This is a genomic window from Shewanella goraebulensis (assembly GCF_030252245.1).
In the GTDB taxonomy this organism is placed as follows: Bacteria; Pseudomonadota; Gammaproteobacteria; order Enterobacterales; family Shewanellaceae; genus Shewanella; species Shewanella goraebulensis.
On sequence record NZ_CP126972.1, the window covers coordinates 57,672 to 980,417 of the forward strand.

733 protein-coding genes, 14 tRNA genes, 9 rRNA genes, 1 other RNA gene, 2 pseudogenes and 1 riboswitch (2 of these 760 running past the window's edge) are annotated in these 922,746 nt (G+C 41.6%); of the genes and pseudogenes, 455 read left to right on the forward strand and 304 right to left on the reverse strand.

Going from position 1 to position 922,746, the window contains the following annotated elements:
- The 4 genes from QPX86_RS00255 to QPX86_RS00270 all read left to right on the forward strand — a co-directional run.
- Positions 1–272: the 3' end of an ABC1 kinase family protein gene (locus QPX86_RS00255; protein WP_285163804.1), read on the forward strand. It extends 1,390 nt beyond the left edge of the window; the window shows 272 of its 1,662 coding nt (coding positions 1,391–1,662); the start codon falls outside the window, past its left edge; it ends in the stop codon at positions 270–272.
- 79 nt (positions 273–351) lie between these two features.
- Positions 352–1,173 (forward strand): PhzF family phenazine biosynthesis protein, encoded by an 822-nt coding sequence (locus QPX86_RS00260; RefSeq protein ID WP_285163805.1) that lies wholly within the window; start codon positions 352–354, stop codon positions 1,171–1,173.
- Positions 1,166–1,954, forward strand: coding sequence for a phytanoyl-CoA dioxygenase family protein (locus QPX86_RS00265; protein WP_220755287.1), 789 nt, complete (start codon positions 1,166–1,168; stop codon positions 1,952–1,954). The genes QPX86_RS00260 and QPX86_RS00265 overlap by 8 nt, the downstream gene beginning before the upstream one ends.
- 139 nt (positions 1,955–2,093) lie before the next feature.
- Positions 2,094–3,713 carry a methyl-accepting chemotaxis protein gene (locus tag QPX86_RS00270; RefSeq protein WP_285163806.1) on the forward strand — a complete coding sequence of 540 codons (1,620 nt, stop codon included), beginning with the start codon at positions 2,094–2,096 and terminating at the stop codon, positions 3,711–3,713.
- A 139-nt stretch (positions 3,714–3,852) separates the two neighbouring features.
- Here QPX86_RS00270 and gltS read toward each other — a convergent pair whose 3' ends face one another.
- The 3 genes from gltS to QPX86_RS00285 all read right to left on the reverse strand — a co-directional run bounded on the left by gltS (position 3,853) and on the right by QPX86_RS00285 (position 7,919).
- Complete coding sequence (gene gltS / locus QPX86_RS00275) at positions 3,853–5,082, reverse strand: sodium/glutamate symporter (protein WP_285163807.1); 1,230 nt, start codon at positions 5,080–5,082, stop codon at positions 3,853–3,855.
- A 180-nt stretch (positions 5,083–5,262) separates the two neighbouring features.
- A complete protein-coding gene (locus tag QPX86_RS00280; protein WP_220755289.1) occupies positions 5,263–6,276 on the reverse strand; it encodes a helix-turn-helix domain-containing protein in 1,014 nt (337 codons plus the stop codon).
- Between the two features lie 41 nt (positions 6,277–6,317).
- Complete coding sequence (locus QPX86_RS00285) at positions 6,318–7,919, reverse strand: SLC13 family permease (protein ID WP_285163808.1); 1,602 nt, start codon at positions 7,917–7,919, stop codon at positions 6,318–6,320.
- 321 nt (positions 7,920–8,240) lie between these two features.
- Here QPX86_RS00285 and QPX86_RS00290 point away from each other — a divergent pair, with 321 nt between their 5' ends.
- From QPX86_RS00290 to QPX86_RS00320, 7 genes are all read left to right on the forward strand, one after another.
- Entirely contained in the window at positions 8,241–8,876 is a 636-nt protein-coding gene (locus QPX86_RS00290) for a hypothetical protein (protein ID WP_220755291.1), read from the forward strand.
- Positions 8,877–8,929: 53 nt separating this feature from the next.
- Positions 8,930–9,400: a CYTH domain-containing protein gene (locus QPX86_RS00295; protein WP_285163809.1), complete on the forward strand. Its 471-nt coding sequence runs from the start codon at positions 8,930–8,932 to the stop codon at positions 9,398–9,400.
- A gap of 10 nt (positions 9,401–9,410) precedes the next feature.
- Complete coding sequence (locus tag QPX86_RS00300; protein WP_285163810.1) at positions 9,411–10,733, forward strand: hypothetical protein; 1,323 nt, start codon at positions 9,411–9,413, stop codon at positions 10,731–10,733.
- A 330-nt stretch (positions 10,734–11,063) separates the two neighbouring features.
- Positions 11,064–12,410 (forward strand): OprO/OprP family phosphate-selective porin, encoded by a 1,347-nt coding sequence (locus QPX86_RS00305; RefSeq protein ID WP_285163811.1) that lies wholly within the window; start codon positions 11,064–11,066, stop codon positions 12,408–12,410.
- Positions 12,411–12,427: 17 nt separating this feature from the next.
- Positions 12,428–13,252 carry a hypothetical protein gene (locus tag QPX86_RS00310; protein WP_285163812.1) on the forward strand — a complete coding sequence of 275 codons (825 nt, stop codon included), beginning with the start codon at positions 12,428–12,430 and terminating at the stop codon, positions 13,250–13,252.
- A gap of 110 nt (positions 13,253–13,362) precedes the next feature.
- A complete protein-coding gene (locus QPX86_RS00315; protein WP_285163813.1) occupies positions 13,363–14,031 on the forward strand; it encodes a DUF47 domain-containing protein in 669 nt (222 codons plus the stop codon).
- Positions 14,032–14,042: 11 nt separating this feature from the next.
- Positions 14,043–15,086, forward strand: coding sequence for an inorganic phosphate transporter (locus QPX86_RS00320; protein ID WP_285163814.1), 1,044 nt, complete (start codon positions 14,043–14,045; stop codon positions 15,084–15,086).
- 282 nt (positions 15,087–15,368) lie between these two features.
- Here the strand turns inward: QPX86_RS00320 and QPX86_RS00325 are convergent, their stop codons facing one another.
- The 5 genes from QPX86_RS00325 to QPX86_RS00345 all read right to left on the reverse strand — a co-directional run bounded on the left by QPX86_RS00325 (position 15,369) and on the right by QPX86_RS00345 (position 18,379).
- Positions 15,369–15,659, reverse strand: a complete 291-nt coding sequence (locus tag QPX86_RS00325; protein WP_220755298.1) for a cytochrome c3 family protein — start codon at positions 15,657–15,659, stop codon at positions 15,369–15,371.
- A gap of 20 nt (positions 15,660–15,679) precedes the next feature.
- Positions 15,680–16,621: a cytochrome c nitrite reductase subunit NrfD gene (gene nrfD, locus QPX86_RS00330; protein WP_220755299.1), complete on the reverse strand. Its 942-nt coding sequence runs from the start codon at positions 16,619–16,621 to the stop codon at positions 15,680–15,682.
- Positions 16,618–17,307 (reverse strand): 4Fe-4S dicluster domain-containing protein, encoded by a 690-nt coding sequence (locus tag QPX86_RS00335; RefSeq protein ID WP_220755300.1) that lies wholly within the window; start codon positions 17,305–17,307, stop codon positions 16,618–16,620. The genes nrfD (QPX86_RS00330) and QPX86_RS00335 overlap by 4 nt, the downstream gene beginning before the upstream one ends.
- 16 nt (positions 17,308–17,323) lie before the next feature.
- On the reverse strand, positions 17,324–17,797 hold the full coding sequence (locus QPX86_RS00340; RefSeq protein ID WP_220755301.1) for a nitrite reductase: 474 nt from the start codon (positions 17,795–17,797) through the stop codon (positions 17,324–17,326).
- A gap of 84 nt (positions 17,798–17,881) precedes the next feature.
- On the reverse strand, positions 17,882–18,379 hold the full coding sequence (locus tag QPX86_RS00345) for a DUF2726 domain-containing protein (protein WP_285163815.1): 498 nt from the start codon (positions 18,377–18,379) through the stop codon (positions 17,882–17,884).
- Positions 18,380–18,898: 519 nt separating this feature from the next.
- Here QPX86_RS00345 and QPX86_RS00350 point away from each other — a divergent pair.
- Positions 18,899–19,864 carry a LysR family transcriptional regulator gene (locus QPX86_RS00350; protein ID WP_285163816.1) on the forward strand — a complete coding sequence of 322 codons (966 nt, stop codon included), beginning with the start codon at positions 18,899–18,901 and terminating at the stop codon, positions 19,862–19,864.
- A 106-nt stretch (positions 19,865–19,970) separates the two neighbouring features.
- Here the strand turns inward: QPX86_RS00350 and QPX86_RS00355 are convergent, their stop codons facing one another.
- Complete coding sequence (locus tag QPX86_RS00355; RefSeq protein ID WP_285163817.1) at positions 19,971–20,969, reverse strand: LysR family transcriptional regulator; 999 nt, start codon at positions 20,967–20,969, stop codon at positions 19,971–19,973.
- Between the two features lie 364 nt (positions 20,970–21,333).
- Between QPX86_RS00355 and QPX86_RS00360 the strand changes: the two genes are divergently transcribed.
- Positions 21,334–21,831 (forward strand): NlpC/P60 family protein, encoded by a 498-nt coding sequence (locus tag QPX86_RS00360; RefSeq protein ID WP_285163818.1) that lies wholly within the window; start codon positions 21,334–21,336, stop codon positions 21,829–21,831.
- Between the two features lie 214 nt (positions 21,832–22,045).
- Positions 22,046–22,579 carry a molybdopterin adenylyltransferase gene (gene mog / locus QPX86_RS00365; protein WP_220753962.1) on the forward strand — a complete coding sequence of 178 codons (534 nt, stop codon included), beginning with the start codon at positions 22,046–22,048 and terminating at the stop codon, positions 22,577–22,579.
- A gap of 227 nt (positions 22,580–22,806) precedes the next feature.
- Here the strand turns inward: mog and QPX86_RS00370 are convergent, their stop codons facing one another.
- Entirely contained in the window at positions 22,807–22,986 is a 180-nt protein-coding gene (locus tag QPX86_RS00370) for a hypothetical protein (protein ID WP_220753963.1), read from the reverse strand.
- Positions 22,987–23,103: 117 nt separating this feature from the next.
- Between QPX86_RS00370 and QPX86_RS00375 the strand changes: the two genes are divergently transcribed.
- Positions 23,104–24,111: a GlxA family transcriptional regulator gene (locus tag QPX86_RS00375; RefSeq protein ID WP_285163819.1), complete on the forward strand. Its 1,008-nt coding sequence runs from the start codon at positions 23,104–23,106 to the stop codon at positions 24,109–24,111.
- Positions 24,112–24,140: 29 nt separating this feature from the next.
- On the opposite strand, the gene QPX86_RS00380 is transcribed toward QPX86_RS00375, so the two are convergent.
- From QPX86_RS00380 to QPX86_RS00395, 4 genes are all read right to left on the reverse strand, one after another.
- Positions 24,141–24,377, reverse strand: coding sequence for a hypothetical protein (locus QPX86_RS00380; protein ID WP_220753965.1), 237 nt, complete (start codon positions 24,375–24,377; stop codon positions 24,141–24,143).
- Between the two features lie 126 nt (positions 24,378–24,503).
- Positions 24,504–25,652, reverse strand: coding sequence for an ABC transporter permease (locus tag QPX86_RS00385; RefSeq protein ID WP_285163820.1), 1,149 nt, complete (start codon positions 25,650–25,652; stop codon positions 24,504–24,506).
- Entirely contained in the window at positions 25,652–26,386 is a 735-nt protein-coding gene (locus tag QPX86_RS00390; RefSeq protein ID WP_055024131.1) for an ABC transporter ATP-binding protein, read from the reverse strand. The genes QPX86_RS00385 and QPX86_RS00390 overlap by 1 nt, the downstream gene beginning before the upstream one ends.
- A gap of 2 nt (positions 26,387–26,388) precedes the next feature.
- Positions 26,389–27,939: an alpha/beta hydrolase gene (locus QPX86_RS00395; RefSeq protein ID WP_407696613.1), complete on the reverse strand. Its 1,551-nt coding sequence runs from the start codon at positions 27,937–27,939 to the stop codon at positions 26,389–26,391.
- A 92-nt stretch (positions 27,940–28,031) separates the two neighbouring features.
- Here QPX86_RS00395 and QPX86_RS00400 point away from each other — a divergent pair, with 92 nt between their 5' ends.
- The 7 genes from QPX86_RS00400 to QPX86_RS00430 all read left to right on the forward strand — a co-directional run bounded on the left by QPX86_RS00400 (position 28,032) and on the right by QPX86_RS00430 (position 34,729).
- The gene (locus QPX86_RS00400) at positions 28,032–28,406 is read left to right on the forward strand and encodes a GntR family transcriptional regulator (protein WP_285163821.1); all 375 of its coding nucleotides are present in this window, start codon (positions 28,032–28,034) and stop codon (positions 28,404–28,406) included.
- A gap of 88 nt (positions 28,407–28,494) precedes the next feature.
- Positions 28,495–29,337: an ABC transporter ATP-binding protein gene (locus QPX86_RS00405; protein ID WP_285163822.1), complete on the forward strand. Its 843-nt coding sequence runs from the start codon at positions 28,495–28,497 to the stop codon at positions 29,335–29,337.
- Positions 29,334–30,659 (forward strand): hypothetical protein, encoded by a 1,326-nt coding sequence (locus tag QPX86_RS00410; protein ID WP_285163823.1) that lies wholly within the window; start codon positions 29,334–29,336, stop codon positions 30,657–30,659. The genes QPX86_RS00405 and QPX86_RS00410 overlap by 4 nt, the downstream gene beginning before the upstream one ends.
- A gap of 117 nt (positions 30,660–30,776) precedes the next feature.
- Positions 30,777–32,570, forward strand: coding sequence for an AMP-dependent synthetase/ligase (locus QPX86_RS00415; RefSeq protein ID WP_220753969.1), 1,794 nt, complete (start codon positions 30,777–30,779; stop codon positions 32,568–32,570).
- 148 nt (positions 32,571–32,718) lie between these two features.
- Positions 32,719–33,330, forward strand: a complete 612-nt coding sequence (locus tag QPX86_RS00420) for a GyrI-like domain-containing protein (RefSeq protein ID WP_285163824.1) — start codon at positions 32,719–32,721, stop codon at positions 33,328–33,330.
- Positions 33,331–33,414: 84 nt separating this feature from the next.
- On the forward strand, positions 33,415–34,203 hold the full coding sequence (locus QPX86_RS00425; RefSeq protein ID WP_285163825.1) for a lipase family protein: 789 nt from the start codon (positions 33,415–33,417) through the stop codon (positions 34,201–34,203).
- 112 nt (positions 34,204–34,315) lie between these two features.
- Positions 34,316–34,729: an acyl-CoA thioesterase gene (locus tag QPX86_RS00430; RefSeq protein ID WP_220753972.1), complete on the forward strand. Its 414-nt coding sequence runs from the start codon at positions 34,316–34,318 to the stop codon at positions 34,727–34,729.
- A gap of 111 nt (positions 34,730–34,840) precedes the next feature.
- Here the strand turns inward: QPX86_RS00430 and QPX86_RS00435 are convergent, their stop codons facing one another.
- Positions 34,841–35,272 carry an acyl-CoA thioesterase gene (locus QPX86_RS00435; RefSeq protein ID WP_220753973.1) on the reverse strand — a complete coding sequence of 144 codons (432 nt, stop codon included), beginning with the start codon at positions 35,270–35,272 and terminating at the stop codon, positions 34,841–34,843.
- Positions 35,273–35,425: 153 nt separating this feature from the next.
- Here QPX86_RS00435 and QPX86_RS00440 point away from each other — a divergent pair, with 153 nt between their 5' ends.
- Together QPX86_RS00440 and QPX86_RS00445 are read left to right on the forward strand one after the other, a co-directional pair.
- Positions 35,426–36,682, forward strand: a complete 1,257-nt coding sequence (locus QPX86_RS00440; RefSeq protein ID WP_285163826.1) for a hypothetical protein — start codon at positions 35,426–35,428, stop codon at positions 36,680–36,682.
- Positions 36,682–37,692 carry a Solitary outer membrane autotransporter beta-barrel domain gene (locus QPX86_RS00445; RefSeq protein ID WP_220753975.1) on the forward strand — a complete coding sequence of 337 codons (1,011 nt, stop codon included), beginning with the start codon at positions 36,682–36,684 and terminating at the stop codon, positions 37,690–37,692. Before QPX86_RS00440 ends, QPX86_RS00445 begins: the two co-directional genes overlap by 1 nt.
- A gap of 94 nt (positions 37,693–37,786) precedes the next feature.
- Here QPX86_RS00445 and mtnC read toward each other — a convergent pair whose 3' ends face one another.
- Positions 37,787–38,467, reverse strand: coding sequence for an acireductone synthase (mtnC, locus tag QPX86_RS00450; RefSeq protein WP_220753976.1), 681 nt, complete (start codon positions 38,465–38,467; stop codon positions 37,787–37,789).
- Positions 38,468–38,674: 207 nt separating this feature from the next.
- Here mtnC and QPX86_RS00455 point away from each other — a divergent pair, with 207 nt between their 5' ends.
- The 3 genes from QPX86_RS00455 (at position 38,675) to arrB (ending at position 42,769) form a co-directional block, all read left to right on the forward strand.
- Positions 38,675–39,118: a dCMP deaminase family protein gene (locus tag QPX86_RS00455; RefSeq protein ID WP_220753977.1), complete on the forward strand. Its 444-nt coding sequence runs from the start codon at positions 38,675–38,677 to the stop codon at positions 39,116–39,118.
- Positions 39,119–39,488: 370 nt separating this feature from the next.
- A complete protein-coding gene (gene arrA / locus QPX86_RS00460) occupies positions 39,489–42,053 on the forward strand; it encodes an arsenate respiratory reductase molybdopterin-containing subunit ArrA (protein ID WP_285163827.1) in 2,565 nt (854 codons plus the stop codon).
- Between the two features lie 11 nt (positions 42,054–42,064).
- On the forward strand, positions 42,065–42,769 hold the full coding sequence (gene arrB / locus QPX86_RS00465) for an arsenate respiratory reductase iron-sulfur subunit ArrB (protein ID WP_285163828.1): 705 nt from the start codon (positions 42,065–42,067) through the stop codon (positions 42,767–42,769).
- A gap of 109 nt (positions 42,770–42,878) precedes the next feature.
- Here arrB and QPX86_RS00470 read toward each other — a convergent pair whose 3' ends face one another.
- Together QPX86_RS00470 and hutI are read right to left on the reverse strand one after the other, a co-directional pair.
- Positions 42,879–43,250 carry a metalloregulator ArsR/SmtB family transcription factor gene (locus tag QPX86_RS00470; RefSeq protein WP_220753979.1) on the reverse strand — a complete coding sequence of 124 codons (372 nt, stop codon included), beginning with the start codon at positions 43,248–43,250 and terminating at the stop codon, positions 42,879–42,881.
- A gap of 204 nt (positions 43,251–43,454) precedes the next feature.
- Positions 43,455–44,681 carry an imidazolonepropionase gene (gene hutI, locus QPX86_RS00475; RefSeq protein WP_220753980.1) on the reverse strand — a complete coding sequence of 409 codons (1,227 nt, stop codon included), beginning with the start codon at positions 44,679–44,681 and terminating at the stop codon, positions 43,455–43,457.
- A 218-nt stretch (positions 44,682–44,899) separates the two neighbouring features.
- Here hutI and hutC point away from each other — a divergent pair, with 218 nt between their 5' ends.
- The 3 genes from hutC (at position 44,900) to hutH (ending at position 48,918) form a co-directional block, all read left to right on the forward strand.
- Positions 44,900–45,607, forward strand: coding sequence for a histidine utilization repressor (hutC, locus tag QPX86_RS00480; RefSeq protein WP_220753981.1), 708 nt, complete (start codon positions 44,900–44,902; stop codon positions 45,605–45,607).
- 93 nt (positions 45,608–45,700) lie between these two features.
- Positions 45,701–47,374, forward strand: a complete 1,674-nt coding sequence (hutU, locus tag QPX86_RS00485; protein ID WP_285163829.1) for a urocanate hydratase — start codon at positions 45,701–45,703, stop codon at positions 47,372–47,374.
- Positions 47,374–48,918, forward strand: coding sequence for a histidine ammonia-lyase (hutH, locus tag QPX86_RS00490; protein ID WP_285163830.1), 1,545 nt, complete (start codon positions 47,374–47,376; stop codon positions 48,916–48,918). Before hutU ends, hutH begins: the two co-directional genes overlap by 1 nt.
- A 71-nt stretch (positions 48,919–48,989) precedes the next feature.
- Here hutH and QPX86_RS00495 read toward each other — a convergent pair whose 3' ends face one another.
- A complete protein-coding gene (locus QPX86_RS00495) occupies positions 48,990–49,535 on the reverse strand; it encodes a TonB-dependent receptor (protein ID WP_220753984.1) in 546 nt (181 codons plus the stop codon).
- A 232-nt stretch (positions 49,536–49,767) separates the two neighbouring features.
- Here QPX86_RS00495 and QPX86_RS00500 point away from each other — a divergent pair, with 232 nt between their 5' ends.
- Positions 49,768–51,036: a mechanosensitive ion channel family protein gene (locus QPX86_RS00500; RefSeq protein ID WP_220753985.1), complete on the forward strand. Its 1,269-nt coding sequence runs from the start codon at positions 49,768–49,770 to the stop codon at positions 51,034–51,036.
- A gap of 108 nt (positions 51,037–51,144) precedes the next feature.
- Here the strand turns inward: QPX86_RS00500 and QPX86_RS00505 are convergent, their stop codons facing one another.
- A complete protein-coding gene (locus tag QPX86_RS00505; RefSeq protein WP_220753986.1) occupies positions 51,145–51,726 on the reverse strand; it encodes a lysophospholipid acyltransferase family protein in 582 nt (193 codons plus the stop codon).
- Positions 51,727–51,780: 54 nt separating this feature from the next.
- On the opposite strand from QPX86_RS00505, the gene QPX86_RS00510 reads away from it, so the two are divergent.
- The gene (locus tag QPX86_RS00510; RefSeq protein ID WP_285163831.1) at positions 51,781–51,933 is read left to right on the forward strand and encodes a hypothetical protein; all 153 of its coding nucleotides are present in this window, start codon (positions 51,781–51,783) and stop codon (positions 51,931–51,933) included.
- Positions 51,934–52,383: 450 nt separating this feature from the next.
- On the forward strand, positions 52,384–52,806 hold the full coding sequence (locus tag QPX86_RS00515) for a YybH family protein (protein WP_259651322.1): 423 nt from the start codon (positions 52,384–52,386) through the stop codon (positions 52,804–52,806).
- 34 nt (positions 52,807–52,840) lie between these two features.
- Here QPX86_RS00515 and QPX86_RS00520 read toward each other — a convergent pair whose 3' ends face one another.
- Both QPX86_RS00520 and QPX86_RS00525 read right to left on the reverse strand, forming a co-directional pair.
- Entirely contained in the window at positions 52,841–53,608 is a 768-nt protein-coding gene (locus QPX86_RS00520; protein ID WP_220753987.1) for an NRDE family protein, read from the reverse strand.
- A gap of 190 nt (positions 53,609–53,798) precedes the next feature.
- Positions 53,799–55,373: an urease accessory protein UreE gene (locus tag QPX86_RS00525; RefSeq protein ID WP_220754056.1), complete on the reverse strand. Its 1,575-nt coding sequence runs from the start codon at positions 55,371–55,373 to the stop codon at positions 53,799–53,801.
- Positions 55,374–55,599: 226 nt separating this feature from the next.
- Here QPX86_RS00525 and QPX86_RS00530 point away from each other — a divergent pair, with 226 nt between their 5' ends.
- The 3 genes from QPX86_RS00530 (at position 55,600) to QPX86_RS00540 (ending at position 59,588) form a co-directional block, all read left to right on the forward strand.
- Positions 55,600–56,193 (forward strand): YhgN family NAAT transporter, encoded by a 594-nt coding sequence (locus QPX86_RS00530; RefSeq protein ID WP_220753988.1) that lies wholly within the window; start codon positions 55,600–55,602, stop codon positions 56,191–56,193.
- Between the two features lie 243 nt (positions 56,194–56,436).
- Entirely contained in the window at positions 56,437–56,706 is a 270-nt protein-coding gene (locus tag QPX86_RS00535; RefSeq protein ID WP_220753989.1) for a hypothetical protein, read from the forward strand.
- Positions 56,707–56,708: 2 nt separating this feature from the next.
- Positions 56,709–59,588, forward strand: coding sequence for an immune inhibitor A domain-containing protein (locus tag QPX86_RS00540; RefSeq protein ID WP_285163832.1), 2,880 nt, complete (start codon positions 56,709–56,711; stop codon positions 59,586–59,588).
- A 97-nt stretch (positions 59,589–59,685) separates the two neighbouring features.
- On the opposite strand, the gene QPX86_RS00545 is transcribed toward QPX86_RS00540, so the two are convergent.
- Positions 59,686–60,249 carry a chorismate--pyruvate lyase family protein gene (locus QPX86_RS00545; protein ID WP_220753991.1) on the reverse strand — a complete coding sequence of 188 codons (564 nt, stop codon included), beginning with the start codon at positions 60,247–60,249 and terminating at the stop codon, positions 59,686–59,688.
- A gap of 78 nt (positions 60,250–60,327) precedes the next feature.
- On the opposite strand from QPX86_RS00545, the gene QPX86_RS00550 reads away from it, so the two are divergent.
- Positions 60,328–60,729 carry a flagellar basal body-associated protein FliL gene (locus tag QPX86_RS00550; protein ID WP_220753992.1) on the forward strand — a complete coding sequence of 134 codons (402 nt, stop codon included), beginning with the start codon at positions 60,328–60,330 and terminating at the stop codon, positions 60,727–60,729.
- Positions 60,729–61,859 (forward strand): 23S rRNA (adenine(1618)-N(6))-methyltransferase RlmF, encoded by a 1,131-nt coding sequence (gene rlmF, locus QPX86_RS00555; RefSeq protein WP_285163833.1) that lies wholly within the window; start codon positions 60,729–60,731, stop codon positions 61,857–61,859. The genes QPX86_RS00550 and rlmF overlap by 1 nt, the downstream gene beginning before the upstream one ends.
- A 133-nt stretch (positions 61,860–61,992) precedes the next feature.
- Here the strand turns inward: rlmF and QPX86_RS00560 are convergent, their stop codons facing one another.
- Positions 61,993–62,841: a formate dehydrogenase accessory sulfurtransferase FdhD gene (locus QPX86_RS00560; RefSeq protein WP_285165118.1), complete on the reverse strand. Its 849-nt coding sequence runs from the start codon at positions 62,839–62,841 to the stop codon at positions 61,993–61,995.
- A 415-nt stretch (positions 62,842–63,256) separates the two neighbouring features.
- On the opposite strand from QPX86_RS00560, the gene QPX86_RS00565 reads away from it, so the two are divergent.
- The 17 genes from QPX86_RS00565 (at position 63,257) to QPX86_RS00645 (ending at position 83,043) form a co-directional block, all read left to right on the forward strand.
- The gene (locus QPX86_RS00565; protein WP_220753995.1) at positions 63,257–63,721 is read left to right on the forward strand and encodes a DUF3305 domain-containing protein; all 465 of its coding nucleotides are present in this window, start codon (positions 63,257–63,259) and stop codon (positions 63,719–63,721) included.
- Positions 63,721–64,350 (forward strand): DUF3306 domain-containing protein, encoded by a 630-nt coding sequence (locus QPX86_RS00570; RefSeq protein WP_285163834.1) that lies wholly within the window; start codon positions 63,721–63,723, stop codon positions 64,348–64,350. The genes QPX86_RS00565 and QPX86_RS00570 overlap by 1 nt, the downstream gene beginning before the upstream one ends.
- A gap of 160 nt (positions 64,351–64,510) precedes the next feature.
- A complete protein-coding gene (locus QPX86_RS00575) occupies positions 64,511–66,184 on the forward strand; it encodes a 4Fe-4S binding protein (protein WP_259651321.1) in 1,674 nt (557 codons plus the stop codon).
- Between the two features lie 10 nt (positions 66,185–66,194).
- On the forward strand, positions 66,195–66,881 hold the full coding sequence (locus QPX86_RS00580; protein WP_285163835.1) for a TorD/DmsD family molecular chaperone: 687 nt from the start codon (positions 66,195–66,197) through the stop codon (positions 66,879–66,881).
- Positions 66,882–67,019: 138 nt separating this feature from the next.
- The gene (locus QPX86_RS00585; RefSeq protein WP_153912917.1) at positions 67,020–67,220 is read left to right on the forward strand and encodes a twin-arginine translocation signal domain-containing protein; all 201 of its coding nucleotides are present in this window, start codon (positions 67,020–67,022) and stop codon (positions 67,218–67,220) included.
- A 17-nt stretch (positions 67,221–67,237) separates the two neighbouring features.
- Positions 67,238–70,087, forward strand: a complete 2,850-nt coding sequence (locus QPX86_RS00590; protein ID WP_220754057.1) for a formate dehydrogenase subunit alpha — start codon at positions 67,238–67,240, stop codon at positions 70,085–70,087.
- A 26-nt stretch (positions 70,088–70,113) separates the two neighbouring features.
- Positions 70,114–70,710: a formate dehydrogenase FDH3 subunit beta gene (gene fdh3B / locus QPX86_RS00595; protein ID WP_285163836.1), complete on the forward strand. Its 597-nt coding sequence runs from the start codon at positions 70,114–70,116 to the stop codon at positions 70,708–70,710.
- Between the two features lie 50 nt (positions 70,711–70,760).
- Positions 70,761–71,771, forward strand: coding sequence for a formate dehydrogenase subunit gamma (locus QPX86_RS00600; protein WP_220754000.1), 1,011 nt, complete (start codon positions 70,761–70,763; stop codon positions 71,769–71,771).
- A gap of 861 nt (positions 71,772–72,632) precedes the next feature.
- Positions 72,633–72,830 (forward strand): twin-arginine translocation signal domain-containing protein, encoded by a 198-nt coding sequence (locus tag QPX86_RS00605; RefSeq protein ID WP_102527589.1) that lies wholly within the window; start codon positions 72,633–72,635, stop codon positions 72,828–72,830.
- Between the two features lie 17 nt (positions 72,831–72,847).
- Positions 72,848–75,703, forward strand: a complete 2,856-nt coding sequence (locus QPX86_RS00610) for a molybdopterin-dependent oxidoreductase (RefSeq protein ID WP_220754001.1) — start codon at positions 72,848–72,850, stop codon at positions 75,701–75,703.
- Positions 75,704–75,731: 28 nt separating this feature from the next.
- Complete coding sequence (fdh3B, locus tag QPX86_RS00615; RefSeq protein WP_220754002.1) at positions 75,732–76,301, forward strand: formate dehydrogenase FDH3 subunit beta; 570 nt, start codon at positions 75,732–75,734, stop codon at positions 76,299–76,301.
- Between the two features lie 74 nt (positions 76,302–76,375).
- Positions 76,376–77,365, forward strand: a complete 990-nt coding sequence (locus QPX86_RS00620) for a formate dehydrogenase subunit gamma (RefSeq protein ID WP_220754003.1) — start codon at positions 76,376–76,378, stop codon at positions 77,363–77,365.
- Between the two features lie 311 nt (positions 77,366–77,676).
- Positions 77,677–79,014, forward strand: a complete 1,338-nt coding sequence (locus tag QPX86_RS00625; protein WP_220754004.1) for a coproporphyrinogen III oxidase family protein — start codon at positions 77,677–77,679, stop codon at positions 79,012–79,014.
- Between the two features lie 170 nt (positions 79,015–79,184).
- A complete protein-coding gene (locus QPX86_RS00630) occupies positions 79,185–80,024 on the forward strand; it encodes a PfkB family carbohydrate kinase (protein WP_220754005.1) in 840 nt (279 codons plus the stop codon).
- A gap of 404 nt (positions 80,025–80,428) precedes the next feature.
- Positions 80,429–81,886, forward strand: a complete 1,458-nt coding sequence (locus QPX86_RS00635) for a sensor domain-containing diguanylate cyclase (RefSeq protein ID WP_220754006.1) — start codon at positions 80,429–80,431, stop codon at positions 81,884–81,886.
- Positions 81,887–81,945: 59 nt separating this feature from the next.
- Positions 81,946–82,650: an MOSC domain-containing protein gene (locus QPX86_RS00640; RefSeq protein ID WP_285163837.1), complete on the forward strand. Its 705-nt coding sequence runs from the start codon at positions 81,946–81,948 to the stop codon at positions 82,648–82,650.
- A 42-nt stretch (positions 82,651–82,692) separates the two neighbouring features.
- Positions 82,693–83,043: a DUF4870 domain-containing protein gene (locus QPX86_RS00645; RefSeq protein WP_220754008.1), complete on the forward strand. Its 351-nt coding sequence runs from the start codon at positions 82,693–82,695 to the stop codon at positions 83,041–83,043.
- A 77-nt stretch (positions 83,044–83,120) separates the two neighbouring features.
- On the opposite strand, the gene QPX86_RS00650 is transcribed toward QPX86_RS00645, so the two are convergent.
- On the reverse strand, positions 83,121–84,770 hold the full coding sequence (locus tag QPX86_RS00650) for an electron transfer flavoprotein-ubiquinone oxidoreductase (protein WP_285163838.1): 1,650 nt from the start codon (positions 84,768–84,770) through the stop codon (positions 83,121–83,123).
- A gap of 209 nt (positions 84,771–84,979) precedes the next feature.
- Positions 84,980–85,113, forward strand: a riboswitch (molybdenum cofactor riboswitch).
- Between QPX86_RS00650 and moaA the strand changes: the two genes are divergently transcribed.
- From moaA to QPX86_RS00705, 11 genes are all read left to right on the forward strand, one after another.
- Positions 85,101–86,081, forward strand: a complete 981-nt coding sequence (moaA, locus tag QPX86_RS00655; RefSeq protein WP_220754010.1) for a GTP 3',8-cyclase MoaA — start codon at positions 85,101–85,103, stop codon at positions 86,079–86,081. (Overlaps the previous riboswitch by 13 nt.)
- Positions 86,082–86,179: 98 nt before the next feature.
- Positions 86,180–86,662: a cyclic pyranopterin monophosphate synthase MoaC gene (gene moaC / locus QPX86_RS00660; protein ID WP_220754011.1), complete on the forward strand. Its 483-nt coding sequence runs from the start codon at positions 86,180–86,182 to the stop codon at positions 86,660–86,662.
- Positions 86,663–86,737: 75 nt separating this feature from the next.
- Complete coding sequence (gene moaD / locus QPX86_RS00665) at positions 86,738–86,986, forward strand: molybdopterin synthase sulfur carrier subunit (RefSeq protein ID WP_285163839.1); 249 nt, start codon at positions 86,738–86,740, stop codon at positions 86,984–86,986.
- Between the two features lies 1 nt (position 86,987).
- A complete protein-coding gene (gene moaE / locus QPX86_RS00670; RefSeq protein WP_220754013.1) occupies positions 86,988–87,476 on the forward strand; it encodes a molybdopterin synthase catalytic subunit MoaE in 489 nt (162 codons plus the stop codon).
- Between the two features lie 18 nt (positions 87,477–87,494).
- A complete protein-coding gene (gene modA / locus QPX86_RS00675) occupies positions 87,495–88,370 on the forward strand; it encodes a molybdate ABC transporter substrate-binding protein (protein ID WP_220754014.1) in 876 nt (291 codons plus the stop codon).
- 3 nt (positions 88,371–88,373) lie between these two features.
- Positions 88,374–89,054 carry a molybdate ABC transporter permease subunit gene (gene modB, locus QPX86_RS00680; RefSeq protein WP_220754015.1) on the forward strand — a complete coding sequence of 227 codons (681 nt, stop codon included), beginning with the start codon at positions 88,374–88,376 and terminating at the stop codon, positions 89,052–89,054.
- A complete protein-coding gene (locus tag QPX86_RS00685) occupies positions 89,035–90,141 on the forward strand; it encodes an ABC transporter ATP-binding protein (protein WP_285163840.1) in 1,107 nt (368 codons plus the stop codon). The genes modB and QPX86_RS00685 overlap by 20 nt, the downstream gene beginning before the upstream one ends.
- An 83-nt stretch (positions 90,142–90,224) precedes the next feature.
- On the forward strand, positions 90,225–90,749 hold the full coding sequence (locus QPX86_RS00690) for a PepSY domain-containing protein (RefSeq protein WP_220754017.1): 525 nt from the start codon (positions 90,225–90,227) through the stop codon (positions 90,747–90,749).
- Positions 90,750–90,807: 58 nt separating this feature from the next.
- Positions 90,808–91,485 (forward strand): response regulator transcription factor, encoded by a 678-nt coding sequence (locus QPX86_RS00695; RefSeq protein WP_220754018.1) that lies wholly within the window; start codon positions 90,808–90,810, stop codon positions 91,483–91,485.
- A 67-nt stretch (positions 91,486–91,552) separates the two neighbouring features.
- The gene (locus QPX86_RS00700) at positions 91,553–92,791 is read left to right on the forward strand and encodes a sensor histidine kinase (RefSeq protein WP_374758498.1); all 1,239 of its coding nucleotides are present in this window, start codon (positions 91,553–91,555) and stop codon (positions 92,789–92,791) included.
- A 53-nt stretch (positions 92,792–92,844) separates the two neighbouring features.
- Positions 92,845–93,516, forward strand: a complete 672-nt coding sequence (locus QPX86_RS00705; protein WP_220754020.1) for a TIGR01621 family pseudouridine synthase — start codon at positions 92,845–92,847, stop codon at positions 93,514–93,516.
- 6 nt (positions 93,517–93,522) lie between these two features.
- Here QPX86_RS00705 and QPX86_RS00710 read toward each other — a convergent pair whose 3' ends face one another.
- Positions 93,523–94,620, reverse strand: a complete 1,098-nt coding sequence (locus QPX86_RS00710; RefSeq protein WP_285163841.1) for a GGDEF domain-containing protein — start codon at positions 94,618–94,620, stop codon at positions 93,523–93,525.
- A gap of 237 nt (positions 94,621–94,857) precedes the next feature.
- Between QPX86_RS00710 and QPX86_RS00715 the strand changes: the two genes are divergently transcribed.
- Both QPX86_RS00715 and QPX86_RS00720 read left to right on the forward strand, forming a co-directional pair.
- A complete protein-coding gene (locus tag QPX86_RS00715; protein WP_220754022.1) occupies positions 94,858–95,025 on the forward strand; it encodes a YqaE/Pmp3 family membrane protein in 168 nt (55 codons plus the stop codon).
- A gap of 196 nt (positions 95,026–95,221) precedes the next feature.
- Positions 95,222–95,431, forward strand: a complete 210-nt coding sequence (locus tag QPX86_RS00720) for a DUF2986 domain-containing protein (RefSeq protein ID WP_285163842.1) — start codon at positions 95,222–95,224, stop codon at positions 95,429–95,431.
- Positions 95,432–95,491: 60 nt separating this feature from the next.
- On the opposite strand, the gene QPX86_RS00725 is transcribed toward QPX86_RS00720, so the two are convergent.
- The 3 genes from QPX86_RS00725 to moeA form a co-directional block, all read right to left on the reverse strand.
- Positions 95,492–95,749 carry a putative hemolysin gene (locus QPX86_RS00725; protein WP_285163843.1) on the reverse strand — a complete coding sequence of 86 codons (258 nt, stop codon included), beginning with the start codon at positions 95,747–95,749 and terminating at the stop codon, positions 95,492–95,494.
- A gap of 153 nt (positions 95,750–95,902) precedes the next feature.
- Positions 95,903–96,688 carry a molybdopterin-synthase adenylyltransferase MoeB gene (gene moeB, locus QPX86_RS00730; protein ID WP_285163844.1) on the reverse strand — a complete coding sequence of 262 codons (786 nt, stop codon included), beginning with the start codon at positions 96,686–96,688 and terminating at the stop codon, positions 95,903–95,905.
- Between the two features lie 16 nt (positions 96,689–96,704).
- Entirely contained in the window at positions 96,705–97,955 is a 1,251-nt protein-coding gene (moeA, locus tag QPX86_RS00735; RefSeq protein WP_220754026.1) for a molybdopterin molybdotransferase MoeA, read from the reverse strand.
- 135 nt (positions 97,956–98,090) lie between these two features.
- On the opposite strand from moeA, the gene QPX86_RS00740 reads away from it, so the two are divergent.
- On the forward strand, positions 98,091–98,408 hold the full coding sequence (locus tag QPX86_RS00740) for a GIY-YIG nuclease family protein (protein WP_220754027.1): 318 nt from the start codon (positions 98,091–98,093) through the stop codon (positions 98,406–98,408).
- Between the two features lie 64 nt (positions 98,409–98,472).
- Here the strand turns inward: QPX86_RS00740 and QPX86_RS00745 are convergent, their stop codons facing one another.
- From QPX86_RS00745 to hslR, 4 genes are all read right to left on the reverse strand, one after another.
- Positions 98,473–100,338 (reverse strand): M14 family metallopeptidase, encoded by a 1,866-nt coding sequence (locus tag QPX86_RS00745; protein ID WP_285163845.1) that lies wholly within the window; start codon positions 100,336–100,338, stop codon positions 98,473–98,475.
- Between the two features lie 211 nt (positions 100,339–100,549).
- The gene (locus QPX86_RS00750) at positions 100,550–102,091 is read right to left on the reverse strand and encodes a phosphoenolpyruvate carboxykinase (RefSeq protein ID WP_285163846.1); all 1,542 of its coding nucleotides are present in this window, start codon (positions 102,089–102,091) and stop codon (positions 100,550–100,552) included.
- Between the two features lie 282 nt (positions 102,092–102,373).
- Positions 102,374–103,234 carry an Hsp33 family molecular chaperone HslO gene (gene hslO / locus QPX86_RS00755; protein ID WP_285163847.1) on the reverse strand — a complete coding sequence of 287 codons (861 nt, stop codon included), beginning with the start codon at positions 103,232–103,234 and terminating at the stop codon, positions 102,374–102,376.
- 32 nt (positions 103,235–103,266) lie between these two features.
- Entirely contained in the window at positions 103,267–103,665 is a 399-nt protein-coding gene (gene hslR, locus QPX86_RS00760) for a ribosome-associated heat shock protein Hsp15 (protein WP_220754031.1), read from the reverse strand.
- Between the two features lie 247 nt (positions 103,666–103,912).
- Here hslR and gspC point away from each other — a divergent pair, with 247 nt between their 5' ends.
- The 12 genes from gspC to QPX86_RS00820 all read left to right on the forward strand — a co-directional run bounded on the left by gspC (position 103,913) and on the right by QPX86_RS00820 (position 115,501).
- Complete coding sequence (gene gspC / locus QPX86_RS00765) at positions 103,913–104,833, forward strand: type II secretion system protein GspC (protein WP_285163848.1); 921 nt, start codon at positions 103,913–103,915, stop codon at positions 104,831–104,833.
- Between the two features lie 25 nt (positions 104,834–104,858).
- Positions 104,859–107,039 (forward strand): type II secretion system secretin GspD, encoded by a 2,181-nt coding sequence (gspD, locus tag QPX86_RS00770; RefSeq protein ID WP_285163849.1) that lies wholly within the window; start codon positions 104,859–104,861, stop codon positions 107,037–107,039.
- Positions 107,032–108,594: a type II secretion system ATPase GspE gene (gene gspE, locus QPX86_RS00775; RefSeq protein WP_285163850.1), complete on the forward strand. Its 1,563-nt coding sequence runs from the start codon at positions 107,032–107,034 to the stop codon at positions 108,592–108,594. Before gspD ends, gspE begins: the two co-directional genes overlap by 8 nt.
- A gap of 3 nt (positions 108,595–108,597) precedes the next feature.
- Positions 108,598–109,821 (forward strand): type II secretion system inner membrane protein GspF, encoded by a 1,224-nt coding sequence (gspF, locus tag QPX86_RS00780; protein WP_220754035.1) that lies wholly within the window; start codon positions 108,598–108,600, stop codon positions 109,819–109,821.
- A 65-nt stretch (positions 109,822–109,886) separates the two neighbouring features.
- The gene (gene gspG / locus QPX86_RS00785) at positions 109,887–110,321 is read left to right on the forward strand and encodes a type II secretion system major pseudopilin GspG (protein WP_055024201.1); all 435 of its coding nucleotides are present in this window, start codon (positions 109,887–109,889) and stop codon (positions 110,319–110,321) included.
- A 23-nt stretch (positions 110,322–110,344) separates the two neighbouring features.
- Entirely contained in the window at positions 110,345–110,920 is a 576-nt protein-coding gene (gspH, locus tag QPX86_RS00790) for a type II secretion system minor pseudopilin GspH (protein WP_220754036.1), read from the forward strand.
- On the forward strand, positions 110,907–111,275 hold the full coding sequence (gspI, locus tag QPX86_RS00795; protein ID WP_220754037.1) for a type II secretion system minor pseudopilin GspI: 369 nt from the start codon (positions 110,907–110,909) through the stop codon (positions 111,273–111,275). Before gspH ends, gspI begins: the two co-directional genes overlap by 14 nt.
- A complete protein-coding gene (gene gspJ / locus QPX86_RS00800) occupies positions 111,256–111,972 on the forward strand; it encodes a type II secretion system minor pseudopilin GspJ (protein ID WP_220754038.1) in 717 nt (238 codons plus the stop codon). Before gspI ends, gspJ begins: the two co-directional genes overlap by 20 nt.
- A gap of 9 nt (positions 111,973–111,981) precedes the next feature.
- Complete coding sequence (gspK, locus tag QPX86_RS00805; protein WP_285165119.1) at positions 111,982–112,983, forward strand: type II secretion system minor pseudopilin GspK; 1,002 nt, start codon at positions 111,982–111,984, stop codon at positions 112,981–112,983.
- Between the two features lie 63 nt (positions 112,984–113,046).
- Positions 113,047–114,249 (forward strand): type II secretion system protein GspL, encoded by a 1,203-nt coding sequence (gene gspL / locus QPX86_RS00810; RefSeq protein WP_285163851.1) that lies wholly within the window; start codon positions 113,047–113,049, stop codon positions 114,247–114,249.
- Position 114,250: 1 nt separating this feature from the next.
- The gene (locus tag QPX86_RS00815) at positions 114,251–114,727 is read left to right on the forward strand and encodes a type II secretion system protein M (protein ID WP_220754040.1); all 477 of its coding nucleotides are present in this window, start codon (positions 114,251–114,253) and stop codon (positions 114,725–114,727) included.
- Positions 114,728–114,739: 12 nt separating this feature from the next.
- Positions 114,740–115,501: a type II secretion system protein N gene (locus QPX86_RS00820; RefSeq protein ID WP_220754041.1), complete on the forward strand. Its 762-nt coding sequence runs from the start codon at positions 114,740–114,742 to the stop codon at positions 115,499–115,501.
- 95 nt (positions 115,502–115,596) lie between these two features.
- On the opposite strand, the gene yrfG is transcribed toward QPX86_RS00820, so the two are convergent.
- Positions 115,597–116,262 (reverse strand): GMP/IMP nucleotidase, encoded by a 666-nt coding sequence (gene yrfG / locus QPX86_RS00825; RefSeq protein WP_285163852.1) that lies wholly within the window; start codon positions 116,260–116,262, stop codon positions 115,597–115,599.
- Between the two features lie 79 nt (positions 116,263–116,341).
- Here yrfG and nudE point away from each other — a divergent pair, with 79 nt between their 5' ends.
- The 4 genes from nudE to QPX86_RS00845 all read left to right on the forward strand — a co-directional run bounded on the left by nudE (position 116,342) and on the right by QPX86_RS00845 (position 120,511).
- Positions 116,342–116,890, forward strand: a complete 549-nt coding sequence (nudE, locus tag QPX86_RS00830) for an ADP compounds hydrolase NudE (RefSeq protein ID WP_285163853.1) — start codon at positions 116,342–116,344, stop codon at positions 116,888–116,890.
- Between the two features lie 111 nt (positions 116,891–117,001).
- Positions 117,002–117,811, forward strand: coding sequence for a 3'(2'),5'-bisphosphate nucleotidase CysQ (gene cysQ / locus QPX86_RS00835; protein WP_285163854.1), 810 nt, complete (start codon positions 117,002–117,004; stop codon positions 117,809–117,811).
- 172 nt (positions 117,812–117,983) lie between these two features.
- Positions 117,984–118,640: a TetR/AcrR family transcriptional regulator gene (locus QPX86_RS00840; protein ID WP_285163855.1), complete on the forward strand. Its 657-nt coding sequence runs from the start codon at positions 117,984–117,986 to the stop codon at positions 118,638–118,640.
- Positions 118,631–120,511, forward strand: coding sequence for an MFS transporter (locus QPX86_RS00845; protein ID WP_285163856.1), 1,881 nt, complete (start codon positions 118,631–118,633; stop codon positions 120,509–120,511). The genes QPX86_RS00840 and QPX86_RS00845 overlap by 10 nt, the downstream gene beginning before the upstream one ends.
- A 58-nt stretch (positions 120,512–120,569) precedes the next feature.
- Here QPX86_RS00845 and mnmH read toward each other — a convergent pair whose 3' ends face one another.
- From mnmH to QPX86_RS00860, 3 genes are all read right to left on the reverse strand, one after another.
- Positions 120,570–121,676 carry a tRNA 2-selenouridine(34) synthase MnmH gene (mnmH, locus tag QPX86_RS00850; RefSeq protein WP_285163857.1) on the reverse strand — a complete coding sequence of 369 codons (1,107 nt, stop codon included), beginning with the start codon at positions 121,674–121,676 and terminating at the stop codon, positions 120,570–120,572.
- The gene (gene selD / locus QPX86_RS00855; protein ID WP_285165120.1) at positions 121,676–122,725 is read right to left on the reverse strand and encodes a selenide, water dikinase SelD; all 1,050 of its coding nucleotides are present in this window, start codon (positions 122,723–122,725) and stop codon (positions 121,676–121,678) included. The genes mnmH and selD overlap by 1 nt, the downstream gene beginning before the upstream one ends.
- A 96-nt stretch (positions 122,726–122,821) precedes the next feature.
- Positions 122,822–123,925, reverse strand: a complete 1,104-nt coding sequence (locus tag QPX86_RS00860) for an acyl-CoA desaturase (protein ID WP_285163858.1) — start codon at positions 123,923–123,925, stop codon at positions 122,822–122,824.
- Positions 123,926–124,070: 145 nt separating this feature from the next.
- On the opposite strand from QPX86_RS00860, the gene fabR reads away from it, so the two are divergent.
- On the forward strand, positions 124,071–124,685 hold the full coding sequence (gene fabR / locus QPX86_RS00865; protein ID WP_102527639.1) for an HTH-type transcriptional repressor FabR: 615 nt from the start codon (positions 124,071–124,073) through the stop codon (positions 124,683–124,685).
- A 100-nt stretch (positions 124,686–124,785) separates the two neighbouring features.
- On the opposite strand, the gene trmA is transcribed toward fabR, so the two are convergent.
- Positions 124,786–125,892, reverse strand: a complete 1,107-nt coding sequence (trmA, locus tag QPX86_RS00870) for a tRNA (uridine(54)-C5)-methyltransferase TrmA (protein WP_285163859.1) — start codon at positions 125,890–125,892, stop codon at positions 124,786–124,788.
- A 142-nt stretch (positions 125,893–126,034) separates the two neighbouring features.
- On the opposite strand from trmA, the gene murI reads away from it, so the two are divergent.
- On the forward strand, positions 126,035–126,814 hold the full coding sequence (gene murI, locus QPX86_RS00875; RefSeq protein ID WP_220754051.1) for a glutamate racemase: 780 nt from the start codon (positions 126,035–126,037) through the stop codon (positions 126,812–126,814).
- Positions 126,815–126,824: 10 nt separating this feature from the next.
- Here the strand turns inward: murI and QPX86_RS00880 are convergent, their stop codons facing one another.
- Positions 126,825–127,283, reverse strand: a complete 459-nt coding sequence (locus tag QPX86_RS00880; protein ID WP_220754052.1) for an RNA recognition motif domain-containing protein — start codon at positions 127,281–127,283, stop codon at positions 126,825–126,827.
- 651 nt (positions 127,284–127,934) lie between these two features.
- On the opposite strand from QPX86_RS00880, the gene QPX86_RS00885 reads away from it, so the two are divergent.
- The 7 genes from QPX86_RS00885 (at position 127,935) to birA (ending at position 135,897) form a co-directional block, all read left to right on the forward strand.
- Positions 127,935–129,479, forward strand: a 16S ribosomal RNA gene (locus tag QPX86_RS00885).
- Positions 129,480–129,553: 74 nt separating this feature from the next.
- A tRNA-Ile gene (locus QPX86_RS00890) sits at positions 129,554–129,630 on the forward strand.
- Positions 129,631–129,694: 64 nt separating this feature from the next.
- Positions 129,695–129,770 (forward strand) — tRNA-Ala (locus tag QPX86_RS00895).
- A gap of 342 nt (positions 129,771–130,112) precedes the next feature.
- Positions 130,113–133,004: ribosomal RNA gene (locus tag QPX86_RS00900) — 23S ribosomal RNA — on the forward strand.
- Positions 133,005–133,164: 160 nt separating this feature from the next.
- Positions 133,165–133,280, forward strand: a 5S ribosomal RNA gene (gene rrf / locus QPX86_RS00905).
- The 16S, 23S and 5S rRNA genes sit together here with 2 tRNA genes alongside, the layout of an rRNA operon.
- Before the next feature lie 644 nt (positions 133,281–133,924).
- A complete protein-coding gene (gene murB, locus QPX86_RS00910; RefSeq protein WP_285163861.1) occupies positions 133,925–134,938 on the forward strand; it encodes a UDP-N-acetylmuramate dehydrogenase in 1,014 nt (337 codons plus the stop codon).
- Positions 134,938–135,897 (forward strand): bifunctional biotin--[acetyl-CoA-carboxylase] ligase/biotin operon repressor BirA, encoded by a 960-nt coding sequence (birA, locus tag QPX86_RS00915; RefSeq protein WP_285163862.1) that lies wholly within the window; start codon positions 134,938–134,940, stop codon positions 135,895–135,897. Before murB ends, birA begins: the two co-directional genes overlap by 1 nt.
- Positions 135,898–135,912: 15 nt before the next feature.
- On the opposite strand, the gene coaA is transcribed toward birA, so the two are convergent.
- Positions 135,913–136,863: a type I pantothenate kinase gene (gene coaA / locus QPX86_RS00920; protein WP_285163863.1), complete on the reverse strand. Its 951-nt coding sequence runs from the start codon at positions 136,861–136,863 to the stop codon at positions 135,913–135,915.
- 221 nt (positions 136,864–137,084) lie between these two features.
- Between coaA and QPX86_RS00925 the strand changes: the two genes are divergently transcribed.
- From QPX86_RS00925 to rplQ, 44 genes are all read left to right on the forward strand, one after another.
- Positions 137,085–137,160 (forward strand) — tRNA-Thr (locus QPX86_RS00925).
- Positions 137,161–137,167: 7 nt separating this feature from the next.
- Positions 137,168–137,252, forward strand: a tRNA-Tyr gene (locus QPX86_RS00930).
- A gap of 36 nt (positions 137,253–137,288) precedes the next feature.
- Positions 137,289–137,362 (forward strand) — tRNA-Gly (locus QPX86_RS00935).
- A 191-nt stretch (positions 137,363–137,553) separates the two neighbouring features.
- A complete protein-coding gene (gene tuf, locus QPX86_RS00940; RefSeq protein WP_220755189.1) occupies positions 137,554–138,738 on the forward strand; it encodes an elongation factor Tu in 1,185 nt (394 codons plus the stop codon).
- A 251-nt stretch (positions 138,739–138,989) separates the two neighbouring features.
- Positions 138,990–139,361, forward strand: a complete 372-nt coding sequence (gene secE, locus QPX86_RS00945; RefSeq protein WP_220755190.1) for a preprotein translocase subunit SecE — start codon at positions 138,990–138,992, stop codon at positions 139,359–139,361.
- Positions 139,362–139,369: 8 nt separating this feature from the next.
- Positions 139,370–139,921 carry a transcription termination/antitermination protein NusG gene (gene nusG / locus QPX86_RS00950; protein ID WP_153916628.1) on the forward strand — a complete coding sequence of 184 codons (552 nt, stop codon included), beginning with the start codon at positions 139,370–139,372 and terminating at the stop codon, positions 139,919–139,921.
- Positions 139,922–140,049: 128 nt separating this feature from the next.
- Positions 140,050–140,478: a 50S ribosomal protein L11 gene (rplK, locus tag QPX86_RS00955; RefSeq protein ID WP_055026515.1), complete on the forward strand. Its 429-nt coding sequence runs from the start codon at positions 140,050–140,052 to the stop codon at positions 140,476–140,478.
- 4 nt (positions 140,479–140,482) lie between these two features.
- Positions 140,483–141,184, forward strand: coding sequence for a 50S ribosomal protein L1 (gene rplA, locus QPX86_RS00960; protein WP_220755191.1), 702 nt, complete (start codon positions 140,483–140,485; stop codon positions 141,182–141,184).
- A gap of 257 nt (positions 141,185–141,441) precedes the next feature.
- Positions 141,442–141,939, forward strand: coding sequence for a 50S ribosomal protein L10 (gene rplJ, locus QPX86_RS00965; RefSeq protein ID WP_220755192.1), 498 nt, complete (start codon positions 141,442–141,444; stop codon positions 141,937–141,939).
- A gap of 54 nt (positions 141,940–141,993) precedes the next feature.
- Positions 141,994–142,362, forward strand: coding sequence for a 50S ribosomal protein L7/L12 (gene rplL, locus QPX86_RS00970; RefSeq protein WP_153916631.1), 369 nt, complete (start codon positions 141,994–141,996; stop codon positions 142,360–142,362).
- A 240-nt stretch (positions 142,363–142,602) separates the two neighbouring features.
- Entirely contained in the window at positions 142,603–146,634 is a 4,032-nt protein-coding gene (gene rpoB, locus QPX86_RS00975) for a DNA-directed RNA polymerase subunit beta (protein WP_220755193.1), read from the forward strand.
- 81 nt (positions 146,635–146,715) lie between these two features.
- A complete protein-coding gene (gene rpoC, locus QPX86_RS00980; protein WP_220755194.1) occupies positions 146,716–150,936 on the forward strand; it encodes a DNA-directed RNA polymerase subunit beta' in 4,221 nt (1,406 codons plus the stop codon).
- 178 nt (positions 150,937–151,114) lie between these two features.
- Positions 151,115–151,489 carry a 30S ribosomal protein S12 gene (rpsL, locus tag QPX86_RS00985; protein WP_102529393.1) on the forward strand — a complete coding sequence of 125 codons (375 nt, stop codon included), beginning with the start codon at positions 151,115–151,117 and terminating at the stop codon, positions 151,487–151,489.
- Between the two features lie 77 nt (positions 151,490–151,566).
- Positions 151,567–152,037 carry a 30S ribosomal protein S7 gene (gene rpsG / locus QPX86_RS00990; RefSeq protein WP_220755195.1) on the forward strand — a complete coding sequence of 157 codons (471 nt, stop codon included), beginning with the start codon at positions 151,567–151,569 and terminating at the stop codon, positions 152,035–152,037.
- 79 nt (positions 152,038–152,116) lie between these two features.
- On the forward strand, positions 152,117–154,213 hold the full coding sequence (fusA, locus tag QPX86_RS00995) for an elongation factor G (protein ID WP_220755196.1): 2,097 nt from the start codon (positions 152,117–152,119) through the stop codon (positions 154,211–154,213).
- Between the two features lie 71 nt (positions 154,214–154,284).
- Positions 154,285–155,469: an elongation factor Tu gene (gene tuf / locus QPX86_RS01000; RefSeq protein WP_220755197.1), complete on the forward strand. Its 1,185-nt coding sequence runs from the start codon at positions 154,285–154,287 to the stop codon at positions 155,467–155,469.
- A 332-nt stretch (positions 155,470–155,801) separates the two neighbouring features.
- A complete protein-coding gene (gene rpsJ, locus QPX86_RS01005) occupies positions 155,802–156,113 on the forward strand; it encodes a 30S ribosomal protein S10 (protein WP_055026509.1) in 312 nt (103 codons plus the stop codon).
- 27 nt (positions 156,114–156,140) lie between these two features.
- Positions 156,141–156,779: a 50S ribosomal protein L3 gene (rplC, locus tag QPX86_RS01010; protein WP_102529389.1), complete on the forward strand. Its 639-nt coding sequence runs from the start codon at positions 156,141–156,143 to the stop codon at positions 156,777–156,779.
- A gap of 16 nt (positions 156,780–156,795) precedes the next feature.
- Positions 156,796–157,401, forward strand: coding sequence for a 50S ribosomal protein L4 (gene rplD / locus QPX86_RS01015; RefSeq protein ID WP_055026507.1), 606 nt, complete (start codon positions 156,796–156,798; stop codon positions 157,399–157,401).
- On the forward strand, positions 157,398–157,700 hold the full coding sequence (rplW, locus tag QPX86_RS01020) for a 50S ribosomal protein L23 (RefSeq protein ID WP_102529388.1): 303 nt from the start codon (positions 157,398–157,400) through the stop codon (positions 157,698–157,700). The genes rplD and rplW overlap by 4 nt, the downstream gene beginning before the upstream one ends.
- A 16-nt stretch (positions 157,701–157,716) precedes the next feature.
- Positions 157,717–158,541 (forward strand): 50S ribosomal protein L2, encoded by an 825-nt coding sequence (gene rplB, locus QPX86_RS01025; RefSeq protein WP_055026505.1) that lies wholly within the window; start codon positions 157,717–157,719, stop codon positions 158,539–158,541.
- Between the two features lie 15 nt (positions 158,542–158,556).
- Positions 158,557–158,835: a 30S ribosomal protein S19 gene (gene rpsS / locus QPX86_RS01030; protein ID WP_006083596.1), complete on the forward strand. Its 279-nt coding sequence runs from the start codon at positions 158,557–158,559 to the stop codon at positions 158,833–158,835.
- A gap of 15 nt (positions 158,836–158,850) precedes the next feature.
- Positions 158,851–159,183, forward strand: a complete 333-nt coding sequence (gene rplV, locus QPX86_RS01035) for a 50S ribosomal protein L22 (protein WP_076543228.1) — start codon at positions 158,851–158,853, stop codon at positions 159,181–159,183.
- Between the two features lie 12 nt (positions 159,184–159,195).
- Positions 159,196–159,885, forward strand: coding sequence for a 30S ribosomal protein S3 (rpsC, locus tag QPX86_RS01040; RefSeq protein WP_153916413.1), 690 nt, complete (start codon positions 159,196–159,198; stop codon positions 159,883–159,885).
- 11 nt (positions 159,886–159,896) lie between these two features.
- Positions 159,897–160,307, forward strand: a complete 411-nt coding sequence (gene rplP / locus QPX86_RS01045) for a 50S ribosomal protein L16 (RefSeq protein ID WP_055026502.1) — start codon at positions 159,897–159,899, stop codon at positions 160,305–160,307.
- The gene (gene rpmC, locus QPX86_RS01050) at positions 160,307–160,498 is read left to right on the forward strand and encodes a 50S ribosomal protein L29 (protein ID WP_011635647.1); all 192 of its coding nucleotides are present in this window, start codon (positions 160,307–160,309) and stop codon (positions 160,496–160,498) included. The genes rplP and rpmC overlap by 1 nt, the downstream gene beginning before the upstream one ends.
- The gene (rpsQ, locus tag QPX86_RS01055) at positions 160,498–160,746 is read left to right on the forward strand and encodes a 30S ribosomal protein S17 (protein ID WP_220755198.1); all 249 of its coding nucleotides are present in this window, start codon (positions 160,498–160,500) and stop codon (positions 160,744–160,746) included. Before rpmC ends, rpsQ begins: the two co-directional genes overlap by 1 nt.
- A 218-nt stretch (positions 160,747–160,964) precedes the next feature.
- Complete coding sequence (rplN, locus tag QPX86_RS01060; protein WP_055026500.1) at positions 160,965–161,333, forward strand: 50S ribosomal protein L14; 369 nt, start codon at positions 160,965–160,967, stop codon at positions 161,331–161,333.
- A gap of 11 nt (positions 161,334–161,344) precedes the next feature.
- On the forward strand, positions 161,345–161,659 hold the full coding sequence (gene rplX, locus QPX86_RS01065; RefSeq protein WP_055026499.1) for a 50S ribosomal protein L24: 315 nt from the start codon (positions 161,345–161,347) through the stop codon (positions 161,657–161,659).
- A 12-nt stretch (positions 161,660–161,671) separates the two neighbouring features.
- The gene (gene rplE / locus QPX86_RS01070; RefSeq protein WP_055026498.1) at positions 161,672–162,211 is read left to right on the forward strand and encodes a 50S ribosomal protein L5; all 540 of its coding nucleotides are present in this window, start codon (positions 161,672–161,674) and stop codon (positions 162,209–162,211) included.
- Positions 162,212–162,221: 10 nt separating this feature from the next.
- The gene (gene rpsN / locus QPX86_RS01075; protein ID WP_153916415.1) at positions 162,222–162,527 is read left to right on the forward strand and encodes a 30S ribosomal protein S14; all 306 of its coding nucleotides are present in this window, start codon (positions 162,222–162,224) and stop codon (positions 162,525–162,527) included.
- Positions 162,528–162,551: 24 nt separating this feature from the next.
- The gene (rpsH, locus tag QPX86_RS01080; RefSeq protein WP_102529382.1) at positions 162,552–162,944 is read left to right on the forward strand and encodes a 30S ribosomal protein S8; all 393 of its coding nucleotides are present in this window, start codon (positions 162,552–162,554) and stop codon (positions 162,942–162,944) included.
- A gap of 10 nt (positions 162,945–162,954) precedes the next feature.
- Positions 162,955–163,488, forward strand: a complete 534-nt coding sequence (rplF, locus tag QPX86_RS01085) for a 50S ribosomal protein L6 (RefSeq protein WP_153916416.1) — start codon at positions 162,955–162,957, stop codon at positions 163,486–163,488.
- A gap of 10 nt (positions 163,489–163,498) precedes the next feature.
- On the forward strand, positions 163,499–163,849 hold the full coding sequence (gene rplR, locus QPX86_RS01090) for a 50S ribosomal protein L18 (RefSeq protein WP_153916417.1): 351 nt from the start codon (positions 163,499–163,501) through the stop codon (positions 163,847–163,849).
- 12 nt (positions 163,850–163,861) lie between these two features.
- The gene (rpsE, locus tag QPX86_RS01095; protein WP_102529380.1) at positions 163,862–164,365 is read left to right on the forward strand and encodes a 30S ribosomal protein S5; all 504 of its coding nucleotides are present in this window, start codon (positions 163,862–163,864) and stop codon (positions 164,363–164,365) included.
- A gap of 6 nt (positions 164,366–164,371) precedes the next feature.
- The gene (gene rpmD / locus QPX86_RS01100) at positions 164,372–164,554 is read left to right on the forward strand and encodes a 50S ribosomal protein L30 (protein WP_076543219.1); all 183 of its coding nucleotides are present in this window, start codon (positions 164,372–164,374) and stop codon (positions 164,552–164,554) included.
- A 2-nt stretch (positions 164,555–164,556) separates the two neighbouring features.
- A complete protein-coding gene (gene rplO, locus QPX86_RS01105) occupies positions 164,557–164,991 on the forward strand; it encodes a 50S ribosomal protein L15 (RefSeq protein WP_102529379.1) in 435 nt (144 codons plus the stop codon).
- Positions 164,992–164,998: 7 nt separating this feature from the next.
- Positions 164,999–166,339, forward strand: a complete 1,341-nt coding sequence (secY, locus tag QPX86_RS01110; RefSeq protein ID WP_055026490.1) for a preprotein translocase subunit SecY — start codon at positions 164,999–165,001, stop codon at positions 166,337–166,339.
- Between the two features lie 21 nt (positions 166,340–166,360).
- On the forward strand, positions 166,361–166,474 hold the full coding sequence (gene rpmJ, locus QPX86_RS01115) for a 50S ribosomal protein L36 (protein WP_006083579.1): 114 nt from the start codon (positions 166,361–166,363) through the stop codon (positions 166,472–166,474).
- Positions 166,475–166,594: 120 nt separating this feature from the next.
- A complete protein-coding gene (rpsM, locus tag QPX86_RS01120) occupies positions 166,595–166,951 on the forward strand; it encodes a 30S ribosomal protein S13 (RefSeq protein WP_076543217.1) in 357 nt (118 codons plus the stop codon).
- A gap of 15 nt (positions 166,952–166,966) precedes the next feature.
- Complete coding sequence (gene rpsK, locus QPX86_RS01125; protein ID WP_011635661.1) at positions 166,967–167,359, forward strand: 30S ribosomal protein S11; 393 nt, start codon at positions 166,967–166,969, stop codon at positions 167,357–167,359.
- Between the two features lie 32 nt (positions 167,360–167,391).
- Entirely contained in the window at positions 167,392–168,012 is a 621-nt protein-coding gene (gene rpsD / locus QPX86_RS01130) for a 30S ribosomal protein S4 (RefSeq protein WP_102529378.1), read from the forward strand.
- A 24-nt stretch (positions 168,013–168,036) separates the two neighbouring features.
- A complete protein-coding gene (locus tag QPX86_RS01135) occupies positions 168,037–169,026 on the forward strand; it encodes a DNA-directed RNA polymerase subunit alpha (RefSeq protein ID WP_055026487.1) in 990 nt (329 codons plus the stop codon).
- 41 nt (positions 169,027–169,067) lie between these two features.
- Positions 169,068–169,463 carry a 50S ribosomal protein L17 gene (gene rplQ / locus QPX86_RS01140; RefSeq protein ID WP_102529376.1) on the forward strand — a complete coding sequence of 132 codons (396 nt, stop codon included), beginning with the start codon at positions 169,068–169,070 and terminating at the stop codon, positions 169,461–169,463.
- Positions 169,464–170,052: 589 nt separating this feature from the next.
- Here the strand turns inward: rplQ and ccmE are convergent.
- The 5 genes from ccmE to ccmA are packed head-to-tail and all read right to left on the reverse strand — an operon-like array spanning position 170,053 to position 172,841.
- Positions 170,053–170,550 (reverse strand): cytochrome c maturation protein CcmE, encoded by a 498-nt coding sequence (gene ccmE, locus QPX86_RS01145; RefSeq protein WP_220755638.1) that lies wholly within the window; start codon positions 170,548–170,550, stop codon positions 170,053–170,055.
- Entirely contained in the window at positions 170,550–170,747 is a 198-nt protein-coding gene (gene ccmD, locus QPX86_RS01150) for a heme exporter protein CcmD (RefSeq protein WP_220755646.1), read from the reverse strand. The genes ccmE and ccmD overlap by 1 nt, the downstream gene beginning before the upstream one ends.
- Positions 170,747–171,493 carry a heme ABC transporter permease gene (locus QPX86_RS01155; protein ID WP_220755639.1) on the reverse strand — a complete coding sequence of 249 codons (747 nt, stop codon included), beginning with the start codon at positions 171,491–171,493 and terminating at the stop codon, positions 170,747–170,749. The genes ccmD and QPX86_RS01155 overlap by 1 nt, the downstream gene beginning before the upstream one ends.
- Position 171,494: 1 nt before the next feature.
- The gene (ccmB, locus tag QPX86_RS01160) at positions 171,495–172,181 is read right to left on the reverse strand and encodes a heme exporter protein CcmB (RefSeq protein ID WP_102529605.1); all 687 of its coding nucleotides are present in this window, start codon (positions 172,179–172,181) and stop codon (positions 171,495–171,497) included.
- Between the two features lie 9 nt (positions 172,182–172,190).
- Positions 172,191–172,841 carry a cytochrome c biogenesis heme-transporting ATPase CcmA gene (ccmA, locus tag QPX86_RS01165; protein WP_220755640.1) on the reverse strand — a complete coding sequence of 217 codons (651 nt, stop codon included), beginning with the start codon at positions 172,839–172,841 and terminating at the stop codon, positions 172,191–172,193.
- Positions 172,842–173,164: 323 nt separating this feature from the next.
- Between ccmA and QPX86_RS01170 the strand changes: the two genes are divergently transcribed.
- Positions 173,165–173,458: a c-type cytochrome gene (locus QPX86_RS01170; protein ID WP_220755641.1), complete on the forward strand. Its 294-nt coding sequence runs from the start codon at positions 173,165–173,167 to the stop codon at positions 173,456–173,458.
- Between the two features lie 85 nt (positions 173,459–173,543).
- Here the strand turns inward: QPX86_RS01170 and ccmI are convergent, their stop codons facing one another.
- On the reverse strand, positions 173,544–174,803 hold the full coding sequence (ccmI, locus tag QPX86_RS01175; RefSeq protein ID WP_220755647.1) for a c-type cytochrome biogenesis protein CcmI: 1,260 nt from the start codon (positions 174,801–174,803) through the stop codon (positions 173,544–173,546).
- A gap of 428 nt (positions 174,804–175,231) precedes the next feature.
- Here ccmI and QPX86_RS01180 point away from each other — a divergent pair, with 428 nt between their 5' ends.
- The 11 genes from QPX86_RS01180 (at position 175,232) to QPX86_RS01230 (ending at position 192,902) form a co-directional block, all read left to right on the forward strand.
- Positions 175,232–177,208 (forward strand): heme lyase CcmF/NrfE family subunit, encoded by a 1,977-nt coding sequence (locus tag QPX86_RS01180; RefSeq protein ID WP_220755642.1) that lies wholly within the window; start codon positions 175,232–175,234, stop codon positions 177,206–177,208.
- A gap of 15 nt (positions 177,209–177,223) precedes the next feature.
- Positions 177,224–177,775 carry a DsbE family thiol:disulfide interchange protein gene (locus tag QPX86_RS01185; protein ID WP_220755643.1) on the forward strand — a complete coding sequence of 184 codons (552 nt, stop codon included), beginning with the start codon at positions 177,224–177,226 and terminating at the stop codon, positions 177,773–177,775.
- Positions 177,776–177,777: 2 nt separating this feature from the next.
- On the forward strand, positions 177,778–178,266 hold the full coding sequence (gene nrfF / locus QPX86_RS01190; protein ID WP_220755644.1) for a heme lyase NrfEFG subunit NrfF: 489 nt from the start codon (positions 177,778–177,780) through the stop codon (positions 178,264–178,266).
- Positions 178,266–178,820, forward strand: coding sequence for a TlpA family protein disulfide reductase (locus QPX86_RS01195; RefSeq protein WP_220755645.1), 555 nt, complete (start codon positions 178,266–178,268; stop codon positions 178,818–178,820). The genes nrfF and QPX86_RS01195 overlap by 1 nt, the downstream gene beginning before the upstream one ends.
- 528 nt (positions 178,821–179,348) lie before the next feature.
- Positions 179,349–180,893, forward strand: a 16S ribosomal RNA gene (locus QPX86_RS01200).
- A 347-nt stretch (positions 180,894–181,240) separates the two neighbouring features.
- Positions 181,241–184,132: ribosomal RNA gene (locus QPX86_RS01205) — 23S ribosomal RNA — on the forward strand.
- A 213-nt stretch (positions 184,133–184,345) separates the two neighbouring features.
- Positions 184,346–184,461 (forward strand): 5S ribosomal RNA (gene rrf / locus QPX86_RS01210).
- A 1,510-nt stretch (positions 184,462–185,971) separates the two neighbouring features.
- Positions 185,972–187,516: ribosomal RNA gene (locus QPX86_RS01215) — 16S ribosomal RNA — on the forward strand.
- 347 nt (positions 187,517–187,863) lie between these two features.
- Positions 187,864–190,755: ribosomal RNA gene (locus QPX86_RS01220) — 23S ribosomal RNA — on the forward strand.
- 213 nt (positions 190,756–190,968) lie between these two features.
- A 5S ribosomal RNA gene (rrf, locus tag QPX86_RS01225) occupies positions 190,969–191,084 on the forward strand.
- A 543-nt stretch (positions 191,085–191,627) separates the two neighbouring features.
- A complete protein-coding gene (locus tag QPX86_RS01230) occupies positions 191,628–192,902 on the forward strand; it encodes a CinA family nicotinamide mononucleotide deamidase-related protein (protein ID WP_285163867.1) in 1,275 nt (424 codons plus the stop codon).
- A 55-nt stretch (positions 192,903–192,957) separates the two neighbouring features.
- Here the strand turns inward: QPX86_RS01230 and QPX86_RS01235 are convergent, their stop codons facing one another.
- A complete protein-coding gene (locus QPX86_RS01235; protein ID WP_220752483.1) occupies positions 192,958–194,139 on the reverse strand; it encodes a flagellar assembly protein T N-terminal domain-containing protein in 1,182 nt (393 codons plus the stop codon).
- A gap of 3 nt (positions 194,140–194,142) precedes the next feature.
- Entirely contained in the window at positions 194,143–194,871 is a 729-nt protein-coding gene (locus tag QPX86_RS01240; RefSeq protein WP_220752482.1) for a flagellar basal body L-ring protein FlgH, read from the reverse strand.
- Positions 194,872–195,252: 381 nt separating this feature from the next.
- Between QPX86_RS01240 and QPX86_RS01245 the strand changes: the two genes are divergently transcribed.
- Together QPX86_RS01245 and QPX86_RS01250 are read left to right on the forward strand one after the other, a co-directional pair.
- Positions 195,253–195,990, forward strand: coding sequence for a hypothetical protein (locus tag QPX86_RS01245; RefSeq protein WP_285163868.1), 738 nt, complete (start codon positions 195,253–195,255; stop codon positions 195,988–195,990).
- A gap of 128 nt (positions 195,991–196,118) precedes the next feature.
- Positions 196,119–196,574 (forward strand): LPP20 family lipoprotein, encoded by a 456-nt coding sequence (locus tag QPX86_RS01250; RefSeq protein WP_220752480.1) that lies wholly within the window; start codon positions 196,119–196,121, stop codon positions 196,572–196,574.
- 77 nt (positions 196,575–196,651) lie between these two features.
- On the opposite strand, the gene QPX86_RS01255 is transcribed toward QPX86_RS01250, so the two are convergent.
- The 3 genes from QPX86_RS01255 to argE form a co-directional block, all read right to left on the reverse strand.
- Positions 196,652–197,188: a DUF1439 domain-containing protein gene (locus QPX86_RS01255; RefSeq protein WP_220752479.1), complete on the reverse strand. Its 537-nt coding sequence runs from the start codon at positions 197,186–197,188 to the stop codon at positions 196,652–196,654.
- Positions 197,188–199,836: a phosphoenolpyruvate carboxylase gene (ppc, locus tag QPX86_RS01260; protein WP_285163869.1), complete on the reverse strand. Its 2,649-nt coding sequence runs from the start codon at positions 199,834–199,836 to the stop codon at positions 197,188–197,190. The genes QPX86_RS01255 and ppc overlap by 1 nt, the downstream gene beginning before the upstream one ends.
- Before the next feature lie 149 nt (positions 199,837–199,985).
- Positions 199,986–201,137, reverse strand: coding sequence for an acetylornithine deacetylase (gene argE, locus QPX86_RS01265; RefSeq protein ID WP_285163870.1), 1,152 nt, complete (start codon positions 201,135–201,137; stop codon positions 199,986–199,988).
- A 260-nt stretch (positions 201,138–201,397) separates the two neighbouring features.
- On the opposite strand from argE, the gene argC reads away from it, so the two are divergent.
- The 5 genes from argC (at position 201,398) to argH (ending at position 206,895) form a co-directional block, all read left to right on the forward strand.
- Positions 201,398–202,378 carry an N-acetyl-gamma-glutamyl-phosphate reductase gene (argC, locus tag QPX86_RS01270; protein WP_285163871.1) on the forward strand — a complete coding sequence of 327 codons (981 nt, stop codon included), beginning with the start codon at positions 201,398–201,400 and terminating at the stop codon, positions 202,376–202,378.
- A gap of 14 nt (positions 202,379–202,392) precedes the next feature.
- Complete coding sequence (argB, locus tag QPX86_RS01275) at positions 202,393–203,175, forward strand: acetylglutamate kinase (RefSeq protein WP_285163872.1); 783 nt, start codon at positions 202,393–202,395, stop codon at positions 203,173–203,175.
- 13 nt (positions 203,176–203,188) lie between these two features.
- A complete protein-coding gene (locus QPX86_RS01280) occupies positions 203,189–204,094 on the forward strand; it encodes an ornithine carbamoyltransferase (RefSeq protein WP_220752474.1) in 906 nt (301 codons plus the stop codon).
- Positions 204,095–204,173: 79 nt separating this feature from the next.
- Positions 204,174–205,394: an argininosuccinate synthase gene (locus QPX86_RS01285; protein WP_220752473.1), complete on the forward strand. Its 1,221-nt coding sequence runs from the start codon at positions 204,174–204,176 to the stop codon at positions 205,392–205,394.
- A gap of 133 nt (positions 205,395–205,527) precedes the next feature.
- Positions 205,528–206,895 carry an argininosuccinate lyase gene (argH, locus tag QPX86_RS01290; RefSeq protein WP_285163873.1) on the forward strand — a complete coding sequence of 456 codons (1,368 nt, stop codon included), beginning with the start codon at positions 205,528–205,530 and terminating at the stop codon, positions 206,893–206,895.
- Between the two features lie 172 nt (positions 206,896–207,067).
- Here argH and QPX86_RS01295 read toward each other — a convergent pair whose 3' ends face one another.
- Positions 207,068–209,671 carry a penicillin-binding protein 1A gene (locus QPX86_RS01295; RefSeq protein WP_285163874.1) on the reverse strand — a complete coding sequence of 868 codons (2,604 nt, stop codon included), beginning with the start codon at positions 209,669–209,671 and terminating at the stop codon, positions 207,068–207,070.
- A 187-nt stretch (positions 209,672–209,858) separates the two neighbouring features.
- Here QPX86_RS01295 and QPX86_RS01300 point away from each other — a divergent pair, with 187 nt between their 5' ends.
- The 9 genes from QPX86_RS01300 (at position 209,859) to QPX86_RS01340 (ending at position 219,059) form a co-directional block, all read left to right on the forward strand.
- Complete coding sequence (locus QPX86_RS01300) at positions 209,859–210,938, forward strand: pilus assembly protein PilM (RefSeq protein ID WP_220752470.1); 1,080 nt, start codon at positions 209,859–209,861, stop codon at positions 210,936–210,938.
- Entirely contained in the window at positions 210,926–211,504 is a 579-nt protein-coding gene (locus QPX86_RS01305) for a PilN domain-containing protein (RefSeq protein WP_220752469.1), read from the forward strand. The genes QPX86_RS01300 and QPX86_RS01305 overlap by 13 nt, the downstream gene beginning before the upstream one ends.
- Positions 211,501–212,118 (forward strand): type IV pilus inner membrane component PilO, encoded by a 618-nt coding sequence (locus QPX86_RS01310; protein ID WP_220752468.1) that lies wholly within the window; start codon positions 211,501–211,503, stop codon positions 212,116–212,118. The genes QPX86_RS01305 and QPX86_RS01310 overlap by 4 nt, the downstream gene beginning before the upstream one ends.
- The gene (locus QPX86_RS01315; RefSeq protein ID WP_220752467.1) at positions 212,118–212,630 is read left to right on the forward strand and encodes a pilus assembly protein PilP; all 513 of its coding nucleotides are present in this window, start codon (positions 212,118–212,120) and stop codon (positions 212,628–212,630) included. The genes QPX86_RS01310 and QPX86_RS01315 overlap by 1 nt, the downstream gene beginning before the upstream one ends.
- 19 nt (positions 212,631–212,649) lie before the next feature.
- Positions 212,650–214,698, forward strand: a complete 2,049-nt coding sequence (locus tag QPX86_RS01320) for a type IV pilus secretin PilQ (RefSeq protein WP_285163875.1) — start codon at positions 212,650–212,652, stop codon at positions 214,696–214,698.
- Between the two features lie 309 nt (positions 214,699–215,007).
- Entirely contained in the window at positions 215,008–215,523 is a 516-nt protein-coding gene (gene aroK, locus QPX86_RS01325) for a shikimate kinase AroK (protein ID WP_220752465.1), read from the forward strand.
- 8 nt (positions 215,524–215,531) lie between these two features.
- Positions 215,532–216,608, forward strand: coding sequence for a 3-dehydroquinate synthase (gene aroB, locus QPX86_RS01330; protein WP_285163876.1), 1,077 nt, complete (start codon positions 215,532–215,534; stop codon positions 216,606–216,608).
- Between the two features lie 28 nt (positions 216,609–216,636).
- Complete coding sequence (locus tag QPX86_RS01335) at positions 216,637–218,121, forward strand: AAA family ATPase (protein ID WP_285163877.1); 1,485 nt, start codon at positions 216,637–216,639, stop codon at positions 218,119–218,121.
- A 98-nt stretch (positions 218,122–218,219) separates the two neighbouring features.
- Positions 218,220–219,059, forward strand: a complete 840-nt coding sequence (locus QPX86_RS01340) for a Dam family site-specific DNA-(adenine-N6)-methyltransferase (RefSeq protein ID WP_220752462.1) — start codon at positions 218,220–218,222, stop codon at positions 219,057–219,059.
- A gap of 58 nt (positions 219,060–219,117) precedes the next feature.
- Here QPX86_RS01340 and QPX86_RS01345 read toward each other — a convergent pair whose 3' ends face one another.
- Positions 219,118–219,300 (reverse strand): DUF2970 domain-containing protein, encoded by a 183-nt coding sequence (locus tag QPX86_RS01345; protein WP_285163878.1) that lies wholly within the window; start codon positions 219,298–219,300, stop codon positions 219,118–219,120.
- Positions 219,300–219,668, reverse strand: coding sequence for a hypothetical protein (locus QPX86_RS01350; RefSeq protein WP_285163879.1), 369 nt, complete (start codon positions 219,666–219,668; stop codon positions 219,300–219,302). The genes QPX86_RS01345 and QPX86_RS01350 overlap by 1 nt, the downstream gene beginning before the upstream one ends.
- Positions 219,669–219,976: 308 nt before the next feature.
- Between QPX86_RS01350 and rpe the strand changes: the two genes are divergently transcribed.
- The 3 genes from rpe to trpS are packed head-to-tail and all read left to right on the forward strand — an operon-like array spanning position 219,977 to position 222,430.
- Positions 219,977–220,651, forward strand: a complete 675-nt coding sequence (gene rpe / locus QPX86_RS01355) for a ribulose-phosphate 3-epimerase (protein ID WP_220752460.1) — start codon at positions 219,977–219,979, stop codon at positions 220,649–220,651.
- Positions 220,652–220,653: 2 nt separating this feature from the next.
- On the forward strand, positions 220,654–221,394 hold the full coding sequence (locus tag QPX86_RS01360) for a phosphoglycolate phosphatase (RefSeq protein ID WP_285163880.1): 741 nt from the start codon (positions 220,654–220,656) through the stop codon (positions 221,392–221,394).
- Positions 221,395–221,428: 34 nt separating this feature from the next.
- A complete protein-coding gene (gene trpS / locus QPX86_RS01365; protein ID WP_220752458.1) occupies positions 221,429–222,430 on the forward strand; it encodes a tryptophan--tRNA ligase in 1,002 nt (333 codons plus the stop codon).
- 104 nt (positions 222,431–222,534) lie between these two features.
- Here the strand turns inward: trpS and QPX86_RS01370 are convergent, their stop codons facing one another.
- Complete coding sequence (locus tag QPX86_RS01370) at positions 222,535–223,440, reverse strand: LysR substrate-binding domain-containing protein (protein ID WP_285163881.1); 906 nt, start codon at positions 223,438–223,440, stop codon at positions 222,535–222,537.
- Positions 223,441–223,603: 163 nt separating this feature from the next.
- Between QPX86_RS01370 and QPX86_RS01375 the strand changes: the two genes are divergently transcribed.
- The gene (locus tag QPX86_RS01375; protein WP_220752456.1) at positions 223,604–224,476 is read left to right on the forward strand and encodes a DMT family transporter; all 873 of its coding nucleotides are present in this window, start codon (positions 223,604–223,606) and stop codon (positions 224,474–224,476) included.
- 121 nt (positions 224,477–224,597) lie between these two features.
- On the opposite strand, the gene QPX86_RS01380 is transcribed toward QPX86_RS01375, so the two are convergent.
- The 4 genes from QPX86_RS01380 to QPX86_RS01395 all read right to left on the reverse strand — a co-directional run bounded on the left by QPX86_RS01380 (position 224,598) and on the right by QPX86_RS01395 (position 228,009).
- Positions 224,598–225,170 (reverse strand): BON domain-containing protein, encoded by a 573-nt coding sequence (locus tag QPX86_RS01380; protein WP_285163882.1) that lies wholly within the window; start codon positions 225,168–225,170, stop codon positions 224,598–224,600.
- Positions 225,167–225,760: a phosphoheptose isomerase gene (locus tag QPX86_RS01385; RefSeq protein ID WP_102527688.1), complete on the reverse strand. Its 594-nt coding sequence runs from the start codon at positions 225,758–225,760 to the stop codon at positions 225,167–225,169. The genes QPX86_RS01380 and QPX86_RS01385 overlap by 4 nt, the downstream gene beginning before the upstream one ends.
- A gap of 79 nt (positions 225,761–225,839) precedes the next feature.
- Positions 225,840–226,175 (reverse strand): YraN family protein, encoded by a 336-nt coding sequence (locus tag QPX86_RS01390; protein WP_220752454.1) that lies wholly within the window; start codon positions 226,173–226,175, stop codon positions 225,840–225,842.
- Between the two features lie 10 nt (positions 226,176–226,185).
- Positions 226,186–228,009: a penicillin-binding protein activator gene (locus QPX86_RS01395; RefSeq protein ID WP_220752453.1), complete on the reverse strand. Its 1,824-nt coding sequence runs from the start codon at positions 228,007–228,009 to the stop codon at positions 226,186–226,188.
- 89 nt (positions 228,010–228,098) lie between these two features.
- Here QPX86_RS01395 and rsmI point away from each other — a divergent pair, with 89 nt between their 5' ends.
- Together rsmI and rnpB are read left to right on the forward strand one after the other, a co-directional pair.
- Entirely contained in the window at positions 228,099–228,941 is an 843-nt protein-coding gene (gene rsmI, locus QPX86_RS01400; protein WP_220752452.1) for a 16S rRNA (cytidine(1402)-2'-O)-methyltransferase, read from the forward strand.
- Positions 228,942–229,021: 80 nt separating this feature from the next.
- Positions 229,022–229,383, forward strand: an RNA gene (rnpB, locus tag QPX86_RS01405) — RNase P RNA component class A.
- A 93-nt stretch (positions 229,384–229,476) separates the two neighbouring features.
- Here rnpB and QPX86_RS01410 read toward each other — a convergent pair.
- The 3 genes from QPX86_RS01410 to QPX86_RS01420 all read right to left on the reverse strand — a co-directional run bounded on the left by QPX86_RS01410 (position 229,477) and on the right by QPX86_RS01420 (position 232,708).
- The gene (locus QPX86_RS01410; protein ID WP_220752451.1) at positions 229,477–230,472 is read right to left on the reverse strand and encodes an HlyD family secretion protein; all 996 of its coding nucleotides are present in this window, start codon (positions 230,470–230,472) and stop codon (positions 229,477–229,479) included.
- On the reverse strand, positions 230,472–230,810 hold the full coding sequence (locus tag QPX86_RS01415; RefSeq protein WP_285163883.1) for a DUF3302 domain-containing protein: 339 nt from the start codon (positions 230,808–230,810) through the stop codon (positions 230,472–230,474). Before QPX86_RS01415 ends, QPX86_RS01410 begins: the two co-directional genes overlap by 1 nt.
- A gap of 614 nt (positions 230,811–231,424) precedes the next feature.
- Complete coding sequence (locus QPX86_RS01420; protein ID WP_220752449.1) at positions 231,425–232,708, reverse strand: carbohydrate porin; 1,284 nt, start codon at positions 232,706–232,708, stop codon at positions 231,425–231,427.
- A 313-nt stretch (positions 232,709–233,021) separates the two neighbouring features.
- Here QPX86_RS01420 and rihA point away from each other — a divergent pair, with 313 nt between their 5' ends.
- Both rihA and rbsK read left to right on the forward strand, forming a co-directional pair.
- Positions 233,022–233,954, forward strand: coding sequence for a pyrimidine-specific ribonucleoside hydrolase RihA (gene rihA / locus QPX86_RS01425; protein ID WP_285163884.1), 933 nt, complete (start codon positions 233,022–233,024; stop codon positions 233,952–233,954).
- A gap of 72 nt (positions 233,955–234,026) precedes the next feature.
- Positions 234,027–234,962, forward strand: a complete 936-nt coding sequence (rbsK, locus tag QPX86_RS01430; RefSeq protein WP_285163885.1) for a ribokinase — start codon at positions 234,027–234,029, stop codon at positions 234,960–234,962.
- Positions 234,963–235,045: 83 nt separating this feature from the next.
- Here the strand turns inward: rbsK and QPX86_RS01435 are convergent, their stop codons facing one another.
- Both QPX86_RS01435 and QPX86_RS01440 read right to left on the reverse strand, forming a co-directional pair.
- Positions 235,046–235,303, reverse strand: coding sequence for a YdcH family protein (locus tag QPX86_RS01435; protein WP_220752446.1), 258 nt, complete (start codon positions 235,301–235,303; stop codon positions 235,046–235,048).
- A 240-nt stretch (positions 235,304–235,543) separates the two neighbouring features.
- Positions 235,544–235,876, reverse strand: a complete 333-nt coding sequence (locus QPX86_RS01440) for a TM2 domain-containing protein (RefSeq protein ID WP_220752445.1) — start codon at positions 235,874–235,876, stop codon at positions 235,544–235,546.
- Positions 235,877–236,434: 558 nt separating this feature from the next.
- Between QPX86_RS01440 and QPX86_RS01445 the strand changes: the two genes are divergently transcribed.
- From QPX86_RS01445 to QPX86_RS01455, 3 genes are all read left to right on the forward strand, one after another.
- A complete protein-coding gene (locus QPX86_RS01445) occupies positions 236,435–238,771 on the forward strand; it encodes a patatin-like phospholipase family protein (protein WP_285163886.1) in 2,337 nt (778 codons plus the stop codon).
- 346 nt (positions 238,772–239,117) lie between these two features.
- Positions 239,118–239,423 carry a DUF3144 domain-containing protein gene (locus QPX86_RS01450; RefSeq protein WP_220752443.1) on the forward strand — a complete coding sequence of 102 codons (306 nt, stop codon included), beginning with the start codon at positions 239,118–239,120 and terminating at the stop codon, positions 239,421–239,423.
- A gap of 1,100 nt (positions 239,424–240,523) precedes the next feature.
- The gene (locus tag QPX86_RS01455) at positions 240,524–242,653 is read left to right on the forward strand and encodes a bifunctional 2',3'-cyclic-nucleotide 2'-phosphodiesterase/3'-nucleotidase (RefSeq protein ID WP_220752442.1); all 2,130 of its coding nucleotides are present in this window, start codon (positions 240,524–240,526) and stop codon (positions 242,651–242,653) included.
- Between the two features lie 148 nt (positions 242,654–242,801).
- Here QPX86_RS01455 and QPX86_RS01460 read toward each other — a convergent pair whose 3' ends face one another.
- The 4 genes from QPX86_RS01460 to QPX86_RS01475 form a co-directional block, all read right to left on the reverse strand.
- Positions 242,802–243,413: a hypothetical protein gene (locus QPX86_RS01460; RefSeq protein WP_285163887.1), complete on the reverse strand. Its 612-nt coding sequence runs from the start codon at positions 243,411–243,413 to the stop codon at positions 242,802–242,804.
- 37 nt (positions 243,414–243,450) lie between these two features.
- Positions 243,451–244,146, reverse strand: coding sequence for a HupE/UreJ family protein (locus QPX86_RS01465; RefSeq protein ID WP_285163888.1), 696 nt, complete (start codon positions 244,144–244,146; stop codon positions 243,451–243,453).
- Positions 244,147–244,299: 153 nt separating this feature from the next.
- Positions 244,300–244,728 (reverse strand): hypothetical protein, encoded by a 429-nt coding sequence (locus tag QPX86_RS01470; protein WP_285163889.1) that lies wholly within the window; start codon positions 244,726–244,728, stop codon positions 244,300–244,302.
- A gap of 222 nt (positions 244,729–244,950) precedes the next feature.
- Positions 244,951–245,895: a LysR family transcriptional regulator gene (locus tag QPX86_RS01475; RefSeq protein ID WP_285163890.1), complete on the reverse strand. Its 945-nt coding sequence runs from the start codon at positions 245,893–245,895 to the stop codon at positions 244,951–244,953.
- A gap of 229 nt (positions 245,896–246,124) precedes the next feature.
- On the opposite strand from QPX86_RS01475, the gene QPX86_RS01480 reads away from it, so the two are divergent.
- Positions 246,125–247,207, forward strand: coding sequence for an efflux RND transporter periplasmic adaptor subunit (locus QPX86_RS01480; protein ID WP_220752437.1), 1,083 nt, complete (start codon positions 246,125–246,127; stop codon positions 247,205–247,207).
- Positions 247,208–247,210: 3 nt separating this feature from the next.
- Positions 247,211–250,297, forward strand: coding sequence for an efflux RND transporter permease subunit (locus QPX86_RS01485; RefSeq protein WP_285163891.1), 3,087 nt, complete (start codon positions 247,211–247,213; stop codon positions 250,295–250,297).
- A gap of 103 nt (positions 250,298–250,400) precedes the next feature.
- Here the strand turns inward: QPX86_RS01485 and QPX86_RS01490 are convergent, their stop codons facing one another.
- The 4 genes from QPX86_RS01490 to QPX86_RS01505 all read right to left on the reverse strand — a co-directional run bounded on the left by QPX86_RS01490 (position 250,401) and on the right by QPX86_RS01505 (position 255,673).
- Positions 250,401–252,179, reverse strand: a complete 1,779-nt coding sequence (locus QPX86_RS01490; protein ID WP_285163892.1) for a tannase/feruloyl esterase family alpha/beta hydrolase — start codon at positions 252,177–252,179, stop codon at positions 250,401–250,403.
- Positions 252,180–252,269: 90 nt separating this feature from the next.
- Entirely contained in the window at positions 252,270–253,514 is a 1,245-nt protein-coding gene (locus tag QPX86_RS01495; protein WP_285163893.1) for an OprD family outer membrane porin, read from the reverse strand.
- 53 nt (positions 253,515–253,567) lie between these two features.
- Complete coding sequence (locus QPX86_RS01500; protein ID WP_220752434.1) at positions 253,568–253,921, reverse strand: cytochrome c3 family protein; 354 nt, start codon at positions 253,919–253,921, stop codon at positions 253,568–253,570.
- Between the two features lie 72 nt (positions 253,922–253,993).
- Complete coding sequence (locus QPX86_RS01505; protein ID WP_220752433.1) at positions 253,994–255,673, reverse strand: FAD-dependent oxidoreductase; 1,680 nt, start codon at positions 255,671–255,673, stop codon at positions 253,994–253,996.
- A gap of 425 nt (positions 255,674–256,098) precedes the next feature.
- Here QPX86_RS01505 and QPX86_RS01510 point away from each other — a divergent pair, with 425 nt between their 5' ends.
- The 3 genes from QPX86_RS01510 to QPX86_RS01520 all read left to right on the forward strand — a co-directional run bounded on the left by QPX86_RS01510 (position 256,099) and on the right by QPX86_RS01520 (position 258,528).
- Positions 256,099–256,818, forward strand: coding sequence for a FadR/GntR family transcriptional regulator (locus QPX86_RS01510; protein WP_285163894.1), 720 nt, complete (start codon positions 256,099–256,101; stop codon positions 256,816–256,818).
- A gap of 311 nt (positions 256,819–257,129) precedes the next feature.
- Positions 257,130–257,726, forward strand: a complete 597-nt coding sequence (locus QPX86_RS01515; protein ID WP_285163895.1) for a TetR/AcrR family transcriptional regulator — start codon at positions 257,130–257,132, stop codon at positions 257,724–257,726.
- A 100-nt stretch (positions 257,727–257,826) separates the two neighbouring features.
- Entirely contained in the window at positions 257,827–258,528 is a 702-nt protein-coding gene (locus QPX86_RS01520) for a haloacid dehalogenase type II (RefSeq protein ID WP_285163896.1), read from the forward strand.
- Positions 258,529–258,772: 244 nt separating this feature from the next.
- Here QPX86_RS01520 and QPX86_RS01525 read toward each other — a convergent pair whose 3' ends face one another.
- From QPX86_RS01525 to QPX86_RS01560, 8 genes are all read right to left on the reverse strand, one after another.
- Positions 258,773–259,753 carry a sensor domain-containing diguanylate cyclase gene (locus QPX86_RS01525; protein ID WP_285163897.1) on the reverse strand — a complete coding sequence of 327 codons (981 nt, stop codon included), beginning with the start codon at positions 259,751–259,753 and terminating at the stop codon, positions 258,773–258,775.
- A 186-nt stretch (positions 259,754–259,939) separates the two neighbouring features.
- Positions 259,940–260,593: a DsbA family oxidoreductase gene (locus QPX86_RS01530; protein ID WP_285163898.1), complete on the reverse strand. Its 654-nt coding sequence runs from the start codon at positions 260,591–260,593 to the stop codon at positions 259,940–259,942.
- 72 nt (positions 260,594–260,665) lie between these two features.
- Positions 260,666–261,220, reverse strand: a complete 555-nt coding sequence (locus QPX86_RS01535; RefSeq protein ID WP_285163899.1) for a carboxymuconolactone decarboxylase family protein — start codon at positions 261,218–261,220, stop codon at positions 260,666–260,668.
- Positions 261,221–261,664: 444 nt separating this feature from the next.
- The gene (locus tag QPX86_RS01540; RefSeq protein ID WP_285163900.1) at positions 261,665–263,746 is read right to left on the reverse strand and encodes a heavy metal translocating P-type ATPase; all 2,082 of its coding nucleotides are present in this window, start codon (positions 263,744–263,746) and stop codon (positions 261,665–261,667) included.
- The gene (locus tag QPX86_RS01545) at positions 263,746–264,060 is read right to left on the reverse strand and encodes a YtxH domain-containing protein (protein WP_055025539.1); all 315 of its coding nucleotides are present in this window, start codon (positions 264,058–264,060) and stop codon (positions 263,746–263,748) included. The genes QPX86_RS01540 and QPX86_RS01545 overlap by 1 nt, the downstream gene beginning before the upstream one ends.
- Positions 264,053–264,358 carry a magnetosome protein MamC gene (locus QPX86_RS01550; protein WP_055025538.1) on the reverse strand — a complete coding sequence of 102 codons (306 nt, stop codon included), beginning with the start codon at positions 264,356–264,358 and terminating at the stop codon, positions 264,053–264,055. The genes QPX86_RS01545 and QPX86_RS01550 overlap by 8 nt, the downstream gene beginning before the upstream one ends.
- A complete protein-coding gene (locus tag QPX86_RS01555) occupies positions 264,355–265,284 on the reverse strand; it encodes a hypothetical protein (RefSeq protein WP_285163901.1) in 930 nt (309 codons plus the stop codon). The genes QPX86_RS01550 and QPX86_RS01555 overlap by 4 nt, the downstream gene beginning before the upstream one ends.
- Positions 265,281–265,613: an HMA2 domain-containing protein gene (locus tag QPX86_RS01560; protein ID WP_326521681.1), complete on the reverse strand. Its 333-nt coding sequence runs from the start codon at positions 265,611–265,613 to the stop codon at positions 265,281–265,283. The genes QPX86_RS01555 and QPX86_RS01560 overlap by 4 nt, the downstream gene beginning before the upstream one ends.
- 357 nt (positions 265,614–265,970) lie before the next feature.
- On the opposite strand from QPX86_RS01560, the gene QPX86_RS01565 reads away from it, so the two are divergent.
- On the forward strand, positions 265,971–266,330 hold the full coding sequence (locus QPX86_RS01565; RefSeq protein WP_065110374.1) for an HMA2 domain-containing protein: 360 nt from the start codon (positions 265,971–265,973) through the stop codon (positions 266,328–266,330).
- A gap of 7 nt (positions 266,331–266,337) precedes the next feature.
- Here the strand turns inward: QPX86_RS01565 and QPX86_RS01570 are convergent, their stop codons facing one another.
- Positions 266,338–266,760 (reverse strand): hypothetical protein, encoded by a 423-nt coding sequence (locus tag QPX86_RS01570; protein ID WP_080917065.1) that lies wholly within the window; start codon positions 266,758–266,760, stop codon positions 266,338–266,340.
- 197 nt (positions 266,761–266,957) lie between these two features.
- Between QPX86_RS01570 and QPX86_RS01575 the strand changes: the two genes are divergently transcribed.
- On the forward strand, positions 266,958–267,905 hold the full coding sequence (locus QPX86_RS01575; RefSeq protein WP_285163902.1) for a LysR family transcriptional regulator: 948 nt from the start codon (positions 266,958–266,960) through the stop codon (positions 267,903–267,905).
- Between the two features lie 17 nt (positions 267,906–267,922).
- Here QPX86_RS01575 and QPX86_RS01580 read toward each other — a convergent pair whose 3' ends face one another.
- The 5 genes from QPX86_RS01580 to QPX86_RS01600 all read right to left on the reverse strand — a co-directional run bounded on the left by QPX86_RS01580 (position 267,923) and on the right by QPX86_RS01600 (position 278,687).
- Positions 267,923–268,549: a putative quinol monooxygenase gene (locus QPX86_RS01580; RefSeq protein ID WP_285163903.1), complete on the reverse strand. Its 627-nt coding sequence runs from the start codon at positions 268,547–268,549 to the stop codon at positions 267,923–267,925.
- 89 nt (positions 268,550–268,638) lie between these two features.
- Positions 268,639–269,658, reverse strand: a complete 1,020-nt coding sequence (locus QPX86_RS01585) for a zinc-binding alcohol dehydrogenase family protein (RefSeq protein WP_285163904.1) — start codon at positions 269,656–269,658, stop codon at positions 268,639–268,641.
- A 205-nt stretch (positions 269,659–269,863) separates the two neighbouring features.
- On the reverse strand, positions 269,864–272,326 hold the full coding sequence (locus QPX86_RS01590) for an alpha/beta hydrolase family protein (RefSeq protein ID WP_285163905.1): 2,463 nt from the start codon (positions 272,324–272,326) through the stop codon (positions 269,864–269,866).
- A gap of 158 nt (positions 272,327–272,484) precedes the next feature.
- Complete coding sequence (locus tag QPX86_RS01595) at positions 272,485–274,560, reverse strand: winged helix-turn-helix domain-containing protein (RefSeq protein WP_285163906.1); 2,076 nt, start codon at positions 274,558–274,560, stop codon at positions 272,485–272,487.
- Positions 274,561–275,033: 473 nt separating this feature from the next.
- Positions 275,034–278,687, reverse strand: coding sequence for a S8 family serine peptidase (locus QPX86_RS01600; protein WP_285163907.1), 3,654 nt, complete (start codon positions 278,685–278,687; stop codon positions 275,034–275,036).
- Positions 278,688–279,237: 550 nt separating this feature from the next.
- Here QPX86_RS01600 and QPX86_RS01605 point away from each other — a divergent pair.
- The 4 genes from QPX86_RS01605 (at position 279,238) to QPX86_RS01620 (ending at position 285,883) form a co-directional block, all read left to right on the forward strand.
- A complete protein-coding gene (locus QPX86_RS01605) occupies positions 279,238–283,071 on the forward strand; it encodes a S8 family serine peptidase (protein WP_285163908.1) in 3,834 nt (1,277 codons plus the stop codon).
- A gap of 214 nt (positions 283,072–283,285) precedes the next feature.
- Entirely contained in the window at positions 283,286–283,882 is a 597-nt protein-coding gene (locus QPX86_RS01610; RefSeq protein ID WP_285163909.1) for a PDC sensor domain-containing protein, read from the forward strand.
- An 81-nt stretch (positions 283,883–283,963) separates the two neighbouring features.
- The gene (locus QPX86_RS01615) at positions 283,964–285,223 is read left to right on the forward strand and encodes a methyl-accepting chemotaxis protein (protein WP_285163910.1); all 1,260 of its coding nucleotides are present in this window, start codon (positions 283,964–283,966) and stop codon (positions 285,221–285,223) included.
- A 228-nt stretch (positions 285,224–285,451) separates the two neighbouring features.
- Positions 285,452–285,883 (forward strand): DUF6491 family protein, encoded by a 432-nt coding sequence (locus QPX86_RS01620; protein ID WP_285163911.1) that lies wholly within the window; start codon positions 285,452–285,454, stop codon positions 285,881–285,883.
- Between the two features lie 81 nt (positions 285,884–285,964).
- Here the strand turns inward: QPX86_RS01620 and QPX86_RS01625 are convergent, their stop codons facing one another.
- A complete protein-coding gene (locus tag QPX86_RS01625) occupies positions 285,965–287,485 on the reverse strand; it encodes a ShlB/FhaC/HecB family hemolysin secretion/activation protein (protein WP_285165122.1) in 1,521 nt (506 codons plus the stop codon).
- A gap of 530 nt (positions 287,486–288,015) precedes the next feature.
- The gene (locus QPX86_RS01630; RefSeq protein WP_220752409.1) at positions 288,016–289,239 is read right to left on the reverse strand and encodes a threonine/serine exporter family protein; all 1,224 of its coding nucleotides are present in this window, start codon (positions 289,237–289,239) and stop codon (positions 288,016–288,018) included.
- Positions 289,240–289,444: 205 nt separating this feature from the next.
- Between QPX86_RS01630 and QPX86_RS01635 the strand changes: the two genes are divergently transcribed.
- The 6 genes from QPX86_RS01635 (at position 289,445) to QPX86_RS01665 (ending at position 302,922) form a co-directional block, all read left to right on the forward strand.
- The gene (locus QPX86_RS01635; protein ID WP_220752407.1) at positions 289,445–289,840 is read left to right on the forward strand and encodes an MAPEG family protein; all 396 of its coding nucleotides are present in this window, start codon (positions 289,445–289,447) and stop codon (positions 289,838–289,840) included.
- A 213-nt stretch (positions 289,841–290,053) separates the two neighbouring features.
- Complete coding sequence (locus tag QPX86_RS01640; protein ID WP_285163912.1) at positions 290,054–292,426, forward strand: YgiQ family radical SAM protein; 2,373 nt, start codon at positions 290,054–290,056, stop codon at positions 292,424–292,426.
- Positions 292,427–292,622: 196 nt separating this feature from the next.
- Entirely contained in the window at positions 292,623–293,171 is a 549-nt protein-coding gene (locus QPX86_RS01645; protein WP_259651214.1) for a hypothetical protein, read from the forward strand.
- A gap of 1,645 nt (positions 293,172–294,816) precedes the next feature.
- A complete protein-coding gene (locus QPX86_RS01655) occupies positions 294,817–295,806 on the forward strand; it encodes a polysaccharide lyase family 7 protein (protein ID WP_220752403.1) in 990 nt (329 codons plus the stop codon).
- Between the two features lie 419 nt (positions 295,807–296,225).
- Positions 296,226–299,264 carry a TonB-dependent receptor gene (locus QPX86_RS01660; RefSeq protein WP_285163913.1) on the forward strand — a complete coding sequence of 1,013 codons (3,039 nt, stop codon included), beginning with the start codon at positions 296,226–296,228 and terminating at the stop codon, positions 299,262–299,264.
- Between the two features lie 64 nt (positions 299,265–299,328).
- Complete coding sequence (locus tag QPX86_RS01665; protein WP_285163914.1) at positions 299,329–302,922, forward strand: VCBS domain-containing protein; 3,594 nt, start codon at positions 299,329–299,331, stop codon at positions 302,920–302,922.
- A gap of 832 nt (positions 302,923–303,754) precedes the next feature.
- Here the strand turns inward: QPX86_RS01665 and QPX86_RS01670 are convergent.
- The 6 genes from QPX86_RS01670 to QPX86_RS01695 form a co-directional block, all read right to left on the reverse strand.
- Positions 303,755–304,333 carry an ankyrin repeat domain-containing protein gene (locus QPX86_RS01670; protein WP_285163915.1) on the reverse strand — a complete coding sequence of 193 codons (579 nt, stop codon included), beginning with the start codon at positions 304,331–304,333 and terminating at the stop codon, positions 303,755–303,757.
- Between the two features lie 150 nt (positions 304,334–304,483).
- Positions 304,484–305,995, reverse strand: coding sequence for a catalase (locus tag QPX86_RS01675; protein WP_285163916.1), 1,512 nt, complete (start codon positions 305,993–305,995; stop codon positions 304,484–304,486).
- Positions 305,996–306,504: 509 nt separating this feature from the next.
- The gene (locus QPX86_RS01680) at positions 306,505–307,077 is read right to left on the reverse strand and encodes a YSC84-related protein (RefSeq protein WP_220752397.1); all 573 of its coding nucleotides are present in this window, start codon (positions 307,075–307,077) and stop codon (positions 306,505–306,507) included.
- Between the two features lie 300 nt (positions 307,078–307,377).
- Positions 307,378–309,441: an alpha/beta hydrolase family protein gene (locus tag QPX86_RS01685; RefSeq protein ID WP_285163917.1), complete on the reverse strand. Its 2,064-nt coding sequence runs from the start codon at positions 309,439–309,441 to the stop codon at positions 307,378–307,380.
- A gap of 55 nt (positions 309,442–309,496) precedes the next feature.
- Positions 309,497–310,333, reverse strand: a complete 837-nt coding sequence (locus tag QPX86_RS01690; protein WP_285163919.1) for a hypothetical protein — start codon at positions 310,331–310,333, stop codon at positions 309,497–309,499.
- Positions 310,334–310,477: 144 nt separating this feature from the next.
- Positions 310,478–310,870, reverse strand: a complete 393-nt coding sequence (locus tag QPX86_RS01695) for a nitrous oxide-stimulated promoter family protein (protein ID WP_220752391.1) — start codon at positions 310,868–310,870, stop codon at positions 310,478–310,480.
- A 309-nt stretch (positions 310,871–311,179) separates the two neighbouring features.
- Here QPX86_RS01695 and QPX86_RS01700 point away from each other — a divergent pair, with 309 nt between their 5' ends.
- The 7 genes from QPX86_RS01700 (at position 311,180) to QPX86_RS01730 (ending at position 316,947) form a co-directional block, all read left to right on the forward strand.
- Positions 311,180–311,989: a hypothetical protein gene (locus QPX86_RS01700; RefSeq protein ID WP_285163920.1), complete on the forward strand. Its 810-nt coding sequence runs from the start codon at positions 311,180–311,182 to the stop codon at positions 311,987–311,989.
- 247 nt (positions 311,990–312,236) lie between these two features.
- A complete protein-coding gene (locus tag QPX86_RS01705; RefSeq protein WP_220752387.1) occupies positions 312,237–312,575 on the forward strand; it encodes a hypothetical protein in 339 nt (112 codons plus the stop codon).
- A 21-nt stretch (positions 312,576–312,596) separates the two neighbouring features.
- The gene (locus tag QPX86_RS01710) at positions 312,597–314,138 is read left to right on the forward strand and encodes a protein adenylyltransferase SelO (protein WP_285163921.1); all 1,542 of its coding nucleotides are present in this window, start codon (positions 312,597–312,599) and stop codon (positions 314,136–314,138) included.
- A gap of 31 nt (positions 314,139–314,169) precedes the next feature.
- Positions 314,170–314,523 (forward strand): DUF3630 family protein, encoded by a 354-nt coding sequence (locus QPX86_RS01715; protein ID WP_299574132.1) that lies wholly within the window; start codon positions 314,170–314,172, stop codon positions 314,521–314,523.
- Entirely contained in the window at positions 314,516–315,556 is a 1,041-nt protein-coding gene (locus QPX86_RS01720) for a serine/threonine protein kinase (protein WP_285163922.1), read from the forward strand. The genes QPX86_RS01715 and QPX86_RS01720 overlap by 8 nt, the downstream gene beginning before the upstream one ends.
- A gap of 193 nt (positions 315,557–315,749) precedes the next feature.
- Complete coding sequence (locus QPX86_RS01725) at positions 315,750–316,364, forward strand: thiol:disulfide interchange protein DsbA/DsbL (protein ID WP_220752379.1); 615 nt, start codon at positions 315,750–315,752, stop codon at positions 316,362–316,364.
- A gap of 370 nt (positions 316,365–316,734) precedes the next feature.
- Positions 316,735–316,947, forward strand: a complete 213-nt coding sequence (locus QPX86_RS01730) for a DUF1107 family protein (RefSeq protein WP_220752377.1) — start codon at positions 316,735–316,737, stop codon at positions 316,945–316,947.
- Here the strand turns inward: QPX86_RS01730 and zapB are convergent.
- Positions 316,944–317,144 carry a cell division protein ZapB gene (gene zapB / locus QPX86_RS01735; protein WP_144211472.1) on the reverse strand — a complete coding sequence of 67 codons (201 nt, stop codon included), beginning with the start codon at positions 317,142–317,144 and terminating at the stop codon, positions 316,944–316,946. The genes QPX86_RS01730 and zapB overlap by 4 nt on opposite strands.
- Positions 317,145–317,505: 361 nt before the next feature.
- Here zapB and QPX86_RS01740 point away from each other — a divergent pair, with 361 nt between their 5' ends.
- Positions 317,506–318,591: a branched-chain amino acid aminotransferase gene (locus tag QPX86_RS01740; protein ID WP_285163923.1), complete on the forward strand. Its 1,086-nt coding sequence runs from the start codon at positions 317,506–317,508 to the stop codon at positions 318,589–318,591.
- A 124-nt stretch (positions 318,592–318,715) separates the two neighbouring features.
- On the opposite strand, the gene QPX86_RS01745 is transcribed toward QPX86_RS01740, so the two are convergent.
- The 6 genes from QPX86_RS01745 to QPX86_RS01770 form a co-directional block, all read right to left on the reverse strand.
- Positions 318,716–323,188 (reverse strand): EAL domain-containing protein, encoded by a 4,473-nt coding sequence (locus QPX86_RS01745; RefSeq protein WP_285163924.1) that lies wholly within the window; start codon positions 323,186–323,188, stop codon positions 318,716–318,718.
- Positions 323,189–323,574: 386 nt separating this feature from the next.
- On the reverse strand, positions 323,575–324,507 hold the full coding sequence (locus tag QPX86_RS01750; protein WP_220752371.1) for an acyltransferase: 933 nt from the start codon (positions 324,505–324,507) through the stop codon (positions 323,575–323,577).
- Positions 324,508–324,511: 4 nt separating this feature from the next.
- On the reverse strand, positions 324,512–325,408 hold the full coding sequence (locus QPX86_RS01755) for an acyltransferase (protein ID WP_285163925.1): 897 nt from the start codon (positions 325,406–325,408) through the stop codon (positions 324,512–324,514).
- 161 nt (positions 325,409–325,569) lie between these two features.
- On the reverse strand, positions 325,570–327,090 hold the full coding sequence (locus tag QPX86_RS01760; protein WP_285163926.1) for a YifB family Mg chelatase-like AAA ATPase: 1,521 nt from the start codon (positions 327,088–327,090) through the stop codon (positions 325,570–325,572).
- A 139-nt stretch (positions 327,091–327,229) separates the two neighbouring features.
- Positions 327,230–328,255: a M48 family metallopeptidase gene (locus tag QPX86_RS01765; protein ID WP_285163927.1), complete on the reverse strand. Its 1,026-nt coding sequence runs from the start codon at positions 328,253–328,255 to the stop codon at positions 327,230–327,232.
- Positions 328,256–328,283: 28 nt separating this feature from the next.
- Positions 328,284–329,531, reverse strand: a complete 1,248-nt coding sequence (locus tag QPX86_RS01770; RefSeq protein ID WP_285163928.1) for a YjgN family protein — start codon at positions 329,529–329,531, stop codon at positions 328,284–328,286.
- Between the two features lie 365 nt (positions 329,532–329,896).
- On the opposite strand from QPX86_RS01770, the gene QPX86_RS01775 reads away from it, so the two are divergent.
- On the forward strand, positions 329,897–330,907 hold the full coding sequence (locus tag QPX86_RS01775; protein WP_285163929.1) for an ABC transporter substrate-binding protein: 1,011 nt from the start codon (positions 329,897–329,899) through the stop codon (positions 330,905–330,907).
- Positions 330,908–330,955: 48 nt separating this feature from the next.
- Here the strand turns inward: QPX86_RS01775 and ilvY are convergent, their stop codons facing one another.
- Entirely contained in the window at positions 330,956–331,828 is an 873-nt protein-coding gene (gene ilvY, locus QPX86_RS01780) for an HTH-type transcriptional activator IlvY (protein WP_220752359.1), read from the reverse strand.
- A gap of 202 nt (positions 331,829–332,030) precedes the next feature.
- Here ilvY and ilvC point away from each other — a divergent pair, with 202 nt between their 5' ends.
- From ilvC to QPX86_RS01815, 7 genes are all read left to right on the forward strand, one after another.
- A complete protein-coding gene (gene ilvC / locus QPX86_RS01785) occupies positions 332,031–333,512 on the forward strand; it encodes a ketol-acid reductoisomerase (RefSeq protein ID WP_285163930.1) in 1,482 nt (493 codons plus the stop codon).
- A 571-nt stretch (positions 333,513–334,083) separates the two neighbouring features.
- Positions 334,084–335,757 carry an acetolactate synthase 2 catalytic subunit gene (gene ilvG / locus QPX86_RS01790; RefSeq protein WP_220752355.1) on the forward strand — a complete coding sequence of 558 codons (1,674 nt, stop codon included), beginning with the start codon at positions 334,084–334,086 and terminating at the stop codon, positions 335,755–335,757.
- Positions 335,754–336,017, forward strand: a complete 264-nt coding sequence (ilvM, locus tag QPX86_RS01795) for an acetolactate synthase 2 small subunit (RefSeq protein WP_220752353.1) — start codon at positions 335,754–335,756, stop codon at positions 336,015–336,017. The genes ilvG and ilvM overlap by 4 nt, the downstream gene beginning before the upstream one ends.
- A gap of 46 nt (positions 336,018–336,063) precedes the next feature.
- Positions 336,064–336,999, forward strand: a complete 936-nt coding sequence (locus QPX86_RS01800; RefSeq protein ID WP_220752351.1) for a branched-chain amino acid transaminase — start codon at positions 336,064–336,066, stop codon at positions 336,997–336,999.
- Positions 337,000–337,116: 117 nt separating this feature from the next.
- A complete protein-coding gene (gene ilvD / locus QPX86_RS01805) occupies positions 337,117–338,976 on the forward strand; it encodes a dihydroxy-acid dehydratase (RefSeq protein ID WP_220752349.1) in 1,860 nt (619 codons plus the stop codon).
- 43 nt (positions 338,977–339,019) lie between these two features.
- The gene (gene ilvA / locus QPX86_RS01810) at positions 339,020–340,558 is read left to right on the forward strand and encodes a threonine ammonia-lyase, biosynthetic (protein WP_220752348.1); all 1,539 of its coding nucleotides are present in this window, start codon (positions 339,020–339,022) and stop codon (positions 340,556–340,558) included.
- Positions 340,559–340,837: 279 nt separating this feature from the next.
- Positions 340,838–341,992 carry a pyridoxal-phosphate-dependent aminotransferase family protein gene (locus QPX86_RS01815; RefSeq protein WP_220752346.1) on the forward strand — a complete coding sequence of 385 codons (1,155 nt, stop codon included), beginning with the start codon at positions 340,838–340,840 and terminating at the stop codon, positions 341,990–341,992.
- Between the two features lie 169 nt (positions 341,993–342,161).
- On the opposite strand, the gene ubiK is transcribed toward QPX86_RS01815, so the two are convergent.
- Positions 342,162–342,425: a ubiquinone biosynthesis accessory factor UbiK gene (gene ubiK, locus QPX86_RS01820; RefSeq protein ID WP_220752344.1), complete on the reverse strand. Its 264-nt coding sequence runs from the start codon at positions 342,423–342,425 to the stop codon at positions 342,162–342,164.
- Between the two features lie 228 nt (positions 342,426–342,653).
- On the opposite strand from ubiK, the gene rep reads away from it, so the two are divergent.
- Positions 342,654–344,666 (forward strand): DNA helicase Rep, encoded by a 2,013-nt coding sequence (gene rep / locus QPX86_RS01825; RefSeq protein WP_220752486.1) that lies wholly within the window; start codon positions 342,654–342,656, stop codon positions 344,664–344,666.
- Between the two features lie 41 nt (positions 344,667–344,707).
- On the opposite strand, the gene QPX86_RS01830 is transcribed toward rep, so the two are convergent.
- A complete protein-coding gene (locus QPX86_RS01830) occupies positions 344,708–347,365 on the reverse strand; it encodes a sensor domain-containing diguanylate cyclase (RefSeq protein ID WP_285163931.1) in 2,658 nt (885 codons plus the stop codon).
- A 207-nt stretch (positions 347,366–347,572) separates the two neighbouring features.
- Between QPX86_RS01830 and QPX86_RS01835 the strand changes: the two genes are divergently transcribed.
- From QPX86_RS01835 to QPX86_RS01850, 4 genes are all read left to right on the forward strand, one after another.
- Positions 347,573–347,649: transfer RNA gene (locus QPX86_RS01835), tRNA-Arg, on the forward strand.
- A gap of 36 nt (positions 347,650–347,685) precedes the next feature.
- Positions 347,686–347,761: transfer RNA gene (locus QPX86_RS01840), tRNA-His, on the forward strand.
- Positions 347,762–347,791: 30 nt separating this feature from the next.
- Positions 347,792–347,868 (forward strand) — tRNA-Pro (locus QPX86_RS01845).
- Between the two features lie 164 nt (positions 347,869–348,032).
- Positions 348,033–348,109 (forward strand) — tRNA-Pro (locus tag QPX86_RS01850).
- A gap of 175 nt (positions 348,110–348,284) precedes the next feature.
- Here the strand turns inward: QPX86_RS01850 and QPX86_RS01855 are convergent.
- The 11 genes from QPX86_RS01855 to hemC form a co-directional block, all read right to left on the reverse strand.
- Positions 348,285–350,207: a bifunctional diguanylate cyclase/phosphodiesterase gene (locus QPX86_RS01855; RefSeq protein ID WP_285163932.1), complete on the reverse strand. Its 1,923-nt coding sequence runs from the start codon at positions 350,205–350,207 to the stop codon at positions 348,285–348,287.
- An 8-nt stretch (positions 350,208–350,215) separates the two neighbouring features.
- Complete coding sequence (locus QPX86_RS01860; RefSeq protein WP_259651210.1) at positions 350,216–350,926, reverse strand: transglutaminase-like cysteine peptidase; 711 nt, start codon at positions 350,924–350,926, stop codon at positions 350,216–350,218.
- 25 nt (positions 350,927–350,951) lie between these two features.
- The gene (locus tag QPX86_RS01865; RefSeq protein WP_220752338.1) at positions 350,952–351,548 is read right to left on the reverse strand and encodes an OmpA family protein; all 597 of its coding nucleotides are present in this window, start codon (positions 351,546–351,548) and stop codon (positions 350,952–350,954) included.
- A complete protein-coding gene (locus QPX86_RS01870) occupies positions 351,548–352,918 on the reverse strand; it encodes a TolC family outer membrane protein (protein WP_259651213.1) in 1,371 nt (456 codons plus the stop codon). The genes QPX86_RS01865 and QPX86_RS01870 overlap by 1 nt, the downstream gene beginning before the upstream one ends.
- A gap of 74 nt (positions 352,919–352,992) precedes the next feature.
- Entirely contained in the window at positions 352,993–354,375 is a 1,383-nt protein-coding gene (locus tag QPX86_RS01875) for an HlyD family type I secretion periplasmic adaptor subunit (protein ID WP_285163933.1), read from the reverse strand.
- Positions 354,372–356,549 carry a type I secretion system permease/ATPase gene (locus QPX86_RS01880; RefSeq protein ID WP_285163934.1) on the reverse strand — a complete coding sequence of 726 codons (2,178 nt, stop codon included), beginning with the start codon at positions 356,547–356,549 and terminating at the stop codon, positions 354,372–354,374. Before QPX86_RS01880 ends, QPX86_RS01875 begins: the two co-directional genes overlap by 4 nt.
- Before the next feature lie 89 nt (positions 356,550–356,638).
- Positions 356,639–380,869 carry an Ig-like domain-containing protein gene (locus QPX86_RS01885; protein ID WP_285163935.1) on the reverse strand — a complete coding sequence of 8,077 codons (24,231 nt, stop codon included), beginning with the start codon at positions 380,867–380,869 and terminating at the stop codon, positions 356,639–356,641.
- Positions 380,870–381,263: 394 nt separating this feature from the next.
- Positions 381,264–382,436: a heme biosynthesis HemY N-terminal domain-containing protein gene (locus QPX86_RS01890; RefSeq protein WP_285163936.1), complete on the reverse strand. Its 1,173-nt coding sequence runs from the start codon at positions 382,434–382,436 to the stop codon at positions 381,264–381,266.
- On the reverse strand, positions 382,433–383,683 hold the full coding sequence (locus QPX86_RS01895) for a uroporphyrinogen-III C-methyltransferase (protein ID WP_285163937.1): 1,251 nt from the start codon (positions 383,681–383,683) through the stop codon (positions 382,433–382,435). The genes QPX86_RS01890 and QPX86_RS01895 overlap by 4 nt, the downstream gene beginning before the upstream one ends.
- 133 nt (positions 383,684–383,816) lie before the next feature.
- A complete protein-coding gene (locus tag QPX86_RS01900; RefSeq protein ID WP_285163938.1) occupies positions 383,817–384,533 on the reverse strand; it encodes a uroporphyrinogen-III synthase in 717 nt (238 codons plus the stop codon).
- 17 nt (positions 384,534–384,550) lie between these two features.
- Complete coding sequence (hemC, locus tag QPX86_RS01905; protein ID WP_220753722.1) at positions 384,551–385,480, reverse strand: hydroxymethylbilane synthase; 930 nt, start codon at positions 385,478–385,480, stop codon at positions 384,551–384,553.
- A gap of 255 nt (positions 385,481–385,735) precedes the next feature.
- Between hemC and QPX86_RS01910 the strand changes: the two genes are divergently transcribed.
- Positions 385,736–388,165, forward strand: coding sequence for a class I adenylate cyclase (locus QPX86_RS01910; protein ID WP_259651304.1), 2,430 nt, complete (start codon positions 385,736–385,738; stop codon positions 388,163–388,165).
- 71 nt (positions 388,166–388,236) lie between these two features.
- On the opposite strand, the gene cyaY is transcribed toward QPX86_RS01910, so the two are convergent.
- Positions 388,237–388,566, reverse strand: a complete 330-nt coding sequence (gene cyaY / locus QPX86_RS01915) for an iron donor protein CyaY (protein WP_220753724.1) — start codon at positions 388,564–388,566, stop codon at positions 388,237–388,239.
- A gap of 80 nt (positions 388,567–388,646) precedes the next feature.
- Here cyaY and lptM point away from each other — a divergent pair, with 80 nt between their 5' ends.
- The 10 genes from lptM to QPX86_RS01965 all read left to right on the forward strand — a co-directional run bounded on the left by lptM (position 388,647) and on the right by QPX86_RS01965 (position 399,719).
- Positions 388,647–388,823, forward strand: a complete 177-nt coding sequence (lptM, locus tag QPX86_RS01920) for an LPS translocon maturation chaperone LptM (protein ID WP_259651305.1) — start codon at positions 388,647–388,649, stop codon at positions 388,821–388,823.
- A gap of 31 nt (positions 388,824–388,854) precedes the next feature.
- Positions 388,855–390,099 carry a diaminopimelate decarboxylase gene (gene lysA / locus QPX86_RS01925; RefSeq protein WP_220753726.1) on the forward strand — a complete coding sequence of 415 codons (1,245 nt, stop codon included), beginning with the start codon at positions 388,855–388,857 and terminating at the stop codon, positions 390,097–390,099.
- A 71-nt stretch (positions 390,100–390,170) separates the two neighbouring features.
- A complete protein-coding gene (gene dapF / locus QPX86_RS01930) occupies positions 390,171–390,998 on the forward strand; it encodes a diaminopimelate epimerase (protein ID WP_220753727.1) in 828 nt (275 codons plus the stop codon).
- 74 nt (positions 390,999–391,072) lie between these two features.
- Positions 391,073–391,690 carry a DUF484 family protein gene (locus QPX86_RS01935; RefSeq protein ID WP_220753787.1) on the forward strand — a complete coding sequence of 206 codons (618 nt, stop codon included), beginning with the start codon at positions 391,073–391,075 and terminating at the stop codon, positions 391,688–391,690.
- 35 nt (positions 391,691–391,725) lie between these two features.
- Entirely contained in the window at positions 391,726–392,682 is a 957-nt protein-coding gene (xerC, locus tag QPX86_RS01940) for a tyrosine recombinase XerC (protein ID WP_285163939.1), read from the forward strand.
- The gene (locus QPX86_RS01945; RefSeq protein ID WP_220753728.1) at positions 392,682–393,398 is read left to right on the forward strand and encodes an HAD-IA family hydrolase; all 717 of its coding nucleotides are present in this window, start codon (positions 392,682–392,684) and stop codon (positions 393,396–393,398) included. Before xerC ends, QPX86_RS01945 begins: the two co-directional genes overlap by 1 nt.
- Before the next feature lie 226 nt (positions 393,399–393,624).
- Positions 393,625–394,056 carry a hypothetical protein gene (locus QPX86_RS01950; RefSeq protein ID WP_285163941.1) on the forward strand — a complete coding sequence of 144 codons (432 nt, stop codon included), beginning with the start codon at positions 393,625–393,627 and terminating at the stop codon, positions 394,054–394,056.
- Positions 394,057–394,185: 129 nt separating this feature from the next.
- Positions 394,186–395,517, forward strand: coding sequence for a TolC family protein (locus QPX86_RS01955; RefSeq protein ID WP_285163942.1), 1,332 nt, complete (start codon positions 394,186–394,188; stop codon positions 395,515–395,517).
- On the forward strand, positions 395,514–396,584 hold the full coding sequence (locus QPX86_RS01960; RefSeq protein WP_285163943.1) for an efflux RND transporter periplasmic adaptor subunit: 1,071 nt from the start codon (positions 395,514–395,516) through the stop codon (positions 396,582–396,584). The genes QPX86_RS01955 and QPX86_RS01960 overlap by 4 nt, the downstream gene beginning before the upstream one ends.
- A 12-nt stretch (positions 396,585–396,596) precedes the next feature.
- Entirely contained in the window at positions 396,597–399,719 is a 3,123-nt protein-coding gene (locus QPX86_RS01965) for an efflux RND transporter permease subunit (protein ID WP_285163944.1), read from the forward strand.
- Between the two features lie 158 nt (positions 399,720–399,877).
- Here the strand turns inward: QPX86_RS01965 and QPX86_RS01970 are convergent.
- Together QPX86_RS01970 and QPX86_RS01975 are read right to left on the reverse strand one after the other, a co-directional pair.
- Positions 399,878–400,345, reverse strand: a pseudogene (locus tag QPX86_RS01970) (hemerythrin domain-containing protein); the annotation flags it as partial.
- A gap of 158 nt (positions 400,346–400,503) precedes the next feature.
- Positions 400,504–401,664: a Kelch repeat-containing protein gene (locus QPX86_RS01975; RefSeq protein WP_285163945.1), complete on the reverse strand. Its 1,161-nt coding sequence runs from the start codon at positions 401,662–401,664 to the stop codon at positions 400,504–400,506.
- A 354-nt stretch (positions 401,665–402,018) separates the two neighbouring features.
- Between QPX86_RS01975 and QPX86_RS01980 the strand changes: the two genes are divergently transcribed.
- The 3 genes from QPX86_RS01980 (at position 402,019) to QPX86_RS01990 (ending at position 404,994) form a co-directional block, all read left to right on the forward strand.
- On the forward strand, positions 402,019–402,681 hold the full coding sequence (locus QPX86_RS01980) for a peptidase (RefSeq protein ID WP_285163946.1): 663 nt from the start codon (positions 402,019–402,021) through the stop codon (positions 402,679–402,681).
- The gene (locus tag QPX86_RS01985; RefSeq protein WP_285163947.1) at positions 402,681–403,424 is read left to right on the forward strand and encodes a peptidase; all 744 of its coding nucleotides are present in this window, start codon (positions 402,681–402,683) and stop codon (positions 403,422–403,424) included. The genes QPX86_RS01980 and QPX86_RS01985 overlap by 1 nt, the downstream gene beginning before the upstream one ends.
- Positions 403,425–403,713: 289 nt before the next feature.
- Entirely contained in the window at positions 403,714–404,994 is a 1,281-nt protein-coding gene (locus QPX86_RS01990; protein ID WP_285163948.1) for a tyrosine-type recombinase/integrase, read from the forward strand.
- 397 nt (positions 404,995–405,391) lie between these two features.
- Here the strand turns inward: QPX86_RS01990 and QPX86_RS01995 are convergent, their stop codons facing one another.
- The 3 genes from QPX86_RS01995 to QPX86_RS02005 form a co-directional block, all read right to left on the reverse strand.
- Positions 405,392–405,880, reverse strand: a complete 489-nt coding sequence (locus tag QPX86_RS01995; RefSeq protein ID WP_285163949.1) for a YagK/YfjJ domain-containing protein — start codon at positions 405,878–405,880, stop codon at positions 405,392–405,394.
- Positions 405,881–406,314: 434 nt separating this feature from the next.
- On the reverse strand, positions 406,315–406,524 hold the full coding sequence (locus tag QPX86_RS02000) for a helix-turn-helix transcriptional regulator (protein ID WP_285163950.1): 210 nt from the start codon (positions 406,522–406,524) through the stop codon (positions 406,315–406,317).
- 130 nt (positions 406,525–406,654) lie between these two features.
- Positions 406,655–407,269, reverse strand: a complete 615-nt coding sequence (locus tag QPX86_RS02005) for a hypothetical protein (protein WP_285163951.1) — start codon at positions 407,267–407,269, stop codon at positions 406,655–406,657.
- A gap of 548 nt (positions 407,270–407,817) precedes the next feature.
- On the opposite strand from QPX86_RS02005, the gene QPX86_RS02010 reads away from it, so the two are divergent.
- The 3 genes from QPX86_RS02010 (at position 407,818) to QPX86_RS02020 (ending at position 411,119) form a co-directional block, all read left to right on the forward strand.
- On the forward strand, positions 407,818–408,726 hold the full coding sequence (locus QPX86_RS02010; protein WP_285163952.1) for a restriction endonuclease: 909 nt from the start codon (positions 407,818–407,820) through the stop codon (positions 408,724–408,726).
- A gap of 603 nt (positions 408,727–409,329) precedes the next feature.
- Entirely contained in the window at positions 409,330–410,256 is a 927-nt protein-coding gene (locus tag QPX86_RS02015) for a DUF2971 domain-containing protein (RefSeq protein ID WP_285163953.1), read from the forward strand.
- A gap of 131 nt (positions 410,257–410,387) precedes the next feature.
- Positions 410,388–411,119, forward strand: coding sequence for a DUF2971 domain-containing protein (locus QPX86_RS02020; protein WP_285163954.1), 732 nt, complete (start codon positions 410,388–410,390; stop codon positions 411,117–411,119).
- 198 nt (positions 411,120–411,317) lie between these two features.
- Here QPX86_RS02020 and QPX86_RS02025 read toward each other — a convergent pair whose 3' ends face one another.
- Positions 411,318–412,055, reverse strand: coding sequence for a DNA/RNA non-specific endonuclease (locus tag QPX86_RS02025; protein WP_285163955.1), 738 nt, complete (start codon positions 412,053–412,055; stop codon positions 411,318–411,320).
- A 383-nt stretch (positions 412,056–412,438) separates the two neighbouring features.
- Between QPX86_RS02025 and QPX86_RS02030 the strand changes: the two genes are divergently transcribed.
- Positions 412,439–413,314 (forward strand): YDG/SRA domain-containing protein, encoded by an 876-nt coding sequence (locus tag QPX86_RS02030; RefSeq protein WP_285163956.1) that lies wholly within the window; start codon positions 412,439–412,441, stop codon positions 413,312–413,314.
- Positions 413,315–414,171: 857 nt separating this feature from the next.
- Here QPX86_RS02030 and QPX86_RS02035 read toward each other — a convergent pair.
- The 5 genes from QPX86_RS02035 to prmA form a co-directional block, all read right to left on the reverse strand.
- A complete protein-coding gene (locus tag QPX86_RS02035; protein ID WP_285163957.1) occupies positions 414,172–414,561 on the reverse strand; it encodes a (deoxy)nucleoside triphosphate pyrophosphohydrolase in 390 nt (129 codons plus the stop codon).
- Between the two features lie 55 nt (positions 414,562–414,616).
- Positions 414,617–414,775, reverse strand: a complete 159-nt coding sequence (locus QPX86_RS20670) for an HNH endonuclease (RefSeq protein WP_407696615.1) — start codon at positions 414,773–414,775, stop codon at positions 414,617–414,619.
- A 510-nt stretch (positions 414,776–415,285) separates the two neighbouring features.
- Entirely contained in the window at positions 415,286–415,594 is a 309-nt protein-coding gene (gene fis / locus QPX86_RS02040) for a DNA-binding transcriptional regulator Fis (protein WP_055023591.1), read from the reverse strand.
- An 18-nt stretch (positions 415,595–415,612) separates the two neighbouring features.
- Entirely contained in the window at positions 415,613–416,581 is a 969-nt protein-coding gene (dusB, locus tag QPX86_RS02045) for a tRNA dihydrouridine synthase DusB (RefSeq protein WP_285163958.1), read from the reverse strand.
- Positions 416,582–416,754: 173 nt separating this feature from the next.
- Positions 416,755–417,636 carry a 50S ribosomal protein L11 methyltransferase gene (gene prmA / locus QPX86_RS02050; RefSeq protein ID WP_285163959.1) on the reverse strand — a complete coding sequence of 294 codons (882 nt, stop codon included), beginning with the start codon at positions 417,634–417,636 and terminating at the stop codon, positions 416,755–416,757.
- A gap of 380 nt (positions 417,637–418,016) precedes the next feature.
- Between prmA and QPX86_RS02055 the strand changes: the two genes are divergently transcribed.
- From QPX86_RS02055 to QPX86_RS02070, 4 genes are all read left to right on the forward strand, one after another.
- The gene (locus tag QPX86_RS02055; protein ID WP_220753737.1) at positions 418,017–418,757 is read left to right on the forward strand and encodes a fumarate reductase cytochrome b subunit; all 741 of its coding nucleotides are present in this window, start codon (positions 418,017–418,019) and stop codon (positions 418,755–418,757) included.
- 68 nt (positions 418,758–418,825) lie between these two features.
- Positions 418,826–420,814, forward strand: a complete 1,989-nt coding sequence (locus tag QPX86_RS02060; RefSeq protein ID WP_285163960.1) for a fumarate reductase flavoprotein subunit — start codon at positions 418,826–418,828, stop codon at positions 420,812–420,814.
- Entirely contained in the window at positions 420,814–421,551 is a 738-nt protein-coding gene (locus QPX86_RS02065; protein ID WP_192021647.1) for a fumarate reductase iron-sulfur subunit, read from the forward strand. Before QPX86_RS02060 ends, QPX86_RS02065 begins: the two co-directional genes overlap by 1 nt.
- 1,348 nt (positions 421,552–422,899) lie before the next feature.
- Positions 422,900–423,427 (forward strand): hypothetical protein, encoded by a 528-nt coding sequence (locus QPX86_RS02070; protein ID WP_119967861.1) that lies wholly within the window; start codon positions 422,900–422,902, stop codon positions 423,425–423,427.
- Between the two features lie 158 nt (positions 423,428–423,585).
- Here the strand turns inward: QPX86_RS02070 and QPX86_RS02075 are convergent, their stop codons facing one another.
- A complete protein-coding gene (locus QPX86_RS02075) occupies positions 423,586–424,182 on the reverse strand; it encodes a response regulator transcription factor (RefSeq protein WP_220753741.1) in 597 nt (198 codons plus the stop codon).
- Between the two features lie 169 nt (positions 424,183–424,351).
- On the opposite strand from QPX86_RS02075, the gene QPX86_RS02080 reads away from it, so the two are divergent.
- The 5 genes from QPX86_RS02080 (at position 424,352) to rhlP (ending at position 431,566) form a co-directional block, all read left to right on the forward strand.
- Positions 424,352–426,127, forward strand: a complete 1,776-nt coding sequence (locus tag QPX86_RS02080) for a sensor histidine kinase (protein ID WP_407696625.1) — start codon at positions 424,352–424,354, stop codon at positions 426,125–426,127.
- Positions 426,128–426,466: 339 nt separating this feature from the next.
- Positions 426,467–428,743, forward strand: coding sequence for a thiosulfate reductase PhsA (gene phsA / locus QPX86_RS02085; RefSeq protein WP_285163962.1), 2,277 nt, complete (start codon positions 426,467–426,469; stop codon positions 428,741–428,743).
- A 12-nt stretch (positions 428,744–428,755) separates the two neighbouring features.
- Complete coding sequence (locus tag QPX86_RS02090) at positions 428,756–429,328, forward strand: 4Fe-4S dicluster domain-containing protein (RefSeq protein WP_220753743.1); 573 nt, start codon at positions 428,756–428,758, stop codon at positions 429,326–429,328.
- Positions 429,325–430,272, forward strand: coding sequence for an NrfD/PsrC family molybdoenzyme membrane anchor subunit (nrfD, locus tag QPX86_RS02095; RefSeq protein ID WP_285163963.1), 948 nt, complete (start codon positions 429,325–429,327; stop codon positions 430,270–430,272). The genes QPX86_RS02090 and nrfD (QPX86_RS02095) overlap by 4 nt, the downstream gene beginning before the upstream one ends.
- A gap of 415 nt (positions 430,273–430,687) precedes the next feature.
- Entirely contained in the window at positions 430,688–431,566 is an 879-nt protein-coding gene (gene rhlP, locus QPX86_RS02100; protein ID WP_285163964.1) for a rhombotarget lipoprotein, read from the forward strand.
- Between the two features lie 150 nt (positions 431,567–431,716).
- On the opposite strand, the gene rho is transcribed toward rhlP, so the two are convergent.
- Both rho and trxA read right to left on the reverse strand, forming a co-directional pair.
- The gene (gene rho, locus QPX86_RS02105; RefSeq protein WP_102529368.1) at positions 431,717–432,982 is read right to left on the reverse strand and encodes a transcription termination factor Rho; all 1,266 of its coding nucleotides are present in this window, start codon (positions 432,980–432,982) and stop codon (positions 431,717–431,719) included.
- Positions 432,983–433,338: 356 nt separating this feature from the next.
- Positions 433,339–433,665 carry a thioredoxin TrxA gene (gene trxA / locus QPX86_RS02110; protein ID WP_102529367.1) on the reverse strand — a complete coding sequence of 109 codons (327 nt, stop codon included), beginning with the start codon at positions 433,663–433,665 and terminating at the stop codon, positions 433,339–433,341.
- Between the two features lie 145 nt (positions 433,666–433,810).
- On the opposite strand from trxA, the gene rhlB reads away from it, so the two are divergent.
- Together rhlB and QPX86_RS02120 are read left to right on the forward strand one after the other, a co-directional pair.
- On the forward strand, positions 433,811–435,109 hold the full coding sequence (rhlB, locus tag QPX86_RS02115) for an ATP-dependent RNA helicase RhlB (protein WP_220753746.1): 1,299 nt from the start codon (positions 433,811–433,813) through the stop codon (positions 435,107–435,109).
- Positions 435,110–436,042 (forward strand): Ppx/GppA phosphatase family protein, encoded by a 933-nt coding sequence (locus tag QPX86_RS02120; protein ID WP_220753747.1) that lies wholly within the window; start codon positions 435,110–435,112, stop codon positions 436,040–436,042.
- Between the two features lie 75 nt (positions 436,043–436,117).
- Here the strand turns inward: QPX86_RS02120 and QPX86_RS02125 are convergent, their stop codons facing one another.
- The 18 genes from QPX86_RS02125 to rraA form a co-directional block, all read right to left on the reverse strand.
- On the reverse strand, positions 436,118–436,669 hold the full coding sequence (locus QPX86_RS02125) for a thioredoxin family protein (protein WP_220753748.1): 552 nt from the start codon (positions 436,667–436,669) through the stop codon (positions 436,118–436,120).
- A gap of 177 nt (positions 436,670–436,846) precedes the next feature.
- Positions 436,847–437,467, reverse strand: a complete 621-nt coding sequence (locus QPX86_RS02130) for an OmpA family protein (protein ID WP_285163965.1) — start codon at positions 437,465–437,467, stop codon at positions 436,847–436,849.
- Between the two features lies 1 nt (position 437,468).
- The gene (locus tag QPX86_RS02135) at positions 437,469–438,764 is read right to left on the reverse strand and encodes a TolC family outer membrane protein (RefSeq protein ID WP_285163966.1); all 1,296 of its coding nucleotides are present in this window, start codon (positions 438,762–438,764) and stop codon (positions 437,469–437,471) included.
- A gap of 23 nt (positions 438,765–438,787) precedes the next feature.
- Positions 438,788–440,101, reverse strand: a complete 1,314-nt coding sequence (locus QPX86_RS02140) for an HlyD family type I secretion periplasmic adaptor subunit (RefSeq protein WP_285163967.1) — start codon at positions 440,099–440,101, stop codon at positions 438,788–438,790.
- Positions 440,098–442,260, reverse strand: a complete 2,163-nt coding sequence (locus QPX86_RS02145; RefSeq protein WP_285163968.1) for a type I secretion system permease/ATPase — start codon at positions 442,258–442,260, stop codon at positions 440,098–440,100. The genes QPX86_RS02140 and QPX86_RS02145 overlap by 4 nt, the downstream gene beginning before the upstream one ends.
- A 40-nt stretch (positions 442,261–442,300) precedes the next feature.
- Complete coding sequence (locus QPX86_RS02150) at positions 442,301–458,791, reverse strand: T1SS-143 repeat domain-containing protein (RefSeq protein ID WP_285163969.1); 16,491 nt, start codon at positions 458,789–458,791, stop codon at positions 442,301–442,303.
- Between the two features lie 207 nt (positions 458,792–458,998).
- Positions 458,999–460,009, reverse strand: coding sequence for a porphobilinogen synthase (gene hemB, locus QPX86_RS02155; RefSeq protein ID WP_055023568.1), 1,011 nt, complete (start codon positions 460,007–460,009; stop codon positions 458,999–459,001).
- Between the two features lie 26 nt (positions 460,010–460,035).
- The gene (locus QPX86_RS02160) at positions 460,036–461,940 is read right to left on the reverse strand and encodes a sensor domain-containing diguanylate cyclase (protein ID WP_285163970.1); all 1,905 of its coding nucleotides are present in this window, start codon (positions 461,938–461,940) and stop codon (positions 460,036–460,038) included.
- The gene (locus QPX86_RS02165) at positions 461,940–462,737 is read right to left on the reverse strand and encodes a TatD family hydrolase (protein WP_285163971.1); all 798 of its coding nucleotides are present in this window, start codon (positions 462,735–462,737) and stop codon (positions 461,940–461,942) included. Before QPX86_RS02165 ends, QPX86_RS02160 begins: the two co-directional genes overlap by 1 nt.
- A 2-nt stretch (positions 462,738–462,739) precedes the next feature.
- Positions 462,740–463,294 carry a hypothetical protein gene (locus QPX86_RS02170; RefSeq protein ID WP_285163972.1) on the reverse strand — a complete coding sequence of 185 codons (555 nt, stop codon included), beginning with the start codon at positions 463,292–463,294 and terminating at the stop codon, positions 462,740–462,742.
- Between the two features lie 54 nt (positions 463,295–463,348).
- A complete protein-coding gene (tatC, locus tag QPX86_RS02175) occupies positions 463,349–464,107 on the reverse strand; it encodes a twin-arginine translocase subunit TatC (RefSeq protein ID WP_220753758.1) in 759 nt (252 codons plus the stop codon).
- Positions 464,108–464,117: 10 nt separating this feature from the next.
- Positions 464,118–464,516 carry a Sec-independent protein translocase protein TatB gene (tatB, locus tag QPX86_RS02180; protein WP_220753759.1) on the reverse strand — a complete coding sequence of 133 codons (399 nt, stop codon included), beginning with the start codon at positions 464,514–464,516 and terminating at the stop codon, positions 464,118–464,120.
- 6 nt (positions 464,517–464,522) lie between these two features.
- On the reverse strand, positions 464,523–464,762 hold the full coding sequence (gene tatA / locus QPX86_RS02185) for a Sec-independent protein translocase subunit TatA (protein ID WP_102526388.1): 240 nt from the start codon (positions 464,760–464,762) through the stop codon (positions 464,523–464,525).
- A gap of 100 nt (positions 464,763–464,862) precedes the next feature.
- Positions 464,863–466,512: a ubiquinone biosynthesis regulatory protein kinase UbiB gene (gene ubiB / locus QPX86_RS02190; RefSeq protein WP_285163973.1), complete on the reverse strand. Its 1,650-nt coding sequence runs from the start codon at positions 466,510–466,512 to the stop codon at positions 464,863–464,865.
- Positions 466,509–467,129, reverse strand: a complete 621-nt coding sequence (locus tag QPX86_RS02195; protein WP_285163974.1) for a ubiquinone biosynthesis accessory factor UbiJ — start codon at positions 467,127–467,129, stop codon at positions 466,509–466,511. The genes ubiB and QPX86_RS02195 overlap by 4 nt, the downstream gene beginning before the upstream one ends.
- Positions 467,129–467,884: a bifunctional demethylmenaquinone methyltransferase/2-methoxy-6-polyprenyl-1,4-benzoquinol methylase UbiE gene (ubiE, locus tag QPX86_RS02200; RefSeq protein WP_220753762.1), complete on the reverse strand. Its 756-nt coding sequence runs from the start codon at positions 467,882–467,884 to the stop codon at positions 467,129–467,131. The genes QPX86_RS02195 and ubiE overlap by 1 nt, the downstream gene beginning before the upstream one ends.
- Before the next feature lie 354 nt (positions 467,885–468,238).
- Entirely contained in the window at positions 468,239–469,276 is a 1,038-nt protein-coding gene (locus QPX86_RS02205; protein ID WP_285163975.1) for a formimidoylglutamase, read from the reverse strand.
- A 161-nt stretch (positions 469,277–469,437) separates the two neighbouring features.
- Positions 469,438–469,923 (reverse strand): ribonuclease E activity regulator RraA, encoded by a 486-nt coding sequence (gene rraA, locus QPX86_RS02210; protein WP_220753764.1) that lies wholly within the window; start codon positions 469,921–469,923, stop codon positions 469,438–469,440.
- A gap of 382 nt (positions 469,924–470,305) precedes the next feature.
- On the opposite strand from rraA, the gene QPX86_RS02215 reads away from it, so the two are divergent.
- From QPX86_RS02215 to QPX86_RS02225, 3 genes are all read left to right on the forward strand, one after another.
- A complete protein-coding gene (locus QPX86_RS02215) occupies positions 470,306–470,563 on the forward strand; it encodes a uroporphyrinogen decarboxylase (RefSeq protein WP_220753765.1) in 258 nt (85 codons plus the stop codon).
- A gap of 250 nt (positions 470,564–470,813) precedes the next feature.
- The gene (locus tag QPX86_RS02220; protein ID WP_285163976.1) at positions 470,814–471,326 is read left to right on the forward strand and encodes a phosphatase PAP2 family protein; all 513 of its coding nucleotides are present in this window, start codon (positions 470,814–470,816) and stop codon (positions 471,324–471,326) included.
- A gap of 144 nt (positions 471,327–471,470) precedes the next feature.
- Complete coding sequence (locus QPX86_RS02225) at positions 471,471–472,514, forward strand: MJ1255/VC2487 family glycosyltransferase (protein ID WP_285163977.1); 1,044 nt, start codon at positions 471,471–471,473, stop codon at positions 472,512–472,514.
- 162 nt (positions 472,515–472,676) lie between these two features.
- On the opposite strand, the gene rsd is transcribed toward QPX86_RS02225, so the two are convergent.
- Entirely contained in the window at positions 472,677–473,153 is a 477-nt protein-coding gene (gene rsd / locus QPX86_RS02230; protein ID WP_220753768.1) for a sigma D regulator, read from the reverse strand.
- A gap of 468 nt (positions 473,154–473,621) precedes the next feature.
- On the opposite strand from rsd, the gene hemE reads away from it, so the two are divergent.
- Together hemE and QPX86_RS02240 are read left to right on the forward strand one after the other, a co-directional pair.
- Positions 473,622–474,686, forward strand: a complete 1,065-nt coding sequence (gene hemE, locus QPX86_RS02235) for a uroporphyrinogen decarboxylase (protein WP_153914634.1) — start codon at positions 473,622–473,624, stop codon at positions 474,684–474,686.
- Positions 474,687–474,999: 313 nt separating this feature from the next.
- Positions 475,000–475,218: a hypothetical protein gene (locus QPX86_RS02240; protein ID WP_220753769.1), complete on the forward strand. Its 219-nt coding sequence runs from the start codon at positions 475,000–475,002 to the stop codon at positions 475,216–475,218.
- Between the two features lie 126 nt (positions 475,219–475,344).
- On the opposite strand, the gene QPX86_RS02245 is transcribed toward QPX86_RS02240, so the two are convergent.
- From QPX86_RS02245 to QPX86_RS02260, 4 genes are all read right to left on the reverse strand, one after another.
- Positions 475,345–476,799 carry a sensor histidine kinase gene (locus tag QPX86_RS02245; RefSeq protein WP_220753770.1) on the reverse strand — a complete coding sequence of 485 codons (1,455 nt, stop codon included), beginning with the start codon at positions 476,797–476,799 and terminating at the stop codon, positions 475,345–475,347.
- A gap of 102 nt (positions 476,800–476,901) precedes the next feature.
- Positions 476,902–477,636 (reverse strand): response regulator transcription factor, encoded by a 735-nt coding sequence (locus QPX86_RS02250; RefSeq protein ID WP_220753771.1) that lies wholly within the window; start codon positions 477,634–477,636, stop codon positions 476,902–476,904.
- A gap of 144 nt (positions 477,637–477,780) precedes the next feature.
- Positions 477,781–478,545, reverse strand: coding sequence for a spondin domain-containing protein (locus tag QPX86_RS02255; protein WP_285163978.1), 765 nt, complete (start codon positions 478,543–478,545; stop codon positions 477,781–477,783).
- Between the two features lie 11 nt (positions 478,546–478,556).
- On the reverse strand, positions 478,557–479,264 hold the full coding sequence (locus QPX86_RS02260; protein ID WP_285165124.1) for a spondin domain-containing protein: 708 nt from the start codon (positions 479,262–479,264) through the stop codon (positions 478,557–478,559).
- Between the two features lie 207 nt (positions 479,265–479,471).
- Between QPX86_RS02260 and QPX86_RS02265 the strand changes: the two genes are divergently transcribed.
- The 3 genes from QPX86_RS02265 to QPX86_RS02275 all read left to right on the forward strand — a co-directional run bounded on the left by QPX86_RS02265 (position 479,472) and on the right by QPX86_RS02275 (position 482,533).
- On the forward strand, positions 479,472–480,062 hold the full coding sequence (locus QPX86_RS02265) for a GNAT family N-acetyltransferase (protein WP_220753772.1): 591 nt from the start codon (positions 479,472–479,474) through the stop codon (positions 480,060–480,062).
- Positions 480,063–480,168: 106 nt separating this feature from the next.
- Complete coding sequence (locus QPX86_RS02270; protein WP_285163979.1) at positions 480,169–481,521, forward strand: NAD(P)/FAD-dependent oxidoreductase; 1,353 nt, start codon at positions 480,169–480,171, stop codon at positions 481,519–481,521.
- A gap of 100 nt (positions 481,522–481,621) precedes the next feature.
- Positions 481,622–482,533, forward strand: coding sequence for an aspartyl protease family protein (locus QPX86_RS02275; RefSeq protein WP_285163980.1), 912 nt, complete (start codon positions 481,622–481,624; stop codon positions 482,531–482,533).
- A 63-nt stretch (positions 482,534–482,596) separates the two neighbouring features.
- Here QPX86_RS02275 and nhaC read toward each other — a convergent pair whose 3' ends face one another.
- Positions 482,597–484,066 (reverse strand): Na+/H+ antiporter NhaC, encoded by a 1,470-nt coding sequence (gene nhaC, locus QPX86_RS02280; protein ID WP_285163981.1) that lies wholly within the window; start codon positions 484,064–484,066, stop codon positions 482,597–482,599.
- A gap of 456 nt (positions 484,067–484,522) precedes the next feature.
- On the opposite strand from nhaC, the gene QPX86_RS02285 reads away from it, so the two are divergent.
- Both QPX86_RS02285 and QPX86_RS02290 read left to right on the forward strand, forming a co-directional pair.
- On the forward strand, positions 484,523–484,954 hold the full coding sequence (locus tag QPX86_RS02285) for a hypothetical protein (protein ID WP_285163982.1): 432 nt from the start codon (positions 484,523–484,525) through the stop codon (positions 484,952–484,954).
- 205 nt (positions 484,955–485,159) lie between these two features.
- A complete protein-coding gene (locus QPX86_RS02290; RefSeq protein ID WP_285163983.1) occupies positions 485,160–485,696 on the forward strand; it encodes a GNAT family N-acetyltransferase in 537 nt (178 codons plus the stop codon).
- Between the two features lie 1,197 nt (positions 485,697–486,893).
- Here QPX86_RS02290 and QPX86_RS02295 read toward each other — a convergent pair.
- From QPX86_RS02295 to purH, 3 genes are all read right to left on the reverse strand, one after another.
- On the reverse strand, positions 486,894–487,262 hold the full coding sequence (locus QPX86_RS02295) for a hypothetical protein (protein WP_156003357.1): 369 nt from the start codon (positions 487,260–487,262) through the stop codon (positions 486,894–486,896).
- 198 nt (positions 487,263–487,460) lie between these two features.
- Positions 487,461–488,762, reverse strand: a complete 1,302-nt coding sequence (gene purD / locus QPX86_RS02300; protein ID WP_285163984.1) for a phosphoribosylamine--glycine ligase — start codon at positions 488,760–488,762, stop codon at positions 487,461–487,463.
- A gap of 95 nt (positions 488,763–488,857) precedes the next feature.
- On the reverse strand, positions 488,858–490,447 hold the full coding sequence (purH, locus tag QPX86_RS02305) for a bifunctional phosphoribosylaminoimidazolecarboxamide formyltransferase/IMP cyclohydrolase (RefSeq protein WP_220753780.1): 1,590 nt from the start codon (positions 490,445–490,447) through the stop codon (positions 488,858–488,860).
- A gap of 319 nt (positions 490,448–490,766) precedes the next feature.
- On the opposite strand from purH, the gene zntR reads away from it, so the two are divergent.
- The 6 genes from zntR (at position 490,767) to QPX86_RS02335 (ending at position 502,101) form a co-directional block, all read left to right on the forward strand.
- Complete coding sequence (gene zntR, locus QPX86_RS02310) at positions 490,767–491,216, forward strand: Zn(2+)-responsive transcriptional regulator (RefSeq protein ID WP_220753793.1); 450 nt, start codon at positions 490,767–490,769, stop codon at positions 491,214–491,216.
- A gap of 14 nt (positions 491,217–491,230) precedes the next feature.
- The gene (locus QPX86_RS02315; RefSeq protein WP_285163986.1) at positions 491,231–492,691 is read left to right on the forward strand and encodes an SO_0444 family Cu/Zn efflux transporter; all 1,461 of its coding nucleotides are present in this window, start codon (positions 491,231–491,233) and stop codon (positions 492,689–492,691) included.
- Positions 492,692–493,020: 329 nt separating this feature from the next.
- Positions 493,021–494,835, forward strand: coding sequence for a multiheme c-type cytochrome (locus tag QPX86_RS02320; RefSeq protein WP_285163987.1), 1,815 nt, complete (start codon positions 493,021–493,023; stop codon positions 494,833–494,835).
- A 562-nt stretch (positions 494,836–495,397) separates the two neighbouring features.
- Positions 495,398–497,311, forward strand: coding sequence for a multiheme c-type cytochrome (locus QPX86_RS02325; RefSeq protein WP_285163988.1), 1,914 nt, complete (start codon positions 495,398–495,400; stop codon positions 497,309–497,311).
- Positions 497,312–497,795: 484 nt separating this feature from the next.
- Positions 497,796–499,775 (forward strand): multiheme c-type cytochrome, encoded by a 1,980-nt coding sequence (locus QPX86_RS02330; RefSeq protein WP_285163989.1) that lies wholly within the window; start codon positions 497,796–497,798, stop codon positions 499,773–499,775.
- Positions 499,776–500,211: 436 nt separating this feature from the next.
- Positions 500,212–502,101 (forward strand): multiheme c-type cytochrome, encoded by a 1,890-nt coding sequence (locus QPX86_RS02335; protein WP_285163990.1) that lies wholly within the window; start codon positions 500,212–500,214, stop codon positions 502,099–502,101.
- A 219-nt stretch (positions 502,102–502,320) separates the two neighbouring features.
- On the opposite strand, the gene QPX86_RS02340 is transcribed toward QPX86_RS02335, so the two are convergent.
- Positions 502,321–503,115, reverse strand: coding sequence for a S1/P1 nuclease (locus QPX86_RS02340; RefSeq protein ID WP_285163991.1), 795 nt, complete (start codon positions 503,113–503,115; stop codon positions 502,321–502,323).
- Positions 503,116–503,445: 330 nt separating this feature from the next.
- Between QPX86_RS02340 and QPX86_RS02345 the strand changes: the two genes are divergently transcribed.
- From QPX86_RS02345 to QPX86_RS02355, 3 genes are all read left to right on the forward strand, one after another.
- Entirely contained in the window at positions 503,446–506,622 is a 3,177-nt protein-coding gene (locus QPX86_RS02345; protein ID WP_285163992.1) for a TonB-dependent receptor domain-containing protein, read from the forward strand.
- Between the two features lie 461 nt (positions 506,623–507,083).
- Positions 507,084–510,248, forward strand: coding sequence for a TonB-dependent receptor (locus tag QPX86_RS02350; protein ID WP_285163993.1), 3,165 nt, complete (start codon positions 507,084–507,086; stop codon positions 510,246–510,248).
- A 150-nt stretch (positions 510,249–510,398) separates the two neighbouring features.
- Positions 510,399–510,860, forward strand: a complete 462-nt coding sequence (locus QPX86_RS02355) for a GNAT family N-acetyltransferase (protein ID WP_285165125.1) — start codon at positions 510,399–510,401, stop codon at positions 510,858–510,860.
- A 196-nt stretch (positions 510,861–511,056) separates the two neighbouring features.
- Here the strand turns inward: QPX86_RS02355 and QPX86_RS02360 are convergent, their stop codons facing one another.
- A complete protein-coding gene (locus QPX86_RS02360) occupies positions 511,057–511,314 on the reverse strand; it encodes a hypothetical protein (protein ID WP_285163995.1) in 258 nt (85 codons plus the stop codon).
- 156 nt (positions 511,315–511,470) lie between these two features.
- On the opposite strand from QPX86_RS02360, the gene QPX86_RS02365 reads away from it, so the two are divergent.
- Entirely contained in the window at positions 511,471–512,349 is an 879-nt protein-coding gene (locus tag QPX86_RS02365; RefSeq protein WP_285163996.1) for a radical SAM protein, read from the forward strand.
- 71 nt (positions 512,350–512,420) lie between these two features.
- On the opposite strand, the gene QPX86_RS02370 is transcribed toward QPX86_RS02365, so the two are convergent.
- Positions 512,421–513,134, reverse strand: coding sequence for a DUF3313 family protein (locus tag QPX86_RS02370; RefSeq protein ID WP_285163998.1), 714 nt, complete (start codon positions 513,132–513,134; stop codon positions 512,421–512,423).
- 124 nt (positions 513,135–513,258) lie between these two features.
- On the opposite strand from QPX86_RS02370, the gene QPX86_RS02375 reads away from it, so the two are divergent.
- Positions 513,259–513,714 carry a GNAT family N-acetyltransferase gene (locus tag QPX86_RS02375; protein ID WP_285164000.1) on the forward strand — a complete coding sequence of 152 codons (456 nt, stop codon included), beginning with the start codon at positions 513,259–513,261 and terminating at the stop codon, positions 513,712–513,714.
- Between the two features lie 28 nt (positions 513,715–513,742).
- Here QPX86_RS02375 and QPX86_RS02380 read toward each other — a convergent pair whose 3' ends face one another.
- The 3 genes from QPX86_RS02380 to QPX86_RS02390 form a co-directional block, all read right to left on the reverse strand.
- On the reverse strand, positions 513,743–513,943 hold the full coding sequence (locus QPX86_RS02380; RefSeq protein WP_220755233.1) for a helix-turn-helix transcriptional regulator: 201 nt from the start codon (positions 513,941–513,943) through the stop codon (positions 513,743–513,745).
- A complete protein-coding gene (locus QPX86_RS02385; protein WP_220755234.1) occupies positions 513,940–514,359 on the reverse strand; it encodes a hypothetical protein in 420 nt (139 codons plus the stop codon). Before QPX86_RS02385 ends, QPX86_RS02380 begins: the two co-directional genes overlap by 4 nt.
- A 364-nt stretch (positions 514,360–514,723) precedes the next feature.
- Positions 514,724–515,563, reverse strand: coding sequence for a mechanosensitive ion channel family protein (locus tag QPX86_RS02390; RefSeq protein WP_285164003.1), 840 nt, complete (start codon positions 515,561–515,563; stop codon positions 514,724–514,726).
- Between the two features lie 283 nt (positions 515,564–515,846).
- Between QPX86_RS02390 and QPX86_RS02395 the strand changes: the two genes are divergently transcribed.
- Positions 515,847–516,311 carry a hypothetical protein gene (locus QPX86_RS02395; protein WP_220755236.1) on the forward strand — a complete coding sequence of 155 codons (465 nt, stop codon included), beginning with the start codon at positions 515,847–515,849 and terminating at the stop codon, positions 516,309–516,311.
- A gap of 131 nt (positions 516,312–516,442) precedes the next feature.
- Here the strand turns inward: QPX86_RS02395 and QPX86_RS02400 are convergent, their stop codons facing one another.
- Complete coding sequence (locus QPX86_RS02400; protein WP_220755237.1) at positions 516,443–516,652, reverse strand: YdcH family protein; 210 nt, start codon at positions 516,650–516,652, stop codon at positions 516,443–516,445.
- Between the two features lie 349 nt (positions 516,653–517,001).
- Here QPX86_RS02400 and udp point away from each other — a divergent pair, with 349 nt between their 5' ends.
- From udp to QPX86_RS02435, 7 genes are all read left to right on the forward strand, one after another.
- A complete protein-coding gene (gene udp / locus QPX86_RS02405) occupies positions 517,002–517,760 on the forward strand; it encodes a uridine phosphorylase (protein WP_220755238.1) in 759 nt (252 codons plus the stop codon).
- Between the two features lie 334 nt (positions 517,761–518,094).
- Complete coding sequence (locus tag QPX86_RS02410; protein WP_220755239.1) at positions 518,095–518,565, forward strand: NfeD family protein; 471 nt, start codon at positions 518,095–518,097, stop codon at positions 518,563–518,565.
- A 104-nt stretch (positions 518,566–518,669) separates the two neighbouring features.
- Complete coding sequence (locus QPX86_RS02415) at positions 518,670–519,605, forward strand: SPFH domain-containing protein (RefSeq protein WP_220755240.1); 936 nt, start codon at positions 518,670–518,672, stop codon at positions 519,603–519,605.
- 1 nt (position 519,606) lies between these two features.
- Positions 519,607–520,545, forward strand: coding sequence for an SPFH domain-containing protein (locus QPX86_RS02420; RefSeq protein WP_220755241.1), 939 nt, complete (start codon positions 519,607–519,609; stop codon positions 520,543–520,545).
- A 226-nt stretch (positions 520,546–520,771) separates the two neighbouring features.
- Positions 520,772–521,842 (forward strand): glycosyltransferase family 4 protein, encoded by a 1,071-nt coding sequence (locus QPX86_RS02425; RefSeq protein WP_285164010.1) that lies wholly within the window; start codon positions 520,772–520,774, stop codon positions 521,840–521,842.
- A gap of 1,000 nt (positions 521,843–522,842) precedes the next feature.
- Positions 522,843–525,059 carry an LruC domain-containing protein gene (locus QPX86_RS02430; protein WP_285164011.1) on the forward strand — a complete coding sequence of 739 codons (2,217 nt, stop codon included), beginning with the start codon at positions 522,843–522,845 and terminating at the stop codon, positions 525,057–525,059.
- Between the two features lie 97 nt (positions 525,060–525,156).
- Entirely contained in the window at positions 525,157–525,771 is a 615-nt protein-coding gene (locus tag QPX86_RS02435) for a hypothetical protein (RefSeq protein ID WP_285164013.1), read from the forward strand.
- A 156-nt stretch (positions 525,772–525,927) separates the two neighbouring features.
- On the opposite strand, the gene QPX86_RS02440 is transcribed toward QPX86_RS02435, so the two are convergent.
- Genes QPX86_RS02440 through QPX86_RS02450 form a run of 3 tightly spaced genes read right to left on the reverse strand, consistent with a single transcriptional unit; the run spans position 525,928 to position 531,540 of the window.
- Positions 525,928–527,406: an efflux transporter outer membrane subunit gene (locus QPX86_RS02440; protein ID WP_220755243.1), complete on the reverse strand. Its 1,479-nt coding sequence runs from the start codon at positions 527,404–527,406 to the stop codon at positions 525,928–525,930.
- Complete coding sequence (locus tag QPX86_RS02445; protein ID WP_285164015.1) at positions 527,393–530,443, reverse strand: efflux RND transporter permease subunit; 3,051 nt, start codon at positions 530,441–530,443, stop codon at positions 527,393–527,395. The genes QPX86_RS02440 and QPX86_RS02445 overlap by 14 nt, the downstream gene beginning before the upstream one ends.
- 2 nt (positions 530,444–530,445) lie before the next feature.
- Entirely contained in the window at positions 530,446–531,540 is a 1,095-nt protein-coding gene (locus QPX86_RS02450) for an efflux RND transporter periplasmic adaptor subunit (RefSeq protein ID WP_220755245.1), read from the reverse strand.
- 416 nt (positions 531,541–531,956) lie between these two features.
- Here QPX86_RS02450 and QPX86_RS02455 point away from each other — a divergent pair, with 416 nt between their 5' ends.
- A complete protein-coding gene (locus QPX86_RS02455) occupies positions 531,957–532,499 on the forward strand; it encodes an outer membrane beta-barrel protein (RefSeq protein WP_220755246.1) in 543 nt (180 codons plus the stop codon).
- Between the two features lie 115 nt (positions 532,500–532,614).
- On the opposite strand, the gene QPX86_RS02460 is transcribed toward QPX86_RS02455, so the two are convergent.
- Entirely contained in the window at positions 532,615–533,535 is a 921-nt protein-coding gene (locus QPX86_RS02460; RefSeq protein WP_285164019.1) for a LysR family transcriptional regulator, read from the reverse strand.
- Positions 533,536–533,772: 237 nt separating this feature from the next.
- On the opposite strand from QPX86_RS02460, the gene QPX86_RS02465 reads away from it, so the two are divergent.
- On the forward strand, positions 533,773–534,129 hold the full coding sequence (locus QPX86_RS02465; RefSeq protein ID WP_220755248.1) for a RidA family protein: 357 nt from the start codon (positions 533,773–533,775) through the stop codon (positions 534,127–534,129).
- A gap of 1,279 nt (positions 534,130–535,408) precedes the next feature.
- On the opposite strand, the gene QPX86_RS02470 is transcribed toward QPX86_RS02465, so the two are convergent.
- From QPX86_RS02470 to QPX86_RS02485, 4 genes are all read right to left on the reverse strand, one after another.
- Positions 535,409–535,813 (reverse strand): DUF4279 domain-containing protein, encoded by a 405-nt coding sequence (locus QPX86_RS02470; protein ID WP_285164021.1) that lies wholly within the window; start codon positions 535,811–535,813, stop codon positions 535,409–535,411.
- Between the two features lie 132 nt (positions 535,814–535,945).
- A protein-coding gene (locus QPX86_RS02475; RefSeq protein WP_285164023.1) for an IS3 family transposase occupies positions 535,946–537,138 on the reverse strand; the annotation gives its coding sequence in 2 pieces (ribosomal slippage) (positions 535,946–536,830 and positions 536,833–537,138; 1,191 coding nt in all).
- A 336-nt stretch (positions 537,139–537,474) separates the two neighbouring features.
- Complete coding sequence (locus tag QPX86_RS02480; RefSeq protein ID WP_285164024.1) at positions 537,475–537,741, reverse strand: hypothetical protein; 267 nt, start codon at positions 537,739–537,741, stop codon at positions 537,475–537,477.
- A 169-nt stretch (positions 537,742–537,910) separates the two neighbouring features.
- Entirely contained in the window at positions 537,911–538,204 is a 294-nt protein-coding gene (locus tag QPX86_RS02485; RefSeq protein ID WP_285164025.1) for a hypothetical protein, read from the reverse strand.
- Positions 538,205–539,616: 1,412 nt separating this feature from the next.
- On the opposite strand from QPX86_RS02485, the gene uvrD reads away from it, so the two are divergent.
- The 4 genes from uvrD to QPX86_RS02505 all read left to right on the forward strand — a co-directional run bounded on the left by uvrD (position 539,617) and on the right by QPX86_RS02505 (position 545,038).
- Positions 539,617–541,785 (forward strand): DNA helicase II, encoded by a 2,169-nt coding sequence (gene uvrD, locus QPX86_RS02490; protein ID WP_220755621.1) that lies wholly within the window; start codon positions 539,617–539,619, stop codon positions 541,783–541,785.
- 273 nt (positions 541,786–542,058) lie between these two features.
- Positions 542,059–542,940 (forward strand): 4-hydroxybenzoate octaprenyltransferase, encoded by an 882-nt coding sequence (ubiA, locus tag QPX86_RS02495; RefSeq protein WP_285164027.1) that lies wholly within the window; start codon positions 542,059–542,061, stop codon positions 542,938–542,940.
- Positions 542,941–543,052: 112 nt separating this feature from the next.
- Entirely contained in the window at positions 543,053–543,940 is an 888-nt protein-coding gene (locus QPX86_RS02500; RefSeq protein ID WP_285164028.1) for an alpha/beta hydrolase, read from the forward strand.
- 87 nt (positions 543,941–544,027) lie between these two features.
- Positions 544,028–545,038, forward strand: a complete 1,011-nt coding sequence (locus tag QPX86_RS02505) for a hypothetical protein (RefSeq protein ID WP_285164030.1) — start codon at positions 544,028–544,030, stop codon at positions 545,036–545,038.
- A gap of 92 nt (positions 545,039–545,130) precedes the next feature.
- Here the strand turns inward: QPX86_RS02505 and QPX86_RS02510 are convergent, their stop codons facing one another.
- The 4 genes from QPX86_RS02510 to QPX86_RS02525 form a co-directional block, all read right to left on the reverse strand.
- On the reverse strand, positions 545,131–545,709 hold the full coding sequence (locus QPX86_RS02510) for a nucleoside triphosphate pyrophosphohydrolase family protein (RefSeq protein ID WP_285164031.1): 579 nt from the start codon (positions 545,707–545,709) through the stop codon (positions 545,131–545,133).
- A gap of 191 nt (positions 545,710–545,900) precedes the next feature.
- Positions 545,901–546,485 carry a TlpA family protein disulfide reductase gene (locus QPX86_RS02515; RefSeq protein ID WP_259651407.1) on the reverse strand — a complete coding sequence of 195 codons (585 nt, stop codon included), beginning with the start codon at positions 546,483–546,485 and terminating at the stop codon, positions 545,901–545,903.
- Positions 546,478–546,960 carry a cytochrome c-type biogenesis protein gene (locus QPX86_RS02520; protein ID WP_220755615.1) on the reverse strand — a complete coding sequence of 161 codons (483 nt, stop codon included), beginning with the start codon at positions 546,958–546,960 and terminating at the stop codon, positions 546,478–546,480. Before QPX86_RS02520 ends, QPX86_RS02515 begins: the two co-directional genes overlap by 8 nt.
- Positions 546,957–548,933, reverse strand: coding sequence for a heme lyase CcmF/NrfE family subunit (locus QPX86_RS02525; protein ID WP_220755614.1), 1,977 nt, complete (start codon positions 548,931–548,933; stop codon positions 546,957–546,959). Before QPX86_RS02525 ends, QPX86_RS02520 begins: the two co-directional genes overlap by 4 nt.
- A gap of 495 nt (positions 548,934–549,428) precedes the next feature.
- On the opposite strand from QPX86_RS02525, the gene QPX86_RS02530 reads away from it, so the two are divergent.
- The 11 genes from QPX86_RS02530 (at position 549,429) to QPX86_RS02580 (ending at position 560,710) form a co-directional block, all read left to right on the forward strand.
- Positions 549,429–551,453, forward strand: a complete 2,025-nt coding sequence (locus QPX86_RS02530) for a multiheme c-type cytochrome (RefSeq protein WP_220752066.1) — start codon at positions 549,429–549,431, stop codon at positions 551,451–551,453.
- 85 nt (positions 551,454–551,538) lie between these two features.
- Positions 551,539–551,970 carry a rhodanese-like domain-containing protein gene (locus QPX86_RS02535; protein ID WP_220752068.1) on the forward strand — a complete coding sequence of 144 codons (432 nt, stop codon included), beginning with the start codon at positions 551,539–551,541 and terminating at the stop codon, positions 551,968–551,970.
- Between the two features lie 73 nt (positions 551,971–552,043).
- Positions 552,044–552,817 (forward strand): FKBP-type peptidyl-prolyl cis-trans isomerase, encoded by a 774-nt coding sequence (locus QPX86_RS02540; protein WP_220752070.1) that lies wholly within the window; start codon positions 552,044–552,046, stop codon positions 552,815–552,817.
- An 86-nt stretch (positions 552,818–552,903) separates the two neighbouring features.
- Positions 552,904–553,635: a nitrite reductase gene (locus QPX86_RS02545; RefSeq protein WP_285164035.1), complete on the forward strand. Its 732-nt coding sequence runs from the start codon at positions 552,904–552,906 to the stop codon at positions 553,633–553,635.
- A gap of 75 nt (positions 553,636–553,710) precedes the next feature.
- Entirely contained in the window at positions 553,711–554,418 is a 708-nt protein-coding gene (locus QPX86_RS02550; protein WP_220752075.1) for a 4Fe-4S dicluster domain-containing protein, read from the forward strand.
- 1 nt (position 554,419) lies between these two features.
- Positions 554,420–555,367 carry an NrfD/PsrC family molybdoenzyme membrane anchor subunit gene (gene nrfD / locus QPX86_RS02555; protein WP_220752077.1) on the forward strand — a complete coding sequence of 316 codons (948 nt, stop codon included), beginning with the start codon at positions 554,420–554,422 and terminating at the stop codon, positions 555,365–555,367.
- Positions 555,368–555,472: 105 nt separating this feature from the next.
- Positions 555,473–555,976 (forward strand): nitrous oxide reductase accessory protein NosL, encoded by a 504-nt coding sequence (locus QPX86_RS02560; RefSeq protein ID WP_220752079.1) that lies wholly within the window; start codon positions 555,473–555,475, stop codon positions 555,974–555,976.
- 96 nt (positions 555,977–556,072) lie between these two features.
- Positions 556,073–557,440, forward strand: a complete 1,368-nt coding sequence (gene nosD, locus QPX86_RS02565; RefSeq protein WP_285164037.1) for a nitrous oxide reductase family maturation protein NosD — start codon at positions 556,073–556,075, stop codon at positions 557,438–557,440.
- A 6-nt stretch (positions 557,441–557,446) separates the two neighbouring features.
- Entirely contained in the window at positions 557,447–558,349 is a 903-nt protein-coding gene (locus QPX86_RS02570) for an ABC transporter ATP-binding protein (RefSeq protein WP_285164038.1), read from the forward strand.
- A gap of 9 nt (positions 558,350–558,358) precedes the next feature.
- The gene (locus QPX86_RS02575) at positions 558,359–559,180 is read left to right on the forward strand and encodes an ABC transporter permease (RefSeq protein WP_285164039.1); all 822 of its coding nucleotides are present in this window, start codon (positions 558,359–558,361) and stop codon (positions 559,178–559,180) included.
- A gap of 240 nt (positions 559,181–559,420) precedes the next feature.
- Complete coding sequence (locus QPX86_RS02580; protein WP_220752085.1) at positions 559,421–560,710, forward strand: winged helix-turn-helix domain-containing protein; 1,290 nt, start codon at positions 559,421–559,423, stop codon at positions 560,708–560,710.
- A 125-nt stretch (positions 560,711–560,835) separates the two neighbouring features.
- Here the strand turns inward: QPX86_RS02580 and fre are convergent, their stop codons facing one another.
- Positions 560,836–561,534 carry an NAD(P)H-flavin reductase gene (fre, locus tag QPX86_RS02585; protein WP_220752086.1) on the reverse strand — a complete coding sequence of 233 codons (699 nt, stop codon included), beginning with the start codon at positions 561,532–561,534 and terminating at the stop codon, positions 560,836–560,838.
- Positions 561,535–561,620: 86 nt separating this feature from the next.
- The gene (gene ubiD / locus QPX86_RS02590) at positions 561,621–563,102 is read right to left on the reverse strand and encodes a 4-hydroxy-3-polyprenylbenzoate decarboxylase (RefSeq protein ID WP_285164042.1); all 1,482 of its coding nucleotides are present in this window, start codon (positions 563,100–563,102) and stop codon (positions 561,621–561,623) included.
- A gap of 243 nt (positions 563,103–563,345) precedes the next feature.
- Here ubiD and QPX86_RS02595 point away from each other — a divergent pair, with 243 nt between their 5' ends.
- Positions 563,346–564,062: a hypothetical protein gene (locus tag QPX86_RS02595; protein WP_285164044.1), complete on the forward strand. Its 717-nt coding sequence runs from the start codon at positions 563,346–563,348 to the stop codon at positions 564,060–564,062.
- Between the two features lie 1,159 nt (positions 564,063–565,221).
- On the opposite strand, the gene QPX86_RS02600 is transcribed toward QPX86_RS02595, so the two are convergent.
- From QPX86_RS02600 to QPX86_RS02660, 13 genes and pseudogenes are all read right to left on the reverse strand, one after another.
- On the reverse strand, positions 565,222–565,479 hold the full coding sequence (locus tag QPX86_RS02600) for a transposase (protein WP_220752090.1): 258 nt from the start codon (positions 565,477–565,479) through the stop codon (positions 565,222–565,224).
- 756 nt (positions 565,480–566,235) lie between these two features.
- Positions 566,236–567,597 (reverse strand): magnesium transporter, encoded by a 1,362-nt coding sequence (gene mgtE, locus QPX86_RS02605; protein WP_220752091.1) that lies wholly within the window; start codon positions 567,595–567,597, stop codon positions 566,236–566,238.
- A 382-nt stretch (positions 567,598–567,979) separates the two neighbouring features.
- Positions 567,980–568,252, reverse strand: coding sequence for an HPr family phosphocarrier protein (locus tag QPX86_RS02610; RefSeq protein WP_220752313.1), 273 nt, complete (start codon positions 568,250–568,252; stop codon positions 567,980–567,982).
- Positions 568,253–568,260: 8 nt separating this feature from the next.
- The gene (gene rapZ / locus QPX86_RS02615; protein ID WP_220752092.1) at positions 568,261–569,106 is read right to left on the reverse strand and encodes an RNase adapter RapZ; all 846 of its coding nucleotides are present in this window, start codon (positions 569,104–569,106) and stop codon (positions 568,261–568,263) included.
- On the reverse strand, positions 569,103–569,546 hold the full coding sequence (ptsN, locus tag QPX86_RS02620) for a PTS IIA-like nitrogen regulatory protein PtsN (protein WP_220752093.1): 444 nt from the start codon (positions 569,544–569,546) through the stop codon (positions 569,103–569,105). Before ptsN ends, rapZ begins: the two co-directional genes overlap by 4 nt.
- A 2-nt stretch (positions 569,547–569,548) precedes the next feature.
- On the reverse strand, positions 569,549–569,836 hold the full coding sequence (gene hpf, locus QPX86_RS02625; RefSeq protein ID WP_102528030.1) for a ribosome hibernation promoting factor: 288 nt from the start codon (positions 569,834–569,836) through the stop codon (positions 569,549–569,551).
- A gap of 23 nt (positions 569,837–569,859) precedes the next feature.
- On the reverse strand, positions 569,860–571,344 hold the full coding sequence (locus tag QPX86_RS02630) for an RNA polymerase factor sigma-54 (protein WP_220752094.1): 1,485 nt from the start codon (positions 571,342–571,344) through the stop codon (positions 569,860–569,862).
- A 203-nt stretch (positions 571,345–571,547) separates the two neighbouring features.
- Positions 571,548–572,279 (reverse strand): LPS export ABC transporter ATP-binding protein, encoded by a 732-nt coding sequence (lptB, locus tag QPX86_RS02635; protein ID WP_153915579.1) that lies wholly within the window; start codon positions 572,277–572,279, stop codon positions 571,548–571,550.
- Positions 572,280–572,593: 314 nt separating this feature from the next.
- Positions 572,594–573,094, reverse strand: a pseudogene (gene lptA, locus QPX86_RS02640) (lipopolysaccharide transport periplasmic protein LptA); the annotation flags it as partial.
- Positions 573,095–573,110: 16 nt separating this feature from the next.
- Positions 573,111–573,671, reverse strand: coding sequence for an LPS export ABC transporter periplasmic protein LptC (gene lptC / locus QPX86_RS02645; protein ID WP_220752096.1), 561 nt, complete (start codon positions 573,669–573,671; stop codon positions 573,111–573,113).
- The gene (kdsC, locus tag QPX86_RS02650) at positions 573,668–574,231 is read right to left on the reverse strand and encodes a 3-deoxy-manno-octulosonate-8-phosphatase KdsC (protein ID WP_285164048.1); all 564 of its coding nucleotides are present in this window, start codon (positions 574,229–574,231) and stop codon (positions 573,668–573,670) included. The genes lptC and kdsC overlap by 4 nt, the downstream gene beginning before the upstream one ends.
- Before the next feature lies 1 nt (position 574,232).
- On the reverse strand, positions 574,233–575,210 hold the full coding sequence (locus tag QPX86_RS02655) for a KpsF/GutQ family sugar-phosphate isomerase (protein WP_220752098.1): 978 nt from the start codon (positions 575,208–575,210) through the stop codon (positions 574,233–574,235).
- Between the two features lie 68 nt (positions 575,211–575,278).
- Positions 575,279–576,241, reverse strand: a complete 963-nt coding sequence (locus QPX86_RS02660) for a calcium/sodium antiporter (RefSeq protein WP_285164049.1) — start codon at positions 576,239–576,241, stop codon at positions 575,279–575,281.
- Positions 576,242–576,418: 177 nt separating this feature from the next.
- Between QPX86_RS02660 and QPX86_RS02665 the strand changes: the two genes are divergently transcribed.
- The 10 genes from QPX86_RS02665 to QPX86_RS02710 all read left to right on the forward strand — a co-directional run bounded on the left by QPX86_RS02665 (position 576,419) and on the right by QPX86_RS02710 (position 585,068).
- Complete coding sequence (locus tag QPX86_RS02665) at positions 576,419–577,246, forward strand: ATP-binding cassette domain-containing protein (RefSeq protein WP_285164050.1); 828 nt, start codon at positions 576,419–576,421, stop codon at positions 577,244–577,246.
- Positions 577,233–578,018 (forward strand): lipid asymmetry maintenance ABC transporter permease subunit MlaE, encoded by a 786-nt coding sequence (gene mlaE / locus QPX86_RS02670; RefSeq protein WP_220752101.1) that lies wholly within the window; start codon positions 577,233–577,235, stop codon positions 578,016–578,018. Before QPX86_RS02665 ends, mlaE begins: the two co-directional genes overlap by 14 nt.
- Positions 578,019–578,055: 37 nt before the next feature.
- Positions 578,056–578,526 (forward strand): outer membrane lipid asymmetry maintenance protein MlaD, encoded by a 471-nt coding sequence (gene mlaD / locus QPX86_RS02675; RefSeq protein ID WP_220752102.1) that lies wholly within the window; start codon positions 578,056–578,058, stop codon positions 578,524–578,526.
- A 12-nt stretch (positions 578,527–578,538) separates the two neighbouring features.
- On the forward strand, positions 578,539–579,204 hold the full coding sequence (locus tag QPX86_RS02680) for an MlaC/ttg2D family ABC transporter substrate-binding protein (RefSeq protein WP_220752103.1): 666 nt from the start codon (positions 578,539–578,541) through the stop codon (positions 579,202–579,204).
- A complete protein-coding gene (locus QPX86_RS02685) occupies positions 579,201–579,497 on the forward strand; it encodes an STAS domain-containing protein (RefSeq protein ID WP_220752104.1) in 297 nt (98 codons plus the stop codon). The genes QPX86_RS02680 and QPX86_RS02685 overlap by 4 nt, the downstream gene beginning before the upstream one ends.
- A gap of 25 nt (positions 579,498–579,522) precedes the next feature.
- Positions 579,523–579,774 carry a BolA family protein gene (locus QPX86_RS02690; RefSeq protein ID WP_153915444.1) on the forward strand — a complete coding sequence of 84 codons (252 nt, stop codon included), beginning with the start codon at positions 579,523–579,525 and terminating at the stop codon, positions 579,772–579,774.
- Between the two features lie 14 nt (positions 579,775–579,788).
- Positions 579,789–581,048: a UDP-N-acetylglucosamine 1-carboxyvinyltransferase gene (murA, locus tag QPX86_RS02695; protein WP_220752105.1), complete on the forward strand. Its 1,260-nt coding sequence runs from the start codon at positions 579,789–579,791 to the stop codon at positions 581,046–581,048.
- Between the two features lie 156 nt (positions 581,049–581,204).
- A complete protein-coding gene (locus tag QPX86_RS02700) occupies positions 581,205–582,608 on the forward strand; it encodes a sensor histidine kinase (RefSeq protein WP_285164052.1) in 1,404 nt (467 codons plus the stop codon).
- The gene (locus tag QPX86_RS02705; protein WP_285164054.1) at positions 582,601–583,233 is read left to right on the forward strand and encodes a response regulator; all 633 of its coding nucleotides are present in this window, start codon (positions 582,601–582,603) and stop codon (positions 583,231–583,233) included. Before QPX86_RS02700 ends, QPX86_RS02705 begins: the two co-directional genes overlap by 8 nt.
- Positions 583,234–583,424: 191 nt before the next feature.
- Positions 583,425–585,068, forward strand: a complete 1,644-nt coding sequence (locus tag QPX86_RS02710; protein WP_220752108.1) for an Ig-like domain-containing protein — start codon at positions 583,425–583,427, stop codon at positions 585,066–585,068.
- A 383-nt stretch (positions 585,069–585,451) separates the two neighbouring features.
- Here QPX86_RS02710 and degS read toward each other — a convergent pair whose 3' ends face one another.
- Complete coding sequence (gene degS, locus QPX86_RS02715) at positions 585,452–586,534, reverse strand: outer membrane-stress sensor serine endopeptidase DegS (protein WP_220752110.1); 1,083 nt, start codon at positions 586,532–586,534, stop codon at positions 585,452–585,454.
- Between the two features lie 118 nt (positions 586,535–586,652).
- Positions 586,653–588,005 (reverse strand): DegQ family serine endoprotease, encoded by a 1,353-nt coding sequence (locus tag QPX86_RS02720; RefSeq protein WP_220752111.1) that lies wholly within the window; start codon positions 588,003–588,005, stop codon positions 586,653–586,655.
- A 236-nt stretch (positions 588,006–588,241) separates the two neighbouring features.
- Between QPX86_RS02720 and zapE (QPX86_RS02725) the strand changes: the two genes are divergently transcribed.
- From zapE (QPX86_RS02725) to rlmB, 8 genes are all read left to right on the forward strand, one after another.
- Entirely contained in the window at positions 588,242–589,354 is a 1,113-nt protein-coding gene (gene zapE / locus QPX86_RS02725) for a cell division protein ZapE (RefSeq protein WP_220752113.1), read from the forward strand.
- A 350-nt stretch (positions 589,355–589,704) separates the two neighbouring features.
- The gene (gene rplM / locus QPX86_RS02730; protein ID WP_055023464.1) at positions 589,705–590,136 is read left to right on the forward strand and encodes a 50S ribosomal protein L13; all 432 of its coding nucleotides are present in this window, start codon (positions 589,705–589,707) and stop codon (positions 590,134–590,136) included.
- Positions 590,137–590,151: 15 nt separating this feature from the next.
- The gene (rpsI, locus tag QPX86_RS02735; protein WP_102528011.1) at positions 590,152–590,544 is read left to right on the forward strand and encodes a 30S ribosomal protein S9; all 393 of its coding nucleotides are present in this window, start codon (positions 590,152–590,154) and stop codon (positions 590,542–590,544) included.
- 157 nt (positions 590,545–590,701) lie between these two features.
- A complete protein-coding gene (locus QPX86_RS02740; protein ID WP_220752114.1) occupies positions 590,702–590,890 on the forward strand; it encodes a DUF2065 domain-containing protein in 189 nt (62 codons plus the stop codon).
- A gap of 67 nt (positions 590,891–590,957) precedes the next feature.
- Entirely contained in the window at positions 590,958–592,253 is a 1,296-nt protein-coding gene (locus QPX86_RS02745; RefSeq protein ID WP_220752116.1) for an adenylosuccinate synthase, read from the forward strand.
- Positions 592,254–592,492: 239 nt separating this feature from the next.
- Positions 592,493–593,104 carry a tetratricopeptide repeat protein gene (locus QPX86_RS02750; RefSeq protein ID WP_220752118.1) on the forward strand — a complete coding sequence of 204 codons (612 nt, stop codon included), beginning with the start codon at positions 592,493–592,495 and terminating at the stop codon, positions 593,102–593,104.
- 42 nt (positions 593,105–593,146) lie between these two features.
- Positions 593,147–595,642 carry a ribonuclease R gene (gene rnr, locus QPX86_RS02755; protein ID WP_285164060.1) on the forward strand — a complete coding sequence of 832 codons (2,496 nt, stop codon included), beginning with the start codon at positions 593,147–593,149 and terminating at the stop codon, positions 595,640–595,642.
- Between the two features lie 4 nt (positions 595,643–595,646).
- Positions 595,647–596,393, forward strand: a complete 747-nt coding sequence (gene rlmB, locus QPX86_RS02760) for a 23S rRNA (guanosine(2251)-2'-O)-methyltransferase RlmB (RefSeq protein WP_220752122.1) — start codon at positions 595,647–595,649, stop codon at positions 596,391–596,393.
- A 90-nt stretch (positions 596,394–596,483) separates the two neighbouring features.
- Here rlmB and QPX86_RS02765 read toward each other — a convergent pair whose 3' ends face one another.
- Complete coding sequence (locus QPX86_RS02765; RefSeq protein ID WP_220752124.1) at positions 596,484–597,227, reverse strand: DUF481 domain-containing protein; 744 nt, start codon at positions 597,225–597,227, stop codon at positions 596,484–596,486.
- A gap of 339 nt (positions 597,228–597,566) precedes the next feature.
- Between QPX86_RS02765 and rpsF the strand changes: the two genes are divergently transcribed.
- From rpsF to rplI, 4 genes are read left to right on the forward strand one after another with little or no spacing between them, the layout of a single operon-like run.
- On the forward strand, positions 597,567–597,971 hold the full coding sequence (rpsF, locus tag QPX86_RS02770) for a 30S ribosomal protein S6 (protein WP_220752126.1): 405 nt from the start codon (positions 597,567–597,569) through the stop codon (positions 597,969–597,971).
- Positions 597,972–597,978: 7 nt separating this feature from the next.
- Complete coding sequence (priB, locus tag QPX86_RS02775; RefSeq protein ID WP_102528004.1) at positions 597,979–598,281, forward strand: primosomal replication protein N; 303 nt, start codon at positions 597,979–597,981, stop codon at positions 598,279–598,281.
- Between the two features lie 12 nt (positions 598,282–598,293).
- Positions 598,294–598,521: a 30S ribosomal protein S18 gene (gene rpsR, locus QPX86_RS02780; RefSeq protein WP_055023454.1), complete on the forward strand. Its 228-nt coding sequence runs from the start codon at positions 598,294–598,296 to the stop codon at positions 598,519–598,521.
- 28 nt (positions 598,522–598,549) lie between these two features.
- Positions 598,550–599,002, forward strand: coding sequence for a 50S ribosomal protein L9 (gene rplI / locus QPX86_RS02785; RefSeq protein ID WP_220752128.1), 453 nt, complete (start codon positions 598,550–598,552; stop codon positions 599,000–599,002).
- A 143-nt stretch (positions 599,003–599,145) separates the two neighbouring features.
- On the opposite strand, the gene QPX86_RS02790 is transcribed toward rplI, so the two are convergent.
- Positions 599,146–601,344 (reverse strand): S46 family peptidase, encoded by a 2,199-nt coding sequence (locus QPX86_RS02790; RefSeq protein WP_285164065.1) that lies wholly within the window; start codon positions 601,342–601,344, stop codon positions 599,146–599,148.
- 130 nt (positions 601,345–601,474) lie between these two features.
- Here QPX86_RS02790 and dnaB point away from each other — a divergent pair, with 130 nt between their 5' ends.
- From dnaB to QPX86_RS02805, 3 genes are all read left to right on the forward strand, one after another.
- On the forward strand, positions 601,475–602,884 hold the full coding sequence (dnaB, locus tag QPX86_RS02795) for a replicative DNA helicase (protein WP_220752133.1): 1,410 nt from the start codon (positions 601,475–601,477) through the stop codon (positions 602,882–602,884).
- Between the two features lie 134 nt (positions 602,885–603,018).
- Positions 603,019–604,098, forward strand: coding sequence for an alanine racemase (alr, locus tag QPX86_RS02800; RefSeq protein WP_285164067.1), 1,080 nt, complete (start codon positions 603,019–603,021; stop codon positions 604,096–604,098).
- 38 nt (positions 604,099–604,136) lie between these two features.
- A complete protein-coding gene (locus QPX86_RS02805; protein WP_285164068.1) occupies positions 604,137–605,462 on the forward strand; it encodes a BamA/TamA family outer membrane protein in 1,326 nt (441 codons plus the stop codon).
- 101 nt (positions 605,463–605,563) lie between these two features.
- Here the strand turns inward: QPX86_RS02805 and QPX86_RS02810 are convergent, their stop codons facing one another.
- The 5 genes from QPX86_RS02810 to QPX86_RS02830 all read right to left on the reverse strand — a co-directional run bounded on the left by QPX86_RS02810 (position 605,564) and on the right by QPX86_RS02830 (position 615,347).
- Positions 605,564–606,142, reverse strand: a complete 579-nt coding sequence (locus QPX86_RS02810) for a PepSY-associated TM helix domain-containing protein (protein WP_285164070.1) — start codon at positions 606,140–606,142, stop codon at positions 605,564–605,566.
- The gene (locus QPX86_RS02815) at positions 606,135–606,602 is read right to left on the reverse strand and encodes a DUF4920 domain-containing protein (protein ID WP_055023447.1); all 468 of its coding nucleotides are present in this window, start codon (positions 606,600–606,602) and stop codon (positions 606,135–606,137) included. The genes QPX86_RS02810 and QPX86_RS02815 overlap by 8 nt, the downstream gene beginning before the upstream one ends.
- Before the next feature lie 81 nt (positions 606,603–606,683).
- The gene (locus QPX86_RS02820) at positions 606,684–609,512 is read right to left on the reverse strand and encodes a M16 family metallopeptidase (RefSeq protein ID WP_285164071.1); all 2,829 of its coding nucleotides are present in this window, start codon (positions 609,510–609,512) and stop codon (positions 606,684–606,686) included.
- Positions 609,513–609,756: 244 nt separating this feature from the next.
- Positions 609,757–612,519: a TonB-dependent receptor plug domain-containing protein gene (locus QPX86_RS02825; RefSeq protein WP_285164073.1), complete on the reverse strand. Its 2,763-nt coding sequence runs from the start codon at positions 612,517–612,519 to the stop codon at positions 609,757–609,759.
- Positions 612,520–612,530: 11 nt separating this feature from the next.
- Positions 612,531–615,347 (reverse strand): cadherin-like domain-containing protein, encoded by a 2,817-nt coding sequence (locus QPX86_RS02830; protein WP_285164075.1) that lies wholly within the window; start codon positions 615,345–615,347, stop codon positions 612,531–612,533.
- A 679-nt stretch (positions 615,348–616,026) separates the two neighbouring features.
- Here QPX86_RS02830 and dusA point away from each other — a divergent pair.
- The 4 genes from dusA (at position 616,027) to QPX86_RS02850 (ending at position 618,087) form a co-directional block, all read left to right on the forward strand.
- Positions 616,027–617,046 carry a tRNA dihydrouridine(20/20a) synthase DusA gene (gene dusA / locus QPX86_RS02835; RefSeq protein ID WP_407696616.1) on the forward strand — a complete coding sequence of 340 codons (1,020 nt, stop codon included), beginning with the start codon at positions 616,027–616,029 and terminating at the stop codon, positions 617,044–617,046.
- Positions 617,047–617,353: 307 nt separating this feature from the next.
- Positions 617,354–617,701 (forward strand): hypothetical protein, encoded by a 348-nt coding sequence (locus QPX86_RS02840; protein WP_220752141.1) that lies wholly within the window; start codon positions 617,354–617,356, stop codon positions 617,699–617,701.
- Between the two features lie 3 nt (positions 617,702–617,704).
- The gene (locus QPX86_RS02845) at positions 617,705–617,884 is read left to right on the forward strand and encodes a hypothetical protein (protein ID WP_285164076.1); all 180 of its coding nucleotides are present in this window, start codon (positions 617,705–617,707) and stop codon (positions 617,882–617,884) included.
- Positions 617,881–618,087, forward strand: a complete 207-nt coding sequence (locus tag QPX86_RS02850; protein WP_220752145.1) for a PspC domain-containing protein — start codon at positions 617,881–617,883, stop codon at positions 618,085–618,087. Before QPX86_RS02845 ends, QPX86_RS02850 begins: the two co-directional genes overlap by 4 nt.
- Before the next feature lie 137 nt (positions 618,088–618,224).
- On the opposite strand, the gene QPX86_RS02855 is transcribed toward QPX86_RS02850, so the two are convergent.
- Positions 618,225–618,962 (reverse strand): enoyl-CoA hydratase-related protein, encoded by a 738-nt coding sequence (locus QPX86_RS02855; RefSeq protein WP_285164078.1) that lies wholly within the window; start codon positions 618,960–618,962, stop codon positions 618,225–618,227.
- Positions 618,963–618,997: 35 nt separating this feature from the next.
- Here QPX86_RS02855 and QPX86_RS02860 point away from each other — a divergent pair, with 35 nt between their 5' ends.
- Genes QPX86_RS02860 through QPX86_RS02870 form a run of 3 tightly spaced genes read left to right on the forward strand, consistent with a single transcriptional unit; the run spans position 618,998 to position 621,207 of the window.
- Positions 618,998–619,483, forward strand: coding sequence for a copper chaperone PCu(A)C (locus QPX86_RS02860; protein ID WP_220752149.1), 486 nt, complete (start codon positions 618,998–619,000; stop codon positions 619,481–619,483).
- A 12-nt stretch (positions 619,484–619,495) separates the two neighbouring features.
- Entirely contained in the window at positions 619,496–620,467 is a 972-nt protein-coding gene (locus QPX86_RS02865; protein WP_220752151.1) for a DUF2333 family protein, read from the forward strand.
- A gap of 2 nt (positions 620,468–620,469) precedes the next feature.
- Positions 620,470–621,207, forward strand: a complete 738-nt coding sequence (locus tag QPX86_RS02870) for a TIGR04219 family outer membrane beta-barrel protein (RefSeq protein WP_285164081.1) — start codon at positions 620,470–620,472, stop codon at positions 621,205–621,207.
- 96 nt (positions 621,208–621,303) lie between these two features.
- Here the strand turns inward: QPX86_RS02870 and tolC are convergent, their stop codons facing one another.
- On the reverse strand, positions 621,304–622,614 hold the full coding sequence (gene tolC, locus QPX86_RS02875) for an outer membrane channel protein TolC (RefSeq protein ID WP_285164082.1): 1,311 nt from the start codon (positions 622,612–622,614) through the stop codon (positions 621,304–621,306).
- 283 nt (positions 622,615–622,897) lie between these two features.
- Between tolC and nudF the strand changes: the two genes are divergently transcribed.
- The 7 genes from nudF (at position 622,898) to parC (ending at position 631,082) form a co-directional block, all read left to right on the forward strand.
- On the forward strand, positions 622,898–623,524 hold the full coding sequence (gene nudF / locus QPX86_RS02880) for an ADP-ribose diphosphatase (protein WP_285164083.1): 627 nt from the start codon (positions 622,898–622,900) through the stop codon (positions 623,522–623,524).
- Between the two features lie 119 nt (positions 623,525–623,643).
- Entirely contained in the window at positions 623,644–624,102 is a 459-nt protein-coding gene (locus tag QPX86_RS02885; RefSeq protein ID WP_220752315.1) for a DUF1249 domain-containing protein, read from the forward strand.
- 32 nt (positions 624,103–624,134) lie between these two features.
- Entirely contained in the window at positions 624,135–624,974 is an 840-nt protein-coding gene (gene cpdA / locus QPX86_RS02890) for a 3',5'-cyclic-AMP phosphodiesterase (RefSeq protein WP_285164085.1), read from the forward strand.
- Between the two features lie 72 nt (positions 624,975–625,046).
- Complete coding sequence (locus QPX86_RS02895) at positions 625,047–625,622, forward strand: YqiA/YcfP family alpha/beta fold hydrolase (protein ID WP_285164087.1); 576 nt, start codon at positions 625,047–625,049, stop codon at positions 625,620–625,622.
- A 56-nt stretch (positions 625,623–625,678) separates the two neighbouring features.
- Entirely contained in the window at positions 625,679–627,565 is a 1,887-nt protein-coding gene (parE, locus tag QPX86_RS02900) for a DNA topoisomerase IV subunit B (protein ID WP_285164088.1), read from the forward strand.
- 89 nt (positions 627,566–627,654) lie between these two features.
- Positions 627,655–628,788 carry a PQQ-dependent sugar dehydrogenase gene (locus QPX86_RS02905; RefSeq protein WP_407696626.1) on the forward strand — a complete coding sequence of 378 codons (1,134 nt, stop codon included), beginning with the start codon at positions 627,655–627,657 and terminating at the stop codon, positions 628,786–628,788.
- Positions 628,788–631,082: a DNA topoisomerase IV subunit A gene (gene parC / locus QPX86_RS02910; RefSeq protein WP_220752165.1), complete on the forward strand. Its 2,295-nt coding sequence runs from the start codon at positions 628,788–628,790 to the stop codon at positions 631,080–631,082. The genes QPX86_RS02905 and parC overlap by 1 nt, the downstream gene beginning before the upstream one ends.
- A 96-nt stretch (positions 631,083–631,178) precedes the next feature.
- Here the strand turns inward: parC and QPX86_RS02915 are convergent, their stop codons facing one another.
- Both QPX86_RS02915 and QPX86_RS02920 read right to left on the reverse strand, forming a co-directional pair.
- Complete coding sequence (locus tag QPX86_RS02915) at positions 631,179–631,373, reverse strand: bacterioferritin-associated ferredoxin (RefSeq protein WP_055023428.1); 195 nt, start codon at positions 631,371–631,373, stop codon at positions 631,179–631,181.
- Positions 631,374–631,600: 227 nt separating this feature from the next.
- Complete coding sequence (locus QPX86_RS02920; protein WP_220752167.1) at positions 631,601–632,527, reverse strand: D-2-hydroxyacid dehydrogenase; 927 nt, start codon at positions 632,525–632,527, stop codon at positions 631,601–631,603.
- Positions 632,528–632,563: 36 nt separating this feature from the next.
- On the opposite strand from QPX86_RS02920, the gene QPX86_RS02925 reads away from it, so the two are divergent.
- Positions 632,564–632,896 carry a DUF3392 domain-containing protein gene (locus tag QPX86_RS02925; protein WP_220752169.1) on the forward strand — a complete coding sequence of 111 codons (333 nt, stop codon included), beginning with the start codon at positions 632,564–632,566 and terminating at the stop codon, positions 632,894–632,896.
- Positions 632,897–632,976: 80 nt separating this feature from the next.
- Here the strand turns inward: QPX86_RS02925 and QPX86_RS02930 are convergent, their stop codons facing one another.
- The 5 genes from QPX86_RS02930 to rsgA form a co-directional block, all read right to left on the reverse strand.
- On the reverse strand, positions 632,977–633,702 hold the full coding sequence (locus QPX86_RS02930; protein WP_285164090.1) for a glycerophosphodiester phosphodiesterase: 726 nt from the start codon (positions 633,700–633,702) through the stop codon (positions 632,977–632,979).
- Positions 633,703–633,706: 4 nt separating this feature from the next.
- A complete protein-coding gene (locus tag QPX86_RS02935; protein WP_285164091.1) occupies positions 633,707–636,910 on the reverse strand; it encodes a mechanosensitive ion channel domain-containing protein in 3,204 nt (1,067 codons plus the stop codon).
- Between the two features lie 51 nt (positions 636,911–636,961).
- Positions 636,962–637,861 (reverse strand): DMT family transporter, encoded by a 900-nt coding sequence (locus tag QPX86_RS02940; RefSeq protein WP_285164093.1) that lies wholly within the window; start codon positions 637,859–637,861, stop codon positions 636,962–636,964.
- Between the two features lie 9 nt (positions 637,862–637,870).
- Positions 637,871–638,731 (reverse strand): archaetidylserine decarboxylase, encoded by an 861-nt coding sequence (gene asd / locus QPX86_RS02945; RefSeq protein WP_285164094.1) that lies wholly within the window; start codon positions 638,729–638,731, stop codon positions 637,871–637,873.
- Positions 638,732–638,797: 66 nt separating this feature from the next.
- Complete coding sequence (gene rsgA, locus QPX86_RS02950; RefSeq protein WP_220752178.1) at positions 638,798–639,853, reverse strand: small ribosomal subunit biogenesis GTPase RsgA; 1,056 nt, start codon at positions 639,851–639,853, stop codon at positions 638,798–638,800.
- 113 nt (positions 639,854–639,966) lie between these two features.
- Between rsgA and orn the strand changes: the two genes are divergently transcribed.
- The 19 genes from orn to QPX86_RS03045 all read left to right on the forward strand — a co-directional run bounded on the left by orn (position 639,967) and on the right by QPX86_RS03045 (position 654,973).
- Positions 639,967–640,512: an oligoribonuclease gene (orn, locus tag QPX86_RS02955; RefSeq protein WP_285164096.1), complete on the forward strand. Its 546-nt coding sequence runs from the start codon at positions 639,967–639,969 to the stop codon at positions 640,510–640,512.
- 127 nt (positions 640,513–640,639) lie between these two features.
- Positions 640,640–640,715, forward strand: a tRNA-Gly gene (locus QPX86_RS02960).
- Positions 640,716–640,806: 91 nt separating this feature from the next.
- A tRNA-Gly gene (locus QPX86_RS02965) sits at positions 640,807–640,882 on the forward strand.
- 92 nt (positions 640,883–640,974) lie between these two features.
- Positions 640,975–641,050: transfer RNA gene (locus tag QPX86_RS02970), tRNA-Gly, on the forward strand.
- Positions 641,051–641,073: 23 nt separating this feature from the next.
- Positions 641,074–641,149 (forward strand) — tRNA-Gly (locus QPX86_RS02975).
- Between the two features lie 673 nt (positions 641,150–641,822).
- The gene (locus QPX86_RS02980; protein WP_220752319.1) at positions 641,823–642,278 is read left to right on the forward strand and encodes a hypothetical protein; all 456 of its coding nucleotides are present in this window, start codon (positions 641,823–641,825) and stop codon (positions 642,276–642,278) included.
- Positions 642,279–642,450: 172 nt separating this feature from the next.
- Entirely contained in the window at positions 642,451–642,909 is a 459-nt protein-coding gene (gene tsaE, locus QPX86_RS02985; RefSeq protein WP_285164098.1) for a tRNA (adenosine(37)-N6)-threonylcarbamoyltransferase complex ATPase subunit type 1 TsaE, read from the forward strand.
- Positions 642,910–642,926: 17 nt separating this feature from the next.
- Entirely contained in the window at positions 642,927–644,234 is a 1,308-nt protein-coding gene (locus tag QPX86_RS02990; protein WP_285164099.1) for an N-acetylmuramoyl-L-alanine amidase, read from the forward strand.
- A gap of 3 nt (positions 644,235–644,237) precedes the next feature.
- Positions 644,238–646,172, forward strand: coding sequence for a DNA mismatch repair endonuclease MutL (mutL, locus tag QPX86_RS02995; protein WP_285164100.1), 1,935 nt, complete (start codon positions 644,238–644,240; stop codon positions 646,170–646,172).
- 1 nt (position 646,173) lies between these two features.
- Positions 646,174–647,100 carry a tRNA (adenosine(37)-N6)-dimethylallyltransferase MiaA gene (gene miaA, locus QPX86_RS03000; protein ID WP_220752187.1) on the forward strand — a complete coding sequence of 309 codons (927 nt, stop codon included), beginning with the start codon at positions 646,174–646,176 and terminating at the stop codon, positions 647,098–647,100.
- An 88-nt stretch (positions 647,101–647,188) separates the two neighbouring features.
- Positions 647,189–647,449 carry an RNA chaperone Hfq gene (gene hfq / locus QPX86_RS03005; RefSeq protein WP_220752189.1) on the forward strand — a complete coding sequence of 87 codons (261 nt, stop codon included), beginning with the start codon at positions 647,189–647,191 and terminating at the stop codon, positions 647,447–647,449.
- A 19-nt stretch (positions 647,450–647,468) separates the two neighbouring features.
- Positions 647,469–648,788: a ribosome rescue GTPase HflX gene (gene hflX / locus QPX86_RS03010; RefSeq protein WP_220752191.1), complete on the forward strand. Its 1,320-nt coding sequence runs from the start codon at positions 647,469–647,471 to the stop codon at positions 648,786–648,788.
- A gap of 33 nt (positions 648,789–648,821) precedes the next feature.
- Positions 648,822–649,979, forward strand: a complete 1,158-nt coding sequence (gene hflK / locus QPX86_RS03015) for an FtsH protease activity modulator HflK (protein ID WP_220752193.1) — start codon at positions 648,822–648,824, stop codon at positions 649,977–649,979.
- A gap of 3 nt (positions 649,980–649,982) precedes the next feature.
- Positions 649,983–650,873, forward strand: a complete 891-nt coding sequence (gene hflC, locus QPX86_RS03020) for a protease modulator HflC (RefSeq protein ID WP_220752196.1) — start codon at positions 649,983–649,985, stop codon at positions 650,871–650,873.
- A gap of 398 nt (positions 650,874–651,271) precedes the next feature.
- Positions 651,272–651,862: a ubiquinol-cytochrome c reductase iron-sulfur subunit gene (petA, locus tag QPX86_RS03025; RefSeq protein ID WP_220752198.1), complete on the forward strand. Its 591-nt coding sequence runs from the start codon at positions 651,272–651,274 to the stop codon at positions 651,860–651,862.
- Entirely contained in the window at positions 651,862–653,076 is a 1,215-nt protein-coding gene (locus QPX86_RS03030) for a cytochrome b (protein ID WP_220752200.1), read from the forward strand. Before petA ends, QPX86_RS03030 begins: the two co-directional genes overlap by 1 nt.
- Positions 653,076–653,774, forward strand: a complete 699-nt coding sequence (locus QPX86_RS03035; RefSeq protein ID WP_285164103.1) for a cytochrome c1 — start codon at positions 653,076–653,078, stop codon at positions 653,772–653,774. The genes QPX86_RS03030 and QPX86_RS03035 overlap by 1 nt, the downstream gene beginning before the upstream one ends.
- 96 nt (positions 653,775–653,870) lie before the next feature.
- Positions 653,871–654,500: a stringent starvation protein SspA gene (sspA, locus tag QPX86_RS03040; protein ID WP_220752204.1), complete on the forward strand. Its 630-nt coding sequence runs from the start codon at positions 653,871–653,873 to the stop codon at positions 654,498–654,500.
- A complete protein-coding gene (locus QPX86_RS03045) occupies positions 654,500–654,973 on the forward strand; it encodes a ClpXP protease specificity-enhancing factor (protein ID WP_220752206.1) in 474 nt (157 codons plus the stop codon). Before sspA ends, QPX86_RS03045 begins: the two co-directional genes overlap by 1 nt.
- Positions 654,974–655,179: 206 nt before the next feature.
- Here QPX86_RS03045 and QPX86_RS03050 read toward each other — a convergent pair whose 3' ends face one another.
- Positions 655,180–656,460 (reverse strand): metallophosphoesterase family protein, encoded by a 1,281-nt coding sequence (locus QPX86_RS03050; protein WP_285164106.1) that lies wholly within the window; start codon positions 656,458–656,460, stop codon positions 655,180–655,182.
- A gap of 271 nt (positions 656,461–656,731) precedes the next feature.
- Here QPX86_RS03050 and QPX86_RS03055 point away from each other — a divergent pair, with 271 nt between their 5' ends.
- The 7 genes from QPX86_RS03055 to QPX86_RS03085 all read left to right on the forward strand — a co-directional run bounded on the left by QPX86_RS03055 (position 656,732) and on the right by QPX86_RS03085 (position 666,274).
- Positions 656,732–657,304: an anthranilate synthase component II gene (locus tag QPX86_RS03055; protein WP_285164113.1), complete on the forward strand. Its 573-nt coding sequence runs from the start codon at positions 656,732–656,734 to the stop codon at positions 657,302–657,304.
- Positions 657,305–657,446: 142 nt separating this feature from the next.
- Positions 657,447–659,930 carry a S9 family peptidase gene (locus QPX86_RS03060; protein WP_220752212.1) on the forward strand — a complete coding sequence of 828 codons (2,484 nt, stop codon included), beginning with the start codon at positions 657,447–657,449 and terminating at the stop codon, positions 659,928–659,930.
- A 170-nt stretch (positions 659,931–660,100) separates the two neighbouring features.
- The gene (locus tag QPX86_RS03065) at positions 660,101–661,243 is read left to right on the forward strand and encodes an HDOD domain-containing protein (protein WP_285164114.1); all 1,143 of its coding nucleotides are present in this window, start codon (positions 660,101–660,103) and stop codon (positions 661,241–661,243) included.
- A gap of 336 nt (positions 661,244–661,579) precedes the next feature.
- A complete protein-coding gene (locus tag QPX86_RS03070; RefSeq protein ID WP_285164116.1) occupies positions 661,580–662,797 on the forward strand; it encodes an aspartate aminotransferase family protein in 1,218 nt (405 codons plus the stop codon).
- A gap of 120 nt (positions 662,798–662,917) precedes the next feature.
- On the forward strand, positions 662,918–663,937 hold the full coding sequence (gene astA, locus QPX86_RS03075; RefSeq protein WP_285164119.1) for an arginine N-succinyltransferase: 1,020 nt from the start codon (positions 662,918–662,920) through the stop codon (positions 663,935–663,937).
- A 10-nt stretch (positions 663,938–663,947) separates the two neighbouring features.
- Positions 663,948–665,408 carry a succinylglutamate-semialdehyde dehydrogenase gene (gene astD / locus QPX86_RS03080; protein WP_220752220.1) on the forward strand — a complete coding sequence of 487 codons (1,461 nt, stop codon included), beginning with the start codon at positions 663,948–663,950 and terminating at the stop codon, positions 665,406–665,408.
- Between the two features lie 65 nt (positions 665,409–665,473).
- Positions 665,474–666,274 carry a DUF1338 domain-containing protein gene (locus QPX86_RS03085; protein WP_220752221.1) on the forward strand — a complete coding sequence of 267 codons (801 nt, stop codon included), beginning with the start codon at positions 665,474–665,476 and terminating at the stop codon, positions 666,272–666,274.
- A gap of 161 nt (positions 666,275–666,435) precedes the next feature.
- On the opposite strand, the gene QPX86_RS03090 is transcribed toward QPX86_RS03085, so the two are convergent.
- From QPX86_RS03090 to crp, 4 genes are all read right to left on the reverse strand, one after another.
- Positions 666,436–667,806: an ATP-binding protein gene (locus tag QPX86_RS03090; RefSeq protein WP_285164124.1), complete on the reverse strand. Its 1,371-nt coding sequence runs from the start codon at positions 667,804–667,806 to the stop codon at positions 666,436–666,438.
- Entirely contained in the window at positions 667,803–668,477 is a 675-nt protein-coding gene (locus QPX86_RS03095) for a response regulator (RefSeq protein ID WP_102529218.1), read from the reverse strand. The genes QPX86_RS03090 and QPX86_RS03095 overlap by 4 nt, the downstream gene beginning before the upstream one ends.
- Positions 668,458–668,802 carry a PepSY domain-containing protein gene (locus QPX86_RS03100; RefSeq protein WP_285164126.1) on the reverse strand — a complete coding sequence of 115 codons (345 nt, stop codon included), beginning with the start codon at positions 668,800–668,802 and terminating at the stop codon, positions 668,458–668,460. Before QPX86_RS03100 ends, QPX86_RS03095 begins: the two co-directional genes overlap by 20 nt.
- Positions 668,803–668,888: 86 nt before the next feature.
- Entirely contained in the window at positions 668,889–669,524 is a 636-nt protein-coding gene (crp, locus tag QPX86_RS03105) for a cAMP-activated global transcriptional regulator CRP (RefSeq protein ID WP_055024942.1), read from the reverse strand.
- Positions 669,525–669,900: 376 nt separating this feature from the next.
- On the opposite strand from crp, the gene QPX86_RS03110 reads away from it, so the two are divergent.
- Together QPX86_RS03110 and QPX86_RS03115 are read left to right on the forward strand one after the other, a co-directional pair.
- A complete protein-coding gene (locus QPX86_RS03110; RefSeq protein ID WP_374758471.1) occupies positions 669,901–670,692 on the forward strand; it encodes a tetratricopeptide repeat protein in 792 nt (263 codons plus the stop codon).
- A 250-nt stretch (positions 670,693–670,942) separates the two neighbouring features.
- On the forward strand, positions 670,943–671,362 hold the full coding sequence (locus tag QPX86_RS03115; RefSeq protein WP_220752226.1) for a hypothetical protein: 420 nt from the start codon (positions 670,943–670,945) through the stop codon (positions 671,360–671,362).
- A gap of 296 nt (positions 671,363–671,658) precedes the next feature.
- Here QPX86_RS03115 and QPX86_RS03120 read toward each other — a convergent pair whose 3' ends face one another.
- From QPX86_RS03120 to QPX86_RS03130, 3 genes are all read right to left on the reverse strand, one after another.
- Complete coding sequence (locus QPX86_RS03120; RefSeq protein WP_220752228.1) at positions 671,659–672,534, reverse strand: phosphoribulokinase; 876 nt, start codon at positions 672,532–672,534, stop codon at positions 671,659–671,661.
- 155 nt (positions 672,535–672,689) lie between these two features.
- Positions 672,690–672,944 carry a YheU family protein gene (locus tag QPX86_RS03125; RefSeq protein WP_220752230.1) on the reverse strand — a complete coding sequence of 85 codons (255 nt, stop codon included), beginning with the start codon at positions 672,942–672,944 and terminating at the stop codon, positions 672,690–672,692.
- Between the two features lie 18 nt (positions 672,945–672,962).
- Complete coding sequence (locus tag QPX86_RS03130; RefSeq protein WP_285164130.1) at positions 672,963–673,925, reverse strand: hydrolase; 963 nt, start codon at positions 673,923–673,925, stop codon at positions 672,963–672,965.
- Positions 673,926–674,079: 154 nt separating this feature from the next.
- On the opposite strand from QPX86_RS03130, the gene QPX86_RS03135 reads away from it, so the two are divergent.
- From QPX86_RS03135 to arsJ, 5 genes are all read left to right on the forward strand, one after another.
- Entirely contained in the window at positions 674,080–674,580 is a 501-nt protein-coding gene (locus QPX86_RS03135; protein WP_220752233.1) for a TAT leader-containing periplasmic protein, read from the forward strand.
- Positions 674,581–674,621: 41 nt separating this feature from the next.
- Positions 674,622–676,211 carry a GMC family oxidoreductase gene (locus QPX86_RS03140; protein WP_285164131.1) on the forward strand — a complete coding sequence of 530 codons (1,590 nt, stop codon included), beginning with the start codon at positions 674,622–674,624 and terminating at the stop codon, positions 676,209–676,211.
- 312 nt (positions 676,212–676,523) lie between these two features.
- Positions 676,524–676,862 carry a metalloregulator ArsR/SmtB family transcription factor gene (locus QPX86_RS03145; RefSeq protein WP_285164133.1) on the forward strand — a complete coding sequence of 113 codons (339 nt, stop codon included), beginning with the start codon at positions 676,524–676,526 and terminating at the stop codon, positions 676,860–676,862.
- A gap of 63 nt (positions 676,863–676,925) precedes the next feature.
- The gene (locus tag QPX86_RS03150; protein WP_220752239.1) at positions 676,926–677,942 is read left to right on the forward strand and encodes an ArsJ-associated glyceraldehyde-3-phosphate dehydrogenase; all 1,017 of its coding nucleotides are present in this window, start codon (positions 676,926–676,928) and stop codon (positions 677,940–677,942) included.
- Positions 677,943–677,997: 55 nt separating this feature from the next.
- A complete protein-coding gene (gene arsJ / locus QPX86_RS03155) occupies positions 677,998–679,221 on the forward strand; it encodes an organoarsenical effux MFS transporter ArsJ (RefSeq protein ID WP_285164136.1) in 1,224 nt (407 codons plus the stop codon).
- A 77-nt stretch (positions 679,222–679,298) separates the two neighbouring features.
- On the opposite strand, the gene QPX86_RS03160 is transcribed toward arsJ, so the two are convergent.
- Entirely contained in the window at positions 679,299–679,757 is a 459-nt protein-coding gene (locus QPX86_RS03160) for a DUF2390 domain-containing protein (RefSeq protein WP_285164137.1), read from the reverse strand.
- A gap of 216 nt (positions 679,758–679,973) precedes the next feature.
- Positions 679,974–681,884: an ABC transporter ATP-binding protein gene (locus QPX86_RS03165; protein ID WP_285164138.1), complete on the reverse strand. Its 1,911-nt coding sequence runs from the start codon at positions 681,882–681,884 to the stop codon at positions 679,974–679,976.
- A gap of 151 nt (positions 681,885–682,035) precedes the next feature.
- Between QPX86_RS03165 and QPX86_RS03170 the strand changes: the two genes are divergently transcribed.
- Positions 682,036–682,233, forward strand: a complete 198-nt coding sequence (locus QPX86_RS03170; protein ID WP_220752247.1) for a YheV family putative zinc ribbon protein — start codon at positions 682,036–682,038, stop codon at positions 682,231–682,233.
- 158 nt (positions 682,234–682,391) lie between these two features.
- On the opposite strand, the gene QPX86_RS03175 is transcribed toward QPX86_RS03170, so the two are convergent.
- The 8 genes from QPX86_RS03175 to sfsA form a co-directional block, all read right to left on the reverse strand.
- On the reverse strand, positions 682,392–682,928 hold the full coding sequence (locus tag QPX86_RS03175; RefSeq protein ID WP_220752249.1) for a DUF4124 domain-containing protein: 537 nt from the start codon (positions 682,926–682,928) through the stop codon (positions 682,392–682,394).
- A gap of 287 nt (positions 682,929–683,215) precedes the next feature.
- Positions 683,216–684,061, reverse strand: a complete 846-nt coding sequence (gene panC / locus QPX86_RS03180) for a pantoate--beta-alanine ligase (protein ID WP_220752250.1) — start codon at positions 684,059–684,061, stop codon at positions 683,216–683,218.
- A gap of 104 nt (positions 684,062–684,165) precedes the next feature.
- On the reverse strand, positions 684,166–684,960 hold the full coding sequence (gene panB, locus QPX86_RS03185; RefSeq protein ID WP_220752252.1) for a 3-methyl-2-oxobutanoate hydroxymethyltransferase: 795 nt from the start codon (positions 684,958–684,960) through the stop codon (positions 684,166–684,168).
- A gap of 66 nt (positions 684,961–685,026) precedes the next feature.
- The gene (gene folK / locus QPX86_RS03190; protein ID WP_220752254.1) at positions 685,027–685,506 is read right to left on the reverse strand and encodes a 2-amino-4-hydroxy-6-hydroxymethyldihydropteridine diphosphokinase; all 480 of its coding nucleotides are present in this window, start codon (positions 685,504–685,506) and stop codon (positions 685,027–685,029) included.
- Between the two features lie 2 nt (positions 685,507–685,508).
- Entirely contained in the window at positions 685,509–686,870 is a 1,362-nt protein-coding gene (gene pcnB, locus QPX86_RS03195; protein ID WP_285165128.1) for a polynucleotide adenylyltransferase PcnB, read from the reverse strand.
- 180 nt (positions 686,871–687,050) lie between these two features.
- On the reverse strand, positions 687,051–687,923 hold the full coding sequence (gene gluQRS, locus QPX86_RS03200) for a tRNA glutamyl-Q(34) synthetase GluQRS (RefSeq protein ID WP_285164140.1): 873 nt from the start codon (positions 687,921–687,923) through the stop codon (positions 687,051–687,053).
- A gap of 124 nt (positions 687,924–688,047) precedes the next feature.
- Positions 688,048–688,491, reverse strand: a complete 444-nt coding sequence (gene dksA / locus QPX86_RS03205) for an RNA polymerase-binding protein DksA (RefSeq protein WP_055024924.1) — start codon at positions 688,489–688,491, stop codon at positions 688,048–688,050.
- A gap of 118 nt (positions 688,492–688,609) precedes the next feature.
- A complete protein-coding gene (gene sfsA, locus QPX86_RS03210) occupies positions 688,610–689,314 on the reverse strand; it encodes a DNA/RNA nuclease SfsA (RefSeq protein WP_285164141.1) in 705 nt (234 codons plus the stop codon).
- Between the two features lie 141 nt (positions 689,315–689,455).
- Here sfsA and pepB point away from each other — a divergent pair, with 141 nt between their 5' ends.
- A complete protein-coding gene (pepB, locus tag QPX86_RS03215; RefSeq protein WP_285164143.1) occupies positions 689,456–690,730 on the forward strand; it encodes an aminopeptidase PepB in 1,275 nt (424 codons plus the stop codon).
- A gap of 81 nt (positions 690,731–690,811) precedes the next feature.
- Here pepB and thpR read toward each other — a convergent pair whose 3' ends face one another.
- Positions 690,812–691,393 (reverse strand): RNA 2',3'-cyclic phosphodiesterase, encoded by a 582-nt coding sequence (gene thpR / locus QPX86_RS03220; RefSeq protein WP_285164144.1) that lies wholly within the window; start codon positions 691,391–691,393, stop codon positions 690,812–690,814.
- 277 nt (positions 691,394–691,670) lie between these two features.
- On the opposite strand from thpR, the gene QPX86_RS03225 reads away from it, so the two are divergent.
- The 9 genes from QPX86_RS03225 (at position 691,671) to QPX86_RS03265 (ending at position 707,208) form a co-directional block, all read left to right on the forward strand.
- Complete coding sequence (locus tag QPX86_RS03225) at positions 691,671–693,914, forward strand: putative bifunctional diguanylate cyclase/phosphodiesterase (RefSeq protein ID WP_285164145.1); 2,244 nt, start codon at positions 691,671–691,673, stop codon at positions 693,912–693,914.
- Between the two features lie 103 nt (positions 693,915–694,017).
- Entirely contained in the window at positions 694,018–696,594 is a 2,577-nt protein-coding gene (hrpB, locus tag QPX86_RS03230; RefSeq protein ID WP_285164146.1) for an ATP-dependent helicase HrpB, read from the forward strand.
- A gap of 29 nt (positions 696,595–696,623) precedes the next feature.
- Positions 696,624–698,990, forward strand: a complete 2,367-nt coding sequence (gene mrcB, locus QPX86_RS03235; RefSeq protein ID WP_285164148.1) for a penicillin-binding protein 1B — start codon at positions 696,624–696,626, stop codon at positions 698,988–698,990.
- A gap of 409 nt (positions 698,991–699,399) precedes the next feature.
- Entirely contained in the window at positions 699,400–701,154 is a 1,755-nt protein-coding gene (locus tag QPX86_RS03240; RefSeq protein ID WP_220752270.1) for a DUF4856 domain-containing protein, read from the forward strand.
- Between the two features lie 88 nt (positions 701,155–701,242).
- Positions 701,243–702,481, forward strand: coding sequence for an imelysin family protein (locus tag QPX86_RS03245; protein ID WP_285164150.1), 1,239 nt, complete (start codon positions 701,243–701,245; stop codon positions 702,479–702,481).
- Entirely contained in the window at positions 702,481–704,706 is a 2,226-nt protein-coding gene (locus tag QPX86_RS03250) for a TonB-dependent receptor family protein (RefSeq protein WP_285164152.1), read from the forward strand. Before QPX86_RS03245 ends, QPX86_RS03250 begins: the two co-directional genes overlap by 1 nt.
- 85 nt (positions 704,707–704,791) lie before the next feature.
- On the forward strand, positions 704,792–705,766 hold the full coding sequence (locus QPX86_RS03255) for a sterol desaturase family protein (RefSeq protein WP_285165129.1): 975 nt from the start codon (positions 704,792–704,794) through the stop codon (positions 705,764–705,766).
- Positions 705,767–705,902: 136 nt separating this feature from the next.
- On the forward strand, positions 705,903–706,601 hold the full coding sequence (locus tag QPX86_RS03260; RefSeq protein WP_220752274.1) for a DUF3581 domain-containing protein: 699 nt from the start codon (positions 705,903–705,905) through the stop codon (positions 706,599–706,601).
- A 220-nt stretch (positions 706,602–706,821) separates the two neighbouring features.
- Positions 706,822–707,208: a glycine zipper family protein gene (locus tag QPX86_RS03265; protein ID WP_220752275.1), complete on the forward strand. Its 387-nt coding sequence runs from the start codon at positions 706,822–706,824 to the stop codon at positions 707,206–707,208.
- Between the two features lie 105 nt (positions 707,209–707,313).
- Here the strand turns inward: QPX86_RS03265 and QPX86_RS03270 are convergent, their stop codons facing one another.
- Together QPX86_RS03270 and QPX86_RS03275 are read right to left on the reverse strand one after the other, a co-directional pair.
- Positions 707,314–707,946 carry a lysozyme inhibitor LprI family protein gene (locus QPX86_RS03270; protein WP_285164154.1) on the reverse strand — a complete coding sequence of 211 codons (633 nt, stop codon included), beginning with the start codon at positions 707,944–707,946 and terminating at the stop codon, positions 707,314–707,316.
- Between the two features lie 98 nt (positions 707,947–708,044).
- The gene (locus QPX86_RS03275; RefSeq protein ID WP_285164156.1) at positions 708,045–708,236 is read right to left on the reverse strand and encodes a cytoplasmic protein; all 192 of its coding nucleotides are present in this window, start codon (positions 708,234–708,236) and stop codon (positions 708,045–708,047) included.
- A 196-nt stretch (positions 708,237–708,432) separates the two neighbouring features.
- On the opposite strand from QPX86_RS03275, the gene QPX86_RS03280 reads away from it, so the two are divergent.
- Both QPX86_RS03280 and chrA read left to right on the forward strand, forming a co-directional pair.
- A complete protein-coding gene (locus QPX86_RS03280) occupies positions 708,433–708,870 on the forward strand; it encodes a MarR family winged helix-turn-helix transcriptional regulator (protein ID WP_285164157.1) in 438 nt (145 codons plus the stop codon).
- Between the two features lie 126 nt (positions 708,871–708,996).
- A complete protein-coding gene (gene chrA / locus QPX86_RS03285) occupies positions 708,997–710,148 on the forward strand; it encodes a chromate efflux transporter (RefSeq protein ID WP_285164160.1) in 1,152 nt (383 codons plus the stop codon).
- Between the two features lie 107 nt (positions 710,149–710,255).
- Here the strand turns inward: chrA and fdhF are convergent, their stop codons facing one another.
- Complete coding sequence (fdhF, locus tag QPX86_RS03290; protein WP_285164162.1) at positions 710,256–714,530, reverse strand: formate dehydrogenase subunit alpha; 4,275 nt, start codon at positions 714,528–714,530, stop codon at positions 710,256–710,258.
- 400 nt (positions 714,531–714,930) lie between these two features.
- Here fdhF and QPX86_RS03295 point away from each other — a divergent pair, with 400 nt between their 5' ends.
- The 3 genes from QPX86_RS03295 to lysS all read left to right on the forward strand — a co-directional run bounded on the left by QPX86_RS03295 (position 714,931) and on the right by lysS (position 719,487).
- Positions 714,931–716,595: a methyl-accepting chemotaxis protein gene (locus QPX86_RS03295; protein WP_285164163.1), complete on the forward strand. Its 1,665-nt coding sequence runs from the start codon at positions 714,931–714,933 to the stop codon at positions 716,593–716,595.
- Between the two features lie 278 nt (positions 716,596–716,873).
- Positions 716,874–717,972 (forward strand): peptide chain release factor 2 gene (prfB, locus tag QPX86_RS03300; RefSeq protein ID WP_220752289.1). Its coding sequence is split into 2 segments (ribosomal slippage): positions 716,874–716,948 and positions 716,950–717,972, totalling 1,098 coding nucleotides; the frame shifts between segments, so codons are not numbered across the junction.
- A gap of 12 nt (positions 717,973–717,984) precedes the next feature.
- The gene (gene lysS, locus QPX86_RS03305; protein ID WP_220752291.1) at positions 717,985–719,487 is read left to right on the forward strand and encodes a lysine--tRNA ligase; all 1,503 of its coding nucleotides are present in this window, start codon (positions 717,985–717,987) and stop codon (positions 719,485–719,487) included.
- A 158-nt stretch (positions 719,488–719,645) separates the two neighbouring features.
- Here lysS and QPX86_RS03310 read toward each other — a convergent pair whose 3' ends face one another.
- From QPX86_RS03310 to QPX86_RS03335, 6 genes are all read right to left on the reverse strand, one after another.
- On the reverse strand, positions 719,646–720,527 hold the full coding sequence (locus QPX86_RS03310; protein ID WP_285164164.1) for a hypothetical protein: 882 nt from the start codon (positions 720,525–720,527) through the stop codon (positions 719,646–719,648).
- Between the two features lie 1,830 nt (positions 720,528–722,357).
- Positions 722,358–723,434 (reverse strand): hypothetical protein, encoded by a 1,077-nt coding sequence (locus QPX86_RS03315; protein ID WP_220752294.1) that lies wholly within the window; start codon positions 723,432–723,434, stop codon positions 722,358–722,360.
- Positions 723,435–723,848: 414 nt separating this feature from the next.
- Positions 723,849–724,196: a tautomerase family protein gene (locus QPX86_RS03320; RefSeq protein ID WP_285164166.1), complete on the reverse strand. Its 348-nt coding sequence runs from the start codon at positions 724,194–724,196 to the stop codon at positions 723,849–723,851.
- 41 nt (positions 724,197–724,237) lie between these two features.
- A complete protein-coding gene (locus QPX86_RS03325; RefSeq protein WP_220752298.1) occupies positions 724,238–724,573 on the reverse strand; it encodes a 5-carboxymethyl-2-hydroxymuconate Delta-isomerase in 336 nt (111 codons plus the stop codon).
- A gap of 259 nt (positions 724,574–724,832) precedes the next feature.
- Positions 724,833–727,121 (reverse strand): aminotransferase class V-fold PLP-dependent enzyme, encoded by a 2,289-nt coding sequence (locus QPX86_RS03330; protein ID WP_285164169.1) that lies wholly within the window; start codon positions 727,119–727,121, stop codon positions 724,833–724,835.
- 362 nt (positions 727,122–727,483) lie between these two features.
- A complete protein-coding gene (locus QPX86_RS03335) occupies positions 727,484–727,945 on the reverse strand; it encodes a YhcH/YjgK/YiaL family protein (protein WP_285164170.1) in 462 nt (153 codons plus the stop codon).
- 299 nt (positions 727,946–728,244) lie between these two features.
- Here QPX86_RS03335 and QPX86_RS03340 point away from each other — a divergent pair, with 299 nt between their 5' ends.
- The 5 genes from QPX86_RS03340 (at position 728,245) to QPX86_RS03360 (ending at position 734,422) form a co-directional block, all read left to right on the forward strand.
- Positions 728,245–729,300, forward strand: coding sequence for a patatin-like phospholipase domain-containing protein (locus tag QPX86_RS03340; protein WP_285164172.1), 1,056 nt, complete (start codon positions 728,245–728,247; stop codon positions 729,298–729,300).
- A gap of 637 nt (positions 729,301–729,937) precedes the next feature.
- Complete coding sequence (locus QPX86_RS03345) at positions 729,938–730,516, forward strand: LON peptidase substrate-binding domain-containing protein (RefSeq protein WP_220752305.1); 579 nt, start codon at positions 729,938–729,940, stop codon at positions 730,514–730,516.
- An 87-nt stretch (positions 730,517–730,603) separates the two neighbouring features.
- Positions 730,604–731,548: a pseudouridine synthase gene (locus QPX86_RS03350; protein ID WP_285164174.1), complete on the forward strand. Its 945-nt coding sequence runs from the start codon at positions 730,604–730,606 to the stop codon at positions 731,546–731,548.
- 57 nt (positions 731,549–731,605) lie between these two features.
- A complete protein-coding gene (locus tag QPX86_RS03355; RefSeq protein WP_285164176.1) occupies positions 731,606–733,132 on the forward strand; it encodes an EAL domain-containing protein in 1,527 nt (508 codons plus the stop codon).
- 285 nt (positions 733,133–733,417) lie between these two features.
- Positions 733,418–734,422 (forward strand): lipid A deacylase LpxR family protein, encoded by a 1,005-nt coding sequence (locus tag QPX86_RS03360; protein WP_285164177.1) that lies wholly within the window; start codon positions 733,418–733,420, stop codon positions 734,420–734,422.
- A gap of 113 nt (positions 734,423–734,535) precedes the next feature.
- On the opposite strand, the gene QPX86_RS03365 is transcribed toward QPX86_RS03360, so the two are convergent.
- The 8 genes from QPX86_RS03365 to QPX86_RS03400 all read right to left on the reverse strand — a co-directional run bounded on the left by QPX86_RS03365 (position 734,536) and on the right by QPX86_RS03400 (position 764,845).
- Positions 734,536–754,614: a VCBS domain-containing protein gene (locus tag QPX86_RS03365; RefSeq protein ID WP_285164180.1), complete on the reverse strand. Its 20,079-nt coding sequence runs from the start codon at positions 754,612–754,614 to the stop codon at positions 734,536–734,538.
- A 10-nt stretch (positions 754,615–754,624) separates the two neighbouring features.
- Complete coding sequence (locus QPX86_RS03370; protein WP_220752722.1) at positions 754,625–755,950, reverse strand: HlyD family type I secretion periplasmic adaptor subunit; 1,326 nt, start codon at positions 755,948–755,950, stop codon at positions 754,625–754,627.
- Entirely contained in the window at positions 755,943–758,039 is a 2,097-nt protein-coding gene (locus QPX86_RS03375) for a peptidase domain-containing ABC transporter (RefSeq protein ID WP_220752721.1), read from the reverse strand. The genes QPX86_RS03370 and QPX86_RS03375 overlap by 8 nt, the downstream gene beginning before the upstream one ends.
- On the reverse strand, positions 758,036–759,709 hold the full coding sequence (locus QPX86_RS03380; RefSeq protein WP_285164181.1) for an ABC transporter transmembrane domain-containing protein: 1,674 nt from the start codon (positions 759,707–759,709) through the stop codon (positions 758,036–758,038). The genes QPX86_RS03375 and QPX86_RS03380 overlap by 4 nt, the downstream gene beginning before the upstream one ends.
- A gap of 316 nt (positions 759,710–760,025) precedes the next feature.
- Positions 760,026–761,429 (reverse strand): tetrathionate reductase family octaheme c-type cytochrome, encoded by a 1,404-nt coding sequence (locus QPX86_RS03385; RefSeq protein WP_285164183.1) that lies wholly within the window; start codon positions 761,427–761,429, stop codon positions 760,026–760,028.
- A 44-nt stretch (positions 761,430–761,473) separates the two neighbouring features.
- Positions 761,474–763,216 carry a DUF3373 domain-containing protein gene (locus tag QPX86_RS03390; protein ID WP_282167640.1) on the reverse strand — a complete coding sequence of 581 codons (1,743 nt, stop codon included), beginning with the start codon at positions 763,214–763,216 and terminating at the stop codon, positions 761,474–761,476.
- A gap of 162 nt (positions 763,217–763,378) precedes the next feature.
- The gene (locus QPX86_RS03395) at positions 763,379–763,708 is read right to left on the reverse strand and encodes a c-type cytochrome (protein ID WP_220752717.1); all 330 of its coding nucleotides are present in this window, start codon (positions 763,706–763,708) and stop codon (positions 763,379–763,381) included.
- A 417-nt stretch (positions 763,709–764,125) separates the two neighbouring features.
- Complete coding sequence (locus tag QPX86_RS03400; RefSeq protein ID WP_285164186.1) at positions 764,126–764,845, reverse strand: SDR family oxidoreductase; 720 nt, start codon at positions 764,843–764,845, stop codon at positions 764,126–764,128.
- Between the two features lie 193 nt (positions 764,846–765,038).
- Between QPX86_RS03400 and QPX86_RS03405 the strand changes: the two genes are divergently transcribed.
- Positions 765,039–765,947, forward strand: a complete 909-nt coding sequence (locus QPX86_RS03405; protein ID WP_220752715.1) for a LysR family transcriptional regulator — start codon at positions 765,039–765,041, stop codon at positions 765,945–765,947.
- 121 nt (positions 765,948–766,068) lie between these two features.
- A complete protein-coding gene (locus QPX86_RS03410) occupies positions 766,069–767,295 on the forward strand; it encodes a conjugal transfer protein TraF (protein ID WP_220752714.1) in 1,227 nt (408 codons plus the stop codon).
- Between the two features lie 168 nt (positions 767,296–767,463).
- Here QPX86_RS03410 and QPX86_RS03415 read toward each other — a convergent pair whose 3' ends face one another.
- Positions 767,464–768,204 (reverse strand): sulfite exporter TauE/SafE family protein, encoded by a 741-nt coding sequence (locus QPX86_RS03415; protein ID WP_220752713.1) that lies wholly within the window; start codon positions 768,202–768,204, stop codon positions 767,464–767,466.
- Between the two features lie 132 nt (positions 768,205–768,336).
- Positions 768,337–768,654 (reverse strand): met regulon transcriptional regulator MetJ, encoded by a 318-nt coding sequence (gene metJ, locus QPX86_RS03420; RefSeq protein WP_102526657.1) that lies wholly within the window; start codon positions 768,652–768,654, stop codon positions 768,337–768,339.
- Between the two features lie 221 nt (positions 768,655–768,875).
- Here metJ and metB point away from each other — a divergent pair, with 221 nt between their 5' ends.
- The 7 genes from metB to QPX86_RS03455 all read left to right on the forward strand — a co-directional run bounded on the left by metB (position 768,876) and on the right by QPX86_RS03455 (position 777,343).
- Positions 768,876–770,036 (forward strand): cystathionine gamma-synthase, encoded by a 1,161-nt coding sequence (gene metB, locus QPX86_RS03425; RefSeq protein WP_285164189.1) that lies wholly within the window; start codon positions 768,876–768,878, stop codon positions 770,034–770,036.
- A gap of 189 nt (positions 770,037–770,225) precedes the next feature.
- Positions 770,226–772,619, forward strand: coding sequence for a bifunctional aspartate kinase/homoserine dehydrogenase II (locus QPX86_RS03430; protein ID WP_285164190.1), 2,394 nt, complete (start codon positions 770,226–770,228; stop codon positions 772,617–772,619).
- Between the two features lie 284 nt (positions 772,620–772,903).
- A complete protein-coding gene (locus QPX86_RS03435) occupies positions 772,904–773,497 on the forward strand; it encodes a c-type cytochrome (RefSeq protein WP_285165130.1) in 594 nt (197 codons plus the stop codon).
- Positions 773,498–773,506: 9 nt separating this feature from the next.
- Positions 773,507–774,562, forward strand: coding sequence for a c-type cytochrome (locus QPX86_RS03440; RefSeq protein WP_285164191.1), 1,056 nt, complete (start codon positions 773,507–773,509; stop codon positions 774,560–774,562).
- Positions 774,563–774,731: 169 nt separating this feature from the next.
- Positions 774,732–774,983 carry a cysteine-rich CWC family protein gene (locus QPX86_RS03445; protein ID WP_220752709.1) on the forward strand — a complete coding sequence of 84 codons (252 nt, stop codon included), beginning with the start codon at positions 774,732–774,734 and terminating at the stop codon, positions 774,981–774,983.
- 524 nt (positions 774,984–775,507) lie between these two features.
- Positions 775,508–776,872, forward strand: a complete 1,365-nt coding sequence (locus QPX86_RS03450) for an alanine/glycine:cation symporter family protein (protein WP_285164193.1) — start codon at positions 775,508–775,510, stop codon at positions 776,870–776,872.
- 72 nt (positions 776,873–776,944) lie between these two features.
- Positions 776,945–777,343, forward strand: coding sequence for a hypothetical protein (locus tag QPX86_RS03455; protein WP_285164195.1), 399 nt, complete (start codon positions 776,945–776,947; stop codon positions 777,341–777,343).
- A gap of 69 nt (positions 777,344–777,412) precedes the next feature.
- Here QPX86_RS03455 and QPX86_RS03460 read toward each other — a convergent pair whose 3' ends face one another.
- The 5 genes from QPX86_RS03460 to QPX86_RS03480 form a co-directional block, all read right to left on the reverse strand.
- Entirely contained in the window at positions 777,413–777,589 is a 177-nt protein-coding gene (locus QPX86_RS03460; RefSeq protein ID WP_220752731.1) for a hypothetical protein, read from the reverse strand.
- A 331-nt stretch (positions 777,590–777,920) separates the two neighbouring features.
- Positions 777,921–778,613, reverse strand: coding sequence for a TorF family putative porin (locus QPX86_RS03465; protein WP_220752706.1), 693 nt, complete (start codon positions 778,611–778,613; stop codon positions 777,921–777,923).
- Positions 778,614–778,909: 296 nt separating this feature from the next.
- Positions 778,910–779,182 (reverse strand): HU family DNA-binding protein, encoded by a 273-nt coding sequence (locus QPX86_RS03470; protein ID WP_102526648.1) that lies wholly within the window; start codon positions 779,180–779,182, stop codon positions 778,910–778,912.
- 211 nt (positions 779,183–779,393) lie between these two features.
- Entirely contained in the window at positions 779,394–780,191 is a 798-nt protein-coding gene (locus tag QPX86_RS03475) for a response regulator transcription factor (protein ID WP_220752705.1), read from the reverse strand.
- Between the two features lie 89 nt (positions 780,192–780,280).
- The gene (locus QPX86_RS03480; protein ID WP_259651235.1) at positions 780,281–780,634 is read right to left on the reverse strand and encodes a hypothetical protein; all 354 of its coding nucleotides are present in this window, start codon (positions 780,632–780,634) and stop codon (positions 780,281–780,283) included.
- Positions 780,635–780,792: 158 nt separating this feature from the next.
- On the opposite strand from QPX86_RS03480, the gene QPX86_RS03485 reads away from it, so the two are divergent.
- The gene (locus QPX86_RS03485; protein WP_220752703.1) at positions 780,793–781,302 is read left to right on the forward strand and encodes a DUF4240 domain-containing protein; all 510 of its coding nucleotides are present in this window, start codon (positions 780,793–780,795) and stop codon (positions 781,300–781,302) included.
- A 130-nt stretch (positions 781,303–781,432) separates the two neighbouring features.
- On the opposite strand, the gene QPX86_RS03490 is transcribed toward QPX86_RS03485, so the two are convergent.
- Complete coding sequence (locus tag QPX86_RS03490) at positions 781,433–781,759, reverse strand: hypothetical protein (RefSeq protein ID WP_220752702.1); 327 nt, start codon at positions 781,757–781,759, stop codon at positions 781,433–781,435.
- A 323-nt stretch (positions 781,760–782,082) separates the two neighbouring features.
- Here QPX86_RS03490 and QPX86_RS03495 point away from each other — a divergent pair, with 323 nt between their 5' ends.
- Positions 782,083–782,613, forward strand: coding sequence for a DUF3016 domain-containing protein (locus tag QPX86_RS03495; protein WP_220752701.1), 531 nt, complete (start codon positions 782,083–782,085; stop codon positions 782,611–782,613).
- 100 nt (positions 782,614–782,713) lie between these two features.
- Here the strand turns inward: QPX86_RS03495 and QPX86_RS03500 are convergent, their stop codons facing one another.
- Positions 782,714–784,456 carry a GGDEF domain-containing protein gene (locus QPX86_RS03500; RefSeq protein WP_220752700.1) on the reverse strand — a complete coding sequence of 581 codons (1,743 nt, stop codon included), beginning with the start codon at positions 784,454–784,456 and terminating at the stop codon, positions 782,714–782,716.
- A gap of 274 nt (positions 784,457–784,730) precedes the next feature.
- Positions 784,731–785,042 (reverse strand): prephenate dehydrogenase, encoded by a 312-nt coding sequence (locus QPX86_RS03505; protein ID WP_220752699.1) that lies wholly within the window; start codon positions 785,040–785,042, stop codon positions 784,731–784,733.
- A 50-nt stretch (positions 785,043–785,092) separates the two neighbouring features.
- On the opposite strand from QPX86_RS03505, the gene QPX86_RS03510 reads away from it, so the two are divergent.
- Positions 785,093–786,004, forward strand: a complete 912-nt coding sequence (locus QPX86_RS03510; protein WP_285164200.1) for a TraB/GumN family protein — start codon at positions 785,093–785,095, stop codon at positions 786,002–786,004.
- A gap of 159 nt (positions 786,005–786,163) precedes the next feature.
- Positions 786,164–787,033 carry a MaoC family dehydratase gene (locus QPX86_RS03515; protein WP_259651234.1) on the forward strand — a complete coding sequence of 290 codons (870 nt, stop codon included), beginning with the start codon at positions 786,164–786,166 and terminating at the stop codon, positions 787,031–787,033.
- 111 nt (positions 787,034–787,144) lie between these two features.
- Here QPX86_RS03515 and QPX86_RS03520 read toward each other — a convergent pair whose 3' ends face one another.
- On the reverse strand, positions 787,145–788,770 hold the full coding sequence (locus tag QPX86_RS03520) for a mechanosensitive ion channel family protein (protein WP_285164201.1): 1,626 nt from the start codon (positions 788,768–788,770) through the stop codon (positions 787,145–787,147).
- Positions 788,771–788,877: 107 nt separating this feature from the next.
- On the opposite strand from QPX86_RS03520, the gene QPX86_RS03525 reads away from it, so the two are divergent.
- Complete coding sequence (locus QPX86_RS03525) at positions 788,878–789,189, forward strand: hypothetical protein (RefSeq protein ID WP_259651233.1); 312 nt, start codon at positions 788,878–788,880, stop codon at positions 789,187–789,189.
- Positions 789,190–789,227: 38 nt separating this feature from the next.
- On the opposite strand, the gene QPX86_RS03530 is transcribed toward QPX86_RS03525, so the two are convergent.
- Positions 789,228–789,353: a hypothetical protein gene (locus tag QPX86_RS03530; RefSeq protein WP_259651232.1), complete on the reverse strand. Its 126-nt coding sequence runs from the start codon at positions 789,351–789,353 to the stop codon at positions 789,228–789,230.
- Positions 789,354–789,625: 272 nt separating this feature from the next.
- On the opposite strand from QPX86_RS03530, the gene QPX86_RS03535 reads away from it, so the two are divergent.
- The 6 genes from QPX86_RS03535 to rraB all read left to right on the forward strand — a co-directional run bounded on the left by QPX86_RS03535 (position 789,626) and on the right by rraB (position 794,243).
- The gene (locus tag QPX86_RS03535; protein ID WP_407696627.1) at positions 789,626–789,865 is read left to right on the forward strand and encodes a DUF2946 family protein; all 240 of its coding nucleotides are present in this window, start codon (positions 789,626–789,628) and stop codon (positions 789,863–789,865) included.
- A 120-nt stretch (positions 789,866–789,985) separates the two neighbouring features.
- Positions 789,986–791,194, forward strand: coding sequence for a hypothetical protein (locus tag QPX86_RS03540; RefSeq protein ID WP_220752695.1), 1,209 nt, complete (start codon positions 789,986–789,988; stop codon positions 791,192–791,194).
- Positions 791,178–792,086: a metal ABC transporter solute-binding protein, Zn/Mn family gene (locus QPX86_RS03545; RefSeq protein ID WP_407696617.1), complete on the forward strand. Its 909-nt coding sequence runs from the start codon at positions 791,178–791,180 to the stop codon at positions 792,084–792,086. Before QPX86_RS03540 ends, QPX86_RS03545 begins: the two co-directional genes overlap by 17 nt.
- A gap of 3 nt (positions 792,087–792,089) precedes the next feature.
- Complete coding sequence (locus tag QPX86_RS03550; RefSeq protein WP_285164205.1) at positions 792,090–792,863, forward strand: metal ABC transporter permease; 774 nt, start codon at positions 792,090–792,092, stop codon at positions 792,861–792,863.
- A 203-nt stretch (positions 792,864–793,066) separates the two neighbouring features.
- Positions 793,067–793,798 carry a 1-acylglycerol-3-phosphate O-acyltransferase gene (locus QPX86_RS03555; RefSeq protein ID WP_220752692.1) on the forward strand — a complete coding sequence of 244 codons (732 nt, stop codon included), beginning with the start codon at positions 793,067–793,069 and terminating at the stop codon, positions 793,796–793,798.
- A 55-nt stretch (positions 793,799–793,853) separates the two neighbouring features.
- Positions 793,854–794,243 carry a ribonuclease E inhibitor RraB gene (gene rraB / locus QPX86_RS03560; RefSeq protein WP_285164206.1) on the forward strand — a complete coding sequence of 130 codons (390 nt, stop codon included), beginning with the start codon at positions 793,854–793,856 and terminating at the stop codon, positions 794,241–794,243.
- A 98-nt stretch (positions 794,244–794,341) separates the two neighbouring features.
- Here the strand turns inward: rraB and QPX86_RS03565 are convergent, their stop codons facing one another.
- Both QPX86_RS03565 and QPX86_RS03570 read right to left on the reverse strand, forming a co-directional pair.
- Positions 794,342–795,301 (reverse strand): GGDEF domain-containing protein, encoded by a 960-nt coding sequence (locus QPX86_RS03565; protein ID WP_220752690.1) that lies wholly within the window; start codon positions 795,299–795,301, stop codon positions 794,342–794,344.
- A 60-nt stretch (positions 795,302–795,361) separates the two neighbouring features.
- A complete protein-coding gene (locus tag QPX86_RS03570; protein ID WP_220752689.1) occupies positions 795,362–796,357 on the reverse strand; it encodes a response regulator in 996 nt (331 codons plus the stop codon).
- Positions 796,358–796,732: 375 nt separating this feature from the next.
- Here QPX86_RS03570 and QPX86_RS03575 point away from each other — a divergent pair, with 375 nt between their 5' ends.
- Positions 796,733–797,539, forward strand: coding sequence for a crotonase/enoyl-CoA hydratase family protein (locus QPX86_RS03575; protein WP_285164209.1), 807 nt, complete (start codon positions 796,733–796,735; stop codon positions 797,537–797,539).
- A 188-nt stretch (positions 797,540–797,727) separates the two neighbouring features.
- Positions 797,728–798,204, forward strand: a complete 477-nt coding sequence (locus QPX86_RS03580) for a YqhA family protein (protein ID WP_285164212.1) — start codon at positions 797,728–797,730, stop codon at positions 798,202–798,204.
- 28 nt (positions 798,205–798,232) lie between these two features.
- Here QPX86_RS03580 and QPX86_RS03585 read toward each other — a convergent pair whose 3' ends face one another.
- Both QPX86_RS03585 and rapA read right to left on the reverse strand, forming a co-directional pair.
- The gene (locus QPX86_RS03585; RefSeq protein WP_285164213.1) at positions 798,233–799,234 is read right to left on the reverse strand and encodes a DUF3530 family protein; all 1,002 of its coding nucleotides are present in this window, start codon (positions 799,232–799,234) and stop codon (positions 798,233–798,235) included.
- Positions 799,235–799,327: 93 nt separating this feature from the next.
- Positions 799,328–802,234 (reverse strand): RNA polymerase-associated protein RapA, encoded by a 2,907-nt coding sequence (gene rapA, locus QPX86_RS03590; protein ID WP_220752685.1) that lies wholly within the window; start codon positions 802,232–802,234, stop codon positions 799,328–799,330.
- A gap of 345 nt (positions 802,235–802,579) precedes the next feature.
- On the opposite strand from rapA, the gene QPX86_RS03595 reads away from it, so the two are divergent.
- Positions 802,580–803,974, forward strand: coding sequence for a PhoH family protein (locus tag QPX86_RS03595; protein WP_220752684.1), 1,395 nt, complete (start codon positions 802,580–802,582; stop codon positions 803,972–803,974).
- Between the two features lie 303 nt (positions 803,975–804,277).
- Here the strand turns inward: QPX86_RS03595 and QPX86_RS03600 are convergent, their stop codons facing one another.
- From QPX86_RS03600 to QPX86_RS03610, 3 genes are read right to left on the reverse strand one after another with little or no spacing between them, the layout of a single operon-like run.
- Positions 804,278–804,901, reverse strand: a complete 624-nt coding sequence (locus tag QPX86_RS03600) for a bifunctional 4-hydroxy-2-oxoglutarate aldolase/2-dehydro-3-deoxy-phosphogluconate aldolase (protein WP_220752683.1) — start codon at positions 804,899–804,901, stop codon at positions 804,278–804,280.
- A 34-nt stretch (positions 804,902–804,935) separates the two neighbouring features.
- On the reverse strand, positions 804,936–805,871 hold the full coding sequence (gene kdgK / locus QPX86_RS03605) for a 2-dehydro-3-deoxygluconokinase (RefSeq protein ID WP_285164215.1): 936 nt from the start codon (positions 805,869–805,871) through the stop codon (positions 804,936–804,938).
- Positions 805,872–805,898: 27 nt separating this feature from the next.
- Entirely contained in the window at positions 805,899–806,234 is a 336-nt protein-coding gene (locus QPX86_RS03610) for a cupin domain-containing protein (RefSeq protein WP_153914153.1), read from the reverse strand.
- A 299-nt stretch (positions 806,235–806,533) separates the two neighbouring features.
- Between QPX86_RS03610 and QPX86_RS03615 the strand changes: the two genes are divergently transcribed.
- A complete protein-coding gene (locus QPX86_RS03615; protein WP_285164216.1) occupies positions 806,534–808,696 on the forward strand; it encodes a heparinase II/III domain-containing protein in 2,163 nt (720 codons plus the stop codon).
- 1 nt (position 808,697) lies between these two features.
- Positions 808,698–810,872 (forward strand): heparinase II/III domain-containing protein, encoded by a 2,175-nt coding sequence (locus QPX86_RS03620; RefSeq protein ID WP_285164217.1) that lies wholly within the window; start codon positions 808,698–808,700, stop codon positions 810,870–810,872.
- Positions 810,873–810,968: 96 nt separating this feature from the next.
- On the opposite strand, the gene QPX86_RS03625 is transcribed toward QPX86_RS03620, so the two are convergent.
- Entirely contained in the window at positions 810,969–811,919 is a 951-nt protein-coding gene (locus QPX86_RS03625) for a LysR family transcriptional regulator (RefSeq protein ID WP_285164219.1), read from the reverse strand.
- Positions 811,920–812,135: 216 nt separating this feature from the next.
- Here QPX86_RS03625 and QPX86_RS03630 point away from each other — a divergent pair, with 216 nt between their 5' ends.
- Positions 812,136–813,212 carry a DUF1254 domain-containing protein gene (locus tag QPX86_RS03630; RefSeq protein ID WP_285164221.1) on the forward strand — a complete coding sequence of 359 codons (1,077 nt, stop codon included), beginning with the start codon at positions 812,136–812,138 and terminating at the stop codon, positions 813,210–813,212.
- A 262-nt stretch (positions 813,213–813,474) separates the two neighbouring features.
- The gene (locus QPX86_RS03635; RefSeq protein WP_220752677.1) at positions 813,475–813,960 is read left to right on the forward strand and encodes a VOC family protein; all 486 of its coding nucleotides are present in this window, start codon (positions 813,475–813,477) and stop codon (positions 813,958–813,960) included.
- A gap of 90 nt (positions 813,961–814,050) precedes the next feature.
- On the opposite strand, the gene QPX86_RS03640 is transcribed toward QPX86_RS03635, so the two are convergent.
- From QPX86_RS03640 to QPX86_RS03650, 3 genes are all read right to left on the reverse strand, one after another.
- On the reverse strand, positions 814,051–814,689 hold the full coding sequence (locus tag QPX86_RS03640) for a CatB-related O-acetyltransferase (RefSeq protein ID WP_285164223.1): 639 nt from the start codon (positions 814,687–814,689) through the stop codon (positions 814,051–814,053).
- Positions 814,690–815,005: 316 nt separating this feature from the next.
- Positions 815,006–816,394 carry an MATE family efflux transporter gene (locus QPX86_RS03645; protein ID WP_285164225.1) on the reverse strand — a complete coding sequence of 463 codons (1,389 nt, stop codon included), beginning with the start codon at positions 816,392–816,394 and terminating at the stop codon, positions 815,006–815,008.
- A 97-nt stretch (positions 816,395–816,491) separates the two neighbouring features.
- A complete protein-coding gene (locus tag QPX86_RS03650; RefSeq protein ID WP_285164227.1) occupies positions 816,492–817,202 on the reverse strand; it encodes a FadR/GntR family transcriptional regulator in 711 nt (236 codons plus the stop codon).
- A gap of 887 nt (positions 817,203–818,089) precedes the next feature.
- Here QPX86_RS03650 and QPX86_RS03655 point away from each other — a divergent pair.
- Complete coding sequence (locus QPX86_RS03655; protein WP_285164228.1) at positions 818,090–818,803, forward strand: FadR/GntR family transcriptional regulator; 714 nt, start codon at positions 818,090–818,092, stop codon at positions 818,801–818,803.
- A gap of 144 nt (positions 818,804–818,947) precedes the next feature.
- Here QPX86_RS03655 and QPX86_RS03660 read toward each other — a convergent pair whose 3' ends face one another.
- Positions 818,948–820,723, reverse strand: a complete 1,776-nt coding sequence (locus QPX86_RS03660; RefSeq protein WP_220752672.1) for a sodium:solute symporter family protein — start codon at positions 820,721–820,723, stop codon at positions 818,948–818,950.
- A gap of 588 nt (positions 820,724–821,311) precedes the next feature.
- On the opposite strand from QPX86_RS03660, the gene QPX86_RS03665 reads away from it, so the two are divergent.
- Complete coding sequence (locus QPX86_RS03665) at positions 821,312–822,565, forward strand: alginate lyase family protein (protein ID WP_285164229.1); 1,254 nt, start codon at positions 821,312–821,314, stop codon at positions 822,563–822,565.
- 160 nt (positions 822,566–822,725) lie between these two features.
- Here the strand turns inward: QPX86_RS03665 and QPX86_RS03670 are convergent, their stop codons facing one another.
- The 3 genes from QPX86_RS03670 to QPX86_RS03680 form a co-directional block, all read right to left on the reverse strand.
- A complete protein-coding gene (locus QPX86_RS03670; protein WP_285164230.1) occupies positions 822,726–823,445 on the reverse strand; it encodes a 3'-5' exonuclease in 720 nt (239 codons plus the stop codon).
- The gene (locus QPX86_RS03675) at positions 823,445–825,310 is read right to left on the reverse strand and encodes a putative nucleotidyltransferase substrate binding domain-containing protein (RefSeq protein WP_220752669.1); all 1,866 of its coding nucleotides are present in this window, start codon (positions 825,308–825,310) and stop codon (positions 823,445–823,447) included. Before QPX86_RS03675 ends, QPX86_RS03670 begins: the two co-directional genes overlap by 1 nt.
- Positions 825,311–825,418: 108 nt before the next feature.
- Positions 825,419–826,348 carry a polysaccharide lyase family 7 protein gene (locus tag QPX86_RS03680; protein WP_285164231.1) on the reverse strand — a complete coding sequence of 310 codons (930 nt, stop codon included), beginning with the start codon at positions 826,346–826,348 and terminating at the stop codon, positions 825,419–825,421.
- Positions 826,349–826,647: 299 nt separating this feature from the next.
- On the opposite strand from QPX86_RS03680, the gene QPX86_RS03685 reads away from it, so the two are divergent.
- From QPX86_RS03685 to QPX86_RS03705, 5 genes are all read left to right on the forward strand, one after another.
- Positions 826,648–828,198 carry a polysaccharide lyase 6 family protein gene (locus tag QPX86_RS03685; RefSeq protein ID WP_285164232.1) on the forward strand — a complete coding sequence of 517 codons (1,551 nt, stop codon included), beginning with the start codon at positions 826,648–826,650 and terminating at the stop codon, positions 828,196–828,198.
- A gap of 39 nt (positions 828,199–828,237) precedes the next feature.
- Positions 828,238–830,805 (forward strand): polysaccharide lyase domain-containing protein, encoded by a 2,568-nt coding sequence (locus QPX86_RS03690; protein ID WP_285164233.1) that lies wholly within the window; start codon positions 828,238–828,240, stop codon positions 830,803–830,805.
- Between the two features lie 87 nt (positions 830,806–830,892).
- Positions 830,893–831,666, forward strand: coding sequence for a hypothetical protein (locus QPX86_RS03695; protein ID WP_220752665.1), 774 nt, complete (start codon positions 830,893–830,895; stop codon positions 831,664–831,666).
- A 562-nt stretch (positions 831,667–832,228) separates the two neighbouring features.
- A complete protein-coding gene (locus QPX86_RS03700) occupies positions 832,229–835,936 on the forward strand; it encodes a response regulator (protein WP_285164235.1) in 3,708 nt (1,235 codons plus the stop codon).
- 144 nt (positions 835,937–836,080) lie between these two features.
- On the forward strand, positions 836,081–838,459 hold the full coding sequence (locus QPX86_RS03705; RefSeq protein ID WP_285164236.1) for a zinc-dependent metalloprotease: 2,379 nt from the start codon (positions 836,081–836,083) through the stop codon (positions 838,457–838,459).
- 113 nt (positions 838,460–838,572) lie between these two features.
- Here the strand turns inward: QPX86_RS03705 and QPX86_RS03710 are convergent, their stop codons facing one another.
- A complete protein-coding gene (locus tag QPX86_RS03710) occupies positions 838,573–840,381 on the reverse strand; it encodes a protein kinase domain-containing protein (protein ID WP_285164237.1) in 1,809 nt (602 codons plus the stop codon).
- A gap of 299 nt (positions 840,382–840,680) precedes the next feature.
- Here QPX86_RS03710 and QPX86_RS03715 point away from each other — a divergent pair, with 299 nt between their 5' ends.
- Positions 840,681–841,031, forward strand: a complete 351-nt coding sequence (locus QPX86_RS03715; protein ID WP_220752661.1) for a hypothetical protein — start codon at positions 840,681–840,683, stop codon at positions 841,029–841,031.
- A gap of 210 nt (positions 841,032–841,241) precedes the next feature.
- Positions 841,242–841,901 (forward strand): thiopurine S-methyltransferase, encoded by a 660-nt coding sequence (locus tag QPX86_RS03720; protein ID WP_285164238.1) that lies wholly within the window; start codon positions 841,242–841,244, stop codon positions 841,899–841,901.
- Between the two features lie 124 nt (positions 841,902–842,025).
- Here QPX86_RS03720 and QPX86_RS03725 read toward each other — a convergent pair whose 3' ends face one another.
- Positions 842,026–843,057 carry a porin gene (locus QPX86_RS03725; RefSeq protein ID WP_220752659.1) on the reverse strand — a complete coding sequence of 344 codons (1,032 nt, stop codon included), beginning with the start codon at positions 843,055–843,057 and terminating at the stop codon, positions 842,026–842,028.
- A gap of 483 nt (positions 843,058–843,540) precedes the next feature.
- A complete protein-coding gene (locus QPX86_RS03730; protein ID WP_285165132.1) occupies positions 843,541–844,599 on the reverse strand; it encodes a porin in 1,059 nt (352 codons plus the stop codon).
- Positions 844,600–845,044: 445 nt separating this feature from the next.
- Between QPX86_RS03730 and tcdA the strand changes: the two genes are divergently transcribed.
- The gene (gene tcdA, locus QPX86_RS03735) at positions 845,045–845,839 is read left to right on the forward strand and encodes a tRNA cyclic N6-threonylcarbamoyladenosine(37) synthase TcdA (RefSeq protein WP_220752726.1); all 795 of its coding nucleotides are present in this window, start codon (positions 845,045–845,047) and stop codon (positions 845,837–845,839) included.
- Between the two features lie 94 nt (positions 845,840–845,933).
- Positions 845,934–846,545 (forward strand): superinfection exclusion B family protein, encoded by a 612-nt coding sequence (locus QPX86_RS03740; protein ID WP_285164239.1) that lies wholly within the window; start codon positions 845,934–845,936, stop codon positions 846,543–846,545.
- Positions 846,546–846,741: 196 nt separating this feature from the next.
- Here the strand turns inward: QPX86_RS03740 and QPX86_RS03745 are convergent, their stop codons facing one another.
- Positions 846,742–846,873, reverse strand: coding sequence for a DUF3149 domain-containing protein (locus tag QPX86_RS03745; RefSeq protein WP_076540587.1), 132 nt, complete (start codon positions 846,871–846,873; stop codon positions 846,742–846,744).
- 339 nt (positions 846,874–847,212) lie between these two features.
- Here QPX86_RS03745 and QPX86_RS03750 point away from each other — a divergent pair.
- Positions 847,213–847,297, forward strand: a tRNA-Leu gene (locus tag QPX86_RS03750).
- Positions 847,298–847,408: 111 nt separating this feature from the next.
- On the opposite strand, the gene QPX86_RS03755 is transcribed toward QPX86_RS03750, so the two are convergent.
- Positions 847,409–847,639, reverse strand: coding sequence for a hypothetical protein (locus QPX86_RS03755; RefSeq protein WP_220752657.1), 231 nt, complete (start codon positions 847,637–847,639; stop codon positions 847,409–847,411).
- A 377-nt stretch (positions 847,640–848,016) separates the two neighbouring features.
- Complete coding sequence (locus QPX86_RS03760; RefSeq protein WP_285164245.1) at positions 848,017–848,577, reverse strand: outer membrane beta-barrel protein; 561 nt, start codon at positions 848,575–848,577, stop codon at positions 848,017–848,019.
- A 536-nt stretch (positions 848,578–849,113) separates the two neighbouring features.
- Here QPX86_RS03760 and QPX86_RS03765 point away from each other — a divergent pair.
- Positions 849,114–850,436, forward strand: coding sequence for an anaerobic C4-dicarboxylate transporter (locus QPX86_RS03765; RefSeq protein ID WP_285164246.1), 1,323 nt, complete (start codon positions 849,114–849,116; stop codon positions 850,434–850,436).
- A 91-nt stretch (positions 850,437–850,527) separates the two neighbouring features.
- Here the strand turns inward: QPX86_RS03765 and QPX86_RS03770 are convergent, their stop codons facing one another.
- The 5 genes from QPX86_RS03770 to QPX86_RS03790 form a co-directional block, all read right to left on the reverse strand.
- A complete protein-coding gene (locus QPX86_RS03770) occupies positions 850,528–854,385 on the reverse strand; it encodes a S8 family serine peptidase (protein WP_285164247.1) in 3,858 nt (1,285 codons plus the stop codon).
- A gap of 255 nt (positions 854,386–854,640) precedes the next feature.
- Entirely contained in the window at positions 854,641–855,102 is a 462-nt protein-coding gene (asnC, locus tag QPX86_RS03775; protein ID WP_285164249.1) for a transcriptional regulator AsnC, read from the reverse strand.
- Between the two features lie 154 nt (positions 855,103–855,256).
- Positions 855,257–855,934 (reverse strand): bifunctional tRNA pseudouridine(32) synthase/23S rRNA pseudouridine(746) synthase RluA, encoded by a 678-nt coding sequence (gene rluA, locus QPX86_RS03780; protein WP_285164251.1) that lies wholly within the window; start codon positions 855,932–855,934, stop codon positions 855,257–855,259.
- A 215-nt stretch (positions 855,935–856,149) separates the two neighbouring features.
- On the reverse strand, positions 856,150–856,440 hold the full coding sequence (locus QPX86_RS03785) for a hypothetical protein (RefSeq protein WP_220752651.1): 291 nt from the start codon (positions 856,438–856,440) through the stop codon (positions 856,150–856,152).
- Positions 856,441–856,476: 36 nt separating this feature from the next.
- Positions 856,477–856,896, reverse strand: coding sequence for a hypothetical protein (locus QPX86_RS03790; RefSeq protein WP_285164255.1), 420 nt, complete (start codon positions 856,894–856,896; stop codon positions 856,477–856,479).
- 174 nt (positions 856,897–857,070) lie between these two features.
- On the opposite strand from QPX86_RS03790, the gene QPX86_RS03795 reads away from it, so the two are divergent.
- The 12 genes from QPX86_RS03795 to QPX86_RS03850 all read left to right on the forward strand — a co-directional run bounded on the left by QPX86_RS03795 (position 857,071) and on the right by QPX86_RS03850 (position 874,344).
- Complete coding sequence (locus QPX86_RS03795; RefSeq protein ID WP_220752649.1) at positions 857,071–858,060, forward strand: 2-hydroxyacid dehydrogenase; 990 nt, start codon at positions 857,071–857,073, stop codon at positions 858,058–858,060.
- Between the two features lie 34 nt (positions 858,061–858,094).
- Positions 858,095–858,832 carry a dienelactone hydrolase family protein gene (locus QPX86_RS03800; protein ID WP_285164256.1) on the forward strand — a complete coding sequence of 246 codons (738 nt, stop codon included), beginning with the start codon at positions 858,095–858,097 and terminating at the stop codon, positions 858,830–858,832.
- Positions 858,833–859,059: 227 nt separating this feature from the next.
- Positions 859,060–859,803: a spermidine synthase gene (locus QPX86_RS03805; RefSeq protein WP_285164257.1), complete on the forward strand. Its 744-nt coding sequence runs from the start codon at positions 859,060–859,062 to the stop codon at positions 859,801–859,803.
- A 283-nt stretch (positions 859,804–860,086) separates the two neighbouring features.
- The gene (gene ahpC / locus QPX86_RS03810; RefSeq protein ID WP_153912646.1) at positions 860,087–860,656 is read left to right on the forward strand and encodes an alkyl hydroperoxide reductase subunit C; all 570 of its coding nucleotides are present in this window, start codon (positions 860,087–860,089) and stop codon (positions 860,654–860,656) included.
- 188 nt (positions 860,657–860,844) lie between these two features.
- Positions 860,845–862,434 (forward strand): alkyl hydroperoxide reductase subunit F, encoded by a 1,590-nt coding sequence (gene ahpF / locus QPX86_RS03815; protein ID WP_285164259.1) that lies wholly within the window; start codon positions 860,845–860,847, stop codon positions 862,432–862,434.
- 276 nt (positions 862,435–862,710) lie between these two features.
- Entirely contained in the window at positions 862,711–863,823 is a 1,113-nt protein-coding gene (locus tag QPX86_RS03820; protein WP_285164260.1) for a GGDEF domain-containing protein, read from the forward strand.
- 189 nt (positions 863,824–864,012) lie between these two features.
- Positions 864,013–865,632 (forward strand): methyl-accepting chemotaxis protein, encoded by a 1,620-nt coding sequence (locus QPX86_RS03825; protein WP_220752644.1) that lies wholly within the window; start codon positions 864,013–864,015, stop codon positions 865,630–865,632.
- A gap of 407 nt (positions 865,633–866,039) precedes the next feature.
- Complete coding sequence (locus QPX86_RS03830; protein ID WP_285164262.1) at positions 866,040–869,714, forward strand: ATP-binding protein; 3,675 nt, start codon at positions 866,040–866,042, stop codon at positions 869,712–869,714.
- A gap of 92 nt (positions 869,715–869,806) precedes the next feature.
- Positions 869,807–870,421 carry a condensin complex protein MksE gene (locus QPX86_RS03835; protein ID WP_220752725.1) on the forward strand — a complete coding sequence of 205 codons (615 nt, stop codon included), beginning with the start codon at positions 869,807–869,809 and terminating at the stop codon, positions 870,419–870,421.
- Positions 870,418–871,638 carry a phosphoenolpyruvate carboxylase gene (locus QPX86_RS03840; RefSeq protein WP_220752642.1) on the forward strand — a complete coding sequence of 407 codons (1,221 nt, stop codon included), beginning with the start codon at positions 870,418–870,420 and terminating at the stop codon, positions 871,636–871,638. Before QPX86_RS03835 ends, QPX86_RS03840 begins: the two co-directional genes overlap by 4 nt.
- A gap of 608 nt (positions 871,639–872,246) precedes the next feature.
- Complete coding sequence (locus tag QPX86_RS03845; protein WP_220752641.1) at positions 872,247–873,491, forward strand: dicarboxylate/amino acid:cation symporter; 1,245 nt, start codon at positions 872,247–872,249, stop codon at positions 873,489–873,491.
- A 97-nt stretch (positions 873,492–873,588) separates the two neighbouring features.
- On the forward strand, positions 873,589–874,344 hold the full coding sequence (locus QPX86_RS03850; RefSeq protein WP_285164267.1) for a thioredoxin family protein: 756 nt from the start codon (positions 873,589–873,591) through the stop codon (positions 874,342–874,344).
- 489 nt (positions 874,345–874,833) lie between these two features.
- Here the strand turns inward: QPX86_RS03850 and QPX86_RS03855 are convergent, their stop codons facing one another.
- The gene (locus QPX86_RS03855) at positions 874,834–875,826 is read right to left on the reverse strand and encodes a class 1 fructose-bisphosphatase (protein WP_220752639.1); all 993 of its coding nucleotides are present in this window, start codon (positions 875,824–875,826) and stop codon (positions 874,834–874,836) included.
- Between the two features lie 500 nt (positions 875,827–876,326).
- On the opposite strand from QPX86_RS03855, the gene QPX86_RS03860 reads away from it, so the two are divergent.
- Entirely contained in the window at positions 876,327–878,603 is a 2,277-nt protein-coding gene (locus QPX86_RS03860; RefSeq protein ID WP_285164271.1) for a S9 family peptidase, read from the forward strand.
- Positions 878,604–878,861: 258 nt separating this feature from the next.
- Here the strand turns inward: QPX86_RS03860 and QPX86_RS03865 are convergent, their stop codons facing one another.
- Genes QPX86_RS03865 through QPX86_RS03875 form a run of 3 tightly spaced genes read right to left on the reverse strand, consistent with a single transcriptional unit; the run spans position 878,862 to position 881,715 of the window.
- Positions 878,862–880,241 carry an NAD(P)(+) transhydrogenase (Re/Si-specific) subunit beta gene (locus QPX86_RS03865; protein WP_220752637.1) on the reverse strand — a complete coding sequence of 460 codons (1,380 nt, stop codon included), beginning with the start codon at positions 880,239–880,241 and terminating at the stop codon, positions 878,862–878,864.
- Positions 880,242–880,246: 5 nt separating this feature from the next.
- Positions 880,247–880,522, reverse strand: a complete 276-nt coding sequence (locus QPX86_RS03870; RefSeq protein WP_055025191.1) for an NAD(P) transhydrogenase subunit alpha — start codon at positions 880,520–880,522, stop codon at positions 880,247–880,249.
- 5 nt (positions 880,523–880,527) lie between these two features.
- Positions 880,528–881,715, reverse strand: a complete 1,188-nt coding sequence (locus QPX86_RS03875) for a Re/Si-specific NAD(P)(+) transhydrogenase subunit alpha (RefSeq protein WP_285164274.1) — start codon at positions 881,713–881,715, stop codon at positions 880,528–880,530.
- A 342-nt stretch (positions 881,716–882,057) separates the two neighbouring features.
- Here QPX86_RS03875 and QPX86_RS03880 point away from each other — a divergent pair, with 342 nt between their 5' ends.
- The 4 genes from QPX86_RS03880 (at position 882,058) to QPX86_RS03895 (ending at position 888,885) form a co-directional block, all read left to right on the forward strand.
- Positions 882,058–883,842, forward strand: a complete 1,785-nt coding sequence (locus QPX86_RS03880) for an assimilatory sulfite reductase (NADPH) flavoprotein subunit (RefSeq protein WP_285164276.1) — start codon at positions 882,058–882,060, stop codon at positions 883,840–883,842.
- 103 nt (positions 883,843–883,945) lie between these two features.
- The gene (gene cysI, locus QPX86_RS03885) at positions 883,946–885,637 is read left to right on the forward strand and encodes an assimilatory sulfite reductase (NADPH) hemoprotein subunit (RefSeq protein ID WP_220752724.1); all 1,692 of its coding nucleotides are present in this window, start codon (positions 883,946–883,948) and stop codon (positions 885,635–885,637) included.
- 36 nt (positions 885,638–885,673) lie between these two features.
- A complete protein-coding gene (locus QPX86_RS03890) occupies positions 885,674–886,417 on the forward strand; it encodes a phosphoadenylyl-sulfate reductase (RefSeq protein WP_220752634.1) in 744 nt (247 codons plus the stop codon).
- A gap of 746 nt (positions 886,418–887,163) precedes the next feature.
- Positions 887,164–888,885 carry a hypothetical protein gene (locus QPX86_RS03895; RefSeq protein ID WP_220752633.1) on the forward strand — a complete coding sequence of 574 codons (1,722 nt, stop codon included), beginning with the start codon at positions 887,164–887,166 and terminating at the stop codon, positions 888,883–888,885.
- Between the two features lie 101 nt (positions 888,886–888,986).
- Here the strand turns inward: QPX86_RS03895 and QPX86_RS03900 are convergent, their stop codons facing one another.
- Positions 888,987–889,886, reverse strand: coding sequence for a phospholipase A (locus tag QPX86_RS03900; protein WP_285164279.1), 900 nt, complete (start codon positions 889,884–889,886; stop codon positions 888,987–888,989).
- 253 nt (positions 889,887–890,139) lie between these two features.
- Between QPX86_RS03900 and cobA the strand changes: the two genes are divergently transcribed.
- The 9 genes from cobA to QPX86_RS03945 all read left to right on the forward strand — a co-directional run bounded on the left by cobA (position 890,140) and on the right by QPX86_RS03945 (position 901,334).
- Positions 890,140–890,952, forward strand: coding sequence for a uroporphyrinogen-III C-methyltransferase (cobA, locus tag QPX86_RS03905; RefSeq protein WP_285164282.1), 813 nt, complete (start codon positions 890,140–890,142; stop codon positions 890,950–890,952).
- 427 nt (positions 890,953–891,379) lie between these two features.
- On the forward strand, positions 891,380–892,741 hold the full coding sequence (locus QPX86_RS03910) for a Na(+)-translocating NADH-quinone reductase subunit A (RefSeq protein ID WP_285164284.1): 1,362 nt from the start codon (positions 891,380–891,382) through the stop codon (positions 892,739–892,741).
- Positions 892,741–893,958: an NADH:ubiquinone reductase (Na(+)-transporting) subunit B gene (locus QPX86_RS03915; RefSeq protein WP_220753429.1), complete on the forward strand. Its 1,218-nt coding sequence runs from the start codon at positions 892,741–892,743 to the stop codon at positions 893,956–893,958. The genes QPX86_RS03910 and QPX86_RS03915 overlap by 1 nt, the downstream gene beginning before the upstream one ends.
- Positions 893,948–894,718, forward strand: coding sequence for a Na(+)-translocating NADH-quinone reductase subunit C (locus QPX86_RS03920; RefSeq protein WP_220753430.1), 771 nt, complete (start codon positions 893,948–893,950; stop codon positions 894,716–894,718). The genes QPX86_RS03915 and QPX86_RS03920 overlap by 11 nt, the downstream gene beginning before the upstream one ends.
- Entirely contained in the window at positions 894,718–895,338 is a 621-nt protein-coding gene (locus QPX86_RS03925; protein ID WP_220753431.1) for an NADH:ubiquinone reductase (Na(+)-transporting) subunit D, read from the forward strand. Before QPX86_RS03920 ends, QPX86_RS03925 begins: the two co-directional genes overlap by 1 nt.
- Before the next feature lie 5 nt (positions 895,339–895,343).
- Positions 895,344–895,952, forward strand: a complete 609-nt coding sequence (gene nqrE, locus QPX86_RS03930) for an NADH:ubiquinone reductase (Na(+)-transporting) subunit E (RefSeq protein ID WP_055025195.1) — start codon at positions 895,344–895,346, stop codon at positions 895,950–895,952.
- 76 nt (positions 895,953–896,028) lie between these two features.
- Positions 896,029–897,246: an NADH:ubiquinone reductase (Na(+)-transporting) subunit F gene (gene nqrF / locus QPX86_RS03935; RefSeq protein WP_220753432.1), complete on the forward strand. Its 1,218-nt coding sequence runs from the start codon at positions 896,029–896,031 to the stop codon at positions 897,244–897,246.
- Between the two features lie 460 nt (positions 897,247–897,706).
- Positions 897,707–898,912 (forward strand): amino acid permease, encoded by a 1,206-nt coding sequence (locus tag QPX86_RS03940; RefSeq protein WP_285164291.1) that lies wholly within the window; start codon positions 897,707–897,709, stop codon positions 898,910–898,912.
- A gap of 265 nt (positions 898,913–899,177) precedes the next feature.
- On the forward strand, positions 899,178–901,334 hold the full coding sequence (locus tag QPX86_RS03945; RefSeq protein ID WP_285164293.1) for a S46 family peptidase: 2,157 nt from the start codon (positions 899,178–899,180) through the stop codon (positions 901,332–901,334).
- A 25-nt stretch (positions 901,335–901,359) separates the two neighbouring features.
- Here QPX86_RS03945 and QPX86_RS03950 read toward each other — a convergent pair whose 3' ends face one another.
- The 6 genes from QPX86_RS03950 to QPX86_RS03975 all read right to left on the reverse strand — a co-directional run bounded on the left by QPX86_RS03950 (position 901,360) and on the right by QPX86_RS03975 (position 907,577).
- Positions 901,360–902,061, reverse strand: a complete 702-nt coding sequence (locus QPX86_RS03950) for a pseudouridine synthase (protein WP_285165133.1) — start codon at positions 902,059–902,061, stop codon at positions 901,360–901,362.
- Positions 902,062–902,075: 14 nt separating this feature from the next.
- A complete protein-coding gene (locus QPX86_RS03955; protein ID WP_220753435.1) occupies positions 902,076–902,780 on the reverse strand; it encodes a DUF998 domain-containing protein in 705 nt (234 codons plus the stop codon).
- 161 nt (positions 902,781–902,941) lie between these two features.
- Positions 902,942–904,300 carry a Na+/H+ antiporter NhaC family protein gene (locus tag QPX86_RS03960; protein WP_299568716.1) on the reverse strand — a complete coding sequence of 453 codons (1,359 nt, stop codon included), beginning with the start codon at positions 904,298–904,300 and terminating at the stop codon, positions 902,942–902,944.
- A 487-nt stretch (positions 904,301–904,787) separates the two neighbouring features.
- Positions 904,788–905,351 (reverse strand): TIGR04211 family SH3 domain-containing protein, encoded by a 564-nt coding sequence (locus tag QPX86_RS03965; RefSeq protein ID WP_308443221.1) that lies wholly within the window; start codon positions 905,349–905,351, stop codon positions 904,788–904,790.
- A gap of 248 nt (positions 905,352–905,599) precedes the next feature.
- Positions 905,600–906,868, reverse strand: a complete 1,269-nt coding sequence (locus QPX86_RS03970; protein WP_285164298.1) for an inorganic phosphate transporter — start codon at positions 906,866–906,868, stop codon at positions 905,600–905,602.
- A gap of 25 nt (positions 906,869–906,893) precedes the next feature.
- On the reverse strand, positions 906,894–907,577 hold the full coding sequence (locus tag QPX86_RS03975; RefSeq protein WP_220753438.1) for a TIGR00153 family protein: 684 nt from the start codon (positions 907,575–907,577) through the stop codon (positions 906,894–906,896).
- Positions 907,578–907,801: 224 nt separating this feature from the next.
- On the opposite strand from QPX86_RS03975, the gene QPX86_RS03980 reads away from it, so the two are divergent.
- A complete protein-coding gene (locus QPX86_RS03980) occupies positions 907,802–909,283 on the forward strand; it encodes a CYTH domain-containing protein (RefSeq protein ID WP_285164301.1) in 1,482 nt (493 codons plus the stop codon).
- 109 nt (positions 909,284–909,392) lie between these two features.
- Here the strand turns inward: QPX86_RS03980 and QPX86_RS03985 are convergent, their stop codons facing one another.
- The 8 genes from QPX86_RS03985 to QPX86_RS04020 all read right to left on the reverse strand — a co-directional run bounded on the left by QPX86_RS03985 (position 909,393) and on the right by QPX86_RS04020 (position 916,266).
- On the reverse strand, positions 909,393–910,202 hold the full coding sequence (locus QPX86_RS03985; RefSeq protein ID WP_285164303.1) for an ion transporter: 810 nt from the start codon (positions 910,200–910,202) through the stop codon (positions 909,393–909,395).
- Positions 910,203–910,423: 221 nt separating this feature from the next.
- Complete coding sequence (locus QPX86_RS03990; RefSeq protein WP_220753441.1) at positions 910,424–910,747, reverse strand: hypothetical protein; 324 nt, start codon at positions 910,745–910,747, stop codon at positions 910,424–910,426.
- Between the two features lie 29 nt (positions 910,748–910,776).
- On the reverse strand, positions 910,777–911,433 hold the full coding sequence (locus QPX86_RS03995; RefSeq protein ID WP_285164306.1) for a hypothetical protein: 657 nt from the start codon (positions 911,431–911,433) through the stop codon (positions 910,777–910,779).
- A 7-nt stretch (positions 911,434–911,440) separates the two neighbouring features.
- Complete coding sequence (locus QPX86_RS04000) at positions 911,441–912,130, reverse strand: PspA/IM30 family protein (RefSeq protein ID WP_220753443.1); 690 nt, start codon at positions 912,128–912,130, stop codon at positions 911,441–911,443.
- A gap of 11 nt (positions 912,131–912,141) precedes the next feature.
- Positions 912,142–912,555 (reverse strand): YjfI family protein, encoded by a 414-nt coding sequence (locus QPX86_RS04005; RefSeq protein ID WP_220753444.1) that lies wholly within the window; start codon positions 912,553–912,555, stop codon positions 912,142–912,144.
- A gap of 80 nt (positions 912,556–912,635) precedes the next feature.
- Positions 912,636–914,384, reverse strand: a complete 1,749-nt coding sequence (locus QPX86_RS04010; protein ID WP_285164309.1) for a polyamine aminopropyltransferase — start codon at positions 914,382–914,384, stop codon at positions 912,636–912,638.
- Between the two features lie 4 nt (positions 914,385–914,388).
- The gene (locus tag QPX86_RS04015; RefSeq protein ID WP_285164311.1) at positions 914,389–915,288 is read right to left on the reverse strand and encodes a DUF350 domain-containing protein; all 900 of its coding nucleotides are present in this window, start codon (positions 915,286–915,288) and stop codon (positions 914,389–914,391) included.
- A 9-nt stretch (positions 915,289–915,297) separates the two neighbouring features.
- Complete coding sequence (locus QPX86_RS04020; RefSeq protein WP_220753447.1) at positions 915,298–916,266, reverse strand: hypothetical protein; 969 nt, start codon at positions 916,264–916,266, stop codon at positions 915,298–915,300.
- A gap of 246 nt (positions 916,267–916,512) precedes the next feature.
- Between QPX86_RS04020 and glnE the strand changes: the two genes are divergently transcribed.
- From glnE to QPX86_RS04035, 3 genes are all read left to right on the forward strand, one after another.
- Positions 916,513–919,374 carry a bifunctional [glutamate--ammonia ligase]-adenylyl-L-tyrosine phosphorylase/[glutamate--ammonia-ligase] adenylyltransferase gene (gene glnE, locus QPX86_RS04025; protein WP_374758486.1) on the forward strand — a complete coding sequence of 954 codons (2,862 nt, stop codon included), beginning with the start codon at positions 916,513–916,515 and terminating at the stop codon, positions 919,372–919,374.
- Between the two features lie 251 nt (positions 919,375–919,625).
- Positions 919,626–920,594: a sensor domain-containing diguanylate cyclase gene (locus tag QPX86_RS04030; protein WP_285164314.1), complete on the forward strand. Its 969-nt coding sequence runs from the start codon at positions 919,626–919,628 to the stop codon at positions 920,592–920,594.
- 198 nt (positions 920,595–920,792) lie between these two features.
- Positions 920,793–921,074, forward strand: a complete 282-nt coding sequence (locus QPX86_RS04035; protein ID WP_220753449.1) for a DUF3081 family protein — start codon at positions 920,793–920,795, stop codon at positions 921,072–921,074.
- Positions 921,075–921,181: 107 nt separating this feature from the next.
- Here QPX86_RS04035 and zapE (QPX86_RS04040) read toward each other — a convergent pair whose 3' ends face one another.
- Both zapE (QPX86_RS04040) and QPX86_RS04045 read right to left on the reverse strand, forming a co-directional pair.
- Entirely contained in the window at positions 921,182–922,390 is a 1,209-nt protein-coding gene (gene zapE, locus QPX86_RS04040) for a cell division protein ZapE (protein ID WP_285164316.1), read from the reverse strand.
- 99 nt (positions 922,391–922,489) lie between these two features.
- Positions 922,490–922,746: the 3' portion of a helix-turn-helix domain-containing protein gene (locus QPX86_RS04045; RefSeq protein ID WP_220753450.1), read on the reverse strand. Its footprint extends 364 nt past the window's final position; the window shows 257 of its 621 coding nt (coding positions 365–621); the start codon falls outside the window, past its right edge; it ends in the stop codon at positions 922,490–922,492.

A 922,746-nucleotide genomic window follows, 5' to 3' on the forward strand; every position in this document is an offset into this window, starting at 1 on the left:
ATATCGAGCTACTGACTCAAAAAATTACCAATGACCATTTTAATATCAATCTTAACCACCGTAATTTAGACACCATTATTAATCGTCTTGTTTATGGGGTGCTAAGTGGCGCTATTTTCCTTGGTGGTTGCATGGTACTCAGTAGTAAAGTGCCGCCACTCTATGAAGGCGTGTCTATTATTGGTTTTGGCATTACCGCTATCGGCAGTTGGCTAGCAGCTAAATTACTATTAGCTGTCTGGCGTTCTGGTGATTTATCTAACAAGAAATAGTTAAGTGCGAGCAGCATTAAGTACTGGGCAATATATAATTGAGCCAGTCAGTTGAGGTTAGTCAGATGGAATTAATCAAATGGAATTAGATATATTTGTGGTGGATGCATTTACCGATAAGCAATTTGGTGGAAATTCAGCAGCAGTGGTGCCAGTAGAGGATTGGCTCGCTGTCGATTTAATGCAATCGATTGCTAGTGAAAATAATCTATCAGAAACCGCGTTTATTAAACGAGTTGACCTAAACCATTATCAAATTCGCTGGTTTTCACCCATAACTGAAATAGATTTCTGTGGTCATGCAACGCTGGCAGCTGCCCATGTGCTTTTTAATCAATTCTCTTGTGTGGGAGAGGTATGCTTTTCAACTGACAAAGTGGGCGATTTAAAGGTGACCCAAGTTAGCAATGCAGACTCTACAGCAACACCAAGCACAATTGAAATGAGCTTCCCTAATTTAAAACCTGAGATAGTTGAATCGGTTCCTAATGCATTAACCGCAGGATTATCGGTTACGCCAAAAACAGTGCTTAAAAATCAGCAGGCTTATTTTGCTGTAATGGATTCGGCCGCGGATGTGATTAACCTTGAGTATCAATCTGAATTACTAGCATTGCTGGCGCCTTTAGATGTTGTCGTCACTGCGCAAGCTGATGCTACGAGTGAATATGACTGTATCTCGCGCTACTTTTGGCCTGCCAATGGCGGTGATGAAGATCCCGTTACAGGCTCCATTCATGCGGGATTGGCGCCATATTGGTCTGAGCAATTAAATAAGACTGAGCTGGTGGCTTTTCAAGCATCAACTCGAGGTGGAAAGTTATGTTGTCGCATCAGTGATGACCGAGTGTTTGTTTCTGGCTGTGGCAAGTTGTATCTCAAAGGCAGGATTTATGTCTAAGCCGCTTACTGAAGACCTAAGACAGCTTTATCTGCGAGATGGTTTTGTCAAAGTAAGTCAGTATTTTTCGGCAAAAGAAATTGCTGATATAAAAGTGGTGATCGATGAATTCCATCAAGCTTGGCTTGCTGACAATCAAGACTTCTACCACGCGAAAGCAGTTAACTCAGCGTATTTAACCTCTGATAAATACTTAGTCCGTCAGCAACGCAGAAGGTTATTTGAGTTTATTGGTTCCAATAAAGTGAGGCAGTTAATCCATTCTACACCGCTTGAAAAAGTGGCCTTCATGAACAGCCAACTATTTTTTAACCCTTTTAACCCTAATCAAGCAAACTATTGGCATCGGGATCCGCAGTATCACTTATCGGTTGATGAACAGCGCCAAGTACTGCAAGGGCATGATGTTATCCATTGCCGTATTGCACTGAGTGATGAACCCGGAATTGAAGTGATACCAGGAACCCATAAACGATTTGATAATGATAACGAGTTAGCGGTAAGGCTTGAGCAAAAGGGTAAACAAAACAGTGACTCGCTAGCGAATAGCCTCGCAGTGCCATTGAACAAAGGTGATGTATTGCTGTTTTCGGCCAATATGATCCATCGAGGCTTATACGGTAAAGACCGATTAGCGCTAGATTTATTATTTTGTGAGGCGCTCGAAGAGTATGCCGCCTTTACTGACTCTAGTTGCTTACCTGATGCCCATCAGTGCTCCACGCTTGAGTGGCCTGCTCCTTTTGAATATGCTTTAGCTTTCAAAAAAGCCTTTAATTAAGAAATGATATATTTTGTTACAAGCACTAAATGACAGCGATGTCATTTAGTGCTTGCATCTTATGTCAGTTGTTCTTTATGTTACTAGTGGAGGTGGTTTTTTACACAGCCTGCTAATAACAATAATTAAAGGATGTCATATGACCTTAGGCCGTAAAATTTTAGTATTTTCACTAGGTATCTTTCTCGCTTTTATTAGTACTGCTTTTTGGGGGTTACAAGCCCTATCTAACTCCAGCGAGAGTGATAATATCGCGCGGATTAATCAACTCATGAAGAGTACAGTTAATATTGTCGAGCAATTTGAAAAGCTTGCCCAGTCAGGCCAACTTTCTGAATCCCAAGCCAAGCTTTTTGCCAGTCAGTTATTGAGGGAAAATAAATACCATGACTCTGAATATGTGTATGTGGTGGATGAAAGTTTAGATTTTATTGCTGCACCGCACGATCCCCAGCTTCATGGGACAAGTTTTAATGATTTTAGAGATGCCGAAGGCAACAGTATCGGTGAGATGGTGCAGCAATTAGTGGGTCAGCAAACATCTAAAATCATTACCTATCATTGGAATTCCGAGCGTGATGGACAGGTTGTCGATTTAACTTCTGTTGTTCAACAAACTCCGGTCTGGAATTGGTATGTGGGTACAGGAATCAGTTATGCCGAGGCTGATACTCGATACTGGTCGGTGGCTAAATGGTTATTGACGTTTTCAATCATTATTGCCTTTATAGTGTCCCTTTTACTCGCTCGTTTTGGTCTTAATCTACGTAATGCACTAGGTGCTGAAATGGAACAAGTTCGTCACTTTGTGTTGGATGTTTCAAAGGGGGATTTAAAGCATAACCCGCAATTTGCTGAAGCAGGTCAAGATAGTGTTGTAGGCGCAATGAACTATATGCAAATTGGCCTACAGGGTGTGGTTAAAGGGATAAGTGAAGTTACGCGGCACCTAAGCCATCAAGCTCAAGAAGCTGAAAATCAAGCTGTAGAGCTTGATTCGTTAACAAATGCAATGAGTGATGAAAGTCAGATGGTAGCATCGTCGATTACAGAACTGACTGCATCTTCTTCAAATGTCGCAGAACTTGCGAAGCATGCTGCCGAGTCTGTTTCTGCTGCAGAGCAGCAAGGTCAGCAAGCTTACCTTTTGACTCAGCAGTCTTCTGAAACCATTAGTTTGTTGGAGCATCAAATAGACAATGCTGGGCAAAATATTCAATTGCTTGATGACGAAGTAAATAATATTGCCAGTGTGTTGTCGGTTATTCAGAGTATTGCTGAACAAACTAATTTATTAGCGCTTAATGCGGCGATTGAAGCTGCAAGAGCTGGGGATCAAGGGCGAGGTTTTGCTGTTGTAGCTGATGAGGTAAGGCAACTTGCTCAGCGAACTCAATCAAGCACCGAACAAATTCATCAAATGATTTCTAAACTACAAAATGCTACCCAAGACGCAAAGCAGTCGGTTTCACAAAGCGTACAAACCAGTAGTAATACAGTAGAAAAGTCGAAACTGGTAGCGGATGAATTGAGTAATATTGCTCAATCACTGTCGGCGATTTCTTCAATGAGTCAGCAAATATTAGAGGCTTCACAAGAACAGCTTGCGGCAGGCGAAGACTCAGCTCAACGTATTAGTATCATTGCTGATACAGCCCAGAATACTTCAAAAGTTTCAATCAAAGCGCATACGGCCACTGACGAAACTCAACAGCTGATCAGCAACTTAGAGATAGAGATTGATAAGTTTTCAGTTTAAGATTTTTGAGCATCTTAAACTCGGTTGCTTGATTCTAAAAGTTAAAAGTCTTATGGCAATAAAATAAAAAGGTCATCTTTCGATGACCTTTTAAAAATCTTAATTAAGCTATTATTGAGGTCGTTTACAGCATCAATTTTTACTGCATTAAACCAATAAAATACGGAATAATTAACGCATTTGCGAGGTCGATAAAGAAGGCGCAAACCAGTGGCACAATAATAAAGGCTTGGGCTGAATAACCGTAGCGCTGAGATACTGCAGACATGTTAGCCATTGCGGTAGGAGTTGAGCCTAATGAAATCCCACCAAAGCCTGAACAAATTACCGCAGCATCATAGTTTTTACCCATCGTGGGAAATACGATAAATAGATTCACCATAATGGCTACAATAAATTGCATACCTAAAATTGCGAAGATAGGCCCGGCTAAATCCACTAAGGTCCATAACTGCATACTCATTAGCGACATCGCTAAAAATGTACCCAAAGACATGTCGGCAATTAAATCAATGGCTGCGGTGCGTGTAGGCCAAGCAGTGCCTGAAAAACGAGGGTAATTTTTAGGGATTAGATTGGTTATCACAATACCGGCAAACAAACAGGTCACAAATAAGGGTAAATCTAATCCTAAACCGCTGATCACTTCGTTTAAGACAAAGCCTAAAATGATGCAGATATGGATAGCGAGTAAGGCATCCAAGAAATCAAATGAGGTCATTTTTACCGGGGTATTGGTTTCTTGACCTTGAGTCGCAGCCGCTTGATTTTCAGCGGAGGGTTTAAGGTTATGTTTATTGATTAAAAACTTGGCGATTGGACCGCCCATTAAACTGGCGAGGATCAAACCAAAGGTGGCACTAGCAATACCAATTTCCATTGCACTAGTTAAGCCAAATTGTTCTTGGATTTTTGGCGCCCAAGCTATGGCGGTACCGTGGCCACCAATTAACGATACGCTACCGCCCAGTAAGCCAACAATTGGCTCTTGACCGAATAAGGTGGCAACACCGATACCGGTAAGGTTCTGGACTATCATGTAGCCGATAGTAACAACCAATAGAATCACTAATGGTTTGCCGCCTTTAAATAAATCAGACAGGCTAGCGTTAATACCGATAGTAGTAAAAAAGTACACCAATAATACATCACGGGCCATGAGGTCGAAGTTCACTTCAACACTGAATAAGGCATAAATAAGGGTGAATAGGATAGAAAATATGATCCCGCCAGATACGGGCTCAGGAATACTAAACTCTTTTAAAAAGCCCACCACTTGATTTAGGCGTCGGCCAATAAACAGTACTATTATCCCAATCGTCACAGTAAAAAATGAATTCAACTGCACAATGCCGTCGCTAAATTCCATAACTTTTCCTTGTTAACATCGTCATTATGATGCGAATAAATATTATTCAGTATTTTTACACGTTTAGTAGATTAATGTGAGGAAAATAAAGCAGTTTTTTTGATATTAAATAGCGGGAATAGCTGAGTGGTTTGAATTAGCAAGTTTCACAACTGTGAAGCTTGCTAATACTGGTATGGATTATTTTAATAAATGCTGACTCAATTGCAGTACTTCAACTGCCGTTTTACCTAAGGTGTATCGACCAGCAATAGCGTATTGGTGGTTATAACGGGTTAACCATTTTTGTAGCTGTTGATTCAGCTGCTCAATATCGGTGACTTTATGGCTCTTTAAAAAAGGCGCATAAAACTCATCATAGGCTAACTGTTGAAAGCGAGCAGCCAAGCCATTTACCACGGGGCCGTTGTAGGCACGCATTTGAATGTGGTTAATGTTTGATTGCTCTAACACCATTCTAAACGGTGCACTTTGATTTCCCGAAAACTCAGCACCTCTATCAGTTAGCAGGCTGTTTATATCAATATTATTTTGTAAGTACCAAGGCATAACATCAGATTGTAAAAATGCTGCGGCTGTTGAGGACTCTTTGTTATCACTCACCACGGCAATGGCGTATTGGCTATAAGCATCAATAAAAGTGTGCTGGTATAACTGTCCAAGAGGCTCAACATTGCCAATACTAAAGGTGTCTTGTACGCAAACATCACCAGGGAATTTACAGTCTAGCGCAGTTTCACCTTGCTCTAGTTTATAAAGCTGCTCCATATCGTGCTGGCTTTTAAAGCTGAGTTGGTTTTGCTGACGCAAGCGGCTATTTAGCGCGACTAAGCGATTTTTTTTGGTTTCAAGGTTGTGCCTTACCCAAATAGTACGCACGCCACTGGCTGAAATAGTACAGCCTCTTGCAGTTAGCAGTTCGGCAGCCTTTGCTTGACCATAATTAGGGTAATCGAGGGCAATTTCGATAACCTGATCTTCAACTTCTTGCGACACTCGATTTTTGAGGGCAGGCTTTTTACGAGAAAGGTTTTTTAAACCACGCTCGCCAGCTTCTTCATACTGTTTTTTAAAGCGGTAATAGCTGTCGCGACTATAACCCATAATGTCGCAGGCTTTACTGATACTACCCAGTTCAGTTGCTAGCTGAAGCAGAGCGAGTTTGCTGCGAATTTCATTTTTATTTGAATTCATATCTGCTTATTATCGTTACGTATTTATCGACTAGATTCATCTTACCAAAAAACGCCGTTAGGGGCATATCCTAACCACTTAAACCAAGTTTCACCCATTAAGATGCTGGTGGCCCAACCTATCATTAGCATGGAAAAGCCAAACTTAAAGCTGTCACTTAAACTGTATTGGTCTGTTGAGTAAAGTAACAGAGCTGGTTTGCTGTTAAATGGCAGCACGTAAACGTGTTCAATTAACAAGGCGACTGGTAAAGCTAAACTCATGATGGGGAAGTCAAACCGTTGAGCAATACCAATCGCAATGGGGACAAATAGCATAGTACGCATGGTTTTAGACTGAAACACCAGTGAGCTTAGTAACATCGCCCCTGTCAGCATGATGTAAAATACACTGAATGGTGTTGATTCATCTAAACCGAAATACTCTAAACTGAAGTTAACCGCAAGGTTTGGCAAGTCTGTTTGCTTAAAACCTGCGCCTAAGGTGTATGCACCCGCTGAAAATAGCAGTAAATGCCAAGGTACATCGACCTGGTTCCAGTTGACGACACCGATACGCGGGCAAAGCGCAATAATAGCACCAATAAACGCTATCGCTGTGGCGCTAACGCCGTGGTATTTGTCGGTCGCCCAAAAGAATAGAATGGTCACAAAGATGACAATGGACTTAATCTCACGGAAAGAGACTTTGCCCATTTTGGCTAGCTCTTCTTGTAAGCGCTCCATCCCACCTTCAATTTGCGGTAAGCGCTCTTCAGGTTTAAGCGGGAAAAACACCTTAGTTGCTAATAGCCAGCCAATGACAATCATGCAAATCACAATCGGCATCGCAACAATCATCCAATCTGCAAAAAAGAAACTACCGCCAATGGCGCCAGCAATTAAGCTCGCAGCAAGTAGATTAGCGCCTGAACCCGTGACAAACGCCCCAGCACATAAGTTAATTTGCAGCAGATTTTGCAGGACTAAATTTCGACCAAAATTATTTTTGTTGTCTCCACCGCGAGCACCATAAACGGCAGCAATGACCATAAAAATAGGCATTAAGATTGCGGCTTTGGCTGTCGTAGCAGAAATAAAAGCTGATAACGCTAAGTTGATGACCATGAAACTGTAAAAAATCGGTGTTGCACTGGTTCCAAAACGGCATATAAACCACAATGCAAAGCGTTTTGCAGCGCCAGAAGATACCAACATGGAAGCTAGAATAAACGACAAGATGTTTAACCACATAATAGGATGGCCTAATTGAGCATAAGCTTGCCGCTCTGGTAATACGCCAGTAAGTACTAAGGCAATAATGACCATTAATGAGGTTAAGTAATTGGGAATAGGTTCTGTTATCCACAAAATCACCGCAGTACAGAAGATGGCTAACATGGCTTGCCCATGCCAACTAAATTCAGTTAAACCCACATTATGAAAATGCTCAGCAGCAGACTTACTTAACATTGATGGGTCAAAATCAGTGAGAAAAGAAGCAGGGCTGCCAGTGAGTAAAAAAATAAATGCAGCTAAAGCTATCCATACACCACTTTTGGCTAGCCAAATCTCGAAGTTAGTTTTTGATCTGACAGGTAGCCTTTCCATTTTGTACTGGTTCATATCCAGAGGATCGACGTTATCCGCTATTTCTTTGCTCATATTCTTCTGACCTTAAGCGTAATTCCATATGTGATAACCATACCCCTTAAAGCGTGAGTAAAAATGGATCAAGATCAATAAAATATACTGTTAGTTTTTAATTGATCATGATTTGTTTTTTTGGTGATGATCGTCTTCAGCTTTAGGTTGCTGATTTTAAATGTTATTTTTCTTTGCTTTGGTTTGTGTTTGTGCCTTTGTGTAAGATTAGGTCAAAACTAAAATGGGTAAAACATGATCTAGATCTGTTTTTTTTATCAAACACAGGAGTACTGTAAATGGGTACTTAATCACAAACGATTTAAAACGAAAGGAAACAGTATGTCTGAATTAACGATTGGTGAAATTTCTAAACCACGCTTTGAGTTCCGTACTTTTGGGCAGGACTTTACTGAAGCGGCAGAACGTATGGCACGCTTATCTGTACCGGTACCTGAAAAAGTGTGGCGTCGCGAAAGTGATGAAATCTATATCATGTCTCGTACTAATGACTTGAATAACACTAAAATCCGCGATGGAAAAATGGATGTGAAAAGTTACGTACAAACAGTGGATGGTTTAGAGCAGTGGGATCCTAAGTTAAAAGCAGAGTTCCCAATTAGTAAGCAACAGTTAGAACAAGAGATTTTTCCTGCGTTTATGGTAGAGCAACCAGCATTAGCGAAAGACAGCTATAGCTTCGAAGAGTTTATCGCTATCATCGACGCCCATCCTGACTTACAAGCGGTAAAAATTCATAAAGAACGCTTTGGTTACATGGTAAACAACACAATTTGCGAAGTGGCGAATGTACTGGTTAATGGTGCGCGCTTAGTCAGTGTGAATAGTGAGTCTACAGAATTGGATGATATCCACACAACCGTTAAAGATTTACGTTTAGCGGGTGTAGAAAACATTAATTACCTCCAAGCAATTAAGCGTGTGATCGGTATGAAGAACCTGCCATTAGCTAATTAAGCTTGCATGTACATTACATCATCGTACTTATTTATAAATAGGGTATAGCTATCATGGCGCAAGAAATTGAACGTAAATATTTAGTATCAAGTGACGAGTTTAAAGCCCAAGCGGGTAAGTCGGTTCGTATTATTCAAGGTTATTTAAGTAGTGTACCTGAACGCACAGTTCGAGTGCGTGTAAAAGGTGACAAAGGTTTTTTAACCATCAAAGGAATCGGCAATGAATCGGGTGCGTCGCGTTATGAATGGGAAAAAGAAATCTCTGTTGAAGAGGCGCAAGAGCTACTGAAAATCTGCGAACCGGGTGTTATTGATAAAACCCGATTCCTTGTTGATCACCAAGGACACATCTTTGAAGTCGACGAGTTCTACGGCAGTAACCAAGGATTGACCGTTGCAGAGGTTGAATTAATCGATGAAGCACAAACCGTCAATAAACCAAGTTGGTTAGCAGAAGAAGTAACAGGCGATGCCCGTTACTATAATTCAATGCTGATGAAGCAACCATTTACCCAATGGTAGGCTGACTATTATGTTGTCGCTATCGATAGCTGATCAGTACCACTTATCTATTCAGGTGGAAATCCCGCCTGAATTAACTCGTGTGCAACTGCAGGCTTATTTTTTCTTTCCTGCAAAGTTAGCTGACAATAGCGACGTGATGAATAAAAGCAGCTTTTATCATAATTTGTTGCAACAACAACAGTTAGTCAAAGTTGACCCCATCAGCTGCCACACCATTGATAGAGATTTATTAATTATCAAGCAAACGGCTTATGCGTCAGCACAAGCTAACCAAAGTCGTTATATCTTAGCTTTATCTGAATTTGTCAGCGGTATTGTCGACTTGCAAGCAAACGCTGATTTAAAGCAATTGGCATATGTTGGAGACCGTATCGAGCAATTTTCACAGATCCATGATAATGAAAAGCTTTTAACCCAAAGTAAGCTCTATAAATTAGCCCAGCATTTATTGATGTATCACTATCATCAATCACTATTACAAGCTAAACACCAAGCCAGTAAAGAAGATAAGCCTTGGCTAACGGTACAAATTCAACGCTTGTGTATTGAGGCTGACACTCAGCAACTCAAACTCGCACCTACATCTGAAGCAGGTAAAGAAAGACTGTTAAATCGACTACATATTGCAAAAAGGGTGATCCATCGTCCCCATCAATTAGAGCGTAAAAAGCTTAAAAATGGTGAAGTCGCTGAGCAATTAATTTTTGGTTTTGCAGCTGCACTAGCAATGGCGTTCGCTACTGCCATTGCTTTCGCCACTCAAAAGGCATTCGGTAATTTTTCAACTCCCTTTTTCTTCTCATTGGTGCTGTCATACATTTTTAAAGACCGAATTAAAGAGTTAGGGCGTAATTACTTAATGGAGAAATACTTCTCTAAGTATTCTCAGCATCATTATCGTTTTTATCAACATGGTTTGAGCCAGGTCATATATGACGTTAAAGAAGCCTTATATCGACAAAAACCAACCGAATTACCCGATAAAGTGAATGCATTACGTAAGCGTTTTTATCGTGCAGATAGTCATAGCTTTCAAGAGGCGCTGGTCTATAAGCGAATATATCATTCACATATCACATCTTCCGCAAGAGAATTATTTAAGTTTAAAGATAAACTGACAATAAATTTGAGCAAGCGCTTACGGTTGCTACCAAGAGCCGTACGAAATCACTGGCAAGAAACTGACAATAATGTAAAAAATCATCACGTACATAGTGTCTATCCTATAAACGTTATTGTAGTGATTAATACTGATAATGACTGTATTTACCATCGTTATAAACTGACAACAAGCCGCAAAGGCATTCATAGGTTAGAGCAGGTTAGTTAGCAGCTTTGTCATTTGGTGATGGGTTAGGTAACGATGTTAACTTCCTTAATTCGCGTCAAAGTAACGCTATAAATCAGTAGGGTATTTTATCTATTTTTCTAATGAGCAAGCTGTGCTTATCGGACGAATTCGGCTGGCTTGATGAAAATAAAACTGTGAAATATGAGGATGTTGCTGTAGTTCACTATTAAAGAATAATTGTAAGATTAAGTCGTGATTAATTGATGTTGATCATGTTTTTTTTATAAGCCTAGACCTAATCTATGGCTAACAAGATAGAAACATTTTTGTTCCACATTGAGTATTAAAAATAATCTAAGGAAGAGAAAGATGAGCAAAGAAAATGTGTTTTCAGTTACAAGCGTTGCTAAAGCTGTTGCAGTGTCATTATTTTGTTTTTCAGGTGCAGTCATTGCTGCGGATACTGATCGAGTCACAGAATTAGAAGAACGTTTAGATGCATTAGAAATGGAATTAATTGAAGCCAAAGATGCAGCTAATAAAACAGACCGATTAAAGTTTTCAAGCAGCAGCCCTTCACCTGAATTTATCTCTAAGGATGGCAAGTCGACCATGGAATTTTCTGGTCGCATTCAATTGGACTATGTTAATTCAGATGATTTTTACACCGGCAGTAAACGTGAGTTTGAAGGTGGCGCAAATACGGTTGATTTTCGTCGAGTGCGTTTTGGGGTCGAAGGCTACTTTTCAAATGTTTGGAAGTATTCATTAGAGTTTGATTTTGATGGTGAATCAGAAGTTGAAGTGAAAGATGCCAATGTCAGCTACCGAGGCTGGGAAAATTCAGAATTGACCATGGGTTTCCAAAAGTTTGGTTTTGGTCTTGAAGCGACTGGCAGTTCAAAGAATTTAGCGTTTTTAGAGCGTGCGAGTACAGATACTTTCTCACCCGATCGTAATGTCGGTGTGCAGTGGTTATACAAAGGTAATGACTACAACTTAATGTTGGGTTACGGCACCACTGCAAACATCAATGACGATGATTTGAACTTCAAACAAGATGTCTATAACGGCCGCTTTACCATGGCGCCAATTAAAACAAGTGATCACCTTTTACACTTAGGTGTCAGTGGTATGTATACCAACAATAATAGTGAAGCAGAAGAAATGCGCTATCGTGCCCGCCCAAGCAGCAAGCCTGTGGGTCGCACTATTGATACTGGTAAGTTTGATGCTGAATCAGTACAAAGCTATGGCTTAGAAATGGCTTATCAACATCGAAACCTGTTGATTCAAGGTGAGTATGTGACCTCAAAAGCGGATCAAGTTGATGATGAGTCAGTGTCTGTTGATGCCTACTATCTGCAAGCGGTTTATACCTTAACGGGTGAGCAATGGAATTACAGCAGTAAGAAAGGCACTTTCAAAACGGTTAAACCTGCCAATGCTATCTCTGCTGGTGGCTACGGCGCCTGGGAAGTTGCGGCGCGCATTGATGTGGCAAACTTCGATGACACCGATGCTGGCATCACTGGCGGTGAGAAAACCGATTATATCCTTGGTGTGAACTGGTACTTAGAAAACAACCTTAAAGCCCAGTTGAACTATGTGCACACTCAAGCTGATTACAAAACCCCTTATACAGATATTAACGGCGTAGAAATGTATGACCAAGACGGCAATATTTTTCAAGCCAGACTCCAATTTACATTCTAATTGAAGGATAATTTTTGATGAGAAATAATCTATTTTTAATCGGTTTGGTAAACCTCTGCTTAAGTTCTAGTGCTTATGCTTTATCGCCAGATGCGTTTACCTCGCTTGAATACCATGTAAATACTGGTACGGCGAAAACCATGCCTTATGCAGCGTCTAAGCAAACTGATGAGTTTAAAGAAGCGTTTAGTTTTATCAACTTGAAAGAGGACGTCAGAGTTAAGTTAGTGACCTATCTCGATACGCCAAATCGCGCTTTTAAAGCCAAAAGTATTAATATCCGCGTGCGTGAAGATTTAGGTAAGCCACGTAAAAGTAAAATTACCGTCAAACTGCGTGCTGAAAATCCAGAAGGCTTTGGAGAATTAACCAATTTCCGCAAAGCTGAGATTGATTACACTGATGGCAAAGCAGCTTACAGCGTGAGTTACGACGTGCCATATTCACCATCAGAAATTGACGTAAAGAATGTCGACATTAATGCCGTGTTTGCCATTCTTAAGCGCAACCCTGTGATGTGGGACATTGTTGGAGATATCTACGAAGCCAATAAGCAAGATGTGGCTCAAACCATGGTCATGCGCACGCATGGTTGGGAAGGCACATTAAATGATAAACGTTTTGATAATATCGAAATCGACTATCAATTATGGACGCCGTATTACCGTAAACCGCGCATCAGCTTTAACGAGTTCTCTTTCAAAGGGCACGTAAAAGATAAAGCGCAATTAGAGCAAGTGTATCAACATTTATATGAGCAAGTTGAAGCCGTTGGTTTTGAACATGGTCATAGTGGTTCGAAAACAAGCTCTACCTTTAAAATGAGCAAAGGGTTCAATTAAGTTCCACGCGCTCACCCCATGACTGGGCATTATCACCCTCACTCCCATTGGTAGTGCTCAGTCATTCTTAATTTTTCCCCTGTCAACATTACCTTTACTAAGGAGATGCCATGTTTGGTTTTTCTCGAATTTCTACGCTTCTTTCTCAGAGTCAGTCCACTGAAACCAATGTATATTTATTTCTCGATCAAGTGACTCTCGCACAACATAAGTTCGTTTACATGTGGCAGATGTATTTAACTCATGGGCCCAATAGCGACGAATTTATTCAAGCATTGAGAGACTTACAAGCCATTGAGCATGAAGCCGATGTGTTAAAGCGGGAAATTGAGCAAACGCTGTACCGCAAAACCTTAATTCCCGATTTACGCAGTGATGTTGCCTCACTTATTGATTTAACCGATCGTTTGATCAATCGCCAAGAGACCATTGGTTTGCACCTACAAATTGAAAAACCCTTGATCCCCCAAGCTGTAGAGCAAGATCTAATGAGGTTACTTGCGGCGGTTGGCAGTACCATTGATCACACCTTACTTTGTGCTAAAAGCTTTTTCACAGATCTTCAACGGGTGCAAGAATATCACCAGAAAGTCATTTTATTTGAAAGTGATGCCGACAAAGCCTGTACTCGGGCTAAAACAATTTTATTCGACACTGATTTACCCCTGATTAATAAAGTGCAACTAAGGTATTTTTTCGACCGAATTGATCAGGTGGCCAATCTTGCAGAAGACATCAGTGATCGGGTCGCCATATTTACTCTCAAACGGGTTCAGTAGGAGGGAATAATATGGATATTGCGATTTGGGTGTTTTTATCGAGTGGCTTGTTTTTAGGTTGGTCATTAGGAGCCAATGATGCAGCTAATGTGTTTGGCACCGCTGTCGGCTCTAAGATGGTTAAGTTCTCCACAGCGGCAATGATTTGTTCAGTGATGGTGATTCTGGGCGCTGTGATCAGTGGCGCTGGTGCATCACATACCCTAGGGGCACTTGGTAAAGTATCAGCCATTGGTGGGGCTTTTACTGTGGCCTTATCTGCTGCGACCACAGTATATCTTATGACAAAGTCAGGTTTACCTGTATCGACTGGTCAAGCGATTGTCGGGGCTATTATCGGCTGGAATCTCTTTAGTGGTATGGCAACCGACCCTGAAGTATTGACCAAAATTTTAAGCACTTGGGTGATGTGTCCAATTCTTGCTGCGATCACTGCGGTTATTTTATATAAAGCCGTGACTAGAGCAATTAACTGGTGGCGGCCAGGCCTGTTTCAGCTTGATCAATGGACACGGATTGGCTTGATATTAGCGGGCGCATTCGGCGCTTATAGTTTAGGGGCGAACAACATTGCCAACGTCATGGGTGTGTTTGTACTTAGTGCGCCGTTGGATGCGTTTGAGTTTGCGGGTATTGAGTTTACTGGCGCAATGCAATTGTTCTTTTTGGGTGCTGTAGCCATAAGCGTTGGGGTGTTTACTTACTCTAAAAAAGTGATGATGACTGTTGGAGGTAACCTCATATCAATGACACCTGTTACCGCTTGGGTGGTGGTGATGGCACATTCTATTGTGTTGTTTATCTTTTCTTCTCAGTCGTTGTCTAATGGTTTTGTGAACATGGGACTACCAGCAATACCGTTAGTACCTGTTTCAAGTTCGCAAGCTGTGATTGGCGCGGTGATTGGTATCGCTTTGTTAAAGCGTTTACCGATTCAATGGCCTGTATTAGGTAAGATATTAGTCGGTTGGGTTATTACCCCTATTTTATCGGCAATAGCTTGTTTTATTGGTTTATTCATCGTGCAGAACTTGTTTAAGCAAGTGGTTGTTTAAGCTTGTTTTGATATTGGTAGCAAGTGAAATTAGCATGCTAAAACAAAAAAGCCACCTTGTTAAAGGTGGCGAACCCATTTGGAGGTTGGGTGCACTTTCTTAGGTAATGTTAAGAGTTGTGCAAAGTGGATAATAAAATGGCATCCTGCCCAATGACTTCCTTGTTAATACGATGAAATGTCTTAAGTCATTTCTTCGATTTGCTAGCCTCCTAAGAGGCTAATCATCACTTTCAGTTCTAGCTAAAGACTGATCATCCATTTTTATTAAGTGATTACGGTGCTAGTGACAATCGGCACATGTATCATTTGGGTCTTGTACTTCATGTACGATGTGGCAAGTGCCACAGTCTAAAACACCGTCATGTTGCTGGTGAATTTCACCTTCGATACTATCTAAGCCGCCATGACAATCGATACAAGTCTGATTCTCATAGGCCATATCTGCAGATGGCTCACCGTCCATGTGACAAGCTTCGCATCCAGCCATTTCCGTATGAGTATCTGCAATTGAATCTGCAAGTGCTGCACCTGAGAAGCTTAATAAAATGGACAATCCTAAAACTTTAAGCATGGTTAACTCCTAAATAATGATTAAGCAACGGTCATTTGACCGGTATAAAGAATGAAATTACGCAGTAATAGCACGCCGAATAAACTACAACTTGCTGTGATGGCGACATACGAGAACTTACGTTTAGCAGATGTGGTCATGAACAAGTTAAACGCTAATGGCATCGCTAAGCCGACCACAATGATCCCTGCCCAGAACACCCAGCCCCAGAAGCCTTCACCAATGGCATTGAGCGCCGCAACTTGGCTTTGACCACCAGATAGGATAAGTCCCAAGAAGAAGGTAAATAGCAGTGCTAGTTCAAGCAAAATCAATGGAATTTCAATGTTATGAATGAAATGCACTTCTTTACCGTCTGGGTTACCCTTCATCAATACACCGCCAAGCAAGGTGCCCGCTGCGCCAGATGAAATACCAGAGATTAAGAACAACATCGGCAGTACTGGGTTATTGAGCATTGGGAATGTTGTCAGTGCTGACAATAAGAACCCTGTGTATGCCCCTAAAGAAAGTGCCAGGATGACCAATAAACCCGTAATCGTTGCTTCAAATTTCATTAAGATATTTAAGGCTTTTTCAACGATAGGCCAACGGTTGTCACACCATTTCAAAATCGGCTCTTTGAACAAACAGGCAAGCCATGAAAACAATGCCACTTGATAAACCATTAGGACTGCTACACCCACAGACATGACTGAGGTTGGGTTGTAGAACACTAAGATTTTCCAAAAATCGAACGGCTTAGTTAAATCGACCACCAGGATCCCAAGGCCTGCAAATACTGCTAGCGGCGCAATCAAACAGGCGGCCTGTACAAAACTTGATTTATAGGCGTGCTTGCCCAGCTTGAAGTGTTTTAATAACACAGCAAAACAAATTGCACCTGCTGATATCCCAGCTAAGAATAAGTAGATGGCGATTGGCCAGTGCCAAATGAGGCTGTCAAAATGGAATGGGCTCATAATTTGATTTCTCCCTCTTGCGAAGCAATACGGAACACTTTTGGACGAGTGCCTAGTTCTGTTTTACTGCGATAATTAGGCGTGGTCTTAAGCACTTCCACTACTTGTGAATGTGGATCTTTAAGGTCGCCAAAGGTCAGTGCTTTGGTTGGACAGGCTTCAACACATGCAGGTTGTCTACCTTCCTTTAAACGCGTCTCTTTACAGAAATCACATTTATCAGCAGCTTTAGTTACTGGGTTAATGAAGCGAATTTGATATGGGCATGCAGCAATACAATATAAGCAGCCCACGCACTTCCACTCATCCACGCTGACAATGCCAGTTTTAGGGTCATGGTAAGCGGCGCCTGTCGGGCAAACATTCACACATGGCTTACCTTCACATTGCTGGCAAGACTTACGAGTGAAACGGTAAAATTGGTTAGGGTATTCGCCAAATGGTCCTTCACGCTCAATATCGAGTCGACTTACACCTTCTGGTACATTGTTAGTTTCACGACAGGCAACAGAACAAGCGTCACAGCCAATACATTTATTTTCATCATGGATTAGGGCATATTTGCAGTTTGGGGTGCCATCGTCTTTGCTGGTGCTAGAGTTAGCAATGCTCAGACCTGATGCGCCTGCAACGCCAACCGCTGCTACACATGCACCTTTTAAAAATAGTCTTCTTTCTTTTTTCATTGTTTTATCCTCCTAATTATTGGCTTTCATGACAGCTAACGCATGACTTGATGCGAACACTTTCTGTTTGGCCAATAATTGGATCGACTTCTGGATGTAGCTGATGACAGTCTGCGCAGTTCACTTTGTCTGAGTGGACATTGTGGGTCCAATCAGCTTCGGCAAGTTCTTCTTGACCGTGACATGCCATACAAGCTGCTGTTTGTTGTTCTGCTGTGGCTGGTGAGCTTTCGTCAAAACCAATGAGTTCTGACTCGCCGCGAGGATGCTTACCTTTTTCACCATGACAGTCCTGGCAGGTTTGGCCTAAAGCATCGTTGGCATGTACGCCATACATATTGCCGTTTTTCTTATGGCACATGATGCACTGACGATTTTGATTCATTTTTAGCTCAGGAGTGTCGGCCTTAGCAATTGGAGCGGTAAAGCTAAGTACCACCATCAAAATGGAGGTCAGCAGGGGAAGAGTAATTCTTGATATTTTGGACATAATGAGCCCTCACATAATTCAGTGATACAGTTGAGTCTTGTTAAGGATTGGAGTGCTGAAGAGGTACTTCAGCACTCGATAGAGTTATGCAGCGAGAGAGTTACGGATTAGGGTTTCATCACATTGTTGGTTACTTGCAAGGTGAATCACTTTAATGCCGACTTCTGCTAATGAGTGGTCGATAAACTCATTATTCTCAGGCGTGTTGTGCTGAGGGTCAGTAATGACCAGTTTCACTGATGACTTATCATCGACAACCACATAATCAAGGTGACAGTGCTGTAAATGCTGATGGGCAAATTCAGGTTGGTCTGTATTATCGATATCAACGATGGTGTCCATTGTTGTGCCGTATAAGATGTTGTATTTCCCTTTAACTATTGTATTTAGTTTATTAAAAATACCGACTGGCTTATTAGCAATTTTATCTGGGTTTAATTTAATATTAACTCCCACATTCTCTACATGGCTTGTTTTGAAAAATTTTATACAGGTCATAGTAAATGTCACTAAAACAAAAGGGACAACCAGGAACAATACAAAGTAGACAAAAGCATAGCTTAATATGACTGATGTGTTCATAAACGCCTCCAAACTTTCATTGATTATTAAATTTATTTTTAAAGCACATTCAGTATTTCCCCGAGTGGGATTACAAACATTGATTTAAATCAATTAAATATTTGGATGGTTATTTTTGTATTTAAAACTCTGGTTTGAGGTTGTTTATTGTTATTTATATTTTACAAATTTTAAAAGTTATATTTTGAATTTCATTTTTTGAATATTTGAATGGGGTATTTTAATTAATGTAATTAGCTTGAGTAGGATTCTTGTAATTATTATTCTTAGTTAAAGGAAAGCGGTCCCAGCAAGGCTTTAGTAGCTTTTATGATATTTTTATTACTGTATTTATAGTTTTTTATTAATAAAAGGTGCTATGATTTTTAGTATTGCATCTTTCAAATATTTATTATTCGTTTTCTGTATAACCGAATAAGTGACATGACAAACATTTTCATAAAACAATTAAAATAAAATAACAAATTTAAATGTAAATTGGGTATTATTAAATTGAACTTATCATTGGGAGGTATTTAGATGAGAGATATTAGCTATAGTGACCTAGATTTATTAAGCATTAATATTCTAGTGAATCTCTATGAAAACAAATCCGCGACATATGTATCTAATAAATTGAACGTACCAGCGCCCAAGATAAGCCGTTGTCTTAAACATGCTCGTGAAATTTTTGGCAATGAGCTGTTTATACGTAAGAAGTATGGCCTAGTACCTAACGAGTTCGCAGGCAAGGTTTATCCCATTGCTAAGCAGATCTTGGAATGCTCTAATAGCCTGCAGCAGCTGCATGGTGAGGCTATTGCTGATAATGTTCATAACTTTGAAATTGTCGCTCCTGATTTAGTGTCATTTCCTTTTCCTAAGATGCTATTAACATCTATTAGAGATGCAGGTAAAGATGTCAATTTTAATATCTCTGCTTGGAATAAGTCTTCCCTTGAACATATTGTTTCTGGGGATATTGATATTGGTATCTGCTGCAGTAAAGCGATAGGTAATCTCGAAAGTATAGATGATAACTTAGCTGTATTACCGTTAAAAAAATTAAATAAACTTTTTTTGATTTGTGATGAGAAACATCCAATTCTAAAAGAAGAAATTACCTTAGAGTCAATTGCCAAATACCCATACGTTAATAGTAATGTTGGTGATGCGGAACAGAAAATGAGTGCGTTTCAAGAGTATTGCTACCGTAAACAGATATCACTAAATACAGAAATGGATTTAAATGGTGTTTCTAGCTTATTCGAATACCTAAGACAAACTAACGCAGTTGCGTTACTGCCTTATAGCTCTATATATAATATGATCAATACGACGCCTGGCTTGCACGCTTGTCGGCTAGCAGAAGTTGAATCAGAAAGGTTGTTTATGGAAGTCAAAGCACCAACCTTATATATGGTTTATAACAAGAATAATCATGAAGCTAATTTCCAGTGGTTATCAGAAAAAATTCAAGGGTTAGTTCATTCCGCTTTGCATTAAAGTTGCTGAGGATTTATAAATAAAAAGCCACTCAATGATGAGTGGCTTTTTATTTTTGGTTTGATTTATATATAAAAATAAATTAAATCTAAAATAGCTAATTCTATTATTTAATATTGCCATTTTTAGTTAGTTCATCAATACTAAGGTTTTTATATAAATTTTGATATGACTTTAAGTTATCTTGCATAATACTAGATAAAAGAGAAGTAAATTCATTTTGATGCGTTTCATGAAATTGCAAAAAATGACTGGGGTGACGTAAATTAGTAATATTTTTAAAGTGTTCTTTATAGAATTCAGTCATATCAACTAGCTCTACATCATCACGTTGTTTACTTAATTCAAACGGAAAAACTGATGGTGCCCAACAGACATCATCAGAGTGAACGACTCGCTCGAATGCCATTAATAAGCTTGAAGTAATTAAGCTAATATTGGCTTTAAGATCGACAGTTTCGCAACAGCGACTAACGAGTTCATTGAGCTCTGAAGTCGGCCCATTATGAATGAAGACTAATCTATGGCTCAGAATCGCCTCTAGGGTAATTTCACCTTGAAGAATGGGGTGATCTTTACGTACTACCAAAAACCAAAATTCAACATCGCCTAACTTATCATTGACGACACTTTCGTGTTGAAATTCACGAGAAGAAATGGAGTAGTCCAGTTTGCCTTGTACAATCATTTGCTCCACATTTTCAACCCAAGGGTGAATATCAACCGTGTGGCTTATACCGAGGATCTCACTGGCTTCTTCAATCGACTTTAAGATGAAGGTCGACATTTGTTCTGGGGCACCAATATGCAACATACGATGATGCTCTGGCTTTGTGTTAGCCACGTCAGCCATTTGATCATAGGCAGACACGATATTTTTTGCGAGGGGGTAAAGACGTTCGGCCATCGCATTAGGCTGTAAGCCATATTGCTGTCTGATAAATAACTCATTATGGATTACTTCACGCATGGTACTAAGTGCGCGACTGACCTTTGGCTGAGTGCTGTTGAGCTTTTCGGCAACCACACTGCCATTTTTGAACTCAAAGAGGCCAATAAGGACCTTAAGAGTAAAATAATCTAATCTTGATAGTTGCTTTTGCATTCATTTTTACCAAGTGCTTGAGTTATTCCGATTTTGGGAACTTATCATAACAATCAGTGTCTAAACCGTGTTCAACTCACAGATTACCCCTTTAGAGGTATTTTGACACTATTGTATGACCTAAACACTATATTATTCAGCTGGATAAAAAATACAAATGAGATGCAGTTTATTGGTTTGTATGTTTTTGGTGGCAATAACGTATAAAATGTTAGTGGTTTTTTGTTCAGTTGTTAGGTTGGTCGCGTTTGGGAAATTGCTGATTTTAGCACTGAATTTCAAGTAAAACGGTATTACACTGGCACTTCTTGTTCTAGCATGGGTTTATGCTAGTTTTTAACTAGTAGATAGGTGGAAATAAAGCATGCTCAGATTGAGTCTGGTAATGTGCATTGGTCTGTTTTTATCAGCATGTGCGAGCCAGCCTGATACAAATAGCTCGCAGGCCCATGGCGATGCTAGTCAAGAGAGGATCCCCGTTAAGGCTGAAGGTACACTTTGGAATGAAGTGCAATTACTGAAATTTCATCAGCAATGGCAAGGTACGCCATATCGTTTAGGCGGGTTGTCTCCACAAGGCATAGATTGTTCTGGGCTGGTGTATGTTGCTTATCAAGATCTTATCGGATCAAGTATTCCAAGAACGGTGCGGGGACAAACCAGCTTGGGCAACCGTATTGCAAAAAGTGATCTGCAAAGTGGTGATTTAGTGTTTTTTAAAACCACAGGTAGTGGACGCCATGTCGGGATCTATTTATCCGGCCATCGTTTTTTGCATGTGTCGACTAAAAAAGGGGTGATGATTTCCAGTATGGATAATGTTTACTGGAAACCCCGCTATTGGTTTGCGAGTCGTTTATAGTGCTGATCTTATTGGTGGCGAATGCTGTTTTCTTTTATCGTTGCCTATTCCCGATGAGCAAGTTTACCTAAGTCTAAGATCTACAAACCTGTGTTGTTAACTCTTGATCAATCTCTCCGCCTAAAGAGTAAAATTGTGGTATTTTAGCCGCATCTAAAGTCTAATTTTAATTTAGACGTACAGCAATTAAATGATCAAGTTTAAGGATTTTGTCATGACCAAAGCTAAAATCGGTATTGTTACGGTAAGTGACCGTGCAAGTGCAGGCGTGTATGAAGATTTATCGGGAAAAGCCATTATTGATGTGCTAAATGAGTATTTAACATCAGAGTGGGAACCTGTTTATAAGGTAATTCCTGATGAAACTGCAGATATTGAAGCCACGTTAATTGATATGGCCGATGTGCAAAACTGTAGCTTGATTGTCACTACTGGCGGTACAGGTCCTGCTAAGCGTGATGTGACACCTGAAGCGACAGAAGCCGTTTGCGATCGAATGATGCCAGGCTTTGGTGAGCTAATGCGCGCTGAATCATTAAAGTTTGTGCCTACAGCTATTTTATCTCGTCAAACAGCTGGTTTACGTGGTGACTCGCTGATTGTTAACTTACCTGGCAAACCAAAATCAATTCGTGAATGTTTAGATGCGGTATTCCCAGCAATTCCATACTGCATTGATTTAATGGATGGCCCATTCTTAGAGTGTGATGAGTCAGTCATCAAGCCGTTCAGACCAAAAGCAAAGTAATCTAATATTTGTTTACTATAGGGTGAAATGCTTATGTCTTCACCCTATAGCTACATTTCAAACCATTCATCAAAGCTTAACCCTTCTGTATTACACCGCGCTTAGCCCGTCATTTATCAGTCATCATCACATGATTGTAATGAGCACTTGTAAGCCTATCTATTGCGGCTCTTCTCAATTATCGCTAGTTGCTTATTTTCGACATAACGGATGACTGCAGCTAATGACTACAGCCCTTTTCTAAAGATCAAATGCGCGCTATAGCCAGAAAATATGGCAAGAAATGGAATGGCAATGAGATGTACAAATACATTGGGTGCAGTACTGAAGTTTAGTGACAGTAATAACCCCCAACTGACGAAAAGATAACTCAAACTGACAATAATATGCTGGCTGACTTTTTTCATGACTTGTGTCCTTACTGCTAATGACTCACTGTGATTAACAGTATAAAAACTAGACAAATTGATTTTAAGTGTCATTATTGACAAATATAAAGTCAAAAGTGACATTTTGAGGTCGTGATGAAAACAATTTATATTTTAGCGGCGGGTAACGTGGTGGCGAGCGGCCTGGTGAGCTTTTTAGATGTATTTAGTTTTTGTAATGCCTATTGGCGTCGTATTAATCAAGATGTCAAAGAAGACTTGTTTCATTGTCATGTCATTTCAGCTGACGGTCATAACGTAAAAACCAATCAAGGTTTTGAAGTACCCGCCAAAGGGCTAGCGCATCCTGATGATATTTTGCAGGCTGATGCCGTTATTCTGGCCTCGGCCTTTGTGACTAATCGGGCTGAGTTTCAAGCATTTTTAACCGATTTTGAGCCTTTAATAGCACCACTGTCGCGCTTTTCAGCTGCTGAAAAGCCTGTTGCGGCTTATTGTTCAGCAACATTACTGCTTGCTGCATCTGGCTTATTAAGCCAAAGGCGAGCCACAACAGTGTGGTGGCTTAGCGAGATGTTTGAGCGCAATTTCAAAGATGTGAAGTTATGTATGGATTCATTAGTGGTGTCTGATGGCCATATACATACCGCAGGCGCGACCACCTCAAATTTAAGCTTGGCGCTGCATCTTATTTCGATTTTAGCGGGTGAACAAATGGCGCAGCAGATGGCGAAAATATTGCTGATCGATCCTAATCGCAGCTCTCAACAACCCTTTATGACAATGGCGATTAATCCTGAACAGCATAAAGACGAATTAATACATAACGTCCAGCGTTGGATGCAGGATGACTTGAGCCAACACTGGTTGTTAGATGACATTGCAGATAAGTTTGCCGTAGGCAAGCGCACGTTGATTAGGCGCTTTAAAAAAGCCGTGAATGAAACGCCAGCGAGCTATATGCAGCGCCTTCGAGTAGATGAAGCAAAAAGGTTGCTAGAAACAACAGAATTGGCCATTGAGCAAATTGTCGAGCGGGTCGGGTATGAGGATGTTAGCTCGTTTAGAAAACTATTCATCCAGCTTACCAGTTTAAGCCCGCGTGCTTATCGACAAAAATTTAATACCCATGCCTGCTGCTAGCGATACTTTTTTTGGGCTTTGAGTGCCAACTAAAGTGAGTTAATTTGCTGCTTTAAATCATACTCTGGCTCAGTGACAATTTTCTCAAGAGTGGCAATTCGCTGCTTGAGTTCATTGTTTTGTTGTCGCAGTAACTTCATTTCTTCAGTTTGATGACCTGACTTATTAGCGCTTTTTGATTTCATATACTGCTTAAAAATTTCAGTCGCTGTAGTGCCAACAGTAATCACAATGACTAAAGCTACAATGGCGTATTCTTGTTCCATAACAGACTCCTTCCTATATGAGGGTTTATACCAATCAGCATTAGAATGATCACTTATTTATCCAGATTGGTATTAGCATGATGAGCAAGCTTGGTATTCAACCTTACCCATGCATGCCTTTAACGTTTACAAACCAAATACTACTTTCTCGCTTTTCAGCAGTTTCTCTAGCCCTAATGCCAGTGCAATTGACAGTACCAGTGTGGCTGCAGATGACACCAATAATTGCAGCATTGGTATTTCCCGTCCTTTAATAAAGGCCATTAGGGCTTGCTGTTGACCTGAAACAGGTAACCATTCCAGTACATCAGGGGCGATGTTGTAGCTCGCTGCCATTGATAAAGCGAGCGGGACAAACAGCACCATGGTGAGATAGGACTGAGCCTCTTTAAATGTTTTGGCCATAAATGACACAAACAATTGTAGGGTCGCCGCCATAATGGCGAGTGGAATGCCAATAAATAGCATTAGCCCCATAAAGTCTGGCGAAATATTTACGCTAAAGCCAAGCTCTTGCCAAGGCACAAAGGTGTAGGCAAATTTAGACACGATTAAAATCAGCAATAAGCCCAGCAATGCAAAGCAGGTGACTGCAATGATTTTACCTAGTACTAATTGGCGTGTACTAATAGGGTGGCTTAACAGCAGTGCTAATGAATTACGTTCACGTTCGCCCGCACTGGTATCAATAGCCAGGTTCATGCCTGAGATAAACACCGAATAAATCATGGTGAAAATGGCAATTCCTAAAATAAAGCCGCCTTTAGAATCTGGCGTTGCTTGATCTTCTACTACCACTTTAATTGGCTGCACAACAGCGGGGTTAATCCCACGTGCAATGAGACGTAAGCTGCCCATTTCACCGCTGTAGGCTTGCAGTTGGTTTTCAACTCTGCGAATGGATTGCTGTAGCTTTTCATTTGAGTTATCGGCGATTAAGGTGATTTCAGCAGGCTTTGCTTTCGCCATGTGCGCTGCGTAATCGTCACTGATGAAGAGCTCGATATCTTTGACATCTTTAGCTGTAACCCCTTCGTCAGTTGAAGCGTTAATGCCGCGATTATTTAAGAATCGGACTAGATCAGGCGCGTTGTCGGCATTGGTGATCTTGATGTTGAGATCTTCAGGGGTCGATAGTTGCCCAATCAACACCATAAACATGCCGCACATTAACAGCGGGGTACCGATGGCATAATATAGACCTGCCATTACTGAGCGTTTGTCACGCATTGCATCGATGAGTTCTTTGCGAACCATTGCTATAACTGTTTTCATTAGGCTGCGATTCCTTCGTCAGTACCGATGAGTTTAATAAAGGCTTCTTCCAGTGAGGTTTCACCCGTTTGTTGGCAAAGCTCTTCTGGGCTACCTGTGGCAACCACTTTACCGTTAGCCATCACGATGACTTGGTCACATAAAGCGGCCACTTCTTGCATGACGTGGCTTGAAAACAACACGCAATGGCCTGCTTTTTTAAGCTCAATCAAAATATCTCGCAGTAACCTGGTACTCATGACATCTAAGCCACGTGTTGGCTCGTCTAAAATGATGTTGGTTGGCTGGTGCACTATCGCTTGGGCTAATGCAGTTTTCATGCGTTGCCCTTGTGAGAAACCTTTACATCGACGGTCGGCAATATCTTCGAGTTTTAATTGCGCGATGACATTGGCTGTTGCTTGTTTAGCATCAGCCTTTGACATGCCGCTGAGTTCGGCAAAGTAGCTAATGTATTCTCTTGGCGATAATCGCTCATATAAACCAAACGGGTCTGGGAATAAACCTAATTGTGCTTTTGCTTTTGTCGGCTCTTTGGCAACATCAATACCATCGATTTCGGCATGGCCTTCATCTGCCGCTAATAAGCCAAACACTGTTCGTAGACAGGTGGTTTTACCCGCGCCATTTGGGCCAAGTAGTCCAGTAATATGACCGTCATGAGCACTAAAGCTGAGGTTATCCAGTGCTTGTACGTCGCCAATTTTTTTCGATAAATTCGATACAGTAATCATGATTATTCTTCCTCAGCGGCAGCTGAAAGGGTTTCAACTGAGTTGGCATTTAAGTAAAAGCTTCTACGGACATCCTTTTCTAAGCATTTACCGTCAATGTTATCTATCGAGCCACTGCTAACTAAATCTGCGATGAGATCGTTACCGCAGCTTTGATAAGCCACGCCATGGGTAGCAAATTCAGAGACAAAATGTTTAGCATTAGTGAGTTTTTCTGTGGCCATATCGCCCCAGCTTGGTGGCGTTGCAGGATCTAGCTCACCTGAAAGCAAGAGGGTAGGAATGTCACTTGCGATAGCATCGCTAAAGCTGTTATCTACTTGCGGCATATTCCACACGCTGCACGTTGCCTCTAGTCCTTCTATCATGGTGCCTCCCATGTAAGAGTCTTGTGCTTGTTCGCGCATGCTTGTTGTGATGCGATGAATGTCTTCGCCACAAACTACAGAGGCGTGCATTCCCATGGCGATACCTGTGCTATCTGAGGTTAAGGTGTAAATGCCTAATATGGGTTGGTAGTTCCCCAGAGCGGCTTGATGAATTGCATGCGGCGTTAACGAGCGAATGTTGGGCATGTATAGCGCCATTCTAATCGCACCGTTAAATTTACCTCGAGTCAGCAAAAAGCTGGTTAGTTCATCAGTTTGTGGATCGCGTACTTGTGTCTTGACTGGGGATTCAGCTAACTGATTATCGACAGAGATGAAATCTTGTTCAAGATCCGGGAATTGCTGACCGCATAAACTGTTTTGCTGACAGTCTTTAAAAAGAAGGGCGTAGCCTCTATCGATGGCTTCACCAATAGCGATAACACTTTGCTGCATTGGTACAACACCATCTAAAGTCACGGTGGCAATCGCATTTGGATGTTCACGCATATATAGCTGCGCCATACGGGTACCGTACGATACACCATATAAATGCAGTTTTTCATAACCTAAGTGTTGGCGAATAGCTTCAAAGTCAGTTAACGCCGTTAAGCTGCCATATTGAGTGACATCAGCATCTATTTCATCTAAGCAGGCTTGAGTGTCTTTCACATAGTCCATATCGTCATCATTAAACGATAGCACTGACATATCGTCATCATCACAGGCTAAGATATTAGATTGCCCAGTCCCACGTTGGTCAATCAATAAAATGTCGCGATCTTGACGGACTTTAGCCAGTACGCGGTCAAACCCTGCGGCATTTTCAATGGCTGATTGTCCTGGTCCGCCAGCAATGGCAAGCATGGCTTGTTTTTTAAAGCTGGGTTTAATCGCTGGTAATACAGCGTAATGAACGGTGATTTTCTTGCCATCAGGCTTGGCTGGATTTTCAGCCAATAATAATGAGCCGCACTGCACTTGCTCAGATAAACCATCAACATAACACGCTGAAAGTGGAGCTTGTTCAATAGCAACAGTGCTTTCATCTGCCACAGCAGATAAGCTCATCATAGACAGTAAACCAACTTGAACGGCGCTTATCAGCTTTGATTTTGTTGTCAGCCAACGGGCATTGCTTACCTTGTTATAGGTTCCTTGCAACATAACTTTTCCGATGTTCATTACATCTTTCCTTTTTGCATTTCAGGATGATTGTGGTAACTTAACATTAGTGTATCGGTGTATCAATGTATTAATACAGTAAGTAAAGGCTAATGCTAGAACTAATAAAAGTCAACCCCAGTAGTGGCGAACCAATTTACCGACAATTGCATGAGCAAATTGTGCGATTAATCGTGGGTGGCCAACTACAAGTGGATCAAGTGTTGCCATCAGTGAGACAACTGGCCGAACATTTAGCCGTGAATCCAATGACAGTTTCACGTGCTATTCAACAATTAGTAGAACAAGGCTGGCTTGAGCGTCGTCGTGGTCAACCGACCCGAGTTGCCAACAAGCAAGATGCGCCAACTACTTCAAGTTTGCAATTATTAGCACCGCAAACCAATGATTTAATTAGCCAAGCTAAGCAATTAGGTATCAACTTAGAAGACTTACAAGCTTTGCTAAGTCAGCAGTGGGACAAGTGATCAGTAATGTTAATCGTGATGAGTCCGAAGTATTGAATAACACGCTATAAAAACAGATATTTCGGCCAAGATAACAAGGAATAAGTTAATGGACAGCTCTGAAGTAATTCTTGAGTTTAAGCAAGTCGATAAACGATTTGAAGACAAGGCAGTATTAAAGCAACTGAGCTTTAGCCTCTCGGCTGGGATGGTCGTGGGTTTATTAGGTCAAAACGGTGCGGGTAAATCCACCTTAATGCGCACAGCCCTTGGCATACTGAACATTGATGCGGGCGAAATTACGGCTTTAGGTGAGCAAGCAGCTGAACTGTCTATCGAGGCAAAGTCTAAAATTGGTTATGTGCCGCAGCAACCTTTTGGCTATGAGGGTTTTACCATTGCTAGTGCGCTTGAACTGCACAGCAGCTTTTACCCTGAATGGGATAAGTCGCTCGAGTTAGATTGGTTAAATCGCTTTGGGCTTGAAGCTAACCAACAAGTGCAAAAATTATCAGTGGGGCAACGTCAATCCTTAGCACTTATCATGGCCATGGCCTACCGCCCGCAATTACTTATCCTTGATGAACCCGTTGCCAGTTTAGATCCTATCGTTCGTCGTCAGTTTATGGGGGACTTGTTTGAGCTTGCCTTGGAGTCAGGTTCTGCCGTGTTGTTTTCTTCACACATTACTTCAGATTTAGAGCGTGTTGCCAGCCATGTGGCCTTAATTAAACAAGGTGAACTCGTACTATTTAAAGAAATTGATGCGTTACGTGAAGAAGTGATGTTAGTACAGCTTGCTGAAAACCAAACCTTACCTGATGGTGTAAGGGTATTGAATCGAAATCAACAACAAGTGCTGGTGGACAATGCTGATCAAGCTGAAATAGCAGGCGCACTAAACAAAACCACGCTCAATTTAGAGCAACTGTTCATGGAACTACACCGATGAATAGTCGACACCCCATAACCAACTCACAAACTAAGCCGGGTAAAGGTGCATTTCGTAATCCATATAAAGGTTTTTACTCGATATGGATCCGCGATTTTGGCAGTTTGAGCTTCTTACTGGTGGCTTTACTTGGGTTAGGGCTTGCCGTACTGACGTTACTGACTAAGCCTGAAAAAGTTGAAGTGATTAATCTTACCTTGGGGATGTGTATTTTATCTGTCTCCGCTACTGTTGCTTGGCAGTTTATTAAATTGACTGCTAGTGAGCACGCAGCGCTTATTCCGCATTACCGTAAGCAAGTAATGGTTCAAGCCATTAGTGTTTTTATTCTGATGTCATTGATTTGCTACATAGTATTTGAGTCCACTGAGCAGGAGAGCATAGGGACGTTAATGCTGTTTTTCAGTATTGGTATGGGATTTATTTATGTGTGTTTAATCAAGCCACAGCGATTTAACTTATCGGTATTTGTGTTTGTATTTATCCCTTTGGCACCCGAAGTGATCGTGTATTTACCTGAAGTGATTGTGAGTTATTTAGTGCTTCTGCCTGTGCTACTTGGCTTTTTAATTGATAGACAATTATTACGTCTAAGCTGGAATGACGATGCCAGAGCGATTTATTTAAATGGCTTAGAAACTGGTTGGATGATTGGTCCTATTGCAGGGCAAAATCGCTGGTTTATGAAATTGAGTCGTTATCTGCATCCTGCAAGCTACTTTGTCGGCCCGATGCTCGGCATGATATTAATTGTCGTACCTATTTTGAGTGTTGCCGCTATTTTTCTGTCTGCATACATGGAAGCTGATGTCCCGGTATTAATGGTGCTGTCGCAGTTGATGATTATGGTGTGCTGTTTAATTCACTGGACACGTGTTCAGCGTTGGCGGGCAGCTGAAACCCTATATATGCTGCCCAGCTTTAGTGGCAAAACGGGTTTAGTAGGTCAGTTTTTTAATTCTCAATTACGTTTGTTGATGATCGTAATTGCAATTATGTCACTGATTGTCTTGTTATCTGCTCAGTTTAATTCACAAATTTCGTTAATGGTCGGCTTACATGTCGTCGCCAGTACTACTTGGGCATCTGGCTTAGCACTTGCTTTTGGTGCGATGAGCCGTTCGGTACTTCAAGTAAGTTCTTCAATGCTGATCGTGATCTTTAGCTCTGTATGGTTATCGACGTCGCTCGTTACCTTACGAGAAGAGAATGCTATAAGTCTTGGATATTATTGGGGAGATTTAGGGTTATTACTGTTAATGGCTGTTTTACTGGTTATCAGCAGAAACAAATTATGGAAAAATGGTGTTGCCAGTTTGTAAAATGTAGCGATAATCTGTGAATTGACGCTAATTTAGACTAAAAACTCTTATTTTTCTGTATGGCTTAAAGTAGAATGCCAAAAAGCGGAACACTTGTAAGCTAAAAGGTAATTATTAATGTCTCTCGAACAATTTCATTTAGTCAGACTTCTACAGCAGCAAAGCACAGCATTAGAAGATAACATCGCACTCGAAGGATTTGAGATGGCAGCCCCTTGGAACAAAGTTTCATGGAGCCAATTTGATACTATTACTAATAAAGTGGCACAGCTGTTAATTGATTTTGGTCTACAAGCCCAAGACAAAGTGGTTATCGTTGCGCAAAACAGCCCACAATGGACATGTGCAGATATTGGCGCACTTAAAGCACGAACCGTAGTCGTACCTGTTTACCCAACAAGCCCAATGGAACAAGCTGTTTTCATCGTTAATGATGCCCGCGCTAAAGTCATTTTTGCAGGTGATGAGAGTCAATACGCAACAGCATGTAAAATCCAAGCACAGTGTCCAACTGTTGAGCATGTCGTGGTGTTTGACAGCAATGTTAAGCTGGCCTCAGATGAGCATTTCCATTTTGACGATATCCTGATTGCAGAGACAACGCCTGCAAGCGAAGCTGAACTTGAGCTGCGTTTATCGCAAACCAATCTTGATGACTTATTAACCCTTATTTATACCTCTGGTACGACTGGCGATCCTAAAGGTGTGATGCTGGATTATCGTAATATTGCCTCGATGATCGAACAACACGATACAGAAATTGCTTTTAAAGCGGGTGATGTCTCATTGGCATTCTTACCACTTAGCCATGTGTTTGAACGTGGTTGGAGTTTTTATGTATTGTGTCGTGGTGGTCATAATGTTTACCTTGCTGATACAAACCGCGTTAAAGAGGCGATTGCTGAAGTTCGCCCGCATACCTTATGTGTCGTGCCACGCTTTTTAGAAAAAGTGTATAGCGCTGTGCATGACAAAGTGAACAGTGCGCCAGCAATACGTCAAAAACTATTTAACTGGGCTATTGGTGTGGGTTCACGACAGTTTGAAGTCGGCCAAGGTCGCAAGAAAGCCAGCGCCGCATTATCTGTGCAATGGAAGCTGGCTAACAAATTAGTATTCAGCAAATTACAGAATGTATTAGGCGGTCGCCTTAAGTTTATGCCTGTTGGCGGCGCTGCATTAGATGTTAATGTTGGCGGCTTTTTCCACAGTATTGGTGTGCCAATCTTGTGTGGCTACGGCATGACTGAAACCTGTGCCACCGTGACGTGTAATACGCTTGATAATCGAGTGTCTGGTTCAAACGGTAAACCACTGAGTGCTATGGAAGTGAAAATCGGTGCTAATAACGAAATTTTAGTACGTGGTGACACCGTGATGCGTGGTTACTTTAACCGTCCACAAGATACTGAAGAAGCGTTTGAAGATGGTTGGTTAAAAACCGGTGATGCAGGCATGTTAGATGCTGAAGGTAACCTATACATTACCGACCGCATTAAAGAGCTGATGAAAACCTCGAACGGTAAATACATCGCACCGCAACGTGTTGAAGGTAAAGTGAGCTGTTGCCCGTTCATCGAACAAGTTGCGATTGTGGCTGATGCCCGTAACTATGTATCGGCGTTAATTGTACCTGCGTTTGAGTCACTTGAATCTTGGGCCAAAGAACATGAGATTAAGTTTGAAAACCCAATAGAACTGTTACGCCATAGCCAAGTGGTAGAGCATTTTGAGCAACGTTTGAAAGAGCTACAACACGAGCTAGCGGGATTTGAGAAAATTAAGAAATTTACCTTATTGCCAGAAGCCTTTTCGATGGAGTCGGGCTTAATTACCCCAACCATGAAACTGCGTCGTAAGAAGATTTACTCAAAGTACGTTAATGAGATTGATGCGATGTACGCGAAGTAATCTCGTCTAGAGTTAAATGAAGTTTTTAAAGGGCATCTAATGGTGCCCTTTTTTGTGCCTGCTTTCTAAGGAAAGCATTCAAGCAGCAATCAGTTATAGGTATTATGATCAGTTCTATATGCCTTATCTGAAATTACCCGAGTAAACCATGGCTAAAATCGATGTTAAGAAACAACTGAAACACTTATATCTGCCGTCGAAAAAACAGGTAGTCAGTGTTGAAGTGCCACCAATGCATTACTTGATGGTAGACGGCAAAGGTGAGCCTGGAAGCCCACAGTATGCGGAGGCTATAGAGGCACTATATTCAGTCGCTTATACTATTAAGTTTATGATCAAAAAGGGCGTCACCGACGTTGATTACGGTGTACTCCCACTTGAAGGTTTATGGTGGGCTGAGGATATGGATGACTTTATCAATGATAATAAACATAACTGGCAATGGACCATGATGATTATGCAGCCTGATTGGGTTGATAAGGCATTAGTTGAAGCGGCCATCAGCCAAGTGAAATTGAAAAAGGATTTAGCGGCGATAGAATTGGTACGCTTTGCATCTTTCAGTGAAGGTTCATGCGCGCAGATTCTGCATGTGGGGCCCTTTTCAGAAGAAGGCCCAACAGTTGCTAAAGTACATGGCTTTATTGAGTCTGCTGGGTTTACCTTATCGGGTAAACATCACGAGATATATTTGTCCGACATTCGTCGTGCAGCCCCTGACAACTGGAAAACTGTTATTAGGCAACCATATAAAATTTAAGCTTAACGTTAACAGTAAGCCATCACAGTAGTGTCATAAAAGGGCTATATTCTCAATTCAGTTTGCTTAACTGAACCTGCTACTTTGAAAAAATTAAAACGCTATCAATATGAACGTTATGCTGTGCTATGCAAAGTCACTTATCGAGATGACTTTTCGCCTGAAAAGCTAGGTTTCTCTCATGAACATTATCGAGATATCGCCAATCGCTGGGGAAATATTTGTGCTCGGATAATGTGGCATGCAGATAAAAAAGAAGTGTTAGTGGTGTTTCGAGGCTCGCAAACCCTCAATGAGTGGCTGATTAACTGTCAGTGCTGGCCTAAAGCGAAACAGTTTGCTGATACTAAGTATAATGTCCATGCTGGATATGATTATTTATTAGAGCAGAAAACCAATCCGATCCCGCCTCATTACGATCCTAATATCAGTTTATTCTCCCAATTACAGATGGTGCTCTATCCCTTGATAGTCGCAGGTAAGCGGGTTTCTTTGACGGGGCATTCATCTGGTGGCGCGATGGCGATATTAGCCGCTGATCGATTAGAGCGCTTATATCCCAACTCAATCAAACGTGTGGTGACCTTTGGCCAGCCTTCTCCTGGTTTTAAGAGTTTCCAAAAAGCGTATTTATTACAACGACGTACTTATCGTATTTGCTGTGATATCGACGTAGTGACTTTTTTGCCGCCACTTCCGGGGATTTTCTTTCATGTGGGTAAAATGCTCTGGCTGCACAACGAACGTGTCTATGAAAATACGCCGCCGATAAAACGCTTTTTGTTGAGCTTTGTAAGCTGGATAGTGTCACCGTTTGCCTTTCATTACATGCATAAATACATTCGCAATAAAGACTTCTTTGATGATATCTAATATTTTGACCCCAACTCTTGGCTGACTTACACTGCGAGCAGTTTTGTTATTTACTAAACAAGTTATAAAACTAAGTAATAGCCAGTAAAGCCAATAATAACAAGAGGTCAGCATGTCAGAAACCCAATTTAGCTTAACCCTAACGCCACGTTTTTGTGAAACCGATGCACTGGGGCATATTAATAACACAGTCATTCCTGTGTGGTTTGAGGCGGCACGAGATCCGATTTTTGAAATCGTTAATCCAGGCCAAGATTTATCAAAATGGAACATGATCATTGCAGGATTTAACATCGCATTTAATGCGCCAACCTTTTACGGCCAAGATGTACTCGTTAAAACTCATATCAGCCGAGTGGGCAACAGTAGTTTCGAGATTGCTCAAAGTTGCTGGCAAAACGGACGCCAAACTGCTGAGGCTAAAACCACTATGGTGCATTACGATTATCAGGCTGAAAAAAGCCAACCGATGACTGCTGAAGTGAAGGAACAACTGGCGGCATTAACTGGAGATATGACGGCTTAAGGTTAATGGGTGATAAAGCGCGAGCGGGTAACAAAAAGCTCGCGCACAGATCAAAGTTTCTAGCTCATCTTGGGTGGCATACCCTGTAAATTCTTAGCTAAAACCTGACGTTTATGCTTGTTCTAAGTGTTGATTTAACGCATCAAGTAACTCTGGTGTCAACTTGGCTTTTTGTCCCGTTTTAAAGTTAAACATCACCACATTGGCAGTGCCAGTTGTGGTTACCGCTTGTTGCGCTTTACTGAAAATACGGTAATGCATGATAAAGCGGTCTTCTTTTACGTCACTAATATTGACGCTGACTAATAACGTATCAGGGAATGTCACTGGTCGTTTGTAACGCGCGTGGGTTTCACTTAAAACAGGACCAACGGCGGTTTTTTCAAGTTCGGCCATCATGTTTATCTGGCTAAAAAAATCAATTCGAGCGGTTTCAAAGTAGCGAAAATACACCACATTGTTGACGTGATTGAGTGCATCCATTTCACCCCATGCTACTGGAATTTCAGTAATAATCGCATGTTGCTGAATAAACTGGTCCATATAAATCTTACTCCCTAATAAAGTTAAACGGTTGTTTGATTTTTATTCAGGTTAACAGGCAAAACCTAGTTCAACAAGCATGGAATGCTTTGCTATCAATTAGGCAATATGTTTTGATAATGTTAAACCACTATTTGCTATGGAATGCGCCGCTTGAACTCCTTTAACTACCCACGATTACAGCAGCTACTTTATCGTCCTGTTGTGAGTGTATCGGCCTTACCCCGAGTGATACTCAGTTATATTAAGACCATCATCGATAAGTTGACTGTGGCGCAAAAGCTGTACTTCATCGCCTTCCTTTTGATGTTTACCACCGATGGAGTGACGATGGTGGGGATCATTGCCATGATTGCAATGATGATTGAGTTTTGGCCATTGTTTACTAAAACTTGGCATAGTTTAGCCGGTAAAGCTTTTTTGTTGTTGTTTTATGCCATTATCGCTAACTTCTCATTAGTGTGGGCTGCATCCGTTGTTAATGAAGTATCAGGCGTTGATGCTGATCATTTAACCTATACCCACAATCTCGTTATTCTGCTCTATATGCCAGTATGGTTTGTACTGGTGAGCGGAGTGGCGTTAATGCTGCTGCAAGCGGTAATTCCAATTTACTTTGTGTTGATGCCACTACTTAGCTTGCTTGGTGTTAAATCAATACGTTTTACTAATAGTGAGCATTATCGAAAACGCACTATATTACTGCGAATGATATTGGCGTATGTGGTGTTAGCTAACCTGTATTTATTAAGTGATATTGAAAACACCTTTGAAAGTAGTGATCCCAGAGCCAAAATGATCAAATTGTTAGAAGAGGAAACAGGTGAAAAACCTGAAGATATTGATGCTGGTTTGCAAAAGCTGTCAGCCGTTGGTGCGAAAATTGTTGAAGCTAAGGCTGAGGGAGAGGTTAAGGGAGAGGCAGAAACAGAAACAACTTTAGTCGCTGAGAATAATGACATAGAAAGCCTTAGCTCTACAGAGCCAGTGCATGCACCTGTTTCTGTTCCTGGTTCTGTGACTTCGACTTCTAACAAAGATACTCCTCCAGATATCGCCGCGAGCACTCAAAAGGTGATTGAGGATGCAGTTCAGCAATCAATTAAACAAGTGCAGCAAAATGAAGTGAAACGTTTGAGTGTTGGGGCAGATGAAGTCGCTGAACGACGGTACGATATTATCCGCGAGAGTTATCGCTTGATGGTGAGAATGACGATTGCTAATTTTATTTACTATTTTGAGGGTAACCAGTTTTCTCGCTGTGAATCTCAAGCGGATAGTAAAGTGGTTGAGTTAAATGACTACGAGATATTAGAAATCATTCCATCCGATGAAGAGGATAGTCGATACGGTTATGACTTTTTGGTAAAAGCTTGTGTTTCACCCGCATTTCCGGTTAAGAGCGAATGATGAATAAGCCAATGCGTTTAGTCTTAAACTGTATTGTATTTAGCTATGCTTTTGGGCTAATAAGTGCCCCGTCTTTTGCCAATGCTGACGGTGCTCTTGATCAAAAATTGAGTGATGTGACCAAAGGTAATATTGCCACTGCAATTGTATTGTCGGATGCCAGTTTAGTGTCTTTGGGAGTGGTTAATTTTGACCCAAGCAATATCGTTGACTTGGACAACATTGATACAGGGTCTAAAGAATCAATTCAGCGCCGTAAAGAGTTGAGCGTTTACTCGATCCCATGGGAAAGTCAATGGCTTGAATTAACCCCTGATTGGCAAATGGCCAGCTTTGTTAAGTTCTCTTACATCAATTCGAAACAATCTTTACTGCTTTCTGATCAAGCAAACATGACCGAAAAGCTAGACGAAAAGAGTTATTTATTATCAGCAGAACAGCGTTGGAAATATAGCTTATCTGAAAACTGGGGGATGCAACTTGGATTGGGTGGTCACTACATTTGGTATCGTAATGACTTTGATTATAGCCCTGATATAGAGTTCTATCGCGAGTTATTTGATGGGCAGGTATTTAATACCTCTTATGATGCGTGGATGATTGACCCTTCAGTACAAGTGCATTATCAAGGTCATCTTTGGAATAATAAATGGCAGTTTATTAGCCGTTATAATTATGCCCTCGGTAATATCGTTCATGCAGACGGGTCTGCTCAATCGGGATCGCCTGAGGTTAGCCGGTTTAGCAATACGTTTATTTATCATTATCCACTGCCAGAGCTTATGAGTTATCGCAATGAAATGCGCTTTTTGTTTAAGCGAATTGACTTAACCGGTGATGCAGTGGATACCATGGGAACCAATCATTATTACGAAACAGGACTAGGCTGGATTGTTGAAACTCCTGCGTTATCTTCATGGTTAACCAATGTAGGAATTGGAGTTACGGTGAATATTGATAGTGCGTTAAGTGGCGGTAGCTTGGTGCTATTGTTTAATGAAGATATTTAATAACGAGTTTAATGAAGATATTTAATCGAGCCTGAATGATGGCCAATAAAAAACGACCTTGCAGGTCGTTTTTTTGTTGCTAAATAGGGGATGATTAATCAATTTTTAGGGCAGAAAAATCGCTGATTTGAGTAAACTTAGCGGTCTTTTGATTATCAAAACGTACCATTTGCACAGTGTGTAGCCCGGCAGCATCGGCGGCTTTTAGCTCTTCAACCACATCAGAAACAAACAAGACTTGTTTCGGGCTCAAACTAACAGTATTGAGGATATTGCAGTAAGCTTGTTTGTCTAATTTGTTCCCCGTACGGGTATCAAAATGGCCATTAAACTTAGGTGTTAAGTCCCCTGCATCGCTGTGGCTAAATAACATTTTTTGCGCTTCAGCTGAACCTGAAGAGAAGCTGTAAATACGGATATTAGCTGCTTCAATACGTGGAATAGCATCGATGAAATCTGGGTAAATATGACCGGTAAACTCACCGCTTGCGTAACCTTGCTTCCAAATAAGACCTTGAAGGGTTTTGAGTGGCGTTGCTTTACGGTCTTCATCAATCCACTGGGATAGGATTTCTGTTACGCGTTCAACAGAGGCGTCTTGCTCTAGTGCAAGGTCGCGAACGTCGCTGATACAGTATTCAACCAGTGGGTTATGTTGATTTTTATCAAGAAAATCACCCATGGCTTTTTTTGAATACGGGAATAGTACATCTTGAATAAAATCTAGATCAGTCGTGGTGCCAGCTGTATCTACGATAATCGCTCTAATACCCATAATGTCTACGTACTCCAATCCTTAAATGTGCTTGACCAAGATCCTAAGCTTTATTAGGTCTGATGGCTAGTCAAATTGAACAACAAAGGTAAGGATTACTCAAATCAATGATATTCCACTGTTATTAGCTGCCAATGCTGTTAAGTTTAGGTATTATGCATAAACAAAGCAGTGATAATTAAACCAAGCACTTAAAGGTGACAGGCTATGATTTCTAAATGGGCAAAACGTTTCTTTCAGATGGCTGAACTTGTTGGTTCATGGAGTAAAGACCCGTCAACACAAGTGGGCGCGGTGATCACTAAACATAATCGTATCGTGTCTGTCGGGTTTAATGGCTATCCCCATGGGATTTCTGATAGCGCAGAAACTGACGATCGTGAAATGAAGTTATTGAAAACCTTGCATGCAGAAGAGAATGCCATCTTATTCGCTAAGCGCGATTTAGGCGATTGTGATATCTGGGTTACCCATTTTCCTTGTCCTAACTGCGCCGCTAAAATCATTCAAACCGGTATTACGGGTGTGTATTGCCCAGAGCAAAGTGAGGACTTTTTATCTCGCTGGGGCGATAAGATTAAAGTCAGCCAAGATATGTTTTTGCAAGCAGGAGTAAAAGTGAACTGGCTGCCGGTTCATGAGCTTGAATAGCATTGAGAGTTGCCTTTTTTCTTTTCATATCTCTGTGTGATTAAGCCGACGTTAAGTCGGTTTTTTTATATCTGCGTTTTATTTCAACATTCTATTCCGCACTAAATTAGTCAACTAATACTCCTAAAGGGATATTCATTAAGCCAATGCTTATTCTTTCTGCTTTTTATTCCTCATCATATATTTCACTTTTGTTTCAATTGTTTAAGGTTTAAATGTTGCAAAGTTAGCTCAAGCATTAGCCATTGTTAAATTTATATTCTGTGATTCATGCCCTTTAATTTGTCTTCTAAATGCTTATTTACAAATGTATATATATAAATAAGCGTATATGCAGTTGATGATATGTAGTGTGTTCAAGGGGATTGAGATGAGCAATAAAATAGATACAGGTAGAAGAGCGTTGTTAAAAACCTCTGCAGCAGGTGCTGCACTATCTGGAATAGGTTGTAGTAGTTCGAGTTCAATTGAACCTGTAATGAAGGGAATTGAGCAAGAGCTACCAAGTAAAGATACAGTTACTGGTACTGGTCAGTGGGTAGGTACAACGTGTCAAGGATGTACTTCTTGGTGTGCCAAGCAAGTTTATGTGATGGACGGGCGTGCGATTAAATTAAGAGGTAACGTTAATTCTAAAGTGCACGGTGAAGCAAGTTGCCCAAGGCAGCACCTTAGTCTTCAGCAAGTCTATGATCCAGATAGAGTGAAAACACCGCTTATGCGAACAAACCCTAAGAAAGGCAAAGAGCATGATCCTATGTTCAAACCGATTTCTTGGGATGAAGCTTTAGATTTACTGGCTGATAAAATTCTAGCGCTTCGAGCTGCCGACGAATCTCATAAATATGCTTTATTGCGTGGTCGCTATTCCCATATCAATGAGCTGATGTATAAACATCTGACTCAAATGATTGGTTCTCCAAATAATATTTCCCACAGTTCAATATGTGCAGAAGCCCATAAAATGGGGCCATACTACCAAGATGGTAACTGGGGTTATAACCAGTACGATGTTGAAAATGCCAAATTTATTCTTTCATTTGGTGCCGACCCCATTGCGAGTAATCGCCAAGTTTCCTATTACTCAAAAACTTGGGGCGCAGCGCTAGATAGCGCAAAAGTGGTCGTAGTAGACCCTCGTTTATCGGTATCAGCCAGTAAGGCTCACAAATGGATCCCAATCGAGCCGTCACAAGACAGTGTATTAGCGTTAGCCATTGCTCATGTGGCATTAACTGAAGGTCTGTGGCATAAGCCATTTGTGGGGGACTTTGCTAATAAGCAAAACCAGTTCATTGCCGGTCAAGAAGTCGATGCTTTCGCATTTAATGAGGTACATACTCATGGCGTGGTTGATTGGTGGAACATTAGCTTAAAAGATTACACTCCTGAATGGGCAGAGTCTGTCACTAATATTCCTGCTGATACCATTATCAATATTGCGCGCGATATGGGCAAAGCAGCACCTGCAGTACAAGTGTGGACATCACGTGGGGCTGTGATGCATACCCGTGGTACTTACACTTCACTTGCTTGTCATGCATTAAATGGCTTATTCGGTGGCATTGATAATAAAGGGGGAGTATTCCCTGCTAATAAAATCAAACTAAATAAGAAGTTCCCTGACTCTAAGCCGTACCTTGATAACGTGGCTAAGAAAGGGGTTAAGCACCCTAAAATTGATCAACGTGGCACCTTAGCTTTCCCTGCGCTTAAAAAAGGTAAACCAGGCGGTGGTGTTGTCACCAGCAATACGCCTAATGGCATGCTAAGTGCTGATCCGTATGACATTAAAGTCATGTTGGCATACTTCAACAACTTTAATTTCTCATCACCTGAAGGCCAGCGTTGGAATGAAGCGTTAAGTCAGCTTGATTTCATGGCACACGTGACCACCAATATTTCAGAGTTTAGTTGGTTTGCCGACATCATTTTACCTGCTAACCACCACATGTTTGAAAAGTGGGGCGTATTAGATTCAATTGGTAATGGCGTGCATCAAGTGTCAGTGCAACAGCCTTCAATTGATCGCATATGGAACACTAAAGAAGATGAGTCAGAAATCCCATATTTATTAGCTAAAAAGTTAGCTGATAAAGGTTTTGATATGCCTTGGCGCTATATCAATGAACAGTTACTTGATCCTGAAACTAAGCAGCCAGCTAAGAGCGAAAAAGACTTTGGTGAGCTACTAGTGAAATACGTGACTTCGCCATTATGGACTGACGGTGCTGCCAAATATGGCGATAACATGACGTCTTGGAAAGAGTTCACCGATAAAGGCGTGTGGAACAGCCATCCTTATGAACTGAAAAGCCGCTGGGGGAAATTTAAAACTGAGACCCATAAGTTTGAGTTTTATAGTAAAACCCTTGAGAAAGCTCTTAATAAACATGCGAAGAACCATCATGTCAGTGTTGATGAGGTCATGGAGGCATGTGATTACCAAGCCCGAGATAAAGTTGCTTTCGTACCGCATTACGAAGACCCATACCGCTTCGGTGATGAAAAACTGTATCCATTATTGCTGGTGGATCAAAAGGCGCGATTAAGTAAAGAAGGTCGCTCAGCCAATACACCATGGTTCTATGAATTTAAAGATCTTGATCCTGGAGATATTGCCAATGAAGACACGGCGAAAATCAACCCTATCGACGGTGAAAAACTGGGGATTAAAACCGGTGACAAGATTGTTATATCGAGCCCTGTAGGTGAGTTAACTTGCACAGTTGCGTTATGGGAAGGGGTAAGACCTGGCACCGTAGCAAAATGTTTTGGCCAAGGACACTGGGCTTATGGTCGCCATGCGAGCAAGACATTTGGTAAAGAGGCGAGAGGTGGTTCAAACAACGACATTATCGCTGATAGATATGACAGATTAAGTGGCGCATCAGCGTACTATGGCCATGTTCGTATTAACGTAAAAAAAGCCTGAGGTAAGAGATTATGAGACTCGGAATGGTAATTGACCTACAAAAATGTGTAGGTTGCGGTGGCTGTGATTTAGCCTGTAAAACCGAAAATAACACTGCTGATGGCGTTAAATGGTCGGATCATATAACTAAAACGGAAGGACGTTTTCCTGATGTGAAATACAGTTACATTCCAACCATGTGTAACCATTGTACCAATGCTGCTTGTGTTAACGTGTGCCCTACAGGTGCAATGTATAAAGACGAACGTGGATTAACGCTGCAAGATAATGATAAATGTATCGGTTGTAGAAAATGTGAGCGAGCTTGCCCTTATGGGGTCATTAGCTATAACAGACAAGAGCCTCATCGTGAGTGGCAAGATGATAAAGCTCTAGTGGCTGGCGCTACTGGATCTCCTCATGCTTTATTGAAAAAAGTAGACATTAAAACTTTTCCATATATGAACCCTGAGCGTGGTGATACCTATCCTGAAGTTCGCCCAAGAAGAACCACTGAAAAATGTACCTTGTGTGATCATCGCTTAGATAAAGGGCTAAGTCCTGCATGTGTGACGGCTTGCCCTTCTGATGCGAGAGTATTTGGTGACTTTGACGATCCAAATAGTGAAGCGTCACGTTTGATTAAAATGAACAAGACTCAACAGCTCAATCTAGATGCAGGTACGAAGCCGAATGTTTATTACATTCGCAGTTTTAACGTGAAAACTTTGTATTAAACAGCATTACAAAATTAAGTTTTAGTGAGTCGTGTTGAAGATTAGAAATGAGATGCAGGTGTTAAAGCTGCATCTCTTTTTTCTGCCTGAAATAGAATCGAAGGAATGGTTACTTAGTCGAACTGCCGCACAAGATTTTTGGGCGGTCCTGATTTTCGCCAACCAAATTAAGCTTGGATAACGCTTCTTCAATTAATGTTTTATTACCCGAATAAGTATCAGTCAACACTTGTTTTGCCCATGCTGGTAACTGCTCATTAATCGAGTAATAAATCCACTGCCCTTGTCGTCGATTGACAACAATGCCTGCCGATTTTAATAAGGCTAGGTTACGAGATATCTTAGGTTGGATGACATCTAGAGCTTCAGTAAATTCACAGACACACAGCTCTTTCTCAACAACCAACAGCATCACAATAGATAAGCGAATAGGGTCTGTTAAGGATTTGAAAAGGCTAACTGGTTCGAACTGAGAAGTCATGATTCATACTGATTGAAAATTTGGCCTACCATATGTTTTTTACCTTGTTGAGTCAATTCTAATGCTGCTGAAAGTGAACCTCGATAAGTAAAGTTTAGTGATGAATTTTCGTCAGGGCAAATCAAGATAAAGTGGTAGTTTTGTATTCATGCAGAATAAAGCCGACATAATGTCGGCTTTTTACTTTTTGGCGAAATGATTAAGTTACTGATGAACCACTACGCCATTTTTGACGACATCTTTACACGGATTCAAGCCGTATGAGTAGGCCAGTTGTGCAGGAGTGGTGATATCCCATAAGCAAAAATCTGCCTGCATTCCTTGAGCTAATACGCCGACACTGTGCTCTATCCCTAATGCTTTGGCTGCATTGGCAGTAATGCCTTTTAACGCTTCTTCTGGGGTTAATCTAAATAGGGTACATGCCATATTTAACATCAGCAGCGTTGAACAAATAGGGGATGAGCCTGGGTTAAAATCACTGGCAACCACAATCGGCACTTGATGTTGGCGTAATAAATCAATTGGCGGCATTTTGGTTTCACGCAGGAAGTAATAAGCACCCGGTAATAAGGTGGCACAGGTGCCACTGGCGGCAAGGGCTTTAACGCCGTCTTCATCTAAGTATTCAATATGGTCAACGGATTTTGCGCCAAGTTTGGCTGCCATTGCCGAGCCACCCATATTGGATAATTGCTCTGCATGGAGCTTGATCTCAAGACCTGCTTCTTTCGCGGCAGTTAATACTCGCTCAGTTTGGTCTAAGTTGAATGCTATATTTTCACAAAATACATCAGCGGCATCAGCTAAACCTTGATCAATCACAGTTGGCAGCATGTCATTAATAACCACATCCACATAGGCATCAACATCGTCTTTGTATTCAGGTGGAATAGCGTGGGCACCTAAGAAAGTGGTTTTTACATCAACGTGGTGATGTTTACCTAACTCTCGGGCAACTTTCAATAACTTCACTTCTGTGTCGGTATCGAGGCCATAACCAGACTTTATTTCAACAGTGGTGACACCTTCTTTGGCTAAGGCATTTAAGCGTTGGCGACCTAACTCAAATAATTCCGCTTCATCAGCTTCACGACAGGCTTTTACGGTAGAAATAATACCGCCGCCAGCGCGAGCGATGTCTTCATAGCTTGCGCCCTGTAAGCGCATTTCGAACTCATTGGCTCGGCTACCAGCAAAGATTAAATGGGTATGAGCATCAATAAGTCCTGGAGTTAACCAACCGCCTTTGCCACGGTAGACTGGAATATCAAATACATCGAATTCAGGTAAATCTTTTCGCTGTCCAATCCAAGCAATTTTGCCATCTTTTACTGCTAAAGCTGCGTCGGTAATTGCGCCGTAAGCGGCTGAATTAGTTGGATCCATTGTAGCGATATTGACGTCAATCCAAACATGATCCCACGACATAGCAACTCCATTATCTGTAAAATTTTATTCTAATAGTGACAAAACAATACTTGTTTTTACTTGTATATACAAGGTAAGGTTAAAGCCGAGTTTTTAGTCAGTCAGTGGCTTTAATCGCCAATATCCTCATGATATCGGTGTTGTTTACAGCAATAAAGAGCGGTTTAAAACCATTATCACTGATGACATTAGATTGACAACCACCAATGGATAAGACGATGGCACTAGCAAAATTTGAACAAATTAAGCAGTACATTCTAGCTCGTATTGAAGCGGGCGAGTGGCGAGAAAATGATCGTGTGCCATCTGAAAATCAGTTAACCGAGTTAATGGATTGCAGCCGAATGACAGCTCGCCGCGCGTTAACTGAGTTAGTTGAATCTGGTGTGTTAGAGCGAAGCCAAGGCTTAGGTACATTTGTTGCGGGGCTTAAGTCGCAATCTTCTTTGTTGGCGATTCGAAACATTGCTGACGAAATTAAAGACCGCGGTCATGGCTATAGCGTTAAACAATTAGAACTAACCCAAGTTGCAGCAGAAGGCGCGGTGGCAGTTTCATTGGGGTTAGCAGAGGGTAGTCCGGTGTTTTACTCGGTATTAGTTCATTGCGAGCAAGACCAACCTTTGCAAGTGGAAGAGCGTTATGTGAATCCGCACATGATCCCCGATTATTTAAAACAAGATTTCAATCTGCTGACGCCTCATGAGTATTTATCTAAGGTTGCGCCGTTAACTGAGGCGCGCCACACCGTAGAAGCGGTGATTGCCAATGAGCAAACCCAACAACGATTAGCGATTGAAGCAACTGAGCCTTGCCTACAAATTTTACGTCGCACCTGGTCCCGTAAAGGTGTGGTGAGTTTTGCCCGTTTAATCCATCCCGGCAGTAAGTTCAGCTTGGGTGGCCATTTAACGTTTAATCAATAAAAACAGCAACAACAATAAATACAGTCAAACCATAGCCCCATTAACGACTTCATTAAATGGTGTTGTGGTTGAAGATTAATAAAAGGAAAAAGCATGAATAATAGACATGATCCTAGCCGCAATATTATTGCGCCACACGGCACTACACTCGCCTGTAAAAGCTGGTTAACAGAAGCTGCCATGCGCATGTTAATGAACAACCTGCACCCAGATGTGGCCGAGCGCCCTGAAGACTTAGTGGTTTATGGTGGGATTGGCCGTGCCGCCCGCGACTGGCAGTGTTATGACAAAATTATTGAAGTGCTGCAACGCCTTGAAGATGACGAAACTTTATTAGTGCAATCAGGTAAACCTGTGGGCGTATTTACCACCCATAGCAACGCGCCACGAGTGATTATTGCAAACTCAAACTTAGTACCACATTGGGCTAATTGGGAGCACTTTAACGAACTCGATAAGAAAGGTTTGGCAATGTACGGCCAAATGACCGCGGGCTCTTGGATTTATATTGGCACTCAAGGGATTGTTCAAGGCACTTACGAGACCTTTGTAGCAATGGCAAAACAACACTTTGGCGGCAGTGCTGCTGGTAAGTGGATTTTAACCGGTGGTCTTGGCGGCATGGGCGGTGCACAACCTTTGGCTGGCACTATGGCAGGATACTCAGTACTGGCATGTGAAGTCGATGAAACCCGTATTGATTTTCGCTTACGCACCCGTTATGTGGATAAAAAAGCCACGTCATTAGATGAAGCATTAGCAATCATTGATGAGGCTAATGCTTCTGGTAACCCTGTTTCTGTCGGTTTACTGGGTAATGCAGCTGATATCTTTACTGAATTGGTTGAACGTGGTGTAACGCCAGACGTTGTGACAGACCAAACCTCTGCTCACGATCCATTAAACGGTTATTTACCTCAAGGTTGGACGTTAGAGCAAGCTGCTGAAATGCGCAAAACTGATGAAGCAGCAGTAGTAAGCGCTGCTAAAAAATCGATGGCAGTTCAAGTTAATGCCATGCTAGCACTGCAAGCGGCAGGGGCGGCAACAACCGATTATGGTAACAATATCCGTCAAATGGCATTTGAAGAAGGTGTTGAAAATGCCTTTGATTTCCCAGGTTTTGTTCCCGCTTATGTTCGCCCACTGTTTTGTGAAGGTATTGGACCGTTTCGCTGGGTAGCTTTATCTGGCGACCCTGAAGATATTTATAAAACCGATGCCAAGGTGAAAGAGCTCATTCCTGATAACCCGCATCTACACAATTGGTTAGACATGGCCCGTGAGCGTATTGAGTTTCAAGGCTTACCAGCCCGTATTTGTTGGGTGGGCTTAAAAGACCGCGCACGATTGGCATTAGCGTTTAATGAAATGGTTAAAAATGGCGAGTTATCAGCACCGATTGTGATTGGTCGAGATCATTTAGATTCTGGCTCTGTTGCCAGTCCTAACCGTGAAACTGAATCAATGCTTGATGGTTCTGATGCCGTATCAGATTGGCCATTAATGAATGCCTTATTAAATACTGCCAGTGGCGCAACATGGGTGTCATTACACCATGGCGGTGGCGTCGGTATGGGCTTCAGTCAACACTCTGGTGTGGTTATTGTGGCTGATGGTAGCGATGATGCAGCGCAAAGATTGGGCCGCGTGTTATGGAATGACCCTGCAACAGGTGTGATGCGTCACGCTGATGCAGGATACGATATCGCCATTGACTGTGCCAAAGAGCAAGGTCTAGATTTACCAATGCAAGGAGCAAAGTAATGACTGCGACACAACATAGATTACTACTAAACCCAGGTACTTTATCATTAGCTCAGTTACGTAAAATTGGTCGTGGGTCGGTTCATATTACCTTAGAGGAAGAAGCCAAAGCGGATATCAACACCAGTGCAGGACTTGTCCAACAAGTGCTGGATGAAGGTCGTACTGTGTATGGCATTAATACTGGTTTTGGCTTGTTGGCGAACACTAAAATTGCCCCTGAAGATTTACAGTTACTGCAACGTTCAATTGTATTGTCACATGCTGCGGGCACTGGTCAATACATGCAAGATGCAACTGTACGTTTAATGATGGTGTTAAAAATTAATTCATTAAGTCGTGGCTTTTCGGGCATTCGATTAGAGGTGATTAATTTCCTTATTCAGCTAGTTAACGCGGGTGTTTACCCATGTATTCCTGAAAAGGGTTCAGTAGGAGCATCAGGTGATTTAGCGCCACTTTCACATATGTGTTTACCACTTTTAGGCGAAGGTGAGATGAGCTACCAAGGGCAAATCATCACAGCGACTGAAGGGCTGGAGATTGCTGGGCTTGAGCCAATTGAGCTTGCTGCTAAAGAAGGTTTAGCATTGTTAAATGGCACGCAAGCATCAACAGCATTAGCCCTTGAAGGCTTATTCCATGCTGAAGATTTATTTGCGGCTAGTTCGGTAATTGGCGCTATGAGTGTTGAAGCTGCAATGGGCAGTCGTAGCCCGTTTGATGCACGTATTCACGCGGCTCGTGGTCAAAAAGGTCAGATTGATTCTGCGGCTATTTTCCGTAATTTGCTGGGTGATGAGTCTGAAATCAGTGCTAGTCACGTAGATTGTGAAAAGGTACAAGATCCTTATTCACTGCGTTGTCAGCCACAAGTGTTAGGTGCATGTTTAACCCAAATTCGCCATGCTGCTGAAGTACTCGCTGTTGAATCAAACGGCGTAACTGATAACCCATTAGTATTCCAAGACACTGGCGATATTATCTCAGGTGGTAATTTCCATGCTGAACCTGTGGCCATGGCTGCTGATAACTTAGCGATTGCTATTGCTGAACTTGGCTCAATTGCAGAGCGTCGTATTGCGCTGTTAATTGATTCTAGCCTGTCTAAGCTGCCTCCATTCTTAGTTGAAAATGGCGGCGTTAACTCAGGGTTTATGATTGCTCAAGTGACTGCTGCGGCATTGGCGTCTGAAAACAAAACTTATGCTCACCCAGCTTCGGTAGATAGTTTACCGACTTCGGCAAACCAAGAAGATCATGTCTCTATGGCCACATTTGCGGCGCGTCGCTTACGTGATATGTCTGAAAATACACGAGGTGTATTGGCGGTTGAATTACTTGCTGCTGCGCAAGGGCTTGATTTCCGCAAGCCTTTAGCCCCAAGTGATGCCGTGGCAAGCGCCAAAGCTGAGCTACGTGAAGTGGTCGATTATTATGACAAAGACCGTTTCTTTGCCCCAGATATCGATAATGCTACTGATTTGTTGTACAGCGCGAGTTTTAATCGCTACTTGCCAGCAGGCCTATTAGCTAGTTTCTAATGAATGACAGTTAATAAAAAAGGACCTTCAGGTCCTTTTTTATTGCCTTTAAACAGGGTTCTTCAATAAAGTTACATAGTGAAACCAATTGAAATTATCGCTGCTTCTGCGCTGGTATCGTAACCCGCGCCAATCACAAACCCTTCCATAAAGGTGTAACGGATGCCGACCTCAGCGCCCCATTCTTTTTGGCGGTCGCGTTCCCAAACAGGCTCTGCGCCTACGATTAGTGGTACGATATTATCTGTGGTATTTTCTTCATAAATGAATACAGTAGCACCGCCATAAACACTTAAATCTTGAGTTAAACTGTAGCTTAAACCAAAGCGCCACATGTATTCTTTGGCATAACCTTCACCGGCAGGATCGGGCACTTCAATGTCATATTCACTACCCCAAGCGTAACCAATGTAATACCCCCAATCAGCATAATCTGGATCAAAGTGTCTCGCTGCAATAGTGACACCAAACATATCGCCACGGGTATCAATGTAATCGACTAATAATGCAACTGAAGGGGTGAAGTTTTGCTCTTCATCAGTTGTGTTTGCTTGAGCGTGTTGACTAAAAGCTACTAAGCTAAAAGTAAGCGCGATGGTAAGCCAGAATTGTTTCATTGAGTACCTCTACCTGTTTGGATGGCGTTATTGTTAGGGTTTGAGAAACAGAGGTCAATATTTGCTCGTAGATTTACCATAGATCTCATGGAATGTTCTATTGTTGTTGTGAGTTTGTTTTATGTCAGTGGGTGGCTTAATGAGGTTTTGTCATATATTTGATTATCATCGTTTAAAACAAGAAATATGGTATGTTAGCCAATGATTTGTAGGTCATTAAAGGAATAAAGTAGTGGATAACGAGTTACGCACAGATATTGCCCAATGGTTATTGGAAGCGGGTGTAAATAGTCAGCCCTCTGACAGTTTGGCGACGTCGATTTTACTGTTTGCTAGTTTTTTGATTGCAACTATTGCTTACTACATCACTAAAAAAGTGTTTGTAAAAGCAGTGAATACAGTCATCCAAAAATCTGCGGTAACTTGGGATGATATTTTCATGCGCTATGGCGTATTGGAAAAGTTGGCTTTGTTAGTTCCGGCATTCATTCTCGACTTGTTTGTGCCTATTGTATTAACCCATCAGGAATTATTAGGCATCATACTTGACCGCAGTTTAAGTGTACTGGTGGTGATTTTTATCATTCGCGCATTGTATTCAGGTCTCGATGCCATGAACGAAATTGCTGACGTCAAATTAATCAGCCGTCGTTTACCTGTTAAAAGCTTTGTACAGCTGACCAAATTATTCTTATTTTTCATTGGTGCCATTATTTCGGTATCAGTACTTGCAGATCAGTCGCCAATTTATTTTTTAAGTGGTTTAGGTGTTGCGACCGGTTTAGTGATGTTAGTGTTTAGAGACACCATCTTAGGATTCGTTGCTGGTATTCAGCTTGCTGCAAACCGCATGGTGAGCAAAGGTGACTGGATTCAAATGGATAAATACGGCGCAGATGGCGCGGTAGATGAAGTTTCTCTTAACACGGTTAAAGTTCGTAATTGGGATAACACTATTACGATGATCCCAGCTTATGCTCTAGTATCAGACGCTTTTAAAAACTGGCGTGGTATGTCTGAAAAGGGCGGTCGCCGTATTAAGCGTTCGATTAACCTTGATGTGAATAGCATTCATTTTTTATCAGCGGAAGAAGTGGCGCGATTATCTAAAGTGAATTATTTAAAAGATTACTTCCCTAAAATAATCTCCGAAATCACTCATTCAAATGAACAAGTCAGTGACTTTGATATGCCTGTTAATGGTCGCCGCTTGACGAATGTGGGTACCTTTAGAGCTTATTTAGATGCATATTTACGTCACAACAATAAGCTTCATAAAGACATGACCTTAATGGTACGTCAGCTTGCGCCAACCACTGAAGGTTTACCTATTGAGCTGTACGTATTTACCAATGATACCCGTTGGGCATTTTACGAAGGGATCCAAGCGGATATTTTCGACCATGTGTTTGCCATTTTGCCTGAGTTTGGTTTAAAGGCATTTCAAAATCCGACAGGTAATGACATCCGTAGTATTAAACCTGAAGCAGAGGTTCATTAAGCGAGCTTTTTTGCTTTTCTTTTAATAATACTCAAACTATTGGATTGGCTGTGTACTTTAAAAGCCATCGATTAAAAACAAGCTATTAAAGTCAAACTAAGCCAAAGCCTAGTTTGGCTTAGTTTCTGATGATTCCATTCTGGGCTCATACACGGGGATCACTTTAGGGTGACGTCCCGTTATCCCTCTAAAGAAGTCCATTATTTGATTCATATCTGTGGTCATATCCCCGCTCGTATCCATTGGAGTATTGAGCACAATAGATTTGCGTGAAAAATCTAATCCAACGGTAATGATAGGAACCTTGGCCTTAACTGCAATATGATAAAACCCTGTTTTCCATCGGGTAACAGCACTGCGAGTCCCTTCGGGGGCTAACGCCAATTTATATTGGTTATCAGCTTCAAAAAGCTGCACTGCGGCATCGACCATATTGTTATTCTTACTGCGATTAACAGGGCTACCGCCTAACCATCTGAAAAACCATCCCCATGGCGGAATAAACAATTGATGCTTACCCAGAAAGTGAATTTTTATCCCTAATGCTGAGCGAGCAATAATACCAATGATAAAGTCCCAGTTGCTGGTATGAGGGCCAACAACCATGATGAATTGACCTTCACGAGGGGCACTACCTTCAAAGCGCCAGCCATTAATATTAAGTAGCCATAAACTAATTTTACGAAACATGGACTATTTTCCAGTTTATTTGTATCTGATACGCTAGAATCTAGCGATAAGATAATGAAATATTTTACGATTATCATATTGAGGACTGTAAGTGTTCAAGGTGATATCGTTTTAGCAACAGTGTCGTTTTTATCTGAAAAATATCAGGTAGAAAGACAAGTTGAGCCATTAATGAGTATCAACGTCAGTGCTGTGATAGTTAACTAACCTATCGTATTCATTGCCGTAATACAAAAGTGCCAATTGATTATTTGTTTGTAGAAATGACGATTAGGCAATGAGCAAGGAGAGTGTGTGAAGCACCTTACAATAATCAGTATTAATGTCATTTGTATGCTGTTTTCAATGGTAACCATTACGCAAGCTATTGCAGCAGATAAAGTTGTAGAGGAACAGGTTGCAAAGGAACAAGCAGCGAGCGAAACGGCTAGCCAAACACAAACCGAGCAAGCATTGAAAACTGTGCCGCTAAAGCCCTCGACCACAGAAAAAGTCGAAGTGGGTTCAATTGAGCCTGTTGATAGTGTTGATACTAAAGAAACACTAGCCAGTGAACCAGAAGCCGCTACAGTGAACGATGTTGTTAATAGCACCACAGATGAGGTCGTAAAACAGCCTGAAACATATACTCCAATCACACCTGTAGCCGCGGTTGATATTAATCCTGAAGATGCAGCGCCTATTTCACTAGATGAAGTGAATTCTGATAGTGCTATCCCAACCGATCGTATTCGTTCAGTGATTTCGAACCAAGAGAAGGCTTGGAATAGTGGCAATATTGATGCCTACATGGAAGGTTACTGGAAAAGTGACAAACTACGTTTTGTATCAAACGGCAAATATAATTATGGTTGGGATTCTATTCTTGCCAGTTATAAGCGCAGTTACCCAACAGCACAACGTATGGGTAAACTCAGCTTCAATGTACGCGAAATCAAAATGTTGAGTAACTACGCAGCGTTAGTCGTTGGACGTTGGACACTAGAGCGGGCCAAGGACAAACCTAGCGGTGTATTTACCTTATTGATAGAGCGTATTGATGATAAATGGGTTATCACTCACGACCATTCATCAGATTAGTCATTATCAAGGTAAACTTTAGATCCTAGGGCAATTATTCAAGTTTAATATTGAATTTCTGTTGCCCTAAATTTCTCGCTTTGCCATCAAAACGCACTTCAGTAAATTGGATATTTCCTAGGGCATCTTGTATCACAATGCTGGTGGATCGTGTGCCGTACTCTGGATGCTTAATAAAAATTGCTGACAGTAACCTTTCCCATTCTAGATCAATACCAGTACTCGGTAAGCTGGCATCGTCCGCTTCGGATTCATCACGCATCAAGTTCAGCATTTGTTCTATATCTGGCTCATTATGGCTCAATACATGCTGCTCTAACGCTTGTTGCCCTTTAGCCATCTTTGGCCATACATCATCTAAAGCGCCATTACTTACAGCATGAAAGCCTTTATTCAAAGGTAGATTTTCAGCTGTGGAGCTATTAAAACACCACAGTTTTTTGTCTTGCTGATAAACCAAATTGAATGGACTGTAATTGGCACTGTGTTGCTTTAGCCATTGCTCATTAAAATCGGTATCACTCGATAAGGCTTTAAGCACTAATTCTCCACGACTGCGCATGCCTTCGCTTTCAGTGTTGTGACGGATATTGGTAAGTGCAGCGAACTGTCCGAGCTTGTTTACGCCTAACCAAGTGCCACCTGCTTGTAAGTCTTTACCAGCAATGATTTGCGATGTATTAATTGTTTGTGGCCAACAATGAGCTGGCTCAGTAGGGCGGTGATGGAATTCATCACGATTAGCGCAAACGATTAACGGCCATTTAGGATGCATGTCGACAGCGATAAATAAAATGCACATAAACTCTACCAAAAGAAGGTGATAAAACATCATAACCTAATTTTTAAAGGCTAAGCATTAGCAAAAGAAGATTACTCATTTAAGGAGAATTGGGAGATGACTAGGAGAAGGTTCCTTTGATGAGTTGTTAGCCAAGACAAACGCTCAATGCCGAAGGTTAGCTAGGGCAATGAGCGATTTAACCATTCAATTAATGGTGATGTTTATGGTTATGTTTTTGACCAGAGTCAGAACCATGGTTGTGAGCATGTTCGTGGTCATGGTTGTGGCCTTTAAACTTGATCATCAAACGGCTGAGAAACTCTCTTGGGCCTAAGCGTAGTAGGCTTGCGCTGAAAATTAACCCAACTATCACTACGCCGGCAATATTGATGCTATTCGGTAAAATTAATAGCTGATGCCAATCGCCTAACAACTGTTCTGCAAATAATAACGCGATGGCTAATACTGCTGTTAATGCCGCGCGCATGGTCCAATTCATTAATTTAAGCTGGCTGATACTAAGTACTGGTGCAGCAATCAATGCGAAAGCGACAGCAACGTTACTCCAGCCACTATAAGCTAAAGAGAGTGCCAATACTGCAGCGCCGAGATTACAGAAACGCATTGGTAAAAATACTGCCAGTAATATCATCACTTGTAATGCTGGGTGCTCAAGATGTACTGATGGATGACCAATCAGATTCGCCAAAATCAGGCTTAATGCAATCCAAGGTGCACTTCGGTCAACGAGATGTGCAAAGCCAAAACGCCAACATGAAGTCGGCAAGTTCTCATGAGGGTCGGTCAGTTCGACTTTCCCTAAACTTAATAATAATCCTACAAGTAGCAAACCAATCGCTTGATACAGAGCAAACCAAGGGCCAAGCAATAGCAATGTAATAAATAGGGCTTCGGGACCAGCAAGGCGTTGTAACCAACGGCTGGATAAACTGTTATTTTGAGGCGATAATCCAGCTTTAAAGCGAGCGGTCGCAATTAAATAACTGATAATGACAACAGGTGAAACGGTCAGTAACCAATTAATAAATTGGCCTGAGCCATGACTATGATGGACATGATCATGACCACCAGTATCAACAAGTACTAACACGGCAAGTAAAGCGACACCCAATAAGCTGCCAATGCCTGCTTGATATTGATAGCGCCCTTGCTGATCTTCATCATGATTTCCGTGAGGTTGATGCAATACAACATGCAAGATTGAACCAGTCACAAAGGCTTGTAAATAAACGGTATTGTCGATGCTAATATGTTGAAGAAGCTGCTCGCCTGTAAAATATCCCACACCGGTTAAAATCATCATTGCGGCAAGGACGGCACTCGCCCATCGGGTACCTACTTGTGGTTTCAGCAGCCACCAAATCGCTACTCCTACTGGTAAACGATGCATGACTACGCCGAGAGCTAGCAAAATGGAATTGCCCTCTTGCTGGGCTAATACCATAGCACCACCATCCGTAATGGTATGAAGGAGTAAGCCACCGATACCTAAGGTTAGGGTGACATTATGGGTAATATCTGAGTAACGGTGAAATAGTCTTTCGCTAGCGGTTGGCCCCCAAAGTCCAAGGACAACAAAAAATAGGGTGAGGATCCCGCCATGTTCAAGCAGTTCTGGCAAAATATGGATAAGCACTAGCCCGCCTAAAGAGACGAAGATAAATCCATCTAGGCCTTTATGTAGTCCACTTCCAGAAGAAAAGTAGCGATAACAAAGCGGCCCAAATAAAAGTGCGATACAACTAGCGACAAGATAGAGCATGGAATCCAAAAGAATCTAAGAAACGGAAAAAACAATCAAGTATATCCTAGTATTTAGCTTAACTTAATACTTGGGTTGCTTGATTATCCATCATCATGAGAATTTACACGGTAAAGCCTAATAGAAATCGTTAAAAAATAAACTAATTTTACTGCTCATACCTCCTAAATAGCTGTATTAAGTATACAATAGCGTTTCTTTGTTAATTATTAATAGAATAAATGTAATGGACATATTTTCAGCCGCAGTGATGTTATTTTTGATCATGGATCCGTTAGGGAACTTGCCAATATTTGCATCAATCTTGAGGCATATAGAACCTAAAAAGCGTCGCCGAGTACTAATCCGCGAGTTATTAATTGCGCTTGCCATTATGCTGCTATTTTTATTCGCTGGTGAAGCGATTCTTAATTTTCTAAATTTACGTCAAGAGTCGGTCAGTATTGCTGGCGGTATCATATTGTTTTTAATTGCAATTAAAATGATATTTCCACAGCCTGGTGGTGTAGTAGGCCTTGCCGCTGGTGAAGAACCCTTTATCGTACCTATGGCTATTCCGCTTATGGCTGGCCCTTCAGTGTTAGCGGCGTTAATTTTACTTGCTCATAGTGATAGCTCACGAATGACGGACTGGACGATTGCTTTATTTGCTGCATGGGGCGTAAGTGCGGTTATATTGCTGTTTTATAAAGTCTTCACGCGACTATTGGGTGAAAAAGGCCTTACCGCGGTAGAGCGACTAATGGGAATGGTGCTAGTAATGATATCGGTGCAAATGTTCCTTGATGGGGTATCGAGTTACTTGAAAAGTACTGCATGAGATTAGCGATGATCCTTACAGGGATAATTTTCGTATATTAAGGCCGCCATAGCGGTCTTTTTTGTACCTGATGTTTAACGCTAAGTTTTTGTTATTTAGAGGTATTAACCTATTTATTGGGCTGGTGTATATTTATGCGAACATTGGTTGTGTAAATGTGGTTAAAAAATCTCGCACCCCAATTGTAACTGCTGAGTGATAACTGTTAATGTTCGGTTAACCTATAATGTTGTAAGTTGAATTATGAAACGGATTTTAGCAGTACTTTTAAGCGGTTCTTTGCTGGCGTGCAGCCACCAAACTGCAGTTCAAAACACTCATGCAGAGGTTAAACCACCGAAAATACAGTGTGGTGCCACTCCGCCGCTACTTGATACTCAAGGGATAAGAGATAATTTACTCGAGCGAGGGGATATCACCCTCGATATGACTGAAGCAGAGCAACAAGCTGTAGTTAATGAATATATAGCGAAACGCAATAATGCCTACAAAAAATGTAAACAAGGGAAGTAGTTATGGCTAATAAATTTAAGCAACCTCGAACATCTTTGATTACACCGGTAGCATTATCTTTGGCGGCATTATTCAGCGTATTTTCCATAGCAGCTCCGATAAAACATACATCTCCTGCCGATGCTGGCGTGATAAACCCACAACAAATTATTTATTGGCTAACCAAACGCGGTGAATTAAGCGTCGATGCATCTGATGGCGAAAAACAAATAGCACTGCAGAATTTTACCCGTAAAGCCCGTGCTAACAACCATGCTGTGCCAGCAGAGCAAACAAAACGAGTTAATCAAATTGCGCGCACTAAACAGCAACAGAATGCTAGCGCTGTGGTTGCCTTCGCCGATAGCGACATCAAAAAAGCGGTTAATGTGCTTGCTGTATTGGTTGATTTTCCTGACTTGCCTTACAACGACAATAGGCTGACTTCTGCCGATACAGGGATGTATTACAGCAATTATTCTGTGGAGCACTACGAAGACATTTTATTTTCGAAAACGGGTTTTACTGGGCCTAATGGTGAGAATCTAGAAACTGCATTTCAGTATTTTGATCAAGCATCGGGCGAAACATTTACCTTTGATGGTGAAGTGAAAGGTTGGGTGACTGCAGATAACAACGCTGCATTTTATGGCGGCAATGACGCCAACAATAACGATGATGATAAAGCGGCGCCTGAGTTAGTTATGGAAGCGGTGACAAAGGCTGTGGCAGGAATGACCACCGCTGAGTTAGCCCAATACGATATTGAAGATCCTTACGATATCAACAATAACGGCAATCTTGATGAGCCTGATGGCATCATTGACCATATTGTTATTTTTCATTCAAGTGTCGGTGAAGAGGCTGGTGGTGGTGTGCTAGGTACAGATGCTATTTGGTCACACAGATACTATGTTGGTGTGAGCACGTTTGGTAGTACGCTGCCAGGCACATCAATGAAAATTTATGGCTATACCGTTCAGCCAATTGATTCAGCAACTGGGGTGATTACCCATGAGTTCGGTCATGATCTTGGATTACCTGATGAATATGACACCTCAGGCACAGCAGGCTCTGGCTCTCCTGTCGGTAGCTGGTCATTAATGTCTGGCGGCTCTTGGGTTGGCCAAGAAACGGCAGGCAATTATATTGCTGGTACTAGGCCTTCCGGCTTCAGCCCTTATGCACGTTCTTATCTGCAACAGCGTTATAAAGGTAAATGGGTTAACGAACAAACCATCAATTGGGCTGATATTGGTGAAACAGGCTTTTCGGCCGATTTAGTTTCGGCGGTCAATGCTGATGCAGTGAATCAACTGTCAATCGCACTGCCAACTGCCTCAGTAGATTTTAAGCAACCGCTGACAGGTGAGTATCAATACCACTCAGGTAAAGGTCATTTAATGACAAACACCATGAATTTTAATCTTGATGTACCAGAAGGGACGCCATTATTACTGTCATTCCAAGCCCATTGGGATATTGAGGTGGATTATGACTATACCCAAGTATTAATTAACGGTGTTGCTATTGAAGGTAATCACACGGCCGCTTCTAATCCTCTTTACAGTAACGTTTCCCATTATATTTCAGGCTTGTCGAGTGATATTAGTTCAGCTAGTGGTGCTGATTCATGGGTCGAGCTGACCTACGACTTAGCTGCTTATGCGGGTCAAAATGTACAAGTTGAAATTAATTACATCACTGATGAAGCCGTTGGTGGATACGGGATAGCCATTGATGATATCGCGTTGACCCATCAAGGAAGTGTGGTTTATCAAGACGGCGCAGAATCTGCTGATGCAGTTACCCTAGATGGTTTTGCACGAATAGATGACAGCTTACCAGGCTTGCCGCAACGTTATATTGTCCAACTTAGAAACTATCAAGGAATTGATGAAGGCTTAGCTAATATCGGCTATGAGTCAGGTGTTCTCTTATGGCTTGAGAATGAGAATTATGAGGACAATAACGTTACTGAGCATGCAGGTTACGGATTAATTGGTCTGGTTGATGCGGATCAAAACTTAATCACGAATGGCTCAACTGATGTGCAAATTCGCGATGCGAGCTTTAGCTTATACCCACAGACTACGTATCCGTCAGACGCACACCTAAGCAATATCAGCTTGTTTGATGATAGTCGTGACTATAGTGCACCATTACAACCGCAGTCAGGCATGATATTACGAGAGCTAGGTTTAACCATGAATGTGACGGCGCAATCGACCAACAGTGATACCGCGACGGTTGAATTTAAACGTAGTGTTGTTATCACTGACCCAGGCGAAACGTCACTGGAAGCAAGCTTTGATGTTGTTGTCAGCGATTATACAGCTGTGTTCACCGCTAACGTTGAAGGTGGTGAGGGTGATTACATTTATGCATGGGCGTTTGGTGAGGCTGGTGTAACAAGCACGTTAGCAAACCCAACACATACTTATACGAGTTCAGATGGTTTTGTCGTCACACTAACCGTTACAGACTCAGCAGGTGAGACTGCTACTTATAGTCGAATCGTTGAGGTAGTCATTCCTATAGCAGCTGACTTTGACATTGCAATAGTGGGGGATAATGATTTGACGGTTCGTTTGACTAATAATACCTCTGGTGGCTTTGGTGATTTGAACTACTCATGGGATATGGGGGATGGCAATACTGTAACTGGTGAAAATCCAGCTGATTACACCTATGCTGCCGATGGTAGCTATACCATCTTACTGACAGTAACAGATGAAAAAGGCAATCAGCACCTTCATGCAGTAAGCTTAACCTTTCCGATTGTTGTAACCGAAGAAAGCGTCGATAGTGGTGACAGTAGCGGTGGTAGCTTAGGCTGGTTCACCTTATTGATACTGAGTTTATTAACTCGCAACAGACTCAATATTAAAAGAAAGATTTAGTGTTCGAAGTCATCACTAGGTAGAAATAGGCATGGTGAACACCATGCCTTTCTTTTTGCTGAAAGTTATAGGTTTATATAAGCATTGAGACAAAGGCTTATCCCAGATTAATTTTAGCGACAGCGGCAGGTAAGAAAATTTCACTGACGATAATGTCTTGCTCAGCTAAATTGAAATAGCGGCGACGTCCCCATAGTGGTGAATCCACTTCTTGAGATAAACTGGTGGCAAGCTTGGCTAATTTGCTGCAACTTTCAAACTCTGCAACTTCGATTTTGCCTGGAGTAATATTGTCGCTTGAAAACAACAGTTCGCCTAAAGGCCTAGTACCTAATCCTTTAAAGTTATGTTGCTGACTGGCCGATAAGCTTTCAGGTATTAATGTGCGGGCAAATACCCATGGCTCACCATCAAGACATAACAATACTTCTCGAACCCAAACTCGGCTTTGATTAGGGCATTCACCAGCTAATGGAGCAGTAAGGTGCTCACCAAGAACTTTGACTTCAAAATGTTGGCAACAGCTTCTTAATTTTTGAGTTAAACTGCCCGTGGCAAGTAACCATTCTTTTAGGGCTGTTTTTGGCATAGAATGGAACTTCTCAGGTGAAAACCATTGGATTGATTCACCGTAGGGAAAGCTTAGGCTGGTCACTGTCATTCTTTACTCGTTACAATGTACAAAACGAGTGCAGTTTATCACGGTAGCGCATATATCAATAATGGAGTTTGTTTAACTATGGCAAAGTACGTATACGCAATTTTACTTTCAATGATGTTTTCAATGAATGTATATAGTGCCGATGAAAAAGCGGTCGAAAACTTTGCTTACTATGGTTTTGAGCCAGACATTGTTACCAATTACATTTCAAATCGAAAAAAATTAGGATTTGTAAAAATAAGTGTCGAACTGATGGTGAAAGATCCTGATCACCTTTTATTGATTGAACATCATGATCCGTTACTGCGTGCCGCGATTGTTGAAGTCTTAGGTAATCAAGCTGAAGATAAAGTGAAATCATTAACGGGTCGTGAAGATATTCGCCGTGAGTGCTATGAAACCGTTAATAAGCTTTTAGAAGAAGAAACCGGACAACAAATCGTGGTTAATTTATTATTTACCAAGTACTTATACGATTAATGAAACCTCAAAGTAAATCAAAAGCAGTTAATACGAATACCAAAGGCACTGCACGCAAATCCGAAAGTCGCGCGAAGAGTGCCAAGCATGTGAAAAGTCAAAATAAAAAGAATCATCCAACAAATGCAAAAAAAGTAAAATCTATCTCAAAGGCGCTGCATCCAAGAAATAAGCATAATCAAGGCTATGATTTTGCAAAACTTATTTCAGAGTGTCCCAAATTGTCCCACTTTGTTAGGCCTAACCCTTACGGTAATTTATCAATAGACTTTTCCGATCCACAAGCGGTAAAAGCTCTTAATGCGGCTATATTAAAAACCGATTATCAGATTGAGCACTGGGATATACCTGAAGGCTTTTTGTGTCCGCCAGTGCCGGGTAGAGTGGACTATTTGCACTATATTGCTGATCTATTAAGTGTGAATGGCAAGGTACCAAAAGGTCAAAAAGTAAAGGCTCTAGACATTGGAACAGGAGCTAATGGCATATATCCATTATTGGGCATTCAATCATATGGCTGGCAGTTTGTAGCAAGCGACATTGATCCTACTTCAATTGCGAATGTAGCCGGTGTCGCTGATAAAAATCAACTGATTAACCAAAAGCTTAGCTTGCGACTGCAAGCTGACGCTAACCATATCTTTAGCGGTATTATTGCCGATAATGAACGCTTTGATATCACCTTGTGTAACCCCCCTTTTCATCGTTCGTTAGAAGAGGCAACGCAAGGAAGTATTAAAAAGAATATCAATTTAGCAGCTAACAGAGCTAAGAAAGGCGCAAACAAGCCGCAAGCAACCAAAACTGCAAACGCTAACAAACAAGCTGCAAGCAGTTTGAATTTTGGTGGTCAGAAAGCTGAGCTTTGGTGCGAAGGTGGTGAGCAACAGTTTTTAGCCAATATGATTACTGAAAGCCAACAGTTTGCTTCGCAGTGTCTGTGGTTCAGTTCTTTAGTCTCTAAGTCAGAAAATTTAAAGCCTTGTTATGCTTTGCTAGAAAAGCTATCTGCAGACAGTGTCAAAACCATTGAAATGCAGCAAGGGAACAAAATTACTCGAGTATTAGCTTGGAGTTTTTTGACTGAGGTTCAGCGAAGACAGTGGGCTAAATTTAGAAATATGCAGTGAGTTCACATTCAGTTAGTGCAAAATTAGTGAATAAAAAGCAGTGACATGACTGACGGAGATTTTAATGCTAATCAGTTCTTTACCCGAGTTAACAACCTCATATAATGGAGGTTGTTAACCTTTAGATATACTTTTACTTTTCTTTATTGGCATCAAAATCAATGTTTTCGGCGCCATGATAAACAAGGAAATGACGACCTTTAGCACGAGCAATAATGGTAATGCCCATCTTCTGTGCTAGTTCAAGTCCCATCTGAGTGACACCACTACGAGAAAGCAGTACAGGAATACCCATTTTAGCCACTTTGATCACCATCTCTGATGTAAGGCGACCTGTGGTATAAAAGATTTTATCGTTACCACTTTCGCCTTCTAACCACATGTCACCAGCTAAAGTATCAACAGCATTGTGACGACCTACATCTTCAATGAATGCTTGAATTTGATCGTCTTTACAAATACCACAGCCATGCACTGCACCAGCATTTTTGTAGGTCTCATTGTAGGCATTAATATTCTTCAGTAAGCTATACAGAGTAGACTGCTTAAGTTCAGGTTTAGGCAAGTTGATGTCATCAAGCCCTTGCATGAAGCCGCCGTAGACGGTGCCTTGGCCACAACCTGATGTTACTGTTTTTTCAGAAAGTTTTTCATCTAAATCGGCTGTTTTTTCTTGAGTTAAAATCGCAGCAGAATTGACATCCCAATCAACAATAATCGACTCAAGCAAATTCGCATCATTCACAAACCCTTGGTTTTTTAAATACCCTAGTGCTAATGACTCAGGCTTAGCCCCTAATGTCATCAAAGTCACAATCGGCTGCCAATTCAAGTAAACCGTTAGTGGTCTTTCACAGGCGACAAATTTATCAATGCTCTCACCTAATTCATTTATGGCTTTAACGGGCAGAGTTAATGGTACTTCAGCTTGGGTTTTGACCAGTTTTAGTGGGGCTTTGGTGCGTGTATTGGTTTGCGTCATTGATATTGTGGCCTCTGACTGTGTCATCTATCGCCATCATCGGCTAAAAGATGAGAATCGTGATTAAAACTAACTGAATATCAGCATAGCAACTTTTGTTCCTCTCACAGTAAGTAGATTGTAAATGCGTGATCTAACACTAAAGTTAATCAGTAACAGCTAATTAACGTAGCCTTATGTCCTAGTAAATTTAGCAATATGGACAAATTGTCCTACTCTTAGAGTTGATTAAGCGATCTAGGTCAAATTTTTGGTTTCATTTTATCTGGCATCATTTTTGCATTTTAATCACTAATTAGAAGAATAAGCCTGTTTATTTCAATATTTTAAGTCACACAGTTGTTAATCAACTTGATGTATTTATTGTATTTTTGTTTATTCCTCGTTGGTTCATGTTTTTAAGGGCAAAGCTTTTATGCAACACACTGAAGATGTTTGGCCTATGTATGTTTCGCTAAAGAAAGTCGAGAAGATGGTTGGTCGCTGGCCCTCTGTCACTTGGGAAGTTGACCAATTACTTCCTGCGACACATGAAGCTCCTGAAGGGGCGAAATTAGTTTTATTTGAATTACATAAAGATGAGCGTGGCAGTTACCGAATCAATCTCGATATGGACAACACCATGTTATATATCGTTTGTGATGAATTAGCTGATGAATCGTTAGTTCCAGCAGCAATCTCTTGCGACCAAAACGTGGCAGCAGGTTGTTTGGAGTCAGAAACCCCTGTGCTGAATGTACCTATGCCAGAAGCATTAGCTTGCTGGGTCGAAGCATTTATTACTCGTCATGGAGAAGTTGAGATATCAGCTAAGCGACGTAAGCATGTAAATCGTCGTAAAGGGCAAGGCCCAAGCGTAGATCACCTTCGGAGTCATTAATGAGCGATAAGCCTAGAGGTTTTTTCTCGCGTTGGAGTGAACGTAGAGAGCAAGTTGAAGCTGAAGCAGCACAAGAGCAAGCTGATAAAAAGTTACTCGCTGAGTCAGCGCAAACTGAGTCAACAGATGGCAGTGAACATCTTGAGACCCAGACGGTAGCATCAGATGCTGATCAAGCAGACAAAATACTTGAAGCAGAAGATTTACCGGATCCAGAGAAAATTGAAGTGGGTGGCAGTTTTGCTTCTTTCATGGGAGCAAATGTCTCTCCTGAAGCTAAATCAGCAGCATTAAAGGCGCTCTGGAAACAACCGCAGTATAACGAAATTGATGGCCTACTTGAGTATGCTCTTGATTACAGCAACCAACCTAAATTGAGCGCAGAAGTCTCAGCTGAGTTGGCTAAAAAAGTATTCCGAAACGTGATGAAAGACGAAGAAGAAACTGCTGAAGATGAAACGTTATTAGCAAGCGAGGGAGATGACTCAGTTGGTGATGCAACTGAAGCCCCGCAAGTATTAAATGAGAAGAGTGAATTAGTCGCAGAGACTGACTTAGTTAATCAGAGTGATGATCTGGTTATGGCACAGAATGCGGAACAACCGCTTCAAGCCCAAACTAAAGTTTAGTTATAAGCAAATAATTTTATGTCCACTATTTAGTGTCAGATTAAGAACTTATAGATTTCGAGCTGATGTGATTGATGCTTAAAGATGAAAGCCTCAATGACTAATGGATTTACAGCACAGTATAAGTCTTTTGCACACTAAAACTGTTCAGGAACGCAATGTGAGCAATAGTCAAACCCCGCTTGAACTACAACAAGTTCGTCAGCAGGTATTAGCACAGACTCAAGTGATTCAAAACTTGATTCCACCGACAGTGAGTTACACAACTGAAGGTAATGTGTTAGTCATCGGTCCAGAAGATTTGGCTCGATTAGCTGCAGACAAATTGTCTACTATGGCCAATACTGTGATTTTGGCCAATGAAGCCATTACTAGCCAAGATGAAGCACATCTTGAAGCGGTAATGAATGCTGCCGTGAATAGCGAAAGCTATTACAACAAACTTATCTCAGTAAAAGGCTTTCTAGGGCAATTCCAAGTCACGGTTGAAAGTGAAGGTCAAGACAGCAACGCTGCTGAATTGAGCCTAGTTGCTATCCGCAAGCCACACTTTGATATTGTACTCGATTTGAGCATGAGCCCATGTTTAAACCTTGAAATGCTGCCACCTGGTTACTTTTACGTTGGTCAAGATGCTGAAAAACTAGCGGACGCATTGGATCAAATTCCAGATTTAGTCGGTGAATTTGATAAACCGCGTTATGTAAAAGTGAACAGTGATATCTGTGCTCATAACCGTAATGGCGTCAATGGTTGTAACCGTTGTCTGAATTTCTGTCCTGCTGATGCTATTAGCAGCATTGAGCAAAAAATCGAAATCGATCCTTACCTATGTCATGGCGCAGGCAGTTGCACTAATGCTTGTCCAACGGGTGCCATAGCATTTGATTTACCAACGCCACAAGCACTTCATAGCTACATTCAAAAATTAGTTAGTCGTTACCTTGAGCAAGCACAAGCTGCGCCTGTCATCTTATTCCATGACAGTGCCGTCGGTGCAGAGCTCATTACCGCTGATTTAGTGGGTGATATCATTCCGGTGGAACTGGAAGAAATCACCGTTGCGAGTATCGATCACTGGATGTCAGCACTTGCGTGGGGGGCACGTCAGGTATTAATTCTAAATACTGATGCGACAGCGCCGACATTGACGCAAATGCTTAACGGTGAATTGTCATTAGCTAACACCATTTTAGATGAAATGGGTCAGCCTCAACGCATTAGCTTAATTGATACCCAAACATTGGCATCGTTGAATGACAAATTGGCTATTAGCCTAGATTGGCCATTAATCGTTCCTGCTGCGTTCACACCAAGCACTAAGCGTGAAACCTTATACGCTGCAATTGATCATTTAAATGAACAAGCTGCAGCGACTGAGACCTGCATTGCGATTAGCAATGTCCCATACGGTAAAGTCGAAGTTAACGCTGACAAATGTACCTTGTGTATGTCGTGTGTTGCGACTTGTCCTACTCAAGCATTGACTGATGGCGGTGATAAACCTGCGCTTCATTTTGTTGAGCAAGACTGTGTTCAGTGTGGCTTATGTGAAAGTTCTTGTCCTGAAGATGTGATTAGCATTACCTCGCAAATCAATTTAGACCAAGCATCACGTCAGCAACGTCAAACGCTAAAAGAAGAGCCTCCGTTTGAATGTATTCGCTGTGGTACCGCGTTTGCAACTCAATCTATGGTTCATCGCATGATTGATATGATTGGAGGTCACTCAGCATTTAACGCCAATATTGAGCGTTTGAAAATGTGTGGTGATTGCCGCGTAAAAGATATGTTTGAAGACATTCTTGAAGACCCTGAGAAGCAACTTCGATAAGAGACCCGATATGACCGAATTAGTTAGAGAAATTTCAGAAAACGATCAGCTACGGGCAGATATTTACCAAATATTAGCAGCCTTATTACGTCGTCATCCAAGTGCTGAACTGCTTGCGTTTTTAGCAGAACTTGAAATTGATGCAGAAGAAAGTGACATCACAGCGGCTTGGGCTGCATTGAAAGTTGCTGCAACCAAATACACAGAAAAAGAACTTGAAGAAGAATACTTCAACATTTTCTATGGTGTGGGTCGTGGTGAAGTACTGCCTTATGGTAGTTGGTTCATGACAGGTTCATTAATGGACAAGCCTTTAGCATTATTACGTCAAGACCTACTGCAATTAGGTTTTGCTCGTGAAGATGAAGTTAAAGAGCCTGAAGATCATGTTGCTGCATTATGTGAAGTCATGGGTACCTTGATTTTAGAAGCGCCTGGTTACCGCCAGTTAGCTTTTTACCAACGTCATATTGGCAGTTGGATTGCACGTTTCTGTGACACATTGGAAAAAACTCCAAGTGCTGCGTTTTACGCACCTGTTGCACAGTTAGCAAAAGCATTTTTTGAAATTGAAGCAAATGAATTTGAGCAATTAAGCTTAGACATTCCTGTGAACTGCCCTGGTAGTGAAGCAGAAGCTGCAGCATCAGAAAGTGTTGAAAAAATTGAACCTTCAACTAACGAATTGGCATCTTAATTTAGCCTTAGTTATTGCAGGTGCAAAGATTTATGCCGCTGAATGTTAATTCAGTGGCATAGACCGAAACGGGAGGCAACTCCCACTCAATCTAGGGTGTCAACACCCTGTTATTTAAGCGTTTATTAAGGAGAGACTATGAAGAAGCAAGCTTCCGTCATGGATCGTCGTCAAATGCTAAAAGCATTGGCTGTCGGTAGTGCCGCTGGCGCAGTTGCTACTGTTAGCGGACAAGCTCTAGCTGCCTCACCAGAAGCCACACCAGTTGTGGGTAAAAGTGATGGTTATAGAGAAACAAGCCATGTACGTAGTTACTACGATACGTTACGTAGTAAGTAATTAAAGGAGAATATGTGATGCGATTAACCCGCAAAACAGAGAAAGTTGAAGTAGCAGATAAACCTGCACTTGGACTGAATCGTCGCCAATTTTTGAAGTCAGCTACATTCGCTACAGGCGGTATTGCTGCGGCATCAATGCTTGGTGCTGGAATGATGCGTAAAGCAGAAGCCAAAGATGTACCACATGATGCGCCAACTGAAGTAAAACGTACTATTTGTTCTCACTGTTCAGTGGGCTGTGGTATTTATGCTGAAGTACAAAATGGTGTTTGGACTGGTCAAGAGCCAGCATTCGATCATCCATTTAACGCTGGTGGCCACTGTGCAAAAGGTGCTGCATTACGTGAGCATGGTCATGGTGAAAAACGTCTTAAATACCCAATGAAGCTTGAAGGCGGAAAGTGGAAAAAACTTTCTTGGGAACAAGCGATTGAAGAGGTTGGCCAAAAAGCCTTAGATATCCGTCAAGAATCTGGTCCAGATTCAGTATTCTTTATGGGTAGTGCTAAGTTCTCTAACGAACAAGCTTATATGTACCGCAAATTAGCGGCAATGTGGGGCACGAACAACGTCGACCACTCTGCACGTATTTGTCACTCTACCACTGTAGCCGGTGTTGCAAACACTTGGGGTTACGGTGCGCAAACGAACTCATTTAATGACATTCGTAAATCGAAAGCGATGATGTTCATCGGTTCGAACCCTTGTGAAGCTCACCCAGTTTCAATGCAACACATCCTTGAAGGTAAAGAGCGCGGCGCGAAAATTATCGTAGTCGACCCTCGTTTCACCCGAACTGCAGCTAAGTCTGACGAGTTCGTGCATATTCGTCCTGGTACGGATATTCCTTACATTTATGGTTTGTTGTGGCATATTTTTGAAAACGGTTGGGAAGACCAAACTTTCATCGACCAACGTGTATACGGTATGGAACGTATCCGTGAGGAAGTGAAAAAGTGGAATCCTGCAGAAGTTGAGAATGTTGCCGGTGTACCTGAAAAGCAAATGCATCGTGTGGCTAAATTACTAGCTGAAACTAAACCAGGTACTGTGGTTTGGTGTATGGGTGGTACTCAGCATCACGTTGGTAATGCTAACACGCGTGCATACTGTATCCTGCAATTAGCCCTTGGTAACATGGGTGTTGAAGGTGGTGGTACTAACATTTTCCGTGGTCACGATAACGTTCAAGGTGCGACTGACTTTGGCTTATTATTCGATACATTACCTGGTTACTACGGCCTGAAAACAGGCTCTTGGAAACATTGGTGTAATGTGTGGGATCTTGAATATGACTGGGTTAAAAACCGTTTCGATCAAGAGCAACGTTTAGGTCAAGATCCTATGACCTCAACAGGTATCCCTTGTTCTCGTTGGCATGATGGTGTACTTGAAGACAAATCTAAGATTGCTCAGAAAGATAACATTCGCATGTCATTCTTCTGGGGCCAATCTGTAAACACTGAAACTCGTGGTCGTGAAGTGCGTGAAGCATTGAACAAAATGGACACAGTAGTTGTTGTGGATCCTTTCCCAACAATGGCGGGTGTTATGCACGAGCGTACTGATGGCGTTTACTTATTGCCAGCAGCAACTCAGTTTGAAACTTACGGTTCTGTATCGGCTTCAAACCGCTCACTACAGTGGCGTACACAGGTTATCGAACCATTATTTGAGTCAAAAGCTGACCACATTATTATGTATAAGCTGGCGAAAAAATGGGGTATCGAAGGCGAATTCTGTAAACATATCAAAGTGAATGGTGATGAGCCGTTGATTGAAGATATGACTCGAGAGTTCAACAAAGGTATGTGGACCATTGGTTACACAGGCCAAAGCCCTGAGCGTTTGAAAATGCACCAAGAAAACTGGGGCACGTTCGATATCGAGAGCTTAGAAGCACCAGGCGGCCCAGCTAAAGGTGAAACTTACGGTTTACCTTGGCCTTGTTGGGGCACACCAGAAAACAAACATCCAGGTACACAGATCCTTTATCGTACTGGACGTGAAGTTAAGTATGGTGGCGGTAACTTCCGTGCACGTTACGGTGTTGAGCATGAAGGTAATAACATTCTTGCAGAAGGTTCTTACTCGAAAGGCAGTGAAATTCAAGACGGTTATCCTGAATTTACCGCAGACATGCTTAAGCAGCTTGGTTGGTGGGATGATTTAACCGCTGAAGAAAAAGTTCACGCAGAAGGCAAAAACTGGAAAACAGATATTTCTGGTGGTATCCAACGCGTAGCGATTAATCACGGTTGTATCCCTTACGGTAACGCGAAAGCGCGTGTTATTGTTTGGAACTTCCCAGATGATATCCCAATCCATCGCGAGCCTTTATATACCCCTCGTCGTGACTTAGTGTCTAAGTACCCAACCTACGAAGACCGTATGGTTGCACGTCTTCCTACTCTGTATAAGTCTATTCAAGATAAAGACTTTGCTAAAGACTTCCCATTAGCAGTAACAACGGGTCGTTTAGTTGAGTACGAAGGTGGTGGTGAAGAAACGCGCTCAAATCCATGGCTTGCAGAATTACAGCAAGAAATGTTTATTGAGATTAACCCTGCTGATGCAGCAGATCGCGGCTTACGTGATGGTGATGACGTATTCGTTCACAGTCCAGAAGGCGCTAAAATCACAGTTAAAGCTATGGTGACTCCACGAGTCATTGCTGGTGAATGTTTCATGCCATACCACTTCGCGGGTGTTTTCGAAGGCAAGAGCCTAGAGAAGAGTTACCCAGAAGGAACGGTTCCTTATGTGATTGGTGAATCTGCCAATACCGTAATGACCTACGGTTATGATGTTGTGACTCAGATGCAAGAGACTAAGTCTAGCTTGTGTCAGATCAGCAAAGCCTAATTAACTTGATGAGGAGATAAGCCACTATGGCAGTCATGAAATTTTTGTGTGACACAAAACGCTGCATCGAGTGTAACGGTTGCGTCACAGCTTGTAAGAACGAAAACGATTCCGCTCTAGAGTGGGGAATTCAACGTCGTCGCGTGGTTACTATCAATGATGGTGAACCAGGCGAAGCATCAATCTCAGTAGCATGTATGCACTGTACTGATGCACCTTGTATGGCCGTTTGTCCGGCAGATTGTTTCTACCAAACAGACGACGGCATTGTACTGCACGATAAAGATACGTGTATCGGTTGTGGTTACTGTTTCTATGCTTGTCCTTTCGGTGCTCCACAGTTCCCGAAAAAGACTGCGTTTGGTAGCCGAGGCAAAATGGATAAGTGTACTTTCTGTGCTGGTGGCCCAGAAGAGAACCATTCAGATGCTGAACGTCAGAAATATGGTGCGAACCGTATTGCTGAAGGTAAATTACCTATGTGTGCAGAGCTTTGTTCAACCAAAGCATTGTTAGCTGGTGATGCTGAGATTGTATCGACCATTTATCGCGAGCGTATGGCGAAACGTGGTAACCCGAATACCATTTGGGGCTATGATCCTAAAACAGGTGATTTGGTATAGGCAGTGCAAAAGGTTGCGGGCTTTGGTCCGTAACCAAGCAAGGAGTGACAATGTTGAACAAACAGTTAAACAAATCACTGCGTAGCTTGTTTGCTCTGTTGGTTCTGGTGATGGGGTTAGGGTTTTCAACCACAACTTTAGCGGCAGATGAACAATCAAGTAAGCAGCAGGCAGGGAAAGAAAACCCGGCAGATTTATGGCGAGCAGTTAAGGCTGGAGACAGTGGTTTTACGACAGCTCAAGGTATTGAACCAGGTGTATTGATTAATGTTGGCGGCAACGAAGGTCGATTAATTAGGGATAACTACATTACTCCAGGAGTAGCACTTGCTCTGGTTGGTGTATTTGGTGCCTTTTTAATATTTTACTTTGTTAATGGCCCTGCAAAATTAAGCAAAGGCTTCTCTGGCAAGATGGTCGAGCGTTGGTCAAAAGCAGACATTTGGCTACATTGGATTATGGCCATTGCTTGTCTAACCTTAATGCTGACAGGCTTAGTGATCATACTGGGTAAATTTGCAATTCAACCGTACGTAAGCGACAGCATTTGGGCGGGAGTGATTGCCTTTTGTAAGTTTGTACATGATTGGGTTGGTCCGGTATTTATCGTATCTTGGTTACTGTGTATCGTTAAGTGGATGCCACTTCAAACCATTAAAATGTATGACATCAAATGGTTCTTAGTGGTGGGTGGTTACATCAACTTTGGTCCATTTAAAGGTAAGCACCCTGATAGCGGTTTTGCTAACGCGGGTGAAAAAATGTGGTTCTGGACATTAGTCTTGTTCGGTCTATTTATCAGTGTATCTGGCATGATGTTAGTGTTACCTGGTTTGGATTTACCACGTGAAGCCTCGATGGTTGCATTACTCGTTCACGGTGTGAGCGCTGCTATTTTGATTGCATTTACGATTGTGCACATCTGGATGGCAACGGCATTAAGTGAAGGCGGTATGGAATCTATGGTATCTGGGTATTGTGATGAAAACTGGGCAATCCAGCATCATAATCTTTGGTACGATGAAATCAAAGCCAATGGTACGTTGAAATACCAAAAGTAAATTAGCTAAAGCCTTTAACGTTTAAGCAGTAAAAAACACCTCAACTGAGATTATCTCGTTGGGGTGTTTTTATTTGGAAGCTTCTTTTTTGTGGAAGTGTCGATAAGCTTTCAAGTACAGCTAATGGTGAGTATTACTGATTAAGTTTTTACTTTGTAAACAGACTGTCTTTCAACGGCCCATATTCATGAGCAAAAGACTCCCGATAAATATGCTTTGGGCATATCTCTCATTGACTTTATTTCAAAAAGTGACCTTTATCTAGATTGATGTTTTTCATCAGAAGTGCAGGCACAAAAATATTGTTGTTTCTGGCTTTGAACTAAGACATATAACCTCTCTCGATTTAGCTTCATTTAAACAAGAACGTCATTTGATTGTTAATGGATTCATTAAAGGTAATTAACCCTATTCTCTGTTTATTTTTAATAGCTAAAAGTACTATCCCATCTAGTTTTAAGCACTAAATGCTATATGTAAATAGGAAAAGTTATCACTACCAATAAAGTATGACAAACAGTGCTAACTTGATGAGATGTTAAGGTTTTTAACAATCGTTTCCTCCCTGCTTCAAGGCCTATTCGAGGACTATTGAGAGATACCCATTTCAAAGTATGACTCAGTTAACGCTTTGTCGATTTTGTGTCGTTTTTTGGAATATGAACAGGGGTCAGATCAATTTATTTCAACTTATCTCTCTATATATTAGCCCGGTAAATTTTGGAACATTATTCATTTAGAAGTGTTTTTACCTTTTCGGTCTACTTTCATTAACTTGTTGTTAACAACTGTTTTGAAAAGTCGAAAAGGCCTATGAGGGCATCAACCAAAGAGTTGATGTGATTTAAACCGGGAGTAAAGATGAAGAAGCAACAGCCTGATCTGAACCGCAGATCTTTGCTGAAAGCCATCACCGTAGGTAGCGCTGCTACTGCAGCTATCGCTGTATCAGGTGTGAGTGTGGCTCAAGCAACCGAGAGTAACGTTAGCAGCAAAAATGCTAAAGGTTACAAAGAAACTGCGCATATTCGTAGCTACTACGATAGCTTACGCGGATAATTCAGGAGAAATAAGCGATGAAGTTAACTCGCAAGTCTACCGCAGCTCCTAAAGCTGCTACCAAGTCGCTCGGTATCAACCGTCGTCAATTTATGAAGAATGCAGGTATTGCAACTGGTGGTATCGCCGCTGCTTCATTAATGGGCACAGGTATGATGCGTAGAGCTGAAGCTCATGATGTACCGCATGATGCACCTACTGAAATCAAACGCACTGTATGTTCTGCATGTGCTGTTGGTTGTGGTTTATACGCAGAAGTACAAAATGGTGTTTGGACTGGTCAAGAACCAGCTTTCGATCACCCATTTAATGCTGGTGGCCACTGTGCTAAAGGTGCTGCATTACGTGAACATGGTCACGGTGAAAAGCGTCTTAAGTACCCAATGAAACTTGTTGATGGCAAGTGGAAAAAATTATCTTGGGAACAAGCTTACAACGAAGTCGGCGACAAAATGCTTGATATTCGTGAAGAGTCAGGTCCTGATTCAGTTTACTTTATGGGTAGTGCTAAGTTCTCGAACGAAGGCTGCTACATGTATCGTAAATTTGCGGCAATGTGGGGCACGAACAACGTCGATCACTCTGCACGTATTTGTCACTCTACCACGGTAGCTGGTGTTGCTAACACTTGGGGCTACGGTGCGCAAACTAACTCTTTCAATGATATCCAGAATGCAAATGCAATCTTCTTCATCGGTGCAAACCCGGCTGAAGCGCATCCAGTTGCAATGCAGCATATCTTAATCGCGAAAGAGAAAAACAACGCTAAGATTATCGTTGTTGACCCTCGTTTCTCTCGTACTGCAGCGCACGCTGACCTACATTGTGGTCTTCGTCCTGGTACTGATATTCCATTCATCTACGGTATGCTTTGGCACATCTTCGAAAATGGTTGGGAAGACAAAACGTTCATCCAAGAACGTGTTTTCGAAATGGAAACAATTCGCGAAGAAGTGAAAAAGTTCCCACCGAAAGAAGTTGCTGACATCACTGGTTGTAGCGAAGAAGAAGTTTACCAAGCTGCGAAAATGATGGCAGATAACCGTCCAGGTACTGTTGTTTGGTGTATGGGTGGTACTCAGCATCACGTCGGTAATGCGAACACTCGTGCTTACTGTATCCTTCAATTAGCACTAGGTAACATGGGTGTTAAAGGCGGCGGAACAAATATTTTCCGTGGTCATGATAACGTTCAAGGCGCAACTGACTTAGGTTTGTTATTCGATAACTTACCTGGTTACTACGGCCTGACTTCTGGCGCATGGGATCACTGGACAAACGTTTGGGACCTAGATAGAGATTGGGTTTCTAGCCGTTTTGACCAAAATGAATACCTTGGCCGTGTTCCAATGAACACTCCGGGTATCCCTTGTTCTCGCTGGCATGATGGTGTTTTAGAAACGCCTGAAAAATTAGCTCAAAAAGACCGTGTACGTATGGGCTTCTTCTGGGGTCAATCAGTTAACACTGAAACTCGTCAAGATGATGTTCGTGAAGCACTAGACAAGATGGACACAGTAGTTGTTGTGGATCCTTTCCCAACAATGGCTGGTGTTATGCACCGTCGTCAAAACGGCGTGTACTTGCTACCAGCTTGTACTCAGTTTGAAACTGAAGGTTCAGTATCTAACTCTGGTCGTTCACAACAATGGCGTGAAAAGATTGTTGAGCCATTATTTGAATCAAAAACTGACCTTGAGATTATGTATCGTCTATCTCAAAAGCTTGGTTTTGCTGATGAGTACACTAAGCGTATCGCTAAAGATGCAAATGATGTACTAGTCATTGAAGACATTACTCGCGAAATTAACCGCGGTATGTGGACTATTGGTATGTCAGGTCAAAGCCCTGAGCGTATCAAAGAACACACTCAAAACTGGGGCACGTTCAGCAACAAGACTCTTGAAGCTGCTGGCGGACCTGCTAAAGGCGAAACTTACGGTTTACCTTGGCCTTGTTGGGGTACTCCAGAGCAGAAGCATCCAGGTACTCAAATTCTTTACAATACGCACAAGCACGTGCTTGACGGCGGCGGTAACTTCCGTGCCCGTTACGGTATTGAATACAAAGGTAAAAACTTGTTAGCGGAAGGCAGCTTCTCTAAAGGCGCTGAAATCACTGACGGTTACCCAGAGTTCACTGCAGACATGCTTAAACAGCTTGGCTGGTTTGACGAACTGACTGCTGAAGAAAAAGTTCACGCAGAAGGTAAAAACTGGAAAACTGATATCTCTGGTGGTATCCAACGCGTTGCAATGAAGCACGGCTGTATCCCTTACGGTAATGCTAAAGCTCGTTGTATTGTATGGACATTCCCTGATGAAGTACCTGTTCACCGTGAGCCGTTATACACGCCTCGTCGTGACTTAGTATCTAAGTACCCAACGTACGCTGATATGCAAGTACATCGTTTACCAACACTGTACAAGTCAATTCAAGACAATGACAACTCTGCTAAGTACCCACTTGCATTAACGTCAGGCCGTCTGGTTGAGTACGAAGGTGGTGGTGAAGAGTCTCGTTCTAACCCTTGGTTAGCAGAACTTCAACAAGAAATGTTTGTTGAAATTAACCCTGCAGATGCAGCTGATCGTGGTCTACGTGATGGCGATACAGTTTGGTTAGAAGGTGCTGAAGGCGGACGCATCAAGATTAAAGCAATGGTCACTCCACGCGTTAAGCCTGGTGTAACTTGGATGCCATACCACTTCGCGGGTGAAATGCACGGCGAAAGCCTTGCACCTAACTATCCAGAAGGCACTGTACCTTACGTATTAGGTGAATCAGCTAACACTGCACTGACCTATGGTTATGACCCTGTAACACAAATGCAGGAAACCAAAGCGTCGCTTTGTCAAATTGAAAAAGCGTAATTGCAGCTTAAGCTAGGAGAATTGCCAAATGGCTACAATGAAATTTTTATGTGATACCAAGCGCTGCATTGAATGTAATGGTTGTGTCACAGCTTGTAAAAACGAAAACGACTCTGCTCTAGAGTGGGGTATTCAACGTCGTCGCGTAGTAACCATCAATGATGGTGTTAAAGGCGAAGCGTCTATCTCTGTTGCTTGTATGCACTGTAGTGATGCACCTTGTATGGCTGTATGTCCTGCAGATTGTTTCTACAAAACAGAAGACGGTATCGTTCTTCACGACAAAGATACTTGTATCGGTTGTGGTTACTGTTTATATGCATGTCCGTTCGGAGCTCCTCAGTTCCCTCAGTCTGGTGCTTTTGGTAGCCGTGGCAAAATGGACAAGTGTACTTTCTGTGCCGGTGGCCCTGAAGAAGATCATTCACACGCTGAGCGTGAGAAGTACGGTGCAAACCGTGTCGCTGAAGGTAAGCTTCCAATGTGTGCTGAGCTTTGTGCAACTAAGTCGCTACTTGCTGGTGATGCAGAAATCGTTTCTGCCATCTTCCGTGAGCGTGTTGCTTATCGCGGTGCTAACAAAGGTGTTTGGGGTTAATCTCCGCCTAAGTTAGTCAGCTTAGCTATGATGCCTGAGGCAACTCGGGCATCGAATAGCATAGAGGATGTATTATGAACAAGTGGTTCAAACAAATTGGCGTTGTTATCGCACTGATGTTCAGTGTTATGACATTCGCACACGCTAGTGGAAGTGGTGAAGAATCTCTTACCGTTCAAGATGGCAATGCGCAATTATGGGCACAGCTTAAAGACGGTGTAGAGGGACGTACCACATCTACCAGTGAGTTCCATGCACAACCAATCAATACTTATGATTTACGTGTATTCGAACTTCGTAGTGACTTATTAGCGCCAGCTTTAATGGCTGCGTTATTTGGCATGATCATCATCTTCTTACTGTTTATTAAAATAAACGGTATTTCAAAATTACACGGTGGTTTCACCGGTAAGATGGTGTATCGCTGGTCTAAATTTGATGTATCAATTCACTGGTTAGGTGCGATTCCTTGCTTGTTATTGATTCTGACAGGTTTAGTACTACTTGCTGGTCGTTTCTTCTTCCAACCGTATATCGGTGAAGGAATGTGGGCTGGTATGGTAAATGCTTCTAAAGTTATCCATGATTATATGGCTATCCCATTCATGTTGGGTTGGGCGTTAATGGTAGTACTTTGGGCTAAAAACCAAATGCCAAAAATGTACGACATTAAATGGATGATGGTTGTTGGTGGTTACATTAACTTCGGTCCATTTAAAGGTAAGCACCCTGACGCTGGCTTTGCTAACGCAGGTGAAAAACTATGGTTCTGGGCTTTCGCTCTATTCGGTCTATTCATCTCAGTATCAGGAATGTTATTACTATTCCCGAACTTATTTGAACCAAGCCGTAACCTAAGCTTACTTGCTCTTATTGTTCACTCAGTAAGTGCTATCGTTATCTGTGCTTTCTCTATCGTACATATCTTCATGGCAACAGCTATGTCAGAAGGTGGTATGGATTGTATGGTGTCTGGCTACTGTGATGAGCAGTGGGCTAAGCAGCATCACAACCTTTGGTATGACGAAATCAAAGAAAAAGGCGAGCTTAAATATAAAGACTAATTAGTCTTAATATTAAGTCGTAAACACCCTCAACAGCATCGCTTTTGAGGGTGTTTTTATATCTGAAACTTTAAACCCAACCTGGCAACATCAATCTTTATTATATTTAACATATGGATAGTGTATATTAGATTCTGATTAATTAATGAGTACTAATCTGTGATCTTCATGGTAAAAATCAACAGATATAGTTGTGATTAACCCCTAAGTTATAGATAGTTCACATAATGGTTACTCGATTGAGAGTACTCTGCTCAATCTGCAACCAAGTAGCGTTGCTAGTGTGTACAAATTTTTAGATAGGAAGTGCTATGTCATCGATAATTAAGCCATCAGATAAAATTATCCAATCGCCTTATGAAGCGAATATTACCACCCCAGATTGGATGATTAGCGGGATGGAAAAAGTGATGCAGTTTTATGTTGATCGTAACTTACGATTAGATACTGTTTCAGCTGAAATGATGCCAAAGCCTGTTGAAGGTAAAAAGTACATGCTATATGCGCATGTGCCTTTTTGTCATACCTTATGTTCATATTGTACTTTCCATCGCTTCCTATTTAAGGAAGAAAAAGCGCGTCGCTATTTTGTTTCGCTGCGTAAAGAAATGGATATGGTTAAAAATTTAGGTTACGACTTCGAATCTATGTACATTGGTGGCGGGACGACTACGGTACTCGAAGACGAACTAGCGCGCACAATTGAACATGCTAAAACTTTATTCCCAAATATTAAAGAAGTGTCGTGTGAATCTGATCCACAACACTTAGATAGCGATGGCTTTAAGCAATTAAAAGGCTTAGTGGATCGTATGTCTATCGGTGTTCAAAGTTTTAATGATGACATTTTGACCATGACAGACCGAATTGAGAAGTTTGGTAATGGCCAGCAAACTTTTGACCGCATCATGGCGGCAAAAGAGTTATTCCCAATTATTAATGTTGATTTGATTTTCGGTTTCCGTGGTCAAACAGATGAGATTATTCAACATGATTTGGATATGGCATCAAAATTAGACCCACGCCAAATCACCACTTATCCATTAATGATTACCCACCAAACTCGTAAGAGTGTTAAGGGGAAATTGGCTGCGCCGCACGGTGATATGGCCCGTCAGTATCGTCAGATTTTGAATAGCTTAAATGGTCAATACACGCAGCTTTCAGGTTGGGCATTTGGTAAAGCCAATAATGAAGGCTTCGACGAATACGTTATCGATTTCGATGAGTATTTAGGTGTCGGTTCTGGTTCATTCAGCTTTTTGGATGACACCTTGTACGTAAATACCTTCTCGCTCAAAAAATACCAACAGCGTATTGAAAACGGTTTGATGGGGGTTGAGCAACAAAAGCAATATGGCAAAAAAGAAGTTATGCAATACCGCTTCTTGTTAGGCATGTTCTCTGGTCGCCTTTCTCGCAAATACTTCCGCGATACGTTCGGTGTAAACTTAGATACTGCGTTATTTAAAGAAATGGCATCAATGAAATTAATGGGCGCCATTAAAAATGACCCGAATGACCCTGATAAAATTATTTGGACCGATAACGGTAAAATGATGGGCTTATTGATGATGAAAGAATTCTACTCAGGTATGGATAACGTGCGCGCACAACTGCGTAAGCCACTGACACCTGAAGATATGTAATTCTGACACCAGTTGTTTCTAAATAGCTAGAATAAAGGCAGTGATAATCATCACTGCCTTTTTTGTTTTTTGCAGTATACTGATTTTGATATCGACCGAAGGTGCTATTCATTTAAAGCGCTTTTTTAAGACCTTCAATTTGAGATTAAACGCTGAATATAGAGACTGCTATGGCCAACATTTTACTGCTTGCCAATATTAATTGTGACCGACTACTTGAACTTGATAAACCCCTGCAAACAGGTGGACGCTTCCATTATCAAGACGGAGGCTTAAGGTTAGGTGGTGGCGGAGCTAATACAGGTATTGGCCTTGTGTGGGCTGGTCATTCTGTTTCGTTAGTAAGCCAAGTGGGAAATGATAAAATTGGCAACTGGATTTTAGCTCAAGCAAGCACCCAAGGTTTAGATTGTCGCTTAGTAGAACGCTTTCAAGGTAATACCTGTGAAATGTTATTGGTAATGACACCTGATGGCGAACGCACGATAATCCGTCCTGAAAGACCTATTTTTGAGCTATCTTCGCCGCCAAAGTGGCAACAATTTGATGCTTTATACTCTAACTCTTCAGCTAAAGGTATTAGTCGCTGGACAGAGTCTGCACTGGATTCTTGCTTGGTTGTATCTCAATTAGCTAAAGACGAGCGAGTGCGTCCGTGTCATATTTTGATTGCTTCAATCACTGATATGGAAGGGCGTTGTAATGGTGATAAGTGGGGCTTTGCTGCAAGCATTGCTGGTGAGTCTTTACGTTACTTTGTGGTCACAGATGGTGAGAATGGAGCCATTGCCTACAGTGAGCATGAACAAGTTCATGTGCCTGCGGTTTTATCAGAGGTGGTGGATACTACAGGTGCTGGTGATGCCTATGCCGCAGGCTTGATTCATTACCTGTGTGAGCAAAAAACCATTGGTGAAGCAATGGAAGAAGGGGCGAGATGGGCTGCATTTGCTGTTGCTACACCAAGTTCTGTACCAGGAGATGGCTTAAAAACCTACCTAGAAACATAGTAAAACGAGTCATAATGACAAGTTCATTCTTCCGTCATATAACTGTCTCTGTTCTGTCATGAACTGCATTTATAATTTTGCCGTAATTTGTTGAAAGGCAATCTTTTCCGCTAAAGATTAGTTTTAAATAATCCTTCCTACTTCCTGGAAGTTAATTGCAATCCTATTTATTTTGTTTGAATTTATGGCCCTGTATTCCCCCATTTGCAGGGCCTTTTTTATCTAATAAACAAACTACCTAATCACTCAGCCTGATCCATACTCAACTCTAGCGATAAAAGTCGATGCGTCTTTAATGCTTTTCAGTTAGTATTTACATTGGTTTAACATGTTCGCATATACCAGTTCTTTTAGATGCCATCATCGTTTGAGGCTTTGAAGAACTAAGATTTAGTAGGGGCGTTATGGGAAATAAAGTTTGGAACGATAAGAAGCGTTTTATATGGATGCTATCTATATTGCTGTTAGCCGCATTTATTGTCACCAGCGGTATTAGTTATCAAGTCGCTCATGAGTCATTAAGCGAACAAATTGAAGACAATACATTGCCACTCACCAGTGACAATATCTATTCAGAAATTCAACAAGACCTACTACGACCTATCTTTATATCCTCCTTAATGGCACAAGACACTTTTGTCAGAGACTGGACCATTAATGATGAACAAGAACCTGAAAAATTAGTTCGATACCTCAAAGAAATTCAAGAAAAGTACAATACTGTCACCAGTTTTTTTGTGTCAGAAGCTAGCCGAAATTATTATCATTCCACGGGTGTATTACGAAAAATAGAAGACGTGTCTGTTGATGATGCTTGGTACTTTAGAGTGCGCTCATTACCAACATCTGAAGACTATGAAATCAATATTGATACCGATACAGCAAATAAAAATCGTACGGTTATTTATGTGAACTATAAAGTGTATGACTTTGATGGAAACTTTATTGGTGTCACCGGAGTTGGCTTAGCAGTTGAAAGCGTTAAAAAGATGATTGAGCTTTATCAAACTCGCTATAACCGTAAAGTGTACTTTTCTGATAGACAAGGCAACATTACTCTACGTAGTGAAGGGTTTGATGGCGCTTCAACATTGCAGTCTACCCAAGGTTTAGAAAAGTTAGCCACACGTATTTTAACGAGTCCAAGTGCTTCTTTTTCTTATCTACGGGATAATCGCACGATATACCTCAACAGCCGATTAGTGGAAGAATTCCAATGGTATTTGATGGTAGAGCAAGATGAAGTGTTAGCTGAGAAAAAGTTACTGACCACCTTTTGGGTGAACATTGGCCTGAGTTTAGTGGTGACCTTTGGGATATTACTTATTGCCAATATGACTCTAGGTAAATATCAACGAAAACTTGAGATGATGGCCTCTACCGATAAATTAACGGGGGCGGCAAATAGGCAAGCATTTGAAGAGTACTTTACTCGTTCAATATCTCGTGCGGTGGTTGAGTCGATTCCCATGGCTGTTTTGATACTCGATATTGATCATTTCAAACAGGTGAATGATAAATATGGTCATAATATTGGGGACCTCGTTATTCAGTCTGCGGCTAATGTGCTCAAGTTACATTTAAGTAATGCCGACTTACTATGTCGCTGGGGCGGCGAAGAGTTTTTGATATTGTTGCCGAACAATAATGCCAGCCAAGCACATGATTTAGCAGATAAAATACGAGAGTCTGTTGCAGCGAAAAACATAAAAGTAAATGGCAGTGATATTAATATCACCATCAGCTGCGGTGTGGCAGAGTACCGTAAAACAGAAACTCCAGAAGAGTTAATTAACCGTGCAGATATCGCCTTATATCAAGCGAAAGAGCAAGGACGGAATCAGGTAGTCTTATCCTATTAATTAATTACTTTATGGTTAAACGAAAACGTTAATACAAATTCAACGACGAGAGAGTAGTAATGGCAGGCCATGTGTTAGCAAAGAAGATTTCAGGTTTATTCCGCGGTGATAAAATTGATGTCAATAAAGGTATTGAAACGGCCATGGATAACAAGCTAGCTGTGCCAAGCCTTAAGGTGAATAAGTCTGGCGTTGATGGCGATACTCAAGCAGATCCTGTTCATCACGGCGGTGAGGAGCGTGTATTACATCACTTTCCGCGAGAGCATTATGGCCAATACCGTCGCTGGGATTTAATCACTAACTTTAAAGATGTGCCAGCCATGGGCGAGAACATCAGTACGGTAGGTTTAGATGAATCTCAGGTGAATATTGGCGATATTATTCAAATTGGTGATGTACTTTTGCAAGTGACACAACCGCGCTCGCCATGCTTTAAACTTAATGTGCAATTTGGCCACCCTAAATTTGCGTTAGCAATGCAAGAGAGCCGAATGTGTGGCTGGTTCTATAAAGTCTTGCGAGAAGGTGTGATTAAGGCAGGCGACAGTGTGATATTGATCGAGAGAAAAACAGATATCAGTATTGCTCAAGCCATGAAGATCTATTTTTTAGCCGAAATAGACCCTGAGCAGTATCAGCAATTAATGCAATGTGAAGGTTTGGCTAAAAACTGGCTAGCGAGCATGCAAAACCGTATCTATACTCAGAAAATAGAGAATTGGCAATACCGGTTATATGGCCCAGAAGGCGATCCTGCTTAAGCGCATTTGATAGATAAAAATTAATAACGACAAGGAACAAGAATGAGTGAAGTGATTGAGAAAGAAGCCAGAGATATGGGGTTACTGGTTTATGCAGCGAGCTTTGCAGGTTATATCATTCCACTTGGCAGCATTATTGGCCCGCTTATCGTATGGCTAATGAAGCGTGATGATTTTGAGTTCGTTAATGAATGTGGCAAAAATTGCATTAACTTTAAATTGAGCCTACTTATATATGTGATTATCAGCAGCATTTTAGCGATTGTTGGTATCGGTTTTATACTGCTTATGGCATTAGCCTTAGCGGATATCATTTGCACTATTATCGCAATAATTAAAGCGGGAGAGGGTGTTGCTTATCGTTACCCGATGACGATTAACTTCATTAAATAAGGCTCTTCTATACATAGATTTAAACCATAAAAAAACGCACTGATTAGTGCGTTTTTTATTGGATTAATTTCTGCTGATTACATATTAGGGTAGTTTGGTCCACCGCCGCCTTCTGGGGGTACCCAAGTAATGTTTTGACTTGGGTCTTTAATATCACATGTCTTACAGTGAATGCAGTTTTGTGCATTAATCACAAACTTATTCTCAGCACCTTCTGCGACGACTTCATACACGCCTGCAGGGCAATAACGTTGTGCAGGTTCATTATATTTGATTAAGTTAACCGCGATTGGAATAGAAGCATCTTTTAACTGTAGGTGACACTTTTGATCTTCTTCGTGGAACGTATTTGATAAATACACCGATGACAATTTATCAAAACTTAACTTGCCGTCAGGTTTAGGGTATTCGATTGGTGTGAAGTCTTTAGCCAGTCCCATTTCAGCATGATCAGGTGCTTCATCTCGCAATGTGATTGGGAACTTGCCGCCAAACCAGTTTTGGTCGATAAAGTTAAATGCACCGCCTAAATAAGTACCAAACTTATGTAAAGCTGGACCAAAATTACGTGATTGGAATAACTCTTCGTGTAACCAGCTTTGTTCGATACGAATTTGAAAACAATCAAGATCCTTACCCGCTTCAACACCAGCCATTAATGCTTCACCTAAGGTTTCGGCTGCCACAATACCGCTCTTCATTGCGGTGTGGGTTCCTTTAATTTTGGCAAAGTTTAAGGTACCTGCATCACAACCAATTAACAGGCCGCCAGGGAAACTCATTTTAGGTAATGAGTTTAAGCCGCCTTTAGCAATAGCGCGGGCGCCATATGTTAAGCGCTCGCCGCCAGTTAATGTTTGACTAATAACAGGGTGCTGCTTATAACGTTGGAACTCGTCAAATGGACTGACGTGAGGGTTCTTGTAGTTTAAGTCGATGATTAAACCAACAGCTACTTGGTTGTCTTCCATGTGGTATAGGAATCCGCCACCTGAAGTACCTTGGTTTAATGGCCAGCCACCAGTATGAACAACTTTACCTTCTTGATGTTGCTCAGCGGGAATCTTCCAGATTTCTTTAAAACCTAAACCATAATGCTGCGGGGTCTTTCCATTATCAAGATGGTATTTAGCAATTAACTCTTTACCTAAGTGACCGCGACAACCTTCTGAGAATACGGTGTATTTGGCATGCAGCTCCATACCCGGCATATAGCTGTCTTTTTCTTCGCCATTTGCGCCCACGCCCATGTCACCAATCAAAATGCCTTTAACACTATTATCTTGGTTAAATAGCACTTCGCTTGCAGCAAACCCTGGGAAAATTTCGACGCCTAACCCTTCAGCTTTTTCAGCTAACCAGCGGGTTAAGTTACCTACACTAATAATGTAGTTACCATCGTTATGCATGGTTTTGGGGACTAAGCTGTTAGACATTAATTGAGATTTAGATTCAGAACTTAGCAGGTAAATCTCATCGTGAGTCACTTTAGTATTCAGTGGGATATCGGAATCACGCCAATCGGAGAATAATTCATCCAATACTTTAGGTTCAAACACCGCACCAGATAATATGTGCGCTCCAACCTCAGAGCCTTTTTCGACAACACAGACAGTCATTTCTTTGTCTGCATCTTGTGATATTTGCATTAATCGACATGCAGTAGCGAGTCCGGCAGGTCCTGCACCGACTATTACTACATCGAATTCCATAGATTCGCGTTCCATCATCTCACCTTTGATCTTCGTATCCCGGTTTTTGGCGGGTTTGTTGTTTTTTTTGTTTTACTCACCTTACCTTAAAAATGACCTAGGTCACAGTAGCAAGTGTGATTTTGAGCTCGTGAGCTAGCTCGCAATTCTTTACAGATTTTGTACAAACTGGGACAAAATGTCATAAAAAGGTACTGATTAGACCGAATTTAGGCCTATAATCAAGGTTGACGGTTCTCCGAGCTTTATTCCCTACGTCCACAGATACGGGTATTTAGCCGTGGTAATAATGCCACCGGGGTGAGCAAAGAAATGCGCTTACCTCCCACACTTGGAAAGGTTAACATGTCCCAACTACAAGACAGTTTTGGTCGAAGATTTCACTATCTGCGGATGTCAGTCACTGACGTTTGTAATTTCAAATGTACCTATTGCCTTCCTGACGGTTATAGACCTGATGGTAAGCCTAAGTTTCTAGCACTAAATGAGATTGAAAATTTAGTGTCAGCTTTTGGCGAAGTCGGTACTCAAAAAATCCGTATTACCGGTGGTGAGCCAAGCCTTCGCAAAGATTTCACCGATATCATTCGTGTTGTTGCAGATAATGACAACATTAATACCGTTGCTACAACAACCAATGGATATCGTCTCGAGAAGCACGCCAAAGAATGGTATGACGCAGGTCTGCGACGCATTAACGTCTCTGTTGATAGCTTAGACCCTAAAATGTTCTATCAAATCACTGGCGAGAATAAATTTGATCAAGTGATGCGAGGTATCGATGCAGCGCTTGAGGCTGGGTTTGAGCGGATTAAAATCAACGCTGTACTGCTTAAAGGCTTAAATGACAAAGATTTGCCACGTTTTTTACATTGGATCAAAAGCACGCCGATAGATTTGCGTTTTATTGAATTGATGGAAACAGGCTTAGGTCATGATTACTTTAATGCACATCATTTAGCGGGCTTAGATATCAAGTTAAAGCTTGAATCTGAAGGCTGGTTATATGATTTACCGAGTGTTGATGATGGCCCTGCTCAAAACTTTAGCCACCCAGATTATCAAGGTCGTATTGGCTTAATTATGCCGTATGCCAAAAACTTCTGTGCCAGCTGCAACCGTTTGCGGGTATCAGCGAAAGGTAAACTGCATTTGTGTTTGTTTACTGAAAATGGTCTTGATTTACGTGACTTATTACAGCATGAATCTCAACGCGCTGAATTAATTGAACGTTTGCATAGCCAATTGGCACAGAAAGAAGAAACCCATTATTTACATCAAGGGATCACAGGCGTGACCAAGCATTTAGCGTCGATTGGCGGATAGCCTAGCGCTAAGTTTGGCGGCTTAAGGTGTTAGCAGTGACGCTGCTAAACAGTATTCCTTTCTCCGACAGAATTTAAGACTTAAGAAGGCAAGTTAGCATGAGCAATTGTTTTACCCATATCAATGCCGATGGCAATGCCCACATGGTCGATGTGACTGAAAAGAATGTCACTGAACGTGAAGCCCGCGCGGAAGCATTCATTGAAATGGCACCTAGTACACTTGAAATGATCATGAGTGGCAGTCATCACAAAGGTGATGTTTTTGCTACCGCTCGAATTGCAGGTATTCAAGCCGCTAAAAAAACCTCTGACTTAATTCCTTTATGTCATCCTTTAATGTTGACCAAAGTAGAGGTTAATCTTGAAGCTCAGCCAGAACTTAACCGCGTTCGTATCACGAGTTTGTGTAAACTTTCTGGTAAAACTGGTGTGGAAATGGAAGCATTAACCGCTGCATCAACTGCCGCGTTAACCATTTACGACATGTGTAAAGCGGTTCAAAAAGACATGATTATTTCCCAAGTCCGTTTACTTGAAAAACGTGGTGGAAAGTCAGGTCATTTCCAAGCAGAAGATTAATTTTTGCTGGTAATTGAGCACAAGCCAGCAGCGTAAAACGTTAATTGTAAGACCAACTCAATACGAGACATTGACATGATCCAAGTTCTATTTTTTGCACAAGTTAGAGAGTTACTCGGCGCAGCTAAAGTTGAAGTTGCAGCAGAAGGTATCACCAATACTGAGCAACTACGTGAAGCATTAGCTGCTAAAGATGACAAATGGGCCAAAGTGTTGTCATCGGACAAACTACTGGTGGCCGTGAATCAAACCATGAGTGCATGGGATGCAACTGTTGTTGATGGCGATGAGGTTGCCTTTTTTCCACCAGTAACAGGTGGATAATATGACGGTAACGGCTAATAGTAACCCAAGACAAGTGGTTCGTGTGCAAACGGCTGATTTCAGTGTTGCTGATGAATATGCAGCGATAGCTAACGATAACAGCGACGGCGCAGTAGTGACGTTTGCGGGTAAAGTGCGCGACTTTAATGACGGTAGCGCAGTGACCGATCTGACCCTTGAGCATTATCCGGGTATGACAGAGGCGGTGTTAGTGCAATTGGCTGAACAAGCATATGAGCGCTGGCCGTTAAATTACGTCACCATTATTCACCGTGTTGGCCGTATGGAGTTAGGCGAGCAAATTGTGTTTATTGGCGTGACCAGTATGCACCGTAAAGCGGCTTTCGCAGCGTGTGAATTCCTGATAGATTTCTTGAAAACCAAAGCGCCTTTTTGGAAGTTAGAAGCGGGCGAAGAAGGTAATAACTGGGTTGAAGCCCGTGATTCAGATGAACAAGCTGCATCAATGTGGAATGACGACGCTAAGTAAATTAAGGATGCTGGACTTATGAAGGCTCATCGCCGTTTGTTACTTGGTGTTCAGCGAATATTGCTAACTAGCCTAATTGGGGTGGTGAGCCTCGTTTCGTTTTCAGCGCTCGCTGCTAAGCCTCCTGCAATCGCCGCTGCAGCAAATGTGAAGTTTGCATTAGATGAAATAGTGACAAACTTTACCGCTGAGACAGGATTGAAAGTACGAGTTTCCTACGGTTCTTCAGGTAACTTTGTTGCACAAATTCAGCATGGTGCGCCTTTTGAAATGCTGCTTAGTGCAGACGAGTTTTATGTACAGCAATTGCATAAAGCGGGTAAAACCGATTCTGATGGCGATATTTATGCCGTTGGCAAACTCGCTATAGTCGCGCCAAATAATTCTTCACTACAACTCGATTCCGAATTAACAGGGCTTGCTCAGGCTGTCTCGAATGGTGAGATAAAGCGCTTTGTTATTGCTAATCCTGCCCATGCACCTTATGGTGAACGTGCTCAAGCTTTGCTTGAAAGCAAAGGCCTTTGGTCAGAGTTACAGGCCACCATCATTATGGGAGAAAATGTTTCCCAAGCCGCACAATTTTCTTTAAGTGGTTCAGCACAAGGCGGCATTGTGGCGTTATCTTTAGCATCTGCGCCGCAATTTACCAAGATGGGGCGCTATGTTGAGATCCCTCAGGCTTTATATCAACCGATTAATCAGCGCATGGTCATGACCCCTAAAGCGGGTGAAACCACTAAACAGTTTTATCAGTACATGCAATCCACTGCTGCTCAACAAGTACTAAAACAGTATGGTTTTGGTTTTCCCGCCAGCATCAGCGATAAGCATCATTTACACCAACCTAAACTTCGAGCCCCAAGGCCAAGACAGCAAGTAGCGGAGCAGTAAGTTATGGACTGGCAGTCACTGTGGCTCTCCGCCAAGTTAAGTACAGTTACAGTGTTAATTTTGATTCCAATGGCTATTTTTGTTGGCCGCTTTTTAGCGTACAAACAATTTCGTGGCAAGTCGTGGGTTGAAGCACTGATCATGGTGCCATTGGTATTGCCGCCAACCGTTATTGGCTACTACTTACTCGTTGGTTTAGGCAGTCAGAGCTGGGTAGGACAATGGGTTGAGCAACTTTTTGGTGCTCAACTTGTGTTTAATTTTTCAGGTTTAGTGATAGCTTCTATCCTAGTTAATATTCCCTTTGCCGTGCAGCCGATACAACGCGCCTTTGAAACCATCCCTCACGATATCCCTGATGCAGCAGCATGTTGTGGCATGAGCTGGTGGCGCATTTTTGCCAAAATTGAATTGCCGATGATTTGGCCTGGAATATTGACTGCCGTGGTGTTGTGCTTTTCTCATGTATTAGGTGAGTTTGGCGTGGTATTAATGCTTGGCGGTAACATTGCTGGTGAGACTAAGACCATTTCTATTGCCATATACGACAGTGTGCAGGCATTTGATTTCGAATCAGCTGGCACGATGTCGCTAGTGTTATTGGTGTTCGCAGTGAGTGTACTTGCCATTACTACCAGCCTTTCAAAGCGTTTAGGAGGCCACAATGCCAACCAACAACGCTGATTTGCACTGTGAAATATCACAATTGTCACCGATCCCTTTAACGGCAAAATTTAGTTGTAAAGCGGGTGAGGTGTTGGCTGTCGTTGGGCCATCAGGTGGTGGTAAAACAACCTTGTTACGTATGATTGCAGGGTTAAGCTCACCAGAAAAAGGACGAATTGAATGTGGTGAACAGCGATGGTTTGATGATAAAAATAATGTTCATCTATCACCTCAGCAGCGACATATTGGTTATGTGCCGCAACATTTCGGCTTATTTCCGCATCTTACAGCGCTTGAAAATGTCATTTCAGGGTTGGACCACATTCCCAAAAGCGAACGCAAGGCAAGAGCCCTAGACTGGCTTGAACGCGTTAACTTACATGGACTGCCTGCTAGGTTGCCTGGGCAATTATCTGGTGGTCAGCGTCAACGTGTGGCTTTAGCGAGGGCATTAGCCCGTGAACCTTCGGTGTTATTACTTGATGAACCGTTTTCTGCGGTTGATAGAGAAACCCGTGAGCGCTTATACATAGAGTTAGCCAGATTAAAATCGCAGTTATCGATACCGGTGATTATGGTGACTCATGATATGAACGAAGCGTTGTTGCTTGCTGATAAAATGATTTTAATTAGCCAAGGTAATATGTTGCAGCAAGGTGAGCCATTTGAAGTGTTATCTCACCCTCGCAATGAAACCGTTGCAAGGCAGATGGGGCTTAGAAACATCTTTAATGCCGAAGTCAGTGGTCGAGACTCTGATGCCAATATTACTTGGCTTAAAATGGGCGAGCAAATTATTGCCAGTGACAGTGCGCCCGAGTTAACGATAGGCCAGCAAGTACGTTGGGTTATTCCTAATCAAGGTATTCGTTTTAACGCGATTTCTAGTGGTCGTTTATGTCGTAGTATCAATAAACTCGATATTGTTATTGAGTCGATGTTAGTCATGGGGGAGTCTGTGCGTGTTAAGGCTAGAATGGCAGATGTGGATGAAGTGTTTAACATGGATATCCCATCTCATTTGGCTGAAAAGCTCTCTTTAAAAGCAGGGCTTGCGACCACGATAGCGCTTAAATCTGAGCAAGTTCATATTCTAGAATCATGATCAATTATTAATCTTACAATGCTTGGGTCTTTTGCTGGGCTTAGGTAAAGTAACACTATTACAATTCTCATCTTGAGGCTTTCATGTTCCGAATCGTTCTGTCGTTGTTAGTCGTATTTCCATCTATGGTGATGGCAACCCCGAGTATGCATACCTTGCTCTCTAAGGGGGAATACGTACAACCGCTTATCGTGATTGAACAAATAGAAACTGAATATAGCGGTATTATTTCATCGTTCGATATGGATGTTGAAAACGGTCAGTTAATTTACGAAATTGACTTACTGAACCTCGATGATAGTGAAATTACTGAATTCTCCTTTGATGCGACCGACGGCAGTTTAATTACTAAAAAATTATCTGCGTTTGAATCTGATGATTTAGACCAAATCAAAGCTGCACGTGTATTAATCAAGAAGCAAATGACCTTCACTGAATTAGTCAGAATGGCGCAACAAGGCCAGACAGGTTATTTAATCGAAGCTGAGTTAGATCACGACTTAGCAATCAGTTACCTAGAATTAAAATTACTCAATGTCTCAAGCAAACACACGATTGCTTTTGATATTGAAGATTTACGTCCGCTGCCTTTGTTGCAGTGGGACTAATGTGACTTGGCAATAAGTATTTTTACAGTGACAAGCTGTAAAACTAAGGAATAGCACTATGCGAGTATTAATCGTTGAAGACGATGCGACAACACTACAATATGTTGCTGAAGGTTTTACCGCGCAGCAATATCAAGTTGATACAGCGACCAATGGCCATGATGGCTTGCACCAAGCAAAACATAATCAATACGACATCATTATTTTAGACCGCATGCTCCCCCAGCTAGACGGACTGACTTTGCTGACGGCACTGCGTAATAATGGCAATCAAACTCCGGTATTAATCCTATCTGCGCTAAGTCATGTTGATGAGCGCGTAAAAGGCTTACGTGCTGGCGGTGATGATTACATGACTAAGCCTTTTGCCTTTGCCGAACTGCAAGTTCGCGCAGAAAAGCTTATTCAACGTAATGCGCCTTCTGCGGCCAATACCGACCTTGAAGTGGGCAATTTAAGAATGGAATTGCTGACACGTAAAGTCACATTAGATGAGCATGAATTAATGCTGCAACCTAAAGAGTTTCAGTTACTTAAATATCTAATGGAACACCCTAATCAAGTGATTAGTCGTACCTTGTTATTTGAAGCAGTATGGGATTATCACTTTGATCCTCGCACCAATGTGATTGATGTACATATTGCTAAACTTCGCCGTAAATTTGAAGAACTAGGCCACCCTGAAATTATCGAAACCGTTCGAGGGGCTGGATATCGCCTTTGCAAAGGGAATTAAACCCTACCAAAGTAGTGCTTGGCGGATAACGCTGATCTTCTCAACCTTAGTGACCTTGTTGATTGTAATGCTGGTATTTGGTTTATACCGCCAGCTTGTGATTGAACAAGAGAATCAGGTTGAGCAGCATCTTGCTACTGAAATGCAGCGTTATCAACAGCTTGCTTTAACGGTTGACCGTCGAAGCTTTGCAGCACAAATTCGCGCAGCAGATCCGAAAACAGCGCTTATTGCATGGCGAAATAGCGTCGATATGGTGGGTGCATTAAGTTTTGTGCCCGACAACATGCCAGTGTTGCCGAAAACTCGAGATTTCCCCATATTAACCGGTGGCCCAGATAAGCTTCATATTCTCACCGGTGGCATAGTTATGACTCATTATGGGCCAGTATTGATAGCAACTCGTACCGATAACTTAGCTGCATTAATCGATAAATTTATTAATGCCGCTTTTTGGGCAGTAGCTTTTACCTTAGGGATAACCTTAGCGGTTGGTTTTGTATTTTCTAAAGCGATTTTAAGACGCTTAGTACAATACAATTTACTCTGTGAAAAGATAGAACAAGGTGAGTACAATACCCGTTTACCTGTCAGTCATAATCAAGATGAGTTTGATATGCTTGCAGGGCAATTTAATCGGGTGCTCGATACCCTAGAACACAACTTAATGTCTGTTCGAGGCGTGACTGATAATATCGCCCACGATTTAAGAACGCCTTTATCGCATTTACGAATAGGCATTGAACAACTCCCTAATAAGCCTACTGAGCAAGTTCCAGAACTCACTGCTATGTTGCTTGAAGAGCTAGATCATTGTCTGGCAACTTTCGATGCGATGCTATCGTTAACGCGAATTGAAGAAGGCCAGCAAACATTAGATATGCAGCCAGTGAGTTTGCAGCTTTTATGTGAAGATTTGTTTGAAATGGCTGAAGTGGTTGCTGAGTCAAAACAGCAAGTATTAACCTTGGACGTTGATAAAGATGTGACCATATCGGGTGATAAATACTTATTATTCCAAGCACTGTTTAACTTGGTCGATAATGCGATTAAATATGCGCCAGAAGATGCAAAGATTCAGATTGTGCAGTCGGGCAGAAAGATTCAAATTATTGATAATGGCCCAGGTATTAGCGATGAAGACAAAGAAAGGGTATTCGAGCGCTTAGTGCGATTAGATCCGAGCCGTCATCACAAAGGCACTGGCCTTGGTTTATCTATGGTGAAAGCGATTTTATCTCGTCACCATGCTAAAATCGAATTGAAAGATAACCATCCTGGACTGATAGTCGATATTCGATTCTAGTCCTTGTTGCTTAATGCAGTTAAGTGACCTCAACAGGCTCTAGAGTCGAGACTATGTACCAAATCATACAGCAGCATCCAGACTTCATCGTTATTAATAAGTTACCTAATGTGCACTTTCATAGCCAAGATGGCACCGCTGGTGTGGTGGCGCAGGTTGAGGCTGACTTAAAGATTAAGTTGTTTGCTGTTCATCGTCTTGATACTCCCACATCAGGCTTACTCATTTTGGCTAAATCTTCTCAAGTGGCTGCGATATTCACTGCGCTGTTTAGCGAGCATAAAATTCAAAAGTTTTATGTGGCGATAGCTAAAGGTAAACCTAAAAAGAAACAGGGTGGGATTATCGGTGATATGGCTAAGTCCCGTCGCAGTATGTACAAGCTGCTACGCACTAAAACAAACCCTGCAATAACCCAGTTTTTCTCCCAGTCTATCGACAATGGGTTACGATTATATCTACTTAAACCTTTGAGCGGTAAAACCCATCAACTTCGTGTAGCGTTAAGCAGTATCGGCGTGCCAATTCTAGGAGATGAACTATACGGCGGTGAAGCGGCTGATAGATGTTACTTGCATGCAATGGCGTTAGACTTTGAGTATCAAGGTGAGCGTTTTCAGTTCAAGCAAGTACCACAAATTGGCATAGCTTTTTTAAATCAATTAGTGGAACAACAACTGCTAGATGCTTGGCAAACCCCAGCAAATTTACCTTGGCCTAAATAACCTCTTTTAGTTGTAATTTGGCTTTGCTGTATTAGCTACTTTAATGCAATTACGACCACTGGCTTTTGCTTGGTACATCGCTTTATCCGCCAAATGTAATAATGCTTCCACTGGCAAGTCTTCTTGAATCGTAGCGCAACCAATACTGGCTTGAATAGCAATAGGCGTACCACGCCATGTAAAGTTTATTTCCGCTAAGGTTTGTTGTAGCTTTTCAGCAACGCAAAGGGCTTTTCGTTCTGTTGTTAGTGGTAATATCAATACAAACTCTTCGCCGCCATATCGGCATAAGTAATCAATCTTACGGGTAACGCTATTAAGTTGTTTAGCTGCAAGTTTTAATACTTCATCACCCGCTGTGTGGCCATGGGCATCGTTAATTTGTTTAAAGTGGTCTAAATCAATCAAAATTATACTGTAACTGACTTTATCTCTTAACCAGCGAGCGTGCTCTAAGGTGAGCTTTGTTTGTAAAGCATTGCGGTTCCAAAGCCCCGTTAAGGCATCTTTGTTCGCCAGGGTCATAATTTTTACCACAAGACGATTGATAGTGTTGCCAATAATCAGAATATTCATCAACAGGATTAATACAATATAAATCCACAAAATTGGTATCGATTCTTCAGTATTAAATGCAGCATAAGTGGCGACTTTTTCTGGATAGATTATTAGGATTAATGCTCTGACCAAAAACATCATGCCAATAAGCGCAATCGGGACTACCAGCCAATAAGTGGCATAAGCTGTAAAATTGTCTTTAAATGCAACGTAATGATCTTTGGCCAACATGATAAAGCAAACTGCAGCAGCCAGAGATAGGATAATCATTAAATATGCAGAACTAGTGGCTTGTGGTTTTACTATTAGCATCAAGCCGATTGAGCTAAGAATGAGTGTAAGATCAAATCGATGGCTTGATGTTAAATGGTAAAGTCGTTGTGCTCCCCAGCGTAAAAAGCAAAAACCGACTAGAATTATATTGTCAGCTACTAGCCAATGCAGATAACTTGGTTCTTGGGTTCGTTGAGTGTAAAGCAGCATGCCGAGTAAAACGCAAAGGTTGGCTAACGCAAAACGCCGGCTAGCACTGGGTGCTACCCGCATAGGGATAACCATTACTGTCCATGCGATTGTTCCTGCGAAGCACAAGATACAAATCATTTGAATTAAAATGAGACTGCTACTATTTTCTATCATTGAGCCTGTATTAAATGATTAAAAATTAAGGATAAGTTGATTTAATATAACATCATAATAATATTTGATCTGTTTCACAAATTGTTGCATTTATGTCCAGTTTGGTTGATTAATTTTTGAAAATTAAAAGGATAAAAAAGAATTATGGATACAAATAAACTACTGCTCATTGTCATCGCAATCCTCTTACCGCCTGTGGCTGTGTTTTTGAAAAAAGGCATGGGGAAAGACTTACTGATAAATATTATTTTGTGTTTACTCTTTTTTGTTCCGGGCTTGATCCACGCCATTTGGGTGGTAGTACAAGATTAATCGCTACCCTCTAGCGATTAGCAAGTAATGGAATAGGCTTATTTAACTAAATAAAGTTGTTATGAGCTCAGTGATAAATACCAACTCTGCCAATTTGGAGTTGGTATTTTTATGCCTACAATTGTAAAATCGCACTCCGATTTATCCTGCTTGCATTCCATGAGTACAGTATCAGAGAGTTTAAGGTGACATTGATATGAATAGACGTAAAAAGATTAACCAAACTCTCAAAGGTAAAGCCAAAAAGGCCAATGCAAAAAAAGCGGGTAGCAATAAGCCTAAATATATCGCTAAAGCAGATCGCGTTATAGCTTCTGTGGCAAGTGAAGGTATTGCTGATGTGGCTATTGAAGAGAGCCAAGATGCGCTTATGGAAGCGGAACTGACCAGAGAACAAACCGTTTAATAGTAAGGGCTAATTGAAAGCACTTAATTACATACACGTTAAAAAGATAGACGAGTAAAGCTAACTTTTTTGATGGTCTCGCCTAAACAATTCCCACTCTTCAATCACTTCACCATCAGGTAGTGTGCAAAGGGAAACATCGCCATTAATATGCTCTACCGTTTCTCGTGTACCGCCGTTATCAATACAGTAATCTGCAGCAGGATTGGTCATATTGAGTGGTTTAATGTCATCACCCGAACAGGCGGTTAAACTGATGAGAAGTGCTGTACTGAATACCGCTTTACTAAAATTAGCTATAGTCGATTGAGCAAACATAGTGTGTTCCTATCACAGGGGTCCGTTAACAAGATCTATGAAAGAGTCTCATAAAAGAAAGCTGATAATACAGCGATTTTTCTTTTATCAACTATAGCCAAGATTACAACTTTTAGTAAAACATTGATTGTTAAAGTTTGCTTATTAAAACCGTTATGCAGGTGCCGAGCAAACAGAGCAGTTAGCTTGTTTTGGAAGTTTCATCTCACGAAACTCCATCGTCATAGCATCAATCATCAGAATACGACCATTTAATCCTTCACCCATATGACTAATGGCTTTAATGGCTTCAGTCGCTTGAATACAACCTACTAAACCAACAACAGGTGCTAAAATGCCTGACTCGACACAGGTGAGTTGTTGCTCGCCAAATAAACTGCTGTAGCAGTGATAACAAGGTGATGATGATTGATAATCAAATACCGTTACCGTGCCTTCCATACGAATTGCCGCAGCAGAAATAAAACTGACTTTGTGGTTAAAACAGCTTTGGTTAAGTTGTTCTCTGACTTGAACATTATCAGTGCAGTCTAGTACTAACATGTGCTCAGATACCAACTGTTCAATACGCGCTTCATCAAGGAATTCGTTGATGGTATTGATGGTGATAAGCGGATTCAATTGAGCTAAAGTTTGCTTTGCTGAATCAACTTTGGCTTGACCAACATTTTCATCATGATGCAATACTTGGCGTTGTAAGTTCGACTGTTCAACTGTGTCGAAATCAACAATGGTCATTTCACCTATGCCAGCAACAGCAAGGTATTGCGTAACGGTACAACCTAAACCTCCTGCGCCTATTACCAGTACTTTAGCTTGTTTAAGTTTTTCTTGGCCTTCGATATCCATCGCTTTAATCGATATTTGGCGACTATAACGAAGCATTTCGTTATCTGACAAAATATCAACATCATCAGCATTTTTAGGTAAATTACTCATTAAATTTCCTTCGCGATTAACACAATACGCTGTTGAATGGTTCAACATTAACGGTAGTACCCGATGCGACATCGCCTTGCTCTTGCTCTAGGTTAATAAAGCAATTTGCTAAGCTCATTGAAGTCAACATACCTGAACCTTGACCACCGGTTGAGGCAACCACAAGCTCACCATTTTCATCACGACTTAAAATACCGCGTTGGTATTCCGCACGTCCCGGTTGTTTGCGAATTGGAGTTGTCAGTGTCGCTTTTACAATTAACGGCTCTTTCACCGATAAGCCTTGCATCTTATTGACGATTGGCCAAACAAGTTTGTAAAAGGTCACCATAGATGAAACTGGGTTACCCGGCAGTCCGCAAAATACCGCTTTGCCTAACTTACCAAAGGCAAATGGTTTACCTGGTTTAATCGCTAAGCGCCAAAAGGTGATTTCACCTTCTTCTGACAGTATTTGCTTGGTGTAATCCGCATCACCGACTGAAACGCCGCCCGATGTCAGTACCATATCTGCTTTACTCGCGGCTTCTTTAAATGCGCCGCGAATAGCTTCTTTGTCATCTTCGATAACACCTAAGTCAATCCATTCAACATTGGCTTGGGTAAGCAGGCCTTTGATGGAGTAGCGGTTTGAATCATATATTTGTCCAGGTGCAAGGTCGCTTCCCACAGGGCGTAATTCATCACCAGTGGAGAAAAAAGCCACTTTAAGGCGCGCTTTAACGCGAACTTGACTGATACCGATGGTGGCTAATACGCCCATTTCAGCTGCGCGAATTTGGGTGCCACTTTTAAGCACATTGGTTCCTGCGACCAATTCTTCTCCGCGGTAACGAATGCTATTACCTTTTGCTTTAGGGTGCTCGATGGTGATGTTGTCGCCATCTGCCGAAGTCTTCTCTTGCATTTGAACCGTGTCGTAACCAGCTGGGACCGGTGCTCCAGTCATTATGCGGATACAGCTATTGGCTGGGAACTTACCCTTGTAAGGATGACCTGCAAAAGAAGTACCGACTAAAGTTAAGGTCGTTGCTGTATCGCCAGTAAGTTCGTCGAATTTAAACGCGTAACCGTCCATAGATGAATTATCAAATGGTGGTAGGTCGATACAAGATGCCAAATCTTCAGATAGTATGCGGCCAACGGCTTCATTTAAGCTCACCATTTCACTGTGATCGATGACATTAACTTGATCAAGTAAAGCTTTAATAGCGTCTGTTGGGTGCATTAATCCTGGCTGTGCGCAGGCATCAGATTTTGTTGACATCGTTGCTCCTCACATGGCATTTGCCATGTTGTGGTTCGTCTAAGACGGACTTAGATAATAAGATTCATTTTTGATACCGCATTATGCCATGATAGCCACAGATAACTATGATCAGACCAAAGGTTTTTTATATCTATGTCCAGCAAGAGTAGCGATACAACAGAGAAACCCATTGGACTTTCATCAAAACAGGTAGAGTGGTTTCTCTATATAGTAAAATGTCATAACGGTCATTTATATACCGGTATTACGACAGACGTGAATAGACGTTTTGCTGAGCATCAAGCGGGCGGCGCCAAAGGGGCTAAATATTTAAAAGGCAAAGGACCGCTAACCTTGGTTTACCAAGAAAATGCAGTTGATAGAAGCGCTGCTACAAAACGCGAGCTCGCTGTGAAAAAGTTAAATCGCAGCAATAAGTTAGACTTAATCGCCTCTTATCAGCACGAATAGTTTGACGAGTACCATCTACAAAACTAAAAAAAGCCACTTCATAAGGTGGCTTTTTTACAATTGCTTATTGGGAGCGTAATACTGGATATTTCATATATTGCTCATCGAAATACGGACTTCTTTCATAAAACCAGCGCAGTCTTGCTTTTGAATCATTTGCAAAGCTTTCATCCTCTAAAGCGAGTCTAAACTCTGCCGCTAAGGTTTCATCTTCAGCCAACATTTTTGCTGCCAGTGGTTCGACTGCATAATCTTCGATGTACTCAGTACGAGTAAAGATGCTATTAAAAAAGCCCCACTGGAAAAATGAATCAGCAGATTGAGGTTCAAGCAATAAAATTGCTAAATCACCTAAAGGTTGATTAGTGGAGATTTGGATGGTGCCAACAGGCAAGGTGGTTTCGATTTTAACCTTTTCACTGGTGGCAGTGACACGCTGTCTGCCTTCATAGTCTTTAGCGTTAAATTTTGGCTCAGTAAATTGATACTGACTGACTTTAACCGTTTTGGCTTCAGTTAATGGAGCCATACGTACCCCATGAATCGACAGACGATCTATTACTTGATGCCACTGCGCAGGGATATAGTAGAACTTTGGTCGCTGAGTTTTGATATTCGCTTCAGTATTCCCCATCACAGGTAAGTTTGGATATAGCATTGGCTGACCATTCCAGCGCACTACTTCTGTACCACTAATCTCACTGGTTTCGAGTGAATAACCTATGCCTTTGAAATCCCAACCCGCTTGCTCAACAGTATTCCAGGTTAATGGGATTTGTTGTTGGCGCTGGTATTTATCCTCGTATATTGCTGCTTTTAATTTAGTACCATGTGTTGCCACTGTTTTTAAGGTTTGCTCCAGCATCACATATGTACCTAAAACACGTTGTCTAAACGGTTTTAGACTATGGTTTTCAATTAAAATTGTTGGTAGGTGGCGAGCGTCACCGTATCCATTTGAAAATCGTGGACTTGGGTTCCAGTAAGACAAGCCTTTTGAAAGGTCAGTATTGTCTATAGCAAATACTAATGGACCCGGTACATGACCATTGTCGGAAAGGGCTGCCTCAACTTCAGGGCGATAGTATTTTTCTAACCACTCAAAACTTGCTGGGCTATATCCTTGTTTAACGTTATAGCCAAAGGTCACATCGTATTGGTAATCAATGCCATCAGTAACATGCACATCAATATATAGGTCAGGTTGCCAAACATTGATGGCTCTGATCATGTGCTGTAATTCAAGGGTGTCTAACTTGGCATAGTCTCGGTTTAAATTAAGATTTCTTGCATTCGTTCGCCAGCCCATATCAACAGGTCCACGTTGATTGACTCGATTAAATTCATTACTACGTTCATGGCCGTCGACACTCAATATAGGTACAAATAACAGATTTACTTTATCGAGTAGTGCTTGTTTATCGCCTTGGGTTATATCTCTGAGTAGCATCATGCCTGCATCTTTACCGTCTATCTCACCAGAGTGAATACCTGCTTGCACTAAAACGGTAGGCTTGTTGCTTTCCTGAAGGGCTTCAGGAGTAGCTGCGCCAGATTCTGAAGCTACCACCATCCAAATATCTCGACCTTGAGGGCTTTTACCTATAGATACTTGTGACAATGAATCACTATTTTCAACGAGTTTAGTTAGCCATTGGTGGGTGTCATGATAATTAGGGCTATTGGTTAAGCCATTCTGTTCAAATGGCGTAGACCATGGGGCGGAAGCGTCTAAAATAAGAGCCTCACTTTGACCTTGCCATGGATGAATCGGCGGTAAAATAACATCGTTAATAAAAGTGTCTGCAGCCAAACTAGTATTGTGAGGCTTTTCGATTTGCTCATTTACTTCCTGTTTAGGTATTTCGGCCACACTAGCAAATGAAAATAGTGAATTGATAATGAAACTGGCGAGTATGGCGCGGCGCATAGATATCCCTATGGTATGAGCAAATAGAATGTTGTTTTATCTTAAATCAAATAGGCAGTGTGACAAGAGCTTAGCGTTAAGTAATTGAGGATATGGCGTTTTAAAATGTAACAAAGCTAATTTTTTGACTGGTAATAAAAAAAGCCTCAATGTCGTTTGAGGCTTTTAAGGTAAGCAGCAATATATTTACGCTGAATGTAGTATTACAAACTTAGCTGTTTGGACCCGCAGCTTTGATTGCATCAGACACCTGATACTTAGCAAAGTTTGCAGTGAACTCTTCAGCTAATTGCTGGGCGTATTTGGCATACTCATTTTTATCAGCCCAAGTATTTACTGGGTTAAGAAGTTGAGTATCAACACCTGAAACCGCAACGGGTACTGCTAAGTTAAGTTTATCAATATGTTGTGTTTCAACATCTTTTAGTTCACCGCTAACAATCGCATCGACAATTGCACGAGTAGTAGGAATATCAAAACGCTTACCGACTCCGTGAGGGCCACCAGTCCAACCTGTGTTGACTAAATAAACTCGGCTACCAAATGACTCAATACGCTTCATTAATAGCTCAGCATATACACCTGCTGGGCGAGGGAAGAACGGCGCACCAAAACAAGTAGAGAAGGTTGATTGAATCGCTGAAGTTGAGCCCATTTCTGTCGAACCCACTTTTGCAGTGTAGCCAGATAAGAAATGGTAAGCAGCTTGTTCTTTTGTGAGGACAGAAACCGGCGGTAAAACACCAGATACATCACAAGTTAAAAACACTACTGAGTTGGGTTCAGCGCCACGGTTTTCTTCTTTACGCTGGGCAATATGCTCAAGTGGGTATGCTGCTCGGCTGTTTTCTGTCAATGTGGTATTGCTGTAATCAGGAACGCGGCTTTCATCAAGCATGACATTCTCAAGCACAGTACCAAAACGAATTGCATCCCAGATAACTGGTTCGTTCTTTTGGCTTAAGTCGATACATTTTGCATAACAGCCGCCTTCGATATTAAATACGCCGCCAGGTGCCCAGCCATGCTCATCATCGCCAATTAGAAAACGTTTTGGGTCAGCAGATAAAGTTGTTTTACCAGTGCCTGATAAGCCGAAGAATAGAGTGGTATCGCCGTCATTGCCTACGTTTGCAGAACAATGCATCGGCAGTACGCCTTTGGCTGGCAACAAAAAGTTTTGTACAGAGAACATCGATTTTTTCATTTCGCCAGCATATTTAAGTCCCGCAAGTAGGACTTTTTTAGCTTCGAAGTTGATCATTACGACAGCATCAGAGTGTGTGCCATCACGGGCAGGGTCACAGACAAACTCTGGGGCATTCATGATTTGCCAAACGTCTTTATCACCACGGTTAAATTGTTCAGGGGTGATAAATAAGTTGCGAGCAAACACTTGATGCCAAGCATATTCAGTTGTAACACGTACAGGAAGGTAGTGCGCATCGTCAGCACCGACTTCAAGTTCAGAAACAAATATATCCTTTTCAGATAGATAGGCTTCAACACGCCCCCAAAGAGCATCAAAGGTATCTGCCGCAATGCCTTTGTTGACCGAACCCCAATCAATTTCATCTTGGGTATTAGCTTCTTGAACAATAAAACGGTCATTGGGAGAGCGTCCTGTACGCTCGCCAGTTTTCGCGACTAATGCGCCATTTGCGGTTAACTGCCCTTCATTACGTTGTAAAGCAAGTTCAATTAACTCAGCGCTAGTAAGGTTGAAGTGTACGCTGTTTGTTCCATCTGTCATCGGGTGCTTCTCCGTTTTAATAGGTCGTTTATCGGTCTATATTGCCGATTTATAGTTTGGGATGACTTACGTTATCGCTTGCTCAGAGACATATGCTTAGGTTAACGCTAAATTAGCAATGCCTGTGTTCAGTGATTGTAACGTAATAAACAATACAGGTAACTAACAGTTTGGTAACTTTTTTGTAAGTTAACCCAATTTTTTAGTTTTAAGATAGATTTTTTACATAAAAAAAGCGCCAAAGGCGCTTTTTTATGAAAGTTTGTATGTTATATCGATCAGTTACTGCTGTTGGCCAGCTTCTAAGTTACCGGCATAAATTGCGGCAATATCGATACTGTCGAAGGTATACATTTTAGGGCAGTATTCACAGCCCATTTCAATCTTACCTTCTTCTGCAAGAATTTCTTCAACTTCACTCTGGTCAATTGTTGTAAGTGCTTTGGCGCTTCGCTCTCTTGAGCAAGTACATTTGAAGCTAACCTCTACAGGGTCAAATAGACGTACATCTTCTTGATGATAAAGGCGGTGCAAAATATCTTCGGCAGATAACGTGAACAACTCTTCTTGTTTAATGGTTTCAGTTAGTGCCAATAAGTGATTGAAGTCTTCATTTTCTTCAGTTTTAGTTGGCAACACTTGCAGTAGCATTCCCGCTGCTTGCTTACCATCAGCAAATAACGAAATATGTGTCGGCAATTGTTCTGACTGATTAAAGTACTCTTCTAAGCAGGCTGCTAAGTTTTCATGATCTAATGACACGATACCTTGGTATCGCTCACCTTCATCAGGAGTCAAAGTAATTACCATGACACCTTTGCCGAATAAATCAGTTAGTGATGCACCATCAGCAAACTCACCATTCCAGCGAGCTACACCGCGGAGTGCTTGTAAGTTGGTACCATTAATCACAGCAACAGAAACCGGTCCGTCACCTTGTAATTGCACACTGATATCACCAGTAAACTTGATGGTTGCAGTTAATAATGAAGTCGCAGCCATTAGCTGACCCATAATCAATTGCAGCGCCTTTGGGTATTCATGCGCTGAAAGAATTTCTTGATAGCTTTTATCAAGTTGAACCATTTCACCACGGACATCGGCATTATCGAATAAGTAGCGATGTAAAATATCTTTGCTCATGTTTAATCTCGTTTGTTGTGCCGTAAATATCGTTATAGATCTTTAAAGCGAATGAGTTGGCGACGTTGTTTTTTATCCGGCTTATTTTCTGGGGCGGGATTATTCAAAATATTCAAACGTCTAGCTTCTGCATTAAACGCTCTCTTGCTAATGCTTTCGGCTGTTTCTTCATATAGCGTTTGCGCTACAGCAGCTCCTTGTCGGTGTTCCGACAACTGAGCAATAATTATTTCCCTGTCATCATGGCCTTGGCGTAAACGAATCTTGGCACCAATCTCAGCTTGTTTGCTAGATTTAGCCCGTTGACCGTTATAATGCACCTTTCCACCATTGATCATCTCTTTAGCTATTGAGCGTGTTTTATAAAAACGTGCCGCCCATAACCATTTATCGAGTCTAACTGTGACTGTTTTAGATGGAGTCTGGCTCATCTAACACCCCCAAAAGTGGTATGACTTCACACCGTTGACATTTTTAACATGTAAATTGGTGGAAAGAGCCTAATATCGTGGCGTTTCTCACAGCCTTTTTAGGCGCGCAAATGTAGCATATTCAGTGCAATTTCGCCAATCCATATGCTGCGGGCTTGTTGCAATAAGCTGGGTGAGTTAGCATGATGCAGTATTTCCTAAATTAACAGAATTAGAACAGCGACCTGCTAGAGGGTCAAAGCCGAATATGGATGTATTAGATAAAATTATAACTAAGGCAGCGGGAATCCCCCAAAAGCCATTAAGCACAGCTGTATTTTGGTTAGGATTAGTGATTGTGCTTATACTAACTGCGCAGATTTCGTGGAAGTTAATGCCAGTAAATTCTCAGGCGGTTGCATGGCAACCTTCGCCAACTTCGGTAGCAAGTGCTAAGCGGGTAGAGCTAAGTAGTGTCCAGAAATTGTCGTTATTTGGTGAAAAAGACGCGAATGCTGAAGGTCGACCAAATAAACCAGCTCCAGTAGAACAAATTACCGATGCACCTAAAACCAACCTGTCGATTTTATTAACGGGTGTAGTGGCGTCGACTTCCGATACTAATGGTCTTGCTGTCATTGAATCCAAAGGCAATCAAGAAACTTACGGGTTAGGTGACAAAATTAAGGGCACTTCAGCATCACTTAAAGAAGTGTACGCCGACCGAATCATTATTACTAACGCTGGCCGCTATGAAACCCTGATGTTAGACGGGTTAAGCTATACCACTCAAAGTCAAGCAAACGAGTCTTTGCAACAGGCAAAAAAAGATCGCGCAGTACAGCGCGATGATCGTCGTCAGAATGCCCAAATTGCTCAAGAGTTAAGTGATTCTCGTGATGAGCTGCTTGCTGATCCGAGTAAACTCACCGACTACTTAGCCATCTCTCCAGTTCGCGGGCCAGAAGGTGTCAGCGGCTACCGCCTCAACCCAGGTAAAGATCAAACTTTATTTGCGGCTGCAGGTTTTAAAGCAAATGATTTAGCCAAATCCATTAACGGATATGATTTAACCGACATGGGGCAATCATTAGAGGTTATGGCGCAATTACCAGAATTAACAGAAATCGGCGTCATGGTTGAACGTGATGGACAGTTAGTAGAAATAATTTTTAGTTTGCCAGAATAGTACCGGCAGTAGAGGATTGAAAATAATGAAGAGTTATGGAATTCGACGCAAGTTATTAGCAGGGATGGTTGCTGGTATAGCAATGCTTGCATCTCAAGCAGCTTGGTCGGAGCAATATGCTGCCAATTTTAAAGGCACCGATATTCAAGAATTCATCAATATTGTAGGTAAAAACCTCAATAAGACTATCATCGTGGATCCCACTGTACGCGGAAAAATCAATGTACGTAGTTACGATTTATTAGACGATGAGCAGTATTACCAATTCTTCCTCAATGTATTGCAAGTGTATGGCTATGCCGTTGTCGAAATGGAAAACCGCGTCATTAAAGTGATTAAGGATAAAGATGCAAAAACTGCTGCTATCCGTGTTGCTGATGATGGTAGCCCGGGCTTAGGCGATGAGATGGTTACACGTATTGTTGCCCTATATAACACTGAAGCTAAGCAGCTTGCGCCTCTATTACGTCAGCTAAATGATAATGCTGGTGGCGGTAATGTTGTTAACTATGACCCGTCAAATGTATTGATGATTTCTGGCCGTGCAGCCGTTGTAAATAAATTAGTAGAAATCGTACGCCGAGTTGATAAACAAGGTGATACTGAAGTTCAGGTTGTTTCTCTTGAATACGCCTCAGCCGGAGAGATTGTTCGTATTATCGATACTCTATATCGCTCAACGGCTAACCAAGCGCAGATGCCTGGTCAAGCGCCTAAAGTGGTTGCTGATGAGCGTACTAACTCAGTGGTTGTGAGTGGCGATGAAAAAAGTCGTCAACGTGTTGTTGAATTAGTAAGACGTTTAGATGCTGAACAAGCATCTACAGGTAATACAAAAGTAAGGTATTTACGTTACGCAAAAGCAGAAGATTTAGTTGAAGTGCTCACCGGTTTTGCTGAGCAATTACAGTCAGATCAAGATTCAGGTCAAAGTAGTAGTAAACGCCGTAAAGAAATTAATATTATGGCGCATCTTGATACTAACGCCTTAGTGATTAGTGCTGAACCCGATCAAATGCGCACTATTGAAAGCGTGGTCAATCAGCTCGATATTCGCCGTGCACAGGTATTAGTCGAAGCCATTATTGTGGAAGTCGCTGAAGGTGATGACGTTGGTTTTGGTATTCAATGGGCTTCAGCTTCTGGTGGTGGTACCCAGTTTAATAACTTAGGTCCAACCATTGGTGAAATTGGTGCAGGTGTCTGGGAAGCGCAAGAACAAGATGCTACCCAAACTTGTACGGGCTCTGGTGATAACCTGACATGTACTGATAACCCAGCGGTTCAGGGTGACATTACTTTGCTTGCAACGGCATTGGGTAAAGTTAATGGTATGGCATGGGGTATTGCTGCCGGTGACTTTGGCGCATTAGTACAAGCAGTATCAAGTGATACTAAGTCAAACGTACTTGCTACACCTTCTATCACAACGCTCGATAACCAAGAAGCTTCATTCATTGTTGGTGATGAAGTGCCGATTCTAACAGGTAGCCAAAATTCAAGTAACGGTAACAGCAACCCATTCCAAACGGTTGAACGTAAAGAAGTGGGTGTGAAACTGAAAGTTGTTCCTCAGGTGAACGAAGGTAATGCAGTTAAACTTACCATTGAACAAGAAACTTCAGGTATTAATGGTAAAACCGGTGTCGATGTCACTTTTGCTACACGTCGACTGACTACGACAGTAATGGCTGATTCAGGTCAAATTGTGGTACTAGGTGGTTTAATTAGTGAAGAAACTCAAGAGTCAGTTCAAAAGGTTCCTTTCTTAGGCGACTTACCAATTATTGGTCATTTATTTAAGTCATCTTCAAGTGGTGTGAAAAAGAAAAACCTAATGATTTTCATCAAACCAACGATTATTCGTGATGGTATTACGATGGAAGGTATTGCAGGGCGTAAATATAACTACTTCCGTGCACTACAAATCGAACAACAAGAACGTGGCGTAAACCTAATGCCAGACAGTGAAGTACCTGTTCTTGAAGAGTGGGATCAAGATGCATATTTACCAGATGAAGTTAACGAAGTGCTTAATCGTTACAAAGAAGGTAAAAGCTTAGAAACTAAGATGCGTGAAACAGATCCTGCACTGAGACACATTAGTGAAAGCAAAGATAAAGATAAACAGTTAGCAGAAGAAGCCGAAGCCGCTGTGGTTGAAGAAGCTGAAAAAGCTGAACAAGAAGACGATGCCAATGAGTGAAGCAGAGATGACTGAGCAATTGGCACAAGTGTCCACTGACTTAGGTTTGGAAGCGGAAGAGCTCAATGATGAGGTTTTCCATTCCAACAGTCGTGAGCGCTTACCTTTTGCTTTTTCCCACCGTTTTAATTTGGCTCTGGCTAAAGAAACTGACGCGCTAAAATTGTATTACACCAGTGAAACCCCATTGGATGCGATGCTAGAAGTTCGTCGTTATGCCGGGGAAGAGTTGGTGCTGAGTAAGCTGCCTGTTGAAGAGTTTGAAGCCAAGCTAACGCAAACTTTCCAAGCTAATTCGTCTGAAGCACAACAGTTGATGGAAGATATTGGCAACGAGATGGATTTATTCACTCTTGCTGAAGAACTACCGCAAACTGAAGACTTGTTAGAAGGCGATGATGATGCACCAATTATTAAATTAATTAATGCATTATTGTCTGAAGCGATTAAAGAAGAAGCCTCTGATATTCACATCGAGACTTATGAGAAGCAACTAATTGTTCGTTTCCGTATTGATGGTGTACTCAAAGAGGTTTTAAAACCGAATCGTAAACTGTCTTCATTACTTGTTTCACGTATCAAAGTGATGGCGCGTTTGGATATTGCTGAAAAACGTGTTCCTCAAGATGGCCGTATTTCATTACGTATTGCAGGTCGCGCTGTCGATGTGCGTGTATCAACGATGCCATCAAGTCATGGCGAACGTGTTGTGTTGCGTCTACTGGATAAGAACACCGGCAACCTCGACTTGAAATTGCTAGGTATGACCTTAGCTATCCGTGACCAGTTTGATGCCATTATCCGCAAGCCTCACGGTATTATCTTGGTAACAGGTCCTACAGGTTCTGGTAAGAGTACCACTTTGTATGCAGGCTTAACTGAGATTAACTCAAAAGACACTAACATTTTGACTGTAGAAGATCCTATTGAGTATGAACTCGAAGGTATCGGTCAAACGCAAGTGAACATGAAAGCCGATATGAGCTTTGCTCGTGGTTTACGCGCGATTCTACGTCAAGATCCTGATGTGGTCATGATTGGTGAAATCCGTGACTTAGAAACCGCACAAATTGCGGTTCAAGCCTCGTTAACAGGTCACTTGGTAATATCTACCTTGCATACCAACACCGCCTCAGGTGCTATTACACGTTTACAAGATATGGGTGTTGAGCCTTTCCTTGTTTCTTCAAGTTTATTAGGGGTTTTGGCGCAGCGTCTTATTCGTACTTTATGTAATGAGTGTAAGATCCCACATGAACCTGATGAACGTGAGCGTGAACTACTTGGTGTTACAGCCAATGATACGCGAGTAATTTACCGCGCTAATGGTTGTAAAGAATGTGGTAATAACGGCTATAGAGGCCGTACCGGTATTCATGAACTGTTAGTGGTTGATGATAATGTTCGTGAATTGATCCATGGCGGTCGTGGTGAACTCGCGATTGAAAAATACGTGCGTCAAACAATCCCAAGTATTCGTCATGATGGTATGAGTAAAGTACTTGATGGGGTTACCACTTTAGAAGAAGTACTGCGCGTGACACGCGAGGAATAATCAATGGCAGCGTTTGAATATAAAGCCCTTGATACCAATGGCAAACAGCAAAAAGGTGTCATAGAAGCAGACACTGCTCGTCACGCTCGCAGCCAACTACGCGAACAGCGCCTAATGCCACTTGAGCTGCAACCTGTTGCAGAAAAAGAAGCTAAAGCAAAAAGCGGTGGTTTAAAATTATTCCAACGCGGTATTTCGGTCGCAGAACTTGCGCTGATCACTCGCCAGATAGCGACACTTGTCGCAGCGGGCTTGCCGATTGAAGAGTCGTTAAAAGCTGTCGGTCAACAGTGTGAAAAGGACAGGCTTGCAAGCTTAGTGATGGCGGTACGTTCGCGTGTTGTTGAAGGTTACAGTTTCGCTGATTCACTCGCTGAATATCCCCATGTTTTTGACGATTTATATCGTGCAATGGTGGCATCGGGTGAAAAGTCTGGCCATTTAGAAGTGGTATTAAATCGTCTTGCTGACTACACCGAACGTCGTCAACAACTTAAGTCAAAGCTCACCCAAGCCATGATCTATCCAATCGTACTGACAGTGGTTGCGATTGGCGTTATTGCTGTTTTGCTTGCTGCCGTGGTACCAAAAGTTGTCGGCCAGTTTGAACATATGGGCCAAGAGTTACCCGGTACCACCCAGTTTTTGATTCTTGCGTCAGACTTTGTGCAGTCATATGGTTTAGTCGTGCTAGGTGTCTTGTTTGCCTCATTTGTGTTGTTTAAGCAAATGCTGAAAAAGCCTAACTTTAGAATGCTATTTGATACTTGGCTGTTAAAAGCACCAGTGATTGGTAAGGTAAGTAAAGGGATTAATACTGCTCGATTTGCACGAACTTTAAGTATCTTATCTGCCAGTTCGGTGCCGTTACTAGAAGGCATGCGCATCGCAAGTGAAGTACTACTCAATGTAAAGGTACGTGCAGCCGTTGATGATGCAACAGCAAGAGTACGTGAGGGTACGAGTTTGGGCGCGGCTCTCACAAATACTAAACTTTTCCCGCCAATGATGCTCTATATGATTGCATCAGGTGAAAAAAGTGGCCAGTTAGAACAAATGCTAGAACGTGCTGCTGATAACCAAGACAGTGAATTTGAGTCGAATGTGAATATTGCCTTAGGTGTGTTTGAGCCTATGCTGGTTGTGAGCATGGCATCAGTCGTACTGTTCATTGTAATGGCTATTTTACAACCTATTTTAGAATTGAATAACTTGATTAGCGGGTAACGCAACGAGTTGTAGATATTATTTTTTGTCACGCACTAAGTGGTGTGCACCGGAGGAAGTCGTCAATGCAAGTCAATCGTAAACAACGTGGTTTTACCCTATTAGAAGTCATGGTTGTTATCGTGATTCTAGGTATTTTAGCGTCAATGGTTGTACCTAACCTTATGGGAAACAAAGATAAAGCTGATTTACAGAAAGCGGTATCAGACATTGTTGCTTTAGAAAATGCGCTAGACATGTACCGCCTTGATAACAGTGTGTATCCAACAACTGATCAAGGTTTAGATGCATTAGTGCAAAAACCAACATCGTCTCCTGAGCCACGTAACTACCGTCCAGATGGTTACCTAAAACGTTTGCCTCAGGATCCTTGGCGCAATGATTACTACCTATTAAGCCCTGGTGAAAATGGCCGTATTGATATTTTCAGTGCGGGTCCTGATGGTCAAGTGGGTACTGAAGACGATATTGGTAACTGGAATCTTCAAAACTTCCAGTAATGGTCGTTTAGCTGAAACGCATCATGAACTTTAAACGCCAAGCTGGGTTCACCCTATTAGAAGTATTACTTGTGGCATTGCTGATGGGCTTAACTGCCGCAGCAGTCACAATGACTTCTGGTACATCGGGACCTGAGCAAGCGTTAACAAAGACGGCAAGAAAGTTCATTGCAACTACCGAATTGGTCATCGAAGAAACCATTCTTAGTGGTCAATTTTTAGGTATTGTCGTTGAAGAAGATGAGTACGAATTCGTCTACTACAAAGACGGTAAGTGGGAGCCACTAACTGGCGACCGACAACTTGCTCCGCAACAAATGGAACAAGACGTCAGTTTGAGCTTATTGCTCGATGGCTTGCCGTTAGTTCAAGAAGATGAAGACGATGAATCATGGTTCGATGAGCCATTGATTGATGAGTCAAAAGAAGACAAGAAGAAAAACCCTGAACCACAAATACTTTTGTTCCCAAGTGGCGAAATGACGACATTCGAACTGAGCTTTTTAACCGATGACCAAAACGGTAAAGAAGTTGAAGTATTGGTGGTTGGTGATGCCATGGGCCGTCTAGCAATAGGAAGCTTCGATGAAGATCAGTAAAGGCATGACCTTGCTTGAAGTCATCGTTGCATTAGCGGTGTTTTCAATAGCAGCCGTTGCAGTCACAAAAAGTATAGGCGACCAAATGGCTAATCTTCCTATATTGGAAGAGCGCACCTTAGCCCAGTGGGTTGCAAGTAATCAAATGGTTGAAGCGAGATTAATAGAGACATTCCCAGAACTTGGCACTAAAAATGGTCAGGTAGAGCTCGCGGGAAAAGATTGGTATTGGCGTCAGGAAGTGGTTAAAACCACCGACGACAATTTTAGAATGATTAGAGTCTTAGTCAGCGATGAAGATCGGTTTAACCGAACTGTTGCCCAAGTGAGTAGTTATGTTCACAACGCAGGCTGACCTAAATCAACGTAAACAAGCAGGTTTTACCTTGCTTGAAATGCTTATTTCAATTGCAATTTTTGCCATGATAGGTCTGGCTGCTAATGCTGTGCTGTCAACGGTAATGAAAAATGATGAAGCCACTAAAGAGTTCTCTGTAAGGTTAAAAGCTTTGCAACAGGGATTTGGTGTAATTGAGCGAGACCTTGGTCAAATCGTAGCAAGAACCCAACGCGGACTTGATGGAGAGCGAACCAGTTCAGTATTTCAAACTGGTGATAATATGCTGGATTCAGAAACCGAAGCATTGGTGTTTTTTCGCTTAGGTTGGCTTAATCCTGATGGAATGTTGCCCAGAGGCAGCCTACAGTCTGTGGCTTATATTGTTCAAGATGGCCGATTAGAGCGTTGGTATTATCCTTATCCTGAACCAGTAGTCGGTGCTGAACCATTAAAAAGTTTAATTATTGAAGATGTGATTGATATTAAATATTCCTTCTTTGTCGGTGATAAGTGGGAGCGTAAAGTGGATGCTTCTTCGTTACCACTAGGTATTGCGATGGAACTTGAGATTGAAGGCTTAGGGACTATTGAACGTCGTTTCTTATTACCAAAAGGCGGCAGTACTAACAGTAGCTCTGATGAAGACAATTCAGGTGGAAGTGGTGACAGCGGTAATACCGACGAAACAGATGAAGCTAAAGAAGATGGGTAATCACAAATGATGAAACATCAATTACCCGGGATTCGCAAGCAGCGCGGGGTGGCGTTGTTAGTGGTATTGCTTATTGTTGCTTTGGTCGTGATCATCGCGACTAATATTACTAGCCGTAATCAACTGTCGATGCGTCGAACATTGAACTTAGCCCAATATGATCAAGCTTATTGGTATGCGATGTCGGCAGAAGAGTTGTCGAAAAAGACCTTAAAACAAGATATGGAAGATAGCGACGGTACGGTGCATCTTCAACAATACTGGGCTCTTGCCGATGTTATTTTCCCTGCCGAGTATGGTGAAATCGGCGGTGAAATTATGGATATGCGTTCTTGTTTTAACATTAACGCTTTATCGGTGACATCATCAGAAGTAGAAAATGGGCAGCCCAAGTTAACGCTTGCCGCGAGCCAATATAAAGCTTTGCTAGTCGCTTTAGGTATGGATGATTTTGGCGCAGAAAGACTGACCCATACCTTAATTGACTATCTTGATGACGATACAACATCAATGCCTTATGGCGCCGAAGATGCTGAGTACGAATCACGCAATGTGCCGTATCGTACAGCCAATACATTGATGAATCATCGCAGTGAACTCAGAGCGGTGATGGGATACAACCAGCAAGTGTACATGACATTATTACCGTATATTTGTGCAATCCCTGGTGATAATCAGCAAGTGCTGAATGTGAATACCATTGAAGTTGAACAAGCTGCATTATTAGTTGGCATGTTAGACAATAAAATCAGCCAAAGCGATGCTGAAAGCTTAATTAACCAAAGGCCTGCCGATGGTTTTGAGACAGCGGCAGAGTTTTGGGAAAATAATACGCTGGCCAGTGTGGCCATAGAAAGCAATATGAAATCGAGTATTGTTGTTGATAGTAATTTCTTTTTACTTAAAGCTGGCGCTAGAGTGGATAACGCAACCTTTAGAATGGATAGCGTATTGCAGCGAAGCGGCACCAATTTTGAAGTGCTTTCTCGCCAATTTGGCGGTCAGCAATAATGAACAAGCGTAACAACCCGCTGCAATTAGCATTGACGCCATTGCAGCTTGTGGAGAATAACAGTGTCTGAACGGCTTTTTATCCGATTAGGAAAAACATCAGAAAGCCCTTGTTCTTGGCTTGTGTGGTCAGAACAGGAGCAAGAAATCATTGCCTCAGGTGAGTTAAGCGATGCTGCTAGTTTGAATAGCTTAACTGAGCGTGCCGGTAATCGTCCGGTTGATGTTTTAGTTCCTGCATCTAGTATGACATTGACGCAAATTGAATTGCCTGAAAAGAATCAGCGCCAAGCATTAAAGGCTTTGCCATTTATGCTGGAAGAAACTATCGCATCTAATGTTGAAGATATGCATTTTGTCGTTGGCCCAAGAGAGGGAGAGCATCTTAATGTTGTTGCTGTAGCTCATGAGCAAATGCAAGATTGGATGTCATGGTTGATGGATGCTGGCATTAAGGTCAAACGTATTGTGCCAGACTGCTTAGCCTTGCCATTAGAGCAGTGCCGTTGGGCTGCGCTCGATATGGGTGATGAACTACTGCTAAGAACTGGCGAAGGAAGTGGTGTTAGCTTACCAAAAACATGGTTAGACTTTGCGTTGCCGCAATTGATGCCTGAAAAGCAACAAGATGAAGCGCCTTTAAATATTGCAGCCTACAGTGAAGACTTAGTCTTTATGGATGCTGAAGTCGAGCCTAAACCACTCGATTTACCTATGATGGTTTTAGCTAAAGGTATCTTACAAGCGCCAATTAACTTATTAAGTGGTGTGTATTTACCTAAGCGGGAATACAGTAAGCATTTAATGCTTTGGAAAAATGTCGCGATTATTGCTGCTGTCGCGATTGTGCTTTCTTTGGTTAATAAAGGGCTGACTATACATCAATTGGAAAATCAGACTGCTGAAGTTAAACAACAAAGTGAAGCTATCTTTAAGCGGGTTATTCCTAGCGTGAATCGTATCGTCAATATTCGAAGTCAAATGGACTCGCAACTGCGGAGTATGCAAGGTCAAGGCGGTGGAGCTGCATTTTTTGAAATGCTAGATGGCTTACGCGGTTCATTTGAACAAGTCCCAGATTTAAAACCTAACTCTTTGCGTTTTGATGCCAACCGTAACGAACTTCGTATGCAGGTGACTGCTAAGACTTATGATCAAGTCGATAAGTTTAAAGAGTTAGTTGAAGCACGTTATGACTTAGACATGGGTGCGATTAATAGCGGCGAAGATGAAGTGAACACTACCCTGACATTGAGAGGCAAATAATATGGAAAATTTGCAGACCTGGTGGAAAGGCTTAGCCCTACGTGAGCAACAATTGGTTGCCAGTTGTGGTGTGTTTGTGATTATCGGTATTTTATATTGGGGCATTTGGAGTCCAATTTCTCAAGCCGCTGAAGATGCTGAGATGAGACACCAATCAGAATTACAAACGCTAAACTATGTAAAGCAAACGGCGAATAAAATTGCAGGTTTGAAACAGTCAGGCTCAAGACCTACATCGAGTGGTAGTTTGAGTTCTGTTGTGAATCAGTTAGCGGGTCAATATAAGTTAGAAATTACTCGTATGCAGCCACAAGGAGATAAAATTCAATTGTGGATGGATGATGTACCGTTTGACAGTTTATTAAATTATTTACACGAACTTGTAGAAGAGAAAGGCTTAACACTGGAAAGTGTCGATTTATCTGAGTCGGATATCGCAGGTTTCGTCAAAGTACGTCGTATTCAACTGTCTAAGTAAGCAGGTATTGTAGTGAGTTTGATTAAGAAAATTATCATTGGCGTATTTATCTACCTTATTTTCATGGTGGTTTATATTCCTGCAAATTGGGTAGTGGGCATTGCGCCATTACCAAATAACATCAAAATAAGTGGTGTTACGGGGACTTTGTGGCAAGGCAGTGCGGATCTTGTATCTATTGATCGCCGCCTGATTGAGCAAGTTAAATGGGATTTAAACCCGTGGGCGTTACTCATCGGTACCGCTAATGTCGATTTGCAAATAGGTAGCCGCGCGACTGCAGTTAGTGGCCAAGGTGATATTAGTTGGTCACTGTCAGGTATTTCGGCAGACAATTTACGTTTCGAAGCGCCTAATCAATTTTTATTAGGTAATGCTCGCTTACCATTCAGAACGAAAGTCGGTGGTGATGTGAGTTTGATAGTTGAGCGTCTTGAGCAAGGTGAACCTTGGTGTGAGCAACTCTCTGGCAAACTATTTTTAAATAGTATTGATGTAAAAAATCAGTTTGGTGAATATCCACTTGGCGATATTGCTTTAGGGCTAAGTTGTATTGATGGCATGGTGCAATTGAATACCGATGACTCAATGAACACGATGGGCATTGAAGGCACGGCATCTCTTGGCGAGAATAATCGTTTTTCAGTTAGTGCTAAAATTAAGCCAACACCAGAACAACCAGAAGATTTGACTCAAGCATTATCATTTTTGGGTAAACAAGATAGCCAAGGCTATTACCCAATTAATTATAATGGGGTGATTCCAGGGTTATAACTGAATCAGCTTAAGTTGTAATTTAATGAAAAGGGCATGTTGATAACATGCCCTTTTTTGATCTTAAGCGTTGAAAGTATGTCTTAGCTTCGGGGTTAACCACCCAATAAATCCTGATGTAGCATTTGATAATCGTGAATGGCTGGGAAGTCAAAAAAGTCCTTATGGGGCTTTCGGCTATCGGGGTTTGAAATACCCAACTGAAAACCAATCCCTGCCTTTTTTGAAGCCTCAAGAATATGCTCATTATCATCAACAAATAAGCAGCGGCTTGGATCTAAATTAAATTGTTTAATCGCCTGCTGCCAAAATAACGGGTGTTCTTTAGGGTAACCTGTTTCATGACTTGAGAAGGTGGCATCTAAGCCATGACCTAAATCGGTATGGGCGAGTTTTAACTCCAGGCTTTTAGGATGTGCGTTGGTCATTAAGATCCGTTGTTTACCTGCACGATGAAGTGCCTGTAAAAAAGGCATACTGTCTTGACGCATTTGAATCCGCTCAACAAGGGAGTAGTGCAGGGTTAAAATGTCTAATCCAAGTTGCTGTTGCCAATAGTCAATGCAATACCAATCTAGCGTCCCTTCCACTTTATGGTATGACTGCTCGACTAGTTGCTGTGCTTCAGCCACTGAAATCTGTCTTTGTTGACTAAGTTGCTGTGGCACTAAAGTTAACCAAAAATGGTTATCGAAGTGCAAATCAAGCAAAGTGCCATCCATATCGAGTAAAACCGTGTCTATCTTATGCCAAGGAAACATGAAAATTCCAGTTGTAGAATATAGCTAGGGTAGTAAGATTGTAACTTGTCTAACGAAATTCGTCATATATGAGGTCTTAATGACAACTCGGCACAAAAAGCCTGAAATATTACATCGTGAGATTGTTGCGAAAAGTCGCTTGTTTCAAGTTGAACAACTTCACCTTAAGTTTTCAAATGGTGTTGAACGTCAATACGAACGAATGAGTGGTGCCAGTCGTGGTGCGGTAATGATTGTTCCGGTGCATAAAGGCAAGTTGTTGTTAGCCAAAGAGTATGCGGCAGGCACAGATAATTACGAACTGGGTTTTCCTAAAGGCTTAATTGACCCCGGGGAAGAAGCCATTGAAGCGGCTAATCGTGAACTTCAAGAAGAAATCGGTTTTGCCAGTAATAAGCTGACTTTATTAAAAGAGCTGAGTCTAGCCCCGGGTTATTTTGCCAGTAAAATGCAGATCTTCATCGCAGAAGATTTGTATGAAAGCACGCTTGAAGGCGATGAACCTGAGCCAATAGAAGTTATCCCTTATCCGTTAGAAAAATGGCAAACTTTACTCGATAATGATGATTTTTCGGAGTCGAGAAGTGTTAGTGCATTATTTCTTGCACAGCAGTTTTTAGCAAAATAGTCGTTATAAATTAAAATAAAAACAAAATATTAGCCTAAGTTAACTACAAAAAAGCCTTAATTTGGTCTAACTTGACAGTATTCAGCGTATTATTTGGCGATTGGAGTCGTTATGAAGCCAGAAGAAGTTATTGAACAAGTCATCACAATTGCCATTGAGGCAGGTCAAAAAATTCGTGACATTTATGTCAAAGGCGATTTTGATCGAGAAATTAAATCAGATAATACGCCTGTGACTTCTGCAGATCTGGCTGCCAATGAGATCATTTGTGCAGGCCTTGCTGCATTGACCCCTGATATTCCAATTCTGAGTGAAGAAGCTGCTGATATCCCTTTTTCTGAGCGTGCCGAATGGCAACGATATTGGCTAGTAGATCCGCTTGATGGCACTGGTGAATTTATTGCCGGTAGTGGTGACTTCTCTGTCATTATTGCATTGGTTGAACACAACCGACCTGTAATGGGGGTGGTATATGTGCCAATGACTAAAGTGTGTTATTACGCCATAGCAGGTTTAGGTGCATATAAGCGTGACAGTAAAAATGAAGTGCGTATTACCAGTAGACAGATTGAGAATATTGAAGAGTCCGGCTTGAAGTTGGCGGTAAGTCGTCGACAAGATCCTCAATCGGTACTGAAATTATTAAGTCATCCTAAGAGCTGTGAGTTAGTTGTTTTAGGTGGCGCGGCTTTGAAAAGCTGTTTAGTGGCAGAAGGAAGAGCTGATTGTTATGTTCGCCTTGGGCCGACAGGAGAATGGGATACTGGTGCTGCACAGATTATTTTAGAAGAAGCTGGAGGCTCACTGATGGATATTAACCTGCAGCCAATGAGCTATAACGAGCGAGAAACATTAGAAAACCCTAACTTTATTGTTGTAGGTAGTCCAAGTTTAGCCTGGGATGACATTCTTACTAATTAATTGATTAGCTGATTAATTCACTAATAACACTAAGCCCTCTGTTGAGGGCTTTTTTGTATCTCCATTTTGGATATATTGAGTTACTGACGAAAAATAAACTTATTATGAACATTGTTTTTTATTTTGTTTGTTGTTAGGTTAGACACACTTAAACATGCAATAGGGCAATCTGATGGCAAGAAGGAAAGAGCATACCCATGGTGAAATTCATGCTATGGCCATTAAATCAGTAATGGAATACTTACAAACCGCCAAGCTTGAAAGCTTAAGCCTTCGTAAGGTGGCGACACAAATAGGTTATGCACCTAGCACCTTGATAAATATTTTTGGTAGCTATCAACAATTGTTGTTATCAGTATCAGAACAAGTACTGACGAATTTATATCACTATTTATCTGCTTCGGTGAATAATAGTCATTCAGCTAGTGAACTCACAATTAGCTCAATCAACAACGTTCAGCCTCAAAAGTTAATTGAGCTGATGGCGCATCAGTACTTTCAGTTTGCTCATGAGCATCCTGCATGTTTTAAACTTGTTTTTGAACTGTCTGCGCCTGAAGGAATAGAACTGTCATCAAATCATCAGCTTGCTATTGATAGGCTATTTAATTTAATTGCTGAGCAGTTAAAGCTGCTTTTTGTTTCAGCCAATCAAGCGGATATTATTTTGATGAGTAGAGTGTTGTGGGGCGGGATCCACGGTTTAACCTGTCTTGCTATAGATGGAAAATTATTTACTGAACAAGCAGCGTTACCCGCCATGCTCAGTAGTCATGTTCATGGATATTTATTAGGCATGGCACAAGAAAAGGATTCTTCATGTTGTTAACTAAGCGATTTTTACCTTATTTCGTCACTCAGTGCTTAGGGGCATTGAACGACAATATCTATAAAAATGTATTACTACTGCTAGTGACTTATAGCCAAGTCAGTGAACTACCGATTAGCGTGAACATGTTTGTAAACCTGGCAGCTGGAGTATTTATTCTGCCGTTCTTTTTGTTTTCAGCTCATGCAGGAATGGTTGCCGATAACATGGATAAAGCAATGCTGATCCGCAGGCTAAAATTACTTGAACTGATTATTATGTCCTGCGCAGCAGTCGCAATTTTATCCCAGAGCTACTTAGTGATGTTATTGCTGTTATTTATGATGGGTAGTCAGTCTGCTTATTTTGGCCCAGTAAAATATTCGTTATTACCGCAAACACTTAAAGAGAGTGAGCTAGTCACTGGTAATGCTTGGGTAGAAATGGGGACCTTTATCTCAATTTTAGTCGGCACATTATCTGCCGGATTGATCGTAACAAGTGACCACAGTTTAGTTGGCGCTGCGACGATTGTAGTGACGTTGTCGGCAATTGGTTACCTGTCGAGTCGTGCGATACCTGCGTTGCCGCCTCAAGGAAAAATTGACAAGATTCGCTTCACTCCGTTTTCTGGTACGTGGCGCAGTATTGCTAAAGTTAGAAAAACACCGGGTATTTGGATGGCTATTTTAGCTATCAGCTGGTTTTGGTTTTTAGGTGCGACATACCTAACGCAGTTTCCTAACTTTGCCAAATTACACTTACATGCCGATGCTACTGTGGTGTCTTTATTATTAGCACTATTTTCTATTGGTATTGCGGTAGGTTCGTGGATTTGTGAGCGCGTGTCATATGGTCATGTTGAGTTAGGTGTTTTACCTTTCGGTGTTCTAGGTTTAACGGTGTTTGGCGTCGATTTAATTTTTGCTATTCCACCTGCACCAGCAGATTTAAGTTTTGTTTATGGCTTCAGCAGTTTTATTAGCGATCCGCAGCATTTTCGAGTGATGGCCGACTTATTTATGGTTGGTCTCAGTGGTGGTTTATTCATTGTGCCGCTATACGCCTTTATTCAATCCCGCGCAGCAAAGGATGAATGTGCTCAAGCGATTGCAGCTAACAATATTATTAATGCTTTGTTTATGGTGGTGGCGGCAATTCTATCGATAATATTACTCGGGGTGCTTGAATGGAGTATCCCTGATTTGTTCTTGTTGTTGGCTGCAATGAATACCGTGGTAGCAGTGTATGTGTACTCGCAAGTACCTGAATTTGCGCAGCGCTTTATCAGTTACTTATTAAGTCACTTCATGTATCGGGTAAAGGTAAATGGCCGAGAGCGGGTCCCCGCTCAAGGTGCTGGGGTAATTGTGTGTAATCATGTCAGTTATGTCGATGCATTGATTATTATGGGCGCTTCAACAAGACCAATTCGCTTTGTTATGGATAAGTCTATTAGTGAAATCCCTTTGCTTAAGTATTTGTTTCGTCATGCGGGCGTTATTCCTATTTGTTCGCCTAAGCAATGTGAGCAAACCTATGAGCAAGCTTTTGAGCAAATTCATCACGCACTGAACAATGATGAGCTTGTGTGTATTTTTCCTGAGGGCAGATTATCAGTCGATGGTGATATTGCTGAGTTTAGACCTGGGATTGAGCGTATATTAAAGCGTGACCCTGTTACTGTCATCCCTATGGCATTAAGTGGCCTGTGGGGGTCTTATTTTAGCCATAAGGGTGGGCACGCACTGACCACTCGTCCGAAACGTTTCTGGTCAAAAGTAGAAGTGAATATTGCTGAAGCTGTTGATGGTGTTGCACTAGGACGTCATGGCTTACATAAAAGTGTTAGTGAAATATTTGAGAAACAAGCGGCTGAGAATAACCTTTAGGTTTATCTAGCGGTAATACTAGCTTTATAAAATAGCGCACTTACGTTGAGTGCGCTTTTTATTTTGAACTGTTACTTGATAGCCATTCATTTATAGCCTGATGATCGCCAGTGAAAATAACCCGTTGTTGTTTTTTGCTAAGTTGGTATTGATACATTGGGTCGTAGTAATGACTAAGTAAGGCTGCTATCCAATCGAAGTGAGCAGATAAGTCGTTTCTATTAAACTGACTATTGATGGCTTGCTCAATTAATACCGTGAGCTCTGCATGTGTTTTACCGCCCAAACGCTTTTTAATACAGTTGATACTATTAAGTAAATATTCACTAAAGGCTTGTTTACCTTGCTCTGTGCCAAAGCGATGAATATAGGCTGTGGATTTATCGACGACATAGGCTTTGTGTAATCGAGTTAGACGCTTATCAAAATCTTCTTCTAAAACGATTATTGGGCTACGCTGCATCGTTTGATAAAAATCTTGTGGAATAGCAGAGCGACCAATTAAATAACTTTCATCTTCTAATAACGTAAACTTGCTTGATAACTCTTGTTGCTTGAGTAACTGAACCGCTAAGTTGTTTTCAAAGTTAATTTGAGTCGGCTGAGGGTCAATATTCTTACCGAAACTAGAACCACGATGATTGGCCAAGCCCTCTAAGTCGATTGCCTCATTACGTTGTATTAATAGATCGGTTTTACCGCTGCCAGTTATACCACTGAGGATCAATAATGGCTGCTCAATCGTCGCAGCTTCAATGGTCTGAAGAAGATATTGGCGCATAGCTTTATATCCACCTTCAATGAAGGGAATATCGATACCTGCTTCTTTTATCCATTGCTGAGTCAGTTTAGAACGCAGCCCACCACGAAAACAATACAGATAAGCTTGTGGATGAAGTTGTATGTATTGCTGCCAAGCGTCTATACGCTGTTGCTTAGCTGTGCCATTAACTAGTTCATGACCTAAGTTGATAGCTGCAGCTTGCCCCTGCTGCTTATAGCAAGTGCCGACTTGTTTGCGCTCCTCATCAGTCATTAACCCTATATTGGTTGATTGAGAAAATGCCCCTTTGTTAAATTCAATCGGTGCACGCACATCCAGTAAAGGCACATCATCTAGAAATAGGCGTCGGTATTCACTGCTTTTAATCAGATTGGTGGTCATTAGTTTAACGCCACCAATGGTAACGATAGGTTTTCACTTGTTGTTGATAACTGACCAATGCAAACTGGTTTTATATTTTGCTCATTTAGACAATCAACAAGTTGCTGTTCAGCACTTGGCGATACCGATATTAATAAGCCACCACTAGTTTGCGGGTCGCATAAAATGGCTTTTTGTTTATCTGTTAGCAGGCCTAAATGTTGTTTGTAGCTGTCAAAATTGCGCTGGGTTCCACCTGGAATGCAACCTAAGTTGAGATAGTGTTCTGCGCTATCCAATAATGGAATTTTATCAAACGATAATGTCGCTGCTAAGTTGGCTCCTTGGCAGACTTCGATTAAATGACCTGCTAACCCAAAACCTGTTACGTCAGTTAATGCATTAATGCCTTCAATGTTGGAAATGTTCTGGCCTATTTTATTAAGTTGGCACATAGCGTTGATGGCAATATGGTTATCTTCATCCGCGAGCTTTTTCTGTTTTTGAGCAGTAGTTAATATTCCTATACCAATAGGCTTTGTGAGATAGAGTTTATCTCCAGCCTGCGCTTGATCATTTCGCTTAAGCTTAGCCAATGGTATTTGACCGGTTACTGCTAAACCAAAAATGGGTTCTGGTGCATCAATGCTGTGACCACCTGCTAGCATAATGCCTGCATCAGCACAGGCTTGTCGTCCACCTTCAATGACTTTTTGAGCCACTTCAGCAGACAAGATATTCACCGGCCAACCCAGGATCGCAATTGCCATAATAGGTGTACCACCCATGGCGTAGATGTCGCTTATAGCATTGGTTGCTGCAATCCGTCCAAAGGTAAAAGGATCATCAACAATCGGCATGAAAAAGTCAGTGGTGCTGATAATGCCGGTTTCAGAGTTTAATTGGTATACCGCTGCGTCATCACGGGATTGATTACCTACAAGTAAATTGGGATCGGTAAAGGCTGGAATATCACTGGCAAGAATGGTGCTGAGCACTTGAGGCGAAATCTTACAACCGCAGCCTGCGCCATGACTGTATTCGGTAAGTTTAATATCGGTTTCTGCCATGAAATGAATAACCTGTTTGGAAAGTCGATTTTCCATCATAAACACAAACGGCTACCTTGCAAGGTAGCCGTTTCACATTAATCACAATCACTTGTTTTAATAAGCCGCTGTAATGTTATTCCAATTTTTCTTTTGAGCTAACAGGCGTGCTTTTAACTCTTCAACTTGTAAACTGAGTTGCTGATAGCTAAGTTGTTTGCGCTTAGCTTCAATCAAGCTCTTCTTTGCTTGATAGTACTCAACAAGATGTTGCTTCATTAGATCGTATTCAGCTTGGAAGTTAGCAATAATTTCATCACAGTTAGGCAAGTGAGCAACTTTGTCTTGAGCTCTTAATAACTGCATCTGTAATTTTGCACTTTCAATACGTTCTTGTGGTACAACGCGTAAATCTGATGCTAATCCTACCCAATGCATCGACTTAATTAGCCATTTGGTTGGGTCGTAATGCCACCATTTAATGCCATTACGATAATCATTTTCAAAAATATGGTGGAAGTTATGATAGCCCTCGCCATAGGTTAATAAAGCAATCACACCATTATCACGGGCGGTATTTTTATTGGTGTATGGCTGGCTCCCCCAGATATGGGCAAGAGAGTTAATAAAGAAGGTGCAGTGATGCACAACAACAAGGCGAAGTAGTCCTGCCATCAGTACCATTGAAATGATATCACCGTTTAACCAGCCTAAAAACGCAGGTAAACCAATGTTCATCAATACCACTAATGCGAGATAGTGCTTATGCTGCCACATTACGATGGCATCTTTTTGCAAGTCGCGAACGTTGTTGTAATCATGGTAACGGCTGGCTTGATATTCACGTAACATCCAACCAATATGGCTGTACCAGAAGCCTTTTTTGGCTGAATAAGGGTCTTTGTCGTTATTGTCCACATGCTTGTGGTGAATACGATGATCGGATGACCAATGCAATGCACTATTTTGCAAGGCAAGTGCTCCACCAAGCGCAAATAAGAAACGCATAACAGGATGAGCTTTATATGCTTTATGTGACCATAGTCTATGGTAACCAGCGGTAATTGATAAACCACTGGCAAAAGCGAGCACTACAAAGGCTACCCATTCAATAGCCTCAAAGCCATGGGTCATTCCACGCCAAGGAACAAGCGTGATAGCACCCAATAAGGTGAGTGCAAATAGAGATGTATTTAACCAAATAATCGGTGGTTTTTTCATTAAAATAATCCAAAAAACTTATTGGGCGTACAGTTGTACGCTAATTTAACTTACCCTCATTCCATGGTCAAGCTTTGAAGGGCTGTGTTTCTTGGTTAAAAACGGTATTATCTGTGCACTAACATTTACTAAATGGATTCTATACATGGGTGTAAGAGCATTACAGAAAGAAAAAACCCGTCGTGCATTGGTAGATGCCGCTTTTAATCAACTCAGTGCTGAGCGTAGTTTTTCAAGCTTAAGTTTACGTGAGGTAGCACGGGAAGCAGGGATTGCACCGACATCTTTTTATCGCCATTTTAAAGACATGAACGAATTAGGTCTTACTATGGTTGATGAAGGCGGGTTAACACTAAGACAAATGATGCGTAAAGGCCGTCAACGTGCTGAAGCTGGTGGTAGTGTTATTCGTATCTCTGTGGATACTTTTGTCGAAGTGCTGGAATCAAACCCAAACGTGTTTCGTATTCTATTACACGAGCGTTCAGGTACGTCAGCTGCTTTTCGCGCTGCAGTTGCTAGAGAAATTGAACACTTTATTTCCGAGCTGTCACATTATACTGAAGCCACTGCTGGTCGAACGCCTATGTTAGCAAGGGTTCAGGCAGAAGCTTTGGTGACCTTAGTGTTTAATGCTGGTGCATCGGCATTAGATATGAAACGTGCAGATAGAAAAGTGTTAGCCGACCATTTAGTGCTGCAATTACGTATGGTGGCTAAAGGTGCTGAAGCACTGCAACATAAAGTAGAAACCAAATAATTTATAGAATTTGTTTATTCTAGAAACATAAAAGGCGGTGTTGTGATATCACAACACCGCCTTTTTGATCTTAGGACTTTACTAGACTAGGTTCGAGCTCTTAGACTTTTGCTTTACGTTCAAGCAACACACCCGACTCCATATGGTGGGTATAAGGGAACTGATCAAATAAAGCGAAACGAGTAATTTCGTGAGTCTGGCTTATTGTTGCTAAGTTGTCTTTTAACGTGTCAGGGTTACAAGAGATATATAGAATGCGATCGTAGTTTTGCATTAATGATAATGTATCATCATCAATACCTGCACGTGGTGGGTCAACAAAAATAGTATTACAGTCATAACTGTCTAAATCGATACCTTCCAAACGGCGGTAAGTTCTCTTTTTAGCCATTGCATCACTGAAGTCTTCAGCTGACATACGAATGATTTGCAGGTTTTCAATGTTGTTGATTGCAATATTGTACTGTGCAGCATCCACAGACGGTTTAGCCAGTTCAGTGGCGAGTACACGATCAAAGTTAGGTGCGAGAGCTATGGTGAAATTACCATTACCGCAGTATAGCTCTAGTAAGTCGCCAGTACTGTTTTTAGTGGCAGATATCGCCCATTCAAGCATTTTGACTGAAACTTTGGCGTTTGGCTGAGTAAAGCTGTTTTCTATTTGCTTATACTTAAGTTCGTTGCCATCTACAGTTAGCGTTTCAACCACGAAGTCTTTATCTAAGTCAATTTTTTGCTTACGCGCACGGCCGATAAAGTTAACGTTAAATTTTTCAGATAAACGTTGTTTCATTTGCTCAGCTTGTTCGCGCCACTCATCATTAAGTTGACGGTGGTAAAGCAGAGATACTAGAATTTCACCGCTAAGGGTTGATAAAAAATCAACTTGGAAAAGCTTAAAGCGCAAGTCATTATTTGGACGAAGCTCTTCCATTAAGGCTGTCATCACTTCATTAATAAGTTTGCCAGCAGGAAGATATTGTTCGCAACGCACTTTTTCATTCAGTGCTTTATCAAACATGTAATAGAATAAGTCATCACCGTCATGCCAAACTCGAAATTCTGCACGCATGCGGTAATTTGCAGGTTCCGAAGCAAAAACCTCTAAACTAGGCGGAGTAAACTCGGCAAAGGTCTGTTCAAGCTTGATACGCTTTTCTTCGAGTTGCGCATCATAGTTTTTAGGATCCATTGCAGCTAAATTCATTTTGTTCCACCATAGGCTGTAAATTAAGGGCGCAAATATTATACTACACACCGCTGATGTCCAGCGGATTGGCGTGTTCTTGGTTGATTAAAGCAAAATATCCTTGAATTCCTATTAATAAATACTCTTATCGGAGAATATCTTGGTCGGTCCTATACTCATTTTTGATTCAGGCATTGGTGGCTTATCTGTGTTTGAGCATATTCACAGTCGATTACCCAACCATGATATTTACTATTTGTTTGATAATGCCCGCCTCCCGTATGGCGATCTCGAAGAGCAAGAGTTGATTAGAGGCTGTGTTGCGTTAATCATAAATCAGGTAGAAAAAATTAAGGCTTCTGTAGTAGTAGTAGCGTGTAATAGTGCAAGTACATTAGTATTACCAGAACTAAGAAATCAATTATCTATTCCTGTTGTAGGTGTCGTACCTGCAATTAAGCCTGCAGCGCTAATATCAAAGACTCGACATATTGGTTTACTGGCAACACCAGGTACTGTTACAAGACAGTACACACAAGATTTGATCAAGTCTTTTGCTGGTGGCTGTGAAGTCACTTTGATAGGTTCATCGGAGTTGGTGTTAATCGCAGAAACTAAGGCAAAAAAACAAGATATCAATTTTGGTCAAATCGCAGAGATACTATCCCCTATTAATAACAGCAATATAGATACACTGGTATTGGGCTGCACTCACTTCCCGCTATTACAGCAAGAAATCAAGCGAGCATTAACTCATCCTGTGCAATTACTGGATTCTGGTGATGCAATTGCCACTAGAGTCATGTCACTGATAAAAGATAATGATATAGCGAAAGGGAAGTTGAAAGCAGGTTTTACAAAAGGGGTTGATGAAGGGCTTAAAATGACATTAGCTGACTACGGGTTTACACAGTTAGAGTGCATTACCGCAGCCAACTAATAGGGTCTTACTAACTTTCTTTATTTTGATCCGCTGGATCTGATTCTTGAGATTTGGCTTCACGTACTTTTAAGGTACGCTCTTGGAAGCTGTAATCATTCAATTTGTTCATCGCTTTCTTTGCACCAGCTTCTGACATTTCTACGAAACCGAAACCCTTACGACGACCTGTTTTTCTGTCACGAACTAAACGCACTGAATTTACTGGACCATACTCACCAAAAAGTGATTTTACTTCACCTTCGTGAACACGATACGGAAGGTTACCAACATATAAAGTCATTGTTGGGCCGACATAAGGTTCATTTGAACCTGCAGCAGATGAAGAAGGTGCGAAAGTGAAAATAAGACTAGCTAACATTACACCTGCAATAAAAGACACAACAAGTTGAACATTGTTAGAAAGAGCGTAAATGATGACTGCGCCAATTAGCGCCACAACTAAGGTAATAACAAATGACTTCTGCATAAGTTTATCTCTAATAAAAATGAAAAATGATAAATAACTGTTAAAAAGCATTGCTATGGTAATGAATTATTAGCGCTTTCACCATACTATGATGAAAAAATGAGCTCAAAACACAATAAAAACTCCGTAGCACTATATTAAAGTAGAATAAAATCGCTTCAAAAATACCCATAGCAGTCAAAAATAAAGCGATCTGAGCAAAAGATCTCCTGTCGATTCTATTTATTATAAAAAGCCCTTGCGGTGTTTCAGAATCTGCCTATAATGCGCATCCACTGACACGGCAAACCACGCAATAGCATGGTGTACACGCTAAATCGGTTCACTGTAAAGTGACGCTGAAAAGAGTTTTTAAATTAGTTTAAAAATGACTTGACGCGAAACGGGAATTGCGTAAAATACGCATCCCTAGCCACTCGGGCTTACCGAGATGCGCTAACGCTCTTTAACAATTTATCAAGTAATCTGTGTGGACACTCACAGGTGTTGAGTTAATCGAAATTGTCACTTAGGTGGCAATCAAAATTATTATCAATGTAACGATGAGTGTTCATAGCAATATGTAACAAACAGGATGTAGATTCTTCCGAGTCTGCATAATGTAATCAGAATTCATTGAGCCGAAGCATTTTCGAATGTTTCAAAAAACTTTAATTGAAGAGTTTGATCATGGCTCAGATTGAACGCTGGCGGCAGGCCTAACACATGCAAGTCGAGCGGTAACAGATTGATAGCTTGCTATCAATGCTGACGAGCGGCGGACGGGTGAGTAATGCCTAGGGATCTGCCCAGTCGAGGGGGATAACAGTTGGAAACGACTGCTAATACCGCATACGCCCTACGGGGGAAAGGAGGGGACCTTCGGGCCTTTCGCGATTGGATGAACCTAGGTGGGATTAGCTAGTTGGTAAGGTAATGGCTTACCAAGGCGACGATCCCTAGCTGTTCTGAGAGGATGATCAGCCACACTGGGACTGAGACACGGCCCAGACTCCTACGGGAGGCAGCAGTGGGGAATATTGCACAATGGGGGAAACCCTGATGCAGCCATGCCGCGTGTGTGAAGAAGGCCCTAGGGTTGTAAAGCACTTTCAGTAGGGAGGAAAGGTAGTTGTTTAATAAACAACTGCTGTGACGTTACCTACAGAAGAAGGACCGGCTAACTTCGTGCCAGCAGCCGCGGTAATACGAGGGGTCCAAGCGTTAATCGGAATTACTGGGCGTAAAGCGTACGCAGGCGGTTCATTAAGCCAGATGTGAAATCCCCGGGCTCAACCTGGGAATTGCATTTGGAACTGGTGAACTAGAGTCTTGTAGAGGGGGGTAGAATTTCAGGTGTAGCGGTGAAATGCGTAGAGATCTGAAGGAATACCGGTGGCGAAGGCGGCCCCCTGGACAAAGACTGACGCTCATGTACGAAAGCGTGGGGAGCAAACAGGATTAGATACCCTGGTAGTCCACGCCGTAAACGATGTCTACTCGGAGTTTGGTGCCTTGAGCACTGGGCTCCCAAGCTAACGCATTAAGTAGACCGCCTGGGGAGTACGGCCGCAAGGTTAAAACTCAAATGAATTGACGGGGGCCCGCACAAGCGGTGGAGCATGTGGTTTAATTCGATGCAACGCGAAGAACCTTACCTACTCTTGACATCCAGAGAATTCGCTAGAGATAGCTTAGTGCCTTCGGGAACTCTGAGACAGGTGCTGCATGGCTGTCGTCAGCTCGTGTTGTGAAATGTTGGGTTAAGTCCCGCAACGAGCGCAACCCCTATCCTTATTTGCCAGCGCGTAATGGCGGGAACTCTAGGGAGACTGCCGGTGATAAACCGGAGGAAGGTGGGGACGACGTCAAGTCATCATGGCCCTTACGAGTAGGGCTACACACGTGCTACAATGGCGTATACAGAGGGTTGCAAAGCCGCAAGGTCTAGCTAATCTCACAAAGTACGTCGTAGTCCGGATTGGAGTCTGCAACTCGACTCCATGAAGTCGGAATCGCTAGTAATCGTAGATCAGAATGCTACGGTGAATACGTTCCCGGGCCTTGTACACACCGCCCGTCACACCATGGGAGTGGGCTGCACCAGAAGTAGATAGTCTAACCTTCGGGGGGACGTTTACCACGGTGTGGTTCATGACTGGGGTGAAGTCGTAACAAGGTAGCCCTAGGGGAACCTGGGGCTGGATCACCTCCTTACCTATACGACTAACTTAATGTTTGTTGAGTGTTCACACAGATTACTTGATAGAAAGAAAGAGCAAAATTACGTTGGGTCTGTAGCTCAGCTGGTTAGAGCGCACCCCTGATAAGGGTGAGGTCGGTGGTTCAAGTCCACTCTGACCCACCAAAATCTTCTATTCTCCTAAAATGAAGGTTTTGTATTAACGTATTTTGTTTGACTGCATGTAAATGGGGCTATAGCTCAGCTGGGAGAGCGCCTGCCTTGCACGCAGGAGGTCTGCGGTTCGATCCCGCATAGCTCCACCATTTACTTACTTTTATTTAAACGTAAGTCATGCATATTTGGATAGAGACGCCAAAGATAAAGCGACAGCTTTATCTTTGGCTTTTTTAAGCCCGTTCTTTAACAATTTGGAAAGCTGATAGTATTTAATTGCATGAGTCTGTCATGTTAATTAATACAAATCGTATTATTGGGAAGTTAATCCCTTTTCAGTAATACATTGAGTTCTCAAAACACTTTATTAAGTGTCTTGAATATTCTAAAAACTAAGGCGAATTTGTGTACTCGTAAGAGATGCAAATTAGTAATAAACCAGCTAGTTACGGTACAACTTGAGTTTCTTTTGAAACTTATTTGGGTTGTATGGTTAAGTGACTAAGCGTATACGGTGGATGCCTTGGCAGTCAGAGGCGATGAAGGACGTAGTAACTTGCGAAAAGCGTTGGCGAGCTAGTAACAAGCATTTGAGCTAACGATGTCCGAATGGGGAAACCCGGCCACATAAGTGGTCATCATAACGTGAATACATAGCGTTATGAGGCGAACCTGGGGAACTGAAACATCTAAGTACCCAGAGGAAAAGAAATCAACCGAGATTCCCCTAGTAGCGGCGAGCGAACGGGGATTAGCCCTTAAGTCTATGGGGTGTTAGTGGAATGTGTTGGAAAGCACAGCGGCACAGGGTGATAGCCCCGTACATGAAAACTAACCATAGATGAAATCGAGTAAGGCGGGACACGTGACATCCTGTTTGAATATGGGGGGACCATCCTCCAAGGCTAAATACTCCTGACTGACCGATAGTGAACCAGTACCGTGAGGGAAAGGCGAAAAGAACCCCTGTGAGGGGAGTGAAATAGAACCTGAAACCGTGTACGTACAAGCAGTGGGAGCGGTTCTTGAGACCGTGACTGCGTACCTTTTGTATAATGGGTCAGCGACTTACATTTTGTAGCGAGGTTAAGCGAATAGCGGAGCCGTAGGGAAACCGAGTGTTAACTGCGCGTTTAGTTGCAAGGTGTAGACCCGAAACCGAGTGATCTAGCCATGGGCAGGTTGAAGGTTGAGTAACATCAACTGGAGGACCGAACCGACTAATGTTGAAAAATTAGCGGATGACTTGTGGCTGGGGGTGAAAGGCCAATCAAACTCGGAGATATCTGGTTCTCCTCGAAAGCTATTTAGGTAGCGCCTCGAGCGAATACCACTGGGGGTAGAGCACTGTTAAGGCTAGGGGGTCATCCCGACTTACCAACCCTTTGCAAACTCCGAATACCAGTGAGTACTACTCGGGAGACAGACGGCGGGTGCTAACGTCCGTCGTCAAAAGGGAAACAACCCAGACCATCAGCTAAGGTCCCAAAGTTATTGCTAAGTGGGAAACGATGTGGGAAGGCTTAGACAGCTAGGATGTTGGCTTAGAAGCAGCCATCATTTAAAGAAAGCGTAATAGCTCACTAGTCGAGTCGGCCTGCGCGGAAGATTTAACGGGGCTAAGCAATACACCGAAGCTATGGGTTTGCTCTTAGGAGCAAGCGGTAGAGGAGCGTTCTGTAAGCGGTTGAAGGTGAAGGGGTAACCCACACTGGACGTATCAGAAGTGCGAATGCTGACATGAGTAACGATAATGGGGGTGAAAAACCCCCACGCCGAAAGACCAAGGGTTCCTGTCCAACGTTAATCGGGGCAGGGTGAGTCGACCCCTAAGGCGAGGCCGAAAGGCGTAGTCGATGGGAAACAGGTCAATATTCCTGTACTTTTGCTAACTGCGATGGAGAGACGGAGAAGGCTAGGCTAGCGCGGCGTTGGTTGTCCGCGTTTAAGACTGTAGGCTGTTCACTTAGGCAAATCCGGGTGAACACTAGGCTGAGAGTTGATGACGAGTCCCCAAGGGGATGAAGTAGTTGATGCCATGCTTCCAGGAAAATCTTCTAAGCTTCAGGTTAGTAGGAATCGTACCCCAAACCGACACAGGTGGTCGGGTAGAGAATACCAAGGCGCTTGAGAGAACTCGGCTGAAGGAACTAGGCAAAATGGTACCGTAACTTCGGGAGAAGGTACGCTCCTGGCGGTGATGAGACTTGCTCTCTAAGCTGCTGGGAGTCGCAGATACCAGGTGGCTGCAACTGTTTATCAAAAACACAGTACTGTGCAAAATCGCAAGATGACGTATACGGTATGACGCCTGCCCGGTGCTTGAAGGTTAATTGATTGGGTTATCTTCGGAGAAGCTCATGATCGAAGCCCAAGTAAACGGCGGCCGTAACTATAACGGTCCTAAGGTAGCGAAATTCCTTGTCGGGTAAGTTCCGACCTGCACGAATGGCGTAATGATGGCCACGCTGTCTCCAGCCGAGACTCAGTGAAGTTGAAATTGCGGTGAAGATGCCGTATACCCGCGGCTAGACGGAAAGACCCCGTGAACCTTTACTATAGCTTGGCACTGAACATTGAACCTACATGTGTAGGATAGGTGGGAGACTTTGAAGCTTCGTCGCTAGATGGAGTGGAGTCAATCTTGAAATACCACCCTTGTAGTTTTGATGTTCTAACCGCGGCCCCTTATCGGGGTTCGGGACAGTGCCTGGTGGGTAGTTTGACTGGGGCGGTCTCCTCCCAAAGAGTAACGGAGGAGCACGAAGGTTGGCTAAGTACGGTCGGACATCGTACGGTTAGTGCAATGGCATAAGCCAGCTTAACTGCGAGACATACACGTCGAGCAGGTACGAAAGTAGGTCATAGTGATCCGGTGGTTCTGTATGGAAGGGCCATCGCTCAACGGATAAAAGGTACTCCGGGGATAACAGGCTGATACCGCCCAAGAGTTCATATCGACGGCGGTGTTTGGCACCTCGATGTCGGCTCATCACATCCTGGGGCTGAAGTCGGTCCCAAGGGTATGGCTGTTCGCCATTTAAAGTGGTACGCGAGCTGGGTTCAGAACGTCGTGAGACAGTTCGGTCCCTATCTGCCGTGGGCGTTGGATGATTGAAGGAAGCTGCTCCTAGTACGAGAGGACCGGAGTGGACGAACCGCTGGTGTTCGGGTTGTTATGCCAATAGCATTGCCCGGTAGCTACGTTCGGAATCGATAACCGCTGAAAGCATCTAAGCGGGAAGCGAGTCCTAAGATGAGTCATCCCTAGGAATTTAATTCCTCTAAAGAGCCGTTCGAGACTAGGACGTTGATAGGCAGGGTGTGTAAGCGTTGTGAGGCGTTGAGCTAACCTGTACTAATGACTCGTGAGGCTTAACCATACAACCCAGATGAGTTTTTATCTGAGTTGATGGTAACTAGATTTATTACTTACTGTTAAAGGTAAGACTTAGTGAAGAATATAAAGCACTTAATAAAGTAAAACACTCAAACAGCTTTCCGAATTTAGTTAATTGCGATAAGCGATTAACACCGAATTTGCTTGGTGACAATAGCATTGTGGTACCACCTGATCCCATCCCGAACTCAGTAGTGAAACGCAATAGCGCCGATGATAGTGTGGGGTCTCCCCATGTGAAAGTAGGTCATTGCCAAGCGCCTAATTTCTCTTTTTAAGAGAGCAGATAGCCCGTTACTCACGTAACGGGCTTTTTTGTGTCTGTCATTTAAGATATACATCTTCAGAAACGAAGCTAAAGCTCCATTTTAGACATATCAACAGCTGATAGTGTGGTTGATACGCCCATGCGCAAGTAGGTCATTACCAAGCACCTAGTTTCTCTTTTAGAGAGTCGAAAAAGCCCTGACTTAATAGTCAGGGCTTTTTTCGTTTATAGCGAGTAAGAATTAGTGCCGCGAAAGACAGTGTGATTGATATGCCCATGCGCAAATAGGCCAATTGGGACACTGCCAAGCGCCTAGTTTCTCTTTTAAGAGAGTCGAGAAAGTCCTGACTTAACAGTCAGGGCTTTTTTCGTATATAGCGAGTAAGAATTTAGTGCGCGAAAGTCAGTGTGATTGATATGCCCATGTGAAAGTAGGTCATCGCCAAGCGCCTAATTTCTCTTTTCAAGAGAGCAGATAACCCGTGACTGACGTAACGTTTTTTTGGGGCTAAAGTTAGTTATGTTTAGATGTGGTAATGTTTAAGATCTTAAAATTTATCCTCCATTACTTTGCCTAATAGTGTTATTAAAAATGGCAGGGTACAATAGCTCATCATTTTTCTAAGTATTCGTATATGTCTGTTAGCTTAAAACCCTTTAACACTCTATCTTTAGCGCAAAATTGCCAGCAGCTAGTTCAAGTTACTAGCATTGATGAATTTAAGGCAGTATATCTGAATGCTACTAGCCAAAATTCACCTGTGATGATTTTAGGTGGAGGCAGCAATGTTGTCTTCACCAGCGACTTCGATGGCGTGGTGATTAAAGTTGATACTAAAGGTATAGAGGTTTCTGAAGATAACCAATATTTTTATCTGACAGTACAGGCTGGCGAAAACTGGCATTCTTTTGTTCACTTTTGTTTGAAACATGGTTTTCACGGTTTAGAGAATCTAGCACTTATTCCAGGCTCTGTAGGAGCCTCACCAATTCAAAATATTGGTGCTTATGGTGTAGAAATGAATCAATTTTGCGAGCAAGTAGCCTATTTAGATTTAGATTGTTTCGACAGCTATACGTTAACTTCGGATAAATGCCACTTTGGTTACCGTGAATCTATTTTCAAGAGTGAACTTAAAAGCAAAGCGCTAATAACTGAAGTTCAATTCAAACTGCCTAAACTTTGGCAACCGAATTTAACATACGGGCCACTACAGCATTTAAATATTGAAACAGTAACGCCTGAAGCAGTATTTGATGCCGTCTGTGAAGTAAGAAAGAGTAAATTGCCTGACCCATCAATAATTGGCAACGTTGGTAGTTTTTTTAAAAATCCTATTATAGAAGCCTCCGAGTATTTGGAGTTATTAAAAACATATTCTGATTTAGTTGGTTATGCACAGGCGGATGGAAAAATTAAGGTTGCAGCTGGCTGGTTGATAGATGAAGCAGGTTTGAAAGGGTTTAAGGAAGGGCGAGCTGCTGTACATGATAAGCAGGCGTTAGTGCTTGTTAATTTAGATACTGCAGTAGGTGCTGATATTTGTAACTTGGCTAATTCAATCATAGATATTGTGTTTACAAAATTTGGAATTCAATTAGAGCCTGAACCAAGAATTATTGGCTCAACAGGAGAGGTGACTTTGTAATGAATGAGCATTGGGATAAAAAGACACAGATCATCGAATTATTGGACCATAAAGAATATATCTCAGGTGAAGTAATCGCACAAAAAGTCGGCCTTTCTAGAACTGCTGTTAATAATCATATTGCCCAATTAGCTGATTATGGCGTTGATGTATTTAGTGTAAAAGGAAAGGGATATAAATTACCTAAACAGCTGCCGCTTTTTGATAAAACTAAGCTGATAGATAACATCGAAAATCGTTGCTTTTATTTCAACGAAATAGGAAGTACCAATGCATTTATGCTTCAGCATACCGATGAATTGAAAAATGGCGATATCTGTATCGCTGAGTTTCAATCAGCTGGTAGAGGCAGAAGAGGGAGGCAATGGATTTCTCCATATGGGCAACATGTTTATGCCTCAATGTTTTGGCGATTGAGCCAGGGTATGAATGCCGCGATGGGGTTGAGCCTTGTTGTAGCATGTTCAATTGTTAGCGCATTAAAAGAGTTTAATGTTGATGGCTTAGGCGTTAAATGGCCGAATGACATATATCGCGACAATAAGAAGCTTGCTGGTATTTTAATTGAGCTTTCTGGCCATTCAATTGATGAGTGTAACCTGGTGATAGGTTTCGGTATTAATATGAGCATGTCAGATCTGCATGCTCAATTGATTGAGCAACCATGGAGTGACTTAACTTCGCTAAATTCAATGCCTGATAAGACTGCTATGTTGATCGCAATTCATAAGCAACTAAAAGTAGATTTGACTCGTTTTGAATTAGAAGGTTTAGAACCTTTTATACCGCATTGGCAAGAGTACGATTTGTTTTATAATAAAGAAATTAGCTTATTGATGGCGCCGCAGTCGGTATCTGGAGTTTGTAAAGGCATAGACAAACAAGGAGCCGTCCTTGTTGAAACGGATGGTGTGATAAGCCCTTACATTGGCGGTGAGATAAGTCTAAGAGCAAAGTAGGGCAATAATTCTCAGCTATTTACGTAATAAAACGTGGTCGACCAGATGGTTGGCCGCTTTTTTTAGGATTAAATTTGCTCGCTCTCGACTAGGCTTGATGTTGGTCTGTAAGTTTGGCCCATTGATGGTATCCCAAATATGAGCAGCTGTGGCATTGGCTTCGTCATCAGAAAGCTGTGAGTAATGATGAAAGAACGAATTAGGGTCACTGAATGCTCCCTGCCTGAACTTTAAGAAGCGTTGTTGATACCATTCTTTTAATAGTGTTTCTTCTGCATCCACATATATTGAGAAGTCTACATAGTCAGATAGAAAGCTACTTCGACTTTCAGGGCTTGGATCTAAAGCGGTTTGGAGTACGTTTAGGCCTTCAATAATCAAAATGTCTGGCTGGTTTATATTCTGAACTTGATCTGTTAACCGGTCGTACGTGACATGAGAATACAAAGGAGCACTAACATTAGGTTCACCTGCTTTAACTGCAGAAATAAAGTCGATGAGCATTTTCATGTCATAACTTTCAGGAAAACCTTTGCGTTTTAGTAGATTGTTATGTGTAAGCTCTGCTAATGGATATAAAAAACCATCAGTGGTTACCAGTTCGACTTTAGGATGTTCTGGCCAGCGTTGCAGAAGTGTTTGTAAAATTCGTGCTGTGGTACTTTTACCTACAGCGACGCTACCAGAAATACTGATGATATAGGGTGATTTTGTTGGCTTGTGATCTAAGAATTGATCAAGGACAACGCCGCGCTGTTGCTTTGAATCAATGATAAGGTTTAGTAATCGGCTAAGGGGTAGATATATGTCAGTAACTTCATCTAATGAGAGCTGTTCGTTCATGCCACGTAAGTTAGCTAACTCTTCTTCGCTGAGTGTCAAAGGCACAGAATTTCGTAATTCGGCCCATTGTTGGCGAAGAAATGAAAAATAAAGTGCTTGATGTAATGTATTGTTGGCTGTCATATCTTCCTTTCCTTAGGTCAGGCACAGTACACCACCAATTTATTTTGAACAATAGCTAAAGTCATCTTACTTATAGAGACTTGAACAAATTGCTTTATTTTTATCCTTCTTTATAAAATAAAGCCCAAAAAAGCGACATTTAAGACTTTTTTTAGCTTTTTTATGCATTTCCTATTGCACTTGCGCCAACATTTACCTAATATCCGTTTCCGAAATGATTAGCCGGCATAGCTCAGTTGGTAGAGCAACTGACTTGTAATCAGTAGGTCCCGAGTTCGACTCTTGGTGCCGGCACCATTTTTCTGGAGGGGTTCCCGAGTGGCCAAAGGGATCAGACTGTAAATCTGACGGCTCAGCCTTCGAAGGTTCGAATCCTTCTCCCTCCACCATTTTTAAAGGTAGTTAGGTAGCCTTATTCAGGTTGCGCGGATGTCGTATAATGGTATTACTCCAGCCTTCCAAGCTGATAACGCGGGTTCGATTCCCGCCATCCGCTCCAAATTGCTGAACGACTTGATTGCTTAATAGTTCGTTTAAAAGAACTATTAAGTCAATCAAATCCTTTAAATCAGCACGCCCTGTCTTATGCTAAACTTAATCACCAATAACTAATCGATTCGATGTCATTTCATGCATCGGATTTTTTCTATATGTGTTTTCATTACCAAGACTCTGGATTGAGGCAATATCATGGCTAAAGAAAAATTTGAACGTAGTAAACCACACGTAAACGTGGGTACAATTGGTCACGTTGACCATGGTAAAACTACTCTAACCGCTGCTATCTCAGCAGTATTGACCAAAGTCTACGGTGGTGAAGCTCGTGATTTCGCTCAAATCGATAACGCTCCAGAAGAGCGCGAGCGTGGTATTACAATTAATACTTCTCACATCGAATATGACACACCTACACGTCACTACGCACACGTAGATTGTCCTGGTCACGCCGATTATGTTAAAAACATGATTACTGGTGCTGCTCAAATGGACGGTGCTATCTTAGTAGTTGCTGCTACAGATGGTCCAATGCCACAAACACGTGAGCACATCCTGCTTTCACGTCAGGTTGGTGTACCTTTCATCATCGTATTCATGAACAAATGTGACATGGTTGACGATGAAGAACTACTTGAATTAGTAGAAATGGAAGTTCGTGAACTTCTTTCTGAGTATGACTTCCCAGGTGATGACTTACCAGTTATCCAAGGTTCTGCGCTTAAAGCTCTTGAAGGCGACGAAGCTTGGGAACCAAAGATCATCGAACTAGCTGAAGCTTTAGATTCGTACATCCCAGAGCCAGAGCGTGACATTGATAAGCCGTTCCTACTTCCTATTGAAGATGTTTTCTCAATTTCAGGTCGTGGTACAGTTGTTACTGGTCGTGTTGAGCGTGGTATCATCCGCGTTGGTGAAGAAGTTGAAATCGTTGGTGTTAAAGACACGACTAAGACTACTTGTACTGGTGTTGAAATGTTCCGCAAGCTTCTTGACGAAGGTCGTGCTGGCGAAAACTGTGGTGTTCTTTTACGTGGTACTAAGCGTGAAGATGTTGAGCGTGGTCAAGTATTGGCACAGCCAGGTACTATCACTCCTCACACTACATTCGAATCAGAAGTATACGTGTTAAGCAAAGAAGAAGGCGGACGTCACACTCCATTCTTCAAAGGCTACCGTCCACAGTTCTACTTCCGTACAACTGACGTAACTGGTACTATCGAGCTTCCAGAAGGCGTAGAAATGGTAATGCCTGGTGATAACATCAAGATGGTTGTTACACTAATCTACCCAATCGCGATGGACGACGGTTTACGTTTCGCTATCCGTGAAGGTGGCCGTACTGTTGGTGCTGGTGTTGTAGCTAAAATCGTTGCTTAATAGCGACCTTTAGTAAACACTTTAAAAAGGAAGCTTCGGCTTCCTTTTTTTGTTTTACAGATTTTTTTTAAGTTTTGCTTATGTTCTCAAGTGTCGACCTTGCGAACTGACGAGAATAAGAATACAATCTATGGCCGATTTTTGACCCTGAGCTGATGCTTTTCGTGGCTAAACTCGGAAGTACTATTTGATAAAATGGTACATATTTATCAAATTTAAGCTCAGGTCTTAGTGAGTAACGGAACCAACCGATGACGACAAATACTGAAAACCAGAATAATCCTCTGGATATTGTTAAGTGGGGCATTGCAGTTATATTGATTGCCGCCGCTGTTATTGGCAACCAAGCATTTGGCGAAGCCAGTGTTGTAGTACGCGCATTAGGCGTAATTGTTGCCTTTGTTATTGCAGGCTTTATTGCTCTGCAAACTGTGAAAGGTAAAGAAGCTTTATCTTTCGCTCGTGAAGCTCACATTGAAGTACGTAAAGTGGTTTGGCCTACGCGTCAAGAAGCGCTAAACACAACATTCATTGTTCTTGCTGCAACAGCTGTCGTAGCCGTTATCCTTTGGGGTTTCGACTGGGTACTATTGCGCGTTGTTAACCTAATTACTGGCGTATAGGCATTTACATGACTGAAGCAACAGAAGCTAAAAAAAGATGGTATGTCATTCAAGCATTCTCTGGCTATGAAGGCCGAGTGGTAAAAACTTTGCTTGAACATATTAAGATGCACAACATGGAAGATTACTTCGCAGAGGTTCTTGTACCGACTGAAGAAGTAGTTGAAATGCGTGATGGTCAACGTCGCAAAAGCGAGCGTAAATTCTTCCCTGGCTATGTATTAGTCCAGATGGAAATGAATGACGAAAGCTGGCACTTAGTGAAAAGCATTCCACGTGTAATGGGCTTCATTGGTGGGACGTCAGATCGTCCAGCACCTATTTCAGATAGGGAAGCGGATGCCATTCTTCAGCGTTTACAAGATACCGTCGAGTCTCCAACTCATCGCGTTATGTTTGAACCTGGTGAAGTTGTTCGTGTTAACGATGGTCCATTTGCTGACTTTAATGGCACTATCGAAGAAGTTGATTACGATAAAAACCGTGTCAAGGTTTCAGTAATGATCTTCGGTCGTTCAACTCCTGTAGAGTTAGACTTCCAGCAAGTTGAAAAGAACTGATTAAATTAAATACAAATAGTGTTTGTTTGCGGGTGCGGATTTTAGTATAATCCGCACCCGTTGTTTTCAAGGGGAGCTCATTGGCATGTAGCCGATAGCGTTTGAACCCAAATTGAGGAAATGTCGACATGGCAAAGAAAATTGAAGCTTATATTAAGCTACAAGTAGCAGCCGGTGCTGCAAACCCGTCTCCACCAGTTGGTCCTGCTCTAGGTCAAAAAGGTGTGAACATCATGGAATTCTGTAAAGCATTCAACGCTCGTACTGAAAAGTTCGACAAAGGTATGCCGATTCCTGTAGTTATCACTGTATACAACGATCGTTCTTTCACGTTCGAAACTAAGACTCCTCCAGCATCTTTCTTATTGTTGAAAGCTGCCGGTCTAAAGTCTGGTTCTGGCCGTCCAAATACCGAGAAAGTTGGAACTATCAAGCGCAGCGCTGTTCAGGAAATTGCTGAAACTAAAGCGGCTGATATGACTGGTGCTGATGTTGAAGCTATGATGCGTTCAATTGAAGGTACTGCACGTTCAATGGGTTTGGTAGTAGAGGACTAATATAATGGCAAAGCTAACTAAGCGCATGCGCGTAATCCGCGAGAAAATCGACGGAACTAAAAGCTACGATATCAATGAAGCTGTTTCTTTATTAAAAGAACTTGCTACTGCTAAATTCGTAGAAAGTGTTGACGTTGCTGTTAACCTAGGTATTGACCCTCGTAAATCAGACCAAAACGTTCGTGGCGCTACAGTATTACCACATGGTACTGGCCGTGAAGTTCGTGTTGCTGTGTTCACACAGGGCGCAAACGCTGAAGCAGCTAAAGAAGCTGGTGCAGAGTTAGTTGGTATGGACGAGCTAGCTGCACAAGTTAAAGCTGGCGAAATGAACTTCGACGTAGTGATCGCATCTCCAGATGCAATGCGCGTTGTTGGTCAGTTAGGTCAAATCTTAGGCCCACGTGGTCTAATGCCTAACCCTAAAACTGGTACAGTAACGCCAAACGTTGCTGATGCAGTTAAAAATGCCAAAGCCGGTCAAGTTCGTTACCGTAACGACAAGAATGGTATTATCCACACTACTATCGGTAAAGTGGATTTTGAACCAGCACAGCTTAAAGAAAACTTAGAAGCGTTAGTCGCAGCACTGAAAAAGGCTAAGCCTGCAGTTGCTAAAGGCGTATACGTGAAAAAAGTCAGCATCTCTACCACTATGGGTGCAGGTGTTGTGGTTGACCAAGCTACATTGGAAGACCTTAAGTAATATACAAAGTGAGTGGGTTAGTGTATAATCCGCGCACTTTGTGGGTTGAGGTCTGTTTTTGACAACGTTAAAAACAGATTTCCGTCCAAGACCGTAGGTGTTTTCTTAGGATAACTTAATTTCCTACGTAGACGGTGTCAGACCCCCCAGATAGATTTTGTTCTGCTGGAAATCTGCACCGTAAGTCGTTAAACACATAAGTGTTTAATATGGTAAATACTAGGGATATCCCTAGGTAGAATCCAGGAGTAAAGCCAATGGCATTAAGACTCGAAGACAAAAAAGCGATTGTTGCTGAAGTCAACGAAGCAGCCAAAGGTGCTTTATCTGCAGTTGTTGCCGATTCACGCGGTGTAACTGTAGGTGAGATGACCGGTCTGCGTAAAGCAGCTCGTGAAGCTGGTGTTTATGTACGCGTAGTACGTAATACATTAGTTAAACGCGCTGTAGCTGGTACTGATTTTGAGTGCCTGTCTGACACGTTTACTGGTCCTACTTTAATTGCATTTTCTACTGAGCACCCAGGTGCTGCAGCGCGTCTTCTAAAAGATTTCGCAACTGCACAAGAAAAGTTTGAAATTAAAGCAGCAGCCTTTGAAGGGGAAGTAATCCCTGCAGCAGATATTGATCGTTTAGCGAAATTACCAACTTACGACGAAGCACTAGCTCAGTTGATGATGACTATGAAAGAAGCATCTGCTGGCAAGTTTGTTCGTACATTGGCCGCTCTTCGCGATCAAAAAGAAGCAGCATAATATTTTATTAGCCGCTTAAATTAATTGAATTCAGTACAATAGGAATTTTTTGTTATGTCTATCACAAAAGACCAAATCTTAGAAGCTTTCGCAGAAATGTCTGTAATGGAAGTTGTTGAACTAATCGAAGCAATGGAAGAAAAATTCGGCGTTTCTGCTGCAGCTGCTGCTGTTGCTGTTGGCGGCGACGCTGGCGGTGCTGCTGCTGAGCAAACCGAATTTGACGTTGTTATGACTTCATTCGGTGCTAACAAAGTTGCTGTAATTAAAGCACTTCGTGGCGCTACAGGTCTTGGCCTGAAAGAAGCTAAAGCAATGGCTGAGTCTGCACCAGTTGCGGTTAAAGAAGCTATCACTAAAGAAGAAGCAGAAGCCCTTAAAGGCGATTTAGAAGCTGCTGGCGCTGAAGTAGAAGTTAAGTAAGTTATACTCTAACTTACCACCTCCCGAGTAATCGGGCGGAGGCTGGCGGTTTTTTAACCGTCGGCCTTTTTTGCGCTATATGCGCAGGCGATTTTTTATTCACCGTTTGTCGCCAGTTATTAGCAGTTCCTAGCAGAGATTACTGGTTAGGTTCTTGCCATCAACGGTGATGGGCAAACGTGCTGATTTAATCTTTGTATTATTTCAGTCTTGGTCACATCTCGTAAGTAGAGGAAACCCATGGTTTACTCCTATTCTGAAAAGAAGCGTATTCGTAAAGACTTTGGCAAACGTCCAAAAGTTTTGGATATTCCGTACCTGTTGTCTATTCAATTAGACTCTTTTAAGAAGTTCACCGATCAAGATCCTACGGGTGAACGCGGCTTTGAAGCTGCATTCCGTAGCGTTTTTCCCATCAAGAGCTTTTCTGGCAACTCTGAACTGCAATATGTCAGTTACAAGCTAGGCGAGCCAGTTTTTGATGTGAAAGAGTGTCAGATCCGCGGTGTTACATATTCAGCTCCATTACGCGTTAAATTGCGTATGGTTTTATATGACCGTGAAGCTGCACCAGGCACAGTTAAAGATATTAAAGAACAAGAAGTCTATATGGGTGATATCCCATTAATGACTGATAATGGTACTTTTGTTATCAATGGTACTGAGCGTGTGATCGTGTCTCAGTTACACCGTTCTCCAGGTGTATTCTTTGATCATGACCGTGGTAAAACCCACTCTTCTGGTAAGGTGCTTTATAACGCACGTATTATTCCTTACCGTGGTTCATGGCTTGACTTTGAATTTGATCCAAAAGATGCCTTATTTGTACGTATTGACCGTCGCCGTAAATTACCAGCGACTATCATCTTACGTGCATTAGAGTTTTCTACTCAAGAAATCTTAGACTTATTCTTTGAACGTATTGAGTTCAAGATTAAGCAAGATTCACTTGTTATGGCACTTGTGCCAGATCGCCTTCGTGGTGAGACTGCAAGCTACGACATCAAAGACTCGGATGGCAACTTATTAGTTGAAACTGGTCGTCGTATTACTGCTCGTCACATCAGACAGCTTGAAAAATCCAACACAACTGAACTTGAAGTACCAGTTGATTACATTGTTGGTAAATATGCTGCTCAAGATTACATTGATGAAGATACTGGTGAAGTACTTGTTAGCGCAAATGCTGAAATCACCCTTGAAGACCTAGCTAAACTTTCTTTAGCGGGTATTAAAGAAGTTGATACTTTGTTTATCAACGATCTTGATCATGGTGCATATATCTCAGACACATTACGTATTGATTCTACAACTAACCGCTTAGAAGCATTAGTTGAAATCTACCGCATGATGCGTCCTGGTGAGCCACCAACCAAAGATGCAGCTGAAGGCTTATTCCAGAACTTGTTCTTCAGTGAAGAACGTTATGACTTATCTAAAGTAGGTCGTATGAAGTTCAACCGTCGTCTTGAGATTTCTGAAGATGAAGGTGCAGGCGTACTGTCTAAAGAAGACATCGTACACGTTATGAAGAAAATCATCGAAATCCGTAACGGTTACGATGAAGTCGACGATATTGACCATCTAGGTAACCGTCGTATTCGTAGCGTTGGTGAAATGGCTGAAAACCAATTCCGTGTTGGTCTAGTTCGTGTTGAGCGTGCTGTTCGTGAACGTCTATCTTTAGGCGATCTGAATGAGCTTATGCCACAAGATCTAATCAATGCTAAGCCTATTTCTGCGGCTGTGAAAGAATTCTTTGGTTCTTCACAGTTGTCACAGTTTATGGACCAAAACAACCCGTTGTCAGAAGTGACGCATAAGCGTCGTATCTCGGCACTTGGTCCTGGTGGTTTAACACGTGAACGTGCTGGTTTCGAAGTACGTGACGTACATCCAACTCACTACGGTCGTTTATGTCCAATCGAAACGCCAGAGGGACCAAACATTGGTCTAATTAACTCGTTGGCAAGTTTCGCTCGTACTAACTCGTATGGCTTCCTGGAAACGCCTTATCGAAAGGTTGTTGACTGTGTGGTTACTGATGAAGTTGAATACTTATCAGCAATCGAAGAAGGCCGTTATGTGATTGCGCAGGCAAACATCGAAATTGATTCTTCAAACCGTATGCTTGAAGAGCAAATCGCATGTCGTCATAAAGGTGAATCTACCTTTATGCGTGCTGCTGATATCCAATATATGGATGTATCACCACAACAGATCATTTCTGTTGCGGCATCACTTATTCCGTTCTTAGAACACGATGATGCTAACCGTGCATTGATGGGTGCAAACATGCAACGTCAAGCCGTACCTACTTTAAGAGCTGATAAGCCTCTTGTTGGTACTGGTATTGAGCGTACTCTTGCTGTTGACTCAGGTGTTGTTGTAGCTGCGAAGCGTGGCGGTGTTATCGACTATGTTGATGCTAGCCGTATCGTAGTGAAAGTTAACGAAGCAGAATTGACTCCAGGTGAAGCTGGTATCGATATCTACAACTTGACTAAATACACTCGTTCTAACCAAAACACTTGTATTAACCAACGTCCTTGTTGTTCTGTTGGTGATCCAATTGTTCGTGGTGATGTATTAGCCGATGGCCCGTCTACCGATTTAGGTGACTTGGCTCTTGGTCAAAATATGCGTATCGCATTCATGCCTTGGAACGGTTATAACTTCGAAGATTCGATCTTAATCTCTGAGCGCGTAGCGCAAGAGGATCGTTTCACTACTATTCATATCCAAGAGCTTTCATGTATTGCTCGTGATACGAAATTAGGTAGCGAAGAAATTACTGCTGATATTCCAAATGTAGGTGAATCTGCACTGTCTAAACTAGATGAGTCAGGTATCGTTTACATCGGTGCAGAAGTTAAAGGCGGCGACATTCTAGTTGGTAAAGTGACACCTAAAGGTGAAACACAGCTGACTCCAGAAGAGAAGCTTTTGCGTGCAATCTTCGGTGAAAAAGCTTCTGACGTTAAGGACAGCTCATTACGTGTTCCTAACTCAGTTAAAGGGACTATCATCGATGTTCAAGTTTTCACTCGTGACGGTATCGAAAAAGATAAACGTGCGCTTGAAATTGAAGAGATGCATGTTAGCCAAGCGCGTAAAGATTTAGGCGAAGAGTTCGAAATCCTTGAAGAAGGTGTTTTGAGCCGTGCACGTAATTTATTACTATCTGTTGGTTTCTCTCAAGCTAAATTAGCTGAGTTACCACGTAAAGATGTATTAATTCAAGTTATCGATGACGAAGTTAAGCAAACTGAGCTTGAGCAATTAGCCGAGCAACATGAAGAGCTTAAAGCTGACTTCGATAAGAAGTTTGAAGTTAAACGTCGCAAAATCACCCAAGGTGATGACTTAGCACCTGGCGTACTTAAGATTGTTAAGGTTTACCTTGCAGTTAAACGTACTATCCAGCCTGGTGATAAGATGGCGGGTCGTCACGGTAACAAAGGTGTAATCTCTAAGATTTGCCCTATCGAAGACATGCCATACGATGAAACTGGTGATCCAGTTGATATCGTACTAAACCCATTGGGCGTACCATCGCGTATGAACATTGGTCAGGTACTAGAAGTTCACTTAGGTGCTGCTGCTAAGGGTATCGGTAATCGTATTACTGCTATGCTTGAAGAGCAACGTGAACTTGCTGAACTGCGCGACTACATCCGCCAAGTATATGAATTAGGTGACGAAGTTCTACAGAAAGTCGACATCAACTCATTCACTGACGATGAAGTATTGCGTCTGGCTAAAAACCTTAAAGGTGGTTTACCAGTTGCTACGCCAGCTTTCGATGGTGCTAAAGAGAAAGAGATCAAGCAAATGCTTGAACTTGCAGGCTTACCTGATTCTGGCCAGTTAACATTATGTGACGGCCGTACCGGTAACGAATTTGAGCGTAAAGTAACTGTTGGTTACATGTACATGCTCAAATTGAACCACTTAGTTGATGACAAGATGCACGCCCGTTCTACCGGTTCGTACAGCTTAGTTACACAACAACCATTGGGCGGTAAAGCTCAATTCGGTGGTCAGCGTTTCGGTGAGATGGAAGTATGGGCACTAGAAGCATACGGTGCTGCATATACTCTTCAGGAAATGCTAACGGTTAAATCAGATGACGTTAATGGTCGTACTCAGATGTATAAAAACATCGTCGACGGTAACCATCAGATGCACCCAGGCATGCCTGAGTCTTTCAACGTATTGTTGAAGGAAATTCGTTCACTTGGTATTAATATCGAGTTGGATCAAGAGTAAGCATCGCTCTTAAGCAATGTTTGGTAACCAAGGATGCTTTGCTTAGCAAAGCATCTGGTTTAACTCCTTCAGGAGAGAAACGTGAAAGACTTATTAAAGTTTCTTAAACAGCAAAGTAAGACTGAAGAATTTAACGGTATTAAAATTGGTTTGGCTTCGCCAGACCTAATCCGTTCTTGGTCTTTTGGTGAAGTTAAAAAGCCAGAAACCATTAACTACCGTACTTTCAAACCTGAGCGTGAAGGTTTGTTCTGTGCGCGTATTTTCGGTCCTGTAAAAGATTACGAATGTTTGTGTGGTAAATACAAACGTTTAAAGCACCGTGGTGTTATTTGTGAGAAGTGTGGCGTTGAAGTTACACAGACTAAAGTACGTCGTGAGCGTATGGGTCATATTGATCTTGCAAGCCCTGTTGCCCATATTTGGTTCTTGAAATCACTTCCGAGTCGTATCGGTTTGATGCTTGATATGACATTACGTGATATTGAACGCGTACTGTACTTTGAATCATTTGTAGTGATCGAGCCTGGCATGACCAGCCTTGAACGCGGCCAAATGCTGACAGAAGAAACATATCTTGATGCATTAGAAGAATACGGTGACGAGTTCGAAGCTAAAATGGGTGCTGAAGCAGTCTTAGACTTGCTACGTGCAATCAATTTAGAAGAACAAATTGATCAAATGCGTGAAGAGTTACCGTCAATTAACTCTGAAACCCGTCGTAAGAAGGTCACTAAGCGCCTTAAACTGATGGAAGCATTCTTCACTTCTGGCAACAAGCCTGAGTGGATGATCTTAAAAGTTTTACCAGTTCTACCACCTGATTTACGTCCTCTAGTTCCACTAGATGGCGGACGTTTTGCTACGTCTGATTTGAACGACCTTTACCGTCGTGTAATCAACCGTAACAACCGTCTAAAACGACTATTGGATCTAGCTGCACCAGACATTATCGTACGTAACGAAAAGCGTATGTTACAAGAGTCTGTTGATGCGCTATTAGATAATGGTCGTCGTGGTCGTGCTATTACAGGTTCTAACAAGCGTCCTCTTAAATCTTTGGCTGATATGATCAAAGGTAAGCAAGGTCGTTTCCGTCAGAACTTACTTGGTAAGCGTGTAGATTACTCTGGTCGTTCGGTTATTACCGTAGGTCCTACTTTACGTCTGCATCAGTGTGGTCTTCCTAAGAAGATGGCACTTGAGCTATTCAAACCATTCATCTATGGCAAATTAGAAGGTCGCGGTTTAGCTACGACTATTAAAGCTGCTAAGAAAATGGTTGAACGTGAACAAGCAGAAGTATGGGATGTACTAGACGAAGTTATTCGTGAACATCCAGTAATGCTTAACCGTGCACCAACACTTCATAGACTGGGTATTCAAGCATTTGAGCCAGTTCTTATTGAAGGTAAAGCAATCCAATTGCATCCATTAGTATGTGCGGCATATAACGCCGACTTCGATGGTGACCAAATGGCTGTGCACGTACCGTTAACGCTTGAAGCTCAATTAGAAGCTCGCTCGTTAATGATGTCGACTAACAACATTCTTTCTCCAGCAAATGGTGAGCCTGTAATTACTCCGTCACAAGACGTTGTATTAGGTCTTTACTACACGAGCCGTGAATGTGTTAACGGTCGCGGTGAAGGTATGGCATTTATGTCAGTTGATGAAGTTGAAAAGGCTTACGCTACCGGCGCTGCAGAATTGCATGCTCGCGTTAAAGTTCGTTTAACTGAAACAAAAATTGATGCTAACGGCGAGAAAACACAAACTCTGAATGTAGTAGATACTACAGTCGGTCGTGCGTTGTTATCGCAGATCCTGCCAGAAGGCTTACCATTTGAACTGGTTAACCAGAACATGGGTAAGAAGCAGATCTCGAAATTGCTGAATACTTGTTACCGTACATTAGGTCTTAAAGATACTGTTATCTTCGCTGACCAATTAATGTATACCGGTTTCCGTTATGCGACTATCTCAGGTGCCTCTGTTGGTATCAACGATATGGTTATTCCGGATGAGAAGTATACTTTAGTTGAAGAAGCTGAACGTGAAGTGCTTGAAATTCAAGAGCAGTTCCAATCAGGTCTAGTTACCGCTGGTGAGCGTTACAACAAAGTTATCGATATTTGGGCAAGCACCAACGATAAAATCTCTAAAGCGATGATGGACAACTTGAAAAAAGAAGTTGTTATTAATCGTGATGGCGAAGAAGAAGAGCAAGATTCGTTTAACAGCATCTATATGATGGCTGACTCGGGCGCTCGTGGTAGTGCTGCACAGATTCGTCAGTTAGCGGGTATGCGTGGTCTGATGGCTAAGCCGGATGGCTCAATCATCGAAACCCCAATTACTGCGAACTTCCGTGAAGGTCTGAACGTATCACAATACTTCATCTCTACTCACGGGGCGCGTAAAGGTCTTGCCGATACCGCACTTAAAACAGCTAACTCGGGTTACCTAACTCGTCGTCTTGTTGATGTTGCACAAGATTTAGTTGTAATTGAAGATGATTGTGGTTCAGTGGGTGGCTTAACTATGAAGCCGTTGATCGAAGGTGGTGATGTTAAAGAGCCGCTTCGTGAACGTGTTCTAGGTCGCGTAGTGTCTGTTGACGTACTTGAGCCTGGTACTGAAAAAGTACTTGCTCCACGTAACACATTGCTAGATGAAGCTTGGTGTGATCTATTAGAAGAGCATAGCGTCGATGAAGTTATCGTTCGTTCTGTTATTTCTTGTGAAACCGACTTTGGTGTATGTGCTGCTTGTTACGGTCGTGATTTAGCACGTGGTCATATCATTAACCACGGTGAAGCAATCGGTGTTGTAGCTGCTCAATCAATTGGTGAGCCAGGTACACAGCTTACGATGCGTACCTTCCATATTGGTGGTGCAGCGTCTCGTGACTCAGCTGATAACAATGTTCAAGTTAAAAACAGTGGTACTCTGAAGTTACATAACGCAAAACACGTTACTAGCATCGAGAACAAACTAGTTATCGTATCGCGCTCTTCTGAAGTTGCGATTATTGATGAACTTGGTCGTGAGAAAGAACGTTACCGTGTACCTTATGGTACGGTGCTAGAGCAACTAGAAGATACGGAAGTGACTTCAGGCGCAATTATTGCGAACTGGGATCCACATACTCACCCTATCATTTCAGAAGTTGCTGGTACGGTTAAATTTGTCGACATGATTGAAGGCGTTACTATGACGCGTCAAACAGACGACTTAACTGGTCTTTCTTCGGTTGTTGTTATTGATCCAGGTGCTCGTCCTACAGCAGGTAAAGAAATGCGTCCAGCTATCCGTCTAATCGACGCTGCTGGCAATGATCTTATGATCCCTGGTACTGACGTACCAGCGCAATACTTCTTACCGGGTAACGCGATTGTAGCTAAAGATGATAACGCGCAAATCAACGTTGGTGACGCATTAGCACGTATTCCTCAAGAATCGTCTAAAACACGCGATATTACCGGTGGTCTGCCACGAGTTGCTGACTTGTTCGAAGCTCGTAAGCCAAAAGAACCCGCTATTCTTGCTGAAATCTCAGGTACCATCTCGTTTGGTAAAGAGACAAAAGGTAAAGTACGCCTAGTCATCAGCCCAGCTGATGGTAGCGAGCACTACGAAGAGATGATTCCTAAATGGCGTAATCTTAATGTGTTCGAAGGTGAAAAAGTTGAACGTGGTGAAGTTATTGCTGATGGCCCTGAAGCTGCACATGACATCTTACGTTTACGTGGTATCCATCATGTTGCTAACTACATTGTTGATGAAGTCCAAGACGTTTACCGTCTACAGGGTGTAAAAATCAATGATAAGCATATTGAAGTTATCATTCGCCAAATGCTACGTAAGTGTTTAATCACTGATGCTGGTGATTCAAACTTCTTAGAAGGCGAACAAGCAGAAGTTTCTCGCGTGAAGATTGCTAACCGTGAGCTTGAAGCTCAAGGTAAAGCACCTGCGAAGTTTGAGCGTGAATTATTAGGTATTACCAAAGCTTCTTTGGCTACTGAATCATTCATCTCAGCTGCATCGTTCCAAGAAACGACGCGTGTACTGACTGAAGCTGCTGTTGGTGGTAAGAGTGACCAATTGCGTGGTCTGAAAGAAAACGTAATTGTTGGTCGTCTAATCCCAGCTGGTACAGGTTATGCGTATCACACCGCTCGTAACGAAGCGCGTGCTAATGTTAAAGATGAAGGTGCAGAAGCACCAGTAATCACTGCAAGTGAAGCAGAGAAAAACTTAGCCGACTTACTTAACTTGGCCGGAAGTGCTGACTAAAGTAAACGTTATGTTAAAAAAAGGCGCCTTTGGCGCCTTTTTTATTGGAAATTGCACGAAAAGTTGTCTATTTCTTGACAGTTGGCCATTACCTTTCTAAACTTTCGCGTCCCATCATAGTGGGATATAGATTTTTCACACAAAATTGTTGAGATTATTCAACTGAACGGAGCTATTCATGGCAACTGTAAACCAGTTGGTACGTAAGCCTCGCTCGCCAAAAGTCGAAAAGACTAATGTGCCAGCGTTGGATTCGTGTCCACAAAAACGTGGTGTTTGTACTCGTGTTTACACTACAACACCTAAAAAACCTAACTCTGCACTACGTAAAGTAGCACGTGTTCGCTTAACTAACGGTTTCGAAGTTACTTCGTACATCGGTGGTGAAGGTCACAACTTGCAGGAACATAGTGTAATTCTAATCCGTGGCGGTCGTGTTAAAGATCTACCGGGTGTGCGTTACCACACTATTCGCGGTGCATTAGATTGTGCTGGCGTTAGTGCTCGTCGCCAAGGCCGTTCTAAGTACGGTGCTAAGCGTCCTAAGTCATAACTTGTCCGTTTAAGTAAGGCCAAGCTAGTTAAAAATATTCCAGTTTTGGAAATACCTGAAGCATACGGAGAATTGTTATGCCAAGACGTCGCGTTGTAGGACAACGTAAAATCCTACCAGATCCAAAGTTTAAAAGTGAGTTGTTGGCTAAGTTCATCAACGTCATTATGGTTGACGGTAAAAAGTCAACTGCTGAAAAAATTATCTACAAGGCTCTTGATGTTGTCGCTGAAAAGAAAAGCGAAGAACATTTAAGTATCCTTGAAGCAGCTCTTGATAATGTTCGCCCTTCAGTCGAGGTTAAATCTCGTCGTGTTGGTGGTTCAACTTATCAAGTACCATGTGAAGTTCGTCCAGTGCGTCGTAACGCACTAGCGATGCGCTGGTTAGTTGAAGCTGCTCGCAAGCGTGGTGAAAAATCTATGGCTCTACGTCTAGCAGGTGAAATGTTAGATGCATCTGAAAACAAAGGTACTGCTGTTAAGAAGCGTGAAGACGTGCATCGCATGGCTGAAGCTAACAAAGCCTTTGCTCATTACCGTTGGTAATTTGATGGAGTGGGCGTTAGCCCACTCCATATTGTTGATATTTTCTAAAGCATTTGCTTTAGGTGAGAGGGTATAAATAGTGGCTCGTACAACCCCAATTGAGCGTTATCGTAATATCGGTATTGTTGCTCATGTGGATGCAGGTAAAACTACCACAACAGAACGTGTTCTGTTCTATACCGGTTTGTCTCATAAAATCGGTGAGGTGCATGACGGCGCCGCTACTACAGACTGGATGGTACAAGAGCAAGAGCGTGGTATTACTATCACCTCAGCTGCTGTAACAACCTTCTGGCGTGGTATGGATGCTCAATTCACCGAACATCGCATTAATATCATCGATACCCCTGGTCACGTTGATTTTACTATTGAAGTAGAGCGCTCATTACGCGTACTTGATGGAGCTGTAGTTGTATTCTGCGGTTCATCAGGCGTAGAGCCTCAATCAGAGACTGTTTGGCGTCAAGCTAACAAGTATGAAGTCCCTCGTATGGTGTTCGTCAATAAGATGGACCGTGCAGGTGCTGACTTCGATAGTGTCATTGACCAAATCCGTAATCGCTTAGGTGCTACTTGTGTTCCGATTCAATTGAATATTGGCGCAGAAGAGAACTTCAAAGGGGTTATTGATTTAATTAAGATGAAAGCGATTAACTGGTCTGAAGAAGATCAGGGAACGACTTTCTCTTATGAAGAAATTCCTGCAGATCTTTTAGCCAAGGCTGAAGAGATGCATGAGTATCTAGTGGAAAGTGCAGCAGAAGCCTCTGATGAATTAATGGAAAAGTATCTTGAAGAAGGCACTTTATCTGAGTCAGAGATAAAACTTGCACTACGTCAGCGCACTATTAACAACGAAATCGTTTTAGCAACTTGCGGTTCTGCTTTTAAGAACAAAGGTGTTCAAGCGGTGTTGGATGCGGTAGTTGACTATCTTCCTGCTCCTGTCGAAGTTCCTGCTATTAAGGGTGTCGATGAGAATGAGAATGAAGTGGAACGCCCATCAGACGATAACGCACCATTTGCTGCGTTAGCGTTTAAAATTGCGACTGATCCATTTGTTGGAACTTTAACCTTTATCCGTGTATATTCAGGCGTACTAGAGTCGGGTGCTGCAGTTTACAATTCTGTTAAACAGAAACGTGAACGAGTAGGTCGAATCGTACAAATGCATGCAAATGACCGTACAGAGCTGAAAGAAGTTCGTGCTGGTGATATTGCTGCGGCAATTGGTTTAAAAGAAGTGACAACAGGCGATACTCTTTGCGCAAACGATCACAAAGTGATTCTAGAGCGTATGGAGTTTCCAGAACCTGTAATTACCATTGCCGTTGAGCCTCGCTCTAAAGCAGACCAAGATAAAATGGGGATTGCGCTACAAAAGTTAGCGGCTGAAGATCCCTCTTTTAGAGTGGAAACTGATGAAGAGTCAGCTCAAACATTGATTTCTGGCATGGGTGAATTACATTTAGATATTATCGTAGACCGTATGCGTCGCGAATTTAATGTCGAATGTAACGTTGGTAAACCTCAGGTTGCCTATCGTGAAACAATTCGCTCTTCAGTTGAAGTGGAAGGTAAATTCATACGCCAATCTGGCGGACGTGGTCAATTTGGTCATGTTTGGTTGAAGATTGAACCATTGGAAGATGGTGCAGGCTATGAATTTGTCAATGAAATTGTTGGCGGTGCAGTTCCTCGTGAATTCATCCCTTCAGTAGACAAAGGTATTCAAGAGCAAATGAAAAACGGTGTTTTAGCCGGTTATCCTATGCTCGATGTGAAAGTAACTTTATTTGATGGCTCATACCATGATGTCGATTCAAATGAGATGGCTTTCAAGATTGCTGGTTCAATGGGCTTCAAAAAGGGTGCGCTAGAAGCAAGCCCTGTGTTACTAGAACCAACAATGAAAGTGGAAATTACCACTCCTGAAAATAACATGGGCGACGTAGTAGGTGATTTAAACCGACGTCGAGGTGTGATTGATGGAATGGACGACGGCTTGGGTGGTGTTAAAATTATCCATGCTACCGTACCGCTTTCAGAAATGTTTGGTTATGCTACTGATTTGCGTAGTGCAACTCAGGGGCGTGCTTCTTACTCTATGGAGTTTGCTAAGTATGCTGACGCACCATCAAACATTGCAAATGCGATTATTGAATCACGTACCTAAAATTATTTAGGTGCTTAACTAAATGTTATATAGCTCGTACTCGAGCACTTCTGAAAAGAAAGGAATATATCGTGGCTAAAGAAAAATTTGAACGTAGTAAACCACACGTAAACGTGGGTACAATTGGTCACGTCGACCATGGTAAAACTACTCTAACTGCAGCTATCTCAGCTGTATTAACGAAAGCATACGGCGGTGACGTTCGTGATTTCGCTCAAATCGATAACGCTCCAGAAGAGCGCGAGCGTGGTATTACAATTAATACTTCTCACATCGAATATGACACGCCTACACGTCACTACGCACACGTAGATTGTCCTGGTCACGCCGATTATGTTAAAAACATGATTACTGGTGCTGCTCAAATGGACGGCGCTATCTTAGTAGTTGCTGCTACAGATGGTCCAATGCCACAAACACGTGAGCACATCCTGCTTTCACGTCAGGTTGGTGTACCTTTCATCATCGTATTCATGAACAAATGTGACATGGTTGACGATGAAGAACTACTTGAATTAGTAGAAATGGAAGTTCGTGAACTTCTTTCTGAGTATGACTTCCCAGGTGATGACTTACCAGTTATCCAAGGTTCTGCGCTTAAAGCACTTGAAGGCGACGAAGCTTGGGAACCAAAGATCATCGAACTAGCTGAAGCGTTAGATTCGTACATCCCAGAGCCAGAGCGTGACATTGATAAGCCGTTCCTACTTCCAATTGAAGATGTTTTCTCAATTTCAGGTCGTGGTACAGTTGTTACTGGTCGTGTTGAGCGTGGTATCATCCGCGTTGGTGAAGAAGTTGAAATCGTTGGTGTTAAAGACACGACTAAGACTACTTGTACTGGTGTTGAAATGTTCCGCAAGCTTCTTGACGAAGGTCGTGCTGGCGAAAACTGTGGTGTTCTTTTACGTGGTACTAAGCGTGAAGATGTTGAGCGTGGTCAAGTATTGGCACAGCCAGGTACTATCACTCCTCACACTACATTCGAATCAGAAGTATACGTGTTAAGCAAAGAAGAAGGCGGACGTCACACTCCATTCTTCAAAGGCTACCGTCCTCAGTTCTACTTCCGTACAACTGACGTAACTGGTACTATCGAGCTTCCAGAAGGCGTAGAAATGGTAATGCCTGGTGATAACATCAAGATGGTTGTTACACTAATCTACCCAATCGCGATGGACGACGGTTTACGTTTCGCTATCCGTGAAGGTGGCCGTACTGTTGGTGCTGGTGTTGTAGCTAAAATCGTTGCTTAATAGCGACCTTTAGTAAACACTTTAAAAAGGAAGCTTCGGCTTCCTTTTTTGTTTTTATTGCTTTTTGTTTTTATCCCTGTAAAATCCACCGCCTTGAACAAATGAACTAGATTGAAGAGTTTTTGTTCGAAGGGGTTGATCTCTCATCTGATATCTGTATAATTCCCCTTCGCTGTCCTAGACAGTGTAATATAATGTTTAATCATAAGGATTATTCATTTTCATAATTGACTCCGATTGGGAGTCTACGGTTAAATCATCTCGCTCTGCTTTTCCATTGGGAAGAAGCTAGAGGGTGATTTTTTATGTGTGCATTTTAGGAGCTCTGGTCAATGCAGAACCAAAGAATCCGTATCCGCTTGAAAGGATTTGATCATCGTTTGATCGATCAATCAACAGCGGAAATCGTTGAAACTGCTAAGCGTACAGGCGCTCAGGTTCGTGGTCCAATTCCACTACCTACGCGTAAAGAACGTTATACCATTTTGACTTCTCCGCACGTCAACAAAGACGCTCGTGACCAATACGAAATTCGTACTCACAAGCGCTTAGTTGACATCGTAGAGCCAACTGAAAAGACTGTAGACGCATTAATGCGTTTAGATCTTGCCGCTGGTGTCGACGTTCAAATTAGCTTAGGTTAATTGAGATCCTTAGAAGAGGTTTGAAAGATGGCTATCGGTCTTATTGGTCGTAAAGTGGGTATGACTCGCATCTTCACAGAAGATGGCGCTTCTATCCCTGTAACAGTGATTGAAATTGCTGGTAACCGTGTTACTCAAGTGAAAACTTTAGAAACTGACGGATACCGTGCTCTTCAAGTAACTACTGGTACCAAAAAAGCCAATCGCATCACCAAACCAGAAGCAGGTCATTTTGCTAAGAGCGGCGTTGAAGCCGGTCGAGGTTTATGGGAATTGCGTTTGGCTGATGGTGAATGTGAAGGCGTTGAAGTTGGTGCTGAACTTAATGTTGATATCTTCGCAGATACAGCAAAAGTTGATGTTACTGGTCAATCTAAAGGTAAGGGCTTCCAAGGCGGTATTAAACGCTGGAATTTCCACGCTCAAGATATGACACATGGTAACTCTTTGGCTCATAGATCTAATGGTTCTATCGGTCAAAACCAGACACCTGGTCGCGTTTTCAAAGGTAAGAAAATGTCTGGCCACATGGGTGCCGAGCAAGTAACTACTCAAAATCTAGACGTTGTACGTGTAGATGCAGAGCGTAACTTGTTATTGGTAAAAGGTGCTGTTCCTGGCGCTACCAATGGTGACTTGATTATCAAGCCAGCCGTTAAAGCATAGGTCTGAGGAGATAGTAATGGAATTGGTATTGAAAGACGCGCAAAGCGCTCTTGAAGTTTCCGAAACTACCTTCGGCCGTGACTTTAACGAGGCATTGGTTCATCAGGTAGTTGTAGCTTACGCTGCAAACGCGCGTCAGGGCACTCGTGCTCAACAGACTCGTGCGGAAGTAACTGGCTCAGGCAAAAAGCCTTGGCGCCAGAAAGGCACAGGCCGAGCTCGTGCCGGTAGTGTTAAAGGCCCGATCTGGCGTGGCGGTGGCGTAACATTCGCTGCTAAAACTCAAGATCACAGCCAAAAAGTTAACAAAAAGATGTACCGTGGTGCTTTAAAGAGCATTCTTTCTGAATTGGTACGTCAAGAGCGTTTAGTCGTTGTTGAATCTTTTGGTGTTGAAGCTCCTAAAACTAAAGAGCTTAAAGCTAAACTGAAAGAAATGAACTTAGAAGACGTTCTAATTGTTACTGCAGATGTTGATGAGAATTTATTCTTAGCAGCACGCAACTTATACAAGGTTGACGTACGTGACGTAGCGGGTCTAGACCCAGTTAGTCTAATCGCGTTCAACACTGTTCTTGTTACTGCTGATGCAGTGAAGCAAATCGAGGAGATGCTAGCATGATCACCGAAGAACGTTTGCTAAAAGTTATTCTTGCTCCACATATCTCTGAAAAGAGTACTGTACTAGCTGAGAAAAACAACACTGTAGTTTTCCGCGTAGCAATCGATGCGACTAAAGCAGAGATTAAAGCTGCTGTAGCTCAGCTATTCGAAGTTGAAGTTGATAGTGTCCGCACTTTGGTAAACAAAGGCAAAACTAAGCGCACTGGTGGCCGTGTTGGTCGTCGTAGCGATTGGAAAAAAGCCTATGTAACTTTAGCTGCTGGTGCTGACATCGATTTCGTTGGCGGCGCTGAGTAAGCAAAGGAGAATTATCATGGCAGTTATTAAGTGTAAGCCAACCTCTCCAGGTCGTCGCCACGTTGTTAAAGTGGTGAACAGCGACTTGCATAAAGGGAAACCTTTTGCAGGCCTGTTGGCTAAGAAATCTAAAAGTGGTGGCCGTAACAATACTGGTCGTATCACTGTTCGTCACGTAGGTGGTGGACACAAGCAGCATTACCGTATTATTGACTTTAAACGCAATAAAGATGGTATCCCTGCAAAAATCGAACGTCTTGAGTATGATCCGAACCGTACAGCTAACATCGCGTTAGTACTATACGCAGACGGTGAGCGTCGTTACATTCTTGCTGCTAAAGGCATGCAAGCTGGTGACGCTATCCAATCTGGTTTGGATGCAGACATCAAAACTGGTAACGCAATGCCGCTTCGCAACATCCCAGTGGGTAGTGTTGTGCACGCAGTAGAAATGAAACCTGGTAAAGGTGCTCAAATCGCGCGTTCAGCTGGTGCTTATGTTCAAGTTGTTGCTCGTGATAACCAATATGCAACTTTACGTCTTCGCTCTGGCGAAATGCGCAAAGTTCCAGTTGATTGTCGCGCAACATTCGGTGAAGTTGGTAATGCCGAGCACATGCTACGCCAGTTAGGTAAAGCAGGTGCTAAACGCTGGAGAGGCGTACGCCCTACAGTTCGTGGTGTTGCAATGAACCCGGTTGACCATCCACATGGTGGTGGTGAAGGCCGTACTTCTGGTGGACGTCACCCAGTGAGTCCATGGGGTGTGCCAACTAAGGGTTATAAAACTCGTAGTAATAAGCTCACCGACAAGTACATCGTACGTCGTCGTAATAAATAGTAAGAGGATTCGCCCATGCCACGTTCTCTCAAGAAAGGTCCTTTCATTGACCTGCACTTGCTGAAGAAGGTAGAGAAAGCGATGGAAGCGGGAGATAAAAAACCAATTAAGACTTGGTCTCGCCGCTCAATGATCATCCCAAATATGATTGGGTTGACCATCGCTGTCCATAATGGTCGTCAGCACGTACCTGTGTTCGTAACTGACGAAATGATCGGTCATAAGCTTGGTGAATTTTCACCAACTCGCACTTATCGCGGCCATGCTGCAGATAAGAAAGCGAAGAAGCGTTAATACGGGAGACATAAGATGGAAGTTTTAGCTAAACATCGTTTTGCCCGTACGTCTGCGCAGAAGGCCCGTCTAGTTGCTGATCAAATTCGAGGTTTGCCTGTTTCTAAGGCTCTTGAAATTTTGACCTTCAGCCCTAAGAAAGCCGCCGTACTGGTTAAGAAAGTACTAGATTCAGCTATCGCAAACGCCGAACACAACGAAGGTGCAGATATCGATGAGCTTAAAGTTGGCCAAGTCTTCGTTGACGAAGCACCAACTATGAAGCGCATCATGCCTCGTGCCAAAGGCCGCGCTGATCGTATCATGAAGCGTACCAGCCACATTACTGTGGTTGTATCAGATCGCTAGGAGAAGAGAGCAATGGGACAGAAAGTACATCCTAATGGTATCCGTCTGGGTATCACAAAGCCTTGGATCTCTACTTGGTACGCCGATAAAGCAGATTATGCAAATAATTTGCACAGCGACTATGAAGTTCGTCAATATCTCACTGAGAAATTGAAGGCTGCATCAGTATCTAAAATCGTTATCGAGCGTCCTGCGAAGAGCATCCGCGTTACTATTCACACTGCCCGTCCAGGTGTTGTGATTGGTAAGAAAGGTGAAGACGTTGAAGTATTACGTGCATATGTATCTAAAATTACAGGCACTACTGCTCAAATCAACATCGCTGAGATCCGCAAGCCTGAGTTAGACGCAAAGCTTGTTGCTGACAGTATTGCACAGCAATTAGAGCGTCGCGTTATGTTCCGTCGCGCTATGAAGCGTGCAGTTCAAAACGCAATGCGCATTGGTGCTCAAGGTATCAAAGTTGAAGTGAGCGGCCGTTTAGGCGGTGCTGAAATCGCACGTTCTGAATGGTATCGTGAAGGTCGTGTACCTCTACATACCTTACGTGCTGATATCGACTATTCTACTTCTGAAAGTCACACTCAATATGGTGTGATTGGTGTTAAAGTTTGGATCTTCAAAGGCGAAGTTCTAGACGGTATCATCCCAGCTTTAGAAGAGCCGAAGCAACAGCCGAAGCGCAAGCCTCGTGGTAAATAGGAGAAACTTTTATGCTGCAACCTAAACGTATGAAGTTTCGCAAGATGTTCAAGGGCCGCAACCGTGGTCTAGCGAACGGTACTGAAGTTAGCTTTGGTACTTTCGGTTTGAAAGCAGTCGGCCGTGGCCGTTTAACTGCACGTCAAATTGAATCTGCACGTCGTGCCATGACACGTCACATTAAACGTCAAGGACAAATTTGGATTCGAGTTTTCCCTGACAAGCCTATTACCTCTAAGCCTCTTGAAGTGCGTATGGGTAAAGGTAAAGGTAACGTTGAATACTGGGTATGTCAGATTCAACCTGGTAAGGTTCTTTATGAGATGAATGGTGTATCTGAAGAGTTAGCGCGTGAAGCGTTTGCTTTAGCATCTGCCAAGCTTCCTATTAAGACTACCTTCGTAACTAAGACGGTGATGTAATGAAAGCGAGCGAACTAAGAGAAAAGAGCGTTGAAGAACTTAACGCTGAACTACTTGGTCTGCTGCGTGAGCAGTTTAACCTGCGTATGCAACACGCTACTGGTCAGTTGACTCAAACGAATCAATTGAAATTAGTGCGTCGTAACATTGCACGTGTTAAGACCATTATTACTTCTAAGGCAGGTGTGTAATGTCTGATAAAGCCCGTACTATGCAAGGTCGAGTTCTTAGCAACAAAATGGATAAGTCTATTACTGTTGCTATTGCACGCCAAGTGAAACATCCTATTTATGGGAAGTACATTAAGCGTACAACTAAGATCCATGCACATGACGAAACAAATCAGTGTAACGAAGGTGACGTAGTGACTATTAGTCAGTGTCGTCCTCTTTCTAAGACTAAGTCTTGGACACTAGTTGAAGTAGTAACAAAGGCCTAATATTTCATTAGGTTATAGTAAACGGCTCCAAAGTTTGGGGCCGTTTGTTTTTTTCTGCTATGCAATCCAAAATATTGGTGTTATACTTGCGCGCCATTTTTGACTAAATTGTTGTTGATTGGTTTTACATCAAACGAGAACAGGTTAGCTCATTAAATGGTCGAAATGATGATCCCAATGTTGGGATTTTGTGTAGTAACGATAGCGGAGCACTTAAAATGATCCAAATGCAATCGACTCTAGACGTCGCGTGTAACAGTGGCGCTCGTAGAGTTCAGTGTATTAAGGTCTTGGGTGGCTCTCATCGTCGTTATGCCGGTATCGGCGACGTCATCAAGGTTTCTGTTAAAGAAGCTATTCCTCGCGCTAAAGCGAAGAAAGGTGATGTATATAACGCGGTGGTAGTCCGTACTAAGAAAGGCGTACGTCGTCCAGATGGTTCTGTCATTCGCTTCGATCGGAATGCAGCAGTTTTGCTTAACGCAAACCTTGCACCGATTGGTACTCGTATTTTTGGACCAGTGACACGTGAATTGCGTACAGAGCAGTTTATGAAAATCGTCTCTCTGGCACCAGAAGTACTGTAAGGAGCTTCAAAATGGCAGCTAAAATCCGTCGTGAAGACGAAGTAATTGTACTAGCAGGTAAAGATAAGGGTAAACGCGCAAAAGTTTCTCAAGTCCTACCTACTGGTAAGTTGATTGTTGAAGGCATCAATCTTGTTAAAAAACACCAAAAGCCAAACCCACAATTGGGCGTAACTGGTGGCGTTATCGAGAAAGAAGCACCGATACAAGCATCAAACGTAGCGATCTTTAACCAAGCCACAGGCAAGGCAGATCGTGTTGGTTTCCGATTCGAAGACGGCAAAAAAGTCCGTTTCTTTAAATCGAATAGTGAACTCATTAAGTAAACGGAGTAAACGATGGCGAAACTGCATGATAAATATCAAGAGACTGTTATCGCGGAACTTTCTAAAAAGTTCGGTTATACCAGTGTCATGCAAGTCCCTCGGATTGAAAAAATCACCCTTAATATGGGTGTAGGCGAAGCAGTTGCAGACAAGAAAGTTATGGAGCATGCGCTCCGTGATATGACTGCAATCGCTGGTCAAAAGCCAGTTGTAACTGTTGCACGTAAATCAGTTGCTGGTTTTAAAATCCGTGAAGGCTACCCTATTGGCTGTAAAGTTACCCTACGCGGTGAGCGTATGTGGGAATTTTTAGAGCGTTTAGTTGACATTGCAATCCCACGTATTCGTGACTTCCGTGGCCTAAGCGCAAAAGCGTTTGACGGTCGTGGTAACTACGCAATGGGTGTGCGTGAGCAAATCATCTTCCCAGAAATCGATTACGATAAAATCGATAAGATTCGTGGTATGGATATTGTTATCACTACTACTGCGAAGAATGATGAAGAAGGTCGTGCTTTGTTAGACGCATTTAACTTCCCATTCAAGAAATAAGGGTAGCATAATGGCAAAATCATCTATGAAAGCACGTGAAGCAAAGCGTGCACAGCTCGTAGCTAAATATGCTGAAAAGCGTTTAGCACTTAAGGCTTTAATCAGCGCTCCTGATACTTCTGAAGAAGATCGTTGGGATGCTGTGCTTAAGTTACAAGCTCTACCTCGTGATTCTAGCGCTGCGCGTCAACGCAACCGTTGTAATCAAACTGGTCGCCCACATGGTGTTCTACGTAAATTCGGCCTTAGCCGTATTAAACTACGTGAAGCAACTATGCGTGGTGAAGTTCCTGGTCTGCGTAAGGCCAGCTGGTAAGCACTTGTCACGGAGTAAGCTAATATGAGCATGCAAGATCCTATTGCGGATATGTTAACACGTATTCGTAACGGCCAAGCTGCTAACAAAGTATCAGTTAAGATGCCTTCAGCTAAGTTAAAAGTAGCAATTGCGAAATTACTTAAAGACGAAGGTTATATTACTGACTACGCCGTAGCAGAAGAAGCCAAGCCTGAATTAGAAATCACTTTAAAGTATTTCCAAGGCAACCCAGTCGTTGAGACTATCCAGCGCGTTTCTCGCCCAGGTCTTCGTATTTACAAAGGTAAACACGAACTTCCTAAGGTGATGGGCGGACTAGGTGTCGCAATTGTGTCCACTTCTAAAGGCTTGATGACCGATCGTGCTGCCCGCCTAAATGGCATGGGTGGCGAGGTTATCTGCTACGTAGCGTAAGGAGCTAGGTATGTCACGTGTCGCAAAAGCACCAGTGTCTATTCCTACCGGCGTAGAGGTGACCTTAAACGAACAGACTATTACTGTAAAAGGTACTAAAGGTAGTCTGACTCGAGAAATCAACAAAGCGGTAAATGTTGAACTAGAAAACGGCGTACTAACGTTTGGTCCAGTTGAAGGCGTTTCTAACGCTTGGGCTCAAGCAGGTACTGCTCGTGCACTAGTAAACAACATGGTTGTTGGTGTATCTGAAGGATTCGTTAAGAAATTAAAGTTAATTGGTGTTGGTTACCGTGCAAAAATTGCTGGTAAAGACATTGACCTAACTTTAGGTTTCTCACACCCTTTGGTTCACAAACTGCCCGCAGGTGTTACTGCAGAGTGTCCTAGCCAAACTGATATCGTACTTTCGGGTGTTGATAAGCAGTTAGTTGGTCAGGTCGCTGCTGAGATTCGTGGATACCGTCCACCAGAGCCTTATAAAGGCAAAGGTGTTCGCTATGCAGACGAACAAGTACGCCGTAAAGAGGCTAAGAAGAAGTAGGTAACGCGATATGGATAAGAAAACATCTCGCTTACGCCGCGCTACTCGCGCTCGTAAGAAGATCCAAGAGCTGGGCGTGAATCGTCTGGTTGTACATCGTACACCGCGTCACATTTATGCTCAGGTTATTAATCCTGAAGCTCAGGTAGTGGCAGTTGCTTCAACCGTTGAGAAAGCGGTTAAAGAGCTACTAAAGAGTACCGGTAACGTAGACGCGGCTAAAGCAGTGGGTAAAACTGTTGCTGAGCGTGCGATCGAGAAAGGTGTAACTTCGGTTGCATTCGACCGTTCTGGTTTCAAGTATCACGGACGCGTAGCAGCACTAGCTGACGCAGCTCGTGAAGCTGGCCTGAAATTCTAAGGGGTTATAAAAATGGCTAAATTAGAAGCTCAGCAGAAAGACGATTTGCAAGAAAAATTAATTGCAGTTAATCGTGTTTCTAAAGTAGTTAAAGGTGGTCGTATCTTTAGCTTCACCGCACTAACAGTGGTAGGTGATGGTAACGGTAAGATTGGCTATGGCTATGGTAAAGCGCGCGAAGTTCCAGCTGCTATTCAAAAAGCAATGGAAAAAGCCCGCCGTAACATGGTAACCGTAGAGCTGAATGCAGGTACTCTGCATCATCCAGTTAAAGGTCGCCATACTGGTTCGCGTGTTTACATGCAACCAGCATCGGAAGGTACCGGTATTATCGCCGGTGGCGCAATGCGTGCCGTATTGGAAGTTGCAGGCGTTCATAACGTTCTGTCTAAAGCATACGGTTCTACTAACCCGATCAACATCGTTCGCGCAACTGTAGATGCGTTGGTGCACATGAAGTCACCATCACAAATTGCAGCTAAGCGTGGCCTGAATGTTGATGAAATTCGAGGTTAATGCACCATGGCTACTAAAACGTTTAAAGTAACACAGACAAAGAGTGCGATTGGTCGTTTGCCAAAGCACCGTGCCTGTTTATTAGGTCTAGGCCTAAGACGTATTGGCCACACTGTTGAAGTAGAAGATACTCCTTCTGTTCGCGGTATGGTTAATAAAGTTTACTACATGGTTAAGGTGGAGGATTAATAATGCGTTTAAATACTCTATCTCCAGCAGCAGGCTCTAAGCGTGCTCCTAAGCGTGTAGGTCGTGGTATTGGTTCTGGTTTAGGTAAAACTGCCGGTCGTGGTCATAAGGGACAAAAGTCTCGTTCTGGCGGCGGTGTGCGTATCGGTTTTGAGGGTGGTCAAATGCCTCTTAAAATTCGTTTACCTAAGTTCGGTTTCACTTCACGCAAAGCTTTGGTTTCAGCTGAAGTTCGTTTACTAGAACTAGCAAAAGTTAACGGTGATGTTATCGACCTTAACGCTCTGAAAGATGCGAACGTAATTACTCGCAACATACAGTTTGCGAAAATCGTTCTTTCAGGTACCATTGAACGCCCAGTGACCGTAAAAGGTCTGAAGGTAACCAAAGGTGCACGTGCAGCTATTGAAGCTGCCGGCGGTAAGATCGAGGAATAATACGTCGATGGCAAAACCAGGACTTGATTTAAAAAGCGCGAAAGGCGGTTTATCAGAATTGAAAACTCGTCTCCTGTTCGTGATTGGTGCAATTATCGTCTTTAGAGCCGGTTCGTTTGTACCAATTCCTGGTATTGACGCAGCTGTGTTAGCAGAGTTGTTTGCTCAACAAAAAGATACCATCCTAGGCATGTTTAACATGTTCTCGGGTGGTGCTTTAGAGCGTGCTTCTATCTTTGCTCTTGGTATCATGCCGTATATTTCGGCATCGATTATCATGCAGTTGTTGACTGTGGTTCATCCTGCCCTTGCTGAATTGAAAAAAGAAGGCGAGTCAGGAAGAAAGAAGATCAGTCAATATACAAGATACGGAACGCTTGTGTTGGGTACACTCCAATCAATCGGTATCGCGACAGGTTTACCAAGCCTAGTACCTGGCCTTGTTGCCAATGTAGGTTTTGGTTTTTACTTTGTAGCAGTTGTCAGCTTAGTGACAGGAACAATGTTCCTTATGTGGCTAGGTGAACAGATTACCGAGCGTGGTATTGGTAATGGTATCTCGATATTAATTTTCGCAGGTATTGTTGCTGGTCTACCTTCTGCTATCGGCCAAACGGCTGAACAGGCTCGTCAAGGTGATTTGAATGTACTGGTACTGTTGTTATTAGCGGTAATTGTATTTGCTGTAACTTATTTGGTTGTATTTGTAGAACGTGGTCAACGTCGTATCGTCGTTAACTACGCTAAGCGTCAACAAGGCCGTAAGGTGTTTGCTGCGCAAAGTACTCATTTACCACTTAAAGTTAATATGGCAGGTGTAATTCCACCAATTTTTGCATCCAGCATTATTTTGTTCCCAGGCACACTGGCTCAGTGGTTTGGACAAAATGAGTCTATGTCATGGTTAAGCGATTTCGCTTTAGCTGTGTCACCAGGACAACCGCTGTATTCATTATTGTATGCGACAGCTATCGTATTCTTCTGTTTCTTCTATACTGCGTTGGTATTTAACCCACGCGAGACAGCAGATAACTTGAAGAAGAGTGGTGCGTTCATTCCTGGGATTCGTCCTGGAGAACAGACTTCGCGTTACATTGATAAAGTAATGACCCGCTTGACATTAGCAGGCGCGATATACATTACCTTTATCTGCTTAATTCCGGAGTTCATGTTAATTGCGTGGAAAGTACAGTTCTATTTCGGCGGTACTTCACTACTAATTATTGTAGTCGTAATCATGGACTTCATGGCTCAGGTTCAGACCCATATGATGTCTCATCAGTATGAGTCTGTTATGAAGAAAGCTAACTTAGTTAACAAAGCGAATTTAGATCGCTTTGGTCGCTAGTTGCTTTAACGGAGTGATGAAATGAAAGTTCGAGCTTCCGTGAAGAAGATCTGCCGTAATTGCAAGATCGTCAAGCGTAGTGGCGTTGTACGTGTGATTTGTGTTGAACCAAAACACAAACAGCGTCAAGGCTAAAAAAAAGATATTTGCTCAGCTCATTAATGGGCTGAGCAAATAATGTTTGCAAATTTGTCGGCTGTCGAGTATCCTTTCGGGCTTTTCGCAGTTGACCTTTAACATTTTAAGGAGTGCATAGTGGCCCGTATCGCTGGCATTAACATTCCTGATCAAAAGCATACAGTCATCGCATTGACTGCTATTTTTGGTATTGGACGTACACGCGCTAGAGAAATCTGCGCAGCTACTTCAATTGCTGAAGATGCTAAGATCAAGGAATTGAGCGAAGCTCAAATAGATATTCTACGCGAAGAAGTTGCCAAATACTCAGTAGAGGGTGACTTACGTCGTGAGATTTCAATGAACATCAAGCGTCTTATGGATCTTGGTTGTTATCGTGGTCTCCGTCATCGTCGTAGCCTGCCTCTTCGTGGGCAACGTACTAAGACCAATGCGCGTACGCGTAAAGGTCCACGTAAACCAATTAGAAAGTAACGGAAGGTATACCAAATGGCTAAAGTTCCGTCACGTTCTCCGCGTAAGCGCGTACGTAAACAGGTTGCAGATGGCATGGCTCATATCCATGCTTCTTTCAACAACACTATTGTCACCATTACAGATCGTCAAGGTAATGCGTTGTCATGGGCTACCTCAGGTGGTTCAGGTTTCCGTGGTTCACGTAAATCTACACCATTCGCTGCACAGGTTGCTGCTGAGCGTGCAGGTATTGCTGCTCAAGACTACGGCGTTAAAAACCTTGAAGTTTTCGTAAAGGGTCCAGGTCCAGGTCGTGAATCAGCCATCCGTGCGCTGAATGCTGTTGGTTATAAAATTACCAACATTACCGATGTGACACCTATCCCTCATAATGGCTGTCGCCCACCTAAAAAGCGTCGTGTATAACACTGCGTTTATAGGATAGTTGGAGAAAGATCATGGCAAGATACTTGGGTCCTAAGCTCAAGCTCAGCCGCAGAGAAGGTACAGACCTTTTCCTAAAAAGCGGTGTGAGAGCAATCGATTCGAAGTGTAAGCTTGAAGCTGCACCTGGTCAACATGGCGCTCGTAAGCCACGTTTATCAGAGTACGGTTTACAGCTACGCGAGAAACAAAAAGTTCGTCGTATGTACGGTGTGCTAGAAAAGCAATTCCGTAACTACTACAAAGAAGCCGCACGTCTGAAAGGCAACACAGGTGAAAACTTGTTGGGTCTTTTAGAAACTCGTTTAGATAACGTTGTTTATCGTATGGGTTTTGGTGCGACTCGTGCAGAATCACGTCAATTAGTAAGCCACAAATCAATCGTGGTTAACGGTCGTGTTGTTAACATTCCGTCATTCAAAGTGTCTGCGAATGATGTTGTAAGCATCCGTGAAAAGTCACGCACTCAAGCACGTATCAAAGCGTCTTTAGAAGTTGCTGGCCAACGCGAAAAGCCTACATGGGTAGAAGTCGACAATGCTAAGATGGAAGGTGCTTTCAAGCGTCTACCAGAACGTAGCGATTTGTCTGCGGATATTAACGAACAGCTGATCGTCGAGCTTTACTCTAAGTAAAGCTAACAAACAAGAGAGGACACAATGCAGGGTTCTGTTACAGAATTTCTTAAACCGCGTCTCGTTGACATAGAGCAGGTTAACCCAACTCGTGCCAAGGTTACGCTAGAGCCACTTGAACGTGGTTTTGGTCACACATTAGGCAACGCGTTGCGTCGAATCTTATTGTCGTCTATGCCTGGCTGTGCAGTTACAGAAGTCGAAATCGACGGTGTATTGCATGAATACAGCAGTAAGGAAGGCGTTCAAGAAGATATCCTAGAGATATTGCTTAACCTTAAAGGTTTAGCAGTAAATATCGAGGGTAAAGATGAAGCTTTACTTACTTTAAGTAAGTCAGGCACAGGCCCTGTTACTGCAGCAGATATCACTCATGATGGCGATGTAACCATTATGAATCCTGATCATGTTATCTGTCATTTGACAGGTAATAATGATATCAGCATGCGTATCCGCGTTGAGCGTGGTCGCGGTTATGTACCAGCTTCGGCTCGTGCACAAACTGAAGACGATGATCGCCCAATCGGTCGTTTGTTGGTTGATGCTTCATTCTCACCAGTAGCTCGCATTGCATACAATGTAGAAGCTGCTCGTGTTGAACAACGTACTGATTTGGATAAACTCGTTATTGATATGACCACTAATGGTACTATCGATCCTGAGGAAGCAATTCGTCGTTCTGCAACAATTTTAGCTGAACAGCTAGATGCGTTTGTTGAATTACGAGATGTCACCGAAACAGCAGTTGTAGAAGAGAAACCGGAATTTGATCCGATTCTGTTGCGTCCTGTCGACGATTTAGAGCTAACTGTACGTTCAGCCAACTGTTTGAAGGCTGAAGCGATTCATTACATCGGAGATCTCGTACAGCGCACTGAAGTTGAGTTGCTCAAGACTCCTAATTTAGGTAAGAAATCTCTTACTGAAATTAAGGATGTATTAGCGTCTCGCGGACTGTCTTTAGGTATGCGTCTTGAGAACTGGCCTCCAGCTAGTTTAGCAGACGACCTATAAGTCCCAGGTTAGTACAGATTAAAGATTATAAGGATTAGGTCATGCGCCATCGTAAGAGTGGTCGTCAACTAAACCGCAACAGCAGTCATCGCCAAGCTATGTTTCGTAACATGGCTTGCTCAATAGTTCGTCATGAGATCATCAAGACAACTGTAGCAAAAGCGAAAGAACTGCGCCGCGTAGTTGAGCCTCTGATAACACTAGCTAAAGTAGACAGCGTTGCAAATCGCCGTTTAGCTTTCGCTCGTACCCGCGACGCTGAAGTTGTAGGTAAGTTATTCACAGAATTGGGTCCACGCTTCCAGGAACGTCCTGGTGGTTACACTCGTATTCTAAAGTGCGGTCTACGTACCGGTGATAAAGCTCCAATGGCTTTCATCGAATTAGTAGGTCGTCCTGAAGCTGCTGAAGCTGTTGAAGTTGAAGCTGCTGAGTAATTATTAATTACTCACCTAAAAACCGAGCTTAGGCTCGGTTTTTTTATGCTTAAAATTTAAAATATGACTCAATCATAATTTATCAATTCTACAAACAAACACTTGCAAGCTCGTTCTTTTCTGTTCTCCTAACCTGGCTCACTGGCTCACTGGCTCACTGGCTCACTGGCTCACTGGCTCACTGGCTCACTGGCTCACTGGCTCACTGGCTCACTGGCTCACTGGCTCACTGGCTCACTGGCTCACTGGCTCACTGGCTCACTGGCTCACTGGCTCACTGGCTCACTGGCTCACTGGCTCACTGGCTCACTGGCTCACTGGCTCACTGGCTCACTGGCTCACTGGCTCACTGGCTCACTGGCTCACTGGCTCACTGGCTCACTGGCTCACTGGCTCACTGGCTCACTGGCTCACTGGCTCACTGGCTCACTGGCTCATGGTTATTCGAGTAAACACCAAGAAATGGTACGTTAGCTTGTAATTCAGGAAAGTAATTCTGTTATAGAATGAGGGTGATACAGTTTGTTTATTGTTTTTAAAACAAAAAAATGCCAATCTTTTGATTGGCATTTCAGTAGCGACTAATAAATTATTGGTATTTATAGCCTTCCGTTTGCTTTTGCTCAGAGTAGTCTAACTTCTCATGAGTTTGACCCATTGCTTCAGCTACTTCTGGAGGCATGTAGTTTTCATCATGCTTAGCAAGCACTTCAGTTGCTTGAATTGTATCAGGTTTGATTAACACTCCTTGTGCAACGATACCTTGTCCTTCACGGAATAGATCTGGTAATAAATCATCGAATGTTACAGTAATTGCGCCACCGAAGGCATCATGAATTTCAAATTCAACATGAAGACTGTCTGGGTCACGAACCATTGTACCAACGGTTACCATACCACCAACGCGAATACGTTGACCGATTTCTGGCTTCTCACCTGTATCTTTTTTACCGTTCACGATTTCGTGTGGGGTAAAAAATAAGTTCAAATTAGAGTTCAATGCATACAAAAGTAATGATGCGATACCTGCTACACCTGCAATTAATGCTACGGCAAGTGTGAGTCTTTTTTTACGTCTAGAGTTCACTATCTACTACTCCTAGTTTCTTTAAGGCGATCTTCTCGTTCCATCTTTTTAGATATCTCAAGTAAGACAGATCTTTTTTGTCGAAGGCTAAAGAATAATAAGGTTCCTAAGCTTCCGAAGGTAACACCGTATGACAACCATACATAAAATGCATAACCGCCCATATTAAAAAATTCTGAAAACGATTCGAACTGGATCATTTCGATGCCTCCGCTTTTGCTAATTCTCTAACCCAAGGGCGCATACCATTCCTTGCCAAAATTTCAGCTTTATATCGTACTAAGGTAATTGCGCCAATCATTACACCAAAACCAAATATATTGATTAGTAGCGGTGCTAACATTTCCATTGGCATTGCTGATTTTTCAGTAATTTTAATTGTTGCTGGTTGATGCAAGCTGCTCCACCAATCTACAGAGTATTTGATAATTGGGATATTGATTACACCGACGATGGCTAAAATGCCTGCTGCTCGTGCTGCTAATACTTTATCTTCAAATGATGCGTATAGAGAAATAACACCAAGATACAAGAATAATAGTACAAGTTCTGACGTTAAGCGTGCATCCCATACCCACCAAGTACCCCACATAGGTTTACCCCATGCAGCACCAGTTAATAGAGCGATAAAGGTAATGACTGCGCCGATAGGTGCAATTGAAGCTGCAACCCAATCAGCTGTTTTTATTTGCCATACAATACCAACAAATGATGCAGACGCCATTGCCATATATGCGGCCATAGACATAGAGGCTGCAGGTACGTGGATATAAATGATTCTGAAACTTTCACCTTGCTGGTAATCCATTGGAGCAAACAACATTCCCCAGATAGTACCAACACTTATCAACAAGATGGCAGTAAACGCGAACCAAGGTAACAACGTAGATGCTAATTTGTATGCACGCTCAGGATCAGCGTATGAATGAAGCCATTTCCACATATCAGTTTGTACTCACTCGTAATGAAGCACCAATTGCAAACGGTGCCATAATTAATGATCCGACCAACATGGCGCCAATAATGGCAAGTTGTCCGGTATAAGGTAAATTTAAACCAGCAGCATCAATTGCACTGGTAGCAAAAATTAGTACTGGTATATAAAGCGGCAAAATGAGCAAGCTAAGTAACACTCCGCCTTTGCGTAACCCTACGGTTAATGCAACACCAATAGCGCCAAGTAACGATAAAACGGGTGTGCCCACAGTTAACGTTAAAATTAGTGCAGTATAGCTATTGCTTTCTAAATGTAGCAAAACTGCTAATAAAGGTGCTACTAATATCAATGGTACACCAGTTAAAATCCAGTGAGCCAATACTTTTGATAATACTAGTATTGGTAACGGTTGCGGGCTTAGTAGCATCTGCTCTAAGCTGCCGTCATTAAAATCTGCTTTAAACAATCGTTCTAGTGACAACATTGAAGCCAATAGTGCTGCAACCCAAATGATGCCAGGTGCTACGCGTGATAAAACCTGAGGTTCAGGTCCAATCCCTAAAGGAAACAGGGTTACGACTAAAACAAAAAACAACAGTGGATTAAAAATATCCCCACGATGTCTTATCGCGATTTTTAAATCACGTTGCAACAATGTCAGAAATGCTTGGGTGTAACTGATGCCTCTTTTCATTGTTGTACCTTATACGAAGCGATAGTCTAGTTTGATCTTACGAAGCACTTCATCTGTAATGAGACTCATATCTTGGTGAGTCGTCATAATGACACATCCACCTCTTTGAGTGTGCTTAATAAACAATTGTTCCAGCTCTTCTACGCCTTTTTTATCAATGGCGGTAAAAGGTTCATCTAGAATCCATATTTTACAATTGGTATGCCAGAGTCTGGCTAGGGCTGTTCTTCTGTGTTGACCTGCTGATAAGTGTCCAGCTAGCGCCTCTTCGAAACCGCCTAAGTTAACCTTAGCGAGTAAATCATAACTATCAAAGTCATCATAACCGCTCAACCTTAAATTGAAGTTAAGATTTTCATTTGCTGTTAACTCACTCTTAACACCCGCGAGGTGTCCAAGGTATAGTAAATCTTCATTAAATTCGTCGCGACACTGATTGATATCAGTATCTATATACTGAATTTCACCCGCGTATGGTCTTGATAAACCAGCTATGATACGCAATAAGCTGGTTTTACCTGCACCATTAGGGCCTTCAATTTGGACAATATCACCTGCATTGATCTCGAAGCTTAATTGATCAAATAGAATGCGGTCTTCGCGAATACATGTCAGTTCATTTGCTCTGACTAAAACTTGCTGCTGATTGTTGTCTGTCACTAAGCCCTCTTTAGCGTGTTGAGGATGAATACAAAATGAATATTATCATAAACACAATTAAGGGTTTAGCATTCAGATCATCTATGTGCTAGGTATTTGAAGTGGTTCCAATAAAATACATCTTATGTGAACTTTTTCATGATTCTCTAATATATTACTCATTACAGGTTTATTGTCTTTATTTGAGTAAGAAGGTGAGATTCTTATCACAAAAAGGTGAGTTTTATTGAAGTTTGTAGTAATCTGATGTCGATTATATAAGTCTACCTGTGTTTAAAGGTGGCATTGAGCTTTGAATTTATTTGCATTTAGGAACGATGAACATGAAAAAATTATTAGCAATGACTGCAGTTGCTGCATTGACTTTGTCTTCGAACGTTTTCGCTCAAGATGGTGAAGCTGTTTATAACAAAGCGTGTCAAGTATGTCACAGCATGGGAGTCGCTGGAGCACCAAAAGCACACGATGCCGCTGCATGGGAACCTCGTTTAGCTACTGGTATGGATGCATTAGTAGGTACGGTTAAAACTGGTAAAGGTGCAATGCCACCAGGTGGTATGTGTACTGACTGTTCAGATGAAGATTACCAAAAAGCGATTGAGTTCATGTCTAAGTAATTTAGCAAACTCAATAAAAAAACCGGCTATTAGCCGGTTTTTTAATGTCTTTTTAATCGCTAGTTTTTAGCGTTAACGGTTAGACTTATTGGACAACTGTATCTAAAGTTAACTTAGCTTCTTCACCGACAGCAACAGAAGCAACCACACCTTTCAAATCACCAGCCTGTGCTTTAACACTTCCGTGCTTAGAAAGTACTGCAATAATTTCTACGTTCTCTGCGCTGCTAAGTTTTACATCGCCGCCCATAGAGGTGGAATCATCCAGCGTCACAGTAACCGGTAGGCTATTTGCGCTAATTTTAGTCGCTGCAAGTGGAACTTTAGGTCCTTGAGTTGAGCGAGCAAAAATAAACACCATATCAGTTGAGCTAACTTTATCTGCTAACTCTGGAGAAATTGCAATTTCAACATCAACTGTCTTAGCTGTAGTAGCCTGTGTCATTGGGTTGTGATTGCTGTCATTTGGCATTTCACCAGTTTCAGCTTGAATACGCATATTGGCTGATTCAATTGCATTCATTACTGCTGTGCGGTCAATATCGCTGCGACCACTATCTAAAATGGTTTGCCAAGCATTAATCGCAGCTTGGTAATCAGCAGTAAAGAAAGAGTCCATACCAACAAGTAATAAAGTCGATGGGTCTTGTGCATCTAAAGATAGAGATTGATCAACCAACGCCTGAATCTGAGGATTCATTTGTTGCCCATTTTTGTAGTACATCGCAGTTGCTTTAGGGCCTAATAATTCAGCTGCAGTTCCTACTAACTCCATTACTTTATCAAATGAAGCAATAGCTTGGTCAAATTGGTTAGCTGAAATATAAGCGTGACCTAAGCTAAACCAAGCTTGACTATTTTCCGGGTCTGCTTGTACTTGCTGCTCCATCATTTGTACGCGTTGAGCCATAATTTGTTCTGGGCTCATGCCTTGATGAGGGCTTGCTTCAGCTTGCGGAGGATTAGAAAGCTCTTGATAAGCACCTAATGTTTGATAGAAGTAACCTGAAATACCAAGAATACAAACAGTCATCACTGATGGCCATAAGATCCCTTTTGATTGAATTTTCGTATCAAGAGAATCGTCGCCGTCTTGCTTCATGTCCTGCAGTAAGCCGATTTCAAGTTCTTTTTTAAGTGCATCAAATTCGGTTTGATCTAATAAACCATCTTCTAACTCTTTTTCAAGGACAGAAGAACGTTCATTAAATAGCTCAAGGTTTGTTTGCTTACGTACGCCTGATTCTTCAGCAGCTAACATTTTTTGCTGACGAAAATGTGGGACCCAAATCAGCATTAAACTGATTACGACGACAAGAGCAATAAATATCCAAAATGTGGTCATTGTTTCAATATTCACTTTTAGGTTGCTGAAAAAACAGAGCGACTTAGCCGCCTGACTTGAGGGTAGATTATACGTAAAGATGATTCATTGAACAGTAATATACGATATAACCGAACCAGAATCGTCATAGTTGAGCACTGGTTCACAGATTAATAAGCAATAAAAAAAACAAACGAAACTTAAGTGAACTTTTTCTGTCTTATGGTCAACAGTTGATAACTGAGTGTTTTTACTCTCTATTTTTTTGAGAATGAGACAAGTCACCCAGTTTTGCACGAAAGTGGCAGACATAAACAACAGCAACTACTAAAATATAAGCAAATTCGTATTAGCTAATGTTAATATCACTGTTTTAAAGCATTATGTAAGATATGCGTTGGTTCAGCTCTATATAGCTAGATCAACTTTTTAAAAATTGAGGAATACCCATGATCCCTGAACTTGGACACTTCTCGCTCATTATTGGTTTGGCATTCGCCATTCTATTGATGACCGTGCCGTTATTTGGTGCAGCCCGTAAAGACCAGTATCTCGTAAGATATGCTTGGCCGATTTGTTACGGTATGTTCTTTTTTATCACTCTTTCTGTCATCAGCCTTGGTTACAGCTTTGCTGTTGATGATTTCTCTGTGGCTTATGTAGCACATCACTCCAATTCACAATTGCCAATTTTCTTTAAAATTGCCGCTGTGTGGGGTGGCCATGAAGGTTCATTACTTTTCTGGGTATTTTCTCTAACGGTTTGGGCAGCTGCTGTTGCTACCTTTAGTAAAGGTATGGAAGAAGTGTTCATTGCGCGCGTACTGTCGGTACTTGCAATGGTCATCGTTGGTTTCACATTATTTATGATTCTGACTTCTAGCCCATTTGAGCGAATTTTCCCAATTCCTATGGAAGGTCGAGATCTAAACCCAATGTTGCAAGACGTGGGTCTAATTTTCCATCCTCCGATGCTTTATCTAGGTTATGTTGGTTTTGCTGTTAGCTTTGCTTTTGCTATCGCTGCACTAATGAGTGGTCGTTTAGATTCAGCTTGGGCTCGTTGGTCACGTCCTTGGACACTAGCTGCATGGGTATTCTTAACCGGTGGTATCTCTCTTGGTTCTTGGTGGGCATACTACGAATTAGGTTGGGGCGGTTGGTGGTTCTGGGATCCAGTTGAAAACGCATCATTTATGCCTTGGTTGATCGGTACAGCCCTTGTTCACTCTTTAATTGTTACAGAAAAGCGTGGTGCGTTCCGTAACTGGACTGTATTGCTATCAATCTTTGCATTTTCGCTCAGTTTATTAGGTACATTCATTGTACGTTCTGGTGTATTAACATCAGTACATTCATTCGCAGCAGATCCTAGTCGTGGTATGTTCATCTTACTACTGCTTGGTTTAGCTATTGGCGGCTCCTTAACCTTATTCGCACTGCGAGCAAGTGAAATGAGTAGCCCTGCAAGATTTGAATTGAAGTCTAAAGAAACATTCCTATTAGTGTGTAACGTGTTACTGACTGTTGCAGCTGGTACTGTTTTACTTGGAACTTTATACCCGCTACTAATCGACGCATTAGGTATGGGTAAAATCTCTGTAGGACCTCCATACTTTAATTCTGTATTTGTACCAATTGTATTAGTACTGTTTGGCTTTATGGGTATTGGTCCAATTATTCGCTGGAAGAAATCGAAAGCGGGTGAATTGAAGCGTCAATTACTTATACCTGCAATTGTTGCTGCTGTTGTTGGTTTAGCTACACCGTTTATAGCTGGTGACGAATTAAACCTTTGGGTTGTATTTGGTATTGGTGCAGCAACTTGGGTTTCACTTGCTACCTTTAGAGCTGCTTATAACCTTCTTACTGACGTGAATGGTAAATTCACTCTTAATAAGATTGGTCGTAGTGAAATGGGTATGTTAGTGGCGCATATGGGTATAGCTGTATCAATTGTTGGTGCCACTATGGTGTCTAATTATTCAATTGAGAAAAGTGTTCGTATGGGACCTGGCATCAGTGAAGAGTTAGCGGGTTATACCTTTAACTACATTGAAACTAAAAATGTAGTCGGTCCAAACTACACAGCACAACAAGGTCAGATAGAAGTTTATCAAGATGACAAGTTTGTCACATTATTAAGACCAGATCGTCGTCAATATAATGTTCGTACAATGGATATGACTGAAGCTGGTATTGATTGGGGTATTTTCCGTGACTTATACGTCACTATGGGTGACCCACTAAGTATGACTCAGTTTGCTGTACGTCTTAACTATAAGCCTTTTGTTCGTTGGATTTGGATTGGTTCTATTTTCATGATGGTAGGTGGTTTCTTAGCGGCTTCCGACAAACGTTACCGTGTTAAAGAAACTAAAACCGCAAAAGATGAAAATAAAGAAGCGAAATTAGCGACTGCTTAATTTATTGGAGAAAATATGAAAAAGTTGGTGCTGTTTATACCATTGGTATTGTTTTTGGGGATGGGAGTTTTTCTATATCAGGGGTTATTCTTAAATCCGCAAGAGCTCGATTCAGCACTAGAAGGAAAGCCGGTTCCGGCTTTCCAACTTGAACGTCTCGAAACACCGGGTGAAATGCTAACGCAGGAAGATTTAAAAGGTGATGTATCGCTAATCAATGTTTGGGCAACTTGGTGTCCTGCTTGTAAATACGAACATCCTTTTTTAATGATGCTTGCGCGTAAGAACATTCTACCCATATATGGTGTTAACTATCGCGACGAGCGTGCGCCAGCTATTAGAGAGTTAAGTCGTGAAGGTGATCCTTACACGATCAATATTTTCGATAAAGACGGCCGTTTAGGTTTAGACCTAGGTGTTTATGGTGCACCAGAGAGTTTTATTGTTGATCATAATGGCATCATTCGTTTCCGCTATGCAGGTCCTATCGATAGGAACGTATGGAGTGAGACTCTATTTCCAATGATCCAACAGTTGCAAGCTGAAGCGAAACAAGACGGAGTTTAAGAATGAAGACATTTAAAATACTTGTTGGCTTCATGGCAAGTTTGGTTTTGGCTTTCAATGTGATGGCAACGCCAGTAGATACCTATGAATTTAAATCTACCGACAACCAAAAACGTGCGCTTAGTTTGGCCCATGAATTACGTTGTCCGCAATGTCAAAATCAAAACTTAATTGACTCTAACTCACCAGTTGCACAAGATTTACGTCTTGAGGTCTACACAATGGTAGATGATGGCAAGACCAATGCTGAAATTGTAGATTTCATGACAAGTCGTTATGGTGACTTTGTACTTTATAAGCCGAGACTTGATCCGAAAACTTATATTTTATGGCTTGGTCCATTCGTACTAATGTTGATTGCACTTTATGTGGCGCTGGTTGTTGTACGTAAACAACGTGGGAAATCGACAGCGGCACCAGAAATGACCGATGCAGATCGAAATGAGTTAGAAGCATTGCTGAAAAGCAAACAAAGCCAGGATAATAAGTAATGAATATCATGATCAAAGCGATCATGCTTAGTGCATTAGCAGTGACAATTACTGTTAATGCTTATCCTGGAATGGAAAAGCAACAGCAGCATGTAAGCAACTCGACACTAGATAAGATTAATGTTCTTGAGAACCCTTTTCCTATTGCGCACATTGGTTTTAATGATGCCGAAGGTAAAGAAGTCGATTTTGATGAGCATAAAGGTAAAGTAGTAATCGTGAATATGTGGGCGACTTGGTGCCCACCTTGTGTACGAGAATTACCAGCTCTTGATCGTTTAGAGAAGACCTTGAGTAAAGATGACTTCGTACTAATGCCGATATCTATTGACGCAGAAGGTAAGAAACAAGTTAGTCCTTTTCTAGAGTCAATTGGCTTACCTTCGTTTAATTCATATTACGATGCAAGACAAAATCTGCGTGAGGTATTCCCATTAGATACCATACCTGCCACCTTTATCTTAAATAAAGAAGGCGAGTTGGTAGCATATGTGCGTACATATGTGGATTGGGATGACGAAAACGCTATCGAGTTCTTACAACAGTTCCAGTAATCACTATATTACAGCTGTTATTAGCTAGGTTAATCGGCTTTTACAGCGCGAATTGATTAAAAAAGATCGCTTTTGATGAAAAACTCATCAAGCGATCTTTTTTTTAAGTTTTTATTACAAAAAGCCCTTGCGGTGTTTCAGTATTTGCCTATAATGCGCATCCACTGACACGGCAACAGGCACTAGCCAATACTGAGTCAGCTTGATTTGAAGCGGTTTTAACTACCTCAAATCAACGGCAAAAAGAAGTTTGAAAAAACACTTGACGCCAACGAGGGAAAGCGTAGAATACGCATCCCTGACCAACACGGTCAACGCTCTTTAACAATCAAACAAGTAAATCTGTGTGGACACTCACAGGTGTTGAGTTAATCGAAATTGTCACTTAGGTGGCAATCAAAATTATTATCAATGTAACGATGAGTGTTCATAGCAATATGTAACAAACAGGATGTAGATTCTTCCGAGTCTGCATAATGTAATCAGAATTCATTGAGCCGAAGCATTTTCGAATGTTTCAAAAAACTTTAATTGAAGAGTTTGATCATGGCTCAGATTGAACGCTGGCGGCAGGCCTAACACATGCAAGTCGAGCGGTAACAGATTGATAGCTTGCTATCAATGCTGACGAGCGGCGGACGGGTGAGTAATGCCTAGGGATCTGCCCAGTCGAGGGGGATAACAGTTGGAAACGACTGCTAATACCGCATACGCCCTACGGGGGAAAGGAGGGGACCTTCGGGCCTTTCGCGATTGGATGAACCTAGGTGGGATTAGCTAGTTGGTAAGGTAATGGCTTACCAAGGCGACGATCCCTAGCTGTTCTGAGAGGATGATCAGCCACACTGGGACTGAGACACGGCCCAGACTCCTACGGGAGGCAGCAGTGGGGAATATTGCACAATGGGGGAAACCCTGATGCAGCCATGCCGCGTGTGTGAAGAAGGCCCTAGGGTTGTAAAGCACTTTCAGTAGGGAGGAAAGGCAGTTGTTTAATAAACAACTGCTGTGACGTTACCTACAGAAGAAGGACCGGCTAACTTCGTGCCAGCAGCCGCGGTAATACGAGGGGTCCAAGCGTTAATCGGAATTACTGGGCGTAAAGCGTACGCAGGCGGTTCATTAAGCCAGATGTGAAATCCCCGGGCTCAACCTGGGAATTGCATTTGGAACTGGTGAACTAGAGTCTTGTAGAGGGGGGTAGAATTTCAGGTGTAGCGGTGAAATGCGTAGAGATCTGAAGGAATACCGGTGGCGAAGGCGGCCCCCTGGACAAAGACTGACGCTCATGTACGAAAGCGTGGGGAGCAAACAGGATTAGATACCCTGGTAGTCCACGCCGTAAACGATGTCTACTCGGAGTTTGGTGCCTTGAGCACTGGGCTCCCAAGCTAACGCATTAAGTAGACCGCCTGGGGAGTACGGCCGCAAGGTTAAAACTCAAATGAATTGACGGGGGCCCGCACAAGCGGTGGAGCATGTGGTTTAATTCGATGCAACGCGAAGAACCTTACCTACTCTTGACATCCAGAGAATTCGCTAGAGATAGCTTAGTGCCTTCGGGAACTCTGAGACAGGTGCTGCATGGCTGTCGTCAGCTCGTGTTGTGAAATGTTGGGTTAAGTCCCGCAACGAGCGCAACCCCTATCCTTATTTGCCAGCGCGTAATGGCGGGAACTCTAGGGAGACTGCCGGTGATAAACCGGAGGAAGGTGGGGACGACGTCAAGTCATCATGGCCCTTACGAGTAGGGCTACACACGTGCTACAATGGCGTATACAGAGGGTTGCAAAGCCGCAAGGTCTAGCTAATCTCACAAAGTACGTCGTAGTCCGGATTGGAGTCTGCAACTCGACTCCATGAAGTCGGAATCGCTAGTAATCGTAGATCAGAATGCTACGGTGAATACGTTCCCGGGCCTTGTACACACCGCCCGTCACACCATGGGAGTGGGCTGCACCAGAAGTAGATAGTCTAACCTTCGGGGGGACGTTTACCACGGTGTGGTTCATGACTGGGGTGAAGTCGTAACAAGGTAGCCCTAGGGGAACCTGGGGCTGGATCACCTCCTTACCTATACGACTAACTTAATGTTTGTTGAGTGTTCACACAGATTGCTTGTTACTCCTTTATGGAGTTGAGCGAAATGCGCCGCAAGCCGGTTAGCATTGTTCTTTAACAATTTGGAAAGCTGATAGTATTTAATTGCATGAGTCTGTCATGTTAATTAATACAAATCGTATTATTGGGAAGTTAATCCCTTTTCAGTAATACATTGAGTTCTCAAAACACTTTATTAAGTGTCTTGAATATTCTAAAAACTAAGGCGAATTTGTGTACTCGTAAGAGATGCAAATTAGTAATAAACCAGCTAGTTACGGTACAACTTGAGTTTCTTTTGAAACTTATTTGGGTTGTATGGTTAAGTGACTAAGCGTATACGGTGGATGCCTTGGCAGTCAGAGGCGATGAAGGACGTAGTAACTTGCGAAAAGCGTTGGCGAGCTAGTAACAAGCATTTGAGCTAACGATGTCCGAATGGGGAAACCCGGCCACATAAGTGGTCATCATAACGTGAATACATAGCGTTATGAGGCGAACCTGGGGAACTGAAACATCTAAGTACCCAGAGGAAAAGAAATCAACCGAGATTCCCCTAGTAGCGGCGAGCGAACGGGGATTAGCCCTTAAGTCTATGGGGTGTTAGTGGAATGTGTTGGAAAGCACAGCGGCACAGGGTGATAGCCCCGTACATGAAAACTAACCATAGATGAAATCGAGTAAGGCGGGACACGTGACATCCTGTTTGAATATGGGGGGACCATCCTCCAAGGCTAAATACTCCTGACTGACCGATAGTGAACCAGTACCGTGAGGGAAAGGCGAAAAGAACCCCTGTGAGGGGAGTGAAATAGAACCTGAAACCGTGTACGTACAAGCAGTGGGAGCGGTTCTTGAGACCGTGACTGCGTACCTTTTGTATAATGGGTCAGCGACTTACATTTTGTAGCGAGGTTAAGCGAATAGCGGAGCCGTAGGGAAACCGAGTGTTAACTGCGCGTTTAGTTGCAAGGTGTAGACCCGAAACCGAGTGATCTAGCCATGGGCAGGTTGAAGGTTGAGTAACATCAACTGGAGGACCGAACCGACTAATGTTGAAAAATTAGCGGATGACTTGTGGCTGGGGGTGAAAGGCCAATCAAACTCGGAGATATCTGGTTCTCCTCGAAAGCTATTTAGGTAGCGCCTCGAGCGAATACCACTGGGGGTAGAGCACTGTTAAGGCTAGGGGGTCATCCCGACTTACCAACCCTTTGCAAACTCCGAATACCAGTGAGTACTACTCGGGAGACAGACGGCGGGTGCTAACGTCCGTCGTCAAAAGGGAAACAACCCAGACCATCAGCTAAGGTCCCAAAGTTATTGCTAAGTGGGAAACGATGTGGGAAGGCTTAGACAGCTAGGATGTTGGCTTAGAAGCAGCCATCATTTAAAGAAAGCGTAATAGCTCACTAGTCGAGTCGGCCTGCGCGGAAGATTTAACGGGGCTAAGCAATACACCGAAGCTATGGGTTTGCTCTTAGGAGCAAGCGGTAGAGGAGCGTTCTGTAAGCGGTTGAAGGTGAAGGGGTAACCCACACTGGACGTATCAGAAGTGCGAATGCTGACATGAGTAACGATAATGGGGGTGAAAAACCCCCACGCCGAAAGACCAAGGGTTCCTGTCCAACGTTAATCGGGGCAGGGTGAGTCGACCCCTAAGGCGAGGCCGAAAGGCGTAGTCGATGGGAAACAGGTCAATATTCCTGTACTTTTGCTAACTGCGATGGAGAGACGGAGAAGGCTAGGCTAGCGCGGCGTTGGTTGTCCGCGTTTAAGACTGTAGGCTGTTCACTTAGGCAAATCCGGGTGAACACTAGGCTGAGAGTTGATGACGAGTCCCCAAGGGGATGAAGTAGTTGATGCCATGCTTCCAGGAAAATCTTCTAAGCTTCAGGTTAGTAGGAATCGTACCCCAAACCGACACAGGTGGTCGGGTAGAGAATACCAAGGCGCTTGAGAGAACTCGGCTGAAGGAACTAGGCAAAATGGTACCGTAACTTCGGGAGAAGGTACGCTCCTGGCGGTGATGAGACTTGCTCTCTAAGCTGCTGGGAGTCGCAGATACCAGGTGGCTGCAACTGTTTATCAAAAACACAGTACTGTGCAAAATCGCAAGATGACGTATACGGTATGACGCCTGCCCGGTGCTTGAAGGTTAATTGATTGGGTTATCTTCGGAGAAGCTCATGATCGAAGCCCAAGTAAACGGCGGCCGTAACTATAACGGTCCTAAGGTAGCGAAATTCCTTGTCGGGTAAGTTCCGACCTGCACGAATGGCGTAATGATGGCCACGCTGTCTCCAGCCGAGACTCAGTGAAGTTGAAATTGCGGTGAAGATGCCGTATACCCGCGGCTAGACGGAAAGACCCCGTGAACCTTTACTATAGCTTGGCACTGAACATTGAACCTACATGTGTAGGATAGGTGGGAGACTTTGAAGCTTCGTCGCTAGATGGAGTGGAGTCAATCTTGAAATACCACCCTTGTAGTTTTGATGTTCTAACCGTGGCCCCTTATCGGGGTTCGGGACAGTGCCTGGTGGGTAGTTTGACTGGGGCGGTCTCCTCCCAAAGAGTAACGGAGGAGCACGAAGGTTGGCTAAGTACGGTCGGACATCGTACGGTTAGTGCAATGGCATAAGCCAGCTTAACTGCGAGACATACACGTCGAGCAGGTACGAAAGTAGGTCATAGTGATCCGGTGGTTCTGTATGGAAGGGCCATCGCTCAACGGATAAAAGGTACTCCGGGGATAACAGGCTGATACCGCCCAAGAGTTCATATCGACGGCGGTGTTTGGCACCTCGATGTCGGCTCATCACATCCTGGGGCTGAAGTCGGTCCCAAGGGTATGGCTGTTCGCCATTTAAAGTGGTACGCGAGCTGGGTTCAGAACGTCGTGAGACAGTTCGGTCCCTATCTGCCGTGGGCGTTGGATGATTGAAGGAAGCTGCTCCTAGTACGAGAGGACCGGAGTGGACGAACCGCTGGTGTTCGGGTTGTTATGCCAATAGCATTGCCCGGTAGCTACGTTCGGAATCGATAACCGCTGAAAGCATCTAAGCGGGAAGCGAGTCCTAAGATGAGTCATCCCTAGGAATTTAATTCCTCTAAAGAGCCGTTCGAGACTAGGACGTTGATAGGCAGGGTGTGTAAGCGTTGTGAGGCGTTGAGCTAACCTGTACTAATGACTCGTGAGGCTTAACCATACAACCCAGATGAGTTTTTATCTGAGTTGATGGTAACTAGATTTATTACTTACTGTTAAAGGTAAGACTTAGTGAAGAATATAAAGCGCTTAATAAAGTAAGGTCATAAAATGCTCCTGCATTTATGACATCAAGTACATCCATGTACTTGAAACTCAAAGAAACAGCTTTCCGAATTTAGTTAATTGCGATAAGCGATTAACACCGAATTTGCTTGGTGACAATAGCATTGTGGTACCACCTGATCCCATCCCGAACTCAGTAGTGAAACGCAATAGCGCCGATGATAGTGTGGGGTCTCCCCATGTGAAAGTAGGTCATCGCCAAGCGCCTAATTTCTCTTTTTAGAGAGTCGAGAAAGCCCTGACTTAATAGTCAGGGCTTTTTTCGTTTATAGCGAGTAAGAATTTAGTGCAGCGAAAGACAGTGTGATTGATATGTCATGCGACAGTAGGCGCTTGCAAAGGGCCTACTAAGTGAAAAGCTCGCTAAGATGAAGCGGTTTTTTGCGTTTGAATTTTGTGTAAATTATTTACCGTGTTTTGAGCAAAAAGAACAATAGTTTGGTTGATATGCACATGTTAAATATGTACTTAATTTCTCTAAGAGAGCAGATAACCCGTTACTCATGTAACGGGTTTTGTGTGCCTAGAATCTAGGGGGAATGTCAAAATTAGCAGATTTAAATAATCCTGAAATGGATTTACCAAAACTTACGAACTGAACTAATCATATGGAGATAGTCAATATTCATACATTTCATGTATAAAAATTATGAGTATTGATAAACCACACATAGATTACAAATTGTTATTCATCTAGTTTTGTATTGCCTTTCCTATTCAGATTGCAAATCTGTGTGGATTAGCTTCACGAGAAAGAAACTATAACGACTATTTTAAGTCATCTCAGGTCCTAGTTGTCTACAAACATAACCATGGATTAAATGAATAACAATCCGTTTTGTGAAATGAGATTTTAATGAAAAATTAAAACCAACAAATTTGCCTAGTTCAATATCCACTTTATGTGAAGCTGGTTATCTTTGTCTAAACATAGAATGCTTGTTGAAGATTCACATAATAGTTATGAGAAAAATAATCATCAGTTCAGATATATAAACACTAAGAAATGTATCTTAACTTATAAAGAAAATGCCTTAAGTTTCACTTGTAGACCAGAATTAATCAAAATATTTAATTGCTTACAGCACAATTAACAAGCATATATTTTAAGTCTCTTTACCTAGTTCTGTAGCAATCCATTTTTACCGATTTATTAACCATTTAGTAATCTCCCCCTACACTTAAGATTTGTAGATGATATATCAGTATATATGTGGATAACTTTGGGGTTAACTTCTGAGTATCTTGTTGCTAAATACCTTTGTTTAATAAAACTGAAATTAATTGAAAAAAGCCCTTGCGGTGTTTCAGTATTTGCCTATAATGCGCATCCACTGACACGGCAACAGGCACTAGCCAACACTGAGTCAGCTTGATTTGAAGCGGTTTTAACTACCTCAAATCAACGGCAAAAAGAAGTTTGAAAAAACACTTGACGCCAACGAGGGAAAGCGTAGAATGCGCATCCCTGACCAACACGGTCAACGCTCTTTAACAATCAAACAAGTAAATCTGTGTGGACACTCACAGGTGTTGAGTTAATCGAAATTGTCACTTAGGTGGCAATCAAAATTATTATCAATGTAACGATGAGTGTTCATAGCAATATGTAACAAACAGGATGTAGATTCTTCCGAGTCTGCATAATGTAATCAGAATTCATTGAGCCGAAACTTCTCTTTTATTTATAAGAGTGAATGTTTCAAAAAAACTTTAATTGAAGAGTTTGATCATGGCTCAGATTGAACGCTGGCGGCAGGCCTAACACATGCAAGTCGAGCGGTAACAGAAAGAAAGCTTGCTTTCTTTGCTGACGAGCGGCGGACGGGTGAGTAATGCCTAGGGATCTGCCCAGTCGAGGGGGATAACAGTTGGAAACGACTGCTAATACCGCATACGCCCTACGGGGGAAAGGAGGGGACCTTCGGGCCTTTCGCGATTGGATGAACCTAGGTGGGATTAGCTAGTTGGTAAGGTAATGGCTTACCAAGGCGACGATCCCTAGCTGTTCTGAGAGGATGATCAGCCACACTGGGACTGAGACACGGCCCAGACTCCTACGGGAGGCAGCAGTGGGGAATATTGCACAATGGGGGAAACCCTGATGCAGCCATGCCGCGTGTGTGAAGAAGGCCCTAGGGTTGTAAAGCACTTTCAGTAGGGAGGAAAGGCAGTTGTTTAATAAACAACTGCTGTGACGTTACCTACAGAAGAAGGACCGGCTAACTTCGTGCCAGCAGCCGCGGTAATACGAGGGGTCCAAGCGTTAATCGGAATTACTGGGCGTAAAGCGTACGCAGGCGGTTCATTAAGCCAGATGTGAAATCCCCGGGCTCAACCTGGGAATTGCATTTGGAACTGGTGAACTAGAGTCTTGTAGAGGGGGGTAGAATTTCAGGTGTAGCGGTGAAATGCGTAGAGATCTGAAGGAATACCGGTGGCGAAGGCGGCCCCCTGGACAAAGACTGACGCTCATGTACGAAAGCGTGGGGAGCAAACAGGATTAGATACCCTGGTAGTCCACGCCGTAAACGATGTCTACTCGGAGTTTGGTGCCTTGAGCACTGGGCTCCCAAGCTAACGCATTAAGTAGACCGCCTGGGGAGTACGGCCGCAAGGTTAAAACTCAAATGAATTGACGGGGGCCCGCACAAGCGGTGGAGCATGTGGTTTAATTCGATGCAACGCGAAGAACCTTACCTACTCTTGACATCCAGAGAACTTTCCAGAGATGGATTGGTGCCTTCGGGAACTCTGAGACAGGTGCTGCATGGCTGTCGTCAGCTCGTGTTGTGAAATGTTGGGTTAAGTCCCGCAACGAGCGCAACCCCTATCCTTATTTGCCAGCACGTTATGGTGGGAACTCTAGGGAGACTGCCGGTGATAAACCGGAGGAAGGTGGGGACGACGTCAAGTCATCATGGCCCTTACGAGTAGGGCTACACACGTGCTACAATGGCGTATACAGAGGGTTGCAAAGCCGCAAGGTCTAGCTAATCTCACAAAGTACGTCGTAGTCCGGATTGGAGTCTGCAACTCGACTCCATGAAGTCGGAATCGCTAGTAATCGTAGATCAGAATGCTACGGTGAATACGTTCCCGGGCCTTGTACACACCGCCCGTCACACCATGGGAGTGGGCTGCACCAGAAGTAGATAGTCTAACCTTCGGGGGGACGTTTACCACGGTGTGGTTCATGACTGGGGTGAAGTCGTAACAAGGTAGCCCTAGGGGAACCTGGGGCTGGATCACCTCCTTACCTATACGACTAACTTAATGTTTGTTGAGTGTTCACACAGATTGCTTGTTACTCCTTTATGGAGTTGAGCGAAATGCGCCGCAAGCCGGTTAGCATTGTTCTTTAACAATTTGGAAAGCTGATAGTATTTAATTGCATGAGTCTGTCATGTTAATTAATACAAATCGTATTATTGGGAAGTTAATCCCTTTTCAGTAATACATTGAGTTCTCAAAACACTTTATTAAGTGTCTTGAATATTCTAAAAACTAAGGCGAATTTGTGTACTCGTAAGAGATGCAAATTAGTAATAAACCAGCTAGTTACGGTACAACTTGAGTTTCTTTTGAAACTTATTTGGGTTGTATGGTTAAGTGACTAAGCGTATACGGTGGATGCCTTGGCAGTCAGAGGCGATGAAGGACGTAGTAACTTGCGAAAAGCGTTGGCGAGCTAGTAACAAGCATTTGAGCTAACGATGTCCGAATGGGGAAACCCGGCCACATAAGTGGTCATCATAACGTGAATACATAGCGTTATGAGGCGAACCTGGGGAACTGAAACATCTAAGTACCCAGAGGAAAAGAAATCAACCGAGATTCCCCTAGTAGCGGCGAGCGAACGGGGATTAGCCCTTAAGTCTATGGGGTGTTAGTGGAATGTGTTGGAAAGCACAGCGGCACAGGGTGATAGCCCCGTACATGAAAACTAACCATAGATGAAATCGAGTAAGGCGGGACACGTGACATCCTGTTTGAATATGGGGGGACCATCCTCCAAGGCTAAATACTCCTGACTGACCGATAGTGAACCAGTACCGTGAGGGAAAGGCGAAAAGAACCCCTGTGAGGGGAGTGAAATAGAACCTGAAACCGTGTACGTACAAGCAGTGGGAGCGGTTCTTGAGACCGTGACTGCGTACCTTTTGTATAATGGGTCAGCGACTTACATTTTGTAGCGAGGTTAAGCGAATAGCGGAGCCGTAGGGAAACCGAGTGTTAACTGCGCGTTTAGTTGCAAGGTGTAGACCCGAAACCGAGTGATCTAGCCATGGGCAGGTTGAAGGTTGAGTAACATCAACTGGAGGACCGAACCGACTAATGTTGAAAAATTAGCGGATGACTTGTGGCTGGGGGTGAAAGGCCAATCAAACTCGGAGATATCTGGTTCTCCTCGAAAGCTATTTAGGTAGCGCCTCGAGCGAATACCACTGGGGGTAGAGCACTGTTAAGGCTAGGGGGTCATCCCGACTTACCAACCCTTTGCAAACTCCGAATACCAGTGAGTACTACTCGGGAGACAGACGGCGGGTGCTAACGTCCGTCGTCAAAAGGGAAACAACCCAGACCATCAGCTAAGGTCCCAAAGTTATTGCTAAGTGGGAAACGATGTGGGAAGGCTTAGACAGCTAGGATGTTGGCTTAGAAGCAGCCATCATTTAAAGAAAGCGTAATAGCTCACTAGTCGAGTCGGCCTGCGCGGAAGATTTAACGGGGCTAAGCAATACACCGAAGCTATGGGTTTGCTCTTAGGAGCAAGCGGTAGAGGAGCGTTCTGTAAGCGGTTGAAGGTGAAGGGGTAACCCACACTGGACGTATCAGAAGTGCGAATGCTGACATGAGTAACGATAATGGGGGTGAAAAACCCCCACGCCGAAAGACCAAGGGTTCCTGTCCAACGTTAATCGGGGCAGGGTGAGTCGACCCCTAAGGCGAGGCCGAAAGGCGTAGTCGATGGGAAACAGGTCAATATTCCTGTACTTTTGCTAACTGCGATGGAGAGACGGAGAAGGCTAGGCTAGCGCGGCGTTGGTTGTCCGCGTTTAAGACTGTAGGCTGTTCACTTAGGCAAATCCGGGTGAACACTAGGCTGAGAGTTGATGACGAGTCCCCAAGGGGATGAAGTAGTTGATGCCATGCTTCCAGGAAAATCTTCTAAGCTTCAGGTTAGTAGGAATCGTACCCCAAACCGACACAGGTGGTCGGGTAGAGAATACCAAGGCGCTTGAGAGAACTCGGCTGAAGGAACTAGGCAAAATGGTACCGTAACTTCGGGAGAAGGTACGCTCCTGGCGGTGATGAGACTTGCTCTCTAAGCTGCTGGGAGTCGCAGATACCAGGTGGCTGCAACTGTTTATCAAAAACACAGTACTGTGCAAAATCGTAAGATGACGTATACGGTATGACGCCTGCCCGGTGCTTGAAGGTTAATTGATTGGGTTATCTTCGGAGAAGCTCATGATCGAAGCCCAAGTAAACGGCGGCCGTAACTATAACGGTCCTAAGGTAGCGAAATTCCTTGTCGGGTAAGTTCCGACCTGCACGAATGGCGTAATGATGGCCACGCTGTCTCCAGCCGAGACTCAGTGAAGTTGAAATTGCGGTGAAGATGCCGTATACCCGCGGCTAGACGGAAAGACCCCGTGAACCTTTACTATAGCTTGGCACTGAACATTGAACCTACATGTGTAGGATAGGTGGGAGACTTTGAAGCTTCGTCGCTAGATGGAGTGGAGTCAATCTTGAAATACCACCCTTGTAGTTTTGATGTTCTAACCGCGGCCCCTTATCGGGGTTCGGGACAGTGCCTGGTGGGTAGTTTGACTGGGGCGGTCTCCTCCCAAAGAGTAACGGAGGAGCACGAAGGTTGGCTAAGTACGGTCGGACATCGTACGGTTAGTGCAATGGCATAAGCCAGCTTAACTGCGAGACATACACGTCGAGCAGGTACGAAAGTAGGTCATAGTGATCCGGTGGTTCTGTATGGAAGGGCCATCGCTCAACGGATAAAAGGTACTCCGGGGATAACAGGCTGATACCGCCCAAGAGTTCATATCGACGGCGGTGTTTGGCACCTCGATGTCGGCTCATCACATCCTGGGGCTGAAGTCGGTCCCAAGGGTATGGCTGTTCGCCATTTAAAGTGGTACGCGAGCTGGGTTCAGAACGTCGTGAGACAGTTCGGTCCCTATCTGCCGTGGGCGTTGGATGATTGAAGGAAGCTGCTCCTAGTACGAGAGGACCGGAGTGGACGAACCGCTGGTGTTCGGGTTGTTATGCCAATAGCATTGCCCGGTAGCTACGTTCGGAATCGATAACCGCTGAAAGCATCTAAGCGGGAAGCGAGTCCTAAGATGAGTCATCCCTAGGAATTTAATTCCTCTAAAGAGCCGTTCGAGACTAGGACGTTGATAGGCAGGGTGTGTAAGCGTTGTGAGGCGTTGAGCTAACCTGTACTAATGACTCGTGAGGCTTAACCATACAACCCAGATGAGTTTTTATCTGAGTTGATGGTAACTAGATTTATTACTTACTGTTAAAGGTAAGACTTAGTGAAGAATATAAAGCGCTTAATAAAGTAAGGTCATAAAATGCTCCTGCATTTATGACATCAAGTACATCCATGTACTTGAAACTCAAAGAAACAGCTTTCCGAATTTAGTTAATTGCGATAAGCGATTAACACCAAATTTGCTTGGTGACAATAGCATTGTGGTACCACCTGATCCCATCCCGAACTCAGTAGTGAAACGCAATAGCGCCGATGATAGTGTGGGGTCTCCCCATGTGAAAGTAGGTCATTGCCAAGCGCCTAATTTCTCTTTTTAAGAGAGCAGATAGCCCGTTACTCACGTAACGGGCTTTTTTGTGCTTCAAATTTGAGGGGCTGGAGTGCCAGATTAGATAATTAGCAATGATTTACTAGCCGATATTGCCATGTTTTCTAACAAGGTTAAATAAGCAGTCCATTTCAAGTGTTTTGGAGAGTAGCTAGCTGGTTACTCACGTAAGGAACTTTTTTGTGTCTGAATTTGAGAGGCAGGAATGCCAGAGAAGAAAATTAGCGAAGATTAAGTAGCCGATAAGGCTATGTGTTCCTAAATGGAAAAATATGTAGGCCATTGCTAAATGCCTAATTATGTTTATTCAGTTGTCATTAGTTTCTACGCCCAAGTTTTCTTCGAGCTATGTTTTCTACTTTTAAAGTATCCACAAAGTGACTTAATTCTTTAGTTACTAAATTTAAATATTATATTCTCGTTGATGTTTAACATAGGTCAGCTATCTTGTTAGGCAATTCATTAACTTTTATTAGTTGAGCTAGATTTAAAGTCAGTACTTTAGGGACAAAAATGAAATTAGAAATGATTTGCACTGGTGAAGAAGTTTTATCTGGCCAGATTATTGATACTAACGCAGCTTGGGTTGCTAACACTATGATGGAGTTGGGTATTGAAACCCAACATCGCATTACAGTAGGTGATCGTTTAGAAGACCTGAAAAACGCTTTCATTGACCGAAGTCATCATGCTGATGTTATTATCGTAAATGGAGGTTTAGGGCCGACAAGTGACGATATGTCGGCTGAAGCCATGGCGATGGCCAAAGGCGAACAGTTAGTAGAAAACGTGGAGTGGCGAGAAAAACTAGTAGACTGGTTCGCTCGTAACAACAGACCGATGGCTAAGAGTAATTTAAAGCAAGCATGGTTGCCTGAGTCAGCATTAATGGTCGATAATCCTGTGGGGACAGCTTGTGGCTTCAGAGTAAAGCTTAATAATGCTTGGTTGTTCTTTACGCCAGGTGTGCCATTTGAGTTAAAGCACATGATTAAAGAACAATTTATTCCGTTTATTAAAGATGAATTTGATCTTAGTGAAAATACCTCATTGAAAAAGTTACTCACTATTGGTCATGGTGAGTCTTCGCTTGCTGATAGTTTGTCTGAGCTAGCGCTGCCAGATGGCATTACCTTAGGTTATCGTTCATCGATGCCGCATATTGAAATAAAGATCTTTGCCCGTGGTGATAAAGCGATTAGTAGGCTCGTTAACGTCACCAAAAAAGTAAAATCAATATTAGGTATAGCAGTGGTTGCTGAAGATAGACCTACTCTAGCATCTGAAATTCATCATCGGTTGTATCAATCTGGCTTTAGTTTGAGTGTCGCAGAATCCTGTACAGGTGGTTTGATAACAAGTCAGTTGATTGATTTTTCTGGAAGTTCATCTTATTTACATCACGGCTTAGTGACTTACAGTAATGAATCAAAAGTTAAAGTATTAGGCGTCAACCCACAAATCCTCGATGACTACGGTGCAGTGTCAATCGCAACTGTTGAATCCATGGCTAGAGGGGCAAGAGAGATCTTAGACAGCGATTTTGCACTTTCGACAAGTGGGATAGCGGGACCAGATGGTGGGAGTGACGAAAAGCCTGTTGGTACCGTTGCCATTGCACTAGCAACCAAGCACGCTGTTTATAGCCAAATGGTGAAATTGCCGAGTAGGTCGCGACAGCTAGTGCGAACGATTAGTGCTGCAATAGCTTATGACATGTTACGCCGTGCTTTGCTCGGTGAAGCGGTGATAGTGGATTATCCTTCTATATCACGATTTGCCAAGTAGTTCGTTCATCTAACTAGCTTGATGCAAATAAGCTAGTTAGATTAATTCTGTACTTTTAAAAGCTAACAGTAGTAACTACATCATATAAATCTATTTGATGCTGATTCATCCCGTTGATGTCTTCATTTTCAGGTGCTTTTAGTAAGCTAATTTTGTTACTAACTTGCACCACTTCGAGTAGGGTTGGCTCTTCTGGTGGCATCAAAGTCGACATGACTGTGTTTCTTACAGGGATATTTTTCAATTTTATATGTTGAAATATGTCGCCTTTTTTAACCCCATGCATCGTTCCGATATTGATAGTAATAAATTCATCATCACGATTTATGACAGTCGCTTTGGTGGCTTCACAACTCAATGTTTGGTTGATGTCTTGTGATACTTTAAACAATGTATCAACAATAGCTTGACCATATTCACTACGCCAAAATAGGCTATTAGACATATCTACTTTGGTAAAAGAGTCAAAACTCCAACCACCTTCTCCGTGGTATTCATCTTCAAGTAAAATACTGTCGCTGATCCTATCGTACATAAATACTTTAATGGTGAAGTTTCGTTTTGGGTAGATAGTATTTTTTAGCAAGCTGGATGTGATTTCATTGTATAGGCCGATATCGCGTATATAGCCGAAGACTAAATATTGGCTTTGAAATTGGCTGTTTAATCCATGAGAAATACCTTGAACTGATTTCAAATTAATACTGTCAAAACTAGAAACAGGTTTAAATACCATTTGCGGTATTAACTCTTCTACAAAAACACTAGGCTGATTGATGAGTTCATCTTTGAACCTTGAAGCTACATGAAAAGGTAGTGAAGAAATATCACCCGGTGTGGCTTGTTCTGGGTTAAGTAATGGGAACTGGGCAATAATGAGCTGTTTGGAATATGCATCTTTAATGCAGTTTGATTTTGAATGAAGGTTTACTTTGAGATTGACCGTTAATTTACCTGCTGTAATAGTTTCATTGAGAATGATAATTTCACTAATTTGTTGTTTTGAAATAACATTACTCTTACTACTTGTAAGAATTCCGTCTCTTACCGTATTTTCGATACTGATATAACTGCTGGCTTGAAGTGACGCATTTTCTATTGCTAGTTCTACGGCTTGCTTGCGTATTTTGTTGTAGTCATCGCCATTATATGTAATTGATGCTTGTCCGACATACCATTGTGCGAATGATGCAGTAGGTATACAGAGCATCATGATAGCAAAGAAGGTTCTCATCATTTATTAACCAAATACGTTTAGCAGTTTCGAGATTAATGAGGGATCTTGATTGTCTTGTTGCTCGCCTTTGCCACTGACTTCGATGACGGTATTGCCAACCATGCTTGAATCTATCGAATGATCAGATGCGATATCTGTAACCCTAATCTCTCCAGAAAAGCGGACATATTCGTCGCCTTTATTCAATTTTAACCATTTTTCGCCCGCAACGATTAAGTTTCCGTTCGGCAGTTTTTCTCTTACTGCAACAGTGATCGTGCCGGAAAGAGAGTTGTTATGATTACTTGCAGAGGAACTATCAAAGTTTTTGTCTTGAGAGTAGTCAGCGCTCAAATTGCTGTCGTCAATGTTGATGTTACCGGCAGTGATGTTAGGGGATAGTTCAAAGTTATTAGAGCTATCTCGTTTGTAGCTAACAGATTTTTTAGACGTCATTTCTTCATTTAGTCTAATTAAAATCATATCTCCAATATCGTATCGATTATTATTTTGATAAATATTATAAACGTTATCGGGGTTAAAGATTGAACCCGTTACCAACTGCGCTTGCTGAATGTTATTGTTTCTAACTGGTCGATACTGCGGATCTCCCTTCATCACTTCGTCAGACGGTTCTGTCACATTCACTGAGGTATTTTCTTTAGTCGGAACTTTAATCTCAGCTACTTCAGTTGTAGTACAGGCTGACATACTGAATAAAATGAATACTGCTAACGGGGTTGTTAATTTCATTTCTTAACTGTGTTGATGGTTTTGCAAATTCTAACTTCAACTTAATACTTAGATCTATACTCTGCACAGTATCTTCATTATCTTTACCCATTTTTACGTTATTAATGGTTATTTGTTACTAACTATTACTATATATTGTTTTGGTAAGGTGTGAGTGGTGTTTAATGATTTGCAAGATAATGATAATAAATTATTAATGTATTATTCTTATTTTTATATCGGTTTCGTTTTGGTTTTTAAATATGGAATAAATCTTAATGTTTGTCAATTTTATGGATTAATATATTATAGTGGTAAGATCATTGGTTGTATTTGATTATTTTATACAGTGGTGATAATTAGAATATAATATATTTAATTGGGATTTGGTTTAATTATAATATGAGTCAACAAGAATCACTTTCTGTGCTAACAAGTGCAGCTGAGCTCATCAATACGAGTTCATCGGTTCAGTCCCAGTTAAGTGGAGAGTCAGAAAACTTTGCCGATATACTCACAGGTGTTTCTGCTGCAAGTGATGTTGCCAATGTTGCGCTGAATGCAAGCGCTATCAGTGATGTCTTTTCGGTTGATGACATGCAAGAGAAGATACTTGCGGAAGTGGGTTTAGATAACCCTGACATCCTTTCACTTAGCATGAATACCAGTATGATTTCTGAGTTGCAACAAGGCTTGTTATCATCGCTACAGACAAGCATGATAAAAAGTTCACTCAACACAGTGGCTAATATCGCAGCTGACGGTATTCAGGTTTCTGGTGATGATACTTTAGGATCAGTAAGCTCTCTAACAAGCTCTGATGATGTTGAGGATTCTAGTCTTGTAGATGATATTTATTCGTACTCTTTCGGTGAAGATGGTTTTAATCAACAGGATATTATAGATTCAGTTAATATTTTAAACCACACACCAATTTTATCTTATATTTATCAAGAAACAACAAATACTGAAATAAGTCCTGCTGCAACTTTAGCCGGAAGTGTTCTTTACTCTGATTATGTTGGGGCTGGTTCTACTGCTATTAAATTAATTATGGATTACTTTACAGAAAAAAACTCAGACGGTATTGCTGCTGGAGTTAGTTCATTTTTGTCTGATGATAATAATTCACGAGAGTGATATAGCTGAGACAATTGGAAATAGTTAATTCTGTAACTATTTAATTAGCGTTTTATCATAAATTATCATTGTAAATATTTTAATGACTATTTTTATATTAAAATGAAATATTCAGTCTGGTTACTTAAATGAAAAAATTAATATTTATTTTGGGCCTGTTAATAAGTGGTTGTGCCACTTTAGGAAGTGAATCTGAAAAATACCAACCTAGTGATTTTCCAGTACTGAATGCTGTGGGTTACGCGCCTATTGAAAAGCAACCCGCAGAGTTACGCTCAGAGCAAATTTTAATGGCAATGGAAGCGTCAAAAATTTTGGCCTATAGAGAGTTAGCTGAACAAGTCTATGGCTTACAGCTTAATTCGCAAACAGCAATACAAGGACACTCTCTGAATAATATAGCCACGAAGATCAAAGTTTCTGGTGTGATCAAAGGGGCCAAAGTCGTTAAGACTTATCCAATAGATGGTTTTTATGTCACCGAATTGGAGCTAGATTTTAAGCTAGTGCGAGATTTGTACATGCAGTCAGAAAACCCAGTGCATAGTAGTACCTTGGTGGTTGAGCCAGTAAAAAACTTTTAATGTGAGCTTTGACATTTTAGATTACTGATAAAAAATAAGCGCCTTAAGGCGCTTATTTTGCTTGAGGCGATACGATATTAAAACTTAATCACTATTTTGCCTTTTTGAACTTCAATTGCTTTTGTCATCGATGCCATTAATGCTTGGTTCGAGTCATTAGTATCGAGCACGTATACAGGTTGTGATTCTAAAAACGTTCGCAAAAACATCATCAATTGTGGGGTGATGGGTTTCAGCATTTGTTCAATATCCGCAGGTTCTGATTTAACGCTCACCAAGTCCAACTTCTTCAAAAAGATGCTTTTGGTTTCAACGTCATACCAAGGCTCTGCTTCAAAAGTGGTTTCCATGTCAGCAGAAATAGACTTAAATGGATTTTTAACCGCCATTTTTGTCAATGCTGTGACTGAAATGGTATTTGGCTTGTTACCTAACTCCACTTCCATATCATTGAGTTTCAACTGTAGACCAAATATTTGATTGCCTTGAGACACTTCATAGTGCATCTCATTATTCAGATAATCCTCTACTTCTGATTCAGTGATGCTGTACTGACTGGCGCAACCAGTCAGAAACAGCATTAAGCAAAGTAAACTCGTTTTGAATAATGTCATTATCCTGTGTTTCTCATTCCTGCAGCAACACCAGCAATGGTTAGCATTAATGCTAACTCAACCTGTTTAGAAGCTTGTTCTTCATTACGGGTACGTGCCAATAGCTCTGCTTGTAAGAAGTTCAATGGGTCGATATATGGGTTACGAAGCTTAACTGACTCTCTATTCCAAGGAGTATGAGACATTAACTCTTCTGACTCCGTTAAAGATAGAACCGCTTCAGTGCCTAATTGTAGACTTGCGCGGAGCTTTTTACCTAAATGGTGCAAGTTTTCTGGCACTAGAGTACTTTCATAGTATCGAGCAAGATTAGGCTCAGCCTTCATATAAACCATTTCAAGCATCGAAATGCGAGTTTCAAAGAATGGCCATTGTTGCTCCATTTCTTTCAATAGACTCGCTTCGCCACGCTCATTAGCAGCTTTTAGCGCTTCACCAGAACCTAACCAAGCAGGAAGCATTAAACGGTTTTGTGACCATGCAAAGATCCATGGAATCGCACGGAGGCTTTCGATACCGCCATCAACGCGTCTTTTAGCTGGTCGACTACCTAGTGGTAATTTACCCAGTTCAACTTCTGGTGTCGCGGCTCTAAAGTAAGCAACAAAGTCAGGCTCTTCACGAACAATACCTCGATAGGCTTTAACTGAGTCATCAGCAATCCGCTGCATGCATTCACGCCATTCTTGTTTTGGTTCTGGAGGCGGCAATAAGGTCGCTTCCATTACTGCTGAGGTGTATAGCGCTAAACTTTGTACAGCTACTTTTGGTAAACCGAATTTGAAGCGGATCATCTCACCTTGTTCAGTCACCCTAATACGACCGTCTACTGACCCCGGAGGTTGTGACAAAATCGCTTTATGTGCAGGCCCGCCGCCACGGCCAATAGAACCACCACGGCCGTGGAATAGCATTAATTTAACGTCTGCTTTCTTGCACACGGCAACCAGTTGTTCTTGTGCGTGGTATTGGGCCCAAGCAGCAGCCATTACACCGGCATCTTTAGCTGAATCTGAATAACCAATCATCACTTCTTGCATACCTTTGGTGTAACCACGGTACCAATCAATGTTGAGGAGTTGAGTCATGCAATCTGCTGCAGTATTTAAATCACTTAATGTTTCAAATAATGGCACCACACGCATTGGGTGCTGACAACCTGTCTCTTTTAATAACAGTAAAACGGCTAGTACGTCAGATGGTTTACTTGCCATTGAAATTACGTAAGAACCAAGCGCTGTAGCTGGTTGTGTTGCTACAAGCTGACAAGTCTTGATGACTTCAAGTACATCAGCTGATGGCTGCCAATCCGCAGGGATTAATGGTCGGCGGCTGGTTAGCTCTCTTAACAAGAAGGCTTGTTTTTCATTTTCGTCCCAGTGATCGTAATCTCCCATACCTAAATAGCGTGTGAGTTCAGCTATGACATCGCTATGACGCTCTGCATCTTGGCGTATATCTAAACGCAGCATATGAATGCCGAAACAGGCTAAGCGGCGTAACATATCTAATAACAGGCCATTGGCAATTAAACGCATACCTGATTCAGATAAACTGCGGTACAGCAACTCAAGTGGCTGTTTTAAGTCATTTAGCTCCCATACTAAATCGCTGTGATTGACATCTACTTGATGACCTTCAAGGCGGGCATTGAGATAATCAATGGTGTTACGTAGTTTGTGACGTAAGTGTCTGAGGATATCGCGGTAAGGCTCTTTGCTGTTTGGCACAAGTGCCATTAATTCAGCATTGGCATCTTCCATAGACAATTCATTTACTAGCGATACCACATCTTTAAGGTATAGACGTGCTGCTGCATGCCGATTACGGAGTAATACTTCTTCGGTGACGACTGAGGTGACAAATGGGTTGCCATCTCTATCGCCGCCCATCCAGCTTGAAAATCTTACTGGGCAAACGTCAGCAGGAATTTGCTGGCCTGTTTTCGCTTCTACATGGTCGTTTAATTGTCTTAAGAAATCTGGCACGGCTTGCCACAAAGAGGCTTCAATAGTGCTTAATCCCCAGCGCGCTTCATCTACCGGTGTTGGGCGTTCGTTACGGATTTCGTTGGTATGCCATATCTGAGCAATAAGCTGGCGCAGTCTAAGGTGAGATTGATTACGTTCGCGTTCAGTTAATTGCTGATTTTCTTGCTCAGTTAAACAGTCGACTACTGCTGAATACTTTTGAATTAAGGTACGGCGTGAAATTTCTGTTGGGTGCGCTGTAAGTACTAAATCAATATCGAGTGTTTTTAAGCAATTAATCACGTCTTGTTCATTGGCGTTGCTATTCAACATTCGTCCCAATAACTGTTCGACAGGATCGGGTACGCATACAAGCTCATCGCAGTTACGACTGATGGTATGAAACTGCTCTGCAATATTGGCTAAATTCAAGAATTGGTTAAAAGCTTTTGCAAAAGGGACTAATTCTTCGTCAGGTAATGAATTTAGTAAAGTGAGCATTTGCTGTCGTGAGTCAGCATCACCTTTACGAGACTCCTTAGCAAGAATACGAATTTGTTCTACTTTTTCAAGAAAGGCTTCGCCAAGGTGATCACGCATGGTGTCACCTAAAACTTGTCCTAAGCTACTCACATTAGAACGCAAAGAAGCGTACATGTCGGCGGTTTGCTCTGCCATAATTACTCCATAATTTTAACTTAAGTAGCCGTTATCATTTTTGACTAGTGCTAGCACAATAGCTAGCTGTAAGGGTATTGGTCAATGGCTTATTTTATTAATTTAAGTACATAATCAATTAACGCTTTTATCATTGATATTTATCACAACTATTTAATACAAGCTTGATAAATAAGCTTTTTCATTAACTCTACGGTAGGAGTTAAATATTCTAAGCCAATATATTCATCCGGTTGATGAGCTTGATTAATACTACCGGGTCCCATGACGAGAGTTTGGCATCCTAATTTTTTGATATAAGGCGCTTCGGTGGCATAGTTAACCACCTCAGGTTGAGTTTTTGAGATTTCTGCAACCAACTCAGTCCAATAGCTATCGACTTTACCAGCAAAAGACTCGGAGCCTGGATATAAAGTCGATATTTCAATACTGCCAGGGTATTGCTTGTTAATTTCTGCTAGGTAGTTAATTACCATCAATTCTAAATCTGCTAGTTCCATTCCAGGTAAAGGTCGAATATCCAAGTGTAAATCGCAACATCCGCAGATGCGATTTGCTGCATCACCACCATGTATATGACCAAAGTTCATCGTCGGGTGAGGGACACTAAAGGCATCTTCACGGTAGTTTTCACTTAAATCTTGTTTAAGTTTCATTAACTGACCGACAACTTGGTGCATGATTTCGATGGCATTGAGCCCGCGAGCAGGATCAGATGAATGACCGCTGCGGCCAATGACTCTTATGCCTTGAGCTAAATGACCTTTATGCATATATACCGGTTTTAAGCTGGTAGGCTCACCAATAATAGCGTAGTCCGGTGCAATGCTTTTGGCATCGGCAAATGCTTTTGCACCGTTCATGGTGGTTTCTTCATCGGCGCTAGCAAAGATATGCAGCGGACGCTTTAACTCATGCAAAGGTATTGTTTTAAGCGCTTCCATTATTAACGCAAAAAAACCTTTCATGTCACAGGTGCCTAAGCCGTACCAACGGTTATCTTTTTCGGTTAGTTCAAAAGGGCTTTGGCTCCAGCGACCTTCATCAAAAGGAACGGTATCAGTATGTCCAGCAAGTAAAAGCCCACCTTTACCTGAGCCAATTGTTGCGACTAAATTTTGTTTACCACGGCTGTCGGCCACGGTATGAACTGTGCATTCAAAACCCATCTCCGAAAACCAAGATTGCAGAAGTTCAATAACTGCATGGTTACTCATATCCTGTTCTGCTTCTAATGCACTGATAGATGGCAATGCAATCAGCTGTTTAAAAGCATCTTTTAGTTTTGGTAATGAATTCATAGGAACCTTTTTTATCTATTGCAATAAATATGTATTCATTATTATTGCATAAGTAATAATTTGTGTTAGTCTAGCAAACAGCTAAGGTAATCACCATAACTTGATAATGATTTAAGAATATAGATATGTATTTAATTGCGATTCAACTCACTGTAACAGATCCCAAGGTAAACTATCTTCGACGATAGTTTTATTCTCGAGCACCCAGCTCACGTATCGATTTATCTTCAACAGTTTACTTAATTAAAGACGACAAAATAATGAAAAATATCGCAATAATTGGTGCTAGTGGTTATACCGGCGCACAAATCACCGCTCTTATTGATGCTGAAGCATCACTGACTATTCAAGGCTTGTATGTTTCTGAGAACAGTCTTGATAAAGGTCGTTTATTGGCTGATTTGTACCCAACATATCAACATATCCAAATTCCTTTATCGCCTCTATCTGCAGAGGCTAAACAAGCTATCGTCGAGCAAGCTGATGCAGTGGTACTTGCCACAGAACATTCTGTCAGCTTAGAACTTGCAGCATTCTATTATCAACAGGGTTTAGCTGTTTTTGATTTAAGTGGTGCGTATCGTTTTGCTGATGTTGAGCAGTATCCTAAATGGTACGGTTTTGAGCATACTCAAGCAGAAGTGCTTGCCGATGCCGTATATGGTCTAGCTGAGTGGAATCACCAGCAAATTGCCCAAAGTAAAATGATTGCAGTGCCAGGTTGTTACCCAACGGCATCTTTAACGGCACTTAAACCTTTAAAATCAATGCTAACTGACGCTTATCCAGTCATTAATGCGGTAAGTGGCGTGACAGGTGCAGGCAGAAAGGCACAGCTGCATACTAGTTTTTGTGAAGTGAGCTTAACGCCATATGGTGTTTTAGGTCATAGACATCAACCTGAAATAGCCACTCACTTAGGGCAAGAAGTTATTTTTACGCCGCATTTAGGTAACTTTAAGCGTGGAATTTTAGCCACCATTACAGTGCAATTAGCTAAAGGCACTACTGAAGCTGATGTGGCTGCCGCATATCAAGTGTATGACGATTGCCCATTAGTTAGCGTTAAGCATAACCAATTCCCTAAAGTGGACGATGTGGTTAATACGCCAAACTGCATATTAGGTTGGAAATACGACCCTCAAAGTAACTATTTAGTGGTTGCCAGCGCAATTGATAATTTAATGAAAGGTGCTGCAAGCCAAGGCTTACAGTGCATTAAAATTCACTTTGGTCTTTAACAGGAAAATATACTATGTCAGATAATAAGCCTGTTATTGTGCTTAAAGTGGGTGGCGCATTACTTCAGTCAACTTCTGGAATGGCTGAGCTAATGTCAGTGGTTGCTAAGATGATGTCTCAAGGGCAGAAAGTCATTTTTGTTCATGGTGGTGGATGTTTGGTTGACGAGCAACTTGCTGCCAATGGTAAAGAAACCATCAAGCTGGACGGTTTACGGGTTACGCCTGCAGATCAAATCCCCATTGTTGTAGGTGCTTTAGCGGGAACCTCTAACAAATTATTGCAAGCTGCAGCTATCGAAGCTGGTATTGTCACGGTTGGAATGAGTTTAGCCGATGGTAATACGGTTGACGCATCGATTAAAAATGAAAACTTAGGTCTAGTAGGTGAAGTCACCCCGAAAGATTCAAGTTATTTGAATTATTTATTATCGCAGGGTTGGTTGCCTATTTGCAGTTCAATTGCTGTGTCGCCTCAAGGCGATATGTTGAACGTTAATGCAGATCAAGCTGCGACGGCGTTAGCTAAATTAGTTAACGGTCAGCTGGTTTTATTATCTGATGTGCCGGGTGTATTAGATGGCAATGGCGAGTTAATTGCGCAATTAAATCAACAACAAATTTCAGATTTAGTTCAGCAAGGCGTGATAGAAAAAGGTATGAAAGTTAAAGTAGAAGCGGCATTAGAAGTTGCTCAATGGATGGGTAAACCAGTGCAAGTTGCATCTTGGAAACAGCCTCAACAATTAATTGCCTTAACGAACGGACAATCCGTTGGCACTCAAATTCAGCCATAGGAGTTAAATACTAATGGAACATTTATTATCAATTAAAGATTTATCGCAAACTGAGCTATTGGATTTACTGGCATTAGCGAAAAAGATTAAAGCCAACCCAGCAGATTACAACCAAGCATTAGCAGGCAAAAGCGTGGTGATGTTATTTGAAAAGCCTTCGCTGCGAACCCGCGTTAGCTTTGATATTGGTATTAATAAATTAGGCGGTCATGCGGTTTATTTAGATCAACAAAATGGTGCACTAGGTAAACGTGAGCCAGTATCTGATTTTGCGACCAATATTTCTTGTTGGGCTGATGCCATAGTGGCGAGAACATTCTCGCACACCACTATTGCAGGTTTAGCGGAGCATGCTTCTGTTCCTGTTATTAATGCCTTATGTAATTTATATCATCCGTGCCAAGGGCTAGCTGACTTTTTGACCTTATCTGAAAAGTTTGATGACGTAAGCAAAGTAAAACTGGCTTACCTAGGTGATGGTAATAATGTGACTCACTCACTGATGTATGGCGCAGCAATTCTTGGTGCCACTATGACAGTGGTTTGCCCTCCGGGGCATTTCCCTGATGGACAAGTGGTGTGTGAAGTTCAAGCATTAGCTGCTCAATATGGCGGGGAACTTATTTTAACGTCTGACGTTAATGAAATGGGTCCACAAGATGCAATTTATACCGATACTTGGATTTCGATGGGTGACACCACTTCCATGGAAGAAATTGAAGCAAAGTTTAAACCATACCAAGTGAATATCGAACTGATGACAAAAGTGGGTGCTAACTTCTTTATGCATTGTTTACCTGCATACAGGGAAGTTGAGGCGACTGCTGAAGTGGTGGATGGTGAGGGCTCACTCATTCTGCAACAAGCAGAAAACAGAATGCATGCACAAAATGCAGTACTGGTTACCCTGTTAGGTTAAAAAACAACATATTTCGTTGGCTGGCTTATGTCATTTGAGCGAGTCAGCATTACACAGTTTACGTTAGGAAGAATTAAAGATGTCTATTGAAAAACAAGCAATCATTAAGAAAGTTGTATTAGCTTATTCAGGTGGTTTAGATACTTCAGCTATTATCCCTTGGTTGAAAGAGACGTATGATAATTGTGAAATTATCGCTTTCTGTGCCGATGTGGGCCAAGGTGATGCAGAGCTTGAAGGTTTACATGAAAAAGCAATCGAATCTGGTGCTTCTGAATGTTATATCGTTGACTTAAAAGAAGAGCTGGTGGCTGATTACATCTATCCAACGATTGCAACGGGTGCGATTTACGAAGGAACTTATTTACTAGGTACTTCAATGGCGCGTCCAATTATTGCTAAAGCACAAGTTGAAGTTGCACGTAAAGTTGGTGCTGACGCTGTATGTCACGGTTGTACTGGTAAAGGTAACGACCAAGTACGTTTTGAAGGCTGTTTTGCAGCCCTAGCACCAGATTTAAAAGTGATTGCGCCTTGGCGTGAGTGGTCAATGGTTAGCCGTGAAGACCTATTAGATTACCTTGCTGAAAGAAACATTGAGACAACAGCATCAGCGACTAAGATCTATAGCCGTGATGCGAATGCATGGCATATATCTCATGAAGGTGGTGAGTTAGAAGACCCTTGGAACGAGCCTAGCAAAGAAGTGTGGACCATGACGGTGGCACCTGAAGATGCGCCGAATACGCCAGAATACGTTGCGTTAAATATTGCGAATGGTCGTGTGACACATGTTGATGGTGTGGCTTTATCACCTTATCAAGCTTTGATGCAATTAAATGATTTAGCTGCTGCTCATGGCGTAGGTCGTATCGATATTACTGAAAACCGTTTAGTGGGTATGAAGTCTCGTGGTTGTTATGAAACCCCTGGTGGCACGGTAATGTTTGCAGGTCTTCGTGCAATTGAAGAATTAGTATTGGATAAAACAAGCCGTGAATGGCGTGAGCAAGTTGGCGCTCAAATGGCTCACTTAGTTTATGACGGTCGTTGGTTTACACCTCTTTGTAATTCATTAATTGCCGCTTCAGAAGCGCTGGCTGAATTAGTGAATGGCGAAGTGGTTGTTAAGCTGTATAAAGGCCAAGCAAGTGTGGTTAAGAAGCGTTCACCAAACAGCTTATATTCAGAAGAATTTGCCACCTTTGGTGATGATGATGTTTACGACCAAAAAGATGCAGAAGGCTTTATCCGTCTTTATTCTTTATCAAGCCGTATCAGAGCACTTAACAGCAAATAAGCTCAGCTGTTAATAAAATATTTAAACGGGGCTTACATCTAGATTCAGATATAAGCCCCGTTTTCCATAGACATCATTTTAATATTATTGCTTTAGCAAGATTGATTTAAGAATTGAACAAGAGGGTATCAACATGGCTTTATGGGGCGGAAGGTTTAGTCAAGAAAGTAGCGCATTATTCAAACTATTTAATGACTCATTGCCAGTAGATTACCGGTTAATTGAAGAAGATATAGTAGGCTCCATTGCTTGGGCAACCGCAATTACTTCAGTGGGTATTTTGACCCAACAAGAGTGTGAACAATTACATGGCGCATTAAACGAATTATTAGCTGAAGTGGCTGATAAACCAGAAGCCATTATCGCTTCAGGCGCAGAAGATATTCACAGCTTTGTGGAGCAGTCATTAATCGCTAAAGTGGGTGACTTGGGTAAGAAGCTACATACTGGACGTTCGCGTAATGACCAAGTGGCAACAGATTTAAAATTGTGGTGCAGAAAAGAAGGTGAGCAATCACTTACGCTGCTTAAAAAACTTAGAGGCGCTTTAATCGATCTCGCTGCACGTGAAATTGATGCTGTTATGCCTGGTTATACTCATTTGCAAAGAGCGCAGCCGGTATTATTTGGACATTGGTGTTTAGCGTACGTAGAAATGTTCGAGCGTGATATTAGCCGTTTAGAAGATGCACTTAAACGTGCTGATACTTGCCCTTTAGGTTCTGGCGCATTAGCAGGTACAGCTTATCCAATGGACAGACATGAAATTGCTAAATCTTTAGGTTTTGCAGCGCCAACATTGAATAGCCTTGACACTGTATCAGACCGTGACCATGTGATTGAATTATGTAGCGATGCTTCTATCAGCATGATGCATTTAAGCCGTATGGCTGAAGATTTAATCTTCTTTAACAGCGGTGAAGCAGGTTTTATTGATTTAAATGATGAAGTGACCTCGGGCTCTTCACTCATGCCACAAAAGAAAAACCCTGATGCGCTAGAGCTTATTAGAGGTAAAACTGGCCGTGTTTATGGCAGCTTAATGGGTATTTTAACCACCATGAAAGCATTACCTTTAGCTTATAACAAAGACATGCAAGAAGATAAAGAAGGCTTATTCGATGTCATGGATAGCTGGGCTATTTGTCTTGAGATGGCTGCACTTGTGTTGACTGGTTTACAAGTTAATCGTGAAAGAACCTTAGCAGCTGCACAGCAAGGTTATGCTAACTCAACTGAGTTGGCTGATTATCTAGTAGCAAAAGGAATGCCTTTTAGAGAAGCGCATCATGTGGTGGGCGAGGTTGTAGTTGCGGCGATTGCCAAGCAAACACCTTTAGAGGAATTGCTGATTTCTGAATTACAACAGTTCAGCCCGATTATTAGTGATGATGTTTATGACTGTTTGACCATTGATTCGTGTTTAGAAAAGCGTGAAGCCTTAGGTGGCACATCGCTTATTCAAGTTAAACAGGCGCTCGCTGCCAAACAAGCTAAGTAGTGTGTGGGTTTATTTTTAAAGTACTCTCTTGCAATCAATATTCGATATTAAAACAATCTGGCTTCTAATCTCGTACCTAGACTTTTAGAATAGAATGTTAAAAAGCCCTAAGTGAAGTTCACTTAGGGCTTTTTATTATGTGGTGTTTTAGTTTCTATCGAAAAATTAAACGCTATTGAAACAAATCATCCGTTGGGTTCTCGATGAAAATGTCGTCGTCAATCACTTCATCTGTTGCGTATTCTCTTGGTTCTGTACCTTCAACAAAATACTCAAAAGAAGTCGTATGATCGGTTTTACGGGTTAACAACCCGGTTGCTAAATCAATGCGAGCCGAGATAATCCCTTTAGGTGGAATAGTCGTCTTTTCCTCAGTGCCTTTTAATGCCTGATTCATAAAGTCGTTCCAGCCTGGTCCTGCTGTTTTTGCTCCCGCTTCGGCACCTGATATTTGGTTTTCAGGCCCATCAGCTACCCAACTTGTTCGTCCAAGCCTACGGCTATGATCGTCAAAACCTACCCAAAAGGTCGATGTTAAAGTTGGATTAAAACCACTAAACCAAGTATCGCGAGATTCATTGGTTGTACCGGTTTTACCTGCAATATCACGGCGTTTAATTAATCTTGATGCACGCCAAGCAGTACCATTCCAGCCAGTGCCTTTACTCCAGTCTCCACCACCCCAAATTACACTTTTTAACGCTTCAGTGATTAAAAATGCAGTTTGTTCTGTAATGATTCTAGGTGCGTAACGGCTGTTTTCATCTCCGCATTGCGTTAGCGCATTTTCTGTATTTGCAATGTCGAAGTTCGCTTTATCTTGAGCTTGTTGGGAGCGAGAAAACTCAGCTGCCATGGCGGCAAAAGGATCATTTTCTTTAGTTGTAGCTTCACTGGTTACTTCTGTAGGCTCTTCAGGAGTACAAGCAAGCATTGGGTTGGCTTCTTCGATAACATTATCAAATGAATCAGTGACTTGTTTAATGAAATACGGTTCGACTAAATAGCCGCCATTAGTAAATACATTAAATGCCGTTACTACTTGTAGCGGCGTAACCGAAGGTGAGCCAAGTGCTACAGATTCATTGCGAGGCAGATCTTTTGGATCAAAGCCAAATTCAACTAATTTGGCTATCGTATTATCTAAGCCGATATGTCTCATGGCTCGAACAGACATAACATTGACTGATTGCGCTAAACCAACACGTAAACGGGTAGGGCCACCATAAATATCAGGTGAATTCTTTGGGCGCCATGCTGTGCCTTGCCGGGTGTCAGGCTTATTAATCGGCGCATTATTGATTAATGTCGCGAGGTTGTAATCTTTTTCAAGCGCAGCAGAATATATGAACGGTTTAATATTCGAACCTAACTGACGTTTGGCTTGGGTGACACGGTTATATTGGCTTTGGGTAAAACTAAAGCCACCTACCAAGGTTTTAATTGCACCATCGCTTGGTTCTAAAGATACAGTAGCACTAGATACTTGAGGAATTTGAGATAGTTGCCAATATTCGCCATTATTTCTAATCCAAATTTTTTGGCCAACAGCTAAAATATCCTCAGCTTTTTTTGGTGGCTTTCCTTGACGTCTATCTGTGATAAATTCCCGCGCCCACTTTAACCCATTCCACTCGAGTAAGATCTCTTCGCCTCTGGTGTTCAACACAGTTGCTTGCTGTTCTTCTACTGCAATAACAGCTGCAGGCATGATGCCTTGCACTGGTGAAGTACTTTTAAGGTTACTAATGATGTCGCTGGTGGCCATGGGCTCAGTATTGGTCGCTGAAGGATCTGCAGACCATAACTCCGAGATAGGTCCTCGATAACCATGGCGCTGGTCATAAGAAAATACGTTATTTCGTAACGCACTTTGAGCCTTCAATTGTAAGTCAGACGATATGGTGGTGTAGACATTATAGCCATTGGTGTAGGCGTCTTCTTCGCCATATTGGTTTACCATGTACTCGCGTGCCATTTCAGAAATATAAGGTGCATATAAATCTATTTCGGCGCCATGATACTTGGCAGTAATAGGCGCATTGATGGCTTCTTGGTATTGCGCCTCTGTAATGTTGCGTTTTTCTAACATTCGACTTAACACCCAATTACGGCGGTTTTTAGCGCGCTGGGGGTTTCGAATGGGGTTGGCTGCAGAAGGCGCTTGAGGTAAACCCGCAATCATTGCCATTTCAGGTAATGAAAGTTGCTCTAACTCTTTACCATAATAAACTTGAGCAGCAGCTCCAACGCCGTAAGCTCGATTACCCAGAAAAGAGCGATTTAAATAAAGTGTCAGAATTTCTTCTTTGGAAAGCGCTTTTTCAATTTTTAAGGCTAAGAAAATTTCTTTGGTTTTACGAATATAGGTTTTTTCACGAGAAAGAAAAAATCCACGGGCGACCTGCTGAGTGATAGTACTCGCACCTTGGCTTTTCTTACCTGTCGTTACCAAAATAACTGCGGCACGAACAATCCCGATAGGATCAATACCTTTGTGTTCAAAAAAACGGGCATCTTCGGTATCTAAAACCGCATTAATTAATTGCTCAGGCACATCTTGATATTCAATTGGTATTCTTCTTTTTTCACCAAACTGAGAAATAAGCAGCCCGTCACTACTATAAATTCTTAATGGTGTCTGTAATTTTACCGTTTTAAGAGTATTTACATCCGGTAATTCGGGTAAAAGATAATAATAAGCTGCGACAATTGTGCCGACGCCTAATAAAGTTAAGCTAAATATAGCTATAAGTATTCGTTTTATCCACTTCACCGAATTATTCCAAAAATCATAAATATGCCCGCTAGTATATAAGGGGGAAGGTTTTTGGTGAAGTAAAAACATGAAAACATAAAAAAACAAGTTGTAAAATTTAGAAACATTTTATACAAATACTTATAACGAGTTGATTTTGTGCTAATCTATTTTAAAATATAAAAAATAAATGCGATGACGGAATATGCTTTCTAAATTTTGGAAGCGTCAAGCTCCGCAAATGGTTGGAATCGATATCGGTTCTCATGAAATTAAAGCCATTTTGCTTAGCAAGACCGCTGATGGATATAAAATTCAAAACTATATATCTGCACCTATACGAAAAGGTGCAGTTGTCGATCATGAAATTCGTGATTCAGAAGCTGTGATTGAATCATTAAGACATATTAGACGTGGACTGCCAAAAGGAATTAAGTCTGCTGCTGTTGCAGTCTCAGGTTCTGCTGTAATGACCAAAGTGATTTACATGGATGCTTCGTTAAATGAAGAAGAAATGGAAGCACAGATTGAGATTGAAGCAGATAACCTTATCCCATATTCACTCGACGAAGTGAGTATCGACTTTGAAACCCTGAATGCCAACACAACTGACCCCACCAAAGTTGATGTGCTTTTAAGTGCTTGTCGTACCGATAATATTGATACTCGAATGGATTCACTAGATGCAATTGAGCTTGATACCAAGGTTGTAGATGTTGAAGCTTACGCTTTGGGACGTTCGTCTGAACTAATTCTTGCGCAATTGCCTGAAGGAGCAAATGAGAAATCAGTGGTACTGGTAGATATCGGAGCCAATATGACCACATTTGCCGTGGTTGAAAACGGTGAGACAACATTCATTCGTGAACAAGCATTCGGTGGGGAATTATTCACTCAATCTATTTTGTCGTTTTATGGCATGCAATATGATGAAGCTGAAAATGCCAAAATAACGGGTGAACTACCTCGTAATTATATGTTTGAGGTGTTATCGCCTTTTCAAACTCAATTATTGCAGCAGATAAAACGTACACTTCAAATTTATTGTACCGCCAGTGGTAAAGATAAAGTTGATTATATTGTGCTATGTGGTGGAACGGCAAAACTTGAAGGCATGACGGCATTATTAACAAATGAATTAGGCGTACATTCAATTGTTGCTGACCCATTTCAAGGTTGTTTACATGCCGATGACGATATTAAAAACCAGCTAGAACCAAGTATTAGTAAATATATGGTTGCATGTGGTTTAGCGCTTAGGAGTTACGCTCAATGGCGAACATAAATTTACTTCCGTGGCGTGAAGAAGCTAGGGAAAAACAAAAAAGAGATTACATTGGTATATTAGCATTAGTTTTTTTAGTTACCTGTTTAGTTGTATTTCTTACATTAAGTTTTATTGAAGTTCTCACTGATGATCAGCGTCAACGTAATTCGTATTTGCAAACTGAAATATCTTTATTAGATGCTCAAATTGCGGAAATAAGAAAAATTACGGCAAGAAAGAAAGATATTGAAAGACGGACTAAAATTATTTTAAACCTTCAGCAATCTCGTAATTTGCCGACACATGTTTTAGATGAGTTAGTGAGAATAGTTCCACCAGGAATTTACCTCTCGAGCATAGAGAAGAAAGGCAGCTTGCTTTGGATTGAAGGTAGAAGTGAGTCAAATAATAACGTTGCAAACATGATGAGGAAAGTCAAAACATCGCAATACTTGAATGATCCGAGTATGCAATCAATTATTAGCCAAAATGAAAACTTAAGACAATTACAGAAATTCAGACTACGAGTGAGTATCTTTGATGACACTCTACCAATGGATGCAACTGAAGGAGGTCGAAAATGAATCTCGACTTAGAGCAGTTTAATGATATTGATTTTGATAACATTGGTGGTTGGCCTACGTTAGTCAAAGTAGTCTTTGCTGTTTTTCTTTCGCTGACAGTCATGGGGGCAAGTTACTATTTATTTGTTTCAGATGCGTTAGATGTGCTGGACAAAGAAGAAAGAAAAGAAATTACTTTAAGAGATGATTTTCAAAATAAATATCGCTTAGCTGCAAATTTGAAGTTGTACCGTGAGCAACTGGTCGTAATGGAAGCTCAATTTGCGGAATTACTGAAAATGCTGCCTTCTGAAAACGAAATGCCAGGATTGCTAGACGATACAACTTTTGTCGCTACAGATGCAGGCTTGCGAATTAATAGCTTGGATTGGGATACCGAAATTGAACGTGATTTCTATTTAGAGTTTCCAATTAAAATGGCTGTCGTAGGCGACTATCATCAGTTAGGCAATATGGTCAGCGGCGTAGCAAAATTGCCACGTATTGTTAGTTTGCATGATTTTGTTATCAAGCGAGATGATAGTGGCAGTTTATCGATGGACATTCTTGCGAAAACCTATCGATTTAAAGAAGGCGCTAAGCTACCAGCAGAACAAAATAAGGGGAAGAAATAATGAAATTCTTACCTTTATTATTGTTACTGTTATTAACTGGCTGTATTGGTGATCGCAGTGATTTAGAGTTGTTCGTTACAACGACTAAAGCACAGCATATTGCTCGTATTCCTCCGTTAAAAGAAACACCTAAGTTTGAACACTTTGCCTATCAAGCAGAGTTGATGCGCAGTCCTTTTGTACCACCTTCTCGTGAGTTGACAGAGGAAGTGGTGGATACCAGCAGAAATTGTTTACAGCCTGATTTAAAACGTCGAAAAGGACGTTTAGAAACGTATGCAATAGACAATTTGAGAATGCGCGGAACGTTAAGTGAAGATGGCACGACTTGGGCTTTAGTTGAGTCATCGGATTCGAATGTATATCGCTTAGGGGTCGGTGAGTATCTCGGACTTTACCATGGGAAAATAGGTAAGGTTACACCGCAATATATTGAAATTATAGAATTAATTCCTGATGGTTCTGGTTGCTGGGCTGAAAGAGCAAGTAACTTAGAACTAACAGGCAAATAATGCGAAGGATGAGGGAATAATGAAATCTTCTGCCGCGATGCAAACATCGACAAAAAAAGTCTCACTATTTAAAACAATACTTGGTGTTGTTTTAATGATGGGCGCACTACCAAGTGCAATAGCCGCCAATAAGTTAATGGATGTTAAATACCATTCTGTTGTCGATCACCAATTAGAATTAGAACTCGTTTTTGAATCTGACCTAATGACCCCTGAAGTTGATTTGTCAGGATCACCAGCTCAAATTATTTTAAGTTTTGAGGACAGTATTTCAAATCTAGAAAAAGACGATATAACTATTGATAGAGTGGGTGTTGAAGGACTTAAAACAACTCAAATTGATAGCTCATTAAATGTTGTCGTCGATTTAACTGAAGTCAAACCGTATCAAGGTAAAGTAGTTGGAAATACGTACCGTTTGACCGTGAATGATACTGTTTCTAGCCCCGACGATGCTGGTAACCCTTTTGTAAATGGCATCGAAACTATTGATTTTCGTCGTAATAAAACCGGTGGTGGAGATTTACTGGTTCATTTAAATAATCGCTCTGTAGCTGCAAATGTAGCTCAAGTAGGTTCTAAACTTGAAGTGAAGTTCTATAACACTGATATAAAAAATGATCACTTGTATGTAATGGATGTACAAGACTTCAATACACCAGTGACTAGCTTCGAAACATTTAAAGACGATTTAACTTCTCGCATAATGGTTGATGTAGATGGCAACTATGATTACAACTACAAGCAAGAAGGTAACGTTTTTAAAGTTAGTATCAATAAAGTTGAACGAGCTGCAGTAACGAAAGAAGATAAGAAATACAATGGTCGTTCTTTATCACTAAACTTCCAAAATATTTCAGTGAGAACCGTTCTACAAATTATTGCTGATTATAATGATTTCAACTTGGTAACCAGTGATACAGTTGAAGGTAATATTACTCTTCGGTTAGACGATGTACCGTGGGATCAAGCGTTAGATTTAATTCTGCAAACAAAAGGATTAGATAAACGCATTGAAGGCAATATCTTGATGGTTGCGCCAAGCGAGGAACTTGCTATACGTGAAAAGCAAGATCTAGCTAACCAACAAGAAGTAAAAGAGTTAGCGCCACTGTATTCTGAATATATCCAAGTTAACTATGCTAAAGCAACAGATCTTGCTGAGTTAATGAAAAGTGCAGATTCAAGTCTTTTATCAAATCGTGGTAGCGTGGCAGTTGATGAACGTACCAATACACTTTTAGTTAAAGACACTGCAGAATCATTAGAGACCATTCATCGCTTAGTTGAAGTACTTGATATTCCGATTAAGCAAGTATTGATTGAAGCACGTATGGTAACCGTGAAAGATAATGTATCTGAAGATCTTGGTATTCGTTGGGGGATTACAGACCAACAAGGCGATAAAGGTACTTCTGGTTCACTTGAAGGGGCCAATGATATTGTATCAGGAGTCGTGCCAGCACTAAGTGATCGTTTAAATGTTAATTTACCTTCGTCAGCAACCAATGCTGCAAGTATTGCATTTAGTGTTGCCAAAATGGCTGATGGAACGGTACTTGACTTAGAGTTAAGTGCACTTGAGCAAGAGAATAAGGGTGAAATTATTGCTAGCCCACGTATTACGACCTCTAACCAGAAATCAGCTTATATTGAACAAGGTGTTGAAATTCCTTATGTTGAATCTGCTTCTAGCGGTGCAACAACAGTAACGTTTAAAAAAGCAGTATTATCACTGAAAGTGACCCCACAAATTACACCTGATGATCGCGTGATTCTTGATTTAGAAATTACTCAAGATACTCGAGGTGAAACAGTTCAAACCGGTACAGGTGAAGCGGTATCAATTGATACACAACGTATTGGTACACAGGTGCTAGTTGATAACGGTGAAACGATTGTACTTGGTGGCATCTATCAACAAAGCTTAATTAGCCGTGTAAGTAAAGTTCCTGTTTTAGGTGACATTCCGTTAGTTGGTTTCTTATTCAGAAATACTTCTGATAGTAATGAGCGTCAAGAGTTACTCATTTTTGTTACCCCAAAAATTGTGACAGAACAGCTATAACTTTAATTGAGACTTATTAGCCATAAAATACCAGCAATTTGCTGGTATTTTTTTGGTTATCGTTTGGTAGCTGATTGATTCTATTAGTAACAAGTTAATCATTTTATTGAGTCGTTAATCAGATTTTAATTATTCACTGAAATTTATTTTTAAGAATCTTAGGTTAATTCATCAACATGACTTGCAACAATAGCCATATAACTGAGATAATCCGTCGTCAAGTCTCATTAGAGCAAGGTTAAATTATAGGTCGGCTTGAGTTTAAGTCGATAAGGCATACATTTCATATAAGATTCAGACGTATATATAATGGCTGAAAAACGCAATATTTTTCTGGTAGGCCCTATGGGCGCAGGCAAAAGCACAATTGGTCGCCATTTGGCCCAACTGCTGCATTTAGATTTTCACGATTCAGATCACGAGATTGAGAAACGCACAGGTGCAGATATTGCCTGGGTGTTTGACGTTGAAGGCGAAGAAGGCTTTCGTGTACGTGAAGCTCAAGTCATCGCCGACCTGTCGGAAAAGCAGGGCATTGTCCTAGCTACTGGCGGCGGATCTGTACAAAGCAAAGACATTCGCAATCATTTGTCGGCTCGCGGTATCGTTGTATACCTAGAGACTACAATCGATAAGCAAGTTGCTCGTACTCAGCGCGATAAGCGTCGACCTCTTTTACAGGTTGATGATCCTCGTGAAGTGCTTGAGAATCTTGCTGATGTCCGTAATCCTTTATACGAAGAGATTGCTGATGTTATCGTTAAGACAGATGAGCAAAGCGCTAAAATAGTCGCAAATCAAATCATTGAGCAACTCGGTTTCTAGGTAGGTTTATGCAACAAGTTCAGGTTGAATTAGGTATAAGAAGTTATCCCATTTTTATTGGCCAGAATTTATTGCAGCAAAACGCTTACCTCTCCGATTACCTTTCTGGTAAAAAAGCACTCGTAGTCACCAACGACACTATAGCTCCGTTGTACTTAGAACAAGTTCAACAAGCTATGGTCAGTTGTGCTGAAGTGAGTGCTGTTGTGCTGCCTGATGGTGAGAAATATAAAGATCTCACCCATTTGGATTTGATATTTTCTGCGCTATTAGAAAATAACTTTGCACGTGATTGTGTGATAGTTGCATTAGGTGGTGGTGTCGTTGGTGACATGGCCGGCTTTGCTGCATCTTGCTATCAGCGAGGTGTTGAGTTTATTCAAATTCCTACCACACTATTATCCCAAGTTGATTCTTCTGTCGGTGGTAAAACTGCAGTTAATCATCCATTGGGTAAAAATATGATCGGGGCATTTTATCAGCCTCAATCAGTACTTATTGACACTGATTGTTTGTCGACATTACCTGCTAATGAGTTTGCAGCGGGGATGGCGGAAGTGATTAAGTACGGTATTATTTGGGATGCTGAGTTCTTTGGCTGGTTGGAGCAAAATGTTGAGCAACTAAAGTCGCTTGATAACGATGCCCTTACTTATGCGATTGCAAAATGTTGTCAAATTAAGGCTGATGTTGTTGCTGAAGATGAAACAGAGCGTGGTGTTAGGGCTCTATTGAATCTTGGTCATACTTTTGGTCACGCAATAGAAGCTGAGATGGGCTATGGGGTTTGGCTTCATGGTGAAGCGGTCGCAACAGGTACCATTATGGCGGCGCTAACATCATTAAAGCTCAATTTAATTCAACAGCAAGATTTCGATAGGATCACTCGCATAATGCAAGCGTTTGATTTACCTATTTCCTCTCCAGATACAATGACCTTTGATAGTTTTATCAAACATATGCAACGTGACAAAAAAGTGCTTGCTGGCCAAATTCGTTTGGTATTACCGACTTCTATAGGTACTGCTGATGTATTCTCTGATGTAAAAGAGTCGTTACTCGCAGAAGTCATTAGCCAAGTTTAAGCTAAAGTTTACGTCTAATGGTGGGCTTTTGGATATCCAACAAACGCTATTGTTACCTTCGCAAGAAGCTTTAGTTCAGCGACTAGAACATATCGCGAGTTACAGTGAGCAACTGGTGCTTGTTTCTGGCGCAAAAGGCTCAGGTAAAACGACATTAGTCACTGCGCTTGCGAGTGAGTTAGATAACTATAATTCAGCTTTAGTTATCTGTCCTATGCATGCTGAAAGTGCAGAAATTCGCCGTAAGATTCTCGTTCAATTAATCTCTTCCCCCATTTTCGATGATGCGTTACCTCTGGCTGATACTCTTCTAAGGATCCAGACAAGCTTAACTAAACCCTTGCATATCATTATCGACGACGCACAACATATGCCTCGAGAGTTATGGGCTGAATGTTTAGTATTGACCCAAATAAGATGTGCCGGAAAACCAATTTCAATCACATTCACGATAGAACCGGATTCTTTAGCAGAATTAAACCTCGAATTAACTGAAGCAATGCAAGCGTTACTACTTCATGTAGAAATCGAACCCTTATCATTGTCCGAGCGTGAAGGTTTGTATCGAACATTACTCATTAGAAGTAATAAAACCCCATTTATTCCTCGTGAAATAATTCAAGCGCAAATCGAAAAGCAATCAGGTACCCCAACTGAAGTTTTAGCCCTACTTAAAAAAGCATTAGAAGACAAGCCCGAAGAAATTAGAAAGTGGCCTAAGCATTTGCCTTGGTTAGCAGTACTTTCTGTATTTGTTCTGACAGCTGCTTTAGCTGCAGGAATGTATTTACTTCAAAGTGATCAGCAAATAGAAAATGAATCGGGTTTATTATTAACGGCTTATACAATGCCAGAATCAGACGCGCAGTGGTTTGTTTATCATTATGGGCATTCAATGGTGACACTCGCTCCCAATCTGAATGTTACCGTGTCAGAGTCAAAACAAGACGTTAAGCTAGATAATCAAATTTTTGCAGATGAGGCGCTTGTTCACCAGAACAATATCGAATCAAGCTTTACTGAGATACCTGAATCAAATAATGTAAGAATTAATCCGAAAAAAGATGAAAATGACACTGCTGATATCAATGATGTTAGCGAGAATCATCAAGCAGAATTTGAAACTATCGAAAATCCAGATGTGCTGATTACAGATGTTGTTGAAGACGGTGCAATTGTAGAACGCGACAAACTTGAAGTCAGCACAATTAACGAGTCTGGCAGCCATATCGCGCAATTAACTGATCGAGTCGGGTACACACTGCAGATAGCCAGTGTGCGGGAACCAAAGTCACTTAAAAATATTCTGCTAAAACTTGAAAGCTTCCAGCAAAATGAATCTGAATTAGTACAAGCTAAATTCAAAAACCGCCATATCGTCTTGTTCGGTCAATTTGACAGTGCAATTGATGCTCAGCAGGCATCTGATTTACTCCAACAAGAGCTGGCTTTAACTGCCCCGTGGGTTAGGAAATGGAGCGATCTCAAGGGATATGAAATCAAATCGAATTAAACGCTTAAAAAGCCATTGGTTTAGATGATTCAAACAATGATTATTATTATTAAAAAGAGTACAATCATCAGCTTTAATTTTGCTAGTAACTGGTATTCATGACTAAAAAGCATAGAGCCTTTCTTAAGTGGGCGGGTGGAAAATTTAAACTCGTCGACGAGCTAGCAAAACACTTACCTCAAGGTAAAAGGTTAATAGAGCCCTTTGTGGGAGCTGGATCAGTCTTTTTAAATACTGACTATGAAGAGTACCTGCTATGCGATATTAATCATGATCTGATTAACCTCTACAATATTGTTAAAAATGAACCTGATGCGTATATTGCAGCAGCGAAAGCGATGTTTGTTCCAGAAATGAATGACAAGGAACAATATTACCGCATTCGCACCGAGTTCAATCAAACGAAAGATCCTTTCAAGCGCTCTGTATATTTTCTGTATATGAATCGTCACGGCTTTAATGGCTTATGTCGTTACAATCGAAAAGGTGGTTTTAATGTTCCTTTTGGTTCGTATAAAAAGCCTTACTTTCCTGAAGAAGAGCTTCGTTACTTTTCAGTAAAAGCCCAAAAAGCGACATTTAAATGCGTGAGCTATGAGCAAGCATTCGAAATGTCTGTATCTGGTGATGTGATTTATTGCGATCCGCCGTATGCCCCTTTATCAACAACAGCGAGCTTTACTACTTATGTTGGTCCAGGTTTTAGCTTAGATGACCAAGCCCTTTTGGCGAGGCAATCGCGCCATACTGCACTAGAACGAGATATTCCTGTATTGATCAGTAATCATGATATCCCACTGACTCGAGAACTATACCGAGGTGCAAAACTCGCCTCTATTGCTGTTCAGCGTAATATCAGTCAAAAAGGAAGTTCACGTAAAAAAGTGGATGAAATAATGGCTCTGTATGATCATCATTATCAAGAAGTGATTGATTAATAAGTTTGGTCTTGATTGTGCTTTGAGTGAGAAAAATCAGAAAGGTTTTTAGATTTATTTAGCTTAAGACTTGGTTCACGATAAAAATCAAAGAAAAAATCATTAGTACGGCTAAAGCTATTCCCATAAAAATGAAAGGCAATGGAGAATTGTTTTGGTTGAAATCTCGCTGGCGATTATCTTCCGTTTGCACCCCAAAAAATGCGGCTACAGTGCTGGTAAATATCCGCCAAATTGACATTAAATCGCGTTTGGATTATTTGTTGGCATGTCACTGATAGGTTTGCTTTTTTCGCTACCATGTAACAGCTCTAGTAAATCTAAGAAATGAAACTGACTTGAACGACTATTGCCTGTAACCCAGCTGCCCCAACTGACATCGTCAGATTGAGTTGCACAACGGTTATTAGGGTGGCTGCTTGGTAAGCTAGAATTGTAAGTGGCACTGTCAGAGCAAGCGCAATTTTCAGCGAATAACTGCTCACGATTATCAGATGCCGCAAAGTAAGCTACAAACATTAATATACTGGCGGAAAAAATACTTAATATAGGCTTTAACGTCACCTTGCCTGTTTGGTAGGTGTTCATTTTTCGCTGATTGCACATCATAAGGGCTGTCCTTGTCTCATACTTTCAGGTTGAATAAATAAACGTGTCCTCAATAGCTGTTATACGATCCATGAAGATGTAAGGATCAAAACTATATATTGAAAAAAGACACAGTGACGTATGTCGCATTATAGCAAATTTGTCTAGTTAATGAACATCTATATACTGTGATCTAGATCAATTTAATACTTACAGGTTATTAAAATTTACATTTATTGACACTAACAAAGTTTTATTACTGTTTGTGACTAGAGCGTTTTCTCTGCAAAGGGTAAAATAAGGCCACTTTTAATAGCTTCGAGAAGACTATGCGTCCATTTCTGATTGCCCCATCTATTTTATCAGCCGATTTCGCCCGTTTAGGTGATGATGTTCAAGCCGTACTAGATGCTGGTGCTGACGTTGTTCACTTTGATGTTATGGATAATCACTACGTACCGAACCTGACAATAGGTCCTATGGTCTGTCAGGCTTTACGTGATTTTGGTATTACTGCGGATATCGATGTGCACTTAATGGTGAAACCTGTCGATCGTATTATTCCTGATTTTGCGAAAGCGGGGGCTTCAATTATTACTTTCCATCCTGAAGCATCAGAGCATTTAGATCGTAGCCTACAGTTGATTAAAGAGTCAGGTTGTAAAGCTGGTTTAGTATTTAATCCTGGTACACCACTGCATTATCTTGATCATGTGATGGATAAGTTAGATGTGATTCTACTGATGTCAGTTAACCCAGGCTTTGGCGGGCAATCATTCATTCCATCTACATTGGATAAGCTTAAGCAAGTTCGCGCTAAAATTGATGCAAGTGGTTTTGATATCCGCCTTGAAGTTGATGGCGGTGTTAAAGTAGATAACATTGCTGAAATAGCCGCTGCAGGTGCTGATATGTTTGTTGCTGGCTCAGCAATTTTTAATCAGCCAAATTATAAAACAGTGGTTGATGAAATGCGTGCTGAACTTGCAAAGGTTGATGCTTAATCATGGCTGACCTTACTAAGGTTAAAGCAATTGCTTTTGATTTAGATGGTACGCTTATCGATAGTGTGCCGGACTTAGCTGCTGCAACTCAAGCAACATTAGCTGAGCTTGGACTGGCCAGGTGTTCTGAAGCACAGGTTAGGAACTGGGTTGGTAATGGCGCAAGAATGCTGATGAAGCGCGCTCTGCAGAATGCAAACAGCTTAGCGAATGCTTCAACTGAAAGTACATTAACTGAAAGTGTATCAGCTAATGAAGTTACTGAAGCCGAACTTGATGAAGCAATGCCTGTCTTTATGGTGCATTATCAGCAGCATCTTCAAAAACATAGTCTGCTTTATGATGGGGTAGTTGAAACGTTAACTGCGCTTAAAGCATCAGGTTATCCTTTAGCGATAGTCACTAACAAACCGTATCATTTTACATTGCCACTATTAAAGGCATTCGAAATTGAAACCTTATTTGGTTTGGTACTAGGTGGCGACTCGTTAGCTAAAATGAAACCTGATCCTATGCCGCTCAATCATATTTTGAATGAATGGCAACTTGAACCCGAACAGCTATTAATGGTTGGGGATTCAAAAAATGACATATTTGCGGCAAAAGCCGCTGGAGTAAGCTCAATAGGCTTGACCTATGGGTACAACTACGGTGAAGATATTGGGCTGAGCGGCCCAACTGCGGTATGCGAACAATTTAATCAGATTTTAGCCTTATTATCATCAGTTAAAACTAACGGCTAAAACGAACTGCTAAATCAATGGAGCAATAAAACAAATGACTGCAAAACCTATCGTGTTTAGTGGTGCTCAACCATCAGGTGAGCTAAGTATCGGAAACTACATGGGCGCGCTTCGTCAGTGGGTTGGTATGCAAGACAGTCACGATTGTATTTATTGTGTTGTTGATTTACATGCGATTACTGTCCGCCAAGATCCCGAAAAGTTACGTGCGGCGTGTTTAGACACTTTAGCCATTTATCTGGCTTGTGGTATTGATCCTGACAAAAGTACTGTGTTTTTACAGTCGCAAGTTCCACAGCATACTCAATTAAGCTGGGCACTGAACTGTTACACCCAAATGGGTGAGCTTAACCGAATGACACAGTTTAAAGATAAGTCTCAAAAACATGCTAACAATATCAACGTTGGTTTGTTCGATTATCCAGTATTGATGGCAGCTGATATTTTATTGTATCAAGCGAATGAAGTCCCTGTAGGTCAGGACCAGAAGCAACATTTAGAACTAACCCGCGATATTGCTACGCGTTTTAATAATGCATATGGCGATACGTTTGTTGTGCCTGAGCCATTTATTCCTGAAACTGGCGCACGCGTGATGTCATTGCAAGAACCGACGAAGAAGATGTCTAAGTCGGATGAAAATCGTAATAACGTTATCGGTCTACTTGATGATCCTAAAGCGATTATGAAGAAGGTTAAAAAGGCGATGACAGACAGTGAAGAGCCACCGGTTGTGCGTTTCGATGTTGAAGAAAAGCCAGGTGTGTCTAACTTATTAAGCCTTATGTCAGGTTGTAATGGTCAGTCAATCGAGTCGATTGAAAAAGACTTTGAAGACAAAATGTATGGCCACTTAAAAGTGGCTACAGGTGAAGCTGTTGTTGCTATGCTTGAGCCAATTCAAGAGCGCTTCCATAAGATTAGAGCTGACGAAGAGTATCTAAATTCAGTATTTAAAGCTGGCGCAGAAAAAGCGCAAGCTCGTGCTGAAGAAACGATTAAAAAAGTGTACGAAAAAATCGGCATGATTGTTTAGTTAATCGCTAAAATTGAGTCGCGAAATAGCGACTGACTAAATCGATATTGATGAATAAAAGCCAGCATGAATGCTGGCTTTTTTGTTGATGATGTTTAGCAATTTCATGTTAATTGAGATTGCTGTTTCAACCATTCAATAAAGCTGGCTATTGCAGGCTCTCGTTGTCTGCGTTGCTTACAGCTAAAGTTAAAATTGAAGCCCGTTAATAAATCGGGTAAATCGAGCGCAATTAATCGTCCTGAGTGTATGTCATCTTTCACCATAAAGTCAGATGCGAGTGCAATACCTTGGTGAACAATTGCAGCCTCTATGGCAAATAAGACATGGCTGAATATGTGCTGTTGCTGCTCTACAGATGGAGTTAAGTGGTTGACCTCGAACCAACGCTGCCAATCAATGCCTAATGCTCCTTCATCAACCGTAAGCAGTACTGCACTAGCTAAGCAACTTTTTAACTCTTGGGTGGAGTGAGCAGGCTTAATTAACCATTTAGCGATGTACTCAGGACTTGCAACTGGAATTAAGCGCTCTTTATGCAAAGTTAAGTGACGGTAACCTTTATGGTTTGATTGGCCTGTAATAAACATGTCAGCGACGCTATCACTTAATTGTGGGTCATCGGCAATCATATCCAAACGTAGGTCGATTTGTGGTTGAAGTTGGCGGAACTCACTTAATCTAGGTATGAGCCATTTAACCGCAAATGAGCTGTAGACGGCTAAACGTAACTGTTGATTTTCATCGCCAACTATTTGCCGGCTGATGTCATCAAGTTGATTGAATGAAATCTCTGCTTGGTCAAATAGTAGCGCGCCTTTATCAGTTAATTCTAACCGTCTAGTATTACGAATAAACAGCACTTCCCCATAGTACTCTTCAAGCTGCTTAATTTGATGTGACACAGCACTTTGGGTTATGCAAAGCTCATCAGCAGCTTTCGAAAAGTGCTGCAAGCGAGCTGCTGACTCAAAAACTTGTAAAGACCGCAATGGAGGAAGCTTTCTCATTGTCGTACCACTCAGAAATTATAGATATGAATAAATTATAGACAATAACCATATTGATGAATTTAACTCATGAATGGGTAAGAAACATCATTTCAGTTACAGAAATTTGCTAGATATCATGTTTTTCTTATTTAGTTAGCCTGTTAATTGAGTTTAGAAAGCCATGAAGCCACATGTCGTCATAGCATTATTGATATTAGTACTGGGAAATATTTTCAGCGCCTTATACGATGTATCCATTAAGTGGCTGCCACAAGATGCTGATGTGGTGACATTTTTACTTATACGTCAGTTAGGTTGCGTGTTAATGCTGTTGCCTTTATGGTTTATTGCTCGCAGACCAAACACCGCAGATTTTAAATTACAATTACTACGCTCAAACATAGGTGTTGTGACTTCGATTGCTCTAGTGGTCGGATTATTGTCATTACCTTTAGCAACAGTGAGTTCCTTATTTTTCTCCGCGCCTATTATCATCATAGTATTAGGCCATTTTTGGCTTAAAGAACAAGTGAGAATAAGCCAGTGGCTGATCACTTTACTGGGATTTGTGGGGATTATTATCTTACTTAGGCCTTCAGAAATGAGTTGGGCTGGGCTGGTGGTATTAATTGCCGCAGTGACATTTTCAGTTAATCAAATTACTTTACGAAAATTACCCCAAACTGACTCACCTATTGTGACTTTGATGCTCTATAACCTGTTGAGTATTCCTGTGTTAGTTATCATTGGTGGGAGTATAGGTTTCGGTCACATATCTTGGTCACTGATCGGTTTATCTATTGTCAGCAACATCTTTATTTTGGCTTATCATCTGTGCTGTATTTTTGCATACCGAAATGCGAAAGCCAGTGATATTGCGGTAGCTGAATACACTGGCCTGCTGTTCTGTATCTTCTTCGGTTGGTTGTGGTTCGATGAGTGGTTAGATGCGTTAAGTTGGATTGGTGCTAGCTTAATTGTGCTACCCACCTTAGTTATACCATTTGCTGTGAGATACTTTGCGGCTCGTTCAACTAAAGCTTTAGTAAGCTAACGTTTCGTTAAGTTAACAACAGCTAAAACAAAAAATTCATCGAACCAAGAGTACGATGAATTTAGGGATTAATTAGGGCGGGTAATTAAAGTTTAGTGGTTAGAAGTGTTTAAATATACGCTTAATCAGAGTCTAAATATTCAAATACTTTAATCACTTTTCTCACCCCTGAAGTATTTCGAGTCACTTCGACAGCGAGATTTGCTTGGTCGCGAGCGATTAACCCAAGCAGAAAGACTTCACCATTTTCAGTCACCACTTTTACCCGAGTGACGTCTAAATCGGAATGGTTCAACATACGGGTTTTCACTTTAGTGGTGATCCACGTATCGTTGCTTCGGGTGGTAAAAGAGGTCGGGTTACCGATACGAATTTGATTATGAAGCTTACCGCCAATCTCTAACTCTTGAACCACTTTGATGGCTTTGTCGCGCAACATAGAGTTTGGAGATTGACCAATCATCAACACATTACTGTTCAGCACCACACCGGTAATATTGGTTTGGCTATGAATGTCTTTATGTTTTGATAATGCACTGGTGATTTCAAAATCGGCATTGGTATCACTGATTTGCGTAGACATACTACGCTCATCATTGGCCATTTTTGCACCGCCAACAGCACCAACCATAACAACACCTGCACAACCTTGAAGTAGAAACAGTATTGCTATGGCAAGAACTGCTTTTATCATGCTTGCTCGTCCTGAGGGAACAGAGTACGGTCGATGTTGTCACATAGACAGTGAATCACTAATAAGTGAACTTCTTGAATACGTGCAGTCACATTTGAAGGTACGCGAACTTCAACATCTCCTTCGCTCATAAAGCCAGCCATCGCGCCGCCGTCTTTACCGGTTAACGCAACGATAGTCATGTCGCGACCTAGTGCCGCTTCCATTGCTTTAATCACGTTACCAGAGTTACCACTGGTTGAAATAGCTAACAAAATATCGCCTGGTTGACCCAATGCCATTATTTGCTTTGAGTAAATTTCATCATAGCTGTAATCATTTGCAATAGCAGTAATCGTTGAAGTATCACAGCTTAATGCGATTGCTGGGAGTGGTGGACGTTCAATTTCGTAACGATTAAGTAATTCTGCAGAGAAATGTTGTGCATCACCGGCACTACCGCCATTACCACATGCAAGAATTTTATTACCACTTAGCAGGCATTGAACCATCATTTCAGCCGCTTTCTCAATCGACTCTGGTAATGCTTCTGCTGCATCAATTTTAGTTTGAATTGATTCAGTGAAGCTGTCTTTAATACGTTCTAACATGGTTAAATCCTTACTCGGTAAAGTGTTGCTATCATGCTTAAATCACTATCTTGGCAGCATTATAGCTAAAATTGTCTATTTAAAAACACCCTTGCAGCCATTGTATGTCTTGGCCATTGAAGGCAATCACATCAAAGCGGCATGGGGCATTGATTTTGTTTGTTTGTAAATATTGCTCTGCTGCTTTTCTGATACGCGATATTTGTGCAGCAGATAACGCATTTAATGCGCCACCAAATTGGGTTGATGAACGAAATTTTACCTCAACAAAGACCCAATATTGTTTATCCCGCATGATTAAATCTATTTCACCAAAACGATAACGCTGATTTTGAGTCACAAACTGTAGACCTTGTTGTTCTAGGTAAGTTCGTGCTAATGACTCAGCGTGTTGTCCTTGGCTAGATCCGTTCATAAAAGATGACTCATAAAGGACGAAGTTGTCCTCGCTGGTATTTGCCCCAGCTCAATGTGCGCTCAATAACACCGTCATTATCTACAGATAGTGCGCCACTGCGGCCGTTAAATTGATAACCAGGGAATGCACGCATTTGTGCTAAACGGCTCACAAGTTCTAGTGAATCATAACCCATGATATATAAGCGCTTTTGGCCATTATTCCAGTTACTCCATAGTTGACTCACCATGGTGGTTTCAGGATTAGTACCCATTAACCAAGGGATATCGCTGATCATCAAATTATTAAGCTCTTGTGCTGACTGAGTCGAGTTACCACTTAATCGACTGCGGCTGGTGGTATAAAGCGCTACAGGGTCGGCAAACACACTGAAGTTAACATCTAAAAAAGGCTTCAGCAGTACTAAATCTTTAGAAGCTGAAATCATGTAAATAGCGTCGATATCACGACGTGAACGAAAATCCGCTTCAATATTATTGCCAATCAGTTGTTTCATACGGGCAATACGAGCCTGACTATCTTTAACGCCAAGAGCTTCTTGTACGGTGAGCTTCATTTGATCGCCACCATCGTAATAATGAATCTCGGCGTTTTCTTCAGTCAGCTCAAGCCATTTCTTATTAAAGCTTTCCGCCATGCGCTTACCTGTAGAGTCATTACTGACTAATAACAGTGGCAAACTAATGCCATCATTAAATAAACGCTGGGCAGCATCACTGGCTTCTTGTGCTGGAGACAGCGCAAAATAAAATTGGTCGTTATTGGCGGTAAAGGTTTCAGTTTGATTTAAATAAAGCTGTGGAATGGTCATTAAGCCTTGATCATTCAAGTTTTGCATTTCTTCTACAGCATTTGGTAGTAATGGGCCAATAACAAACTCGGCGCCCGCTTTAATCGCATCTTGATAAGCCTGCTCAACACCTAAATTAGTATCAAAAAAGTTAAGTTCGATTTGATCATCATATGCAGCCATGTAACTGGCTAAAATGCCTTGTCGAATCGGCTCGGCAACTGCAGCTCGTCGCCCTGTAAGCGGCAGCATTACCGCAATATTTTGAGGCTTATAAGGTTTAGCATTAAGGGCTTTTTCTAAATCAGAAGGAAGTTTAACTGCCCCTGGGTGATTTGGGTTAGCCTGTTGCCACTCGCCTAGATAACGAACGAGCTGTGATGGATCAACTGCATAATGCTTAGCAATGTAGGCTAACTGTAACCAACCTGAGAAGGTTGGGTTAGTGGTATCATTCATAAAGCTTTTGATGGTTTCTTCATGAAGTGGATGCAATGTTCTCCAAATCGTGTCATTAACCTCAAAGGCTTGTTCTTTCGGTAAATACAAACTCAGCGAGCTTAGCTGGCGTAATTCATCAATCGGTTGTTTGGTTTGATTAAATAGCCGCGCTTTATATTGATGATAAGTCACACGTTGCCAGTTAGGTAAATTCCATTGGCTCGGATAGTTTAATATAGCTAGTGCATCAGCATCTGAACGCGTTTGCTCAGCGACTCTTGCAGAAAGATACAACCACTCGGCTTGTAGACTCGGTTCAGGCTGTAAATTCGGCTTCATTGAGCTCAATAATTTATCAGCGGCAGAGACGTTGCCTTCATTGACATAGGCATGAGCGGCTAATAGTAAATATCTATCGCGGTCTTGTGGCTGCTCACTGTTACTCGCTGCAGATAAATAAATATTTGCAGTTTGAGTGACAGTCGCTAACGAATTATCAATAGCTTGTTTGTTATCAGTCGTTTGGGTTGCACAACCAAATAATACAGTAGACAAAATGGCTGCGAAAACGAATTTTGTTGTAATCAGTCTTTTTAACACAGGGCTTCACTCTGGTAAGATGCTGTCTCTAGTTTAACCTGCTCTTTCACTTGGCGAAAGTCTTGATGATATTCAATACAGAGGTAGTTATGGACCTATCGGTCGCACTTTATATCGTTCCCACTCCCATTGGCAATCTAGGGGATATCAGCAACCGCGCGATCGAGGTATTAAACAATGTCTCATTGATTGCTTGCGAGGACACGCGCCATAGTGGAAAACTGCTTAGTCATTTCGGAATCGAAACCCGTAAAACTGCACTGCATGATCACAATGAGCGTGACAGAGCGCAGTGGATTATTCAGAAGTTAGGTTTCGGTGAGGCCGTCGCGTTAATCTCCGATGCCGGTACGCCATTGATTTCAGATCCTGGCTATCACCTAGTCAAACAAGTGCGTGAAGCAGGATTTGATGTTATTCCTTTACCTGGCCCATGTGCTGCTATTACCGCGTTAAGCGCATCGGGACTGCCGTCTGACCGATTCTCTTTTGAAGGTTTTTTACCGTCAAAAGAGAAAGGTCGTTTAGATAAATTAGCGGCTGTAAAAGAAGACCCACGTACACTGATTTTTTACGAATCACCGCATCGTATTGTGCACAGTCTTGAATCTATCGTTGTCGCATTAGGTGAAGAGCGCGAAATTGTCATGGCGCGTGAAGTGACTAAAACCTTCGAAACCTTTTTATCAGGTTCAGCAGGTGAAGTGCTGCAGAAAGTGAAAGATGACCCCAATCAGCAGCGTGGCGAAATTGTTTTAATGTGTCATGGGCATCGCACTGAAACGGAGTCAGAATTTTCAACAACTGTGATTAATACTTTAAAAATCCTATGTGAAGAATTGCCATTAAAAAAAGCGGCCGCTGTAGCGGGCCAAATTTATGGTTTGAAAAAGAATGCCTTATATAAGCATGGATTAGAGATCGGACTTTAATTTGAGCGTTAGCTAGCATTTAAACTTATTTAACTATCTTTATGTTGGAGTGTTGCTGGTGGTTAGGCTATAATCCGCGCCGAGTTGGCCAGACAGTTGCTGCGTTCGTAAGAACGGGGAGGAAAGTCCGGGCTTCAAAGAGCAGGATACCAGGTAACGCCTGGGCGGTGTAAACCGACGACAAGTGCAGCAGAGAGAAGACCGCCAACTTCGGTTGGTAAGGGTGAAAGGGTGCGGTAAGAGCGCACCGGACCACTGGTAACAGTTGGTTGCAAGGTAAACTCTATCCGAAGCAAGACCAAATAGGGTCCCACTGCTTACTTAGGTAAGTTAATGCGCTGCTCGCGTTGGGACCGGGTAGGTCGCTTGAGCCTGTGAGCGATTGCAGGCCTAGATGAATAACTGTCCAAGACAGGACCCGGCTTATCGGCCAACTCACCTAATAAAACAAAAAGCCCGCTTATCGAAAGATAAGCGGGCTTTTTGTTGTCAGTGTTTAAAGGTAGGCATTGATAATTTATTATTGCTGTAGCGATTAGCCTTCAAATACCCAGCTCTGCCAGCTTTGCATACGCAATATTACTTTTCTAATAATTGAAAATGCTTTCCACTTTGGTGAGTAAACAGCCACGTGGGCATCAGTACCAGCAGGCAGCGGCATATTGGCTATCAGTTCTGGTTGCTCTAATTCAACTTTCACTAATATGCGTCCGGGTTGGTGGTTTGTTTCCGGTTGAATGAGGTTGCCAGAAGGGCTTACTGCGCCCTGAGCAAAAATATCGTTAATTTGTACTACTTTGGCTTTAAAAGCATGGCCGGGAATAGTGCTAAAAGTGACTTCGGCGGCATAACCATCTTTTATATATCTCGCTGGCATCTGTTTGAAAGCGGCAAAGATCTGCTTCTCTTCATCATGTACAAACGTGAGGTTTCCCTGAAAGGGAACTGTGCGGCTTTTCATACCGGGTCTCAGTCTAACCTGAGTGACATAGCCGTCGGTTGGTGCCACAACAGTGGTACTTTCCAGATTAAACAGCGCTTCTTCTAAGCTGGCTTGAAGACTAATTTTTTGCTGTTTAGCGTCGATCAACCTAGTATTGAGGCTATCGATTTTCTCATCTGAAGAGAACTGAGATAGCTGCAAATCTTCATAGCGCTTGAGTTCTTTGTCTAAGAAGCTGATTTTTACATCTGTCTCGATAATTTGCGCTGATAACTGATCAACTTGTGCCTGAAAAGGTATTTTATCAATCTGGTAGAGCGCTTGTCCCTTGGTAAGCGGCTGATTATCTTTTACATACACCTCGGTGATTAGTCCACTAATTTGTGAGGTGATTGGCGTTGTCACGCTGTATACCCTTGCCATACGAGATACTGGCTGGTACATCGCCATATACAGAAATATCCACCCCATAAGAAATATGCCAATGACACCCGCAGTTGTGAGGGTCCACTTATTTTTAGGTAGTTTGAATACCCGAAAGGCAATGACGCATAAGCTGATGTAGCTTAACAATATAAGTGTTTCCATTAAGCCTCTCCTGCCGTGTTTTGCAGAGTGACCACATCTGCTTTCAGGTCATTGAGCTGGCGCTGTAAATCCTGCTGTTCGCTTAAGGTGAGCCCTCTCACTGATTCGCCTTGAGTTTTAGGGTCATAGTACATAGCCCAGATCCATAGCAAAGGCCACAGTGCATGCATGAAAAACAAACTTATCCAGCCCGTGACATGTATCGCTTCTTGTTGTGGGTGATTGCGTTTTTTGGCAATTTCAAATGGAATATCGTAAATGGCGATAAGGCCATATATCAAAATCAATATAACCAGCAGTAAGATTGCTAGCGATGCATAATCTAATATTAAATTCATAGTTACTCTCTCAAAGTAAGGTTTAGGAGGAAATCCTTTTCCGTTTCTTTGAGAGAGTCTTCCATAATTGATAGCAAAAACTGCGTCTGGTGACTTGGAGTTAAATCAGGAACTATTTGACTTGTTAACTCTGCTCTACAGACTCTCTCTTCCATTCGAAAAGCAGTTTGCTTGACGTGGAGCTTAGGTTAGCAATGAGCAGAAAAGTCATCGATAGAGCCAGACTTAAAAGCCAATTAAGCTATACTTAATCGGCTAGTTAATATTAGCCATTATCGATATTAAAAATGAAGCATTGTCTATGTAATCAAACCAGTAGCTGGTAAGTTGGCTGCAAAGCCAGAATTTTACTTTTCATGATATTCATCTTCATATTTGCCACTGTTCTGAATGGTCTCCTGTATTTACGAGAGAAGAGTTACCTAAGCTGATGAGCAAACTGTTTTAAAATAGTATTTTTATGGGCGCTTATCGTGTGCTTTCAGTTGGTGGCAAGGGTAGTGACGACATTTGTTAGTGAAATAATGCGGTTGAATGCAAAATAAAAAGCCCGCTATTGCAACGTAAGCGGGCTTTTGGGCTGTCAGCTAAATGAACTGTCAGTAAACGATACTTTAAAAATAGTAACCAAAGTTAATATTGAAGCGTTTATTCGTATCACCATCACCAACCATAGTACCGCCAATGAAGGGTTGGTTTTCGGCAACCACATAATCGAAGTAGGTATATAAACCGCCTGCAGAAACCGCCATACCTGTAACATTCATAAAGGTGTCTTCAAGTGATGCAGACTTACCTGTAACCAATGAATAATCGTTATAAAAAGTTAAGTTAGATACTGGACCAAAATCAACCGGCAGGCTGTATGCTACGTTAGCGATGTAGGTCGTCGCTTCTGCTGGAATAGAGTCATAGAAGTGGTAAGCTGCAACGACAATACGGTCAACGTCCATGCCGTCAACGTCATAGGCATAATCGGTAACCTGTAATTTCACGTTCCAGCGATCGTAATCAATAATACCGTGAATCGCTGCCGCAAAATTGTCACCATCAGTGCCATTGGCTATTTCCAATTGACCTGCTTGTACTGAGCCACCGAGCTCAAGACCCAGTTTATCAAAGGTAAAATTGTGGGCGTAACGTAAATTAAAGGTATTCACTTCGCCAGCTTCATAACCTGCTGTTGGCGCGTCATAAGCATCTTCGCCATCTAAGCGAATGCCAACAACGTCATAGGCGTAGCGGTCTGTGCGATCAGATACAAACCCATCAATACCGCCTTGCTCATCATTTTTATAGAAAGCTAAGTCAAATTGGTTAACATCACTTTTATAGGTGTAATTTAGGCCCATATCGTGGTCATCTTCAAGACCCAGATAAAAGTTAGAACTGAAAAAGTAGTTGTTTGATGCGTAAGTCAGCATACCGAATGGCACTTGGGTGACACCGATTTTACCTTGTTGATTTTCATCAAAGTTATAACCAATCCAAGCGTGCTGCACTACGTTCATGTACTCAAACCAACGGTATTGAGCTGAATAGATTAAGTCGCCGTAACTGCCAGATACATCAATACGGAATAGGTCAAAGTCAAAATCACCACCACGATCGGCATTGGCATCATTGAAATCTTCATAGGAGTAATTGACACGAACAGCACCACCAAAATTAACTTTGGCTTCTGTTTCTTCAACTATCTCAACTTCATTGACAACTTCATTAACAACCTCAACTTGTAGCAGCTCAGTTGCTTGTGGTTTTTGTGCTTCTTTTTGTTGTGCTTCTAATTGTTCGATACGTTGTTTGAGGGCTTTTAGTTCTTCTTCAACGGTGGTTGCATTGGCACTAGCTGATAACGCTAAAGCAATACAAGAAGCGGCAAGTGTATAACGAGTCATCATATTTCCTATGGAGGGGAGTTAAGGAATGTGAGGTCTATGTTATCATTTTTAAGGTTTTGCTAATAGGATGTTTGCGCCTGGGTGCTGTTATTAACCTGCTTATCTAGGTGATATAGATCACGCTTATGGCATAAAGCGAAGTGCAGCCAACCAATGTCGAAAACGTGGTAGGCCTTTGGTCTTATTCATTGGCATCGTTTCTATTTTCTCAAAAATCCAACTTCAACATCTTCATCATTCTTAGATGAATATCACCTCTCTTAGCTTTCTTTCATGATAATTTTGAGCTCATCTAAAAAAGGAGTAAGCCATGAAGCGCCCTGTAATTCTTGATTGCGATCCCGGACATGATGATGCAATTTCGCTAATCCTCGCATTAAGCTCAACCGAACTCGACGTACTAGCCGTTACCACGAGTGCAGGTAATCAAACTCAAGCCAAAACACTGAATAATGCTTTACGTGTGTTAACGCTATTGGGTCGACACGATATCCCCGTTGCTTCAGGTGCGCCTAAGCCTTTAGCGCGTGAGTTAATTATTGCAGATAATGTTCACGGTGAATCGGGTCTTGATGGGCCTAAACTACCTGATCCTGCATTTGCTCCTGTGGCGCAAACCGCAATTGAACTGATTGCTGAAAAGGTGCGTCAAAGTGATACTCCTGTGACCTTAATTCCCACGGGGCCTTTAACTAACATTGCTATTTTCTTAACGGCTTATCCCGAGCTGCATGCCAATATTCACAGCATAGTATTGATGGGCGGCGCGGCAGGTGCAGGCAATTGGACTCCAGCTGCTGAGTTCAATATTTTCGTTGACCCAGAAGCTGCGGATATTGTATTTAAATCGAAACTTCCGATTGTTATGTGCGGCTTAGATGTGACACATGAAGCGCAAATTATGGATGAAGATATTGAACGTATTCGGAAAATTGATAACCCAGTAGCTCAATGTGTCGCTGAGTTACTCGATTTCTTCATGATTTATCATCGCGACCCTAAATGGGGCTTTACAGGGGCGCCCTTGCACGACCCTTGCACCATTGCATGGTTGCTTAAACCAGAGCTCTTTACAACGACAGATTGTTGGGTGGGAATAGAAACCAAAGGTGAATATACCCAAGGTATGACGGTGGTTGATAGATACCAACTTACTAGCAACCCTCATAACGCTAAAGTGATGTTTAATATTGATCGCCCCGGGTTTGTAGACTTTATCGTAGACTGTTTAGAAAAGTATTAAGTAAATGACTATTAGTCGAGTCAGATTAACTTCGGTTGCATACTATCGTTTGCAACCGGATTAAAGGTAGCTATGAATAAATTATTAGTGATTGGTAGCGCAAATGCAGATCATGTCTTGGCATTTGATTCATTACCTCAAGCAGGTGAAACCTTGCTGAGTCGGGATTATCGCCTTGAACTGGGTGGCAAGGGGGCTAATCAAGCTGTTGCCGCAACTCGACTTAAATCATCAACTCAACAGGTCGATTTTATCTGTGCATTGGGTGATGATGGCAATGGCGAATTGATGCGCAAAGCTTGGCAAAAAGATGAGCTTGAGCTTTCTGGTTGCTACGGCATCGCTGGGCAAAGCACAGGCACAGCGATGATTTTTGTCAGTAGTTCAGGAGAAAACAGTATTGGTGTAGTCGCGGGAGCCAATGCCTGTTTGTCGCCAGAACATATAACAGAGCAACAAGACAAATTTGCTCAAGCAAGTTACTTGTTAATTCAACTTGAAACGCCGCTAGATACCGTTTTAGCAGCGTTAAAATTGGCTAAGGAACATGACTGCACCACTATTTTAAATCCCGCACCTGCTGCTAATTTACCTAAAGCCTTATTATCACTTGTGGATATCATCACGCCGAATGAAACTGAAGCCCAAGCCTTAACAGACATCAAGGTGACTGATACAGCATCAGCAGCCAAAGCTGCTGAGCAATTACATGGATATGGTATCAATACAGTTGTGATTACTTTGGGCAGCCAAGGCGCATATTTGAGTGTGCAAACCACCAAAGAAATAATGAGTGAGCTAATCCCTGCATTTGCTGTAACTGCAATAGATACCGTTGCGGCAGGAGACACGTTTAATGGCGGCTTAATGGTTGCGTTAGATGAAGGGTGTTCTATTAAGGAGGCTGTTATTTTCGCCAATAAAGCATCGGCTATTGCTGTTACTCGCCATGGTGCGCAGCGGGGTATTCCTTATCGAGCAGAGGTTACAAACGAAAGGACTGTTTAAAGTATACTTGGTATTTGAACTGGATTTATATTTTAAACAATAAGGGGAAGTTATCCCCTTATAATAGGTGTAACTGAAAGTGGTTAACTCGATTCTTGATCGTGATGTTGTTTTAATTTTTGAAACAACACATCTTTCAAATTTGCACGTTGTACTTTTAGTTGGTGCATATGCTCGTCATCGGTTGGGCTTCCTTCAACTTCTAACTCACGTATTTCATAATCCAGTAAATGATACTGTTTTGATAAAGCTTCAAACTCTTTGTCTTTATGGTTCAAGTAAACAATGTCTTTCTTAAACTCTGGAAAGTCGAAAATAAGTGCGTGATTCTCATTTAACATAGGCAATCCTTGAAATGGTTAATTGAAACTCTTTGCTTTAAAGCTAAAGTCACTATAGCACTATGAAGTTTCACAAAGGGATAAGTTTGAATGGTTTAGCGATCTAGGTAGCAAAAAATATGCGGGTAAAGAAGGGTGCTTTAATACAGTGAAGATTAAAAACGCCTCATTAGTTTTTAACAAGGCGTTGATGACAGTTGATGCAAATGAGTGCTAACTAAAAAGCTTAAAAACAATGAGCTAAATAGCCCGTTTGCTGTACCGCTGTTCAAAATTAAATGAGCTCATCTTCATAGTGCGAATTGAATCAACCCAGCCCATGACCATTGGCACTAAAGTCCAACTGAATACTAAGTAAAGGCTGCCTTTTAGATGTTGGCCTAAATAGAACTTATGCAAACCTAAGCCGCCGAATAAGAAACCAAACCATATTGCAAACTTTTGATTCTTAATACGAATATTGGGGTCAATGCCTGAAAGTGCTTCTAACCCCTGAATCGCCTGACATTGAGGGCAGGTAATGTGGTTAGAATCGATTTTTTGGCTGCATTGTGAACAAGCTATCTGAGGCATTACAAACTCCAATGGTCAATATTGCTAATGAAGCATTATGAGTACATGTGTTCGCTCAGTTCTAGTGTTCTAGATCTCACTATTAAAATAAATAATACGTTAACGAAGATAAATTACTTAAATAGAGATATGTAAATGCTATCGGTCGCCAAATGTAAATTAAATTATAACTTTATCTTACTGTAAATAATGTGTTTTTTATTTGGTGTTGGCTGGTGGCTTTCATAGTGAAGTATTTTTGTCATACCAAGCTAGACTGTAATAAAGAGCCAGAAATTAAAGCTGAATTTGTGCTTAAACAGTACGCTTGTTAATTTTGTTTGTCCTAAATGTGATATGTATTAAGACTATTTTGGAGGTTTTACTCGTATCACTCATTATTGAATAGGTAATCAATCCGCAAAGTTCACTATCTAATAGTAAAGTGTGAGCTTTAGATAACAGCATGTCGCATTTATTGTATTGATTATCGAGACAATAAAACTCGTAAACACTCCTTATTTCCTCATCATGTTCTCTCGTAAAATAGCGCCTTCAAATTTTTAAGGTGTTGTTCAATTGAAACAGATTTCTTGGTGGCAAAAAGCATTAGCCCTTTGTACAAAATGTATAGTTTTGGTCTTTAGTTGTTATTTACCGCAAGTATCTGGCCAAGAGCTCGAAGTGGTAGCTAATAACTCTATATCTCAAGCTGAACCTCCTTTACTGGGTTTATCCGTTACACCTAGATTAAAAGTGGGGCTGGCGCTCAGTGGCGGTGGTGCTAAAGGGGCTGCACATGTTGGTGTGCTGCGTTACTTAGAAGCCAATAACATAGCGATAGATTACATTGCAGGAACCAGCATTGGTGCATATGTTGGCGGGTTATACGCATTGGGTTATAGCGCCGATGATATTGAAAACATCATGTTAGGCTTAGATTGGACTAGTGGCTTTGACGACAACGTGCCTCGCAAGGCGCTAAATTATCATGATAAACAGGATTTTGACCGCTTTAATTTACCCTTCGAGTTTGGCTCGTTAGATGGGGAGCTCCTCATGCCTCAGGGGGTACTGCGTGGGCAAACGATGGGGAATTTATATATTCGCTCCGCAGGGGTAGTGCCTCAGCAGAAGTCGTTTGATGAGTTAGCTATTCCATTTAAAGCGATTGCGACAGATATCAGTACAGGTAATGCGGTGGTGCTTGAGTCGGGTAATTTGCTCACTGCAATGCATGCATCGGCTTCTGTGCCGGGTATTTTACAGCCCGTTGAAATCGACGGTAAGTACCTTGCCGATGGAGGAATGGTAAGTAACATGCCTGCTGATACAGTCAGAGAAATGGGCGCAGATGTCGTGATTGCTATTGATATCGGCGCTGAACTTGCGCCAAAGGAACAGCTAAAAGACAGCTTTGCCATACTCGGTCAGTTATCGACGATTATGACTCGCGCGAATGCACTAGAGCAAATCGACAACCTTCAACCCCAAGATATTCTTATTCGTCCTGACATCAGTGAGTTAGACACTACGGATTTCAGCACTATGCCCCTTGGGTTTATTAAAGGTGAGCAAGCGGCTACCTCTTTAAAGCAGCAATTATTACCACTTCAATTAAGCGCTGAATATTATCAAGAGTATCAATCACAGCGTTTAGCCTATAAGCATGCTTTACTGGATTTTCAGCAGCAACCTATTACTCAAGTGACACTCGTGAATAACAGTAAAGTGAACACGAAACAAATCGAGTCCGCTTTAGCCGTTTCAGCTGGCGATAACCCTGATACTGAGGATATTGTAGCGGCAGTTGACCGAGTGTATGCGCTAAATGAGTTTGAGCGGGTAGAAGTAGAAACGATAGATCATGCAAATGATGGCAAAGAGTTGATACTAAAAACACAGCGAAAAAGCTGGGGTCCCAATTTTTTTGATATCGGTTTTTCCTGGGAAGAAGACTTTGCTGAGGTGTCGGATCTCAAACTTGATTTGATGTATTCGATGAATAACGTCGCAGGCACCGATGGACAGTTACGTTTGGAGCTTACTTCAGGTCGCGAAAAACTCTTGGCTGCAGAATACCGTTTACCATTAGATGACTTAGATACATATTATTGGAAAACTCGCTATCAACTTACCCAAGAAGAGCAACTCTATTACTGGGACAATGAACGCGGTTTAAGCACCGATAATACTGCTCATAACCTGAGTATGGCACTTGGGTTTAATGTGGCTAACAACATGATTTTTGAACTCGGATTTTCGGCTGAAACCGGCAGTATTGAGGGGGCTTCGTCGCTTAAATTAGATATCGACTATGATACCTATTCAAGCTTTGCGCTGATAAGTTATGATTCTTTAGACAGTTATAGTTTTCCGAGTGAAGGTACTTTGCTTTACTTGAAAGGTGCCTTTAACAAAGATCAGTTAGATCCTGTCATTATTCCTTTATTAGGGGAGGTGTTAGGTGATACTGAACTGTTCAATTATGATTTTGTCCTTAAACATGCTCAAAGTATTAATCAGCATACTGTCATCGGTAAAGTCAATCTTAGTGGAACTGATAGCAATCAAATTAGCCTTATACATACCCAAAAACTCGGTGGTTTTCTCAATTTATCAGGCTTACATAATGATGCGCTTGTAGGGTCACAACTTGCTTACGGTTCACTGGTATATCAATACCGAATTGACTGGCATGGGATAGGGGGGAAAGCTATACCTATTTATATCGGTGCATCGGCTGAAGCTGGTAATGTTTGGCAATTTAAAAATGAGCGCGATTTAGATGATTTGATATATGCGTCGAGTATTTTTATTGGCACTGAAACAGAATTCGGACCTGCAGTACTCGGAATAGGCTTTAACGATCAGCATCATAAAACAGTCTATTTAACTTTAGGTAAAACCTTTTAAACGAGTGGTTAGTCTAAGCAACTAATCTTTGCTATTAACCTTTGTCACTAACTTTAGTTGCTGGTTTATGAAAACTCAGTTCATTCTGAATTGCCTGATATGATCAACAGCTTAAGCTTGATTTGTGGCAGTTGAAATTCAGGGTTGTAAACTGAGTAAAATAGAGATTGATTGCCAACAAAATGATGCGGGTCACAGTTATCAACCCTTACAACTGCAGAGTGTGAACAATATTACGGTTTGAAGGCGTAAAAGCACGTAGGTTAATCTCACTAAAGATATGGCTCGCCGGAAATATGTCGGCTCATTATTGTCTTATTACTATCTCATTATTAGGGACCTAAGCATGTCAGAATCAAACCAAATGCCAAATAAGGCTTTTTTCGATCGCGCTAACGAAATCATTCAAGTTGCCAATAACCATAACCAAGATCCTGAAACTAAGACTGGTGAAATTAGTGCTTCATTTATGTATGCATTAACTCGATATAATGCTTGGTTTGGTTCAACAGGTTTTTCTTCGGCAGAACAAATGCAGCAGAAAAAATCAGAAATGATGGAATATTACGTTGAAGAGTATCGCAAGATGCTTGAAGGTAATATGGATGACTATATTGCTAATTTCGACCAATACCGCAAAACACAAAAGTAAGACCCTATTTAAGTTAGTGCGTTAGACCTGTCGCTAACTTAATATATAAAGCCACTATTAATCTATTTAGTAGTGGTTTTATTTTTTGTGTCATTCAACTCTTATTTACTCTTTAGTTCCTTCTATGATAACAGTGTTCTCAATTATGGATTGTTAGTTTTAGTTTTTAGTTTATTGCATTTGTTCGAAAGGTAAATATGAGAACATAATAATATTATAATGATTAATTTTTCATGTTCGACATTGGCTATTAAACTTGAAATAAAAATGGCATATATTATTTTGATTTTTATAGTGAAATGTTGCCAAAAGGTTTTCTACTGGTTTTTTGTGTGCAGAGTTTACTTTGTGCCAATGTTAAAGCTGCGTGTTATATAAAAATTAAATAATCTAAATTCTGTTATTTATACTGTTGAATTTGGCCCAATTCAATTTTTACAATCGTTAATGATTCAGTCAGAACTGAAAGTTAATGATCATTTCTATCTTTCGCCCCAATATTTATTGTTTAAAATATCTGCAAATGATGTTTCTTTATTATTTTGAGAAAAATAAAATTACTATAAACTAAATTTTATGTAACTTTTAAATTCTGCGTTCCTATTTATCATTATGTTTTTTTTGGTTTTTGTTGCCTTCTTTGTGGGTGTGTTCATTCAGGAGGACATTAAACTGGCTGTTGGTCGATATTTATCATTTTGTGAATACTTAAGATTTTATGGCTAACTCAGATAGATTTAACTTTAAAAACATCTTTACGTCATTTTTAATAAATTATTCTTACTTGGTTTAATATTTTTGTAACTTTACTGGTGGATTTTATTGACTGTAATTTGTGCTTTTTATGTAGTTTTATATTTTGCTTTTATTTCTTTATTAAAAGCTATTGTGGAATTAATTGGGTGATTTATTGTTAATTTACTTCTTTTTTAGATTCGTTGTTCTCTTTACTTGTTTATTAATTTTATTTAATTTATCGACGTTTTTAATAGCGTCAACAAAATTAGTTAATAGTTACTGCTTTATTTGGAAATTAGTTAATTCTTAAATAGGCGGTAATGATTTGAGTGAAAGAAATCAAACAATCCTTTGGAGTAAACATGAAATTTAATGCTAAGAAGCTTCTTCTTGTTTCAAGCGTTGCAGCAGCACTAGTTGGTTGTAGTAATTCATCTGACGATAAAAAAGATACTATTAGTATCGATCTTCGTTTAATGGAAACCACTGATATCCATACAAACGTAATGCCTTACAATTACTTTGTTAGCCAAGCTGATAACGAAGCTAACTTACCTGAATGGGGCTTAGCACGTACTTCTTTAGTGATTGCAGAAACGCGCAAAGAAGTGGCTAATAGCATGTTGTTTGACAACGGTGACTTAATCCAAGGTAGCCCAATGGGCGATTACATGGCGGCGCTTGGGGCTGATCACCTTAAAGGTGAAACTCACCCTGTTTACAAAGCAATGAACCACTTAGAGTATGACGCTGCTAACTTAGGTAACCATGAATTTAACTATGGTCTTGAATACTTAGATGAAGCACTTAAAGGTTCAGAGTTCCCATATGTTGCTGCCAACGTTTGGAAAACTGATGACTCGTTAGAAAAAGTGAGCAATGCAACTGATGAGTGTGAAGTTCGCATTACAGAAGATTTCTACGATAAAGCTGAAGGTTTATATGACCCATACGTGATTTTAGAGCGCGAATTCATAGCAGATGATGGTCAAGCACATACTGTAAAAGTGGGTGTGATTGGTTTCACTCCACCAGATATCATGGGTTGGGATGCATCTCACTTAGTCTGTAATGTTGTTGTTTCTGATATTAAGAAAACAGCTGAATATTATGTACCAATGATGAAAGCTGAAGGCGCAGACGTGATTGTTGCAATCCCGCATTCAGGTTTGAACAACAATGATGATGAGTTTGCTGAAAATGCTTCTCTTCATTTAGCGCATGTTGACGATATTGATGCCATTATGTTCGGCCACGATCATCGTGACTTCCCTAACTCAACTGGTGAATACGGTGATATCCCAGGTGTTGACGCTGAAAAAGGTCTAATTAATGGCATTCCTGCTGTTATGCCTGGTTATTGGGGCGCGAAACTAGGTGTTATTGATTTAAAACTTACCTCTAATGATGATGGTGAAACTTGGTCTGTAGATCATAACCATTCAACGGCAGAGCTTCGCTCTTTAGTTGAAGGTTCTGATGGTGCAATTGAAGATTTAGTTGTCACTGAACATGAAGGTACAGTTGAGTTTATGGCTGAAACGATTGCAGAAATCGACGTCAACATGAACAGCTTCTTCCCACAAGTAGTGCCTGATTTATCAATTCAAGTAGTGAATGAAGCTCAGCTTCATCAACTAAACAAGTGGAAAGCTGAAGGTGAGTTTGCTGATGCATCTGAAGATGCGTTATTCCTATCAGTATCAGCGCCATTTAAGTCTGGTCGTAACGGCCCTGAAGACTACACCAACATTCAAGAAGGTGAGCTAACTAACGCATCTGTTGCTGATATCTATGTATTTGATAACAACACTCCAGCCGTTTTAAAAATGACTGGTGCAGATATGAAGCGTTGGATCGAGTGGGTTAACTCTAATGCCTACCGTAGCCTACCTTTATCTGCTGGTGAAACCTTCTTAGTAGAAGAATTCCCTGGTTATAACTTTGACGCATTCTTTGGTGGATTCAGCGAAGAGGGTGAAGGTTTACTTAAGTACACTGTTAACGTTGAAAATGAGTCTAAGTTTATCATTGAAGACTCTGGCTTCACAGAAACTGAAAATGAGCAGTTAACAAGCCTGACTTACGGCGGTGTTGAAATTGCTGATGATGCAGAAATCTATGTAATTACCAACAATTACCGTGCATCTAATACAAGCATGCCTGGTGTTGATAATGCTACTCTTGTAAAAGAAGAAGCTGCGTTTGTTAACCGTGAATTAGTTCAGTTCTACTTAGCTGACCGTTTAGCTGAACAAGAAGGCACTGAGCTTGCTTTCCCTAACGCGAAAGTATTCCAGCTTGAAGCGCCAAATACTACTAGCGTGTCATTTGCTTCTGCAACTGTTGAAGAAGGTTTCCGTTGTGCGACCAACGAAATTACTGGTCTTTCAACTGATAAAGAAGAAGGCACTAAAGAAGGTTCACCTGGTTTCACTATCTACAACTTTAACTTTGACTACAACGGTGAGTTCAACTGTGCAGCTAAGTAATATTTAGCAGACAGAAATTTATCAACTGACGTTAAATGGATACTAGAAACAATTAACTGAAGCGACAAAAGCCCTGCTTAGCAATAAGCAGGGCTTTTTATTGCCACTAAATTGATCTTATTTATAAGTGCAAATTCCTCTAACTAATTTAACCCTTAATTTTATAGGTGCCCTTCGTGGTTAAGGTCACTGTGACTGGGCTGCTGGTGTTGTTCTTCCAGTACCAACCATGGTTGCCTGCAAATGGGGTGACTAATGAGCCTTTCATTTGGTTCGATGTCGTAATCGCATAGCTTTCGTAATAGCCAGTGGTGTCACCTTGTGGCTCACCATGGAAGTCAAAAAATAATGCTGTGCCATCAGTTTTCCACTCATATTCAAAGTGACCATGTTGATTTAATAACAGTTTATATTCCAAGCCTTTATTCGCTGGAATGGTAATGTCGATGACATCAGCACGAGTGCCAGCGTCGATGCGATTTTGTTTAATTTCGCTTACGGTTGGCGCATCAATAATCACTAATTTTTCAATGTCTTTACTTTGAGTCATCTCGGGCACATTACCGTCTTTATAATTGGCAGCTTGAGCTATTTTAGTTAGCCCCGCTGCGCTACCTAACCCTGTAGGATCGATATTGTATTCGGCCGGTAATATGGCTATCAAAAGAACTACAGAGCCAATTAAAATTGCTATAACGCAGGCTTTAATTAACGTTGCGGTTGACTGCACTTGCACGTCATTATTGTCAGAATGTTGCATGGTAATTCCTTTCAAATTGTCTGTTTATTCTTATTGGTTAGTTAACGAAGTAGCCTGTTAACTGAAATCCGACTAGCATGACGCCGCCACTCATCAGTGCTGTGTTGGCCGCGACGGAAAACCGTGTAAAGCTGGGACTACGTCGCCAAAAGCTCATGGCAATTAATACCAACCCCAATGCCATAAACTGACCTATTTCTACACCAACATTAAACGCGATAATGTTCTCAATAAGGCCTTCTTGTGGCAGGTTAAATTCTTGAATTTTTGTCGCTAACCCGAAGCCATGGAATAAACCAAATATCAGCACAGCGAGTTTGGTATTAGGCTGAAATCCCACTAAACGCTTAAAGCCTCCAAGATTATCAAACCCTTTATAGATGATAGAAAATCCGATAATGGCATCAATGAGATAAGCATTAATATTGATGTCGTTAAATACGCCCCAGAGTAAGGTAACACTGTGGCCTAAGGTAAATAGGCTGACATACAGCAATACATCTTTGGTGCGGTATAAAAAGAAAATCACCCCGACAAGAAACAGTAAGTGATCGTAACCCGTCACCATATGTTTAGCGCCAATATAGATAAAGGGTAGAATTGATACCCCTTGGTTTTGAGTTAAAAACTGTCGAGTAGTTTCATCCACTCCGTGGGCATAAATTGAAAATGATGTCATTAACCCTAGCAATATCAAAGATACCTTTAAGGTATTTGCCAAAATTTGGCTCATTGTGTTACTCCAATAAGTCATTGAGTATCTACGTAAACGGCCGATGAATTCAGCTTAATCTAGACGTGATACAGCACAAATGAGTGAAAGCTATCGAGGTTATTTAACCTTGATTCGATACACACTCATGATTCGTTTAAAACGGCTATCGACTTATTGATGTGGTGGTGGGATTGGTGGCGCGTAATGCACGGTAGCATAAGCCGTTTTATTATCGCTAATGGTGCTGGTATGAGTAAATTCTGCCACAAACACTGACTCTATAGGAGGGTGTGATGGAGCATGTGAATGGCTACTGTGTTCGTGATCGGTTTGTGTACTATCGAGCAAAACTGTATCGGTGGCAGTAGATTCAAGAATATCTTGTTGAGTTTCAGTCGCATTAAAGCGTAATTCGCCTTGGTGCGAATGCTGGTGGACAGGTGAATTTGCGTGTTCGTTATCTTCGTGAGAAAAATGACCATGATGATGATTCACCTGACTACCTGATGGGTGTTCACCATGAGGGTATTGCACTGAAAAAGCAGCACTACTAGTGGAAAACTGACACAAGAGTACCAATAACACAATAAGTAGCGTCATTGATGATGGTGAATTAGCGACTCGCAAAGAGCGCTGTTGATAAGACTTATCGGTCAGTTTATGTTTCTCTGTTGGCTCATGCTTATTGGTTTATTGATGGCTAGATTGATATCTAAGCTAGCCGATTAAAGCAGAATTAGTCGCTAACCGCCAGTAGATAAAGGCGATTTAGCGTCTTATTATTGTTAGGTTTTAGGTGCCAATTTTGATTATTTAACTTACTTAGATTAACGGTTTAATGGCACCGCGGATTTTAGCTATTTGATTACAGGTTCCCGTTTGTGAGCAGTTTTCTAGCTCAATGAGCATATGATCAATAAAACGTTGACTTGCAAGGCTGATGTATCGTCTCGACGGGTAGACTAAATAGCACTTTCCTTCATAAGGGGCTGAGTCTTTGAATAGCATTTCTAATTGACCTGTTTTGACATAATCTTGGCAAAAAGGTAATGGCATCATGGCGATACCTGCTCCTGCTAAAGTGGCTTCTAAGCAAACAGAGAGGTTGTTGACACATAAATTCCCTTTTACTGATAAAACCATGTCCTGGCCGAATGGGACTTCATTAAATATTCGTCCGTTTGGGTATCGAAATAAAATTGAATTGTGCTCGCTAATTTCTTCAGGGGTTTGCGGCGTTCCAGCTCGGGCAAGGTATTCAGGGCTTGCAAAAAAATGCACTGTCTCGCTCATGATGTGCCTAGCAACCATTTCATTTTCATTAAATGAATCTTCCAACATAAACGCCAAATCAATATTGTTGCGGATCATATCTTGAGGTTCGGCGCTGACAATAATTTCAACTGTGATGGAAGGATGCAGATCCATAAAATGTAAAATGCCTTGGGTTATTTGCAATAACTCAGGAATAGGGAAGACAAGAATTCGTAAATGACCACCGACATCGGTTTTCTCATTAGTCAGTTCTGACAAGGTTTCTTCTAATGAAGACATCATTGAAGTGGTTTTATCGTAAAAGTGACTGCCCGATGCCGTTAATGTCATTGAGCGGCTTTGGCGGTGAAAAAGCTTTACCGATAATTCATCTTCTAATGCCTGTAAGCGTCGACTCAAGGTTGATTTAGGTAAGTTCAAAATGTCTGCAGCCTCAACAAGGCTGCCGGTTTCAACGATTCTATGGAACAGCGAAATATCTTCAGTTTTCATCTAGATGACTCTTTAAATTGTATTTAACTTATCCATAGCGTTAACAAAGTCCTGACTATCTATTATCAGTTTGCACACACAACTCTGTATATAGCAAGCAAATATAGTTTCATTTAATGGAACCTATAGTTCCAGATCATTCCATTTTACTCAACCATAATCACTGGTATCTTTGCGCCCTGTTTACATCAAGGTTACATGACTTTGTTTCGCTATTGGGAATTCGAAAATGAAACACCTCCTACTACCATTTTCACTTTTATTGTTCATTCTGATGACATCGGGTTGTACTGCTGAGTCTATTGAAACGCCTCCACCGACAATTCGGCCAGTGAAATTGCTAACAGTGACAGATGTTAATGCTGGCTCCATTCGCGCTTTCCCAGCAAAGGTCGCTGCGACTAAACAAGCTAACCTTGCTTTTCGAGTCTCAGGTCATTTAGTTGAGTTGTCGTTATTTGAAGGGCAGCAAGTGCGAAAGGGGGCTGTACTTGCACGCCTTGATGATCGAGATGCACGTAACACGTTATTAAACCGCGAAGCCGATCATGAGCTTGCGGCAGCTGACTTCAAGCGCAAAGGTGAGTTATTAAGACGTGAGCTTATTTCTGCCGCTGAGTATGATTTAGCAAAGGCCCAGCTTAAATCAGCTGAAGCGAATCTTGCGAATGCAAAAGATCAATTAAGTTACACAGTTTTGAAAGCGCCATACACAGGCACAATTGCCAAAATTGATATGGACAACTATCAGATGGTACAAGCGAACCAAGCCATTTTAGTTCTGCAAAAAGACAGCAACATTGATGTGGTGATTCAAGTACCTGAATCATTAGCGAGCACGGTAACGAGATTTAATCCTAATTCTAGTTTTATTCCTCAGGTGCGCTTTGCTAATAATCCTCAAAAAGCATACCCAGTAAAATTGAAAGAACATGCAACGCAAATTACGCAAGGCACTCAAACCTATGAAGTGGTATTTACCTTGCCACGGCCGCAATCTATCACTGTTTTACCTGGCATGAGCGCTGAGGTGAGTATTGATGTGACTGGGACAGAGCCAAGCTCTATCACTGCAATTGTTCCTGCCAATGCTGTGTTTAAGCGTGATGCAGATGGTCAAGATGTTGTTTGGTTATACAGTGACGAAACGGGTACGGTGAATCAGCACCTAGTGACCATAGGTAATGTTACAACCCAAGGTATAGAAATTATTGAAGGCATCAATATTGGTGATCAAGTTGTTGTCGCTGGTGTGCAGTACCTTGCTGAAGCGCAAGCTGTTAAACCTTTACGTTGGCAACGAGGTGTGTAAACGATGAATTTTGCAGAGTATTCGATCACTCATAAGGTGATCAGCTGGATGTTCGCGTTACTGTTGTTGGTTGGCGGTAGTTTTTCATTTTTTAGTTTAGGGCAGTTGGAGTTTCCTGAGTTCACCATTAAAAATGCCTTAGTGGTGACCGCATACCCAGGCGCATCGCCTGAGCAAGTGGAAGAAGAAGTCACTTTACCGCTGGAAGATGCTTTACAGCAGCTTGATGGAATTAAGCATATTGTTTCGATAAATAGTGCTGGCCTGTCTCAAATCGAAATCGAGATTAAAGAGCAATACGACAAAGACGCTTTGCCACAAGTGTGGGATGAAGTGCGCCGTAAAGTGAATGACAAAATTGGCGAGCTGCCACCTGGTGCTTATACCCCAAGTGTTATTGATGATTTTGGCGATGTTTACGGCATTTTACTCAATGTCAGTGGTGAAGGTTATAGCAACCGTGAACTGCAAAATTATGCTGACTTTTTACGTCGTGAATTGGTACTGGTAGATGGGATTAAAAAAGTCACCATTGCAGGTCAAATTAGCGAACAAGTCGTCGTGGAAATTTCACAGCAGAAGCTAAATGCCCTTGGATTAGATCAAGATTATATTTATGGCCTAATTAACAGCCAAAATGTGGTATCCAATGCCGGCAGTATTCGTGTTGGTGATAACCGTATTCGTATTCATCCCACTGGTGAGTTTGATAACGTCAGTGAAATGAAACGCTTAATGGTCAGTGCCCCAGGCAGCTCTAAATTAGTCTATTTAGGCGATATTGCCGATGTATATAAGGATGTCGAAGAAACACCAAGCAATGTGTACCACGCTAATGGCAAGAATGCGCTATCAATTGGTATCTCGTTTTCGAGCGGTGTTAACGTGGTTAAAGTGGGTGAAGCTGTTAATGCGAGAATGGTTGAGCTTAATGGCGAATTACCCATAGGTATGCAGCTAGAAACCGTTTATGACCAAAGCAAAATGGTGGATCAAACCGTCAATGGTTTTTTGATTAACTTAGCTGAGTCCATCGCCATTGTGATTGGTGTATTGCTGATATTTATGGGCGTACGCTCTGGCGTATTAATTGGTTTAGTACTCCTGCTGACAATCTTGGGCACCTTTATCGTGATGAAAGTGCTTAACATTGAATTGCAGCTGATATCACTGGGTGCGCTGATTATTGCATTGGGGATGTTGGTGGATAATGCCATTGTGGTTACCGAGGGGATATTGATTGGTATCAAACGAGGTAAAACTCGCCTTGAAACCGCCAAAGAAGTCGTGAGCCAAACTCAGTGGCCGCTGCTGGGCGCCACCATTATCGCCATCATTGCTTTTGCGCCAATTGGTTTGTCGGATACTGCGACAGGCGAGTTTTGTGTGTCGCTATTCCAAGTGCTATTAATCTCACTATTTATCAGTTGGATTACTGCAATGACCTTAACGCCGTTCTTTTGCAATATGATGTTTAAAGATGGTGAAATCAGTGCAGACGAAAGCCAAGATGATCCTTATAAAGGTTGGTTATTTCAAAGCTATCGAAGCAGCTTAAATCTCGCTATGCGTTTTCGTAGTGTGACAATCGTATTGATTATCGCTGCATTGCTGAGCTCGTTATATGGCTTTGGCTATGTAAAGAACGTGTTTTTCCCTGCATCGAATACACCGATATTCTTTGTGGATGTGTGGATGCCAGAAGGCACAGATGTTAAAGCGACTGAAGCCTTCTTACATAAAATAGAGGCCAATCTGTTAGCCGAGCAAGCAGAAAAAGCTGTCGGGATGGTTAACTTAACCACAGTATTAGGCCAAGGTGCACAGCGTTTTGTTTTACCTTACGTACCGGAAAAGGGCTACAGCGCATACGGTCAGCTCTTGATCGAAATGACTGATTTAACCACAGTAAACAGCTATATGCGTACGCTTGAGAAAGAGTTAAGTCAGCGCTTTCCTGAAGCTGAATACCGTTTTAAATATATGGAAAATGGCCCGAGTCCAGCCGCTAAAATTGAAGCCCGCTTTTATGGTGAAGACCCTAAAATATTGCGTGAATTGGCAGTGCAAGCCGAAGCGATTTTAAAAGCAGAACCAACGGCAGTGGGCGTTCGCCATAATTGGCGCAATCAAGTGCCGATGATCCGCCCTCAATTAGCATTAGCGCAGGCCCGTGAAACAGGCATTAGCAAGACAGATTTAGATGATGCGTTATTGACTAACTTCAGTGGTAAGCAAGTGGGCGTTTACCGCGAAAACAGTCACTTATTACCTATAGTGGCACGCGCACCAGCGAGTGAACGTTTAGATGCTGAAAGCATTTGGAAACTGCAAGTGTGGAGCTCTGAAAATAACACATTCGTGCCAGCAACACAGGTGGTCTCAGGGTTTGATACTGAATGGGAAAACCCTTTAGTGATGCGCCGCGATCGCAAACGAGTGCTATCTGTTTTGGCTGACCCAGTTAACGGTACAGACGAAACCGCTGATTCAGTATTTCGTAAAGTTCGCCCAGCAATTGAAGCTATCGAATTACCAGCAGGCTATGAGCTAGAGTGGGGCGGTGAGCATGAAGTCTCTGTTGAAGCGCAAGAGTCGGTATTTAGCTCTTTGCCATTAGGTTACTTAGCCATGTTTTTAATTACGGTCTTATTGTTTAACTCTGTCAGACAACCGTTAGTGATTTGGTTTACCGTGCCGCTAGCATTAATTGGTGTGGTGTCCGGCTTATTGTTATTTGATGCGCCCTTTAGCTTTATGGCGCTACTTGGGTTACTCAGTTTAACTGGGATGATCATTAAAAATGGCATCGTGCTGGTGGACCAAATCAACGTAGAGCTCAGAGAGGGCAAAGACCCTTATCAAGCGGTAGTGGACTCGTCGGTTAGCCGCGTACGACCAGTGTTAATGGCGGCAATTACCACCATGTTGGGGATGATCCCGCTGTTAAGTGATGCCTTTTTTGGCTCGATGGCAATTACTATTATCTTTGGTTTGGGCTTTGCGTCGATTTTGACATTGATTGTTTTACCTGTGGCGTACACCATCGCATTTCGGATCCCTTATCAAGGAAAAACCGTCGCAATCTAATGATACAGCAAGGGTGACCTTGCACGTGAGATGATAAAAAGCCTAACTTGTCGTGCAAGTTAGGCTTTTTATCATATACCCAGATTAATCCTTGGGTTTGTATTTATTGAGGTTTGATACAGCTAAAGCTATCTGAGCTTTCAATATCGCCACTACCGTCGTAAGTGGCGACTTGTGGGAAAGGACAAAGTGGGCGAGAGCGATCTTTAGCCCAGTCAACTGGCAGCTCTGTATTTTCTTCACGGGCATTGGCAGTAATTGACTCAGGCGCCATTCCCGTTTCTACCCAAGTGACAATATCATCTAAAATGGTATTAACTTGGTCGGTTGCTGGGCCATTGCCACAATGGTTCATTCCTGGAATCAGGTACAGTTTGGCAAACTCATCAGCGTTACCGGCATTGGCTTCATCAACTGATTGATACCAATCAATGGTATTTTGAACAGAAAATACAGGATCTGCAGTTCCGTGAAGTAAAATCATTTTTGCGCCACGTTCACGCATTACGTCATAATTTGTTTCTCCGCCGAGCGCCATAAACGACATTGAAGATTCGGAGAATTCACTGGTGGTTGCATTGATTAAGGTATTTGCTTCATCCATATCAAGCCCCACAGCATATTGATAAGCCTCGATTAAGCCTGCATCACTAGAAGTATCGTAATTATCGAATTCAACAGGAGGCGTTGAAAATACTGTGGCAACGGTACCAGCATCTCGGCTAAAGGCTGCTGACATTTCCCAGCTTGCCCAACCGCTAGCACCAATGCCATTGTCGTATGGAAAATGTGTGTATAGGTCTTCACCTGAAGACAGTTGTGGTCCTGCCATAATATTGCCAAGTACGCGTTTTTGCTCCGCGGTTAAACAAGTACCATCACGCTGACCATCACACTGTGGTACGTCCCTGTTAATATCAAAAGCCAACTGACAACCTACAAGGTCGCTAATAATGCCATCTTCAAGTCCATCTAATGCATCACACTGTTTGGTGATACTTGATGCGAGCAAATCATATTCAACAGCTAAAACTGTGCCTTCTATTGCAGCAGTGATTTCGGCGGCGGTCGTTAACGGCGCATCGGCAGGTATTAAGGTTTCAAATTGCTGTACACCATACAATTGCGTCACTGCAGCTTGAGGCAGATCGTTGCCAGGATCCCCAACTAAGAAACCATCATACATTTCTGGAAAACGTGTTGCTGCGACCATGGTATGACGACCACCATTAGAGCAACCTGCAAAATAAGAGCGATCAGGTTGTTTACCATAAGCATCAGAAATTAGAGATTTTGCCATTGGGGTCAGTTTTTCAACTGCGCCATAACCGTAGTTAATACGAGCTTGGTGATCCAGACCGAAATATTGTTCACCGTAACCATCATGGCCAGCATCTGAGCTGATAACAGCGAAGCCTTTGTTGAGAGCGCTGGCGTCATAGGCAACTGTACCTAGAAATATCCCCATTGCTTTATTCACTTTACCGTCTAAACCGCCATTAGCTTGATAAAGAAAACGACCATTCCAGTCGGTAGGAAGACGCATCTCAAAGCTGATGGCATATGCTTGATCTTCAATGCCTTTTAACCCTTTGCCAAGCCGTTCTTCCATTTCACCCGTCAGAACACAGTGGGCGGGCGTTGCGAAGATTTGCCCTCTACCATTGTAATCTATCTCACCAGCATCGATGAGCTCTGCAGAAGTAATAACAGTGTCTTCAAAGGTAAATTTTTCAATAAGGGCTGTACAGTCCGCTAATGTTGCTGGTTGCGCCTCACCTAGTATTGGTAGGCTTGTTGTATCGTCATCGCTGCTATTACAGCCGCTTAATGCAAAGGATAAGGTAATAGAAAGCGCAACAGTGCTTAGTTTCATCTTCATGAGAAACTCCAGTTGTATTGATTGTTTTAAAAAGAAAAAGGGCCTATAGGGGAGGCGGCCCTTTTATTTTAGAGATGATGTAAATAGAGCTTAGATTTCAAATTTATAGTAGACGTAGAAACGGGTATCCGTTAAATCGTCACCAGTGCTGTAATTTACAATGGCATGACGAGCTCGTAGACTGAGTCCTTCTACATATTCTTTCAGGTCGTAACGTACAGAAATATCAGTTTCATCAATGTCTTGACTCGCGTCACCATCGACTTCGTAGTTTGCCCAGTTTAGATATGCGCTAACGCCATTAAGCGCAGAGCTTGGTGCAAAGCGGTAGGCAAGTTGCGCAGCATACACATCTTCATTTGCGCGGCCAGATTGAACAACTTGTTGAATAACCACTTTTTCATCGCCAAACGGTGCCACAATATCGCCATCACCCGTTTCAACGTATTTAACTGTTGCATCAAAGCCATTCCATTTCATACCAAGGTGAAAACCAGCTTGATAGGTATCGAATTGTGCTTCGGTGCTACTTAAACTCCCTTGGGAATCTTGTTTTAAATAAGATGGCTTGAAGTACCAGTTTGTCGCACCTAACTCACCGCTCATCGTAAGTTTGAAATAGGTTTGTTTGTATACGTCTTCCATGTTGTAGTGCCAAAGGCTTGCTTTCGTTTTCACCTGTTCAAACGGTAAGGTGTAATCAAAACCTAGAGCCAACATTGGGTTATCTTCAACATCAACGATAACGCCTTTACGAGCAAACTCCCCCTTTACACCATCAGAAGCATTGGCAAACTCTTCATCGGTCCAGCCCATATAATCAGTGATATATAAAGCTGAAATGGCTAAATTGTCGATTGATGTATTTTTAACACTCGCGCCACGGTAAGTGAAAGGGATCGCTCTTAATGGAAACGGGTTCATCATTGGCGTGCGAAGCTCTTGGGCGCCAACGGTAATTTTAGTGTCGTACCAGTTGCCACTGACAAAGTATTCTTGCAAACGGTTAACTGAGTCACGCTCATTTGAAGTGCCCGGTGCACCGCCACCCACTAGTCCATAAATGGCATCGTTGCTATCCCAAATTGGGTTTGCAGAGGCGAATGAACCCCCAAAGCTGACCCCATTTGATTCACCTGAACGTAGGTAAAAAAGTCCGCCAAAAGAGGTGTCACGTCTATCAGCGGTTTCGCCATCAAAATCGCGCTGAAAATCAAATAACTGTAGTTGCCCTTTGAACGTTGCATCGTTGAATAAATTTGCAATAGGCTCTGCTGCAAAGGCTGGGCTAGCCGCTAAACAAGCTGCGACTACTGGTAGTAGTTTTGTGTTCATATTTATCATCCATGTTTATTGGTTTAATTTTTGCCGATATTCATTGATTTCGATTAAGGCGTGACGAAGTCAAAACGTTGATGACAGCCTTCGCAGTAGTTCTCAGACTCTTTATGTTGGTGGTGACAATAATTACAGTTCGTTTCGGTATCGAAGTGACGGTTTTTATGAGGGTTTGTTGGCTCAAAGTCAGCCGTTGCTTCTGCTAAATCAGCGGTGTCATGACATGCTAAGCACTTAGTTATGCGAACTTCTTCTTTCTTACTTTTGGCATGACAATCATTACATACAAGCCCTGCATTTTTGTGGGTGACTTCTAGTAGTTGCGCGTCATTAGCCATTGCATTACTGGCCAAGAAGCTGAATGCAAGAGAAAATATAATGTTGTGGATAGTTAAGTTTTTCATTGCTTTATTCCATGATTTCATTTTGGAAGGCTGCCTGAATAACAGGCATTCACTTTGTTGTCGTTATGGCGTTTATAGCTTGGCAACGTATTTGCCTGCTAAATAACCAAAGGTGTAGCAGCGACCAAGTGATAGACCGAAAACAGTGAGTGGGTAATCAACGCCACCGTAGAAGCCGCCACCTAAATTACCGATGACGAATAGACCACCAATTTTGTTACCGTCAGCATCTAGTGCCTGGTGGTTCTTATCGACTAACATTCCTGAGCAAATGGTAGAAACACGCATACGGCGGTGAATGCCATAGAAAGGAGCTTTAACAATCGGCAGCATTTTAGAAGAAGGTTTGCCAAAATCGTCATCTTGCCCTGTTTTGCATAGCTCGTTATAACGCTTAACATTGGCAACGAATGTTTTAGGATCACATTCCAGTTTGACTGCTAACTCTTCCAATGTATTTGCTGAGTAAGTGTTTGTGAGTGAGGCGTAAACCCCTTTTTTCTCGGCTGGGTCTTCAGGCATGTATTTTTTCATTTGCTCTGGAGAATAAAGTTTGCCCGGCCAATCAGCAGCTTGTTCCATGTAGTTAGCGTCAAATACTTGTGAGTAATGACCTGCATTTTCTTCATCACGTAAGTAGTTGTTCATCAATGACATTGCTACGGTTTCATTGACGAAACGATTGCCTTTACGGTTAACCGCAAGGAAAGGCATATCACACATTGAAGCTGGGCCAGCATCAAAATCGTGCAGCATTTTAGTGTGTCCTACAGGCTCGATTACGCCGCCAGCCCAATAGGCCATAGAGAAACCATCACCGTTACGATCCATTTGCTTACGTTCAAAGTTCTTTAAGTCAGGGATAAAGAAGTCACACATTGCTTTGTTGTTCTGGTAGTCACCAGCTGACAAAATCACACCTTTTTTAGCCATAAACTTGTGGTAAGAACCGTCACGATTCTGAGCGATGACACCAATCACCTTGCCTGATGCATCTTGGATCAGTTGGTTTGCTGGCGTATTGAAGAAAAACTCTACTCCTGCTTTCTCGGCTGTCTTAGCAAGATCACGCATGCCGTCACCAGTGGTGTATGGCTTAGGCCCAAAATATGAGGTCACAAAGTTAAGTTTGTGTTCAGTTACACCATGAATACCATGCTGTGGGCCAGTACCTTGATCGACAACTTGTGCGCCGCCCTTTTTAGCGCGATCAATAACCCAAGATACGGCTTCGCCTGAGTTATAAGCCCACTCTCTTAATAGCTCTGGGCTGCAGCGATGTGCACTGTCACTCATAAGACGGGCAACCATAGCTTCAACACCTGCTTTATCACAGTTCGCCAAATCAAGGCCTGAGCCAGTATTCCCTTGAGAAACAACAATGGATTGTTTTTGTAGTACCGCAACTTTAGCGCCATTCTCAGCAGCCGATAGCGCAGCAGGTACACCTGAAGCACCAGCGCCGACAACAACAACATCGAATGTTTGTGTAGAAGAAATTTGACTATCTTTGATTGGTTTTGGCTTCGGCATGAAGTCTAGAACAGCACCACCATCAGAACTTTTTGCGAGATTTTCTGTATCACTCGCCGTGGCTGCTTCCGCACTAGCACTTGATAAACCCGTAAATGCGACTGCACCAGTTCCCATTGCTGCTCGGGACAGAAAGCTTCGGCGCGAAATACCATGCTGCAAAACGTGACTCGTATATTGATCCATGACTTTGGTTTCTGGTGATTTGTTTTTACTCATTTTCCTACTCCTTTGCCCTAGCGGCTTAGGGTGATGACCACACCGCTAACAGCGCACTTGAACTTCTACCTGCTTAGTGAATTAGGGTTTGCGGTAGCTTGATATTGGCCAAACTTCTTTCCGCTTTACCAATTGTCAAATGTATGACGTTTGATTGGTGAAATGTATGATATTTAATTTTGTAAGTACATAATGTTGAGTTAAAGTTGTAAAAAGGGTCACAGATTCAGTTTTTTTCAGTGTGAGTTCACTAAAATAAAATTTGATTAACATTAACTGGAGTTAGGGTGTTGTTTTTATAAACACAACTGGGTAGGAAGTACTCACTTAGTAACAATATTGATAGTGGGATAAGCGGTTGAGAACACTGCTCAATAACAATGGGTGTGATACTATTAATCATTAAAATATTTTAAGGGTTTGTCTTGAGTAACTTTAAACCAATCAAGCAAGTAAAGGCCTCTGATGAGGTTTTCAATCAATTAAAATCTGCCATTTTTGATGGTCAGTATTGTGCTGGTGACAAGCTACCTTCAGAGCGAGAGCTGATTGAAACCTTTAGTGTTAGCAGAACGGTCATTAGGGAATCATTTAAAGCGTTAGAAGCCAATGGTTTGATTGAAATTAAACAAGGGGCAACAGGTGGCGCATTTGTTAAACAAATGACCTTTGAGCGCTTAACCTTGGCGACGAAAGATTTGTTTTTTCTTAACCAAATGTCGTTTAGGGAAATTTGCGAAGCGAGGCTTGAAATTGAGCCAATGGTGGCCCGTTTGGCAGCTGAGCATTGTACTGAAGAGCATAAAGCCTTGTTGTTAGATGCCTGTGCACACGAAAGTGACTCATTACAATATCCTGAAACGGTGCTGTTAAGAAGCCAAGTTCACTACATACTGGCTGACATGTGTGGCAATCGTTTTTTGACTGCAATTGATAAATCTTTGATTCAGTTGGTTGGGAGGATTGCACATAAATTTCAACCTGATACAGACAAGATTCATCCAGCAGGTATGCATGATGATTTGGTTCAAGCTGTGATCAATAAAGATGGTGATACTGCTGAGAAGCTAATGCATTTTCACTTAAAAGACTTTTTAGATATTTTGCAAAAGATTGAATCAGATTTCAGAGAAAGTCATAGTTAACCCTTCTTATTCAGTCTGATTTCAAACACTAAGTGATTATTTACTATCACTTAGTGCTCTACTGCCAACTCACTTAATCTTGACTATTGTTAAAGAGAAACCAAGCGTCTCATTATGGTTAAAGCCATTGAGTCGTGTGAAGGGCACCGCCTCAATCTAGACTTGAACAGTCGTTCATTGTAAAATTGAATTAGGTGCTTTATGCGCTGTGTAATCATCCCATTGTAAGGACGTATTGTGCTTAAGGTGTTGTTTTGTCTTTGTCGGCCTTTAACTAACTGCCACCCATTAATTGCGCTGAGAAAAGTATTATGAGTAAACCTGCCAAATTTAACCGTAAAGAGACCATTCAAAAAGCGGCCAATTTATATTGGCAAAAAGGCTTTCACGCTACATCGATGCGTAACCTTCAAGAAGTGATTGATATGCGTCCTGGCAGTATCTATGCAAGCTTTGGTAGCAAAGAAGGGCTATTTAAAGAAGCACTACAGCACTATGCAACATCAGGTATTGTTCAGTTAAACCAGTGTATCGCCGATAATGATTCTCCTATTGCAGCGCTTAAACAATTTGTTGAAACTGCTGTGCTGGCTAATCGTAATTGTGCCCCGAGTGGCATGTGTATGCTTGTTAAAACGGTGGCGGAATTGACTGACGAAAATGCAGATTTACTTGAACAAGCAAAGCGGTCATTAGTGATGGTTGAGACAGCATTTGCCGAGTTATTGGCGCAAGCACAAGTGCAAGGTGAAGTAGACAGTCAGCAGACACCTCAAGCACTGGCACGTTTTTTACAAATACAGATTATTGGTATTCGTACGTATGCCCATGCCAACAGCGACGATAATACGATTCAGGATTTTATCGACGCAATTTTCAGTAATCCGCCTTTAGCCATGCAGAGTTAATAGGACTTTTCATCGTTGAAGCGATGTTATTGAAGGTGCTGTTATGAAAAGCTCAGCTATTTACTGAATACATGTCATTAAAGGGTAAGGAGTGAGGAAGGTGAAAGAAAATCTAAAACGGCCAGACATCACCTTGGCTTTTGATGTGTATGGCACCTTAATTAATACTCATGGCGTGTTAATCCTGCTCGAGACAATGATAGGCGACAAGGCTAAAGCCTTTTCCACTCGTTGGCGTGAAAAGCAATTAGAGTATTCCTTTCGTCGCGGGTTGATGAAAAACTATGTTCCTTTTAGTGACTGTACCCGCCAAGCACTTGAATATACCTGCGATTATTATCAAATTTCCTTATCTACTGAACAAAAAAATGCGCTGATGGAGTGTTATAAAACCTTACCCAGCTTTGAAGATGTTAAGCCTGCCTTGATAGCATTGAAAGCCCAGGGTTATCGTATGTTTGCTTTTTCAAATGGCACTAAGCGTGCCGTTGAAACATTACTGCATGCTGCGGGAATAGATGCATTGTTTGAAGGGGTCGTCAGTGCTGACGAGATAAAAACGTTTAAGCCTAACCCAGATATTTACCAACACTTTTTACAGGCAACTGAGTCGAAGGCAAGTGATACTTGGCTGATATCAAGTAATCCGTTTGATGTGATTGGTGCAATAGCGACGGGGCTTAAAGCGGCATGGATTAAGCGAACTGAAGGCGCTGCATTTGACCCGTGGGAAATGCAGCCTAACGTGATTGTTGCTGATTTACAGCTGCTTGATTCTGCAGTTAACGAGTGTGTTAAATAGGTGCAAAGCTAACTCGTAAGCGAGCTGATAACTAGGTTGTTATTAACGAGTAATATACGATAATCACTGATAATAAGTCACTGATAGTAAGTAACTAGTAATAAGTAACTAGTAATAAGTAACTGGTAGTAAATAAAATAACTGGTAGTAAATAAAATAACTGATAGTAAATAAAATAACTGATAGTAAATAAAATAACTGATAGTAAATAAAATAACTGATAGTAATTGAAGCCTTAGTAGAATTAAGCAACTCGCTTTTTATTTTTAAGCATTTCTTGATCGGCTTTATCGAGTAAATCAGTAAAACTGGCATGTAAATCGACTTCGATACTACCAATAGAGACTGAATACTCAGGTAAATGTTTCGCGCGTTTCGCGCAGCAAAAACCAACTTCTAAACGTTGCTTGAAGGCAACGAGATCGGATTCACGCTCTAACATAACTAGTGCGACAAATTCATCCCCGCCAATACGGCCAATCACATCACTTTGACGCACGGTATTCTGTAATACTGTGCCAATGTGCTTAATCATATCGTCACCCGTTTTATGGCCATATTGGTCATTAATAAGCTTAAAGTTATCGACATCTAAGTAGCAAAGTCCCAGCTTAGCTTGGTTACGTTTGGCTAGCGCAATACGTTGCTGACTCAGGGTTTCAAAGCCACGGCGATTATTAATGCCTGATAAAGGATCTGTAATCGCCAGTTGCTGCATTTGGCCGTATAAATCGATTAAGGCGAGATCAGATTCAAGAATGTCTTTTAATTGTTCAATAAGCTCTAAGTAACTGTCCTCATATTCTGTTTGCTTATAATCCATGACACAGAATGTTCCGAAAGGGTGCCCGTCAGGCCAAAAAACGGGGACGCCCAAATAAGACGTAAAGCCATCGTTGTGGACTTCTGGGTTGGTATCCCAACAAGGGTCTATCGGGGCATTGGGCACATATAGCGGATTGCCAGTTTCAACGATACGGCGACAGAAAATATTGGCTTCGGGTTCTATGACAATGCCTGCTGCATAGGGATTAGTGTCTTGCTGACTTGAGATAGTGACTTGAAAGCCATCATCGGGGGTAAATTGAACTAAAAAACCGGCAGGAGCATGAAATACTTTAGCAAGTAAGTTAACCGTTTTCTGCCATTTATCTAATGATATTAGCTCATTAGGATTATCAAGAAGGAATGTTTTGGGATCAAATATTGGTTTTGTTTTATTCATTGATAAACCCATCATGCTTTTTCAATGAATTAATTATAGTTCAAGATTTCAGATTCGAGGTATTGCCAGTCAGCGCTAGCGTGGAGACAAGGATTTGAATATAACCGTGAAGGCAAATCTATATAAGCTTTTTGTCGCTCAATAGGTTTGCCGAACACAGATGCCATGTTAGGTAACGATGACAAGTTAGTTAGCGGACTCTTCAAGTAATTGAGTTAGTACTTGCTTATAAGAGTCAACAGGGTGAGCACCGTTTAGCGCGCTGGTGCGGTTAAATACCACAGTGGGAACAGATGAAATACCCGCCGCTGTCCATTGGCTTTTTACCATATTGATGCGCGTTCGCACCTCAGGGTTATCCAGTAACGCCATTGCTTTATCAACTTGTAAACCGACTGCGGCTAACTCTTCAGCCAACACTGCTCTGTCTGAGATATCTTTATGTTCAGTGAAGTAGGCAGAAAATAATCTTAGCTTGAGCTGGGTTTGCTTATCGAATTGTTTGGCATAATCTAACAATATGTGCGCATCGAAGGTATTCACTATGTGCATGTTATCGCCAAAGTTAAATTCAAAACCTAACTGGGCGCCACGAGCGGTAATATTGGCGCGGGCTTGGTCACTCTCTTCGCGGCTCGAACCATATTTGCGTGCCACGTGAGCACGTAACTCTTCACCTTCTGGTGGCATGTTTGGGTTAAGTTCAAACGGTTGCCACTCAATATCGACTTTATCTGCAATATCCAGCTCGCGAATCGCTTGTTGTAAGCTTTGATAACCAACAATGCACCATGGACAAACAACATCTGACACGATATCGAGTTTAATTTTATCTGACATGCTTAGCCTTGTTTTTGTGGTAATGAAACGTAAACCAGCGAAAGCAGATAATGCTTTCGCTAGTGCTATGTTTTACTTGTTATCTTGCCATGCAAATGGCTGAAATGGCGCATCTACTGGAGTATGTGCAATGTGATTAACGTAGTTGCTGATCACTTTTTGCGACAAACCTAGAATAATTTCCAGTAACTGTTGTTGACCATAACCTGCCGCAAAGAAGGCGTCCATTTCTGCATCGGACAATAAACCACGTTTACGAACCATGAGTAATGTGGTGTCGTGCAGTGCTTGTAACTTTTCAGTTGGCATAGCAGTGCGGTTTCTTAGTGCTTCGGTTAATCCACTATCAACTTTCATCATTCCAGCAATAGCGGTATGTGCTGGGACACAATATGTGCAGCCATGATCAACATTAATGGTTTGCCACACTACGGTAAGCTCTTCGGCGTTAAATGATGAGTTAGTAAATAGTTTATGTAGGTCTTGATATGCCTCAAATGTAGCAGGAGACTCAGCCAGCACACCATGTAGGTTGGGGATCATGCCGTTAGCTTTTTTAGATTGCGCTAATAAATCTTTACTTGCTTCAGGCGCAGTCTCTAAGGTGTGAATAGTAAATTTGCTCATGGTGTACTCCAGAATTTATATCATTCAAATGTGTTTAATTAATTCAAATATTATTAGCAGTAATACACCATGTTGTTGGCGTACATTTGCTTGGCGTGGTTAAAATATAGAATGAATTGAACGATCGTTCAAGCTTTATTTTGAACAATTGTTCAAATTGGTGGGGTTATTTTCCTAAGGCTATGAAAAAATAAAATAATTATTTTTAGAAGAGTATTTCAGGAATGGTTTTGAAATAGGTTGGTGAAGTTGCTTGGAGCGTAGTGTCAGTCCGAAAGGAGAATTTAATTTTGCAGTTTTTTACAAGGCAGGCGGTCGATGAATTAGTCTTATATCAGTTAAAAACTAAGTGGTATTGGACAACAGGTGCCAATAAAAAAGCCCAGTTACACCGGGCTTTTTTGTGGTTAAAACAGGATGTTTTAGATCGCGGATTGGCGAGAACTAGCCGATCCGCGGGCCATTCTTGATGGCGACCGAACGAGCCAGAATCCCTAACGTTGTCCCGTTATGCAATAAAGCACTCATGGTTGGATTAAGCCAGCCAAGTGCTGCAGCTAGCATAATGCCACTGTTGACGTATTCAGCGACTTTAATGTTGCTGTTGATCATCTTCATTGCGATTTGAGACAGCTGATAAGTTTCAGCAACACCGTATAACCTATCTTGCAGTAACACGACATCGGCAGCTTGTCTGGCAAGCTCTGTGCCTTTGCACATGGCTACACCAACGTTAGCTTTGGTTAATGCAGGTGCATCATTTACGCCATCACCCACAAACATCACTTTATGGCCTTGCTGCTGCAATGACTCAATGATGGTTGATTTGGTTTCTGGTGTCGCCTCTGCAAACACTCTATCGAGTTTGAGATCTTCTCCAAGCATGTTGGCTTTGTAGACACTATCGCCAGAGATCATCATCAATTGGCTAATGCCCAACTGTTTTAGATCCTCTAGGGTTTGATAGACATCTTCACGTAGGTGATCTCTAAGGCCAATCATGCCCATCAGTTCGCCTTGATGAGAGATAAAAATCAGATGACGCCCTTTGGCTTCATATTGACGAATTTGCTCTTCATAGGCACTAAAGTCGACAGATTCATGTGACTCAAGGAAGTGACGACTACCCATAACAAGGCAATGGTCATTGACGGTACTTTTGAGCCCATGAGCAATGACGTATTCCACTTCACCATGATCAATGTGTGGCAGTTTATGATGTTTAGCAGCGTTCACTACCGCTTGTGAAAGCGGATGGTTGCTGTGTTCTTCAACAGATGCAGCAATGGCCAATAAATCTCGAGCGCAGTGTTCACCTTGGCAATTGAATGGCACCACGTCGGTGACCTCCATATCGCCATGGGTTAAGGTGCCGGTTTTATCGAATACACACACATCGACTTCGGCTAGCTTTTCAATGGCGCTACCGCCTTTGAGTAAGATGCCTTGCTGAGCAGCGCGGTACATAATGGACTTGAACGTCACTGGAGTACTGAGTTTTAGCGCACAGGAGTAATCGACCAAAAAGACAGATGCGACACGATTAATATCTTGAGTCAGTGCAAATACTGCAGCACCGATCCCTAAGGTAATTTTTACGCGGCGATTCGCCATGTCTTGGGTGACTTGCTGGATCTCGCTTTTTTCGCTCAGAGAGTCGTAAATCAGTTGGGCAATTTTAGCGGTAGTCGCTTCACTACCGACCTTATCAACTCTGACCTTAATCGTGCCTTCATGCACGCTAGAACCTGAATACACAACGGCATCGAGTTCTCGTCGAATAGGAACACTTTCACCCGTCAACGCTGACTGATTAATTAGCGCAGCGCCATCAATGACAACGCCATCAATCGGAACAGGGTCACCTGGAACTAATTCGATAATGTCGTTCACCGCAAGCTCAATTGAGCTTACCTGCAAGCGAGTGCCATCAGGCATGATCTGCCAAACAATAGACTCTTGTGGGATCATCAAATCAGCGAGCAACTTGTCACTTTTACGACAGGTTTCTTGCTCCATGAATTCGCCAAGACTAATGAGCGTTTGGGTCATCATCGCAGTGCGATAATCTCCGCGATAGGCTGATAAACCTACGGCGATAGCGTCAAGCACTTCAACCGATACACGTTTTTGTTTCAGCTCTGAAATGCCTTCAGCAAGGGTCGGTGCTATCAGAGTGGCAGTGGTCAAAGCCCCCCATTTATTAGGCAGCAAAGCCGCTGATAAAGTACCAATGACATTCATGGCGATATCGCCACGGGTAAATTGATGCTCAGACTCTTCAAGCTCAGCTTCGCTAAGATCAATCTGGGTTAGCCTAGCCTCGATAGCGTGAGGCTCAAGCAAGTTGTCATCGTAATCAATCACAATCGAGTGAGCGGCTTCATTGACCCGCACAGCACTGACGCCTTGGATCACCATGACGCTTTTTTTGATCCACTCGCCAGTATCTTCAAGCTTGGTTGCGCGATTGAGCTTGAAGCGTATACGACCCGGAATATGGTGCTTAATTCGCAACGGGATCATTATTCACCTTTATGCAGATTACGGTAATAATCTAACTCAGCTTGGGTGTCTTCTAAGCGCTCTTTAAGCTCTTCTACTTCACCGCGAACTGTAGACCAGGCTTTTTCGCCGGTTGATGCCACGCTTTGTTGCACCTTTTTATTGCTGATCAAATACGCCACGGCAGCGCCTGCGGCTAATCCCATCATAAAGTGGGTTTTGGTGTTTTGTGCTTTATATGGTGCAGCGTTTTCAGTCGGAGCAGACTGTGCCTGTTGAGCCTGACCTGCTGGGCCATAACCGTAACCATAGCCATAAGGAGGATAATTATTCATGGTGATTTTTTCCTGAAAATTGATCGACGAGGTAAAGTCCCGCTGCGCCTGCAGCCAAAATCGTCATTAATGACAAGACTGGACGGCCAGCCATTTTACCAGCAGCATAAGTGGTGAGCCCACTGATTGCCGCCGCTTGAATGGCTGATTTAGTCGCCTTAGACACCATCATTTCTGCTTCTATCTCACCTTGTTTGTAAGATTTCCACTGGGTGGCGACTGAGGCGCCACCGCCTACCATGGCACCGACAAGCAAAGCACGGCTGGCAGGGCTTAGTTGGCTGTATGTATTACTCATGCTGGTTTCATTTCATCTGATGATTGCGTTGCTAGCACTGGTGCTTCTTCAGTTGGAGCAGGCTCTGTTTCAGCAGTCGCTTCTTCAGCTGGTGCTTGATAATGACGCTCTACAGATGCTTGAAAACCTTCTTTACCCGCACTGTAGGTGTCTTTAAAGATTTCACTGCTGTTAGTCACGTTTTCTTTAACGCTACTCGCTGTTTGGCTTGCGGTTTCTTTTACTTTACCGCCACCCGTTTTGAGCATGTCACCTGCGCCAGATACTACGTCCATTAACTTGCCACGGACTTTATCATTGCTAAGTAATAATGCGGCTGCAGCGCCAATCATTGCGCCTTTCCAAAATTCTTTATCGTTCATACCTAAGCTTCCTAATATGTCTTTAAACATGCCTGCGTCTTCACCTAATGCTTGTTCGAGCATGGCTTGCGCCTGTTCCATAAATGGATCGCTTTGCTCTGCATTTGCGTCAGCTTCTGACTGAGGTGGCATGTTAGGGTGAGGATAATATGCGGGGGGCATCATGTGCGGTTGTGACCACATTGGATGATGTTGCGCATAGGGTGAGTGATAGTGTGGATGCCCGTGTGGGCCATTAAATCCTGGGTGCATATGCGGATGGTTATGCTGCATGCCTTGATGCATGCCTTGATGCATGCCTTGATGCATGCCTTGATGCATGCCTTGATGCATGCCCGGATGCATATGAGCATGAGGGTGTTGCATGTGAGGGTAGCCTGAATTAGGCGGCATACCGTAACCATAACCTGAAGGCATATGTGATTGGTAAGGATTCATTTCTGGTGGTACTTGAGCCTGCTGTGGCTGAGCTTGCGGATTTTGCTCTTGTTGAGGGACGCTTTGATTGTCGCCTTGTTGAGCATACTGTGGGGCATAACCCTCGGATGTGTATTTATGGCTCATGTTCTAATTCCTTCGGCATTTAAGTACTGAGCAAGGGCGAAATAAGCGTGTTCTGCCTGCTCATCTGTTCCTGCGAAAAGATCATCAACCAGCTCAGGTTTGACTAGATTGGCGTTGTATTCAATGACGATGCTACCAGTCGATTTATTGATCTTATAACTGACAAAAGCGGGTACTTGAGCAATCACATCGTCAACATTTTGCAAATTAAACTGTATCAGGTGTGACATGATCCCAAGCTTGTATTTGAGACGAATTCGGCCGGGAATATGATGAGCTATCATGACCCAGCGTCTCATTTTGATAACTTTGTTTAGATATTTGTCCATTCGAGCATTATACGAACCGAAAATCTTGAGTTATTTGTTTGAGATCACGTTTGAGTGAATTTTTATGGCAGGGATCGTTAATCATCCGTTTAAATTTGAAGTTGAGCGAAAAAGTGCTGTAGGGAGTGGTATTAAGTTTATGATATTGAATGCTTTAATATATATATGCTGAAACAGACTTGGTTTTGTAAGTTTTGTAAAGATTGTGCAGGAAGGGGATATGTTATTGAAGTAAGCAGAACAGAGATAAAGAAATAATGTTTGAAGGTCAAAAATGTGATCGAGTGCTTTACGTACAATTGCTGTCAGTGATAATATTAGTGTAATGATAATGATTATCAATTATAGAGGTGTGCGATGAGTGTTTATGTTCATAAAACAAAGCAAAGATTAAGAGTGAGATCTGAATATATTCGCCACAATAAAGATCAAGTTGTTGAGCTTATTGAGCAGCTAAATGAAATTGATGCTATCAAACATATTAAACACCAATGCCATGCTGGTTCAGTTGCAATTACCTTTGATGATAATGAGCTTGATTGTGAAAGCTTGTTAGAAATTCTAGAAAGTCATGATTGGCTAGTTGAAAGCGGTAAGTCATCATTCGTTGAGAGTGCTGTTATTGCGGGTACTAAAACGCTAGTAAAAGGAATGGCAGGTATTGCATTATCTCGCCTCGTTGGGCCATCAATCAGCCGCGTCATTCTAAGCGTTTAATGGGTTATTAATTCAGATTAAATTTTTTCATCGCACATTTACAATTCCCCCCAGCGAGTGCTGGACAGCGTTTACAAGGTGGCGTTTTTAGCGGCAGTTGCGCAATCGAACGTGGCTGAATTTGGACGGCGTTTGTCGCTGCTGGTTTTGCTGTAGAGATAGGCATTTTTACGCGGCTAACAGGCGCAATATGAGATGGCTGACCACTGTCATTAAACCATGATAAAACTGGATTGAGTGGCTGAATAAGTTCCGATACAACATTACCAACAACTTGTCCTGACAACTGATTAAGCTCTTGCTTTAGTTGCGGATTAAGCAAGGTGACTTTACTGGTGTTTGCCGTTAACGCATTCAATTGCTTTAATGACTTATTGGTCAATTTTTTTGACTTCTTCTTTAGCTTTTTTAGCGCGCTTTTTGAACTCACTGTAATGCCTACTACGTCATGGACTTGATGATAAAATAGCAAAATTTACAACGTAAATAAATATTATTCTCATTTAGTTGTGGTTTTTTTATACTTGCTAAGGTTATTCATCCCAGAACAATTTATAAATTGACTCCCTAAGTTGGACTAATTAGGTCATTATTAGTCACATATCGAATTAAATTAACGGTAATTTCATGTCTTTAACCAAACAATTGGCGCTATTTGTTGATGTCGTTCAGCAAGGCTCGTTTACCAAGGCTGCAACATTGCATGACATGGACAATTCGTTGCTGTCTAAACAGATTAAAAAATTAGAAACGGAACTTGGTGTGCAGTTATTGAATCGTTCAACACGTTCGTTTTCATTAACCTCAGCTGGAGAAGAAATTTTAGCTCAAGCGTTACAGCTGACTGATACCTTATCGCAAGTTCAAAATATTGCAGATTCATACCAGTCAAAGCCTAAGGGGATTATTCGCATTACGTCTGGGGTGTATTTTGGCCAATTATATTTGCAGCCAGTGATCACCCGTTTTATGAAGCAATACCCTGAGGTAAAAGTCACCCTAAACTTAGATGATAAGCGCACTGACATTATTACAGACCATTTTGATGTGGCATTTCGAGTTGGCAAACTCACCGAGTCGAATTTAATTGCACGGAAAATTGCTAAAACTCACTTTGCCATTGTGGCGTCAGAATGCTTTATTCAAGAACATGGTATGCCTATGACACCAGAAGAGCTAATTCAACTGCCCGCAGTGGTCTACGGCAATGGTAATGTGAATTTAGATCAGATGTGCTTAACTGAAACTCCCCATGGCGATTTGTATAAAATGTATAAAATGCGTGGTAATTATAAAGTCAGTGATGTGCGAACGTTAATCGATGCAGTTAAGTCTGGGCTCGGTTACAGCTTGATTGATTTGTTTAATTTAGAAGAGCCTATCGCGCAATCTAAGTTAGTACCATTACTGACTAACTATGGTTTATCAACGATGGATACAGGCATATATGCGGTATACCCACATCGAAAACAGACCTTATTAGTCAGTGAGTTTATTAAGGCGGTGCAAGAATATATTGGTACACCGCCATTTTGGCTTGATCATGTGCCTGATTTTAAAAATATGTATAAATAATTAAATCAGCACCAAGTTCATGCGTTAATTTCAGTGACAAAGTTCATGTATTGATTCATGTCACCCACTACTGCTTGTTCCATTAATGCCCCCGTCACTTTTGAGTATGGTTGGTTAAAATGGATATCCCAAACGTCAGACTCTTTGCGCCAATGCTCGTACACAGCAATCGTATTGTCATCACCTTCTACAGTGTATAAATCAAATAGTAAGTTACCTGGCTCAGTTCGAGTATGGGTAATATGTTGCTCAAATTGAGTCAGTAATTGCTGACGCATTTGTGGATTTATTTTGAAAATAAAGATGATAATAAACACCTCATCTTCTGGATTTGCTGGTTTTAGAGCAACGGGGACTGGGTTTGTTTCACCCAAATTAAACAGCTCAACAGGCTTATCGAGTGCAGAGTCAAATAACGCAATCATGTCAGCAGTATAAGGCATGGCCATATGTTGTTCTAATGCTTGTTGGTTTGCCCAGCGCTCATAAGCAAAAAAGACATTTGGGTTGTTATTATCCACAAATATGGACATTTCTATATTGCCAGCCTCATTGGTCGTGCCGCGTTTATTAGTCACTAAGGCTGCTTTAAACTCAGTTTGGTATTCTGGTTTTACAGTGAACTTTATGATTTGATTTAACATGGTCTGCTCCTATCGCCGCATAATAAGCATACTAGTACGGCGTTTGTGGGATATTGGGTGAAGTGTCAAAGTTATACCGATAAGGAGTTCTAAAAACCTTCTAATACAATCTTACCTTTGGCTGTTCGGGTCTCGAGTAACTGATGCGCTTTGCGAAGGTTTTCAGCATTAATTTTGCCAAAGTTATTGCCAACAGTCGTTTTTAATACATTGTCATCAATGAGCTTTGCGACAGCATTGAGTAACTCATGTTGGGCTTGCATATCTTCAGTTTGAAACAGTGAACGAGTAAACATTAGCTCCCAATGCACTGAAATCGACTTCATTTGAAATGGCACAATATCGAGCGTTGCAGGATCATCAATCAAGCCAAATTTACCCTGAGGTTTAAGCACTTTCTCAATTTCGACGAGGTGCTGCTCGGTATTATTAAGACTGACAACATAATCCACAGCAGGTAGTGAGTAAGCTGTAAATTCATCACTTAATGGGTTGCGATGATTGATAATATGGTCTGCACCTAAATCTTCTAACCATGAAACGGTTTCAGGTCGAGATGCGGTCGCAATAACTTCAAGGTTGGTTAACTGCTTTATAAGCTGAACCATCACAGAGCCGACACCACCCGCTGCGCCAATAACTAAGATACGTTTTTTAGATGATGTACCGGCGAGCGATTGCGCTATCTGCAAACGGTCAAATAACAATTCCCAAGCAGTAATTGTGGTTAACGGTAAAGCTGCTGCTTCTGGGTATGAAAGTGAGTGGGGCATATGACCCACAATGTGTTCATCAACTAATTGATACTCAGCGTTACTGCCTGTTCGAGTCACATCTCCTGCATACCAAACTTTATCTCCCGCTTTAAATAAACTGACTTTATCGCCTACAGCTTTAACAACACCAGCAGCATCCCAACCGAGCACATTCCACTCGTTAGTTTCAGCAGGTTTATTTAGGCGAACTTTATAGTCGGCAGGGTTAACAGACACGGCTTTCACTTCTACTAAAATGTCGTGACCACTCACTGTGGGAGTCGCTAACTCAATATCTTGTAGTGAGTTAATATCTGTGACGGGTAGGTTGTGTTGATATCCGATGGCTTTCATTATTTAGCTCCAATGTCTGTTCGATGGAGCCATAATGACGTGTTTGTGTATGTTGAAAAAGAGACATAACGACCAATTATTATGGACTAAAATGTCCTTAATGCTAGCCTGTCCTTGGTCTTTTAAACCTCAATTTAAATGCAAGTGTAAAAATAAATTACAAAAAAGCCCCGCTGTTTGCGGGGCTTGAGGCATCACTTGCTATTTACTCTTCAGCTTCAGATGAAGCAGTTTCAGGGTAAAGCTTGTTCCACCATTGTGGTTCATCTTTAAGGTGTAAATCGAACCATGCTAATGTTGCATCCCACCAATCAAAACGTGCTTGGCGACCATTAATATGGTGGTCTTGGCCGTTGAACTCTATCAGTTCAACTGGTTTGTCTAGCATCTTTAATGCGGTATACATGTAGTGGCTTTCGCCTACAGGAACGTTGGTGTCAGCATTGCCGTGCAGCAGTAACATTGGCGTGTTGATTTTGTCTGCGTTATACAGCGGGCTGTGTTCAACATACAAATCACGGTTATTCCAAGGGAAACTGCCTTTACTGGCAACGCCCGAATAACCGTAACCCCACCAACCATGGCCCCAGTAAGCTGATAAATTGCTGATCCCAGCATGTGCCATTGAAGCGGCAAAAATGTCAGTTTTAGTGGCTAAATACATGGTCATAAAGCCGCCGTAAGAGGCGCCCATGTTACCCACACGTTTAGGGTCGACAAAGTTATGTGCCTTCAAGAAGGCTTGTGTACCTTCGATAATGTCATCAGCGCTGTAGTCGCCCCAAGCGTTAACGTGACGACCACTAAACGCTTGACCGTAACCTGTTGCACCATTGGGTTGTAGTACATACACGACATAACCTTTCGCAGCCCATAGGTTAAATGGCCAACGACCAGTAAAGTTACGGGTTACTGGCGATGTACCGCCATAGTAATAAACAAGTGCTGGGTATTGTTTATTGGCGTCAAAATCAACAGGCAGATAGACACGGCCATCAATGTAATGGCCATGTTTGTTGGTAAAATCAAAATCTTGAATATCACCTAAGCGTGTATCAGCATAACTGGCTGCTTGGCTATCAAATAGCAGTGACTTTTTACCCGATTTCATCAAGTAAGCTTTTTGTGGCACGGTGGCAGAGGTGCCAGCATAAGCAATAACAGGTTTTGATAAGTCGCTGGCTACGCTGAAGCGATTAACCATATCCATGCCTGCATTAATTTTATTAAAGCGCTTTTTGCTAATATCGAACAAATATAATTGGCCACGGTCGCCTTCGCCAACGCGCAATACTAAGTCATCATTACTCAGTTTTGCTGCGCCGCCAATAGCAGGATCAAAGTCTTTGCTGAGAGCGGTGACTTTACCTTCGTTACTACGCCAGTAAAGCTGACCATCATAGTTATTGACAACCACGCTAGTGTCTTGAACCCCTAGACCGTTCATAAAATCAGGCCCGGCCATGATGTACATTCCATCATCAGTATAAGTGGCTGAATTGAAAGTACGGTATTCACCAATGAGCTTTTCAGATAGGTCTTTTATATTGAGCTCAACCAGTTGAGTTAACCCATGAGCAGGTTCTTTATAATCAACAGGTGAACGAGTCAGCAGTAGTGTTTCTTTATCGGCATGACTGTCGAGCAAGTAGCTGCTGAGTTTGTCATTGGTTAACTGGCGAATGAAGCCTGAGTTAACATCTAATTGATAAATTTGGCTGTTGTTACGCCAGTAACTCCATCTATCTTGCAGGGCTTGGAAGCGTTTATTGGTTGCTTTCTCGTCTGCTTTATAGGGCTTCTCCCAGCTAAATAGTAAGTTATCGCCGTACCATTGAAGGCCCGAGACTTTTTCCATGTCATTAGCGAGGATATCAAGGTTAATGCCATCTACAGTGAGCAGTTGTATTTGATTGTCGGCAACAAAAGCCAATTGTTTGCTGTTATTTGCCCAAGCGGCACTTGCTGGAGCACTGTGCTGCCAACGATAAAGCACATCTTTACTTGAGGTACTGATTAACTCGGTGACACTGACAGGTTTATTGTCATTATTGGCCGGATAATGGCTTTTGCTTTGGAGTAAGTATTTGCCATTTGGCGATAGGTTCAGACTCGTGACGACTTCAGAGTCAAACAACTGCTCAGGAGACACTCGATGGGTTTTAGTTGCTGTAAAACTCGGATTATCAACATCTGACTTACCTTGCCAGTCAATACTGAACTCAGATTCATCATCACTGCCATCGGCTAAAATCATGAATTGATAATCGCCACTTTGCAGTGCGATTTCAGCTTTAGCAGATGCTTCAAGTAGCACACCGTTAAGGTATATCTGCGGCTCATTAAGGCCTGAAACCGTTAATGTACCTTGGGTAAATCGCTCTGCACTAAGCTGGACTTTATAGCCAACCCAACCGGCTGCTGTTTTAGTATCAACAGCTTGCCATTGGTAGCTTTTACCAAAAATATCGATATCACTATTAGCAGACAAGCTTGATGCAAGGTTGGCTCTTAGAGCATCACTGTGACTGCCAGCCGATAAAGATTGTGAAGTGGGAATGGCGACAGGGCCAAATTGTTGAATATGACTATGGTCGATTTCTGCGCTGTGGCTGAATCCTGAAAACGCCAAAGCGATACTGGCACAAACCAGTGAAAGTGCTTTCATGGGGCATCCTTGTTGTTATTAATTCTTTGCTTGAATTTAAACCCAATTTTTAGCCATACAGTGTGTCAAATATTGTCCAGATATGCACCTGATTTTACTGAATAGATGATGGGGATTTGCAAAGGAATGTGTCAGTAATGACTGACACATTCTTTTAATTATTGAAGTGGAATGCGGTAGATGTCGGCGTCATTGATCCCTTGCATACTGACAATTAAACTGTCGTCTTTACCTGATGCCAAACTGCGTTCATTACGAATACTCATTGCAGGGAGCTTAAAGGCTGTGGTGACTATACCTTGTGAATCTAATGCTCGGATAAGGTCATTTTCATCACTTCGCTCAAGGAAATATAAGGTGTTATTTTGGTAGAAAAAGCTGCCCCAGTCTTTTGCTCGCAGGCTGTCATTCACTTTATCGTGTTGATTCGTTTGTCGGTTCCAATAATAGATCCCCGACACATTATCTAAGGTGTAATACAGGCCATTATTATCATCTTCAATGGCGTATTTGATGTTTTGTTTCAGTAATAACTCAACTTTATTGGTGGCTAAATTGTAATTGTATAACCCCCAATCTCCATCAACAAAAGATGAGTAATAGATGTTGTTGCCATCGGTAGAAAAAGAAGCATAACGAACATTGCCTTTGACAGGCTCTATTTTAGCTAAGGAGTTGTTTTGAGTGTCACCCAGATATAGCTCATTATATTCAAGCCCTTTGGTTCTAATGGGTGCTACATATAACGAGCTAACTGGCGAAGGCGCAGGAATGGTTACCATGCCAATATTATCGGTGAGCATGATATTGTCACTTTGCTGCTTTAACCACAGCTCCCAATCACCTGAGCGGTTTGATAGAAACAGCAGCTCATCAGTGGCAGGTAAGTATTGACCGTATAAATCCCGAGATGAAGAGATAAGTTGCCTGATAATACTGCCATCTATCAGCGAGCGATGAGTGATATGTTCCTGCGAGATATGACGCGCATAATACAGGCTATTGCTAGTTTCACTTATTGTAATGCTGCTGATGGTTTCATCTTGATGAAAGCTTGTTAACGCTTGTGACTCAACATTATATTGTTGGATGACGAAATCAGCTTCTCTGAGCGCGGTAAAATACAGTTGATTACTGCTGTGCTCCCAATCTAAGCCGATGACTAATGTCTCGTCACTGATAATGGTGGTTTCGCTGTCATCTGAGAGTGAGTAGAGTAAAATTTTTGCAATCATATTCTCTTGAGAACGCATTACAGCCAATTGTGAAGCATCTGCTGACCACGTCATCATTAAGTCATGCTCTCCAGGGGCTGGCGATGTTAAAGCTTGCACTTCATTACTATTAAAATGATACAGGTGAATAACAGAGCGATCATCAACAGCCTTTGAATACGCTAAAGTGCTGCCCTCTGGTGACCATTCAAGGCTATGCAAATACCCTTTACTAACACATCCTGAGTCTAGCTGTTTGTCTTGATTACTGATTAAATCCCTTACATGGACAAAGCACTGGTTATCGCTGGTGGTTCGAAGGTAGGCGAGTGATTGCCCATCAGGAGACCAGCTTGGCACCGCTTCTGTGTCATGACTCATTGATATCTGTCTTAATGGTGCTGACTCATCTTGTAAATCTTTGATGTACAAATGTCCTTTAGCACCTTCTTTGCGCCACTGAAAAGCCATTAATCGACCATCAGGCGAAATAGCTGGCCGCTCTTCAACACCTTCAAAATTAGTAATTCTTTCAGGTGCGACATTGATTCTTGTTGGTGGTGCGGTTAATTCCGTCGCTTTTTGGTTAATAAAAAAAGCTAAACAACTTATAAATAGCACTGTAAGCGCGATAAAAGCGGGCTTTTTATGGTCACTCTTTTGTTGGCTTTTAATGGTTGCTGACGTTATAGGAGTAGGGGAGATAAGTAATTGGTAACCGACTTTATTGACGGTTTTAAAGTAGTCCTCAGGCTGTTCACCGAGTTCAGAAAATGATTTTCTTAGTTGCCATATGGCATTGCCTGTCCCACGCTTTCCTACTTCAATATTACCTTGCCAAACCTGTTCGATAGCTTGTTCTTTAGTCACGGTTTGAGCAGGGTGCTGAATCAACAACTTTAAAAACTCGAACACCTTGGCTGGCAAGGAAACGGTGTTATTTTGAGCTGTAATAGTCATGTCATAACAATTAATGACACATTGACCGAGTTGATATCGTTGATGAGGAAGTGAAATCATTGCTGCAGAATAAACTCCTGAGTTTTGTTTTTATTATTATGTTTTCAGTTGAATATAGCGTGTGTTGTAGTGTAAACCTGCGAAATATCGGACTAATGCATGATAGGCATCGGTATATAGTCGATAGCTAACATAACTGATTTATTGATTAAGTGAACAAGCTATGAGTTTTGGAATAAGCCAATAAATGAACTGGTGAGGGGATTTTTTATTAATATTCAAGTGGTTGTAGTTTGTTTGTGACTTGTTAAATTATTGTTTCAATTTGTATCTTTTGTGGGCAAAAATACTCACTTGGCTAGTGACATTATTGCCAATTTTAAAGCTCTCAAGTGGAAGTATCTATCGGCAGATAAAAATCAATAAAAATGCGCTAAGGTTTTTAATTCTTAGCGCATTTTATTTTAATGATAAATCCAGACTCTAGATTGAGCTAAAAAGACTGACTCAACATACCCTAGATACTTAATCGGTTATTTATTCATTTTGCGTCTAAACCCAAGTAATGCCAGTAAACTTAAGCTTAAGAAACCTAAGCTACCGCCATCATCGTCATTATTTGGCTCTGGTGCGGCTTCTACAACTGGTGCATTAATGGTCATCGTAAAGCTGGCTTCAGTTTTATTGACCATGTCATCAGCTGTTACAACCACCTCATAAGTTCCAGCAGCTGCAGTACCAGTAATCATACCTGTTTTACTGTCGATGCTGATGCCTTCTGGTAGACCCGTTGCGCTAAATGTCAATGCATCACCTTCAGCATCGCTGAAATACATTGAGGCATCAATTTCAGCCGATTGTTGCTCCTCCATGGTGACTGCTGGCATTTCAGCGACAATTGCTGGTGCAATATCATTAACGTTATTAATGTTAATCGTCACTGTCGATACCGCAGTGTATGCGTTACCTTGATAGCCAATGACTTCTAAGTCATAGCTCATGTGGCCTGCATCATAGTCGATAGCATCAGGGTTGTTGACGGTGATTTCTCCGTTATTTGCAATCGAGAAAGGATCGCCTGGAATTGCTTGTGCTAATGCCAGTGTATATGGGGACCATTCAGCTTCGTATTGACCATTAGCAAAAAAGGTTTCTGCATCGAGTTCAACATGGGCAACCACTTCACCCATCTCTGCATCTTCATTTATGCTGTGACTTTGGCCGTCCTTTGGATGTGGAATAAAGGCATAATCACCTTGGCCCATAGGCGTCGCCATTGCCCAGTTATTTTCAAGACTTATGAGTAACATACCGTCATTTTGACAGCCACCTCCACCAAAACCGAAAGAGAAATTACACTCACTTGCCATCGCAAGTTCGGCTGTTTCGCCAGCGGCTAGAGTGACCATCGGGCTGTAATCTTTGGCTTCACCTTCTTCCACTAAGCGAGAGATTAATGGTAGTCCACCATCTTTACTTTGTGTTTCGACCATTTCGCCGGTAAACCAGTCGAAATACTCAGTTGTGGTTGTCTTACCATATTGGACTGGATTAAACAGAATAATGGGTTCACCAAGGTTAGCCAAAGCGTCGCGGTCGGTGCCAAAAAGCCAGCCTTGATTTTGGTCAAAGTCCTCTAGGCTTGCCATGCTTTCGCCGTGATATAACTCATCAACACAGTATTGCGCGATAAAGTTTTGGCCATGACCTGTGACATACGTTGGTAAGCTTGATTTTGTGTAGCGACCATAGTGATCTGTCCAGTCGTACTCTTTATTAAAATCAATGTAGTACGCATGTGGCTGACCATTTTCATCAACTTCAATAAAACCACTCATGACCATTTGAGTCGCTTCATCCCAAGCATAAGGGTCGCCATTGACTGCTTTATCGAGTTCGTTGTCGATAACAAACTGCTCTTGGTAAGTACTCCAATACACAAGTGCAGCGCCAGCTTTGTCGAAATGGTTCGCCATCCCGACATCATTCGGTTCAAAGAAGCGGCCAGCAACAACCATTTTTTTACCTGACGAACACATCGCTTCATCATAAATACCACCAGCAACCGTGTTGAGCATATTACCTTTGGTATGCTCTTTACCAACATTGATGTTGGGTTGATGTTTCATGGCAGGAAATACGGCAAACGTTGTTTCTGTTTCACTGTCATTGGTAAATTGCTGTGCATAAGCACCAGCTGTTTCGCTAAATTTTTGAGTAAACTCAGTACCGTATATTTCTTCATACGTATCAAAGTGACGGGTGATAGAAGTTTTCGCGCGTGGTTTGGCAAGCCAATTCACACTCAGTGTTGGTAGTTCTTCAGCCATCAATTGTAGCTGCCCCGAAAGCTCGATTTTTTGCCAGTTGTCGATGGATAAATCGCTGCCCATTTTCATCGGCCAGTTAGCCAGTTTGGTGTAATCAACAACCATAGTGACAGGGAAGACGACCGTTTGTCCTGCTGGAATGCTAATATTGGCTGGATGCTCCCAAGTCAGCGCCATGTCGCCATCTTTGCCCATGCTTGTTAGGGCAACATCGTATGTGACGGTTTCTTCTGAAAGGTTTTTTAACTGCACTTCTTTGGTATAACGCTGCGTGCCAGTGCCTTCTGAAAAGCCAAAACTGAGGTTAGGCTGATATGAGCCTTTTTCCCAGGCTACGGCTGCAGAAGCTAATGCGTCTTCAAGGTTTTCAGCGCCACTACCAATAAGCGTTAATTCGCCTTGTTTGTTGTTTAGGTCCATGACTTTGTTGTTGGCAGTATTCATAAGCAGTGCTTTGATTTCAGCCATAGACAATGAAGGGCGTTTTGATTTTAATACCGCAGCGGCAGCAGCCATGCGGGCTGCTGCCATGACAGTGTCAGATTGGGTGTCCATTTCATCACCACCACCCACAACGGCGACTTCGATATCTTCAGCGTAGCTGACCATATCAGGTTTACTGAATGTTGATGCACCACGAACTGGGCCATATGGGGTCTTTTCTGTGACCATCATATTGCCTTCTTCGTCAGCAACCATGCCACCAACCGTTAATGCACTCGGCGCGGCGCCGCGCCATGTCATATTAAAACTATTGTCGTACCATTCTCCGCCATTACCAGCGTTAACCACCACTAAGCTACCTAATGCCGAAGCCATTTCAATCGCATAAGCTTCAATTACTGCACCTGATACACCATCATCATGTTCAGCATAAAATGCATTACCACCTAATGAATCTACGACGATGATATCTGCTCGATCATCAAAGCTACCGTCTTGGTTTGGATCGAGAGCATATTCTAATGCCATCATAAAAGTGCTTGAGGTTTCTGATGACAAGCTATAGCCATAACCATATGGATCTGACACATTCGAGGTTTTGTAAGCAGCAATTTTTGCTGCAGGAGCAAGAGCATGAACAACACTGGCAAGGCGAGTACCGTGACCAGTATTATGGGTAGCTCCGTCGTAATCACGGGTAAAATAGATATTCTGATCGATTGGATTTGGATCGAGCCCCCAGCCTGCATCACTGGCTAAATCCATCCCTTCAACAACCACATCAGTTGGGAATCCGTCAAAAGCATTAATTGAATTTTCCATTGCTGCGGCATAGGTTTCTGTCTTGCCGTCGCCACCTAGCCCTGTGTGGGTGTAATCCACACCACTACCAATGATAGCGACTTTAACACCTTCACCTGCAGTCATATCATCTGATAAAGCAGGCGCAGATGCTGGAGTGATAGAGTTAACCGAAGGGCTTGTTGCTGTACGAAGTGCATTTGTTGGCACACTAATAGGTGCTGTAGCGACAACAACGGCTTGTACACCATCAAGTTGTTTAATTTTTTCAATATAGCTGCTGTCGGCTTGTACTCGAATAAAGTTACTTACGAGTTTGGAACCAGGAAGCGTCTTGATATTGCCATCAAGCGCCAAAATATCACTGATCACATTTTTTTGGCTTGCTTCTACCTGTTGTAGGCTTTTTGCGAACTTGGCTTTGTTATTGATAGTTGCTTTGGTTAATGAGCCAGTATCAGATAAGTAAACAAACAAGGTAGCGTTTTCAGTTTGTTTTACTGATGAAGAATAGGTGGACAATACATCCGTTTGGTTGGTTGCATAAACAGCGGCAGGCATGATGGATGCGAGTGCAATACACGTCGCTAATTTTGACTTTTTAAATGACATTGGCTTTCCCTTCAATTTATCGTTTTATTGTTTTTGTTTCACTTGAGTCGCCTGACTCTGGGGCTTATTAAGTCAGGTGAGTTATCTGCTCAACACTTGTACTTAAGGACTCGTACATAAGGTTTTCAGTGAAACCCAACAAAACCTCAAGTAAATGGCTGTTGATTTTGTTTCTTTTATCTTTCATTAAGTTTTCATTTTCTTTTAAAACAATGAGATAGGTTTATTGTTTTGCCATCGATATGATGAGGTAAATCATCATCCAGTCATAAATCGATGATATAGAGCTCATTTTGAGAGAAATACTTATTATTGATACATTTAGATACAGGTTGTATTTATAAATAATTGAAAAATAAGGAATTGAAATAAAATTGAAGCTTAAATGAAATGGAATAGTCGCTGTATATTTGCCAGTGATTAAATCTTTCGAGTATCAAGGTTATAGCCATCGCTAGAGCAGCATAACGCTGCGATCTGTAACGGTAGTTTTGCTAACGACAACAGATAAAAAGGCGAGAGACATAATAATTAGAACGAGGAAGATTCCGTGACATCGATATATAAAAAAAGCATCATTGCAGCTGCATTATCGCTAGCTTTAACTCCGACATTAAGTGCTAATGTTGTTGATACTCGAGGTTTAGATACCGACAGTGGCCAACGCACTAATCAGCCTTCTCCAATCAAACAGCGTCATATTGAAAACCTGTATATGGTGTTACTTGATGATCAGCCTTTGGCAACGTATCACGGTGATCAAGGCAACCTTAAAGCAACCAGTATTTTATCTAATCCAAGTAATAAGGCGGCTAAAAGCGGCACCTTAGACGTTAACAGTGCAGTTAGTCAGCAATATGTTCAATACCTTAGTAGTCAGCGCAGTAAGACGCTAGCTCAAGCTAAATCTCGATTAAGTCGTCAGTTAACTATCCACGCTGACTATCACATTGCATTAAATGGCTTTAGTACTGAATTATCAGAAAAAGAAGCGCAAATGCTGGCCTCTGTTGCGGGTGTAAAAAGCGTTCAAAAAGTCGAACTGCGTCATCTTAATACCGATTCAGGCCCAAAGCATATCCAAGCACCAAGTGCTTGGGATGGTTCTGCAACGGGCGTAGGTAGTATGGGTGAAGGTGTTATTGTCGCAATCATGGACACCGGAATTAACCATACAAGTGCCTCTTTTGCTGATATTGGTGGCGACGGTTATGACCACGTGAATCCGCTCGGCGAGGGCACTTACTTAGGTCATTGTAGCGATTCTGAATTAGCTCATTACTGTAATGACAAACTGATTGGTATTTGGGCGCATGAAGCTATTTTAGATGATTACACCCCAGAAGGTGATGATCGAATTGGTATTGATCATAATGGTCATGGCTCTCATGTTGCTTCAACCACAGCAGGTAACATCGTTAAAGATGTGACGGTTTACAACGCTGTAGGCGACGAAGCTGAGTTCAGTTTTGGTCAAATCAGTGGTGTTGCTCCTCATGCCAATATTGTGTCTTACCAAGTGTGTGCCGCTGATGCTGGTTGTTGGACTGATGTGACAGCTTTAGCTGTTGAACATGCTATCGCCAACGGCGTGCAAGTGATTAACTACTCAGTGGGTGGTGGCGCAAGTGACCCTTGGAGTGACACTGACGCGCTGGCCTTTCTTGCTGCACGCGAAGCAGGTATTCATGTTGCCGTTGCTGCAGGTAACGATGGTCCAGGCGCCGAAACAGTCGGTTCACCAGGTAATGCACCTTGGTTAACCACGGTGGCAGCTTATACACATGATCGCAGCTTCACAGACAAGGAAGTCACCTTTACTGGCGGCGATTATGATCTTGATATGCTCACAGGTAAAGGGGCGACAAGCGGTATTACAGGTGAGATTGTTAGCGCTGCAGATTTTGGCCAAGCTGGATGCTTAGACCCATTTGAAGCAGATACTTTCACAGGCAAAATTGTGGTTTGTGATCGTGGTGATATTGCTCGAGTTGCTAAAGGCAGCAATGTGCTTGCTGGTGGTGCAATAGGGCTTGTTTTAATCAACACGGATGGCGGGGATGAAACCGTTGATGCAGATTTACATGTGCTACCAGCAGTGCATTTAGACGCCACTCAAGGTGCAATGTTGACTGATTGGTTAGCATCTGGTTCTGATCATACTGCAAGTTTTAATGCCTCTGTACTAGAAAGCGATCCTGCTAAGGCTGATATTGCCGCTTCATTTACGTCTCGAGGCCCCGAGTCGATAATGAACCGTTGGTTAACGCCGCACATCTCAGCGCCAGGGGTAGAAATTTATGGTGCCAATACCGAATATCAACCTTGGCGATCTGACGTAGATAAATCTGAATCACCAACTACCTTTATGAGCGGTACCTCGATGGCGAGTCCGCATATTGCTGGCGCTTACACTTTAATTGCAGCCTTAAAACCTGAGTGGTCACCATCAGAAGCGCAGTCAGCATTAATGCTCAGTGCTGAAACTGATACTTTAATGGATGATGGCGTAACACCATCTAGTTTGTTTACTGGTGGCGCAGGTAGCGCTCGAATTGCCAGTGCGCTTAACGCTGGTTTAGTCATGGACGTGACGTATGACGAATATGTTAATGCTAATCCAAATCTTGAGGGTACTCCTGAAAACATGAACTTACCTTCTGCATTGATGAATGAATGCATGATGGAGTGTTCTTGGACTCGCACGTTCACAGCGACAGCTGCTTCAACTTGGACTGTAAGTGATATGACCGATACCACAGGGTTATCGATCACAGCTTCACCATCTAGCTTTACCTTGAGTGCAGGCGAAAGTATCAGTTTAGATATCACTGCAGCGATTAGCGAAGGCTTTAGTTCTGAGTATGGCATGGGTTATCTAGTGTTAACGCCAGAGAACGCTGCGTTGACTACATCAAAGATGCCTGTCGTGGGAACTTTTGTTGCAGGTAGCTTTCCTGATGATGTGATGTTAACTACAGGACAAGACCGTGGGAGTGCTGACATTGAAGGCATAACCACAGTGGGTTCTAGTGATATCCAGATAGGGGTGTTTGAGCTCGCTGAAGTCGAAGTGATTGAAACTACAATCCCACGTGATGATAGCGATACCGCATCTTGGCCAACAAATGTGTATAACGACAGCAGTAAATTCTACTCTCGTTTAATTAATGTGACGCCAAATACCAAGCGTATAATTGCAAGAGTGAAGCATACAACATCACCTGATTTAGATTTGTACATCGGTCGAGATGACAACTATAACGGTCAGCCTGATAACGCAATGGAAATGGATCCATTAACATGTATGAGTGCGACGGAAACAGCTTATGAATCATGTGAGATCAATGACCCTCAAGCTGGTTCTTATTATATCACTGTGCATAACTATGGTGATACTTCAGCACCATCGGATATAGAAGATGATCTCACGTTTGAATTGGCGATTATCGGCAAGGATGATGAAAGTATCACAGTAGACTTTAAGTCAGCAGTGGCCGGAAACGAAGACATTGATTTAGTATTGAACTGGGATAAACAGCTTAAATCGGACACTTTATACACCACAGTGCTTGAAATCGGCACTGGCGCAGATGCTAAAGATAATGTGGGGTTAATGCCTATCGAGCTTTATCGCAGTGCTACTTACGCGCAAAGCAGTGTGGATGTTGAAGCTATTGATACTGGCGATATGGTCACCCTGTCAATTGTACTGGCTGATAATGACACCGATGAAGAAAGAACTATAACCGTGTCGACTTCAATCCCTGTAGGGTTAACTATCGACAGTGATAGTCATCAAGGTGTACTAGAAGCAGATACCGTAACGTGGGAAATGGTGCAAGCAGCTAATGAAACTGGGCAAACTATTGTGCTAGCAATGGATACTCAAAATTTAGTTATGTCGCAATCACTTAATTTCAGTGTATCTCATACTTTAGGTGATATGAGTAATACCGAGTCGTTAACGCCTGTAATGTTGGAAGGTATTCCAGTCGCATTAATCAACGGTGAGTCGTCAGTTGCAATAACTGCTGATGAAGCAACGACTGTAACACTTTCTGCAGCAGCAAGTACTGCACCGAATATGGATGATGAGCTTAGCTACTCTTGGGTACAAGTATCGGGTCCAGTGGTGACATTTGCTGATGATACTGCGCAAACCACAGAGCTGACTTTACCAGCTGTAGATGCCGATGGTTCAGCTGTGATTGAGCTGACTGTTAGTAATGGAACTAAAACGGCAGTGGCAGCAACAGCATCAATCGCAGTTGTCGCTGAATATATTGCACCAGCGCCTGAGCCAAAGTCTGATTCGAGTGGTGGAGCTATGGGCGTATTAGTCTTATTGGCTGGCTTACTTGGCTTTAGACGTCGTAAATAACATTTATTTATAGTGTGTTCCCAATTGCCGCATTAATTCTTTGATGCGGCTTTTTTATGGAATATTTAAATATATTACTAAGGAGAACGAATACAATTTGTAAGATTAGCTCGTAACTTTTGTGAGGTTGGTCATTATTTACTTCATTTGAATACATTATTATTGATTGAATTCGTAATAACTATAATGCACTCAATAATAAGAATATGTTTCTATGAAATTACGTAATAAATTTAATTTACTGCTTGTTCCTACAGTTGTTTTTGGCTTTTTTGTGCTGGCGTCTTTTACCATTTTTTTAAGCCTAGGGACGATGAAGTCAACTTCAGAAAATACCGTCAGTGGTAACAGTGCATTGCTTGAAAAAAACATTATAAGCTGGATAAGTTATAACCAAAAAATTATTGAATCACTGGCAAAAAGTCCTTTTGTGTTACATGAGCTAACGGGTCAACAAGAGGGTAATAATCAGCTTTCAGCACACTTTTTAGCGTTAGCACAGCAATTTGAATTTCGTAATTTAGCTTTGTTAGATCAACAAGGCATAGCCATCGCAGCAAGCAACCAACAAAGAATAGGGAAAAATTATCAGCAACTGGATTATGTAAAACAGGCAATGGGCAGTCGCGATATTGTGGTATCTGACCCTAGAGTGAGTCGAGTCGATGGCAAACTATTGGTGACCATTGCGCAGCAAGTAAATGGTTTAGGGGTGATATTTGCCAGTGTGCCATTAGACGGTTTTTATCAAAAACATGTCGATGTCAGCCAATTTGATGAGCATAGCTATGCATTTATTTTATCAGCATAATGTGAACTGATTGCACATTCATCAATTGGATTGGGTATAGATCATAGTAAAGTTGATCGTGCATCCCATGCGCCTATTTGTATGCAAAAAAATGGATTGATTGAATTTAGTGAGAACGGTAATGAGTACTTAGGATTTATCAGGCAGCAAGCAGATACCGGCTGGATTGTTGTCAGTGCGACTAACAAAAAAGTGATGCAAACGAGCCAGTCCCAGTTAATCACAATTAGTAGCGTGGTCGCGCTACTGTCACTTTCGGTTGTGGTATTAATCATTGTGCTGTTAGTTAACGCAATAACCAAGGGGTTAAGTACTATAGTGACGGCGGTGGATGACCTTTCTGTTGGCGATATACAACTTACCCATTTAAACCAAGATAAATGGCAGTCAATATTAAAACGGCAGGATGAATTGGGGCAGATGAGTCAGTCAATGCTATCCCTCATTACCATGCAGCAAAAACAAGTCATTGCGGCTGAAACCATTGCAGCAGGTGACCTTACCTGTATCCCTTATGTGGCAAGCGAGCGAGATTTACTTGGTCATGCTCTAGTGGAGATGGTTAATAATCTCACCGTTTTAGCTACGTCAGTTCAGAGTAATGTTCAGGAAATCATTACAGCAACAACGGGGTTAAATAGTAACAGTCATAGCTTAGCTGACAGTGCCTCTGAACAACTGGCTTCGGTGAGTTCGATTAGTGCAGCGCTTCAAGAAATTGATAGTCAGATTCAAGTGACAGCTTCAGCATCTGATGACATGAATATTAAAGGGCAGTCAGCCTATCAAGAAGCAAAAGCGGGTAATGAGAGAATGCAGGCTTTGACGATATCTTTACAAGAAATTCAAATTTCAGGTGAGCAAATCGCTAATATCATGCGTGAAATTACTCAGATTGCCGAGCAAACGAACTTAATTGCGTTAAATGCGGCAATTGAAGCCGCCCGAGCTGGAGAATTTGGCCGTGGTTTTTCTGTGGTTGCAGATGAAGTGCGAAATTTAGCAAGTAGAAGCGCAGAAGCTGCAGCTAAAACTGTAAAACTGACACAGCTATCATTAGTGAAAATGACTGAAGGCAATATGATTGCAGAGCAAACGGCGACATCCTTCCATGAGATTGTTGAACATATGAGTTTCTCTGCCGAACAGCAACATTTTATTGCTCAGGCAAATAGAGAGCAAGCTCTAGCTACATCAGAATTAACCGAGGGCTTAGCAATCATAGATGAAGTAGGACAGTATGTGGGGACTATTGCCCATGAAGTTGCTGAACAATGTCAGGGACTGTCATGTTTGAGTTCCCACCTTAAGTCAGCGAGTGATAAATTCACGATAAACTGATGTGTAAATCTGTGAGTGAATACTGATGTTTGACTGTCGCAACATTCTCTCTAGTTCACCTATTAAGTCAGCTGAATTTAATAGGAGGCTTTGGTTAGCTGAACTGGGGCTGTCTGTCTTTAAAAATTAATTGGTCAATATATCCTTTTGATGGTTATAGTTATTATTAAGTCTTATGACTGATTTTCTTCACTTCACAACTAATCATCACAAATAAAGGTATATGGCATGCGATTAAATAACACCTTGAAAACATTGATTACAGCTGGTTTCATCTTATTAATTGCGGGTTGCAGTGCATCTGAAGCAGCCAAGCAAAAAGCAGCGCTTTATCAATTTGATGAGTTAACTGAAGTGACGACCATTGATAATTTCCGTATGGATGGTTGGCGCACTATGGATAATCGCACTGTGTTTGTGGATAGCCGTCCTCGCGAGACTTACCTGCTAGTGCTCAATGGTGTTGATAGTAATTTAAAGTTTGCTCAAGCATTGCTGGTGTCATCAAGAATGGGCAAAGTCACAGTGGGATTTGACTCGGTAGCGACAGGCGAAAACCCTAAGCTAAGAACCCAGATTAAGAAGATTTATCGTATTGAAAGTAAAGAACAAGAGCAGCAAGTTCGTCAGAAAATTGAGTCGTTTTCAGGCAAAGAGTAATCAATAAAGCCGTTATTTAAACCCAAAAGTCATACCGCTAACAGTTGAGCGTTAAAGTTTAATGATAAATTAGCAGCATGGCTAGAAGCGGTTTTTTACCTGAAAACGCCATTCCCAGTCATCGACATTTTCTCCATTGGTAAAAGGCACGGCTAAATCAATATGACCGACACTGCCATAGCTTGATTTTGACGAGTAAACTCGCGCGCCAATGCCAATACTGCCGATGGGAGAGTTGACTTCATTATTATCGTCAGGCCCACCAAAAGCTTGCCCCACATCCACAAAGGTCGCCCACCCCAGCTCTGCTAACTGGTATAAATTAATATTGGGGTAATAGCGCACTTCACCTGTCACCAGCCATTGATTATCACCATATTGATAATCATTTGGGTAACCGCGCACACCTGTTTCATCACCTAATGCAAAAGGTTTATCGAGGTAGTTATTTTTAGAGGCCGCGAGACGGGTTTTGGCATATGCAGCCCACTTGGGGTGAATTTTATAAAAGTACTCAGCTTGAGCGCTAACATTATAAAAATCCTTTTGGGTAGTATTAAAGCTGGCTTGGCCTGCAAAGTTAAACAAGATTAAGTTGTCACCTTGTTGATAGCCTCGACTGGTGCTCAAATTAAGGTGATAACCTAGCTCACTGCCTTCAGCAACATCATTGGTTTCAAAGCCGACTCTGCCGTAATGACGCCAACCTAAATTGAAGTCTTCATTATTGTTGATCAGGTGAATATTGGTAAAAACTTTGTAGTCGTCTTGCAGGTATTCAAAACCGATCCACGGATAGATAAAATCTCTATCTTGAGGTAGCGGGCTGTCAGGAAAGGTTTCGCTTGGTCCAAATTGATGTTTATCCTGGGTAATACCGAGTGTTACTCTTGAAAGATCAGCGTCTGTTTTATCTAATAACCAACCAAAAGACAGGGCTGCATAATCAACGTTATGTTCGAATTCATTAACGTCCTCACCATTTTGTCTCAAAGTATCAATACGTTGATCAGTTAAGTACTCTGCAAAATACTGATCTTTAGTGTCCAGTGAGTAAAACGGTTTGTTGAAATAAAGGTGGGTCGCTTGCCCGTCACTGTTATCGTAGATGTTGGCCGAAACCGTGGCGTGTTGAATAATTTTAAGGGGCGCGGTAATGCCAAATTTATAGCCCGTTCTGTCAGCATTAGACTGGTATTTTAGGCGTGTTTTTATTCCTAAACCCATCAGATTATCTTCTTTAATCCCTACTGAGTATTTAGTTTCGCCGCCACTGGAACTTAAACTAAACGTCGGCAGTAATGACCAGTTATCCCAGGTTTCGACCACCACTGTTTGTTCATTGGTATCTGAGTCAGGGGCTTTTTGTGACGCGTAAATTTTAGCGTCTCGTAAGTAGGGTTCTGCGCGCAAAAGTCGTTGTGATTCAGCAAAGGTTTTTTGGGTGACAGCATCCCCTTCTGCAAAAGTAAGCTTGTCTAGAATGGTGGGTTCAGTGGTATTGATATGGAGGAAATTAGCCCAGTGATGAATGAAAAAGGCATCAGGGTCGCTTTCATCAAAAATAGCATTACTGACCACCACAATATTATCAACGGTCATGGGACCTTGATTATCTGTGGTCGTCGGTGTCAATATTTCGGTTGATTCGATTGTACTGACAACCACTTTATTTGCCGCTGGTTGTTGTTTGCTGGGCACTTCTGCCTGAGCAATCGAAGGAAATATAACTGTGACGACGAAAATGATTACCATAGCGCAAATGGTCATATTCATCGTTCCTATTTGCTAGTGCTCTAACTAGTGTTCTTATTAGGTTTTTGTTAGTTCTATTATTATTTCTGCAATTAGACCTTGTATTAGATACTTATCAATTCGCTTTATATTCGATACGTTAATTAAGCTTATTTGGATTTAATTCATCAAGGCTATATTAGCTAAAAGTGTTTTTAAGCTGTTGAGTCAATAGCGATTTATCTTGTAGCGTTTTGTTTGCTTTGATTGATTTAAGTATGGCGCTAATTTTAAAAAACGGCAGGATATTTTATTAAAAAACCAATAATGATTGTTGTCGCGCATAAAAAAGGAGCCTTAGGCTCCTTTTTTATTGAAAGATTTAATCGCTCGTTGAGTTATAGGCTTCTTCGTGGTGGCACAATAACGTTGGCAAAAATCAGTCCTGCAATCAGTGACATGAAAATCAAGAATACTTGGGTACCTAAATGAGCTTGATTGAGCATCGTTTCACCCGAAATCATCGCATTTAATCCAATGTAGGTTTTACTTCCCGGTACCAAGATAACAATACCTTGTAGCAGGGCAATAGATACAGGGGCTTTCATCCACCGAGCATAGAGGTTTGAATATATACCTACGGCCAATGCACCGACGAAAATACCAATCGACTCTCCTAAATAAAGGCCGCCAAGCATAGCGGAGAAATACGCCACAATGCCTGCGCAAATTCCCCAAGGTGAATCTTTGATACGTGCTTTAAAGATGATAACGAGTGCCATTGAAAGCAGAGGCACCGCAGCCCAAGAGGCGTAACGAGGTAAAGCATCTGGCTCAATATATACTGACTCACCAAACATCACTTTACCCAGTGTCATCCCAAGTACTGCGCCAAAATACAACTTAAATAACAGCATTATCGCATCCATGATGCGCGCAGTGCCGGATATTAAATCTCGCGCAGCCAGTTCAGCAAGGCCAAGGGTTAGTGCTAAACCCGGCACAAAGATAATGATGCCCGATAAAATCACCACCGGGATATTAATACTGGGGTCAATGCCTGCAGCAATGCCACAGGTTAAAATGGCGCAAACCACTGCAGCTAACGGCTCGAGCATTTCTGCTACTCGCTTAGATTTTTCAGCCCAAAAAACTAGACCGTAAACTAATAAACCTAACATGCCAGACCAAAAAACATCGTTCCAGCTGGTGTCCATTAGCATGGCAAAAGCGCCAGCACTGATGCCAAATGACATTAAGGTTAAACCGTGACCATAAGGGTTAGGCTTGTTGGCTATTTCTTCTAATCGTTCTAGGGATTCTGCTAGGGTACGTTGGCCGGTGCTGAGCTCTTCAACCAAATCAAAGGTGCGGGCAAGAGAGCCTAAATCTAAGTCGCCAGGTTTAACGCGGGCAACATGATTGTATTCTTGTTCAGTATCGTGCTGGAGCACAAAGGTCATCGAAGTGGGTGAAATCAAAAAATACCCTTCGATTCCAAGAGTAGATGACACCGTTTGCAGGTGCGACTCTAGTCGATATGCAGGGGTTCCAAATTTATGCAGGGCTTTGCCTAATCTTATGATAAATCTGCGTTTTTCAATGAAGCTGGAATCGTTCATTAGGCGTGTATCACTCTAGTCTATTTGGGTAGTGGTTCATTGGCGCGAATAGTAACCGAAATGGGGTTGGCTGAATACCTTCAATTCATCAAATTTATGTTAAAAATGTGATAATTCCATTTTGATGTAATGTGTATAGAATGAATACTCCATTGTAGTCAATTTATGGCTTACTGCAGAAAATAACAATAAGGAAATGCAACACATGTCATTGATGATTTCAGGATTTTACGCCAGCTTAACCGCGCTACTTGCGATAGGTTTATCTATTCGAGTCATAAAGCAGCGTCGAATCAATAAAGTTGGTATTGGGACTGGTGGAAATTCTGATTTAGCCCTCGCAAAACGAGTCCATGAGAATTTACTTGAAAATGCACCCATGGCGCTTATTTTATTTATGCTGGCTGAATTTAATGGCTTATCACCTGCAATATTGCATTGCTTTGGCACCATTTGGATAGTTGCTAGGTTATTGCACGCAATTGGGCTGACTGTGGGCAAGGGCGGAATACATTTTGGCCGTAAATGGGGTGTGTTACTGACTTGGTTAGTGGTCATCGGCTTAGCGGTTGTTAATATTGGCTTTTTTATTGGTTTATAAACTTATAGCCAAAAGTAATAAGTAAAGTCATTGTTTTTAATAAGGTTATAAGGCGAATTAAATAGCTTAAAAATCTTATTTTGCTGTTTTTTTAGTCACACTTAGTGTGGTGTAACTGCTATACTCCGCCTCCATAAAAAAGTTGGGTGAGTTGGACTAAACTTTATGTAGTTCAATTCACCATAATGATGATGTTTATTGTAGGCAAATCTCATGCAAGTTGAATCCACGTTATTTAATTACCCAAGATACTGGGCCGAATGCTATGGCACGGCACCGTTTCTTCCTATGTCTCGCAAGGAGATGGATCAACTTGGTTGGGATAGCTGCGATATTATTATCGTCAGTGGTGATGCTTACGTGGATCATCCAAGTTTTGGTATGGCAGTCATCGGTCGTATGCTTGAAGCGCAAGGGTTTCGAGTGGGGATCATTTGTCAGCCTGATTGGTCAAATAAAAATGACTTCATGAAGCTCGGTCGCCCGAATTTATTTTTTGGGGTGACAGCCGGCAACATGGATTCGATGATCAACCGCTACACCGCAGATCGCCGTATTCGTAGTGATGATGCTTACACACCAAATGATGAAGGTGGTAAACGCCCAGATCGCGCTGTGACGGTTTATACCCAGCGCTGTAAAGAAGCCTTTAAAGAAGTGCCAGTCGTCATTGGTGGTATTGAGGCAAGCTTACGTCGTATCGCTCATTATGATTATTGGTCTGATAAAGTGCGTCGCAGTGTTATTTTTGATGCCAAAGCCGATATCTTAATTTACGGTAATGCAGAGCGTCCGCTGGTGGAAGTGGCACATCGTATTGCTAACGGTGAGAAAATGACTGACTTGCACGATATTCGTGGTACAGCCGTCATTCGTCATGAGCCTTTGCCGGGTTGGAAAGGCATGGATTCTCGTAAGCTCGACCAACTTCATAAAATCGATCCTATCCCCAACCCTTATGGGGCTGATGATGTTGGCTGTGAAAAGTTGTCAGGGCCAACCGATAAAAAGATTTTTGATAATGATGCACCTAAAGCGATTAGTGTGCAGCCTGCTAGACCTAAGCCATGGGAAAAAACCTATGTGCTGCTCCCAGCTTATGAAAAAGTGGCTGAGGATAAATTCTTATATGCCCATGCTTCACGTATTTTGCATCAAGAGCAAAATCCGGGTTGTGCCCGTGCGTTATTTCAAGCTCAAGGCAACCGCTCGGTGTGGGTAAACCCGCCAGCATGGCCATTAAATACTGATGAAATGGATGCAGTATTCGATTTACCGTATCAGCGTGTGCCACATCCAAGCTACGGTAAAGCAGTCATTCCAGCTTACGACATGATTAAAACCTCGATTAATATCATGCGTGGATGTTTTGGTGGTTGTTCGTTCTGTTCTATTACCGAACATGAAGGGCGAATTATTCAGAGTCGTTCACAAGAATCAATCATCAAAGAAATTAAAGATATTCAAGAAAAAGTACCAGGCTTTACTGGGGTGATTTCAGATCTTGGCGGCCCAACAGCCAACATGTATCGTTTAGGCTGTACCAGTGTAAAAGCGGAAACCACGTGTCGTCGTTTATCTTGTGTTTATCCAAGTATCTGTGGCCATTTGGGGACAGACCATAAGCACACCATTGATTTATACCGTGCAGCACGTGACGTCCCTGGAATTAAAAAGGTACTGATTGCCTCTGGTGTACGTTATGACTTAGCCACTGAAGATCCACGCTATGTTAAAGAGCTGGCTAAGCATCATGTAGGCGGCTATTTAAAAATTGCCCCAGAGCATACCGAAGATGGCCCACTCAGTAAGATGATGAAGCCGGGTATGGGCAGTTATCATAAATTCAAAGAGTTATTTGATTTTTACTCGAAAGAAGCGGGTAAAAAGCAATACCTGATCCCGTACTTTATCTCGGCACATCCGGGCACGACTGATGAAGATATGTTGAATTTGGCATTGTGGCTAAAGTCAGAGAAATTCAAACTGGATCAAGTACAAAACTTCTATCCATCGCCAATGGCGAATGCCACTACGATTTACCACACTGAACTGAACTCGTTGAAAAATGTAAAACACACCAGTGAAGAAGTTACCGTACCTAAAAAAGGTCGTCAGCGCCGTTTACACAAAGCATTGCTGCGTTACCATGACCCAGCAGGTTGGCCGCTTATTCGTGAAGCGCTGGTTGCTATGGGCAAAGAACACTTAATTGGTAATGGTGCGCAGCACATCGTGCCGCCAGAGTCGCGCAACGAGCGTCAAGGTTATCGAAACGGTAAGGGGGGCGGTAAGAATGATGGCAGTAAAAAAGCTTTCACTCGTTTCTCGGGTAACCAGTTCGATGATAGAAAATCCTCGGGTAAGAAACCGACCACTGCCAATAAAGCTAAGGCAGCCGCTGAAGGTAATGGCGCTGGTAATGCTGGTGGAAAAAGTAAACCTGCAGGTAATGGCAAAGCGTCGAATAGCAATGGTTCTGGTAAATCTAAAATTGGTTGGTCGCAAAAGAAAAAGCCATTTGGAGCTAAAACTTCTGGTAATTCAAACAATAAGCAAGGTAAACGTCCTGCTAAGGCAAAATAATACCAGTTTATTCGCACTTATTTTTTGCTTAAGTTAACCGAAATACGCTTTAATAAAAAACCGCCTTTATAGGCGGTTTTTTTTTCAGGTTAAATTAAACAATCACTGTTACTGTGGTTTGTTAGTAAAAGTTAATTGATCGATACCAAAAGGAATAATAATGAAAAAAATATTGGTCGCTGGTGTAATCAGCAGCATGGCGCCAGCTATTGCAATGGCACATGCCCCTCAAGAAAACCCGCAACATCAATATTTTGATGCTATCGCAGCTTATTGCGGTAAAGCTTTTGCAGGTAAAGTCACTGCTGGCAATGAAGCAGATTCAGCATTCAGCAATAAAGCATTAGTGATGCATGTGCGTGAATGTAGCGACACAGAGCTTAAAGTTCCTTTCCATGTAGGTGATGACCATTCACGTACTTGGGTGATTACCAAAACAGAAACAGGCTTGCGTCTAAAGCATGATCATCGTCATGAAGATGGCACTGAAGATAAAGTCACTATGTATGGCGGCGATACTGCTGACATGGGCACCGCCACTCAGCAATCATTTCCAGTCGACCAAGAGTCTATTGATAACTTTAATGAAAACGGCTTAACGGCGTCAGTAACTAACGTGTGGCACATGTATATTGAACCAAACGTATTCACTTATCGCTTAACCCGTGAAAATCGTGACTTTAGAGTCGACTTTGATTTAACTAAACCAGTGGCACTGCCGCCAACGCCTTGGGGTCATGAATAATGTCACTGAAAGCATACATTGACATAAGATAACCATAGTCTGACAAATTTAACAAAACCTCGAGCAACACCAGTACACTAAATGTACTGGTGTTGCTCGAGGTTTTTGTACATGTATATAAGGAATTTACGTAAGCCTTCGCCCAATAAAAACGTTTTTAAATTCGCGAGTGCAAAAGTGAGCGAAACAATAATGTGTGAAAGCACGTTGGAGTTCGACGCATGTTTTCATCATGAATATAATGAAACAATTGCGACTTTTGGCAGTCAACCAAAAAAATACATAGACACCCATAGTTAATGGCATCAATCGTGAATTCCTACTAAGCTTGATTTGAGCATTAAACAAGGAGGTTATGATGCCGCGCCCTCGTAGAAGCCAAATTAGCCTTGAAGACACCCCTTATTATCATTGCTGTAGCCGTGTGGTTCGCCGCGCTTTCTTAAAAAATACGTAGACACCCATAGTTAATGGCATCAGTCGTGACTTCCTACTAGGCTTGATTTGAGCATTAAACAAGGAGGTTATGATGCCGCGCCCTCGTAGAAGCCAAATAAGTCTTGAACTCTTGTCAACGAGATAGTCCTTATTATCATTGCTGTAGCCGCGTGATTCGCCGCGCCTTCTTATGTGGTGATGATAAATACACAGGTAACAACTATGACCACTGACGAGGATGGATTGAATCACTCATTCTTGAACTGACGGATGTGTTTGCCATTGTTGGTCAAGGACATGTCGATAGACCTATTTACAAGTGAATGTGCAACCCATTACGGTCGAGTTTCACGGTGCTCCACGAATGTAAGGCAATCAAACTGGCAAAGTAGCGCTTCAAATCATCGGTTGAAAGGTTATTAGGACATGCATCGAAATAAGCACTAATGCGCCTGACAGCGTAGCTTCGTTCAACAAGAGCATTAATGATAAATCACAATCAATACGAATTATCGTACAGCTTATTATCTGCATATTAGTTCTGAACTGTAATCTCATTACATCATCTATTGGTAATGCCTATATTTAAATTGGTAATGATCAGGCTTACAAATTGGTAATACATTTTGGCCGCTGACTAACTTTGTTCTGTTATTTGGTAATGTTGCCATATTCATTGGTAGTGAATATAAAAACTATTCAACAAAAATAGCTCGTTATTTTCGTAAGCTATTGTTTATTTTGCTTCTTTTTATTGTGTAGAGAATGTGTCAAGCCAATGCGTTAGTCTTTTTTATGCTCTTATTACTACCAATTTTGGTTTTTGGTAATACTTTGGGTTCTATTTTGGTTGACAATGATGTGTTGTGATGGTTATATTTTGTTTAATATAAAGTTACAGTTGTGAGTAAATTGTTAACCATACGACTGTATTGGGTAAGTTATGTATGATTCTATGGGTAGCAATTAATCATAGCTCTTTGATCATATACAACAAAGAGTTCTGCTTCTTTTTACAACGAAATTAGATAATTTTTGGTGTTAATTAGAAGCAAAGATTTACCTATTTTTATTACGTTTTTCAGGGGTCGTTAAGTTCATGTGTAGGTGCGCCACTATATGCTGCACATATACAACAAAGAGAGCGTAAATTATAAAGGATTTCAATATCAACACGCATAAATCTTACCGACATTTTCAAAAGAAAATGTGTGACGTTTTCGCTGTGCTATTTTTTGCTTTAGCTGTTTTTAGCGCATCACTCAATGCTCAGGAAATTGAGGGGAATACGCTTATTCCTAAGTCACACACTAGCCTTGCTGAAGGTGTTTTACTGGGGGATTTGTCAAAACTCGATCCGCTTAAAAAGCCAGGTGAAAACTTTGACTTACTCGATTGGTCATTAACGTTGCCAACCGATCTCAACGAAGATAAAAAAGCTGATACCGTCTATGAGAAATCATTAAGTAAAGGCTTTAACTTAAAGCCATTTTTTTATACAGCAGATGATGGTGGCTTGGTATTCGCTTGCCCAAACGTAGGTGCCAAGACCTCAAAAAATACAAAATATGCGAGAACCGAACTACGCGAAATGCTACGTAGAGGTAATAGTCGAATAAAAACGCGTGGCCTGACTAAAAATAACTGGGTTTTCAGCAATGCGCATGGTTCGGCGAAAGCTAAGTCTGGGGGAGTTGAAGGCAGTTTGGAAGGGACTTTGGCAATAAACCGAGTATCTACCACTGGTGATGAAAAAAAGGTCGGACGCGTGATCATCGGCCAAATTCATGCCACTGATGACGAACCCATCCGTTTATATTACCGAAAATTACCTGGCAACTCGAAAGGGTCTATTTATTTTGCCCATGAAATAAATGATGGTGATGATATTTGGATAAATATGATTGGCTCACGTTCACATACGTTATCAGATCCTGATGACGGCATCGCCTTAAACGAAAAGTTCTCTTATAAAATTTCCGTCGAAGATGAAGTGTTGTTCGTCACTATAATCAGGGAAGGTAAGCCTAATATTACTAAGTACTTTGATATGAAAGATAGTGGTTACAGTACTAGTAACCAGTATATGTATTTTAAAGCGGGTGTTTATAACCAAAACAATGGCGGCGCTGATGGTGATTATGTGCAAGCTACTTTCTATCATATTCATAACATGCATAAAGGGTATAAATTTTAGCGCAGTTAATACATCAATTTAAAATTCGTAACTCGTAACTACAATTATTGGTTGTATTTTTATTTAAATTAATAGGTTAAAAATTTTGTTTGGGTTTCGTTTGTTGAAATTAATATAACTCTAATTTAAATATAAGAATTTAAGGTAGTCACCTGCTTGCAATAATAAATATAAGAATTTAAGGCAGTCACCTGCTTGCAATAATAAATATAAGAATTTAAGGCAGTCACCTGCTTGCAATAATAAATATAAGAATTTAATGGCAGTAACCTGCTTGCAATAATAAATATAAGAATTTAAGGCAGTTACCTGCTTGCAATAATAAATATAAGAAGTAAATGGCAGTAACCTGCTTGCAAAAAAAATATACCAATAAATGGCATTAACATGCTTATTAAAATACTAAGGGGAAGTACGGTATGTCGACGAAGTTAAGTAAAAAAACAAAACCCATCCATAAAATAGGGAAGTTCAAGCTTTCACCTATAGCAAAATGGATGAAGCTTGCTGCATTTACTTCTGTAACCAGTTCTTTTGCATTTTCGGCAATAGCACAAGAAGCCGAAACTGAAAATCTAGATAAAGTTGATAATGATATAGAAGTTGTTGTCGTTACTGGTACACGTAAAACAATTCAAGACCAAATTTCAATAAAGCGTGAATCTACCACGGTTGTTGACGGTTTATCTGCTTCAGATATTGGTGATTTACCTGCACTTTCAATTGGTGAGGCGCTAGAAACATTAACGGGTGCATCATCTCACCGTGAAAATGGTGGTGCTACTGAAATCAGTATTCGTGGTTTAGGTCCATTCTTAAGTGCCACTAACATCAATGGCCGTGAAGCGACCAATGGTAGTGGTGACCGTTCAGTTAACTTTTCTCAGTTCCCATCAGAGTTGATGCAGAAAGTCGCTATTTATAAAACACAAGACGCTTCCATGATTGAAGGTGGGGTTGCCGGTGTTATTACTCTGGAGACACTTAAGCCTTTAGATTTTGGTAAGCAACGTTTTCAGGCTGAAGTAAAAGGTAACTACAACCCAGACCAAGCAAACGTTGACAATTCACTTCAAGGTGATTTGGGCTACCGTGGAACACTAAGTTATGTTGATCAATTTGAGTTTGATAACGGTCAAGCATTTGGTTTGAGTGTAGGTTTGCAGCGTCAAGATATTAGTCAGCCAGAAGCTGAATATAGAAGCTCAAGCCCAACGGGTTCATCTTTGTGGGCATGTTTGAATGATCCAACCGATACCAATACCGGTTTTTTCCGTAGCTCAGCGGGCGATTGTGAAGATGAAATTGTTGGCTCAAATAACCAAGGTTATAATAATGATATTGATCCAGACACAGGTCTTGCAGTAGATGATGGTAGAGAATACGCATGGACTGGCTCAAGCCGAAGCTTCCGTCAAAATGAAACATCTGATGAAAGAGACGCTTTATTCTTTGCTTTACAATACCAACCCTCAAATAAATGGGATATCAATTTTGACGCGCAAATTTCAGATCGTACCCAAGCAGAAGCGCGTCATGATTTAATTTTCTTACAAAAGCGCGTTACACCGGGTGTAACGGGACAAAATCTGATCACAAACGATGTTGGCGGTATTCTACATTGGGAAGGTGAAGAACGCATCGAGTCTGCGGGCGAGCAATTTTCGCGTGAAGAAAAATATCGTGGATATGGCTTGAACGTTGAACATTTTTTCTCTGATGATCTAAAGATTAGTCTTGACCTTGGCTATTCAAAAACCAGCCGTGAAGAACTACAAATAACAAACCGAGGAAGAACGAGCTCTCGTCCTTTCTTATCTTGGGATTTAGGTGAATATATTCCTCATTTCACAGTGACTGATTTTGATGTGACTGATATTTCCAATTTTACTGATAGCCTTCGTACTCGTATCGACAGAGAAAATGTCCGCGATAACGAAATTATGGGTGCACGCCTTGATATTGATTATATTCTAGACAGTGATTTTTTTAGTAGCGTTCAAGCTGGCGTTCGCGTTTCTGAGCTAACATTTGTTCAATTTGGTGGCACGAACGGTAATGGCTCAAGAACTACATATAATTTAGATGAATCTGCAACATCGGCCATCGATGTACTTGAAGGTTGCCAAATAGCCTTCCCTGAGACTGATTTTTTATCCAGTGTTTCTGACGGTGATATTATCACCCATGTTGACAGTTCAGGTAATGTTGTAGAAAGCGGTACAGGCGCTTCGTGGGCAACTTACAATAACGAGTGTTTCTCTCAAGCAGTAGCAGCATCACAAGGCGGCGAATTCGCATACCCAGAGGTTACATACGAGAATGCGGGTACTATTGACGTAACAGAACAAACTACCTCTGCTTACGCCATGCTTAATTACGACACTGAAATGTTTGGTAAATATATTCGTGGTAACTTTGGTGTTCGTGTAGTGGATACTGACGTTACCTCTATTGGCTTTCGAGAAGGTTTCGACGTTGTCACTGATCCGGCGACAGGTATCGTCGAATTGGTACCAAACGGAAGTATTGAAAAGATTGTTGGTGGTGGTGATTACACTGAAGTACTACCAAGCTTTAACTTAGTCGTTGATTATGATGACAATATTCTCCTAAGGGCAGGTATTTACCGAGGTATGTCACGTGCAGATCCATCTGATCTAAGTTATAGCCGCACATTCGTAACCGATGACTCAGATGACCCTGAATCAGTTGAAGATTTGTTGGTTGGTGTTAATGGTTCAGGTAATCCTGATCTTCAACCATTAATGTCATGGAACTATGATGCAGCTGTTGAATGGTATCCAAGCGATGACTCTATGGTAGCGCTAGGTGTTTACTATAAGCAATTCAATGGCGGTTACCAACAGCAAACACAGTTAGAGAATTTTATCGTTGACGGTGTGGAAGTTTCTTTACCTATTACTAATTCAGTCACTACTGACGAAAACAGTGACCTTTATGGTTTCGAAGCGACATTCTCGTATCGTTGGGATTTAGGCATTGGTGTGAAGCTTGGTTATAACTACGCCGATACAACCTATGAGTTTGAAGACAGTAACTACGGTGAGACCTATACGACTGATTTAGACGGTGTAACCACTCAGCTTACCGCAGGTATTGTTCCACCTGCCTCAGTACCTGGATTTTCTGAGCATGTATTTAATGGACAGGTTTACTACCAAATAGGCGGTTTTGATACTGCTCTTATCTACAAGTATCGTAGTGAATACTTCCAACCATACACTTCTAACGGCACAAGACTGCGTTATGTTGATGAGGCAGGTATTTGGGAAGCTCGTGCTGCTTACAAAATCAATCAACACCTTCGCATTAAAGTTTCAGCAATTAACTTGTTCAGTGAGCCTCGCAGTGATGACTTCTATACCCAAGGTAACTTGGGCCAAGTAAGTGATTATGGTCCTCGCCTGTTCGCAGGTGTCAGCTTTAAGTACTAGCCAAGTCTAGTACTTAAATAAAACAAGCTAAATTTGGAAAAAGAATCTTTTTGGAGTCATAAAAATGAATAATAAATCTCTTATACCGCTCATCATTGCGACAGGCCTATTAGGTTGTGGTGGTGATGACGGTGCTGAACTCGATGGTAATACTCGCGGTAGTATAGCAATAACCGGAAGCAATTTTATCGCTGGCGAAACAATCTCTGCAGCAGCTACTGATGCTGATGGAATTCAAGCAGACACCATTACCTATGTTTGGTCTACAGGTACTATCGGCACATCTTACACAATTACTGAAGCTGACGAAGGCACTGTCATTTCTGTTTCTGCTAATTATACCGATGATGCAGGCTTTACCGAAGGCGTAGGTGCATCTACACCCACTATCAATCCAACCTTAAATGTTTCAGCTAGCATTATTAAAGGCCCTATTGATGGTGCAACTTGTGACATATTTAAAGTTGATGATAGTGGTGCTGCGGTTCTTCCAGAGCAAGGCACTGCAACCTCTGACACTTCAGGTGGCGTTACATTTAGCAATGTACATTTCGAAGGTGCGGGTTTAATTGCATGTACTGGCGGTACTTATACGGACGAATCAACAGGTTTAACCTTAGATGCTCCTCAACTAAGATCTGTAGTGAATGTAGTTGAAAATATAATTGAGACTGATGAAGAGGGGGTGGAAACCATACTACCACCACCTACCTATGTTGTTTCTCCTTTAACCGAAATGGCTGTTCAAAACGCGGGTAGTGATTTAAACCAGTTTGCTGACGCAGCTGAAATAATTAATGCACGTTTTGGTATTCGTTTTGATACAACAGAAGTGCTTCCTACTTTAGTTGGTACTGTTGAACTTGGTGCTGATGGTGCTGAAGATGCTGATAGATATGGTTCTGTGTTAGCGCTACTATCACAAGTTGATGCAGACAACGCAGACGCAGATTTATCTACCGTTATGGAAGATCTTGCTAGTGACGTCGCTGATGGTTCTTTTTCTGAAGAGTCTTTAGTTACACTTGAGACAGCACAAATTAATTTGCAAACTACTTCACAAGTTGCTAGTTCTGTTGATGAGGAGTTACTGGATGTAATTGGAGCCGCTGTTGGTTATAACAATGACCCTGTTGCAGCAATCATCGAAGGTGAATTTGGCGGTACTGTTCAACATACTGCTACGGATCCATTAACTGGTTCACTAACCATTATTGATCCAAACTTCGAAGAAGATGCTTTTGTTGCTCAAACTGATGTGACACTTGATTATGGTACATTTAGTATCAGTGCCAACGGTAGTTGGTCTTACACGGTTAACACTGCAAATGATACTTTAGCGAACCTTGAACTAGGTGACTCTGTAAGTGATTCAATCACTATCGCTTCTATTGATGGTACCACTGCTGAAATTAATATTCGTGTTGCTTCGCTTACTCAAGTTGTAAAAATAAGCGATACAGGCGGTGATACGGGTGAGATTAGATTTACCGTTGATAACCTTCGTCAAGGTAAGCTGAGTGCATCAATATCTAAAGAGGTTGCGCTTGGTAGTGATGGAAATATTAAAGATGCTTACATTACGCTTTATGGCTCATCTGGTAGTTCTAGTGAATCGCTTATAGATTTGCGTATTCAAGGAACTCAAATTCAAGACGACGGCACCGTAATTGACCCTCGTTTCTTTGTTCGAAATACTGACAGTGACGCTTACCCTGGCAATATAATCACTGCACCATTTGTTGAAGAGCAGTTTTATGATGTAGCAATCACATGGGACTTAGATCAGGCAGATCAAATCACCGTGACTATTGATGGTGAAGTGATTGGTGGAGGTTCATTCTCTACTGCAGCAGTTGTTGACTCTGATTATACAGGATTAGACCAGTGGTTCGCTGATGGTGTTAAAGCTATCCAATTTAGATTCGGTGATAATGATAGAACGATTCCTTTCGGTTCTTTCTATGCTGATAACATTGAAGTATTTTCTGATACCGCTGGCACTACAAGTATATTTTCAGATGACTTTGAAGGCTATGATGCAGGTGAAACTTTAGATGGTACAGACAGCAAATATAGCTTAGCTATTTACGCTGAAGTGTCTGTATTTGATGCAGGCGATGGCACAGAAGAACCTACGCCAGCAGTATTCTTTGATTTAACTGGAAGAATTGCAAGTGATGAGGCAACGGCAGCAGGTGCTGTAAGTGTACTTGACCCAGATGATGGCGAAGCTTTTATTGTTCAGACAACCTTAATGGGTACATACGGTACATTAGCAATTTTAGAAGATGGCTCTTGGACATATACCCTCGATACTGCTGATGCCACTATTGCTGCACTTGTTGTGGGTGAAAGTGAACTCGATACCTTTACTATTGAATCTTTTGATGGCACTACCGCTGAATTAGCAATCACAATTACAGGCACAATTGTTGTTGATACTGGAGCAAACAATGTTGCCAGAATGGCAGATACATCATTAACTGCTGACGCTGAGTTACGTTTAACAACGGATCCACTTGCTGAAGGTTCTATTTCTACAACCATTAAGCTACAAGCAATTTCTGGCTTCACTGCTACACCAGAAGTTTCTGAAGATAATACCGCTTACATCAGTATCTATGGTGGCTCTGCTTCTTCAAGTAACTTAACGGGTGAAATTGTCTTTGCTAAAGACGGTGCTGTTAAGTATCGTGATGCAAATAAAGATCAACAAACCATTGATGGCTTAACTTATTTTGATGATACAGATATTGATGTAGTTCTAGCTTGGACAGCAACAGGTTATTCACTTTCAATTGATGGTGGTACTACGTTCTACGGTCCTTATGAAGCAATCAATACAGGTACAGCGACCGAAACGTATCAAATTCGTATTGGTAGCTCTTCGAAAGAGTCAGCAAAAGAATTACTCGCTGATGATATCGTCATTGCTGATGAGAGCGATATGGCAGTGCTATCTGAAGACTTCGAAACTTATGCTGAAGGTGAAGATTTAAGTGCAATGTATTCAAGTTCTGCTGAAGCAACCGTTAAGACCATAGCGGGAAGTAGTGTAAATAAAGTTGCCCGAATGGCTGACACATCACTAGACGCTGACGCTGAGTTACGCTTAATCACGACTCCACTTGCTGAAGGCTCTATTTCAACAACCATTAAGTTACAGGCGATTGCTGGCTTTACTGCAACACCAGAGGTTAGCGAAGATAATACCGCTTATATTAGTATTTATGGTGGCTCTGCCTCTTCAAGTAACCTAACGGGCGAAATTATCTTTAGTAATGATGGTAGTGTTAAATATCGTGATTCATCTAAATCGCAGCAAATCATTGATGGCTTAACGCATGCAAATGATACCGATATTGATGTAGTTATAGATTGGACTGCAACAGGTTACTTTTTGTCAATTGATGGCGGTACAATGTTCTACGGTCCTTATGAAGCAATCAATACAGGTACAGCGACAGAAACGTATCAAATACGTATTGGTAGCTCTTCGAAAGAGTCAGCAAAAGAGTTATTAGCTGATGATATCGTGATTGCTGATGCAACAGATACGGCGATTCTATCTGAGGACTTCGAAAGTTATGCGGTGGGTGACGATCTAAGTACGACTTACTCGAGTTCTGCCGAAGCAACAGTGCAAGAAGACTAATTAACTTGCAGTTGTAAATTAATGTTTTAAACAATGTGTTAAAAATGCCGCTTATTGATAGCGGCATTTTTTGTACTTATTTTGTAGACCAAACTGTGCTATTTGAATGCGACTTTCGCTCTTTTAAAAGTGATAAATAGCAAAGTATCTATTTTTCCTCTTTATCTTTTTCGTCTTTAGCGAGTTTTTTAAATATCAAGCTATAAGCATTTTAACAAATAGGTGAATGAAAATAGCAGATTTTAGATCAAGCTTTTAGAGCGCTTGAGGTAATTAAATGAAAGGCAACCATACAATAAAGAGACCTTTATGCCGTACCTGAAATATCGGCCAAAATTGTTAACTTATCAGTATTAGATAATGACTTGATTGATCTCGTCACTGTAATTAAATAGCCACTCATTTTCTTTGCTTTACTTTTACACTCATTATGCTTAAGCATCTCAATAATATTACTGATTGACGTTCCCATATAAATCAAGAATATGTTGGGTCAGTGTAAACTTTAATTTATTACCATACATTTTCTAATCTCACAGCTCACTTTTAGAATTTCTGCATTAACTTACTTTTGTCCAAAAGTGAGCTAGAAAGAGCTAATGTCTTATTAGTAATAAAAGAACATGACACTATTCTCATTTATTAGTGAATATTACTATTTGTCAGCTTATGGTTATATTTTATGTCAGCTTATGGTTATATCTTTAAGCTAAGTGATTGAAAGTAAAATAAGGGTAATGTCAGCTTATGCTTGCAGCGAAAATAAGTTAAGTTCATATTAATTCAATCGGCAAGTTTGCGTATTAGATAACTCTTACACCATCTGACATCATCATTGTTTAATAGGGCTGTTAATCAAAATAGCACTGCTTAATTTATCACTTTGTCCCCAATATTCGGCAAAATCCTTAAGTGTCATGCCTGATTTATTCGTCAGGTTTGCATCGCATTCATGGTTATATAACTGCTTAATTATTGTAAATTCTGCCTTAATTACAGCGCCCATTATTGCAGTGTTTCCTCGCTTATCCTGTAAGCAAGCATTGGCGCCCATTTCAAGCAATGCTGATGTTGCTGATGGATGGCCGTTGTACGCTGACACCATTAAGGCGGTGTAACTTTGGCTATTACGTTGATCTATAGGGAAGCCTGCTTCAATAAAGTGGGTTAATACTTCTACATCGCCCGTTCTGGCCGCTGCAAAAAAGTAATCCATTAATAGCTGTGTTTCTTTATCAATATCTTGACTGGGCGTAATAGATTGAGCCGCATCATTCTTGCTCAAATCATCAATATTGCTTGTCTCTACAGGTTGAGCTGCTGAGTAAGACAATAATAAATAAGCCATAACAAAACTGGCTGAAAAGCCGATTTTTAATAAGTTCGGGATAGATTTTAATGAGGTCGACATATAGTAAGCACCCATGCGAATAAAAAATGGATAATGAGGATGGCCTACAAGACGCACTCTAAACGGGCAGAAAAGAGCACAATTACGTCTTGCAGGACTTACTCTGTTGTCTAACGCTGGCCCAATGCGTTAGTTCAATACAATGAGAGTTTAAATGTTGGCTCTTTTTTTCACCTCTTTAAGGTTACCGTCAACAGCTTTGGTTAAACGTTCTCCAAACTCTTTATCTGCTTGATAGAAGTAACTGAGCATTTGATGTTTAACATTTGCGTCTGCCACTTTGCCTAAATCGCCTGACAAGTTGGTGATAAGGTCACTTTTATCTTGTTTGCTTAAACTTCTATACAACATACCTGCTTGAGTGAAGTTATCTTGTTTTGCAATCACGGCTTGTTGCACTGTGCCTGATAAAGGCGTGTTCACAGATTTAAAACGAGCATCATCACTCAAAGGCAGGTTTCTGCTTGGTTGATAGTTAATATCAGACTTAGTATTAGCGTAATTAGCTGCGCCTTCTTGATTGTGATTGGCTACAGTCACTTTTGCTTGGTTAATCGGTAACTGAGATAAATTAGCGCCTAAACGGTAGAGCTGTGTATCTGCATAAGAGAAAATACGCCCTTGAAGTAACTTATCTTCTGATGGCTCAATACCTGGAATTAAGTTAGATGGCGCCATTGCCACTTGTTCCGTTTCTTGGAAAAAGTTATCTGGCACGCGGTTTAGGGTCATTGTGCCAACAGTCGTTTCTGGCACATCAAGCCACATCTTGGTTGCGTCAAGCGGGTTGTAAGTGAAATTATTGAGCTCACTTGGGTTCAATATTTTTACTTTTAAATCCCATTTAGGGTAGTTACCTTTGCTAATCTCACTGTAAAGATCATCAGTTAAGTGATTGAAGTTTTTCCCTTGCATTGCGGTGACTTCGTCAGGTCTTAACCCTTCAACACCTTGTTGGCTTACCCAATGAAATTTAACGTAGTTAACTTGATTTTCATCATTAATAAATTTGTATGCATGAACACCCCAACCATCCATTTTACGGTAGCTAGAAGGTGTACCTAAGTTGGTATAAACCCACGTTAGCATGTTAGTTGCCGTTCCTTCATGGCTGAAAAAATCGAAGAAACGATTAGGATCTTGAAGATTAGTGACAGGAGATGGTTTTAGTGAATGAACCATGTCAGGAAATTTAATCGCATCACGGATGAAAAATACAGGCAGGTTGTTACCTACAAGATCCCAGTTTCCTTGATCTGAATAGAAACGAGTCGCGAAACCACGTGGGTCACGTAAGGTTTCTGGCGAGCCTTTAGAATGGACAACAGTAGAGAAACGTACAAAAACAGGTGTGGTTTTACCTTTCTCTGCAAAAGGTGCAGCTTGCGTTAGCTTGCTTAAATCAGTGCTGGCGACGAACTCACCATGGGCACCAGTCCCTCTTGCGTGTACGACACGCTCTGGAATTCTTTCGCGAGCGAAACGTTGTAACTTTTGAATCAAATGGACATCTTGCAGAAGTACGCTGCCATTACTGCCCGCAGTGATTGAGTTTTGGTTATCTCCTACAGGAGCACCATTGTCACGGGTTAATGTTTCTGCTTGAACACTAAATGCCAAACTCATTGATAAGATTAAACAGCTTTTTTTTGTTATATCCATGGGATTCTCTCAATTAACAACTCACGCTCTTTCTGCCTGTTAATAATGTAACCGCAAAAAATGATTGTTTGCAGTGGTATTAATCGATTAATTGAATCGGTTAATTGAATCAACAAATGCTGTTCAGCTAAATTAGCGCTATTGGAATGTATTCAGGAACTTGAGGAGAAAGTGGATCTGAGTTAGAGCTAAGAAGGAATAGAGTGGCTTAGTTTAGAACCTACAGTTTAGAACCTATAGTTTAGAGCCTAAGTGAATTTGTCCACCTCGTTAGAGGTGATGTCTAGCCCTCTATAACCCAAATTTGCTTTGATGATTTGGAAATAAAGCTAACCCTTATTTGTAAAAACTACCTGTTAGATTCATGTAGTTTTATTAGTTTTTAGAATTTGTCAGCTTATGCTTTTAGTGACAAATAAGCTCAAAAGAGTTCGGCTCTTATTTTAGTGAGTAAAAAGGCTGCTATTGCAGCCTTTTTAATGGGTGACAGTTTTATTGTCTAAATAAGCTTATTTCGCATCAAAGCTAAAAGCTTGGCCGGCAATGGCCGCTTCATACATTAAACCGCCTTTTGCAGCAGTAAATATCGCCATGCCATTCATGTAATTAGCTTTTGCTGCGGTGCGATTTCCGGCATTACCAGCTGCTGCTGAGTTACCTGTCGACCCAACCTGTGCATTGGCGCCTACTGTAATCGCTACTGCTGAAGCTTGAGCGCTAAACTCAAAGGTACCGCTGGTGAAGTCATCATAAGCGGCTTTGTTTTTGAAGAAGATAATCTCGCTGTAAGCTTGGCCGCCTAACTGAAAGCCAATTGATAATTGAGATAACGTTGAGTCACCAGTGTGGATACCACCTTTATACACTCGGCCTGCACCATAAGCTGCGCCGATGCCGATGCCACCTTTACCGACGGTTGGATAAATCGCATAGCCGTATGCATTACTAAAGAAGTTTTGTACTTCTGGTGCTTTTCTAAAGTCTTCGACAGTTTTTGAGTATTTATCAGCTCGAGCTGAAGTTGAAAAAGTCAGTCCTATTAAGATGAAGGCGACGGACAACAGTGACAATATGTTTTTCATATTTACTCCTACTGAAATGATAAAAATATGCTTATTGATTAATGGTTGTGAATTATCACAAGGTGATAATCGACTCAGATTAGCAGCATAACAAAGCCAGTGTCATAATCACAAAATAAAACGCCTAATGACAGCTATTGTTCAGGCTGGATCATTAGGCGTATTTAAGTTTTAAGCTCAACTAAAGTCATTTAAGCATTGAGTTAAGCGCGTGTCTTATTCTTTAATTCTTGCTCTTCAATATTTACTCTTCAATATTTACTCTTCAATATTTACTCTTCAATATTTACTCTTCAATATTTACTCTTCAATACCTAACACATAAAAGTCGAACCACTTTTTATCCCATTCCATTTTGGCTTTGCGGTGCTTATAGTGACTCAGGCCGTGGCCTTCACCAGGATAAACTATCAATTCAACAGGCACATTTAAGTAATGCCTCAAGGCACGATATAGTCCTTGCGCATGGCCAACTGGCACACGCTGATCGTTCTCACCAATGTGAATAAGAGTTGGGGTAGTGATGTTATTCGCTGTCGTTAACGATGACCCATGAGAGTATGCCTCTGGCTTTTCCCAAGGTAGACCTTCCATAAAGTTGACGACATGGCCGGGGGTGTCTTCAAGCATCCACTGCAGGCGTTGATCAAATACACCAGCTCCTGAACTCGCAGCTTTAAAGCGGTTGGTGGTGCTAATGAGTGCATTGGTGAGGTAGCCACCATTACTCCAACCCATGACCGCCATTTTGTCACCATCAGCAATGCCTTGCTCAATTAAGTGATCGACACCAGCCAAAATATCTTTGACTTCAATATCATGTTCGCGGCCCACAAGTTGGGTTAAAAATTCATCGCCATAGCCAGAAGAGCCACGGTAGTTTGGCGATAAAATTGCCCACCCATCGGCAGTAAACGTGCTGCGGCCGTATGAACGATGTTGCAGTGCATAAGGTGTGGCGGAGGTTGGCCCGCCATGGATTTGTACCACAAGAGGCAATCGACCTTGAGGTTTGCTGTAGCCATGGGGAAGTTCTAAAATACCTTCTACTTGGCTACCATCTGGTGCATTCCATTTTACGATTGATATTTGTGGTAATTGCCAATCACTCACTTGGGCATTGATATCGGTAATACGTTTAATTTTAGCGCGACGCTTGTTGGCATCAGCAATAAATAAATCACTAAAGTGAATTAAACCATTATGAGTGAGCGCCAGTTGTTTTCCTGATTGGCTAAAATCATAGCTGCCAGAGACGATATCGGCGTCTATAACACTGCGAGTATCTTGCTGTTTACCGTTTTCAAATTCGCTGCAGTAAATTTTTACTTTCGCTTCGATGGCGCCGCGGTAACACACTTCGTCACTGTTAGGGCGCCACTTAACATCGTCACCATTTAAAGTGACTTTATCGGGACGAGCTAATTCGGTTATTTTGGCTTTTTTCTGGCTCACATCGGCGATAAATAATTTACCGGGATGGCCATCAAAATCGATTCTAAAAGCAAGTTGTTGATTGTTTTGATGCCATGCTAAACCAAGTAACCACCCGTAAGGGGATGGGGCTTGTTGTCGCCATTGGGTATCTTGCAAGACTCGATGAGTGCGACTGTTTACATCGTATACATCAATATCTGACCAGCCTTCCAATTTGACCAGTTCATTGTCGTCAGTGGTGATACGGGCGATTTTTGATTGATTTTGATTAACACTAAATTGCCAGACTACTTTACCGTCATCAATCAACGTTTTTTGCTTATAGTGCTCTAAGTCGAGCACATGTAATGGGTTAGATTCGTGAGAGCCGTGACCGTAATTAGGGGCGCTATGGCTATTACGCATGGCGCTCCATTGGTCTGTTTCTTCAACAGTCTTATTGCCGATAAAATAAAGATTTTTGCCATCTTGGCTTAACTGAAATGCATTTACGCCTTCAACTTCTTTGGTTATTGGTTGAATGTCATTGCCATTACTGGTCATTCTGAAAACTTGGTTTTTACCGTTGAATGGCGCTTTTTCGTTGGCATCGCTGCGTTTGGTTAAGAAATAAATAAATTGTCCATCAGGGCTCCAAACTGGACTTGATTCATTTTCGTTACTAAATGTCAGCCTTTGGGTTTGGCGGGTTTTAGTGTCGACTTTCCATAGATCTGCTTGCGACTTATCAAGTTCTTTGTCCCAGCGACTTTCTACCCATATGGCTTGTTTTGCATTGGGACTAAAACTGACTTGTTTCATGATGCCAATATCGAAGAAGTCATCAATGGTTATTTTATGCTGAGGAGAGTTGGCGATAGCTTGAGTCGATAATCCGAGTAAGCCAAGTAGCCCAATATGGCGAAATGTGAATGTTGATAAAGTCATGGAGCTCCGTTCCTTGTTCATCATCTACGTGATGGTTATTTATAATTGTATGTTGTTAATTGGGTCGCTTTTCGGGTGTAGCATCCTCGATCATAATGCTTTGAAGGTAATTTAATTCTTCGGCATTCAGCAATTGTTCACTGGCTTTTTGTGGCTTGCTACTATCGTTGGAATTGGCTTTATTATTCACATTGCCACGAAAGTAAGCTGCGCGGGTTATTTGATGTAACCCATATAAAGCAAAGCCATAGACTGTGACTAATAAGGATAATCTGGCGATCGTGTGGGCTAACACAGAGATAGAGTCGCCAAAATAAAATGGTACTAACACCATCATAATACGTAAGACCCAATTCAGTAAAATCCCACCCGTTAAAATGAGTAACCAGCGAAAGCGAATGTCTTTTAAGCTTTGTTGTGTAGTGAGTTTGAAGCGCTTTTTATGTTTATTGAGAGTTTTGAAAATTAAGCCAAAATATAAGCAACTCTGTAAAATAATGAATACTGGCATGATTAAGGCAACGCGATTGATATGACTTAATTCAGAGAGGGTATTAATAGGCTGTTTTGACGCTGTAGGGTCTAGACCAATATTAAAAAGTACCGCAATCACAATGAAAAACATCGACACAAATGTTGGCATGAGATGTTTGACAATATTGCCATCTGACACTGGTATTTTTAGGCTCGCTTTACAGTAGGAATAAAGTAAAGGCATTAATAAGAAATAAAACGGTACCATTAAGGTCAAAATAAAATGGATTTGAATAGGGGCGTTCTCGCGAGTGACTGCTCCAATGGCAAAAAATAGTGCGATGAGAATGAATAATGAGCCCAGTAAACGATTGCTTTGGGTGGTATCTGGATCGTTATTGGCGTAGATATAACGCACATATAATCCTACCCCGAAGCAATGTATACCGCCGAGTAAAGATAACCAGATATAAGCTTGAGAAAAAAACGGTCCGAATTCGATTAGTTACCCCTTATTAAAGTTAAGTGATAATACCTTTAAGCGACCCTTTCAACCAGTATCCTAAGGTTTTTTTTGCTTTCGCATATGACGGTTTGAGGCAGCTTCGGGTGGCTTACCAGGGGCAGGCTTTCGTTCAGACAATAAATGCTTAATCGACATAATTGGGTGAGGGATCAACATACGCGGGCCCGAGTAGATCATTATCTCTCTGACTTTTTGTTTCATATGGGGTTTATAGCAATGAACAGGGCATTTATTACAGGTTGGTTTATCTTGGCCGTATGGGCAGCGATCTAATCGAGTTTCGGCATATTCAAGCAATGAACGGCATTCTTCACACAGTTCTTCACCTTGTGTCTGTTGATGATGAGCACGACAATATATGCCAGCCATGGCTGTCATTGTGTTGAGCTCAAATAACAATTTACCTGAAAGAATTGAAGGTTCAGACATTAATAAATACCTTAGTAATTTACTCGGGTATGGCTAGTGTAACTAGCTTCAAACAATGAGTTCAATTTAGGTGATAATAAGCTTGAGCTAAAGCACAAAAATGTCAAAATTTGAATTTATCCCCAGTTATTGGGCTTAATGGCACAAAAGCGTGATAAATACTTGATTTATTGCCATACAATAGCTTATTAATACTAGATGTATTGCTTAAAAATGCAGCGTAGAAGTCACTCTCTCTTAAATAGGCTTTGACCATTATTTTAAGGCTATTTAACCATACACAAACATGACACAGGCATGGTGTTATCAATGAAAATTATTGTCATTATTTTATTAGTTCTACTAGGTGTGTATTTATACCGTCGAACTCAGAATGTTGCTCAACAAGAATTAGACCGAACAGACACTGCTGATAATGCTAAAACCTCTGACAGTGTCATTGATGGTGAAGCTGAAACTGTAGTTGTCGCTGAAGATGAAAAATCTGATACTGTGCCAGAGCCAGAGCCAGAGCCAGAGCCAGAGCCAGAGCCAGAGCCAGAGCCAGAGCGAGAGGAAAAAGTTGATGCTCAAGAGCCTCAAACAGCAGTTGTCGAAGAGGCTAAAGTCGAAGAACCTAAGGTTGAAGAGTCAAAAGTTGTAGAACCAGAAACTAAAAAGCCTGCAGCAGTTGCAACAGCGGAAGTGAAACCAGCCGATAACGATGCAGATTTGAGTTTACCCGCAACTGGCGCATGGGCGGGCGATGTATTTGCTGATTTAGTAGCGAAACATGCTAATCAAGTGGATACGAGTGCTCAGCACCAGAGTTTACTGAATATTATCGGTCACAGTTACAAGCTGCGTAAGCAGGCTGAGTATTGCCAATATGGCGCACAATTAACTGATGTGTATTTATCTGTCTTTGAGTTGTATCAGCAAGACAATAAAGTGGCTGTCGATGAAAAAGGCCCAGGCTTTATGCAGCTTTCAACTATGCTTAACGATACAAAACAGTTTGATAAAGCGATATCGGTTTGTCAGCAAGCCATGACTTACCAATTAAGCGATGGAACTGTAACGGGTTTTGAAGGTCGAATTAAACGTATTGAAAAAGCCAAATCTAAATCAGGTGATTAAATTCTTACTCATCTAGCTTATGAGTGAGCTTACGATTGAGTATACTCACTATTAATTAGCTATAGATTGATATAAAGCGGACTCAGGTTCGCTTTTTTTATTGCTAAAAATGCTGATTTATATAGACAAATCACCCTATGTTGCCATTATAGGGCGCGTTAAAATTAGCCATGGTGAACCATATAGTCATGGCAAGCATTTTCATCTTAATAGCGTGTTGATTTTAAGAAAGAAATAAGAGGTTTTTATGAATTCCAAAGTGCTGATTAAAATAGTTTTTTTATTGGGCTTAGTCAGTTTGACAGGTTGTTTACGTACACCTGAATGGACACTTTTTTATTATGCTGACGAAGCTAAAAAGCCACAAAATCCAATAAGCGCAGATTTTATCGCAGGCTATTACGACACCCTTGAGCAATGTCAGTTAAAGGGAGATGGTATGCTGCGCTTGAGTGGTAAAAGTTATGTAGAAATGGACAATCGAGCCCTTGAAAACGCAACAGCGATTCCAGTGGCAATTGAGAAAGGATATCAATGTGAGCAGCTATGTGAAGTTAATGACGACGATGTCATTATCTGTAAGTAGGCTGTTCTAGGGAAAGGCTTAATGCAGTTTAAACAGGATTTTTTTGAGCAACTTGAGGGGTTTTACTCGCAAGTTTACCCTTTGCCAATCAGTAATCCACATTGGCTTGCGTGGAGTGATGATGCTGCAAAACTCATTGGGCTAACAAAGCCCAATGATGAATTGCTAATGCAATTGTCAGCTAACCATGCAGTCCCTGGCGCAAGTTATTATGCGCAAGTGTACAGTGGTCATCAGTTTGGTGGTTATTCACCACGGTTAGGCGATGGACGATCAATCATTCTTGGAGAAGCCTTTAAAGGTAAACTTGCTGACAAACATCAAGCATGGGATTTGGCATTAAAAGGGGCTGGACCGACTCCGTATTCTCGCCACGGCGATGGCCGCGCTGTTATGCGCTCAGCTGTACGCGAGTTTTTAGCGTCAGAAGCTTTAGCTGCATTGTCCGTACCGACGACTCGTGCCCTTGCGGTTATTGGCTCTGATTTACCAGTGTGGCGTGAGTCTCAAGAAACCGCTGCAATTACCGTAAGGCTGGCTAAAAGCCATATTCGTTTTGGCCACTTTGAGTACTTTTGCCACAGTGACCAAGGCGGTAAAGACAAATTAATCCAATTACTTAACTTTACCATTGCTCAGCATTATCCACATTTAACTCAAGATGGCCAAGGCTATAAAGCTTGGTTTACTCAAGTGGTTAAAGATACTGCTATTCTCATTGGTCATTGGCAAGCGGTTGGTTTTGCTCATGGTGTGCTAAACACCGACAATATGTCGATTCTTGGTGACAGCTTTGATTTTGGGCCTTTTGCTTTTCTAGATACCTTTAAAGAAGACTTTATCTGTAATCATTCTGATCCCGAAGGGCGATATGCCTTTGGCCAGCAACCTGGCATTGGGCTTTGGAACCTACAACGTTTAGCCCAAGCGCTCACTCCGGTGATAGAGTCAGATGATTTAGTGGCGGCGCTAAATACCTATCAAGCTGAGTTAGTGAAGCAGTACTTGTTATTAATGCGCGCTAAAATGGGCTTTGCTGCAACAGATTTATCGGCACTATCAGTTGATAAAAGTGCTTCGTCATTAGCTGAAATACAGGCAGAACAAGATAAAGGTGATTTAGACTTAATTGGCCGATTTTGCGCTGTGATGCAACATAATATGCTTGATTATACCAATACTTTCCGGGCTCTTGGTCGACTGGATATTACCAGTCACCAATCTAATATTGCTGATGAAATTATTGACCGACCACAGTTTGATACTTGGTATAAAGATTATCAGCAACGTGTGGCTGCTAATGTAGATGGCACTGAGGGCTCTGGCAATAAGATAGATATTGAGAAGTGGCAAGCAGATAGAGATGCAGTTAACCCTAAATACATATTACGCAATTACCTTGCTCAAGAAGCGATTGTCGCTGTTGAAGAAGGTGATAACAGTAAACTTGTAGAGTTACATCAGTTACTGACAAACCCTTATGCCGAACAAATTGATAAAGCACATTATGCTGAACGTCCGCCGCAGTGGGGGCAGGGCTTGATTATGTCTTGCAGTAGCTAGCAAAATATTTAATAGATTTTTAAGGAAGTGTATGAACTCAGGTTCATTAGAAAAAAATAATCTCAATACAGTAAGCATCAAAGAAGCTAAGTTTGATAGCGATGCCATGAGCATTTTGATAACTGCTGATATTGATTTTGAACGTTTTGAAGTGTTTGCTACGCCGTTTGCAGCAGCATTAGATTGTGAAGTGCGTGAGCGCCAATGGGGCGCAGATCGTCACCAGTGGTTATTGAATTTTGAAGGTAGTCAGTTGTGGCTGAATTATGAATTTTACGGTGATATTTGTTGGTTAGCCACTGAAACTCAGGCCGATGTTGAAGTGCTAAGCTATTTGATGACATTAATACGACCACTAGTTGCTGTTAAGGGAACTCATGAGTAATCGCATTGAAGAACCTGCATCTGTTCTAATACAAACGCCTAGTGAACACGACGCCTCGTTTCATTATCAGGCATTAACGCCTGACTTAATTCTTGATGCCATTGAAAGCCTTGGTGTCTATCCTGAGACGGGGTTGTTAGCACTAAATAGTTACGAAAACCGCGTATATCAATTTAGATGTGATCGCGGCAATCGCTATGTGGTGAAATTTTATCGCCCTCATCGTTGGAGTGAGGAGCAAATTCAAGAAGAACATGATTATGCACTGGCGTTAGCGGCTGAAGACATCCCTATTGCGGTGCCATCGATTATAAACGGTAAAACCTTGCATCATTATCAAGGTTACAAATTTACCTTGTTTCCATCGATTGGTGGCCGCGCCTTTGAAGTCGATAATTTAGATCAACTTGAGTCGGTCGGACGTTTCATCGGCCGTATTCATCAATATGCCAGTAAACAACCGTTTCAGTACCGTGAACCGCTTTCAAGTAAGATTTTAGGTGATGATGCTCTGGCATTCTTAAAGCAGTCTGGGCAAGTTTCTGATGGCATTAGCCAGCAATTTTTTACTGTGGCAGAGCAGGTACTAGATAAAGCTAAAAGTATTTTTTCAGAGCACGAATTTCCTACCATTCGTCTACACGGTGATTTACACGCGAGTAATATTTTATGGACGCCTGACGGGCCAGGCTTTGTTGATTTAGATGATGCTCGCCAAGGTCCTGCAGTTCAAGATATCTGGATGATGCTCACAGGCGATAGACAACAGCGATTATTACAGCTTGATGTTTTGCTTGAAGGCTATCAAGAATTTTATGATTTTGATCAGCGCCAGCTTAAGCTAGTAGAGCCTTTACGAGCGTTAAGAATGTTGCATTACAACGCTTGGTTAAGCAAAAGATGGCAAGATCCTGCATTTCCAATGAACTTTCCGTGGTTTGGTGATATCAAATACTGGGAACAACAAACCTTGGCGTTCAAAGAGCAGTTAGCTGCATTGGATGAAACCCCTTTAAGCTTGATGGGCTACTAAGGCGATTAACAACTCAATTGTAGATTGTTACAAATGATCTTGATAAGGTCTTGAGATACGAAGATAACCTAATTTATGATAGGTTTAGCAAATAACTAATTTAGTTATGCGAATCGGCTGGTTTAGTCGGTGGCATAATACAGATGGCAAGTTTTAAAAATCATTTTTAAGATTGCTCACTAAAGGAAGCAAAATGAAAAAAGCACTATTAATGGCAGCAGCACTACTTTTAGCCCCAATGGCTGCATCTGCTGCAGATTATAAAGAAGGTGTGCATTACACCGTGATTAACGAAGGTCCAGCGACATCTAAGCCTGAAATCACTGAGTTTTTCTCTTTCTTTTGTGGCCACTGTTATAACTTTTCAAAAACAGTAGTACCAAAAATTGAAAAAACATTGCCAGAAGGCGTCACGTTCAATCAAGCTCATGTGGAGTTTATTGGCCGTGAAATGGGCACTGAAATGTCACGTGCTTTTGCTATCGCTCATCAGTTGAATGTTGAAAAGAAAATTGAACACGCTATTTTCACTGCGATCCATGATTCTAAGCAACGTTTCACCAGCCAAAACGATATCCGTATGGTATTTATTGCCAATGGTATTGATGGTAAAGATTTCGACGCTGCAGCGAATTCATTCATGGTAAACGCGCAAATGTCTAAAATGAAGCGTGATACTGAAAACGCTAAGTTATCAGGTGTACCAGCATTAGTGGTTAATGGTAAATATCGTGTTGAGACAGGTTCAATCAAGTCTTACGACGAATTATTAGATATTGCCTACTACTTAACGACTGTAGATAAGTAACCTTTCATTGGCGCTTAGCCTACCGAAAATTAAGTTGTATAAAAGGAGCCGTTATTGGCTCCTTTTTTGTGGCTTTTACATCACACTTCCTGAGTAAATTACTGAAAAAAGCAAAAAAAAACCGTAGGTTTTAAAATTTAGCATTTTAAAACAATACGGTGATGAGCCAACTGGCTCTTTATTTACCCTGAGTAACGTGGTTACTCTATCAAATCGTCAAAAAAATGGCAAGTGTCATTTTTATGTTGTTTTAAGGTGTATGTAAATTTGCAGATATTTAGATAAATAATGTTTAATTTAATGAAACTCTTTATGACTTTATAATGTCCAAAATTGAGTCAATAACAAAACAACATGCTTAGGAGTTCTCATGAGACGCTTTCCAGTTTACGCGCCAAAGCTAATTGTAAAACACGCTAGAATTTTTGTGACGGGAGTCATTTGGGTTAAAGATTTAGGCTGTATTGAGTTCAACCGAGGGCGTTTTGTGATGCCGAAAAAAAGCCTGCCAAAAGTGAAGCAGGCTGTTTCAGAACTTAATGAGCTACTTGCAGCTCAACATCTTGAAGCAAGTGCAGTTTAGCTTTCGCTATTAAGCAAACCAACAAGGCCGTTTACTTTGTCGTTCCACGAGTTTAGGTCTTGTTGCAGTTGTTGATTAGACTCAGTCAACTGAGCATTCTTTTGCTTCTCTTCTTCAAGCTCCATTTTTAGTAGCTCAGCATTTTCAAGAGTAGCCTGGATTTTGGCTTCCAGTTGGGACAATAATTCAAGGCTCATATCGGGAGTCCTAATAGTTTCTGGATGGAATGCTGATTCTAGCAGCGACTGGGGTTTAAGGAATAGACAAATCTGTTAAGTGGTTAAAAAAAGTACCACTTTTACTACTATTTTCTAAGCTTTAATATTCAGCTGGTTTTTTTCCCCTGTTTTTACCCATATCACCCCAGCTATTTGCCTATTAGTGCTGAATTTCTAGTGATAATGTTTTTAACGTTCTTTAATTTTTTAGGCATCATTTTTGCGGTATGTATTTATGTGCACTTCAATTGACGGTTAAATTTACTCCACATTGTCCATTTGCTTGACATTGCAACTGATGATTCATAGTCTGCAATCTCTGTTTTCAAGGTGGTATCAAATGGACATCAAATATAATTTAAAATCGTCACGCCGTACTGAGCAATTTCAACCTGAAGGTAATGTTGGCTTTGGTAATCTCAGAACTGATCATATGTTTTTAATGGACTATAGAGATGGCCAATGGTGCGATCCTCGCATCGAACCTTATGCTCCTTTTGAAATCGCCCCAGGTGCAATTTCACTGCATTATGGACAATCAATCTTTGAAGGCGCAAAAGCCTTTATGCATGATGATGGTGAGATCTATACTTTTAGATTGAACAAGAATGCGGAGCGTCTAAATACCTCAGCAGATATTTTATGCATTCCTAACCTTGATGAAGAAAAGCAACTGGAAGCGATTAATGCATTGATTGATGTCGATCGTTTGTGGTTCCCAATGCAAGATGGCGCATGTTTGTATATTCGTCCGTTTATTTTTGCAACGGAAGATCGTTTATCGGTTAGCCCAAGTTTGAACTTCACCTTCTGCGTAATATTAAGCCCAAGTGGTGCTTATTATGCAGATGGCGTGAGCAAGGCTATTCGTTTACTAATTAGTAAAAAATTCCACCGTGCAGTGTCTGGTGGTACTGGAGCATCAAAGGCTGCTGGTAACTACGCTGCTTCATTACGTGCGGGACAAGCGGCGGCTGAATATGGCGCTGCGCAAGTCTTATATCTTGATGCCAATAATCAGCAGATTGAAGAAGTAGGCGCGATGAACCATTTCCACGTGCTAAAAGATGGCACTGTGGTTATTCCAACGTTTACTGATACGATTTTAAAATCGATCACTTCGCAGTCAATGCTGGAACTTGGGCATATTTTAGGTTGTGAAGTGCGCCAAGAGACTATCATGCTGGATAAGTTTATTGCTGATATCGAAGCGGGTGAAATTGTCGAAGCAGGTGGTTTTGGTACTGCTGCAGTTGTATCGCCAGTGGGTTCGTATATTTTTGAAGATGGGCGCATTGTGACTGTGGGTGACGGCGAAGTCGGTCCAAGCATTAAACGTATTTATCAAATCTTTACTGAGCTACAAAATGGTCAGCTTGAAGGCCCAGAAGGTTGGGTTAAACGCGTTGAGCGTGTTGCGCCATAGCTTATAGCTCTTCGTTCATAGTATTGAATTTAGTATAAAAAAGGCGATAGCTCCTAGGAGCTATCGCCTTTTTATTGATTGTTATTTAAAACGTTAATCGACTCAGTGTTGGGTTCAATGTGGATTATTGCTCACTGACCACATCGGCATTCTTTTCACATTTATCTTGCTTAAGTTTTTCTAAGCAATCATCAGCGGTTAATGGTTTACTGAGTAAGAAGCCTTGTACTTGGTCACAACCTTCATCTTTAAGGAAATCTAATTGCTCTTGAGTTTCTACCCCTTCTGCCACTACGTTTAATTCTAAACTGTGGGCGAGGGTAATAATAGCACTGGTAATAGCGGCATCATCAGGATCTTCAATAATATCGCGTACGAACTCTCGGTCGACCTTAAGGGTATCGATAGGGAAGCGTTTTAAGTAACTTAAGCTTGAATAGCCTGTACCGAAGTCATCAATGGCAATGGTAAGTCCTAGGGCTTTCAGCTGTGATAATACTTTTACCGAATCTTGTGGGTTACCCATAATCATTGATTCAGTCAGTTCAAGTTCTAAGGCGCTTGCTGGCAACCCTGAAACCGCTAAGGCAACTTCAATGGTAGAAATAATGTCGGCTTTAAGCTGTCTTGCTGACAAGTTAACTGCAATCGAAATGTCTTCGAAACCTAACTGATGCCAACTGGCAAGCTGGTTACAGGCCTCATCAATGGCCCAATGACCAATGGCGTTAATCATTCCGGTTTCTTCGGCGAGTGGAATAAACTCGACTGGTGAGATAAATCCAAGTGTTGCACTATTCCAGCGCAATAGGGCTTCGACGCCTAGAATTCGTTTGGTTTTGATATCGTATTTGGGTTGATAAACCAAATACAGCTCATTATTTTGAATCGCCTCTTTAAGTCCTGCTTCCAGTTCAACATGACGTGTCGCATATTGGTTCAGCTCTTCTGTGTAGAATTGGAAGTTATTGCGGCCTAAAGATTTAGCATGATACATCGCGGTATCGGCATACTTAATCAGTGACGTAGTATCATTAGCGTCATTTGGAAATAAGCTGATACCAATAGACGGCGACACAGTGATGTTTTTACCTTCCAGTAAGAACTGTGCTTTAAAGGCTTTAAGTACTTTTTCGGCAATAATAGTGGCGGCTTTTAGCTTAGCGACGCCTTCCAGAATAATGGTAAACTCGTCGCCGCCTAATCGGGCAACGGTATCACCATCACGGATGGCATTTTGCAGTCTTGATGCCACGGCTTTTAGCAATAAATCACCCACATGGTGACCCATAGAGTCATTAATGTGTTTAAAGCGGTCTAAATCAAGGAATAGCAGCGCCACAATTGATTTTGAACGATGTGCCTTAGTGATGGCTTGATTTAACCTGTCCTGAAATAAGGTGCGGTTAGGTAGACCTGTTAATGGGTCAAAATTGGCTAAAATTCGTAAATCTTCTTCGGCTTTTTTACGCGAGGTAATATCGGTGAATACCGCAACGAAGTGGCTGGTTTCACCTTTGGTATCGATGACTTGATTGATCTCAAGCCAAGCTAGAATGCCTTTTTTGTCTTTGGTGCGAATGTTGATTTCGCCAGCCCAATGTTTGTTACGCAGCAGCTGTAATTCAACATTGTGATAAAACTCTCGTGAGCGTTTACCGTGAGCTAAATATAAAAAGTGTTTACCTGCAATCGCATCATGATCGAAACCTGTGATACGACTAAATGCTGGGTTTACCGTACGCACGCGATAGTCGAGCTCGCCCACCACAACGGCTTCATTCATACTGTGAAGCACTTGAGTCGACAGTTTGAGTTCGTTTTCTGTTTCTTTACGAATGGTAATATCTTTATGGGTCCCCGCCATACGTATAGGTCTGTCTTGCTGGTCCCATTCAACGACTTTGCCGCGATCAATCAGCCAAATCCATTTACCTGCCTGCTTTTCAACTCGATATTCTGCTTCGAAAAACTCAATCTCACCGTCTAAATGTCGATTTAGAATTTTAGAAACACGACTCTTATCTTCTGGGTGAATATTGTTAATTAACGCTTGGGTTTCGTTACCTAACATGAGTGGTGGCACCATGTCAGTTCGGTAGACTTTATTTTCACGGATATTCCAGTCCCACATGCCATCGCCTGAAGCCCAAAGTGCCAATTTAAGGCGTTCTTCAGATGCACGGATACTCATTTCAAACTCGCGTTGCTTTTCACGCTTGAGTTGTTTTAAGTACACAATAATGGTCAATACCAGCATGATTAAAATGCCATAAATGACATAAGCGCCTTTGCTTAAGTAAAACGGCGGTACCACAGTAAATTTAATAGATAGCGGGGCTTGTTGATAATTGTTATCCGTTAATGTGTAGCGAACCAATAGTTCATAGTCTTTAGGGGCAAGGCTAGTAAAGGTAATCTCATTGGTTTGATGTAGGTCGATCCATTTATCATCTTGGCCGAGCAATTTGTAGCCAAATTGGTGTAAACCAGGGTAGTTAAACTCTAATGCACTGATGTCAAAGCGGATAATTTTGTTTTCAAAGGGCATGAGTAACTCTGGAGGTGCCATTAAATCATGTAGTTGATGGCGCTCTTCGCCAAATGTATAACTTGTGAGGGCGAGTTTGGCATCGGGTCTTACTGTTGGCACATTTTCTGGCATGAACTGGTTTAGACCATTGATGCCGCCAAACCAGAGTTCCCCGTCGAGATCTTTAAATTTAACGCCACCATTAAATTCATTGGATTGGACGCCGTCATACTCGTTATAGGTAATTAAAGTTTTTTCTTCTAAGCCTAGGCGAATGATTCCTGAGTTAGAGCTGAGCCATAGGTCGTGGTTGTTGTCTTCAAGAATGGCATAAATCGTATGCTTTTTTATTTGCTCATTGAGAGCTTCAAACTGGATGGTGCCATCTTCTGTTTCAATGATTTTGTCTACGCCACTGTGAGTCGCCATAAGAAATTGATCATCACTAGTGACAATAAAATCTCTAATTCGGTTATCACTTAATGTAGATTCATCGGCTGGTTGTCGTGACTTAAAGGTCAGTTGTTGCTGATCCGGCTTTAAGCGCACAAGCCCCGCCATTGTGCCAATCCACAAACTGTCATTATGATATTTTAGCGACAGGATCGTTTGTTTTTTAGGTGAGTAGTCAGGTTGGAAATCAAATTGATAATGATGTAATACGCCTTCACCAGGTAGCACGAAGTATAGGCCATTACTACTGCCTATCCATAGACGTTGTTTATCGTCTAGCGCTAAAGCACGAATGCTCAGTGTGTGTGGCAATAAATGATCAAATGCAGGTAAAAAGGTGAGTTGCTGATCTGCGGTGAGTTTTGCTAAACCGTGATCGGTGGCAAACCATAAGTCGCCATCTTCGGTTTGTTTAATGGAATGAACCGTAAGGTTAAGCTCATTTTCATTAAGGTTTAGGGCTTTAGCGAACAAATCGTTGTAGTAATAAAATTGGCCTTGTTGTTCATCAAAACTTTTTAATCCAGCGCTTTCAGTGCCAATCCATAAACGTTGTTGCTTATCACGAAAAATGGCACGGATCATATTAGCCATTTTAGGTTTAGATGGGTGCATCTCAAATATATGATTAAAATATACCTGATTCAAATTAAGCTTGTTGATGCCTGAATAACGGGTGCCTAGCCATAAGGTACCATCACGGGCAAGCATGATGCTTTGTAGGTTGTTCTCGCTAATTGAATTACGGCTATTAGGCTCATACTTGTGGACTCTGCTTCGCCATTGACCATCGATTTTATCGAGTTGAATTAAGCCTGAATTAGCGCCGATGGCCCAAACCTGTTGGCTGCTATTGATAACAAAGTCTTTAATTTCGTTGAATATAGTAGGTTGTTCATTAACCCATACCACGGTTTTTTCATGAGTTTCTAAATCATATCGAATTAGCTTATTTTCAATGGCTAACCAAACCGAGCCATCAAGGTTGTTGGTTTGAATGCTGTTAACCTTTAAATTTGACTCTATATCGAGTCGGATAATGGTATTACTATCAATTGCGAATGTGCCGCTTTTTTCGGTGCCAACAAATATGTACTTGTTATCCACATTTGCCACACTGGTAATGTGAGGGTTAAGGTTATTACTGAGGCTAATTTTAGTGATTTTATTTGTTTTAAGCGAGAGCGTGTATAAACCAGACTGAGTGCCTATCCATAACGAATCACCAATGATGCTTAACTTTGAAAGATGTAAATCATTAAGTCCTTGCTTTGTTCCATAATTGGTAAATTTACCTGTGGTGAGATCTAATCGACTTAACCCTTGAGAAAATGTCGCCACCCATAAATTGTCATCATTTGATTGAAGTATATCTATGATGTAATTGCCAGCGATACTGTGTGGATCATTACTGTCATTGAGAAAGACATCAAATTGAATACCATTATAGCTGTGTAGTCCATCTTGAGTACCAACCCATAACATTCCCGCTTTATCCATGAATAACTTTGTCACAGAGTTTTGGTTTAACTCATTAGCAGCTTCGAACTGTTCGAAAGACAGTAGGTGATTATCATTTTGAGGAGTGATGGCGAAAACAGAAGCAGACATTGAGGTAACAAGAACCCAAATGAACAAGCATGCTCTCAATGTTATGGATAAAGGTAAATTCAATCTGCACCTATTGTTATAAATATGAGCATGGGAAAAAGGTCCTGCTGGGTTGCATATTGTTAGCTTGGAAATAATGTTTTAACAATGATAGTAAAGCACGACTAAAATGGCTCATTACTTAAGCAGTATTTGTAAAGAAACTACTGCATTTCTAGTTCTAGTAACCTCCATATTACGTAGCTATGTGTTTTATTTCAAATTAGATTTCAGTTTTGTTATTTGGCAAATGTTACAAAGCAGTTTGCTTGTTAACATTTGCAAATGTTAAGGCTGTAGAAACAAAAAAACACGCTATTTAGCGTGTTTTTAAACTTGATTGTTAATTACTCTTTGTGGGTTATTTCTGCAGCATACTTTTTGAAAATATCATCAAGTTGTTGGTCTTTTTCAAGCCAAACTTGATTGAGCCAGCGCTGGAACTCTACGCGGGTTTCTGCCTGAGAAAAATACACTTCTGAATCGACAGTTGGGACTGGCATTTGCTCAACTCTGACGACAATTTTTTTCACCCGTCCTGACATCACTTGGTAAAGCACACCTTCTTTTGAAGCTAAATCTGCATCTGGGTATGCCAGTGTCATATTCAGCAAGCCTGTAAATTGTTCACCCATTGCTGACAGGGTAAAGGCAATACCGCCTGCTTTAGGACGTAATAAATGGCGATAAGGTGATTGTTGACGGCGTCGTTTGTCTTCAGTAAAGCGACTTCCCTCAACATAGTTAATAATTGAGGTCGGCGTATTTTTAAACTTCTCACAAGCTTTTCGAGTGGTTTCTAAATCCTTGCCTTTAAGTTTTGGGTTCTTCTTAAGCTTGGCGGGACTGGTTCGGTTCATAAATGGCATGCCAAGCGCCCAACAACCTAAACCTAGAAAAGGGACAAATATTAGCTCACGCTTTAAGAAAAACTTCAGCATTGGAATGTTATTACGCAGGATGTAGGTTTGTGCTGCAATATCAAATCCACTGACATGGTTACTGATCAGTAAATACCAGCCTTTTTGATCAAGGTCGTCTAGACCTTCGATATCCCATTCAACCTTAGTGATTAAGGCAAGAATGCCACCATTGCATGTTGCCCAAGCCCACATAAAACGATTCATTAAACTGAGTAGGGCATTACTCGGTGCCTCAAAAGGAATAAATAGTTTAATAATACCGCCAATACTGATTAATCCAGCCCAGAGGACAGTATTAAGGATCAATAAAAAGGTACTGATAAAAAAGATAATTGGACCTGGTAAAAAATTTAGCATGGAGCTAAATACCTCTATTGTTTTTTTCAGCCATTGAGCTGATTTTGTTGTCTTTTTCTAACCAGAGTTGATTAAGTTGATTTTGAAAATCAATTTTAAACTCACGATCTTTACTGTAGTCACCACGCATTGCATCAGGTATATCAGTAATTTGGATATCCACATGCACTTCATCTAAACCGTTACAAATATATTCCCAATATGAAGGTATTTTGTCTGGATAGTAAATAGTGACATTAACTAACTTGTTTATTTGGCTGCCCATTGCATCTAAGGCAAAAGCCATACCGCCAGCTTTGGGCTTGAGTAAATGTTTAAAAGGCGAATTTTGTTTCTGATGTTTACCTGGATGGAATCGAGTTCCTTCTACAAAATTCATCACACTGACAGGCTTATGCTTAAACTTTTCACAAGACTTACGAGTAATTTCGGTATCTTTGCCTTTTAGTTTCGGATTCTTCTTTAGTTGTGCAGTCGAGTAACGACGCATAAATGGGAAGTCTAATGCCCACCAAGCTAAGCCCAATATAGGTACATAGATAAGCTGTTGTTTTAAGAAAAACTTTAAAAACGGAATTTTTCGGTTAAACACGCGCTGTAAAATTAGGATATCTACCCAAGACTGATGATTAGCTATCACCATGTACCATTCTTTTTCTGAGAATTGGTTATCACCCGTTAACTTAATCTTAGTTGGATGCAAAATGGCTTCAATAATGCCATTAACACTGATCCAAGCGCTGGCGCAGTTATCTAAAATATAACTGCAAACTTTGCGGATAAAGTTAATTGGCAACACCTTGAATATACTGAAAATAAGTATAGGTATTACCCAGAAGATAGTATTTATGACGTAGCAAATAAATGCTACAGATCCTTTAATTTTTGCGAACAGCGGCATCTAGCTCTCCTGTAAATGGAGGCTTATGTTACTCCGTGACAAGCTTATGCTCAATCGGCAGGACAATAATATCGCAATTTTTACTAAAAAATTACATGCTAATTAATCTGTATCGAACTGAAATACCGACTATTTATAGTTCTTGAAACTTCGTTAGCTGATTACTGTTGCCTTAAACGACTCATTAATCTATCCATGGCTCGATATCCTAATGCTTGAGCAATATGACGTCTTTCAGTCGTTTTGGATTGCTGTAGGTCAGCGATGGTTCGAGCAACCCGCTGGATCCGATGAAAGCTTCTCACAGATAAACCGAGCTGCTGCACACTTGCGTCTAAAAACTCTAAGTCAGCTTGGTTCATGTTTAAATACTGCTTTAACAGTGAAGGGGACAGTTCACTGTTGAGCAAACCTGCGCGCGATAACTGTATCTGTCTTGCTTGATTGACCCTTTTGGCAATGCTTGCACTGCTTTCAGCCGTTTGCTGGGGTTGGGTGAGAGTGCCTGCTGGCAGTTTAGGGACTTCGATTGTTAAATCAAAACGGTCTAAAAATGGACCTGAAAGTTTAGATAGATAACGCTGAATTTGGTCAGGAGTTGAGCGGGCATTATCTACATCGCCACAAGGGCTTGGGTTCATGGCTGCAATCAGTTGAAAACGACTCGAGAATTTTACTTTTGCTGCTGCGCGAGAAATGACGACTTCGCCAGACTCCATAGGTTCACGTAGGCAATCTAATACTTTTCGTGGAAACTCGGCTATTTCATCTAAAAACAATATTCCTCTATGGGCTAATGATATCTCCCCCGGCTTTGGGATGCTGCCACCGCCAACTAATGAAATTGATGAGCATGTGTGATGCGGTGCTCTAAAGGGACGTTCAAGAAAAGCGTTAGGTTTGATGTTTAACCCTGCGACCGAATGAATAGCGGCAACATCAATAGCTTCTTCATAACTGAGCTTGGGCAATAGCGGAATGATTCGGTTAGCGAGCATACTTTTGCCGGTGCCGGGAGGGCCTAAGAATAGAGTGTTGTGCCCACCTGCTGCTGCGATTTCTAACCCTTGCTTGGCCTGATATTGGCCAATGACTTCGCTTAAGCATAACTGCGGGCCTGTTGCTTCATCTTCAAACCATTGCGGTTGCTGGTCAACAAGTGGTAATTGAGCTTGGCCATGCATAAAGGCAGCTAGGTGTTGTAAATGGGCAACAAAATGAGTTTGCTCAAAGCCGACTAACTCCGCTTCTCGTCTGTTTTCTATAGGGATAAACAATTGATGTTGTTGGTTCTTGGCTGCAATGATTGCTGGCAGTATGCCAATACATGGACGAACCTCCCCTGATAGCGCCAGCTCTCCAATAAATTCACTGTGAGCCAATTTATCCGACGGCACTTGGCCTGAAGCCGCTAAAATACCGATTGCAATGGGCAAGTCATATCGACCTCCTTGTTTGGGGAGGTCGGCTGGAGCGAGGTTAACGGTAATGCGCTGCATGGGAAACTCAAAGCCAGCGTTGATTAATGCACTTCTAACCCGTTCACGGGCTTCTTTAACTGAGGTTTCTGGTAATCCGACTAAATTAAAAGCAGGTAATCCATTACTTAGGTGAACTTCGACTGTGACTTTAGGAGCTTCAACGCCGCAGCAAGCACGAGTGACAACGCAGGCAATCGCCATAAACAAATCCTTTTGTTTTTCGTTTACAGATATTTAATGACACTTAATGAGGTTATTAAGCCCATTAAGTGTAGCAGGTAAATAAATCGCTGTAGTCAAACCCCACCAATGACAAAAATAAGCGGGTTATGATGATTATTTATTTAATAGAATCAGAGCGTAAGGTTTCGATGCGTTCGTCAATGTCGGGGTGAGTGCTGGCCCAGTCTGGTATGTCGAGATTATGCTCAGCTTGCAGCAACTGGTATAGCTCGACGATAGAGTCGGTATTCTTGTACCAAGTTTGAAGTTGCAATGCTGCAAACTGGTCGGCTTCTCGTTCATGATTTCGAGAATAGGTTAAGCTGGTGCCTAATACCGTGACACTGACAAGCATATCCGAGATCCCGCTGGCATCACCGACAATTAGCGCTGCTCCAACAGAGAGGAGTGATGATTGTATTAACGTTGTGAGTACATGCCTGTGATGAACATGACCCAGCTCATGCAAAATAACCGCTTCAAGTTGTTGGTCGTTTTTCGCAAGGTTAATCATGTCATCCGTTAATATAATTTGACCGTCTGCGAGTGCAAAAGCATTAGCACCATCTTTGCTGCTATAGATTAGCAAAGAAGGTTGGATTGAAAATACTATTTGCTCTTGATGCAGTTTATCTAATGTCTGCTGAAATAACTGCTGCAGTTCAACTTGTCTTTGTGGCTTGATTTGGCTTTCGGTGAATCCCATGGACTCCACTAAGCTGAACGTTTGCTCACCGACTTCTTCCACCACAGTATCTGGTAATAATTGGGCGATGCTTTTAGAAACGGCAGGTATGCCATGTACAACAATAAAATACAGCGCAGCTAGCGAAACCAAGGTTGCAATAATAATCAGTCCAAGGTTTTTTTCTAGCTGGGCTATCCAGCTTTTTTTAGCGTGAACATTGAGCCATTGATTAAGCTGTTGAGGATTTGTTGAGACAAAAACATGTCCGCTGGAAAAAGTGATATGACGAGCCATATTACCTATAGGATCTGTAACAATGGTTTGGTCTAGTTGAAATTGCCCTCGGTGAACGTCGGAGGACAATGTCAGCATTCCATTTTTACCCAGCACTAATGTAGCTGGGTATTTTGTGGCTTGTTTAGGGGCAAGAATATGCCCATTAACTTGTTCTATCACAGCTTTATTCCAGCAGACCTTGGCATTGTTAAACTATGCCAATATTAATATCAAAGGCATCTGCCACTTCATCTGCTACAGCGGTACTACTTTGCTCATTATGGTCATGAGCTGTGAAAGCATCTAAGTTTCCTTCAACTGCAGTGACTTCTGCCATGTACTTAGCAAAACGGACATCAGCCCAAGCTTTACCCATGCCAAAGGTGAACATGACAAGCAGTAGATTAGTGACAACTAAGAATAAGAAACTTGAGGTTTTCATTGTCGATGTCATTTGTAAGTCATCATTAATAGATGTTTGGCTAAAGACATAATTGCGAACACAGACTCGAACATAGGCAGCGATGAGCATCGATAGAATAAACATGAAGAAGTATCCGAAGAACACCATGCCTATCAACGAAGCATTATTTTTAAATGCTTCTTCAGAAGCGCCACTTTGAATTAGCTCAACAATCGACCCCATCATGCCAAAAGCAAATGCAAAAACTGAAAAAAGTAACCCTGCACCGAAGAATAACCCAATGGCGGTGACGGCAATTTTGGCATACTGATTGATTTCAAGTTTGGCATTAAATGCCTTATCGCCATAGCGATAACCATTGATTAAGTATTGCGCCATTCCAGCACTAACCCATGCGTAAGAGTAAATAGCAGCAACAAAGAAAAATACCACGCCCGCGGTAATTGCAATGCCGATAGCAATGGGGTTATCTGTCATTAACCTTGTAACAACACCAATACCAAATCCACCCGCGACAACGATAATATATGCCGCAATGGGTTTTAGCAGTAGATTGATATATGCACCGCCATAAGAGCCTGCAAAATCAAATCTAACATTGCGAAAACGTGTCATACGAGCATCAAAACGGGCATTTCTAACGGCTAGAAATGGTACTGCTAACATGAATATGATGGCTAATGCGACAGCGACAAGAGGCATAGTGCTACTGAGCACTGACCATGTAATCAATAGAAAAATGGCAATAATTCGGCCAATTAAGATTTGCATTGGCTTGGCAAGATATTCGAATCTGTCGCCGCCTAATTCAGTATTTCCGTAAAAGTAATTATTGGTTCTCACTTTAGCCCAGGCTGAGTAAATGCCGAATGTCACCATGGTGAGTAAAACGTTGACTATCCAAATACCAAAAAATTCACCGCCAATACCGTGAAACTTAAATGGAGTACTGGTTGTTGATGCGTCTGAAGATATTGTTGATGTCGAAGCTGTAGAGGCGGTACTGCCTTGTGATGAGTCTATGGTACTCATTTAGATTTCCTTCCGTTGGAATTAAGCTGGTTATTAAAACGTTAAAAATGATATAAATCAATATTTTTAATCATATTTTTGTCGCTTATTTTGTCCATTACACTTAGTGACAAGAAGCGGTTTTGGCGGGATGTTTTTTATCAGTAGCATATTGAAGGGTGAGTAGGCTTTTCACAGAACATAATCATGCAAGATGTTATTTTTACAGACATAATTTAGTTAAATGGCATTCAAGCTCCAGTCTGCGGAGGCGAATCACTACTCAAATAGACTATGTTGTATACAGTTAGGCTGTGTTGTATACAGATAGACTATGCTTTATTCAGATAACTGCGATAGGTATTGGTTGAAAAGGACATGTCATTATGCGAGCTTTGCTCATTATTATGCTTCTCATGCTCTCAAATTCAGTGCTGGCGAGTACTAATGTGATGTTTTTAAATCCCGGTGCGGCCGATGATTCATTTTGGCGCCATATTGATAATGTCATGCAAGCTACAGCGCAAGATCAAGATTTTAGTTTAACGATACTGCATTCAAATCGTGACCGTAATTTGCTTTTAAATCAAGTTGTTGAAGTTTCTAATTATGCACATTTACCGGACTACCTTGTCATGGTTAACGATAAAGACGTTGCCAAAAAAGTGCTTGATATTTTTTATCAAAAACCCGTTCACATCATTTTTATGATTAATGATATTGAGCAGCCGCTTAGGTTGCAGTTAATGAAGGATCCCCATTGGAAAAAGCACTTATTACCTGCAGTTATTGAAGACAATTATCATATTGGCCGTGAGTCTGCTGCAGCATTAACTCAATTATTTACGACTACCCCCGCGCATGTATTGGCTGTAGCGGGGGATGATATAAGGGAAACATCGCTACTACGCACAGAAGGAATGGAAGGGTATTTTAACCTGCACTTGAATACCGTGTTAGAGCAAGTCGTATACGCTGATTGGCAAGCCAATAAAGCCTACGAACAAACGCATATATTGCTGAATCGTTTTCCTGGGGTAGATGGCTTATGGATTGGAAATGATGAAATGGCAGTTGGGGTCGTTAAAGCCCTAAAAGAAACCCATCGAAAACCGGGTGAAGATATTAAAATATTGGCGATTAACCCGTCGTTATTGTCATATGAGTTACTTAAAAATGGTGAAATCAATGCAGTAGGGGGAGGCTCATTTTTATTGGCAGGTGTGGTTGGGTTGAATATTGTCCGCCATCAAAAAAAACAAGCGTTTGACCTATGTTTTGGCCATGATTTTTATCGACATTTAACCCTTGAATGTCCATTATTCAGTATGATTGTCAGCAATCAATGGCACCAAATCCTTGAGCAAGAAATCAAAGCTGTGTGCAGCGTCAATTAACATACTTTGTTCAGCCTGCTAACCTAGTAAATTAATCCAGTCTAGTGATTAAATGATCTCTAAAAATGCTTTTAAAATAGGTTCTTGAATACGTTTTTGTTTACAACAACAGCCTAGCTCAAATGGCGGAATGGCTTGTGGCGATTCAAGTTTTACTAAGCGTTCGCGAACTGGGCTATTTTCTACCACAACTTCAGGACTGATGCTTACGCCACAACCTAATGCAACCATAGAGGTTATCGCTTCTTGTCCCGATACCTGCGCATAAATATTAGGTTTGAACCCCATTGCTTTAAACCAGTTGTCAGCTCGGCGTCGTCCTGGACCATGATCAGGTACGATAAAAGGCAACTGCGCCCAATCTATAGGTGTTTGATTGACCATTTGTTGTGCTTGGCAATGTATGGTTGGTGCGTATACGTGTAGAGGCACTCGATCAATTTCTTCAAAATGTAGGCTTGTCGGCAATGAATCCGGCAGTGCGATTATCGCAACATCGGCTCGATTGTGCTGAATTTCATCGACTGCGTTAGCGGCATCACCGGTATTGAGGGCAATCTCGACTAATGGATGTTCTCGTCTAAACCTATCCAATAAAGCGGGCAAATGGCTATAAGCGGCAGTCACAGAACAGTACAGGCTAATTCGACCATGCAATAAAGGTTGGTCGGGATCAATACGGCCTTTTAAATTGAGCCATTCAGACAATGTCTGCTCGGCAAAACGTTTAAATTCGTTACCCGCATGGGTTATGTTGACACTGCGATTATCTCGTTCAAATAATTTACATCCGACTTCTTCTTCAAGACGCTGCAGGGCGCGACTTAAGGTTGATGGGCTGACGTGAGTTTGTTCTGCTGTTTTACCAAAATGCAGGCTATCGCACAGGTGTAAGTAGAGTTTTAACGCACGAATGTCCATGATCTCACCTATATTTAATCAGCAAATTTTTCGTTCATTTTAGCGAATTGTTTCACGTTGCATAAAGTGAAATATAACATCCCGAATATATCATTTTAAGCAACAACGAGCTTACGCTATAGTGATTTCAATCACAACTTTTGAGCAACTAGACTGCCAAAATGTTGTGTCTCAAATTTCTGAATTAAAGGTGGTATCTCAGATGGCTAACTATTTTAACTCTCTGAATTTACGTCAACAATTAGCTCAATTGGCACAATGCCGCTTTATGGACCGTACCGAATTTAGTGACGGTTGTAATTTTATTAAAGATTGGAACATCGTGATCTTAGGTTGTGGGGCGCAAGGCCTAAACCAAGGTCTGAACATGCGCGACTCAGGTTTAAATATTTCTTTTGCGCTTCGTCCACAGGCGATTGCTGAAAAGCGTGCTTCATGGAAACAAGCTACTGACAACGGTTTTAAAGTCGGTACGTTTGAAGAACTGATTCCAGATGCAGATTTAGTATTGAATTTAACCCCAGACAAGCAGCACTCAAACGTTGTTAATGCGGTTATGCCATTGATGAAGCAAGGTTCAACATTATCTTACTCACACGGTTTTAATATCGTTGAAGAAGGTATGCAGGTTCGCCCTGATATCACGGTTGTGATGGTTGCACCTAAGTGTCCAGGTACTGAAGTACGCGAAGAATACAAACGCGGATTTGGTGTACCAACACTGATTGCTGTTCACCCTGAGAATGATCCAAAAGGTGACGGCCTAGCAATTGCTAAAGCATATGCAAGCGCAACAGGTGGCGACAGAGCTGGTGTTTTATTGTCTTCTTTTGTTGCTGAAGTTAAATCTGACCTAATGGGTGAGCAGACGATCCTTTGCGGTATGTTGCAGACTGGTGCCATCTTAGGTTACGAGAAAATGGTTGCTGATGGTATTGAGCCTGGTTACGCAGGTAAGTTAATTCAACAAGGTTGGGAAACGGTTACCGAAGCGCTTAAACATGGCGGCATCACTAACATGATGGACCGCTTGTCAAACCCAGCCAAATTAAAAGCATTTGAAGTTGCTGAAGAATTAAAAGTGATTCTTAAGCCGTTATTTGAAAAACACATGGATGACATCATTAGCGGTGAGTTCTCTCGCACTATGATGGCCGATTGGGCAAATGACGATGCTAACTTATTACGTTGGAGAGCAGAAACAAACGAAACAGCGTTTGAAAACTCGCCAGCATCTGATGAATACATCGATGAGCAAACTTACTTTGATAAAGGCATCTTCTTAGTCGCCATGATCAAAGCGGGTGTGGAATTAGCATTCGATACTATGGTTGCTGCGGGCATCATTGAAGAGTCGGCTTATTACGAGTCACTGCATGAAACGCCATTAATTGCTAACACCATTGCTCGTAAGCGTTTATACGAAATGAACGTAGTTATTTCTGATACTGCTGAATACGGTTGTTACTTATTCAACCATGCAGCAGTGCCATTACTCACTGATTACGTTAAGTCTATGTCATCAGAGTTACTTGGCGCTGGCCTGAAAGAAGGTTCAAACAGCGTTGATAATAAGCGTTTAATTGAAGTAAACGAAGCGATTCGTCATACCGATGTTGAGTTTATTGGTGCAGAGTTACGCGGTTACATGACTGATATGAAAGGTATTGTTGAAGCTAGCTAATATTTGTTGATTGTGTTGTGAAGTACCTGTTCAGCTAGGCTATCGAGCAGGCATCAAATCTACTTTCAATGAATGATAAGTAGAAACAATCTATAGATAATTAGGAGGGTAATTTAAGTTCGATAGTGAATTTAATCTTACCTTCATAGCTTTAGATTTTTGTTGTTGTTTGCATTGTCTCGGCAGGGAAGCTGAATTTTTTTTACAACACAGGATTTTTTGTTGTGTTTATAAATCACTTTATGGTACTCCTATAGAGGATAAATAATAAACAAGTCTGGCATAGAGCTAGATTGAACAGAAAAGTTAACAAATATTTTTTAGGACTCAGTTATTAATGTTTAACCAAGCTGCCCAACTCATTATTGTGATTATTACCGTCGTGATTATTAAGTCACCGCGGGGGTGGCGTTTGGCAACGAGACTGAGTTAAGAGTCAGAATTTGCAAAAACCCCCGCTCCGAAAGGACCGGGGGTTTTTTGTTTTATGGGCTTTAAATCCGAATGCTGACTTTTCAATTTATCACTAAATATTACATTTTAAACGCAGACCAAAAACGAGAGTATCAATATGGAATCAGGGCAGAAAATGCGTGGTGCAGACGCAGTTATCAAAGTACTAGCCGCACATGGGGTTACCACTGTATTTGGTTATCCAGGTGGTGCAATTATGCCGATTTACGATGCGCTTTATGGTCATCCAGTTGAGCACCTATTAAGCCGACATGAGCAAGGCGCTGCATTTGCAGCTGTTGGCTATGCTCGAGCAAGCGGTAAGACAGGCGTCTGCTTTGCCACATCAGGCCCTGGTGCTACAAACCTTATTACGTCTTTGTCCGATGCGTTATTAGATTCAGTGCCAGTGGTTGCTATCACAGGCCAAGTATCGACTGCGGTTATTGGAACCGATGCCTTTCAAGAAATTGATGTATTAGGCATGTCATTGTCGTGTACCAAACACAGCTTTATGGTCACCGATATTAATGAATTAATTCCTACGCTGTATAAAGCGTTTGAAATCGCGGCATCAGGTCGTCCAGGCCCTGTATTGGTCGATATTCCAAAAGACATACAAATCGCTGAGCTTGAATATAAAACCCCATTACTGACCGTGACAGAAGATCCTGCACCAGAAGCCACGGCTATAGAAGCTGCACGTGCTTTATTACAACAAGCTAAAAAGCCCATTTTATATGTAGGCGGCGGGGTTGGCATGGCTGGCGCAGTGGATCAGTTACGTCAGTTTATTGATAAGACAGGTATCCCATCAGTTGCAACACTAAAGGGATTAGGCGCTATTGAACATGGCACTAAAGGCTACTTAGGCATGTTGGGTATGCACGGTGGTAAAGCGGCTAATTTAGCGGTGCAAGCTTGTGATTTGTTGATTGTTGTTGGCGCACGTTTCGATGATCGGGTGACAGGCCGATTAGCGACATTTGCTGGTAACGCCAAGGTTTTGCATCTCGATATTGATATCGCCGAAATTAATAAATTGCGCCAAGCTGATGTGGCTATTTCTGCTGATTTTCGTCAAGTGTTACCTGCGTTGTGCATGAATCTTGAATTAGGCCAATGGCTACACGAAGTAGAAGAGTTAAATCGTGAGCATCAATGGGACTATCAACACCCTGGCGAACTTATCTATGCCCCTGCGATGTTACGTCGATTAGCTAATAAATTACCTGAAGACAGTGTCGTGAGTTGTGATGTGGGTCAACACCAAATGTGGGTTGCTCAACATATGTGGTTTCGCCGTCCTGAAGATCACTTATCAAGTGCGGGCCTAGGCACTATGGGCTTTGGTTTGCCTGCAGCTATTGGTGCCCAAGTTGCCCGCCCAGACGCAACAGTAGTGACGGTATCAGGTGATGGCTCATTCATGATGAACGTGCAAGAACTGACTACGATTAAACGTCGTAAGTTGCCAGTGAAAATATTGCTTATTGATAATCAAAAGTTGGGCATGGTTAAGCAATGGCAACAATTGTTTTTTGAGCAACGTTATAGCGAAACCGATTTATCCGATAATCCTGACTTTGTATTAATGGCATCAGCGTTTGATATTCCAGGTCGCACAATTCATCGCGCTGAAGAAGTAGAAGGCGCGCTTGATGAAATGCTAGCAACGACAGGACCTTTTATGCTGCACGTGGCCATTGATGATGCCTTTAATGTATGGCCGTTAGTCCCACCTGGGGCGTGTAATAGTGACATGATGGATCAAATGGAGAAGCAAACATGATGCATTCAGTTGAATTAACATTAAAGCAGCAACCAGAAGTACTTGAGCGCGTATTACGGGTGACGCGTCATCGTGGTTTTACCATCACAGAATTAACCATGACCGTAAATGAAGACAGTACATTGAAAGTGAATTTTGATGTCAAAAGTGAGCGAGTGATAGGGCTGCTAACCCATCAATTAACAAAGTTATTTGATGTGCTTGATTGCCAAGTTATCACCAGCTCAGTAGCACAAACAGAGGCTGAGTTATCAGCTTAAACTAGTGCTTAAAACAGTTTCATCAATATTCAATAAGGGAAAGACTATGGCAGCTACACAATCAGAACTCATATGGTTTAATGGTGAAATCATGCCTTGGCAGAATGCCAGAGTACACGTTATGACTCATGCGATGCATTATGGTACCTCAGTATTTGAAGGCATTCGTATATACGATACCCATCTTGGTCCAGCAGGTTTTAGGTTAACTGATCATGTGCAGCGTTTGTTTGATTCTGCCAAAATTTACCGCATGAATGTCCCTTATAGTTTTGAGCAAGTGATGCAAGCCTGTAATGATTCAGTGATGAGTAATAATTTACCCAGTGCCTATATTCGGCCGTTGATATTTCTTGGTGATGTTGGCATGGGGATCACCCCGCCAATCGACGCGCAATGTGATATGGTCGTAGCTGCTTTTGCATGGGGTGCTTACCTTGGTGAAGACAGTATGGATGCAGGTGTTGATGTTGCAGTGACTTCTTGGCAGCGTCTTGCTCCGAATACGATTCCTACTGGTGCCAAAGCCGGTGGCAATTACCTATCATCATTACAAATTTCGACAGAAGCTAAACGTAATGGCTTTGACGAAGGAATAGCACTCGACACCAATGGTTTAGTTAGCGAAGGCGCAGGCGCAAATTTATTTGTGGTTAAAAATAATAAGATTTATACCCCGCCAGCAACCGCAGCGATTCTTAAAGGGATTACCCGAGATACCATTATGGTATTGGCTAAAGACTTAGGCTACGAAGTGATTGAAGAAGCCATGGCACGGGAATTTTTATACGTAGCAGACGAAATTTTCATGACAGGAACAGCGGCTGAAATTGTTCCAGTTAGAAGTGTTGATCGCATTGAAGTGGGGGCGGGTAAACGCGGCCCAGTAACTAAGCAAGTTCAAAATAGCTTTTTTGGTTTATTTAATGGCGAAACTGAAGATAAATGGGGCTGGCTTGAGCCGCTCAAAAAGTCAGTATAAAACTGGCTATCAACAATAATCATAATATTGGTGAGTCGTAATAAGTGACTCAAATAAATTAACTGTATTTGCTTGTTCCATTACTGATTAATGGAATGATGAAGGAAGGAAAAGACAATGCCTAAATTACGCTCAGCAACCAGTACAGAAGGTCGTAACATGGCAGGTGCCCGTGCTTTATGGCGTGCAACTGGTGTAAAAGAAAAGGATTTTGGTAAACCGATTATTGCTGTTTCAAACTCGTTTACTCAATTTGTCCCAGGCCATGTGCATTTAAAAGACATGGGTCAATTAGTGGCTGGCGCAATTGAAGAAGCAGGCGGTATTGCAAAAGAATTCAATACCATCGCAGTTGATGATGGTATCGCAATGGGTCACGGTGGCATGCTTTACAGCTTACCGTCTCGTGAACTGATTGCCGACAGTGTTGAATACATGGTTAATGCCCATTGTGCCGATGCATTAGTGTGTATTTCAAACTGCGACAAAATTACTCCGGGCATGTTGATGGCTGCACTTAGACTTAATATCCCAGTGATATTTGTCTCCGGTGGCCCGATGGAAGCAGGTAAAACTAAGCTTTCAGACAAAATCATTAAACTTGATTTGGTCGATGCGATGGTTGCTGGCGCAGATACGAATGTCAGCGATGCAGACAGTAAACAAATTGAACGTAGTGCTTGTCCTACTTGTGGCTCATGCTCTGGCATGTTCACTGCAAACTCAATGAACTGTTTAACGGAAGCGTTAGGCTTATCATTGCCAGGTAATGGTTCTCTTTTAGCTACGCATGCGGCACGTCGTAATTTATTTTTAGAAGCGGGTCGTCGCATCATGGATCTTGCGACACGCTATTACCGTGACGATGATGACAGCGTATTACCGCGTAATATTGCGTCTTTTAAATCATTTGAAAACGCTATGGCACTCGATATTGCGATGGGCGGTTCATCAAATACCGTTTTACATTTAATCGCAGCAGCCCAAGAAGGTGAAGTCGACTTCACTATGGATGACATCGACAGAATGTCTCGTCTTGTGCCGCATTTATGTAAAGTTGCTCCTTCTACACCTAAGTACCATATGGAAGATGTTCATCGTGCAGGTGGTGTAATGGGCATTTTAGGTGAACTTGATAGAGCAGGTTTATTGCATACGGATGTACCCCATGTGGCGGCAGATAATGGCGGTAACTTAAAATCAGTGTTAGCCAAATATGATATTGCCCAAACGCAAGATGAAAGCGTGCGCCGTTTTTATAGTGCAGGCCCTGCTGGTATTCCAACACAAACTGCATTTAGCCAAGATTGTTATTGGGACAGCGTCGATGATGACCGTCAAGAAGGTTGTATTCGTACTCGTGAAAATGCCTTTAGCCAAGAAGGCGGTTTAGCTGTGCTGTCAGGCAACGTCGCTGAGAATGGCTGCATCGTTAAAACCGCAGGTGTTGACGAAGAGAACCTGACCTTTACTGGTAGTGCTCGCATATATGAAAGCCAAGATGATGCTGTTGACGGTATTTTAGGTGGCGAAGTAGTAGCGGGTGACGTGGTTGTTATTCGTTATGAAGGCCCTAAAGGTGGCCCTGGGATGCAAGAAATGTTGTACCCAACCACTTACCTTAAATCTCGTGGTTTAGGTAAAGCCTGTGCCTTGATTACTGATGGCCGTTTTTCTGGTGGTACGTCTGGCTTGTCTATTGGTCATATTTCGCCTGAAGCCGCTGCTGGTGGCACCATTGCCTTAGTTGAAAATGGCGATCAAATTGAGATTGATATTCCTTCTCGTAGTATCAAACTGGCGGTTTCTGATGCTGAGCTTGCTAAGCGTAAAGCTGCGATGGAAGCGAAAGGTTTACAAGCTTGGAAGCCCGTTAGCCGTGAGCGTTATGTGTCGTTAGCACTGAAAGCTTATGCCTTGCTTGCGACCAGTGCCGATAAAGGCGCAATTCGCGATCGCAGCAAGCTTGAAGGTTAATTATTTCTAACGTCAATTATCAGCAACTGATGGAACTAGGCTTATGTCTATAGCACAAGAATATTTACAGAAAACCCTGCTGTCATCAGTCTATGACGTGGCGAAGGTAACCCCTTTGTCGAGCTTAAATAAGCTGTCTGCCCGTTTGGGCAGTCAGGTTTATCTTAAACGTGAAGACATGCAGCCAGTGCATTCGTTTAAATTACGTGGTGCTTATAATCGCATGGCGCAGTTAACGCCGCAGCAATGTAAAGACGGTGTAGTCTGTGCTTCAGCAGGCAACCATGCCCAAGGTGTGGCAATGTCAGCTGCTAGTCGCGGTATTGATGCTGTGATTGTGATGCCGGGAACAACGCCTGAAATTAAAATCGATGCAGTAAAGCGCCTTGGCGGAAATGTGGTGTTATTTGGCGAAGCATTCGATCAAGCTAATGAGCACGCAAAGCAATTAGCGGAAACTGACAACCGCACTTATATCGCCCCTTTTGATGATGAAGCCGTGATTGCGGGTCAGGGGACGATTGCTCAAGAAATGCTACAACAACAGCGTGATATCGACACTGTCTTTGTGCCAGTCGGTGGTGGTGGACTGATTGCGGGTATTGCTGCGTATTACAAAGCTGTGATGCCACAAGTTAAAATTGTTGGGGTTGAACCTGAAGATGCTGCTTGTTTAAAAGCGGCAATGGAAGCAGGCGAGCCAGTAACATTATCGCAAGTCGGCTTATTTGCTGATGGCGTCGCGGTTAAACGTATTGGCGAAGAGCCATTTCGTGTGGCAAAAGATTACGTTGATGAAGTAGTGACGGTCACGTCTGATGAAATCTGCGCAGCTGTAAAAGATATTTTTGAAGATACACGAGCGATTTCAGAGCCCGCTGGCGCATTGTCGGTTGCTGGGCTTAAAAAGTATATTCAGCAGCACCCTAAAGAAGCGGGAAAAGGTGAGAGAGTTGCTGCCATTTTAAGTGGCGCTAATGTTAACTTTCACAGTTTGCGCTATGTGTCTGAACGATGTGAGTTAGGTGAGCAAAAAGAAGCTGTATTAGCAGTTAAAGTGCCTGAGAAACCAGGGAGCTTTTTACGTTTTTGCCAGATCTTAAATAAGCGCGCCATGACCGAGTTTAACTACCGCTTTAGCAGTCGTGACAGTGCTGTAGTGTTTGCGGGAATTCGGATTAGCCAAGGCCAAGCTGAATTAGATGACATCATCGCTCACTTAGAGGCTGAAGATTTTCAGGTTCAGGATTTATCAGAGGATGAAACTGCCAAGCTTCATGTTCGTTATATGGTTGGTGGCAGACCGCCAGAGCCATTAGATGAACGTCTTTATAGCTTTGAGTTTCCTGAGCACCCAGGCGCATTACTTAAGTTTTTAACGACCTTACAAAGCCAGTGGAATATCAGTTTATTCCATTATCGTAACCATGGCGCCGCATTTGGCCGCGTGTTAGCTGGGTTTGAAGTGCCTGCTAGCGATGAGACTGCATTTGCAAAGTTTTTAACAGATTTAGGTTTTGTATATCAAGAAGAAACTAATAGCCCTGCTTATCAGTTGTTTCTGAGCTCGGGATCTAAATAGTTAATTGTGCAGTAACCTAATCAAGCTTGATAATAAATAGCTTCCTAAGGAAGCTATTTTTGTTGCTGAGTTACACCAGATTGCCTTATAAGAAATAGAGTTTTTAGCTAATAAATTTCATACAGATAGCGCCTTTTAATCTATCTGTGTGTTATTGTCGTTCCAGCCTACAAAGGCGAGACAGCCACAAACGAAATGATATTCGGTGGCGATAAATACAACGAAAAATGTAGGTTTCATTGAGCTATTACAAATTGACCTCGAGCCAAGGAGACTTTGATGTTATCTGTACCAACAATTTCTGCACCTAGTATTACTGCTTTTAATCCACCACGACGCACCCTTATGGGCCCAGGTCCTTCAGATGTGTATCCTGAAGTACTCGCTGCACAAGCAAAGCCGACCATAGGCCATTTAGACCCATTATTTGTCGCGATGATGGATGAACTTAAGTCTCTTATTCAATATGCATTTCAAACTGAAAATGAAATGACCTTAGCAGTTTCGGCGCCAGGCAGTGCGGGAATGGAAACCTGTTTTGTTAATTTAGTTGAAGCGGGTGAGAAAGTTATCGTGTGCCGTAATGGCGTATTTGGCGAACGTATGCGCCAAAACGTTGAGCGCGTTGGCGCTACTGCTGTTGTGGTTGACAATGAATGGGGTGAACCTGTTTCTGTTGAGGCGGTTGAAGCTGCTTTACAGGCTAACCCTGATGCAAAATTTCTGGCATTTGTGCACGCTGAAACATCCACTGGTGCATTATCTGATGCTAAAAGCTTATGTGCATTAGCGCAGGAGCATGATTGCATCTCCATTGTTGATGCCGTGACTTCACTAGGCGGTGTTGAACTACGTGTTGATGAGTGGGGAATTGACGCGATTTATTCAGGTAGTCAAAAGTGTTTATCGTGTGTGCCTGGTATATCACCTGTGTCATTTTCTGCTAAAGCCGTTGAGAAAATTAAAAGTCGCACCACACCAGTTCAAAGCTGGTTTTTAGACCAAACTTTAGTGATGGGTTATTGGGGAAGTAAAGATAGCGGCGCAAAGCGCAGCTACCACCATACCGCTCCAGTGAACGCATTATATGCACTGCATGAGTCGCTACGTTTGTTAGCGAGCGAAGGGTTAGAAAATGCGTGGCAGCGTCATGCTGATATGCATCAGTTATTACGCGCGGGTCTCGAGCAATTAGGTTTAAGCTTTGTGGTTGATGAATCGTGCCGTTTACCACAGCTTAATGCTGTGTATATTCCTGATGGGGCTGATGATGCATTAGTGAGAAAGCAATTGCTTGAAAGCTATAACCTTGAAATAGGTGCAGGTCTTGGCGCATTGGCGGGTAAAGCGTGGCGTATTGGCCTGATGGGTTATGCTGCTCGTCGAGAGAATGTGGCTTTATGCTTACGCGCATTAGATGAAGTGCTTAATTAGTTTCAAGTTGATTAAGTATAGGCAATAAAAAATGGCATCCTAGGATGCCATTTTTAGTTTCAAATCTGGAGAATAGTTATCGATTTTAGGAGGCTATTTTCAATTCCTAATTTCTATTAGCTAATTTCGAACAGCCTGTATAAAAAAAACTACTTCTTCATTGCTGTTATTACTTACCGCAATCTTCAGAAGAGCACTTTGCTTCTAGTGCTTCAACTTGTGCTTGCAGTGCTTCCAGCTTTTCACGGGTTTTTAATAACACGTGTTGCTGTACTTCAAATTCTTCGCGAGAAACCACATCTAACTTCATCAGTTGGCTTTGCAATACTTGTTTTGAGCGCTCTTCAAACTCGCCAGCAAATTGCTTTACACCACTAGGAAGATTATCACTAAGCTGCTTAGCCATTTCTTCAAGTTTTTTTGGATTAATCATCATCAATTCCATATTAAATTAGGTTTCTTATCTATGACCTAATTGTACCTCAGCAGTCATACATATCCAATGTTATCAATTGAGCATGTGCACTTGTTCACTTTGAAGGACAATACGCACTGAATAAGCGTATTGATCGCTTTTGAAGATTAAAATTTTTAATTGTCGATCGCGGCTTTCTGGTATGATCGCACTCCATTTATTTTCGTTATTGGTAAAGTCGACAGCATGAAGTTAAATCCTGGGCAAAATGATGCCGTTCACTATGTTTCTGGACCTTGTTTAGTATTAGCAGGGGCTGGCAGTGGTAAAACTCGGGTAATTATTAACAAAATTGCATACTTAGTTGAAAAGTGTGGTTACAAGGCGCGCAATATTGCTGCCGTTACCTTTACCAATAAAGCAGCGCGCGAAATGAAGGAGCGTGTGTCGCAGTCGATGGGACGTAAAGAAGCGCGAGGCTTATGGATTTCAACTTTCCATACCTTAGGTTTAGAAATCATCAAGCGTGAACATAAAGTGGTGGGTTTAAAAGCCGGTTTTTCACTGTTTGATGATCAAGATACGTTTGCGCTTTTAAAAGAGCTCACTGAAGACGAGCTTGAAGAAGATAAAGATCTAATTAAAGCCCTAGCTAGTGCAATATCAAACTGGAAAGGCGATTTGGTCATTCCAGATCAAGCATTAAAACGTGGTGGCGATGAGCAAACCCAATTGTTCGCTAAATTATATCAACGCTATGCTCAGCATATGAAAGCCTATAACGCGTTAGATTTTGATGATCTTATTTTATTGCCAACATTACTACTGCGTAATAACGAAGAAGTCCGAACGCGATGGCAAACCCGTTTTCAATATCTGCTGGTGGATGAGTATCAAGATACCAATACCAGCCAATATGAATTGGTAAAGTTATTGGTTGGCGATCGCGCTCGATTTACAGTGGTAGGTGATGACGATCAATCGATTTACTCTTGGCGCGGTGCTAAACCGCAAAATTTAGTGCTGTTGGGTAAAGATTTTCCTCAATTACGCTTAATTAAGCTTGAGCAAAATTACCGTTCTAGCCAACGAATTTTACGTGCAGCCAATATTTTAATTGCTAATAACCCCCATGTTTATGAGAAAAGGCTGTTCAGTGAATTAGCTTATGGCGAGCCACTAAGAGTGCTTTTTGCTGCTAACGAAGAACAAGAAGCCGAGCGAGTGATTGCTGAAATCGTTCGTCATAAGTTTATGGGTAAAACTAAGTTTGGTGACTACGCGATTTTATACCGAGGTAACCATCAGTCACGATTATTAGAACGTGCTTTGATGACTAACCGTATCCCGTATAAGTTATCAGGCGGAACCTCATTCTTCGCTCGTGCTGAAATCAAAGACATCATGGCTTACTTACGCTTAGTGGTAAACCCGGATGATGATAATGCCTTCTTACGAGTTGTGAATTTGCCAAAGCGTGGTATTGGTCCTGCGACATTAGAGCGTTTAGGTAATTACGCCAACCAAAAGCATATATCGATGTTTGAAGCGATTTTTCAGGCGGAACTGAATCATCATTTAGCGCCAGCTGCTATGGCTTCTTTGTATCAGTTTGGCAAGTTCATTGTCGATACTGGCGAAATTGCCACCCGCGGCGAACCTGTAGATGCGATTAAACAGCTTATTCGTAAAATTAATTACGAAGACTATCTGTATGAAACCAGTACCAGTGCTAAAGCGGCTGAAATGCGGATGAAGAACATTTCAGAATTATATCGTTGGGTCACTGAGATGCTTGAAGGTGACGAACTAGATGAGCCGATGACATTACCAGAAGTTGTGACTCGTCTTACGTTGAGAGACATGATGGAGCGTAATCAAGAGGACGAAGGTGGCGATCAAGTACAATTGATGACACTTCATGCTTCTAAAGGCCTAGAATACCCTTATGTGTTTATGGTGGGGACTGAGGAGCGCATATTGCCGCATCAATCGAGTATTGATGAAGATAACGTCGATGAAGAGCGTCGTTTAGCTTATGTGGGCATTACGCGAGCACAAAAAGAATTATGGTTTACCATGTGCCGAGAGCGTCGTCAGTTTGGTGAAACTATGCGCTGTGAGCCAAGCCGTTTCTTGATGGAGTTGCCACAAGATGATTTGATTTGGGAAAACCGAAAACCTAAACAAACAGAGCAAGAAAAAGCGCAATCTGCTAAAACCAATATTGCCAATATCAGAGATATGTTTAAAAAGTAGCCTGACTAACCTTTTTAGTGTATTAATTTAGAGATGTTAACTCAGATTATGAGTTCAGACGCTAGCGCAGGCGTTTCGACTTGCTCTGTATGCTGAGTTAGCACTAAGTTTGCTAAGGAAAACACTTCTCCTTGACCTTGGTGGTAACCTAAATTTTCCAACGTTTTCTTTTGTTCAGGCGTATTCACGCCCTCTGCATAAATTTCAAAACCTAGGGTCGTCGCAATTAACTGATATGCTTTAGCAAGTTGTAGTTGCTTATCATTAATTAAATGCTGGCTAACATCTGCATCAAGCTTTAACGCTTTAATAGGTAAAAAGCTTAAACTGCTGAGTGAGCTATACCCAGTGCCAAAGCCATTAATTCCGATATTAACCCCGAGTTCGACTAGTGATTCAAACGCACTAATATGATGAGTGCTGTCTTTAACGAAAGACTTTTCATGAAAAAATATCCATAACTTTGAGGCCGAAATTTGACTGCGCTTAATGGTATTCTTTAAGCTGCGAAGTCCATATTTATGCTTTATATGTTGACTAGAAAGTGGGATATGAATTTGTATTCCATCGCCTAACCCGCTGGCAAGCGCTTTATAATGATGGTCGATATATTTAAAAATATAGTCATCTAACATCATCATGGTTTGAGTTTGATTCGCGAGTGTTGATAACTCGTTATTGTCGATTAAACCTTGAGAAGGATGTTGCCAATGACTGATAGGCTCATAAGCTAAGATATCAGAGTCGGCAAAAGACACTATGGGAGTTAACTCGACGACAATGTCGCCGTTTTCTAAGGCACTTAAAAAATCCTGTTCTAACTCGATACGCTGATTGAAGTGATATTCTGTCTCTCTGTCAAAAATAACATAGCAGCCTTTGCCTTTAGATTTTGCTTGATACATTGCGGTATCGGCATTTCTGAGAATAGACTCACTATTATCAGATGCATTGAGGCAACTAAACGCTACGCCAATACTTGCTCCTGAAATAACTTGCTGATGTGCTAAAACATATGGCTCAGAAATCGTTTGTAAAATTCGCTCACACACTTCCTCTGCATCTTTAAGATTGTGGATTGAGTCTAATAAAATGACAAATTCATCGCCTCCAAGACGCGCTAAAGTGTCATTTTCTCTAATACATAGTTTAAGACGAGTAGAGGTTTCAATTAGAAACCTATCGCCCTCTAAATGTCCCAAAGTGTCATTGATTTGTTTAAAGCCGTCTAAATCGATAAAAAGCAGTGAAAACTGTTCATCTTGATGACGACGAACATGCTTAATGGCTTGAGACAACCGCTCCATAAAAAAGCTGCGATTAGGTAAGCCTGTTAAGTTGTCGTGCTTAGCATCGTATACCAATTGGGCTTCCATTTTCTTGCGCTGCATGATTTGACGTTGCAAGTTGTCATTCATTTCAGCAATCGCTTTTGTTCGTTTTTCTACTTTATCTTCTAATAACTCGTGGCTACGCTTTAATTGCTCAACGGCAAACTTACGCTCAATCGCATTGGCAATGTGCTGCGAAACAAACGTGAGCAGTTCTAGATCTTTTGCCTCGTATGAGTTTTGGTCGGTGAGACTGTAAATCGTTAAACCGCCAGCAATTTCACCATGGATAAATAATGGGATACCAATCCATTGTTTCATTGTTTGGGTGTGGTTAAGCGCTGGGTTGGTGCCGTAAATTACACCGGCTTGAACCATGTCTTTAATATCTTGTTGGCTTAATAGTTTGGGCTGTTGATGCTTCAAGATAAATTCGGTTAACCCATCTTGCATTGCCCTTGGTTTTGGTGGCTCGCCACTTAATTGCGATACATAAAAAGGAAATGATAAAGTTTTCGATGCTTTATGTACTAACGAAATAAAACAATTATCGGCAGGTAATAATTGGCTTATGACTTGGTGGATTTGGGGATAGAAATCTTGGCCGCTGATGTTTGATGCTGAAAGATCGGCTATTTGAAATAAGGACTCTTGTAATTTTTCTGCTTTCACTCTTTCTTGAACTTCAAGCTTAACTTTGTCGTAGGCTTGGCTGAGTTCTTTAGTGCGTTGAATAATCGCAATTTCTAGTTCTTCATTATGTCGAAGGCGCTCCATTACTCCGGAAATGTGATGACAAATAAACCCCATTAACTCTAGTTCTAATTCACCGTAACTGATGTCGTTACTGTAACTTTGAACCACCAATACACCTGACACGATATTATTATGCTTGATAGGAAATCCAAGCCATTGCAAGCAAGGGGAGCCAAGATCATCAATTTTCCCTTCAGCGACGAGCTCTACAAATCGTTGCTCATCACAAAAGAGTGGTTCACCTGTCTTTAAAACGTACCCTGTAATACCACGTTGTAATAAAGAAGAGATTTCTTCATCAGGATAGAGTTCAGAAGGGTGAGGATCTTTTTCATCGGCAAAAAAAGGTAGACTGATGTTACCAGTGTTATTGTCGACGGAGGCAATGAAAAAGTTATCAGCAGGAATCAGGCTTTGCAGATGGTTATGCACACCTTGGTAAAAAGCATCAAGTGACACCACGTGGGTAGCAATGTTGGAAATTTCTAATAAGGCGTTTTGAATGATTTCAGCACGTTTATATTTTGTTGCTAATCGCCTTAATCTTGAAACCCTTCTTTGAAGGTGTTCGATATTATTGCAACTAACTGAAGGGAGTTTCCTCTTTTCCATCATTCTCCCTTAATCCTTTTGAGGTCAATATCCATCATCGAGTATATGAAAGTTCGCTCACAAAGGGAACTATCAACAGTTTAAAATGAAAAATGCTTAAAAACATCCCAATTTACTCAAAACTTGAGCAAACAAACAAAAAAGTTATAAACAAAGGTGGACGTGAAGGTGATTTATCCCTATTATGTGCGTCGCTAACCAAGGCGAGCGCCCATAGCTCAGCTGGATAGAGCGTACCCCTCCGGAGGGTAAGGCCGAAGGTTCGAATCCTTCTGGGCGCACCATTCGGTAACGTTCGTTAGCAAGATTGAAATTCAGTGGTGATTGTAGCTCAGTTGGTAGAGCCCCGGATTGTGATTCCGGTTGTCGTGGGTTCGAGCCCCATCAGTCACCCCATTCAATCTACATTCTATTTATAGAATATCTCGGTGATTAGCGCAGCCCGGTAGCGCATCTCGTTTGGGACGAGAGGGTCAGAGGTTCGAATCCTCTATCACCGACCAAATTTTAGTATTCCAATTAGTGATTTATTTTGATCCTATCAAATTGGCCTACCGTATTAAAAGTTACGTTTAGTGAATTACGTCGTTTGATAACGTGTCACTCACTCTTTATTAGAGTGGAGCAGAGAATTTTCTCTTAAGACTCAAATATCAGAACAGATTTTCGGTGATTAGCGCAGCCCGGTAGCGCATCTCGTTTGGGACGAGAGGGTCAGAGGTTCGAATCCTCTATCACCGACCACATAAACAAAAAAGCCACTCATTGAGTGGCTTTTTTGTGTCTGAAATTTATCATTTGGGATTTATTTTACACTCTTATCGCGACTTTCATGGATGTTTCACTGATGAGTTATCTTGTGGCCTACAACTTGACATAATAAAGCCACGCTATTGCGTGGCTTTATTTAAAGCATATGTTACAGAGTGATTGCGATGGGCGGTGCTATAAAGCCTTGGTAGGCATCTAATCGCATAGAGGTAAAGCGATCAAGTTGGGTTTGTTGCTGAATACCAGTCACAATGACTTGTATATCAAGCCCTTTAGCAACATTTGCCAAGGCACGACATAGTTCAGTATTGTGTTGGTCATCTTCCATATAGGCAAAAGATTGATCTAACTTCACGTAGCTTGGTCGTAAGCTTTGTAAATAACTCATCGAACCAAACTGTCTACCAAAGTGATCAATACCAAATTTTGCGCCATTATCTCGAATGATATTACATAAGTTTTCGCAGTTTTCTAAATCACTGTAAACACTGGCTTCAGGTATTTCAAAGCATATTCGCTCTGGGAAATTACAATTTCGAAGTAGGTGTTGAAGCCAAGTATGGAACAATGGGTCGCTGATACTTTGGAACGTTAAGTTGATGGCTAACGGTTCGTAATTACGCTCTAATAAACGATTTTCAATGACAGTCTCGATTAAGCATTGGTCTAATAATGTGCCTAAAGAGAGTAGTTCAACGTACGGCATGAATTGGCCCGCGTGTTGGAGTTTATCATTGACCTGTAACTGACAATATACTTCACGTTGGCAAACTTCTTCATTCTGAGTAAGTAATACTGGTTGCCATCTAAACTGGAATTTTTTGTTTTGTATGGCATCAGTTAAATTGTCTCGCCATTGTTCACGACTAAACAGTTGGTGCTCTGTGGTTTCAAACCAGTGGAATACTTTATTGTCAGTTAATGATTTTTGCAGTGCATTATCAGCTTGCGCCAAAATGTCACTGACAGTCATATTGCCAGTACGCTCAGCAACACCGATAGCAAAGCCTTCATTTGGTTTGCAACCCGCCTTTGAAATCTCTTTGTTTAGGGTTCTGAGTAAGGTTTGCAAATATTTAGTTAGTTGATCATGTTCAATATCAGTGATCAAAAAAGCGAACTCATAAGCGGCAATTCTGGCAATCACTGAAGGCGCAACTTCATCTAAATAATGTTCGAGCTTTTGTGACAGTAACTTAATGGTTTCATCACGGACTTGATAGCCGTATTTACTGTGCACTTCTTCTAGCCAGTCAAATTTAGCGAGGAAAATTGCCCCACTACTTGGCTCGGCTAACCACCCATTAATACGGCTCACCATATATTGTCGATTAGGAAGGCCAGAAACTTGGTCTACGAGGTTTTTCTTACGTAGAGCAGATACTTCTTCATCTAATGAGCTGAAAACCTGTTTAAGCTGAGTTGACATGCTATTGAATGCACCAACAAGTTCTTTGAGTTCCTTGGTTTTAGGTGTGGGCATATCCGGGCCGAATTGGCGATTGGCAATCTGTTGAGCGTGTTCTGATAGAGTATGAAGAGGTTTTAAAATATAGCTTAGGCCGAAACGAGCACAGACTATTGCTAGTAAAAAAAGAATTGAAAATATAATGATAGTATTAGATATGATCCGCCACAATTCATGATAACCAAACCCTGGATGAGCAGTTATTTCTATTTTAGCAAGTTGCAACCAACCAGAAGTGATAACACTTTCTTTGGTGATGGTGCTAAATAAATTTAAATCGATAAACCACTGAGGTACTCCCTCAATTCGTATTGCGTTATTCCATACCTGCTGCTTTCCATCAACGAGCCAAGTAAGTTTTATTTGTTGGTAATAACCACCTTCAAATATAACGTTTACTAAGGTTTCGGCTCCAACATCATCTCCATTTTCTAAAGCTGGGACTAACATAATACCAAGTGAATGACTGGCGTTATTTAAGTCGGATTCCATCTGCTTGATGAGAAAACTTTGGGTTTCTGTAAACTGCACGTAACCTAGGCTGGTTACTACCAGTAAAAATAAACCAAAAAGTAACGCATAGATTTGGCGAAAAAGGGTCATCTTGGCCACTACTCCATTTTTTGCTTGGGTTGACGTAATCTGTCTATACCCAACCTAAGTTTTAAATCATTCCATTTTTCAAGACGTGAGGATGAACCTGCAAGTACGCCTCGGCCTTTCTCTTTGTTTAGCCATAACTGTTTACCGTTAAAGCTATAAACAGGTAATAAATCACCCCTTTGGGTCGCAGGCTTTATTACCGGGTCTAGGTTATCTAGCACTAGTGGTACTGAGCCTGGTGTTTCATAGTAAGCCAGTACCATGTGGTATTGATTCACAGACGTTGCTTTAACCATGGTGATTCTGAGTTTATCTTCAGGCACTCCCACTTGTAACAAGGTGAAATATTTTGCAATAGAAAAATCTTCACAATCACCAGCATTAACGCCTATAAACTCCATAGGAGAGGCCCAATAATTGGACTCTCCCCACAGTACATGATCATCGACAAACTTGAATAAATTGAAAAAGCCGTTTACTTTTTTCAGTTTATCAATGTCATCAAGCTTTTGAGCATCGTTAACGATTTTAAACCATGCTTTAGCTCGCTTTTCTGCACGCTCACCATATTGATTTGATAGAGCGCTAATAGTTTTCTGTACATCTATTTGAGTTGGGGCTGCTGCAAAAAGTCCTGATACGATAAATACCGATGCCAGCAAAGGGTAACGGTAAATACGTTTTAAACCGATTAAATATATACGGCCCTTTCCCTGCAAACCCTCACTCCTTCATATGGCAGTTTTACTGATCAACGGTGTAAATATGCCACTTCATATCCGCTTTTGTATCATCACCTGTTACTTCAGCTATGACTCGTCGATTTAGCTCATTTGCTGCAGTTGTATTAGATGTATCAATTGGTCTGTCAAAACTATACCCGATGGCAGTTAAACGAGAGGAGTCAATACCAAATGTATCTGAAAGAACTTTGACCACATTATCTGCTCTAGCTTGAGATAGGGCTAAATTATGCTCATAGGAACCTGTTTTACTACAATGTCCCTCAATAGTCACTTGAGTGTTAGGGTAGTAGTTCATTAAATCTGCAACTTTTTCAATTTGCTGATAATAACGATTATTGATGTAGTCTGAATCATTCTCGAACATAATTTTCAGTTCTTGGCGCTCATTTATTTCATTAACAGTGCCACAGCCATAGTTGTCAATGCCAGCTCCATTAACTGTATCAATACATCTCTCTCTTGCCATGATGACGCCATCTTTATCATTATCATTTAGATCAAAATCTTGATCAGTTTGAGAGTCCATCGACGTTATATCACGCATTGAACAGCCAAAAGTTAGCGAAATAGCTAGTAGTAAAAGTATGTATTTCATTACTTTACTCCTCCTTCATAATCACGTTCACCTTGCCAAATATCTGGACGAGTAACTCGAAGAGAATCAAGTAATTGGCCTGTAGCATTTAATACTCGATATTTTGCTATTGTTTCGTCAAAATCAGCTTGTAGATAATCTTGACGAGCTTGGAAAAGCTCATTTTCCGTATCAAGTAAATCCAATAAACTTCGTTGACCTAAATTGAATTGCTGTGAATAAGCTGTTTGAGTATCTTTTGAAGCAATGACATGTTGACGTATATATTGCTTTTGGGGGGCTAACATTTCATACGCATTCCAAGATAAATGCACACCTTCTACAACTTGACGATGAGCACGCTGACGAACTTCTTTTGCTTCATTAATTTTGTAGGCTGCTTCTTTTTCGCGGGCTAAATCTTTACCACCTGCAAATAAGTTGTATTTAACGCGCACCATACCTACAAGATCATTACTATGACCGTTTACGTAAGGATCAAAAGTAGACCCCGTACCATAGCCGTCTTCACCGTCAACATCATTATTCCAATTACCATTTAATTCTAATGTGAACTCAGGGTAATAGTTTGATTGTGCGGAGCTGCGTTCTTTATCCGCCGCTTTAATATCACTACTGGCAGATTTTAGAATAGGATGGTTATCTTGGGCTTTAACGATACTTTCAGCTACGTTTCGAGGTAGAAAGTCCATGTCTGGCACTGGTACCACAAGATTTTCAGGATCTTGCTCAACAATACGTATGTACTGAGCTTTGGCATCATACAGATTATTTTTGGCTGCCATGAGGTTTGCATTAGCACGTGCTAAACGGCCTGATATTTGAGATAAATCAGCTATAGAACCAAGACCTGAGTCTGTTCGTTCTTTGATTTGATCATAAATATCTTGATGGCTCTTTAGATTTTTTTCAGACAAAACCAGCAGTTGTTCAGCTTTAATAAAATTTACATAAACCTTACTAACTTCAAGTGCTATATCTTCTGCCGCTGCAAACAGTGCCCATTGATCAGAGCTGGCTTCAAAAGAGTAGCGATCGACTTCACTGCTAGTATAGAAGCCATCAAACAGCATTTGTTTAATACTAAACCCTGCTTCTCCACGCTCTAACTCCATAACGCCTTCATCTAAATTATCGTTACCAGGTTGGTTCTTACGACGAGTTGAAGGGCTATCTGTTTGCTCCCACCCATAACCACCTGTTAAATCAACAGTTGGCATGTAACCGGCTATGGCTTGATTAACTTGCTCTTCTCGAGCTTTAAAGCGGTTAAACGCAATTCTAATCTCTGGATTGGTATCTAGAGTATGTGCCACGGCCTGCTCTAACGACTGCGCGTTCAGCGTAGATGTTACAAAAGTTGCAGACATTGCCAACGCGAATACGCTCAATCTATTGCATTGGTTAATGTTGATTTTCATGAAAAAACCCTCCCGGTTTTTTGCTAATTCTCTCTAAGTGCTGTCTCTTTTGCCCGTAAAATCGGGTTCAATATATACTCAAGGATAGTTCTTTTTCCGGTAATAACGTCCACAGAAGTGAGCATACCTGGAATAATTGGCATCTTTGTGCCATCGTTTTTTACTAAATTTGATTCAGCAGTTCGAACACGAATCGTGTAAAAACTGTTTCCTTCTTCATCTTGGCTTGTATCTGCACTAATATGCTCAACTGTGCCTTTCAGTCCACCGTAACGAGTGAAGTCATAAGCCGTCACCTTAACAATAGCAGGTAAACCAGGGTGTAAGAATGCGATGTCTTGAGGGGTTATTTTTGTTTCAATTAGCAACTGGTCTTCTGATGGAACAATTTCAATAATTTCTTCACCAGGCTGCACGACACCACCTAAGGTATTAATGTGTAGTGTTTTTATGGTTCCGTTTACTGGGGAGGTAATAACTGATTTATTAATCTTATCAAAAGCACCTATTTGTGCTTGATTCATTCTTGATAATTTAGTTTGCATCTCGTTTAAATTGGCACGCAAATCGGCCGCATAGACAAAGACTGCTTCACGTCGTTTTAGGATGGCCTCATCCATTGAAGCTTTTAGCTTTGGACGAAGCAGGCGCATTGTTTTCAGCTCGCCTTGGATATCGTTGACTGTTCGCTCAAGTTTTAATAATTCAACTTCAGGTACAATGCCTTTTTGCGCTAAAGGCTTTGTTAGTTCAAGCTCACGCGAGATAAGCTGGAAGCTTTTAGTCAGAGTCGCAATTTTTGAGGTTAGCTCTTCCGTTTCTTGTTGACGCTGTTGAATTTGTCGAACGAGTATTTCGAGTTGGTTACTCAAGTTGTCTAAGCGACCTGAATATTCTTCTTGCTGGTTTTTAACTAAGGCAGGCTCTTGCTGAATAATTTCATCAGAAAATATTAACGGTTGCTTGGTTATTTTGACTTGCTCTCGCCAATTTGATGACATACCTGAAATCACAATACTATCGAGCTCAGCGCGCATGCGGATCACGTTAGTTTGTAGGCTATAGACTTCTTGCTCTTGTTGTGCAAAATCAGAACGAAAACGAATATCGTCAATTTTAACCAAAGGCTGATCTTTAGTGACAATCATACCTTCTTGAATATATATTTCTTGCAACACACCGCCATCAAGGCTGTCGATTAGTTGGATCTGTGATGATGGAATAACCTTGCCCATGCCAGATGTCACTTGATCTAATTCAGAAAAATATGACCAAATAAAAAAGCAAACTACCATTGCGCCAAGTGACCAAATTATCAAACTATGACCACGTGGGGCATCAGTCATCATTGCGCCATAAACATCATCAACCATGTCTAAGTCATGACTTGTTAACTTATTACTCATGATGGACGGCCCCCAGTGAGTAAACCATTATTGAGCTTATCAATAATTTTGTCTTTAGGGCCGTCGGCAACGATATGACCTCTATCAAGCACAATAATGCGATCGACTAAACGTAATAAATGCATCTTATGGGTGATAAGTAGTAAGGTGCGGTCTTTAGTGACATGCTCCATTGAGCGGATAAATTGCTTTTCTGCTCTAGCATCGAGACTTGCTGTTGGCTCATCCATTAATAAAATCGGCGGGTCATTAAGGGTGGCACGGGCGAGGGCAACAGTTTGACGTTGTCCACGACTTAAGGACAGTCCGCCTTCGCCAACTTGCTGGTCAAGTCCTTCCGATTCAAGATTGGTAAACATGCTTACACCAGAAAGTTGTACAGCACGTATTAGCTGATGTTCAGTAACTTGACGAGTGCCGAATAAAATATTGTCTTTGATTGAGCCATGAAACAAGGTCACATCTTGCGGTAAGTAACCAAAATTACTGCGTAAATCACTTGGGTGAATTTGCCCTGCATCTAAGCCGTCATAACGAAGGCTGCCTTGAGTGGGTTTGTATAACCCCACAAGTAGTTTGGCTAAAGTACTTTTACCTGAACCATTTCGACCAATAATGGCCACTCGCTCACCAGGGGTGATACGAATAGATAATGGGTGTAAAACGGGCTTTTCTGCCTCAGGAAAGCTAAATGCGACGTTATCGGCATCAATTTTACCATGTAAGCGCTGCTTACTAACTAGGTTGCCTTTATTCTCAAACTCTTCCTCTTGGTTCATCACCTCGTCAAGTTGGCGTAAAGAGCTGGCGGTTTGGTTTCCGCGTGTGATTAAACCGGCAAGTTGTGCCATCGGTGAAATTGCACGGCTTGAAAGCATTACCGCTGCAATAATTCCACCCATAGATATTTCATTTTCTGCGACGCGATACACGCCTAAAATAACGACGCAAACCACTGTTACTTGGACTATAAAATTAGCGAGATTACTCACCGCGTTTGACAGTTTTTTAGACTTAAGTTGCCAGTTAGCTGTGTGGCCGATCATTTGTTGCCAGCTTTTTTGAACAAGTCCTTCGGCACCATTGGCTTTAATTGATTCAAGGGCCGTTAAGCTTTCAATTAAGTGTCCATGTTTGAGGCTAGAAAATCGATTACTTTCTTCAATTGCAGCTTTTAGCTTTGGCTGAATATATAAAGTAAAACCAATGATAATGATGCCGCCAATAACTGGAATAATGGCTAAGTCACCTGCAACAATATAAATGATGGCGACAAAAAGTAACGCGAAAGGTAAATCTACTAACGTGGTGATTGTCGCTGAAGTGAGAATTTCTCGAATACTATCGAATTCACTGAGTTGGCGAGCCATACCCCCGACGCTTGGTGAGCGTTTGGACAGTGGTATACCTATTGCTTTAGCAAAAAGTTTAGATGATACAATGATGTCAACCTTTTTACCGGCTATATCAATTAAGTAGCTTCTTAGCTGTCGTAGTATTAAGTCAAATAAATATGCTATTCCTGCACCAATTGCTAGAACCCAAAGAGATTCAAATGCTAGATTTGGCACCACTTTGTCATAGACATTCATGATGAATAGCGGTGAAACAAGAGCGAATAAGTTAACCAAGACTGATGCAATTAAGGCATCACGATATATAGGGGCAGAGTCTTTAATACTCTGAAGTAACCAATGAGTGGTGTTATCGTGAATGTGGACATCAAAACTATTATCCCCACGAAACTCTTGTTTAATTAAAAACAGATAACCTACATAGAGGGTCTCTAATTCCTCTATCATCAGCGTTTCCTGACCGCCACTTTCAGGAAGTTGGATTACTGCTTTATCAGCATCGATATCTATACTGCGAAGAATGCAGGCTTTTTTGTCTTTTAACAACAAAATACAAGGTAATAAAATCTCTGATATTTGATTGAGATCTTTACGGGTTAATTTAGCAGATAACCCACCTCTGGAAGCTGCTTGAGGCAATAATTCAGGGGTGATGACAGCGCTAGTCAAAGGTAACCCTGCCGCAAGTGAATCGCTTGAGCAAGGGGAACCAAAATGTTCAGTCATTAATACTAAACAATCAAGTAATGGGTCGACCGTGGTACGTTGAGAGGCCGAAATAGTCCACTGCTCTTGATTATCAGAGACGGTTGCTGGCACGTATTACTTATCCTTTGTAATTATAATTATGTTAAAAACAATAGGTTGACGCTATTATATTACTACAAAGCGTCAACAGATTGTTGTATTTAAGGAATAATATTACCATCTGGTACATTTTCTAACGGGTCTATAGCAGCGATATTCTGCGCTGGTGTTGCATCTGTAGCATCGACAATTAAGGCACCATCATCTAGTAACCCATTGATAATTACACCGTCATCATTGCTGTTGTAAACATCAGTTAAATTAACGCCATCCAACACAATCTGTTGCTCGAATGAACCATTGTTATCAGCATCTATATCAATAGTTGTATTGGTGCCATCGTAGCTAAAGTTAAGCATGTCATCTAAGCTAGCAAGGTTTTCATTAACCAATAAGTCACTTAAATCTAAGCTATCTTTGCTAGTATCAAAATCAACAATTGTGTCAGTACCGAACTCATTTGCATTCCACACAAAAATATTATTACCTTCACCACCACTTAACAAATCATCGCCTAAACCACCACTTAATAGGTCGTCACCCAACCCGCCTATGAGGATGTCGTTCCCATTGCCTCCTATGAGTACATCATCGCCTGCGCCGCCATCAAGTACTGCATCGCCAAAGTGCAATTGACCTGTAGCACCAGAATTTCCATCAGAAATATATGTACCTGTCTGGGTGGTTCCGTCGCTTAAGGTAATCGTAAATGTAGCGCCTACCAAACTTGCGCCAGTGTCACTACCTAAATTATCGGTGTCAAATGCAAACCAGAACTCATCTCCATTGGTGAAGTCTCCAGCGCTAAATATTGCTGTTAGTGTTCCGCTATCTTGCGTCATATTGGCAAAAATATCTGAATTACTATCATTAATACCAACGGAGTCACTACCTTTCACTAGGTTCGACTGGCTGACATCCACTATCGCATTTGTATCCCCCCCACCTCTGAGGTTGATTTCTATTTGGGTGATCGATATTCCTGCTGCGAGCAATGCTGCTTCAAAACCGAATTGGTTAGAAGCATTATAGGTATTCCCTGACTTCACCGTTGCTTTAACAGAACCTGATGCCAAGTTATTGGCTGTTGAGTTGGCAATAATGATGTCGTTTTCATGTGTTCCGATTAAAGTAGAGGAGCTTTGATAATCAATGATTACCTCTGCTGAATCAGATACACCGTTTGCTGTTAACGTGTAATCAAAGCTGTCACCGTCATTAGCATTGGTAATAGTTACTACATCATTTGCAAGGCTCGTGTTGCCAGCACTTCCTGCGGTGACAGAGCTTAGTGTCCCATTGTCAGGCAATGCATCGCCATGAGTGAGATATTCAGTTGAAATGGTTAAATCACCTTGAGCTTGATTGGTAATGATATTGTTTACGTTGGCATCTAATGATGCGTAATAATCAAGATTTATTTGCAAGGTTAAAGAAGCAGAGTCTCCATCATTATCCATTATTGTTACATCAATTGACTCTTGTTCATTGAGTACATTCGTGGAGGCGTCTAAGAGGTATTCGTATTCGCCTGTCGCGAAGTTAATCTCGAATGTTGCACCTAGATTAGTGCTGATAACTTGAATTGGATTAATAGGATCATAAGTGTAGGTAACACCATCAATTGAAATTGACTGAACATAACCTCCGTCAGCTCCCACGAGAACTCCAGTTGCAGAGTTACTAATTATGCCTAAACTACCGGTCACAGTATTTGAGTCAAAGAAATCTAAAATAGTGTTGGTGAGATCGTCAGCATCATTAACAATAATCGCATATTCTTCATTTCCATCCTCAGCATTTGGATAGGCAATTGGGTTGATGAAGTCTAAGCTCGCATTCCCAATACCGATACCAAATGAAATGTCATAATTGTCATCAATATAATCTTGCCACGCAGCCTCATCTACAGTTCCTTGAGTTGGTCTGCCATCTGAGATGAAATAAACAAAGCTTTTATCTGCTGTAGGCATAGTGCCACTACCCATGACATTTTCTAGTGCTGCTTCATAGTTGGTTCCGCCGCCGGCTTGTAGACTGTTTAAGTAATTTATCGCGCCGTCTATATCATCAATTAACCAAGTTGAATTTGTGGCAGAACTTGAATAAGTAACGATCTGTATATTGACATTACCAGAGGCATCAACTTCGTTAATGAGTGCAGTTAAAGATTCAACAGCAGTTTCTAGGTATGATTTACCGTTTCCTGCACTGTTGTCCATACTTCCTGATACATCAAGAATGAAGGTCAAATTGGTTATTAATGTTTCTGGATTTGTTTGTAGATTTTGAGTAATGTCTTCAACAACTGGCGCATCATCAATAATGTTGATAGTTAAGCTGCCACTATCGCCAGAGTTAAGTGCATTAAGTATAGAATAAGTAAATGTTTCAGAAACATCATCACCACTAGTGCTGAAATTTAGGGTGTACTCATAATCGCCTGCGCGATTACTTACAGTATCTTCGGTATATACTTTCAACTCACCAATTGCAGTTGTAATGGTAATAATACCATTAACAGGCGCAACACCATTAACCTGGGTTATTTCTGTTGAGCCACTTATACCTTCATCATTATCAAGTAAATTACCAGTAGTGATATTACTACCACTGCCCGATAATGTGCCGTCAGTTAAACCAGACTCTGCAGCACTAGTGACATCATTGTTAACCGCAGGGCTTGAGTCTTGAACGATTCTTAACCTTGCTTCACTCGAATCACCATCGGCATCAGTGAGGGTATAGAAAATATTACTCAAGACACTTTGTTGTCCATTAACTTCCGGAACCGATGAAACAAAATTATAACTACCATCTTTGTTGATAGTGATGGTGCCTCGATTCGCTATAGTAACAATGATATTGCCATCAGCATCAAAGGTGTCGTAAGTTGTACCTGCAATTCTTATGCTAGTTAACTCTGTTAAATCTGCGCCAATGTTATCTATACCGCTACCATCAGTGCCAGCTCCTGTGATGACACTACCGTAAGCCGTGCCACCAAAACCAACACTGTCAACATCATCTTGTGCAACAGGTGCTGTGTCATTAACATCGATCAGTACCTGAGTCCAAGATGATGTACTTGTACCGTCACTTGCTTGATAATAGAAGCTGTCGACGAGGGTATCGTTACCGGTATGGTCAAGGTTTAGCGGGGCTTGATAGCTGTAACTACCATCACTGTTAATGGTGATGATACCGCCCAGTGAAGTAGTGAAGCTTTGTCCTGCTTGGGTTGCATCAATACTACCCAAATCAGCATTTCCTGGTGCAAAACGAGTAACTGATAGGCTATCGTTTTCGGCATCATTGTCATTACTGATAAGGTCAATGGCACCGAAGGTAATGGAGTCCCCCTCAAGTACACTTAATTGATCTGCACTAGGTTCAGGGGCTAAGTTCACGCCAACAATGTTGATAGTGACAGTTGCAGTATCAACAGCACCAAACTCATCAGTTAATGTATAAGTGAAAGTATCTGAGCCTAACTCACCAGCATTCAAGCTATCAAAGGCACCATTCACATCGTAAGTGTATGTGCCATCGACATTAATAATGATAGTTGCACCGCTTGCAAGAGTGATTTGTTGTCCGTAGGCGTAAGTTGAACCATTGATATGAGTGATATCAAAGTCATGATTTTGCGCATCACTATCGTTAGCTAAAAGACCTTCGGCTATATCTGTAATGGTCAGTACAGCATCTTCTTGTACAACGTAAGCATCAACTAATGCCGGGCCAGTTACGGTGACTGAGTCAAGGAAGTAATCAGATGAATCTTCTAGCGCTGGTCCACCATTTTGTTCACTGATGGTCGGAGCTGCTTCAAATACCAACTGATCAAAGACTAAATTACCCGTATTGATGCTAAAGGTGCCAGTTGTTCCTGTTGCAGTTGTAAAAGTTTCAGTAGCGACAAGTTGACCGTTGTAGTAAGCGTACCAAGTGCCTTGCTCACCGCTATTTTCATTAGCATACATGTGGGAAACACTGAACGTGGCCTCATTTACAAGGCCATTGAAGTCAATAACAATCGCTTCTGATGTGCCAGTTGCTGAGTCATATTCAATTTGATCAGCTATTTGACCTGTGGTGCGCGGCGAGCCGCTAACACCTAATAAATTATTATTCCCACTTGATACTGCGCCAATAGTGCCATCAGCATTTCTAGCACTGATGACAAAATCTGCTTCGCCTTCACTGTTTGTTGGACTAACCCAATTATTTGCTGAGTCTGCAGTCGTAGTGAAGATTTCCCCTACTAAATCATCGATAGCATCGACGGAGTTATAACTAAGGGTGACAGTTGCTGTGTCACTACCGTTATTGCCATCAGAAACAGTATATTCAAAATTCGGAATGCTTGTTGTCGTACCGTCGTGGGCAAAAGTAAAATTACCATTTTCGTTTACAGTTAATAAGCCACCACCAATAGCGATAGTAGCTTCACCTGCGACAAATACTAATTCAGTACCATTAATATGAGTTATTGAAAGTGTATTGCCATCCAGATCGCTATCTATACCCGTGCCCGTATTATCATTGATTAAGTTCCCCGTGATTATTTCGGCACTATTAACGAGATAGAAATTATCTTGAGCATCTGGATTATCATTTTCTGGAGATACCGTGATGGTTAAGGTGGCAGTTTCACCGGTATCGGTGGTGTAAGTGATGACTGGCAATACGCCATTCCAATCACTGGCAGGCGTGAAGCTGTAGCTGCCGTCCGTGTTAATCAGCAGTGAGCCGCCTTCAACGGTGATGGCCACATCTGGGCTGTAGGTTGTGTTGTCACCATCTAGGGTAAAGCTCACCACCTCAGTGTTATCACTTTCATCGTTTGAAAGGACATTACCTGATGCCGTCGTGTCTTCAGCAACGCTAATTACATCATTAGCGGTGTCAGTATTATCTTCACCGACCGTGATGGTTAAGGTGGCGGTTTCACCGGTATCGGTGGTGTAAGTGATGACTGGCAATACGCCATTCCAATCACTGGCAGGCGTGAAGCTGTAGCTACCGTCCGTGTTAATCAGCAGCGAGCCGCCTTCAACGGTGATGGCCACATCTGGGCTGTAGGTTGTGTTGTCACCATCTAGGGTAAAGCTCACCACCTCAGTGTTATCACTTTCATCGTTTGAAAGGACATTACCTGATGCCGTCGTGTCTTCAGCAACGCTAATTACATCATTAGCGGTGTCAGTATTATCTTCACCGACTGTGATGGTTAAGGTGGCGGTTTCACCGGTATCGGTGGTGTAAGTGATGACTGGCAATACGCCATTCCAATCACTGGCAGGCGTGAAGCTGTAGCTGCCGTCCGTGTTAATCAGCAGCGAGCCGCCTTCAACGGTGATGGCCACATCTGGGCTGTAGGTTGTGTTGTCACCATCTAGGGTAAAGCTCACCACCTCAGTGTTATCACTTTCATCGTTTGAAAGGACATTACCTGATGCCGTCGTGTCTTCGGCAACGGAGATCGCATCATTAGCGGTGTCAGTATTATCTTCACCGACTGTGATGGTTAAGGTGGCAGTTTCACCGGTATCGGTGGTGTAAGTGATGACTGGCAGTACGCCATTCCAATCACTGGCAGGCGTGAAGCTGTAGCTACCGTCCGTGTTAATCAGCAGTGAGCCGCCTTCAACGGTGATGGCCACATCTGGGCTGTAGGTTGTGTTGTCACCATCTAGGGTAAAGCTCACCACCTCAGTGTTATCACTTTCATCGTTTGAAAGGACATTACCTGATGCCGTCGTGTCTTCAGCAACGCTAATTACATCATTAGCGGTGTCAGTATTATCTTCACCGACTGTGATGGTTAAGGTGGCAGTTTCACCGGTATCGGTGGTGTAAGTGATGACTGGCAATACGCCATTCCAATCACTGGCAGGCGTGAAGCTGTAGCTGCCGTCCGTGTTAATCAGCAGCGAGCCGCCTTCAACGGTGATGGCCACATCTGGGCTGTAGGTTGTGTTGTCACCATCTAGGGTAAAGCTCACCACCTCAGTGTTATCACTTTCATCGTTTGAAAGGACATTACCTGATGCCGTCGTGTCTTCGGCAACTGAGATCGCATCATTAGCGGTGTCAGTATTATCTTCACCGACTGTGATGGTTAAGGTGGCAGTTTCACCGGTATCGGTGGTGTAAGTGATGACTGGCAATACGCCATTCCAATCACTGGCAGGCGTGAAGCTGTAGCTGCCGTCCGTGTTAATCAGCAGCGAGCCGCCTTCAACGGTGATGGCCACATCTGGGCTGTAGGTTGTGTTGTCACCATCTAGGGTAAAGCTCACCACCTCAGTGTTATCACTTTCATCGTTTGAAAGGACATTACCTGATGCCGTCGTGTCTTCGGCAACGGAGATCGCATCATCAGCGGTGTCAGTATTATCTTCACCGACTGTGATGGTTAAGGTGGCGGTTTCACCGGTATCGGTGGTGTAAGTGATGACTGGCAATACGCCATTCCAATCACTGGCAGGCGTGAAGCTGTAGCTGCCGTCCGTGTTAATCAGCAGTGAGCCGCCTTCAACGGTAATGGCCACATCTGGGCTGTAGGTTGTGTTGTCACCATCTAGGGTAAAGCTCACCACCTCAGTGTTATCACTTTCATCGTTTGAAAGGACATTACCTGATGCCGTCGTGTCTTCAGCAACGCTAATTACATCATTAGCGGTGTCAGTATTATCTTCACTGACTGTGATGGTTAAGGTGGCGGTTTCACCGGTATCGGTGGTGTAAGTGATGACTGGCAATACGCCATTCCAATCACTGGCAGGCGTGAAGCTGTAGCTGCCGTCCGTGTTAATCAGCAGCGAGCCGCCTTCAACGGTGATGGCCACATCTGGGCTGTAGGTTGTGTTGTCACCATCTAGGGTAAAGCTCACCACCTCAGTGTTATCACTTTCATCGTTGGAAAGGACATTACCTGATGCCGTCGTGTCTTCAGCAACGCTAATTACATCATTAGCGGTGTCAGTATTATCTTCACCGACTGTGATGGTTAAGGTGGCAGTTTCACCGGTATCGGTGGTGTAAGTGATGACTGGCAGTACGCCATTCCAATCACTGGCAGGCGTGAAGCTGTAGCTGCCGTCCGTGTTAATCAGCAGTGAGCCGCCTTCAACGGTGATGGCCACATCTGGGCTGTAGGTTGTGTTGTCACCATCTAGGGTAAAGCTCACCACCTCAGTGTTATCACTTTCATCGTTTGAAAGGACATTACCTGATGCCGTCGTGTCTTCAGCAACGCTAATTACATCATTAGCGGTGTCAGTATTATCTTCACCGACCGTGATGGTTAAGGTGGCGGTTTCACCGGTATCGGTGGTGTAAGTGATGACTGGCAATACGCCATTCCAATCACTGGCAGGCGTGAAGCTGTAGCTACCGTCCGTGTTAATCAGCAGCGAGCCGCCTTCAACGGTGATGGCCACATCTGGGCTGTAGGTTGTGTTGTCACCATCTAGGGTAAAGCTCACCACCTCAGTGTTATCACTTTCATCGTTTGAAAGGACATTACCTGATGCCGTCGTGTCTTCAGCAACGCTAATTACATCATTAGCGGTGTCAGTATTATCTTCACCGACTGTGATGGTTAAGGTGGCGGTTTCACCGGTATCGGTGGTGTAAGTGATGACTGGCAATACGCCATTCCAATCACTGGCAGGCGTGAAGCTGTAGCTGCCGTCCGTGTTAATCAGCAGCGAGCCGCCTTCAACGGTGATGGCCACATCTGGGCTGTAGGTTGTGTTGTCACCATCTAGGGTAAAGCTCACCACCTCAGTGTTATCACTTTCATCGTTTGAAAGGACATTACCTGATGCCGTCGTGTCTTCGGCAACGGAGATCGCATCATTAGCGGTGTCAGTATTATCTTCACCGACTGTGATGGTTAAGGTGGCGGTTTCACCGGTATCGGTGGTGTAAGTGATGACTGGCAATACGCCATTCCAATCACTGGCAGGCGTGAAGCTGTAGCTGCCGTCCGTGTTAATCAGCAGCGAGCCGCCTTCAACGGTGATGGCCACATCTGGGCTGTAGGTTGTGTTGTCACCATCTAGGGTAAAGCTCACCACCTCAGTGTTATCACTTTCATCGTTTGAAAGGACATTACCTGATGCCGTCGTGTCTTCGGCAACTGAGATCGCATCATTAGCGGTGTCAGTATTATCTTCACCGACTGTGATGGTTAAGGTGGCGGTTTCACCGGTATCGGTGGTGTAAGTGATGACTGGCAATACGCCATTCCAATCACTGGCAGGCGTGAAGCTGTAGCTGCCGTCCGTGTTAATCAGCAGCGAGCCGCCTTCAACGGTGATGGCCACATCTGGGCTGTAGGTTGTGTTGTCACCATCTAGGGTAAAGCTCACCACCTCAGTGTTATCACTTTCATCGTTTGAAAGGACATTACCTGATGCCGTCGTGTCTTCGGCAACGGAGATCGCATCATTAGCGGTGTCAGTATTATCTTCACCGACCGTGATGGTTAAGGTGGCGGTTTCACCGGTATCGGTGGTGTAAGTGATGACTGGCAATACGCCATTCCAATCACTGGCAGGCGTGAAGCTGTAGCTGCCGTCCGTGTTAATCAGCAGCGAGCCGCCTTCAACGGTGATGGCCACATCTGGGCTGTAGGTTGTGTTGTCACCATCTAGGGTAAAGCTCACCACCTCAGTGTTATCACTTTCATCGTTTGAAAGGACATTACCTGATGCCGTCGTGTCTTCGGCAACGGAGATCGCATCATTAGCGGTGTCAGTATTATCTTCACCGACTGTGATGGTTAAGGTGGCGGTTTCACCGGTATCGGTGGTGTAAGTGATGACTGGCAATACGCCATTCCAATCACTGGCAGGCGTGAAGCTGTAGCTGCCGTCCGTGTTAATCAGCAGTGAGCCGCCTTCAACGGTAATGGCCACATCTGGGCTGTAGGTTGTGTTGTCACCATCTAGGGTAAAGCTCACCACCTCAGTGTTATCACTTTCATCGTTTGAAAGGACATTACCTGATGCCGTCGTGTCTTCAGCAACGCTAATTACATCATTAGCGGTGTCAGTATTATCTTCACTGACTGTGATGGTTAAGGTGGCGGTTTCACCGGTATCGGTGGTGTAAGTGATGACTGGCAATACGCCATTCCAATCACTGGCAGGCGTGAAGCTGTAGCTGCCGTCCGTGTTAATCAGCAGCGAGCCGCCTTCAACGGTGATGGCCACATCTGGGCTGTAGGTTGTGTTGTCACCATCTAGGGTAAAGCTCACCACCTCAGTGTTATCACTTTCATCGTTTGAAAGGACATTACCTGATGCCGTCGTGTCTTCGGCAACGGAGATCGCATCATTAGCGGTGTCAGTATTATCTTCACCGACTGTGATGGTTAAGGTGGCAGTTTCACCGGTATCGGTGGTGTAAGTGATGACTGGCAATACGCCATTCCAATCACTGGCAGGCGTGAAGCTGTAGCTGCCGTCCGTGTTAATCAGCAGCGAGCCGCCTTCAACGGTGATGGCCACATCTGGGCTGTAGGTTGTGTTGTCACCATCTAGGGTAAAGCTCACCACCTCAGTGTTATCACTTTCATCGTTTGAAAGGACATTACCTGATGCCGTCGTGTCTTCGGCAACGGAGATCGCATCATTAGCGGTGTCAGTATTATCTTCACCGACTGTGATGGTTAAGGTGGCGGTTTCACCGGTATCGGTGGTGTAAGTGATGACTGGCAATACGCCATTCCAATCACTGGCAGGCGTGAAGCTGTAGCTGCCGTCCGTGTTAATCAGCAGTGAGCCGCCTTCAACGGTAATGGCCACATCTGGGCTGTAGGTTGTGTTGTCACCATCTAGGGTAAAGCTCACCACCTCAGTGTTATCACTTTCATCGTTTGAAAGGACATTACCTGATGCCGTCGTGTCTTCGGCAACTGAGATCGCATCATTAGCGGTGTCAGTATTATCTTCACCGACTGTGATGGTTAAGGTGGCGGTTTCACCGGTATCGGTGGTGTAAGTGATGACTGGCAATACGCCATTCCAATCACTGGCAGGCGTGAAGCTGTAGCTGCCGTCCGTGTTAATCAGCAGCGAGCCGCCTTCAACGGTGATGGCCACATCTGGGCTGTAGGTTGTGTTGTCACCATCTAGGGTAAAGCTCACCACCTCAGTGTTATCACTTTCATCGTTTGAAAGGACATTACCTGATGCCGTCGTGTCTTCGGCAACGGAGATCGCATCATTAGCGGTGTCAGTATTATCTTCACCGACTGTGATGGTTAAGGTGGCAGTTTCACCGGTATCGGTGGTGTAAGTGATGACTGGCAGTACGCCATTCCAATCACTGGCAGGCGTGAAGCTGTAGCTGCCGTCCGTGTTAATCAGCAGTGAGCCGCCTTCAACGGTGATGGCCACATCTGGGCTGTAGGTTGTGTTGTCACCATCTAGGGTAAAGCTCACCACCTCAGTGTTATCACTTTCATCGTTTGAAAGGACATTACCTGATGCCGTCGTGTCTTCAGCAACGCTAATTACATCATTAGCGGTGTCAGTATTATCTTCACCGACCGTGATGGTTAAGGTGGCGGTTTCACCGGTATCGGTGGTGTAAGTGATGACTGGCAATACGCCATTCCAATCACTGGCAGGCGTGAAGCTGTAGCTACCGTCCGTGTTAATCAGCAGCGAGCCGCCTTCAACGGTGATGGCCACATCTGGGCTGTAGGTTGTGTTGTCACCATCTAGGGTAAAGCTCACCACCTCAGTGTTATCACTTTCATCGTTTGAAAGGACATTACCTGATGCCGTCGTGTCTTCGGCAACGGAGATCGCATCATTAGCGGTGTCAGTATTATCTTCACCGACTGTGATGGTTAAGGTGGCAGTTTCACCGGTATCGGTGGTGTAAGTGATGACTGGCAGTACGCCATTCCAATCACTGGCAGGCGTGAAGCTGTAGCTACCGTCCGTGTTAATCAGCAGTGAGCCGCCTTCAACGGTGATGGCCACATCTGGGCTGTAGGTTGTGTTGTCACCATCTAGGGTAAAGCTCACCACCTCAGTGTTATCACTTTCATCGTTTGAAAGGACATTACCTGATGCCGTCGTGTCTTCAGCAACGCTAATTACATCATTAGCGGTGTCAGTATTATCTTCACCGACTGTGATGGTTAAGGTGGCAGTTTCACCGGTATCGGTGGTGTAAGTGATGACTGGCAATACGCCATTCCAATCACTGGCAGGCGTGAAGCTGTAGCTGCCGTCCGTGTTAATCAGCAGCGAGCCGCCTTCAACGGTGATGGCCACATCTGGGCTGTAGGTTGTGTTGTCACCATCTAGGGTAAAGCTCACCACCTCAGTGTTATCACTTTCATCGTTTGAAAGGACATTACCTGATGCCGTCGTGTCTTCAGCAACGCTAATTACATCATTAGCGGTGTCAGTATTATCTTCACTGACTGTGATGGTTAAGGTGGCGGTTTCACCGGTATCGGTGGTGTAAGTGATGACTGGCAATACGCCATTCCAATCACTGGCAGGCGTGAAGCTGTAGCTGCCGTCCGTGTTAATCAGCAGTGAGCCGCCTTCAACGGTAATGGCCACATCTGGGCTGTAGGTTGTGTTGTCACCATCTAGGGTAAAGCTCACCACCTCAGTGTTATCACTTTCATCGTTTGAAAGGACATTACCTGATGCCGTCGTGTCTTCAGCAACGCTAATTACATCATTAGCGGTGTCAGTATTATCTTCACTGACTGTGATGGTTAAGGTGGCGGTTTCACCGGTATCGGTGGTGTAAGTGATGACTGGCAATACGCCATTCCAATCACTGGCAGGCGTGAAGCTGTAGCTGCCGTCCGTGTTAATCAGCAGCGAGCCGCCTTCAACGGTGATGGCCACATCTGGGCTGTAGGTTGTGTTGTCACCATCTAGGGTAAAGCTCACCACCTCAGTGTTATCACTTTCATCGTTTGAAAGGACATTACCTGATGCCGTCGTGTCTTCGGCAACGGAGATCGCATCATTAGCGGTGTCAGTATTATCTTCACCGACCGTGATGGTTAAGGTGGCGGTTTCACCGGTATCGGTGGTGTAAGTGATGACTGGCAATACGCCATTCCAATCACTGGCAGGCGTGAAGCTGTAGCTGCCGTCCGTGTTAATCAGCAGCGAGCCGCCTTCAACGGTGATGGCCACATCTGGGCTGTAGGTTGTGTTGTCACCATCTAGGGTAAAGCTCACCACCTCAGTGTTATCACTTTCATCGTTTGAAAGGACATTACCTGATGCCGTCGTGTCTTCGGCAACGGAGATCGCATCATTAGCGGTGTCAGTATTATCTTCACCGACTGTGATGGTTAAGGTGGCGGTTTCACCGGTATCGGTGGTGTAAGTGATGACTGGCAATACGCCATTCCAATCACTGGCAGGCGTGAAGCTGTAGCTGCCGTCCGTGTTAATCAGCAGCGAGCCGCCTTCAACGGTAATGGCCACATCTGGGCTGTAGGTTGTGTTGTCACCATCTAGGGTAAAGCTCACCACCTCAGTGTTATCACTTTCATCGTTTGAAAGGACATTACCTGATGCCGTCGTGTCTTCAGCAACGCTAATTACATCATTAGCGGTGTCAGTATTATCTTCACCGACTGTGATGGTTAAGGTGGCAGTTTCACCGGTATCGGTGGTGTAAGTGATGACTGGCAATACGCCATTCCAATCACTGGCAGGCGTGAAGCTGTAGCTGCCGTCCGTGTTAATCAGCAGCGAGCCGCCTTCAACGGTGATGGCCACATCTGGGCTGTAGGTTGTGTTGTCACCATCTAGGGTAAAGCTCACCACCTCAGTGTTATCACTTTCATCGTTTGAAAGGACATTACCTGATGCCGTCGTGTCTTCAGCAACGCTAATTACATCATTAGCGGTGTCAGTATTATCTTCACTGACTGTGATGGTTAAGGTGGCGGTTTCACCGGTATCGGTGGTGTAAGTGATGACTGGCAATACGCCATTCCAATCACTGGCAGGCGTGAAGCTGTAGCTGCCGTCCGTGTTAATCAGCAGCGAGCCGCCTTCAACGGTGATGGCCACATCTGGGCTGTAGGTTGTGTTGTCACCATCTAGGGTAAAGCTCACCACCTCAGTGTTATCACTTTCATCGTTTGAAAGGACATTACCTGATGCCGTCGTGTCTTCGGCAACTGAGATCGCATCATTAGCGGTGTCAGTATTATCTTCACCGACTGTGATGGTTAAGGTGGCGGTTTCACCGGTATCGGTGGTGTAAGTGATGACTGGCAATACGCCATTCCAATCACTGGCAGGCGTGAAGCTGTAGCTGCCGTCCGTGTTAATCAGCAGCGAGCCGCCTTCAACGGTGATGGCCACATCTGGGCTGTAGGTTGTGTTGTCACCATCTAGGGTAAAGCTCACCACCTCAGTGTTATCACTTTCATCGTTTGAAAGGACATTACCTGATGCCGTCGTGTCTTCGGCAACTGAGATCGCATCATTAGCGGTGTCAGTATTATCTTCACCGACTGTGATGGTTAAGGTGGCGGTTTCACCGGTATCGGTGGTGTAAGTGATGACTGGCAATACGCCATTCCAATCACTGGCAGGCGTGAAGCTGTAGCTGCCGTCCGTGTTAATCAGCAGCGAGCCGCCTTCAACGGTGATGGCCACATCTGGGCTGTAGGTTGTGTTGTCACCATCTAGGGTAAAGCTCACCACCTCAGTGTTATCACTTTCATCGTTTGAAAGGACATTACCTGATGCCGTCGTGTCTTCGGCAACGGAGATCGCATCATTAGCGGTGTCAGTATTATCTTCACCGACTGTGATGGTTAAGGTGGCGGTTTCACCGGTATCGGTGGTGTAAGTGATGACTGGCAATACGCCATTCCAATCACTGGCAGGCGTGAAGCTGTAGCTGCCGTCCGTGTTAATCAGCAGTGAGCCGCCTTCAACGGTAATGGCCACATCTGGGCTGTAGGTTGTGTTGTCACCATCTAGGGTAAAGCTCACCACCTCAGTGTTATCACTTTCATCGTTTGAAAGGACATTACCTGATGCCGTCGTGTCTTCAGCAACGCTAATTACATCATTAGCGGTGTCAGTATTATCTTCACTGACTGTGATGGTTAAGGTGGCGGTTTCACCGGTATCGGTGGTGTAAGTGATGACTGGCAATACGCCATTCCAATCACTGGCAGGCGTGAAGCTGTAGCTGCCGTCCGTGTTAATCAGCAGCGAGCCGCCTTCAACGGTGATGGCCACATCTGGGCTGTAGGTTGTGTTGTCACCATCTAGGGTAAAGCTCACCACCTCAGTGTTATCACTTTCATCGTTTGAAAGGACATTACCTGATGCCGTCGTGTCTTCAGCAACGCTAATTACATCATTAGCGGTGTCAGTATTATCTTCACTGACTGTGATGGTTAAGGTGGCGGTTTCACCGGTATCGGTGGTGTAAGTGATGACTGGCAATACGCCATTCCAATCACTGGCAGGCGTGAAGCTGTAGCTGCCGTCCGTGTTAATCAGCAGCGAGCCGCCTTCAACGGTGATGGCCACATCTGGGCTGTAGGTTGTGTTGTCACCATCTAGGGTAAAGCTCACCACCTCAGTGTTATCACTTTCATCGTTTGAAAGGACATTACCTGATGCCGTCGTGTCTTCGGCAACTGAGATCGCATCATTAGCGGTGTCAGTATTATCTTCACCGACTGTGATGGTTAAGGTGGCGGTTTCACCGGTATCGGTGGTGTAAGTGATGACTGGCAATACGCCATTCCAATCACTGGCAGGCGTGAAGCTGTAGCTGCCGTCCGTGTTAATCAGCAGCGAGCCGCCTTCAACGGTGATGGCCACATCTGGGCTGTAGGTTGTGTTGTCACCATCTAGGGTAAAGCTCACCACCTCAGTGTTATCACTTTCATCGTTTGAAAGGACATTACCTGATGCCGTCGTGTCTTCGGCAACGGAGATCGCATCATTAGCGGTGTCAGTATTATCTTCACCGACTGTGATGGTTAAGGTGGCGGTTTCACCGGTATCGGTGGTGTAAGTGATGACTGGCAATACGCCATTCCAATCACTGGCAGGCGTGAAGCTGTAGCTGCCGTCCGTGTTAATCAGCAGTGAGCCGCCTTCAACGGTAATGGCCACATCTGGGCTGTAGGTTGTGTTGTCACCATCTAGGGTAAAGCTCACCACCTCAGTGTTATCACTTTCATCGTTTGAAAGGACATTACCTGATGCCGTCGTGTCTTCAGCAACGCTAATTACATCATTAGCGGTGTCAGTATTATCTTCACTGACTGTGATGGTTAAGGTGGCGGTTTCACCGGTATCGGTGGTGTAAGTGATGACTGGCAATACGCCATTCCAATCACTGGCAGGCGTGAAGCTGTAGCTGCCGTCCGTGTTAATCAGCAGCGAGCCGCCTTCAACGGTGATGGCCACATCTGGGCTGTAGGTTGTGTTGTCACCATCTAGGGTAAAGCTCACCACCTCAGTGTTATCACTTTCATCGTTTGAAAGGACATTACCTGATGCCGTCGTGTCTTCGGCAACTGAGATCGCATCATTAGCGGTGTCAGTATTATCTTCACCGACTGTGATGGTTAAGGTGGCGGTTTCACCGGTATCGGTGGTGTAAGTGATGACTGGCAATACGCCATTCCAATCACTGGCAGGCGTGAAGCTGTAGCTGCCGTCCGTGTTAATCAGCAGCGAGCCGCCTTCAACGGTGATGGCCACATCTGGGCTGTAGGTTGTGTTGTCACCATCTAGGGTAAAGCTCACCACCTCAGTGTTATCACTTTCATCGTTTGAAAGGACATTACCTGATGCCGTCGTGTCTTCGGCAACGGAGATCGCATCATTAGCGGTGTCAGTATTATCTTCACCGACTGTGATGGTTAAGGTGGCGGTTTCACCGGTATCGGTGGTGTAAGTGATGACTGGCAATACGCCATTCCAATCACTGGCAGGCGTGAAGCTGTAGCTACCGTCCGTGTTAATCAGCAGCGAGCCGCCTTCAACGGTGATGGCCACATCTGGGCTGTAGGTTGTGTTGTCACCATCTAGGGTAAAGCTCACCACCTCAGTGTTATCACTTTCATCGTTTGAAAGGACATTACCTGATGCCGTCGTGTCTTCGGCAACGGAGATCGCATCATTAGCGGTGTCAGTATTATCTTCACCGACCGTGATGGTTAAGGTGGCGGTTTCACCGGTATCGGTGGTGTAAGTGATGACTGGCAATACGCCATTCCAATCACTGGCAGGCGTGAAGCTGTAGCTGCCGTCCGTGTTAATCAGCAGCGAGCCGCCTTCAACGGTGATGGCCACATCTGGGCTGTAGGTTGTGTTGTCACCATCTAGGGTAAAGCTCACCACCTCAGTGTTATCACTTTCATCGTTTGAAAGGACATTACCTGATGCCGTCGTGTCTTCGGCAACGGAGATCGCATCATTAGCGGTGTCAGTATTATCTTCACCGACTGTGATGGTTAAGGTGGCGGTTTCACCGGTATCGGTGGTGTAAGTGATGACTGGCAATACGCCATTCCAATCACTGGCAGGCGTGAAGCTGTAGCTGCCGTCCGTGTTAATCAGCAGTGAGCCGCCTTCAACGGTAATGGCCACATCTGGGCTGTAGGTTGTGTTGTCACCATCTAGGGTAAAGCTCACCACCTCAGTGTTATCACTTTCATCGTTTGAAAGGACATTACCTGATGCCGTCGTGTCTTCAGCAACGCTAATTACATCATTAGCGGTGTCAGTATTATCTTCACTGACTGTGATGGTTAAGGTGGCGGTTTCACCGGTATCGGTGGTGTAAGTGATGACTGGCAATACGCCATTCCAATCACTGGCAGGCGTGAAGCTGTAGCTGCCGTCCGTGTTAATCAGCAGCGAGCCGCCTTCAACGGTGATGGCCACATCTGGGCTGTAGGTTGTGTTGTCACCATCTAGGGTAAAGCTCACCACCTCAGTGTTATCACTTTCATCGTTTGAAAGGACATTACCTGATGCCGTCGTGTCTTCGGCAACGGAGATCGCATCATTAGCGGTGTCAGTATTATCTTCACCGACCGTGATGGTTAAGGTGGCGGTTTCACCGGTATCGGTGGTGTAAGTGATGACTGGCAATACGCCATTCCAATCACTGGCAGGCGTGAAGCTGTAGCTGCCGTCCGTGTTAATCAGCAGCGAGCCGCCTTCAACGGTGATGGCCACATCTGGGCTGTAGGTTGTGTTGTCACCATCTAGGGTAAAGCTCACCACCTCAGTGTTATCACTTTCATCGTTTGAAAGGACATTACCTGATGCCGTCGTGTCTTCGGCAACGGAGATCGCATCATTAGCGGTGTCAGTATTATCTTCACCGACTGTGATGGTTAAGGTGGCGGTTTCACCGGTATCGGTGGTGTAAGTGATGACTGGCAATACGCCATTCCAATCACTGGCAGGCGTGAAGCTGTAGCTGCCGTCCGTGTTAATCAGCAGTGAGCCGCCTTCAACGGTAATGGCCACATCTGGGCTGTAGGTTGTGTTGTCACCATCTAGGGTAAAGCTCACCACCTCAGTGTTATCACTTTCATCGTTTGAAAGGACATTACCTGATGCCGTCGTGTCTTCAGCAACGCTAATTACATCATTAGCGGTGTCAGTATTATCTTCACTGACTGTGATGGTTAAGGTGGCGGTTTCACCGGTATCGGTGGTGTAAGTGATGACTGGCAATACGCCATTCCAATCACTGGCAGGCGTGAAGCTGTAGCTGCCGTCCGTGTTAATCAGCAGCGAGCCGCCTTCAACGGTGATGGCCACATCTGGGCTGTAGGTTGTGTTGTCACCATCTAGGGTAAAGCTCACCACCTCAGTGTTATCACTTTCATCGTTTGAAAGGACATTACCTGATGCCGTCGTGTCTTCGGCAACTGAGATCGCATCATTAGCGGTGTCAGTATTATCTTCACCGACTGTGATGGTTAAGGTGGCGGTTTCACCGGTATCGGTGGTGTAAGTGATGACTGGCAATACGCCATTCCAATCACTGGCAGGCGTGAAGCTGTAGCTGCCGTCCGTGTTAATCAGCAGCGAGCCGCCTTCAACGGTGATGGCCACATCTGGGCTGTAGGTTGTGTTGTCACCATCTAGGGTAAAGCTCACCACCTCAGTGTTATCACTTTCATCGTTTGAAAGGACATTACCTGATGCCGTCGTGTCTTCGGCAACGGAGATCGCATCATTAGCGGTGTCAGTATTATCTTCACCGACTGTGATGGTTAAGGTGGCGGTTTCACCGGTATCGGTGGTGTAAGTGATGACTGGCAATACGCCATTCCAATCACTGGCAGGCGTGAAGCTGTAGCTGCCGTCCGTGTTAATCAGCAGTGAGCCGCCTTCAACGGTAATGGCCACATCTGGGCTGTAGGTTGTGTTGTCACCATCTAGGGTAAAGCTCACCACCTCAGTGTTATCACTTTCATCGTTTGAAAGGACATTACCTGATGCCGTCGTGTCTTCAGCAACGCTAATTACATCATTAGCGGTGTCAGTATTATCTTCACTGACTGTGATGGTTAAGGTGGCGGTTTCACCGGTATCGGTGGTGTAAGTGATGACTGGCAATACGCCATTCCAATCACTGGCAGGCGTGAAGCTGTAGCTGCCGTCCGTGTTAATCAGCAGCGAGCCGCCTTCAACGGTGATGGCCACATCTGGGCTGTAGGTTGTGTTGTCACCATCTAGGGTAAAGCTCACCACCTCAGTGTTATCACTTTCATCGTTTGAAAGGACATTACCTGATGCCGTCGTGTCTTCGGCAACTGAGATCGCATCATTAGCGGTGTCAGTATTATCTTCACCGACTGTGATGGTTAAGGTGGCGGTTTCACCGGTATCGGTGGTGTAAGTGATGACTGGCAATACGCCATTCCAATCACTGGCAGGCGTGAAGCTGTAGCTGCCGTCCGTGTTAATCAGCAGCGAGCCGCCTTCAACGGTGATGGCCACATCTGGGCTGTAGGTTGTGTTGTCACCATCTAGGGTAAAGCTCACCACCTCAGTGTTATCACTTTCATCGTTTGAAAGGACATTACCTGATGCCGTCGTGTCTTCGGCAACGGAGATCGCATCATTAGCGGTGTCAGTATTATCTTCACCGACTGTGATGGTTAAGGTGGCGGTTTCACCGGTATCGGTGGTGTAAGTGATGACTGGCAATACGCCATTCCAATCACTGGCAGGCGTGAAGCTGTAGCTACCGTCCGTGTTAATCAGCAGCGAGCCGCCTTCAACGGTGATGGCCACATCTGGGCTGTAGGTTGTGTTGTCACCATCTAGGGTAAAGCTCACCACCTCAGTGTTATCACTTTCATCGTTTGAAAGGACATTACCTGATGCCGTCGTGTCTTCAGCAACGCTAATTACATCATTAGCGGTGTCAGTATTATCTTCACCGACTGTGATGGTTAAGGTGGCAGTTTCACCGGTATCGGTGGTGTAAGTGATGACTGGCAATACGCCATTCCAATCACTGGCAGGCGTGAAGCTGTAGCTGCCGTCCGTGTTAATCAGCAGCGAGCCGCCTTCAACGGTGATGGCCACATCTGGGCTGTAGGTTGTGTTGTCACCATCTAGGGTAAAGCTCACCACCTCAGTGTTATCACTTTCATCGTTTGAAAGGACATTACCTGATGCCGTCGTGTCTTCAGCAACGCTAATTACATCATTAGCGGTGTCAGTATTATCTTCACCGACTGTGATGGTTAAGGTGGCAGTTTCACCGGTATCGGTGGTGTAAGTGATGACTGGCAATACGCCATTCCAATCACTGGCAGGCGTGAAGCTGTAGCTGCCGTCCGTGTTAATCAGCAGCGAGCCGCCTTCAACGGTGATGGCCACATCTGGGCTGTAGGTTGTGTTGTCACCATCTAGGGTAAAGCTCACCACCTCAGTGTTATTGGCTTCATCATTATCCAGCACGTTACCTGATGCAGCAGTGTCTTCGGCAACTGTATTGCTATCATTGAACGCGAATAAAGCATCAATTTCACCAGTATCATTTGCAGTTGCTGTATTTCCTGCAGGATCTGTGACTTCGGCTTTGACCGAGTAATCGCCTTCTGATAGTTCATTTGGAACTTCAATTTGATAGTTTCCATCAGGATCAACGATTGCTTCAATGGTTTGCTCGACACCATTACTATCAGTTACCACTAAGGTTACGGTGCTCCCAGGAGCTGCATCAGTTGTTCCTGTTATTAGAGGAGTATTATCACTTGCATCATCAGGTGTGCTAACTGTGATAACTGGCGGGGTTAGATCTATATCGCCACTATCTTCCGCAAAGGCACCATTACCAGCACTATCGGAAACGCCAGCTACAGCAGTGTAATCGCCTTCGGCTAATGGTAAAGGAACCTCAACGCTGTAAGTACCATCTGGGTTTACGATGGTTTCGATTATTTGTTCTTGGCCTGCACTATCAGTAACAATAATTGTGACTGTACTGCCTGGTTCTGCATCTGTTGTACCAGAAATTATTGGAGTCGTATCAGCTGAATTATCAGGTGCACTCACGGTGATCTCTGGAGCTGTCGTGTCTATATCTCCAGTATCATTAGCACTTGCAGAGTTGCCAGCAGGATCTGTAACAACCACGACTACGTTATATTCGCCTTCAGCTAATGGCTCAGCTACATCAACTTCATAACTACCGTCAGGGTTAACAATTGCCTCTAAGACTTGCTCATTGCCCTCGTTGTCAGTAACGGTAAGCGTAACAGTGCTTCCTGGAGCTGCATCAGTTGAACCCGTAATCGTTGGAGTAGTATCGATGTTATTATCAGGTGCATTTACAGTAATGACGGGAGCGATTGTATCTATTTGACCATCGTCGTTATCTGTAGCTGAATTGCCTGCAGGATCTGTGACTTCTGCAACAACGGAATAATCACCTTCGGCTAAAGGTTGCTCTACGTCTACTTGGTAGCTGCCATTTTCATCAACAATGGCTTCGAGTACTTGCTCATTGCCTTCATTATCAGTGACAACGATAGTGACTGTACTACCTGGTTCAGCATCTGTTGAACCAGTAATTGTTGGCGTATCATCATTACTATTATCTGGAGCAATAACGGTAATCACTGGAGGGACGGTATCTAGTAATGCACTATCAGAACCTTCAGGACTTATATTTCCGGCACTATCAACAATGGTTGCTACTACTTCAATCGTTTCACCTTCAGCAGGTGCTGGTAGTGTTAAATCTATTGAGCCATTATCAATATCTTCTTGGGTAAGAATAATTTCCTGACCGTTAACAACTAAGGTATCTCCGGGCTGTGCACCAGTGGTTGTTAGATCAATGGTTACTGAAACTTCAGTATTACCTGCTAATTCTTCTTCGCTGATAATGCCATCGTTATTGGTATCAGTATTAATAACCACACCAGGAGCACCATCAGCAACAGGTGTTACTTCAATGGTCAGTGTTGCTGTGATATTGGTATTAGTTGTGTATGTAATAACGGGAACTTGGCCATTCCAATCTGCACTGGGTGTAAATAAGTAACTGCCATCTGCGTTTAAAACTAGTATCCCTTCATCTACAGTAACGGATGTGCCAGCAGGGTAGGTTTCACCATTTATTTCAAAACTAGTAACACTCAGAGTGTCGTCATTATCAGAATCGTTAGCTAATACATTACCTTCTGCCACAGTATCTTCAGCAACAGTGATGTTGTCGTTTACTGCAATTGTAGGGATATCATAATCTTCGTTAGCTGTTGCTGTTCCTTTTGCCCCATCTGCTCCGTATCCATAAACAATACCATCAATAACTGTGTCTTCATCGTTTACAAGATCAGCAGCATTAACTTCAACGGAGAATGTACCGTCAGACTGCATAATCGCTTGATATTCCTGACCATTAATGGTCAGCATGATAATACCTGTTGTGATTGAAGCATCAGCAGTAACGGTACCAGTAATAGTAACCGTGCCCGTGCTTTCATCTGGGGTGAGTAGGTTATCACCCGTCACTGGATCAATATCTAAAGTGATGGCGGTATTATCTGGTAAATCATTGTCGTAAATACGTAATGTCGCTTGGGTATCACCTAATACTGCATTGGTAACATTAGATAAGTTAATTAGCGCAAATTCAGGACTATCTTCAACGATTAAATCGTCAGTAATAGGTACAGTGATGTAGGCCGTAGTCTCACCAGGAAGGAAAGTGACTGTGCCACTGACATTGGTAAAATCTTCACCAAATAAAGCAGTCAGTTCTTCTGAGCTGTAATCAAGAGTAATAGTTTCAGTACTAGGTTCGCTCAAGGTGAGGGTGAATAAAGCAAACTCCATTCCTTCAACTACAACAGCATAATCAATATCAACAATGGGTAAATTTGAGCCTTCACCATCATTATCAAAAATGGCGAACTCTAATTCTTCATCGTAAACGTTTTCACCAGATACAACTGCATTAAAATATTCAGTTGGCTCTATGAAAGCATCATCAAAAATAGGCACTCTAATTAGAATGCTATTGTTACCAGCTTCAAGATTGAAACTGAATATTGGTCGCGCTAAATCACCGCTTGAGTCAATTCCACCAATAGTCATTGTTTGCCACGTTAAACCACCATCATTTGAATATTCAAGCGGTACTAAATAGTCATCGGCATATTCAGCAATAGGGTATCCAAGTTGTTCACTGAGTAGTTCACTAGTGAATGTGATGAACAGTTCTTGATCAGTTTCAAATGTGAGTTCACTGTTTAACGTAAATTGGTTAAAACCTACATCTTCGAGCACATCTGGGATTTCAGCAGATAAATGCGATTTATATTGGTCTTGAGTGGCAGAAGTGACGTCTCTGAATACTGTCCAATCTTCGACGCGATAATCAATGCTTAACCCTTCCAGATCGTATTGAGTAATGCCTTCATTCAAGATGATGACATAATTGCCATCACCCAAATCTTGCAAAGTACCAATATCTTCAAATGCTGCGCTAAGGCGGACATTACTCACTAACAAGTTTTGATCGATCACCTGCTGACCAACTGCGCCTTCAAGTAAATCATTAGCCGAAAAAGTAATCTGGCCATCTAATTCGTTATAGTTGTAGGTAATTAGCCCACCTGGCACGTCGAGAGTATCGACTGTACGTTCATCGTGTTCATCTGGTGCTCTATCGCCAGCAATGTCATCGATCGTATCTGCGACGTGCTCCATTGCGATAGTTTCGAACAAGTTCTGTTCATTCTCTTGTCTTTCAGTTTCGCGAGTAAAAATAATTCCAAGTTCAGCAAGTACTTGAGAGATCATTTCTTTACCAGCTGTGGCGATATTAAGAGGCTGACCTGTTGTTGGGTCAATATAATTTGCTAAGGCTTCATGAACAGATAACAGGATATTGATATTGGTGGCATAGCTATCTTCAATATTTATTAAACTATTAGTGTTAAGTATTCCATCATCTACACCGTCTGTGAGGTCGTTGTCCAAGGCTTGTAAAAAAATAGCCATGTTTTCAACGTAATCCATATTAGTGTCGGACAATAAGGTTCCAGCAATATCTTGCAAGAATAAAATCTCACCTTGAATAACATCAGCACTAAATGAGGCAATGGTAACGCCACCGATCATAAAAGTAATTGTGTCACCTGGTAAGTAAGCGAAAGAACCTGGAGAACCAAAGTCACCAGTAAAACCAGATAAACCAGAAGAAGTAGTAAACGAAACACCATTGACAAAATTATCGGTAAATTGAGCAATGTTAAAATTGTTGTTATTTAATGCATTAACGCCTTCATCACCTAAAGATAGGCTGGCTGTTAATGTTTCTGTTGCCTCAAATGAAGTATCAAATCCTGCAGCTGCGATAGTTTCAGAACCTTCACGAGCAAGGGAGACATAGTCACTACCACCTTCATTACCTGATGCTTCACCAGCTGCAGTTTCAGGTAGTTGTTCAGTAGGATCTTCGCCAGATAAAATTAAAGCTTGGAGGGCTTCAATTTCAGATAACTCACCAGAAGTCATATCTGTTGAAAATTGAGCAATTGAATCGTCTGTTGTATTTGCATCTATTTGATCACTCTTTAACGTGTCACCGTTTAACACAGTACCGTCGTCAAAAGTGACAACAAAAGCTAAATCGCTCGCAAATTGGAGTTCAGCTCCTGCAGGAATTTGATTTCCTGGAAGTATACTTTTGGATTGGCCATTTAATGTGAGAGTGATCTCACCGTTAGCCGAAGTCAAAACACCATTTTTAGTTGTTACAACAGAACTCATATTTAGCTCCAAAACCCTAATTAACAATGCGTTTCACTGTTAGATAATAAAAAAACACATTGTTGTTACTTGTTGTTGTCTGGTTAGTGGTGGGCATTAACCGCAATTTAACAATTTTAGCTTTATTTGTATCGATAGTCAATTTTTTGACCAATGTGGTTATAGTGGTTAAGACTATGAAAAGTAATATATTTGACTTTTTATGTGACAAATCAATGTAACTCAGTGATTACTACTAATTGTTAAAGTTTTAATAATAAATTGTGAGGTTAACCAATGTGAAATTTTAGTCTACTTTTAGGGTGATTCAAATGAGGCTTAAGAAAGGTAGTTATATAAAAAAACCTGCCATTGGCAGGTTATTGAATAAATGAACTATTCGCTTCACTGGAAACTATTCAGTGGAATTCGCAGCTTTACGATAACTCTGTAACGCAGGTGTATTTTCACCAAGTTGTTCTTGAGTTTGGGCTAAAGCTAACCAATATTCACGTTTAGGCATAATTTCACAGACCTGAGACCAATGACTTTTGGCTGACTTAATATCGCGCTGTTGCTGAGCTAGTTTTGCTAAACAAATTTGGTATTCGGCATTATGTGCATGAGTCTGCTTAAAGCGATACAATAGCTTTCGGATATCCTCATCTTCCGAGTCAATTAATAATGGCAATTTAGATAACATATCTGATTCCGGTTCGGATTTAAGGCTCTTAGTTATGAGCTTTAAGGCATCCTTCTTGCGATTATATTGGCATAACCCTTGAGCATATATCGCAATTAACTTAGCTTGATTACGTTCTGATTTACTCAGCCAATGCCAGCACTTTTCTAGCTCTTGCTCGCTAATTTTTGCCGCTGATGTCAGCAAGGCTGTATTGGTTGAGTGTTCAATATCACTAGATGCTTGCTCAGAAACTATTTGTCGTTTACGGATCACGGGTAATAAAATTTTCAACGCTTGCCAGTCTTGTTGCAACTGATAAAGATCTAATGCCAGCTTGAGAACTGGAGCTTTACTTTTACTGGTTGGATTTAAGGCATCAAGTTCAATGCGAGCTTCAGTTAACTTACCTTGTTGGATCAAATAGCGAGTTTTAGAAGTATTGACTGCTGCTTTCGTTAAAGGATCTTTAGCAGCTTCAGCGAGATACTTATCACGTGCATTAGTATTTCGTTGGTGATGAGCAGCTCTTGCGGCAGCAAAAAGGTTTAAAGCTGGTAGCTCGCCTTTTGCAGCACCTTTTGCCATGGCTTTTTCTGCATTTGGCCAGTCTTCCTCTGCGAGGGCAAGCGCGCCTTGCATGGTATATTTCTTGGCGGCTTCTCTACGCCACCTTTCTGGTAAGTATCGGCTGTTAATGACGATATTAAGTAAAAAGATAATTAACCATTCAAGTAACTGTAAAGCACAATAAAACAGTACTAACCCCAGTAAACCAAAAACTAGGCTGGTTTCAATTTGGTATTCACCTGCTGCGATATAGACATAGCCTGTATTGCCAATAATAAAAGGGCTAATACAAAAACCAATTAGAATGATGATGACATAAGCTAGGATTTTAATCATAGTTGCGGTTCCTCTGCAGGAACCAATGAGCCGAAGGTAATGAGTTGCTGTAGCAACCGAGTCGACTCAAAATTGGTATGTTTTACTTGCTCAATTTTAACAGTAATGAGTGCATCCAAAGCTGTCATGGTCTCTTGAGTTTGCGCTTCATCTAAATCAAAATATTGCTGGATCCAAGTACGGGCAAACCCAATTGATTGACGGTAATTGACTTCATCGTGTTGATATAAAGCCAGCTGTGCTTGCAGTAGCTTATTACGAATATTTTCGATTAAGTACCATTGTTGATCTGGAGCCAGTAACGGCTCCAGATCTGTTGTGCGTTTTCTAATTGTGATGAAACCATCAGTAACCGAATGCCATGTTTTAGCGAGATTGCTTTGCCAATCATCTAACGAATCCGTCATCACATGCTGCTCTGCCAAGTCTTCAGCTGTTTGGGCCTTAGCGCGATTTAATGGCAAGCTATCTAATTGATTTAATATACTATCTATCGAATAGATGGTACCTGCTACATCTGTTGTTTTAATGGCATTAGTTTGGGCTAGGTCATGAGCAAGGGCGCGACGTATCGGTAATAGTGCAGGGTCTTTCATTGCTTCAATACGATCATCTGCCGAGCTCAGTAAACTTGCAGCAGTTTTAGGGTCGTTTTCAAGCCATAACTTTCGACCAGCCATACGCACTAAATATTCAGCTTCTGATGCCATCCAATGGTTCGGATTACGCTGAGCAATAGTGGCTACCCGTTCTTGCAATTGTTGATGAGATTTAGCTAATTGATTTTGTTGTTGGTAAGCCAAAGTGTCATTTTGTTGCTGTACTTCTAGCTCTGCAATGCGTCTTTTAGGCTCAATTAAAGCTTCTGTTACTTCATTGCTGATGGCTTGAGTTTGTTGGTATTGAGTCTGTAGCTCAATTTTTTGGCTTTCAAGCTCAATTAGTAATAAGTAGCTAATACCAATGCCAACTAGCGCGATGATAAGACATAATAAAATACTAAGTCTTACCCACCATGAACTTTTTTGTTTCGGAGCCACTTCAGGATCACTGTAGGTGCGATGAGTCTTTTCTGAATCTTTGGCATCCGTTGTCTGGATTTTCTGATGATTTTTACTCGTGGATTTTTGAGTATTAGATGTCTTGCTTTGCTCTAATTCAGTCGAAGACTCAGCCTCATTATTCACTGATTCAACGGTTGAATCTTTCGTACTTGATTGACTTGAATCTTGCTTATTGTTTTCCATGAGCTGTCCTTGAGTGCCTAGTGTGGCTATGTACTAGTGCGACCATCTACTGCGCGACATAAATATTTGAGTGATAGGGTACAAGTCTGGCAGGATTAAACAATATCGCAAATAACGGACTTTGCTTTAATGATTAAAGAGATAACGCTTGTAAAACAGCTTGATTGTTCGCGCCATTAGCATTGGTGACGTGACAAAATCCTGCTGTTTTCGCCCTTTGTTCCACTCGGTGACTAGGCACTATGATATGACATGATTGCAACCATGCAAATAACTCTTTTGGAACAAGATTAATTAGATTAACAAGGACTTCGCCACTGGTGACGACAATAGTGTCAATTTTAGCAGTTTGCCATTGGCTGCAAACGCTTTGTGCATCAAGCTTTGGCATCACTCTTTGGTAAACTTCCCAATAGTTAACATTGGCTTGTCTTAAGCTTAATTGTTCTGCAATGGTTTCTCTGCCGCCAACTCCTCGAACTATCATGATCCGTTGCTGTTTTATCTCTGCTAACGAAGCAAGTGATAACAATCCTTCACTATCTTGGCTGTCTGCTGGAGCAACTTCGGCGCGGATATTATATTGAGTTAAAGCATCAGCAGTAGCTTGACCAACCGCATAATAGCGACAATTGGGGAATCGACCTTTGAGTGACTGCGCTGCAAAATTTACTGCATTAGTACTGATAAAAATAATGCAGTCAGTTTGAGAAAGTTGTTGAGGTTCAATGGTGAAATGAGTTGGAGCAACAGCTAATAAAGGCGTGACAATAAAGCCGACACCTTTATCTTGGAGCTGTTGCACCATCGCTTGATTGCGCCCTTCAGGGCGCGTTAGCAAGACTTGCATATTTTGACTTTGCCTGATTACTTGTTGTAAACAGCGTCTAATATTGTTTTAGCGCCGCGGCTAAGTAAGTCATCAGCTAGCGCTTCACCTAATGCAATCGCATCAGTTTTAGGGCCAGATACAGCACCTTCAATCACTTGGCTACCATCAGGATTACCGACTAAGCCACGTAAGCTTAATGTGTCACCTTCGATTTCAGCATAAGCACCGATTGGTACCTGACAACCACCTTCAAGGCGAGTGTTCATAGCACGCTCAGCAAGTACGCGGTAACGAGTTTCTAAATGCTCAAGTGGAGCAAGTAGCGCTTTAACACGTTCGTCATTCATACGACATTCAATACCTACAGCACCTTGACCGTTAGCTGGTAGTGAATCTTCTGCTGAGATGAAGCTAGCAATACGCTCATCTAATTTAAGACGAATTAGACCAGCTGCAGCAAGGATGATGGCATCGTAATCACCGCCATCTAGCTTAGCTAAACGCGTACCGACATTACCACGTAAGTCTTTGATGACGAGATCTGGACGAGCTGCGCGAATTTGACACTGACGACGCAAGCTAGAAGTACCAACTACAGCACCTTGTGGTAGCTCTTCAATCGTTTTGTATGTGTTAGATACGAAAGCGTCACGTGGATCTTCACGCTCACAAATAACCTGTAAACCTAATCCTTCTGGGAAATCTACTGGTACATCCTTCATTGAATGAACAGCGATATCAGCGCGATCTTCAAGCATAGCAACTTCAAGTTCTTTAACGAATAAACCTTTACCACCCACTTTAGCCAGAGGCGTATCTAAAATCACGTCTCCTTTAGTGCTCATTGGAAGAAGTTCTACAGTTAAACCTGAATGAATACGTTCAAGCTCAGCTTTAACGAATTCAGCTTGCCACATAGCCAGTGGACTTTTACGAGTAGCGATACGAATAACATTTTGAGACATGCCAGAGAGTTCCATCGATAGACTTAATTGCGACAATGCTAACATTGCCCGTTGGCTTATGTAACAAACCGATAGCGATTGTTTGACCTATGCACATAATTTTTTTGTGACCTAGATCTCATTTACTGGCGTATTTCAATAAAACTGATACCATGAACAAGTTATTACTAATGAATTTAATGCTAATTAAAGTAAGTGATTTCTTTAATTTTTAGTTCGAATCAGTCGTAGAGTGATAGTACAAGGATGGAAGCCTTGATAGAGAATGTTTGTTCTTCAGCCGACATAGCCAATCAACTTAATCTTGTTCGCTACGAACGAGTTCAATCTTTGTTGTCACCAAAACAGCAAAAGCTGTTTGATCTCATTGGATACCTCATTCAACATCATCACCCACAACTTCCTGGCGGTAATTCTGCATTAACGCCTTTTGGTATTAGCCAATATCAAGATTCTAAAAATGATTACCTGGCTTGTGATGCATTCAATTTACCTAAATTGGCATCAAACACTGCAGAGCCTTGTGCTTTCGAAGGTGTTTACTCAATGGGCAGTACAGCAAGCTTTGGCCAAAACCCTAAAAGTGATGTTGATGTATGGCTGGTTTATAAAGCCAATTTAAGTCTTGCCGACCTAAGCTTGATTACTGAAAAAGCCACAGCGCTAACTCAGTGGTTTGCTTCCTTTGATTTTGAAGTTAATTTTTACTTAGTTCATCCATTGCAATTTCGTGAATGTAGCGCCTTTGAAAACTGTTATAGCTCGTTAGGCGAGGAACATAGCGGCAGCACACAGCATTGGTTATTACTGGAAGAGTTTTATCGCTCGCACATTCGGCTGGCCGGTAAAACGGTGGGTTGGTGGCCAAATTCAATTCAAGATGAGTCGGTATTGTTTTTAGGTGATGTGCAATCCATGCCTGCTACAGAGTATTTTGGCGCTTCATTATGGCAATTGTATAAAGGCTTAAACAAACCCCATAAAGCCTTACTGAAAGTATTACTGTTAGAAACCTATGCCGCTGACTATCCAGAGTCGCACTTTATTACTGCACAAATTTGGCAGCAATGTGAACAGGGTGATTTTTCAGAGTCCAATGATGCTTATTTGATTTTATATCAACGTATTGAACGTTATTTATTAAGTAAGCGCGATATCAGACGTTTAGAGATTGTACGCCGCTGTTTTTACCTAAAGTGCGGTGTAAATTTAACCAATGCGTGTGTTGGTAGTGATTGGCGTCGCAACAAAATGCAGCAGTTGGTTAATGATTGGAGTTGGCCGCCCAGCTTGCTAGAAACCCTAGACAACAGCCAACACTGGCACTCTGGTCAGCTGAAATGGTTTAATAAACAACTGAATGAGTTGTTATTAATCAGCTACCGTACCTTGTTAGAGTTTGCCTCAAAGCAAGCATTAAGCGATCGATTCAGAGTTGAAGAACTAGGCATGCTTGCGCGCAAACTTCATACCTACTTTAGTGATGATGAGCACCAGCTGTTGCCATTAAATAAGTTATGGAGCCGCTCGGTATTCGAACCGAACATGACCATTATTCATAGCATTAAAGAATCTCGCTATTATCTTTATCGCCAGCCGCTAAAGTCAGGACAACTATTAGGTGAGTCATCAATTATTAAGGCTGATACCCCCACGGCTCTGATTGCTTGGTCTGCCATGAATGGTATTTCTACTGATGACACTTCTTGGCAAGAATATGGCCGTAAAAAGCACCGTTCTAGTGTGTTAACCGCATTAGCTAGTCGCCTAGTTCCTCTACTCACCACGGCCAATAAAGTCTCAAAGGCGGAGTTATGTCAGCCTTATTTTTACAAAAAAGTCATTGTGGTGGCGAATGTTGATGGCGACCCTACTTTGAAGTGGCAAGGCCAAGAAATCATGATTGACTACATGAATGGCAATGTTTTCTCATTAGGTAAAAAGCAACAAAATATGCTGTCGACTGTTGAACTGATTTGCCTCAACAGTTGGGGCGAATGGCAATGTCATCGTTTTAAAGGAGAGCAAGGTTTATTAGAAGCGCTCGCCTTTGTAGCCTTAGGGCTAAAAGGCACACCTGATCAGGTTGATATTGAGGTTGTGGTGTGTGCTGAAAGACTTAAAAAACAAATTAATGATGCACTATTATCAGTGTTTCATCTTTGCGTTAAATATTGCCATGATGCGAGAGCATCATCAGCGCTAATGCATCCAATTGAGTTGTCAGATAAGCGTTTCGGTTTGTATTTTAATTCAATGGGTATGGTCTATAAAGAGCTTAAAGGGAGAGAAGTTAAAGTTGCTCCAATAAAAGTTGAGCGATTTAAAAAGCCTGAACTAACAGCTCCGGTCGCGGTATTGAAGCAAGATCCTTATCGCAGCATTCCCAGTGTGATTAAATTATATATTTCAAAAGGCGCTAAACAGTACTTTTTAAGACAGCGTCCCGATGCACTGGATGTTTTTATCATTGATGAGGTTAATCAGTTAAAACATCAAATCTTTGATGACCTGTCGATGAAGGAATTAGTTGAAAAAGAAAGTCACAGCTTCGCCTTCGAGCGAGATGATTCGTCGCTGCACTATTTTAATATGCCGCAATTTTTTAAACTGGAAAGAATTGATGGTGAGCTTAATGTGGTGCCATTCGGGGTGGCGATGAATGAATTGAGTTCAGATATCTAAACTCAATTCATCGTCATCCTGGCATTGATTCGATTAGGTTTAAATCAAATCTGATGCGCTAAACAAGCTCACTAGATAGAAAGTGCAATACCGCTTTGCTTAGTAATGGCATCAATAACAAAAGGCATGAATTCACTGTTATTGCGCTCATCAAACCATTTGCCGTCTACAAAAGCAAAATGGTACCCGCCGGTACGACTGGCTATCCACAACTCATGTAAAGGTTCTTGTTTGTTGATGACAATTTGCGAGCCATCTTCAAATTCTAACTGCAGTACATTACCGCTTGCGAAGATATCGACATCGGCATCTTGTTCGTCAATCGCAGCCTCAATGGCATTTTCAATCTTGCTGAACATCTCATCAGCCAACTGATGAAATTCTGTATCTGTCATAGCCATGTATTTCTATCCTTGTACTTCCTAGGTTATGAATGCGATTATAAGGCTATAACTCCCCAGATGCATAGATGTTGAGAAAAATGAGACTGTTTTTATTAGTAATGCTTGCTAGCCTATCCATTATTGGCTGCGGACAACAAGGCCCGTTATATAAATCTCCTGAAGTAGAAACCAATCAGGAAGAGCGAAAACCGCAAGAGCCTACTAGTGAAAAAACCGAACAAAAAACTCAAGAGCAGTCTCAAGAGTCGACATAAAAAATACAAAAGAATTTGAAGGAACCGCATTTTGGATCATTTTACATATCAACAAGATCAACTTTTTGCTGAAGGCTGCTCTGTTGCTGAACTTGCTCGTACCCACGGCACACCGTTATATATTTACTCACGAGCGACATTAGAGCGTCACTGGAATGCATTTGATAATGCAGTCGCTGATCACCCTCATTTGATTTGTTATGCCGTAAAAGCAAACTCAAACCTTGCTGTGTTAAATGTGCTGGCGCGTTTAGGCAGTGGTTTTGATATTGTTTCAGGTGGTGAACTTGCCCGCGTTATCGCTGCAGGCGGCGATCCTAAAAAAGTGGTGTTTTCTGGTGTGGGTAAAACCACAGCTGAAATGGAACAAGCACTGAATACTGGTATTTATTGTTTTAACGTTGAATCAAGTGCCGAACTTGAACTGTTAAACGAAGTTGCTGGTAAATTAGGTAAGGTTGCGCCAATTTCACTACGGGTAAATCCTGATGTTGATGCAGGGACACATCCTTATATTTCTACTGGCCTTAAAGAGAACAAATTTGGTATTGCCATGGATGAAGCAGAGCAAGTGTTTGCTCGCGCCCATGAATTACCTCATCTCGCCGTTAAAGGGGTTGATTGTCATATTGGTTCACAGCTGACTGAAATGCAGCCGTTTTTAGATGCCATGGATCGTATGTTGGCACTTATTGACCGTTTAGCAGCCAATGGCATTGAAATTAAACACTTTGATGTTGGTGGTGGCTTAGGTGTGCCTTATGATGATGAAACACCGCCACATCCAGATGTTTATGCAGCAGCGTTACTTGAACGCTTGGGCGAACGTCCACTTAAATTGATATTTGAACCAGGCCGTGCAATTGCGGCAAATGCAGGTATTTTTGTCACGGAAGTGTTATCACTGAAAGAAAACAGCGATAAACGCTTTGCCATTGTTGACGGCGCGATGAATGACTTAATCCGCCCAGCGCTTTACAGTGCGTGGCAAAACATTATTCCTGTGCAGCTCACCTCAGCGCCAAGCTTTGAATACGATGTGGTAGGCCCTGTATGTGAAACTGGTGACTTTTTGGGTAAAAACCGTCAGCTGAATGTGCAAGCTGGTGACTTACTTGCAGTGCGCTCAAGTGGTGCTTATGGTTTTGTGATGGCGTCAAATTACAATTCACGCCCGAAACCAGCAGAGGTCATGGTCGATAAAGATCAAAACCAAGTGATCCGTGAGCGTGAAAAGCTTGAGCAATTGTGGCAAGGTGAACATCTACTACCTTAATCGTTTGATGGCTTTAATCATTTTATTAAAGCCGATTCGGTTTATTTTTTAGTTCGATAAGGGAAACTCTTTTGATCCAATTCACCAAGATGCATGGACTGGGTAATGACTTTATGGTGGTTGATGGCGTGACACAAAATGTGTTTTTTTCGCCTGATCAAATTCGCCGTTTAGCCGACCGTAATTTCGGTATTGGCTTTGACCAACTCTTGTTAGTTGAGCCGCCGTACGATCCTGATTTAGATTTCCATTATCGAATCTTTAACGCCGATGGTGGTGAAGTCGAACAATGTGGTAATGGCGCTCGCTGTTTTGCCCGCTTCGTGCGTAATAAAGGCTTAATTAATAAGTACAAAATTCGTGTAAGTACCAGTTCAGGTAAAATGACCTTGCGACTTGAACGTGACGGCACTGTTACCGTTAATATGGGCGTACCTGTTACCGAACCCGGCAAAATTCCTTTTCGTGCTAAACGCCCTGAAAAAACCTATTTACTGCAAACGCCAAAGCAAACGTTCTTGTGTGGCGCTATTTCAATGGGCAACCCTCATTGTGTGCTTGAGGTGGACGATGTTGCGACTGCAGAGGTTGAAGATATCGGCCAAATGCTGACTAAGCATGAACGTTTCCCTAAAGGGGTGAATGTTGGCTTTATGCAAGTTGTCGATCGCGGCCATATCAAATTGAGAGTGTATGAACGTGGCGCCGCAGAAACACTAGCTTGTGGCACAGGCGCATGCGCTGCTGTAGCAATCGGAATTATGCAAAATAAATTAGACAGGCAAGTTAAAGTTGATTTACCTGGTGGCCGCTTGACCATTAATTGGGAAGGTGAAGGAAAGCCATTATGGATGACTGGGCCTGCGGAACACGTTTTTGATGGACAAATCCAGTTATGAGCGACGTAATCAATACTAAAAAGTTATTGGCTGAAAATGCGCAATCTGCTGCTTCATTAGGCACAGATATAGTAATGGAAGACTTGCCTCTTGATGAGTTGATGATCCGCGAATACTTGCTCGATAACCCTGAGTTTTTTAATCGCTACCCTGAGCTACTGTTAGCAATGCGACTGTCGCATCACGAACGCGGTTCAGTGTCGTTGATTGAACGTCGCCAAGAAATGCTGCGTGGGCGCGTTACCCAGCTTGAAGAAGAAATTACCTCTTTAATGAAGATAGCCACTGAAAACGAGAAGATATTCCGTTTTAACAGTGATTTATCGATGAAAATCTTAAAGTGTGAAGATCTGGGTGAGCTCAGACAAGTGCTATCTGAAAAGTTAAAGACTGAATTTGGCTTTACTCATGTTCGCTTAATTACTGTCCATGATATCGACAGTGAGTTAGCCAATATCTGGCGTCAACGTATCCAACAAGGTTTTTACTTTGGCCGCCTGACACAGTCTGAATCTAAACGACTTTTTGGTACAGAAGTCGGTTCGGTAGCATTGACTAAATTATCTGACGAAAACGGCCAAGTTATTTTTGGTGTGGCTTCAGCAGATGCTGCTCATTTTCACCCTGATATGGATCATCTCTTTTTCCAACAAATAAGAGACTTATTGGATCATATGTTGCCAAAATTCTAATTGGCTGCCTATTTAATTCTGTGGATTATATAGGCATGACTGCAACTATTGGAGGCAGTGTCATGGGTCAAATCAGTTGGCTAGCTGCATTTGAACGCTACCTTCGTTCAGAGAAACAACTTTCGCCACACACAGTACGAAACTATTTGTATGAAATTCATCGTGCGGCAGAAATTATCTTTTCGATCCCAAAAGGCACATCTATAGAGGAATATGACCGCCAGTGGTTAGCGGTCAATCGTGACCAATTGCAAGCTGTGTTATCCAAACTTCATCGCCAAGGCCTAAGCCCTCGTTCGTTATCTTTGTGCTTGTCTTCACTTAAGCAATTTTTTGAATTTCTAGTCCGTGAACAAGCCATAAAAGTAAACCCAGCTAAAACTCTCAATGCGCCGAAACAAGCTAAGCCATTACCTAAAAATATGGACTTGGATGCGGTCACGCACCTATTGGATATCGATGCCGACGATCCTTTAAGTAAACGTGACAAAGCTATTATGGAGCTGTTTTACTCCAGTGGTTTGCGTTTAGCCGAACTGGCGAGCTTAGATATTAATGACATAGACTTTAGCCAAAACGAAGTCAAAGTCATGGGTAAGGGCAGTAAACAACGAGTTGTCCCCATTGGTAAAATGGCCATAGAAGCAATAAATAGTTGGTGTGAGTGCCGTGCTGATTTAGCCAAAATCGAGGCAGGGGATGCGTTATTTATTAGCCAAAAAGGGACACGTTTATCTCATCGTAGTATTCAATTACGTATGAAGAAATGGGGCCAAGAGCAATCTTTATCTGCAAAAGTTCACCCTCATAAATTGCGACATTCCTTTGCAACGCATATGCTTGAATCAAGTGCCGATTTAAGAGCAGTGCAAGAATTATTGGGACACGCTAACTTATCCACCACCCAAATTTATACCAGTCTCGATTTTCAGCACTTAGCAAAAGTTTATGATGGTGCTCATCCTAGGGCGAAAAAAGCCAAGGGGAAATAATGAAACAGTATTTACGACTTCGACCTTTTAAGGCTATCAGTTTTGATTTAGATGATACCTTGTACCATAACGCGCCGCATATTATTAAAGCCGAGTCCAAGTTGTCTCTGTTTATGCAGGAGCAATTTAACGTACCTGATGCATGGGGGCTCACTCAATGGCGCGAATTAAAAGCGAAGGTAATTGCGGTACATGAAGAACTTGCTCATGACACTACCGCTGCGCGTTACGAGGTGCTTCGTCAGGCTTTAATCCAATGGGATTACTCAGAAGTTGAAGCCAGCCAAGGTGCTCAGCAGGGGCTAGAGTGTTTTTGCTTTCACCGCAGTGACTTCAAAGTCGATTTAAGCGTGCTTAAACTACTGACTGACTTAGGCGAACATTATCCATTAGTGGGCATAACCAATGGTAATGTTGATGCTCGCAGAATTGGGCTTGATGATGTGCTTGAGTTTGTGGTTCATCCTGGGCATGGGGTTAGAATGAAACCCTATAGCGACCTGTTTGACTTAAGTTGCCAGCATCTTGAGATTGAACATCAAGACCTATTGCACATTGGCGATCATCCAATCAGTGATGTGTTAGGTTCTCGCGCTGCGGGCTGCCAGAGTTTGTGGTTAAACCTCAACCCTGCAAATAACCAGCAAGCTCGCCATATTCTGCCTCATATTGAAGTCGATGAGCTACAAGAAATCAGTTTGCTTGCTGCGCATTAAGATATTTTAGTATAAGTCGGTTGGTAGGTTGATTTGTGGCTCAGTAGAGTATGTCATTTATAAAGAACTGTGCAGTTGTCGAGGTTTTTGAACTTATTTCATCCAGTTTTAATACTCAACAAGCGCTGCCCATAGTGTTTTATTTTTGATTGCCTTAAACTGTATGGATACAAATGTTGCTACTCTTTTAAATGCTTTTTACTGCCAAGGTAATTGCTAAATTCAGATGAATTTATATCGTGTGATCCGAACTATCATTATGACGTCTCCTGCTAAGCTGGGGCGAATGTTGTTGATCGCGATTTTAACGATGCAGTCTGTTGGTGCAATGGCGGATGATTGTTCATTTGAACATCAAGACTGTGATGACAACTCTGCTGTTAACATGACAGCTGACTTTGATGAGCACTCTGAGTATCTCGAGAAGGCTTCAACTCAAGGCTCTGAGCTGTGTGATGAACAAGTGCAAGTCATTAGTCATATTGAAAGTGATTGCAGCGAGTGCAGTAATAATTGTTGCTCTTGTTGTATGACGTTAATGCACCCTATAACAGTGATGCATGGGGTTAATTCTGCCCCCGACTCTTTTGTATTTTCATTTAACTCTACCGCTGTCGAAGCGCCGTATTTTAGTTTTTTACGCCCTCCCCAAGTTTAACCTTTAATTCAAAATTTTATCTTATGAGCAAATTTTATTAATCAATTTGCTTTGACTCGCTGTGTTTTATGCTTGTAATAGCATTCAGCTTGTCTTGTATTTTTGTATTAAATCGAGGCTAAAACTCAGATGTTTTACAATGTTAATATCGCCCGACCGGGCATTATTTTGCCCAAGCTTATCTTGTGTTGCGTATTAGTGCTGCTTGCGCCGATATCTCAAAACGTTAGTGCTGAAGAGCCTAAGTCAACTCTGTCATTAACGACGGTGCTTGAACGTGTTAAGCAGCAACATCCTTCATTAAAAGTATTCAAATTCCGTCAGCTTGCCTTAGATGGCGAAGCGCACACGCAAGCATTAACTCCTGGCTATGAAATTGGATTTGACGTCGATAATGTTGCAGGTTCAGGAGAGTACCAAGGCGTCGACAGTGCCGAATTTAGCGTGTCATTGTCTTCAGTCATTGAACTGGGTGATAAGTTAGAAGCACGCTCAGGGATGGTGAATGAAAAGCGTGCCTTACTTGAAGCTGAACAAAAAATTGCAGCCCTAAGTCTACTGGGTGACGCAACTCGTCGTTATATTGATGTGCTAGCTGCGCAATCGCAATTAGAGCTAGCAGCTGACTCCTTAATACTTGCAGAAGAAACCTTAACGGTAGTGAAAAGCCGCGCTGAAGCAGGGGTCACACCAGATGCTGAAGTTAAACGTGCTCAAGCTGCAGTATTCAATGCCAGGCTTGTCGCCGAAACTCAGCTACATCAGCATGATTATGCCAAGTTAGCCCTCAGCATGATGTGGGGCGAGTCCAATGTTAACTTTGAATCTCTGGAAGGTAGTTTATTTGAATTTACCGATGATGTTGCGTTAGCGCCATTGTTTGAAAAGGTGAAATACAGCCCTGCGATTGAAGCATATCTAACCCAAGCTCAATTAAAGGAAGCTGAATTACGGTTTGCTCAAACTCAATCGAGTGCAGATGTGAGTTGGTCTGTTGGCGTTAAGCAAATGCAGCAAACTAGCGACATGGCATTAACAGCTGGATTCAGTGTGCCGTTATTTAGAGGTGACAGAAATTCAGGAGCAGTCATTTCTGCACAAGCGGCGAAGGATGAAGTACTGATTAACCGCGAAGTCGCACTGCTTGAACTCTATGCTCAGTTATATCGAGCTTATGCCAGTCGTAAACAAGCAATTGTCACCGTTAATCGTTTACAAACCAGTGTCATTCCTACCTTAACCTTAGCCTTAGAAGATACTCAAAAAGCCTATGAACAAGGGTTATACAGTTATCTTGATTATTTAACTGCAAGGGAAGAGTTACTTTTTTCTCGAAGAGCTTTAATTGATGCAGCCGCTTCAGCACTGCGTTATGGCGTGGATATAGAACAATTAATCGCCGAACCTCTATCAGCCTCTCAACATACCTTTTTTAAAGATTTCCAAGGATTCCCAAAATGAACTTAAGACCATTCAATAACTTTACTATGGTTCATCTTGCTATAACGGCCGTCTTAATGTTAGCTCTTCCAGCTTATGCTTCAGGCGATCATGGTCATGAAGATGTGCATTCAGACGATCACGCTAATGAACAAATTCATGATGCTCATGGGCATGATGAACATAAAGATACTCACTCAGATAACCATTCAGATACTCATTCCGATGAACACGGACATGACGAACATGGGCACGATGAACATGAAGAAGGCCAAATTCATATCAGTGCAGAACAACTATCTGTATCCGGGATTGTCACTCAATTAGCGCAGCCTGGTGATATCAAACAAACAGTGACTTTATATGGTCGAACAGTGGTACCAGAAACGGCCATAAGTCCAGTGAAAGCTAGATTTTCAGGACTCATCACCGAATTTAATTTTGCGGTAGGTGACAGCGTTAAAGCGGGACAAGTGATTGCCAAAGTTGAATCTAATGCAAGCTTAAAACATTACTCAATTTCAGCGCCGATTTCAGGTGTCGTGGTAAGTCGACATGCTAATGTCGGCGAACTAGCTACAGACAATGTGCTGCTTACAATTATGAATGACGCTGAGTTGTGGGTTGAGTATCAAATCTTCCCTGGACAGTTAGGTTCAGTATCGGTTGGTCAGCACCTTATTATCGAATCAACTCCTGCTAATGCTAATAAACTGCAAGTGCAGTCAACAATTCAACACCTTCTCAATTCAACGAACAACCAAGCTTATACATTGGCTCGTGTGCCACTAGACAATAGGCAAGGGCAATGGGCTGTAGGCGCTTTATTATCAGGTGAATTAACCTTGAGTCAGCAATCTGTGTCGATGGTTATTGATAATCGTGCTGTGCAGGTTATGGAAGGTCAACAAGTGGTTTTTGTCCGCAATGAAGAGGGCTTTGAAAAACGCATTGTTGAGTTAGGTCAAAGTGATAGCCAATTGACAGAAGTGTTATCAGGTTTAGCTATTGACGAAGAGTATGCCGTAGAGAAAAGCTTTCTTCTTAAAGCGGATCTTGAAAAATCTAGTGCTGCCCACGTCCATTAAAGGAGACGAGAAATGATTGAATCAGTTTTGCGTCTTGCGATTAATCGACGCTGGATGATGATGTTTTTAGCTTTATTGCTGGTTGCTGTTGGTCTTTGGAGTTATCAGAAGTTACCGATTGATGCCGTACCAGATATTACCAATGTACAAGTGCAAATAAGCACGCGTGCAGCGGGATACTCACCACAAGAAACCGAACAACGGATTACTTATCCGATTGAAAATGCCCTAATGGGTATTCCGAATTTGTCTAACACTCGTTCATTGTCGCGCTATGGATTATCGCAGGTGACAGTCGTGTTTGATGAAGGCACGGACCTTTATTTTGCTCGTAACCTTATTAGCGAGCGTTTAAATGGCATAAAAGGAGCTTTACCTGCTGGAATTGAGCCTGAAATGGGGCCTATTTCTACTGGCCTTGGCGAAATCTTCATGTACACCATTGAAGCAAAACCTAATGCTAAACAAGCTGATGGAAGTGACTTCGATGCTACAGCGCTAAGAGAAATCCAAGACTGGATTATTAAACCGCAATTAGCTCAAGTAAAAGGGGTGACTGAAATAAATACCATTGGGGGCTTTGATAAGGAATATCACATCACGCCTCAACCATTGAAAATGTTGACCTATGGGGTTTCCTTTGTCGATATTAAAATTGCGCTGCAAAGCAGCAACAGTAATCGCGGTGCAGGTTATATTGAGCGCGAAGGACAGCAACTTACAGTTCGTTCAGCTGGGCAGCTTAAAACCATTAGCGACATTAAACAGGTTGTGGTTAAGCGCATCGATAGCGCACCAATCTTAATTAGTGATGTGGCAGAGGTTGGCATTGGTAAGGCATTAAGAACAGGCGCAGCCACTAGAGACGGAAAAGAAACAGTATTAGGCAGCGCAATGATGCTGGTGGGCGAGAATTCACGCCAAGTATCATTAGCCGTGGCTGAAAGACTTGAAGACGTTAAAGCGTCATTGCCTGATGGGATTAAAGTTGAGGCAGTATACGATCGCACAACATTGGTCGATAAAGCGGTATATACAGTCCAAAAAAATCTCGTTGAAGGCGCATTGCTAGTGATTGTGGTGTTATTCATCCTACTCGGTAACGCTAGAGCTGCATTAATCACTGCTGCGGTAATTCCGCTGGCAATGTTAGCGACGATGACTGGCATGGTACAGGCGGGCGTTTCAGCAAACTTGATGAGTTTAGGAGCATTAGATTTCGGCCTTATTGTCGATGGTGCAGTCATTATTGTCGAAAATGCCATTCGCAGGCTTGGCCAAGCACAGGCGCAAAATGGCGGGAATATTCTGCCTCGTAAACAACGTTTACAATTGGTGTATGAGGCAACAAATGAAGTCATTCGCCCAAGCTTATTTGGCGTATTGATCATTACCGTGGTTTATATTCCATTATTTAGCCTCACAGGTGTCGAAGGCAAGATGTTCCACCCAATGGCTGCAACTGTTGTGATGGCGCTTTTAGCAGCATTAGTGCTGTCGTTAACGCTTGTTCCTGCCGCAGTTGCTTTGTTCATGACAGGTAAGATTAGCGAAAAAGAAAGCCGCGTTATTACCGTAAGTAAATCTTTGTATAAGCCATTGTTGATTGTAGCAATGAAGTTTCGCTGGTTAGTGTTGAGTGCCGCTGTTGGATTGGTGGCATTGTCAATTTGGTTAGCCACTACACTGGGTTCAGAGTTTATTCCACAGCTTAATGAAGAAGATATTTTACTGCAGGCGATTCGTATTCCAGGTACAGGATTAGAGCAATCTGTAGAGATGCAAATGATGCTTGAGGATAGAATTAAACACTTCCCTCAAGTGCTGAATGTATTTTCTAAAATCGGAACCCCAGAGGTGGCGAACGATCCTATGCCGCCAAATATTGCCGATACCTTTATTATGCTTAAACCACGTAATGAGTGGCCAAATCCTAAAATGAGTCATGATGCGCTTGCCGCAGATATTGTCGATGCTGTTTCTGGTCAGCCTGGTAATAACTTTGAGCTCACTCAGCCAATTGAAATGCGTTTTAACGAACTCATATCAGGTGTACGTGCTGACTTAGGCATTAAAGTGGTTGGCGATGATTTACAGCAATTATTAACTTCGGCTAATGCCATTCATGAAGTGCTAGAGAAAATTGAGGGGGCGTCAGATCTTCAAGTTGAACAGGTAACTGGTTTGCCAATGCTGTCGATTCAACCTGATCGCATGGCGTTAGCACGCTATGGTTTAACTGTCTCCGAGTTGCAAGACTTTGTAGCAACCGCAATCGGTGGTGAAGAGGCAGGACTTATTTTTGAAGGTGATCGTCGCTTTAAGATTGTTCAGCGTTTACCTGAAAATATTCGTAAAGATGTAGATCACTTACAAGGGTTACCTATTGTGCTGCCATCGGGGCAGTATGTGCCTTTATCTGAAGTCGCGACATTAGATATCGCGCCATCTCCAAATCAAATCAGCCGTGAGAACGGCAAACGCCGTATGGTCGTGACTGCTAACGTGCGCGGTCGTGATTTAGGCTCATTCGTCACTGAAGCAAAACAAAAAATTAGTCAGCAAGTAGATTTACCTGCAGGTTATTGGTTGGAGTATGGTGGCACATTTGAGCAACTAGAATCAGCAAGTCAACGATTATCCATTGTAGTGCCTTTGACCTTAGCCATTATCTTAGGTTTATTAGTCATGGCGTTTAGCTCGGTAAAAGATGCGTTGATTATTTTTACAGGTATTCCGCTTGCACTAACAGGTGGGGTCATTTCGCTGTGGATAAGAGACATGCCATTGTCGATTTCCGCTGGAGTGGGCTTTATAGCATTGTCGGGTGTTGCTGTACTTAATGGATTAGTGCTACTGAGCTTTATTCGTCAGTTATATCATGAGAAAGGCGAGTTACTTAATGCCATTATTGATGGTGCATTAATCAGGTTAAGACCCGTATTAATGACGGCGCTAGTGGCCGGTTTAGGGTTTGTTCCTATGGCGCTGAATATTGGCACTGGTGCAGAGGTACAGCGACCTATTGCTACGGTAGTGATTGGCGGTATTATCTCGTCAACGTTACTCACTTTGTTTGTACTGCCTATTTTGTACCGGATGGCACATCAAAGAAGCGAAAAGAAACATCACTAGATTGTGGTGTTAACTAAAAAGCCTCGCTTAATGCGAGGCTTTTTAGTTTTGAGTGTTTCATCTTGGAGTGTATTAACCCCATAAGAAAAAATGGCTCTGCTGGGGGAGCGAGAGCCAAGGACCTGATGAAACTTTTTATTTAGCCAAACGGTTAAGGTTTAGATTGCGAGTGCTTTTGGAAACAGTAACTCATTTTCAGTATGAATATGTACCTGTAAATCAGCATCAAATTCAGCCAAGGTTTTGTAGCATTTTTGCCAAGTGCTACATGCGCCTTCAGGAGTTTGGTAGTTATTGGTGAGTTCACGTAACTGCTGTAAAACACTGCCAGCATGATCATGTTCATGCTCCATGGCATTAATTGGATTACCAATATGGCCAAAGCAACCATTCACTTCTTCGCCAGCAGCTAGTCTTCTCATCGCTGGGAATAAAATCTGTTCTTCTTTCATTAAATGCGGCATCAAATCAGCAATCAGCGCACCAATTAGCATGGCTAATGGCTTAATCTCGGCATAATCTTCGCCATGGGCTTGTACCATTCTTTGCGAGTACTCCACTAAAAGCGGCGCAGTTTCACGAACATATTGGTGATGCGTTGCTTCAAGATGGTCAATTAAAGCGGGAATTGATAAAGCTTGTAATTGCTCAAAATTGGTAGAAGACATGATTGCTCCAAAAGATGCATTAAATTATACATGCATTTTAAATGCATCTTTTGTGTGAGCAATCATATTGATGAGTAATTGCTAGTTGGATCACATAATTTTAAGACGAGTATCTCTTACTGAGTACACTTTTGCCCATTCAATAGTGGACTCACTAACACCTGTTTACTGACTTGTTGTTGCTCAAGCATGCCGCCAACTCGCAACAACTTGCCCTGATGACAAATTAAGCCACGATGATCCATGCTTGGTGTTTCAAGTTGAAGTGGTTTAAGCCATTGCATGGTGTCAAAGTCAAAGGTGTATTGTTGGCTGTATGGCTCGCTCGGCTCGCCGTTATATCCAATGCCACTGTAGTTATAGGGGTTGTCACTGCCCGCCATAAAGATAGCTTGTCCAGATTTACCTGTCTTTACTCCTGTTGCAGCCATACGATAATGAGCAACTGGTGTTTTTTGAAGATTATTAGCTAGAGAATGGTTAGCTTGAGAGTCGTGTTCAGCTTGTTCATTTGCAACAGAGTAGTGAGGCAGTAATTGCCAACTTATTCTTAAATGGTTTTGAGGATTAACTTCGCCATATAAGCACACAGGTGATGACTGGTAACTGCGACGTTTGCCAATATTAGCCTGTACTTTCACACCATTACAGAACACGATTTTATTGCCACTCATGGCGACAGCTTGGCCAAAAACAGCTGGGGCTGGCATAGGGCTCGCTTGATCCCAGGTATTCGTTTTGGTGTCGTAAATTTGGACTAGGTTGACGTTTCCGTCGTTATGCCAGCCGCCAAACAAATATATATATCTCTGCTGATATACACTTGCTGCAGTATCATCAACAGCCACTGGCATATCAGCAATGCGTTGGTATTGGTTATTTAGCACATCAAATTGGTAGTTATCGACAGTGCTTATTTCTTCATGGTTTTTGGCAACGGTATAGCCGCCAAAGACATAAGCTTTATCATTAAGCCCCACGGCGATTGAAGCAAGGCGACCTGCTAATGGCGCGACAAAAGGAACTGGGTTTAAGGGCTGCCATAGTGGATTAGGCGCAGAAAGATTAACCCCCCAAACCTTGTTATGCACAGCTTGATAACCTTTACCTTCAGCCAAGCCAGTAAAACTCAATAAGTAGTCGCCTTTTGCTGTCTTCACTTTGGCTACAGCGTTGTTAGACACACCTTCGGGTAACTGGGGATAACTCGCATTTGCTGAAGGCATAAAACTCACAAGCGCTGTGATAACAGCGCCAAGCTGGCTTAATCGACTCATTCTCAATCCTTGTGATTTCTAATATTTTTTAGTTTTAATTTTCTATTTCTAGTCATGCACATTTAAACATATTTGTTATCGCAGCAGTAAATCAAAGCTAATACAGGTAAGAATTACTGCTGATGGCTTTGATAGTTAAATTTGTAAGTTTGACCTCTTATTTAAATGCTGTTTTATAGTCAATTTTACGGTAAGTTAGTTTTTTCTGAATTAATTTGCTCACTGTTGTGAGAAACCCTATTCACTCAAAATAGAATAATAAAACACGGGCAATTTGTTACTTTGAATCCAAAAAAAGCAGTCAATAAAACCCTTAAGAAGGTCTCCTCAGCTCAGTTTATTCACCGATGGCTCATGTTGATATTTGCAGTTCCAATTATTATATGGGGCTTTACTGGCAGCTATTTTGTATTGATGGATATTGGTTTTATCCGCAGCGATCATGTTGCAGTGAAACAAGCAGATAAAATATCACCATCTTCTATCTCTTACCCAATTTCTGAGCTTTATCAAGCATACCCCGATGCTCAAGCTGTCATTGTAAAAACCTTACTTAAACAAATGGTGTATCAGCTTAAGTTACCAGAAAAGTCATTATTGATTAACGCGCAATCTGGCCAGCCTTTTGGCAGTATTACCGAAGCGCAAGCAAAAGCCATTGCATTAACATTTCAGCATCAGGATGCCATTTCACCTTCTGCTAGTATCGTTTTAATCAAGTTACTCAACACTCAAGCCCCATCAGAGTTAGCCGCAAGACATTTACCTGTCTGGCAAGTCAGGTTTGATGATATTGCCCAATCAACACTGTATATATCGGCACAGACAGGCGATGTGGTGACAAGGCGTCATGAATATTGGCGCTGGTTCGATCTATTTTGGAAGTGGCACATAATGGATTATGACGACGGTGAAGCCATTGATAACGCCTTATTATTTTATACAGCGATAGGATCGTTTATTGCTGTATTCGCTGGTGGGATATTGATTTGGCAACGGCGTAAGAGGTATAGCTAATGAAAGCCAAAAATATAAAACGTTGGCTAAGGTTTTGTCATTACTGGTTGGGCACTATTGTTGGTATTCAATTATTAATCTGGCTAGGGACAGGGATTTATTTCAATATCACCCCAAGTGAAGATCTTAAAGGCAGCCATTATTATCGCAGTAAAGCACCGTTAGATTTAACTCTATTTAGCCGTCATGAGCTAGAACCTTTATCGTCTATTCTCGAGCGATATAAGCCGATGGAACAGGTTAGTACTATTGTGCTTAATGATCGACCTATGTATTTATTAGACGAGCAAGTGCAGCGATATCAGCATAATTGCCAACAGCAAGTCTTAGTTGATGCGTATAGCGGCAAAGAAGTCCTTATTGATGTCGACTTGGCAGAATCCATAGCCTTGCAAAGCTATACCGGAGCAGGCGAGATAATGAGTCATCGACAATTATCTACCAGCTTTAAAGAGTGGCCAAAAGAATGTAATCCATTGTGGCAAGTCAGCATGAATGATGATTTGAATACACGAATTTACATTAACGGTATAAATGGTCGATTAGTTGGCCATAAAAATGATCACACTGATTTAGCCGATTTGATGTTTAAGCTGCACTTTATGGATTACCTGCACCAAGGCAGTTTTAATAATCCCTTTAGTTGGCTATTTGGGTTAATGATGCTGACTTTATCGCTTACAGGTTTGTATTGGGTGATTGAAAATATGGTGATGAAGCGGTATCGATTTAAGATTACTTAATTCGTCGAGCAGTAGGTAACACATGGAAAACAAAAAAGGCTAATCATCTCTGATTAGCCTTTTTAAATACAACGAATTAAGAATTGCTTCTTAGTTCATGCCGTATTATCTAGTTGTATGTGTTGGTTGGTTTTTTATTGTTCTGATTTGGGTTTTGTTTGTATTTTATTTCTCTTAATTTCAGTGTGTTGTGTGTTTATTGTGTGATGTTTTGTTTTTTGTTGTTTCAGGTTAGACTATCTCTTGTGTGTAACTATGCGTGTAACTGCGTGTAACTATGGAGGCCGGGGTGGCAGTAAAAGATAAGCTAACTAATACGACGCTTGAAATGCTCCTACGAAAGAAAATATCTAAACCTGTTACTCAAAGTGATGGACTGGGGTTGAGTATCCGAGCAAGCCCGTCAAAAGTAAGCAAGCAAAATAATATGAATTGGCTTTTTCGATATCGAATAGGTGATCGAACAAGTAACCCTGAAACAATTGTTTTGGGGAACTATCCAGACTTAACAATTGCTAAGGCTAGAAAAAAACGAGATGAATTTAAGTCATGGTTGGCGGATGGGAAGGACCCAAAAGTTGAAGTGGCCTTAGCGTTGGAAAAGACCCTCAAGCCTATTACTGTTTCTGATGCTTTAGATTATTGGATTAATGAATATGCAACAGAAAAGCGCACTAATTCACTAAAACATAGACAGCAGTTCAATAAATGGTTAATTCCTGAGTTAGGCCGTTTGCCCTTAGGGAATATTAAAAAAGCTCACTGGATAAATACGATAAGAATGCGTTCAAAACAATATCCAGTAGCTGCTGGTTATGTTCTAAGAAACTTACAGCAGGCACTCAAATTTTGCGACAAAAGGGGTTATGAGCTAGATCGGAGCATATTTGATATTGATTTTGTTGATATAGGTGCAAGCAAGCAGAGCAAACGCTCTCAGCGGCTGGTGGAGGATGATAGCTGGCAAAGACTTGAGGATCTCATTAAGTGGTTGGGTACAGGCAAGATGATGCCGTATTACCGCAATTTAACGTTGCTGCTAATATCATTTGGCTGCCGCACTCAAGAGTTAAGGTTGGCTGAAACTAAAGAATTCAACTTTGAAACGAGAGTTTGGACAGTACCTGCTGCACATAATAAAACACGCGATAAAGACCAGGCTAAAGGTGAGAGTGGTGAGATTAAGCGTCCTATACCAAATGAGTTAATTCATATGCTGAAAAATCTTTGCGAACAAAGTAGCAACGGATATTTACTAGGTGAATTAAAGCGCAGTGAAACAGTTAGTAGTTGGGGTGGGAAAATATATAAGCTTTTAGGTCATGAACAAGCTTGGAGCTTCCATGATTTGAGACGTACTGTTGCCACTGGGCTCAATGATATAGGGGTTGCACCTCATGTCGTAGAAGCATTGCTTGGTCACTCAATACAGGGTGTTTCAGGTATTTATAATCGTAGCCAATATTTACCAGAAAAACTGGATGCTCTGAATAAGTGGCAAGAAAGATTAGAGTTGCTGCGTGGCGATACGGATAATGTATTGATGCTGAGTAAAAGTGTAAGAGCCTAGTCTATACAACCTAGACTCAGGTATTTTTAAACGATGTTAACTAGACAAATTACTTAGATTAAGTGATCCATTTCGTCTCATTCAAAATGGATCACGTATTTTACGTTTTACATCTTCACTATCTTTAAAATCAATTGTTTATCGTTATGTTTGGGGTTGGATTATTTTTGCTGTTCCGTTTCGTTTTGACTGTGATTATTTAATACAGGATTAATATTCTAGAGATTTTTTGATAAGTACCTTCCACCAGCATGTGCTAACTACCAATGCCAAAAAGCTAGTTACTGCTACATAGCTAGGCCATTTCAATCAAGAGTCGAAGATAGGCGGCGTAAATGTTGGAATCGCTAATGCCTCTAAATTTTTTGGGTTTTACATCATCCGCACCTACATATTGTCATCCTTTAAGTACATTGGGTTTTATTCGGCTTGTGGAATAGTTATTTGTTTGTGGAGGACGATGGTTTTTACCTGCAACTTTTGCAAAATAACTTATGCGGTAAACGACAGCTTGGATTAAATCAAAGTTATCACGGCTTAAATTGTAATAGCAGTTTTTCGGAGTAAAACTAGTACCAGCCATATCGCTCCAAACTTCATTCACCATATCTAATACCTTTTGTGGGTACTGTATGAGCCGCCCATCAAGAAAAAGAACATAGTGATAATGCTGAGCATTTGCTGTGTCATGCTCGCGTACCCAGCAGTACCCAATTTTCTTAATTTGATAAGCGGCCTTTAAACGACGGAATAGTCTGCGGTTAAAAATGGTCATTCGCTTATTGTCTGAATTGAAATCACGCTGGTGGAGATCGAATCTAATAACGTGAACACGTAGGTAATGGCTGAGCATATTGATCAGCTGACTTATAAATTTCTTAGCCATTGCTGGATAAATTCCTGATGGTTTGGAATTTACCTTCCAAGTAACTCCATGAAAATCCAATACTGGTAAATGACTAATGTACATATAGATTACGTACAGAAAGGGCTAATATTCTTAAAGTTCTCCAAGATAAAGCAGGGGAAGATATTATTAAATACCCCCCAGATGCAGCCACAGTTCTATTGCGTTGTAGTAGTGATAACAAGCATCGTAGTGCTTTATCATTGGAATAACGAGGGTAATAAGCCCCAAACTGTTGTTTTAGTTTGTTTATGTTCATAATGTTTTTATTTAAGTTGTTATTTATCATTAACTTATAGTGCATGGTCTGTGTATTAATTTAGCGAACGTGTTCTGGCTCTAAATTAATAGGTTAGATTAGATAAAAATATGACTCCGAAAGGAGCCATAAACTTTGTTAAACCCTGTGCTAATCAATCATCGTTTGCCGCATCACCTAAGGTTCCGCTGATAAACTGTGTATGAAGGTCAGCTCGGTATCTTACACATCGTTTACTCAATCGCTCTCCCTTGGGATAGCGACCTTCCTTTTCAGCTCGCCAAAGCCATGTTCTGCCAACGCCTAAGGACTCACAAACTTGCTTCTGGGTTAACATTTGCGGTAGTGGATTGAATTTAAACATATTTATTCCTTTGATATAGTGATTGGTTTTTGTACGTCTCAGTACGTTTTGATGCGTTTACTATATTGGAGGAGCGTATTTAAGGTACAGGTAAGTAACACTGTGATTTACCGACTTAGTTATTACCGATTTAAAGTGTGACTGGCATCTCTATTTTATATTGCTTTATATAATTGGCGAAGGTTCTAGCCTCTACTGTCTGGCCTTTATCTAACGAAGATAGGTAGGCGCGTGCTAATGCGGCATTTGTAGTGCCTAATAAGTATTGTTCGCCTTTTTCAGCTCTTAGCCTGTCAAGGTAGTCATATAAAGGTGCAGTCCTTTGTTTTCTAGCATGGTTGCCGTTGCCTTTACGGTAGCTGCTTGCTCGTTGGCTTTTCAGTTTTTTCTCAATCCTACCGTTAGCAGCTGAACCCTGTGCTATACCATCGAGCTGGCTATCAGCTTTGACCGCATTAAGAGTGTTATACGTATCTGATATTAACTTTAGGCTTTGAACGTCTTCGGCTGGAGCGGTTGCAAATGGGTGGCAAGCTTTACGAAGTGAATCAGGATGTGCCTCTGAATATCTGTCCAATTCAGTCACAGCATCCTTTGGTGACAATTGCAGTGAGTTTAAAAAACCGTTGAGGGCAAGGATATTGACTTGGCTATCTATCAAATTGGAAACGGCTTGATTTACTGAGTTGCGATTGCTCGCTAAGTCATCTTTACGAATGCTGCGTTTTATCGTTATCTTCGTCATATTAAATGCTTTTCCATGTATTTAGTCGATAAAAATACATAGGCGAACAATATGAAGCAACAGCGTTGGATCACAGAAATACACACTAAAAAATTAAGCGAGGAAAAATGGAGGGTTCTGGGACAGGTTATTAAAAAGTTTGAGGTAGCTATGATATCTTGATTTAGCAGGCCACCAGCGCAGGCTTTAAAAGAGTAATTGTTTAGTCATTAGTTAAGCTTGTTTTTGTCCATTTTCAAGTTAGCGTGGCCAACACATTTCTGCCCCAAAATGAGTTTCAAATGGTAGGTAGTACAGCATAGTGACGAGCCTGTAGACCTACTTTTTCTAATCGATAAGTGATTGCTACTGACTGCTTTAGATAAGACATCAATATCAATGCTCACTATGTAATTTTTCGTACTCGTTTATTCAATATAACTCTGGTAGAGTGCTTATAAATCAATGGCTTTACTTTAGTAAGGCTTAAATAATAGGTTTGTTAAATGTGGACGCGCGTTTTGCTAAATACATGCGCACTATACAAATCCTAAGTTCTTTGGGGTCTTATGAAAATTCGGTATATAAAACTTGGTGATGCAGGTAAATGGGAAAAATCCTGTCTTGAAAGCGATCAAGTTGTTCGTCTAGGTTATAACAGCCCGTTTCATAATGAATCTCTGAATGGTCATTGGGATGCAGTCCGTAATTTTTGGCTGGGAGAGAGAAAAAATAATTCAGGAGCTGCAACAAGAGATATTAACCAAATCAGAGATTTCTACGAGCTTTCTGAAGCAGATCTTTGGGTTACTTTTTATCAAAGAAAGTTGTACTGGTGCCATGCAAAAGAAGAAGTAATAGAACTTGAAGATGGGAGCCGAGTGCGAAAAGTTATTGGAGCTTGGAATTCATGTGATAAGCAAGGTAACCCTCTGTCTATCGAAAACATTGATGGGCGTGTTACGAAAGTTCAAGGTTATAGAGGGACAATCTGTAGTGTAGAGCTACAAGACTACCTTATTCGGAAGATTAACGGTGAACCACAACCAGAAGTTGAAGCTGCTAAAAACTCCCTATTATTACTGAAAAATAATGTAGAAGACTTAATCAAAGGTCTGTGGTGGAGCGATTTTGAATTATTAATAGATTTAATTTTTTCTCAATCAGGCTGGCAGCGAATATCCGTTTTAGGTAGAACTGAAAAAGACATTGATTTAGATGTATTCTCACCGGTGTCGCAAAAACGAGCATTTGTACAAGTTAAATCAACAACAAATTCAAAGCAGTTGCAAGAATATTATGAAATATATAAAGAGTATAAACAGTATGATGAAATGTACTTTGTTTATCATACCTTCAACGGAAACAATGCGCCGGTCATTGATGATCCTAGCGTTACAGTATGGGATATTTCGAGGATCGCTGATTTAGTTATAAATGCAGGCCTAATTAGTTGGTTAATTGAAAAACGAACTTAACAAGAGACTATGGCGTCAACAGCTGACTTCATGCTTTTGGCGCTTTCCACATTACATCAGCTCTTTGCATCAAATTTAACGTTATATCTTACTGATACAGGTAATTATCGCAACTTCCTTGGGCCTGTCAGGGAGACCTATGTTGGCTTATTTTTGCCCCAAAGTTAGTTAGAACCAAAGCTCTATTTAAGAATGCTTATCTTCGTTTTCCATAAACATTTAAATGAAATTGCTTTTTTACAGTTCCCATCCTTACAGCCTAGATTGCACAATCTAATGAACTGTTTTTATATACAGGTCTAATGAGATTTGGCTTAATTTAAATCAAACAGCTCATCAAATAAGTCTAAAGTCGTAATTCATGCTTAACTAAAAATCTATAATTGTCTGATAATGTTGGAAATAAATTTCATCACTTATTTTTTAAGCGACTTTAACGCGCAAGCTCGGTTTGTTTTAGGATGCCAAGAGAATTTTATTGCTTTACATCAAAGATATAGAGAAAGTAGGATGTTATAAATCAATAACTTAAACGGCCGACTTTATCAGGCGAGCCGTATAATAAGCTGTTATGTTTTCTATGCAATGGATTGAATTCTTTTTATGACTTTCTATAAATATACAACCACTTCGACTGCTGAAATTGTTCTAAAAAACCAATCGTTACGTTGGTCAAGCCCTTTACTCTTTAATGATATTGAGGAATGTCAGTTTACACCGTTCACTGAAGAGCAATATTTGCATGCATTTAGTTCATACAAAAAAATAGTCGAGTTGTGCGCGAGCGGCTGTATGCTGTTTGATATTCGTCGATTTAGCAATGAAACTATGATGCTAATTGAAATGTTTAAAATGTATATTAAAAGAGGAGAAAGCGCTCCGTTTCTACCAGAAGAGCTTTTAATGAGTCATAGAAATATACATCACGAGTATATAAACAAAGGCTTATTAAATTGTTTTCGAATCCTATGTGTGACAACCGAATATGATAACAACCTTATGTGGGCTTATTATGCTGACCAGCATTATGGGTGTGTAATTGAACTTGAAAGTGTGTATAAAGAGGAGCCTTACCTATTGAGGAAAGGTAGCGTTAGATATCATGAAAATATAGCCCCTCTTTCCAAGCCGTTAGATATGCTCTTATATGGAGAAACAGCAGAAGTAAAAGAACTAATGATCAAAGATATCATTTTTTCAAAACGAAGCAATTGGGTACATGAGAACGAGTACAGGTTCATGTTTAGCGAAAGTTTTGGTCAAATAACTTCAAAGCTTGATTTACGCACAAACAAGTTTGAAACAACTGCTGAATATCAATCTGATTCCTCACACACTGACGTTCCAATTTCTAAAGAAAGTGTTAAATCAGTAACATTTGGAGCTAGAACTCAGCAAAACGATATTGAAAAAATTATAAATGTAGTTTATTCAGAAGGTTATGACTGTAAGTTTTATCAAATGAAGTTGAAAAACGGTACTGTTGAGAGACAATTACTGAACGTAGAAGCTAGCTGTTCTCAAACATAACAAGCCAATTCAAAGGACAAAAAACAGCTGGTTTTGCTCCTTCGTCGCCAATTATAACCAGCTATTTTATTGCCTCTGATTGGGGCGTTATGTGATAAGGCGAAAATGCGGAAATATTGTGGAAAATAATAATGAAAAATCCTGAAATAGCTTCCTTGTATAAGTATAAGCCGATGAACCAGTTTACATTGGATATTATCGCTTCCGAGCGTATTTATTATGCTTTACCTGAGTCGTTCAATGATCCGTTTGATACCCAATGCTCTTTTATGAGAAGTACAGCTATAGCTCCTTCTACTGATGCGGGCAAAGTCACAAGAGCCTTCCCTGATGACCCTGAAATTATAGCGTTTGAGCTGAAAAACGTATCTTCAGATATCGATGTTTTTCAAGGCAAGTTGAAAAATTTTGGGATCGTTTCATTAGCTGAGAGTGCTGCTGATATTCTAATGTGGTCTCATTATGCCGATAACCATAAAGGCATTTGTATCGAATTGGATCGAAATGAGAATAATGCGTTGGGTAACCCTGACGAAACTAATAAGGTTAAATACACGCAAAGTTACCCTTCATTAAGCTCAAATGTTTTGCTAGATAGTGACCAATTTAACTCCTCTTTAAAGCGGGTTTTGTATACAAAGTCTAAGCAATGGGAATATGAAAAAGAGTGGCGGACATTTAAACCATTAGGTGGCAAAGTTTATCCACTACCAGGAAAAATCAAGTCGGTAACCTTTGGTGCTAGATCATCACAAATGGATATAGAAATTGTAAAAAAATTAATCGCAGGTACGGATATCAAGTTGTTCCAAGCTGAGTTAAAACAAAATGACTTTGGGATTAAATCCAGAAAAATCACATAACAAACGCTTTAAGATGGACTCAAAACGCGCGCTCATTTCGCTTTGCTCAATTTTAGCACACGTTTTTCACCACTTAAGCGGGCGTTACCATATATCCACTTGCCATACATTTCTTAATTAGACTCATCACTTTGAGTGCTTTAACTCTAACAAGCTTTTGTCCACAAGTGAGTTCCAATTAGACGATTGATTAACGTATTAACATCCTAATCTACTTAAAATATCACTTTGGTCTTTCAACTCGATTGGTAGAGAATAAGGCACTATTTTTCTTAATTCTGACATTGGTTTCTTTGTGGAGCAGAAATCGGTACTACGGGTTAACGTTTGGCTCATTAAAAATGCTGCTGAATTGCCTTTATTGTCATAAACAATTTTGTAGTAATCGGATGGTATAGAGTGGGACTCTTCGGCCTTAGGCAGCCCGTTCATGGGTTTGTTGTAAAGAGTGCCCGTAATGACAAAAAGGTTGTCACGAAACCCTACAGCACCTCTAACAGCTTCTTCTAGGTTCTTCCAAGGGCCTTGATTTAAGGCTTTGGCTTGAGGTGTGATATTGGATAAGTAGTTCAGGGTTGACCAATATCGACTACCAACAAAGCTTGCTAGCGGCGCTTGGTGCCCACGGTCTACATCGAGTTTATTGGATGCATCTGTGTAGTCACTTTTCTCTAAACGTTCATCTTCATCCAGGAGAGGATTGTTTTTCCAGGTGCGGTTAGTGGTGACACCAAAATTAAGAACATCGACTTCATAAGCAACCCAATCAGCGAACTGAGTTTGCTTATTTTGAGACAAGGCATATAAACGCTCAAGTATGACGACATTACCTTCTATTTCAAGACTAGGGCATCCTAAAGGGCAGTTAGGAGTGCGTATTTCTACAGCATGAGCAGAGGTACAAAGCAGAAAAGCTAATATTATCCATTTAATCATTATTAAATCCATTTAAGAACGTATATTACAAGCTAGCATACACCTTGATTCCCCATTAAATATTTTGCCCAAAATTGTATTTGAAATCGATATATATTGAAGTTTAGCAGTCTGTACTTACCTTAAGCTATCTATTATCACTTTCAATATAGTGGCCAAATTATCCATACCACTCCACTACCGTATTAGCTAGTTAGCAAAAGTTAGTGGTAAGAGCAATAAACTTGTACAGACTAATAGTTACTCAAGCAGCGGGATAGGAAATAGGGTTGAAGCTAGTAATAAGTAATAAGTAATAAGTAATAAGTAATAAGTAATAAGTAATTGTTTGTTCTGTTATTGTTGTTGAATGTTTGATGCATCGCTGCTGATAAGGAAAATATATGCCAAGAACAATAATATTTGGTGAGGTGGAAGGTATAGCTGAAGGTGACTGGTTTCCAGGTCGAAGAGAGATGATGCCATCAAGCTTTCATCGAAATTGGGGGGCTGGAATTGATGGAAACGGTAATGAAGGTGTCGCAGCTGTTGTTCTTTCCGGAGGATATGAAGATGATGAAGATCATGATGACTACATCATCTACACCGGGGCTGGTGGAAATGACCCTAATACAGGCAAGCAAATAGAGCATCAATCGTGGAAGAACCGAGGTAACGCAGGCTTACTAATTAGCATGGATCAAAGTCTCCCTGTTAGAGTTATTAGAGGTCATAAACATCTGTCAGACCTTTCACCTAATTCTGGCTATACATATGCCGGACTGTATACCGTTGTTGACGCATGGGAAGAGCAGGGCAAGAGTGGACTTAAGATATGCCGGTTCCGTTTAGTTTACTGTGGTGGTAATCCAAAACGACTGACGCCAGAAGATATCGAATTAGATTATGAGAAAAAAGAAGTCAGAAGAAAGGAAGGTACAATTTTACGAATTATAAGAGATACCAAAATATCTAATAATTTGAAAAAATTGTATGCTTTTAAGTGCCAAGTATGCCTGATTGCCATTCCTACCAAAGTCGGTTTCTATGCTGAAGGCGCCCATGTTAAGCCTATAGGTAAACCTCATAACGGAGATGACTGCACTGATAATTTATTATGTTTATGTCCGAATCACCATGTGATGTTCGATAGAGGGAGTTTTTCAATTGATGATGATTTCAACCTGCTAGGGGGATTGTCAGGCCGGTTAACTGTTCACGCTGAACATAAAATCAAATTAGTGAACTTGAAATACCATAGAAGCTGCCATGGATATTAAAATACTGAAGTGGCTTAGTGGCTTAGTGGCTTAGTGGCTTAGTGGCTTAGTGGCTTAGTGGCTTAGTGGCTTAGTGGCTTAGTGGCTTTGACCACTACGTTGTAAGTAATTCATATACCTTGCCATAGTAGAGGTTATTCGAAATATTCCAGCCTTATAAAAATTAGCAACTCTGAATTGCCCAGAAATACGTTCCATTTAGGGACGTAATGCCTTGTAGCGTGCTAGCCATATAGGGCTAGCACAACGCACCAAGTTAAGATTTTCATTGTGCCCATTTTACTTAAACACAGTGATTTATGTTTTTTTTCGGTAACGTCCTCTAGTTTTTTTTTATGGGTTTACTTTTGAATTGACAATAACCAAGGATAGTAACCGTTGAACCAACAAAAGCGATAGCTAGTTTAGTTGCAAGTTCAGCCTGTGGGTTATTGTTAATCACAAGATAGCTAAAAATAATAAAGCTTAAAATTGCCATAATAAGGCATAAGTAGGCAGGAATTAGAAATCTTTTCATGGAATACTCATCGCTGAAAAACATTACAAAACCCAAATGAAGATGTGGCATTTAAGCCCTTCGATTTGAATACATGAATGTCATTTCGTCGATCCGATACAGAAAAGCTCATCACAATTACTAGACTTTTCTACAATATCGGTGGGTAAACTTATAGTCAAGGCTCGCCTATGCCATTATTAAACGGGCAGAGAAAGGGCCTGCTTTTTTCTGGCAATGTTTCCATACTTACGCTAATCCGAAATCACTTTGAATTAATGACCTCCTAGATTGCTTCTGTGACTATCCGACTTACTTGAATTTAGCCAGCCGACTGACTCAAAATCATTAGATACCCTTTTTAAGCTAATTCCTTTACCGCTGGAATGTCCGCAGCAGCCCAATCAACATCCCATAGTTCGGCACGGCTGAGCCAGCGTGAATCAATATGCTCAGTGAGTGTTACTTCTTTTGTTTCTAACTGGCACAAAAAGCAATGCATGATGATATGAAAATCAGGATATTCATGCTTAACCGTTATGAGGAGGCTCAGGCCACTTACTTCCACTTTTAATTCTTCTTGCAATTCTCGTTCTATTGCTGCTTCTAGTGATTCGTTGGCTTCTAATTTACCACCAGGAAATTCCCATTTATGGCTAATATAGTCAAGCTTTACAGCTCCACGTTGAACAGCTAGGTATTTACCGTCGCGCTGAATGATGGCTGCGACCACTTCTATATGTTTTTTCATTTTATCTTGATGCACTCATAAGGGCTGTGACTCGATTAGTGAGTAATGCTACATCTTATGATAAGTCGAGGACATATATTTTATTATGGCAATTAGGGCACAGAGCGACTGTATTTTCAGGAGTATCGGCCCCTTTACGGGATAGCCACACGATATGATGTGTCTCTAGATAAGGCTCATCTTTTTGATTAAGAAAGGGGCTGGCTGGTAGCATAGTTGGCAAACTCCATTGGCTAACCTTTTTTCATACTCAACGACCCAAAGGTTTCGTTCATAAGTGGTGGTAATTTGTTCAGAAGTGCTAACCTTGCGAGTTGATTGATTTGCGCGTTTAACTAACTCCTTTAGGTTGAGTCGCTTAGCTTTTTTCATGCTAATCCTCGTAGGTAACAAATTGTTTTAAATTGATTTATTTAACGATAGTTCCACATGATTTTTAGAAAGATGGCAAGGTTTTAGATAACGTTCGAAGCTTTAAAGCTAGAGACGAGTATGGTGTGATATTTAGCTGCCTATTCTTATTGCGTGGTAGTTATATGAGGAGTATTAGATGCTTAGCAAATACAACCATGCACTTTGAGAACATTTAGCTTTTACGAATTGAAATGATAATAAGATTAAAAATGAAATATTGGTGTGTGTAACTATGCGTGTAACTATTAACAAAAAAGGGTTAACCATTTCTGGCTAACCCTTTTTAATACAACGAATTAAGAATTGCTTCTTAGTTCATGCCGTATTTTTTTAATTTCTTACGTAAAGTACCACGGTTGATACCTAACATGTTCGCAGCACGTGTTTGGTTACCACGAGTGTGTTGCATGATGATGTCTAGTAATGGTGCTTCAACTTCACTTAAAACCATTTCATATACTTCAGACGCTTCTTGACCGTCTAACTGAGAGAAGAAGTTTGTTACTGCACGCTTTACTGCGTCACGTAATAGTTGTGGCTTGATAGTACCGTTAGCGGTTTCAATCTTACCTACGGTTAGCTGGTGAACTTCTGTGTTAGTAGTTGTCTGATCAAACATTCTATTCTGCTCTTTATATTAAAAATTTACTAATTCATCAAAGTAACATTCCACTAAGGAATATTGCTGTTCAGCGGTTTCAAGCCTATTAAAGTCAGCACGGAACTGTCGCTGTTCTTCTTGGTTTAGGTACCATCCCATATGCTTTCGGGCAAATCGGACACCTTTGTATTCGCCGTACAATTCGTACAATTTGTTCAGGTGTTCGAGCATGATTTCTCGCTGCTCGCTCGCCTCAACTGGCGGTAATTTTTTACCTGTTTCCAAGTAGTGGTGGATTTCTCTAAAAATCCACGGTCTGCCTTGGGCTCCGCGTCCTACCATTAGTGCATCGGCGCCAGTGTAATCTAAGACGAACTTAGCTTTCTCTGGGCTGTCGATATCTCCATTGGCAACAACAGGGAGTGAGACATTTTGTTTTATCGCTTTAATCGTGTCGTATTCGGCAAAGCCTTTATACATACATTGCCTCGTTCGACCGTGAACGGCGAGAGAGGCGATACCACAATCTTCAGCAATGCGGGCAATTTCAACACCATTACGATGTTCAGGTTGCCAACCTGTGCGGATCTTGAGTGTCACAGGAACATCAACTGCACTAACAACAGCCTGTAAAATCTCTTTTACTAGCTGGGGATCTTGCATTAATGCCGAGCCTGCGAGCTTTTTGTTTACCTTTTTTGCAGGGCAGCCCATATTGATATCAATGATATGCGCACCTTGTTCAACGTTGAACTGGGCCGCGTTTGCCATTAATTCAGGATCTGCACCTGCGATTTGTACTGAGCGAATACCTTCTTCACCAGAATGCATCATGCGCTGGCGACTTTTATCTGTATCCCAAACTTCAGGATTCGATGAAAGCATCTCTGAAACAGCTAGACCTGCGCCATAGCGTAAACAGAGGTTTCTAAAAGCGCGATCGGTGACACCTGCCATTGGTGCCACAATCAGCTGATTCTTCAGTTGATACGGGCCAATTTGCATTGAGTTATTCACCTTGCTCGTCAAAGGGGCGCTATGTTAGCCCTTTTTTGCCTTCCTGAAAAGGTCAATAAATGAACTAAATGTAACTTTTTTGCTTGACTTTTAGTTGGAGAGTATTCTGCACTCCCTTAAGCGCAGATCTAGCTGCCATAAGGGGTGCAATGCCTTTACCGTTATTTGCGGGTACCTGTCAAGCGACTCCAGTCTTCTTTGTGAGCCGCTTCATCCATGATGAACCATTGGCTATAAAACTGTGAGATTTCTTCTGCTTGTTCTTCTAAGAGGCCTGATAAAGCTAATTTCCCGCCCGTTTTAACTTTTTCTGCAATTAGTGGAGCTAACTCGCGAAGTGGGCCAGCAAGGATGTTAGCAACCAAGATATCCGCTTGCAGATTTTCTGGTTGGTTTTCTGGTAAGTATAAAGCTAGCTTGTCTGCAACGCCGTTACGTTCAGCGTTCGCGGTCGATGCATCAATCGCTTGGTAGTCAATATCAACGCCAGTTACAGTTTTCGCGCCAAGTTTAAGGGCGGCGATGGCCAAAATGCCTGAACCACAACCAAAATCGATGACTTCTTTATCTGAAAGGTCTAAACCGTCTAACCACTCTAAACATAAAGCGGTGGTAGCATGGGTGCCTGTACCAAAAGCTAAACCAGGATCAAGAATGACGTTTACTGCCTCTGGCTCAGGAATGTCGCGCCAGCTTGGGCATATCCATAAACGTTGACCGAATTTTATTGGGTGGAAGCTGTCCATCCATTCGCGAACCCAGTCTTTGTCTTCAATCTGTTCGATTTTATGTTTAAACCTTTTACCAAGATAAGGAAGGGTTTCTAAAAAGCTCACCGTTGGGCTTAAGTCAGTACCAGCATCAAATAAGGCAATCACAATGGTGTCTTGCCATAACGGTGTTTCACCTAACTTAGGTTCAAAAATAGGGGTGTCTTTACCATCTTCATAGGTAATTGATACTGAACCTTGCTCCATTAAAAGGTCACCGAGCGCGTCGGCATGGTCGCTGTTAGTACTAATGCGAAGTTGAATCCAAGGCATGGAGTTTTTCCTATGAGAATAATTTAATGGCGCATTGTACCTGCTTGGCGGGAAAAACAGCAGCATTTGATAGTGAAATATTGCTTATTTGCATTGAAACGGCTGTTTTAGCACTTTTATCGTATGGTTAATCTTTAAGCTATTAATATCCATGATGAAATCACTTAAACATTGGTTCTGTTTGAATGTCACTATAAATTAATGAAAGTTAAGTAAAATTTTGAGTTCTTATATTTGAACAATATGTGACTGTGATCAAGTTCTAAAAGCCGATGAATGGTAGGTGAGCTTGATCACGGTTTAATTTTTATAGCCGAGGAGAAGTAGGGATAGCTGATAAGCTGATTTCACCAGAAATATGTCATACAGGCATGGAAACTATGACTGCTTCATCGCAAACTCAAACACAAAAAATTCATGACGTTTCGTCAAAAGGGTATTTGAACCCGATTTGGGCAGCCAGAGCCGATAAATTACAAAGTGCTACCGGGTTGTTGTTAGGCTTCTTCATCATTATGCACTTGCACTTTGAGTCGAGCATATTGATCAGTAAAGAGGCCTTTTATCATGTTGGTCACTTTCTAGAAGGTGGCATCTTTAGCGAAACAGGACATGGTTTTCCTGTGCTCACTAAATTTATTTCCGCGTTTATGTTGCTGGTGGTGATCATCCATGCAGCGTTCGCGTTAAGACGTTTTCCTGCGCAAATTCAACAATGGCGAGCACTACGCAGCCAAATGACTATTATGCCGCATCAAGATACTAAAATTTGGTTCTGGCAGCTGATTACTGGCTTCTTATTATTCTTCCTCGCGCCAGTTCATCTCTACGACATGATCACTAATCCTGCGATTGGTCCGCATTTATCAGCAGAGCGTGTTTACCACCAAGATGTGTGGATGCTGTATGTATTACTGCTTCCTGCCGTTGTTATCCATGCAATGTTTGGCTTATACCGCGTTGCCGTTAAGTGGGGCATTACCACTAAGCGAATGGCAGCGTTAAAACTTGCCAAGTTTATGGTGATTTACTTGATGATTATTGGTATCGCAAGTTTGATGACTTACATCGTGATTGGTCAATCGTTGGAGTTACCAGTGACTCCTTTTGTGCCGAGTTAGAGGCTTAAGAGTTTTAGGTTAATGAGTCACATATGCCATTAACCTCGTATCGAATTTAAGGAATACCCGTGAAAATAATTTATACAGACTCATTAGTCGTTGGCGCAGGCCTTGCTGGTTTGCGCGTTGCTATTGCTTCAAAAGAACGTGGTTTAGATACCGTGGTGTTATCGCTAATCCCTGCTAAGCGCTCTCACTCAGCAGCGGCTCAAGGCGGCATGCAAGCCAGCCTTGGTAATACTGTAAAAGGTATGGGCGACGATGAAGATGTCCATTTCCAAGATACTGTAAAAGGGTCTGATTGGGGCTGCGATCAAGACGTAGCAAGAATGTTTGCCCATTGCGCGCCAAAAGCAGTGCGTGAACTGGCTAACTGGGGGGTACCTTGGTCACGTATTACTGCTGGTGATCGCCAAGTGGTGGTAAATGCAGAAAAGGTCACCATTACCGAAGCAGAAAAAGCCCATGGTTTAATTAATGCCCGTGACTTTGGTGGTACTAAAAAGTGGCGTACATGCTATACCGCTGACGGTACAGGCCATTCATTGCTATACGCAGTAGATAACAAAGCCATTGAAATGGACATTCCTGTTCATGAACGTATTGAAGCTTTATCACTTATCCATGATGGCAAACGCTGTCACGGTGTGATTGCACGCTGTTTAATTACAGGTGAATTACGTGCCTATATTGGCAAGGCAACCACTATTGCTACTGGCGGCTATGGTCGTATTTACGAAGTGTCTACCAATGCAATTATCTGTGAAGGTATTGGCCAAGCATTGGCATTAGATACAGGCGTTGCAACGCTAGGGAACATGGAAGCGGTGCAATTCCACCCAACAGCCATTGTGCCTGTAGGGATTTTGACAACTGAAGGGTGTCGTGGTGATGGCGGACTGCTTAGAGACAAAGATGGTCATCGCTTTATGCCTGACTATGAGCCAGAAAAGAAAGAGCTTGCATCACGTGACGTAGTATCACGCCGCATGACCGAGCATATGCGTAAAGGTAAAGGTGTTGATAGCCCTTATGGCCCACACTTATGGCTCGATATTACTCTGCTTGGCCGCAAGCATGTTGAGACCAATTTACGTGAGGTCAAAGAGATTTGTGAAAACTTCCTCGGTATCGACCCTGCGAAAGATTGGATCCCAGTAAGACCGACTCAGCATTACTCAATGGGCGGTATTCGTACTAATGCTACCGGTGAAAGTCCGCAGCTTACAGGTTTATTCAGTGTCGGTGAGGCAGCCTGTTGGGATATGCATGGCTTTAACCGTTTAGGCGGTAACTCACTAGCAGAAACCGTAGTTGGCGGCATGATTATCGGTAAGTATGTGGCCGATTTTTGTGAAAAGAATACCCTTGAAATCAACACTGGTGAGATTGAAGCCAGCATGAGCAAGATGCAACATGAAATTGATGAGTTGTTAGTGGGTAAAGGCACTGAAAATGTCTTTGAAATTAAATTAGCCATGCAGCGCATTATGATGGATTACGTGGGTATTTTCCGTAACGGTACTGAACTTGAAAAAGCGGTAACTGAGCTAAAAGACCTGCTGACACGCAGTAAAAATATCGGTCTTAAGTGCAAAAAACGTCACGCTAACCCTGAGCTAGTTGAAGCCTTGAGGGTGCCACGTATGCTGCGTGTTGCCTTAACGGTTGCATGTGGTGCAAATGCTCGCACAGAAAGTCGCGGCGCTCATGCCCGTGAAGATTACCCGCAACGTAACGATAAAGAGTGGCTAAACCGCACATTATCAACCTGGCCAGATGAAAATGCTCTAGAACCTAAGTTAAGTTACGAACAGCTAGATGTGATGAAGATGGAATTGCCACCAGGTTATCGCGGCTATGGTAATGATAATGCGGTGGCGCATCCTGATACCGCAGCGCGTGAAGCGCAGATTGCCGATATTCTTGCCGAATTAGGTGATGATGCCGACCGCTTTGATAAGCAAGCAGCCATCATGCCATTCGATTTACCTGAAACATTACGTCCTCGTAATGAAAGATTAAGTGACACTGTTTCAGTGTCGGGAGAGAAGTAATGAGCAGCCCACGTACTATTAGTTTTGAAATCTTTCGTTATGATCCACAAGATCCTAACGATAAGCCAAAGATGGTGACTTACGAGATCACTGAAGCGCCAGGAATGACGGTGTTTATTGCATTAAACTTGCTCCGTGAACAACAAGATCCTTCTTTGCAGTTCGACTTTGTTTGTCGTGCAGGCATTTGTGGCAGCTGCGCAATGGTGATTAATGGCAAGCCAACGCTGGCGTGTCGCACGCTGACGGCTAATTTCCCTGATGGCAAAATTAAACTTATGCCATTACCAGGATTCGAGCTAATTGGCGATTTATCGGTGAATACTGGTAAGTTTATGCGTGAGCTGGCAGAGCGTTTACAACTGTGGCTGCAACCAGACAGTAATGATATCGACATTCACCGCTTAGAAAACCCAATGGATCCAGCTGAAGCGGCTAAGTTATATGAATTAGAGCGCTGCGTTGAATGTGGTGTGTGTGTTTCTGCGTGTGCGACCAAACAAATGAAAGACACTTTTGTTGGCGCTGTGGGTATGATGAAAATAGCTCGTTTTGAAATGGATAGCCGTGATACCCGCACAGCGGAAGATTTCTATCACGTCATTGGTAATCAAGATGGTGTATTTGGTTGTATGACCTTATTGGGTTGCCAAGATGCTTGCCCGAAAGACTTACCGCATATGCAGCAAATCGCTTACCTAAGACGTAAGATGGCGCAAACGATTGTGAGCTGTTAATAAATCGCTAAACATTTTAAAGCCGCATATCTGCATAGGTAAGCGGCTTTTTTGTTTGTCATTTTGAACAAATCAAGGTCACGGTACTTAGTTCACACCAGATTTAGACCTCAGGTTTCTTTCTTTTATTTCCAAACGAAGTTTGGATTAACGTCGTGGCGCTTCGCCCACACCTGAGCAAGAAGGGTGAAACTGCTCACCCCTCTTGCATCTCCCCAGCAGCCTCGGCGAAATTTTCACTCTTTATTGACAATACGGCGAAAGATTTCCAACGGGGGATTGTTCCAGCTTTTAACTTCGTTTGTTTCTGCACATAAGGCCGCTCTTTCGCATCCATGTAATCGCGACATTTTGTTCGTCCTGAACATCCCAGCCGTAGGCAATGGATTAGATTGAAGTGATGGTCTTCGATAATTGAGTAGAGATAAATGAATTACATAGTTGCTGTTCGTAAATCATTTACGCCCCTTTCCTTGTTTACTATTTTGAAAAATCTACGTCTTGGTTCTTAGTTAATATTAGTTTTAGATATATGGATTTCATACTGGATTTCCAAACTCCGTTTGGATTAACGTCGTGGCGCTTCGCCCACACCAGAGTCAAGGGGGAAAGCGCTTGTCCCCCTTAACAAACCCTCAGCGCCCCTAACGAAAAATGCTGGAAAGCGCATAATTTTCGATGGGGATTGATCCAGCTTTAAACTTCGTTTGTTGCTAACTTCAGACTTATTCGAAAATGCTAACGCTTCCGATGGTGCATCCATGCACCGCGAAAGCTATGCTCACATCCATGTGAGCATCACGCTATTTTCTTCAACGTCCTCAATTCAAATTGAGCCTTTTAGTTCTTTAAATTGTCACGAATACAGTCAAATCGAAGAGGCAATAATCCCAGTGTAGATGCGTTCAAGATCTTCGAAAACATGGATGTTTTCGCAGAGCCCACATGGATGTGTTTACGGCGTGTCTTGGATGTATCTGTATAAAAGGTCTCTCTTTCACACCCATGTGATCGCGACATTCGTATATCCTATACAGCGCCTGCGGCAGGCAATGGATCAGATTGAAGTGATGACCTTCGATAACTTAGTTAATGAAAACCAAGTAAAACATTGAATTAATGGCATAAGTTATATTAAAGTAATAACCACTTAAGGACAGAGTTGGGTAACCTCGAATACAATCATCGGGTACGCCATTTAGGGAAGAAGAAGCCATTCAATAAAATGTGTCTATCGCCAACCCTATTAAGTTTACTCTGACCTAACTAATTTTCGCTTCACATTTTAACCCACAATTTTAGCCCGCTTAATGCGGCGTTAGTGCGTTTTACAGGTTAGGAGAATAAATTGTCATTAAATTTAAAAATCATAATCACAAGTTTGCTATCTATTTGTTTATTCGCATGCGCAGGTAAGCCTAAAGTAGGGGAAAACCTTGTTGTAATGAAATTAACAATTCCCTCTTATGCTACTGTTAAAGTACGTAACATAGATACCAATGAAATAAAATCTGTCAAATTAAAGTATTTAAATGGCTCTTTTTTTGTAGCATATTTACCATCAGGAACATATGAATTAGTCAACTACAATCCATTTAAAGATGTAAGTTTGTCAGCCCCAAAAGGGAATGTTAGGTTTGTTGTCGTAGATAATTGCTCTAATTACTTAGGGCAGCTTAATTTATTGGGTAATTATTTCCATTCAAATGGAAAGCCTACCAAAATATTCTGGGAGTTAAATAAAGATCAAAAGTTTCACTCTTGGATTGTAGATAAAATGAAAGATAACCCGGTATGTACCCCTTACAACGATGGTGTTGGAAAATACTCGTGGGAAGAGTTTGAAAAGTTTTATATTTTAAAAACAATGGATTAATATCAGTGCTAACAAGAACTTCAAAACAGAACAAATAAAGTTAGCTGTTTTCACTCCGTTCTACATGTTAGCCAATAATATTTTTGCGCTTAAGTAGATATTACAAACTCATTTATGTCCAGAAATAATCTTCCAATTTTATTCATTGCTAGATAAAGCTAAACCAAAGGTGCCAGCTTCATTAACTCGGCAATATTTTGCACGCCGAGTTTTTCCATTAACTTTGAGCGGTGAACTTCGATAGTTCTGACTGCCACACATAATTCGTTAGACATTTGTTTGTTGGTGTTGCCTGCAATGACCAGTTTGAATATTTGATGTTCACGCTCAGATAGGGCATCAATCAAAGCCAAATTGTGCATTTTCCAATGTTGTTTAACGCTGTATAGCAGCCCTTTTTCTATGGATTGCGCTAGCACTTTGCCTTGTACTGGTTTCTGGAAAAAATCAAAAGCGCCTTGTTTGAAGGCATCCACTGCCATGGGCACATCGCCATGTCCTGTTAAGAATATAATCGACAATGGGCTTTTCGCTTCATTCAATAATTGCTGTACTTCTGGGCCGCTAAGTCCAGGCATTCTGGCATCTAAAATAACGCAACCTGCTAATGACAAATCAACCTGAGCGAGAAAGGCGTCTCCAGAGTTAAAGCTGGTTAGCTGATAACCGAATCCTTCCATTAAAAAGCATATTGAATCGATAATGGCTTCATCATCATCGACTAAATAGACTGGGCAATGAATGTCAGTTTGCATGTGTATTCCTTGCAACGTTTTGAATGCATCATTGATAAGTATCTCAGTTTGAATCGATATGCTAACTAATTTTATACAAACCATGAATTGCATCACGTTGCGCAGATGTTGCCCATCGTAAGCTTATTACAGTGTCCTAATTTAAGGTTTTACTGTGCTGCGAATTTTAATGTGTTTGTTGTTGGCAATGAGCTTTTTGTCACCAGTTTGGGCTAAACCGCAAGAGCTTTATGTCGGTGTGCTTGCTAATTGGGGCGATCAACAGGCGATAGCTCGTTGGACGCCAATGATGGATTACTTGAATGAACAGGTACCAGATACCCGATTTCATGTTTATCCAGGTAATTTCGAAGCCTTGAATGCGGCAATGGAATCAGGAAAAATCCAGTTTATTATTACCAACCCTGGGCAATACCTTTATTTATCCAATCAGTTCCCTTTGTCTTGGCTAGCTACGATGCGTTCAAGGCGTCATAACGGCGCTACCTCTGCTATTGGCTCAGCCATTATTGTTAGGGCTGACAGTGATTACCGCACCTTGTACGACTTAAAGCAAAAAACCATTGCGGCTAGTGATCCTCATGCGTTAGGAGGCTATCAAGCTACCATTGGCTTGATGCATAAATTGGGCATGGACACTAAAAATTACTTTAAAGAGATTAAGTTTCTTGGGTTCCCACTCGATCCATTATTGTATCAAGTGCGTGACGGCAACGTGGATGCGGCGATAACGCCATTATGTACCTTTGAAGATATGGTCGAGCGAGGGCTGATTAAAGCGGATGAGTTTCGTATATTAAACCCGAGTCGTCCGAAAGGGTTCGACTGTCAGTGCAGTACTAATCTTTATCCTAACTGGTCGTTTGCTGCGAATGAGAGCGTGGATATTGAACTCAGTAAACATATCACTCAAGCGCTAATGGATTTACCTTCAGAGCACCCTGCTGCAATACAAGCAAAACTAAAAGGGTGGACGTCACCTATTAGTCAGCTGGCAGTGATTCAGTTATTCAGTGAGCTTCATGTTGAAGCGTCAGAAGTGAACCGCTGGGATACCTTACTAAAATGGCTTAATGATAATCGTCATTGGGGTGGTTTGGCGGTGTTGTTATTTATCGTCGCGACGGTTTACCACTTATGGATTGAGTATCGCTTTCATCAAAAAAGTGAGTCGTTAATTGAGTCTGAGCGACAACTAAAACAGCAAGAGCTTGCATTAGAGAAGCTACAAAGTACTGCCATTATTGGTGAGATTGGCGCAGGGCTCGCACATGAGATTAATCAGCCCATTGCGGCGATTACCAGTTACAGTGAAGGCGCTATTATGAGGCTGGAAAATAATCAGCCTTTTGATGAACAATCAGCCAAAGCATTGCTGACTAAAATCCATCAACAATCCACCCGAGCTGGTGAAGTGGTGCATCGTATTCGTGGCTTATTAAAGCGCAAAGAAGCGGTCATGGTGGATGTCAACATTTTGAGTTTGGTCGATGAGAGTGTGTCATTACTCAAAATTGAATTGGCTAGACACGACATCAGTGTTGAAAAGAATATCAAAGGTGAGCCATTTTTTATTACCGCCGATAGAGTTGGCCTGTTGCAGGTGCTGATTAATCTAATTAAAAACAGTATTGATGCGATAAGTGATAGTGCTGAGGTTGTAAAACGAGCCAAAATTGTCATCGCAATGGATTTTAAAGAGCATCAGGTGGATGTTTCGATAATCGATAATGGCCCAGGCTTACCTGAAACATCAGATGCGTTAATGGCAACCTTTTATACCACCAAAGAAAATGGTTTAGGCCTTGGACTTGCGATTTGTAATGAAGTCATCAAGGAGCATGAAGGCGCCTTTAGCCTTAAAAATCGACAAGATATTCAATCTGGTTGCATTGCCAAAATCAGTTTGAAGAAAAGAGGCTCTGAGCAAAAAGTGATTGGATAAAGTAAGCTGACTTTATCTGCAGATATAAATTTAGTAGTTTGATTTAATAACAAAAAGACTTCCTTTTAGGCAGTCTTTTTTATTATCTGTTCGAAATGTGGTTTACCACAATAGCTAAAATAAAAGGGCTGTGTTGGTGTTTTTTTAAACCGTGAACATAGTCACAAAGCAAGATAACCGTCTTTCGATATGTGGTTTACCACAATATTCAATTGTTCTTTCCTGTTTGAAAATGATGAAAACCTTAGAACTGCTTAATCGTTCTGTAGTCCTGCTAATCCGGATGTAAAGTACGCCGATTAAGGTTCTTGGGTATCGTTGTCAATTGGGAGAAGTACCATGAAACTAGATCGGCGAACCTTTATCAAAGGCGCAGGAGCTGGCACAGCAGGTTGTGCATTGGCTGCGCTGCCAGGCTCGATTGCCGCCTTGGGCAGTGTCTCAGTAAAAGGCAGTGAAACATCAATCGCAAGTAGCTGCGAGATGTGTTCTACCCGCTGTCCTATCTCTGCACGTGTTGTTAACGGCAAAAACGTCTCTATCTTAGGGAATAAAAAAGCCAAATCTTTTGGCGGGGCAGTGTGTGCCCGTGGTGGCGCAGGTCATAGTTTACTTTACGATAAGCAGCGTATTGTTAAGCCGCTTAAGCGAGTTGGTGAACGTGGCGAAGGCAAATGGGCTGAAATCGAATGGGATGAAGCTTACCGTCTTATTGCTGAAAACCTCAATAAAATTAAAGCCAAACATGGCGCTGAGTCAGTCGCATTCTCATCGAAATCTGGCTCACTCGAAGGTCACCTTTTCCATCTTGCTAAAACCTTTGGCAGCCCAAATACCTTTACTCACGCATCGACTTGTCCAGCTGGTTATGTGGTCGCGGCTAAAGCCATATTCGGTGGCAAAATAAAGCGTGATTTAAGTAACTCAAAGTACATCATCAACTTTGGCCATAACTTGTATGAAGGCATTAATATGTCTGAAACCCGTGGCATGATGAATGCGCAAATGGAAAAGGGCGCCAAGCTTGTGGTATTTGAACCACGCTTTTCTATTGTGGCTGACAAAGCCGATGAGTGGTACGCCATTAAACCAGGTACAGATGTAGCGGTTGCCTTGGCGATTTGTCATACCCTGATTAATGATGATTTATACGATAAAGACTTCGTCGCACAATACGTTGAAGGCTTTGATGAGTTTGCCAAAGAAGTCAAAAACTACACGCCTGAGTGGGCTGAAGCCATCAGTGATGTGCCTGCTGAAGATATTCGCCGCATTACTCACGAGTATGCTGCAGCCGCGCCTCACGCATTAGTTGACTTCGGTCACCGTTCATCTTTCACAACCGAAGAATTTGAAATGCGCCGCGCACTTTATGCTGCCAACGTATTGGTGGGCAATATTGAACGTAAAGGCGGGCTATATTTCGGTAAGAAAGCCTCTAGCTACAATAAATATGCGGGTGAAAAAGTAGCGCCAACCTTGTCTAAGCCTGGCGTTAAAGATTTACCAAAAATTGATGCTAAACGCATTGATATGGTGGATGAACAGTATTCATTACTCTGGTCATCTGGGGGAATATACCAAACTATTTTAGATGCCACATTAGAAGCAGTGCCTTATCAATTGCACGGCTGGGTAATGAGTCGAACTAACCCAATGCAAACCATGACTGATAGAGCACGAATTGTTGAATCTATGCAGAAACTGGATTTCGTTGTGGCCTGTGATTTATACATCACTGAAAGCGCAGCTTATGCTGATGTGTTCCTTCCTGAATCGACTTACCTTGAACGTGATGAAGAGATCAAAGATAAGTCAGGTAAAAACCCGGCTTACTATGTGCGTCAGCGGGTGGTCGATACCATTGGCGATACCAAGCCAAGCTGGCAGATCTGGAAAGAGGTGGCTGACAAGTTAGGTCTAGGTGAATACTTCCCTTGGGAAAATATGCAGACCTTGCAAATGTTCCAAGTGAACAAAGATGTCAGCTTATTAGACAAAATTAAAAACGATGGTTGGGTGAGTTACGGCAAGCCACTAATGCTACGTGAGCCAGGCATGGTGAACACCTTTGTTGCTGAGTATCCTAATGCTATCTCACCAGATGAAGATAAAACCTATGCAAGCCACCTGAGCTTCAAAACACCATCAGGCAAGATTGAATTAAGTTCGAATAAAGTTGAGAAAATGGCGCCTGGACGTGGTGTGATTAAATATCGCGAAGTCACGATGAAAAAAGCCGATGAGCTGTTTTTCATTCAAGGCAAGGTCGCTGTGCATACCAACGGTGCGACTCAAAATGTACCAATGCTTGCTAGCTTAATGTCAGATAACGCACTGTGGATCCATCCGATTACAGCGGGACATATGGGGATTTCGAGCGGCGATAAAATTCGAATTTATAACGACACAGGCAGTGAAGAAGGTCATGCCCTAGTCACGCCAGGTATTCGCCCTGACACAGTGTTTGCTTATATGGGTTGCGGTTCTAAAAACAAAGAGCTTGCTCGTGCTACTGGTAAAGGTATCCATTGCGGCAACTTACTTCCTCACGTTACGTCTCCGGTTACAGGTATGAACTTACATACTACCGGCGTCAAAATAGCCAAGATTTAATCGGAGTTCATTATGACTAAACGTTATGTCCTTGTGCACGATGAAAACAAGTGCATTGGCTGCCAAGCGTGTAATGTCGCTTGTCGCAGTGAAAATAATGTCCCTGAGTCGGTGACCCGAATTCAGGTAAGAGTCGAAGGGCCTTATGGCAACTTCCCAAACCTTCATTTTAAATACAACCGTGTGTCGTGTGAGCAATGTGAAGATGCACCTTGTGTCAAAGTTTGTCCTACAGGCGCTGCTTACGTGAATGATGACGGCATCGTGTCTATCAATGAAAAGAAATGCGTAGGTTGTTTGTATTGCGTTGCGGCGTGTCCTTACAAAGTGCGCTTTATTAATCCAGAAACCCGAGTGCCTGACAAGTGTGATTTCTGTAAAGAGAGTCGTCTTGCTCGTGGTGAAGATCCTGCTTGTGTCTCAGTATGTCCAACTCAAGCATTGGCTTTTGGTGATGCCAACGATTCAACCTCAGAAGTGAGCCAATTACTGGACACCAAAAATCATTACCAACATAAAGTGAACCTAGGCACAAAGCCAAGAGTTTACCGAATTCCTAGCCGTAAAGGAGGGATCAAAGTATGAATAATATCTGGGGCTCAATGGAGCAATATGATCCAGTCGTCTGGAACTGGATAATCGCTGTTTATTTATTTATGGCAGGTCTATCTGCAGGCTCTATGATGGTGGCAATAGGGCTTAAATGGTACCGGCAAAGTCGTGGATTGCCCACTGAAGGCTTACCCGTTATCAAGGCTGCAGCCATTGTTGGACCGATATCTATCTGTGTTGGTATGGCGCTGTTAATGCTTGATTTGACTAAGCCATTTGAGTTTTATCATATTCTGCTGAATTACAACTTTACTTCGGTAATGGCTTGGGGGGTATTAGCGTTATTGTTTTATATCCCACTGGTGTTCGTATTTTCTGGTTTGATATTTGAAAAGCAACTACTCAGCCTTGCCCCTTGGTTATCAGGCGTAGCTAAAATATGTCGCAAACTTGAAAATAGCCTGAATAAGCTGATTTTTGTACTGGCGATAGGAGTTGGGATCTACACAGGTTTCTTACTTTCAGCATTGATTAGCTATCCCATTTTGAATACGGCGGTTTTACCTGCATTGTTCTTAGCATCAGCGTTGTCTGTGGGATCTGCTGGTAATGTTTTAGTGGCAACCTTATTTTTCAGTAAGAAAGAATCTGACTGTATTGAACAAGTGCATCGCATTGAATACCCTGTGGCATTTAACGAAGCCTTATGTTTGGTATTATTGTTTGTTGGACTTAACTTTTCAGGCCCAGCAGCACAAGCGGCAACGGCGGCGATTACCACAGGTACATGGGCAAGTGTATTTTGGATAGGTGTTGTCGGCTTAGGCTTAGTGGTACCAGTACTGGCTAGCACAATATCACCTAAGTCATGGCGTCATACAAAAGGGTTTTTAATCACGGTTTCTTGTAGCACCATTCTTGGGGTATTAGCCTTACGTCACTTCGTGGTGTATGCAGGGCAAAGTTATATTAGCTAGAACACTGTAAATAAGAAGGTATTGATTCTTGAAGAGTACCAACTTATTCAGCAATTAATAGCATCAATAAAGCCGCTTAACATATACTGTTTAGCGGCTTTATCGTACTCACAATATTTATAGCGTTAGATTATTTCTCACATTAGCTGTGGAAATTGACTCCCGGCGAAAATCACTTATTCCATTATTAATATCAATACTACTATCAGTTTTACATTCCAAGAGCATCACATGTTAATCGAGCATGTTTATTTAGGTTTAAATTTATCCGATGCAATCATGTGCAGTAATGATATAGTCATTTTTATTTAATCATTTGATTCAGATGTTTGAAGAGTATTGATCATGAGTGTTTGTGGCAGTTGCGGATCAATGACTCGCAATAGATAAGCACCAAAATAACATAGAGGGATTTATGATTTATTGGCCGTTAAATAAGAACATTAGGTTGGTCAGCATACTGGCTATGCTGTTGTTATCTGGATGCACTTCGCAGCAAGTGAATACCAAAAGTAGTGTGATGGATTACCTTTATCCAAAGTCCAGCGAAGCAGTAATTACCCCTGCAATCCCTCAGTTAACTCTCCCGTTACGGGTTGGTGTTGCGTTTGTTCCTGCAAGTAAAAGTGATAGCTCATCTCATAACTCTTGGACCGGAAATAGTTATTCTGCAGGGTTATCGGAATCTAAGAAAACCGAAATTTTAGAAAGTGTTGCTAGTAACTTTCGGATGTTGGATTTTGTTAGCAGCATAGAAGTGATCCCCTCTGCGTATTTAACTGCTGGTGGTAGTTTTGCTAATTTGTCTCAAATACAAACTATGTATGGTATTGATGTGATCGCATTGGTTTCTTATGACCAAGTACAGTTCACCGATGAGGGCATATTATCGCTAAGCTATTGGACAATTGTCGGTGCTTACGTGGTATCAGGCGAGAAGAATGATACGAATACCTTGATGGATACAGTTGTCTACGATATCGACAGTAAAATGATGCTATTTAGGGCGCCAGGAACCAGTCAGATATCAGGCAGCTCAACACCTATTAATTTAAGTGAAGAGTTAAGAGCAGATAGTATTCAAGGCTTTGAGCAAGCAGCGGATAGTATGGTTATGAATTTAAACACTCAATTGGATAGCTTTAAAAAGAGAGTTAAAGAAAACCCTGATCAAGTAAAAATAACGCATAGTGAAGGTTATAGTTCTAAAGGTGGCGCACTAGGTTTGTTAGATATAACACTGTTTTTCATAATGATGGTATTTGGATTTAGAAACCGAGTAGGTAGAACATAATCAAAAACAGTACCTAAACCCTAAAGTGTTAAATAATTAGCTTTTCTCAGTGCTTTTACTGAAGTATTGCATGCTGACATGTCCGCTTGTTGAAAGTACAGGCACAAAAAAACCACCAATATAGGTGGTTTTTTTAATGCAGAATAAACGTTAGCTTTTAGCGCGTTTCATTGCAGTGAAGAACTCATCGTTTGTTTTGGTCATTGCCAATTTATCGATAAGGAATTCCATACCTGACACTTCATCCATTGGATTAAGGATTTTACGTAAAATCCACATCTTCTGAAGTTCATCTGGTGTGGTAAGTTTTTCTTCACGACGTGTACCTGAGCGGTTGAAATCAATCGCTGGGAAAACACGTTTTTCAGCTGCTTTACGAGAAAGGTGTAACTCTTGGTTACCAGTACCTTTAAATTCTTCGTAAATGACTTCATCCATTTTAGAACCAGTATCAACTAGTGCTGTTGCGATAATAGTTAAACTGCCACCGTGTTCGATATTACGAGCTGCACCAAAGAAACGCTTTGGACGATGAAGGGCGTTAGCATCAACACCACCGGTAAGTACTTTACCTGATGATGGGATTACAGTGTTGTATGCACGTGCTAGACGAGTGATTGAGTCTAATAAAATCACCACGTCTTTTTTGTGCTCAACTAAACGCTTGGCTTTTTCGATAACCATTTCTGCCACTTGAACGTGACGCGATGCTGGCTCATCGAAAGTAGAAGCAATAACTTCACCTTTAACCATGCGCTGCATTTCGGTTACTTCTTCAGGACGTTCGTCGATTAGCAATACCATTAACACCACTTCTGGGTTGTTATGGGTAATGCTTTGCGCCATGTTTTGCAGTAGTAATGTTTTACCTGCTTTTGGCGGTGCAACGATCAAACCACGTTGACCTTTACCAATCGGAGAACATAAATCCAGAATACGTGAAGTGATGTCTTCAGTAGAACCGTTACCACGTTCCATACGCAGACGGTCTTCAGCATGCAGTGGGGTAAGGTTTTCGAATAAGATTTTAGAGCGAGAATTTTCAGGCTTGTCGAAGTTAACTTCGTTGACTTTTAGCAGAGCAAAATAGCGTTCACCGTCTTTTGGTGGGCGGATTTTACCAAAGATGGTATCACCGGTACGCATATTGAAGCGTCTGATCTGGCTTGGTGAGACATAAATGTCATCTGGGCCAGCTAAGTAAGAACCATCTGAACTTCTTAAAAATCCAAATCCATCTTGGAGGATTTCTAATACACCGCCACCAAAGATATCTTCACCGCTTTTGGCGTGGGCTTTCAGAATGGAGAAAATGATGTCCTGCTTGCGAGCACGGGCCATATTTTCTAATTTCATGCTTTCTGCTAGTGAAACTAGGTCTGATATAGACGTGTCTTTTAATTCAGTTAAATTCATGTTGGGGGTCTTGTATTACGCGACGATGCTTACCGCAATCAATCAAAGGGTATAACAATGTAGAAAAGTGTGATTGATAAGCGAGTAGGAGTTTAGTTGAAAAAATCTGATGAATAAATTAGCACTATATGGACTGGGCGTCCAGAATTTTAGCAAAATAACGGCACAAATTGTTCACATATTGTGCCGATAATCACTTTTCAAGCTTAAAATGCGCAGCTTAGTGGTCTCGTGTAGCCGTTGAGTTAACTATATATTGTGAGTTTATCAACAATAAAGAGCTAACGCTGTTAGCTCTTTATGAATAAAATTCAACTTTTGAAACAGATAAGCTGTGATTCTAATGAGAGGCTTGATTAAGCTTGTGCGTCAATGAACTCTTTTAATTGAGTTTTTGATAATGCACCAACTTTAGTGGCAACTAACTCGCCGCCTTTGAACATTAATAATGTAGGAATGCCACGTACGCCGTACTTAGCAGGTGATACATTATTTTGGTCAACGTTTAGTTTAGCTACAGTAATCTTACCAGCGTACTCTTCAGCTACGTCGTCTAAGATTGGGGCAATCATTTTACAAGGACCACACCATTCAGCCCAGAAGTCTACCAATACAGGCAATTCTGAGTTAATGACGTCATTTTCGAAGCTGTCATCGCTTAGGTATACAATTTTATCGCTCATGTAAATCTCCAGATTTGGCACCATTGCTAGTTTATTAATGGCTTACCATGTATATTGGGGCGGTTAAATAGTTTTCAAGTAAACGTGTGGGCTATTTCAAACGATTGAGTCTTTTTTTGCAACACTTAACGAGTATGCTTGAGCTATGAGCGAAACACATTTATCTACCCAAAAGTTCGCTGACTTCCCTTTGAAACCAGAGGTAATTCAGGCTTTAAACGAAAATGGCTTTGAATTTTGTACGCCAATTCAGGCGTTATCTCTCCCCATTTTATTACAACAAAAAGATATTGCAGGTCAGGCACAAACAGGTACTGGCAAGACAATGGCTTTTTTGGTTGCTACTTTTAATCACCTTTTATCTGTTGCCGTGCCAGAAGGACGACAAGTCAATCAGCCACGTTCTATTATCATGGCGCCGACTCGCGAATTAGCGATTCAGATTGCAAAAGATGCCAAATTACTTGAAAAACATACCGGTCTTAAAGTCGGTATCGTTTATGGCGGTGAAAGTTACGATGTACAGCGTCAAGTGCTTGATGCTGGTGTTGATATCCTTATCGGTACAACAGGTCGTATTATTGATTACGTTCGCCAAGGTGTGATCAGTCTGAACTCTATTCAGGCGGTGGTGCTTGATGAAGCGGATCGCATGTTCGACTTAGGTTTCATTAAAGACATCCGTTTCTTGTTTAGACGTATGCCAGATGCGAAATCACGTTTGAATATGCTTTATTCTGCGACGTTATCGATGAAAGTGCAGGAACTTGCTTACGATCATATGAATGATCCTGAAAAAGTCGAAATTGCACCTGAACAAAAAACATCTAAGAATATTAAAGAAGAAATTTTCTACCCATCAACAGATGACAAAATGCGTTTGTTGTTGACCTTACTTGAAGAAGATTGGCCTGAAAAAGCCATTATTTTCTCAAATACCAAGCACAGTTGTGAAAAGGTATGGTCGTGGTTAGAAGGTGATGGACATCGTGTTGGTTTACTGACGGGTGACGTGCCGCAAAAGAAACGTATTCGTATTCTTGAGCAATTCACTTCAGGTGCACTTGATTTGTTAGTGGCAACTGATGTTGCTGCGCGTGGTCTTCATATCTCTGATGTATCTCATGTATATAACTATGACTTACCAGATGACTGTGAAGATTATGTTCACCGTATTGGTCGTACAGGCCGTGCTGGTCAAAAAGGCGTGTCAGTGAGTTTTGCATGTGAAGAATATGCATTGAACTTACCTGCTATTGAGACATATATTCACCATTCAATTCCGGTGACTAATTACGATCGCGAAGCATTGCTTGATGATTTACCGCCTCCAGTGCGTATTCATCGTAAACACCCAACGACTCGTGGTCGTGATGGTGGTAATCGTAATGGTGCACACCGCAGCGGTGGTCGTCCACCTCAAAGGAATCGCAGACACTCGTAAATGACGTTTTCAGCTACATTACCTTGTTATGCCGCGATAACGCTTGGCTCAAATAGCTTTAATATGTTGGTTGCCCAAACATTGGATGGCCAACCAACGATTATTGCTAAATATAAGCAGAAAGTGCGTTTGGCTGAAGGTATTGGCGAGGATAATCGCTTAGCTGAAGATGTCTTGCAACGTGGCTTAGATTGCTTGCAGATGTTTGCTGACATGCTTGATAAGCATCAAGTGGCTCAGCAACACGTTGCTGTTTTTGCAACCGCTACGCTCCGTGTTATTTCTAATGCTGCAGAATTCCATCAACGTGCGTTACCAATATTGGGGCACCCTATTGAGGTGATTAGCGGTCTGCGTGAAGCAGAGCTCATCTATCAAGGCATGGCAGCTACCACAGAAGGTGATGGTCAGCGTTTAGTGATAGATATTGGCGGCGCAAGTACCGAGTTTATCATTGGTAATGGCAATGAAGTGCTGTTTAAAACCAGCTTAGACTTTGGTTGTGTTCGTTTTAATCAACAGTTTTTCAATCAAGTCCCTCATCAACTTCAGCACTTTGAACAAGCTAAAGCAGCGGTGTCTGATGCGTTGCTTCCTCATAGTGAATTACTTAGAGAGCTAGGTTGGCAAGGCGTGGTTGGTGCCTCTGGTGCGGTTCAGTCCGTGGTTTCGGTACTGAATCATCGTGAGCTGTCTGAAATCATCACCCTTAAAGTGTTGTATCGATTTCGTGAAGAAGTGTTGGCGCAAAAACAGCAATCTTTGCATCATATTCAGGGGCTATCTGAAGAAAAGGCACCGACTTTTGCTTCAGGTATCGCCATATTAATCGCGTTATTTGAATTGCTTGATATTGAGTCGTTAAATTTATCTGGCGGCGCACTTCGAGAAGGGGTGCTGAAAATGTTGGCTGACAGAGTTGAGCTGGGCTAAGATTTGAAAAGTGCTTGTTATGAGCGATCAAAAAAAGGACCTAAATAGGTCCTTTTTTTTGTGGCGTATTTTGATTTACTTAACGATATTCAATAAATCTTGCTCTAAAGTCACTTCTGGTCTTTCAACAATTCGGCCAACTTCTTTATCGTCTTGTTCAACGATAAAGGTAGGAATACGAGAGAACTCATAGTTCGCTGCTAAACCTTCAGGATCAAGCTTGCTGCGATCAACACCAATGTAGGTAACGGTGATATTCGGGTTAGCAACTTCTTCGATTAGCTTCATGAAACGTGGTGTTTCACGATGACAATCAGGGCACCAAGTTCCAATAATCACAACCACATTTGTTGGCGTGGTAATGGCTTTTAATGCTGAGATAGTCGCGGCATCTGTTTGATAGTTTTCAAACTCTTCTGCATACCCTGGTAAATCTTTTTCTAATGCTGAAATTTCAACAATACCTGTGATAATCACTTCTTGTTTCTCCTCGCTACATGTTGCCATGAAGCCTGATTGCTCTTCATCAAACGCACAGCCGCTGCTAGCTAAGGCTGAACCTACAACCAATTGGCTGCTAAAGAAAAGGGCGGTTGTGGCTAATAATGTTTTAACAGTTTTATGCATGATAAAGTCTCATGAAAGAAGAATGCAATAATTCAATCATTTTGACGTAAGTTAGGGAAGTTGAATATGAGCGAGCTGTTAGCTAGATCACTCACAAGGGCAATAATTCAAAGAGAACTTTGAACTTGCCCATAAGTGCGATAAATACTGTTACAGATATAAGAATCTTATTGCATATCATATTCCTGATGCACGGTTTTTATCTTTTTGGGGCAGTTTTTCTGTTGAGAAAATATGCCAAGACTTTTCAATTCCTGATTCTTGCCACTTAGCCACAGCAACCAATCTGTGCTCACGTCCCCTGATGGCTGGTGGGATCATATTATCTTCAAAATACACTTGCGAAGTAATGTTTTGCTTGTTGATCCCTTGCGCCACAATCAAGCGGGTAATTTCTTCAGTGCGCATTTTAGCGAGTTCATGGTTATAGGTATCGCTACCCTCGGGGCTTGTATCACCAATCAAATAAATCTTCGCGTCTGGGTGGTGTTTGACTGCGTTTACCATTTTAGCCAAACGATTCGATTCATACTCAGTCAGTGTGTGTTTATCAAATTCAAACATCACCACACGGCTGGCTTTTTTCTCCACGGTGACGGCATTCTCGCAGCCATCGTTACTGATAACTGAACCGTCAGGAGTCGTTAAGCACAGATCTCGAGCTGTGATAACGCCATCGGCATCGACATCTGTTAAATCACGACTTTGCTGTTCAACCATGGCTGGTTTAGGTGTTTCAATACAGGCTGATAGCATCAATGCCACGAGGCAAAGCGGAAGCATGTTAAGGTGTTTCATATTACTTCTCCTCTTGCCATTGTGTTGGGGTGTCGACTCTAAATGATTCAATGAGTTGACCTGTGGCGTTAATTAATCGATACGATGCAATATGATAATTGTAATAGGCGCTAAGGTAGTTTTTTCTGGCTAAATAAACTTCTACTTTGGCATCTAACACATCAAGAAGTGAACGCCTTCCTAGCTCAAATTGACGTTGATAGCCTTGCTCTGCTTGCACGGCTTGGTCCACATTCACTTGATAAAACTTACGTTGCTGGCCGACAAATTCATAGGCGTTCCAAGCAAGTCGAGTGCCTTCAATTACTTGTTTTTCAGTTTGCTGACGAATTGATTTTGCTTGTTGTACTTGCCAGGCTGCGGCTTCTGCTCGGTCATTGGTTGAACCGCCATTATAGAGGTCATAACTGAGCATTAGCATGGCTCGTGCATCTTCATCAGGCCCTTCAATCCCACCAATGTTGTCATTTTTATTGGCTTGAAGTTCAATTGATAACTTAGGCCAGTAGTCACTTTTTTCTCGCTCATACTGTGACGAAGCAGCTTGAGTATCGTTGATGGCCGCATCAATTTCTGGATGGTTCTTAACGGCTTGCTCTAGTGCCTGCTTGAGTGATGTAGGTACATAATTAAAATCGGGTTTGGCATCATGCAGCTCTGTGGGAAGTTGGCCAACTAGGTCGTAATAACGAGCTTGTAAATCCATTTGCTCATTGCGCGCAGCAAGGTATCCCGATTGGCTTGTTGCTACACGGGCTTTGACTTGCGCGACGTCTGACTCACTACTCAGGCCTTTTGCTTGACGCAAAATAATGTCTTTTAAGATGTCTTCGTGTTCGGCGATATTACGTTCAGCAAGCCCTACTACACGGTTAGACAGCATTAAATTGAGATACACGGTTGCGACATCTAAGCTGAGGTTTTCAGCTTCAGAAATCAGCCCAAAGCGTTCAGCCTCTTGTTCAAATTCGAGGCGGTCAATTTCTGAAGTGGTTCTAAAACCATCAAATAATAGCTGCGACACTTTCACGCCTAACTCGGTGCGATTTAAATCAGTATCGACGCGTTGGCCGCTGTTATAGCGCACCTCTTCATAGCCTACACCACCATACAACTTCACTTGGGGTAAATAGTCTCCTACTGCGGCTTTCTTATAGCGAACAGCAGCTTCAAAGCTAGCGTATTTTTGCTGCAGCCTAGGGTGATGATTTATCGCTTCAGCCACCGATTGTTCTAGCGTCATTGCTTGAACTTGAGTGGACATCACTAAAGCAGAAATGAATAGCAGTTTTTGCATAGTATCCTTACCTTCTGGTACCTTTACGGTTCTCTTAGTGCATTTGCTTTGGCTCGTAATAATGGTTTAAGCCAGTAATTTAAAACTGTTTTTTGACCGGTCAAAATATCTGTAGAAGCTTGCATTCCAGGGATAATTGGCCAGCCATTGAGCTGAGTTTCATCTGTTTTTATGTGCGCCTCATAATAGGTGGTGCCATCTTCTAGTTGCTGGGCATCTGGACTGACATAAATCACCTCACCTTTAATGCCACCATAAATGACAAAATCATAAGCGGTGAATTTCACCATGGCTTGCAGTCCAGTATGGACAAATGCGATGTCCTTAGGCGCTATTTGGCTTTCAATAATCAGTTGATCATCTTGCGGCACTATTTCCATGATAACTTGTCCCGGTTCAACCACTTGACCAGCGGAGCGCACCAGAATATTCGACACGCTACCTGTGACTGGCGTAGTGATTTGGGTGCGTTCGAGCCTATCGGCTAGCGCTTTCATGTTTTCGGTTAACGCTGAGAGTTCGTTACTGGTTTTATTGCGCTCATCAGTCATGCGATTAATAAAATCGAGTGCCACATTGCGACGTTCTGCAACCGCTTGACTGATCGCGGCCTGAAGCTGTCTTTCACTGGCTTGCGAGGCAGATAACTCTCCCTGTAAACGAACTGCGTCTCGCTCAAGTTTTAATAGTTCAAGTTCGGCAACGGCGCCTTCATTAACCGCTTCACGGGTCATACGGATTTCTTGTTTCGCCATGCTAAGACCACTACGTTGAGCCTCGATATTAATATTCACTTCTTCTTTGGCTTGGCGTTTTTGCTCGACGATTTGCGCTGTTTGATCTAATTGCGATATCAGTTGTGAGAGTTGCGATGAGTATATTGCTTGAGCACGACGATTGGCTGAAGGGTCTGCAATCTCAAACTGTTGCGGACTGACTTGCACTTGTGAAAACCATAACGGTTCATTGTCATTGATTTGCACACTTTCAAGTAATGCCTCTAATCGTGTGAGTTGGTTTTTTAAGGCAACGCTATTGAGTCTTGCCTCATGGAATGCTGAGGCAAATCGTAACTCATCTATCACTAATAGAGTCTGTCCCACATTAACGGTATCGCCTTCTTTGACTAAAATTTCTTTTAAGCTGCCGCCATCTAAACTTTCTATTTGCTGAACGGCTGTGGCTGGTACCACTTTGCCTTCGCCAACCACCACCTCTTCTAAGGTGGCGAAGGCAGCCCAAGTAATCGTGGCCAAAAGCAAGGCAACAGTCAGCATGATGACAGTGTTGGCACGTTTTGCCCCTTCAAGGTGTTTGATGTGCATGTTGGCACTCATGATTTCACCTCATTGCTTGTGTGCTGGCGCACATTGACCGCTTTAATTCGGCGCTTACTGGGCTCAATAAATTCACTGGCAGATTTCTCGCCGATTATCGCCCCTTTATCCATCACTATGATGCGATCACAAAGACTCAATACTTTGGGGTTATGGGATGAGATTAACAGGGTGCAATCAGCGGTATTCATTTTCAGGCTACTGATAATTTGTGTTTCACTGCGCTCATCCATGGCGCTTGTTGGTTCATCTAATATCAGTAGTTTTGGTTGTCTGAGTAAAGTACGGCAAAGGGCAATAGCTTGACGTTGTCCGCCCGATAATTGGCGGCCAAATTCACCCACTTGGCTGTTTAAACCACTGCCGAGTCTATCCATTAACTTATCGATACCCGTATTCATCATGGTTTTAGCCAGTAATGCTTCATCCACGTGCTGGAGTCCGTAAAGTAAGTTGTCTAGGACGGTGCCATAAGCTAAACAGGGTTGCTGACTCATATAACCGATATGGTCACGAAGTCGATTAACTGACCATTGTTGCGCTTCGAGTTGATTGTAAAAAAGTTGACCTTCATTTAATTGATACTGCCCTGCAATGAGTGCCAGTAATGTTGATTTTCCCGCACCTGCAGGGCCATAAAAACCGACTTTTTCTCCTGCTTTAATATCAAGGGATATGTCATTAAATGCAGTTAGTGGCTGCTCTGGGTAACTGAAACTTGCGTGTCGTAGATGTAGGCTGCCATTAAATGGAAATTGCGACACACTCATCGATTGCTGCTGGTTTTCTTGGGGTAAAGACAAGATAGATTCAACCGAAGTAATTGCTGAGCGAGTCTGTTGGTATTTTAGTAATAGCATGGCTATTTGGTTGATAGCACTTGAGGCGCGTCCGCTGAGCATGACGATGGCGATAAGCCCGCCCATACTCAAGTTACCCTGATGAATTTGATAAACGCCAGTAATAATTAGGCCAATGGACACTAGCTGCTGACAATTCATCACACTATGGCTTAGGGTATTTGAGCTAATACGGGACTCATTTTGCCAATCTGCAAGACTACTGACGGTTTCATGCCAAATACGTGAGGCTTTAGCTTGACCGTTATTTTGTTTAATTTCGGCTAGCATATTTAGGCTTTCGACTAGATGTGCTTGGCGCTGAGTAGACAGTTTTGATGATTCTTCTATGGTCACTGATAAGCGCTTTTGCATAAAAACACTCAGTAAAATGAGTACGACCATGCAGGTTAATGGCACAAACACCATGACGCCACCTAACCATGCAATTAAGAGTAAAAATAATAGGGTAAAAGGTAAATCCACTGCCGTGACAAGGGTAACTGATGTGATGAAGTCACGAATGCTATCAAATTCTTGTAATTGTTTAGCGAAAGCCCCTGATGATGCAGGGCGGTTTTCAAGCCGCATTCCGACGACTTTTTCAAATAATGTGCTTGAAAGTTTAATATCAACTTGCTTGCCAGCGACGTCAGCAAGACGGGTACGAGCTTGGCGCAGTAACCAGTCAAAAACAATCGCAATAGATGCACCGCTAGCGAGGACCCATAAGGTATCAATGGCTTGGTTGGGCACAACGCGGTCATACACATTCATGGTAAATAATGGTGTGACTAAGGCGAGTAAATTAATGGCCAGAGAACCAATCAGAAAGCTGCCGTAAAACGGTTTTACTTCATCAAATGCGGCTAAAAGCCAATGTCTTTTGGTCTCTTTGTGGTGCTCAGTACCTCGCTCGTCGAGTTGTTCGAGTGGCTTGAGATACCAACACAGGCTGTTTTTTTGAGGAAACTGTTGGCTTAATTGTTTGGGTGAGATTGTTGATTGTTCACCAGCAGCATTGAGTAAGGTAAAACCTGCAGCTTGTTTTTGGGTAATGAGAAAAACCTGTTGATTAGCATCGGTCAGGAGTGCAGGTAGCGCTAAATGCTGGCTATCAATTTTTTGCGAAGCAGCGTCCAAGCTTATTTTGGCCATCGCCGTGGTGAGTTGGAAGGCGATGTCCTTTTGTACGGGCAGTGCCTGCTGCACTTGTTCAGTGCTAATGCTTAAGCCAAAGTGAGCTTTGGCTAATACTAGAATATTAACTAAGGCTTCATGTTGAGCTATATCGGCATGACTGCTATCTGTAACTGACATTGTAATATTGCGTATCCTTATGCGTTTTTAGTTTTTGATTCTAGCTTTGATTTAATAAGGCCTGATGGGCGGCTAATTGGTTTATTTCATCCAATTCAGTTTGGCTTAAATGGACATCTGTTTGCACATCGAATAATGAGATACCTTGCTGATGTGCTATGGACTGTTTTATCGCATCAGTGAGCGCTAATAGGTTTTCAGCTTCTGTTTGATTCTCTGATGTTGCATTCATTTGGGTGTCGTCTGGTATTGGCTGTATCTCATCAAAACCTGGCTGCTGAATAAGCTTGTCATATGAATGAGTTTGTTGCATATCGATTGATAATTGACTGGTTGGCTCAATCGTTATTGTTGATAAACCTTCATTGGGCAGTGCTGGTTCCAACAGCTCTTGCGCTACTGGGCTTATTTCATTGAATAGGGCTAAGTTATTATCGAGATGACTAAAAATTGGCTCTACAGTTTGAGCTTCAGCGTCGGTAATAGGCTGCGGATCTTGATATCCGTATTCAGGTTTACCGCTGAGCAATGGTTCAGACTCTGGTTGAAACTCTGGTTCAGATTCTGGTTCAGATTCTGGTTCAGACACTGGTTCAAAGTTTGGTTCAAAGTGGGGCTCAGAATCTAAGGTAAATTTATTGTAGTCATTAGACGCAACAGGGGGCATCGTATCTTGATGAATCGGTATGTCATCTGATATGACTGGTTCATCAATAGGTAAAATGGCGTCTATAGGTTGGCTTGATAATGGGTTACGCGACTGCTCATATTGATAACGAGCGACGGTTTGTTCCATTAACTCGATTTCAGCAAATACAGCAGCGGCAGTTGGAGTCAGGTTTCGATAGCCATGTTCATAATGCCGCACTTGCTCAAATTGTGCTCTTTCATGCATTTCTTGCATGATATCGAGCTGCATCATCTCTAACGCTGCTTCATCATTAAATGGATGGACTATCGGATCGTCGAGTTCCGTTGGCTGTGTAACCGTCATCGCCATTGCCATATTGAAAGCTGAAACGTAGGCGGCATTCGCTGCAAATGTATTGGCTGCAAATGCATTAGCCACAACGGCGTTGCTATCAACGGTAATTGTGATGGTTTCAAGCTCACCATCGACCACATCAGAACCTAATGTCGCAATCGGATCGAGTGATAAAGTAATTGTTTCCCCGTCTGTCGCACCGCTTAATGTAAGCCCTGCGACATCTTCGATATTAACAATCCATTTATTGCCTTGTTTTTCACCTTTCGAAAGCGTCATGCCATCTGATAGGCCAAGAATCGTTAATGTTGCGGTTTCATTTGGTGCAGGGTTTTGCAGCTCTAAGCCCAAGTTTAAAGCGATATTGTCTGTTTGATTGGTCGTGAAGTCGGCAAATTGAGTCCAAATAGGCGGATCGACCTCTGGGGTTAATTCAATATCAAAGGACACGGTTTGACTTTGACTTCTATCGAGCTCTTCCGAGCCGAGGACTTCCGCAGTATCAATACTGGAAATTGCCATTTCAACATTGAGCGTACCAAAGGCAAGTTCACCAGGTAATATTTTGACTTCTGCTAAGCTGACTGCTTCAACAATTAAGCTGGCGATATATCCACCTGAACCATTAGCGGTTAAAGCGACAAATTGCCCATCAATTTCTACCCCTTCAAGGTCGACAAGGGCACTGGCGTCGCTGGAGGTGATAAGAAAATCAACAACAAAGAATTCACTCCCATCGAGATTAAGTAGTTCTGCGGCAATTTCTACTTTGATGTCATCGCCTTCACTACCCGTATAATCTTCTGGAGCAGAAATGATTTGTACGTCATCTGCGATAGGGCTGACGCCAACAATAAAGTCCATTGAGGTAGTCACAAAATCATCTGTGCCTAACTCTTGGGTGATGATGGATAAAGACAGTGGCATATCACCGTTAAAGTTGTGTGGAGGCTTAACGACTATGCTATCTAGTTGATCGGGTGTGACAGTCCAATAGGTTGTCGGAGTACCATTGAGTTGACCGCCATCAGCGCCATTGTTTGGCAGAATGTGTAAATCACCACCTGCATCTTGGTAATAGACAGTCGCCCCTTCTGGCACGCCATTAAGAGTGATGTATTGCACCTCTGAACCATCTAAATCAATTAAGCCGATAACTGAGCTATTAATGCCACTAAGCAAAATATCGGTATCTTCTGTACCGTTGATAGTGATTAGGCCTGCTGGAAAGTCAGCAGCGTCGGTTACTGGGTTTACATGAATCGTAATAGTGTCACTGAAATTGGTGGTATCGATGACATCTGCTGAGTCAATATCAGCGGTGTCACTGACTGCACCTGATATCTGTAACCTAAAGTCTCCACTTAAATGCTCGGGAGGCGAAAATTGTAATAAGGCCAGCGCTGTATTTAATGCAGCATTGGTAGAACCTGTGAATTCCCATGTATCTGTGGTGCCAGACTTCAATTGGAATAATCCTGAGTTATCAATTAGCTGACCGCCATCGAGCAGTTGTATGGTGAATAATTGGGCGGGATTATCAAGCACCACTTTTTCAACGCCACCATTATCAGCAGTTGGATCTAGATCCTCATAAGTAAGGAATAAGCCAAGTGGTGTCGGATCGTCCTCATCCATAGTATCAACTAATACATCCAACGAGAGGCCATCAGCGATAGGGGAGATATTAATATCCAGACTCTGGCTATCATCAACTAGGGTGTCACCACTGAGTGAGTCCGTTGCAATAATGCGTATAGGGATGACCATGTCTCCGGCAAAGTCGTCGGCAACATTGTGCAGTGTGAGGTTAGTTAATGATGCTGTGGTAAAGACATATTCAATCACGTTTTCACCGCTGGCATCATAAAGTGCAATGACATCACTGCCACTGAAATAGCCCCCTTGTGGGAGATCGCTAGCAAGCACTCTAAAGCTAATCACATCATTATTATCGCTCGTGATGGATAGGTTTAAGTGGCCAGCAAAACTGATGGCGTTATCTTCGGTAGCATCTACGGTCGTCGATTGCAGTGCCGTCACAGTTGAAGCTGTTGAGGTTGAAGTGGGTTGATCAAAGGTGACAAAAATATTGGCTGAAATAACTTCTGGGTCATCTCTATCTAGCACTCTGGCTTCTACAAGGATAGCTTGAAAGAGTGTGATGTGGTCACTTGATATGGTCATTCCTTCTAAAATCGCCAGTGATTGTTCTTGAACTGAGTCACTGGTCATATTATTGCTAGGAATTATCCATCGGCCATCACCGTCGTTAATTGCGCCATTTGGATGGGTGACATACCAGCCGTCAGCACTTGGCATTGTAATAACGATATAGTCGAGTACTTCAGAGCCATCAATATCACCATCAAAAAACACAATATCATCGCCAATGGTAATTGGTTGGCCATCTGGACTATAAAGGACGGTGTTGTTCACCTGTAATCGTGTGATGCCTTCTACAACGGCATCGACTTCAATAGAAAGCTGACTCGCGATATCTTGAACCGAAGTTTCTCCTGTATCAGAGGTGTCGGTAATTTGATAAATAACGTCTAATGAGAAAGTACCGTCAGCATCTTGTGGTGGCAGTATGGCTATACGTCCCGAGTTGAGTAACTCTATTAATGTTGGGCTAAATTCATCGGTAAGTTCAGATAGTAATAGGCCTGAACTGCCCACGGTTATTTCGGCGCCATCGAATAAGTAAATGATCCCCTCACTAGAAGGAAAGATCGTCATATCTGTGATGCTTTCACTACCGTCAGTATCGGCTAATAAAGCCGGTATTAAACTCAGTACAATAGGTTGATCTTCTTTGCCATTGCTGGTGGTAGTTAATGTTGCGGATGTTTCATCAATTACTGGGGCAATATCAATATTGAGATTGAGTTCGTATTGCGCACTATCGCCATCTAATTCGGTGCTTTCGACAAATAGTTGTAAGTTAATTTGACCACTAAAATCTTCAGCGGGTCTGATTGACAGTGCAGATAACTCTGCTGCTGTAACGCTATAAATAGGTGCTGAACCGTTAAAACCGACTACGGGTAAATTAACAATCTGGCCATTGCTGTCGACAAAGTTTGCACCGTCAGGCAAGCCCACAATGCGTAAGCTTAAACTTTCTGAGCCATCAACATCTGAGCTAATTACCGTAAATGATAGTGGAATATCAGTGTCCTCATTGAACGCCGCCACTGAATTGATATTACCATCATTGGTAATTTCCCAGACTGTAGGATCTGAGGTGATGGTAGGCGCATCATTGGCGACACCGGTGAGAGCTATCGTTATGGTTTGTGGGGCACTGTAATTGGGATTGGGATTGATAATACTGTCTACTGGATCGATACCATCCTGGGTAGTTTCTGTCGCATAGCTGCGAACCGAAATAGTAAAGTCGCCAAGATTTGCAGAGCTTGCGTCTGCTAAAGGCACTAGCATGGCTTCTGGGCTGGCAAAAAGATCGTCTACCGAGACAGTCCACACATTGTTGCCTAAATGGATGGCGCTTGGGGCATCAATCTGCCAACCATCTGGTAAGGTTAATTCAAAATGGAGGCTTTCAGAGCCGGATGTATCGGTTAATTCGCCAAATAAAATTGTGTTTAAAGCGATAGGCTGATCTTCTTGACCATTGATATCACGAGTCACTAATGTGGGTGCATCAGCAATTGGGGTGACATTGATGGTGATTGTTTCATTGGCGCTTTGCGCAGTATCGCCATTATCAGGCTCAGTCGAGATTGCTCGGACATCAAAGCTATATTGTCCGGCTAAATTTTCACCGACTGTAGCTTGTAATAATGCTAATTCATCTGCACTGATTTCTTGGCCATTGGCGATAGAGAATTGCACACCTTCACTGTTTGTACTGGTGAGCTGAATACCTAGTGCAATATTGAAAATGACATAGGTCATGACCTCAGAGCCCTGAGCATCAATGCCAACGACATCCTTAGTACTGGCTGACAGGCTTATATTGAAAGCACCATCATCTTCATTGACATCATAGGTAAACTGGCTGGTGTTTTCCCATTCAGGTGTATCGGCTACAGAGGCGATAGTCAACGGAACTTCAGTCGAGATTGACGGCTTGTTATTAATATTGACTGTGATTTCAGCGTTGATGGTTAAGGTTGCATCCGAGGCGTCTTCAGGAGGATGGAACACTAAGTCACCGCTAGGGATCGCTATACCAAGATTACTGATCAACAGATCTCCACCACTCAAGATATAGTTCCCATCGGCATCTAGGCTGACAGGTTGGCCATCTAATGTGAGTGTGCCACCTGCTAAAGATGCTTTGTTGATGACAATGCTTTGAATGATTTCCCCTTCATCAATATCGCCAGGCAAGGCGACGATAGATAAAGCCCCAGGTGTATCTTCGGTATAATTGGGGTTGAGCACCTTGATAGAGCCTGCTTTATCGTTAGCCGTGATAGTGAGGTTATCAATGACGGTATCACCATCAGTATCGGTGACATATACCTGAACCACTTCACTATAAAACAGTTCATCATATTCAAAAATCATACTGGTTACTGTGGCTTTACCATTGGCGGTAATCACTAACGTTCCGTACTTAACTCCGGTATCGGTAAAGAGTTCAACTGAATCGCCTGCTGAATATTCTGTGCCTTTGTATATAAATTTACTGACTTGTGCTCCATCAGCGCCTTGTTGTTTTTGATTAAACAAATTAACACTGTGGTCAGCATTGTTTTCTTCGGTAAAGGTGAGTGATGAGTCATGCTGAATGGGGACATCATCTTGAACATTGATATGTATCGTTTGACTGTTTGAGGTATCGCCATCGGCATCGGTTGCGATAACGTCAAAACTGATGGTTAAGGTATTTTCACCATTGCCATCAGGATGATCTATGGCCTCAAATTGCTCAAATTCAACTTTACCATTGGCGTTAAATCGCACTCTAAATACTTCACTACTGTCTCCGGCTCTAATGGCGGTATACCAGCCGTTACCATCAGCAAAATTACTGAGTAATATTGACTGCCCACTACTGGTATAAGCCCCAAAAGTAAAGCTGGGATCAATTTCAATACTACTGATATCATCACTGCCATTATCGATATTTAATACCGCACTGCTAAGGACGCTGTTGTTGTCGACTAGCTCACCTTCGTCGATTGTTAAGATGAGCGAAGAAGGCAGACTTGGAGATTCACCATCGTAAATATCGATAGAAATAATGGCGTTTATATCTGTGTTGTCGCTGTCGGTTGCGACAACATCGACGTTGATTTTGCTTTCAACACCCGAGCCTGCGATGTTGTCAATTGGGCCTAACATACGCATTTCAAAATCAATTTGAGCTGTGGACTCGGCATCGATATGGATGTCTGTTGGCAGGCTCATTCTGAACACAACAGTTCCGTCAACTGTTTGTCCTTCTGCTGTTGCCCCGTCATTAGATATCACCCAATACACGAGTGACCCATTTTGAGTCACATCATTATTGTCTGCATCTACAACCACGTCGCCATCGGTAATGGCAAATTTGATATCGACGATGGGGTCGCCTTTAGCACTGATATTAATAAAGCCACTAGCACGGTTATCAACGCCTGGAGTAACGCTAGGCAGCTCGCTAATTTGCACTGTGATACCAGTAATTTCACCTGCTTCATCATCTTTTACTGTCAACGTCATCGTGGCTTGTGTTGTATCGCCATCATTATCAGTTATGAATAAGCCAAAGTTGATGTCGTCAGTATCAATTTGATCAAAAGGTTGATGGAGCGTTGTTGTATAGCCATGAGATAAAGTGTCAGATTCATTATTCCAGCCATTGTCGATCGCAATGGTAAATATTGGTTGAGCAGGATCGCCAGTATGTGCGGTCAGCGTTAATCCATCAGCGGATAAGTCAAATTGAATCGCTTCACCGCCAACGGTGAGCTCAGGAAGCTGGTCAATATCAAACCCTAATGTGTCGATAGCATCGGCACCGATTTGAATATCAAACTGACCTGTTTGGGCAATAGGTGTTCCTATGAGATTTGTTTCATCAAAAATCAAGGTTTCAATATTATTGATAGCTGCATCATTGCCATCCTGTATGTTCCATTTAAGGTTACCTAAATCGATATGACTGCCATCAATATCATTGGCATCGATTAATGTGGCTAATTCCAGTGATTCAGAACTGTAATGATCTAATGGCCTGGTTAATGACATTACCGCTGTCACATCGACATCATCGCCATTACTGACAGCAGAAAGAGATAAGGTAAATACAGTGACTCCATTTGCAGATGCAGTGATGGTTTTAGCATCTGGACTGAGGATATAACTGAGACTGTCGCCATTAGATGTTAGTCCTAATGCGGTTAATGGGATTAACGATAAACTACTAAACACCACAGAACTGGCGACGATGGAGTCTGAACCTGCGGAAATGGTAAAAGAGCGTGAGTCTGTATTAGGGGAGTTGATAATCGCTTCTGCAGTCGAAAAGCTGGCATCACTCATGTTACCAATTGCACCGTCAGCGATGATAATGGTACTGGTTGCAGATGCAATACTGCCGTCAAAGTCCGTAACTGTGTAGTCAAAACTTATGGATTGTTCTACGGTGTTATCTAGATTGTCACTTGCCTCAAATCGCCAAAAGCCATTGTATAAAACCGTTAATTCACCTTTACCTGTATCAATAACAGCTGGAGAGCCTTCTAATACGGGGTAATCGATGCCATTAAATGTGACGGTTTCGACGACCAGTGGGCCTTCGATAGTATAATCGTTACCAGTTATCGAGCCCGTCATAGCGGTATCTTCAATGGCTGTGAAGTGATCGTCAATGGCTAATTCAGGGGTATCTTTTACATGCAGTATGGCGTAAGTAATGATTTGCTCAGTTGTGCCATCTGTATCCGTTTGAAGCCCCTCAACTCGAATTAATGTGGATAAATTGCCTGTAGCAGGGTTATCCAGCGTTTGATAAAGGGTAACGTCGAGTTCGGTTCCGATAAGCGTCGCTTCAAGGACGAGTTCGTTATCTCCATCCCTAAAAACTTGGAAAGACAGGCCGTTTGGCGCGATCACAATCGACAAGTCTTGGCCATTAGATTGGTTTTGTAGAAGAAAGGATTGGTCAGTTGATAATGTCAGCTCGGCATTAGGAATATCAAAACTAAACTGGGCACTTGTTTGATTATTAATGTTTAACACTAACTCATATAAATAACCATCATCAGGAATATCTAAATACGGCATTTCATCTGTAGCGGTATTCCCTGCAAGGTCGGTTACACTGACACTCATCTGCCAGCTTACACGTTGATCTAATCCATCTACATCTAAGGTTTCATCAAATTCCCAAGTGCCATCGGCCTTAACATCAGTAGTAAATGTTTTGGTGGTGACTCCATCAGTTAGCGTTAGAGTGACTGTTTGGCCTTCTTCTGCACCTGTTGTGGTACCAGATAAAGATGATTCTCGACCATAGGTAAATAATCCGACGTCAAACCCATCTGCGCCAGTATCGATATCAATGGTTACTTGAGTATCAATAACAAGTTGATCCGTTGCGCTGGCGGTATTTCCCGCAGCATCGGTTGCCGTTGCTGATGCTGTTAAAATACCGTCAACAAAACCTAATGCGGCTAGATCTTGCGCTGAAATGGTCCACGTACCGTCACTATTGACCGTGGTGATGATGCTGGTGGAAGTATTATTCGCATCCGTCAGCGTGACAGTCACATCTTGTCCTGCTTCAATATTAGTGACGGTTCCGCTAACAACAACGGCCAAAAGCTCAGTTTGGTTAATGATATCGTCGTTATCTATGACGTTAATTGTGATGATAGCCGTGGTATCAACGGGTAACTGAGTTGTCGCAGTGGTAGGGTTGCCAGCATCATCGTTAACACTTGCTGTGACTTCTAAAGAGCCATCATCAAAACCTGATAAGTCTTGAGCTGCAAGTTGCCAAACTCCTGCAATGACTTGTGTGGTTAACGTTAGACTATGGCCTTGATTGTCGGTAATGACAACGGTGACGGTTTGGTTGTCTTCAACATCGGTTACCGTGCCCTGAATAACCACTTGTGTCATTTCAGTGGCGTTAATGACGCCATCATTATCAAGGATTTCAACCGTGATATCAGCAAGAATATCGACAGGTAACTGAGCGGTGGCAGTGGCAGGGTTACCTGCAATATCGTTAACGGTTGCTGTGACCTCTAAAGAGCCATCATCAAAATCCGATAGGTCTTGGGCTGGTAATTGCCAGATCCCACCATTGACTTGAGCTGTTAACGTGAGGCTATGACCTTGGCTATCAGTGAGATTTATCGTTACGGTTTGACCATCTTCGATATGGGTAACCGTCCCTTGAATCACCACTTGAGCCATTTCGGCTGCATTAATCACGCCATCGCTATCAATGATTTCAACAGTGATTTCGGCAAGGGTATCTTTTGCTACGGTATTGTTACCAATACTTGGATTGCCTTCAACGTCAATGGATAAGGCTCTTAGGCTGAGTTCACCTTCTGCTAGTGAAGATAAATCTAGATTATCTAACTGCCATTGGGCATCAACAACTGTGGTATTGAAAATAAGGCGTAAGCCATTAATATCGGTGACCCATACAAGTACGTTCTGACCATCTTCAATATTAAGTGCTTCACCTCGTAAAGTCGTTGTGGAGACTTCAATCGCATTGAGCGTATTGTCATCGTCGACAGCTTCTATGGTGACAGCAGCAAGGGAGTCTTTGGTGACAATCGTAGAGGTTGAGGCTGGGTTACCTGCGATATCAACGGTGCTAACGGCAAACTGGATATCGCCATCAACGAGTGAAGAGATATCGGCATTATCAATTTGCCAATTTCCTGCTGTGATAGTGGTGGTAAAAGTTAACGATGTACCCAAAGAGTCAGTGACGATAATCGTCACGCTTTGGCCGTCTTCGACATCATTGACTTGCCCTGAAAAATCTAACCGTAGCATTTCAAAACGATTAATAATGTCATCACGGCCAGTGTCGACGTCGATATTAATGTCAGCAAGAATATCAACAGGTAACTGCGTTGCTGCCGTTGCAGGGTTACCTGCAAGATCGCTTACCTGCGCAGTTACGAACAGTGACCCATCATCAAAATTTGATAAATCTTGCGCAGCGAGTTGCCACTCTCCGTTTGAGACTATCGCGGTTAACGTTAGTGTATTACCTTGATTATCAAAGAGCAGTACGGTGACCGTTTGGCCATCTTCAACATTCGTCACAGTCCCTTGAATCACCACTTGAGTCATTTCAGCAGCATTAATCACGCCATCATTATCAATAATTTCAACACTAATACTTGCTAGGGTATCAATCGGGAGTGGTAATGATGAGCTTGCGGTGTTTCCTGCAATATCTGTGACGGTTGCGGTTGCCACTAACGAGTTTTGATCAAAGGCTGACAGATCTTGTGAAGGTAGGGCCCAAAGTCCGTTAATCACAGTGGTTGTTACCGTTCGTGTGTTACCTAAATCATCGGTTAAATTGATGATAACAGTTTGACCATCTTCTACATTCGCCACGCTACCATGAAAATATACGTTAGTGATTTCTGTTGAATTGATAACACCATCATTATCAATAATTTCAACAGTGATTTCGGCAAGGGTATCTTTTGCTACGGTATTGTTACCAATACTTGGATTGCCTTCAACGTCAATGGATAAGGCTCTTAGGCTGAGTTCACCTTCTGCTAGTGAAGATAAATCTAGATTATCTAACTGCCATTGGCCATCAACAACTGTGGTATTGAAAATAAGGCGTAAGCCATTAATATCGGTGACCCATACAAGTACGTTCTGACCATCTTCAATATTAAGTGCTTCACCTCGTAAAGTCGTTGTGGAGACTTCAATCGCATTGAGCGTATTGTCATCGTCGACAGCTTCTATGGTGACAGCAGCAAGGGAGTCTTTGGTGACAATCGTAGAGGTTGAGGCTGGGTTACCTGCGATATCAACGGTGCTAACGGCAAATTGGATATCGCCATCAATGAGTGAAGAGATATCGGCATTATCAATTTGCCAATTTCCCGCTGTGATAGTGGTGGTAAAAGTTAACGATGTACCCAAAGAGTCAGTGACGATAATCGTCACGCTTTGGCCGTCTTCGACATCATTGACTTGCCCTGAAAAATCTAACCGTAGCATTTCAAAACGATTAATAATGTCATCACGGCCAGTGTCGACGTCGATATTAATGTCAGCAAGAATATCGACAGGTAACTGAGCGGTGGCAGTGGCAGGGTTACCTGCAATATCGTTAACGGTTGCTGTGACCTCTAAAGAGCCATCATCAAAATCCGATAGGTCTTGGGCTGGTAATTGCCAGATCCCACCATTGACTTGAGCTGTTAACGTGAGGCTATGACCTTGGCTATCAGTGAGATTTATCGTTACGGTTTGACCATCTTCGATATGGGTAACCGTCCCTTGAATCACCACTTGAGCCATTTCGGCTGCATTAATCACGCCATCGCTATCAATGATTTCAACAGTGATTTCGGCAAGGGTATCTTTTGCTACGGTATTGTTACCAATACTTGGATTGCCTTCAACGTCAATGGATAAGGCTCTTAGGCTGAGTTCACCTTCTGCTAGTGAAGATAAATCTAGATTATCTAACTGCCATTGGCCATCAACAACTGTGGTATTGAAAATAAGGCGTAAGCCATTAATATCGGTGACCCATACAAGTACGTTCTGACCATCTTCAATATTAAGTGCTTCACCTCGTAAAGTCGTTGTGGAGACTTCAATCGCATTGAGCGTATTGTCATCGTCGACAGCTTCTATGGTGACAGCAGCAAGGGAGTCTTTGGTGACAATCGTAGAGGTTGAGGCTGGGTTACCTGCGATATCAACGGTGCTAACGGCAAACTGGATATCGCCATCAACGAGTGAAGAGATATCGGCATTATCAATTTGCCAATTTCCTGCTGTGATAGTGGTGGTAAAAGTTAACGATGTACCCAAAGAGTCAGTGACGATAATCGTCACGCTTTGGCCGTCTTCGACATCATTGACTTGCCCTGAAAAATCTAACCGTAGCATTTCAAAACGATTAATAATGTCATCACGGCCAGTGTCGACGTCGATATTAATGTCAGCAAGAATATCGACAGGTAACTGAGCGGTGGCAGTGGCAGGGTTACCTGCAATATCGTTAACGGTTGCTGTGACCTCTAAAGAGCCATCATCAAAATCCGATAGGTCTTGGGCTGGTAATTGCCAGATCCCACCATTGACTTGAGCTGTTAACGTGAGGCTATGACCTTGGCTATCAGTGAGATTTATCGTTACGGTTTGACCATCTTCGATATGGGTAACCGTCCCTTGAATCACCACTTGAGCCATTTCGGCTGCATTAATCACGCCATCGCTATCAATGATTTCAACAGTGATTTCGGCAAGGGTATCTTTTGCTACGGTATTGTTACCAATACTTGGATTGCCTTCAACGTCAATGGATAAGGCTCTTAGGCTGAGTTCACCTTCTGCTAGTGAAGATAAATCTAGATTATCTAACTGCCATTGGGCATCAACAACTGTGGTATTGAAAATAAGGCGTAAGCCATTAATATCGGTGACCCATACAAGTACGTTCTGACCATCTTCAATATTAAGTGCTTCACCTCGTAAAGTCGTTGTGGAGACTTCAATCGCATTGAGCGTATTGTCATCGTCGACAGCTTCTATGGTGACAGCAGCAAGGGAGTCTTTGGTGACAATCGTAGAGGTTGAGGCTGGGTTACCTGCGATATCAACGGTGCTAACGGCAAACTGGATATCGCCATCAACGAGTGAAGAGATATCGGCATTATCAATTTGCCAATTTCCTGCTGTGATAGTGGTGGTAAAAGTTAACGATGTACCCAAAGAGTCAGTGACGATAATCGTCACGCTTTGGCCGTCTTCGACATCATTGACTTGCCCTGAAAAATCTAACCGTAGCATTTCAAAACGATTAATAATGTCATCACGGCCAGTGTCGACGTCGATATTAATGTCAGCAAGAATATCGACAGGTAACTGAGCGGTGGCAGTGGCAGGGTTACCTGCAATATCGTTAACGGTTGCTGTGACCTCTAAAGAGCCATCATCAAAATCCGATAGGTCTTGGGCTGGTAATTGCCAGATCCCACCATTGACTTGAGCTGTTAACGTGAGGCTATGACCTTGGCTATCAGTGAGATTTATCGTTACGGTTTGACCATCTTCGATATGGGTAACCGTCCCTTGAATCACCACTTGAGCCATTTCGGCGGCATTAATCACGCCGTCGCTATCAATGATTTCAACAGTGATTTCGGCAAGGGTATCTTTGGCTACGGTATTGTTACCAATACTTGGATTGCCTTCAACGTCAATGGATAAGGCTCTTAGGCTGAGTTCACCTTCTGCTAGTGAAGATAAATCTAGATTATCTAACTGCCATTGGCCATCAACAACTGTGGTATTGAAAATAAGGCGTAAGCCATTAATATCGGTGACCCATACAAGTACGTTCTGACCATCTTCAATATTAAGTGCTTCACCTCGTAAAGTCGTTGTGGAGACTTCAATCGCATTGAGCGTATTGTCATCGTCGACAGCTTCTATGGTGACAGCAGCAAGGGAGTCTTTGGTGACAATCGTAGAGGTTGAGGCTGGGTTACCTGCGATATCAACGGTGCTAACGGCAAACTGGATATCACCATCAACGAGTGAAGAGATATCGGCATTATCAATTTGCCAATTTCCTGCTGTGATAGTGGTGGTAAAAGTTAACGATGTACCCATAGAGTCAGTGACGGTAATCGTCACGCTTTGGCCGTCTTCAACATCATTGACTTGCCCTGAAAAATCTAACCGTAGCATTTCAAAACGATTAATAATGTCATCACGGCCAGTGTCGACGTCGATATTAATGTCAGCAAGAATATCAACAGGTAACTGCGTTGCTGCCGTTGCAGGGTTACCTGCAAGATCGCTTACCTGCGCAGTTACGAACAGTGATCCATCATCAAAACTTGATAAATCTTGCGCAGCGAGTTGCCATTCTCCGTTTGAGACTATCGCGGTTAACGTTAGTGTATTACCTTGATTATCAAAGAGCAGTACGGTGACAGTTTGGCCATCTTCAACATTCGTCACAGTCCCTTGAATCACCACTTGAGTCATTTCAGCGGCATTAATCACGCCATCATTATCAATAATTTCAACACTAATACTTGCTAGGGTATCAATCGGGAGTGGTAATGATGAGCTTGCGGTGTTTCCTGCAATATCTGTGACGGTTGCGGTTGCCACTAACGAGTTTTGATCAAAGGCTGACAGATCTTGTGAAGGTAGGGCCCAAAGTCCGTTAATCACAGAGGTTGTTACCGTTCGTGTGTTACCTAAATCATCGGTTAAATTGATGATAACAGTTTGACCATCTTCTACATTCGCCACGCTACCATGAAAATATACGTTAGTGATTTCTGTTGAATTGATAACACCATCATTATCCAGAAAATCGATACTAATCTCTGCGGTGGTATCGACTGGCATCGATGTCGTCGCCGTAGCAACATTGCCAGCGATATCACTGACTTCAGCGATAACGATTAGACTGCCATCATCAAAATGACTTAAATCTTGGGCAGGCAATGACCATTGGCCATTAATGACAGTGGTCGTGAGTGTTAATGCATTCCCGTGAGCATCAGTTACTCTTACTGTGACGGTTTGGCCATCTTCAACTTTAGATACACTACCTTGTATGCCGACTTGTGTTTGTTCTATGGCATTGATAACGCCATCATTATCGATAATGTCAACGGTAATCCCAGCTTGGGTATCTTTGATAATGGTATTGCTACCAAATGCAGGGTTACCTTCGGCATCAATTGCCACGGCATAAAGGTGTAATACCCCGTCAGCTAAATCTGAAGCATCTAAGCCAGACAAACTCCAAGTACCATAAGTGACTTCTGATGACAGGGTGAATACTTGCCCTAAGCTATCAGTGATGGTGATGAAGATTTTTTGGCCATCTTCAATATTATTGGCAATACCAAAAATAGTATTGAGGTCATCAATTTCTTGCTGGTTTAATAGGTTGTCTGAGTCAATGACATTAATGGTGACATTGGCGATGGTATCTTTAATCACTGTAGTTGAAGCACTGGCTGGATTGCCTGCTAAGTCTGTTGTATCGACATCAAATCGTAATTCTCCATCAACTAAAGCTTCAATATCAGCGTTATCTATTTGCCAAGCGCCATTAATAACTTGGGTGGTAAAGGTTAATACCTGGCCATTGATATCAGTAATTGTGATGGTGACTGTCTGGCCATCTTCGACATCAACCACACTGCCTGAGAAATCGAGTTTTTTCATCTCGAACCGATTAACAAATTCGTCATTGCCTGTATCAACGCTAATATCAATATTCGCAAGGATATCAATAGGATCTGCTGTAGTGGCGGCAATGGGGTTACCCGCTATATCAATAACTTCAGCGGTTGCTGTGAGTGAACCTTGGTCAAAGTCGGAAAGGTCTTGAGCATCAAGCTGCCAAGCACCACTCATTACAGTGGTTGAAATTGTGCGAGAGTGACCACTGGCATCAGTTAACGTCACAAGCACTGTCTGACCATCTTCGACGTTAGTGACGTGACCTTTGATGGTGACAGAGATAATTTCTGCAGCATTGATAACATTATCATTGTCTTCAATTTCAATGGTAATGCTGGCGAGGGTATCTTTAATGGTTTGATCAGTTGCTGGTGCGGCTTCACCTTGATAGGTTGGTGCACTGATTTCTGCGGTAATCAGTCCTTCAGCTAGGGTTGATATATCAAGGCCATTCACTTGCCACGACTCATTCATCACCAATACTGACAATACAATTTGCTGACCCTGGATATCCGTTAGCGTGAGCTGGAGTACTTGCCCATTTCGAGCATCGAGTGCTTGTCCATTGATATCGACCGTAGGGACTTCAAACTGGTTTAAATAGCCGTCGTTTGCATCTTCAATATTGACAGATAAAGTTAACGTTAAAAAAGTATCTTGGCTGCCAACAAGGGAATTGATTGAGTCAGCAGAATTGAATTGTTCATCGCCTTGAGTGTCGTAACCAGATTGGGCAATGAGTGCATTGTATCGAGTTTGAATGATTTGGTAGAAGTAGTTAAGGCCGCTGTTACTGACATTGTTACTGTTTTCACCAGAAGTATTTGAGCTGATAGAAACGGGTTCAGTCGAACTATCTTGAGCCGGGCTATTTTGCAGCCCTTCGTCTTTGGCTGAATTAATCAATAATGAATTAGGCAGCAAAACGCTTTGTTGGTCGACAACAATATAAGGGGCACTGTCTGCATTAATAAAAATACTTTCAGCATTGACGTCATGAATGGTTAATTCATTGCTGACGTTATCTAGCGTAACCGCATGCCATTGACCATCGTTCGCTACAGCGAAAATGCTTGAGCCAATTTTAACGTAGTACAACACATCTACACCATCAACAATCATTTGCATTCCTTAATTTCAATCCATTGTTGTCAGTAATCAAATACGTTTACCGCTTATGACGAGGATCACCAACAAATTAAGCGCAATTTAAAGCATAAACCTTGTTTTTTAAATTTAAAAGCGATGATGAAATATTCACCTGTTTTGATTCATAAAGATACAAAAAAAGAGGCCAATTGGCCTCTTTTTTAAAACAATCAATAATTTTTATTTGTCTTCTTTAAGCCACTGAGCAGCAGATTTGGCAAAATAGGTTAAAATGCCATCAGCACCAGCACGCTTAAAGCAAAGTAATGATTCCATTACGATGGCTTTTTCTGCTAACCAACCGTTTTGAATTGCTGCCATATGCATAGCGTATTCGCCACTCACTTGGTAAGCAAACGTAGGGACTGCTAGCTCTGTTTTGACCCGACGCACGATATCAAGGTATGGCATACCAGGTTTAACCATCACCATGTCAGCACCTTCTTGAATATCTAATGCGACTTCGTGAAGTGCTTCGTCACTGTTCGCAGGATCCATTTGATAGCTGTGCTTGTTGCCACCTTTAAGGTTGCCCGCTGAGCCTACTGCATCACGGAATGGGCCATAGTAGCTAGAAGAGTACTTGGCTGAATAAGCCATAATTTGGGTATTCACATGACCCGCAGCTTCCAGTGCTTCGCGGATAGCGCCAATACGGCCATCCATCATGTCAGAAGGCGCAACAATATCAGCACCTGCTTCAGCATGAGATAGGGCTTGTTTGACTAAGATTTCAGTGGTGATGTCGTTAAGAATATAACCTTCATCATCAATAATGCCATCTTGACCATGAGTCGTGAATGGATCTAAAGCCACATCAGTCATCACGCCCAACTCTGGGAAAGCTTGCTTTAGTTCACGCACAGCACGTTGAACTAGCCCATCAGGGTTATAAGCTTCTTCAGCCATTAATGATTTCTTTTCAGCTGGAGTCACAGGGAATAAGGCAATAAGCGGAATACCTAATTCAACGAGTTCAGCCGCTTCTTTAAGCAATAAATCGATTGAATAACGTTCAACACCTGGCATAGAAGCCACTTGTTCAGTGCGATTGTTACCTTCAAGAATAAACATTGGGTAGATAAGATCATTTACCGATAATTTGTTTTCTGACATTAAACGGCGGCTGAAATCATGTTTACGCATGCGGCGCATTCTGCGCTGTGGAAACGCACTAGTAATAATATTCACATTCGACTCCTGAAATTAATTTGCTCTTATTCTGACGAAAACTCGCATACTTGGTTTCGTCCACTGCGCTTAGCTTGATAAAGCGCTTTATCTGCTTGTTCAAGTAACTGAGTTGGGTGGTCATCGGTTTCAATTACCGTCGCGCTGACTCCGATACTTACATAAAGAGGAATAGGGCTATCTTCCCAATCAATTGATAATTCAGATATTGCTACACGAATTTTTTCCGCTAGCAGCATCGCCCCTTCACTATCAGTATTCGGTAATATAATAGCAAACTCTTCACCACCAAAACGTGACACCAGATCGGTTGGACGTTTTAAAAAGTCTGAAATTGTTGTGGCAATCACCTTAATTGAGTGGTCACCAGCAAGATGCCCATGCTCATCATTAATTGCCTTGAACTTATCAATATCCACCATTAACACCGCTAATGGTGTTTGCTGACGTCGGCTAATGCGACCTTCGGCAGTTAATCGTTTATCGAATGCACTGCGATTTTTAACCCCAGTTAAGCTATCAATCGTGTTTTGTTGAGTGAGTTTTTGATTAGCGTCATTTAACTCGCGTAAGGTGACTTCTAACTCTAAGGTTCTTTGTGCCACCATTTGTTCAAGGCGTTCGTTGGCTTTTGCTTCAGCACGTAATGCTTCGTCACGATTCTGCTGTAAACGCACGGCTTGCTCAAGTGCTTTTTGCTGCATTTGCAGTTTAGCTTTGCGCTCGTCGTTATAGCGCATTGCCAATACTGCGCCCATGGTAATAACTTCAAAAGTTAATCCAATCATGACTGGGGTTTGCGGCAGTATTTGCAAATCTATATGGCCGAGATAAATCAAACCACTTAGCAACGAACCTATGAATAGCCCAATTCGCCCAATGGCATGAAGCCTAGCGTTTTTAGTGCCTTTTATGACTTGATACAAGGAAAAAAGAATCAAGACGAAACTGATAGTTATTACCGATAGAGCCAGTAAATAGAGTGCGAGTTTGAAGTCTAAAAAGGAAACGACCAAGCTTAACAGTATGCAGTAAACTGCCAGATAGCGCCCCAACAACAACATACGCTTGTTGTGATACTTAAGCTGCATGACCTTTTCTGTGAACATGAGAGCGAAAGCAAGAGCGATTGGAATTAACATGGGTATAGCAAGTTGCTGAAGCGTCGGTAAGTTTGGCCATAAATATTGAAATGAAATACCGTGGATACTTGTGACAATGACAGTTAGAGAAATGACATAACCACTATAATAGCTGTAACTAAATGAACCAGATGCTAGAGCAATAAATAAGCTGAAAATGCCGATTGCACTCAAGATACCAATTTGAAATCCATAGGCTAAACTTTGCGCTTCGATTGCATGGCTAAAGTCATTATTGCTCCAAAGTACCAGTGGTATATTGAGGCTCCCTCGGTTATTGATTTTGAAGTAAAAGGTATGCAGCTCACCTGGGTTCATATCAAAAGGGTATAAAAATAAATTACTTTGTAAGGGTCTGTGCTCGAAAGGTAAAGTGTCGCCCATCAGTTCCACTTGTTTTAAATCATTATTAACTAAGTGAAATAGTTTCAAACTGTCTAATAATGGATTATCTAACGCTATGATTCTTGATAAATGATCATTGGGGTTATAAATGCTGAAACTAACCCAAGTGTTTTTAGCGCCAATATGACGCATGTCTTTAGTGGTTAATTTACGCCAATGCTTTTGACCATTATTGTGCAGCTTTAGCCTTGCCAGCTCTTCAATATCGTTCGAGTCATGGATATATAACCAATCAATTAAGTCTATTTTAGTAATGGAGGATTCAGTCAGCCTGAGTGGGGTATTTGTGTGCTCATTGGCATAACTTTTAGCGCTAGTAACCAATATGAAAAATAATAACCCAAGGATAAAAAACGGGGTTAACTGAGGGACTGCCAGTTTCATTATTGACTGCCCAGCCTAAAGAAACGAGTGCTATTGGCATAACAATGTGCTGATAACTCTTGATAGCTTTGGCCACGTAATTTTGCAATGGACTCGACAATATAGGGCAAATATTGAGGTAGGTTTTTGCTTGATTTAGGCTTTGGCCGCATACTTCTTGGTAAAAGGTACGGGCTATCCGTCTCAACCATAAGACGATTATTTGGGATTAATGGCACTATGTTGGCAAGCTCTGCACCGCGTCTTTCATCGCATACCCAACCAGTAATACCAATATATATATCTAAGGCTAAGCACTCTAGTAACTCTTCCTTGGAGCCAGTAAAGCAATGCAAAACAGCATTGGGCAATTTATGGCGGTATTGCTCCAAAATGCGAATGAAATCATCATGAGCATCTCGACAATGCATCAATACTGGCATTTTCAGTTGAGCTGCTAACGCTAATTGCGCTTCAAAGGCTTGACGCTGTTTATCCCGAGGGGAAAAATCACGATTGTAGTCTAAACCGCACTCACCTATGGCCACAACATGTTTACTTGAAGCTAATTGAGTTAACTGTGAGAGGCTGTCGTCATCCCAGCTACTGGCCTGATGTGGATGAATGCCTGCAGTGCTATAGAGTTTAGTTGGGTATTGCTGACAAAGGTTGGCAGACTCGATACTCTCGGCAATATCACTGCCGATAACGATTAACGGTGAAACATGATGTTCCACCGCATTGTTTATAACGCTGTCTATATCAGCAGCTAATCGACTACTCAGTAGATTAACTGCAATATCGATATGCTGAGACATGATTAGTTTAGACGTTTAACTCGCATGGTTGAATTACGGTCATCAGTGCCTAACAAATATGAACTTAGAGCCCCTTTTTCAATATAAACTTTGTAACCCACTTTAAGTTTATAGCGCTCTGTGCCGACTTGCTTCCAAGTTTGGTTGTTAGACAGGGTCACTATTAAGGAGCCATAAGGATCTTTCTTAACTGATAATACTTCAGCGTATAGACGCAGTTCATCTTCTTCAGCTGATACTTTCTTTAAACCAAACTCTTGCTCTACCGAACTGACAGTTTGAGGCGAGGTTGTCGTTGCCGCAGCATTAGTCGTTGTCGTAACGGCAGTCGTTGCAGCTACAGGCGCTACGACAGCTGGTGCGCTTGCAGAAACGGCAGAGGCTGCAGGAAGTTGAGTTGGAACTGGAGATTTTACTGAAGCCGCCAATGCGTCGTAACACATTAGGCGGTCTAATTTATCAGTATGGCTGGCACAATTTGCCAGTTGTTGCTCAATGTTAGCATGAGCTTGTGAAGAGATAGCCAAAGCAAACGTGGCAACCAAGGTTAAACGCATAACAGAATCCTTCTTTATTATTGTTTTACTAGTCCATGAGTATCATATGCAGTATTAACTGTCGGTACGTTCGCTCTCAGACTCTTCATTATCTGTATCTTCTTTTGGCGTATATAGCTTCGCAGCTAATAATCCGCCTTCGAACAATATTAACATAGGAATCGCTAACATTGTTTGTGAAATAATATCAGGAGGTGTCAGCATCATGCCGACCACAAAAGCGCCAACGACAATATAAGGTCGTTTTAATTTTAGCTCTTCAGGTGTTGTAACCCCTGCCCAGCACATTAATACCACAGCAACTGGGATTTCGAAGGCTAAACCAAAGGCAAAAAATAGCTTAAGAATGAAGCTTAAATAACTGCTAATATCGGTTGCAACCGTGACACCTTCAGGGGCTACACTGGTGAAAAAGCCAAATACAACAGGGAACACAATGTAATAAGCAAACGCGATTCCTGAATAAAACAGTAAGGTACTGCTAATCAGAAGTGGCGTGACTAGGCGTTTTTCGTGTTTATATAAACCTGGCGCAACAAATGACCAAGCTTGATATAACACATACGGAATCGCCACAAAAAATGCTAAAACTAAAGTTAATTTGAATGGGGCGAAAAATGGCGCAGCTACATCGGTAGCAATCATACTGCTTGTTTCAGGCAGTGACTGCATTAATGGAATCGCCATGTAATGGTAAATATCATTTGCCCAGTAAACTAAACAGATGAAAACCAGCAAAACACTGCCGATAGCTCTGAGTAATTTATTACGCAATTCAAGCAAATGACTAATGAGAGGTAGCTGTTGTGACATTGATTACCCGCTAGCTTTTGGTATTTGAACTGGTAGAGTCGTTAGTTTGCTCAGTTGTTGGCGTGGCAACTTCAGTAGGCTGTGCCGCTGGCGCATCCTTTTTCACGTCTTCTACTTGGTAGGGACGATTAACTGATTGCGCAGCATCCTTTAGCTGATCAATAGACTCTTGTAATTCAGGAGATAGGTTAGACAAACCTTTGCTTTCTGCTTTTTTCAAGTCAGCATGAAGCTCTTCGATTTTAAGCTCTTGCTCTAATTCGTCTTTAACAGAGTTTGCCATTCGCTTTAATGAGCGAATCCACCCAGAGATTGAACGTACTGCACCTGGAAGTCTTTCGGGGCCGAGAACCACTAGCCCCAAAATTCCAATCAGCAGTAGCTCCATAAAGCCAATACCGTCGAACATAATGAATTACGCCTGTTCTTTGTCCTTTGACTCGGACTTTTGTTCAGTTGCCTGTTGTGAAGTTTTCGCAGTGCTATCTTTATCTTCTAAAGACTTTTTCTCTTCGTCTTCAGGATTCATAGCATTTTTGAAGCCTTTAACTGCGCCACCTAAATCACCACCTAAAGAACGTAACTTTTTAGTTCCGAATAACAAAACAACAATTAACGCAACGATAAGAAGCTGCCAAATACTGATGCCGCCCATGAACATTTCCTCTATAGAATAAACAAGTGATGTTGAATAAAGTCAAAATTATAACCTTTATTACATTGAGTATTATGAACCTCTAATGAATAAGTGCTAGTTAAAATTTCCGATTCTTTGGTCTGGATCGCCATCCTGTGAACCAAAGCACTATACCTGCAGTTAGACAAATATAAGAAGGCCATAGTGTAGCGTCTTGATTTAATAATAGTGTGCCGCAGATCAATAATACGGCAGATGTAATTAACAAGTAGTTACTTTTATGAGCTTTGTGTTGAAACTTCAAATACTTATCAAGCATTTGTTGTTGTGTTCCAAGCAACTTTCTGCCGGCTTTTAAGTTGTCATAGATAAGCTCTGGAAATTCTGGCAGTTTTTCGGCCCAATAAGGTGTCTTCATTTTAACTTTATCAAAAATTGCCTTAGGACCTACTTGCTCAGACATCCACTGCTCTAAAAATGGTTTAGCGGTAGACCACAAATCAAGTTGAGGGTATAGCTGACGCCCTAAACCTTCGATATACAGTAAGGTTTTCTCAAGTAACACTAATTGTGGTTGCACGACAATGTCGAATTGACGGGCTGTGCGGAACAGTTCTAAAAGCACATGGCCAAATGATATCTCATCTAATGGTTTGTTGAACATTGGCTCACAAACCACTTTAACGGCTTGTTCAAACGCCAATACATCAGTGTTTTCCGAAACCCAACCCGATTCAATGTAAAGCTGTGCAATACGCTGGTAGTCACGGTTGAAGAAGGCTAAAAAGTTTTCAGCTAAATAGCGTTTGTCGACATCGTTTAATGTGCCCATGATGCCGCAGTCCATACCGATATAGAATGGATTGTCTGGGTGCTCACGACTAATAAAAATATTGCCAGGGTGCATATCGGCATGAAAAAAATTATCACGGAATACTTGAGTGAAAAACAGTTCTACACCACGTTCAGCAAGTAATTTTAAATTAGTACCCTGAGCTTTGAGCGCCTCAACATCTGAAACCGGAATACCATAAACTCGCTCCATAACCATCAGGCGAGTAAAGCAATAATCTTCGTAAACATAAGGTACATATAAGGCGTCTGAATCTAAAAAGTTGTTGCGAAGTTTAACTGCATTTAATGCTTCAAGCTTTAAATTGAGTTCACCAAGAATCGTGGTGCGGTAATCTTCAATCACTTCAGCAGGGCGCAGACGATTACCTTCACCTAAGAGTTTTTCGAGTAAGTCGGCTGCTTGGCACATAAGCTGTAAATCAGCTTTAACTTGCGCTTCAACATTAGGGCGGAGTACCTTTAGCACGACTTCAGCGCCATTTTCTCTTAAATTGGCTGTGTGAACCTGTGAGATTGAAGCCGAGGCAAGTGGGGTATCGTCAAAGTTATCGAATAGGCTTTCAATTGGCGCTTTTAATTCAGCTTCAATGGCTTCACGTGCTAAAGCAGAGTCAAACGGTGGGACTCTGTCTTGAAGCATGGCAAGCTCTTCTGCCCACTCATCATTTAATAAGTCACGGCGGGTCGACAACATTTGTCCGAGCTTGATATACACAGGCCCTAACTCTTGCATCGCAAGTTTTAGACGCTCGGCGGCAGGTTTATCTTTGTGTTGATTGCGAATCCAAAAAAAGCTATTACGCAGAAGAGAGAAGTACCAGGGTGTTTTCTTATGAGGTAAAACATCATCTAAGCCGTAATGTAATACAGTCTTGATGACTTGATAACCGCGCCTGATACTTGCAATTGTCATGGGGTAATTTTTTCTCTTAATTTATCAATTCGTGAAGCAATCGTTGAGGTCTCTTCGACAAGGTCTTCAAGATTATCACGAAAATGAATGAATTCTATTTGATGAGGCGCAAGACGATATTCTTCGGTGGTTAATTGGCCAACGTGAGAACGCGACTTTTCGAATATTTGCTTTGCAGTATTAGCAAAGTGTTTGCTGCCAGACACCAACATATGCGTTGGTGCATCACCGATATAACGAGACAAAGGCTCAGCAAAATCTAATTCAATATGACGTAGATAATGGCTGAAGGTTTGCAGTAAATTGATGTCACCATCAAGTTTCAGTTTGTCTTGTTTAATCAGCTCCGTGAGGCTTTCGCCTTCAGATATTTGGTACAGTGTTGTGGCGTCAGCGGTAACACTGACATCCACTTCGCCTTCATAGATACTGAGCACTTGAATTTGCTTAGCAAATACCAAGTATAACGGCCATTCGAGTTGACTTAACTGAATGCAGAAAACTTTACCGTGTAAATTTTTAAGGCGAGCATATTCACCCTGATCTTGCGCTTGTAGCTGCGTAATCGCAGTTTCTAAGGCCGCGCAAGTCAGTAATGAAAAATGGTTGGGTTGCATCAGAACTTATAACCACGGTGCAAGGCAACAACACCATCAGTCATGTTGGTGTAATCCACTTGCTCAAGACCTGCATCAATCATCATTTGCTTTAATGTTTCTTGATCTGGGTGCATACGAATAGATTCAGCTAAGTATTCATAGCTGTCTGCATCTTGAGTAATTAATGCGCCCATTTTTGGTAACACTTTGAAGCTATATAAGTCGTAAACTTTGCGCATTACTTCGTGTTGCGGTTTAGAGAACTCAAGGACGAGTAACTTACCACCTGGCTTTAACACGCGGCGCATTGATCGCAATGCTGCATCTTTATCTGTCACGTTACGTAAACCAAATGCAATCGTAATAATATCGAAGTGGTTATCAGGGAATGGCAGAGCTTCAGCATTGGCTTGTACGTAGTTAACGTTGCTGACAATACCCTTGTCACGCAGTTTAGTACGACCAACTTTAAGCATTGAGTCATTGATATCAGCTAAAACAACTTGGCCACGATCGCCAACTAAATGTGAAAACTTAGCGGTAAGGTCACCAGTGCCGCCAGCTAAATCTAATACTTTCATGCCTGGACGCGCGCCAGCAGTTGCAATCGTGTGACGTTTCCAGAAACGATGAACACCAAATGACATTACATCGTTCATGATGTCGTATTTAGCAGCAACCGAGTGAAATACGTCAGCGACTAAGTCAGCTTTCTTTTCTGAATCAACGGTTTTATAACCAAAATGAGTGTTCTTTGGGTCGCCCTCAGACATCTGTGTATTCCTATAATGTGCGGTAATTAACTGCGAGTGTATGCCATTGCTTGCTTTGCAGAAACTTTAATCAGCGAGAGTGTGATCCAGTTTACTAGAAACAGCTTGGAATGTAGCCCTGCAGATTTGATTCAGTGGTGTTACTTGACACTCTGCATAAAGGCGCCATAAAAATTGCCCTGCATTAGACCATAAATCTATTCGATATTGAATAGTCTGTAATTATTGAAAACATAGCATGAACAATAATTCATACGTTCAATGTAAATACAGGGTTCAATTTTAGTGAGCCAAATAGGCCAACTCACTAATATGAACTTAATTTTTTAATTAACCATTCACTTAACTATTCTTTTAATATTGAACTGGCTTTTTTGCTTGAATATATGCGTAAATCAATTCGCTGACACTTTGACCTACATCTCTATTGCCCGCTATTTCACCGGCTTCATGGCATTGTGGTGCCGCTTCTGCAATGTGTAAATAAGCTGTTTGGCAGTGTTTGGCAATATAATGAATGTAATGACAGGCATCTAATAAAGGCACGCCAGCATAGGTTGAGGCACTGCTAGGCATTTTCGCAATAGCATCTACATCGAGCTCGAGTGCGACAGGTAGTTGGGTTTGATTTAAATTGTTAGCAATCGCTTTTAATGCATCTTCAAAGCTGATTTCGCGTCTTACCCATATTTGTTGAAAGCTATGCCAATGACCGCCAAATAAACTCAGTTGATCTAGGGTTGTTTCACTGTTTTTAAGCTCGTGTAAGCCTAATACATGATAATAAGCTAACGCCCCGTTTGCGGCGGCATAACTAAACCCATTGCCGCTGTGTCTGCCTTCTCTTGGCCTAAAGTCGCTGTGAGGATCTAAGTTAACGGCAGCTGCAGCTTGATTGAAATGCGCCTTTGTCGCCATCAATAGTCCATAGGCGTTATTATGACCGCCGCCAATGACAATAGGCTCGAGATCTGCAGCAAGGATTTGAGTTACCACTTCAATGACTTGATTATCAAGCGCAGCAGTGGCCTGTCTTAATTGTTCTGTAGTGGCGTTACTGTCTATTGTTTTAGGTTCAATATTACCTAGAATCAAACATTCTCGGCCGTTGAGGTAACGATTCGACTGAAAATTAAGTAGCTGACCTAACGCTGCATTAAATGCTGTGGTTGAGCCCCCGCGGCCTAAATTAGCTCTTGGGCCAGCATCTTCACTTATTCCTAGGATAACAAATTGTGCACCTTGGGTTTTGGCATCTTGCAATGATTGCTTGAGCTGATTTGTCTTAGCTTGAGGGCTTTTTAGTAGTTGGACTTGCTGACCTAATTTAGTTTCGCCCTCGCGGGTGGAAATAAATGTGTCTAACCAAGTTTGAGTCATAACTTGTAGCATAGGGCCTACTTAAATTGTCGTCGTTATTATTATTGTTATTATTTGTCTTAATATAATAAGGGGTCATTGTTTGTACAAAATAGCATATATTCCTCATGTGAATGAGGCAATAAAAAAGCCAGCATAGCTGGCTTTAGTCAATTTAAGCAATGCTTAAACTGTTATTCAATATCTAATGCTTCAGGTGATAAAATTACACCTGTGTTATCAGCATAAATATGGTCGAAAGGTAAGAAGGTCACGCCACCAAAATTAACTGGGATTTCGACTTCGCCGACTCCATTGCTATCAGCACCAATTGGAATTGAAGCCAATGCTTGAATGCCAATGTCCATTTCTTCTAGTGCGTCTACGTCTCTAACTGAACCATAAACGATAATGCCTTCCCATTTGTTAGCAACAGCAATTTCAGCAATTGAGGCATCGACTAGTGCGCGGCGCATAGAACCACCACCATCAACTAATAATACTTTACCTTCGCCTTCAGCTTGAAGTGCGTCAGCAATAAGGCCGTTATCTTCGAAGCATTTAATGGTGCTAATAGAACCACCAAAAGAGCTCGTACCGCCGTAGTTACTGAACATAGGTTCGACGACATCAACAACATCTAAATACATATCACACAATTCTGAGGTGTTGTATTCCATAGTGACACTCCTTGGGGGTAGCGATTTATGACTTCTCGCTAGTAGTTAAGCAATCTTAAATGAATTATATGAGCTTTTTATGAAATTAACAGCGATATTCATCACCAGATTGCGATAAAGCAACAAGTTGATTTATAAACCGATGTTATAAAAAGTCAGAATGATTCAGTTTAATCCAGTCTGTAAGAAAATAACTTACATTATGCGCTGTGAGTGCAACAAATTTTGATCTTAGTCATCATATTACGGATTTTTATTACAACCCTGTATGAATTTTTGTTAATATCAGTGCTTAATTAAATGCAGTTTGTTTTATTTGCTTTAGGGGCACGGACCCCCCGTAACGCTTATGGATGGCAGAGGGCCTTAATGAGAGGTTCTTATGGAAGGGTTAGACGTTGTTGAAATCATTGGTTATGGCGCATCGGTTATGGTGGCTATCTCATTAATGATGAAAGATATTATTTGGCTACGTTGGTTAAACTTTGTCGGTTGTACATTATTCGTTATTTACGGTGTACAAATTGAAGCATGGCCAGTTGCAGGCATGAATGCATTTGTTGCTGGGATCAATATATTTCATTTGATCAAAATTTATCGCACAAGTAAGTCGGACAGCCTTGAAGAGGCATCTGCTTAAGTTTGCTGCTAAATGAGGTGTCTTACTAATGAATAATTAATAAGGCACCTTAATTTCATTACTCCTCTGTATATTATCATTCCTTATTTGCGCCCCCTTTAATCTATAACTTCTTATTCTTAAACGTCCCAATCAATATTTTGTCATAAAACCTTCGACAGAATGTCACGTCAGCGTCATTGGCAATAATTACAGTTCTTACAATGGTTGAATAACAATTAATCAATAGGGATTTATTATGGCTAGGGGCATGACGTTTAACATAGCAACTTTAGATAAACTGTTGTTTTGTCGTATTTTGACTTTTTGCCGAGATCATAAATTAACTGACTTTGCCAAAAAAGTATCAGCCACTGGTGATGGGCACTTCTATGTATATATTGGTGTGGGTTTGCTGTTTCTTCATCCCCAAGGTGGTCAGCTTTTTAACTTGATGCTGCTGAGTTACGTCATTGAGCTGCCACTGTATTTACTATTAAAAAATTCAATTCGTCGCACCCGTCCCTGTGCTGCTTTTGCTGGATTTGAGTCTGATTTTCAACCTTCAGATAAATTCAGTTTACCGTCAGGCCATACCGCTGCAGCGTTCATTATGGCTTCGGTGGTGTTGAATATTTTCCCCGCACTTGCGCCTATAGCCTTTGCTTGGGCGATATTTATTGGGTTATCGCGCATAGCTTTAGGGGTTCATTATCCGTTAGATATCTTGGCGGGAATGGGGTTAGGAATGGGCGCTGTCCTATTGGCAGGTCAATTTGTTTAACCTATCGATACTATTGTGTCGCCTTATTATTAGTGACACGCAGGAAGCTTAAGTACGAATTTAGTTTTACTAAACAATAAAAATAACCTGCGCACTGCCATATTTGGCTTGCTGCAATCAGCACGTGTTAACACAAGGAACTTTATGAAAATATTATATGGTGTTCAAGGGACTGGAAATGGCCATATTAGTCGCGCACGAGTCATGGCGAAATCATTGAGTAAAACAGATATAGAAGTGGATTTTTTATTTAGTGGCCGCAATGAAGACCAATATTTTGATATGGAGTGCTTCGGTGATTATCAAGTCAGAAAAGGCATGTCGTTCATCACTGAAGGCGGCCGAGTTAATTTAACGAAAACCGTTAAACGTAATGTGACCTCGCCGATTTTGTCGGAAGTTCAGCAAATGGATTTGACTGACTACGATTTAGTACTCAATGACTTTGAACCAGTCACAGCTTGGGCGGCTAAAAAACAAGGGGTCACTTCGATTAGTATTAGTCATCAAGCTGCGCTGCAGTATCCCGTACCTAAGCAGGGAATGAGTTGGTTTGATGAAATACTTTTGAATAACTTTGCCCCGACGGATATTAAATTGGGCTGCCATTGGCATCACTTTGGTTTTCCAATATTGCCACCCTTTGTGGAAGTGGAGCCAAATGGAGGTGATCATAGCCATCAGATATTAGTTTATCTTCCTTTTGAAAACGCTGACGCAATCGCTAAATTTCTCAGCCCCTTTAATGATTACCAGTTCTTTGTGTATCACGCAGATAAACCTACACTCGATTTACCTGAACATATCAATTGGTTTGGGTTTAATCGAGTTGGTTTTAAAAAACATATGTCACAGTGTGGAGGAGTGATTGGTAATGCTGGGTTTGAATTAGCTAGTGAGGCAATGACGCTTGGCAAAAAGCTGTTGGTAAAACCATTATTAGGCCAATTCGAGCAGTCATCTAATGTGGCTGCACTAGAATTACTTGCCGCAGCGCAGAGTATGGAAAAGCTCGATGGGTTGATCTTAAACCGCTGGTTAAAATCAGCTTCGCCTAAAGCAATAAAATACCCGCAGGTAGGTGATGCATTGGTGAAATGGTTAAAACAAGGTGACTGGCACCAGCATCAAGTACTGTGTAACGATTTATGGTCGCAGGTAGAGTTGCCAGACAATTGGCGTAAATAATTGTAGAGCTAAATTATTTTGAGCGTGAGTATATTGCACAGTGTGCATAACTCCGAATGGAGTGGGTAGCACTTTTATTACACTTGGGAGCTCTCTTTTATTTACCGCAAAGAGAGCGTTTATATTTACATTGAAAGGATATTGGCATTGTTTAAAAGGCTATTAACTGGCTTTTGAATGATGCTCATACAGTTGTTCTAACAGCTCATCTTCAAAAGCAAAGCGAGTTTCCATCGCTTGAGCTAATTTGGATAAATCAGCATCTAAATCCATTAACACATCGTCATTATCGGCTTCAGTGTATTTATCATTAAAGTCCAGTGCTGCATCAGTTGTTTCGCTAATTTGTGGCAGTAGTAGCTGGGCTCGGGCTTTACTGGTTTCGCCGAACTTCTCGCATTCGTTGACCACTTGATCATAAACCTCGAAGTGTCCCTCAGAGACGTAATCGACCAATTGTGCACAGAATTGTTTTACAGCATCGGCTTTAGGCAGACTTTTTGCTGGCATGGTATATGGTGCAAGACCAGCAATTTTAAAATATTGGATCAGTAATACTCTGCGATGTTGTAGCCATTGATCGACAAGTTTATTAGACCCGCCCCATTTCTGTTCGGCTTTTTCGAGTTTTGTCAGCATAGCTAATTCCAGTTTTACAACTAATCCATAACACTTAATGTATGAGAGAAAGTAACTATTGATCAACTATTTTCTGTAAAAGATCGAATGGATCGACCAGATAAAGCGTTATTTGATAGAGAATAATAATAATGCGGAAAGCTATATAAAGAAAAATGCCCAGTGATAGCAAGCTATCACTGGGCAAATAGATTTTTTAAGGGCTCGATTTATCGTGCTTCTTGATTGTTCTTGCTAGCGCAGACTTTTTATACCAAAGGCGAACAAGAGGTGCAACTTTTTTATCCAATTAGGCCTGTATAGTACCTAATTATGAGTATTCTGTGAGCATGATAACGATTGTATTAGCAAATTCGATACTAGTTGGGGTGTTAGTTCACATTAATTTAGCATCGCTGGTTACATTAATCGCATAAGTGCTAAACTACGCGCCAGCGGATATCACTATATGTTTAGGAATCAAGCCCAATGGCAGAATTAAAGAATGATCGTTATTTACGCGCTTTATTAAAACAGCCTGTTGACAGAACGCCTGTCTGGATGATGCGTCAAGCTGGACGTTATCTACCTGAATATAAAGCGACTCGCGCAGAAGCGGGCGACTTTATGTCTCTTTGTAAGAACCAAGATTTAGCATGTGAAGTGACTTTACAGCCACTTCGTCGTTACGACTTAGATGCTGCAATCTTATTCTCAGATATTCTTACCGTTCCAGATGCGATGGGTTTAGGTTTATATTTCGAAACTGGCGAAGGCCCACGTTTTGAACGTCCTACTGATACTATCGATTCAATTAAAAAGCTTTGCATTCCAGATCCAGAAGACGAATTAGGTTACGTGATGCGTGCAGTAAGCACTATTCGTCGTGAACTAAAAGGTGAAGTACCATTAATTGGTTTCTCTGGCTCTCCTTGGACACTTGCGACTTACATGGTTGAAGGTGGTTCAAGCAAAACTTTCGAAAAAATCAAGAAAATGGCTTACGAAGAGCCAGCAACATTACACATGCTATTAGACAAGTTAGCTGACTCAGTTATCTTGTACCTAAATGCACAAGTTGCTAACGGCGCTCAATCGTTAATGATTTTCGATTCATGGGGCGGTGCGTTATCTCACCATGCTTACCGTGAATTCTCACTACGTTACATGCAAAAAATCGTTGATGGCTTAACTCGCCATGCAGACGGTCGCCAAGTACCAGTTACCTTATTCACTAAAGGTGGCGGACTATGGTTAGAATCGATGGCTGAAACAGGTTGTGACGCACTAGGTTTAGACTGGACTGTTGATATTGGCGATGCACGTCGTCGTGTTGGTGAAAAAGTTGCTCTTCAAGGTAACATGGACCCATCTGTACTTTACGCATCTCCTGAGCGTATTCATCAAGAAGTTGACCAAATCTTGTCATCTTACGGTGAAGGTACTGGTCATGTATTTAACTTGGGCCATGGTATTCACCAACATGTTAATCCTGAACATGCTGGTTCGTTCATTAACTCAGTTCATGAGTTATCGGGCAAATACCACAAGTAATTTTTTGCTAAAGTTTAATGCATCTTAATGACGCGACAAAAGACGAGCATTGCTCGTCTTTTTTATTGTGTAAAATAAGTAGAGGTTTGGTGAAGGCCTGCTAAGTTTGGTATGTCACCTATAAATTATGTGGTGTGTGATATCACAAAGTGAGAATGAGATATTCTAATTTGTGATCTTTGCAAAACTATTCAGGGAGTTAATTTGATATTTTATATTCATTCTGAGGATAAATTGTATCAAGCTAACTAGCTTTGTTTCATGATGGGATGGAAGCCACATCTAGTAGCCTTCGCTAAAAAGAGAGTTAAATATGAAAATTCAAATTATTGTTGCTTTAGTGTTCTTTGCTATTTTTGCGGCACTACTTCCAGGTACTCATTACATCTACGTTGCTAATGCCGATTATTACATGGGGCAATTTATAACGGTTGTATCAGTATTATTCATGTGGATATGCTTATTCGCTGGTTTTGCTAGTCTTTTCTTCCATAAAATCAAAAAAGTGTATCAATCAATTGCCAATGGTTAACACCAAGTAATCCGCTAAAGATAACTCTACTCAGGGTTTACTTTTATTGCAGGTTATATTGATGTACGCAAATGTCAAAGCCACCTTCAAAGGTGGCTTTGTTATTTTTGAATTTATATAAATGAGTTAGATTATGGCTAATTCGATCATAAAGTGACTGCCTTTTCCCGGAGTACTTTTGATATCTATACGGCACTTTAATAATCCAAGCAACTGCCTGACAATGGCAAGGCCAACTCCCAGTTGCGGTAGGGGTTGATCGGGGGCAAAATTAAGTTGATGCATCGATAATTGCTTTAACGCTTCGACTTCATGTTTGTGCATGCCTGCACCTGTATCTTTAACTGCTAGCCAACTATGTCCATTTAGGGTTTCGCTGTATACCGTAATGGTGCCATGTTTGGGCGTGTAACGCAGTGCATTATCAACGAGGTTATTCAATATTCGACGCATTAATTGAGGGTCGGTATAAACCTGCAGTTCATCGGTTACATCAAAATCTAAAGTTACTCCCAGTTTTTGGGCTCTCGGCGCAAAAGTTTGCTGTAAGTCGAGTAACACTTCGCGTAAATTGATTTGTTTAATCTGAGCACTTATCTGACCATTTTCCAGTGCTGCAAGTTCAAGTAATTGTGACAAGAGTTGCTGTAAGTTTTGCCCTGAATTGGCTGCGTATTCTATGTACTCAGGCTGACGTTCATCAGGAGGTGAAAGCAACCAAGTATCGATATAACCAATCAACGACGTTAATGGCGTTTTCAAGTCATGCGATAAGTGTAATAAAAAGTCGTGTTTGGCTTGTTGCTGGCGTTTGACTTGTTGATGTTGACGATTCAATTCTTGCAATAAATGGTTAATGTGCTCACTTAGGTTCTTGATTTCTAAACTGCCATTGTAGCGGTCGGGTAGGGTCAAGTTTTCTTCAAGCGGTGCATCTTTCAAGCGTGTTAAATCACTGGCCAGCTTTTGAATGGGGCGAGTGAAAAAACCTAATAACAATACAAATAAAATCAATGCAAAAATGATCCAAAAACCGATAGTTGCTCCCCAGAGTTTAGGCTGGTTTTCTGAGTTAATTAGCGCCTGCCAACTGTCGTAATCTTCACCGCCAATAATGACATATAAGTAACCACTATGAAGTCCGTTTTCGGTCACCAGTGGGCTAACTGAAAATATCTTTTGGGTTTCGGTAGAGCGAGGATCTGTGCCTAAAATGGGGAGGTCACGACCGGCAATAAACTGCTGGATCTTGTTTAAATCTACGCGGTCTTTTTTAATTTTTTCTTCTTTTGCATCGTAAGCAACGACTCTTCCTTCAGGATCGAGCGTATAGATTTCAAAGCTTGGCCCCAGCAACATAAAATCATGAAAAGCTTCTTTTAAAGCAGCGTCAGAGGTAATGCCTTGAGAGAGTAAGGGGTTGATATGTGCCATGTGCTCAGCAAGTTGCAGATGTAAAGATTGCTGGATTTGATTACGGCTGAACTCATGGTTTAGCTGTAGCCATTGCCACAAAGCGACAAATAACAGCAATACAACCACAGTCGCAGAGAGGAAGAGTCGGTTAAATAATCGATTCATAATGTGAAACCTACCTTGGTATCGACTGGTGTAAGTAACGACCGTTGCTATTAATTACTGCTGCTATTAATTACTGGTGCTATTAACCCGAGTTGAAGTTAACTAATGTGCCTCTGCAGCTGGTGGAGAAAATTTGTAACCTACTCCCCAGACGGTTTTAACTAACTCTGGATGACCTGGGCTGTTCGAAAGTTTAGTGCGTAAACGGTTAATGTGGCTGTTTACCGTGTGTTCATAACCGTCATAGTTATAGCCCCAAACCGCTTCGAGTAACTGCATTCTGCTGAATACTTGTTGAGGGTGCTGAGCTAAAAACAGCAATAAATCAAATTCTCTTGCCGTGAGTTCTAAAGCGCTGTTATTTGATACCACTTCACGGGTGGTTGAGTTAATCGTCACCCCATTAAATTCCAGCTGTTCAGTCTGTATTTGTTGCACTTTACTGCGCCTAAGCATGGCTTTAACGCGAGCTCTAAGCTCTAAAACACTAAAGGGTTTGACTAAGTAATCATCTGCGCCAGCTTCTAAACCCAGCACAATGTCGGCTTCAGAATCTTTAGCTGTGAGCATCATGACAGGTAATGACTTTCCAGCTTCACGTAGTTGCTGGCAAAGCATAATACCGTCTCCGTCAGGTAGCATTCGATCCATTAAGATCAAATCCAGCGCCTTAGAGTCGATTATCTGCATGGCTCGGCTTAACGTAGTGGCATGAAACACTTCGTAATTTAATGCGGTCAGATTCAACATAATTAACTTGGCTAAGTCTTGTTCGTCTTCAACCAGTAAAATATGCTGCTTTATCTGATGGCCGTTATGCTTAGTGTTATCGTTCATCTAAAATTTCCCAAATCAGATCCCTATTGAGCAGACCTGACTTGGGGAGATTAAATTTCAACTTGTTTAATTTATGTTAAATGAACAAGTCTTCCGATAACCTGAGAATGGAGCAAACCAGCTAAACTGGTTTGCTCGTATCAGTTATTCTGTGCGACTAATTGAAATGGCCACAGCAGGATTATCAAAACGATGTGATGGTGTTAATACACTATCCATTAGACCGTCATACATAGTGATAACACCCGGATGAATATGGACAAAATCAACATCATCGCGCTCAGAGTTATATCCTTCGCCGCCATCAGCAGGCCCAGGCATTGTGCCTTTTGCTTCTGAGTTAGCTTCGGTTCCTGCATCGTAAACCATACCGCGCATCGACACAGAATCATCAACTTCTAACATGGTGATGTCATAACCATTAAGACCAGTAAATGCATCATTGGTATTGACTAGCATGGTTGCTACAGTAAGGTTGGCAACATCGGCTTCATTCAGCGTTACAGTGATAGTTTCAGACATTCCAGGCATTAATATGCCTGCGCCGCTAACTGTAGTGTTAATTCCTTCAATCGTTGCAACATCAGTAGCATCGCCACCCTCAGCTATTTTTTCGAGTGCAACATTGGCCGCTTCACCTGCTTGCCATAACATGACGTCTGCACTATGCGAAGCAATGGCAATTGGCGACATAGGTTGGTTGGCGGTTAAGTTTGTTACTGTCACAGTGTAAGTTTGCATTACAACTGCAGGTTCTGCTGGCGTAATAGGTTCTGGCGTTGGTGTGTCGTCATCGTCATCAGAACAACCCGTTAATCCTAATACCGCAATTAACGCCACTGCAGTAAGGCTATATTTGTGGCTGAATTTATGACTTTGCATATTTGTATTATTGGTTAAGTTTCTCATCGCGAATCCCCTTATTTGACGGTAACAACTACTTTCGCCACAGGGTTTAACCAACGGTGAATACGGCTATCTAAATCACTTGCGCCGCCAGCAGCATCGGTATCACCTAAAACACCTGGATGAATATGAACATAGCTATTGCTTGAACCGTCCATAACACCAGTACCATTCATGCCTGCATCACCGCCCGGCGCCGCAGGGATACCTGGTACCCCAGACATACCGCCGCCATTAACCATTTCGTCATTGGCTTCTGTACCAGCATCATAAGCATTAAGGTACAAGGTATAGCTACCAGCCTCTGTAGGGATTTCCCATCCATCTAAACCAATAAAGGCGTCATTGGTCGGTAACACCATCGCAACGATAGATAAATGAGTCATTTCTATAGAATCGAGCATCACTTCATTAACGGTTGCGCCTGGCGCTAATAAACCCATTGCAGGATTAGCAGAAGTTTGACCGCCCGCGCCTGTCACTGCGGCATCTAAATCACCAATGTCACCACCTTCTGCCATTTTCTGTAGTGCAGGGGTCGCAGTGCCGCCGACTTCAAATAAGTGGCTATCAGCATCATGTGCTGCAATAAGCAATGGGGTGAAATGGTTACCGTGAGTTAAGTTCACTACGCTAATTTCTAATTCTGCAGCTGCTGCAGAAACACTGAATAAACCAGCAGCCACTAGACCTAAAGAAAGTAGACTGGCTTTGGTGGCCATTGATTTTGAAACTGACGTATTGTTTGCTGATGCCTTTAAGACTGATGATTTCATAACAGAGCTCCTTTTGTTTAATTGCATTCGATTCTGCCAAAGGGATCTCACTGTGTTATCGCCAAATTATCACAAAAGTTTAACATCGTTATTTTCGCTAAATAATTGTGCTATCTTGGCGATATATTATGACAACATGGAGTCAAAATAATAATGATAAGAAGCTTAACTCCTGATGACTTTCAAGAAGTTATTGAACTCGGTAACTTGGTTCATGGTGAAGGGTATTTAAATTTATCTTCGCTTGAAAAAATTTATCAAATGGGTATAAAAAATAATATCAATGCCCACTTTATCGCAGAAGGTGAACAAATATCACCAACTAATAATATTCATAAGTCGAAAGCTGGGATTGTCGGTTTTAGGCTAACTTATGCCGCTGGAAAGTGGCCAGTTGATCTATGGTGTACACCTGAAAAATGGCCGGTAGGCATTGAGGATATGTGTTACTTCAAATGCAATACCGTTGCAGAAACTGAGCGAGGTAAAGGAATTGGTTCGCAGTTACTGCAAGCCTCAATTGAGGCAGTAAAACAGCAAGGAGCAAAAGCGGGTGTGAGTCATTTATGGCAACAAAGCCCCAATAACTCAGCTGTTGGTTATTTTAGCCATGCCGGAGGCAAGCTGATAAAAGAACATCCAAGCCGCTGGAATCAACAACATGATAATAGTGATTACCTTTGTGTTTTGTGCGGGGATGATTGTCACTGCACGGCTTGTGAAATGGTGATAGATTTTAGTTAATTGAAATCAAATGAGTGTTAAGGCGAAGCGGTTATTTACCTGCAGTTTCATTTTAACGTATCACCACGTAATTTTTACCATGTACTTTAATTTTGAGTATTAGTTCATGTCTCAACAGTTCTATGACCCCTTGCTTGCGGCATCGCCAGCATCACAGCCTTTAGCTAATAGCTACTGGGCGAGTACGCAAGCACTGCCTAAATTATTGCCCGCATTAAATGGCTGTCAGCAGACCGATGTGGCCATTATCGGTGGTGGCTACACAGGCCTGCTTACGGCTTACTATTTAGCAACTGAATACAATATTGATTGCCATGTACTTGAAGCAAACCAAGTGGGTTTTGGTGCCAGTGCACGTAATGCAGGCTTTGTATTAAAAGGCTCGGGAAGGTTGGGTTACTCGGCTATGGCAAAACGCTGGGATATGACCACCGCCCAAGGTATTTACACTGAATTCACTCAAGCAGTTAATCGGGTGGAAGGTTTGATTAATCAACATCAAATCCAATGTGAGCCTCAAGATAAAGGTTATCTTAAAGTGGCACATAACCCTAAAGCCCTTAGCAGTCTTAAGTCTGCCGCCGATTTTATTCAGCAAAATATGGCCAAAGACAGTGATTTTACAGCGGAGTTTATCAATGCTGAAGCATTTAGAAACCAATACCTTAATCATCATCAAGCTTATGGCGCCTTAAGGCTTAATGACGGCTTTGGGATTAACCCTCTTAAGCTATTGCTGGGTTATAAGTCCATGGTTGAAAAGCTGGGAATAACCATTAACGAGCAATCCTGCGTACTTGATTGGATAGAAGAGGGCGGTAAGCATCGACTCATCACAGAGCAAGGAGAGCTTGTTGCCAATAAGGTGATCATGGCTGGCAATGGATATTCTCCTAAACGATTGCATGGGGCCATTGATGATAAATTCTTACCTATTCTGAGCAATATCATTGTCACCGAACCATTAACGGCTGATGAGCTTAAAGCCGCAGGTTTACACAGTCATCAAGTGACCATGGATACGCGAATTTTAAAGTATTACTTCAGATTGCTGCCAGATAATCGTTTATTATTTGGTGGGCGCGGAGCTGTGTGGGGTAAAGATGCAGCTAAACCTATATACGGTCAACGACTAAAGCTTGCGATGGATAAATGTTTCCCGCAGTTGAGCCGTAAAGCAGTGGCATATAATTGGACGGGTTGGATAGCCGCGTCAATGGATGACATGCCCCATGTGTATAGTAAAAACGGCGTGGGCTATAGTTCAGGTTACTGCGGGGCAGGTGTGTCTTTTAGTGCTCAAGCAGCTTATCGATTAGCCCAAAGTATAGCGGGTGAAACCTTACCTAATTTGCCTCTGTACCAATCCCCATTGCCACCAATGCCGTTCACTAAAGCAAGGCGACTTGGCCAATGGGGTTACTATCATTATGGTTGGCTAAAAGATAAATGGAGCTAGGTTTATAGTCTTTAATTAAAGTTTCTTACTATTTATTTTTGACAGGAGAATGCTGTTGAAAATACAATGATTTTTTAAAATTAATTATGGATGATTAATCTTGTTAGCAATATCTCGAACGATTCTTTACATCTGTGCGATTCTGATTTCCTTCCAAACCTATGCTGTTACTGAGTGGGTTAACTTTGAACTCAAAAATGGCCATATTACTTTGCCTGTTACTATTAATGATATTGAAGGGAGTGCCATTCTAGATAGCGGCGCTCAATTGAATGCTATTAATTTAAGCTTTATTAATCGGCATGGTTTTACATTTGATAAAGGCGGTAAAGTCAATGTCCAAGGAGTGTATGGAGTTGAAAAAAGGCAACTGTTTAATAATATTTCAGCCAACTTGTTTGGGGTTGATTTAGAACTAGATAAGCTGGCTGGTTTGCGACTCGGCCATCACGAAGTGCAATTACTACTAGGCGCTAGCTTGTTGGAACAATTTATTTTCCAAATAGATTATCCTAATAGTCGTTTAAGATTATTTGAAAGAGAATCTTTGGATATGCATGAACTAGAGAATATATCGATGCAAATTGATAGGGGCTCTGGGCAACCCATTGTTAATGTTAACCTCAATGGCGATAAAAATGTGTGGCTGGTACTGGATACTGGAAATAATGGTGGATTGTTTTTAAAAAGAACGACTGCTACGAGTGAAGATTGGTTAGAAAAGTATGGTTCTCAATCTGGCATTACAGTCGGAGTTAATCGTATGGGCTCTGTCGACAGTTTTAAATTACCTGAAGTTAAATTTGGTCCATTCACATTAGAGAATGTGCAAGTTAGTGTGCCAGCAGCAGGACAAAAAGAGTCCGTTTCAGGTAAAGAACATGGCAGTTTATCTCGTTTTAAAGGTAAGAATATTAAAGGATTGCTTGGGTATGATGTTCTTAAGCATTTTGTGTTAACTATTGATTATAAGTCTGGAAATATGCATGTAGGCTTACCCGAAGAGTCGTAGATTGTATCTATATGATATGCACTCATGGTTATTATGAGTGCATATCATATGCGCGACAATGTATTATGCATCATCATTAAGCAGATTAGATTCATCCAGTGGCTCAATTTTGATATTGAAATAGGCATAAGAGGCACTGATAAACGGGCAAACTAAGTTGAAGATGGCATAAGGTAGGTAAGCGATAGTCGCAACGCCTAAAGTGCTTGCCATAAATGCACCACAGGTATTCCATGGGATTAACGGACTTGTGACTGTAGCCGAATCTTCTAGAGCGCGACTTAAATTTACCGCGGCCAAATTACGTTTTTGATATTCAAGTTTGAGCATACGGCCAGGTAACACAATAGCAATGTACTGATCTGCTGTTATCACATTTGCTCCGATACATACGCCTAATGTGGTGATGATTAAACTACTAGTGCCTGTGACTAAACTCATGATGCTTTCAAGTAAGCGGGCTAATAAACCGGTGACTTCCATTACGCCACCAAAGGCCATGGCACATAAAATTAGCCATACGGTTGTCACCATACTGCTCATGCCGCCACGACTTAATAGATTATCTAAAACTACATCTCCAGTATTTGCCACATAACCGTCAAACATTGCTATCCAAATGCCTTTGACGATAGCGACTAAAGGTAATAAGTCAGGCTCATTAACATAAGCTACCACATTGTCGAATTGAAATATTGCAGCACAAATAGCGCCAGCAAGTGTGCCGATAATCACGGTCGGGAAGGCTGGCATTTTTTTATTCGCTAAAAAGAGCACCACCAGTAACGGCAGTAGCAAATGCAACCCAGGTTGATAAGTCTCCTCAAGTAAAGTGAGCGTGTCACCTAGTTGTGAGTTAAAGCTCGATACATCGGCCGATAAACCTAAAAATATAAACACGATGAGTGCAATGATAATGCTAGGCACTGTTGTCCAAGTCATATGCTTGATGTGACTGAAAATGTTTGAACCTGCAACAGCTGGCGCTAGGTTGGTGGTGTCTGATAATGGTGACATTTTATCGCCAAAATATGCGCCACTAATAATGGCACCAGCGGTGATGTTTACATCTAACCCCATTGCAGAGGCAATGCCAATCAGTGCGATACCTATGGTGCCAGCAACGGTCCACGAACTACCAATACTGATTGCTACCACTGCACATAAAATACAGCTGGCTGCATAAAAATACTGTGGATGCAGAATTTGCATGCCGTAGTAAATCATTGTCGGAACTGTGCCCGCTAAAATCCATGTGCCAATGAGTGAACCTACAGTAAATAAGATCAGTAAAGCGCCGGTCGCAACGCCAATACTTTTAATGATCCCACGCTCCATTTGGTTCCAGCTATAGCCATTTTTATAACCAATAACAATGGCAATACACGCAGCTAGGATTAAGGCTATTTGATTAGCGCCTGATGAGCTATCAGAAGAGAAAAGGTACACGGCAGCGCCCAGCATGGTGATAAGGGCAATGACAGGAGCAAGGGCATCAAACAGGCTCGGCTGTTTATGTTGAGTGTCAGACATGAAGCTATCCCTAATGTTATTTTTATTATAGATATCGTTTTAGAGTTTTATTGGCTGTTGCTTTAGTTGTTAATATTAACCGCTACAACTGTTACTTATTTGTAGTAGTGCGACATCCTGCCATAGATATAGTGGATAAGTCGATGTTTGTTAGATGCTTTAGAATAGTGAAAAAAGCGTCGAGTTAGACCTTCTTGAATCTTTAGTTTATTGAAGAGGCATATTTACTCATCATGGATGACTAATGTTGCATAATTAACAAAATAAGCTAGAGGAAATTAAGCTTGGTTTTTAATGTTACTTAGTTAATAGAAAGAGAGGATTGGATCCTGCTTATGCGATTAAAGCTAATTTGCAGCTAAGGTTACACTTTATTCATTAAACAGCCTCCTTATATATCGTGGAATAAGATCTTGCTCTTACAACACGAGATAACAGCAGTCACAAAGGTAAAAGATGAATAAAATAGTAATTGGCGCAGTGGTCATTTTTGTTTCATTAAGCGCAATGGCACAGGAAAATGAAGCGGTAGAACAGGCTCAAGTTGCAGAAGCGATGAGTGAGTTAGTGGTTGTTGAAACATCTATGTTGATGCTTGAAGAAGGCGACCAATACCATACTGAATTTATGACATTAATGACGACACAATTTAGTGAAATTTTAATCACTAATGAGCAAGCAAAAGACCTGTCTTTAGTGCAGACAAAGCACTTTTATTTATCTGCAGAGCCAAACATTACAACACTGAATCAAGTGGTATCTGACATTATTGACGCAGATAGCCCAACTTATTTTTCTGTGAGTTTATTTCGTGAATATAACCGTAATAATGGTGGTTATCAGTTTGGTGCAAAAGTGACCGAATACCAAGATTTAGTAAATAAATAGTAAATCATTCTGATTTAATTCAACTTCTTGCCGAGCTCATGCTCGGCTTTTTTATATTTAGTGATTGTTATTCTAGCGTGTATGCTGCGAACGTTAGATACTAGAGAAGTTGGATTAGTGCTTTATTTCGAATAAAACTTAACCAGCGAAGATTAACAGGCCCTAGGCATTTTACTGAACTTGGACACTATTTTTAGGAATATTTATGAAGCTATCGACTTTTCATCCAGACTTTAGCGAAGAGGTTATTGCTCTTTACACTCAAGTATTTGGCGATGCAGAAGGAGAGTCTGAGGGTAAAGTGATTGGTCATTTAGTGTCTGAAATATTAACCACGACGAAACCAGAAGATTTATTCGGTTTTGTAGCGGCGATAGATCATCAAATCGTTGGCTGTATTTTGTTTAGTAAGCTGACTTTAGCTAATAGCACTAAGGCATTTATTCTATCGCCAGTTGCGGTTGATACGTCTCATCAAGGCCAAGGTGTTGGCCAAGCACTGATTAACTTTGGGCTTGAAGCATTAAAAGATAAAGGCGTTGAGTTAGCGTTTACTTACGGTGATCCTAGCTACTACGTTAAAGTAGGGTTTAAACCTATTAGCGAATCTTGTATCAAGGCACCGCTGATATTAACTTATCCAGAAGGGTGGTTGGCTCAATCGTTAACAGGCTCAGAGATTGAAGCGATTGAAGGTGAGAGTTTTTGTGTTGATGCATTGAATGAGCAATCTTACTGGTAACTTGGTTTCGGCTGAAATGCCGAAGTTTTATTTATTCTTTAAGTCTAAATCTACATCAAAGTCGTGGCGCTTCGCCCACACCAGAATCAAGGGGTAAAGCGCTTGTCCCCCTTGATAATCCCTCAGCGCTCCGGCGAAATTTAAAAAGCAAAATTTCCAACGGAGTATTATTTAGCTTTTAGCTTCATTTGGTTCTGCTGCGTTCATTTTCAAAAATCACTAACGTTTCTGATGGAGCGTTTGGTTTTGTTTTCTTTGGCTCAAAGCAAGATTAAAGTCGTGGCGCTTTGCCCACACCAGAATCATGGGGTAAAGCGCTTGTCCCCCTTGATAATCCCTCAGCGCTCCGGCGAAATTTAAAAAGCAAAATTTCCAACGGAGTATTATTTAGCTTTTAGTTTCATTTGGTTCAGCTTCGTACATCTTCAAAAATCACTAACGCTTACGATGGGGCGTCCCTTCCCCTCGAAAGCTAGCTGATATCTTAAGTGCAGGATGCACAAAATGCCTTGAAGCACATGGATGTGCGAGAAAGGCCATGTCAGGACTCACGTAATTTTCTTGATGCACTCAAGCCAACTGAACTCTGCGGCTTTGCTCTATATTGAATATAAAAACGAAGTTAAATCGAAGAGGTAATAATCCCAGTGCAGATGCGTCTAAGACCTTCGAAAACATGGATGTTTTCGCAGAGCTTACATGGACGTACTTGAAGCGTGTCTTAGATGAATCTGTACAAAAGGTCGCTTATTCACATCCATGTGTTCGCGACATTCGATACATCCTATATCTTCCTGCGACAGGCAATGGGTTAGATTGAAGTAATGGACTTATATTCGTTATTCAATTCCAAATAGGGTATTGCATATACGATCTATAAGCTGAGAAGGTCGTGGCGCTGCAGTCTAGCTCTTTTATAAACTTACAATGAAGTTAAATCGAAAAGAAAAAAACTCAGTCCAGATGCGTTTAAGATTTTAGAAAATATGGTGAAGTTAGATTGGCTGAAAGGCTTTGTGCGATAGGTCGGTGTGCTGAACAGGCCTTTAATGACGGATGCTGTTAGTTTTCGAAGAATTTATATAGATTCTGTCTTAAATAAAGAATTTAGAGTGTCTTAGGTGAAGGTCGCTGCTTAACATACATGAGATCATTACACTCGATACATCTTGAGTCTGCTTGCAGTAAATAATATGTCTATTCTTCTTTATTGATCCAAGCCGTAGTATTCTTGACTGGGTTTACTTGCCAAAATGATTGTTCTTGTACTTTGCCATCTAAAGGTATCCATGTTTCCTTACTGGTTTGAAAGTATACGGTATAGCTAATTTCAATCGCTCTATAATCAGAGTTATAGGATCTAACTCCACCGCAGCTAAACGTCGAATTGTAATCTGGAATGAAAATGTCTCTAGGTATTTCGATAGCTGAATGAGGTATTTCAGGCAAGTCATCCTCAATGAGAGAATATCCAGTATAAATATCATCGATGATTTTTGAGAATTCAGGTTCAATAGCATCAGATAAAAGGCTGGCTAACCCACTGGCACTTACATTAAAAGTCATTAGTAAGAACAATATACAAGTTATTTTGTTGAAGCTTCTCATACTATCGTTATCCCTAACTATTAAAATCATAATTGTATCAAAGTTAGCATATTCTAATTTTGATTGTAGGGGAAAGTTAATTCCATAAAAAATCCCTATGATATTTCTATCACAGGGATTTTTTTATCGCTTCAATAACAAGCAAAAACTAACTAGTTAGTCTTTACCTTGCTCGCGTGCGATTGCGCGGTAGGCGATATCGGTGCGGAAGTAGACGTCATCCCAGTGGATGGCATCGACTAGCTTGTATGCGCTAGCTTGTGCTTCTGTCACTGTGTTACCGAGTGCCGTGGCACATAATACGCGGCCGCCTGCAGTTACTACGTGGCCGTCTTTCATAGCTGTGCCTGCGTGGAATACTTTGGCGTTGTTGTCACCTAAAGATAAACCGTCAATTACGTCAGCTTTGCGGTAGGCATCAGGGTATCCGCCTGCTGCTAGTACCACACCGACTGCTGCGCGTGAATCAAATTCTGCGGTCACTTTATCAAGCTCACCACGGGTGGCGGCTAAACAAAGTTCAACTAAATCTGATTGTAGACGCATCATGATTGGCTGCGTTTCTGGGTCGCCAAAGCGGCAGTTGTACTCAAGTACTTTTGCGCTGCCATCAGGTGCAATCATTAAACCAGCATATAAGAAACCTGTGTAAACATTGCCTTCTGCTGCCATGCCATCAACTGTTGGACGGATAACATTGGCAATTGTCCAGTCGTGAACGGTTTGGGTAACGACTGGTGCTGGTGAGTATGCACCCATGCCGCCAGTGTTAGGGCCATAATCGCCATTATCACGGGCTTTATGGTCTTGGCTGGTGGCCATGGCTAATATGTTTTTACCATCTACCATGACGATAAAGCTGGCTTCTTCACCTTTTAAAAATTCTTCGATAACAACGCGAGAACCGGCTTCGCCAAATTTGTTACCTGCTAGCATATCTTCAATTGCAGCATCAGCTTCAGCTTGGTCTTGCGCGATAATCACGCCTTTACCTGCTGCTAAACCGTCAGCTTTAATCACAACAGGGAAACCTGTTTTGTTGGTCAGTTCAACGCTGTAAGCTTTTGCTGGCTCGATGTCAGTAAAGTTAGCGTAGTCGGCAGTTGGAATATTATGGCGAGCTAAAAAATCTTTCGTGAAAGCTTTTGAAGACTCAAGTTGCGCTGCGCCTTGGGTTGGGCCAAAGATAGGTAAGCCAGCTTCGTTAAAGGCATCAACTACGCCAAGTGCTAATGGCACTTCTGGGCCAACAATGGTTAATTCAATCTTGTTGTCTTGGGCAAATTTCACTAATTCTGAAATTGCTTCAACCTTAATACCGACGTTTTCTAATTTTGGCTCTAAAGATGTGCCTGCGTTGCCAGGAGCAACAAAAACTTTTTCAACTTGAGCTGATTGAGCTGCTTTCCAAGCTAGTGCGTGTTCGCGTCCGCCGCCGCCAATTACAAGTACCTGCATCTTTATTCACCTTTTTTATATTCAATTTGGTAAAAATTATCATGTTCTTTAAACGAAAAAAGCAGCCAAATGAGGCTGCTCTATTCAAATGCTATTTAGTGACGGAAGTGACGCATTCCGGTGAACACCATAGCAATGCCATGTTCGTCAGCTGCTGCGATGATTTCTTCGTCACGAATTGAACCGCCCGGTTGGATGATACAGCTGATGCCTGCTGCTGCGGCTGCATCAATACCGTCACGGAATGGGAAGAATGCATCAGATGCCATTACAGACCCTTCAACAACCAAACCTTCATCGGCGGCTTTAATACCTGCCACTTTCGCAGAGTAAACACGGCTCATTTGGCCTGCGCCCACACCGATAGTCATGCCATCTTTGGCGTAGACAATCGCGTTCGATTTAACAAACTTAGCCACTTTCCAGCAGAACATTAAGTCAGTTAGCTGCTCAGCTGTAGGTTGGACTTTTGAAACCACTTTAACATCGGCGACATCAACCATACCTTGGTCGCGGTCTTGTACTAATAAACCACCGTTAACACGTTTAAAGTCTTGAGTGGTGGTTTTAGTGTTCCACTGACCACACTCTAATAAACGTACATTAGCTTTAGCAGCAACAATTTCACGTGCAGCTGCACTGACTGTTGGCGCAATGATCACTTCAACAAACTGACGGTCAACAATGGCTTTCGCTGTGTCTGCATCTAACTCTTGGTTAAACGCTATGATGCCGCCAAATGCTGATGTCGGGTCAGTTTTGAATGCGCGATCGTAAGCTTCTAAGATGGTTTCGCCTAGTGCGACACCACATGGGTTAGCATGCTTAACGATGACACAAGCTGGGCCTTCGAATTCTTTTACACATTCAAGAGCTGCGTCAGTATCAGCGATATTGTTGTAAGACAGTGCCTTACCTTGCAATTGTGTTGCGCTGGCAACTGATGCTTCATCAATGTGTGCATCAACATAGAATGCCGCTTTTTGATGGCTGTTTTCACCGTAGCGTAAATCTTGCTTTTTGATCAGCTGAGTATTGAAGGTACGTGGGAAGCTTGAATCTTCATGGCACTCATCTTTACTGTGTGCTGGCACCATAGTACCGAAGTAGTTCGCGATCATGCCGTCATAAGCTGCGGTGTGCTCGAATGCTGCAATGGCTAAGTCAAAGCGAGTTTCAAGTGTTGTGCTGCCTTCATTGGCTTGCATTTCTGCAATCACGCGGCCGTAGTCGCTAGCATTAACAACAATCGTGGTGTCTTTGTGGTTTTTAGCTGTTGAGCGAACCATGGTTGGGCCACCGATATCGATGTTTTCAACTGCGTCAGCCAAAGTACAACCTTCTTTTGCCACTGTAGAGGCAAACGGGTAAAGGTTAACGGCAACTAAGTCGATTGGTTTGATGGCATTTTGTTCCATCACGATTTCATCGATACCACGACGCGCAAGAATACCGCCATGTACTTTAGGGTGAAGTGTTTTAACACGACCATCCATGATCTCAGGATGCCCTGTGTAGTCAGAGACTTCGGTCACTGGAATATTATTATCAGCAAGTAATTTAGCGGTGCCACCAGTAGAAAGTAACTCTACGCCTTGCTCATGTAATGCTTGTGCAAACTCAAGCATTCCAGTTTTATCAGATACGCTTAACAGCGCGCGACGAATGGGTCTGACATTATTCATGTAGGTACAGTGTCCACTATTTATTTTAAGGAAGTTTGGCAAAACAGAATTACTCGAACACAGTGGTGTGAAATCTGTTTTGCCAAAGTTCCTACGCCCTTCATCTTATTGTTATTTTGAATTGAGCCGTAATGAAACGCGCGTATTTTAACGTAATCAGTGTTATTTCGGGAAATTTCTGCGCGATTTCACAATATTGAAATAAGAACAAAGTAAGCAGGTAATTTATGTTCTATAAAACCCTTGACCTTGGATTTAACTCCAAGGTTTATACTGAGTGTTATACATTGAGATCGGATTCAATCTAGCAGGTAAAAATATGTATCGAATTGGTGAGCTTGCAAGATTATTTGAAGTAAAAACAGATACGCTGCGATTTTATGAAAAGCATGGCTTATTAGCGCCCTCTAATCGTTCTGACGCGGGCTATCGACTGTATAACCAAGACGACGCCGAAAAACTGCGATTTATTATTCGAGCTAAAGCGGTTGGTTTCAGTTTAAGTGACATTGCTGAGTTGTTATCCATTGAACTGGATAAGTCCAATTGGGCTTGTGCGGATGTTAAAGGGATGGTGGACACCAAACTTGAACAAGTTCAAGCCAAAATTGCTGAGCTTGAGTTTTTTGCCAGCTCATTAAACAAATTATCACAGGCTTGTTGTGGTGGGCCTGAAAGCGCAGAGCATTGCTCTATATTAGAAGCGTTAGAATCATCAGATAAAGAATTGCAGCCAAAAGTTGAACATCACGCTGCTATACAGAATTAAGAGTGGAACAAAACATGTTAATCGCTAACTTTGTAGAGTTATTTTTAGAGTCTGCGCCTTGGTTATTATTAGGCTTAGTGCTCGCTGGTTTGTTAAAAGTGTTTGTGCCAATGGCATGGATGCAAAAACAGTTGGGTGGTCACGGCTTAAAAACAGTCGTTAAAGCCGCTGTCATAGGTGCGCCTCTGCCGTTATGTTCATGCGGGGTTATTCCTGCCGCTGTGGGTTTACGCCGTAGCGGCGCTTCAAAAGCAGCGACCACTTCCTTTTTAGTGTCGACGCCTGAAACTGGGGTTGATTCGGTTACGGTATCTTATGTTTTGCTCGGCCCATTCATGGCTATCATCCGCCCAATTGCAGCAATCACTAGCGCGATTGTGGCAGGCTTATTAGTTGGCAGAGATGATAAGACTGATACGAAAACGAGCGCGGCAGGTAAGTCGGACAAACTTGCTAATGAATTAACTAATGATCTTGGCTCTGTAGGTGAAGTGACATCATCTTGTTGCAGTAGCAAACAATCTAACGACACTGCGATTGACACCCCTAAATTTAAGCCAAATACCGCCTCTATGATGGCTCAGTCGGGCGTGTCTCCACTATCAGTTGTTAAACCATTATCGACGCAAGAACCAGCTGCAAGTTGTTGCGCTAAAACAGAGGTTACCTCTCAAACTCAAGCTGATAACAATTCAGAGAAAGTTAGTTGCTGTTCAAGTAAAGCAACTAAGTTAGAAACGACTGTCGAAAAAGCCAGTTGTTGTGCAAGTAAATCAGTGGCGAGTGCGGAAGTTAAAACTGAAACAACCAGCTGCTGTTCAAGCAAGAAAGATAAAGCTGCTGTGTCAGAAGAAAGCTGCTGTGAGTCGACCAAAGATATAGCAACAGAGCTTAAAAGTGAGTCAGTATTATCTCGCGTTAAGTCAGGGCTCGTGTATGCCGCCACTGATTTAGTCAGAGACACTGCCTTATGGTTATTAGTGGGCTTATTCTTTGCGGCTTTAGTGCAAACCTTTGTACCGGGAGACTTTTTAGCCAAATGGGGTGACGGCATTTTAGCCATGCTAGTGATGGTATTGGTATCAGTACCTATGTATATCTGCGCTACAGCATCAACGCCAATAGCGGCGGGGTTATTATTAGCAGGCGTATCACCTGGTGCAGTATTGGTGTTTATGATGGCGGGTCCAGCTACCAATATTGCAACGCTTGGGGTAGTTAGTAAAGAATTAGGTAAGCGTGCATTATTAGGCTATTTAGGCGGAGTGCTAGGTGTTGCATTGCTGTTTGGTGTGCTAGTTAATTACTTGGTGGCCAACTTTGGCTTTGTGGTCATGCCACAAATTGGTGAACAACATGAGTTGTTGCCAGACTTTGTGACTATAAGTTCAGGAGTTGTATTAGCACTATTAATGGCGAAAGTGATTTACGAGAAGTTACCTATAAAGAGTATGCGAAGAGACTGTTGTTCTTAATTTTACTATTGATGGATTAGTCACTTAATAGCTGCATTATTTAAAAGGCCCGCGAGGGTCTTTTTTTGTGAAAGTAATATTTATTACTCAACAGTCACTGATACATACTGTCACCTAGTTTATTGATTTTTAACCATCAAGTTAGCATTCGGGTATTGTTTGTTAATATCAGCTTTACCTAAACAAGACGCAGCTCAAGCTTTTAATTTAAACAATATCAGATTTGTTAAATTTCGGATCTTATGTGATTCGTATCACTCATTTCATAAAATGAAATACCTAATATGCGCGCAAGTACCTATTAGTTGGTATTAAAAAACGGAGTGATGATGAAACATTTAACGAAATGCAAATTAGCATTTGTTATCGCAGCGGCAGTGGGGATTGCTGGTTGTGGTAGTGACGGTAAAGATGGCGCACCAGGCGAGCCTGGTCCAGGACCAACCCCACCAACGACTGAAACTTCAGAAATTACAAATGTAGATGTGATCCATCATGCAGTTGAAGATGGTCTAGTAACAGTTGAGTTTGGCATCACAAATGAAGACGATATTCGCATCGTTGGTTTAGAAGATGCTGAGCTATATCTTGCCGCTTTAACTGAGCAAGGTATCAAGCGTAGTAATAGCAGCGATGAAAACCCTGTTGGCGGCGCGGCAAAAGCAAGTGACGAAGGCGCTTCGTTAACTGAGCTTGAAAATGGCAACTATGAGTTTATTGCGCCAATGGCTGCAGTAACTGCTGGCACTGAAGGCATTATTCGCTTCCAAGTGGGTGGCGGTGAAATCGCAACGTCTGACTACATCGTTATTGATAAGCCAGTTGAAGCAATGACAACTTCAACAGAAGCTTGTTATACCTGTCACGTTGATTACTCAACCTCAAGCTTCAGACATCCATCGCGCGTAGCGGTTGATTTAGAAGGCGAAACAGATTTTGTTGCGGGTTGTATGACTTGTCACGGTCACGTTACTCGTGATGATGGTGGCTCTAACACCCACATGCAAAAAATTGGTCATATCAACCACCAAGGGTTTGAGACTGGTTTTGAGGTCTCAAACTGTACAACTTGTCACGTAGATCCAATCACTACAGTATACAGCCAACAGACTTGTCATGATTGTCATGATGCAGCAGGTGTTGCAAACACTGAAGTTGAAGCGACATTCAACAGCTTTAATGAATCTGGTGATGACTGGCGTGAATTCCACACTGTAATGACTGAACGTAAAGAACTGAAGGAAGAGCATGTTGCTTCAGCTTCAGCACCTTATTTTGTTCAAGAAACTTCGCAGTGGTGTAGCGATATTTCTCTTCACAATGCTGAGGAAAATCAACTAAACCTAGGTGAACTTGTTGATGCTGGTACAGTATCAGTTTCTAGCTACTTACACGGTTACTACGAAGCGTCAATCACTGGTCGTGCAGCTTCTATGAGCGTTTCTACATCAGGTGAGAGTGTTGCTTTATGTGGCACTTTAGATGAAAGCTTCGCGGGTTCAGAATTATTTGCTTCTGCACGTATTACATTTGATGGTCTAATGAGTATTACAACTCACTCTGACATCGTCAGTGCTGAAGGTGCATTCATCAATGAATTTGAGCGTCGTCATAGTGTGACTGCTGACAGCTGCACTTCATGTCATAACTCAGAAGGCGATTACCATAAAGGCGGTAGCTTTGATGAAGGTGGCTTTGGTTGTTTAGCGTGTCATAACAACGGTCAAGATCGTAATGCTAAAAGTTCAGCTCCTGGCTTTGGACCAATGGTTCATAGCATGCACTGGGGTGAAGGTAGCGATGCAGTAACTGGCGAGCCAAACTCTGCGACTAAGCTAAATGCTGAAAACTGTGTTGCTTGTCATGCTGATGGTATCGACTTATACGAAGTGCCAAATGCATACATCAAATCTAAAGCATTCAATGGTGGTGACGCTGGTGTGATGACTTCTCCTGTTATGGCAAACTGTTTTGCTTGTCATAACGATGAGAAAGCACAAAGCCATATGGAGCAAAATGGTGGTGAGCTAAACGTACCGGTTACTGCTGATTGGCATACTCAACCTACATCAGAATCTTGTGCAACTTGTCATGCTGAAGGTAAGTCTTTCGGTATCGAAAAATTCCACGTTTTTGAGCGCTAAATTGTCATCAATATAAACCTGTAGATTAATCTTAAATCAAGACTATCTCTTAGGTTTGATATTTGAATTTAAAAGCCACTAGCAATAGTGGCTTTTTTGTATTCTAAATTTAGCGTAGTCAGCTTAAGATAATATATTGTATTTTTGGGTTATTAAAATGCATTTGATACATGCAGTTACAATGAATGTTGATGGTTTCTGTCACTCCAAGCTTAAAATAAACTTAAATCATTATTAAGCTTGTCTATACTTATTATGTAAAGGTGTAAAATGGGCTTTAAATTTTACTATAAAGGGTTGAAATTCAAGGGTTTTAAAATGTTAATTGTTTTTAATTATTGTAAATCTCTTTTAAAACAATAGCTTAAGCATTTGTTGAATTTGTTTTTTATTATATAAGAATATGTTGATTAAGATCTGGTTCAAAGTTCTGCTATAAAGGCGTTAAATTATACGTCTTGTCATGGCGCCTGTGACTCTAATCACTCTTTCAAAATGCAGAAAAGTCTAATCTTAAAACGGGTTATACCTATAAAGTAGTATCAAAATATTTGGAGTGATGATGAAAAATTTAACGAAATGCAGATTAGCTTTCGTTGTTGCAGCGGCAATGGGGATTGCAGGCTGTGGTAGCGATGGTAAAGACGGCGAAGATGGCGCACCAGGTGAACCAGGTCCAGGCCCTACTCCACCAGTAGTAGAAACTTCTGAAGTAACCAATGTTGAGTTTATTTCTCATATGGTTGAAGAAGGTCAAGTCACACTTGAATTTGAAATTACTGATGAAGACGGCGCATTAATTGTTGGTCTTGAAAACGCTGGTGTTTATCTAGCAGCAAAAACTGACATGGGCATCCAGCGTTCGCGTGATGGCTCAGTTGGTGGTAGTGCAACAGCAGGCGGTGATAACGCTACTGAAGGCGCAACGCTAACTATGCTTGACGATGGTCGCTATGAATTTATTGCGCCAATGGCGGCAGTTCAAGCAGATACCGAAGGTTTAATTCGTTTACAAGTTGGTGGTGGTGAAATTGCTTCTTCACCTTACATTATTGTAAACAAGCCTGAGATGACTCATACAACAACGACTGAAACATGTTATTCATGTCACGTTGATTACGCTACTTCAGATATCAGACATAGTGGTTATGTTGCTTTAAATACTGATGGCGAAGTTGATTTCGTTGGCGGTTGTATGGTTTGTCATAACAACGTTGCTCGTGATGTCGCTGAAGATGGTTCTTCTTTAGACACTGGCGGTTATGCTAAAGCGACTATGCAAAAGCTTGGTCATATTAATCACCAGAAATTTGAAAAAGATTTCACTCCGACTAACTGTTACACCTGTCACGCCGAGCCAGTAATCAATACTAGCATTGCGGGTAACGGTTGTAATGATTGTCATACTTCAGATTCTGCTGCAGCGGCAATTGTTCAAGCAAACAGTGATTTTGATGCACGTGCATTCCATGCACAATCAGCACTAATTGGTCTTGAAGAGCGTCAAACTATTCGTGCAGAGCATTCAACTACATTATCAGCTATTTACCAAAATGCTGCTGGTGACTACTGTACAGATTTAAGCCTTTATAAAGGCGAAGAAATGTTGAACATCGAAGCGCTATACGCTGACGGTACGCTAAGTTACGCAAGTACTTATATTCATGGTTACCACAACGAGTCTATCGTTGGCCGTGAGTCTCGCTCATACAGTGAAATCTATAATGCTGATGGTTCTAAAACCATGTGTCATGCAACGTTAGATCTTCAAACTGCACAAATCATGGCAAGCTCTCGTCTTACTTTTAAAGGCGGAAACTGGATTGATGACGATAGTAAATACGGTGTTTCATTTACTAGCTACTCGCCAGTGACTGAACTTGCAGATCTATCTCAAGAAACAGAATACGATCGTCGTCATGCTGTTACTACTGATAGCTGTACGACTTGTCACAACAACGAAACGAACTACCATAAAAATGGTAGCTATGTTGAAGGTGGCTTAGATTGTGTTGCTTGTCATAACAACGGCCAAGATCGTAGTGCTAAAAACTCAGCACCAGGCTTCGGACCTATGGTTCACAGCATGCACTGGGGTATTGGTAACGAACTTTCTGGTGCTAAGACTGATGAAGATGGTAACAACGTACCAAATTCAGCAGACAGCTTAAACGCTGATAACTGTGTATCTTGTCACGCTGAAGGTATCTCACTAGCTGAAATCCCTAACCAGTATATGCTTTCAAAAGCTTATAACGGTGGTGTTTCTGGTGTTATGACTAGCCCAGTCACCGCTAACTGTTATGCTTGTCACGACAGCGCATCAGCACTAAGCCACATGGAACAAAATGGCGGAGAGCTAAATGTTCCAGCTGGTGATGATTGGTACACTCACGGTACTGCTGAATCTTGTGCAACATGTCATGACACCGGTAAATCATTCGGTATCGACAAGTTCCACAACTTCGAGCGTTAATTTAGGCTGCTAATTGAATGGGTAAGGCTATTGACCCTGCAAGGTTTTCTTAACCCGTTTATTTAATAGCGACATTAGCTTAAAAAGCCACTCATTATGAGTGGCTTTTTTGTTGCCTATTTTTAACTGCCTAATTAATTTCAAATTCAGAACAGTTATTTATTGAAGTGTGGATTTTTAGAAGGTGAAATAAACTATGAACTTTAAAAACTTAACTTGATGAAAAATAGAAATTAATTGTAATTACATTTTTTTTCAGCTGTGGTTTTACAGTGTGATATAGGTTTGCGTGCTGTTGTAATTGTTAACCACTTTGCACCATTGTGTTTATTTAGATCTAAATCAAACTTCTGCCAGAAAGGTCGCTTTTTAAGCTTAATTTAAGTTTCACCGTGACCTTTATCACTATTTAGAAAGTTAGAAACGTCTAGTATAAAAATCAGATGTACCTAAAAAGTAGTAAAAATAAATCGGAGTGATGATGATGAAAAATATAACGAAACGCAGACTCGCCTTCGTTGTTGCAGCCGCAATGGGGATTGCAGGTTGTGCCGACGATGGTAAAGATGGAGCGGATGGTGAAGATGGCGCACCTGGAGAACCAGGAACCACCCCTACACCAGTAACTGAGGTGTCTGAAATTACCAATGTTGAGTATATTGCTCACATGGTAGAAGAAGGCCAAGTAACTGTTGAATTTAATATTACAGATGAAGATGGCGTTGCGATTACTGGCTTAGACAGTGCAGCGATTTATCTTGCTGCAATGACAGAGCAGGGTATTCAACGTAGCCGAGACGGTAGCGTTGGTGGTAATGCAACTTTTGGTGGCGATACGCCAACAGAAGGAGCGACTATTACTGAAGTCGACGATGGTCAATATACACTAGTAGCTCCTATGGCAGCAGTACAAGCAGATACTGAAAGCTTGATCCGTTTACAAGTGGGTAATGATGAAGGTATCGCAGCTTCACCTTATATTATTATCAATAAACCAGAAAATACTCATACAAGTACTACTGAGACTTGTTATTCGTGTCACGTTGATTATGCGACTTCTGATATTCGTCATAGTAAGTATGTTGCACTAAATACCGATGGCGAAGTCGATTTCGTTGGCGGTTGTATGGTGTGTCATAACAACGTACCACGTGATATAGCTGAAGATGGTACTTCGTTAGATACTGGCGGATATGCTAAAGCTACTATGCAAGCTTTAGGTCATATCAATCACCAGAAATTTGAAAAAGATTTCACACCAACCAATTGTTATACCTGTCACGCAGAGCCTGTAGTGAATACCAGTATTGCTGGTAATGGTTGTAGTGACTGTCATGGTGATGGCCAATCAGGTGTGATTGTTCCTGCTGACGGGTTCGATGCGCGTGCATTCCATGCTGAAGCAACCTCAATTGGTTTAGTTGAGCGTGAAGAAATTCGTGCAAATCATTACACCACAACAAGTAACCCATACTTTAATCCAACAATGGATGAGTGGATTGACCACAAAGATGTTGCTTGGACATCAGGTTACTGTGTTGATATCGCATTGTTTGATAACTCAGGTGAAACGCCGGTGCAATTAAACATCGGTGATATGTATACCGCGGGTGAAGTGGTTTATGGTGGCGCTTACATTAACAACTACCACAATGATTCTATTGTGGCTCGTGTGATTTCTCATGGTGCAGAAGGTTATATTGAGAATGCAGATGGCTCACGTTCAGTTTGTTACGGTGAGCTAACTGCGGGTTATGAACTTGCTAACTTGTCAGCAAGTTCTCGCGTAACTATCGCAGATACTAACTGGGAAGACAGTGATGGTGAGTTCGGTGTCTCTTTCACAGGGTACAGTGAAGTTGTTGACCCAATTAACTTTGAAAAAGTACAAGATTGGGGACGTCGTCATGCAGTCACTGAAGATAGCTGTACGACTTGTCACAACAATGATACTAACTACCATAAAAATGGTGGATACCGTGATGGTGGCTTAGATTGTGTTGCTTGTCATAACAATGGCCAAGATCGTAAAGGTGCTTTATCTGCTCCAGGTTTCGGACCAATGGTTCACAGCATGCATTGGGGTATCGGTAATGCACTTTCAGGCGCTAAAACTGATGAAGATGGCAACAATGTTGAAAATTCAGCGGCAAGCTTAAACGCTGATAACTGTGTATCTTGTCACGCTGATGGTGTAAGCCTAGCAGATGTACCTAACCAATATATGCTTTCAAAAGCATATAACAATGGTGATGCAGGCGTAATGACTAGCCCAATTACAGCTAACTGTTTTGCTTGTCATAATACAGATGCTGCATTGAACCATATGGAGCAAAATGGTGGTGAGTTGAATGTACCATCAACGACAGAATGGTTCACTGAAGGTACTTCAGAGTCTTGTGCAACATGTCATGATACTGGTAAGTCTTTCGGCATCGATATGTTCCATAACTTTGAGCGTTAAGCTGAGTTTTTAAGAGTTAGTTTTAAACGTAAAAGTAAATAGGTTTCTGTAGCTCTCCCCTGCAACCGGGCTGCAGAATCCTTTAGAAAAGCCACTATTTAATAGATAGTGGCTTTTTCTTTATTTAATCTCCTTAAATAGCAGTAATTCCTTTTTATCTTTATTCAACGACTTAATCTTGCTGAAGTCTCGATAGTTGATCCAATTTGATACACTTGATTGAAAAATGTGCCAGCTATTTTAAAAGTGAATTTTTGATACCTAAAATATAGATAATTTCATTCTGAACTCATTCAAATATCTGATATAAAAACGCTTTTTTGAATTTGTTTGAACAATTTTTCGTGACCATTATCACTCCTGCTACCTGCGTTAATCCCTACTATGCAATCTAGGTTTTACCTAAAAAGTAGTAATTAAACTATTCGGAGTGATGATGAAACATTTAACGAAACGCAGATTAGCCTTCGTTGTTGCAGCAGCAATGGGGATTGCAGGTTGTGCTGATGATGGAAAAGATGGTGAAGATGGCGCACCAGGAGAACCAGGTCCAGGACCTAATCCACCAGTAACTGAAAAGTCAGAAGTAACCAGTGTATCTATGATTGCTTATGCTATTGAAGAAGGTCAGGTTCGCTACGAGTTTGAAGTCACCAACGAAAATGATGAATTAGTTGATGGCTTAATGAAAGCAGAAGCAAAATTTGCTGAGTTAACTGACAAAGGTATCGTGCTAAACCGAGATGGAAAAATTGGTGGCTACACTGATACTACCAAAGAAGACGGCGCAGAGTTAACTGCATTAGGTGATGGCCGTTACGAGTTAATTGCGCCAATGCCTGCAGTTACCGCAGCATCTGAAGGGATTGTTTGGTTGCGTGTCGGTGGCGGGGAATCAGAAATTGCACGCTCGCAACCAATTGTTGTGGATAAACCTGAGATGATCCACACGTCAACAACTGAAACTTGTTACAGCTGTCACGTGGACTATGGTACTTCTAGCATGAAGCACCCTAGCTACACAGCAATTAATGCTGAAGGCGAGGTCGATTTCGTTGCAGGTTGTTTAGTGTGTCATAACAACGTATCTCGCGCTGAAGAAGATGGTGGTTATGCAACAAATACATTGCAGAAAATCGGTCACGTGAATCATCAGAAGTTTGAAAAAGACTTTGCAGTCACTAACTGTTATACCTGTCATGCAGAACCTGTAATCAACACTAGTATTGCAGGAAATGGCTGTAGTGACTGTCATACTGTCGATTCTGCAACATCAATTATTGTACCTAACTCAGATTTTGATGCTCGTGCATTCCATGCTCAGGCGACTAGTATCGGCTTGGCAGAAAGACAGGCTTCGAGATCTGAACATTCTACATCACTTTCAGAAGTTTATTTGGATGCTGCGGGAGCATATTGTACTGACATTAGCCTTTATCAAGGCGAAACTATGTTGGATATTGAAACGCTTTATGCCGACGGTACATTAACTTATGCCAGTGGTTACATGCATGGGTACAATAATAAGTCTATAGTTGGTCGTGAATCTCGAACCTATAATGAAAGCTATAAAGGTGATGGTTCTAAGACACTTTGTTTCCCGACACTTGATCTAAATACACCGCAAATAATGGCGAGTTCACGTGTGACATTCGCACATGGTGAAGATGCATCATATGATGGTGTCACTTTCACGAGTTACTCTCCTGTGTTTGCAATTGCGGATGGAGAAGTGACTGATTATGACCGTCGCCATGCAGTGACAACTGATAGTTGTAGTACTTGTCATAATAACGAGACTAATTACCATAAAAATGGTGGATACAGTGAAGGCGGTTACGACTGTGTTGCATGTCATAACAATGGTCAAGACCGTAACTCAGCAGGCTCGGCTCCTGGTTTTGGTCCTATGGTCCATAGCATGCACTGGGGTGTAGGTAGTGAGCTACTTAAGACAGACGAAGACGGTAATCCTATCCCTAACTCTGCAACAGAGTTAAATGCGGATAACTGTGTGTCTTGTCATGCTGATGGTATTGATTTATATGCAATACCTAATCAATACATGCGTGCCAAAGCATATAATACTGATGAAGATGGGAACCCAGATACAACTAAAATGGCTAGCCCTATCACTGCCAACTGTTTTTCTTGTCACCAACACAATGGAGATTCAGCGCTAAACCACATGGAGCAAAACGGTGGTGAAATTGACGCTGAAGTTGTAGCGGATTGGTATTTACAACCTACAATGGAATCTTGTGCTACTTGTCACGCTGAAGGTAAATCGTTCGGTATTGATAAATTCCATAACTTCCAACGCTAATAAATATAAGGTTAGTCTGTGCCTACAAGCTGACTAACTAACACGATTCATTAAGCAGTATGGGTTAAACAAAAGAGCCACTCAAATGAGTGGCTCTTTTTATGTCTAATAAGCTATGTAATAACGCGGCTTGTACATAATGTGAAGAAGAAATTTCAGTTTAATGACTACAGAATTATTTTCATATGACAACCTTTATTCACATTACAAGCATTACAATTATTTACTGAAAATAATATTTAACTTTTCAGCAAGACGAATACCAGCTTGCTGTAAACGTAATTCAACCGTTGGGGTGTGATCGAAAATATATTGATAGCGCAAATCAGGCTGGTCATCACGATTTGTCTCTAAATTATAAGTTGCACCGCGAAGTGCTTTTGATTCATCAGCCCAGTCATAATAACTTTTACCAACCCAGCTTTTGACGTTTTTATCGGAGATACGGTTAATGAACTGCGTATATTCGGTATAACTTAACTGTTTATTATCAATAAGCTTACTATCCCAAACCGTGTGTAGGTTAGTGTCGTCACCGAACCATTTTAGTTTTACCTTATTACCACCATGATCATGGCTATGACCTACATGCAGCGGTTGATGAATATCACCAACGAAATGGACATAAAATGCTAAAGCGTCACGCTTGTCTTTATCACTGACCTTAGGGTCTTTTAAAATCTTCTCAAACCGTTCAAGGCTTTCAATAATATCGCCTTTAGGGTTTCTTTTTACAGTTTCCCAAGTTTCATCATCGGCGATTGACACATAGTGCCAAGGCGTAGAGTGATGCCAATTTTTATCTGATCGAATTTCATCAGGCCAAGTCGACATTTGTGCTAATGACTCACCTTTGGCGAACTGATTGATTTTTTCTTGTGCTAAAGGTGAAAGGTTGTTTTGCGCAAGCTCGCCAATAATACGATGGCCAATTTGACCCCAAGCGTGAGCTGGCTGGCTGATCACACTTGTAAGTGCAACGGTTGCGCTAAATAGAAGTACTGCAGGTTTCATTATTATTATTCCAGTAGCGATTCAGTCACCTTGACCCTAGTAAAGTGACGGAACCGTAAGATTAGAAAGTTTTTATAATATCTTTTTTTAATTAAATTTTTGTGACGACAAAGCTGGCAGCCCAATAACCGTATGGCTTTGGTTACGTTTGTGAAACAAAAAATGACGCGGTCAGTTTATGGTTTGTTAAAAAATAGTTCAAGAATGACATGATTTTGAAACAAATTGGTTATAAAATCCGCCCTGAAGTTTTTACTCTACAGCTTCATATTAAAAGCTAGATTAACTAGCAAACAAATTAAAATATAAAAATATTTCAGGGGTCTGAAAATGTTAAACAATAAAATCAGTCGCTTAGCGCTAGCGACTTGCTTTGCTATGGGTGTTTCTCTACCAGCCATGGCAGCAGATACTGCTTCAAATATCCGAGGTCAGATTGTTGGGCCACAAGGAAATGCTGTTACAGATGCAACAATTACCATCATCCATGAACCAACAGGTACAGTGACAGAAGTGTCAGTATCAGAAGACGGTCAATTCCTAGCTCGTGGTCTTCGTGTAGGCGGACCATACTTAATTAAAGTTGACTCTGATGAGTTTGCCGATGATTTAGAGCAAGATTTATATTTAAACGTTGGTGAAACACTTCGCTTTAATCGCACTCTTCAGTCTGCAGCTGATATGGAGCGTATTGGAGTTGTTGGTACAGCAAGTTACTACCGTAGTGCCGGTGCTAATAGTGAGTTTGGCGCAAAAGAGATTGCAAATGCACCAGGCATTAACCGTGACCTTAAAGATGTATTACGCCAAAACCCAATGGCAGTTGTAGGTACTGACGGTATCTCAATGAGTGTTGCGGGTATGAATCCTCGCTTTAATACCTTTGTCGTTGATGGTATTTCTCAAAATGATGATTTCGGTCTTAACTCAAATGGTTATCCGACTCAACGCTCACCTATCTCAATTGATGCAATTGAGAGTGTTGCATTGAATGTTTCGCCATATACCGCTAGAAATGGTGGCTTTACTGGCGCTCAAATTAATACTGTAACTAAATCAGGTACGAATGAGTTATCTGGCACAGTGTTTTATGAAATGACCAATGACAGTATGGCTGGCGATGGTAAAAACCCTGAGACTGGTGAAAAGGTACCTTTAGATTTTGAAGAAACAACTTTTGGTGGCACTGTCGGTTTTCCACTGATTAAAGACAAGCTATTTTTCTTTGGTTCATATGAAAGTTACGATTCACCAAAGTCGCCAAGCTGGGGACCTCAAGGTTCTGGATATGCTCAAGAGTCTTATATTTCAACTGAAGATCTCACTCGTATTGAAAATATTGCATCAACAGTTTATGGATTAGACACAATCGGTGATTACTCGACTACTCCTCAAGAAGAAGATGAAAAAATCCTAGCTAAAGTCGACTGGAATATTAATGATTCACACCGTGCTAGTTTTACTTATCAACACACCCTAGGTAATTTGACTAATAACTTATCAAGTAACCCTTATGCATTAAAACTAAGCAGCACTTGGTATAACAAAGAAGAGAAGCTAGAGACCTATGCAGCTAATCTTTATAGTGATTGGACAGATAGTTTTAGCACTGAAATCAAAGTTGCTTTCAAAGATACAACTACGATGTCTAATACCATTGATGATTTAGGTATTGGACAAATACTAGTAAAAGACGGCAATGGCGATGGAAATGGCAACGATGTTATTTTTGGTACTGATAAGTCTCGTCAAGCAAATGAATTAAACAATCAAAATCTTGAATTACGTTTTGTTGGTGATTACTACATGGGTGATCACGAAATAGGTTTTGGTGTGCAATATAACAGCGTTGAAGTGTTTAACCTGTTTGCACAAAATGTATTAGGTAATTGGTCTTTTAATTCTATTGAAGCATTTGAAAACGGTAATGTAGACCAGTTCTTTTACTCCAATGCGCAGTCTGGTAATCCAGATGATGTCGGCGCTAGCTTTAACATGGATACTTTAGCGTTATTTGTTGAAGATTCTTGGGATATTACAGCTGATTTAGAACTTACATACGGTATGCGCTATGAAACCATCAGTATGTCTGATTCTCCTTCGTTAAACGATAATTTTGTTGACCGTTATGGCTTCGCAAATAACTCAACCTTTGATGGTAAAGATATCTGGTTACCACGTATCGGCTTAACTTATATCTTATCTGATGATGTTACTCTTCGTGGTGGTGTTGGTCGATATAGTGGTGGATCACCGACAGTTTGGATGTCAAACAGCTTCTCAAATGATGGTAATAGCTTATTAAGTTATAACGATGGTTGGAATGACTCATGGGGAACGCCTGATTTTGGCAATGTACCAAATGAAGCTCAAGATGCTCTTGTTGGTGGCGATGGTAACACTAACTCATTAGACCCTAATTTCGAGCTTCCTTCAGATTGGCGTGCAAGCATTGGTTTTGATAGCACTTGGGACTTTGGTGCTCTAGGTCAAGACTGGTTCTTTGGTGGTGAGTTCTTATATATCCAAAAAGAAAACGATGTGGCTTGGGTTGATTTGGCTCGCCGTGAAGTGAAAACAGATGCAACAGGCCGTGTTGTTTATGAAACGTGGGATCCATTAGCAAATAATGGCGCAGGTGGAAACACTGAGCGTTATGATTTGATGCTAACCAATGCAGAAGAAGATGGTACAAGTAAAACACTAAGTTTCAGTTTAGCTAAAAACTGGGATATGGGGCTTCATATGCGTGCTGGTTACGCTTACAACTCAGTTAAAGAAGGTAACCAAGGTTCATCTTCAACAGCGACCTCAAATTACCAATATACACCAGTACAATATGATCGAAATGGTACGACCATGGGTACAGGTTATTATGAAACACCACATCGCTTTACCTTTAGCTTAGGCTATGATGTCGAGTTTGTTGCGGGTTATAACTCTAGCTTTAATATGTTCTATGAGGCTCGTGAAGGTAAGTCGTTAAGTTGGGTTCTAGGTTCATACAAAGACGGTAATCTAGGCGACCAAGCATCTTTTGCTAACTCATCTTACTATCTACCATATATTCCGACTGGCGCAGATGATGCCAATGTTGAATATTCTGGTGGGTTAACTTACGAAGAATTTAAAGCTGCTGTTGATGAAATTGGTTTAGGTAAGTACGCAGGTGGCATCGCCCCGAAGGGTACGGACAACCAACCTTGGGTACATACTTTAGATTTTCGATTCACTCAAGAATTACCTGGCTTCATGGAAAAGCATAAAGGTATCTTATACTTTGATATTAAAAACGTGCTTAACTTAGTTAATGATGATTGGGGACGTGTTGAATCACAAAGCTTTGGTAGCGCAAAACTAGTTGATCATAACTATGATGCTGATACAGGAGTTTATACTTATTCAGTGCCATACGGTCAAGATGGTTTGATTACAGATAATAGTAATTCCTATGATGAAATAAAATCTACTTGGCAGTTAAAAGTAGGTGTTAAATACAAGTTCTAAATTGAGCTAATTTAGCCGATAAAATACCGAGCTTAGGCTCGGTATTTTTTTGATAGCAGTATTTTGTTTGTCGATTTGTTGCTCGCTTGTGTTGATGTTGTTTTGCAGGTGTTCTTGGTTTGTGCGTTCCCTAATTTGCGAAAAAATTTAATATAAATCACCTGAGACCCCATTTATAACTCATGTTGGCTTAAAAAGTCTTAGCCCTCCCACAAGATTAATATTCGTTAACCTAGGCTTCATCAGCCTTTTAGCGAGATGTCGGCCTGTCAATGTTAGTTAATTCGTTACGAGAATGAGAGATTTGTAAATACCCACTCATTTCGATTGATGCGTTTTGCTACAAATATGAAATGGTTCTGACATAAAGGATAAATAGCATCCGCCCTGAAGTTTTTACTCTACAGCTTCAAATAAGGCTAGACCAACTAGCTATATTATAATTTTTCAGGGGTCAGATAATGTTTAACCATAAAATTAGTCGCTTAGCGCTGGCGACTTGCTTTGCTTTAGGTGTCGTATCTCTACCAGCTACCGCATCGCAGACTGCATCTAACATTCGAGGCCACATTGTTGGCCCAATGGGTAATGCAGTAACCGATGCAACTATTACTATTATTCATGAACCAACAGGTACAGTAACAGAAGTACCTGTCGGCTCAGACGGTCAGTTTGCTGCCCGTGGTTTACGTGTTGGTGGTCCATACATCATCAAAGTCGGTTCTGATGAATTTGCCGATGATGTTGAGCAAGGTTTGTTTTTAAATGTAGGCGAAACACTGCGTTTTAATCGTGAATTAAAATCTGCTGCTGATATTGAGCGAATTGGGGTAGTCGGCAACGCAAACTACTACCGTTCAGCTGGCAGTAACAGTGAGTTTGGTGCTGACGATATTGCTAATTCACCTGGTATAAACCGTGACTTAAAAGATGTATTACGTCAAAACCCAATGGCGGTTGTGGGGAATGATGGTATCTCTATGAGTGTTGCGGGTATTAACCCTCGTTTTAACACCTTTGTGGTTGATGGTGTATCTCAAAATGATGATTTCGGCTTAAATTCAAATGGTTACCCAACTCAGCGTTCACCAATATCTATTGATGCTGTAGAGAGTGTTGCATTAAATACTTCGCCATTTACCGCGCGTAGTGGTGGTTTTTCTGGGGCACAAGTTAATGCGGTAACTAAGTCGGGTACCAATGAGCTATCGGGTACGATGTTTTGGGAAACCACCAATGACAGCATGGCTGGTGATGGTAAAGACCAAATCACTGGTGAAGCTTTAAAGCAGGATTTCGAAGAAATCACATTTGGTGGCACGATTGGCTTTCCTTTGATTAAAGACAAGCTATTCTTCTTCGGCTCTTACGAGAACTTTGATGCACCACAAGCGGCTGAATGGGGACCTGCAGGAGCGGGTTTCCCAAATGATTCTCGGGTCACACTTGAAGAATTAGAGCAGATTAATAGCATCGCTAGTAGCGTATATGGCCTTGATAATATCGGTAGTTATAACGCCACACCTCAAGAAAGAGATGAGAAGATTCTGGCTAAGTTAGATTGGAACATTAACGATGACCACCGAGCTTCTTTAACCTACCAAAAAACGGTCGGCAATATGACTAACCGTGTTTCTGATACCGAAGGTTACTTAAACTTATCAAGCTATTGGTACGATAAAGAAGAAGATTTCGAATCTTACGCTGCGATTGTATACAGTGACTGGAGCCATGACTTCACGACTGAATTTAAAGTTGCTTATAAAGACACTGTAAGTAGCTCTAACCCTGTTGATAATTTGGGTATTGGACAAGTTGCTGTAAAAACTGATGGTGGTACCGTTACTTTTGGTACTGAGCGTTCGCGCCAATCAAATGAGCTAGATAATCAAAACTTGGAAGTGCGTTTTGTGGGTGATTATTACCTAGACGAGCATAAGATTGGTTTTGGTTTCCAGTACAACAGCATTGACGTCTTTAACCTGTTTGCTCAAGACACTATGGGTACATGGGATTTTGATTCTATCGAAGACTTCGAGCGTGGCATTGTTGATCGCTTCCGCTATCAAAATGCTTTATCAGGCAATCCAGATGATGTTGCCGCTCAATTTAACATGGAAACGCTGGCATTATTCCTAGAAGATACCTGGGAAATTAACTATGACTTAGAAATGACCTTTGGTGTGCGCTACGAAAGGATCATGATGTCAGACTCGCCAGAGTTAAATAGCAACTTTGTTGATCGTTACGGCTTTGCTAATAACAGCACAATGGATGGTCTAGATATTTGGCTGCCACGGATAGGATTAAATTACGTACTAACGGATGATGTGACGTTACGCGGTGGTGTCGGTCGCTACAGTGGTGGTTACCCAACGGTTTGGATGTCGAATAGTTTCTCAAATGACGGCAACAGCTTATTAAGTTATACCGGCGGTTGGAACGATGCGTGGGGCACACCTGATTTTGGTAATGTTCCTGGTGAAGCGCAAGATGGCCTTGTGGGTGGAGACGGTAATACTAACTCACTTGACCCGAACTTTGAGTTACCATCAGATTGGCGAGTCAGTGTTGGCTTTGACAGTACTTGGGACTTAGGAGCCTTAGGTCAAGATTGGTTCTTTGGTGGTGAATTCCTCTACATCCAAAAAGAAAATGATGTAACTTGGGTTGATTTATCTCGCCGTAAAGTCAGAACTGATGATACTGGTCGTGTAATTTATGAAACTTGGGATCCATTAGCGAATAACGGACAAGGTGGGCACACAGAGCGTTCAGATTTAATGCTCACTAATGCAGACACTGACGGCTCAAGCAAAACGTTAAGCTTTAGCTTGGCGAAGAATTGGGACATGGGTCTGAACATGCGCTTTGGTTATGCATATAACCAAGTGGATGAAGGTAACCAAGGTTCATCTTCTACAGCAGGTTCAAACTATCAATACCCGATTGTTGGCGCAGATCGTAACGGCACCACTATGGGGCCAGGCTATTATGAAACGCCACATCGTTTCACTCTTAGCTTAGGTTACGACACTGAGTTATTTGCAGGTTATAACTCTAGCTTCAATATGTTCTATGAAGCACGCCAAGGTAACCCAATGAGCTGGGTATTAGGTTCGTATAATGACCGCGGATTTGGTGACCAAGGTGATTACGCCTACTCTGATGCATATCTACCGTATATTCCAACAGGTGCTGATGATGCCAATGTTGAATATGCTGGTGGCTTAACTTATGAAGAGTTTAAAAAGGCCATTGATGAGCTTGGGTTAGGTAAATACGCAGGCGGACTCATTGATAAAGGCACTCACAATCAACCTTGGGTACATCAATTAGACTTCCGTTTCACCCAAGAATTACCGGGCTTTACTCAAAAACATAAAGGCATGCTGTACTTCGATGTTAAGAACGTATTGAACTTGCTTAATGATGATTGGGGTAAGGTACAATATCAAAGTTATGGCAACAAGGTGCTTGTTGATCACAGCTATGATGCAGAAACTGGTGTTTACACTTACTCAACTCCGTTTGGTCAAGACGGCATAGATACTTCCAACTTCAATACTTACGATATTAATCAGTCAGCATGGCAGATTAAGGTTGGAGTAAAATACATGTTCTAACAAGAACCTGTTGAAAAATACCGAGCTTAGGCTCGGTATTTTTTTGTGTTTTTGAACCTGATTTGTCCATTTAGTGATGCTGTTTATTCATGGTAAGCTTGCGATAAAATCATTAAGTGGTGATCAATCAGAATGTCGCGATTAGATGCAATGCAATGGAAGTTACTCAGCTTTAATGAATTTAGCCTAGATGAGCTATACGAAGTATTAAAGCTTAGAGTTGACGTGTTTGTGGTTGAGCAAAACTGCCCTTATCCAGAGCTGGATAATAAAGACAGGTTGCCTGGTGTTAAGCACCTATTAGGACTAAATCCGCAAGGCGAACTGATTGCATATACAAGAATTTTACCTGCAGGCGTGAGCTACCCAGAGGCGAGTATCGGTAGAGTCATTATTGCTGAATCTGGACGCGGTAAGGGAATTGCTCATGCATTAATGCAACGGTCAATTGATGTGGTAAAAGAGTTGTGGCCACAGGAAAATATTCAAATCGGTGCTCAGCAACATTTAAACCATTTTTACCAGCAGCAAGGGTTTATCAATAATTCAGAGATGTACCTTGAAGACGGCATCCCACATATTGATATGTTACTTACCTTGCAACCAAGTTGATTACCGAAGAATGACAAATAGTGATTGTCATGGGGTTAAATTTACCTATCAAAGATCGCATTATTGATTTGGTAATAAAATGAGTATTACGACCATAAATTTAGCCCATAAAAAAGAGTGCCTAAAGCACTCTTGTTTAGTCGGCGTTACATACCAGGCTACTCATTGCGTAACTGCTTTGCGTTACTTTTTCCCTTTATTGGGAAACGTCTCGTAATTTGATGTCGGGGCGTAGGTTTAATTCGCCTTCAAAATCAATTACAGCGAGTTCTTTTTGTTGAGCAATAACTGCCAGAGGGCCTTCTGGCATCATTCTAACGAAAAGCAACCGGTATCCAAATCGGTTTAAATCATACAGCGCCATTTTTTGGTCTGCTGTCATGAGTTCCCAATGTTGTTCCTGATCGAGAGTTTCCCCTCTACGTTCACTGAGTGCATATGCAACTTGATTCATAATCAATAAGCCTGAATAATTTATTGGTTTAACGAAACGACTATATCAAGGCATACGATCAATTCAAACGATTTGGATCAATAATTAGAATAAAAAACAACCACTACGGTGTGTATTTATACAAAATATGCCGATTTTTCATCAAAGGAAACAACATTGATTAACTATATTGAGCCTGTTTTTCGTCCGCCTTCTGAGTGGAAATCGCTTATTTTACAAGTCACTAATGGCTGTAGTTGGAACAACTGCAGCTTTTGCGATATGTATACTCAAGAGCAAAAAAAGTTCAGAGCCAATAAAGCCGATAAAATTGAACAAGATATCTTAGCTGCTGCGGCATCGGGACATTCCATTAGTCGAGTATTCTTAGCCGACGGTGATGCAATGACATTGCCGTTTAAACGGCTAAAAGAAATTTGTCAGTTGATCAATACCCATCTGCCATCAGTGACTCGCATAAGCAGTTATTGCTTACCACGTAACTTAACTAATAAATCGGTAGAGCAGCTGGCAGAGCTGCGCCAAATGGGCTTGTCATTGCTTTATGTTGGTTGTGAAAGTGGTGACAACGAAGTACTTAAACGCATTGAAAAAGGCGAAGACTTTGACTCATCTTTACTGGCGCTGAAGAAAATAAAACAAGCAGGAATGAAGTCATCGGTGATGATTTTAATGGGCCTAGGTGGCAAAAAACTGTCATTGCAACATGCTAAAGCCTCAGCTGAGCTAATGAATGCAGCCCAGCCAGAATATTTGTCCACTTTAGTGGTAACACTGCCATTGGGCACAGACAGAATGGACAGTGCTTTTGATGGACATTTTGAGTTACCGGATCAGTTAGGATTACTCAGCGAAATGCAAGCGTTACTCACAGGACTTGAGTTGGAGAAAACCATTTTTAGATCGGATCATGCATCGAATTATTTAGTGCTGAAAGGGGTACTAGGTAAGGACAAAGTACAACTATTAGGGCATGTTGAGCAGGCGATCAAGGGCATGGTGCCGTTACGTCAAGAGTGGCAACGAGGCTTATAGGATATACCCGATATGCATCTTTACTGATTGGATACCGGGTTCAATTTAGGACATTAGACTGAATGCCGCTTTTAAGGGGTACCTTCAGCCGCTGCTGTCATTAAGGCATTTTTAAAGTCAGTCACCCAACGTCGATAAACTGTTTTTACATCGCCCCAGTTAAACACTTTGGTGTTTTGTCGCCATTGATCAAACCCCATTGCACGATCAGCGGCTTTTGCAAGTACATCACCTGTTTGACCATCTTTGAGTACCGCCAATAACACCATAGAACCAGAATTTTGTGTGTAAGTGGTGCCCATAGAGTTATAACTTCGACGACTATTTTCAACTGGTGCACTTAAGCGGATATCGCTGACAGCGGTTTCTACAATCAAGGTATTTGGCCCTTTGGAAGAGACTAATTCAAAAGGTTGTTCACTGTTAAATACATCTTGGACGGTTTTTGAAAATTGCACAGCCATTTTATCCAGAGATTCTTGTGGCAGATCGTAAGTGGCAAAAGCGCCATCAGTTTGTCGATCAATTCTTGGGGCACGGTAATCGGCAGGGTGATCATTGGTGACTTTTGTTGGCACAAAATAGAGCTTGGTATATTGACGCCAGTTAACGCCAGGTTTGACGTAAGAAAGTTCCAGCTTTGAATTATCGACTTTAACTAACCCATCTTTAGTGATTTCGGCATCAGGCCCTTGCTGCAAAGTGGCTGGAGCTGAACTACAACCTACGATCGTTAATAGTAATAAGCCTGCAATAGATGTAGAAGTTGCATAAGTCTTGCGCATATAATCAATCCCTTAATTTATGTAATATGAATAAATATGGCAGGTCTTACTAGAGTGTCAACACTCATGAGTGCAGCTTTAGTATTTATGTTAGGGAATGTTTTTTACTTGGAGTGTTAGTGATATGGATATTCGAGTTGACGATTTATCAGGCCCTGAAATTGCTGAGTTATTAACAGAACACTTGCAAGATATGTACGCTACATCACCAGCAGAATCAGTGCATGCCCTTGATTTAGATAAACTGAAACAGCCAAATATTACTTTTTGGACGATATGGGAAAACGACTTATTAGCAGGCTGTGGTGCTATTAATTGGTATTCAGTTGAGCATGTAGAAATAAAATCGATGCGCGTTTCTAATCCGTTTCGTCGCCGAGGCGTTGCTGCGACATTACTGGGCTTTATGCTTAATGAAGTAAAAAACAGCGGGGCTCAAACGGTTAATTTAGAAACCGGCTCAATGGATTTTTTTGCCCCTGCAAGACGGTTATATGCTCGTCATGGTTTTACCGAATGTGGTCCGTTTGCTGATTATGAAGCCGACCCCAATAGCGTGTTTATGACACGTTCTTTATGACGGCTTATGCTGGTAGTTTGCCAACCATTTAATCTTCCAACTCATCTTGGAAGATGTCTTCAATCGTGAGGCCGAATAACCTCGCGGCCTTAAACGCTAAAGGCAAACTAGGATCAAACTTTCCTTTTTCGATCGCATTAATGGTTTGCCGAGACACATGGAGTAATTCAGACAGCTGGGCTTGAGTTAAATCGCGTTCAGCTCGAAGCACTTTAAGTCTATTTTTCATCGGTATTTCCTATTGCCTAACAAAATGCCCACCATGTAAGTAAGTGCCATTATTATTACCAAGTGAGATATCTCGGCATTAAAACCAATCAACCCTGTTACATCTAAATTTGAATAACTTAAGCCGACAATAAGGCCTACACCTAAGCTGCCAGCCATCGCATTCAGCTGAATGCGTTGTTGCATTTCATCTAAGTTGGCCAAATGACGTTTATTAGCGAGGATCATACCGACACCAACAGCGAGGTTTAGTCCAATTGCCAATAAGGTAAGTAAATCATTTTCTTGCCATATTAGTTTTGAACCAAAGTTAGCGATTGCCATGGTAACAACCCAAGCAGTCGTCCATTTAGCTAATGACTTTGTCTGTCTGTGATTGTTTGCTTTCCAGCTTTTTTCAGGTTCATTGTGGGTCATCTCTCTCTCCTTAGATTTAAGTTAACTTGTCATAATGTCAATTAAACTTGACTTTATGGTGCAGTATTTGACCTCCTAGAGTCAAGTTTATTTTACTTTTTGTCGTTATTTGATGACAGAATTGAAAACTAATATAGGCAGTGAATTACTAATTATTTTAGTAAATATGATTTAAAACAGAATCTTAAATATTGTTCTTGAGTATGAAAGTGAGGAGGGGCGAGACGAAAATAACATGAAGAAAACAAAATGTTTGGGTGAACAGGAATTAAAAAGACTCAAGCTTAGTCTGAGCATAAGCTTGAGTCTATAGGGTTTGATTAGCAGTAAATCAGTTATTGCTACAGCTTTTTTACTAGTAAAATTATTGCTGCAGATGGATCTCTCTGACAGGACAAGGGATGGTAATACTGGCGGCCCTTAATGCGTTAATGATCGCCAGGTTGCTTTGGTATTTATCATCATAGTAACTGTTAGTAGGCACCCAATAGCGCACCCCAATCTCCATACCAATACTGTTAAAGTCATTAATGCCTACTTGTGGAGGACGGGATTGAGTTACCTTTTCTTGGGACAACAAAGCATCAGTGATGAGCGTGGTGACTAATTGCGGGTCAGTCTCATAATCAATATTAAACTTGGTTTCTACCAGTTTATATTCCTGAGAATTATGCAAAATTTCTCCAACAATATGTTTATTAGGAATATTGATTAACTCACCTTCTTCATTCGTTAGAATCGTCAGGCCTAATTGAATTTTTTGGACTACACCGGATACACCTTGTATCTCAATGGTGTTACCAATGACAAATGGGCGAGTGACGATAATGGTAACCCCTGCTGCGTAGTTTGCCAGCATGCCTTGAAGTGCTAAACCAGCACCTAAAGATGCGGCACCAATTGCGGCTACCATAGGAGTTACGCTGATCCCAAGTTTGCCTAAACAGATAATTGATACCATGACTATGATGGTAATTCTGACAAGATTGGAAACAAAGTTACCTAACGTGACATCAATATTATGTTTTTCAAATTGATTGGTAACAACATCAGACATCTTGTTGGCGACCCAAATACCAATCAGCAAAATGATGATAGCGCCAACGATTTGAAAGCTGTACTGAACAACAAACTCTGTCAGCATTTCATAAACATTCTGCAGTTGTGCTAATTCTTGATCTAAACCCGCTGGAGTCTCATTCATAATAATGGTCTTTTTATTGGATGAACAAACAGATAATGACTGATTATAGTGTTGTAATTAAGTGTTGTCTTGGGTTGTTTTTTAACGTTTTTAGATAATTAGATTTACAAAATTTTCATTAATCCTATTTCATTAATTTTAATGTCGTTAATACGTGAGATACATCAAGTTTTTTAGGCTGCTTAATAGGTAGGAAATTTCATTAAGGTATAGTTTATTGCACCCTCTATTTGAAGACTTTTTCTATGACTAAGGCTTTAAACCCTACTTCAGGAATAACAAGATGAAAGCAATTTTATTTGTAGTAAGTTTATTTTTTATGACGACGGCGCAAGCCAATGTGTTTGCTGTGAACGATAAAATTGAACCTGTGACATTAGAAGACCAATTTGAACAACCGCTAGTGATTAACGAGCAAACCCAAGTAGTATTATTTAGCCGTGGTATGAAAGGTGGCGACTTTATTCAAGCTGCTTTAGAAGCTGTCCCTGCAGAGAAACAACCTAAAAACATGGCTTATATTGCAGACATCAGTGGCATGCCTTCTTTAATTGCCCGTTTTGTTGCTATCCCAAAAATGAAAGACTTACCTTTCTCAATGGGACTTGATCGCGAAGGTGAAGTGACAGCCCCATGGCCTGCAGAAAAAGATATGGCGACAGTGGTTACTCTAGATAAGTTCACTGTCACTAGCATTGAATTCTTTGATAACAGTGAAGCGATTGTTGAAGCGATACGTCAAAAGTAATTTGACCAATATAAACTGCTTAAAACTAAAGGACGCATCAGCGTCCTTTTTTATTGTTCAACTGGCAACTTATTACTTTGATGCTAGCTTACTACTTAGGTTCGAGTAATCTGAAACTCCCGTCAAATCACTTACTGCTTTTTCAGCATGGTATATATTTCTTCTTTTAAATGTAACTTCTTCGATTTAAGTATTTTAAGCTCAGGCGTGGTGTCGCTATTATAATGCTTTTCATGGTGCTTAATTTTTTCATCTAACTGATTATGCTCATCAAAAATCTTGGAAAAGTGTGCATTTGATGTTTTTAATTTACTGATTAATTCGCGGTACTCTGGAAACATAGAACAACTCCTTTTAGTTACTGTTAACTTAAAACTACTCCTACTTTGGCGAGGGGAATGTGACAGAGATCAACTATTGCTTGGTTTTAATTTTAGCAGAGTAACGAAGAATAAGAGTTGCATTAAGCTTGGGCTAAATCGCTACGACTGAACTAAGATTAGCTATTATTTTTTAAGTGGTTTATTGTTCGCTAAATTAGTATTCACTGTTCGCATTTGTAAATTTGCCACAGCAATCGTTTTATAAATATCAAGATTTATGTGATCGAGTTAACCTTAACTCAGCGAATAGTGGGTTAAAGTCGACACAATTAGGATTTTATATTCAATAATGAAAGGGGTTTTCAACATGGCCGACGTATTTCACTTAGGTTTAACCAAGCAAATGCTTGATGGCGCAACTTTGGCAATCGTGCCGGGTGATCCAGAAAGAGTTAAGCGTATTGCTGAATTAATGGACAACGCGACTTTCTTAGCAAGTCACCGTGAATATACAACGTATCTTGCTTATATTGATGGCAAAGCCGTTGTGGTTTGTTCAACAGGTATTGGTGGTCCTTCGACTTCAATCGCCGTTGAAGAATTAGCGCAATTAGGTGTCTCAACCTTCTTACGTGTTGGAACAACGGGTGCGATTCAACCAGAAGTTAACGTAGGTGATGTGATTGTGACTCAAGCATCAGTGCGTTTAGACGGTGCTAGCTTACATTTTGCTCCGCTTGAGTTCCCTGCAGCAGCCGACTTTAACTGTACTACCGCTATGGTAGCGGCGTGTCGCGATTATGGTTTAGAGCCTCATGTTGGTATTACTGCTTCTTCAGATACCTTCTACCCAGGTCAAGAGCGTTACGACACTGTTTCGGGTCGTGTGACTAGTCGTTTTGTTGGCTCAATGAAAGAGTGGCAGTCTATGGGCGTACTGAACTATGAAATGGAGTCAGCGACCTTATTCACTATGTGTGCATCACAAGGCTGGCGTGCAGCTTGTGTGGCCGGTGTGATTGTTAATCGTACTCAGCAAGAAATTCCTGATGAAGCGATGATGAAGAAAACCGAAGTTAGTGCAATCACCATTGTGGTTGATGCAGCACGTAAGTTATTAGCGTAATCTATATTGATTCAATAGCTTAATTTATTGTTATTAAAGGTGCTTAGGCACCTTTTTTGTTGCCTTTTTTTAACTGAACATGAAGTGGATTTAATGTAAACGAAGGTTTCCTGAAAGTGAATGTGATTGCAATTTCATCGTTTTACTGTATTGTTGACATAATATGTCGTGTTGTTGATGCAATAGCCAATATCAATAAACGCCATAGTTTTGATGAATGTGCCTTAGGCATTCCACTAGTTATCAAGTCTATTAACCGCATCCCAGAAATCGGGATTGGAACAGGGTTAAATAGCTTAAAGGATTTTATGATAACGTTTTTACAGGGGGGTATATGGAGTTTTCAAATCCAACCAGCATTTGGTTAATTGTTGGTCTTGTCTTAATGCTCGCGGAAATCATTGTTCCGGGTGGCATCGTTATCTTACTTGGCGCCGCATGCGTCATCGTCGCAGCTGCTTTGTTTGCGGGTATCGTCGACGGAGCAACGCAAAGCTTTACGCTTTGGTTTATCACCTCAATCGTGTTGTTACTTAGTTTCCGCCATATTACTCAAAAAATGATTGGTGGCGATGCTCATGTTGATAATACTGATGAAGAAATGGATTTATATAATCAAGTTGTCACGGTAAAGGCTGATATTGGTCCAGGTGAGCAAGAAGGACGGGTGACGTTTTCTGGCACTGAATGGCCAGCGTTAGGTGACGGTACTGAGATTAAATCAGGCAGCAAAGTGCGGATTATCTGCCGCGAAAATATTGCTTTAATCGTTGAGCCTTACGTAGAAACTGAAGCACCTAGCTAGCGCGTTCTCGCGCTATTAATAAATCGCTAATTTAAGTAAAAAAACAATATTTACATCATTACAGTTAATGGTGCGCAATATTATTTTCAGAAGGAAGGGGAAGTATGTTTGAACTAACCATCGCTTTTTTATTTATCATGTTTATTCTTTATAAACTGATGTTGATCGTACCTATGCGTGAGGTCAATGTGATCGAACGTTTAGGAAAATTTAGAACGGTACTTAAACCGGGGTTTCATTTTTTAGTGCCATTTGTTGATCGCGTCGCGTACCGCCATGACACCCGTGAAGAAGTATTGGATGTACCGCCGCAGAGCTGTATTTCGAAAGATAACACTCAATTAGAAGTCGACGGCTTAGTGTACTTAAAAGTCATGGACGGTAAGTTAGCCAGTTATGGTATTGAAAATTATAGAAAAGCTGCAGTTAACTTAGCACAAACCACCATGCGTTCAGAGATTGGTAAATTAACCCTATCGCAAACCTTCTCAGAGCGTGACAGTTTGAATGAATCAATTGTTCGTGAGATTGATAAAGCATCCGATCCTTGGGGGATCAAAGTGCTGCGTTACGAGATCAAAAATATCACCCCTTCTATTCATGTTATTCATACCCTTGAAAAGCAAATGGAAGCTGAGCGTCGCAAACGTGCCGAAATTACCTTAGCTAACGCAGAAAAAGACGCGATGATTAATATCTCGCAAGGTGAGCGTCAAGAAGCGATTAACTTGTCAGAAGGGCAAAAGCAAAAGCGAATTAATGAAGCGGTAGGTTCAGGACAACAAATTACCATTATTGCCAAAGCAAAATCTGAAGGCATGGATATGATTTGTACTGCACTGGCCAACCAAGGCGGTAATGACGCGATGAATATGATGCTTAAAGAGCAGTTCATCAGCCAAGTGGGTAATATTCTATCTGAGTCTCAAGTATCGATTGTGCCTGCTGAAATGGCCAAGCTTGAAGGATTCTTTGAAGGGATGGAACAAGTCACCCACGCAGTAGCCAAAGCACCGTCAGCAACAAAAGGAGCACGCTAATATGTTAAATGGAATTGATACCGATTTCGTGGTGATGATTATTTGGGGCGCAATCTTTTTAATATTCGTCTTAAAACTGTTTCAATCTATCCGCTTAGTACCAACCAAGTCAGCATACATTGTTGAGCGTTTAGGTAAGTACCACAATACGCTAGATGCAGGTTTTCATGCCTTAGTGCCTTTTATTGATAAAGTGGCCTATATCCATGATTTAAAAGAAGAAACTATTGATGTCCCACCGCAAGAGTGTTTTTCAAGTGATGAAGTTAATGTCGAAGTCGATGGAGTGATTTATATCTCTGTCACCGACCCAGTTAAGGCAAGCTACGGTATTACTGATTACCGCTACGCAGCGATTCAACTGGCACAAACAACCACTCGTTCAGTCATTGGTACCCTTGATTTAGATCGTACTTTTGAAGAGCGTGATGTGATTTCTGCCAAAGTAGTACAAGTACTCGATGAAGCGGGTGCTATATGGGGTATTCGAGTTCATCGATATGAAATCAAGAATATCACCCCGCCTGAAACTGTTAAAAATGCTATGGAAATGCAGGTGAATGCTGAACGTGAGCGCCGTGCACTACTGGCTCAAAGTGAAGGTGATAAGCAAAGTAAAATCAACCGTTCTGAAGGTGTTATGGCAGAAACCATTAACCGCTCAGAAGGTGAAATGCAGCGTATTGTCAACGAAGCTGAAGGTAAAGCGGAAGAGATTTTAACCCTTGCTAAAGCGACTGCTGAATCAATCGAGCGCTTAGCTGTTGTGATTTCAAAGCCAGGCGGTCAAAGTGCGCTACGTTTACAATTAGGTGAACAGTACTTTAAGCAGCTTGAAGGTCTAAGTGACAAAGATAACCGTGTGGTATTACCGGCTAATTTGATTCACTTTGATCAATGGATGAATAGCATGGGCCTTGAAGATCAAAAGAAGAAGTAGCGTTAAACAGCTTTAATTCAGCTCATTAAACCCATAAAAAGAGGTTAGCACTTAGCTAGCCTCTTTTTTTATCTTGACCTTAAACCTAGAAAAGAAGCCTTTGCGAAATCAATAAGATAACGTTATGTTTAATTAAACGCCCTTTAAGTCTATTTAACTCTAGGTCTGTTGGGTTGAGCTGAGTTCATATCGTTTGATCGTAATTTTAAGTTCTGACGGAAGATAAATGAAACCAAAGGTTTTGCATTGTGTAGATGACCCAAACATGGGCGGCGTCAATTTTGCGCTGCAGAGTTTGTGTGGCTCGCCTTTGAAAAATGATGTTGATTTTACCATTCAATATATCGACTTTAGCCAAGCAGTAAAATTAAATGAAGTCCCAGATATTGTTTGCCTACATGGGGCTTCAAATTGGCGTAATTTATTCAATGTTTTAAGGTTTAAACTGACCTACCCTAAAGTGAAACTAGTTCTACAAGAGCATCATTACAGCGCTGCATTTGTCGATGAACAAATTAAATCACCACGACGTTTTTATTTGATGCTAAAGCTCAGTTATGGGCTAATGGATAGGGTTATTGCCATTTCACCATCGCAGCAAAAGTGGATGCTAAAACATAAGCTAACAACAGCAAACAAAATTGCATTATTAGGGCAGGGGCGTGATTTAACCGGTTTCACCGCTAACAATAGTTCGCTACAGGAAAAGAGCGAGAATACAGTTCCGATAATCGCCGCCTATGGCCGATTTCACCATCAAAAAGGTTTTGATTTATTAATTAACGCATTGAAGCTAGTTAAGCTGCCTTGCCGATTAAGGTTAGCAGGTGAAGGGGCGCAAGTTGCTAAGCTAAAAGAGTTAGCAGCAGAGCATTCAAATGTAGGCTCGGCAAATATTGAGGTGGTCGATAAAGTTGATGATGTACCAAGTTTTTTACAAGCGTGTGATGCGGTCATCATCCCTTCTAGATGGGAACCATTTGGTCTGATATTCATCGAATCACTGGCGATGAATAAACCGATTATCTCAAGCCAAGTGGATGGGTTAGGGGATCAAATTAATCAACACTCTGCTAATCACCTTATTGAAGGTGGTCATCAATCTGCGATAACCCCAATTGCTGAACCTATATCAGTTGAAAACATTGCTGATGCCATCGATCTATTTCTATCACAAGCGGCTTCATTAAATCCAGACGCGAATATTGGCTATATCAATCACTGGAAAGAGCAACAATGGCTTGAGCTACAACAAGCATGGAAAAGCTTGTTTAAGCAGTTGTTGGGAGATAAGTAAGGGGATTTTCTAGTAAATCTACAGTAGAAAATAGAGCCAGAAAAAGTTTATTCTGCGCCATTTATTTAGCGATGTTTGGAGTAAATCAAAGTCGTGGCGCTTCGCCCACACCCGACGAAAGGGAAACAACAGCATTTCCCTTCTCGACAGCCCTTGCCGCTCCGACGAAGTGTTGTTCCTCATGCTAAAGAGCTAATTTACTACCGCCTCAGATTCGCCATCCCTGGCTCAACCTGAGGCTATGTCGGCGTCCTGCCTCCATCACGCAAATTAGCTCAACGCATTCGGACACTTCCAACGGAGGCCATTGAGCCTGCAAGTTCATGGGTTATTTCATACTTGGTGAAAGATCGATTTTTAAGCCTTTATTGTGCTTTTGTTTTCCTTTGAATATTCAATTTGAATTGAGGTAAGCAAGAAAATCGCGTGAGTCCAGACATGGCCTTTCTCGCACATCCATGTGCTTCAAGGCTTTTAGTGCATCTTACACTTAAGATTCTAGCTAGCTTTCGAGGGGGAAGGGACGCTACATCGGAAGCGTTAGAGCTTCATTAAACCAAAGTTGTAGCTTGCCGAAACTAGATGCAAAGGAAGGTTAACGCTGGATGATTCTCCGTTGGAAATTTTGCTGTTTAAATTTCGCCGGAGCTGCGGGGTGTAGCTCTTAGTGAAAAGTAAGAGGGAGTTGCAGTTCACTCCCTTTTAGTCTGGTGTGGGCGAAGCGCCACGACGTTGACCTTAATCCAAACGGAGTTTGGAAAATAGCAGAGCAGCTGCAATCTGGTGTGAGCGAAGCGCAACAACGTTGACCTGAGTCCAAACCAAGTTTGGAGCTATAAACCCCCATCTTCCCAAATTCATAATGCGTTGCAGAATGCATTTATAAACAAATAAATAATTCTTTAAATATCATAATTCTTTGTATTTAAAGGTAAATTAAACTTGGCATTCACTGTGCATTATCAAGTTACATCCTGATAACGAATAGCGAGATGCCAATATGCAAAAATTTAAAGCAAGAACATCACAAACGAAAACAGTCGCAGTTAATCCTCTGAATTCCCAGATTATTAATATTCTTGGTTTTAGTAGTATTGCTATTGGTACTAGCATGGCGTTATTTAGCGCTAATACCAATGCCGCTGATGCCTTTGAAGCCTGTCCTACCGAAGCCTTTATTATTCAAACTCCCTCTGGTGTGCCAAAAACATTTGGCGTTGAACTCGGCACGGGTAGTTATGTGGTGTTATCGCCAGATATGGGTCTCACCAAAGCACTTAACGGTGTGGGTTTTAGTTATCTTGATAACTACCTCTACGGTTGGGATTATGAGCACGGCACCGTGGGTAAAGTGGGTAAAGATTACCAAGTTGAGCCATTAACAATCACCAAAGACAGTGCGGCAGCCAATCAAGATTTTTATGTTGGTGATGTGGCGATTGATCAAAACGTTTGGTATGGCTACCGCAAAGGTGTTGGCCTATTCACTGTGCCACTTGATGGTAATGATCATCCAATGAATATTGTCTCAGGCAGTAAAGCTAATGCCACTTATCGCATTACCGATTTTGCCTTTCATCCAAGTAATGGTTTCTTATATGCCGTCACAAATGGTAGTACCGGTACCTTAATCAAAATTGACCCTAGCACGGGTGCGCATGAAAACTTAGGTAATGTGATCACCAAAGACAGCGGTAGTTTTACTTTTGGGGCGCAGTTTTTCGATCCTGATGGCAACTTGTACTTGAGTAACAACGGCGACGGTAATGTATTTAAAGTCAACGTCGATGCTGATACTCCACAAGCTGAACTCTTTTCTTATGGGCCTTCTTCTACTTCTAATGACGGTGCGCGTTGTGCTCTTGCTGAAGTGCCAGTGGGTGACAGTGTCGATTTTGGTGATGCGCCAGATAGCTACGGCACCTTAATTGATTCAAACGGTGCCCGCCACGGCATTGTTGGCAATATGAAATTGGGTAGTGTTATTGATAATGAATCAGACGGTTATCCAGCGCCGCTTTCTGATGATGAAAGTGATGGCATTGACGATGATGACGGTATCAGTATGCCAACAGGCTTTGAAATCGGTGAGAAAGCCATGCTGATTGTCACGACTCAAGGTGATGCGGCATTTTTAAATGGTTGGATTGATTGGAACCAAAATGGCGAGTTCGACACTGATGAAAAAGTGATTGCGGGTCGTTCTGTTAGTGCAGGTACAACCACGATATCTATCGATGTGCCTAATTGGGCGAAAACTGGCGAAACATGGTCACGTTTCCGCCTCAGTTCAGTGGCCGATTTATTGCCAAATGGTGGTGTGAGTGATGGTGAAGTAGAGGATTACCCAATTACAGTCACTGAAACAGGGGTGACGATTAGTTATTACCCATCTTCATCTGAATACACCACCTTAGCTTACGAGGATTTATATCCGAACCAAGGTGACTTTGATATGAATGATGTGGTGATGCAGTTACGTATTAGCCAGTTCAGTAAAAATGACTTGGTGCGTCGCGTGGCATTTGATGCTCAGTTGGTGGCAATGGGCGCTGCTTATCATAACGGCTTTGCGGTGCAACTGCCTGATGTGGGACGTGGCAACGTACAAGAGTCAGCAATTGAGTGGAGCATGCAAGGCGTTAAACAAACCACATCACCACTAGAAGAAAACCAAACTAATGCAGTACTACTGTTTAGTGAAGATTTGTGGCAACACGCCACTCCTGGTAACGGTTGTTTGTACTTCAGAACAGAGCCGGGTTGTGGTACTCAGTACCGCGCAACATGGCAAATGACCGTACCATTTATTGATTCGGTTCATGTCGATGATATGCCTGAATTCCCATATGACCCATTCATTTTTGCGACACCTGATACCGATCATGGGTTAGCCGCTAAAAATATTACTGACGGTAAAAATCCGGGTCGTAAACTTGAAATCCATCTGAAAAATAAAGCGCCAACTGATTTATTTGATACTCGCTTTTTAGGGATGCATGACGACAACTCTGTGGCTTCACAAGGTCAGTACTTCCAAGACCAAAACGGCATGAGCTGGGCAATTGAAGTACCTGACACATGGCAGCATCCTGCTGAGTTACAACGTGTTGATAATGCCTACATTGAGTTTATTGAATTTGCTGCGGATGCAACAGGTGAAACCAAACCTTATTGGTACCTAACCGCTGCTGATTCATTAATTTTCAAAGACTAATGCTAACTACAACAACTAGCACTTTGATAAATGTAAAAAATGAATCGATAGCAAACACAATGAATTTAAGTAAAACGGAATTTAAAAGGTAAACATTATGAACATATTAACAACTGATAAAACTCAAAAAAATGAACAAGTAACGTTTGATAACGGCATGGCTTTGAAAGGAATGAGATTCGGCAGTATTGCAATAGTTTTAATGCTGACTCAGTTAACTGCTTGTGGTGGAGGTGGTGGTGACGATAGCTCTCCAGAACCAGCTGCAGCCACTCCAGCGGTAACGACGCCAACGACGCCAGCTACTCCAACAACGCCGACTACACCTGAAACACCAACGGATCCCGATCCTGAGACACCAGAAGAGCCAGCTCCAACACCTACGTCGATTGATGATTTGGTGGTTGATGCAGACTTTGATTTACAAGCTGCTTTTACGTTAGGAGTTGATGTGGCACTTGAGTCTACACAGCGAGGTTACTTTTCGCTTTGTGATCAGTATGAGCAAAATGGCGCACAAGTGACTGTGAATTTTGAATCATGTTTATTACGTGGTGCCTTAGATGAGGGCAATTTGAATGATGAGCTGTTAGTGGCAAATCATCAGCAAAATCTAATTGCTGTGGTGTGGTTCTATGATGGTTCAGACCCTGTTTATCAAATGTGGACATATGATATGGAAGCAGAAGAACAGAAACTAACGATTAACTAATGCAGTTACTCATGCATTAACGGCAATGTATTAATCACACTGTATTAACTACTACTGCATTAACCACTAATGTATAAACCGCTTTAACAGTTGAACGCGTTAAAATCCCCTGAGCATCGCATTAAGATGAAGCACAGGGGATTTTAAATTTACGAATTATTCTGCTGATGCCATAGCAGTATTAACAGTAGTTTTCTCTGAAACAGCTGTCCAATCTCCGCCCAAAGCTTTATTCACCAAAATCAAATTACTGGCAATATTCAGCTGAGCGACAACTAAGCTATCTTGCATCAGATTGTCTTGGCGCTGTGCATCAAGGACTTGTATATAATCAATCAAGCCCGCTTTATACAAACTTTTAGCTTTACTTACCGCAGTTTGAGTTTGATCTGCAGCTGTGCTGAGCTGCTGGTAAAACTTAAGACTGTTGCCATAACTCATTAAGGTGGTTTCAACTTCATTAAACGCATCATTAACGGTTTGCTGATAGCCTAAGCTTGCCTGCTTAAAGCGAGACTCTTGTAAGTCCACCATCGCTTGCCCACGGCCGCCATCGATTAAGTTCCATTTAACCCCAATTCCGCCCATCCATGAGGCAGAACCTGAACTGAATAAATCATCCACATTTTTGGCTAACGTGGCAGGCGATGCAGTAATGAAAAAACTTGGGTATTGTGCGGCGATACTCGCGCCTAATTCTTCATTAATTGCGGCCATGTCACGCTCTGCAAAAGCAATGTCGGTACGACGTTTTAATAAGTCAGATGGTAATCCAACCGGAATTTGCCCTGTTACTAAAGGTAAAGGCGCTTGGCTAAACTTATCAGTCACTTGTGATGGGTGTAGCCCAAGTAAGGTTGAGATGCGGTACAAATGGACTTTTTCTGCTGTTTCAAACACGGTTTGGGTCGCTTTTACCGTTGCAAGCGCAGCGCTTGCATTGGCTAAATCGAGATCTGAGCCATAACCACTTCTGACCAAGCTTTTAACCATATTCAAGGTTTGCTCTTGCTCATCAATATTGCGCTTGGCAATCGCTAATCTTGCTTGAGCGCCGCGATATTGCAGGTAATTATGGACTACATCTGCAGTGATTAAGGTCACCATGCCTTGTTGGATAATTTCGGCTTGCTCAATACGAATACTTGCAGCATTACTGAGTGAGTCAATTTTGCCAAAAATATCCATTTCCCAGCTGATATTAGCCCCGACCACAGCGCCTTGATAATCATTATCCAATGCCAAATTTTGGCCACCGAAATTAATGCCAGATACCGCCGCACCTAATAGTGGATCTTTTTCAGATATCCCGTATGAAAATCCACCGGCTCCTACAGAGACTGTCGGTATTTTAAATGACGACACACTTGTTTCATAAGCCTTAGCAGATTGAATCCGCTGGGCCGCTAATTGAATAGTGATGTTTTGTTGCTGCACTTGTTCAATTAACTGATTAAGCTGTGGATCGTTAAAACGTTGCCACCAAGCATCGTGTTCGATTTGACTTTCGCCTTGGCTAGCGTCATGCAAATACACAGTATCAAGCTTGATAGTGTCTTCGACTTGATAGTCGGGTGTCATGCTACAACCTGTAAGTAAGAGGCCAATAAGCAGAGATAGATTACGCTTCTTCATTGGCAACCTCCTGAGAGTCATTTTTAAAGAAAAGTTTGTATAATGCAGGCATTAACAGCAAGGTTAAGAAGGTGGCTACAAATAAGCCTCCAATAATGGTTGCCGCCATCTGATCGAATAGCAAATCGCTTAACAGTGGCACCATACCTAATGCGGTGGTCAGTGCGCCCATTGAGATAGCCATAGTACGGTTGAGGGTTGCTGATAAGATTGAGTCATCTAGCGACTTACCTGCTTTTCGCTCTAGTTCAATTTGATCGGCCAATACAATGCCGTTTTTAATGATCATCCCCGATAAGGCAATTGCTCCAACTAAAGCCATAAAGCCAAATGGTTTATCAAATAGCAACAAACTCCAGCACACGCCCATCCCAGCTAATGGCACTAGCATGAAGATGATGGTGGGTTGTCGGTAAGCGCTAAATAATGCCATTAAAATAACAATCATAATTAAGAATGCTTTAGGTGTTTGTTGGATTAAGTCATCAACAGCTTCTTTTTCATCAGCATACTCGCCACCCCACTCAAGCTTGTAGCCTTTAGGCAATTCAATCGCTTCAATTTGAGCACTAATTTCATTACGTACTTTACCAACAGCATCACCAACAACACCTGCTTGAACTGTTAATGTCGGCACGCGATTTCTGCGCCATAACATGCTTTGCTCACCTTCAATTTCGAAGTCATCAACAACATGAGCTAATGGCACACTGTGCAGCCCCATAAATGAGCGTACTGGGATATCACCAATGTCATCAATACTGGCATTAGTCGACTTGAATAAAATTGGCATTAAGGTGTCATTTTCACGCAGCTGCCCAACGGTTAAACCATCGGTAGCGCGCTTTAAAGCTAACGAAATATCAGTGCGATTAATTCCTGCAAGTCGTGCTTGTTCTTGGTTCATCACTGGGATCATTACTTTACTTTCTTGACGCCAATCATCACGAACATAACGGGTGTTAGGGTGCGCATTAATGATGATTTGCGCTTGTTTTGATAGCTGATGCAGTACTTTTTGATCAGGACCGGAAAAACGCGCTTCAATGTTGAATTTATCTTTAGTAGTCAGCTTTAAGTCTCTAAAGCGTGGTTGCGCTTGTGGGAAGTTAGCTGCTAACCATGTATTACCATCGGTAACGAGTTTGTTGATCCCTTCAAAATCATGGGTGTTGATCAGGATTTGTCCGTAACTGCTGTCCATTGGCTCAGGCTCAACGGTGACAGAGAATCGTGGGGCGCTGGCACCAATTGAAGTCGAAATACTGCTGACTTCAGGGCGTGACATTAACCATTGTTCAATCTGTTTCATATCACTTGAAACATCTTCAATACGACTGCCGTTAGGTAACCAATAATCAAGAAACACCATGGCTCTATCAGAGCTTGGGAAAAAGTTCACTTTAACTGAAGGAACTAACGCAATCGTCATCGAAAAGGCAACCAATACCCATGTGATGGTGTACTTAGGGTGACGAATAGCCCATTGCACTGCTAAGCGAAGCTTAGTCATGAAAATATTGGGTTTTGACTCACCTTCATTAGCTTCGGCGTTAATAAATGCCCAACACATTAACGGAGTGATAGTCATAGCGATAACCCACGACAGTAGTAATGAGCTAGCTAAAATTTGAATGATTGAAATAGAGAATTCTGAGGCATCAGTGGTTGAGAAAATCACTGGTGAGGCGCCCATAATAGCAATGATTGTTGCACCTAATAATGGTACAGCCGTTTCGCTAATACAGCTTTTAGCCGCTTCTAATCTCGCCATGCCTTGTTTGAGCTTGCCAACAAACATATCAGTGATAACAATGGCGTTATCGACCAACATACCCAAAGCAAGAATAAATGAACCGACAGAGACTCGTTGTAGATCAACACCAGACACATTCATATAAATGAGAGTGAATAGAATGGTTAACAGTAAGCTTGAGCCCACAATGGCTGCACTGCGCCAGCCCATGAAGATTAGTAGTACAACGACAACAATCGCGATACTTTCAATCAAGTTAGACACAAAGCTAGTAATAGATTTATGCACTTCTTCAGGCTGAAACGCAATCGTGCTAATGGTAACGCCCAGAGGTAATTCGGCTTGGTAGCTGTCGATAATATCTATTAACTCATCACCGAGCGATACTACGTTAATCCCGCTGACAGGGCTGACTGCGAGGGTAATTGCAGGTTCGCCATTAAAACGGCTTTTTGTTAATGCAGGCTTCTGATAATCATAGTAAATATCGGCTACATCACCTAGACGAACTAAGCCACTCGATAACTTACCAACGCCTGTTTTAATGGAAAGATTTTTAATGTCTTCAATACTATTAAAAGCACCACTTTGTGCCACGCGAAGGCGCTCAATGCCCACATCAAAGCTGCCTGCATCAAGCGACATATTTTGACTATTGAGTTGATTTAGCACTTGAGCTGAAGATAACCCTGATTCTGCAATACGTTCATCGCTGATATCAATATGCACAACACGGTTTTGTACACCGTGAAGCTCAATCTTTTTAATACCTTTCACTTCCTTAAGACGACGCTGCAATTCCTCTGCGTAATCTTTTATTTGGTAGGCTTCAGCATCATTACTGTGGATGGCGAATAGCATGCCATACACTTCTGAAAACTCATCTTGAACGATATTGATTTGAGCTTGCGGCGGTAAGGCAAGCTGAATGTCATTGACTTTACGACGGAGTAAATCCCACTCTTGAGGTAAAGCAGATGATGAGGTTTTACTGACTAGGTCAACAAAAATCATTGAAACACCAGGCTTTGATAGCGAGCGTAGTGTTTTTAAAGATGCCATTTCCTGCAGCTTCGTTTCGACCTTATCAGTGACTAAGTTTTCAACTTCACTGGCAGAAGCACCTGGGTATAGAGTGACGACAACGGCAGTTTTAACAGTAAAAGACGGATCTTCCAATTTGCCTAAGTCAAAGTAAGAATAAATACCAGCAATGACAGCCAGTACGGTAAAAAAGGTAACAAATACCCGTTGGCGAATAGCAAATTCAGCAAAGTTCATGACTACTCTCCTAATTCAACCAGGTTAGTGGCTAATTGGCCGTCTGATAAGTAAGCTGCGCCTGCTACGATAACGGTTTCAAGGCCGGTTAATTTATTGCCTTCTTTAGCAATAATACACGTTTGCTTACGGCCAGCTTTAGTCACCTCGACAGGAACCCTATGTACTTTTTGATCAACTAATGTCGCAATGTACATCGATTGTTCTTTGCTGATTAACGCAGTAGATGGCAAGCAAATGCTATTGGGATCAAGAGTTTCATCATTTATGCGAACATTGACTACCTTGCCTGGGTATAGGTTTTCTGATGTGTCAGAAATGGCAATTGTCGCACTAAAGGTACGCTTGATAGGATCGGGAACCGTGGTGATTTCAGTAACTTGGCCATTTAGCTGCTGAGGTTCATTATTTGAACCGATTAACGCGACTTGATCTTTATAAAATACGTTAAGCTGCGCCTCTGGAATATCAACAATCGCATTGAGACTATTTGGCTGATGAATCGTGGTAAAAGCAACACCAGGAATAACTTGTTCATAGTTATCAAACTGCTTGCGGCCAATAACGCCGTCAAATGGAGCTTTAAGCTCAGTGTATCGTAAGGCATCTTTAGCTTGTTGTAGATTGAGCGTGACCACATCAACACCTGCTTGAGCACGAACAACCCCAGTCTTGGCTCTTTGTAATCTAATATCAGATATCGCATTGTCATCACTGGCCATTTGAGTTCTTTTAAGTTCATCTTTGGCTAGTTGTAAACTTGCTTCAGCTTCGGCTAGACGCGCAGTGAGCTCGTTGGCTCTAACTTGATAATCGTGAGGATCAAGCCTTGCTATTACCTGACCTTTTTTAACGCTATCTCCCTGCTCAAAGAGCAATTCATTCAATGTACCTGAAACGCGAAAAGATAAGTCTGCTTTCTCTTGTGCTTCAACTACGCCAGAAAAGCGCAATGAATGTTGATCCATATGTTTATCAAGTTGAATTACCGAAATTGGTTGCATTACTTTAATGGCAACTTGTGGTTGCTCGCTACAAGCAGTTAAGGCCAAAAGGCAACAGCTCAGTGTTGATAGTTTGCTGGTCATGGCTTTCATTACGTTTTCCTCTAAAATTTGATGGCTAATTCTAGGCTGATACAAGCTGAAACATTAGAGGGGGAAATTGAGTTTTATTGTCCTTTAAAATGAGACAATCATAAAAAGGAGAGGATTTTTTATTCCTTAAGTACAGAAGAATTATTTTTATGGGTAGGTTAAAGCAATGAACTAGATAGGTTTGTTTTTATGAGTATTTGTGATGTTATTGTAGGCATTTGTTGTAAGCTGCCTCTTTGAGTTGTTATTTACTTTTACATTATTATTCAACAGCTTGCCTTTAATATGATTGTCTCGATTTATGAGACTGAGAGAACCGATTTAGGGGCTTATTATTCTGAAATCATTTTTATAAGATGAATTTGTCATTCAGGGATGTTGAAGCAAATAAGTAATTGAAAATAAAGGTGAATATTATGAATAAATTGAATAAAGCAGTCTTAGTCGCCGGTATGATGGTCGGTAGTATTTCAGCAGCCCAAGCGGCAGATATTGAATATTTTGTCGGCGCTGGAGCAGGATTTCAAACTGACTCGGTTGATGGCAATATCAACAAAGATACAGAAGACATGACTTGGCAATTGCGAGTTGGAGCACTTATCAATGAGCAGCATCGTCTTACTGGTACTTTTGGCTACATGGAAGACAAATTTTCATACTCTGGCAATAAGTACAAACAAGAGCAATATAGCTGGCTAGTTTCGTATGACTACCTGATCCCAATGCATAAAGACGTAAACTTATTTGTGGGTGTTGTTGCCGGCGCGAACGATAATAAAGTGGCAGGCAAAGCTTCTACGGACTTCGTTTATGGTGGCCAAGTTGGTGTGCAATACAAATGGAATGAACACTTTTCATCAGATTTAGGTTATCGCTACTTAGAGCAAGATTACAGCAAGAACGGTATTGAAATTGAAAATAGTCAGCAAGTTTATCTGACTCTAGATTATAAGTTTTAATCTGTTGAACCCGTTTTTTTGATTACGCCTCCCATTGGTTAGGTAGGTCAATATTTATTGAGTTACCTTAATTAAATCTCTTGTAATCACTAGGCATAAAATTGAAATATCAGTTTTATGCCTTTTTTTGTTTAACTCTAAATACTGACTCGGTTTCATGTAACTCTTCAGCCATTTCAATCACAGTGTTAGCAAACAACTTAGCTGCAGACGACAAATGCTTACGGCTTGGGTACACTAAAAAACACTCAAATGACTCTGATTCTAATTCAGGTAAAACCTCGATGAGCTGTCCTGAGTCAACTGATTCAGCCACAATGCTGTAAGGTAAAATGGCAATGCCAGAACCGGCATGGCAAAAGTTGAGAAGTGAGTTAATTTCATTAGTAATAATGTTGTATTTTAAATTGATCGTTTGCTCATTTAATGTCACTTGAGACTCTAAAGTTCCGTCATATTCACGCCTACCAATAAAGAAATGTTCGCTTAAGTCTTCAATACAATTAATGGCGGGTCTATTGTTAAAGTAACTTGGTGCTGCAAATAACTTTAGTTTGAAAGTTGTGAGTTTTTTAGCGATGAAACTGCTGTCGTTGAGCTCGCCAGAATACAAAATAAAGTCTAATCCTAGGCGGGTGAGATCACGATAATCACCATGGATCATGAATATATCAAGCTGCACTTCAGGGTATTGTTGTATAAATTCAGCAATATGGCGTTGCAGTAATTTGTCACTATAGGGGATCAGCCCAATACGAATTTTACCCTGTACTTTGGCTTGTTGATTGCGCATCACGTGAGCGGCATTACGTATTTGATCGACTAAAGGCTCAACTTGCTCAAGAAATTGCTCACCATTAGGAGTTAATGACATAGCGCGGGTGGTGCGAATAAACAGCGGTGCACCCAGATGTTTTTCGAGTTCAGCAATACGGCGACTCACTAAAGCGCGTCGAGTATCTAACGATTCTGCGGCCTTAGAAAAACTACCTAATTTTGCTACCGCGATAAATAACTCTAAGTCATTGATGTGCATGTGCTGTTCTTTATTAGTTTTGCAATACACCAGTGTAGTTTTATGGTATTTACTCTGTCAATTCTAGCTGATATTTTCGTCTATGACTTCACAGCTTTACCTTGATATCAAAGGCGTAAATAGCAATAGCTTGGCTACAAACACTAATGGCAGTTGAGCGATTCTCAGTTGTTATTGTTGATTGTTATGGCGGATAATATTGGACGTCTATTTATGTCCCATTTTAAGAGAGCAATCATGACCATTGAACGCATGGAAACCAAAACCCGCATGAGTCGTATCGTGAAGCATAACGGCACTATCTATTTATGTGGCCAAGTTTGCCAAGATGCCACTAAAGATATCACCGAACAAACTCAAACCATGTTGGATAAAGTAGAGGCGTTATTACTGCAAGCAGGCAGTGATAAAAAGCATATGTTATCAGCCACTATTTATGTCAAAGACATGTCATATTTTGCTGAAATGAATGCGGTGTGGGACGCATGGGTGGTTGAAGGTTACGCACCAGCTCGTGCCTGTGTTGCGGCAAAAATGGCACGTGAGGCACTATTGGTTGAAATTTCTGTCGTGGCTGCAGAAATTCAAGCTTAAACAGTTTTATGTCAATAGGGCAATGAATCGGTTTAGATCTCAGATCCATTGTTACCCATCAGCATTCAATTCCCTCAAGTAGCCTCAGGCTACTTGAGTCTTGTTCGCATAACCATTGGTAGGTTAATTCCTTTGGCTATTATTGTGCGACCATAATAAAGATTGAAAAAACTCGCGTTGTCATGAGCGGTGATAAGGCAACCGCTTGAGAATTTAAATGAGCATGAACGTGACTTTTTGATGGTAAAGTTTGAACACTTCCAAACTCATTTTTGGACAAAAGCTTGTTAGAGTTAAAGCACTTAAAGTGATGAGTCTAATTAAGGAATGTATGGCAAGTGGATATATGGTAACGCCGCAATAAGAGGCCAGATAATGGTTGGCTAAAATTGTTGAGGAACGAAACACCATCCAACCGTTAGATGTCCGCTCTTAATTACTTTGTTATTTGCCCGCTTTACACCTTGAGCTTTGCAAATATTGCTCTAGCTACCCAGAGTACAACCACGTATACAATAATAAAAGTAACTAATATTCCAGCTAGTCCCATGATGACTATTTGGGTTGGCATTTCTCTCAATGGTTGCTCAACGTCAACGTTTAAAAGACCTCCCATATAGTGCGTAAAATAAACTACCGAGAAAGTGGCTAAAAACACAAGAATTGCATATACGATATGTCGAATTATTGTGGCCTTGAAATTAGGCGCTGAATCAATTCTATAGTTAAATTTATTCAAGACATTCCGAATCCTTTCAGGGCATATAACGACCCACTAAGGGGCCAAGTAATAGCTTGCTAAAATGTGAAGCGAAGCGGAACCGAGCAAGCTTTTGCGTGTCCCGTCTTTAGTGGCTTGTTATATGCCATTTATACGCAATCCAGACCAGTATAACAACTTGTAAATAATACAAAAATTGGAAATAAGGCTGTTTGAACTAATGCAGTAACTACTGCAATGACATGGATAGTTCTTTGTGTACAATGCCTAGAAAACCACGCAAATGTAAAAGTAATTCCAAGTGGTACAAATGAGACAATAAAATCAACGAATAGTAATTTAAATGGCCTAGTTTCTTTCGCATAATCTGAACCTTCAAAATAAAAGCTATAAGCGCACGTTAATGCAATAACAATGAGAGTGAAGACTATAGAAATTGAGATGCCTTTTTTATTTATCAAAGTAACACTAGCCTCAAACATTACGACTAGTATCAGAAAGATAAAAAATAAGGTGAGAAACAAAGTCTAACTCCTTTTGTCCTTGTTTAATTTCTTGTTATGCAGATTCATCGTCAAAGTAAATGTCCCAAGATATATTAAGGTTTAATGAAACAAGCCTATTCATTAAATCCACTGTCATTGATGGACCACCTTGACCATTAGAGTCCCAAAAACAAAATATGTCAGTTGAACAATTTAACTTGTGCAAATTACTCATAACTTCGAGTTTATCTTGCAGGTTATTTAGGATTATCTCAAGGTGCTCTACATTATCAGTTGAATCAGATAAATCCTTAGTAGAAAAAGCCCAATAATTAAATTCTCGCTCATGCTTATATTTGGAATCATGATTAATAGCTTTAACCTTTGTAGGATTAAAACCAATTAAGTCTGTGATTTTTTCAGGCGACAGTTCAGAAGAGAAAATCCTTAATGTCGCATAGGTCAATGTACATGCCATAGTTTGAGTTTAACTTATCTGCATAACGCCCCATTAAGAGGCTTTTAATTGTTGGCTAAAATGTGAAGCGAAGCGGAACCTAGCCAACTGTTAAAAGTGATCTACACCCGATAAAATAGACACCGTCCATTTTCAAAATAATTTCTGCTCAAATTCAACAGGTGTTTTATATCCTAAGCTCGAATGCAGGCGCTGTCTATTGTAGAAATAGTTTAAATAACCTTTGAGCTTAGAATGTAATTTAGTGCTCGTTTCAAATGTGTTTCCTCTGATTACATCCGCTTTCAATGAATGAAAAAAAGACTCGACCTCTGCATTATCTGTACAACAACCAGGCCTGTTCATGCTGGCTTTAATGTTGTGACACGCTAAATACTGTTGAACCACATGAGCTCTGTATTCTGCCCTTCTATCGGTGTGAAACAGAACAGTCTCGCTGGGTTTACGCTTTCTTATTGCGAGCTTCAAGGCCTTTAAAGTCAACTCTGTTGTTTTGTTCTTTCCAAATGCCCAGCCTATGACTCGGCGGGAATACAAGTCGATGACAACGGCTAAATAATGCCACCTAGCCCCTACTTTTAAATACGTAATATCTCCTGACCATTGTTGATTCATACCTGTCGCTTTGGCCAAACCTTTACGCTTATTTTCAATCGCTTTATAGAAGAACTTTACTTTCGCTGGTTTACTGTATGTCTTTAAAGACCGAGCCCTTAAACCATGCTCTCGCATCAACCTAGCAACTCGCTTTTCACTGGTAATGACTCCTTCTTTTTTAAGAGCGTGAAAGACGCGGGGGCTGCCATATGTTTGGTGATTAGCATTAAACACTTGTTCTATTTTAATCAGCAAATTTGCATCAGAAACGGCTCGTAAGGACACAAGAAGATGACACCAAGCATAGTAACCACTACGTGATACTTTTAGCCAAGAGCATAGGTATTTGACGCCTAGTGTTTGTCCGAACTTTTGGATGAATCCAAATCGTTCTGATGTACTTCCGCCAGATACCGTTGCCACTTTTTTAGCAAGTCGTTCTCCTGCTTAAGCCGCTGATTTTCTTTCTTTAGTTTCTGGAGAGCCTTCAGTTCATTTTTAGTGGGTAGCTTACTCATAATTTCATTGTTGCTTGGATAGCGAGGGGCTTTAGAAAACTTACCTTCTTTGTATTCTTTTCGCCAACGACTCAGCATTAACGGGTGAATATCAAGAGCTAGAGCAACATCCTTAGACATGACATCATCTCTTAAGCTTAGCTGGACTGCTTTGATTTTGAATTTTACAGGATAAAACCATGTCTTTCTTGGTTGGGTATATCTAGGCATTTTAGCCTCCTCAAAGTGATGAGGAGGTGTCTACTAAACTGGGGGAAGAGCACAGTCCTGCTTGAATGGCTTGTTATAACTCACTTTCCACTTTAGATCTCTTTCTTGACCAGTACCAGCAATAAAGCCAACTAGCAGGAAAGAAAAGAAAACTTAAAAGAAAAGTATAAAAACCTACAAGTAGTAAGTTATCAGATTTCCCCCGAGCAAATTTCAAAGTAAAATAGAGCATAATTAAGAAATTAATGAATATGACTTGGCCTGCAGACGTTGCGTTTATGTTCATTTGTGCATCCTTACACACTACCGTGTGGTGAGTTTGAACGCCTTGTTAGCTTACGACTGCTCATACACTGAACGTTCTTCTTTCCAATCATCATCGTCTAAATTGAAAAGTACCTGTTTATTAAATAGTTGCATTGGCATATGTAACATTTGTATAACACTTTTACCACTCGCGATTTCTGAATCTATAAATTCATCTATAGCTTGATGAAATGCCCATGCAGAAACGCTAAGCCAATGTTCTTTTTCGTGATCGATTTTTTCTTCAACACTCCAATACAATTGATTCAATTGATCTGGATTGTTTTCGTCAATCACAAGCTCATTAGGCCAATACTTTTTTATATTTTCAAATAAAGTTGAACATTTCATATATATGTATTTAGTAAGCTAACGCCCTGCTAATAAGTGAACCATGTGCTGGCGGGCGATTTGCTCAGCAAATGGCATGACAGCCTTGGTGAATCTGAATTTAGCAGCTTGTTAGCTAAGCATCGTGTAATGCATAATGAATAATTCGCTTACAAGCTTCGTTTGAACCTATATGCTCTTGCCTCATGGAATCCAACATTTCTTTGACCAAAAATACTTCTAGAAAATACGCCTTACCAGAACAATATTTTTCAGCAACTTCAGATGTCGGTAATGACATTTCTTCATCTGACATTTCAATTACCTGAGCATCTGAAGAAGCTAGGTAACTCCCCTCAATCAACTCGGCAAAAATTATGCCTTCATCATTGTAGTTCTCAATAGACTCAATTAATTTTCGAAGTTCCATTACTACCTAGCTAACAGCTTATTATACGGCACGCCTGATAAAGTCGGCCGTTTAAGTTATTGATTTATAAAATCCTACATTCTCTATGTCTTTGATGTAAAGCAATAAAATTATCTTGGCATCCTAAAACAAACCGAGCTTGCGCGTTAAAGTCGCTTAAAAAATAAGTAATGAAATTTATTTCCAACATTATCAGACAATTATAGATTTTTAGTTAAGCATGAATTACGACTTTAGACTTATTTGATGAGCTGTTTGATTTAAATTAAGCCAAATCCCATTATACCTGTATATAAAAACAGTTCATTAGATTGTGCAATCTAGGCTGTAAGGATGGCAACTGTAAAAAGCAATTTCATTTAAATGTTTATGGAAAACGAAGATAAGCATTGTTAAATAGAGCTTTGGTTCTAACTAACTTTGTGGCATAAACGTGTTATAACCACTAACTTTTCACTTCATTTATATTGGGTTGGTTAAAGAAGATCACTACTTCAATCTAATCCATTGCCTGCCGCTGGGATGTACAGGACGAACGAAATGTCGCGATCACATGGATGTGAAAGAGCGACCTTATGTGCAGATACAACTGCGAGATGCTGCATTCTTTATTTAAGGCAGGGTCCCTGTAAGCTCTGCCAAAACATCCATGTTTTGGAAGCTCGCTGCTGCATCTACACTGGGATTATTACTTCTTCGATTTAGCTTCATTTGTGTATCAAGTAGGCTTGAGAACATCAAGAGAATCGCGTGAGTCCTGACATGGATGTCAGGCTAGTTTTCGAGGGGAAGGGACGCCTCCATCGGAAGCGTTAGTGATTTTTGAAGATGATCGAAGCGGAATACAAACGAAGTTTAAAGTTGGATCAATCCCCATCGAAAATTATGCGCTTTCCAGCATTTTTCGTTAGGGGCGCTGAGGGTTTGTTAAGGGGGACAAGCGCTTTCCCCTTGACTCTGGTGTGGGCGAAGCGCCACGACGTTGATTTTTTCAAAAATAATAAAACAAACTTTGGGGGCACAAATACGTTAGAACGACAAACGAAGTTTAAAGCTGGATGATTCTCCGTTGGAAATTTTGCTATTTAAATTTCGCCGGAGCTGCTGGGACTATGGTTTATAAAGAATCAAAAGGGGTGAGCAGTTTCACCCTTCTTGCTCTGGTGTGGGCAAAGCGCCACGACGTTAATCCAAACGGAGTTTGGAAATAGAGAGAACACTACGACGTTAACCCAAAACTTTAAAATAAACGCACAATTACCTAATTATCTCCTCCTTAATTTGACTATCAACGAACCTCAAGTGAGGTATTCATCGCTTGTTATCCGTGCTTATACGATTAAGCCTCTTTGCACCCTAGGATCACACGCCATTGAACTGATATACTGCCCGCTTGATTTTTGGGAGGACCAATGGACGTATCATCATTATTAGATGGCCTAAACGAAATGCAACGCGAAGCAGTGGGTGCACCGCTTTCAAGTATGCTCGTTTTAGCTGGGGCAGGCAGTGGTAAAACGCGGGTATTAACCCATCGTATTGCTTGGCTGATGCAGGTTGAACAACAAAGTCCATACTCCATTTTAGCGGTAACCTTTACCAATAAAGCGGCGGCAGAAATGCGCGAGCGGGTTGAGAAGGTCGTCGGCACGAATATGGGCCGCATGTGGATTGGTACCTTCCATGGATTAGCCCATCGTTTACTGCGTACCCATTATCAAGATGCGAACTTACCGCAAAGCTTTCAGATCATCGACTCTGACGATCAATTACGTTTATTGAAACGTATTCTTAAAAGCCTCAATTTAGATGAAAAGCAATATCCACCACGTCAATGCCAAGGTTATATCAATGGCAAAAAAGACCAAGGATTACGTCCAAAGCACATTGATGCAGGCGGCTTTCCTATTGAGCAGAACTTATTAAACATCTACAAGATTTATCAAGAGTCATGCGATCGCGCAGGCTTGGTGGATTTTGCTGAGATTTTACTGCGAGCCCATGAATTATGGCTCAATAAACCTCATGTGTTGGCACATTATCAAGAACGCTTTAAGCACATTTTGGTTGATGAGTTCCAAGATACCAACGCGATTCAGTATGCGTGGATCCGTGTATTAGCTGGTAAATCGGCCAATGTGATGATTGTGGGTGATGACGACCAATCAATTTACGGTTGGCGCGGCGCTCAAGTTGAAAACTTACATCGTTTCTTAACCGACTTCCCAGGTTCAAATACCGTCAGGCTTGAGCAAAATTACCGTTCTACAGCCAACATTTTGAATGCCTCGAATGAGTTAATTGCCAATAACCCTGAACGTTTGGGCAAAAAACTGTGGACTGAAGATAAGGCCGGTGAGCCGATATCAGTTTACTGCGCTTACAACGAAATGGATGAAGCGCGCTTTATTGTCGGAAAAATGGCTGAATGGCATGCTAGTGGCGGCAATCTTGCCGATTGCGCTATTTTATATCGCTCTAATGCGCAGTCGCGTGTACTGGAAGAAGCCTTATTGCATAAGGGCTTAGCTTACCGAATATACGGTGGCTTACGTTTCTTCGAACGCCAAGAAATTAAAGATGCCATGGGTTACATGCGTCTTATCAACAATAAAGATGATGATGCTGCTTTTGAAAGGGTGGTTAATACACCCACTCGTGGTATTGGTAATCGCACCTTAGAAATCATTCGCTCTACTGCCCGTCAGCAAGAAATGACCATGTGGCAAGCAAGCGTGCGACTTATTGAAGAAAAAGTATTAACAGGCCGAGCGGCAAATGCGGTTAATGGGTTTATGGACTTAGTGATTGGTATGCGTACCGACACTAGCGATATGAGCCTTTATAGCATGGCTGACACCGTGATCCAGCGTTCGGGTCTGCGGGCTATGTACGAAGCTGAAAAAGGCGAAAAAGCCCAGTCACGTGTAGAAAACTTAAATGAATTAGTTACTGCAGCACGCAGCTTTGAAATGCCAGAAGAGCTTGAAGATATGGGCGAGTTAAATGCCTTTTTATCCCATGCGGCATTAGAGGCAGGTGAAGGGCAAGCTGATAAGTTTACCGATGCGGTGCAGTTAATGACTTTGCACTCAGCTAAAGGGCTTGAGTTCCCAATGGTGTTTATGGCTGGGGTTGAAGAAGGTATTTTCCCAAGCAAAATGGCGTTGGATGAAGGTGACCGTTTAGATGAAGAACGTCGTTTATGTTATGTGGGAATGACCCGAGCGATGCAAAAACTCTACATCAGTTATGCTGAGTCTCGTCGTATTTATGGCCGTGAAGATTATGCCAGTCCTTCACGTTTTATTGGTGAAATCCCATCGGAATACGTCGAAGAAATTCGTATGAAAGCGTCGGTATCGGCGCCCTCAATGAGCAGTCGTTTTAACGTACCACGCCAATCCATTGCTAATGACAGTGGCTTTAAAGTCGGTCAAAAAGTGAAGCACTTTAAGTTTGGTCAGGGAATCGTGACCGACTTTGAAGGCACAGCTGATAAAGCCCGAGTTCAGGTTAACTTTACGGATTTTGGCAGTAAGTGGTTATTGGTATCACTGGCAAAGCTAGAGTCTTGCTAGACGGTATATAGATCCAAAGCAGCTTTTTCAGTTGGTGAAGGGCTGTTTAGCTATTCTGAGCCAAATGATCTGATATGGGGTAGCTAGAATAATTGGTATTGGAACGAGATTTTGAGCAAATGGTGACCATTGTCGCTATATCCACGATAAACAAGTGTTTTAAAACGCCCTTAGCATGTTAGATTATTCATTTGGCAAACACACATAAATAACGCCAACCCAGAATGGCGAATAAGAAGTGAATAAACTTCAAAAAGTGGGAGTGAGTTAGCCATGGCAGTATCCTCATGGACACTAAAGCAGAAAATTTCGATATACCAGCGCTTAACGCGCTTAGACAGGCCCATCGGTACATTATTGCTAATGTGGCCATGCTTAATGGCGCTGGTGTTAGCGGCTGGCGGTATGCCAGATATGAAGGTATTAGTTATCTTTGTGTTCGGTGTCTTTATCATGCGAGCTTGCGGCTGTGTCATTAATGATTTTGCCGACAGAAAATTAGATGCTCATGTTGAGCGTACTAAACATCGACCATTAGCTTCTGGAGAAGTCAGCAGCAAAGAAGCGCTGATGTTATTTATCGTCATGGCGCTGATTGCGTTTAGCTTGGTGTTATTTTTAAATCCACTGGTGGTTAAGCTTTCTGTGGTGGGGATTATTCTCACCATTATGTACCCGTTTATGAAACGGGTGACCAATATGCCGCAAATGTTTTTGGGCATCGTCTGGAGTTGGTCAATACCTATGGCTTATGCCGCCCAACTTGGTTATGTGCCTGTTGAGGCGTGGTGGTTATTTGCTGCTAATTGGTGCTGGACTGTAGCTTACGACACTATGTATGCCATGGTTGATAGGGATGATGATTTAAAAGTTGGCATTAAGTCTACTGCCATTTTATTTGGCAGCTACGATCGCCAGTGGATAGCCTTATTTCAACTAGCGGCTTTAGTTTTCTTTATCTTAGCGGGTTGGTCAGCTGAACGTGGTTTGTTTTACAGCATTGGCATTAGCACATTTATTCTTTTTAGTGGTTATCAGCAGTATCTGATCTTTGGCCGCGAACGGGCGCTGTGTTTTAAGGCATTTTTAAATAATAACTGGGCAGGATTCGCCTTGTTTATGGCTTTAGCCGCTGATTATATGTTGCCCTACTAATATAAATTAAAAACTATCAGCCAAAAACGGTACAATAGCGTGGAGAAGGCTGAGCTTAAATGAGACTCAGCACCAATAAATCGCGCTAAAACAACATCAACAAGGATAGCTGATGCACACTTTTTTATTGCTGGTTGTAGCGGCAGCCGGGCTGTTTTTATCAGCCTTAGCGACACCAGTAAAGGCTGATGATGCCTTTTCTATTCCTAACTCCACGTCGTTTACTTTAGAAGACTCAGATAGAAGCTATAAGGTGTTTGTTAAGTTACCTAATAGCTATCAAGAGAACGATCCGGCTCAGTATTACCCAGTGATCTATATGACTGATGCCATGTATAACTTTCAAGTGGTTTCAGGTGTTACTCGTCTGCCAATGAATATGCGCCAAATGCAGCAAGCCATTTTGGTCGGCATTGATTGGCAAGAAGGTATGAGCCCAGCCGCCAGTCGTATTCGTGACTATACACCTATTGCAGATAAAGGCTGGAAACGTAAGACGGGTGAAGCCGAGCGACATTTGAGTTTTATCGCTAATAAATTGATGCCCCACATTAATAAAACCTATCGCACTATTCCGAACCAAAACACCCTTGTGGGTCACTCTCTAGGTGGGTTGTTTGGCGCATATAGCTTGCTGACTCAGCCTGAGCTGTTTAGTAATTACCTACTGAGTAGCCCATCATTGTGGTTTAACGACAAACAACTGATGAAGCAGTTTCGTTCCAGTGACTTTATGCTTAAAAGCATCAATGCCAATGTGTTCATTGCCATTGGCGAATACGAAACGGCTGAGTTGACTGATTTTGGCCATGATATGGTTAATGATGCGAAGGAATTTAAAGCCATCTTGGAGCAAAAAAATAGGCTGTCGGCGACTCAAGGGATTAATCTCAAATTACAGGTCATTGCCGAAGCGGATCATAGCATGGCATTTCCAACGGCCGCGATACAAGGTCTTAGCTGGTTTCTGCCTCAGCAAAATAGGTTGGCTTTGCACTAATCTGCGAATTCAACAATCAATTATCTCAACAATCAATTATCTCAACAATCAGCCACCTCACCGTTTTAGCGTTACAAGGAGTGTATTGTGAAACGTTCTATGAAATTTCGTTTGGGCTTTTTAGCCCTTGCTATTATCAGTTATGTCATCGGTTTTCAGGTGTTACCAGAGCAACTTAATAGTGCTTATGAGATGACAATTGTCGGTGGAATGTCTGCACTGTATTTCTTGGTTTTACCGATCTTGTATTGGATAGCGATTATCAATATTGGTCAGCAAAAAACATGGAAAATATTGATGATTCTAAGTTTGAGTGCGTTGATGGCTCGTTTGAGTTTTCCGCCAGAAATTGCCAGCTATTTTGAATTTATGATGTGGATTAAATATCCGGTTATAGTGATTATCATTCTACTGGAAATGTATTTGCTCATCAGTGTGGTGAAAGGGTTATGGCATGCGAGAAAACTCAAAGGCGATCCGAGAATAAAAGCACTGAACATGAATAAGGATGAGAAAAGCCAAATGGTGGGCATGATAATGGCGGGTGAAGCGGCTAATTGGTTTTACAGTATCCCTAAATTTAGTGCTAACCACCCCAAAGCAATAGCCAATATTAGGTTAATTAGCGCCAATATGTGGTTCATGTGGTTAATGATTTCATTATGTTTTTTAGGCTCTACTATCGCGTATTTATTATTGGTGGATTGGAGTGAAATTGCTGCGGTATTAGTGTCAGCGATTGTGGGCTATGGCTTTTTGAGTTTTATTGCCAACTACAGATTATCTCGTCATTACTCACTGTATATGCACGATGAAAAATTGGTGGTTAACAATAGTATGTGGGGCTTACTCATGGTTGATATCAACGATATTAAATCAGTGACTATCGCTGAAACGGCTAAAAGTACTGCTGAAGAAATCTTATTTGTTGGTCGCGGTGATACTGCCAATGTGATTGTCGACTTTAAGCAAACTCAGCGATATTTTGGCGCCATGGGACAAATGCCTGAGCCAATTGAACAATTGCTATTAGTGCTTGATAAACCACAGCTGCTCAAGTTAGTTATCGAAGACTGCCAACAACAAGCAGAGGCTTAGCGGTAACTACATCTTCATTTTCAACATACAAAAATGCGCCCAACCTAAGGTTGAGCGCATTTTATTATGTTAAGTAGTTACGCGAATGGTATTTAGTTCGTCACTAACTTCTCTAAGTCAGCAGGGCGGTAATAAACGGATTTTAATACCTTACCTTGGCGAACGACTTTACCCGCCATTTCTACGTCTTTTGCGCACTTGGCAATGATAAACTCGCCTTTGGTGCTGCCAACAATTTCAACGCCTTGCTTGGCATAATGCGCGACTGTTTCGGCTAATTCTTGCTCATTACGGCACACTTTACTCATGTTGCTTGAGTGGACTTCATCCCAACACTCAATAAAGTTAATCTCACGATTGTTAGCCACACATAAAAGCAAATCAACTAAGTAGCTAATTTCTATGCGGTCAGTGATTTTGCTAGCGCCTAAATGTACTAAACGCCCCATGAGCACATAAACCGAGTCAATGATGGCGTCAGCTTGCTCAACACGGCAATCAGCTTCAGCTAGTTCTGTTAACTCTTCAATGATGAGTGAGGTATGAAGGGTATCCGCTTTATGATCTAGGCTTGTCGCATCTTCGATAGGTAAATCAAAAGTGCTGCGGAATTGTGTGATATCTCGGTATAGGTGGTCAAATGTTGCTTGGTCTAAAACAGATAACTTCATGGTTCAATAAGCCTAGAAAATAGAAATAGGCGATTATGGTAATGAATTACATTAAGTTCTACAAGACAGACGGCGGCGCTATCAAATGATATCGCCGCCGTGATAAATAAAAAAAACCGCTCGGTTAACAGGGATTGAGCGGAGGTTGAAAATTAACCTTTTATGATGATGAAACTGTTTAACTGATGCCGTTATTTATGAGCATATTTAGCAATAAGATCGTCTATAAATGGCTGAACGCCGTCATCTGTCCAATCAATGTAACCACGAACAAAGCCAACGAGATTGCCTTGTCCATCTAAGATGAAGCTAGCCGGTATTAAGTCAGCAGGCATGATGTAATCAATGTTCTTTTCAGGGTCTATCCAAGTGGCGTAATCTTCAAAACCGTGTTCTGCAAAAAAGGGAGCGATATTGCTTGGGTCTTCATCAATGGAAATAGGCACAAGAGCGAAATCTTTATCTTGATTGCGCACTTTAATATCTTGCATTGCAGGGATCTCTTTAATGCAGGGAGCACACCAAGTTGCCCATAGATTGACCATGACCAATTTCCCTTGGTATTGTTCTAAATTTACCGGGTTTTGCTGCTGATCTTTAAAATCAATGTCTTTAATTTTTCTAGCATTTTTAAGTTCAACAAAACGAGACATCACCATTGGTTTTTGCACTGGTTCGCCAGTTTGGTAAACCTTGACATCATTTGGCGCTGCTGCGGTATTTAAGTGAAGACTGCCTGTGAGTAATAGCATGGTGAGTGGTAGTAATTTATTCATAATAATTCTCATAAGATGTGGTTTCAGTCGTGGCTTGTTGTTTTCTGATCCAAGCGATGCCTCCAATGGCAGCAAGTAGAATTAATCCAAATGGAATAACCCATAACGCTAACGTGCCTAATTTAAGGCTTGGGGTGTAGCGGATCCGTTCGCCAAATCGCGCAACCATAAAATCAATGATTTGTTGTTTAGATTGACCTTCGTCGAGCTTTTTAAAAATATGTCCCTTGAGCTCATTAGCTATTTGGGTTTCTGAATCAAATAAATTGCGATTGTCTGAAGAAGGACAGCGCAGCTCTTGAGCGATTTCAAAACCAAGCTGGCGCTTCTCATCGGCAGAGTATTGAGCACGTGAAAATTGTTTGTTGTCCGTATTGGCATCGGCAGTCAACGCGAAACAAATAAGCCAGACAGCTAAAAGCAAAGTTAATACTGGACTAGTTAATATATTGAAGACGCGTTCTAATTGATTCATGAGGTGGCCTCCCGCAGTTTCTTGGAGCTGTGGCTATTTACATGTGAAGTCGTGCTTTGTTGAACGCTTTGTTCTCTGCACCCAAGAACAACACCACATCCAGCTAGCATCATTAATAAAGCGCCTATCCACAGCCAACTAACCATAGGTTTATAACTAATGCGGATGAGGTATTCTGTCTCATTAAGTTGATTTCCCATTGAGACGTATAAGTCTTTCCCTATAGTGGAGTACACTCCTGCCGCTGACATTTGCATACCGTTGGTTTTGAATGTTTGGCGTTGTGGGTATGCGTAACCAACAATATTTTCTTCATCATCTGTAATGCGAATATTGGCTTGCAGTGCATCATAGCTGTTGGTCGATACTTGTTGGGTTTGTTCGAATACGAAAGTGTATCCGGCAAGCTCACGTCCTTGGTTTGGCCCCATGCTTAGCACTTCTTCTTGCTCGAGGTTTGATACCACAGTACCAGCAAAAATAGCGACTGCGACGCCCAAATGAGCAACGCACATAGCATAAAAACGGCGAGTTTGTATTAAAGAGCTGGCATGCAATTGATGTTGGATCATGGCAATGATTAAGGTGAGTACCAACCAAGTCACCGACATTAGTCCAATAAAGAACCAAGCATTAGCTTGTTCAAACGATTGGTTGATGATGGCTGCTAATACAACTGAAATGACAAATAATAATGCCGGCACTTTCAAGTTACTCGTTTTATCTAGTTGCCAGCGTAGTAACGGTGCTAGCCCCATAAGCAAACTAAGTATGACTAAAATGGGCACAAAGATACTGTTGAAGTAAGGTGCACCAACCGAGATGGTGACACCTGTGATGACGCGATAAATGATTGGATAGTAGCTACCTAAAAGTACAGATAAAGCCGCTACGACTAACAGTAAGTTACCCATCAATATCAGGCTATTGCGAGAAAGTAAGGCAAATTTATCAGTGGTCTTAATGTGATGGGAACGCGCAGCAAATAACGCTAGAGCACTGCCTGAAAACACCAGTAGTAATAGTAGAATAGACATGCCTCGAGTAGGGTCAGCAGCGAATGCATGTACTGATTGCACGACGCCTGAACGAACAATAAAGGTGCCTAGCAAACTTAATGAAAAAGCAAGAATGGCTAAGAAAAGAGTCAGTTTTTTACATTGGCTTAGGCGTTCGCTCATAATCACAGAATGAACGAGTGCTGTAGCAACTAACCATGGAATAAATGATGCGTTTTCTACAGGGTCCCAAAACCACCATCCTCCCCAGCCTAGTTCGTTATATGCCCACCATGAACCGAATGCATTTCCACCTGTTAAGAATACCCATGCCAATATCGCCCAAGGGCGCAAGTAACGGGCGTGTTGTTTTGAAAACTGTTTGCCCATGAGTACTGCCACAGCTGCGGCGAAGCATACTGTGAGCCCGACATAACCTAAAAACAGTAAAGGTGGATGAATGATTAAGCCGATATTTTGCAAAATAGGGTTAAGGTCGCGACCTTCTATTGGGAAATTCGGCAATAAACGCATAAACGGGTTAGAAGTGAAAATGATAAACAAGCTAAAACCAAAAATAATGGCAGCTAAAACTGAAACCGTACGAATAAAGAACTGATGATCTTCTTTATTAGCAGTATTTGCTATGACTACTGTCCATAGAGCAATTGCACTGACCCAAAACAGCATAGAGCCTTCATGGCTGCCCCATATCGCCGCAATTTTATAAAAAGGCGCTAGTTGTGTATTTGAATGGTCAGCAACATAAGCGACAGAGAAATCGTTGGTTAAAAAACTAATACCTAGGCATATTATTGCGCCCATAAAAGCCGATAACATCATATTACTGATAGGGCGTGAATAACTCACCAAATAATCATTTCTCTTATATATCCCCATCATAGGAATAATAGCTAACAATAATGATAACCCAGTGGCTATTATTAAGAGTAAATGTCCAATTTCTGGGATCATATTATTACCTATTCAATTAAAACCTGATTAATAGTTTATTTTTAACTTGTTCAATATTTATTTTAACAAGTCTAATCCAATATTAATTAATGTTAGTCTTCTTGTTGTTTGCTTAATATTTGTCTTTAAATAAAAGCTAAGGTGGAGGTTATCTTTCTTGTATGAATTTTTCTGTGAGGTTGATCTTATTAATTTTGCTGATTTTAATGTTGAATTGTTTTTATTTTATAAAATTTGAATTTATTATTTTTTATAGATAAAAAAATCGCCTTTTTATATAAAAAATTAAATAAAAATTGAAATAAGTTACTGTTTAAAAAGGTTAATGTTGGTTTTATTTTTTGTTAGCTCTAAGGCGTTTTATGCTGTGATCTAGCTCAATAATTTCCATGTTTTTATCCTTAAACTAGGTCTTGCTCAAATTAATTATATCGTTCGCTGAACTGCCAGGTTCGACGGCAAAAATATAAAGTAATGATGATTAGGAGTGGGACAATGAAACAGGCTAAATACAAGATAGCTGCACTGAGTGTGCTAGTTTGTCTTGGCATTGTTGGCAATGCGAATGCCGCTGGTAAATATGATAGCGTACCAGCGATGGGGAAGACGGCTCAAAAAGTTATTGCTAATTCAAATGGCGATGAAGAATCTAAAGGTGTTAAAACGCTTCAAGATTATATTGTTCAAGAAAAAGAACTTTTTGATTATTTATTCCAAAACCACCCTTTATTTAAATATCACGAAGAAGGTAACTTAGTGGGTGATTACCACATCAGTGACCGTGGTGAAGAATATTTAGATACCGGTAATAGCCAAAAATACAGTAAACGTGTTGGACGCCCAAGCGCGGTTCAATATCGTCTTGGTGCGAAATCAATTCTTGATTATCCAAACAAGTTTGTCGGACCTGAAAAATGTGGTGAGTGTCACGCGGTGCAATATGAAGCTTGGAGCCGCTCTCGTCACGCTAAAACTATTCGTTTCCCTGGGGAGCACGAAGAAGTTGATAACGATTTAAACAAAACCATGTACAACACTAAAGATACTTCTATCTTAGCGGATGGTATTACCCCTGATGCGATTTATGCAACTGTTGGTACGCCTCGTACAAAATATGGTTTCATTGATGCGTGGATGGTACGTGGTACATATCATATCCGCGATGGTTTACTAAAAGATGGCACTGGTAAAATGGTTGCTGGTGGTAACCAATTCTCTCGTGGTTGGGCTGAGTGGTTAACCCCTGAAATGGCAGCCAAAATCAATGCTGTTATCCCAGATTTTCCTGCAACAAATGAAGGTAAAGCATTTGGTTTAAGTGGTTCTCACCAAGTGGGCATGAGCTCATACGGCGCGAAATACGAAAAAGAAATGTTGTTCCAACCAGCTAGTTCTTACTGTGAAGTTTGTCATAGCTTTAAGTTTGACTTCCAGAGCAAAGATGAATACTTAGCTGCACTGGGCGATCCTGAAAAACTACGTGAACATACCATTTCTAAAGGTATTGCCTGTGAAGAGTGTCATGGCGCAGGTGGTCACTTAGACGGTGGTAATGGCGGCGGAATGCCATCTAACTGTGAACGTTGTCACCAACGTTTCAACTATGTTGATGAGTTAGCTGAAGCTGAAGAAGGCGAAGGCAAACTAGAGTATGCATTTAACGTGAAAATGAAGTCTGCATGTCCTTCTTGTGGTACCGAAGGTTCACAAATGTTTGCTTCTAAGCATTACGAAAAAGGCATGCGTTGTGCTACTTGTCATGATCCACATGAAGTAACAAGCAACGATTGGAAGTCTGGTTATACCAAACCGAAAATGAAGAAAGAGTGTACAGACTGTCATGCTGCGCAAGCAGAAATCGCAGCAAACACTAAAACACATAGCGACCAAAGCTGTTCAAGCTGTCATATGCCTAACATGGGTAGCTGTGAAAACTTCACCGCGATGCAGTTCCCTGACCAAGCTGGTTTCGATGCTGTTCGTAAGTCACACATGTGGAAAATCGAAGTAGACCCAACTCAGAAAACACTGAACCCACCAGAAGGTGAGCCACGTGAAGCAACAACGAAAGGTTGGACTGTTGCTAAGAACGCTGATGGAAACAACTACTTAGACTTAATGTGGTCATGTGCTCGTACTGCTATCTCTGACGACAACGTTGTTAACGGTAAAGGTTGTCACAGTCAGTTCCAATCTGAACTTGACCCAAGCCTACACTACGAAGATCAACAAGAGATCTACGGTGAAGTCATGAAGTTCCAGAAACCTATCAAAGAAACCTACGCTCAAGTAGTAGGTGCACTTGAAGCTATCGACCAACTACTAGAAGTGACTAAGTTATCTGTTGAAGATAAATCACAAGTTCTTCTGTTAGCAGATAAAGCACAAGATGCAGTGACCTTACTTGAAAAAGACGGTTCTTGGGGTGTCCATGGTGCGCGTTATACCCATAAACGTATTGATGCAGCATTAACTTACGTGACACAAGCTCAAGCCATTCTTAATGGTAAAAAAATGTAAAGCCCTGATGGCTACTGGCATTTGCTAGTGGCCATTTTTTAATAGCTCGGCATCAGCCGGTGCCGAGATATTTAGAGAGAAGAACATGAAAAAACTACTTAGCAAAATTTTGATTTCAGTATCGTTGTTTGTCGCAGTCCAAGCGCAAGTATTTGCGGGAGCGGGTGGAGACTTAATTCCTGTGCAAATAAATGACATTCAGCTAAATCCGATTTCAATGCGCGAAGCTGAGTCGTTAGTTGGCAATGAAGATGTTTATTTTTTTGATGTAAACACAATGGAATTATGGGCCGAAGGTTATATCCCTGGTGCTGTGTATTTCAATGTGAAGAACTGGAAAGAGTTACTTCCAAAAAATAAGGATGCCGTGATGGTTTTCTACTGTGCAAATACCTTGTGCACCTCAAGTGCGATGGCTGCACGAGAGACTGTAAAACTAGGTTACACAGGTGTTAGGCATATGGCCGATGGAATTTACGGCTGGCGTTTGTCTGGCAGACCAACTGAACAACCATAACGATTTTATTACTGATTTAAAGCCTGAAGATGCGTCGTCTGCAGGTAACCCTTTTTAGAAGAGAGAGTGGCAAATGAAACTATTAAAGAAAACTACCATAGCCGTTGCAACGTGCATGTCATTGGTCTTATCTGCTGGCAGTTTTGCTACAGAGAACTTTGACAATGATGTTGAAAAACAGTCTTACAGCATGGGTGCTTCTATTGGTAACTACCTATCAAGTCAAATTTATAGCCAGTCAGAGTTAGGTGCTCAAATCGAAGTGCAACAAGTCATTAATGGTGTCATTGATGCACTTAAGAATGAGCAAAAAATGTCAGATGAAGAAGTACTGACGTACCTCAATGAACGCAGTGAATTGCTGAATTTATTAAGCACTCAAAAAATGGAAAAAATTGCCCTTGAGAGTAAAAAAGCCAGTGAGGCTTATCTTGCTAAAAACAAGGATAAAGATGGTGTGACTACCACAGATAGTGGGCTTCAATACGAAGTTATTACTATGGGTGAAGGTGTAAAACCTAACGCTGAAGATGTGGTGACCGTGAAATACAAAGGTACCTTAGTGGATGGGACTGTTTTTGATGAAACTACAGATCCTGTTCGTTTTGCATTGCTTACCGCCATTTCTGGCTGGGAAGAAGGTTTGCGTTTAATGCCTGAAGGCTCAACGTTCCGTTTCACTATTCCATCAGATTTAGCTTATGGCGAAGATGGTGCGGGTGAGATCCCAGGTGACACAGCACTTATTTTTGAAGTCGAATTGGTCAAGTCTGAAAAGCCAAGTGAAAACGCTAAAGGCATGGGGCTTAGCGGTATGGGAATGGATGGCATGATGGGTGCTCACTAGTACCTGAAACATTATTCATCATTGAGTGTTATCGCGATGAGTTTATTGATAGCGCTTAAAACAACTTTAAGAAGGAAGAGACACTTATGAATATTCTGGCCTTAGGTATCGCAGTATGCCTGAGTATATTTATCGGACTCTTCTGGATTCATCACTGTACATATAACCGTAATTTGAGCAGTGCAGTGATGAAAACAACCAATACAGTAGCTGAAACTGGTATGGCAATGCGTCCTCTTGAGCCTGATGAATTCAAGAATACGGAGTCTTACCAATATCCATTATGGATGTCAGTCGCTGTATTGATCTTTTCGTTATCTATATATGCCAGTGGAGGACATTTCCAAGGTTGGAATGAAGGTCAAGTAGATGAATCGGTAGATTACTTGATCGCAGCAAAAATTACTAAAGGCCGCGATCAAGTGGTTCAGCAACCACAAAATGAAATGGCATTAATGTCGCTAGCGCAGGCTTACGCAGAAGGAGGCTTATATGCTGACTCTGTGAACACGTTAGCTGAGCTAATTGAATTAGTTGGCGCTGATGCCGAGTTATTAGGCATGCAAGTTACATCAATGTACTACCGCGATGGTCGCAGGTTTTTACCTGAAACCCAGACGGTCATTGATACCGCGTTGAATTTGCAACGTGATGAGCTTAATACCCGAATGATACTGGCAACGGATGCTTACTTAAACGGTAAATATGCAACTGCGATAGATCATTGGCGCATTCTACTAACCAATCAAACACAACCTTTTAATAGACAATCTATTAATAATGCAATTATGAAAGCAGAATTTAAATTGGATGAGTGAGTCGTTAATTCGTCATTTGAATTTGCAGCGAACCAAAAGAAACCAGTCAGCTAATGCTGAACTAGGGAGGATGTTGTGAGTGAAAATATAGAAAGACGGAGGTTTCTAAAAGGCATGGGAGCAGCGTCTTTAATATTGGGCCCTATGGGGTGTACCTCTGTTGAAGATGATAGTAAAAATGCCAACAAACCTCATTACGTCATGGTGTTTGATCAAAATAAATGTGTCGGTTGTGGTGAGTGTAAAGAGGCATGTAATGTCGCGAATAACTTACCTGACGGCAAATCTAAATTGTTGATGGAGCATCAGTCGGGTGGTGTTGAAGGACTAGCTTGTCCGCATTGTGGTAAAGAGAAATGTAACTGCGAACGTAAGTTCGTGCGCGTTTCTTGTCAGCAATGTAAAAACGCCCCATGTGTCAGCGTATGCCCAACGGGTGCGGCACATAAAGATCCAGAAACAGGGATCGTTACCATGGATGCGAGTAAGTGTGCGGGTTGTAAATACTGTATTGGCGCTTGTCCATACAACGCACGTTTTATCAATGAAGAAACTGATGTAGCTGATAACTGTGATTTCTGTTTAAACACTAAGTTAGCAAAAGGTGAGTTACCAGCATGCGTACAACAGTGTAAATATGATGCATTGATCTTTGGCGATGCCAATGATCCAACGTCATACGTTAATAAGTTATTAGCGGTAAAAGACTCTGTTCGCATGAAGCCGCAGTTTGGTACTGAGCCAAGCCTTCGTTACATTCCAGTTGTTAAGTTGGGGGTATAAGATGGACGGTTCAATGGAATTTACCATGGGCTTATCTGAAGGGGTTGCTTGGCCTTGGCCAATTGCTGTTTACCTTTTCTTAGCCGGTATTTCGGGTGGTTCTTTAGTGGTGGCGTTAGCTATTCGCTTTTTTAAAGGGCAAACCGCAAATACTCCGCTTTACAAAGCGGCGAGTTTAATCTCATTCGTGACGATTGCTTTGGGGATGTTATGTCTAGTATTAGATTTAACTAATCCATTGTTTTTCTGGCGTATTCTTGTGTTTTACAACTTCACATCAGTGATGTCTGTTGGGGTTATTGCACTGTGTGTGTATATCCCGCTAACCGCTGTACTGTGTTTGTATGCATTTGAAGATGAAATCAAATCGATTCCGGCGTTAAGCATCTTGTTGCCAATCATTAATATGCTAAAACCTGTTCGCAAACCTTGCGAAGTGACAGCATTAATTTTAGCAGCGGCTGTATGTGCTTATACCGGTTTCTTGATATCTGCGTTAATCCGCTTCCCGTTAATTAATACAGCAGTATTACCTGCTTTATTTATTGCATCGGGTGTATCTGCGGGGGCTGCAGCGTCAAAAATGTTGTCAGTATTCTTGTTCAAAGAAGATATGCACAGCAGTGAACTTAAAATCCTTCATGGGGCTGAATGGCCAATCATGATTGCGGAAATTTTGTTTATTTGCATGATTGCTATGTCACTTGCGACAGGTAATGCAGGCGCACAATCAGCGTTTGAAGCATTTACATCTGGCGTGTGGGCAAATCTATTCTGGATTGGTGTTGTAGGTGTTGGGTTCTTAGGCCCTATCTTACTTAACTTCGCCACAGGTAAAACCTTTAGTCATTCAGCTAAAGCTTTTTACTTATCAGGTGTTTGCGCCATTAGCGGCATGATGTGTTTACGTTTGTTTATCCTGTACGCAGGACAAACCTACGCGATTTAATGTTTGCCAGAATCACCCTTAAGCCACATGACTTCCCTTAGTTATTTTTAAGGGTGATTCTTTTTAAAGCTAACGTTTTATTCTGTGTTTTAGTTGGAAGTTGAAATGAAAAAAATACTATCGATATTGTTATTCGCGCCATTGTTATTTGCTTGTAGTCCTGAAAATGTAGTGGCCGAGATTGATAGTCACGCCCATGGTATACATGAACATGATCGCTGTCATATGTGTGGCATGATGATCACTAAATATCCAGGTCCTAAAGGTCAATTACAGTTAGGAAATTTAGAGAATAACCCATCTTTTTGCTCAACAAGAGATATGTTTAGTTTCTTGCTTCAGCCAGAAAATACACGCCAAGTTAACCAAGTCTGGGTGCATGATATGGCGGCTACCTCTTGGGAAAACCCTCAAGATGAGCACTTCATTGATGGTAAGACCGCAACCTATGTTTACGGTACCAGTCGTCAAGCTGTTATGGGCCCAGCCGTAGCATCATTTAGCACAGTAGAAGCTGCTGAAAAGTTTGCTAATGAATATGGTGGCGCAGTTTTAGAATTTGATGACATCACCATTGAGTTATTGGGCGAAGGTATGGACCACAACTAAAATATTGAGAATATGGATATACGCTCAAATTATTAGTTTTATCGTCACAGTTTTTTGAAAGTTAGCGTTATAGTTTGTTCGAAAGTGAGAAATGAGATGAAAAAATTTGTTCTTCATTCTTGGCTAATGATGGGCGTTGCCTTAACGCCTTTTGCCTTTGCTGAGCAAATTTATACACATGATGGCACACAGCTTCAGTATCTGATTGATCAGGCCAAGCCCCGCGATACCTTAGTACTCGATAATCTGGTTTATCAGGGCAATGTCGTCATCAATAAACCCCTAACATTAATCGGTCAGACTGATACTGTCATAGATGCTCAAGGCATTGGCAGTGCCATTACAGTTGCCAGCAGTCATGTCAATATTAAACAACTCTCGATTGTCAATTGGGGCGCAGATCAGTATGAATTAAACGCTGGTGTCTTACTTAATGACGGCGTGACTCAAGTGTCTATATTGGATAATAACTTAACAGGTAATGGTTTTGGTGTGAGGGCTGATAACTCTCATCACATTGAAATATCTCAAAACCGCATCCAAGGGAATCCACAAATGTTTGTGCTAGATAGGGGCGATGGCATCTATTTAAAACGCGTGGATCATGCCGTTATCAATGGCAATGTGATTAAAGATGTAAGAGATGGCGTTTATCTAGAGTCAGGTAAACATAGTTTAGTTACCAATAATCAATTTTCTAAGCAGCAATACGGTATTCATTACATGTATACCGAAGATGATGAAGCCTTTAATAATGCAGCCACAAAAGTCGATGGTGGTTACGCATTAATGAACGCTAAGCGGATCAATCTGCATCATAATCAAGTTATTGGTGCAGCGACATTTGGTGTGTTGCTAAACATGACCAATGACTCAGACGTACATGCTAATCAAGTGAATAATATCGTTAATGCAACACCTAAAATGCCAACGGGCGATGAAGGTAAAAGCATGTTCATTTATGGCGCCCGTGATAACCGTGTTTATGACAATGAATTTGCCAATAGCGAAATCGGTATTTACATGGCGATGGGTGGCGAAGGTAATCAAATATACCGTAACCAGTTTATTAATAACCAAGCTCAGGTGAAGTACGTCGGCGATACGATTGTTGAATGGAGTCATAAAGAACAAGGGAATTATTGGAGCGGTTTTATCGGCTGGGATCAGTCAGGTGATGGGATTAGCGAGCAAGCTTATCAGCCAAGCGATCATTTAGATCGTTTGTATTGGTTATATCCTGAAGCGCACTTTTTATTGAAAAGTCCGGTGGCTTCGTTACTGCGCTGGACTCAGCAGCAATTTCAAATAATGCCAGAGGCAGGTGTGATGGACAGTTATCCAATGATGAGTCCAATTGCAAATTCCAATATTGGTTATGCCGCTGAATTAGCAGATAACCCACCTGCTAATTCAAACATAGTTTCTACAACTCAGTCTTCTGAGCAATCGTTAAGCAAGTAGGTTTTTATGCCAAGCAATTCAGTTATTCAGGTCCAGAACCTCATTAAACAGTACGGTGAATATACTGCCGTCGACGATATTAGTTTACAGGTGCATGCGGGGGAAACGTTAGCATTACTGGGCCATAACGGTGCAGGTAAGTCTAGCCTGATAAAAATGCTGTTAGGCATAGTTAAACCAACATCAGGTCATATTACCATGATGGGGAAAACGGTGACGCACGAAAAAGATCGCCGTCAGATCAATCTAGGTTACCTGCCTGAAAATATCAGTTTATATGAAAAGTTAACTGGCAAAGAAGTGCTCAATTATTTTGCCGCGTTAAAGCGAATTGATAAATCTAAAGTGCTGCAAGTGCTCGAAGAATTCGGCCTTGGGCACGCACAAGATAAACCGGTTAAAAGCTACTCAAAAGGGATGAAGCAGCGTTTAGGTTTTGCCCAAGCAATATTGTCATCTCCTGACATTTTATTGCTCGATGAACCTACTGTGGGGCTTGATCCTCAGGCTTCATTATTTATGTATCAAAAGATTGATGAATTAAAACGCCAAGGGTGCGCCATTGTAGTGTGTACTCATGAGTTGGCCGTGGTTGAAGATAATATTGATCGTGCTTTTATCATGGCTGATGGCAAGGAGTTAGCCTCTGGGTGTTTAGAGACGTTGCGCCAATCAACCGACTTAAAAGTGTTGTTTAAAGGAGAGGAAATTAATCAAGCTATAGTCGCGGATGAGTTTTTAAATACATTGGCTGTGAATAATCAATTATTGATTCATCAAGTAGATAAACCAAGAGTCATGAAGTATCTCACGCAGCATTGTGGCGTTTATAACTTCTCTATTGAAGAACCTGGCTTAAGTGATATTTACCATCACTGCATGAATAACCGTCAGCAAAACGCTGCTTAAGGTATTGTGATGTTTACACCTATTTTGACCATCGCCAATAAAGAAATTAAGGACAACTTTCGAAATCGTTGGGTTGTGTTTATTGGTTTGATCCTCACTAGTTTAGCGCTATTAATTACCTTTTCCGGCTCAGTTGTTAGCGGACAGTTAGTCATCCCCGAGCTACCCATGCTAATGGCAAGTTTAACCTCGGTTGGGGTATTTATTTTACCTTTAACAGCGATATTGCTTAGCTATGACAGTTTTATCGGCGAAGAAGAGTCTGGCACTTTACTGTTGTTATTGTCTTATCCATTGAGTCGTAATCAGATTTTACTTGGTAAGTTGGTTGGGCATATTGCAGTGCTGACATGCACTATCGTGTTCTCTTTTGGCTTAACTGCGGTGCTTATTCATTTGTTTACTGGTACGTCGGCTTTATTACTATTGTCGATATTTAGTCACTTAATTGTCAGTAGCATTTTACTGAGCATGTGTTTTGTTTTAATCGGCTATGTCGTGAGTTTACAAGTGGTCGAGAAAGCTAAAGCGATTGCGATTTTATTATTTATTTGGGTTGCCGTGGTGTTGGTTTACGACCTTATTTTGTTGACCTTAATGGTGGCAGAATCCGCTGGTATCTCTAATGAATTACTTCAAGTGCTTATTTTACTTAATCCAAGCGACATTTTTCGTGGGGTTATGTTGGTGGCGGCGCCGCAATTAAATAATGCTGATAGCATAGCAGCGCTCATTCAATGGCCATTATCAAGCCTTTATGGGGCACTAATCGCTTGGGTTGGCGCTATGATGTTATTTTCTATGTGGCTTTTTCAGCGTAAGCGCTTATAGCGCTTGTCGGTATTAAAGGATAGGGAGTCTGTGATTGTTTTCATTTATTCCGCGATTTTAGCCTAATAGCGGAGATAAATATTCCGTTGTTATCTAGGTCACAATCAAACTATCTAAGTAACTGTATTGTATGATTTAAAATATACTAAGACTGAGTTGGTAATCACATATTTTTTGGACTAATTGTATTATGATCGCTCAGTGTAACATTCGTTCATAGTACAATTTTAGGTGCAGACAGTGCTAAAAATAACTTCATATCTAACACTTGATACTTCGGCCAAGCAACTGGTTAATCATCTTAGTGATGAGAAAATCCCACTGACTTTTTCTGAAAATGCTGTACTGATCAAACTGTTGGATGATAGCGAAGAAATTTGGACCAAAGAGCAATTACTTGCAGAAGGTTGGCCAGATAGAGTTGTCGCGCCTACATCATTAACCCAATGCATTAGTACATTACGCCGTAAGCTAGAACCTTTCTCAGAAATTCATTTAAAAGCCGTTGCAAGACGCGGTTACCAGTTGCACATTAATGAGCGTAGCCATGTAAAAATGGTATCGTTGACAGACAGTCACACTATACGTGCAGCATTTTTAGATGTCAGCGTAATGGTAAAAATTGCTGGAGCGCTGATTGCTATTGGGTTACTTATCTTGGCTTGGTATCAGTGCGAATATCATAAGGTGTTAAAGCAAACTTCCCTTTGGAAAAGTGATAAGCAAGTTGAGCTGAACATTGGTGGTGTAAAAGAAAGTGCTATTTTGCTGTATAAAAACGATACAGATCAACTGCATGAATCAAAATGGCAAAAGCATCTTGCGCCTGAAAGTAATATTGTGACTGGCTTGAAAGGTTTCAGTGCTTTTGCGTTAACTAATGGCAGTAATTACTCTTTTGCGTCATGCCCTGGTTACTCGCTAGATGATTGTGATGGTAAAGGCATTATAAACATTAACTCACTATCACCAGAGCCTGCTGGTTTAAACATGCAGCAGTTTGTGCCACTCAGTAAAACCATGGAAGATCGCATTCGCTATAACAGAGTCCTTATTCCACAAACAAGTTTAGATAATAGCGATGGCAATATTACCGAGCATCACTATCACGCCGATGTATATTTCCCTATTGCGGGGGAAAAACTGATCCGCGGCGATTTCAGTATTTCATTAGTCTACGAAGGAGATAAAAGTGGCCAAATCTATACCACCACCTGTATTACTGATGAAGACTGCATTACAACACCCATTAAATTGAAAACTCGCGGTAGATTTAATCAGTATCAGCAGCAAATTGGTGAGTACGATGTTGATGTGTTTTATACCAAAATTGAGCAGAAAGAGTTTATAAAGCCAGATTTTGTTACGCCGTCAGCCATGCGCTTTTATCGTGAAATACGCCGAGTCGATATACAAGAGACGGAAATGGTGTTTTTTAGAGTCCATCAAACTGATAATACTGCGGTATGGATCTTCCCATTCATGGACGGACTAGTAGCTTGGTCTAAGTATGAGAAAGTGAATTTTTAGAGATCAATTGATGATTGTATAACAGCAAAAATAATTAAATAAACAACAAAAAGCCGACTGTAAAAGTCGGCTTTTTAGTGTTTTACGCTTGCATGTATTTGCTTAAAGTAAGTATTAGCTAATCGTTATTTGATAAATGCGAATGCATCACCAAATAAGTGTGCTTCATCTACACCCATTTCACGGAATACTTCACGCGCTGCACCGACCATATCAAAGCGGCCTGCAATGTAGATGTCATAACCCACTAAGCTGATATAGTCTTGCTTAATCTGCTCAAGTAGATTGGCTTGTTTGCCATTCCAGTCTGCTGGTGCTTCTTCAACAACGGGAATAAATTCAAGCCAGTTGTTATCGGCGTGCCATTGACGTGCAATGGCTTGATAGTACATAGCATCTTCAGTACGGCAACCCCAATAAAATTGGGTTGGAGTTGTTTGACCTAAAGCAATTTGTTGCTCAATGATACTTTTGATGTAAGAAAATCCTGTACCGCCTGCCACCATGATACGCGGACGTTTGCTGTCTGAACGTAAAAAAGCATTACCAGCCGGCGCTTCAATATCAATGAACTCTTGTGTTGTTAAACGCTCAACCACTTGCATTGGGTAGCTTTCAGATACTGCGGCGCCAATATGTAGCTCAAGCAGTTCAGCATTTGGAGCCGATGCTATTGAGAAAGGACGTTTGTCTTTCTCTCCCATCACGATCGATAAATATTGCCCAGCTTGAAACTCAAAAGTCACTTCAGGCTTAAGAAATACCTGAAAAACAGCGTCATTAAACGCGGTGACTTTTTCTACTTTACAGCGAATGGTGTTCATCTAACGTCCTTTGTGACCCTTTCTTTGAAGGGTAATTTCTTTTTATATGTGGGTTCTAGGTCAAGCTAGTGTGATATAGATCACCATTATAGCGTTGGAGTGTCATCAATACCTAATTCTTCCCAAATATGATCAATCTTTTCTTTCACTTTAGGGTCCATCACTATTGGTGTACCCCATTCTCTGTCAGTTTCACCAGGCCACTTATTGGTAGCATCTAAGCCCATTTTTGAACCTAAGCCTGCCACAGGTGAGGCAAAGTCTAAATAATCAATGGGGGTATTATCCACCATGACAGTGTCACGAGTCGGATCCATACGGGTGGTTATGGCCCAAATAACATCTTGCCAATCGCGGCAATTGACATCTTCATCGACAATGATGATGAACTTGGTATACATAAACTGGCGTAAGAACGACCACGCTCCCATCATCACGCGTTTAGCATGACCTGCGTATTGCTTACGAATTGAAATTACAGCCATACGGTACGAACAGCCTTCAGGCGGCAGGTAAAAGTCGATTATTTCAGGGTATTGCTTACGTAGAATAGGCACAAAGACTTCGTTAAGTGCAACACCTAGCATGGCTGGCTCATCAGGTGGACGGCCAGTGTAGGTGCTGTGATATATGGCATCTTTACGCTGTGTCATGTGGGTAACGGTAAACACAGGGAACTTGTCTGTCTCGTTATAGTAACCAGTATGGTCACCATAAGGGCCTTCTTCTGCCATTTCTTCTGAGTCTATATAACCTTCTAAAATGATTTCGCTGGTGGCCGGAACTTCTAAATCACAGCTTAATGCTTTGCACACTTCAGTGCGTTCGCCGCGCAGTAGCCCTGCAAATGCGTACTCGCTCATAGAATCAGGAACAGGAGTGACCGCGCCTAAAATAGTGACTGGATCAGCGCCCAAAGCCACAACAACAGGGTAGCGTTCACCTGGATGCTTCTCTTTAAAATCTTTAAAGTCTAATGCGCCGCCGCGGTGGTCAAGCCAGCGCATAATCAGCTTATTTTTACCCAGCAATTGCTGGCGATAAATGCCTAGGTTTTGACGTTTCTGGCGAGGACCTTTAGTGATGGTCAGTCCCCAAGTCACTAATGGTGCCACATCGCCAGGCCAGCAATGCTGGACAGGTAATTGGGTTAAATCAACATCATCACCGGTTATAACCACTTCCTGACAAGGTGGGTTACGCACGGTTTTAGGTGGCATATTCAAGGCTTGCTTGAATTTAGGGATTTTTGCGATAGCGTCTTTAAAACCACTTGGAGGCTCTGGCTCTTTAAGGAAGGCAAGCAATTCACCGACTTCACGCAGCGCTAATGGATCTTCTTTGCCCAGTGCCATAGCGACACGTTTAGGAGTACCAAATAGATTAACTAACACTGGCATGCTGTTATCTGTTGGGTTTTCAAAAAGTAGAGCTGGACCACCTGAGCGCAATACGCGATCGGCAATTTCAGTCATTTCCAGATTGGGATCAACAGGGTAACTAATACGTTTAAGTTCACCGTTAGTTTCGAGGTGATCGATGAAGCTACGTAAATCCTTAAAACTCATGGCTTATTCACTCGTTTATTAATAGCGCTTTGAGGCGCACTATAGCATTTTTATAATATTGGGTTAAGCCAAGATTATTGGTTAAGCGCCTTTTTAAGGTAAACTGAAATGAATCAAGTTTGTTCATTGTTTTAGTCTTATTCTTTGGAGTATGGCTCAGGCATTACAAGGCTAATTAACTAGAATTCAGGTTAGTTAGGGACTTTAGCTTTATAGGTAAAGATACAGCCAAGGAGCGATTCTATGACAACATTAGCTTATCGACATCCTTTTCAGCCTCAAATAATGCATGGTTTAATTGGCTGGTTTACGTCGAACTTTATCGAGGCCAGTAGAGCGGGCGTTGGCAGCCAATCTCGTCATCTTTATCAGCCATTATTTTTAATCCTAACTGTTGTGTTAACTGTTTACGCTACTGGGATCAACGCTGAGGTTTATAATACGCAGCAATTATCAAAGCTGACTGCTGAAGCTAACTCAGAGCATCAAGGTTCATATTCTACTGGTCGACATTCTAGCGATCGTTATTCTCGGCATTCAGGTTCATCGGTCAGGTGGGGCGTAGGTTATAACAATTATTGGGGGCCCAGTGTCGGCATTGGTTGGAGCAGTGGTTGGAACAATCGCTGGCATAACCGCTGGGGCTATAATGGTTGGGGGGGAAGATGGGGGAATGGCTGGCGTTATCCTTATCGATACGACTATTATGATCGTCACTATCGCAATCAATATATGAATAATTCAGCGCCAAGATCTAATTATGTTGAGCCTGTGACCCAAATTGAGCCACCGAAAAGAACGACGACCAGTATTCAATATGCTAAAGGGTTAACCCATTTACCTGAAAACGCCCGTGTTATTCAGCGTGATGGCCAAACTTTTTATGAGTGGGATGGTAAAGAATATTACTTTGATTGGTCTACAGAGCGTTATGTAGTGTTGGAAACACAGCGACAGTAATTGAATCGAACTAAGATTATTGTAGATTATCTTTGATTTCTTTAATAACCATCAGATTAACAAACACTTGTCTAGAAAGGTAAAAGCCCTAATGAATCCATTTCATTAGGGCTTTTGTGTTGCATTGTCTTGCGACATTTTATCGTTACATATTGTTGTTTTTATTCCCTGTAACGTACTTCAAAATAGCCGCTGTTGTTTTATGGGGGTAACAACAGCAATTATTAAGAATGAACTGACAAACTTACTTGTAATTATATTTTTATTATCCCTTCCTAAACGCTTTGCACCGATGAGAAGTTAAGTAAGTTTGTCGTAACACGTTAAGCATGAACTTAATGCCTATACCATTAAGTTCAGCCTAATAAGTTGACAAGAAGAGGTGTGATTTCATTAATTTTCGCTGGGGACCGAAAATTAATATCAAAACAACCTATCTTGCCGAAACTGCTAATGACTTTTAAACCAACTCGCTTAACTTAGTGGTCAAATGTCACTGTAAAATTGACAAGAAAAATGACTGTATCTATCTAACTGTCGCTGGGGGACGAAAGTTAAAGCCACTTATCTTGCCTGAACCGCTAATGATGACTCGAGGCAAACTAATCAAACAATTTGCTCGAGCTGTCACTGTAAAATTGACAAGAAAAGTAACTGTATCTATCTAACTGTCGCTGGGGGACGAAAGTCAAAGCCACTTATCTTGCCTGAACCGCTAATGATGACTCGAGGCAAACTAATCAAACAATTTGCTCGAGCTGTCACTATAAAATTGACAAGAAAAGTGACTGTATCTATCTAACTGTCGCTGGGGGACGAAAGTCAAAGCCACTTATCTTGCCTGAACCGCTAATGATGACTCGAGGCAAATTGATCAAACAATCTGCTCGAACTGTCACTATAAAATTGACAAGAAAAGTGACTGTATCTATCTAACTGTCGCTGGGGGACGAAAGTCAAAGCCACTTATCTTGCCTGAACCGCTAATGATGACTCGAGGCAAATTAATCAAACAATCTGCTCGAGCTGTCACTATAAAATTGACAAGAAAAGTAACTGTATCTATCTAACTGTCGCTGGGGGACGAAAGTCAAAGCCACTTATCTTGCCTGAACCGCTAATGAACCAATATGCTAATTGTATTCATCGTTTAAACAAGTTAATTGCCATTAATTGCAACAAGCTGTTGATTTAGTTGCGTTAGCTTACGTTGTAAGTTTGCAATTTCAGCTGTAATGGCACTTTTTTTCATATTCGATACAAGTTTATTATCTTTTTTTCTTACCCACTGGTAGATGGTTTTAGCTGACACACTGTATTGCTTTGCTACATCCGAAATTAATCGATTATGTTGCTGAACTTCTACGATCACTTGTTGTTTAAGCTCGTTTGAATAGATTCTATTTAATGTTGTCATAACGCTACCTACTGCTCTAACTTGTCGATGCTATTGTCTGTTCCACTTTCTTAACCGAATTCACCAAGCCAGGTGGATAAATTAATCTGTTCGCTAAGTGCTATTTATTGTTGATGTTGTTTTCAACATCCCAGCAGCTAAAACCTAGGTGATTGAAGAAGTTCCATTGATACTGGCATTGCTCGAAAATAGCTTTTAAATGATCCATGTTGTTCTCCTTTATATTTCTCTATGTTCTAAAGTTGCTGTTATAAAATGAGTCCTACTTACGCAAAATTGGTCAATTATCAACCTACCTCTTAGGTGGTATATATCTATATGGAATACTTGTGCCAATTTTAAATTAAATATTTATTCTTTTAAAAACAGCTATTTATATTTTTAAAGTGTTAACTCTAAAATGTGGTTATGCTCCAAGGTGGTGCGATAGTTCTTTTTTGGTGCAAAGTTAAGATTAATTGGTAAAGTAAATTAACCATAGATTTGACCTATGATAGTAACCTAACTTTGTGTCAGAAATTTGAACCTGAATATAGGCATGAAAGTATTATAAAGCTGAGAGCTGAGAGTGGAATATCATGAATTGTATTCGCTGGTTATTAATATCTATTCAATAGGGTTAAATGCTTGAACTGTAGACACAAAAAATCCATGCCCCTTTAGCTACATTTAGAGTTGCTTAAGTTACGTGGATTTAATTTAGTGCTATGCATTCAATATTTTTGTTTTAACTATGTAATATCAACGGCTACTTAATTACATTAAGAATATCGTTGCCAATCCTAAGAATGCGAATAAGCCAATGACATCTGTGACTGTGGTAAGTACCATTCCGCCAGCGAGTGCTGGGTCAATGTTTAGCTTTTTAAGAAACAATGGAATACTCGCCCCAGCTAAGCCTGCTACGGTCATGTTGATTAGCATCGCGCCACCAATCAAGCCGCCTAAAGCAATGTCATCTTTCCAAAGCCATACCGCGAAAAATACCAGTACTGACCACATGATCCCATTTAGGAAGCCAATGGCTAATTCTTTACCAATAAGCCAGCGAGAGTTACTTTGACCAATATGACCTAATGCGATACCACGGATAACCAATGCGAGAGTTTGGTTACCTGCCACACCGCCCATACTCGGCACAATCGTCATTAAGATCGCAATCGTAGCAAACTGCTCTAATGTGCCTTCAAACATGTTGCTGACTGATGCAGCAAGTAATGCGGCAAATAAGTTGATGGTGAGCCATAGAGAGCGTCTTAGGGTGCTTTTCATGACGGGGCCGAAGGTATCTTCATCATCATCCATACCTGCCATCCCCATCATGGAGTGTTCGGCATCTTCACGAATAACATCGACGACATCATCAATGGTGATACGACCTAGCAGCTTTTGTTCTTCATCTACGACAGGAGCTGAGATCCAATCATGACGTTCGAATAACTGAGCGACTTCATTGTCAGGCATATCAACCGGGATACTTTCAAGCTCCGGATCCATGATGGTCCGGATAGTTTCACTTGGGTTACAGGTGAGTAAATCTGCTAGCCGAACGCCACCAAGTACATGATCGTTTCTATCAACCACATATAAGGTGTCCGTTGTATCGGGTAAGTTGCCACGTTGACGAAGGTAGCGCAGTACCACATCAATATTGACGTCAGGGCGTAACGTGACGGTATCTGTGTTCATGATACTGCCAGCAGTATCATCTGGGTAAGATAATGCTTGTTCGACACGATGGCGATCTTGACTGCTCATTGATTGCAGTACTTTTTTATAAACGGCGTCAGGGAGACTTCTTAAAATGTAGGCTAGATCATCGGTATCCATGCCCGAAGTTGCTTGAGCCACTTTTTCAGGTGACATACCACTGATCAAGGAATCTTTAAGTTCTTCACCTAATTCTTCAAGGATCTCACCCGCTTGCTCTTGGTCAATGAGTTGCCACAGGACTTGGCGAGTTTTGGGGGGTGAAGATTCAAGAATGAGGGCGACATCGGACGCTGCCATATCATGGAGCATATTTCTAACGTGGACAAACATGCCGCTGCCCAAAGCTTGAGTCAGCTGATTTAGGCGCTGTTCAGTAAGCTCGCTGTCGATTACTTCGATACCCATTCGCCACTCCTCAAAATTTCGATTGCCAATATTAACTTAACAGGGTGGAAAGGGAGAAGCAGTTTCTATTTCTAGCTAAGTTACTGCATAAAAATTAAGCGCTTTATTGATTTTTGTTAGACTTTAATGAGTATAGCGAACAAAACAAATATAAAGAGAATTAACTGCTAAAGTCGTCGTATTGCTGGAGTTATTTGTTAGTTTTTTATGTTGCTTTATTGATAACAGAACCTATTTAAGCGAAAGGTTCAGAGGGGAGTTGGCACTATTAACCTAGTAACCAAGCCAAAGGTACTCGCTTATCATAAAGTTGGTTAAAAATCTGAGTGTGAAAGAAGAGCTTAGTAGTTAGGTTGAACTATGGGGTTTAGAGTGAGAAAACTTAGCTTTCTTCGTCAAACTTATCATTAATCAATTTGCACACCGCATCTAAGGCTTGCTGCGCATCAATACCTGTTGCCTCAACGGTTATGATCTTACCAATGCCACTTTCTAGCATTAATAGCCCTAACACACTGGCTGCGCTGGCTTGTTTTTCGCCTTGGATAAGCGTGATGCTCGCTTCAAACTCGGTGGCTAAAATAGCCAGCTTGGTGGCTGCTCTAGCATGGAGCCCGAGTTTGTTACTGATTGTAATTTCTTTTGAAATACTCATTGTGGTTGTCACAAGTCGAGCTCTCTGTGACGGGCGCTGACTTGGTGCTTACTATTACTAAAGCGCTTTGTTAGTTGGTCGGCAATGTAGACCGAGCGGTGTTGACCGCCTGTGCAACCGATGGCTATGGTTAAGTAGCTGCGATTATTGCGTTCAAGGTGCGGCATCCACGTTTCAAATAGGTTTTCAATTTGCCAAATGAATTTATTGACTAAAGGTTGTCTGCCTAAAAATTCTTGTACTGGCTGGTCTAAGCCAGTTAGCGGTCTTAGCTCTGTTTCCCAATGCGGATTGGGTAAGAAGCGCACATCAAACATAAAGTCTGCTTCAGCTGGCATACCATGCTTGAAGCCAAATGACTCAAAATGAATCACTAACTCTTTATCGATACTGCCCATTAATATTTGTCTGACTTGATCGCTGAGATCATAAATGGTCAATTGAGAGGTATCAATGTAGTGATCGACCATTTTAGCAATCGGTTCGAGTAAACGACCTTCTAGCTGAATAGCTTCTTGTAGCGAAATTTGGTTTTTAGATAGAGGATGTAATCGACGGGTTTCACTGTAGCGTTTAAGTAGAACCTGATCATTTGAGTTTAGAAATAAACTAATGATAGTCGTATCATCAGATAATAAGGCTATTTGCTCTTCTAGAACCTTGCCTTGCTCTTCAATATTTCGAACATCGACACTGATGGCGACAAGTTCGTTATTTCCCTTGAGCTGCTCAAGCAAACTGCCAATAAGTGGTAGAGGCAGGTTATCAACACAGTAATAACCTAAATCTTCTAATACCCTAAGTGCAACTGATTTACCTGAGCCTGATCGTCCTGATACGATGACAAGTTTCATGCAGTTATAACCTGATATAGTTCTGTAGCGTCATGACTCTTTCGAAGTCGCTTAAGGATTAATTTATCACTCAGTTTTTCAGCCATGGTAGACAGCGTACTTAAATGCTGTTGGCATTGATCTGAAGGAACTAGCAGTGCAAATAATATATCCACGGGTTTCTTGTCGATAGCATCAAACTCAATGCCTTCTTCACACTTGATCAAAATGGCTATCGGGTGTTCGATATCATTTAATCGACCATGGGGAATAGCTATGCCATTTCCAATACCTGTACTACCCATTTTTTCACGTGCTATTAAACTTTCAAAAATAGCCTGTGATGATAGGGTTGGGTACTGGGCAGCCATTAAATCGCTGATGAGTTCCAGTACTTTTTTCTTACTGCCCGGCGTGGCGCAGGTGGTGCACGCCGGTTGCAGAATGGTGCGAAGTTCCATTGTTAGTGTTTAATTAACTTCTCTTTATGTTTAATTACCTGACGGTCTAATTTGTCTATCAGGGCGTCAATTGCGACATACATATCTGCGTTTTGAGATACGGCAAAAACTTCACCTCCTTTGAGGTGTAATTTTGCTTCAGCAATTTGTTGCAGCTTCTGAACATTGAGCACAACGTGAACATTATTGATCTGTTCGAAGTGTCGTTCAAGCTTTGAAAACTTAGTTTGTACATACTCACGTAAAGATTGCGTGATTTCTACATGGTGCCCAGTCAGATTAATTTGCATAGATCATCCTCCATTACAAAGGCTTATAAGCTTTTGCGTTGGTTTGAGGGAGGGATGAGCATTGCTTCACGATATTTGGCGATCGTACGCCGAGCAACATTAATCCCTTGTTCAGCCAATAGCGTCGCCATTTTACTATCGCTAAGTGGCTTTTTCTGGTTTTCCGCTGCAACAAGCTTCTTAATAAAGGCACGAATTGCAGTAGAAGAACATTCTCCGCCATCATCAGTACTAACGTGGCTAGAGAAGAAATATTTTAGTTCAAAAAGTCCGCGAGGGGTGTGCATATATTTTTGAGTCGTCACACGAGAAATCGTCGACTCATGCATTTCAACTGCTTCAGCAATATCATTAAGCACCATCGGTTTCATGGCTTCTTCACCAAACTCAAAAAATCCTTGCTGAAATTGCACAATACAATTGGCCACTTTTAACAGGGTTTCATTGCGACTCTCAATACTCTTGATAAACCATTTTGCTTCTTGTAAGTGACCACGAATAAATTGGCTATCAGACTGACTTGCAGACCCTTTTGCCATGGCTGCGTATTGCTGATTCACACCAATTTTGGGCATGTTATCTGGATTGAGCTCTACGACCCAGCGGCCACTTTTCTTAAATACAGTCACATCAGGTATGACATATTCGTCTTTAATCGGCGTTATTTGTAAACCTGGACGCGGATTCAAGGTTTGAATAAATTGAATCGCTTCGCGTAAATCATCTTCTTTAAGCTTGGTTTTACGCATTAATAAGCGAAAGTCGCGGCCAGCAATTAAATCAAGGTGTTCACTAATGAGCAATTTTACATTGTCGATGCAGGGGATTTCATCTGGATATTGACCAAGTTGAATCATGAGACATTCACTTAAGTCTCTCGCTGCCACTCCTACAGGGTCAAAATGTTGCACGCGTTTAAGTACAGCTTCAACTTCGTCGAGTTCTATATCTTCAAGACCTAAGGCCTGCAATATGTCCTCAGTTGATTGGGTTAAGTAACCGCGTTCATCAACGGCGTCGATAATAGCTGTGGCAATAACAAGATCGTTTTCAGAAAAAGGAGTCAGGTTTTTTTGCCACTCAAGGTGTTCATATAAGCCTTCGGTGGTTTCACCTTGAAAAGGCATATCGTCATCACGAGCGACGGCCCCAGAGCCTGAACTAGGCGATGCGGTATAGACTTCATCCCATGTAGTATCCATCGGGAGATCTTCTGGCATCGACTCTTTGGTTAATGATTCCGTGGTATCAACGGTAGAGGTGTCTTTTTCAACGGTAACTTGGCTATTATCGCTAAAATCAGTGTCGGTTTGCTGGGCGTTTTCTTTTACGGGTTCTTTGGCTTTAGCAAACTCATCTTCGAGCTCAAGGAGAGGGTTTGAGTCAAGTGCTTGTTGAATTTCTTGCTGTAGCTCCAATGAGGAAAGTTGCAATAAGCGTATGGCTTGTTGCAACTGAGGGGTCATCGTCAGGTGTTGACCCATTTTGAGTTGGAGTGAGGCTTTCATTTACCGCTTATCCCTAATTGAATTTCATCATCGCGACTAACAATTGTGTGGGTCTAGCACCTTTTTATCGTTTTCTAGACTGACGTTAAACAATGCTTTGGTTTAGCATTTAGTTCAACGATAAGTTGAGTCTAGAACATAGCACTAAAAAGTGGGACTGATACTGGTCGCGAAATGCCATATTGTGCACTAAAGAATGCTAACTATAGCTTGAATTGCTCACCTAAGTATACTGACCTGACTTGCTGATTGTCTAAGATTTCAGCAGGCGTGCCTTCTGCAATTAAATCACCGTGGCTGACAATATACGCGCGCTCACACACATCAAGTGTTTCACGAACATTATGGTCTGTAATTAACACACCTAAACCACGACTTTTTAATTGTTGAATAATTTTCTTGATATCTATCACAGAGATAGGATCAACACCTGCGAAAGGCTCATCCAATAAAATGAACTTAGGATTGGCTGCCAATGCGCGTGCGATTTCTACCCGGCGACGTTCACCACCCGATAATGCCATGCCTTGGCTATCGCGAATATGAGTGATATTGAACTCTTCTAATAAGTGTTCTAATTCTTCAATGCGCTGCTCTGTGGTTAAACTCTTGCGGGTTTGTAACACAGCCATAATGTTATCGTGTACGGTCAGCTTTCGAAAAATACTGGCTTCTTGTGGTAAATAACCAATGCCTTTGCGAGCGCGGAGATGCATTGGATCTGCAGTGAGATCGTCAGAATCAATTAATATCCGGCCTTTATCGCTTTTAACTAAACCAACCACCATATAAAAGGTGGTGGTTTTACCTGCGCCATTTGGCCCTAATAGCCCCACAATTTGCCCAGTTTTAACTGTCAGGCTGACATTTTTAACTACTTGGCGGCTTTTATAACTTTTCGCCAAGTTTTCAGCTGTTAACGTTATTTGTGTCATTATTGAGTTTGCTCTAGCGCTGGTGCTTCAGGTAATGAATCTGTATTTGGCTTATCTTTAACTTGTTGGCCTTCAATTGAAGTCTCTATATTTGCTTCAGGTACTTCGATGACGGGCATTGCCGATTCAGAACTATTCTTGTGAGTATCAGTTTCTTCAGTAGTTGTTATGTCTGTAGAAGTTATTTCAGCATTATTGGCTTCTGTTTTCTCTTCACTGATAGATGTAGCTTGATTCTCAATGAGCTTTTCTGACTCTTCTGCTTTTGGTGATTCTAATTCAGGCTGCTCTGAATTATCTGTTGAGTCATTTAAATCTGGATAGTTTTCTGGTTGGAAAATCGTAATAACGCGATCTTTACCATCACCAGTACTTTCAGCAATCAATTGTTGCTTATCAATATTATAGCTAATCAAGTTACCAGTAACTTGGCTGCCAGCTTGATCAAGTTTAGCGTTGCCTTTTAGGGTCAAAATACTAGTAGCGAGTTCATATTTGATTTCATTCGCACTTGCAGTACCAATACGACCGTCATCTAATTCTTGGGAAAAGGTTGCTGGATTACCTGTGGCGATCATGGTTTTTTTGCCACCGGTTTCAGCACTAAATGCCCGTAATTCATCGGCATTAATGTTTATTGTACCTTGGGTGACTGTGACAGGACCAAAGAAAATAACTTGGTTATTTTTAATGTCGGCTTTCTGGCTCACTGCAGCGACTTTTAGTTCTTGCTGTAAGTCACCTTCTTTAGCGCTTACGCTAGTGGCCCCAATTAGGCTTATTCCAACTAGACTCATCTTTACAAAATTATGCATTGAGACAGTAAGGTTTTTACTTTGCTTCATACGTTCCTTCTACTTGACTTAAAAGCTCTAATTCTTCGGCATTTAAATCAGCGTAAAGGCCTAAGCCTTGTATATTAAAGTCTTGGCCTGAGACATAAATTTGTCGATCAGACGTCATGATCATGGTGTTCAAATCCAACGCCAACATACTCGTTGTCAGCGATTGTACTGGTTCATTGATGTTTATTGCATCAATAATAACATTATTTTGTAGGACTACTTTGCCAGTCTCTTTATTAAGCTTGCCTAAATCAGCAGTTAATTGCCACTCAGCTTCACCATTTTCTGGATATACAAGATAAACAGGTTCAGTGAACAAGGTTTCATTTGTCTGCTGAAAATGTTCCATGTGTTTAGCTGAAACGCGACTTTGGACTAAGCCTTGCTCGTTAAATTCAGTACTGCGTAAATCGTTAGCGATAAATTCTGGACGAGCAGGATCTGGCAGCTTAGTGGCTTCCATGGCACTGCGTTTTACTTGGACTTGCCAATATAAAATTAGTGCAGCGCCAAAAAAGGCTAGTATGGCCAGTGTGGTGCGGCTCATATACTCATTCCATGGGCAGTTTCGAATTTATCTTGGCTCACTAACAGTAAATCGGTTAACTCTCGTAGTGCTCCGTTACCACCATTGATACTAGTAATCATTTGGCAATGACGTTTTACATATGGGTGTCCATCAGCCACACATACCGCTAATCCGACTTCTTTCATGACAGGTAAGTCGACCATGTCGTCACCGATATAGGCGACCTCGTCAGGTTTAACATTATAAATACTCAGTAAGTCTTTAAACGGAGTGAGTTTATCGTCGACACCTTGATAAATGTGGCTGACACCTAAAGCAGTCATGCGATTTTCAACAATGGCCGATTTACGCCCCGTAATAACGGCAACATTAATGCCACTGGTTAAAATTGAACGAACGCCATAACCATCGCGAGTATGAAAAGCTTTGAGTTCTTCACCGGCATTACTTAAATAAATTCGGCCGTCGGAAAATACACCATCAACATCGCAGATGAGTAGTTTGATTTTTTTAGCGCGTTGCCAAATGTCATCACTAACAGGGCCATATAAACCTTGATGAACTTGTGTATCTGACATATTAAATGACTCCTGCTTTGACCATGTCTAGCATGTTAAGTGCGCCGACAGGGTGCTGATTGCTGTCAACAACGATTAAGCCGTTTATGCTTTTTTCATCCATTACCTGTAGGGCTTGCGCTGCTAAAATATCTGCACTAATTGTAATGCAGTTTGGCGTCATAACGTCGGCAATGGCGGTTGTACGTAAATTCTTTTCTGCATCAATCACTCGGCGTAAATCTCCGTCAGTAAAAATACCCACAAGTTTACCGTCATCATCGGTGACAGCTGTCATGCCTAAACCTTTATTTGAAATTTCGTATAAAGATTCAGTGATACACACATGACTGTTAACTTGAGGAACATCATTACCTTGATGCATGACATCTGACACTTTCAACAGCAGTTTTCGCCCTAAAGAACCACCTGGGTGCGATAAAGCAAAGTCGTCACGGGTAAACCCTTTAGCTTGCAGTAATGCGACCGCTAACGCATCGCCCATAACTAATGTTGCAGTAGTGCTTGATGTAGGTGCAAGCCCAAGTGGACAAGCCTCTTCCGGTACTTCAATACAAAGGTGCAGTTTTGATAAACGCGCCATATTCGAATCTGGTTTACCGGTTATTGCAATAACCGGTACGCCCATACGTTGAATAACAGGCAGTAAAGTGAGGATCTCACTTGATTCGCCAGAGTTTGAGATGGCGAGAATAATATCGTTTTTAGCGAGAGCGCCTAAATCACCATGGCTTGCTTCACCTGGGTGAACAAAAAACGCAGGAGTGCCAGTACTGGCAAGAGTCGCTGAAATCTTATTGCCGATATGGCCAGATTTGCCCATACCCATAACAATAACTTTGCCTTTGCACTGCAAAATTAGTTCACAAGCTTGTCCAAAAGCATCGGAATCAACGTACTGATATAGATTATCTAAAGCCGTTTTCTCGATATCGATGACCTGACGGCCCCATTGACGCAATTGTTTCTGATCTATCATAGGTCTCTCGCTCTGTTCCAATGCTAATCGAACATTAGCATTGGTGAGATAAAAATCTTTATGCCCCGTTATTGAGATTGAAATAAGACAATCTGGTACGCAATAAAGACGACTAATAAAATGGCGCCATGCCAGCGAGTAAGCTGCTTTTTGGCGCCACTGGATAAAACTAGAACAGCTAATGCGGTACTGGTACCCAGCACCATATAAAAATCTCGGCTGCTGGCATGAGCATCAATTTCACCAGGTGCGATAAGTCCTGGTATTGCCAATACTGCTAAAATATTAAATAAGTTTGACCCAACAATATTACCTATTGCTAAATCATCTTCTTTTTTAAGTACCCCAGCTATACATGCTGCAAGTTCAGGCAAGCTAGTGCCGACAGCAATAATGGTTAAACCAATGACTAAATCCGACAATCCAAATGTTTTGGCAATGCCGACAGCGCCAGTCACCATCCAGTCAGCTGAAAGCGGTAACAGTATCATGCCTACAATTATCCAGATAATAGCATGTAATGTGGGTACATTTTTAGGGATCTCTGCATCAGATTCGTCAGATAATGGATCAATTTGTTTATTTCTCATGGCTTGCCAAATGAAATAGCCCATTAAGGCGAAAAAGGCGACCAATAATATCCCGCCTTCTAATCGCGTTAACATGCCGTCATGGATGAGATAGCCAGCTAAAACGGTTGCTGCCAACATTAATGGTATTTCGCGTTTTAGGGTCTGCGAACTAACAGATATGGCGCCAAGTAATGCAGTAATACCAAGAATAAGAGTGATGTTAGCAACGTTAGAGCCAAGGACATTACCAACTGCGGTATTGCTCATGCCTTCCATTGATGCTGTTGCAGCAACAAACATTTCGGGAGCAGAGCTTCCCATTGCCACAATTGTTAAACCAATTAGCATTGGCGGCAAACCAAGGTTTCGAGCAAACGCGGCAGCGCCATATACGAAGCGGTCAGCGCTCCAAACTAAAACGCCTAAACCAGCGATTAGCATCAAGATATTAAAAAACATGTTTTTCCAAAAAATGTGTTGATAGCGATATTTAAGTAGAATTTTAACAAAAATATGAGCTGATGCGATAATTGTTGTGGATTGTAACTCATGGTGATTGATTTGTTGTAGGTTCTTACACAATTTCGTACAATTCAGATCTACATCTAACGGGCCAGGAAGGCTATTATTTCCTCTATGTCAGATCCTAGTTTATTAAACATATCTCCACCTTTGGTTGAAATTCGTCATATGAAATTCAGTCGTGGTTCACGTGTCATTTTTGATGATATTTGCTTGAGCATTCCCAAAGGGAAAGTGACCGCAATTATGGGCCCTAGTGGTATCGGTAAAACGACTCTGCTTAAGTTGATTGGCGGCCAATTAACACCGGACAGTGGTGAAGTGTTATTTAGTGGTGAAAATATTCACCAACTCAAACGTCAGCAATTATTTGAGCTGCGTAAACGCATGAGCATGTTATTTCAAAGCGGCGCTTTATTCACTGATATGGATGTGTTTGATAACGTTGCATTTACGCTGCGAGAACACTCAGGTTTATCTGAAAGCATTATTCGTAAAGTGGTGATGATGAAGCTGCAAGCGGTTGGTTTGCGAGGCGCTGCTCACATGAACCCCAATGAATTATCTGGTGGCATGCAAAGGCGAGCTGCATTAGCCCGTGCTATAGCCCTTGAGCCAGAAATGATTCTTTATGATGAACCCTTTGCCGGTCAAGACCCGATTTCAATGGGCATGTTGGTTAAACTCATCAGCGAGCTTTCTAGTACCTTAAAATTAACCTCTGTAGTGGTTTCCCATGACGTAGATGCGGTACTCAGCATTGCCGATTACGTTTATGTCATCGCTGAAAAGAAAGTGATTGCCTCAGGAACGCCAGATGAGTTACGTGGATCAAATAACCCACAAATTGAACAGTTTATAAATGGTCGACCAGATGGCCCAGTTCCATTTCATTTCCCAGCTGAAGACTATCAACAGGAGATGCTAAGTGGGAATCGTTAATAATATTGCCAATATTGGTCGTTATGCACTAGATGTTATAGCTGGATTAGGTCGTGCGGGTTTGATGCTTTGGGGCGCGATTATGAATGTGCCTAATATCGCCAAAGGCTTGCCGTTACTGACTAAGCAAATGTATGTGCTTGGTGTCCGTTCGATGGTGATTATTATTGTGTCGGGTCTTTTTATCGGCATGGTATTGGCGCTTCAAGGTTATACAGTATTAGCAGATTTCGGCACAGTTGAAAGCTTAGGGCCTATGGTCGCGCTAAGCTTGTTGCGGGAATTAGGCCCAGTGGTCACTGCATTGTTGTTTGCAGGGCGGGCAGGTTCTGCGCTGACTGCAGAAATAGGTTTGATGAAATCAACCGAGCAATTGTCTAGCTTAGAAATGATGGCAGTTGATCCTTTAAGACAAGTGATTGCTCCGCGCTTTTGGGCAGGAGTGATAAGTGTTCCTTTACTTACCATGATGTTTTGTCTGGTAGGAATATTGGGTGGGCATCTAGTGGGCGTTGAATGGAAAGGCATCGATAGCGGGTCTTTTTGGTCAATCCTACAAGCGTCTATTGAGTGGCGCCAAGATATTGTGAATTGTTTAATCAAAAGTGTCCTATTTGGTGTGGTTGTGACTTGGATTGCCTTATATCGAGGTTATGAAGTTGCCCCAAACCCAGAAGGGATTAGTAAAGCGACAACTTCGACAGTTGTTCAAGCAAGCTTAGCTGTACTCGCACTCGACTTTTTGCTGACAGCAATTATGTTTGGTCAGTAAGGTTTTTTCGCATTCATTAATTAAGTGGTTGAAGCGTATGTTGACAAGGAAAGTAGAATTATTAGTTGGGTTGTTTTTGCTATCGGGTTTGGTAGCTTTTTGTGTGCTGGTGTTTAACGTTGCCAATGTTGAGCTCAAACCCAATCAAGCGACCTATACTTTAAGAGCTGAGTTTAACAATATCGGCGGATTAAAAGTTCGCTCGCCTGTTAAGGTGGGAGGCGTTGTTGTTGGTCGAGTTACAGATATTACCTTAGACACCAAAAAGTTAGTACCTGTGGTCACGTTGACGATGAATAAGCGATATGATCAATTTCCTGAAACCAGCAGTTTATCGATTTTGACTTCAGGTTTATTGGGTGAGCAATTTTTAGGGCTGACGCCTGGTTTTATGGATGATGACATTGAAATGCTCAGTGACGGTGACAGGGTGCATGACACACGTTCAGCTCTTATTTTAGAAGATTTGATTGGGCAGTTACTTTATAGCGTTTCTTCAAAGGATTAGTAGGAGAGTCAAATGAGCCAATTATTAAAACCGTTTATACGAAGTGTTATTTTTATCTCTGCAAGTCTATTTGCTTTGGTTGCAGTTGCGGCTGAAGAGATTGATACTCATGATCCTTTTAAACTTGTTCAGCAAGTCTCTAATAAAACCTTCGATCGTTTTACCGCGGATAAAGCCTTGATTGATGCCGATTTAGGTTATTTAAAAGTCATTGTTCGCGAAGAGCTAATGCCTTATGTCGATTATAAATATGCAGCATATAAGGTGATGGGGCAGTATTTACGTGATACTACCCCAGAGCAGCGAAAACGTTTTGTTGAAGCTTTCGAAGGATACCTCGTTGCAACATATGCCCAAGCCTTTACCGAATATACCAATCAAAAAGTCCAATTTTCGCCGCCCAGTGATTTCACTGATGAAAAATTTGTAGATGTAAATGTGCAAATTATCGAAGAAGGTCGCCCACCAATTAAAGTGATGTTTAAAGCAAGACGCCTTAAAGATGACAGTTGGAAAGCTTTCGATTTAGTGGCTGAAGGAGTTAGTTTGTTAGCGTCAAAGCAATCAGAAATCTCGAACTTGATTCGCCAACAAGGAGTGGATTCAGTGATTGATTTGTTGATTGAGCGAACCCAGCAAGAAATCAATTACAAACAGGATAAGGAAAATGCTGCGTGATTGAGTTTTTACAACAAGGTGACACTTGTGAAATTAAAGGGCAATTAAGGCAAACAGAGGTCATCGATTTATGGCCAAAACGACAACAGTTGTTTACTGATAGCACCCAAGTGTTAGACTTGTCTGCTTTAGAGTATGCCGACAGCGCAGGCGTCGCATTTTTACTTGAGCTAATATGCTTAGGTAATTGCAGTAAAAGCACCACTCAGCCAAGGACATTGGCAAATCCGAGTCAACATCTAAAAAGACTCATTGAGTTATATGATTTAGAATCCTTTTTTCTAGAAAACTAGCATTGAATTTAAGGTAGCAAATTCCATGGATTGCAAAGTAATCGAGCAAATTTTATCAGACGCATTAACCATTGACGAAGTACACGTCACTTCAGATGGCAGTCATTATAAGGTCGTTGCCGTAGGCGAATGTTTTGACGGCATGAGCAAAGTAAAGCAACAACAAACGATTTACGCACCATTGAATGAGCACATTGCTAGTGGTGAGTTGCACGCGCTGACGATCAAAACTTTTACGCCGACTCAGTGGAAGCGTGAAAAACTATTTAATATGTAATTCAGAGAGTAAGTGTGGATAAATTAACAATTCAAGCCAGTCAGCCCCTTGCTGGAGATGTCACCATTTCTGGTGCGAAAAATGCTGCATTGCCAATTTTATTTGCTGGTGTGCTCGCTGAGACTGACTTTGTCGTATCTAACGTACCGAGCCTTCGTGACGTCAACACAACGTGTAAGTTATTACGTTGTTTGGGCGCAGAAGTCACCGAGTTAGGCGATAGCAAATATTGCATTTCGACTCAAAACTTAAATGAGTTTTGTGCTCCTTATGATTTAGTTAAAACCATGCGTGCCTCTATTTTAATCTTAGGCCCGTTATTAGCTAGATTTGGCACTGCAGATGTATCATTACCTGGCGGTTGTGCTATTGGCGCACGTCCAGTGAACCTTCACTTACAAGGCTTAGAGCAAATGGGCGCTAAGATTGAAGTGAAAGAAGGTTACATCAAAGCTCGAGTTGATGGCCGTCTTAAAGGCGCTCATATCTTTATGGATATGGTCAGCGTCGGTGCGACTGAAAACTTACTGATGGCTGCAACTCTTGCTGATGGCGTCACCATTATTGAAAATGCAGCGCGTGAGCCTGAAATTAATGATCTCGCGCATTGCTTAATTGCCATGGGCGCGAAAATTTCTGGTGTTGGCACAGCAACCTTGCACATCGAAGGTGTTGAGCGTTTATCGGGTTGTGAGCACAGAGTGATGCCTGACCGCATCGAAACAGGCTCTTTTTTAGTTGCTGCAGCAGTTACTCGTGGAAGTATTCGTTGTGTTGATGCAGACCCTTCTTCACTTGAAGCTGTCCTAGCTAAGCTTGAAGATGCAGGGGCGAAAATCACCACAGGTAAAGATTGGATTGAGCTTGATATGCAGGGTAAACGTCCAAAAGCTGTCAATATTAAAACAGCGCCGTATCCAGCATTCCCAACTGATATGCAAGCTCAGTTTTGCGTGTTAAATGTGCTAGCAGAAGGTACAAGTCATGTGACCGAAACGATTTTCGAAAATCGTTTTATGCATGTACCTGAGCTAAGCCGCATGGGCGCTGATATGGAACTTGAAGGTAATACCTGCATCATCAAAGGTATTGAACGCATGAATGGTGCCCAAGTGATGGCGACTGATTTACGCGCTTCTGCGAGTCTAGTTATCGCAGGTTTAATGGCTGATGGGATCACAACTGTAGATCGTATTTATCATTTAGACCGCGGCTACGAACATATCGAAGATAAGTTTGCAGGCTTAGGCGGCAAAGTTGTTCGTGTGAGTTAAACTGAGGCTTAATGACCAATTTATAAAGCCGTGCTTTTTAGCACGGCTTTTTTATGTTTGAAGTTGCTCAAAAGTTCACAATAAATTATGTCTTAGGCTCATTCTATTGCCAGCCTGATCACTTATTCTGTTTGGTATAACTGCTACTGTGCTGTCATGGCAACATTTATCACTTTTAATATTTACCTCTTTTACGGTCTCGTATTTTTTGCGATTGGCTGCGTAGTGGTATTTCGTCATTTTAAATATAGCCAGTTGTCAATTTCTTCAACACTTTGGGCTTTAGCCTTGTTTGGTTTTTCTCATGCCTTCCATGAGTGGTCTGAACTTTATGTCATTTTGTTTCAGGATGATTTACCCGCTCAATACCAATATATTGTGCAATGGTTGAGGCTGATAAAATTATCCCTGTCTTTTGCTGGTTTAATGATCTTTGCTTGGTTGTTATTTCGAATTATTCCTAAACCTTATTCAAAGTTCGGTCAGCTACTTATTGGGTTAATAGTCATTACATACACACTGGTCATGCTGTTCTTTTACCAAGGAACATCAATACTTGCAGATACCTTTTCAGAAGTCGCCAGTTATACAAGAGTACTGCTAGGCTTTGGAAGCGCCACTCTCGCAGGTATTGGTATTGCAATTTACGGCTATCAATTACGTCAAGACAACCACGAATATGGGCAATATTTTATTGCTACTGGCTTTGGCTTATTTCTTTACGGTGTTCTTGCAGGACTTATTCCTACAAGTTTTCATTCAAGTGTACCCATATTTAGAACAATAGCAGCAGGCCTTGTGTTAGTGACTTTGTATAAAGCACTTAAAATTTTTGATATTGAAAAAGAAGCTGCCACAGAGGCGAAATTAAAACGCGCTATAGAAGCTGATAAATATAAAGCTATCGGTCATTTAGCAATGGGGGTAGCGCATGAAATTAATAACCCATTAGCTTCATCAATGTTGGCGCTAGATTTACTTGAAAGAAAAATGCCTCAGCCACAATCAGATTTATCTGATTACATCCAACGGGCTCGACTAGGTATTGATAGAGCATCAATCATTAGTAAAGAGCTACTGACTTATGCTCGTTCAGATTTAACTGATACTCGTAAGGTTTTTATTTGTGATGTGATTACAGGTGCGAAACAGTTATTGAGCCACAAACTGTCAGGTTACTCGTTGTCGGTTCATTGTGATTCAAAAGCAGTGGTTATTGGCCAGAAAGTAAAATTAGAAGAGTTACTTATAAACTTGCTGAATAACGCGATGGACGCGAGCGGGCATTCTGGAAGCATCGATATTAGGGTCGTGGCTGACGAGTCTGGAGTCGTTATAGAAGTCAGGGACTATGGAGAAGGAATGGATGAATCTACGTTGAAAAGAGCGACTGAACTCTTTTATTCAACAAAGCCCATAGGTAAAGGAACCGGACTTGGCTTGGCCATTTGTGAGCAAATTGTGAGTAACCACCATGGCTGGATGAAGTTTATGAGTGCTAAAGACGTCGGCACAAGAGTGCTAATAGAGTTTCCTTCAAGGAGTAACACCAATGATTAGAATACTGATTGCTGAAGACGATCATGAACTTCGTAGAAATATGGTGGATATTCTTGAGCTTGAAGGTTATCAAGTCACAGATGTCGACAGCGCTGAAGCTGCCATTATTGCCTGTGAGCAGCAAAGCTATGATATTGCGCTACTGGACTTAGTGATGTCAGGCATGACGGGTGTTGAGGCGATATCTAATTTACGTCAGTTAAATGCTTTTATGGCTGTTGTTATCGTGACAGCGTATGCCACTGTCGATACTGCAGTTGATGCGATGAAAAAAGGTGCCGATAGCGTTATAACCAAACCGTTTAATAGTGTGGAATTGGTCGTCACTATCAAGCGAAGTATTCAAGAAAAGCAATTGCTTAAAAGCACCAGTGATATTGATCCAGACAGTGTGTATTCAGCACTAGCAAACAGCCTAAGAAGAGATACATTAAAGCAGCTTGGGAGCCATAAAAAACTTAAGTTTATGGATTTGTGTCGTTTGGTCGGAGTTGAAGATCATACTAAATTTAATTTTCATTTACGGCAGCTAAAAAAGGCGGGTTTGGTTACACAAAATGAGAACAAGGTCTACATTTTGACAAATACAGGTCAGTTTGTTCTACAAAATCACAACTTATCTTAACTGTTTATAAGTTAATAAATTCATAGTGTTAATTTATTTTTGATAATAAAAGTTCACAAGAATGATGTGCCTGTGAAATTCAGTTATCTATCCCTTTATGAGTATTAAGCGAATACTTCGCGTATGTCCAAAGAGACATATCAATTGCAGCTCTATGCGACGCAATCGAGATACCATTTAGAGGATGAATAATGAATACACATATTCCAAGTAAAACACTGTTGCTAGCAAGCATGGTTACCATGCTATGTGCTTGTGGTAGTGACGATTCAGATGATAAACCTGTCACACCACCCAATAATACTCCGCCAGTAGCAGAAAATGCACTGCGAATTACAGATGCTAACCGTACGTTGATCATTAATCCTATGCTACATGCCTCTGATGCAGATGAAGGGGATGTACTTAGTTTGGTATCTGCGATCGCGGATAAAGGAGAACTCAGCTTACTCGATGACAACTTGATTCAAATTAATCCTGAGTTTCAAGCGGGTGAGATTACTATTACCTATACCGTGACAGATGGCATTGATGAAGCCACTGCCGAAATCATCGTTACTGCTAACGAGGCGATGTATGTAGGTACTCAACGTTGTTTAGATTGTCATGGTGAAGGCAGTCCATTTAATGATATTTCTAGTCATCAACTTCATGGCCATAACTTTAAGATAAGTAAAATTGCTAATGATGAAACGCCTGCCTTCCCATACTCTAGTGTTGATGGTGCCATTGATAAACTGCTCGCTTCTTCTGAGTCAACTGATAATACGTTAGGTAAACCTGAATCCTATGCCGATGTCACATACACCTCAGGTGGTTTTGCTTGGAAGTATCGTTGGTTAGACAAAGATGGCTATATTCTAACTGGTAGTGAAGCACAATTTAATATTCATGCGGAGGACTTAGGGTTAGATGATCAAGTCATGGTCAACTATAACGGTGGCTCAGTTGATAAACCCTATACCTGTGGTAATTGTCATAACACAGGTTGGAAACCATATTCAGAAGGTTTATATGCGCAAAAGCAGGATGATTTACCAGGAGTACATGGCACATTCTTTGAGGCCGGGGTTCAATGTGAAGCTTGTCATGGTGCAGGTTTAACTCATTCAAATACTGGTAACCCAAGTGATATCGTTCGTAAAGCGACACCGCGAACAACCGCTTCATTAAAGTCTGACACTATGGGTTATGGTGAAGCCATGCACTGTGCTGAGTGTCATACCCGTGATGGCGACCGAAATGCAGGTAATGATTACACTAGTGGATTTAATAAAGCATTTCCTGAAGGCCCAGAGTTTGGTGCTAGAGTTGCTGTAAGAAGTGGCTTACCACGTCATCACCAAGGCCATGATGAGTTTATGGGAATAGATCCAGATAATGGTGACATTATGAGTGCTAAATATAATGCAGGTATGACTTGTAGTACCTGTCATGACAGCCATAAATCAGCTGTTTATCAAGATGAACCTGAGCACATGGGGGCGATAAAAATGGACTGTGCTACTTGTCATGCTGATAAAGTAGAAATGAATGCCGGACATGGCCCTGATGGTTACTTTGCTAAAGAGTGTATCGACTGTCATATGCCTGATGTAGTGAAAAATGCGGTGTCATTTACAAATGATCAAGGAAACAAAGTAGGCGACATTCGGATTCATACTTTCGCTATCGACTTGTATAACGAGAAAGGCCAATTCCAAGATGCTGAAGCTAAAGACACCTTTATGTACCCTTATCTTCAAGATGGTTTTGCATGTGGAGAGTGTCATACACAAGGTTCTAAGTTAGACAGTTTACAAAATAACTATGGTGGCAAAATGCATAAAAACTAGTTAGTTCATATCGCATTAACTTTACTATAGAACATGACTCCAACTCCCCGTAAAGCCCTACCCTGTAGGGCTTTTTTTGTTTTAGATATAGCTATTACTTCTATCTGCTATGCAGTTCATTTTATTAAAGGTATTCACTTGAGCTATGAGTAAACAGTTTGTGCTAAGACTCTTGTTGCCATCATAGAACCACTATTGATGGTTACATCATGTGGTCGAGGTTTTAGTTTATTAGCTTAGAAGTGAAGGTTTAGCTTTAGGAGATAAGGTTGGGTAAGTACGATTTGATTCATTCAGCTTGTCGCTAATAGAGTGATAATAGGTTTAGGCTCTTGCTTAAGGTAGTTTACAGCGACTTCATTCTTGAGTGAAGTCGCCTCTATTTAGATATTTTCTGGTAGCTTTTCGCCGATAACTACCGGAAGTTCAATGGGTTTACCTTCACGAATAATAGTGATATTTACTTTGTTACCAGGAGTCGTTTCAGCGATTCTATCCATCAACATTTCAACGCCAGGTACGCTTTCTTCAGCATATTGAATAATTACATCTCGAGGGCGCAGTGTCGCTTTAGAAGCTGGACCATTAGGATCAACTCCTGTGACTAACACACCTTTAAGATCGGGCAGGTTTAAGATCTGCGCCATAACAGGGCTGAGCGGCTCACCCGAAATACCTAGGGCACCGCGGATAACGCGGCCATTAGTAATTAATTTACCCATAATGCTATGGGCAAGTTTGATTGGAATGGCAAAGTTAATTCCGTGACCACCACCTTCAGCACCAATTTGGAAAGCTGCGGTATTAATACCAATAAGCTCTCCACCTGTATCAATTAAGGCGCCGCCTGAGTTACCCGCATTAATAGCAGCATCGGTTTGTAAAAAGTCGAGATAACCTGAACTTAAACCATTACGGCCTGTAGCACTAATGATGCCTTGGGTAATGGTTTGGCCTAAATTATATGGGTTGCCAATCGCTAACACGACATCACCTACTTGGGCTGGGTTATTTAGGTTTATTGGTACAATAGGGACATTATCCCCATCAATCTCGATTTTAAGTACGGCTAAATCGGTGATTTGATCTGAACCGACAACTTCTGAGGTAAACTTTCTACCATCTTGCAAAGCGATAACAATTTCATCAGCTTTTTTGATCACATGGTAGTTGGTTAAAATGTAGCCCTCTTTACTCATAATAACCCCAGAGCCAAGGCCTTGAAGTGAGCTTGAGTTAAGTGGAGAATTTTGATCTAAACTAAGACTGTAAATATTCACAACAGCAGGTGCTGCTCGTCTAACAGCACTAGCAAATGACAACTCGTTGTTATGTTGAGTGGTAGTGAGGCTATTATTGAAACTATTGTTGTTAGTGATTGAATTAACGAATAAGAATGCCGCAGCCATCACCAAACCAAATACCACAGCCTTACTTAGATAGAGAATAGTGTCTTTGAGATTCATGGGTCGACTACATTAGGAAAGTTAATCAAATATATTATCATGATTAAAAAAATTAAGCATCGTGGCTACACACCACGATGCTTAATTACAGTTTGATAACTAGAGGGTTATTAGCGTGTTATCTCAGTACTAAGTACATCAGTTTGTTATCACGCAACACCTTTAACGCCACAGCGCCCTGTGGGTTCTTAAGTGCTTCTTTTAATGTTTTTAGACTTTTCACTTTACTGCGGTTTAAACCGACGATTAAATCGCCTTTCTCAAGTCCATTTCTTGCTGCTGGAGAACCCTGAGCAACGTCAGTAATTTCGATTCCTTTACGGGTATCGTTAAGCTTCGCACCTTCAAGCATTGGATGAAGCGCATCGTCACCTGCGCCGCTACTAGAGGTTGATTCCCCCAATACTACGTTAGCGGTCTCTTCATCACCGTCACGGATGATGCCTATTTTAACTTTTGCTCCAGCGCCCATCGTGGCAACTTTTGCTCTGAGCTCTTGGAAGTTTTTAATCTTTTTACCATTAACGCTTACAATAATGTCGCCAGCTTCGATACCTGCTTTATCTGCAGCGCTATCTGGCATGACTTCACTGATAAAGCCACCGTGTTGGGTTTCTAAACCAAATGCCTTTGCGAGTTCATTATCTAAATCACGTCCAGTTACTCCTAATACACCGCGTTTAACTTCACCGTGCTCAATAATTTGATTAATCAGGTTATTGACCATATTGGCAGGAATAGCAAAACCAATCCCGACGTTACCGCCACTTGGAGCAACGATTGCAGTATTGATACCTATAAGCTCACCATTTAAATTAACGAGTGCGCCACCAGAATTACCACTATTAATCGCAGCGTCGGTTTGAATAAAGTTTTCCAGCATTTCAATGCCAAGGCCGCTGCGACCTAGTGCACTAACAATTCCTGAAGTTACGGTTTGTCCAAGGCCAAATGGGTTGCCAATAGCCACAGCAAAGTCACCCACTCGAATATCATCTGAGTTAGTTTGTTTAATTGCCGTCAGGTTTTTTGCTTCGATTTGTAATAAAGCAATATCAGATTCAGGATCAGAACCAATCAATTTGGCTTCGATTTCACGGCCGTCATGTAAGCCAATCTTGATTTCGTCAGCACCATTAATGACGTGATTATTGGTAACGATATACCCTTCTTTAGCGTCAATAATCACCCCTGATCCTAAACCGCGAAATGGACGCTCTTGCACTTGCTCTTGCGGTGCATTGGGACCAAAAAAATACTTAAATACGTCTGGGATTTGTTGCTTAGAAACTTGGGTGCCACTCACTGCTACTGACACGACTGCAGGAGTGGTTCTTTCAAGCATAGGTGCAAGGCTTGGTAATGCTTGCCCGTCAACAGCATGGGGAATAGCTGCTTGAGATAAAGCCGGCATTAAAGAGAGTGAGGCTGATAAAATAGCTGCTGAGAGTAATGTTAATTTTGGTTTCATTAATTCTTGCTCCTTGAAAATTAACTCATATCTCTGGCAATACGCTTGAACGGCCGCCTTAGATGAGATTAATCAAATAAACTTACACTAAATATATAACCTCGGAGTCGATGAAGTTTCAATAAGTTCAGCGTTTATTAACAAAGGTTAATTTTTTGTGGTTATAAGCGTTACCTCTATTGTAGCTGCATGCTATGATTGCATCGAATTTTCAGCAGTATAAGAGAGTCGAATCCGTGTCGCAGTTAAGCCCTTGGCAGCATTATCAACAAGATTTAACCCGTGATGGTTTTTCTCACGACTTGGCTCAAGAGCAAGCAGTAAAATCACTACAACGTGTATATGAAGAAATCATAGCTGCTGATATTCAGCCTACTGGTTTTAACAAATTTCTTGGCGCGGTAGGCTTTAAAAAATCGACATCGACAGTGCAAGGTTTGTATTTGTGGGGCGGAGTAGGGCGCGGTAAAACCTATCTCATGGACACCTTTTATGATGCGCTGCCTACAGATAAAAAATTACGTGCCCACTTTCATCGTTTTATGCATCAACTGCATCATGACCTCGGGGAAATGGAAGGGGTTCAAGACCCTTTAATCAGTATTGCTAAGAAAATGGCACAGCAATATAAAATTATCTGTTTTGATGAGTTTTTTGTCTCTGATATCACTGATGCGATGTTACTGGGTACCTTGTTCCAGTACTTATTTAAAGAAGGCGTTGCTTTAGTCGCGACTTCAAACATCATCCCTGACGATTTATATAAAAATGGTCTACAGCGAGCCCGTTTTTTACCTGCCATTAAATTAATCAATGAAAACTGTGAAATTCTAAATGTCGATTCAGGCATTGATTATCGTTTGCGCACACTTGAGCAAGCCGAGATTTATCATTTTCCTTTAGATGAACAGGCAGATACTAATCTACTGACTTACTTTGGCCAATTAGCGCCAGAGTCAGAGGTATTAACCAGCTCTATTGAGATAGAAGGGCGTGAAATCGGCATTCGTCAGCAATCTCAAGGGGTATTGTTAGCTAATTTTAGGGATCTATGCGATGGGCCGCGCTCACAACGTGACTATATGGAAGTGGCTAGGTTATACCACACTGTATTAGTTAGCGGGCTTGAACAAATGGGGTCTTCTACTACAGGTGATGATATTGCGAGACGTTTTCTGGCAATGGTTGATGAGTTTTACGAGCGTAACGTTAAACTGATTATCTCAGCCGAAGTATCGCTGGAAGATATATATACCGATGGTTTATTAAATTTTGAATTCAGGCGTTGTCGTTCAAGGTTGATTGAAATGCAGTCCCATGATTATTTAACCTTAGAGCATTTACCTTAAAGGATGGGCTTAACGCCCTTATAAAAAACGCTTGTACATATATAAGGTAGATATAACGCTTGGTAAATTAAGCTGAATATTTTCTAATCAACTTGTACTTATATATGAGTCTAAAATCAGCGATAAATAAACAAATCACCCGCAGAGGTGATTTTTTTATAATAATGAAAAAATTAGGTGATTTTTAACTCAGCTTTGTCTATAATCCGCCACCTGCCCTCGTTACTCCACCGAATTTGGGTGGACGATTTAAACCAATTTCAGCTCGAAGGGGCTTTGAAATGGTCATTGTGTTGATTGCATGTGCAGTCAGCATTGAGACAGAATTTTAAACATTGGGTTTTTGTAAAATGAAGACTACATTTACTGCTACACCAGAAACAGTCACACGTGACTGGTTCGTCGTTGACGCCGAAGGTAAGACTTTAGGTCGTATCGCTACTGAAATTGCTACTCGTTTACGCGGTAAGCATAAGCCAGAGTATACTCCTCATGTTGATACTGGCGACTACATCATCGTTATTAACGCTGAAAAAGTTGCTGTGACTGGTAACAAAGCTAAAGGCAAAGTTTACTACTCACATTCAGGTTTCATCGGTGGTATTAAGCAGATTACTTTTGAGAAGCTGCAAGATCATAAGCCTGAAATGATTATCGAGAAAGCAGTTAAAGGTATGTTGCCAAAAGGTCCTTTGGGCCGTGCTATGTTCCGTAAACTTAAAGTTTACGCTGGCACTGAACATAACCATGCTGCACAACAACCTCAAGTTCTTGATATCTAATACGGGAGTAAGCTAATGTCTGCAACTCAGTACTACGGCACTGGCCGTCGTAAAACATCAACTGCTCGCGTATTCGCTAAAGCAGGTAGTGGCCAAATCGTTGTTAACCAACGTCCACTTGATGTATATTTTGGTCGTGAAACTGCTCGTATGGTTGTTCGTCAACCACTAGAGCTTGTTGAAATGACTGACAAACTTGACATCTATGTAACTGTTAAAGGCGGTGGAACCACTGGCCAAGCAGGTGCAATTCGTCACGGTATTACTCGTGCATTGCTTCAGTTAGACGAAGCTCTACGTCCTTCTTTACGCGGCGCTGGTTTCGTTACCCGTGATGCTCGTAAAGTTGAGCGTAAGAAAGTTGGTCTACGTAAAGCACGTCGTAAGCCACAATTCTCAAAACGTTAATTCGTTTTCAGAGTTCAAAAAACCCAGCTATATGCTGGGTTTTTTATTGCCTTTTTTTTATCAAATACAGCTATGATACAAAATGATAACGGTGTTGTTTTTGTTGGGTGGCATCATTGTTCTGTTGTTGAGCTAATACAAAATTGTGGGATGAATGATGAATTTTCAAGTATTGATGTTTGCTATTGGTTTGGTTTTGGTTTTAGAAGGTGTTGGACCGTTATTATTTCCCGAGCAGTGGAAAAAATATTTAGCTGATATTTCTACGCAAAATAAGAATGTTCTCAGGAGGTTAGGTGGATCTTTGGTGTCTGCGGGCGTAGTACTATTAATAATTTTCGCATAAAATACTTGCAATATACCCCCAAAAATCTGTTAAAATTCGCCTTTATACCGCAACCTTGCAGCAGACGATGGGCAAAAACGTAGTAGTACTCGGCACTCAATGGGGTGACGAAGGAAAAGGTAAGATTGTCGACCTTCTAACAGAACAGGCAAAATATGTAGTTCGTTACCAAGGCGGCCACAATGCTGGTCATACTCTTGTTATCGACGGCGATAAAACAGTACTTCATTTGATTCCATCAGGGATCTTACGCGACAATGTGAAATGCATTATCGGTAATGGTGTAGTGCTCGCTCCCGATGCTTTGATGAAAGAGATCAACATGCTTAAAGAGCGTGGTGTTCCTGTCGAAGAGCGTCTTCTTATTTCAGAAGCATGTCCTCTAATTCTACCTTTCCATTGTGCTCTTGATGTAGCTCGCGAAAAAGCGCGCGGCAATCAAGCTATCGGTACAACGGGTCGTGGTATTGGTCCAGCTTATGAAGATAAAATTTCTCGTCGTGGTCTTCGCGTAGGTGATTTGTTCAATGCTGAACTTTTCGCTGTTAAGCTTAAAGAAGTGATGAAATATCACAACTTCATGCTTACTGAATACTATGACTGTGAAGCAGTTGATTATCAAAAGACACTTGAAGATGCGTTAGCAATTGCTGATTATCTTAAGAGCATGTGTACTGATGTTACTGAATTACTTGATACTGCCCGTAAAGCGGGTGAGCCTATCTTGTTTGAAGGTGCTCAAGGTACATTACTTGATATCGACCATGGTACATACCCATATGTGACTTCATCAAATACTACAGCAGGTGGCGTAGCTACTGGTTCTGGTTTTGGTCCTCGTCACTTGGATTATGTGTTAGGTATCATGAAAGCTTACACCACTCGCGTAGGTGCAGGTCCATTCCCAACTGAACTTGAGAATGAGATTGGTGACTACTTAGGTCATAAAGGCCAAGAGTTTGGTGCTACCACTGGTCGTAAACGTCGTCCAGGTTGGTTGGATGCTGTGGCAATGCGCCGTGCAGTTCAAATCAACAGTGTAAGCGGCTTCTGTCTAACCAAACTTGACGTTCTAGATGGCCTAGAAGAAGTTAAGATTTGTGTTGGTTACCAGTACCCAGATGGGACTGTTGAAACAGTCACTCCTTTGGCGGCTGAAGGTTACGAGCAGGTAACACCTGTTTTCGAAACTATGCCAGGTTGGAGCGAGACGACATTCGGTGCGACGTCAATTGAGCAACTGCCACAAGCAGCGCTAAATTACATTAAACGCATTGAAGAGTTACTTGAAGCTCCTGTTGATGTTATTTCAACGGGTCCTGACAGAAACGAAACAATCGTATTAGTTAATCCATTTAACTAACACAATTAAGGCCGCTAACTTAGCGGCCTTTTTATTGTGTAGTTAAACCGTTTTCAGATTGAAAATTTAAATCGAACATTCACTGCTTTCCTCCAGTTACCTTCGTCATTTTTCTCCTATCTAATACGTATGCCAGCATTTTCTATTGTGTTGATTAATTGCAGTTTGTGCAGTTAATACTCAAGAATTGAGCTATAATGCCGATGCATTGAGTAACTAAAGTGTCATTGAGAATCGTTATGCTGCGTTTAAGTTTATTAGTATTGTGCTTTATCCCCTATGTTGCTGTAGCTGAAATGGCTTCAGTAGACATTTATAATGATGAGCAGTTACTTAAATTGATCCGAACGAATCAATATTTACAACAAGTTAAAACCGATGACTGCCAGCTAGTGCAAGATATCGAAGCAAGAGCTGAAGTGTTAAAGCAGCCCATGTATCAGTTTTTATGGGGTGAAATGCTTAACCATGGTGTTTGTGTGCCTCAGCACGCATCAAGAGGCATGAAACAAGTACAAATTGCTGCAGAGCAAGGTAGCGCCGAGGCGATGCTAAAACTGGCCGAATATTACTACCACGGCAATTTGGTAGTCAAAGATAAGAATCGTGCAGTGCAGTATGTGATGCCTGCTGCTGCTAATGGTGATGTACCAGCGCGATTAATGTTAGTTCGCCTTTTTGGCGAAGGTTATGGTAGCCCTGTAGATTACAAATTAGGTTACCATTGGTTATATAACAGCGTATTTAATGATGAAGCAACACAGAAAAAAGCGACTTCATTATTGCAGAAATTAGCCGCTAAGATGCCCGCAAGTATTGTCGCGCGAGCACAACAGCCGCAGCTGCACTAAGCGCTAATACTCCGACATTGGAGTAAATTATTTGGAAATTGAATGATCAACGATCCTCATTTTGAGAGAGAGCAAGACAAGTACGAAAACCCAATCCCTAGCCGTGAATATATCTTAGAGTATTTACGCGCTCAGAAATCACCTGTCACCAGAGAACACATTGCAACAGCATTAAAAATGGTCGATGAAGATCATCTTGAGGCGTTAAGAAGACGTTTGCGTGCAATGGAACGTGATGGACAACTGGTTTATACCCGCGGCCATAGCTATGGCTTACCTGAAAAGATGGATTTACTTTCAGGTAGCGTGATTGGTCACCGTGACGGATTCGGATTTTTTAAATCTGACGAAGGTGGTGACGATTTATTTATCAATAACCGTGATATGCAGATGTATTTTCATGGAGACAAAGTCTTAGCACAAAAAGCGGGCTCAGATCGTCGTGGCCGTCGTGAAGCGCGTATTGTCAGATTAGTGCAGCAACGAGTAGCCCCATTAGTTGGCCGCTATCATGTTGATGCGGGTATGGCTTTTGTCATTGCTGACGATAGACGTATTACCCAAGAAATATTAATTGCGAAAGAAGATGCTAACGGCGCTCGCGCTGGTGATGTGGTGGTGGTTGAGTTAACTCGTAGGCCTGGCCGTTTTGTTAAGGCTGCCGCTAAAGTGACAGAAGTGCTTGGTAAAACAATGGCACCTGGCATGGAAATCGAAATTGCACTTCGCAATTACGATTTACCGCATAAATGGTCTTCAGTGATTGAGAAAAAACTTAAACGTATACCTGATGAAGTCCCCGAGTCAGATAAGCAAGGCCGAGTAGATTTAAGACACTTACCTTTGGTAACCATTGATGGCGAAGATGCCCGAGATTTTGATGACGCTGTATATGCAGAAACAAAACCAAGTGGTGGCTGGCGTTTATGGGTGGCTATTGCTGATGTGAGCCATTATGTTCGCACCGATTCTGCTTTAGATGAAGAAGCGCGCGCTCGAGGTAACTCGGTGTACTTTCCTTCGCAAGTTATCCCAATGCTGCCTGAGAAAATTTCGAACGGCTTATGTTCGTTAAACCCGCATGTTGACCGTTTATGTATGGTGGCGGAAATGACGATTTCAGCGGCGGGTAAATTATCAGGTTATAAGTTTTACCCTGCGGTGATGCATTCACATGCTCGGTTTACCTATACCCAAGTCGCAGCAATGCTTGAAGGTGGCGAAATCGCTGCTGAACATGAAAACTTATTTCCGCATCTTCAATGTTTACAATCTTTGTATTTAACTTTGAACGAGCGCCGAGCAGAGCGTGGTGCAATTGCATTTGAAACTGTTGAAACACAGTTCATTTTTAATGAGCAGCGAAAGATTGAAGCTATTGTGCCAAGAAGTCGTAATCAAGCCCATAAAATCATTGAAGAGTGCATGATTTTAGCAAACGTAGCTTCGGCTAAATTTGTTAAAAAGCATAAAGGTGAAGTGCTGTATCGAGTTCATGAAGCCCCATCAGAAACCAAACTAGCTAACTTTAAAGAGTTTTTAGCTGAACGTGGTTTATCAATGAATGGCGGTGATGAACCGACTCCATCAGACTACCAAGATGTCATGCTGAAAATTGCTGACAGACCTGATGCTGAGCTGATTCAAATCATGTTGCTGCGTTCAATGCGTCAAGCGGTTTATAGCCCTGAAGATGATGGTCACTTTGGTTTAGCATTAACCGAGTATTCGCATTTCACATCGCCAATTCGCCGCTATCCTGACTTGGTATTGCACCGTGTGATCCGCTATTTATTAGCAGCGCAAGAGGGCAATATTAAGGATAAATGGACCCCAGAAGGTGGTTATCACTACGACCTTGAAGAGTTGGATAAGTTAGGCGAAGAGTGTTCAACTACTGAGCGCCGCGCCGATGAAGCCACTCGTGATGTAGCAGACTGGCTTAAATGTGAATACATGCAAGATCATGTTGGTGACGACTTTGAAGCCGTTATTGCCTCTGTTACCAGCTTTGGTTTGTTTGTGAGATTAAAAGATCTTTACATCGATGGCTTAGTACACATTTCAAGTCTAGTCAGTGACTACTATCAATTTGATCCGATGCGTCAGCGTTTGATTGGTGAAAACACTAAGAATATTTATCAAGTGGGTGACGAAGTTAGCGTTAAAGTTGCTGCGGTTAATTTGGACGATCGTCAAATAGATCTTATTATGCTGGGCGATCACGGTAATAGTCGTAAAAAGCCGAATCGTAAGCCTTTGACTGCTCGTGAACGAGCTAATCTTGAAGGCGCCAAAGCAGGTGCAAGCAAGTCTGGTGATACGAATCAATCAAGTGGTGATAGTAAAGATGAAAAGGGCGGTGCTAATTCAGGCTTAAAACGTTCAGCTGCTAAGCGTGGCTCTAGTAGTAAAAAGCCTCGCTCAAAAACCAGTGCTAAGAAAAAGAGCACGAGTAAGTCATCCAAAAAACCAGTAAAAAGTTCAGCAGCAACTGCTGCAAACAAACCATCTAAAGCAAAGCGTAAGAGAAAATAAGTAAATGAAAAAACAAGATATCATTTTTGGCATCCATGCTGTTGAAGCTTTGCTACGAAATTCACCTGAGCGTGTGATTGAGTTATGGGTAGTACAGGGGCGTGAAGATGAACGTGTATTGCCATTAATCAATACTGCCAACCAATACGGCGTTTCAGTGCAGCGCTCAGGCCGTAAAGTTCTTGATGACAAATCAGCAAGTAGCCAACATCAAGGTATTGTGGCACGAGTGAAACCAGCCAAAGTACTGACTGAAAATGATTTAGACGTCTTGCTTGAAAAAACAGAGCAGCCGTTTCTGCTTATTCTTGATGGCGTGACAGATCCTCATAATTTAGGCGCATGCTTGCGTAATGCTGATGCTGCAGGTGTTCAAGGGATTATCGTACCAAAAGATAACTCTGTTGGATTAACCGCAACTGTTAGTAAAGTTGCTTGCGGCGCTGCAGAAAGCATTCCATTGTTTCAAGTAACAAACCTTGCACGTACTATGCGTCACATTCAGCAAAAAGGTGTGTGGATAATTGGTGCAGCGGGTGAAGCTGATTGTGAGCTATATCAGGCAGACTTAAAAGGGCCACTTGCGATAGCAATGGGCGCAGAAGACAAAGGTTTACGCCGTTTAACCCGCGAAAGCTGCGATTCAATCGTATCTATCCCAATGGCAGGTAGTGTTTCAAGTTTAAACGTATCAGTTGCGACTGGTATTTGTTTGTTCGAAGCGGTTCGTCAGCGCCAGGTTAAAGCCTAAAGTGTAATGCGATATTAAATAGATATTCTATCTATATTAAAAACGGGCCTAGAGCCCGTTTTTTGTTTTATGAGGTTTGAAAACTACTGATTACTGGAAGGTATAAAGTAAATTAAAGGTAGTAATCGTATCGGTTTTAAAACTGTCCTCTGGCACTACGGCGGTATACTTAACATTAACGCCAATTTTAAATGCCCAATCTTGCAAGAAGGTATTTTTGTAGCTTAAATCCAATGTCAGGGTGTTGTTGTCTTCACCGACTTCAGAGGTTAAGTCCGCATTTAGTGTAGTGTATTCTTGCAGCTTGACGGAATACTTGGCAGCTGTACGTAGGATGATATCTTGGTTAGCGTCAGGGTTTAAATCTGAGTCCGTCGCTTTCGGTAAGTCATAACGATAACCGGGGCCGACTTCCAAACTGAGCTTAGTTTGGTAGTTAGAAATGATATCGAAACCATAACCAGTAGATAAAGTAGATAATTTGGTATAACTACCAAAGTCATCCCAAGTGAATTCCCCACGGCCGAAAATGTAGCCACTTTCAAGCTTGTAACTAGACTGAGCATAGACATCGTACTTTTCAGCGGTTGTCGACTCATCATCAGCGGCATAGTAAACCTTAAAGGTAAACTCTTGCACTGCTTTGTCGGTATCGTACTTTAAATATGTACGGCCATTGAAGTTTTGCGATTGGTTGTTACCGGTATTGAGTTGCATACCAGCTTCAATTTCAGCATTAAAGTCACTTGGAGGCTCTTTGTAGTCTGGTGGCACTAATGCCCATGCAGAAGATGAGGCGAGCAAAGTAGAAGTAAAAATGATGACTTTTTTCATTACGCTTTTCTATGAATTGTTATGAGGAACGCCTGAAATACGGATGAAGCGACATAATACCTGTATTCGAGTTTGCTGCAAAGCAAAGCATCATTAAATCCCTTGGTGTAAGCCTTAAGGCGTTCACTTTTATAGTGTATTTTTGCGCTGTTAATTTAAAAGGCATATGAAGAGTCAGGGGATTAATAACTAATAAGCTTGTGGGTAAAGTATTACTTGAGTTTGGTGTTGTGTTTATGTACTATGTCGCGCTCAAATCAGTCATTTAATTTCGTTCCTTGCCTCCAACTTGGTCTGACTGAGCCACACGTGAGGCTAATTAACCGTAAGGAGCAATAAATGCGTCATTATGAAATCGTATTTATGGTTCACCCAGATCAAAGTGAACAAGTCCCAGGTATGATCGAGCGTTACAGCAGTCTAATCACTGATGCTAACGGTACTATCAGCCGTCTAGAAGATTGGGGTCGTCGTCAATTGGCTTACCCAATTCAAGACCTACATAAAGCTCACTATGTTCTTATGAACGTAGAAGCAACTGCAGAGTCTATCGAAGAGTTAGAAACAGCTTTCCGTTTCAATGACGCTGTTCTGCGTAACATGGTAATGCGCACTAAAACTGCTGTTACTGAAGCTTCTCCAATGGCTAAAGCAAAAGATGAGCGTGATTCACGTCGTGCTCCTACTGCTGCACCAGCTGCTGAAAAAGAAGTTGAAGCAAGCGCTGAAGAATCTGCTGAATAATTAATCTGTGGTTAATCACTTAGTATTGTCGGGAACGATAACTCGTTCTAAGCGGTTTGATAGTCCGAGCGGGATTCCACATAAGGTAATCACGTTAGAGCACAAAGCGCAGCGGTATGAAGGCCAGATGTTGAGAAACGTTTATTGCCTCATCCAAGTCATATTAAGTGGCCAACGTTTTAATAGCGTTACAGAAGAATTAAAAGCAGGCGTGCAGGTCCAAGTTGAAGGGTTTATCTCTATGCAGCAAGGACGAAATGGCCAAAATAAATTGGTTATGCATGCCGAAAATGTCGAATTGAAAACTTAGGAGACTGTCAACATGGCACGTTATTTCCGTCGTCGCAAGTTCTGTCGTTTCACCTCTGAAGGTGTTGCAGAAATTGATTACAAAGATATCGTTACTTTAAAAAACTACGTAACAGAAAGCGGTAAGATTGTTCCTAGCCGTATCACTGGTACTAGTGCTAAATATCAACGCCAACTAGCTCGCGCGATTAAGCGTGCTCGTTATCTTTCTCTACTGCCATACACTGATTTACATCAGTAATCGCAGTATTAATCAGAGGAATTAGATAATGAACGTTATTCTGCTTGATAAAATCGCTAACCTTGGAAACCTAGGTGACCAAGTTTCAGTTAAAGCCGGTTACGCACGTAACTTCCTTTTGCCACAAGGCAAAGCTGTTGTTGCTAATGACGAAAACGTTAAAGTTTTCGAAGCACGTCGCGCTGAATTAGAAGCTAAATTAGCTGCTGAATTAGGTGTTTGTGCTGCACGAGCTGAAAAGCTTGCTGCATTAGACGCAGTTGTTATCGCTTCTAAAGCTGGTGACGAAGGTAAACTATTCGGTTCAGTTGGTACTCGCGACATCGCTGATGCAGTTACTGCTGCTGGCGTTGAGCTTGCTAAAGCTGAAGTACGTCTACCTTTAGGTGCTTTACGCACTTTAGGTGACTTCGAAGTTGAAGTTCAGCTTCACACTGAAGTTAAAGCTGTTGTTAAAGTTTCTGTTGTTGCAGAAGACTAATAGCAAATTGCTTTAAAGAAAACACCGCCAATTGGCGGTGTTTTTTTATGCCTGAAATTTATGTCTGGTATTAAAGATTCAAACATAAAAAAGCCCCGATTAACCACTTAATCGAGGCTGTTGAACTGTGTATTAGCGAGTTATTAGTTTCTTACTAAATCCAACTCTTGGATTAAATTATCTGCATGGTCTACTTTATCCATCATCCACAGAATGTAGCGGAAGTCGACATGAACTGCACGGGTAATGGTTGGATTAAAGAACCAGTCTTTGGTAATTGCTTCGTAAGTTGAGTCGAAATTCAAACCAACCAATTCACCTTTTCCATTAAATACTGGAGAGCCAGAGTTACCGCCAGTCGTGTCTACGCTTGATAAAAAATTAACTGGTACAGAGTTAAACTCTTCAGGTTTGTCTAAGCATGAGAATAAGCTGCAAATCCATGAGCGTGGGTCTTGATAAACAGAAGCAACCGTATGTTTGCCATAGTCTTTAGTCGCGATAGCATCTAACAGCTTCTTAGGGGCATTATATGGTTCTTCACCCGTATGCTTACCTACAATTCCTTCAAGGCGAGTGAATGGTTGCTTGTAAAGCGCATCACGAGATTGATATCCATCTACCATGCCGTAAGTAATGCGTAAGGTGCGGTTAGCGTCCGGGTATACAGGCCAGTCGTTTGCTTTGTAATAAGCAATAATGGCTTTCATATACTCTGGACGTGCTGTTGAAAGCTGTCCTTTTAAAGATTTTTCCGTTTTCTCTTGCGCCATATTGGTATCGTGCAGGGCAACGGCTAAACGAATAAACGGATCTGAACTGGTTTCAAATGCTTGGGCATCTTTATCCATCCAAGCTAAACGCTGTTCTTTATCGGTTAGGTTGGTTAACGCATAATACCCATCAAGTTTTGCAGATAAAGCCTCAGCGTCTGAAATTTTATTGAGTGCTTCATCTAAAATAGCCACTCGCTGATTTTGCGCCATGTAAGCATTCAAGTCTTGAAGCCACAAGGTTTTATCCACTGATACATCAAAGCTGCGCTCTAAGCGTTTAAGGTTAGCCGCAAACATCTTCATGTCGCGTTCTTGGAAACCTTGCTCACGTTTAGCGTCAGGTAATTGTTTCTCTTTAGCTAAGCGATACAGTTTTTTTGCAGCAGAAAGTAGCGAACTAGATTGGGCGTTATTAAAAAAGTAATCCGTTTGAATTTGATTTTGCTGCTTAGCAAGTAGCGCTTCAAGTTCAGTGATTAAGTTTTGATTCGCTTGAGTATCTTTTTTAAGCCAAGCTAAGAAATCATTCTCGCGTGCTTGTTTGATGCCCACAATGTCAGTGGCTTTAAAACCGTCTAATAATCCATTGAGCTTTTTCATGCGGTTAGCCATTGACGCTAAGCTGCCAGCATATTTAATCGCAATAGTATTATTGTCGGCGGCCATTTGATTGATGGTGTCGATTTGAAGTTGGTAGCGATTGGCGTAAGTTGGGTACATCCAATCACTGGCAAACTCTAATTCACTGGTGAGACGATAACGGCTTGTTGAACCAGGGTAGCCTGCGGCAAATACACCGTCGCCAGCTTTAACACCATCGGCATTAATTTTTAAGTAACTTTTAGGCTCGAAAGGGACATTATCTTCAGCGTATCCAGCAGGTTTTCCATCTTTGCCAACATAAGCGCGTAGGAAGGTAAAATCGCCTGAATGACGTGGATATTCATAATTATCAATATCACCACCAAAAGCACCTACACTTTCTGGTGGTGCATACACTAAACGTACATCACGAATAATAAGCTGCTTAATTAAGTAATACTCTAAACCGTTGTGAAAGCTACTCACTGAACAGCGGTAGTTGTCATCGGTTTCACATTCTTTAATTAATGCTTTGCGATTCGATTGGATATCTTCATAACGTGCCAATGGTTCTTCGCTTAAATTGGCATTAACGTTTTTAGTTACATCAGTAACAGCTTCAGTGATGTATAATCGCTCGTTAGGGCCGGCTGAAGGTTCTTCAGCTTTGGTATTAGCAAGAAAGCCTTCTTCTAGGTAATTATGCTCAGTTTTGCTGTTATATTGTATTGCTCGATAGGCACAATGATGATTGGTAACAACTAGCCCTTGGGGCGAAACGAAACTGGCGGTACAATAGCCGAGACCGACAACAGCATTCATTGGATATTGGGTTAAGTCTGCAAGTTGTTTTGCAGGAATTTCGATGCCGCGTTGTGCTAATTTATCTGCGATAGAAGGCATTTGATAGGGTTGCCATTGGCCTTCATCGGCTTGGGCTAGCCCGGAAGACAGCACAAGGGCTGCAACGAGTGCAATACGCATGTTCTTTCCTTAAATATTATTATTGTTAGTCCGCATCAGCGGTTAATGTTGCGCCATTTGTTGCGCAACATGTTTGCATGACCTCGTGTTATACCATATTTTACAAACAGGTTGGGAATTGGGAGTTTTAATGTCACAAAAAGGTGTTTTTAAGGCAAAGGAAAGGTTAAAAGACGCTCAAGTCGATGCGCTTAAATTACCGCCTCATTCTATTGAAGCTGAGCAATCTGTTTTAGGTGGCTTGATGCTTGATGCTGAAGCTTGGGACAGAGTTTCTGAAGCTATCGTGGCAGATGACTTCTATTCTCGTTCACACCGAATGATTTATGCCGCCATGAGCCGTTTAGTCGAAACGGGGCAACCGATCGATTTGATCACCGTATCTGAACGCTTAGAAGTTGAAGATCAGCTTGAAGATGCCGGTGGATTTGCTTATTTAGGGGAAATTGCTAAAAACACCCCAAGCGCGGGTAACATTTTATCTTATGCCGACATTGTACGTGAGCGCGCTGTTGTTCGCGACATGATTGGTGTGGCACATGAAATTGCCGATGCAGGTTATAACCCTGAAGGGCGAAACTCGGGTGACTTACTCGATTTAGCCGAAACCAAAGTGTTTAAAATTGCTGAATCCCGTGCCAATGCCAACGAAGGCCCTGAAGGTATTAAATCAATTCTCGAAAAAACCGTCGATAAAATCGAGCAGTTATATAATAACCCTCATAACGGTGTTACCGGGGTATCCAGCGGATTTAGTGATTTAGATAAAATGACTGCAGGCTTTCAGTCTGGCGATTTAGTCATTGTGGCCGCTCGTCCATCAATGGGTAAAACCACCTTTGCGATGAACTTGTGTGAACAAGCGGCGATGAACGAAGATAAACCTGTGCTTATTTTCAGCTTGGAGATGCCGTCAGAACAAATCATGATGCGTATGCTGGCCTCTCTTGGCCGAGTGGATCAAACTAAGATCCGTACGGGTCAATTAGACGATGAAGATTGGGCGCGTGTTTCATCGACTATGGGTATTATGCTTGAACAAGGCAAGATGTACATTGATGATGGCTCAGGATTAACCCCGACGGAAGTTCGAAGTCGTGCTCGACGTATTGCGCGTGAGTATGGTGGTTTGTCTATGATTATGATCGATTACTTGCAGTTAATGCAGGTACCATCGTTAAAAGATAATCGTACCTTAGAAATTGCAGAAATTTCACGCTCACTTAAATCGTTAGCTAAAGAGCTAGAAATCCCAGTTATCGCATTGTCACAGCTTAACCGATCGCTAGAGCAACGTGCTGATAAACGTCCTGTTAACTCGGATTTGCGTGAATCTGGTTCGATTGAGCAAGATGCCGATTTGATCATGTTTATTTATCGTGATGAAGTGTATAACGATGATTCTGAACAAAAAGGTGTGGCAGAGATTATTATTGGTAAACAGCGTAACGGCCCAATTGGTCGTGTGCCGTTAACCTTCCAGGGGCAATTCTCTCGCTTTGATAATTATTCTGGTACGCAAATATTTGATGAAGATTAATCCTGCTTCACAAAGCTAAAATACGTCAGTAAGTTGCTATGATCAAAACAAGCCTCTGTTGTTAAAACAGAGGCTCATTTTTTAGTCTTTCAGGTGATACTACCTGAGTTAGTTTGCCAAATAAGGTCAATTATTTGAAACCATTTCCCCGTGCTGAAATTAGTCGTCAAGCCCTGCAAGATAACCTTACAAGGCTTAGAGAGATTGCACCTAATAGTAAAGTGATGGCTGTGGTTAAAGCTAATGGTTACGGCCATGGTTTACTCAATGTGGCTCAATGTGTGGACAATGCCGACGGGTTTGGATTAGCAAGACTAGAAGAAGCATTACAGCTCCGTGAAGGCGGAGTTACGGCAAAGTTATTGCTACTTGAAGGCTGTTTTCGTCAATCTGATTTACCTTTGTTGGTACAACATCAAATCGATACTGTCGTCCATCATGAGTCTCAGCTCGAAATGCTTGAGCAGTCTAATTTAACTGCGCCAATCACTGTTTGGCTTAAAGTCGATTCAGGTATGCATCGACTGGGCTTTGGGATTGAGCAATTCCAAAATGTCTATCAACGTTTAAAATCATGTCCGAATGTAAAGCAGCCTATTCATTTAATGACTCACTTTGCTTGTGCTGATGAACCTGACAATAGCCTTACTCTGCAGCAGATGGATGCTTTTAATCAACTGATTGAAGATCTTCCTGGCGATCGTACTTTAGCTAACTCTGCGGGTACATTGTTTTGGCCTCAAAGCCAATGTGACTGGATAAGGCCGGGTATTGCACTTTATGGTGTTTCGCCTGTTTATGGAGATAAAGGCACTCATCACGGTTTAGTTCCTGCAATGGAGTTAGTATCTAATTTAATTGCCGTACGCGAACACAAGGCGGGTCAAAGCGTTGGGTATGGGGCGCATTGGACTGCAACAAAAGATACTAAGCTTGGTGTCGTGGCTATTGGTTATGGTGATGGTTACCCGCGCAATGCACCAGAAGGCACACCAGTTTGGTTAAATGGACGTCGAGTTCCAGTAGTTGGTCGTGTGTCGATGGATATGTTAACTGTCGATTTAGGCGCTCAAGCCACAGACAAAGTGGGCGATCTCGTTCAGCTGTGGGGCAAAGCATTAGCGGTAGAAGAAGTAGCAGAACATATAGGTACAATTGCCTATGAGTTGGTGACTAAGCTAACCCCAAGAGTAGTCGTCGATCTACAAGAATGACATTGTCATTTGCTAAGAAATGTTAAAAGGAACCTTAGGTGCAGTTGTATAAATCAGTCGTAATGATTTATTGCGTGTTATTCAGTTTAGACAGTCTTGCTCAGACAAATACCATTCAACAAATTGCTACAGAAGGCACTGCTGTTTCAGTAGAACTGCCAGTGGAAGAATTGGCAGATCCAAGCCAAAAGCTATCAGGCGATAATACTGATGAAGCCGATTCGAAAGCGATGCCACAATATGATGCCGAATTTGTTGCTGTACCCATTGTTTTTTCAACGGAAACGCTGAGTACTACTTTTGGCGGCGCAGGCTTGATTAAACATGCTGGCCAGGCTCAAGCCGTGGCGCTAGGGATAGGGCTATATTCGGCGAATGATAGCTGGTTAACCTACGCAGGCTTTTATAATTATCAACTCCCTACATTAGATCAATGGCTGTTTAGTGCTGAATTATTTCGTGGTCATTATGAGCAAGGGATTTATTATTTACCTCAGTCAGTAAAGGATCAACAAACTGACCGAATTATCAGTGTCGGTGACGAAGGCTTTTCAAAACTGCATATCAAATATGTACTGCCAATTGGCGGCGGTGCCAATGGCGCTGCAGCATCACTTGCTCGCAAGAAAAATGCAGTTAACTGGAACCCATTAGAGTCCGGTGTAACCTCTGTGACGCTTACGCCATTTAATAAATACCGTGAATTAGAAGCGTTAGACTACTTGCCAGACGAAGCTAGGGGCTTTGAGTTTGCGCTTGATTGGGATAATCGAGACTCTGCCAATAATACGACTCAAGGTGGTCAGACGAATCTGACATTAACCCGCGGAAGTGAAATTAACGATGACCCCAATTGGTTCATGTGGGAATTCGAGCAAAGTGCATTTTTATCTTTAGGTAGTAATGCATGGTTTGAAGAGCAAGTATTAGCAGCAAATGTTTATATAGCTGATACCCCTAGCTGGGATAGTTTTGATGGTGACGTCCAAGATTATAAGCGTCCGCCAAGCTTTGCGGGGGTATCTCTAGGTGGCTTTGATCGTTTAAGAGGTTATGACTCGAAGCAGTTTACTGGCCGAAGCGCAGTTAATTACGCCTTAGAGTACCGTGTTACCCCTCGCTGGCAGCCATTACAAAATCTGCCAGTATTCAATCTCTATGATGTACCTTGGTGGCAATGGGCATTATTGCTCGAGGCTGGTAATGTCAGTGACGAGTTTAGTATGAGTGCTTTGCATCAAGACATGAAAACCTCATATGGCGCTAGTGTTCGCTTTGAAGTTGAAGATATCGTTATTCGTGGTGACTTTGTCACAGGCGGCGATGAAAGTCAGTTTTGGGTGATGGTTAATCAACCTTTTTAGTTAAATATCATGATTTTACTATTGAGGTACTTTTGCTTAAGTTGAATGCATATTGAGCTCTTTAAATAAGGGCTCAATATGCATTGTTTATACAGTTTGTGTCAGGATAGAAATAAAAAAAAGGCGGGAATGAACACGCCTAAACTCATCAATGCAATTGATTTTGGCTTGGCTGGACCATGCTTTCCTTTGACCATAAACAAGGCTGACAATGCCAAAAATATCAACATGCCAGCAAACAAGTCAGAGAAATACACCCATGCATTGCGTGTTTCATTCAAGTGCAACTTGTTCAATGCCTGAAGGATCACTCTAGGCTCAATATCTTGATAGCTCACCTGATGATGTCGCCTATCCCAAAACAGTGTATCTCCATCATCGAGAAAAACTTCAAACTGATTCTTATTTTGCCAAAAGCTGGACTTTACCGTTTGTGTTAATCCAAAGCTGTTCTGCATTCGCTGGATAATGTGTTGTTCATCAAGTGCTAACCAGTCACTGTCGTCAACCTGCTTAGTCTGCCTTTCCACAGCATAATTAGGGTTCCAGTCGGCAATATGATTAACCGCAATCCCAGATACCGCAAAAATAATTGAAAAACCGATGCAAAAGTATCCAATGTCACGGTGTAAATTTCGATTAAGACGATACCAATTAATACTTTTAAACCATTTAATCAAGGATACTGACTCCTGTCGGTACCAGTTGATACATAGTCATTGGCTCGGTCACTGATGCAGGATCGAATGCTTCGCCAGCTTCTTTAGCGTAATGCGCTTTAATCTCACGAGTTTGCTCAAGATCGTAGCGTAGCGCCTGTAGTTTTCCAGTCGCTAACGCTTTTTTACCACGAGCAGTTAATGGAAATACCATTTCGCCGTCTTTTACTTTGATTCGTAATGTTTGAAAACGCTTGTCAGAGGCAATGGTCATCCAACAACCACGGTGCTCACATACTCCGACAATGGTTCCTTCAATAGTAACCGTGTTTTCAAGGTAATCCTCTGGCGAGTCCATCAAGGTCGATACTGGTACTAGGTAGTCTCTATTCACACCTTCACCAAAGTCTGTTGCCGCCTGCGCAGTGCCGACTAAGGTGCTGAAGAAAATTGCTGCGGCAATCATTTTTTTTGCTTTCATGTTTTGTCCTACTGTTATGTCTTGGTCGTTTATTAAAATCAATAACTCGGCCACTGTTATATTGAGTGGCCGACGTATCATCTATAATTTTTTTCCTCCGGGCATATCGATGAAGGTTAATCGATGTGGTAATGGGAAGATTTGTTTCGCTAGTACTTCTAAGCCTTCAAGGGTTACCTGGTCGTGTAATTGTCCAGACCGCTTGATATAGCTAGCATTTTTATAACGTTTGTCAGATAAAATAAGTCTTCTCAGCCAAGTGTTAGCATTGTTATTACGGCTTTTTTCTGCAAAATAGATATCTTCCACAATACGTTGTAAATCTTGTTCAGCAATAGCGGAAGACAGGTTGTTAAGCACTTCATTCGTCGCAGTAAGTAATTCATCAGCACGCTCTGGTGCGCAAGTGTAATGCACTTCGGTTTCCACTCTGTTCTGCTGAGGATCTAAGCGCATTTCAAATTTGATAGAATAAATGCCGCCGAGTTCTTGTCTGAGTTTTTTCTTAAGCATTTTTTTCGCAATAGGTGTCAGCGTTGATACTAAGAATGCATTTTCGGGGGTCCACTGCATCGGTAAATACCCGTACTGACTAATCTCGGCTTTTTGCTGGTCATGGCTTTGAATATACTCAACACGGTTAGCTGGAAGTTGCATGCTGCTGTTGTTATCCAAACTCGCTTTGCGGCTAATATTCGCCAATGAATGACTCATTTGCTGTTCTAAATCAGTTTGCGATAATTCCCCAATGATATAGAAGGTGACTGGTTGCGATAAGATAGTTTTGGCTTGCTCTTCAATTTTTGCTTGGTTTAAGCCATCAACGTCAACTTGGTTAATGTCATCAAACGTTGATTCACCAAAACGTTGTTGATTGACAAATTGCGATTTTGGTTGAATTCGGTTTGCCTGTTCAACAACGTCATTTTTAACTGACTCCCAGGCACCTTTATCAATACCTGTACTCATTCGTAAATGATATAACTGCATTAAGGTTGCTAATTGATCGGGTGCTATAACAGCAGCTAAATCCAGCTCATTGGCTTTAAATTCCCATTGCCAATGTGGATTATCCACTTGCCATTGTTGCCACTCAGTTTCACTCCATTGCGCTAAACGACTCTGTTGCCACAACTGTATACTGGTTTGAGCAAGCCACGCTGGCATCGCGTTGTTTTGAAAACCTACTTGAGTTAACGCTTTGATATACAGTTTATTATCAGAGGTAGGTTTGTTAAGCCACAACAGTTGGTCACCATTGCTTAGCTGGTATTTTCTTAAGGTTAATGTTTGCTGTTGATATTGCCACTGCTCAGATTCAAGTGGAGACCAACTACCAGGTTTTGAGGTCACTTTTGGCAGTTTAGGTGTCGTTACTTCTGAGACCGAGGCTGTATTGATGGCTTGGGCTGCTTTGGGTTTGACATCGGCTAACAACACACTTTTTTCAAGAGTATTGATATTTGCTTGGATATCAGCCTGCAATTGACGAACTTCTGCAGTTGTTGGTAGTGTGATTTGTTGATCGCCACCAGCTTGGAAGTATAAAAAGTTGTCTTCAGCATCAAGCATTTCACGCATGCGTGCGTTAAGCTCTTCAAAGGTCATCTTATTCAACCATTGATGAGTGCGCTCGCTACGTGCAACTGGCGACTCTAACAAGCTGCCTTGTACAAACGCTTCAGTAATTTTATCTTCCCAAGCGGCAAAATCACGATGCTTTGCGGCTTTAATATTGCGGCTATTAATCTCTTTTGCTTTGTCTCGTATTTGGATAAATTCTTGCTTATCTAAACCATCTCGGTATAGCCGAGCCAATTCAGTTGCTACAACTTTGAGGCCTAATTCATGATTATGAGTGCGAGAGGCAATAGCAACAATCAGACGGTTATTTGTTGGCTCTTTGACAGTAAGGCTAAGGCTTTCAATATCATCAGAATCAACTAATGATTTATTTCGTCGTATTTGATTCCTCATCATTTTACGTAAGAAGTAATTTTGTAAATACGTGTACTGACCTTGCTCTGTTGTACGGTCAGGCATTGGCATACGTAATCCATAAACCACCATGGAAGTGCTACCTTTAGGATGCTGCACTTTATCTATATATAGCTTAGGCGATAAAGGCAAAGCCACATAGTCGCGTTTAGGCTGTGGTTTTGATGGTAAAAGGCCAAACGAATGCTGAATAGCGTGCTCAGTTTTTGCGACATCGAGATAACCAGAGATGACTAATTTCATATTACTCGCGACATAAAATGTGTTGTAGAAATCTCTTAGCTCACTGATATCGGCTTGTTTAATTGATTCATAAGTACCAATAGTAGGGCGATCCACATAACGGGAGTTATTTCTTACAACCGCTTTTTTTAGCTGGTTAACTTCATCAGCTAACCCATTTCCCTGACGCCACTCTTCAACAATTACCCCTCGTTCTCGCTGCCAATCTGCAGCATCTAAGGTGGCGTGGCCTGCAAGTTGTGACATTAATGCAAGTGAACCTTGCATATCTAATGCATCATTAGGCCGAGTTCGGATCATGTATTGAGTTTCAGTCTGACGAGTCATCGCGTTAACTTGCAAACCTGTTTTCCACCCCAGTTTTTCGAGATAGTTGTGGATCCCTTCTGGGTGGTTCTGAGTTTTGTGAAACACCATATGCTCAAGCATATGCGCAACACCTGCGCGTTGTTTTTCGTCTACGGAGCCTGCGTTAACAATCAAGCGTATATTAAAAGGATCAGTTTTTTTATCACTGTTGTAGATAACGTACTGTAGTCCATTGTCTAACTTGCCCGTAGTCAAAGCGGGATCCCATTGGTATTGGGCTGAACAAGTAACGCTTATGAAGACAACAATACAAGCGATAAGACGAGCACAGCTCGTCAGCATTTTTCTGTATTCATTCATTGAGTGCACATTAGGAAAATTTATGTTCGCATCGCGAACTAGTTAAAAAAGAACCAGAAATTTTCTTGATAACATTTGCACCGTTAATATCCGTGATTGTTATCAATTAAGTCTGGAAAACAAAATAATGTTTTGGTCCGTTAATCTTAATAACGTCGCCTTTAATTAGGGAGTTCAGCGTGTTGGGAAACTAAGAAGGTTACCAACACGCTGTTCCGGCTTTATTGCGACTTATACTCTGGCTTTAGTCATAGGTATAATTAATGCCTAGCCAGAAACTACGGCCAACCTCAACTCCCGACTCACCTGGTAGTACCGAATATGTTCGGCTGTCTAATAAGTTACTCACATCAAAGCTCAAGGCTAGGCCGTGCTTATTGTAGTTAGGTAGTCGGTAACGTAATGATGCATTAAATAAAATGGCATCATCATATTCAAACTCCCTGTAAACAGTTGCTTCAAGGGGGAGTAATTCTCCTGAAGGTGTAGTCTCTACAATATCTTCAAATTCATGTACTTCAGAAGTTGCCGATACAGATGTGTAGCCTTGGGTGTATGTTGCGGTTAACGTCGTTTGTAAATCATCAGTCCACTTGGCGGTCCAGCCCATATTAACTATCCAAGGGCGTGCATAATTTGATGCAAGTCGGTCAAGGTCGTCTAGAGAAACAGCGGTATAAATTGTTTCTTCAGTGCCATCTTCATTAATGATAGTGGTTTCATAAGCAACAATATCTTCAGCTGGTGTATCGTCGATATTGTCATCATAGCTTTCCTGACTCGTATAAGTTTCAGACCAAGAAGTATTCGCCCAGAAACTATGATTGCGCCATTGGCCATTCCAAGACAGGGAAATACGCTTTTGCTCGCTCTCACCTTTGTTAACTTGATAAAGATAGGTATAGCCTCCTTCTCTAACAGAGTCACCCTGACCAATTTCATCCTTGTTTTGGCGCCAAACGCCACGCAAGGACAAGAAACCACCGAGCAATTCTTGTTTCCAGCCCAAGGTTAATTCATCAGAATAGGGGGTTTTTACGCCGTCGTATCGATACCGCGTTAAGTCTTGCTCGCTGTCATCAATCCAATCACCGACAACATTATTGTATGAGTCACGGTATTGGGTGATATAAGGTAACTGCTGCTCGCGAATTGCATAGGTTGTTAAATTCGCATCGTAATAGCGGCTAGCACCAAAAGTGATTAAGGTTTGGTTGTCGCCAAAAAGGTCATAACCACCGGAAATACGTGGCGCGATATTATGATTACCAAAGAAATCTTCAGTGTCATAACGCAAACCTAAATTTAGTTTTAGGTTGTCCCACTCGATCACATCTTGAATGTACATTGATGCTTTACGCACAGTGACATCAATATGTTCCTCTTGATAAATAACTCGCCGTTGAAAAAACTGTCCCGTTGTACCGACTGACTTTTCATAAAGCGCGAGGTGTTCAGGGTTGGTTGGATCAAATGGCTCACCTAATATGGCTTCCAGCTCTTCAATAGAGGTGTTATTTGACTGTTCAATACAATCGTAATTGTTGCCATTACAGTCCACTTGACTGTTTATTCTAGCGTTAGAATAGGTCACAGCTTGCTGCTCTCGATCACGCAATATTTGCTGACTTTCTAATTGTAGACCCATACTAAATTGATGGTCTAAGTCCCAAAAGTTGGCGTCAAAATCAAACTTGTTATTTAACGAATAGGTGATTTGTTGGGTATCGAGATCACCATAAGCACCTTCTTTAGATACGGTCGCCCAAGGATCAGCCCAATCTTTTCCTGGAACATTCGCCCAAGAGAAGTAATCTTGAGGTGCTGTGCGGCTATTTTCACTGTAACGACTGTTAGCAGTAATTTTCCAGTCGGCCCAACCAAGGTTTCGATATCCCACCGCGTTTAGTGCATAGCCACCCCCTTTGGTTGTGTACTCACTATTTAAGGTGTCAGTGAGAATATCGTGATTTTCAAAAGGGGCATAAAGCGCTGATACACTGAGGTGATCAAACCAATCTAGTTCAGAGTCGTACTTCAACATCACGTTCGAGTTTGTACTTTCGGTATCTTCTAATACGCCAAGGGACTCGATACTCTGTGTCGATGTGGTGTGATTAACATTTAGACCAATACCTCGGCCATCTTCCAGCTTCTTAGCGAGTTGAAGTTTGTATTGGTGTTTGTCATATACCGGCTTGTCAAAAGTAGATTCAGAAGGATCGGCATTGTCGCCATAGATATCATGGAACTCCACCCAATCAGAACTAGTGCCTCGGTACCCCAGTCTTACCGCGGGTAAATCCCAGGCATCTTTACTTTGAGATTCCACAACACCACCCACAAACTCGCCATATTCGACGGGAATATTAGAGTCATAGACGGTAATGCTTTCTACTAAGTCTTTGTTTAAGAAGAACTCGTTTGTATGACCCGCTACTGAGTTTTGGCTACTTGTGGCTAATGAAGAGCTACCAGGGTCGATACGGCTATTGACGTTCATTCCGTCTATAAAAAATCCATTTTGGTAGGCTTTACCGCCAGAAATAGATACCTCACGCGAACGAATGTCCGTTAGACTCGATAAGCTATTGTCAGCTTCACTGGTTTGAATACCCGGAAGACCTTTTAATAGCTCAGTAATGTCACCATTGCCAATAGGGGCATTTTCAATGAAATCCTGAGATAGGAATATTCTACCTTGGGCTTCAAGTACTTCTGGGCCAAAGTAACGACCTGTGACTTCTATCACCTCAACAGGTGTTCCGTCATTGTTAAGGCAGCCTTTCATTAATTTAGCTTGCTCGTCGCTCAGTAACTTCGCTTCGGGAAAACGTAACTGCTGAGCACAGCTCTGCCATAATTCAGCAGTCTTTTTAGTGCTTGCAAGGATTGTTTGTTGTTGCTGTTCAAAAGAGTCAACCTCTTCCGCAAAAGCGGAAAAGGTTACCGTTAGGTTTAACGCCAGCATCATGCTGACGTATACAGGGTTAAGTGTTAACTTCATAGTGTTAACCGTTACTGCGCGTTATCAGGCAATAGTGGATTAACATCTTCGCTGTCAAGAATACCGTCACCGTCAGTATCATCATCAGCGGTCAAGCCAGAAGCGGTGATTTGTTCTTCAGTTGCTATACTGATGAAGAAATTAGGCTTGCCGTCTTGATCTGTATCGACGTTAGCAGCAACAGTTGCAGGGAAATCTTCTTGTAGGGCGATTTCTTCAGCTAATACAGAGGTAAGCTCTAATTGAGCAGCTTCTGCATTGGCATCTCGAGCAATGATCTCTTTTGCTAAATCGTAGTTACGCGCTCCAGCAAGTAGGGCGACCGAATCCTCGTAAATATTAGCTTGAATGGTTGCGGTTTGTGTTTGCACCTTGGTATCAATGAAACTAATTAGCTTTGCAATATCAGCTTGTACGCTGGCTAAACTTGTCGCATATTCATCCGATGCTGCGTGATAACGCATTTGTGTTACCACAGAGTACGCATCAGTAGAGGTATTAAAATCATCAGGGCTAGCAAGTTGCTCAAGTATATCAATACCTAAGTCTAATCCTGCTTCTTCATCGCCATCTTCTGCAGCAACAAATGCCTCATATCCGGCTATATATTCGTTTACTAATGTTGTTGTTTGCTCAGCAGCACTCATTAACAAGCCGTTAAGTGCAGCGCTTTGGGAAAATTCGTAACGCCATTCAATACGGTCTTCAAAATCACTGACTATGTCGATCAACGATAGTGCTTCAATGGTCGTGGCTGCTGCGACTTCTGACTCATCGACTTTACCAGCAATGCTCATCAACTTCTGTCGTGCATCTAACAGGTTAGAGGTTGTAAGGCCTTCTGCGTTGATCGGGTAGTTATCAGTTAATAGTTGATGGCAGGTTGGGAATAATGCTTTGGCATCATCTTGAGCATCCATCCGTTGGAGTAATTCGATCAATTTACCACAGCCCCAGTCGCCAACAATGTAGGCTGGAGACGTCAGCCTTTCATTAATCATTTCTTCACTGGTAAGAATGCCTTTGGCAACTTCAATAGCCTGTTTGGCTTCATCATACATACCATAATTAATAAGGTGTGTGGTTAATCCTGGGCTGGTAATTGTTTGCTCTGCAACGGCTCTGAACTGTGTTCGGTAAGCATCTGGTGATAGAGCAATTAAATAGTCTGTTGCGGTTTCAACACTGCCACCCTCAAGTATGATTGATAACCCATGATAATCGTCAATCTCTTCCTGAACCGTTGATTCATACCGATCTAAGAATTCGGAACCTGCTACAATCGCTAAAGCTGGGTTCGGTGTTATGTTAGGGTAAAACAGTTCTAGCGGGCCGGCCGCGAGTTGTAATGCATAAGCGACGCCGTTCTCTTTGGTATATTCCGCATACTCATTCGCTGGACGATTATATTCTTCATCGTAAGTTACCTCACCGTGTAGAGAAATTATCCGCGCGATGAGCTCCTTACTTTTAAGCTCTTCGCCTGCACGAACATAGTATTCAAGCGCCCAGCCGTAATAAAATGCTCGTCTATAATAATCAGGGCTTCCGGCATTGGTTTTTGAAGAGGGTAAATACTCATAACCGATATCTTCAATGTACTCGACAAAATGATCAACGGAAGCAACAAATTTAAGTCGATTCGCCTCTGTTTTATCCGCCAAGTATTGTGCTTGCAATGCCTCGACATAATTACGGTTGCTAGTCAGTAAATAGCCATAATTTGTCGTATATTCATCAGATTTTAGTGCTTCTTTAATCAGCTCAAGCGTTGCTAATACATTTTCGGCGCCTAGTTCATTGCCGCTGTCTTGATAATCGCCTAATAGAGAAAGGTAAAATCCACCATCTGAGGTATTGAAGCTACTAAAGCCTTTGTCTGCGACGTAGATATTGTAGACTTTTAATGCCTCATCACGAAGTGTGTCACCTTGGTCAAATAAACCATTGTCATTATAGTCAGATGCAATATCTTTTAATGCTCTGGCTTTGTTGTCTTGATTAATAATATCTTCATTGACAATACGGCTACTTTCGTCAGTAAAGCCTGCATTGGCATAACCGCGGGCTAACGCAAGGTAGGCTGGGTCAGCTAGATTGTCTTGTTCAAGGCTATCAATTAATGCCTGAGACTGCTTAAGATGTGATAATTCGGAAGCGTAGTAATAGTCTTGCTTTTGCTGATTAGTTTCGTAGCTAGGCTTAAGCTCAATAACGGCTGTGAGCATGTCAGAATGCCCATCGGTGACACCTACTGTAAAAGATTTGGCAAATGATAATGGGTCTGCGGTGTAAGTGAATGAGCCCGTTATTGCATCAAGTGTTAATGTTCCTGATTCTGGGGCAGCTTCAATGCTGTAGCTTAGATCGTCATCGTCAGCATCCGTCGCCACAATTTGTCCTTCAGTCACACCATTTGCATTCACAGCGATGCTGCTACTTACAATTACGGGGATGTCATTCACATTGGTGACAGTGAATACCAGATTTGCTGAGGTGGCAACCGTTCCATCACTTGCTTGTACTGTTGCGGTGTCTGTACCAAAAAAATCAACTGCTGGCGTATAACTGTAGCTTCCATCAGCACTCAATGAAAGTGACCCATTTTCAGGCGTCTGAGTAATAGAAAAGGTGATTTGATCGCTATTTTCATCAGTGGCGATTAAATTACCATCAAAACTAGTGTCTTCTTGCACAGTTACAGCCAGTGAAGCTGTGTCAAATACAGGTGCAGAGTTTGAGTCTGAAGAGCCTCCACCACATGCTGTTAGTAATGCGGAAACTACAGCAATAGCTAAAGGTGCGATCGGGAATGTATGCTTCGCCATCAGAAAGTCCTATTTATTATCAATTTATATTCGCGGGCATTTTGATACCGTGTTGTTACAAATGCAAATCATTCTCATCACGATCTGATACATGTTTTTAGTTTTACGATCATGATCGCAACTATTTGTAAATTTTAGTTTGACAATGTAAATTAATTGAAAGCGTTAAAAACAGATTTTTTTCTATTTAGTATAAATATTATGATATTGATTTATATCGATTATTTATTATTGGGGTAATCGGTTTAAGTTTTTATTTTGTATTTTCGGAAATCGTCTATTGTAAGTGTGTTGTTAATTCTTAGGCGGGCTGTTCATTTTGGTTAAGAGGGCAAATTTACCAACATTTACATTTCAATAACTCCAACTGGTTAGTAAAAGAGTTCAAATTGGCAGCTCAGAATGAGGAAAGTTGGGGACAAAAGTAGAGGTCATAGCTGGATTAAGTTTACCTGTCATTCTGATTGTCGTGTAATAAGCGGTTGCATTCTTTCTTGTACGCTTATTAATGGTATAATTCGTCTTTTTGTATGCTCCGTTGTTTATAATAGAAGAGGTGGATCAGGTTCGCCAAACGGACTGAAAAGTAAGAATAGGCCTGAAAGGCATTTTATTTAAGCTGGTTGTAATCGATAGTTTTTGGTTTAACCAATTGATTTGTAAAAAGGTTGAGTTAGTTGTGACAAACAAGAAGTTAAACAGAGCACTCTCTATTGCCCCCATGCTTGATTGGACTGATAGACATTATCGCTATTTTGCGAGATTAATGTCGGCAAATACTGTGCTGTATACCGAAATGGTCACCACAGGTGCAATTATTCATGGGCAAGGCGATTATCTAGCTTATAACCAAGAAGAGCATCCTGTCGCGCTTCAATTGGGCGGTTCAAATCCAAAAGACTTAGCTACGTGCGCCAAGTTAGCGTTTGAGCGCGGCTATGATGAGATTAACCTCAATGTGGGTTGTCCATCTGATCGAGTCCAGAATGGTCGTTTTGGTGCCTGCTTAATGGGTGAGCCACAACTTGTGGCTGAATGTGTTGATGCGATGAAGCAAGTTGCTGATATCCCTGTAACGGTTAAGACTCGAATCGGTATCGATGAGCAAGACAGTTATCAATTTTTAACGGATTTTGTTGATACGGTAAAAGCAGTTGGCTGTGATACCTTTATTGTGCATGCCAGAAAAGCGTGGCTTCAAGGGTTAAGTCCAAAAGAGAACCGTGAAATACCTGAGCTTAATTATGAGCGTGTGTACCAGTTAAAGCGTGATTATGCCGATTTGAATATCAGTATTAACGGCGGGGTAAAAACCTTAGAAGATTCGTTAACGCACCTAGAGCAATTAGATGGTGTGATGATTGGGCGTGAGGCTTACCAGAATCCATATCTGTTAGCGAAAGTGGATCAATTGATATATAAGGAAGACAAGCCCGTTATCACTCGTGAGCAAGTGATTGAGCAAATGATGCCGTATATTGAACAACATTTAAAAGACGGTGGCAGACTAAACCATATAACTCGTCACATGATTGGATTATTCCAAGGATTACCAGGTTCAAGAGGTTGGCGTAGACATTTAAGTGAGAACGCCCATAAAGCTGGAGCGGGTGTTTCAGTTATTTGGGATGCGGTTGCGAGAATGGAGCAGAGTCGCCCGCCAGCTGATGTCACTTTTTACCCCAATAATAATGTTTAATTCATTAAACTAACGTGGTCTAACAGTGTAACGATACTAATTACTGGATGATTTTTTAGTTTTAAAAAGCGCCTTTTGATGGCGCTTTTTTTGTGGGTTTTATTTGGCTAATTAAGTTTTAGCTAAATTCACTATTTTAGTGGTTAAAAATGCTAATAGTTTAAAAATCACTCAATATGGTTTTGTGGTTGAAAAATGTTGTTTGCCGAAAAAACTCTTTAAATTCAGTGTTTAAAAGTATTTTTTAAAACTTGGCACGTAGCTTGTAATAACCATGGTGTACCCAATAATTGAAAAGGAAGACATCATGTTTAACTCAACAACTAATACAACTGGTTTAATTTCTACTACTAACACTAACGCAAATTCATCAGCTAAAAGTGTATTGAAAAAAGTGGCTTTAGTCGCATTATTTGCAACAGCAAGTATGGGCGCTCAAGCAAATGACTTAAATAGTGCCGATATGATTGATGTGTTAGAAACACGCATTAGTGAAACTGCAACTGAAATGCTGCAAACAGCAAAACAAGAAATTGTCCTGTCGCTGCATAGCCAAATTGCAGAGCAAGTGTTTGAGTTAAACAACTCACTGGAGTTAGCTGAAACGAAGCAAGAAGCAACAACTGATTCTGTTTTAGCCAGCAATGAGGACTAATTCATGGATTTAATGATGATACTTCATTTAGCAGATCCATTAATTTCATTACTTCTGCTTCCCGTTGTTAGCTTTATTGTTTGTTCATTACTGATATGCGGGTTGCAGTGGTACCAATTTAAAAGTGTTGATGCGATTTCTAAAGAGATGACAAGTTTAGATTTCGCTGGAGAAAGAAAATGAACATGTCTGATGTGGAAAAGTTTTTAAAAGCTGATAAAAGCATTATATGCGGCGCAACTAACTCAGTATCAAAACAGTTTGGCTGGTCAGTTATGTGGACACGAGTATTATCGTTATTAGCTATTTGTTTAAACCCAACTATGGGGTTGATTGCTTATTTTGTAACTGCAATCGTTGTGAGCCAGCAAAAAACAAAATACTGATGTTAGGGTGTAAATAAACTTCCCCCTAACATCATGGATACGTAAAGCAGAGTGTATTACCGCCTTTAAGCAATATTAATAAACTAAATTTTCAAAGCGTTATTAATCAGCCTCTTTACTCGCTTTTGCTGAGACTATTATCTTTTTAAAAAGGCCTGGAAGCGTGCTTTAGCTTCATCACTTTTTAGCCTTTCGCCAAACACCTCTAATTCAGCCAGCATTTGTGCCTTAACCTCTGCTTGGTTATAACGTAGTAACTTTTTAGATGCTTGTAGTGCAAGTGGCGGCTGAGCTGCCAGCTTTTTGGCTTGGCTAAGAACAAATGTATCAAGTTCAGATTGCTCAATTACGTTATTGATAATGTTAAGTTCGCAAGCTGTTTCCGCGTTAAAGCTTTCGGCTAGAAGTATTAATTCAGCGGCTTTTTGTTGGCCGACAATAAGTGGTAATAGTAAACTTGAGGCCGCTTCTGGTACTAATGCTAGGTTAACGAAGGGCAGCTGAAATTTAGCGCTGTTATCTGCATAAACTAAGTCACAGTGCAGCAGCATTGTGGTACCGATGCCCACGGCGGCACCAGATACAGCAGCAACGATCGGCTTTTTGAGGTTAAGCAAACAATGAAGAAATTGTACCGTTGGGTGAGTGTCGTTTAACTCACCACTGGCAAGGAAGTCTGCGATATCGTTACCTGAAGTGAAGCAGTTATCTTCACCTCGTAACATAAAGGTACGAATGTCGTTGTCGGCTTCACCTTGGATCAGGTATTCTGTAACCTGTTGGTACATTTTAAGATTAAATGCATTGCGTTTTTCAGGACGATTAAAACTGATAATACGTACGCCTTGATCATCCTTAACCTGAATCTGACTCATTCGTTGTTTTCCTTATGGACACGAGTAGGGTGTAAATGGAGTTTATGACATTGAAAGCAATATTCAAACAACTGTTTAGTTTTTTAGCATTAAGCATATTTTCTTTTTCTGCTTCAGCCGGAATAATGCTGAGTGAAGGACATGTACGAGCAATGCCTGCAAGCGTGCCAAACACCGCAGCTTATTTAACCTTGATGAATCATTCTGATGAGGATGTGACTTTAGTTTCTGTGACTACGCCAGCAGCTAAAGAAGCGCAATTACATACCTTGGTTGAAGAAAATGGCATGGTTAAAATGCGTCAAGTTGAAGGTTTTGATATTCCATCTCATAGCACGTTAACGCTGCAGCCCTCAGGTGATCATATTATGCTGCTATCATTAACTGCACCACTAACGATGGGTGATACTGTCCCATTGGTTTTGACATTCAAAGATGGCAAAACACTCACTATTGAATTGGCTGTTGAGAAAAGATCGACTAACGAAACTCAAGAGAGCCATCACCACCATCATCATTAAGGAGTTGTATTGATGCAAATGACAAGGAATAAAGTATTTGGCGTCGTAGGAATAATCTTATTAATTGGTTATTTCATTGCGGTTTGGTGGAGTATTGAGCCTGATATTCTCGAGCCTGAAGTGCTGCAAAATGAAAGTGGCGAAAACATTGTAGGTTATGCGACCACATCTTCACTTATTTCAACCATGGAAACCCTATTGGACAAACCAGGTGGGTGGTTATCAAATGATATTATGCCACCATCAGTGATGATGGATAATATGCCGGCATTTGAATTTGGTGCACTTGAGCAATCTCGTGACTTAGCCTTGATAATGCGTAAGGAGTTCAGTCGCTCGCAATCGCAATCAACCGCCGATGGCGATTTACTTGCCGCGCATTCAAAGTTAAATATTGAACATACCAGTTGGTTAGTACCAAGTGCAGAGGGCGAGTACCGCGAAGCAATCAAATTGCTGAAATTATATCGCGCAAAAATTAGCGATACTAATAACAGCAATGCCCAGTTTTATGCCCGTGCAGATAACTTGAATGAATGGCTAAAAGAGGTTCAAAAACGTTTAGGTAGCATGTCTCAACGTTTATCGGCCAGTGTTGGTCAAGACAGGTTAAACACTGATTTAGCTGGTGATTCAACAGCAAGGCAGTCAACCCCTTCACTTGCCAGCGCTGAAATTAAGACGAGTTGGTGGAAAATTGATGATGTACTTTATGAAAGCCGAGGTTCTGCTTGGGCGTTATTGAATTTCATGAAAGCCATCGAAGTTGATTTTGCCGATGTGTTAGAAAAGAAAAATGCTGAAGTCAGTTTACGTCAAATCATTCGTGAACTTGAAGCGACTCAGCAAACAGTTTGGAGCCCAATGGTTTTAAACGGTGATGGATTTGGATTAGTGGCTAACCATTCTTTGGTGATGGCTAACTATATATCGCGTGCAAATGCCGCGGTAATTGATTTAACTAACTTACTCTCTCAGGGATAATGATGAAAAAGACACTTCTTGCCACTGCCTTATTAGGTATGTTGAGCGTTTCTTCTGCTCATGCAGCTACTGTTGTTGGTTTTAAAGTTGGTGGTGATTACTGGGATGCTGATACCAGTGGTTCATTCAACAGCGATGATGGTGTAGCGCAAACTTATAACTACGAGTCTAAATCTCAAGGTAGTTTATGGATTGCTATTGAGCATCCAATTCCGTTAGTACCGAATATTAAGATTCGTGAAAACCGTTTAGAAGGAAAAGGAAGCCAAGTCGGCTCAAACTTTATGTTCAATGGTCATCAGTTTGAATCTGATACCACTGTGTATAACGATTTAAGTAACACAGATTTCGTGCTGTACTACGAAATCCTAGATAACGATATAGTTGCATTAGATTTAGGTGCTGCTTACAAACAAATGCATGGTTCTTTACGTGTTCAAGATCCTGGTCATCCAGAAGAAGTAGACGTAGATAGCGGCATTGTCATGGTTTATGCTAGCGCAGAAGTGGGTGTACCAGGCCTTGGTCTGTATGCATTTGCTGACGTGATGTTAGGTGTTGACGAAACTAGCGTTTATGATTACAACGCAGGTGTAGGTTGGAAGTTTGATGGTACTGCGTTAGATACAGCTGTCCGTGTGGGTTACCGCGAGTTTAACTTTGACGTTGATGACTTCTCTAGCACAACTCAAAACATGACGTTTAAAGGTGCATTTGCTGGTGTTGAATTAACGTTCTAATTCGCTCCGCAGTCATAAAAAAAACCGCCAATTGGCGGTTTTTTTATGTCTTACTTTCAGCTATCAGCCGACTTAATCAGCCTAACATTAGCAGACTTACTGGGCAATTAAGCCATTATTGATTGAGATGATGTCATCTTCACTCAAGGTGCCAGCAGCTTGCTTAAGCGCTAGGATTGAGTTGATGTAACCATAACGAGCATCTGATAACTGACGCTTTGAATCATATAAGTCACGTGTACGGTTTAATACGTCAACAATAGTACGTGTACCCACTTCAAAACCAGCTTGAGTGGCTTTTAATGCGCTTTCAGATGAAATAACTGATTGCTCATAAGCACGGATTGAACTGATTGAAGCGCCTACGTTGTTAAAGTTATTACGTACATCTTTAACTACACCACGGTGAACCTGTTCTAGCTTCTCGCTTGCTTCAACATATTGGAACTGAGCTTGTTTTACTTGCGAGGTGACTTTGAAACCTTCAAAAAGTGGAACACTTAACGTTACAGCAATATTGGTGTTGTTATAATCAATATCGGGATTTTGCTGTTCAAAGCCTTTAGTGTACCCAGCGTCTAAGCTAAGCGATGGCATATGGCCCGCTTTATATAGCTCGATGGTTTTGCTGGCGATGTCACGGCCGATACGTTGCGTCATTAAATCGATGCTGTTGGTTTCAGCCATAGTTAACCATTCTGAAGAAGTGGTTGGGCTAGGCGTACCTGCTGAGAAACGATTGGTATCAAGCGTATTAATGGTTTTATGATCTATTCCAGTGATTTCACGTAATGCTTCGTAGCTGTTAGCAAGCGTGTTTTCTGCAAGAATTTCGGTTGCTGATGCTAAATCGTATTGAGCTTGCGCTTCATGAACGTCAGTAATAGCAGTCAAACCTACAGCGAAACGTTGCTTGGTTTGTTCTAGTTGACGTTCAATTGCACGTTTTTCAGCACCTTGGAACTCGAAGTTATCTTTAGCCGTTAATACATCAAAATATGCTGTTGTGACACGAATGATTAAAGCTTGAAGCGCAGAAGCATAAGCAGAATCTGCTTGCGATGCTGCCATTTCAGCAAGGTCTAGTCCAACCCATGCACTATGGTCATAAATAACTTGGTTTAAGCTTAAGCCACCAGTAAAGCCTTCAGGTTTTTCTGTCGGAGAACCTTCAGAATCATTCCATGCTTTTGAATAACCGACATTTGCACTAATAGTTGGCAGTAGGGGAGCACGGTTTTCTTCAATCGTTTCGTATAATGCATCACGTTGAGACTGAGCTTGAAGGACAATGGTGTCACTAGTCAGTGCTTGCTGATAAATTTGCAATAAATCGTCAGCATTAGCTGCAGGTGCAGCAACAGCTAGTGTTAGTGCTGCGTATAAAGAACGTATTTTAAATTTCATTTGCTGCCCTTTTAGACATAGTCTCCACTTGGGAGGTAAGATAATCTTGTTTGTTCACGATTTAAATTTATAAGCAAGATCGCTTTAGCATTATTGTGAACCCGCTAAAACTTTCTGCAATCCCGCTATGTATCTAGTGTGTATGATAAAAAGACTATCATCTTTAAGCTAAATATCAACTTTCAAGTTGTAACAGACTTTTTTAAACACTCATGCTTAAATGCTTAGCTAATATAATAATGCATTAAATATTTCAAAGGGCTTACAAACTGTAAGAAAAAATATGAAAGATAGTGAATTAATAGAACAATTTAACGCGATAAGCGATGTTGAGGTCATTTCTACTAAAACCCTATATAAAGGTTTCTTTCAATTAGATGAATATAAATTCAAGCATAAGTTATTTTCTGGTGGTTGGAGTGAGGTTGTCACACGTGAAGTGTTTGAGCGGGGAAATGCAGTGGTCGTATTGCCTTATGACCCGGCGACACATCAAGTGGTTTTGATTGAGCAAATTAGACTACCTGCATTAGCAACCACTAATTCTGTTTGGCTTCTTGAACTTGTGGCAGGTATGATTGCTAATGATGAAGTGCCTGCTGAAGTGGCAGAACGTGAATTATTGGAAGAAACTGGCTTGATTGCCAGTGAAGTGCACTTTGTTAATAGTTATTTAGCTACACCGGGTGGTTCTTCTGAACGTTTTCATTTTTATTGGGCAAAAGTTGATGCCAGCAAAGCTGAAGGTATTCATGGCTTAGATTATGAACATGAAGATATTAAAGTGCATGTTGTTGGTTTTGATGCTGCAATGGAAATGGTTAACTCAGGTCGTATAGACAACGCATCAACCATTATGGGCTTACAATGGTTAGCGCTTAACTTAGCTAAAGTTAGACATGGTAAGTAGAGTTGACTAGTGCTATTGAGAAACGACTAACATTGAGCTACATCTAGCGGTGATTTAACCAGAAATAACAATCAATAATTCAATCAATAGTTCAATTACAGAAGTATGCAAGTGAGACAATTGTGAAGCAATCAAGTTTGAAGCAACCAAACACTAAAGATAAATACCAACCTAACGTCAGTGCGTTCTTAGCCCTGTGCGGACGTAATTATGCGTTGATTCTAAAGTGGTTACCAGAAGTTGCAGAAGTCAATGATTCTTGGACTGTAGAAGGGCAGTTCGGTCTGTTAGATGTCACAATATTAGAGAACACAAAGTATACTCAATTAATTGAAATAACACGTCATTTACCCAGTAGTGATTTCCTTATCACACCTAAAGCTTGTGTGCGAGTCTATCATGATGCCCAATTAGCAGAAGTGTTAACTAGCCAACAGATTTATCGGTTAAAAGCAGTGTATGATTATCCAAATGTACATATGCATCAAACGGATGAGAAGTATCAAGTTAATGCATTTCTAGAAGAGTTGTTAAAGATTGGATGTCGCCCTGTGCAAGTCTGTTCTTCATCAGTCTGAAACATTGAATTAATTTATTTTGGGATTAATTAGTGCTTAAAGAGCCTGTGTCTTATTCAATTGCTGAAACGGATGTCGTGCGACTTATTCAAGTTACTGACCCGCATTTATTTGCTGATCCTGAAGCTAAGCTATTAGGTGTAAATACGGCTGCCAGTTTTCAGGCAGTGTTAAATACTTTTCTTGCGACCGAATACCCAGCTGACATGATTTTAGCAACGGGTGATATTAGCCAAGATTACTCCCCTCAGTCTTACCAACACTTTTCCAGCACAATTGCTGAATTAAACCTTCCTTGTCATTATCTTCCTGGCAACCATGATGACCCTAGGTTAATGAACTTGCATATGCAAGGAAGCCATTTATTTGGTCAGCAGCAGATTATTGCGGGTAAGTGGCTAATTTTGATGTTGGATTCTACCGTACGGGGTAAACCTGGTGGTTATATGGCTGAACAGCAATTTTCCCTAATTGATGCAGCTATAAAAGCTCATCCTAATAAGCATGTCTTGCTCGTTATGCACCACAACCCTATTTTGGTAGAGTGTAGCTGGCTTGATCAACACTGTATGAGTAATGGTGAAGACTTTTTAAAGCGTGTGAGTCAATACCCACAGGTAAAGGGCGCACTTTGGGGACATGTTCATCAAACCATAGATACCGTTTATCCAACTGCAGAAGCTGGCATTCATTTAATGGCGACGCCTTCTACTTGCATACAATTCAAACCAAAATCATCATATTTTGCGTTAGATGGACTTCAACCCGGCTATCGTTTGCTGGAGTTAGCTAGCAATGGTAGCATTCAAACTAATGTTTATCGGGTGCCTGGTGAAAAGTTCTCTCCAGACAATGATGCTAGCGGATACTAAACGCTAATTTTCATGTGTTGGCCTGATTTTTAGATGCTTAGGCATTTTAGGCTAATTAATGCGAGAGGAAACATGCTTCTCTATATACATGGATTTAATAGTTCTCCTCAATCAGATAAAGCAGTAGAAACGGCGCAGTATATTCAACACCGTTTTCCCAATTTACCCTTCATCCAACCTCAATTACCCTCATCGCCAAAAGAAGCGATGGCATTATTATGTGGTATTGTAGAGAGCGCGAAAGCGAAAGGTGAGCCTTTAAGGTTTATTGGGTCTTCTTTAGGTGGGTATTTTGCCAGCTATTTAGCTGAAACCTATGGCGGAAAAGCCGTTCTGGTCAATCCAGCGGTGAAACCATTTGAGTTATTTGATGAGTTTCTCGGCCCTCAATATAACCCGTATACCGACGAGCATTATCAAGTATTGCCGCAACATAAATTAGATGTGGCCGAATTCAATACTGAAGTGATATATCGTCCTGACCGTTTCTTAGTATTTTTGCAAACTGGCGATGAAGTGTTAGATTATCGTCAAGCGTTATCTAAGTATCATTGTTGTGAGCTTCATTTAGAGCCCAATGGTGATCACAGTTTTATTGGCTATAAAAATCAGCTAGATAAGATATGTGAATTTTTAAAGATTTCTTAATCAGTTTTTATTATGCCCCAATATTGTGGGCTGACAATTGACCAAATGTGTGGACTATGACCAATCAATACACTTCTGATGCCATCGAGGTTCTTAACGGACTCGATCCAGTAAAACGCCGTCCAGGTATGTACACCGATACCACTCGACCTAACCATTTAGGTCAAGAAGTCATCGATAACAGTGTCGATGAAGCTTTAGCTGGTCATGCAACTAAAATTGATGTGGTACTTCATGCGGATAATTCATTAGAAGTGATCGATGATGGCCGAGGTATGCCAGTAGACATTCACCCTGAAGAAGGGATACCTGGTGTCGAATTAATCCTGACCAAACTGCATGCTGGTGGTAAGTTCTCAAATGATAGTTACCAATTTTCTGGTGGTTTACATGGTGTGGGAATTTCAGTTGTCAACGCGCTATCTAAACGGGTTGAAATCAGCGTTCGTCGAGATGCGCAAGTTTATGAAATTGCCTTTGAGGATGGTGAGAAAGTAGAAGACCTGCATGTAACAGGAACTTGTGGCAGGCGGAACACGGGTACTCGTGTGCACTTTTGGCCTGATGCAAGCTACTTTGACTCGGGTAATTTTTCAATTTCCAAACTGTTATACCAATTACGTGCAAAAGCTGTGTTATGTCCAGGTTTACGTATTAAGTTCACTAATAAGCAAAGTGGTGAAGTGAATGAATGGTATTACGAAAGTGGTTTGACAGATTATTTGAAAGAAGCTGTGAAAGGATCCGTTCTTTTACCAGAAGAGCCATTTATTGGTGAGTTTTCAGGTAAAACGGACGCAGCTGAATGGGCTATTACTTGGCTTCCTGAAGGTGGGAACAGTATTTATGAGAGTTACGTTAACTTGATCCCGACGCCGTTAGGCGGAACCCATGTGAATGGTTTTAGACAGGGGTTATTGGAATCGATGCGTGAGTTCTGTGAATTCAGAAACCTAGTCCCTCGTGGTATTAAGCTATCACCTGAAGATATTTGGGATAAAGCATCGTTTATCTTATCGATTAAGATGCAAGACCCGCAGTTTTCTGGTCAAACAAAAGAGAAATTATCGAGCCGTCAAAGCTCGGCGTTTGTTTCTGGGATTGTTCGTGATGCATTTGCGCTTTGGTTAAACTCGAATACCGAACAAGCTGAACAATTAGCTGAATTATGCATTAGTAATGCCCAGCGCCGCTTAAAAGCAGCTAAAAAAGTGGCACGTAAAAAAGTCACCTCTGGCCCTGCTTTACCAGGGAAGTTAACAGACTGTAGTGGTCAAGATCCAATGCGTGGTGAGTTATTCCTTGTGGAGGGTGATTCAGCAGGCGGTAGTGCAAAACAAGCTCGTGATAGAGAGTTTCAGGCGATTATGCCGCTACGTGGTAAAATCTTAAATACTTGGGAAGTGGATGCATCTCAAGTGCTGGCCTCACAAGAGGTTCATGATATTTCAGTGGCCATAGGTTGCGATCCTGACAGCGAAGATATCTCAGAGTTGCGTTATGGCAAAATCTGTATTTTAGCGGATGCCGATTCTGATGGATTGCATATTGCAACCTTACTATGTGCTTTGTTTATGAAGCACTATCGCGTCCTAGTAGAAAAAGGCCATGTTTATATCGCAATGCCGCCGTTGTTCCGAATCGATTTAGGCAAAGAAGTATTTTATGCCCTAGATGAAGGCGAAAAAAACGGTATATTAGATAGAATTGTTGCGGAAAAGAAAAAAGGTAAAGTGCAGGTCACTCGATTTAAGGGATTGGGTGAAATGAATCCATTACAGTTACGTGAAACCACCATGGATCCGAATACACGTCGATTAGTCCAGTTAACGATTGATGATAATGACGATACGATGGCATTAATGGATATGCTTTTAGCTAAAAAGCGCTCACCAGATCGAAAAGTTTGGCTAGAGTCAAAGGGCGACTTAGCAGAGATCTAACACGGTAGTTAGATACGTATGGAAACCTTGTGCATTGCCCAAAAAGATAAAGGCAAAGAATAAATATAATGTCGAGAATAATAATTAAAATGGATATCAAGCAAATTTCAACAGCGTTAAAAACACTGTCTGTCATAGCTTTAGCTCAGCTTGCTGCAGTTAAGGCATTTGCTGCCGATCCTATGATGATTACCGTAACAAAAGGATTTGGACTCACTTTATATGCTTCAGACTTGGGCGACTCCAAGCAGATGGCGATAGGTAGTCAAGGAACTTTGTTTGTAGGTTCAAGAAAGAGTGGCACCATCTACGCATTAGTGGATTCTGATAACGACGGCCAAGTAAATAAACGCTATTTGATTGGCAAAGGTCTAGAGTATCCAGAAGCAATTGCGTTTCATGATGGTGATTTATATGTCGCTGAAGACGATCGCATATTGCGCTATCAAGATGTTGAAAACCGTTTACGCAGACCTGGTAGGCCGAAAGAGGTTTACTCAGGCTTACCGAGCATAGATAGAAAACACGCCAGAGGAATGGAGTTTGGCCCTGATGGACGTTTATATTTGTCTATAGGCTCGCCTTGTAATGTGTGTGAAGCGCCGGCACCTTTTGGCAGCTTATTGGCTATTGATATTGAGTCCGGTGATACCGAACAAGTGGCTTCTGGCCTTCGTCGCGTAATTGGTTTTGATTGGTCACCGTCTACAGATAAATTATGGTTTGCCGACCAAGGCCGAAATTGGATGGGTGATAATATGCCTGCTGATGAAATCAATCGGATTGATGTTAAAGGTAGCCATTTTGGTTTTCCGTATATTCACGGAACCGACATCAAAGAGCCTGCATTTAATAAACCAGACACGTTAAATATAGCTGCACCAGAATTTGAGCTTCCTGCTCACGTTAAGCCGACAAGTTTGCTTTTTTATGAAGGTAAGCGATTTCCCAAGCGTTACCACAATCAACTTTTTGTTGCCGAAAATGGTTCTTGGAATCGTTCAAGTAAGATCGGTTATCAAGTTGTCATGCTAACTCTTGATGGTGACCAAATTACTGAACGTGAAAGAGTGGTAAGCTTTTTAGACGGAGAATTTCCCGTCGCCAGACCTTATGACCTGATAAATGCACCAGATGGCGCAATGTTCATCTCTGATGACTTAAAAGGCAATATATACCGCTTGTATTACAAAGCGACAGAACAATCACAGGATAAGAACTAATGAGTGATGCGATTGAATTAAGCCTTGATGGCGTTGAGCAAATGCCTCTACGCCGTTTTACTGAAGAGGCTTATTTAAACTATTCAATGTACGTGATTATGGACCGTGCATTGCCACATATTGGCGATGGTTTAAAACCTGTTCAACGTCGTATTATTTATGCAATGAGCGAACTTGGCTTATCAGCCCAGTCAAAGCATAAGAAGTCAGCCCGTACCGTTGGTGATGTATTAGGTAAGTACCATCCGCACGGTGATAGCGCGTGTTACGAAGCCATGGTATTAATGGCGCAGCCATTTTCATATCGTTACCCTTTGGTAGACGGTCAAGGAAACTGGGGTGCTCCAGACGATCCTAAATCTTTCGCTGCGATGCGTTATACCGAAGCAAAACTTTCAAAATTTTCTGAAGTACTATTGTCTGAGCTTGGCCAAGGCACAGTTGATTGGGGCGTTAACTTTGACGGTACCATGAAAGAGCCAAAGTCATTACCTGCTCGCTTACCACATATTTTACTTAATGGTATTACTGGTATTGCTGTTGGTATGGCAACTGATATTCCGCCGCATAACGTGCGTGAATTAGTATCAGCATGTGTTGAGTTACTCGAAAACCCTAAGGCTGACTTAGCACGTCTGATGGAGTTTGTCCCCGGCCCCGATTATCCAACTTACGCAGAGATCATTACCCCAAGTAAAGATATCGCTAAGATATACGAAACTGGACGTGGCTCAATCAAAATGCGCGCGGTTTACGATATTGATAACGGTGAAGTGGTTATTACAGCTTTGCCGCATCAAGCGGGTAGCGGCAAAATTCTTGAACAAATCGCTAATCAAATGCAGGCCAAAAAGCTACCAATGGTGGCTGATTTACGTGACGAATCTGATCACGAAAACCCAGTTCGTCTAGTGGTTGTGCCTCGTTCAAATCGCGTTGATTGCGATCAACTGATGGCGCACTTATTTGCCACTACAGATTTAGAAAAGAGCTTTCGCGTTAATTTAAACGTCTTAGGTCTTGATGGCCGCCCTAAAGTGAAAGGACTAAAAGAGCTATTAACTGAATGGCTGACCTACCGCATTTCAACAGTGACTCGCCGTTTACAGTTCCGACTAGATAAAGTGCTGGCGCGACTTCATATTCTTGATGCGTTAATGATCGCGTTCTTGAATATTGATGAAGTGATTGAAATTATCCGCTTCCATGATGAACCAAAAGCTGAGTTAATGGCGCGTTTTGAGTTATCTGAGAAGCAAGCAGAAGCTATTTTAGACTTAAAACTACGTCATTTAGCCAAGCTTGAAGAATTCAAAATTAAAGGCGAGCAGGAAGAGTTGGCTGCTGAGCGTGACAAGCTTGAGTTAATCTTAGGTTCAGAACGTCGTTTAAAAACCTTAGTTAAGAAAGAGTTGATTCAAGATGGTGAAACATTTGGCGATGACAGACGCTCACCAATTATTGAACGTTTAGAATCTAAAGCATTAACAGAGCAAGAGCTTACGCCAGCGGAATCTGTGACGGTTGTACTGTCAGATAAAGGTTGGGTTCGCTGCGCCAAAGGGCATGATGTTGATGGCGAAGGGCTAAACTATAAAGCGGGGGATGCTTTCCTTTGTAGTGCCAGTGGTAAGAGTAACCAGCCAACGGTATTTATTGACTCTACAGGGCGGGCTTTTGCAACGGATACCCATACTTTACCTTCAGCTAGAAGTCAGGGTGAACCAATAACAACTCGCTTTAATTTATCACCGGGTGCGGTAATGCGTCACGTATTATTGGGGGTGGATAGTCAATGCTATTTACTTGCTAGTGATGCAGGTTATGGCTTTATTGGTTCCTATGCCGATATGATAAGTCGTAATAAAGCGGGTAAAGCCTTACTCAGCTTACCTGCTAATGCACAATCGTTAATGCCTAAGCTTGTGAATAAGGGCGTGACACAGTCAATTATTGCGATTACTAATGAAGGCCGCATGCTGATATTTGATGTGGATGCACTGCCTCAATTATCTAAAGGTAAGGGTAATAAGATCATTGGTATTCCAACGGATCGTGCTAAGAGCCGTGAAGAGTTACTTATCCATCTTGATATTATCCCTGAAGACGCCTCAGTGACCTTATGGGCAGGTAAACGTAAGTTAACCTTGAAACCATCTGACTTAGAGCATTATCGTGGTGAGAGAGGCCGTCGTGGTGCCAAACTGCCTAGAGGTCTACAGCGGGTTGATAGCGTGCAGATTGAGCAGGGCTCACAAGCCACCGAACTTGAATCAGATGAACCTTCTGAATAATGTGACAATTACTGGCCAAAAGCTTTAAAACAAAAATGCTGCCTAAGGGCAGCATTTTTTATGAATGGGTTTTGAAGAATTAACGATAAAGATAAATTACGCGACTTCGTAGAAGTTAGGCTCGACATCGACTTGCGCTTTAATGATGTTAGTCGCCATACGTGAACACTTACCACACTGATCAGCAACACCTAAGCGTTTTTTAACGTCAGCTAAAGAGCTGTCGCCATGCTTGCTTACTGCTTCTCTGATTTGGGTATCAGTAATTCCGTGACAAAGACAAACGTACATAAAGCCTCTTCGTAAAGTTTGATGACATATTTAAGCTTAAAAGAATGAATCGAATTAAATATGCTAGCTAATCAACAATAATGCAATTGTAAATGAAAACAGTTCTCATTGCTAATAACTTTTTAAACAAAACGGACAATTAACGAAAAGCAATGGTTATTACAAACTGCAAACTGGCTCACGAAATCAGCAATAACGAGCTCTGAAGTGTGCTTTTTGATGGCAAGCTAATAGCCTTTAATAAAATCAACTTGGTGATTGAGGGGCTGCTGTTTATTCCATAAATGGAAGTTTTCGACGAAGACTTCAGCGACTTGTTCAGGAAAACTTGGTGCGGCAATGTGAGGTGTAATAATGGCATTAGGGCATTGCCAAATTGCGTGGTCACTTTGAAGTGGTTCTTGGTTGAATACATCTAATACTGCATATTGCTGCGGTTGTTGCTGCAACTGCTTGGCGAGGGCATCTAAATCTAGGACATTTCCTCGTCCTAGATTAAACAAAACTGATTCCGCAGGTAGTAGTGTTAACATGGTTTCATTGAGCATGTTTTCAGTGTCTAAAGTACTAGGCAAAATACTGGCTACAGCGTGAGCTTTAGGTAAGTACTCTGCTAAATGAGCAATCGTATCCACATGATCAAAAAATGGTTTGCTGGTTCCGGTTTTACTTAATCCAGTGACTTTCATGCCGAAATGTTTGGCGGTTTGGGCAATATGCTGTGCAATGGAACCAGTACCAAGCAGTAATAATTGTTGCCCTTGAAGCGTGCGGAAGTTACCAGGCGCCCATTGCTGTTGCTGTTGTTGCTGCTTATATTTGGCATGCTCACGCTGATGAGCAAGCAAATAGCCAAACAAGTATTCACTCATTAACGGACCAAAAATACCTTTGATATTTGTTAGGTTATAATCGCGGCGTTGGCGTGAACCTGTGATTTTATCAACGCCGGCAAATGTTGACTGTAACCATTTAAGCTCAGTGCCTAAGTTTAGCAGCGGGGCCGCAAGTTGGGGCTCTGCAAACCAAATATTAGCTTCACAAATACTGCTAGGATCATCCCCTAAAATAATAAGATCTGGTAAGTTATAGCTAGTTAATAACTCGCGATATTTATCATTTTCTTGGGTTAATAGCAGTAATTTATGCGCCATAAATATTCCATTTTTCAAAATCACAAAGGAAGGTTAATGAATCAAATCATAGCATTTTTATCGAAATTAGGCGCTATGTTACATCCATGGATGACTGAAATTGCCACCGCTTTAGTGGCCTGTACGATTGTTATTTTTGCGACCGATATAAATCGAGTATTGAGAAGAGCATTATCAGGAAGTGGCTTTTTTATCAGAACCTGTGCATTTGTTTTGGTGAATGCGTTTGGTTATGGTTTAGCTATTGTAAGTATCAGCCCATGGCTTGCAAGTCAGCTAAGGGCGATACCATCTCAATGGATGTTACTTATTGTTATTGCGATATTTTTCGGCATCGGTGCTTGGGCCCAACGAAACAGGCAGGTATAAAGCAGTTGCTTTGACTTGCTGACTCAGGCTAACAACCGTGAATTGATGAAGTTAATTTGCTAAAGCTGAATAGGTAAAACTTATCCAAACCACTGTTTATGGCTATTATCAGTATTGCATTCGATTAACGCTGCTGCGGCTTTATCTGGATAGTTACTGAAAATACCATCAACACCTAAGCCTTTAAGTGCGCAAATGTCTTCAGGATTATCGACGGTATAAACATAAACCTTTGCACCTCGTTGGTGAGCATCTTTTACCATTTCATGGGTAACAAAATGTATGTCGACATGAATAGAGTAGGCATTTAATGCAGTGACTGATTCTGCGTAATGCAGTGGGACTCCAGCAAGAATTGGAGCAACTCTGGCATTTGGAAAATGTTGTTTAACAAGGTTTAAATATGGTTGATTAAACGATGAAACCAATAATTGCTCATCGGTAAAGTTTAGCTCACTGATTAGCTTAGGATAAATAGCTATTAAAGGCTCAGCGGTGCGATAGCCCTTTAATTCGATATTCACAATACAACGACCATTAATTAACTCCATCACTTGCCACAGAGTTGGTATTGGATGTTGCTTTATAGTGACGTTATTGATTTCTTGTTTCGATTTTAGGTGAGTTAAGCCGAAGCCTGAAGTTTTGAATTCAAGTCGGCGATCATGAAATACATAGAGCTCACCTTCAATGTTATAAACATCAAGTTCAATAGCTTGCACATTCAGTGCAAGTGCCTTCTCCATAGCAGCTAAGGTGTTTTCTACTTCATAACCACTTGCGCCACGGTGTGCAAAAATCAGCATTTATCTAGCCTTTAATAATTTGGTTAATATCACGAGACTGACCATTATTAATATGGATTTCCATTTGTGGATAGGCCAACTCAACGTGATTATCTTTTAGTTTTTTACAGATACGCTTATGTAAATTGTGTCTTAATGGCCAACGATCACTCATGTCTTTAGCATAAGATCTCACTTCATAATCTTGGGTGTGCTGGCCAAAGCCTGCAAACCAAACTTCTGGTTCAGGGAAGGTCAATGATAAATCGCATTCTCTTACAGCTTGATGAAGTAACGCTTCAACTTTTGATGGGTCAGCATCACGCTGAACCGATACGCTAACGATTACACGTGTGATTGGATCTGATAGAGACCAGTTAACGAGTTGTTCGGTAATAAAGGCTTTGTTGGGCACAATGATTTCTTTTCTGTCCCAGTCGACAATAGTAGTGGCCCGAATTTCAATTTTGCTTACGGTACCGGTTAAATCGCGGATTGTGACGGTATCGCCAATACGAATAGGCTTTTCGAATAAGATGATTAAACCAGAAATAAAGTTGGCAAAAATCTCTTGCATACCAAAGCCTAAGCCGACAGATAGAGCGGCAACTAACCACTGTAATTTCGACCATTCAACTCCGATGGTTGAGAACCCGACTAACAAGCCAAGCAATATGACTAAGTAACTACTCACTGTGGTAATCGCAAAGCCCGTACCAGGGGGTAATTCAAGTCGTTGCAAAATGGTCAGCTCCAGCAAACCTGGCAAATTCTTGGCAATCATTACCGAGAAACCGACGACAGTAAATGAAAACAGGATTGATTTAAGTGTGATTGGAATTTGCTGCTCAATCCCATTCACTACTGAGTGAGTATTCCACAAGGTGATGCCATCTAAAAAGGAAAATAATGCGGTATGGGTTTGAGATACTAATGCCAGTAAACTACCAAAGAAAGCCAATATTAATAGCGACCGCACTAAACCTAACGATTGGCTGGCAATAGTTTCTAGGTCAACAATCGGCTCTTCATAGTTATCGTTAACATCAGCTGCGTTATTAAGGTCACCACGTTCACGCTGTGCAAGGCGCTCTGCTCGGCGTGCTTTGGCGCGGTCGAAAGCAATTAGTCGTCTTTCGATTAACATCCAACGTTTTATCAATTGATATAGCAGCAAAAAGCCTAAGCCGAGTAGTAATGATAATTGTAGCTGTAATAACACTTGGAAGGCACTAAAGTAATAGCCAATAATAGCTAAAACTATACAACCACTAGGCACGGCAATAAGGAATGCCCACATGAGCTTGTTTAATAGTTTCATGTTCTTGCCATCATTGGCATTCGCACGAAAGTCATTAATAAACGTGTACATATCACGATAAAGAATAAGCAAGGTGATAGTGAAAACTAAAAATGCACCTCGGCCAATACTATTACGGATCAAAGATGCGTCAATTGCCTCGCTGAAACCCATAATGCCGATAAGTGGCCAACTCACAAAAATAAATCTTAAGGTTTTTTCTTGTAGGCGTTTAACTAAAGGCTGTGGGCGTCTGAAGTGACTAATGAGAATACCATTGTCTAATGACAATAAGGCGAAGAATCGATAGACCCAATAAGCGCAGCCAATTGACAGTATTCCAACACCAATTGAGTGAACAAAATTGAGTTCTGAGGAAAAAAAGATAAAACCCGCAAGCAGTAAAGGAAGAGGCTTTACTAACGAATAAAGCAAAGACAACCCGAGTGTCTTGGCTGTATAGATGAACTTATCTTGGGTTACGTTACCGACATTTTGACCATAATCTTCAATCGCTCGACTAAACTTAGGAGTTAATAAATCTTGTGCCATTAAGCAGAGGATTAAAATAATTACCCACCAAGCCCAATAAATATTTTGAGCCTGCCAAGCTTGTTTTAACTTTTCTCTTTGAGGAGCTTGAGTTAGCCAAACAGTGGCATTTTTTAAATCGATTAACCATAAACCTGAAATGCTGGTTGCGTTTGGTACCCAAAATAAGTGTTCATTGAGAGTATTTTTTAAGCGTAAATAAATGCGATTTAATTGTTCATTACTATTACGTAATTTAGCTTGTTCATTGAGGTAAACATCGTAGTTTTGCACCAACTGTTCAATTAAGCTTTGCTGTGATTCAAGCAGCTTTACTTGAGTATGATTCAGAAAGTCTTCATTGGTGATTTGTTGCTTATTTAACGCTTTTTGTTGCTCAGCTTGATAGCGCTTTAAGCGAGAGTCGGCAATTTCAGACAGTAACAGATCTTGATTTGGCGGCTTAGGTAAAGATTGCAGCATTTGCAAGAATCTATCGCCGAAGGCTGAGTTAGTTTCAACCCAAGTGATTTGTTCTTCCACATTGGTTAATTGTAGGGCATAGGATTGATATTGTTTTTCTGTCTTTTCTTGCAGGGTTATTACGCGGGTGATGCCGTCGGTTATTCGAATAAGTTCTTGGGCATATTGCTGATTTTGCTGACTGATTTGCTGCGAAACGGTATCGGCTAACTGTTGCTCATCAATAATATTATTAGCAATGGTATTAGCTGCTTGCTGTTGGCGGTTCTGATTATTTTTCTTATTTAATGTTTCAATTAACTTTTCTTGTTGCGCATGCTCAATACGCAATAGCTGTAGCTGTAATTGGGTGATTCGTTTTTGTTTGGGGCTGCTCGATAACTCAGAGGTCAAAGTATCAATGTGTTGTACGAGTAATTCGCCTTGCAAGCGATGAAGTTGCCCTAAAGGCGTGTCAGCAGGGGCTAGTTGGGTTCTTTGATACTGAGTTGAAGCGTCTTTTGCCTGTCTTAATAAACTAGGTAATTGTTGCTGCCTTTTGGTTAAGTTGACTAATTGTTCACTTAAATCATTTTCTGATTGCTTGAGTTCAGATAAGTGATAGTAGGCCATCGAAGCTTGCTGTCCTTCATCTACATCCGTGCTGATAGAGATTTCGGCAGTGGGTTTATTAATCTCGGTCGTGATTTTTTGGATAATCACTTCACTATTTCTCTCAAGCTCAAGATAGCTTTTTTCTTCCATATCGAGTTTTTCGATACTGGTTTTCACGTTTTCAATTTGTGTCTGTAAATCTGTGATTTGCGATGAATTGCTGCCTTGAGAAAGGCCCAGGCGTTTATCAAGCTGCAGAGGTGAGTTTGCCGATGCAAAAAAAGGAATAAAGCACAGTATAAAAAACGCAATACGTAACATAGGGAATGATTGCTAGTGAGAGACTAATACAATGGTAACAAAAACCTGAGTTTACGCTTTATTTTTTTTCTGATTTTGCTGAGTTTCGAATATTGCTGTGGCTAAAATAATCAACCCTCCAATCACTGTATTCAAGTTGACGTGTTCATTGAGTAATAATAACGCTAGCACTGTACCGTAAAAAGGTTGTAAGCAAGACACTAATCCCACAGTTTTTGCGCTCAGTTGCCGCAATGATGAGGCGAATAATGCGTGCGGGGCAGCGGTAAATAATACGCCTAAAACAGCAATTGTTAGCCAGATATCAACACTAATAGTGCTCAGTTCTACCTCTAAGAAAGGGCTTAACACAATGACAGCGACTAAGGTTTGATAAAACATCGCTTGGGGGCCGCTATATTCCGAAAAATATTTTTTATGCAATATGTTACGAGCAGTAAATAACGCAGCAGAAAGTACGCCAATTGCGATACCTAAAGTGACATCATTATCTAGGTTAGGCTCAGGAATGAGCAGAAAAACCCCTGTTAACACAGCGATACCAGAGAGTAAGTCAATTAACCTTAAGCGGGTTTTATTGACTAAGGGTTCAATTAACACTGTCATGACTGGATAGGTAAAAAAAGCAATCATGCCAATGGCTACCGATGACAACTGCATTGAGGCAAAGTAAGTAACCCAATGTAAGCTCACTAAAAACCCTAAACCAACAGCGATTAAATAATGCTTTGGCTTTGATAGCAGTAATGCTTGGCGATTTATCTTTACGATACAAGCGAGCACAAAGAAAGCGACAGCGCAGCGAAGAACGGTAATATCTAGCGCATTAAGAGGAATGATTTTTGAAAATAGTGCCGTGCCACCAAACAGTAACACAGCAATATGAAGCTGAATTAACCCTGATGTATTAGATAAATCAGGGCGTCCAGATCTAATTATGCCGAGTGGCATTATAAAAATCTATTTTAAATGAGCGAAAGGTTGACCCATTCGAGTCGTCTCAGTTGGTTCTACGCCTTCTGCAAACGTATCAATCGCATCTTGACCAAATAACATAACAACTGTTGAACCTAATTTGAAACGGCCCATTTCAGCGCCTTTTTCAAGGGTTAAAGCGTCAGTGCCTTCAGTTGGGTAGTCCCAAGTGAAGACCTGCTTGCCACATGGTGGGGTCACTGTACCAGCCCATATGGTTTCAATGCTTGCCACAATTGTTGCGCCTACTAATACCATAGCCATGGGACCTACTTCAGTCTCAAAAATGGCTACAACACGTTCATTACGTGCGAATAAACCAGGTACGTTTTGCGCTGTCAGCGGGTTCACTGAAAATAACTCGCCTGGCACGTAGGTCATTTTTGATAAGGTACCAGTGATAGGCATGTGGATACGATGGTAGTCTTTTGGTGCTAAATAAATAGTAGCGAAATCACCGCCATTAAAGCGCTCGGCATCTTTTTGTTGTCCGCCTAATAAAGCTAATGTGGTGTAATCATGGTTTTTGGCTTGGACAATTTTACCCGCCTCAATAGGGCCGCATTGACTCACAGCGCCATCGACAGGATGAGCCATGGTTTTAGCGTCATCAACAATAGGGCGAAGGCCTGGTTTTAAAGCACGAGTAAAGAATGCATTAAATGTTTTGTACGCTTCTGGTTCGCTCTGCGCCGCTTCTGACATATCAATTTTATATTGTTTGATAAACCATTTAATACCAGCAGTTGTTATCGCGCCAGCTTCCGCTGCTGCAAGCTTACCTACAAGGCGTGATAGCAAATGTTTAGGTAAGATATATTGCAAAGCAATTTTAACAGAATCCAATTGAGTACCCTTTTTAGTTATTTATTTGGTGCTTATCTTGATATTTTTAAAACTAAATTTGTTAGCTTATTCGTCTAAAGCTCTGAAGTGTCGAGCATGACGTTGTTCATCAAGACTGGCAATAATTCGATGATAATTATTAAATCTATCTTCGGTTATTTTCCCATCCGCGAGTGCTGCTTGCAAGGCGCATCCCGGATCATTACCGTGTTTACAATCTCTGAACTTACAAGTGCCGATGTATTCTCTGAATTCAATAAAGCATTCACCGACGCGGGGCGCAGGTAAATGCCATAAAGCAAATTCACGAACACCCGGAGAATCGATTAAGTCTCCACCGCTTTCGAAGTGCAATAATTTTGCGGTTGTGGTGGTGTGTTGTCCTAAGCCAGAGTTTCCAGATACATCACCAATCTGAAGGTCTGCTTCGGGCATTAATGCATTGATCAATGATGACTTACCCACACCTGACTGACCCGCAAATACACTAATGCTATCAGAAAGTAATGATTTTATTTGTTCAACACCTTCACCTGTGTGACTGCTGACCATATAAACAGGGTAACCAATTTGGCGATAACGCTCTAAAGCCACTTCGACTTCTTCACGATTTTCATCGGTTAATAAATCCATTTTATTAAGGATGATAACCGGTGGAATTGAGGTATCTTCTGCGGCCACTAAATATCGGTCGATAATTTGCGTGGTAAAACTTGGCAAAATTGACGAGACAATTAAAATCTGATCAATATTGGCAGCAATAATTTTTACGCCGTCATATAAATCTGGACGGGTGAGGGAAGACTTACGTGGGTGGACTGCTTCAACGATTCCGCCAATACCACGGTCGGTCTCAGTGGCTAAGCGAACAAGAACTTTGTCACCGGTTACGAGACTGGTGATATTGCGGCGAATATTACAACGCGCCACAGTACCGTCTTCGGTTTCGATGTCTGCGTGCTGGCCGAAACGTGAAATAACGATTCCCTGTTGTTCTGGTCCCAGTAGACTATCCTGTAGATCGTTGGCTTGATCTGGATTATCTTTACGCTTTAGGCGTTTACTTTGGTTGTCGCGCATTCTGCGCTTTTGACCTTGGCTAAGTGGTTTCTTTTTACTCACAGGCAAATCTTCATTAATTAGGTGTTTTTTTGTCGTATAAAAAAACAGTATGATACACCCTCTTTAATAAAAAAGCCTGAATTTAGGGCTTTTGACAGAATAAGGCAGATATTATGGCTGTAAACTCGAGCAATCTGATTTGGGTTGATTTGGAAATGACTGGTTTAGAGCCCAGTGTCGATCGTATTATTGAAATTGCGACGATTGTGACTGACCAAGAATTGAATATCATTGCCCAAGGCCCTGTTATGGCGGTTCATCAATCTGATGAAGTGTTAGCAGGTATGGACGACTGGAACCAAAAACATCATGGCGAGTCTGGATTAATTGATCGCGTTAAAAGCAGTCAACATTCTGAAGAAGATGTTATAAAAGCAACGATTGAGTTTTTAGAGCAATACGTGCCTAAAGGTGCTTCACCAATGTGTGGCAATAGCATTGGGCAAGATCGCCGATTTTTGAATAAATATATGCTCGAATTAGAAAACTTCTTTCATTACCGCAATATTGATGTCAGCACGATTAAAGAGCTAACGAACCGCTGGAAGCCAGAAATCATGCAAGGCTTTAGTAAAAAGAATACCCATCAAGCATTAGAAGATATTAAAGAGTCTATTGCTGAATTGCAGTTTTATCGCCAAGAAGTATTTAAAATTTAAGCAAACAAACTTTTTTTTCAAATTAGGGGTTGCAGTGTAGTGAATATTACATATAATGCGGCCTCAACTTTTTACAGCAAGACTCTTGCTGAATGTAGTTGAAAATTGAAAATTGCAGCACCAAGATGCGACATTAGCTCAGTTGGTAGAGCGATACCTTGCCAAGGTATAGGTCATCAGTTCGAACCTGATATGTCGCTCCAATTTTCAATATAAAATTTGAAATGTGACATTAGCTCAGTTGGTTTTGGTTTAAACGATACCTTGCCAAATGTGTTGATAACGCAACAAGATGCGACATTAGCTCAGTTGGTAGAGCGATACCTTGCCAAGGTATAGGTCATCAGTTCGAACCTGATATGTCGCTCCAAATTTTAAAAATTGAAATGTAGATACGACATTTTCTCAGTTGGCTTTGGTTCAAACGATACCTTGCCAAATGTGTTGATAACGTAACAAGATGCGACATTAGCTCAGTTGGTAGAGCGATACCTTGCCAAGGTATAGGTCATCAGTTCGAACCTGATATGTCGCTCCAATTTCAATAGCAAGTTTTGTAAGGCGACATTAGCTCAGTTGGTAGAGCGATACCTTGCCAAGGTATAGGTCATCAGTTCGAACCTGATATGTCGCTCCAAACTTTCCCTCTGTATATTCCAAGCAAAATTTCCAAATAAAAAATAGCTCAGTTGCGTTTTTAGCATAGTGATACCTTTTTTGTTGCCAAGGTATAGGTCATCAGTTCGAACCATTCTTGTCGAAAATAATAGGTCGCTCCAAACTTTCCCTCTGTATATTCCAAGCAAAATTTCCAAATAAACAATAGCTCAGTTGCGTTTTTAGCATAGTGATACCTTTTTTCTTGCCAAGGTATAGGTCATCAGTTCGAACCATTCTTGTCGAAAATAATAGGTCGCTCCAAACTTTCCCTCTGTATATTCCAAGCAAAATTTCCAAATAAAAAATAGCTCAGTTGAGTTTTTAGCATAGTGATACCTTTTTTATTGCCAAGGTATAGGTCATCAGTTCGAACCATTCTTGTCGAAAATAATAGGTCGCTCCATATTCCCTCTCTGTTTTAGCTTAAGTAAACCATTAAATAATAGATCATTAGTTCAGTTACGCTTGTGACATAGTAATTCTTCTGTTTTGCTAGGTTTATTTCATATTGACTAATTTACCTGTCTTTTATATGTAAAATATGAGCTTGCTCAAATATTAGTTGCGAATTATGAACCATAATAAACACAAGCTTTTACAAACTAATTTATTGGCTGCATGAGAGTGCAGATACTGGTGGAGTGTTTATGATACGTATTCAACAACTAAGTGAATTGCTTGAATTTATAGCAACATCGCGATTAGACATGAAACAACTTTATAGTCGATTGCATCGTAATGCTGATTCGACTCGAGTGAAAATGATGTTGGAGTACTTGCAGCAACATCAACAGCATGTGCATGACAGCATTGAAAATTATATTGATGAAGCACCGACACGAATGCTTGATACTTGGTATAAAGACATCACATTTGAAGATTTTAAAAAGCGCTGTAATGAATCTGCTTTAGCGGCCAATATGACTGAAGACGATGTACTAGAGCTGCATTTAGATCTTGAAAATCGCCTTATTGGTTTAATTGAGAAAACGGCAAATAGCACAGCAGTGACCGAAATTAAAGAGGCTTTAATGGATCTGGTTCGGGTTGAGCGTACTCAGCAAAAAAGGCTTGTCCATAGCGCACTGAGAATGGACGACATCTAACAGATATTTTGGCCGTTTCGATTTTATGTTAATATTTAAAATAGAGTCAGCTTTTTAAGCTGGCTCTATTTTTTTCTGCTATCTAAATCGAGTAATATTACTGGAGGTGCTATTTATCTCTGTAAAGTTGCACTTTTTATATGATTAATCCCTCAAGTGCTGGTAAGTTAACATGACTTCAATAACAAAAAATCTTCAAGATGAACAAGCTACAATAGAATTAGGCGTAACCTTGTCGTTATGGGTTTCAGCACCTCTGGTTATTTACCTAACGGGTGATTTAGGTGCAGGAAAAACGACTTTAAGCCGCGGGTTAATTCAGGGATTGGGTCATGCAGGTAACGTAAAAAGCCCAACCTATACGCTTGTTGAGCCGTATGAATTGAAAAATATGGATGTGTTTCATTTTGACTTATACCGTTTACTCGACCCTGAAGAACTTGAGTACATGGGGATCCGTGATTACTTTACTGATAAAAGCATCAGTATTATTGAGTGGCCAGATAGAGGTCACGGTTTGCTACCTGATGCTGATCTAGCAATACATTTAAGCTATCAAGGTGAGCAAAGACAAGTTGAACTAAGCGGGCTGACACCTTCAGGACAGCTGATCGTCGATAAATTAAAATAATAATGACTTAAGATAAAATGACTCGAATTTTTACTTTTATATTTCTGCTTAGCTTCAGTTTTATTGTTGAAGCTGCGAACAAATTAGATAGCGTTAGAATTTGGGATGCACCAGATTCGACACGAGTTGTTTTAGATCTATCTAAAGCGCCTGACTATAGTTATTTTTCGTTAACTAATCCCCAGCGTCTGGTAATTGATTTAAAAGATGCCTCAACCAAGGTTAAGTTTGAAAACTTAGCGAAAAGCAGCAAATTAATTAGTAAAGTTAGGCTCAGTTCTCCGCCTAAAAAGGGCACTTTAAGATTAGTACTAGAATTAGCCACCCCAGTTAAAGCAAATCTGTTTTCGCTTTCACCGACAGCACCATATGGCAATCGCTTAGTCGTTGATTTAGACAATTCAACTAATAAATCGACAGCAAAAAAACAAGTCGTGCAAACCAGTAAACGTTCGACAGATGTGATTGTTGCTATTGATGCAGGCCATGGTGGAGAAGATCCTGGTTCTATTGGGCCGAAAGGCACCTTTGAAAAGAAAGTTGTATTAGCAATATCAAAAAGACTCGAGCGTAAGATAAATGAAACCCCAGGTATGAAGGCGGTAATGACTCGTAGTGGCGATTATTTTGTCAACTTAAATCAGCGTTCAGAATTAGCCAGAAATAGCCGTGCAGATTTATTGTTATCGATACACGCTGACGCATTTACTACGCCGCATCCAAAAGGTGCTTCAGTTTGGGTATTGTCTAAACGCCGTGCTAATACCGAAATTGGTCGAGTATTTGAAGATAAAGAAAAGCACTCGGAGCTGTTAGGCGGTGTTGGTGACATTATCCAAAATACTGATAGTGAACAGTACTTGGTGATGACATTAATTGATATGTCGATGGATCATTCAATGGCTGAAAGCCACAGCATCGCAACAGACATTCTTTCTGGTTTAGGTAAAGTCACTAAACTGCATAAGAATAAACCTGAATCAGCGAGCTTTGCGGTTTTAAAATCAACCGATATCCCTTCTATTTTGATTGAAACCGGTTTCATCTCTAATCCTAAAGAAGAGAAACTGTTGCTTAATGGCAATCATCAACAAAAATTAGCCAATGCTATTCATAAAGGCGTTGTGAATTATTTTGAGTCTAATCCGCCATCTGGAACCTCTTTTGCCAAGCAAAGTAACGTTAAGCATACGGTTAGAAGCGGTGAGTCATTATCGGTTATTGCTCAGCGCTATAAAGTCAGTGTTGCCAATATTAAAAAAAGTAATAACTTAAAGTCCGATGTATTACGAATAGGCCAAAAGCTGGTCATTCCGAGGGCATAATTTATGGCGATTCAAATTTTACCGCCACAACTTGCTAACCAAATCGCGGCTGGTGAAGTTGTTGAAAGACCAGCCTCAGTTGTTAAAGAGTTGGTTGAAAACAGCTTGGATGCTGGCGCAACGCGGGTTGATATAGAGATCGACAAAGGCGGCAGTAAGCTCATTCGCATCCGTGATAATGGTAAAGGCATTGCAAAAGAAGAGCTAGCCTTAGCGTTATCGCGCCATGCAACATCCAAAGTTCATTCACTAGATGACTTAGAGGCTATTTTAAGCTTTGGTTTTCGTGGTGAAGCCCTTGCAAGTATTAGTTCTGTGGCAAGACTTAGCTTAACCTCTAAACCTGCTGAGCAATCAGAAGCGTGGCAGGCTAACGCTGCTGGCTCACAAATGGATGTAAAAATTACGCCTGCAGCTCACCCAAAAGGCTCAACCATCGATGTGGTGGATTTGTTCTTTAATACTCCAGCAAGACGACGCTTTCTAAAGAGTGATAAAACTGAATTTACCCATATAGACGAATGGCTTAAGCGCATTGCTATCGCTAGAACTGATGTGCATTTTACTCTAACCCATAATGGCAAATTAGTTCGCCAATATCGCCCTGCTAATACTGAAATTCAATATAAACAACGCCTAGGTCAAATTTGTGGCCGTGGCTTTGCTGAGCAAGCATTACATTTAGCATGTGAGCATGATGGGCTAACCTTATCAGGCTATTTACAATCACCTAGTGATACTCATGTTACGGATAGCTGCTATTTTTATGTTAATGGTCGCTTAGTGCGTGACCGCTTAGTTAATCACGCCGTTAAGCAAGCTTTTGGGCGCTTTAATATTCAACATCAACCCGGTTATGTGTTGATGCTTGAGATCGACCCTCATCAAGTGGATGTAAATGTTCATCCTGCTAAGCATGAAGTTCGGTTTCATCAAAGTCGGTTGGTCCATGACTTTATTTTGCAGGCACTGCAATCGGTTTTAGAGCAAATTTCTGAGTTAGTATTAGATCCCGATGGGCAACATGGACATGAAGATAGCTACCATCAGCCTCTTCAGGATTCTTCGTCTCATCGACAAAACCAGCCGCAAGTTGCAAGTCAGCCAAATAATCAAGGTCACTCAGGTGATTTATACGCTGGAGAGGGAGCTCAAGCTAATTCGTACCTATCTCAAATTACTGCTAGCCATACTGATAGCAGCAGAGAATATCAGCCAAGGGAAGTGAGCCGTAATCGATTCGGTAATATGTCTGTACCTGCCCAAGGTCATCAATATGGCAGTTCACAAGGCGGTAATAGTAGAGCGGTGGATTCTGCAGAAGTAACACCGGCAGCAATCGCCAATTATGGCCAACTGTTGCAAACTCATAGTGAAAATACTTCATTAACACAAGTTAATGAAGTAAATGTAGCAACATTGAATACCATGCCGCCTTTGTTAGATGGCCAATACTGGGTGCTAGTAAAAGATAGTCAATTACAACTATTAGATATTTCACAAGTGTCAGTTATTGTTACTAAAAATGAAGTTTTGGCTAAAATTAAAACCGGTTTGGTAGGGCAACCTTTGCTAATGCCGGTTTCAATTCAAGCAGATGTAGATTGGAAAGCATTGCTGGAGGAGCGAGATATATTGCTGCGCAGACTGGGTTTAACATTATCTATTCGCTACCAACAGTTGATAATTAAGAATGTGCCCCCATATCTGAGAGATAGCCAGTTAGCGGTATTAATTCCAGAATTATTAAACTGGATTAAATTAGAAACCCCTTCAGATGAAGCATTATCACTGTGGATAGCTAAACATCAAACGCAATCGTTTGCTGCAGCATCTGATATTTGGTTTAAATACTGTCAATTAGATAACGAACAGAAGTCGAGTCTAGAGTCTCAAGCGAAGTCGTTACCGTGGAAAACATGGTTAGAAGAGAATTAATGTGAACCAACTTAAACAACCTAAAGTATTGTTTTTAATGGGGCCTACAGCTTCTGGTAAAACATCTTTAGCTATTGAAATGGCACAAAAACACAACTGTGAAATTATTTCAGTTGATTCTGCGCTGATTTATCGTCAAATGGACATTGGTTCAGCTAAACCTAATGCTGATGAGTTAGCATTAGCTCCGCATCGCTTAATTGATATATTAGATCCGAGTGAAAGTTACTCGGCAGCAGACTTTAGACGCGATGCACTTAATGAAATAGAACAAATTATTGCTCGTGGTAAAACACCATTATTGGTGGGCGGAACCATGATGTATTTTAAGGCATTGCTTGAAGGCTTATCGCCACTTCCTGCAGCTGACGAAAACGTCAGGGCTGAGATAAATAAACAAGCAGAAATGCTAGGCTGGGATGCATTACATCAGCAACTGTGTGAAATTGACCCTGTTGCTGGTGAGCGAATTCACCCTAATGATCCTCAGCGATTATCGCGTGCTTTAGAAGTATTTAAAATAACAGGTAAGACAATGACTGAATTGACTGCAACCAAGTCAGAAGCATTGCCTTATGATGTGGTGCAATTTGCCATTGCGCCACTTGATAGAAAAGTATTACATGAATTAATCGCAAAAAGATTTAAACTGATGATGGAACAAGGTTTTATCGAAGAAGTTCAGCGATTAAAAGACCGAGGTGATTTGCATTTAGATATGCCTTCAATGCGCTGTGTTGGTTACAGACAGTGCTGGCAATACTTAGATGAAGAGTTTGACTGTGATACTTTGGTAGAAAAAGCGACTGCTGCTACTAGGCAATTGGCAAAACGTCAATTAACATGGTTGAGAAGTTGGCCTGATTTAAATTGGCTTGAAAGTGGAGCCGAAGGAAATTTAGTTACACTTATACGACATTCGAGCTAGATTATTCGCCGTTGCTGTATAATACTCAAACTAAACAATAAAACATTATTCAAAAAATTTGTTTTGAAAATAAAAAAAGGAAATCGAAATGGCTAAGGGGCAATCTTTACAAGACCCATTTTTGAACGCGCTGCGTCGTGAACGTGTACCAGTTTCAATCTATTTAGTGAACGGTATTAAGTTGCAAGGACAAGTTGAGTCATTCGACCAATTCGTTATTTTGTTGAAAAATACAGTAAGCCAAATGGTTTACAAGCATGCTATTTCGACTGTAGTTCCAGCTCGTCCATTTAATGTGACTGCTCAAACTACTCATACAACGCATGATGAAGCACCAGCATCTGAATAATCTTTAAGGAGTTTGTTACTTGTTTGATCGCTATGAAGCGGGTGAAACCGCAGTTCTTGTACACATTGACTTTTCTGATGACGACCGAAGAGAAGACATTACAGAGTTACAATTATTAGTCGAATCAGCAGGTGCTCGCTCTGTTGGTGTTATTACCGGAAGTCGACGTTCACCTGATCGAAAGTTTTTTGTAGGGACAGGTAAAGTAGAAGAGTTAGCCGCTATGGTGGCTGCTACTGAAGCAAATGTCGTGATTTTTAATCACGCGTTAAGTCCTGCTCAAGAAAGAAACTTAGAACAAATTTGTGAATGCCGAGTTTTAGACCGGACAGCACTGATTTTAGATATTTTTGCTCAACGAGCGAGAACACACGAAGGTAAGTTGCAAGTGGAGCTAGCGCAATTGCGCCACATGTCGACTCGCCTTATTCGTGGTTGGACTCACTTGGAGAGACAAAAAGGTGGTATTGGTATGCGAGGGCCTGGGGAAACCCAGCTCGAAACCGATAGACGTTTACTGCGTGGACGAATTAAAAGTATTAATCGTCGACTGGATAAAGTAGACAAGCAACGTGAACAGAGTCGTCGTTCGCGTAAACGCAGTGACTTGTCCACTGTGTCATTGGTGGGTTACACCAATGCAGGTAAGTCAACGTTGTTTAATGCGTTAACCGCTTCTGAAGTGTATGCAGCGGATCAGTTATTCGCCACACTGGATCCAACACTGCGCAAGCTAAATTTACCTGATGGGGCCGTTATTTTAGCGGATACTGTTGGGTTTATTCGTCATCTACCTCATGATTTAGTCGCAGCCTTCAAAGCTACACTGCAAGAAACTCGTCAAGCTGACTTGTTATTGCATGCTATCGATTGTGCAGATGAAAATATGACGGAAAATTTCGAGCAAGTTCAAAATGTACTTGAAGAAATTGACGCAGATACTATTCCACAACTAGTTGTTTGTAATAAAATCGACTTACTGGAAGACTTTGTACCTCGCATCGATTACGACGATGAGGGGATGCCTGAACGAGTTTGGGTATCTGCACAAAAACAAATTGGATTTGAATTGCTATTACAGGCTATCAACGAGTTAATCGGTGAAGTCATTGTGGAGCAAACATTGAAAATACCAGCGACGGCTGGGCATTATCTTGGTCAGTTTTATGGACTGGACGCGATACAGCAGAAAGAGTATGACGATCTGGGGAACTGTATTTTGTCTGTTCGTTTATCGGAAGCCAATTGGCGTCGATTAACAAAACAGAGTCAAGGCGAATTAGAGACGTTTATTTGTGAGGATTCAATTGAAGACTCAGAAGTAGACGTTACTTGCTAATAACATTTATTTCATCCACTTATGGAGTGCTAAATGGCTTGGAATGAGCCCGGTAACAAGGGAAAAGATAAAGACCCTTGGGGAAACAAAAACGGTAACGATAAAGGCCCACCAGATCTAGACGAAGTATTTCGTAATCTTTCAAAGCGCTTTGGCGGTGGTAAAGGTGGTTCTGGTGGATCGTCAAGTCCTTCATTTAACTCAACCAGCATTATTGTTGTGTTAGTTATTGGTTTGTTGGTGTGGGGCGCTTCAGGTTTTTATACCATTAAAGAAGCTGAGCGTGGGGTGACATTACGTTTCGGTCAGCACTCAGGCGAAGTTGGACCTGGTTTGCATTGGAAAGCGACATTTGTCGATGAGGTTTTCCCTGTAAATATTAAAGCGGTTCGATCAATTCCATCTTCTGGCAGCATGCTAACATCTGACGAAAACTTAGTTAAAGTTGAGCTAGATGTTCAATATCGTGTAGACGATGCCTATTTGTATTTGTTCAGCGCTGTTGATGCCAATGCAAGTTTAAGAGAAGCAACTGATAGTGCTTTACGTTATGTGATTGGACATAACACTATGGATGACATCCTGACAACTGGTCGTGATGCAATTCGTCGTGATACTTGGTCTGAACTCGAACGTATTCTTGAACCATACAAATTGGGTTTATCAATTCAAGACGTCAACTTCTTGCCTGCTCGTCCACCTGAAGAAGTGAAAGATGCTTTTGATGATGCAATTTCTGCACAAGAAGATGAACAACGTTTTATTCGTGAAGCTGAAGCTTACGCACGTGAAATTGAACCTAAAGCTCGTGGTCAAGTTGAACGTATGGCCCAAGATGCTAGTGCTTATAAACAGCGTGAAGTATTAGAAGCCCAAGGTAAAGTTGCACGATTTGAGCAGTTATTACCTGAATATGAAATGGCACCAGAAGTGACTCGTAAGCGTCTTTATTTAGATGCAATGCAAGAAGTCATGGCTGACACCAACAAGGTACTTATAGATACCAAAAACAGTGGTAACTTAATGTATTTGCCTTTAGATAAAATGATGGATAATCAAACTAAACGTAAAGTGGTTGAGCCTGTTGTGGAAACGCATATCAATACACCTTCAAATAACTTGTTTGATTCGTCAATGCCGCTTGATGGCCGCCAAACACGCGAGTCTCGTTCTCGCCAAGGGAGGGACTAACTCATGGGTAGATTTGGACTAATTATTGTAGTCATCCTGTTAGGGGTTGGTTTTTCATCTTTGATGGTAGTAAATGAAGGTGAACGTGCCATTGTTTCTCGTTTTGGTGAGATTTTAAAAGATGATGTTAACGGCGAAGCTGTTACTCGTGTGCTTGCACCGGGAATCCATTTTAAAATACCTGCTATCGATAAGGTTAAATATCTTGATGCACGTATTCAAACTCTAGATGGCGCAGCTGACCGTTTCGTGACTTCTGAAAAGAAAGATTTGATGGTTGATTCTTACGTTAAATGGCGTATTAATGACTTTGAAACTTTCTACCTTTCAACAGGTGGCGGTAACATCGTGACTGCAGAAGACTTACTACAACGTAAAATCAACAATGATTTACGTACAGAGTTCGGTCGTCGCACCATTAAAGAAATTGTTTCTGGTAAACGTGATGAACTGCAAAATGATGCACTAGAAAATGCAGCTGAAAGTTCACAAGACCTTGGTATTGAAGTGGTTGACGTTCGTGTTAAACAAATCAACTTACCAGCAAACGTGAGTAGCAGTATTTTCCAACGTATGCGAGCAGAGCGTCAAGCTGTTGCGAAAGAGCATCGTGCACAAGGTAAGGAGCAATCTGAAATCATTCGTGCAACGATCGATGCTGATGTAACGGTTAAAGTTGCTGAAGCTGAACGTAAAGCCTTAACAGTTCGAGGTGAAGGTGATGCATTATCTGCTAAGATTTATGCAGATGCATACAATAAAGATCCTGAATTCTATGGTTTTTTGCGTAGCTTAGAAGCTTACAAAGAAAGTTTTGCTGGCAACAGTGATGTGATGGTTTTAGAACCTGATAGTGATTTCTTCAAGTACATGAAGTCAATTGATGGTAAGTAAATTCTAATTTGCTTGAATAAAAACCCGGTTTATACCGGGTTTTTTTATGCCTGGGCTTTTTTATTCAAATAAATTGAATTTCTCTCCTTTGGACTAATTATTCAGTCATGACTAATTTAGATTAAGAGTATTTCATTAAATATTATTTATTTACAATAGCTTATAAATTTCACTTCTAGGCATATTGTTGTAAATAGGTGAAATGGCTTGGTTGTTTTTTGTACGCTATAAAAAAAACATACAAATCCCGCAACTTAGTTGTGTGTTTTACTATGATCTGGTTCTAATTTTTCGCTATAATGAGCCCCGCCTCAAAGTATAGATTTAGCGATTAGTGATTCTAATGTTGCTAAGTTATTAAAATATAAGAATTCCAACACCCTCTGGGAGATAAGTGGATGAGCAATGCGCCAGTCGATACCGGACGCCGCAGATTCCTGACAGCCGCAACCGCCGTAGTAGGTGGAGCTGGTGCCGTCGCTGTAGCGGTGCCTTTTATCAAGTCATGGAATCCGAGCGCTAAAGCGAAAGCTGCAGGTGCACCGGTTGAAGTTAATATTAGTAAAGTAGAGCCAGGTCAATTAATTCGTGTTGAATGGCGTGGCAAACCTGTATGGGTTGTACGTCGTACAGATGCAATTCTGAGCGAACTGTCTTCGTTAGATGGTCAATTACGCGATCCTGCTTCTGAAGAGTTACAACAGCCTGATTATGCAGCTAACCCTGCGCGTTCAATCAAGCCTGAATTCTTCATTGCTGTAGGTATTTGTACTCACCTAGGTTGTTCACCAACTTACTTACCAGATTCATTTGGTGAGCAAGTAGAAGGTGTGACTGCTGGTTTTTTCTGTCCATGTCATGGTTCTAAATTTGATATGGCTGGTCGTGTATTCCAGGGTGTACCTGCACCATTAAACCTTGTTGTACCGCCACATCAATATGTAGATGACGGCACGGTACTCATCGGTGTAGACACAGGAGCTGCATAATGGTTAAGAATATTGTTGATTGGATTGATGCTCGCATCCCAATGACGGCGACTTATAACCGCCACGTTGGTCAATATCCAACTCCAAAGAACTTCAACTTCTGGTATTTCTTTGGTTCATTAGCACTACTTGTTTTAGTTAACCAATTACTGACTGGTATTTGGCTAACCATGAATTACGTGCCAACAGCTGAAGGTGCATTCGCTTCAGTTGAATACATCATGCGTGATGTTGAATACGGTTGGTTACTCCGCTATATGCATTCCACAGGTGCTTCCGCATTCTTTGTGGTGGTCTATCTTCATATGTTCCGTGGTCTTATCTACGGTTCTTACCAAAAGCCAAGAGAATTACTTTGGTTGTTCGGTATGTTGATTTTCCTTGTATTAATGGCTGAAGCCTTTATGGGTTACTTGCTACCTTGGGGACAAATGTCTTACTGGGGCGCACAGGTAATTATCTCTTTGTTCGGGGCAATACCGTTTATTGGTGATGACCTTACATTGTGGATCCGTGGTGACTATGTTGTTTCTGGTGCTACACTAAACCGCTTCTTTGCATTGCATGTTATTGCTTTGCCACTTGTACTTGTTGTACTTGTTTTCCTTCACTTAATTGCATTACACGAAGTGGGTTCAAATAACCCAGACGGTGTTGAAGTTAAGAAGAATAAAGATGAAAACGGATGGCCAGTAGATGCTATTCCTTTCCACCCTTATTACACAGTGAAAGACATCATGGGCGTGGCCGGTTTCTTAATCGTGTTCTGTTATGTGTTGTTCTTTATGCCTGAAGGTGGCGGTTACTTCCTTGAGAAGCCGAACTTTGAAGCGGCTAACCCAATGAAGACTCCTGAACATATTGCTCCAGTTTGGTACTTCACACCATTCTACGCAATCTTACGTGCGATTCCTGACAAGTTATTAGGTGTTGTGGGTATGGGTCTTGCGATTGCTGTATTGTTCGTACTACCTTGGCTAGATCGCTGTAAAGTGAAGTCTATCCGTTACCGTGGTCTGATCCACAAGATTAACATTGCACAATTTACTGTGTCTTTCTTAATCCTTGGTTACTTAGGTGCTGTTCCTGCAACACCAACGTTAACGATTGCAGCTCGTATCTTTACACTAACTTATTTTGGTTTCTTCGTTGCGCTGTGGGTTTACAGTAAAAATGAGAAAACAAAAACGGTTCCTACGAGGGTGACACACTAATGAAAAAGTTATTAATTGCATTAGTTACATTGTTACCATCACTTGCTATTGCAGCAGGTGGCAGCAATGTTCATTTAGAAAGTGCCAATGTAGACTTTCATGATAAAGAGTCTTTAGAGCGTGGTTTGAATTTATTCCAACAATATTGCTCTGGCTGTCACAGTACTCAGTACCAACGATATGGTCGTGTTGCTGAAGATTTAGATATCTCAGTAGACGATATGCGTCAAAAGTACATGTTCACTGACGCTAAGATTGGTGAGTTGATGGAAAATGCGATTCCACCTGCAGATGCTGCAAAGTGGTTTGGCGCAGCAGCTCCTGACTTAACGCTAGTAGCACGTGTTCGTGGACAAGATTGGGTGTATTCATACCTTAAAGGCTTTTATAAAGATGAAAGCCGTCCATTTGGTGTCAATAATACAGTATTCCCATTAGTGGGTATGCCGCATGTTCTTGAAGATTTACAGGGTATTCCTGTTAAACAAGAAGATGGTACGTTTGTGACAACTGGCGGTTCTATGAACGCTGAAGAGTATGACCAAGCTGTTCGCGATATCACTGGTTTCCTTGCATATTCTGCAGATCCAGTGAAGTTAGAGCGTGAAGCTTTAGGTTGGTGGGTACTCGGATTCTTGTTTATTTTCTTCATCGTTGCTTATTTGTTGAAGAAAGAATACTGGAAAGATGTGCACTAGACACGAATAACGGGTAAAATACATTATTCGCATACTTTAAACGAGGGGCTTTGCCCCTCGTTTGTTTTGTTTTTTCCGTTTTTCTGGAGGGTAACAATGGCTGTAGCTGCCAACAAACGCTCTATCATGACACTTTTTTCTGGTGCCGATGATTTATATAGCCACCAAGTACGTATCGTCTTGGCTGAAAAAGGTGTAACTGTTGATGTATTGCAGGTAGAACCTAGTGAGAGACCTCAAGAGCTATTGGATGTAAATCCATATAACTCAGTACCGACTCTAGTTGATCGTGAATTAGTGCTGTATGAATCTCGTATCATTATGGAATATTTAGATGAGCGTTTTCCTCATCCTCCATTGATGCCAGTATATCCGGTTGCTCGTGGCCAAAGCCGTCTAATGATGCACCGTATTGATACTGACTGGTATGTACTAGTTGACCGTATCCGTAAAGGTGAAAAAGCTGACGCTGCTCGTAAAGAGTTGACTGAAAGCTTAGTTGCTTTAGCGCCAGTATTTGCTGAAATGCCATACTTCATGAGTGAAGAATTCGGCTTAGCTGATTGCTACTTAGGTCCGTTATTATGGCGTTTACCTGAGTTAGGAATCAACTTAGATGTTCGTACATCTAAAGATATCCATGCTTACATGACACGCATTTTTGAGCGTGAATCATTTAAAGCATCGTTAACTGAGGTTGAGCGCGAAATGCGCATGGGTATGTAATGAAAGCGATTACACCTAACCGTCCATATTTGTTGCGGGCTTACTACGAGTGGTTGATGGATAATCACTTTACCCCACATGTTGTTGTGGATGCATTTGTAAAAGGCACTCAAGTACCTCAAGAGTTTGTTAAGGACGGTCAAATCGTACTTAATATTGCTGGCGGTGCTGTAGGCAATTTACAAATGACCAATGAATTTGTCGAGTTTAACGCTCGATTTGGTGGTGTACCTCAGCAAGTTGTTTTACCTATGGCTGCAATCGTTGCGATTTATGCGCGCGAAAACGGTGCTGGAACTGTGTTTGATATGGAAGATGCTTATATGCCTGAAGAAGAGTCTGAAGACTTATCTCCAGCGCCACGCTCTTTCTCTGCAGTTGAAACAACAGAAAAAACTGAAGTGACAGAAGAAAAGCCTACGAGCAATTCTGAAAAACCAAAAGGACGTGCACATTTAACAGTCGTTAAGTAAAAGTCGTTAAGCAATAGTCGTTAATTATCTATCGCTAAGAAACTTTCGCTAAGAAACTGTGTAATGTGGATGTTCGATTCATAAGAAAACCAGTCATTGAAAAATGACTGGTTTTTTCATTTTTGGCGATTACTGAAAGTTTTGAGCAGTAAAAATGCTAAATAATCAGGATTTAGTTTACATAAAAATTATCAGACTATTTCTAATCAGTCCTGATAAGCTTTCGCTAATCTGGTCAGCTTAAACGCGACTTTTAAACTGCGATTCTCCAAATTGTCGTTTTCAGTTTCGAGCTGATAACGGGCAACAATTGCGAGGTAAGCGCTAAGTTGCTCAGAGTCTTGAGATAATGCCAGTAATGATATGAGCTCTATAAATTCGCCATAGGGGTGACGACTATGCATTTGTTGGTTAAGTTCTAATGGATCCCAATCATTACAAAGGCACTCTGCTACTTGAGACTGAAATTGATCCAGTGCGGATTGTGCGATTGTTGGTTGAGGTAACACCGTTATAAGTCGCGCCAATAAACTTTCTACGCCTTCTGCAATATGCTCTTCTGCGGTGGGCTGTTCGATGAAACAAAACTCACCTAAGCTTAATTTGGCATTCTCAGAGGCGTTCACCTCAATCGACTTTTTACGCCCCTGATGCCAAGCAAAACTGACTAAAGGATAATCATCAACCCCAGCGTTGTAATTAACGCAAACTAAGTGTTCGTTGTGAATATCAGGAAAACTATCTTGTGGATAATGACCGATAACGACGGGCGTCGTTAATTGCTGGTGCGGATGTGAGTCATTAATCTCAAATTGAGGGTAGTTTAAACACGAGTTCATCAATGTTGATAATGGATGCTTAGTATCAAATGCTGCAGGCCAAAACTGTTGTGCCAAAGCATTGGTCATCACGGCAGTTAAACTACTACTTGTACCGTTAGGACTATCTTCAGTTTTTTGATTTGTTAAGTTTAAATATGGATTCAACTCATTGATGACTTTATTATCCCAACAAGCGTGAATTGCTCGAATGTGTTCGAAATCTAAATAAAGTGGCAGCGCCATAAACCAATCAACCCACTGGAATAGTGTTTCATCACCTTGGGCGAACTGAGATAGAAATTTCGGTTTTGTGTTGTTTACTTCAACGGTTAAATTCACTGGTAAATAAGGTGCGTCAGTGATCGGGTGATGCTTACTCCAACCAATCACTTCAAACTCATTGCTGCCAAGTAAACAATATGCATGGCCTTTATCAACCATGTCTTTCACTAAAGTCAGAAGTGCAATGTGCTCAATATTTTTACCTTCAGTGGATGCAATTAAGTTGCCGCAAAAAACCAATTTTACAAATTGGATACTTGATTCAGGATCATCAATATCAAAATCTATTTCAGTAAGCAAATCATGCAACTTGTCTAATCGACCATAGACGTCTCCGATAAAATATAAGCTGGTATTGTCGATTTTTTGTATGTGGCTGTGCATGATCAAACCTAGGTGGTAAAGAAGTAATGAGGTAGTGATTATAACCTAGCAAGCAATCGTTACAGCTGAAAAATTCATATCAAGCGCTAATTATTTAAGTGACAGACTAAGCTATGTTATTATCCGCGATTTAGAGCTCTTGTAAGATTGAAGCGATATATTTTGATGAGCTATTTGAGTTTTTCGCTGCTTCGAACATCGGTTTCAAAATACTTATCGGTTTCAAAATATTTTGCTACTGCAGAAATCCATATTAAAGCTGGGATGTTTAATGCTGTTAATGATTGATAACTATGATTCATTTACCTTTAATTTAGTGCAGTATTTTCAGCGCTTGGGTTATGAGATCATGGTTAAAAGAAATGATCAGATTACAATCAGCGAAATAGAAGCGCTAAATCCAACTCACCTCATTATCTCTCCAGGTCCTTGTTCACCAAATGAGTCAGGGATCTCACTCGATGCCATTGCCCATTTTGCTGGAAAGCTGCCTCTATTAGGTGTTTGTTTAGGGCATCAAGCAATTGCTCAGGTGTTTGGCGCAAAAGTGATAAAAGCTAAACGTGTCATGCATGGCAAAACTAGTGCAATAACCCATAGGGAAGAGGGGTTGTTTAAAGAATTGAACCAACCACTTACAGTTACCCGTTACCATTCATTATTAGTTGAGTCATTGCCTGATAACTTCCAGTTAGATGCATGGTACGACGACCCTATTCATGGTCGTGAAATTATGGCTATGAGCCACAAAACCTTGCCGATTTATGGGGTACAATTTCACCCAGAAGCGATTTTGACTGAACAAGGTCACGAGCTTCTCAATAATTTTCTTACTCACATCTAACTTCTGTTACAACTTAAGCGATAAATCCCCACAAACATTGTCATTTTTTGTGATATAAAAGGCCAATAATAAAAGCACTTGCCAAACTATTTAACGTTTAGGCGAGAAAATATCATTCATCTTTGATGACAAGGGATTTAATATGACCAGGCTACTGCGAAATGCCGCACTGAGCGCGCTTTCTCTCGCAATTATTTCAGGTTGCAGCGCTACAGCAAGCAACAGTGATACTTCAACGGTAACTAATCAATCAGCTAGCATAATGGTTCCGTTAGCTATGCCACCGCAAGCTGAGCAACCACTGACTCTTAATCAAATTATGGCAAATCCTGATTGGATGGGGTTACTAGCCAAGAACGCCTATTGGTCAGACGATAGTCAGTCGATCTACTTTAGTCGCCAAGAGCATCAATCCCCGATAGCAGATGTTTACCATCAAGAGATTAATCAAACCCAAGCCAGCATCATTAAACTCAATCAGTTGCACTTAGCAGATCAAAAGCATGGTGTATTCAATACTGATAAGACCCAAAAGGCCTACTTATACAAAGGCAATATTTTTGTAAAACAGCTTGATTCAGGTGAAGTTAAACAGTTTACCCGCCAAAACACCCCGATTGACGAAGTAAAGTTCTTAACTTCAGGTGATATCGCCTACATGCAAGGCAACAGTGTTTTTAAATTACACTTAAAGTCGGGCATGACCGAGCAACTTGCTGATATACAAATGGCAAAAGCACCAAAAGGTGTCAAAGATCCTGAATCTTACATTGCTAAGCAACAGCATCGTTTAATTGCTTATGTTGCGCTGCAACATGATAAGAGTAAAACACGTGCAGAATATGCAGAAGAACTTGCAGCCCAAGACCCTACCTTTGCCGCGAAAACTTGGTATTTAGGTGACAGTGAAAAAGTCAATGAAATGAGTCTATCTGCTGATGGCCGTTACTTAGTTGTAGCGTTGTCAGATAAGAATTATAGCTGGCGAGCAGAGCATGACATTATGCCTAACTATCTCGGTAAAGATGGTTATGTCGACGCTGTGCCAGCTAGAGCCAGAGTTGCTGAAGATAGCTATCCGGGTGAAAGGTTAGTTTTGCTTGATTTGGCTGAACATGTGAAAAAAGATATTACCATTGAAGGTCTAACAGGCTTTGATGAAGATGTTTTAGCTTCGGTAAAAGCTGAGAATGCAACAGCACAAGGTAACAGCTATAAAAGCAAGCCAGAGCCACGCTTACTGCAATTAATGCAAGACTGGGGTTGGAACCAAAGCGCAATTCGCTGGCACGACACTGAAAATAAATTATTAGTGATGATGGAAGCGGTTGATAATAAAGATCGCTGGATCGCTAGTGTTGATCTTGAAAATGGTAAACTGACCACAGAGCATCGTTTACATGATGATGCTTGGATTAATTACACTTTCAACCAATTTGGTTGGGTGACTGGCACTGATAAATTCTATTATTTATCTGAAGAGTCAGGCTTTTCTCAGCTATACCTTAAATCTAACGGCAAAACGATGGCGTTAACTAATGGCGAATATGTCGTTGATCAAGTGACATTATCACCTGATGCAAGCCATTTATATTACCGCGCCAATAAAGACCACCCTGGAACTTATAATGTTTATCGTGTGGAAGTTGCGACAGGTAAAACTGAGCAGTTAACTCAGTGGAATGGTACTTTAGATTACGAACTAAGTCCTGACGGTCAATCGTTATTGTTAACCGCTTCAACAGCTATTAACCCTAATGAACTTTATGTGCAAGCAATCGGCGGTGAGCTTAAGCAGTTAACCCAATATACCAGCAAAGCATTTAGCAATTATGCGTGGCAAGCACCTCAAGTGGTAAAAGTTCCTTCTAGCCATGGTGCTAAAGACATCTATGCAAGAGTATATTTACCACAAGGTTATGACGCTGCTAATGCCGATAAGTATCCTGCGGTTATCTTCAACCACGGTGCGGGTTACTTACAAAACGCCCATAATGGTTTTTCTGGTTACTTCCGTGAATTCATGTTCCATAACCTACTAACACAACAAGGGTATGTGGTAATGGATATGGATTACCGAGGTTCAAAAGGCTACGGCCGTGATTGGCGCACCGCTGTATACCGTAATATGGGACACCCAGAAGTCGAAGATTTAAAAGATGGTGTTAATTGGATGGCGAAGAATACCCATGTTGATGCGGCTAAAGTTGGGACTTACGGTGGCTCTTATGGTGGTTTCTTAACCTTTATGGCTCTGTTTAATGAACCTGAATTATTCCAAGCTGGTGCTGCGTTAAGACCGGTAACGGATTGGGCGCACTACAATGCCCCATACACGTCAAACATTCTTAATACGCCTGATGTAGACCCAATAGCTTACGAACGTAGTTCACCAATAGAGCATGCTCAAGGATTAGAGAAACCTTTACTGATTATGAGTGGTGTACTGGATGACAACGTGTTCTTCCAAGACAGTGTGCGTCTTGTGCAGCGTTTGATTGAACTTGAAAAACCGATGTTTGAAACTGCGATTTACCCAGTGGAGCCACATGGATTTAGACAACCATCAAGCTGGCTGGATGAATATCGTCGTATTTACAAATTATTTGAACAAGAGCTTAAATAATTAGAGCATTAGCATCATAGAATACATGCACAAGCTCAACTGAATGAAGGCTTCCTATTGGAAGCCTTTTTTATCTATTTCTTTTTAGTTTAATACTATCAATTGTTACATAAATTGGCCGATATCCTTTATTATCAATAATAAATGTAACAGGGTTAGGGCGAATCGTAGTGGCAGTATCAGTAGCTGGTGGAGTTAGACCAGGTAAAGTCATAGAAGTTGAAAACCGCTTATATAAACAACTGATTGTTGGGAAGGAAAAACTAACCCAACAGTTTGATGATCGTGACAAACAACTCGAAGATGATGCGAATAAGTTAGAAGTTGAGCGCCAAGCGATTAAAGCGCGGATGGAAGAGCAAGCTAAAGCGCAACAGGTGCTTAAGCGGATTTCAGAGCAGCTAACTTTAACAGTTATGAACAGTTTAGAGCATCAATTGAGTTCCCTTAAACAAATGCTTGAACAATCCGGATTAACAGAGCCACAGGTTCTATTGCTCGATTTACTTTTGAACAAAGACCCTGATTTACGTCGTATCCGCCCTTTAGTCCAAAATATCTCTTGGTTGTATACCGACTTAGTTAATTTAATAAATAGTCCGGCATCAAGCCATAGAAGACCTCAACGTTCAGAAGTTAAGGTGACAGATATTAAGTTGGTACTCAATTATATTGGTATCGAAAACCTGCAAGCACTTGTGCCTTATTTTTGCTTGCGCAATTGGTTACCTGCTGGAAATGCTAATTTAGTGTGGACCACCAGAAAGTTATGGCGATATAGCATGATGACGGCTATAGCGGCAAAATCATTGGCAGTTTTACATGAAAAAGATGAAGCCCTGGTATATAGCGCTTCATTAATGAAACAGCTTGGTAGCGCAACCATATTGAATGCCAGCGCGCGCGAATTTGAAAAAACTTGGGGCTCTTGGCTTCGAGAAACAAGCGCGAAAGGGGATAAAAACCTTTATGACGCAGTGATGGCATCAGAATTTCCTGCCAATGAAGTGTTTGAAAAAGTGATGGCTCACGGTGAGCAATTAAACTGGCAAATGCTCGACTTACTTGAATTTGAAAACAGTAAGCTCACCAAACTATTAAAAGAGCTCGATTTCAACTATCACTTCAGTGAGTTTTCAGTGGAAAGCGCTATCGTGGCTAAAGCCAGTTGCTTTGTTAAAGTGCTTTTACTTGAAGAGTCTCGCCTAATCGAGCCACAAGAGAAGCGTCTGATGTTCGATTACTATGAATTTACCGAGCAAGAACTTATTAGGCTGAAAGCTCAAAACTATCGTAAGTTAGATCTAGTTTAACTATGGTTAGCTGTTCATCTCAGGCTTAATTATCTTGTGTAATTATGCACTTTTGCTGAATAGCTAACTATATTGAGCTCAAATAACTTTTTTTATGACTATTTATGCTGTGAATTAGCAATATAAGCACTTTGTATGCGCATTTTTCTCACTCTTTATTCACTAATCATTTAAGTAATGAATAGTTAACAGCTAAAAACTGGTATTTTGATCACATTTTAGCTAATAATGTCCTTCAAGTTAGACAAGCAACCGCTGCGATACTAAATCAAAATCAATACAGACAGCGGAATAGAGTGATTTTAAAATCACTTAATAACCAAAGGACGAAAAGTAATGAGCGTTGAAATGAACTTAACACGTGCCCAATTTGATGAAGTCATGGTGCCTAATTATGCGCCTGCAGCAGTAATTCCTGTTCGCGGTGAAGGTAGCCGAGTATGGGATCAACAAGGCAACGAGTTTATTGACTTTGCTGGTGGTATTGCGGTGAACTGTTTAGGTCATTGTCACCCAGCATTAGTTGGCGCGCTTAAAGAGCAGGGTGAAAAACTTTGGCATCTTTCAAATGTTATGACTAATGAACCAGCATTAGAGTTGGCTACAAAGTTAGTTAATGCAACATTTGCAGAACGTGTATATTTTGCAAACTCAGGTGCAGAAGCTAACGAAGCTGCACTAAAGCTTGCCCGTCGTTACGCACTTGAAAACCATGGCCCGCAAAAAGATCAAATCATTGCATTTGATAAAGCATTCCACGGCCGTACTTTCTTCACTGTAACTGTTGGTGGCCAAGCGGCTTACTCTGACGGTTTCGGCCCTAAACCACAAAGTGTTACTCATGTACCTTTTAACGATATTGCTGCATTAGAAGCAGTAATCTCAGACAACACATGCGCCATCATGCTTGAACCTCTTCAAGGGGAAGGCGGTATCATCAATGGTGATCCAGAATTCCTAAAAGCGGTACGTGCTTTAGCTGACAAGCATGACGCGTTAGTTATCTTCGATGAAGTACAAACAGGTGTTGGTCGTACTGGTGAGTTATTTGCTTATATGGGTGCAGATATCGTTCCTGATATTTTAACCAGCGCTAAAGCGTTAGGTGGTGGATTCCCAATTGCAGCAATGCTAACCACTGCAAAAATTGCAACACATTTAAAAATTGGTACTCACGGTTCTACATACGGTGGTAACCCTCTAGCTTGTGCTATTGGTAATGCTGTAATGGATGTGGTTAACACGCCAGAAGTACTTAATGGCGTTAAGCATCGTGAACAGTTATTCCGTGATGGTTTAGCTGCTATTAACGCAAAATATAATGTATTTGAAGAAGTACGTGGTCAAGGTATGTTACTTGGCGCAGTATTAAACGAGCAATACGCTGGTCGTAGCCGTGACTTCCTAGTTGCATCCGTTGCAGAAGGTTTAATGAGTCTGATTGCTGGTGCTAACGTTGTACGTTTTGCTCCTTCTCTTGTGATCCCAGAAGCTGATATCGCTGAAGGTTTAGCGCGTTTTGAACGTGCTGTAGCTAAAGTAGTAGCAGGTTAATTGATAAGATTGCGCAGCTATTATGGTTGCGCTTTTTTGTTTGGGTAACCAATTGAGTTAAGTGTTTGAACCTAGTGGGTTGAATGCTTGATTTTATATGGTGTTATTTAGGAGAGTTTGATGCTAATCATTCGACCAATTCGCGCCAGTGATTACGATGCTCTATACAAGGTAGCTGTTGAGTCTGGACATGGATTTACTTCCTTGCCAGTCAATGAAGAGCTATTGCGATCGAAAATCGCTCGTGCAGAAGCCTCTTTTTCCAAGCAAGTTGAAAAACCTTTCGATGAAGGTTATTTGATGGTGCTTGAAGATCTGAAAACCAATGAAGTTGTCGGTACCTGTGGTATTGAAGCGGCTGTTGGAATGGAAGATGCCTTTTATCATTACCGTTTAGGTACTGAAGTTTATCATTCAAAGCAAATCTCAGTTCGTAATGAAGTAGAAACTCTGACCCTGTGCCATGACTACACTGGCGCAGCAGAATTGTGCACTTTATTTTTGAACAAAGATTATCGCCGCGGTTATAACGGCCGCATGTTGTCACGTTCTCGCTTTTTGTTTTTAGCTCAACATGCACAACGTTTTGGCAGCACTGTTATTGCAGAAATGCGTGGTGTGAGTGATGAAAAGGGCGATTCGCCTTTTTATGAATGGTTACAAGATCATTTCCTCGGTATCGACTTTGTTGAAGCTGATTATTTATCAGGTCTTGGTAAAAAAGCTTTTATGGCTGAAATGATGCCGCGAAGCCCAATTCATGTTTGCCTACTGCCTAAAAAAGCGCAGAAGGTGATTGGTGAAGTTCATCGCAACACCAAACCAGCATTGAAACTGCTTCAAGCAGAAGGCTTTAAATTTAGAAATTACGTTGATATTTTTGACGGTGGTCCAACAGTTGAGTGTGCACTGAATGATATTCGTTCTGTTCAGCAAAGCAGAGAACTCACGGTGACTATCGGAAAAATGCCACATGCAGATCACCAGTACATTGTTGCCAATACATTGCTCGCGGATTACCGCGCGACAGCAGCAAAAATAAAGGTGTCAGATAAGCATGACAAAGTCACGCTAAGCCCAGAGTTGGCAGAAGCATTGAAAGTGGCAAATGGCGACAAAATTCGCGTACTAGAACTTTAGGACAGCACAAATGACACAATTTATTAAAGGCCAATGGTCTAATGGCGAAGGTCATGAAGTAACATCAGTTAATCCAGCTAACGGTGAGGTTATCTGGAGTGGTAAAACGGCTACTGCAGCACAGGTTAATACAGCAATAGATGCTGCTCGTGCAGCGCAGTTTGATTGGTTCATGTTGGGTTATGATGCTCGTTTAGCTATTGTTGAAGCTTACCGCAGTGAGCTTGAAGCAAACAAAGCTGAACTTGCTGAAGTGATTGCTCAAGAAACGGGTAAGCCGCAGTGGGAAACCGCTACTGAAGTTGGTGCAATGATTGGTAAAATCGGACTATCTGCTGCTGCTCACGATAAGCGTACTGGTACTGAAACTAACGATATTCCGGCTGGGCGTGCGGTATTACGTCATAAGCCACATGGTGTTGTTGCTGTATTTGGCCCTTATAACTTCCCAGGTCATTTGCCTAATGGTCATATTGTTCCTGCACTGCTTGCGGGTAACACGGTTGTATTTAAGCCATCAGAGTTGACCCCAAAAGTTGCCGAAGAAATGCTAAAACTTTGGGATAAAGCTGGTTTACCACAAGGGGTAATTAACCTTGTTCAAGGCGAACTAGAAACGGGTAAGGCGCTGGCTTCTCATCCGCAAATTGATGGTTTGTTTTTTACTGGTAGTTCTCGTACTGGTCATTTGCTGCATCAACAATATGCAGGGCACCCAGGTAAAATCTTAGCGCTTGAAATGGGTGGTAATAACCCATTAATCATTAAAGATGTTAAAGATACAAAAGCGGCTGTTCACGACATTATTCAGTCGGCATATATTTCTTCTGGTCAACGTTGTACTTGTGCTCGTCGTCTTTATATCGAACAAGGCGCTGCTGGTGATGCTTTAATTGAGCAGTTAATTGCTGCGATTAAGCAAATTAAAGTAGGAAGCTGGAATGCCCAGCCACAGCCATTTATGGGCTCCATGATTTCAGAAGGCGCTGCGAAAGGCATGGTTGCAGCTCAAGCTGAGCTACAAGCCCTTGGCGGACAATCTTTAGTTGAGTTAACTCATGTTGAAGCGGGAACAGGCCTAGTTTCTCCTGGGTTAATTGATGTAACTGAAATTGCAGAATTGCCAGATGAAGAATACTTTGGCCCATTGCTACAGCTAGTTAGATATCAAGAGTTTGATCAAGCCATTGATATGGCCAATAACACTCGTTATGGCTTGTCTGCTGGTATTTTAGCCGATAGTCGTGAAGATTATGATTACTTCTTAGCACGTATTCGCGCCGGTATTGTTAACTGGAATAAGCAGATTACTGGTGCTTCTGGTTCAGCGCCGTTTGGTGGTGTTGGCGCTTCAGGTAATCATCGCGCAAGTGCATTCTATGCTGCTGATTACTGTGCTTATCCTGTTGCTTCTGTTGAAGCTGACAGTGTGAGTTTACCAGCTAACTTAAGCCCAGGGCTTTCAATCTAACATAACCATGACTCTGCAAAGGCAATGACTCAGTCATTGCCTTTTTTATAAAGAAGGATTTTATTATGCATACCGACGTAAATGCTTTATTTGCTGCTTTATGGCAAGACTACATCAATATGACACCATCAGCAGACAGCATACATCAGTTACTTAGCAAAGGTGAGCCGATCATAAACGATCATATTGCTTTGAGAACGTTCAATATTGCTAAAGTGAACTTGTCAGTGTTAGCTGAACATTTTGAATCTATTGGTTATGTGGCTTGTGGTGATTACAACTTTGAACAAAAGAAGCTCATTGCAAAACACTTTGAGCATCCTGATGCGAATCAACCTAAAGTGTTTATTTCTGAATTGTTAGTTGAAGAGTTTAGTGCAGAAGCTCAAGCTATTATCCATGGTTTGATTGAGCAAGTTGAAGTTGCTGCTACGAAAGCGGATAACTTCCTCTATTCAGGCCGTCACTGGAACGTAAACCTAGCGGACTATAAAACGTTGTTAGCTGAAAGTGAATATGCTGCTTGGGTTGCCGCTATTGGTTATCGTGCCAACCACTTCACTGTTTCGATTAATGCCTTGCCTGAATTTGAGCAAATTGAAGCGGTAAATGATGCCCTAAAAGGCGCTGGCTTTAAATTGAATACCTCGGGCGGTGAAGTGAAAGGGTCTGCTGAAGTGTTACTTGAGCAGTCTTCAACAATGGCTGACAGAATGATGGTGAGCTTTGAAGATGGTGAATTAGAAATCCCGACTTGCTTCTATGAGTTTGCTCGTCGTTATCCAATGGCTGATGGCAATTTGTATACCGGTTTTGTTGCTGCTTCTGCCGATAAGATTTTTGAAAGCACCAACGCGGCTGGCTAAATCAAGTTGATAGGGCTTCGGTATTACTGGTGTTCCATTAACGTTAAAAGTACTAGTCAGCTTTATTAAAGTTAAAGCCACCTAATGTGATGATCAAAAAAACCTGAACAACTCATGATATATGAGTTGTTCAGGTTTTTTTAGTTTGAAGTCGCTCTAGATTAGCTAACTACGTTAGTTTTTACTTTGGGATTAGTAAATTCAATCGTCACTCTAAGGCCGTCTAAGCGTTCAGAACGGTTAAATCTCAAATTGTAACCATACTGCTCAATAATCTCTTTTACGATGGATAAGCCAAGCCCATGGCCTACTACAGCCTCATCTAATCGTTTTCCTCGGTTTGTTAACTGGCTGAGTTGATCATCATTTACACCAGGGCCGTCATCTTCGATAGTGAGATTGAGTGTTTGGCGATGACTAATATCAGACACGTTGATACCGACATAAATGCTCGATTCAGCCCATTTATAAGCGTTATCAAGTAAGTTACCAAATAATTCCATACCATCTTCTCGATGAATGGGCAGACGGCTGATATCAGCAAGAATGTTCACTGCACAGTCAATCCGCTTATGATGATGTACCTTGTCCAAGGTACTGATGAGTGCTTCAAAGTCTCTCGGAATGACCATTTGTGCCGCTGGGAGCATGTCGCCAGTAATTCTTGCTGCTGCGAGTTTTCGTTCAATCATATTACGGATTTGGTCGAGCTGCTGTTGCATCGCTTCGGCGGTTTCAGGGTTTGATAACCCTAATACTTCAACTTGTTGCTGCATGACTGCAAGTGGAGTTTTTAAGCCATGACTTAAATTGCCGAGATTATTGCGGCTTCGCTCAATTTGATTGGCTGTATAATCTAATAACTCGTTATAGGTTTCTGCTAAGGGTTTTATTTCTACTGGAATTTGATTAATTTCCAGAGAGTTAATTTCACCTTGTCGCAGTTTGGCCAAAGAGTCTTGAATAGACTTAACTGGTTTAAATGATTGTCTGATGATGATAAAAATACCGCAAATCATTGCCAGTAACATGGCAATATTTATTGCTAGTTTAGTGCCAAACACCTCGCTGAACACTCGCCTACCAATACTCAAATCTTGTGCAACGGTTAGGGTTGCGATTTTTTCACCGCTAGTGGAACCTATACCTATGGATAATAACTGCATGTCATTATTTTTAGGCCCTTTAGCTTGCCACACACGAGTTTGGTTTTGCTGAAGTAGTTCAATATCGAGTTGGACATCCCAGAGGGAGCGAGAGCGAATAACTTGGCTTTCGGAGTTAAATTGAAAGTAGCGCCCGGAATATGCGGGTTTATAAAAGCTTGAAAGCTCATTCTGGTCGATGATGATTTCACCAGCATTAATATGACTGGCCAAAATGATGTGCTCTAAATCTTCTTCAAGGCGATTAATAATGGAGTCGTGAAAGGCTTGACGCAGCATGGACTCAAACAATATGAGCCCAATGACGGTCGCAATAATAATGAGCGCACTAAGCCATAAGCTTAGTTTACTGCGGATTGATATCATTCCACTATGCCGTGAAAGATATATCCTTGACCACGACGAGTTTCAATAGCCGTTTTACCGAGCTTCTTACGTAAATGAGTAACGTAAACTTCAACGACATTTGACTCTTTTTCATCATCAAATTGGTAAAGCTTGTCAGTCAGTTGGGCTTTTGAGAGTAACTTTTTAGGCGACATTAGGAAGATTTTCAATAATCTGAATTCCATTGCCGTGAGCTCAAAATGGTTTTCACCAATATGTACTCTTTGTTCAGCTTCATCTAACGTAATACCACCATAGCTCAATTGCTTCGAAGAGGTATTTAACCGGCCATGAGCACGGTGTATAAGGGCTTGAACTCGGGCTAATAACTCTTGGGCGTGGAAAGGTTTGCCAAGGTAGTCATCAGCGCCAGCATTGAAACCTTCAACTTTCTCATGCCACTGGCTACGAGCTGTCAGCATGATAACCGGTGTATCAATGCCTTTTTCACGCCAAGATTGTACTAGCGTTAAGCCATTACCATCAGGCAAGCCAATGTCTAAAATAACACAGTCGTATTGGGTTTCTTTAATCAGATAGTCTGCTTCAACAGCTTTATCAGTCACGTCGGTGACGTAGCCTGCTTGTTTAAGTTGTTTTTCAAGTTCAGCAACTAAAAGGGTATTATCTTCAACGAGTAACAGTTTCATTTATTCGGCATTCACTTGGTAGTTGGTCAATAGACTCTGGCATTCCATTTGTTGCATCGATATTTAAATGGACAACATGCCCTTTTTTTAACTTCAATTGTAAATCATAACGCCATTTATCATCCTCTTGATAGAGGCTGGCATCAATTAATTCACCATGACAGTATTGTGCAAGTAAAGTAAGGGAATAATCAAGTGACCGAATGCTACCAGATGTGACCAAGCGCTGAACTTCATCATGTTGAAGCTCGTTTGTTATTGCATTTGATACTGGAGTCAGAGTAAATGCAAATAAACTGAAACAAAACGATGGCAGCAGCCTCATTGGAACGACTCCCATAAAAAAAGTGATAATTAGATTGACTAATTATCACTTTAATTAATTACTCTTAAATCAAGCTGAAGCTTAACTTAACGCGTTCCATATACGACTATAGTTTTACCGTGTGCTTGAATAAGGTTCTGTTCTTCAAGCATTTTTAAAATACGGCCAACGGTTTCACGCGAACAACCTACAATCTGACCAATCTCTTGACGAGTGATCTTAATTTGCATGCCATCAGGGTGAGTCATTGCATCAGGCTGTTTTGCTAGATGTAATAATGTTTGCGCAATTCTTCCAGCAACGTCTAAGAATGCTAAATCACCTACTTTTTGGCTAGTGCTTTGCAAGCGGTAAGCCATTTGAGCAGTAAGCTTCATTAGGATTTCAGGGTTAACCTGAATCAGTTGCTTGAATTTTTTGTAAGAAATTTCTGCAATTTCACATGGTTGTTTTGCTCGAACCCAAGCAGTACGTTCTGCTTGCTCTTCGAATAAACCAAGTTCACCGATGAAATCACCTTGATTAAGGTAAGAAAGGATCATCTCTTTACCTTCTTCATCTTTAATCAATACAGCGACTGAACCCTTTACTATGTAGTAAAGCGTATCAGACTCTTCACCTGCATGTATCAAGGTGCTTTTCGCTGGGTATTTATGGATGTGACAGTGTGAAAGAAACCACTCCAAAGTTGGATCAGGTTTAGGCTTGCCAATCAGAGCCATGTTTATTTCCTCGATTGATAAAATGAAAGTAAGGACTATCTAATAAAGTAATTGTACTTGACTTGTAGCAGCAAAACCTTGATGAAGATCGAGTTTAACATTATGAAAAATGCTACAAAGGCACTATTAACTTATTAAATTAAAGATTTATTTTTGCTACTTTAGGTAACTATGTCAATCTAATTTAGTGGCTGTTAAATTATTTGGCAAGTACTTAAGCTACTAAAAAATACATATTTTGTGTGTTTTTTGTGCTTTAGATGGGTTAATTTACATTAATTTGCAGATTTAAACTGGTTTCAATTATTGTAAAAGGGCCAATTGATAGTTATTGTTAATTCGATTATCAAAGTGAAGTAAAGTCGTAGGGGTTGATTTGAAATATTCTCAAAAGCTATTAAATGTAGGGCTTGCATGCTCATTATTTATGCTTGGTAGTGCTACTCAGCCTGCTCATGCTTTTTCTATCCCTGCCTCAGTAGAATCTCAAGCAGAATCCAAACTGGTTCATATTCAGTTAAGAGCCGCTGATGGCAATGCTGATGCCCAGTTTTTATTAGGGTTAATGAATTTGGCTGGTAGATTTGTCGAACAAGATACTGAACAAGGCCTTTATTGGGTCGAACAAGCTGCACTGCAAGATCATATTAAAGCCCAGCAAACCATTGCAGACTTATCATTCGAGGGTAAGTTATTACCAAGAAACTTAGAAGTTGCTGAGCAGTGGTATCAAACCTTGGCTCAGCATGGTGACCAACGGGCACATTTTCGTTTAGGTTTTATTTATTCAGCTGGTGGCGATGGTGTTGAGCGTAATTGTGGCAAGGCATTAGAGCAGTTCAACCAAGTAGGTGACACTATTGCACTAGGTAATGTGGCTTGGATTTTAGCCACTTGCCCAGAAGCACAGTATCGAGATGGTTCAAGAGCTGTAGAGTTAGCGTTAAAATTACTTGAGCGTGATTCTAATGACCCTACCAATTTAGACAACCTAGCGGCTGGTTATGCCGAAATGGGTGAGTTTGAATTAGCTGTTGATACGCAGCAAAAAGCGATTGAGGCACTGAAGCAAGATCCTGAAGTTGCCCTCAGTGACGAATTTAATATGCGTCTTGAACAATACCGTCAAGGTCAAGCATATCGTGAAATTATTCCGTTAATGAATTAAGCGTAAGTTTGATCTTATTAGCTAATATTAATTGGCTACTTAGTATTAATCATCAAACGGCCACTTGGCCGTTTTTTGCTTTTGTAACCGCAATAACCTTTCTATTTATCTAACCCAAATTCAGCTTATCTATATTATTTCTTAACAGATTTTCCCGATCACGCATTTGTTGCCTATGCTTGATAGAGATTAAGGATGAACTCTACACCGAATTTATGCTTGTGGTTCATTTCGCTTATAAGGGTATAGGATGAATCAAAGACTAAAACTATATCAACTAACCGTTATCTTCAGCTTATTATTTTCGCTTATGGGCTTTTCGTACAATGTGTGGCGGATGGAAATTACCGAACATAATAGTAATGTGAGAACGGCCTGTTTTGAAATGCTATTGGAGTTGGCGCAGCTGCAACAATTGGTTTATACCGCTCACTATGATCAAGACCTAAAACTAGGCAGTCCAAGAGTCGGATGGGTGAAGGTCGGCTTGATTGAGGACTTAAGTAGTTTGACAGGAGTATCTGTTATTAAGTCGTCAAAGCAATTAACTCAAGTGTGGTCAAATCAGTGGCAAGATATGGCTGAAAATGAAATAGCTGCAAATGAAATTATAGAACAGGTGGATATCGTTCGGGCTGATATAAAGCTGTTGTTAGTATCACTCAACTAGCGGTGAGTGAACTTAACGATGTTAAGCTTGATTTACAACGTTTTAAATTGCTAAGGGGATTAAAAAGGGGTTTGCTGATATGCCCAAGTGCGCTAACAGATAAAGATGGGGGAATTAACACCCATGAGCACATCAACTATCGTTCTTTCGCCTGAAGTCCCGATAACGAGAATGATATAGGCCATGGCTTAAACCAAGCTTAAACAGTAACAACTTATTTACCGTAAATATGCACCTCGTTCTAATGCTGATAATAGCGCTCTTTTCTGTCCTAATACATAAGCATAATCATTTATTTAGGCGTTTTCCGCGGCTTTTTTATGCATGAGTTCTTTAATTAATGGGGTTAAGATTAACTCCATTGCTAATGACATCTTTCCGCCAGGAACCACTAAGGTGTTTACTCGGGACATGAATGAACCTTCAATCATGCTGAGGTAATACGGGAAGTCGACATTATTAATGTCGCGAAAACGAATAACAACGAAGCTTTCATCTAGACTAGGAATATCTTTGGCGCTAAATGGGTTAGAAGTATCAACTGTCGGTACGCGCTGGAAGTTAATGTGCGTTCGCGAAAATTGCGGCGTCATATGTTTAATATAATCATCCATACTACGAACAATTGAGCCCATCACCTTTTCGCGGCTATGGCCTCTATCGGAAGTATCTCGAATGATCTTTTGAATCCATTCTAAATTGACAATCGGTACCATGCCAATAAGCAAATCAACATGCTTAGCGACATTAGCATCTTCGGTGACAACGCCGCCATGCAAACCTTCATAATAAAGCATATCGGTGTTTTCTGGCAGTGGGTGCCATTGGGTAAAAGTCCCAGGCATTTGGTTAAATGGCACTGCTTCATCAAAGGTATGTAAATAGCTGCGGGTTTGGCCCTGGCCTGTGTCTGAGTAACTTTGAAAGCACTCTTCAAGTTTGACAAAGTTATTGGCCTCTGGGCCAAAATAGCTAATATTACGATTTTCAGCTTGAGACTTACGGATCAAAACTTCCATTTCTGCACGGGTGAAGTTGTGAAAACTATCACCTTCGATAAAGGCAGCATTGATGCCGAGTTGACGAAAGATATGAGTAAATGCAGTTGTCGTTGTTGTTGTGCCAGCTCCAGAGGAACCAGTAACAGCAATTATGGGATGTTTTGTTGACATTTATCCTACCTAGATCAAACGTGAAAATTAGCTAAATAACTGAGACAGTTCAGTGTTTTATCGTTCTGCTCATCGTTAACACTTTCATGATTAAACTTGAAGAAAAACAGACTCTATTTATACGGGGTGAATCGATTGAGGTCAATCTTACAATGTTAATCGGCCTCTACCGTCGGGTAAATGATTTGATCTTTATGTCTTATAGCAATTGATTCGTCTTCCTCGCTGAATTCAACTTTGAGTTCACCTTGTTTGAGAGATTGTTTACATTTCTCAATAGCTGCTTCAATCTGATGATCGTCTAATTGGCCAAAGGAGCCGTCTTCTACCTGAGTTAATAAGTACTCTTTAATCAGGTTGTTGAGGGTTTCTTGTGGCAATTGCAGCAGTGCTTCGTATGGAATTAGCATAAATTAACTCTTAATAACTTAACTTTTAATAAATTGAATGATGCGGGATTCTAGGTAAAAAGTTGGTTTCCAAGGTACGCCACCTGAGATAAAGCCTACATGCCCACCATTTTTATGAAGCTCATATTGAACATGTTCAGATAATTCTGCGTTCGACGGGATAACTGCATCAGTCATAAAGGGATCGTCCTGAGCATGAATGACTAATGTCGACTTCTTTACATGCTTTAAAAATGGTTTACCACTTGCCCGTGTATAGTAATCAAAAACATCACTAAATCCATGCAGCGGGGCTGTTACTTTATCATCAAATAGATGAAAGGTTGTTAAGTTATCAATTTCTTTGGCAGTAACAGGCATGTCGCTCTTTAATTGCGCTTCAGCCACTTTTGCCTGCATTTTACCTTGTAGCTGTTTAATTAAATGCTGTTGATACACGGTTGAGAAGCCGTTTTCTAACTTTTTAGCGCAAGCAGCTAGACATAACGGCGCAGACACGATTATGGTTTTTTCTAACAGGCTGTTGCTTCCTTGTTCACCTTGATATTTAGCTAAGACATTACCGCCGAGACTATAACCAACTGCATATAATGGTGAATCGAGATATTGTTGCTTTAACTGGGTGAGGGTGAAGTGGATATCTTGGGTATCGCCGCTATGATAACTACGTGCTAGTCGATTAGGTTCGCCAGAGCAACTACGATGATGATGTACCACAGCGCATAGGTTATTATCTTTGGCAGTTTGTAGCATTCTACGAACATAGTGAGAGTCACTGCTACCTTCAAGACCATGCAAAATGACTAGAATCGCTTGACCGTTAATTGCTTCTCCTACCCAATCTAAATCAATGAAATCACCATCAGGTAGCTCTTGTCGCTGTCTAGAAACTGCTGGTTTGTCCACTTTGAAAAATACGGGTAAAATCGTTTGAATATGGGCACTTGCAGCCCACCATGGTGGAGAGAAAAGCTTTTTCATATGGGTATTTTATATGCAATAGTTTGTTAATATTCAAACGTATGTTTAAATGTTGGTTGAGTTCACTTTACCATAGATGCTTTTATGGCAACAAATGTGGCATTTTGAGTTTTGCTTTGCACTAACGGAAATCAATAATAGAAAAGGGATAACAATGAAAAGAAGAACCTTTTTAACCGGTGCGTTTACTGGTACAGCTGCGCTCGCATTAGGGGTGAGTTTATATACCCCTGAAGTGACTGACAGTCCTGATGATACCCACCGTCTATTATTTGGTGTGCTAATACCCGTTTTTATGGATGGTGCGCTACCTGAGGTTGCTAACTACCGTGAAGCATTTCTTAATAGAACCATAAATGCGATCAATCAAACCATCAGTGTATTGCCTGAGCACCAAAAGCAAGAGTTAGAGCAATTACTGACGATGCTTGAGTCAAGGTTTGGCTTGCTGATCCTCACCAGTAGTATTACACCGCTGATGTTAAGAACGCCTGAGCAGTTAAATGAAATGTTAGAACATTGGCGACATCATTTTCTTGAGATGATGCAAACTGCGTATATAGGTCTGCGAGAACTCATCATATCTAGTTATTACGCTTGCCCCGAGCATTGGGGACGCCTTCATTACGCTAAGCCTACTTTTTTAGATGCCTAAGCTGTTTGTATTTTCAAAAAATATTAATTCTGGAGTAACAAATGGCTGCAAATATCATTGATCCGATTACCACTGGTTTAGCTGCGGGTTGGCAGCACATAGATGCTAATCAACTCACTGAGAATCAACACTTTGAAGCTGATGTAGTGATAGTTGGCACAGGGGCTGGCGGCGGCACAGCTGCTGAAATCCTCACTGAAGCTGGACTCAGTGTCATTATGGTTGAAGGTGGACCATTGAAATCTTCTAGTGACTTTAATATGGAAGAACGAAAAGCTTATCCTGATTTATACCAACAAGCTGCAGCAATGAAAACTTCAGATAAAGGTATTGGCATATTTCAAGGTAGAAGTGTTGGTGGGTCAACGACTGTTAACTGGACGACTTCAATCAGAACGCCAAGTAACGCATTAGATTTTTGGGAAAAAGAAAAGTCTGTAACAGGACTATCTGCCGAGTCATTAAAGCCTTGGTTTGAAAAAATGGAAACCAGACTTAACATTAGTGAATGGCAGTTTCAGCCTAATTTGAATAATGCCGCTTTAAAGGAAGGCTGTGAGAAACTGGGTTGGGATTACACTGTCATTAAGCGCAATGTGAAAGGCTGTTGGAATACTGGCTACTGCGGTATGGGGTGCCCGGTAAATGCTAAACAGTCAATGTTAGTGACCACAATCCCCAGTGCGTTAGAGCAAGGTGCAACCTTAATCTCGAATGCCAAAGTGATTGATTTAAAACATAAAGGGGATAAAGTTGCAGGCCTGTCGGCTAAAGCGCAATCGAGCAGCTCAAGCGCAGCTACACTGACTTTCAGCGCTAAACACTACATTTTAAGCGCTGGTGCAATTCATACGCCGACTATTTTAATGCGCGCTAACACGCCTGATCCACATAAACTACTCGGTAAGACTTTTTTACATCCTACCCTACTGTCAGGCAGTATTTTTGATAAACAAATTGATGGTCATAGCGGCGCGCCGCAATCGATATACTCAGATGAGTTCGTGTGGCGAGATGGTGCAGCGGGCGAGATGGGTTATAAGCTTGAAGTGCCGCCAATTCATCCAGTGCTGATTGCTTCGAAAACCATAGGTTACGGCCGAAGTAATGCAGAGTTAATGAGCCATTTTAATAACCTGCAAGTGATGATAGCGCTAGTCAGAGACGGCTACTCAAACCAAAGCCCTGGTGGTCAAGTTAGGCTCACTGATAAAGGGTTTTCGCTCGATTATCCACTGGAACAACCTTTTTGGGATACTGCAAGACGTGCTTTTGCCACTATGGCTGAATTGCAATTTGCTGCTGGTGCTAAAAAAGTGTTGCCAATTAACGATGGTGTTGAGATGCAGCTTAACTGGGCGCAAGCTAAAGAAACGATTAATACTATGGATATTGGTCTACTTAAAACCATTGTTGCCTCAGCACATGTCATGGGCGGTTGTGCAATGGGTGAAGATAGAGCGCTGTCGATGATCAACAGTGAAGGTCAATCTCATTATTTTGAAAACTTATCAGTGATGGATGGCTCTATGTTTCCAACCAGCCTAGGTGCTAATCCACAATTATCTATTTATGGCATAGTCGCAAGAAATGCGACCTTACTTGCTGAACGTTTAACTGCTAAAACTTAGTAATAAAAATAGCTGAAAATGTAACTAAGCTAAACTTTATAAACCGACTGTAACCAGTCGGTTTTTTGCTATTAGAAACCAGACAAAAATCACTCAGTTTTATGACATTTTTATTAAATATGAGCTTTTATGTATATATGTAATTGCATATATTCATTTTTGCGTATATCTTTGTCGCATATCTTTTCATTGCATAATGTCGTCACCGTTTTTTATTATTCTGAGCGTTCTTAGTCAGTGATATATCAATGCTGCACTATTTAAATCAGGCTAATGAATCAAAAGAACGGTGGGGGATTAAAGAGGTTACCCATGAAAGCCTGCGTGTTCTTTAAATGTTTAGCTGATGAGACTCGATTAAAGAGTTTAATTCTAATCTCGCTCAATAAAGAGTTGTGTGTTTGTGAGTTAATGGCGGCACTTGATGATAGCCAGCCAAAGGTGTCACGACACTTAGCTTTGTTGCGCAGAGAAGGCCTATTAACCGACAGAAGGCACGGGCAATGGGTGTTTTACCGTCTTAATGACACGTTACCACAGTGGGCTAAAGACGTTGTCAGTCAGACTGCATTTGGCAATAAGTTATTTATTGAACCTTATGTAAAGCGACTAGCTGACATGGTCAACAGACCCAACTGTAATAGATGCTAGATGCTAGATGCTTAAAAGAAATCAATTTATTTAAAATGCAAATACCAAGACAAAGGTTGAGTTATGACAATTAAAGTAGGAATTAACGGTTTTGGCCGTATGGGACGTTTATCTTTTCGTGCAGCATTTGATTGGGATGATGTCGAATTTGTACATATCAATGATCCTGCAGGTGACGCTACTACACTCGCTCACTTAGTTAATTTTGACTCAGTTCATGGACGCTGGGCACATGAAGCCGTTGCTACTGACAATATCATTGAAGTGAATGGTCATAAGATTGTTTGTACTGCCAACAAATCGATTGCCGATACTGATTGGTCTGGTTGTGATGTGGTGATTGAAGCCTCAGGTAAGATGAAAACCAAGGCAAAGCTACAAGCTTATTTAGATCAAGGCGTGAAACGTGTTGTTGTTACTGCACCAGTTAAAGAAGATGGCGTGTTAAATGTGGTTATGGGCGTGAATCATCAAGATTATGATAAAGCTATTCACCCAATTATTACCGCAGCATCTTGTACTACCAACTGTTTAGCGCCAGTCGTTAAAGTGATTCACGAATCATTAGGTATTGTTCATGGTTCAATGACAACCATTCACGATATCACTAATACCCAGACTATTCTCGATGCGCCCCATAAAGACTTACGCCGCGCTCGGGCTTGTGGTATGAGCTTAATTCCAACGACAACAGGTTCTGCGACCGCCATTACCCATATTTTTCCAGAGCTTAAAGGTCGCTTAAATGGTCACGCTATCCGTGTTCCGCTAGCGAATGCTTCAATTACTGATTGTGTATTTGAAGTAAGTCGTGAAACCACGGAAGCTGAAGTGAACCAATTACTCAGCGAGGCTGCTGCAGGCGATCTAGATGGTGTACTTGGTTTTGAAACCAGACCTTTAGTGTCTATTGATTATAAAACTGATCCACGCTCAGGTGTGATTGATGCTCCATCGACCATGGTTGTAAATGGCACTCAAGTGAAGCTGTACGTATGGTATGACAATGAGTGGGGTTATGCCAATCGCACCGCTGAACTCATGCGTTTAGTAGGCTTACAAGATAAAGCAGACGCTTAATCATTGAGTTAAATTCATTAAATCAGTATGTGCTGAGTGATATAAGGTTGTAGCGATGTCTTTTGTGGCTAAACTGGCAAATTTGCCCACTGAAATTAAACAATACTTAATTGTGACGGGTAATTACTGGGCTTTTACACTGACAGATGGTGCCTTGCGCATGCTGGTGGTACTGCATTTTCATGGGCTAGGTTTTAGCCCAATTGAAATTGCGATGCTGTTTTTATTCTACGAAATCTTTGGTGTCGTCACTAACTTGGTTGGTGGCTGGCTAGGAGCAAGAGTAGGGTTAAATCGGACCATGAACATTGGTCTTGGAATGCAAGTAATTGCATTATCAATGTTGTTAGTCCCTACAACATGGTTAACCGTTATATGGGTTATGGCAGCTCAGGCTTTATCTGGTATAGCCAAAGACTTGAATAAAATGAGCGCCAAAAGCGCGATTAAGACATTGGTTCCTGCTGGTGCTGAAGGTAAGTTATACCAGTGGGTTGCTATTCTTACTGGCTCTAAAAATGCACTCAAAGGTGTGGGCTTTTTCTTAGGTGGCGCTTTATTAAGTCTATTTGGTTTTCAAATCGCTATTTTGATCATGGCTGTGGCGTTGTTGCTAGTTTGGGTATTTAGTGTTTTAACCTTAAAAAGCCAACTAGGAAAAGCGACAGCTAAACCCAAGTTTACCGAGATATTTTCTAAAAGTAGTACCATCAACTATTTATCTGCTGCACGGTTGTTTTTATTTGCCGCAAGAGATGTGTGGTTTGTGGTTGCGCTACCGGTGTTTCTTGCTAGTCAATTTGGCTGGGATCATTGGTATGTAGGTGGCTTTTTAGCGCTTTGGGTTATCGCTTATGGCGCAGTGCAATCTTTTGCCCCTTACTTTACCGGTAAGAAGCAAGGCAAAGTACCTGATGGTAAAAGTGCTTTTGTGTGGGCGGCGGTGTTAGCAATTATCCCTGCAATGATTGCATTGGCATTAGCAGCTGATTGGTATATTCATCTTGTGTTGATTGGCGGTTTATTGCTGTTTGGTGGTTTGTTTGCTGTGAACTCTTCGATGCATAGCTATTTGATAGTGAGCTATGCCGATAAAGATGGCGTGTCTTTAGATGTTGGCTTTTATTATATGGCTAATGCCATGGGCAGACTGATAGGTACGCTGTTGTCAGGTTGGGTATTTCAACAATATGGGCTCGAGGCTTGTTTGTGGATCTCGACTGTGATGATTGCGCTTGCAGCTATAATTTCAACTCGATTACCGCAGCACAACGGTTAATGCACACTGTCACGATGAACTATTTTGACTATGTGAATACAGATAAGCTGCAGAAACGTTTTATTCGATTTGCAGCGTTAAGCGCTTTGTAATTCAGTAAAGTAATCGGCATCGATACCAAATAGGCACAAATAATTGTCTGTGTTGTAAGTATCATTATTATTATCGGTAATGGTACTTACCCCTTCTGACTCAAATTGGTTTAACTTCTTTAATAGCATTTGCTGAGTTTTACGCTCCATCATCAACTCAATATCTAACATTTGCTGATATTCACCCACTTGTAAGTGAGATTTAGCTAGTCTGCGTAATTTACGATATGGAGTCACTACCTTAGTGTCCCAGTCTTCAATCGTTGCTGCTAAAGTTTCCCATTGTGCCAGTGGTAAATAATGAGTTTTTTTATCTAAATACTGAGCTAGCAATAATAGGTTTACATTAACTTGGTAGTCGTCTTGAACACTGATGTAATTTAGTGGATTTAAAGCGTAGTGACTGTCGCACTCCCGCCAAATTAATGAGTTAAATTGTTGCACAGAGCCTTCTCCTAAAAGGTAATATCCATATAATTGAAATCAATATAAGCTGTTTTGTAACGTATTATAATTGTTGCTTCTTAGCAGTTTATGCTGCAATAAAACGTTAAGCTTTATACATTGAACGGTTCACTCCTTGACCAGTTTAATACCTCGGAAAGCACTGAGAGTTGCTAATGTCACTCTCAGTTTTGTTTCAGCTCTAGCTTCCGCAGCTTAACTCAGAGTGAACTCTTGCTCGATAAGTTCAATTTGCTCCTGAATTTCAAGCCATGTCATTTCGCTTTCATCCATAGCTTGAGTGAGCTCGGTTCTTTCATTAAGCACTTTAGTCATTTTAGCCTTATTTTCAGCCTCGTAAAGTGAACCATCTGCTAAATCAATTTCAAGCTCAGCTAAACGGCTGGTTATCTTCTGCTGCTGACTTTCGAGCTTAATTTGTTGCTTACGTAGAGGTGACACTTTTTGTCTCAACTCTGCCTCAATGCGCTTTTGCTGCTTTTTATCAAGGGCTGGCTTAACATTGTTATCTTTTGCTTCTGAAGATTGCGACGTTTTTGCAGCATCTAATAACCATTGATGATAATCATCTAGATCGCCTTGGAAAGGCTTCACAGCACCTTGGTCTACAAGGTAATAGTCACTACAGCTTAACCGTAAAAGATGTCGATCATGTGACACAATAACCATGGCACCTTCAAAAGTCTGCAGTGCCATCGTCAATGCGTGACGCATTTCTAAATCAAGGTGGTTGGTAGGTTCATCGAGTAGCAGTACATTAGGTTTTTGCCATACTAACAGTGCTAATACTAAACGTGCTTTTTCGCCGCCAGAGAAGGGCTTAACTGCCGACATAGCCATATCGCCATTAAAGCCAAAGCCGCCTAAGAAACTTCTTAATTCCAGTTCTTTGGCGTTAGGCGCCAAGCGGACTAAGTGCTGCAATGGGGTGTCATCTAAACTTAAAAATTCGATTTGATGTTGGGCAAAGTAACCAATATTAAGCCCAGGATTTGGTTGGTATTTACCCGTTTTCGGTTCAAGATCACCTGTAAGCAGTTTAATGAGGGTTGATTTACCCGCACCATTACGGCCGAGTAAACCGATACGAGCACCCGGTACTAGGTTGAGTTTTACCTCACTTAAAATCGTTTTGTCACCATAACCAATCGATACGTTCTCCATGGTGACCAACGGATTTGGCAGCGCATCTGGCTCACGAAAAGCCATATGGAATTGACTGTCCACTTGGGAAGGCAGCAGGTTTGCCATTTTCTCTAAAGCTTTTAAGCGGCTTTGTGCTTGTTTAGCTTTACTGGCTTTGTATCTGAAACGATCCACAAAAGACTGCATGTGAGCACGTTCCTTTTGTTGACGTTCGAACGCGGCTTGTTGTTGTGAGAGTCTTTCTGCCCGAATACGCTCAAATGAGCTGTAATTACCTTTGTAGTAATTGAGCTTAGCGTTTTCAACATGAACAATTTCATCAACAATTCCATCAATGAAATCTCGGTCATGACTGATTAATATCAGAGTGCCTTGGTAGGCTTTAATCCAGCCTTCTAACCAATACATGGTATCTAAATCTAAATGGTTGGTTGGTTCATCAAGTAGTAATAGATCTGAGCGGCATAACAGGGCTTGAGCCAAGTTAAGGCGCATTCGCCAACCACCAGAGAAACTTTTAACGGGATTACTTTGCTCGGCCTCACTAAAACCTAAACCAGCCAACAGCGAGCTACCGCGCGAACGAATAGCATAGCCACCGATTGCATCTATTTTGCCATGGATAAGGGCGATGTCATGGCCATTATCTTCATCTTGTGCTTTAGCTAATTGGGCTTCAAGTTGTCGAAATTCAATATCACCATCAAGTACATATTCAAGAGCTGATACTTCTAGAGCTGGTGTTTCTTGAGCTACAGTCGCCACTTGCCATCCTGCAGGTAAACCAAACTCACCTTTATCCAACTGTAACTTGCCTAAAATGAGTGCCAGTAAAGAAGATTTCCCAGTACCGTTCGCGCCGACTAAGCCGACTTTATGGCCTGGATATACGGTGAGGTTGGCTTCATCGAGTAGGGTTTTAGTTCCGCGAGTGAGCTGGGCTTGACTGATGTTGATCATGAATGGCAACTTGATTGGTGATAATACAAAAAGTGCAGCGATAATAGCGTAAATGATACTTTTTTAACACTAGAGCGAGACTGGATTGGCCAATTCGTGGCAAAATACTGCTATTGATATAGCAATTGCATAGAAGAACAATAATAAGATTATGACCAAAATTAAAAAACGCTTTGTAGCTGGGGCTAAATGTCCTAAATGTCATGCTCAAGACAGTATTCAATTATTTAAAGAAAATGGCATTGAAACCGTTGAGTGTACCGATTGTGATTATCGTGAACAGCAAACTGAAGCTAAAGTGGCTGAAAAAGCCACTGGTAATGTTATTGGGGTATTTAAGCCTGATTAATAGGCTTACTCTTACTAGAGTCTGCAGGATAAGAAGTATGAGTAGCTAATGTGAGAATTAACATTAGATTTAGCTTTGAATTGATTGAGATATTCAGGGAATAGAATGAGGGAATGAGAAAGGAATAAAAAGGCTAAACAACTAAACCGTCGTCAATTTTAGCCTTCCTCTTTCGCTAAATCACTATCATTAGCGCTTTCTGCAAGAATTTTATTTTTGTGTTCAACCAGTACGATAATCACGTGCCGATTGTTCTTCATTAATTCATCAAAACGATTATTGATCTCAGATAAGTCTTCAACATAATCAGGATCATCTTTCTCTTTCTTGTGCCAGTAGCGGTTACGATCAAGTTTTTGAATTTCACTGGCGCGCAAAATTTCAAAGTAACTGTTTTCTTGCTTGAGTCGGTAAACTTCACTATCAAGTAATTGAATCAATTTTTCTTTAGAAATAGTTTGCTTATTAAGCAGTGCTTTCAGTGGATCTTCTTTTAAGACAATTTTATCTGAATCAACTTCAGTGGTGATCCCCAATTGATATTCAATTTTATGCTGGCGAAACTCTTTTGGACAGACAGTTTGACTGAAGGCAATTTTGTTGTCCTTCATACATTTATAAATTGTATTTGCTGAGGCATAACTGGGCCCCATAAAAAATACAATTAATAATGTCAGTAATAGTCTAATTGGCATGCGGCCACAGATCCTTTTGTCTCTCTAATATTACCTCAACACCAGTGTTAGAGGCTTATCAGATGGTTACCGCTAGTGGGCCAACATCCATTGGCACTAGTAGGTTGTGAATTATTATAGTCGGTTGTAGTAATAATGTTTAATATACTTATTTACTATGGCTTAATTTTAACGATAAAACCAGTTTTTTGACAGTAGATTTTTTATTGTCACTGTGTAACTTTGCGTTAAATATGTAAGACTTAGTACACCATCGACTAAGTCTTACACCATGAATAGCGAATGGATTAGCGGGTGAAGGTGAGGTTATCGATTAGGCGGGTGTTACCCAAATAAGCGGCGACTAAGATCACTAGGTTGTTATCTTCGCTGGTTACAGGGGCTAAATTAGTGGCATTTCTAACGGATAAATAATCCATTTTAAAGCCAGATTTAACTAAGAAATCTACTGCAAGCGATTCACTTTGCTCAATATTTTCGCCATTGGTAACCTCAGAAGCCAGCTTGTCCATACACCTTTTAATGGCGGCAGCTTGTTGCTTTTGCTCTAAGGTTAAATAACCGTTTCTTGAGCTCATGGCTAAACCCGATGCTTCTCTGATTGTGTCAATGCCAATAATCTTTATTGGTAATGATAAATCTTCAGCCATGGCTTTAATCACCATAAGCTGTTGATAGTCTTTACGACCAAAAACTGCCACATCAGCTTGAACGATATTAAACAGTTTACAAACCACTGTTGCGACACCGCGAAAATGTCCTGGTCGACTTGCACCGCAAAACTCATCGCCAATATTTGGCACTTCAACGAAAGTTTGCTGCTCAAGGCCTTTAGGATAGATGATGTCAGGCGTTGGCGTAAACAGTAATTCAGCGCCAGCACTTACTAGGGCTTCGCTGTCTGCAGCTAATGTACGCGGGTAGGCATCAAGATCTTCATTTTGGCCAAACTGCATTGGATTGACAAAAATAGACACGACTACATGGTCAGCTCGCTTTAAGGCTTCTGTCACTAATGTGATATGGCCTTTATGCAAGTTCCCCATGGTTGGTACAAAGGCAACGGTATCACCTTGCATGTGCCATTGTTTTACTTGAGCTCTGATTTCAGCAATGTTCGCTGTGGTAATCATCAATATTTACCTAGTTGTACGATATATTTTAAAGCGTTTAGTTATCTACAATAAGCTGCACAAGATCAAACGCTTTTTTGCTATCAATGGTTGTAAAGGAGTTCTTAGTTAAAAGAATGCTCATCAGCTGGGAAAGTGCCATTGGCCACTTCTTCAATATAGGCTTTTACAGCTGAGCGAATTTCACCGGTTTGCTGTAAATAGTTCTTAGAGAACTTAGGGATATAACCACTAGAGATCCCTAATACATCATGCATGACTAAGATTTGTCCGTCTGTATCACGGCCTGCTCCAATACCAATAACCGGAATGGTTAACGCTTCAGAGATACGCTTAGCTAAAGAGCTAGGAATGCATTCAACCACAAGTAATTGCGCGCCTGCATTTTGCAGTGCTAAGGCATCATCAATCATTCGTTGTGCTTTATCTTCTTCACGGCCTTGGACTTTAAAACCACCAAAGACATGTACTGATTGCGGGGTTAAACCCAAGTGGGCACAAACTGGAATGCCGCGTTCAGTGAGCATTTTAACGCTATCAAGTAACCACTCTCCGCCTTCAAGTTTGACCATAGTCGCGCCAGCTTGCATCAGAATTGCAGCATTGGCCATGGTTTGCTCTGGAGTGGCATAACTCATGAACGGCATATCAGCGATAAGCAGAGCACGCTGACAGCCGCGGTTAACACTGGCTGTATGGTAGGCAATGTCATTAACCGTCACAGGTAAAGTGTCGCTGTGACCTTGAAGCACCATACCTAAAGAATCACCGACCAGTAAAACATCGACGCCTTCACTATCAAATGCACCTGCAAAACTGGCATCGTAAGCGGTGAGTGCGGTAAATTTCTTACCTTCTTGTTTGAATTTTATGAGGGTTGAGCTAGTGACTTTTGACATAATAAACTCTTAGAAGCAATTCATATTCAAGTAATGGATATGCGATGCCAACGGCATAAAAGCTGATTAAATTTGAACTAATTCAGCTCGCATCTCACGGGTAATTAAGCTTGTTAATTCGGTATTGCAAGGCAGTATTAACTCTTGATTAATATCTGCAAGAGGAATGAGAACAAAACTGCGCTGCTTCATTCCATAATGGGGGACTGATAATCGAGGCTCATCGATGATTTGCTTTCCATACAACAAGATATCTAAATCCAGTGTACGAGGTCCCCAGCGTACTTCTCTGACACGGCCTTGAGTATTTTCAATTTCTTGCAGTGCATCGAGTAAAGCAAGAGGTTTAAGCTCAGTGTTAAATTGTGCCACACCATTGACGTAATCGGGTTGTGCTACGTCGCCCATTGGGACTGAACGATAAAGTGGCGACACAGTCACTGCAGAATCTAATGCTATGCTTTTTAAAGCCAGTACAGCATCATGAATTTGCTGTACTGGTTCATTTAGGTTTGCACCTAACGCCACATATACCGTGGTGCTCATGGTTAACCTTTTTTATCAGCTTTGGGGGCTGGTTGGGCTTCCGGTGCAACTGAAGCATCTGTTTTTGCTTTGTTTGGACGGCGACGCTTGCGCTGGTGGGCATTGCGATTACGACTCGGGCCCTTTTTACTGCTTTTAGCTATTTCAGAGCGTTCTTGTTCGTCTGCTTCAACAAAGGACTTCCACCAAGCGGCAATTTTACCAATATTGCCAGCTTCTGCTTCACCACGAAGTAGCAATAAATCATAAGCTGCACGGAACTTAGGATGCTCAAGTAGTTTAAAAGCACGGGTGCCTTGGCTACGTTCAAGACGTAATTGTAACTGCCAAATGTCTTTAGCTGGTGTGCTAAAACGACGCGGAATGCTAATGGTGCGACATTGTTGCTCCATCACATCACCCATAGCTGCCACGTGGGCATCGTAATGGGTTAAGCCACTTTCAAGCGCTATATCATCAGCACGTTGCTTTAATGGGTACCAAAGCAGGGCTGCGTAGAAGAACGCTGGTGTCACAGGTTTATCTTGGCTAACGCGTAAATCAGTGTTGCTCATAACGGCATTGAGCATTTTGGCTGTATAGCCATTAGGTTGCTCTTTGATTTGTGCTGAAATTTGCGGGAATAATGGCTGAAATAAGCCTAAATCTCGCATCATTTCGTAATTAGCTTGTGCTTTACCGGCAAAAAATAGTTTCAGTACTTCTTCGTACATTCTTGCTGCAGGGATATCTTTTAGCAGTGGTGCTAACTCTTTAATTGGCGCAGCTGTTTTTGGCTCGATTTGCATATCAAGTTTAGTGGCAAAACGCACTGCACGGAGCATACGTACCGGATCTTCACGGTAACGAGTTTCAGGATCGCCAATTAAACGAATGGTTCTGGCATCTAAATCACTGATGCCACCGCCATAACTGCGGATCGAGTAATCACTGATATCGTAATAAAGTGCGTTTACCGTAAAGTCACGGCGCTCGGCATCTTCATCGATTTCGCCATAGACGTTGTCACGTAACAAGCGACCTTCAGCATTGGACTTTGAAATCTTGTCGTCAGTTTCACCGTGATGGCCACGGAAAGTTGCAACTTCAATGACGTCACGACCAAATACAATGTGGGCCAATCTAAATCTACGTCCCACAAGACGGCTGTTGCGGAATAATTTTTTGATTTCTTCTGGGGTAGCGTTAGTCACTACGTCGAAATCTTTAGGTTCCATGCCTAGAAGTATATCGCGAACACCACCGCCAACTAGATAGGCTTTGTAGCCAGACTTGCTAAGTCGGTATAGGACTTTGAGTGCATTCTCACTGATTTGACGCCTAGATATTGTATGGGCATCTCTGGTGACAATGTCCAGGCGCAGTCCGTCATCCTGAGCTTCTGGCTCAATAACTGGAGTGGATTTATTGTCTTCAAACAGTTGTTTGCAGAATTGGCTAATACGGCGAAAAATAATACACCTCGAACGATACGATTAATGGTTAAAATAAAATGGTTAAAAATCTGGCGGCTATGATATACCAATTGTAAGCTAATGAGTATATCACTGCGCTATCAGAATCTCAGATACTTGAGGAATATCAGTAATACTAAATTGCTCGCAAGCTTGTTTTAGCATGATATCCACATGATCAGTGTCTACTTGTGCTTGCCCTAAAAACTGCAACGCTGCATTTATACTGGCTTGTGGCCGTTTTACATCTATGGCATTGGCATAATTTTGTTTAGATAATTTAAAGCCGGGTTTTGTACAGGCAAGGGGTAAGTGCAGCCAGTTCGGTGAACAAAAACCAAGAATTTTATTCATGCTGAGTTGTCTGCAGCTAGTTTCGAGTAAATCGCAACCTCGGACAATTTCTGTAATGCCTTGAAAAGCGTCATCGATAACCACAGCCAGTTGATATGCGTATAAGCCATCACTGCGTTTGATGATAAAATCTTCGCCAGCAAAACTTTCATTAACTGTCACATTACCCATTAATAAGTCATCAAATTGATCTATTTTGGCACTATTTCGTATTCGAATAGCACCTTGGTTGTGTGGAGTCGATAATTGTCCGCAGCGACTATCGTATACACCGCCCATTTGGCCAATTTGTTTGCGGGTACATTGGCAAAAGTAGGCTAAATCATGACTTAATAATGTATCAATTTGATTTTGATACACTTCTGTTCGCTGACTTTGATATAACTCTTGATCATCCCAACATAATCCATAGGCTTCTAGCGTCGCTAGAATGTCACGACTTGCGCCCCTTACTTCACGTGGAGGATCAATATCTTCAATACGAACCAACCATTTTCCATTTTGATGTTTTGCGCGAAGGTAACTTCCGAGTGCAGCAATGAGGGAGCCGAAATGCAATGAGCCAGAAGGTGATGGAGCAAAGCGACCAATATAATGAGGTGAGTTCACCGATATACCTTTTGCTTAAATCAGTTTAGCGATAGGAAAAATACAAAAACAAAGGGCGAGAATAATCTCGCCCAATATACTGATATCGGAAAACAGTTTGAACCGATTGTCAGTGGTTGCTGAATTAGCCAGCCATTTGCTTTTCTTTAATTTCAGCAAGTGTCTTACAGTCGATACATTGATCAGCTGTTGGACGTGCTTCAAGACGGCGGATACCGATCTCAACACCACAAGAATCACAGAAGCCAAAATCATCTTCTTCAATTTTTTGTAATGTTTTTTCAATCTTTTTAATTAGTTTACGTTCTCTGTCACGAGCACGTAATTCTAAACTAAATTCTTCTTCCTGGGCTGCGCGATCAACTGGATCTGGGAAGTTAGCAGCTTCGTCTTGCATATGGTTCAACGTGCGGTCAACTTCTTCACGTAACTGGTTACGCCAAGCTTCTAAAATCATTTTAAAATGACCACGTTGCTCTTCACCCATATACTCCTCACCAGCTTTTTCCTGGTAAGGTTCTACACCTGCGATAGCGAGTACGCCGAGTTTTTTGGTGCCTTCAGGCATAACGCATCTCCTGTAATAATTAGCGATTTATGTGCGTCGTAAAATTTATGGCCGCTATCTATAGCAGAAACTCTATAGCGTGGCAAATTATTTGATTAGTAATTTTATCTTTTTTGAACTAAACAATTACTTTGCATGAACGGGTCAGGGTACTTGAGATAGCCGATAATTCAGTTTGATAAGCTAAAACTTCTACGCCGCTATTTACCGCTTGTTTTAGTAATAATGCATATTGCGGATCGATATGCTCTGCCGCTTGCACGATATTGATACCAGTATGCTGAACAACAAACAGCAATACTGCTCTATGACCTAGACTAACCATATGCATTAGCTCGCGCAAATGCTTTTGACCCCTTGTTGTGACTGAATCGGGGAAATAGCCTACTGTTTGCTCTAATAATGTACAGCTTTTGATTTCCACATAGCATAAAGGTCGATTGTCCTCGCTTAACAGTATATCTATGCGGCTATTTTCGTCACCGTATTTAACCTCTCGCTTAATGCTTGAGTAACCAGCTAACTCAGTTATCACTCCTGCTTTTATGGCTTCTTCTGCTAGTGCGTTAGCTCTACCTGTGTTGATCCCAATAAGGTGTTGCTCTGTGGTTTGTGCTATTTCCCAAGTGTTTGGGTATTTTCGTTTAGGGTTATCAGAGGTCGAAAACCATACCTTTTCACCTGGGAATAAGCAGTTTTTCATTGAGCCCGTATTCGGGCAATGAATGGTTATTTCTGATCCGTCATCAAGTCTGACATCAGCTAAAAAACGTTTATAGCGTTTAATCAAGGTTCCCTGTTGCAGCGCTGGGGTAAAGTCCATGAAAAAGTTTTCTCCGAAAAATAGTGTTTACACTTTTTATTGATAACTATATTGGTTTTTGTCACGTTTCATTATCGAATTACAGTACACTTAGCCCATTAGAAACAAAAGTTACAATGCAAGAACAACAAGGAAATCATAATGGAAATAATGACCGTTACCCTAACACAAGAAGCGCCACAGAGCCTTTGGGGTAAAGCAGATGTTACTTATCAAGGTAGCAAAGCATTAATTCACTTATCTGGTTCTGATGAATTACGTCAGGTACAAATGGCCGCGAGAAAAATTCGTAGCCAAGGGGTGGATAAGGTTCAGCTAGAAGGTTCACTTTGGAACATAGATTCACAATGGGCTTTTTCACAAGGTTTTACCACAGCTAAAGGTGCGTTTGAAGTAATTTGGTGTGGCGATAATGACACTCAAACGACCCTGACTCATCGTTCTGAGTCGGCAAGTTTTGCGCGTATGCTAGTTAATGAAACGCCAGAAGAGTTATCGCCAGTGATTTTGGCTAACCATGCAGCTAAATGGTTAAAAGCAATCGGTGGTGACAAGGTCAGTTATGAAATCATTGAAGGCCAAGAGTTACTAGAAGCCCAGTGGATTGGGTTACATGCTGTAGGCCGTGGCAGTGAACGTCCGCCTGCTATGTTGGTGCTTGATTTCAATCCATTAGATGCAGATGCCGAGGTATCAACCGCCTTAGTGGGTAAAGGTATCACCTTTGATTCTGGCGGCTACAGCATTAAGCCATCTGAAGGCATGCTTGATATGAAGTGTGATATGGGCGGTGCGGCAACAGTAACAGCTGCATTAGGCCTTGCAATGAAAGCAGGCCTTAATAAACGCGTGAAACTTTTCTTATGCTGTGCTGAGAATCTTATTAGTGGGCATGCATATAAGTTAGGTGACATTTTAACTTATAAGAATGGTGTGACCGTAGAAGTGGTTAACACTGATGCTGAAGGGCGCCTAGTGCTTGCTGATGGTTTACAGGCTGCATCTGATACTGGTGCTGAGCTGATTATTGATGCGGCAACATTAACTGGCGCTGCAGTAATGGCAGTAGGTACTAACTACAATGCTATTTTCTCTCCTCAAATGGAAACCTTGCAGCTTGCGCAGCAACAAGCGGCAACAGTGGCTGAAAATGTGTGGCCGTTACCATTAGATGCTTGGCACAAAGATATGTGTCCATCTCCTTTTGCTGACACAGCCAATAGCCGTGCAATGAAAGGTGGTGGAGCTGGTGGTGCTTCAAATGCTGCTGGTTTCTTATGGCGTTTTGTTCGTCCAGACGTTAACTGGTTGCATATGGATTTAGCAGGTGCTTATGCATCATCTGCTAACTCTTTATGGAGTGCTGGTGCTACGGGTCATGGTGTACTGACAATTGCAGCGATACTGAATAAGTAACAGTACTACTGTGCAATAGAATGTCGCTGTATTATTCAAAAAGCCGCTTAATGCGGCTTTTTTGTGGCTGAAGATTTTTTACTAAATCAAAGGCCAGTTTTTCATGGGAATATAGTTAACTCCAGCAGCTGTGGTTTGTGATTCAAATAAAATAAGTTCATCGATGTCTATGATGAAAGGGCTAAACTCGGTTGTCATGATGGGTTTGCTTGTGTTTAAAAGGTCACTTGTTGGTTGATGTTCGAAGGGGGGAGAGCTTACTTGGCGAAATAAGCTAATATGAGGTCGATAAGCATGTTGGCTTTGATATAAATTAAGCTTTCGAGAAATCTCGGCTAATTTCACAGCTATATGGGCTAACTCATCATTGGCTTTCCCTTCTATACACACTACCTTGGCATTCGACCAATAAGCGATACTTTCAAGGACTTGACTGGAACGCTTGAATGACATTGAAGAGATAAGAGAATCGATTTTTTGCATATCAATTTGACTGGTTTGTCCTAAAAATGCGGCTGTTATGTGTAAATTAGCCATTTGCACTGGTTTTGCTGACGGATTGATTGTCGCTGCTAATTGCTGTTGTACATCGATTAACCCTTGCTGATTCTTGACTGTTAAGGGAAATCCAATAAAAGTGCGTTTACTATCATTTTTGGACATTAAATCACCTTATAAATCGTTCTTAATTGAATTGTATCGCAAAGGGTTATTATCTAGGTTAATTTACAGGAAACTTTAGTTAAAGATAATCGGGTAGGTTGCCATTTTTAATCTAATATTACTTATATGGATTAAAAATGTGGTTAACTTTAAGGGAAGTAAGTTTGCCACTGAACATGAGTATTTTGCTGAATACTTTAGCTTCTGAGAGCTTAACTTCTGAGAACCTTTCTACAGAGTAAGTGAGTTAAATTGTCATTAAATAATGAGTTAGTGAATGATTGATAGCGAATTGGAATCGATATGGGTCAGTAAACAGTCTGCTGAATTAAGTAGCTTGCTATCTTCTGAGCAAGTGACAGCAGAGATCGAACATTTACAGCAACAACTTAACTGCGACGGTGTGGTGGTTATTTTATCGCAAATCTCTGAGCACATTACCAGTGACTTTGTTGCTCAAGCGAATGCATTAAAAGTGTATGAATCTAATAGCCAACAGGCAGAAATGCTTGGTTTAGCGCTAGTTTCATTTCCCATCCTTTGTGAACAATTACTACTAAATCAAAATTCAGGTTTATTTCCTAGCATCGTCTCTACTGAGACTGAACAAAAAGGCTTTTCCGAGTTATTAACCAATGAGCTGAGTGGACTGTGTAGTGGGTTAACTAAACCTATTGTGTTACACATTAATCATTGCGTCGTGATTGGTAATAGCCGTTTATGTTTAATCTCTTATCAGCATAAAACAGATGACCTTAACACCGCAGAAAGGGCAAACACAGATACGTTTCATAAAGGTAATGAAAGTACGTTAAAGGTGTGTTCTCACGCGGAATTGACTCGGGTTTCTGAGCTATTAAATAATAAAGAAATTCAATACTTAGAGTTATTTCAACAGCTTCCTGTAGCCTGTGCACTAATTGATAAAGATGACAATGTCAGTAAACAAAACCAAGTTGCCATTCACAACTTACCGCTGCGCCTAAACGAGAGTTTATTCTCAATAATCAATTCAGATGATCATTTGTTACTTGAAGATTGTCTGCATATCGTTCGAGAAGGTGCATTGCACCAGTCATGGTGTGAAATTCCATTGGTTATCAGCGGGACAAAGCATTGGTATAAAATGAGTTTTTGCCGTGCACTAGATATTGAACAGCACTTATTGATGATGGTTGAAGATATATCAGAGCGATATCGTTTAGCGGATGAATTATCTTTTCAATCAAACTATGACCCTCTAACTGGCTTGCCAAATCGAGTACAGTTTGAAGCTATGTTAGAAGAGGTGATTGATACTCAAGATCGTTTACCTGCATGTGTTGCTTTTCTCGATTTAGATCAGTTTCAAGTGATTAACGATGTCAGCGGTCATAAAGCAGGTGATGAGCTCCTGTGTCAGGTATCTAAACGTTTAAGCTTGTTATTGCGAACGGGTGATATTGTCGCAAGGTTAGGTGGGGACGAATTTGGCATTCTGATGTTTCATGCCGATAAGGAATCGGCGGAGCAAGTTGCTAAGCGTATTTGTCAGCAGTTATCGCAACATGAATTCACTTGGGGTGAGATTACTCATAATGTCAGTATTAGCATGGGGTTATCAGAACTTAATTCTCGTACAGAAGATATTTATAGTGTTATGAGTCAAGCAGATGCTGCATGTCGAATAGCAAAAGAAGACGGTCGCAATCGTTGGCATTTTTATAGTAAAAATGATCCGCAGATGCACCAGTTATATAATCAAATGTTAGCGTCAGTGGATATCATTTCTGCACTAGCGTTAAATCAGTTTGAGCTGTTTTATCAACTCATTGAGCCATTGTCGTCAGATGAATCTGGTATTCATATGGAAATTTTACTGCGCATGGTGCAAGAAGATGGTCGGTATGTTTCTCCTGGTGTCTTTTTACCTGCAGCAGAGCGCTATAACCTTGCTTCACGTATCGATCGCTGGGTCATCGATAACCTATTAAAGTGGGGCGCTCGCCACATTGAAATATGGGAACAACTTTCGATGGTATCGGTAAATTTATCTGCGTTATCACTATCTGATAGTAAATTTATGAGCTGGCTGGAAATGCGCTTGATGGTTGAGCCTGATTTAGTTTCAAAACTGTGTTTTGAAATTACTGAAACAGCAGCAGTGAGCCAGCTTGAACAAGCGACTGCACTAATTGATTTACTTAAACCTCTTGGTTGTAAACTGGCTCTCGATGACTTTGGTTCTGGTTTTTCAAGCTTTGCTTATCTTAAATGTTTAGATGTAGATTACGTTAAAATTGATGGTCAATTTGTGGTGAATGTTTGTGATGATCGCAGTGATAAAGCGATTGTATCTGCTATTTGCCAGCTAGGTAAAGATATGGACTTTGAAGTCATTGGTGAGTTTGTTGAAAGTGAAGCCATTGGACAGTTACTGCGCGAATTGGGGGTGGATTATGGTCAAGGTTACGCGATAGGCAAGCCAGCACGTTTGATTGAGTTGGCTTCTGGCGTTCGAACACCCTGGCTAATAAATTAGTTTCGGCTGCTTCATTTAGCAATGCTATCTCTACTTGTGAGATAGCATCAATATTCGAATATGCGTAAACTGAGCGGTATCATCCGTTGTTAAAGTAATTCTTTTGAGTTCACTACCTATCCAAGCTTTGTTTGCACCATTACAGCAAGCATTAAGCGACCATAGTCAAATTATCCTCGAAGCACCCACTGGTGCAGGTAAATCCACAGCTTTGCCTATGGCGATGCTGCAATGGCCGCAAATCAACGGCAAAATCCTGATGTTAGAACCTCGACGTGTTGCTGCTCGTAGCGTAGCGCAGTTTATTGCCTCATCAATAGGCGAAAAGGTTGGCGGCAGTGTCGGTTATCGGGTGCGTGGTGAAACTAAAGTAAGTGCAAATACACGCTTAGAAATTGTCACTGAAGGCATTTTGACAAGAATGATCCAACAAGATCCCGAGTTAACAGGTATCGAAATGATCATTTTTGATGAAATCCACGAACGTCATTTACCCACAGACTTAGGTTTGGCATTGGCGTTAGAAGTACAAGAGTCATTGCGTGATGATTTAACGTTGATTGCCATGTCAGCAACGCTTTCTGGATTACCCCTACAACAATTAATGCCGAATGCGGCAATGCTTGTTAGCGAAGGGCGAAGCTTTGAGGTTGAAAAAGTATACCGCCCAGTACCAGGACAGCAGCAATGGTTAGAATATTTAGCCAGTGTCATTATTGATTGCGTCAGTAGTGATTCAACGGCAGTTCCTGAGCAATACCAACAAGGCTCGGTATTAGCCTTTTTACCTGGTAAAGGTGAAATCAATAAACTGCAGCGGATCTTAAGTCAAAAACTCGATAGTCAGCAATTTATCTTATGTCCGCTTTATGGAGATTTACCCCCAGCAGAGCAAGATAAAGCGATTGCTGCAGCACCTATTGGTAAAAGAAAAATTGTAATTGCTACCAATGTTGCTGAATCGAGTTTGACCATCGATGGCATTACTATTGTGGTCGACAGTGGATATAAACGAGAAGCCAGTTTTAATCCTCGTACAGGCGTGAGTCGTTTATCACTGAAGCGTATTAGCCAAGCATCTTCTATTCAGCGAGCAGGTCGTGCAGGGCGCTTAGCGCCAGGTTGTTGTGTAAGGCTGTGGGGGCAAGAAGAGCAAAGTCGTTTAGCGAAAACCGAGTCACCTGAAATTAGTTTAAGTGAATTAACTTCTATGGCGCTCGACTGCGCCTATTGGGGTGAGGGCAATATCGAAAACTTGCCTTTATTGACCTCTCCACCAGCTATTCATCAGCAAGTGGCTTGGCGGTTATTATCGCAGCTTAAACTTGTTGACCTTAGCAATAAAATTACAGCACAAGGTAAAGCCGCCTATGAGCTTGGCTGTCACCCACGTTTAGCACACATGTTACTGCAATCTAAAGTGCTTGCTAATACTCAGCAGCAAGCTGATTTGGTGTCGTTAGCGTGTTTATTAGCAGCAGTATTAGAAGCGAGAGGATTACCAAGAAAAGGCGTCGATATTAGCTATTACATCAGTATGGCTACTCAAGGGTTGATGGCTAGCCAAGTCAGAAAATGGCAGAAAATATTAGCTGTTTCAGATGATATAAAACAAATTGCCCGTGATGCAGCCAGTCGCGATATCAGTAGTTTACTAGCGTTGGCATTTCCTGACCGAATTGCCAAAGCACGTGGTAAGCAAGGATTTCAGTTGAGTAATGGGACTGGTGTTACCATTGATGTCGAAGATAATATGTCGACCCATGACTGGCTGGTAGTGGCTGACTTTCAAGAGTCTCAAGGTCGGAATGCTGGACGGGTTTATTTAGCTGCGGCGATTCACCCTGATCATATAAACCAAGATTTAGGATTTTTAATCACAGAGCACAAAGTGTGTGAATGGGACGAAAATAAGGGACGATTTTTTGCTGAGAAACAACAAAAAATTGGAGATCTTATTGTTAGCAAAGTTCGCGAAACTAACGTTGATTCAGCGCTTATCGTACAAGCTTTAATAAGTCATATTCAACAAAAAGGGTTAAGTATTCTTAACCTTGATGAGCGTTTTTATCAGCTACAATACCGCCTAAAACTTGCGCAGCAGTTTGCGCCAGAATATGACTGGCCGTCTTTAGACAGTGAAGATTTACTCGCGAATTTATCTGAGTGGTTAGCGCCGTATTTAACTGAGGTTAATTCGATTGCTAAATTACAAAAACTGGATATATTGAGCCACGTTAAAAATTTATTAACTTGGTCGCAGCAGCAAAGCTTAAATGAACTGTTGCCAACACATTGGAAAATGGCGACTGGAACAGCGGCCCCGATCAATTATCAAATTGAGTCACCAGTTGTTGAGAAAGTGAATGAACATAGCTATGAAACAACAGAGTCTGCGATTCAAGGCCGCGCATTATTGCGGGTAAGACTGCAAGAGGCTCTGGGTTTATCACAAAGCCCATTGTTACTTCATGGTAAGCTGGTGGTCACAATGGAGTTACTTTCTCCAGCCCAGCGTCCCATAGCTGTTACAGCCGACTTAGCAAGCTTTTGGCAAGGGCCTTATATAGAAGTGAAAAAAGAAATGCGAGGCCGATACCCTCGACATTTGTGGCCTGACGACCCGGCTAACACTACCCCGACTAAATTTACTAAAAAGAAAACGCCAGGCTTACAGTAATAGCCAAGACGAATAGAATTACGTGACATATGACTGAAAATAAAAAAAAGCCAACGGCAAAAAAAGCACCCGCAAAAAAGGCGACTACGAAAAAATCGCCAGCAAAAAAATCAGGTGTCAAACGCGTTAATGCCAAACAGAAATCTCATTCTAAGTGGAAGACCTTTTGGTCATTTTTTTGGAAACTGGCCTTAATTGGTTTAGTGATTGTTTGTTCATACGGTATTTATCTCGATCAGATTATTGCCCGAAAATTCGAAGGGCAGAAGTGGCATTTACCTGCACAGGTATTTAGTCGCTCAATGGCTATTTATCCAGGTGCTGCCATTAACCATCCACAGTTAATGTCTGAGCTTAAACTGCTTGGTTATCGAAAAGTGGCCAATCCAAGACAAGTGGGCGAGTTCTCGGCATCGAGCACTAAGATTGAATTATGGCGTCGTCCGTTTTTACATCCTGAAGGTGATCAAGTAGCCCAGCGCGTGATGATTTCATTTGATAGCCAAGGTGTGTCTTCAGTGCAGCGTATGTCTGACAAACGCCAAATGGCAGTGTTTCATCTAGAACCCGTATTGTTAGACAGGATACTGGCCTCTGGCGGTGAAGATAGATTATTTGTCCCTACTGAAGAAATGCCCCAAGCCATTGTTGATGCTTTGATATTAGTGGAAGACCGCAGCTTCTATGAACATCACGGCGTCAATCCATTTGCAATTGCCCGCGCCGCTATTGTTAATATTACCGCAGGGCGCACTGTACAAGGTGGCTCAACCCTTACTCAGCAGTTGGCGAAAAATTTTTTCTTAACCAGTGAGCGATCAATTGTCCGTAAAATTCGTGAAGCATTAATGGCAATCATTATTGATTTTCGCTACAGCAAAGACGAAATCCTCGAAGCTTATTTAAATGAAGTTTACATGGGACAAGACAAGTCTCGTGGCGTACATGGTATGGGGCTGGCATCGCAGTTCTATTTCGGTCGTCCAATTGCTGAATTAACCGTATCTCAACAAGCATTTTTGATTGCCGCGATTAAAGGGCCTTCTTATTACAACCCTTGGCGTTCGCCAGAGCGAGCGCAAAATCGTCGCGACTTAGTGCTCCGTTTATTGATGGAGGACGACAAGCTGACGGTTGAGCAATATAAAGCAGCTGTTGAATCACCAATCGGTTTACGTGACTTTAATAAATCGGTACATCAGAAGTTACCAGCGTTTTTTGCCGTGGTGAAAAATGAATTACGTCGCCGCTATGGTGACAGTTTATTGCAACAATCAGGGGTGAAGGTTTACACCACGCTTGATCCGATGGCGCAAGATGCTGCTGAAAAAGCCGTGGTTTCAACCATGAAAACCTTAGATGAACGCGCTAAGAATGTGCAAGTCGGCATGGTAGTGACAGATAAGTACACTGATGGCATTGCTGCCATGGTAGGCGACAGAGTACCCAGCTTTGATGGCTTTAACCGTGCAGTAGAAATTCGTCGGCCGATTGGTTCATTAGTGAAGCCGTTTGTATATGTGACAGCGCTGCAGCAAGGCAGTAAATACAACTTAGCCTCCCCAGTGGCAGATAAACCGATTACCTTACAAAATGGTCAGGGTAAAACGTGGTCGCCACAAAATGTGGATAGAACCTTCAGAGACGAAGTGCCACTGTTAACCGCGTTTAAAAACTCAATGAATGTACCCACAGTGAATGTTGGTATTGAAGTTGGGGTTGATAATGTTGCCAAAACTATGACCAGCGCGGGGTGGAGCGAAGCAATACCGCGTTATCCATCTATGCTACTTGGTGCGATTAATGGCTCGCCTTATATGGTGGCACAAGCATATCAAACCATTGCTAATAATGGCCGATACCGTCCACTGACATCCATTACCGCTGTGTTAGATACCAATAACCAGCCGTTAAAAGTGAGCCGAGAAAGTGCCACCCAAGGCATGGAGCCCGCAACCGACTACCTTGTGCAATATGCCATGAATCAAGTGGTTAAAAATGGTACGGCGAAACGCTTAGGTCAAGCATTCCCGAATGTGGATTTAGCTGGTAAAACAGGTACCAGTAACGATAGCCGAGATTCATGGTTTGCAGGCTTTGATGAACGAAATGTAGCGGCTATTTGGGTTGGCCAAGATGATAACTCTAAAACCGGACTTTATGGTTCAAGTGGGGCGATGGCCGTTTATCAGGCCTTCCTGAAGCAGCGACCGCCATTAGGACTGCGTATGACACCTGCAAATGGCATAACACAAGGTTATTTTGATCGAGCAACGGGCGTCGCTAAACAATCTGATTGCGATAACGTTGTGGCTTTACCCGCCAGAGTAGATAGTTATCAGCCGGTTGATAACTGCGGTGAAGAACGTTCTTGGTGGCAAAAGATTATTAATTAAACAATTTAATTAACAATTTTTTGAATCAATAAGTAAATAGGACAACTCTGCAAATGGGTTGTCCTTTTTTGATCTTATCAGCCAATTGCATCATTAAATTGGCTATTAGTACATTTTACTTTCCTCAATGACGTTTACATTGTAAGTGTTATGTTTATGATTTTTATAGTTTAAGTCAGCTTACTTCCTATTGATCTTCAGCTGCAGCCCAATTCCCTTAGTAAAAATATGGTTAATTTGTTTTTAATTCATCCACTTAGCTTTTTGTGGCTTAGAAATATTTAATTTAGATTATGCTTAAAAAATATTGCGAATAAGATGAATTATCATTATCATTTCATTATTATTTACGTAATGAATTGTTAACATCTTGGCTTTGAGCCGGTAGCTTTTGTATCAAGGGAATAATATGCAACTTAATAAAACAGTTTTAGCGACGACTATCGCGCTTTCATTAGGCTTACTTACCGCATGTGGCGGTTCAGATTCAGATTCTTCTGATACAGGTACTACTGAACCAACAAACGCAGCACCGACTGATATCTCTCTTTCTAATGCTACCGTTGATGAAAACATGGCGGGTGCGACTGTTGGTACGCTAACAGCTACTGACAGTGACTCTGGTGATTCACATACTTTCACATTAACCAGTGATCAGTTTGTTATTGATGGTACAACGCTAAAATTGATGGATGACGTAACGTTAGATGCTGATTCTGCTGAAACGACAGAATTCACATTAACCGTTACAGCTACCGATGCTGCTGGTGAAACCTTCAGTAAAGATCTTACTGTGACAGTTAACGACATCATGGATCGTTATACTTTCGACAGTAAACTGAATGATGGCGAATCAAGTGTTTCATACACTGGTCAAACAGCACGTCACATTTTAATTGCAGAATTAAACCAGTATATTTCTTCTACATTAGAAGCTGAAATTGATGACAACGAATTAGCGACTAAAGATGAAGTATTAGCCAAACTAAACTACTTCTTTAACCCTGATGAAGAAACGCAATACCCTGATTTACCAATTACTTTCTTCGATAATTCTAAAGACGGTTTACTATCGGATATCACTGGTTATAAAAACTTAACGGGTAAAGTTGCAGGTAATGATACAGGTGGACAACACGAAGATTGGAACAATGGTGCATTTGCTGGTTGGGGCGCGAAAGGCTCAACAACACCTTCTGCATTAATCGACACATTATTTGATCGTTTAGCAGATAACGCAGTGGCTAAAATCAATGGTGAAGTTCGCCAAGATGTATTGGGGAATGACATCACAAAAGTATACCTTGATGAAAACGGTGTTGATTTAGCACAGTTAATTCAAAAGTTCCTACTTATGTCTATCACATACTCTCAAGCTGCTGATGATTACTTTGGTGCAGATACTGAAGGTAAAGGTTTAACAACAGACAATATTAACCCTGCAAAAGATGGCGCAGCTTATACCAACCTTGAGCATCAATTTGATGAAGGTTTTGGTTACTTTGGTGCAGCACGTAACTACCTTGAATACAGCGATGTAGAAATTGCCGGTAAAGTAACTGATGATGAAGGTCGTGCTGACTGGAATGGTTCTCAAGATACAGATGGCGACGGTAAAATTGATTTACGTTCAGAGTATAACTTTGGCCAATCTGTAAATGCTGCAAAACGTGATTTAGGAACAGCAGATAACGCTATGCCTACTGATTACACTATGCAAGCAATGGAAGCCTTTATTGCTGGTCGTAAAATCATTAATGACAATGTTGGTAGCGCATTAACTGATGCTCAAATGACAGAGCTTGAAACCCATGCAATGGCAGGTGTTAAAGCTTGGGAAAATGCTATCGTTGCTACTGTTATTCATTATATCAATGATGTTTCAGCAGATTTAGAGCCACTAGCAACAGGTGGTGACAGCGCTGATTTCAATTACGATGACTTATCAAAGCACTATTCTGAAATGAAGGGCTTTGCACTAGGTTTACAGTACAGTGAGTACGGCGTAATCAGTGATGAAGATTTTGAAACCATGCATGATTTATTTGGTATGGAGCCAGAATTAACCGGTGATGTTGATGGCTATATTGCTGATTTAGAAGCGGCCCGTGACATTTTACAAGCAAGTTATTCTCTTGATGCAGATAACGTTGCTAACTGGTAAATCCTATTGTGATATGACCTCATAGAGGTAAAAAAGCTTGGCGTTGAAAAACGCCGAGCTTTTGTCGTTTTTAGAGTAAGGGAATTTTATGAAACCACAGCATTCATTTTCAGCATTATTTTTAGCCATTAGTGCGACATTTTTAGTGGGTTGTAATGAAAGCACAAGCAGTGATGCTGGTGCCGATTACGGCAATAATGGTGATACTTCTTCAGATTTTGATCAGCGCGCATTAATTACTAATATCGTTGATGGCGTTATAACGCCGACTTTCCAGCAATTTGCTGCGAAAAGCTTAACCCAGGCAAATCAAATCGAAGCGCTTTGTGTTGCTGAGTTAGGTAATCAACAAGGTTCGGTTGACGCTGCAGGGTTGCAAGCCGCCACTGAAACTGCTCAACAAGGTTGGCGCTCTGCAATGGACCAATGGCAGCGCGTTGAGATGATGCAAATAGGGCCGCTAGTAAATGATGATGGCGCATTAAGAAACAAAATATATTCTTGGCCAGTGATGAGTCGTTGTGGTGTCGATTTAGATGTCGTTTCTTATGAAGATAACGATATTAATGGCGTGCCTTACGATATTTCAGCGCGTACACCTGCTCGAAAAGGCATGATAGCACTAGAGTATTTATTGTATAACCCAAGTCTAGAGCATAGTTGCACAGGAAGTGTCACTCCTGAAGGTTGGGATAACCGCACCGATGAGTCTCGTCGACTTGCCCGTTGTGAATTTGCCGCAGAAGTTGCTCGCGATATCAATGTGAATGCAAACGTATTAGTCACTGAGTGGAGTGGTGATGATGGCTATGCAGCCACGTTAAAATCCGCTGGTGAAACGGGTAGTAGCTTTGCGACGGTTCATGAAGCCGTGAATAAGCTCAGCGATGCATTATTTTATATCGACAGTGTCACCAAGGACGGCAAGATAGCAACGCCACTTGGATACTTTGCCAATACTTGTGGTACCAGTGTTTGTCCGCAAGATGTTGAATCCCCTTTATCAGCTTACTCCATAGAAAATATTGCCAATAATCTCATTGCTCTCAAAGCTCTGTATGAAGGCGAAGATGGTTTGGGTTTTGATGATTACTTAGTCGATGAAAGCGATGCAGCTACTGCAACCTTGATTACCCAAAGCATTGATGCCGCAATCGCCAATGCGCAAGCTTATCAGCTCAGCCTAGCTGAAACATTAACAGCCGATGAACAGCAAGTTATTGATACTCATTCGGATGTTAAGGCTGTCACCGATACGCTTAAATCAGATTTTATCAATACCTTAGCTTTAGAGTTACCACAAACATCAGCTGGAGATAACGATTAATGAACCGTTTATTAATGACTAAAAAGCTGGCGTTAGTGTTGGCGATACAATCTTCTTTGGTTAGTTACAGCGTTATTGCTGCTGAAGATGAAGAAAAGGCCACTAGCAACGATAGCTATATGGAACAAATGCAAATTATCGGCCGCGACCAAAGCTTAAATAAAGCCACAGGTTCAGCGACGTTAATTGATGAGTTAGCGCTAGAGCAATTCAAGTTTGATGATATTAACCGGGTGTTATATAGCGTGCCAGGGGTCAATATTCGTGAAGAAGACGGTTATGGTCTACGACCAAATATTGGTTTTCGTGGTGCGACACCTGAACGTAGTAAAAAAATTAACATTATGGAAGATGGGGTGCTTATCGGCCCTGCACCATATTCTGCGGCTTCAGCTTATTACTTTCCTATGACGGCAAAAATGACCGCTATTGAAGTATTTAAAGGTCCAGCTGCGATTAAATATGGCCCTAATACCGTTGCGGGTTCCCTCAACATGGTGACACGCGCTGTACCGCAAGATGCTGAAGGATTAATTGATGTATCTACAGGAACCGATGGCTTGATGAAAGCTCACGGTTACTATGGCGATACTATTGATAACTTTGGTTTTTTAATTGAAGGCATTCACATGGAGGCCGACGGTTTTAAAGAACTTGATGGCGGCGGTGATACTGGATTTGAAAAAAATGATGTCATGGCTAAATTACGCTACAACCTTGATGGCGATACAGTCGATCAAGTGTTCGAGTTAAAACTGGCTTATGCTAACGAAACCTCAGATGAAACCTACCTAGGTTTAAGCGATGACGACTTTGCTGCTAACCCCAATAGACGATATGTGGCGAGCCAATTGGATAACATGGATTGGACTCATACCCAGTTCCAGTTAAACCACTTTGTCACCAATGAACATTTTGAGTTGACCACACGTGTGTATCGCAATGACTTTGAACGTGCATGGTATAAGGTCAATGGCTTTAAAGGTGGTTTAGTTAATCGTAGTTTACAAGAGATTTTAGCCGATCCAGATAAAGACGAGACCAACCAACGCTTTTATCAAATATTAACAGGACAAGAAGATAGCGTTGCTGAATATGAAAAAATGACCTTAGGTAATAACGATCGAACTTATTTTACCCAAGGTATTCAGGCTGATTTGAACTGGAATATGGATTTTCTGGGCTATAACAACCACTTTGAGGTTGGGGCACGCTTCCATCAAGATCAAATCGAGCGCGATCACACCACTGATGATTATCTAATGCGCAGTGCAAATCTAGTGACTGACGGCGAGCCAACTAAAGCGTCGACCACTGATAGAGAAAGCACAGATGCCATTTCAATCTATTTCCAAGATACCATTAGCATCAATGCATTAGATATTACTGCGGGTGTTCGTGGTGAGTTTATTGATGCGGAATATCAAAATCGTGCCCCAGGTGCAGAGGAAGACTACTTAAATAAAGAGACCAGTATTTGGTTACCGAGTTTAAGTTTATTCTATGCCTTGTCAGATGAGGCGGGATTATTATTTGGTGTGCATGAGGGCTTTTTACCTACCAGCCCAAAACAAGATCCGTCAATTGAGACCGAAAGCAGCGTTAATTATGAGTTAGGTGGCCGTTATCATGACGGTAACTTTAACTTAGAGGTTATCGGCTTTTTCAATGATATTAGTAACCTTAAAGAAGGTTGTCAGTTCTCAAGTTGTGGTAGCGATGATGATACTGAATTTAATGGCGGCGAAGTTGATGTCATTGGTTTGGAGCTAACTTCAGGCTACGCGTTTAATATTAATGATAGCTTAGAGTTTCCTATTTCAGTTTCTTATACCTATACCGAGTCAGAATTCAAAACGAGCTTTAGTTCAGGCTTTGATATGTGGGGCGAAATTGAAGCAGGTGATGAATTACCTTATCTACCCGAGAATCAAGTTTCATTGAATTTAGGCTTAGTGAGCAATCAGTGGGACGTTAATATGATTGTCCGCTACATTGGTGAAATGTTGGAAGCGTCAGGGGAAGGTGTGGTGCTTTCTGGCAGTAAAACTGAAGCGTTAACAGTGGTCGACATGTCTGCAAGCTATAACTTTAATGAATATGGCCTAGTGTATGTCAAAGCGGATAACGTATTTGATACTCAAGAGATTGTTAGCCGTAGACCTTATGGCGCAAGACCGAGCAAACCACAGCAATTTCAAATCGGTTATCAGTATCGTTTTTAAGCTTTATTCGATAATGTATTGCTCACGATGGATTAAAAATGAATCGTGAGCAATAAGTGGTTTCGAACTTGAGGTTTGTATGTCAGTGGTAGAGTTTTTATCGAATAATTTTGTGGAGTTAATAGGGTATCCATTAGATGCAAATAAGCGCATTTTTGGGCTGTACCTTGTTGGTGCAATTTTGCTGGCTATCCCTGTTTACTGGCGAATGAAAACACCTAAATCAGTGATTGGCTTTGGTCGGTTCTTGTTTCCCAAAGCCATTTACTTATCTCGCTCAGCTCAACATGATTACTTACTTTTAGTGTGTAATAAGCTGATAAAAGCTATTTTATTTGCACCGCTATTATTCACTATGGTCCCTATTGCATTAGGGTTAAGTTATTTTTTAGAGTTGTTGTTTACGCCTATTGAACCATTAACGCAAAACCTGACAATTATCATCACTGTATTTACGATTTTATTGTTTATTCTTGATGATTTAACCCGTTTTTTATTACATCTAGCACTCCATAAAATCCCATTTTTATGGGAGTTTCATAAAGTGCATCACTCGGCCTCTGTGATGACTCCTTTTACTATTTACCGCACTCACCCCGTTGAAAGTTATTTGTATGCCTGTCGGATGGCATTAACCCAAGGGATTGCTGTAGGCATTGGTTATTACTTATTTGGCCCAAATTTGAAAATGTTTGATGTGCTGGGCGCTAATGTATTTGTGTTTTTATTTAATGTGTTTGGTTCAAATTTACGTCATAGTCACATTTGGCTGTCTTGGGGGGATAAGATTGAAAACTGGTTTATCAGCCCAGCCCAGCATCAAATCCATCATTCTATTGCAAAAGAGCACCGTGATACTAATCTCGGCTCTGCATTATCGCTATGGGACAAACTTTATGGCAGTTTAATTAAAGCATCTAGTGTTAAAAGCTTAACCATTGGTGTTTCAGGTCAACCGGGCCATGACACGTTAATGGGGATTTATATTAACCCTTTCAAACACGCGTTTGGTCAATTAAGCCGGATTGTTAAGCCTAAAAAAGCATCAGATGCAGAATAGTTTTATGCTTTTCATAAGCTTGTGTATATTGTAGTCATCGGCTGAGTGTTTTTGGTTTTTTCTAGTACACTCTATGCCATAAAAAGCCCAGCTCATCGAGAGAGGGATTTCTTTCACGATAAAAGAATGGATGTATATGTTTTTGTCACCTTATTATGCCAAGCAAGATCAGAGCGTGTTTATTTCAGCCCAACAAGCGAGTGATTTTGCAAAACTCGTCGCTGAAGACTTTAACCCTATTCATAATGTCGGTGCGAAACGTTTTTGTGTTCCAGGTGATTTGTTATTTGCCTTAGTGTTAACCGAGCTTGGCTTAAGCCAAAATATGCAGTTTAAATTCGCAGGAATGGTAGGTGATGGCGTAGAGCTAACCCTAGACAAGCAAGCTGGCGAACAATTCAGTATTTGCGATACCAAAGGTAAAGAATACCTTCACATTGAGCGTCAAGGTGAAGTATGCCAATGCGATGTTCAAACCGCAGCGTTTATAAAAAGTTATGTGGCTTTTTCTGGGCTTAACTTTATTCATGTCTTAGTGCCGATGATGAAAGAGTACGGCATGATGATTAACCCAACACGGCCTTTAGTCATTTACGAAAGTATGTCATTTCATTTAGATACGTTTGATTTCACTGAAATGAACTTAGAGCTAATAGAACAGCATATGGACATTAATGGTAAACGTGGTGATGTCACCTTAAAGTTCGCCTTAAAAAGCGAAGGCAAGGTTATCGGTACGGGAATGAAAACATTAGTTCTGAGCGGTTTACGTGAATATGATGAAGAGCAAGCACAACAAATGTGTCACACCTATGAAAGCAGCAAACTCAGCTAATGAGTTGTTAGCCATCACAGTTTCACGTTATAAAAGAGCAGCCTAATCGCTGCTCTTTTTTGTGGGCGTTTTCATTTGAAAAACGTTGCTTTATTCCATTAGTGAAAAGCGATATTCCGTTTTTACGCTAAGCTTGAGGTAGGATAAAATTTAGTACAAGCATTGTGGCGTTTCTCGAACAGGCAATGCGATATATTTAATTTCCGCTTGAGGCATTCAAATGAAAAAATTACTACTGATTTCACTTACCTTTTTTGCTTTCTCTGCAAGCGCAAATATCATTTATGATAAAACGGGCGTTGATGATAAAGATTTTGTTTATGACGAGCATCAATGCACTGAAATGTCCCAACAAGTACAAAAAAATACCAGCTCTCGTGGCGTAGTGAGTAGCGCTGCAAAAGGTGCTGCAGTTGGCGCAGCTGGTACTGCAATTGCTGGTGGAAGTGGCTCTGATGGCGCTAAAATTGGTGCTGGCGTTGGGGTTGCATCAGGATTATTAGGTGGTTCTCGTGACAGACGAGCGAACGAAGCAAATTACAAAGCAGAAAAAGAAATGGTTGTTCGTAACTGCATGGCGAATCGCGGATATACCATTTTAAACTAATCATGTTTTAGTTTGATCTTATTACACACTATAGAAAACCATGTCGAATGACATGGTTTTTTGTTTAAGCAGTCGGCATTTTATTTATGGCTACTGTAATTATGACTAGTGTATTTTGCAGCTTAAATCTGCTTGCTCAAATTGGCTAAAAATAGCTTCACCTTGATGAGTCCAAAAACTGAAGTTTTGTCCTTGGTATTTAGCGCCTGATGCTGTGCGAGTTAACAATGCTAAATTAGTGGCTTTAATATAATTTGAGGTGGGCGATATGGTTAGCATGGCTGCGGGTAGGGTTGTGTCATTATAAAAATAAGCGGTGATTTTTGTAAGAGTATCATTAGCTTTCAAGCCGCATTCATACTGAATGGGTTCAGGTACTTCAAATTCAGCAGCAGCAATTTGTAACTCAGTTAATCGAGTTTCATAAGATGATTGCACACATTGTTTAATATCTGTGGCTTTCCAACAATCGTTACGCCCTTTAATCCAGCCTCTTTGAAATGCTTTAAAATTTGCTAGCTCATCGTTACCTATTTGATTGATCGCTTTTCGGTAAGTTTTAGATAACTGCACATCTAACTTCGCTAATTGATCGTCTTTGCAAATTAATAATTCGACTTGTCCTTGAGCTTTTTGACAATCAAACGCAGGGGATATGGTGCCAGAGGCAAATACTGAAAAAGAGAATAAGGCACTACAAAAAGTGAGTGAAGTGAATAGCGAGGTCTGAATACGCATCGTTTATAACATCCTGTTCTAAATCTCTTATAGAACAAATCATAGCGTATTCAGATTTAATTAGTACAGTTTTTAAGCGCTAGTTATTGATACTAAATTTATGCTTTGGTACTAATGATATGCCCTGCATTTCCAACAGGTTGCGGCTGAGGCTGAGTAGCTTCGATTAATTGCATTGCCATTTGCCCTTCGATCTTTTGCTGATTTTTAGCCATAACAGCGACTTTTAAACTGCTGCCTGAATCGATATTAGTTGGCATTGATGATGGTGCATTAACAGATAAAGACATGGGGGCTCACTTATTAAATTATGGCTATTCAATACGACATGTAGATAGCTTATTTTGTTATCGACCCTCCATTAAAACTCTGAAGTGTATTTTACTAATTTTTCCTAAAATGGGTATTACCTTGCGCGCAATTAAAATATACTAAGAGTAAGATAACATCATATAAGTTAAACAACTTAAAAATTAAGGAGCGATCATGAGCCACGATATTGATCCCTTAGCACTAGAAAACCAAGTGTGTTTTGCCATGTATAGTGCTACCAACGCACTTATTCGGGCATATCGTCCGTTACTGGATAAGCTTTCACTGACCTATCCACAATATTTGGTGATGATGGTACTTTGGAAAGAGTCTGGTATTAGTGTCAAGATTCTTGGTGAGAAACTGCATTTAGACTCAGGTACGTTAACACCACTCTTAAAACGTTTGGAACTTAAAGGCTTAGTGATCCGTGATCGCAATAAAGAAGACGAACGGGTTAGAGTGTTGCACCTTACTGATGAAGGTCAAGCCTTGCATGAACAAGCTAAAGACATCCCCGAATTAATGCGTTGTAAAGTGGGCGGTAATAGCGACGAACTGCGTCAATTAAAGCAGTTAAGCGAAAAAGCGTTAAAACATTTACAAGGTTAAACTAATTTACACTTCTGTCATAAAAGTTAAATTAAACTGTCATATACTCTAAATTATCATACCCATTAATTTCAATATTGACTTGAGCACAATCCTTATATAAATGGAATTGGAAGTAGTTTGATTATGTGGCAAATTTTCACCCGTTTTTTAGCATTAGGTTTAATCAGTTTTGGTGGCCCAGCAGCCCATATAGGTTACTTCAGGCAAACCTTTGTTAAAGAGCTGAACTGGCTGGATGATAAGCGCTATGGCAGTTTAGTGGCCTTAAGCCAATTTATGCCCGGACCAGGATCAAGCCAGGTAGGTTTTGCTATTGGCTATCATCGCGGCGGCCTTGCTGGCGCGATTGCCGCTTTTGTTGGTTTTACTTTACCTTCCTTTTGTTTATTATTTTTGCTGGCAGTTACCAGTGCTCATTGGCTTGAATCCCAAGTCATTGGCGGGGTTATTCATGGCCTGAAATTACTGGCTGTAGTGGTAGTTGCTGATGCAACACTTGGGATGTTCGGTCAATTTTGTCAACGCAAAACCGCACGCATGTTAATGGTCGCTACAGCGGCAAGCATTCTCTTATTTCCCTCGTTATTAACCCAAATCCTGGTGTTGTTAGTTGCAGCCATCATTGGTTTAGTGGTGCTGACCAAAGGCGAAAATATTACCCCAGAAAACACACCGATTAAGTTGAACTACGCTTGGCTGAGCGTATTTATATTGGGTTTACTAGCAAGCTTTTACTTTATTAATCATACCGGCACTTTAGGACAAATTTTTGCCCAGTTTTATCAAGTGGGTAGTTTAGTTTTTGGTGGTGGTCACGTGGTACTGCCGCTACTTGAAGCCAATGTCGGCGAAATGGTGAGTTCAGATCGCTTCTTGACGGGTTATGCTTTAGCACAAGCGGTACCAGGGCCGATGTTCACTTTGGCGACATTTTTAGGTGCTGACCTATGGCTAGAGCAACCTATATTAGGTGCTATTGTCGCGACGTTAGCTATTTTCATTCCTGGCTTTTTATTAATGTTGGTGGGATTAAAAAGTTGGCATGCAATTAGTGAGCGCCCAGCCATTTCTGGTGCGATTGCTGGCGTGAATGCCGCTGTCGTAGGATTACTGTTAGCAGCACTTTATAATCCAGTATTTACCTCAGCAGTCGTCGAACCCATTGATATGGCGATAGTGTTAATTGGCTTTGCGGTACTTAAAATTGCCAAACCTAATATCGTGTTGTTAGTGCTAGGTTTCGCACTAACAGGAGCACTGATAAGTTTTCTCTAATGGCGATACTATAATCAAAAAACTATGGATTGGCTGTTAACAACGCATTCAAAAAAGGCAGCGTAATCGCTGCCTTTTTTGTTTCCTTTAGCTTAATACGTCATGAGTTAAGCAAGTTCCATCTGAGCATGTTCAGTGCTTTCCATGCTTATAACACTATCGATTTTGGGCTTGGACACTAATTCTGCTTTCACTGCGCACACCTTAAATTCAGGTATTTTTGCCACAGGGTCAATGGCATTAATGGTTAATTTATTGGCGGCGGCTTCTGCAAAATGGAACGGTAAAAACAATACGCCAGCTTGGGCACGTTTAGTGATAAAAGCGCTAATTTCAATTTCGCCGCGACGAGTTGATAGTTTCAAAGTATCACCATTTTTAACGCCCAATTGTTCTGCATCAAACACCGAAATCATGACTCGCGGTGAACCTAATGTGTCTAAACCTTGGGTTTTACGACTTAAGGTGCCGGTATGGAATTGCTCCAACAAGCGACCCGTCGATAATATCAATGGATACTCTTCATCGGTAGGCTCCGCTGGACTCCGATGCTCAATGGCAGTAAATAAACCTTTGCCTTTAATTGGGCCAGCTAGATGCAGCACTGAAGTGCCCGCATCTTGCTCATTCACACATGGCCATTGAATGCCTTTGCTAGGTTTGCCTTGTGCATCATTGTTGAGCCTGTCCCAAGTGATGCCTTGATACTGCGGCGTAACTTGGTTTATCTCATCTGTAATGGCTTGCTCGTTAGCATAATCCCAATTTGCGCCCATTTTGTTGGCGATAGCGTGAATGATTTTCCAATCTTGTTTAGCTTGCCCAGGTGGTTTTAGTACTGGTTGCAAACGCTGCACACGGCGTTCGGTATTAGTAAAGTGGCCGAGCTTTTCAGCAAATGAAGCTGCTGGTAAGACAATATCAGCCATTTGAGCGGTTTCAGTCAAAAAGATATCTTGCACAATTAACAATGGAATTTTCTCCAAAGCTTCAAGTACGTGAGCTTGGTCGGGATCGCTAAGTACAGGGTTTTCACCCATGACATAAAGCGCATCGACTTTATCGTGGCTGATAGCATGCATCACCTCAGTAGCGGTTAAGCCCACATTTGCTGACAGTGTGGTGTTCCAATACTGCTCAAACTTAGCCTGAACTACTGGGTTATCGACTTTTTGGTATCCAGTGTAATACTGCGGTAATGCACCCATGTCACAGGCACCTTGCACATTACTTTGACCACGCAGTGGATTAATACCTGCGCCAGATTTCCCTAGATTGCCACAAAGCATTTGTAGGTTAGCAATCGCAGTCACATTGTCATGGCCAGAGGTATGTTGGGTGATGCCCATGGCGTAATAGATAGCCGTTTTATCGGCAGTGCCAATCATTCTTGCCATTTTGGCTATATTATCAGCACTGATACCAGACACTTTTGCCGCATTTTCTAAGCTATATTCAGCTTGTAGAACTGTAGTCATTACCGTATCAAAGCCTTCCGTGTGCGTGGCAATATAGTCGGTATCATGCCAATTATTACGGATTATCTCGGCCATAATGGCGTTAATTAATGCCACATCGGTGCCCGGCTTTTGAGCCACATACAGCTCGGCTTCATCAGCAATTGATACCCGTTTAGGGTCTGCCACCAACAAACGAGCACCATGATGGCGAATCGCTTGTTTGATTTTTGATGCAATGATTGGGTGAGCATTACAAGTGTCGGAGCCCAAAATAAAGATCAAATCAGAATCTTTGATCCCTGGGATATCCCCTGTCATCGCGCCGCTACCTAAACTTTGCTGCAGCGCCGATACCGTACTGGCATGGCATAAGCGGGCACAATGATCGACGTTATTGGTGCCTAACACACTGCGGACAAACTTTTGCAATAAATAGTTATCTTCATTGGTCGCTTTTGCCGACGCTAAAGTAGCAATGGCATCGCCACCTTTATTGGCTTTTACTTGGCTGAGTTTATCTGCAATGGTGTCGATGGCTTCATCCCATGTACATGGAATTAACTCACCATGTTTGCGCATCAACGGGGTGGTTAAGCGCTGCTCACTTTGAATAAAGTCATAACCAAAGCGGCCTTTAACACACAACATGCCTTCGTTGACGTCTGAATCGTTATTGCCTTCAACGTGGCAAATTTTGCCAGTCGATGGCGATACGCTAACGTTAATACGACAACCGACACCACAATAAGTACATATGGTTGATGTCGTTTCAACTTGCTCAGTACTGCCTTGTCGTTTATCACGCGAATCGACTAGCGCACCTGTTGGGCAAACTTGTACGCAGTTACCACATTGCACGCAATCACTGTCGGCCATGCTCACGCTGAATCCGACTCTTGGTGCTTGGCGTTGGGTAGTTTCGTTAGTACTGGATACTGGCAGGGCTTGAAAGCTGTCTTTTTCAAATCGAATAGCATTGTGGCCACTTTGCTGGTCACATGCATCGACACACTTGCCGCAGCTTATGCAGCGGTTAGCATCAAATTGAATAAATGGACTGGTTTTGTCTACCGCAAATTGTTGCATGCTGGTGGTATCCAGCGCTTTGGCATCCACATGATACTCAGTGGCGTAATCACGTAATTTACAATCAGTATTAGCCTGACAAGCACACTCTAAACAACGTGCGGCTTCCTTCATTGCTTCTGAATGTTCAAAGCCTTGTTCAACTTCATGAAAGTTAAGCTCGCGCTCAATGGCTGTTAGCTCTGCCATTTTGTAGCGTGCTTGGGTTGGAGTTTCAGGAAAAAGCGCTGCCGACAAAGAGGCGGTTTTAGATGCTTTAGTTGCATTGAATTGCTGAGGTGTCAGCTCGCAGCTTAGGCCTTGATTCAATAGCTTATCAATGGCAACAGCTGCTTTACGTCCATCGCCAATCGCGGCGACGGCAGTAGCGGGGCCAGTGCGGGAATCACCAATCACAAACAGTTTATCAACGCCCGCAGACATAGTGTGTTCACAGCCAATAAAGGTATTCCAGCGGCTTAATGCAATATCGCCACTGGTTAAGAAACTATCTGGGTGTTCTAAAAAGCTCATATCTGGTGTTTGTGATACCGCAGCAATCACGGTATCAAAGGCTTCAGTGAACTCTTCCCCCGTTGCTTTTGGACTGCATCTTCCTGATGAGTCTGGTTCACCTAATGCCATCTTGGCTAATTTTATGGCACTGACTTGGCCGTTACTGTCACTGATGTTTTCGACGGGGTTGGTTAAAAAATGGAACTTAACCCCCTCAACTTCAGCCTCATGAACTTCATATGGCTCTGCTGGCATTGCGTCGCGAGTACGACGGTAAATTAACGTGACATCATGCCCTGCGCGCACCGCGGTGCGGGCGCAATCAATCGCGGTATTGCCACCGCCAATGACGGCCACTTTTTTACCGATTGAGTAGGTCTTTTCAGTGCAGTAATCTCGTAAATAATCCACGCCTAAATAACAACCGTTAAGATCGCTACCTGGGTAGTTCATTGCCACAGCTTTTTGTGCGCCAATGGCTAAACAAACCGCATCATAATCATCAGTTAATTGCTTTAAATGAACATCTTCACCAAGACGGGTATTGGTTGAAATCGTTAACCCATTAGCGGTTAATAAGGCAATTTCTTTATCAAGAATATCTTTAGGTAAACGGTACTCAGGAATACCGTAACGCAGCCAGCCGCCAGCTTGGGGCATGGATTCAATAATGCGGACTTCATGGCCTTGGTTTGCTAAAAAATACCCTGCGCTTAACCCCGCTGGACCGCTGCCAATAATGGCGACCTTTTTACCCGTATCCGGCTTACGCTCAAGTTGATAACTATTTTCGTCAGCCAAATCTAAATCTGCAGCGTGGCGCTTTAATTGACGAATAGCAACGGGCTCATCCACTAAACCTCGGCGACATTCTGTTTCACAAAATGCAGGACACACGCGGCCAATAGATAAAGGCAGTGGTAAGGTTTGCTTAATCACTTTGATCGCTTCGGTGTGGTTACCTTGGGCGATATGATGCAGGTAACTTTGTATATCAACACCAGCAGGACAGGCTTGCTGACAGGGCGCTTCACAGTCAGCAAAATGATCAGACAAAATATGCGTTAATGCTTCACGGCGAAGTTCACTTAATTCAGCGGTCTGGGTGGTGACTTGCATGTTGTTGGTGACAAGGGTTTTACAAGCCTTAGCTTTGCGACAACTGCCATCGTTGTTTTTAATATCAACAACACACAGATTACAGTCTTGTTTGTGTTGGTTATCTGTAGAGTTCGAATCACATAAGCTAGGTATAATAATGCCTGCTTCCTGTGCAGCTTGTAGAAGATTCCTTTCACTATTAACCGACAAAGACTTGCCGTCTATTTTGAGTGTAATCATCTTGAAGGCCTTGTTAGAGTTATCGTTGGCTTTAAAAGCCTTTTATTAGTTCTACAAAATATACTGATTTAGAGAGGAACAGAATGAAGTGAGATGGCGGGTGACTTTTTTTGCAAAGTGCTTCACGCTCAGTGTGGTTTTTGTGCACTATGTAGAGATGTTGAGGATGTAAACTTTGATATCGATCGATTTAGGCGCATTACATTGGTTAGCGATCATTTGATGGGATAATCAATCATATTAGCGGCATGATATTAATGTTTTGTAGTTAATGGTTCGCTAATCTGTATCACACTTAAGAGATGTTTGTGATCAACTTTTGTTTATTGTTGTATTTATGTAATTAATTCGGGTGTGACATATATACTTTAAAAGTTTTCAACTTAGTAAGGTAAGTTATATGCTGCGTTTATCCCTTCGAAATAAGCTGCTCGCACTGTCTCTTATTCCACTTTTTGTCATTCTCACTCTAGTGTTAGTGCTGTTCTATATCAGTGAGCAAAAGTCTTTAAATAATGACATTAATGATTTCCGTCATGAGTTAGTGTTAGAGCGTAAAAATCAACTCAAAGAAGCTGTCGAAATTGCTCAAGGTGTTGTTGAGTACCAAATAAATTTAGGATCTCAAGGTAATGTTAACCAAGCGTTGAGAGATCTGCGCTTTGGTAGTGCGGGTTACTTTTTTATCTACGATGATGCGGGTGTCAATATCTTTCATCCGATGCAACCTCAGCTTGAGGGGCAAAATAAAATTGATATGACTGACCCTAATGGCACCAAGATCATTGTGGGTTTATTGAACGCAGCACGCTCTGGCGAAGGTAATTTTTCTTATTACTACCAAAAACCCAATACCCAAGGCTTAACTGAAAAGTTGGGCTATGCCGTTATGATCCCAGGCACGAATTGGATGCTAGGTTCAGGTGCATACATTGATGATATTGAAGATGTGATTGCCAATTTTGAGACCACTAAACAAGAGGAAATGAACGCAAGTTTATTATCATTCTTGTTGCTGACTTCAATATTAGGCGCCATCACCGCAGTGTCGTTAATTGTCGTTGCGCATCGTATGGTGCAGCCGATTCAAAATATGGCTCATTCATTGAATGATATTGCCAATGGCGACGGAGATTTAACCCAAAGATTAGACGTAAATGGCAGTGATGAAATTGCCCAGTTAGGCTTAGCATTTAATCTGTTTGTTGAAAAGCTACAAGCTATTATCACTGAAGTGTCGGGTGCGACCGACGAAGTAAAAGGCGCGGCGAAAACGATTAACGATCAAACGGTGACTATCTCGAACCAGCTCTATAGTCATAACAGTGAAGTCGATCAAATCGTCACAGCAATCACTGAAATGTCGGCGACTGCTAATGATGTAGCGCAAAACACAAATAGTGTTGCTGAAGCCACTGAAGATGCCTCTGACTATGTGTTAAAGGCGCAAGAATGTGTGGATATTTCATTGAATGAAGTGTCGCAACTCATGAGCCAAATCGATAGCGCAGCTGACAATATTGAATCTTTAAGTGAGCAATCTAAAAAGATCAATTCAGTGTTATCTGTGATTGGCGGCATTGCGGAGCAAACTAATTTGCTGGCGTTAAATGCAGCGATTGAAGCTGCAAGAGCGGGCGAGCAAGGGCGCGGTTTTGCGGTAGTAGCTGATGAAGTGCGTAGCCTGGCTAGTCGCACCCAAGCCAGTACGGTTGAGATTAATGAGATGCTATCTGAGCTGCACAAGTTAGTCAGTCAGGCGGTTGAAGCAATGGAGCAAAGTCAGAAAAGCGGTGTGCGCTCAGTGGATTCGTCAAAAGCGATATCGGAAAGCCTTGGCGCGGTAACATCATCTGTTACTAGCATTAACGATATGAGCACTCAAATTGCTACAGCGGCAACTGAGCAAAGCTCAGTAACGGAAGAAATTAATCGCAATATTACCTCTGTGCAAGAAATCGTTAATGAGCTGCTGTCATCTAGCCAGCAAGCAGCAGAGATCAGTACTTCTGTAGCAAGCTCTGGAGATTACTTATCGACATTGGTGAGTCAATTTAAGGTGTAAATCCATTATTGAATTATAAAGCCCAACAGTGAGTTAATTTGATTGTATTTACTGAGATAAAAGAGCCATTGCAACGTTTGTTGCTTGGCTCTTTTTTATGTCTAATTAATTCATAAAAGGTCAGTTAATGTGTTCATCAAACTTATTCAACTTACTTGATTGTAATCATGGCCAACTAAAGTGACAAAAAGTCATTAAAACGACCTAGGTTTAGCGCTAGCGATAGGTTAGAATACTCGGTTTGCAGCAATCTAAATTTCCATAAAGTAGAAATCATCATGTTTGAAGTAAATCCAGTTAAATTCAAAATCAAGGAACTCGCTGACCGCACCGAACTTCTTCGGGGGTATCTTTGACTACGCTGCTAAGCAAGAGCGTTTAGAAGAAGTCACCCGTGAGTTAGAAAGTGCCGAAGTATGGAATGATCCAGATAATGCCCAAGCACTAGGTAAAGAACGTTCATCGTTAGAAGCCGTTGTAAAAACGATTGATGACATGGACAGTGGTCTTGAAGATATTGAAGGATTACTTGAACTTGCCATTGAAGAAGACGATGAAGAAACCTTCAATGATGCCAGTGAAGAGCTTGACGGTCTTGAGAAACGTTTAGAGGAACTTGAGTTTCGCCGTATGTTCTCAGGTCCCCATGATGCAGCAAACTGCTATTTAGATATTCAGTCAGGTTCGGGCGGTACAGAAGCCCAAGACTGGGCAAACATGATCTTACGTATGTATTTACGTTGGGGCGAAGCCCATGATTATAAACCTGAATTGATGGAAGTGACTGATGGTGATGTGGCCGGTATTAAAGGTGCAACCATCAAGTTTAATGGCGAATATGCTTTTGGTTCACTGCGTACAGAAACCGGTGTACACCGTTTAGTGCGTAAGTCACCGTTTGATTCGTCAGGTAAGCGTCACACCTCATTCTGTTCGGTATTTGTTTACCCAGAGATTGATGACTCGATTGAGATTGATATTAATCCATCAGATTTACGTGTCGATACCTACCGTGCATCAGGTGCTGGTGGTCAGCACGTCAACAAAACTGAATCTGCAATTCGTATTACCCATTTACCGACGAATACCGTCGTGCAGTGTCAAAATGATCGTTCGCAACATAAGAACCGTGACGCTGCAATGAAACAATTAAAAGCTAAACTGTTTGAGTTAGAAATGCTTAAACAGAATGCTGATAAGCAAGCCGCGGAAGACGCCAAATCAGATATTGGTTGGGGCAGTCAAATCCGTTCATACGTGCTTGATGATGCCCGTATTAAAGATTTACGTACCGGTGTCGAAAACCGAAATACCCAAAGCGTCCTAGATGGCGATTTGGACAAGTTTATAGAAGCTAGCCTTAAATCTGGCCTTTAACGAGAGAAGAAGATGACTGAACAAACACAAGATGAGAACAAGTTAATTGCAGAACGCCGCGCGAAGTTAGATCACATCCGCGAAAACTGCCCTGCAAACGGTCACCCGAACAACTTCGATCGAAAACACAAGGCTGCAGATATTCAAGCTGAATACGGACATCACACTAAAGAAGAGCTAGAAGGCATGGACGTTAATCGTTCAATCGCCGGTCGAGTCATGGCTAAGCGTGGCCCATTCTTGGTTATTCAAGATGTATCTGGTCGCATTCAAGCTTATGCAGGTAAAGATGTTCAAAAAGATCTTAAAGCTACTTTCCAAGGTTTAGACATCGGTGACATCATTGGTGTTACAGGTAAGCTTCACCTTTCTGGTAAAGGCGACTTATACGTGAACATGGAGCAGTACCAATTGCTAACGAAAGCATTGCGTCCGCTACCTGAAAAATTCCACGGCCTAACTGACCAAGAAACGCGTTACCGTCAGCGTTATGTTGACTTAATCGTTAACGAAGAGTCACGTGAAGCTTTCGTCATGCGTTCAAAAGTGGTTTCGGCTATCCGTAACTTCATGGTGAAAAAAGAATTCATGGAAGTTGAAACCCCAATGATGCACAGCATCCCTGGTGGCGCTTCAGCCCGTCCATTCGAAACGCATCACAACGCTTTAGACATCGCAATGTATTTACGTATTGCGCCAGAGCTTTACCTTAAGCGTCTAGTGGTTGGTGGTTTTGAGCGAGTATTCGAAATCAACCGTAACTTCCGTAACGAAGGTTTATCGCCACGTCATAACCCAGAATTCACTATGATGGAATTCTATATGGCATACGCTGATTTCAACGACCTAATGGACTTAACTGAAGAAATGCTAAGCTCTATCGCAACTGAACTTTGTGGTTCTCCACAACTTCCGTACGGCGAGCATACTGTTGATTTTGGTGGCCCATACGCACGTTTAAGCATGTTAGATGCGATTAAGAAGTACAACCCAGATAACGAAACGATTCAGTCTATGACTTACGAAGAAGTTAAAGACGTTGAGTTTATGCGTAACCTTGCGAAAAGCATTGGCATGACAATCGAGAAATTCTGGACTTGTGGCCAACTACTTGAAGAAATCTTTGGTGAAACGGCAGAGCCACAGTTAATGCAACCTACGTTCATTACGGGTTACCCTGCAGATATTTCACCACTTGCACGTCGTAACGATGAAAACCATTTCATCACCGACCGTTTCGAGTTCTTTATCGGCGGCCGTGAAGTCGCGAATGGTTTCTCTGAGCTTAACGATGCTGAAGATCAAGACAACCGCTTTAAAGCGCAAGTTGATGCTAAAGATGCAGGTGATGACGAAGCAATGTTCTACGATGCTGATTACATCACAGCACTAGAGCACGGTTTACCACCAACTGCAGGTCAAGGTATTGGTATCGATCGTTTAGTGATGTTGTTCACTAACACTCATACTATCCGTGACGTGATCTTATTCCCAGCAATGCGCCCACAAGGGTAATTGATTATTAAGCCGTTGGCTTAATAATCACGATTAAAAAACCAGCCTACTTGGAAAAGTGGCTGGTTTTTTTTATGAGTGGAGTTTTTAGGTTCAGACTATATAGAAAACCTTGGTTAAGAACAGGGATATGATTGAAGGAACTATTCTTAAATTGTTTATTTTCTGAATGATTTTTGCCCAAATCTTTGGTAGTCGTGTACGATAGCTTCGAAAAGCTTGGATTCAGTTACTTTCTCTGAATTATCGATTACATACTTATCAATTTTAGCTAGTTGTTCTTTCGGGATTTGATTATAGGTGTCAGATACTTTATTTGCTGAATCAATTATATAACCATCAAAACCTTCAGGAAAAGTGAACGTCCTTGGTGATATTTTTCCACCACTAATACTAATTCGACTTGCTCGCATTTCTTTCGATTGCTTTGTTTTGATTACACCAATAATAATGAACGAAGGCAATTTAGTATAAATATAAATACCATTTGAGTTGCCAACGATATCCATTGCTATGGTTCGAAGAAAATACCTATTAATGTTGGTCGGAAGGTCTTGAATTGAAGTAGATCCAATTACATCAAGTGGATATAGATGCTGCTCATACTCATATAAATTGGACGACTCACCAAGCAAAAACTTTGCTAGTCCATGCTCAGCTTTTGAAATAGTATCTAAGTAGTCTTTTGGCTTAGGTTCATTAATATTTTTTCCACGAATATACGTAAGTGTTCGCCATGACAAAGAAGCTGTAAATTTAGATAACCACGCGCCATATGTAGTAACTAAATTTGAATCATTCATATATGGATGGAAAATCTTAATTGAAAACTCCCGTTCCCAGTTAGAAAATAAGTCTTCACACTCCCCACATAACCAATAGTCTTTTGCAATATCTTGCTGTCGCTTATTTATTTGATTCCCTTCTCTGAAGTAGCCAGTTATGGATGTTTTTTTGAGCCACTTCCCTATGAATTTCGGAATGAAATGGCTCAATTCTAATTTCGTATCTTTTTTACATAACTTACAAGTGCCGTGCATATGAAAATATCCTTATAGAGAAAGCAGCTCGATACACGGAATACTCAGTAATGTTTACCGGACATTATAGAGATCAAAGTAAGATTTATTTATTAACTTACAGCCTTTTTGTTTAGTGTGCTACTTAGAGCTTTTAAATTGTGGACTCTTCAAATTGATACAACCTACGGTTGCCAAAGTCGTGGTGCTTCGCCCACACCAGACGAAAGGGAAACAACAGGATTTCCCTTTTCGATATCCCTTGCCGCCCCAACGAAATTACTCTTTCAAAGCGAGTAAGCCTCATGCTTATTCGAAAATAGCTAACGCTTTAGACAGGCCATCCATGGCCTACTAAAGCTAGCCTGACGTCCTGTCAGGCTTACGCTATTTTCTTCAACGCATTTCAGCAATTTCAATGGGGTTCTTTGTGCCCGCAGGTTTATTACTCTTAGCTAGGTAAACTTAAAATCTTGTATAGATTTGAATGTTCAATTTGAATTGAGGTGAGCAAGAAAATTGCGTGAGTCTGGCCATGGATGGCCAGCTAGCTTTCGAGGGGAAGGGACGCCCCATCGAATGCGTTAGTGATTTTTGTAGATTACCGAAGCTGGCTACAAATGAAGGTTAAAGCTATAGAATACTCCATTGGAAATAATCGTTTTTCAGATTATTTCGTTGGAGCGGGTGGGTGTTCCAAGAGGGAGTTGCCGTTCACTCCCTTTTGGTCGGGTGTGGGTGGAAAACCCACGATGTTAATCCAAACAAAGTTTGGAAATTTGTAAGTATGGAAATAAGAAATAAAGTCGTGGCGCTTCGCCCACACCCGACGAAAGGGAAACAACAGCATTTCCCTTTTCGCTGATTTTCATAAGAGCCTTGCCGCTCCGACGAAGTGTTGTTCCTCATGCTACAGAGCGAATTTGCTATCGCCTCAGATTCGCCATCCATGGCTCAACTGAGGCTATGTCGGCGTCGATAGGCAGGATGCCTGAATGTAATGAAGTGCATGGATGCACGAGAATGACCTGCCTCCATCACGCAAATTAGCTCACCGCATTCGGACACTTCCAACGGAGTCTATTGAGCCCGCAGGTTCGTTTGTCATTTTTGAGATTAAAACCATAAGAGTTGTTGAGATTAAGTCCTTTCTCTTTGGCATTTATTTGAATGTTTAATTTGAATTGAGGCAAGCAAGAAAATTGCGTGAGTCCAGAAATGGCCTTTCTCGCACATCCATGTGCTTCAAGGCATTTAGTACATCCTGTACTTAAGATTCTGGCTAGCTTTCGAGGGGAAGGTACGCCCCATCGTAAGTGTTAGTGATTTTTACAGCTTGCCAAAGCTGGCTGCAAAGGAAGGTTAACGCTGGATGATTCTCCGTTGGAAATAATCGCTTCTCAGATTATTTCGCCGGAGCTGCGGGGCGTAGCTCTTAGTAAAAAGAAAGAGGGAGTCGCAGTTCACTCCCTTTTAGTTTGGTGTGGGCGAAGCGCCACGACGTTGACGTTAATCCAAACGGTGTTTGAAAGCACCAACAAGATGCCCCATCGTAAGCGTTAGTGATTTTTACAGCTTGCCGCAAAGGAAGGTTAACGCTGGATGATTCTCCGTTGCTGCGGGCGTAGCTCTTAGTATAAAGAAAGAGGGAGTCGCAGTTCTCTCCCTTTTAGTCTGGTGTGGGCGAAGTCTCACGACGCTAACTCAAACGAAGCAGGAAAGTATCATTTTCACTAATTTGATGAACTTTAACCGTGTAATGCGCGCCATTTAATTCGATTAGCGTGCAGGTACTCATGTCTTTGATAAACATGAGTACCCAAAGTGAGTTTATATTTTAAAATTATAAGTTTATAAATTGTCTGTCTTGCTGCTGTCAGCGCCTTTAACTTGAATAGCAGGAGTAAAAAATGGTTCTGTGCTGGTTAATGACTTAGCTGATTTTGCGGCATATCGCGTAATCTTAGAATGTAGCGGTTTTTGAGATAATGTCTGTAGCATTTCCTTATAGCGCCCATTACCGCTATTACTCAATACTTTGCATAACCAAGCTAAAGAGTCGGCAAATTGTTTGTCTTGGGTGTTTTGAGCATTCCAAATGTACTGGGCAATATGATCAAGGCTTTGTTCATCTTGCAATGGCAATTTAATCGCCTCCCTAGCAGCAGCTCTAATTTGAGTGACATCATTACTCACAAGTCTGGATAATAAGTCTCGGTATTGATCTGCAACCCCTGAAATATCAAGGCTGGTTTGAATAGAGATTAAATCAACCACCCATTCTGTTTTTTCATATTTAAGCTCCATAGAGCCTAAGTTGATATAAGAAAGCCTAAGATTGTGAAAGGTTTGACGACCAATAAATGGACGTCGATAACTACGAAGATATTGGCCTACACCATCTGGTTTACCAAGGGTTGTGATGACAGTGTCTAATGTGGCTCCTTGGGCTATCATCTCAAAGTTAGCAAGGGTTGGGGTAACGGTGTTGGGGAGCACTTTGATAGACGCTAGCTCAAACTCTTGAGGTTGAAATTGTGGGACATCGTCTTTGTTAAGGGCTTTGATTGCACTTTTGAAATACTTCTTCACCTTCCGTGACGCTTCATTGCTATTTTGCTCGGTTAATAGTGTTCGATACCTTGCGTTTTGGCTTTCACCAATAGCTTTTGCTAACCATGATATTGTGTCGTCAAATTCATCGTGTTCTTTATCACCATTTTGGTTCATCGACCAAAGTGTAAAGGCTGCTAAATCCCATAGCTGAATATTTTCAGGCAAGCTGTGGTGCAATGCTTTAGCACCTAATTTTACTTCTTGTAGGTTTTTGCTGGTGAGTAAGTCAACGTAGATGGTGTCTTTAGTATCAAAGTCTGCTTGAGTGGCAAACGGCAATAATACTAACAATAAAGTGAGTAGTTTTTTCATTATTAAATCCATTTAAAAGACTTCACTGAGCGAAGACTTAGATAATTCCCTTTTCTTGATTGATACAATTATGTTAACAGCTATGAGCTGATATTCGAAATATCTTTATGAGTTTTTCGTTTTAAAAGTGAGTAATACAATATGTGCTCAATGAAATTATGGAGAGTAAAATATATAAACGTAAATTTATTAACAATTGATTTTATTAAGTAAAATATTGGTTTGAGTGGTGATAGCTAATAGTATTGGATACTGTGACTACAGATTAATTCATAATAAACGGCTAGAGCCCTAAAGTAAGTAGGGCTCTTGAATAAGTGAAGCGGCTGCACTTTCTCTTTGGATTTAATTGGGTTGGAATGAATTGAATGAATCACGCCGTTTTTCAAAACCAAGTTTGGCAATTAAGTTTACTTAGCTATCTAAAGTCTCTTCATCAACATGATGAACATTGGTGGTGTAATATGCTCCGCTGTATTCGATATTTAATGAAAAATACACACTTTGTTTTAGATGGTGTTTAATTGCTTGTTCAAGCTCTGCGCTTAATTCCCTAGTAAACTGCTCGTCTCGATGTGGTTTAGTGAGTAAAGATACTGTGACAAGAATATGAGTATGTTTATACTTAGAGCAAGGGTAAGCTCTTGATTTACAAACGCCAGCACTGGCGTCTTTGTGGTTAATGATTTCTTCAATCTCATCAAACATGCTTGTTACGCTGAATTGTAAATTATCTGAATACTTAATTTCTACATGAGGCATGTAAACCATTCCTTGAAAATACTGACAAATAAGCCCGGTTGTTAAACAACCACTTTTGAATACGTTTCTCGGTCAATATCCACCACTTCAACTGACAAAGAGCAATCCACCTTAATCAAGGTTTGTAATTGGGTTAACACCTGCTGGGTTAGCATCGATTTTTGCTCTTCATTTCTGCCTGATAAGATTTTCATCGTCACATGGACAAAGCCGATATCAACACAACCAGTTTTAAATTCAGAATAAGCAATGGCTCTTACTTTAATATCACTGCCTTGTGCTTGAAATAACCCTGATGTTAAAGCACCTTGGTGTACTAATTTCACTAGTGCTTGGCCATCAAATTGAGCTGCATGTTCGACGATACAATGGGGCATTTATCTCTCCAATATTGATTGAGTTGTGCCTATCTTGCGTCAGGTTAAGACGAAACACCATGACTTAATGCCAAGTGAAGTTTATGAATGAACTGAGGATATGATTCAGTATGGTTTAGTTCAGTAAGATTAAGTGATGTAGCAAGACGTAGGGAGTAAATCGCAGAGTTAATCTCGTATCAAACGCTTAATTCCTGATACAAAAAAGGCTTCAACTCCAAATAGAGCTGAAACCTTGGTTTCTGCAATTAAATTTCTATCAGCTACTTAACGCATATCCACCTTTAAGGTGTGCAACGTTATCGAAACCTAATCGGTACATGGCTTGTGCTGCAACTAAGGATCGGCTGCCACTGCGGCAAACTAATACCCATTTATGGTGCTTTTGAGTTTGCTGCTGTTGAATAAACTGGACTAAGCGGGTGAGTGGTACGTTTTCACTGGAGTCTTCAGTGTGTTGTAGCGCATATTCGTGAGGCTCACGAATATCAATTAAGGTGACGTTTTCTTGCTGTAAGGCATCATTCAGGCTTTGATGATTGTATTCAACAATCGGTTGTCCTGTTAATTGGCTCTCAGTTAATGCACCGCACATAATTTCGCTGCCGCTTTGGTCGCACAAGTGGCTGTCTAATTGTGCCTTTTGCACTTTAAATTGTGTAAGGTTAAGGCTGCCGTTAAGGGTGTTTGCCAATAACAGGTTTCGAGCACATTCTGCACTGAGATGGGTGGTGAATTCGTTATTGTAATCATGGCTTGCGCAGATCAAGGTTTGATCGCCGATCAACGAGTGGAGTTTTTTAAGGCTTAAGAACATTGAAGCCGCGCTACTTGAGTCAAAGTTAGTACGGCCTAAGCTACCCATTAAAATTGTATCGCCACAAAATGCGAATTGGCACTGCTGGCTAATGTCTTGTTCATTATCGAATGGGTTACACAGTAGTAATGACATGCTGTCATCGGTGTGACCCGGCGTAGCAACCTTAACTAACCATTGCTTACCGATATTGATGTACTGCAGTTGACTGAACTGTTGGCAATCTTGTGGCCAACCTAAGGCATCTGTTTGTTGGGTTGGGAGATGTTTGTCTGCAAGGAAAGTGCGTCCCGATTGATGATCGGCGTGGCCATGAGTGTCAATAATCGCCACTAACTCTAATTGCTGGCATTGCAATAAAGTATCTAAACGATCGTTAATTTCTGGCAATGGATCGATAATGAAGGCTTGTTTGCTTTGCTGGTCAGCATAAACCCAAGTGCAATTTGAGCCTGAGCGCAGCTGAACTAATCCATCGAGAGGTTGTTTTTCATTAATTTCACCACTGTCTAAAATCATGCAGCTATGGGTTAATGCTTTTGCTGCTGAAGTGATGCGCGCACATGCTTCATCCACTTGTGCTTGAGTCATTGCTGGGCCGAATGACATTCGAATGGCTGACTCACTTTGCCATGCTGGTAAACCCATGGCATCGAGTACAAAGCTGCGGGTGACTTTTGATGAACAAGCGGAGCCTGAACTGACACGGATATTGGCAGCATCAAATAAATCCATGATTTCTTTACTGCTAAAGCCTGCAATTGCAAAGTTCAGGGTTGTGGGCACGCTGTTTTCAAAGTTGTGATTAAACACCACCTCTGGGAAAACTGCTCTTAGGGTATCCACTAATTGAGCTTGATAACCTCGTAGAATATCAATGTCGGCAAATGCACTATCTTGTTGATTTAATAGCATCTCGAAAATAACGTTAATCGCAGCCATACCCGGTAAGTTTTCGGTGCCTGAGCGCAGGCCACTTTCTTGACCGCCACCGGCAATAATAGGGGTGAAAGGCGCTGATTGGCGGATATAAACAAAGCCAATGCCTTTAGGTGCATAGAGTTTATGGCCACTGAAAGGGGCATAATCGATTGTGGTGTTAGCAAGATTTAAAGAGGTTTTACCAAGTGCTTGTACACAATCTACCATCCAAAAAATGTCATTGTTGGCACTGCGTATCACCTTGTCTAGTTCAGCTAAGTCTTGAAACACGCCAGTTTCGTTGTTTACAGCCATGGTACAAATCATTAAAGCATTAGGCGCTTCTTTTGCGATGAACTGCTTATCGAGGTTACCTAAGGTATCAACTGGAATTGCTTTAATTTCGGCATTGATCCCTAAGATTTTATTCCAGTGTTTTAATGACTCCGGCACCGCTTTATGTTCTGTCGCGCCATATAACAAGCTATAGCATGGAGGCGTAGCAGAGAGTTTGTCTGCTTCAATCTGTTTTTTAGCTTCAACCAAGGCCGAAATAATTGCAGTTTGGATCCCCTCTGTTGCTCCGCTAGTAAAGATAACTTTGCCAGTATCTGCGCCAATGACTTTTTTTGCATTGATGCGGGTTTGTTCCATTAAGTCTTTCGCTTTAAGGCCGGTAATATGGCTACTACTTGGATTGCCAAATAATACTTTCATACTGTTTAGTGCCGCTTCTGCGGCCTGCGGCAAAACTGGGGTTGTAGCGTTAGCGTCTAAATATATCTGGCTTAATGGTGACTTATTCTTCATGGGAGCGACTCATCTATTGATTAGTTGTTATATAGCTTTTAGTTATAACTAATTTCTCTCGGTTATATTAGCACTCTTTAAATATTGATCAAGATCACGTTTTGAGCGTTTGGGTGTTTTTTCGTCAAGTTTTTTGTACGAAATAATGTTCGACTATAAAGCTATGACTTATATGAGTTATTTTTTTGTGGCAGTTTGATGAAGAAGTAAAATATAGGTGATGAGTCGTTGGGGGGAAGTTTGATGTGTTCATATTAGACAGGAATAAAAGCTACGCAACCGCAGCTTTTATTCATAGGCATAATATTGTGGGGTAGTTTAAATGAGTTAAATGGATGATATTAACTCAGCGATAAACGCGATTAAATCTTCACTTTTATCACGACCTTTCTTACTGGTTTAGCAGTATCCAGTGTGCCAGGCATATGCATATCATCTGGGAAAAACAGCGCAAACATACCCGCTTTTAATGGAATGAAAGCCGCATCTTGCTTATTTGATTCATAATCAAACTCGGTAAAGTCGTGAGCTTGATGGTAGGGCGCTAATGGGGTTTGATTGCCAAGAGGTAAATAACCAAATTCTTCTTCACCGCTAACCACATACTGCACATCTATATATTGCTGGTGGACTTCAAAAGGCTCTGTGTGTTTCGGTTTAGTTTGGTAATCATTAACAATAACAAAAATATCTTTGCCGTCTAATGGATAGGTTCCTACTTCGGCTTGGGTAAAATCAGTTTCAGATATGTGAGTCAGCGCTTTAGCAAGTCTTGGGCTGAGTGAGTGATAAAGCGAATGGTTTGCAAGGCTATCGACGACCATAATGGTTCTCTGATTTTTGATGATGCAATATTATTACTTATTCACTGTGACAGTGCCATATTGATATGGCTTTGATGACGCTATTAGTTGAGTTGATGATTAGATTAGTTGAGTTGATGATTAGATTAGTCTTTACGTTAATAATGGTTTCAACCCTTAGGTGGTTTAACCCTATGACAAACTTAGTTAAGATAAATTACACTGGCTCCCTACAATAAGGGGTTAACCATAAGTTTTAGCTCATGGGGTTAGATCCATAAGCCTTGGTTTATAGCTGATATTTAAATACAGGATGTGCAGTGACAGTATTACGATTACTCGCCGGTAAAACCGCTTATCAACAAATAGAACAAAATGGTTTAACGCCGCAAATGTTCACTCAGCTATTTGCAGCATCTGGTGGCCCCAAATGGATTGGCGTTGCTGGGCTTGATAAGTATTTGTTTGGTGAGTTTTTCGCTGACAGGCAAACCCCTCTTTATACCATGGGTGCATCATCAGGTGCTTGGCGCTTAGCCTGTTTAGCTCAGAAAGATCCGCTTGCAGCCTATACTCGTTTAGAAGATTTTTATATCGGCCAACGTTACGAACATGTGCCTAATCGCCAAGAAGTAACAGAACAAGTTGAGCGAATCATCAGTGGCATATTAGGCGAACACGGTGCAATGGATATCGTTAATAATCGCACTATTCAAAGCCATTTTGTTGTGTGTAAGGCTAAGCATTTAAATGCTAGTCGCTCTAAAGGTAAGCTGGCATTGGGACTTGCGGCAACAGCGTTAAGTAATGCAGTGAGTCGTCGAAGCTTAGGTTGGCATTTTGAGCGAGTCGTATTTAGCCATCAGCAGGTTAAGTCGCCTTTTTCGCAGTTAAATGATTTGCCCACAGAGCATGCGCAGTTAACCCGTAATAACATCAATCAAGTCTTGCTAGCGACGGGTTCAATTCCGTTATTGCTCGCACCGGTAAAGCGTATTAATGGTATTAGTGATGGTGCTTACTATGACGGCGGCATTACTGATTATCACTTTGATATGCCAACCCACACCCCTGAAGGTTTGAGTTTATACCCACATTTTTATCCGCACATGAGCCCTGGTTGGTTTGATAAATCGTTAAAATGGCGACGGGCTAAAAAGCATTATCACAATGCATTAATTCTGGCGCCTACAGCCGAGTTTCTACAGTCTTTGCCGTATCAAAAGATTCCTGATCGTGAAGACTTTAAACAATTAGATAGCGATAGCCGCATCGCTTATTGGCGTGAATCATTGAAGCGCAGTGAGCAACTAGGTGAGTTGTTTGCTGATATTGTTGAAAAGCAGTCGATAATGGACCACGTAGAACGACTTTAAAAATGACTGCGTTTTGAGTAAGGGTTAACGTCTTTCTATAGAAGGTGAGTTAGAGTTTGGCGATAATCTCGTTTTTGATGACATTGGAAAGGGAAATGCTGCTGTTTCCCTTTGGTCATTATTTGCAAACAGTGTGGGCGAAGCGCCACTACTTTGATTTATAATGATATCTAGATTTATAACGATATCTAGATTTAGAAATATAAACTAACCCTTCGACACAAATGACCCAAGACCCTTTCAGCTATCTCTGCTATCACAAATTAACAGTTAATCACTCTCACCATTCTAACTTACTCAATTTACACTTAATAAACGCCCTCAGCGGTTTAGCTCGAATAGTGATCATTTACTGAAACTATTTCGTACCTTTACCTGTCTAATAAATAATCAGTTGTAATTGCAGATTTGATAATTGAGAACACGTTTTCTTGGCTAATCATAAAGTTGTATTAGCTATGGCAAAGCTGGAAAACTCTAATTTGACTGCTAAACTTATTTTTGTAATTTAAAACACAAGGTGTTGATTTTTATTGGTCCTTGGTAGCAGTAGGCTACTATCTCTGCAGCATTCTTAAGAGGTTTTTACCTCCTTATAAATGGAATAATCGAGAAGCGCTGTGGTCTGGAGGTTGCTATGCAAACGATAGAAATGGCGTTACTGATCCAAGAGGCTGTATTGCTTCCTGGGGGGCGACAAGAGATTAGAATGGCGACACCAAGCCAGTTAATTATGGTCGCGAATGTCCTTAAAGGGCATTACCGACTGGCGCTGGCTGCCAGTAAAAGTAACTGTGTCCCGCCTTGTTATGACACCGCAACTGAGTGTGAAATCATCGATTTTCATCAGTTAGATGATGACTCACTAAGTATTGTGGTGGAAGGACGTCAGCGGGTAAAAATACTTTCTGGTGCTCAATTAAGAGACCAAAGTTGGGTTGCGCGCACTCTGCCTTGTCAAAATTGGCAAGATGAACCCATTGGTGAAGAGTTTGAAATTATCAGTGCAGCACTAGAGCAGTTTTACGAGGTTAATCCTGACTTACTGGATTTATACAATCAGGTTCATCTTGAAGATGCAACTTGGGTAAGTCAGCGTTGGTTAGAAGTCTTACCTATGTACAATAAAGATAAGCTGCTGTTAGTTGAACAACCCGATTGTCATAAGACCATGGATTTTGTACTGCAATTATTAAAATCTCATGTGGATGTGTAACGCGGACAAGCCAAAACATGTTTTTGCTTTAGCTGATAAGGCTTTGTTGGGTATACTGTATCAAAATGTAGCTATATAGTATCTTACATGTCTGCTGAACATGCTGCCAAGGCCGCACAACCTTCATATATTGTTTTACCGCAATCTCAAACAACGCCGGAAACTGTGCTGGAGTTTTTAGTTTCTCATTTTAAGCAAATTCCAGAATCAGTGTGGATAAAACGTGTTGTTGATGGAAAGGTTCACTGGGCAGATGGTGAACGTGTAACGCAAACAACAAAGTACCGCCCAGCGACTCGAGTGTATTACTACCGCGAGGTTGAGAGCGAAACAAAAATACCGTTTCAGCAAAAGGTACTGCATCAAGATGAGCACTGTATTTTAGTCTTTAAGCCTCACTTTTTGCCTGTCACACCCAGTGGTAATTTTGTCAATGAGTGTCTAATCCATCGCTTAAGAATTGCAACGGGTATTGATACGATTTCTCCTGCCCATCGGCTTGATAGACCAACAGCTGGAGTGATGTTAATGACAGTCAATCCAGAATCTCGACATGCTTACCATGCCCTGTTTACTGATGGAAAAATTAATAAACAGTACCAAGCCATTGCAAAGCTTACTCCCGAACTTCTAACTCAGCACCAGCAAGGGCTGTTAAGTTTACCGCTAAAATGGACTGTGAAAAATCGTATGGTGCGTTCAACACCGAGCTTTTTGATGAAAATCACCGAAGGGGAAGCTAATACGCATTCTGAAATCAGATTAATCGCTGTTAATGGTTCAAGAGGCTTGTTTGAGCTGAGTCCTATAACGGGAAAAATGCATCAACTTAGAGTGCACATGATGTCATTGGGTATGCCATTAGAAAATGATACCAATTACCCAAGTCTGCAACCCAAAACTGCCGATGATTTTACCAAGCCTTTGCGCTTAATCGCCAAGTCGCTGACATTTGAAGATCCATTCAGTCAACAAATGATGTCTGTCAATTGTGAAGGCTATGATGCTGAGTTCGGCTTAGGTAAAAATTGATAAATAGTTTGTTGATGAATTAACAAGAGTGGCTCGTTTACAAAGGACTAATTGCACATGGAAAGAGTGAAATGTTGCGCAATATTTATAGTGAGTTTTTTCGTTTTAATTTTTGGTTTTAAAGCGTTAGATGAGCTAGTTGCTGAAATGCTTATTAAGCGTGACGCTCAAATACTGTCTGAAAAATTGACCATGTATATTGAAGATACTGCAATAGAACTGAAAAGTTTACCGGCAATTAATGACACCTATGTTTGCGACAGTCAAAATGAAGATTTGCTGACTAAGTCGGTATTTAACTCCACATTTATTCGCTGGCTTGCTGTAATGGAACAGTTAAAAGTTGTTTGTCGTTCGCAAGTGATGCCCCGTCATGTAGAGAAGTTAGTTAGGCACCGAATTGGTCCTGATTTAAAGCTTGCCGTTATCAATCAAATTGACTCAGATGTGCACGAGTTATTCTTATCATACGAATCAGGTAAAAAGCAGTATGTGGCGAGCATTGTGCCAATGAATCCTCGTTATTTTATCCCTGTAAATTGTGAAGATTGCCTAGAGTACACCATCACTATTGATGGCATTTATGACTCGTTAGCAGCAGTGCCTGTAATGGAGTTTGGCTTTGAACAGTTTGAAGGTGACCATGTCATTTTAGAAGAAGTTGTTCATAAAAATGAATATTACATTGCCAAGTTTAGCCTGTCTGGCAATGACGACTTTTTTGCTCAGTATAAATCGTTAAATTGGCTATATAGTGCGTTGGTTAGTTTTGTGGTGGCGTTGGCGTTATCAATTGGCTATTGGTCTTGGAAACAGTCTTATGGTTCAACTCGAGCTCACATAAAAAGTGCTATCAAACATAAAGAGTTTATCCCTTTTTATCAGCCTGTTATTGATACGCAAACAAATGAAATCGTTGGTGTTGAAGTATTAATGCGCTGGCGTCAATCAAGTGGAGAGTTGATCCCACCAAACCAATTTATTCCCTTTGCAGAATCTGATGGGTTAATTGTAGATATGACCTATTCGATGCTTGATGTTATGGCTGACGATATTGAACAAGCTGGCGAACAAGTTAAGCCGTTATTTATCAGTATTAATATTGTTCCTGAGCATTTAGAAAGCGATCAACTTTACTTGTATATTAAGGCGCTTAAAGAGTCTGGGAAGCTAGGTAAGCATCGGATTTCGCTAGAAATCACTGAGCGGCAACCCATTACAGACTTAGCCAAAGCCCGCGCTATGCTAGATAAATTTTATGCCATTGACGTTGATTTAAAGCTTGATGATGCCGGAATGGGATATGGCGGTTTTAGTTATGTGCAAAACCTAGGTATCAGTACCCTTAAAATTGATAAAGCTTTTATCGATACCATTGGTGTAAAAGATAACTTTAATGAGAAAACCTTAGATGCAATTATCTCTTTTGCCAAAAAGTCGGGCTTGAGCGTCATTGCTGAAGGGGTGGAAACAGAGTCTCAAATTAGCTATTTGAAAGTGCAGGGCGTGGATTTAGTCCAAGGTTATTTTTTCTCTAAGCCACTAGAGGCAAAAGACTTTTTTAATGCCTATCAGAATGTCTGATGATTGGGTTTTATTTTAGTTAGATGCCTTTTGATAAATACGATAATTGATGTATTCCCAGCGTTAGTGATTAATGCTGGGATACATTTTAAGAGGTTTGCTAGTGTTCGGTTACGGCTGTCGAATGATATAAGTAAAAGTGCCTAATTGTAATTTGCTGGTAGCGAGTAAGTAATGGCTATTATTTGAATTAAGTCTTTATTTCAAAGGACGTTGTGTGATGCTGATGTTCGGTTAAACTGAATTATCTGGTGCTATTCACATACTGAACTGAAAGAGGTTAATTTGAGTCAACATCACTTAAAGGAATTACCTGTTCCACTATCAGTATTGGCTGTCATGTCATTAATCTGTGTAGCCTCGCAAGCCACAGCTGAGCAGATTTATTTTAGTTTTGATAATGATGTGATTATTGGTTCAGATGGTGATTACTCTAGTGGTATTTTACTGGGGTGGCATGCAACACCTGAGCAAGATTTCTCCTCTGCTTCTACAGCTTTTCAATGGCAATCAGCTTTATTATTTCCGCAACAAAGCCAGCAAGTTCACCGTGGGGCAAAGCTTTATAGCCGAATGTGGACGCCTACTGAAATCGCTTATGACTTTCCTCAACCTGAAGAAAGGCCTTATGCTGGCTTTTTAGAGTTAGAAAGTTATACCGGTGTGTTTAGTTCAAGCCTTGCACAAAAAAACTGGCTGAGTTTGGGCGTTGTTGGCCCTGCATCTGGCGCAGAGTACATGCAATCTTTTGTACATAAAATTACCTCATCGACGACGCCTGAAGGCTGGGATTACCAGATTGAAAATCAGCTGACGTTGCAAGTCGCTTACGAGGTGGAGGCATTGTTGTTTCGTCAGCAAGCATTCGAAAATAGCCAATGGGATGTGAGTGTATTTAACCATACCATGGCAGGTAACTTTCGTTCTCAATCTAGCCTTGGGTTAACTGTCCGTTGGGGCGATGAGCTAAGCCAAACATTTGGTCAGTTATCTAGCCAAGCAGGACACTTTGGCGATTTTACTTCTTCAGCTAATCAATATGGAAGCTGGATGGCCTATGCCAGAATGCAGGCTGGATACCGCTTTAATGACTTAACTATTGAAGGTGATCTTCCCTATGAATCGCCGCTTGAAATTAACAACCAGCAGGCTCAAGCAAGCCTAGGTGTCATTTGGGCTTTTCCCACTTGGTCAGTGCGCTGGAGCTTCGACTTTTACAGCAAAGAGTACAAATCTGATGTGGACGACTGGCACGGCTATGGCGTGATTAGTTATAGCAAGGTGTTGTAAAGAAAATACAATTATAAATGCCCTTAACACAATGCATAGGAATACAAGGTGTTAAAGGCGTTTTATACATTAAAGTCACGTCCATGTTTACCGTATTAGATTTTTTGCCACACCTAAAACTGATTATGCATATCGTTTAATGCTTGGTGTAGCATGTCATCATCGTTATCTTGATTAATGTCACTTTGCTCTGTTGGCGCATCAATTATGCTGGCAGCATCATGATCTGCATGTTGCGGGTGTTCTTTATGCTCGTCATCTAATGGGTTTTCAAATGCATCGACTTCAACAGTATCAAGCATGTCTGCTTGTGGATCAGCAGTGTTAAGCTCATGCATTGTTGGCAACCCCGCTAGGTCTGGAATGCCAGTATCAGGTTTAATCTCATCATGGCTTAATCCAACCATATGCAAGTAATGATCGATAGGTGCTGGTGCGGCTAGACTATCGGTACTGTCAATGACTAAACTAACGTCGATATCATCACTTTGATTTAACGTATCTGGTTCATCGCTTTGTGATACTGGCGCTGGAGTAGATATCGGTGTAGGGACAACTTCCACTGCAATCACTTGGCTTGCAGAGTTGGTTGAGCTGCCATCATGGGACGTGGCGCTAATCGTCAAATCAAAATGGCCATGAAAGTCTGCTTCAGGAATAACTTTGAGGTTAGTTAACTCGCTTTGTTGTAGTGACCATATACCGTTATTTTCAGTCCCCGCAGATAGCGAAGCCCCTGATGGAACGCCTGTGATTTCAACTGTGAGTGTCTCATTTATATCGGGACTGGATACGTTAATATTAAGCGCTAAATCAGTATTTTCATTACCCGAAATCGCCATAGTATCGAGTGGCGAAGTTAAATCTCCGACATGCTTAGTAAATATCATGGTAGGAGTATCGGCATCAGGCGACACATGAATTGCCATACTGTTATCTATCGCGACATGACCATCGGTCACCGTATAATTTAAGCGTAATTCCCCATTATAATTTACCCCTGGATTAATAACCCAATGGTCACCTTGTTGGGTAATAGTACCACCACCGACTATTGATAAATGGCTTACATCAAGCACATCTTTAGCGTCTGTATCGTGAACGTTAGCAAGTAAATCAGCTTTACTCAGAGTGAGCAGATGATCTTCAACAACCGTATTAGCAAGGGCATGGCCAACAACAGGTACATCATTAGTACCGATGATCACTAACTTCATTGTTTGGTCTACGCTGTGACCGAGAGAGTCGGTAGCGGTCACCATTATTGTTTCTTCAAGTCGTTCACCTTCAGCTAGGGCTTGTACACGAGCTGAACCATTATTGGCTTGATACTGCCAACTACCATCGGGGTTTAATGTTAAATCACCGTATTGAGGGTGAGCCCCAGGTTGCAACTCCCACGTGACACCGCTGGCCACCTTGACGTCACCGACCAATAAATCGAGCAAGCCGTGGGATTGAGTCACTTTGTCTTCGGTAACCACAGACTCGGACGCTCCGAAAATCTGTGGTCCGGTCTTACCATCGCCAATGTGTACTGTTAGGTGTTCTTCCCGACTCTGCCCACTGCCATCGGTTACTTTAAGGGTGACTGTTTCGGAGTGAATCTTACCTGCGGCCACTTCTTGATCAAGCTTGTCACGCTCAGGACCACTGTGGCTGAAGGTAAAATCCCAACGTCCATCGGCATCGATATTAAAATGACCGATGCCTTGTACATCAATTTTATTACTGTTGCCTGGCGTAAAATCTAATAGATGGTGTCCACCCTGACTATCAATGTATTCAATATTGAGTTTATCACCAGCATCGATGTCATCAATATTGATATAGCCAAAGGAATGGGTGTTGGTCATTGAGCCCGTCGTAATTGAACGAGATATTTCAAAAGTGCCCGTTAATAGGGGGGCATCGTTGGTGCCATGAATACCAATATTAACCACGGCATGTTTGGTGTCGCCATGGTTATTGGTATAACTGATGAAAAAGTTATCTGCATGGGTATCTGTTTGCCCCATTTGCTGAATAGCGGCTGCGTTATTGTCCAATGTGTATTGGTAACTACCATCGACATTCATTTGTAAAGTGCCGTAGTTGCCTTGTAATACGCCTGTAGTGGTAACAGTTTCACTCGCGCCTACAGCAAATAAAGTCCCTGTGGCTGTGGTTTTACTGTCCTCTTCTACTGCCTGAGTTTGTACCAGAGTGCTTAAATCGGCAGATACCACTAGCTGGCGTTGAACTTGAGCTGTGTCGCCAGTTGCGGTCGCGATAACCTCTGCATGGACTTGATAGGCACTGTCGCTAATATTGGCAACTTGATTTGCCGGAATGACCAATTGCCAATGGTTATTGTTAACGTTGGCGCTATAGTGTGTACCTGCGACAATCACATCAACCGAATTGCCATCAGCCACATGGGTTGTGGCACCTGTAATAGTTAAATCCTGCTGATGGTCATGATGATTTACCCAATCGTCATTAGATATAGGGTCGATAGATAGCGTGGGTTTAGCAGTATCTATAGTGATTTGATGATGTGCCTGAGCATAGCTGCCGTCAGCTTTTACTTCAATTACGGTTAGCGTATAAGTGCCATCGGCGCGATCTGTTGCGCTAACATCCAATTTCCAATGACCATTTGCATCGACAATTGCTTTAGGGCCACTGAGAACCCCACTGCCCATGATAGTGCTACCGGGCTCGCCAGTACCATATAAGATAATGTGGCCGTCACTGGTAACAAAGTCACTATCACTGACACCGGTATCATATTCTAACCGAGTAATTGCAAGAGGCGGCGTGACATCAATTATTGCGTTGGCATCAATAGTGTTATGACCATCACTGACTTTGAAACTAATGGCTAAATCGTTACCAACAAAGCCTGGATTTGCTGTAAAGCTATAGCTACCGTCAGGATTGGTTACCACAGTTCCATGGGGAGAGAGCAGTGAGCCCGCCACAATCGATAGCCCTGCTGCACTGGTATCGACATCGGTAACATTAGCAAGCAAATCTGTTGCTTGGAAGTCGTGGGTGCGACCAGATTCAACCTTGCCTAAATCGGTGGTGACGGTTGTTGGGGCAGTGTCGCTGCCGATGAGTGTTACACTCAATTGTTGCTCTGTTCCATCAAGAGTTTTTACGGTAACAATATCGGTGGCGTTATGGTTTTGAGTCAAGGTTTCTGCCAGCTTACTTGGGGTGAATTCCCAACTTCCGTCAGCTTTTATCGTAAATTGACCATGAGCACTTGGTATAACTTCTGCTATAAAATACGCTTGTGATGAATCTGTATCGGTAATAGTTAGCTGACCCGATACAGTTGAGACTTCATCTGTGGTTAGTTGTTCATCCCCGGTAATAACAGCATCAGGAACCGGGGAGTTAACATCTAATATTATTGGCAGTTTTGCACTATCGGTTGTACTTATACCATCAGGTCCGGTCGTGGTTGCGACTAACTGCATTAGCATGTTCTGATCGCCATGAGCAGGTAATGTTGCTGTCACTTTATCTAAATCCCAACCGGTAACATCCGCATGTTGCACCGCTGAGCCAATCGTTAAACTATGATGACCATCGCTAAGAATCGTGCCTTTCGCAAGTCCCAATATCTCTATCTTGCTGAGAACATCGTCATGATCTATAGGAGCCGCTACTGACAGGTGCATATGTAATACATCGCCTGGCGCTAAAGCCGTTGAGCCAGTATTGACCATTTCACCTGTAAACGTATGTAAGTCAGCAATATCAAGCTGATGGTGACCTGTTTGGTCTGATATAAGGCCATGACTGTCGGATCGAATGTCGATTAATAGACCATTATTTTTACTAACAGACTCATAGACTGGGCCATGTTGAATTTGTTCTGGTGTAAGTGCTTGCGAGGCAAAACTAGTTGAGAGCAATCGTCCTGGAAATTTATCTTGTCCTGCAAAATGCCCCGGAACGTATTTACTGCCTACATTTAAAAATGGATTTGCCGCAATGTGATCACTTCCTGCAAAACCATGAACCGTAACTTTTAAAACACCGTTATCATAAAGTAGAGCGGTATCTGTTTTACCATCCCATGTCATGGTTATACGATGATCTTGACCATCATTAAAATTGACTCCAGGGTTGCCGTTATCACCACTGATATGTGAACTGGTAAACTTCAAATTACCGCCAAAGGTCCACATGCCGAAATTAACGCCATCCATATCAGGCGTGCCATCAGGTTTAACCCCATGAAACATAACAAAATCTTGATAAGTACCAATGGTGATTTTGGGATCATGGATATAAGTGAATTCAGCCGTAAAAGCGTGTAAATCACCACCCGATTCAATTTGATCGCCATGTGGCTTGATATATCCATGGTCAGATGATGAGGTTAGGCCAAATGCTGTACGTTGAACTTCTGCAGACAAGGAAGTCGTTGCTGCATCTGTAACTGAGCTCACACTTAAATGAGCCGTTTGGGCGTACTCGGTCGTTCCGTCACTGACTTTATAGTCAATTTCAGCTGGTCCATGGTAATTTGCATTCGGGGTAAAGTCATACCCTCCTGATGCATTCGCTGTTACTGTGCCATGAGTTGATGTCGGCACGCCGCTTATATGTAACGCACCATCGGCATCTGATAAGTTTGCGAGTAATTGCGCGTCTGTAAAATGTGTGGTGGTATCTTCATCCGTTGTACCTAAATCACGCATACCGCTATCGATTAATGGATCGTCAACTGAAGCGATATGTATTGATGCTCTGGCTGGTGCTGAGTCCACATGACCATCATTGACTGAATAAGCAAAGTCTACATCACCATGGAAGTTGGCGCTTGGTTCAAACTTAAGTTGACCTATGTCAGTGGCTGAAATTTGTTGATTGGTTGTAACTTCTACACCATTTAAAGTAAGTTTACCGTCTGCAATATCTGGTAAATCGGTAATAGTAATGTGATTTAGAGTATCGCCATTATCGACATCGGTAAAACCAAAATCAGCTTCGTTGAAGCTATAAGTATTATCTTCTGTACCGCTCAGTGAGTTTGGCGTTATCGTTGGTGCATCATTTCTAGAAGCAACATCAATAGTTGCCTGAGCTTCTGCTGAACTATCATGGCCATCGCTAACACTATATTTAAAGTTTACATTTCCATTAAAGTTAAGATTTGGCGTAAACACTAAATTAGGAATGTCCGCATTACTGATTTGTTGGTTAGCCGTTATAGCGTGACCATTTAAGCTTAATTCTCCCTGAGATTTAGGTGGTAGCTCCGTAATCGTTAAGTGCTCTAATGAGCCACCATCACTGTCAGTAAACCCAAAATCCGCCTTTGTAAAGTGATAGTCGGTATCTTCATAAGCTGAAATTGTGCTTGCTGTAATTGTTGGCGCTTCATTGCTACCTTGAACGTCAAAGTGCATGGTGTGAGTTGTTTGCCCACCTTCATTATCGGTAACGACTACATTGAATGTTTCGGTAACGTGTTGCCCTTCGGTTAAGGCTTGAGTTGCAGGTAAAGCATTATCAAGTTCATAATGCCAGCCGCCATTCGCCGCAATTGAAAAATGTCCATAAGTGCCCAATACATCGGTTTGTTCAGTAATGCTATGGGTATCACCGGTATCAGGATCGCTGATACTTAGCATTCCTGAAGTGCGAACATGGTCATGTCCACCGTCTTCTATAACGGTTTTAGGTGCTGCAAGTTCAGTAACGATTGGGTTATCGTCACGGCCATCAATGTTAACGACAATTTGATGCTGGGTGCCATCAAGTGAGGTAACAATTAACGCATCTTGTACATGATCAGTTTTATTTAAGGCATTGGCTGTAGCATTTGGTGTATAAGTCCAATGGCCGTCTGTATCAATCGTTAAATGGCCATACTTGCCATCAATAGGCGTAGTATCAAAATACGCTTGTGCGGTATCGGTATCGGTAATTAATAGCTGTCCTGATATCGACGTGTCTTCATCGGTTGTCTTATTATCATCGCCGCTAATTACGGCATTTGGAATCGGTTTAGTAGGATCAAGCACTAAAGGCTGGTGTGCTTCTGTGGTTGAGGTGGCGCCATCTGGTCCGGTAGTCTCCACACGGACAATAATGTCCATGTTATGATTATTGCCTCCAGGTAACTGCGCGGTAAGATGATCTAAATCCCAGCCCTGAATATTGAGAGCATCCGTCATTGATGAAACAACATGATTGTGCCCAGGAGTACCATCGGTGATGACTGTGCCTGAAATCAATCCTAGTAATTCTACCTTAGAAATATGGTCGTCGGGATCAACGGGGTCGACAATATGAGGGCTAAGATTCAGTAAAGAATCACTATTAGGAATAGCGACTCCTGTATCAACTGACACAGTATGTGAGGTTAACGATCCAAAAGAGGTTAGCTGATGGTGCCCAGTCATATCAACTAACTGCCCTGAAGCTGACATTCTCATATCAATAACAAGGCCATTATCTTTATCAACCGTATTCGCTAGAGGAGCATGCTGAAGAGAAGCGGGGACTACAGGGTGATTCGTCACCATTGATGTACTAAAAATTTGACCATGAAATGCGTCATTAACACCAAACCCATGAGATTGATGTGAGCCATCCTCAAGCACAAATTTCTGACCATGAACCACATCCTGATCTTGTCCAATAGCTAGGGTGCCATGACCATTCATTGGTTGGCCTTTATGGACATTTGCATGAGTAAACTTAACGTCACCATCCACTAATACTTGCAGTACCCCTGTATTTGAATCCCATAAAATTGAATAGCGGTGAGTTGCAGTATCTTGAGTTGTATCGATTCCTGTAGCGTATTCAGTGCCATGGATCGCAATAGTTAAATTGCTTGGTTTCCAAGCATACATTTCATTATCTGATTCACTATTGGCATAACTAAAGTAGGTGGCTCCGTGTGTTGAGCCCGATGTGACTTGTGGGCCGCCGATAACATTAAACTCGACTGCGACACTATTGATTTGGTCGCCGGTTTGTAACACCCCATTGTTCATTGCAGAGGCAGAACCATCTGTACCTAACTGCATCACTTGTTGTTGGGCTGTCATGCTAAGGCCGACTTGTGCTGTATCGGTGATTGGGGTTACAGATAGTTGAGCTGTTTTAGCATATTCAGTCGAGCCATCAGTGACTTTGTAGTCAATTTCTGCAGGGCCGTGGTAATTAGGGTTTGGAGTAAAATCATATCCTCCAGAAGCATTTGCTGTGACTGCACCATGTGCCGATGTTGGTAAGCCACTTACATGCAATGGGCCATCAACATCAGATAAATGTTCCAATAATTGTGCTTCTGTAAAGTGGGTGGTGGTATCTTCATCCGTTACACCTAAGTCACGAACTCCACTATCGATTAATAGATCTTCCACTGAAGCAATATTTAAAGAGCCTGTTGCAGGCGCCGAATCTGTATGACCATCATTAACGGTATACGTAAACTGGATATCACCGTTAAAATCTTTTGCTGGGATAAATTGTAATTTACCGATGTCGCCTGCATCGATAACTTGGTTTGCGCTAACATCGTGCCCATCAAGTACAAATTTACCTTCAGTTAAACTTGGCAGATTGGTTAAGCTTATAGAATGAAGTGTGTCGCCAGAATCAACATCGCTAAAACCAAACTGGCTTGCTTGCATTTGGTAACTGACATCTTCAGTACCATTGGTTAAATGCACTTGGTTTATAGTGGGTGCATCATTAGTCCCCGTGACATTAATATGAAGATCGTAGGGTGTACCATCTTTACTATGTACTCGATATATAACAACTTCGGTTTGACCTTCAGCTAAGTGTTGAAGGTTAGCGTTGTTTACACTGTAACCCCAGCTTCCACCATTATCTATACGTAACATACCCCCGAACGGGTCGTGTATTTTTGTTTCTCCGAATTGGCTGTATCTAAACGCATTTTCACCACTGTCAGGGTCTGTAACATTCAGTGTACCTGTGGCTATCTCATTTACTGTGCCATTAGTATTGCTGCCATGAGGCCCGTCTTCAATGATGCTACCAGTATTAACTTCTGTAATAACTGCGCTATCTTGAACCGCCGCTAATGTTGTCGTTGCACCCGTATATGTGACACCACCATGTGCATCTTTAACGTCATAACTAAAATGAACTTGACCGTTGTAGTCTTTCTGAGGATGAAAGGTAAACGTACCGTTTGGATTAACTGTAATAGTGCCATGATCTGCAGTTAAATTGGCAATACTGAGCTGGCCTGCATCATTGTCATCAACGTCAGTGGCATTGGCTATTAGCTCGGCTGTACTCAGTTGTATATCGGTGTCTTCGGTGCCCGCAGCCAACTGTACTTGTGCTGAAACCACGGGCGCATCATTGGTACCATGGACAGTGACTGTAATATTCTGATGTGCGCTACCGTCAATAGATTCAACGGTAAAGGTTTTCTGATAACTTTGACCTGCACCTAGATGTTGCAACTTGTCATTGTCTATGGTGTAAGCCCAGTTACCTCTGGCATTAATAAAGAAATGGCCACCTTCAGGGGTCGTTAGATTTTGTGCAATAAAGCCTGCTTGATCATGATCGGGATCGATAACATGTAAATTCCCGCCGCTGTAAATCTGATTCGGCGTAATGCCTGGGGAGAGGTTGTCTTCATAAGCATGCTCATTAAAGCTTGAGTACCGGCCGACTTCTATTCTGGCTTGGTTATCTTCTCCTATTACTTTAACCATGATGGTCAATGTTTGGCCGTCGCTAGTTTTAACCTCATACGGGATCTCCAGCGACTCACCAGTGTGCAAGCTGCTGATAAGATCATCTGCATGGCGATTACTCGCGCCTTCCAACCTAAATTGATATGAGCCATCGGACCAAACATCGAGATTACCAGGGGCAAAACCTTGGCCTAAATATGTTCCACTCAGTTGGGCGAAATGGGTTTTATCACCAGTATCGGGGTCAACAAGCTGTAAGTTGCCCTTGTAAGTTTTAAATTGACTATCGAGGGCTTGGGTTTCTGTTAGCTGAATAACATTAGACACAAGTGTCGCTTTGTCATCGGTCCCCTGAATCGTTAAGTTTGCAGTTTGTTGGCTTTGACCACCATGACCATCATTAACAAGGTATGACACTGCAATTTTAAGTGATTGACCATTGGCTAGATGATTATAGGCTGGGTCTGTGGCATCAATCATTAAGGTATGACCGTCAGCGGCTAATGATAATCCTGATGGTAATTGTGTTGTGCTAGGAGCACCATCGATAGAGTAAGTCAGTTGCTCGATATGTAGCGTATCGCCCTCAATATCTGTAGCGCCAGTTAGCAAGTCTAGGTTATGACCTGCGCCTTCTTTGATGCTGTCGGCTAACGGTGAAACATCAGGGTTATCATTAACCGCAGAAAGCGTGGTCGATGCGCTTGTATGCGTAACGCCGCCATGTCCATCTTTCACGTCATAGGTGAAATGGACTTGACCGTTATAATCTTTTTCTGGGCTGAATGAGAAACTGCCATCTTTATTGTGCTTAATCGAACCATGGTCTGCATGCAGGTTTTCAATAGTTAGCAGCCCGACATCATTGTTATCGACATCGACAGTATTTTGTAGCAGTTGCGCTACAGTGATAGTTTGGCGAGTATCTTCAGTACCTGCATTTAGAATCACTTCTGACGAACAGTAAGGTCTGTCATTACTACCGTGAATGGTGATAACAATATCGTGCGAAGTGCCATCTTTGGAGTATACAGTAATGGTATCAGTTAACGTTTGATGCTCACCTAATTTATCAATGACAGTGCCGATTGTTGTCTTACGATTTCCGACCCAATCAACACTCCCTACGGTAACATCGTAATGCCAAGTACCATCTGTGTTTAATAGTAAGTGTCCATATTGTCCATGGTAAGAGTTATTCCAGGCACCGCCTTTAGGATCAAACTGAGATTCTCCAGTATCGGGGTCAACAATATCTAACTTGCCATCAGCTGTTAATGCTGCTTGACCTAACTTAGCCATGCCTGGCTGAGCATAATCTGGCGACATATCTTGTCCAGCAGTTCCCTCGGTGACATCGCCAGTATCAACGCCACCAATGACGGCGGCATTATTGGTGCCGGTTATGCTAATAGAAAGGTTTTGTGTGGCGCTGGCATTATGTTCATCAGTGGCGGTGACTGGAATCGTTAGCGTTTTTGTTACCCCAGAGGCTAGTGATTGATAACTTGCATGGCTAGGGTCAAAGCTGTAGCTGCCGTCGGGGTTTAATGTGAGTCCATCAATCTGTGGGGTTGAGTAATGTAGCCTTGAACCAGTATCAACATCATGGCCAAGCATTTGTCCATTTAACTGCGCGCCGCCTTCAATAACGCTATGAGATTGGGCTGCGATCGTTGGTTTATCATTAGTACCATGTACTGTGAGCTCAATAGTATGGGAGGTACCGTCAGCGGAGCGAATGACTACTGAGTCTTGTTTAACTTCACCTTCTGCCAAATTTTGGATATGGCGATTGTCCAGGGTGTAAGTGTAACGGCCATCCTGCATTAGTAACACATGACCACCTAACTTTGTGTCATAACCAATTCCTTGGTAAGTTTGCGGGCCTATATTGGGATCAAATTGGGCTTCACCTACATCAGGATCTTGTATGTTCAATTGGCCGTTGTAGTGCAGTTGATAATGGGTATCGATGTAACCACGATCTTCTGTGACACCACGTACGTTCAGGTCTGTTTGAGCATCAGTAATAATGGCATTATCAGGAGATGCTGCTAGGTTGAATTTAGCTTGGGTACTTACGCTGCCGGCTTGTCCATCTACCACGTTATAAGTTAAGCGTACTTCACCGTTATAGTCTTTATCTGGAGTGAAGGTATAGCTGCCATCATGATTGTTGGTGAGAAGACCATGGTTTGCTTGCAAATGGTCGATTTGCAGAGTATCAGTAGTGTCAACATCGGTTGCGTGTGTAAGTAAGTCGGCAGCTTTTATTATGACAGATTTATCTTCTGTCCCTGAAGCTAGTTGAGTCCAAGCGGTGACAATGGGTCTATCATTGCTTCCAGTTATATCAACAGTTATTTGGTGTGGTACATCAACACCAGATGAGTCCGTTGCAGTTACCCAAAAAGTTTCTTGTTGCTGCTGGCCTGTAGCCAACTTATCTGCCGCTCCTGCTGATGAATTATCTAACTGATAACTCCAGTTACCATGCTGATCAATTGATAAACTGCCAAAATGACCTTGAGGTTGACTAATCGCCCATTTAATACTGTCAGTAGAGTCGATATCAGTCGCAGTAAGTTTGCCACTAATATTTGCAGTTCCTATAAGATTCTCACCCTGCTCAACAACACTTCCTGAGGATGCTCCTGAAATAACAGGTAAATCATTAGTACCGTTAATGGTGACGGTGACTTGTTGTTCAGTGCCGTCAACAGAATGAACCAGCAGGGTGTCAGTTACTGACTCACCCGTTTTTAGACCTTGAATCGTGGCTTGTGCGTTATCCGCGGTGTAGGTCCAATGGCCGAGATTATTGATAGTCAACGAACCAAATTGACCTTGCAGGGTTTCTGCGCTGAACTGAGCTTGGCCGTTATCACTATCAGTAATGGTTAACGCACCATCAACCCTTAATAATCCCGAGTGAACGTCTTTATCTTCAGTGAGTGTTGCGGTTGAAGTGCCTGCAATCACTGCTTTATCGTCAGTACCGTTAATGGTCACGGTGACTTGTTGTTCAGTGCCATCAACAGAGTGAACCAGCAATGTGTCAGTTACTGATTCACCCGTTTTCAGACCTTGAATGTTGGCTTGTGCGTTATCCGCGGTGTAGGTCCAATGGCCGAGATTATTGATAGTCAGCGTACCAAATTGACCTTGCAGGGTTTCTGCGCTGAACTGAGCTTGGCCGTTATCACTATCAGTAATGGTTAACGCACCATCAACCCTTAATAATCCCGAGTGAACGTCTTTATCTTCAGTGAGTGTTGCGGTTGAAGTGCCTGCAATCACTGCTTTATCGTCAGTGCCGTTAATGGTCACGGAGACTTGTTGTTCAGTGCCATCAACAGAGTGAACCAGCAATGTGTCAGTTACTGATTCACCCGTTTTCAGACCTTGAATGTTGGCTTGTGCGTTATCCGCGGTGTAGGTCCAATGGCCGAGATTATTGATAGTCAGCGTACCAAATTGACCTTGCAGGGTTTCTGCGCTGAACTGAGCTTGGCCGTTATCAACATCGGTTATGGTTAAAGCACCATCCACGCGAAGCTCTTGTGATGAGATGCCTGCATGAACGTCTTTATCTTCAGTGAGTGAGGCCGTTGCAGTGCCCGCAATCACGGCTTTATCGTCAGTACCGTTAATGGTTACGGTGACTTGTTGTTCAGTGCCATCAACAGAGTGAACCAGCAATGTGTCAGTTACTGATTCACCCGTTTTCAGACCTTGAATGTTGGCTTGTGCGTTATCCGCGGTGTAGGTCCAATGGCCGAGATTATTGATAGTCAGCGTACCAAATTGACCTTGCAGGGTTTCTGCGCTGAACTGAGCTTGGCCGTTATCACTATCAGTAATGGTTAACGCACCATCAACCCTTAATAATCCCGAGTGAACGTCTTTATCTTCAGTGAGTGTTGCGGTTGAAGTGCCTGCAATCACTGCTTTATCGTCAGTACCGTTAATGGTCACGGTGACTTGTTGTTCAGTGCCATCAACAGAGTGAACCAGCAATGTGTCAGTTACTGATTCACCCGTTTTCAGACCTTGAATGTTGGCTTGTGCGTTATCCGCGGTGTAGGTCCAATGGCCGAGATTATTGATAGTCAGCGTACCAAATTGACCTTGCAGGGTTTCTGCGCTGAACTGAGCTTGGCCGTTATCACTATCAGTAATGGTTAACGCACCATCAACCCTTAATAATCCCGAGTGAACGTCTTTATCTTCAGTGAGTGAGGCCGTTGCAGAGCCCGCAATCACGGCTTTATCGTCAGTACCGTTAATGGTCACGGTGACTTGTTGTTCAGTGCCATCGACCGAATGCACCAGCAATGTGTCAGTTACTGATTCACCCGTTTTCAGACCTTGAATGTTGGCTTGTGCGTTATCCGCGGTGTAGGTCCAATGGCCGAGATTATTGATAGTCAGCGTACCAAATTGACCTTGCAGGGTTTCTGCGCTGAACTGAGCTTGGCCGTTATCACTATCAGTAATGGTTAACGCACCATCAACCCTTAATAATCCCGAGTGAACGTCTTTATCTTCAGTGAGTGAGGCCGTTGCAGAGCCCGCAATCACGGCTTTATCGTCAGTACCGTTAATGGTCACGGTGACTTGTTGTTCAGTGCCATCGACCGAATGCACCAGCAGGGTATCAGTTACCGACTCACCCGTTTTTAAGCCTTGAATCGTGGCTTGTGAGTTATCCGCGGTGTAGGTCCAATGGCCGAGATTATTGATAGTCAGCGTACCAAATTGACCTTGCAGGGTTTCTGCGCTGAACTGAGCTTGGCCGTTATCACTATCAGTAATGGTTAACGCACCATCAACCCTTAATAATCCCGAGTGAACGTCTTTATCTTCAGTGAGTGAGGCCGTTGCAGTGCCCGCAATCACTGCTTTATCGTCAGTGCCGTTAATGGTCACGGTGACTTGTTGTTCAGTGCCATCAACAGAGTGAACCAGCAGGGTGTCAGTTACCGACTCACCCGTTTTTAGACCTTGAATCGTGGCTTGTGCGTTATCCGCGGTGTAGGTCCAATGGCCGAGATTATTGATAGTCAGCGTACCAAATTGACCTTGCAGGGTTTCTGCGCTGAACTGAGCTTGGCCGTTATCACTATCAGTAATGGTTAACGCACCATCAACCCTTAATAATCCCGAGTGAACGTCTTTATCTTCAGTGAGTGAGGCCGTTGCAGAGCCCGCAATCACGGCTTTATCGTCAGTACCGTTAATGGTCACGGTGACTTGTTGTTCAGTGCCATCGACCGAATGCACCAGCAATGTGTCAGTTACTGATTCACCCGTTTTCAGACCTTGAATGTTGGCTTGTGCGTTATCCGCGGTGTAGGTCCAATGGCCGAGATTATTGATAGTCAGCGTACCAAATTGACCTTGCAGGGTTTCTGCGCTGAACTGAGCTTGGCCGTTATCACTATCAGTAATGGTTAACGCACCATCAACCCTTAATAATCCCGAGTGAACGTCTTTATCTTCAGTGAGTGTTGCGGTTGAAGTGCCTGCAATCACTGCTTTATCGTCAGTACCGTTAATGGTCACGGTGACTTGTTGTTCAGTGCCATCAACAGAGTGAACCAGCAGGGTGTCAGTTACCGACTCACCCGTTTTTAGACCTTGAATCGTGGCTTGTGCGTTATCCGCGGTGTAGGTCCAATGGCCGAGATTATTGATAGTCAGCGTACCGAATTGGCCTTTTAGGCTTTCGGCATTGAACTGGGCTTGGCCGTTATCACTATCAGTAATGGTTAACGCACCATCAACCCTTAATAATCCCGAGTGAACGTCTTTATCTTCAGTGAGTGTTGCGGTTGAAGTGCCTGCAATCACTGCTTTATCGTCAGTACCGTTAATGGTCACGGTGACTTGTTGTTCAGTGCCATCAACAGAGTGAACCAGCAATGTGTCAGTTACTGATTCACCCGTTTTCAGACCTTGAATGTTGGCTTGTGCGTTATCCGCGGTGTAGGTCCAATGGCCGAGATTATTGATAGTCAGCGTACCAAATTGACCTTGCAGGGTTTCTGCGCTGAACTGAGCTTGGCCGTTATCACTATCAGTAATGGTTAACGCACCATCAACCCTTAATAATCCCGAGTGAACGTCTTTATCTTCAGTGAGTGAGGCCGTTGCAGAGCCCGCAATCACGGCTTTATCGTCAGTACCGTTAATGGTCACGGTGACTTGTTGTTCAGTGCCATCGACCGAATGCACCAGCAATGTGTCAGTTACTGATTCACCCGTTTTCAGACCTTGAATGTTGGCTTGTGCGTTATCCGCGGTGTAGGTCCAATGGCCGAGATTATTGATAGTCAGCGTACCAAATTGACCTTGCAGGGTTTCTGCGCTGAACTGAGCTTGGCCGTTATCACTATCAGTAATGGTTAACGCACCATCAACCCTTAATAATCCCGAGTGAACGTCTTTATCTTCAGTGAGTGTTGCGGTTGAAGTGCCTGCAATCACTGCTTTATCGTCAGTACCGTTAATGGTCACGGTGACTTGTTGTTCAGTGCCATCAACAGAGTGAACCAGCAATGTGTCAGTTACTGATTCACCCGTTTTCAGACCTTGAATGTTGGCTTGTGCGTTATCCGCGGTGTAGGTCCAATGGCCGAGATTATTGATAGTCAGCGTACCAAATTGACCTTGCAGGGTTTCTGCGCTGAACTGAGCTTGGCCGTTATCACTATCAGTAATGGTTAACGCACCATCAACCCTTAATAATCCCGAGTGAACGTCTTTATCTTCAGTGAGTGAGGCCGTTGCAGAGCCCGCAATCACGGCTTTATCGTCAGTACCGTTAATGGTCACGGTGACTTGTTGTTCAGTGCCATCGACCGAATGCACCAGCAATGTGTCAGTTACTGATTCACCCGTTTTCAGACCTTGAATGTTGGCTTGTGCGTTATCCGCGGTGTAGGTCCAATGGCCGAGATTATTGATAGTCAGCGTACCAAATTGACCTTGCAGGGTTTCTGCGCTGAACTGAGCTTGGCCGTTATCACTATCAGTAATGGTTAACGCACCATCAACCCTTAATAATCCCGAGTGAACGTCTTTATCTTCAGTGAGTGTTGCGGTTGAAGTGCCTGCAATCACTGCTTTATCGTCAGTACCGTTAATGGTCACGGTGACTTGTTGTTCAGTGCCATCAACAGAGTGAACCAGCAATGTGTCAGTTACTGATTCACCCGTTTTCAGACCTTGAATGTTGGCTTGTGCGTTATCCGCGGTGTAGGTCCAATGGCCGAGATTATTGATAGTCAGCGTACCAAATTGACCTTGCAGGGTTTCTGCGCTGAACTGAGCTTGGCCGTTATCACTATCAGTAATGGTTAACGCACCATCAACCCTTAATAATCCCGAGTGAACGTCTTTATCTTCAGTGAGTGAGGCCGTTGCAGAGCCCGCAATCACGGCTTTATCGTCAGTACCGTTAATGGTCACGGTGACTTGTTGTTCAGTGCCATCGACCGAATGCACCAGCAATGTGTCAGTTACTGATTCACCCGTTTTCAGACCTTGAATGTTGGCTTGTGCGTTATCCGCGGTGTAGGTCCAATGGCCGAGATTATTGATAGTCAGCGTACCGAATTGGCCTTTTAGGCTTTCGGCATTGAACTGGGCTTGGCCGTTATCACTATCAGTAATGGTTAACGCACCATCAACCCTTAATAATCCCGAGTGAACGTCTTTATCTTCAGTGAGTGTTGCGGTTGAAGTGCCTGCAATCACTGCTTTATCGTCAGTACCGTTAATGGTCACGGTGACTTGTTGTTCAGTGCCATCAACAGAGTGAACCAGCAATGTGTCAGTTACTGATTCACCCGTTTTCAGACCTTGAATGTTGGCTTGTGCGTTATCCGCGGTGTAGGTCCAATGGCCGAGATTATTGATAGTCAGCGTACCAAATTGACCTTGCAGGGTTTCTGCGCTGAACTGAGCTTGGCCGTTATCACTATCAGTAATGGTTAACGCACCATCAACCCTTAATAATCCCGAGTGAACGTCTTTATCTTCAGTGAGTGAGGCCGTTGCAGAGCCCGCAATCACGGCTTTATCGTCAGTACCGTTAATGGTCACGGTGACTTGTTGTTCAGTGCCATCGACCGAATGCACCAGCAGGGTATCAGTTACCGACTCACCCGTTTTTAAGCCTTGAATCGTGGCTTGTGAGTTATCCGCGGTGTAGGTCCAATGGCCGAGATTATTGATAGTCAGCGTACCAAATTGACCTTGCAGGGTTTCTGCGCTGAACTGAGCTTGGCCGTTATCACTATCAGTAATGGTTAACGCACCATCAACCCTTAATAATCCCGAGTGAACGTCTTTATCTTCAGTGAGTGAGGCCGTTGCAGTGCCCGCAATCACTGCTTTATCGTCAGTGCCGTTAATGGTCACGGTGACTTGTTGTTCAGTGCCATCAACAGAGTGAACCAGCAGGGTGTCAGTTACCGACTCACCCGTTTTTAGACCTTGAATCGTGGCTTGTGCGTTATCCGCGGTGTAGGTCCAATGGCCGAGATTATTGATAGTCAGCGTACCAAATTGACCTTGCAGGGTTTCTGCGCTGAACTGAGCTTGGCCGTTATCACTATCAGTAATGGTTAACGCACCATCAACCCTTAATAATCCCGAGTGAACGTCTTTATCTTCAGTGAGTGAGGCCGTTGCAGAGCCCGCAATCACGGCTTTATCGTCAGTACCGTTAATGGTCACGGTGACTTGTTGTTCAGTGCCATCGACCGAATGCACCAGCAATGTGTCAGTTACTGATTCACCCGTTTTCAGACCTTGAATGTTGGCTTGTGCGTTATCCGCGGTGTAGGTCCAATGGCCGAGATTATTGATAGTCAGCGTACCAAATTGACCTTGCAGGGTTTCTGCGCTGAACTGAGCTTGGCCGTTATCACTATCAGTAATGGTTAACGCACCATCAACCCTTAATAATCCCGAGTGAACGTCTTTATCTTCAGTGAGTGTTGCGGTTGAAGTGCCTGCAATCACTGCTTTATCGTCAGTACCGTTAATGGTCACGGTGACTTGTTGTTCAGTGCCATCAACAGAGTGAACCAGCAATGTGTCAGTTACTGATTCACCCGTTTTCAGACCTTGAATGTTGGCTTGTGCGTTATCCGCGGTGTAGGTCCAATGGCCGAGATTATTGATAGTCAGCGTACCAAATTGACCTTGCAGGGTTTCTGCGCTGAACTGAGCTTGGCCGTTATCACTATCAGTAATGGTTAACGCACCATCAACCCTTAATAATCCCGAGTGAACGTCTTTATCTTCAGTGAGTGAGGCCGTTGCAGAGCCCGCAATCACGGCTTTATCGTCAGTACCGTTAATGGTCACGGTGACTTGTTGTTCAGTGCCATCGACCGAATGCACCAGCAGGGTATCAGTTACCGACTCACCCGTTTTTAAGCCTTGAATCGTGGCTTGTGAGTTATCCGCGGTGTAGGTCCAATGGCCGAGATTATTGATAGTCAGCGTACCAAATTGACCTTGCAGGGTTTCTGCGCTGAACTGAGCTTGGCCGTTATCACTATCAGTAATGGTTAACGCACCATCAACCCTTAATAATCCCGAGTGAACGTCTTTATCTTCAGTGAGTGAGGCCGTTGCAGTGCCCGCAATCACTGCTTTATCGTCAGTGCCGTTAATGGTCACGGTGACTTGTTGTTCAGTGCCATCAACAGAGTGAACCAGCAGGGTGTCAGTTACCGACTCACCCGTTTTTAGACCTTGAATCGTGGCTTGTGCGTTATCCGCGGTGTAGGTCCAATGGCCGAGATTATTGATAGTCAGCGTACCAAATTGACCTTGCAGGGTTTCTGCGCTGAACTGAGCTTGGCCACTATCAACATCGGTGATGGTTAACGCACCGTCTACACGTAACATTCCGAATTGTAGGTCTTTATCTTCGGTGACCGAACCTGAATTTATTCCACCTATTTGAGCACTTTCATTGGTGCCGTGAACTTCTATGGTGACAATTTGTGTGACGGGTTTACCTGAGCTATCTGTAGCTGTGATTTGAAAATGTTCAGTAGCAATATCGCCCGCATTTAGCCCCAATGTTTGAGTTGATTGATTATCAAGTTGGTAATGCCATTCTCCGGTTAATGGGTCAATAGTCAGTTGGCCGAATTGACCTTGAGTTTGATTAACTCCCCAAACACTGATGTCGCCTTTATCGGGATCTGTTGCTGTGAGCTTTCCGTTAGCACTATCAATTGCACCAAGCTCATTCAGGCTTGCTTGATGTAATCCCGATATGACAGGGAGATCATTACTACCTTGAATTTCTATTGCGATGACGGCGGAAACTTTATCGCCATTATTGTCAGTTGCAGTAATGGTAAATTGCTCAGTTTGATGCTCACCTTCATTCAAGGCGTCGGTATTGGAATTAGTGTTATCCAGTATGTATTGCCATTGGCCTGTGGTTGGATTGAGAACCAATTGCCCGAATGTTCCTTGAGTATTTTCTGCGCCCCAACTGACATTAGATGTTTGCGTTCCTTCGGCTTGAAGCGTGCCACTTGCTGAACTTATTTGCTCATCTTCTTTTAAATTTGGAATTGATGCTTGACTTAAAATCGTGGTTGGCCTTTCGTGAGTGCCAGTGCCAGTGCCAGTGCCAGTGCCAGTGCCAGTGCCAGTGCCAGTGCCAGTGCCAGTGCCAGTGCCAGTGCCAGTGCCAGTGCCAGTGCCAGTGCCAGTGCCAGTGCCAGTGCCAGTGCCAGTGCCAGTGCCAGTGCCAGTGCCAGTGCCAGTGCCAGTGCCAGTGCCAGTGCCAGTGCCAGTGCCAGTGCCAGTGCCAGTGCCAGTGCCAGTGCCAGTGCCAGTGCCAGTGCCAGTAGCTGTCATCGTTGATATTTGATGGTCTACCGAGCTGATTAAAAATGATGTCGTAGTATGGTGATTTGCTAAACTTATTTGTGGCGTTCTAAATTGGCTAATATCTTGTGTTTGAGTGTGGCCGCCTTGAAAAAGACTATTTGAAGTTATTCCAGTGGTCTCAGTAGAGCCACTTTCTTTGATAGGGGAAGGTGGCTTTGTTGCAGCGGTTTCTAATGTGGTATCGACTTGTGAACTTGGTTCGAGGCTCTGCGCTTGTTTGCCTGAGCTATCCGAATCATTTTCAGTCGTAGCTGCGAGTTCTGAGCCTTGTAGTTGTGCAGTTTTAGCACTTTCAGTTTGAGTAGTTGGTGCTTCTGCTTGATTCGCTAATAAAGTAGAGGACGATTTATCTGCCACTAAGTCTTGATTGAGTGAGCCTGAAATTTTTGTCGCATCTCTGGCTTCTTTAGCTTTTATTTTTTCCGCTTCAGCAGTGATTTTTTTTACTGCTGTCTTCGCTTTGTTATCGCGCTTTTTTTGTTCACTTTCTTGTGCAGTTATTTTGACATTTGACTCGTTGTTATTGTGTTTGTCCTTACTCATGCTGGGACTCCTATCTTTCGCCAAATGCTTCGTTAATATTGGTAAATACGGGTTTCCATAGGTATTGGAAAACACTCTTCTCACCCGTGACAATATCAGCTTCACCTGTCATGCCTGGTATGAGTTCAAACTGGCTGGGGTTATCTAAGAAATAAGGCTTATCTATGGATAGTTGCACCTTGTAGAATACGCCGCCTTTTTCATCGGAGTCAGTACTGGGTGAAATACGCTTTACTACACCGTCAAGTGCGCCATAACGGCTGTAATCAAATGCATCAATTTTAATTCGTGCACTTTGTCCAACGTGAACAAAGCCTATGTCTCGGGGTGATAGTTTAATTTCCATTAGACCTGTTTTTGTCATAGGCACAATAACAGCCACAGTACCTCCCGGTTGAATGACACTGCCAGTTGAACTTGTTGGAATGGATTGAATAATGCCATCAACTGGGGCGGTGACAGTATTTTGGGAGACTAAAGAGTCAGAAGATTTAAGCCTTGCGACCACTCCGAGCAATTCTGCCTGGGTATCAGTACGTCTCTCGCCGACTTCTTTAAATAGCGATGCCTGTTTTTGCTTAAGCTGTCGCTCTAAATTGATGAGGTTTTTAGACAGCACTTGCTGCTTACTTTCCATTGATTTGAGTTCACGCATGTAGGAATCAAGTTTTTGTTGAGACTCTAAAATGCGTAACTTAGAGACCGCTTGTTCTGCTGTGACTGACAGCATCATTTTCAGGGTTTGTTCAGCAGTTTGTATTTGATCGCTCAGTGGCGGGATTTCTGCTTTGAGACCATCAAGTTCTGCTTGGGTTTTGGCTATATCGGATTCTGATAATTGTTCCATTGCTATACGCTCTTCATTCATTCGTCTTAAAGCGGAAGTATGAAGTCGGAGTAGCTCAGGGTACTCGATGGCAAATTCGCTAAAGTCAGCCTCTCTTTGTTCAGCAAAGGCGTCATAACGCTCGATTCGCATGATAAGGTTGGCACGTTTACTGGTTAACTCTTCTTCAGCTGATAAGCTGTCGATAGACACAAAGCTTGCTAAAATATCGCCTTTTTTAACCACATCACCTTCTTCTACCACTACTGACGCAATGGTGCCACCTGCACGGCTTTGGATCACTTGTCGATGACCTAATGGCACGACTTGTCCTTTAGACTTTGATATTTCTTCTACATCAGTAAAAACAGACCAAATCAGCATACATAAAATTGATCCAGTGATGATTAAAATGACATTGCGAATCATTTTTCGTTCTGCTGGTGCTTCAATGGCCTCTGCAAATTCATGTTCAGGCCACACTCTGTTAGCTAGTTGACGATTATCCATTAGTTGGAGACTCCTGCATGGCTTGGTCTGAAGGTGATGTTGTTGAAGCTTGGGGAGATTCAGAAGCTTTATCTGGAATAGGCCCAGCGTATACAACAGCGCCTTTATCTAGAATGACGACTTTATCAGCATGTTTAATTAAATCTTGATCGTGACTAGTAAACAATACGGTGGATTTACCTTTGAGGTTTAGTAAGGTTTCAATTAATTTAGCCTTAGACGCAGGGTTACGGTGAGGCAAGGGTTCATCTAATAATATGAATGGCGATTGCTTTATGAAGGCTCTGGCTAAATTGATATAACTGCCTTCAATGGCTGAGAGCATGGCATTATTCTCGCCCAATAAGTCGACGGTTAAGTCATTATTGATACTTTTAAAAAAGCTTTCGCCGCCAGCATTGACCAGCGCTGCAATGATTTGTTCATCGCTAGCGCCGGGTTTAGCAATTCTGATATTTTCGGCTAATGAACCCGGGAATATGTCAGGTTGTGATGGGCTGTAAGCTGCCCAGTGACGAAACTGCTCAGTATCGTACTGTTTTAGGTTCTTGCCATTTAAGGTCACAAAGCCTGCTTGGGCTTCAAGTACGCCAAGCGCGCTGAGTAATAGTGTTGATTTACCACAGGCATTGGGGCCAATAATCGCAACCAGTTCGCCCGGTTCAACATCAAATGTCACACCTGATAATGCTGCCTCCCCCTCAGCTTTATAGCGCAAAGTGAGATGCTGAAACGCTATCGAAGGAGCCTTGGCATTATCGGGCGTATCTAGTCTTAACTCTGACTGTTCAGTGCTTGCTTGCATGAAACGATCAAACTGTTTCACAGCAATGTCCATCATGGTGAACTTTTGCTTAGATGAAAACGCTAATTGTGCAGGACCAGTAATGCGCCAAATCATCATCACGCAAGCAATTAGTGCACCTGGCGATATTGTTTGATCTAACACTAAAAAGATACCTGTAAAAACGGTTATCAACGCAGTAAATAGACTCAAAGAGTGAGCCACAGCGGCATTAAGACCATTGCGTTTTGCATAAAGGAAGTTTTGGCGACTGTTTTCTTGGCTTTGGCGAATGAATTTTGTTTGCCAAGCTTCAGTGTCGCCCGCGGCTTTTAGTTGCAGTAAATTTTTTGATAATTCACTCATGGCATTTTGATACTCGCCACTGATGGTGGGTGATGCTGCTTGCACATAACGGCTCAATACTTTCATGACCAAGTAATACAGAATCAACATGCCAATTGGCACTAACACTAACCAGCCACTTAAAAACATAATGGCGAATAACGCAATGAGGGTGAAAGGTAGGTCGACCAATCCACCACCACCCGGGCCTGATAACAGCATTCTGACTTTTTCCGCATTTCGCATGCGGGCAATATGGTTGGATATACCCACTCTAGATAACACCATGAGCGGCATATGCAGTAGTCGATAAAAGGTAATTTCTGATAGGTCTCTGGCAAATCGATTACTGGTGGTTGCTAATATTTGTGCGCGAGCAAGTCGAGTACTAACGAGTATGCCTACGGCTAATAATCCACCCAAGGCAATACTGGGTAAAATGGCAGGAGTTTGCCCTCCAATGACACGGTCATATACTGCCATTGTGAAAAGAGGTACGGCTAATCCAGTTAAACTTGCCAATAAACTTAACCAAAATACAGGACGATACCACTTCGTTCGCTTACTCATATGTGCTGCGAAAGCTTGAACATTTTTCTTCGTTGTCGGCAATGACTCGATTAAGAATATATATGCAGAGTCATCTATTTGCGTTAGATCGAATCGCTGCCATTGGTTATCTTGAAATTTCTCGAAAACGTTCGCTTGTCTTCTAACAATAAAGCCAGCCTTATCTTGTGGAATGACCAAGAATGGGTGAATCGAGAGATGAAGATGCTTGGCTGAATTATTGGTGACAGTGAAATCAATTTGATGCTTTTTAAGTAAGCGTGATAACCCAAGGGTATTAAGTTGAATGGTATTGTTATCGCTGGAAATATTACTGGCCTGAGTATAAAGACCTAATTGCTTAAACAGCTCAACAATAAGTGGTTTAAGTTCTACATCAGAAGTGCTCATGAGTTCACCTCTTGATTCGATTTAAGTTCATTTTTTGTGTCGGGGGCATTGTGTGCATGGCCCATGATTTCAATATTACTATCACTAATATTTGCCAGTTCGAGGAAGTGAGATGCAGTGATAATGGTCATTTGCTGTTTTAGTTTTTCGAGCAAATTAAGTAATCGACTTTGGGCATCAGCATCTAGCGATATCATAGGTTCGTCTAGCAATAATATTGAAGGTGATTGCACAACAGCCCGAACAATCGCAATGATTTTGATTGCCCCCTTATTGAGCATTTGACTATCACTGTCACCGACCAGGGTTTGATAACCATTGGGGAGTTCGGCAATTTTACTGGTCAGCCCTAATGCATCGGCAATAGCCATTGCTTGAGGTTCGTATTCAGCTCTAAACATGGTCATGTTTTCTAATAAGCTGCCGGCAAAGAGTGTAGGCCAGGGGGCAACATAGGTTATTGATTGTCTGAATTCCTTGTCATCGTGTTCTTCAATTGCAATATCATCAATGCAGACTTGGCCTGAAGATACTTTCTGGAACCCTGCAATAATGCTGAGCACATGGCTTGCGTGGCTTAAAGGATTAGACTGTAAATTGACTAAGCTATTGGGTTGGATGGATTGAGTGAAATTATTGATGGTTGTGCCAAGATTATTACTAGTGACATTCTCAAATGTAATTGGGCCTAAAGGGAGCTTTTGGTGATAAATCTTTGTGGCTTTAAACGACTCAGCTGGAACTTGGGTAAGGTCGTTAACATGGGACATTGCAGTTTTAGCGCTGACTAATCTTGAACGCAGGCTGATAATTGCACTTAATGGTGCAACGGCGCGGCCTGCCAAAATTGAACAAGCGGCAAGTCCACCTGTTGTTAGTGAGCCATTTAATACTTCGAGACAACCCAGCATGACTAAAATGAGAGTCGTACCTTGGGATGCCCCTTGAATCACTTCTTGTAATTTTGCCGATAGCCAATCGACTTGCTGCTGCTTATCAAGACGCTGGTAATTGATATTGTTATAAATGCCCGATAAACGATCTTCAAGTGATAAGGCTTTCGCGGTTGTTAAACCAGATAAAACCAGTATCAGCATTCTAGTTCGCTCGGCATCAGACAGTGCCAGTGCATGAGTCGCAACTGCAAGTTTTTTCCCAATAAAATAGACTAATGCGCCGACAACTAACCATACTGCAATTGGAATAAACACCAGTGGACCACCAATATAGGCCACTAAAGCAAGAAAAATCAGTACAAAAGGAAAGTCCATCAAAGCTACAATGGCTTGTCCTGAATAGAGTTCCCTCATATTCGCAATGCTGGCCAATCCATTGGCTATTTTACCTGTCCCCATTGCTTCGACATGGTGGTAATCAGCTAGCATTAATTTATTAACCACATCTTTGGTAGTGTTTAATTCGAAGTTGGCTGCAGATGCTGCAAGGATCCAGCTTCTGCCATACCTAAGCAGCAATTCAAGCAAAATAGCGATGGCGACACCAGATACTAAAATAGTTGCAGTTCCATAACCTTGGTTAGGTAAAATTCGGTCATAAATTTGCAGCATGGTAAAAGGCAAGGCAAGCGACAATAAATTAATAAATGTCGACGATAAAAAAAGCTCTGGAAAGGCTTTATTTTTGGAAAGTAAACTGAAGTTTTCCCGCATTTATTCAACTTCCTTTTAAACACTGATTGTTATCCATAAAGCGTAGCTCACTTTGGGTGAATTACATCTAAGTTAAATGCTAAAGGTCATTAATTCAACAATTAACGCTAGTTCTAGTTTGAAAGTTGAATGTCGGGAAAGGGCGTGTTTGATTGAGAACAATTATGTTTGTTGATCGATTTATAGAGATATAGATTGAGATAAAGGTGGAAGGGGCAATGGAAAGGAGTGCTTGTAGCACTATATATAAAAAACTGCCCTCTTTGCATTGGGCAGTTTTCAAGTTTAGACCTTCTTTTACCTTAAATCGGGTTGGTTAGTCTGTCGTTGCATGTTTCTTTATCGACTTATTTTTCATTGGATCGCCTTCATAGCCTAATGCTTTCCAATTCATACGAGTGCCTTTATTGTGACAATCATTACAGTTTAAAGCCTGCTCTGTTGGGGCAACCATATGATTGATACGCCACCACATTTCAGTCTCAGCAAAACCATATTCGCCACTGTATTTTATGCCTTTATCTAGCATCGCTTGATTGGCCTGCATGCCAAGTTTAGCGGCTTTATTCCAATCAAATGTTTTCCAATAACCGCCTTTACCAAAGACTTTAGCTGTGATGAGAATGTTTTGTTTGCTGTCATAAATTTGCTTACCAGTATGCACTTTAAATGGATATATCTTGGCTTTTTTATCATTGATATCACCGAGAGGGTAAGTCAATTTAGTGACCACTTTGGGGTCCATTTTATCGCCAGTCATATAGGCATCAGCCTTACCGTTATACCAAGCATATTGAGGTTGAACATTTTTAGCCCAAACAAAGTTACCTTTCTTTTTCATGTAGGTATGTTTGCCGAACTCATCTTTGGTTTGCTCAATATCTTGTCCTGCCGTTGACCAATCCCAGCTCATTTTGGTGGGTTCATTTTTAGCAAATTCAGGAATATGACAGGTTTGACATGCGATGCTGCTGGTATGGCTATTGAGTCGTTTATTGTCATGTGGAGCGGCTTCATGGCAATTTTCACAACCAATATCACTCATGCCTCCTGGTGATACTCCCATAGCATTACCTGTGATTTGATGACTCTCTGTTGTATGACAAGTTTGGCATTGGAAGTCATTTCCATCAGTATCCATATGCACATCAGTGACTTTATCAGGGTAAGACATAGAAGAGTCTAAATCGCCATGTTTAACCCCATCGCCACCGCCGCCATAGAAGTGACAACTACCGCAATTATCTCGAACTGGGGCACCGACATTTTGGGCCACTCGTTCAAGATTAACTTTGGCGAGCACTTCGCCTGCACCTGCAGGATCTTTAACATAAGTGCCTGTTGTGTCGTGACAAATTAAACAGTCTACTTTGGTCATGTCATTGAAATCAAAGCTGTCATCTTTCCAGCCGTAACCAGCATGACAACTAGTACATCGAGGCTCATTGCCTGAGACGGCGATACAAAAGTTATTAATGGCATTTTTTTTGCCACGTTTGACGGTGCGCCCTGGCAGTTGTTGCTCAAGCTCCCATGTCCAATGAGAAGATTTCATCACGTCTTTAGCATGATCTTCATGACATTCGATACATTGACTTGTGACTTCACTGCCTTGAGTAAAAGGCCCTTCTATATAGTCTTTATGTGGATTAGCTGCACTGGCAAATAAGCTAAAGCAACATAATCCACCTGAAATTAAGCTGATTAAGAGTGTTTTCATATAGGACTCCAACCCTCAGCGATCGCTGAGGGAAGTTATTAGCATTAGAAATTAATAGTAAGAGATGCATTAACGTCGTAAGCGGTATCGACGACTGGCAGCATTGAGTAGGCTGTGCCTGCAACAACATCATCCACTTTTTGTGGTTTGCCAACAGGCGTGCCGCTGCCTGTATATTCAAAGTCGTAATAGAGCCCTGCGAGTTTAATAAACATTCTCGGATTGATATCAAACATGTAATAGGCTTCAGCCACATGTCCTCTGGTAGCCAGTTTACTGCCAATAGGATCATCTTGAGCTTGGGTGAAAGGAGTCCAATATTCAGAACCATAGTTATATTCAAGGCCAACTTTACCGTAAGGTGCTGGGATTTGTACGCCGACATAAATTCCGTAGCCGTCTTTGGCATCATTTTCTTCAGCTGCTGAAGGCATCATGATAATTTCACTAGAATCTGCATTTAATTGAGCTTCAAAAACAGCATCAGTTAGCATGCCGCCAAACATACCTGCATTGCCATTACCATCGGCGCGGGTCCATCCTCCAGATACGAACCACTTCACGTCATTATCTTCTTCGCGAGCAAAGCCAATACCACCTAAGAACATATCGCCAATGACATCGCTAGGCTGCACTCGAGTGACGAAGTTGAAGTCCTCAAACTTTTGCATGTCTTGATACATGGTTGGAGCAAATATTTCAGCCAATTGAGTTGGAAAAGCCATAGTGCCTTTAAAGCCATCATTGACATCTTTTGCGCCAAACAAGGTAAGTTGAAGGAAGTTTTTACCGTCGTTAACAACATCAATATTAAAGCCACCTAAGTGAGTGTCTTTAGTGACGATATCGCCAAACATTTCGCCATTTCCCCATTGGGATTCGAATCCTTGACCGTAACAAAAGCGAACCACTTGGCCTTCAACACCAGTGATATCACTTAGGTGATAACCCATAGTGGCGCCATCAAAATTAAAGTTAACTAAATGACCAGAAGGTGTGCCGCCGCGTTTTTCATTTTCCCGGTACTGGGTTGGTGGGCCATAAGTTGAAGGTCGACGTCCTATGGATAAATACAGTGGTGAACCATTAATATTTTTCCAATCAAAATAGGCGCGTTCAACTCTTAGCCAGTCGCCGCTTGGGTTGCCGCTATTGGTGCCATCCATAGTAAACGACCGCCAAGAGTCAAACACTTGTACTCCCGTTGAATCTCCCCAGTTCTTAAACATACTCAGACGACCAGCAAAGCTGACGTTGTCCCATACTTTGGCTTTAAGGTTCAGTCTTAAACGAGTGGTGTAATATAGGTCGTTATCAATATCTTGTACGGACTTGGGCGACAATACGTAAGGCATGTTGCCTTGAAGTTGTCCATTTTGAAAAGCTGTCGCTAAGTTGGGGTTAGCCGCCATCATTTTTGCCAATGGTGAGTTAGCATCATCGGGCATTCCAAACTCGCCTGCCATCGCCTTGGCACCAAAATCGTTAAAGTCGACATTAATAGCAGGGTTCCAAGTGACATCTTGGTAGTGAAGTGAATGAACTTTAGTTCTAAAGTCGCCAGTGATTTCTATTCTATCTAATGCTGTGTGACGCTCATTTTTATCGACTCGGTTGTTGATATCATCAAGTTCATCATTGATATCGACAAGCTGTTGTTTAAGCTCTGCTATTTTTTGTGCATCGGTTTTATTAAGACTATCTCTTTGTATATCAACATCATTAGCATAAGCGCTTGCTGATAACATCAAAGCATTAGCAACTAATAGTGAAATTAGAGTACGCATAACATCTCTCCTTTCGAATGAGCAGCTCTTACATAAACTGCCTTCGATTGATGTTGGAAATCCTCAGTTTTGCTAAATTTAGGCAGCATGAAGCCCTGAGATAATTCCCATTTTTTCATTAATTTATTGAATTAGAAGTGTTTTACAGTCTAACTGGGTTACCTAACCACAGGTTTGTGGTTGGTCTGAATCCGCTGCATGGTCATATAGGAACTGTTGGATATCTAATAGTTCTTGTTCATCCAAGGCATTGAATACTTCAGCTTTTGCTTTGTGTTTATTACGCTTAAAAAAACGGTCCCATTGGCTCATAGTCTTGCTCATTGGGGTTATCTCTCCACCTTCATCGCCTACGCCATGACAAGCCTTGCACTCTTTTTTATAGAGGTGTTTGCCTTTTTTAGGATTACCTCCATCAGCAGCTTGAACTTGTGATCCAAAACATAAAGCGAGGGTGACACATACGAGTATTTTATTTATTTTTTTCATCATCATTTCCTTTGTCTTACTTTGTACTGAGTTAATGGGCTTAGATATTTATGTATCTGGCTTGTTATTAAATTTAACAGTTGTCAAAAAAGGAATTGTTGAGTTTGATCAAGTAAATCATAAAAATCTAATTGATAAAAATATCATTGATAAAAATCTAATGTATTGAGGTCTGTGTGTTTTTGTTGTTGATAAATAAAGGGTATTTTCTTTTTTATTAAGAGGGGGGAGTATTGTTTAATGCTTGCTATCGCTTTTGAAGGCAGGTTTTAGATCACACTTTTAATATTTAACTATCTCTAAAGTGATACTTGGTGGTTGCATAAAAGTAAATGTGGGGAAGGATGCAGCAGAAAGTGTGCACTGTTTTAGTTACAGTGCACATTGATTAATGTGTCTATTGATGTTGTCGGTAAGCTCTTATGGTTGCTGACGAGTTGGAGCTAAAACGATTTCACGAACACAAACATTTTGTGGCATTTCGTAAGCAAATACAGCTGTCTCAGCAATATGTTCAGCAGCTAATACACCGCCCATTACTTCTTTCCAGTCTGCGTAACCATCTTTAATGTCTTGGTTGGTGGTATGGCTCAATAGCTCTGTTTCAACTGCACCAGGAGCGATAGTGACCATACGTACATCATCCATTGCGACTTCTTCGCGAATGTTCTCAGTTAGTGCGTGTACTGCAAATTTTGTCGCACAGTATGCTGCGTGATTCGGGAACGTTTTACGACCTGCAATAGAGCTTACATTGATAATGGTACCTGTTTTGCGGGCTTTCATATCAGCAAGTACACAGTGAATACCATTCAAAACGCCCATCACATTGACGTTGAGCATTTGGCTCCATTCAGCAGGTTCTTGAACATCAGCTTGGCCTAGTAACATCACACCAGCATTGTTAATTAAGCAGCCCACTGGTCCAAATTTTTCTTCTGCAGTGGCAATAGCTTGCTTCATTGCTGTAGCGTCAGTCACATCAACACTGATTGATAAGCTGTTTTCTAGTTGTAGCGCCTGCATTGGTTCAATGCGACGAGCCAGCAATAATAGAGGGTGGCCTTTTGCACTAAATGCTTTAGCCATTGCTGCACCAATACCTGAAGATGCGCCTGTAATTACGATAAGTTGTTTCATTATGTCGACCTCTGTTTGTAAGTTGCGAGAATTATAGTGAGCTTTTTATTGTTGATATATAATCAATAAAGAACATAATTGTTTACATATGGCTTCTAATGCGCCAGCGTTAGCGGTGAGTCATTGACGTATATAGACGATGGATACAGCAGAACTGTTACCGTCTTACCTGCAAATGGATATTGAGTGTTAAATGAATACAGAAATAAATTTAGTAGATATCCGTGCTTTTGTGGTGATTGCAGAGCAAGGTAACTTTACTCAAGCTGCAGAAGTATTGGGCTGTTCACGCTCGCACTTATCTAAACAATTATTGAGTTTAGAAACATTTCTAGGTGTCAGTCTGATTATTCGCACCACCAGAACGCAACGATTGACAGATCAGGGCGAGCTATTTTTACAACAATGCCAGCAAGCGTTACATCAAATTGAGCAAGCTGTGGCTACCACAGTAGATAGTGCGGAACGTCTTAAAGGCAATATTTATATTAATTGTGTGGGAGGGATTTTAGGCGAAGAAATTATCGTGAAGTTGGTCAATGACTTTATCCAACTCTACCCTGATATCACTATCGACTTGGATTTTAGCAGTCAACGAGTGGATTTGATTGAAGATCATTTTGATGCGGTGTTTAGAATGGGCGAATTGGCAGACTCGGGCCTTATTGCCAGAAAGTTGATGGATATAAAAAACTGCACCTTAGCATCACCTGCATATCTTGGAAAATATGGACAGCCGACACACCCGAACCAACTCAATAAGCATGCTTGTATCGTAGGTTCAATAAATCACTGGCGTTTTGAGCAACTAAGCTCAAACAAAGACGGCGTAGAAGTAGCGATTAAAGGTAGCTTTAGATGTAAAAATGGCCGCGCGATGAAAATCAGTGCGTTAGCGGGTAACGGCATAGTTAGGTTGCCGTATTTGTATTGCTCTGAAGAAATTCGAACCAATGAATTAGTCGAGGTATTTAGTGATTGGCACATACCAGATACGCCGTTTTATGTGCTTTATCATAAAGATAAATTTCAACCTGAACGTTTAAAAAAATTTATACAATTTACCCATGAAAAATTTAAAACTTATCTGCCTGATTTATAGATAGATCTTTTTAGAGACAGACAAAAGACTCTGTTTTACTGGTTTGCTGCTAAGTGATTAACATCACATTTTTTAATATTTCTACTATCTTTATATAACAATAAAAATAGGGAAATGATGGATGCTAAAAAGGCTAGCGCTACCTTTCTGTTTGTTCATGCTTGCCAGTAATGTGCAAGCTAGCGGGCTTTATTTTGAAGCTCGCAGCGACAGTATGGGTGGTACTGGTGTTGCTGCATCTAACCGGGTTGGCGCAAGTTTTATTAACCCTGCTTTATTGGCCATTCTTACTCCGCATGCCACCTATACCAATGAAGAAATAAAGAAGACGCAAGCGTTTTCTTTATTGCTGCCAGCCGTTGGCGCCGAAGGTGCTGATAGCGATAATATGATTGATAAATTTGATTCGCTGCAAGACTCTTATGATGGTCTTGAAGCTGCAATTAATAGCGGTGATTCCAGTGACGTTGAAACCTTTCGAGATGACTTAGTTGTTGATTTGGAGTCACTAAAAGGCAATACCGCCAATGTATCTGCTGGCATTGGCGCAGCTTTTGTTATCCCTAATGAGTATCTGCCTATGGCGGTGTTTTATAAAAGCTACCTAGATGCTGTTGGGGTTGCGGATATTGCTCAATCAGATATAGATACCTTGAGTACACTTGACCCGCTTAATCCGCCAACGGAAATCACTGACTTAGACTCTCAAGGCGTGGTGCTGGCGGGTGGAGTCACTGACTTTGGCGTGGCATTAAGTTTCCCATTATCGATCGTAAATATGCCAGTAAGAGTGGGGATTTCACCTAAGTTTCAGCGTATAGATACGTACCACTACTCTGTCAATGCCAATAACTTTGATGCCGATGATTTTGACGATGATAAATATCGCAATGATGAGAATTTATTTAATCTCGACATTGGTGTCGCTTTTGAGCCAATGGATGCTTTGACCGTTGGGTTATCTGCGCGAAATGTATTCAGTAAATCCGTTAAAACAGTTGAGTCACAAGGGCGTGAATTTCATTATCAAGTTGAGCCGCTTATAACAGCTGGAGCCGCATATGATTGGGCGTCAGTGACCCTAACCACAGATATTGATTTGGTAGACCAGACTCGTTTTAAAGAACTTGATGCGGTGCAATATTGGCGAGTTGGCGGTGAAGTAAAAGCAACAAATTGGTTGTCTTTGCGTATGGGGTATCGTCATGACCTAAAAGATAATAATGTTGATATTTACTCTTTTGGTACTGGTTTTGCCATTGGTCAGGCTTTTAAGCTTGATATGAGTGGTAGCTATGGCGAAGATGATGCCATAGGCGCTGTGCTTCAAACCTCTTATCATTTCTAGCCATTTTCTAGCATCTGTTTTGGTGTAACATCTTTGTGATTGCATTAACCTCTGCTTACTTCAATGTCGCTAAATCAACTAAATCAACTAAATCAACCTTTACGCTTTACATTTAATCTATACGATTTATTCAATTTTTGCGGCTTACTCAATTTAAAGGTTATTGTTTTAGCTCGCAAAGAGTTCGATTAATGATTTTATGGTTAACACTAAGGCGCTCAATCCACATAATACAAGCGTTGCCATGCGCGTTTTCTGTTTGTCGACTTTATTGCTAAGTTTTCCTGCCACGTAGCTGCCTAAAAATACCGATGGTAATAGCATTAATGACAGCCAAACATGTTTGGTTTCAACCAAGCCAACAATGACCAGAATCACCATAGCTATCATCGAACTGAATACAAAGAAAATAGACAATGCTGCGCGAAATTGTGGCGCGTCTTTTCCAGCTAATAGAATAGCCAATGGTGGACCACCAATTGCGGCTATATTGCCAAAAACCCCCGATAGCACTCCAGCAATAAATAAGGTTATACGATTAACGGGGGCGGTAATTTTGTAAAAACTGAGAATGACTGCTGAAGCAACAATAAAGGCAATGGCGAGACCTAATACTGATTGCGGGGCAAATACCAGTAAGGCAGCGCCGAGAAACCCACCTGGAATACGCCCAATCAAAGCATATTGCAGACCATTAAATTGTAGCGAAGTGCGTTCCCGTAGCAAGGTCAAAAAGGCAATGGAAAACCCACAGGCAATAACTGGTACTGGGACGAGTTGAGGGTCAATAATATAAAGCAGGGGACTTGCAACAACCGCTAAACCAAAGCCGATAAGGCCTTGGGTTAATGCGCCAAGAAATATAATAACCGATGCAAGCATCAAGGTTTGCGGATCGATAAATGCCATATACTTCTCTATGAGTACGAGGTGACTCAGAAATCGCCATATTACATTGGGTAATATGGCGATGTGGGTGAACTAAACTAATGGGGCTTACATCGGAACATAAGCTCAAGATTCATTTAGTTACAGCTTAACTTAGTCGTCTAAGTCTTCCCATTCAATACCCATTTGATCCATTAATGCTTTTGCTTCACTAGGGATGCTGTCAGGGCCTTCTTTAGATAAGTCATCATCATTTGGCAGTGGCTGACCAGTGTATGCGTGTAAAAATGCTTCACATAAAAGCTCACTGTTGGTCGCATGACGCAAGTTATTCACCTGACGGCGAGTACGCTCATCGGTCAATACTTTTAATACTTTTAAAGGAATCGATACCGTGATTTTTTTAACTTGTTCATTTTTTTTGCCATGTTCGGCATATGGGCTGATATAGTCGCCATTCCATTCAGTCATTAACTCACCTTTATACGATAGATTCGTGGCAGATTTTAACTGCTTATTTATTACAGTCAAATTATTGCTGCTATTCTATAACGAAAGCAAATAGATTTCTTTATGTTTAGACGTCTAAACGTCTAATTTGTGTTGACGATCAGATTTAGCTTAGGTACATTTAGCCATCTAGACATCTCTTTGCTGTTTTATTTTAGTGTGTCAATCTTTAGGAGCTTATTATGACCAAACATCGTGCTGCTACACTTGCCGTTCGCCAAGGTATCGAATCAGATACTCAATATGGCGCAGTAGTCCCGCCGATTTATCTTTCGACCAATTACTCGTTCGATGGACACACAAACCCAAGAGAGTTTGACTATAGCCGTTCTGGCAACCCGACTCGTTGCGTGTTAGGTGAGGCAATTGCCAAGCTTGAACATGGTGCGACTGGTGTAGTGACATGCACAGGTATGGCGGCGATAACCTTAGTTACCAGTTTATTGGGGCCAGAAGATTTAATTGTGGTTCCCCACGATTGTTACGGTGGCAGTTACCGACTGTTCACTAATCTTGCCAGCAAAGGTCAATTTAAATTAGTCGTTGTTGATCAAACAGACGAAAAAGCACTGGCTGATGCCATTGCTAAAAAGCCAAAAATGGTTTGGTTAGAAACACCTTCCAACCCTTTATTACGAGTGGTAGACATTGAAGCAATTGTGGCAGCAAGCCATGAGGTTGATGCGCTAGTAGTGGTTGATAACACGTTCCTTTCACCTATATTACAGCAGCCATTAGAACTAGGCGCAGACATTGTGATGCATTCAACCACTAAATACATTAATGGTCACAGCGATGTGGTTGGTGGCGCAGTCGTTGCTAAAGATGCAGAGCTTGGCGAATTACTGCATTGGTGGTCTAACACATTAGGCCTGACCGGTTCAGCTTTTGATAGTTACTTAACCCTACGCGGTATTCGCACCCTTGCAGTGCGTATTCGTGAGCATCAAACTAATGCTCAACGGGTGATTGAGGTACTACAAGCAAGTAATGTTGTTGAGAAAGTCTACTACCCAGGCTTAAAAGACCATCCAGGTCACGATATTGCAGCCAAACAACAAAAAGGCTTTGGCGCTATGTTAAGTTTTGAACTTAAAGGTGGCGAAGCTGAAGTGGTGGCATTTTTAGGTGCCTTGTCGATTTTCAGTGTTGCTGAAAGCTTAGGCGGAGTGGAAAGCTTAGTTGCCGTACCTGCAACCATGACCCATAGAGCAATGGTGCCAGAAGCCCGCTATGAAGCTGGTATTAAAGATACATTATTGAGACTATCTGTCGGTATTGAAGATGCTGAAGATTTGGTTACCGATATTCAAGCTGGGTTAGCTGCTGTAGCAGAACTTTAGTCGAGAGCGTCGTTAAACAGTCTTAAGTTGAACAAGTAAGATTTGGTTACCGATATTCAAGCTGGGTTAGCTGCTGAAGCAGCATTTTAGGCGAGAGAATCGTTAAACAGTCTTGAGTTGAACAAGTAAGATTTTATTGCCGCCATGCTAAGTTTGCGTGGTAGTTTGAAGTGGTTTAAGGAGTTACAAATGACCCGCAGTCATTTACATAAGTTTGGTGGTTCAAGTTTAGCTGATGCTGATTGCTATCGCCGCGTCGCACATATTTTGCTGACTCATGGCAATTGTGATGATTTAGTCGTTGTGTCAGCTGCGGGTAAAAGTACTAACTTTTTGTATAAGTTATTGTCGCTAAGAGAAGCAGGCGAACTTTGGCAAGAAGAACTGCAAGTGCTGGTAAGTTATCAGCAAAACCTTATTGAACAGTTACTTTCCAATGAGCAAGCTCGGGATTTACGCGAACGCTTGTCAACGGATAAATCACAACTCATCAGCTTGCTATCTTTAGAGCAGCGAAACGAATTTCAGCTTAACCATGTACTGAGTTTTGGCGAGCGTTGGTCAGCAAGGTTGATGGCGGCGCTTTTGCGTGAGTCAGGAGTAGCAGCAATCAATGTTGATGCCTGCTCGATTCTTGTGGCTGACGAAGGTGTTGTGCCTAATATTCGCATTGAAGAGTCCCGTCAAAGAGTGCAAACACTTCTTGAAGCACACCCTGATGAGCGTTTGGTTATAACCGGCTTTATTTGTGCTAATGAGCACAATGAAACCTTGTTACTTGGCCGCAATGGTTCTGATTACAGCGCCACCCTTATTGCGAGCTTAGCGGATATTGAGCGGGTGACGATTTGGACGGATGTTGAAGGGGTATTTAACGCTGATCCCAATAAAATCAGTGATGCAAAATTATTAAATAGCATGTCACTTGTTGAAGCTGATCGTCTTGCTCATCTGGGCTCTCCAGTGCTGCATAACCGCACTTTACAACCATTATTTGATACCAATGTCAGCTTAGCAGTACGTTCAAGCTATGCATCACACACAGACTTTACTTTAATCGCGCCACAAAGCTCATCGGCCAGTGCGCCAGTGGTGACTAACCTTAATGAAGTGGTGTTGTTTCGAATTAAGCAGCTGTCTCAAGCTCAAGATTTAATTGCCGTATTAGCTCAAGAAGGCATTGCGCCATTAGCCTACTGGACTTCTGCCCACCATAAGGTGGAATTAGCCTTTACGCTTGAAAATCAGAAGCAGGTTCATAGTTTACTCGAATTACATGCTGAAGCGTTGGCAATCAGTGATATTCGTGTGAATAACGATTTAGGTCTAGTGGCACTCGTTAGCGCTGACGCTGAGCACTATCGTCGCAGTTTTGCTCGTCTGCTAAGTCGTGACGCTAAGCCGTTATATCAAGATGGATTGAGCTTGGTGACATTAGTGCCTAAAGCTCAAGTTAATTTACTGACTCAAAAAGTGCATCGCCGCTGCGCAGGCCCGCGTATGCGAATTGGAGTGTTGCTGTTAGGTGTGGGTAATATTGGTGAGGCCTGGATTGATTTATTCCAGCGCTCATCAACTGCGCTAAACCGTGAGCTAGAAGCTACCGTGCAGTTAGTTGGCTTACTTAGTTCAAAAGAAGCGCTAATTTGTCCACAAGGTATTGATATTAATAACTGGCAAGACAGTTTCGATACCACAGCCCAAAAGTGGGACTACCCGAGCTTATTTGAGCAGCTAGAACAACTTGATTGTGATGAGTTAGTGGCATTAGATATCAGCGCAAGTGCGAGCTTAACGCTGCAGTATCCTGAGTTATTTGCTCGTGGCATTCATATGGTGAGTGCCAATAAACTTGCAGGCTCCGGACCATTGCCGTTTTATCGCGAGTTAAAGCAACAACTCAGTAATCGCCGCTTGTTTTGGCGTTATAATGCCAGTTGTGGTGCGGGACTGCCGATTCAGCATGCGTTAAACGACTTGCGTAATAGTGGTGATGCGATTGAGGCTGTAGGTGGTATTTTCTCTGGTACCTTATGTTGGTTGTTTGAACATTATGATGGCCAAAAATCGTTTTCAGAATTAGTGGTTGAAGCACGAGGGTTGGGGATAACAGAGCCCGATCCTCGAGACGATCTTTCAGGAAGAGACATGCAGCGCAAGTTGCTGATCTTAGCCCGAGAGATTGGCTTTGATATTGAGCTTGAAGATATTGTTTTAAACTCGTTAGTGCCTGCAGAATTAGCCGATTTATCTCTGGATGACTTTCTTGTCCGTATTAGCGAATTAGATCAAAGTATGTTGCAACAATTTACTGCGGCTTCTGAACAGAACAAAGTACTGCGTTATGTAGCATCACTGGATAAAGTGGATGGCAAGATGCATGCTGAAGTGGGTATTCAATGGGTTGATTCCAATCATCCTTATGCCAACTTAACTCCTGGTGATAATGTGTTTGTTATCCGTAGTGCATTTTATCAAGGCAATCCGCTGATTATCCGAGGACCTGGCGCTGGCAGAGAAGTGACGGCAGCGGCGGTGCAATCTGACTTAGTGCAGATTTGCAAAGACTTACTGCAAGAGTAAATCGTGCTGTAGTTCAGTTTTACATTAATTATTAAAGGCTTATTCCTAATAGGAGTAAGCCTTTTTTTGTGACTAAAAACTTGAGATAAAACGATTATATAACGCTCAACACATCTGTACGAAAAACAATCTATTTAAGCATGTCATTTTTGTTTATAGTGGTATTAAGTCGGAGATGGATTTCAACAAGAGGCTGATAAATGAATAAAAATAATCGTTTAAAGGATGACTGTTTGACGAGTGTAAATTCTGCCGTTTGGGCTAGTATCTTTTTAAGCAGTGTCATGAGTTTTAGTGCGATGGCTACTATTCCTGATGAATCACCCAAAGAGTTATTACAAAAGGTGCCAGCAGCTGCACAAGTTTGTCTTAGCTGTCATGGTGTCAATGGTGAAGGGCTCGGAGTTGCAGGGCCTCGTCTAGCTGGGTTATCCAGCGAGTATATTGCCACGCAAGTGAGCCATTTTCAGACTGGTTCACGTCAAAACCCAACAATGATGGCTATGGCGATGACAGTCCAAGGCGATAACATCAAAGTAGTGTCGGACTTTTTTGCATCAAAACCTGTTACAGCTATTAAGTTGCAATATCGCGGTGATAAAGTGGTTATCGACGATATTGGCGAGAAACTGGCATATCAAGGTGATTGGCAACGGGATATTCCTGCTTGTACCAGTTGCCATGGTCCGTCAGGTATTGGCGCGGGTCAATTCCCCCGATTAGCTGGTCAAGAACCCACCTACTTTAAAAATCAATTATTGGCATGGCAAACAGGCACCCGTACTGGGGATGCTGACAACATGATGGGCAATATTGCTAAAAAGCTCACCGCTGCAGAAATTGATGCATTAACCCAATACTTTTCGGCTCAGAAATAAGGACATACTATGAAGCTATATTACTTTTCAGTGGCTGGTGTGTTCCTAAGTTTGGGATTATCAGCAACAGAGTTACCTGATAGACAAGCGCAACTTCCTTCTGTTGCAAAAGATGCTAATGCACAATATTTAACGCCAAGTGAACTATCTACTATTCCCAAGGGCGAATTTGGTGACAAAGTCAGAAAGGGTTATCAGTTATTTGTGAATAGTCAGCAAATGCGCGATACCTACGTGGGTAACGAATTAAACTGTGTTAATTGCCATATGAATGCAGGTAATAAGGCAAATGCTTCACCGCTTTGGGGCGCTTATTTGGCTTATCCTGCATATCGTAAGAAAAACGATAAAGTAAACTCTTATGAAGAACGTATTCAAGGCTGTTTTACTTATTCAATGAATGGTAAAGCGCCAGAATCTGGCAGTGAGTCTTTGGTGGCCATTTCAGCTTATTCTTATTGGTTAGCCATGAGTGGATTAATGAATCAGTTTGGCATTACTGGCCCAGTACCTGAAATGACTGATGGAGAGCTGCTTAAGGGCGGTAATAGAGAAGATTTTCCTTTACCTGATGCGGTCACTTCAAAGCTCGATCAAAAAGCGCTCACAATGTTACCTGGGCGAGGTTTTCCAAAGTTAGCTAAGCCTGAATTGGCTTATTCAGTACAGCGCGGTGAGACCGTTTATCAAGCCCATTGTCAGGCATGTCATGGTGATGATGGCCAAGGCTTGAAGATGGCTGAAGTCAGTTCATTACCACCATTGTGGGGACCACAAAGTTATAACTGGGGGGCTGGTATGCACCGAGTTAATACTGCAGCTAATTTTATATATGAAAATATGCCGTTGGGTAAAAGCATGCAGTTAACGGTGCAGCAAGCTTGGGATGTCGCAGCGTTTGTTAATGCTCATGAACGTCCACAAGACCCAAGGTTTAAAGGTCATATCGCTGAAACTCAAGCCAGTTTTCATCAGCATGATGGTTTTTATGGCAAGCCAAGCCCAATAGATGCAAGTGTCACCTTAGGCGTAGAAGCTTACCCAATATTCCCAGCATCGCAATAAACGAAAACTTTTAGTTAGTAAATTTTTGTTAGTAAGCTTTTGTTAGTAAAGAATCGGTGCTTTTGCACCGATTTTTTGTTTTATACTCTGGGCTCATAATTAAGCGCAGTTAAGTAAAGTTAACCAATCTAAACTCATACTCTATGGGTTTGAAATGAGGAGAGCCTCAATGGCACAAGTCCCCCCAGTACAGGTATTTCAACCAAATGATAAAGCAGTTGACTTGAAAGAGGTGAGTGAATCATTAATTTGTCCAATATGCTTTAAACAAAATCAGTGTGCGGTAACAGCGGGTTTATCGATTGAAAGTTGCTGGTGTTTGACTCAGTCAGCTGAAAAAAAAGTGGATCCGAAATTATTATCTGACTTATCAGGCAAAGCCTGTGTTTGCCAAGACTGCTATAAAAAATTAACTCAATAGACGAGCAACAAACGCATGTAACTTGGGTCTTTAGCGGCCAAATGAATTAGCCGATGATTATCATGTTGGTGTTGGTGTTGGTGTTGGTGTTGGTGTAGATGTTGATGAACTTTGAAACCGCCTTATAGTAATGACTTACAAGCAGGGCTGATAACTTGCAGATGATACTTAATAAATAATTTTCCCCTTCTGCTTTGCTCGTAAGCCATACAGCTTTGCCTTGTTAATAAGCCTGCTTTGAAAGCGGCAATATTAAAACTATTGCAAAAGGCACTATCATATTAGAAGTGCCTTTTTTAATAATTTAATCCAATCAATCTGCTGATTTAATACAGTTAATGAGTTAATTTTAGATGATTATCGCGTTGGTGTTTCCAATTTGTGTGTAATGCAGGTAATCTGAATTCTCTTCTTTTTTGCTTGATGCAAATACGGGACATAGTTGCTGATTAAAACTTAAGTGATAACAACAACTAACAATAATGAAAATAACAATAAATACTTAACTCATTATGAGGTTTTAGATGGAACAGGTTACAGCATTTGTAAACACGGTTAACGGCATCGTATGGGGCGTTCCCATGTTGGTGATGATTTTAGGAGTGGGATTATTTTTATCCATTGGATTGAAATTAATGCCAATCCTAAAATTAGGCACAGGTTTTAAGCTGTTATGGTCAGGACGCGGTGAGTCAGGCAAAGATGAAAAAGGCGAAATTAGCCCTTTCAATGCATTAATGACCTCACTATCAGCAACCATTGGTACAGGTAATATTGCAGGTGTGGCAACAGCCATATTCTTGGGTGGCCCAGGCGCACTATTTTGGATGTGGTGTACAGCGTTAGTCGGTATGGCAACTAAGTTTGCAGAAGCCGTATTAGCGGTAAAGTTCCGTGAAAAAGACGGTAACGGTAATCATGTCGGCGGGCCGATGTATTACATAAAAAATGGTCTTGGCAGTAAGTGGGCTTGGTTAGGTACAGCATTTGCCGTTCTAGGTTCACTTGCTGGTTTCGGTATTGGTAATACGGTGCAAACTAACTCTGTAGCTGATGCGATGAGCAGTAATTTTGGTGTACCCAATTGGGTCACAGGTTTAGTGTTAATGGTATTAGTTGGTGCTGTACTAATGGGCGGTATTAAGCGTATTGCAGATGTTGCAGGTAAATTAGTACCGTTAATGACTTTATTCTATATCACGGCAGGCTTAGCGGTATTAGTGGTCTATGCAGACCAAATTCCGGCTGCATTTCAATTAATTATTCACAGTGCTTTTAACCCCGTTGCTGCTCAAGGTGGTTTTGCAGGTGCGGCTGTTTGGGCTGCGATTCGTTTTGGTGTCGCCCGTGGTGTATTTTCAAATGAAGCTGGCTTAGGTAGTGCGCCTATCGCCCATGCTGCAGCACAAACTAATGAACCTGTTAAACAGGGGTTAGTTGCAATGCTAGGTACATTCATTGATACCATCATTGTCTGTTCTATTACAGGCTTGGCAATTATCGTTTCTGGCGCTTGGACATCAGGCGAAAATGGCGCGGCATTAACATCATTTGCCTTTTCCCATGCATTGCCTATGGGTAATTATATTGTTGCTATCGCTCTGGCTGTATTTGCATTTACCACTATCCTAGGCTGGAGTTTTTACAGTGAAAAATGTATGCAGTACTTGTTTGGTGACAAGGTAGTAAAACCGTTTAGATTAGTGTGGACTCTCGTCGTACCTATTGGCGCAGTGAGCTCTCTTGAATTTATCTGGTTATTGGCGGACACGCTGAACGCTATGATGGCAATTCCAAACTTGATTGCGCTCGCATTATTGAGCCCTGTGGTATTTGCCCTAACACGTGAGTACTTTGCTAAGCAGAAAGCGCAAGCTTTAGAAAACTAATTAACCTCTAGCTAGTTTGATGTTATGGCATACACAGGGGAGTGTATGCCTTTACTTTTAAAGGGATATTAAATGATAAAACTCAATAGAAAAGCGATACAAACATTCAGCGGATTACTTATTGGAACAGCACTTCTAAGTGGTTGCAATGGCGTGTCATTTAGAACCAATGCAGATCAATATATTACCTATCAAGCAGTAGCCTCTACTGTTGAGGTATATCAACCGAGCGAACTTTATAACCACGACAACGAACCATTAGGTGAAGTGGTGACAACATTTTGCGCCAGCACCCGCGAACAAATAGAATTTGGTGCGCCTAGTTTGAATACTTTGCAAAAAGAACTGAAAGTTCAAACGAAAGAAAGAGGCGGTAATGCGCTTATTATTACTGACTGCGGTGAAATGATTTATCCAGCTTGTTCTATTTATTTAGAATGCAGTGGACTTGCTTATTTTTTAAAATCGTAATGATTAAAAGTGCAGCTAGCTTAATTAACTCACTTATAAAAATCTCGAGCAATAAGTGAGTTAATTGATTCAAAAAAACTCATCATCAAGATTTTTTCGTAATTCTGCCTGTTCTAAATAATCATCTAGACGTCGTTTAACCTGCCTTTTACGTTCAATTATTTCTGCTGAACGTTTGTTTCTAGGCGTGACCATAGCTTCAATTTCAGTGTCATTGGGAATGGTTTCAGTAATATTGGCCATCATTCTACCCTCTATGTCATTGTTAACTGACGATGCTGAGCCAGTGCTCAAACAAGTGTGAAAAGCGAAAGGTAAATCTGCCCTGAGTGTCACAGGTTACTTGGTGCCAGCAACGTCAATGTTTAGTAAAACGATAAAGTTTGGCTAATAGACATAAGCGAAAACATCAAATTAGCGACATAATTTGAATGTAGCAGCTATTTAAATATTTGCTTAGTTGTAGAATTGAAAACTTTTATTTTTGTCATTAAAAACGCCACTCAAATGAGTGGCGTTTTTTGTGCTTAACATGCTTAAATCAAGCTTTCATAATTTTGAAAGCGTTAATTAAGTCTTATAATCCAAAGCTATATGAGTAACCTAGTACAATTTTAGCATCATCTTCGTCTAAGTCAGTATCTGATGCAGTAAATGAAACTGTACCGTAATCAGTATCTGCACTGAGTGAAACATTGTATTCTGAGTAGCTATCTGTACCGAACCAGCTTGTGATGACATCACCATCTGAGTAACCGTAATGCACGCCCAGTGATAACTTTTCAGTTAATGGGAAGGTTAGGTTAGCTTGCGCATACATCATGTCTTTTGAATCTAATGGTTCAGCAGCGATATCATCTCCGCCATTCACTGTATGAGAGTATGAAACATCTAACCATTTCCATGCTAGACCAACAGTCACTTCACCAAAATCTACGCTACCAGGAGAGTCTGGGTATGCGTAATAAAGATAATTGATGTCATAGCTTAAGTCTTCTGTGATATTGCCACCGTAACCAGCGTAAATATCCAGCTCGTATGAGGTGCCGTCACCAAAGTCGACATTTGAAGCCCAACCGCCAACATAAAAACCAGAGTCTGCAGCATAATCAATGCCACCTTGAACTGCAGCGCCATTATCTGTTTGGCTCACACCACGCCATAGGTAGTTAGATGTCGCACCAATATTACCTGTAACTTCAGCTAATGCTGATCCACTGAGTAATAAACCTGTTGATAGCGCAATAGCTTTATATAACGATTTTTTCATTTTTCATTCCCTCAAGTTTTTCTTATTCATTGCACCTATTGCTTGCTCATCGGGCAGCTTGGTTCAATGTTGATTTTATCTGTATGAGGTGTTGCTAATGGTGTGCCATGTTTAAAAATGCATTAATATCATGAGGTTGGTGTGTTTTGCACCGACTTGTAGCAAAAATGTTGCATTAAAATGAGGCGGAGGCGCACTTTTGTTGTGCGTTATTACAGCAGGATTCAGTAGGTAGCATTAAGTTTGAGGCATAAAAAAACCTCCAAGTAGGAGGTTTTATAATTCAAGCTGTTAAATTAATTAACGCTATCTTTTAGTGTTTTACCAGCTTTGAATTTTGGTACAGTCGCTTCAGCGATTTGAATTTCTTTGCCGGTCTGTGGGTTACGGCCAGTACGTGCTGCACGAACTGAGGTTTCAAAAGAACCAAAACCTACGATAGAAATTTTGTCACCACTTTTCATGGCTTCAGTAACAGCTTCTTCAAAAGACTTTAGTGCGCGACCAGCTTCAGCTTTAGTTAACTCAGCATTTTCTGCAATTTTTGCAATTAATTCACTTTTGTTCATGTTGATATTCTCTGCTTTCCATAGATGTGTTTATTTAAAACTAGATTAACATGCCATAAGCCATGGGGCTTTGAAAGCCTTTTATCTGATAAATGTGTAGCTATAAGGCATTTAAACGACATTTTAGGGATAAATTACCTGATTGAGCTACTTCAAAGGCGTATATGACTAGTCAATTATGTCAGTCAGCTTAAATAGCTAAAGCTAAATATTATTCCTCTAACAGTTGATACAAGAGTTGTTTAACAAGTTTGGGTTCAAAAGGCTTATCACACAAAGCGTTAACTCCGGCACTAGAGACATTGCTTAAATGAGTATCATTGGCCTCAGAGGAAACCATTAAAATGGGAATATGTGATTGCTGACTTTCGTTGCGAATGTATTGTGTCAAGGCTAAACCATCAACACTTGGCATATTGTAATCGGTGATGACCAAATCGAACATTTGCTGTTGCATTAATTCAATAGCCTGAGCGCCATCTTCTGCTTCACTGATAACTCTGATACCTAAGTTACCAATGGTACGTTTAATGACGTTACGGGCCATGCGGCTATCATCAACCACCAAAGTACGAATATCTTGGACATCAAAATGGCTCAAATCCAGCTCATCATTACTGATTAAGTCAATGGTTGAGTTCAGTGCGGTAGCGAGATGATCAGCATCAAAGGGTTTGGGTAAGATTGCAACGACACCTGATTGTCTAAATATCTCTAATTGTTCACGGCGGCATTCGCTAGAAACCAGCATAAATTGAATATCTTGGTAAGCTTTATTCTGTTTAATGAAGCTTAAAAGTTCGGTTGCTTCACCGTCTTCAAAATGTAATGCACTGACAATGAGATCTGGCGTATGGCGGGCGATAATCTCTTTTGCTTCAGTAATACTCGAAGCGGTTTGAATGCTATTAACGCCTTCTTGATTTAATCTGGCTGTGATAATTTTACGTTGAACATCAGAAGGTTCTAACAGCAAAATGGATAACTCACTGGGTGATAAATGGCTCATTTTTATTACTTCTTATTATTTGAATTGAGTCTTATAACGCCTATTTTAACTTAAGCTTGGTCCTGAATACACATCTGCGCAGTTTTCCACTAACAAACTTGCTGCAAGTATTCTTTGGTTTTTTTACTTAATGCGACCCAATACTGAAACCCAAGAATGATAAAGACTGACAATGCAATTGCTGAAATGGGAATGTTGATGCCATTAAATTCAACTTTTACATCCTCTGGGGTAATTTGATAGGCGATGACAGCAGTGGTTGTTAACGCTAATGCGGCAAGGGTTTGGATTCCAAGATAAATTTTAAATACCATTCCCGCCCAGTGACTACGTTTTATTAGCCCAAAAAGGACAGGAATAACACCAATAGTAAATAGGTCTATACCTTGGATGGAGTAAGAACGCAGTAACGCTAAAATAGAAAGCAATACGTAAAATGCCATCAAAATGATAAGCCTGCGCGGCGGTTTAATGCTGATTGTGCTGAGTTTATTCATAACGATTAGATATAGGCTGTAAGGTTTTAGATTTTATGTGGTGTAGAATAGCGCGAGTAGACTCTGTTTTGTGAGTTGTTTGAAAAGAATTTAGGAAAATTAAAATGACAGACGCAGAATTTTGGTCTCTAGTGACTCGAAGTGCACCACAACAATCCGAGCAAGAGTGCCACGATGCCTTAAAAGAGAAACTGGCTTTGCTTGATGATGAGTCATTGGCGGCATTTGATAAAATGTTTGGTCAACAGATGCGCCGCAGTTACAGTTGGGCAATCTGGGGGGCTGCATACATCATAACTGGTTGTGATTCAGATTATGCCTTTGCTGAGTTTAGAGGGTTCATACTGTCATTAGGTGAGCAGTGGTACAACAAAATCATTGCTGAACCTGACACTTTAGGTGAGTTAGCTTTGTGGCCAACTAAAGACGGCTCTGCTTACCCGTTTATTGAAGATTATGATTTAGTTGCAGGTCAGCTTTATGAAGATAGAACAGGTGATGAATTACCGTTTGTTCCTTCTGGTCAGCATACTCCTCAAGGTAAAAAGTTTAGTACCAAGAAAAAGGATTTGAGAAAAAACTATCCTAAATTAAGTGATCGTTTTCCGTTTTAGTGAACGATTGCTAAAGAATCATCTTTAATGAAGCATCTCTTATGAGTCAGCCTTAATGATTTACCCATAAAAAATGCAGCCACTGCTTAATCAGTGACTGCATTTTTTATGGTATTTGTATTCTATCTGATTAGCCTTCGCAAACCTCAGATTGGCTATCAAAGTCCATTCCACGTTGTTCGCATTTCTGGTCTAAAAACTTACTTTCAGCCGTTTTCATTTGCTTGTCGAAGTCTTGATTCAGTTCTGCAGAGTATTCTTGCTCTGCTGAAGCCATATGTTGCTCCATTAACTGGTGATGTTCTTTAATCGCTTGCTCGCCTTGAGCATCAACATCAAATTGATAAGCGAAACTTGAAGATGAAACGACTAGGGCAACGAAGAAGGTCGCGGCTAAAGAAAGTTTTTTAGTCATGCCGGCAGTAGAAAAAGTCTTTTGAGTTGCGATGTTGTTCATATTATTACTCCAGTAGTACACGTAGGTTAGTATTTGCGCTAATTCCTTGAGCGATAATGTGCAGTGACGCTAACAGATTTTTGTTTATCTGCTGCCTTGTTTGGCTCTGTGCGTTTGCTTGGGATGTATATTAGCGAAAGCTTGCTGAATAGAAACTGAACAGGTATTGGTGTTATTTCAACCATTAATTGTTTACCTTGCATGTAAATGGGGCGATTTCCTACAGCAAACCTAAACACTTTACGTTAAGCTGATATACAGGTTAGGGTTTTATACTAATGGCATAAATTAGGTTTGAGTTATATACAGCCAGGAGACGACATATGAAAATTAAACATCTACTTATTGCAGGCGCATTAATGTGTAATGTAGCGATTGCAGACGAAGAAGTGGTCCCAAATCCAGTCACTGAGGAAGGGGTAGTTAAAGTCGAATGGCAAGAGCCTAAAAATTATCGAGACTTGAAAACTGCGACAGAAGTTAAGTCGCGTTTTCAGCAGCGCTTTTTTGATACCATCACTGAAAATTTGAATAAAGAAGCTGAAAAGTTTCTTAAACCGAATCAGAAGCTTGAGATGCAAGTTTCGGATGTTGATTTAGCGGGGGATTTACGTCCTACATTTGGCGCAACAACGGCTAACGAGCTTCGTATCGTGAAGGATTTATATCCGCCAAGAATGACTTTTACCTACAGCATCACTGAAGGTGATAAAGTGATTATGGCAGGTGACGAGAAGTTAGTTGATATGAACTTTATGTATGGAACTAGCTCAAAGCGAAATCAAAAGCCATTTCAGTATGAGTCAGACATGCTAAAAGACTGGTTAAAGAAAACGGTTGAACCAAAGCTTTAACAGCTAACTCTTAGGCTTATCTATTTGATGGTTCAAGCGTTAAGCATTAAGCATTAAGCATTAAGTTCATCGTAGCAACAACACCTAAACGGCTTATTCATTAAGCCGTTTTTTGTTGGCTATGATTTAAGGCATAAAAGCCATTTTTAGCAAACTTTGCTTGTTTCTTCGCTTCAGCGCTAAGCATTGATAACTCATGATCCGTTGTATTCACAGTGACTTCAGGTGATAAAACGCCAACACAAAGGGATATCAGTGGATGGTCAACCATATTGTCTTGTCGATCTTTGGCATGTATCGTTTGTGCTAGCCAATGTTCTTCACTGTAAAATGCGCGTTTACTATGCTCAAATTGTTCAATAATTGCTTGGCTATGATTTATTGCCTCAAAGCAGGTACAAATCATCACAAAATCATCCCCGCCCACATGCCCAACGAAGCAGCGTTCATGCTGATGTTGAGTTAATAGATTCGCCACTTCCATTATGACTTCATCACCACGTGAAAAACCGTAAATATCGTTATAAGGTTTAAAATGACATAAGTCGAAGTAAGCTAAGTAGAAGGATTTTTTCTGGGCTCGTAAGCGTTTTAACTCTTCTTGAATTGGCACGTTTCCAGGTAGGTTGCTGAGGGGATTGGCATGCCTTGCGACTTTAATTCGGTGTTCAGTAATACGTTGCAATAGGTCTTTGGTATGTCCTATTCCTATCAATTTATCATGGCGCAAAATAATAAATTGCTGCGCTACAGTGGTTGAATGCTCTGATGTCAGTAACTGGCTGACAGTCGATAACGGCTCACAGGCATCAATTTGTAGTACTTGTTTATCCATTACCGCATTTGCAGGGTGGTTTTCATGTAGTGCTCTGCCGTAGGGAGTACTAAATAATTCCAAGATATGATTTCGGCTGACAATACCTTGAGCTTGTCCGTTATCAGCAATAACAATGGCTTGTAACGCTGGCTGGTTAATAAATTGCTCACTAAGTTGCTTTAGTTTCGTATCTGGTGTGGCAATATTGGCTGGGACGCATAAGCTCTCAGCTGTTTCGCAGTATCGATTTTGCGGAGCCATCGGAATGGAAACCAATTCTGAATCCATATAGGTATTAGGTTTTGCATTGGGACGCCCCAGTAAGTAGCCTTGGCAATATGTGACACCGAGTTGCTTAAGCATCGTCAGTTCTGCTGGGGTTTCAATGCCTTCGGCAATAACTTTGCAGGTTAAATTTTGGCATAACTCGACGATTGAGCGGACAAACTCTTGCTTGACTGCGGTGCTATCAATTTGATGAATGAAGTGACGATCAATTTTGACATAATCCGGTGATAATTCTGACCATAAACGTAAACCTGAATAGCCAGCGCCTAAGTCATCAATTGCAGTTAAAAACCCCTGATTTCGATAATGATTTAAGCAATCTTTGAGTAAATCGATATCGTCAGCAGGGTATTGCTCAGACAACTCAATTACGACATCTTCTGGTCGCAACCCCATTTGATTTATCAGCTGTAAGGTTAAGCCTTTTGGATGCTCAGGGTCGAGTAATGCTTTTGGAGAAATATTGATAAAAAGCTTACCGTTAAGCTTACTGGTTTTAAAAGCATTGATAGAAATGCTGCGACAAAGGGTTTCTAACTCGCTGAGTTTTCCATGATGCTCTGCGGTTTTGAATAATGGAACGGGTGAATAAAGTGTGCTGTGTTCAGGGCCGCGGCTTAAAGCTTCAAAGCCATGAACCTTTTGATTGCCAATATTAAAAATAGGCTGAAAAATGGCTTTAATAGATTGCTTATTTATAATCTTAGTCAGTTCTTTTTCTAGATCTATAACGCTCATTCTATCAATCCCATCAAAAAGTAATTGGGTCAGTCTATTGCAGAAAAATGACAGAATTATGTCGGCTATGCTGAGTAAGTTATTAAAATCAAAGTATTAACTTGAAAAGTGTTCATGGTGAAATAAAGTCTTCAAGTGTGAATATGGGCGACTAAAAGTTTTTGAGTGTTTTGTATGAGTGATTTGTGCGGAGTATTTTGTTTCAGATGATAAAACTGTCGATAAAACTAAAACGCAGCCAGAAGGCTGCGTTACGTGAATATGCTTAGTTGGCTTATTTAGTATTTTGCTTAAACAAATGCAGGGTTTGCAGTAAAGCACCAATTTTTTTCACGTGGGCTTCCAGCGCTTCAGGTGGAATATGGGTTAGGCCTTGTAGCTCTTCTAACTCATTCGCAAGTTCCTGAACATAGGGTAAAAAGCGGTTGCTTTTTTGGCTAAAGCCTTGTTCTTCTGTGAAAATTGCCACAAACTTACCATGGCCAGCTTGACGCAACTCATCGAGTCTTTTATCGGCATCAATGGCTTGGCGGTATCCTGTTTGTAGACTTTCTTTTAATTGATGGATAACTTGGGTATACGGCATGATAGCCTCATTTAACATCATAATATTAAGCTAAATTATAAGGGGCTGGCATGGTACTAACAAGTCAAATACCGTTAAAAATCGCAATGATGCTGCAGTTTTACAGCAAAAAAGTATACGCACTGGTGGTTTTATCATTGTTAGTTGGTGGTAGTGTCTTTGCCGCGGATTCAGATAAACCACCATTTTTTAAAGCAAACTACCAAGGCAAAGAAGTCTACTTATTAGGTTCTATTCATATTGGTAAAGCTGATTTTTATCCTTTACCACTGCAGATTGAGCAAGCTTTTGTGGAGTCTGATGCCTTAGTGATTGAAGCGGATGTGACTAGAGCTAATGTGCAACAGCTTCTGCAAGAGTATGGTTTTGCCAAAGCAAAACAGCCAGATATTGCCCGCTTATATCCAGTGTTTTGTGGCCAGAATCAAACCATGTGTGATGGATTAAAGCCTTTAGCTACTTGGCTACAAGCAAATCAAATTGGGGTATCGCGATTTGCTGCTTTAGGCTTAACACCTGAAGCGGGGGTCGATGTGACTTTTATAGCTCGGGATCCTGCAAAACCATTACTTGAACTAGAAAGCGTGGAATTTCAGTTTGACCTCATTTCTTCTTTTTCAGATAAAACCCAAGCGCAATTATTGGATGAAGCGATCAATGCAACCGATGACGAAATGCTAAAACTTGTTTCGGCGTGGCGTAGCGGCGACCATCAAGCCATTGCAGATATTATGGAGCACCAAGCAGAAGATTCTGATGAGTTACTCGACAAATTACTTTGGCAGCGAAACCATACTATGACGCAGCGAATTGTGGATATGTTAGCCCAAACCGATTACCAAAAACTGTTTGTGATCGTCGGTGCTGGCCATGTTGTTGGTCAGCAAGCCCTGCCAGAGTTGTTACAAAAATCAGGGCTAAGCGTGGTTGATTGTTGGGAAATGAGGTGTAATGCGTATTAGGAATGTGAATTTAATTCTTGATTAATTAGCAATGTTAGTCATTTTTTGACTGATGTTACCAATCTAGATGTATAATAATACCAATGAAACAATTTATAACGCAGTGTTTAGGTTAGCTAAATACTGCGTTTTCCGTTATTTACAGAAAAGGTAACTCATTTGAGTAACGATTACGCTATAGAATTAGCTTCGATGCCATCTTTGTTGTCATTATATCGAAAGATATTACTGACCCGTAAGCCCGGTTGGGATGAACAACCTTTGCCGAATGTGAAAGTACAGGCTAAAGGGATTGAAGTCGCTGGCAAGAAAATCAACCAGTATGCTGAAGTGTGCGAGTTTGATTTTGACGGTAAAATTCTGCCGCCAACCTTCTTGTATGTGCTTGCATTTAGATTGCACGCCACGATTTTTACCGATAAAGCGATTACCTTTCCGCTGCTCGGAATGATCCATTTAAAGAACAGTATCAGCTTATATCGCCCAATTGGTGCAGATGAAGTGTTTGATGTGCATTGTGAGCTGACTTCAAGTCAAACGACAGATGCCGGTCTTGAATTCGAACTTGTTTCTAAAATTTATGTTGGTGATGAACTCGTTTGGGAAGCGTTATCAACTTACCTTTATCGTATCGAGTCAAAAGGGCGTAGAGCAAGACCACCACGGGCATCTGATATGGCATGGGAAGATGTCCAAACGTGGACATTACCGGAAGACTTAGGCCGTAAATATGCCAAAGCATCTGGAGATTATAATTTAATCCACTTACATCCTGTAGTGTCTAAACGTTTTGGGTTTGAACGTGTGTTGGCTCATGGCATGTGGTCTAAAGCACGATCGCTAGCGGCACTCATGCAATTTATTGGTCATCGTCCTTTCAAAGTCGAGGTTGAATTTAAATTGCCGGTATTTATGCCTTCGCAAGTGACATTTGCTTTTGAAAGTATGGAAAATGGTAAGCGCTTTGAAATGCGCGATATCAAAGGTCGTCGCCCACACTTACTCGGTAACATGACTTACCTTGATTAGTTGAAAGCGATTAACTGGCAAGAGTTAAATAAAACTAATTAAAAAGCCCGAGTGAATTCACTCGGGCTTTTTGTTGCAGTAGTCAAAATATTTATAAGACTAGTTACAGAGCTAGTCCGCTGCTTTCTCGTGGTAAATATGTACATCGCGCTGTGGGAATGGAATGCTCACACCTTGTGCGTCAAACTGCATTTTCACTTCGCGAGTAATGTCCCAATAAACGTCCCAATAATCGATTGGGTCTGCCCAAGGGCGAACAATAAAGTCAACTGATGACTCACCTAGTAGGTGTAACTTTATCATCGGCTCAGGGAATTGCTTCACTTTAGGGTGGGCCATAACAATATCAGTAAGAATCTTTTCAGCTTTAGGAATATCATCACCGTAACCAATCCCAAATGTCATATCCACACGGCGTTCTCGCTCTACGGTGATATTATTAATGGTATCACCCCAAATTTTGTTGTTTGGAACAATTAATCGTTGATTATCTAAGGTTTTAACTGTGGTTGACACTAAGCTCATGTGACTTACTCGTCCTGTGACACCCGCAGCATTTATCAAGTCGCCGACATCGAAAGGACGGTAGACTAAGATCATCATGCCAGACGCAAAGTTTGATAAGGTGTCTTGCAATGCAAAACCAATAATTACACCAGCAATACCGAAACCAGCCAATAATGGTGCTAACTCAAACCCAAGCTGTGATAGCGCAATCAGCAAACCCAGCACATAAATAACGTTACCTGAGATTGAGGTAAAGAAATCTTGCAGTAGCATACTGAAATTTAATTTAGATGAATTAACGGCTTTGCGAACGACCTTACGAACTAGCTTAGCGACTAAGCTTGCTAAAAATAAAATGATTAAAAAGATGATCACTTTAAACGTAATACCTGCGCCATTCTCTAATGCTTGGTTTTTAGCAATAGTCATCCATTCTTCAATTAGGCTTGACGCTACGTCAAAATTAAGTACATCTTGAGTGATATCACCTGAAACACTAAATAGGGTTTGTTTAATCTGAGTGGTATCTTCGCCTAATGATTCCATCATATTAACAGCAACATTTAAGCTTTCTGTGTGCATGGCTAGGCGATCTTTAAGCAAATTGACTTCACTTTTTTGCTCTGCGGTAATATCGGCTCCTGCATCAGATGCATCGGCTATGGCAATTTTTAACTGTGCCTGAGTATAGGTTACTAAACTTTCAAAATAATCAGCGCGGAGTAGTACTTCTGCTTTCAATGCAGCTTCAGCATTGTCGACATTAATGTTAAGGGTCTTGCCCCAATTAATGGTTTCGAGTTCAGCTTCAAGAAAATGATCGCGGTCTTCTTCTCGCTTGATGATTTTCTGCATAATTGACGCATCATTATCACCGCCTAATTGAAGCTTTAATCCATTGACTCTTTCGTCAAGGTACTGACCAACTTTATCAAGAAACACCAATTGTTTGTTTACCTGTGGTACTAGGTATCCAACATCTGGATCAGGTTGATTTACGAGGGTCGCCAATTCTTCACGCAATAAATTGGTTTTGTTTCGGATACGATATTCGCTGACGTCTTTTAATTCACCTTTAGCGGTTTTGAGCCAGATAATATCGGTATCGATCTTTTGTTGTAATTGTTGAATTTTATTATCGGTTGCTGGGCTGACTTCAGCTGCATAACTGGCACCAGAAAAGCTAATTACACTGAAAAAACAGCAAATAATAAACAGAATTCTTGGCATGGTAAAACTTCCTGTCAATATAGTAGAAATCTAATGATAAGTTATTGCGGGAAGTTTGACGATAATTTGCTAGACTTACGCACTTTTTATTTTTCGGTAGATTTAATATGGCTGTTTTGCAATGCGCTCATTGTCACAAACCCATTTCAGTGACTAAAATTACAGGAACTCGTGGTAAAGGGTTTTCTGCGCATATACAGTGTTACCACTGTCAGGCATGGTTAGGGCGCCACGGAATATTAACAGTGCTAAAAGTGATAGGGTTTTATACGGCTTTGATTGCAGCTATTACAGGATATTTTGTGGCAGGACTTGCTAATATCATTACCCCTGTGATTATGCTATCGCTGATATTAACAGGGGTAACGCATTTGATGGATCATCTTCTTGTGATAGAAGCACCTGAGGAAGATGCTTAAATCAAAAGGGCTTAAATAACAGACCCATCAATTGAATATTAGTCAACAACTTGTACTTGGTTTTCTAAAGCTGCTTCAACGTAATAAATACCGCCAAGTACAACAACACCAATGATCACCATGGTTAAAATAATACCGATGTTGTCTTTGAGCAAATTCATCATAGTTAAATCCTCTATTTAGGCTGTATACGTTGCTATATATGGCTAATATTTTAGCTTTTTCAGCTTAAGCTAATCTTAAATAGCATAATCTTGTTCGGCTTAAGTTGCTATTGTAAGTCACAAATTTTTGTAAAAAGTGATTTGTAACATTCTATTGGTTGCTTTTTTTTAAATATTTTTTAATATAAGCACGATTTTTAAAACTAATTGAGATGTGTGCATTGATTAATTCGACGCGAATAAGACAAGGAATAGCAGTTTGGCTTTCAGCCATGCTGGTGCTTTTGTCGTTTGCGGTATCTGCACATGACTCAAGCCATCATGATGAAGGGGCAAGTACACACTGTACTTTATGCTTTCATCAACATCAGTTAAATAAAACACTTCCTAGTACTGAATTCAAACTTGCAGTAGCTAAACAAACCTTTGAGTCTGCAGTTGAGTTTATTGTTGTTTCATACAGCGTACATCAGGTCGTTTATCACAGTCGCGCCCCTCCTGTTTTCTCCTAATCAACATATTTTTAATAATTATTATGCTCATTAAACACGGCCGTTTATTGGTTTACGTGTGAGCAATTGATTCGACTATCAAAATGGATAGCCGAATACTTGTTGTATTTTGGAGATAAAATGTCTTATTTAAACAAACGCCTTTCATTGGTTGCCGCTGCGTGCGCTATCGTTTCATCACATGCGATTGCAGAAGATTCAAGTTTAACTAACCCTAATATCAGTGCTGTGCTTGATGGTTTTTATCAATCTGGCGATCGTGGCTTAGGCGGCCGTGAAGAAGGATTTGGTTTAGGTGAAACTGAACTGGCCATCAGTGCCAATATAGATGACATGTTTTACGGTAAAGTGACCGCAATATTAGAAAGCCACGATGGCGAAACTGAAATTGAACTTGAAGAAGCCTTTATTCAAACCATGGGTCTACCAGCTGGTTTAGGTATTCGTGCAGGTCGTTTCTTATCTGATGTGGGTTACTTAAATAACCAGCATTTACACACAGATGCATTCGTAGACCGTCCCGGTGCTTACCGTGCCTTTATGGGTGGCCATTATTTTGATGACGGTGTGCGTTTAACTTATGTTGCGCCAACTGATCTATATTGGACAATGGGTGTTGAAGCGTTCAAAGGTGACAAGATGCGCGCCGAAGATGAGCATGGCGAGCGCGATTTCGACACGGTAGGTGTTTATTCAGCTTTCACTAAATTTGGTGGTGATATTGGCTTATCAAGTTCATGGCAGGTGGGCTTAAGCTACTTACGTAACTCAAATGGTCAAGGTGTTGTAGAAGGCGAAGATGAGCACGAAGAACATACTGATGACGACCACGATCATGAAGGTCATACTCATAGTGCATCCTACACGGGTGAAAACACTTACATCGCCGACTTCGTCTACAAATGGGCTCCAAATGGTAACTATAAATACCAACACTTAACAGTGAGCGGTGAGTACTTCCGTGTGAATGATATCTTCTCATTTGAAGAGGAACATGATCATGAAGAGCATGATGCTCACGGTGAAGAAAGTAATAATGACTACCATGAAGGTTGGTACTTAAGCAGTGTTTACCAGTTCTCTCCTAATTGGTCAGCGGGTTTACGTTACGGTGAAGTTGATACATTCGAAGCTCATGGCGATCATTTAGATGCGCAAAAGCTTAAAGAAACCGAGCTTAGTTTAGCGTGGCATCACAGTCACTTCTCAACAGTACGTCTACAATATACTAATCAGAAGGGTACCAACTTTGATGGTTTTGAAGACGATAACATCGTCACTCTTCAGTATGTTATGACATTAGGAGCTCACGGTGCGCATCAATTCTAAGAAACTTATCGCCATAGGTGCTTTATGCAGTGCCTTTTTGGCAGGCTCTGCAAATGCAAAATTAAATGTGTTTGCATGTGAGCCTGAGTACGCTGCGTTAGCACAAGAGCTAGCACCCGATGCGAAAGTGTATTCGGCGACGAGTGCTCTACAAGACCCGCATCAAGTACAAGCTAGACCAAGCTTGATTGCCAAAATGCGTCAAGCAGACCTTGTTGTTTGTGCTGGTGCAGACCTTGAAGTAGGTTGGCTGCCGATGCTGCAAATGAAAGCATCGAATAATAAGGTGCGTTCAACAGATGCTGGTTTGTTTTATGCGGCAGAACACATTGAAACACTCGATCAACTTGAGCAAGTTGATCGCTCAATGGGGGATGTGCACGCTAAAGGTAATCCACACTTGCATTTTGATCCTCGAAGACTCTTGCAAGTCGCAGGTGCGTTATCGGCCAAGATGAGTCAACTCGATCCCGATTCGGCGGCGAGCTATCAAGCAAACCTTGCTGCATTTACTGAAAAGTGGCAAAAAGCGATTCCTCTGTGGGAAGAAAAAGCAGCAGGGCTTAAAGGTAAGAAAGTGATTGCTTACCACTCAAGCTTTCGTTACTTGTTTAACTGGCTAGGAATGGAGCAAGTTGCTGATTTAGAACCTAAACCTGGTATCCCGCCTAGCAGTAGCCATCTAGCTAAGCTTGTTAACCGTAGCCAAGAAGGTGATGTGATGGCGATATTATACACTTCATATCAAGATGAGCGCGGAGCAAATTGGCTTGGTGAAAGAACTGATTTGCCTGTGTTGATGTTACCGATGTCTGTGGGCGGTAATGATGATAGCAAGGATCTATTTAGCCTCTATGATAGCGTGCTTACGTTACTCACTGAGGTGAAATAGCTTATGCTAGATCTTGAGCTGCTTCTAATACTGTTCCCCGCATTTGTTGCGGGGATACTGGTGCTGTCTACGCATGTGGTATTAGGCCGTCAAGTGCTCAAGCGCGGAATAATCTTTATCGATTTAGCGATAGCACAAGTGGCGGCTTTAGGCGCGATTGTATCGCATATGGATCATAGCATTGAGGAGTTACCTTTCTCGCATGTATGGATGCCAGCATTGTTCGCTTTAGCGGGAGCTGGCTTTATTGCTTGGCTTTCAAAACGCTTTGCTGATGAGCTTGAAGCGATCATTGGTTGCTTTTATGTGCTTAGTGCTGTGGCAGCTATGCTGCTGCTGTCAAATGATCCTCATGGAGCAGAGTTATTAAAGCAATTAATGTCGGGTCAAATATTATGGGTTAATTGGTCTCAGCTTGTGTTGCCAGCCATAGTGTCTGCTGCGATATTGCTACTTGTGGTGTTTAGACCACAAGTACTTGATGGTTCTGGGTTCTACTTCTTGTTCGCGATAGTGATTACGCTATCAGTTGAGCTTGTTGGTGTGTATTTAGTCTTTAGTACTTTGATATTGCCAGCGCTTGCATTGAACAAGTATTTAGGCAAAGGGCAACTTGCTCTGGCTTATGTGGTTGGATTTGTTGGATACCTTGCAGGGCTTATACTCTCGGCCAGTTATGATCTGCCTAGCGGTGCGGCCATTGTGGCAGCGTTAGCTTTCAGTGCCATTACTATGCGGACAATTTTGTCATTTAATCAGTCTAAAGCGGTTGATTAATGGCTTATTGCAAAGCGTAGTGGTGTCGTGTTGAGCAGCCAGGTTACAGAATTAATGGTGCGTTAATGTTAACGCACCATTCTTTTATCTGGGCTAGTGTATAATATTTTAAGCTTACAAATGTAAACTGAAATCAAACAAACCATTGAGTCCAGCAACTGTGCTGGCTATACTGTCGCCACTTTCTTCGCAGGAGTCTGCTTGTGCTGTTAATTGCTCGTTCAATTATTCTTGCAGTGTTATTAACACTGGCGTTTTTTTTCGCAATAATTCTTTGTCTTGTTAGACCTATGCATCGTGATAATGTCCATGTTATTGCTCGTATTTTTTCTTCAGTTGCACCCATTCTAGGCATAAAGGTGATCACCCGTCATGCCACTGAAGAAACTCAAAAAGAACCAAAAATATATTTAGCTAACCATCAAAACAACTTTGATTTGTTTACTCATACATCTGCAGTGCCTAAAGCAACTGTGAGCCTAGGTAAGAAAAGTTTGGCGTGGATGCCGCTGTTTGGGCAAATATATTGGCTGTCGGGTAATATTTTAATCGACCGTAAAAATCGCCATAGTGCATTTGATACGATGGCTAAAACCGTTGAAAAAATGAAAAATAAGTTACTTTCAGTGTGGATTTTCCCTGAAGGAACACGTTCTAGAGGGCGTGGCTTATTACCTTTTAAAGTTGGCGCTTTTCATACTGCTATTGCTGCCAAGGCATCTATTGTTCCTGTGCTGGCCTCTTGTCAAAATCACATTAAATTAAATCGTTGGAATAACGGTGTTGTGATTGTGGAAATGATGGCACCAATGTCTACTGAAAATGTTGATAAAGCGGATGTTAAAAAGCTCTGTGCAAAAGTGCATGAAGCCATGTCAGCACGTTTGGCGGAATTAAATCAAGAAGCATCGGCATTAATGGCTAAACCTCAGTAGATTTATCACGTATAATTAGCGATTAGCCGCATTATTTTGTTAACGGAGTTACTCCATGTCTATTGAAGGTCTATTAAAAGAGCAGTTTGCTGAGAATCGTGAAATTATTCAAGCTTTGCTTGATGATGGTTCGCAAGCCGATGCCGAATACACTATTGAGCATCACTTTTCTTCGACTAATTTTGACCGTTTAGAAAAAGCGGCGGTTGATGCATTTAAACTTGGTTTTGAAGTGAATGATGCCGAAGAAATGGAGCTCGAAGATGGCTCAATTATTTTCTGTTTTGATGCGATTGCTAACCATGCGCTTGAAGCTGACTTATTAGATAAAGCTTGCGAGCAATTAATGATTTTAGCGCAAAAGCAAAAAGTGGATTATGACGGTTGGGGGACATTCTTTGTCGGTGATGAAGAAGACCTTGATGACGAAGAAGAGGAGTTTTAAGCGACTCTCTTAGCACCTCATCTAAAAAGATAATAAAAAGCCCACTCATATGAGTGGGCTTTTTATTTCTGCACAGGGCCATTTCATATTGTTTAGCACTAATCTTTGTATATCGACGTTTGGTTACGACCATTCTCTTTTGAAAGGTACAAGGCCTTGTCAGCACCAGATAACCAACTCGAACTTGTTTTGACGTCCTCAGTTAAGGCATTGACCCCAATACTAATCGTCACCTTAATTATTTGATTCTTGTATACCACTTGAGAAGCTTCGATTTTTTTACGTAAGCGCTCAGTAAAGTATTTTGATTCGTCAGCGTTTGTATTGGTCAGCACTACCGCAAACTCTTCACCGCCATAACGGCCAGCAAAGTCGGTTTCACGTAATGATTGCTTTAATATGTGGGCAATACTCTGAATCACTTTATCGCCTGCTGGATGACCGTATTTATCATTAACTTGTTTGAAATTATCGATATCAATCATGATCATGCTGCCGCTTTCCCCATAACGCGCAAAGCGTTCGTACTCTTTCTCAAAGCACTCTTGCCAGTGGCGACGATTGAACAGTTGAGTCAGGCTATCGGTTTGGCTGAGCTTTTCTAATTGCTCATTAGCAGCTTTTAGTTGGAGTTTGTTGATGGCGACATCTGTGACGTCATAAACAATGATGCTGATATGTGTAATATTGCCAGTGAGCGAAGCCAGTGGCAGCAAAGTGATGTTTTGGTACATGTGATCTGCACGGCCAGTAATTGGACGATAGTTTTTAAACTCGAACACATTGGGCCGTTGTTCCCAGCTGATGAATGAGCGGTTTCTAAGTAAGAAAACCGACTCCATTTTTTGGGTAAGCCACTCATTAGGTAAATCAGGAAAGGTTTCAAACAGGTTTTTACCCTTAATGGTGTTAGGCGACACACCACTGTGGTTTTCCATGAACCCGTTCCATAGTTGGATGTTGTAATTACGATCTAATACGACCAGCCCAACTTCTATGGTTTGCACCATATCAATCAGCCAGTGAAGTTCGTTCATTGCATTTTGATCAGTAGACATGAGTAACATCCAACATTTTTATTATTTTAATTATTTGCGAATTTTCGCTAATAAGTGTGATTAATCGAGTAAGTAACCCAGCTTAAAATTAAGCGTTGGTATTGAGTCTTCAGTAAATAGCAGTAATAAATCACACTGAACATCATGGTTTTCAATTTGGTAATTGATCTCCATTGCTAAGGTGCGCTGCCATTTTTCAGAGTTATCATGAATGAGTTCATTAACTGTGCAGTGACGCCCTAAAACCACAGGGTGCCCTTGGCTAAACTTCATGTCTAGTTGCTCAGAAATACCATTTAGAAACGCGCCGATAAGTACATTACCGGTGTCGATTAACACTTCAATTTCATTGTTAGCATCTTTTGGGTTTTTATGGCCCATTAGTTTTGCCATGTCTTCAAAGCTTGAATCATGGAATAACAGTAATGCTTCACCAGCCACTCCTGCACCGATAAAGCCTTGGCATAAAGCTGATATTTTTGAGCTTTCTTCGGTCGCTTTTAGCGCCATAGTGAGCTCACTCACTTCGAGGACGTTAACATTAGGGATAGGCAGCATGACAAACACATCTAATAGAGTCGCTAATAAGTCTGCGGCTCGTCCCATTGCAACGTTGGCTATTTCTTGGCAAGCATCACGTAAATCGACTTCAAACATTGGGGTGTCATTACTTGCATCTTTCAACGCTAATGTGAGAATGCCGTATTCTTCGAGGATATTACTAATGGATTCTGCACTAACAGGCTTTTGTATAAAGTCGAGTGCACCTAGAGCTTTGACTCGCTCATGGGCTTTAATTTGAATATCACCAGACACCACGATGACCAGCGCGGGTAAGTCTTCTTTTTGAATGGCTTCTAATACTTCATAACCGTCCATAACAGGCATATTAAGGTCGAGAAATACTATCTCGCCTTTACCTGCTCGAATAACCTCGAGTCCTTCAGCGCCATTGGTGGCATAACTGATATCAACGTCCCATTCTTTGGGCAAGGTTCGGGCCATTTGCTTTCTGGCTAATCCTGAGTCATCGCATATCAAAATAGGAATAGTCATAGAGACTGATGATCCTTTTACAGGGTTATTATTATTGAGTGTAGTCGACAAATTTATTAATCGAACATATTCCATTAAGCAACAGTGAGTTAGCTATTGAAATGGTCACTTTAGTGCATCCTACATTTATTAAACAATATTTTACAACTTATTGCTGACAATTAGCATTAAAATTCGACAGTTTTTTGGCGTTTGTCGTTATTTTGTATCTTTTATGGCAGTTTTTTATGTTGTGGTGGTTACATCTGTTTGGGGTTGGTGTTTTTTGTTGTTTGATTTGGTTAAATTTTTTATGGATTTAATAATGGTTAACTATTCGCCAAATTGCCTATGTGTGATAACTTGCAATCTGGACTGACCAGTAAAGGATGAACCATGGATAATAAACTCGTTGAGTTAAAGGTTGAAAATGGCATTGCCCATGTCATGTTAAATAGGCCTGATAAATACAATGCATTAAATATTGAATTATTTCAGGCTATAGATAAAACCATCAACAAACTACATAAGAATAAATCAGTAAAAGTGGTTATTTTATCGGGTGCTGAAGGTAATTTTAGTTCAGGTTTGGATGTGAAAAGTGTGTCTAAATCGATTATGCCAGCGTTGAAATTATTATTTAAGTGGTTACCAGGTAATGCTAATTTGGCTCAAAGGGTATCATTGGGTTGGCAAAAATTGCCTATCCCTGTTATCGCGGTTATCGAAGGTTTTTGTTATGGCGGCGGGGTACAAATTGCCCTAGGTGCAGACTTTAGATTTGCGAGTAAAGATGCGCAGTTATCTATAATGGAATCTAAATGGGGACTATTACCTGACATGGCGGGGCTTGCAGGGTTAAGGCAAATCATGCCTAAAGATAAGGCGCTACAGCTGACGTATACCGCAGATATTATTAGTGCCGATAAAGCCTTAGAGTTTGGTTTGGTTACCGAAGTGTATGAAAACCCGCATCAGCAAGCCTTGTTATTTGCCGAAAAGCTCATGCAACGTTCGCCTGATACCAATGCCGCTGTAAAGCTGAGTATTAACAATAACTGGTCGGGGACGTTACGCAGTTTATTAAGCCGTGAATCTTTGAGCCAAATTCGCTTACTTGTGGGAAAAAATCGTAGTATTGCTGGGCATAGAGAAATCAAAAAATCTGACAAACCTTATCAAAATAGGCAGTCAGGCTGGTAGCTAGATTCAGGGTTTAAGATTTAAACTACAATTTTGAGGTAACTTCAATCGCTATAGATATATTTTAATGTTTTGAGTATTTAGCGAGTTTAAAGAATTTATGCTGGTGCAATAATTCCTTGCTAAGATCATGGCTAATACCTATATATTTTATGAGATAGAGACATGCGTGGTTTTTTGAGAAGTTATTGTGGAGTAGCCGGCTTTCAGTAACCGTTGGAGTGGTAGCCTGTGTTGTCGGGGCTTTGGTTATTTTTGCTGTTGGCATAAAAGATGTTGTCCATTTACTCGAGTTACTTTGGAACTATCTCATTAGCGGCAGTCATGAAATTCGCAATGACATCATTATGGTGGTGGTCGAGATATTGGATACCTTCTTACTGGGATCGGTGATGCTGATTTTTGCTTTTGGCCTTTACGAGCTATTTATTAGTGATTTAAAAAATGCCAATGACACTAATAGTGGTGGTCGAATTTTAGTGATTAGCAGTATCGACTCCCTAAAAAGTAAATTAGGTAAAGTGATATTGATGATGTTGATTATAAAGGTTTTTTCTTACTTTACTGAGATGAAGCCTGAGTCGATGTTAGATTTATTGTATATGGGTATCATTGTGGTACTTGTTGCACTGTCACTGATGCTGAGCAAAGATAAAAAAGAGTAAAAACCACCGAAGTGAGATGTTGGCTGCACTAGCGGCCAACAATTTTACGGGCAAATCCTTCAATATATTCCATTGCTTCTTCCCAGCCCCCTAGATTATTCAGATCTAACTGCATAATGTATTGACGGTAAAGTTGACTCGACTTGATTTCATTTTGCTGCTTTCGGTCTTTAGCTTCAGAAATTGACACTTGGTTGGCATTCGCTGACTGTAAATCCAAAACTGGAATATCGAGTTCCTTTAACTGCATAGCAATGGACAAGTCACGGCTTTGTTCATCAACTAATTGTTCGAATTCTCGGTAAGGGTTAATCACTACCAGCAAATCAGGTTTAGCTAGCTTGTCTTGGTGAAGAAGGTTAACCACCATTCCTGCACTATCGTCAGTTGCGATTAAAATGCGTTTTCCTGGGAATTGTGCACCAATATCATCCAGCTCGGCTAAGCACTCGTTCATTATATTTTGTTGAAAGTTTCTCAATTCTAAAAGCTGACTAGAACTGTATTTAGGAGTCACTTGGTGAGGATCTAATGCAATTTGTTTTTCACCTGCTTTAGTTACTTGATCAACAGAGGTAGCAAAATTGGGACGATATAACCCTTCTGTGGGTTTTAAGCTGATACTTGCCCAGCCTTTTGCTGGAATCTCTTGCCGTAAATAACGGACAAAACCTCGACCACTGGCTTGAGTGTCGGAAGGTCCAACGACAACGACTGCGCCGCGCTGTTTTTTACCTTGCCATGGTTTAACTAATATTTCGATGGTTTTATCTTGGACGGTTATTTGTTGCTTTTCGCTGTTACTGATTGGGGTAAAAATACTTTCGGATAATAAGCTGGCACTCACTAAGCTTGTACTGATTAAACGATTACTAATTAAAGCTGAACTGTGGGCATTGAATGATACTAAGCTCAGCAATATAAGTAAGCCGATAACAATCAACGTGCTGGATTGAGAGTGAAAAGGCTGCCTAGTGATTTTAGCTAGCTCAGTTAGCTGAATTAGCTTTGTTAGTCGAATTAGTCTCATCGCGATAACTTATACAAAACCTGTAGGATAAATACAAAAAAGCCCTGTACTGCATAAGAAGTTCAGGGCTTTTTACTTCGTGTTAGCAGTGTATTATACGTGGCTAACTAATACCATTCTAATAGCATCTAGCTGGTATTGGCTGTCATCAATATAGCCATTCAGTTCCGCCATTTGATTACGAATGTAATCTAGCTCTGAGTCGCGAATGTTCGGGTTAACCGCTTTAAGTGCTTCTAAACGTGATAACTCGCCATTGAGTTGCAGGGTCATTTTTTCACGTGCTTGTGTCACTAATTCAGCTAAAGCCGCTTGTGCTTGTGCTTCACCTTTGGCAAGCAACGGATGCAAGATAGGCTGCGATGCGTTAACAAGTTTACTGGCAATATGACGATTCACAGCGCTAAGTTGTTTATCAAAGCTTGCATAGTCGACCTTGTCGGCAAGGTTTAAACCATTTTTATCCAATAACACGCGAATAGGTGTTGGCGGCATATAACGGTATAGCTGCGATGATTTAGGGGCTGTCACATCTGCCATATAAATCAGTTCTAAGAACAAGGTGCCAGCAGGTAATGCTTTGTTTTTAAGCACAGCTACACTGGTGGTGCCAGTTTCAGAGTCAGTGATTAAATCTAATGCAGTTTGCACCAACGGATGCTCTTGAGAGATAAAAGCAATATCATCACGAGAAAGCGCGGTTTCACGGTCAAAGGTCACTGACACACCATCTTCAGGTAACCCTGGGTAAGATGGGAATAGCATGTGTTCACTTGGGCGTAAAACGATTGAGTTCTCACCGCGATCTTCTTGATCTACACCGATAATGTCCCATAAACGGATAACAGAGCCGATTAAGTGAGTATCTGAATCTCGCTCAGCTAAACGCTCAACTAACTTTTTAGACTGCTCGCCGCCATGAGAATTGATTTCTAGTAACTTATCACGCCCTTGCTCCATCGCCTGTTTAAGCTCTTGGTAACGGCTTTGAGTGTGATTAAGCAATTGTGTCATTAACTCTGGGTCAGAATCATTAAGCACTGCAGTTAACTCATCAGCAAATTCTGAGTAAAGCACATGCCCACTTGGACAAGTGAGTTCGAATGAATTTAGACCTTGGTGATACCAATTCATTAAACGCTCTTGCGCCGTGTCCTTTAAGTAAGGCAGGTGAATTTGAATATCATTTTGCTGACCGATACGGTCTAAGCGACCGATACGTTGTTCCAGTAAGTCTGGGTTTAATGGCAAATCGAATAACACAAGGTGACTGGCAAACTGGAAGTTACGACCTTCAGATCCAATTTCAGAACAAATTAATGCCTGAGCGCCGCCTTCTTCTTGAGCAAAATAAGCACCGGCTTTGTCACGTTCGATAATGGACATGCCTTCATGGAATACGGTTGCTTGAATACCTTCACGAGTACGCAAAGCTTCTTCAAGGCTTAAAGCTGTTTCGGCTTGGCTAGCAATAATCAGCACTTTTTTGCTGCGATGTTCTTTTAAGAAATCGATTAACCAATCAACGCGCGGATCAAACTTCCACCAACTGGCACTGTCACTTTCAAACGCTTGGTATAGCTTTTCAGGACTCAGTGATTGCTTGGCTTGATCTTGAGGTGACTTTTTAGAGCCCATCATGGCATTAACACGCTCAGCAGTAACATACTCCTGCGGCATCGCTAATGGATGTGGGTTAAAGAACCTTTGCGGGAAACCACTGACAGATGCGCGGCTATTACGATACAAAATACGGCCCGTACCATGACGGTCGAGTAATTCTTGCAATAACTCTTCGCGAGCGGTCTGTTTAACGTCATCAGCAACATCTTCAGCTTGAATTACATTGATGCTAGGCATAATGTCTTTTTCGCTAAGAAGCTCAGTTAAGCTATTTATGGCACTATCAGCTAGTTTAGTGTTGGCGGTAAGCGCTTCTGCGGCTTCAGCCACACTTTGGTAGCTTTTCTCTTCTTCAAGAAATGCTTCGTAATCGTAGAAACGATCAGGGTCGAGTAAACGTAAACGGGCAAAGTGACTTTGATGGCCGAGCTGATCTGGGGTCGCGGTTAATAGTAAGACACCTGGCACTTCTTCACTTAAAGCTTCAACGATTTGATAAGCGCGACTTGGGGCAGTTTCGCTCCACTCAAGGTGATGGGCTTCATCAACCACCATTAAGTCCCAATCAGCATCGATAGCTTGTTCTAAACGACGTTTTTTACGTAATAGCTCAAGCGAACAAATGACTAATTGTTCTGTATAAAACGGGTTGTCATTATCGGCGTAAGCTTCAACACAGCGGTCTTCATCAAAGATTGAAAACTTTAAGTTAAAGCGGCGTAGCATTTCGACCAACCACTGATGGCGTAATGTGTCAGGCACAATCACTAAAATACGCTCAGCGCGGCCAGTAAGTAGTTGCTGGTGAATAATCAAACCTGCTTCAATGGTTTTACCCAAACCAACTTCATCGGCCAGTAAAACACGTGGAGCATAACGACGACCGACTTCGTGAGCAATCCACTGCTGGTGCGGGATTAAACCGACACGAGGACCTTGCTGACCCAGTAAATCAGAGGTGGCTAATTTATGGCGTAAAAGCTGGCTTTGATAGCGAATACCAAAACGTTCTAAACGGTCAATTTGGCCTGCAAATAAGCGGTCTTGTGGCTTATTAAAACGAATATTGTGGTTCAACAAGGTTTCACGTAAACGAACACTTTCATTTGTTTCACTGTGAATGCCGATATAGGTCACTAAACCATCTTTTTCTTCGACTTCATTGACGGTAAGTTTCCAGCCTTCATGGCTTTCAATTGAGTCACCTGGATTAAAAATAACACGAGTTAATGGAGCTTCATCGCGTGAAAACAGACGGTTTTCATCAGCGGCAGCAAACAGTACTGTAACCATGCGTCCTTCGACTGCGACTACGGTACCTAAACCAAGTTCTGACTCGGTATCACTAATCCAACGTTGACCTAAAGCAAACGGCATTTTTTACTCTCATTCGGAACAGATATATACAAAGGGCGCGTATGTTATAACAAACGCTACTAGATTTAAATTCTAGCAGCGATTTAAATATTCATGATGGGCAATTTTATTTAGCTAGAGCTGAATTTGACACATTATTGTCATCTCAATGACATCTTTCCCCCCCTAAACTGACCCTGTATACATCCGATTAACTATTGAGAGTTAGTAAATTTGCTGGCATAGTTTAATTGTGCACTGATGGAGATTATCTATCGTTGTAAGTTTATTATGTATTTAATATCAGGAGTTTAAATTGGATTAATCCCTTAGTTACCCCTATGCATTGAGCACTCTGGAGGCGCCATGGAACATAACGACAGAAAGTTGTTTGTACTGGATACCAATGTGTTACTGCATGAACCTTTAGCGATATATTCGTTTAAGGAACATGACGTAATCATTCCAATGACAGTGTTAGAAGAGTTAGACAATATTAAGGACAGAAAGCACGACATTAGTCGTGACGCGCGAGTCGCCATTAGGGCGTTAGAAGATATTCTCGGAGGGAAAACTTCACCAGAACAAATTCTTAACGGTGTTTCACTCCCCAGCCGCGAAGGCCATTTAGACGTTTCAGGCAGCTTATCCATTTTTCCAGACCATCAAATCGACTTTACAACTGGCACCTTACCCGGTGATAACAACGATAACCGCATCATTAATACCGCACTTCACCTCCAAAAATTACATCATCCAAGGCAGGTTGTACTCGTTACTAAAGACATTAATATGCGACTTAAAGCGAAAGGTGCAGGTATTGAGAGGGTGGAAGACTATCGCACCGATCAGTTAATTGATGACATTCGTTTTCTTGCCAAAGGTTTTTATCAGTTCGACGGTGATTTTTGGGGCAATGTCGATAAAGTCTCAACCGATCGTGTTGGTGGTAAAACCGTTCACCAAGTGAATATTGATGAAGTGGGTAACGAGCCTTTTTACAAAAACCAGTATTTGATTGATGAAGATACCGAGTTTTGCGGTAAGGTTGCTAGTCGCACTGAAACACACCTTAATATTATTGATTATGGCCGTGATCGCTTAGAGCACTTGCAAGCTTGGGGAATTAAACCGAAAAATATCTATCAAGGTATGGCGTTAAATGCCTTACTTGACCCTGAAATCGACTTGGTAATTCTCACAGGTCCAGCAGGTTGTGGTAAAACCTTAATCGCGATGGCTGCAGCACTTGAGTTAGTGGTTGAGAAAAAGCAATACGAGAAGGTTATTGTCACCCGTAATACCCCTGAAATTGCCGAATCCATAGGTTTTTTACCTGGCACCGAAGAAGAGAAAATGGCGCCTTGGTTAGCCGCGATTACGGATACGCTAGAGGTACTACATAAAAACGATGTAAACCCTCAAGGCAGCATGAATTACATCATGGAAAAGGCCAATGTGCAGTTTAAGTCGATAAACTTTATGCGCGGACGCTCTATACAAAACTCGGTGGTGATTTTAGATGAATGCCAAAATCTTACGGCATCTCAAATAAAAACCATGATTACGCGTATGGGGGAGGGGACGAAGTTAGTTTGTTGCGGCAATTTATCCCAGATTGACTCCACTTACTTAACGGCAGTAACCTCAGGACTCACTTATATTGTTGAGCGTTTTAAAGATTTTGACGGTAGCGCTAATATTTATCTTAATGGAGTAGTTCGTTCACGCTTGGCTGAGTTTGCTGAGGAGCATTTATAGTCTTAGTTCTAAGCATAAGGATAAACCACAGTCTCGAAGACTGATGATATGAATCTATAGTCGCTTCAGTATTAAGCCATCTAGCTTGTAGGTGGCTTTTTTATCGCTTTTGAATCAGGGTTTAAACAATAATCGTGAGTTGGTATTACAGGCACAAAAAAACACTGACGTCCGAGCATGCATCAAGAACGGTCAGTGTTGAGTTGCCTACTGATGATTTAAGGCAAGTGCTGATCAAACAGCTTTTTTTTGTTGTTAATTTTTACATCAGCATTAACGTTTATCGCACTGAATCATCAGTGATTAAGCGACGTGAGCCACTGCTTCTTTAACTAAGCGACCAATTTCATCCCATTGACCATCAGCAATCATTTTTGGCGGTAACATCCAAGTGCCACCACAAGCCAGTACCGCAGGAATAGCAAGGTACTTATCAACATTGGCTAAGCTCACGCCGCCTGTTGGCATAAACGATACTGGATATACGGCAGTTAACGCCTTTAGCATTGGAATGCCGCCAGATGGTTCAGCTGGGAAGAACTTAACTGTTTTTAAGCCCATCTCCATAGCTTGCTCAACTAAGCTTGGGTTATTAACTCCAGGAATAATTGGAATGTTTTTATCTAAACAGTACTGAACAATTTTTGGATTAAATCCAGGGCTAACAATAAAATCTACGCCCGAATCGATAGCATCATCCACTTGTTCAGTAGTTAGAATAGTACCAGCACCAATCAACATATCTGGAAAGGCTTCACGCATATTACGAATCGCTTGTGAGGCACAAGCTGTTCTGTAGGTCACTTCAGCGCAATTCATGCCGTTTTCAACTAATGCTTTACCTAGTGGAATTGCATCATCCGCTTTTTCAATCGCGATAACTGGAATGACTTTTAATTGAGATAACTTTTCATTTAATGTTGGCACAATACTTCTCACTTATTACTTGAATTCAAAAGGCTTAACTTAGACCTAACTTAGGCATAGCTTGCGGGCTAATAATTGCGCCTGCATGCTGAATGACGGTTCCTGCTAGTAGATGTCCGGCTTTTGCTGCAGCTTCAGTGCTGCCGCCCGTCAGTCTTTTAGCTAGATAACCTGCGCTAAAAGAATCACCAGCTGCGGTAGTATCAACCACTTTGTCTACTAAAGTGGCTGCTACGCTGATACGTTCATCTGGGGTTATGACTAAACAAGGTTCACTACCAAGTTTGACTACGATCTCAGTGGCACCAAGTGCTTGAGTGCGCGAAATACATTGCTCAATATCGGTATCACCGTATAACGCTTGTTCGTCCTCAAAGGTTAAACATGCAATATCGGTAAATTCCAACATGGTTTTATAGCTTGCTATAGCTTGGGACTTGTCTTGCCATAATTGCGGACGGTAATTATTGTCAAAAATGACTTTGCCGCCTTTTTGTTTGAACTGTTTCAATACATTGAATAATACGGCAAGGCTTTCTGGGGTCAGAATCGCTATTGAAATACCACTTAAATAAATGGCATCAAACTCCAGTAGTGATTTCGCGAGTTGGTTACTGTCAGCTTGTTCAAATAAATACTTGGCGGCAGCTTCATTTCGCCAGTAAAAGAATGAGCGCTCGCCATTATCATCAGTCTCAATGTAATACAAACCTGGCTGCTTACCTTCGACATGTAAAACATGCTCGGTATTGATCCCTTCGGCTTGCCAAGTTGATTTCATTGAACTGCTGAAAGGGTCATGGCCTAATGCCGTAACATAATAGGTCTCTAAATCGGCATCTTGGGTTAGTCGCGCTAAATACAGTGCGGTATTTAATGTGTCTCCACCAAAGTTTTGCGTTAGCATCTCGCCTGATGGCCTTAGCTCAACCATGCATTCGCCAATTATCGCAATTTTTTGATTTTTCATATTCAAGTGCCTATTTAGGATTATCTGTTACTTAAGAAAGTCTTCTCTAGAAGGCGAGAATACATCGACCAGTACACTGTCTTGTTCTAAAGCTACGGCACCATGTTCAAAGTGCTTACGCGCAATGAACGCATCGCCAGGATTCAAAATTTGTTTTTCGCCGTTTATTTGTGCTTCAAATTTACCTTGAACAACATAGCCAATTTGATCGTGGATTTCATGAGTGTGGGGAGTGCCAACAGCACCTTTATCAAAACACACATGAACAACCATTAGATCATCGGTAAAACCAACAATCTTTCTCTTGATCCCTTCTTCAATGACTTCCCATGGATGTTCATCAGCTTTAAAAAATACGTTCATCTTGTTGCTCCAAAGGGTGTTAAAAACATTGCTTATCATCAATATTTGTTTATCATAATGCTTACTTTTGATTTGTAATACAATATGTTTTTATTTGTGTGAGCTAAATCAAGTATTATTTATCGACTGAAAAGTCAGATATTCATCTGTAAAACGTTGTATACCTTGAATGTTGGGCTAGTGGTTGCGAATGTGATCAAGTTCATTTTTTTGATAGGATTAGATACAACAATAACGCATATTGTATTACTTTATGTCTAGCTCTTAAATTTCATGACTGTTAAAAGGTGACTAAACTTATGGCAACGCAACCTATATTGCTAACTGAAGCCGAGATTTCACTGTTAAGTAAAGAAGTCGGTCGTTCAAGCCTGATGGGCAAAACCATTGCGGCTAACAAGAAAGATGTCGATGCATTTATGCAACTGCCAATTGATATACCAGGGCATGGTGAAGCGGGCGGATATGAGCATAATCGCCATAAGCAAAATTACACCTATATGAATTTAGCGAGTCGATTATTTCTGATCACTAAAGAGCAGAAGTATGCAGACTTTGTTATTGCTGTATTAGAGCAGTATGCAGATAAGTACCTGACATTTGATTTCCACGTTCAAAAAAATACCAACCCAACAGGGCGTTTATTCCATCAAATTTTGAACGAGCATTGCTGGTTGTTTTACACCAGTATTGCCTATTCTTGTGTGGCTTCACAAATGAGCGAAGCACAACAAGAACGCATTAAAGCGCGAATTTTTGAACCTATGCTAGATATGTTCACTGTTAAATATGCCCATGATTTTGACCGCATTCATAATCATGGCATATGGGCGGTAGCCGCAGTGGGTATATGTGGCTTAGCCATTGGTAAACGTGAGTATTTAGAGCACGCTGTTTATGGTTTAGACCGTGATGATACTGGCGGTTTCCTTGCGCAAATATCACAGTTATTTGCCCCGTCGGGTTATTACATGGAAGGCCCGTACTACCACCGATATGCCATTCGTCCAACGTGTGTGTTTGCTGAAGTCTTGCATCGTCACATGCCAGAAGTTGATATCTATAAATACAAAGATGGCGTTATTGGCAATACCGTTCAAGCGCTATTATCTACTGCTTATCCTAATGGTGAATTCCCTGCATTGAATGATGCTTCTCGCACTATGGGTATTACCGATATGGGCGTGCAAGTCGCAGTCAGTGTTTACAGCAAACACTACGGCTTGGACGACAACTTATTAGGTATGGCAAAAATTCAGGATGCCGTATGGATGCATCCATGTGGTTTAGCCTTATCGCAAGCATTTGAACAAGCGAGCCAAGAACGTGAAATCGGCATGCCATTCTGGCCAAGTGTTGAGCTTAACGAAGGCCCTGAAGGCCAAAGTGGCGCACAAGGTTTTATTCGTATGCAGGATAAAAAACAAGACGTATTCCAACTGGTGATGAACTACGGTCAACACGGTATGGGTCATGGTAACTTCGATACTTTGGGTATTACTTACTTTAACCGTGGCCAAGAAGTATTACGTGAATATGGCTTTGGACGCTGGGTGAACGTAGAGCCAAAATTTGGCGGTCGTTACTTAGATGAAAACAAATCATATGCTCGTCAAACTATCGCACATAACTTAGTGACGATTGATGAAACCTGTCAAAACTACTTTGATGTAGCCCGTGCTGATGGCGTGCATGGTATTCCTCACTTTTTCGCAGTCGACAGTGACAGCATTAAAGGAATGAGTGCTTTTGCTAATGACCATTACGATGGATTCACCATGCAGCGCAGTGTGTTTATGCTAAACATCGAAGAGTTAGAAGCGCCGTTACTGTTAGACCTTTACCGCTTAAATGGCGAAGGTGAGCACCAGTACGATTACTCGCACCAATACGACGGCCAAATTATTCGCACTAACTTTGACTACACCACCCATAAAGAGCTCGATACTTTAGGTAATAAAGACGGCTACCAACATTTATGGCATGTAGCAGACGGTAAAGTGAATGACACTGCATTAGTGAGCTGGCTGCAAAATAACAATTACTACACTTGGTTAGGCACAAGCTCTAACGATAATGATGAAGTTATCTTTACCCGTACAGGTGCTAACGACCCAAGCTTCAATTTACGTAGCGAGCCAGCATTCACGCTTCGTAGCAAAGGCGGCAATACTTTATTCGCCTCAGTGTTAGAAACGCATGGCTATTTTAATGAAGAATTTGAGCAGTCAGTTAATGCGCGTGGACAAGTTAAAAGCATTAAGGTGATTGGTCACAACGAAGTGGGCTCAGTCGTCGAAATTGAAACGGCTAACACTGTGGTGACAGTGATGATAAGCAACCAAGCGGATGCGACTAACAGCACTGAACATCATATTGATGTTAACGGTCAAACTTATACTTGGACAGGCTTCTATGCTGTTTCAAGTACAGCAATCTCAGCTACAACGCAGGAGAAGTAAGATGAGCTATCAACCATTATTAATTAGCTTTGATGAAGCCATCGAGCTGCGTAAAGAGTTAGGCAAAGAAACATTATTAGGTAATGCCTTAAGCCGTGACATTAAACAAACCGATAGCTACATGGCTGAAGTTGGTATTGAAGTGCCGGGCCATGGCGAAGGCGGCGGTTATGAGCATAACCGTCATAAGCAAAACTATATCCATATGGATCTTGCTGGCCGTTTGTTCTTAATAACTGAAGACACTAAGTACCGTGATTACATTGTCGATATGCTAACTGCATATGCAACCGTGTACCCAACACTTGAAAGTAATGTCAGTAAGGACTCTAACCCACCGGGTAAGTTGTTCCACCAAACGTTAAATGAAAACATGTGGATGCTTTACGCCTCTTGCGCATATAGCTGTATTTACCACACCTTAAGTGACGATCAAAAACGTTTGATCGAAGACGATTTATTAAAGCAAATGATTGAAATGTTTGTGGTGACTTATGCCCATGACTTTGACATTGTGCATAACCATGGCTTATGGGCGGTTGCAGCTGTTGGTATTTGTGGCTATGCCATTAACGACCAAGCGTCAGTGGATAAAGCTTTATATGGCTTGAAGCTAGATAAAGTGAGTGGCGGCTTCTTAGCGCAATTAGACCAATTGTTTTCGCCTGATGGCTATTACATGGAAGGTCCTTACTATCACCGTTTTTCACTGCGCCCAATTTACTTGTTTGCAGAAGCCATTGAGCGTCGCCAACCTGATATCGGTATTTACCAGTTCAATGACTCAGTGATTAAAACCACATCTTATGCTGTATTTAAAACCGCATTTCCAGACGGTTCTTTACCTGCATTAAACGATTCATCGAAAACGATTTCGATCAATGATGAAGGTGTAATCATGGCAACATCAGTATGTTTCCATCGTTACGAGCAAACTGAAACCTTGCTTGGTATGGCTAACCATCAACAAGATGTGTGGGTTCATTCTTCAGGTCAAACATTATCAACAGCAGTAGCCAATGCAGACAATATTAAACCCTTTAACTGGGGTAGCTTGTTTGTGACCGATGGGCCAGAAGGCGAGAAGGGCGGCGTGAGTATTTTACGTCACCGTGATGCGCAAGACGACGACACCATGGCGCTGATTTGGTTTGGTCAGCATGGTAGTGATCATCAGTACCATTCAGCGTTAGATCATGGTCATTATGATGGTTTGCATTTAAGCGTGTTTAATCGCGGCCATGAAGTGTTAAACGATTATGGGTTTGGTCGCTGGGTTAACGTTGAGCCGAAGTTTGGCGGCCGTTATATTCCAGAAAACAAGTCATACTGTAAGCAAACAGTTGCCCATAATACGGTAACCGTTGATCAGAAAACGCAAAACAACTTTGATACAGCAACTGCAGAGTCTAAGTTTGGTCAAAAGCACTTCTTTGTAGCAGATAACCCAGCACTGCAAGGTATGAGTGGCGTTATCAGCGATTACTATGATGGCATTACTATGCAGCGCAGCGTGATATTGGCTGAGCTTGAAGAGTTTGAAAAACCATTAGTGATTGATGTTTATTTAATTGAAGCCGATGCCGAACATCAATATGACTTGCCTGTACATTACTCTGGCCAAATCATTCGCACTGACTTTGACTACCAAGTTGAAAGCAAGCTACGCCCATTAGGCGAAGACAATGGTTATGAGCATTTATGGAATGTCGGTAGCGGTAAAGTGGAAGCCAGTGCTTTAGTGACTTGGTTACACGACAGCTGTTACTACAGCTTAGTGACGAGCGCAGTTGAAAACAGCGAAGTGATATTTGCTCGCACAGGCGCCAATGATCCAGACTTTAATATGCGCAGCGAGCCTGCATTTATTATGCGTCAATCGGGTAAAAACCATGTGTTTGCCTCGGTGCTTGAAACCCACGGTTACTTTAACGAGTCTACCGAAGCATCACTAAATGCTCGTGGTGAAGTGAAGTCAGTTAATGTAATGGGCCATGACGACATTGGTACGGTTATCCGTATTGAAACAGTTAAAGGTAACGACTATTACTTTGCGATTTCAAACGAACAAGAAGCTAAACATGCTGAAACTCGCACAGTGAAGTTTGACTCGCACTACTACACTTGGACAGGCGCATTTGCTCAAGTAGAACCAACAGGTGAAGAGCCTGCATAAGCAGATCCAGCTTAAATAGATAATAAGTTAGAGACTAAAATGGGAAGCAATCGCTTCCCATTTTTTATGGATAAAATGTAGTTTTATCACTAACTATTAATCTGACATCCCAAAGGTTTTGCGAATGGATTGTGTGATCAAATCTCGAAACCATTTATGGGGCTGACTACTCAGCGTTCTTTTGTGTTCAATCAGATAAATATTGGTGATGTAAGGCTGGTGGTTAAACGACTTTATCGCTTTAAAGTTAGCCTCGTCCGTTGCATCTTGTTCAAGTAAATGTCCTGCAATCATCAACCTATCGGTTCCGTGAATTGATTCCACTAAGGTGGAAAGCTGTCCCGATTTCAAGGCCACATTCCGGCTCTTCCCTTGGGTCATGAGCTCAACATCTAAGGTGTTAAGATATTCGCCAGTAGAGCGGATATCTAAAGACAAATCGACAAATGCATACTTAAGGCAGTCATCGATACTCACGCTCTGCATTTGCAATAATGGATGATCTGCAGCGCCGTAAATTACTGGATAAGTATGACCGACCTTTTCAGAGTAGTATTCATCAGCAATGACAGTATCAGTGACATGGATAGAAAAATCTACCGAGCCTTCTTTGAGCAATAAACTGGGATCAATCGCTGAAGGATATTCTTCGAGAGTCACTTTAGGCGCAGCTGCGTTTATTGCTTTAACAATAAGCGGGGTCATGAGCTTGCTCATCAACGGCGGCGTTGAGATCTTAAAGGTCTTTTCACACAATGCTGGTGAAAAGTTTGAGCTATTAACTAGGCTGTCGATGGAAAATAGGATGCTATCTAACTGACCTTCAAGCTCTAAGGTTTTAGCGGTGGGCTGCAGGCCATTAGATTCTCGATAAAACAGTGGATCATCAAAAACATCCCTTAGGCGTGCCAGTATTCGACTCATTGCAGGTTGTGATAAGTACAGTTTTTCAGCCGCTCGTGACACATTTCTTTCTTTAATCAACACACTTAACGACACCAATAAGTTTAAATCGATTCGTGAGAGTTCTTGTTCCAGTGTTTTCATTATCTTCCTTAATGCTGTGTCGGAGTAAAGATACCGCAATGCTCATCACTCGCTATTAAGCGGGGCTTCAATAGTGAAATTCATATCGTTTAAAGATATTACCTATAAGTATATCAGGTATTAAATTTTATGATTTCTGTAGATATCATTTTTTGGCTATTATTCATCCAAGCTTGAAAACAGCATCTAATTAAACAACTTCACTGGAGCTACACCATGAAACTATCACCAATTACTCGCGGTATTTTATTCAGTGCAATTGCGACTGTTAGCTTTGCTTCTGCAGCGCAAATAGCATCATCAACTACAGAAAACCTGAATGGCTTTTTTGCCGAAGATGGCAGCATAGTGACACCTGATACTTACCCTACACATGAGACTTCTCATCAACTTCTAAAAAACCAAGATTTGGTTGGAGTGAACAAGTTTTTACATAAGCGTCAGCTAACGCCAACCAATGAGCAACCCGTGGTACGCATGAACCGCGACACATACTATTCAATGGCTGTCGTTGATATTTCAAAAGGGGCAACAGTGACAATGCCTGAGCTTCCTGAAGGTAAATACATTTCAGTGCAGCCGATTACAGAAGACCATCGCATTCAACCAATGTATTACGGTGCGGGTACCTTTAACCTATCAACTCATATTGGAGAGCACTTATATTTAGTTGTGCGACTTGATGCCACCTTCACTGAAGCTGAAGCGGCTATGTATCAAGACCAAATGAGCATTAGTGCCAATAGCGCTAATAAGTTTACCTCTGAAACGGTAGATAAAGCCTCTTTCAAACGTGTCGAAGATGAGCTTAAAGCTAAAATGCCGATGATTAATCAGCGCGATGGTAGTGACGCCCTGCAAGGTATGTTTACTGATGTTGATGATGAATCAAACCAGATATTTACCCAAGAGAAGTATGAAGTGGGTGCAGCGATAGGTTGGGGGGGAGCGCAAGCGAAAGATAACATTTACGAAGTGTCAGGTAATTTCCCTACTCAAACGTGTCATCAGGCTACTTTTGCAGACCCTAACAACCGCGCATTTTGGTCTATCACCGTATATAACAAGTCTGGATTTATGTTTAACGATGTCGCCAATGTTAGCTCTAATACCGCAAAGGTTAACAGTGATGGCACTTATACTGTGAGCTTTGGCTGCGGCGCAGATGCGATAAATAATATTGCTACGGACAATGGCTCAGGTGTGTTTAACATTGGTATCCGTCATTATCAGCCAAGCGATAAAGTAAAAGTGGATGGATTTCGTATCCTACCACTTGTACAAGCTCAGTAATAAGAGATATTGATTAAGGGCTAAGTAGTAAAATCTGACGAATCTTAAGCCTAAAATGGGAAGCAATAGCTTCCCATTTTTATAGCTGTAAGTTACACCCATATCTGTAAGTCTTTTAATTTGCTTGAATCGATATATGGTTTAATAAATTTAAATTATCAAAATTATAAAATCTAATAATTTTTATTTATTTCTTTGTGAGCTTAATATTACCTCATCGAAACAGAACACGAACTAATTAACACAATATTTGAGGTAAGTTATGAAAATGAATCACGTAGGTATCATGGTTGGCGACATGAACAAAGCTGTAGAGTTTTACACTAAAGCACTTGATATGAAAGTGGTTATGGGCAATACCAAAGTGACAGAAGAGCGTGAAACTGCCATTGGTAGAATGTGTATTGCGGTATTTGGTGAAGGCTTTAAAGGCTTTAACATCGCTCACTTACTTACTTCTGATGGCATCGGCTTTGAACTGTTTGAAATGAAAGAGCGTCAAGAGCGTCATGAAGTAGACTTTTCTCGCATTGGCATCTTCCATTTCTGTCTACAAACAGATGACTTTCATGGGGTAATTAAACGCACCCAAGAAATGGGCGGTAAAGTGCGCATGGACATTATGCGATACCACCCAGAAAGTGATAATAACACTGCGCAAATGGTGTATTTAGAAGACCCATTTGGAAACCTGTTTGAGCTTTACTCTCACACATATGAAGAAACATACGCTGCAGAATACGAGTAAAAACCGCAATAAATAACAAAGGCCAACGCTCATACTAAGAACGAGAATTCGTGTTAGTGAGCGTTGGCCTTTCATTTTTCAGCTGAATAATTAGCTAGTTTTAGCATCAAATGAAGCAATCGCTTGCTTGAGTTTATCGATATTAGAATCACATAAGAATGGTTTCATGGCTGCAAACTTATCAGTCGTCCATTCATAAATATTGAATGATAATAATGCTTCAATCACTTGCGGATCGAAACGATATTTAACCCGTTTAGCTGGTGAGCCTGCGACGACGGAATAAGGTTCTACATCTTTTGTAACGACACTATTTGCCGCAATGATAGCACCTTCTCCAATGGTGATACCTGGCATTACCATGGCTCTCATGCCTAGCCAAGCTCCATCGCCAATATGAGTATCCCCTTTGCCAATATAGGCATCCTCAATCACATCCATAAATGGATATAAGCAGAACCAATCGGCTCGATGTGTATGATTGCCTCCCATTAATATAATGACTTCGGCTCCGATACAGACGTAATCACCAATAAACAGTTTATCTATAGTCCAGCGAGGTTCCCAATGGCGACTGATTTCGTCTCCGTGTAAATACCTGACTACTGATTCTTCAAACCCTTTATCCCAGCAGTCACTGTAGTAGCTGTGCTCGCCTTTAACGATAATATTATCGTTAGTCACAACTTCATGCAGTAATTGAAATTTTGACCAGTGTTTTTTTTGCATAACTCACCTCTAACTCGAATTAAGTGTTGATAAAAATGCTCGAAGTTAGCAGAGTCAATGGATTCTTGGTTGCTTTAAAAGAGGGATGGGTTTCTTCATATTGAGGGCTTGTCGTAAACTAAATTAGAAAGAATCTTTAAAATGATAGCACAGAACAACTTTATATAGGCAATGCCATGGGATTTGGTTTGTATTACATTCTATGTGCTTTACAGCTTTTATTGAAACGATTGAAGGCCAATTAGTGACCAGTTACTATCCGCTTGTTCTTAACTACTGAACACTTAAACTCGTCACTGAATGTTAAGAGTTGATATCAATAACTCAGCTTCTCGGCATCATGGTGACTGAACTCTTTAACCGCTTTACGAGCTAAGAACCTAAAAGGAAATGCTTTGATAATTTCTTCGAAAGGTTGAATCGCAAATGCCCAGAATATTGATGCATCAAAATACAAAATAAGTAGGGCGCATAAGGGAATTGATATTACCCACTGCCCAGTGAAGTTGATTTGAAATACTGCAGTAGTGTGTCCCATGGCTCTGAGTACATGACCATGAACTGTGTTGTAACCTCGCACGAGTGGCAAGATGATATAAATAGGCGCGATGATGGCTAGCGCTTGGTAAGTTTCGTCTGCCATATCTGGATAAATATCTGCAATCCAAAAACTTAACACGAAGAAAGAAACCATGGTAATCAGTGATATTGCCACAGCCAATCTGATGCTGATATTAACGTTTTCTTCTAAATCATGGAGCTTTTTAGAACCAATTGCTTGGCTTATTGAAATCGCTGAAGAGTGGGCCCAAGCCGTTATAAACTGCCCGCCAGCTCGCATCCAAGGTAAAACAAGGGTAATGGCAACATAAGCATTAATCGATAATTGTGAGTAGAGCAGCTGATAAACACTGACGCCAATAGAGAGCATGGTGACATTGGCGGCCACAGGGAAAATCTCAATAAAATGCTTACGCATATTAATGAGCCCTTCTTGCGGGTTTACTGCCAGTTTAAGGTTGATGTTATCAAGGGTCGATACGCACAAAGCGAGATAAATAAAGCGCACAAAAATAGCGACTAAACTACCAACTGCAGCGCCTACCACACCTAGTTCAGGGGTAATGTTAGTGCCATTTATTGCGATACCGTAAATAAAGGCATAGGACAAGGCGGCGTTGATTGGTAGCTCGATTAAATAGCCTTTGAAGGCGATTTTTGTTTTCCCTAAGCTATTAAATAAGGCAATACAAACTTGGGTGATGGCATTAAATAACACCACATATTTAGCGACACTTAAGTAGCGAAGCACCTCAGCTTGCAAGGCCGTATCGCTGGTGATGAGTTCAACAATTGATTGTTCAAACAGTAATAGTATCGACCAAAAAAGCAATGCCACAGAAAAGTTGATGCTCATGCCTGACCAGCATGATTTTGTCAGTGCGAGGGAATTTTTCGAACCTACTGCGCGGCTCATGACTAATTGAGAACCATTCGCCAACGCCATTTGAATACCCATGATAAAAGCAACGATGGTTGTCGCAATGCCCATGGCGGCTAATGGAATTTCACCGAGTGGTGAGACTAGCAAGGTGTCAATCATTAACATTGACTGCATCAGTAATGCGTTTAGCGCTAACGGCCACGCTAAAGCAATATTGTTACGTACGTATTGGTTGCGAATATAATGATTAATGAGTTGCATGTTCACCTAAATTTAGTAAAGGTTTCATCATGAATTCTTCCTTGAATTTAAGCTTCGATTGAGTCGATTATGCAATCGAAGCTTGTAACGTCAGTAATTAAGCGGCAGGCACTTCAGAGAACCTTTGATTGTCATCTTTTAATAATTGCTGACAGTAGCTGCGCGCTTGGTCGGCATCACCTGACATAATGGCATCATAAATTCCTTTATGCTCATTAATACAAAAACGCCCGCCTTCAGCTGAATGGTCAATAAACAGCTTAAAGATGGTGGTTAATATATTGCCAAACGGGATATAAAACTGATTTTCAGTCGATAAATAGATCGTTTGATGGAACAAATGATCGTTAATCGTCCACTGTTCATAATCGAACTCTTCAGCAGCTTTGATCATGTTCTGCATTAAAACCGAGAGCTGTTTACGTTGTTCGATAGTGGCAAAGGTTGCTGCGAGGGCACAAGCTTCAGGTTCAATTGCTTTGCGTAAGCCTAAAAACTTGCTTAAAAACACTTCAGTATTTTCAAGTCCTTGGATCCAGTCTAGTAATTGTGGATCTAAAAAGTGCCAGTTAGCGCGTGCTCTGACTGTGGTGCCCACTTTAGGTCGTGACTCAATTAAGCCTTTTGCTGATAATAACTTCGTTGATTCACGTAATGCCGTTCGGCTTACACCAAACATTTCACATAATTCCATTTCACAAGGAAGCCTTTGCAAAGGTTCGATTTCACCAGACAGTATTTTACGAGCAATTTGTCTAGCGACTTGCACATGGACTCGTCTGCTTGAATCTTCTACTTGTATGAACATGATCTCTCGATCCTTTTAAATATGAAAACGGGTTCAAAAATATCGATATGCTCAGAACATTGGTTAACAAAAACGCGCCTAGCGCAGTTGATTGATGTCAGTGTCCATCACAGATAGTGATAAAAGTGGTATTTCTTGTTGGCGGCAATAAATCTATATGGATTTACTGCTTAAAAGGTTGTTATAGATCGGGGTATTGATGAATTTGAAACATATCAATTCATATTTATACCGTAACAATAGCGTGAGCATAAAACGCCTAGCATCTAGATTACTGGTGTAACGCGGTACTAAAAGGCTAACCTTGTACCGAAATATGGACCTATAACGCTCATCTTTTTCTGTTGTATTATACTACAATATGTGAGGGTTTTAGAAAACCCGTTTATGTTATCAAGGGGTATTAAAAGTTGTTGTAACTCACATATATTAATAATATTTGTATTTTTATTGATTTTTTAAAGCGTTTTTTAATTATTTTTTAATCGATAAAATTGACGATAATAGCACTATATTGTCGTACAAATTAGTTGGGTTTGGGAGCCTAATCGATGAAGATTTGCTAAGTTATTCAGTTATAACAAGTTTTTTTGGCTTGTGCTATTTAACATTCCGAAGTTACCAATTGATTAAAATTTGTAAAGTTATGATTGTTATGAAAAAGAATAAATTACTTTGGGCTGAAGCGCGTTAGTTTCATATTCTATATTGTCTTTAGCTATTTCATCTCTTAATGAACTTGCTTTTATTTGTATGATTTATGCTGGTCAACTGTGATTAAACTTGTTATAAATCAGCCGTAAAGTGCAAATCGATAGCATTTTAGTCTCATATTTATCATGCTATATTACGTCAATAATTCTTAAAATCAGCGTTGTGAAAACAAAATGTCGAATGGCTTCAATTCAATATCAGGGGCTAAACGTAGCTTGCATTTACACGTTGCCCGCGAAATCGCCCGTGCCATCCTTTCTGGCGAACTTGCTCAAGGCAGCATTATTCCAAGCGAGATGGTGCTGTGTGAACAATTTGGTATCAGCCGAACTGCACTAAGAGAAGCAGTAAAACTGCTGACATCCAAAGGCTTACTACAATCACGTCCTAAAATCGGTACTCGAGTTGTTGAAAAGAGCAACTGGAATTTTTTAGACCCTCAGTTAATTGAGTGGATGGATGGATTGACTGATATTAATGACTTTTGCAATCAGTTCTTGGGCTTTCGCCGCGCTATCGAGCCTGAAGCCTGTGCTTTAGCAGCTCAAAATGCCACGGTAGAGCAGCGCAAAGAGCTGTCGTCAGTATTCCAACAAATGAGTGAATTAAACTCAGCTCCGGAGCTGGATACTGAAGCGTGGATTAAAATTGATATTCAATTTCATCGAATTATTTTCTTTTCAACAGGTAATGATTTTTACCTGCCGTTTGGCAATATCCTTACGACCATGTTTGAGCACTTTATTGCGCATTCATCTGAAGAAGGTGGCACCTGCTTTAATGAGCATAAATTGATTTATGAAGCGATTATGATTGGGGATGCCGCTAAAGCGCGTGAGATGTCTCAAGATCATTTACAGTCGATTAATCATCGAATCGATGAATAAGTTGTAATTGTTTTACTGTTAAACATACAAAATACATGCAATAAAAAACGCAGACTAAGGTCTGCGTTTTTTTATGGCTAAGCATTATATTGGATTAACTCACTTATTACTTATTACCTGTGAGTTAATCTTATGCGCTTAATCTTATTTCGCTTCAGCTTCTGCTGCTGCTTCATCCTCGATTTTGCTATCAACCGCATTCACAAGTAGTAAGCCAACAGAGAGCACAATCGCACCACATAATACGAATATCATGCGAGACCAGAATGGATTAGGCAGAAGGAACATTGCCATAACAAAGATACCTGCTACTGCAATTAGGGTACCTAACATACGACGTTGCTTGTTATCTAATTGTTTCTGAGCGTTACCTTCAGATACTAGCGGTGTGGCTAAGTTTTCGAAGAACTTATCAACATTCTTTTGACGCTCTTCAGTCAAAGGTTTGTAGAATAAAGTTGAAGCAACAAAGAAACCAGCAGTGAACACAACGTGGGCCATCAGGCCAATTGCTACCGTTAAGTCAGACCATTCACGCCCAGTTAATGCGTGCTCAAGACCCAGTGCGTTTTCAACCATTTCAGCAGTAATAACGAAACCGACAATGTAAGAAACAAAACCACCCACAACGAGCGTTCCCCAAGCTGCCCAATCAGGTGTTTTCTTAATAAAGAAACCACAGAATGCTGGAATTGTCATTGGGAAGCCGATTAAGGCACCTACATACATCATGGTATCAAATAGGCTTAACCCTTTAAGTGAGTTAATAAATAACGATACTAAGATAATGGCAATACCAAAGAAGGTTGAAGTCAGTTTAGACACTAACATCAATTCTTTTTCACTGGCATGTGGACGAACCACTGGCTCGTAGAAGTTTTTAACAAAAATGCCTGAGTTACGGTTAAGACCCGAATCCATAGACGACATGGTTGCTGCAAACATGGCAGCAATCAATAGCCCTACCATACCCACTGGCATATATTCTTGAACAAAGTATAGGTATGCGAAGTCTGCTGCTTTGCTACCCGCTTCAGGGTATATCGCTGCTAAATCGACACCAGAACCTGCTAAGTACCAGCTTGGTAGGAACCAGATAACTGGACCAATACTCATTAGAATACAGGCAAGTAATGCCGCTTTTCGTGCATTTTTAGAATCTTTTGCTGCAAGGTAACGGTACGAATTCAGCATGTTGTTGGTAATACTGAACTGCTTTAAGAAGATAAATACAGCCCAAACACCAAAGATACTTAGGTAATTTAAATCACCGCCAGAGACAAATGAATCTGTCGGGAAGTTATCAATAATATTGGTGATACCACCGCCATGAACATAAGCCATTACCGCACAGGTAATTGTCACCGCCATGATGATAACCATTTGCATAAAGTCAGATGCGATGACCGCCCATGAGCCACCAGTTACTGACATGACTAATACAACCAAGCCAGTTAGTACAATGGTGGTGGTCATATCAAAGCCGAAGATACCTGAAGCAATAATTGCCAGACCATTCAACCAAATACCAGCAGTGATGACGCTGTTAGGCATGCCTGTCCAAGTAAAAACTTGTTCATTGGCATTACCGAATCGCATACGAATCGCTTCAATTACCGTTACAACGCGGAGTTGGCGGAATTTAGGTGCGAAGTAAACGTAATTCATTAAGTAACCAAAGGCATTGGCTAAGAAAAGAATCGCGACACTAAAGCCGTCTGTGTAGGCTTTACCGGCAGCGCCTGTAAATGTCCATGCGCTGAATTGGGTCATAAAGGCAGTTGCCCCTACCATCCACCACAACATACTTCCGCCCCCACGGAAATAGTCACTAGTATTGCTTGTAAATGTCCGGAACATCCATCCTATCGCAATTAAGAATAGAAAATAGATACCTACAATGATTGTATTTAGCTCCATTTTTATAACCTTTTCTAAGAGTAAATCTATGGGAACCAACTTCAGCAGCAATGCTGAAAAACAAGTCTTTATTACCGTGCAAACTAATCATTGTGTAAATTAGTCACTATGTAATCAGACTGACTTTATTAAAAACGTTAATAACTCTTTTTGTATGAATGGCTCAATTGCCGTTCAAAAAACTGATAGCAACCGCTTACTCATTGCGTCAGTGGCTAACTTCAGTTAGACCTTTTATCAATTTTGTTAGTAAAAAGTGCTTACTCATTTGTTAGCGATAAAAGCATTAATAAGACTTAATTCATCATGTCCACTGGAACCCTATCCGCTAAACAAGGTAAGGACTGTTAACTGAATTCTCACTAAATTAATAAAATGATACTAACATAATACAATATCAATTGTGAGATACGGGTCATATTTCATTGCAGTATTTATCGAATTAGAACACAATTTCTATTAAGTTACTGTTATTTAAGGCTTAATATTTTATTTTTGAATTGTGGATTGTGATTTTTCATGATCGAAATCACTGAATTGCTTTTGCTTTGTGCTATATTTGTATTACTTAATGGTTGGAGGTAGCAAATGAAAGTCCCAAAATCTTTATGTGCAGTCGCCTTAATGGGCGTTTTTGCCAATAGTTCTGCATGGGCTGCAAATTTTGTTTTTTTAGACGAGGCCACATTGGTGGCTAACCGTGCTTTATTACAGTCAGATAATGCGCCAAAAGCTATGCAACACAGTTATCAGCAATTAATAGAAGAAGCGGAAATTGGTAAGCAAGTAGGCATTTTTAGTGTTGCACATAAAGGGTTCACTCCTCCTAGCGGTGATAAAAATGACTATATGAGTATTAGTCCTTATTGGTGGCCTGATGAAACTAAAGTGGATGGCCTGCCTTGGATACGTTTTGATGGGAAAACGAATCCTGCGTCTAAATCTGACGAAACGGATTCAGTACGTATTGGTACTTTTACTCGTACTGTGCGTGCGTTAGCGTTGGCTTATTACTTCAGTGAAGATGAGGCTTATGCCAATAAAGCTATTGAGCTAGTTCGAGCTTGGTATATAGATGATGCGACTCGGATGAATCCGAATGTTAATTTCGGTCAAGGTGTTCCTGGTGTTGCTGATGGAAGACGCAGTGGCTTGATTGATACCCGAACGCTGGTTGAACGAAACTTAGATGCGATAGCTATTTTATCTCAATCCCCTGCTTGGACAGACAAAGATGAGCAAGGGATTAACCAATGGTATAGCGATTATCTTGATTGGTTGATTGAAGATGACTTAAGCGGCGGACCAAAAGGTGAAGCTTATGCCCCTAATAATCATGGCACTTGGTACGATTATCAAATGGCAGGTATTGCTTATTTCCTTGGGAATGCACATTTAACTAAGCAAATGGTACAAAAAGGTAAGGTGCGAGTTGATACTCAGTTTGCTGAAGATGGCTCGCAGCCCCATGAGGCCCAGCGTACTCGTTCGTATCACTATCATTACTTTAGCTTAGATCCACTAGTGGGCATTGCTCAGCTTGGCGATAAAGTGGGGGTTGATTTATGGCACTATGAAAATCAACAAGGAGTGTCATTATCAAAAGGCATCGATTTTATGGTGAAGTATAACGACCCTCAAGCAAAGTGGCCGTTTCCTGAAAAAGATAGCCGCAGGATCGCGCGTATGTCGCCAATATACTTAAAAGCGGGTCAGGCATTAGATAATAATCAGTGGATTAAGTTAGCTAAAGACACTGACTTTAGCCAATATACTGTGAGTAAAAACTTGGCAGAAGTATGGGCTCAACGTGAAATTGAATTGTTGTATCGTGCTGAGTAGTTGCTAATAACAGTTTTAAGCGAGTTTAATAAGCCTCTTAATCAAAGTTCAGGTTAAATAAAAAAGCGAATACCTAGGAGTTGAATTCAGGGGGTATTCGCTTTTTGTTATTTGCTCTTTTGGTTGTCAGCCATTTGTCATGTCTAACTTTTACATACTTCTATTTACGTTGACTGAGCCTATATAAGCGGGCAAAGCTATCACGACTGCCTCTTGATAGTCTTTTTTGTTGAGCTAATAACAATTCTGCTGCGCCGAGGGCATCGACTAAGGCATTGTGGCTATTATATTCAGGTAATCCGTAGCGTTTTCGGGTTCCAGCTAATGTTAAGTCGACATCTGAATAATGATCGATTGCAGTAGCAAAGTGCTTTTCTAAGCATAAGGTGTCGAGCCAAAGTAAGGGTAGGGTTGGTAGTTGCCAATATTTTTTTGCGTAGTAATTGATAAATTCAGCTTCAATCACCGAACCGTGAGCCACTAACACCTTGTCGCTAAGATGAGTGAAGAAGTAACTCATGGCTTCATGAAGCGATACTCCGTTAGCTAGCATTTGAGGCGTGATATGGTTAATCACTGCTGACTCAGGTTTTACCTTATCAAAATGCTTTATATAAACATGCTGGCTATTGGCTAAATCAATTTGTTGATTTTTTATCACTACCCAGCCCATGCTGAGTATTTCATCTTCGACAGGATCAAACCCTGTGGTTTCAATATCAAGTACCACGTAACTCTGTTCACTGCACAAGGCGTTAAGCTCAGGTAATGGCGCTGAGGTTGGCTCGACTAAACTACTAACTAAGCTGTCTTTAATCTTAAAATTTTCACGCTGCCTTTTTAAAGCTGACAGGGGATGAAAGTAATCTAAAAGACTCATTAGATATTTCCAAAGCGCAATTTAGCCGCATCTTGTTGATCTGCAATTATCCTAAAGGCATCTTTTAAATGTTTACGCTCGAAGCTGCCAAAGGTGTCTGGATTAATGTGATTGTCTGGAACTTTGCCTTCTTTTAAAGCGGTTAATTGATGGCTATATCTGAACGATAAAATAAACCGATAAGCCCCCATGATATTTTTAAAGGCGTCATCGCTTAACACTCCAGCTTTATTGGCAGCCTCAAATCTAGCCTCGGTTTGCAGCGCATCACTGCCCACAGCTAAAGCGTAAATCCGCGCTAAATCGATAATTAAATTAATCGCGTATTTCTTAATATTGAGGGTTTTATTGTTCTCACCACTTTTTTCTAAAACCAAGGAATTAAAAATACCGAGTGGTGGACTCGTGTTGGTGGCATCTTTTACCAAAATACCCAAGAACTCTGCATTGTTGCGAATGTGGCTATGCATTGACTGATGCAGTTCTTGCTCATAGGTTGGGTTACCAAATACAGTTCTGATTTCTAAAAAGACACTGATATTTAATAGGCGTTCGTATTCAGGATTAGCGACCCACTTCTTATAATACTGTTTCCACATTAATAAAGGTTGGCGCCACTTCTCGGTAGTCGGCATGTAATGACCAGTACATAATGGGAAGTCACAGCGATCAAGCCCTTGAGTGACAAAGTCAGCCAAATGTTTAAAGTAAATACGATCATTATCGGTGGCATTGTCTGCTAAAACGATCGCGCTATCTTGGTCTGTTAAACAATGAACCTCATTACGGGCGTGGGAACCTGCGACAATCCAGGCAAAATCACAAGGCGGCGCACCGAGTTGATCAATCATAATATTGATTAATCTTCGCGTGTAAGCATCAAAAATCATTGCCATCACTTTACCTATGGTTTCAGGTACGACTTTTCCTTCAACTAAGGCTTCGAAAATAGCTTGGCGCTCAGGGTTTAACTCGGCTAATTCTTTAACGCTGACGGCATACTTAATCTTTTCAATTAGGAAGATTGCCTGCATGCGGTGATTTTGCACCAAGTGAGTGGTGGTTAATAAGCCCACTACTTTATTGTTTTCAACTACAGGTAGGTTTCGCACATTGTATTGCATCATAAGTGATGCAGCTTGCAACACAAGATCGTCTGGGGTGACCGTTAACGGGTTTGACGTCATCACATCTTTAATAGGGTTATCAATTGGATAGCCTTCAACGATGACGCGTTTGGTCATGTCTCGATCGGTAATTAAACCAACAATTTTTTCATTCTCATAAATCACCGCGCATGAGGTGCGCTTAATCATACGCATTTCATGGGCAACAGCCTGAATGCTCATATCTGCGGTAACCACCGCGATACGGCCACTGGCCACATCTTTAACTTTACGTATAAAGAGCCCTTTTTCCTTATTCGACCATACAACATCTAATGCTGAGTTTAAGCGTACCTGAGCTTGAGATGCGAAATGCTCGGCATATTCTGGGGTCTTAGTGAATAAGGACTGAAGCGCAGAGTGTGGGATTAGATACAGTAAGCAAGGTTCAATGGCGGTGGCTTGATATCCTTGATCATCATCAACATCAGAATCTAGAAAGGTAAAACCGAATAAGTCTTCAGCTTCTAAACGGGCGCGAAGTACGCCACTTTTTTTACGTTGCTCCATGGCACCTGAACGAACAATATAAAGGTGCTTTTCTTCATTATCAGCAGATAAGTCGACCACTTCGCCTTGGGCTACATAGATAATTTTTACCACTTCAGCGAGATCGCGCACCACGGTTTTAGGCAGTTTATCAAATGGATCGATTTGTCCAATAAATTGGATGACATTAGGAAGTAAAGATTCGTCCATTTCTGTACCTTAAATATTAAATAACTAATGATCTAACCTAGCTTAAACTCTATTTTCTCAAGCTGCATGAAAATTTAAGCAGCCTGAGCAGTTACGGCCATAGCCTAACTATGGAGCATGAGTCACCTTGAGTTCGGTAAAGCCAACTTCAAAAATTTGTCCAGCATAATCTGATGAAGTGACAATTTGCGGATAAATACCGGCTTTAAAGTAATATTCTTCATTAAGCCAAGCTGTATCTAAAGTGTACTCTTTACCATCGTTAGCAATGACGGGCTCGCCCCACTTTAATAATTTCTGAGTGCTAATGCCTGAAATTATCGTTGTCAGTGTTATGCCAGCAGTATCGACTTCAATTGCATATTGCCAATCTTCGTAAGCTTTAGCTGTACCAAGCTCAATACTAAATGGTTGGCAGCTATCACAAGTTTGATTATCGGGTTTAAAACTATCATTTAAGATCACCCTGACAGGCTTCTCGCTACCTTCCCATAGGACTTTAACTAATGCTTGTTTGATATCTTTACCATGTACTTGGCCGACGATGACTTTAGGACTAACCGACGTTATCTGTGGGTACTGGATAATATTAAGCGAAGACTCTAATTGGTGTTTACCGCTGATCGCCCAATTCTGATTGGTCGCAGAACAAGGGTTTTCTGTATCAAATCGATAAAGCTCTCGTAATTCTGAGCGAACATATTGAGTATTAGGCGTGGTCGCGCCATCCATTCCTAAATCAACATTAAACACCATTTGCTGTGGACTTTTCTCAGTCCAGAAATAGGCAATGTCGGTATCGTTAGATAAGGTTTGATTATTACTGCATGTGGAGGGTTTGAGTTCTGCTGCGCTTGTCCCCCCTGAACCATAAAAGCTGTCTTTACTCTCAGGAATAGTCAACTTCCATTGCTCAATGGTCCAATTACACGTTTCGCAAGGAGGCTCTTCAGGAGGCGTTTCAGGTGAATCAGAAGAACCTGAACAACCTAAAAGAAGTATAAGTAATACATTAGAGATAAATATACGCATTAACATAACGATAACCTTCCTTATTTGTAAGACAATATATCTTACTTTTTAAAACAAATTTGTGGGAGAAATTTTTAATATTATACTCAATTAGTAATCAATTAATGAGATTGTTGTTAATTCCTGTGGTTAAACTTTACCCTGAAAGCTCTATTGTTAAAGCTTTTTTCACTTGGGTGACAAAAGATAATCAATTTTATACTCCTAATTAGTTAGTTTATGAACAATCTCACAGTTTTTCCTACCAAAAGATTAATAATACAAATAAGCTTGTGTTAAATAATACAAATGGGAAAGGGGAAAGTATGAAAAAGCGTATTATCGCTTCAGCTATTTCTTTGGTATTGCTGGCAGGTTGTGCAGCTACCGAGCCTGCGGTTGATGTTGTGGGGACAGCAACAATCACAGGACCAATGGTTGAGCAAAATAATAAAAGTGCTATTGATGCGACATCTTTGCAAACAGCAGATGCTGCCGCATTAAAAGATAAATTACTCACACTCCAAGATGGCGAAACACTCGTCATTGATGCTGGCAAATATGCCAACCTTGGTAAGTTTGATATCAAAGCAAACAATGTCACCATTAAAGCGGCGAATCCTGGCGAAGTTTGGTTTACAGGGCTAGTGCAATTTAATTTACGTGGAAATAACATTACTTTAGACGGTGTCGTATTTACCGACGGTGGCCCAGCTGAAAGAATGGGCGGTGTGGTTTTCCGTGGTGATAATAATACGCTGACCAACTCTACTTTCTACTTCTTCAACGACGATTACCTTTATCAGCCAGACGATAAACGAGCTGAATACCCTAAATACTTGTGGATTTCTTTATATGGCAAGCACAACAGCCTAATTAACAATACTTTTGAAGGTAAACATAAACGTGGCACCCTGATTGGCGTGCAGAAAAAGAAAGGTGATAACACGCCTGATCACCACACCATCAAAGGTAACCTTTTTTATAATCAGCAACATAACCAGTTTAATGAGTTCGATAACCCTGATGCGGTGCGTTATAACTCAAACAGCTGGGAAGCTATTCGTTTAGGTGATTCAAAGAGTTCTATTTATGCTTCGAAAACCTTAATTGAAGGCAACTTATTCCTCAAGTGTGACGGCGAAACTGAGTTAGTTTCTCTTAAATCTGGTGGCAATACATTAAGAGGCAATACCTTCGTTGATAACGCTTCGATGATTTCTTTGCGCCACGGTACTAATAACGTTGTCGAAGATAATGTGATTTTAGGTAATAACAAAAAGCAGTCAGGCGGTATCCGCTTTTACGATGCAGGCCATATCATTCGAAATAACTATATTGAGCGAGTCATGGGGACAGGTGACGTCCGTGGTGGCATTGCGGTAAATACTGGTATTACCGATGTCGAAAATGGCGAGACCTTAAATAACGATGTCAAAGGGAAAGAGCTAAATAAGCAAGCTACGCCTTATAAGGTCAGCATCGAAAACAACACCATTGTCGACTCTCGTCAAAACATTCTTTACTCCACCAAAACTCATCGTGTCAGCCTATATGACAACGCTAAAGTCAGCACCATATTTGCAGGGACTGATATCAGTTTTAAGAACAATTTGTCTTATGCCAAAGCGTCTAGAACACTGACGTTAAAAGGCAACGATAGTGTGGCGCCGCTCATAAATCCTACCTACGAGAATGACTTATATTTTGGCCCAGTGTCAGGTATTGAGCTTCCATGGGATGGCGTGATTTACCGAAATCCTAAGCTACAACGTGCTGAAAATGGCTTGCTAGAAGCGACCAATTTTGATGGTGGCGCAAAAGGCTTAAAAGTTTTAACCACTCAAGATACAGGCGCTAGTTACCGTATCAAATAATAACAAGATGAACATTAAACTCATTAATGGGGCAGTAAAATGAGAATTAAAAAACTATCGGCTTTAGTGGCCATTGCTTTATCTACAAGTTTATTAGCAGGTTGTGATTTTTATGATGAACCACCAGGAGACGGCGGTACTGATCCTGGGTTACCACCAGTAGAAACACCAGATGTGGCTGATGTTGTTGCATCAAGCTCTGCTGAATTATTAGCGGCTATTGATACAGCAACTGCGGGTGATGTGATTGGTTTAAACATTGCTGGCACGTTTGAAAATGTCGGCACTGTGATCATTGATAAAGCGATTACCTTAATTACCTCTGATGCAGAAGGTGCAATTGATGATCCTGTTGCTGGTGAGCAAGCTGTATTATCGGGCGCAATTTGTATTGATATTCCTACAGAAGCAGCTGAAACATTACGTGGTGGCAGCCAAGCACGCATTTCAAATATTGGCTTTGAAAACATTACCATGGATAGCTGTGGTAGCGGTGAAAGCACATCAAATTCAGTTATTAACATAGGTAAAGTCGGTAAAGATAAAACGCCGGTGATTCTTGATAATTTAACCTTTGATGGCACAGGCTTTGAAGAGTCTACAAGTGACAGCGCAGCTTGGGTTTACTCTCGTGGGTTAGTGAACATTTCTGACAGTGTATTTACTAATAAATCTACCGATGCACAAAGTATGCTTTACCTGAACTGTGGTAGCTCTGCATCACGCGGTGGCAGTTACGCCAATGATACTGGCTCAATAATGACGGGTAATACTTTTGCTCTCGCAGAAATTAATGCCAATGATGCAACAAAAGCCGCCACTATTGGTGTGCCAAGTAACTTAGGTCAAGAAAATAAAAACTGTGCAGCAACATTCACAGACAATACTTTTGAGAAGTTTGGTTTCTTAATAAGTGAATCAAGTGACCAATCAACTGCACTTTACGATGTGTTTGGTGATACTACACAGTCAGATAACCTTTTACCTGATGAAGAGACGGACCCTGGCCTTCCACCTGTTGACCCAGGAGTGGTCAAAACTGTTGATGAATTAGTTGCGGCTATTGAAGCTGCAAGTTCAGGTACCACAATCAATTTAGACGTTGCAGGTGACTTTGCTAATGCTGGCACCATCGTTATAAACAAAGCGATCACTTTACAATCTACCGATGCTGAAGGTGTGGTGAGCGAAACTGAGCAAGCGGTATTCTCTGGCGCTGTTTGTATCGATATTCCTACAGAAGCTGCTGAAGAGTTACGTGGTGGTAATCAAGCCAAACTGACGAATATCGCTTTCGAAAACATCGTGATGAGTGATTGTGGTTCAGGTGAAAGTGCCTCAACCTCTATCATTAACATTGGTAAAGTCGGTAAAGACAAAACAGCGGTTATCCTTGATAACTTAGCTTTTGATGGCAGTGGTTTTGAAGAATCAACGGGTGAAAGTGATGCTTGGGTTTATTCACGTGGTTTAGTGGATATCTCTGACTCAGTATTTGCTAATAAATCTGCTGACGCGCAAAACATAGTTTACCTCAACTGTGGTAGCTCAGCCTCTCGCGGTGGTGATAACACAGACCCTCGCGGTTCAATCATTTCTGGTAGTACTTTTGGCTTAGCTGCAGAAAATACTTCAGGGATGACCATCGCTGCAACTATCGGTGTGCCAAGTAACTTAGGCCAAGAAAATAAAAACTGCGGCGCAGAGTTCTCTGAAAACACCTTCGATAATTTCAATGAGTTAATCAGTGAAACCAATGACATTTCTACTGCACTTTACGATGTGTTTGGTGACACCACTGAAACCAATAACACAGTGACTGGCGGCGGCACAGATCCAGAGCCAACATACCCAGAAAACGTTGAAGAAGTGAATGCTGCAATTCAAGCTGCAACAGCAGGCACCAGCATTACTTTAGGCGCAAGCTTTGAGTATTCAACAGGCGTTATCACTATCGATAGAGCGATTACATTAACAGGTCAAGATGGGGCAGCTATTTCTGGTAGTGCTTGTATTGATGTGATTGATGGTGCTGCAGGCGCAGAAATCTCTAACATCGCATTCAATAATGATTCTATTGCTAAATGCGGGATTACAGATGATGCCAAAGAAGCGGTAATTAACATTCAAAAAGTCGGTGAAGATAACATGCCGATAGTGCTCAATAACCTTTCATTTGATGCATCAGGTATTACTGAACAAGATCAAATCGAAAACAAAGGTGCTTGGATACGTTCATACGGTTTCATCAACTTAACAGGTAGTGAATTCCTTTCTCAAAGCCGTAACTTACAAAACGACATGGTCAAATTGACTTGTAGCTCAAGTAAAGGCCGCATGGGTACGCTAATTGATGGCAATACGTTCAGCATTATTGGTGACGGCAATAAAGAAACCGCTGCAGTTAAAATCGGTGACTCAAGTGGCGGCATTATTAAAGATGCAGACAACGAGAACACCTGTGCTGTGACGGTGAGCAATAACACCTTCACTGACTATACCCTTGAAGCAGTTAATGACGTAGGTACAGGTGAACGCGATGCAGCCATTTTTGCTCGCCTGCCAGCAGAAAGCACCAACGTATTCACTGATAACACTCACAACTAACTATTCCGAGAATTGTTAATTGATATTGAAAAGGCATGTGCTGCGCACATGCCGGGTATTTAACTACCTACAGGAAGATATTTTAAGATGAAAAAATCAATTTTAGCCTTAAGCGTATTAAGTTTAGTGAGTGGTTCAGCATTAGTCAGTGGCTCTGCATTAGCGAATAGCACCATCACAATGAAGTGGGAACATAAAGTCGTGGATGGTCGTACTGATCGTCCTAAAGTCGAATTCAGTCACAGAATGGACAATGGTTTCATGTTCGGCTTTGAACAAGTTTGGCAGTATGATCGCAGCAAATCAGAACTTGAAACAGGTTATGCACCTGAGCAGTATGAGTTCACGATCAAAACAGGTTACCGTCATCGCTGGGGCGATCGTAATGAGCATGAAGTCGGCCCTATTCTTGATTATCAAATTAAAGAAAACGCTAAGAAAATCCGTTATGGCGCATTTTATGGTTATCGTTTAACAGAAAACTTCCGCATGAAAGTACGAGCGCGTTACTCTGAAGATTTAGATCGTTTGAGCCTTAGCAGTGGCGTTTACGATGACGCTGTGGGTAAAGAGATGCGTTACGATCTTTGGTTAACTTATACGTGGAATGACTTCAGATTTGTCTGGGATGCGATTTACAAAGACAAGCTAGATGATAACGTCTTTGATAACAATGAAGGCAATGTTTGGGAGCATGAATTAAGTGCCGAATACCGTTTACCTGATGCTCGTGCCCACGCTTTTTATGGCAAGTTTAAATATAAAGCTGAATTGCTCAAAAATAGTCACTTAAACAGTGAATATGATTGGTATGGCAAGCGTGATAACGCAATAGAAATTGGTTATAAATACCGCTTCTAATCCTGTTTAGCGATATCTAAAATTATTAACCGATGATGCTTGGGCATCATCGGTTTTTTCGTTTCAAGCTAGGATCTTTTGTTCTTTATAGTTTAGATTTCGTTCTAAATAAAGGCTAGCTAAACGAGGTGAGTGGATTGCCGCCTAGTTATCTAAGCAAATTTGCTTCAAAAACAACAATGAAAGACCATCTTGCCAATGTGATTGATAAAGGCAAAGCTTGCACTCTGATGCGGGATAATTTTAAAATTTGAAGGTGAACTTGCATAAATAAGACATTCAATTTGGTGGTTTCATCTATCACGATATTAGGAATCAGATTTCTTGGTATTAAAGACTATTTGACCATGAATCTATGGCGATAATTTGCTATGTTTTAGTAGCCATGAATAAACTCAGTAAAGTGACACATTTTATAACGATTGATCTAGGTTATTCATGTGCTTAAGAATGCCTTCCTGATAACATGTATAAATCAATAAGAATTAAATAAAAATAAACTAGAGTAGCGCTTCTCCATTTTTAGAACATCGACGCTATTGAGTAAACCAAAGGGATTTCAATGAAATCGACCGAGCCAGATTTACATTTAAAATCGCTTATTCAACGAAAGTATAATCGAGCCGTTTTTTATACCTATATTGGTGTAATTGTGATGGCGCTATTATCGGCTTGGATGCTGTTTGAACGCCAAAAAACACAATTAATTAAAGAGCGTGAAGAACAGGTTTTACGCCATGTACTGCAAATCGATTTATTGCTTGAGTCCAGTATTCGCGCGGTAAAAAGCTTGCGAAATGTGGCTGTTGATAACTTACGTTTGGGAGAGCTCGTTCGTAAAGACCGCTTACCTCAATACGAAAAGTTCAATGAAGATGGTCAATTCTTTACCTTAGAACCTAGCTATGCAATCAGTGGTGAACCGTTCACTAACATGGGACGCATCACTGGAATGGGCTCGTTAGATGGTCGCAGTGACGCTTTCTATCAAGAACTAGAAATGCTATTTGAATTATCGTTATCTTTTCCGGTTGCCAAAGAAGCTGCGCCAAAAGCATCGTCAATTTATTACATCTCGAAACAGCGGATTATGTCGTCGTTCCCTTGGTCTACAAACGAATCACGCTTTAGAGAAGAACTGCTAAACAAGAAACAATTCCAACTAGCGACACCAGCGATGAACCCCCAACGCAGTGTATTTTGGCGTGAAGCCTATGTAGATTTAGCTGATCAAGGCTTGCTCACCACCCTTGGTTTGCCGGTATACCTAGAAGATGATTTTATCGGTTCAATTAATCTAGATATGACACTGGCATCCCTTGCTAAGCAAATGCGGATGTACTTTAAAATGCCTGGAACAGTGATATTGCTGGATCAATACAACAATATCCTCTCTCATAGTGATTTTGACGCTAAAGATATGAACCGTGTTTATCATATCAGTCAACGAATCCCATCAGAGCTTCATTCTCTACCTGAATCAGAGCTATTCGATGCCCACGATGGCATATTGCGCAATGGTTATTATATTCACTCAGTTGCCCTGCAAAACCCGCCTTGGCGTTTACTGTATCTACAAGATGAAGACGTGTTATTCCAAGATGCTTGGGACAAGCTAAAGCTGACCTTCTTGCTAGTGGTTTTAGCGCTGTCGGTATTGGTGACGATTGTTCACTGGCAGACCCGCCGCTCATTCGTAAACCCAGCGTCTCGTTTATTAACTCACTTAGAAGCGTGCTCTCGTGAACCCATTGCTGCACCGAAAAAAATCACTGAAGGTTGGGAGCCGTGGTTTTTATTGGTGAGTCGAATTTTTGAAGAAAACAAACAATACACTCGACACTTAGCTGAGCAAAACAAACGCTTGGATAATTTGGTGGCGCGGCGCACACAACGTTTACGTGACACCACCGAACGACGTGAACGAGAGTTTGCATTACTGCGTTCGCTGATTGATTCGATCCCAGAGGCTATTGTTTATAAAGACAAGGAAGGTAAGTATTTAGGTTGTAACAAATCTGCTGAATACATGCTGGGTTGTAAAGAAAACGACATGGTTGGCCAGATGTCATTAGCGACTACCCATGATCAAGGCGATAGGATCCGCGAGGAAGACCAAAAAGTCTTAAGCGATCGTTCATTACTGCGCTATCAAGAAAAAGTGGATATCGGCGGTAAAACCGTACTACTCGATACACTCAAGCTGCCTTTTTACAATCGTCGTGGTGAGTTATTGGGTCTGATTTCGGTATGGCGTGATGTTACCCGTGAGTACGAATCGGCCGAGCAATTACGTTTATCAGAAGAACGTTATCATTTAGCGATGGATGCGGTAGAGGATGGTTTATGGGATTGGTATTTAGACTCTGAACAATTGATCTGTAACCCTGCGTTTTACTCAATGCTGGGCTATAAACCGAATGAATTTCCTGCGCTGATATCATCAACGGATGCACTTATTCATCCTGATGATCGCATGCGAGTTGAAGAATATCGTAGTGGTTATGCTAAAAAGCCTGAAGGTACCTATGAGATCGAGTATCGAATGCGGGCTAAGTCGGGTGAATATCATTGGGTGTTATCACGTGGTCGCGCGGTAGAATTTGCTGAAGATGGCCAATCAAAACGTATGTTGGGTACCCATAAAGATATTACTCGTCAAAAGAGTAACGAAGTGGCCTTGCTAGAAGCCAAACAAGACGCTGAATTGGCGAATATGTATAAGAGTGAATTCTTAGCCAATATGAGTCATGAAATCCGCACGCCAATGAATGCCATTATCGGTATGTTGCAGTTAGCTCAGCGAACCCAGTTGACGTCGCAACAACAAGATTATTTAAATAAAGCCGGTTTCTCTGCTCAGTCATTACTGCGGATTATTAATGACATTCTCGACTTCTCCAAAATTGAGGCGGGTAAGTTAGAGCTCGAGCGAGTGTCATTCCCGCTGGATAAAGTGCTTGATCATGTCATTGATATGAACGCGCAAAAAGCCCAAGAAAAAGGGGTTGAGTTACTGCTTTATGCACCAGTGACAGCAGGATTAATTCTAAATGGCGATCCACTGCGTTTAGGCCAAGTGTTGGTGAACTTACTCTCTAACGCTGTTAAATTTACTCAAAACGGTGAAATTGAGCTGGGTTGTGAAGATGTCGGTGAGCGTGATCATCGCATTACCCTTAAATTCTGGGTCCGTGATACTGGTATTGGAATTAGCAAAGAGCAGCAAGCTAAATTGTTTGATGCCTTTTCACAAGCCGATGGTTCAACCACGCGTAAGTACGGCGGAACAGGTTTAGGCTTGTCGATTAGTAAACACTTAGTGTCGCTAATGGGCGGTACGATGGAAGTGTCATCTGAGCCGAACCAAGGCAGTACTTTTAGCTTTAATATTAGCTTCGAAATTGCCGAAGAGAATGTCGTTGCGCCATTAGTGGTACCAGAGCAGTTGAATAATTTGACCACGTTGGTGGTCGATGATAATCCAAGTGCTTTACAAATATATTCAACCGTAATGAGCGACTTTAGCTTTGAAGTTAAGACCGCACAAAGTGGCGCTGAAGCACTTGAAGTATTAACCCATTCGTCAGTGGATTTATTGCTGCTAGATTGGATGATGCCTGAAATGGGTGGCGGTGATGTGGTGGATATCGTTGATGAAATGGTCGCAGATGGTCGACTGAAAAAACGTCCTGTTATTATCTTAATGACTGCTTACTCAGCTGAGCCTTTAGAAGCTGAGTTTGATGAAAAACGCGTGTTTGCAATATTACAGAAACCTTTTAAAGCTTCAGCCCTGTTTGATGAGATTATCGGTGCGTTTGCTGCTGAGCCTAAGCTAAACGTTGCACCAGTTGTGGAAGAAAACCCGCAGCAAACCAAAGAAGCTGGCTTAGTGTTATTAGTGGAAGATAACTTTATCAACCAACAAGTGGCGACAGAGTTACTTAAGAGCGCAGGTTATGAAGTGGTGCTAGCTGATAATGGTCAAATAGCATTAGACATCATTGACACTAAAGCTTTTGACGCTGTGTTGATGGATATTCAAATGCCAGTAATGGACGGTTTAACTGCCGCACAAGAGCTACGTAAGCGTTATTCTAGTGAACAAATGCCTATTATTGCGATGACAGCACATGCGATGTCGGGTGATCGAGAAAAGAGCTTAAAAGCGGGTATGAATGCCCATATTACTAAGCCTATTGTTTTGAATGAGTTATTTGATACGTTAGAGCATTGGATAGATTACAAGAATAGTCACAAGTCGTAATCATGCAAACAGCGTAAGCTTCGTTCTAGTTATTGTCTAGTGCCGATCTAGCTCTAGCTTAGCGCTGCTATTTGTATTAACTTGCTTAACGCTTGCACAGTTAAAACGTGAGTAACCCTGTTTTATCGAATTGGAGATAGTTGAATGATCCGCCACAGCATTGCACTTTCATTGGTATTAACCGCAATACCCGTTATGACTTACGCGGCTACACCTGCGCAAGAAGTGATAAAAAAAAGTGAGAAAGCCAGTGGGTTTATTAACTTTTACTATCAAACCCAATCTGGTGAGTTGTTTTTAGAAGCCAAAAAGCTTAATCAACCATTTTTGATGATCACCAGCTTGCCCCATGGGGTAGGCTCAAATGACATTGGTCTGGATCGTGGTCAATTAGGTGAAACTCGAATGGTACAGTTCGAGCGCCAAGGGCCATTCATTCTATTAAAGCAGTTAAACACCTTTTATCGAGCTAGTACTGATAATCCCGCCGAACGATTTGCTGTTAAAGAAGCATTCGCAGAATCAGTTTTGTGGCGCGGAAAGGTCTTAGATGGCAAAACGCCCTTAGTCTCAATCAATAATTTAGTCCTTAACGATCTTCATGGTGTAGCGCAACGTTTTGCTGATACCAAACAAGGCAACTATAGCTTAGATACCTCGCGTTCAGTCATTTTGGAACAAGGTATTAAGTCCTTTGAGAAAAATGCAGACGTGGATGTATTACTGACATTTACTAGCCAGAAAGAAGGCGAATACGTTCGTCAAGTAACTCCTGATGGAAAATTTGTATCGGTGCGCATGCGTTACTCGTTTGTCGATTTACCTGAAGAAGGTTATCAGCCCCGCGAATATCAACCCATGAGCGGTTATCTATCTGGTGAGTACTTTGATTACTCTGCACCGATAGACTCACCAGTGAGTAAACGTTATTTACTCAGACATCGTTTAGAAAAAGTCACTCCAGGTCTTGCACCTAGCGAAGTAGTTAAACCTATTACTTATTATCTCGACCCAGGTGTGCCAGAACCTATTCGCACAGCGTTACTTGATGGCGCTCGCTGGTGGGAAGAAGCTTTTACTGACGCAGGCTTTATTGATGGTTTTAAAGTAGAAATGCTACCTGAAGGTGCTGACCCACAAGATATTCGTTATAACATGATTCAGTGGGTACACAGAGCGACCCGTGGTTGGTCATATGGCGCGTCAATTAAAGACCCTCGCACAGGCGAAATCATTAAAGGACATGTGACGTTAGGCAGCTTGCGAGTGAAGCAAGATCACTTAATAGCACGTGGCTTAACAGCTGGTTGGGAAGACAGAAAAGATGCCAGTGATGCATCGATGGCATTAGCGTTAGCCCGTATTCGTCAATTATCAGCTCATGAAATAGGCCATACTATTGGGTTGGATCATAACTTCGCATCATCTACTAATGACAATGCTTCGGTGATGGATTACCCACATCCTAATGCCACATTAAATGGCGATAAAATTGATATATCGACACCTTATTCAGAGGGTATTGGTGAATGGGATAAATTTACCATTGCCTATGGTTATGGTAATGAAGCCAGCATGGCTGAGTTAGTGCGTCAGGCGAGAACTCAAGGTTTACGTTACATTGGTGAGGCTGATTCACGTTCGCCTTCATCTAGCCATGCCTATGCGAGCTTATGGGATAATGGTGCATCTGCCGCCGATGAGTTGACTCGGTTAGAAAAAGTTCGCCGTACTGCCATTGAGCAATTTAATGCCCAAGCGCTGCTTGAAGAGCAACCATTAGGTGAGTTGAGTGATGTGTTTGTACCAATCTATTTGTTAACTCGATATCAAATTGATGCAACTGCTAAGTGGATTGGTGGCAGTGACTACAGCTACCAGCAACAAGGTTCGGCGGAGCGTTGGCATTACCTTTCTCCTAAGCTGCAACATTCTGCATTAGCCTCATTGCTAGATGTTATATCAGCCCAAAGCTTATCAGTTCCAGCTGAAGTGACAGAGATGCTAGTGCCTAAAGCGGGTAACTATCGCAAAACCCGCGAAAGCTTTGACTCTGGTATTGGGGTATTAACCGATCCTATTGGTATGGCGGAAGTATTGAGCCGTCAAATTGCAAACAGACTTTTGGCACCTGAGCGCCTAAACCGAGTAAATCAAGGGTTTATGGATGATTCAGAGCAGTTATCGGTTGTGAGTTTAGTGGATAAATTGCTGGCGAAAACCGTGTATCAAGACTTGCAGCGAGGCCAATTATTAGCAGTACAAATGCGGGTAAATGCAGTGGTATTGGATGAAGTATTAGCCAGTTATCATGATGATAAAACATCAGCTGAAGTCAAAGCGCAGTTACTGGCGAGACTTCACTATGCTGAAAAGCAATTAAAGCGCCGTAGTAATCGCGCCAGTAATTACCAAGCTGCTCATTTTGATTGGTTATTACAAGGACTAGCTAAAGGATTAGAGTCGAAAGAATATCGCTTTATTGCTCAGCCGCTGAAAATGCCTCCGGGCTCACCAATTTAATCGATTAAAAGCCTCATTTTAAAATGAGGCTTTTTTGTTTCTGGTCTTTAAGTCATTGTTAAAACGAATTTATTTTAAGGCTATCCCCTTAGAAGCTTGTTTTCTAGAAGCTATTAGTTATGCGCTTTTTTAGGATTTTTAGGATAAAAATGCTCAGCTTTACTGTCGATATGTGAAAACTGACGGGTATTTTTATAAGGAAGTTTCATAAACCCTGATACTCCATGGCCTTGAATCTTTGTGGCATGATGTAGAATTCGATCGAGTGAAGCGCGAAAAGCGGCCTGTTTACGTGGGTTTAATAACCGCAAATAACTGTGCACTTTTAAGTGGTTAGGAAGCGCTTCAAAGATGATACAACCGGTATGATGAATTTGGTTAATCCAGCCCAATTCGGTCATGATTTCAGTTGGCAGCTCTAAATTTTCTTCTGGATCTTTGCCGTCTTCAAAGTAAGAGTGTAATCGCGAACGCCCTTCAGATGCTGGGACATCACCGACTTCAAAACTTAACTGCGCATCATTTACCATTTGATAGGGCTCTGATGCATTTTGTCGTTCAAGGTGTAAGGTATCTTTAGCATTAAAAAAACAAGCTTTAAACACCCCGATACGCTTAATACCGCGGGCGAGGGTAACCATATTATTGACCGCTTTTATGAGTACATCTTTGGTTTCAGGGTCATAAATTGCAAGGTTTGAATCAATATAAACCCCACTTTTACGCCAATGAATCGCTAAACCTCCCACAATAGGGTACTGGGCTAATTTACCCACAGCAGCGACAAAGCCTTTTTCGGTATCGCCCATGCCGGCTAAGAAATTTCGGTAGTACTTCTCTAGTTGTACGTCGTCCATTTTGGCAATGGGATCTTGGGTGTTGTGTTCTTTTAAGAATGATTTTCGCGAGCTATAACTTACCGTTTCAACTTGTTTCTGTTTTGGCAGTAGCCACAGTGGAATATCTTCGTGAAGTGGCTGAGTTTGTAAATCAGGCAAGTGCATTCTGTGGTTATGTCGCATACTTTTTAAAAAGTAATCGCCAGCAAGGTTTTGTCTTTCGACATCATCACTGAGCATGCCATCTAGTGTGCGCGCAAGTTCAATGGGCAGCCCCAAACTACTTGCGGGTATCACTTTACTGCCAAAGCGACTGATTTGCCCTGAAGCCAATGCATATAGGGTTGCAGCTACACCTTGCTCATCAAACCGCGGGCTGGACAGTGCGCCGTTAAGTTGTTCAGAACCAATAAAGTATACGTCGCCCATTCTGGCATTGGTATGGTGTTGATCGCTCGACATCAAAGACATCACGTTATCTTCAACGGCCTTATTATGTTCATCACGTTGAGCAAAGACTGCTGATCCCCAGTCGATTAAAGACAGGTGATCATTTTTAATGTCATAGACTAAATTAGAGGGCTTAATGTCACCGTGCACAAGACACTTACCAGTGCGAAGGTAATAAAGTAGGTTGGCTAATTGGCGAGCAATACTGACAATCATTGCCACTGGCAATACGCCCAAACGATGACAAATTTTATCTAAATCTTCACCCTGTGCTCGTTCCATTACCATAATGCCTTGTTTACCGACTCGCTCAAATTTGATGCCGCTTGGTACATTAGGGTGGACTAACTGACTAAGCATAAAAGCTTCTTCTTCAAGTCGGTCTTGGACACTGCGAGGCAGGGTTATACGAGAGAACTTAAATACATGGGATTCGCCAATGTCGTTGGTGCCAGCAAACACGAAACCATAAGCTCCTTTACCAATAAACTCGATATCGGCATAACCGAGCTTACTAAGCTGTTGATTACATAGTCGGATCCAAGCGCGATGTTTTCGAGCATCTTCAGCTTTTAATAAATAAACAGATTGCTCTTCATTGATATAAAAGTGTTGTAGCTGAGGTGTTTGCACTGGGTACTCCTGTTAGCTAACTCATCGGCGTAATGAATTAGAAACTCCATAAACTCATATTTCGATTTATCAGGCAAGGCCTTAGATAACTTTTTACTATTATTCATCAGTAAAAAGCAAAATGATCGATAGAACGGCCGCAATTAGGCCTAAAGTGAGTTTTATATTAGCTATTGCGGGTAAAGCTGCCTATCTCAAAAAAACGGAGTTGTAAACTTTGACATGAATCAATTTGTTTTTGGTGATAGACAGGTACTATCTAAATGAATCAACGGATTCGGTTTAATCAAGGAGTGCTTATGCCTACCATCAATAAAGCTGACTTAATTTCACTATTTTCTTTTCCGCGTCAGCGTATTTTACAGTCTATGGAAGTAACGCATTGCCCACATGCAGTGTTCTATAATGCCAGTGATGAGCAGTGCACTACGTGCCATCAAGGTGAAGAATGCATTTGGATGAATCACAATGATGAATTAGTGGCGATTGAGAAGAAATCCGTTGAAGAGCTCAAACAGCAATTGCTGATCGCGGTAGACTTTATCGATTCAAACTTAAGCCCGCACCATTTATCAAGACGCAACTGTCAATGTGATAACTGCAAATGGCTTAAAAAAGTACAACAAGTGTTAGAAGGTGAACCTGAATAGGCGATCAGCATTTTTTAGCTTAAGGTTGGCAAGTAAGTAACTTACTCATATTTACAGCTATAGTTAAAGTGAAGAATACCTTAATAACCATCCCCTTATTTCAGATTTGTCTGAGAGAATAAGTTGTAGTGCCATATTGCATATCACAATTTTTGTGATTACAGTGAAACCCATTAGTTATTGATGATATATCACTAGGGGTTTGTAATCATGGAGCCGAGTTTTTGGCACGAAAAATGGGATTTAAAGCAAATTGGATTCCATCAACCGCAAATTAATGAATTTCTGGTTAAGTATTGGTCGCGTTTATCGTTAGCAACCTCTGCAGAAGTCTTTGTTCCATTGTGCGGTAAGTCATTAGATATGTGTTACATAGCGGAGCAAGGGCATAACGTACTTGGCTGCGAGCTAAATCAACTAGCTGTTGAAGACTTTTTTAAAGAAAATAATCTCCCTGTTAGTCATCAAGTTAAGGGGGAACACCAAGTTTACTTAACTGAGCAAGTCTCGCTCATTCAAGGTGATATATTCACCTTACCGATAGAATCTACTCAATCAATTACTGCTTTTTATGATCGCGCTGCGCTTATTGCCTGGCCAGAAGAAATGCGCCAGCAATATGCGATAAAACTTGCGACATTAGTTCCTGCTGGCGTTAAAGGTTTACTGGTGACCTTGGATTACCCACAAGAAACCCTTAATGGCCCACCATTTGCGGTAAGTCCGCAATGGATAGAACAATACCTAGCACCTTACTTTGATGTAGAGCTTTTAGAGTGTGCTGATGTATTGGCTGAAAATCAGCGGTTTGTGAAAAAAAATGTTCCTTGGCTTAACGAAGCAGCTTACGTGCTGACTCGTAAAATATAAAATTGCAAAGATGTGAAGAATTAAACCTTATTAAAGTTTCATATCTATTTAAAAGGCAATAAAAAAGCGACCATAAGGTCGCTTTTTTGATATTAGTCGCTTGTTATTAAAGCGATTTACTCAATTAGAAATCGTAACGCATACCTACGGTAAATACGTTGTCATCTTCTAAATCGATGGTTGGGCCACCGTCAAGTTGGTAATCACCTTCGTACATAGCGTAATGGCCATATACTAGAGTAGATTTAGAGATGCGGTAATCAGCACCTACAGTGATTTGAGTAATGCTAGCATCAGTAACAACACCATCTGCTGCTTTTTGCTTAGTTAGGTAACGACCGAAACCACCTTCGTCAACACCGTACTCAGCTTTTAAGTTAACGCCGTTTAGGTTGTAAACCACGTTTAAGAAGTAAGAATCACCTTCTTGCTCAGTTGTTTGGCTTTCAGTGTTTTGGTACAAACCGCCTACTTTGAAATCGCCAAATTTAACTTGACCCACTGCACGGTATGCATCGATGCCACCGATAGTGTTGTAAGCAGCTGCTACATAGTAGTTTTGTGCTTTAAGTTTTTTATCACCAATCGTTGCACTTAATGCATATTGATCTTCATAAGACTCGTTGTCATCAGCATCGGTGTAATTATCTTCCATTAAGTAAGTCGCGTTTAATGTGATTAAATCAGCGATTTTTGGAGAGTAGTACCAGATACCGTCAGCAGAACGAGTTTGACCAGCCACTAAACGGTCGATATCAGCATTGCTGTTACCGAAAACGTCAACGCCGCCTTCAGATTGCTTAAATACTGTGTCGTTACGGCCAACTAATACAGTACCGAAGTCAGTTTTTAGACCTAGGTAAGTATTACGAGCTTTGAAAACATCTGAACTTGAAGAGGTGTTTTCAACTTGGAATTCCATTTGGTATAGCACTTCAAAAGCATCAGAAATTTTCTCACTGCCTTTAACACCTAAGTGAGAGAAGTTATTTTCGAATACAGTGCCTTCTTTACCTTCTTGGGTAGTAACACCAAGATCAGAATTAGTTACTGCTAGGTCTAAACGACCGTAGAAGTTAGGGCCATCGGCTAGCGCACCGAAAGAAGTTAAAGCAATAACTGAGGCTACAGATGCTGAGATTAGCGTCTTTTTCATCTTTTCATACTCCCGTATAGAACCGAAGTCCTATTCCCATTATTGGGTGTTATAGTGAATTTCAGTTGCAAAAAAACTAATAGAAAATGCTTTTGCATAACGAACTGATCGGAATTTTTGCAGGTTTATAGGGTATAAGTTGTGGTGTAGTTCAAAGTTTTTGGTATAACGTAATGATTTAAGGTAAAAATGTGACAAATTCGATACTTTTGAGCATTGGTTAACAGCTTTTTAGCAAACTACCTATTTGTGGAGGTTCACAAGCTTTGTTAATTCGTGTAAGGCTTGACTGTATTGGCTATACGGCTAGTTAAGGTGTTGCTAAATTGTTAACTCTTAAGCGGTAAAACTGCTTGAATTATGCGGTTTTGCATAATTCAAAGGTTGAATAAAATAAAGGCTATAAAAAAAGCGACCTTTTGAGGTCGCTTTTACATTTTTAAAACAATTTACCGCAGTATATTTCGGCGGCCAATTGGTTGTTTAGAAGTCTAAACGAACACCAACAGTAAAGATGTCATCACTTAAATCTTCAACAACACCATTTAATTTCATGTCGCCATCGTATTTAGTGTAGTGACCATAAACTAAAGTGTTTGAACTTAAGCGGTAGTCAGCACCAACACTGAACTGTTGGATTTCAACATCTGATACATCTTTACGAGCATCTAAAATGTTTGCACCTTCGCTGCTTTCAAGCTGACCTGTACGACGGTCTACAATTTTACCTAGCCCAGAATCATCGTAACCGTACATAGCTTTAATTTTTAGATTACCCATTACATAAGCTGCATTGATGAAGTAGCTGTCACCTTCAAGGTGTGCTAATTCGCTTTTTAAGCTTTCAGTGTTTTGGTATAAACCGCCAACAATGAAGTTGCCGAATTTAGCTTGTACAACACCACGGTAAGCTTCGATATCTGTGATACCGTCTTGGTAAGCAGCTGCTGCGTAGAAGTTTTGTGCTTTAAGGGCTTTATCACCAATTGTTGCACTAACAGCGTACATAGAATCACTTTGTGAATCATAGTTGTCGTCCATTAGGTAAGTCGCGTTTAGCGTTACCATGTCAGCAATTTTTGGAGAGTAGTAGCTGATACCATCGCCTGAACGTGTTTGCCCTGCAGCTAGTAAATCGATGTCTGAGTTAGTGTTACCAAATAAGTCAAAACCACCTTCAGAAGCTTTGAATACAGTGTCGTTACGACCAACTAATGCAGTACCTGCATTGGTTTTTAGACCGATAAACGTGTTACGAGCTGCGAAAGTATTGCCTGAGTTATCAAAGTTGCTTACACCGAACTCCATTTGGTAGATCACTTCAAAATCATCATTGATTTTTTCTGTGCCTTTAACACCTAACCATGAGAAGTTGTTTTCAATAATAGTGCCGTCTTTTTGATTTTGAGTAGCTACACCCGTATCAGAATTGGTGAATGCAAGATCAGCACGGCCGTAGAAATTTGGGCCATCAGCTAGCGCAGTAAAAGAGGTCATTGCAGTGCAAGATAAAATTGCTGCAGTGATCAGGTTTTTTTTCATCATCTTAATCTTCCTTTGGTAAGGGCTTGATTTTGTTAGACACTCATCAGTTATGCCTAACATTGATAGAAATAGCGATGACGCATCAAATAGGGTGCGTACGCTATTTATGGAATCCTGTATCTGCGTTTGATATTGCCATAAAAACTTAATAAAAAAGTGTGACACTAGTCACTAAAGGTTGGATTTTTTCGATATGTATCATATTGATTTACAAGCATTACTGTACTAAGTAACATAATTTCTAGCTTGCTTAACTAACAATATCTCTAGTTTTCCCTATTAGCATAAACTGATAACAATTGTGTCGCTTGTGAGCTATTTTTAAATGGTCGTTATGGGCTAAAAATGCGCAGTTATTTTTCGTCACTCAGTTATTTCGATTTTGCTGAGTTTCGTATAAAATATCGCCCCCTTATTAGTGAGCACACAAGAGCGTTACATGTTGTCAGAATCTTATTTAAATCGTTTTGGTGGAATAGGCCGTTTATATGGTCAAAATGCACTACAAAACTTTGCTAACGCTCATGTGGTTGTCATAGGTATTGGCGGTGTCGGTACTTGGGTGGCCGAATCTCTAGCACGAAGTGGGATTGGGCAAATAACGCTAATTGATTTGGATGATATCTGTGTCACGAATACCAACCGTCAGTCACATGCTATTGCATCAACAATTGGTGAGTCTAAAGTAGAGGTAATGGCAAAGCGTATTCGTGATATAAACCCGGAGTGTGTGGTTAACGAGATTGAAGATTTTGTTACTGCTGACAACTTAGCTGAATACTTAGGGACTAAAAACGATCCATTATCTATTGATTATGTGGTTGATTGTATTGATGCGGTAAAACAAAAGGCAGCGCTAATTGCTTGGTGTAAACGCAACAAGTTAAAAATTGTCACCGTAGGTGGCGCTGGTGGTCAAACAGATCCCACTCAAATTCAGCTCACTGATCTGGCTAAAACAGTTCAAGACCCATTACTTGCTAAAGTTCGGGGCATTTTGCGCCGCGAATATAATTTCACTAAGAATACTCAACGACGTTTTGCTGTCGATGCTGTTTTTTCTACTCAACATCTAGTTTACCCACAAAATGATGGCAGTGTCTGCAGTACAAAAGCAACTGCAGAAGGCAGCATGCGTATGGATTGTGCATCAGGATTTGGCGCTGTGACTATGGTAACAGGTACATTTGGGTTTATTGCAGCAAGTCGTGTGTTAGCAAGGTTAGCTGAAAAATAATCGATTAATTTTAAAAGAACAATTAAGGTTTCTCATTGGCATCAAAATTGCTTTTAACGTGATAGATTCAAAAATCTGACACTTTGGAAGCGAGATGATGAAAATTAAATTTGATAACGTAAAGTTAGCCAGCGTAAAGCGTGTTTTAGTCAGTGCAATGCTTTGGTGGGTTGTTGCTTGTGCAGTGTTGTTGTTTGCTCCTTCCCATATATTACAAACCCTGTCCCTAGATAGTTTAGTAAGCGATTATGGTCACTTTATTGGTTTAGGCTTGATTGTTGGCGCGGCCTTTTTCTTAAGTCAGTTATTCACTTTTGTTGTTGATGAATCCATTAGTCATTTACGTGAAAAGCGGGCTATAGAGACCATTGAGGCCAAGGTTAAATTGCTAGATCCCGCGGAACGTGCCTTATTGAGAGAGTTTTTCCTTCAAGGTGCCACAATTTTGGCATTACCTCAAAATGAGCTTGCAGTGAAAGGTTTGATAGCGACCAGTATCCTTGAACTTGTTGGTAATGAGCGCCATTACGCAATACAAGGCCCTACTGCGGAATACAAAATTTCGATGAAAGCTAGAGTATATTTGAACCGTGATGTTTTGCGATTACCAGCTGGCGAACCAAGTAAAGAAGAGCTATCACACTTGATTAAAGCAAGACCACAGTTTATCAATGGCTTAGTTCAACCAAGAAAGCATGCAGCCTAATAGTTGATAAGCACTCTCGGAAACTATAAACGTGTTAAGGGTAAGTTGTTAGTCTGACGACTTACTTTAGGTATGAAGCGCTTAGTTATAAAAAATTTAGTACAAACAATTATAGACAGAAAAATGGGGGCTAAATGCCCCCTAATTATTTGCAAAAAAAACACAAAAAACTGACTTAAATCTAAATAAGTACTACCTATTCTTTTGGAGCTGACTTCACGATAAACATCCACATCATGTACGACATGATCCCCATGGTGCAGAAGATAACAATCATTGAAAGCAAACCAATTGCATTACCAAACATTAAATCTAACCAGAATGCCATTTTATTATCTCCTTTATAGTGAAGTCATAAATAACATACTGCAAACATCTGTTAACAATTATGATCTCGATCAATTAATGCTTCAGTTATTGCTTTATCGCTAATGTATTAAATTAGGGAAATGTAAATCATGATGGTTAGTCATTGTTTAGTCACTTAGTCGAAGCGATAACATTGCGAACCTAAAGGGTTAAGCTTCATAAGCTATAGTTTGAATGAGTTTTGAGCTATTGAATTGAAAACTGAGAATATCGCGCTGAAAGGACTTGCCATTGGCCTTAGCCTAGGTATAATTCTGACTCTCGATTGAGCATAGCTCTTTTGAGACATCAATATGATGCCGGTGTGGTGAAATTGGTATACACGACGGATTCAAAATCCGTTGCTTTCGAGCGTGGCGGTTCAAGTCCGCCCACCGGTACCATCTCCTCTTAAGAGGAATAAACCGACTTAATGTCGGTTTTTTTGTGCCTGACGTTTACTCAAATATATTGACTGTACTTTTTACTTAAGCATTTTTAATCTCAATATTCGATTATTGAGTTGGCAGTGAGGTGTTTAGACGCTGTTGTCTATCATAGCCCGCGCTGATACCTAGTTCGTAGAATGGAATTTTCCGCGCTAAAGACTCTTGTGCCAGTGAATAGTTTGTATCATCTATGGACAAGCCATCGGCAATTTTCTCGCCTTCGTACCAGCCCAAACCATAAAGAAGCACTGCTGTAATGCAGGTGTATTGGGTGAGTCCTGAAAAATATTGTCCCATTGTTGTCTCTTTATGCTGCTGATGTCTTATCGGCGAGTTATCCTCTTATCTGTCATCAAATTGATAATATAAGTATAGATAATCTCAAAAGTTATGATTGGAATAGTAAGTAATTGTGGTTACGCTTTTATGAATGTGTTTTCGTTGAGTTAATTAAAGCTATAAGCTTGATATTGAATGTGCAGGAACTGGATAGTAATTAATTATCAGCAGAACTCTCGCTAATTTATTGTTAGATTTATTGACTGTTTAGTTTTTATATTTATGTTTTGGTTAAATAAAGTTCATCAAAGCATAGTTTAATAATTTGAGTACATTGTTTATCTATAAATAAAGGGCACTAATGTGCCCTTTATTTAAATTGAAGTAGTTTTTAATTAAAACTTATAATCAATCGCTAGATAAACTTGCTGGGTATCATTTAAAGAGAATGAACCTGTGTTTGCCCCATTACTGACATCTTTCTCATAATCTTGCTTTAGGTATTGGTAGCCTATTTCAGTAGACCATTTATCATTGATGTTATACATGAAGCCGGTTTGGCCACCCCAAACAAAATTATTCCCCGAGTCTAAGTTGGCAGTATCAATACTGGTGTGTGTCATACCAGCCGTGGCGCCTACAAACCAGTTCATGTTACTTTGACCAAGTGGTACTAGGTAGTCATAAGATAATAAGAAATTCTGCTGTTTACCAATATCTTCAGAATTGTAGCCATAAGTACCATATACACGACTATTATCGTTAATATACTTACCAACACGAAGTTGATATGCCATATCTTTTTCTTTCTCTTTAGATCCATCGACTGAAGAATCTAACTCGTAAGTATTTTTCTGATAACCAGCGGCACCACCGACAAACCAATCTGATGCCATTGCAGGTACTGACATCATAGACGTTATTACACCAGCTAATATAAGTTGTTTAGTTTTCATAATTCACTCCAAGGTATTAATTAATCATTATTTCGTTTTGTTGGAGCCACTATAAGCTTCACTTGCTGTATAAAAACTGAATGAATTTAATTAGTGAATTTGTGAAGGTAAAAAAATTAGTAAAAACTTGTTCATGATTGGTTTCTAATAATTGAAATTAGTGATTGCTCTTTTGTTGAATATTAGACGTTAAAACAGGCTTTACATTGGTTTAATTAAGCTGATTTTAAACAAGTAAATTTACATCATTAAATACTTAAATATTGAGAGATCACAAAATTATAACTTAGGTTGAGAATTCTATGCGCGAGGTCACTGTATCGTTTGTAGCTTATATTTGCAGTTAGCTATTTGTTGTATAAACAACTTGGGGGCTAACTAAAAAGATAACGATTCAATCAGCTCTCAACGACGAATTTTAGTGTTTATTACTTGATATACAAATCCCTTATATCAACAGGGTATTAATACTAAGTTTAACTATTTTGGCTGGAGTAGCCATAGATAACTCAATGTTTGCTAAGGAGATTTAGCTAATGTTTTATATTCATATGCTGTTGTTGTTGGCCGTGATATTTGTCGGTATCCGTCATGGTGGCGTCGCTTTTGGTTTGCTAGGCGGCTTAGGTGTGTCAGTGCTTGCGTTCGTATTTGGTATTGCGCCTGGCTCACCACCAGTCAGTGTTATGCTGATTATTCTTGCTGTAGTTGCAGCTTCTGCAACCTTAGAAGCAACTGGTGGTCTTAAATTACTGGTAAAATACGCTGAAAAGCTATTAAGAAAGCACCCAAGTCAAATTACTTTCCTTGGCCCTTTATGTACGTATTCTTTAACGGTATTAGTCGGAACAGGTCACTCAGTTTATCCATTATTACCTGTTATCTATGACGTTGCTTATAAGAAAGGTATCAGACCTGAACGTCCGCTAGCTATGGCAACTGTTGCATCGCAAATGGGGATTACAGCAAGTCCTATTGCAGCTGCTGCAGCAGTTGTGATGGCAACAGCCATGGACAATAGTCTAGATATTAGTTTAATCAATGTATTGTCTGTAACAATCCCTGCTACGTTGGTTGGTGTACTTGCTGGTTGTGCGTGGAGTTTACATCGTGGTAAAGATTTAGATAAAGATGAAGAATTTCAAGCGCGTTTACAAGATGAAGATTTTCGAAACAATCTAATTGATCCAGAAGTTGAAACAACTGACCAAGCTCATACTGATAGCATTGCTAAACGTGGTTTAGCGTTATTCTTAGCGGGTATTTTTTCAGTTATTGTATTGGCAATGTTCAGTAAAGAGTTGTTACCTGAAGGCGTGAAAATGTCGGTAGCAATTCAGTTTATGATGCTATCTGTTGGTGCGATTATTTTACTGGTGACAAAGGTGTCTCCGCAAAAAATTGTCAACAGTAATGTCTTTACAGCAGGTATGACAGCTGTGGTGATTATTTTTGGTATTGCATGGCTGAGTGACACAATTATTAGTCATCATAAAAGCTATTTAGTGAGTTCGCTTAGCGACTTAGTGAGTGCTTATCCTTGGTCTTTTGCTATTGCAATGTTCATGGCGTCTATCTTCCTGAAAAGCCAAGCTGCTGTGCTGACGATTATGTTTCCGTTAGGCTTTGCGTTAGGTATTCCTGCGCCAGTATTAATTGGTGTTATTCCAGCGTGTTATGCTTATTTCTTCTTCCCATTCTATCCAAGCGACTTAGCGGCAATTAGTTTTGATAGATCGGGTACAACTAATATCGGTAAATATGTCCTTAACCATAGCTTTATTATTCCAGGCTTTATTGGGGTAACAACGGCGACTGTTTTAGGTTATTTTATATCGACTTTGGTTATTAATCACTAATGTGATTGCTTAAAAGCTAGATATAAAAAAGCCCAGCATATGCTGGGCTTTTTGCGTTATGTTTTAATTAAACGGTTTATTTGTAGACCGATTAAGACTTCATCTTACGACGACGGAATGCCGCTAAAGGAAGAAGAAGTGTTGTTAACCAACCCATAGAGCCGCTGTCATCTTTTTCATCAACAGCATTCACTGTAATTGTTGCAGTTGCTGCATCACTTACAAGTTCTCCATCAGAAGCAGTAACATCAAACATGTAAACATCATCACCGGCAGGAGCTGTAAAGCTTATTGAAGCATTACCATTGGAGAAGTTAACCGCTTGTCCACTAGTTTGAACCCAATTATAAGTTAAAGAGTCACCATCTACATCAGCACCACTAGCAGTAGCTGTGACAACAAAACCTTCAGTGCTAGTCATACCACTAGCCGAAACTGTAGGCGCATCATTAACATTGGTGATTTCAACCATAACTTCTGTCGGAGTACTAGTAATGCCTTCACCGTCTGTAGCTGTGTAGGTAAATGAGTCCATTCCGAAGAAATCTTTATTAGGGGTGTAAGTTGCATCACCTGCTTCTGTCATAGTAACTGTACCATTAGATGGTTCATCTACAATAACTGCCATACCTAATTCACCAGATGCTGCAACATTGATAATACGCTGAGCAGTAGCAGTCATGCCATCACCGGTAACCATAGAACGAGCTACCTTTTGATCAGGCATGATGTCATTTTCTAAAACATTGAAGGTTGCTACAGTTTCTTCAAGTGTCATAGGGGTGTCTTTATAACCAAGGCTAAATTCACTTGCAGTTGCTTTGTAGTCAATTTTGACTTGGCCTGCAGCAGAGGAAACAACTTGTAAATAATCATTAGTCGTTACAGCTGAACCTTCACCATTGTAATGGAATGTTGTACCAATAGTACCCCCGACATTCTCAGCGCCAATTGATACATTTGCAGGCATATCTGGGATATTAAGGTAATTAAACGATACATCTTCTGCATCACCAGTTTTTATCCAAACACTAAATGAATAAGCCGTTCCAGATGCATCCGCGTAAAGTTGACCATCTTTCCATTCAACAACAATGAAAGTACTTCCATCGCCCAGTGTGATAACATTTAGACCTAGTTGTCCGCCGCCGGTATCAGTAGCTGTTCCATCACTTAAATCAAAATCAGACCAGAATGGAGCGAGTATATTATTAGGTGCTGCACTATCTGGTAACTCTTTATTATTCCATGTACCACCAGTATTGCCGCCGCCAACGAGTACAATACCGTTATCCGAGATGGTAATTGTGTCGTAAGCTACGCCGTTATACTTGAATTCAGGTAGCCCTGAATAAGTAAATGATTTTTCATCACAGCCTTCATCACAAGCAGGTACAAATGCTAAACCAGCATCAAAGATACTTGGATAAGTGTCAGTTGAAGCACCAATTGACATCTGTGATTGTTCAAGGCTTCCCACCCAAGTGATTACACCAGTATTTTCGTTAACACTAAAACCATTTTGAGAAGCATTAGTTAAAGTAACTGATACATCATCTTCAGAAGTTAACATGGAACCTTCTGGCGCCATTGCTGTGAAAGTAACAGTATTCTCGAACATGGTATTGTTCAGTACTGCTGAAATTTCCATGTCATCTGCAGTAGTCAAATCTGAATCATCAGAAGTTACAGAAATCAATGAAGAGTCGCTAGACTCTTGTGCTAATACTGCGAGTGGTAAATGAGCATCTTGCATGCCTGATGCACTTGTAAGCATAATATTACCGAATATCCACTCACCGTACTCAGCAAAAGTAGAGTCGACAGTGACCATAAAGGTTGCTGAGCCGCCAGCTGGAATATCCAATGTTGAAGGAGAAACCATAATACCTGCAGCATCAGAGCTTGCTGCTAATGACCAAGAAGTGTCTTCATCACTCTTATTATAAACAGTACGAGTAAAGGTACATGGGCCAACACATGAATCTGCAGCAATAGAAGGTTTATCGAAGGTTAATACCGCTTTAGCTGCAGCATCTAAATCCATACGACCCGCACCCATTGCAAACGGTGAAGCTGCAGTAGTTGCATCATCATCTAGGATTCCATCAACTGTTGAAGTTGATGTTAGTGCAGTCTTAATATCATTCGCAGACCAATCTGGGTGAAGTTGACGCATCATTGCGGCAGCACCTGCAACATGAGGGCTTGCCATACTGGTACCCGAAATCATATTAAAGTCTTCTCCACCATCATCTGGTGAGTAAGCTGATAAAATATTGGTTCCTGGCGCTGCTAAATCTGGTTTTAGCATATTTTGATTACCATTCGGGCCACGAGAGCTCGAGCTGTTAATCGTATCGGCAAGGCTTGGAACCATTAAACGCTTAACTTCAGAACCAATTGTGCCTTCTGATGCTGTTTCGCCCATAGCTTCAACTAGAGCTTCGCCGTCACCTTTAGAAATCATTACCGATGGGAAAGTAACCCCAGGCATAGACATGGTAATTGGAGCACCTGGATTACTGTTATAAACCACTAATCCTGTGGCACCGGCATTCATGGCATTTTCTGCTTTATCTGAGAATGCACACGCTCCACGTGAAATTAGCGCAATACTGTCTTTAAAGCTATCAGCTTCGAATGCTTCACAGCCTTCAAAGTTAGCTTCATCAAGGTTAATTGCAGCAACAACAGAGGCTGTAACATCCATTTCGATAACAGTATCAGAACCAGGAATGGCTAATAAATCTTCTCCGCCGGCATTAAAGCTGTTAGCAAAGTAGCGGCCTGTTGTGCTGTTGGCCACAGCAATGCCAGACTCTATACATGCAGGGCAACCAATAGTGCTTGCGCCATTACCGTCGTTACCAGCAGCTGAAACCACTATAACACCAGCGGCTTCTGCAGCTTCAAACATGGTTTTGTATGGACTACTTGCTGGATCTGCACCTGCACCGCCACCCCAAGAGTTGTTGATAACATCAGCACCATCATTAACAGCGTGCTCTAACGCTTCCATTAACATGATGTTAGAACCACTTCCGCCAGAACAATCAGCTTTTGAGTAAAGTGCTTTATAAGACATTAAGTAAGCTGCTGGCGCTACGCCTGATAATTCAACATCAATGTCATTAAATTGTGTAGAAACTAAGTTACCTACGGCTGTACCTGCAACGTGAGTTCCGTGACCGCCGTAACCAAGTGGGCTCATGTATTCATCTGGACAGACTTCAAAGGTAGGTTGTGACCAGCGCGCAACGATTAACTTGTTATTACAAAAAGCTTCATCAGTGGTTGAACAATAATCATCAGTTGGCATGACGCCCATTGGCGCTTCAAAACCTTCATCAGCAAACATTGGGTTTTCAGGACGAATACCACCATCAATAACTGCTACTCGAATACCTTTACCCGCATTCTCCATTCCGCTAACAGTATTCCACATTGCTTCAGTATTAATAACTTGAAGTGATGCATCCATACTAATGTCATACATGGTTTCTGGATAAACAGATTTAACCCCAGGAATCGCCATTAACTGCTCTACAGTTAAGTTTTGACCCGCAACGGTTACACCGTTAAATAACGTTTTAAATTGACGTTCTACTTTGCTATTAGCTGAAACTTTATTTAACGCATTCGAGAATGCTTTTTGTTCATTAGCTAGCTGTGAAGCATAGTTTTGTACTGTAGCTGACTGAATATCCAGTTTAGTATTTTTATCTGATTTTGCTGCCGATTTACCTGATACCGCCAAAGCTGGAGATGTCAGTTCTACAATAAAACGTTGAGGGGTGTTTATGGTGGTTAATTTATTTGCTGGTTTCTTATGCTGATCGATAGACAATATTTCTAAGTTGTACTTATTGCCTGTCATTTCGGTGTTTGCAAAGCTAGCACTTGAGAGTAGCGCTGCTGATATAGCTAGAGATAATTTAGTCTTCACAACTTCTTCCTTGGTTTAAGCATTTACCACGTCCAAGCATTTGTAGGATAGAGACTAGGTAGGTGGTAATGCTGATTGTTATATTTCTGTATTAATGTATCGGGTGCATTCTTTGATGCGCTCTACGACTTTTTAACACAAATACTTAACAAAGGTAACCAAAGTTGTTACAAATATTTAAATTTAGCGTAAGTAAATACTATTCCTTTAGGGGTATTGGTTGTTTAGGCTTGTTATAAGTAATAAATAAAATGCCTAAGGCTTAACGCCACGAACAATAGGGTTTTGTAAGCTTATTAGGGTTTCTGTTGATTGAATTTCATCGATAGACTGGATGCGGTTGATCAAAACATGCTGTAATCCATCGATAGACTGGCACATTACCTTTACAAAAACACTGTAATTACCAGTGGTATAATATGCCTCAACAACTTCCTCAAGGGCATTTAACTTTGATATAGCTGCAGGATAATCGCCTGCACTTTTTAAATTAATGCCAATAAAACAACAAACGTCATATCCTAAAGCTTTAGGATCGACTGTTATCCTTGCTCCAGTAATAATGCCCGCCTGTTTCATTTTTTCGACACGAACATGAATAGTGCCAGCGCTGACTGTAAATCGTTTGGCGAGTTCTGCAAATGGGGTTCTTGCTTCTTCCATTAATGCTTGAAGAATTTGGTTGTCGAGCTGGTCTCTTTGAAATGGAGTTTCCATAGTAAAATGCCTAATTTAATTATAATTAAGCATTAATTTACGATGAATGATGAATAATGGCTATCAAAAAGTTCTCATGAACAATTTTTCTCACTTATCCCATCAAGTATTAAAGTGGTATGTGAGAACTTTCAGTCTGAAATTTTAGTTAGCTTTATTGTGAGCCAACAGGCTCAATAAAAGGCACGTCTGAGGTAAATGTCATTTCTTGCTGGCTATAAGGGTGATGAATAGTAAGTTCTGCTGCATGCAATAAAAGTCGTTTAGATAAACGTTTAGCGAGCGGGTCAGCATAAAAACCATCACCTAAAATAACATGACCGATGGCCATCATATGAATGCGTAATTGATGGGAGCGACCTGTTATAGGCGTTAGCTTCACTAAGGTTGATTGTTTGGCGTAACTGACGACTTCTACGTGAGTTAACGAAGGCTTGCCTAACTTATGATCGACTTTTTGCTTAGGACGATCAGGCCAATCACATATGAGTGGGTAATCAACTTGTTTAATCGAAGGGCTGACATAACCTGCAACTCTTGCATAATAGGTTTTGGCGGTTTCACGATCTCTAAACTGACGTTTTAATTCTCGCTCGGCATTACGGCGAAGTGCAACAACAATAACGCCTGATGTTGCCATGTCTAATCTATGGACTATTTGAGCATTGGGATATTTTTCGAGTACCCGACTATAGATACTGTCATGGTATTTGGCTTCACGCCCTGGAATCGACAATAAGCCTGAAGGTTTATTCAGAACAATAATATCTTTATCTTCATGAATAATATCAAGCCAAGGATCGGTAGGAGGAGTATAGATGAAGTCTGCCATGATAAGCCTTTTACTAGAATGCGCGGCAAAGATACCTTTCAGTTTACATTAGTGCAAGCAAACTATGATTCATGACACTTGCACATGAGTTAATGGTAGCTGTTGTAAAGGCTTAATTATCGCTTTAGAAAGACATCGATAATTAACTTTCCCTTTAATGGCGTAGCTCATTTTATCTAGGGTTAGCAACGGAACGTCATCATTAAAAAAGCTGACTAAGAAAACGCATTGCCGTTGACGTGCATAATTGTAAATGTCCAAACAACAAAGGCCAATGGCACATGTACTAAGGCATAAAAACTTTGATCCAATCGCGACATTCCTTGTGCATTCCAAATCAGATACACATGTCCAATAAGTACCAGTGGAAACAAAGATAATAAAGGGTATAACGCAAACGGGCTGGCATCAGCAAATATGCTGTGACTAAACAGTGCCCAAAAAACCATAAAACTGGTGGTTAGCGGCGGTGCAGCTAACCGGTATTGCTCTGGATAAGGAAACATCCTATTACCTTAAAAATAACAAAAGATAATACTAGATTAACCTTTAATTTCCTTTTTGCCATGTATTACTTTTCTATGGACCACCGAATAATGCCTTAATCCGGCTGGACCGTGCGACACGACTACCGATAACAGCACGATAAAAACTGTTATTTCGGGCTTCCAATCGGCCATAGGAATAAATAAACCAAGCAGTAACACTTTGAGAATTGTTAATACGCCTTTTAATTGGATTAACCAGCGCCAGTCTCTAATCACTTCCCAAGCAAATAAAGCGACACCGCTGGTCATCGCTAAAATCCAATAGTTAAGCCACTGACTTTGTTCGATACCTAATAATAACCCACCGCCAGCGCCAACAATCCCAACAATATGCAATGCACGTAAGCTGGTTTTGCCTAATCGTTGTAGCCAAAATTGAAACTCGGATACTTCTTGGTATTGCTTTTTAGACATGAGAAGACACATTTGTTGCTTTTAATGAAGCACCAGCTTAGCAAATTCATCTTGAATGAATAGCGATCTATAGCAAAATCTAAATTATTGATATGCTAAAGGTAGAAATGAATCAATTGAAGCCGCAGATGAAATCAATATTAGGCTTCTGCTTTTTGAGTTAAGGATAGCAATATGAAAATCGGATTCTTCAGTGCCAAACATTATGATATTCAACATTTTGATGCGATGAATAAACAGTTTGGTGCCACTATTGAATACTTTGATTATCGGCTTTGTATGCAAAACGCCAAATTAGCCGTAGGGTTTGAGGTCGTGTGCGCTTTTGTGAATGATTCACTGTGTGAAGAAGTGCTAGTTGAGCTGGCCAAAGGCGGCACTAAAATCATTGCAATGCGCTGTGCAGGCTTTAACAATGTTGATTTATCGGCGGCAAAACGCCTCGGAATTACCGTGGTAAATGTACCTGCATACTCACCTGAATCTGTGGCAGAGCACACAATTGCATTGATGCTGACGTTAAATCGTAAAATTCATAAAGCTTATCAGCGAACCCGCGATGCCAACTTTGCACTCACTGGGTTAGTGGGTTTTAACATGCATGGAAAAACCGTTGGTGTAATTGGTACGGGTAAAATTGGTATTGCTACCATCAAGATTCTGCTGGGGTTTGGTTGTAAAGTAGTTGCATACGATCCTTACCCTAGCGACATAGTTAAAGGCTTAGGCGTTGAATATATCAGCTTAGAAGCGTTATACCCTCAGTGCGACATTATCAGTCTGCACTGTCCGCAAACTCCAGAGAACCATCACTTATTATGCGCGCATAGCTTTAATCAAATGAAAAAAGGCGCAATGGTGGTGAATACCAGTCGTGGCGGCTTACTTAATGCAATAGATGCAATGGAAGCATTAAAACTTGGTCAAATAGGAGCGCTAGGGCTGGATGTTTATGAAAATGAAAAAGAGTTATTTTTTCAAGATAAGTCTAATGAAATAATTCAAGATGATGTGTTTAGAAGGCTTTCTGCTTGTCACAATGTTATTTTCACCGGACATCAGGCATTTTTAACCGACGAAGCATTAAATGCGATTGCGTTAACGACCTTGAAAAATGTCACCGATTTACTTTCAGGTCAGCATTCCGCCAATGAGTTAAATTAAACCGCAACTACAACTATAAGCATAAAGAGGGAATATGATAACCACTAAGGAAGTTCATGATATTGCGACACCAACTGGTGTGATGCGCACTTATGTTTATCGCCCTGACGCACCAGGTCAGTTTGCGAGTATTATTTTTTATTCAGAGATTTTTCAGCAAACGGCGCCGATAGCACGAAGCGCAGCGATATTAGCGGGTCATGGTTTTGTGGTGTTAGTACCGGAAGTATTTCATGAGCTTAATCCAATAGGCACAGTGCTTGAGTACGATGATATTGGCAAAGATAAAGGTAATGCTGACAAGTTTACTAAAACCCTAGAGCATCATGACAGCGATACCGAAGCAATGGTTGAGTTTGCACGCAGTCAAGCGTACTGCACTAGTAAAGTTGGAGCTATGGGTGTGTGTATTGGTGGCCATTTGGCTTATCGAGCTGGGCTAAACCCTGATATCAGCGGGGCATTTTGTCTGTACCCAACCGACATTCACTCAAATACTCTACCTTGTGAAGATAATAATGACTCTTTAACCCGTACTGGCGATATTGCTGGTGAAGTGGCAATTATTTTCGGCAAGCAAGATCCTCATGTTTCTAGCGAAGGACGCAAGTTAATCTATCAAAAGCTTGAACAAGAAGAGGTTAATTTTAGCTGGCAAGAAGTCAATGCCCAACATGCCTTCATGCGTGATGAAGGTGATCGTTATGATGCAGCTCTGGCACTGCAAATGTATTTACAAGCCGTCACCTTCTTTCAACGATTACTTAGATAAAATTTATTTGAGTGATTGAGAAGAGTGCGTGAACGAAGTTAGCTGTATTAAATAGGCCCGCTCAAACTGGCATGATGGTTAGCCTGTTTGGGCGATTTTTTGTTTAAAGTAGCATGATTTGCAGCTCACTAGTGTGAGTTATTCATTATCCTGTAAACTAGCCAGCCAAATTTCATTCATCTATCTATGATTACGTTCGACAAAGATGAATAAGCAGAGCTAAGCAAATGTCAGATTATCAGCAGTTACACCATGTCAGTGACGATATTGGTCCTATTTTCGTATTAGAAGATAACGAGTTTAGGATTTTGTCATTTGGTGATAATGACGAGCAAAGTAAAATCCTCAAAGCTCAGCCTCATGTTCCCCAACATACGTATATTCAAGCAATGCTAGCAGTGCTGCTATTTTCTAAACCTAAAAGTGCGATCATTTTAGGCTTAGGCGGTGGTGGCTTAGTGCACGCTCTGCGCCGTTATGATGCAGCTATTAAGTTGACCGCGGTTGAGCTTCGAAAAGATGTTATTGAAATATCTAAACGTTACTTTCAACTGCCGATAGGGAAAAAACTCAATATCGTGCATCAAGATGGTGGAGATTTTCTTGCTAATGCTGAGCACAAAAGAGTAGATGTTATTTTTGCGGATATGTACATAGAGCAAGGCGTTGACGAAAAACAACTGACCACAGAGTTTATTGAAAACTGCCACAAAGGGTTAAAAGCTGATGGCTTTTTAGTGCTTAATTGCTGGAAGGAGCACAGCAAAAGTGAGCTCCTAAAGCAAACGCTATCTCAGCACTTTGCAAATGTATACGCAACACTTACAGGAGGCGGTAATTGGGTGATTTACGCAAGTAAGCAGCCTCAGTCATTTAGCGCCGCAACGAATAAACAACACTTACAACAGCTATCCCAGCAGTTAGATTACTCAGTTTCACGATCTTTAACTCGATTCACTCAATGGGAATAACAATACCGATTTTACGAGGACTTCAGGCTTTAACAGTAGTTCTCTGTTAAGTATTTAGTGGTAGCAGCATGGCTTACCTTCTTTGTTGTCTATTACCAAAGCTTAAAACAGACTATGTGTTATCGGAAAATTCGATAGTATTTCATTATTCAAAATAAACTTTCTAAAAAACCGATTAGGGTGATAGTTTTTACCCGTTATATTTAATTCTAAGTTATCGCTATTATCTATTCCATCAAACGGATACAGCTAAACACTTAATTAAATATATCGGAGTAACACAATGACTCAATCAATTATCAATTCTACAATCAAGCCATTCTCAGCAACTGCATTTCACAATGGCGAATTTGTACCTGTGACTGAGCAAGACCTTTTAGGCAAATGGTCAGTGGTATTCTTTTACCCAGCTGATTTCACTTTTGTTTGTCCAACTGAATTAGGCGATATGGCTGACCATTACGCTAAGCTTCAAGAAATGGGCGTTGAAGTTTACTCAGTATCAACTGACACTCACTTCACTCACAAAGCATGGCATGCAAGTTCAGACACTATCGGTAAAATTAACTACCCAATGATTGGTGACCCAACTGGCGCAATCACTCGTAATTTCGGTGTGATGATTGAGGAAGACGGTCTAGCACTTCGCGGTACATTCGTAATGAACCCAGAAGGTGAAGTTAAAGTTGCTGAAATTCATGACCTAGGTATTGGTCGTAGCGCATCTGAGCTAGTACGTAAAATTCAAGCAGCTCAGTACGTTGCATCTCATGACGGCGAAGTATGTCCAGCAGCATGGCAGCCAGGTGAAGAAACACTTGCTCCATCAATTGACTTAGTTGGTAAAATCTAACAAAAGATTCATGGCTCATTCATCTCATCATCGTGAGTGAGCCATATTCAATAGATTCACCAAAATTGTTTCAAATCATCTCCAATCAACCTTAGACCTCCCTCTGGTTTTACTCGATTCATCACCGAGTTTAACTCTCTAAGGTTGATATTTTTTTGCTCAATCATTTATTTTCTAGGAGCACACCTATGTTAGATACGAATATTAAAAATCAACTGAACACCTATCTGCAAAACCTCAAGCGCCCAGTTGAACTTGTCGTGTCAGCAGATGAAAGTGCCAAATCTCAAGAGTTATTATCGCTTGCAAAAGATGTTGAAGGATTATCAACGCTAGTCAGCCTTAAGCAGCAAACGTCGGCCAGAACGCCGTCGATGAGTATTCTAAATCCGCAAAATGGCTCAAACATTACCTTTGCAGGTTTACCAATGGGGCACGAATTTACTTCTCTAGTGCTTGCATTACTTCACTCTGGTGGTCACCCGATTAAATTAGCTGACGAAGTCATCGAACAAATTAAATCACTGCCGGGTGAGTTCCATTTCGAAACTTACGTTTCGCTTAGCTGCCAAACCTGTCCTGAAGTGGTTCAGGCATTAAATATGATGGCAGCGATTAATCCAAATATTACTAACGTGATGATTGACGGTGCGTTATTTCAAGATGAAGTGAATGACCGCAATATCATGTCAGTTCCTAGCGTATACATGAATGGTGAACCGTTCTCTGTTGGGGCTATCAGTGTTGTTGAAATTTTAAATAAGCTCGATATTAATGCTGTGGCTAGAAAAGCCGAGCAAATCAACAACAAAGAAGCTTTTGATGTACTTGTCGTAGGCGGCGGCCCAGCGGGTGCATCTGCAGCAATTTATGCAGCACGTAAAGGACTTAGAACTGGTATTGTTGCTGATAAGTTTGGTGGTCAAGTCGCTGAAACCGTTGGGATTGAAAACTTTATTTCAGTATCAAAAACTGAAGGGCCAAAACTTGTGGCCAATTTAGAAGCCCACGTTAAAGACTATGATGTTGATATCATGGATAACCAGCGGGCCTTGTCATTAAAAGATGGCGGCCTATTTGAATTGGAACTTGAAAGCGGTGCTAAATTATCAAGTAAAACAGTATTACTGGCTACAGGTGCACGCTGGCGTGAAATGAATGTTCCTGGTGAGCAAGAATATCGTGGCAGCGGTGTTGCCTATTGCCCACATTGTGATGGTCCTTTATTTAAAGGAAAGCGAGTTGCTGTCATCGGTGGTGGTAATTCAGGTATCGAGGCGGCTATTGATTTAGCAAACATTGTAGAGCATGTAACGGTACTAGAATTTGATACTACATTACGTGCAGACGAAGTATTACAGCGTAAGGCACACTCAATGGGTAATATTGATATTATTACCCAAGCTATGACCACTGAAGTGGTGGGTGACGGTAAACGTGTCACTGGACTTAGATACACTGATCGTAAAACGAATGAATCTCATGATGTTGAACTTGCAGGTATATTTGTTCAAATAGGTTTAGTACCAAACACTGAATGGTTAACAGATACTGTTGAGTTAACTGGCCGCGGTGAAATTATTGTCGATGCCAAAGGTCAAACGTCAATTCCAGGTGTGTTTGCTGCAGGAGATGTCACTAATTCAGCTTATAAGCAAATTATAATCGCGATGGGAAGCGGTGCAACGGCTTCATTAGGCGCATTTGATTACTTAATTCGTCATAGCGAAACTGAGCAACTAACTGAGACTACTTCTGCGCAGGTTGTTGCAGCTTAAAGTTAAAGGGCTGCTTAGCCAAGTAAATTGAAGGTGAACCTCAAATCATCTAGCAGTTAACCTATATATTTAGTTCGAATACTCAGCATGTATATTCTGCAAATATAAAGCCTAGGTTAGCTGCTTTTTTATTTTCAATTTTAAAAGTGACTCAGCTAAATCAAAAGTCGGATTTCAAAATAGTTGTAAGCTGAGTGAATTAAACTCACTTTTCATGTCACAATTCGTTAAATAATCGTTATAATCAATAGATAACAGTTCAACTAAAAGCGCTAAATGCTCAAGCCGACTCCAACATTTGAACACCAATTACATATTGAAACACAGCAATACCTTGCCAAAGGGTGTCGTTGGATAAGTATATTGAGTTTTGTTTTAGGATTAGTGACATTTTTCGCCAAATTATACAATAACCCCAATCAAGATTTGATGTTTACTACGCTCAGTATTTTGCCGTTAGTTGGTGTCTCTTTTTATGGCTCAGTACATAACTTCTTACAAGCAGAAAAACCTGATGTTGGAAACTTCAACCGTTACTACAGATACATTTTTGCTCTAGTCCTATGCTGGTTGACGGTTTGTAATATGCTGGTTATGCAAGGGATTGCGGCTGAAAATCGAGTCGAAGCGATACTACACTTATTAATCTTTTCACTGTCTGTGGCCTTATTTCCAAAACGCGGTATTTTACTGTTATCTGTTTTTTTTATGGCAAGTTATATGGCTATTTTGAGGTTTTTTTACTCAGAAGAGTTATTTTTCCCTGTTGTAAAGATGCTTTGCTTTGCAGGTGTGGTTATTTCCGGTCAACAAGTAATGGAGAAGTGGTTCCGTAAAGCCGTTTTTAAAGATGTCGAGAATCAGCGATTACTTGAAGAACTCAATCAACTTGCGTTAACTGATGGGCTTACCAAAATGAGTAATCGACGCTACTTCGATATGATGCTGAAAAAAGAAATTCAACATTCAGAGCGAACAGCTCAACCAATGTCGATTATTCTCATGGACATAGATTACTTTAAAAAACTTAACGACCACTTAGGGCATCAACGGGGTGATGAGTGCTTAGTCGAATTGGCTAAATTACTAAAGGGCCTGATTAAAAGACCAAGAGATGTATGTGCCCGTTATGGTGGTGAAGAGTTTATTGTTTTGCTGCCAGAAACTGATATTGCTGGCGCGGTTAATGTGGCACATAAGATTAAAATCAAGTTAAACCAATTAGGATTTAAACACCCGGACTCGCTTGCTAGTGAGTTTGTCACCGTATCTCAAGGTGTCTCGCAATGGCGTAAAGGAATGACAGTTGAGCAATTAGTGAAACAAGCTGATGATAAACTGTATGAGGTTAAAGCAAAAAGCAGAAATAATATTGCTTTCGCACTTTAGTTCTTCGTTATATAGCCGATATACAAATTGTAACGTATTTAGGTTAATGCCTGATTAAAAGGATTTACGCGTTTCTCTCAACAAACAGCGCAATACACCATCTTAATTTTACTTAAAGTCGATGCTGTTAAAAATATACGTGTATTAAAGGTCTCGTTTTCCTTTTTTGAATGCTTTTGGGGGCAATAAATGAATTGGTTCAGCAATATGTCTATTTTTAAGAAGATCGGACTGATATTCGTATTATCAGTGATCATTTTTGCGGTTAACTTAACCATCAGTATCGTATCAATTAATAAAAACAACGATACGATGACCTTCATGCAGGACAAGGTTTCTCAACGTGTTGAGCTAGCAAACCAAAATGTGATTTATGTACAGCGTCTTGATGAACTTTATACGCAAGCGGTATCGTTTGCTGATGAAGACCTAATCGAAAATGCCAATAAAACATTTGAGTCATTAAAGAAAAACCTTAATAGCTTATCGGGGATTGACAGCGAGCAGTCAGCCAATCTATCGACGCTTAATCGCGAACTAAGCGAATACAACGATATTACCTACGATCTTGCCAAAGGTATGATTGATAACAGTCTTGATATGAGCAAGATTGGCGAGATTATCACGAGTAAAACTCAAGTTTACGACAAGTTAATGATCGGCGTTCAACGCTACCAAACCGACAAAGTCGCCGAATTTAATAATACCATTCAAGAGTCTGTAAGCCGCGCTGAAAGCAGTTTAGTGCTGACATTATCGATTGGATTAGTGCTGTTATTACTCATGGCAATTGCGACCATTTCTATTGCTAAATCATTAAGTGGCTCTGCAGGCCACCTTGCTAATTCCTTGGGCGAGCTGGCTGATGGTAAAGGTGATTTACGTCATCAGCTCGATGTCACAGGTCGTGATGAGCTGGGCCAAGTATCAACTAACTTTAATCGTTTTTTACGTCTTCTTGCTGATGCTATTCAGCAAGTGGTGAGTGTGACGGCGCCGTTATTACAAAGTGCAGAATCATTAAAAGAACGCATGGGTATTGCCACACAAGCGACTGAAAAACAAAGCTTGGACGCTAAAGCTGTGCAGCATTCAATGGAAGAAATGGGTTTATCAGTTAATGAAATTTCCCAAAGTGCCCAACAAGCTGCAGAAGCAGCCGACAGCGCGGAGCAAGAAGCTACCAACGGTTTAGCTGTGGTTGCAAGCACAATTAATATTTCTCAAGAATTGAATGCTGAAATTGAAGTAGCGTCTGAATCGATCAATGAACTTGCTAAAGATACTGAAAGTGTTAATTCTATTTTGAATGTCATCACCTCCATTGCTGAGCAAACTAACTTACTTGCATTAAATGCCGCAATTGAAGCTGCACGGGCAGGAGAACAAGGTCGAGGTTTTGCGGTTGTTGCTGACGAAGTGAGAGCACTTGCATCAAAAACAGCTGACGCGACAAAAGAAATTAGAGAAGTGTTATCGCGCTTAAAAGTGGCGGCTGAGTCTTCGGTTAGCACCATGGATGTGGCAATTGGTAAAGCGTCAGATAACGAAAAACATGCCCGCGAAACAGGGGATGTACTTAAGTCTATTCAAGAGCAAATCGTTAATATTAATACCATGAACACCCACATTGCTGCGGCGACTGAGCAGCAATCCGCAGTTGCTGCACAGGTGAGTAATAACGTAGTAGAAATGAATGCTTCATTTGTACAAACCTTAGATATTTTGGCAGAAGTGCAAGATGTATCTGATGGGTTACTCGATTTTTCTGATGAACTGCAAAATGCCACTTCGCAATTCAAGCTATAAGTTAGCTTAAGCTAAAAACTCACTCAGTCAATATTGGGTTCTAACTAAAAGTCAGCTCGAGTTAATAGCTATTTGGCCTTGTATAAAACCACCTTAGGGTGGTTTTTTTATGGCTGTTTTTAATTCAACAATAAATGAATCTGAATTGATATTTGGTGTCTAGTAACGCTTAAAGTTATTAAAAACTTTCCCTAAGCTTTATCAACTGCTGCTTTGTTAAGCGGTTCTTTTCACTGTGTTAGCGTATTATCTCAAACTATATAAACAGTGAAATTGCTTCATTCATCGCTTTGATTTAACTTATTACCCGTAACTAAAAATAATCAATAAAAAGCCATAAGAAAATAGCTCATACCAAACGTGTATTACCGTTTTGGCTTTCGCAGACAGTGCGTAAAAGGATCCCAATGCCAAGCTTGATAAGAATCGTGTTAATTAATACCCATCTTCCGGGTGTCGTTGAACTGCAACTCGATGGACATACCAATATTTGTGGCACCAATGCCTCAGGTAAAACAACACTTCAACGTCTTGTTCCTGTTTTTTATGGCGAGTACCCAAGTCGGGTTGTACCTTCAACACGTGATAGTTTTGAGCGTTGGTATCTTCCCCATGATTCAAGCTACATCATTTACGAATATAAAAAGAGTGATGGCAAATTATATCAAGCGGTAATGGCGTCAGCTGGAGATGGCAAAGGGGTAAATTACCGCTTTATTGCTAAAGGTTTTGATCTTGATGATTACGTAAAAACACGTAATGGCGACACAATTATTTGTCATACCATGGCGGAGCTTGGCCGTGAAATGAAACGCGCCCAAGTCATTCACACCAATTTATTAAATACTCGCGAGTACCGCGCCATTATTCAACATGATCGTAGCTTACTCACCACAGGCGGCAATAAAGGCGAACTGCGCACTTATGGGCATCAATTCTCATTATGTGATAGCGAATACTCACTACGTCATATTGAAAAACTCGCTAAAGCGGTGCATTCCAAAGAAGGAAAGATGGAAACAGTAAAATCGATGGTGGCGGCGATTTTAGAAGAAGATGGCGTTAATCCACCGACTTCTCGTTTAAACCCTCAACGGGTTGAGAGTTGGATCCGTGAAAGCCAGTTAGTACAAGGTTTTGAACAAATTCGCCCAGAGTTTGAAAAGCTAGAGCAAGAGTTTAATCAATTACTCAGTGCTGAACTTCGTTTAGGCAGTTTAGCCAAAGGTTATCGCGCGGATGAAACCTTTGAGGCTGAAAGACAAGAGTTAAGTCAAAACGAGTCTAAAGACGCCAGCTTACAACTGCGCATGTTAGATGAAGAGTGGAAAGAAGCCCGCGATGAAATCAGCCAAGAGCTATCGTTTGCTCAAGGTGATACACGTAAATTTGAAGCTGATTTAGATGCTATTGAAGATCAATATGAAGGCTTTTTAAATTCAAATATCGAACAAGCCAAAGCAGATTTAGATAGCCTAGATAACTGGCGTAGTGACTTAGAGAATTTAACCGAACGCCACAAACTGCAAACTGAGAAACATCAGGATATTGAAGCAGCTTACAGCACACGCCGAAGTAAAATTGCTGAGCAGTTGCACCGAGAACTTGAATCGCTCCACGAAGAGCAAGATGAACTGCGTGAAAACCGAGATGTACAACGTGAAGCATCAGCAGATGACTTAGCCAAATTAGAACATTTGTGGCGTGAGAAAACCGATGCAGGCAAAGCGACATTTGCTGAGCAAGAGTATCAACTTAAATTAACTCGCGGTGAGCTAAGCCACCAAGTGGATGGCGTAACTTATACCGAGGAAGAGAAAACCACATTAGCGATTTTTGATGAGCGCATTAGCCGCGCAGATGAAGAGCAAGAAGTCTGCAATCAAAAAGTCGATCGCTTATCAATTGATGAACGTAAACTCCGTGCTAAGCGTGACCAAGTAAGTGAAGCGCTGCGCATTGCCAGTGTACGCGTTAACGAACGCTTGAGTGACGTAGATGATGTAAAAGGCATCTTATTCCCACAATCCCATACTTTGCTGGAGTTTCTTCGTAAAGAGTCTCCTGGCTGGGAGCAAAGTTTTGGTAAGGTGATTGCGCCAGAATTACTCCATCGCACTGACTTACACCCTAATGTTGCTGGCAATAGTGATGATGCTTTATTTGGCATCGGTCTTGATTTAAAAGCGATTGATGTCCCTGATTACGCTGCTTCAGAGCAGGACTTGCGTTTGCGCCTAACTAAAGCGGAAGAAGCGTTAGCCCAAGCTGAAGAGTTAAAAGCTGAGCACGAAGATCAACTGGTTGCGATTAATGATGAGCTAGATAATCTCAATAAAGAGCTGACTTTCGCGCGTACGGCTTATAAAAATAGTCGTGAAGATGTACGCCGTTTATTTGATGAAAAGCGCAGTACACAAAATCAAATAAATCAAGCGCTAGCAGACAGAAAAGCCCATGCGGGTAAACGCCTAGTGCAACTTGAAACTGAGTTAAAGCAACAACACAATCATCACCTCGAATGGTTGAGTGAGCAAAAAGAGCAAGCCCTTGAAGCGAGAATGGAGAAGAATGCTTATTGGCAAGATGTGGTTGGCGCGCTTGATAATCAATTAGGGCAAATAAAAGCCAATATAGAAACACGTCGCAGTAATGCTAAGCAAGAACAAAAAGCGTGTGACACTTGGTATAAAAATGAGCTTAAATCCCGTGGTGTTGATGAAGCGGCTATTGTTGCGCTTAAAGGCAAAATTCGAGAATTAGAAACTCAAATCAGTAATGCTGAAAAACGTCGCAGTGACGTATTACGTTATGATCATTGGTATCAAAATGCTTGGCTTATTACTAAGCCTAAGCTGCAAACTGACTTATCAAAGGTTAAGCAAGCTGCGCTTGAATTAGAGCAACAACTTGCAAATAAAACCGCCGATGTTAAGCAACGTAAACTGGTACTTGAAACAAAGAAGAAAGCATCTGATGCAGCACAAGTTGATGCCTCAGAAAATCTCACCAAATTACGTGCAGTAATGCGTAAACTGGCAGAGCTTAAATTACCAAAAAGCAAAGATGAAGCCGACGGTAGTATTGGCGAGCGTTTACGCCAAGGTGAAGAGCTACTTTTACAGCGTGATTATTTGCTGGGTTCTGTAAAGCAGTATGTTGAACACTTTGACTCGGTCATCGCTAGCAAGTCTGGTTCAAGTTTAGCTGAGTTTTGGGAGCGTGCTCGTGATGAGTCAAGCTTTACCAATGACAAAGGCATCCGCTTATTAGATTATCGCAAGCTTGTGCCGCAACTTGAGCAATTATTAAATGTCATGGTGCCGCAATCGTTAATGGCGATTCGCGAGCAAGGACGGATTTTCGGTATTGATTTGACTGCTTACTATGACGTACTAGCCGATATCGATCGCCGTATTGCTTCACAAAGTGCGCGCATTACCCGTGAAGTAGGTGAGGAGTTATTCCTCGATGGTGTTTCTGAATCAGCCGTCAGAATTCGTTCGCGGATCAGTGAGCTTGAGTTCTGGCCTGAGCTTGAAGTGTTTGTAAAAGCCTTTAAACAGTGGAAAGCAGATGGCTTTAGCCAATTACCTGATGAGCATTACACCTCAAGCATGCGACGGGCCTTAGATATTATTGGCCGTTCAGCATTATCCGGTGGCATTGCTAAGTTATTGGAAATTGAACTGCGTCTAAAAGAAGGTAATAGCGATTTGATTATTCGTACCGATAGACAACTTAATGAGTCGTCAAGTCATGGTATGGCTTACTTAATTTTGTGTAAGTTCTTATTGGCATTTACCCGTTTATTACGTGGAAAAGCTGATGTGACTATTCATTGGCCTATTGATGAGTTAGGCACCTTGCACCACACCAATGTGAAGAAGATTTTTGATGCCTGTGTGAATAACAATATTAGTGTATTGGGCGCATTCCCGAACCCTGAATCAGAAGTACTTAACCTGTTTGCTAACCGCTACATCATTAATAAGCAAACCCGTAAACTGCAAGTGGTAAAACCTAAGAGTAACCCTTTGGCTGAACGCTTAAGTCAACGTGCTACTAAGGAGGCAATCTAATGTCTGAATCAAACCAAACAGCCTTCTCTTCAGGTACTAAAGCATCTTCTGAATTTAGTTCGTCTTCTGAAACTACATTAGTGGGCACAGGCATGCTTATCGAGCAGTTACTTCGAGGTGAGTTTATTTGCCGCACGACCAATGAAGATGGTTGGCGTGCACTTAAAAACAGTCAAACATTTGAGAAAGTTGAGCAATATCTTAATCAAATCAATCGTACAATTTCGTCAGCAGCGGAAGGCGATGTGTTCTTTTGCGGATACCTGCAGTTAGGCGAGCAAGAAAAGAAAGTTATTTCGAGCCAGTTTAAAGATATTTGCTCGGCATTAATTCCGCTAGTGGAATGGCTTGTGCTGGTGCAAGAAAGCAGTGGTCAAGATGCCCCTTTAAGTGAAGGAGCGCCAATTCGCTTAACTGAGCTGCAAGCCCGAATAGAAGATACGCCCGCTTTTATGGAGCAATTGGCTAAACTTAGTCAGTATCGCTTATTTGGATCAACCAGTAGCAATGTCGATAATCAGATTAAGCTAGTCTTTAAGCGTTTGGTTGAACTGGGGTACTTAGTAAAACCGAATAGCGAAAAACAAATTTACATCGCCACAGGTAAGCTTGATTACTTATATGAAGTGATTCGCTTTATCGATGAGACAGAAGGCTTAAGTCTTGAAGCGCAAGCAGAAACGGCCACTCAAAGGGATTTAGTATGAGTAATAATTTACATCAAGCCGGGGTTAAGTTGCTCAAGCAGCTTAGTCGTCATGCTGATGTGGTTATGGATGCCTATCTAGCAGGATCGGTAAATGAGCTGACTCATGATGCTGCAGTGATTGAGAAACTTAAAAAAAGTGGCATCTTATGGCGACCTGAGCCCGATGAAGAGCTACGCCTAAAACGATCTGTTCGAGCCTTACTTGAAGAGGCCTTGAGTGATGAGCGTAATCGTCAGATTGATGCCAATGTTGGTTCGGCGTTTAGCACTATTAAAACCTTGGCTGATCATTATAAAGAAGCCCGCCATAATATTGATTATGGCGCAGCTGAAGCTTACTTGGCTGATTTAAGTGAGCATGTTTATAGCTTTACCGATAGCCTACGTTATTCCATTAGGGTGTTGTGGAGCAGGATCAATAATGAATTTGGTTACGTGGGCAGTATTAGCGCTAAAATTCGCGAGAATGAGTTAGCGCAAAGCCAAGTTTCTGAGTTATTAAACGGACTGGAAATGTTCCAGTTTAGCGAGTTAAGTGAAATCGCTGGTGATATTCGCGAACTCAGAAGATTGCTTGTGACCAGTTTGCAAGAAACGTTGAGCCAATGCACTCAAGAGATCAGTGCTGTGCAGGGCAGGTTACTTGAATTACTGGGTCGCTTTAGACAAATTCAAGGCCGAACGAGATTGCTAAAAGGTTTCTTACTGCACACTGATTTACATCCAGATTACCAGCCTGATAATCATGTAGCTCATAAGTATGTGCCTAACCTGTTCAATTGCGCTGAAGCCATAATCAAACCTGCTAGTGTTGATGTGAGTAACAGTGAACATGAGCTGATTTTACTGGATACGGTATCGAAAATTAAAGCCATTAGTCGCGATCTGCTGCCAGCAAAAGTACGTGAGCAAAATGTTGAAATGACTATGAGCGAGGTTGAAGACTTTGATATACCGGACAACCCACTCAAATTAGCGGTTGATCAGTACTTCTGTGAAGTAATAGATTCTGGCGTGCGTCAATCTGCATTGGAGTACTTGCAAGCGAATAAACTGGATTGGGCGGCTGAAAACTGGCTATATCAAGTGATTGGTGGCTATGAAGGCCTGCCTGATGAGCATAAAGCTTATTTTGAATTAGAACCGATTGGTGAGCCAGATCCTGTCTATAATGGTAACTTTATGATCCATGATGTGGAGCTTTGGTTAGCTTAAACAAGTTCGAGTTAGCTACATTAGAGTCATTCGATATCAAATAAAAAAGCAGCTGAGTTAATTCAGCTGCTTTTTTATTGGCTTCAATCCTTAGGTTTATTTTCAAAAAGCAGATTTAAAGCGCGATCTAGCTAGATAGGAATGTGATTGAAGAATATGGATGTAACGGTAACGCTGAATGTTGTTGCGACTCAGTTGTGCTTGTTGAGTGATATTGTAACGTCTAGATTAAATTGATTTAGCCATATATGTTACTCGAATAGTTTTGACTGGTATCAAGCTGAAATATTGTTCATTGAATTAGATAAATTCACTGCTATAAGTTTTTTGATTGGTATATTTATCTGTTATGAGGATGTGTTTTAGCTTTCAAAGCTAGGTTTGGAGAGTTAAAGTTATATTTCAAGGGTAAGTTGTTTAAAATCAGCTAGTTAAGGTTAGCTGTAAATATCCCCTTTCAAAGTGACTGGCAACTTATTGATCTCTAACATTGAAATATGTTGCATCTTGTTTCAGTATCCTTGTCGTTAAAAATAATTAAAACAAATTTTTTGTCGTTTTTAAGCGTATGCTTTCTGAAGTCGGCTTGAACTAGGAATACAACAATCATGACTAAATCATTATCAACTCGAATTTTTATCGGGTTATTCTTAGGGGTGCTACTGGGTAGCATTGTTCAATTTGCGCTAAATGACGTGGCGTTCTTTTCGGGTACTTTGGTTGAAGCCGCCTCCGGCATAGGCAAAATGTTCGTCAATATGATCATGATGCTAGTGGTGCCGTTAGTATTTGTCAGTATTGTTTGTGGTGTGTGCGAACTTCAAGATTTAAAAAGCTTTGGTCGTCTAGGTGGAAAAACATTTAGCTTTTACATTATCAACACTTTAGTCGCTATGACTGCCGCTTTCGCTGTTGCAATGCTGATTGAGCCAGGTAAAGGCGTCGACATGTCTAGCAATGTTGATGTTGCAATTACCGCGACTGAATTGCCTAACTTAATGACTTTAATCGTTAATATCGTGCCGAATAATCCATTCTCTGCCTTTACTTCAGGCAATATGCTGCAAGTGATTTTCATGGCGTTATTACTTGGTGGTGTGATTAAGTCATTAGGTGAAGTGGCTAAGGGAGCGGTTAAAGGTTTTCAAACTGCTAATGTGATTATGATGCGCCTTATTACAGTGGTCATGAGTCTTGCGCCAATCGGTGTATTCGCCCTGATGTTTAAATTAGGTGCCACTTTAGAGCCTGAAATCTTCTTCAGTGTTGTGCAGTATCTGCTGCTGATCCTTGGTTTGTTATTAGTGTGGATTTTTGTGGTTTACCCATATGCAGTCAGCTTCTTTACTCAAGTGACTGCCAAGCAGTTCCGTGAAAAAACCCGCGAGCAAATCTTGTTCTCGCTTTCAACTGCCAGTTCAAATGCCACGATTCCGGTCACTATGCGAACCTTAACTGACAAGCTTGGTGTTAATCGTGCCGTAGCTGGTTTTGGTGTTCCGCTTGGTGCAACGATGAATATGGGCGGCGTATCGATTTATATTACTATCGCGATTTTCTTTGTGGCGAATGCCTTTGGTATGCCAATCAGTGGTGAGCAAATCCCAGCATTATTGTTCAGTGTGTTTTTACTGTCAGTGGGCGCTGGTGGCGTTCCAGGTGGCGGGATGGTAATGATTGGTGTGCTTATCCATCAGATGGGCTTACCTGTTGAAGCCTTTGCGATTGTGGCTGCTCTTGACCGTATCATTGATATGGTACTGACTTCATGTAACGTAGTGGGTGATACCGCGGTATTAACTATCGTTGATCAAACTGAGAAGCCGCATCAATTAGATGCTGAAAAAGCATAAACTTTATAAACAACTGAAAAGAGGTCTGCATTTGCAGGCCTTTTTTTGTTTATGCTGATAAGGTAAATCAGTATCACTGACCAAAAGGGAGCGTTAAGTGAGATTAGCAATTGGAATATTATTAATACCATTGATGTTATTGATGGGCTGTCAGACAACAGAGCACCACGTTGAAGCATTGCCTCAATATACTTTTATCGCACACGATAATAATCTGCAAAGAGTTGAGTTAGCTCAATCAAAGGCTTTAGAGCAAGGAAAGTTATTGTTAGTCGTGATGGGGGCACAGTGGTGTCATGACAGCAGAGGTCTGGCGGGTAACTTTTCAGACCAAACAATGCAGCCAATTTTAACTTCGCGTTTTGAAACCGTATTCGTCGATGTGGCATATTTTGACGATATGCATAGCTTACCGCAAAAGTATGGTTATCCCGCTTACTTTGGCACACCGACTGTGATGGTTATTGAACCGAAAACGGGGAAGTTGCTTAATGAAGTCAATTTATCAAAATGGCAAAGTGCTGACAGTGTTCCGTTAGATGAATATATTGAGTTTTTCTCAACCATCGGCACTCAGCCTGTTGAATCATTACCAACATCACCGCAACTAGATGAGTTCATTGATGCTAATGTGGCCCACTTAAAGCAAGGTTTTGATTATCTACGTCCAATATGGGCTGCGGTGCGTAACGGGACTGAAACTGACTCTAAGCAGCTTCAACAGGTTGCGACTGAGATTTGGCAATATCGCACTCAATTACAAAAAGATATTCTAGCGATGAAGTTAGTGTTAGTGGCTGAGCCGGAAGCCACACTGGCATTGCCTGAATATACTGAATTTAGCTGGCAATAAATTAATGGAAACAATTAGTCCATAATTGCGAGCTTTTGTTTTATTTTGGCTAAATCATCTAGTATGGCATTGATGGCTATGTGTATGGGTAGCAAAGCCATTAAAGGTAAAGCATGTCTAAATAAATCAGATTTCATTATGTATTCGAATGTTTGGGTATATTCTGGAGGCAGAGCATAAGAGCTGTATATATAGAATAAAAGGTTCGAAACTATATAAAAATAAGCGGTATTGAATAGTAGGTTAATGCGCTTTTTAGGTGAAGAAAAATCCATATTCTGATCGCCTTGTTATAAATAATATTCAGTTGCAAATGCTTTTGTCGATTATTAATCAACCTTTTTAGAGATTAATGTTTGAGTATGTATATTTGAAGGCGTTAAGGAAGAAAATCGTTGCTGAGTTGCAATTTGATACACTTTCAACAAGTAAAAAAGTCAGTAAATTAATTTACTGACTTTTTGTATAAAATGATTTGGGTGCTACAGATTAATCTATATTAGGCTCATTGCTGTAATCAAGTCCATGATAGCTCAAGCAAGTATCAACTTCATTGGCACTACCTAAGATGACCGCTACACGCTGGTGAATCGCTTCTGGTTCAATGTCTAAGATATCGCCATAGCCTGTTGAAGCTTTGCCACCGGCTTGTTCTACCAACAAAGCCATTGGATTAGCTTCATACATTAAGCGTAGTTTGTATGGCTTCTCAGGGTTCTTGTTGTCAGTAGGGTACATAAAGATACCGCCACGACATAATACGCGATGAACATCGCCAACCATTGCCGCAATCCAACGCATGTTGAATGACTTTTCGCGAGTGCCGATTTTACCTAGCAATAAATCGCTAATGTAAGTTTGCATCGGCGCTTCCCAAAAGCGCTGGTTTGACATATTAATAGCAAATTCAGCGGTGTCTTTGCTGATGCTAACCGATTCATCAGTCAGTAAAAACTCATTAGTCTCTGGATCGAGTGTGTATAGCTGAGTACCTTGACCAGTTGTCAGTGCCATCATGGTTGATGGACCATAAAGTACGTAACCTGCGGCAACTTGTTTGCGGCCATTTTGTAAAAAGCTGCTTTCAGTAAACTCACCGCCTTGTGCTGGCAATACTGAGAAAATCGTGCCGACTAATGAGTTAATATCAATGTTTGATGAGCCATCTAATGGATCAAAACAAACTAGGTATTCACCTTGCTTATTAACTTCAACAACATAGTCTTCTTCTTCAGAGGCTAACCCGCGTACATTACCTTCGGCTTTAAGCGCATCTTTAAGCATGTCGTTAGTGATAACGTCGAGCTTCTTTTGGGTTTCACCTTGTACATTTTCTTGTTCTGTTGCGCCCAAAACACCCGCTAAAGCGCCATGGCGAACTGCTTGGCTGATTTCTTTTGAGCAATCAGCCAAACTTAAAATCAGTTGAGAAAGTGAAGCTGATACAGCTTGATTTGTAAGGGTTTGTGTCAAAGTTTGCATGCTTGTTCCTAAGACAATAGAGGTTAAGGTCGGTAACCAGTGGTTAATGTTCTAATTTATTGGCATAGATAATACCTTAGATCGGCTTTCATTACAGCGTGAAACAGCTGCACTTTATATGACTTCGGACTGATTTGTTATAAACTCAGGCGAAAATAAGCTTTCTCGTAGGCATCAGGGCCTGTTTATCTTTCAAGGTTGTTTTTGCTGCGAATTGTTGGCCACTTTAGCAAGATAGAGGTTTTGCTGTGTAGTTATTCTACATAAAAAACCTATAGCGCAGTTGAAAGTGGCCAACAAACGCAGCCCAAAGGGTTCGGTTAAAAACGTTTTACTCTGTGTTGCGCAAATTTAGCTTAGATTGCTAGGCTGCAATCCGCCCGCCTTGATTAAAACGCTTTTATCTCGAACAAAAGCTTACCTACAAAGATAAACAGGCCCTTGGTTAATAAATAATTAAAACAACGAAAATTTGCCTCGATTTACTGCAAGGAATAACAATGATTAATAATTGGAAGTCAGTGGCGATGTCTGCTGTTTCAGCGATTCCGCTAGTATTTGCTAGCTCACTTGTTTCACCTCACGTTATGGCCACTACAATGAAAATGACAGGTAATTCAACACCGCTCACCATTGAACGTATTCATGCATCACCAGCACTTGCTGGTTCAAGTCCTCGTGGTCTCAAGTTATCACCTGACGGCAGTCGCGTAACTTATCTTTCTAGTCGTGAAGATAACCAGCATTTTTATGATTTGTGGCAAATGGATATCAAAACATCAAAACGCAGCATGCTGTTAAATGCTGATGATTTAGCATCGGGTGAATTGTCAGACGAAGAGAAAGCTCGCCGCGAACGTCAACGTATTTATGGTCAAGGGATCATGGAATACTTTTGGGCTGAAAACAGTCAAGCGTTATTAATCCCTGCCGCTGGCAAACTGTATTATTTTACGCTTGCGGATAATAAAACGATTGAGCTAGATACTGGCGAAGGTTTTGTCACTGATGCGCGTTTATCGCCAAACGGGAACTTTGTTTCATTTGTCCGTGAGCAAAACATTTATGTATTAGCTTTAGATTCATCGACACTGACGCAATTGACTTTTGACGGTAAAGGGCCAATTAAAAATGGTATGGCTGAGTTTGTTGCCCAAGAAGAAATGGGCCGCATGACTGGTTACTGGTGGTCACCAGATGAGTCTTCAATTGCTTTTACTCGTATTGATGAGTCAGGTGTAGAGCTAGTGACTCGTAATGAGATTTATGCCGACGGAATTAAGCTAACTGAGCAACGCTACCCTTATGCTGGCAAAACTAATGTCGAGATAGAACTGGGAGTAATCAAGCTTGCAAAAGGCAATAACAAACAAACAGTTTCTTGGATTGATTTAGGCAAAGAGAAAGACATTTATTTACCTCGAGTTAAATGGCTACCAGACAGTCAGCATTTATCTTTTCAGTGGCAAAGCCGCGATCAGCAATCCCTCGATTTACGCATTGCTGATGTGAGTGATAGTGACAAGGCTAAAACTATTGTCGCCGAGCGCAGCAAAGCGTGGATAAATTTAAATGATGACTTACAGTTTTTAAAGCAGCAAGCGTCCTTTATTTGGGCATCTGAGCGTGATGGTTTTAACCACCTATATTTGTTCGATTTAAACGGCAAAGTACTTAAGCAGTTAACCCAAGGCGACTGGGTGGTGGATGCGCTTGAACTGGTAGATGAAAAAGCAGGTTGGGTTTACTTCTCTGGTCGAAAAGATAGCGTGGTTGAGCGTCATTTATACCGAGTGCCATTAGCTGGTGGTAAAATTGAGAAGTTATCATCTCGTAGTGGCATGCATTCAGCAGTGTTTGCAGATAATAAGCCTGTGTACTTAGATTATTTTAGTAGCTTAAGTCAGCCACCACAGGTGAGTTTACATGATGAAACAGGTAAACAATTAGCTTGGGTTGAACAAAACGAAGTCACTAAAAACCATCCTCTATATGACTTTGCTGGTTTGTGGGAAATGCCTGAGTTTGGCGAGCTTAAAGCTGAAGATGGCCAAGCATTACAGTATCGCTTATTTAAGCCTGTACCATTTGATGACAGTAAAAAGTATCCGGTAGTGGTACGTGTTTATGGCGGGCCGCATGCGCAATTAGTGGTTAATAGCTGGAGCGAAGCAGACTACTTTACCCAGTATTTATTGCAGCAAGGTTTTGTAGTCTTTCAGCTAGATAACCGTGGCTCTGCTCATCGTGGTACCGATTTTGAGTATGTTATTTACCAAAATATGGGCGATGCAGAAGTTAACGATCAAAAAGTCGGCGTGGACTATTTACGTAGCTTGCCTTATGTCGACGGCGATAACATAGGTATTTATGGTCACAGTTACGGTGGCTATATGGCGTTGATGACACAATTTAAAGCCCCTGACTATTTTAAAGCAGCGATATCTGGAGCACCGGTTACCGATTGGCGTTTATATGATACGCACTACACAGAACGTTACATGGGTCACCCTGAAAAAAATAAAAAAGGGTATGATGCTGGGAGTATTTTACCTTACGTGAAAAATTATCAATCGGGATTGATGATGTATCACGGCATGGCTGACGACAATGTACTTTTTGAAAACAGTACCCGTGTTTATAAAGCCTTGCAGGACGAAGGTAAGTTATTTCAGATGATGGATTATCCAGGTTCGAAACATTCAATGCGCGGCGAGAAGGTGAGAAATCACCTTTACAAGTCATTGGCTGCTTTCTTGGAAAATGAGTTGAAGTAATGGCGGTAGCGGTATTAATTGCCCTAAATATCATTGTTGGGGCATTGTGTTTGATGAGTTTGATTGAATTGTTTAAAACTAAGAAGCGTAAATAGCTTCTAAATAAAAATTTAATAGGCCCCAGTCTTGGTACATGAAAACTTTTCAGCTTTCTTTTGCTGAAAAGATAACCAGCCTCTAGGTTTTGAGTAAAAATAAAGGCCGCTTAGCGGCCTTTATTTTTGTCTAATTAATACTTAGCTTAGTATTAATTTATTATTACTCTGCTTCTTTCAAGCTTTGAGTCAGTTCAACAATGCCTTTTTTACCATCGCCGAATAACATTAGTGTGTTATCCATAGCAAATAGTGGGTTAGGTAACCCAGCAAAACCTGGGCTCAATGAACGCTTAATCACTACCACCGTTCTGGCTTTATCAACGTTAAGAATAGGCATGCCATAAATTGGACTACCTTTATCTTCACGGGCCATAGGGTTGGTGACATCGTTAGCGCCAATCACAATTGCAACGTCAGTTTGTTCGAATTGTGGATTGATTTCGTCCATTTCGATTAACTGATCATATGGCACTTCTGCTTCAGCAAGTAGTACATTCATGTGACCCGGCATACGACCAGCAACAGGGTGAATAGCATACTTAACATCGGTGCCACGGGCTTGTAAAACATTAGCCAGTTCACGAACGGCGTGTTGTGCTTGCGCCATAGCTAAACCATAACCAGGTACGATAACAACGCGCTCTGCTGTTTCAAGCATCATCGCGATTTCATCTGGTGATGTAGATTTCACTTTACCAGCGTAAACTTCGTCAGCATCAACTTTCTCGCCGCCTTCTGCCATCACACCGAACAAGACATTGAACAGTGAGCGGTTCATCGCTTTACACATGATTTGCGTCAAGATAATACCTGATGCGCCAACCAAAGAGCCTGATACAATCAGCACTGTGTTACCTGTGATGAAACCCGTTGTCGCAGCAGCAATACCTGAGTATGAGTTAAGTAATGCAATCACCACTGGCATATCAGCGCCGCCAATAGGCACAACGAGTAACACACCTAATACGACAGCAACAGCTACTAGTGCATACATTAAGTTAGTGTTGGTCGGGTCCATTACAATTGCGATAGCGAGTGCGATCGCACTAATTAGCAAGATGGCATTTAGTGGTTTATTACCTGGGACTTTAATCGGGTTACCTGAAATAAGCTCCTGCAATTTCGCAAAAGCGACAAACGAGCCAGACAAGGTCACTGAACCAATAATGATGGTCGCACCAATAGAAATTAGCGCAACAGTATTGGTTGCAGCGGCAGGATCAAGAAAGCTAGCTGCAGCGATCGCAAGTGAGGCACCGCCACCAAAACCATTAAGCAGAGCGACCATTTGCGGCATATCGGTGACTTTAATTTTAGTCGCCATGACCGCACCAATAGTACCACCGAGTAGGACACCTGCGATGATCCATTCATAACTAAGAATGCTTTGATCAAACAAGGTGACGACTACTGCAATGAACATACCCATTGCCGATAATTGATTACCACGAACTGCTGTACGTGGTTTGGTTAGCCCTTTGATACCAAGAATAAATAAGACTGCGGCAACAAGGTAAGCTAAATAAATAAATGTTGTCATTGAGTCTATTTCCTTTTGAACATGGCTAGCATGCGATTAGTTACCATGTAACCGCCCACCACGTTAATGGTCGCGAGTACAACAGCAATAAAGCCAAGTACATTGACCATGATACCTGCGCCAGAACCTGCAGATAGTAGTGCGCCAACCAGTGAAATACCTGAAATCGCATTTGATCCAGACATTAATGGCGTATGAAGTGTAGGTGGTACTTTAGTAATAAGCTCAACACCTAAAAATACTGCAACCACAAACAGTGTTAGTAATAATAACAGGGTCATATCCATTAGGCTGTCTCCTCTGATGGGGCTTCAGGTGTTGCTAAAGGGGCTAAACCCAGTAAGTCACGAAGACGTGCGCTGCTGACGTCATTGCCATGAGCAACGACAGTATCGCGTACAATTTCATCTTCAAAATCTAGGACTAGCTCACCTTCTTTGTTGATAAGCAAGTTAAGTAAGTTCTCAACATTTTTACCGTACATTTGGCTAGCATGATTTGCTGCTGAGCTTGGTACATTGGAAGGTCCTAAAATCATGACGCCATTATGCATAATGATTTTATCAACTTGAGTTAACTCACAGTTACCGCCACTTTCAGCGGCTAAATCAACAATGATGGTGCCGCTTTTCATGCCATCAACCATTTCTTTGGTGATAAGCACAGGGGCTTTACGACCAGGGATCGCCGCCGTCGTAATGACGATATCTTGTTGTGCAAGTACGTTAGCCATGGCTTGTTGCTGACGTTTTAAAAAGTCATCACTTTGCTCAGTAGCGTAACCGCCTTTGGTCTCAGTGTTTTCAGCTTCAATATCAAGCTCAACAGGTTTTGCGCCTACTGAAATGATTTGCTCGCGAGCTGCAGGGCGAATGTCATAAGCTTCCACTACTGCACCTAAGCGTTTAGCTGTGGCACAAGCTTGAAGCCCTGCTACACCCACACCCATAATAAATGCGCGTGTAGGTTTTAATGTACCCGCTGCTGTCATCATCATTGGGAATAGACGAGGTGCTTTATGGGCTGCAAGTAGTACGGCTTTGTAGCCAGAAATGGTTGCCATTGAAGACAATACATCCATGCTCTGAGCACGAGTTATGCGAGGGATTAATTCAAGCGCGATTGCACTGCCACCTGTTTTGGCGATTGCTTGGGCATTTTGAGGATTAACTAGTGGATCCATCATCCCTATAACCAATTGATGTGGTTTCAAAATAGCTTGAATTTCATCGAATTGATCACCCTTACAGTTCACTACTGTAATGATATCGGCTTCAGTGAGTAGAGCTTCTCTTGAAGAAGCTATTGTGGCTCCAACTTTGACGTAATCGTCATCGGTGAAACCTGCTTGTAGTCCAGCGCCTGATTCTACGATCACTTGTAGCTGTTTTTTCATTAAAATGGTCACATTTGCAGGGATTAGCGCAACGCGTTGCTCACCTGGGTGACTCTCTTTCGGTAGACCTAATTTCAAAAGGACAACCTCTTAGTTATATGTAGGGAAGGGTCGGGTCGTTTAAGTACTTAGACAAGTCGAAAAGTTGCCATTGCTGGCGTTTACTTTACTAGACAACTTTAGTACCAATTTTTTAAAGTGCATCATTCTGGCAATTCTTAGATATGAAACAAGCAAAGAATGCATAAAACCGCATTTTTGTCGTGGTCTTACCTAAAAGTTTGCACTAGACCACACTTTTGTAGCTTAAAAAAACGTCTTTGCATATTCCTTAATGGAATAAAAAAGTAATTTTTATTATTTTTTGGTTTTAAGCATTAGGAGTAATCTGATGACATTAAACTGTTATAAGGCCATCTAATGTTGTTAAAAGAACTTTCTTCATTCGCTTCGCCATTGTCTCAAGGACAAGTCGAAAAGCTAAAACAGCTCACTTCAGAGTTATCTGCAACGCAATTAGCTTGGGTTAGCGGCTATTTAGCGGCAACGTCAAATCAAGGCCAAATTACGGCAGCGCCAGAAACAGCTGCTGCACAAACAGTAACGATTTTATTTGGTAGTCAAACTGGTAACGGTAAAGCCATTGCTAAAGAGCTAGCTGCTCAAGCAACAGCTAAAGGCTTTGCCGTTAATTTGGCATCAATGGCCGATTATAATGTGCGCCAGTTAAAGCAAGAAACAATCTTAATCGCAGTGGTTAGTACTCACGGTGAAGGTGAAGCGCCAGATGACGCTATTGAATTACATAAGTTTCTTGCATCAAAACGTGCGCCTAAACTTGAACAACTTAACTTCTCAGTATTGGCACTTGGCGATACCAGTTATGAGTTTTTCTGCCAGACAGGTAAAGACTTTAGCGAACGTTTAATAGCGCTTGGTGCTAAAGAACTATTACCGATTGCAGAGTGTGACGTTGACTATGAAGAAGCGGCTGAGCAATGGCAGCAGCAAGTAATCAAAGCAGTTGAGCCGCTTGTTCAAGCAAGTGGTGCAAGTGTGGTTTCTATCGATAGTGCAAAGTTGACATCAGAAAATGAGTTCACTAAGCAACAACCATTTGAAGCTGAAATTTTATTGAGCCAAAAGCTTACCGGTCGAGATTCAGATCGTGATGTTCGCCATGTGGAAATTGATTTAGGTGAATCAGGAATAAGTTATCAAGTAGGTGATGCATTAGGAATTTGGTTTACTAATAATGATGCATTAGTGAAAGAGGTCATCAACGGACTATCACTTGATGCAGCATCAGAAGTCACCGTGAGTAAGCAAACACTGACTCTTGAGCAAGCATTAACTGAGAAGAAAGAACTGACTCAGCTTTATCCCGGTCTTGTAACTACATGGGCAGAACTTGCTGGTAATAAAGAATTAACAGCTATTGCGGCAGATAAAGAGCAAACTCGTCAATTTGTTTTAGGTCACCAATTAGCTGACTTAATTACTTTATATCCTGTTGCAATTGATGCAGCTAAATTAGTTGAGTTACTGAGACCACTCACACCACGTTTATATTCAATTGCATCAAGCCAAGCTGAAGTTGAAAACGAAGTGCATTTAACTGTTGCACTCGTTGAAGATGAACGAGCAGGTCAAGCACGCTTTGGTGGTGCTTCACATTTCTTAGCATCCGCTGAAGAAGGCCAATTAGTTAAGGTGTATGTTGAACCTAATAAGCACTTCCGTTTACCTGAAAATAATGACACGCCAGTCATTATGGTTGGTCCAGGTACAGGCGTTGCTCCATTTAGAGCATTCATGCAGCAACGCGCTGCTGATGGTGTGAATAGTGATAGTTGGTTATTTTTCGGCAACCCTCATTTTGAGCAAGATTTTTTATATCAAGTTGAGTGGCAGCAGTATCTTAAATCGGGAGATTTGTCTCGTTTAGATGTGGCTTTCTCACGTGACCAAGCACATAAAGTGTATGTTCAACATCGTATTGCAGAACAAGGCGAGTCTATTTGGAAGTGGCTACAAAACGGTGCTCACTTTTATATTTGTGGCGATGCTGAGCGTATGGCGAAAGATGTTCACCAAGCACTTATCGATGTTGCAATTGAGTTTGGCGGGCTAGATGAAGCTGGCGCAGAGAGCTATTTAGAAGACCTACGCAGTGCTAAACGTTACCAAAAAGACGTTTACTAAATCACTAGACATAAAGAATCGCAGTCTTCATCGCGACAATAAGAATAAAGCTTCGTTGCTCAATTTGAGCAACGAACGCAGCAAGTATTAAAGAGGCCACATGATGAGTGAGCAAAAGTTAGCCGTAAACGAATATTTAAAAACCGACAGTGATTATCTGCGCGGCTCGATTAAAGAAGGGTTAGATACCCAAGTAACAGGTTCGTTTAGCGATGGTGATCAGCAGTTGATCAAATTCCATGGCTTTTACCAACAAGACGATCGTGACTTACGTAATGAACGTAAAGAGCAAAAATTAGAGCCTCTTTATAGCTTTATGCTTCGTGCTCGTGTGCCTGGAGGGATTTGCTCTCCTGAGCAATGGCTTGATGTTGATAAGATTTCTTCAACATTAACCACATCGAATAGTATCCGTTTAACCACGCGTCAAACGTTCCAATACCATGGTATTCCAAAACGTAACCTTAAAACCTTGATTCAAGGTTTAGATAGAGCGGCACTTGATTCGATTGCAGCATGTGGTGACGTTAACCGTAACGTGATGTGTAATCCAAATCCAATTGAATCTAAATTGCATCAACAAGCCTACGCAGTAGCAAAAGAGTTATCCGATCATTTATTACCTCATACCCGCGCTTATGCAGAGATTTGGTTAGATGAAGAAAAGCTATTAGACACTGAAACCAACGAACCTGTATATGGCAAAACTTACTTGCCACGTAAGTTTAAAATGGCGGTAGCAGTACCACCGGATAATGACGTTGATGTTTATACCAATGACTTGGGTTTTGTAGCGATTGAAGAGGCTGGCGAGCTTATTGGTTTTAATTTGGTTGCTGGCGGCGGCATGGGGTCAACTCATGGTGAAGTTGAAACTTTTCCACGTTTAGCTGATGACTTTGGCTTTATCAAAACTGCTGATGTGATCAAGTTTGCTGAAGCTGTGATGACAGTGCAACGTGATTGGGGTAACCGAGTTAATCGTAAACGTTCGCGCTTGAAGTACACCATTGTTGACCACGGTGTTGCTGAATTTAAGGCTGAAGTTGAGAAACGCGCTGGAGTTAATTTCGAGCCCAAACGTGACGCTGTTATTGGCGACCGCGGCGACCGATATGGTTGGGTAAAAGGTGTCGATAACAACTGGCATCTAACGTTATTTATTGAAAGTGGTCGAATTAAAGATGAACAAGGCCAAACATTGCAAACCGGTCTTCGTGAAATAGCCAAAATTCATAAAGGCGATTTCAGAATGACATCTAATCAAAATATGATTATTGCGGGTGTTGCTGAAGAAGATAAGGCGGCAATTGAAGACCTTGCTCGCCAACATGGTTTTTTTGGCAAGCTTATCAGTCAGACCCGTGGTCACTCAATTGCCTGTGTTGCTCTGCCTACGTGTCCATTAGCGATGGCAGAAGCTGAGCGTTACTTCCCTGAATTTATTGATCACATTGATGCTCTACAAACTAAGCATGGCATTAGTGAGCAAGCGATAGTGGTTCGTATGACTGGCTGTCCAAACGGCTGTGCAAGACCATTTGCCGCGGAAATCGGTTTGGTAGGTAAAGCACCTGGACGTTACAACTTGTATTTAGGCGCGAGCTTCGAAGGCACACGTTTAAATAAAATGTACAAAGAAAATATTCAAGAAGCTGAAATTTTGGCTGAATTAGATAACTTGTTTGCTTTGTACGTACAAGAACGTGATGCGGGTGAGACTTTTGGTAACTTCACTGTGCGTCATGGCATTGTTAAAGCAGTGAATGATGCCGCTGTAGATTTTCATGGTTAGAGTGCTTTTAACAAGCGCTTTACCAATGAGGGCAAGATGATGATTAATCAAAACGAATTATTAGCATTGCTAACCGCTCCTAAATCAGAGCAAGGTATTGTGCTAGAACAAGTAAATCGTTTTCTATCTGGATTGACGGCACAAGAGAGGGTGACTTGGGGCTTAGCCTATTTACCTGGCGAGCATGCACTATCTTCAAGTTTTGGTATTCAATCGGCAGTAATGCTCCATTTAGTCAACCAAGCACAAGCTAATATACCGGTGATTTTGACCGATACAGGTCATTTGTTTCCTGAAACCTATCAGTTTATTGATCAGTTAACTGAACGGCTTGATTTAAACCTTCAGGTTTTTAAAGCCGCTAAGTCATCCGCTTGGCAACAAGCTAGCTTTGGTAAACTTTGGGAGCAAGGGCTTGATGGGTTAGAGAGGTATAATCGTATTAATAAGGTAGAGCCTATGCAACGGGCGCTTGCTGAATTGAATGTCGGTACTTGGTTTGCGGGGTTACGCCGCAGTCAAGCGAGTACGCGTGAAGCTTTACCTATTTTAGCTATACACGGTGAGCGATTTAAATTACTGCCAATTATTGAGTGGAGTAATAAAGACGTACACCAATACCTGACAGAAAACGATTTACCTTACCACCCTCTTTGGGAGCAAGGTTATGTCTCTGTTGGTGATACTCATTCTAGTAAACCATTAGAGCTTGGAATGACGGAAGAAGAAACCCGTTTTAATGGCTTAAAGCGAGAATGTGGTTTGCATTATGAGATTTAGTCAATATTAGACATAATAAGTTAATTATTAAATATCAGCCTGTTGGCTGATATTTTTGCTTAAATAATCTTCACTGGAAGTTGATATTTTGAATCAGTGAAAGCGTATTATGAAGATGAGTTAAGTTTTGTTTATGTTGAACATCAATCTATAAGTTTGGGGTATATTGATACTCCATTAAGACTAATGACTGATATTTTGCTCTAGAAGATTTTTAATAAACATTTTATCCACAAAATTATGCACAAGTTAATTTTATAGTCTAGATTAAGAGGTTCCCGTAGATGGTTTTTGTCGACACTTTAGGTTTGTGATTGCAAGCCAAGTACCTCCAAAAGCCTTGCTCGCTTAGTCGAGCGCCCTTGTGATTGGCTTGCTAGCGCGAGCATAATCCTTTTAAACTTCTCGGTTAGTCACTTACGGTGACTAACCGAGAAGTTGCCTCCTTATTCTATTGCCATTCTCCCTCCCAGTTATAACTAAACGAAGATTTACTACCAGATCACTTTTTGGGTTTAGCTGACAGTGGCTTTCACCTTAACCACGCCTGAATAACGCCCTATAAATAACTTTCAAATTGTGCTTTTTATATGAATCGGTAATAAAAAAATGCTAAGTTATTGCGACACTTATTAAAATTGATGTGTTCTGAATCGAATACGTTAACAAAGCTAATTTTTAATCCAATAACTCTCAAGGAAGAGTGACTTGTTTTAATCTACATGTGATTTATGGAGCTATAAAAAATGAAAAAACTCGCAATCGCTGCGGCGGTTATCGCTGTTGGTGCTGGGGCATATGTGTTGTCTGGTAAAGATGGCAGTACTATTTCAGATAACGAAATTCTTGCGTATATCCCAGCTGATACCTTGTTGTTTTCTGGACAATTAACCCCATTTCCATTAGAAGATTATTTGTATTCTATGCCAATGGGAGTGAACAGTAAGGTATCTTTAGAGCAAATTGAACAAGCGGGCCCTTACGGAAGTGAGCAAGAGCGCTTTTTTGTGAGTTTATATAAAAGCTATTTAATGAGCTTTGAAAACCCTGAAGTATTTTTAAAGACATTTGGTTTGCCTGCCAATATTGAGTCTTACACATACACTTTAGGTGCTTTGCCAGTATTTAAAATTCAAGTTGAAGATGAAAGTGCGGTTTGGGCGTTACTTGATAAAGCGTCAGAAGAAAGCGGCTTAGTTCACAAAGCTGAGTCAGTAAAAGGTCAAGAGTATCGTGCTTATCCGCTTATCGATGAAGATGAATCTATCGATATGGTGTTTGCTCAAAAAGACGGTTGGTTAACGGTTACACTTAATACCTCATTTAATAAACCAGAACTGCTTGAAACGGCATTGGGGTTAATTAAGGTTGATAATCCGATCAGTGAGTCAGGCATGCTTGATGAAATTGCTACGACTCATGGCTTCTTAAAAGACAGTATTAGCTTTATTAACCATGTTGAATTAGTAAATGGGTTAACTTCAAACGACGGCAATATGCTGGCCAAGCAATTGACGAAGTTAGTTCAAATGGAAGGTTCGAATGAAGATCCTTTTGCTGAGTTCAAAACGCCTGAATGTAAGGCTGAGTTTAATGCTATCGCGGCCAATTGGCCAAGAACTGTAATGGGGCTTAACTCTTTTTCCGTCAACAGAAAAGAAACTAACTTTGATGCCGAAGTGGTTATTGAGTCAAATAATCAGGTTATTTTAGGTGCACTGGCTAAAATGCGCGGTTTTATTCCAAGTTTTAGTCAAAACATCAGTAACAATGTTGCGTCTATGGCATTTGGATTAGATGTGGTGCAGCTCGCTCCGGCATTATCTGAAATCTGGAAAGATTTACAAACCCCCAGTTATCAATGTGAAGCACTTGCGCAAGTGCAATATGGGATTAGTGAACAAAATCCTGCAATGCTTGGTATGATGACAGGTATGGCTAATGGCGTTAAAGGTATCAGTACAACCATTGTTGATTTTTCATTAACAGATGAAAATGGCGAGCCTGGCTTTAAGCATTTAGATGCACTGATCAGTTTGTCGGCTGACGACCCTGCAATGCTAATGAATATGGTGCGACCTTTTGTTCCACAATTAGCAAATATCCAGTTAGAAAAAAATGGTGATGCAGTAGATGTGACGCCTTACTTAATGTTGCCGCCAGAAATGGGTGTAACGGCGAAAATTGCCATGAAAGATAATCATTTGGTGATTTTCAGTGGTGATAAAGGTGAAGCATTAGCGGATACGTTAGCGAATGAACCATTAGCATCCAATGGATTAACTAGCATGGCTTTAGACTACCAAAAGCTACTTACACCGGTATTTACGCTTATTGAAGAAAGTGGTGAGCCAATACCAGATGAATTAGCAATGCTTAAAGATTACGACATGCGCATGCAGTTAACGCTTGATGTAACAGCCAAAGGTATTTCTATTTCGACTAAAGCGAATAGCACGGCAAAATAATCTGACGGTGTTTAAATAAAAAAGGTGAACTTTGTAGTTCACCTTTTTTATGCTTAAAAATTGTAGCGATTAATGGTTCTATCGCTTACTCAAGCGTTAGTTTACAAAATATCGTTTATTGAAACCCCGATACCAATACGTTGGTTGTGATGGTTATAATCAATCAAGCTTTCGCCGTAGCCATTAAAGTATTGAGCATAGACCCTTAAGTTACCAAGTATCGGGTAACTCCATGTGGCTTCCAAGGCGCCTTTATTGGGACTGTCTAAATTATTACGACCCGTTAGTGTAAAGAGGTGCTCATCGAGGCCGTAAACCGCTTTAATTTCAAAATTTCCCATGTAGTCTTCAATATCAGGGTTGTCATCACCATCGGGTGATGTAGGTGTTTCTTTTTCATCTTCAGGTATGCGATACCAAGCTTTAAAAGCTAAAGCAAACGGGCCACGATCAAATATCATTTCGCCATAAATTCGGTTCCAACTTCGAGATAAACTGCCCGATTTACCATTAGACTGATGTACGGCACCTACACCCCAAAATGAGTTTCTCAGGCCTGCGATTTCCCAGTCATTATTAAATAACATAAAGATTTCGGGCTCGTGATTGGTTTCTCTGAAAGGTGATGAAATATCTTTATTATAAACCTGCCAATAGGATTGGTTAGTGTAAGCGAAGAATAAATGGCCATTATCGCCAAACACATTGTACCAAAGAGGGAATTTAAAGCTTATTTGAAACTTTGCTTCGGCATTATCGACTTCTTCATCTGCTCCTTCATTGCCCGTGTTAAAGCCAACATAAGGATCTGAATTGGGCGAGTCATTATAGGTATAAGGCAGTATGTAATTCACCTTGTGAGGGGTAATCACAAAACGTTTATCAGAGGTCTCTATTTCGCTTTTTATTCTTTCATCAACTAAAGAATCATTGTCATCGGCATTGACGCTTGCAGAGGAAAGTAAGCAAAAGATGAGCGATAGACTGAGCGTTTTTTTCATCGAAATCCCTTTATCTTTGTTATTTTTGACAGGTTATCATTGCGATAACAAAGGTGAAACAAATAAATGGTTGAAGTCATAGACGAAACAAAAGGGATTCATTTGATTGTTAAGGTGTAAGAGTGACAGAAGTGCTGTTAGTTGCTTATTATGTATATAACCAAAAGGAATAAAAGCTAAGTTTTATCTATTGTATATGGAATATGTAAACCGTTATATTTAACCTTAAATAAATAATGTGGGGTTATCGGTAATGGCATTAGTTTCAATATCAGGTCAAGAGGCCAAAGGAAAAGTTTGGTTAGTTGGTGCAGGCCCTGGTGATGTTGAATTACTGACATTGAAAGCCTATAGAGTGCTTAAACAAGCTGATGCTGTGCTATATGATGCCCTCGTAAGCCAAGATATTCTCGACTTAATCCCACAACATGCAGAGAAAATTGCTGTTGGAAAGCGTGCTGGTAAACACAGTGCGGCTCAAGATGAAATCAATCAGTTACTCGTCACTAAAGCTTATACCCGCAAAAATGTAGTGCGTTTAAAGGGCGGTGATCCCTTTATATTTGGCCGTGGTGGCGAAGAATTACAAACTTTAGTTGAGAGCGATGTGCGCTTTGAGGTTGTGCCAGGTATAACTGCTGCAAGTGGTACTTCAGCGTATGCTGGGATCCCGTTAACACACCGTGATTATGCTCAAGGTGTTTCTTTTATTACGGGCCATTGCCAATTAGAAAGTCGTCCGATGGACTGGCAAGATTATGCTAACACCAATAATACCTTAGTGGTTTATATGGGAATTCTGAATGCCAATATTATCAGCGAAGGATTAATGAGTCATGGCCGAAACCCTGATACACCGGTAGCGATTGTCTCAAAAGCGACAACATCCTCGCAGCAACGCTTTATTGGTAAACTGAGTGATTTACCAAAGCTGGCAGCTGATCCTGCTTTGCAAATGCCAGCATTGATGATTATTGGCGAGGTGGTTCAACTAGCAGATTCATTGAACTGGTTTAATCCAGCTGAAGTGACCGATATAAAATTGCCAAACAATGTGAGTTTATAGTGCTAAACACCTCATAGCTCACGAGTATTCAGAGAGGCTGAAAAATCAATTCGGTCTTTTTACTTATTTTTGAGTTTTATGCTTATTTTTAACAACAAGGGGTAAACTGAAGCGAGCCTGTAACAACCTCATTTATTTTTCATGTAATTGTCATTCATATATTATTGAGTTTACTGTGATCTCAGTCTATGTTGTTTGATAGTGTCTTATGCTACTCGAACAACTTTCGTTGAATTCTTTCTCTTTTTTGGTGTTTTAAACTTCCGAAATTGAAATTAAATATCGTGTTTAGAACAACTTTTTCAGCGTGAAGCTATTTTATCTGTACATTTATTTCACATTAATTTTAAAAGGTGTGACTTTAATAGCGGATTTAGCTCACAAAATTATTTATTATGTGGTATCTGAATTTTAAAGGTTACAAGTAATGGCTGGATCCTCAAATCAGGTTATAACAATTAAACGAGGCCTCGATGTGCCTATTGCGGGTCAACCGCAACAAATCATTGAATCGGAAAAACAAACGACTCGTGTCGCTATCCTTGGCGAGGAGTATGTCGGCCTCAAACCGACAATGCTTGTCGAAGAAGGGGAAATGGTTAAAAAAGGCCAAGCCCTATTTGAAGATAAAAAAACACCTGGAGTAATATTTACTGCTCCCGCTAGTGGTGAGGTTATTGCAATAAACCGTGGCGAAAAGCGTGTGTTACTGTCGGTAGTGATTCGCTGTGAAGGTGATGAGTCTGTCAGCTTTGAATCAACAGATAATGTGTTGTCTTTATCTCGTGAAGCTGTGAAAGCTAACTTAATAAAAAGTGGCTTATGGACTGCACTGCGAACTCGTCCTTTTTCTCGTATTCCTGCGATTGAAACGGAACCTTCTGCAATTTTCGTAACAGCGATGGATACAAATCCATTAGCTGCTGATCCTCTCATTATCATTGCTGAACATCAACAAGCATTCGAAGTTGGCATGCAGGCGTTAACTCGTTTAACCGATGGCAAAGTGATGTTATGTCATGGAGAAGGTGTAAGTTTACCTGGTAATGATATAGAGCAAGTAGAATCTCACCAGTTTGGTGGTGTTCACCCTGCAGGCCTTGTAGGTACTCATATACATTTATTACACCCAGTGAATATTGAAAACGTGGTTTGGCATATTGGCTACCAAGATGTGATTGCTTTTGGCAAGCTATTCCAAACTGGTGAACTATTTAACGAAAGAGTCGTTGCTTTAGCTGGCCCTAACGTATTAAAGCCGCGATTACTTCGTACTCAACTTGGTAGTGATTTAGGTGAATTGGTTGAGAGCGAAATTAAAGACGTCCACTCACGAGTAGTGTCAGGTTCTGTACTTTCAGGACACACCGCGATTGGTGTTTATAACTACCTTGGCCGTTATCATTCACAAGTTTGTGTGTTAACTGAAAATGCACGTCATGAGCTTTTACCTTGGGTTAAACGCAACAAAGAAAAGTTTTCACTAACTGGCATTATGATGTCGGGTTTTAGTCGTACGAAAAAGTTATTTGATTTTACTACACATGCTGGAGGCTCTCCTCGCGCCATGATGGCTTTTGGCCAATTAGCACGTGTGATGCCATTAGATATTTTGCCTACTTTATTGGTAAGAGATTTGGTGGTGAGGGATACCGATGAAGCGCAGCTGCTTGGCGCATTAGAGTTAGATGAAGAAGATTTAGCTTTGTGTACTTTTGTTTGCCCAGGTAAATATGACTTTGGCAAAGAGTTACGTGCTTGCCTAGATATCATCGAGAGGGAAGGTTAATGAGTCAGCAACAGAACAAACCGGGTAAGCAAGAGCGTTATTATGCTCATGGTCACTCGATGAAAAGCTATTTGCGCTCTTTATGGATCGCTCGTGGACGCAGTACCAAAGGTAAAGTGCATGTTCGTGACGCGATTGATGTAAAACGCACTATGCACATTGTAGGTATGTGTTTATTACCCGTATTATTTTTCGGGATGTATAACCTAGGTTTACAAGCACAAGTGGCGATTTCCTCAGGTGCTACTCAGCCAGAAAGCTGGCAATTAGCTATATTTGCAGCATTATTTGGTCAGCTTACTGAACAATCAGGTTTGATAAGTTTGTTTGCTTATGGCGCAAGTTATTATGTGCCAATTTATCTGGCCACATTAGTCGTGTGTTTATTTTGGGAAGTTATTTTTGCCAAAATGCGCAGACAAGAGTTGCACGAAGGCTTTTTCATTACCGCTTTATTATTCTCGATAATTGTTCCTGTATCGACTCCGCTTTGGATTATCGCTGTCGGCGTGAGTTTTGGGGTAATTGTGGCCAAAGAGATGTTTGGCGGCATGGGGTATAATTTTTTAAATCCTGCTCTTGCAGGTTATGCCTTTATTTACTTTGCTTATCCAACGGAAGTGGCTGCGATTAGTCAGTTTGTGGCTGTCGATGGTTTCGCTGGCGCAACGACGCTAACTGAAGCTGCCGCAAGTCGCGCTAATTTATACGCAGATGTGAGCTGGCTAGGCGCGTTATCAGATCCTAAGTGGATGGATGCATTTTTAGGATTCACTCCGGGTTCGATAGGTGAAACCAGCACTTTAGCAATCTTAATTGGTGGCGGCGTATTGTTGTTAACTCGGGTTGCTGATTGGCGAGTGGTTGCTGGCGTATTGTTAGGCATGATAGTCACTGCCATTTTATTCAATCTATTTGGTCCAGCAAAGAACTCAATTGCTGCAATGCCGTGGACTTGGCATCTTGTCACAGGTGGTTTTGCCTTGGGTATGATGTTTATGGCTACTGACCCTGTAACCGCCTCATATACTCGTAATGCTAAATATGCTTATGGCGCTTTGATTGGCTTTATGACGGTATTGATTCGAGTACTCAACGTGAAGTTACCTGAGGGCATAATGTTGGCAATTTTATTTGCTAATTTATGGGCTCCGCTATTCGATTATCTGGTGGCTCGCGCCAACATTAAACGGAGACTAAAACGTCATGGCCTTTAAGAAAGATACTGTCGCAGGCACGATGATCTTTATCATCAGTCTGAGTTTAGTTTGTTCGTTTATGATCACGGGTACCGTTGAAATTCTTAAAGAACGTAAACTGGTTAAAAAGCGCGATGAAGTACAACAATTTGTATTACGTGCTGCCAATGTTGATATCAGTGCTGGTGATTTTCGCGAATTATTTAGCGAACGTGTTACGCCAAAGCTGGTGAATCTGGAATCTGGGGAGTTTATTGCACAAGAAAACTTACTGGATTTAGACGAGCGTATGGCGGCAATCAATCCTGAAACCTCTTCTAAACCTAAAAAAGATACCGCTAAGATTAAAACTCGCGCTGACAATATTCGTATTTTTGAAGTGCGAAATGAAAGCGGAGAGCTTTCTAGCTTAGTGATGCCGATTTACGGTAAAGGTTTATGGTCAATGATTTATGGTTATTTAGCTGTAAAACCTGACTTAAACACAGTAGAGAACATTATTTTTTACGAACATGGTGAAACGCCAGGTATTGCCGATTTTGTCACTGATTCTGAATGGACTGACTTATGGAAAGGTAAGCAACTATTCGATGAAAACGGCAAAATGTCCATTAAAGTCGTTAAAGGTGGAGCCAAAGAAGGCGACATTCATGGCGTTGATGGCGTAAGTGGTGCAACCAGAACCGGTGTTGGTATTCAACGCGCAGTTGAGTTTTGGTTTGGTGTTGAAGGCTATCAAACTTTCCTCAAGCAATTTGCTACGACGGAGGCTAAATAATGAGTAGTTCAGTATCTACAAAGCAGATTTTAACCTCGCCTATATTTGCTAACAATCCAGTAGCGATGCAAGTGCTTGGCGTATGTTCTGCGTTGGCTGTCAGTAACTCAATGCAAACGGCATTAGTGATGACATTGGCGGTAACCTTTGTGTTGGTGATGTCGAACTTAATCATTTCGACCATTCGTAATTTCATCCCTAATAGTGTACGTATTATTGCTCAAATGACTGTAATTGCTTCTTTGGTGATTATTGTTGATATGGTGCTACAAGACGTTGCTTATGAGCTTTCAAAGCAATTATCGGTGTTTGTGAGCTTGATTATCACCAACTGTATCATTATGGGACGAGCAGAAGCTTTTGCGATGAAATACCCACCGCATTTGGCCTTAGTTGATGCGTTGGGTAATGCCATGGGTTATGGCGTGATATTACTCGGAGTCGCATTTGTACGAGAGCTTCTTGGACGCGGAACATTATTTGGTCACGAGATATTTACCACAATTGAAAACGGTGGTTGGTATCTTGCAAACGAAATGTTTACCTTGCCACCAAGTGCATTCTTTTTGATCGGCGTGATGATTTGGGCGATCAATGTTGTGCAGCGTAAGAGAGGATAATGGCGATGGAACATTATATTAATTTATTTATTCAAGCCGCGTTTATCGACAACATGGCGCTGTCATTTTTCTTAGGTATGTGTACGTTCCTAGCGGTATCTAAAAAAGTATCAACGTCTTTTGGTTTAGGTATTGCTGTTATCGTCGTGATGATGCTAGCTGTCCCTTTGAACCAAGTTATTTACGTAAATGTACTCGCGCCCGGTGCGCTTGCTTGGGCTGGATTTCCTGAGTTAAATCTAAGCTATTTGCAGCTTATTACCTTTATCGGGGTAATTGCTGCCTTGGTACAAATTTTGGAAATGTTCCTTGAACGTTATATTCCAACCTTGTATCAGTCCCTAGGGATTTTCTTACCACTGCTAACCGTTAACTGTGCGATTTTTGCAGGTGTTATTTTTATGGCAAACCGTGATTACAACTTGGTTGAGTCTATGGTATTTGCTGGTGGTAGTGCAGTGGGGTGGGCAATGGCGATTATCTTGCTAGCCGGTCTTCGTGAACGAATGAAGTTTCATGCTATTCCGCTAGGTTTACAGGGTATCGGTATTACCTTTATTACCACAGGGTTGATGGCGTTGGGTTTCATGTCTTTCGCTGGAATTACCTTATAGTGTGGTGCTTAGAAATGACAATGCAATCGAATATGAATTCTCTGAGTGATGACAAATTGTTGAGAAGGTACATTTAATGGAAATGGCAATTGGCATAGGCATGTTTACCATAGTGGTAAGCTTGCTAGTGATGGTAATTCTATTCGCCAAAAGTAAATTGGTGAATACTGGTGATGTCACCATTGGGATCAATGGTGACGCAGACAAAAGTGTGCGTACTCCCGCGGGAGATAAACTGCTGGGAGCTTTGGCTGGTAAGAATATCTTTATTCCATCAGCTTGTGGCGGTGGTGGTACTTGTGGACAGTGCCGAGTAACCGTTAAATCAGGTGGCGGTGATATTTTAGCAACAGAGCTTGACCATATTACTAAGAAAGAAGCGAAAGAAGGCTGTCGTTTAGCCTGTCAGGTTGCAGTACGTACTGACATGGAATTAGAAGTCGACGAAGAGATCTTTGGTGTGAAAAAGTGGCAGTGTGAGGTTATTTCCAATAATAACCAAGCGACATTCATTAAAGAGTTATTGCTTAAAGTACCAGAGGGCGAAGAGGTTCATTTCAAAGCGGGTGGCTATATTCAAATTGAAGCACCAGCGCATGAAGTGAGATATGCCGACTTTGATATTCCTGAGCAGTACCGTGATGACTGGGAGCGCTTCGAATTATTTAACTTAGTGTCTACGGTTGATGAAGATGTGTTGCGTGCTTACTCAATGGCAAATTATCCAGATGAGCAAGGGCGAATTATGCTGAATGTACGTATTGCTACACCGCCGAATAATGATTTACCACCAGGTAAAATGTCTTCATACATCTTCAACCTTAAAGCTGGTGATAAGGTCACTATCTCAGGTCCATTCGGTGAATTCTTTGTAAAAGAGACTGATGCTGAAATGGTATTTGTCGGTGGTGGGGCAGGTATGGCGCCAATGCGTTCGCATATCTTTGATCAATTAAAGAGTAAGCAAACCAAACGTAAAATGACATTTTGGTATGGTGCTCGTTCAGCTAGAGAGATTTTCTATCAAGAAGATTTCGATATGTTAGCAGCTGAAAATGACAACTTCGAATGGCACGTAGCGCTGTCAGATCCTTTACCAGAGGATAATTGGCAGGGATACACTGGTTTTATTCATACCGTGTTACTTGAGAACTATCTCAAAGACCATAAAGCACCAGAAGATTGCGAGTTCTACATGTGTGGCCCTCCAATCATGAACTCTTCAGTTATCAGCATGCTAGAAAGCTTAGGTGTTGAAGAAGAAAATATTCTACTCGATGACTTCGGTGACTAGTTTTAGAAACTTACTACGCAGTTAGCAGAAATATCGATAGTTAGTTAAAAAGCTGAAACCATGGTTTCAGCTTTTTTATGCTTGTTTAAAGATAATAACCTGTTAGCCTACAGCAGTCGTCCAAGGTTAAGTCTCAATGAGATATTAGGTTAGAATATCTTCTACATCTCACATCTCACATCTCACATCCCACATCTCGTTTCTTGTCATCTTTATTCATATCGATGGTAATAATTAATGTAGTGTTGTAATGCTACGCCATTGCAAAATTGTTGCGTTAAACTCTTTAATGGTTTGTTGCGTAATTGTTTATTAACGCGCTTGTAAGCCTTTATCTGTCTATACCTATTGCTTGTTACAAGAAGCATCTGATACTGTCGAATTCGTAGTATGGATCATCAATAAGACTTCAGCTGCGTACTATAACGACCAATAAATAAAATTAAATGGGACTCATGTTTTGAATTTAAAAATGCTTGGCTCAATAGCCATTGTGGCTGGAACTGCGATTGGTGGGGGCATGTTAGCTTTACCCCTTGCTACAGCAGCATTAGGTATTATGCCGGCAATTTTATTGCTGGTAGTGATTTGGGGATTATCAGCCTATACCTCATTACTGATGCTAGAAATTAATTTACGTGCTGGTGTAGGTGATAATGTACACGGCATTACCGGTAAAACCTTAGGTAAAGTGGGTCAGTTAATTCAGGGAGCTTCTTTTCTGAGCTTGTTATTTGCACTCACTATGGTTTATCTAATGGGCGGTTCTTCATTACTTGAATCCCGTCTAGAGCCTCTGCTTGGTGTTGACTTAAATAACCAAGTGTCAGTGCTATTGTTTACCCTCGTTTTTGGTGGCGTAATTGCTGTTGGCGTGAAATGGATTGATAAAATTTCCCGAGTTTTATTTACTTCGATGATCGTCTTGTTGGTGTTAGTGGTAGCTTTCTTATTGCCTGAAGTGAATATTGTTGCTTCATTGACTAACTTTTCTGCCAATGTTGCTGAAGGTGACAAGCTTGATCAGTTATGGCTTGCCGCTATACCTGTAGTGTTTACTTCATTTGGTTTTCATGTGTGTATTGCAACTATTGTGCGCTACCTTGATGGTGATGCGATGTCACTGCGAAAAATCTTATTGATTGGTTCTACAATTCCGCTATTTTGCTACATCTTATGGATACTTGTGACGCTAGGAACATTAGGTGGCGAGACTGTTCATGGATTTGCAGGTTCATTACCAGAGCTCGTGACTGCGCTACAAGGTGTTGCTCAGTCGGCTATTGTCAGTCAATTTATTGATTTATTTGCAAACCTTGCCTTAGTAACGTCATTTTTAGGTGTGACTATGAGCTTATTCGACTATGTCGCAGAGCTTACGCGAGCAAAAGATGACACCGCAGGTCGAGCTAAAACATGGTTAATTACCTTTGTGCCACCATTACTTTGTGCGCTTTACTACCCTGACGGATTCTTCCAGGTACTTGGTTTTGCCGCAATTCCATTAGTTGTGATGATTATATTTTTACCGATAGCGATGGCACTTAAGCAACGTAAAGCGCAAATGGAAGGCTACCAAGTTAGCGGTGGTAATCTCGCATTAGGTATCACAGGTTTACTGGGTGTATTAATTGTTCTGGCTCAGTTGATGGTTGCTTTAGGCTAAATTGACACAATAAATGAACAGTTTAGGTCAGACGATAGCAATAAGAATGTAACGGAGTTTTACAACCGCTATTTTTAATTTGTTTCTATATGATAAAGTCAGGCTATATGCCTGACTTTTTTGTGGGTCAAACATACTGAGTTTTAACCTGGTTTAGGTTTAAGTTATTGTTTTGCAATAATTTTATCCGGAATAGACTTTAGTGATTGGCATAAAAGAATAATAAGTCACAAAGTGTACTAACTTAAAAAATGGAATTATTACAATGAAAACATGGTTATTAAGCGCTGCAATATTGGCATCATTTGCCTCTCAAGCAGATGAAGGAATGTGGCAGCCTTATCAGCTACCTGCAATGGCTGATGAATTAAAAGCGAAAGGATTGGAAATTGATGTTAATTCAATTTCTAAATTGACTGAATACCCTATGAATGCAGTGATTAGCCTTGGTGGGTGTACCGCATCATTTGTTTCACCTAAGGGCTTAGTCGTTACTAACCATCATTGTGCTTATGGTTCAATCCAGTACAACTCAACGCCAGAGAATAACTTATTAAAAGACGGTTTTTTAGCAAAAACCTATGCTGATGAATTACCGGCAACACCTGGTTCTCGCATTTTTGTGACAGAAGAAGTGACGGATGTGACTGAGCAAGTAAAATCAGGCGAAATGAATAAAGTGGGTAACGACTTTTATAAAGGGATTGAGCAAAAAGAGAAAGCGCTTGTTGCTGAGTGTGAAGCCGAAGACGGTTACCGCTGTAAGGTTTACAGCTTTCACGGCGGACTTGAATATTACTTAGTTAAACAAATGGAAATTCGTGACGTACGCTTAACTTATAACCCAGCGGGTAGTGTGGGTAAATATGGTGGCGATATCGATAACTGGATGTGGCCACGTCATACTGGTGACTTCTCTTTTTACCGAGCTTATGTTGGTAAAGATGGTAAACCTGCTGACTTCAGTAAAGACAATGTACCTTACGAGCCAAAAAGCTTCCTAAAAGTATCGGCTAAAGGTGTGAGCGATGGCGATTTTGTTATGGTTGCCGGCTACCCTGGTCGTACAAACCGTTACCGCACAGCAAACGAAGTAGAAAACCAATTTGAATGGGCATACCCAGAAGGTAAGGTTTTACGCGAGCGTTTAATTGAAATTATTAAAGAAACTGCACCAGAAGGCAGTGACGAGCGAATTAAATATGAAAGCTCGATTGCAGGTTTAGCTAACTACGCTAAAAACTTTACCTCAATGATTGAGTTTTACGGCAAGTCACCAATGCTTGAAGAGCGTAAAGGTCTTGAGCAAAAACTGGCCAAATGGATCAAAGCTGATAAAAAGCGTCAGTCACAATATGGTGAAACACTGGCTGAGTTAGATAAGTTGATTGCCAAGAGTCAACAAGATCAAGAACGCGATTTACTGTTGAGTTACATGGGCTATAGCACCATGATGAGCACAGCGAGCCGTTTATATCGTCTTGCTAACGAAAAAGCGTTACCTGATATGGAACGTGAACCAGGTTATCAAGAACGTGATATGACTAACTTTACCTCTGGTATGGAGCGTATTGAACGTCGTTATGCTGCTACTGTAGATAAAGCCATGCTTGCGGATTTAATCAAACGCTATGCCGCGTTGCCAACTGAGCAGCGTTTACCAGCATTTGATAAAGCATTCGCTATTGGTAAAAAGTTTGATGAAGCTAAGTTCAGCAAGAACCTCGATAAAATGTACGCTAAAACGACATTATCGGATAAAGAAACCCGTTTAGCGTGGATGGACAAATCTGTAGCAGAGTTTAAAAAATCGAAGGACCCATTCATTCAGTATGCCGTCAGTACTTATGATGAAAGAATGAAGCGTGAGCTTGATAAAAAGCAACTTGCTGGTGACTTGATGAAAGTGCGCCCTCAATACATGGACGCTATTATCGCTTATAACCGCGAATTAGATAAGCCTGTATACGCTGATGCAAACTCTAGCCTAAGAGTGACTGTGGGTAATGTGAAAGGCTACAGCCCACAAGATGGGTTAGTGGCAGTACCATTCACACGCTTAGAAGGTATTGTTGCAAAAGATACTGGCGCAGATCCATTTGATGCACCGGCTAAACAACTTGAATTGATCAACCAAAAGCAATACGGCGATTACTATGTGAAGTCGCTTGATTCTGTTCCGGTTAACTTTTTATCTACCCTTGATACAACTGGTGGTAACTCTGGTTCACCGACCTTAAATGGACGCGCTGAACTTGTCGGTCTGCTATTTGATGGTGTTTACGAGAGTATTATTGGTGATTGGGGTTACGATCCTGAAACTAACCGTTCTATTCAAGTAGACAGCCGTTATATGTTGTGGGTAATGAAGTATTTAGATAATGCTGACAACTTGCTTGAAGAGATGGAAATCGTTAAATAATTTTACAAACTCAAGAAAGCGGCACCTAGAGTTTAAGTAAGTGCCTTAACATTGAAATTTCTGCGGCCTCTAGGGGCCGCATTTTTGTTTCTGCTAAATCTGATAACTGGCAATTCATCATACTCAAACGGACTAAATCAATCACGTTATACCCCAACGCTTTAGCCATTCTGCGGATTTGTCTGTTTAACCCTTGAGTTAGGGTTATTTCAAATTGATTGTCACTTATTGCGACGACTTTACAAGGCTTAGTGGTGACATTACGGTAACTCACTCCTTGACTCATTTGGGTCATGAAATCTTCAGTGAAGTTGCGATCAACAGTCACTAGGTAGACTTTTTCATGACCAAAATCTGGATGCATTAATCTATGAGTTAACTCACCATCATTGGTGAGTAATAACAGTCCTCGCGAATCCTTGTCTAGCCTGCCTGTAGGGTAAAGTCTTGGGGCAGGAGGTAGTATATGGATGAGACTTGCAGGAAGGTCGGGCAATAAGCGGCAATCAATACCAACAGGTTTGTTATACAGCCAATACTGTTTACTCTCAATCGGAGCAATTGGCGCACCATCTAATAAAATGTTGGGGCTAACTGCTGATTCGCTCACACGGTCTAATGCGGTGGCGACTTGGCCGTTAAAGCTGACTCGGCCAGCGGCAATGAGGCGCTGTGCTTGGCGCCTTGAACTGACACCACAATGGGCGAGGTACTGCTCTAAACGCATTTTGACGGGCAAGGTTACTGGCTCGCCAATGTTAGAGTTGCAAGCTGCTTTTGTTGGGTTTTGATCATCTTTTTCATATTTAACCCCAGTACAACACACCACAGAATATTGGCTTGGGTCAGTACCCACATCACTAACGATACCCAGCAGATATCATTGAGTTTGTGAGTACAAGGATCAAAGTCTAATGTTGACCAGTTAAGTAAGTACATCAATGCGACTGAGAAAATAAGCCCAACAATGTTAAAGCCAAATAAAGAAGTCGTAAGAGAGCTATTTTTTCTGAAGTAATCAATAAAACAAAAACTGTGGAGCATGAAAGTACAAATGAGGTAACCAGTAGAGAAGAAGCGATGTTGTTCGAGAAAGTTAATCGGAAAAATGCCGATTAATACGATCAATACCCCCAAAATAGCACCAGTGATAGTAATGGTCCTGCTGTAAAAATCTTCAAACACAAAATACCGTGCAAGCATTGATAGCATTAAACAAGCCCCGCCAATGACTAAGCCCATGTTGTAAACAATGGCCAGTGGCGAGGTCAAGTAATCACCTAAAGTATCAGCGCGGATGCTAAGAGGGCTGACGCCTAAACGAGAAACTTCAGCAATTAAAGCAGTACCTATACCTAGCCCGCTAATTAGCGCCGTCGCTAAAGACATGAAAATAATCATTAAATGTAAGTCGTAATGTTTATTTACTTCAATAGTCTGAGACATGAGCAGGAATTACCAATTTTTATTAACCTAATCGTAAGGACAGATTATCATTATATTACGTATTTCATTAACTGAAATACGTAAAAACCTGATGTTAACTGCTATGTTGCTCGTCAATATCAGGCTTAATAATGGGGTAAAATTTTGTGCTAGCGCGTTACTTAGTGACGTTTACGTAGAATAACGATGGCGATGGCAACAACTGCTAATATCATGCAATACCAAGCGTTCGATATCGCAGCGATTGGGCTTATTGCAAAAGTTGAAGCAATCAATAATGCCTGTGCACCATGAGGAATAAGTCCTTGTACGATACATGCAAAGATATCTAAAACGCTTGCTGCACGTTTGGGTTCTACGCCATGCTTTTGGGCTAAATCTTTAGCAATGTCACCAGCAACAACAATCGATACTGTGTTGTTTGCCACACAGGTATTGGTTGCTGCAACAATGCTCGCCATGCCTAATTCAGCTGCACGAGTTGAAGTGCCACCTTTGGCTTTAGAGAAACGTTTAATCAACGCTTCAATTTTCTCGCTAACAAACTTTAATCCACCTTGCTGCTGCATTAATGCGGCTAGGCCACCAACTAACATTGAAAGGATGAAGATTTCTTGCATATTTGTGAAACCAGCATAAATATCCTGCCCAAACTGGATCACACCGTAATCAGCTACAAACAAACCCGTTGCACCAGCCAGTAAAATACCTACGGTTAGCACCACGAATACGTTTACACCTGCAACGGCTAAAAATAGAATTGTTAAGTAAGGGATTACATTGATGATATCAATTTCTTGTGCTGCAACTTCAGCTTGCCCCTGGCCAGCAAAAGCAAACAGGGTCAAAGTTATCAAGGATGCAGGTAAGGCGAAAATTAAGTTCTCACGGAACTTATCTTTCATTTCACAGCCTTGGGTGCGAGTTGCTGCAATCGTAGTATCAGAAATAATTGATAGGTTATCTCCGAATAATGCACCAGACATAACAGCACCAGCCATTAATGCATAGTCAATTTGCGCTTGATCAGCTACACCTAATGCGATTGGTGCCACAGCAGCGATGGTGCCCATTGACGTCCCCATAGCTGTGGCAATGAAAGCTGCAATAACGAAGAAGCCAGGTAGCAACATGCTTGACGGGATCATTGATAGACCCAACGCAACGGTTGCATCAACACCGCCAGTTGCTTTTGCGACCGAAGCAAATGCACCAGCAAGTAAATAAATTAAACACATCGCGATGATGTTGCTGTGACCGATACCAGCAATAAAAGTATCGATAGATTGGTTTAATTTCTGCTTAGATAAAAGCAAGGCCAAGATGATCGCTGGTAAAATAGCGATAACACTTGGTAGTTGATAGAAAGCAAAATCGACGCCTTGGCTTTGGAAGTATACGCCAGCGCCAATAAATAGGGCTAGGAAGGCGAATAGCGGCAATAAAGCGATAAAGGAGGCTGGGCTCGTCGTGGTGGTGTTTTGTGTCGTCAAGGTCGTCTCTCTTTTAGTCTTATTGATTTCAATCTTATTAATTTTAGTAAATCGGGTTAAGCGTCTTTTGATGCAATCAACTACTTTAGCAAACTCTGCATTAATAAGTAGTATTATGATGCTCTCTTAAGGTCTGGCAAGCATAGGAGATCTGCAAATTAGTGTCAATCTAGACGTCTAGACTTCTTTGCTTCTGAGCCAACTTTTACAAAGTACACTATATTTTGTTTTGTTAAATTAACATTGGTGTTTAAAACTTGCTGTGCAAGCTGGAAAAGTGAGCAAGTTGTGCTTAAGAACAAACCGCCCGTAACCTAGTCAGTTTTAATATTTTTTAGATGACTGCCGTTATCGATGTCAGTGACATGGTCGATTGAGTAGTAATAAGGTAGAAAATTGATCATTTGAAACCGCTTTATTTAAGCTTTTAGCTTTAAGTTAGGCTTGAAACCAGCAGATAAACAAAAAAGCCAATGCATTGCATTGGCTTTTAATTTGAAAAAATCTGTAGAGATTACATCCAGCGACTTTTCTGCTTGCGCTGTGGTCTTGGTAAGTAAACCAAGATAATGCCGATTAATGCCCCTAAACCAGCAATTAACGCACCTTGTTGCCACATTTTTGATTGGGCATTGTCTTTAATTGATTGCAGCTGTTGATTAGCCGTATCGCGTTCATTCGTGACTTTTGCCAGCTCAGATTGCAAAGAAGATATTTGGTTATTTGACGATGTCAGCTCACGAGCAACAGATTCTGAACTTTGATCTAATTGCGCTAAGGTGGCTTTGGTCTGCACTAGTTCAGCTTCAACAATAGGTAAGCGAGTTCGTAAACTTGATCCCGTTTCAATCAAGTCAGATTTTACCCAACCTTCACGATCTTTATGATCACGAATTTTACTGTAATCGTTTTGAGTCTCGTTTAATAACGTAATTGTTTGGCCGGCTTCAATGCTGCCTAAAATACGATACTGAGTACCTGGACCACCGTGGATGTAAATAAACACATCGTCAGTAATGTAATGCGTTTGAGCCATTAAACCTTTAGAGAGAAGTAGCAAGGCTACTATTGTAAGCATTCTGAACACGTTATTTTTCCATACCATTAGAACTATCCGTCATGCTATTTATTTAGCGACTTGATTGCAAGGAAGAACGTCAAAGTCTTATTTAAATAAGCGGGATTACTGATGTAAATGTGATTTTTTAGCTAAAAAAGCGGTAAAAATAAGGTTAGACAGAATAACTCTTGGCGATTAATCGATAGATACAAAAAAGCCGGGCATTTTCATGACCGGCTTTTAAAGCATTTTAGCAATACGCTATCTTAGCTAAATACACCTTTAATGGTGAAGAAGAACAAGATAGATAATGCAGCACCTGCTGGGAGAGTAACAACCCAAGAGATGACAATATTACGGACTACACCGATATTAATCGCTGCGATACCACGCGCCATTCCCACACCTAAAACAGCACCAACAAGCGTTTGTGTTGTTGAGATAGGAAGACCTGTACCAGAAGCAATAACAACAGTAGACGCTGCGGCTAATTCTGCAGCAAAACCGCGACTTGGTGTTAGGTGCGTAATGTTTTTACCAATGGTTTGCATTACACGCTTACCAAAGATAGCTAGTCCCATTACGATACCAACAGCACCTAAAGGAAGGATCCACCAAGCTAATGCTGCTTTAGATTCAATTTCACCGCCACTGTTAACAACAGAAACAACTGCTGCTAATGGGCCAATTGCGTTGGCAACGTCATTTGAACCGTGAGCGAACGCCATACAACAAGCGGTTACGACCATTAAGATAGCAAATACTTTTTCAACGTTGGCATATTCTGCTTGGCGGTTAACATTGGTTGGCATGTTCAAGCGACCAATTGCCACTTTACCGAATATCCCGACACCAATAGCAACAGCAAGTGCTAAGCCGTATGCTTCAACGGTTGAGAAGTGAAGACCAACGTGCTTAAGCCCTTTTGTGATAGTCACAAGCGACATGATAAAGCCCGCAAGCCCCATGTAAAAAGGTACATAACGCTTAGCATTAGCTAAAGGGTCATCTGTGTTGAAAATTAACTTTTGAACACTTTGGAATAGCATGAAAGCAATGAAGCCGGAAATCGCAGGTGTTACCACCCATGAGCCGATAATGCCAACAACTTTACCCCATTCGACAGCTTCCGTACCCACACCTACAGCAGCGAAACCAACGATGGCGCCAATGATGGAGTGAGTTGTAGATACAGGCCAGCCTAAAGCCGACGCTGCGATTAACCACAAACCCGCGGCTAATAAAGCGCCGATCATGCCATATACCAATAGTTCAGGTGAGTCGACGAAGAAGCTTGCATCGATAATACCTTTACGAATGGTACTTGTGACTTCACCACCTGCTAAATAAGCACCGGCAAACTCGAAGATCATTGCAATAATAATTGCTTGTTTGATTGTGATAGCGTTGGAACCTACTGAGGTTCCCATAGCATTAGCAACGTCATTTGCGCCAATACCCCATGCCATCAGAAATCCAAATACAGCCGCAATACCAATTAGCATTGGACCATTGGTGACTAATACATCAACCATGTTGTTTCCTTGATAACTTTTTTAGTTATGAACTACGAGCTAACATTAACTCAAGGCGAGAGCCTACACGCTCAGCTAAATCAGCTAAGCCTCCAACCCATTCGATGATTTTGTACATAAACATTACATCGACAGGATTCAAATCTGCTTCCAAGCTTAGTAGTAAACGACGTACTTGGATCTGCAGATCATCAGAATCAGCTTCAATCAGATCTAATTCATTGATCATCTTAGCGACTAATTCGACTTCACGACCACGGAAACCTGTTTCTAGAAGGTCATCGAGTTCGTTAATTGCTTGCTTAGCAAGAGAGACAGCATCTAAACAACGTTTGAGGTAAGCTTTAAACGGTGCTTGAACTGGTTGAGGGAAAACTAATTGGCGACCAATAATTCGGCCTGAGATGTCTTTAGCTTTGTTGGCGATTTTGTCTTGCTGAGTTAATAACTCAAGCAAGTCAGTACGCTCTACAGGCATAAACAACCCACTAGGAAGGGTAAGACGAATTTCACGCTTTAGCGCGTCAGCGTCATTTTCTAATAAGCTAATTTGCTTACGTACATTCACAGCTTCGTCCCAATCACCTGAAGTTGTAGCTTCAAAGAATGGAATTAGTAAAGATGCACATTCGTGTACTTTATCTATATGCTGTTCTAATGGTTTAAGGGGTGATTTTGCAAACACACCTAAAATAGAGTTTACTGGCATTGCGGTTAACCTATTTAATGATTCCAAAGTTGGAAAAACGGGCGCATGTTACCTCAAGCGTCCGCATATTGAAACTGTGTTTTTAATTTAATCTACAGTTATTATCGCTCAGTATATAGAACTGAGTTGCGCAATCCTAAGGGATTTTTATTACAGAAATGTGACATTATGAACTTATCATGACGCATTTATGAAGATTTAATGACAAGGTGAGTAAGAAGTCAATGGACGCTGAGATAGAACTTAAGCTGTTTATGCAGTCGCAACATCATGATTTATTAGTAAGTTTACTCAGTGGGATGAGTGAATCGACACCACAAGAAACCCGTCATTTATCAAATAAATATTTTGATACTGCCACATTACAATTTCGTCGTTGGAAAATGGGTTTACGGGTCAGAAATAGCGAAAACTTCACTGAACAAACCATTAAAACAGCAGGCTCGGTAATAGGTGGCATTCACACTCGTCCTGAATACAATATTGCTATCGAACAGAATACTCCGTCACTTGATTTATTTCCTAAAGAAATCTGGCCAAATGAGGCCGATGTTGATGCGCTACAAGATGACTTACACTGTGTTTTTGAAACTAATTTTACCCGTCAGGCTTGGCATATTTATATCGAAGGCAGCTTAGTAGAGGTCGCTTTTGATTTGGGGGATGTGATTGCTAACGGCCAGACTGAACCGATTTGTGAAATTGAGTTTGAACTACTTGCAGGGGAAGCCTCAGCCTTATTACATTTGGCCATTGAAGTTGCTCGAGCTATCCCTGTTCGCTTAGGTAAGGCCAGTAAAGCTCAACGAGGATATCAGTTATCGGGCCATCAACACTCAGCACCACTAGAAAAAATTGACTATATTTGCCTGCCGGCAGACAAGAGTTTATCGAAAACCCTTAAGGTTTTACTTGAAACCGGTATCGAGCGTTGGCAGGTCATTGAATCTTTATTGCTGGAAACACAAGATATACCGCACCAAGCTAAACTTTGGATGCAACTTCGAGCGTGTGTCAGGTTATTGAGATTGACCTTGAGTCAGTTTGGTTTGCTTAGTAAACAAGTACTGCAATATTTTGAATTAATAGAACAGCAAATGCAGTTCATTGAGCCTTTACAGAGTTTGAGTCTAATTTTAGATGAACAGAAAAAACTCCTCGGTAAGCGAGTCAATAAAACTGTCATTACTGAATTGGTATTAAAAAGTGTCACCGAGTTAGTTTCAACTCATAAACTTGCACAACTTTGGCAAGTGCCAGAATACGGGCAACTGCAATTATCGTTAGTGGATTTATTGTTAAAAACGACTAATGGTGGTCATCAACTGGTCGATTACCCAGAGCTTGGTTTGTTTGCTAATCATTTACAACAAGATTCATGGCAAAGAATTGTCGATGTAATGCCAGTCAGCGCCGCGATGGATAGTTTAGATTATCAAAAAGTGGCTCAAGCGTTAGATGAGAGTATTTTGGTTGGTTTTGCTTATGGTGAACTTTATCAAGAAGAAGATAGAGAAGCGTTTCGTGCACCTTGGCAAGACTTAGCGTTAGGGATCCAAACCTTAGGTTGTTATCAACTATTGGCTAAATTGACCCAAGATAGTGAGGTGGATATTTCTGGCTGGCTAGAGGATAAAGAGCAAAGTTTATTATTTGCGATGGAACATTCACGTAAAAGTGCGCTTAATAATCAACCGTATTGGTAATGATAAGCGCAGTTGCTAGCTAAATTTATTACTAAGTTAGCAAGACAATGACATGCTAAATTGTTGTGAATAGAAAAACCTATCAATTTGATAGGTTTTTTTATGTCAGCTATTTATCATTGATTTCTTTACGTAGGCGTGTAATTTCTTCAAGCATCTGCTGCTGGTTTCTTTCCATTTGAACTTGGTTTTGCTCCATGCGTAAAATTACTTTTTCAAGTTCAAATTTGATTTCTTTTTTATTATTCTCACTGCGCTCGCTTTCATCAGGGGCAACAAAAACCGAAGCCATGTAACCTGAAATTACACCAAAAAAGCTCACACCACTCATAATCACAAGTGCGCCAATGACATGTCCTACTGTGCTAACCGGATAGTAATCACCATAACCCACAGTTGAAATAGTCACTAGAGTCCACCATATGGCTTGTTCTGCTGTTTCGATATTGGCTCCATCAACTCCAGCTTCCACTAATAAAATCACAATGGAAGCAGTGGTCAATATAAACACCATCGCAAGTAGCAAACTGGCTAAGGTGGTCTGCTTACGTTGTTTTATTAATGGAATAATCAAAGTGCGACTGACTCTTATCAGCCTTATGACTCTAAGAATTTGGAAAACCCTAGCGATACGCAGTGCTTCAATAGCTGGAATACTGGCAACAAAATCAATCCAATGATGTCGTAGGTAAAACTTCTTATTGCTGGCCTTAACTAAACCATAGAAAAATCGCGACATGAAAATGATACATATACTGAGATCAATAAAGAGCAGTAAGCGCCTAGTTTCAGCATCAACCTTGCCAAAGGTCAAGATTAACACCACGATGACTGAAAACAGAGATAACACCATCATGGCTAAATCAAATGGGCTAGGGCCATTTAAGCTTTTAAGTGACCAGCGTTTTTTATCAATCATTTTAAAATCCATTTTTACAAAATTCTTTGCAATGATGCTATCAATGTAGCTCTGGTGACACAATCTCAGGGCATAAAAAAACACGCTTGAAAGCGTGTTTAATGTTCGATAGATAACTATGTGAAATTAATTCAGTAGCGATTGTAATCGATGACTAACAAACTAGGCATCAGTAACTAAGCATCAGCAAACCAGACTTCTGTAAACTAGGCACCAAGCAGTTACACATCAACAAATTGGACTAAATCATCTAATACGCGCTTTTTTATTTCAAGTTGAGCATCAGATTCTAGTCCATATCGTTTAGCTAAAATGGAGTAATCATCTTGGCTTAACGATACTGTCAATCTTGGTCGTTTAGGGCGTTTAGTCACTTCTAAACCTAAGATTGAACGAATTTGATCAGAAGGGCTAACACCTGCATCAAGCGCTGCTTTTCGAATTGAGTATTGAAACTTTTCATCGAGATCAAAAGCTACTTGGGTCGCTTTTGCTGCTTGCTGATTTTTAATCCATGTATCTGGTAATTTTTTACCTTTACTCATGACAGGTGTTACTCCTTATTTTGCGAATGTTAACTCGCAGGCCAAAACTCGCGAATATCAGTCACTGGACGATAAAGTGTCAACATCACATCTGTATCGCCACCTTCGTAAACCTCAATATCGACGGCTTGGGATTCTTCATTATTGACCAATGAATAGCTTTCAAAAGCATTTCCACGGTGTTGACTGCTATCATCTTGAGGCGGTTTTTGACCGCGATAATCTTCACGGTGGAAGTAGCCAAAACAGCCAAACTCAACTTGATGATATGCGCTAGCAAGCCAACGCCCGTATTCGCTATCTAATTCATTTGATAATGAAAGGGTAGTGAGCTCTGCATTGCCGGGCTCTTCAAAAATTTGACCGAACTGGTCTAAGTCAAACAGCTGTTCTACAACGGCTCGATTGACCTTGATTGAAAAACTTAAATACGCCTCATCTTCTTGATGATATGAGAGGTAAATAGCAGTTCCACTATGGCCTCTAAGTAACCACTCACATTGCTGAGAACGTTCATACTCGTAGGTATGTACTTCTTCAACTTTAAGTTGCTGCCCACGCAGTTGCTCAGGTAAAGCAAAGCTATCATCAAGGGAGATCATATCTCCCTTGAGTAGTTTATTCACATGATCAAGCTGACGTTTTGGGGCTTCTTTCTTGCCGAAAAGGCCACTTAGAAATCCCATAACTTAATTAACCTTTTTTCGCTTTAAGGCGTTCAAGTACTGCGTTAGCACTCGATTTTTGCTCACCGATGCCAGCTTCAGCTAATTTAGCATGCAGTGACTTATCGCTGTTTTCTTCAGCTAATGCTTCAGAGGCTTGTAAGCGATCATCAAATGATTGCTGACGTGCTTTAATACGCTCTAAAGAGTCTTTAGCATTCATCAACTTTGAATTGCTCGAAGCGAAAGAGTCAGTGATAGTTGCAGTAGCTTTTTGAACACTTTCAGTGGTCTTTACCATACTTAGTTGACGCTGATAATCAGTTAACTGACGTTCAGTTTTCTTAACTAAGTCTTTCAAGCGTAACGCGTGAGCAGAGAAGCTCGCGTTAGCGGTTTCTTGGTCAGCGAGTTCTTGATCAAGCTGCGCAATTTTCTCTGCCACTTCGATAGCTAAAGCTTCATTGTCTTTTTCAAGTGCTTGAGTTGCATAACCTTCGTGTTCAGTAATGCTGCGCTTTAGACGATCAACTTCGCGGCTAGCTTGCATTTCTTTTGCCATTACGTCAGTAAGTTCGCGCTTAGCTTTGGTTAAGTGCTTTTCTGCATCACGGATTTCTTGTTCAAAAATACGGGTTGAGTTTGCATCGACAATGTTTTGGCCAACTTCGTTAGCACCACCACGAAACGCCGTTAAAATTTTATTTAAAATGCCCATAATATGGCTCCTTACTTCAAAAATTCGACAAGTTCGTCGATGACTTCTAAACAGTTATCAGACAATACTGATAATTCCTGTTCAATCTCTTCCATGCTCGAGGTTACTGATAGTGCACCGTAAACCACGTATTTATCGTCTATCTTTGCGAACGATGAAAGTGGCATAGGGATATTCAGTTCTAGCATGGTTTCAAACATTTGGGTGCGAGTCTCTTCTTTCACTTCGCTCTCATCCCATAAGTAACTGATGCATAAAATTTGATTATCAGTTACAGACACGAATACGGGTAGTTCTTCACGACCAGCAACGTTGACTTGTAATACTTCGACATCGCCGTCAATTGGGAAACAATCAAACTTTAAACCGGTATGACTTTCGTCGCCGAGTTCAGTTAAGTGGTTAGCAATCTTATGGATATTCATATTTGTCCTTGTTGACATATTATGTCTTAGGTTTCAAAGATAGCACTTAGACATATTATGTCAAGGCTATTTTTGGTAGATTAAAAAAGATTCATCCCTTGATTCTCTGACCAGGACGCTAAGTGATAATGGTAAAGCTGCAATGATCCAATTCTATTAATTTCGATATCATCTTTGCCATCGTAAAAATTCCCCGGGAACTCAAATGAGCCTTGTATCAGTCCTGGGGTTAGCCAATCCTCATCGATTGGTAATGGTTGACCATGGGCAAGGCGTGATTTGGCGTCTTGTCCTGAACGGGTCGCTATTGTCCAGCCCCATTCACCAAAGCTTGGAACATTATGATGATATTGCTGCACAGCAAAACCCGCTGACTCAATGGTTTTACCTACTGAGATAAAAGCTTGTTGCGCATGATAAGGTGAGGTTGATTGCACCGTCATTGCACCATCAGCGCTCAATAACTCTGCTAACTTTCGATAAAATAAATCAGAATAGAGTTTATTTAAGTCGGGGTGACTCGGATCGGGGAGATCGACAATAATGACATCAAATTTTTGATTATCTTTAATGAGCTTATCGACACCGTTAAATGCATCGTCATAAACTAGGTTTACTCGAGGATCGTTAAGCGCATCGCCATTTAATTCGAGCATGGCGTTACTCACATACGTTGGCATATTGATGTGTGGCTCGCGAAATAAATCAACTAGCTTTTCATCTAAGTCCATCAAGGTGACTGACTTTGGTTGCCACTTGAAAACTTGCTTTAAACCAAGTCCATCACCGCCACCAATAATCAATACATTATCTTGTCTCGCGCTTGCTGCCATAGTTGGGTGTACTAAGAAGCTATGATAGATATGTTCATCAATACTGGAAAACTGTAAACGACCATTAATATATAATGAATAAACAGGCGCTTGACCGCTGCCACGTAACCTTTCGGTAAAGGTCAGTTGCTGAAAACGTGTGGCTTCTGAATAAACCACTTTGTCTTTATAAAGCAGGTTATTAAAGTTTTGTTCCCAACTCGGGCCGTGCATTGCCAATAGCATCAGTACACCACTGGCAACAAAGTGACCAATAAGAATCAATTTAGCCCAACGAATTTGTTGCCAAAAACGCCATATAAAAACAAACCCTGCCAATAAGTTAACGCTAGCAGTTAACGCTGCAGCTAATTGGATATCCAGCGACAGCATGAACAATACCCAGATCGCTGCGCCAGCACCTGCGCCAATATAATCTGCGCCATAAATAGTACCTGCGTTATGCAGTAAATGTTCTTCAGACAATGACTGGCGTACGCGAGCAATGAGCGGAATTTCCATACCGATCATCAAGCCTAAAATAACACCCCAGACATAAGGTAAGTATTCACTTAAGTTTTGTAAGGTGCCAATAAAGCCGCCATCAGGCATATGATCGGGTGGCAGGCCTAATGTGTTGGCAATAATTAGCGGAAGTTGTTGACCAAAGCCAATAACAGCTGCGGTAATTAAAATGGCTAATGACCCACAAAAAGCCACGGTGAGTTCAAGTAACGCAAAACCGGTAAACGCGCAGCGTATTTTGCGAGCGGCAAAGGCGCCTATGCCCATCGACACAATCATTATACCTATCATGGTATAAATTGCGGCTTCAAGCGCGCCTAAGATACGGCCTGCGTAATGGGATAAAAGGTATTCGTAGATAAGACCGCAGCCAGCAAGGAGTGCCATGATGCCCAATAAAAGGGCGTCGTCGAACCAAGCTAAGCTGCGTTTAGAAGGGCTGCTTTGCTTGTTGCTGCCCTCTTGGCCATTTTCAAGCAAAGTATTATTCATCAATTTACGCCATTAATGCCGCAAGAATAAGTGCAATAGCAATACTGATAGCAAGCTCAACAGCTGCAACCCCAACGTTATGCTGTTTTTCAACTTCTTCAGTTAAATTAATTTGTGCTAACACTAACTTTTTCACGATTGCTAACAGTACTGAAAGGGCAATTAACATGATGATTGAAAAGGTTAACCAGCCGATGATATTAACCATGTAAGCCGTAGGATCAAAAATAATGAAATGACTCGCAGCATTGAAGGTAAATGCCATGGCAATCATATATCCACTATGACGAATAGCGATAGCCACTTGCCCTTGCTCTAATGCTTTTTGCATTGAGTCACCTTGATTACGTTTAGCATATTGGTGCTCACGGAATCGAGTTAATACCACTAACATAAGTTGCGAGATTAAAAAGGCTGTGAAAATTGCAATAAAGGTATCGATAGTAATATCTTCAGCCCACATTAACACTGAGCGGATGATAATGGCTGTGGCGATAGCTGCAGCTGCGTCGACAATGGCAACGGAGATGTTGCCGTTAATAATTTGGTCGTTTTTATCGATTTCATTAAGTGCGACTTTATCATGTAAGAATCGGCCAAATTTAATCAGTACTAAACCAAATACACCATAAATTGTCATCCCTATGGCTTCCATTACATAGGAGTTAGCTGCTTCCCCAGTAATTGCACCGCTGAGGACAATGCCTAACGCTAAAACTGCGCCAGCAGTGCTGACACCAAAGGCGAAATTATCTCTTTCTGCTAATTCTTCTCGGCTATTTACTCTTACGCTCCAACCTTGCAAGTAACGCATAAGCGCTAACAGAATGACGGCGATAGTAATATCGATTGCTAAAATGATAGCGAGATCTAGGGTGAGCCCGAAGTCAGTTAAAAATGTCATGATTTTTCCTTATTTGCCTCGGCGTACACCGCGAGTAGTGCGGCTTGATGAATTACGGAAACTGCTGTCTTTAGAATAGGTCGAACGGAACTTACTTGAGCTTGCACTTCTAGTACCCGTTGTGCTGGCTTTAGGCGTAGAAGTACTCTGTCTCGATAAACCGGTAGAACCTGTACGAGATTTCGCATAGGGACTGTTAAACTGTCGACCTTGAGAATTAAAGGCTTTCTTGGTGTTCTCATAGGTACGGTTTTGCGCTGTGGCTTGTTTTGGTGACGTGTATCGTGAACGGCCAACGTCATTGTAGTAACTGTAACCACGATTATTTGACCAGCGATCGTAACGAACTGGATTCATCACGTTAGAAAACATCGAGTACATGCCATACCAAGCCCAAAAAGACATGCCACTGGAGTTAGTTTGCCAGTTGCCGTACGACGGGTTACCCACTAGTTGGCTACCTGCGCCAAAGTCTTCGTTACCATTAGCTAATGCTGCAGCTTCACGACTGATAGAGTTAACTCGGGCTAATTGTCCTGCTGATAAATCGGCTACCACATTGACTGGATCAGAAAGCATATCGTTGTAGAGACTAGGATCTGCTGCGTGGTAAATGTTCTGCGCTTCATCGAGCTGTTGATCTAAATCGACAAAGTTAGCTGAACTTGAAAGTTCACTCACACGTCTTTGTAAAGACTGAAACATAGGTCCTGAAGTGCCAGCATCTTTAGCCAACTCATCTAAAAGCGGTACTAAATCAGGTTTGCTTTGTTTTAGTAAATTAGCGTATTGGTTCAGCAAAGTTGCGTTACGTAATTCACCGGCGTTGAGCATCGAGCTTAACTGACTCAGACGTTGTTGAGATAGTTGCTGATACTGAGCAATTTTTTCAGGCCTGTCATCGCCACAGCCTGTTAATGTTAAGCACAATATTATCGTTGAAAATACTGCGAGGACACGGGGAAGCATGCCAGCCATGTTTTCTCCAAATGGTAAGAAATTCATCTATAAATATAATAACAAACCGCATAAATATGTGTTCAATAAAGACCAAATATTTATACGGTTAGGTATAACTACTATACAGGTTATAGTAATCTTAATGGCATATTCAATTAAGACTTACATTAAACTTTTGTTATGAATGGTATAGCACATTTTGACATATTATGTCGATTATAAAGTGTTACGCTGTGTGTAAATTGCTGAAGGGATCGAATAAAAATGCAAAACCTGAGTAACTACGCCTTATCTGCCGAATTATCTGACATTGCAGAACGTTACTGGTTAAGACTATCTGATGAGTGTCCTGAGATCACGGCCAAGCTAAACCAAGATCAACAGCAGAAGTTAAAGTCAGTCTTTGGATTGAGTGATTACATTGGCGAGCAGCTATGTCGAAATCCACAATGGATTGAAAGATTGTTTAATGGCTTACTAAATGATGTCGATAGACAAAGTTTCGTTACAGAATTAAGCGCTGAATTATCTGCAATCAGCTCTGAAGACGCAGTAAAAACAGTTTTACGTCAATATCGTAACTTACAAATGGTCCGTTTAGCTTGGCGTGATTTTGCTAATTACTCCGATGTTGAATCCTCATTATTAGATTTATCTGCCCTTGCTGAAGCGTTAGTTATAGCTGCTCGAGATTGGCTATATGCAGAAATGTGCCAACAATTAGGTACGCCATCAGACGAAGAAGGTAATCCGCAACCTTTACTTATTTTAGGCATGGGCAAACTAGGTGGCCGTGAACTTAACTTTTCATCAGATATCGATTTAATTTTTACTTTCCCAGAACATGGCGAAACTATTGGTGGTCGACGCGCACAAGCTAATCAGCAGTTTTTTATCAGAATGGGGCAACGTTTAGTTAACTTGCTCGATCAAGTTACCGTTGATGGTTTTGTATTTCGGGTTGATATGCGCCTTCGTCCTTACGGAGAAAGCGGACCGCTTGTGGTTAGCTTCAGCGGTCTTGAAGATTATTATCAAGAACAAGGCCGAGACTGGGAGCGTTATGCCATGGTCAAAGCTCGGGTGCTTGGGCCATGGACACAGTTCAGTGATGATCTACATGACTTATTAAGGCCTTTTGTTTATCGCAGGTATATTGATTTCTCAGCGATTGATTCATTAAGGAAAATGAAGCAATTGATTGCCCAAGAAGTCCGTCGCCGACAATTGACCGATAACATTAAGCTTGGTGCTGGTGGCATTCGCGAGGTTGAGTTTGTGGTACAAAGCTTTCAGCTAATACGAGGAGGGCGAGAGCCTTCGCTGCGCCAGCAAAGTTTGTTTGGTGCGATTGATACTTTGTATAATCTTGGACAACTTGAATACCTTGCTGTTGATGAACTAAAGCACAGCTACATTTTATTACGCCGCGTTGAAAACCTGCTGCAAGCCATTGATGACAAACAGACGCAAACATTGCCAGACAACTCAGCTGATTGGCAAAGGTTGTGTATTGCCATGGGAATAGAGAATGAAGAGGAACTAAGAGCTAACATTTCGAATGCTATGGCTCGTATTCATAGTCACTTTAAAGAAACTGTGGGCGGTGAAGATGAGTATGATCAAAGCGAGCATTGGACAAGCCAGTTATGGGTGATTGAAGATCCTGACAACGCAGCGGCATTATTGGATGAGCATTTAGTTGATGATATGAATTTCTGGCCGACATTAATCGAGTGGCGCTCAACTACCACTAAACGGTCAATTGGCCCTAGAGGACGTGAAACCCTCGAAAAGCTCATGCCAAGGTTATTGTCTGAATTACTTGAACAGCCAGTTCCAAGCGTGGCATTAAAAGCAGTATCTGGTGTATTAGAGCAAATTTTAACGCGAACAACTTATCTCGAACTTTTATGTGAAAACCCAGGTGCACGCCAACAATTAATTAGTTTATGTTGTGCAAGTCCTTGGATTGCGCAAGAGTTAGCTAACTTTCCGATGTTGCTAGATGAGCTTATTGACCCATCGCAACTTTATGACACCACCTCAGTTGACGATTACCCAAGTGAATTAAGACAGTATTTACTGCGCGTGCCAGAAGATGACATGGAAATGCAAATGGAAGCATTACGCCAGTTTAAATTGTCGCAGCAGCTAAAAATAGCCGCTGCCGATGTCACTGGTGTTTTACCTGTTATGGAGGTCAGCGATCATCTTACCTTTCTGGCTGAAGCGATAATTGAGCAAGTTGTGCTGCAAGCATGGCATCAAGTGGCGGCTCGACATGGCGTTCCTGAGGGAACCAGTCCAGATAAAATGGGCTTTGCCATTATCGGTTACGGTAAATTGGGCGGGATTGAATTAGGTTATGGTTCAGATTTAGATTTAGTGTTCTTGCGCAATAGCCTTAATACCGGAGAGACCGATGGTAAAAGACCGATTGGCGTAGGCCACTTTTATCTAAAACTGGCACAGCGAATTGTGCATTTATTTGCAACCCGAACCACGTCAGGTGAACTCTATGAAGTGGATATGCGTCTTAGACCTTCTGGCGCATCAGGATTATTGGTAACAGAAGTAGAGCAATTTAAGGAATATTTACAAACAGAAGCGTGGAACTGGGAGCATCAAGCTCTGGTGCGTTCTCGTTTTGTTTATGGTGACAATCAGCTTGCCGCTCGCTTTAGCGAAATTAGAACGTCAGTACTTTCACAACCTCGAGATTTACCTGAGTTGGCAAAATTAGTCAGAGATATGCGAGTAAAAATGCGCGATCACTTACTCAAAGTCAGTAGTGATAAGTTTGACTTAAAACAAAGTGTCGGGGGTATTGCTGATATTGAGTTCATGGCTCAGTACTTGGTGCTTGCGAATGCCAATGAGTACAAAGAGCTCGCAATCTGGTCTGATAATGTGCGCATTTTTCAAGTTCTGGCAGAACTAGAAATCTTACCTATGATGACAGCACAACATTTAACTCAAACCTATTGTTGGTTAAGAGATGAAAATCATCGACTGACCTTACAGCAGTTGAAAGGTGTAATCGATGCCGATATCGCTGATAAAAATGTGTCACAGGTTATCGATATTTATCAACATATTTTGGGTGTTGAGTCTTTTAGTTAGTAGTATTATTAAGCGATTGATTAGAGTGTATATAAGGCGGTAACTGATTCATTTACCGCTTCGTGTCAAATGTCCTAATTGTGACTTAGGCAATCAAATTATTTTTAAAGATAAATGCAGACATTGTCGGCAGAGTTAATGTAAAGCTGCTACGCTGAATGATAATCAGCAACTTATACAATTGATATTTTTATAAGTTATTGTTAATAATAAAAATAGAAAATGATTCTTAGTAACTTTGGGCTGGAAATATGTTAATTGCACCAATACACGACAATGAAGAAGCGCGCTTACAAACTCTGCGGAATTTAAACGTATTAGATACCGCAGCAGAAGAGCGCTTTGATCGTATTACTCGTTTAGCAAAGAGACTATTTTCAGTATCAATTTGCCTAGTTAGTTTGGTAGATGAAAACCGCCAATGGTTTAAATCTTGCCAAGGCTTGGTAGCCAGTGAAACTCCTCGGGATATTTCTTTTTGTGGTCATGCTATTCATCATGAAGGTGCCTTTGTTGTCAATGATGCTACAAAGGATGAACGCTTTTCAGATAATCCATTAGTGACAGAAGCACCCCATATTCGCTTTTACACAGGCCATCCTTTGACTATGCCTAATGGTATGCGTGTTGGAACTTTATGTATCATCGACGATAAGCCTCGTGAATTTAGTCAAGATGATAAAATTGCACTACAAGATTTAGCTGAAATGGTGGTCTCTGAACTTGTTTCAATACAGCAAACCACTTTAGATGAGCTGACAGGTATTTCTAACCGTCGCGGTTTTGAAGTATTAGCCAATCAAGCGATGGCAACTTGGGATCGAAATGAGGTTGGCAGCTGCCTGGTATTTTTTGATTTGGATTACTTCAAACAAATTAATGATAATCATGGTCATGAAGCCGGCGATAGAGCGCTAAAGGCGTTCGCTAATCTTTTAACTCAAGAGTTTAGAGATTCAGATGTTATTGCCCGTTTTGGTGGTGATGAATTCTTAGTGTTATTTTGTGAGTGTAATGAAGGTCATGTCACTTTTGCACTTGAACGGTTTCAACGAGCGCTTAAAAAACACAATGACGCCAGCAATGAACCTTTTGAGTTGGCCTATAGTGTGGGTGTTGCGTCGAGAAAAGCAAAACAAAAGTTAGATGTTACTCAATATTTAGATTTAGCAGATCGAGAAATGTACCAAGTGAAAGCGAGACATCACGACGCTCGCTGAAGCAATTTGATACATAATCTGAGCATTTTGTTGGCAATTATTGGCGCTTTATCACTGTTATCTTTTACCGCTCACCTAGACTCTATGTACTATAATTATATGATCCTAAAAGCCGCTTCAGGCGTAAGTTAAGATTACTAAATTATCTGATTAACCACATTCGCTTTCATTTGTCTGCAATCAGTCAGGAGTCGTCCCATGAAAAATGCCATAGATATTTATCAAGCACTTAAAGTGTTTAATAAAATAACTGAGTTTGGTGAAAAACATTCTAGTGAAAGCGGATATAACTCGACTTATCAACTTTGCGGTTTACATGCTGAAACGGGTTATGATGGATATACGATTACACTTAGTGACGGGCGCACTTCGCTCAATATCTATTTCCATAATAAATACCAATTTGACTACCCAGATAATGAAGCCTTTGAAAACTTTATGCGTCGCTTCAGTGAAGTCATTAAGCATACTGTTCAATAGGCTCATAAGGCATATTTAGTGCCGCTGAAGATTTTATTAAGCATTTAAAGCTTAAACCTTAATCCTAGCGTGCTAGGTGTTTACACGACTTTTATTGTTGGGCTAATTTATTTTAACGCTTTATTCCAGCGTTTCATTTCTATTAAGCGACTTATGGTCCTGCGAAACTCAAATGACAGTGCGCCGCCAGAGTACAACTGATTGATATTAAAGCTTGAGCAAACAGTCAGAGATACTTTCTGATCGTAAAGCTCGTCTACCAGGCTGATAAAGCGTCTTGCAGGATCATCATTAGTGGCATAACTGAGCTGGCGTTCGCCAGTTTTATTGCCAATAGCTGCATCTTCTGTTCCCCGAGCTTTAATCCAAGTTCTCACTTCACCACCCAGTTGTGGCACCTTATCAATGACAACATGTTCAAATAAGCTGGCGATTTCGATGTAGTCTAACTGAGACCTAGGCCCATCACATAAATCTTTGAAGTTGAACCAAATGAGCTTATTCACACGAGCTTGATATTCAATAGCTCGATTACAAATGATGATGGTGTCATGTGTAGTGCAAACTGCAGCTTCGTGGGGGTAATATAAACCTGCTAGTTCAATAAAGCTTTGCTGCTTCATTAATGGCTGAAGGGAGAGTTGTACAGAAAGTGGTGTAATGGATTGCTGGTTTATACGATGATCAGTTAGCCCTTTGAGTTCAACTTGATGAACTTTTTTCGTTAAGAGTTCAATAAAAGGTAAGAAACGCTCACGTTGCAACCCGCCTTCATAAAGTCGATTGACTTCAATATTCGAGGTGGCGACTAAAATAACCCCTTGGTTAAATATATGTTCGAATAGCCGCCCTAGAATAATGGCGTCACCAATATCTGATACAAAAAACTCATCGAAACAAATAACTTGGTATTTGTCAGCGTATAAATGTGCGATATGAACTAAAGGATCGCTTATCCCCTTGGCTGTATTGAGCTGCTGATGTACCTCTGCCATAAAGCGATGAAAGTGCAACCGTAACTTGCGATTGGTATTTAGGTTGCTATAAAACATGTCCATCAAGAAGGTCTTACCGCGGCCAACATCCCCCCAAAGGTAAACGCCTAATGTTTGAGGTGATTGATTAGTTGGTTGTTCCGTTTCCGATATATGCTCTGCACCTTGTTGTTTATTGAGTTGGATAAATAGCTGGTTAAGTGTGGTGAGGGCTTGATTTTGATCGGGATCGTCAACGAATACTTGGCTTGATGAAGTTAACTCATTGGATTGCGATTGCACTATTTTAGCGCGATAAAAGTGTAATAAATCAGTCGTCACGCTGCAGTCACTCAATAACTTAGTTGGATTAGTATTGAAAGTATATCAGCAATTAATTCTGCTTAAAGTCGCAATTGAATTCTCTTATCGGTTATAAATTTACACTTGAGTAAATACATAAAACAGCTGACCTCGGCTTGAAACATTGGTTTTTTTGAAAATATTTTGAATATGCATTTTAACGGTATTGATTGAGATACTTAAATTTGCAGCAATTTGCTCATTCGACAAGCCCTGACAAACTAACGATAACACTTGCTGTTCTTTCTTGGTTGTTAACGAAAGTAGTTCTGTTTGACGTTGGGTGATAGGTTGGCGATTACGAGATTGTATATAATGCGACATTGAGTCGTGGC

Coding starts and splice junctions, on each gene's coding strand:
- fdh3B (WP_285163836.1), top strand. CDS start 70,114: ATGGCAGTCATGAAATTTTTGTGTGACACAAAACGCTGCATCGAGTGT.
- QPX86_RS02290 (WP_285163983.1), top strand. CDS start 485,160: ATGAAGCTATCGACTTTTCATCCAGACTTTAGCGAAGAGGTTATTGCT.
- QPX86_RS02600 (WP_220752090.1), bottom strand. CDS start 565,479: ATGACAACATTAAATAGAATCTATTCAAACGAGCTTAAACAACAAGTG.
- QPX86_RS04000 (WP_220753443.1), bottom strand. CDS start 912,130: ATGGGCATTTTAAATAAAATTTTAACGGCGTTTCGTGGTGGTGCTAAC.
- moaD (WP_285163839.1), top strand. CDS start 86,738: ATGATCCAAGTTCTATTTTTTGCACAAGTTAGAGAGTTACTCGGCGCA.
- rpsC (WP_153916413.1), top strand. CDS start 159,196: ATGGGACAGAAAGTACATCCTAATGGTATCCGTCTGGGTATCACAAAG.
- QPX86_RS00510 (WP_285163831.1), top strand. CDS start 51,781: ATGAAATATTTTACGATTATCATATTGAGGACTGTAAGTGTTCAAGGT.
- QPX86_RS02525 (WP_220755614.1), bottom strand. CDS start 548,933: ATGATCCCAGAAATTGGACATTTACTCTTAATAATAGCCACTGGGTTA.
- QPX86_RS02330 (WP_285163989.1), top strand. CDS start 497,796: ATGAAAAATATAACGAAACGCAGACTCGCCTTCGTTGTTGCAGCCGCA.
- chrA (WP_285164160.1), top strand. CDS start 708,997: ATGTGGCAAATTTTCACCCGTTTTTTAGCATTAGGTTTAATCAGTTTT.
- QPX86_RS03630 (WP_285164221.1), top strand. CDS start 812,136: ATGAAACTATCACCAATTACTCGCGGTATTTTATTCAGTGCAATTGCG.
- crp (WP_055024942.1), bottom strand. CDS start 669,524: ATGGCTCTGATTGGCAAGCCTAAACCTGATCCAACTTTGGAGTGGTTT.
- panB (WP_220752252.1), bottom strand. CDS start 684,960: ATGTCAAAAGTCACTAGCTCAACCCTCATAAAATTCAAACAAGAAGGT.
- nrfD (WP_285163963.1), top strand. CDS start 429,325: ATGAATAATATCTGGGGCTCAATGGAGCAATATGATCCAGTCGTCTGG.
- QPX86_RS03670 (WP_285164230.1), bottom strand. CDS start 823,445: ATGAGTCTTTTAGATTACTTTCATCCCCTGTCAGCTTTAAAAAGGCAG.
- QPX86_RS04005 (WP_220753444.1), bottom strand. CDS start 912,555: ATGAATATCCATAAGATTGCTAACCACTTAACTGAACTCGGCGACGAA.
- QPX86_RS00370 (WP_220753963.1), bottom strand. CDS start 22,986: ATGAAAAAAGTCAGCCAGCATATTATTGTCAGTTTGAGTTATCTTTTC.
- moaE (WP_220754013.1), top strand. CDS start 86,988: ATGACGGTAACGGCTAATAGTAACCCAAGACAAGTGGTTCGTGTGCAA.
- QPX86_RS03475 (WP_220752705.1), bottom strand. CDS start 780,191: ATGAGCCATTTATCACCCAGTGAGTTATCCATTTTGCTGTTAGAACCT.
- QPX86_RS00750 (WP_285163846.1), bottom strand. CDS start 102,091: ATGACAGATGGAACAAACAGCGTACACTTCAACCTTACTAGCGCTGAG.
- QPX86_RS00350 (WP_285163816.1), top strand. CDS start 18,899: ATGAGAGATATTAGCTATAGTGACCTAGATTTATTAAGCATTAATATT.
- QPX86_RS02435 (WP_285164013.1), top strand. CDS start 525,157: ATGAACATATTAACAACTGATAAAACTCAAAAAAATGAACAAGTAACG.
- rplC (WP_102529389.1), top strand. CDS start 156,141: ATGGCTATCGGTCTTATTGGTCGTAAAGTGGGTATGACTCGCATCTTC.
- QPX86_RS02075 (WP_220753741.1), bottom strand. CDS start 424,182: ATGCAAACTGACATTCATTGCCCAGTCTATTTAGTCGATGATGATGAA.
- rpoB (WP_220755193.1), top strand. CDS start 142,603: ATGGTTTACTCCTATTCTGAAAAGAAGCGTATTCGTAAAGACTTTGGC.
- QPX86_RS01410 (WP_220752451.1), bottom strand. CDS start 230,472: ATGGAAACACTTATATTGTTAAGCTACATCAGCTTATGCGTCATTGCC.
- arrB (WP_285163828.1), top strand. CDS start 42,065: ATGAGACTCGGAATGGTAATTGACCTACAAAAATGTGTAGGTTGCGGT.
- QPX86_RS01170 (WP_220755641.1), top strand. CDS start 173,165: ATGAAAAAATTATTAGCAATGACTGCAGTTGCTGCATTGACTTTGTCT.
- QPX86_RS02345 (WP_285163992.1), top strand. CDS start 503,446: ATGTTAAACAATAAAATCAGTCGCTTAGCGCTAGCGACTTGCTTTGCT.
- QPX86_RS02285 (WP_285163982.1), top strand. CDS start 484,523: ATGAATAAAATAGTAATTGGCGCAGTGGTCATTTTTGTTTCATTAAGC.
- tolC (WP_285164082.1), bottom strand. CDS start 622,614: ATGAAATTTAAAATACGTTCTTTATACGCAGCACTAACACTAGCTGTT.
- fdhF (WP_285164162.1), bottom strand. CDS start 714,530: ATGATTACACTCAAAATAGACGGCAAGTCTTTGTCGGTTAATAGTGAA.
- QPX86_RS02135 (WP_285163966.1), bottom strand. CDS start 438,764: ATGCAAAAACTGCTATTCATTTCTGCTTTAGTGATGTCCACTCAAGTT.
- QPX86_RS03335 (WP_285164170.1), bottom strand. CDS start 727,945: ATGGTCGTCGATAGCCTTGCAAACCATTCGCTTTATCACTCACTCAGC.
- gspC (WP_285163848.1), top strand. CDS start 103,913: ATGGATGTATTAGATAAAATTATAACTAAGGCAGCGGGAATCCCCCAA.
- QPX86_RS01955 (WP_285163942.1), top strand. CDS start 394,186: ATGTTTTACAATGTTAATATCGCCCGACCGGGCATTATTTTGCCCAAG.
- rsmI (WP_220752452.1), top strand. CDS start 228,099: ATGGACCTATCGGTCGCACTTTATATCGTTCCCACTCCCATTGGCAAT.
- QPX86_RS01945 (WP_220753728.1), top strand. CDS start 392,682: ATGAAACAGTATTTACGACTTCGACCTTTTAAGGCTATCAGTTTTGAT.
- QPX86_RS02700 (WP_285164052.1), top strand. CDS start 581,205: ATGGCAACATTTATCACTTTTAATATTTACCTCTTTTACGGTCTCGTA.
- nudE (WP_285163853.1), top strand. CDS start 116,342: ATGACAACTCGGCACAAAAAGCCTGAAATATTACATCGTGAGATTGTT.
- QPX86_RS03315 (WP_220752294.1), bottom strand. CDS start 723,434: ATGAAAAAACTACTCACTTTATTGTTAGTATTATTGCCGTTTGCCACT.
- QPX86_RS02575 (WP_285164039.1), top strand. CDS start 558,359: ATGTTTACACCTATTTTGACCATCGCCAATAAAGAAATTAAGGACAAC.
- QPX86_RS03890 (WP_220752634.1), top strand. CDS start 885,674: ATGATGATTAATCAAAACGAATTATTAGCATTGCTAACCGCTCCTAAA.
- fdh3B (WP_220754002.1), top strand. CDS start 75,732: ATGGCTACAATGAAATTTTTATGTGATACCAAGCGCTGCATTGAATGT.
- QPX86_RS03635 (WP_220752677.1), top strand. CDS start 813,475: ATGAAAATGAATCACGTAGGTATCATGGTTGGCGACATGAACAAAGCT.
- QPX86_RS03270 (WP_285164154.1), bottom strand. CDS start 707,946: ATGCGTATTCAGACCTCGCTATTCACTTCACTCACTTTTTGTAGTGCC.
- QPX86_RS01440 (WP_220752445.1), bottom strand. CDS start 235,876: ATGCCTCAGATAGCTTGTTCACAATGCAGCCAAAAAATCGATTCTAAC.
- QPX86_RS01725 (WP_220752379.1), top strand. CDS start 315,750: ATGAAAAAAGCACTATTAATGGCAGCAGCACTACTTTTAGCCCCAATG.
- QPX86_RS01490 (WP_285163892.1), bottom strand. CDS start 252,179: ATGAAGATGAAACTAAGCACTGTTGCGCTTTCTATTACCTTATCCTTT.
- QPX86_RS02360 (WP_285163995.1), bottom strand. CDS start 511,314: ATGAATCAAGTTGCATATGCACTCAGTGAACGTAGAGGGGAAACTCTC.
- fabR (WP_102527639.1), top strand. CDS start 124,071: ATGGGTGTAAGAGCATTACAGAAAGAAAAAACCCGTCGTGCATTGGTA.
- QPX86_RS03375 (WP_220752721.1), bottom strand. CDS start 758,039: ATGAGCACTTCTGATGTAGAACTTAAACCACTTATTGTTGAGCTGTTT.
- QPX86_RS03980 (WP_285164301.1), top strand. CDS start 907,802: ATGGACGCTGAGATAGAACTTAAGCTGTTTATGCAGTCGCAACATCAT.
- QPX86_RS01720 (WP_285163922.1), top strand. CDS start 314,516: ATGAGTAATCGCATTGAAGAACCTGCATCTGTTCTAATACAAACGCCT.
- QPX86_RS01480 (WP_220752437.1), top strand. CDS start 246,125: ATGAAACACCTCCTACTACCATTTTCACTTTTATTGTTCATTCTGATG.
- QPX86_RS00305 (WP_285163811.1), top strand. CDS start 11,064: ATGAGCAAAGAAAATGTGTTTTCAGTTACAAGCGTTGCTAAAGCTGTT.
- QPX86_RS02535 (WP_220752068.1), top strand. CDS start 551,539: ATGAAAAAACTACTTAGCAAAATTTTGATTTCAGTATCGTTGTTTGTC.
- rpmJ (WP_006083579.1), top strand. CDS start 166,361: ATGAAAGTTCGAGCTTCCGTGAAGAAGATCTGCCGTAATTGCAAGATC.
- QPX86_RS03275 (WP_285164156.1), bottom strand. CDS start 708,236: ATGTCTTTATCTGTTAATGCACCATCATCAATGCCAACTAATATCGAT.
- QPX86_RS01875 (WP_285163933.1), bottom strand. CDS start 354,375: ATGAGTAATAAGTTAACAAGTCATGACTTAGACATGGTTGATGATGTT.
- gltS (WP_285163807.1), bottom strand. CDS start 5,082: ATGGAATTTAGCGACGGCATTGTGCAGTTGAATTCATTTTTTACTGTG.
- QPX86_RS03260 (WP_220752274.1), top strand. CDS start 705,903: ATGTTTTTGTCACCTTATTATGCCAAGCAAGATCAGAGCGTGTTTATT.
- QPX86_RS00360 (WP_285163818.1), top strand. CDS start 21,334: ATGCTCAGATTGAGTCTGGTAATGTGCATTGGTCTGTTTTTATCAGCA.
- QPX86_RS02255 (WP_285163978.1), bottom strand. CDS start 478,545: ATGAGAAACTTAACCAATAATACAAATATGCAAAGTCATAAATTCAGC.
- yrfG (WP_285163852.1), bottom strand. CDS start 116,262: ATGTTTCCTTGGCATAAGATAGACACGGTTTTACTCGATATGGATGGC.
- QPX86_RS00400 (WP_285163821.1), top strand. CDS start 28,032: ATGCTAGAACTAATAAAAGTCAACCCCAGTAGTGGCGAACCAATTTAC.
- metB (WP_285164189.1), top strand. CDS start 768,876: ATGACCAAACATCGTGCTGCTACACTTGCCGTTCGCCAAGGTATCGAA.
- QPX86_RS03125 (WP_220752230.1), bottom strand. CDS start 672,944: ATGCTAATTCCATACGAAGCACTGCTGCAATTGCCACAAGAAACCCTC.
- QPX86_RS00700 (WP_374758498.1), top strand. CDS start 91,553: ATGCTGGTATTTGGTTTATACCGCCAGCTTGTGATTGAACAAGAGAAT.
- QPX86_RS03495 (WP_220752701.1), top strand. CDS start 782,083: ATGAAAATTAAACATCTACTTATTGCAGGCGCATTAATGTGTAATGTA.
- rplW (WP_102529388.1), top strand. CDS start 157,398: ATGATCACCGAAGAACGTTTGCTAAAAGTTATTCTTGCTCCACATATC.
- tatA (WP_102526388.1), bottom strand. CDS start 464,762: ATGGGCGGCATCAGTATTTGGCAGCTTCTTATCGTTGCGTTAATTGTT.
- rsd (WP_220753768.1), bottom strand. CDS start 473,153: ATGCTGACAAAACTCGAAAAAGCCGAACAGAAATGGGGCGGGTCTAAT.
- QPX86_RS00535 (WP_220753989.1), top strand. CDS start 56,437: ATGAAACGGATTTTAGCAGTACTTTTAAGCGGTTCTTTGCTGGCGTGC.
- QPX86_RS00815 (WP_220754040.1), top strand. CDS start 114,251: ATGGAAAATTTGCAGACCTGGTGGAAAGGCTTAGCCCTACGTGAGCAA.
- nusG (WP_153916628.1), top strand. CDS start 139,370: ATGACTGAAGCAACAGAAGCTAAAAAAAGATGGTATGTCATTCAAGCA.
- QPX86_RS00635 (WP_220754006.1), top strand. CDS start 80,429: ATGGGAAATAAAGTTTGGAACGATAAGAAGCGTTTTATATGGATGCTA.
- QPX86_RS01935 (WP_220753787.1), top strand. CDS start 391,073: ATGGAAGACTTGCCTCTTGATGAGTTGATGATCCGCGAATACTTGCTC.
- QPX86_RS00640 (WP_285163837.1), top strand. CDS start 81,946: ATGGCAGGCCATGTGTTAGCAAAGAAGATTTCAGGTTTATTCCGCGGT.
- rplM (WP_055023464.1), top strand. CDS start 589,705: ATGAAGACTACATTTACTGCTACACCAGAAACAGTCACACGTGACTGG.
- QPX86_RS01595 (WP_285163906.1), bottom strand. CDS start 274,560: ATGATTTCACTTCCTCATCAACGATATCAACTCGGTCAATGTGTCATT.
- zntR (WP_220753793.1), top strand. CDS start 490,767: ATGTATCGAATTGGTGAGCTTGCAAGATTATTTGAAGTAAAAACAGAT.
- QPX86_RS03760 (WP_285164245.1), bottom strand. CDS start 848,577: ATGAAAACTAAACAACTTATATTAGCTGGTGTAATAACGTCTATGATG.
- QPX86_RS03390 (WP_282167640.1), bottom strand. CDS start 763,216: ATGCGTACTCTAATTTCACTATTAGTTGCTAATGCTTTGATGTTATCA.
- QPX86_RS00405 (WP_285163822.1), top strand. CDS start 28,495: ATGGACAGCTCTGAAGTAATTCTTGAGTTTAAGCAAGTCGATAAACGA.
- rhlP (WP_285163964.1), top strand. CDS start 430,688: ATGATTTATTGGCCGTTAAATAAGAACATTAGGTTGGTCAGCATACTG.
- QPX86_RS00630 (WP_220754005.1), top strand. CDS start 79,185: ATGGCCAACATTTTACTGCTTGCCAATATTAATTGTGACCGACTACTT.
- cysQ (WP_285163854.1), top strand. CDS start 117,002: ATGAAGCCAGAAGAAGTTATTGAACAAGTCATCACAATTGCCATTGAG.
- QPX86_RS02020 (WP_285163954.1), top strand. CDS start 410,388: ATGAAAAATCCTGAAATAGCTTCCTTGTATAAGTATAAGCCGATGAAC.
- nrfD (WP_220752077.1), top strand. CDS start 554,420: ATGGACGGTTCAATGGAATTTACCATGGGCTTATCTGAAGGGGTTGCT.
- hutC (WP_220753981.1), top strand. CDS start 44,900: ATGGCACTAGCAAAATTTGAACAAATTAAGCAGTACATTCTAGCTCGT.
- QPX86_RS20670 (WP_407696615.1), bottom strand. CDS start 414,775: ATGCTACCAGCCAGCCCCTTTCTTAATCAAAAAGATGAGCCTTATCTA.
- QPX86_RS02445 (WP_285164015.1), bottom strand. CDS start 530,443: ATGAACTTTGCTGAATTTGCTATTCGCCAACGGGTATTTGTTACCTTT.
- QPX86_RS02390 (WP_285164003.1), bottom strand. CDS start 515,563: ATGAATGAGACTCCAGCGGGTTTAGATCAAGAATTAGCACAACTGCAG.
- hflC (WP_220752196.1), top strand. CDS start 649,983: ATGGGTAGATTTGGACTAATTATTGTAGTCATCCTGTTAGGGGTTGGT.
- rraB (WP_285164206.1), top strand. CDS start 793,854: ATGTCTATTGAAGGTCTATTAAAAGAGCAGTTTGCTGAGAATCGTGAA.
- fre (WP_220752086.1), bottom strand. CDS start 561,534: ATGAACACCATTCGCTGTAAAGTAGAAAAAGTCACCGCGTTTAATGAC.
- QPX86_RS03700 (WP_285164235.1), top strand. CDS start 832,229: ATGAAATCGACCGAGCCAGATTTACATTTAAAATCGCTTATTCAACGA.
- QPX86_RS00390 (WP_055024131.1), bottom strand. CDS start 26,386: ATGATTACTGTATCGAATTTATCGAAAAAAATTGGCGACGTACAAGCA.
- QPX86_RS03920 (WP_220753430.1), top strand. CDS start 893,948: ATGGCCTTTAAGAAAGATACTGTCGCAGGCACGATGATCTTTATCATC.
- arrA (WP_285163827.1), top strand. CDS start 39,489: ATGAGCAATAAAATAGATACAGGTAGAAGAGCGTTGTTAAAAACCTCT.
- argC (WP_285163871.1), top strand. CDS start 201,398: ATGAAAAATATCGCAATAATTGGTGCTAGTGGTTATACCGGCGCACAA.
- QPX86_RS00525 (WP_220754056.1), bottom strand. CDS start 55,373: ATGCTCTATCTTGTCGCTAGTTGTATCGCACTTTTATTTGGGCCGCTT.
- QPX86_RS03485 (WP_220752703.1), top strand. CDS start 780,793: ATGACAGACGCAGAATTTTGGTCTCTAGTGACTCGAAGTGCACCACAA.
- rpsL (WP_102529393.1), top strand. CDS start 151,115: ATGGCAACTGTAAACCAGTTGGTACGTAAGCCTCGCTCGCCAAAAGTC.
- QPX86_RS00530 (WP_220753988.1), top strand. CDS start 55,600: ATGGACATATTTTCAGCCGCAGTGATGTTATTTTTGATCATGGATCCG.
- QPX86_RS03250 (WP_285164152.1), top strand. CDS start 702,481: ATGAACCGTTTATTAATGACTAAAAAGCTGGCGTTAGTGTTGGCGATA.
- QPX86_RS01770 (WP_285163928.1), bottom strand. CDS start 329,531: ATGAGTACCATAGACTCATCACAAGGCAGTACCGCCTCTACAGCTTCG.
- QPX86_RS02990 (WP_285164099.1), top strand. CDS start 642,927: ATGACTCGAATTTTTACTTTTATATTTCTGCTTAGCTTCAGTTTTATT.
- QPX86_RS03950 (WP_285165133.1), bottom strand. CDS start 902,061: ATGCGTTTAGAGCAGTACCTCGCCCATTGTGGTGTCAGTTCAAGGCGC.
- QPX86_RS01705 (WP_220752387.1), top strand. CDS start 312,237: ATGAATTCCAAAGTGCTGATTAAAATAGTTTTTTTATTGGGCTTAGTC.
- QPX86_RS01755 (WP_285163925.1), bottom strand. CDS start 325,408: ATGCCGCTGTTCGCAAAAATTAAAGGATCTGTAGCATTTATTTGCTAC.
- QPX86_RS01620 (WP_285163911.1), top strand. CDS start 285,452: ATGCGATTAAATAACACCTTGAAAACATTGATTACAGCTGGTTTCATC.
- QPX86_RS00280 (WP_220755289.1), bottom strand. CDS start 6,276: ATGAATTCAAATAAAAATGAAATTCGCAGCAAACTCGCTCTGCTTCAG.
- ubiE (WP_220753762.1), bottom strand. CDS start 467,884: ATGTCTGAGGGCGACCCAAAGAACACTCATTTTGGTTATAAAACCGTT.
- QPX86_RS03370 (WP_220752722.1), bottom strand. CDS start 755,950: ATGGATAATCGTCAACTAGCTAACAGAGTGTGGCCTGAACATGAATTT.
- mtnC (WP_220753976.1), bottom strand. CDS start 38,467: ATGGGTATTAGAGCGATTATCGTAGATACAGCTGGCACCACGACTGAT.
- QPX86_RS03865 (WP_220752637.1), bottom strand. CDS start 880,241: ATGACAACATTTATTTATTTAGCTTACCTTGTTGCCGCAGTCTTATTT.
- QPX86_RS03725 (WP_220752659.1), bottom strand. CDS start 843,057: ATGAAAAAGACGCTAATCTCAGCATCTGTAGCCTCAGTTATTGCTTTA.
- QPX86_RS03650 (WP_285164227.1), bottom strand. CDS start 817,202: ATGTTCATACAAGTAGAAGATTCAAGCAGACGAGTCCATGTGCAAGTC.
- QPX86_RS01575 (WP_285163902.1), top strand. CDS start 266,958: ATGTCTTTAACCAAACAATTGGCGCTATTTGTTGATGTCGTTCAGCAA.
- QPX86_RS00295 (WP_285163809.1), top strand. CDS start 8,930: ATGGCGCAAGAAATTGAACGTAAATATTTAGTATCAAGTGACGAGTTT.
- QPX86_RS03830 (WP_285164262.1), top strand. CDS start 866,040: ATGCCAAGCTTGATAAGAATCGTGTTAATTAATACCCATCTTCCGGGT.
- QPX86_RS02750 (WP_220752118.1), top strand. CDS start 592,493: ATGCTGCGTTTAAGTTTATTAGTATTGTGCTTTATCCCCTATGTTGCT.
- QPX86_RS03395 (WP_220752717.1), bottom strand. CDS start 763,708: ATGATGAAAAAAATAAATAAAATACTCGTATGTGTCACCCTCGCTTTA.
- QPX86_RS02485 (WP_285164025.1), bottom strand. CDS start 538,204: ATGGAACTTCGAAAATTAATTGAGTCTATTGAGAACTACAATGATGAA.
- QPX86_RS03900 (WP_285164279.1), bottom strand. CDS start 889,886: ATGAAAAAAACGCTCAGTCTATCGCTCATCTTTTGCTTACTTTCCTCT.
- hemC (WP_220753722.1), bottom strand. CDS start 385,480: ATGTCTCAAAATGTTATTCGTATCGCTACTCGTAAAAGTCCACTGGCT.
- QPX86_RS02420 (WP_220755241.1), top strand. CDS start 519,607: ATGTTAAATGGAATTGATACCGATTTCGTGGTGATGATTATTTGGGGC.
- gspG (WP_055024201.1), top strand. CDS start 109,887: ATGCAAGTCAATCGTAAACAACGTGGTTTTACCCTATTAGAAGTCATG.
- QPX86_RS00415 (WP_220753969.1), top strand. CDS start 30,777: ATGTCTCTCGAACAATTTCATTTAGTCAGACTTCTACAGCAGCAAAGC.
- QPX86_RS01585 (WP_285163904.1), bottom strand. CDS start 269,658: ATGAAAGCCATCGGATATCAACACAACCTACCCGTCACAGATATTAAC.
- QPX86_RS03440 (WP_285164191.1), top strand. CDS start 773,507: ATGAAGCTATATTACTTTTCAGTGGCTGGTGTGTTCCTAAGTTTGGGA.
- rplP (WP_055026502.1), top strand. CDS start 159,897: ATGCTGCAACCTAAACGTATGAAGTTTCGCAAGATGTTCAAGGGCCGC.
- QPX86_RS03565 (WP_220752690.1), bottom strand. CDS start 795,301: ATGTCTACTGATCAAAATGCAATGAACGAACTTCACTGGCTGATTGAT.
- QPX86_RS02460 (WP_285164019.1), bottom strand. CDS start 533,535: ATGCACATCAATGACTTAGAGTTATTTATCGCGGTAGCAAAATTAGGT.
- QPX86_RS02895 (WP_285164087.1), top strand. CDS start 625,047: ATGCTTCTCTATATACATGGATTTAATAGTTCTCCTCAATCAGATAAA.
- QPX86_RS02355 (WP_285165125.1), top strand. CDS start 510,399: ATGCAATGGAAGTTACTCAGCTTTAATGAATTTAGCCTAGATGAGCTA.
- tsaE (WP_285164098.1), top strand. CDS start 642,451: ATGACTTCAATAACAAAAAATCTTCAAGATGAACAAGCTACAATAGAA.
- QPX86_RS01815 (WP_220752346.1), top strand. CDS start 340,838: ATGTTATCTGTACCAACAATTTCTGCACCTAGTATTACTGCTTTTAAT.
- QPX86_RS03985 (WP_285164303.1), bottom strand. CDS start 910,202: ATGATTGATAAAAAACGCTGGTCACTTAAAAGCTTAAATGGCCCTAGC.
- QPX86_RS03085 (WP_220752221.1), top strand. CDS start 665,474: ATGCATACCGACGTAAATGCTTTATTTGCTGCTTTATGGCAAGACTAC.
- QPX86_RS00290 (WP_220755291.1), top strand. CDS start 8,241: ATGTCTGAATTAACGATTGGTGAAATTTCTAAACCACGCTTTGAGTTC.
- QPX86_RS01800 (WP_220752351.1), top strand. CDS start 336,064: ATGGCAGCTACACAATCAGAACTCATATGGTTTAATGGTGAAATCATG.
- rho (WP_102529368.1), bottom strand. CDS start 432,982: ATGAATTTAACTGAATTAAAAGACACGTCTATATCAGACCTAGTTTCA.
- trmA (WP_285163859.1), bottom strand. CDS start 125,892: ATGAATTTAGCTGCAATGGATCCTAAAAACTATGATGCGCAACTCGAA.
- QPX86_RS02410 (WP_220755239.1), top strand. CDS start 518,095: ATGGAGTTTTCAAATCCAACCAGCATTTGGTTAATTGTTGGTCTTGTC.
- QPX86_RS01590 (WP_285163905.1), bottom strand. CDS start 272,326: ATGAAAGCACTTTCACTGGTTTGTGCCAGTATCGCTTTGGCGTTTTCA.
- QPX86_RS00620 (WP_220754003.1), top strand. CDS start 76,376: ATGAACAAGTGGTTCAAACAAATTGGCGTTGTTATCGCACTGATGTTC.
- QPX86_RS01960 (WP_285163943.1), top strand. CDS start 395,514: ATGAACTTAAGACCATTCAATAACTTTACTATGGTTCATCTTGCTATA.
- QPX86_RS03330 (WP_285164169.1), bottom strand. CDS start 727,121: ATGAAGAATAAGTCACCATTAAGCCAGATATATTTAGACGCTAACGCT.
- QPX86_RS02665 (WP_285164050.1), top strand. CDS start 576,419: ATGTCAGATCCTAGTTTATTAAACATATCTCCACCTTTGGTTGAAATT.
- QPX86_RS02935 (WP_285164091.1), bottom strand. CDS start 636,910: ATGTTACGTATTGCGTTTTTTATACTGTGCTTTATTCCTTTTTTTGCA.
- QPX86_RS03910 (WP_285164284.1), top strand. CDS start 891,380: ATGGCTGGATCCTCAAATCAGGTTATAACAATTAAACGAGGCCTCGAT.
- QPX86_RS03665 (WP_285164229.1), top strand. CDS start 821,312: ATGAAAGTCCCAAAATCTTTATGTGCAGTCGCCTTAATGGGCGTTTTT.
- QPX86_RS03365 (WP_285164180.1), bottom strand. CDS start 754,614: ATGAGTAAGGACAAACACAATAACAACGAGTCAAATGTCAAAATAACT.
- QPX86_RS02720 (WP_220752111.1), bottom strand. CDS start 588,005: ATGAAACCAAAATTAACATTACTCTCAGCAGCTATTTTATCAGCCTCA.
- QPX86_RS02335 (WP_285163990.1), top strand. CDS start 500,212: ATGAAACATTTAACGAAACGCAGATTAGCCTTCGTTGTTGCAGCAGCA.
- hflK (WP_220752193.1), top strand. CDS start 648,822: ATGGCTTGGAATGAGCCCGGTAACAAGGGAAAAGATAAAGACCCTTGG.
- QPX86_RS03825 (WP_220752644.1), top strand. CDS start 864,013: ATGAATTGGTTCAGCAATATGTCTATTTTTAAGAAGATCGGACTGATA.
- QPX86_RS01775 (WP_285163929.1), top strand. CDS start 329,897: ATGCGAGCTTTGCTCATTATTATGCTTCTCATGCTCTCAAATTCAGTG.
- QPX86_RS03640 (WP_285164223.1), bottom strand. CDS start 814,689: ATGCAAAAAAAACACTGGTCAAAATTTCAATTACTGCATGAAGTTGTG.
- tatB (WP_220753759.1), bottom strand. CDS start 464,516: ATGTTCGACGGTATTGGCTTTATGGAGCTACTGCTGATTGGAATTTTG.
- glnE (WP_374758486.1), top strand. CDS start 916,513: ATGCAAAACCTGAGTAACTACGCCTTATCTGCCGAATTATCTGACATT.
- QPX86_RS03490 (WP_220752702.1), bottom strand. CDS start 781,759: ATGAACAACATCGCAACTCAAAAGACTTTTTCTACTGCCGGCATGACT.
- QPX86_RS01515 (WP_285163895.1), top strand. CDS start 257,130: ATGAGTAAACCTGCCAAATTTAACCGTAAAGAGACCATTCAAAAAGCG.
- QPX86_RS03990 (WP_220753441.1), bottom strand. CDS start 910,747: ATGAGTAAAGGTAAAAAATTACCAGATACATGGATTAAAAATCAGCAA.
- QPX86_RS01505 (WP_220752433.1), bottom strand. CDS start 255,673: ATGAGTAAAAACAAATCACCAGAAACCAAAGTCATGGATCAATATACG.
- hutU (WP_285163829.1), top strand. CDS start 45,701: ATGAATAATAGACATGATCCTAGCCGCAATATTATTGCGCCACACGGC.
- QPX86_RS01625 (WP_285165122.1), bottom strand. CDS start 287,485: ATGACCGTTGATAATATTGTGGTGGTCAGTAATGCTATTTTTGATGAA.
- nhaC (WP_285163981.1), bottom strand. CDS start 484,066: ATGTCTGACACTCAACATAAACAGCCGAGCCTGTTTGATGCCCTTGCT.
- rpsH (WP_102529382.1), top strand. CDS start 162,552: ATGAGCATGCAAGATCCTATTGCGGATATGTTAACACGTATTCGTAAC.
- QPX86_RS01310 (WP_220752468.1), top strand. CDS start 211,501: ATGAATCTCGACTTAGAGCAGTTTAATGATATTGATTTTGATAACATT.
- QPX86_RS03350 (WP_285164174.1), top strand. CDS start 730,604: ATGTCTGCTGAACATGCTGCCAAGGCCGCACAACCTTCATATATTGTT.
- rplN (WP_055026500.1), top strand. CDS start 160,965: ATGATCCAAATGCAATCGACTCTAGACGTCGCGTGTAACAGTGGCGCT.
- QPX86_RS00285 (WP_285163808.1), bottom strand. CDS start 7,919: ATGAGCAAAGAAATAGCGGATAACGTCGATCCTCTGGATATGAACCAG.
- QPX86_RS01465 (WP_285163888.1), bottom strand. CDS start 244,146: ATGAGCCAAATTTTGGCAAATACCTTAAAGGTATCTTTGATATTGCTA.
- QPX86_RS01375 (WP_220752456.1), top strand. CDS start 223,604: ATGAAGCCACATGTCGTCATAGCATTATTGATATTAGTACTGGGAAAT.
- mog (WP_220753962.1), top strand. CDS start 22,046: ATGACCAAAGCTAAAATCGGTATTGTTACGGTAAGTGACCGTGCAAGT.
- QPX86_RS01435 (WP_220752446.1), bottom strand. CDS start 235,303: ATGTTAAATGAGAATCACGCACTTATTTTCGACTTTCCAGAGTTTAAG.
- QPX86_RS00860 (WP_285163858.1), bottom strand. CDS start 123,925: ATGAAAAAACCACCGATTATTTGGTTAAATACATCTCTATTTGCACTC.
- QPX86_RS01630 (WP_220752409.1), bottom strand. CDS start 289,239: ATGAACGATTCCAGCTTCATTGAAAAACGCAGATTTATCATAAGATTA.
- QPX86_RS04015 (WP_285164311.1), bottom strand. CDS start 915,288: ATGACATTTTTAACTGACTTCGGGCTCACCCTAGATCTCGCTATCATT.
- QPX86_RS01700 (WP_285163920.1), top strand. CDS start 311,180: ATGAAAATTATTGTCATTATTTTATTAGTTCTACTAGGTGTGTATTTA.
- parC (WP_220752165.1), top strand. CDS start 628,788: ATGAGTGATGCGATTGAATTAAGCCTTGATGGCGTTGAGCAAATGCCT.
- QPX86_RS01675 (WP_285163916.1), bottom strand. CDS start 305,995: ATGGATATAACAAAAAAAAGCTGTTTAATCTTATCAATGAGTTTGGCA.
- QPX86_RS04035 (WP_220753449.1), top strand. CDS start 920,793: ATGAAAAATGCCATAGATATTTATCAAGCACTTAAAGTGTTTAATAAA.
- rplD (WP_055026507.1), top strand. CDS start 156,796: ATGGAATTGGTATTGAAAGACGCGCAAAGCGCTCTTGAAGTTTCCGAA.
- QPX86_RS01380 (WP_285163882.1), bottom strand. CDS start 225,170: ATGATAAAAGCAGTTCTTGCCATAGCAATACTGTTTCTACTTCAAGGT.
- QPX86_RS01245 (WP_285163868.1), top strand. CDS start 195,253: ATGAGTCAACAAGAATCACTTTCTGTGCTAACAAGTGCAGCTGAGCTC.
- tuf (WP_220755189.1), top strand. CDS start 137,554: ATGGCTAAAGAAAAATTTGAACGTAGTAAACCACACGTAAACGTGGGT.
- arsJ (WP_285164136.1), top strand. CDS start 677,998: ATGTCTTTTGTGGCTAAACTGGCAAATTTGCCCACTGAAATTAAACAA.
- QPX86_RS02765 (WP_220752124.1), bottom strand. CDS start 597,227: ATGAAAAAAGTCATCATTTTTACTTCTACTTTGCTCGCCTCATCTTCT.
- QPX86_RS04020 (WP_220753447.1), bottom strand. CDS start 916,266: ATGGCTGGCATGCTTCCCCGTGTCCTCGCAGTATTTTCAACGATAATA.
- QPX86_RS01565 (WP_065110374.1), top strand. CDS start 265,971: ATGAGTGTTTATGTTCATAAAACAAAGCAAAGATTAAGAGTGAGATCT.
- QPX86_RS03050 (WP_285164106.1), bottom strand. CDS start 656,460: ATGCACAGCCACATACAAAAAATCGACAATACCAGCTTATATTTTATC.
- rplQ (WP_102529376.1), top strand. CDS start 169,068: ATGCGCCATCGTAAGAGTGGTCGTCAACTAAACCGCAACAGCAGTCAT.
- QPX86_RS02825 (WP_285164073.1), bottom strand. CDS start 612,519: ATGAAGTTAACACTTAACCCTGTATACGTCAGCATGATGCTGGCGTTA.
- QPX86_RS03100 (WP_285164126.1), bottom strand. CDS start 668,802: ATGAGGCTGCTGCCATCGTTTTGTTTCAGTTTATTTGCATTTACTCTG.
- QPX86_RS03165 (WP_285164138.1), bottom strand. CDS start 681,884: ATGATCAACATCAGTCAAGCCCAGCTCACTCGCGGAACTAAAACCCTA.
- QPX86_RS01305 (WP_220752469.1), top strand. CDS start 210,926: ATGGCGAACATAAATTTACTTCCGTGGCGTGAAGAAGCTAGGGAAAAA.
- hemE (WP_153914634.1), top strand. CDS start 473,622: ATGGCAGAATTAAAGAATGATCGTTATTTACGCGCTTTATTAAAACAG.
- QPX86_RS02430 (WP_285164011.1), top strand. CDS start 522,843: ATGCAAAAATTTAAAGCAAGAACATCACAAACGAAAACAGTCGCAGTT.
- QPX86_RS00740 (WP_220754027.1), top strand. CDS start 98,091: ATGTCCAGCAAGAGTAGCGATACAACAGAGAAACCCATTGGACTTTCA.
- astA (WP_285164119.1), top strand. CDS start 662,918: ATGCTAATCATTCGACCAATTCGCGCCAGTGATTACGATGCTCTATAC.
- QPX86_RS02165 (WP_285163971.1), bottom strand. CDS start 462,737: ATGTCTCAGCATATCGATATTGCAGTTAATCTACTGAGTAGTCGATTA.
- hfq (WP_220752189.1), top strand. CDS start 647,189: ATGGCTAAGGGGCAATCTTTACAAGACCCATTTTTGAACGCGCTGCGT.
- QPX86_RS01345 (WP_285163878.1), bottom strand. CDS start 219,300: ATGTCAATTTGGCGGATATTTACCAGCACTGTAGCCGCATTTTTTGGG.
- QPX86_RS03135 (WP_220752233.1), top strand. CDS start 674,080: ATGAAAAGAAGAACCTTTTTAACCGGTGCGTTTACTGGTACAGCTGCG.
- QPX86_RS03520 (WP_285164201.1), bottom strand. CDS start 788,770: ATGCCAAGAATTCTGTTTATTATTTGCTGTTTTTTCAGTGTAATTAGC.
- nrfF (WP_220755644.1), top strand. CDS start 177,778: ATGAAGACATTTAAAATACTTGTTGGCTTCATGGCAAGTTTGGTTTTG.
- QPX86_RS02265 (WP_220753772.1), top strand. CDS start 479,472: ATGATAAGAAGCTTAACTCCTGATGACTTTCAAGAAGTTATTGAACTC.
- QPX86_RS02035 (WP_285163957.1), bottom strand. CDS start 414,561: ATGAAAAAACATATAGAAGTGGTCGCAGCCATCATTCAGCGCGACGGT.
- QPX86_RS03790 (WP_285164255.1), bottom strand. CDS start 856,896: ATGTCTAAAAAGCAATACCAAGAAGTATCCGAGTTTCAATTTTGGCTA.
- QPX86_RS03685 (WP_285164232.1), top strand. CDS start 826,648: ATGAAAAAGCGTATTATCGCTTCAGCTATTTCTTTGGTATTGCTGGCA.
- QPX86_RS02740 (WP_220752114.1), top strand. CDS start 590,702: ATGAATTTTCAAGTATTGATGTTTGCTATTGGTTTGGTTTTGGTTTTA.
- rpsJ (WP_055026509.1), top strand. CDS start 155,802: ATGCAGAACCAAAGAATCCGTATCCGCTTGAAAGGATTTGATCATCGT.
- QPX86_RS02595 (WP_285164044.1), top strand. CDS start 563,346: ATGACAACATTAGCTTATCGACATCCTTTTCAGCCTCAAATAATGCAT.
- ppc (WP_285163869.1), bottom strand. CDS start 199,836: ATGGCAGAGCAAACCGCCGACATGTACGCTTCTTTGCGTTCTAATGTG.
- QPX86_RS01760 (WP_285163926.1), bottom strand. CDS start 327,090: ATGGCGATTGCCTGCGTTGTCACTCGTGCTTGCTGCGGCGTTGAAGCT.
- QPX86_RS03975 (WP_220753438.1), bottom strand. CDS start 907,577: ATGCCAGTAAACTCTATTTTAGGTGTGTTTGCAAAATCACCCCTTAAA.
- QPX86_RS01750 (WP_220752371.1), bottom strand. CDS start 324,507: ATGCTAAATTTTTTACCAGGTCCAATTATCTTTTTTATCAGTACCTTT.
- QPX86_RS03795 (WP_220752649.1), top strand. CDS start 857,071: ATGAAAATCGGATTCTTCAGTGCCAAACATTATGATATTCAACATTTT.
- QPX86_RS02680 (WP_220752103.1), top strand. CDS start 578,539: ATGAGCCAATTATTAAAACCGTTTATACGAAGTGTTATTTTTATCTCT.
- QPX86_RS03310 (WP_285164164.1), bottom strand. CDS start 720,527: ATGCACGGCACTTGTAAGTTATGTAAAAAAGATACGAAATTAGAATTG.
- QPX86_RS02080 (WP_407696625.1), top strand. CDS start 424,352: ATGTGTTTGTTGTTGGCAATGAGCTTTTTGTCACCAGTTTGGGCTAAA.
- ahpF (WP_285164259.1), top strand. CDS start 860,845: ATGTTAGATACGAATATTAAAAATCAACTGAACACCTATCTGCAAAAC.
- QPX86_RS02455 (WP_220755246.1), top strand. CDS start 531,957: ATGAATAAATTGAATAAAGCAGTCTTAGTCGCCGGTATGATGGTCGGT.
- QPX86_RS01340 (WP_220752462.1), top strand. CDS start 218,220: ATGACTAAAAAGCATAGAGCCTTTCTTAAGTGGGCGGGTGGAAAATTT.
- rpsG (WP_220755195.1), top strand. CDS start 151,567: ATGCCAAGACGTCGCGTTGTAGGACAACGTAAAATCCTACCAGATCCA.
- QPX86_RS03615 (WP_285164216.1), top strand. CDS start 806,534: ATGGCAACGCAACCTATATTGCTAACTGAAGCCGAGATTTCACTGTTA.
- QPX86_RS02815 (WP_055023447.1), bottom strand. CDS start 606,602: ATGAAAGCAAAAAAAATGATTGCCGCAGCAATTTTCTTCAGCACCTTA.
- QPX86_RS02570 (WP_285164038.1), top strand. CDS start 557,447: ATGCCAAGCAATTCAGTTATTCAGGTCCAGAACCTCATTAAACAGTAC.
- QPX86_RS01350 (WP_285163879.1), bottom strand. CDS start 219,668: ATGATGTGCAATCAGCGAAAAATGAACACCTACCAAACAGGCAAGGTG.
- QPX86_RS02790 (WP_285164065.1), bottom strand. CDS start 601,344: ATGCGTATTGCACTCGTTGCAGCCCTTGTGCTGTCTTCCGGGCTAGCC.
- QPX86_RS02940 (WP_285164093.1), bottom strand. CDS start 637,861: ATGCCACTCGGCATAATTAGATCTGGACGCCCTGATTTATCTAATACA.
- QPX86_RS01555 (WP_285163901.1), bottom strand. CDS start 265,284: ATGAGCCATAAATACACATCCGAGGGTTATGCCCCACAGTATGCTCAA.
- QPX86_RS01895 (WP_285163937.1), bottom strand. CDS start 383,683: ATGGAAAACAATAAGCAAGATTCAAGTCAATCAAGTACGAAAGATTCA.
- QPX86_RS03415 (WP_220752713.1), bottom strand. CDS start 768,204: ATGGCATTTATCGATCCGCAAACCTTGATGCTTGCATCGGTTATTATA.
- QPX86_RS03610 (WP_153914153.1), bottom strand. CDS start 806,234: ATGAACGTATTTTTTAAAGCTGATGAACATCCATGGGAAGTCATTGAA.
- QPX86_RS02415 (WP_220755240.1), top strand. CDS start 518,670: ATGTTTGAACTAACCATCGCTTTTTTATTTATCATGTTTATTCTTTAT.
- QPX86_RS02250 (WP_220753771.1), bottom strand. CDS start 477,636: ATGAACGATAACACTAAGCATAACGGCCATCAGATAAAGCAGCATATT.
- rapZ (WP_220752092.1), bottom strand. CDS start 569,106: ATGAAACTTGTCATCGTATCAGGACGATCAGGCTCAGGTAAATCAGTT.
- QPX86_RS03965 (WP_308443221.1), bottom strand. CDS start 905,351: ATGCTTACAATAGTAGCCTTGCTACTTCTCTCTAAAGGTTTAATGGCT.
- QPX86_RS01950 (WP_285163941.1), top strand. CDS start 393,625: ATGAATTTATATCGTGTGATCCGAACTATCATTATGACGTCTCCTGCT.
- argB (WP_285163872.1), top strand. CDS start 202,393: ATGTCAGATAATAAGCCTGTTATTGTGCTTAAAGTGGGTGGCGCATTA.
- QPX86_RS00265 (WP_220755287.1), top strand. CDS start 1,166: ATGTCTAAGCCGCTTACTGAAGACCTAAGACAGCTTTATCTGCGAGAT.
- metJ (WP_102526657.1), bottom strand. CDS start 768,654: ATGACTGAATGGAATGGCGACTATATCAGCCCATATGCCGAACATGGC.
- aroK (WP_220752465.1), top strand. CDS start 215,008: ATGGCTGAAAAACGCAATATTTTTCTGGTAGGCCCTATGGGCGCAGGC.
- QPX86_RS02065 (WP_192021647.1), top strand. CDS start 420,814: ATGAGCAGCCCACGTACTATTAGTTTTGAAATCTTTCGTTATGATCCA.
- QPX86_RS01360 (WP_285163880.1), top strand. CDS start 220,654: ATGGCTGACCTTACTAAGGTTAAAGCAATTGCTTTTGATTTAGATGGT.
- gspJ (WP_220754038.1), top strand. CDS start 111,256: ATGTTCACAACGCAGGCTGACCTAAATCAACGTAAACAAGCAGGTTTT.
- QPX86_RS02855 (WP_285164078.1), bottom strand. CDS start 618,962: ATGAGTCAGATTCAGGTTAAGGATGATCAAGGCGTACGTATTATCAGT.
- ccmB (WP_102529605.1), bottom strand. CDS start 172,181: ATGAAAAGAGGCATCAGTTACACCCAAGCATTTCTGACATTGTTGCAA.
- QPX86_RS01385 (WP_102527688.1), bottom strand. CDS start 225,760: ATGTTAGAACGTATTAAAGACAGCTTCACTGAATCAATTCAAACTAAA.
- hutH (WP_285163830.1), top strand. CDS start 47,374: ATGACTGCGACACAACATAGATTACTACTAAACCCAGGTACTTTATCA.
- QPX86_RS02025 (WP_285163955.1), bottom strand. CDS start 412,055: ATGATTAAATGGATAATATTAGCTTTTCTGCTTTGTACCTCTGCTCAT.
- ubiK (WP_220752344.1), bottom strand. CDS start 342,425: ATGATTAATCCAAAAAAACTTGAAGAAATGGCTAAGCAGCTTAGTGAT.
- rpsI (WP_102528011.1), top strand. CDS start 590,152: ATGTCTGCAACTCAGTACTACGGCACTGGCCGTCGTAAAACATCAACT.
- asnC (WP_285164249.1), bottom strand. CDS start 855,102: ATGGAAACTCCATTTCAAAGAGACCAGCTCGACAACCAAATTCTTCAA.
- QPX86_RS03895 (WP_220752633.1), top strand. CDS start 887,164: ATGAAAAAACTCGCAATCGCTGCGGCGGTTATCGCTGTTGGTGCTGGG.
- QPX86_RS03265 (WP_220752275.1), top strand. CDS start 706,822: ATGAAAAAATTACTACTGATTTCACTTACCTTTTTTGCTTTCTCTGCA.
- QPX86_RS01485 (WP_285163891.1), top strand. CDS start 247,211: ATGAATTTTGCAGAGTATTCGATCACTCATAAGGTGATCAGCTGGATG.
- QPX86_RS01370 (WP_285163881.1), bottom strand. CDS start 223,440: ATGAGAAAGCTTCCTCCATTGCGGTCTTTACAAGTTTTTGAGTCAGCA.
- QPX86_RS02120 (WP_220753747.1), top strand. CDS start 435,110: ATGACGTTTTCAGCTACATTACCTTGTTATGCCGCGATAACGCTTGGC.
- hpf (WP_102528030.1), bottom strand. CDS start 569,836: ATGCAAATTAATCTGACTGGGCACCATGTAGAAATCACGCAATCTTTA.
- QPX86_RS02315 (WP_285163986.1), top strand. CDS start 491,231: ATGTTAATCGCTAACTTTGTAGAGTTATTTTTAGAGTCTGCGCCTTGG.
- QPX86_RS02220 (WP_285163976.1), top strand. CDS start 470,814: ATGACGTTTAACATAGCAACTTTAGATAAACTGTTGTTTTGTCGTATT.
- QPX86_RS02015 (WP_285163953.1), top strand. CDS start 409,330: ATGACTTTCTATAAATATACAACCACTTCGACTGCTGAAATTGTTCTA.
- QPX86_RS00325 (WP_220755298.1), bottom strand. CDS start 15,659: ATGCTTAAAGTTTTAGGATTGTCCATTTTATTAAGCTTCTCAGGTGCA.
- rpsK (WP_011635661.1), top strand. CDS start 166,967: ATGGCTAAAGTTCCGTCACGTTCTCCGCGTAAGCGCGTACGTAAACAG.
- QPX86_RS03625 (WP_285164219.1), bottom strand. CDS start 811,919: ATGAAAACACTGGAACAAGAACTCTCACGAATCGATTTAAACTTATTG.
- QPX86_RS02905 (WP_407696626.1), top strand. CDS start 627,655: ATGGATATCAAGCAAATTTCAACAGCGTTAAAAACACTGTCTGTCATA.
- QPX86_RS03225 (WP_285164145.1), top strand. CDS start 691,671: ATGATTGATAGCGAATTGGAATCGATATGGGTCAGTAAACAGTCTGCT.
- dusB (WP_285163958.1), bottom strand. CDS start 416,581: ATGCAAATTGGCCCGTATCAACTGAAGAATCAGCTGATTGTGGCACCA.
- moeB (WP_285163844.1), bottom strand. CDS start 96,688: ATGAGTAATTTACCTAAAAATGCTGATGATGTTGATATTTTGTCAGAT.
- QPX86_RS00470 (WP_220753979.1), bottom strand. CDS start 43,250: ATGACTTCTCAGTTCGAACCAGTTAGCCTTTTCAAATCCTTAACAGAC.
- QPX86_RS03550 (WP_285164205.1), top strand. CDS start 792,090: ATGCTAGATCTTGAGCTGCTTCTAATACTGTTCCCCGCATTTGTTGCG.
- QPX86_RS03435 (WP_285165130.1), top strand. CDS start 772,904: ATGAGTTTTAGTGCGATGGCTACTATTCCTGATGAATCACCCAAAGAG.
- QPX86_RS03060 (WP_220752212.1), top strand. CDS start 657,447: ATGACCAGGCTACTGCGAAATGCCGCACTGAGCGCGCTTTCTCTCGCA.
- QPX86_RS03175 (WP_220752249.1), bottom strand. CDS start 682,928: ATGCCAATTAGACTATTACTGACATTATTAATTGTATTTTTTATGGGG.
- QPX86_RS02370 (WP_285163998.1), bottom strand. CDS start 513,134: ATGCGCAAGACTTATGCAACTTCTACATCTATTGCAGGCTTATTACTA.
- QPX86_RS02465 (WP_220755248.1), top strand. CDS start 533,773: ATGACCATTGAACGCATGGAAACCAAAACCCGCATGAGTCGTATCGTG.
- aroB (WP_285163876.1), top strand. CDS start 215,532: ATGCAACAAGTTCAGGTTGAATTAGGTATAAGAAGTTATCCCATTTTT.
- panC (WP_220752250.1), bottom strand. CDS start 684,061: ATGATTACCACAGCGAACATTGCTGAAATCAGAGCTCAAGTAAAACAA.
- QPX86_RS02385 (WP_220755234.1), bottom strand. CDS start 514,359: ATGACCCACAATGAACCTGAAAAAAGCTGGAAAGCAAACAATCACAGA.
- folK (WP_220752254.1), bottom strand. CDS start 685,506: ATGAGCACCACGGTATATGTGGCGTTAGGTGCAAACCTAAATGAACCA.
- lptM (WP_259651305.1), top strand. CDS start 388,647: ATGAGACTGTTTTTATTAGTAATGCTTGCTAGCCTATCCATTATTGGC.
- QPX86_RS01655 (WP_220752403.1), top strand. CDS start 294,817: ATGTGTGACGTTTTCGCTGTGCTATTTTTTGCTTTAGCTGTTTTTAGC.
- QPX86_RS02510 (WP_285164031.1), bottom strand. CDS start 545,709: ATGAAGTTATCTGTTTTAGACCAAGCAACATTTGACCACCTATACCGA.
- QPX86_RS02160 (WP_285163970.1), bottom strand. CDS start 461,940: ATGAAACTGGCAGTCCCTCAGTTAACCCCGTTTTTTATCCTTGGGTTA.
- QPX86_RS03845 (WP_220752641.1), top strand. CDS start 872,247: ATGACTAAATCATTATCAACTCGAATTTTTATCGGGTTATTCTTAGGG.
- QPX86_RS03970 (WP_285164298.1), bottom strand. CDS start 906,868: ATGGTTGATGTATTAGTCACCAATGGTCCAATGCTAATTGGTATTGCG.
- QPX86_RS00650 (WP_285163838.1), bottom strand. CDS start 84,770: ATGGAACGCGAATCTATGGAATTCGATGTAGTAATAGTCGGTGCAGGA.
- QPX86_RS00410 (WP_285163823.1), top strand. CDS start 29,334: ATGAATAGTCGACACCCCATAACCAACTCACAAACTAAGCCGGGTAAA.
- QPX86_RS03655 (WP_285164228.1), top strand. CDS start 818,090: ATGTCGAATGGCTTCAATTCAATATCAGGGGCTAAACGTAGCTTGCAT.
- QPX86_RS02125 (WP_220753748.1), bottom strand. CDS start 436,669: ATGCATAAAACTGTTAAAACATTATTAGCCACAACCGCCCTTTTCTTT.
- tatC (WP_220753758.1), bottom strand. CDS start 464,107: ATGTCACAACAGCTACCTCTCATTAGTCATTTGCTTGAATTGCGTAAT.
- QPX86_RS00260 (WP_285163805.1), top strand. CDS start 352: ATGGAATTAGATATATTTGTGGTGGATGCATTTACCGATAAGCAATTT.
- QPX86_RS01665 (WP_285163914.1), top strand. CDS start 299,329: ATGAATAATAAATCTCTTATACCGCTCATCATTGCGACAGGCCTATTA.
- QPX86_RS03720 (WP_285164238.1), top strand. CDS start 841,242: ATGGAGCCGAGTTTTTGGCACGAAAAATGGGATTTAAAGCAAATTGGA.
- QPX86_RS01965 (WP_285163944.1), top strand. CDS start 396,597: ATGATTGAATCAGTTTTGCGTCTTGCGATTAATCGACGCTGGATGATG.
- rpsE (WP_102529380.1), top strand. CDS start 163,862: ATGGCTAAATTAGAAGCTCAGCAGAAAGACGATTTGCAAGAAAAATTA.
- QPX86_RS03955 (WP_220753435.1), bottom strand. CDS start 902,780: ATGTCTCAGACTATTGAAGTAAATAAACATTACGACTTACATTTAATG.
- modA (WP_220754014.1), top strand. CDS start 87,495: ATGAAGGCTCATCGCCGTTTGTTACTTGGTGTTCAGCGAATATTGCTA.
- QPX86_RS02245 (WP_220753770.1), bottom strand. CDS start 476,799: ATGAATCGATTATTTAACCGACTCTTCCTCTCTGCGACTGTGGTTGTA.
- ahpC (WP_153912646.1), top strand. CDS start 860,087: ATGACTCAATCAATTATCAATTCTACAATCAAGCCATTCTCAGCAACT.
- ilvG (WP_220752355.1), top strand. CDS start 334,084: ATGGAATCAGGGCAGAAAATGCGTGGTGCAGACGCAGTTATCAAAGTA.
- rplI (WP_220752128.1), top strand. CDS start 598,550: ATGAACGTTATTCTGCTTGATAAAATCGCTAACCTTGGAAACCTAGGT.
- QPX86_RS01495 (WP_285163893.1), bottom strand. CDS start 253,514: ATGAACACAAAACTACTACCAGTAGTCGCAGCTTGTTTAGCGGCTAGC.
- QPX86_RS01900 (WP_285163938.1), bottom strand. CDS start 384,533: ATGCAAGTCTTGCTAACGCGCCCTGAAGGGCGCAATCAAGCGATGGTG.
- QPX86_RS03325 (WP_220752298.1), bottom strand. CDS start 724,573: ATGCCCCATTGTATCGTCGAACATGCAGCTCAATTTGATGGCCAAGCA.
- QPX86_RS02710 (WP_220752108.1), top strand. CDS start 583,425: ATGAATACACATATTCCAAGTAAAACACTGTTGCTAGCAAGCATGGTT.
- rpsS (WP_006083596.1), top strand. CDS start 158,557: ATGCCACGTTCTCTCAAGAAAGGTCCTTTCATTGACCTGCACTTGCTG.
- QPX86_RS03705 (WP_285164236.1), top strand. CDS start 836,081: ATGATCCGCCACAGCATTGCACTTTCATTGGTATTAACCGCAATACCC.
- QPX86_RS02240 (WP_220753769.1), top strand. CDS start 475,000: ATGAAAATTCAAATTATTGTTGCTTTAGTGTTCTTTGCTATTTTTGCG.
- thpR (WP_285164144.1), bottom strand. CDS start 691,393: ATGTCCAAAAATGATAGTAAACGCACTTTTATTGGATTTCCCTTAACA.
- nqrF (WP_220753432.1), top strand. CDS start 896,029: ATGGAAATGGCAATTGGCATAGGCATGTTTACCATAGTGGTAAGCTTG.
- QPX86_RS02500 (WP_285164028.1), top strand. CDS start 543,053: ATGCACACTTTTTTATTGCTGGTTGTAGCGGCAGCCGGGCTGTTTTTA.
- lptB (WP_153915579.1), bottom strand. CDS start 572,279: ATGACACAAATAACGTTAACAGCTGAAAACTTGGCGAAAAGTTATAAA.
- QPX86_RS03740 (WP_285164239.1), top strand. CDS start 845,934: ATGATGAAAATTAAATTTGATAACGTAAAGTTAGCCAGCGTAAAGCGT.
- nudF (WP_285164083.1), top strand. CDS start 622,898: ATGAAAGATAGTGAATTAATAGAACAATTTAACGCGATAAGCGATGTT.
- cobA (WP_285164282.1), top strand. CDS start 890,140: ATGGCATTAGTTTCAATATCAGGTCAAGAGGCCAAAGGAAAAGTTTGG.
- QPX86_RS03730 (WP_285165132.1), bottom strand. CDS start 844,599: ATGAAAAAAAACCTGATCACTGCAGCAATTTTATCTTGCACTGCAATG.
- ilvA (WP_220752348.1), top strand. CDS start 339,020: ATGTCTATAGCACAAGAATATTTACAGAAAACCCTGCTGTCATCAGTC.
- QPX86_RS03480 (WP_259651235.1), bottom strand. CDS start 780,634: ATGGCATTTTACGTATTGCTTTCTATTTTAGCGTTACTGCGTTCTTAC.
- QPX86_RS03690 (WP_285164233.1), top strand. CDS start 828,238: ATGAGAATTAAAAAACTATCGGCTTTAGTGGCCATTGCTTTATCTACA.
- QPX86_RS01280 (WP_220752474.1), top strand. CDS start 203,189: ATGGAACATTTATTATCAATTAAAGATTTATCGCAAACTGAGCTATTG.
- fis (WP_055023591.1), bottom strand. CDS start 415,594: ATGTTTGATCAGACAACTACTAACACAGAAGTTCACCAGCTAACCGTA.
- birA (WP_285163862.1), top strand. CDS start 134,938: ATGAATGAGCATTGGGATAAAAAGACACAGATCATCGAATTATTGGAC.
- QPX86_RS02915 (WP_055023428.1), bottom strand. CDS start 631,373: ATGTACGTTTGTCTTTGTCACGGAATTACTGATACCCAAATCAGAGAA.
- QPX86_RS03295 (WP_285164163.1), top strand. CDS start 714,931: ATGCTGCGTTTATCCCTTCGAAATAAGCTGCTCGCACTGTCTCTTATT.
- dksA (WP_055024924.1), bottom strand. CDS start 688,491: ATGCCTGAAGGCACCAAAAAACTCGGCGTACTCGCTATCGCAGGTGTA.
- rplF (WP_153916416.1), top strand. CDS start 162,955: ATGTCACGTGTCGCAAAAGCACCAGTGTCTATTCCTACCGGCGTAGAG.
- QPX86_RS00310 (WP_285163812.1), top strand. CDS start 12,428: ATGAGAAATAATCTATTTTTAATCGGTTTGGTAAACCTCTGCTTAAGT.
- QPX86_RS01185 (WP_220755643.1), top strand. CDS start 177,224: ATGAAAAAGTTGGTGCTGTTTATACCATTGGTATTGTTTTTGGGGATG.
- ilvC (WP_285163930.1), top strand. CDS start 332,031: ATGGCTAACTATTTTAACTCTCTGAATTTACGTCAACAATTAGCTCAA.
- hslO (WP_285163847.1), bottom strand. CDS start 103,234: ATGAGCAAAGATATTTTACATCGCTACTTATTCGATAATGCCGATGTC.
- purD (WP_285163984.1), bottom strand. CDS start 488,762: ATGCAGGTACTTGTAATTGGCGGCGGCGGACGCGAACACGCACTAGCT.
- QPX86_RS03755 (WP_220752657.1), bottom strand. CDS start 847,639: ATGGGACAATATTTTTCAGGACTCACCCAATACACCTGCATTACAGCA.
- QPX86_RS02325 (WP_285163988.1), top strand. CDS start 495,398: ATGAAAAATTTAACGAAATGCAGATTAGCTTTCGTTGTTGCAGCGGCA.
- QPX86_RS02540 (WP_220752070.1), top strand. CDS start 552,044: ATGAAACTATTAAAGAAAACTACCATAGCCGTTGCAACGTGCATGTCA.
- QPX86_RS03035 (WP_285164103.1), top strand. CDS start 653,076: ATGAAAAAGTTATTAATTGCATTAGTTACATTGTTACCATCACTTGCT.
- QPX86_RS03240 (WP_220752270.1), top strand. CDS start 699,400: ATGCAACTTAATAAAACAGTTTTAGCGACGACTATCGCGCTTTCATTA.
- QPX86_RS00610 (WP_220754001.1), top strand. CDS start 72,848: ATGAAGTTAACTCGCAAGTCTACCGCAGCTCCTAAAGCTGCTACCAAG.
- rpe (WP_220752460.1), top strand. CDS start 219,977: ATGCGTCCATTTCTGATTGCCCCATCTATTTTATCAGCCGATTTCGCC.
- QPX86_RS02470 (WP_285164021.1), bottom strand. CDS start 535,813: ATGGCATGTACATTGACCTATGCGACATTAAGGATTTTCTCTTCTGAA.
- QPX86_RS02630 (WP_220752094.1), bottom strand. CDS start 571,344: ATGAAAGCCTCACTCCAACTCAAAATGGGTCAACACCTGACGATGACC.
- QPX86_RS00320 (WP_285163814.1), top strand. CDS start 14,043: ATGGATATTGCGATTTGGGTGTTTTTATCGAGTGGCTTGTTTTTAGGT.
- QPX86_RS03385 (WP_285164183.1), bottom strand. CDS start 761,429: ATGAAAACACTCTTAATCAGCTTAATTTCAGGTGGATTATGTTGCTTT.
- QPX86_RS03540 (WP_220752695.1), top strand. CDS start 789,986: ATGTCTTATTTAAACAAACGCCTTTCATTGGTTGCCGCTGCGTGCGCT.
- mutL (WP_285164100.1), top strand. CDS start 644,238: ATGGCGATTCAAATTTTACCGCCACAACTTGCTAACCAAATCGCGGCT.
- rplE (WP_055026498.1), top strand. CDS start 161,672: ATGGCGAAACTGCATGATAAATATCAAGAGACTGTTATCGCGGAACTT.
- QPX86_RS03530 (WP_259651232.1), bottom strand. CDS start 789,353: ATGATGAATTTGCTCAAAGACAACATCGGTATTATTTTAACCATGGTG.
- rluA (WP_285164251.1), bottom strand. CDS start 855,934: ATGGCAGACTTCATCTATACTCCTCCTACCGATCCTTGGCTTGATATT.
- QPX86_RS02860 (WP_220752149.1), top strand. CDS start 618,998: ATGGAGTTTATGACATTGAAAGCAATATTCAAACAACTGTTTAGTTTT.
- QPX86_RS03745 (WP_076540587.1), bottom strand. CDS start 846,873: ATGGCATTCTGGTTAGATTTAATGTTTGGTAATGCAATTGGTTTGCTT.
- QPX86_RS01560 (WP_326521681.1), bottom strand. CDS start 265,613: ATGGACAAATATCTAAACAAAGTTATCAAAATGAGACGCTGGGTCATG.
- QPX86_RS01180 (WP_220755642.1), top strand. CDS start 175,232: ATGATCCCTGAACTTGGACACTTCTCGCTCATTATTGGTTTGGCATTC.
- QPX86_RS01195 (WP_220755645.1), top strand. CDS start 178,266: ATGAATATCATGATCAAAGCGATCATGCTTAGTGCATTAGCAGTGACA.
- QPX86_RS01635 (WP_220752407.1), top strand. CDS start 289,445: ATGTCATTGATGATTTCAGGATTTTACGCCAGCTTAACCGCGCTACTT.
- QPX86_RS00340 (WP_220755301.1), bottom strand. CDS start 17,797: ATGTCCAAAATATCAAGAATTACTCTTCCCCTGCTGACCTCCATTTTG.
- QPX86_RS00745 (WP_285163845.1), bottom strand. CDS start 100,338: ATGCGCCGCGCCATACTCGCCAGTTTCATTATCAATTCACTATTTTCA.
- QPX86_RS03660 (WP_220752672.1), bottom strand. CDS start 820,723: ATGGAGCTAAATACAATCATTGTAGGTATCTATTTTCTATTCTTAATT.
- QPX86_RS00845 (WP_285163856.1), top strand. CDS start 118,631: ATGTTGTTAACTAAGCGATTTTTACCTTATTTCGTCACTCAGTGCTTA.
- QPX86_RS02845 (WP_285164076.1), top strand. CDS start 617,705: ATGGATTTAATGATGATACTTCATTTAGCAGATCCATTAATTTCATTA.
- QPX86_RS01995 (WP_285163949.1), bottom strand. CDS start 405,880: ATGGCTAAGAAATTTATAAGTCAGCTGATCAATATGCTCAGCCATTAC.
- QPX86_RS03945 (WP_285164293.1), top strand. CDS start 899,178: ATGAAAACATGGTTATTAAGCGCTGCAATATTGGCATCATTTGCCTCT.
- QPX86_RS03505 (WP_220752699.1), bottom strand. CDS start 785,042: ATGCCGTATACCCAAGTTATCCATCAATTAAAAGAAAGTCTACAAACA.
- QPX86_RS02400 (WP_220755237.1), bottom strand. CDS start 516,652: ATGTTTCCAGAGTACCGCGAATTAATCAGTAAATTAAAAACATCAAAT.
- orn (WP_285164096.1), top strand. CDS start 639,967: ATGGCTGTAAACTCGAGCAATCTGATTTGGGTTGATTTGGAAATGACT.
- rpsR (WP_055023454.1), top strand. CDS start 598,294: ATGGCACGTTATTTCCGTCGTCGCAAGTTCTGTCGTTTCACCTCTGAA.
- sfsA (WP_285164141.1), bottom strand. CDS start 689,314: ATGGACTTTACCCCAGCGCTGCAACAGGGAACCTTGATTAAACGCTAT.
- QPX86_RS02545 (WP_285164035.1), top strand. CDS start 552,904: ATGAATATTCTGGCCTTAGGTATCGCAGTATGCCTGAGTATATTTATC.
- QPX86_RS02000 (WP_285163950.1), bottom strand. CDS start 406,524: ATGTTTAAATTCAATCCACTACCGCAAATGTTAACCCAGAAGCAAGTT.
- QPX86_RS01450 (WP_220752443.1), top strand. CDS start 239,118: ATGTCAGAATCAAACCAAATGCCAAATAAGGCTTTTTTCGATCGCGCT.
- QPX86_RS02010 (WP_285163952.1), top strand. CDS start 407,818: ATGAAAATTCGGTATATAAAACTTGGTGATGCAGGTAAATGGGAAAAA.
- QPX86_RS01890 (WP_285163936.1), bottom strand. CDS start 382,436: ATGATTAAAATCCTAGCTTATGTCATCATCATTCTAATTGGTTTTTGT.
- QPX86_RS02195 (WP_285163974.1), bottom strand. CDS start 467,129: ATGCAACCCAACCATTTTTCATTACTGACTTGCGCGGCCTTAGAAACT.
- nqrE (WP_055025195.1), top strand. CDS start 895,344: ATGGAACATTATATTAATTTATTTATTCAAGCCGCGTTTATCGACAAC.
- kdsC (WP_285164048.1), bottom strand. CDS start 574,231: ATGTCAGATACACAAGTTCATCAAGGTTTATATGGCCCTGTTAGTGAT.
- QPX86_RS01640 (WP_285163912.1), top strand. CDS start 290,054: ATGCAAGTTGAATCCACGTTATTTAATTACCCAAGATACTGGGCCGAA.
- QPX86_RS00395 (WP_407696613.1), bottom strand. CDS start 27,939: ATGAACATCGGAAAAGTTATGTTGCAAGGAACCTATAACAAGGTAAGC.
- rpsF (WP_220752126.1), top strand. CDS start 597,567: ATGCGTCATTATGAAATCGTATTTATGGTTCACCCAGATCAAAGTGAA.
- trpS (WP_220752458.1), top strand. CDS start 221,429: ATGACTGCAAAACCTATCGTGTTTAGTGGTGCTCAACCATCAGGTGAG.
- QPX86_RS03675 (WP_220752669.1), bottom strand. CDS start 825,310: ATGGACGAATCTTTACTTCCTAATGTCATCCAATTTATTGGACAAATC.
- QPX86_RS02830 (WP_285164075.1), bottom strand. CDS start 615,347: ATGGCGAAGCATACATTCCCGATCGCACCTTTAGCTATTGCTGTAGTT.
- QPX86_RS00685 (WP_285163840.1), top strand. CDS start 89,035: ATGCCAACCAACAACGCTGATTTGCACTGTGAAATATCACAATTGTCA.
- ubiD (WP_285164042.1), bottom strand. CDS start 563,102: ATGAGTTTTAAGGATTTACGTAGCTTCATCGATCACCTCGAAACTAAC.
- QPX86_RS03680 (WP_285164231.1), bottom strand. CDS start 826,348: ATGTTAATGCGTATATTTATCTCTAATGTATTACTTATACTTCTTTTA.
- hutI (WP_220753980.1), bottom strand. CDS start 44,681: ATGTCGTGGGATCATGTTTGGATTGACGTCAATATCGCTACAATGGAT.
- QPX86_RS00605 (WP_102527589.1), top strand. CDS start 72,633: ATGAAGAAGCAACAGCCTGATCTGAACCGCAGATCTTTGCTGAAAGCC.
- QPX86_RS03095 (WP_102529218.1), bottom strand. CDS start 668,477: ATGAAACTGTTACTCGTTGAAGATAATACCCTTTTAGTTGCTGAACTT.
- QPX86_RS01660 (WP_285163913.1), top strand. CDS start 296,226: ATGTCGACGAAGTTAAGTAAAAAAACAAAACCCATCCATAAAATAGGG.
- QPX86_RS01600 (WP_285163907.1), bottom strand. CDS start 278,687: ATGTCATTTAAAAAGTCAAAATTAGCGACGTGTATTGCACTCGCATCC.
- QPX86_RS00540 (WP_285163832.1), top strand. CDS start 56,709: ATGGCTAATAAATTTAAGCAACCTCGAACATCTTTGATTACACCGGTA.
- QPX86_RS01885 (WP_285163935.1), bottom strand. CDS start 380,869: ATGAGTTCTGTTGTAACAACTAAAAATGGTGTTTTGACTTCGGCTAAC.
- QPX86_RS00270 (WP_285163806.1), top strand. CDS start 2,094: ATGACCTTAGGCCGTAAAATTTTAGTATTTTCACTAGGTATCTTTCTC.
- QPX86_RS01680 (WP_220752397.1), bottom strand. CDS start 307,077: ATGAAAAACATATTGTCACTGTTGTCCGTCGCCTTCATCTTAATAGGA.
- rpsQ (WP_220755198.1), top strand. CDS start 160,498: ATGTCTGATAAAGCCCGTACTATGCAAGGTCGAGTTCTTAGCAACAAA.
- QPX86_RS02140 (WP_285163967.1), bottom strand. CDS start 440,101: ATGAGTGCCAACATGCACATCAAACACCTTGAAGGGGCAAAACGTGCC.
- QPX86_RS00355 (WP_285163817.1), bottom strand. CDS start 20,969: ATGCAAAAGCAACTATCAAGATTAGATTATTTTACTCTTAAGGTCCTT.
- QPX86_RS02520 (WP_220755615.1), bottom strand. CDS start 546,960: ATGAATCAATTAGAACGCGTCTTCAATATATTAACTAGTCCAGTATTA.
- gspH (WP_220754036.1), top strand. CDS start 110,345: ATGAACTTTAAACGCCAAGCTGGGTTCACCCTATTAGAAGTATTACTT.
- QPX86_RS01255 (WP_220752479.1), bottom strand. CDS start 197,188: ATGACATTATTCAAAACGAGTTTACTTTGCTTAATGCTGTTTCTGACT.
- QPX86_RS01320 (WP_285163875.1), top strand. CDS start 212,650: ATGAAATCTTCTGCCGCGATGCAAACATCGACAAAAAAAGTCTCACTA.
- QPX86_RS02090 (WP_220753743.1), top strand. CDS start 428,756: ATGACTAAACGTTATGTCCTTGTGCACGATGAAAACAAGTGCATTGGC.
- QPX86_RS02130 (WP_285163965.1), bottom strand. CDS start 437,467: ATGAAACACCTTAACATGCTTCCGCTTTGCCTCGTGGCATTGATGCTA.
- QPX86_RS01610 (WP_285163909.1), top strand. CDS start 283,286: ATGAAATTACGTAATAAATTTAATTTACTGCTTGTTCCTACAGTTGTT.
- QPX86_RS00695 (WP_220754018.1), top strand. CDS start 90,808: ATGCGAGTATTAATCGTTGAAGACGATGCGACAACACTACAATATGTT.
- rplV (WP_076543228.1), top strand. CDS start 158,851: ATGGAAGTTTTAGCTAAACATCGTTTTGCCCGTACGTCTGCGCAGAAG.
- QPX86_RS00580 (WP_285163835.1), top strand. CDS start 66,195: ATGACCGAATTAGTTAGAGAAATTTCAGAAAACGATCAGCTACGGGCA.
- QPX86_RS02530 (WP_220752066.1), top strand. CDS start 549,429: ATGAAACAGGCTAAATACAAGATAGCTGCACTGAGTGTGCTAGTTTGT.
- dnaB (WP_220752133.1), top strand. CDS start 601,475: ATGTCACAAAAAGGTGTTTTTAAGGCAAAGGAAAGGTTAAAAGACGCT.
- QPX86_RS01615 (WP_285163910.1), top strand. CDS start 283,964: ATGCAAAAAAATGGATTGATTGAATTTAGTGAGAACGGTAATGAGTAC.
- QPX86_RS03470 (WP_102526648.1), bottom strand. CDS start 779,182: ATGAACAAAAGTGAATTAATTGCAAAAATTGCAGAAAATGCTGAGTTA.
- QPX86_RS03410 (WP_220752714.1), top strand. CDS start 766,069: ATGCTAAAAAGGCTAGCGCTACCTTTCTGTTTGTTCATGCTTGCCAGT.
- rpsD (WP_102529378.1), top strand. CDS start 167,392: ATGGCAAGATACTTGGGTCCTAAGCTCAAGCTCAGCCGCAGAGAAGGT.
- QPX86_RS02170 (WP_285163972.1), bottom strand. CDS start 463,294: ATGCGTTTAACCTTGGTTGCCACGTTTGCTTTGGCTATCTCTTCACAA.
- QPX86_RS03585 (WP_285164213.1), bottom strand. CDS start 799,234: ATGAGACTAATTCGACTAACAAAGCTAATTCAGCTAACTGAGCTAGCT.
- rplB (WP_055026505.1), top strand. CDS start 157,717: ATGGCAGTTATTAAGTGTAAGCCAACCTCTCCAGGTCGTCGCCACGTT.
- QPX86_RS03320 (WP_285164166.1), bottom strand. CDS start 724,196: ATGCCTCATGTAGAAATTAAGTATTCAGATAATTTACAATTCAGCGTA.
- moaA (WP_220754010.1), top strand. CDS start 85,101: ATGTCCCAACTACAAGACAGTTTTGGTCGAAGATTTCACTATCTGCGG.
- QPX86_RS03880 (WP_285164276.1), top strand. CDS start 882,058: ATGTTGTTAAAAGAACTTTCTTCATTCGCTTCGCCATTGTCTCAAGGA.
- QPX86_RS03805 (WP_285164257.1), top strand. CDS start 859,060: ATGTCAGATTATCAGCAGTTACACCATGTCAGTGACGATATTGGTCCT.
- argH (WP_285163873.1), top strand. CDS start 205,528: ATGGCTTTATGGGGCGGAAGGTTTAGTCAAGAAAGTAGCGCATTATTC.
- QPX86_RS02690 (WP_153915444.1), top strand. CDS start 579,523: ATGGATTGCAAAGTAATCGAGCAAATTTTATCAGACGCATTAACCATT.
- QPX86_RS01685 (WP_285163917.1), bottom strand. CDS start 309,441: ATGACTTTATCAACATTCACATTTCGCCATATTGGGCTACTTGGCTTA.
- QPX86_RS01545 (WP_055025539.1), bottom strand. CDS start 264,060: ATGAATAATTATCCTCCTTATGGCTATGGTTACGGTTATGGCCCAGCA.
- rep (WP_220752486.1), top strand. CDS start 342,654: ATGAAGTTAAATCCTGGGCAAAATGATGCCGTTCACTATGTTTCTGGA.
- rplO (WP_102529379.1), top strand. CDS start 164,557: ATGCGTTTAAATACTCTATCTCCAGCAGCAGGCTCTAAGCGTGCTCCT.
- QPX86_RS03170 (WP_220752247.1), top strand. CDS start 682,036: ATGACCAAAATTAAAAAACGCTTTGTAGCTGGGGCTAAATGTCCTAAA.
- degS (WP_220752110.1), bottom strand. CDS start 586,534: ATGAATCTCAAAGACACTATTCTCTATCTAAGTAAGGCTGTGGTATTT.
- QPX86_RS00545 (WP_220753991.1), bottom strand. CDS start 60,249: ATGACAGTGACCAGCCTAAGCTTTCCCTACGGTGAATCAATCCAATGG.
- rihA (WP_285163884.1), top strand. CDS start 233,022: ATGAAGCGCCCTGTAATTCTTGATTGCGATCCCGGACATGATGATGCA.
- QPX86_RS00645 (WP_220754008.1), top strand. CDS start 82,693: ATGAGTGAAGTGATTGAGAAAGAAGCCAGAGATATGGGGTTACTGGTT.
- QPX86_RS03245 (WP_285164150.1), top strand. CDS start 701,243: ATGAAACCACAGCATTCATTTTCAGCATTATTTTTAGCCATTAGTGCG.
- QPX86_RS01500 (WP_220752434.1), bottom strand. CDS start 253,921: ATGAAAAACTTAACTATCCACAACATTATATTTTCTCTTGCATTCAGC.
- QPX86_RS01710 (WP_285163921.1), top strand. CDS start 312,597: ATGCAGTTTAAACAGGATTTTTTTGAGCAACTTGAGGGGTTTTACTCG.
- coaA (WP_285163863.1), bottom strand. CDS start 136,863: ATGACAGCCAACAATACATTACATCAAGCACTTTATTTTTCATTTCTT.
- phsA (WP_285163962.1), top strand. CDS start 426,467: ATGAAACTAGATCGGCGAACCTTTATCAAAGGCGCAGGAGCTGGCACA.
- QPX86_RS03535 (WP_407696627.1), top strand. CDS start 789,626: ATGCTGGTGCTTTTGTCGTTTGCGGTATCTGCACATGACTCAAGCCAT.
- QPX86_RS03450 (WP_285164193.1), top strand. CDS start 775,508: ATGGAACAGGTTACAGCATTTGTAAACACGGTTAACGGCATCGTATGG.
- lptC (WP_220752096.1), bottom strand. CDS start 573,671: ATGAGCCGCACCACACTGGCCATACTAGCCTTTTTTGGCGCTGCACTA.
- QPX86_RS02030 (WP_285163956.1), top strand. CDS start 412,439: ATGCCAAGAACAATAATATTTGGTGAGGTGGAAGGTATAGCTGAAGGT.
- trxA (WP_102529367.1), bottom strand. CDS start 433,665: ATGAGCGATAAAATTGTATACCTAAGCGATGACAGCTTCGAAAATGAC.
- QPX86_RS01415 (WP_285163883.1), bottom strand. CDS start 230,810: ATGAATTTAATATTAGATTATGCATCGCTAGCAATCTTACTGCTGGTT.
- QPX86_RS01460 (WP_285163887.1), bottom strand. CDS start 243,413: ATGCAACATTCTGACAATAATGACGTGCAAGTGCAGTCAACCGCAACG.
- QPX86_RS00300 (WP_285163810.1), top strand. CDS start 9,411: ATGTTGTCGCTATCGATAGCTGATCAGTACCACTTATCTATTCAGGTG.
- rapA (WP_220752685.1), bottom strand. CDS start 802,234: ATGCCGTTTGCTTTAGGTCAACGTTGGATTAGTGATACCGAGTCAGAA.
- rraA (WP_220753764.1), bottom strand. CDS start 469,923: ATGGAATACAACACCTCAGAATTGTGTGATATGTATTTAGATGTTGTT.
- ubiB (WP_285163973.1), bottom strand. CDS start 466,512: ATGACAATTGCAAGTATCAGGCGCGGTTATCAAGTCATCAAGACTGTA.
- zapB (WP_144211472.1), bottom strand. CDS start 317,144: ATGAGCCTTGAATTATTGTCCCAACTGGAAGCCAAAATCCAGGCTACT.
- QPX86_RS00840 (WP_285163855.1), top strand. CDS start 117,984: ATGGCAAGAAGGAAAGAGCATACCCATGGTGAAATTCATGCTATGGCC.
- QPX86_RS03400 (WP_285164186.1), bottom strand. CDS start 764,845: ATGAAACAACTTATCGTAATTACAGGCGCATCTTCAGGTATTGGTGCA.
- gspK (WP_285165119.1), top strand. CDS start 111,982: ATGAAACATCAATTACCCGGGATTCGCAAGCAGCGCGGGGTGGCGTTG.
- QPX86_RS00385 (WP_285163820.1), bottom strand. CDS start 25,652: ATGAAAACAGTTATAGCAATGGTTCGCAAAGAACTCATCGATGCAATG.
- gspE (WP_285163850.1), top strand. CDS start 107,032: ATGAGTGAAGCAGAGATGACTGAGCAATTGGCACAAGTGTCCACTGAC.
- sspA (WP_220752204.1), top strand. CDS start 653,871: ATGGCTGTAGCTGCCAACAAACGCTCTATCATGACACTTTTTTCTGGT.
- QPX86_RS03150 (WP_220752239.1), top strand. CDS start 676,926: ATGACAATTAAAGTAGGAATTAACGGTTTTGGCCGTATGGGACGTTTA.
- mgtE (WP_220752091.1), bottom strand. CDS start 567,597: ATGGGTATCGAAGTAATCGACAGCGAGCTTACTGAACAGCGCCTAAAT.
- QPX86_RS03840 (WP_220752642.1), top strand. CDS start 870,418: ATGAGTAATAATTTACATCAAGCCGGGGTTAAGTTGCTCAAGCAGCTT.
- QPX86_RS01285 (WP_220752473.1), top strand. CDS start 204,174: ATGTCTATTGAAAAACAAGCAATCATTAAGAAAGTTGTATTAGCTTAT.
- nrfD (WP_220755299.1), bottom strand. CDS start 16,621: ATGAGCCCATTCCATTTTGACAGCCTCATTTGGCACTGGCCAATCGCC.
- rhlB (WP_220753746.1), top strand. CDS start 433,811: ATGAGCGAAACACATTTATCTACCCAAAAGTTCGCTGACTTCCCTTTG.
- QPX86_RS03595 (WP_220752684.1), top strand. CDS start 802,580: ATGGAACATAACGACAGAAAGTTGTTTGTACTGGATACCAATGTGTTA.
- QPX86_RS00315 (WP_285163813.1), top strand. CDS start 13,363: ATGTTTGGTTTTTCTCGAATTTCTACGCTTCTTTCTCAGAGTCAGTCC.
- QPX86_RS03510 (WP_285164200.1), top strand. CDS start 785,093: ATGGTACTAACAAGTCAAATACCGTTAAAAATCGCAATGATGCTGCAG.
- QPX86_RS02320 (WP_285163987.1), top strand. CDS start 493,021: ATGAAACATTTAACGAAATGCAAATTAGCATTTGTTATCGCAGCGGCA.
- QPX86_RS00560 (WP_285165118.1), bottom strand. CDS start 62,841: ATGACGCAAACCAATACACGCACCAAAGCCCCACTAAAACTGGTCAAA.
- QPX86_RS03695 (WP_220752665.1), top strand. CDS start 830,893: ATGAAAAAATCAATTTTAGCCTTAAGCGTATTAAGTTTAGTGAGTGGT.
- QPX86_RS01455 (WP_220752442.1), top strand. CDS start 240,524: ATGAAATTTAATGCTAAGAAGCTTCTTCTTGTTTCAAGCGTTGCAGCA.
- QPX86_RS03855 (WP_220752639.1), bottom strand. CDS start 875,826: ATGCAAACTTTGACACAAACCCTTACAAATCAAGCTGTATCAGCTTCA.
- uvrD (WP_220755621.1), top strand. CDS start 539,617: ATGGACGTATCATCATTATTAGATGGCCTAAACGAAATGCAACGCGAA.
- QPX86_RS00345 (WP_285163815.1), bottom strand. CDS start 18,379: ATGAACACATCAGTCATATTAAGCTATGCTTTTGTCTACTTTGTATTG.
- QPX86_RS00495 (WP_220753984.1), bottom strand. CDS start 49,535: ATGAAACAATTCTGGCTTACCATCGCGCTTACTTTTAGCTTAGTAGCT.
- ubiA (WP_285164027.1), top strand. CDS start 542,059: ATGGCAGTATCCTCATGGACACTAAAGCAGAAAATTTCGATATACCAG.
- QPX86_RS02515 (WP_259651407.1), bottom strand. CDS start 546,485: ATGAATAAATTACTACCACTCACCATGCTATTACTCACAGGCAGTCTT.
- QPX86_RS01670 (WP_285163915.1), bottom strand. CDS start 304,333: ATGTCGACCTCATTAAAATCTATCCCGAACTTATTAAAAATCGGCTTT.
- QPX86_RS02145 (WP_285163968.1), bottom strand. CDS start 442,260: ATGTCAGTTACAGATAGCAGTCATGCCGATATAGCTCAACATGAAGCC.
- rplK (WP_055026515.1), top strand. CDS start 140,050: ATGGCAAAGAAAATTGAAGCTTATATTAAGCTACAAGTAGCAGCCGGT.
- nosD (WP_285164037.1), top strand. CDS start 556,073: ATGAAAAAATTTGTTCTTCATTCTTGGCTAATGATGGGCGTTGCCTTA.
- QPX86_RS03145 (WP_285164133.1), top strand. CDS start 676,524: ATGAAAGCCTGCGTGTTCTTTAAATGTTTAGCTGATGAGACTCGATTA.
- purH (WP_220753780.1), bottom strand. CDS start 490,447: ATGAATAATGTCAGACCCATTCGTCGCGCGCTGTTAAGCGTATCTGAT.
- gspI (WP_220754037.1), top strand. CDS start 110,907: ATGAAGATCAGTAAAGGCATGACCTTGCTTGAAGTCATCGTTGCATTA.
- rpmC (WP_011635647.1), top strand. CDS start 160,307: ATGAAAGCGAGCGAACTAAGAGAAAAGAGCGTTGAAGAACTTAACGCT.
- ilvD (WP_220752349.1), top strand. CDS start 337,117: ATGCCTAAATTACGCTCAGCAACCAGTACAGAAGGTCGTAACATGGCA.
- argE (WP_285163870.1), bottom strand. CDS start 201,137: ATGAATTCATTACCAAAACTAAAAGATGCTTTTAAACAGCTGATTGCA.
- prmA (WP_285163959.1), bottom strand. CDS start 417,636: ATGCCTTGGATTCAACTTCGCATTAGTACTAACAGCGACCATGCCGAC.
- QPX86_RS03070 (WP_285164116.1), top strand. CDS start 661,580: ATGAGCGTTGAAATGAACTTAACACGTGCCCAATTTGATGAAGTCATG.
- QPX86_RS01855 (WP_285163932.1), bottom strand. CDS start 350,207: ATGACCCTTTTTCGCCAAATCTATGCGTTACTTTTTGGTTTATTTTTA.
- QPX86_RS03765 (WP_285164246.1), top strand. CDS start 849,114: ATGTTTTATATTCATATGCTGTTGTTGTTGGCCGTGATATTTGTCGGT.
- QPX86_RS01715 (WP_299574132.1), top strand. CDS start 314,170: ATGAACTCAGGTTCATTAGAAAAAAATAATCTCAATACAGTAAGCATC.
- QPX86_RS03870 (WP_055025191.1), bottom strand. CDS start 880,522: ATGACCCTGTTATTATTACTAACACTGTTTGTGGTTGCAGTATTTTTA.
- QPX86_RS02425 (WP_285164010.1), top strand. CDS start 520,772: ATGAAACCAAAGGTTTTGCATTGTGTAGATGACCCAAACATGGGCGGC.
- rnr (WP_285164060.1), top strand. CDS start 593,147: ATGATCAACGATCCTCATTTTGAGAGAGAGCAAGACAAGTACGAAAAC.
- secE (WP_220755190.1), top strand. CDS start 138,990: ATGACGACAAATACTGAAAACCAGAATAATCCTCTGGATATTGTTAAG.
- gspF (WP_220754035.1), top strand. CDS start 108,598: ATGGCAGCGTTTGAATATAAAGCCCTTGATACCAATGGCAAACAGCAA.
- QPX86_RS00335 (WP_220755300.1), bottom strand. CDS start 17,307: ATGAAAAAAGAAAGAAGACTATTTTTAAAAGGTGCATGTGTAGCAGCG.
- QPX86_RS02350 (WP_285163993.1), top strand. CDS start 507,084: ATGTTTAACCATAAAATTAGTCGCTTAGCGCTGGCGACTTGCTTTGCT.
- QPX86_RS01550 (WP_055025538.1), bottom strand. CDS start 264,358: ATGAGTAATACATACAGCCAACTAAGCCCTGCCAGCCGTGCTTTGCTT.
- QPX86_RS01230 (WP_285163867.1), top strand. CDS start 191,628: ATGAAATTAGAAATGATTTGCACTGGTGAAGAAGTTTTATCTGGCCAG.
- kdgK (WP_285164215.1), bottom strand. CDS start 805,871: ATGAAAAATCAAAAAATTGCGATAATTGGCGAATGCATGGTTGAGCTA.
- QPX86_RS02215 (WP_220753765.1), top strand. CDS start 470,306: ATGGAAGGGTTAGACGTTGTTGAAATCATTGGTTATGGCGCATCGGTT.
- QPX86_RS02340 (WP_285163991.1), bottom strand. CDS start 503,115: ATGAAACCTGCAGTACTTCTATTTAGCGCAACCGTTGCACTTACAAGT.
- QPX86_RS02850 (WP_220752145.1), top strand. CDS start 617,881: ATGAACATGTCTGATGTGGAAAAGTTTTTAAAAGCTGATAAAAGCATT.
- QPX86_RS00600 (WP_220754000.1), top strand. CDS start 70,761: ATGTTGAACAAACAGTTAAACAAATCACTGCGTAGCTTGTTTGCTCTG.
- ilvY (WP_220752359.1), bottom strand. CDS start 331,828: ATGGACATTCGTGCGTTAAAACTCTACTTACACCTGTGCGATAGCCTG.
- QPX86_RS01645 (WP_259651214.1), top strand. CDS start 292,623: ATGGCGCCAGCTATTGCAATGGCACATGCCCCTCAAGAAAACCCGCAA.
- rplA (WP_220755191.1), top strand. CDS start 140,483: ATGGCAAAGCTAACTAAGCGCATGCGCGTAATCCGCGAGAAAATCGAC.
- QPX86_RS01745 (WP_285163924.1), bottom strand. CDS start 323,188: ATGTCTGCTTCTGTTTTCGCCATCACTCCTCAAAATGATAATCACCTA.
- QPX86_RS00625 (WP_220754004.1), top strand. CDS start 77,677: ATGTCATCGATAATTAAGCCATCAGATAAAATTATCCAATCGCCTTAT.
- QPX86_RS00585 (WP_153912917.1), top strand. CDS start 67,020: ATGAAGAAGCAAGCTTCCGTCATGGATCGTCGTCAAATGCTAAAAGCA.
- QPX86_RS00570 (WP_285163834.1), top strand. CDS start 63,721: ATGAGCGATAAGCCTAGAGGTTTTTTCTCGCGTTGGAGTGAACGTAGA.
- QPX86_RS03355 (WP_285164176.1), top strand. CDS start 731,606: ATGGAAAGAGTGAAATGTTGCGCAATATTTATAGTGAGTTTTTTCGTT.
- QPX86_RS01300 (WP_220752470.1), top strand. CDS start 209,859: ATGCTTTCTAAATTTTGGAAGCGTCAAGCTCCGCAAATGGTTGGAATC.
- QPX86_RS01535 (WP_285163899.1), bottom strand. CDS start 261,220: ATGAGCAAATTTACTATTCACACCTTAGAGACTGCGCCTGAAGCAAGT.
- pepB (WP_285164143.1), top strand. CDS start 689,456: ATGGAAATAATGACCGTTACCCTAACACAAGAAGCGCCACAGAGCCTT.
- xerC (WP_285163939.1), top strand. CDS start 391,726: ATGACTGCAACTATTGGAGGCAGTGTCATGGGTCAAATCAGTTGGCTA.
- gspD (WP_285163849.1), top strand. CDS start 104,859: ATGAAGAGTTATGGAATTCGACGCAAGTTATTAGCAGGGATGGTTGCT.
- QPX86_RS01730 (WP_220752377.1), top strand. CDS start 316,735: ATGAGACGCTTTCCAGTTTACGCGCCAAAGCTAATTGTAAAACACGCT.
- QPX86_RS02150 (WP_285163969.1), bottom strand. CDS start 458,791: ATGATTGTTGATGGTGTAGATGTGTTGTACTACGTTAAAATTGGCTCA.
- QPX86_RS02225 (WP_285163977.1), top strand. CDS start 471,471: ATGAAAATATTATATGGTGTTCAAGGGACTGGAAATGGCCATATTAGT.
- QPX86_RS01540 (WP_285163900.1), bottom strand. CDS start 263,746: ATGATCCCGTTGCGAATTAAGCACCATATTCCGGGTCGTATACGCTTC.
- QPX86_RS03575 (WP_285164209.1), top strand. CDS start 796,733: ATGGATAATAAACTCGTTGAGTTAAAGGTTGAAAATGGCATTGCCCAT.
- QPX86_RS01240 (WP_220752482.1), bottom strand. CDS start 194,871: ATGAAATTAACAACCCCGTTAGCAGTATTCATTTTATTCAGTATGTCA.
- QPX86_RS02270 (WP_285163979.1), top strand. CDS start 480,169: ATGTCTCAACAGTTCTATGACCCCTTGCTTGCGGCATCGCCAGCATCA.
- ilvM (WP_220752353.1), top strand. CDS start 335,754: ATGATGCATTCAGTTGAATTAACATTAAAGCAGCAACCAGAAGTACTT.
- QPX86_RS00720 (WP_285163842.1), top strand. CDS start 95,222: ATGAATAGACGTAAAAAGATTAACCAAACTCTCAAAGGTAAAGCCAAA.
- ccmI (WP_220755647.1), bottom strand. CDS start 174,803: ATGACCACATTTTGGATATTTATTGCTCTTGTCGTCGTAATCAGTTTA.
- QPX86_RS00710 (WP_285163841.1), bottom strand. CDS start 94,620: ATGCGGGTAGCACCCAGTGCTAGCCGGCGTTTTGCGTTAGCCAACCTT.
- QPX86_RS01985 (WP_285163947.1), top strand. CDS start 402,681: ATGAAAGCCAAAAATATAAAACGTTGGCTAAGGTTTTGTCATTACTGG.
- QPX86_RS01250 (WP_220752480.1), top strand. CDS start 196,119: ATGAAAAAATTAATATTTATTTTGGGCCTGTTAATAAGTGGTTGTGCC.
- rlmF (WP_285163833.1), top strand. CDS start 60,729: ATGAAACCTCAAAGTAAATCAAAAGCAGTTAATACGAATACCAAAGGC.
- QPX86_RS01975 (WP_285163945.1), bottom strand. CDS start 401,664: ATGAGTCGATTAAGCCAGCTTGGCGCTGTTATCACAGCGCTTGTGAGT.
- QPX86_RS02380 (WP_220755233.1), bottom strand. CDS start 513,943: ATGAAAAATAGACTTAAAGTGCTTCGAGCTGAACGCGATTTAACTCAA.
- cysI (WP_220752724.1), top strand. CDS start 883,946: ATGAGTGAGCAAAAGTTAGCCGTAAACGAATATTTAAAAACCGACAGT.
- QPX86_RS03460 (WP_220752731.1), bottom strand. CDS start 777,589: ATGATGGCCAATATTACTGAAACCATTCCCAATGACACTGAAATTGAA.
- QPX86_RS01865 (WP_220752338.1), bottom strand. CDS start 351,548: ATGAAATACATACTTTTACTACTAGCTATTTCGCTAACTTTTGGCTGT.
- QPX86_RS03915 (WP_220753429.1), top strand. CDS start 892,741: ATGAGTCAGCAACAGAACAAACCGGGTAAGCAAGAGCGTTATTATGCT.
- QPX86_RS04010 (WP_285164309.1), bottom strand. CDS start 914,384: ATGAATAATACTTTGCTTGAAAATGGCCAAGAGGGCAGCAACAAGCAA.
- QPX86_RS00435 (WP_220753973.1), bottom strand. CDS start 35,272: ATGGACCAGTTTATTCAGCAACATGCGATTATTACTGAAATTCCAGTA.
- QPX86_RS02920 (WP_220752167.1), bottom strand. CDS start 632,527: ATGGCGCATAAATTACTGCTATTAACCCAAGAAAATGATAAATATCGC.
- QPX86_RS04030 (WP_285164314.1), top strand. CDS start 919,626: ATGTTAATTGCACCAATACACGACAATGAAGAAGCGCGCTTACAAACT.
- QPX86_RS03045 (WP_220752206.1), top strand. CDS start 654,500: ATGAAAGCGATTACACCTAACCGTCCATATTTGTTGCGGGCTTACTAC.
- QPX86_RS01135 (WP_055026487.1), top strand. CDS start 168,037: ATGCAGGGTTCTGTTACAGAATTTCTTAAACCGCGTCTCGTTGACATA.
- QPX86_RS01315 (WP_220752467.1), top strand. CDS start 212,118: ATGAAATTCTTACCTTTATTATTGTTACTGTTATTAACTGGCTGTATT.
- QPX86_RS02295 (WP_156003357.1), bottom strand. CDS start 487,262: ATGACTTTTAATGTAAGTGCCAGTGGGTTAGCCAGCCTTTTATCTGAT.
- selD (WP_285165120.1), bottom strand. CDS start 122,725: ATGGCAGAAACCGATATTAAACTTACCGAATACAGTCATGGCGCAGGC.
- QPX86_RS00690 (WP_220754017.1), top strand. CDS start 90,225: ATGTTCCGAATCGTTCTGTCGTTGTTAGTCGTATTTCCATCTATGGTG.
- murB (WP_285163861.1), top strand. CDS start 133,925: ATGTCTGTTAGCTTAAAACCCTTTAACACTCTATCTTTAGCGCAAAAT.
- QPX86_RS03120 (WP_220752228.1), bottom strand. CDS start 672,534: ATGTCAACAAAACATCCCATAATTGCTGTTACTGGTTCCTCTGGAGCT.
- QPX86_RS01870 (WP_259651213.1), bottom strand. CDS start 352,918: ATGTCTGCAACTTTTGTAACATCTACGCTGAACGCGCAGTCGTTAGAG.
- QPX86_RS02925 (WP_220752169.1), top strand. CDS start 632,564: ATGAATCAAATCATAGCATTTTTATCGAAATTAGGCGCTATGTTACAT.
- QPX86_RS01470 (WP_285163889.1), bottom strand. CDS start 244,728: ATGACGCTACTTATTGTGTTATTGGTACTCTTGTGTCAGTTTTCCACT.
- QPX86_RS01475 (WP_285163890.1), bottom strand. CDS start 245,895: ATGAAAACTGAAGATATTTCGCTGTTCCATAGAATCGTTGAAACCGGC.
- QPX86_RS02865 (WP_220752151.1), top strand. CDS start 619,496: ATGCAAATGACAAGGAATAAAGTATTTGGCGTCGTAGGAATAATCTTA.
- mlaD (WP_220752102.1), top strand. CDS start 578,056: ATGTTGACAAGGAAAGTAGAATTATTAGTTGGGTTGTTTTTGCTATCG.
- QPX86_RS02205 (WP_285163975.1), bottom strand. CDS start 469,276: ATGCTACAAGTTATGACTCAAACTTGGTTAGACACATTTATTTCCACC.
- QPX86_RS03280 (WP_285164157.1), top strand. CDS start 708,433: ATGAGCCACGATATTGATCCCTTAGCACTAGAAAACCAAGTGTGTTTT.
- QPX86_RS00380 (WP_220753965.1), bottom strand. CDS start 24,377: ATGGAACAAGAATACGCCATTGTAGCTTTAGTCATTGTGATTACTGTT.
- udp (WP_220755238.1), top strand. CDS start 517,002: ATGGCCGACGTATTTCACTTAGGTTTAACCAAGCAAATGCTTGATGGC.
- QPX86_RS02560 (WP_220752079.1), top strand. CDS start 555,473: ATGAAAAAAATACTATCGATATTGTTATTCGCGCCATTGTTATTTGCT.
- rplJ (WP_220755192.1), top strand. CDS start 141,442: ATGGCATTAAGACTCGAAGACAAAAAAGCGATTGTTGCTGAAGTCAAC.
- rplR (WP_153916417.1), top strand. CDS start 163,499: ATGGATAAGAAAACATCTCGCTTACGCCGCGCTACTCGCGCTCGTAAG.
- QPX86_RS01235 (WP_220752483.1), bottom strand. CDS start 194,139: ATGATGAGAACCTTCTTTGCTATCATGATGCTCTGTATACCTACTGCA.
- QPX86_RS03380 (WP_285164181.1), bottom strand. CDS start 759,709: ATGCGGGAAAACTTCAGTTTACTTTCCAAAAATAAAGCCTTTCCAGAG.
- QPX86_RS00430 (WP_220753972.1), top strand. CDS start 34,316: ATGTCAGAAACCCAATTTAGCTTAACCCTAACGCCACGTTTTTGTGAA.
- QPX86_RS03715 (WP_220752661.1), top strand. CDS start 840,681: ATGCCTACCATCAATAAAGCTGACTTAATTTCACTATTTTCTTTTCCG.
- lysS (WP_220752291.1), top strand. CDS start 717,985: ATGACTGAACAAACACAAGATGAGAACAAGTTAATTGCAGAACGCCGC.
- QPX86_RS03345 (WP_220752305.1), top strand. CDS start 729,938: ATGCAAACGATAGAAATGGCGTTACTGATCCAAGAGGCTGTATTGCTT.
- QPX86_RS01695 (WP_220752391.1), bottom strand. CDS start 310,870: ATGTCTGAACCTTCAATTCTTTCAGGTAAATTGTTATTTGAGCTCAAC.
- QPX86_RS03645 (WP_285164225.1), bottom strand. CDS start 816,394: ATGCAACTCATTAATCATTATATTCGCAACCAATACGTACGTAACAAT.
- QPX86_RS03995 (WP_285164306.1), bottom strand. CDS start 911,433: ATGGGATTTCTAAGTGGCCTTTTCGGCAAGAAAGAAGCCCCAAAACGT.
- QPX86_RS03090 (WP_285164124.1), bottom strand. CDS start 667,806: ATGATATCAATCCGCAGTAAACTAAGCTTATGGCTTAGTGCGCTCATT.
- QPX86_RS00550 (WP_220753992.1), top strand. CDS start 60,328: ATGGCAAAGTACGTATACGCAATTTTACTTTCAATGATGTTTTCAATG.
- QPX86_RS02005 (WP_285163951.1), bottom strand. CDS start 407,269: ATGACGAAGATAACGATAAAACGCAGCATTCGTAAAGATGACTTAGCG.
- modB (WP_220754015.1), top strand. CDS start 88,374: ATGGACTGGCAGTCACTGTGGCTCTCCGCCAAGTTAAGTACAGTTACA.
- QPX86_RS01580 (WP_285163903.1), bottom strand. CDS start 268,549: ATGTTAAATCAAATCATAAAGTTCACTGTAAAACCAGAATACCAAACT.
- QPX86_RS02395 (WP_220755236.1), top strand. CDS start 515,847: ATGAAAGCAATTTTATTTGTAGTAAGTTTATTTTTTATGACGACGGCG.
- QPX86_RS03055 (WP_285164113.1), top strand. CDS start 656,732: ATGCTGTTAATGATTGATAACTATGATTCATTTACCTTTAATTTAGTG.
- QPX86_RS03500 (WP_220752700.1), bottom strand. CDS start 784,456: ATGAGCGTTATAGATCTAGAAAAAGAACTGACTAAGATTATAAATAAG.
- QPX86_RS03925 (WP_220753431.1), top strand. CDS start 894,718: ATGAGTAGTTCAGTATCTACAAAGCAGATTTTAACCTCGCCTATATTT.
- moaC (WP_220754011.1), top strand. CDS start 86,180: ATGAGCAATTGTTTTACCCATATCAATGCCGATGGCAATGCCCACATG.
- QPX86_RS01530 (WP_285163898.1), bottom strand. CDS start 260,593: ATGTCAGATAAAATTAAACTCGATATCGTGTCAGATGTTGTTTGTCCA.
- QPX86_RS02055 (WP_220753737.1), top strand. CDS start 418,017: ATGACTGCTTCATCGCAAACTCAAACACAAAAAATTCATGACGTTTCG.
- QPX86_RS01525 (WP_285163897.1), bottom strand. CDS start 259,753: ATGAATAAAACAAAACCAATATTTGATCCCAAAACATTCCTTCTTGAT.
- QPX86_RS00455 (WP_220753977.1), top strand. CDS start 38,675: ATGATTTCTAAATGGGCAAAACGTTTCTTTCAGATGGCTGAACTTGTT.
- QPX86_RS00565 (WP_220753995.1), top strand. CDS start 63,257: ATGCAACACACTGAAGATGTTTGGCCTATGTATGTTTCGCTAAAGAAA.
- rbsK (WP_285163885.1), top strand. CDS start 234,027: ATGAATAAATTATTAGTGATTGGTAGCGCAAATGCAGATCATGTCTTG.
- QPX86_RS03620 (WP_285164217.1), top strand. CDS start 808,698: ATGAGCTATCAACCATTATTAATTAGCTTTGATGAAGCCATCGAGCTG.
- QPX86_RS00445 (WP_220753975.1), top strand. CDS start 36,682: ATGAATAAGCCAATGCGTTTAGTCTTAAACTGTATTGTATTTAGCTAT.
- QPX86_RS00505 (WP_220753986.1), bottom strand. CDS start 51,726: ATGTTTCGTAAAATTAGTTTATGGCTACTTAATATTAATGGCTGGCGC.
- QPX86_RS03430 (WP_285164190.1), top strand. CDS start 770,226: ATGACCCGCAGTCATTTACATAAGTTTGGTGGTTCAAGTTTAGCTGAT.
- QPX86_RS00590 (WP_220754057.1), top strand. CDS start 67,238: ATGCGATTAACCCGCAAAACAGAGAAAGTTGAAGTAGCAGATAAACCT.
- QPX86_RS02705 (WP_285164054.1), top strand. CDS start 582,601: ATGATTAGAATACTGATTGCTGAAGACGATCATGAACTTCGTAGAAAT.
- mnmH (WP_285163857.1), bottom strand. CDS start 121,676: ATGACCACCAATCTGATTAAAAGCAGTGAATACCGACGCCTATTTCTA.
- parE (WP_285164088.1), top strand. CDS start 625,679: ATGACCAATCAATACACTTCTGATGCCATCGAGGTTCTTAACGGACTC.
- QPX86_RS01830 (WP_285163931.1), bottom strand. CDS start 347,365: ATGGAAAAGAGGAAACTCCCTTCAGTTAGTTGCAATAATATCGAACAC.
- QPX86_RS01420 (WP_220752449.1), bottom strand. CDS start 232,708: ATGACTCGTTATACACTTGCCGCTTCTTGTATTGCTTTAGCGTTATCA.
- QPX86_RS01980 (WP_285163946.1), top strand. CDS start 402,019: ATGTTGATATTTGCAGTTCCAATTATTATATGGGGCTTTACTGGCAGC.
- QPX86_RS02375 (WP_285164000.1), top strand. CDS start 513,259: ATGGATATTCGAGTTGACGATTTATCAGGCCCTGAAATTGCTGAGTTA.
- QPX86_RS00705 (WP_220754020.1), top strand. CDS start 92,845: ATGTACCAAATCATACAGCAGCATCCAGACTTCATCGTTATTAATAAG.
- QPX86_RS02660 (WP_285164049.1), bottom strand. CDS start 576,241: ATGTTTTTTAATATCTTGATGCTAATCGCTGGTTTAGGCGTTTTAGTT.
- ptsN (WP_220752093.1), bottom strand. CDS start 569,546: ATGGAACTTCGCACCATTCTGCAACCGGCGTGCACCACCTGCGCCACG.
- QPX86_RS02260 (WP_285165124.1), bottom strand. CDS start 479,264: ATGGCCACCAAAGCCAGTCTACTTTCTTTAGGTCTAGTGGCTGCTGGT.
- QPX86_RS03785 (WP_220752651.1), bottom strand. CDS start 856,440: ATGTTTCCTTATCCAGAGCAATACCGGTTAGCTGCACCGCCGCTAACC.
- secY (WP_055026490.1), top strand. CDS start 164,999: ATGGCAAAACCAGGACTTGATTTAAAAAGCGCGAAAGGCGGTTTATCA.
- QPX86_RS02440 (WP_220755243.1), bottom strand. CDS start 527,406: ATGAAGAAGCGTAATCTATCTCTGCTTATTGGCCTCTTACTTACAGGT.
- cyaY (WP_220753724.1), bottom strand. CDS start 388,566: ATGGCTATGACAGATACAGAATTTCATCAGTTGGCTGATGAGATGTTC.
- rplX (WP_055026499.1), top strand. CDS start 161,345: ATGGCAGCTAAAATCCGTCGTGAAGACGAAGTAATTGTACTAGCAGGT.
- QPX86_RS02745 (WP_220752116.1), top strand. CDS start 590,958: ATGGGCAAAAACGTAGTAGTACTCGGCACTCAATGGGGTGACGAAGGA.
- QPX86_RS02610 (WP_220752313.1), bottom strand. CDS start 568,252: ATGAGTATTTCAAAAGAAATTACAATCAGTAACAAACTCGGGCTCCAT.
- QPX86_RS03570 (WP_220752689.1), bottom strand. CDS start 796,357: ATGACTATTCCTATTTTGATATGCGATGACTCAGGATTAGCCAGAAAG.
- QPX86_RS02930 (WP_285164090.1), bottom strand. CDS start 633,702: ATGCTGATTTTTGCACACCGTGGCGCAAGTGGTTATGAAGTAGAAAAC.
- rplL (WP_153916631.1), top strand. CDS start 141,994: ATGTCTATCACAAAAGACCAAATCTTAGAAGCTTTCGCAGAAATGTCT.
- QPX86_RS03860 (WP_285164271.1), top strand. CDS start 876,327: ATGATTAATAATTGGAAGTCAGTGGCGATGTCTGCTGTTTCAGCGATT.
- petA (WP_220752198.1), top strand. CDS start 651,272: ATGAGCAATGCGCCAGTCGATACCGGACGCCGCAGATTCCTGACAGCC.
- QPX86_RS01155 (WP_220755639.1), bottom strand. CDS start 171,493: ATGTGGAAATGGCTTCATTCATACGCTGATCCTGAGCGTGCATACAAA.
- QPX86_RS02820 (WP_285164071.1), bottom strand. CDS start 609,512: ATGAATGAATACAGAAAAATGCTGACGAGCTGTGCTCGTCTTATCGCT.
- QPX86_RS02655 (WP_220752098.1), bottom strand. CDS start 575,210: ATGATAGATCAGAAACAATTGCGTCAATGGGGCCGTCAGGTCATCGAT.
- QPX86_RS00725 (WP_285163843.1), bottom strand. CDS start 95,749: ATGTTTGCTCAATCGACTATAGCTAATTTTAGTAAAGCGGTATTCAGT.
- QPX86_RS03525 (WP_259651233.1), top strand. CDS start 788,878: ATGGCTGTTTTGCAATGCGCTCATTGTCACAAACCCATTTCAGTGACT.
- QPX86_RS03465 (WP_220752706.1), bottom strand. CDS start 778,613: ATGAAAAAATCGTTATATAAAGCTATTGCGCTATCAACAGGTTTATTA.
- mrcB (WP_285164148.1), top strand. CDS start 696,624: ATGACTGAAAATAAAAAAAAGCCAACGGCAAAAAAAGCACCCGCAAAA.
- QPX86_RS00520 (WP_220753987.1), bottom strand. CDS start 53,608: ATGTGCATTTTATTTATCGCTGTCGACATGCATCCTAAATGGCCGTTA.
- QPX86_RS03835 (WP_220752725.1), top strand. CDS start 869,807: ATGCTTATCGAGCAGTTACTTCGAGGTGAGTTTATTTGCCGCACGACC.
- astD (WP_220752220.1), top strand. CDS start 663,948: ATGACACAATTTATTAAAGGCCAATGGTCTAATGGCGAAGGTCATGAA.
- QPX86_RS00715 (WP_220754022.1), top strand. CDS start 94,858: ATGGATACAAATAAACTACTGCTCATTGTCATCGCAATCCTCTTACCG.
- QPX86_RS03820 (WP_285164260.1), top strand. CDS start 862,711: ATGCTCAAGCCGACTCCAACATTTGAACACCAATTACATATTGAAACA.
- QPX86_RS03130 (WP_285164130.1), bottom strand. CDS start 673,925: ATGAAAAAGCTTTTCTCTCCACCATGGTGGGCTGCAAGTGCCCATATT.
- QPX86_RS01390 (WP_220752454.1), bottom strand. CDS start 226,175: ATGAACGGATCTAGCCAAGGACAACACGCTGAGTCATTAGCACGAACT.
- QPX86_RS03455 (WP_285164195.1), top strand. CDS start 776,945: ATGATAAAACTCAATAGAAAAGCGATACAAACATTCAGCGGATTACTT.
- QPX86_RS00880 (WP_220754052.1), bottom strand. CDS start 127,283: ATGCAGAAGTCATTTGTTATTACCTTAGTTGTGGCGCTAATTGGCGCA.
- QPX86_RS01740 (WP_285163923.1), top strand. CDS start 317,506: ATGGACATCAAATATAATTTAAAATCGTCACGCCGTACTGAGCAATTT.
- QPX86_RS03800 (WP_285164256.1), top strand. CDS start 858,095: ATGATAACCACTAAGGAAGTTCATGATATTGCGACACCAACTGGTGTG.
- QPX86_RS02870 (WP_285164081.1), top strand. CDS start 620,470: ATGAAAAAGACACTTCTTGCCACTGCCTTATTAGGTATGTTGAGCGTT.
- QPX86_RS03030 (WP_220752200.1), top strand. CDS start 651,862: ATGGTTAAGAATATTGTTGATTGGATTGATGCTCGCATCCCAATGACG.
- hslR (WP_220754031.1), bottom strand. CDS start 103,665: ATGAGCCAGACTCCATCTAAAACAGTCACAGTTAGACTCGATAAATGG.
- QPX86_RS03115 (WP_220752226.1), top strand. CDS start 670,943: ATGAATCAAAGACTAAAACTATATCAACTAACCGTTATCTTCAGCTTA.
- QPX86_RS03445 (WP_220752709.1), top strand. CDS start 774,732: ATGGCACAAGTCCCCCCAGTACAGGTATTTCAACCAAATGATAAAGCA.
- moeA (WP_220754026.1), bottom strand. CDS start 97,955: ATGTCAACAAAATCTGATGCCTGCGCACAGCCAGGATTAATGCACCCA.
- QPX86_RS00375 (WP_285163819.1), top strand. CDS start 23,104: ATGAAAACAATTTATATTTTAGCGGCGGGTAACGTGGTGGCGAGCGGC.
- rpsN (WP_153916415.1), top strand. CDS start 162,222: ATGGCAAAATCATCTATGAAAGCACGTGAAGCAAAGCGTGCACAGCTC.
- rpmD (WP_076543219.1), top strand. CDS start 164,372: ATGGCTACTAAAACGTTTAAAGTAACACAGACAAAGAGTGCGATTGGT.
- QPX86_RS03405 (WP_220752715.1), top strand. CDS start 765,039: ATGAATACAGAAATAAATTTAGTAGATATCCGTGCTTTTGTGGTGATT.
- QPX86_RS02840 (WP_220752141.1), top strand. CDS start 617,354: ATGTTTAACTCAACAACTAATACAACTGGTTTAATTTCTACTACTAAC.
- QPX86_RS03140 (WP_285164131.1), top strand. CDS start 674,622: ATGGCTGCAAATATCATTGATCCGATTACCACTGGTTTAGCTGCGGGT.
- rlmB (WP_220752122.1), top strand. CDS start 595,647: ATGAAAAAACAAGATATCATTTTTGGCATCCATGCTGTTGAAGCTTTG.
- QPX86_RS00420 (WP_285163824.1), top strand. CDS start 32,719: ATGGCTAAAATCGATGTTAAGAAACAACTGAAACACTTATATCTGCCG.
- QPX86_RS02450 (WP_220755245.1), bottom strand. CDS start 531,540: ATGAAAGCCATGACCAGCAAACTATCAACACTGAGCTGTTGCCTTTTG.